Annotated in this window: 783 protein-coding genes, 2 tRNA genes, 1 other RNA gene, 12 pseudogenes, 4 riboswitches and 2 other annotated features; of the genes and pseudogenes, 243 read left to right on the top strand and 555 right to left on the bottom strand. The window is 38.4% G+C overall.

What is annotated here, in order from left to right:
• Positions 1 to 351: 351 nt before the first annotated feature.
• A complete protein-coding gene (locus F7732_RS04845; RefSeq protein ID WP_151572542.1) occupies positions 352 to 480 on the top strand; it encodes a YuzL family protein in 129 nt (42 codons plus the stop codon).
• A gap of 38 nt (positions 481 to 518) precedes the next feature.
• Here F7732_RS04845 and F7732_RS04840 read toward each other — a convergent pair whose 3' ends face one another.
• Entirely contained in the window at positions 519 to 2,138 is a 1,620-nt protein-coding gene (locus F7732_RS04840; protein WP_151572540.1) for an ABC-F family ATP-binding cassette domain-containing protein, read from the bottom strand.
• A 245-nt stretch (positions 2,139 to 2,383) separates the two neighbouring features.
• Between F7732_RS04840 and F7732_RS23205 the strand changes: the two genes are divergently transcribed.
• Positions 2,384 to 2,518, top strand: coding sequence for a hypothetical protein (locus tag F7732_RS23205; protein WP_275670908.1), 135 nt, complete (start codon positions 2,384 to 2,386; stop codon positions 2,516 to 2,518).
• 156 nt (positions 2,519 to 2,674) lie between these two features.
• On the opposite strand, the gene F7732_RS04835 is transcribed toward F7732_RS23205, so the two are convergent.
• The 3 genes from F7732_RS04835 to F7732_RS04825 form a co-directional block, all read right to left on the bottom strand.
• Positions 2,675 to 3,274 carry an SCO family protein gene (locus F7732_RS04835; RefSeq protein WP_151572538.1) on the bottom strand — a complete coding sequence of 200 codons (600 nt, stop codon included), beginning with the start codon at positions 3,272 to 3,274 and terminating at the stop codon, positions 2,675 to 2,677.
• A 222-nt stretch (positions 3,275 to 3,496) separates the two neighbouring features.
• Positions 3,497 to 4,981, bottom strand: a complete 1,485-nt coding sequence (locus tag F7732_RS04830; RefSeq protein ID WP_151572536.1) for an aldehyde dehydrogenase family protein — start codon at positions 4,979 to 4,981, stop codon at positions 3,497 to 3,499.
• Between the two features lie 437 nt (positions 4,982 to 5,418).
• Positions 5,419 to 6,636, bottom strand: a complete 1,218-nt coding sequence (locus tag F7732_RS04825) for a NupC/NupG family nucleoside CNT transporter (RefSeq protein WP_151572534.1) — start codon at positions 6,634 to 6,636, stop codon at positions 5,419 to 5,421.
• 369 nt (positions 6,637 to 7,005) lie between these two features.
• Here F7732_RS04825 and F7732_RS04820 point away from each other — a divergent pair, with 369 nt between their 5' ends.
• The 3 genes from F7732_RS04820 to F7732_RS04810 all read left to right on the top strand — a co-directional run bounded on the left by F7732_RS04820 (position 7,006) and on the right by F7732_RS04810 (position 8,888).
• Positions 7,006 to 8,196, top strand: a complete 1,191-nt coding sequence (locus tag F7732_RS04820) for an MFS transporter (RefSeq protein WP_476727082.1) — start codon at positions 7,006 to 7,008, stop codon at positions 8,194 to 8,196.
• A gap of 190 nt (positions 8,197 to 8,386) precedes the next feature.
• Positions 8,387 to 8,608 (top strand): hypothetical protein, encoded by a 222-nt coding sequence (locus F7732_RS04815; RefSeq protein ID WP_151572530.1) that lies wholly within the window; start codon positions 8,387 to 8,389, stop codon positions 8,606 to 8,608.
• Between the two features lie 88 nt (positions 8,609 to 8,696).
• The gene (locus tag F7732_RS04810) at positions 8,697 to 8,888 is read left to right on the top strand and encodes a cold-inducible protein YdjO-related protein (protein WP_066445194.1); all 192 of its coding nucleotides are present in this window, start codon (positions 8,697 to 8,699) and stop codon (positions 8,886 to 8,888) included.
• A gap of 174 nt (positions 8,889 to 9,062) precedes the next feature.
• Here the strand turns inward: F7732_RS04810 and pepF are convergent, their stop codons facing one another.
• From pepF to yhfH, 3 genes are all read right to left on the bottom strand, one after another.
• On the bottom strand, positions 9,063 to 10,877 hold the full coding sequence (gene pepF, locus F7732_RS04805) for an oligoendopeptidase F (RefSeq protein WP_151572528.1): 1,815 nt from the start codon (positions 10,875 to 10,877) through the stop codon (positions 9,063 to 9,065).
• A gap of 389 nt (positions 10,878 to 11,266) precedes the next feature.
• Positions 11,267 to 12,627, bottom strand: a protein-coding gene (locus F7732_RS04795) for an IS3 family transposase (RefSeq protein ID WP_151572524.1) whose coding sequence is annotated in 2 segments (ribosomal slippage) — positions 11,267 to 12,141 and positions 12,141 to 12,627 — 1,362 coding nt in all. Because the reading frame shifts where the segments join, the coding sequence is not laid out codon by codon here.
• A gap of 222 nt (positions 12,628 to 12,849) precedes the next feature.
• Complete coding sequence (gene yhfH, locus F7732_RS04790; RefSeq protein WP_151572522.1) at positions 12,850 to 12,987, bottom strand: protein YhfH; 138 nt, start codon at positions 12,985 to 12,987, stop codon at positions 12,850 to 12,852.
• A 216-nt stretch (positions 12,988 to 13,203) separates the two neighbouring features.
• Between yhfH and F7732_RS04785 the strand changes: the two genes are divergently transcribed.
• Both F7732_RS04785 and F7732_RS04780 read left to right on the top strand, forming a co-directional pair.
• A complete protein-coding gene (locus F7732_RS04785; RefSeq protein WP_151572520.1) occupies positions 13,204 to 15,357 on the top strand; it encodes a PAS domain-containing protein in 2,154 nt (717 codons plus the stop codon).
• A 154-nt stretch (positions 15,358 to 15,511) separates the two neighbouring features.
• Positions 15,512 to 16,240 carry a LysM peptidoglycan-binding and 3D domain-containing protein gene (locus F7732_RS04780; RefSeq protein ID WP_151572518.1) on the top strand — a complete coding sequence of 243 codons (729 nt, stop codon included), beginning with the start codon at positions 15,512 to 15,514 and terminating at the stop codon, positions 16,238 to 16,240.
• A gap of 95 nt (positions 16,241 to 16,335) precedes the next feature.
• Here F7732_RS04780 and F7732_RS04775 read toward each other — a convergent pair whose 3' ends face one another.
• A complete protein-coding gene (locus tag F7732_RS04775; protein ID WP_151572516.1) occupies positions 16,336 to 17,121 on the bottom strand; it encodes a hypothetical protein in 786 nt (261 codons plus the stop codon).
• 321 nt (positions 17,122 to 17,442) lie between these two features.
• Here F7732_RS04775 and F7732_RS04770 point away from each other — a divergent pair, with 321 nt between their 5' ends.
• From F7732_RS04770 to F7732_RS04725, 10 genes are all read left to right on the top strand, one after another.
• On the top strand, positions 17,443 to 18,021 hold the full coding sequence (locus F7732_RS04770) for a TerD family protein (protein ID WP_066445207.1): 579 nt from the start codon (positions 17,443 to 17,445) through the stop codon (positions 18,019 to 18,021).
• Positions 18,022 to 18,063: 42 nt separating this feature from the next.
• Entirely contained in the window at positions 18,064 to 18,642 is a 579-nt protein-coding gene (locus F7732_RS04765; RefSeq protein WP_151572514.1) for a TerD family protein, read from the top strand.
• A gap of 71 nt (positions 18,643 to 18,713) precedes the next feature.
• The gene (locus F7732_RS04760; RefSeq protein ID WP_151572512.1) at positions 18,714 to 20,960 is read left to right on the top strand and encodes an AAA domain-containing protein; all 2,247 of its coding nucleotides are present in this window, start codon (positions 18,714 to 18,716) and stop codon (positions 20,958 to 20,960) included.
• A 44-nt stretch (positions 20,961 to 21,004) separates the two neighbouring features.
• Positions 21,005 to 21,985 carry a ring-cleaving dioxygenase gene (locus F7732_RS04755; protein ID WP_151572510.1) on the top strand — a complete coding sequence of 327 codons (981 nt, stop codon included), beginning with the start codon at positions 21,005 to 21,007 and terminating at the stop codon, positions 21,983 to 21,985.
• A 147-nt stretch (positions 21,986 to 22,132) separates the two neighbouring features.
• A complete protein-coding gene (locus F7732_RS04750; protein WP_151572508.1) occupies positions 22,133 to 24,208 on the top strand; it encodes a transglycosylase domain-containing protein in 2,076 nt (691 codons plus the stop codon).
• 341 nt (positions 24,209 to 24,549) lie between these two features.
• Complete coding sequence (locus tag F7732_RS04745) at positions 24,550 to 24,744, top strand: hypothetical protein (RefSeq protein WP_066451587.1); 195 nt, start codon at positions 24,550 to 24,552, stop codon at positions 24,742 to 24,744.
• A gap of 43 nt (positions 24,745 to 24,787) precedes the next feature.
• Positions 24,788 to 25,309, top strand: a complete 522-nt coding sequence (locus F7732_RS04740; protein WP_151572506.1) for an HD domain-containing protein — start codon at positions 24,788 to 24,790, stop codon at positions 25,307 to 25,309.
• 679 nt (positions 25,310 to 25,988) lie between these two features.
• Positions 25,989 to 26,426 (top strand): peptidylprolyl isomerase, encoded by a 438-nt coding sequence (locus F7732_RS04735; protein WP_066445226.1) that lies wholly within the window; start codon positions 25,989 to 25,991, stop codon positions 26,424 to 26,426.
• Between the two features lie 72 nt (positions 26,427 to 26,498).
• Positions 26,499 to 27,014 carry a G/U mismatch-specific DNA glycosylase gene (gene mug, locus F7732_RS04730; protein ID WP_151572504.1) on the top strand — a complete coding sequence of 172 codons (516 nt, stop codon included), beginning with the start codon at positions 26,499 to 26,501 and terminating at the stop codon, positions 27,012 to 27,014.
• A gap of 21 nt (positions 27,015 to 27,035) precedes the next feature.
• The gene (locus F7732_RS04725; protein ID WP_192912997.1) at positions 27,036 to 27,380 is read left to right on the top strand and encodes an MGMT family protein; all 345 of its coding nucleotides are present in this window, start codon (positions 27,036 to 27,038) and stop codon (positions 27,378 to 27,380) included.
• Between the two features lie 7 nt (positions 27,381 to 27,387).
• Here F7732_RS04725 and F7732_RS04720 read toward each other — a convergent pair whose 3' ends face one another.
• Complete coding sequence (locus F7732_RS04720) at positions 27,388 to 27,651, bottom strand: YpbS family protein (protein ID WP_151572500.1); 264 nt, start codon at positions 27,649 to 27,651, stop codon at positions 27,388 to 27,390.
• 103 nt (positions 27,652 to 27,754) lie between these two features.
• Positions 27,755 to 28,288 carry a YceI family protein gene (locus F7732_RS04715; protein WP_151572498.1) on the bottom strand — a complete coding sequence of 178 codons (534 nt, stop codon included), beginning with the start codon at positions 28,286 to 28,288 and terminating at the stop codon, positions 27,755 to 27,757.
• Positions 28,289 to 28,592: 304 nt separating this feature from the next.
• On the opposite strand from F7732_RS04715, the gene F7732_RS04710 reads away from it, so the two are divergent.
• A complete protein-coding gene (locus F7732_RS04710) occupies positions 28,593 to 31,166 on the top strand; it encodes a helicase-related protein (protein ID WP_151572496.1) in 2,574 nt (857 codons plus the stop codon).
• Between the two features lie 69 nt (positions 31,167 to 31,235).
• Here the strand turns inward: F7732_RS04710 and F7732_RS04705 are convergent, their stop codons facing one another.
• Positions 31,236 to 32,369 (bottom strand): zinc-dependent alcohol dehydrogenase, encoded by a 1,134-nt coding sequence (locus F7732_RS04705; protein ID WP_151572494.1) that lies wholly within the window; start codon positions 32,367 to 32,369, stop codon positions 31,236 to 31,238.
• Positions 32,370 to 32,551: 182 nt separating this feature from the next.
• Here F7732_RS04705 and F7732_RS04700 point away from each other — a divergent pair, with 182 nt between their 5' ends.
• Entirely contained in the window at positions 32,552 to 33,013 is a 462-nt protein-coding gene (locus tag F7732_RS04700; RefSeq protein ID WP_151572492.1) for an SRPBCC family protein, read from the top strand.
• Positions 33,014 to 33,078: 65 nt separating this feature from the next.
• Here the strand turns inward: F7732_RS04700 and F7732_RS04695 are convergent, their stop codons facing one another.
• Positions 33,079 to 33,615, bottom strand: a complete 537-nt coding sequence (locus tag F7732_RS04695; protein WP_151572490.1) for a ribonuclease H-like YkuK family protein — start codon at positions 33,613 to 33,615, stop codon at positions 33,079 to 33,081.
• A 212-nt stretch (positions 33,616 to 33,827) separates the two neighbouring features.
• Here F7732_RS04695 and F7732_RS04690 point away from each other — a divergent pair, with 212 nt between their 5' ends.
• The 9 genes from F7732_RS04690 to F7732_RS04650 all read left to right on the top strand — a co-directional run bounded on the left by F7732_RS04690 (position 33,828) and on the right by F7732_RS04650 (position 45,120).
• Positions 33,828 to 34,559 (top strand): DsbA family oxidoreductase, encoded by a 732-nt coding sequence (locus F7732_RS04690; protein WP_151572488.1) that lies wholly within the window; start codon positions 33,828 to 33,830, stop codon positions 34,557 to 34,559.
• Positions 34,560 to 34,704: 145 nt separating this feature from the next.
• Positions 34,705 to 35,880: a DEAD/DEAH box helicase gene (locus F7732_RS04685; protein ID WP_151572486.1), complete on the top strand. Its 1,176-nt coding sequence runs from the start codon at positions 34,705 to 34,707 to the stop codon at positions 35,878 to 35,880.
• A 19-nt stretch (positions 35,881 to 35,899) separates the two neighbouring features.
• A complete protein-coding gene (locus F7732_RS04680) occupies positions 35,900 to 36,478 on the top strand; it encodes a branched-chain amino acid aminotransferase (protein WP_151572484.1) in 579 nt (192 codons plus the stop codon).
• A gap of 100 nt (positions 36,479 to 36,578) precedes the next feature.
• Positions 36,579 to 37,607: a Delta(5) desaturase DesA gene (desA, locus tag F7732_RS04675; RefSeq protein ID WP_151572482.1), complete on the top strand. Its 1,029-nt coding sequence runs from the start codon at positions 36,579 to 36,581 to the stop codon at positions 37,605 to 37,607.
• A 153-nt stretch (positions 37,608 to 37,760) separates the two neighbouring features.
• Positions 37,761 to 38,900: a sensor histidine kinase gene (locus tag F7732_RS04670; RefSeq protein WP_151572480.1), complete on the top strand. Its 1,140-nt coding sequence runs from the start codon at positions 37,761 to 37,763 to the stop codon at positions 38,898 to 38,900.
• Positions 38,897 to 39,496, top strand: a complete 600-nt coding sequence (locus F7732_RS04665) for a response regulator transcription factor (protein ID WP_151572479.1) — start codon at positions 38,897 to 38,899, stop codon at positions 39,494 to 39,496. The genes F7732_RS04670 and F7732_RS04665 overlap by 4 nt, the downstream gene beginning before the upstream one ends.
• 352 nt (positions 39,497 to 39,848) lie before the next feature.
• A complete protein-coding gene (locus F7732_RS04660; protein WP_151572478.1) occupies positions 39,849 to 40,955 on the top strand; it encodes a branched-chain amino acid aminotransferase in 1,107 nt (368 codons plus the stop codon).
• A gap of 707 nt (positions 40,956 to 41,662) precedes the next feature.
• On the top strand, positions 41,663 to 43,270 hold the full coding sequence (locus F7732_RS04655) for an aminotransferase class V-fold PLP-dependent enzyme (protein WP_151572476.1): 1,608 nt from the start codon (positions 41,663 to 41,665) through the stop codon (positions 43,268 to 43,270).
• Positions 43,271 to 43,293: 23 nt separating this feature from the next.
• Positions 43,294 to 45,120, top strand: a complete 1,827-nt coding sequence (locus tag F7732_RS04650; protein WP_151572474.1) for an LTA synthase family protein — start codon at positions 43,294 to 43,296, stop codon at positions 45,118 to 45,120.
• Between the two features lie 50 nt (positions 45,121 to 45,170).
• Here F7732_RS04650 and F7732_RS04645 read toward each other — a convergent pair whose 3' ends face one another.
• Entirely contained in the window at positions 45,171 to 45,671 is a 501-nt protein-coding gene (locus F7732_RS04645) for a shikimate kinase (protein ID WP_151572472.1), read from the bottom strand.
• A gap of 225 nt (positions 45,672 to 45,896) precedes the next feature.
• Here F7732_RS04645 and F7732_RS04640 point away from each other — a divergent pair, with 225 nt between their 5' ends.
• The 9 genes from F7732_RS04640 to F7732_RS04600 all read left to right on the top strand — a co-directional run bounded on the left by F7732_RS04640 (position 45,897) and on the right by F7732_RS04600 (position 54,454).
• Positions 45,897 to 46,811 carry a CBASS cGAMP-activated phospholipase gene (locus tag F7732_RS04640; RefSeq protein WP_151572470.1) on the top strand — a complete coding sequence of 305 codons (915 nt, stop codon included), beginning with the start codon at positions 45,897 to 45,899 and terminating at the stop codon, positions 46,809 to 46,811.
• A gap of 50 nt (positions 46,812 to 46,861) precedes the next feature.
• A riboswitch (TPP riboswitch) is annotated at positions 46,862 to 46,965 on the top strand.
• A gap of 125 nt (positions 46,966 to 47,090) precedes the next feature.
• A riboswitch (TPP riboswitch) is annotated at positions 47,091 to 47,180 on the top strand.
• 160 nt (positions 47,181 to 47,340) lie between these two features.
• A complete protein-coding gene (thiW, locus tag F7732_RS04635; protein WP_151572651.1) occupies positions 47,341 to 47,835 on the top strand; it encodes an energy coupling factor transporter S component ThiW in 495 nt (164 codons plus the stop codon).
• The gene (thiD, locus tag F7732_RS04630; protein ID WP_151572468.1) at positions 47,832 to 48,659 is read left to right on the top strand and encodes a bifunctional hydroxymethylpyrimidine kinase/phosphomethylpyrimidine kinase; all 828 of its coding nucleotides are present in this window, start codon (positions 47,832 to 47,834) and stop codon (positions 48,657 to 48,659) included. The genes thiW and thiD overlap by 4 nt, the downstream gene beginning before the upstream one ends.
• On the top strand, positions 48,647 to 49,450 hold the full coding sequence (thiM, locus tag F7732_RS04625) for a hydroxyethylthiazole kinase (RefSeq protein ID WP_151572466.1): 804 nt from the start codon (positions 48,647 to 48,649) through the stop codon (positions 49,448 to 49,450). The genes thiD and thiM overlap by 13 nt, the downstream gene beginning before the upstream one ends.
• Positions 49,447 to 50,091 carry a thiamine phosphate synthase gene (thiE, locus tag F7732_RS04620; protein ID WP_151572464.1) on the top strand — a complete coding sequence of 215 codons (645 nt, stop codon included), beginning with the start codon at positions 49,447 to 49,449 and terminating at the stop codon, positions 50,089 to 50,091. Before thiM ends, thiE begins: the two co-directional genes overlap by 4 nt.
• A 114-nt stretch (positions 50,092 to 50,205) precedes the next feature.
• Positions 50,206 to 50,733, top strand: a complete 528-nt coding sequence (locus F7732_RS04615; protein ID WP_151572462.1) for a type 1 glutamine amidotransferase domain-containing protein — start codon at positions 50,206 to 50,208, stop codon at positions 50,731 to 50,733.
• A 275-nt stretch (positions 50,734 to 51,008) separates the two neighbouring features.
• On the top strand, positions 51,009 to 51,701 hold the full coding sequence (locus tag F7732_RS04610) for a response regulator transcription factor (RefSeq protein ID WP_151572460.1): 693 nt from the start codon (positions 51,009 to 51,011) through the stop codon (positions 51,699 to 51,701).
• A complete protein-coding gene (locus F7732_RS04605; RefSeq protein ID WP_151572458.1) occupies positions 51,679 to 53,919 on the top strand; it encodes a sensor histidine kinase in 2,241 nt (746 codons plus the stop codon). Before F7732_RS04610 ends, F7732_RS04605 begins: the two co-directional genes overlap by 23 nt.
• Before the next feature lie 16 nt (positions 53,920 to 53,935).
• Positions 53,936 to 54,454 carry an RNA polymerase sigma factor gene (locus F7732_RS04600; RefSeq protein ID WP_151572456.1) on the top strand — a complete coding sequence of 173 codons (519 nt, stop codon included), beginning with the start codon at positions 53,936 to 53,938 and terminating at the stop codon, positions 54,452 to 54,454.
• A 66-nt stretch (positions 54,455 to 54,520) separates the two neighbouring features.
• Here F7732_RS04600 and F7732_RS04595 read toward each other — a convergent pair whose 3' ends face one another.
• Positions 54,521 to 54,841, bottom strand: coding sequence for a winged helix-turn-helix transcriptional regulator (locus tag F7732_RS04595; RefSeq protein WP_151572649.1), 321 nt, complete (start codon positions 54,839 to 54,841; stop codon positions 54,521 to 54,523).
• A gap of 227 nt (positions 54,842 to 55,068) precedes the next feature.
• Between F7732_RS04595 and F7732_RS04590 the strand changes: the two genes are divergently transcribed.
• From F7732_RS04590 to F7732_RS04565, 5 genes are all read left to right on the top strand, one after another.
• The gene (locus tag F7732_RS04590; protein ID WP_151572454.1) at positions 55,069 to 55,608 is read left to right on the top strand and encodes an NADPH-dependent FMN reductase; all 540 of its coding nucleotides are present in this window, start codon (positions 55,069 to 55,071) and stop codon (positions 55,606 to 55,608) included.
• 740 nt (positions 55,609 to 56,348) lie between these two features.
• Complete coding sequence (locus F7732_RS04580) at positions 56,349 to 57,020, top strand: serine/threonine-protein kinase (protein WP_151572449.1); 672 nt, start codon at positions 56,349 to 56,351, stop codon at positions 57,018 to 57,020.
• A 265-nt stretch (positions 57,021 to 57,285) separates the two neighbouring features.
• Positions 57,286 to 57,900: a TniB family NTP-binding protein gene (locus F7732_RS04575; RefSeq protein WP_240056540.1), complete on the top strand. Its 615-nt coding sequence runs from the start codon at positions 57,286 to 57,288 to the stop codon at positions 57,898 to 57,900.
• A 188-nt stretch (positions 57,901 to 58,088) separates the two neighbouring features.
• On the top strand, positions 58,089 to 58,715 hold the full coding sequence (locus F7732_RS04570) for a class I SAM-dependent methyltransferase (protein WP_151572445.1): 627 nt from the start codon (positions 58,089 to 58,091) through the stop codon (positions 58,713 to 58,715).
• 187 nt (positions 58,716 to 58,902) lie between these two features.
• Positions 58,903 to 59,370, top strand: a complete 468-nt coding sequence (locus F7732_RS04565; RefSeq protein WP_151572443.1) for a sigma-70 family RNA polymerase sigma factor — start codon at positions 58,903 to 58,905, stop codon at positions 59,368 to 59,370.
• A gap of 319 nt (positions 59,371 to 59,689) precedes the next feature.
• Here the strand turns inward: F7732_RS04565 and F7732_RS04560 are convergent, their stop codons facing one another.
• Complete coding sequence (locus F7732_RS04560; protein ID WP_151572441.1) at positions 59,690 to 60,577, bottom strand: TIGR01777 family oxidoreductase; 888 nt, start codon at positions 60,575 to 60,577, stop codon at positions 59,690 to 59,692.
• Between the two features lie 19 nt (positions 60,578 to 60,596).
• Entirely contained in the window at positions 60,597 to 61,349 is a 753-nt protein-coding gene (locus F7732_RS04555; RefSeq protein WP_151572439.1) for a hypothetical protein, read from the bottom strand.
• A 134-nt stretch (positions 61,350 to 61,483) separates the two neighbouring features.
• Here F7732_RS04555 and F7732_RS04550 point away from each other — a divergent pair, with 134 nt between their 5' ends.
• The gene (locus F7732_RS04550; RefSeq protein ID WP_240056528.1) at positions 61,484 to 61,972 is read left to right on the top strand and encodes a flavin reductase family protein; all 489 of its coding nucleotides are present in this window, start codon (positions 61,484 to 61,486) and stop codon (positions 61,970 to 61,972) included.
• A gap of 111 nt (positions 61,973 to 62,083) precedes the next feature.
• Here F7732_RS04550 and F7732_RS04545 read toward each other — a convergent pair whose 3' ends face one another.
• Complete coding sequence (locus tag F7732_RS04545; RefSeq protein WP_205068209.1) at positions 62,084 to 62,560, bottom strand: CBO0543 family protein; 477 nt, start codon at positions 62,558 to 62,560, stop codon at positions 62,084 to 62,086.
• A 250-nt stretch (positions 62,561 to 62,810) separates the two neighbouring features.
• On the opposite strand from F7732_RS04545, the gene F7732_RS04540 reads away from it, so the two are divergent.
• The 8 genes and pseudogenes from F7732_RS04540 to F7732_RS04505 all read left to right on the top strand — a co-directional run bounded on the left by F7732_RS04540 (position 62,811) and on the right by F7732_RS04505 (position 70,859).
• Complete coding sequence (locus tag F7732_RS04540) at positions 62,811 to 63,935, top strand: NAD(P)/FAD-dependent oxidoreductase (RefSeq protein ID WP_151572437.1); 1,125 nt, start codon at positions 62,811 to 62,813, stop codon at positions 63,933 to 63,935.
• A gap of 44 nt (positions 63,936 to 63,979) precedes the next feature.
• Positions 63,980 to 64,088, top strand: a riboswitch (TPP riboswitch).
• 207 nt (positions 64,089 to 64,295) lie between these two features.
• A complete protein-coding gene (locus F7732_RS04535; protein ID WP_151572435.1) occupies positions 64,296 to 65,372 on the top strand; it encodes a LuxE/PaaK family acyltransferase in 1,077 nt (358 codons plus the stop codon).
• A pseudogene (locus tag F7732_RS04530) lies at positions 65,372 to 66,819 on the top strand (acyl-CoA reductase). Before F7732_RS04535 ends, F7732_RS04530 begins: the two are co-directional and overlap by 1 nt.
• Positions 66,820 to 66,834: 15 nt before the next feature.
• Entirely contained in the window at positions 66,835 to 67,581 is a 747-nt protein-coding gene (locus F7732_RS04525) for an ABC transporter ATP-binding protein (protein WP_151572433.1), read from the top strand.
• Entirely contained in the window at positions 67,578 to 68,330 is a 753-nt protein-coding gene (locus F7732_RS04520) for an ABC transporter permease (RefSeq protein WP_151572432.1), read from the top strand. The genes F7732_RS04525 and F7732_RS04520 overlap by 4 nt, the downstream gene beginning before the upstream one ends.
• Positions 68,331 to 69,332: an ABC transporter substrate-binding protein gene (locus F7732_RS04515; RefSeq protein WP_151572431.1), complete on the top strand. Its 1,002-nt coding sequence runs from the start codon at positions 68,331 to 68,333 to the stop codon at positions 69,330 to 69,332.
• Positions 69,332 to 70,096 (top strand): SDR family oxidoreductase, encoded by a 765-nt coding sequence (locus F7732_RS04510; protein ID WP_151572429.1) that lies wholly within the window; start codon positions 69,332 to 69,334, stop codon positions 70,094 to 70,096. Before F7732_RS04515 ends, F7732_RS04510 begins: the two co-directional genes overlap by 1 nt.
• Before the next feature lie 94 nt (positions 70,097 to 70,190).
• Entirely contained in the window at positions 70,191 to 70,859 is a 669-nt protein-coding gene (locus tag F7732_RS04505; protein WP_151572428.1) for an NAD(P)H-binding protein, read from the top strand.
• A gap of 338 nt (positions 70,860 to 71,197) precedes the next feature.
• Here F7732_RS04505 and F7732_RS22800 read toward each other — a convergent pair whose 3' ends face one another.
• Positions 71,198 to 71,371, bottom strand: a complete 174-nt coding sequence (locus F7732_RS22800) for an SE1832 family protein (protein WP_192912991.1) — start codon at positions 71,369 to 71,371, stop codon at positions 71,198 to 71,200.
• A gap of 222 nt (positions 71,372 to 71,593) precedes the next feature.
• On the opposite strand from F7732_RS22800, the gene pcp reads away from it, so the two are divergent.
• The 19 genes from pcp to F7732_RS04410 all read left to right on the top strand — a co-directional run bounded on the left by pcp (position 71,594) and on the right by F7732_RS04410 (position 92,288).
• Positions 71,594 to 72,211: a pyroglutamyl-peptidase I gene (gene pcp, locus F7732_RS04500; protein ID WP_151572427.1), complete on the top strand. Its 618-nt coding sequence runs from the start codon at positions 71,594 to 71,596 to the stop codon at positions 72,209 to 72,211.
• Positions 72,198 to 72,938 carry a 5-oxoprolinase subunit PxpB gene (gene pxpB / locus F7732_RS04495; protein ID WP_151572426.1) on the top strand — a complete coding sequence of 247 codons (741 nt, stop codon included), beginning with the start codon at positions 72,198 to 72,200 and terminating at the stop codon, positions 72,936 to 72,938. The genes pcp and pxpB overlap by 14 nt, the downstream gene beginning before the upstream one ends.
• Before the next feature lie 29 nt (positions 72,939 to 72,967).
• Complete coding sequence (locus F7732_RS04490) at positions 72,968 to 73,732, top strand: LamB/YcsF family protein (RefSeq protein ID WP_151572425.1); 765 nt, start codon at positions 72,968 to 72,970, stop codon at positions 73,730 to 73,732.
• A complete protein-coding gene (locus F7732_RS04485) occupies positions 73,729 to 74,586 on the top strand; it encodes a 5-oxoprolinase subunit C family protein (RefSeq protein ID WP_151572424.1) in 858 nt (285 codons plus the stop codon). Before F7732_RS04490 ends, F7732_RS04485 begins: the two co-directional genes overlap by 4 nt.
• A 262-nt stretch (positions 74,587 to 74,848) precedes the next feature.
• Complete coding sequence (locus F7732_RS04480) at positions 74,849 to 75,886, top strand: EAL domain-containing protein (protein WP_151572423.1); 1,038 nt, start codon at positions 74,849 to 74,851, stop codon at positions 75,884 to 75,886.
• Positions 75,887 to 76,043: 157 nt separating this feature from the next.
• A complete protein-coding gene (locus F7732_RS04475) occupies positions 76,044 to 77,033 on the top strand; it encodes a beta-ketoacyl-ACP synthase III (RefSeq protein ID WP_151572422.1) in 990 nt (329 codons plus the stop codon).
• On the top strand, positions 77,023 to 78,165 hold the full coding sequence (locus tag F7732_RS04470) for an ATP-grasp domain-containing protein (protein WP_151572421.1): 1,143 nt from the start codon (positions 77,023 to 77,025) through the stop codon (positions 78,163 to 78,165). The genes F7732_RS04475 and F7732_RS04470 overlap by 11 nt, the downstream gene beginning before the upstream one ends.
• Complete coding sequence (locus tag F7732_RS04465; protein WP_151572420.1) at positions 78,162 to 79,157, top strand: NAD-dependent epimerase/dehydratase family protein; 996 nt, start codon at positions 78,162 to 78,164, stop codon at positions 79,155 to 79,157. Before F7732_RS04470 ends, F7732_RS04465 begins: the two co-directional genes overlap by 4 nt.
• A complete protein-coding gene (locus tag F7732_RS04460; protein ID WP_151572419.1) occupies positions 79,147 to 79,998 on the top strand; it encodes an MBL fold metallo-hydrolase in 852 nt (283 codons plus the stop codon). The genes F7732_RS04465 and F7732_RS04460 overlap by 11 nt, the downstream gene beginning before the upstream one ends.
• On the top strand, positions 79,991 to 81,322 hold the full coding sequence (locus tag F7732_RS04455; protein WP_151572418.1) for a F390 synthetase-related protein: 1,332 nt from the start codon (positions 79,991 to 79,993) through the stop codon (positions 81,320 to 81,322). The genes F7732_RS04460 and F7732_RS04455 overlap by 8 nt, the downstream gene beginning before the upstream one ends.
• Positions 81,312 to 82,460 (top strand): hypothetical protein, encoded by a 1,149-nt coding sequence (locus F7732_RS04450; RefSeq protein WP_151572417.1) that lies wholly within the window; start codon positions 81,312 to 81,314, stop codon positions 82,458 to 82,460. The genes F7732_RS04455 and F7732_RS04450 overlap by 11 nt, the downstream gene beginning before the upstream one ends.
• A gap of 131 nt (positions 82,461 to 82,591) precedes the next feature.
• Positions 82,592 to 82,788: non-coding RNA, 6S RNA (gene ssrS, locus F7732_RS04445), on the top strand.
• 447 nt (positions 82,789 to 83,235) lie between these two features.
• A complete protein-coding gene (mmgD, locus tag F7732_RS04440; protein WP_066445406.1) occupies positions 83,236 to 84,354 on the top strand; it encodes a citrate synthase in 1,119 nt (372 codons plus the stop codon).
• 113 nt (positions 84,355 to 84,467) lie between these two features.
• Positions 84,468 to 85,895, top strand: coding sequence for a bifunctional 2-methylcitrate dehydratase/aconitate hydratase (locus F7732_RS04435; protein ID WP_420837673.1), 1,428 nt, complete (start codon positions 84,468 to 84,470; stop codon positions 85,893 to 85,895).
• A gap of 49 nt (positions 85,896 to 85,944) precedes the next feature.
• Positions 85,945 to 86,853 carry a methylisocitrate lyase gene (prpB, locus tag F7732_RS04430; RefSeq protein ID WP_151572415.1) on the top strand — a complete coding sequence of 303 codons (909 nt, stop codon included), beginning with the start codon at positions 85,945 to 85,947 and terminating at the stop codon, positions 86,851 to 86,853.
• 106 nt (positions 86,854 to 86,959) lie between these two features.
• Positions 86,960 to 88,633, top strand: a complete 1,674-nt coding sequence (locus F7732_RS04425; RefSeq protein WP_240056539.1) for an acyl-CoA dehydrogenase family protein — start codon at positions 86,960 to 86,962, stop codon at positions 88,631 to 88,633.
• Positions 88,634 to 88,690: 57 nt separating this feature from the next.
• A complete protein-coding gene (locus F7732_RS04420) occupies positions 88,691 to 89,596 on the top strand; it encodes an NAD(P)-dependent oxidoreductase (RefSeq protein ID WP_151572413.1) in 906 nt (301 codons plus the stop codon).
• Complete coding sequence (locus F7732_RS04415; protein WP_151572412.1) at positions 89,593 to 91,050, top strand: CoA-acylating methylmalonate-semialdehyde dehydrogenase; 1,458 nt, start codon at positions 89,593 to 89,595, stop codon at positions 91,048 to 91,050. The genes F7732_RS04420 and F7732_RS04415 overlap by 4 nt, the downstream gene beginning before the upstream one ends.
• 203 nt (positions 91,051 to 91,253) lie before the next feature.
• Positions 91,254 to 92,288, top strand: coding sequence for an enoyl-CoA hydratase/isomerase family protein (locus tag F7732_RS04410; RefSeq protein WP_151572411.1), 1,035 nt, complete (start codon positions 91,254 to 91,256; stop codon positions 92,286 to 92,288).
• Between the two features lie 45 nt (positions 92,289 to 92,333).
• Here the strand turns inward: F7732_RS04410 and nrdG are convergent, their stop codons facing one another.
• From nrdG to F7732_RS04395, 3 genes are all read right to left on the bottom strand, one after another.
• Positions 92,334 to 92,780, bottom strand: coding sequence for an anaerobic ribonucleoside-triphosphate reductase activating protein (gene nrdG / locus F7732_RS04405; RefSeq protein ID WP_151572410.1), 447 nt, complete (start codon positions 92,778 to 92,780; stop codon positions 92,334 to 92,336).
• On the bottom strand, positions 92,777 to 94,651 hold the full coding sequence (locus F7732_RS04400) for an anaerobic ribonucleoside triphosphate reductase (RefSeq protein WP_151572643.1): 1,875 nt from the start codon (positions 94,649 to 94,651) through the stop codon (positions 92,777 to 92,779). Before F7732_RS04400 ends, nrdG begins: the two co-directional genes overlap by 4 nt.
• 220 nt (positions 94,652 to 94,871) lie before the next feature.
• Positions 94,872 to 95,948 carry a GGDEF domain-containing protein gene (locus tag F7732_RS04395; RefSeq protein ID WP_151572409.1) on the bottom strand — a complete coding sequence of 359 codons (1,077 nt, stop codon included), beginning with the start codon at positions 95,946 to 95,948 and terminating at the stop codon, positions 94,872 to 94,874.
• Positions 95,949 to 96,197: 249 nt separating this feature from the next.
• Here F7732_RS04395 and F7732_RS04390 point away from each other — a divergent pair, with 249 nt between their 5' ends.
• On the top strand, positions 96,198 to 97,211 hold the full coding sequence (locus F7732_RS04390) for a permease (protein ID WP_151572408.1): 1,014 nt from the start codon (positions 96,198 to 96,200) through the stop codon (positions 97,209 to 97,211).
• Positions 97,208 to 97,987 (top strand): TIGR03943 family putative permease subunit, encoded by a 780-nt coding sequence (locus F7732_RS04385; RefSeq protein ID WP_151572407.1) that lies wholly within the window; start codon positions 97,208 to 97,210, stop codon positions 97,985 to 97,987. Before F7732_RS04390 ends, F7732_RS04385 begins: the two co-directional genes overlap by 4 nt.
• A gap of 103 nt (positions 97,988 to 98,090) precedes the next feature.
• On the opposite strand, the gene F7732_RS04380 is transcribed toward F7732_RS04385, so the two are convergent.
• On the bottom strand, positions 98,091 to 99,149 hold the full coding sequence (locus tag F7732_RS04380; RefSeq protein WP_151572406.1) for a CdaR family transcriptional regulator: 1,059 nt from the start codon (positions 99,147 to 99,149) through the stop codon (positions 98,091 to 98,093).
• A gap of 440 nt (positions 99,150 to 99,589) precedes the next feature.
• Between F7732_RS04380 and dapA (F7732_RS04375) the strand changes: the two genes are divergently transcribed.
• From dapA (F7732_RS04375) to F7732_RS04300, 15 genes and pseudogenes are all read left to right on the top strand, one after another.
• Positions 99,590 to 100,489, top strand: coding sequence for a 4-hydroxy-tetrahydrodipicolinate synthase (dapA, locus tag F7732_RS04375; protein ID WP_151572405.1), 900 nt, complete (start codon positions 99,590 to 99,592; stop codon positions 100,487 to 100,489).
• Between the two features lie 31 nt (positions 100,490 to 100,520).
• A complete protein-coding gene (locus tag F7732_RS04370) occupies positions 100,521 to 101,846 on the top strand; it encodes a gluconate:H+ symporter (protein ID WP_066445442.1) in 1,326 nt (441 codons plus the stop codon).
• A 76-nt stretch (positions 101,847 to 101,922) separates the two neighbouring features.
• Positions 101,923 to 102,810: a 2-hydroxy-3-oxopropionate reductase gene (gene garR, locus F7732_RS04365; RefSeq protein ID WP_151572404.1), complete on the top strand. Its 888-nt coding sequence runs from the start codon at positions 101,923 to 101,925 to the stop codon at positions 102,808 to 102,810.
• 69 nt (positions 102,811 to 102,879) lie between these two features.
• The gene (gene gudD, locus F7732_RS04360) at positions 102,880 to 104,229 is read left to right on the top strand and encodes a glucarate dehydratase (protein WP_151572403.1); all 1,350 of its coding nucleotides are present in this window, start codon (positions 102,880 to 102,882) and stop codon (positions 104,227 to 104,229) included.
• Between the two features lie 97 nt (positions 104,230 to 104,326).
• A complete protein-coding gene (locus F7732_RS04355) occupies positions 104,327 to 105,487 on the top strand; it encodes a glycerate kinase family protein (RefSeq protein ID WP_151572402.1) in 1,161 nt (386 codons plus the stop codon).
• Positions 105,488 to 105,814: 327 nt separating this feature from the next.
• Complete coding sequence (locus F7732_RS04350; protein ID WP_151572401.1) at positions 105,815 to 106,006, top strand: hypothetical protein; 192 nt, start codon at positions 105,815 to 105,817, stop codon at positions 106,004 to 106,006.
• 617 nt (positions 106,007 to 106,623) lie between these two features.
• Entirely contained in the window at positions 106,624 to 106,923 is a 300-nt protein-coding gene (locus F7732_RS04345; RefSeq protein ID WP_151572400.1) for a hypothetical protein, read from the top strand.
• Positions 106,924 to 108,584: 1,661 nt separating this feature from the next.
• A complete protein-coding gene (locus F7732_RS04335) occupies positions 108,585 to 109,283 on the top strand; it encodes a response regulator transcription factor (protein ID WP_066445477.1) in 699 nt (232 codons plus the stop codon).
• A 1-nt stretch (position 109,284) separates the two neighbouring features.
• Positions 109,285 to 110,247, top strand: coding sequence for a sensor histidine kinase (locus tag F7732_RS04330; RefSeq protein ID WP_151572399.1), 963 nt, complete (start codon positions 109,285 to 109,287; stop codon positions 110,245 to 110,247).
• An 89-nt stretch (positions 110,248 to 110,336) separates the two neighbouring features.
• Entirely contained in the window at positions 110,337 to 111,554 is a 1,218-nt protein-coding gene (locus F7732_RS04325; RefSeq protein ID WP_151572398.1) for an MFS transporter, read from the top strand.
• Positions 111,551 to 112,474: an ABC transporter ATP-binding protein gene (locus tag F7732_RS04320; protein ID WP_151572397.1), complete on the top strand. Its 924-nt coding sequence runs from the start codon at positions 111,551 to 111,553 to the stop codon at positions 112,472 to 112,474. The genes F7732_RS04325 and F7732_RS04320 overlap by 4 nt, the downstream gene beginning before the upstream one ends.
• A complete protein-coding gene (locus tag F7732_RS04315; RefSeq protein ID WP_240056525.1) occupies positions 112,467 to 113,162 on the top strand; it encodes an ABC transporter permease in 696 nt (231 codons plus the stop codon). The genes F7732_RS04320 and F7732_RS04315 overlap by 8 nt, the downstream gene beginning before the upstream one ends.
• Before the next feature lie 183 nt (positions 113,163 to 113,345).
• Positions 113,346 to 113,849, top strand: a complete 504-nt coding sequence (locus tag F7732_RS04310; protein ID WP_151572396.1) for a MepB family protein — start codon at positions 113,346 to 113,348, stop codon at positions 113,847 to 113,849.
• A 217-nt stretch (positions 113,850 to 114,066) separates the two neighbouring features.
• The gene (locus F7732_RS04305; protein WP_151572395.1) at positions 114,067 to 114,861 is read left to right on the top strand and encodes a DUF2935 domain-containing protein; all 795 of its coding nucleotides are present in this window, start codon (positions 114,067 to 114,069) and stop codon (positions 114,859 to 114,861) included.
• Positions 114,862 to 115,333: 472 nt separating this feature from the next.
• Positions 115,334 to 116,069: pseudogene (locus tag F7732_RS04300) on the top strand (cation diffusion facilitator family transporter); the annotation flags it as partial.
• A gap of 1 nt (position 116,070) precedes the next feature.
• On the opposite strand, the pseudogene F7732_RS23340 reads toward F7732_RS04300, so the two are convergent.
• Positions 116,071 to 116,349, bottom strand: a pseudogene (locus F7732_RS23340) (arsenic resistance protein); the annotation flags it as partial.
• Between the two features lie 421 nt (positions 116,350 to 116,770).
• Between F7732_RS23340 and nfsA the strand changes: the two are divergent.
• The 3 genes from nfsA (at position 116,771) to F7732_RS04285 (ending at position 120,232) form a co-directional block, all read left to right on the top strand.
• Entirely contained in the window at positions 116,771 to 117,520 is a 750-nt protein-coding gene (gene nfsA / locus F7732_RS04295) for an oxygen-insensitive NADPH nitroreductase (RefSeq protein WP_066445486.1), read from the top strand.
• A 361-nt stretch (positions 117,521 to 117,881) separates the two neighbouring features.
• Positions 117,882 to 119,510, top strand: a complete 1,629-nt coding sequence (locus F7732_RS04290) for an ATP-binding protein (RefSeq protein ID WP_151572394.1) — start codon at positions 117,882 to 117,884, stop codon at positions 119,508 to 119,510.
• A complete protein-coding gene (locus tag F7732_RS04285) occupies positions 119,507 to 120,232 on the top strand; it encodes a response regulator (protein ID WP_151572393.1) in 726 nt (241 codons plus the stop codon). Before F7732_RS04290 ends, F7732_RS04285 begins: the two co-directional genes overlap by 4 nt.
• Before the next feature lie 262 nt (positions 120,233 to 120,494).
• Here F7732_RS04285 and F7732_RS04280 read toward each other — a convergent pair whose 3' ends face one another.
• Both F7732_RS04280 and F7732_RS04275 read right to left on the bottom strand, forming a co-directional pair.
• Positions 120,495 to 121,511, bottom strand: a complete 1,017-nt coding sequence (locus F7732_RS04280; RefSeq protein WP_151572392.1) for an NAD(P)-dependent oxidoreductase — start codon at positions 121,509 to 121,511, stop codon at positions 120,495 to 120,497.
• Positions 121,512 to 121,716: 205 nt separating this feature from the next.
• A complete protein-coding gene (locus tag F7732_RS04275; RefSeq protein WP_066445504.1) occupies positions 121,717 to 122,772 on the bottom strand; it encodes an AEC family transporter in 1,056 nt (351 codons plus the stop codon).
• A gap of 482 nt (positions 122,773 to 123,254) precedes the next feature.
• Here F7732_RS04275 and lpdA (F7732_RS04270) point away from each other — a divergent pair, with 482 nt between their 5' ends.
• The 6 genes from lpdA (F7732_RS04270) to sucD (F7732_RS04245) all read left to right on the top strand — a co-directional run bounded on the left by lpdA (F7732_RS04270) (position 123,255) and on the right by sucD (F7732_RS04245) (position 132,661).
• A complete protein-coding gene (lpdA, locus tag F7732_RS04270) occupies positions 123,255 to 124,661 on the top strand; it encodes a dihydrolipoyl dehydrogenase (RefSeq protein WP_151572391.1) in 1,407 nt (468 codons plus the stop codon).
• A gap of 61 nt (positions 124,662 to 124,722) precedes the next feature.
• Positions 124,723 to 126,177, top strand: coding sequence for a DASS family sodium-coupled anion symporter (locus tag F7732_RS04265; RefSeq protein WP_151572390.1), 1,455 nt, complete (start codon positions 124,723 to 124,725; stop codon positions 126,175 to 126,177).
• A gap of 57 nt (positions 126,178 to 126,234) precedes the next feature.
• On the top strand, positions 126,235 to 129,060 hold the full coding sequence (locus tag F7732_RS04260; RefSeq protein ID WP_151572389.1) for a 2-oxoglutarate dehydrogenase E1 component: 2,826 nt from the start codon (positions 126,235 to 126,237) through the stop codon (positions 129,058 to 129,060).
• 54 nt (positions 129,061 to 129,114) lie between these two features.
• Positions 129,115 to 130,347: a 2-oxoglutarate dehydrogenase complex dihydrolipoyllysine-residue succinyltransferase gene (gene odhB, locus F7732_RS04255; protein ID WP_151572388.1), complete on the top strand. Its 1,233-nt coding sequence runs from the start codon at positions 129,115 to 129,117 to the stop codon at positions 130,345 to 130,347.
• 207 nt (positions 130,348 to 130,554) lie between these two features.
• Complete coding sequence (gene sucC, locus F7732_RS04250; RefSeq protein WP_066445519.1) at positions 130,555 to 131,715, top strand: ADP-forming succinate--CoA ligase subunit beta; 1,161 nt, start codon at positions 130,555 to 130,557, stop codon at positions 131,713 to 131,715.
• Positions 131,716 to 131,758: 43 nt separating this feature from the next.
• Positions 131,759 to 132,661, top strand: coding sequence for a succinate--CoA ligase subunit alpha (gene sucD, locus F7732_RS04245; protein ID WP_151572387.1), 903 nt, complete (start codon positions 131,759 to 131,761; stop codon positions 132,659 to 132,661).
• Positions 132,662 to 132,801: 140 nt separating this feature from the next.
• On the opposite strand, the gene F7732_RS04240 is transcribed toward sucD (F7732_RS04245), so the two are convergent.
• A complete protein-coding gene (locus F7732_RS04240) occupies positions 132,802 to 133,593 on the bottom strand; it encodes a quinone oxidoreductase family protein (RefSeq protein ID WP_240056524.1) in 792 nt (263 codons plus the stop codon).
• A gap of 24 nt (positions 133,594 to 133,617) precedes the next feature.
• Positions 133,618 to 133,767 (bottom strand): hypothetical protein, encoded by a 150-nt coding sequence (locus F7732_RS22960; protein ID WP_240056523.1) that lies wholly within the window; start codon positions 133,765 to 133,767, stop codon positions 133,618 to 133,620.
• 310 nt (positions 133,768 to 134,077) lie between these two features.
• On the opposite strand from F7732_RS22960, the gene F7732_RS04235 reads away from it, so the two are divergent.
• The 8 genes from F7732_RS04235 to F7732_RS04200 all read left to right on the top strand — a co-directional run bounded on the left by F7732_RS04235 (position 134,078) and on the right by F7732_RS04200 (position 142,431).
• Positions 134,078 to 134,821, top strand: a complete 744-nt coding sequence (locus F7732_RS04235; protein ID WP_151572386.1) for an amidohydrolase family protein — start codon at positions 134,078 to 134,080, stop codon at positions 134,819 to 134,821.
• Positions 134,822 to 134,940: 119 nt separating this feature from the next.
• Positions 134,941 to 135,402 (top strand): GNAT family N-acetyltransferase, encoded by a 462-nt coding sequence (locus tag F7732_RS04230; RefSeq protein WP_151572385.1) that lies wholly within the window; start codon positions 134,941 to 134,943, stop codon positions 135,400 to 135,402.
• A 240-nt stretch (positions 135,403 to 135,642) separates the two neighbouring features.
• Positions 135,643 to 136,512 (top strand): LysR family transcriptional regulator, encoded by an 870-nt coding sequence (locus F7732_RS04225; RefSeq protein ID WP_151572384.1) that lies wholly within the window; start codon positions 135,643 to 135,645, stop codon positions 136,510 to 136,512.
• A gap of 397 nt (positions 136,513 to 136,909) precedes the next feature.
• Entirely contained in the window at positions 136,910 to 137,890 is a 981-nt protein-coding gene (locus F7732_RS04220; RefSeq protein ID WP_151572383.1) for a tripartite tricarboxylate transporter substrate binding protein, read from the top strand.
• A 350-nt stretch (positions 137,891 to 138,240) separates the two neighbouring features.
• A complete protein-coding gene (prpF, locus tag F7732_RS04215; protein ID WP_240056522.1) occupies positions 138,241 to 139,416 on the top strand; it encodes a 2-methylaconitate cis-trans isomerase PrpF in 1,176 nt (391 codons plus the stop codon).
• A 183-nt stretch (positions 139,417 to 139,599) separates the two neighbouring features.
• Entirely contained in the window at positions 139,600 to 140,043 is a 444-nt protein-coding gene (locus F7732_RS04210) for a tripartite tricarboxylate transporter TctB family protein (protein ID WP_151572382.1), read from the top strand.
• 198 nt (positions 140,044 to 140,241) lie between these two features.
• Positions 140,242 to 141,753: a tripartite tricarboxylate transporter permease gene (locus F7732_RS04205; protein ID WP_192912990.1), complete on the top strand. Its 1,512-nt coding sequence runs from the start codon at positions 140,242 to 140,244 to the stop codon at positions 141,751 to 141,753.
• 63 nt (positions 141,754 to 141,816) lie between these two features.
• Positions 141,817 to 142,431 (top strand): RraA family protein, encoded by a 615-nt coding sequence (locus F7732_RS04200; protein WP_151572381.1) that lies wholly within the window; start codon positions 141,817 to 141,819, stop codon positions 142,429 to 142,431.
• A gap of 525 nt (positions 142,432 to 142,956) precedes the next feature.
• Here F7732_RS04200 and ilvD read toward each other — a convergent pair.
• The 10 genes from ilvD to F7732_RS04150 form a co-directional block, all read right to left on the bottom strand.
• Complete coding sequence (gene ilvD / locus F7732_RS04195; RefSeq protein WP_192912989.1) at positions 142,957 to 144,642, bottom strand: dihydroxy-acid dehydratase; 1,686 nt, start codon at positions 144,640 to 144,642, stop codon at positions 142,957 to 142,959.
• A gap of 410 nt (positions 144,643 to 145,052) precedes the next feature.
• Complete coding sequence (locus F7732_RS04190; RefSeq protein ID WP_151572380.1) at positions 145,053 to 145,538, bottom strand: staygreen family protein; 486 nt, start codon at positions 145,536 to 145,538, stop codon at positions 145,053 to 145,055.
• 80 nt (positions 145,539 to 145,618) lie between these two features.
• Positions 145,619 to 146,371, bottom strand: coding sequence for a hypothetical protein (locus F7732_RS04185; protein ID WP_151572379.1), 753 nt, complete (start codon positions 146,369 to 146,371; stop codon positions 145,619 to 145,621).
• Between the two features lie 135 nt (positions 146,372 to 146,506).
• Positions 146,507 to 147,928 carry an alanine/glycine:cation symporter family protein gene (locus F7732_RS04180; RefSeq protein ID WP_151572378.1) on the bottom strand — a complete coding sequence of 474 codons (1,422 nt, stop codon included), beginning with the start codon at positions 147,926 to 147,928 and terminating at the stop codon, positions 146,507 to 146,509.
• Between the two features lie 275 nt (positions 147,929 to 148,203).
• Positions 148,204 to 150,633, bottom strand: a complete 2,430-nt coding sequence (gene parC / locus F7732_RS04175; protein WP_151572377.1) for a DNA topoisomerase IV subunit A — start codon at positions 150,631 to 150,633, stop codon at positions 148,204 to 148,206.
• Positions 150,630 to 152,615: a DNA topoisomerase IV subunit B gene (gene parE / locus F7732_RS04170; protein WP_192912988.1), complete on the bottom strand. Its 1,986-nt coding sequence runs from the start codon at positions 152,613 to 152,615 to the stop codon at positions 150,630 to 150,632. Before parE ends, parC begins: the two co-directional genes overlap by 4 nt.
• A 385-nt stretch (positions 152,616 to 153,000) precedes the next feature.
• The gene (locus F7732_RS04165; RefSeq protein WP_151572375.1) at positions 153,001 to 153,414 is read right to left on the bottom strand and encodes a CoA-binding protein; all 414 of its coding nucleotides are present in this window, start codon (positions 153,412 to 153,414) and stop codon (positions 153,001 to 153,003) included.
• Between the two features lie 67 nt (positions 153,415 to 153,481).
• Positions 153,482 to 155,200 (bottom strand): glycosyl hydrolase family 18 protein, encoded by a 1,719-nt coding sequence (locus F7732_RS04160; protein ID WP_151572374.1) that lies wholly within the window; start codon positions 155,198 to 155,200, stop codon positions 153,482 to 153,484.
• Between the two features lie 120 nt (positions 155,201 to 155,320).
• Positions 155,321 to 156,760, bottom strand: coding sequence for a phospholipase D-like domain-containing protein (locus F7732_RS04155; protein WP_151572373.1), 1,440 nt, complete (start codon positions 156,758 to 156,760; stop codon positions 155,321 to 155,323).
• Positions 156,761 to 156,860: 100 nt separating this feature from the next.
• Positions 156,861 to 157,184: a DUF3243 domain-containing protein gene (locus tag F7732_RS04150; RefSeq protein WP_066445547.1), complete on the bottom strand. Its 324-nt coding sequence runs from the start codon at positions 157,182 to 157,184 to the stop codon at positions 156,861 to 156,863.
• A 286-nt stretch (positions 157,185 to 157,470) separates the two neighbouring features.
• Here F7732_RS04150 and plsY point away from each other — a divergent pair, with 286 nt between their 5' ends.
• From plsY to F7732_RS04130, 4 genes are all read left to right on the top strand, one after another.
• On the top strand, positions 157,471 to 158,055 hold the full coding sequence (plsY, locus tag F7732_RS04145; protein WP_151572372.1) for a glycerol-3-phosphate 1-O-acyltransferase PlsY: 585 nt from the start codon (positions 157,471 to 157,473) through the stop codon (positions 158,053 to 158,055).
• Positions 158,056 to 158,300: 245 nt separating this feature from the next.
• Positions 158,301 to 159,242, top strand: coding sequence for an ATP-binding protein (locus F7732_RS04140; protein ID WP_151572371.1), 942 nt, complete (start codon positions 158,301 to 158,303; stop codon positions 159,240 to 159,242).
• Between the two features lie 73 nt (positions 159,243 to 159,315).
• Positions 159,316 to 159,504, top strand: coding sequence for a hypothetical protein (locus F7732_RS04135; protein WP_151572370.1), 189 nt, complete (start codon positions 159,316 to 159,318; stop codon positions 159,502 to 159,504).
• A gap of 517 nt (positions 159,505 to 160,021) precedes the next feature.
• The gene (locus F7732_RS04130) at positions 160,022 to 161,167 is read left to right on the top strand and encodes a CapA family protein (protein ID WP_192912987.1); all 1,146 of its coding nucleotides are present in this window, start codon (positions 160,022 to 160,024) and stop codon (positions 161,165 to 161,167) included.
• 256 nt (positions 161,168 to 161,423) lie between these two features.
• Here the strand turns inward: F7732_RS04130 and F7732_RS04125 are convergent, their stop codons facing one another.
• The 3 genes from F7732_RS04125 to brnQ form a co-directional block, all read right to left on the bottom strand.
• A complete protein-coding gene (locus tag F7732_RS04125; protein WP_151572368.1) occupies positions 161,424 to 161,927 on the bottom strand; it encodes a hypothetical protein in 504 nt (167 codons plus the stop codon).
• On the bottom strand, positions 161,924 to 162,397 hold the full coding sequence (locus tag F7732_RS04120) for a hypothetical protein (protein WP_151572367.1): 474 nt from the start codon (positions 162,395 to 162,397) through the stop codon (positions 161,924 to 161,926). The genes F7732_RS04125 and F7732_RS04120 overlap by 4 nt, the downstream gene beginning before the upstream one ends.
• Before the next feature lie 151 nt (positions 162,398 to 162,548).
• Positions 162,549 to 163,898: a branched-chain amino acid transport system II carrier protein gene (gene brnQ, locus F7732_RS04115; RefSeq protein WP_151572366.1), complete on the bottom strand. Its 1,350-nt coding sequence runs from the start codon at positions 163,896 to 163,898 to the stop codon at positions 162,549 to 162,551.
• Positions 163,899 to 164,195: 297 nt separating this feature from the next.
• Between brnQ and F7732_RS04110 the strand changes: the two genes are divergently transcribed.
• A complete protein-coding gene (locus tag F7732_RS04110) occupies positions 164,196 to 164,858 on the top strand; it encodes a GntR family transcriptional regulator (protein WP_151572365.1) in 663 nt (220 codons plus the stop codon).
• A gap of 57 nt (positions 164,859 to 164,915) precedes the next feature.
• Positions 164,916 to 165,206, top strand: a complete 291-nt coding sequence (locus tag F7732_RS04105; protein ID WP_151572364.1) for a HesB/YadR/YfhF family protein — start codon at positions 164,916 to 164,918, stop codon at positions 165,204 to 165,206.
• A gap of 20 nt (positions 165,207 to 165,226) precedes the next feature.
• On the opposite strand, the gene F7732_RS04100 is transcribed toward F7732_RS04105, so the two are convergent.
• The 8 genes from F7732_RS04100 to acnA all read right to left on the bottom strand — a co-directional run bounded on the left by F7732_RS04100 (position 165,227) and on the right by acnA (position 172,717).
• Positions 165,227 to 165,535 carry a hypothetical protein gene (locus tag F7732_RS04100; protein WP_151572363.1) on the bottom strand — a complete coding sequence of 103 codons (309 nt, stop codon included), beginning with the start codon at positions 165,533 to 165,535 and terminating at the stop codon, positions 165,227 to 165,229.
• Positions 165,536 to 165,546: 11 nt separating this feature from the next.
• Positions 165,547 to 165,981 (bottom strand): acyl-CoA thioesterase, encoded by a 435-nt coding sequence (locus F7732_RS04095; RefSeq protein ID WP_151572362.1) that lies wholly within the window; start codon positions 165,979 to 165,981, stop codon positions 165,547 to 165,549.
• Between the two features lies 1 nt (position 165,982).
• Positions 165,983 to 168,286 (bottom strand): AAA family ATPase, encoded by a 2,304-nt coding sequence (locus tag F7732_RS04090; protein ID WP_151572361.1) that lies wholly within the window; start codon positions 168,284 to 168,286, stop codon positions 165,983 to 165,985.
• Between the two features lie 131 nt (positions 168,287 to 168,417).
• Positions 168,418 to 168,642: a small acid-soluble spore protein Tlp gene (gene tlp, locus F7732_RS04085; protein WP_151572360.1), complete on the bottom strand. Its 225-nt coding sequence runs from the start codon at positions 168,640 to 168,642 to the stop codon at positions 168,418 to 168,420.
• A 170-nt stretch (positions 168,643 to 168,812) separates the two neighbouring features.
• Positions 168,813 to 168,956: an acid-soluble spore protein N gene (locus F7732_RS04080; protein WP_066445588.1), complete on the bottom strand. Its 144-nt coding sequence runs from the start codon at positions 168,954 to 168,956 to the stop codon at positions 168,813 to 168,815.
• Between the two features lie 63 nt (positions 168,957 to 169,019).
• On the bottom strand, positions 169,020 to 169,151 hold the full coding sequence (locus F7732_RS04075; RefSeq protein WP_066445591.1) for an FbpB family small basic protein: 132 nt from the start codon (positions 169,149 to 169,151) through the stop codon (positions 169,020 to 169,022).
• 239 nt (positions 169,152 to 169,390) lie between these two features.
• Positions 169,391 to 169,900, bottom strand: a complete 510-nt coding sequence (locus F7732_RS04070; protein ID WP_151572359.1) for a peroxiredoxin family protein — start codon at positions 169,898 to 169,900, stop codon at positions 169,391 to 169,393.
• A 108-nt stretch (positions 169,901 to 170,008) separates the two neighbouring features.
• Positions 170,009 to 172,717 (bottom strand): aconitate hydratase AcnA, encoded by a 2,709-nt coding sequence (gene acnA, locus F7732_RS04065; protein ID WP_151572358.1) that lies wholly within the window; start codon positions 172,715 to 172,717, stop codon positions 170,009 to 170,011.
• Positions 172,718 to 173,064: 347 nt separating this feature from the next.
• Between acnA and sspO the strand changes: the two genes are divergently transcribed.
• On the top strand, positions 173,065 to 173,214 hold the full coding sequence (sspO, locus tag F7732_RS04060; protein WP_151572357.1) for a small acid-soluble spore protein O: 150 nt from the start codon (positions 173,065 to 173,067) through the stop codon (positions 173,212 to 173,214).
• Between the two features lie 90 nt (positions 173,215 to 173,304).
• Here the strand turns inward: sspO and F7732_RS04055 are convergent, their stop codons facing one another.
• Positions 173,305 to 173,565 carry a hypothetical protein gene (locus F7732_RS04055; protein ID WP_066445601.1) on the bottom strand — a complete coding sequence of 87 codons (261 nt, stop codon included), beginning with the start codon at positions 173,563 to 173,565 and terminating at the stop codon, positions 173,305 to 173,307.
• Between the two features lie 108 nt (positions 173,566 to 173,673).
• Between F7732_RS04055 and F7732_RS04050 the strand changes: the two genes are divergently transcribed.
• Positions 173,674 to 173,817 carry a small acid-soluble spore protein P gene (locus F7732_RS04050; RefSeq protein ID WP_066445609.1) on the top strand — a complete coding sequence of 48 codons (144 nt, stop codon included), beginning with the start codon at positions 173,674 to 173,676 and terminating at the stop codon, positions 173,815 to 173,817.
• A 68-nt stretch (positions 173,818 to 173,885) separates the two neighbouring features.
• Here F7732_RS04050 and selA read toward each other — a convergent pair whose 3' ends face one another.
• Positions 173,886 to 175,289: an L-seryl-tRNA(Sec) selenium transferase gene (selA, locus tag F7732_RS04045; protein ID WP_151572356.1), complete on the bottom strand. Its 1,404-nt coding sequence runs from the start codon at positions 175,287 to 175,289 to the stop codon at positions 173,886 to 173,888.
• 89 nt (positions 175,290 to 175,378) lie between these two features.
• On the opposite strand from selA, the gene F7732_RS04040 reads away from it, so the two are divergent.
• Positions 175,379 to 175,762 carry an Hsp20/alpha crystallin family protein gene (locus tag F7732_RS04040; RefSeq protein ID WP_240056521.1) on the top strand — a complete coding sequence of 128 codons (384 nt, stop codon included), beginning with the start codon at positions 175,379 to 175,381 and terminating at the stop codon, positions 175,760 to 175,762.
• Between the two features lie 154 nt (positions 175,763 to 175,916).
• Here F7732_RS04040 and F7732_RS22530 read toward each other — a convergent pair.
• From F7732_RS22530 to F7732_RS23390, 4 genes and pseudogenes are all read right to left on the bottom strand, one after another.
• Positions 175,917 to 176,099: pseudogene (locus F7732_RS22530) on the bottom strand (Rdx family protein); the annotation flags it as partial.
• A 151-nt stretch (positions 176,100 to 176,250) separates the two neighbouring features.
• Complete coding sequence (locus tag F7732_RS04030; protein WP_151572353.1) at positions 176,251 to 177,261, bottom strand: DUF3231 family protein; 1,011 nt, start codon at positions 177,259 to 177,261, stop codon at positions 176,251 to 176,253.
• Between the two features lie 366 nt (positions 177,262 to 177,627).
• The gene (locus tag F7732_RS23395; protein ID WP_420837672.1) at positions 177,628 to 178,575 is read right to left on the bottom strand and encodes a methyl-accepting chemotaxis protein; all 948 of its coding nucleotides are present in this window, start codon (positions 178,573 to 178,575) and stop codon (positions 177,628 to 177,630) included.
• A pseudogene (locus F7732_RS23390) lies at positions 178,570 to 179,331 on the bottom strand (MCP four helix bundle domain-containing protein); the annotation flags it as partial. The pseudogene F7732_RS23390 and the gene F7732_RS23395, both read right to left, overlap by 6 nt.
• 221 nt (positions 179,332 to 179,552) lie before the next feature.
• Here F7732_RS23390 and selD point away from each other — a divergent pair.
• Entirely contained in the window at positions 179,553 to 180,605 is a 1,053-nt protein-coding gene (gene selD, locus F7732_RS04020; RefSeq protein WP_151572351.1) for a selenide, water dikinase SelD, read from the top strand.
• Between the two features lie 67 nt (positions 180,606 to 180,672).
• Here the strand turns inward: selD and F7732_RS04015 are convergent, their stop codons facing one another.
• The 3 genes from F7732_RS04015 to F7732_RS04005 form a co-directional block, all read right to left on the bottom strand.
• Positions 180,673 to 181,227 (bottom strand): CBO0543 family protein, encoded by a 555-nt coding sequence (locus F7732_RS04015; RefSeq protein WP_240056520.1) that lies wholly within the window; start codon positions 181,225 to 181,227, stop codon positions 180,673 to 180,675.
• A gap of 361 nt (positions 181,228 to 181,588) precedes the next feature.
• Complete coding sequence (locus tag F7732_RS04010) at positions 181,589 to 182,530, bottom strand: L-threonine 3-dehydrogenase (RefSeq protein ID WP_151572350.1); 942 nt, start codon at positions 182,528 to 182,530, stop codon at positions 181,589 to 181,591.
• Between the two features lie 203 nt (positions 182,531 to 182,733).
• On the bottom strand, positions 182,734 to 183,924 hold the full coding sequence (locus F7732_RS04005) for a glycine C-acetyltransferase (RefSeq protein WP_151572349.1): 1,191 nt from the start codon (positions 183,922 to 183,924) through the stop codon (positions 182,734 to 182,736).
• Between the two features lie 311 nt (positions 183,925 to 184,235).
• Here F7732_RS04005 and arcA point away from each other — a divergent pair, with 311 nt between their 5' ends.
• Entirely contained in the window at positions 184,236 to 185,468 is a 1,233-nt protein-coding gene (gene arcA / locus F7732_RS04000; RefSeq protein WP_151572348.1) for an arginine deiminase, read from the top strand.
• 47 nt (positions 185,469 to 185,515) lie between these two features.
• Here the strand turns inward: arcA and F7732_RS03995 are convergent, their stop codons facing one another.
• Together F7732_RS03995 and F7732_RS03990 are read right to left on the bottom strand one after the other, a co-directional pair.
• A complete protein-coding gene (locus F7732_RS03995; RefSeq protein WP_151572347.1) occupies positions 185,516 to 186,928 on the bottom strand; it encodes a serine hydrolase domain-containing protein in 1,413 nt (470 codons plus the stop codon).
• Positions 186,925 to 187,488, bottom strand: coding sequence for a TetR/AcrR family transcriptional regulator (locus tag F7732_RS03990; RefSeq protein ID WP_151572346.1), 564 nt, complete (start codon positions 187,486 to 187,488; stop codon positions 186,925 to 186,927). Before F7732_RS03990 ends, F7732_RS03995 begins: the two co-directional genes overlap by 4 nt.
• Positions 187,489 to 187,752: 264 nt before the next feature.
• Between F7732_RS03990 and F7732_RS03985 the strand changes: the two genes are divergently transcribed.
• Entirely contained in the window at positions 187,753 to 188,481 is a 729-nt protein-coding gene (locus F7732_RS03985) for a GntR family transcriptional regulator (protein WP_151572345.1), read from the top strand.
• Between the two features lie 17 nt (positions 188,482 to 188,498).
• Complete coding sequence (chbG, locus tag F7732_RS03980; protein WP_151572344.1) at positions 188,499 to 189,197, top strand: chitin disaccharide deacetylase; 699 nt, start codon at positions 188,499 to 188,501, stop codon at positions 189,195 to 189,197.
• A gap of 202 nt (positions 189,198 to 189,399) precedes the next feature.
• On the opposite strand, the gene F7732_RS03975 is transcribed toward chbG, so the two are convergent.
• Positions 189,400 to 190,413: a serine hydrolase domain-containing protein gene (locus tag F7732_RS03975; protein WP_151572343.1), complete on the bottom strand. Its 1,014-nt coding sequence runs from the start codon at positions 190,411 to 190,413 to the stop codon at positions 189,400 to 189,402.
• Positions 190,414 to 190,983: 570 nt separating this feature from the next.
• Here F7732_RS03975 and katA point away from each other — a divergent pair.
• On the top strand, positions 190,984 to 192,441 hold the full coding sequence (gene katA, locus F7732_RS03970) for a catalase KatA (protein WP_151572342.1): 1,458 nt from the start codon (positions 190,984 to 190,986) through the stop codon (positions 192,439 to 192,441).
• 131 nt (positions 192,442 to 192,572) lie between these two features.
• Positions 192,573 to 192,989, top strand: coding sequence for a Fur family transcriptional regulator (locus F7732_RS03965; RefSeq protein WP_151572341.1), 417 nt, complete (start codon positions 192,573 to 192,575; stop codon positions 192,987 to 192,989).
• Between the two features lie 240 nt (positions 192,990 to 193,229).
• On the opposite strand, the gene F7732_RS03960 is transcribed toward F7732_RS03965, so the two are convergent.
• Positions 193,230 to 195,815 carry an AAA family ATPase gene (locus F7732_RS03960; RefSeq protein WP_151572340.1) on the bottom strand — a complete coding sequence of 862 codons (2,586 nt, stop codon included), beginning with the start codon at positions 195,813 to 195,815 and terminating at the stop codon, positions 193,230 to 193,232.
• On the bottom strand, positions 195,812 to 197,167 hold the full coding sequence (locus tag F7732_RS03955; RefSeq protein ID WP_151572339.1) for a 3' terminal RNA ribose 2'-O-methyltransferase Hen1: 1,356 nt from the start codon (positions 197,165 to 197,167) through the stop codon (positions 195,812 to 195,814). Before F7732_RS03955 ends, F7732_RS03960 begins: the two co-directional genes overlap by 4 nt.
• A gap of 337 nt (positions 197,168 to 197,504) precedes the next feature.
• Between F7732_RS03955 and F7732_RS03950 the strand changes: the two genes are divergently transcribed.
• Complete coding sequence (locus F7732_RS03950; protein ID WP_151572338.1) at positions 197,505 to 199,058, top strand: ABC-F family ATP-binding cassette domain-containing protein; 1,554 nt, start codon at positions 197,505 to 197,507, stop codon at positions 199,056 to 199,058.
• Positions 199,059 to 199,724: 666 nt separating this feature from the next.
• On the opposite strand, the gene F7732_RS03945 is transcribed toward F7732_RS03950, so the two are convergent.
• The 9 genes and pseudogenes from F7732_RS03945 to kynB all read right to left on the bottom strand — a co-directional run bounded on the left by F7732_RS03945 (position 199,725) and on the right by kynB (position 210,863).
• Positions 199,725 to 199,910 carry a hypothetical protein gene (locus F7732_RS03945; protein WP_151572337.1) on the bottom strand — a complete coding sequence of 62 codons (186 nt, stop codon included), beginning with the start codon at positions 199,908 to 199,910 and terminating at the stop codon, positions 199,725 to 199,727.
• Between the two features lie 85 nt (positions 199,911 to 199,995).
• Entirely contained in the window at positions 199,996 to 200,727 is a 732-nt protein-coding gene (locus F7732_RS03940) for an SDR family NAD(P)-dependent oxidoreductase (RefSeq protein ID WP_151572336.1), read from the bottom strand.
• A gap of 11 nt (positions 200,728 to 200,738) precedes the next feature.
• Positions 200,739 to 204,149 carry a hypothetical protein gene (locus tag F7732_RS03935; protein WP_151572335.1) on the bottom strand — a complete coding sequence of 1,137 codons (3,411 nt, stop codon included), beginning with the start codon at positions 204,147 to 204,149 and terminating at the stop codon, positions 200,739 to 200,741.
• Positions 204,150 to 204,237: 88 nt separating this feature from the next.
• On the bottom strand, positions 204,238 to 204,429 hold the full coding sequence (locus F7732_RS03930; protein WP_066451609.1) for a hypothetical protein: 192 nt from the start codon (positions 204,427 to 204,429) through the stop codon (positions 204,238 to 204,240).
• Positions 204,430 to 204,498: 69 nt separating this feature from the next.
• On the bottom strand, positions 204,499 to 206,046 hold the full coding sequence (locus F7732_RS03925; RefSeq protein ID WP_151572334.1) for an alpha/beta fold hydrolase: 1,548 nt from the start codon (positions 206,044 to 206,046) through the stop codon (positions 204,499 to 204,501).
• 206 nt (positions 206,047 to 206,252) lie between these two features.
• Positions 206,253 to 206,783: pseudogene (locus tag F7732_RS23385) on the bottom strand (methyl-accepting chemotaxis protein); the annotation flags it as partial.
• A 237-nt stretch (positions 206,784 to 207,020) separates the two neighbouring features.
• Positions 207,021 to 207,536: pseudogene (locus F7732_RS23380) on the bottom strand (protoglobin domain-containing protein); the annotation flags it as partial.
• Between the two features lie 218 nt (positions 207,537 to 207,754).
• Complete coding sequence (helD, locus tag F7732_RS03915; protein WP_151572333.1) at positions 207,755 to 210,052, bottom strand: RNA polymerase recycling motor HelD; 2,298 nt, start codon at positions 210,050 to 210,052, stop codon at positions 207,755 to 207,757.
• 190 nt (positions 210,053 to 210,242) lie between these two features.
• Positions 210,243 to 210,863, bottom strand: a complete 621-nt coding sequence (kynB, locus tag F7732_RS03910; RefSeq protein ID WP_151572332.1) for an arylformamidase — start codon at positions 210,861 to 210,863, stop codon at positions 210,243 to 210,245.
• A gap of 107 nt (positions 210,864 to 210,970) precedes the next feature.
• Here kynB and F7732_RS22950 point away from each other — a divergent pair, with 107 nt between their 5' ends.
• Positions 210,971 to 211,216 carry a hypothetical protein gene (locus F7732_RS22950; RefSeq protein ID WP_240056519.1) on the top strand — a complete coding sequence of 82 codons (246 nt, stop codon included), beginning with the start codon at positions 210,971 to 210,973 and terminating at the stop codon, positions 211,214 to 211,216.
• Entirely contained in the window at positions 211,192 to 211,548 is a 357-nt protein-coding gene (locus tag F7732_RS22945; RefSeq protein WP_240056518.1) for a nucleoside/nucleotide kinase family protein, read from the top strand. The genes F7732_RS22950 and F7732_RS22945 overlap by 25 nt, the downstream gene beginning before the upstream one ends.
• 190 nt (positions 211,549 to 211,738) lie before the next feature.
• Here the strand turns inward: F7732_RS22945 and F7732_RS03900 are convergent, their stop codons facing one another.
• The 9 genes from F7732_RS03900 to F7732_RS03860 all read right to left on the bottom strand — a co-directional run bounded on the left by F7732_RS03900 (position 211,739) and on the right by F7732_RS03860 (position 219,273).
• Complete coding sequence (locus F7732_RS03900; protein ID WP_151572331.1) at positions 211,739 to 212,209, bottom strand: hypothetical protein; 471 nt, start codon at positions 212,207 to 212,209, stop codon at positions 211,739 to 211,741.
• A 385-nt stretch (positions 212,210 to 212,594) separates the two neighbouring features.
• Positions 212,595 to 213,632, bottom strand: coding sequence for a hemolysin family protein (locus tag F7732_RS03895; RefSeq protein ID WP_151572330.1), 1,038 nt, complete (start codon positions 213,630 to 213,632; stop codon positions 212,595 to 212,597).
• 56 nt (positions 213,633 to 213,688) lie between these two features.
• Complete coding sequence (locus F7732_RS03890) at positions 213,689 to 214,993, bottom strand: hemolysin family protein (RefSeq protein WP_151572329.1); 1,305 nt, start codon at positions 214,991 to 214,993, stop codon at positions 213,689 to 213,691.
• A gap of 33 nt (positions 214,994 to 215,026) precedes the next feature.
• Positions 215,027 to 215,431 carry a MerR family transcriptional regulator gene (locus F7732_RS03885; RefSeq protein WP_240056517.1) on the bottom strand — a complete coding sequence of 135 codons (405 nt, stop codon included), beginning with the start codon at positions 215,429 to 215,431 and terminating at the stop codon, positions 215,027 to 215,029.
• Between the two features lie 369 nt (positions 215,432 to 215,800).
• Entirely contained in the window at positions 215,801 to 216,745 is a 945-nt protein-coding gene (locus tag F7732_RS03880) for a Gfo/Idh/MocA family protein (protein ID WP_151572328.1), read from the bottom strand.
• Between the two features lie 97 nt (positions 216,746 to 216,842).
• Complete coding sequence (locus F7732_RS03875) at positions 216,843 to 217,355, bottom strand: GNAT family N-acetyltransferase (RefSeq protein WP_151572327.1); 513 nt, start codon at positions 217,353 to 217,355, stop codon at positions 216,843 to 216,845.
• A gap of 11 nt (positions 217,356 to 217,366) precedes the next feature.
• Entirely contained in the window at positions 217,367 to 217,894 is a 528-nt protein-coding gene (locus F7732_RS03870; protein ID WP_151572326.1) for a DinB family protein, read from the bottom strand.
• Positions 217,895 to 218,014: 120 nt separating this feature from the next.
• Positions 218,015 to 218,272, bottom strand: a complete 258-nt coding sequence (locus tag F7732_RS03865) for a hypothetical protein (RefSeq protein WP_151572325.1) — start codon at positions 218,270 to 218,272, stop codon at positions 218,015 to 218,017.
• Between the two features lie 536 nt (positions 218,273 to 218,808).
• A complete protein-coding gene (locus tag F7732_RS03860) occupies positions 218,809 to 219,273 on the bottom strand; it encodes a GNAT family N-acetyltransferase (RefSeq protein ID WP_151572324.1) in 465 nt (154 codons plus the stop codon).
• 668 nt (positions 219,274 to 219,941) lie between these two features.
• Between F7732_RS03860 and thrS the strand changes: the two genes are divergently transcribed.
• On the top strand, positions 219,942 to 221,132 hold the full coding sequence (gene thrS, locus F7732_RS03855; RefSeq protein WP_151572323.1) for a threonine--tRNA ligase: 1,191 nt from the start codon (positions 219,942 to 219,944) through the stop codon (positions 221,130 to 221,132).
• Positions 221,133 to 221,402: 270 nt separating this feature from the next.
• Here the strand turns inward: thrS and F7732_RS03850 are convergent, their stop codons facing one another.
• From F7732_RS03850 to sdaAB, 3 genes are all read right to left on the bottom strand, one after another.
• The gene (locus F7732_RS03850; RefSeq protein ID WP_151572322.1) at positions 221,403 to 222,419 is read right to left on the bottom strand and encodes a S66 family peptidase; all 1,017 of its coding nucleotides are present in this window, start codon (positions 222,417 to 222,419) and stop codon (positions 221,403 to 221,405) included.
• 114 nt (positions 222,420 to 222,533) lie between these two features.
• Positions 222,534 to 223,412 carry an L-serine ammonia-lyase, iron-sulfur-dependent, subunit alpha gene (sdaAA, locus tag F7732_RS03845; protein ID WP_066445719.1) on the bottom strand — a complete coding sequence of 293 codons (879 nt, stop codon included), beginning with the start codon at positions 223,410 to 223,412 and terminating at the stop codon, positions 222,534 to 222,536.
• A gap of 34 nt (positions 223,413 to 223,446) precedes the next feature.
• Positions 223,447 to 224,109 carry an L-serine ammonia-lyase, iron-sulfur-dependent subunit beta gene (gene sdaAB / locus F7732_RS03840; protein WP_151572321.1) on the bottom strand — a complete coding sequence of 221 codons (663 nt, stop codon included), beginning with the start codon at positions 224,107 to 224,109 and terminating at the stop codon, positions 223,447 to 223,449.
• 362 nt (positions 224,110 to 224,471) lie between these two features.
• On the opposite strand from sdaAB, the gene F7732_RS03835 reads away from it, so the two are divergent.
• The gene (locus F7732_RS03835) at positions 224,472 to 224,903 is read left to right on the top strand and encodes a DUF4181 domain-containing protein (RefSeq protein WP_161598834.1); all 432 of its coding nucleotides are present in this window, start codon (positions 224,472 to 224,474) and stop codon (positions 224,901 to 224,903) included.
• A 22-nt stretch (positions 224,904 to 224,925) separates the two neighbouring features.
• Here F7732_RS03835 and F7732_RS03830 read toward each other — a convergent pair whose 3' ends face one another.
• From F7732_RS03830 to F7732_RS03815, 4 genes are all read right to left on the bottom strand, one after another.
• On the bottom strand, positions 224,926 to 225,159 hold the full coding sequence (locus F7732_RS03830; RefSeq protein ID WP_066445726.1) for a group-specific protein: 234 nt from the start codon (positions 225,157 to 225,159) through the stop codon (positions 224,926 to 224,928).
• 69 nt (positions 225,160 to 225,228) lie between these two features.
• Positions 225,229 to 227,142: a lipoteichoic acid synthase gene (gene ltaS, locus F7732_RS03825; RefSeq protein ID WP_151572319.1), complete on the bottom strand. Its 1,914-nt coding sequence runs from the start codon at positions 227,140 to 227,142 to the stop codon at positions 225,229 to 225,231.
• Positions 227,143 to 227,521: 379 nt separating this feature from the next.
• Positions 227,522 to 227,752 (bottom strand): hypothetical protein, encoded by a 231-nt coding sequence (locus F7732_RS03820; protein ID WP_151572318.1) that lies wholly within the window; start codon positions 227,750 to 227,752, stop codon positions 227,522 to 227,524.
• Positions 227,753 to 227,764: 12 nt separating this feature from the next.
• The gene (locus tag F7732_RS03815) at positions 227,765 to 228,148 is read right to left on the bottom strand and encodes a DUF2642 domain-containing protein (RefSeq protein ID WP_066445743.1); all 384 of its coding nucleotides are present in this window, start codon (positions 228,146 to 228,148) and stop codon (positions 227,765 to 227,767) included.
• Between the two features lie 175 nt (positions 228,149 to 228,323).
• Between F7732_RS03815 and F7732_RS03810 the strand changes: the two genes are divergently transcribed.
• The 4 genes from F7732_RS03810 to F7732_RS03795 all read left to right on the top strand — a co-directional run bounded on the left by F7732_RS03810 (position 228,324) and on the right by F7732_RS03795 (position 231,829).
• The gene (locus F7732_RS03810) at positions 228,324 to 229,418 is read left to right on the top strand and encodes a glycosyltransferase (RefSeq protein ID WP_151572317.1); all 1,095 of its coding nucleotides are present in this window, start codon (positions 228,324 to 228,326) and stop codon (positions 229,416 to 229,418) included.
• 114 nt (positions 229,419 to 229,532) lie between these two features.
• Entirely contained in the window at positions 229,533 to 230,144 is a 612-nt protein-coding gene (locus tag F7732_RS03805) for a YczE/YyaS/YitT family protein (protein WP_151572316.1), read from the top strand.
• A 95-nt stretch (positions 230,145 to 230,239) separates the two neighbouring features.
• The gene (locus F7732_RS03800) at positions 230,240 to 230,425 is read left to right on the top strand and encodes a hypothetical protein (RefSeq protein WP_066445754.1); all 186 of its coding nucleotides are present in this window, start codon (positions 230,240 to 230,242) and stop codon (positions 230,423 to 230,425) included.
• A 354-nt stretch (positions 230,426 to 230,779) separates the two neighbouring features.
• The gene (locus tag F7732_RS03795) at positions 230,780 to 231,829 is read left to right on the top strand and encodes a M42 family metallopeptidase (protein WP_151572315.1); all 1,050 of its coding nucleotides are present in this window, start codon (positions 230,780 to 230,782) and stop codon (positions 231,827 to 231,829) included.
• Positions 231,830 to 231,855: 26 nt separating this feature from the next.
• Here the strand turns inward: F7732_RS03795 and F7732_RS03790 are convergent, their stop codons facing one another.
• On the bottom strand, positions 231,856 to 232,599 hold the full coding sequence (locus F7732_RS03790) for a glycosyltransferase family 2 protein (protein ID WP_161598833.1): 744 nt from the start codon (positions 232,597 to 232,599) through the stop codon (positions 231,856 to 231,858).
• 136 nt (positions 232,600 to 232,735) lie between these two features.
• Between F7732_RS03790 and F7732_RS03785 the strand changes: the two genes are divergently transcribed.
• On the top strand, positions 232,736 to 233,812 hold the full coding sequence (locus F7732_RS03785; RefSeq protein WP_151572313.1) for a glycosyltransferase family 4 protein: 1,077 nt from the start codon (positions 232,736 to 232,738) through the stop codon (positions 233,810 to 233,812).
• A 171-nt stretch (positions 233,813 to 233,983) separates the two neighbouring features.
• Here F7732_RS03785 and F7732_RS03780 read toward each other — a convergent pair whose 3' ends face one another.
• Both F7732_RS03780 and F7732_RS03775 read right to left on the bottom strand, forming a co-directional pair.
• On the bottom strand, positions 233,984 to 234,694 hold the full coding sequence (locus F7732_RS03780) for a glycosyltransferase family 2 protein (RefSeq protein ID WP_151572312.1): 711 nt from the start codon (positions 234,692 to 234,694) through the stop codon (positions 233,984 to 233,986).
• Between the two features lie 101 nt (positions 234,695 to 234,795).
• Positions 234,796 to 235,692 (bottom strand): NAD-dependent epimerase/dehydratase family protein, encoded by an 897-nt coding sequence (locus F7732_RS03775; RefSeq protein WP_161598832.1) that lies wholly within the window; start codon positions 235,690 to 235,692, stop codon positions 234,796 to 234,798.
• 181 nt (positions 235,693 to 235,873) lie between these two features.
• Here F7732_RS03775 and F7732_RS03770 point away from each other — a divergent pair, with 181 nt between their 5' ends.
• From F7732_RS03770 to F7732_RS03755, 4 genes are all read left to right on the top strand, one after another.
• A complete protein-coding gene (locus F7732_RS03770) occupies positions 235,874 to 236,314 on the top strand; it encodes a hypothetical protein (protein WP_151572310.1) in 441 nt (146 codons plus the stop codon).
• A gap of 123 nt (positions 236,315 to 236,437) precedes the next feature.
• Positions 236,438 to 237,637, top strand: coding sequence for a glycosyltransferase family 4 protein (locus F7732_RS03765; protein WP_151572309.1), 1,200 nt, complete (start codon positions 236,438 to 236,440; stop codon positions 237,635 to 237,637).
• A gap of 99 nt (positions 237,638 to 237,736) precedes the next feature.
• Positions 237,737 to 238,660 carry an NAD-dependent epimerase/dehydratase family protein gene (locus F7732_RS03760; RefSeq protein ID WP_151572308.1) on the top strand — a complete coding sequence of 308 codons (924 nt, stop codon included), beginning with the start codon at positions 237,737 to 237,739 and terminating at the stop codon, positions 238,658 to 238,660.
• Positions 238,661 to 238,686: 26 nt separating this feature from the next.
• A complete protein-coding gene (locus tag F7732_RS03755) occupies positions 238,687 to 239,310 on the top strand; it encodes a DUF1796 family putative cysteine peptidase (protein WP_151572307.1) in 624 nt (207 codons plus the stop codon).
• A gap of 146 nt (positions 239,311 to 239,456) precedes the next feature.
• Here the strand turns inward: F7732_RS03755 and F7732_RS03750 are convergent, their stop codons facing one another.
• The 12 genes from F7732_RS03750 to F7732_RS03695 form a co-directional block, all read right to left on the bottom strand.
• Positions 239,457 to 239,894: a DUF4279 domain-containing protein gene (locus F7732_RS03750; RefSeq protein ID WP_151572306.1), complete on the bottom strand. Its 438-nt coding sequence runs from the start codon at positions 239,892 to 239,894 to the stop codon at positions 239,457 to 239,459.
• Between the two features lie 403 nt (positions 239,895 to 240,297).
• Positions 240,298 to 240,549 carry a hypothetical protein gene (locus F7732_RS03745; protein WP_151572305.1) on the bottom strand — a complete coding sequence of 84 codons (252 nt, stop codon included), beginning with the start codon at positions 240,547 to 240,549 and terminating at the stop codon, positions 240,298 to 240,300.
• A 12-nt stretch (positions 240,550 to 240,561) separates the two neighbouring features.
• Positions 240,562 to 241,140, bottom strand: coding sequence for a TetR/AcrR family transcriptional regulator (locus F7732_RS03740; RefSeq protein ID WP_151572304.1), 579 nt, complete (start codon positions 241,138 to 241,140; stop codon positions 240,562 to 240,564).
• Between the two features lie 181 nt (positions 241,141 to 241,321).
• Positions 241,322 to 242,137: a dTDP-4-dehydrorhamnose reductase family protein gene (locus tag F7732_RS03735; RefSeq protein WP_151572303.1), complete on the bottom strand. Its 816-nt coding sequence runs from the start codon at positions 242,135 to 242,137 to the stop codon at positions 241,322 to 241,324.
• On the bottom strand, positions 242,134 to 243,120 hold the full coding sequence (locus tag F7732_RS03730) for a polysaccharide biosynthesis protein (RefSeq protein WP_151572302.1): 987 nt from the start codon (positions 243,118 to 243,120) through the stop codon (positions 242,134 to 242,136). The genes F7732_RS03735 and F7732_RS03730 overlap by 4 nt, the downstream gene beginning before the upstream one ends.
• Positions 243,107 to 244,204 (bottom strand): non-hydrolyzing UDP-N-acetylglucosamine 2-epimerase, encoded by a 1,098-nt coding sequence (wecB, locus tag F7732_RS03725; RefSeq protein ID WP_151572301.1) that lies wholly within the window; start codon positions 244,202 to 244,204, stop codon positions 243,107 to 243,109. Before wecB ends, F7732_RS03730 begins: the two co-directional genes overlap by 14 nt.
• Positions 244,205 to 244,443: 239 nt before the next feature.
• Positions 244,444 to 246,513 (bottom strand): methyltransferase domain-containing protein, encoded by a 2,070-nt coding sequence (locus tag F7732_RS22940; RefSeq protein ID WP_240056516.1) that lies wholly within the window; start codon positions 246,511 to 246,513, stop codon positions 244,444 to 244,446.
• A 5-nt stretch (positions 246,514 to 246,518) separates the two neighbouring features.
• Positions 246,519 to 247,598 (bottom strand): tetratricopeptide repeat-containing glycosyltransferase family 2 protein, encoded by a 1,080-nt coding sequence (locus tag F7732_RS03715; RefSeq protein WP_151572300.1) that lies wholly within the window; start codon positions 247,596 to 247,598, stop codon positions 246,519 to 246,521.
• Positions 247,595 to 247,846: a hypothetical protein gene (locus F7732_RS03710; RefSeq protein WP_151572299.1), complete on the bottom strand. Its 252-nt coding sequence runs from the start codon at positions 247,844 to 247,846 to the stop codon at positions 247,595 to 247,597. Before F7732_RS03710 ends, F7732_RS03715 begins: the two co-directional genes overlap by 4 nt.
• A 56-nt stretch (positions 247,847 to 247,902) precedes the next feature.
• A complete protein-coding gene (locus F7732_RS03705; RefSeq protein WP_151572298.1) occupies positions 247,903 to 248,250 on the bottom strand; it encodes a DMT family transporter in 348 nt (115 codons plus the stop codon).
• Between the two features lie 12 nt (positions 248,251 to 248,262).
• On the bottom strand, positions 248,263 to 248,586 hold the full coding sequence (locus F7732_RS03700; protein ID WP_420837668.1) for a DMT family transporter: 324 nt from the start codon (positions 248,584 to 248,586) through the stop codon (positions 248,263 to 248,265).
• Positions 248,587 to 248,610: 24 nt separating this feature from the next.
• The gene (locus F7732_RS03695) at positions 248,611 to 249,132 is read right to left on the bottom strand and encodes a M15 family metallopeptidase (protein WP_151572625.1); all 522 of its coding nucleotides are present in this window, start codon (positions 249,130 to 249,132) and stop codon (positions 248,611 to 248,613) included.
• Between the two features lie 158 nt (positions 249,133 to 249,290).
• Here F7732_RS03695 and F7732_RS03690 point away from each other — a divergent pair, with 158 nt between their 5' ends.
• Positions 249,291 to 249,467 carry a CsbD family protein gene (locus F7732_RS03690; protein WP_151572297.1) on the top strand — a complete coding sequence of 59 codons (177 nt, stop codon included), beginning with the start codon at positions 249,291 to 249,293 and terminating at the stop codon, positions 249,465 to 249,467.
• 549 nt (positions 249,468 to 250,016) lie between these two features.
• On the opposite strand, the gene F7732_RS03685 is transcribed toward F7732_RS03690, so the two are convergent.
• Both F7732_RS03685 and F7732_RS03680 read right to left on the bottom strand, forming a co-directional pair.
• Positions 250,017 to 250,949, bottom strand: coding sequence for a peptidoglycan endopeptidase (locus F7732_RS03685; protein ID WP_151572296.1), 933 nt, complete (start codon positions 250,947 to 250,949; stop codon positions 250,017 to 250,019).
• Positions 250,950 to 251,400: 451 nt separating this feature from the next.
• A complete protein-coding gene (locus F7732_RS03680; RefSeq protein WP_151572295.1) occupies positions 251,401 to 252,384 on the bottom strand; it encodes an LLM class flavin-dependent oxidoreductase in 984 nt (327 codons plus the stop codon).
• Positions 252,385 to 252,722: 338 nt separating this feature from the next.
• Here F7732_RS03680 and F7732_RS03675 point away from each other — a divergent pair, with 338 nt between their 5' ends.
• A complete protein-coding gene (locus tag F7732_RS03675) occupies positions 252,723 to 253,028 on the top strand; it encodes a hypothetical protein (protein ID WP_192912985.1) in 306 nt (101 codons plus the stop codon).
• Between the two features lie 37 nt (positions 253,029 to 253,065).
• Positions 253,066 to 253,272: a hypothetical protein gene (locus F7732_RS03670; protein ID WP_151572294.1), complete on the top strand. Its 207-nt coding sequence runs from the start codon at positions 253,066 to 253,068 to the stop codon at positions 253,270 to 253,272.
• Between the two features lie 50 nt (positions 253,273 to 253,322).
• Here the strand turns inward: F7732_RS03670 and selB are convergent, their stop codons facing one another.
• The 4 genes from selB to F7732_RS03650 all read right to left on the bottom strand — a co-directional run bounded on the left by selB (position 253,323) and on the right by F7732_RS03650 (position 257,847).
• Positions 253,323 to 255,203: a selenocysteine-specific translation elongation factor gene (selB, locus tag F7732_RS03665; RefSeq protein WP_151572293.1), complete on the bottom strand. Its 1,881-nt coding sequence runs from the start codon at positions 255,201 to 255,203 to the stop codon at positions 253,323 to 253,325.
• A gap of 30 nt (positions 255,204 to 255,233) precedes the next feature.
• Positions 255,234 to 256,013, bottom strand: a complete 780-nt coding sequence (locus F7732_RS03660) for an acetate and sugar kinases/Hsc70/actin family protein (protein ID WP_151572292.1) — start codon at positions 256,011 to 256,013, stop codon at positions 255,234 to 255,236.
• Complete coding sequence (locus F7732_RS03655) at positions 256,010 to 256,732, bottom strand: YwaF family protein (RefSeq protein ID WP_151572291.1); 723 nt, start codon at positions 256,730 to 256,732, stop codon at positions 256,010 to 256,012. The genes F7732_RS03660 and F7732_RS03655 overlap by 4 nt, the downstream gene beginning before the upstream one ends.
• Before the next feature lie 212 nt (positions 256,733 to 256,944).
• The gene (locus F7732_RS03650) at positions 256,945 to 257,847 is read right to left on the bottom strand and encodes an acetamidase/formamidase family protein (protein WP_151572290.1); all 903 of its coding nucleotides are present in this window, start codon (positions 257,845 to 257,847) and stop codon (positions 256,945 to 256,947) included.
• 123 nt (positions 257,848 to 257,970) lie between these two features.
• On the opposite strand from F7732_RS03650, the gene F7732_RS03645 reads away from it, so the two are divergent.
• Positions 257,971 to 258,606, top strand: a complete 636-nt coding sequence (locus F7732_RS03645) for a cupin domain-containing protein (protein ID WP_151572289.1) — start codon at positions 257,971 to 257,973, stop codon at positions 258,604 to 258,606.
• Between the two features lie 165 nt (positions 258,607 to 258,771).
• Here F7732_RS03645 and F7732_RS03640 read toward each other — a convergent pair whose 3' ends face one another.
• Positions 258,772 to 258,987, bottom strand: coding sequence for a hypothetical protein (locus F7732_RS03640; protein ID WP_240056514.1), 216 nt, complete (start codon positions 258,985 to 258,987; stop codon positions 258,772 to 258,774).
• Positions 258,988 to 259,141: 154 nt separating this feature from the next.
• On the opposite strand from F7732_RS03640, the gene F7732_RS03635 reads away from it, so the two are divergent.
• Positions 259,142 to 259,660 carry a phosphoribosylanthranilate isomerase gene (locus tag F7732_RS03635; RefSeq protein ID WP_151572288.1) on the top strand — a complete coding sequence of 173 codons (519 nt, stop codon included), beginning with the start codon at positions 259,142 to 259,144 and terminating at the stop codon, positions 259,658 to 259,660.
• Between the two features lie 21 nt (positions 259,661 to 259,681).
• Here F7732_RS03635 and F7732_RS03630 read toward each other — a convergent pair whose 3' ends face one another.
• The 3 genes from F7732_RS03630 to F7732_RS03620 all read right to left on the bottom strand — a co-directional run bounded on the left by F7732_RS03630 (position 259,682) and on the right by F7732_RS03620 (position 262,973).
• A complete protein-coding gene (locus tag F7732_RS03630; protein ID WP_151572287.1) occupies positions 259,682 to 261,607 on the bottom strand; it encodes an endonuclease MutS2 in 1,926 nt (641 codons plus the stop codon).
• A gap of 426 nt (positions 261,608 to 262,033) precedes the next feature.
• On the bottom strand, positions 262,034 to 262,624 hold the full coding sequence (locus F7732_RS03625) for a hypothetical protein (RefSeq protein WP_151572286.1): 591 nt from the start codon (positions 262,622 to 262,624) through the stop codon (positions 262,034 to 262,036).
• 136 nt (positions 262,625 to 262,760) lie between these two features.
• On the bottom strand, positions 262,761 to 262,973 hold the full coding sequence (locus tag F7732_RS03620; RefSeq protein WP_151572285.1) for a hypothetical protein: 213 nt from the start codon (positions 262,971 to 262,973) through the stop codon (positions 262,761 to 262,763).
• Between the two features lie 262 nt (positions 262,974 to 263,235).
• Here F7732_RS03620 and F7732_RS03615 point away from each other — a divergent pair, with 262 nt between their 5' ends.
• The 3 genes from F7732_RS03615 to F7732_RS03605 all read left to right on the top strand — a co-directional run bounded on the left by F7732_RS03615 (position 263,236) and on the right by F7732_RS03605 (position 265,287).
• Positions 263,236 to 263,730 carry a DUF2243 domain-containing protein gene (locus tag F7732_RS03615; RefSeq protein ID WP_151572284.1) on the top strand — a complete coding sequence of 165 codons (495 nt, stop codon included), beginning with the start codon at positions 263,236 to 263,238 and terminating at the stop codon, positions 263,728 to 263,730.
• Positions 263,717 to 264,532: a cytochrome c oxidase assembly protein gene (locus tag F7732_RS03610; protein WP_151572283.1), complete on the top strand. Its 816-nt coding sequence runs from the start codon at positions 263,717 to 263,719 to the stop codon at positions 264,530 to 264,532. The genes F7732_RS03615 and F7732_RS03610 overlap by 14 nt, the downstream gene beginning before the upstream one ends.
• A 107-nt stretch (positions 264,533 to 264,639) precedes the next feature.
• Positions 264,640 to 265,287 carry a DUF1796 family putative cysteine peptidase gene (locus F7732_RS03605; protein WP_151572282.1) on the top strand — a complete coding sequence of 216 codons (648 nt, stop codon included), beginning with the start codon at positions 264,640 to 264,642 and terminating at the stop codon, positions 265,285 to 265,287.
• A gap of 86 nt (positions 265,288 to 265,373) precedes the next feature.
• On the opposite strand, the gene F7732_RS03600 is transcribed toward F7732_RS03605, so the two are convergent.
• The 6 genes from F7732_RS03600 to pdxR form a co-directional block, all read right to left on the bottom strand.
• Complete coding sequence (locus F7732_RS03600) at positions 265,374 to 266,528, bottom strand: Ger(x)C family spore germination protein (RefSeq protein WP_151572281.1); 1,155 nt, start codon at positions 266,526 to 266,528, stop codon at positions 265,374 to 265,376.
• On the bottom strand, positions 266,525 to 267,985 hold the full coding sequence (locus F7732_RS03595) for a spore germination protein (RefSeq protein ID WP_240056513.1): 1,461 nt from the start codon (positions 267,983 to 267,985) through the stop codon (positions 266,525 to 266,527). Before F7732_RS03595 ends, F7732_RS03600 begins: the two co-directional genes overlap by 4 nt.
• On the bottom strand, positions 267,948 to 269,081 hold the full coding sequence (locus F7732_RS03590; protein WP_151572620.1) for an endospore germination permease: 1,134 nt from the start codon (positions 269,079 to 269,081) through the stop codon (positions 267,948 to 267,950). The genes F7732_RS03595 and F7732_RS03590 overlap by 38 nt, the downstream gene beginning before the upstream one ends.
• Before the next feature lie 430 nt (positions 269,082 to 269,511).
• Complete coding sequence (locus F7732_RS22525) at positions 269,512 to 269,685, bottom strand: hypothetical protein (protein WP_161598831.1); 174 nt, start codon at positions 269,683 to 269,685, stop codon at positions 269,512 to 269,514.
• Between the two features lie 574 nt (positions 269,686 to 270,259).
• Positions 270,260 to 270,790 (bottom strand): ClbS/DfsB family four-helix bundle protein, encoded by a 531-nt coding sequence (locus F7732_RS03585; protein WP_151572280.1) that lies wholly within the window; start codon positions 270,788 to 270,790, stop codon positions 270,260 to 270,262.
• Between the two features lie 74 nt (positions 270,791 to 270,864).
• Complete coding sequence (gene pdxR / locus F7732_RS03580; protein ID WP_151572279.1) at positions 270,865 to 272,253, bottom strand: MocR-like pyridoxine biosynthesis transcription factor PdxR; 1,389 nt, start codon at positions 272,251 to 272,253, stop codon at positions 270,865 to 270,867.
• A 107-nt stretch (positions 272,254 to 272,360) separates the two neighbouring features.
• On the opposite strand from pdxR, the gene F7732_RS03575 reads away from it, so the two are divergent.
• Entirely contained in the window at positions 272,361 to 273,068 is a 708-nt protein-coding gene (locus tag F7732_RS03575; RefSeq protein ID WP_151572278.1) for an aspartate/glutamate racemase family protein, read from the top strand.
• Positions 273,069 to 273,896: 828 nt separating this feature from the next.
• Here the strand turns inward: F7732_RS03575 and F7732_RS03570 are convergent.
• The 5 genes from F7732_RS03570 to F7732_RS03550 form a co-directional block, all read right to left on the bottom strand.
• Positions 273,897 to 274,385 carry a hypothetical protein gene (locus F7732_RS03570; protein ID WP_151572277.1) on the bottom strand — a complete coding sequence of 163 codons (489 nt, stop codon included), beginning with the start codon at positions 274,383 to 274,385 and terminating at the stop codon, positions 273,897 to 273,899.
• A 30-nt stretch (positions 274,386 to 274,415) separates the two neighbouring features.
• Positions 274,416 to 275,363, bottom strand: a complete 948-nt coding sequence (locus F7732_RS03565; protein ID WP_151572276.1) for a phosphoglycerate dehydrogenase — start codon at positions 275,361 to 275,363, stop codon at positions 274,416 to 274,418.
• Positions 275,364 to 275,516: 153 nt separating this feature from the next.
• Entirely contained in the window at positions 275,517 to 277,370 is a 1,854-nt protein-coding gene (locus tag F7732_RS03560; RefSeq protein WP_151572275.1) for an ABC transporter ATP-binding protein, read from the bottom strand.
• The gene (locus F7732_RS03555) at positions 277,367 to 279,091 is read right to left on the bottom strand and encodes an ABC transporter ATP-binding protein (RefSeq protein WP_151572274.1); all 1,725 of its coding nucleotides are present in this window, start codon (positions 279,089 to 279,091) and stop codon (positions 277,367 to 277,369) included. The genes F7732_RS03560 and F7732_RS03555 overlap by 4 nt, the downstream gene beginning before the upstream one ends.
• A gap of 15 nt (positions 279,092 to 279,106) precedes the next feature.
• Positions 279,107 to 279,565, bottom strand: coding sequence for a MarR family winged helix-turn-helix transcriptional regulator (locus F7732_RS03550; protein ID WP_151572273.1), 459 nt, complete (start codon positions 279,563 to 279,565; stop codon positions 279,107 to 279,109).
• 191 nt (positions 279,566 to 279,756) lie between these two features.
• On the opposite strand from F7732_RS03550, the gene F7732_RS03545 reads away from it, so the two are divergent.
• The gene (locus tag F7732_RS03545) at positions 279,757 to 281,427 is read left to right on the top strand and encodes an MEDS domain-containing protein (protein ID WP_161598830.1); all 1,671 of its coding nucleotides are present in this window, start codon (positions 279,757 to 279,759) and stop codon (positions 281,425 to 281,427) included.
• Positions 281,428 to 281,573: 146 nt separating this feature from the next.
• Positions 281,574 to 282,206: a LysE family transporter gene (locus F7732_RS03540; protein ID WP_151572271.1), complete on the top strand. Its 633-nt coding sequence runs from the start codon at positions 281,574 to 281,576 to the stop codon at positions 282,204 to 282,206.
• A 2-nt stretch (positions 282,207 to 282,208) separates the two neighbouring features.
• Here F7732_RS03540 and F7732_RS03535 read toward each other — a convergent pair whose 3' ends face one another.
• Positions 282,209 to 282,520 (bottom strand): hypothetical protein, encoded by a 312-nt coding sequence (locus tag F7732_RS03535; protein WP_151572270.1) that lies wholly within the window; start codon positions 282,518 to 282,520, stop codon positions 282,209 to 282,211.
• A 97-nt stretch (positions 282,521 to 282,617) separates the two neighbouring features.
• Between F7732_RS03535 and F7732_RS03530 the strand changes: the two genes are divergently transcribed.
• Both F7732_RS03530 and F7732_RS03525 read left to right on the top strand, forming a co-directional pair.
• Positions 282,618 to 283,247 (top strand): LysE family transporter, encoded by a 630-nt coding sequence (locus F7732_RS03530; RefSeq protein ID WP_151572269.1) that lies wholly within the window; start codon positions 282,618 to 282,620, stop codon positions 283,245 to 283,247.
• Positions 283,248 to 283,336: 89 nt separating this feature from the next.
• The gene (locus tag F7732_RS03525) at positions 283,337 to 284,692 is read left to right on the top strand and encodes an amino acid permease (protein WP_151572268.1); all 1,356 of its coding nucleotides are present in this window, start codon (positions 283,337 to 283,339) and stop codon (positions 284,690 to 284,692) included.
• 292 nt (positions 284,693 to 284,984) lie between these two features.
• Here F7732_RS03525 and F7732_RS03520 read toward each other — a convergent pair whose 3' ends face one another.
• The 16 genes from F7732_RS03520 to araB all read right to left on the bottom strand — a co-directional run bounded on the left by F7732_RS03520 (position 284,985) and on the right by araB (position 303,623).
• Entirely contained in the window at positions 284,985 to 286,478 is a 1,494-nt protein-coding gene (locus tag F7732_RS03520; protein ID WP_151572267.1) for a PH domain-containing protein, read from the bottom strand.
• Positions 286,478 to 286,969, bottom strand: a complete 492-nt coding sequence (locus F7732_RS03515) for a PH domain-containing protein (protein WP_151572266.1) — start codon at positions 286,967 to 286,969, stop codon at positions 286,478 to 286,480. Before F7732_RS03515 ends, F7732_RS03520 begins: the two co-directional genes overlap by 1 nt.
• 91 nt (positions 286,970 to 287,060) lie before the next feature.
• On the bottom strand, positions 287,061 to 288,368 hold the full coding sequence (locus tag F7732_RS03510) for an alkaline phosphatase family protein (protein WP_151572265.1): 1,308 nt from the start codon (positions 288,366 to 288,368) through the stop codon (positions 287,061 to 287,063).
• Between the two features lie 113 nt (positions 288,369 to 288,481).
• Positions 288,482 to 288,958, bottom strand: coding sequence for a hypothetical protein (locus F7732_RS03505; protein ID WP_151572264.1), 477 nt, complete (start codon positions 288,956 to 288,958; stop codon positions 288,482 to 288,484).
• Between the two features lie 269 nt (positions 288,959 to 289,227).
• On the bottom strand, positions 289,228 to 290,703 hold the full coding sequence (locus F7732_RS03500) for a sodium:solute symporter family protein (protein ID WP_151572263.1): 1,476 nt from the start codon (positions 290,701 to 290,703) through the stop codon (positions 289,228 to 289,230).
• Between the two features lie 2 nt (positions 290,704 to 290,705).
• Positions 290,706 to 290,888 carry a hypothetical protein gene (locus F7732_RS03495; RefSeq protein WP_151572262.1) on the bottom strand — a complete coding sequence of 61 codons (183 nt, stop codon included), beginning with the start codon at positions 290,886 to 290,888 and terminating at the stop codon, positions 290,706 to 290,708.
• A gap of 249 nt (positions 290,889 to 291,137) precedes the next feature.
• A complete protein-coding gene (locus F7732_RS03490; protein WP_151572261.1) occupies positions 291,138 to 292,343 on the bottom strand; it encodes a sn-glycerol-1-phosphate dehydrogenase in 1,206 nt (401 codons plus the stop codon).
• Between the two features lie 42 nt (positions 292,344 to 292,385).
• Positions 292,386 to 293,561 carry a family 43 glycosylhydrolase gene (locus tag F7732_RS03485; protein ID WP_240056512.1) on the bottom strand — a complete coding sequence of 392 codons (1,176 nt, stop codon included), beginning with the start codon at positions 293,559 to 293,561 and terminating at the stop codon, positions 292,386 to 292,388.
• A gap of 24 nt (positions 293,562 to 293,585) precedes the next feature.
• The gene (locus F7732_RS03480) at positions 293,586 to 294,230 is read right to left on the bottom strand and encodes a YesL family protein (RefSeq protein ID WP_151572260.1); all 645 of its coding nucleotides are present in this window, start codon (positions 294,228 to 294,230) and stop codon (positions 293,586 to 293,588) included.
• Positions 294,231 to 294,269: 39 nt separating this feature from the next.
• Positions 294,270 to 295,106 (bottom strand): carbohydrate ABC transporter permease, encoded by an 837-nt coding sequence (locus F7732_RS03475; RefSeq protein ID WP_151572259.1) that lies wholly within the window; start codon positions 295,104 to 295,106, stop codon positions 294,270 to 294,272.
• Entirely contained in the window at positions 295,106 to 296,059 is a 954-nt protein-coding gene (locus tag F7732_RS03470) for a carbohydrate ABC transporter permease (RefSeq protein ID WP_240056511.1), read from the bottom strand. Before F7732_RS03470 ends, F7732_RS03475 begins: the two co-directional genes overlap by 1 nt.
• 68 nt (positions 296,060 to 296,127) lie before the next feature.
• Positions 296,128 to 297,492 carry an ABC transporter substrate-binding protein gene (locus F7732_RS03465; protein ID WP_151572258.1) on the bottom strand — a complete coding sequence of 455 codons (1,365 nt, stop codon included), beginning with the start codon at positions 297,490 to 297,492 and terminating at the stop codon, positions 296,128 to 296,130.
• A gap of 62 nt (positions 297,493 to 297,554) precedes the next feature.
• Positions 297,555 to 299,072, bottom strand: a complete 1,518-nt coding sequence (arfA, locus tag F7732_RS03460) for an arabinosylfuranosidase ArfA (protein WP_151572257.1) — start codon at positions 299,070 to 299,072, stop codon at positions 297,555 to 297,557.
• A gap of 612 nt (positions 299,073 to 299,684) precedes the next feature.
• Positions 299,685 to 301,169: an L-arabinose isomerase gene (gene araA, locus F7732_RS03455; protein WP_151572256.1), complete on the bottom strand. Its 1,485-nt coding sequence runs from the start codon at positions 301,167 to 301,169 to the stop codon at positions 299,685 to 299,687.
• A 70-nt stretch (positions 301,170 to 301,239) separates the two neighbouring features.
• Positions 301,240 to 301,935: an L-ribulose-5-phosphate 4-epimerase gene (araD, locus tag F7732_RS03450; RefSeq protein WP_151572255.1), complete on the bottom strand. Its 696-nt coding sequence runs from the start codon at positions 301,933 to 301,935 to the stop codon at positions 301,240 to 301,242.
• A complete protein-coding gene (araB, locus tag F7732_RS03445; RefSeq protein ID WP_151572254.1) occupies positions 301,929 to 303,623 on the bottom strand; it encodes a ribulokinase in 1,695 nt (564 codons plus the stop codon). Before araB ends, araD begins: the two co-directional genes overlap by 7 nt.
• A gap of 236 nt (positions 303,624 to 303,859) precedes the next feature.
• Here araB and F7732_RS03440 point away from each other — a divergent pair, with 236 nt between their 5' ends.
• Positions 303,860 to 305,008, top strand: coding sequence for a GntR family transcriptional regulator (locus F7732_RS03440; protein WP_151572253.1), 1,149 nt, complete (start codon positions 303,860 to 303,862; stop codon positions 305,006 to 305,008).
• A 228-nt stretch (positions 305,009 to 305,236) separates the two neighbouring features.
• On the opposite strand, the gene F7732_RS03435 is transcribed toward F7732_RS03440, so the two are convergent.
• Entirely contained in the window at positions 305,237 to 306,415 is a 1,179-nt protein-coding gene (locus F7732_RS03435; protein WP_151572252.1) for an RtcB family protein, read from the bottom strand.
• A gap of 117 nt (positions 306,416 to 306,532) precedes the next feature.
• Positions 306,533 to 307,882, bottom strand: a complete 1,350-nt coding sequence (locus F7732_RS03430; protein WP_151572251.1) for a DUF4026 domain-containing protein — start codon at positions 307,880 to 307,882, stop codon at positions 306,533 to 306,535.
• Between the two features lie 209 nt (positions 307,883 to 308,091).
• Between F7732_RS03430 and F7732_RS03425 the strand changes: the two genes are divergently transcribed.
• Positions 308,092 to 309,108 carry a YeiH family protein gene (locus tag F7732_RS03425; protein WP_151572250.1) on the top strand — a complete coding sequence of 339 codons (1,017 nt, stop codon included), beginning with the start codon at positions 308,092 to 308,094 and terminating at the stop codon, positions 309,106 to 309,108.
• A gap of 179 nt (positions 309,109 to 309,287) precedes the next feature.
• Here the strand turns inward: F7732_RS03425 and F7732_RS03420 are convergent, their stop codons facing one another.
• The 4 genes and pseudogenes from F7732_RS03420 to F7732_RS03405 form a co-directional block, all read right to left on the bottom strand.
• Entirely contained in the window at positions 309,288 to 310,544 is a 1,257-nt protein-coding gene (locus F7732_RS03420) for a glycosyltransferase family 2 protein (RefSeq protein WP_151572249.1), read from the bottom strand.
• The gene (locus F7732_RS03415; RefSeq protein WP_151572248.1) at positions 310,537 to 312,165 is read right to left on the bottom strand and encodes a polysaccharide deacetylase family protein; all 1,629 of its coding nucleotides are present in this window, start codon (positions 312,163 to 312,165) and stop codon (positions 310,537 to 310,539) included. The genes F7732_RS03420 and F7732_RS03415 overlap by 8 nt, the downstream gene beginning before the upstream one ends.
• Before the next feature lie 536 nt (positions 312,166 to 312,701).
• Positions 312,702 to 313,583, bottom strand: a pseudogene (locus tag F7732_RS03410) (aminoglycoside 6-adenylyltransferase).
• A gap of 190 nt (positions 313,584 to 313,773) precedes the next feature.
• Positions 313,774 to 315,951, bottom strand: a complete 2,178-nt coding sequence (locus F7732_RS03405) for an RNA degradosome polyphosphate kinase (protein WP_151572247.1) — start codon at positions 315,949 to 315,951, stop codon at positions 313,774 to 313,776.
• Between the two features lie 215 nt (positions 315,952 to 316,166).
• Here F7732_RS03405 and F7732_RS03400 point away from each other — a divergent pair, with 215 nt between their 5' ends.
• The 3 genes from F7732_RS03400 (at position 316,167) to F7732_RS03390 (ending at position 318,746) form a co-directional block, all read left to right on the top strand.
• Positions 316,167 to 317,075 carry a Ppx/GppA phosphatase family protein gene (locus tag F7732_RS03400; RefSeq protein WP_240056510.1) on the top strand — a complete coding sequence of 303 codons (909 nt, stop codon included), beginning with the start codon at positions 316,167 to 316,169 and terminating at the stop codon, positions 317,073 to 317,075.
• A gap of 142 nt (positions 317,076 to 317,217) precedes the next feature.
• Positions 317,218 to 317,679 carry a hypothetical protein gene (locus F7732_RS03395; RefSeq protein WP_151572246.1) on the top strand — a complete coding sequence of 154 codons (462 nt, stop codon included), beginning with the start codon at positions 317,218 to 317,220 and terminating at the stop codon, positions 317,677 to 317,679.
• A complete protein-coding gene (locus F7732_RS03390; RefSeq protein ID WP_151572245.1) occupies positions 317,676 to 318,746 on the top strand; it encodes a hypothetical protein in 1,071 nt (356 codons plus the stop codon). The genes F7732_RS03395 and F7732_RS03390 overlap by 4 nt, the downstream gene beginning before the upstream one ends.
• A gap of 143 nt (positions 318,747 to 318,889) precedes the next feature.
• Here the strand turns inward: F7732_RS03390 and F7732_RS03385 are convergent, their stop codons facing one another.
• The 9 genes from F7732_RS03385 to F7732_RS03345 all read right to left on the bottom strand — a co-directional run bounded on the left by F7732_RS03385 (position 318,890) and on the right by F7732_RS03345 (position 328,108).
• On the bottom strand, positions 318,890 to 319,324 hold the full coding sequence (locus F7732_RS03385) for an NUDIX hydrolase (RefSeq protein ID WP_151572244.1): 435 nt from the start codon (positions 319,322 to 319,324) through the stop codon (positions 318,890 to 318,892).
• Between the two features lie 11 nt (positions 319,325 to 319,335).
• Positions 319,336 to 320,205 carry a proline iminopeptidase-family hydrolase gene (locus F7732_RS03380; protein WP_151572243.1) on the bottom strand — a complete coding sequence of 290 codons (870 nt, stop codon included), beginning with the start codon at positions 320,203 to 320,205 and terminating at the stop codon, positions 319,336 to 319,338.
• A gap of 135 nt (positions 320,206 to 320,340) precedes the next feature.
• Positions 320,341 to 323,475 (bottom strand): DEAD/DEAH box helicase, encoded by a 3,135-nt coding sequence (locus tag F7732_RS03375; RefSeq protein WP_151572242.1) that lies wholly within the window; start codon positions 323,473 to 323,475, stop codon positions 320,341 to 320,343.
• 77 nt (positions 323,476 to 323,552) lie between these two features.
• Complete coding sequence (locus F7732_RS03370; RefSeq protein ID WP_192912984.1) at positions 323,553 to 324,323, bottom strand: class I SAM-dependent DNA methyltransferase; 771 nt, start codon at positions 324,321 to 324,323, stop codon at positions 323,553 to 323,555.
• Positions 324,324 to 324,337: 14 nt separating this feature from the next.
• On the bottom strand, positions 324,338 to 324,886 hold the full coding sequence (locus F7732_RS03365) for a cysteine hydrolase family protein (RefSeq protein WP_151572241.1): 549 nt from the start codon (positions 324,884 to 324,886) through the stop codon (positions 324,338 to 324,340).
• Positions 324,887 to 325,119: 233 nt separating this feature from the next.
• The gene (locus F7732_RS03360; RefSeq protein WP_151572240.1) at positions 325,120 to 325,593 is read right to left on the bottom strand and encodes a PaaI family thioesterase; all 474 of its coding nucleotides are present in this window, start codon (positions 325,591 to 325,593) and stop codon (positions 325,120 to 325,122) included.
• A gap of 111 nt (positions 325,594 to 325,704) precedes the next feature.
• Positions 325,705 to 326,754, bottom strand: a complete 1,050-nt coding sequence (locus F7732_RS03355) for an LLM class flavin-dependent oxidoreductase (protein ID WP_151572239.1) — start codon at positions 326,752 to 326,754, stop codon at positions 325,705 to 325,707.
• Between the two features lie 27 nt (positions 326,755 to 326,781).
• Positions 326,782 to 327,651, bottom strand: a complete 870-nt coding sequence (locus tag F7732_RS03350; RefSeq protein WP_151572238.1) for a pirin family protein — start codon at positions 327,649 to 327,651, stop codon at positions 326,782 to 326,784.
• A gap of 109 nt (positions 327,652 to 327,760) precedes the next feature.
• Complete coding sequence (locus F7732_RS03345; RefSeq protein ID WP_151572237.1) at positions 327,761 to 328,108, bottom strand: hypothetical protein; 348 nt, start codon at positions 328,106 to 328,108, stop codon at positions 327,761 to 327,763.
• Positions 328,109 to 328,183: 75 nt separating this feature from the next.
• Here F7732_RS03345 and F7732_RS03340 point away from each other — a divergent pair, with 75 nt between their 5' ends.
• Positions 328,184 to 329,101, top strand: coding sequence for a nuclease-related domain-containing protein (locus F7732_RS03340; protein WP_151572236.1), 918 nt, complete (start codon positions 328,184 to 328,186; stop codon positions 329,099 to 329,101).
• Positions 329,102 to 329,793: 692 nt separating this feature from the next.
• Here the strand turns inward: F7732_RS03340 and F7732_RS03335 are convergent.
• Positions 329,794 to 329,991 carry a DUF2187 family protein gene (locus tag F7732_RS03335; RefSeq protein WP_066445992.1) on the bottom strand — a complete coding sequence of 66 codons (198 nt, stop codon included), beginning with the start codon at positions 329,989 to 329,991 and terminating at the stop codon, positions 329,794 to 329,796.
• A 257-nt stretch (positions 329,992 to 330,248) separates the two neighbouring features.
• Here F7732_RS03335 and F7732_RS03330 point away from each other — a divergent pair, with 257 nt between their 5' ends.
• A complete protein-coding gene (locus tag F7732_RS03330; protein ID WP_240056509.1) occupies positions 330,249 to 330,812 on the top strand; it encodes a DJ-1/PfpI family protein in 564 nt (187 codons plus the stop codon).
• A gap of 38 nt (positions 330,813 to 330,850) precedes the next feature.
• Here the strand turns inward: F7732_RS03330 and F7732_RS03325 are convergent, their stop codons facing one another.
• Both F7732_RS03325 and F7732_RS03320 read right to left on the bottom strand, forming a co-directional pair.
• The gene (locus F7732_RS03325) at positions 330,851 to 331,705 is read right to left on the bottom strand and encodes an SDR family oxidoreductase (RefSeq protein ID WP_151572234.1); all 855 of its coding nucleotides are present in this window, start codon (positions 331,703 to 331,705) and stop codon (positions 330,851 to 330,853) included.
• Positions 331,706 to 331,734: 29 nt separating this feature from the next.
• Complete coding sequence (locus F7732_RS03320) at positions 331,735 to 332,265, bottom strand: STM3941 family protein (protein WP_151572233.1); 531 nt, start codon at positions 332,263 to 332,265, stop codon at positions 331,735 to 331,737.
• A 128-nt stretch (positions 332,266 to 332,393) separates the two neighbouring features.
• Between F7732_RS03320 and F7732_RS03315 the strand changes: the two genes are divergently transcribed.
• The gene (locus F7732_RS03315) at positions 332,394 to 332,834 is read left to right on the top strand and encodes an ASCH domain-containing protein (RefSeq protein ID WP_151572232.1); all 441 of its coding nucleotides are present in this window, start codon (positions 332,394 to 332,396) and stop codon (positions 332,832 to 332,834) included.
• A gap of 324 nt (positions 332,835 to 333,158) precedes the next feature.
• Here F7732_RS03315 and F7732_RS03310 read toward each other — a convergent pair whose 3' ends face one another.
• From F7732_RS03310 to F7732_RS03255, 12 genes are all read right to left on the bottom strand, one after another.
• A complete protein-coding gene (locus F7732_RS03310) occupies positions 333,159 to 333,719 on the bottom strand; it encodes a DUF4256 domain-containing protein (RefSeq protein ID WP_151572231.1) in 561 nt (186 codons plus the stop codon).
• Complete coding sequence (locus F7732_RS03305) at positions 333,716 to 334,717, bottom strand: glycerophosphodiester phosphodiesterase family protein (protein WP_151572230.1); 1,002 nt, start codon at positions 334,715 to 334,717, stop codon at positions 333,716 to 333,718. Before F7732_RS03305 ends, F7732_RS03310 begins: the two co-directional genes overlap by 4 nt.
• A gap of 38 nt (positions 334,718 to 334,755) precedes the next feature.
• Entirely contained in the window at positions 334,756 to 334,941 is a 186-nt protein-coding gene (locus F7732_RS03300) for a hypothetical protein (RefSeq protein WP_151572229.1), read from the bottom strand.
• Positions 334,942 to 335,081: 140 nt separating this feature from the next.
• On the bottom strand, positions 335,082 to 335,513 hold the full coding sequence (locus F7732_RS03295) for a stage III sporulation protein AH (protein ID WP_151572228.1): 432 nt from the start codon (positions 335,511 to 335,513) through the stop codon (positions 335,082 to 335,084).
• A gap of 11 nt (positions 335,514 to 335,524) precedes the next feature.
• Complete coding sequence (locus F7732_RS03290) at positions 335,525 to 335,884, bottom strand: cupin domain-containing protein (protein ID WP_151572227.1); 360 nt, start codon at positions 335,882 to 335,884, stop codon at positions 335,525 to 335,527.
• 2 nt (positions 335,885 to 335,886) lie between these two features.
• On the bottom strand, positions 335,887 to 336,429 hold the full coding sequence (locus tag F7732_RS03285) for a GNAT family N-acetyltransferase (protein ID WP_151572226.1): 543 nt from the start codon (positions 336,427 to 336,429) through the stop codon (positions 335,887 to 335,889).
• A gap of 88 nt (positions 336,430 to 336,517) precedes the next feature.
• On the bottom strand, positions 336,518 to 337,348 hold the full coding sequence (locus F7732_RS03280; protein ID WP_151572225.1) for an energy-coupling factor transporter transmembrane component T family protein: 831 nt from the start codon (positions 337,346 to 337,348) through the stop codon (positions 336,518 to 336,520).
• Positions 337,339 to 339,051: an ABC transporter ATP-binding protein gene (locus F7732_RS03275; RefSeq protein ID WP_151572224.1), complete on the bottom strand. Its 1,713-nt coding sequence runs from the start codon at positions 339,049 to 339,051 to the stop codon at positions 337,339 to 337,341. Before F7732_RS03275 ends, F7732_RS03280 begins: the two co-directional genes overlap by 10 nt.
• A gap of 206 nt (positions 339,052 to 339,257) precedes the next feature.
• The gene (locus F7732_RS03270) at positions 339,258 to 339,806 is read right to left on the bottom strand and encodes an ECF-type riboflavin transporter substrate-binding protein (protein ID WP_066446046.1); all 549 of its coding nucleotides are present in this window, start codon (positions 339,804 to 339,806) and stop codon (positions 339,258 to 339,260) included.
• A 38-nt stretch (positions 339,807 to 339,844) separates the two neighbouring features.
• The gene (locus F7732_RS03265) at positions 339,845 to 340,702 is read right to left on the bottom strand and encodes an SAM hydrolase/SAM-dependent halogenase family protein (RefSeq protein ID WP_066446049.1); all 858 of its coding nucleotides are present in this window, start codon (positions 340,700 to 340,702) and stop codon (positions 339,845 to 339,847) included.
• A gap of 56 nt (positions 340,703 to 340,758) precedes the next feature.
• Positions 340,759 to 341,023, bottom strand: a binding site (T-box leader).
• Between the two features lie 95 nt (positions 341,024 to 341,118).
• Positions 341,119 to 341,619 (bottom strand): small multi-drug export protein, encoded by a 501-nt coding sequence (locus tag F7732_RS03260; RefSeq protein WP_151572222.1) that lies wholly within the window; start codon positions 341,617 to 341,619, stop codon positions 341,119 to 341,121.
• 368 nt (positions 341,620 to 341,987) lie between these two features.
• Positions 341,988 to 342,464, bottom strand: a complete 477-nt coding sequence (locus F7732_RS03255; protein WP_151572221.1) for an immunoglobulin-like domain-containing protein — start codon at positions 342,462 to 342,464, stop codon at positions 341,988 to 341,990.
• Between the two features lie 197 nt (positions 342,465 to 342,661).
• Between F7732_RS03255 and F7732_RS03250 the strand changes: the two genes are divergently transcribed.
• Positions 342,662 to 343,099: a hypothetical protein gene (locus tag F7732_RS03250; RefSeq protein ID WP_151572220.1), complete on the top strand. Its 438-nt coding sequence runs from the start codon at positions 342,662 to 342,664 to the stop codon at positions 343,097 to 343,099.
• Positions 343,100 to 343,252: 153 nt separating this feature from the next.
• A complete protein-coding gene (locus F7732_RS03245; protein ID WP_151572219.1) occupies positions 343,253 to 343,648 on the top strand; it encodes a VOC family protein in 396 nt (131 codons plus the stop codon).
• A gap of 94 nt (positions 343,649 to 343,742) precedes the next feature.
• On the opposite strand, the gene F7732_RS03240 is transcribed toward F7732_RS03245, so the two are convergent.
• From F7732_RS03240 to F7732_RS03220, 5 genes are all read right to left on the bottom strand, one after another.
• Positions 343,743 to 344,177: a hypothetical protein gene (locus F7732_RS03240; RefSeq protein WP_151572218.1), complete on the bottom strand. Its 435-nt coding sequence runs from the start codon at positions 344,175 to 344,177 to the stop codon at positions 343,743 to 343,745.
• Positions 344,178 to 344,211: 34 nt separating this feature from the next.
• Positions 344,212 to 344,583: a VOC family protein gene (locus tag F7732_RS03235; protein ID WP_151572217.1), complete on the bottom strand. Its 372-nt coding sequence runs from the start codon at positions 344,581 to 344,583 to the stop codon at positions 344,212 to 344,214.
• Positions 344,584 to 344,609: 26 nt separating this feature from the next.
• Entirely contained in the window at positions 344,610 to 345,158 is a 549-nt protein-coding gene (locus tag F7732_RS03230) for a type II toxin-antitoxin system HicB family antitoxin (protein WP_151572216.1), read from the bottom strand.
• Positions 345,159 to 345,198: 40 nt separating this feature from the next.
• Positions 345,199 to 345,570, bottom strand: coding sequence for a hypothetical protein (locus tag F7732_RS03225; RefSeq protein WP_151572215.1), 372 nt, complete (start codon positions 345,568 to 345,570; stop codon positions 345,199 to 345,201).
• 169 nt (positions 345,571 to 345,739) lie between these two features.
• Positions 345,740 to 346,432 (bottom strand): Type 1 glutamine amidotransferase-like domain-containing protein, encoded by a 693-nt coding sequence (locus F7732_RS03220; protein WP_151572214.1) that lies wholly within the window; start codon positions 346,430 to 346,432, stop codon positions 345,740 to 345,742.
• 250 nt (positions 346,433 to 346,682) lie between these two features.
• On the opposite strand from F7732_RS03220, the gene F7732_RS03215 reads away from it, so the two are divergent.
• Entirely contained in the window at positions 346,683 to 346,916 is a 234-nt protein-coding gene (locus F7732_RS03215) for a hypothetical protein (RefSeq protein WP_240056508.1), read from the top strand.
• A 30-nt stretch (positions 346,917 to 346,946) separates the two neighbouring features.
• On the opposite strand, the gene F7732_RS03210 is transcribed toward F7732_RS03215, so the two are convergent.
• From F7732_RS03210 to F7732_RS03205, 3 genes are all read right to left on the bottom strand, one after another.
• Positions 346,947 to 347,159 carry a DUF6366 family protein gene (locus tag F7732_RS03210; RefSeq protein ID WP_151572213.1) on the bottom strand — a complete coding sequence of 71 codons (213 nt, stop codon included), beginning with the start codon at positions 347,157 to 347,159 and terminating at the stop codon, positions 346,947 to 346,949.
• 727 nt (positions 347,160 to 347,886) lie between these two features.
• Complete coding sequence (locus F7732_RS22790) at positions 347,887 to 348,048, bottom strand: hypothetical protein (RefSeq protein ID WP_192912983.1); 162 nt, start codon at positions 348,046 to 348,048, stop codon at positions 347,887 to 347,889.
• A 274-nt stretch (positions 348,049 to 348,322) separates the two neighbouring features.
• Positions 348,323 to 348,694: a hypothetical protein gene (locus tag F7732_RS03205; RefSeq protein ID WP_151572212.1), complete on the bottom strand. Its 372-nt coding sequence runs from the start codon at positions 348,692 to 348,694 to the stop codon at positions 348,323 to 348,325.
• Positions 348,695 to 348,867: 173 nt separating this feature from the next.
• On the opposite strand from F7732_RS03205, the gene F7732_RS03200 reads away from it, so the two are divergent.
• Both F7732_RS03200 and F7732_RS03195 read left to right on the top strand, forming a co-directional pair.
• Positions 348,868 to 349,215 carry a hypothetical protein gene (locus F7732_RS03200; RefSeq protein WP_240056507.1) on the top strand — a complete coding sequence of 116 codons (348 nt, stop codon included), beginning with the start codon at positions 348,868 to 348,870 and terminating at the stop codon, positions 349,213 to 349,215.
• A gap of 446 nt (positions 349,216 to 349,661) precedes the next feature.
• A complete protein-coding gene (locus tag F7732_RS03195; protein ID WP_151572210.1) occupies positions 349,662 to 350,090 on the top strand; it encodes a hypothetical protein in 429 nt (142 codons plus the stop codon).
• 125 nt (positions 350,091 to 350,215) lie between these two features.
• Here the strand turns inward: F7732_RS03195 and F7732_RS22520 are convergent, their stop codons facing one another.
• Positions 350,216 to 350,383: a hypothetical protein gene (locus F7732_RS22520; RefSeq protein WP_161598829.1), complete on the bottom strand. Its 168-nt coding sequence runs from the start codon at positions 350,381 to 350,383 to the stop codon at positions 350,216 to 350,218.
• Between the two features lie 541 nt (positions 350,384 to 350,924).
• The gene (locus F7732_RS03190) at positions 350,925 to 351,218 is read right to left on the bottom strand and encodes a hypothetical protein (protein WP_151572209.1); all 294 of its coding nucleotides are present in this window, start codon (positions 351,216 to 351,218) and stop codon (positions 350,925 to 350,927) included.
• Between the two features lie 201 nt (positions 351,219 to 351,419).
• Here F7732_RS03190 and F7732_RS03185 point away from each other — a divergent pair, with 201 nt between their 5' ends.
• Entirely contained in the window at positions 351,420 to 351,635 is a 216-nt protein-coding gene (locus F7732_RS03185; RefSeq protein WP_151572208.1) for a hypothetical protein, read from the top strand.
• Between the two features lie 1,258 nt (positions 351,636 to 352,893).
• On the opposite strand, the gene F7732_RS03175 is transcribed toward F7732_RS03185, so the two are convergent.
• From F7732_RS03175 to F7732_RS03155, 5 genes are all read right to left on the bottom strand, one after another.
• On the bottom strand, positions 352,894 to 353,400 hold the full coding sequence (locus F7732_RS03175) for a hypothetical protein (RefSeq protein WP_151572206.1): 507 nt from the start codon (positions 353,398 to 353,400) through the stop codon (positions 352,894 to 352,896).
• 240 nt (positions 353,401 to 353,640) lie between these two features.
• Entirely contained in the window at positions 353,641 to 353,898 is a 258-nt protein-coding gene (locus F7732_RS03170; protein WP_151572205.1) for a hypothetical protein, read from the bottom strand.
• A 631-nt stretch (positions 353,899 to 354,529) separates the two neighbouring features.
• The gene (locus F7732_RS03165; RefSeq protein ID WP_151572204.1) at positions 354,530 to 354,799 is read right to left on the bottom strand and encodes a hypothetical protein; all 270 of its coding nucleotides are present in this window, start codon (positions 354,797 to 354,799) and stop codon (positions 354,530 to 354,532) included.
• A gap of 506 nt (positions 354,800 to 355,305) precedes the next feature.
• Positions 355,306 to 356,253 carry a hypothetical protein gene (locus F7732_RS03160; RefSeq protein WP_151572203.1) on the bottom strand — a complete coding sequence of 316 codons (948 nt, stop codon included), beginning with the start codon at positions 356,251 to 356,253 and terminating at the stop codon, positions 355,306 to 355,308.
• Positions 356,254 to 356,403: 150 nt separating this feature from the next.
• The gene (locus F7732_RS03155) at positions 356,404 to 356,817 is read right to left on the bottom strand and encodes a DUF4275 family protein (RefSeq protein WP_151572202.1); all 414 of its coding nucleotides are present in this window, start codon (positions 356,815 to 356,817) and stop codon (positions 356,404 to 356,406) included.
• 362 nt (positions 356,818 to 357,179) lie between these two features.
• Here F7732_RS03155 and F7732_RS03150 point away from each other — a divergent pair, with 362 nt between their 5' ends.
• Positions 357,180 to 357,665, top strand: a complete 486-nt coding sequence (locus tag F7732_RS03150; protein WP_151572201.1) for a hypothetical protein — start codon at positions 357,180 to 357,182, stop codon at positions 357,663 to 357,665.
• 31 nt (positions 357,666 to 357,696) lie between these two features.
• Positions 357,697 to 358,152, top strand: coding sequence for an SRPBCC family protein (locus F7732_RS03145; protein WP_151572200.1), 456 nt, complete (start codon positions 357,697 to 357,699; stop codon positions 358,150 to 358,152).
• Positions 358,153 to 358,545: 393 nt separating this feature from the next.
• Here F7732_RS03145 and rfbD read toward each other — a convergent pair whose 3' ends face one another.
• The 5 genes from rfbD to F7732_RS03120 all read right to left on the bottom strand — a co-directional run bounded on the left by rfbD (position 358,546) and on the right by F7732_RS03120 (position 363,479).
• Positions 358,546 to 359,385, bottom strand: coding sequence for a dTDP-4-dehydrorhamnose reductase (gene rfbD / locus F7732_RS03140; protein WP_151572199.1), 840 nt, complete (start codon positions 359,383 to 359,385; stop codon positions 358,546 to 358,548).
• Positions 359,382 to 360,371 (bottom strand): dTDP-glucose 4,6-dehydratase, encoded by a 990-nt coding sequence (gene rfbB, locus F7732_RS03135; protein ID WP_151572198.1) that lies wholly within the window; start codon positions 360,369 to 360,371, stop codon positions 359,382 to 359,384. Before rfbB ends, rfbD begins: the two co-directional genes overlap by 4 nt.
• Entirely contained in the window at positions 360,368 to 360,931 is a 564-nt protein-coding gene (gene rfbC, locus F7732_RS03130) for a dTDP-4-dehydrorhamnose 3,5-epimerase (protein ID WP_151572197.1), read from the bottom strand. The genes rfbB and rfbC overlap by 4 nt, the downstream gene beginning before the upstream one ends.
• Positions 360,932 to 360,935: 4 nt before the next feature.
• Positions 360,936 to 361,814: a glucose-1-phosphate thymidylyltransferase RfbA gene (gene rfbA / locus F7732_RS03125; protein WP_151572196.1), complete on the bottom strand. Its 879-nt coding sequence runs from the start codon at positions 361,812 to 361,814 to the stop codon at positions 360,936 to 360,938.
• Positions 361,815 to 362,171: 357 nt separating this feature from the next.
• Entirely contained in the window at positions 362,172 to 363,479 is a 1,308-nt protein-coding gene (locus F7732_RS03120; RefSeq protein WP_161598828.1) for a glycosyltransferase family 2 protein, read from the bottom strand.
• Between the two features lie 144 nt (positions 363,480 to 363,623).
• Between F7732_RS03120 and F7732_RS03115 the strand changes: the two genes are divergently transcribed.
• The 5 genes and pseudogenes from F7732_RS03115 to F7732_RS22785 form a co-directional block, all read left to right on the top strand.
• Positions 363,624 to 364,619, top strand: a complete 996-nt coding sequence (locus F7732_RS03115; protein WP_161598827.1) for a CgeB family protein — start codon at positions 363,624 to 363,626, stop codon at positions 364,617 to 364,619.
• A gap of 109 nt (positions 364,620 to 364,728) precedes the next feature.
• Positions 364,729 to 365,109 (top strand): hypothetical protein, encoded by a 381-nt coding sequence (locus tag F7732_RS03110; protein WP_151572193.1) that lies wholly within the window; start codon positions 364,729 to 364,731, stop codon positions 365,107 to 365,109.
• Between the two features lie 99 nt (positions 365,110 to 365,208).
• Positions 365,209 to 365,628, top strand: a pseudogene (locus tag F7732_RS22935) (LamG-like jellyroll fold domain-containing protein); the annotation flags it as partial.
• A 123-nt stretch (positions 365,629 to 365,751) separates the two neighbouring features.
• Positions 365,752 to 366,816 (top strand): glycosyltransferase WbsX family protein, encoded by a 1,065-nt coding sequence (locus F7732_RS22930; RefSeq protein WP_240056533.1) that lies wholly within the window; start codon positions 365,752 to 365,754, stop codon positions 366,814 to 366,816.
• Positions 366,817 to 367,096: 280 nt separating this feature from the next.
• Positions 367,097 to 367,343 (top strand): annotated as a pseudogene (locus F7732_RS22785) (transposase); the annotation flags it as partial.
• Between the two features lie 93 nt (positions 367,344 to 367,436).
• Here the strand turns inward: F7732_RS22785 and F7732_RS03095 are convergent.
• From F7732_RS03095 to F7732_RS02960, 29 genes are all read right to left on the bottom strand, one after another.
• Positions 367,437 to 368,300, bottom strand: coding sequence for a hypothetical protein (locus F7732_RS03095; protein ID WP_151572191.1), 864 nt, complete (start codon positions 368,298 to 368,300; stop codon positions 367,437 to 367,439).
• Between the two features lie 179 nt (positions 368,301 to 368,479).
• Complete coding sequence (locus F7732_RS03090) at positions 368,480 to 368,986, bottom strand: NUDIX domain-containing protein (RefSeq protein WP_151572190.1); 507 nt, start codon at positions 368,984 to 368,986, stop codon at positions 368,480 to 368,482.
• Between the two features lie 325 nt (positions 368,987 to 369,311).
• The gene (locus F7732_RS03085) at positions 369,312 to 369,761 is read right to left on the bottom strand and encodes a GNAT family N-acetyltransferase (RefSeq protein WP_151572189.1); all 450 of its coding nucleotides are present in this window, start codon (positions 369,759 to 369,761) and stop codon (positions 369,312 to 369,314) included.
• A gap of 90 nt (positions 369,762 to 369,851) precedes the next feature.
• Positions 369,852 to 370,088: a hypothetical protein gene (locus F7732_RS03080; protein ID WP_151572188.1), complete on the bottom strand. Its 237-nt coding sequence runs from the start codon at positions 370,086 to 370,088 to the stop codon at positions 369,852 to 369,854.
• A 109-nt stretch (positions 370,089 to 370,197) separates the two neighbouring features.
• Positions 370,198 to 370,320, bottom strand: coding sequence for a hypothetical protein (locus F7732_RS23195; protein ID WP_275670906.1), 123 nt, complete (start codon positions 370,318 to 370,320; stop codon positions 370,198 to 370,200).
• A 215-nt stretch (positions 370,321 to 370,535) separates the two neighbouring features.
• Complete coding sequence (locus F7732_RS03075; RefSeq protein ID WP_151572187.1) at positions 370,536 to 370,739, bottom strand: DUF6440 family protein; 204 nt, start codon at positions 370,737 to 370,739, stop codon at positions 370,536 to 370,538.
• A gap of 89 nt (positions 370,740 to 370,828) precedes the next feature.
• Complete coding sequence (locus tag F7732_RS03070) at positions 370,829 to 371,575, bottom strand: ABC transporter permease (RefSeq protein ID WP_240056506.1); 747 nt, start codon at positions 371,573 to 371,575, stop codon at positions 370,829 to 370,831.
• The gene (locus tag F7732_RS03065) at positions 371,572 to 372,426 is read right to left on the bottom strand and encodes an ABC transporter ATP-binding protein (RefSeq protein ID WP_151572186.1); all 855 of its coding nucleotides are present in this window, start codon (positions 372,424 to 372,426) and stop codon (positions 371,572 to 371,574) included. Before F7732_RS03065 ends, F7732_RS03070 begins: the two co-directional genes overlap by 4 nt.
• A 210-nt stretch (positions 372,427 to 372,636) precedes the next feature.
• Positions 372,637 to 373,638: a LytTR family transcriptional regulator DNA-binding domain-containing protein gene (locus tag F7732_RS03060; RefSeq protein WP_151572185.1), complete on the bottom strand. Its 1,002-nt coding sequence runs from the start codon at positions 373,636 to 373,638 to the stop codon at positions 372,637 to 372,639.
• A gap of 73 nt (positions 373,639 to 373,711) precedes the next feature.
• Positions 373,712 to 374,929, bottom strand: coding sequence for an SEC-C metal-binding domain-containing protein (locus F7732_RS03055; RefSeq protein ID WP_151572184.1), 1,218 nt, complete (start codon positions 374,927 to 374,929; stop codon positions 373,712 to 373,714).
• 5 nt (positions 374,930 to 374,934) lie between these two features.
• On the bottom strand, positions 374,935 to 375,552 hold the full coding sequence (locus F7732_RS03050; protein ID WP_151572183.1) for a hypothetical protein: 618 nt from the start codon (positions 375,550 to 375,552) through the stop codon (positions 374,935 to 374,937).
• 57 nt (positions 375,553 to 375,609) lie between these two features.
• Positions 375,610 to 376,746, bottom strand: a complete 1,137-nt coding sequence (locus F7732_RS03045) for a DUF1835 domain-containing protein (RefSeq protein WP_161598826.1) — start codon at positions 376,744 to 376,746, stop codon at positions 375,610 to 375,612.
• Positions 376,747 to 376,869: 123 nt separating this feature from the next.
• Entirely contained in the window at positions 376,870 to 379,470 is a 2,601-nt protein-coding gene (locus F7732_RS03040; RefSeq protein WP_151572181.1) for an ABC transporter permease, read from the bottom strand.
• On the bottom strand, positions 379,467 to 380,150 hold the full coding sequence (locus F7732_RS03035) for an ABC transporter ATP-binding protein (protein ID WP_151572180.1): 684 nt from the start codon (positions 380,148 to 380,150) through the stop codon (positions 379,467 to 379,469). Before F7732_RS03035 ends, F7732_RS03040 begins: the two co-directional genes overlap by 4 nt.
• 92 nt (positions 380,151 to 380,242) lie before the next feature.
• Complete coding sequence (locus tag F7732_RS03030) at positions 380,243 to 381,247, bottom strand: sensor histidine kinase (RefSeq protein ID WP_151572179.1); 1,005 nt, start codon at positions 381,245 to 381,247, stop codon at positions 380,243 to 380,245.
• Position 381,248: 1 nt separating this feature from the next.
• Entirely contained in the window at positions 381,249 to 381,935 is a 687-nt protein-coding gene (locus F7732_RS03025; protein ID WP_151572178.1) for a response regulator transcription factor, read from the bottom strand.
• Between the two features lie 101 nt (positions 381,936 to 382,036).
• Entirely contained in the window at positions 382,037 to 382,687 is a 651-nt protein-coding gene (locus F7732_RS03020) for a spore coat protein (protein WP_151572177.1), read from the bottom strand.
• 193 nt (positions 382,688 to 382,880) lie between these two features.
• Entirely contained in the window at positions 382,881 to 383,201 is a 321-nt protein-coding gene (locus F7732_RS03015; RefSeq protein WP_151572176.1) for a hypothetical protein, read from the bottom strand.
• 664 nt (positions 383,202 to 383,865) lie between these two features.
• Positions 383,866 to 384,528 carry a DNA-binding response regulator gene (locus F7732_RS03010; RefSeq protein ID WP_151572175.1) on the bottom strand — a complete coding sequence of 221 codons (663 nt, stop codon included), beginning with the start codon at positions 384,526 to 384,528 and terminating at the stop codon, positions 383,866 to 383,868.
• Between the two features lie 312 nt (positions 384,529 to 384,840).
• Positions 384,841 to 385,332 (bottom strand): GNAT family N-acetyltransferase, encoded by a 492-nt coding sequence (locus F7732_RS03005; RefSeq protein ID WP_240056505.1) that lies wholly within the window; start codon positions 385,330 to 385,332, stop codon positions 384,841 to 384,843.
• 48 nt (positions 385,333 to 385,380) lie between these two features.
• Positions 385,381 to 385,659, bottom strand: a complete 279-nt coding sequence (locus F7732_RS03000; RefSeq protein WP_151572173.1) for a hypothetical protein — start codon at positions 385,657 to 385,659, stop codon at positions 385,381 to 385,383.
• Between the two features lie 1,007 nt (positions 385,660 to 386,666).
• The gene (locus tag F7732_RS02995; RefSeq protein ID WP_151572172.1) at positions 386,667 to 387,755 is read right to left on the bottom strand and encodes a DNA alkylation repair protein; all 1,089 of its coding nucleotides are present in this window, start codon (positions 387,753 to 387,755) and stop codon (positions 386,667 to 386,669) included.
• A 28-nt stretch (positions 387,756 to 387,783) separates the two neighbouring features.
• Positions 387,784 to 390,921: an SbcC/MukB-like Walker B domain-containing protein gene (locus F7732_RS02990; RefSeq protein WP_151572171.1), complete on the bottom strand. Its 3,138-nt coding sequence runs from the start codon at positions 390,919 to 390,921 to the stop codon at positions 387,784 to 387,786.
• Positions 390,918 to 392,063 (bottom strand): exonuclease SbcCD subunit D, encoded by a 1,146-nt coding sequence (locus tag F7732_RS02985; protein ID WP_151572170.1) that lies wholly within the window; start codon positions 392,061 to 392,063, stop codon positions 390,918 to 390,920. Before F7732_RS02985 ends, F7732_RS02990 begins: the two co-directional genes overlap by 4 nt.
• Positions 392,064 to 392,144: 81 nt before the next feature.
• On the bottom strand, positions 392,145 to 392,726 hold the full coding sequence (locus tag F7732_RS02980) for a DUF421 domain-containing protein (protein ID WP_151572169.1): 582 nt from the start codon (positions 392,724 to 392,726) through the stop codon (positions 392,145 to 392,147).
• 275 nt (positions 392,727 to 393,001) lie between these two features.
• Positions 393,002 to 393,202 carry a cold-shock protein gene (locus tag F7732_RS02975; protein ID WP_066446209.1) on the bottom strand — a complete coding sequence of 67 codons (201 nt, stop codon included), beginning with the start codon at positions 393,200 to 393,202 and terminating at the stop codon, positions 393,002 to 393,004.
• A gap of 204 nt (positions 393,203 to 393,406) precedes the next feature.
• Entirely contained in the window at positions 393,407 to 393,544 is a 138-nt protein-coding gene (locus F7732_RS02970; protein WP_066446212.1) for a YvrJ family protein, read from the bottom strand.
• A 162-nt stretch (positions 393,545 to 393,706) separates the two neighbouring features.
• Complete coding sequence (locus tag F7732_RS02965) at positions 393,707 to 393,925, bottom strand: DUF2922 domain-containing protein (RefSeq protein WP_151572168.1); 219 nt, start codon at positions 393,923 to 393,925, stop codon at positions 393,707 to 393,709.
• Between the two features lie 37 nt (positions 393,926 to 393,962).
• Complete coding sequence (locus F7732_RS02960) at positions 393,963 to 394,181, bottom strand: DUF1659 domain-containing protein (RefSeq protein WP_066446217.1); 219 nt, start codon at positions 394,179 to 394,181, stop codon at positions 393,963 to 393,965.
• Between the two features lie 157 nt (positions 394,182 to 394,338).
• Between F7732_RS02960 and F7732_RS02955 the strand changes: the two genes are divergently transcribed.
• Positions 394,339 to 394,611 carry a phage holin family protein gene (locus F7732_RS02955; RefSeq protein WP_151572167.1) on the top strand — a complete coding sequence of 91 codons (273 nt, stop codon included), beginning with the start codon at positions 394,339 to 394,341 and terminating at the stop codon, positions 394,609 to 394,611.
• Positions 394,612 to 394,886: 275 nt separating this feature from the next.
• On the opposite strand, the gene F7732_RS23375 is transcribed toward F7732_RS02955, so the two are convergent.
• The 8 genes and pseudogenes from F7732_RS23375 to F7732_RS02920 all read right to left on the bottom strand — a co-directional run bounded on the left by F7732_RS23375 (position 394,887) and on the right by F7732_RS02920 (position 404,925).
• Complete coding sequence (locus tag F7732_RS23375; protein WP_420837671.1) at positions 394,887 to 395,759, bottom strand: methyl-accepting chemotaxis protein; 873 nt, start codon at positions 395,757 to 395,759, stop codon at positions 394,887 to 394,889.
• A gap of 69 nt (positions 395,760 to 395,828) precedes the next feature.
• Positions 395,829 to 396,572: pseudogene (locus tag F7732_RS23370) on the bottom strand (CHASE3 domain-containing protein); the annotation flags it as partial.
• 423 nt (positions 396,573 to 396,995) lie between these two features.
• Positions 396,996 to 398,021, bottom strand: a complete 1,026-nt coding sequence (locus F7732_RS02945) for a VanW family protein (protein WP_240056504.1) — start codon at positions 398,019 to 398,021, stop codon at positions 396,996 to 396,998.
• A 99-nt stretch (positions 398,022 to 398,120) separates the two neighbouring features.
• On the bottom strand, positions 398,121 to 398,729 hold the full coding sequence (locus F7732_RS02940) for a class I SAM-dependent methyltransferase (RefSeq protein ID WP_240056503.1): 609 nt from the start codon (positions 398,727 to 398,729) through the stop codon (positions 398,121 to 398,123).
• A 64-nt stretch (positions 398,730 to 398,793) separates the two neighbouring features.
• Complete coding sequence (gene ltaS, locus F7732_RS02935) at positions 398,794 to 400,821, bottom strand: lipoteichoic acid synthase (RefSeq protein WP_151572164.1); 2,028 nt, start codon at positions 400,819 to 400,821, stop codon at positions 398,794 to 398,796.
• A 529-nt stretch (positions 400,822 to 401,350) separates the two neighbouring features.
• Positions 401,351 to 402,874: a DHA2 family efflux MFS transporter permease subunit gene (locus F7732_RS02930; protein ID WP_151572163.1), complete on the bottom strand. Its 1,524-nt coding sequence runs from the start codon at positions 402,872 to 402,874 to the stop codon at positions 401,351 to 401,353.
• Positions 402,875 to 403,496: 622 nt separating this feature from the next.
• The gene (locus F7732_RS02925) at positions 403,497 to 404,576 is read right to left on the bottom strand and encodes a nitric oxide synthase oxygenase (protein WP_420837667.1); all 1,080 of its coding nucleotides are present in this window, start codon (positions 404,574 to 404,576) and stop codon (positions 403,497 to 403,499) included.
• Between the two features lie 252 nt (positions 404,577 to 404,828).
• Positions 404,829 to 404,925 (bottom strand) — tRNA-Sec (locus F7732_RS02920).
• 238 nt (positions 404,926 to 405,163) lie between these two features.
• Here F7732_RS02920 and F7732_RS02915 point away from each other — a divergent pair.
• Complete coding sequence (locus F7732_RS02915) at positions 405,164 to 405,589, top strand: DUF2621 domain-containing protein (RefSeq protein WP_151572162.1); 426 nt, start codon at positions 405,164 to 405,166, stop codon at positions 405,587 to 405,589.
• 103 nt (positions 405,590 to 405,692) lie between these two features.
• Here the strand turns inward: F7732_RS02915 and F7732_RS02910 are convergent, their stop codons facing one another.
• The 3 genes from F7732_RS02910 to F7732_RS02900 form a co-directional block, all read right to left on the bottom strand.
• The gene (locus F7732_RS02910) at positions 405,693 to 406,175 is read right to left on the bottom strand and encodes a CcdC family protein (RefSeq protein WP_066446248.1); all 483 of its coding nucleotides are present in this window, start codon (positions 406,173 to 406,175) and stop codon (positions 405,693 to 405,695) included.
• Between the two features lie 146 nt (positions 406,176 to 406,321).
• Positions 406,322 to 406,681, bottom strand: coding sequence for a response regulator (locus F7732_RS02905; protein ID WP_151572161.1), 360 nt, complete (start codon positions 406,679 to 406,681; stop codon positions 406,322 to 406,324).
• Between the two features lie 197 nt (positions 406,682 to 406,878).
• Complete coding sequence (locus tag F7732_RS02900; RefSeq protein ID WP_151572160.1) at positions 406,879 to 407,586, bottom strand: cytochrome c biogenesis CcdA family protein; 708 nt, start codon at positions 407,584 to 407,586, stop codon at positions 406,879 to 406,881.
• A gap of 326 nt (positions 407,587 to 407,912) precedes the next feature.
• Here F7732_RS02900 and F7732_RS02895 point away from each other — a divergent pair, with 326 nt between their 5' ends.
• On the top strand, positions 407,913 to 408,125 hold the full coding sequence (locus tag F7732_RS02895; protein WP_420837666.1) for a Spo0E family sporulation regulatory protein-aspartic acid phosphatase: 213 nt from the start codon (positions 407,913 to 407,915) through the stop codon (positions 408,123 to 408,125).
• 54 nt (positions 408,126 to 408,179) lie between these two features.
• Here F7732_RS02895 and F7732_RS02890 read toward each other — a convergent pair whose 3' ends face one another.
• Both F7732_RS02890 and F7732_RS02885 read right to left on the bottom strand, forming a co-directional pair.
• A complete protein-coding gene (locus tag F7732_RS02890; protein ID WP_151572159.1) occupies positions 408,180 to 409,976 on the bottom strand; it encodes an ABC transporter ATP-binding protein in 1,797 nt (598 codons plus the stop codon).
• A 4-nt stretch (positions 409,977 to 409,980) separates the two neighbouring features.
• On the bottom strand, positions 409,981 to 411,729 hold the full coding sequence (locus F7732_RS02885; protein WP_151572158.1) for an ABC transporter transmembrane domain-containing protein: 1,749 nt from the start codon (positions 411,727 to 411,729) through the stop codon (positions 409,981 to 409,983).
• Between the two features lie 173 nt (positions 411,730 to 411,902).
• Here F7732_RS02885 and F7732_RS02880 point away from each other — a divergent pair, with 173 nt between their 5' ends.
• Complete coding sequence (locus F7732_RS02880) at positions 411,903 to 412,346, top strand: DUF6376 family protein (RefSeq protein WP_151572157.1); 444 nt, start codon at positions 411,903 to 411,905, stop codon at positions 412,344 to 412,346.
• 771 nt (positions 412,347 to 413,117) lie between these two features.
• On the opposite strand, the gene F7732_RS02875 is transcribed toward F7732_RS02880, so the two are convergent.
• From F7732_RS02875 to yneA, 6 genes are all read right to left on the bottom strand, one after another.
• On the bottom strand, positions 413,118 to 413,333 hold the full coding sequence (locus F7732_RS02875) for a YneF family protein (RefSeq protein ID WP_080846336.1): 216 nt from the start codon (positions 413,331 to 413,333) through the stop codon (positions 413,118 to 413,120).
• 84 nt (positions 413,334 to 413,417) lie between these two features.
• Positions 413,418 to 413,855, bottom strand: a complete 438-nt coding sequence (sirA, locus tag F7732_RS02870; RefSeq protein ID WP_151572156.1) for a sporulation inhibitor of replication protein SirA — start codon at positions 413,853 to 413,855, stop codon at positions 413,418 to 413,420.
• Between the two features lie 189 nt (positions 413,856 to 414,044).
• On the bottom strand, positions 414,045 to 416,051 hold the full coding sequence (gene tkt / locus F7732_RS02865) for a transketolase (RefSeq protein WP_151572155.1): 2,007 nt from the start codon (positions 416,049 to 416,051) through the stop codon (positions 414,045 to 414,047).
• Positions 416,052 to 416,327: 276 nt separating this feature from the next.
• Positions 416,328 to 416,561, bottom strand: coding sequence for a DUF896 domain-containing protein (locus tag F7732_RS02860; protein ID WP_151572154.1), 234 nt, complete (start codon positions 416,559 to 416,561; stop codon positions 416,328 to 416,330).
• Positions 416,562 to 416,761: 200 nt separating this feature from the next.
• Positions 416,762 to 417,415, bottom strand: a complete 654-nt coding sequence (locus F7732_RS02855; protein ID WP_151572153.1) for a YneB family resolvase-like protein — start codon at positions 417,413 to 417,415, stop codon at positions 416,762 to 416,764.
• A gap of 31 nt (positions 417,416 to 417,446) precedes the next feature.
• The gene (gene yneA / locus F7732_RS02850) at positions 417,447 to 417,767 is read right to left on the bottom strand and encodes a cell division suppressor protein YneA (RefSeq protein WP_151572152.1); all 321 of its coding nucleotides are present in this window, start codon (positions 417,765 to 417,767) and stop codon (positions 417,447 to 417,449) included.
• A 158-nt stretch (positions 417,768 to 417,925) separates the two neighbouring features.
• On the opposite strand from yneA, the gene lexA reads away from it, so the two are divergent.
• Entirely contained in the window at positions 417,926 to 418,543 is a 618-nt protein-coding gene (gene lexA, locus F7732_RS02845) for a transcriptional repressor LexA (protein ID WP_066446291.1), read from the top strand.
• A gap of 327 nt (positions 418,544 to 418,870) precedes the next feature.
• Positions 418,871 to 419,158 (top strand): DUF4257 domain-containing protein, encoded by a 288-nt coding sequence (locus F7732_RS02840; RefSeq protein WP_151572151.1) that lies wholly within the window; start codon positions 418,871 to 418,873, stop codon positions 419,156 to 419,158.
• A 31-nt stretch (positions 419,159 to 419,189) separates the two neighbouring features.
• Here the strand turns inward: F7732_RS02840 and F7732_RS02835 are convergent, their stop codons facing one another.
• The 3 genes from F7732_RS02835 to F7732_RS02825 form a co-directional block, all read right to left on the bottom strand.
• The gene (locus tag F7732_RS02835) at positions 419,190 to 419,363 is read right to left on the bottom strand and encodes an asparagine synthase (protein WP_066446296.1); all 174 of its coding nucleotides are present in this window, start codon (positions 419,361 to 419,363) and stop codon (positions 419,190 to 419,192) included.
• Between the two features lie 79 nt (positions 419,364 to 419,442).
• Positions 419,443 to 420,471: a spore photoproduct lyase gene (gene splB / locus F7732_RS02830; protein WP_080846344.1), complete on the bottom strand. Its 1,029-nt coding sequence runs from the start codon at positions 420,469 to 420,471 to the stop codon at positions 419,443 to 419,445.
• Positions 420,455 to 420,733 carry a transcriptional regulator SplA domain-containing protein gene (locus tag F7732_RS02825; protein WP_192912982.1) on the bottom strand — a complete coding sequence of 93 codons (279 nt, stop codon included), beginning with the start codon at positions 420,731 to 420,733 and terminating at the stop codon, positions 420,455 to 420,457. The genes splB and F7732_RS02825 overlap by 17 nt, the downstream gene beginning before the upstream one ends.
• A 161-nt stretch (positions 420,734 to 420,894) precedes the next feature.
• Here F7732_RS02825 and F7732_RS02820 point away from each other — a divergent pair, with 161 nt between their 5' ends.
• Positions 420,895 to 421,260 carry a carboxymuconolactone decarboxylase family protein gene (locus F7732_RS02820; protein ID WP_151572149.1) on the top strand — a complete coding sequence of 122 codons (366 nt, stop codon included), beginning with the start codon at positions 420,895 to 420,897 and terminating at the stop codon, positions 421,258 to 421,260.
• A gap of 50 nt (positions 421,261 to 421,310) precedes the next feature.
• Here the strand turns inward: F7732_RS02820 and F7732_RS02815 are convergent, their stop codons facing one another.
• Both F7732_RS02815 and F7732_RS02810 read right to left on the bottom strand, forming a co-directional pair.
• Complete coding sequence (locus tag F7732_RS02815) at positions 421,311 to 421,622, bottom strand: hypothetical protein (RefSeq protein WP_151572148.1); 312 nt, start codon at positions 421,620 to 421,622, stop codon at positions 421,311 to 421,313.
• On the bottom strand, positions 421,619 to 422,206 hold the full coding sequence (locus F7732_RS02810) for a histidine phosphatase family protein (RefSeq protein WP_151572147.1): 588 nt from the start codon (positions 422,204 to 422,206) through the stop codon (positions 421,619 to 421,621). Before F7732_RS02810 ends, F7732_RS02815 begins: the two co-directional genes overlap by 4 nt.
• A gap of 234 nt (positions 422,207 to 422,440) precedes the next feature.
• On the opposite strand from F7732_RS02810, the gene ytvA reads away from it, so the two are divergent.
• The 3 genes from ytvA to F7732_RS02795 all read left to right on the top strand — a co-directional run bounded on the left by ytvA (position 422,441) and on the right by F7732_RS02795 (position 424,149).
• Positions 422,441 to 423,223, top strand: a complete 783-nt coding sequence (gene ytvA / locus F7732_RS02805) for a YtvA family blue-light photoreceptor (RefSeq protein WP_161598824.1) — start codon at positions 422,441 to 422,443, stop codon at positions 423,221 to 423,223.
• A 78-nt stretch (positions 423,224 to 423,301) separates the two neighbouring features.
• The gene (locus F7732_RS02800) at positions 423,302 to 423,535 is read left to right on the top strand and encodes a DUF378 domain-containing protein (protein WP_151572145.1); all 234 of its coding nucleotides are present in this window, start codon (positions 423,302 to 423,304) and stop codon (positions 423,533 to 423,535) included.
• Positions 423,536 to 423,666: 131 nt separating this feature from the next.
• A complete protein-coding gene (locus F7732_RS02795; protein ID WP_151572144.1) occupies positions 423,667 to 424,149 on the top strand; it encodes a hypothetical protein in 483 nt (160 codons plus the stop codon).
• Positions 424,150 to 424,217: 68 nt separating this feature from the next.
• Here F7732_RS02795 and F7732_RS02790 read toward each other — a convergent pair whose 3' ends face one another.
• The 7 genes from F7732_RS02790 to hflX form a co-directional block, all read right to left on the bottom strand.
• Positions 424,218 to 424,577, bottom strand: a complete 360-nt coding sequence (locus tag F7732_RS02790) for a DUF3139 domain-containing protein (protein ID WP_151572143.1) — start codon at positions 424,575 to 424,577, stop codon at positions 424,218 to 424,220.
• Between the two features lie 192 nt (positions 424,578 to 424,769).
• Positions 424,770 to 424,901: a hypothetical protein gene (locus F7732_RS23190; protein WP_275670905.1), complete on the bottom strand. Its 132-nt coding sequence runs from the start codon at positions 424,899 to 424,901 to the stop codon at positions 424,770 to 424,772.
• Between the two features lie 184 nt (positions 424,902 to 425,085).
• Positions 425,086 to 425,505, bottom strand: coding sequence for a hypothetical protein (locus F7732_RS02785; RefSeq protein WP_151572142.1), 420 nt, complete (start codon positions 425,503 to 425,505; stop codon positions 425,086 to 425,088).
• 471 nt (positions 425,506 to 425,976) lie between these two features.
• Positions 425,977 to 427,311 carry a type I glutamate--ammonia ligase gene (gene glnA, locus F7732_RS02780; protein ID WP_151572141.1) on the bottom strand — a complete coding sequence of 445 codons (1,335 nt, stop codon included), beginning with the start codon at positions 427,309 to 427,311 and terminating at the stop codon, positions 425,977 to 425,979.
• A gap of 38 nt (positions 427,312 to 427,349) precedes the next feature.
• Complete coding sequence (locus F7732_RS02775) at positions 427,350 to 427,730, bottom strand: MerR family transcriptional regulator (protein WP_176215300.1); 381 nt, start codon at positions 427,728 to 427,730, stop codon at positions 427,350 to 427,352.
• 459 nt (positions 427,731 to 428,189) lie between these two features.
• Positions 428,190 to 429,452 (bottom strand): methionine gamma-lyase family protein, encoded by a 1,263-nt coding sequence (locus F7732_RS02770; protein WP_151572140.1) that lies wholly within the window; start codon positions 429,450 to 429,452, stop codon positions 428,190 to 428,192.
• 11 nt (positions 429,453 to 429,463) lie between these two features.
• Positions 429,464 to 430,720 (bottom strand): GTPase HflX, encoded by a 1,257-nt coding sequence (gene hflX / locus F7732_RS02765; protein ID WP_151572139.1) that lies wholly within the window; start codon positions 430,718 to 430,720, stop codon positions 429,464 to 429,466.
• 246 nt (positions 430,721 to 430,966) lie between these two features.
• Between hflX and F7732_RS02760 the strand changes: the two genes are divergently transcribed.
• Complete coding sequence (locus tag F7732_RS02760; RefSeq protein WP_151572138.1) at positions 430,967 to 431,569, top strand: trimeric intracellular cation channel family protein; 603 nt, start codon at positions 430,967 to 430,969, stop codon at positions 431,567 to 431,569.
• A gap of 359 nt (positions 431,570 to 431,928) precedes the next feature.
• On the opposite strand, the gene spoVK is transcribed toward F7732_RS02760, so the two are convergent.
• The 3 genes from spoVK to miaA form a co-directional block, all read right to left on the bottom strand.
• The gene (gene spoVK, locus F7732_RS02755) at positions 431,929 to 432,879 is read right to left on the bottom strand and encodes a stage V sporulation protein K (protein ID WP_151572137.1); all 951 of its coding nucleotides are present in this window, start codon (positions 432,877 to 432,879) and stop codon (positions 431,929 to 431,931) included.
• Between the two features lie 338 nt (positions 432,880 to 433,217).
• Positions 433,218 to 433,451, bottom strand: coding sequence for an RNA chaperone Hfq (hfq, locus tag F7732_RS02750; protein WP_066446348.1), 234 nt, complete (start codon positions 433,449 to 433,451; stop codon positions 433,218 to 433,220).
• A 22-nt stretch (positions 433,452 to 433,473) separates the two neighbouring features.
• Positions 433,474 to 434,442 (bottom strand): tRNA (adenosine(37)-N6)-dimethylallyltransferase MiaA, encoded by a 969-nt coding sequence (gene miaA, locus F7732_RS02745; protein WP_151572136.1) that lies wholly within the window; start codon positions 434,440 to 434,442, stop codon positions 433,474 to 433,476.
• A gap of 303 nt (positions 434,443 to 434,745) precedes the next feature.
• On the opposite strand from miaA, the gene mreBH reads away from it, so the two are divergent.
• A complete protein-coding gene (gene mreBH / locus F7732_RS02740; RefSeq protein ID WP_066446356.1) occupies positions 434,746 to 435,753 on the top strand; it encodes a rod-share determining protein MreBH in 1,008 nt (335 codons plus the stop codon).
• A gap of 497 nt (positions 435,754 to 436,250) precedes the next feature.
• Here the strand turns inward: mreBH and mutL are convergent, their stop codons facing one another.
• The 5 genes from mutL to F7732_RS02715 form a co-directional block, all read right to left on the bottom strand.
• The gene (mutL, locus tag F7732_RS02735) at positions 436,251 to 438,140 is read right to left on the bottom strand and encodes a DNA mismatch repair endonuclease MutL (RefSeq protein ID WP_151572135.1); all 1,890 of its coding nucleotides are present in this window, start codon (positions 438,138 to 438,140) and stop codon (positions 436,251 to 436,253) included.
• A gap of 13 nt (positions 438,141 to 438,153) precedes the next feature.
• A complete protein-coding gene (gene mutS, locus F7732_RS02730) occupies positions 438,154 to 440,772 on the bottom strand; it encodes a DNA mismatch repair protein MutS (RefSeq protein WP_151572134.1) in 2,619 nt (872 codons plus the stop codon).
• A gap of 650 nt (positions 440,773 to 441,422) precedes the next feature.
• Positions 441,423 to 442,040, bottom strand: a complete 618-nt coding sequence (locus tag F7732_RS02725; protein WP_151572133.1) for a PH domain-containing protein — start codon at positions 442,038 to 442,040, stop codon at positions 441,423 to 441,425.
• Between the two features lie 75 nt (positions 442,041 to 442,115).
• Positions 442,116 to 443,159, bottom strand: a complete 1,044-nt coding sequence (locus tag F7732_RS23335; protein WP_151572132.1) for a VOC family protein — start codon at positions 443,157 to 443,159, stop codon at positions 442,116 to 442,118.
• Between the two features lie 152 nt (positions 443,160 to 443,311).
• Positions 443,312 to 443,857 (bottom strand): outer spore coat protein CotE, encoded by a 546-nt coding sequence (locus F7732_RS02715; RefSeq protein WP_151572599.1) that lies wholly within the window; start codon positions 443,855 to 443,857, stop codon positions 443,312 to 443,314.
• A gap of 274 nt (positions 443,858 to 444,131) precedes the next feature.
• Here F7732_RS02715 and F7732_RS02710 point away from each other — a divergent pair, with 274 nt between their 5' ends.
• From F7732_RS02710 to F7732_RS02700, 3 genes are read left to right on the top strand one after another with little or no spacing between them, the layout of a single operon-like run.
• Positions 444,132 to 444,539 carry a hypothetical protein gene (locus tag F7732_RS02710; protein WP_151572131.1) on the top strand — a complete coding sequence of 136 codons (408 nt, stop codon included), beginning with the start codon at positions 444,132 to 444,134 and terminating at the stop codon, positions 444,537 to 444,539.
• Between the two features lie 23 nt (positions 444,540 to 444,562).
• Complete coding sequence (locus tag F7732_RS02705; RefSeq protein WP_151572130.1) at positions 444,563 to 444,871, top strand: hypothetical protein; 309 nt, start codon at positions 444,563 to 444,565, stop codon at positions 444,869 to 444,871.
• A gap of 47 nt (positions 444,872 to 444,918) precedes the next feature.
• On the top strand, positions 444,919 to 445,296 hold the full coding sequence (locus F7732_RS02700) for a hypothetical protein (RefSeq protein WP_066446371.1): 378 nt from the start codon (positions 444,919 to 444,921) through the stop codon (positions 445,294 to 445,296).
• Between the two features lie 594 nt (positions 445,297 to 445,890).
• Here F7732_RS02700 and F7732_RS02695 read toward each other — a convergent pair.
• Positions 445,891 to 446,319: a YlbF/YmcA family competence regulator gene (locus tag F7732_RS02695; protein ID WP_066446379.1), complete on the bottom strand. Its 429-nt coding sequence runs from the start codon at positions 446,317 to 446,319 to the stop codon at positions 445,891 to 445,893.
• Between the two features lies 1 nt (position 446,320).
• The gene (gene miaB, locus F7732_RS02690; protein ID WP_151572129.1) at positions 446,321 to 447,865 is read right to left on the bottom strand and encodes a tRNA (N6-isopentenyl adenosine(37)-C2)-methylthiotransferase MiaB; all 1,545 of its coding nucleotides are present in this window, start codon (positions 447,863 to 447,865) and stop codon (positions 446,321 to 446,323) included.
• 403 nt (positions 447,866 to 448,268) lie between these two features.
• Here miaB and F7732_RS02685 point away from each other — a divergent pair, with 403 nt between their 5' ends.
• Positions 448,269 to 449,396 (top strand): MFS transporter, encoded by a 1,128-nt coding sequence (locus F7732_RS02685; protein ID WP_151572128.1) that lies wholly within the window; start codon positions 448,269 to 448,271, stop codon positions 449,394 to 449,396.
• A 37-nt stretch (positions 449,397 to 449,433) separates the two neighbouring features.
• Here F7732_RS02685 and F7732_RS02680 read toward each other — a convergent pair whose 3' ends face one another.
• The 129 genes from F7732_RS02680 to F7732_RS02035 all read right to left on the bottom strand — a co-directional run bounded on the left by F7732_RS02680 (position 449,434) and on the right by F7732_RS02035 (position 590,986).
• Positions 449,434 to 450,300, bottom strand: coding sequence for a 2-oxoacid:ferredoxin oxidoreductase subunit beta (locus tag F7732_RS02680; RefSeq protein WP_151572127.1), 867 nt, complete (start codon positions 450,298 to 450,300; stop codon positions 449,434 to 449,436).
• A complete protein-coding gene (locus F7732_RS02675; RefSeq protein WP_151572126.1) occupies positions 450,301 to 452,037 on the bottom strand; it encodes a 2-oxoacid:acceptor oxidoreductase subunit alpha in 1,737 nt (578 codons plus the stop codon). It abuts the gene before it with no gap.
• 288 nt (positions 452,038 to 452,325) lie between these two features.
• Positions 452,326 to 453,249, bottom strand: coding sequence for a dipeptidase (locus F7732_RS02670; protein WP_151572125.1), 924 nt, complete (start codon positions 453,247 to 453,249; stop codon positions 452,326 to 452,328).
• 160 nt (positions 453,250 to 453,409) lie between these two features.
• On the bottom strand, positions 453,410 to 453,670 hold the full coding sequence (gene spoVS, locus F7732_RS02665) for a stage V sporulation protein SpoVS (protein WP_066446403.1): 261 nt from the start codon (positions 453,668 to 453,670) through the stop codon (positions 453,410 to 453,412).
• A 235-nt stretch (positions 453,671 to 453,905) separates the two neighbouring features.
• Positions 453,906 to 454,703: a TIGR00282 family metallophosphoesterase gene (locus F7732_RS02660; RefSeq protein WP_151572124.1), complete on the bottom strand. Its 798-nt coding sequence runs from the start codon at positions 454,701 to 454,703 to the stop codon at positions 453,906 to 453,908.
• A gap of 195 nt (positions 454,704 to 454,898) precedes the next feature.
• On the bottom strand, positions 454,899 to 456,458 hold the full coding sequence (rny, locus tag F7732_RS02655; protein ID WP_066446406.1) for a ribonuclease Y: 1,560 nt from the start codon (positions 456,456 to 456,458) through the stop codon (positions 454,899 to 454,901).
• Positions 456,459 to 456,846: 388 nt separating this feature from the next.
• Entirely contained in the window at positions 456,847 to 457,884 is a 1,038-nt protein-coding gene (gene recA / locus F7732_RS02650; protein ID WP_151572123.1) for a recombinase RecA, read from the bottom strand.
• Positions 457,885 to 458,192: 308 nt separating this feature from the next.
• Positions 458,193 to 459,434: a competence/damage-inducible protein A gene (locus F7732_RS02645; protein ID WP_151572122.1), complete on the bottom strand. Its 1,242-nt coding sequence runs from the start codon at positions 459,432 to 459,434 to the stop codon at positions 458,193 to 458,195.
• A 21-nt stretch (positions 459,435 to 459,455) separates the two neighbouring features.
• Positions 459,456 to 460,037, bottom strand: coding sequence for a CDP-diacylglycerol--glycerol-3-phosphate 3-phosphatidyltransferase (pgsA, locus tag F7732_RS02640; RefSeq protein WP_151572121.1), 582 nt, complete (start codon positions 460,035 to 460,037; stop codon positions 459,456 to 459,458).
• A gap of 66 nt (positions 460,038 to 460,103) precedes the next feature.
• Positions 460,104 to 461,012: a helix-turn-helix domain-containing protein gene (locus F7732_RS02635; RefSeq protein WP_151572120.1), complete on the bottom strand. Its 909-nt coding sequence runs from the start codon at positions 461,010 to 461,012 to the stop codon at positions 460,104 to 460,106.
• 19 nt (positions 461,013 to 461,031) lie between these two features.
• Positions 461,032 to 461,823 (bottom strand): DUF3388 domain-containing protein, encoded by a 792-nt coding sequence (locus tag F7732_RS02630; protein WP_151572119.1) that lies wholly within the window; start codon positions 461,821 to 461,823, stop codon positions 461,032 to 461,034.
• Between the two features lie 220 nt (positions 461,824 to 462,043).
• Positions 462,044 to 462,301 carry a DUF3243 domain-containing protein gene (locus F7732_RS02625; protein WP_151572118.1) on the bottom strand — a complete coding sequence of 86 codons (258 nt, stop codon included), beginning with the start codon at positions 462,299 to 462,301 and terminating at the stop codon, positions 462,044 to 462,046.
• A gap of 115 nt (positions 462,302 to 462,416) precedes the next feature.
• A complete protein-coding gene (gene ymfI / locus F7732_RS02620; protein WP_151572117.1) occupies positions 462,417 to 463,139 on the bottom strand; it encodes an elongation factor P 5-aminopentanone reductase in 723 nt (240 codons plus the stop codon).
• A 220-nt stretch (positions 463,140 to 463,359) separates the two neighbouring features.
• Complete coding sequence (gene yfmH / locus F7732_RS02615) at positions 463,360 to 464,649, bottom strand: EF-P 5-aminopentanol modification-associated protein YfmH (protein WP_151572116.1); 1,290 nt, start codon at positions 464,647 to 464,649, stop codon at positions 463,360 to 463,362.
• Positions 464,649 to 465,932: an EF-P 5-aminopentanol modification-associated protein YfmF gene (yfmF, locus tag F7732_RS02610; RefSeq protein ID WP_151572115.1), complete on the bottom strand. Its 1,284-nt coding sequence runs from the start codon at positions 465,930 to 465,932 to the stop codon at positions 464,649 to 464,651. Before yfmF ends, yfmH begins: the two co-directional genes overlap by 1 nt.
• Before the next feature lie 556 nt (positions 465,933 to 466,488).
• Positions 466,489 to 467,439, bottom strand: coding sequence for an ABC transporter permease (locus F7732_RS02605; protein ID WP_082851823.1), 951 nt, complete (start codon positions 467,437 to 467,439; stop codon positions 466,489 to 466,491).
• A 9-nt stretch (positions 467,440 to 467,448) separates the two neighbouring features.
• Positions 467,449 to 468,495 carry an ABC transporter permease gene (locus tag F7732_RS02600; RefSeq protein ID WP_066451634.1) on the bottom strand — a complete coding sequence of 349 codons (1,047 nt, stop codon included), beginning with the start codon at positions 468,493 to 468,495 and terminating at the stop codon, positions 467,449 to 467,451.
• Complete coding sequence (locus F7732_RS02595; protein ID WP_151572114.1) at positions 468,488 to 470,026, bottom strand: ABC transporter ATP-binding protein; 1,539 nt, start codon at positions 470,024 to 470,026, stop codon at positions 468,488 to 468,490. The genes F7732_RS02600 and F7732_RS02595 overlap by 8 nt, the downstream gene beginning before the upstream one ends.
• A gap of 261 nt (positions 470,027 to 470,287) precedes the next feature.
• Entirely contained in the window at positions 470,288 to 471,403 is a 1,116-nt protein-coding gene (locus F7732_RS02590) for a BMP family lipoprotein (protein ID WP_151572113.1), read from the bottom strand.
• An 80-nt stretch (positions 471,404 to 471,483) separates the two neighbouring features.
• Positions 471,484 to 472,209: a GntR family transcriptional regulator gene (locus F7732_RS02585; protein ID WP_066446441.1), complete on the bottom strand. Its 726-nt coding sequence runs from the start codon at positions 472,207 to 472,209 to the stop codon at positions 471,484 to 471,486.
• A gap of 558 nt (positions 472,210 to 472,767) precedes the next feature.
• Positions 472,768 to 475,107: a DNA translocase FtsK gene (locus F7732_RS02580; protein ID WP_151572112.1), complete on the bottom strand. Its 2,340-nt coding sequence runs from the start codon at positions 475,105 to 475,107 to the stop codon at positions 472,768 to 472,770.
• Positions 475,108 to 475,282: 175 nt separating this feature from the next.
• Entirely contained in the window at positions 475,283 to 475,495 is a 213-nt protein-coding gene (locus F7732_RS02575) for a YlzJ-like family protein (RefSeq protein ID WP_151572111.1), read from the bottom strand.
• A complete protein-coding gene (locus F7732_RS02570; RefSeq protein WP_151572110.1) occupies positions 475,492 to 476,229 on the bottom strand; it encodes a ClpP family protease in 738 nt (245 codons plus the stop codon). The genes F7732_RS02575 and F7732_RS02570 overlap by 4 nt, the downstream gene beginning before the upstream one ends.
• A 173-nt stretch (positions 476,230 to 476,402) precedes the next feature.
• Positions 476,403 to 478,067 (bottom strand): ribonuclease J, encoded by a 1,665-nt coding sequence (locus F7732_RS02565; RefSeq protein ID WP_240056502.1) that lies wholly within the window; start codon positions 478,065 to 478,067, stop codon positions 476,403 to 476,405.
• 363 nt (positions 478,068 to 478,430) lie between these two features.
• The gene (dapA, locus tag F7732_RS02560; protein WP_151572109.1) at positions 478,431 to 479,294 is read right to left on the bottom strand and encodes a 4-hydroxy-tetrahydrodipicolinate synthase; all 864 of its coding nucleotides are present in this window, start codon (positions 479,292 to 479,294) and stop codon (positions 478,431 to 478,433) included.
• Between the two features lie 24 nt (positions 479,295 to 479,318).
• Complete coding sequence (gene dapG / locus F7732_RS02555; protein WP_151572108.1) at positions 479,319 to 480,563, bottom strand: aspartate kinase; 1,245 nt, start codon at positions 480,561 to 480,563, stop codon at positions 479,319 to 479,321.
• Positions 480,564 to 480,600: 37 nt separating this feature from the next.
• On the bottom strand, positions 480,601 to 481,650 hold the full coding sequence (gene asd, locus F7732_RS02550) for an aspartate-semialdehyde dehydrogenase (protein ID WP_151572107.1): 1,050 nt from the start codon (positions 481,648 to 481,650) through the stop codon (positions 480,601 to 480,603).
• A gap of 386 nt (positions 481,651 to 482,036) precedes the next feature.
• Positions 482,037 to 482,633, bottom strand: coding sequence for a dipicolinate synthase subunit B (gene dpaB, locus F7732_RS02545; RefSeq protein ID WP_192912994.1), 597 nt, complete (start codon positions 482,631 to 482,633; stop codon positions 482,037 to 482,039).
• Entirely contained in the window at positions 482,627 to 483,529 is a 903-nt protein-coding gene (dpaA, locus tag F7732_RS02540; protein ID WP_151572105.1) for a dipicolinic acid synthetase subunit A, read from the bottom strand. The genes dpaB and dpaA overlap by 7 nt, the downstream gene beginning before the upstream one ends.
• 140 nt (positions 483,530 to 483,669) lie before the next feature.
• Positions 483,670 to 483,915 (bottom strand): YlmC/YmxH family sporulation protein, encoded by a 246-nt coding sequence (locus F7732_RS02535; protein WP_066446474.1) that lies wholly within the window; start codon positions 483,913 to 483,915, stop codon positions 483,670 to 483,672.
• Between the two features lie 298 nt (positions 483,916 to 484,213).
• Positions 484,214 to 485,449: a M16 family metallopeptidase gene (locus F7732_RS02530; RefSeq protein ID WP_151572104.1), complete on the bottom strand. Its 1,236-nt coding sequence runs from the start codon at positions 485,447 to 485,449 to the stop codon at positions 484,214 to 484,216.
• A gap of 221 nt (positions 485,450 to 485,670) precedes the next feature.
• Positions 485,671 to 486,636, bottom strand: a complete 966-nt coding sequence (locus tag F7732_RS02525; RefSeq protein ID WP_151572103.1) for a polysaccharide deacetylase family protein — start codon at positions 486,634 to 486,636, stop codon at positions 485,671 to 485,673.
• 294 nt (positions 486,637 to 486,930) lie between these two features.
• Positions 486,931 to 489,051 carry a polyribonucleotide nucleotidyltransferase gene (pnp, locus tag F7732_RS02520; RefSeq protein ID WP_066446486.1) on the bottom strand — a complete coding sequence of 707 codons (2,121 nt, stop codon included), beginning with the start codon at positions 489,049 to 489,051 and terminating at the stop codon, positions 486,931 to 486,933.
• Between the two features lie 425 nt (positions 489,052 to 489,476).
• On the bottom strand, positions 489,477 to 489,746 hold the full coding sequence (gene rpsO, locus F7732_RS02515) for a 30S ribosomal protein S15 (protein WP_066446488.1): 270 nt from the start codon (positions 489,744 to 489,746) through the stop codon (positions 489,477 to 489,479).
• Between the two features lie 320 nt (positions 489,747 to 490,066).
• Positions 490,067 to 491,038: a bifunctional riboflavin kinase/FAD synthetase gene (gene ribF, locus F7732_RS02510; RefSeq protein WP_151572102.1), complete on the bottom strand. Its 972-nt coding sequence runs from the start codon at positions 491,036 to 491,038 to the stop codon at positions 490,067 to 490,069.
• Positions 491,039 to 491,073: 35 nt separating this feature from the next.
• Positions 491,074 to 491,988, bottom strand: coding sequence for a tRNA pseudouridine(55) synthase TruB (gene truB, locus F7732_RS02505; protein ID WP_151572101.1), 915 nt, complete (start codon positions 491,986 to 491,988; stop codon positions 491,074 to 491,076).
• 77 nt (positions 491,989 to 492,065) lie between these two features.
• The gene (gene rbfA / locus F7732_RS02500) at positions 492,066 to 492,428 is read right to left on the bottom strand and encodes a 30S ribosome-binding factor RbfA (RefSeq protein ID WP_066446496.1); all 363 of its coding nucleotides are present in this window, start codon (positions 492,426 to 492,428) and stop codon (positions 492,066 to 492,068) included.
• Positions 492,429 to 492,540: 112 nt separating this feature from the next.
• On the bottom strand, positions 492,541 to 492,822 hold the full coding sequence (locus tag F7732_RS02495) for a DUF503 domain-containing protein (RefSeq protein ID WP_151572100.1): 282 nt from the start codon (positions 492,820 to 492,822) through the stop codon (positions 492,541 to 492,543).
• The gene (gene infB, locus F7732_RS02490; protein ID WP_151572099.1) at positions 492,819 to 494,990 is read right to left on the bottom strand and encodes a translation initiation factor IF-2; all 2,172 of its coding nucleotides are present in this window, start codon (positions 494,988 to 494,990) and stop codon (positions 492,819 to 492,821) included. The genes F7732_RS02495 and infB overlap by 4 nt, the downstream gene beginning before the upstream one ends.
• Before the next feature lie 19 nt (positions 494,991 to 495,009).
• Positions 495,010 to 495,312, bottom strand: coding sequence for a YlxQ family RNA-binding protein (locus F7732_RS02485; protein WP_151572098.1), 303 nt, complete (start codon positions 495,310 to 495,312; stop codon positions 495,010 to 495,012).
• Positions 495,312 to 495,593, bottom strand: coding sequence for an RNase P modulator RnpM (gene rnpM / locus F7732_RS02480; protein WP_151572097.1), 282 nt, complete (start codon positions 495,591 to 495,593; stop codon positions 495,312 to 495,314). Before rnpM ends, F7732_RS02485 begins: the two co-directional genes overlap by 1 nt.
• Positions 495,594 to 495,609: 16 nt before the next feature.
• Complete coding sequence (nusA, locus tag F7732_RS02475) at positions 495,610 to 496,740, bottom strand: transcription termination factor NusA (RefSeq protein ID WP_066446513.1); 1,131 nt, start codon at positions 496,738 to 496,740, stop codon at positions 495,610 to 495,612.
• A 65-nt stretch (positions 496,741 to 496,805) separates the two neighbouring features.
• Complete coding sequence (gene rimP / locus F7732_RS02470; RefSeq protein WP_151572096.1) at positions 496,806 to 497,276, bottom strand: ribosome maturation factor RimP; 471 nt, start codon at positions 497,274 to 497,276, stop codon at positions 496,806 to 496,808.
• Positions 497,277 to 497,906: 630 nt separating this feature from the next.
• Positions 497,907 to 498,719, bottom strand: a complete 813-nt coding sequence (locus F7732_RS02465; RefSeq protein WP_151572095.1) for a hypothetical protein — start codon at positions 498,717 to 498,719, stop codon at positions 497,907 to 497,909.
• Between the two features lie 171 nt (positions 498,720 to 498,890).
• Positions 498,891 to 503,261 carry a PolC-type DNA polymerase III gene (locus F7732_RS02460; protein ID WP_151572094.1) on the bottom strand — a complete coding sequence of 1,457 codons (4,371 nt, stop codon included), beginning with the start codon at positions 503,259 to 503,261 and terminating at the stop codon, positions 498,891 to 498,893.
• Between the two features lie 142 nt (positions 503,262 to 503,403).
• A complete protein-coding gene (locus F7732_RS02455) occupies positions 503,404 to 505,113 on the bottom strand; it encodes a proline--tRNA ligase (RefSeq protein ID WP_151572093.1) in 1,710 nt (569 codons plus the stop codon).
• A gap of 136 nt (positions 505,114 to 505,249) precedes the next feature.
• Positions 505,250 to 506,512, bottom strand: a complete 1,263-nt coding sequence (gene rseP, locus F7732_RS02450) for an RIP metalloprotease RseP (protein ID WP_151572092.1) — start codon at positions 506,510 to 506,512, stop codon at positions 505,250 to 505,252.
• 51 nt (positions 506,513 to 506,563) lie between these two features.
• Positions 506,564 to 507,706, bottom strand: a complete 1,143-nt coding sequence (gene dxr / locus F7732_RS02445) for a 1-deoxy-D-xylulose-5-phosphate reductoisomerase (protein ID WP_151572091.1) — start codon at positions 507,704 to 507,706, stop codon at positions 506,564 to 506,566.
• Positions 507,707 to 507,738: 32 nt separating this feature from the next.
• Positions 507,739 to 508,533: a phosphatidate cytidylyltransferase gene (locus F7732_RS02440; protein WP_151572090.1), complete on the bottom strand. Its 795-nt coding sequence runs from the start codon at positions 508,531 to 508,533 to the stop codon at positions 507,739 to 507,741.
• Positions 508,534 to 508,553: 20 nt separating this feature from the next.
• Positions 508,554 to 509,330 (bottom strand): isoprenyl transferase, encoded by a 777-nt coding sequence (locus F7732_RS02435; protein ID WP_151572089.1) that lies wholly within the window; start codon positions 509,328 to 509,330, stop codon positions 508,554 to 508,556.
• Between the two features lie 420 nt (positions 509,331 to 509,750).
• Positions 509,751 to 510,308 carry a ribosome recycling factor gene (gene frr / locus F7732_RS02430; RefSeq protein ID WP_151572088.1) on the bottom strand — a complete coding sequence of 186 codons (558 nt, stop codon included), beginning with the start codon at positions 510,306 to 510,308 and terminating at the stop codon, positions 509,751 to 509,753.
• On the bottom strand, positions 510,308 to 511,033 hold the full coding sequence (gene pyrH, locus F7732_RS02425; protein ID WP_151572087.1) for a UMP kinase: 726 nt from the start codon (positions 511,031 to 511,033) through the stop codon (positions 510,308 to 510,310). The genes frr and pyrH overlap by 1 nt, the downstream gene beginning before the upstream one ends.
• A gap of 113 nt (positions 511,034 to 511,146) precedes the next feature.
• Complete coding sequence (gene tsf / locus F7732_RS02420) at positions 511,147 to 512,028, bottom strand: translation elongation factor Ts (protein WP_151572086.1); 882 nt, start codon at positions 512,026 to 512,028, stop codon at positions 511,147 to 511,149.
• A gap of 290 nt (positions 512,029 to 512,318) precedes the next feature.
• Complete coding sequence (gene rpsB, locus F7732_RS02415) at positions 512,319 to 513,020, bottom strand: 30S ribosomal protein S2 (RefSeq protein WP_151572085.1); 702 nt, start codon at positions 513,018 to 513,020, stop codon at positions 512,319 to 512,321.
• A 150-nt stretch (positions 513,021 to 513,170) separates the two neighbouring features.
• Positions 513,171 to 513,824: a hypothetical protein gene (locus F7732_RS02410; protein WP_151572084.1), complete on the bottom strand. Its 654-nt coding sequence runs from the start codon at positions 513,822 to 513,824 to the stop codon at positions 513,171 to 513,173.
• Positions 513,825 to 513,836: 12 nt separating this feature from the next.
• The gene (locus F7732_RS02405) at positions 513,837 to 514,145 is read right to left on the bottom strand and encodes a hypothetical protein (RefSeq protein WP_151572083.1); all 309 of its coding nucleotides are present in this window, start codon (positions 514,143 to 514,145) and stop codon (positions 513,837 to 513,839) included.
• A 187-nt stretch (positions 514,146 to 514,332) separates the two neighbouring features.
• Positions 514,333 to 515,088, bottom strand: a complete 756-nt coding sequence (locus tag F7732_RS02400) for a FliA/WhiG family RNA polymerase sigma factor (protein WP_151572082.1) — start codon at positions 515,086 to 515,088, stop codon at positions 514,333 to 514,335.
• A gap of 82 nt (positions 515,089 to 515,170) precedes the next feature.
• A complete protein-coding gene (locus F7732_RS02395; RefSeq protein ID WP_151572081.1) occupies positions 515,171 to 515,668 on the bottom strand; it encodes a chemotaxis protein CheD in 498 nt (165 codons plus the stop codon).
• The gene (locus F7732_RS02390) at positions 515,661 to 516,302 is read right to left on the bottom strand and encodes a chemotaxis protein CheC (RefSeq protein ID WP_151572595.1); all 642 of its coding nucleotides are present in this window, start codon (positions 516,300 to 516,302) and stop codon (positions 515,661 to 515,663) included. Before F7732_RS02390 ends, F7732_RS02395 begins: the two co-directional genes overlap by 8 nt.
• Positions 516,302 to 516,775: a chemotaxis protein CheW gene (locus tag F7732_RS02385; protein ID WP_151572080.1), complete on the bottom strand. Its 474-nt coding sequence runs from the start codon at positions 516,773 to 516,775 to the stop codon at positions 516,302 to 516,304. Before F7732_RS02385 ends, F7732_RS02390 begins: the two co-directional genes overlap by 1 nt.
• Positions 516,776 to 516,977: 202 nt before the next feature.
• A complete protein-coding gene (locus F7732_RS02380; protein ID WP_151572079.1) occupies positions 516,978 to 519,038 on the bottom strand; it encodes a chemotaxis protein CheA in 2,061 nt (686 codons plus the stop codon).
• Between the two features lie 19 nt (positions 519,039 to 519,057).
• A complete protein-coding gene (locus tag F7732_RS02375; protein ID WP_151572078.1) occupies positions 519,058 to 520,158 on the bottom strand; it encodes a protein-glutamate methylesterase/protein-glutamine glutaminase in 1,101 nt (366 codons plus the stop codon).
• A gap of 8 nt (positions 520,159 to 520,166) precedes the next feature.
• Positions 520,167 to 521,033: a MinD/ParA family protein gene (locus tag F7732_RS02370; protein ID WP_151572077.1), complete on the bottom strand. Its 867-nt coding sequence runs from the start codon at positions 521,031 to 521,033 to the stop codon at positions 520,167 to 520,169.
• Positions 521,026 to 522,180: a flagellar biosynthesis GTPase FlhF gene (flhF, locus tag F7732_RS02365; RefSeq protein WP_151572076.1), complete on the bottom strand. Its 1,155-nt coding sequence runs from the start codon at positions 522,178 to 522,180 to the stop codon at positions 521,026 to 521,028. Before flhF ends, F7732_RS02370 begins: the two co-directional genes overlap by 8 nt.
• Positions 522,177 to 524,213 (bottom strand): flagellar biosynthesis protein FlhA, encoded by a 2,037-nt coding sequence (gene flhA / locus F7732_RS02360; protein ID WP_151572075.1) that lies wholly within the window; start codon positions 524,211 to 524,213, stop codon positions 522,177 to 522,179. The genes flhF and flhA overlap by 4 nt, the downstream gene beginning before the upstream one ends.
• 60 nt (positions 524,214 to 524,273) lie before the next feature.
• Entirely contained in the window at positions 524,274 to 525,356 is a 1,083-nt protein-coding gene (flhB, locus tag F7732_RS02355) for a flagellar biosynthesis protein FlhB (protein ID WP_151572074.1), read from the bottom strand.
• 1 nt (position 525,357) lies between these two features.
• Positions 525,358 to 526,134 (bottom strand): flagellar biosynthetic protein FliR, encoded by a 777-nt coding sequence (gene fliR, locus F7732_RS02350; protein WP_151572073.1) that lies wholly within the window; start codon positions 526,132 to 526,134, stop codon positions 525,358 to 525,360.
• Between the two features lies 1 nt (position 526,135).
• Positions 526,136 to 526,405: a flagellar biosynthesis protein FliQ gene (gene fliQ, locus F7732_RS02345; RefSeq protein ID WP_066446570.1), complete on the bottom strand. Its 270-nt coding sequence runs from the start codon at positions 526,403 to 526,405 to the stop codon at positions 526,136 to 526,138.
• Positions 526,406 to 526,417: 12 nt separating this feature from the next.
• The gene (fliP, locus tag F7732_RS02340) at positions 526,418 to 527,083 is read right to left on the bottom strand and encodes a flagellar type III secretion system pore protein FliP (RefSeq protein WP_151572072.1); all 666 of its coding nucleotides are present in this window, start codon (positions 527,081 to 527,083) and stop codon (positions 526,418 to 526,420) included.
• Positions 527,080 to 527,781, bottom strand: coding sequence for a flagellar biosynthetic protein FliO (locus F7732_RS02335; RefSeq protein WP_240056500.1), 702 nt, complete (start codon positions 527,779 to 527,781; stop codon positions 527,080 to 527,082). Before F7732_RS02335 ends, fliP begins: the two co-directional genes overlap by 4 nt.
• Positions 527,782 to 527,810: 29 nt before the next feature.
• Positions 527,811 to 528,173 carry a response regulator gene (locus F7732_RS02330; protein ID WP_151572071.1) on the bottom strand — a complete coding sequence of 121 codons (363 nt, stop codon included), beginning with the start codon at positions 528,171 to 528,173 and terminating at the stop codon, positions 527,811 to 527,813.
• A gap of 30 nt (positions 528,174 to 528,203) precedes the next feature.
• Complete coding sequence (gene fliY / locus F7732_RS02325) at positions 528,204 to 529,457, bottom strand: flagellar motor switch phosphatase FliY (protein WP_151572070.1); 1,254 nt, start codon at positions 529,455 to 529,457, stop codon at positions 528,204 to 528,206.
• Complete coding sequence (gene fliM, locus F7732_RS02320) at positions 529,447 to 530,445, bottom strand: flagellar motor switch protein FliM (RefSeq protein ID WP_151572069.1); 999 nt, start codon at positions 530,443 to 530,445, stop codon at positions 529,447 to 529,449. Before fliM ends, fliY begins: the two co-directional genes overlap by 11 nt.
• A 43-nt stretch (positions 530,446 to 530,488) precedes the next feature.
• Complete coding sequence (gene fliL, locus F7732_RS02315; RefSeq protein ID WP_151572068.1) at positions 530,489 to 530,920, bottom strand: flagellar basal body-associated protein FliL; 432 nt, start codon at positions 530,918 to 530,920, stop codon at positions 530,489 to 530,491.
• The gene (locus F7732_RS02310; protein ID WP_151572591.1) at positions 530,910 to 531,131 is read right to left on the bottom strand and encodes a flagellar FlbD family protein; all 222 of its coding nucleotides are present in this window, start codon (positions 531,129 to 531,131) and stop codon (positions 530,910 to 530,912) included. Before F7732_RS02310 ends, fliL begins: the two co-directional genes overlap by 11 nt.
• A gap of 53 nt (positions 531,132 to 531,184) precedes the next feature.
• Entirely contained in the window at positions 531,185 to 532,354 is a 1,170-nt protein-coding gene (locus tag F7732_RS02305; RefSeq protein WP_151572067.1) for a flagellar hook protein FlgE, read from the bottom strand.
• Between the two features lie 72 nt (positions 532,355 to 532,426).
• Positions 532,427 to 532,813: a TIGR02530 family flagellar biosynthesis protein gene (locus F7732_RS02300; protein WP_151572066.1), complete on the bottom strand. Its 387-nt coding sequence runs from the start codon at positions 532,811 to 532,813 to the stop codon at positions 532,427 to 532,429.
• A gap of 14 nt (positions 532,814 to 532,827) precedes the next feature.
• Positions 532,828 to 533,472: a flagellar hook assembly protein FlgD gene (gene flgD, locus F7732_RS02295; protein WP_151572065.1), complete on the bottom strand. Its 645-nt coding sequence runs from the start codon at positions 533,470 to 533,472 to the stop codon at positions 532,828 to 532,830.
• Between the two features lie 8 nt (positions 533,473 to 533,480).
• The gene (locus tag F7732_RS02290; RefSeq protein ID WP_151572064.1) at positions 533,481 to 534,764 is read right to left on the bottom strand and encodes a flagellar hook-length control protein FliK; all 1,284 of its coding nucleotides are present in this window, start codon (positions 534,762 to 534,764) and stop codon (positions 533,481 to 533,483) included.
• Between the two features lie 31 nt (positions 534,765 to 534,795).
• A complete protein-coding gene (locus F7732_RS02285; RefSeq protein ID WP_151572063.1) occupies positions 534,796 to 535,410 on the bottom strand; it encodes a MotE family protein in 615 nt (204 codons plus the stop codon).
• 8 nt (positions 535,411 to 535,418) lie between these two features.
• Entirely contained in the window at positions 535,419 to 535,862 is a 444-nt protein-coding gene (gene fliJ, locus F7732_RS02280; RefSeq protein ID WP_151572062.1) for a flagellar export protein FliJ, read from the bottom strand.
• Positions 535,863 to 535,867: 5 nt separating this feature from the next.
• Entirely contained in the window at positions 535,868 to 537,184 is a 1,317-nt protein-coding gene (gene fliI, locus F7732_RS02275; protein ID WP_151572061.1) for a flagellar protein export ATPase FliI, read from the bottom strand.
• A complete protein-coding gene (fliH, locus tag F7732_RS02270) occupies positions 537,184 to 537,945 on the bottom strand; it encodes a flagellar assembly protein FliH (RefSeq protein ID WP_161598823.1) in 762 nt (253 codons plus the stop codon). Before fliH ends, fliI begins: the two co-directional genes overlap by 1 nt.
• Positions 537,938 to 538,954 (bottom strand): flagellar motor switch protein FliG, encoded by a 1,017-nt coding sequence (gene fliG / locus F7732_RS02265; protein WP_066446606.1) that lies wholly within the window; start codon positions 538,952 to 538,954, stop codon positions 537,938 to 537,940. Before fliG ends, fliH begins: the two co-directional genes overlap by 8 nt.
• Before the next feature lie 14 nt (positions 538,955 to 538,968).
• Positions 538,969 to 540,567, bottom strand: a complete 1,599-nt coding sequence (fliF, locus tag F7732_RS02260; RefSeq protein WP_151572059.1) for a flagellar basal-body MS-ring/collar protein FliF — start codon at positions 540,565 to 540,567, stop codon at positions 538,969 to 538,971.
• 125 nt (positions 540,568 to 540,692) lie between these two features.
• A complete protein-coding gene (fliE, locus tag F7732_RS02255; RefSeq protein ID WP_066446610.1) occupies positions 540,693 to 541,001 on the bottom strand; it encodes a flagellar hook-basal body complex protein FliE in 309 nt (102 codons plus the stop codon).
• Positions 541,002 to 541,016: 15 nt separating this feature from the next.
• Positions 541,017 to 541,466: a flagellar basal body rod protein FlgC gene (flgC, locus tag F7732_RS02250; RefSeq protein WP_151572058.1), complete on the bottom strand. Its 450-nt coding sequence runs from the start codon at positions 541,464 to 541,466 to the stop codon at positions 541,017 to 541,019.
• A gap of 2 nt (positions 541,467 to 541,468) precedes the next feature.
• Entirely contained in the window at positions 541,469 to 541,861 is a 393-nt protein-coding gene (gene flgB, locus F7732_RS02245) for a flagellar basal body rod protein FlgB (protein WP_151572057.1), read from the bottom strand.
• Between the two features lie 627 nt (positions 541,862 to 542,488).
• A complete protein-coding gene (gene codY / locus F7732_RS02240; protein ID WP_066446616.1) occupies positions 542,489 to 543,268 on the bottom strand; it encodes a GTP-sensing pleiotropic transcriptional regulator CodY in 780 nt (259 codons plus the stop codon).
• A 197-nt stretch (positions 543,269 to 543,465) separates the two neighbouring features.
• Positions 543,466 to 544,872 carry an HslU--HslV peptidase ATPase subunit gene (hslU, locus tag F7732_RS02235; RefSeq protein ID WP_151572056.1) on the bottom strand — a complete coding sequence of 469 codons (1,407 nt, stop codon included), beginning with the start codon at positions 544,870 to 544,872 and terminating at the stop codon, positions 543,466 to 543,468.
• A 15-nt stretch (positions 544,873 to 544,887) separates the two neighbouring features.
• A complete protein-coding gene (hslV, locus tag F7732_RS02230; RefSeq protein WP_066446621.1) occupies positions 544,888 to 545,430 on the bottom strand; it encodes an ATP-dependent protease subunit HslV in 543 nt (180 codons plus the stop codon).
• Positions 545,431 to 545,535: 105 nt separating this feature from the next.
• Positions 545,536 to 546,438, bottom strand: coding sequence for a tyrosine recombinase XerC (gene xerC / locus F7732_RS02225; RefSeq protein ID WP_151572589.1), 903 nt, complete (start codon positions 546,436 to 546,438; stop codon positions 545,536 to 545,538).
• 55 nt (positions 546,439 to 546,493) lie between these two features.
• Complete coding sequence (trmFO, locus tag F7732_RS02220) at positions 546,494 to 547,801, bottom strand: FADH(2)-oxidizing methylenetetrahydrofolate--tRNA-(uracil(54)-C(5))-methyltransferase TrmFO (protein WP_151572055.1); 1,308 nt, start codon at positions 547,799 to 547,801, stop codon at positions 546,494 to 546,496.
• 420 nt (positions 547,802 to 548,221) lie between these two features.
• On the bottom strand, positions 548,222 to 550,297 hold the full coding sequence (gene topA, locus F7732_RS02215) for a type I DNA topoisomerase (protein WP_151572054.1): 2,076 nt from the start codon (positions 550,295 to 550,297) through the stop codon (positions 548,222 to 548,224).
• A gap of 413 nt (positions 550,298 to 550,710) precedes the next feature.
• The gene (dprA, locus tag F7732_RS02210; protein WP_151572053.1) at positions 550,711 to 551,589 is read right to left on the bottom strand and encodes a DNA-processing protein DprA; all 879 of its coding nucleotides are present in this window, start codon (positions 551,587 to 551,589) and stop codon (positions 550,711 to 550,713) included.
• A 79-nt stretch (positions 551,590 to 551,668) separates the two neighbouring features.
• Entirely contained in the window at positions 551,669 to 552,571 is a 903-nt protein-coding gene (gene sucD, locus F7732_RS02205; RefSeq protein WP_151572052.1) for a succinate--CoA ligase subunit alpha, read from the bottom strand.
• A 306-nt stretch (positions 552,572 to 552,877) separates the two neighbouring features.
• The gene (gene sucC / locus F7732_RS02195) at positions 552,878 to 554,038 is read right to left on the bottom strand and encodes an ADP-forming succinate--CoA ligase subunit beta (RefSeq protein WP_151572051.1); all 1,161 of its coding nucleotides are present in this window, start codon (positions 554,036 to 554,038) and stop codon (positions 552,878 to 552,880) included.
• A 418-nt stretch (positions 554,039 to 554,456) separates the two neighbouring features.
• Complete coding sequence (locus tag F7732_RS02190; RefSeq protein ID WP_151572050.1) at positions 554,457 to 554,747, bottom strand: EscU/YscU/HrcU family type III secretion system export apparatus switch protein; 291 nt, start codon at positions 554,745 to 554,747, stop codon at positions 554,457 to 554,459.
• Positions 554,744 to 556,573 carry a hypothetical protein gene (locus tag F7732_RS02185; protein ID WP_151572049.1) on the bottom strand — a complete coding sequence of 610 codons (1,830 nt, stop codon included), beginning with the start codon at positions 556,571 to 556,573 and terminating at the stop codon, positions 554,744 to 554,746. Before F7732_RS02185 ends, F7732_RS02190 begins: the two co-directional genes overlap by 4 nt.
• Positions 556,574 to 556,586: 13 nt before the next feature.
• The gene (locus tag F7732_RS02180) at positions 556,587 to 557,363 is read right to left on the bottom strand and encodes a ribonuclease HII (protein ID WP_151572048.1); all 777 of its coding nucleotides are present in this window, start codon (positions 557,361 to 557,363) and stop codon (positions 556,587 to 556,589) included.
• Between the two features lie 88 nt (positions 557,364 to 557,451).
• Entirely contained in the window at positions 557,452 to 558,318 is an 867-nt protein-coding gene (gene ylqF, locus F7732_RS02175) for a ribosome biogenesis GTPase YlqF (protein ID WP_151572047.1), read from the bottom strand.
• A gap of 40 nt (positions 558,319 to 558,358) precedes the next feature.
• Entirely contained in the window at positions 558,359 to 558,910 is a 552-nt protein-coding gene (lepB, locus tag F7732_RS02170; protein ID WP_066446650.1) for a signal peptidase I, read from the bottom strand.
• Positions 558,911 to 559,390: 480 nt separating this feature from the next.
• On the bottom strand, positions 559,391 to 559,735 hold the full coding sequence (rplS, locus tag F7732_RS02165; RefSeq protein WP_066446651.1) for a 50S ribosomal protein L19: 345 nt from the start codon (positions 559,733 to 559,735) through the stop codon (positions 559,391 to 559,393).
• Between the two features lie 139 nt (positions 559,736 to 559,874).
• Positions 559,875 to 560,612 carry a tRNA (guanosine(37)-N1)-methyltransferase TrmD gene (gene trmD, locus F7732_RS02160; RefSeq protein ID WP_066446654.1) on the bottom strand — a complete coding sequence of 246 codons (738 nt, stop codon included), beginning with the start codon at positions 560,610 to 560,612 and terminating at the stop codon, positions 559,875 to 559,877.
• The gene (gene rimM, locus F7732_RS02155) at positions 560,612 to 561,130 is read right to left on the bottom strand and encodes a ribosome maturation factor RimM (protein WP_066446656.1); all 519 of its coding nucleotides are present in this window, start codon (positions 561,128 to 561,130) and stop codon (positions 560,612 to 560,614) included. The genes trmD and rimM overlap by 1 nt, the downstream gene beginning before the upstream one ends.
• Positions 561,131 to 561,141: 11 nt before the next feature.
• The gene (locus tag F7732_RS02150) at positions 561,142 to 561,528 is read right to left on the bottom strand and encodes a YlqD family protein (RefSeq protein WP_066446659.1); all 387 of its coding nucleotides are present in this window, start codon (positions 561,526 to 561,528) and stop codon (positions 561,142 to 561,144) included.
• Between the two features lie 298 nt (positions 561,529 to 561,826).
• Complete coding sequence (locus tag F7732_RS02145) at positions 561,827 to 562,057, bottom strand: KH domain-containing protein (protein ID WP_151572046.1); 231 nt, start codon at positions 562,055 to 562,057, stop codon at positions 561,827 to 561,829.
• An 11-nt stretch (positions 562,058 to 562,068) separates the two neighbouring features.
• Entirely contained in the window at positions 562,069 to 562,341 is a 273-nt protein-coding gene (gene rpsP / locus F7732_RS02140) for a 30S ribosomal protein S16 (protein WP_066446665.1), read from the bottom strand.
• A 108-nt stretch (positions 562,342 to 562,449) separates the two neighbouring features.
• Complete coding sequence (ffh, locus tag F7732_RS02135) at positions 562,450 to 563,802, bottom strand: signal recognition particle protein (RefSeq protein WP_151572045.1); 1,353 nt, start codon at positions 563,800 to 563,802, stop codon at positions 562,450 to 562,452.
• A 12-nt stretch (positions 563,803 to 563,814) separates the two neighbouring features.
• Positions 563,815 to 564,147 (bottom strand): putative DNA-binding protein, encoded by a 333-nt coding sequence (locus F7732_RS02130; RefSeq protein WP_151572044.1) that lies wholly within the window; start codon positions 564,145 to 564,147, stop codon positions 563,815 to 563,817.
• 438 nt (positions 564,148 to 564,585) lie between these two features.
• Positions 564,586 to 567,186, bottom strand: coding sequence for a VWA domain-containing protein (locus F7732_RS02125; RefSeq protein WP_151572043.1), 2,601 nt, complete (start codon positions 567,184 to 567,186; stop codon positions 564,586 to 564,588).
• Complete coding sequence (locus tag F7732_RS02120) at positions 567,170 to 568,936, bottom strand: vWA domain-containing protein (RefSeq protein ID WP_151572042.1); 1,767 nt, start codon at positions 568,934 to 568,936, stop codon at positions 567,170 to 567,172. Before F7732_RS02120 ends, F7732_RS02125 begins: the two co-directional genes overlap by 17 nt.
• Positions 568,937 to 568,946: 10 nt before the next feature.
• On the bottom strand, positions 568,947 to 569,813 hold the full coding sequence (locus tag F7732_RS02115) for a DUF58 domain-containing protein (RefSeq protein ID WP_151572041.1): 867 nt from the start codon (positions 569,811 to 569,813) through the stop codon (positions 568,947 to 568,949).
• Complete coding sequence (locus F7732_RS02110) at positions 569,813 to 570,811, bottom strand: AAA family ATPase (RefSeq protein WP_151572040.1); 999 nt, start codon at positions 570,809 to 570,811, stop codon at positions 569,813 to 569,815. The genes F7732_RS02115 and F7732_RS02110 overlap by 1 nt, the downstream gene beginning before the upstream one ends.
• Positions 570,812 to 570,821: 10 nt before the next feature.
• Complete coding sequence (locus F7732_RS02105) at positions 570,822 to 572,423, bottom strand: hypothetical protein (protein WP_151572039.1); 1,602 nt, start codon at positions 572,421 to 572,423, stop codon at positions 570,822 to 570,824.
• 29 nt (positions 572,424 to 572,452) lie between these two features.
• On the bottom strand, positions 572,453 to 573,301 hold the full coding sequence (locus F7732_RS02100) for an ABC transporter permease (RefSeq protein ID WP_151572038.1): 849 nt from the start codon (positions 573,299 to 573,301) through the stop codon (positions 572,453 to 572,455).
• Positions 573,298 to 574,233: an ABC transporter ATP-binding protein gene (locus tag F7732_RS02095; RefSeq protein ID WP_151572037.1), complete on the bottom strand. Its 936-nt coding sequence runs from the start codon at positions 574,231 to 574,233 to the stop codon at positions 573,298 to 573,300. Before F7732_RS02095 ends, F7732_RS02100 begins: the two co-directional genes overlap by 4 nt.
• A complete protein-coding gene (locus tag F7732_RS02090) occupies positions 574,230 to 576,614 on the bottom strand; it encodes a type 1 glutamine amidotransferase family protein (RefSeq protein ID WP_151572036.1) in 2,385 nt (794 codons plus the stop codon). The genes F7732_RS02095 and F7732_RS02090 overlap by 4 nt, the downstream gene beginning before the upstream one ends.
• 455 nt (positions 576,615 to 577,069) lie before the next feature.
• The gene (gene ftsY / locus F7732_RS02085; RefSeq protein ID WP_151572035.1) at positions 577,070 to 578,059 is read right to left on the bottom strand and encodes a signal recognition particle-docking protein FtsY; all 990 of its coding nucleotides are present in this window, start codon (positions 578,057 to 578,059) and stop codon (positions 577,070 to 577,072) included.
• A 58-nt stretch (positions 578,060 to 578,117) separates the two neighbouring features.
• Positions 578,118 to 581,684 carry a chromosome segregation protein SMC gene (smc, locus tag F7732_RS02080; protein ID WP_151572034.1) on the bottom strand — a complete coding sequence of 1,189 codons (3,567 nt, stop codon included), beginning with the start codon at positions 581,682 to 581,684 and terminating at the stop codon, positions 578,118 to 578,120.
• 46 nt (positions 581,685 to 581,730) lie between these two features.
• Positions 581,731 to 582,474 (bottom strand): ribonuclease III, encoded by a 744-nt coding sequence (gene rnc, locus F7732_RS02075; RefSeq protein ID WP_151572033.1) that lies wholly within the window; start codon positions 582,472 to 582,474, stop codon positions 581,731 to 581,733.
• A 332-nt stretch (positions 582,475 to 582,806) separates the two neighbouring features.
• Complete coding sequence (locus tag F7732_RS02070) at positions 582,807 to 583,040, bottom strand: acyl carrier protein (RefSeq protein ID WP_066446707.1); 234 nt, start codon at positions 583,038 to 583,040, stop codon at positions 582,807 to 582,809.
• An 80-nt stretch (positions 583,041 to 583,120) separates the two neighbouring features.
• Positions 583,121 to 583,864 (bottom strand): 3-oxoacyl-[acyl-carrier-protein] reductase, encoded by a 744-nt coding sequence (gene fabG, locus F7732_RS02065; protein ID WP_151572032.1) that lies wholly within the window; start codon positions 583,862 to 583,864, stop codon positions 583,121 to 583,123.
• A complete protein-coding gene (gene fabD / locus F7732_RS02060; protein WP_151572031.1) occupies positions 583,861 to 584,808 on the bottom strand; it encodes an ACP S-malonyltransferase in 948 nt (315 codons plus the stop codon). Before fabD ends, fabG begins: the two co-directional genes overlap by 4 nt.
• 26 nt (positions 584,809 to 584,834) lie before the next feature.
• On the bottom strand, positions 584,835 to 585,827 hold the full coding sequence (gene plsX / locus F7732_RS02055) for a phosphate acyltransferase PlsX (protein ID WP_151572030.1): 993 nt from the start codon (positions 585,825 to 585,827) through the stop codon (positions 584,835 to 584,837).
• Positions 585,828 to 585,833: 6 nt separating this feature from the next.
• Positions 585,834 to 586,409 carry a transcription factor FapR gene (gene fapR, locus F7732_RS02050; RefSeq protein ID WP_066446722.1) on the bottom strand — a complete coding sequence of 192 codons (576 nt, stop codon included), beginning with the start codon at positions 586,407 to 586,409 and terminating at the stop codon, positions 585,834 to 585,836.
• Positions 586,410 to 586,516: 107 nt separating this feature from the next.
• Positions 586,517 to 588,568: an ATP-dependent DNA helicase RecG gene (gene recG / locus F7732_RS02045; RefSeq protein ID WP_151572029.1), complete on the bottom strand. Its 2,052-nt coding sequence runs from the start codon at positions 588,566 to 588,568 to the stop codon at positions 586,517 to 586,519.
• Between the two features lie 362 nt (positions 588,569 to 588,930).
• Complete coding sequence (locus F7732_RS02040; RefSeq protein WP_151572028.1) at positions 588,931 to 590,607, bottom strand: DAK2 domain-containing protein; 1,677 nt, start codon at positions 590,605 to 590,607, stop codon at positions 588,931 to 588,933.
• Between the two features lie 16 nt (positions 590,608 to 590,623).
• Positions 590,624 to 590,986, bottom strand: a complete 363-nt coding sequence (locus F7732_RS02035; RefSeq protein ID WP_066446730.1) for an Asp23/Gls24 family envelope stress response protein — start codon at positions 590,984 to 590,986, stop codon at positions 590,624 to 590,626.
• Positions 590,987 to 591,346: 360 nt separating this feature from the next.
• Here F7732_RS02035 and rpmB point away from each other — a divergent pair, with 360 nt between their 5' ends.
• On the top strand, positions 591,347 to 591,535 hold the full coding sequence (rpmB, locus tag F7732_RS02030) for a 50S ribosomal protein L28 (RefSeq protein ID WP_019381740.1): 189 nt from the start codon (positions 591,347 to 591,349) through the stop codon (positions 591,533 to 591,535).
• A 315-nt stretch (positions 591,536 to 591,850) separates the two neighbouring features.
• On the opposite strand, the gene spoVM is transcribed toward rpmB, so the two are convergent.
• The 17 genes from spoVM to F7732_RS01945 form a co-directional block, all read right to left on the bottom strand.
• On the bottom strand, positions 591,851 to 591,931 hold the full coding sequence (gene spoVM, locus F7732_RS02025; protein ID WP_019381739.1) for a stage V sporulation protein SpoVM: 81 nt from the start codon (positions 591,929 to 591,931) through the stop codon (positions 591,851 to 591,853).
• Positions 591,932 to 592,025: 94 nt separating this feature from the next.
• Positions 592,026 to 592,676: a thiamine diphosphokinase gene (locus F7732_RS02020; RefSeq protein ID WP_151572027.1), complete on the bottom strand. Its 651-nt coding sequence runs from the start codon at positions 592,674 to 592,676 to the stop codon at positions 592,026 to 592,028.
• A gap of 249 nt (positions 592,677 to 592,925) precedes the next feature.
• Positions 592,926 to 593,570 (bottom strand): ribulose-phosphate 3-epimerase, encoded by a 645-nt coding sequence (gene rpe / locus F7732_RS02015; RefSeq protein ID WP_151572026.1) that lies wholly within the window; start codon positions 593,568 to 593,570, stop codon positions 592,926 to 592,928.
• Positions 593,571 to 593,572: 2 nt separating this feature from the next.
• Positions 593,573 to 594,454, bottom strand: coding sequence for a ribosome small subunit-dependent GTPase A (gene rsgA / locus F7732_RS02010; protein ID WP_151572025.1), 882 nt, complete (start codon positions 594,452 to 594,454; stop codon positions 593,573 to 593,575).
• 20 nt (positions 594,455 to 594,474) lie between these two features.
• Positions 594,475 to 596,451: a Stk1 family PASTA domain-containing Ser/Thr kinase gene (pknB, locus tag F7732_RS02005; protein ID WP_275670912.1), complete on the bottom strand. Its 1,977-nt coding sequence runs from the start codon at positions 596,449 to 596,451 to the stop codon at positions 594,475 to 594,477.
• A 9-nt stretch (positions 596,452 to 596,460) separates the two neighbouring features.
• A complete protein-coding gene (locus F7732_RS02000) occupies positions 596,461 to 597,210 on the bottom strand; it encodes a Stp1/IreP family PP2C-type Ser/Thr phosphatase (RefSeq protein WP_151572023.1) in 750 nt (249 codons plus the stop codon).
• Positions 597,211 to 597,216: 6 nt separating this feature from the next.
• Positions 597,217 to 598,299 (bottom strand): dual-specificity RNA methyltransferase RlmN, encoded by a 1,083-nt coding sequence (gene rlmN, locus F7732_RS01995; RefSeq protein WP_066446746.1) that lies wholly within the window; start codon positions 598,297 to 598,299, stop codon positions 597,217 to 597,219.
• On the bottom strand, positions 598,300 to 599,655 hold the full coding sequence (gene rsmB / locus F7732_RS01990) for a 16S rRNA (cytosine(967)-C(5))-methyltransferase RsmB (RefSeq protein ID WP_151572022.1): 1,356 nt from the start codon (positions 599,653 to 599,655) through the stop codon (positions 598,300 to 598,302).
• A complete protein-coding gene (gene fmt / locus F7732_RS01985) occupies positions 599,652 to 600,602 on the bottom strand; it encodes a methionyl-tRNA formyltransferase (RefSeq protein ID WP_151572021.1) in 951 nt (316 codons plus the stop codon). The genes rsmB and fmt overlap by 4 nt, the downstream gene beginning before the upstream one ends.
• Positions 600,599 to 601,084, bottom strand: coding sequence for a peptide deformylase (gene def / locus F7732_RS01980; protein ID WP_151572020.1), 486 nt, complete (start codon positions 601,082 to 601,084; stop codon positions 600,599 to 600,601). The genes fmt and def (F7732_RS01980) overlap by 4 nt, the downstream gene beginning before the upstream one ends.
• Before the next feature lie 360 nt (positions 601,085 to 601,444).
• Positions 601,445 to 603,850, bottom strand: a complete 2,406-nt coding sequence (gene priA / locus F7732_RS01975) for a primosomal protein N' (protein ID WP_151572019.1) — start codon at positions 603,848 to 603,850, stop codon at positions 601,445 to 601,447.
• Positions 603,847 to 605,055, bottom strand: a complete 1,209-nt coding sequence (gene coaBC / locus F7732_RS01970) for a bifunctional phosphopantothenoylcysteine decarboxylase/phosphopantothenate--cysteine ligase CoaBC (protein ID WP_151572018.1) — start codon at positions 605,053 to 605,055, stop codon at positions 603,847 to 603,849. Before coaBC ends, priA begins: the two co-directional genes overlap by 4 nt.
• A 315-nt stretch (positions 605,056 to 605,370) precedes the next feature.
• Positions 605,371 to 605,580, bottom strand: a complete 210-nt coding sequence (rpoZ, locus tag F7732_RS01965) for a DNA-directed RNA polymerase subunit omega (RefSeq protein ID WP_066446762.1) — start codon at positions 605,578 to 605,580, stop codon at positions 605,371 to 605,373.
• 2 nt (positions 605,581 to 605,582) lie between these two features.
• Positions 605,583 to 606,200: a guanylate kinase gene (gene gmk, locus F7732_RS01960; RefSeq protein ID WP_066446765.1), complete on the bottom strand. Its 618-nt coding sequence runs from the start codon at positions 606,198 to 606,200 to the stop codon at positions 605,583 to 605,585.
• Positions 606,201 to 606,206: 6 nt separating this feature from the next.
• Positions 606,207 to 606,470 (bottom strand): extracellular matrix/biofilm regulator RemA, encoded by a 264-nt coding sequence (gene remA, locus F7732_RS01955; protein WP_066446766.1) that lies wholly within the window; start codon positions 606,468 to 606,470, stop codon positions 606,207 to 606,209.
• 59 nt (positions 606,471 to 606,529) lie between these two features.
• The gene (locus tag F7732_RS01950) at positions 606,530 to 607,399 is read right to left on the bottom strand and encodes a YicC/YloC family endoribonuclease (protein WP_151572017.1); all 870 of its coding nucleotides are present in this window, start codon (positions 607,397 to 607,399) and stop codon (positions 606,530 to 606,532) included.
• A gap of 134 nt (positions 607,400 to 607,533) precedes the next feature.
• Positions 607,534 to 610,212: a calcium-translocating P-type ATPase, SERCA-type gene (locus F7732_RS01945; RefSeq protein WP_151572016.1), complete on the bottom strand. Its 2,679-nt coding sequence runs from the start codon at positions 610,210 to 610,212 to the stop codon at positions 607,534 to 607,536.
• A 311-nt stretch (positions 610,213 to 610,523) separates the two neighbouring features.
• On the opposite strand from F7732_RS01945, the gene F7732_RS01940 reads away from it, so the two are divergent.
• From F7732_RS01940 to F7732_RS01935, 4 genes are all read left to right on the top strand, one after another.
• A complete protein-coding gene (locus F7732_RS01940; RefSeq protein WP_151572015.1) occupies positions 610,524 to 612,233 on the top strand; it encodes an Rqc2 family fibronectin-binding protein in 1,710 nt (569 codons plus the stop codon).
• Positions 612,234 to 613,076: 843 nt separating this feature from the next.
• Positions 613,077 to 613,199 carry a hypothetical protein gene (locus F7732_RS23185; RefSeq protein WP_275670904.1) on the top strand — a complete coding sequence of 41 codons (123 nt, stop codon included), beginning with the start codon at positions 613,077 to 613,079 and terminating at the stop codon, positions 613,197 to 613,199.
• Positions 613,200 to 613,418: 219 nt separating this feature from the next.
• Positions 613,419 to 613,553 carry a hypothetical protein gene (locus tag F7732_RS23180; protein ID WP_275670913.1) on the top strand — a complete coding sequence of 45 codons (135 nt, stop codon included), beginning with the start codon at positions 613,419 to 613,421 and terminating at the stop codon, positions 613,551 to 613,553.
• 158 nt (positions 613,554 to 613,711) lie between these two features.
• The gene (locus F7732_RS01935; protein WP_151572014.1) at positions 613,712 to 614,014 is read left to right on the top strand and encodes a hypothetical protein; all 303 of its coding nucleotides are present in this window, start codon (positions 613,712 to 613,714) and stop codon (positions 614,012 to 614,014) included.
• Between the two features lie 193 nt (positions 614,015 to 614,207).
• On the opposite strand, the gene pyrE is transcribed toward F7732_RS01935, so the two are convergent.
• The 48 genes from pyrE to F7732_RS01695 form a co-directional block, all read right to left on the bottom strand.
• Positions 614,208 to 614,843 (bottom strand): orotate phosphoribosyltransferase, encoded by a 636-nt coding sequence (pyrE, locus tag F7732_RS01930; protein WP_151572013.1) that lies wholly within the window; start codon positions 614,841 to 614,843, stop codon positions 614,208 to 614,210.
• Positions 614,840 to 615,556, bottom strand: a complete 717-nt coding sequence (gene pyrF, locus F7732_RS01925; RefSeq protein ID WP_151572012.1) for an orotidine-5'-phosphate decarboxylase — start codon at positions 615,554 to 615,556, stop codon at positions 614,840 to 614,842. Before pyrF ends, pyrE begins: the two co-directional genes overlap by 4 nt.
• Positions 615,528 to 616,469: a dihydroorotate dehydrogenase gene (locus F7732_RS01920; protein ID WP_151572011.1), complete on the bottom strand. Its 942-nt coding sequence runs from the start codon at positions 616,467 to 616,469 to the stop codon at positions 615,528 to 615,530. Before F7732_RS01920 ends, pyrF begins: the two co-directional genes overlap by 29 nt.
• Positions 616,466 to 617,248 carry a dihydroorotate dehydrogenase electron transfer subunit gene (locus F7732_RS01915; protein WP_151572010.1) on the bottom strand — a complete coding sequence of 261 codons (783 nt, stop codon included), beginning with the start codon at positions 617,246 to 617,248 and terminating at the stop codon, positions 616,466 to 616,468. Before F7732_RS01915 ends, F7732_RS01920 begins: the two co-directional genes overlap by 4 nt.
• The gene (carB, locus tag F7732_RS01910) at positions 617,245 to 620,457 is read right to left on the bottom strand and encodes a carbamoyl-phosphate synthase large subunit (protein WP_151572009.1); all 3,213 of its coding nucleotides are present in this window, start codon (positions 620,455 to 620,457) and stop codon (positions 617,245 to 617,247) included. The genes F7732_RS01915 and carB overlap by 4 nt, the downstream gene beginning before the upstream one ends.
• The gene (locus F7732_RS01905) at positions 620,454 to 621,542 is read right to left on the bottom strand and encodes a carbamoyl phosphate synthase small subunit (RefSeq protein WP_151572585.1); all 1,089 of its coding nucleotides are present in this window, start codon (positions 621,540 to 621,542) and stop codon (positions 620,454 to 620,456) included. The genes carB and F7732_RS01905 overlap by 4 nt, the downstream gene beginning before the upstream one ends.
• The gene (locus F7732_RS01900; RefSeq protein ID WP_151572008.1) at positions 621,539 to 622,825 is read right to left on the bottom strand and encodes a dihydroorotase; all 1,287 of its coding nucleotides are present in this window, start codon (positions 622,823 to 622,825) and stop codon (positions 621,539 to 621,541) included. The genes F7732_RS01905 and F7732_RS01900 overlap by 4 nt, the downstream gene beginning before the upstream one ends.
• Entirely contained in the window at positions 622,788 to 623,729 is a 942-nt protein-coding gene (locus F7732_RS01895) for an aspartate carbamoyltransferase catalytic subunit (protein WP_151572007.1), read from the bottom strand. Before F7732_RS01895 ends, F7732_RS01900 begins: the two co-directional genes overlap by 38 nt.
• Positions 623,730 to 623,895: 166 nt before the next feature.
• Positions 623,896 to 625,200 carry a uracil-xanthine permease family protein gene (locus F7732_RS01890; RefSeq protein ID WP_151572006.1) on the bottom strand — a complete coding sequence of 435 codons (1,305 nt, stop codon included), beginning with the start codon at positions 625,198 to 625,200 and terminating at the stop codon, positions 623,896 to 623,898.
• 153 nt (positions 625,201 to 625,353) lie between these two features.
• Positions 625,354 to 625,902 (bottom strand): bifunctional pyr operon transcriptional regulator/uracil phosphoribosyltransferase PyrR, encoded by a 549-nt coding sequence (gene pyrR, locus F7732_RS01885; protein WP_151572005.1) that lies wholly within the window; start codon positions 625,900 to 625,902, stop codon positions 625,354 to 625,356.
• Positions 625,903 to 626,099: 197 nt separating this feature from the next.
• A complete protein-coding gene (locus F7732_RS01880; protein WP_151572004.1) occupies positions 626,100 to 627,011 on the bottom strand; it encodes an RluA family pseudouridine synthase in 912 nt (303 codons plus the stop codon).
• Positions 626,983 to 627,477, bottom strand: a complete 495-nt coding sequence (gene lspA / locus F7732_RS01875) for a signal peptidase II (RefSeq protein ID WP_066446807.1) — start codon at positions 627,475 to 627,477, stop codon at positions 626,983 to 626,985. The genes F7732_RS01880 and lspA overlap by 29 nt, the downstream gene beginning before the upstream one ends.
• A gap of 76 nt (positions 627,478 to 627,553) precedes the next feature.
• On the bottom strand, positions 627,554 to 627,838 hold the full coding sequence (locus F7732_RS01870) for a hypothetical protein (protein WP_151572003.1): 285 nt from the start codon (positions 627,836 to 627,838) through the stop codon (positions 627,554 to 627,556).
• A 673-nt stretch (positions 627,839 to 628,511) separates the two neighbouring features.
• On the bottom strand, positions 628,512 to 631,283 hold the full coding sequence (gene ileS / locus F7732_RS01865) for an isoleucine--tRNA ligase (RefSeq protein ID WP_151572002.1): 2,772 nt from the start codon (positions 631,281 to 631,283) through the stop codon (positions 628,512 to 628,514).
• An 89-nt stretch (positions 631,284 to 631,372) separates the two neighbouring features.
• Positions 631,373 to 631,633: a binding site (T-box leader), on the bottom strand.
• A gap of 46 nt (positions 631,634 to 631,679) precedes the next feature.
• Positions 631,680 to 632,195 carry a DivIVA domain-containing protein gene (locus tag F7732_RS01860; RefSeq protein ID WP_151572001.1) on the bottom strand — a complete coding sequence of 172 codons (516 nt, stop codon included), beginning with the start codon at positions 632,193 to 632,195 and terminating at the stop codon, positions 631,680 to 631,682.
• 89 nt (positions 632,196 to 632,284) lie between these two features.
• A complete protein-coding gene (locus tag F7732_RS01855; protein ID WP_151572000.1) occupies positions 632,285 to 633,058 on the bottom strand; it encodes a YlmH family RNA-binding protein in 774 nt (257 codons plus the stop codon).
• A 75-nt stretch (positions 633,059 to 633,133) separates the two neighbouring features.
• Positions 633,134 to 633,400 (bottom strand): YggT family protein, encoded by a 267-nt coding sequence (locus F7732_RS01850; protein WP_066446817.1) that lies wholly within the window; start codon positions 633,398 to 633,400, stop codon positions 633,134 to 633,136.
• A gap of 5 nt (positions 633,401 to 633,405) precedes the next feature.
• Entirely contained in the window at positions 633,406 to 633,855 is a 450-nt protein-coding gene (locus F7732_RS01845; protein ID WP_151571999.1) for a cell division protein SepF, read from the bottom strand.
• Between the two features lie 21 nt (positions 633,856 to 633,876).
• Positions 633,877 to 634,548, bottom strand: coding sequence for a YggS family pyridoxal phosphate-dependent enzyme (locus F7732_RS01840; protein ID WP_151571998.1), 672 nt, complete (start codon positions 634,546 to 634,548; stop codon positions 633,877 to 633,879).
• A gap of 10 nt (positions 634,549 to 634,558) precedes the next feature.
• Entirely contained in the window at positions 634,559 to 635,377 is an 819-nt protein-coding gene (gene pgeF, locus F7732_RS01835) for a peptidoglycan editing factor PgeF (RefSeq protein WP_151571997.1), read from the bottom strand.
• Between the two features lie 65 nt (positions 635,378 to 635,442).
• The gene (locus tag F7732_RS01830) at positions 635,443 to 635,709 is read right to left on the bottom strand and encodes a YlmC/YmxH family sporulation protein (protein ID WP_151571996.1); all 267 of its coding nucleotides are present in this window, start codon (positions 635,707 to 635,709) and stop codon (positions 635,443 to 635,445) included.
• A gap of 253 nt (positions 635,710 to 635,962) precedes the next feature.
• Complete coding sequence (gene sigG, locus F7732_RS01825) at positions 635,963 to 636,742, bottom strand: RNA polymerase sporulation sigma factor SigG (protein WP_066446830.1); 780 nt, start codon at positions 636,740 to 636,742, stop codon at positions 635,963 to 635,965.
• A gap of 581 nt (positions 636,743 to 637,323) precedes the next feature.
• Positions 637,324 to 638,043, bottom strand: a complete 720-nt coding sequence (gene sigE, locus F7732_RS01820) for an RNA polymerase sporulation sigma factor SigE (RefSeq protein ID WP_151571995.1) — start codon at positions 638,041 to 638,043, stop codon at positions 637,324 to 637,326.
• A gap of 62 nt (positions 638,044 to 638,105) precedes the next feature.
• Positions 638,106 to 639,044, bottom strand: coding sequence for a sigma-E processing peptidase SpoIIGA (gene spoIIGA / locus F7732_RS01815; protein ID WP_151571994.1), 939 nt, complete (start codon positions 639,042 to 639,044; stop codon positions 638,106 to 638,108).
• Positions 639,045 to 639,414: 370 nt separating this feature from the next.
• Complete coding sequence (gene ftsZ, locus F7732_RS01810) at positions 639,415 to 640,566, bottom strand: cell division protein FtsZ (RefSeq protein ID WP_151571993.1); 1,152 nt, start codon at positions 640,564 to 640,566, stop codon at positions 639,415 to 639,417.
• Between the two features lie 54 nt (positions 640,567 to 640,620).
• On the bottom strand, positions 640,621 to 641,904 hold the full coding sequence (gene ftsA / locus F7732_RS01805) for a cell division protein FtsA (protein ID WP_066446849.1): 1,284 nt from the start codon (positions 641,902 to 641,904) through the stop codon (positions 640,621 to 640,623).
• 347 nt (positions 641,905 to 642,251) lie between these two features.
• Entirely contained in the window at positions 642,252 to 642,614 is a 363-nt protein-coding gene (locus F7732_RS01800; protein WP_151571992.1) for a small basic family protein, read from the bottom strand.
• Positions 642,614 to 643,342: a DUF881 domain-containing protein gene (locus F7732_RS01795; protein WP_151571991.1), complete on the bottom strand. Its 729-nt coding sequence runs from the start codon at positions 643,340 to 643,342 to the stop codon at positions 642,614 to 642,616. The genes F7732_RS01800 and F7732_RS01795 overlap by 1 nt, the downstream gene beginning before the upstream one ends.
• A 149-nt stretch (positions 643,343 to 643,491) precedes the next feature.
• On the bottom strand, positions 643,492 to 644,199 hold the full coding sequence (locus tag F7732_RS01790) for a DUF881 domain-containing protein (protein ID WP_151571990.1): 708 nt from the start codon (positions 644,197 to 644,199) through the stop codon (positions 643,492 to 643,494).
• Positions 644,171 to 644,959 carry a cell division protein FtsQ/DivIB gene (locus tag F7732_RS01785; RefSeq protein ID WP_151571989.1) on the bottom strand — a complete coding sequence of 263 codons (789 nt, stop codon included), beginning with the start codon at positions 644,957 to 644,959 and terminating at the stop codon, positions 644,171 to 644,173. Before F7732_RS01785 ends, F7732_RS01790 begins: the two co-directional genes overlap by 29 nt.
• Positions 644,960 to 645,117: 158 nt before the next feature.
• Positions 645,118 to 646,026 (bottom strand): UDP-N-acetylmuramate dehydrogenase, encoded by a 909-nt coding sequence (murB, locus tag F7732_RS01780; RefSeq protein WP_151571988.1) that lies wholly within the window; start codon positions 646,024 to 646,026, stop codon positions 645,118 to 645,120.
• A 54-nt stretch (positions 646,027 to 646,080) separates the two neighbouring features.
• Complete coding sequence (gene murG, locus F7732_RS01775; RefSeq protein ID WP_151571987.1) at positions 646,081 to 647,184, bottom strand: undecaprenyldiphospho-muramoylpentapeptide beta-N-acetylglucosaminyltransferase; 1,104 nt, start codon at positions 647,182 to 647,184, stop codon at positions 646,081 to 646,083.
• Between the two features lie 298 nt (positions 647,185 to 647,482).
• A complete protein-coding gene (gene spoVE, locus F7732_RS01770) occupies positions 647,483 to 648,583 on the bottom strand; it encodes a stage V sporulation protein E (protein WP_151571986.1) in 1,101 nt (366 codons plus the stop codon).
• A gap of 91 nt (positions 648,584 to 648,674) precedes the next feature.
• The gene (gene murD, locus F7732_RS01765; protein WP_151571985.1) at positions 648,675 to 650,027 is read right to left on the bottom strand and encodes a UDP-N-acetylmuramoyl-L-alanine--D-glutamate ligase; all 1,353 of its coding nucleotides are present in this window, start codon (positions 650,025 to 650,027) and stop codon (positions 648,675 to 648,677) included.
• Position 650,028: 1 nt separating this feature from the next.
• Positions 650,029 to 651,003, bottom strand: a complete 975-nt coding sequence (gene mraY / locus F7732_RS01760; RefSeq protein ID WP_066446878.1) for a phospho-N-acetylmuramoyl-pentapeptide-transferase — start codon at positions 651,001 to 651,003, stop codon at positions 650,029 to 650,031.
• Position 651,004: 1 nt separating this feature from the next.
• A complete protein-coding gene (locus F7732_RS01755) occupies positions 651,005 to 651,445 on the bottom strand; it encodes a hypothetical protein (RefSeq protein WP_151571984.1) in 441 nt (146 codons plus the stop codon).
• A 1-nt stretch (position 651,446) separates the two neighbouring features.
• Positions 651,447 to 652,907 carry a UDP-N-acetylmuramoyl-L-alanyl-D-glutamate--2,6-diaminopimelate ligase gene (locus F7732_RS01750; RefSeq protein ID WP_151571983.1) on the bottom strand — a complete coding sequence of 487 codons (1,461 nt, stop codon included), beginning with the start codon at positions 652,905 to 652,907 and terminating at the stop codon, positions 651,447 to 651,449.
• Positions 652,908 to 653,345: 438 nt separating this feature from the next.
• Positions 653,346 to 655,265 carry a stage V sporulation protein D gene (locus F7732_RS01745; protein ID WP_151571982.1) on the bottom strand — a complete coding sequence of 640 codons (1,920 nt, stop codon included), beginning with the start codon at positions 655,263 to 655,265 and terminating at the stop codon, positions 653,346 to 653,348.
• Positions 655,266 to 655,361: 96 nt separating this feature from the next.
• Entirely contained in the window at positions 655,362 to 657,584 is a 2,223-nt protein-coding gene (locus tag F7732_RS01740; protein WP_151571981.1) for a penicillin-binding protein, read from the bottom strand.
• On the bottom strand, positions 657,584 to 657,943 hold the full coding sequence (gene ftsL / locus F7732_RS01735; RefSeq protein WP_151571980.1) for a cell division protein FtsL: 360 nt from the start codon (positions 657,941 to 657,943) through the stop codon (positions 657,584 to 657,586). Before ftsL ends, F7732_RS01740 begins: the two co-directional genes overlap by 1 nt.
• 36 nt (positions 657,944 to 657,979) lie before the next feature.
• Complete coding sequence (gene rsmH / locus F7732_RS01730; protein ID WP_151571979.1) at positions 657,980 to 658,912, bottom strand: 16S rRNA (cytosine(1402)-N(4))-methyltransferase RsmH; 933 nt, start codon at positions 658,910 to 658,912, stop codon at positions 657,980 to 657,982.
• A gap of 52 nt (positions 658,913 to 658,964) precedes the next feature.
• On the bottom strand, positions 658,965 to 659,396 hold the full coding sequence (mraZ, locus tag F7732_RS01725; RefSeq protein ID WP_151571978.1) for a division/cell wall cluster transcriptional repressor MraZ: 432 nt from the start codon (positions 659,394 to 659,396) through the stop codon (positions 658,965 to 658,967).
• 537 nt (positions 659,397 to 659,933) lie between these two features.
• Positions 659,934 to 661,568 (bottom strand): bacillithiol biosynthesis cysteine-adding enzyme BshC, encoded by a 1,635-nt coding sequence (gene bshC / locus F7732_RS01720; RefSeq protein WP_151571977.1) that lies wholly within the window; start codon positions 661,566 to 661,568, stop codon positions 659,934 to 659,936.
• 104 nt (positions 661,569 to 661,672) lie between these two features.
• A complete protein-coding gene (locus F7732_RS01715; RefSeq protein WP_151571976.1) occupies positions 661,673 to 662,062 on the bottom strand; it encodes a DUF3397 domain-containing protein in 390 nt (129 codons plus the stop codon).
• A 42-nt stretch (positions 662,063 to 662,104) separates the two neighbouring features.
• Complete coding sequence (locus F7732_RS01710; RefSeq protein WP_151571975.1) at positions 662,105 to 663,004, bottom strand: 2-dehydropantoate 2-reductase; 900 nt, start codon at positions 663,002 to 663,004, stop codon at positions 662,105 to 662,107.
• Positions 663,005 to 663,123: 119 nt separating this feature from the next.
• Positions 663,124 to 664,665: an acyl-CoA carboxylase subunit beta gene (locus F7732_RS01705; protein WP_151571974.1), complete on the bottom strand. Its 1,542-nt coding sequence runs from the start codon at positions 664,663 to 664,665 to the stop codon at positions 663,124 to 663,126.
• 34 nt (positions 664,666 to 664,699) lie between these two features.
• Positions 664,700 to 664,912 carry a biotin/lipoyl-containing protein gene (locus F7732_RS01700; RefSeq protein ID WP_151571973.1) on the bottom strand — a complete coding sequence of 71 codons (213 nt, stop codon included), beginning with the start codon at positions 664,910 to 664,912 and terminating at the stop codon, positions 664,700 to 664,702.
• A gap of 26 nt (positions 664,913 to 664,938) precedes the next feature.
• On the bottom strand, positions 664,939 to 666,270 hold the full coding sequence (locus F7732_RS01695; protein WP_151571972.1) for an acetyl-CoA carboxylase biotin carboxylase subunit: 1,332 nt from the start codon (positions 666,268 to 666,270) through the stop codon (positions 664,939 to 664,941).
• 424 nt (positions 666,271 to 666,694) lie between these two features.
• On the opposite strand from F7732_RS01695, the gene F7732_RS01690 reads away from it, so the two are divergent.
• Entirely contained in the window at positions 666,695 to 667,162 is a 468-nt protein-coding gene (locus F7732_RS01690) for an N-acetyltransferase (RefSeq protein WP_151571971.1), read from the top strand.
• 72 nt (positions 667,163 to 667,234) lie between these two features.
• Here the strand turns inward: F7732_RS01690 and F7732_RS01685 are convergent, their stop codons facing one another.
• The 3 genes from F7732_RS01685 to F7732_RS01675 form a co-directional block, all read right to left on the bottom strand.
• Positions 667,235 to 667,828, bottom strand: coding sequence for an RsfA family transcriptional regulator (locus F7732_RS01685; RefSeq protein WP_151571970.1), 594 nt, complete (start codon positions 667,826 to 667,828; stop codon positions 667,235 to 667,237).
• Positions 667,829 to 668,188: 360 nt separating this feature from the next.
• Positions 668,189 to 668,362 (bottom strand): 50S ribosomal protein L32, encoded by a 174-nt coding sequence (rpmF, locus tag F7732_RS01680; protein WP_003348855.1) that lies wholly within the window; start codon positions 668,360 to 668,362, stop codon positions 668,189 to 668,191.
• Positions 668,363 to 668,453: 91 nt separating this feature from the next.
• Complete coding sequence (locus F7732_RS01675) at positions 668,454 to 668,978, bottom strand: YceD family protein (protein WP_151571969.1); 525 nt, start codon at positions 668,976 to 668,978, stop codon at positions 668,454 to 668,456.
• 166 nt (positions 668,979 to 669,144) lie between these two features.
• On the opposite strand from F7732_RS01675, the gene F7732_RS01670 reads away from it, so the two are divergent.
• Complete coding sequence (locus tag F7732_RS01670) at positions 669,145 to 670,353, top strand: nucleotidyltransferase (RefSeq protein ID WP_151571968.1); 1,209 nt, start codon at positions 669,145 to 669,147, stop codon at positions 670,351 to 670,353.
• A gap of 95 nt (positions 670,354 to 670,448) precedes the next feature.
• On the opposite strand, the gene F7732_RS01665 is transcribed toward F7732_RS01670, so the two are convergent.
• Both F7732_RS01665 and F7732_RS01660 read right to left on the bottom strand, forming a co-directional pair.
• Positions 670,449 to 671,465, bottom strand: coding sequence for a SepM family pheromone-processing serine protease (locus tag F7732_RS01665; protein ID WP_151571967.1), 1,017 nt, complete (start codon positions 671,463 to 671,465; stop codon positions 670,449 to 670,451).
• The gene (locus F7732_RS01660; protein WP_151571966.1) at positions 671,462 to 672,253 is read right to left on the bottom strand and encodes a patatin-like phospholipase family protein; all 792 of its coding nucleotides are present in this window, start codon (positions 672,251 to 672,253) and stop codon (positions 671,462 to 671,464) included. Before F7732_RS01660 ends, F7732_RS01665 begins: the two co-directional genes overlap by 4 nt.
• Before the next feature lie 484 nt (positions 672,254 to 672,737).
• Here F7732_RS01660 and ylbJ point away from each other — a divergent pair, with 484 nt between their 5' ends.
• Positions 672,738 to 673,952 (top strand): sporulation integral membrane protein YlbJ, encoded by a 1,215-nt coding sequence (ylbJ, locus tag F7732_RS01655; protein WP_151571965.1) that lies wholly within the window; start codon positions 672,738 to 672,740, stop codon positions 673,950 to 673,952.
• A 22-nt stretch (positions 673,953 to 673,974) separates the two neighbouring features.
• Here the strand turns inward: ylbJ and coaD are convergent, their stop codons facing one another.
• The 3 genes from coaD to F7732_RS01640 form a co-directional block, all read right to left on the bottom strand.
• Positions 673,975 to 674,463: a pantetheine-phosphate adenylyltransferase gene (gene coaD, locus F7732_RS01650; protein WP_151571964.1), complete on the bottom strand. Its 489-nt coding sequence runs from the start codon at positions 674,461 to 674,463 to the stop codon at positions 673,975 to 673,977.
• A gap of 119 nt (positions 674,464 to 674,582) precedes the next feature.
• On the bottom strand, positions 674,583 to 675,131 hold the full coding sequence (gene rsmD, locus F7732_RS01645; RefSeq protein WP_151571963.1) for a 16S rRNA (guanine(966)-N(2))-methyltransferase RsmD: 549 nt from the start codon (positions 675,129 to 675,131) through the stop codon (positions 674,583 to 674,585).
• A 329-nt stretch (positions 675,132 to 675,460) separates the two neighbouring features.
• A complete protein-coding gene (locus F7732_RS01640) occupies positions 675,461 to 676,879 on the bottom strand; it encodes a stalk domain-containing protein (protein ID WP_161598822.1) in 1,419 nt (472 codons plus the stop codon).
• A gap of 274 nt (positions 676,880 to 677,153) precedes the next feature.
• On the opposite strand from F7732_RS01640, the gene F7732_RS01635 reads away from it, so the two are divergent.
• Positions 677,154 to 677,543 carry a DUF7147 family protein gene (locus F7732_RS01635; RefSeq protein ID WP_151571961.1) on the top strand — a complete coding sequence of 130 codons (390 nt, stop codon included), beginning with the start codon at positions 677,154 to 677,156 and terminating at the stop codon, positions 677,541 to 677,543.
• 60 nt (positions 677,544 to 677,603) lie between these two features.
• Here F7732_RS01635 and F7732_RS01630 read toward each other — a convergent pair whose 3' ends face one another.
• From F7732_RS01630 to F7732_RS01605, 6 genes are all read right to left on the bottom strand, one after another.
• Positions 677,604 to 677,879: a YlbG family protein gene (locus tag F7732_RS01630; RefSeq protein ID WP_066446944.1), complete on the bottom strand. Its 276-nt coding sequence runs from the start codon at positions 677,877 to 677,879 to the stop codon at positions 677,604 to 677,606.
• 128 nt (positions 677,880 to 678,007) lie between these two features.
• A complete protein-coding gene (locus F7732_RS01625; protein ID WP_151571960.1) occupies positions 678,008 to 678,451 on the bottom strand; it encodes a YlbF/YmcA family competence regulator in 444 nt (147 codons plus the stop codon).
• Between the two features lie 55 nt (positions 678,452 to 678,506).
• On the bottom strand, positions 678,507 to 678,947 hold the full coding sequence (locus F7732_RS01620; protein ID WP_151571959.1) for a hypothetical protein: 441 nt from the start codon (positions 678,945 to 678,947) through the stop codon (positions 678,507 to 678,509).
• Positions 678,948 to 679,134: 187 nt separating this feature from the next.
• The gene (locus F7732_RS01615) at positions 679,135 to 679,374 is read right to left on the bottom strand and encodes a YlbE-like family protein (protein ID WP_151571958.1); all 240 of its coding nucleotides are present in this window, start codon (positions 679,372 to 679,374) and stop codon (positions 679,135 to 679,137) included.
• Positions 679,375 to 679,388: 14 nt separating this feature from the next.
• Positions 679,389 to 679,793 (bottom strand): YlbD family protein, encoded by a 405-nt coding sequence (gene ylbD / locus F7732_RS01610; RefSeq protein WP_151571957.1) that lies wholly within the window; start codon positions 679,791 to 679,793, stop codon positions 679,389 to 679,391.
• A gap of 183 nt (positions 679,794 to 679,976) precedes the next feature.
• Complete coding sequence (locus tag F7732_RS01605) at positions 679,977 to 681,035, bottom strand: CAP domain-containing protein (RefSeq protein WP_151571956.1); 1,059 nt, start codon at positions 681,033 to 681,035, stop codon at positions 679,977 to 679,979.
• Between the two features lie 374 nt (positions 681,036 to 681,409).
• Here F7732_RS01605 and F7732_RS01600 point away from each other — a divergent pair, with 374 nt between their 5' ends.
• On the top strand, positions 681,410 to 681,772 hold the full coding sequence (locus F7732_RS01600) for a YugN family protein (RefSeq protein ID WP_066446960.1): 363 nt from the start codon (positions 681,410 to 681,412) through the stop codon (positions 681,770 to 681,772).
• 72 nt (positions 681,773 to 681,844) lie between these two features.
• Here the strand turns inward: F7732_RS01600 and F7732_RS01595 are convergent, their stop codons facing one another.
• From F7732_RS01595 to cyoE, 8 genes are all read right to left on the bottom strand, one after another.
• On the bottom strand, positions 681,845 to 682,177 hold the full coding sequence (locus F7732_RS01595; protein WP_151571955.1) for an Asp23/Gls24 family envelope stress response protein: 333 nt from the start codon (positions 682,175 to 682,177) through the stop codon (positions 681,845 to 681,847).
• Between the two features lie 331 nt (positions 682,178 to 682,508).
• The gene (locus F7732_RS01590) at positions 682,509 to 682,976 is read right to left on the bottom strand and encodes a DUF420 domain-containing protein (RefSeq protein WP_151571954.1); all 468 of its coding nucleotides are present in this window, start codon (positions 682,974 to 682,976) and stop codon (positions 682,509 to 682,511) included.
• 300 nt (positions 682,977 to 683,276) lie between these two features.
• Positions 683,277 to 684,179: a cytochrome c oxidase assembly factor CtaG gene (gene ctaG, locus F7732_RS01585; RefSeq protein ID WP_151571953.1), complete on the bottom strand. Its 903-nt coding sequence runs from the start codon at positions 684,177 to 684,179 to the stop codon at positions 683,277 to 683,279.
• Between the two features lie 165 nt (positions 684,180 to 684,344).
• Entirely contained in the window at positions 684,345 to 684,680 is a 336-nt protein-coding gene (gene ctaF / locus F7732_RS01580; RefSeq protein WP_151571952.1) for a cytochrome c oxidase subunit IVB, read from the bottom strand.
• A 4-nt stretch (positions 684,681 to 684,684) separates the two neighbouring features.
• Entirely contained in the window at positions 684,685 to 685,314 is a 630-nt protein-coding gene (locus tag F7732_RS01575; RefSeq protein WP_151571951.1) for a cytochrome c oxidase subunit 3, read from the bottom strand.
• Positions 685,314 to 687,137 (bottom strand): cytochrome c oxidase subunit I, encoded by a 1,824-nt coding sequence (ctaD, locus tag F7732_RS01570; RefSeq protein ID WP_420837670.1) that lies wholly within the window; start codon positions 687,135 to 687,137, stop codon positions 685,314 to 685,316. Before ctaD ends, F7732_RS01575 begins: the two co-directional genes overlap by 1 nt.
• A gap of 82 nt (positions 687,138 to 687,219) precedes the next feature.
• A complete protein-coding gene (gene coxB / locus F7732_RS01565; RefSeq protein ID WP_151571949.1) occupies positions 687,220 to 688,299 on the bottom strand; it encodes a cytochrome c oxidase subunit II in 1,080 nt (359 codons plus the stop codon).
• Positions 688,300 to 688,414: 115 nt separating this feature from the next.
• Positions 688,415 to 689,353 carry a heme o synthase gene (gene cyoE / locus F7732_RS01560; protein WP_151571948.1) on the bottom strand — a complete coding sequence of 313 codons (939 nt, stop codon included), beginning with the start codon at positions 689,351 to 689,353 and terminating at the stop codon, positions 688,415 to 688,417.
• 790 nt (positions 689,354 to 690,143) lie between these two features.
• Between cyoE and F7732_RS01555 the strand changes: the two genes are divergently transcribed.
• Positions 690,144 to 691,121, top strand: coding sequence for a COX15/CtaA family protein (locus tag F7732_RS01555; RefSeq protein WP_151571947.1), 978 nt, complete (start codon positions 690,144 to 690,146; stop codon positions 691,119 to 691,121).
• A 56-nt stretch (positions 691,122 to 691,177) separates the two neighbouring features.
• Here the strand turns inward: F7732_RS01555 and pyc are convergent, their stop codons facing one another.
• From pyc to F7732_RS01540, 3 genes are all read right to left on the bottom strand, one after another.
• Positions 691,178 to 694,621 (bottom strand): pyruvate carboxylase, encoded by a 3,444-nt coding sequence (gene pyc / locus F7732_RS01550; protein WP_151571946.1) that lies wholly within the window; start codon positions 694,619 to 694,621, stop codon positions 691,178 to 691,180.
• Between the two features lie 43 nt (positions 694,622 to 694,664).
• Positions 694,665 to 695,867: an FtsW/RodA/SpoVE family cell cycle protein gene (locus tag F7732_RS01545; RefSeq protein ID WP_151571945.1), complete on the bottom strand. Its 1,203-nt coding sequence runs from the start codon at positions 695,865 to 695,867 to the stop codon at positions 694,665 to 694,667.
• Positions 695,868 to 696,128: 261 nt separating this feature from the next.
• On the bottom strand, positions 696,129 to 696,410 hold the full coding sequence (locus tag F7732_RS01540) for an Fpa/YlaN family protein (RefSeq protein WP_066447001.1): 282 nt from the start codon (positions 696,408 to 696,410) through the stop codon (positions 696,129 to 696,131).
• Between the two features lie 245 nt (positions 696,411 to 696,655).
• Here F7732_RS01540 and F7732_RS01535 point away from each other — a divergent pair, with 245 nt between their 5' ends.
• Entirely contained in the window at positions 696,656 to 697,153 is a 498-nt protein-coding gene (locus tag F7732_RS01535; RefSeq protein WP_151571944.1) for a molybdopterin-binding protein, read from the top strand.
• Positions 697,154 to 697,223: 70 nt separating this feature from the next.
• Here F7732_RS01535 and F7732_RS01530 read toward each other — a convergent pair whose 3' ends face one another.
• Positions 697,224 to 698,552 carry a PhoH family protein gene (locus F7732_RS01530; RefSeq protein ID WP_066447005.1) on the bottom strand — a complete coding sequence of 443 codons (1,329 nt, stop codon included), beginning with the start codon at positions 698,550 to 698,552 and terminating at the stop codon, positions 697,224 to 697,226.
• A gap of 233 nt (positions 698,553 to 698,785) precedes the next feature.
• Between F7732_RS01530 and F7732_RS01525 the strand changes: the two genes are divergently transcribed.
• Positions 698,786 to 699,427 carry a YhcN/YlaJ family sporulation lipoprotein gene (locus F7732_RS01525; protein WP_151571943.1) on the top strand — a complete coding sequence of 214 codons (642 nt, stop codon included), beginning with the start codon at positions 698,786 to 698,788 and terminating at the stop codon, positions 699,425 to 699,427.
• Between the two features lie 107 nt (positions 699,428 to 699,534).
• Here the strand turns inward: F7732_RS01525 and F7732_RS01520 are convergent, their stop codons facing one another.
• Positions 699,535 to 699,990: a pyridoxamine 5'-phosphate oxidase family protein gene (locus F7732_RS01520; protein WP_151571942.1), complete on the bottom strand. Its 456-nt coding sequence runs from the start codon at positions 699,988 to 699,990 to the stop codon at positions 699,535 to 699,537.
• A 198-nt stretch (positions 699,991 to 700,188) separates the two neighbouring features.
• On the opposite strand from F7732_RS01520, the gene F7732_RS01515 reads away from it, so the two are divergent.
• Positions 700,189 to 700,389: a YlaI family protein gene (locus F7732_RS01515; protein WP_151571941.1), complete on the top strand. Its 201-nt coding sequence runs from the start codon at positions 700,189 to 700,191 to the stop codon at positions 700,387 to 700,389.
• A 137-nt stretch (positions 700,390 to 700,526) separates the two neighbouring features.
• On the opposite strand, the gene F7732_RS01510 is transcribed toward F7732_RS01515, so the two are convergent.
• Complete coding sequence (locus F7732_RS01510) at positions 700,527 to 700,838, bottom strand: YlaH-like family protein (RefSeq protein ID WP_151571940.1); 312 nt, start codon at positions 700,836 to 700,838, stop codon at positions 700,527 to 700,529.
• A 24-nt stretch (positions 700,839 to 700,862) separates the two neighbouring features.
• A complete protein-coding gene (gene typA / locus F7732_RS01505; RefSeq protein WP_066447020.1) occupies positions 700,863 to 702,707 on the bottom strand; it encodes a translational GTPase TypA in 1,845 nt (614 codons plus the stop codon).
• Positions 702,708 to 702,980: 273 nt separating this feature from the next.
• Between typA and F7732_RS01500 the strand changes: the two genes are divergently transcribed.
• On the top strand, positions 702,981 to 703,166 hold the full coding sequence (locus tag F7732_RS01500; RefSeq protein WP_066447023.1) for a YlaF family protein: 186 nt from the start codon (positions 702,981 to 702,983) through the stop codon (positions 703,164 to 703,166).
• Between the two features lie 342 nt (positions 703,167 to 703,508).
• On the opposite strand, the gene F7732_RS01495 is transcribed toward F7732_RS01500, so the two are convergent.
• From F7732_RS01495 to F7732_RS01485, 3 genes are all read right to left on the bottom strand, one after another.
• Complete coding sequence (locus F7732_RS01495; protein ID WP_151571939.1) at positions 703,509 to 703,982, bottom strand: GNAT family N-acetyltransferase; 474 nt, start codon at positions 703,980 to 703,982, stop codon at positions 703,509 to 703,511.
• Entirely contained in the window at positions 703,969 to 704,769 is an 801-nt protein-coding gene (locus F7732_RS01490) for an inositol monophosphatase family protein (protein WP_151571938.1), read from the bottom strand. Before F7732_RS01490 ends, F7732_RS01495 begins: the two co-directional genes overlap by 14 nt.
• A gap of 257 nt (positions 704,770 to 705,026) precedes the next feature.
• Positions 705,027 to 705,221, bottom strand: a complete 195-nt coding sequence (locus F7732_RS01485; protein WP_151571937.1) for a hypothetical protein — start codon at positions 705,219 to 705,221, stop codon at positions 705,027 to 705,029.
• Between the two features lie 213 nt (positions 705,222 to 705,434).
• Here F7732_RS01485 and F7732_RS01480 point away from each other — a divergent pair, with 213 nt between their 5' ends.
• Positions 705,435 to 706,055 (top strand): YktB family protein, encoded by a 621-nt coding sequence (locus F7732_RS01480; RefSeq protein ID WP_151571936.1) that lies wholly within the window; start codon positions 705,435 to 705,437, stop codon positions 706,053 to 706,055.
• Positions 706,056 to 706,106: 51 nt separating this feature from the next.
• Here the strand turns inward: F7732_RS01480 and F7732_RS01475 are convergent, their stop codons facing one another.
• On the bottom strand, positions 706,107 to 706,382 hold the full coding sequence (locus F7732_RS01475; RefSeq protein ID WP_066447037.1) for a UPF0223 family protein: 276 nt from the start codon (positions 706,380 to 706,382) through the stop codon (positions 706,107 to 706,109).
• 287 nt (positions 706,383 to 706,669) lie between these two features.
• Here F7732_RS01475 and F7732_RS01470 point away from each other — a divergent pair, with 287 nt between their 5' ends.
• Positions 706,670 to 708,145, top strand: coding sequence for an aminotransferase class I/II-fold pyridoxal phosphate-dependent enzyme (locus tag F7732_RS01470; protein WP_151571935.1), 1,476 nt, complete (start codon positions 706,670 to 706,672; stop codon positions 708,143 to 708,145).
• 173 nt (positions 708,146 to 708,318) lie between these two features.
• Here F7732_RS01470 and F7732_RS01465 read toward each other — a convergent pair whose 3' ends face one another.
• A complete protein-coding gene (locus F7732_RS01465) occupies positions 708,319 to 708,441 on the bottom strand; it encodes a GapA-binding peptide SR1P (RefSeq protein ID WP_082851693.1) in 123 nt (40 codons plus the stop codon).
• Positions 708,442 to 708,953: 512 nt separating this feature from the next.
• Positions 708,954 to 709,241, bottom strand: a complete 288-nt coding sequence (locus F7732_RS01460) for a DUF3055 domain-containing protein (protein WP_151571934.1) — start codon at positions 709,239 to 709,241, stop codon at positions 708,954 to 708,956.
• Positions 709,242 to 709,429: 188 nt separating this feature from the next.
• On the opposite strand from F7732_RS01460, the gene F7732_RS01455 reads away from it, so the two are divergent.
• Positions 709,430 to 709,771 carry a hypothetical protein gene (locus F7732_RS01455; protein ID WP_151571933.1) on the top strand — a complete coding sequence of 114 codons (342 nt, stop codon included), beginning with the start codon at positions 709,430 to 709,432 and terminating at the stop codon, positions 709,769 to 709,771.
• Between the two features lie 17 nt (positions 709,772 to 709,788).
• On the opposite strand, the gene F7732_RS01450 is transcribed toward F7732_RS01455, so the two are convergent.
• Both F7732_RS01450 and F7732_RS01445 read right to left on the bottom strand, forming a co-directional pair.
• Positions 709,789 to 710,661 (bottom strand): polysaccharide deacetylase family protein, encoded by an 873-nt coding sequence (locus F7732_RS01450; RefSeq protein WP_151571932.1) that lies wholly within the window; start codon positions 710,659 to 710,661, stop codon positions 709,789 to 709,791.
• A gap of 145 nt (positions 710,662 to 710,806) precedes the next feature.
• A complete protein-coding gene (locus F7732_RS01445; protein ID WP_151571931.1) occupies positions 710,807 to 711,046 on the bottom strand; it encodes a hypothetical protein in 240 nt (79 codons plus the stop codon).
• Positions 711,047 to 711,601: 555 nt separating this feature from the next.
• Between F7732_RS01445 and F7732_RS01440 the strand changes: the two genes are divergently transcribed.
• Complete coding sequence (locus F7732_RS01440; RefSeq protein ID WP_151571930.1) at positions 711,602 to 711,982, top strand: small peptidoglycan-associated lipoprotein; 381 nt, start codon at positions 711,602 to 711,604, stop codon at positions 711,980 to 711,982.
• Between the two features lie 94 nt (positions 711,983 to 712,076).
• Here F7732_RS01440 and lpdA (F7732_RS01435) read toward each other — a convergent pair whose 3' ends face one another.
• The 5 genes from lpdA (F7732_RS01435) to F7732_RS01415 all read right to left on the bottom strand — a co-directional run bounded on the left by lpdA (F7732_RS01435) (position 712,077) and on the right by F7732_RS01415 (position 718,518).
• Entirely contained in the window at positions 712,077 to 713,486 is a 1,410-nt protein-coding gene (lpdA, locus tag F7732_RS01435; RefSeq protein ID WP_151571929.1) for a dihydrolipoyl dehydrogenase, read from the bottom strand.
• 3 nt (positions 713,487 to 713,489) lie between these two features.
• Positions 713,490 to 714,833, bottom strand: coding sequence for a dihydrolipoamide acetyltransferase family protein (locus tag F7732_RS01430; RefSeq protein ID WP_151571928.1), 1,344 nt, complete (start codon positions 714,831 to 714,833; stop codon positions 713,490 to 713,492).
• Positions 714,834 to 714,897: 64 nt separating this feature from the next.
• The gene (locus tag F7732_RS01425) at positions 714,898 to 715,875 is read right to left on the bottom strand and encodes an alpha-ketoacid dehydrogenase subunit beta (protein WP_066447071.1); all 978 of its coding nucleotides are present in this window, start codon (positions 715,873 to 715,875) and stop codon (positions 714,898 to 714,900) included.
• Positions 715,876 to 715,878: 3 nt separating this feature from the next.
• Positions 715,879 to 716,994, bottom strand: coding sequence for a pyruvate dehydrogenase (acetyl-transferring) E1 component subunit alpha (pdhA, locus tag F7732_RS01420; protein ID WP_066447075.1), 1,116 nt, complete (start codon positions 716,992 to 716,994; stop codon positions 715,879 to 715,881).
• 852 nt (positions 716,995 to 717,846) lie between these two features.
• Positions 717,847 to 718,518 carry a YkyA family protein gene (locus tag F7732_RS01415; protein ID WP_240056499.1) on the bottom strand — a complete coding sequence of 224 codons (672 nt, stop codon included), beginning with the start codon at positions 718,516 to 718,518 and terminating at the stop codon, positions 717,847 to 717,849.
• A gap of 247 nt (positions 718,519 to 718,765) precedes the next feature.
• Between F7732_RS01415 and F7732_RS01410 the strand changes: the two genes are divergently transcribed.
• Together F7732_RS01410 and def (F7732_RS01405) are read left to right on the top strand one after the other, a co-directional pair.
• Positions 718,766 to 718,906 (top strand): YjcZ family sporulation protein, encoded by a 141-nt coding sequence (locus tag F7732_RS01410; protein ID WP_082851694.1) that lies wholly within the window; start codon positions 718,766 to 718,768, stop codon positions 718,904 to 718,906.
• A 146-nt stretch (positions 718,907 to 719,052) separates the two neighbouring features.
• Entirely contained in the window at positions 719,053 to 719,607 is a 555-nt protein-coding gene (gene def / locus F7732_RS01405; protein WP_151571927.1) for a peptide deformylase, read from the top strand.
• A gap of 40 nt (positions 719,608 to 719,647) precedes the next feature.
• Here def (F7732_RS01405) and F7732_RS01400 read toward each other — a convergent pair whose 3' ends face one another.
• Positions 719,648 to 720,418: a Cof-type HAD-IIB family hydrolase gene (locus tag F7732_RS01400; RefSeq protein WP_151571926.1), complete on the bottom strand. Its 771-nt coding sequence runs from the start codon at positions 720,416 to 720,418 to the stop codon at positions 719,648 to 719,650.
• An 847-nt stretch (positions 720,419 to 721,265) separates the two neighbouring features.
• On the opposite strand from F7732_RS01400, the gene F7732_RS01395 reads away from it, so the two are divergent.
• Both F7732_RS01395 and rnjA read left to right on the top strand, forming a co-directional pair.
• Complete coding sequence (locus F7732_RS01395) at positions 721,266 to 721,478, top strand: DNA-dependent RNA polymerase subunit epsilon (RefSeq protein ID WP_151571925.1); 213 nt, start codon at positions 721,266 to 721,268, stop codon at positions 721,476 to 721,478.
• Between the two features lie 3 nt (positions 721,479 to 721,481).
• Positions 721,482 to 723,149 (top strand): ribonuclease J1, encoded by a 1,668-nt coding sequence (gene rnjA / locus F7732_RS01390; RefSeq protein WP_066447092.1) that lies wholly within the window; start codon positions 721,482 to 721,484, stop codon positions 723,147 to 723,149.
• A gap of 48 nt (positions 723,150 to 723,197) precedes the next feature.
• Here rnjA and F7732_RS01385 read toward each other — a convergent pair whose 3' ends face one another.
• The 3 genes from F7732_RS01385 to F7732_RS01375 all read right to left on the bottom strand — a co-directional run bounded on the left by F7732_RS01385 (position 723,198) and on the right by F7732_RS01375 (position 727,615).
• Positions 723,198 to 723,857, bottom strand: coding sequence for a potassium channel family protein (locus F7732_RS01385; RefSeq protein ID WP_151571924.1), 660 nt, complete (start codon positions 723,855 to 723,857; stop codon positions 723,198 to 723,200).
• A 168-nt stretch (positions 723,858 to 724,025) separates the two neighbouring features.
• A complete protein-coding gene (locus tag F7732_RS01380; protein WP_151571923.1) occupies positions 724,026 to 725,849 on the bottom strand; it encodes an ABC transporter ATP-binding protein in 1,824 nt (607 codons plus the stop codon).
• Between the two features lie 11 nt (positions 725,850 to 725,860).
• On the bottom strand, positions 725,861 to 727,615 hold the full coding sequence (locus tag F7732_RS01375; RefSeq protein ID WP_151571922.1) for an ABC transporter ATP-binding protein: 1,755 nt from the start codon (positions 727,613 to 727,615) through the stop codon (positions 725,861 to 725,863).
• A 329-nt stretch (positions 727,616 to 727,944) separates the two neighbouring features.
• Between F7732_RS01375 and F7732_RS01370 the strand changes: the two genes are divergently transcribed.
• Positions 727,945 to 728,781, top strand: coding sequence for a mechanosensitive ion channel family protein (locus tag F7732_RS01370; RefSeq protein WP_275670903.1), 837 nt, complete (start codon positions 727,945 to 727,947; stop codon positions 728,779 to 728,781).
• Positions 728,782 to 728,833: 52 nt separating this feature from the next.
• On the opposite strand, the gene F7732_RS01365 is transcribed toward F7732_RS01370, so the two are convergent.
• The 6 genes from F7732_RS01365 to F7732_RS01340 form a co-directional block, all read right to left on the bottom strand.
• Positions 728,834 to 729,961, bottom strand: coding sequence for an N-acetyldiaminopimelate deacetylase (locus F7732_RS01365; protein WP_151571921.1), 1,128 nt, complete (start codon positions 729,959 to 729,961; stop codon positions 728,834 to 728,836).
• A gap of 126 nt (positions 729,962 to 730,087) precedes the next feature.
• Complete coding sequence (gene dapD, locus F7732_RS01360; protein WP_151571920.1) at positions 730,088 to 730,798, bottom strand: 2,3,4,5-tetrahydropyridine-2,6-dicarboxylate N-acetyltransferase; 711 nt, start codon at positions 730,796 to 730,798, stop codon at positions 730,088 to 730,090.
• A 101-nt stretch (positions 730,799 to 730,899) separates the two neighbouring features.
• Positions 730,900 to 731,784 (bottom strand): LysR family transcriptional regulator, encoded by an 885-nt coding sequence (locus F7732_RS01355; protein WP_275670902.1) that lies wholly within the window; start codon positions 731,782 to 731,784, stop codon positions 730,900 to 730,902.
• A gap of 177 nt (positions 731,785 to 731,961) precedes the next feature.
• The gene (locus tag F7732_RS01350; protein ID WP_151571919.1) at positions 731,962 to 733,458 is read right to left on the bottom strand and encodes an MDR family MFS transporter; all 1,497 of its coding nucleotides are present in this window, start codon (positions 733,456 to 733,458) and stop codon (positions 731,962 to 731,964) included.
• 164 nt (positions 733,459 to 733,622) lie between these two features.
• Positions 733,623 to 734,075, bottom strand: coding sequence for a cyclic-di-AMP-binding protein CbpB (cbpB, locus tag F7732_RS01345; protein ID WP_151571918.1), 453 nt, complete (start codon positions 734,073 to 734,075; stop codon positions 733,623 to 733,625).
• A 407-nt stretch (positions 734,076 to 734,482) separates the two neighbouring features.
• Positions 734,483 to 734,719: a YkuJ family protein gene (locus F7732_RS01340; RefSeq protein ID WP_066447117.1), complete on the bottom strand. Its 237-nt coding sequence runs from the start codon at positions 734,717 to 734,719 to the stop codon at positions 734,483 to 734,485.
• A 355-nt stretch (positions 734,720 to 735,074) separates the two neighbouring features.
• Here F7732_RS01340 and F7732_RS01335 point away from each other — a divergent pair, with 355 nt between their 5' ends.
• Entirely contained in the window at positions 735,075 to 735,317 is a 243-nt protein-coding gene (locus F7732_RS01335) for a glutaredoxin family protein (protein ID WP_151571917.1), read from the top strand.
• Between the two features lie 40 nt (positions 735,318 to 735,357).
• Here F7732_RS01335 and F7732_RS01330 read toward each other — a convergent pair whose 3' ends face one another.
• From F7732_RS01330 to F7732_RS01320, 3 genes are all read right to left on the bottom strand, one after another.
• A complete protein-coding gene (locus F7732_RS01330; protein WP_151571916.1) occupies positions 735,358 to 736,002 on the bottom strand; it encodes a DUF3993 domain-containing protein in 645 nt (214 codons plus the stop codon).
• 212 nt (positions 736,003 to 736,214) lie between these two features.
• Positions 736,215 to 736,451: a hypothetical protein gene (locus F7732_RS01325; protein ID WP_151571915.1), complete on the bottom strand. Its 237-nt coding sequence runs from the start codon at positions 736,449 to 736,451 to the stop codon at positions 736,215 to 736,217.
• Between the two features lie 76 nt (positions 736,452 to 736,527).
• Positions 736,528 to 737,739: an EAL domain-containing protein gene (locus F7732_RS01320; RefSeq protein WP_151571914.1), complete on the bottom strand. Its 1,212-nt coding sequence runs from the start codon at positions 737,737 to 737,739 to the stop codon at positions 736,528 to 736,530.
• A 157-nt stretch (positions 737,740 to 737,896) separates the two neighbouring features.
• On the opposite strand from F7732_RS01320, the gene F7732_RS01315 reads away from it, so the two are divergent.
• Positions 737,897 to 738,649 carry a C39 family peptidase gene (locus tag F7732_RS01315; protein ID WP_151571913.1) on the top strand — a complete coding sequence of 251 codons (753 nt, stop codon included), beginning with the start codon at positions 737,897 to 737,899 and terminating at the stop codon, positions 738,647 to 738,649.
• A 221-nt stretch (positions 738,650 to 738,870) separates the two neighbouring features.
• Here F7732_RS01315 and fadH read toward each other — a convergent pair whose 3' ends face one another.
• Positions 738,871 to 739,635 carry a 2,4-dienoyl-CoA reductase gene (gene fadH / locus F7732_RS01310; RefSeq protein ID WP_151571912.1) on the bottom strand — a complete coding sequence of 255 codons (765 nt, stop codon included), beginning with the start codon at positions 739,633 to 739,635 and terminating at the stop codon, positions 738,871 to 738,873.
• A gap of 203 nt (positions 739,636 to 739,838) precedes the next feature.
• Here fadH and F7732_RS01305 point away from each other — a divergent pair, with 203 nt between their 5' ends.
• Positions 739,839 to 740,705, top strand: a complete 867-nt coding sequence (locus tag F7732_RS01305; RefSeq protein WP_151571911.1) for a metallophosphoesterase — start codon at positions 739,839 to 739,841, stop codon at positions 740,703 to 740,705.
• 40 nt (positions 740,706 to 740,745) lie between these two features.
• Here the strand turns inward: F7732_RS01305 and F7732_RS01300 are convergent, their stop codons facing one another.
• Positions 740,746 to 742,848, bottom strand: coding sequence for an EAL domain-containing protein (locus F7732_RS01300; RefSeq protein WP_192912981.1), 2,103 nt, complete (start codon positions 742,846 to 742,848; stop codon positions 740,746 to 740,748).
• Between the two features lie 176 nt (positions 742,849 to 743,024).
• Here F7732_RS01300 and F7732_RS01295 point away from each other — a divergent pair, with 176 nt between their 5' ends.
• Together F7732_RS01295 and F7732_RS01290 are read left to right on the top strand one after the other, a co-directional pair.
• A complete protein-coding gene (locus F7732_RS01295; protein WP_192912980.1) occupies positions 743,025 to 743,525 on the top strand; it encodes a L,D-transpeptidase family protein in 501 nt (166 codons plus the stop codon).
• Between the two features lie 131 nt (positions 743,526 to 743,656).
• Complete coding sequence (locus F7732_RS01290; protein WP_151571909.1) at positions 743,657 to 744,124, top strand: YkyB family protein; 468 nt, start codon at positions 743,657 to 743,659, stop codon at positions 744,122 to 744,124.
• A 73-nt stretch (positions 744,125 to 744,197) separates the two neighbouring features.
• Here the strand turns inward: F7732_RS01290 and F7732_RS01285 are convergent, their stop codons facing one another.
• From F7732_RS01285 to F7732_RS01275, 3 genes are all read right to left on the bottom strand, one after another.
• The gene (locus F7732_RS01285) at positions 744,198 to 745,103 is read right to left on the bottom strand and encodes a chemotaxis protein (protein WP_151571908.1); all 906 of its coding nucleotides are present in this window, start codon (positions 745,101 to 745,103) and stop codon (positions 744,198 to 744,200) included.
• 220 nt (positions 745,104 to 745,323) lie between these two features.
• The gene (locus tag F7732_RS01280) at positions 745,324 to 746,640 is read right to left on the bottom strand and encodes an MFS transporter (protein ID WP_151571907.1); all 1,317 of its coding nucleotides are present in this window, start codon (positions 746,638 to 746,640) and stop codon (positions 745,324 to 745,326) included.
• Between the two features lie 267 nt (positions 746,641 to 746,907).
• Positions 746,908 to 747,432: an RDD family protein gene (locus F7732_RS01275; RefSeq protein ID WP_151571906.1), complete on the bottom strand. Its 525-nt coding sequence runs from the start codon at positions 747,430 to 747,432 to the stop codon at positions 746,908 to 746,910.
• A 223-nt stretch (positions 747,433 to 747,655) separates the two neighbouring features.
• Here F7732_RS01275 and F7732_RS01270 point away from each other — a divergent pair, with 223 nt between their 5' ends.
• Both F7732_RS01270 and F7732_RS01265 read left to right on the top strand, forming a co-directional pair.
• A complete protein-coding gene (locus F7732_RS01270; protein ID WP_151571905.1) occupies positions 747,656 to 747,859 on the top strand; it encodes a hypothetical protein in 204 nt (67 codons plus the stop codon).
• A gap of 340 nt (positions 747,860 to 748,199) precedes the next feature.
• Positions 748,200 to 749,348, top strand: coding sequence for an aminotransferase A (locus tag F7732_RS01265; RefSeq protein ID WP_151571904.1), 1,149 nt, complete (start codon positions 748,200 to 748,202; stop codon positions 749,346 to 749,348).
• Positions 749,349 to 749,376: 28 nt separating this feature from the next.
• Here the strand turns inward: F7732_RS01265 and F7732_RS22775 are convergent, their stop codons facing one another.
• The 9 genes from F7732_RS22775 to F7732_RS01225 all read right to left on the bottom strand — a co-directional run bounded on the left by F7732_RS22775 (position 749,377) and on the right by F7732_RS01225 (position 757,448).
• The gene (locus F7732_RS22775) at positions 749,377 to 749,553 is read right to left on the bottom strand and encodes a hypothetical protein (protein ID WP_192912978.1); all 177 of its coding nucleotides are present in this window, start codon (positions 749,551 to 749,553) and stop codon (positions 749,377 to 749,379) included.
• A gap of 71 nt (positions 749,554 to 749,624) precedes the next feature.
• Positions 749,625 to 750,509: an NAD(P)-dependent oxidoreductase gene (locus F7732_RS01260; RefSeq protein WP_275670901.1), complete on the bottom strand. Its 885-nt coding sequence runs from the start codon at positions 750,507 to 750,509 to the stop codon at positions 749,625 to 749,627.
• Positions 750,510 to 750,590: 81 nt separating this feature from the next.
• Positions 750,591 to 751,049 carry a hypothetical protein gene (locus F7732_RS01255; RefSeq protein ID WP_240056498.1) on the bottom strand — a complete coding sequence of 153 codons (459 nt, stop codon included), beginning with the start codon at positions 751,047 to 751,049 and terminating at the stop codon, positions 750,591 to 750,593.
• 254 nt (positions 751,050 to 751,303) lie between these two features.
• Positions 751,304 to 753,019 carry a phosphoenolpyruvate--protein phosphotransferase gene (gene ptsP / locus F7732_RS01250; RefSeq protein WP_151571902.1) on the bottom strand — a complete coding sequence of 572 codons (1,716 nt, stop codon included), beginning with the start codon at positions 753,017 to 753,019 and terminating at the stop codon, positions 751,304 to 751,306.
• Positions 753,019 to 753,285 (bottom strand): phosphocarrier protein HPr, encoded by a 267-nt coding sequence (locus tag F7732_RS01245; RefSeq protein WP_066447158.1) that lies wholly within the window; start codon positions 753,283 to 753,285, stop codon positions 753,019 to 753,021. The genes ptsP and F7732_RS01245 overlap by 1 nt, the downstream gene beginning before the upstream one ends.
• Positions 753,286 to 753,588: 303 nt before the next feature.
• On the bottom strand, positions 753,589 to 753,849 hold the full coding sequence (locus F7732_RS01240) for a hypothetical protein (protein ID WP_151571901.1): 261 nt from the start codon (positions 753,847 to 753,849) through the stop codon (positions 753,589 to 753,591).
• Between the two features lie 178 nt (positions 753,850 to 754,027).
• Positions 754,028 to 755,317: a hypothetical protein gene (locus tag F7732_RS01235; RefSeq protein WP_151571900.1), complete on the bottom strand. Its 1,290-nt coding sequence runs from the start codon at positions 755,315 to 755,317 to the stop codon at positions 754,028 to 754,030.
• The gene (locus tag F7732_RS01230) at positions 755,314 to 756,510 is read right to left on the bottom strand and encodes a DUF58 domain-containing protein (protein ID WP_151571899.1); all 1,197 of its coding nucleotides are present in this window, start codon (positions 756,508 to 756,510) and stop codon (positions 755,314 to 755,316) included. The genes F7732_RS01235 and F7732_RS01230 overlap by 4 nt, the downstream gene beginning before the upstream one ends.
• On the bottom strand, positions 756,510 to 757,448 hold the full coding sequence (locus F7732_RS01225; RefSeq protein WP_151571898.1) for an AAA family ATPase: 939 nt from the start codon (positions 757,446 to 757,448) through the stop codon (positions 756,510 to 756,512). The genes F7732_RS01230 and F7732_RS01225 overlap by 1 nt, the downstream gene beginning before the upstream one ends.
• 292 nt (positions 757,449 to 757,740) lie before the next feature.
• Here F7732_RS01225 and F7732_RS01220 point away from each other — a divergent pair, with 292 nt between their 5' ends.
• Positions 757,741 to 758,100: a PilZ domain-containing protein gene (locus tag F7732_RS01220; protein ID WP_161598821.1), complete on the top strand. Its 360-nt coding sequence runs from the start codon at positions 757,741 to 757,743 to the stop codon at positions 758,098 to 758,100.
• Positions 758,101 to 758,313: 213 nt separating this feature from the next.
• Here the strand turns inward: F7732_RS01220 and F7732_RS01215 are convergent, their stop codons facing one another.
• A complete protein-coding gene (locus tag F7732_RS01215) occupies positions 758,314 to 758,508 on the bottom strand; it encodes a hypothetical protein (RefSeq protein WP_151571896.1) in 195 nt (64 codons plus the stop codon).
• Positions 758,509 to 758,645: 137 nt separating this feature from the next.
• Between F7732_RS01215 and F7732_RS01210 the strand changes: the two genes are divergently transcribed.
• Positions 758,646 to 758,825 (top strand): YkvS family protein, encoded by a 180-nt coding sequence (locus F7732_RS01210; RefSeq protein WP_066447187.1) that lies wholly within the window; start codon positions 758,646 to 758,648, stop codon positions 758,823 to 758,825.
• A gap of 90 nt (positions 758,826 to 758,915) precedes the next feature.
• On the opposite strand, the gene F7732_RS22925 is transcribed toward F7732_RS01210, so the two are convergent.
• Complete coding sequence (locus F7732_RS22925; RefSeq protein ID WP_240056497.1) at positions 758,916 to 759,032, bottom strand: DUF6254 family protein; 117 nt, start codon at positions 759,030 to 759,032, stop codon at positions 758,916 to 758,918.
• Between the two features lie 184 nt (positions 759,033 to 759,216).
• Between F7732_RS22925 and F7732_RS01205 the strand changes: the two genes are divergently transcribed.
• Positions 759,217 to 759,828: a CPBP family intramembrane glutamic endopeptidase gene (locus F7732_RS01205; protein WP_240056496.1), complete on the top strand. Its 612-nt coding sequence runs from the start codon at positions 759,217 to 759,219 to the stop codon at positions 759,826 to 759,828.
• A 103-nt stretch (positions 759,829 to 759,931) separates the two neighbouring features.
• On the top strand, positions 759,932 to 760,642 hold the full coding sequence (locus tag F7732_RS01200; RefSeq protein WP_151571895.1) for a hypothetical protein: 711 nt from the start codon (positions 759,932 to 759,934) through the stop codon (positions 760,640 to 760,642).
• A gap of 86 nt (positions 760,643 to 760,728) precedes the next feature.
• Here the strand turns inward: F7732_RS01200 and F7732_RS01195 are convergent, their stop codons facing one another.
• Positions 760,729 to 761,775, bottom strand: coding sequence for a YkvI family membrane protein (locus tag F7732_RS01195; protein WP_151571894.1), 1,047 nt, complete (start codon positions 761,773 to 761,775; stop codon positions 760,729 to 760,731).
• Between the two features lie 264 nt (positions 761,776 to 762,039).
• Here F7732_RS01195 and F7732_RS01190 point away from each other — a divergent pair, with 264 nt between their 5' ends.
• Complete coding sequence (locus F7732_RS01190; protein ID WP_151571893.1) at positions 762,040 to 764,175, top strand: ATP-dependent Clp protease ATP-binding subunit; 2,136 nt, start codon at positions 762,040 to 762,042, stop codon at positions 764,173 to 764,175.
• A gap of 59 nt (positions 764,176 to 764,234) precedes the next feature.
• On the opposite strand, the gene F7732_RS01185 is transcribed toward F7732_RS01190, so the two are convergent.
• Positions 764,235 to 765,929, bottom strand: a complete 1,695-nt coding sequence (locus F7732_RS01185; RefSeq protein WP_151571892.1) for a M3 family oligoendopeptidase — start codon at positions 765,927 to 765,929, stop codon at positions 764,235 to 764,237.
• A 310-nt stretch (positions 765,930 to 766,239) separates the two neighbouring features.
• The gene (locus F7732_RS01180) at positions 766,240 to 766,680 is read right to left on the bottom strand and encodes a MarR family winged helix-turn-helix transcriptional regulator (protein WP_151571891.1); all 441 of its coding nucleotides are present in this window, start codon (positions 766,678 to 766,680) and stop codon (positions 766,240 to 766,242) included.
• 205 nt (positions 766,681 to 766,885) lie between these two features.
• Between F7732_RS01180 and F7732_RS01175 the strand changes: the two genes are divergently transcribed.
• Positions 766,886 to 768,385, top strand: coding sequence for an ATP-binding protein (locus F7732_RS01175; protein WP_151571890.1), 1,500 nt, complete (start codon positions 766,886 to 766,888; stop codon positions 768,383 to 768,385).
• Between the two features lie 390 nt (positions 768,386 to 768,775).
• Positions 768,776 to 769,507: a ZIP family metal transporter gene (locus tag F7732_RS01170; RefSeq protein WP_151571889.1), complete on the top strand. Its 732-nt coding sequence runs from the start codon at positions 768,776 to 768,778 to the stop codon at positions 769,505 to 769,507.
• A gap of 98 nt (positions 769,508 to 769,605) precedes the next feature.
• On the opposite strand, the gene F7732_RS01165 is transcribed toward F7732_RS01170, so the two are convergent.
• Positions 769,606 to 769,812 (bottom strand): aspartyl-phosphate phosphatase Spo0E family protein, encoded by a 207-nt coding sequence (locus F7732_RS01165; RefSeq protein ID WP_240056495.1) that lies wholly within the window; start codon positions 769,810 to 769,812, stop codon positions 769,606 to 769,608.
• Positions 769,813 to 770,112: 300 nt separating this feature from the next.
• On the opposite strand from F7732_RS01165, the gene F7732_RS01160 reads away from it, so the two are divergent.
• On the top strand, positions 770,113 to 770,889 hold the full coding sequence (locus F7732_RS01160) for a carbon-nitrogen family hydrolase (RefSeq protein WP_151571887.1): 777 nt from the start codon (positions 770,113 to 770,115) through the stop codon (positions 770,887 to 770,889).
• Between the two features lie 89 nt (positions 770,890 to 770,978).
• Here the strand turns inward: F7732_RS01160 and F7732_RS01155 are convergent, their stop codons facing one another.
• The 3 genes from F7732_RS01155 to F7732_RS01145 all read right to left on the bottom strand — a co-directional run bounded on the left by F7732_RS01155 (position 770,979) and on the right by F7732_RS01145 (position 775,212).
• Positions 770,979 to 771,554: a DUF2087 domain-containing protein gene (locus F7732_RS01155; protein WP_151571886.1), complete on the bottom strand. Its 576-nt coding sequence runs from the start codon at positions 771,552 to 771,554 to the stop codon at positions 770,979 to 770,981.
• A 301-nt stretch (positions 771,555 to 771,855) separates the two neighbouring features.
• Entirely contained in the window at positions 771,856 to 773,292 is a 1,437-nt protein-coding gene (locus F7732_RS01150; protein WP_151571885.1) for a PAS domain-containing sensor histidine kinase, read from the bottom strand.
• Positions 773,293 to 773,457: 165 nt separating this feature from the next.
• Positions 773,458 to 775,212: a methyl-accepting chemotaxis protein gene (locus F7732_RS01145; protein ID WP_151572571.1), complete on the bottom strand. Its 1,755-nt coding sequence runs from the start codon at positions 775,210 to 775,212 to the stop codon at positions 773,458 to 773,460.
• Between the two features lie 335 nt (positions 775,213 to 775,547).
• On the opposite strand from F7732_RS01145, the gene F7732_RS01140 reads away from it, so the two are divergent.
• From F7732_RS01140 to F7732_RS01130, 3 genes are all read left to right on the top strand, one after another.
• Positions 775,548 to 776,588 (top strand): acyltransferase family protein, encoded by a 1,041-nt coding sequence (locus F7732_RS01140; protein WP_151571884.1) that lies wholly within the window; start codon positions 775,548 to 775,550, stop codon positions 776,586 to 776,588.
• Between the two features lie 127 nt (positions 776,589 to 776,715).
• A tRNA-Arg gene (locus F7732_RS01135) sits at positions 776,716 to 776,789 on the top strand.
• A gap of 519 nt (positions 776,790 to 777,308) precedes the next feature.
• Positions 777,309 to 777,977: a vWA domain-containing protein gene (locus tag F7732_RS01130; protein ID WP_151571883.1), complete on the top strand. Its 669-nt coding sequence runs from the start codon at positions 777,309 to 777,311 to the stop codon at positions 777,975 to 777,977.
• A gap of 511 nt (positions 777,978 to 778,488) precedes the next feature.
• On the opposite strand, the pseudogene F7732_RS01125 reads toward F7732_RS01130, so the two are convergent.
• Positions 778,489 to 778,896, bottom strand: a pseudogene (locus F7732_RS01125) (M23 family metallopeptidase); the annotation flags it as partial.
• 243 nt (positions 778,897 to 779,139) lie between these two features.
• On the opposite strand from F7732_RS01125, the gene F7732_RS01120 reads away from it, so the two are divergent.
• The 3 genes from F7732_RS01120 (at position 779,140) to F7732_RS01110 (ending at position 782,237) form a co-directional block, all read left to right on the top strand.
• On the top strand, positions 779,140 to 779,604 hold the full coding sequence (locus F7732_RS01120; RefSeq protein ID WP_151571882.1) for a hypothetical protein: 465 nt from the start codon (positions 779,140 to 779,142) through the stop codon (positions 779,602 to 779,604).
• Between the two features lie 84 nt (positions 779,605 to 779,688).
• Positions 779,689 to 780,282 (top strand): hypothetical protein, encoded by a 594-nt coding sequence (locus F7732_RS01115; protein WP_151571881.1) that lies wholly within the window; start codon positions 779,689 to 779,691, stop codon positions 780,280 to 780,282.
• A 212-nt stretch (positions 780,283 to 780,494) separates the two neighbouring features.
• Positions 780,495 to 782,237, top strand: coding sequence for a B12-binding domain-containing radical SAM protein (locus F7732_RS01110; RefSeq protein WP_151571880.1), 1,743 nt, complete (start codon positions 780,495 to 780,497; stop codon positions 782,235 to 782,237).
• 47 nt (positions 782,238 to 782,284) lie between these two features.
• Here the strand turns inward: F7732_RS01110 and F7732_RS22515 are convergent, their stop codons facing one another.
• The 3 genes from F7732_RS22515 to F7732_RS01105 form a co-directional block, all read right to left on the bottom strand.
• Positions 782,285 to 782,440 carry a hypothetical protein gene (locus F7732_RS22515; protein WP_161598820.1) on the bottom strand — a complete coding sequence of 52 codons (156 nt, stop codon included), beginning with the start codon at positions 782,438 to 782,440 and terminating at the stop codon, positions 782,285 to 782,287.
• On the bottom strand, positions 782,437 to 782,595 hold the full coding sequence (locus F7732_RS22770; protein WP_192912977.1) for a hypothetical protein: 159 nt from the start codon (positions 782,593 to 782,595) through the stop codon (positions 782,437 to 782,439). The genes F7732_RS22515 and F7732_RS22770 overlap by 4 nt, the downstream gene beginning before the upstream one ends.
• 266 nt (positions 782,596 to 782,861) lie before the next feature.
• Positions 782,862 to 784,226 (bottom strand): TrkH family potassium uptake protein, encoded by a 1,365-nt coding sequence (locus F7732_RS01105; RefSeq protein ID WP_151571879.1) that lies wholly within the window; start codon positions 784,224 to 784,226, stop codon positions 782,862 to 782,864.
• A 232-nt stretch (positions 784,227 to 784,458) separates the two neighbouring features.
• On the opposite strand from F7732_RS01105, the gene F7732_RS01100 reads away from it, so the two are divergent.
• The 4 genes from F7732_RS01100 (at position 784,459) to F7732_RS01085 (ending at position 788,709) form a co-directional block, all read left to right on the top strand.
• Positions 784,459 to 785,562 (top strand): CdaR family transcriptional regulator, encoded by a 1,104-nt coding sequence (locus tag F7732_RS01100; protein ID WP_151571878.1) that lies wholly within the window; start codon positions 784,459 to 784,461, stop codon positions 785,560 to 785,562.
• A 96-nt stretch (positions 785,563 to 785,658) separates the two neighbouring features.
• Positions 785,659 to 787,071 carry a glycolate oxidase subunit GlcD gene (glcD, locus tag F7732_RS01095; RefSeq protein WP_151571877.1) on the top strand — a complete coding sequence of 471 codons (1,413 nt, stop codon included), beginning with the start codon at positions 785,659 to 785,661 and terminating at the stop codon, positions 787,069 to 787,071.
• Positions 787,068 to 788,402: a (Fe-S)-binding protein gene (locus F7732_RS01090; RefSeq protein ID WP_151571876.1), complete on the top strand. Its 1,335-nt coding sequence runs from the start codon at positions 787,068 to 787,070 to the stop codon at positions 788,400 to 788,402. Before glcD ends, F7732_RS01090 begins: the two co-directional genes overlap by 4 nt.
• A 115-nt stretch (positions 788,403 to 788,517) precedes the next feature.
• Positions 788,518 to 788,709: an alpha/beta-type small acid-soluble spore protein gene (locus tag F7732_RS01085; protein WP_066447256.1), complete on the top strand. Its 192-nt coding sequence runs from the start codon at positions 788,518 to 788,520 to the stop codon at positions 788,707 to 788,709.
• An 87-nt stretch (positions 788,710 to 788,796) separates the two neighbouring features.
• On the opposite strand, the gene F7732_RS01080 is transcribed toward F7732_RS01085, so the two are convergent.
• From F7732_RS01080 to F7732_RS01055, 6 genes are all read right to left on the bottom strand, one after another.
• The gene (locus tag F7732_RS01080; protein WP_151571875.1) at positions 788,797 to 789,486 is read right to left on the bottom strand and encodes an anti-sigma factor domain-containing protein; all 690 of its coding nucleotides are present in this window, start codon (positions 789,484 to 789,486) and stop codon (positions 788,797 to 788,799) included.
• Complete coding sequence (sigI, locus tag F7732_RS01075; protein ID WP_240056493.1) at positions 789,483 to 790,220, bottom strand: RNA polymerase sigma factor SigI; 738 nt, start codon at positions 790,218 to 790,220, stop codon at positions 789,483 to 789,485. Before sigI ends, F7732_RS01080 begins: the two co-directional genes overlap by 4 nt.
• Before the next feature lie 318 nt (positions 790,221 to 790,538).
• The gene (locus tag F7732_RS01070; RefSeq protein WP_151571873.1) at positions 790,539 to 791,021 is read right to left on the bottom strand and encodes a hypothetical protein; all 483 of its coding nucleotides are present in this window, start codon (positions 791,019 to 791,021) and stop codon (positions 790,539 to 790,541) included.
• A gap of 222 nt (positions 791,022 to 791,243) precedes the next feature.
• Positions 791,244 to 794,513, bottom strand: coding sequence for an efflux RND transporter permease subunit (locus F7732_RS01065; RefSeq protein ID WP_151571872.1), 3,270 nt, complete (start codon positions 794,511 to 794,513; stop codon positions 791,244 to 791,246).
• Between the two features lie 293 nt (positions 794,514 to 794,806).
• Positions 794,807 to 796,189, bottom strand: a complete 1,383-nt coding sequence (nhaC, locus tag F7732_RS01060; RefSeq protein ID WP_151571871.1) for a Na+/H+ antiporter NhaC — start codon at positions 796,187 to 796,189, stop codon at positions 794,807 to 794,809.
• A gap of 580 nt (positions 796,190 to 796,769) precedes the next feature.
• Entirely contained in the window at positions 796,770 to 798,350 is a 1,581-nt protein-coding gene (locus tag F7732_RS01055; RefSeq protein WP_151571870.1) for a peptide chain release factor 3, read from the bottom strand.
• Positions 798,351 to 798,599: 249 nt separating this feature from the next.
• Here F7732_RS01055 and F7732_RS01050 point away from each other — a divergent pair, with 249 nt between their 5' ends.
• Entirely contained in the window at positions 798,600 to 799,817 is a 1,218-nt protein-coding gene (locus tag F7732_RS01050) for a NupC/NupG family nucleoside CNT transporter (protein ID WP_151571869.1), read from the top strand.
• A gap of 81 nt (positions 799,818 to 799,898) precedes the next feature.
• Here F7732_RS01050 and treC read toward each other — a convergent pair whose 3' ends face one another.
• The 4 genes from treC to F7732_RS01030 all read right to left on the bottom strand — a co-directional run bounded on the left by treC (position 799,899) and on the right by F7732_RS01030 (position 803,841).
• Complete coding sequence (treC, locus tag F7732_RS01045; protein WP_151571868.1) at positions 799,899 to 801,584, bottom strand: alpha,alpha-phosphotrehalase; 1,686 nt, start codon at positions 801,582 to 801,584, stop codon at positions 799,899 to 799,901.
• A 503-nt stretch (positions 801,585 to 802,087) separates the two neighbouring features.
• Complete coding sequence (locus F7732_RS01040; RefSeq protein ID WP_151571867.1) at positions 802,088 to 802,546, bottom strand: GNAT family N-acetyltransferase; 459 nt, start codon at positions 802,544 to 802,546, stop codon at positions 802,088 to 802,090.
• Positions 802,547 to 802,864: 318 nt separating this feature from the next.
• Complete coding sequence (locus F7732_RS01035) at positions 802,865 to 803,062, bottom strand: twin-arginine translocase TatA/TatE family subunit (RefSeq protein WP_151571866.1); 198 nt, start codon at positions 803,060 to 803,062, stop codon at positions 802,865 to 802,867.
• 173 nt (positions 803,063 to 803,235) lie between these two features.
• Positions 803,236 to 803,841, bottom strand: a complete 606-nt coding sequence (locus F7732_RS01030; RefSeq protein ID WP_151571865.1) for a cell wall hydrolase — start codon at positions 803,839 to 803,841, stop codon at positions 803,236 to 803,238.
• 263 nt (positions 803,842 to 804,104) lie between these two features.
• Positions 804,105 to 804,211: riboswitch (TPP riboswitch) on the top strand.
• Between the two features lie 132 nt (positions 804,212 to 804,343).
• Between F7732_RS01030 and F7732_RS01025 the strand changes: the two genes are divergently transcribed.
• The 5 genes from F7732_RS01025 (at position 804,344) to F7732_RS01005 (ending at position 807,484) form a co-directional block, all read left to right on the top strand.
• Positions 804,344 to 805,339 carry an ABC transporter substrate-binding protein gene (locus tag F7732_RS01025; RefSeq protein WP_151571864.1) on the top strand — a complete coding sequence of 332 codons (996 nt, stop codon included), beginning with the start codon at positions 804,344 to 804,346 and terminating at the stop codon, positions 805,337 to 805,339.
• Positions 805,340 to 805,351: 12 nt separating this feature from the next.
• The gene (locus F7732_RS01020) at positions 805,352 to 805,645 is read left to right on the top strand and encodes a thiamine-binding protein (protein WP_066447294.1); all 294 of its coding nucleotides are present in this window, start codon (positions 805,352 to 805,354) and stop codon (positions 805,643 to 805,645) included.
• Entirely contained in the window at positions 805,642 to 806,409 is a 768-nt protein-coding gene (locus F7732_RS01015) for an ABC transporter permease (RefSeq protein ID WP_151571863.1), read from the top strand. The genes F7732_RS01020 and F7732_RS01015 overlap by 4 nt, the downstream gene beginning before the upstream one ends.
• Positions 806,406 to 807,152 (top strand): ABC transporter ATP-binding protein, encoded by a 747-nt coding sequence (locus F7732_RS01010; RefSeq protein WP_151571862.1) that lies wholly within the window; start codon positions 806,406 to 806,408, stop codon positions 807,150 to 807,152. Before F7732_RS01015 ends, F7732_RS01010 begins: the two co-directional genes overlap by 4 nt.
• 107 nt (positions 807,153 to 807,259) lie before the next feature.
• A complete protein-coding gene (locus tag F7732_RS01005; protein WP_151571861.1) occupies positions 807,260 to 807,484 on the top strand; it encodes a hypothetical protein in 225 nt (74 codons plus the stop codon).
• Positions 807,485 to 807,591: 107 nt separating this feature from the next.
• Here F7732_RS01005 and F7732_RS01000 read toward each other — a convergent pair whose 3' ends face one another.
• Together F7732_RS01000 and F7732_RS00995 are read right to left on the bottom strand one after the other, a co-directional pair.
• Positions 807,592 to 808,188 (bottom strand): hypothetical protein, encoded by a 597-nt coding sequence (locus F7732_RS01000; RefSeq protein WP_151571860.1) that lies wholly within the window; start codon positions 808,186 to 808,188, stop codon positions 807,592 to 807,594.
• Complete coding sequence (locus F7732_RS00995) at positions 808,163 to 808,702, bottom strand: RNA polymerase sigma factor (protein WP_151571859.1); 540 nt, start codon at positions 808,700 to 808,702, stop codon at positions 808,163 to 808,165. Before F7732_RS00995 ends, F7732_RS01000 begins: the two co-directional genes overlap by 26 nt.
• Before the next feature lie 722 nt (positions 808,703 to 809,424).
• On the opposite strand from F7732_RS00995, the gene F7732_RS00990 reads away from it, so the two are divergent.
• Positions 809,425 to 813,723: a S8 family serine peptidase gene (locus F7732_RS00990; RefSeq protein WP_420837669.1), complete on the top strand. Its 4,299-nt coding sequence runs from the start codon at positions 809,425 to 809,427 to the stop codon at positions 813,721 to 813,723.
• A 111-nt stretch (positions 813,724 to 813,834) separates the two neighbouring features.
• Here F7732_RS00990 and F7732_RS00985 read toward each other — a convergent pair whose 3' ends face one another.
• From F7732_RS00985 to F7732_RS00975, 3 genes are all read right to left on the bottom strand, one after another.
• A complete protein-coding gene (locus tag F7732_RS00985) occupies positions 813,835 to 813,963 on the bottom strand; it encodes a YjcZ family sporulation protein (RefSeq protein WP_151571857.1) in 129 nt (42 codons plus the stop codon).
• A gap of 54 nt (positions 813,964 to 814,017) precedes the next feature.
• Entirely contained in the window at positions 814,018 to 814,125 is a 108-nt protein-coding gene (locus tag F7732_RS00980; RefSeq protein ID WP_080846924.1) for a YjcZ family sporulation protein, read from the bottom strand.
• Between the two features lie 167 nt (positions 814,126 to 814,292).
• Positions 814,293 to 814,838, bottom strand: coding sequence for a GbsR/MarR family transcriptional regulator (locus F7732_RS00975; RefSeq protein WP_151571856.1), 546 nt, complete (start codon positions 814,836 to 814,838; stop codon positions 814,293 to 814,295).
• Between the two features lie 397 nt (positions 814,839 to 815,235).
• Here F7732_RS00975 and F7732_RS00970 point away from each other — a divergent pair, with 397 nt between their 5' ends.
• Positions 815,236 to 816,519, top strand: coding sequence for a quaternary amine ABC transporter ATP-binding protein (locus F7732_RS00970; protein ID WP_151571855.1), 1,284 nt, complete (start codon positions 815,236 to 815,238; stop codon positions 816,517 to 816,519).
• The gene (locus F7732_RS00965; RefSeq protein WP_151571854.1) at positions 816,519 to 817,364 is read left to right on the top strand and encodes an ABC transporter permease; all 846 of its coding nucleotides are present in this window, start codon (positions 816,519 to 816,521) and stop codon (positions 817,362 to 817,364) included. The genes F7732_RS00970 and F7732_RS00965 overlap by 1 nt, the downstream gene beginning before the upstream one ends.
• Before the next feature lie 197 nt (positions 817,365 to 817,561).
• Here the strand turns inward: F7732_RS00965 and F7732_RS00960 are convergent, their stop codons facing one another.
• On the bottom strand, positions 817,562 to 819,109 hold the full coding sequence (locus F7732_RS00960; RefSeq protein ID WP_151571853.1) for a flotillin family protein: 1,548 nt from the start codon (positions 819,107 to 819,109) through the stop codon (positions 817,562 to 817,564).
• Complete coding sequence (locus F7732_RS00955; protein WP_151571852.1) at positions 819,109 to 819,657, bottom strand: NfeD family protein; 549 nt, start codon at positions 819,655 to 819,657, stop codon at positions 819,109 to 819,111. Before F7732_RS00955 ends, F7732_RS00960 begins: the two co-directional genes overlap by 1 nt.
• Positions 819,658 to 819,879: 222 nt before the next feature.
• On the opposite strand from F7732_RS00955, the gene F7732_RS00950 reads away from it, so the two are divergent.
• Positions 819,880 to 820,179, top strand: coding sequence for a hypothetical protein (locus tag F7732_RS00950; protein WP_151571851.1), 300 nt, complete (start codon positions 819,880 to 819,882; stop codon positions 820,177 to 820,179).
• Between the two features lie 138 nt (positions 820,180 to 820,317).
• The gene (locus F7732_RS00945) at positions 820,318 to 821,112 is read left to right on the top strand and encodes a glycerophosphodiester phosphodiesterase (RefSeq protein WP_161598819.1); all 795 of its coding nucleotides are present in this window, start codon (positions 820,318 to 820,320) and stop codon (positions 821,110 to 821,112) included.
• Positions 821,113 to 821,415: 303 nt separating this feature from the next.
• Here F7732_RS00945 and F7732_RS00940 read toward each other — a convergent pair whose 3' ends face one another.
• Both F7732_RS00940 and F7732_RS00935 read right to left on the bottom strand, forming a co-directional pair.
• The gene (locus F7732_RS00940; protein ID WP_151571849.1) at positions 821,416 to 822,876 is read right to left on the bottom strand and encodes a protein adenylyltransferase SelO; all 1,461 of its coding nucleotides are present in this window, start codon (positions 822,874 to 822,876) and stop codon (positions 821,416 to 821,418) included.
• A 156-nt stretch (positions 822,877 to 823,032) separates the two neighbouring features.
• Complete coding sequence (locus F7732_RS00935; protein ID WP_151571848.1) at positions 823,033 to 823,767, bottom strand: protein-glutamine gamma-glutamyltransferase; 735 nt, start codon at positions 823,765 to 823,767, stop codon at positions 823,033 to 823,035.
• Between the last annotated feature and the right edge of the window lie 43 nt (positions 823,768 to 823,810).

Below are 823,810 nucleotides of genomic sequence, written 5' to 3'. Positions count from 1 at the left end.
AGATTGTTGGTTGGATATCATTGGATTTCACCTGCAATATAATTATTACTTTCATTATAAAACAAAAAGCCAGCGAAACAATGTTTCACTGGCTTTAAAAAGGACTTTTTCAGTGCCCTCAACGGAGTGACGAGGAGGCTCAGCTTGCTCCCCGTGGAAAGCGAGGGTCCGCAGAGCAATGGAATGGTCTTGTTTTAATATCTTTAACAATAATCTGATTGTTCGTTTTTAAGATGGTTATTTTCGTATTGTCTCACCTTCTTTTTTATGTTTTTAGCAAGAAAACTGCATCTCTTTTCTTAGAATAAAAAAGAGCCATAGAAGTACTATAAGAATGGAGGTGTTAGAAAAATGGGAAAGCGAAAGAAGGATCCATCAAAGACCGGATTAAGTGCTTCTGAAGTAAAAGGGCAAGGCACCACACAATCAGAATCAGGCATTAGTTCATCATCAGCCCGTCATAAAACGAAAAAGCATTGATAAAAAAGGAGTCAGCCTATAGGCTGACTCCTTCGGTATTATTTATACATTCCGGCTACCTTTTTCTGCAAATCATGATCTTCAAGATATTCATCGTAAGTCATTTGCTTGTCGATGATTCCAGAAGGAGTTAATTCAATAATACGATTAGCAATGGTCTGAATAAATTGATGGTCATGCGAAGCAAAGATCATAGATCCCTTAAAATTAATTAACCCATTATTTAATGCAGTAATGGATTCTAAGTCAAGGTGGTTTGTCGGCTCATCAAGCAGCAGGACATTAGAGCCGCTAAGCATCATTTTTGAGAGCATACAACGAACTTTTTCTCCTCCGGAAAGAACATTTGCGTTTTTCAAAACTTCTTCCCCAGAAAAGAGCATTCTGCCTAAGAATCCGCGCAGGAAGCTTTCACTTTGATCGTTAGGTGAAAATTGACGCAGCCAATCAACAAGATTCACATCACTATTTTCAAAATACTTCGAGTTATCACCAGGAAAATAAGATTGTGATGTAGTAACTCCCCACTTGAAAGTACCTTCATCAGGCTCGATTTCTCCTGCAAGGATTTTAAAGAGGGTGGTTTTTGCTAATTCATTTGTGCCGACTAAGGCAATTTTATCGTCCTTATTCATAATAAAGCTAATGTTATCAAGTACTTTGACACCATCAATCGTTTTGCTGATTCCATCAACACGAAGAAGGTCGTTCCCAATTTCACGGTCAGGTGTGAAACCTACAAAAGGATAACGGCGGGATGATGGTCTAATATCATCTAATGTAATTTTATCTAACAGCTTCTTACGGGAAGTAGCTTGCTTAGATTTTGAAGCATTAGCACTGAAACGAGCAATAAAGTTCTGCAGTTCTTTTATTTTTTCTTCCTTCTTTTTGTTGGCATCAGAAGCCATTCTTTGTGCAAGCTGGCTAGATTCGTACCAGAAATCGTAGTTTCCTACATAAATCTGAATTTTACCGAAATCTAAATCGGCGATATGCGTACAAACCTTATTTAAGAAGTGACGGTCATGAGAGACAACGATAACAGTATTCTCAAAATTAATTAAGAATTCTTCAAGCCATTGTATCGCTTTAATATCCAAATGGTTTGTCGGCTCATCAAGAAGTAATACATCTGGTTTACCAAATAGAGCTTGAGCAAGAAGAACCTTTACCTTCTCAGAACCAGAAAGATCAGCCATTGTCTTTGTATGAAGTTCTTCTTCAATACCTAATCCTTTTAGCAAAATAGCCGCTTCAGACTCTGCTTCCCACCCATTAAGTTCAGCAAATTCACCTTCAAGTTCAGCTGCTTTCATACCATCCTCGTCTGTAAAGTCAGCTTTCATGTAAATTGCGTCCTTCTCTTGCATAACTTCATATAAGCGAGCATGACCCATAATGACGGTTTTTAAAACTTCGTGTTCTTCGTATTCAAAGTGGTTTTGCTTCAAAACTGCCAGACGCTCGCCCGGTCCCAATGAAACCTGGCCAGTTTGGGATTCAATCTCACCAGAAACAATTTTTAAAAAGGTAGATTTTCCCGCACCATTTGCTCCGATCAAACCGTAGCAGTTTCCAGGTGTAAATTTAATATTAACGTCTTCAAAAAGCTTACGATCTCCATAACGAAGACTGACATTGCTAACACTTAACATTTATTTAAATTCCTCCACATGTACATAATCTCTAGAATTATAACATTTACAGTGCAGATTATAAAGGAATTAACGAAAACGCAGAGAATAAGTTAATGCAGAACGTTTACAAGAACTGCTGCAGGGAAAATAGTAAAAAAGAAAATCATAAAAAAGAACAACTTTTTTAAAATTGTTCATAGTTTTTTCATATTTATCCTGTACAATGAATTTATAAACGGCAGGTAAGAAGGAGAGTATGTCAAATGGCCAAAAAGCAGCTGGTAGAATTAGTTAATCGATTAAAAAAGTCGGGAATTAAAGTTAGCTTTACAAAGCCAAGAACTCAAGCAATTTTGTCCTTACATGCAAGTAAAACATTGCCTACTGCCTCGAATTAAACATAGATCTTGTATGGTTGACAAAAGCTGGAGCTGGCTCCATTTAAGATTGGCGCCGAATGGCGTTTTTATTTAGCGGCGTCATGAGAAACTACATATAAATACAAAAAAGCGATTGCATAAGCAGCCGCTTTTTTGTTTTATAACGTTTCATATTTAGATTTCATTCATAATTTTCTTATAAACTTCTTCTTTGCTGAATTCTTCTCCCATTGGAAATTTCTTGATATAACGATTATTTTCGTCTAAGAGATAAACAAAGGTGCTATGTATGAAAAAACCATCTCCCGGATCTCGATATTGGAATTTAAAAGTGTTTGCCAGATCAAGAATTTCTTGCTGATCTTGCTTCATATCATCCTGATCGCCAGTAAGCATAATCCAGTTACCGTCATCTTCAATTTCAAAGGTATTCATATAATTTTTCATGATTTCAGGAGTGTCACGATAGGGGTCTATCGAAATGGTAAGAAACTGAACATTTTCCCCAAATACACCTTCTTTTTGTAAGTCACTTTTCAATAAATTCATTTTTTGCGTAGTCGTCGGACAAATATCAGGACAATGAGTATACATGAATTCCACTAGCTTTAATTTCTTTTCCGACTGAGCAAAATCATATGTTTCTCCATTCATGGTCACAAGGGTTGTACTTTCTGGAATTGTCGCCATATGATCACGAATGATAAAAAATGAAATCCCTGCAGTAATCCCCACAGCTACAATTAAACTGCAAATGATATAGATCTTTTTCATGATTTCCCCTCCCACTATTAAGATAATGAATAACGTAAAATATTCCTATGGACAATATGTGAACACGCTAATAAAGTGACAAATGTGTGAAATGTCACTATGCTTATTCGAATATTGATAGGTGGAAGGGGAGGGGGAAAATGTGAATGATACCAAAATCTATTTCCGTTCAATTTTGGCATATTTAAAACCGGGAAAGAATACTTCCCGGCTTTTTTAAAGTCAATTCATATTAATCCATACACTTTTGACTTCTGTGTAATTATCCAGTGAATAGGAGCCCATTTCACGCCCCATGCCGGATTGTTTATAGCCGCCAAATGGAGATGCAGCATCAAAAACGTTGTAGCAATTTACCCAGACTGTACCAGCACGCAAGCGATTTGCAATATAGTGACCGTTCTTAATATCCTGCGTCCAAACTCCAGCTGCAAGGCCATAATCACTTTTATTTGCGCGGGCAATTAGTTCATCTAAATCGTCGTATGGCATTGCTGAAATGACAGGTCCAAAAATCTCTTCTTTGGCAATAGTCATGTCATCATTGACGTTAGCGAAAATGGTAGGGGAGACAAAGTAACCTTGTTCCTGAGGTTTATTTCCGCCTACAAGCAATTCAGCACCTTCATTTACTCCTTTTTCGATATAGCCAAGAACACGTTTTTGCTGCTCGGTAGAAACAAGTGGTCCAATTTCCGTGTCACTGTGCAAGCCAGCTCCTTGTTTAATTGATTGAGCATGGCTGGCCATATCAGAAACGACGTTGTCATAATGTTTCTTCTGAATAAATACACGAGAACCAGCACAGCAAACTTGCCCCTGATTAAACATAACACCATTTAAAGCACCTGGAATAGCTTTCGTTAGATCTGCATCAGGCAGAATGATGTTAGGTGATTTGCCTCCAAGCTCTAACGTAACTCGTTTCAATGTTTTTGCAGCATTTTTCATAATCATTTTTCCTACTTCTGTTGAACCGGTAAAAGCAATTTTATCAACAAGAGGGTGATCCACAAGCGGCTGTCCGGCTGTTTCGCCAAATCCAGGAACAATATTTATTGCTCCTTCAGGGAAGCCTGCTTCATCAATTAATTCAGCCAAATAGAGAGCGGTCAATGGAGTCTGCTCTGCAGGCTTCAGAACAACTGAACATCCTGTTGCCAAGGCAGCCCCAAGCTTCCACATTGCCATTAGAAGAGGGAAGTTCCAAGGAATTATCTGACCGACAACCCCTACAGCTTCATGTCTAGTATAGTTAAAGTAAGAACCACTAACTGGAATGGTTTGGCCTGTAATCTTAGTAGACCAGCCTGCATAATAACGCATATGTTCAATGGCAAGCGGAATGTCTGCTGCAGAGGTTTCCCGAATCGGTTTCCCGTTATCAAGAGTTTCTAATTGGGCAAGTTCTTCACTGTTTTCTTCCATTAAATCAGCCAGTTTATACATAAGACGGCTTCTTTCTGCAGCTGCCAGTTTAGACCAGCCGCCTTCATCAAACGCTCGGCGGGCCGCCTGAACTGCCAGGTCTATATCTTCTGACGTTGCTTCATATACGTGTGCTAGAACTTCACCAGTTGCCGGGTTAAAAGTTTCAAAGGTTTTCTGCAATTTACTTTCTACAAATTGTCCATTGATATAAAGTTTCTTTTTCCCTGCTAGGAATCTCTCAACTTTTTCTTTTAGTGCTGCCGTTAATTGACTCATCTGCAATTCCTCCTTAGATCATTAATAAGATAGGTAAAACAATAAAAGGAAACGCTTACATAAATATGTTATCATTTCTATTAATAAATTTTCAATAAAGAATAGTATAAAAATTCTGATAAATTTTGACATAATCTACTATTTACAAATAGATTAAAAGAATGAGGGAGGGCTAATTAAAAATAATCAATTGAAAAGACGAATGATCTTAAAATGCAGTACGTTCCAATGCGCCTGATTCTCGTTTCCTATGGGCAGCAATCTTTCTTCTAGTTCTCTCCTGAATTCAGGTGCTCTGTTCCATTCCTGCCGATCTACATTTTCTAAGGAAAGCTCACAAAAGACCCGAACGATTAAACAGATAAAAAGGAGAAGATATCTGTTCATTGTTCGGGTCTATTAATGGTTAAGAAAAGTAAGACTTAGACTCTTATTTATTAAAATAGCATTCCAGCAATTGCAGCACTTAAGAGGGAAGCGAGTGCTCCAGCAATAACGGCTTTCAATCCAAGTTTAGCAATGTCATTTCTTCTATCAGGAGCCAGATTTCCAAGCCCGCCAAGCAGGATTGCCATTGAAGAAATATTAGCAAAGCCGCAAAGAGCAAAGCTGATAATTAGAGATGTCTTCTCAGATAAATTGCCGATCTCAGGTGCAAAAGAAGAATATGCAACAAATTCATTCAATATCAGCTTCTGACCAATATAGCCGCCAGCCTGAACGGCTTCAGCCCATGGAACACCGATGGCAAAAGCCAGTGGAGAAAATAAGTAGCCTAATAGCATTTCAATTGTTAGGTTTTCATATCCAAAAAGGCCGCCAACAAAACCGAATAAGCCATTAATTAATGCTACTAAAGCTATAAATGCCAATAACATAGCTCCGATATTCAAAGCAAGCTGTAAACCGACACTGGCTCCTTTAGCGGCTGCATCTACAACGTTTACTGAATCAGTATCTTTTTCAATTGTAATGTCATCCGTAGTTTCAGATTTTTCTGTTTCAGGAATCATAATTTTAGCCATAATTAAACCAGCAGGTGCTGCCATAAAGCTGGCTGCCAGTAAATATTCTAAAGGAACACCAAGCAGTGAATATCCGATTAAAACAGAACCTGCTACAGAAGCAAGTCCGCCGGTCATGACAGCAAAAAGCTCTGATTTTGTCATTTTATTAATAAACGGGCGAACGATTAAAGGAGCTTCGGTTTGTCCGACGAAAATATTAGCAGCAGCTGAGATGGATTCTGCTTTGCTTGTGCCAAGCAGCTTTGAAAGACCGCCTCCGATAAACTTAATAACCACCTGCATAATCCCTGTATAATAGAGGACAGAAATTAGCGATGAAAAGAAAATGACGACTGGAAGAACCTGAAAAGCAAAAACGGATCCTATATTAGTTCCTTCTTGAAAAAACCCGCCAAAAAGAAAGTTAATTCCTTCATTTGCATAGCCGACAACATCATTGACTGCATATGTTACTTTTTCAAGTGCAGCTTTGCCCAGATCCCATTTTAGTACAAGAAAAGCAAATATAAATTGAATGAGAAGACCGCCAATTATGGTACGTACATTGATGGCTTTACGGTTTTCCGACATTAAAAAGGCAATCATGAAAATCGTAAATATGCCAAATAATCCCCAAATAATATTCATTCTTTATCACCTCAATTGATAGATTCATAGTTGTATAGTTTAGTACAAGTTATCTGAAAACGCTTGCTTGGAGAACAGACGTCTGACATCCAACTTGTTCGTCTAATATTGTAACATGAATCCGTTTTCAGTAAAGAGTTATTTTTATTTTTTTAAAAGTTTTAGAATAGAAATAAGGAAAAGGGAGGATATGAATACTAGTTGAAGCCTTCCATTACACCATAACTATGGCCTTTTTCTAACTATTTCATGTGCAATCAGGAAAAAATGATTAAACCACTTCTTTGCATTTTAAATAGTGCTAAAATAGATTTTATGCTAAATTAGGGCAGCTAAATGGAGCATATATGAAATTTAAAGAAATGGTGATTGACTATGACATCAGTAAGAAAAACAATTATAACCATGCAGGGTTTTTACTTGCTCACTTTTTTTGCGGTTGGAAGCATGATGCCGTTATTAAGCGTTTATTTAAGTGAAGCAGAAAACTTAAATGGATATCAAATTGGCATCATTATGTCGATAAATCCAGTTGTGATGATTTTCTTTCAGCCGTTATGGGGGATGATTTCTGATAAGACAAACGCGCCAATTAAAATTTTGACTCTTACCACTTTTATCGCAGGGAGCTTTGCTTTAGGATATATAGCTTTTAGCGGATATACTGCGATTTTTTTGATTGCTGTTCTTGTGGCCATTTTTCAGAGTGCGATTATCCCAGTCTCAGATAGTATTTCTATTAGCTACACAAGCAAAGTCGGTTACAATTACGGCAATATTCGTTTGTTTGGATCTTTGGGATTCGGACTTGCTGTCTTTATCATGGGCAGACTTTCAGAATGGAATAACCAGGTTATATTTATTTCATTTTTTTCAGCACTGGTGCTTGCTTCACTTTTAGCGTGGAAGATGCCATCGGAAAAAAAGACACAGAAGCCTAATCTGCTGCTGGGCGTAAAAGAGATTCTAACCATGAAAAAGTTTCTGCTTTTTCTGATCGTTACGTTTTTAATTTTTGGCCCTAATCTAGCCAACAATACGTATTTCGGTCTTTTTATTGAGGGAAGCGGAGGGACCTATACGGGCATAGGGGTAGCCTTTTTAATTGCTGTTTTATCGGAAGCTCCCTTTATGAAAGCTGCTGGGGGACTGATTAAAAGACTTGGTTTGCTGAGAATCATGTTACTTGCATCTTGTGTTTCCTTAATCCGCTGGCTTCTCTATTTTACAGAACCAAGTTTATGGGTTGTATATGCAACAGCTGTTTTTCAAGGGATATCAATCGGTTTATTTATTCCAGCTGCACTCCAGTATTTAAGAGAAATTACACCTTTACACATAACGGCTACAGCAATTACGCTATATTCTGCGATTGGAAATGGGTTAGGCAATTGGTTTTGTACGTTTTTGGGAGGAATTATTTTTGAAGAGTACAGCATTTTTCATGTGTACTTGTTTTTTGCCATTTTAGCGTTATTGGGTGTTATTCTTACAATTGGTCTTATTCAGATGCAAAAATCGGAACAAAAGAAATACATTGTTACGTCAGGCCAAAGATAAAGTCCTCTGCTATGGAGGGCTTTTGTTATTCTATGGAAGAATATTTCTGAGGGTTTCGATCTTAGAGTCATACAGTTTGTTTTTATCACTTTCACTCTGATTTCTAAATCTGCAAAGCAAGTTTTTTCTTCGTTTCTGTATGTTATTCAAAATTATGTTTAACAATAAATGGAGAAGGGAGGATTCAATAATGCAGAATGAAAAAATTCCATTGCGAGAAATTTTTCATATTGAAACAGATGAATATATTCCTTTTGATGATTTTTCATCAGGATTAATGGGTGAGGAACAAAATAACGTTGCTCCGTATGACAGCGAAAACTCACAAGGATATATAGAGGATGTTGATATAGCAATATCAATAAATGCAAAACAGCTTGAACGAAACACCATAAACGATGCAGATGAGTAGTTAGACAACGAATATATATAGTAAAAAAAGGATTTTTATCATAAATTCCCCTCATTTGTCCATACTAACAATAAAAGGGGGCGTTATGGTGTTCTTCAACAGAAAAGGCCAAGATGACACACCGGAAATAGTAATGCTGGATACGGAAGTGTACTCGTGTTCAACTGATAGCTGCAACGGCTGGATGCGTAAGGATTTTGCTTCTGATGATTTAAAGTGTCCATTATGTGGAAATGAGACAACTGCGGAAATCAGGGAGCTGCCTGCAATTCAAAATTAAAAAGAAAAAGGTAAATGGTCTCACTGTTTTTAAAATTCCTACTAGGTGACAATTCTATTTATTAGATCATGTTACACTTGCACTTTATGTGGAGGAAAAAAAGAGTGCTGCTGATTTTTCCCTTCCAAAGTGAAAAACCCCCTCCGAATACGGAGAGGGTTTTTTGCGTCCTTCTTATTGGAAACTTTCCTCTAATTCTTTTATAAGTGTTCCAACATATTGCACAGCACTTTTAATTGGCTCAGGCTGAGACATATCAATTCCAGCCATTTGAAGAAGGTCTAATGGTTTTTTTGTTCCGCCTGCTTTTAATACATTTAACCAGCTTTCAACAGCTTCTGATCCGTCTTCGCGGATTTTAATGGCCATTGCGGTTGAAGCAGTTAACCCGGCAGAGTACGTATATGGATATAATCCCATGTAATAGTGAGGCTGTCGCATCCATGTTAAGGCTGCGTCATCATCAATTACTACGTCATCTCCCCAGAAGGAAGTCAGCACAGCTTTCTTCTCAGCACATAATTTTGCAGCTGTGAGAGGAATGCCTTTTTCCGCCAAGTCATAAACTTTACGCTGAAATGCTCCTTCTAACAGATGGGTTACGAAGTTGTGATAGTACGTTCCAAGCAGCTGGAGGATTACCCATCTTTTCATTTTAACGTCAGTGGTATTGGACATTAAATGCTGTGCGAGCAATAGTTCATTTAATGTGGATGGAGCTTCTACAAAATAAGTGGAAGGTCTAGTACTCATGACGCGCTGTTCTTTATTTGCCAAATAAAAGTGTCCGGCATGACCAAGTTCATGAGCAAGGACAAATGCTCCGCGCATGGTATCAGTCCAAGTCATCAGGATATATGGATGTGCTCCGTATGGACTTGAGCAGAAGGCTCCTGTTGATTTTCCGATATTATCAGATAAATCAACCCATCTCTCTGTTAATCCTTTTTTCATAATCTCACTATATTCTGAACCCATCACCTGTAAAGAGTCAATTATTGTTTCACATGCTTCTTCATAGCTTGTATTTGGGTTGAAATCCGGATCAAGTGGAGCTTTTAAATCTGCAAAATGCATTTCCTCAAGGCCAAGAATCCTTTTCTTAAGGCTTGCGAATTTCCTCATATGCGGAGCAAGCTCCGTCTGAATAATGTCAAGCTGGTTATGATACATCTCTTCCGTAACATCCTGAGAATCTAGCAGCATTTGTGTAACAGACTCGTACCCCCGCAATGTAGATAGAGCAACCTGCTTTTTCACTTCAGCTGAATAGGCAGCTGCAAAGGTATTTTTATAGTGATGAAGGGTGGATGAAAAAGCTTTAAAAGCATTTCTTCTTACATCTGCTTTTGGTGAAAATTCATATTTATCTTCATAAAGGGCAAACGAATTGGGAAGCACATTCCCATCACCATCAGTGAAATTATCAAATGGCATGTCAGCTAGCTTTGCAGAATTGTAGATTCTGTAAGGAGCACCATGAACTTCGCCAAGAGATGCTAATGCTTCTTCGGTTTCTGGTGATAAACGGTGCTTTTTCGATTGCAGCAAGTCAGTAAGAAAACGAGCAAAAGGTGAAAACCGCAGATCGTTTTTAACAAGTTCTTCAACTTTTCCTTCAGGGTATTGAAGAATTTCTGATTCTATGAATGAAAGATTTGCACTTACTTTTGCCTGCAATGAAGCGATAACCGAAGAATTGGCTTGGTTTTCTGAATTTGTGCCATCGCCTGATTGTTTAAGTGAAGCATATGTAGAAGCTTGTATAAATGAGATCATCAGATTTTCATATGCAAGCAGACATTCTAATAAAGTCTCGCTGCTTTCATGTAACTTACCTTTATAGGAAGTTACTTCCGGTAAAGTATTCTCAATGGCTGATACAGCTTGATGCCAGCTTTCATCAGAGGGAAATAAAGCGGTTAAATCCCATGTTAGCTTTTCAGGCACTTCTGAACGATGAAGTCTTTTAGAAATAGTTTGTTCCATTATAATCCTCCTATTTGCCTTTTTATTTCGATACTCTAACTATTATACATGATAGATTGTCTTTTTTATAGATTTTTCTAAATAATCAAATTAAAAATGAGGATGGCACAAAACGAAAATACTATTTCTAAAACACGAATATCCATATTCATGGTTTACGAGTTTACATAAGCCCGTTCCACCTGCGCTGCGGACCCTCGCTTTCCGTGGGGAGGAAGCTGAGCATCCTCGGAGCAAAAGCTCCTGCGGGGTCTCACCTTTTCCTCTATTGCCCACAGGAGTCGAGTGTCCTCCGCTCCATTTCACTCATGTTAATAAAATATATTTTATAATCATAAAAAATCCGAATGATTAGAAAGTGAACTGACCCAATAAAGTTAGACATAAAATTATGCTACTTTCAAGACCTGAGTCCGGTATTCAACTGGACTTAGGTCTCTTAATTTTACCTTCATACGTTTGTGATTGTAGTAATGAATATATTCATCTAATTCACGCTCAAAATGCTCCATACTTTCAAACTCTTGTAAGTAGAGTAGCTCAGACTTTAATAAGCCAAAGAAATTTTCGATCACTGCATTATCTAAACAATTACCTTTACGAGACATACTTTGTCGTATCCCATGTTCTCTTAATTTTCTCTGGTACTGACTCGTCCGATAATGCCACCCTTGATCTGAATGGAGAATGACTTCATCACCAGTTTTTATCCTTTTTATTGCGTCTTCAAGCATCTCTCCGATAAGAGAATACACAGGACGATTCATGACTTTATAGGCAATAATTTCTCCATTACATAAATCCAAGACGGGGGATAAATAACGTTTCTCCCCAAATAGATGAAATTCTGTCACATCTGTTACCCATTTTTTATTCATCTTGACTGCGCTAAAATCGCGATTCAATAGATTCGGCGCTGTTTCCCCAGCTAGTCCGCGGTAAGAACGGTACTTTTTCATCCTTACCTCACATTTTAACCCCATCTCATTCATCAATCGATGAATGGTCTTGGGATCATGATGAATATTCTTTTTCTTCTTCAATTCTTTGGCGATACGACGGTACCCATAACGCCCTTTATGCGCATGATAAATAGCTGTAATCGCCTCTTTTACCTTGGTGTACTTATCTTCGCGATGTAATCGTTTTTCCCAATAATAATACGTACTGCGTGGAATGTCTGCGACTTTAACTAACTCCACTACATCAAATCTATGCTTTAATTCAAAAATTACTTGCGCTTTGATTTTGTTTGTAATTTTTCCTGTTCCTGAACTAAAGCGTTTAACTTTTTTAGGTAGGCATTTTCCATGCGTAAACGTTCATTTTCAGCACGAAGACTTTCGATTGAGCCTTCCACTGGCTGTGATTCCTTGTTGTTTGAGTTTGATTTCTTTTTCATGGATAGCTGCCCCTTTTTCTTTGTTTTTAGGGCTTCCATTCCTCCAGTTTCAAAAGCTCTTCTCCAGCTTCGAATCATGCCAGATGAAACGTTGAAAACACCAGCAGCGTCACCAGAAGAGGCACCCAGTTCGATCATATAATTAAGTACCTTCAGTTTAAACTCCCTAGGATAAATTGTATAGGGCTTCATAAAGGCTTCCACCCCTTGTTGTTCATAAAGTTTGACCCATTCATGGATAACAGATGGACTAACTTTTTGTTCATCCCCAATCTGTTTATAGCTTTCCTGTCCCTCTAAATACCTTAATACAATTTTTATCTTCTCTTCCATTTTAAATTTAGCCATAAAAACACCCCGTAAATGTTAGTTTGGTGTCTAACATTTACGGGGCAATTCAAAGATGACTTCCTAACCATTCGGTTCTATGAGAGTGTTAAATACTTATGTCCCAGCCTCCTAAATATGATTGTTAACAGCTTTAATACTCAAATTAGCTTAAAAAAATGGTAAAAACACAATCAACTGCTTTAATCAATATTCAGGAGAGTATTAAAATAAGGACAAGCTTTATTTATTAATATGTTTATTCGTGCATTCCTGGCATTCTATTAAATAGGATTCAGCTTGTTCCGAAAAAGGTTGGCCGCATTCTGGGCATTGTTTCTTAGGCAGGTTCCGAAAGAATTCAACTGGACTTTGCATCATAACAAACACTCCTTTTTATAGTACAGAATTTTGATTTATTATCTGTTATGATACAGTATACTGTACATTTTCTTTCTTGTGTAGGTTTTTTTCTTATTTTTTTGAAAATTAATATTTGCCGCTTATTTTGTCATTTGGAAAATCCTCTTCCATCTAGAATGTGTTTCCATTACAATCAATATTGAAAGCTTAGAAAAAGGAGTCTGACTTATTTTAATGAATGACATTATTTCCTTCAGCCCTATTTTAATATTAGTAGCTATTGGTCTTACCTTTATGGCAACCTATACAGCTCTTGACTTGTTCAGTTTAATACATTCTAAAGAAAACAATAGAAAGTTTATGTTTATGGGTGGAACATTTTCATTAGGCATAGGTATCTGGCTGATGAACTTTATTGGAATGCTTGCACTTAATATTGAAGGATCAGGCAATTATCATATCATTTTCATCATTTTATCCATGCTGTTTGGCATTTGTTTTACCGGTTTGGCTTTTTTGAATATCATTGATAAAGAGATGTCATATCGAAGAATCCTTGTTGGCGGATTTTTCTTAACTTTGGCTGTATTAGCCATTCATGTAACAGGCATGTTTGCTATTGGTAAGTTAATTACGTTTCATCCGATTCTTTTAATGATTTCCGTATTGTTGATTTTTTTATCATTTTCATTTTCACTTTGGCTTTTGTTTTTCAAAAAGCATGTTTCAAAAAGGTATCGCAGCTGGTTAAAGCCAGTTAGTGCACTGATTATGACTTGCGCAAATATTGAAGGCTATCTGCTGCTGATCAGGGCTTCTTCCATTCAGTCAGCATTTCAGCCTTTAAAAAATATTGAACCTGGCTCTTATGTCATCTATTTGCTTACATTTGTTGGGTTTGTCATTCTTGGCGGTATGGTAGGGTCTAGCTCTGTCACGAATAAAAAACTCTCTGCCAGCGATCATCTTCTTACTGATATACAATCTGCATTAGACAAATCATCGATTGTCGCTATTACAGATCCCAAAGGTGTCATCACATATGTAAATGACAAGTTTGTTGAGATTTCTAAATATTCAAGAGAAGAATTGATTGGGAAGACGCATAGTATTCTTAATTCTAATTATCATCCATCATCTTTTTTTGAAGATCTTTGGACTACCATTTCTTCAGGCGGAACATGGAGAGGGGAAATCCAAAACAGAGCAAAAGATGGAAGTCTTTATTGGGTTGAAACAACAATCGTTCCCTTTTTAAATGCAAATGGGAAACCATACCAATATGTAGCAATCCGCACTGATATTACACCGTTAAAAACTGCAGAAATTAATTTGAAAGAAAGTTTAAAGGAAGTAAGTGATATCACTTTTGCCTTAAATCAGTCGTCGATTGTCGCTTTAACGGATGCAAAAGGGAAGATTCTTTCTGTAAATGATAAGCTATGTGAAATATCAAAGTACTCAAGAGAGGTACTGATTGGACAGGATCATTCTATATTGAATTCTGGCTATCATTCTTCTTCATTTTTCAAGGATCTTTGGAAGACCATCGGAAACGGAAAGGTATGGAAAGGGGAGATTCGAAATCGGGCGAAGGATGGCTCGTTTTATTGGGTAGATACAACGATCGTCCCCTTTCTAAATGAATCCGGAAAACCATATCAATATTTAGCAATCAGAAATGATATTACAGAAAGAAAACAGTCAGAGGAATTATTGCATAGACAGGATAAACTGGCTGCTGTTGGCCAGCTTGCTGCGGGAGTTGCACATGAAATCCGCAATCCTCTTACATCCATGAAGGGTTATGCTGAGTTTCTTCAATTAGATGAACAAAATGATGAACGCAGAGAGTTTATTGACATTATCTTAGATGAAATTGACCGTGTAGATACGATAGTAGAGGATTTTATGGTGCTGGCAAAGCCAAAGGCTATTCAACTAGAAGAAAAAAACATTATTCATATCATTGAAAATGTCATTTCTTTATTAGAATTCGAAGCTAGGAAGCGGAATGTGAACATCCATTTTGAACCTGAGGAACCTATCATCCAAATTGAATGTGATGAAAATCGCCTCAAGCAAGTATTTTTAAATTTTATTAAAAATGGAATTGAAGCGATGCCTGGCGGAGGGACGATTAAGATAAAGATTGAAAATTTAGCTGATAAAATGACCATTTCAATTCAAGATACTGGTGTTGGGATTCCGCAGGATAAATTGATGAAAATTGGAGATCCATTTTATACAACTAAGAAAAATGGAAATGGATTGGGCTTAATGGTTAGTTTTAAAATAATAGAAAGCCATAATGGCAAGGTGTATATTGAAAGTGAACTTAACAAAGGAACCACCTTCAATATTGTATTTCCATTAAAAACAGCATAACGAATTTGATTGAATTTTCAAACTCTTCGTCATCTCGCTGTTATGTTCCTGTTATAACTGTAACTGTATTATAAAACAGCTGTTCTTTTTTTGAACGATTTTCATGTTATGATTATTCCCGTTAGCGAATACAAGCTATACGAGGAGGTACAACATGAAAAAATCATTCGTAACCATGGCAGCAGCTGCTGTTTTTTTCAGTACAGCAGGTGCAGCCGTACAAGCTGAGGAAGTGACCGTCCAAAAAGGAGATACACTTTGGAAGCTTTCAGGAGAATATGATGTCAGTGTTGAACAAATTAAGGATTGGAACAGCCTGTCATCAGATAAAATTGTCGTTAATCAAGTTTTGGATATTCATAGAGAGAAAGCACATACAGTGGAAAAAGGAGATACACTTTGGAGTATAGCCAAAGCGAATGAAGTCACTGTTAAGCAATTAAAAGAATGGAATCAATTAAAAGGTGACATTATTGTATTAGGTCAAAAGATTGTCATTTTCCCTGGGTCAACTGCTTCAGCAGCCAATGAGGGTGGCAGCACAGTTAAGACAGCAGAATCTCAGCCTGTCAAAACAGCAAGTGAGGGTGTTTTAAAAGAGCTTTCAGTAGAGGCTACTGCGTATACAGCAAGCTGTAATGGCTGTTCTGGTACAACAGCAACGGGCATTAATTTAAAACAGAACCCGAATCAAAAGGTTATTGCCGTTGATCCTTCGGTAATCCCACTTGGAAGCAGAGTATATGTTGAAGGCTATGGAGAAGCAATTGCAGGAGATACTGGCGGAGCCATTAAAGGCAAAAAAATTGACGTATTCATGGCAGAAAAGCAAGATGCACTTAACTGGGGAAGAAAAACAGTAAATGTAAAAATTTTAGACTAAACTAATACATAGTTTGTAAAAGCTAATGTTTAAAAGTTTTATAGATAAGCCCAATGCTCAGTATTTAATGAAGAGCATTGGGTTTTTTTGTATGATTAAATCTTTTTCTGCTCTTCGTCTTTCATATCTGTTTGTTTTAGAAAAAAGCTCTGTACTGGCTTTGCAATGAGTTTAAATTGTGTTTCAAATTTCTCCGAAAGATAGGATGATCTTTCGTAAATGGCCGATTTAAGAGAATCCAGCTGCCGCATAATTTTATCTGTTAAAGCTTCCTGCTGATCAAGTCTTTCCATAACAGTGTTATGGAACATTTCTTGAACATCCATCTTTTTATCTAGTTCTTCATTCACTAATTCCTGAGTTGCCATTTTTTCAGTCAGCTGTTCAGAAAATGTTTCCAGAACATCCAGTTTACGTGCTAAGCTTTGAGTTGAGGCATCTTGATAGTGCAACTGATTTAACATCTCTTCATGAAGGGTTTCTTCTTGCTGAAGCAGTTGAACGATTGTAGTATTTGATTTTTCTAAGGAAGATAAGCGCTCCATGATTATGGCATTATTGTTCTCTTGCTTTTCGGTAAATAGAATTAATTTTGATAATAATGTATCTTGTACCTGCAGCTGATGTAAAACATTTTCATATTGTTCTTGATGACTGCTTTTTAATACTTGGACTTGATGATTCATTGCCTGATAAGAGGAAGATAATCTATTCTCCATAGTGCGATTATGATCTGAAAGCTGTTCATTTACAACAGTCTGCTGTTTCAAGAGATCCTGCAGATAATTAAGACGAAAGGAATCTTGATTATTATCAGTCAGGTGCTGTTCTTCATTCGTAAATAGTTTAAGAGATCCTTCCTGATTTTCTTTTTTTAACAAAATGACCACCCCAATTGCTGCTTGTTATTCCTGTTAATTGTCAGTATATGTGTTTTACCCATAAAATGTGGCGAAAATAGGCAGATCCCTAAGAATAGACAGAATTTTGCAGATTGATGACCATATCAGTTTACTGAATGAATGATAACGTTTAAACTAATAGTGTACATATGAAAAAAAGACTGTTTGCATAAGAGGATTGATTATAGTAGCAAGTAAGATCAGTTATGTCTTTATGCTGCTTAAAATCTTAGTTAGAACAGTCTGCAAAAATGTATTATGATATTAAAATTTGCTTAAAACATGGAAAGGATGATTTAAATGGCTATTTCATTATCAAAAGGGCAAAAGGTTGACTTAACGAAAACAAATCCAGGGCTATCAAAAGTAATTGTGGGTCTTGGCTGGGATACAAACAAATATGACGGTGGAAATGACTTTGACTTAGATGCAAGTGTATTTCTTCTGGATTCATCAAACAAGTGTGCGTCTGAAAAAGATTTTATCTTCTACAACCAGCTTGAAGGCGGTGCTGGCTCCGTTGTACATACCGGAGACAATCGTACAGGTGAAGGAGATGGCGATGACGAGCAAGTTAAGGTAAATTTATCAGCAGTACCAGCGGGAATCGAAAAAATTTCCTTCGTTATTACGATTCATGACGGTGAAAACCGCGGTCAGAATTTTGGACAAGTTTCAAATGCTTTTGTACGAATCGTGAATGAGGAATCAAATGAAGAAATCATTCGCTATGATCTTGGAGAAGACTTCTCTATTGAAACAGCTATTGTAGTTGGTGAATTGTATCGTCATGCAGGCGAGTGGAAGTTCTCTGCGGTAGGTTCAGGCTACCAAGGCGGCCTCGCTCGCATTGCTACTGATTTTGGTTTACAAGTATAAGTTTAGCTTTATAAGAAAGAGTAAGGAGGCGGCTCAGGGAAAATGGGTATTCAGCTTTCAAAAGGACAGAGAATAGACTTAACTAAAACTAATCCTGGACTAGTTAAAGCGGTAATTGGACTAGGCTGGGATACAAATAAGTACCAGGGTGGACAGGATTTTGACCTTGATGCGTCTGCATTCCTCGTCGACGCTCAGAACAAATGTGTTAATGATCATGATTTTATCTTTTATAATAACCTTCAGCATCCAAGTGGCGCCATTATCCATACAGGCGATAACCGTACAGGTGAGGGAGATGGAGATGACGAACAGCTGATCGTTGACTTTTCATCTATTCCTTCATATGTCGACCGTATTGGAATCACTGTTACCATACATGATGCAGAACTAAGAAAGCAAAACTTTGGACAAGTTTCCAATGCGTTTGTGCGCTTAGTAGATGAAGCAAATGGTCAGGAACTGCTCCGTTTTGACTTAGGCGAAGATTTTTCTATTGAAACGGCAGTGGTAGTATGTGAATTATACCGACACGGCAATGACTGGAAATTCAATGCTGTCGGCAGCGGTTTTTCTGGCGGTCTTGCCTCACTTTGCAAAAACTATGGATTGCAAGTATAATATGTAAACAAAAAGAAGAGCGATTTCGCTCTTCTTTTTTTACTTCAAAAGTAACAATACTGAGGGATAAAATGACAACGGTTAAAACATATATAAAAGAATGGCAAAAAGCATTGCAATCAGAAATTATGTTTCTAAAGACAAAAGGAAGTACAAAATACACCCTTTTTAACGGCAGATTACTTTCTAAACAGGAAAAATATAATTATTACTTTGAAACGGCAATACAAATAAAGATTCCGGTCGGTTCATTAGTACGTATTGTATGGGGAACTAGAGAGGTGCAGGGACGGATTCTTTCATCTGAGGGAGAAAATATGATCCTTGCACTTGAAGCCTTTTTAGGGAATGAACTATCACAGCTGCAATTATATTATGATCCATGGGAATTGTTAGATGAATTGCATACAAGACTGGAAGAATTAAAAAAAAGCAAAAGAAAACGAGCAAGAGTCCAGCGTCTCATGAATCCGGACATGGAGGATAAGCATCCTTCTGAAAAGGCTGGCTCAAATGTACATGAACTTGTTCTTCGCTCCAAATATAATCCAGTAACATACGTATGGGGACCACCAGGTACTGGAAAAACATATACATTGGCTCGAACAGCAGCCAATAAATATTTAAAGAATCAAAAAGTATTAATCCTCGCCCAGAGTAATCAGGCAGTAGATGTTCTAATGGCCGAAACGGCTGCTTTTTTGAAAAAGAAAGGCAAATTTCACGAAGGTGATATGCTCCGCTATGGGGTGAGTACGGGTGAAATGCTTGCTGTACATCCGGAATTGACAGCTGCTCATCTATTGTCTGCCGATCAAAGCCAGATTGGAAAAGAGAAGGAAGAGCTATTACAGGAAAGAAGGCTATTAAAACAGGATCTTTCAAACTCATTTAGCGGAAGAGATACAGATACATTGCTGGCTGTAGAAAAAAAGCTATCAAATGTACTTGAGAAAATCCGTCAGAAGGAAATGAAGTTATTAAAAGAAGCAAAAATAGTAGGTGTCACACTTTCTAAAGCGGCTAGAGATGCCAGCATTTATGAAAGTGAATTTGATGTTATTATCATTGATGAAGCAAGTATGGCGTATACCCCGCAAATTGCCTTTGCGGCATCCATAGGAAAAAGAGTGATCGTATGCGGAGACTTTAAGCAGCTGCCGCCAATTGCCTCAGCAAACAGTCTCATTGTCAATCAGTGGCTTAAGGAAGATATTTTCCACCACGCAAAAGTGACAAATTGGATCGGAGAAGGTAAGCTGCATCCTCACCTATTTCTGTTAAAAGAACAGAGAAGGATGCATCCTCAGATTTCTGCCTTCACAAATAAGCATGTCTATCATTCTCTTGTGGCTGATTTTCCAGGGGTTGAACAAGCGCGCAATGCAATTGCAGAACTTCAGCCATTTCCTCAAAATGCCTCTATCCTGCTGAATTCTGCTGGTGCAGGAACATACGGGATGACAGAAAGAACGTCTCGCTCACGAGTGAATTTATGGCATCTGCTTTTATCTTTTCAAGTCTTGCATGAAGCATATTCAGCTGGAATTCAATCTATTGGCTATGTAACGCCATATCGTTCTCAGGCGAACCTAATGGAGCAGCTTCTCAATGAATTTTATGGTGAGATGTTAGAGAAATCGGATATTCTTGCTGCTACTGTTCATCGTTTTCAAGGCAGTGAAAAGGACGTAATGATTTTTGATTCAACAGACAGTTTTTCTCATACTCGTCCTGGAATGCTTTTAACAGGCAAAGATAGTGAAAGATTAATAAATGTTGCGATTACAAGATCCAGAGGGAAATTTATTCATATTGCTGATGCAGATTTTGTCCAAAAGACCGTAACAAAAGAAAAAACATGGCGCAAGCTCGTTTCCCATCAAGAAAGGGATCACCAAGCAGTTTCACAGCAGCAGATTGGAAGCTGGATCCAAACTCCGCATATGAATTTAAAATGGCTGCATGCAAGAAGGCTTGATCTAGTTAAAACCGATATTCAGCGTACGAATAAAGGGATTATATTTGGTCTATCTTCTAGCAATAAATTGCCTGACGAATGGATAGATCTGCTGAATGAGAGAGGAAAAGGAGTCGCATTGACTTTGTTATCTGATCAGAAAATCGATTCTTTACAGGTAAACGATCAATATCCAAATCCGCTGCCATTTCCATTTCTCATTTTTGACGAGAAGGTTGTCTGGCTGGGAATGCCAGTTGAAGACTTAATGAGAGCAAAACCCCCATACGCAGCCGCACGAGTACGTTCCAAAGTGCTGGCTGGTTATTTAATGACTCAAGTAAATGTAATGAAGTAAGATATAATAAGATTAGGTAAATAAATTGAAAGCGGTGGGATACTATGAACTTAAAACCAATTCTAGGACAGCACCATGTCTCAGCTTTAACAGCAAATGCCCAGAAAAACTATCATTTTTATACTGAAATTCTCGGTTTGCGTCTTGTGAAAAAAACAGTAAATCAAGATAAACCAACAATGTACCATTTGTTCTATGCTGATGAGAGCGGATCACCCGGCACTGATTTGACCTTCTTTGAAATTAAAAATGCCGGGAGAACTTATCCAGGACATAGTAGTATTTCTGAAACAGCCCTAAGAGTTCCAAATGATCGTGCACTCTTCTATTGGATCGATCGGTTTGTTCAATTCGGAGTAAAACATGATGATATCACTGAATATGCGGGCAGAAAAGTCGTTGCCTTTGAAGATCATGAGGGACAGCGGCTATCACTTGTATCAGATGAGAATAATAGAGGGGTCAAAGGAGGAGAGCCTTGGAGAAAAGGTCCAGTTTCTGCTGAACACGCTATAATTGGTCTTGGTCCGGTTGCACTTACAGTAAAAAGCATAAAAGAAACAGCACATATTTTAACCAAAGTTCTCCAATATAAGGAAAGTGGGAAATATACAAGAGTAAAAGGAAACAGCATAACCACTTACTATGTTTTTTCAACAGGAGAAGGTGGAACAGGGGCCGAAATTCATGTTGAGGAACAGCCGGATATGCAGAAAGAGCGTCCTGGACGTGGAAGCGTGCATCATGTTGCCATTAGAGTTGAAAACGAGGAAGAATTGGGCAAGTGGGCAGAGTACTTAAAGCAATTACGTATTGGCAACTCAGGAATCGTGGAAAGATATTATTTTAAATCTATTTATTTCCGTGATGAAAATAGGATTTTATTTGAACTGGCTACAGATGGACCTGGATTTTTGCAGGATGAACACTTAGATACGCTTGGTGAAAAACTGGCGCTGCCTCCGTATCTGGAACATAAAAGAGCAGAAATAGAAGCGAATTTAACTCCACTTAAAACATCGTAAAGATGTCTGAAGGATTCTGCCAGCCTATTGACTTGTTGATTTATTGATCATATATGAAACCTTTCTCTCTATTTTACGTTTAATATATAGTAATAGTATCTAACATCAGGAAGATTGAGTTCAAAAGGTACTGTAAAGGAGAAAGATATGAGCAGATTACAGCCCGTTTGGGAAAACATAAAACGTTATTGGAAAAAGTTCCATCTGACACAAATCATTTTATTGCTGGGTTTATCGGCAGTATTGTTTACCATTTTGTTCTTTGCTTTTTTAGCTGCGACAGCAAATGTTGAGACATTACAGGATGGACTCAGACAGTCAACGGTTATATATGACAAAGATGGAGATGCAGCAGCAAAGTTAGCTTCTAATCGTGCAGAAGGTGTCTCAATTGAAGAAATTCCCGAGCATGTAATGAATGCAGTCATTGCCATTGAGGATGAGCGTTTTTATGAGCATAATGGATTTGATGTTAAGGGGATCGCACGGGCCTTTTTCAGTAATTTGTTTGCAGGGAAAATTACTGGCGGCGGAAGTACGCTGACACAGCAATTAACAAAAAACGCTCTTTTAACAACAGAACAGACGTATCGCCGTAAAGCAGAGGAGCTTTTCTTAGCAGTTGAAATTGAAAAAAAGTATGAAAAAGATGAAATCCTGCAAATGTATTTAAATCAAGTATACTTTGGCAGTGGAGCATGGGGAATCAGCAGTGCAGCTAACACATACTTCAGCAAAAAGCCGTCACAACTCACCATAAGCGAAGCTGCTGTTCTGGCAGGACTGCTGCAGTCACCATCTGTTCTGGATCCGAATAAGAATTATGATCGTTCGATGGAGCGGCGAAATGTTGTATTAAGTAAAATGAATGAATTAGGATATATTACAGAGCAAGAATTCAGCGATGCAAAAGCAGAAAAAATTGTATTAAAAGAAGGTTCAGGAACTGCAATGGAACGTAAATATCCATATTATATCGATGCTGTTCTTGATGAGGCGATTCATACGTATGGTTTAACACAAGAAGAGATTTTTACTAGAGGCTATAAAATATATACAGAACTGGATCAAAATCTGCAATCCGGTTTAGAACTTGTCTACAGCAGAGACTCATTATTCCCACAAGGCAGGGGCGGTGAGATTGTTCAAAGCGGAGGCGTACTGCTCGATCCTGCAACAGGAGGAGTTCGTGCTTTAGTGGGAGGAAGAGGAGAACATGTATTCCGCGGTTTTAACAGAGCTACACATATTAAGATGCAGCCTGGTTCAACATTAAAGCCACTTGCTGTATATACACCTGCTCTGGAGGAAGGCTACACAGGAGATTCTATGCTGAAAGATGAGCTTCAAACCTACGGTGATTATCAGCCTGAAAATGCTTCAAAGCAATATGCTGGAGAAGTAACAATGAAAAAAGCCATAGAACAATCAATCAATGCACCAGCTGTCTGGCTTCTAAATGAGATTGGATTAGAAAAGGGAATTGACGCTTTAACTCGGTTTGGGATTCCCCTGCAAGATGAAGATGAATATTTAGGAATCGGATTAGGCGGCATGCGAAGCGGTATTTCCCCGTTAAAGCTGGCAGAAGCATACGCTGCTTTCCCTAATGAAGGAAAAAGAAATGATGCTCACATTATTACGAAGATCGAAGGCCCTACAGGGAAAGTAATTGCCGAAAGAAAAAAAATAACGGTTAAAGTAACATCGAAAAAGGTTTCTGAAGAGATGACAACTCTGCTCCGTGGGGTTGTAGATGAGGGCACAGGCACAGGCACAGGCACTAAAATGGACGATGTGCAGATTGCCGGTAAAACCGGATCAACACAGCTTCCATATGCAGATATTAATGGTACAAAAGATCAGTGGTTTGTCGGCTATACAAAGAACTTAGTTGGAGCAGTCTGGCTCGGTTATGACAAAACTGATCGTGAGCATTATTTATCAACCAGCAGTTCCGAAACTGTTGTCCCTGTATTCCGTGCGATTATGGAGCAATCGGTTCAGCATATGGAAATGGAGAACTTTACAGAAGAGCGTTTGAACACAGAAGAAATCCGAAAAGATGTTGAAGAAACGTTAAAAGAACAAGCAGAAAAAATTGAAGGAAAACTAAAAGAAGAGATGCCAAAATGGAAAGAAGGCTTAAATAAGGGATTAGAAGAACTCGATCAATTTGGCGACTTCTTAAAAGAAAAATGGGGAGAAATAAAAGGAAATTAGAATTAATTCTTTTGACTCAAATATAGAAGGTTTATCATTTTATATAAGATAATATACGAACAATAGACAGACAAGTGATCCTTAAAAAATCTTTTGTTTGTCTCTTGTTCATTTTTTTGATAGTTGCAGAGTTGACTGATGTTTATACTTATAAAAGACTTAAATAACACTTTTAGCCGTATGCATGCCAGAGGGAACGAAAGAATGCCAAACTTTGGCTGGATGGGCGGGAAAACGAGACAACGCAAAAATACTTAGTAAATAAGCGAGATTGATTCATGATAACAACTGCTAGCACTTTGCTATATTTATGTTATCATATGCTATATGAGGTGATAAATATGAGTTCAGATCAAAGAATCCAAGTAAATGTACGATTAAAAAAAGATACGAATAATAAGTTGGATGAAATCGTCGAATATTATCAGGAGAATACAAAATTTGGACGTGTTTATAAAGGAGACGTTCTAACCGATATCATTGAAAAATCATATGATATTATGTTAAAGCAAAAAAAGATGGGTAAAAAAATGTAAGATGACTATATGATATCTTTCTCGATGGTAAGGAGAGTGGAACATGAGGGATGTTACCTTAACTGAGATTTATCAGCACAGAATCGCACAAAAATATGTCACGCGTTCGGGCCTTGCCCATGCTATTGCTGTCAGTTATCATGCATTTCGTCTGGCAAAAGAGCAGGGAGTTGATCCAGATAGTGCTGCCAAAGCAGGCTTCCTTCATGACATAGGTCATTATACTTGGTATAAAAATGGAAAATGGGATTATGATTTATATAAAAAGAACGATATCCACGCCATAAAAGGTGCTGAAAGAGCCCATAAACTGCTTATAAGACTTGGTGAAAATCCGGTCAAAGCTAAAGAAATTGCGCTAGCTATCCTTTTCCACACTGACTCATTTATGCCAGGTGGCGAAGTAATCCGTACTCCGCTGCAATCTATTGTCAAAAGAGCGGACGAATTAGATGAAGAACCAGGCGGTGCACATCACTACCGCACCCTAGAATACGACCGCGCCCTTAAAAGCCTGCAGGAATTGGATGAAAGAATTGAGAAGTTCCTAAACCAAAATGAATAAGGTGTAAAAAACATAAAACTAAAAAGAGTAAAACAACTATTCATCTAATAAAGTTATAAAAGCTTTTTAGACATTAGATTTTTTGTTGTTCTTATTATTTTGCGATTATTTGTTAGAGAAATGGAGCGGAGGACCCTCGACTCCGGAGGGAAGTAGAGGAAAAGGTGGGACCCCGCAGGCTTGCCGAGGAGGCTCAGCTTCCTCCCCTCGGAAAGCGAGGAACCGCAGCGCAATGGAACGGACTCGATTTACATGTAGCTATACTTTAATTATTCGTATGTTTCATTTACCTCATCCTATTTAAGAACTGTATATTTTTTTAGTTCTTTTGACCTCTTTTCAGCAGAATAATGCCGCTATCCCCTCTTTTTGTCGTAATAATATTGTCCTAAATCTCATTTTTGGATACTATTTAATTAAGGAAGGTGATAGAATGCGGCCCAGAACGAAAAAATCAGCGATCTCATTTGATAATCTAAAGTACAATCTAACTACTGTTTTCTTGCATTTATCATTTTACGGAATTATTATTCTAATCTTACTATTATTTTTCGAATTCTTTGGTTGATTTATAAGATTCTGAAACCGTGCATTTCCTATATTAAACTGCAAATAATTTTGTTCTTGTACAGTTTAATGGTAATATGTAAGAGGATTTTAAACAAAGGAGATGCTTTTAATGACTAAAAAAGGATACATACAACTGCAAAACGGTAAAAAAGTAGAATTCGAATTATATCCCAATGAAGCACCTGGAACGGTTGCAAACTTCGAAAAGCTTGCAAATGAAGGTTTCTATGATGGATTAACTTTCCACCGTGTAATTCCTGGATTTGTTAGCCAAGGTGGCTGCCCTAACGGAACAGGAACTGGCGGACCTGGCTACACAATCAAATGTGAAACAGAAGGAAACCCTCATAAGCACGAAGTTGGTTCTTTATCAATGGCACATGCTGGAAAAGATACAGGCGGAAGCCAATTCTTTATCGTACACGAGCAACAGCCGCACTTAAATGGTGTGCATACTGTATTTGGTAAAGTTACATCAGGCATGGATGCAGTAACAGATATGAATAATGGCGATGTAATGGAGAAAGTAGTCGTTACTGAAGCATAATCAATTTGAAAAAGAGTCGACTTCGGCTCTTTTTCTATGTGTTTTTCTAAACTATTTAAACAGAGGTGCATTATGAAACCAGTAAATGATATTATATGCCCGGATTTGGATGTGTTATTTATTGGTTTTAACCCCAGCATAAAATCATCTGAAACCGGCCATCATTTTGCAAACCGCAGCAATCGTTTTTGGAAGATCCTCCATGAATCAGGCATGACACCTTATCAATATTTGCCTGAACAAGATCAGGAATTATTAGAGTTAAACTATGGGTTAACAAATATCGTGGCACGTCCAACAAAGGCTGCGGATGAAATAACCAAAGAAGAATACAATGATGGACGAATACTGCTGGCTGAAAAGTTAAAAACATACCAGCCTAAAATTGCCTGTTATGTAGGAAAGGGAGTATATGAGCAACTGGCAAAAAAGAAAAAAATCCCTTGGGGTATTCAAGAAACTTCTGTTGTACCAGGAATCATTGATTTTGTAGCTCCTTCATCAAGTGGACTTGTTCGCATGAGACTCAATGAGATAGTCGATATTTATAAGCTGGTAAATAAACAATTAAGAGAGTTACAGCAATAATAGAGTAGGTGTTTCAGTATGCTGCCTTTTACAGAGAACGTACTGGAAATTATTAAACAAATACCTTCTGGCAGAGTAATGACTTATGGTCAGATTGCTGCCATTGCAGGCAGCAAAAGAGGAGCGAGACAAGTAGCCCGAATACTGCATTCTATGAGTGGAAAGTATTCGCTGCCATGGCATCGAGTGGTTAATGCGAAAGGTGAGATTGCTTTACATAATCATGAACTTGCTAATAGGCAGAAGGAATTACTGGAATTGGAGGGTGTTTTCATTCAAAATAACCAGAGGTTCGACTTAAACCATTATAAATATACGGGTGAAATGGCATTTAAAAAAGAAAAAGAAGACTTCCCTTGGGAATAAGAAGTCTTCAGGATGTTTCCAATTTCCCAGCATATTCTTCAACCATTTCTGCGGTGACGATCTTTCTTTGAGGAACAGCTCCCAGCTTGGCTAATTCGTTCATTTTTACTGTAATTGCATTTATTTCGGTCACACTATACTCTTTACCAGCCTGACAATCTTGAACAGCAATATCAATATATCGTTCTCTCTCATGATCCAGTCTGATAAACTCTGTAATTCTGCTGTTTTGTTTCTTCACATGCTTGGTTATAGCTTTATGTACACTCATCTATACTTTCCCCCTGAATCATTGTATCAGTGACACAATCATACTATGCGGTCAAGATAAAAGAAAGCACTCTGATCAATTTCAGAGTGCTTTTTGTTTGAGTTTATTCAGCTTTAGCTGCTTGAAGCTCAAGTTGAATTTTTACTTTATCGCCGACTAAAACTCCGCCAGTTTCTAATGCTGTGTTCCAAGTTAAACCATACTCGCTTCTTTTAAGAACACCTTCAACACTGAAGCCTGCTTTTTCATTTCCCCAAGGATCTTTTCCAGAACCTTCGTAAGTTGCATTTAATGTTTCAGATTTAGTAATACCGTTTAATGTAAGATCACCAGTAATTAAATAATCTCCATCACCTTCGCTGATGATATTTGTTGCTTTAAACGTTAATACCGGGTGATTTTCTACATCGAAGAAATCAGCTGAACGAAGGTGGTTGTCACGGTCTTCGTTTCTTGTATCAATGCTTGCAAGGTCTACTGTGAATTCAATCGTAGCTGTTGTTAAATCAGCAGTATCAGCTTCGATTACTGCATCAAATTTTTTGAAAGAACCTTTAACATTTGCAATCATCATGTGTTTGATTGAAAAATCTACTGCACTGTGTGTTTGATCTAAAGCCCATTTTGTTTTAGCCATTTTAAATCTCCTCCAAATAGTTATTATTTATTTATCTTTAATTCAAGATATATTAATTCTAGATAAATTATATGAGGATTTTGATGAGGTGTCAATTCTTTTTTTTAGAACTTTACAGTTGTTTTCTAAAAATTAATACTACTGCAAAAAATGATAAGCTTATACTCATATTAAGAGAGAAGAAGGGTACATTATGGATATTTTCACTTAGTAACTTCATAATAAAGGATAAACAGCGATGTATTGTAATGATCATGATACAATAAGAAAACTAGATGTTATATTACATAAAAGGGGTACATAAATGGAGTTTCTCGATTATATACATAAGGACGCAATTCAACATACAAAAGAGAAAATTTTAGAGGATTTGGATGCTTATCTAGGCAGCAGGAGTGTACAGCCATCCTTTCAGGAATATATGCATGATCGTTTAATTTATATTGAACAAATTTGGAAAAATGTCTGGGTGAATAAGGCACACAATAAAATGTCCAGACATAAGAAACGGCAGTATTTAGAAGACAAGGGCATTGAGACGGTTTCAGCTGACAAAAAACTGATCAATCAGCTATTTAAAAAAGAAATTAGTGATTACCGGCCATTTGATGCTGAAAAATGGCTGTTAGAAGGATTCTCTCATCAGGATGATAAATGGAATGAGCGTTTTAATCACGCACGAAATCAATTCAAGTTAAAGCAGGCTGTTCGCAATAAAGAGATGGAAAAGCAAAAACTTCATGAAGTGATTGAGAATTTAACAGAAGGTTTGATTATTCAAAATGAAAGATCTCTTTATCTGAAATTAAGATATCATATTGCAAAGCAGCTTTTAAATGATGTATCAGCAAAGATTCGATATAGAAAAATTGAAACAACAGCACTTGAAGAGCAGCTGGAAGAAATCGGAGCATTTTCATTCGAACCGTTCAGCAAAATGGGAGATTTCTTTGAAGAGCTTACAGGCAATATCCATAAGACCATGTATAGAGGCAGATGGTATTTTGAATATGAAACCTACTTTTATATTTATGAACGAGCTATTCGTTCCTTCTTATCAGAAGCATTGCAGGTAATGCTGTTAGAAAATATGCCGCATTCTATTTTTGAACAATACGAAAACGTTTATGAGAAAGCACTTACCGGCAGTATTTTAAAGAAAAAGGTTTCTTATTTGTTTGGAGAATTGACGGAGCATTTTATTGAATTCATTCAAGATGAGTATGCAGAAAATCTTTTAGTATTAGCGAAGCTTCCATATGAAGAGTCTGTTCATGATCAGTTGTATGAAGAACACCTCGCTGAGCGTAAAAAGCGGGAACAGGAGGAGCGAGCAGAGCGAAAAAGGAAGAAAGAAGAAGAAGAGAGAATGCTTTCTGATATATTTGGAGCAGAATACAGTCCTTCTGTTGATCGGCCAGTGAAATTTACGCTCCACATCGGTGATACAAATACAGGAAAAACATATCATGCGTTAGAAGAGATGAAAAAGAAAGAGAGTGGCATTTATTTAGCTCCGCTACGCCTCTTAGCATTAGAGGTGTTTGAAAAGCTAAATCAAGATGGTACACCATGTTCTTTAAAAACGGGTGAAGAAGAAAAAATCGTAAACAATGCTGCCCATATGGCTTGTACCGTTGAAATGTATTATGAAAAACAATATTATGACATCATTGTGATTGATGAGGCGCAAATGATTACCGATAAGGATCGCGGTTTTTCATGGTACAAAGCGATTACAAAAGCGAATGCAAAAGAAGTTCATATAATCGGCAGTAAAAGTGCAAAACCGATGCTGCTTCAGCTGCTGGAAGATTCTGATGTCACTGTGAAAGAGTATACCAGGGATACGCCGCTGCAAGTTGAAGACAGAGAGTTTCAGTTTAAATTTGTTAAAAAAGGGGATGCTCTCATTTGCTTTTCACGCAGAAAAGTACTTGAGACAGCTTCAAGACTGCAGAACGCAGGATATTCAGTTAGTATGATCTATGGAAGCATGCCGCCAGAAACACGAAAAAAGCAAGTACAGCAATTTGTCAATGGCCAGACAACTGTTATTGTTTCAACTGATGCCATTGGAATGGGACTTAATTTGCCGATCCGCCGCGTTGTTTTCCTTGAAAATGAGAAATTTGACGGCACAAGGCGCAGGCAGCTTACATCACAGGAAGTGAAGCAAATTGCCGGCAGAGCAGGAAGGAAGGGCTTATACAATAAAGGAATGGTCAGCTTTGTCAGAGACGTGAAGGAAATGGGGCAGCTTCTGCTTATGAAGGATGAACCGGTTTTTTCCTTTGCAATCGCACCTACACAGGGCGTTTTCGAACGTTTTCAAAGATACTCCCGCGATCTTGGCTTGTTTTTTGAGCTATGGGATAAATTTGAAAGTCCAGCCGGTACAGTTAAAGCGGCACTTCATGAAGAACGAGAGCTATATAGTATTGTTCGCGGTACCGAGATTGAGGCAAAACTGCCTTTAACAGATCTATATGGTTTTTTACATCTGCCTTTTTCAAAAAAAGAGACAGACTTAATCAGACTTTGGGAAGAAACGATGTATGCGATTGTTGATGGCTCTGAGATGCCAGAGCCGCGTTTGAAAAATAAGAACTTAGAAGAGCTAGAGCTGAGCTATAAAGCAATTGGGCTTCATTTGTTATTTTTGTACAGGCTTGATCAAAGAACGGAAGCACTGTACTGGGAACGGGTAAGGGAAGAAATCAGCCAGCATGTTCATGACAAGCTAAATTCAGATGTTCGCAACTTAACGAAAAAATGTAAACGGTGCGGCAAACAGCTTCCTTGGGAACATGATTTTCAAATCTGTGATGATTGCCATCAAACTCGCCCATATCGACAACGATATTATAAAAGGTAAAAACAACTGCATACAAAAATGACGCAATCCATACACACCTGTTATGTGAATGTATTGCGTCTTTGTTTATTAGGGTTTCAAAACAACTTTAATACAATCATCTTCATGATTATTAAACACCTTGTAGCCTTTAGGAGCATCATCTAATGCAATCTTATGTGTAATTATTTCAGTAGGATCAAACAATCCATCAGTAATCTGCTTATACAATTCAGGCATAATCGGTATAACTGGAGCTTGTCCCATCTTTAATGTAACGTTTCTCGAAAAAAAAGCTCCAAGCGGAAACAGATTGTAATTTCCTCCATACACACCTGTCAATTGAACAACACCTGACTTTCGGACGGCTTTTGTTGCAATTTGAATAGGACCAAGTGTCCCGCCCTGAAGTTTCATTTTTTGTTCAATATATTCCAGCGGTGATTTTTTTCCATCCATACCAACACAATCAATGACGATATCTGCTCCGCCTTTTGTGATTTCTTTTAAATGTTCTCCCATATCTGGATAATCGGTAAAATCAAATGTTTCAACTTTATTCGTTGCTGCAGCATGGTGAAGGCGGTATGGTAAATGGTCAACGGCGATTACCCGTGAAGCTCCTTCAAGCCAAGCAAACTTTTGCGCCATTAAGCCGATTGGCCCGCTTCCTAATATTATGACAGAATCACCCTTTTTAACACCAGCATTCTTGACACTCCAATAAGCGGTTGGGATAACATCTGATAAGAATACAAGCGATTCATCTTCAAGCTCACACGATTCAGGGATTTTAAATGGAGTAAAGTTGCCAAAAGGAACCTTTAAGTATTCCGCTTGCCCTCCTGGGTGATCACCAAATTTTTCTGAATAGCCGAAATAGCCGCCTGAATCATAGTGTGGATTAGAATTGTCACATTGGCTGGTTTCATCACTTTTGCAATATTGACATACTCCGCAGGAAACATTGAATGGAACAACAACTCGATCTCCTTTTTTGACCTTTGTCACTTCAGGTCCTACTTCTTCTACAATGCCCATCGGCTCATGTCCAATAATGTATCCTGGCGGCAAAGGGAAGTTTCCTTGATACAGATGCAAATCTGATCCGCAAATGGCTGTTGTTGTAATTTTTACAATAATGTCATCCTTTTTGGTGATAGCAGGATCTTCCACATGATCAACTGATATTGTATTTGGTCCTTGGTATGTGACAGCTTTCACTGAATTCACTCCTTTTTCTCTATATCTCATGTTTATTATTTGTTTAAAGGCCTATTTCAATCCTTGAAGGCTCTTGGACGGAAGGATTTTTGCTATGTGCCATTATATTGGCATGAATTGGTCTAGCACAGTATAAACATGATAATGAGCTAGTTTTAACTTCAAAAAAAGGAGCGTCTTCTATGCCAAATTACAGTCATACAGTAGAAGTTGACCTGCCAATTCAGCAATTATGGAATTTTGTTCATGTAATGGACAATTGGGCCCCGCTTGTTCCAGGATATATTAGTCACCGAAAGGTCAATGACAATCAATCATTATGGAGTTTTTACACAGATATTGGCGTTATGAAAAAGAAAATTGAATTACAGGTAGATATTACAGAATGGTCAGAGCCACACAAAGTAGCTTTCCAACTTACTGGTATTAACGAAAAATTATCAGGAAGCGGATATTTCTCTGCACAAAAAACGGAAGGAAAGAAAGTCGAAATGACCGGATTTTTGGACTTAACAGCTGAAGGAATGATGGCGAAAATGGCTAATTCCATTATGAAATCCTCCTTGCCGGAAATCACAAAGGAACTGACTGAAGCGGTTGCTGAAAAGGCAGAACAGCCATTAACACCAATACAAAGAAATTAAGTTAGACGCCAAGAATTTATTTAAATAGAATAAAACAGGCTTTATCAGCCTGCTCCATGTACGATTTATTTTGTATACTTATTTGCGTAGCTCGATGCAACAAAAGCATCGGGCTTTATGACGGGTTCAAAGCCTGCTGATTGAATTCTTGCAACCATTTCCTGTACATATTCTCTCGTTTTGTTCCGCTTGCCAGCTCCAATATCAAGATGCCCTTCCATTACGAAAGATGCACCGCTATAAATAAAAGGGAGCACAATGTCCGCCAATTGTATTTTTTTCTCATTGGTAAATAAGGACACAACTTCTTCGGTCAGGGCAGTTTCATAAGAAATTCGTTCATGAAGTGAATGCATTTTTCGTTTTAAACTCATTTTTTTAATGCATGCCCATGCCCCTTTTCCTTCTCTTTGGATGACAATTCCCGTAATAAACAAGGTTTTATCAGGATGGACTTGTGAATCAGTTCCAACCATCAGGCGAAAAGTGGAGCGCGGATCAAGTCTCATAAAGGAGATAATTTTACTAAATACATCATCAAATGACATCGCAGTCTCTTGCAGATTTTGAAACACAAAGCAGTTTTCCTGTTCGGTTTCCATCCAATCACCACACATTTTTTGTTTTGGCCGTCCAGTACAATCATGTCTTTGCTTGTTACAGTATATTGCTGAATACAAAAAAGTTTGTCACTTTTTTCTGTGAGGGTCATGTTCTGCTTTTTGTAGCCTAGTCATTTCCTGCATGTTGAGCATCAATTCAGCGTCACTGTTAAACAATATGCTATGATGATGGCAAGAGAGGATGATTATTAATGAAAATTCAAGTATGGTCAGATTTTGTATGCCCATTCTGTTATATAGGAAAAAGAAGATTAGAAAAGGCCATAGCTGCATTTGAACATAGTGAGCAGGTCGAAGTAGAATTTAAAAGCTTTGAATTAGATCCAAATGCGAAAACAAATAATGGTGAGAGCATACATGAAATGCTGGCTGCTAAATATGGCATGTCCGTACAGCAGGCAAAGCAGACAAATGAAGGGCTAAAACAGCAGGCTGCTGCAGAAGGTTTAACATTTGTTTTTGATGAAATGAAACCGACAAATACTTTTGATGCTCACCGTCTGGCAAAATTTGCAGGTGAAAAAGGCAAAGAAGCTGCTGTAACGGAAAAGCTGCTTGCTGCGTATTTTACAGAGTCCAAAAACTTAAGTGATCATGAAACACTTAAACAAGTGGCGGAAGAAGCAGGGCTATCCAGAGATGAAGCAAAAGAAGTGCTGGCAGATGAAACTAAATTTGCCAACGATGTGAGAATAGATGAAGCACTGGCACAGCAATATCAGATCACTGGTGTTCCTTTCTTTATTATCAATAATAAATACGCTATTTCTGGTGCGCAGCCACAGGAGACCTTTGAAGGTGCCCTTAAAAAAGTATGGGAAGAAGAAAATGAAACGCCGGTTCTCAAAACGTTTGACTTTGAAACGAAGTCAGAAAGCTGCTCTGGCGATGAATGTGAGCTTCCTGGTAAAGACGAAAACTAAGCAATGCTTGAAGACTGCATAATATATGCAGTCTTTTTTTAATATATATCAAAGCAATTCTCCATCATTCATTTGTACACTTGCATTTTTTTGTATTTACAAGCATGATATGTAACGAATACATAGAAGAAAGTAGGAAGTTTGTTTGCCGAATTTTAATCAACTAGGATTATCTCCTTCTCTTGCAGCAGCTGTTGAACAGGCTGGATTTATTCATCCGACAGATATTCAAAACAAAGCGATTCCACTAATCATTGCAGGAAACGATCTTGTTGCATTAGCACAGACAGGAACAGGGAAAACATTTGCGTTCATATTGCCTATTTTAGAGCATGTGGATCCGACCTTAAATATCATTCAAGCCTTAATCGTTACACCCACTCGTGAGCTTGCTCTTCAAGTAACTGATGAACTGGAAAAATTGGTTCATGTTAAGGATGATCTCAATGTACTGGCGGTCTATGGCGGGCAGGATGTTGAAAAGCAGCTGTCATCTCTCAGCAGATCAGTCCATATTGCTGTTGGAACGCCTGGCAGGATCATTGACCATATGAATAGAGGCAGTATTGATTTATCACAGGTATCGATGCTGGTACTTGACGAAGCAGATCAAATGCTCCATATTGGTTTTCTTAATGAAGTTGAAAAAATCATCTCTGCGTGTACAGCTCAGCGACAAACGCTGCTTTTTTCTGCTACAATGCCTGAAGATATCAAAAAGCTTTCTGCATCATATATGAATGATCCGCGGGTTATCGAAACGAAAAAATTATATAAGAAAGCTGAACATATCAAACAGCTTGCCTACTATACAACTGATCGTGCCAAACAGCAAACGCTGATTGATATTTTGCGTACACATCGTCCATACTTAGCGATTATTTTTTGCAGAACCAAAAGGAGAGTGACGAAATTATATCAATCTTTAATGGAAAAAGGATTTTCATGTGCCGAGCTGCACGGCGGTCTTTCCCAGGCAAAGCGTGAAGAAACGATGAGAGCGTTCCGAGAGAATGAGTTTCAATTTCTAATAGCAACAGATGTCGCAGCCCGCGGACTCGATGTGGAAGGTGTCACTCATGTGTTTAATTATGACATTCCACTTGATACAGACAGCTATATTCACCGTATTGGCAGGACTGGAAGAGCTGGCATGAGAGGATTGGCGATCACATTATATACTAGAGCGGAAATGTCCAAACTTGAACTGATTGAAAATGATTTATCTGCCAGACTCTCCAAGAGAACAATAGAACCAAAACAGCCGCAACAAGCCAGAGAACATCATTCGAAGAAAAGACATGGAAAACATAGAAAATAATGATAGAAGAGGTGCAAAAATGCTTACTGCAGAAATAAAGAAACTTTTAGAACAAAAACCAATCAAGCTATTTAATGAGGAAAAAGAGTATGCAATCACAAACAGCCTGATATCACCAGAAGAAATCAATGAGGTAATGCCATCACAGCTAAGATGGACTGATCTGTACATTGAACGAGGAAACAAAGAAACAGAAGAATTCTTAGGTGAAGAAACAACATCTTTTTTACAAGAAAAGATCTCTTATTTACGATCAAATCAGCAGGAATTTTTATATTTGGCATCAAAGTGGTTTGAAAATATAGAAATTGAAGGAATAATACTTGAAAAAAACGATGTCTTTCATACATATGACATTATATTTGGTCTGAAAAAGCAAAAAAAGTATGGCGATCAGCTTCGAAAAATTCTATCTGAAAAATTCCCTCTTGAAGCAAAGTATTCAATTCTTTTTAATGGAAATGATGGATTATGGGATATCAATTTGCCGATTAGCTATCTCAATGGATTCTCGGAAGATATGACGATTGAGGAAGTACTTTCACATAGCTATCAATTTCTATTCAAAATGGTTGTTGATTTAGAAAATAACAGGTGACCATGACATTTATCATGTTACGTGTATGACAGCTATGTCTTTTCGGATTGATATCGTTTTCTTATGATAGATATATAAAGACATGAAAGGAAATGAATTCATGACAAAACAGCTGCTCACTAGCTTGAAAAAAGAAATGGCGCCATTTGAAAAGGCAAATAGAAACGCAAGCATTAGACAATTATTTAACACTTTAGTTCCTTTTTTTGCATTATGGTATGCAGCCTATTTAAGTTTAGAGGTATCATACCTTCTGACTTTGGCTCTATCTGTCATTGCATCAGGATTTTTAGTACGGATTTTCATTATCTTCCATGATTGCTGTCACAATTCGTTTTTTAAAAGCAGAAAAGCTAATAAAATTATTGGTACCATTGCCGGTGTTATAACACTATTCCCGTTTACCCAGTGGCAGCGTGATCACTCTATCCACCATGCGACTAGCAGCAACCTTGATAAGCGCGGAACTGGAGACATTTGGGTTCTAACAGTTCAAGAATATATAGATGCTCCATTCTGGACAAAGATAGGGTACAGGCTATATCGTAATCCGTTCATTATGTTTGGATTAGGACCTATTTATCAATTTTTAATTATCAATCGCTTTAACCGTAAGGATGCAAAATGGAAAGAGCGACTTAACACGTATATAACGAATATTTCAATTGTAGCTCTATATAGCGGATTATGCTGGTTAATCGGCTGGGAAGCTTTTCTTCTGGTTCAGCTGCCAATCTTTCTTCTCTCAGGATCTGCAGGGATCTGGTTATTCTATATTCAACATACATTTGAACAATCATATTTTGAAGTAGATTCGGAGTGGGAGTATGTGAAGGCGGCCGTTGAAGGAAGTTCCTATTATAAACTGCCGAAAATACTGCAATGGCTGACTGGAAACATTGGTTTCCATCATGTGCATCATTTGAGTCCAAGAGTGCCCAATTACCTTTTAGAAGAGGCGCATAATGAATCTGAGGCACTACAGCATGCTCCAACCATTACGCTTGCCAAAAGTTTGGAATCTCTTCGTTTTAAACTATGGGACGAAGAAAATAAAAACTTTGTTGGTTATAAAGCGGTGAAAAAATATATTCAAAAAAGCAATACAGTTGTAACAGATAAAGCATAAAAGTAAAAACTCCTTTGTTTTTTTGCAAAGGAGTTCTATTTTATCCATTGAAACAATGCAGCAGCTGCATCACGTTTAGTTGTTTAAGTTTCTAAATTTCTATTCTCTTGCAGAAATCAAAGACAGACATTATCAGTAAATTTGAGGGATATTATGGCTAAAAAGTATATTGCATTTTTAAAAAATCCAGGAATCTCTCCATACATTTGGATTCTATTAAGCATTCTTCCTTTTTATTTTATTTTCCAATCTTCATCAACATATGAAATCGCAGTGGGAATTTTATTAACGATTACTTTTTTTATTGTGTATCGATTTGCCTTTATTTCTGACCGATGGCCGGTGTATTTATGGTCCTCTATTTTAATCGCGATCTCAATGACAATGGCCATTTTATTTCATTATATTTATTTTGCTATTTTTATTGCCAGCTATAATGGAAATATAAAGAACAAGGTTGCATTCTATACCATTTATGTTGCACATCTGGTTGTGACAACAGCTGCTATAAATTTTAATATCGTGATTGGTGAACAGCTCTTTTTAACTCAACTTCCATTTATCATCATCATATGGATAAGTGTTATTCTGCTTCCATTCACGATTTCTAATAAGCATAAACAAGAAAAACTTGAACGAGAGCTTGCATATGCGAATAAAAGAATTTCAGATTTGGTCAAGCAGGAAGAACGGCAGCGCATTGCCCGAGATCTCCATGATACTCTAGGACAGAAACTATCTCTCATTGGATTAAAGAGCGATCTAGCACGCAGACTGATCTATAAAAATCCTGAGCAGGCCCGTGATGAGCTTAAGGATGTGCAGCAGACAGCAAGAACAGCATTAAATGAAGTGCGGAAAATGGTTTCGCAAATGCGAGGCATCAGGTTAAAAGAAGAGCTGGTAAGCGTTAAACAATTATTAAAAGCAGCTGAGATTGAATACATTGGAAGCGACACGCTTAAGGTCGTCAATGTTTCACTGTTTATTGAAAATATACTAAGCATGTGTTTAAAAGAAGCGGTGACGAATGTAGTCAAGCACAGCAAAGCTAGTTATTGTAAAATTAAGATTATACAAACCGAAAAGGACATAAGAATTATTGTGGAAGACAATGGGGTTGGTTTTGATCCAACTGAACATGAAACAAAAGGCAATGGACTGATTGGCATGAAAGAAAGACTTGATTTTGTAAATGGTACGCTTGACATCCACTCCAATGCTGGCACAACGGTGACCATGAGTGTACCAACCGTTTTACGGGCAGTTGAACAGGAGGGAAAAGGAATATGATTACCATAGTCATTGCAGAAGACCAGCGCATGATGCTCGGTGCGCTAGGATCACTGTTAAGTTTAGAGGAAGATATGGAAGTGGTCGGCAAGGCAAACAATGGTGCTGAAGCAGTCTCCCTCGTTCATAAACTAAAACCGGATGTGTGCATCATGGATATAGAAATGCCTGAAAAAAATGGATTAGAAGCGGCAGAGGAAATTAGAGACTTAGGTTGTAAGGTCATCATCTTAACGACCTTTGCTCGCACAGGTTATTTTCAGAGGGCATTAAAAGCTGGAGTCGGCGGCTATTTATTAAAAGATAGTCCAAGCGAAGAACTGGCAGACTCAATCCGGAGCGTTATAGCCGGCAAACGTTTATATGCTCCAGAATTAATGGAAGATCTTTATAGTGAGGAAAATCCGCTCACAGATCGAGAAAAAGATGTGCTTGAGCTGATTGCAGAGGGAAAAAACACAAAAGAGATTGCCAGCAACCTGAATATTAAAACTGGAACAGTCAGAAATTATATTTCTGCCATTATGGAAAAATTAGAAGTGACCAACCGAATTGAGGCAATCACGCAATCAAAGAAAAAAGGCTGGTTTAAATAGGTTTATAAAGTAATTAACATAACAATAGAACTGACTGGTTAGGATATGATCTTCTAATCAGTCATTTTTTTGTTCAGCTGCTATTTGCTGATTTATAGAGCAGGTAATAGGAACAACAAACTTTTCAATGGATCTAGATACTTAACCGCTAATTGTACCTCAAACCCTATCACTCTTTGTAGAACTCTCATTAAAACAAAAAAAATTAACTAAATACGCTGTTGACTTTTGTGAAAAGTAGGTTCATAATATTTTAAAAAATCAATATGCTTTATTTATTAAATGCTTTTATGCGTTAAAGTAAAATCATTGTAAGAAAACAATTATTCCAAAACAGGGAGACTGAGTGCTGATGAATGATTATGATCAAATCAAGGTTCATTTAACATCGAAAAGTAAAGAGAAACCACCATTTGATAAGCTGCAATTTGGAAGGAATTTTACAGACCACATGTTTGTAATGGATTATAAGGAAGGTCTAGGCTGGCATGATGCCCGAATTATTCCTTATCAGCCGCTGCAGCTCGATCCATCAGCAATGGTTTTCCATTATGGTCAAAGTGTTTTTGAAGGTTTAAAAGCTTATTTGAATACAGATGGAGATGTGCTGCTGTTCAGACCGTCAGAAAATATGAAAAGGCTGAATCGTTCCAATAACAGGCTCTGTATTCCCCAGATAGATGAAGAATTTGCAGTGGAAGCCCTGAAAAGATTAATACAGATTGATCATGAATGGGTGCCAAATGGTGAGGGAACTTCATTGTATATTCGTCCATTCATCATTTCAACAGAACCATTCCTTGGAGTTGCTCCTTCGAAAGCATATCAATTTTATATCATTATGTCTCCGGTAGGCGCATACTATAAGGAAGGTATCAATCCAGTTAAAATTGCTGTACAAAGTGAGTTTGTTCGTGCTGTAAAGGGTGGAACGGGTAATGCGAAAACAGGCGGGAATTATGCTGCAAGCCTTAAAGCCCAAGAATCAGCAGAAGGATTAGGGTATTCCCAAGTCCTTTGGCTTGATGGCAATGAGCATAAATACATTGAAGAAGTAGGAAGCATGAACGTTTTCTTTAAGATAGACGGTGAGATTGTAACCCCTGAATTAAACGGAAGCATTTTAGAAGGAATCACTAGAAATTCAGTAATCAAGCTTATTAAGCATTGGAATTTGCCGCTGACAGAAAGAAAAGTATCAATTGATGAGATTTTTGAAGCCCACAAGCAAGGCAAACTGGAAGAGGCATTCGGGACAGGGACAGCAGCAGTCATTTCACCAATCGGTGAATTCTTCTGGCAGGACGAAAAGATTGTTCTCAATGATCATAAAACTGGAAAAATTGCCAAGCAACTATATGAAACTTTAACAGGTATTCAAAAGGGGACCGTCCCTGATCCATTTGGCTGGTCGATACCTGCATATAATACTTCTAAAAAAGCAACAGCCGTGAACTAAAAAATGTAAGAGGGTGGGACATAAGTATTTAACACACCTATTGAACCGAATGGTTAGGAAGGTCATCTTTCTAATCATTCGGTTTTTTATTTATAATTATAAAATATATTTTTTTACATGAGTGAAATGGAGCGGAGGGCCCTCGACTCCTGCGGGCTGCAGAGCAAAGGGTGAGACCCAGCAGGAACGAAGTGACGAGGAGGCTCAGCTTGCTCCCCGCGGAAAGCGAGGGTCCGCAGCGCAATGGAGCGGTCTTGATTAGATACCGAAACCAAGATATTGAATATTCGTGTTTTAGAAATATTAATTTCGTTTTGTCCCGTCCTCTTTTTAGTATCTTTCTCCCGTATTTGGTTTGCTTTCTATTTGTTTATGGGTAGTTCGTTAATAATAATGTAAGATAAATTGGTGAAAAAAAGTGTATTTTGAAACTTTTATACACTTCCATTCGTTTATTATAATAGATAGAATCTGCCCTATTATCATAGTTGAGAAACCGGCGAAGGGAATTAGTGGATTAAAAGGAAAAGAGAGGGTTTACAAAGTTGGAGTTTTACAGATATTGCTATTGTTTTTATATAATAGTATATTCATATATATGAAAAATGTATAACTATTGAGTATTTTCATATAGTAATTTCAGCTGAGAAAGGATATAGACTTGGCAGCGAAACACCATTAGTAGCTTCAAACGTAGGAGGATAACCATGAAAGACATCTCACTCATTTATAAGGTAGCTGCAGAGGCAGATGAATTCAAACAAATATATGAGTTGAATTACCAGACATTTGTTGAAGAAATACCGCAGCACCATGAGAATACAGAGAAAAGATTAATTGATAAATTTGATGAAGAAAATACATATATTATCGCAAAAGACGGAGCTGAAGTGGTAGGGATGATTGCTGTTCGTGCAAATCGGCCTTTTTCTCTTGATCTTAAGCTTCCAGATATTGATTCATATTTGCCAAAAGAAGCAAGACCCTGTGAAATCAGATTGCTTTCAGTAAAAGAAAAATACCGAAGCACATTCGTATTTTTTCAGCTTTGTGAATTGCTAGTGAGTTATTGCTTAGAAAATAATTATAATCTTGCTCTTATTTCAGGTACTCTTAGACAAACAAAGCTCTATAAACGGATCGGTTTTACTAGTTTTGGTCCAGAAGTTGGGGAGTCAGATGCACGTTTTCAGCCAATGTATCTGACGAAGGAGCGTTTTGAGCAGCATACATTGGCATTTAAAGAGCTTATGAAAAAGAAAAACTCTGAACCATATACATTTCTGCCTGGACCAGTCCCAATGCATGAGGAAGTTACTGCCAATTTGAATAGAATCCCGCTTTCACACCGAGATCGTGAATTTATGGACGTCATTCCTCGTGTAAGCAGAACGATGTGTCAACTAACGAATGCTAATCATGCTGAGATTGTAGTTGGAACAGGCACACTTGCGAATGATATTGTTGCCGCTCAGCTAAGAAGGTTGCCTGGTACAGGATTAATATTGGCAAATGGAGAATTTGGCTATCGTTTGATCGAGCATGCAAGCAGAATGGGGCTGACTTTTGAAACCATTAAAAAAGAATGGAATGCAAATATTGATCTTAGAGAAATCGAAGAAAAGTTAAAATCGAATAGTGAAATTAGTTGGGTATGGACCGTTCACTGTGAAACATCGACAGGATATTTATATGATATAAATGCCATTCAAGAATTGTGCAGAAAGGCTGGAACAGAGTTATGTGTTGATAGCTGCAGTAGTGTTGGAACCATTCCGGTAAACTTGGAGGACATATATCTTGCTACGGCCGTAAGCGGTAAGGGATTAGGTTCATATCCGGGATTAGGTATTATTTTACATAGAGAAAACATTCGTCCAGACGCTTCCATTCCCCGTTATTTAGATTTAGGATTATATGCTATGTCTGATAGTGTGCCATTTACACATTCTTCTAACTTGTTATTTGCACTTGAAACAGCCTTACATCATCATACAGGCTCTGAAAATACTTTGCTTGGAAATGAAATAAAAGATAAATTGATACAATCGGGACTGCCAGTGCTGGGAGATGGGGAATATTCGCCACATGTAATCACTATAGAGATTCCGGCGGGGATATCTTCACAAGTATTCGGAGATCGACTGAAAAAGAAAATGATATTGGTTAGTTATGAGAGTAAATATTTACTTGAAAGGAATTGGATTCAGGTAGCTGTAATGGGAAAACATAATCGTACTTATGCGTTAAGAGCAATAAAATCATTGATCCAGGAATATTTTTTTATCACTTCGGTAAGGCATGAGATAGGATGAAAATAAATGAGAAGTTACGTTTAATGGTTAATCCTCAGAAGTTAGTACTCTTTGCTCTTATCGTTTTATGGCTGAAAACGGTGATTGTATCACTGATTGGTTTTAACTTTCATATTCAATCAGCGGCAGATATTCTATTAATTTTATTGAACCCAATCGGATCCTTAGTTTTAATATTGTCAGTTTGTCTCCTTTTTAGAAAGAGATTTAATAAGGCGATATTTATTGCTATTAATATCATTATAACGGGGCTATTATATGGTGATTTGCTGTATTACCGATTTTATACTGATTTTGTGACAGTCCCTATTCTATTTCAGTTTAAAAATGTAGGCGGCCTCGGACCAAGTACACTTGAACTAATGAGTTTTTGGGATCTCTTTTTATTTGCTGACCTGGCTGTCATCATCCTCTTGGCGATTAAAATGAAGAATACCGATTCCATCCAACGGCTCTTTATAAAAAAGTTCGTATTAGCAGGAACTATATTATTTGTTGTTACTGCGGGATTGGCTCTGTTAAAATCACCGTATCTTTTTTCAACAGCATATGATCGCGAACAGATGGTAAAATCGATCGGACCTTATAATTATCATCTATTTGATATATCGTATGCTGCTTTTTCACCATTAAAAAAAGTTCTTGCAACTGAAACAGATACAATCGCTGCAGTAAATTATACAGATGCAAAAGAAGATGAAGAAACCAGTGTGCAAGGCATAGCCGAGGGAAAGAATGTTGTATTAATTAGCATGGAATCTACACAGAATTTTGTTATTAATCAAAAAGTAAATGGCGAAGAAATTACTCCTTTTCTGAATGAACTAATAAATGAAAGTTACTATTTCAGTTCAATCTATGACCAAACGGCACAAGGCAAAACATCTGATTCTGAATTCATGGTGGATACATCCTTGTATCCATTATCAAGCGGTTCTGTTTTTGTAAGAAAACCGTCAAATGTGTTTAATGCACTGCCTAAAATCTTAAAAGAAAATGGTGGGTATTACAGTGCCGTACTGCATGGAAATGATGCTGATTTTTGGAACCGCGAAAATATATATAATGAACTCGGATATGATCGCTTTTTCTCTAAAGTGGATTATGAAGTGAATGAAGAGAATTCAGTTAATTATGGCTTGAAGGATATTCCTTTTTTTGAACAAAGTGTTGAATATATTTCTGAACTGCCTCAACCGTTTTATACTAGACTGATCACATTAACCAATCATTTTCCATTTTTGCTTGATGAAGAAGATCAATTAATATCTGAAGCAGCAACTTCACAAGATGTTGTCAACCGCTATGTGACAACGGTGCGCTATCAGGATGAAGCGATCAGAAGGCTGTTTGATAAGTTCAAAGAATTAGGTTTATATGAGAATACAGTATTTGTATTATATGGCGATCATTATGGGATATCTGAAAAATATGAAGATGGCGTATTAGAATTGCTTGATCTAAAGCCGTCACCTGTCCACCATGTTGAACTGCAAAAAGTACCGGTTATTATCCATGTGCCGGGCCAAGAAGGTAAGGTGTTTTCAAATATTGGCGGGGAGATCGATATCCGTCCGACTTTGCTATCGCTATTAGGTATTGCGAATGTTGACACACCTTCATTCGGCCAGAATTTAATGACGCGTGATCATGATCAGCCGGTCATTTTCCGTGATGGATCTTTTGTGTCTGATCAGCATATTTATATCAATAATGTCTGCTATGAAAAAAATAGCGGCGAAGAAGCCGAAGAAGGTGCATGTAATTCTAATTTAGAAAAGGTAAGAGATGAGCTAAATATGTCAGATGAAATTTTAAATGGAGATTTATTGAGGTTTTTAGATTTATAAGAAAAAAGGAGAATCGTTTTTCGAACGATCTCCTTTTTATTTTCAGCAGATTACACTTCTTGAAGGATCTCTTTTGCTGTTTGTTCTGCTCCATTGTCTGCCTCTATTTTAAAATGAAAGGTGTTATATATTTTTTGCCGGTCTGTGAAAATACGGTGAATTTCCTTTTCTGTTTTTCCCTGCAGCAGTGGTCTTGAAGGCACTAAAGAATCCAGTCTCTGCTTCCAAACATCCCAAGAAACGGAAAGGTAAAAGACAGTTCCATTTTCCATGCAGGTATTTCTGATTTCTTCCTGCAAAAAGGCACCTCCACCTAATGAAACGACCTGAATTTCTTTATTGCTGCAAATTCTTTTTACTTGATCAAGTTCAGTACGGCGGAATTCCTGCTCTCCGTAATGCTTAAAAATCTCAGTCGTTTTTAGATCATACCATTTTTCTATTTCTTCATCGACATCGATAAAAGGAACTTTTAGCTCTTTGGCAATTATTTGTCCCACAGTTGTTTTACCAGAACCCATAAAACCTGTTAAGATAATTTTTTTATGCATATTAAGCGATGATCCCCATTTCCTTTTACATTTTAAGAGAATTATAATATAGAAATAATTTGCTGTAAAAATAAATAGGATGATAACTCTTTTTTATCTTCCAATATAACCAAGCTGGTATTCAGATGCCAGATGCCTAAAGAAAGCGCTCAAAGTATATATCAATATCTGTATAGATAGGGATTATCAGGGAACATTATAAGAAACGAATATATAGGTGAGTATGTGAAAATTTTAGCTATTGATGGCGGCGGAATACGGGGTATTTTGGCGGTCACCGTCTTAAAAAATATTGAAAAACAATATAAATGTAAGATTGCAGATCTATTTGATGTTTTTGCTGGAACCAGTACAGGTGCCATTATTGCAGCTGCTGCATCTGTAGGTAAGGAAATGGAAGATGTTTATGAAATTTATCTTCAGCATGGTGAAAAGATTTTTGAAAGACACGCCACAGTTGGTTTATTTAAAAGCATTTATACAAACCATCATTTACGAAAATATTTACAAGATGCCTACGGAGAGACATTGCTTTGTGAAGTGGAAAAGCCATTGCTTTTACCAGCGGTCGATATTCATAAAGGAAAGCCGTATGTCCATCGCTCACATGTACGCAGTCCTGGAGAGAAAAAGGAAGATATTAAACTGTGGGATGCCGTGCTTTCATCCTGTTCTGCACCGGTTTATTTTCCCCCTAATGAAATGCAAAATAAACTTTTAGCCATTGATGGCGGCTTATGGGCAAATAATCCAACATTAGTTACGATCACAGAGGCACTCAGTTTTTTTCATCAGAAACTTGAAGATATCCATGTTTTATCGATTGGGACCGGACTGCAATCTATTCCTTTTAAGGAAGGGGAAGGCAGAGAATGGGGTGCTCAAAGCTGGCTGCCTTTTCAATTTCCCTCTCTAAAAATGACACCGAAACTTCTTGATCTTGCACTTCATATTTCTTCTGAAGCTATTTCATATCATTGCCGGCACTTGCTGCATGATCAATATTTACGTCTCAATGCCGAGCTGGAAAAAGAAATGCCATTTGATGATGTGTCATTTTCACATGAACTGGCTCTTATGGGAGAAAAGCTATATGAGGAGCAAAAAAAGGATATAGAGGAATTTTTAGAAAAGACATGACGTTTGCAAAATAATACAAAAATGTTATGATAGTGTTGAAAAATGAATACTTCTTACACTAGGGGTGTCTTTATAAGACTGAGATGGCAGTCATGCCAAACCCTTTGAACCTGATCCTGTTAACACTGGCGTAGGGAAGTGCTATAGATTATAATCTGCTGATCTATACATATCCGCCGCTCGTGTTTACATGAGTGGCTTTTTGTTTCTATGGAGTCATTTTTTTAGCCAATGGATCAGAAATCAAAATATTTTAATGTGGTGAAAACTTGAAAATTTAAAATCTGCTGGGGGCGCCAAATTGGCTGAGAAGAACCCTTTGAACCTGATCTAGTTAAGACTAGCGTAGGGAAGCAGTTAACATAAGTGCACATGTACTGTTTGTTAACCGCTTCTGGTATAGGAGCGGTTTTTTATTTTAAGGAATAAGCCGTATTCATTTAGAAAATGAGCTGCTGGGAGGGAAGAGATTGGCTTATGTAATATGAAGATTGACACTAATTAAATATGAAGGGGGAAACAAAAGATGATGAGCAGTACAAAAAAACTAACCATTACTGCATTTATTGCAGCTATTACGACGGTTTCAAGCAGTCTTATTTACATACCGGTAGGATTTGCAAAAATCTTTCCTATTCAGCATTTTGCTAATGTGCTTTCAGCTGTTTTGCTTGGCCCATGGTATGCAGTTATTCAAGCTTTTCTTTCATCAACTTTAAGAAATATGCTGGGAACTGGCAGTATTTTTGCTTATCCAGGCAGTATGATTGGCGCCTTTTTAGCAGCTATTCTTTTCACCAAAACTCGTAAACTCAGTTTTGCTGCAGCAGGTGAAGTGGTTGGAACAGGCATATTAGGCGCAATGGCAACCTATCCGATTTCTGTGCTTTTCCTTGGACAGGAAGCAGCGCTATTTGGGTTTGTGCCGGCATTTATCTTCAGCAGCTTTACAGGTGCTTTGATGGGTTACGGATTATTGAAAGTAATGGTGAAAAATAAAGCATTAGGGGGCATTTTACAATGAAAACAGCATTGACGATTGCAGGCTCAGACTCAGGCGGAGGTGCCGGTATTCAAGCGGACTTAAAATCATTTAGCGCAAATGGCGTTTTTGGGATGTCCGTTATTACTGCTATTACAGCTCAAAATACACGGGAAGTGCGTTCTGTACAGGATATCGAAGTAAATATTATCAGAGATCAAATAGAAGCTGTATTTGATGATATTACGGTTGATGCCGTAAAAATCGGGATGCTGTCATCTGCATCCACAATTGAGACGGTTGCACAAGGCTTGCAAAAATATGCGCCGTCTAATATTGTGCTTGATCCAGTCATGGTTTCAAAAGGCGGTCATCATTTGCTGAGAGCAGAGGCAGTGACTTCTTTAATAGAACACATGCTTCCGATCGCAACTATTATTACCCCTAATATTCCAGAAGCAGAGGTCATTCTTGGTTATCCTATTTCAAACAAGAAAGACATGGAGAAAGCATGTGTGGAGATTACAAAACTTGGCGCCAGATCGGTGTTGTTAAAGGGAGGGCATATGAAAGGGGATCCAGATGATTTGTATTATGATGGAACCGATTTTCATTGGATTAGCGGCACGAGAATTGAGACAAAAAATACACATGGCACAGGGTGTACTCTTTCTTCGGCAATTGCTGCTAACCTTGCTCGCGGGTTTGATATGCTTGAAGCGGTGAAGCGAAGCAAATCATATATACATATGGCGATTGAGCATAGCCTTGATATAGGCAGGGGTCATGGTCCAACAAACCATTTTTATGATTTATACAGAAAAGCAAATATGTATCAGGAGGCAGAGAAGACATGGAGCAACTGAGCGTAAATCAAATTTTCAGAGGCTTGGAAACTGGGAAACCATTAATCCATCAAATTACGAATAATGTAACCATTAACGATTGTGCAAATGCAACATTGGCTATAGGTGCGTCTCCAGTAATGGCTACAAGTATAGAAGAAGTTGAAGCGATGGCTGGACTTGCAGATGCTCTTGTGATTAATTTTGGCACCATTACAGCCGATATGTATGAATCCATGGTGCTGGCAGGAAAGGCAGCAAACAGAAAAGGGATTCCAGTCGTTTTTGATCCGGTTGGCGTAGGCGCTACTCCATATAGAACCCAAAAGGCAATGGATTATATGAAAAAAGTGAAGGTGGATATTGTAAGAGGGAATGGAACGGAGGTTTACGCACTTATTGGCGGTCAGGCGAATACACGAGGTGTTGATGCTGGTGAATTATCCTTAACTCATACTGAATTAGCAAAGCTGGCTGCTGAAAAGCTAAATGCCGTTATTGTCATAAGCGGTAAACATGATGCCATATCAGACGGAACTAGAGTGGCAGAAATCGAAAATGGTGATATTTGGTTAACAGCAGTGACAGGCACTGGATGCATGACAACCTCTCTAATTGCATCTTGTGCAGGTGTTTCTGAGGATTATTTCTCTGCAGCAGTTGTTGGAATGGGCGTTATGAGCCTTGCTGGAGAGCGAGCAAGAAGAAAAATTTCAGACGGCGAAGGCATTGGCACGTTTAAAGTAAAGTTAATGGATGAAATCTTCACCATGAATGAAACTGTCTGGGAGAGAGAGGTTATATTGCGATGAAAATGGATTATAGCGTTTATTTGGTAACGGAAGAGTCCCGTGATTTAAAAGAATTGCTTTTTATTGTAGAAGAAGCGGTTAAGGGCGGTGCAACCATCGTGCAGCTTCGTGAGAAAACGAGTGAAGGCAAACTATTTTTCGAAAAAGCCTTAGAGTTAAAAAGGCTTTTAGATCAATACGATGTTCCTCTCATTATAAACGATCGAGTTGATGTAGCTTTAGCAGTTCATGCGGCAGGTGTACATGTTGGCCAATCAGATATCCCTTTAAAAGCAATAAGAGCCATTGTCCCAGATTCCATGGTTGTAGGTGTTTCTGTTTCAAATCCAGAAGAAGCACAGGCAGCACAGAGAGATGGGGCGGACTATGTAGGTGTTGGCGCTGCATTTCCAACTGCTTCAAAAGGAAATGCAACCGTGCTTCCTCCAGGCATGCTTGAAAAAACAGTTCAATCTGTCACGATTCCAGCTGTTGCAATCGGAGGCATCCATCTTGGGAACATCACTCAGCTCAACCATATAGACCTTGCAGGAGCTGCAATCGTTTCAGCGATCATGAATGCACCATCTCCACGTGAAGCAGCAGAACAGTTTAGAGAATTGCTGCTCGGCAGAAAAGGATCTAAAGCGGAAACTATTTGAGAAGCCTAAATGATAAAGAATATCAGATAATATAGTCTGTAGAAACCGTTCCTCTGGCTCTTTGTCCATTGATTCCTGTATACTAAAGGCTATCAATTGTATGGAGGGATATAAATGAGATTAAAGGATAAAAAAGTCATAGCACTTGTTGAGAATGAATTTGAGGATCTAGAGCTATGGTATCCGATTTTACGGCTTCAAGAAGAGGGAGCAACTGTTGATTTAGTCGGGCAAGAGGCAAATAAACAGTATATTGGAAAATATGGCGTCCCTGCGCAATCGGCATATGCTTTTACTGATATCAAAGCAGAGAATTATGATGCTATTCTGGTTCCCGGCGGATGGGCGCCAGATAAGCTAAGACGTTATCCGGAAGTACTGAAGATGGTTCAGCATATGGATGAAAAGAAAAAACCTATTGGACAAATTTGTCATGCTGGCTGGGTGCTTATTTCAGCAAACATTTTACAAGGAAAAAAGGTCACCAGCACACCTGGAATCAAAGATGACATGACAAATGCGGGTGCTATATGGAGTGATGAGGCAGTCGTCACGGACGGCCATATTGTGTCCAGCCGCAGACCGCCAGACTTGCCTCCTTATGTTAAGGCATTTGCGGATGTATTAGCAGGTCAGGAATAATCTAACGTACATTCAATCATATATGACTTACATGTAAGGTCTGTTCCTAATTAGAGGAACAGGCTTTTTTTGTGGAAAATGACGGTAGCATTGGTAGGGTTCAAACGTTTGAGCAGGTGAATAGGTGTTCTCTCAATTTACATGAAAGGCCAAGGAAATTCGTTTCATCGTTTTTTTAAGAAATTCTTAAGATTTTTGCTATCCATTTGTTAAGATTTTTCTAGTAAGATAGAAATTAATTAAAGTAGTGAGCAGGAAGAAGGCAGGGCAGAATGATGGCAAAGTATAATGTGCTGGTTGTGGATGATGAGAAGGAAATCCGCGATGCAATTGAAATTTATTTAAAAAATGAAGGCATTACGGTGGTAAAAGCAAGCGATGGAGTGGAAGCATTAGAAATACTTCAGCACAGCGAAATCCACCTTATAATCTTGGATATCATGATGCCAAGATTAGATGGAATTGGAGCAACATATCAAATTAGAGAAGAAAAGAATATCCCGATTATTATCTTAAGTGCGAAAAGTGAGGATACAGACAAAATCTTAGGGCTGCAGGTAGGTGCAGATGATTATGTCACCAAGCCTTTTAATCCAATGGAGCTAGTTGCACGCGTAAAATCCCAGCTGCGCAGATATGTAACCTTTGGGAATTTTGAAGGAGCAAAAAAAGAGATTAACCTAAACGGATTGACATTAAATACAGCTGCAAAGGAAGTCTGTTTGAATGGGGAGTCCATAAAGCTGACACCAATTGAATATAAAATAACAGAGCTGCTGATAACAAATGCAGGCACCGTTTTTTCAATTAATGAAATTTATGAAAAAGTATGGAAAGAACCTTGTTATAACGCAGAAAATACGGTTGCTGTACATATTCGCAAAATTCGTGAAAAGATTGAAATTGATCCGAAAAATCCAAGATATTTAAAGGTGGTTTGGGGCATTGGCTACAAAATGGAAAGGTAAGTTCCTTATCTTTATTTGCTCCATACTGCTAGCTTATGGAACGAGTGGATTATTCACTGCTATATTGTATTCAAATGAATTCTTTCATAAAGACAATTATTTTCAAACCGATGAATTTCAAATGGATTTGGGCGAGTTTGCAGCTCTACTAAATATATATGAATTAAACAACATCACACTTGAAGAAGCAAAAGAAAATATTATGGTCTCTAAAGAAGACATAGAGGAACATCGATACAGATACGGAGAACTGCAGGAACAAATTGATAATATTACGATGCAATATGAAGAGCGGATTCAAACGGCATTAAATTCAAATAATCAGAAGGCTGCCAATGCGTATATTGAAGAAAGAGACAACAAGATAAAAGACATCACCCAAAACTTCGAAAGCGATGAATATGTAATACCAAAGGTAAAAGCTGAAAAAGAAGCAAAATTGGAACAATTTTATCAAGAAAAAGAGAGCTTTAAAGAACATTTTACTGATTCTGCTTATACATTTACCTATTACTTTGAAAACACGGTTACAGGAAAAACGTATACAAATTTAGAAGCTGAAGAGACAGCGGAAACTTATTTTACTAATGAACATACATACTTTTTCACTGATTATACAATTGGTGATGTGATGTCAGACTATTATATGCTGCCGCTTGGAGAGCTGCCAAGAGAGCTAGAACAGGTTGACTACAGTGAATTCAATGGAAAAATTGCTTTAGCCCGTTCTTTGCCAGATCAAAATCAATATATCTATGAAATGCATAAATTTGAAGATTTGCAGGTTCTGTTTATTTTACTGGCTGTAACAAGTCTTATTCTGCTGATTCTATCAATCGTAATAATCAGAAAATCGAAGCTTATTATCGCAGAAATTCATCAAATAAAGCAATACTATGAAAAATTTCCAATCGATACTCGTGTGATCCTTTGTATTCTAGCTTTTATAGGTGCATTTATGTCACTGGACTTTATCCATCACAGTACTCGCTACCTATTTGATGATAGCTATTTTCTAAACGAATTAATGGTATCCTTCCTAGGCTATTATATTTGTTTTTCACTCGCCATTATTCAATCCGTTTTCCTTTTTGGCGTTCTGACTAATCCTGCTGTGATTGCGGATGACTGGAAGAATGGAATCAGCTACCGGCTTCTTTCTGTATGCCGCAGATGGTTCAAGAACCTTAGGGGAAACATTAAAGGTGCCTTCTTAGAACAACCGCTGGGAACACAAGTCATACTCCTGCTCGGAAGTATTTTCTTTACTGGTCTATGTGCTTTTACGATGATGATTCATCCTCTTTTTATCATCATATATCTTCTTCTATTAGGAATTGTATGTATACCAGCGGTCATCTTGTTTGTGAGGAATGTCGGTACGCTTCAGCAGCTTGCAAAAAAAACAAACGAGCTAGCACAAGGAAAGCTTGGGGAAGATTTACATATTCCTGAACAAACAGATTTGGCAAACATGGCGAAGGATCTGAATGCGCTTAGACAAATTGTAAAAGCATCTCAAAAGGAACAAGCCAAAAGTGAACGGCTAAAAACAGAGCTAATTACGAATGTTTCACATGATTTAAGAACGCCCTTAACGTCCATCATCAATTATACAGAGCTGCTCAAGTCTCAACATCTATCAGACCAAGAGCGTGCCTCGTATCTTGACATCATTGATCAAAAATCGAAGAGATTAAAAGGTTTGATTGAGGACTTATTCGAAGTCTCTAAGATGGCAAGCGGTAATGTCGAGTTATCTAAAGAAAAGGGAGATTTAGTACAGCTGCTTCATCAGGCGATTGCCGAGTATGATACAGACATACAAATTTCTAATCTTCAGTTCAGATTATCAATTGCAGAAAGCCCTGTATTCGCGCTAGTAGACGGGCAAAAAGTCTGGCGGGTTTTCGATAATTTAATATCAAATATATTGAAATACTCTCTTGAACATTCACGCGTTTATATATCGCTTTTAGAAGAAAATGATCAGGCTCAGATTACATTTAAAAATATCTCAAAATATGAATTAAATGATGAAAGTGAAGAATTATTTGAGCGTTTTAAAAGAGGAGATACTTCACGGCATACGGAAGGTTCAGGATTAGGCCTTGCCATTGCAAAATCAATCATAGATTTGCATGACGGAGAATTAGTCATTGATACAGATGGTGATTTATTTAAAGTAAGCATAGTGCTTCAAAAAGTAAATATATAAAAAAGTAGGGACCCTTATGGACGAAGATTATTTCAATGAATTATATGAACGTTATTTTCATCGGCTTTATCACGTTGCCTATCGAATCACTAGAGATCAGCAGCTGGCTGAGGATGCTGTGCACGAAACATATATCAAGGCGATTAAGAAAATACAATGTGTTGAAGATTCAAAAAAGATAGGGGCTTGGTTATCTGTGATTGCTGCAAGAACTGCGATTGATATAATCCGAAAAGAGAAAAAAAGCAATGTAATGTCTATGGAGCATATTCACCTTGAAGCAAGTTCGCTGCAGACAGATCATAATGTTGTCGAAAATGATGTAGAGGCATCATTATTTAATCAGAATTTATATAAGGCTATTCATCAGCTTTCAGTACATTACCAAACCATTCTGCTATTAAAGCTTCAAAAAGGGTTGAAAGAACAAGAAATCGCTGATCTCCTGCATATAAATCAGAATACCGTAAAAACTCGCTTGTATCGGGCCAGACAGAAGCTAAAGATTCTAGTCAACAGGTTAGAAACAGCATAAAAAAAAGAGGGGATCCCCTCTTTTTTTTGTGTTTATGTTTATCTCTTCAATTAAGAGGTAAATGGATTATGTTTCATCTGCTGAAATCCATTGCTGAGACCATTTTTCAACCTCAAGTAAGACAGGCTCTAAAGAAATGCCTTTCTCTGTTAAAGAGTACTCAATAATCACAGGGGTTTCAGGGATAACTTTTCGTTTAATAATTCCTTGCTTTTCCATTTCTTTTAATCGCTCTGATAAAACTTTTCCGCTAATGCCTACAGATGTTTGAATCGAACCAAACCGTTTTGGACCAGTTAGAAGCTGATGTATTAACAGAGCCGTCCAGCGTTGGCTTAAAATTGAAATGGCTTTTTCAAAGCGAGGACAAATGTCAGTTTCTTTCATCATTCGTTCACTCCTTATAGCTTTATTATACCATTAAAAAAACAGAAATAAAATTACATTAGATAATAAAGTAACTTGACAATAATAAATTTATAAAATATACTTTGTTACATAAAGTAACTTATTGATAGAAAGAATGGAAACACCTTTTATTCAGCAGTTGCTTACATCTAAGTAACGGATTTCCAGCATGAGTTTTTATCGTTAAAAAAAGGGAGGAAATAAAAATGGCAAATTTAAAAATTGGAATTATATTAGGCAGTACACGTGAAGGAAGAGTAAGTCCGCAGGTTGGTGAATGGGTAAAAGGAATTGCTGAACAGCGCAGTGATGCAGATTATGAAATCGTAGATATTGCAGATTACAACCTGCCGTTTTTAGGTACAACTAGTGAAGCAGAAGGTATTAAAAAATGGTCGGAAAAACTTACTAGCCTAGATGGATTTGTATTTATTGTACAAGAATACAACCACAGCATTACAGGTGCTCTTAAAAATGCCTTAGACTTAGCACGTGATGAATGGCATAACAAAGCAGCAGGAATTGTAAGCTATGGCTCAACAGGTGGAGCACGTGCAGCAGAACATTTGCGTGGTATTCTAGCTGAACTTCAAGTTGCCGATGTTCGCACACATCCAACATTGTCCCTATTTACAGATTTTGAGAACTTCAGTGAATTCAAACCAGCAGATCTTCATCTTGACAATGTGAATACCATGCTGGATCAAGTGAATGCTTGGAGCGGGGCTCTTAAAACATTACGATAAAATACTTTTAATAGCACAAGAGGAAAAAGCAAGGGAGAAGTTTCCCTTGCTTTTTTGTTCGCTTAACAACACTTTGTAGGATTAATTCAGCAGATAATGTAATAAAACTGGGAAGAAAAATTAGGATAGTAAGACTTTGCGCAAAGGTAACTGTAATAGCCTTTTTCCAAGAATTTCGTTTAGGGTAAGTGTTAAAAACTCTCTGAAAGAAAAGAAATCTGATCCACCAGAACAGCAGAGTATAAATAATCATAGTATTAAATATATATGAATCTTAATTCGATTCTATCCGTATACATAATCAGTCCATAGGTGATGGTATGAAGAATGAGATAATATTATGGAGAGGCAAGAATAATGGGGATGAAATATGGTATAAAATAATTTACGGCAGTCTGGCTATAGGCGGTTTGCTTGTCATTGACACTATTGTTTGTTACTTTATCCTTCTATGGAGGGTAAAAGGCTAAACAAGTCAATTGTTCATCTGATAAATGTCTTCAAACAATTTAATCTTAAAATATATCACTAAAAGATTTAAATAAGTCAAGCTTCAGCAGCAGTCTAAAATCATGGATATTCTACATATATTGTATAAAGGAGTTGTAGTGCGTTTTTCGAATACAATAACACTTCTTATGGTAGAATAAAAGACTAGCTGCAAGGCACTTCTCTTCTAAAGAGCATTTTTTATAAATATTGATTTACGAGTGCACCAGCCAGTCAAGGGAGAGATTAGTGTGGCACAATGGGAGATTGCGATTGATTCACTTTCTAAAATTACAGTTTTATCAAATCCAAATAATGAACCAGTAACGATTATCGGACAAGTAGAGGGTTTAAAGTGCATCGGAGTCGGAACAGATGCTGCCGTTTTTCAATTTTTAGATGCACCCCATTATGCATATAAGGTTTATGCAAAGGATAAAATTGATAAAGTTAAGGCAGAAGCAGGTGTTTATGAACAGATAGGAGAATCTCCATTTTTCTCTACTTATTATGGTTCTGGGGAGTTTTTCATTGTTTTAAGTTATGAAGATGGTAAAACACTATATGATTGTGTCCTCCAGGGTATTCATATCCCTAACCAAGTTGTAGAGGATGTTGAAAGTGCCAGAGATTTTGTTCGAAGTAAAGGGCTGAATCCTCGAGATATTCATTTGAAAAATATATTGCTGCAGAACGGTAGAGGAAAGATTTTAGATGTATCCGAATATATTCAATCTGGTAATGATTTAAGATGGGAACATCTAAAAAAAGGATATGAAGAATATTATCATCTAATTGATGGAAAATCGGTTCCGTTTTGGGTCGTGGAAACTGTCCGAAAATGGTATCACCAGCAAAATAAGTATTTTCCTTTCTTTGATGACTTTCTGAAATTAGTTCAAAAGCTTAATTTTATGAAATAGGGTTGGTTAATAATAAAATATAGATTGTATTATTTTAATAGAAAAGCATCGATATTAACGTATTGATGCTTTTTTACATAGATTATTTTCATACAAGGCAGGTATTAAAAACAAAGAATGATAATGATATGTTAAGCTGTTAAATATAGTAAATGAGTAAGTGCTTATGATTCTTGTTATTAAGATCTATAGGGGGTCGGAGGTTGTTAGGTGGTTCTGGTAAAATGATTTTGGAAAATAAGGGGGTGCATAAAAGTTGAGACAAATGCGAGGAATAATACTTGAAGGATACTCAAATTCAGGTAAAACATCGATTTTAAAAGAATTAAAAAAACTTCATAGTCATGATCATAATAGTGAACGCAGTGTTATTGTTCTCAGTGAACATTATTCGCAAGTATTACACAGGGTGAATGGAACGTTAACATCACTTAATCAAGATGAACATCTTAACCTTCTTACCGATAGGGTTAAGATGCTAAAACAATTAAGTATGTGGGCTAAAGAAGTTGGAGATTCACACCGTTCCAAAGGGATTTTTTTCATTCTTGAAAGATTTCATTTAAATCATCGAACGGCGTTCTCCAATTCGGCATTTCATAAATTGAATGAAATTGAGGCAGAATTGTTTGGACTTGGTGCAATGTGTGCTCTTCTTACCATTTCCACCGAACAAGCGGAGAATAGATTAAAGAGCAGAAACCCGGAACATTGGAGAAGTAAAACAGAAAAAGAAACGCAATTAGAAGTTGATCATCTAATACATACACAGCATATCCTGAGACAACATGCAAATAATTCAATAATTCCTACTCTTGAATTAAACACTGATCAGCAAGATTGGGAAAGATACGCAAAGATCATTTATCCTGCTGATTAGTCAAGAAGCTGTAAACTTTTAGAGGGAATTATTTGAATTTTATGTTAATATAATACTATTAAAGAAAGGTGGGGTTTTTTATGGTACATGATATCGGAATAAAGTTAAACATGAAATTAAGGGGCAGGCTTTTCGAGTAATTCATAAGGAATGCTCGGAAAGTAACTTTATAACTTGGAGGAGCATTCATGTTAAATAATCACGGATTCGATTTATGGGCGGATCAGTACGACAAAACGGTTCAAATTAGTGAAGAAAACAATCAGTATCCTTTTGCAGGCTACAAAAAGATACTAAATGCTATTTTTAATGAAATTATGCAGCTTAAACATGCAAAAGTTTTAGATATTGGTATGGGTACAGGCGTACTTTCTAGTAAACTATATGATTATGATCATTTAATTGATGGAATCGACTTTTCAGCAAAAATGATTTCAATTGCTCGATCAAAAATGCCAGCCGCTACATTCATAGAGTGGGATATTTCAAAGGGTCTTCCTAGAGAGAAAATGAGAAATGAATATGATTTCATTGTCAGCACTTACACGCTTCACCACCTGACAGACAATGAAAAAATCAGTTTTATAACGGACTTGCTTTCTGTTCTGACTGATGACGGCAAGATCTTAATAGGTGACATTGCTTTTGCCAGCAGGGCAGAACTGGAGCAATGCAAGCAGGACAATCAGCTGAACTGGGATGATGATGAATTTTATTTTGTGTATAACGAAATCAAAACACCGCTGGAGCATATATGCAAATGCGAATTCGTACCCATTTCTCACTGTGGTGGTGTATTTATTATTTCGAAGTAATCTCCGAGGGGGCAGCTATTTTTAGCTGCTCTTTTTATGCTGGGTATTTATATAAATAGGAAAAGATTTAGAGAAAACAATTCTTCTATAGCAGTGTAGTTTCTGTGATTTAGATCGTATAAATTGTGAACCCTGCTGCTCAGGTTAATCGTCTTTATATAAGCATTCATGAAAAGGAGGGAAGTCTGTGGATCTAGATAGAAACGAGCTTGCTAGTGAGTTCAATAGCATTGTAGAACTATATGTAAATGATATTAGAAAGATCGTTTTCTCATATGTAAAAAACCAACATACAATGGAAGATATCACTCAAGAAGTTTTTCTAACAGCTTATAATAACTTTCATACTTTTCGAGGTGAGGGTTCCATTAAGAATTGGCTGCTTAGGATAGCAGTCAACAAATCAAAGGATTATTTAAAAAGCTGGCATCACCGAAAGGTTCAAATGACTCACATTCAAAAAGCTCTTAATACACATGTGTTTAACGAGCTGGATATGACTCAGACTGAAATAGAACAGTTTGCAGAATTGATTTCAAAAAAATCTAAACAGACAAAGAAAGAAAAGAAACGTTTGAAAATCCTTTTACCAGCTGCTGCAGTATTATTTCTCGTTTATTTAACAGGTATTCTTCTAAGTTTGTTCATATTTTAGTCGAATAATCAAACAGCTTTCATAGAAGAGAAAGCTGAACTTATTTACGGAGAGCCCATTGTCATTCCGGAAATAGAAGGGTTTGACATTCTATTTTCTGCTATTACGATGCTTCCTGCTCAAAATGATCAACCCTCAAACTTAACGATCTCCTATGGGAAAGAAAAAGGTGAATTAGATTCTAATTTTAACAGTGAAGAGAAGAGGAAATCATGGGAAGAACAGCAGGATCGATTGTGTCACAGTGACGCCCCGGAATTCCTCGAAATATGTCGAAAATAAAAACCACCTCTCTTATTTAGAGAGGTAGCAGTGTTCATCAGTTTACTATTATAGCGTATAAGGCTTCATCTAAGGTTTTATATTGAAAATCAAATCCTGATTGAACCAGTCTTTCGGGCACTACCCAGCGGCTTTTTAAGACTAGCTCAGTTTCTGTTCCTATAAAAACAGCACCAAGTTCAAGCATCCATTTAAAAGCCGGAAGACCAAAGCTTTTTTTCATGTGTGCCCTTATTAATCGCATCTGCTCAATGTTTTTTACTGGGTGGGGTGCAGAGCAGTTAAAAACTCCTTCCAGATGTTTATTGTCTCTTAAGAAAAGAGTTATTTGAAAAAGGTCTTCAATGTGAATCCAGCTGAACATTTGGCTGCCGGATCCCTGCTTGCCGCCAAGACCAAATTTCACTAGATTTACATAAGGTGTCATAACACCGCCGTCAGGTCCGAGCACGATCGCAATTCTTAGGGCTGCTTGTCTCGTTTTTGGCAACTGGAAAGAGAAAAAGGCATCTTCCCAAGATGTGGCTACATTTACTGAAAAGCCAGAGCCGATTTCACCTTCTGCTTCGGTCATGGGCCGGTCTTCAGCATGACGGTAGATGGTTGCGGTGCTCGAATTGATCCATAGCTCTGGGGGATTTTCACATGCCTGCAGGGCTTTCCCTAATATATTTGTTGTCTCCGTTCTGGAGGTCAATATTTCTTTTTTATTTTTCTCATTGTAGCGGCAGTTCACCGATTTTCCAGCTAAATTAATGAGCATTTCTGCGCCTTCTAACGCGGAAATGATCTCTTTTTCATTATTCCAGGCAATAGCAGGGGCAGTTCTGGCAATGATGATGACTTCATAACCGAGTTCTTGAAATTTTTGTTGAAAATAAGTGCCAACAAAACCTGTTCCTCCAGCTAAGACAACCTTTTTCAATTTCTCCACTCCTCACTCTTTAGCTTTTTTGTATTTTGGATGGATTGTTGATTTTATAAGGAACAGCTTCTTCTATTAGAAACTCTTCTTCTGCGTCCTTGCCTTGAGGCAGCTTTTTCTTGACAATTTTTCCGTCAAATTCGAGCTGATCACCAGGAGAAAGCTCCCATTTCTTTAAGGTTTTAGAATGTGAACACCAGGCAAGTCCTATTTCAATCTTTTCTTCCTGTTGAATCGTTACATTCTCAAGAACCACGACTTCATCATTTTCTTCATTAAAATGATTCCAGCTTAAAGCAAATTGCTTAACCTGTGCAGTAAAGTGAACTTTATCTTCTGGAAGAACAACCTTTTTTGGACTTTCTTTCTTCGGTGTTTTGGTTTCTTTTTTCTTGACAGTTTTTTTGGCTGCTGCAGGTTCTTGTTCTTTTTTCTCACTTTGAATAGCAGCAGGAGCCTGAGGAGCTTCACCGGCATCAGATAAATAGATTTTTCCAAAGCTTGCGGACTGCATCTCTTTTAAGAAGGCAGGATGGATGCAGCCTAAGCTGCCATCTTCAAATTGAATGATTATGGTATTTCCAGAATGATCCTGACCGTATACCTCATAGCCTTTAATGGTTACAAGGGACTGCTGCTTACGATCTTTGTACCAATATTCACTTTTAGAGGCTGGCAAGCCCCATTCTTTCACTTTTTCTGTATATTCATCTGTATTTTCAAATTGAACAAAATCGCCTTTTGGAGGAACGATTGTTTTTAATTCACTCATCTCTTCAAGTTACCTCGCTTTCATTCCTTATGCTTTATAGTATATTCTATACTAGAAAAGAAGTAATTTCGAATCATTTCAGGGAATATATTCGGATATACTAAAGATGAATATGTTCGGAAAGGCGGAGCAGGATGAGTGCAGATACAGCTAAATTTAAAGAAGTAATGGGCAACTATCCAACTGGAGTTACAGTTATAACAACAGTTGACGAGAGCGGTACACCACTTGGGTTAACAGTAAATTCATTTGCATCCGTTTCATTGGACCCGCTGATGATCCTTTGGTCTATTGATCATAAGGTTTCTTCACATGATGTGTTTAAAGAATCAGGCAAATTTGCTGTTCATGTATTAGCGGAAGATCAGGGAGAGTTATGTGCTTTATTTGCAAGCAAAGGAATTGATCGATTTGCCAACTGCGAATGGAAGCTATCTCAACAAGGATTGCCGATCATCGAGGGTGCTTTGGGTGTTATGGAATGCCAAACATTTAAGAGTGTTGAAGCGGGAGATCATACCATTTTAATCGGGGAAGTCACAGACATTGTCAGCCGGAAAAAAGAACCGCTGCTATATCATAATCGCAAGTTTGGAAAAATTCCTGCAGAGTTTTATGAATAATTCAAAGCAGATAAGAGACCAAGTCAGCGGATTTGGTCTCTTATTTATATTGATTACTAATAAAATAATAGATGAAATAATGTTGAATCCTTTATCCTGCATATAATTCCTTTACAGTGTTTGCTTGAAAAACCATTTTTGATATCGACGCGAGATGTAGAAGGTAAACCACATCGTTATAAAACTCCAATACCAAGTCCACTTTTTATATCTGATTAATTTTGTGTATTTAATTGCAATGCTTTCGAATACAGTAATGATTGCTGCATAGAAAGTGCAATACCAAAATTTATATACCTTATTTTTTTTCACTGGATAATACAAATTAAATAATGAACATAAGCCTGGATAAACAAAGTATTCAAATGTAAAACTAGACTTATTCGCTTTTTTGAAAAATGAACGATGAGGATAGGAAATTAATCCTTTTTCGACGACTAGTAAGCCAAAAAGCCAAGTTATAATTTGTTTAAATAAAAAGGATACTTGTGCTTCGCGCATTCTGTTTTTAGGAACAAATTTTATCAATAATAATGACATAACAATCCAAGCCGAAACTTCAACTGTTTTATCAAGTTTATGCTTCAAGATCCTCACCTCTCTTTAACTATAGAATGGTTATGATGACGTTATTTTATGTGCATTTTTAACTGATCTACCTATAATGTTTAATTAATAATTCGATCTTAAAATTATGATTTAAATAGACCTAGATGATCATGTCCAATAATAACGCTGTGAAAACTTCTGCATTGCCCGAGGAGTAAAAGTTATGTAATATGAGGTAAAAACCTAAGCAAATTTACATAAGAATGGTTTGAAAAAGGTGTGTAGTAATATGAAAAAAATGATTATCATTGGTGCAGGCATTCTAGGTGCTTCTGCTGCTTATCATCTTGCCCGTAAAGGTGCAGAAGTAATTTTAATTGATCGATATGATAAGGGGCAGGCAACAGATGCTGCTGCAGGAATCGTCTGTCCATGGCTTTCACAGAGGAGAAATAAGCCATGGTATACACTGGTGAAAAATGGTGCGAACTATTATGCCGAACTAATCAAGATGCTCGATGAAGACGGAGAAAAGAATACGGGATATAAAAAGGTAGGAGCCATTGCTCTTCAATCTGAGAACAGCAAGCTATCAAAGTTAAAAGAAAGAGCTATACTGAAAAGAAAAGAAGCACCGGAAATTGGTGAAATTACTGAGATTAATGCCGTTAAACAGAAGGAATTGTTTCCGCCGTTAAGTGATCAATATGAAGCTGTGCATGTAAGCGGAGGAGCACGAGTCAACGGCGCTAAACTTCGGCTTTCTTTGATCAATGCAGCCAAAAAAAATGGAGCGCGAATTATAAATGGTTCTGCGCGTTTGCTGACAGAAGATCAAACAGTGATCGGTGCTGAGGTCAATGGAGAACATATACTGGCAGACGAAGTGATTGCTGTACCTGGTGTGTGGGCAAAAGAATTGTTATCACCGCTGCAAATTGATTTTCAAGTGTTTGCTCAAAAAGCGCAAATCATTCATTTAAAGCTTCAAGATGAAAATACAGAAGATTGGCCGGTGGTTATGCCGCCAAACAACCAATACATGCTTGCATTCGAAAACGGTAAGATTGTGGCAGGTGCCACACATGAAGATTTGGAAACATTAGAATTGCGGGTTACGGCAGGAGGAGTTCACGACATCTTAACGAAAGCACTGCAAACCGCACCAGGTCTTGAGGATGCTGAGCTTAGTGAAGTAAAGGTAGGATTTCGTCCGCACACGCCTGGATTTTTACCGGTATTTGGGCGGATCCCTGAATTTAAAGGAATTCTTACGGCTAATGGCTTAGGTGCCTCAGGGCTGACAGCCGGACCTTATGTAGGAAAATTATTAGCACAAATAGCTCTTGGAGAAGAAGCAGAAGTGAACCTGGAAGATTATGATGTAGGTACCGCTATTAAAAGGAAGGAATAAAAAGCGTTTACAATAGCTGTAATAATTGCTAAACTAGTTACGAATTGAATAAATACGGGAGCCTGTGGAATCAGGCTGAGAGTATGACTAACTGTCATAGACCGTTTGAACCTGTTGGATAATGCCAGCGTAGGAAATGTGATTAGGGTATAACTATACACTTTGCTGGCGCGAAGTGTATTTTTTTATATCATTTTTTTAAAAGGGAATCATGGGCTGTTCACTTAGATTGTTCAAGGTGATCACTATGTCCTGCTTGCTTTTTAAAGTATCCTTCACTTATAACACTATCCCCCAATCTAGTTGACTGCGGGCATTATCGTATTCAGGCCACTGATTATAGAAAGGCTGGAATCGAACATGACCCAAAAAGAGTTAATAGCTTCCATTCAACAATTTATTCAAAACGAACATTCTCATGATTTTAATGAGCTTGCACTGCAGCTGTTCCGTTATCAGTTTGAGCATAATCTGCCATTTCAGCGTTTTAGCAAGCAAAAAAGAAAAACACCTCGAAATGTTAAAAGTTGGAGAGACATTCCTTCTGTGCCGATTCAGGCTTTTAAAGATGTGCCGCTATCCTGTATATCTACAGAGCAAGCTGAAGCGACTTTTATGACGAGCGGTACAACTAAACAGATAAAAGGAAAGCATTATCACCCCACACTGACAGTGTTTGATTCATCGATGATCACAAATTTCAAAAAGAGATTCATGAAAGAGCAAAAAGCGATCAAGATGGGAATTTTGTTCCCTGATCATGAGGAAATGCCCAATTCCTCACTAGCTCGTTACTTGTTTCTGGCTAAAGAGTTTTTAGGCACTTCAGAAAGCAAGTATTTATTGTCAGGAAATGGTATCAACTTTGAGTTACTGCTTGAAGAATTAAAAATCTCGCAACAGTCAGGAGAAGCATATGCCTTATTAGGTGCAAGCTTTAGTTTTGTTCATCTAATCGATTATTTACAGGAAAAAAAGCTATATTTTAAACTTCCAAAAGGAAGCAGAATATTAGATACAGGCGGTTATAAAAACCAGTCCAGACATGTGGAGACAGAGGAATTTTATTCAGCATTAAAAACACACTTAGGTGTCGAAAAATCAGATTGCATCAATATGTACGGCATGACAGAGTTAAGCACACAATTTTATGATGATGGCAATGAAGATAGTCCATCTGTAAAATCGGGACCACATTGGATCCGTACTAGAGTTATAAATCCCTTAACTGGATTAGATGTGCCTTTTGGAAAAAATGGGGTGCTTGTTCATTATGACCTAGCTAACTTTAATTCTGCCCTCAGCATTTTAACAGAAGATTTAGGTGTAGAGACTGACAAAGGATTTCACCTTTTAGGCAGGGTACAAGGGTCTGAGCAAAAAGGATGCTCACTTGCAGTCGATGAATTTCTCCGATATGCGAAGGAGAAATCATAATGGAAATCACTGCTGGCTATTTGCCTGAAATGAACAATGAAACCATTGAATATAGGGAAATTATCTATTCTTATAACGGGCTAACTGCAAAAGTGAAAGTACCTCAGCTTTCTCCGCAGCAGTTATCGAAAATCATGTCGATCGTGAAAGCTAATGCACACATTTTAAAGAGCTTTTCAGTATCAGAGCTGGTGGCTATCATAGATCAAGCGATTCATATATTACTAGATCGTCAATCAAAACAGCGGAGACTAGCGGAGACTTGGCTGCCAATCATTACAGGATATGATCAGGAAATCATCCGTACAGGTTTAACCACATTTTTGCAGCGGTTTCGAAAACATGAGCTTCAGCGTTTTCTGGTGGAGGACTTCGGCAATCCGCAGCTCCTGGATGATTTTCAGCCTGTAGTAAAAGGCGGCTATTCAAAAGCAGTAGGAGCAGATGTTACCGGGCATATTTGGGCTGGAAATGTTCCAGGCCTTCCCCTATGGAGCTTTATTTCAGCGCTGCTCGTCAAGTCCGGAAGCGTTGGAAAAACAGCAAGTGAAGAGCCGCTATTTGCCGGGTTATTTGCGGGCATTCTAGCAGAGGTGGAGCCAAAGTTAAAGAATTGTTTTGCCATTGTGACATGGAAAGGCGGAGACGAAGAAAGGGAGACTCTTTTTTTTGAAGGAAGTGAGACGGTCATTGCCTATGGAAGTGATCAAAGCCTTGCGTCCATTAAACAAAGAGTACCGGCTACAAGCAAGCTCATTTCCCATGGTCACAAAATCAGTTTCTCGATTATCGGAAAAGAAAGTCTTCATATGCAAAAAGCTGTAGAAACGAGTCATTTGGCTGCACAGGATCTCATTCGCTATGATCAGCAAGGCTGCTATTCACCTCAAGCGATATTTGTTCAAAAAGGCGGGCTGATTACACCCGGTGAATTTTCGAAATATCTTGCTCACGAGCTGTCCGCGCTGGAAATCCGATTTCCGCGCAGAGAACTGTCAATAGAGGAGTCTGCTTCGTTCATTCGTAATCAGCAAAGAGAAGAAATGAGTTTGTTTGCAGAGAAAGATAAAGAAGTAATTTCTGATGAAAAAAAAGATGGATTGTCATTTACAAAGATCATTCAAGCGAATTCTTGCCCAGTGTTTTAAACAGGTCTATCCAAGTATTTGCTTTTAATGAAATTGACGAGGTGTTAGAAAAGATTAAGCATTATAAAAAATGGCTGCAGACAGCAGGTTTGAGTGCCTCTCCGGAAAATGTCTTTCTGTGGAGTGAACAACTTTCTCTTTATGGGGTAACGAGAATGACGGCGATTGGAAGGATGACCTCCCCAGAAGCAGGCTGGCACCAGGATGGCGGCTTTAGTTTAGCAGATTTAGTGAAGATGACTGATATCGAAGCAAGCACATTAGAGTTGGCTGAGCCGCTTTCTGCTTATTCAAATTAAAGGAGGGTGGACTTGTTGGGTTTTTTAGAGATTCAAAATGTTCGTTTTTCTTACGGTCAGCAGCGAAACATTATAGATGACGTCTCATGGCAAATTGAAAAGGGAGAATTTCATTGTCTGCTTGGCAGGAGCGGCTGCGGAAAAACAACCTTAATAAAACTTGCTGCTGGTTTACTGCAGGGTGAAGATGGACAGATCATGATAAATAATAAGAAGGTAACAAAGCCATCGAATGAATATGGTTTTGTATTTCAATCACCAACATTGCTTGAGTGGAAAACGGCCATCGAAAATGTTCTTCTGCCTATTAAATTGAAAAGAAAAATGAATAAGCAAGATCAAGAGGAGGCCTATAACCTCTTAGCACAAGTCGGTTTAGCAGAGCATATTCACCAATATCCTTCTGAGCTTTCAGGCGGGCAGCAAAGCAGGGTTGCCATTGCAAGGGCTCTTATTCAAAAACCGATTATTCTGTTTTTAGATGAACCTTTTGCTGCTTTAGATGCCATTACAAGGGAAGAACTCCAGCACGATCTCCTGCAATTATGCAAGAAACAGGAAACAACTGTTTTATTTATTACACATGATATTTCTGAAGCAGTGTTTTTAGCCGATCGTATTGCGGTAATGGACAGGGGGAAAATCATTTTTGATACCATAATAAACTTGGAAAGACCACGTCTGGAACATACCCGTTATAGTGTTTCTTTTAATACATACAGCAAAAAGATAAGAGATGTTATGGGGAGTAAACATCTATGAAGAGACATGCTGGTGTATCAATCGGAATCTTTATGATGCTGCTCATTATCTGGGAGCTTGCAGCACTGAGAATGTCGCAGCTCGTTTTGCCTTCGCCTATGATCATTATGGAGACTTTATGGCTGCATTTAACGAGCGGATATTTTCTTCCGCACATAGGGAGAACCATATCAGAAGTACTTTTAGGTCTTCTACTTGGAGGTCTTTTTGGATTAACAGCTGGGATCGTGATGGGAGAGTCAGTCTTTTTTCGCAAAGTACTAACTCCTTATTTAATTGCCAGTCAGGCAGTGCCAAAGCTCGCTTTAGCTCCCTTATTCATTTTATGGTTTGGGTTTGGCATGACATCAAAGGTCGTAATCACTGCTTTAGTTTGTTTTTTTCCTATTTTAGAGAACACGATGACAGGTTTAAAGTATAGCAATAAACAGCAATTAGATTTGTTTAGAATGCTAGGTGCAAACAAATGGCAAATCCTCTTTCAATTAAAAATTCCTGCTGGTATTCCAGCTATTATTGCCGGTTTTCGTGTAGGTGTTGTGCTGGCATTGGTTGGGGCCGTAGTAGGGGAATTTATAGGAGGCAGTGAGGGACTTGGTGCAGTCATTATTGCTTCACAGGGAATGATGGATACCCCGCTTATGTTTTCCAGCCTTATTTTGCTCACAGCACTCGGTATGATGTTATATCAGACTGTCAACCTGATTGAAAATAAATACTTTGCTAAATATATATGGAGACAAAGATAAATGAGAAAAATAGTCTGCATGATCCTGTGTACGTCCTTTATCCTTTTCGCTTGCAGCACTGCCAGTGAAGATGTACTCAAGAACGAGAAAATAGAAAAAATTTCAATAGCTAATTGGAGCAAGCTGATTACGGAGCAAACAAATTTACTTGTAGATGAAGAAAAAGGATTCTTTTCCAAAAAGGGCTTAGAAGTTGAGATTGTTCCGGGGAACGGGGGAGGCGATGCAATTAAAAACATCCTTTCCGGAAATGCAGATATCGCATTCACAGATCCTGGATCATTATTTTTTGCCTTGGATCAAGGTGAAAAGCTAAAGGTTATATATAATATTTATCCTCAAAATGTTTTCAACATTGTATCACTAAAAGAAAATAATCTGACCCGTCCGGAAGATTTAAAAGGAAAGACAGTAGGTGTTTATAGTTTGTCCAGCGGAACGCGGCAAAATTTGCTGATTGCTCTTCATCAAGCAGGGCTGACGGAAAACGACGTGAAAATAGTAGAAACAGGACTATTAAATTTTGCTCCGCTGATACAGGGACAAGTGGATGCAACTGCCGCTACCGATACGGGTCTTTATACTGGTCAGCAGAAGGGGCTTGGAGAAGTGGATGTCATTGAGGTGAAGGAGTATCTTAATATGCCAAGTGATGTTTTTGTTGTAACAGAGAAATATTATAAAGAAAATGAAGCATTGCTTAAGGCGTTTTTGCGATCCTATAAAGAGAGTGCGGAATGGATGATTGAAAACCCAGATGAAGCAGCAGAACTGGCCGCCGAATATGCAATTGACGGACAAAATACAGCTATGAATCTGGAAATCATTAAATTGCGAAATAAATCTAGTATATATAAGGCAGACGATTATCGGCTGGGGGAAGTTGATCCAGTGATATTACAGGATGCAGCAGACACTTATTTTGAGCTTGGGTTAATAAAAAAGAAGCTCGATATGAATGAGGTTATAAATGATCTTCTCTATGAGGAGCGTGAAAGCTGATGCTGATGGATGGAAAAGTGGTTCTCGTAACTGGAGCCAGCAGAGGAATTGGTGCAAGTATTGCTCGTGCCTTTGCAAAGGAAGGTGCTCTAGTCATGATCAACTATCTGCAAAATCGTGAAGCGGCCGAAAGGGTAGCAAAGGAGTGTGATGAATTAGGTGGTGAAGGCTGGCCAATTCAATGTGATGTTACGAACGAACTTGCAGTGCAAGAGTTGGTTGCTGAGGCTATGGAAGCAGGAAGAATTGATGTGCTGGTTAATAATGCTTTTAAACCCTATATTTTTGATGCTGAAAACCGTAAACCAGCAGGAGCATTATCGTGGCGTGAGTACCAGGAACAGATAGAAGGCTCACTGCGGTCTGCATACAATATGTGTCAGGCTGTTATTCCTATTATGAAAACCCAAAGTAAAGGCAGTATTATTAATATCACTACCAATCTAATTGAACGGCCAGTTGTTCCATACCATGACTATAATACAGGTAAATCCGCATTAGCAGGGTATTCAAAAAACCTGGCAGCTGATCTTGGAAGCTTTGGGATCCGTGTAAATTGTGTAGCGCCAGGTCTTGTGTATCCTACAGATGCAACGAAGCACACGAAACAAGATTTAAAGGACAGCATCATCTCCCAAACACCATTGCGCAGATTGGCGAAGCCAGAGGATGTTGCCGGACCAGTCTTATTTTTAGCTTCAGATATGAGTTCATTTATAACGGGTCATACTTTAATGGTAGATGGCGGATTAGTGATGAAATAGATGTTTACTTTATAAAGTGTACTCTGCTAAAAATTAGACTCTGTTTCGTGAAGCCTTTATAATAGCTATAAAAAAATGGAACGGAGACTTTCATATGCCTAAAACAGCCGTAATTGCTGGTGCAACTGGTTTAGTAGGAAGAGAATTGCTTCAGCTGCTTTTAAATGGAAATGCATACGAGAAGGTTGTAGCTCTTGTGCGCAGACCGCTGGAAATACAAGATGACAAATTAATCGAAGTAGTTTGCGATTTTAACAACCTGCATGCTTATGAGGACCTTTTTAGTGCAGAAGATATATTTTGCTGTTTAGGTACAACCATTAAAAAAGCGAAAACACAAGAAGCAATGTATAAGATTGATGTTGAATATCCTGTTGCAATGGCAAAGCTGGCACACAAACAAGGAGCACAGCATTTTATCTTGATTAGTTCGATGAATGCCAACCCAAATTCCAAAATTTTTTATTCGAGAATGAAAGGCGAGCTTGAACAAAAAATCAAGAAATTGGACTTACCAGCCTTTTCTATCATTCATCCCGCATTGCTTGTTGGAGAACGGGAAGAATTCAGATTAGGAGAAGGCGCAGCAATCACTGTTTATAACCTCTTATCCAAGATGTTTTCATCTTCAAAGCTAAGTTCAATCGGTATTAAAGCACATAATGTGGCCATGGCCATGTATAAAATTGCTCAATTGGATCGAAATGGAGTAAAAACATATTCATCACAAGAGTTATATAAACTTTCGATGAAAAACAATTAGGGGCTGGGACAAAACGAAATTAATATTTCTAAAACACGAATATTCAATATCTTGGTTTCGGTATTTAATCAAGACCGTTCCATTGCGCTGCGGACCCTCGCTTTCCGCGGGGAGCAAGCTGAGCCTCCTCGTCACTTCGTTCCTGCGGGGTCTCACCCTTTGCTCTGCAGCCCGCAGGAGTCGAGGACCCTCCGCTCCATTTCACTCATGTAAATAAAATATATTTTATAATTATAAATAAAAAACCGAATGATTAGAAAGATGACCTTCCTAACCATTCGGTTCAATAGGTGTGTTAAATACTTATGTCCCTGCCTCTTTCTATCTCAAATAATGATTTACTCTGCTTTCATCCGATGATAAGACTGCAGTTCCTCTTCAATCATTTTCATTTTTTCTTCCTGTGCAGTGGTTGAACGTCCAAATGATTCCAGTTTTTCTACATCATCCTGGAGACGCATATATTCCATTTTTAATTCTGCTATTTTTGCTTCTATTTGTTTATCAGTCATTTTAATGCCTCCTAATAAAAACTTATAAAACTAGTTTATAACAAACGAATCGTTAAAACAAAAATCGACTGCTTTTTCAGTGATTTTAGAATAACGAGAGTATTCAATCTACTAAGTGTGCTATTATGTGGTAAAGCGCAACATCACTGATGAACAAATGTTTATCAGCTGCAAAATGTGATAAAACAAATATAAATAGAAGATTAAAGGGGCTGCTGCAAAATGAAAAAACTTTTACTCACAGGCTTTGAGCCTTTTTTACAATTTAAAATAAATCCAACTATGAAAATAGCTTCCGAATTAAATGGCCAAAGTATTGGTGACTACGGGATCCACTCGGAAATATTGCCAGTAGATTTTCGTATTGCCGGCCGGAAACTTCTGTCATACATAGAAAAATATAAGCCTGATGCTGTTATTTCACTGGGGTTAGCTGGTGGACGCTATAAAATAACGCCAGAGCGAATAGCCATTAATATAAATGATGGTGAATCAGATAACAGCGGAAATAAACTGGAGGATGAGCGAATCATTGATGAAGGAGAAGACGGCTATTTTACAACACTCCCCATAAGAAACATGATTAATAGCCTGCATAGCAGTGGACTGCCTGCTGAAATATCGAATTCTGCTGGAACATATTTATGTAATCACGTCATGTATCAGGCTTTGCATTATGCAAAGAAACAGGATGCTGACATGAAAGCTGGTTTTATTCATATACCTGCTTCACATGAATTAGCATTAGTGCACGGTAAAATCCCAAGCATGTCACATGAAGACTTACTAAAAGGAATCCGTATTTGTATTGAGGTGCTTTCGGAAGATGAAAGATCATAAGATCATACCAAAAGTCATGCAGACAGGAGAGAGGAGCATCCGCTTTTCTTTTGGTGAGAAAATCTCAGAGGAGACTTTTCAGCAAATAAGAGTATTTAATCAACTTATTCGAACATATGGAAAGTTAGAAATTGAAGATGTGGTACCGAGTTACACAACCGTACATGTTTATTTTCATTCGAACACAACATCACCTATTGAATGGTCACATAAATTACTTGAAAACTGGAATGAAATGAATTTAAAAACAAATAAAGATCAGCCCTATAATACTATTCAAATTCCTGTGTGCTATGATGAAGAATTTGCTCTTGATATACAAAAAGTGATGAAACATACAAGTTTGACACATAAGGAAATGATAAACCTTCATACAGCACCAGCATATGCTGTCCATGCCATCGGATTTTTGCCGGGTTTTCCCTATTTAGGCGGTTTGCATCCACGTTTAGCGACTCCTCGCTTAGAGGTGCCCAGAGAGAGATTAGGAGAAGGGACTGTAGGCATTGGCGGTGCACAAACAGGTGTATATCCAGTAAGTTCACCTGGCGGCTGGAATATTATTGGCCGCACCCCTCTCTCACTTTATCAGCCTAACCGCAATATCCCTTTCCTATGCAAAGCTGGTGATATCGTAAGGTTTCAAACAATCTCAGTGAAACAGTTTTGGGAGATTAAAAGAGATTTAGAACAAAATCCAGATGATATACAGCATTGGATTACATGAATATCAGCTGAAGTTAATAGAGGTGAACAATGAGAATAGATATAAATGCAGATGTTGGCGAAAGCTATGGTTTATATAAAATAGGAGAAGATCATGAATTGTTTCAGAGTATTACTTCTGCTAATATTGCCTGCGGCTTTCATGCAGGTGACTATAACGTCATGTTCTCTTCTGTCAAATTGGCAGCAGAAAGAGAAGTAGCGGTTGGTGCACACCCAGGTTATCCGGACATTCAAGGGTTTGGGAGACGAAATATTGAAATGACTCCCTCCGAAATATATAACTGTGTTGTTTATCAAATTGGTGCATTAAAAGCGTTTTGTGATGTAAACGGAATTTCTCTTCAGCATGTTAAGCCTCATGGTGCACTTTATAATAAAGGTGCAAGTGATGCACAAACAGCAAAGGCAATTGCTGAAGCAACTTATGATGCTGCCCCGAATGCGATTCTTTTTGGATTGGCAGGCAGTCAACTGCTTAAACAGGCTGAGATCGCTGGCTTAAAAACTGCTGCTGAAGCCTTTGCCGACCGCACTTATACTGAGGACGGCTATTTGACTCCCCGCAGTAAAGCGCAATCGGTCTTAACGGACCGTAATCTAATTCTAGAGCAAGTCAAAAATATCGTCATTCATAAAAAAGTCCGCACTTTATCTGGCAGCTGGATCTCTTTGAATGCGGAAACTATTTGCTTTCATGGTGACGGAAAAAATTCGGCTGCGATTACCCGTTTTATCCGTGCTGAGTTAGAAAAAGAAGGAATTTCAGTCCTTTCGGCAGGCGATATGAAATGATTCCTATCCTTAAAGTCAGAAAAACTGGCATTTACAGTTCCTTTCAGGATTTAGGTCGTAAAGGGCATCATAAATTTGGGATCCCGATCTCAGGTGCTCTTGATCAGAAGGCTTTTGCCTTAGGCAATCATATTATGAAAAATGATCCAAATGCAGCAGCCATTGAGATTTTATTTATGGGCTTAGAGCTGGAAGTCCTTTCAGATCATCGATTGCTTTTTACCGGGAGAGAAGTAAACGCGACTTTAGATGGAGTTCCAATTCCAATGTGGAAAACATTCACTGCTAGAAAGGGACAGATTATAAAAGCTAATGGAAACAAAGACTCGAAGATTAGTTATCTCTTTTCTGAAACAGGTTTTAGGGCACCTCAATATTTTAATAGTTCATCTGTATTTCCAAAAGGACAGCTTGGATCAGCCCTTACAAAAGGAATGATCCTTTATGCAGCCGGACCAGCTAGTAAAAGTGGCGAGCGAGGGTTAATATATGCTGAGATTCCTGTTTATGAATCAGAAATTAAGGTAAAGGTTTGGAAAAGTCCTCATCATCAAATGTTTGAAAATAGCAGCAGACAAACTTTTGAAAACGCGGAGTATGTCTTAAAAACAGGCGATCGAATGGGATATTTTTTATCAGGACCAGCTATCATTAGCAAACATGGTCATGATATATTGTCAGAAGCTGTCCAATTTGGAACCATTCAGGTTCCAAGCAGCGGTCAGCCTATTATTTTGATGGCGGATGCACAAACAATAGGAGGTTACACGACTATTGGAAAAGTTGCAGAAGAAGATTTATGGAAGCTGGCACAGCTGCCGATCGGCGGCAAGGTTAGGTTCGCTTTTAAATAGGACAAAGTAATAGCTGTTTTCAGTCTGGCTAACAAAGGCGTGCGACAATAAACACAAAAAGATAGGAAGAGAATGGTAGATCAAGTGTAATTTTTTATATTAAACAGCTTCTTAGAATCTATTAATAATAGAAAAATATAGTATTTGGCAAGATTGGAATAAACTTCATTGTATATTTAATCATTTATTTCGAGTTTATAAATAGTAAAATTGAAATAGATCATATATACTAAAAGAACTAAAGCTATGTGGGGTGTGGATCATGAGTTGTGATATTTGTCATCCAAAAGCGTTTGGTTACACAGTATATTTTTCAGATGAAAATCAAGCAGACAAATTAATTCAATATCTTTCTGCAGAAAATGACACGAATGACGGGCATGTCATTAATCAAAGACTTGTATGGGTGTTAGAATCAGTATTTTTTGACTTTCTTGATTATGCAGAGGCACATTTAAACATGGATACTATTTTTGCCGTACAATCTGATCGCCTGGATCCTTTAAAGGCATTGCATTCATTAAAAAATGCTCGAGAATTTCAGCCTTTAAGAGAAGCCATCTGGGTAGATGAAATCATCATCAATAAGAGTATAACCACTCATTACCAGCCAATTGTTACGGTCGAAAACGGCCTGGTAAAGATTGTAGGGCAAGAATTATTGTCAAGAGGGCTTTCTGAAGAGGGAAACCTGATTTCTCCTTTTCATATGTTTGAAGCAGCCCGAGTGAGAAATCGACTTTTTGCACTAGACCATGCTTGCAGAATCAATTCGGTCAGTAATGCTGGAGAAGTGGAAAAAGATCAGCTGATTTTTATAAACTTTTTGCCAACTGCAATCTATTCGCCTGAGCATTGCCTGAAAAGCACGCTTGAGCTGATTGAAAAAAAAGGTATTAAGTCCTCTCAAATTGTATTTGAAGTTGTAGAAACAGATGAAGTTAAAAACATCGCACATCTAAAGCGGATACTAGAGTATTATCGTAAGCATGGTTTTCAATATGCTTTAGATGATGTTGGTGTTGGTTATAATGGCATTAATAAAATTAGAGAACTAAAACCTGATTTTGTTAAATTAGCGCTGGAATTTTCGAACGGTGTTAGCACTGATCCTGAGAAACAAGAAATGGCAAAGTCCGTCTTGGACATTACTCAGGAGATAGGTGGTGTGGCACTTGCTGAAGGAGTTGAAACGGAGGAGGACTTCCTTTATCTGCAAGCTCTTGGCTATGAACTTTTTCAGGGATACTACTTCTCAAAGCCTGCCCCAAAACCCATTCAAGAATTAAAAGCAAGCTAAAAATGTGCTGCAGTGTATGATCATACGCTGCAGTTTTTTTATGCTATAAAAGCATTTTTTTATTTTATAAAGCTAGTCAATAATAAAAAAATTGATAGTATATTAGAATGTAATATGTTACTTTTTAAGTAATTATATATATGAGGTGTAAAGGAAAATGGCAAGAAAAGTGAAAATAACAGGAATAGGCATCTATTTGCCTAAAAGGATTGTAACAGCTTCTGAAATTGATATGCTGATTGGTGCAGCCCCTGGCTGGAGTGAAGCGAGATCTGGTGTCAAGCAGCGCCATTTTATTAAAGATGAATCTGCTTCATTTATGGGAGCAGAGGCGGCGAAAATGGCAATTGAACATGCAGGCATGAGTTTGGATGATATAGATTGTATTGTAAGCGGTAGTGGCACTATGGAACAAGCAATTCCATGTAATGCCGCTCTTATTCAAAAGGAACTGGGGTTAGAGCATTCGGGTGTACCGGCTTTTGATATAAATTCAACATGCTTAGGATTTGTTGCTGCTCTTGATGTTATCAGCTATATGATTGATGCAGGAAAATATAAAAATGTTCTGATCATAAATTCCGAAATTTCCTCTGTTGGCTTAAATTGGCGCCAGGATGAAAGCAGTGTGCTTTTCGGTGATGGAGCAACCGCAGCCATCATCACTAAAAGTGAGGGTTCTTCCGGCATATTGACATCAAGAATGGAAACATATAGTGCTGGTGCAGCTTTTTCTGAAATTCGCGGAGGCGGAACCAAAGTACATCCGCGCCACTATAGTGAGGAGTCAAAGGCAGATTATTTATTTGATATGGATGGCAAAGCTATTTTTAAAATGTCTTCAAAATTGATGAATCCCTTTATAGAAAAGCTATTTAGCGGAACCGGGCTGTGGATGAAGGATATCAATATGGTCATCCCTCATCAGGCAAGCTGGGCAGCGATGAAGATTATCCGCAAAAAGCTGAATGTCGAAGAACCTCGTTTTATGAGTATTATTGAAAACTATGGAAATATGATTTCTGCTTCTATCCCTCTTGCCTTATATGAAGCAATAAAAGAAAAACGAATTCAAAGAGGTGATCGAATTTTGCTGCTGGGAACTTCTGCTGGTCTGAGCATTGGAGGAATGGTTCTTGAATTTTAAGACTGTGCTTGTTACTGGAGCAAGGTCACCGGGTGCTCTTCATATATGCAGATTATTAAATAATGCTGGTGTGAAGGTGTTTGGAGCTGATAGTGATCCTTTCTCACTTACAAAAGCTTCGAATTCGATCGAGAAATTTATCCTTCTGCCTTCAGCTAAATTTGCAACGGATTCTTATATTGATAAACTCAATGAAATGATCTGTACCTATAACATTGACCTTATTATTCCCACCTGCGAGGAAACATTTTATTTATCAAAAAAGGCAGAACATCTTACCTGTCCTGTTTTTGCAGGGGATTTTAAGCAGTTAGAACTACTGCATAATAAGTATACATTTATCCAACTTGCAGAAAGCTGTAACATGCCAGTTCCCAAAACAATTGAATTATCTAAAGATGCTGTTGAAGATTATAGCAAAATGCCGAATGGTTTTATTGTAAAGCGCAAATTCACCCGTTTTTCAGATCATATTATGTATGGAGATCGTATGGAAAGCATTCCGTCAGAGTTGTTTGAGGAAACTTCTGAATGGATTATTCAGGAAAGGCTGACAGGAGTTCAGTATTGTTCATACTCAATTGCTGTAAAGGGAGAAGTTCTTACACATACTGTATATAAAGCAAAATACACAGCAGGTGAGGGGGCATCGCTCCATTTTCAGCATGTGCCAAGGTCTGACATAGAGGAATTTGTACAGAAAATAGTCAAAACATTGCAATATTCAGGACAAATCTCTTTTGATTTTATCGTAAATGAAAGCAATCAAGCCATTCCTATTGAATGCAATCCCCGCACAACAAGCGGTATTCATTTATTTGGGACAGAGCTCATTGAGCACTTGCAATCCAAACGTAGTGAACTGTCTTATCCAAGGAAAGAAATACAATTTATGATCAGTGCTGCCATGCTCTTATATGGTTATTCAAATATCAGAAAAACCAAAAATATGAAAGAATGGCTTAAAATTATGTTTACCTCTCGTGATATTATTTTTAACATTAAGGATCTAAAGCCTTTTTTCTATCAATCTATTAGTTTAATCAATATATGGAGACGTAGCAGAAAAAATTCAGTAAGTATACTTACACAATCTACTCTCGATATTTGCTGGGATGGTGAAGAGTTTTGAAGATGGTCGTAACTGGGGCGACAGGATTTCTTGGGCAAAAGCTTGCAGTGAGATTAGCACAAATGGGTCATGATGTAATCGGGCTCGGCAGAAATGAACAAGCCGGAAGAAGGTTACAAAGAAACGGCATATGGTTTAAGCAGGTAGAGCTTTCGAATCGCCAGGATGTGCTTGATGCTTGTCAAAACGCTGATTATGTTTTCCATTGTGGGGCCCTATCGTCACCATGGGGAAAATATGAAGACTTTTATCAAGCTAATGTCATGGGAACAAAGCATATCATTGAAGCGTGTCAAATGCATGGAATTAAACGCCTGATTCATGTCTCCACACCTAGTATCTATTTTTATTATGATGAAAGAAAGAATGTAAAAGAAGACGATGTTCTCCCGCAGACATTTGTGAATGAATACGCACAAACCAAATTTTTAGCAGAAAAAGAGGTTGATGAGGCATTTCGGAATGGCTTACCTGTCATTACGATCAGACCGAGAGCGATTTTTGGACCTGGAGATCAAGCGATCCTGCCACGGCTTATAAGGGTTTGCGAAAAGGGTGCACTTCCGAAAATCGGGAATGAAAAGGTAGAGGTAGACGTCACTTATGTTGAAAATGTCGTCGATGCTCTTCTTTTGTGCATGAATTCAGGCAATCATACGCTTGGCCAAAAGTATAATATTACAAATGGTGTTAATGTTGATTTATATGGAATAGTTGAGAAGGTAATGGACCAGCTTGGAAAGCCAGTCCGTTATAAAAATATATCCGAAAAAACAGCATTTACGATAGCGAAAGGGCTGGAGTTCATTTTTAAATATTTTTTGCGCGGACGTGAACCTGTTTTAACAAGATATACGGTAAGTGTGCTTTCAAAAAGCCAGACACTGAACATTGAAAGAGCGAAAACAGAGTTAGGATATCAGCCGCGGATCAGCGTTGAAGAAGGCATGCTTCATTTTACAGAATGGTGGAAAGAAAACAATGGCAATTGAATGGGTTAAATTATACGAATGCGGTTATTGCACACATCCTGAAAAAATTGTCAATCCAAAGGGTAGTCTCAAATCTGTCAAATTTCCGGCAGCAGTTGCGCTTATTAAACACCAAACAAAAGGATATATCTTATTTGATACAGGCTATGCACAACGATTTATGACCGAAACTGAAAAATTTCCTTATTCAATCTACAGAAAGCTGACGCCTGTTTTTTTTACTGAAGAACAAGCGATTGTCCATCAGCTTGCCAAGGATGGAATAAAAGCAGAAGAGATTACTACGATCATTCTTTCGCATTTTCATGGAGATCATACAGCCGGATTAAAAGATTTTCCTCATGCTGAAATTGTCACCTTTCGAAAAGGGTATGAAGATGTTCAGTACAACAGTAAGTTTAAAGCTTTAACGAAAGGCTGCCTGCTTGATTTACTTCCTGCAGATTTTAATAGCCGATCCCGATTTATTGATGATGAACGCCCAGTGGAGTTATCGAACAGAGGAGATTTTCATGAAGGTTATACTGTATTCACAGATGACGAAACAATCGTTGCAGTTGACTTAACTGGACATGCCATCGGTCAGTTTGGCGTATTTATAACAGTAAAAAGCGGTAAAGTTTTATTTCTATGCGCAGATGCAGTCTGGAGCAGCATTGCGTATGAAAAACTAGTTTACCCGCATTTGATTGCTAATCTATTGATTGCGGATAAACGAGCGTATGTTCATCATATCCAGCGGCTGCATTCCTTAATGCATACTCATCCTGGGATTGAAATACTGCCAACACATTGTCAGGTGACATGGAACAAAGTACAAAAAGGTGAAATCTATGAGTAAATGGAAAATTCTAATGCAGTACATAAAAACAAAAAGAAGAACCTTTCGTTCTAGAACCGATTTATTGGCATACCAACATAGCAAGATCAAATCTCACCTGGAATACGTCCAGCAAAATTCACCGTTTTATGCAGACTTGCTGAAGCCATATCAAAAAGAAATCAGTGAACAGAACTGGGAAGCACTGCCTGTTATTGATAAAAAATTGATGATGGAGCATTTTGATGTGTTTAATACAGTCAATATTACTGCCGAGGAAGCTTTTTCTGTGGCACTAAAAGCAGAAGAGACAAGAGACTTCTCACCAAAAATTCGAGATGTTTCTATCGGGTTATCCTCTGGAACCAGCGGAAATAGGGGGATATTTTTAATATCTGATCAAGAAAGAGCTATGTGGAGTGGAACGATCCTCGCAAAATTGCTGCCTTCTTCTATTCTCAGAAAGCACTCAATCGCTTTTTTTCTGAGAGCTAATAACAATTTATATGAAGCTGCTGGGGAAGGAAGAATTTCCTTTTATTTCTTTGATCTTCTGGATTCCTTGGAAATTCATAAAAAAAGGTTAAATGACATAAAACCTTCAATTGTGGTTGGACCGCCATCCATGCTTAGAATGATCGCTCAATGGCAAAACGAGGGGGATATTGAAATAACACCCGTGAAAATGATTTCAGTTGCTGAAGTGCTGGAAGAGGTGGATCGGCATTATATTGAAAAAACTTTTCGACAAAAACTTCACAATGTATATCAATGCACTGAAGGATTTTTAGCAGCTACATGCAATCATGGCACGCTACATATCAATGAAGATATTGTCTGTATACATAAGCAGTATATAGATAAAGAGCATGGGGTATTTATGCCGATCATAACAGACTTCACAAGAACATCTCAGCCAATCATCCGCTATCAGCTCAATGATCTCTTAGTTGAAAAGAAAGACGAATGTCCATGCGGATCGCCATTTATGGCATTAGAGCGTATTGATGGACGCAGTGATGATCTTTTTTGGGGAACTAACAAGCTTAGCGGAGAGAAAGTGCCAATCTTTCCGGATTTTCTAAGAAGAGCGGTAATGGCAGCAACTGACCGAATTAATGAATATAAGGTCATCCAGACAAATTGGATCGAAATTGCAGTCATGATCAAAGGTGATGGCGAACAAGTAAAAATGGAACAGGAAGTAAAATCAAAGATATGGGAGCTTTGGGATACATTAAGCCTCAATCGGCCTCAAGTGATATTCCAAACATATGACGAAAAGCTTTCACATATTAAACGCAAACGAATTGAAAGCAGATTAAGGCAGAACCATGAAAGCTAAACTTTATGATCAGGATACTTTTTACCAGATTCCCTGGAATGAAATAGCCAATGGAGCGTACGTACGAGGCTTTTTTGAACATCTTGTAAAGGATGGAGTCCAGCATTATATTGAAAATGTGAAGACTGAATTATTTTTTATAAGAATAGATACTTTGCTTCTTCCAATCACAAAGAATGAACAACAATATGAAAATTCCTATGTTTGTTCACCTTATACACATTATATTTCTTATGCAAAAGAGGAGCTTTGGGAGCTTGGCAATAAACATTTAGAGAAGTTTTTTGAAAAGATGATCAGCATTTTAGGATTTTTTCTTCGAAAAGGCTCATTTAATAAAGTGGTGATCGTAAATAATTGGCTGTTATCAACAAATTTATATTCTAACCAGCTGACTTCAAAGCAAATTAAAGAAATAACTGCTTGCTTAACAAAGACTTTCCCAGAGCATACCATCATGTTTCGCTCTCTAAATAACAGGCTCCATCGTTCGATGATGAGCGATTTTCTTAAAGAGGGCTATGAGAAAATAATGTCACGTTCCGTCTATTTGCTGGATGAAGATACGCAAAGAAACTTTACACAGAAAGAGAAAAAATTGCTCCGTCAAGATGCCGCGTTGTTTAAAAAACATGAGATAAAGGCCGTGGAAACATTAAGCAGCCTGGAAGAAGCTTCCTCATACGCACATAAACTTTATAGTCAGCTTTATATCCATAAATACTCCGTGCATAATCCGCAGTTTAATATGAGGTTTTTTACTGAAGCCATGAAGAAAAATCTGCTGCAATTTAAATGGATTAAAAATGAGGATGTAGTTGGTGTTATTGGGTATTTTACTGTTCATTCTGTATTTACAACCCCAATATTGGGTTATTGTACAGAAAAGGGCAGACAATTAGGTTTATATCGAATGCTTTCATATATGATTACGAAAGAGATCATTGATCATGGATATACTGGGCACAGAAGTGCTGGTGCAAGTGAATTTAAAAGGAAACGCGGAGCAAAACAGTATATCGAATACAATGTCATTTATCAGGAGCACTTGCCCCTTAGCAGGAAATGGCCGTGGCTTCTTGTAAAATGGGTGATGGACCGGGTTGTTGAACCAATGGCATTGAAAAGAGAATTTTAAGTGCATAGTTTTTAGTAATTGTATGAAAAAAATTTAGTAATTATAAAATAAAAAACTATACTTAAATAACAATTTTGAGTAAATTACTTATTTTTCCATTGATATTTCTCTCTGCATGCTATATGATAAGAACTAAGCTGCATTGTACGTAATCATAATTAAGTTTTAACCTTTAAGCTGTAATAGGGAGTTTAAAATCAAAACAGGAATGACAAGCCTCTGTCTATAAGACAAGGAGGACATGCAGGATCGTTTTTGCGAACACCCACTTTGAGAAGTGGTGGTTTAAAACTTTCTTATACATTATTACGGCAAAGGCGGCTTTCTAATTGTAAATGGAACTCAGTTCTCAATTTGGGAACTGAGTTTTTTGTTGTCTGAAATCTCGGCTGGAAAAAATTCAAAAAGCGTCTAGAGTTTAACTTCAGAAGAAGCATCCCCATATCAAATGAAAAAGTAAATAGAATTTTTACCCAACAAAAACAATTGTAAATTTTTAAATTATTTGGTATCTTTAAAATGGAAAATTGAATAATAGGTAAGATAATCCTTATTATTCTGCATACTCAAGCTTTATGATCTGTCCATACATAAGCTAGGAGGGATGTGCATTAGTCATTAAAACACTTTATTACCTTGTTTAAGTATGTTTTTAACCTGTAATCAAGGGTGAAAACATCAGAGTGAAAACTGAAAATATTGTAGAAAAAACTATTTTTTTAAATAATTTTGTAAGGGCTTTCACTAAAACGATATAGGGAATGGAGGATGAAATATGAGCAATGAAGTTATCTACTCTCCAGGTTTAGACGGTGTTGCAGCAGCAGAAACACGTATTTCTCTACTTGATACGAAGTTGGGAGAAATTGTCATTAAAGGCTATGATTTAATACAGCTTTCAGAGTCAAAAGAATATCTGGATATTGTTCATTTATTATTAGAAGATGCACTGCCTAGTCCTGCGGATAAAGTAAAGCTAGCCAAACAGCTGCAGGATGAATATCAAATTCCCTCAGAAATCAACGGTATTTTCAAACTATTACCTCATGAAACGCACCCGATGGATGGACTTCGAACGGGGATCTCAGCTTTAGCCGGCTTTGATCGTGAGATAGACGATTCTTCAGCAGAAGCGAATAAAAGAAAAGCTTATAAATTGCTTGGCCATATGCCAAACATTGTAGCGAACAGCTATCATATTCTTCAGAAGAAGGAACCGATTGCACCGCTTGAAGAATTGTCATATAGTGCAAACTTTTATTATATGCTGACAGGAAAAGTACCTACATCCTTAGAAGAACGCATTTTCGATCAATCACTTGTCCTCTATAGTGAGCATGAAATGCCAAACTCCACATTTACTGCCAGAGTCATAGCTTCCACTAAATCAGATTTATACGGTGCCCTAACTGGTGCGGTGTCCTCACTGAAAGGAAACTTGCATGGCGGCGCTAATGAAGCAGTTATGTATATGCTGCTAGACGCTAAAACACCAGCAGAATTTGAAGCACTTCTTCAGTCCAAGTTGGAAAAGAAAGAGAAAATTATGGGCTTTGGCCATCGAGTGTATATGAAAAAGATGGATCCGCGGGCATTGCTTATGAAAAAAGCGTTAAAAGAACTTTGTGATGAACAAGGCAATGACCTTCTATATCAGATGTGTGAGGCCGGGGAAAAAGTAATGGAGCGGGAAAAAGGAATTTTCCCAAATCTTGATTACTATGCGGCACCGGTATATTGGATGCTTGGTATTCCAATACCTCTGTATACACCGATCTTTTTTAGCTCAAGAACAGTAGGGTTATGTGCACATGTGATTGAGCAGCACGAAAACAATAAATTATTCAGACCAAGAGTTCATTATGTAGGCGAACGGCATCTGTTAAATCAATAAAACAACTGGGGAGTTGTTTAAACGCCGTCCGCCGAAAAAGTGCGTGTTCTGCCAAACACACCTTTTAACTATAGCTGAAATGAATATGAAAGGAAAGATGACTAGTGATAAAAGTGACAAATGAAACAAAAACCGATCGTTTGCTGGAGCAAATTGCTGATTATGTGATTGATAAAGAGATTACGAGTGAAGAAGCTTACCAGACGGCACATTATGTGTTGCTTGATACATTGGGCTGCGGAATCCTTGCTCTCAATTATCAGGAGTGCACGAAACTTCTGGGACCAGTCGTACCTGGAACGGTTGTTCCGAATGGCACAAGAGTACCGGGAACTTCATATGTACTAGATCCCGTTAGTGGTGCGTTTAATATTGGCTGTATGATCAGATGGCTGGACTATAACGATACATGGCTTGCGGCAGAGTGGGGACATCCATCCGATAACCTGGGAGGCATACTTGCTGTTGCCGATTATTTGAGCAGAGTTAATATCTCAGAAGGAAAAGAGCCGTTTACCGTTCAAGATGTATTAGAAATGATGATCAAAGCACATGAAATCCAAGGTGTTCTTGCTCTGGAAAATAGTTTAAATCGCGTCGGACTTGATCATGTTCTGTTCGTGAAAATTGCTACAACGGCTGTTGCTGCGAAAATGATTGGCTGTACAAGACAGGAGATTATCAACGCGCTATCAAATGCATGGATTGATAACTCTGCTCTTAGAACCTATCGTCATGCACCAAATACTGGTTCAAGAAAATCATGGGCCGCAGGAGATGCAACAAGCCGCGGTGTTCATTTCGCTCTAATGGCGAAAAAAGGTGAAATGGGTTATCCATCTGCATTATCTGCACCAGGCTGGGGCTTTCAGGATGTTCTATTTAACACGAAAGAATTAACACTTGCGCGAGAGCTGGAGACCTATGTAATGGAAAATGTATTATTTAAAGTTTCATTCCCAGCGGAATTCCATGCGCAGACAGCTGCAGAATGTGCAGTGAAACTGCATCCGCTTGTGAAGGATCGTTTAGATGAAATTGATAAGATCGATATTATTACACACGAATCAGCAATCCGCATTATCGATAAAAAAGGACCGCTTCATAATCCTGCTGACCGTGATCACTGTCTTCAATATATTACGGCAATCGGCCTGTTAAAAGGGCATATTACCGCAGAACACTATGAGGATGCTACAGCAGCAGAGCCTGAAGTTGATCAGCTTCGAGACAAAATGGTTGTCACAGAGGATAAGCAGTTCAGTGTTGATTACTTAGATCCGAACAAGCGCTCAATCGCTAATTCGGTGCAGGTTCATTTTAAAGATGGTAATGCGACTGAAAAACTGACAAGTGAATATCCATTAGGACATCGGTTCCGCAGAGAGGAAGCTTTGCCAAAGGTCATTCAAAAGTTCACTGATAACTTAAAATCTTATTACAGTGATGAGCAGCAGGAAAAAATTGAAAAGGCGTGTTTAGATCAATCATCTCTTTCAGCAATGAGTGTAAATGAATTTGTGGAGCTATTTGTTCGATAAAACATAAAAAAAAGATTAAAAGAAAATGAGTGTAAAAGGAGAACTGGATATGGCATGGATTGTAGATCAGCCTTTAACACAAAAAGAGCTTGCGGATACTTTTCGCAAGCTTGTTGACACCGAAAGTATCGTGCAGATCCCTGGTGCGCATGATGCAATGGCTGCTTTAATTGCGAAGAATACTGGATTTCATGTACTTTACTTATCGGGAGCGGCCTACACCGCAAGTAAAGGTCTGCCTGATTTAGGGATTGTCACTTCTTCAGAAGTAGCGGACAGAGCAAGAGATATTATAAGGGCAACAAATCTGCCGCTGCTAGTAGATATCGACACTGGGTTTGGCGGTGTTTTAAATACAGCTAGAACAGCAAGAGAAATGGCAGAAGCTCATGTCGCTGCTGTGCAAATAGAAGATCAGCAGCTCCCGAAAAAATGCGGACATCTTAATGGAAAACAATTGACAACAACAGAGGAAATGGTGCAAAAGATTAAAATTATAAAGGAAACAGCACCGACTCTTTATGTGATTGCCAGAACAGATGCACGCGGTGTGGAGGGAATGGCTGCTGCATTGGAGCGTGCAAAAGCTTATGCTGAGGCTGGTGCGGATGCTATTTTTCCAGAAGCATTGCAATCTGAAGAAGAATTTAGACAGTTTGCGGCACAGCTGTCGGTTCCGCTGCTTGCCAATATGACTGAATTTGGGAAAACACCATATTATTCAGCTGAAGAATTTGCACAGATGGGCTATAAAATGGTGATTTACCCTGTTACCTCTTTACGGGTGGCAGCTAAAGCATACGAGAGCGTTTTTTCACTTATAAAAAATACCGGAAGCCAGAAAGAAGCTCTTGAAAGTATGCAGACTCGAAGCGAATTATATGAAACGATTTCATATTATAAATTTGAAGAGATGGACAATAAAATGGCCAAAACGGTGTTAAATAAAGGGCAGTAACATAGTCTTGAAATGAATAAGAGGAGATATGAGAATACCTTTTTAGCGGTGTTTCTCATCTCTCTTTCCTGATTGGAGGTTTATTAGGATGGAGAAAGCAAATACGATGTCACACAATCCTTATCTTTTTTACGACAGCATAACTGCTCCTTTCACCCCAGAAGACTTTACAGATGACGATATTTTAATTGCAAAAACCGCTGAGCTTTTTGTAAAAACTGAAGTGAAGCCTAAAGTGGGTAATATTGAAAAACAGCAGCATGCAGAAGTAGTGAATTTATTCCGTAAGGCCGGTGAACTTGGTTTATTAAGTATTGAAATACCTGAAGATTATGGCGGCTTTCAATTAGATAAAAGTATTTCTGGCGTTGTCGCGGAAAAGCTGGGATGGGCAGGATCATTCAGTGTTTCGTTTAATATTCATGCTGGTGTTGGCACACTGCCATATATATACTATGGAACAGAGGAGCAAAAGCAAAAGTATTTGCCAAAACTTGGTTCCGGAGAATGGATTGGCGCATATGCACTGACAGAATCAAATGCAGGCTCTGATGCTTTAAACGCTAAAACTACAGCAAAACAATTGGAAAACGGCAGCTGGGTTATTAATGGGGAAAAACAATGGATTACAAATGCCAATGTTGCAGATGTTTTTCTCGTATTTGCAAAATCCGTTCAAGGCATGACCGCATTTATTGTCGACAGAGATTTTAAAGGCGTTTCGATTGGTGCTGAAGAAGAGAAGATGGGAATCAAGGGATCTTCTACAGCTACCTTGATTTTGGAAGATTGTCTTGTTCCTTCTGAAAATGTACTCGGCGATATAGGCAAAGGTCATCTTGTAGCATTAAACATTTTGAATTTAGCACGCTTAAAGCTTTCTTTTGCTAACATTGGGACAGCGAAACAAGCACTGCAGCTGGCCATTCATTATGCGGAGGAGCGGCAGCAATTTGGGAAGAGCATTAGCGAGTTTCATATGATTCAAGAAAAACTGGCCAATATGGCGCTTGCTATTTTTGGTGCAGAAAGTATTTCATATCGGACAGCAGGATATATAGATGAAGTCTTAAATCGTAAAGATTCAACAGAAAGCTTTAATTCGCTTGTTTCTGCATTTGCACTTGAGGCTTCGATCTGTAAAGTGTTTGGTTCTGAGGCATTGGCTAGTAACGTGGATGAAGCTGTCCAGATACATGGCGGCAATGGCTATATGAAAGACTATACTGTTGAAGCACTTTATCGTGATGCAAGAATCAGCCGAATCTTTGAAGGTACAAATGAAATCAACAGGCTAACCATTGCGAAAAATGCATTAAAAAGAACTTCTTTGCCGAGTTCTATTAAAGATTTATATAAGAAAGAGCAATTGACTCGACAAGAAGGATATTTAGTCGGTGGAGCTGAATTATTCGACAAAATTTTGAAAGCGCTTACCATGAAACGTCATCCAAAAAATATTGAACAAGAGCTGATGAGAATACTGGCTGATGCGACAAGTGAACTATACGTGATGGATTCTTGCTATCGAAGAACTCTTAAACATCCTGATCATGAAGTTATACAGCTATTATCAGAAACAATTTGTGAAGAAGGCTTTTATAAAATTGCTTCTGGTGCAGCAGTGATGATTGCTTGTTTATACGAAAATGAGATTGAGAGAGAAGAAAAATTGAATGAGGTCTCATCCATTTATGTGCCAACCAGAAGCCAGACGCTTATAACGAAAAGAAAAATCGCTCAGGCAATCCTGCAAAAGGGTCAATATTTTACCGTATAGTTTCGTGGCAGCTTAACATTCATAGCTTCTAAGCTTTTTAAGAATGGAGGATTGAATATGAAGAAAATAGGATTTATAGGATTGGGAAATATGGGTCTGCCGATGAGCGCCAATTTATTAAAGGCAGGCTATATCGTATATGGTTCTGATATTAACGAAAAAGCAGAAGATGCTTTTCAAAAGCTTGGCGGCAAGATTAGTACCCCAGTTGAAGAATTGACAGGAATTTGTGAAGTCATCTTTACTAGTCTTCCTTCAAATAAGGCTGCTGAGTCCGTGTATTTTGGCAAACATGGACTTATTGAACAGAGCTCAAATAAATGTATTTTAATTGATACAAGTACAATTTCACCGGAGCTTCATCAAAAAATAGAAAAGGCCATAGAAGAGAATGGCGGCCAGTTTATAGCTGCACCAGTGAGCGGAGGGGTCGTCGGTGCTGTCAATAAGACACTAACTTTTATGGCAGGCGGTTCAAAGACAGTGTTCGACCAGGCGTTTCCAGTCATGGAAGCAATGGGAGAAAATATTTTTCATATTAGTGAAAAAGTAGATAGTGGAACGATCACAAAGCTGATGAACAATCTGCTGATTGGCTATTACACTTGGGGTGTGGCAGAAGCGTTAACGCTTGCTGAGAAAAGCGGACTAGACTTAAAGCAGCTTTTTGAAGTATTAAATGTAAGCTATGGCCAGAGCCGTATTTACGAACGAAATTATGAATCTTTTATCGCTAAGGATGATTATAATCCTGGCTTTACTCTGAAACTGCTGATTAAGGATTTGCAATTTGCGATGGAGCTTTCTGAGCAGCAGCAAGTCGAACTGCCAATTTCTAAAACGCTGCTGGCAAACTATCAAAAAGCAGATGCTAAAGGGTATGGAGATCTTGATATGTCCATCGTTTATAAAATGATTCAGGAACACAATAATACAAACAAAGAGGAGGAACGGCTCGTATGATTCATACAGATGTAAAAAAAATGAAAAATCATATTAATGGAGAATGGGTAGAGTCTTTAGGTGAAGCAACTGAATCTGTGCCAAATCCGGCTACTGGTAAAATTATTGCGTATGTGCCACTTTCAACGGAGGAAGATGTAAATCGTGCCGTAGAAGCAGCTCAAGTTGCCTATACCTCCTGGTCAAAGGTGCCGGTACCGAATCGTGCTCGCTTTTTATATAAATATTTGGAGCTGCTGCAAACACATAAAGAGGAGCTTGCACAGATTATTACTGCAGAAAATGGAAAAACACTCAAGGATGCAAGAGGAGAAGTACAGCGCGGCATTGAAGTGGTAGAGCTTGCTGTCTCAGCGCCTAATCTGATGATGGGAGATGCACTTCCGAACATTGCAGAAGGAATTGATGGCTCTATTTGGCGTTATCCGCTTGGTGTTGTCGCAGGAATCACGCCTTTTAATTTCCCGATGATGGTGCCATTATGGATGTACCCGCTTGCGATCGCATGCGGAAATACATTTGTCTTAAAAGTATCAGAACGTACGCCGGTTCTTGCTGAAAGATTAGTAGATTTATTTTATGCCTCCGGCTTCCCAAAGGGAGTCTTAAATTTAGTTCATGGCGGTAAGGATGTTGTCAACGGCATACTGGACCATCCGCAAATTGCGGCGGTTTCATTTGTGGGCTCTGAGCCTGTTGCGAAATATGTGTATGAAAAAGGGTCTGCAAATGGAAAAAGAGTGCAGGCATTGGCAGGAGCTAAAAACCATGGAGTGGTTTTAGGTGACTGCAATCTGGAGAAAACCGTTCAAGGTGTGATTGGTGCAGCATTCGGCAGCAGCGGTGAACGCTGTATGGCATGTTCTGTTGTAGCGGTAACCGAGGATATTGCGGATGAATTTGTTGCTCTTTTAACAGAAGAAACACAGAAATTAACAGCAGGAGAAGGGACAAATGAGGAGCATTTTGTTGGTCCTCTAATTCGCGAATCGCATAAAGAACGAGTTTTAAGCTATATTTATAGCGGAGTATCGGAAGGAGCTAAGCTTCTAGTCGATGGCAGGGAAGACAGCAAAAAAGAAGAAGGCTATTATGTTGGTGCAACGCTTTTTGATCATGTAACTACAGATATGAAAATATGGCAGGATGAAATTTTTGCTCCTGTGTTAAGCATTGTCAGAATAAAAGATTTACAAGAAGGAATAGAGCTGACAAATCAATCAAAGTTTGCAAATGGTGCAGTTATTTATACTTCAAGCGGAAAAAGTGCACAAATCTTCCGCAACTCTATTGATGCCGGCATGATCGGTGTTAACGTCAATGTACCAGCACCTATGGCCTTTTTCTCATTTGCGGGCAACAAGGCATCTTTTTACGGAGATTTAGGTACAAATGGCAAGGATGGAGTACAGTTTTATACGAGAAAAAAAGTGGTTACAGAGCGCTGGTTTTAATAGCATTCTAATTGAACCTGTAAATAATCATAAATTCCTCTGGATTTCTTTCAGGGGAATTTATTGCTAAGACTTATGGTTAATAAAATATGAACATATGGTTTCGAAGAGAGTCAACGGTTATGAACCATGTTAAGATGAAACCAGACTGAACATCCATAGAACAATGAAAACACGTAAAGCATTATATGAGGAGGATTCCAATGACAGATGTGGTAATTGCGGAAGTGAAGGAAAATGGCGTAGCAACTTTAACACTCAACCGTCCTAAAGCCATTAATTCGCTTTCCTATGAAATGATATCAATCATCAGTGAGAAATTAACGAAGTGGCAATCTGATGATTCAATTAAAGTAATTGTCATGAAAGGGGAAGGAGCAAAAGGTTTTTGTGCGGGAGGAGATATTAAGACTCTATATGAAGCACAATCAAGTGAAATCGCTTTTGAACGTGCATGCCACTTTTTTGAATTGGAGTATATGCTTGATCTCTTTATCTATGAATTTGAAAAACCGATTATAGCGATATTAGACGGCATTGTGATGGGCGGCGGTGTCGGGCTTTCCAGCGGGGCGTCACATCGTATTGTGACGGAACGGACAAAATGGGCTATGCCAGAGATGAATATTGGCTTTTTTCCAGACGTAGCTGCCGCCTATTTTCTAAATAAAGCTCCAGGTCAGATCGGGGCATACCTTGCTTTGACAGGCTCAACAATTAATGCAGCTGATGTATTATATATACATGCAGGTGAAGAGTATATAACCAGTGAAGATATTCCTCTATTTTTACAGGATATTGAAGCATTTGAATGGGAGGAAGCATCTCAAGTTGGAGAGATGATCAAGAATTACAGCACGAAACCTGCAGAAAGAAGTCTTTTGAAAGAAATGGAAGAAGAGATTAATTCTCATTTCCGCTATGACACTGTTGAAGAGATCATATCTTCATTAGAAAAAGCTTCTAGTGAATTTGCGGCAGAAACGTTAAAGATACTAACGTCGAAGTCACCTGTATCGTTAAAGGTGAGCTTAAAGCAATTAAGAGATGGCAAAGTAAAAACAGTCCGGGAATGTTTTGAAACAGATTATGTACTGGCATTAAACTTTTTAAAGCATCGTGATTTTTATGAAGGAATCCGTTCGGTATTGATTGATAAGGATCGTAATCCTCAATATCAGTATAAGAAGCTGGAAGATGTTTCAGAGCAATTCGTTAAGAGTTTCTTTACCCTATAGATAAATAATAAAGTGGCGTCCAAATGGAACGCCACTATCCTTTTATTATGCTAAGTAATGGATCGTTTGGTTTGCACTCCCTCTAAATGGAAGTGTGGAGTCTTTCTGTCCGATAATAAATCGGCCATCGACCAATACATCACAATAGGACAATAATTCCTGCTGGTCGCTGCTTCCTTTTTCCTGAATCTCAGCAAGTGTATAGCCAGTATATGCCCAAATATGCTTACCAAGACTTTTAAGTGTTTTCGCTACAAGCTTAACTTCTTTAGCCTGAAAAAAAGGATCACCACCGCTTAATGTGATATCTGTTAACGGATTCATTGCTTCCTGGACAACTTCTTCAACATTCATATCTGTTCCGTTTTGCATATGCCAGCTGCTGGGATTATGACAGCCAGGGCATTGATGGGGACATCCAGCAAAGAAAATGACGGTCCGCAGCCCTTCACCATCCACGACTGAATCATGCAAAATATTCATCACCTTCATTTGTTTGCCCCGTGCTTCACTCGATCTCGTTCTTCTTCCATTTTTGCACTATTCCACTTGCTCATATCACCAACTAAATAACCAGTTATCCTGCGAATACGATGAAAGTCACCCTCATCAGTGCTTTTACAGCTCGGACATTCTTCATCAATTAACCCATTATATCCGCAGACTTTGCAATGATCCACTGGATGATTAATGCTGCCATAACCGATATGATGTTCTGCCATTGCTTTCACAAGCCTATCTAAAGCAGTTACATTTCGCCTTACGTCACCATCAAGCTCAATATAAGAAATATGGCCAGCATTGCACAGTTCATGGAAGGGACCTTCTAACCTAATTTTATCGATTGCCCTGATAGAATAATGAACGGGAATATGAAAGGAATTGGTGTAATAGGCCCGGTCGGTTATATCTTTTATCTCGCCAAATAGAAGCTGATCCTGCTTTACAAATTTGCCGCTTAGCCCTTCAGCAGGTGTGGCAATTAAACTATAATTTATATCGTATCTTTCGGCTGCATCATCCATTTTATTTCGCAAAAATTGAATAATTTCATAGCCAAGTTTCCAGCTTTCCTCGTCTTCACCATGATGATTTCCTGTTAAAGCTTTTAAACATTCTGCCAAACCGATAAAACCGAGCGATAAAGTGCCTTGTTTCAAGATTACTTCTAATGTGTCATCTGGCTTCAATTGTTCGCCTCCAAGCCAAACACCTTGAGAATAGAGGAAAGTAAAATCCCTTGCCTGCTTTTTAGCCTGAAATAAATAACGATCGTAGAGCTGACGGATGATTATTTCACTATATTCGTTTAATAAGTGATAAAACTCAGCAATGCTGCTGGAAGTGAGAGCAAGCTTGACTAGATTGACACTCGTAAAAGATAAGTTTCCTCTGCCGACACTGTTTTCCTCACCATGCCGATTGCTCATAACTCTCGTTCTGCAGCCCATATAGGAAACTTCCGATTCAGGAGTTCCGTTATAATGGGCAAGATTGAACGGTGAATCAATAAAAGAAAAATTAGGGAATAAACGTTTTGCAGTTGTTTCTAAAGCCAATTGATATAAATCATAATTAGGATCATCAGCAAAGTAATTAACGCCTTTTTTCATTTTAAACACTTGAATAGGGAAGATAGGTGTTTCGCCTTTTCCAAGGCCTGCCTGGGTGGCAAGCAGCAGATTTTTGATTAGCAATCGTCCTTCTTTTGATGTGTCTGTTCCATAATTAATTGAAGTAAAAGGAGTCTGACCGCCCCCGCGGCTATGCATGCTATTTAAATTATGTATAAATGCTTCACACGCTTGATAAGTTGCCCGCTCCGTTTCAGCCCATGCCTGCTTGCTCTTTTCTTCATTTGTCCATTGCAGCGGATAGCTGTTTAAGCGTTTAAGTATTTTTAAATAGGTTCTTTTGACAAAAGGAGCCAGATCGAAATCAACGGCAGGAACGGACTGACCGCCATGCTGCATATTCTGATTGGATTGGAAAACGATCGTGGCCAGTGCCATGGCACTCGTAATATCACTGGGTGTTCTCATAAAGCCATGGCCAGTATGAAAGCCAGTTTGCAAGAGCTTGCCGAGCGGTATTTGTGCACAGGTTGTTGTGCCGGTCGCATAATAATCAAGGTCGTGAGGGTAAATAAAGTTATCCTTCATTGCCTGTTTAGCTTCATCACTTAAAAGCTCTGTTTTTGTATAAAATTTAGATGCTTCGCTGGCAAACTTATTCATCATTCCACATGGACTTCGGCCATCCATGTTTGCATTTTCTTGTATTAAATCTTGTTTTTTAGTAGTAACAATATCCTCAAAAGAAAGAGCCAATTGTTCATATTGTTCAAATGGGTCGGAATTCATCAAAATCGATTGTTTCAATTTCTTTACTCCTCCAATACTATATATGCTTTGGTTGTATTTATTTGAATCTATATATAGTAATATACCGTTTAATTCTAGCTGTGAATCGGTAAAGGTTAGAACATTTTGTGACAATTACTATTTTTGGAGGAGAATATTTCAAGAATAAATTAAACAAAAAGATCCCTTATATTTAAGGAATCTTAATAGAATCATTGCTTTATGATGCCACACATACTCTGTTACGGCCCAAGTGTTTGGCTAGGTAAAGTGCAGAGTCCGCATCATCAATTAACATAGCTGGGTTTTCAGTTGTTTCTCTATAGCTCGCTACACCGACTGAAACAGTAATATAAATAGACTTGCCAGTGCTTAATAGAAAGGCATCCTTTTCTACGCTGTCTCGAATGCGTTCTGCAATTTCAACAGCTCTGGCAGCAGGGCAATCCAAAAGTAAAACGGTAAATTCCTCTCCGCCATTTCTGCTGACGATATCAAAATTTCTGGTCGCTTTCTGAAGCCTTGCCCCAAGTTCAATTAAAACGATGTCGCCTTCTTTATGTCCATATGTGTCGTTAATTTTCTTGAAATAATCTATATCTATATAAAGAAGAGAAAGCTGCTGATCACTACTTTTAACATCATGCACAAATCTATTGAACTCTTCATCAAACTTACGAACATTGTTTAAACCTGTAAGACTATCTGTTAAAGAATCATTCTTATACTTTGCAAACAGAGCTTGGCTTTCACGGATATATCGTATTAGATAAAACGTTAAAAAAGTGGAGATATATGAAATCAGCCAATATAAAGTAAGTACTTCCATTATAATAGCTGGATCTTCACTTAGATAAACAAAAAAGATTGAAAAAATGATGTTGTTAAATGTGTAGATGGAAAAAATTCTAATTTTAGCGGAAAATTTTACTCTTGAAAAAAAGATGGCAAACAAGGTGCCAGTCACACTAATAATCAATGCATACAAAGATATAATTTCGGCTGATAGAATGAACCGGAATATAATGGTCATTGCCATGGATATCAGCGCTGGAAATGCTCCTCCGTAAAAAGCAAGCAGCAGTGTCGGTATAAAACGTAAGTCTACGAGTAAATCACCAATATTGATGCTGAACAGCATTAATACAATACTAACAAAACCGCCGCAGATACCTGCTATTAGTTTCGTTTTCGCAGATGAATGCAATTGAAGCGGCTTTTTCATGATTACTTGAGAATATAGAAAAAGCAATGTGCCCAGTAAAGCTAAATTAGCTATAAATTCTTTTATGATCATCATAGGTATCACCCAGAGTAACATACCACATTCACAACTGAAAAAATACGGGTCTAAGCAATCTTCAAATAATTACTAGAAAGATTTCCTTTTAGCACCAAATGAGCCTTTTTCTTTTATATGAAAGCGAACAGATTAAAAAGCAAAAGAACTAAAATCCAAATCTATCATTTTGTGAATGAAACTCAAATAGATTACATAGAGTAATAGTAAATCATTCGAAGTAATTACGATTTAGGAGAGATATTAATGAGTGTAATCTCTAATATGCGGAGTTTATTAGTAACAATCCTACTATTTTTTATGTTGTCTCTATTCTTTTTTGGAGATCTTGAGGGCTTTTTCTTTCATGGGGATATTCTTGAAGGGGAGTTTAAATCAATCTTCGTCATTTTTATGGGGATCTTCCTGGAGGCTATTCCATTTCTTTTGATCGGAGTTATTTTTTCTTCAATTATTCACGAGTATATTTCCGAAGACTATATCAAAAGATGGATACCTAAGCACCCTGTAATGGCTGTAATCACTGCTATTATAATTGCTGCTATTACACCAGTATGTGAATGTGCCATAATCCCTGTTGTCCGCCGGCTTATACAGAAAGGGGTTCCGCTTCATGCTGGAATGGCTATTTTAACTGCTGCTCCTATTCTCAATTTCGTTGTATTTGGATCCACTTTTTTTGCATTTCAAAACGATCCTGCCATTTATATCGGCAGAATGGTTTTATGTATTGCTGTCTCATTAACGGTTGCCCTCATCATATATGTATTTTTCTCAGGTTCAAACATTTTGCGTAAGCATACAAACGATTTCACCGCACCAGCGCACCATCATCATAATTATTCAAGATTCAACTCTATGGTGAACCATAGTATTGATGAGTTTTTCTTAGTGGGTAAATACTTCATTTTTGGCGGGTTCTTGGCTAGTGCTGCACAAGTCTATCTTAACCGTGGTTCTTTAATAGAAGCAAGCTCAGATCCAGTCATTGGAACAGCACTAATGATGGGACTGGCGTACTTGTTATCTCTGTGCTCTGAAGCTGATGCTTTTGTTGCGGCAGCGTTTCAGCATGTCGTGCCTCAGCATTCTATTCTTGCTTTTCTCGTCTTCGGACCTATGCTTGATTTAAAAAATACCCTCGTGATGCTTGCTAGTTTTAAAACGAAATTTGTTCTCTTTTTTATTTTAATTGTAACTGTGGTTGTCTTTTTATTGTGTATGCTGGCAGGTGTATTTTTAAAGGAGGGGCTGGTATGAATTCTGAAGTACGTTTGGCTGTTTCTTTTCGGATGCAGTTACAGGGGATTATATTAATATCCATAAGTCTTGTTATATTCAAGTTGTATCTAACTGGGAACATGGCTTATATTATGGCACCAAAGATGATGCCGTTTGTCCTTTTTGCCTTTATTGTCTTACTGTTATTAGGAATGTATCGGCTTTTTCGTTCAAATAAAGAAGAAATGGCAGACTGTTATTGCTTGTCCGTTGACTCTCATAAAAGTTCATGGAAGGAGTATCCAGTATATGGTGTGTTTTTGGCATCTATTATTCTTTCTTTTGTAACAGAAGACTTTCAATTAAACGCAGCTTCACTTGCAAACAGGGGAATCATCAGCTCTGTTTCACCAGACTTTGCTGATGAGGTGCTTCTGAGTGAAATTTACAATGAAGAGACAAAACGGATTACCGTAAATGATGATAACTACTTTAAAGTGATGCAAGCAATGAACTCAGAATTGGATCAACTAATAGGAGTTAGCATTCAGATTCAAGGATTTATTTATCGGGAAAGTGAATTTAACGACGATGAAGCGGTCATTGCCAGGCAGTCTATGACATGCTGTGTGGCTGACTCCAGTGTATATGGATATATGCTGGAAGGGGAAGTGCAGAAACTGCCGACAGGGGAGTGGTACGATCTTGAAGGGACCATTCAGAAGAGAAGTATGGACGGGAATATGATGCCGGTCATCAGTATATCATCGATTAATAAAATAGAAACGCCTCAGGAAGTATTTTTATATGAATGATTCTAGGAATAATGTTTCTTTATAAGAATGTACCTCTTGAAGCGTTTATAACAAACCGCTTTTATTTCAGCTGTAAAATTGAGAGAGAAGAACAAAAAGGTATCTAATCGCTGGTATTACCCGAATCTGACAGAAATTTATATAAAATATACCCAGTAAAAAGCTCAAATAATTCGATGAAATGTTTTGGATTTTTCTCGGTCAGTGTTTCAATCTTCTGCAGACGATAGCTTAGACTATTTCTGTGGATATGAAGGTCTGCTGCAATTTCATTCATGTCGCCGTTATGCTTTACATAACTCAGCAGGGTCTCGATCAGTTCTTTGCCTTTTGTGCTATTGTTCATTTTCTCAATAATCGTAACGATATGATGGAGGTCACCATCTCGATTTGTGAGGTAATCAATAAATTGAACTTCGTTATAATAACAGTAGATTATTGACAATCCCATTTTATCGGCAATTTCAATCGCCCGCTGAGCCTCTTGAATTGATTTCGCTAAATGAGTATATGAACCTCCTATCCCAACTAGTGTTCCCTTAGCTAAATTGCTGGCTTCTAATCTTCTGATAAAGTCGCTATTTTCCGGCACAATGTATAAAACCATATGCTGATTATATCTGAGAGAATACTCTTGATCTGTTAAAGTCATTTCTCTTACTTGTTTCCTTTTAACAATAATCGCCATTCTCGGGATATTAAGAACAATGCCAAAGGTTTCCGCATTGCTGGTAAATGATTCATCGTAATCATCCTGACGAAAGACCCATTGATATAAAAATTCCTCTTTCATCTGTTCTTTAATTCTTCTTTCATAAAATAGAAACTCCTGGTTGATCAGCAGCTCAGCCGTAACTCGAACAAGTTCAGCAAAAGAACCGACGATTTTAGGATCTCCGCTTATTCCAATAACCCCAATGATTCTATTTCTAAAATATATCGGGATATTGACACCAGGTTTACTGGAGTGATCTGTTTTATAAATTGTAATCATCCTGCTTTGTTCAATAGAGTTAATGGCTCCTTCATGATAGGTATTTATTCTTTCCTTTTCACCGCTTCCGATTATTAATCCTTCTTCATTCATAATGTTCACATTATATGGAATAACCGTCATAACTTTATCTGATATTTTTTGAGCTAGCACATTATCAATTCGCATACAAACATCTCCTTGTACAAATATATGTGAATTTGCCTAAATATCCTGTCCGGTTAGGAATAGAAGGTGGAACTCTATATTTTTAGTATAATGTAAATTTTGTAAGCGGCTTCCTTCCGAATGGCTTCAAATCAATAAGTTCGTTAATTCGTAATAATATGGTCACCTGTTTGAAGTTGACAAAATACAAGAGAATATATACATCTGTAATTTTTAGGCAAATGCATAAAAAACACCGAAAAAATTCAGACGATTACCTAAAGAAGTTTAATTAGTAATCGTTTACAATGAACTTGTGAAATATTTCTCAAAGGTTGTAAGGAACTTGAACAATATCTAGATAATGTAAGAAAAGCTCAGCAACAATGAGAAGCAGCCATCTGCAATTCTCAAAATTCAACAACATTAGACCTATCCAATTCCAAAAAGGGGGAACTAACATGTTTGAAGCAAAAGGAGTACTGCCAGCACTTGTTACACCGCTAGATAAAAACGGAAATATTATGGAGGATTCTCTAAAGAAAGTAATTGATTATACAATCCAAGAAGGAGTCCATGGACTATTTGTTCTAGGCAGCAGCGGTGAGATTTACGGTCTTACAAAAGAACAAAAACGCAGAGTCTTAGAGCTCACAGTGGAACACACAGCCGGAAGAGTACCGATTTATTGCGGAGCAAGTGAAATTACAACAAGAGATTGTATTGATACTGCTCAAATGGCAAAAGACGTAGGCGGCGTAGCTGCTTTGTCCGTTTTAACACCTTACTTTATGACACCAAATCAGCAGGAACTAACTGCTCACTTTGCTGCAATTGCTAAATCAACTGACTTGCCAGTAATCCTATATGGGAATGAAGGACGCACACAAGTGAAGATTGACGTGAACACTTGTGCAGAGCTGAGCAAGATTGACAATATCGTCGGAATAAAGGACAGCAGCGGAGATATGACAAAAATGATTGAGTATTTAAGAGTAACGGATCGAGATTCTTTCTCAGTTTTAGCAGGGCGCGACACACTGATCTACGCTGGATTATGTCATGGTGCAACCGGTGCAATCGCCAGTACAGCGAATATAGCTCCAAGATTGGTTGCCGACATTTACAATGCTTTTATTGAAAAGGATTATAAGAAGTCATTGGAATTACAATTTAAACTTTCTCCATTGCGCTTAGCAGTAGATAAAGCTACATTCCCGGTTGTTTTAAAAGAAGGGTTAAGAATGGTTGGCATCGATGTAGGCTATGCCTTTGCACCAGCAGTAGAAATGAGTCCTGAGAGCAAGCTGATTTTAGAAAACGTTTTAAAAGATTTAGAGCTATATAACTCTTTTAACTAACAAACAAACCTAGAAAGGTAGGGAATTAGCCATGCCATTACTCTATGCGGCACTTGGTGTTGTTTTAATCCTTATTTTGATGATTCCTTTAAAAATGAATGGATTTATCGCTTTACTGTTAGCAGCTATATTAGTTGGTTTACTGCAGGGAATGGATTTGAATCACATACTCGAATCAATGACTCATGGGATCGGCGGTCAAATTGATGAATTGATTTTGATTCTAGGTTTTGGAGCTATGCTTGGTAACGTTATGGCGGATGCTGGAGCAGCTCAGAAAATTGCCAATACTTTGATCGATAAAATGGGCGTGAAACGAGTACAAATCGCTATGCTCATTGCAGCTTATATTTTAGGAATCACCATGTTCTTCGAAGTAGCTTTCGTACTGCTGATTCCTTTGGTCTTCACAATTGCAAGGCAAACGAAATTAAACCTGCTCTGGGTTGCGCTGCCAACAGTTGTGGGACTATCTACAACGCACAGCTTCCTGCCGCCGCATCCAGGTCCAGCAGCTGTAGCAGGCGTTTTTGGAGCCAGTCAAGGAGTCACACTGCTTTATGGATTAATGATTGCCATCCCAGTTGGAACAGCTATTGCCCTACTTTGGCCTAGACTTCCATTCGTTAGAAGCATGAATCCGAGCATACCTGAAGGGTTAGTTACAACAAAGATGTTTACCGAAGAAGAAATGCCAGGCTTTTTTGCAAGTGTCTCAGCGACTTTAATCCCTGTATTCTTGATGGCAATATTGGCTATTGCTGAAATTTTCTTACCGGAAGGAAACACTTTTAGACACTATATGGAATTCTTTGGATCAGCACCTATCGCATTATTGCTGGCATTGCTTCTATCATTCTATCTATTAGGACCTAAAATCGGCAGAAGCTTAAAAGATGTTATGAATTCATGTTCCAATGCTATTAAACCGATGGGGATGATCATTCTTGTAATCGGTGCAGGCGGAGCATTTAAAGAAATATTAGTAGAAAGCGGTGTATCTGATTATATCCAGCAGATCACCAGCGGCTGGGATATATCACCGATTATCCTCGCTTGGCTAATCGCAGTCATCTTACGGATAGCATTAGGGTCAGCAACTGTAGCTGTTATGACAGCATCAGGTATCGTGCTGCCAATCGCTCAGGCGTCTGGCATTAGCATGGAATTAATGGTTCTTGCAGTAACAAGCGGAAGCGTAGCCTTCTCACATGTAAATGATCCAGGATTCTGGATGTATAAGGAGTACCTAAACTTATCATTAGTAGACGCCTTGAAATCAAGAACAACCTATACAACAGCTCTTGCCATCCTAGGTTTGATTGGCGTACTAATCTTAAATCTATTTGTTGGATAACATTAAATCGTTTTAAGGAGTTAGGAATAGCTCTTTAAATATAAATCTTTTAAAAAATAGTAGGAGTGATTGAACAATGAAAAAAGTAGGATTCATCGGACTAGGAATTATGGGAAAACCTATGAGTAAAAACTTAATAAAAGCTGGTTATCAGCTAGTTGTAAGTGACTTTAATAAAGATGCAGTAAAAGAATTAGAATCACTAGGTGCTGAATCAGCGTCCACTCCGAAAGAAATTGCTGAAAAAGTAGATGTAGTCATTACGATGCTTCCAAATTCTCCAAACGTGAAACAAGTTGCTTTAGGAGAAAACGGCTTAATAGAAGGTGCTCGTGATGGTCTGATCTTTGTCGATATGAGCTCAATTTCTCCGAAAGCTTCTCAGGAAATAAATAAAGAACTAGTTGAAAAAGGGGTGCAAATGCTGGACGCACCAGTTAGCGGCGGAGAGCCAAAAGCAATTGATGGAACGATTTCCGTTATGGTTGGCGGTAATAAAGAAGTTTTTGAAGATGTTAAAGAAATATTAGAAGCAATGGCTGGATCTGTTGTACATGTTGGCGAAGTTGGAGCAGGAAATGTGACAAAGCTTGCAAACCAAGTGATTGTTGCTTTAAACATTGCAGCTGTATCAGAAGCATTCGTTTTAGCTCACAAAGCCGGTGTAAATCCTGAAGCAGTGTATCAGGCGATCCGCGGCGGATTAGCAGGCAGCACAGTATTGGATGCAAAAGCGCCAATGATGCTGGACCGCAACTTTAACCCAGGATTCCGCATCAATCTGCATATTAAAGACTTAACAAATGCAATGGAAACAAGCCATGAATATGGTTCTCCAGCGCCACTAACAGCAGCAGTGCTTGAAATGATGTATACATTAAAACAAGATGGATTCGAAATGGAAGACCATAGCAGTCTATTAAAATACTATGAAAAATTGGCTAACACTGAAGTAAGCAAATAATACATCTAAATATGGGCAGGGAGATGAAAGTTTCCCTGCACCCTAATAAATCAAATTGGAGCGGTGAACATGAATACATTAAAAGAAACTGCATTAACACCTGTCGTAACAGCAATGGAAGTGTATCCTGTAGCTGGCCGAGATAGTATGCTGTTCAATCTAAGCGGTGCACACGGTGCCTATTTTACAAGAAATATAGTAATATTAAAGGATAGCAATGGTAATACCGGTGTTGGAGAAGTACCTGGGGGCAAAAGCATCACAACAACATTAGAAGACGCCAAGAAATTTGTAATTGGAGCTTCTATTGGAAACTATAATAAAATTTTAAATGATGTCAGAAAAGAATTCGCAAATCGTGATTCAGGCGGACGCGGCTTGCAAACATTTGATCTTCGGATCACCATTCACGCTGTTACAGCCATTGAAGCTGCTTTATTAGATCTTTTAGGAAAACACTTAAATGTACCTGCTGCAGCACTTTTAGGTGAAGGCCAGCAGCGTGATAAAGTAAAAACATTAGGATATTTATTCTATATTGGAGACCGTAATAGAACTGATTTACCTTATTACAGCAATGAAAATGCTGAAAACGAATGGTACCGTATTCGCCATGAAGAAGCATTAACACCAGAAGCAATCGTAAAACTAGCTGAAGCGTCTCAGGAATTATATGGCTTCAAGGATTTCAAGCTTAAAGGCGGGGTACTTGAAGGAAAAGAAGAAATTAAAGCAATTAAAGCATTAAAAGAGCGCTTCCCTGATGCAAGAATTACACTGGATCCAAATGGAGCATGGTCATTAAAAGAAGCAGTTTCATTATGTAAGGATATGCACGGAATATTAGCATATGCTGAAGATCCATGTGGTGCTGAAAATGGTTATTCAGGAAGAGAAGTTATGGCTGAATTCAAAAGACAAACAGGTCTTCCAACAGCAACGAATATGATCGCAACAGACTGGAGACAAATGGGTCATACGATCTCCCTTCAGTCAGTGGATATTCCACTTGCAGATCCGCATTTCTGGACCATGCAGGGTTCTGTACGTGTAGCGCAAATGTGCCATGAGTGGGGATTAACATGGGGTTCACACTCAAACAATCACTTTGATATCTCCTTAGCAATGTTCACACAAGCTGCAGCAGCTGCTCCTGGTGAAATAACTGCTATTGATACACACTGGATCTGGCAAGAAGGAATTGAGCGCTTAACAATGGATCCATACAAAATTGAAGATGGCTATTTAACAATTCCGGATAAACCAGGCCTAGGTGTTGAAATAGATATGGACCAAATTCTAAAAGCAAATGAACTTTATCATAACATGGGATTAAATTCCCGTGACGATTCAGTCGGAATGCAATTCTATATCCCTAATTGGAAATTTGACAATAAGCGCCCTTGCCTTGTGCGCTAGTATATGAAGATGGATGGCTTAGGTCATCCTTCTTCCATTTAAGCAAATAAAAAAAAGATGTAAACAGGAACGATTTCTATGTAAAGGAACGATGATTATGAAGTTTGTAATAGCACCTGACTCATTCAAAGAAAGTATGTCGGCGAAAAAAGCTGCTACTGCGATTGAATCAGGAATACACGCAATTTTTCCTGACGCAGTATGTACAATTGTTCCTATGGCTGATGGAGGAGAAGGGACGGTTGAGTCACTAACATCGATGTCAGATGGAGATATCGTGAAAGTTGAAGTGGTAGGTCCATTAGGTGAAGCGGTAACAGCTGAATATGGAATCATTGACCATGGTGAAATTGCCGTGATCGAGATGGCAAGTGCGAGTGGAATAGAATTAATTTCATCGCAAGAGCGAGATCCTTTAATTACAACAACATATGGAACAGGACAGCTGATCAAGCATGCCCTTGACTCAGGAGTAAAGAGAATTTTAATAGGAATTGGCGGCAGTGCAACAAACGATGCGGGTGCAGGAATGCTGCAGGCATTAGGTGTTTCTTTTAAAGATCAAAATGGCAAAGAGCTGCCATACGGCGGCGGTGCACTTGACCTATTAGCTGAAATTGATATCAGTGGATTAGACAGCAGAATAAAAGAAGTTCAGATTGATGTGGCTTGTGATGTAAGCAATCCGTTAATTGGATCTAATGGGGCATCTGCTATTTTTGGACCTCAAAAAGGAGCAACACCAGAAACAGTTGAAATTCTAGACCGAAACCTTGCTCATTTTGCAGAGCTAGTGAAAAGGGAACTTAATCTGGATATTGCTCACATGGAAGGAGCAGGTGCAGCAGGTGGCCTAGGTGGTGGACTATTAGCTTTTTTAAATGCCAGATTAAAAAAAGGCATTGAACTCGTTATAGAATATACGGGGTTAGAAGAGCATATAAAAGATGCAGACTATGTCTTTACTGGTGAAGGAAGCATTGATTCTCAAACCATATTCGGGAAAACACCATATGGAGTCGCAACCATTGCAAAAAAATATAATATTCCAGTCTTTGCTGTAGCAGGTAAAATTGGTGAAGGGGTGGAACCTCTTTATGATATAGGATTTACTTCCATTTTTGGTATATTAAAAGGTGCGGTTCAATTAGAAGAAGCTTTAAAAGAAGGAGAAATGAATCTGACTTTTACAGTAAAAAACATTTGTCGTTTAATAAATAAACTACGGGGAGAAACGAACGAAACAACCATTGGCTAACCAAAGCCAAGCGACAAGGTAGCCTTATATAATATATGTAACATGAATATTTAAAATAAAAAGTGTAAAAGCCTAAGCTAAAATTAGGCTTTTTTATTTTGTTATCAATCTTTAACTTTAACACTTCAGCTTGAAATTCCCCTTGAAATGATAAGATTCTTCAATAAACACATTAAATACATGAGAATTTCTGCAGGCTGCTTACGCCAGATAAGCAAAAAGTCAAAGAGATTTTCAGCATCCAACTCTTTAAAGAACCTGAGATTCCATGAAAGGGAATACAAATCGCTCAGAGTAAATGGTATAGTAATTATAAAGAGGTGGGATATGGAATTTTTAATTGCAATTGTTATTTTAATATTAGTTCTTTCATTAATTGGAACCTTAATTTTAACAAGGAAAAGTGATGACAATTATCGTCAGTCCACTAAAAGGAATACAGCCAATCTGACGATCATTTATGCAGTTGTAATAGTCGTATCATTGATTGCTTTAGGCGTATATATTAGGTTTTATTAAGAGAACTTTTAAATTAGATATAAATAAAAAGCACCATTTACCTAAACTCCAGGTGAATGGTGTTTTAAGTTAATTGCAGTAGTGATATTCACGAAGAATACTAATAAGATTTAATATGTTCATATGGCAAATTTATAACCAAATTGGCTCTTTTATAAATTAAAAACGCTACAATTTAATTAATTATTTTATACATATTGACTAAAGTTGATTTTTAACAAAAGTGAATGTTGCTTAGAAAAAAAGCTTGATAAAAATTTTTAAAAAGGATTGTTATTTAGCCCTGTTCCACCATAACTTAGAAAAGCTTTGCTGCAGAACATGGCAGCAAAGCTTTTCATAATAAATTGTTCTTTTGCGTACTCACAATTGACACATATATTAGTTATTTCTAATATAAGAGTTGAGAATATGCAAGGTTAAAGACAAAGCAAAAACAGTTTCTCAGATTGTAAGTGATCTTTGCTGCGGTCAATCCAGCTTTTCTCATTATATTGCGAGTTTATAGTGGGGCAGACAGGAGGGGAAATTCATAATGGTCCTTATGAACAGAGATATTAAGGCCTTAGCAAATTCTTATATATTAACGATACTAATAGATATGAAGGGAATACATAATGAAAATTATAAGGATAATTAGTATTTTTTTAGTTTTAGCAATTGTGATCTTATTTTATATTCCGTTTACCTTTAATCCTCCTGGTGATACAAGAATGATTATCGATCATAATACGGGTACATATATTGCACCGCCGTGTTTTGAAGAATCAGGTGCTACGAACTATCTTGAAGAAACAACGTATAAGGAACTACACGATAAAAGCTACAGTTCAAGTTCAGCATGTACAGATGAATTACTGGCAGCAGAAAAAATGACTTTTATTGAATTTTTGACAAGCTCTAAATGGAGTTGGTGAAAATTTCTATAGAAGAAATAAATTAATAATTCATGGAATAAAGTCACTTAACATGCAGATCTGTTAGAATTAGCAAGCATTCATGGAATGCATTAATCTAATATAACGGAAAATAAGTATGCAGAATAAACAAAGCTGCTGAACGTCAAAGGGACGGCAGCTTGTTTTATGATGAGCGACCCAATAGTAGTTAAACTAGAAAGCCTTAGAAATAAGGTTTTTTTCATTCTTTGGAAAAATGACAGAAAAATTACTGAAAATGGTGGAACCGCTTTTAAGCTTACAATAAAAGAGGTAAAGGACCTAATGCGCAAAAAGAAAATGAAAGTGCAGCAAGCAGCATATGATGATGCATTTACTCAGTTCAGTTATATGGAGTTGTCATGAGGAGAAACATAACTATTTTAATCCAGCTGTACGCAACAGAGTACATTCGCTGTTAGAATACTATCTTAATAAACGTGAGAATAAAATGTTTTTACATCTCTTTATCAAACATACACAAAAAATATCATAGCAAGAGGAAAACTTCCCTAAATATAGAATATGTAAATATATACCGTTTTAAGGTGGAGTGAGTTGAAAAAGCCTATACCCCAAAAATACATATTATTGGTTCAGTAGCCAGCGGAAAAACTACTTTAGCCAAAGAAATATCATTAAAGTACAATATTCCAAACTACGAGTTAGATAAGGTAGTTTGGATCAGAAATAAGTCAGGTGATAGTAGAAGAACGGAGAAAGAAAGAGAAGAATTAATAAATACAATTGTTCATTCCGATAGCTGGATCATTGAGGTGTTCATAATGAAGAGTGGGTTTCTCCTAGTTATCAGCATGCAGAAGTTATTGTTTTTTTAGACCAGCATATTCAACACGAACGTACCGAATCATGAAAAGGTTTTTGCGGCAGAAATTGCATATTGAGAAATCACACTATAAATCTACTATAAAGATTTTCTTTAAAATGTTTAAATGGAATCGGCATTTTGAAGAAGTGGACAAGCCGAATTTTTTCAAAAGATTCGCCATGTATCGTGATAAGGTAGTAGTAATGAAGAACAAAAAATCTACTAAGAGTTACTTTTACTGATCATAAAGAAAGGATTGTTTGTTTTGGAACCGAATTTGAAAAGGAAATAACCTTCATTTTATATGCGTTAGCTTTGTTTCTTGTTATCTTTTTCGTTGCTTTTATCGTTTTATTTGTGTTCGGAGAGTAGACCATTTCTATAGCCTGGGTTGAATGCATACATCCATTTTCAAAGTAATAGGTGGGCATGCCTAAAAAGGGAACGATAGGGAACAAATCTTTGAATATTCAATTCGGATTACACCTGGTCTTCTTTTAATCACAGTCATCTACCTTCTTTTACATAAAAACTGGTCATTTTAAAAATTATCTTATTCCTATTTGGTTTTAGTTTGATGAGAGATGCAAGGATACCCATTGGCTTTTGGCGATTTGACCATATCATTTGGCTGAGATTTATTGATGGTGGTTTTTTAAGAGGGAAACATGATAAACCGATTTAAAGAATGCGGTCTTTAGTATAATAACAAAAAGAGCCTAATTATACTTTTTGTATAGTTCGGCTTTTTTTCAGCCGAACCAGCTGAATCGTTTGCTCAAAAAAACAGAAGTGAACAAGGGAGGATAAAATGTCACACCGCATATTGCTTATTGATGATGACCCTTCGATCAGTGAAATGTTAGAAAAATTTTTATTGAAGGAAGGGTATTTTGTATTGACCGCTTTTAATGGAGAAGAGGGACTGGCCCTTTTTCAGAAGGAAGAGATAGATTTAATTGTGATTGATATTATGATGCCGAAATTGGATGGAATTGAAGCGATTAAAATGATCCGGGAGAGAAGCACTGTACCCATTTTAATCATTTCTGCAAAAGATACGGATGTGGATAAAGCTTTGGGATTGGGATTTGGTGCTGATGATTATCTGGCAAAACCCTTTTCGCTTGTTGAATTTTCAGCAAGAATTAAATCAAGCATTCGAAGGGTAACAAAATATGCCGGCAATTCAGAACCAATATATAATCAAGTCGTGTCTTTTGGACTTTTTACGGCGGATTTAAATAATTACTCTGTACATAAGGAAAACGAAGAAATTAAACTGACATCCAAGGAGTTTGAGCTGCTGAAGCTGTTTCTCACAAACCAAAACCGTGTTTTTACGAAAGATGATTTGTATAGCCTTGTTTGGCAGGAACACTATCTTGGCAATGATAATGTGATAAATGGCCATATTCGGAGATTAAGAGAAAAAGTTGAAGAAGAGCCCTCTAATCCGAAATATTTACAAACATTATGGGGAATTGGCTACAAATGGGTGAGTCATTAACATGATCATTTTGTTCATCCTTACGACTGTCGTTTTAACAGGTATGATTTTATTTCAATACCATTTAAACAAAAAACGTACTAAACAATTGCAGGAGCTGCATAAGAAATTGCGCGGAATCATCAGCGAATCATCATCAGATGAAGTGCTGCTGCTTTTTACAGATGATCAGCAATTGATCGAGCTAACGATGGATTTAAATGAGTTGTTAGAAAAGCATAAAACTGCTTTAGCTAATTATACGAGCACCAAATCGTCGATGAAAAAAATGATTTCGAATATCTCGCATGATTTAAAAACGCCTTTAACGGTGACGTTAGGTTATGTGGAAATGGTACAAATGGATGCTGAATTGGATCCGGCAGAACGGAACGTGCTGCTGGCGAAAATTCATAATAAATCTGTTGAGGTCATTACCCTTATTGATAAATTTTTCGATTTAGCCAAATTAGAGTCAGGAGATAAGGAGATTCCGATCACAAACATTAAATTAAATGATATCTGCCAGAAAAGTCTGCTGGAATATTATGATATCTTCAGCAAAAAAGGCATTGAAGTTCATTTTGAAATTCCAGAGCAGCCGATATATGTGATGGGGAATGAAGAAGCATTGAAACGGGTCTTAAATAATCTTATATCAAATGCCATCACACATGGCGGGGATGGGATGGCTGTTGGATTAGAGATCAGACAAACACCAGACGATATTTATATCGATGTATGGGATAAAGGCAAAGGCATTAAAGAGCCGTTCCAGGACATGGTTTTTGAAAGGATGTATACGCTCGAGGATTCACGGAATAAGTCGTATCAAGGCAGCGGCCTTGGACTCACGATAACCAAGCGTCTCGTAGAAAAATTGGGAGGCACCATTCAAATCACAAGCCAACCTTGGAAAAAAACAGTCTTTTCCTTCTCAGTCAAACGATCGGAAGTTCAGCATCATTTTAATCAGTCATTTTAAAACTTAAGAAATTCTTAAGAATTAACGAATGGAAAAAGAAACTTTGCTCCTTACACTGTAATCAGGATACACAGAAAGGGGCAGTTTGTATGTCTGGAGATGCGCAGAGAAAACTGGTTATTTTAATGTTTAATATGTTTATTGCAAATGCAAGCTTTGGAATCATTATTCCGATTTTGCCAGAATACTTGCATTCCATTCATCAGGGTGGAACGGCAGCAGGGCTGCTGATCGCATTTTTTGCTGGTTCGCAATTATTGTTTTCTCCATTAGCGGGAAAGTGGGCCGATCAATACGGAAGACGGAAAATCATCATTTATGGATTAGGGATATTGTCTTTTTCGATGGTTGTGTTTTATATGACAGACCTGATTTGGATTCATTATCTTTCACGTGCCATTGGCGGCCTAGGTGCCGCTATGCTGATTCCGGCCATTTTTGCTTATATAGCTGATATCACAACAGTCGAACAGCGTGCAAAAGGCCATAGTTTGATATCGGCTGCCATGTCGCTTGGAATCGTGATAGGGCCTGGGATCGGTGGTTTTCTTGCAAGTGCCGGACTGAAAATGCCATTTTTAGCTGCAGCAATAGGATCAGCCGCAGCAGTCATATTTTCCTTTATTTTATTGGGAGAAAGCAAGAAACAGGAACATGAATCACCGAAAGAAATGCAGCCTAAAGAGTCATTGCATGCAAAATTAGTGCTGTCAGTTAAACTGCCTTATTTTATGCCCCTTCTCATCTCACTGGTTATGAGTTTTGGATTAGTAGGATATGAATCTGTACTTTCGCTCTTTATGGAAAGCAGATTTGAAGCCTCTCCACAGCAAATTGCAGTCATGATTACTTCGACAGGATTAGTCAGTGTCATTGTACAATTGCTCTTTGTTGAAAAAATGGTGAGGAAATTTGGAGAATATAAAACGATTCATTTCTTTTTAGGTCTGGCTGCCGTGAGCTTTTTTCTATCGCTGCTAGTAAATCAATATGAGCTATTTTTCGTTATTACCTTACTCATCTTTCTGGCAACATCGATTTTGAGACCTGTTGTTAATGCACTAATTTCAAAGCTGGCAGGAGAGCAACAAGGGTTTGCAATGGGCTTGAACAATGCCTATATGAGTGTCGGCAACATCCTTGGTCCAGCCATTGCTGGAGTCGTTTATGATGTAAATAGGATATATCCGTTTATTCTAAGCTCTGTTTTTATTGTGGTGACAATGATCATTACTATTATCTGGGAAAAATCAATGACTAGAAATAATCAGACCGAGATCGTGAAGGAAAGGGGAGAAGATGTATGAAGACAATAATAGAAACACGTCAGCTAACAAAGGTTTTTCATGAAAAAGAGGTTGTCTCAAATGTGAATATGACGGTGAATAAAGGCGAGATCTATGGTTTTCTCGGGCCAAACGGAGCGGGAAAAACGACTGTGATGAAGATGGCTGCTAATTTAATTAAACCGACCATGGGGAAAATTCGTTTATTCGGCAGCCCGCTAACTGCTGAATCCTATGAGATTTTAGGCAAGATAGGGTCCATCATTGAACAGCCGGTCTTTTATGAAAAGCTGAGTGCAAGAAAAAATTTAGAAATTCACTGTGAATATATGGGCTATCACAATAAGAATGCCATTGACGAATCGTTGGAGATTGTGAAGCTGATGAACAGCGGAGTACAGCCAGTAAAAGAATTTTCTTTGGGAATGAAGCAAAGATTAGCAATTGCCCGGGCAATTGTAACAAGACCTGAATTGCTCATATTGGATGAGCCGATCAATGGATTAGATCCTGTAGGCATTCAAGAAATCCGGAATTTGTTAAAAAAGCTTAATAAAGAATATGGCATAACCATATTGATTTCCAGCCATATCTTAGCAGAAATCGAACAGATAGCAGATAAAATTGGCGTTATTATTGAGGGAAAACTAATTGAAGAAATTGAAATGGAAAAAATACGAGAAAAGAATAAAGACTATATTGAAATCATGACAAATAATACCAGCAAAGCGACTTCGATTTTGGAGCATCATTTAAACATAACCAATATCAAGGTGCTGAGTCCAATGACTATCCGCATTTATGATTTAAGTATCCCTCAAGATGTTATTTCAGAAGCGCTATTAAAGCATGGAGCAGTGATTGAGTCGATTTATTATAAGAGCAGTTCGTTAGAGGATTACTTCTTTACTTTAATGAATGGAGGCGGGATCAGTGCTTAAACTGATGAAATTGGAAATGCAGAAGTTTGGACTGACAAAATATATATCAGGTGCGCTGATTGCCAATGCAGTTATTCTGATCCTTATTTGTCTCATTGTATATGTGGAAACACTTGAGGGAAATATCGTCATGACAGATGATTATACGGCGATACAAATCATCGAAACACTCATAAGAGCCACATTTATCATCTTTGCGGCTGTTTTGCTGTCACAATTGGTAATAAGCGAGTTTAAGAATAAGACCATTAATGTTCTTTTTATGTATCCGATCAAACGAAAGAAAATACTGATTGCCAAATTGCTTGTGACGGTGATCTTTACATTTTTAGCAATTGTTTTCTCCTTTATGTTTGTGGTCAGCGGTTTTTACTTGTTTAATATGTATACAGACATTTTACCCCAGTCTATTAGTGTGGCAGAGATTATCAGCTATCTTGGCGTTATGGTCATGAATGCACTGGCTGCAAGCTTTATTAGCTTAATTCCGCTTTATTTCGGTTTAAAGAAATACTCTGTTCCAGCTACAATCGTTTCGTCCATCTTTGTTTCTATTATTGTTTGTCAGAATATAAATGGATTTACATTGTATTCGATTATTTTTATCCCTATTACTCTTTCGTTAGTTGGATTTATAATCGCATACATGTCTATAAAGAATATTGATCAAAGAGATATTATTGTTTAATACATCTCTTTGAGAGAAATACTGAATTTTTATATAGAAAAGCCTAACTTATGTTTTGGCTAGTTAGGCTTTTTTGTTTGTATTTATAGGGACGTATATTTGTATTTTAGGATATCGTAGAATTAAATATAGTACAAATTAGAAGACCTTTTCTAAAAGAATTAGAAGTAGGGAGTGAATAGAATGAATTCTTTTTTTGAAATTTTAAACTTTATTAATGAAAATATTTATGAACCCAATCATTTAGTTATAAAAAATGCAAGAGAGGAAGCTCAAAATGCAGAGTATGGTGCTGGCATCTTCGATCTGAACAGTAAATCTGTCCGATTCAGGGTGGCAAAAGAAAGTCCTAAAAAGCTTGGACATTTTGTTTCCACTTGGGTAAAAGATGAGGCATTTTTTAATCAGGCTTTTTCATATGAAAAAGCGGCCGATTTATTGGTGATTAATACCTTTACTGCTAATAGATTTGGCCAGTTTGTGTTTCCAAAAGAAGTTCTTTTAAAACAGAAAATCCTCAAAACAGCTTCTGTTAAAGGAAAAATGGCCATAAGAGTATATCCTAGATGGGATCACCCGACAGGCAAACAAGCTATTGAAACACAAAAGTGGCAATTAGATTACTTTATGGAGACGAATAATGCCACTAAGTGGCCGCAGCAAGAGGTATTAAAGCTATATGAATAGATGAGAGGTATAGTGATAATCGAAAATCTCATGATGATACAAGGCGATCCTATTAAATATATACTCGCACTATTAAAGTGAGCATCATTTATAAGCCGATATAAAATGTTACTGCTTATTAATTCGGAAAATAAGAAAAAAACATGATGAATCAAAAGAATATGGACAAATCCACACAAATATAATGGATGTGAAGTCTTTATAAGGGGTGGATGTTGTGGCAAATCCAATTGTGGCTAGGTCACTTGATGAAATTCAGTTTTGGTCAAGGATTATGAAGGAGCATGCATTGTTTTTAAGCCTTGGTTTTACTTATGAACAGCAGCAATTAATAGAAGAAGCTCAGCAGTTTATTACACTGTTTGAACGGATTGAGGAAAGGCTGGCGAAGTTTACTGTCAATACAGATATCCGCCAGATACAAGCCTTTAACAATGAGGTTTATCAGGCAGCTGTATCGATTTGGGCTTATAAGAGAAAAGTATTAGGGTTAACTTTGCGCTGTGAAATCAGAACGAATAACTTTCCATTATTAGTTGACCATGTTAGCAGAGAAGCTGCCTATTTTGCAAACAGGTTAAAAGAGCTTAACCAGGGAAAACTTGCACCAGCGCCGGATAAAATTATCCAGGAAAATTTATTTTTCTTGAAAATTATGGCTGATCATGCCAAATTTATCGGACATCTCCTAGACCCATCCGAAAGAAAACTAGTCGAACAAGCCAATGAATTCAGTCATGATTTTGATCAATTAGTATTCCAGGCAGTTGATCTAGACTCCATGAGGCCGCAATCTGAAACAGTGCCAATTCTGGATCAATTTCTTGATCAAAATAGAATTTCGGTTGTCTCATTAAGAGATTTTAAGAAAACAGCAAGAGATTTGATAGAAGCATGCCGAATTAAAAGCAATATTCACCCCCTTCTAGCAGACCATACGTTTAGAGAAGCAGAGAGATTTATAGAAATTATAGACTTATTTGACCAGCATCTGACAGCACCAAAAATGTAATAATACTGCCAGCTAGTGCAATTTAGTTGAAAACTAAATAAGAGGCTTTTCATATCCCTGCATACTGATAAAAAAATATCTATTGCAAAATCCAGCTGCTGATTAGGCAGCGTTTTTATTTTTCATCTCCTCTAATTAAAGTTGTTATATTGGAGTTTAATCAATGTTCTGCTGAAGGAGCGGGAGCACCCAGGACTAGAAGGATCCGCATCGCCCTCCGTGGAAATCACTTATTTTTTACATTTGAAATAAGCCAAAAACATCCTCTTCTTTTTACAAAAGGGGCAAGAACGAATCATACAGGCAGATTGTTTATCTTTATAAAACAATTAAACGAAAATAATGAAATTTTGCCTTATCCAACTTATTTACCTTCTCCTATATTTTATATAATCGGTCAAAAAGGTATCTCTAGACCCACACAAAGCCTGGTTGTTACTATAAGATTTAGTGTTTCCAGGGAGTTGATTGGATGGAGGAACAAAAATATAAAGGTTTGAAATTAGGGGAAAGAGGAGCAATTATTAGTTTAGTTGCTTATATCTTGTCTATATATAAGCTAGTGGCAGGTTATTTAAGCGATTCAGCAGCCCTAAAAGCAGATGGGCTGAATAATACAACGGATATTATTGCGTCTGCTGTATTAATTGGATTAAGGATTAAGGGCTGCTCAAAGGCCACCGGATGCCAATCATACATACGGTCATTGGAAAAGTGAAGGAATTGCATCCATGGTTGCCTCTTTTATTATGATGGCAGTTGGTTTGAAGGTCCTATTTGATGCGGGAACATCTTTGTTTAAAGGGGAAGGAGAATCCCCAGATATCATGGCCGCATACGTTGGATTAGTGTCATCGGTCATCATGTATTTTGTTTACCGCTATAATAAAAATCTAGCCTTAAAGATCAAAAGCTCTGCTGTGATGTCGGCAGCGTAAGATAATATATCAGATGCATGGGTGAGTATTGGAACGGCGATTGGCATCTTCGGCTCCCAGTTAAAAATGCCTTGGCTAGACCCAGTAACAGCCTTCATCGTAGGACTATTAATATGTAAAACAGTTTGGGCTATATTTAAACAGGCGACACATGAATTGTCTGATGGATTTGATGAAGATAAGCTGAATTTTTATAAAGAAGAGATTTTAAAAGTTGACGGCGTCAAAGGTATTAAAGAAATTAAGGGAAGAAACTACGGAAACAATAAAGAGGGTTCTCCCATAAGAAAACCGCTCCTAATCCCCATGCTAAAAGGGTAGTCCAGACAAAATTTAAAATAGCATTAGTACTCAGAAACTTTATATTCCTAAATGCGTTCTTTAGCCCTTTTAATGGAATCGCTAAAAAGAGTCCAAATAACATAAACAGCAGAAAGGGCAGAATGAACGTTTCAGCATGGTTTTCAGAGATAGAAAGCTGCCCTAATAAAAGGCCAATTCCTACAGCAATTAAAATGGTAAATGTTTGAAACTTTTCTATGAAATTCATTGTTATTCCCCTTCAACAATATAATAAAGGTTAATATATCATACATACCGCTGTTTTTATGAACAAAAAAATTGCTTTCTTGAATAAACTTTGAACTTTCAGACTTTTGATTTAATAGTAGAATAATGGAGGGCAATTACTTGCAGAATTCTTATATGAACTCAAATAATGTTGTCATGGCAAATAACGAACCAAAGTCATCCTAAATAGAAATATGTCAATTTTTGAACAAATACCGCGGGAGTATTTTGCATCATAACAAAATGATATACAATTAGAATATTAGAGATTTGACTATTTGGATAATTTAGGATTATGTGAAATTGCACTTAATATAAGCATGCCCTTTAAATTCTCCAGTCGGTAAGCAGAAAATTATATCTCTGAATCTAGTCATTTAATTTTAGAGAGGAAAATGATTATGAACGAAACCATTAAATTGCTTAAAAACCACCGTTCAGTTCGACTTTTTGAAGACAGGGCACTATCTGCTGAGCAAATTGAAGCGATCGTTACTTCTGCTCAGTCTGCCGCCACTTCAAGCTTTATACAAGCATACTCTATTATTGGAGTGACTGATCAACAAAAAAAAGACAAACTGGCAGAATTAACAGGTGGACAAGAATATGTAGCTAAGAATGGTCACTTTTTTGTTTTTTGTGCTGACCTTTTTCGTCATGAATTAATTGGTGAAATAGAGGGGAAAGAAGTTTTACCTTCTCTAGAAAGTACCGAAAAGTTCATGGTAGCTTTAATTGATACGGCTTTAGCCGCCCAAAATGCAGCAATTGCTGCTGAGTCAATGGGTCTTGGCATATGCTACATCGGGGGGATCCGCAATAATTTAGAAGCTGTAACAGAATTATTGAAAACGCCAAAACGTGTCATTCCTTTATTCGGAATGACGATTGGCTACCCAATGCAAGAAAATGATAAAAAACAGCGTTTGCCTTATGAGCATGTTTATCATGAAAATGAATATAATCAAGATCTTGCATCTTATAAAGAACAGCTATCCATTTATGACGAATTTATTTCTGATTACTATAATAAACGTACAAATGGCAAGAGATCTGATACGTGGTCAAGTCAAATGGCTCAAATGCTTGAAAAGCAAACAAGAATGTATATGAAGGAATTTGTGAATAAGCAAGGCTTTGATTTGAAATAGACAATAAGAGTATTCAATAATAATAGTTACTTTAATCAAACCAAAAGACTGCTGGCACATACAGCAGTCTTTTGGTTTGATTGGTTTTCACAAGATAATTTAATGAAGTTAGAATACATTCAAAAGTTTGAGTTGTATAAAAATATATTGATAAACTGGATAAAAACTTATTTAAACGATAATAATAAATTCCAATAATAGTTGACTCTTTTTAAAAGTTTTATTCCATTCTGCTGTTTTTGAAAAGTTCATAAAAATTTCACTCTTTATTGAAAGATATATAACAACTGTTGTTTCAGTATTCAAATATAGATATAGTTAATAAGTGTGAAATACCATCTCCCAAAAAGAGGTCATGCTAATGAAAGATAATAAATGGATATCAAAGCTTTCACTGAAAAAATTAACGATCTTACTGGTTTTAATATCAGTATTAGCGTCCTTGGTTTCATCGGCACTTTTTCTTCATTATTATATTACAGACCGAGAGCGTGAAGTTTTGACAGAGGAGATTAGAAATATTACGAGAGTTGTTGCAAAAGATACTAGAGTAATAAATGGATTAACTGAACCGTCTTCTGATTCTGACATTCAAAGATATGCATCTCAAATTGTTGAAGATACTGATTTAAGTTTTGTTGTGGTGCTGGATAATGATCTTATTCGCTATTCACATCCAGATGAAGATTATATTGGCAAGCAGTTTTCAAATACAGAGGATGCCAGTAAGGCATTAAATGGAAAAGAGCATTTTTCTAGAAATGTAGGTATCTTAGGAGAAGGAACCCGTTTTTTTACACCGATATTGAATGAAGATGGAGAGCAAATAGGAGTAGTATGTGCTGGTATAATTCAAGAAAATGTCAATCAGGAGCTTTGGGATGCACAAAAACGGCTCTACTTTGGATTAAGTATTGGTTTGTGTGTTGGCCTAATTGGAGCCATTTATTTGGCACAGCAGTTAAAGAATATTTTATTAGGCCTTGAACCTAGGGAAATTGTAGCAAATATAATGGAACGAGACATTATCATAGACTCTGTCAATGAGGGTATTATAGCTGTAACTCCAGAAGGGAAAGTTCTGCTTTCTAATAAGAATTTTATTAAATTAATGAAACTCGCTGAATTTTCGGGAGATTCAATAGGAGGTGGTGAGCTGGATCCAGATATTTTTGAAGTCTTCTTTAAAAAAGTATTTGAATCAGGACAACCCGTATTGAATCAAGTTATAGTTGTTAATCAGTTTGAATTTATTGTGAATATTAGCCAAGTGTATATAAAAGATTCTGTTTATGGAGCGGTCGCCACACTTAGAGATCAATCAGAAATGCAGCAATTGATTCGTGAGTTAAGTGGTACTGAACAATATATTGATTCACTGAGAGCTCAAAATCATAAATTTATGAATCAATTGCATACAATTCTTGGTTTGATTGAATTAAGAAAATATGAAGATGTCACTCGTTTTATTCAAATTTTAGATGCTGATTATCATAGAGAAATCGGTTTTGTGACTGAAAAAATTAAATGTGCAGCAATTGCCGGCTTTTTACTAGGTAAAGTGAGCGAACTGAAAGAACAAGGAGTACATTTACAAATTGATCCAGATTGTTTATTTGCTGATATGAAAATGGGGGAAATGCTCCATGATCTCCTTTTATCCATTGGTGTTTTAATAGATAATGCCAAGGAGGCTGTAATTGATTCAAAAAATAAACAAGTTAACTTTTTTCTTCGATACAATGAAGATGAAAATGTCATAATCATTGAAGTACAAGACACAGGTGTTGGCATTAGTGAAGAACTGATGGATTTAATTTTTGAACGAGGATTTTCAACAAAAGGCGGTTCAAGAGGATATGGTCTAGATGCTGTGCGTTCAATTGTGAAACAATACAATGGTATTGTAGATCTTCAATCCATAGTAGATGTGGGAACTGTTTTCCGCCTTGAAGTTCCCTATGACCGAAAAGGACGTGGGCAAGAATGAAGGCTATTATTGTAGAAGATGACCCGATGGTTTCAGACATAAACCTTCAATACTTGGAACGGTTTGAGTTTGAGATTATTGCCTCCGTTAAAAGTATCCCGGAATTATGGAATATTCTTAACAAGCAAATACCAGATTTAATTCTTTTAGATGTATATCTTTACGGTGAGACAGGTATAGATTTCTTACATGACATTAGACAAAAAGGAATTTCAATCCCCATTATTATGATTACAGCAGCGCATGATATGGCAACAATTAAGAAGGCGCTAGATTTCGGTGTCATTGACTTTTTGATCAAGCCATTTACGTATAAGCGATTCAGCTTAGCGATCGAAAAGTTTTTTCAATACCATGATTTAATCACCAAACATAAAAAAACTGACCAAGCGATGCTGGACCAAATCTTGATTGGAGATGGGGAAATCACATCTCTTACAGCTGGTTATCAGAACGTAGGACCGCCAAGCTTACCAAAAGGAGTATCAAGACTTACCATGAAAAAGGTATTAGCAGCTATGAATGAATATAAGGAGACCTTTTCTACAGACGACATTGCGAAACAAGTTGGTTTATCGAGAATTTCTACAAAAAAATATTTACAGTTTCTAACTGAAATAGGGTATTTAACTGAAGAGTTAAAATATTTAACGGTTGGACGTCCAATCACAGTGTTTTCTATTAACTTTGATAGAGAACATTTGATTTTACCATATAAGTAGGTATTTTTTTCTAGTTTCTTAATAACAAATCTATTGTCTCTGCCAAGTTGAACTTGCCTTTAAAAAACACCCCGTAAATGTTAGTTTGGTGTCTATCATTTACGGGGTGTTACATTTTCATGAGCGTTCGGCTGTTTGAGAAAATAGATTTACAGCTTAAAATATTTAGGGTTAACTCTAGTTATAATGGATTTCTGTCAAGTTAATTTCAGGTAATACCTATACCCTAATTATAAGTGTTTACCTAAATTAAATGAAATTTTTATTTTACTGCAGATATTTCCACAAGGTTTTTAGTCTGCCCTGTTGTTATCATTTCATGAAAGTTAAGGTAGCTTGTTTCAATCATGTTTGTTAATGCTTCATCTGTGTAAGAACCAATGTGTGGGGTAACAAGGACCCTTGGATATAAACTAGTTAACTCTTTAACAGTAAAATCTAAATCTGTATTATCATTGTCAAATTTCTTAAAAAAGATTTTCTCTTCGTTTTCAAAAACGTCAGTAGCAAAGCCGTGCAGCTTTCCACTTTTTAATGCTTCTAAAATTGCTTCATTATCTTGCAATTCTCCACGAGCAGTATTTATGAGAATTGATTTATCCTTCATCTTGCTCAAGAAATCATGATTAATCATTTTTCCATTTTGACCTGCAATATACGGAATATGAATACTGACAATATCGCTTACTGATAATAATTCGTCTAATTCTAAGAAGGTAACAGTTTTCTTCGCTTCCTCACTTTGAAATACATCATATCCTACAACCTTAGCTCCTAGACCTTTAAACAATTTGGCTTCTGTTAAACCAATCTTGCCCAAGCCCAGCATTCCAACTGTGCAATTCCGTATTTCTTTACTGAACATATTCGTATCTACAGTAAAATCGTTATTTGAAGTTTTTTCAATTGTATGAGCAGTATTTCTTAATAATGTCATAGCCAATGTCAGTGCCAGCTCAGCAATTGCATTTGGTGAATAAGAAGGTACATATGCTATCGGTAAATTGTGTTCTGCTGCAGCTTGAAGATCGATATGACTATAGCCTACAGTACGAGTAAACAAATATTTAACACCAAAACTTTTCATTTTCTCGATATTTTGTCTGTCTGCCTTACAATTTGCTCTTAATAAGACTGCATCCTTTCCTTGAGCTGTGTCAATATTCTCATGAGTAAGCAGTTCAGGAACAAGCGTTAAATCAAAATTATACTTATTTAATTTATTGAAATATTCTACCTCATTTTCACGAACACCGTAGCAAACAACTTTTAAAGTCATAGTATTAATCTCCTTTTTGCGTTTTGTTAGTTTTTTAATAAAAATAATTATATAAACAGTGTGTAGGACACATTTTTGAAACAATTGCTCATTGGTGAGCAAGCTAATGTAAAGTAATTGTGTCCTAACCTGGTATTTTAGAGGTTTTTCCATGTTAATGGTGCAAATCATTCATCATAATGAGTAGATAAATGATACAAGCTGTCTAAAATGCGAAGATTTGGCCGATTGTATTGATAATAATAATCCATATAGGAATTAGAATGACGGCAGAAAGGGTTGACAATAGTGATGCGTTGGAAGCGAGTACCGCATCCTTGTCGAAACTAATTGCATATGCTGCACAAACTGTTGCAGTTGGCGTCGCCATCATAATGACAACTGTTCCTAATAGAACTCCACTTAAAGGCATGATGCCAACAAAGTTTAATAAAAGTAATAATACAATATTAATAGAAGGAACCATGATGATTTTATTGAAACTATAGAACCAGGATACTTTATTTGTCATGGCCGATTTAAAATCAACAGATCCTAATGTTGCACCAATTGCTAGCCAAGCAAGCGGTGATGCAAGACCAGCCAAATATGTCAATGGTTTATGCAGCCAGACTGCGGTTTGATCAATCCGTAAAAACGCAACTTGTGAGGCGACACCAGCTTCTGTTGAAACAGTAACTTGCGGGATATAACTTTGGAACATCCAAATGAATAAACCGGCAAATGTTGCAAGAACAATTGGATTTAAAAACATTTCTTTAATGTTTCGTGTTTCCATTTTCAGCCCACTCATTTTGATATAACCATATGAATATAGGAAAATACGATAGCCAATATTAAAGATGGATGCATATAAAACGCCCTCAGCTCCATAGATTGCTCCAACAATTGGTATACCAAAGAATGTAGTGGATCCAAAGATGGTTAAAATCCGAAGGGTGTCTTGCTGATCACCTTTAAACTTCATATACATTGGTTTAGTAAGGACAATGAGTATGATATAAATGGCTAATCCCCAGATTAAAATATTTATTCCTTCACTTAAGGTTCTCTCATCAATGTCCTGCATAAAAGCATTAAAAGCCAAAGCAGGTAAAGCAACAGTTAATACTACTTTTGAAAGAATTTTTCCTACTTGATCATTGAAAATCCCTTTCTTTCTGCAAAAGTACCCAAGCATAATAATGAATAATGTGGAAGTGATCGCACTAACAATATTCATATCGGTTACAGTGGTACGGATTACTTCTAATAGATTCATTGAGAATTCCTCCAGAATTTTAATGTGAATCATTTCACATAGTTGGTTATAATTTTATCGCCGGCTTGATTACAAATTAAATATAAATCGTCTGCAAAAAAGAAAATATTATTTGGAATTAAAGTAAATTACGTAACAAAAGTAATTTTCGTAATTTATGCAACTTAAAAAGTGCGATTATTCACAATCTTGGTTTCGATACTTACGTAAGCACTTACATAAGTTACATAATCTAGCGTAATCATTTTTAACACTTTAGAGTTATTGGTGAAGGTATACTTTCAAAGATTCTAAATGATCTGCACGAATAAGGGTACGCAAAAGTGTAAACATGTTAAATGAACAACTTAAATAGTAATCCTTAGTCTGCACCTTTCAAAAAAGCCATAAAGGCAGAAATCTTTCGGTAAAAAGATAGCGATTTCATATTAATGTAATCTTTAAAACAGCATGTATCTAGTGCATGGGTAGGAGGAAGAATCATGAAAGAAATTGATCAGTATCAGACTGGAACACTTATTATTGGAGCAGGACCTGGAGGCTATGTGGCAGCGATACGAGCTGCACAGCTTGGACAAAAGGTAACTATAGTAGAAAAGGAAAATTTAGGCGGAGTTTGCTTAAATGTAGGATGTATTCCTTCAAAAGCTCTTATTACAGCAAGTCATCATTATCATAATACGAAGCACTTGGATGTATTTGGTGTTAAGGTATCAGATGTAGAAGTAGATTATACCAAAGTTCAAGCATTCAAAGATGGTGTAGTTAAGAAACTAACAAGCGGTATTGGTACTTTACTAAAAGGCAATAAAGTTGAAATTGTTAAAGGTCAAGCAGAGTTTACAGACACACACAAAGTTACGATTAAAAGCTCAGAAGGCGAAAAGATATATTCGTTTGAAAACGCAATCATAGCGACAGGCTCTCGTCCGGTAGAGCTGCCAACTATGAAATTTTCCAGCAGAATTTTAGATTCTACTGGAGTATTAAATTTGAATGAACTCCCTAAGAGTATGATTGCTGTTGGTGGAGGTGTTATAGGGGTTGAACTAGTTGGTGCCCTAGCTAATTTTGGTGTGAAGGTGACAATTTTAGAAGGTCAAAAAGACATCCTTGGCGGTATGGATAAGCATCTTACTTCTATTGTTTCTAAAGGGTTAAAGAAAAAAGGTGTAGACATTTTAACGAATGTTAATGTAGAAGCTGCTAAAGATCAAGAAGATCATGTAGAAGTTGAGGTTGTGATTGACGGAGAAAAGCAAACAGTAAAAGCTGATTACCTGCTCGTGAGTGTTGGCAGGAAACCTAACACAAATGCTCTTGGTTTAGAGAATATTGGTATTGCACTTTCAGAAAGAGGTTTAATTGAAATAAATGAGCAGTGTCAAACCACACTTTCTCATATATATGCAATTGGCGATATCGTGCCGGGACCTCAATTGGCTCATAAAGCTTCATATGAAGGAAAAGTAGCTGCCGAAGCTATCTCAGGGCATCCTGCTGTTATCGATTATAAATGTATGCCAGCTGTTGTTTTTTCAGAACCAGAAATTGCTGTAGTTGGACATGATGCAAATAGTGCAAAAGAAAAAGGAATTGAAGCGGAAGTTGCAAGGTTCCCATTCGCCGTGAATGGCAGAGCGATTGCACTTAATGAGACGGAAGGTTTTGTGCAGCTTGTCACAAGAAAAGATAATGGAGTGGTGATCGGCGGCCAGATTATCGGGGCAAATGCATCGGACATGATCTCCGAACTAGCATTGGCAATTGAGTCTAGTTTAACAGCTGAAGATTTGGCATTAACAGTCCATCCGCACCCAACTTTAGGTGAAATTGTGATGGAGGCTGCTGAGCTTGCTACAGGTAACCCTATCCACCTAGTAAAATAATGTACTCTTTCACATCCTGTTAAGCCAGTAGAATATTATGTCTTATAAGGGGAAATAACCTATGAAAATAAATAAAAATTATTTTGTCATTCTTGCTTTCGTCGTTTTCCTGATTATTATACTCCTTCCAAATCCGGAAGGTTTACCGGTAGCTGGTCAAATAGCACTAGGTATTCTTGCTTTAGCAGTTATCCTTTGGATGACTGAAGCAGTATCTTATACGGTGAGTGCAGCCATTATTTTGACATTGATAGCCGTATTTATCGGACTTGCTCCGACAGTAGAGGATCCGTCTCAAATCTATTCAACAGGAGGCGGATTGAAATTAGCTCTATCTGGCTTTAGTTCATCTGCTGTTGGCCTTGTTGCAGGAGCAACCTTTATTGCTGCTGCAATGGAAATCACTGGTCTGCATAAGCGTTTAGCCTTATTTATTATGTCTAGAGTGGGAACCAAGACCAATAGCTTAGTGTTTGGTACAATTCTTGTCAGTATTGTACTCGCATTATTCGTACCAAGTGCAACGGCAAGAGCAGGTACCATTATTCCAATCTTGCTCGGTATTGTAGCAGCATTTAAATTAGCTAAAACAAGCCGACTGGCAGCCTTATTGCTTGTTACAGCTGTTCAAGCTATTTCGATTTGGAATATAAGTATTAAGACTTCTGCTGCTCAAAACATGGTAGCTCTAGGATTTATTGAACATGCGTTTGACACAACTGTTACATGGGGACAATGGCTCTTATATGCTGGTCCTTGGTCAATATTAATGTCCATCGTGCTGTATTTTCTAATGGTTAAGTTGATCAAGCCTGAAGTAAGCGAGTTAGAAAATGGTAAAGAGATTATTGGAAAACAATTAAAAGATCTTGGAAAAATTACTTTAAAAGAATGGAAGTTAATCGTCATTTCTCTCTTACTTCTTGCTTTTTGGTCAACAGAAGGAGTTTTACATCCACTTGATTCGACAACGATCACTATCATCGCAGTTACTGTTATGCTAATGCCGAAAATAGGGATTTACTCTTGGAAGGAAGTAGAAAGTAAGATTCCATGGGGAACGCTTGTTGTTTTCGCTCTAGGTATTTCTCTAGGGTCAGTGTTATTGGAAACACAAGGTGCTGCATGGCTATCTGATAATACGTTTAGTGCACTAGGATTAACGAATCAGCCACTAATTGTTATTATCATGATTCTTTCCTTGTTTAATATCATTATCCATTTAGGATTTGCAAGTGCGACGAGTCTTGCTTCGGCTTTCATACCGATTGTTATTGCTTTAGTAGCTTCGATGGAGACTACTTTCAACGGACCAGGACTTGTGTTAATTCAGCAATTTGTTATCAGTTTTGGATTCCTGCTGCCTGTAAGTGCACCGCAAAATATGCTTGCCTACGGTACAGGCGCCTTTACAACCAAAGATATGTTAAAACCTGGATTGCCGATAACTATCATTGGTTTCATTCTCATTGTTGTCTTTAGTATGACATACTGGCAATGGGTTGGATTATTGTAAAAATGGTTTGAACACTTTATTTTTAGCTGAAAAAATTGTTAAGGATGTGTGAAATATATGAATAACTTTCAAAGTCCGTGGAGTGAGTTTTCAGGACCTAACCTTGGCTATTTGTTAGAACAATATGATCTATATTTACAATCCCCGGAAATAGTAGATGAAAGTCTGGCAGAACTGTTTGCTAAATGGGGACAGCCAAAAGCTAGTAGCCGGCAGGAGGTAAAGGGATCTGAGGCATCAATTATTCAAAACCTTAAGAACCTCAGCCTTGTGTTAAAACTTGCAGCAGATATTAGAGAGCGAGGACACTTATTAGCTGATATCTATCCTTTGGAAGATAGAGAAAATAAAGATCTTTTCTTATTAGAACGCTATGGTTTAACAGAAGAAACGGTTAGAGAAGTTCCATCAGAATTGATTTGCTCTGAATGGAAAGATGAAGTCGCTGACGGTTTTGAAGCCATTCAGAAGCTGTTAACCATCTATACTGGAAAAATTGGTTATGAAGTTCTTCATGTTGAGCCAGGCGAAAGAGAATGGCTCCTTGAGCAAATCGAAATTGAAAAGGCAGAAGTACTTACAGTAGATAGAAAGAAACAGTTGTTAAGAAAACTATATGAAACTGAAGGGTTTGAACAGTACCTTCATAGAACTTATGTTGGAGCGAAGCGTTTTTCAGTTGAAGGTCTTGAAATGCTTATTCCTTCAATTGAGGAATTGGTTAGCTTAAGTGCTCAGGAACAAGTGGAAGATATCGCAATTTCTATGGCTCATCGAGGCAGATTAAATGTACTAGCACATGTTATTAAGAAACCATATGAAGCCATTTTTTCACAGTTTCAACATGTTAAATGGTTAAATGAAAGCGAAGATTATCTTGAAACGAGCGGCAGCACCGGAGATGTAAAATATCATATGGGTGGCAAGAAAAAGAGAATAGTGGATGACCGACAAATTAATGTTACTCTTGCCTACAATCCAAGTCATTTGGAGTATGCTGGAGCCGTAGTTGAGGGAGTAGTTAGAGCTTTACAAGAAAATAGAGATCAAAAAGGGTATCCTGTGCAGGATACGTCTAAAGCAATCCCTCTTCTAATCCATGGTGATGCAGCATTTGCTGGTCAAGGTGTTGTAGCTGAAATGTTCAATTTTGCAGGTACAAACGCATATCAAACTGGTGGTACTATGCATATCATTGCCAACAACCGAATTGGATTTACAACGGAAGGAAGAGATTCACGATCTACATTATATTCCAGTGATTTAGCGAAGGGATATGGAGTTCCTGTATTTCATGTTAACGCAGACGATCCAGAGGCATGCATACGAGTCATGAAGCTTGCATTTGCTTACCGTCAAGCGTTTAGAAAAGATGTAGTGATAGATTTGATCGGTTACAGAAGACTTGGCCATAATGAGATGGATGAACCGATGGCAACAAATCCGCTTATTTATCAGCTGGTGCGCAGTCATCCAACCATAACTGAATTATATAAAAAGCAATTGTTAGCTGAAAAATCTTTTACTGAGGATGAAATTAATGCAGTTCAATCTGAAGTGATGGCCGAAATTAAAGGCGCAGCTGAAAGAATGAGTCCTGATCATGATGAACCGCTTTATATTTCAGAATTGCAGGAAAAAGTTGTTTATAATGAAAAAGCACTTTTAGAAATAGATACAACTGTAGAGGCAGAGACTTTAGTTTCTATAAACAAAAGTTTGCTGAAATGGCCGGAGAATTTTAATACGTTCGGCAAACTAGAGAAAATCTTAATGCGTCGTCTAGATGTGTTCGAGAAAAAAGCGAAAATCGACTGGTCTCATGCAGAAGCCTTAGCATACGGGACTATTATAAAAGATGGAATTCCAATCAGATTAACAGGGCAGGACTCTGAACGTGGGACATTCTCACATCGTAATATTGTCCTGTCAGATGAATTAGCTGGAAATAAGTATTGCACTTTACACCAAATAGATTCAGCGAATGCTTCTTTTGCAGTGCATAATAGTACACTTACTGAAACAGCAACACTAGGTTTTGAATATGGTTATAATCTTGGTGCACCAGAAACTCTGGTAATGTGGGAAGCGCAATTTGGCGATTTTGCTAACTGTGCTCAAGTAATCGCAGACCAATTTATATCCTCTGCTAAAGCGAAGTGGGGGCAGAATTCTGGGCTAGTCCTTCTTCTGCCACATGGATATGAAGGGCAAGGACCAGAGCACTCAAGTGCAAGACTAGAGCGTTATCTTCAGCTATCAGCTGAAAACAACTGGAGTGTAGCAAATCTGTCTTCCTCAGCACAATATTTTCATCTCTTAAGAAGACAGGCTGCTACTCTAAACACAGATTTAGTTAAACCACTAGTGTTGATGACGCCGAAAAGCTTATTACGTCATCAGTCTGCAGCTGCTGAGTTAAACGAGTTTACTTCGGGTGAATTTCATCCGATTATTGAAGAGCCTAATTTGGGAGCAAACCTAGAAAAGGTAGAAAAAATAGTAATTTGTTCAGGCAGATTGGCAGTTGAACTGTCAGATCAAGTTTCTAAGAAAGATCAATATGAATGGCTGCAAATTATCCGTATAGAGGAATTATATCCATTCCCAGAAAAACAAATTTTAGAATGCCTATCAAAATATAAAAACGTAAAAGAGGTTAGCTGGACACAGGAAGAACCAAAGAACATGGGAGCATGGAGCTATATTGCACCTAAATTACAAGGTCTTTTCCCTGATAAATTAAGGGTTGAATATAACGGAAGACCAGAAATGTCTAGTCCTTCTGAAGGAGACCCGGCTGTTCATAAGAAAGAACAACAAAGAATTATTAACAATGTTTTAACTTTGACAGCAGCTTCTAAAGATAAAGTTAAGCAATAGTTCTAAATTAGAACAAAGTTATATGAAAATAAACAATTAAAGGATGTGTAAGAAATGGCAGACGTAATTATTCCAGAATTAGCTGAATCAATCACAGAAGGTACCATTGCACAGTGGCTCAAGAATCCAGGTGAACGAGTTGAAAAGGGAGATTATTTATTAGAATTAGAAACAGATAAGGTAAATGTAGAAATTATCGCTGAGCATAGTGGAGTTCTGCAAAATACTATAAAAGCATCTGGTGACACAGTCCAAGTTGGAGAAGTAGTCGCTCAGATAGAAGAAGGATCTGCTGAGAGTGCTGAGGCACCAAAAGTTGAGGCACCAAAAGAAGAAGCTAAGACTGAAGCAAAAACAGAAGCTCCAAAACAAACTCAAACACCGGCAGCTACTCATGACTATCCTGCTTCTCCAGCGGCACGAAAGCTTGCTAGAGAGCGAGGGATTGACTTGAGCCAGGTACCTGTGGCAGATCCACTGGGAAGAGTAAGTAAACAAGATGTTGCCAATGCTGGAACAGCTCCAAGTCCAGCTCCTGCATCAAGTCGTTCTTCGGAAGAAAAGAAACCAGCAGAAAACCCTGCAAAACCGGTTGAAAGACAAAAAATGACTCGCCGCAGAGCAACCATTGCGAAAAACCTTGTTGAAGTTCAGCAAACTGCTGCAATCTTAACTACTTTTAATGAAGTAGATTTAACAGCAGTAATGGAATTGCGCAAGAAGAGAAAGGATGACTTCTTGGCTGAGCATGATGTGAAGCTAGGATTTATGTCCTTCTTTACAAAAGCTGTTGTTAGTGCCTTAAAGAAATATCCATTATTAAATGCCGAAATCCAAGGCAACGAATTGGTTATCAAGAAGTTCTACGACATCGGTGTTGCTGTATCTACGAATGACGGATTAGTTGTTCCGGTTGTAAGAGATGCGGATCGCCTAGGATTTGCCGATATTGAAAAAGAGATTGGTAGACTAGCATTGAAAGCTAGAGATTCTAAGCTTGCACTTTCAGACCTTCAAGGCGGTTCATTTACTATTACTAACGGCGGCACATTTGGATCCTTATTATCCACGCCGATTCTAAATGCTCCACAAGTAGGTATTCTTGGGATGCACACGATTCAATATCGTCCTGTTGCAGTGGATCGGGAAACAGTTGAGATCCGTCCAATGATGTATATTGCATTATCATATGACCACCGAATTGTTGATGGAAAAGAAGCAGTAGGGTTCTTGGTGCGTATTAAAGAATTGCTTGAAGACCCTGAGAAATTTTTATTAGAAGCATAAGATTCTTTGAATCATTAAGCCTAGTGTAAGGTATCACCAGACTATAGTTTGAAATGTCCTTACACTAGGATGATGAATATATATGCAGTAAAAAAAGGAATTAAAACGCCGTTACATGATAAATGGTGCTTTAATTTGGGGAATTTTATCTCTAGCTGCAACATACAAATTTTCTAATTTTCTTACAAAGATTGAGGGAGGAAAGTCATGAATATTCATGAGTATCAAGGAAAAGAAATTCTTAGGCAATATGGAGTAGCTGTTCCAAATGGACACGCAGCTTTTACTGCTGACGAGGCTGTGAAAGCAGCTGAATCACTTCAGCAAGGTGTTTATGTTGTTAAAGCGCAAATCCATGCAGGTGGAAGAGGTAAAGCAGGCGGAGTAAAAATTGCTAAGAGCATTGAAGAAGTTCGCCAATATGCTGAAGAATTACTCGGAAAAACACTCGTTACTCATCAAACTGGTCCTGAAGGAAAAGTAGTAAACCGTCTTCTAGTTGAAGAGGGCTGCGACATCCGGAAGGAATATTATATTGGTCTTGTTCAAGATCGCGCAACTTCAAGAGTGGTATTAATGGCATCTGAAGAAGGCGGAATGGATATTGAGGAAGTAGCAGAAGAGACGCCAGAAAAAATCTTTAAAGAAGTTATTGACCCTGTTGTTGGTTTAACAGCGTTTCAGGCAAACAGACTTGCTTTTAACATCAATATTCCGGCAAAGCTAGTGAGACAAGCTGTAAAATTTATGATGGGACTTTATAAGGTTTACATCGATAAAGACTGTTCAATCGCTGAAATCAACCCTCTAGTTGTAACAGGTGATGATAAGGTTATGGCTTTAGATGCTAAACTGAATTTTGATGGCAACGGATTGTTCCGTCAAAAAGATATTTTAGAACTAAGAGATTTTGATGAAGAAGATCAAAAAGAAATTGAAGCATCTAAATATGACTTAAGTTATATTTCTTTAACTGGAAATATCGGCTGTATGGTTAATGGTGCAGGCTTGGCAATGGCGACAATGGATATTATCAAGCACTATGGCGGAGACCCGGCTAACTTCCTTGATGTTGGGGGCGGTGCTACAGCGGAAAAAGTTACTGAGGCATTCAAAATTATTTTATCCGACCAAAATGTAAAAGGTATTTTTGTAAATATTTTTGGCGGAATTATGAAATGTGACATTATTGCGAATGGTGTGGTAGAGGCCGCTAAGCAAGTTGGGCTGAATGTACCGCTTGTAGTAAGACTTGAAGGTACGAACGTTAAGGAAGGTAAGCAAATTCTTGCAGAAGCAGACATTGATATTATTTCTGCGGATTCCATGGCAGATGGAGCGCAGAAAATCGTAGAACAAGTACGCTGAAAAATGGAAGGCTAAGTAGCATAATTAGGAAGGAGATCTGCAAGTGAGTATCTTTATTGATAAGCAAACAAAAGTCATTGTACAAGGAATTACAGGTTCTACTGCTTTATTTCATACAAAACAAATGTTGGAGTATGGAACAGCTATCGTTGGTGGGGTGACACCAGGTAAGGGCGGAACAGAAGTAGAAGGTGTTAAGGTTTTTAATACTGTTGAGGATGCTGTAAAAGAAACTGGCGCTACAGTTTCAGTTATTTATGTACCTGCACCATTTGCAGCAGATGCAATTATGGAAGCTGTTGATTCTGAGCTTGATCTTGTTATTTGTATAACTGAACATATTCCTGTGTTGGATATGGTTAAAGTGAAGCGCTACATGGAGGGCAAGAAAACACGTTTAATCGGACCAAACTGTCCTGGCGTGATCAGCCCAGAAGAATGTAAGATCGGTATTATGCCAGGTTATATCCACAAAAAAGGTCACGTTGGCGTTGTTTCACGTTCAGGAACATTAACATATGAGGCTGTACATCAATTAAGTGAGGCTGGCATTGGACAGTCTACAGCAGTTGGAATTGGTGGAGATCCAGTAAACGGTACTGATTTTATTGATGTATTAAAAGCATTTAATGAGGATCCAGATACTTATGCTGTAATTATGATTGGTGAAATTGGCGGTACTGCTGAGGAAGAAGCAGCACTTTGGGCAAAAGAGAATATGAATAAACCTATCGTAGGCTTTATTGGTGGTAGAACAGCACCACCAGGAAAGCGTATGGGTCATGCCGGAGCTATTATTTCGGGTGGAAAAGGAACTGCAGCTGAAAAAGTTAGCGTAATGGAAAGCTGCGGTATTTCAGTAGCAGAAACTCCATCTGTAATGGGAGAAACATTAATTAAAGTTCTACATGAAAAAGGACTATACGAAAGTTGCAAAACTCATTAATTTCAAAATAATATATGTTGAGTTGTAACAATATCGTCCCTCTAAAATGATAGCCAGTGAGATTTTACTTCATGTAAAATCTCACTGGCTTCATTTTGATACTTCATTATACACAAATGAGCATAGCAGAAAAGTATGCTTCACATTTTAATTAGAATTTTCCCTTTATAATTTCGACTTTCAATTAGTGCATGAGCAAGCCTAGCATCTTTTAAATCAAAAACTTGTGCAACTGGGAGGGATACTTTTCCTGAACTAAATAATTCAATTACGTTATCTGCAATAGCCCTTAATCGTTCAGGATGAAATTTTCGTGTTGTACCCAAACTAAAACCGCTAATTGTTCTGCAACTGCTATGAACATCACTTGTTGACATGTTTCCTGTTTTACCAGTACTGTTACCAAACTGAACAAGATTTCCATAATAGGCTAAACATTCTAAGCTCTTGCTCGTTATATTTCCTGCACAGGAATCAAAAATGACATTAGCACCTATATTGTTGGTCAGTTTTAAAACTTCTTTAGAGAATGTGTCATATGTGTATACAAAATCAGCACCTAAACCCAAAACATAGGACTCCTTCTCCAGAGAGCCAACTGTACCAATAATCTTTGAAACATTTGCTATTTTAGCTAATTGAATTAATATGGACCCAACACCACCAGCTGCACTGTGTACAATAATCGTATCTGTTGGTTTTACTTGGCCAATTTCAAAGATAAGAATATATGATAAGAAAGAAACCGTTGGCATTGCTGCTGCCTGTTCCATCGAAAGGGCATCTGGTATTTTAAAAACTAAATTCTCATTAGCCACAACGTACTCAGCATACGAACCATTTTTAGGAAAAGCAACTACTCGGTCTCCTGGTGAAAATGTGGAATTTTCAGGTGCCTTCTCAACAGTACCTGATACATCTAATCCTAGCATTAAAGGAAAATTTCCTTTGCCTTTTTATCCAATTCGTTTTTTAATATCTGCATAGTTAACACTTGTGTAAGCGGCTTTAATCAAAAGCTCGTTCTTTTCAATAGAAGGGATCTCAACATCTGCGTAAGTTAAAACATTTACTTCACCGTATTCATTCTGTAAAATAGCTTTCAACTTTTGTACCCCCTAAGTAATTATTTTTCATTATAACAGGTTAAAATCTATTGGATAATTCAAAAAAAATTATGGCAATCCATAAATAAAGCTTATGAATTTTCCTGAATGCAACCTTATAGTTATTAATATTTAAATACTACTTGTAATTAATTTCTACTTTTAATAAGGACGAAATTTTAATCATTAAAGTAGGCAAATGAGAATACTACACATAAAAACTACTATTTACATATTTATCAAGGCTAATAATTAGTATTCCACTGATGTCAAGTTTTTGATATGTTATAAAAAAGAAAGGGGATCTGTAATGAAAATTTTTGATGCGCATTTTCATATAATTGATTTTGAGTTTCCGATTATTGAGAACCAAGGGTACACACCACCAAGCTATGTTGCAGACGATTACTTAAATGAGACTGCTAACTTGAATATAGGCGGAGGGGCGATTGTATCAGGATCATTTCAGGGATTTGATCAGCAATATTTAATGAAGGCTCTTAAACAAATGGGTCCAGCTTTCTGTGGTGTTACACAGCTTCCCTTTACGGTGACCGATGATGAAATTTTAAATCTACATAAAAGTGGTGTAAGAGCACTTCGGTTTAATATTAAACGAGGTGGCTCTGAAGATCTTTCAAAGCTCGATCATTTCGCTAGAAGAGTATATGATTTGGCAGGGTGGCATAGTGAACTTTATATTGATGCCAAAGAACTGCCTGATATTGCATCAACGATTGAGAAATTACCAGCAATTTCAATTGACCATTTAGGTTTGTCTGAAGAAGGCCTTCCTCATCTATTAAAATTAGTAGACAAAGGGGTACATGTTAAAGCAACAGGATTCGGCCGTGTTGAATTGGATGTTAAAAATGCATTAAAAACTATATTTGAAACCAATCCAGATGCACTAATGTTTGGCACAGATTTGCCTTCAACACGGGCGAAAAGACCTTTTGAATATGATGATATAGAATTGATCCAAAACCTTTTTGATGAAAAAAGTGCGGATAAGATATTATATAGAAATGCTTTGAAATGGTATTTTGGGTAATTAAGAAAAGACCCAATTGACGAGGGCGGAATTCATCTTTAATCTCAAAAAACTAGCCGCACATAAGAAGCACTAATTGATAGGTTAATTACAAATGTAAATTACGGGGAGAGATCTAATTGGAGACAGAAATTACCTTTCGAATTGCAGTCCAAAAAGATTTAGATAGTATTGTTGCTATGCTAGCAGATGATTTTCTGGGAAGTCAGCGTGAACGGCATGAAAATCCATTGCCTACTAGTTATATAAAAGCATTTGAAGCTATCACTTCAGACCCTAATAACGAATTAATAGTCGCATGTGAGGGTGGAAAAGTTATTGGAGTTCAGCAAATTACCTTCACACCTTACATAACACATCAAGGCAGCTGGAGAGCTACAATTGAAGGAGTTAGAACTGCTGGTTCTGTAAGGGGCAGAGGAGTGGGTTCTGATTTAATAAAATGGGCAATTCACCGAGCAAAAGAACGAGGCTGCCATCTAATACAATTGACAACAGATAAAACAAGACCTGATGCATTAAGGTTTTATGAACGATTAGGATTTGTTCCAACTCATGAAGGATTAAAACTGAAGCTTTAATACTTTTAATTTTAATATTACTGAAGACAAAATAGATTGAGGAAGCTATCTTGTATTTTTCATAATAATAGTATGGTTTTACTAGTTAATAAAACTGGTGAAACCATCCTTTTTTTGTTTCAAAACAGCCATGTTTGATATTTATAGACTAATTAAACTAACTAAACGTCCCAATTATTTATGTTATTTGAAAAAACTGTCTTGCTTAATAATATGTTGGTATCTATGGAGGTGCTTATAATGGATTTTCGAGACTGGACCATCTTAAAAGTTTTATATGAACAAAAAAATATTACAAAAACTGCTATCTTAATGCATATATCACAACCTGCACTTACTAAACGATTACAGCAGATGGAGCAAAGTTTTGGTGTTCAAATTGTACATCGCGGCAGAAGAGGTGTTCATTTTACTCCACAAGGAGAATATCTTGTGAAATGTGCTGACGAGATGTTAAATAAGCTTCAGGATATAAACGATCATATTTCGAACATGGATGATAAAGTTACAGGTACGCTGAGAATTGGTTCATCTTTTTTATTTTCTAGAATTAAGCTTCCTATTTTATTAAAACTATTTAAGGATAAGTATCCAGATGTTGAATTTCATGTAGTAACCGGCTGGAGTGAGCAAATTTATCAAGTGCTGGTAAAACAAGATGTACATATTGGGTTAATAAGAGGGGATTACAAGTGGAGTGGCGGGAAGCGCCTTTTGCTGCATGAATCGCTATTGTTAGTATCAAAAAAAGAAATTAAAATGGAAGACTTGCCTAAACTTCCAAGAATTGATTATAAAAGTGATACAAAGTTAAAGGAAATGATTGATACATGGTGGAGCAATCATTTTTCAGTTCCTCCACTTGTTAGCATGACTGTGGATCGATCGGATACGTGTAAAGAGATGATTTTAAACGGATTAGGCTATGCAATTATGCCAGGATATGTATTAAAAGGTACGAATGATTTTTATACAATGGAACTCACAGACCATAAAGGAGAAAAAATTGTTCGAGACTCTTGGATGATTTACCATGAAGAAACATTAAATTTAAAATTAGTAAGCGCTTTTGTTGAGTTTATAGATAGTCTTAATATTGAAGAAGTGTAGTTTGGAAAGAGTCCATTCTATTTCTATTAGGAGATAAAACTTTAAAATAAATGGATTTATCTCCTTCTATTAATCTAAGTTCATGATCAATTCTATATTTATTAAAGTTACTGCAGCAGACCAAATAAGAAAGGAAGCTGCGAAATGATAACTATAGTACAAAACAACCCTTATCAAAAAGCTTAAAAACCTGCAAGAACCCCCTCCATTTAGAGTTTCTAACATATTCATAATCTTAAGTTATTTTTCACCATAAAAAAGACTTATTATATTTCTGAATATTATTAATTTATAATATCCTTAATTGGAAGCGATTCCAAATGGGGGGTGAAAACTTTTTAGCTTATCGAATAACGAATCTCTAAAGATTTTAATAAATGATAAGGAGTGAATAGATATGAAAAAGAGTGCTTGTTTAATTGTAGTTCTTCTATTTACCATGATCCTTTCAGCCTGTTCTTCAAGTTCAGCAGGTAATGGAGGAGAATATCCTACAGGGCCAATTGAGTTTGTTGTTGGGTTCTCACCAGGCGGAGCGGCTGATGGAACAATGCGTGCATTACAAAAGGCTTTACAAGATGAAGGTCTTATCGATGTGCCAATTACCGTTATTAATAAGCCAGGCGGAGCAGGGGAAATAGGTAGACAATATTTAAGTGACAAAGGCGGCCATACAATCGGCCTCGATTCGAGTCTTTTAATAAGTAATTATTTACTTGAAAAAAGTGACCTGAATTATGAAAGTTTTATACCGTTAGCAACTTTAACAACTGAGTGGCAAGCAGTAGTTGTTCCAAAAGGATCTAAGGTAAAAACTGGGGAAGAGATTATGAATAAATTAAAAGAAGACCCAACTTCATTAAAGATCGGAATTGCATCTGGACTGGGGAGTGATGACCACCTTTCATTTGTTGAAGCAGCGATGATTTCTGGCGTTGAGACAGATAAACTTCAATTTTTAGTTTACGAAAGTGGTGGAGATTTAATTACAGCTTTGTCAGGTGGACATGTTGATATCGGTTCTACTTCAGTATCTGAGGCATCCGAGCAGGCCAAAGCAGATATGGTTGACATTGTAGTCGTTTCAGCTGAAGAGCGAGTAGAAGGAGTGGAGGATGTTCCAACCTGGAAAGAAGAAGGTGTGGACGCGATTTTTGCCAAATGGAGAGGAATTACTGCTGGTCCGAATATGTCAGATCAGGAAGTTGAATTTTGGGATAACTTGCTGGCTGAATTGGTAGAGACAGATTCATGGAAAAAGGTTTTGGAAAATAATGGTTGGGATTCATTTTACAAGGATAGCAGTGAAACTTTAGAGTTCTATAAGGAAGAAACTGAGCAATATGAAGAGTTATTACAAAGTTCAGGTTTAAAATGATTATTTTTATGGTTATAGCTAGGCAATATTCATTTTAAAATTTCCTAGAAAGGATTGTCCTTAGCCTGACATTCCTTTTTTTATAAAAATTATAATTAATGTTTAGCGATGAAGATGGTTCGTTGAAAGTTTAGTTAAGTCTCTGCCCCCCCCCGTATTTCCTTTAGACAAGCTTCATAATAGAACAAAATTAAGTTTGATATTGCATTGCTTATTGATTCTCATTTGCAGTCAGATATAACAATATCAAATGTTTAACGATCAAATATAGATATTTTCTTAATAATAAAAACTAACCTATAATTTTCTATTAAGAACAGAAGTAAGAATACATGAAAGGAGTAATGCAAGTGAGTACATCGGGAAAACAGGTGGAAATTCCTGCAGTTTATATGCGTGGGGGAACTAGCAAAGGGGTTTTTTTTCTTAAAGAAAATTTACCAGATGATCCAAACATACTTGATGAAGTTTTATTGCGCTGTATTGGTAGTCCTGATCCTTATGGACAGCAAATAGATGGAATGGGAGGAGCTACTTCAAGTACGAGTAAGGTTGTTATTATTTCAAAAAGCAACAGACCTGGTTGTGATGTTAATTATAGATTCGGTCAAGTAGCTATTGGAAAACCATTGGTTGACTGGAGCGGTAATTGTGGAAACCTTACGTCTGCTGTGGGTCCTTTTGCAATATCTAAAGGTTTAATAGATGCTCCATATAACGGAATAGCAACAGTTAACATTTGGCAAGAAAATATCGGCAAAAAAATAATAGCACATGTTCCCGTGCAAAATGGAGAAGTTCAGGAGCTTGGCGAGTTTGTACTTGATGGTGTCGCTTTTCCTGCAGCTGAGATTAAGCTAGAGTTTATTGAACCAGGCGGAAGTGATGGAGAGTCAGGTGAAGGAGGATGCATGCTGCCAACTGGAAACGTGATAGATCGCCTCCAAATTCCTGAAATAGGTGAAATAGAAGTGACATTGTTAAATGCAGGGAATCCTGCTATTTTTATCGCAGCTTCCTCACTAGGTTTAACAGGTAAAGAATTGCAAAAAGATATCAATGAAAACCAAGAACTGCTTACTCAATTAGAAATGATTCGTGCCCATGGAGCTGTAGCAATGGGGTTAGGCAATAGTGTTGAATTTATAAGCAGTCACCGGCAGCATACGCCGAAAATTGCTTTCTTTGGAGAACAAGCAGACTACAAGACATCAGATGGCAAAGAAATACAAAAAGAAGACATTGATATTTTAGCCCGAATTCTCTCTATGGGAAAATTGCATCATGCTATGACTGGTACTGGAGCTGTTGCGATAGCAACGGCAGCTTCGATTCCTGGAACAATTGTCAGTAATATATTAGGGCGCACAATGTCTGAAATTAGATTTGGGCATCCGTCTGGTTCATTAGTTGTAGGTGCTGATTCTAAACAAACAGAAGCGGGCTGGTCTGTTAGAAAAGTTATGATGAGTCGAAGTGCCAGAAGAATTATGGAAGGATCAATATTAGTACCTCTCCAGAAGTGATTATTTCTATAAGAGACTAATGAGAATAATGAAAATTTGTCATTCAACAATCAACTAGTTTATTAATTGACAGGAAAGAAATTTGATAAAGATTTTACCGTTATTATATTTAAAGAAATTCGAAAGCGATTTCAAATCTATATCTAGTTGGTCGCTGTATTAAAAAATTGGAGGAGGTTAATCATGCAGAATAAAAAGTTGATTGTACCAGGAGGTTTTATCGTATCTAGTATAATCTTTTTGGTTGCAACTTTAAATTTGCCTAAAGCTAAATTAGGTGATCCAAATGGACCTTTGTACTTTCCAGGAATGATTGGGTTGTTATTACTGTTTTTTAGTATTATCTATTTGGTTTCCGAAGTACGAAATCAAGGTGAAAAAATAGAAATTAAAACATTATTTACAAAAAAGGTTATCATGATGATCGTGTGGACAACCGTTTTTTCACTAATCTATACGTTTATTTTTGAAGTAGCAGGCTTTTTAATATCTACGACTTTATTTTTGTATGCTTTGTTACATCTGATTAATGGCAAGAAAAAATGGAAGATAAATGTGATCGTAGCAGTTGTTTTCACAGTAGTTGTTTGGTTTGGATTTGAATCAATGGGGATTATTTTGCCATAGTTTATTTCTCAGCATTTTCGTGTCAACTAACTTATGGATAACAAACCGGCTAACATACCCTTTGCAGAATTTGTTGAGAAGTCTAGATAGAAGGAAACTGAGGAATTATTTGGAAATCAGGGAATTGAGTATAAGAAAGATTTAATAATAACTGTTTTATATTCTGAGAGAAAATAATGGAAAGGAAGGTACTGTTCTATGGGGATTGATATACAAATGGTTTTAGAAGGTTTATTAATTGCACTTCAGCCTATTAATCTTTTATGGATTACAGCAGGAGGGTTTTTAGGTACTATTGTTGGCATGCTTCCTGGATTGGGACCTGCTACGGCAGTCGCAGTTTTGGTGCCTATCACGTTTGGGATGGATCCTACCAGTGCAATTATATTAATGACGGCTATTTATTGCGGTGCAATGTATGGCGGTTCAAGAAGTTCAATCCTTTTAAATACTCCTGGTGATGGTTCTGCGATTGCTGCTACATTTGATGGATACCCAATGGCAAAAAAGGGTTTGGGTGGGCAGGCGCTAGCTATTTCAGCAATAGCTTCATTTATTGGAGGGATGCTTGGGGTAGTAGGTTTTATTTTTTTGGCACAGCCATTAGCTAATTTTGCCCTGAAGTTTGGATCTGCAGAATATTTCCTGTTAATGCTATTTACCCTTTCAGCCATTGTATCCCTTTCTAGAGGAGCGATGATTAAAGGTTTCCTCTCAATGTGTATTGGTCTAGCCATCGGCACGATCGGGGTTGATTTACAATCTGGTGTATACCGATTCACAATGGGAATTCATCATTTTACTGAGGGGATCGAGTTTCTAATCATCATAATGGGAATATATGCTGTTGGAGAAGTGCTTTATAATTTGCTCACAATAAATAGACCCACAGAAAAGAAGGAAACTGTCGGTAAAATTTGGATTACGAAAAAACAGTGGAAAAAATCTAAATGGCCGATTTTCCGAAGTGCACCCTTAGGATTTTTAGTCGGGGTTTTACCTGGTGCAGGTGGTACAATTGCTTCCATGTTAAGTTATTCGACGGAAAAACAACTGGCAAAAAAACCTGAAGAGTTTGGGAAGGGAAGAATTGAAGGTTTAGCAGCACCAGAATCGGCCAATAATGGAGCAGCTGTTGGAGCGATGATTCCCCTTTTATCAATGGGAGTACCCGGTTCTGCAACCACAGGCGTCATGCTTGGTGTTCTGATCATGTTAGGTATTAAACCAGGTCCATTTTTATTCCAGCAAAATGGTGATATGGTTTGGGCACTAATCAATAGCATGTTTATAGGAAATATTGTATTAATCATTATTAATATTTTACTTGTCGGTTTATTGATTAAAATCTTAGATACACCGCCTAAGATCTTATATCCGATTATATTAGTATTATCATTTGTAGGGGTATACACATTCAACTATTCAGCTGCCGATTTCTTTTTATTAATCATATTTGGCATGTTGGGCTTATTTATGAAGCTATATCATTTCCCTGTAGCACCGCTAATTCTTGCCCTAATCGTTGGACCAGATATGGAGCAAAACTTTAGGAAAAGTATTATCGCTTCTGATGGCTCAATTGGTTACTTTTTCTCGTCACCAATTTCAATTGTGTTAATGATCCTAACTGTTATTTCTATACTCTACCCTTTTGTTATGCGAAAAATTCAGAATAGAAGAACAAATTCAAATGGACTTGATGTTTAAGAGAACAAAAGATTTTTAATAATCTTTAATTTACTGTTGTTAGCCTAATTATGGAGGTAAGTGATGGATAACATTATATCTAAATTTCTGAAAATACCAACAGCCTGTTTTTCTGATTCTATGCAAGGATTAAATAATATGGATTCAACTATTAAGCCCTTAAAAGAAGACTTTGTAGTAGCGGGTAGAGCTTTTACTGTGAAAATACCAGTTGGAGACAACAAAGCTGTATTACGTGCTATTAATGAAGCGAATCCTGGAGATGTTCTTGTAATTGATGCAAAAGGTGATACGTATAGAGCAATAGCTGGCGACTTTATTGTTGGATTAGCGCAATCACTTGGTATCAATGGGATTATCGCAGATGGTGTAATTCGTGATGTTCAAGGTGTGAAAAAATTAAACTATCCTGTTTTTTGCAAAGGTACAACCGTTGCGGCTAGTGCAAAAAGCGGTTGGGGCGAAATGAATATCCCTATATCTTGTGGGGGTGTTGCTGTTAAACCTGGTGATATTGTTGTGGGTGATGCAGATGGGGTGGTCATCATTCCTCAAGAAAGAGAGAAAGAAATCTTAAAGCTTGCTCAAGAAAAGCTGAGGAAAGACGAGGAAAGAGAAGCACAAATCTCTGGAAATCATGAAGAAATACGCCGCTTTCTTAATCAAATGACAAAATAAGAGTAAATCGTTTCAAATAAGGGGTGCAGTGTGTGCCCCTTATATTATTTAAGAAATGCAAAAATTATAATTTTAATATTCAAGGTGAGAGCCTTCAAAAAAAGAATAAAAAAAGCATTATCGACTATACCAACATTGCATGTAAAAAAAGGAGTCGCTATGTAATATAAGTTTCAATAATTTTGTGTCGCACGTCAACTGTGGAAGAAAGATATAAAGGTGATTAATTGCGATTTTATTCTAGTTTACATAATATATATTATCGGAACCAATTAATATGAGCATATTTACTGTCTCATTATATAAGTATACTTAAGTTAGTGAGACGAAATAAAAAATTAACATAAAATTGTTATTCAGCAAAATTTAAACAATCATTTATAAATACTAATATTTCTTTAAGGAGTTGCAGTTTTATTTATAAAATTTATTTGTTGCTGAAAGATTTCTTTTAAATAAATACTTAAAAAACTCGATTTCTTAATGGTTTTGAATTTCCATTATGAAATCGAGTTTTTGCTGCTATTAGATTTTCATAACGCCGCCTGTGCTGGCATTTGTTACAAGTTTAGAATATCGAGCTAGATAACCTTTTTTTACTTTTGATTCAAAGCCTCTCCAGTTTGTTTTTCTTTTCTCGAATTCTTCATCAGATATTTCCAGGTTAATGGTACGCTTGTTCAGATCAAGTTCAATAATATCACCGTTTTCAACGAAAGCAATTGGACCGCCTTCTGCTGCTTCCGGTGAGATATGACCAATGCTGATGCCGCGTGAAGCTCCAGAAAAGCGTCCGTCTGTTATAAGGCCAACTTTTGCTCCAAGCCCCCTGCCGACAATCTGTGAGGTCGGTGCAAGCATCTCAGGCATGCCTGGTCCTCCCTTCGGCCCTTCATAGCGAATAACAACGACGTTTCCTTCTTGAACTTTGCCTGTAATAATACCTGATAAAGCATCTTCTTGAGAATCAAAGCAAATAGCTGGTCCTCTATGATATCCGCCTACAGATTCATCAACAGCCCCTACTTTAATAATTGAACCCTCTGGGGCTAGATTTCCGAATAAGACGGCAAGTCCTCCGCGTTCGCTATGAGGATTCTCCAGCGGGCGGATAACATTATGATCGAGAATCTCACAGCCTTCTACATTCTCTCTAAGTGTTTTTCCTGAAACGGTGATGCAATCACCATTCAGAGCATCTGGTTTTTTCAGCAATTCATGGATTACCGCGCTTACGCCACCGGCATTGTGGACGTCTTCAATATGGTAATCTGATGCAGGAGCTATTTTTGCGAGATGTGGAACTCGATTGGCTATTTCATTGATTCTTTCAATTGGATATTCAATTTCTGCCTCATGTGCAAGTGCTAATGTGTGAAGAACTGTGTTGGTGGACCCACCCATTGCCATATCTAATGCAAATGCATTATCAATCGCATCAATTGTTACGATATCACGAGGTTTAATGTTCTTTTTAATCAGATCCATTAACTGACTAGCTGATTTTTTTACAAATTCTTTGCGTTCTTCAGATACCGCAAGTATTGTTCCATTTCCAGGTAATGCTAATCCGAGGCCTTCTGCAAGACAATTCATGGAGTTAGCTGTAAACATACCTGAACACGATCCGCATGTCGGACAGGCCACCTGTTCAATTTCCTGCAGCTGCGCTTCATTGATTTTGCCAGATTCATAGGCGCCGACACCTTCAAAAACAGAGCTTAAAGATAACGGCTTTCCGTTCGAATCTACACCTGCTTTCATCGGTCCTCCGCTGACAAACATCGTAGGTATGTTTACCCGCAGCGCACCCATCATCATACCAGGGGTAATTTTGTCACAGTTTGGGATGCAGACCATTCCATCAAACCAGTGTGCAGAAACAACCGTTTCAAGTGAGTCAGCAATAATCTCCCGGCTTGGCAAGGAATATCGCATTCCAATATGGCCCATCGCAATGCCATCGTCTACTCCAATCGTATTGAATTCGAACGGAACTCCGCCTGCTTCACGGATGGCTTTTTTTACTATTTTTCCGAACTCCTGCAGATGAACATGACCTGGAACAATATCTATGTATGAGTTGCATACAGCAATAAATGGTTTACCGAAATCCTCTTCTTTCACTCCGGCTGCTCGCAATAAGCTGCGGTGCGGGGCGCGATCTACTCCTTTTTTAATCATATCACTTCTCATTTGAGAGTCACTCATGTAAAAACCTCCTATTATGTTAAATTGGTATTATCTTTAAATAGTTCTTTACAATATAAATCTTTTTTTTAACAATTTCAACAATTTCGGCGATATTTATTTATCACTTTAAAGGATAAAATTTTATTAAGTATTAATTCCTCTCGTTAGTTAACATAATAAAATTATTTGCAACTCATTATATGTAAAAAAAGACAGACATCATATGTGTCTGCCTAAATATTATTCACTTTCCTGAGTACAATTAAAAAACCATCTAATTCGCTTCTTTGCTAACCATTTCCAGCTGCTTTTCTTGCCCCATTTTTCCGTCTGATTCGTAACTGAGCATTTCAGGTGTTTCTGTATTTTTTTCTTTATGCACTGCAAGGGCCCTTTTTCATAAATGTCGTCGTATACAGTCCTCTTATTTAGGAGTTTGCTGTTAATGGACCTACAGCCTTTTGTAAATATTGTCTTGGTGTACCATAATAAAACATTTTATGAAATTCAGGATATATTGAGTCAAAATGAATATAAATCGGCGAATCTAGCAGCCAGGGATAATGGGAGAAAAATTCGCGGTCTCCGTATATTAGTGCGGATAAAGCCCGATCTGCTTCCCGCTGGAAAATTAAATATCGAGCGTGAGCATACTGCTGATCATACTCTCCGTTACTAATGTGAAATTTGCCTGCCAGCACATACTGGCCAAGCTGCGGAAGCCATTCTGCAGCTAACTCATCCCGTACATTCATGTTCACTGTGCTTAGGTCATAATCATGGCCAATAGATAAAAATAATTCTCCAGTTTCGTCACTATGTGTTAAAGTATATTTTCTTCGTTCTACTGGGCGAAATGCAGTTGCTGGCGGTAAATAGCAAACATGCAATTTGGAGGGTGAAAACTTTTCCATGGGCAACGGCTCCTTTATAAACGTATTTAATACCGTTGCCCTATTTTATGATATTCGCCTAAAAGGTGTGACAATTTACACTATTTCAGATTCTTCATTACCTTTACATCTTGAAGTTCCCATTTACCGTTTTTATAGAGCCACGTTGATTCAATATAGCCAATGCCATCTGCATGATATGCTCCGCTAATGCCCTGAACCGCTCTCAATCCATATTGTCCATTCTCAAATAGAACTGGTTTCATTGAACCATAAGGATCAATCATCAATTCTAAAGGTTCATTTAACTTGCCGTTTTGATATAAACCAAGCCGGTCATATTCCTTTTTCCGGTCCTTTAGATCAAACTCAAAAGTTTGTCCGGTATTTTGAATTTCTAATTTTGCTTTATAGCCGTCTAAAAATTGACTATTCGTTGTTAAGCCTTCAGGAATTCCTACGTCTTTTAATTTGAAATCCTTTAAGGTGTATAGATAGTAATGTGAAAGACCGCCGCTCCCTCCTGTTGGAATCATTATCAGCATATCTTTAACATGATCATGATTTAAATCTTGAAAAACGATGCTGGGTTCATATCCAGGTTCTAAATCTTTTGTGTATGTCTTCCCATTGCTGGCCATTATTTCTAGTTTAATTTCTTTTAGAAAACCCGCGCCTTCATCATATGGTAGTCCTTTTATATAAATGTGATCGGGTTGCCCATCCCCTGTAACATCTTGTTTTGCTTCAAAAACAGTGTTCAGTTTTTCATTCTCATTAGCAAAAGCAGCAGTGATGGCTGACAAGGAAAAGAAAAATACCGCAGCAAGCGGGATCATTATTTCTTTGCGCATTTATGTTCCTCCTATATACTTATTCATCAATATCATAACCATTTCTGGAAAAAACATGTACAAGTACTGCAGTTTTACCAAATAACATAAAAAAAGCACCCTGATAACCGCCCAGGATGCTTCTTACTTCTATAATTATTGCTTATCCTTTTGATTCTTCACTTCCCAGCTTTCAATTCCTGTTAAACCAGGTATTGAATCCGCGTAAAACGCTGGGTCTTTGCCCTCTTTGCGCTGCTGGAGATAATCTTTTAAAGCAGCAAGAGCCGTTCTGCTGAGCAGTACAATCGCTGTTAAGTTAATGAGCGCCATGACACCCATAAATAGGTCAGCGAGGCTCCATACCAAGTCGAGAGATGCAACAGCTCCAAAAAGAACCATCGCTATGACACCGAGTCGATAAATGAACACTGCCATTCGGCTTTTCTTGATAAATTCAATATTGGTTTCACCATAATAATAGTTTCCTATTACCGATGTAAAAGCAAATAAGAAAATGGCTACTGCAACAAATATTGATGCCCATGATCCAATCTGAACGGATAAAGCTGATTGCGTTAATTGAACTCCAGAAAGGTCAGAATTCATATAATCACCTGATAGAATAATCATAAAGGCAGTTGCCGAACAAATGATAATCGTATCAACAAAAACTCCAAGTGTTTGAATTAACCCTTGTTTTACAGGATGGCTGACCGCTGCAGCAGCTGCTGCGTTTGGTGCACTTCCCATTCCTGCTTCATTTGAAAAGAGGCCGCGCTTGATGCCCATCATAACAGCAGCACCCATCGTTCCCCCTAGGGCTTCTTCTAAACCGAAGGCACTTTTAAGAATTAATGAAAATACTGCTGGAATTTCAGTAACGTTCATAATCATTATAACAAGTGCCAATAGAATATAAATCACAGCCATAATAGGAACAACAACTTGTGACACCTTCGCAATTCTATGAACGCCGCCAAAAATGACTGCCGCTGTTAGGACCGCTAAAATTATCCCTACAAGTGTCTGGTTTGTGCCAAACGCATCTTCAAATGCTAAAGCGATCGTATTTGATTGCACAGAGTTAAAGACAAAACCAAAGCAAAATGTAATAATAACTGCAAACAAAATGCCCATCCAGCGCTTGTTTAGTCCCTTCTCCATATAATAAGCGGGACCTCCGCGGAAGCCATCCCTGTCTTTTACCTTGTAGATCTGTGCTAATGTACTTTCTATAAAACTGGAAGCGCCGCCAAGAAAGGCTATAATCCACATCCAGAAAACAGCACCTGGCCCCCCAGCAGCAATGGCTGTAGCAACACCTGCAATATTGCCTGTACCTACCCGTGAAGCTGCACTAATACAAAATGCCTGAAAAGATGAAATGCCTCTTTTTCCATCAGCAGATACCATTGCTTTATCACCTAAAATGCGGAACATTTCAGGAAACATTCTAAATTGAACAAATTTACTGCGCAGGCTGAAAAACAGTCCGCTTGCAATCAAAGCAGCTATTAAAATATACGTCCACATTAAATCATTTAACTCTCCAACCACTAACTCAATCCATTCCATTGAATTCCTCCATAAAAAAATTTCTTGTTTGAATGTTTCTTATACTGATATAGTAATACTATTTAAATTTATCAGATGAACCTATAATGCACAAGCAATTATATAACAGTGAGACATTTTTAAAGAATGTTGTAAAACTGAAAGTAATGCAGAACTTGAGGATTAGCAGGCGATCTTGAATGGAAGCATGATAAATAATGGTATTATGTTGATCTCCTTTTCCCAATAATAAGCAAAAAAAACTTCATGCCAGTTAAAACTGACATGAAGTTCACTTAATTATCTTCTTGCTTGCTAATCCATATTTTGCTTACCTTGCCGCTGTCGGTTTCATCCATAATAAAGGATCCGTTTGAATAACGGTCATTAAAACGGATATTTGCTGCATGTACAGTTTCCATATGGCCTTTTTCAGATTCAAGAGTGATTTCTTCATTTGCTCTTGCGATAACAAATCCGCTGATCCGGTGCGGATTAGACTTCAGTTCTCTCAATACAACGACACCGCGTTTAGCTCGTGATGTTTTTTCAAATTCAGACAGCTTCATCCGTTTGATCGATCCACGCTGAGTGACAATCACAACTGATTGTTCTTTTTCATTCTCAATAAGCTTTCCGCCTGTAACGTAATCACCGTCTTTTAAGTTAATGCCTTTAACACCTGCCGCTCGTGCTCCGACAATGTTAATTTCCTCTTCATGGAACCATAAGGCATAGCCATGATGGGTTACAAGGAAAAGCTCTGTATTTCCATTTGTTTTATGAACATCAACAACCACATCAGATCCTTTTAAATTGATGGCAACAAGCGGTTTTGAATTACGCTGTGCCTGATAGGAGCTGATTTCCGTTTTCTTGACCATACCGTTTTTCGTCACAAATACAAAAAATTCATTGGCGGTAAAGTCTTTCATCGGAATCGCTTTGATGATGCATTCATCACGATCGATTGGAATGATGTTGGCAATATGCTGTCCAAGCTCCTTCCAGCGGATATCCGGGAGCTGATGAACATGGCAGTATAAATAATTTCCTTTGTTTGTAAACAGTAAAACTACATCGGTCGTATTCATTTCAAGCTGGGAAATGATTCGATCGGTGTCCTTCATGCCAAAGTCCTGTCCATTTGAGGCAGCAAAAGAACGCTGGCTTGTCCGTTTAACATACCCTTCTTTCGTTACTGTCACAATGACATCCTCACTGGCAACAAGCACTTCAAGATTGATTTTAATCTCTTCAATTTCGGCTTCAATTCTTGTTCTGCGTGCATCAGCAAAACGTTTTTTTACATCTTTTAATTCTTTTTTTATTACTTGAAGCAATTTCTTATTGCTTTCCAGGATAGAGGTCAGTTCCTCAATTTGTTTGGCAAGTTCCTCTGCTTCTGCTTGAAGAGCAGTGATATCGGTATTTGTTAAGCGATATAGCTGTAAAGAAACAATAGCTTCAGCCTGTGGCTCTGTGAAAGCGAATTGACTGATTAAATTATCCTTTGCATCGCGTTTATCTTTTGAAGCACGAATGACTGCAATAACTTCATCTAAAATAGACAGTGCTTTCATTAAGCCTTCTACAATATGCTGTCTAGCTTCCGCTTTATGCAGTTCAAATTCGGTTCTGCGGGTTACAACCTCTTTACGGTGGCCAATATAAGCATCGAGCAGCTGGCGCAGGCCCATTAGCTTTGGATGGCGATTATGGATGGCAACCATATTAAAATTGTACGGAATCTGAAGGTCTGTATTTTTATATAGATAGTGAAGGACGCCTTCAGGATCTGCATCCTTCTTCAATTCAATAACGATACGGAGGCCCGTGCGATCGGTCTCATCCCGGACTTCGGCTATGCCTTCAACTTTGCGGTCAAGGCGCAATTCGTCCATTTTCTTCACTAGATTTGCCTTATTTACTTCATAAGGAATTTCAGTAATGACGATTTGTTTTTTGCCTCCGCGCAAATCTTCAATATCTGTTTTTCCTCGGATGATTATTTTCCCTTTACCCGTTTCATATGCTTTGCGAATGCCTTCAACACCTTGAATGATTCCGCCGGTCGGGAAATCTGGTCCTTTTATAAATTCCATTAAGTCATCGACCGAACAATCGGGGTGGTCCATACGGTGAATGGCTGCATCGATTACCTCATGCAAATGATGAGGTGGTATTTCAGTTGCATAACCTGCCGAGATACCTGTTGAACCATTCACCAGCAAATTGGGATACATCGCTGGTAAGACAGTTGGTTCTTCTGATGTGTCATCAAAGTTCGGAATGAAATCTACGGTTCTTTTTTCTATATCCCTAATTAACTCAGCCGAAATTGCTGACAATCTTGCTTCTGTGTAACGCATGGCAGCAGGCGGGTCGCCGTCAATGCTCCCGTTATTCCCGTGCATTTCGATCAGTAAATTGCGCAGCTTCCAGTCCTGGCTCATGCGCACCATTGCATCATAAACCGAAGAGTCACCATGCGGATGATAATTGCCGATTACATTTCCGACTGTTTTGGCTGATTTGCGGAAACCTTTATCTTGTGTATTGCCATCAACATGCATAGCATAAAGGATTCTTCGCTGAACCGGCTTTAGGCCATCGCGTGCATCCGGAAGAGCACGCTCCTGAATAATATATTTGCTATAACGCCCAAATCTGTCACCGAGGACATCCTCAAGCGGAAGGTCACGAAACTTTTCTGCAGAACTCAACCTTCAACACCCTCCTCTGCAACAGAAATATTTTCATTTTCAAGTATGCTTCCATCTTCTTCAAGACCAAACGCTACATTGGATTCAATCCATTTTCTGCGCGGCTCAACTTTATCGCCCATAAGGGTAGTAACGCGGCGTTCAGCACGAGCGGCATCATCAATTTTTACCCGTATCAGTGTTCTTGTTTCAGGATCCATCGTAGTTTCCCAAAGCTGATCCGCATTCATTTCACCTAGTCCTTTATAACGCTGTATCATATAGCCTTTACCGATCTTTTTGATTGCATCCTGAAGGTCATCGTCACTCCATGAATATTCAATCTGCTCTTTTTTTCCAGATCCTTTGCTCACCTTATAGAGAGGCGGAAGGGCAATAAACACCTTGCCAGCTTCAATTAGTGGCTTCATATAGCGATAAAAGAAGGTTAAAAGAAGCACTTGTATATGTGCACCATCAGTATCGGCATCTGTCATAATGACAATTTTATCGTAATTGACATCTTCAAGCGTAAAGTCTGCGCCAACTCCGGCACCAACTGCATGAATAATTGTATTGATTTCTTCATTTTTAAAAATATCTGCGAGTTTGGCTTTCTCCGTATTAATAACTTTACCACGCAGCGGTAGTACTGCCTGGAAACGGCGGTCCCGTCCTTGTTTAGCAGATCCTCCGGCAGAATCACCCTCAACCAGATATAATTCATTTCTTTGCGGATTTCGCGACTGTGCCGGTGTTAATTTTCCGGAGAGCACCGCTTCGCCTTTTTTGCGTTTTTTACCGCTTCTTGCATCTTCGCGCGCTTTACGTGCAGCTTCTCTGGCCTGGTACGCTTTAATAGCCTTTTTAATTAGCAGAGAGCTTGTTTCCGGGTTTTCTTCCAGGAAATAAGATAAATGCTCTGAAACAACAGAGTCCACGGCAGAGCGGGCTTCACTTGTGCCTAGCTTGCCTTTTGTCTGACCTTCAAATTGCAAAAGCTCTTCTGGTACTCTTACAGAGATAATGGCGGTAAAGCCTTCACGTATATCAGCACCGTCCAGGTTTTTATCTTTTTCCTTAAGCAGGTTCACTTTGCGTGAATATTCATTAATGATTCTTGTGATAGCTGTTTTTGCACCGGCTTCATGTGTACCGCCGTCTTTTGTGCGGACATTGTTGACAAAAGATAATACATTTTCTGAGTATCCATCATTAAATTGGAAAGCAAAGTCGACTTCGATGCCGCCGTTTTGACCTGCAAAGCTGACAACCGGATGGAGCACATCTTTTTCTTCATTTAAATATTGAACAAATGCCTCTATGCCATTTTCATAATGAAAAAGCTCCTGAACAGCATTGCGTTCATCGATGATCTCAATTTTCATTCCTCTTAACAAAAATGCTGATTCTCTTAACCGTTCACATAATGTTTCATAGTTGTAAGTGGTTGCAGAGAAGATCGTATGATCTGGTTTAAAATGAATGATTGTGCCGGTTTGATTTGTCTTTCCAACCTTTTCAAGCGTTGTAACGGGTTTTCCGCCATTTTCAAACCGCTGCTCATAGACAAAACCATCGCGTCGAATTTTAACCACAAGCCATTCTGATAAAGCATTCACAACCGAAGCACCAACTCCGTGCAATCCGCCGCTCGTTTTGTATCCTCCCTGACCAAACTTCCCGCCCGCATGAAGCACGGTTAAGATAATCTCTGGTGTAGGCTTTCCCATTTTATGCATTCCAGTAGGCATCCCGCGTCCTTTATCCTGAACGCTTATGGAGTTATCTTTATGTATCTTGACAATTATATGATCTCCAAAGCCTGCAAGTGCTTCGTCTACTGAGTTATCGACAATTTCATATACTAAATGATGAAGCCCTCTGCTATCTGTACTGCCGATATACATACCAGGCCGTTTTCTGACAGCCTCCAGTCCCTCCAGCACTTGTATGGCATCATCATTATAATCAAAGTTTCCTTGATTCGTTGCCACAATCATACCCCTTTCATACTTCCAAAAGAAAGATCCAGCCAAGTCAGTTGAATACATTCTGAAAATGTGGATTCTTTCTGTACCTGCTCTGTTCTATTTTTTTACCAGAGCATTCGTAATCGTATTCGTTTTTAGAAAAGCATTTTCCTTTAAAATGATTAAATTTTCACAGTTAAGAACAAACGTTCGCAATTGGTATTTTACCATATTGTCTTGAAACGTCTATGCTTTATTTTATCTATTTATTTCGTTTTGGCAAATGACTTATGCATAATTCATAGAAAAAACAAAAAGATCATATAGGATGCGTTTGCAATATAATAGGATTTTCTGCTGTATAGAAAAAGAAAACATGAGACCGAAATAGTCTCATGTGTCCTGACAGTTCACATTATTTTGTCATTGCGTGTTCTACTTTGATACATCTGTCCATGATCACAGTATAGCCTTTTTCTTTTAGAAAATCATACGCTTCCTCATTGGCAACGCCAAGCTGTGCCCAAAATACATCAGCGTCTATTTGATCGAATTCCTTTGCAAGTTCAGGCAGATATTCGGATCTTCTGAAAATATCAACAATATCCACGTGCCCTTCAACATCTTTTAAAGATGCTACTGCTTTCATTCCAAGCACTTCATCTACATTTGGGTTCACAGGGATAATTTCATAACCAGCATCCTGCATCGCTTTTGAAACCATGTAGGATGTACGATCTGGATCAGCACTTAGACCTACCACAGCAATTCGTTTTGCGTTCTTTAAAATTTTTCCTATTTCTTCACGGCTTGGAATTTCTATTGTCATTGTAAGGACCTCCCGTATGAATCTTTTACTATAACCTTACCCTTATTTATCAATTGAATGCAAGTTCTTACTGTTTTTCTTCTGCGTGTTCATCTTCAATAGCTAATGCACTCCAAGCCGTTTCATCTGCAAAGAAGCGGGACCAGCTGGCAACGCCTGCAAGTTCGTGTTTAACTGCTAAATCTGCCCGTTTTTGTAAGGATAATGAGTCCTCCAGCCAAATCTTAAAGGTAGCTTTCTGTGATTCATCATAGTATTCGGCATAGTTTTGACCGCTGATTGGATCATATTCAGGGGTGACATCATACTCTGCTAACCACTCCTGCACTTGTGCCATAGAAAGGGCCTCAGAAGATACTTCTCCTGCTTCTGTTTCCTTCCAGAGTCTGGCATATAAAGGCACACCAAGGATTAATCGCTCGTTTGGAACGATTTCCAATAACTTTTCTAAGTTGCTTTCAACCCACGGAAAAGAGGCAACACTGCCAGCAACCGGTGACGTTCCCCAGTGTTCATCATAAGCCATCACGACTAAATAATCGACAATATCAGCGAGCTTTTCCCGTTCGTAAAAAGCAGACCAATTTCCGCTGGCGATAAAGGTAATATCCATTGAAACCGTTAACCCCGCATCATGAAAATAGGGGGTCGCTTCTCGCATAAATTGGGTTACAAGAGGGCCATCTTCTGGGTTCACATTTTCAATATCGATATTGATTCCATCCAGCTTATAAATTTGACTATAATGCAGTAGCTGGCGAATTATTTTCTGTCTTGTTTCAAAAGAAGTAAATGCATGATGCGTTAATTCAGGATCAAAGGCATTAGAAAATAACCCCCATATTTGGTAGTCTTGCTCTTTAGCCCACTCAGAGAAAGATACCGATGCCAGATTTTTTATATCTCCATCAGGGGAAGCAAGTTCAAACCAGGTAGGTGAAATCACGTTTACACCAGGCATTGCCGGCATGTTTTCCGTATCAGGGTTTTTCGTATAAACCGCTTCCCATGTTAAATGAATCGGACCATCAATCATTGGAACATCATGCTCTACAGGCTCTTCAGCAATAACTACCTCTACGGTTTTCTCCCTTGTAACAAGTGATCTCTCTATATAACCAGCTTGCCCATCCATTTTTCTCACATAATAATAATCATCCTGGTCATTTTCAATGTATATTGGTTCATCTGCTGCCACTTCTGCAACATAAGGTGATTGCAGGGAGGCATCCGTTCGGAGACGCATTTTTTCTTCATGACCCTCGGTTATGGTGCCATGTGTGAGGGAATCTCCGTTTTGCTGAATCCAGATAGCACCGGATTCCGGCAATAGCTCATATTGAAAAGAATACAGGGAAAGCAGCGGGTCAATCGCAATATAAATTTCGCCGTTCTCTGTTGTGATTGGCGTAAATTGGAGCTCCACAGGATCTTCATTCACATAATACGTTAATGATTCTGAAGGCATCTGCACCACTTTACTTTCCGTCGTAATGATAATGGAATTGGATCCCTCATCATAAATCAGACTATCGTCTATATACTCTTGCAGAAAACTGAACGATAAATAGACACTCTCACCATCTATAACTGCATTACCTGCCTGATTGCCTTGAAAAATGACAGGATGTTCGCCGCTGAAATAGTTTTCCTTCTCCTTTGAGGCAAAAGGATATAATAATAGAATGATACTCGAAGTGACTAATAGGATTGCTAACAGAAGTCCTGTGATGATCCACTTTCTTGCAGGAGTTCGTTTTGTTTTTGAAAATTCTATTTGGCTCATATGTATATTCCTCCCCACTCCCTATCGTACATAATCATTACCAGAAGGGAAAGGGATTTTCTTATCCAAATCCTTCCCCCTTATAAGTAACGAACAAACATGCCGAAAAGTTTCGTATGCTTAATAGGTAGTGAAGCGGAAAATCTTTTGTATGCGATAAAGAATATACCTGAAAACAGGAAGATCTTCTTTTTCTTCATAAGACAGAGTATACTGACCAGATTGATTGTTCCATAACCTGGTAAAATACTGTTCAACATCTTTCATGATCTTTTCCTCTGATGGAGCATTTATTTTTAAATTGGTTTCGAGGTTGTAATCATCTAAGTTTCTTGAGGTAAAGTTGGCTGACCCGGCAATAAGCGTACTTTCTTTCTGTCCTTTAACAAGCAGAATTTTAGAATGATATTGCTCTTCGCCTGTGTTATACCAGCGTATTTCAATCTGTTCATTGCCAAGTTTTTGAAGTTCTGCAGCAACAGGTATATTAGGCAAGCCTGCTTTTTCTGATCCAAATGCATTTTCATTAGGATCCAATATCATCTTAATAAAGACGCCGCGGTCTGCAGCAGCAATTAATTCGTCAATGACGCTGCGGTCAGCTAAATAAAACATTCCGATCCATATGGTCTCTCCTGCTTTTGAATCCCGTATACTCTTTAAAAGATGCTTGTAGATTTTCCCTTCCGTTAGCAGCTGAACTTCTGAAGCTGATTGCGCTGATTCAGCAGAACTGTAGTTAATGTCTTTTAATTTAACTTCGTATCCGCTGTAATCAATCACTGCCTGTTCAGATGCTATTACCTCCTCAATGATTTCTCCTTTTACTTCTACGGCTATATTTGAGTGTAATGCACTGGCATTATGGGCGTTAGCAGAAGTAATAATGGCCGTTTTTTCTGTAGCAAGGACCTTACGATGATTCGCCTTAATGTTTAATAGACTAAAATAAGAGCGTAAGGTAACATCTGGAGCCGAATTAGCAAGCGGATTAGGAAGGACACCGCTTTCCGGATCATTTCCCAGCCAGCGCAGCGTACTTCGCCAAATCGAGGAATATAATGGGTTTGGATCTCTTAGTTCGGTTAAATTCGTCATAATGACTTGAATGCCGTTTTGATCTAATTCTGTGAATTCAGGAACACTATGAGAATTGTATGTTGTATTAACTTCATCAGTAATCACAACGATTTGTATTTCAGGATTTCTTTTCTTTGCGGTAATTAATGCATTAGTCAGTTTCCCGCTAATATCAGGGAATGACTGGCCATGATCATGAAAGCTATTATATAAAAACATATCAAGAACTATGAGTTCTTCCGCCTCCAAGATAGCTTCTTCCAGGCGGTTCATTATGTGTAATTCATGCTGTGTTTGCCCCTCTTTGGTTTGAAATGTTACGTCATAAATAAAATCAGCATCATCTACCTGAGATAACTCTCCTTCGTAGGAAATTCCCGGCGGCAGCGGTTTCGTATTATGTACATATATAATCCCTGCCAAAAAAATTGTAATGAGAGCAAGTGTTAGCCAAAATTTTACATTTTTCAGCAGCTTCATTTGATTTCCTCCAACATATACACAAAACATGCAGGAGAAGATTCCCCTGCATGTTTTAATCTATTTCATGAGTTACAAGTAAAAAGTGCTTACTTGTTTCTTACTTTACTAGCTTAACCAACATATGAGAGAGCATGTGTTTTTCTTCTTCTGTTCCAGTTTTCCATAGTTCCTGCAATAATTTTTCTTCTCGATTGCGAGGACTCTCATTTTTAGCCAGATACTCAGCTGCAACTTTTGCAGCATTAGCAAGCTGTTCTTCATTCAGTCCAAGTTTTTCGCCTTTTGCTACTTTTTTGCCTAAATAGCTCTTAAATTCTTCAAAGTTTTCAAGAATCTCAGCTGTTTGTTCGGATGAAAGATCCTGCAGTTTTTCATTGACTTTGTCTGCTTGTCCATTTGTAGTATTGTAATCATGGTTCATTTTAAAGCCCTCCTTGTTGTTTATCGTGACAATGGTTGTATACCCCTTTTATTTTTGTTCAAACTTACAGCAGGATGACACATAAATAGTCATAGATAGCAATATAAATCAAACGTACAAGCAAGAAGCAGTCTTTATTATTAATACTGCATAAAAATGTGTAATAATGAATCACTTTAAAGATTAGTAAAAAAATAATGGATATCATAAAAATAACCGTTAGGATGTTTGCTGCTAGACATGGTACAATAAAAGAACTGCAGATCAAGTGAGAAGGAGAGTTATCATGGCAGTTAGTGCAATTATTATTATTTTGGCGTATTTAATCGGTTCAATTCCATCTGGTTTAATCGTCGGCAAAACCTTTTATGGAATTGATATTCGTGAACATGGAAGCGGCAATTTAGGCGGAACGAATACCTTTCGAACACTAGGAGTAAAAGCAGGGCTGACTGTAACACTTGCTGATATTTTAAAAGGGACACTTGCTGCCTTGCTGCCTTTTATAATTGGATCTGATTTACATCCCCTTATAGCTGGTGTAGTTGCGGTTGTCGGCCATATGTTTCCGATTTTTGCAGGTTTTAAAGGTGGAAAAGCGGTTGCTACCTCTGGAGGCGTTTTATTGGCATATGTGTGGCCAATGTTTCTAGTCATTCTGCTTGTTTTCTTTATTAGCCTTTACATAACAAAATACGTTTCATTGTCTTCCATGCTTGCGGCTGTTGCAGCCTTAATTTATGCTATTGTATCAGGGGATCTCCCATTAATTATCGTAGTTTCAATTTTAGCACTATTTGTAGTCTATAGACACCGTGCTAATATTAAGCGAATTAAGGATAAAACAGAGCCAAAAGTTAAATGGATCTAGCAATGTAAAATAAATCTATGAAAAACTCAGCAATGGTTGCTGAGTTTTTTTGATGCTAGAATTGTTCTTTATAGTAGAATGAAACATTCTTTATTGATAACATTTGTTTAAATTGTTATATTATAGTCAAAAAGATGCATATCATCCTTAAATTCATTTTTTTTCAACAATACATAACATATTCCGATCAAGTTTTTCATAGATTCAAGTAAGTTTGCAAAATAAGTGTGTTAGGATGGTTTGTTATGATGGATAAAATGTATAAACAGCTCCCTTTTCCCTATTTTAAAATTGACGAGAGGTTTATGATCATTTCTTCTTCCTTGTCATATGAAAATATCTCTTTTTATGACTTACTCGTCCCCCATTTAAAATACACCTTTAGTCAGCTGATCGGCGAGAGAGAAAAAATAACACTGGATTTAGATCTCAACAATCAAATTCGTTCATACATTGTTTACATTGTACGGACAGAACAAAAACAGCTCCATTTATTTTGTTTTCCTAATGAGCACCAGGATGTACAGATAAATAAAATTGCAGCATCTATGGCTCATGAGATAAGAAATCCTCTGACTGCAGTAAAGGGCTTTCTGCAGCTTGTCCGTCCGCAATTAATTGAATCTGGGAAAGAAACTTATGCAGATGTGGCGATTAGAGAAATTAATCGGGCAAATGATCTCATTTCTGAATTTCTGCATACTGGTAAACCCATTGCCCGCGAGAAAAAAGCAGTTGTTTTAAATGAGATCGCAGAGGAAATTTATCTCCTGTTTGAAAATAAAGCTCAACTTCAGAATGTAAGCACGCAACTAGCCACCATTGTTGAAGAAGTAGCTGTGTATGGCAATGAACAGCAGCTCAAACAGGTTTTGCTTAATATATGCAATAATGCCCTGGAAGCCATGGATAAAAAGAAAGGACTTATTTCAATTTCGATTGGAGCAGATGAAAGAAACGCTAGAATGGTTATAAAGGATAATGGGGCAGGAATGTCTGCAGAAACGGTAAAAATGCTGTTCTCTTTATACTATTCAACAAAAACTACTGGTACGGGACTGGGACTGTCTATATCGAAAGAAATTATCGAACGTCATAATGGCCATCTAACGATCAATTCTATCGAAGGAGAAGGGACAGCGGTCACTATTGAACTTCCACTGCTAAATAAGATTTCAGCAAATTGACACATCTGCAAGGTCCATAAATGTAAATTTCACTTATAATAATAAGTAAAAAGAACGAGATGGTGATTTAATAATGAAATTCGAAAAGGAAACCGTAAATAATTACCTCTTTTCAGCTGCAGTTAATGAACGATCGCCACGGGAAGAATTTATGGTTGATATTGCGCAATATTCAAAAGACTTAAATTCAGCTACCCACGCCTATAGGGTCAATAGCTTTGATGATCTTATTTACTTTTTTGAAAACGTAGATCTTTCTTAAATGTAAGTAATTAGTGATTCAAATCTGATTGAGATTCTCATTAATATATATTCTTTACTCGTAAATAAAGCCAAGGATGCTGAGAGAACAGCATTCTTGGCTTTTCGTAGTATGGCACTTTATACATGAAGAATTTTAAAAGACTTTCTTCCTAAAGGGTCTGTTACATAATCAAGTTTTGTTTGCTGAAAATACACAGCATCCTCTTCATGAATTAATAAGTTGATCCCTTCTGCTGCAATGCTAATATCTTTGGATAAAGGCTGCTCCTCCAGAGACAGCTTAAGCTCAGGCCCTCCTCAGCCAATTCCCATTGAGAGACGGACATAAAGTTTGTCAGAAGGATCTTTTTCCATCTCACCTGCAATAATACTATGCAGTATTGTGATAGCAGGTTCTGTTAGCTTAATCATCATTTTTCCTCCTTTTTATAGTTATTTTTCACTTTTTTAAAAGCAAAACAATACATACTATATTATAGTAAGAGTAAAAAGTCATACTTATTTAGGAGCATATGATGTATAAAGGAATCATATTTATCGGCATAACCCTTGGTGTTCTTTCCGCTATTATCTTTTATAACATGTATGAATGCGATGAAGCAAAGAATAAAAATTTCCGATCCGTCTCTCTTCATTCTACCGATAAAGAAATAGATCTTGATTTAAAGATGATTGAAAGGCGGACAACAATTGCCGGAATTGGTGATATTCTCATTCATGATCGGGTTTATGAACTAGCGCAAACAGCCAGCGGTTATGACTTTACACCTATGCTTCAGAAGGTTAAACCAATGCTTCAAGCGCCTGACCTTCTCATCGCTAATCAGGAGACAATTCTTGGCGGCGAGGAGATTGGAATCTCCAGCTACCCATCTTTCAACAGTCCCCAGCAAGTAGGAGACGCTATAGTAGAAGCTGGCATTGACCTTGTTTCAACAGCAAATAATCATAGTTTAGACAAAAATGAAAAAGGGTTATTGGCCTCCCTTTCGTATATGGACAAAATTGGTCTTTCTCACACCGGTACTTCTCGCAGCCAGGCTGAAAGTGAAAAAGTAACCACTCTTGAATCCAATGGTATTCGATTTGCTTTTTTATCTTACACGTATGGTACGAATGGTATTCCGATACCAGATGGAAAAGAGTTTTTGGTCAATTTAATTAATCGGAAGCAAATGAAAAAAGATATTCAAAAGGCTAAGCAGTCAGCAGATGTCATTATAATGAGTGTTCATTGGGGAAATGAGTATGAACGCTTTCCAACCGTCGAGCAAAAAGAATTAGGATCTTATTTAATTGAATCCGGGGCCGACCTTATATTTGGGCACCATCCTCATGTTTTGCAGCCAATGGAATGGCATACAACTGAAGATGGACGTAAAGGGTTAATTGTATACTCACTAGGAAACTTTCTTAGCGGTCAAATAGATGATTACAAGGATTTAGGCGGAATGACTGCAGTTGATGTCAAAATGACGATGCAAGATGGAAGCAAAAAAATATCATTAATGAACCCGCAATTTTACCCAACGTATGTATCAAAAGAGCCATCGCAAATGTACCATGTTGTACCGCTCCTCGAAGCAGGACAGTTTGGATTAAGAAATTATAAAGCTGTTTACAAAGAGATGATGGCTCATATGATGTCCTCTCTTCAATAGCAAGGAAATTAAGCTAGAATAGGAAATCAATCTTTCAGATGACAAGGAATAATAATGTGCAATACACTAAACTAATCGTAAACATCGCATCCATCCTTCTCTTTCAGCAGGAACAGTTTATGCTCGTATTTGTATTAATGTTTCTGCATCTTATATTCATGAAAGAGCAGCAGTTCAAAATGAAATTAATCAATGAGTGGGTGTATATTCCTTTTTACACGCTTAACAAAAATTGCTCCTAGTACAGATACACACATTAAGAAGGCTGGTTTATTGTTGCTTCTTTTTTTCTCAGATTTTCATAATAGATGCCTGAAACAGTTTGGATGGCCAGAAAAATGATAAATGAATAAGAAAGTTTATAGCCGTTTTGCAGTGTCAGGATTCCAAGCTTCATAAAAAGCCATTGAAAAACAACTCCAACCAGAGACCAGCCGACTACATAAAATATAAATGATTTATTATTAACCTTAAGCCTCTCATAGAAATAAAAATATAAATACCCAAAAGGACCGTAAAGTAAAAAATATAAAAGATCAAAAAATTCATATCGATTTGAATCGTTGGTTTTATAATAATCAAGCAGTCCTCCGCCTATAGTGAAATCAAAGATCATTCCTACTGTTATACCCCATACAAAACTTAATACAAGAACAACTGAAGTAAAGATACGGGGGAATAGAAATGCTATGGTATATGCTGCAATAAGGAAGATCAGCAAAAATATTTCATTTTTATCGAATTGATCCCATAGAATCATTGACTGCTCACCTCTCTCGAGTCCTCTTTATGTACCAGCTTACATACAAAAAATCCAATCAAATTGAGCATAAGAAAATAAAGTATATCAAAAGAAAAATGCCAATTTATATACTCAGTCACCTTAAAATAGATACCGCCAAATGCTAATATAGATAAAATAAAGGTTGAACTGGCAAAGACGGTGAGATATTGGCTAAATGATTTAACACCTTGTAAAATATTCATTGTAATCGATACAATGAAAGGAAGAGCTACACTCCGGTTTATCATAAATGCCACATTATTGATAGGATCTGTTGAAACTTTAATGAGTTTTAATTCTTGATAGATCACCCAAGACCAATTGACACTGATGATTAGAATTACAAGCACTATAAAAGAATTTTGTATAAAGGAAAGTCGTTTATGCATGAGCACAAAGACAGCAACCGCCAGCCAAGATACTAAAAAGTACAGAGCCAAAACCATTCTGATCACCTTTTCGTTTTTTATTATTATGGCAAGAATAGGCTGAAACATGCTGTCAATAGTAAAGATTCCTTATGAATTTTACTGAATCAGTTCTTTAACGATAAAAAAAGGCCAAATCTTTTATGATTTGACCTTTTTATATTCATATTTATGCACTTTTCTTCATGTTCACATCTGCAGATCCGCCATTCTTTATCATGGAAATTATAAAACCAAGCAGCCCTCCAATAATGGCCGGAATCAGCCACCCAAGTCCGACAGAATAAAGTGGCAAATAATCCGTAAACAAATTATCAATGAAACTTACTTTGATCTCGGCAGCAGCTAACCCATCAAATAAGCTAACAATAAATGTTAATAAGATACTGAATTGATAAACTTCTTTTCTGCCTTTAAATAGGCTGTTTGCAAAAGTTAGAAACATTAAGCAAATCGCTAATGGATAAATCGCTACTAAAACTGGCACAGAGAATGCAATCAGTTCATTTAAACCGAAATTAGCTAAAATGGTGCTGAAAGCTGAAAAGATAATAACAAAAGTATTGTAAGAAAGAGATGGCAGCAATTTATTGAAATAAGCTGCACAAGATGTAATTAAACCAATACTTGTTGTAAGACATGCTCCCAGTACAATCAGACTAAGCAGGATCCCTCCGAATGATCCGAAATAGTGATTGGAAGTATTCGTGAGTACTTCTCCGCCATTAGCCAACAGTCCAAAATTTTCTACACTTGAAGCACCTATTAAGCCTAAAGAAGTGTAAATAATGGCTAACAGTCCAGCAGCAATAAGACCTGCTTTTAAAATAGCTTTTGTGATATCCTTCTTGCCCGTTACACCCTTTGAACGAATTGCTTCAATAACAATGATGCCGAAAACAAATGAAGCAAGAGCATCCATCGTTAGATAGCCTTCCTGGAACCCTTTGAAGAATGAATCACTTAAATAGTTTTCAGATGGTGCCTGAAATGCACCCATAGGGTTGATTAGTGCTGTAACAATCAGAATACCGATAAATACCAATAAAATTGGTGTTAAAAATTTCCCAACTATATCAACAATTTTTGATGACTTCATTGAAAAGAAGGCTGTTATTCCAAAAAAGATAATCGTAAAGATTACAAGAGCAAGAGTTTGATAGTCAGAAGCAATAAATGGTTTAATGCCGATTTCATAAGATACAGTGCCTGTCCGCGGAATGGCGAACAATGGACCAATTGATAAATATAGGGCCACTGTAAAGATTAAACCAAATATCGGATGTACTCTGCTTGCTAATGATTGCAAATCGTCTTTTCCGGAAATACCTAAGGCGATAACACCAAGTAATGGTAGTCCTACGCCTGTAACAACAAATCCTGCATTTGCCCACCATATATTAGTTCCTGCTGATTGGCCAAGCATAGCAGGGAAAATTAAATTTCCGGCACCAAAAAATAGTGCAAATAGCATAAATCCAACTGCGATAGTAAAAGAGAATGATAGCTTTTGATTCATGTTCGCTCCTCCTGGAAGTTTCTTTTTTTGTTTTTATAGTTTAAAATTTTCAGTCTTTTACACATACACTTGCGGCATTAAACACTTTACCGCGTCGAAGTATGTAATATATTGCATAACATACGATAACATACTCGCTTTACTTTTTGCAATATACTATTTTAAAAAAATAAGTTATGTATGCAATATATTGAATTTTACTCAAAGTTCCCTTATAATCTCAGTATATTTCTATATTCATTGTGATAATAAAACAACTTTCTCTTATATTTTGAATAATAAAGGTGGTTCTTATAAATGCCTGTACCCGTAGATTATTCATCACCTGTCAGAATGACAGCAAAAAATCGTGCATTTTTACAGCTGCAAGAATGGATCATAGATGGCACCTTACAGCCAAAGGAGAAATTAAATGATGCAGAGTTAGCTCAAGCACTTGGTGTAAGCAGAACACCGGTAAGAGAAGCTCTGCAGCTTTTAAATGTTCAAGGCTTCGTTCAAATGTATCCAGGTGTAGGAACACAAGTGACATCCGTGAAGAAAAGTGACATTACAAAAATATTGCCGCCGCTTGCTTCCCTGCAAGGATTAGCAGCAGAATATGCTGCACAGCAAATGAGCAGTGACACCTTATCAGAATTAAAAGAGTTAAATCAAAAATTTTCGCGCTATATTAAAGAAGGAGATTTTTATAACGCATTAAAAACAGATGAACAATTTCATCATCTCATTATCCATAGTGCTGAGAATCCCTACCTGACTAATAGCATATCCAATCTGCAAGGACATGTTTTTCGCCTATATTTTCACCAGTCCATTATTATGACAGCTCAATCTGTTCAGGAACATGAAGACATTATAGATGCGATTGAAAGCAAAGATATCACTAAAGCAGGCTATATCGCGAGACAAAACTGGCTGCGCGCCATAGATGAATTTTATGCGGAACATGGTGTATGATGAAGTAGGAAGAATTTTTTAAAAGCATTCGTTCATGAAAGAATAGGAGGAGATCTAATGAATATCCAAGTTAGTGATACAGCAGCACAATGGTATATCAAGGAGATGGATCTCTCAAAAGGAGATTACGTGCGCTTTTTTGCCCGCTATGGCGGCTGCAGTACCGTACAGCAGGGTTTTTCGCTTGGCATTTCAAATGAAGAACCTTATAATACTGGGGCTTCTATTGAGAAAGATGGAATTACTTACTATATTGAAGAAAAAGATCTTTGGTATTTTGATCAGCATGATCTGAAAGTTGATTATGATGAACGTGCGAATGAGCCAATCTATCATTATTCTGCATAAAAAAATCCGTCTGATGAAGGTCAGACGGATTTTTTCTTGTCCCAAATATGTTCAAGTAATCCTTCTTTTTCAAGAATTTCTCTTTGTTTGTTCCCCAGTAAATCAAAATGAGGATAACCATCTTTCCTGTTGTGGATCCATTCAGCTTGTAAGCCGTGCTCATTCCCCCAGGCTATAAGCTTGTCAAGATCCCCACAGCCTACCTTCGTGACCGTTGTACAGCCAGGAAAGCGGTCATCAATCCAATAATGCGTTAGAAAGGCGATTTCCCCTTGGTTAATCTTTTCCTTCCATTGCTGCAGATCACTGCGTTTAATTCCAAAAGCCATGATATTCGCCTCTAGTCTTCAAAGGATTCGGGTTTTTTAGCCTTTTCATATGCATCATGCCAATCGGGAAATTTTCTTCTTATAGAAATAGGGCGAAAACTATCCTTCTGTACACACACATGCTTTGAATATGCGGTAATCGCCAGTTCCTGTTCTTCTGTGTAAATTTCATAACCATAGGTTGTACGAAGACCATCGTATTCTTCAATCCAAATTTTCACTGTTGCCGTCTGTCCATAGCGAAGTGGTTTTTTATAGCTGATTTGAACGTCTGTTACCGGAGAAAGCACGCCTTCTTCCTCCATATGTGCATAGTTAAACCCCAAGTCTTTTACGATCTGGGTTCTGGCCACTTCCATCCAAACAAGATAATTTGCATGATAAACTACTCCCATTTGGTCGGTTTCAGCATACCGAACCTCTATTTCTTTTGTAGAAATCAACATCTTATTCCCCTCTTTCAAAGCTTTGCAGCGCGTATTCAAAATCTTGTTTTGTTAAATAAGGAGAGATGTCCATAACACTCTCGTCTTCGGTTAATAGCCGTAATGCCTGAGCTTGTATAGCTTCGTCAGCTAAATTAGATGCAAATCTGCCGTTGCCGCTAATATCAGTATCAGGCAATGACTCGGAAAGGAACTCCTCGGCGTCTTCTGTCAGCTGATATTCATATTTTGCGATATAAAAACGCAGAATATCGATTAATTGCTGTGGGGTATAGTCCTTAAAATGATAAAACTTTTTGAAGCGGGACATCAGGCCAGGGTTGCTATTTAAAAGCTTTTCCATTTCCTTTGGATACCCAGCTAAAATAACGACTAGGTTTTCATTATGCTTGGTCATTTCATCTACTAGAGTATCAATAACCTCTTTGCCAAAGTCTCCTGATGTTTCTGATAAAAGCGAATATGCTTCATCAATGAATAAAACGCCTCCCAGCGCTTCTCTAATCAGTTTTTTCGTTTTAATGGCAGTTTGTCCTACGTAGCCGGCAACAAAATCAGCCCTGCTTGCAACAATAAGATGCCCTCTTTTTAGAATGCCGCATTCTTTTAGCAGCTCAGAATACAGCTTAGCGACTGTTGTCTTTCCTGTACCCGGATTTCCGGTAAAGACTGAATGCAGCTGTATCGGCAATGTCGGCATGCCCATTTCTCTGCGCTTTTGCTGCATTTTCACATAAGAGATCAGCTTTGTGACTTCATCTTTTACTTGGTCAAGACCAATTAGCTGCTGTAATTGTTTAATCGGCTTTTCGCGTTTGCTGCTTTTATTTATTTGGAAGTCTTCTTTTTCGAGCAAAGAAAAAGAAAGGGCATGATTATATTTTTCATCCTGTGACCCTTTTTTGAAGATAGCATCCAATACGATGTTATAGACGGTTCTGGCGTTTCCAAAAGTATCATCGACTCGTTCATTGTCAATTCTCTTTAGCAGCTCCGTTTTTGCTTGTTCAGTCAGAATATAATCATTTTCTGAAGCCATTTTTTCAGCAATTTTAAGTAACTCTTCATTTGTATAATCTGGTAAAGGAATTTGATTGGACTGAGGAAATCGGCTGCGCAATCCAGGATTTGAGTCAATGAATTGCCTCATTTCCTCTGGATATCCGGCTAGAATAACAGCAAACCTTCCCCCATATTCAGATCCTGTCATTAAAGAAACTAAAGTATCAATGGCGGTTTGTCCATAATCATTGCCTGTTTGACCTTCCCGCTTCAAACTATAGGCTTCGTCGATAAACAGTACTCCGCCTAAGGCCTTTTCTACAATTGCCCGCACATTCTCCTCTGTCTGTCCAACATATGAACCAACGAGTGACGTACGATCCGCTTCTACCACTTCTTTGCGCGGCAGTACCCCTAGGTCATAATAAATTTTGGCCAGTAAACGTGCCAGCGTTGTTTTACCTGTTCCCGGGTTACCTGTTAGGACCATATTTAAACTTAGTTCGTCCTTCGTTTGAAGACCAAGTTTTTTACGTTCATTTTGATATTTTAGAAAACGGTAATAATCATTTATTCTTCTCTTTACAGAGTTCATGCCAATCATATTGTGCAGCTCATCAAGCGGTTTTTTCTCTGATACAGGCACTTTATATGAGCTAAATATTTGGTTCCATTCCTGCTTAAGCCTTTCAAGATTTTCTAAGTGTTTTTTCATATCTGCGTAATATGTGGAAGTATGAAAAACACCCGAAATTGATTGTTCATATTCTTCGCTGGCTTTTAAAAGTCCTGCTGTCTCAACAATCGTCTCTTCTAGGATTGCGATGAGCTGTTCATAAATTCCAGGCTGATTTTCTTCGTGGAATTGTTCTGCAGCTAATTTATTTTTCTGCATTTGTTCCATTTCTTCTTCTGCCGCATGTAAAAAGCTTCGGGAAATTTCAATAAATTGTTCTGCTGTTTTCTTTTTTGCAGCTCGATTATCCGTTTCTCTTAACGGAGGATACTTTAGCAGTTCCAAAAAATCTTTTTTACTCTCCCACTCATATTGTGCTAAGTATTGAGCTGCCTTACTATTACTGCTATCAAGACTTAAAGCTTTCTGCATCCAAGCATGAACCAATGTGCTTTGTTTATTATGATGCGCTTTTGACATAGCAGCCATTGTTAAAAGAATGGATATCTGTTTAGAGTCCTGCTGTTCATCCAGATGTGAGATTTCTTGTAAAAGAGCTAATTCGTTTTCAATAAAACCTTTTTCTTTAAGCTCCTCATCCCATTTGTTTAATTGTTTATTGTCCATTTATAATCACTTCTTTTTTTAGATTCCAACGTTCATCATACCATAATTAGACTTATTACGTTAAGGAAACTGCATGGTCTTACATATGTATAAAGAAGCCTGATCGATAGGATCAGGCTGTATAAAAGCTATTACTTGTTATGTTTTGCTTCATCTTTTACTTCTGCACGAAATGCTTCTAAGCTATTGCGGCGACGTTCATTCTTAGCTGCGATATTTGCACGCTCGTCCTCATTTGCAAATTCCATCGCATGTTCAGCTTCTTCCATATTTTCAATGGTATGAACAATCACGGACTGAAGCTTTTCAACATTATCACTGCGGTCATCTGGATTAGATTTTCGGTTAAATGCCATTCAAATTACCTCCCTGAAGTTAGATGCTCTTTCAATAAGTAGTGTGTGAAGGAACTGGGAGAAATAATGAAGGAAATGAGTGGATGGAAGCAACAAACTTCTTTGGAAACAATAATATTGGATATATAAAAGCCGGCCATTTCGATAAATTGGCCGGCTAATTTCAGTCATTATTCGCCTTTTGTCTGTATAACCTGAGGATGCTGGCCGGATTGATCCTGCATCTGCTTCCCTTTATTGCCGCCAGCAGAATGGCTTTGTGTTCCAGTATGACTTGGTCTGAAACCTTGTGAATGCTTTTTTGGATTGCCCATTGTTTATCCCCCCTCATTTACAGTATGTGCATTAGATGAGGAGGTATGAAAGGCAAATCCTGCTTATTCAGCTTTATTTAAACGTTTTTGTTCTAGCTTAGCTTCTATTTTCTCCATAGCGGCTTGATCTTTAAGTAATTGTCGCTTATTTTCAGAAACCAATTCTGCAAAAGAGCGCTTACGTGGTTTTCTCATAAGGTTCACCTTCCTTTAAACATATTGTAACAGTTATTATGTCCTGAAACCGCTTTAATTATTACAACTTTTCGAAAATTTAAAAGAGAAATGAAATATTTACAAAAAAACATAATATTTAACTTGCTTTTTAGCTTATTTTTCACATCACTCTTTAAGTGAAGGGCACCAAGCAGAGATACGCATTTTATTAAAAAGGGAAACATCCATTTTGGTGTCTCCCTTCGCAGTGTATTACCTTACAGGTCTCGCGTATATTCCCGCATGATTTCAATCGGCATGGCACTTAAGTATTTATGGCGAACAATCCCTTTTTTATCGATGAAAAAGGTGGTTGGGATGGTCAAAATTTGATAATCATTGTTGACTTGGTCTTTTTCGTCAAGAAGTATAGGGAAGCTAACGCCCATTTTATCTACATACCCCTTTACATTATAGCGAGTATCAATGTTAACGGCTAGGATGACGACATCCTCTCCCACTTCACCATGAAACTTTTCCATCGCAGGCATTTCTGCTTTACATGGCGGACACCATGTTGCCCAAAAGTTGAGCATGACTTTTTTTCCTTTATAATCTGAAAGCTTTACGATGTTTCCCTTTAAATCTTTCAGCGAAAAATCTGGTGCAGCTGTGCCAATTTTGAGGCCAGGCAGGCGATCTTCCGGTGGAGAATCATTTTGTGCAGAGGCTTGACCGGATATGACAACGAAGAAACCAAAAAGCAAAAATAATATTTTTTTCAGCATGGAGAGTTTCCCTTCTTTCTAGAATATATTTGTGCTTTGCACCTATTCTTTCCAAAAAAAAGAGAAAAACACCATGTGATTTTTCACATGGTGTTTAGCATATTCCTATTAGTTAGCAAGCTTTTCACGAAGAACCATTTGCAGAATTCCACCGTGACGGTAATAGTCGATTTCAACTTCAGAATCAAAGCGAACAAGTGCTTCGAATGTTAATTTGTTTCCATTTTCGTCCGTTGCAGTGACTTGAACAAAATCACGAGGACGAACGCTTTCGTCGATTTGTACAGAAATCTCCTCTTTACCTGTTAATCCAAGAGATTCAGCGCTATCTCCAGCTTTGAATTGAAGCGGAAGTACACCCATCAGCACTAGGTTAGAACGGTGGATACGCTCGTAGCTTTCAGCAATTACCGTCTTAATGCCAAGAAGGTTTGTACCTTTTGCTGCCCAGTCACGGGAAGATCCCATACCGTAATCTTTTCCTGCTAAAACAACTAGGCCAGTTCCATCTTCTTTGTATTTCATACAAGCATCATAGATTGAAGTTACTTCACCAGTTGGCCAGTAAGTAGTGAATCCGCCTTCTGTGCCTGGTGCAATTTGGTTGCGGATACGGATATTCGCAAATGTACCGCGCATCATGACTTCATGGTTTCCACGACGGGAACCATAAGAGTTAAAGTCACGAGGTTCAACGCCATTTTCACGCAAGTATTTGCCGGCTGGTGTATCTTTGCCGATTGCCCCTGCCGGTGAAATGTGGTCAGTTGTTACTGAGTCACCAAATTTACCTACAACGCGTAAACCTGCTAATGGTTTTACTTCATCCGCGTTAGGTGTTAATCCTTCAAAGAATGGTGGATTTTGAATATAAGTTGATGTTTCATCAAAGCTGTATAATGGCTCATTGCTCGTTTTAATTTCGTTCCAGCGAGCATTGTCATCAAATACATGCTCATATTCTTTGCGGAACAATTCAGGTGTAACGGTACGCTTAACAACTTCATTGATTTCTTCTGTAGTTGGCCAAATATCTTTGAAGAAGATATCTTTTCCGTCATTGCCTTTTCCTAAAGAATCGTTTTGAAGATCGATATCCACAGAACCAGCAAGTGCATAAGCAACAACTAATGGAGGTGAAGCTAAGTAGTTTGCTTTCACAAGCGGGTGAATACGGCCTTCAAAGTTACGGTTACCGGATAATACAGAAGTAACAAGCATATCATTATCCGAAATTGATTTCTCAATTTCTTCACGTAAAGGACCAGAGTTTCCGATACATGTTGTACAGCCATATCCTACAAGGTTAAAGCCAAGCTGCTCTAGATATGGAAGCAAGCCTGAATCATGAAGATATCCTGTAACAACCTTTGAACCAGGTGCTAACGATGTTTTTACGTATTTTGGTACTTCTAAACCAAGTTCAACTGCTTTTTTCGCAACTAAACCTGCGCCTACTAGCACGTATGGGTTTGAAGTATTCGTACAGCTTGTAATCGCCGCGATTGCCACTGCACCAGTTTTCATTACAGTTGAATCACCGTTATTAAATTCAACAGTTACTTCTTTATTGATTTCTTTTTTATCTAAACCAAAGCCTTGGTTTCCTTGTGGAGCTGTGATTGCTTTGTTGAATTCTTCTTTCATTACTGAAAGCGGAATTAAATCCTGCGGACGCTTAGGACCAGACAGGTTAGCTTCGATTGCAGTTAAATCAATTTCAACAACGTCTGTATAAACAGGCTCTAATGAAGGATCAAAGAATAAACCGTTTTCTTTGCAGTACTTTTCAACGATCTTAATTTGATCTTCTGAACGGCCTGTTAAACGCATATAATCGAGTGATTCTGCATCAATTGGGAAGAATCCGCAAGTTGCGCCATATTCAGGTGCCATATTGGCAATTGTCGCACGGTCTGCAAGCGGCAGTGCCGGCACTCCAGGTCCAAAGAACTCAACAAACTTGCCGACAACGCCAAAGCTGCGCAGCACTTGTGTTACTTTTAAAGCAAGGTCTGTTGCTGTTGCGCCATTTGGAAGTTCTCCTGTTAATTTGACACCAACTACTTCAGGAACAGGGAAGTATGAAGGCTGTCCTAGCATACCTGCTTCTGCTTCAATTCCGCCAACACCCCAGCCTAATACACCGATTCCATTGATCATTGTTGTATGTGAGTCAGTACCAACTAATGTATCCGGGAAAGTTTCAAAATCGCCTTCTGTTGTTTCAAGTGCATGAACAACATTCGCTAAGAATTCCAAGTTTACTTGGTGAACAATCCCTGTTGCAGGCGGTACTGCACGGTAGTTATCGAATGCTTTTTGTGCCCAGCTTAAGAACTGGTAACGCTCTGCATTTCGTTCAAATTCAAGCACCATGTTGGCTTCAAGTGAATCTGGTGTACCGTACTTATCAACTTGAACAGAGTGGTCAATAACAAGGTCAACCGGTTTTTCAGGATTGATTTTGTCAGGATCTCCACCCATATCTGCCATTGCTTTTCTTAATGAAGCTAAATCAACAACAGCTGGAACACCTGTGAAGTCTTGAAGAATAACACGAGATGGCTTGAATGGTACATCTACTTCACGTACTTCTGCAGTTCCCCATTTTGCTAAATTTTCAACATGCTCTTTTGTAATAACACGTCCGTCATACTGACGAAGGACAGACTCTAATAGAACCTTAACAGAATAAGGCAGTTTAGATACTTTTCCTATGCCAGCCTCTTCAAGTGCACCCAAATGATAGTAATGGTAACGCTTCCCGTCAATGTCAAAAGATTTGCGGGCATTAAAAACATCGTTCTTAGCCATACGATTTCCCCCTCAATTCGAACTCGTATTCATCATATAACAATTATTAGGTAATTGTCGAAAAGTTTGAATTTTGAACCATCCCTACTTTTCTCACAATTCTTATATTAATACAACCCTATATATAAGTAAATAACAAGAAAGTTATTGTTTTTGATAAGTTTTACTTATGATAAAGAGGATTATCAATTCAGAATTTGATTGGAAGCTTTAATTGATAGTGTTTTTCAATTAGCTGCTATTCCTCGTTTAATATTCTTTATTATTTCGGCATATTATTTAAGCTGGTATTTTCTTGCAACATAAAACAACAAAAATTACACAAAATGAAGATGGAGGTGTTGATTATGGCAAAAAGAAAATCAAATCATCTGATACCTGGAATGAATGCAGCAAAAGGACAAGGCATGGGAACTGGCTATAACGAAGAATTTGCCAATGAACCATTGACAGAGAAACAGAAGCAAAACAATAAGAAGCGTAAGAAAAATCAATAGCGAAAAACAAAAAAGGACATATTGCTGTCCTTTTTGTTTTGATACAAAATAATAAAGAAAAAGGCAGCTATATTGGCTGCCTCATCTCTGTTATTCAATCTCATTTACTTCAGTTACCATCGATGTTAGATCCTGCTGGAATCTTTCCAGCTGTTCCCTCTGACCATCAGAAGCAACTTCAAGTGCGTTTTGAATTTGCTCGTATGCTTCATTTACTTCCTGTTTAAGATGTTTGAGCTGATGACCATATGCTGAAGAATCGCGTACGATCTCATAATATAATTCTTGGGCATCCTCGAGACCTTGCTGTGCAGCCTGGAATGCCTGTTGTTTATCTTTATGATATGGCATGATATTTCCTCCTTATTTGATTTGTAACATTAAATTGCGCAGTCCTCCTCGAAAATATTCCGCATAATTTTCTTTGTGTTTTCCATCCTATAAGTAGGAGGGATGGTAATGAATAAAAATGACGGCAAGGATATGCGAAAAAATGCACCTAAAGGAGATCAGCACGGCCAGCCTGAGCCATTAAGAGGATCTAAAAAGGTGAAAAACCGCAATCATTCCAGACAAAAGCACAATTCACATCATGATATGTAAAAAAACCATAAATACAAAAGCGATGTCATCTTCGACATCGCTTTTCCTATTGTATGATTAATTCCCTGTTATTGAATGACTTTTAAGGCTTGCAGGATCATCTGCTCTTCTTCATCGGTAACTGTTCGAAGATCGATTTGCAGCTCTTCGTGTTTAATGCGAGTGACAATGGCAGGTTTTTCGTTCCGGAGTGCTTTTGCAAGCTGAATGGCTGACTTGGTTTGATGCTGTATGGCTATACAGTAGGATGGCAATTCAACGTCAGGCATCGTTCCTCCCCCAACATACGCGATGCTCTCAAAGATCTCAGCTTTATATACAGAAGTTAAAGCAGCGAGCTTATCCGTGAAGCGAAGCGCGCGATCATGCTGAAGATTTAGTGGAACCAGCAAATCACGCAGGACAGGAATCTTATTTAGCTCCTCTCCCCCTTTTGCATAATGCATTAATGTGCCTTCAAGTGCAGCTAATGTCATCTTGTCTACTCTTAGCACACGGGCTAGCTGATGCCTTTTCAGCCTTTGAATGAGCTCCTTTTTCCCTGCAATAATACCCGCCTGCGGCCCGCCAAGCAGTTTATCACCGCTAAAAGATACAAGATGCACGCCCTGTGCTAATACTTCCTTTACAGTAGGCTCATCTCCAATGCCTTTACTTCGGAAATCAAATAAAGCGCCGCTGCCAAGATCTTCATAAAACAAGATATTATTCTCTGAAGCTAAGTGAGCAAGCTCCTTTGTTCCAACAGTATTTGTGAAACCAATCACTTTAAAATTACTTGTATGTACTTTCATAATCATAGCTGTTTCTGAAAGGATGGCATTCTCATAATCAGCTAAATGTGTTTTATTTGTGGTCCCTACCTCAATCAGTTTTGCTCCACTCTCTTCCATTATGGATGAGACACGAAAGGAGCCGCCAATTTCGACTAGCTGTCCTCTCGACACAATCACTTCGCTATCTTGAGCAAGTGCCTTAAGGATTAAATAAACTGCAGCTGCATTGTTATTCACAACCATAGCTGCTTCGGCACCTGTAATCGTTCTAATTAAGGTTTCAGCATGCACGTGCCGCGAGCCTCTTTCACCATTAAACAAATCATACTCAAGGTTTGAATAGGACTGAGCTGTTTCAACGACATGCTTCATTGCGTTCTCACTCATTCTTGCTCTTCCCAAATTTGTATGGAGGATGGTGCCTGTGGCATTTATCGCTTTTTTTAATGTATATTGAAACTCCGTTTGAATGGCTTCCTCAACACGCTGAAAAACCTCATCATAAAATAAGGCATCACCAGGGGCAGCACCATGCCATTCACCTTGCAGCAAAAGATGGCGTACTTCAGTTATAACGGATTTAAGCCGGTTTGATGCATATACTGAATCAATACTATATTTTTCTTTTATCTCTAGAAAACAATGATGTTTTAATAATTCATGAATGGGCGGAATATTCTTTAATACTTCTTTCACCGCGGTCCCTCCAATCTGTGGCAACTTTAGTATATCATTTTTCACACATAGGCATGAGCTGAATATATTATCGTTGAGGAGGTTTCATGATGAATGACCATAATGAACATAAAAAGGCTGATATGTCTGAGGTTGAAAAGTGGATGGAACAATTTTTCCTTGATCCGCTGACATCTTATATGGATCAACTTACTTTTCGCATCGATTTATATGAAACCCATACACATATTATTGTTGAGGCTTTATTGCCGGATGTGGATCCGGAAGATATAGACATTGTATTAGAGGATTATAATATGACAATAGCTGCGAAAAAGAAAAATAAAGAATCTTGCAGCAGGAAGATCGAATTGCCTTTTCGAGTGGCAGACAAAAGAGTCCATGCCCACTTTGCTAACGGTATTCTTGAAGTGTGGATTGATAAGTATCGAAGCGGCAACGGGAAAAAAAGATATATCATTATAAGTGAGTAAGTCGTTTTTTAACATCTAGTTAACATAATAATTTTATTGTATTTTAAACAAGGAAATACATTAATAAATGATCTTCTCCTTTAATAACTAAATGATGAAAAAACCTTTCTTTATTTTAGCAAAAGAGCTTCATAAAGAAAGGTTAACCTAGCAATTATGCTTCTATTAGATCAATAATCTGCTGTGATTTTGGAAAAACACCAGTTTCCTTTTTCGAGTAAATATTCTCATTGTTCAATGTCACTTCAAATACACCGCCTGAGCTAGGAATTAACTCAAGGCTAGTGATGTTTCCACGAAAATGTGTAAAAAGATCTTCCGCGAGACCCGCGGCTTTAGGTGCGTAGTTTCACATCATGCAAAATTCAATTTTTATTGTATGCTTCATGTTTAAATCCCCCTTAATACTGTGAAAATTCACTAAACGTTCACATTTAAGATTGTAGTACAACTTAAAGCTTTTGGCAATGTGGTTGAATTAAACAATGTTATGCTTCGCCTTTATTTCTGACCAATTTTTCTCGGTCAATGGTTCCAGGAGGCTGTTCAAGCCAATTATTTTTTATCATAATGTCAGCTCCTTGTTTTGCATACCTGGCAATTTCAAAAGACAATCGCTCATAGTTGATAGCCAAATCACTGCGCTGACTAGCTGCAGCTGCTGTCGCATAATTGCCTGTCCCTGCAGCACTTAGCAATGCCATGTGAAACATCACTAATTGATCTGAAAAGATCTGTGTTGTTGTCTCTGTTACACATTCGTCGGGAGATGTAGGAGCTGAAATATTATTTTCTAATAATGTACGGATAAAGACAGCCATTTGTTTTTCTGAGATCTGTTTTCCTCGCAGCATATATTCCTGCACTTCAGTGCGAGGTGATGTCTGACCAAACGCCAAGCATAATTTTACGCCAATTGAATTGGTTTGAATGTTGAGAAATAAATGAGATATTTCAATGGCGTTTAATGGCCGTTTTTTAGAAAAAGGATTAAGGCCACTTAAATACTTGCTCGAGTCAACATAATCTGTCTCAGATGGCAGTGGAATATAAGGAGCTCTTACATAAAGTCCATTTTTTATCATTACTTTTAAAGTTGTTTCATACAAATTTCTTGTTTCTAGAAGTGCTTTTGAATAAAAATCAACAATATCTTCTCTTGCACTCATGGCAAGCATTCCGCTATAGCCAACCATACCTGCTTTAGCCATATGATTAATATATGTGACACAAAAAGCATCAGAAAAAAGACGTGGTGCATTTAGATTAACGTCTTTTTTTGTAAAGCCTGTTGGCTTTGCATACTTTTCCTTTTCAAATAAATGGGTTAATTTTTCTATATGTACGCATGCAATTTCTAATGCAGATTCTATTATCTTTTTTATCTCCTGATCATCTGCATATTTCAACATATGTGAAAGGATACAGCAGGACATACTGTCGTTTTGAAAAGAAGTCCAGAGAATCCCGATTTCTGAAGCCATTAATGGTTGTTTCATACATCATCCTCCCATTTATTAGTATTGACGAGGTGAACAGGTTTATCCATGAATTTATGAGATAGGATAATAAAAGTTAAGAATTTTCCGAATATTAATGTGAGTTGAGCTTTACATTTAAAGTCTAATGAACTTTAGGCGGAAATCTACTTAAATTATCTAAATATGGATAACCATTACGAGAAAACTCGAAAACAAACGAGATAAATGGAAGTATTCCAATTATTCTTCGTGCATAATCAAAATGAATGCGAACCAAAAAAGATGCATAGAGACTAAACGTCCCCTGCATCTTCTTATCCCGCTTCTTGAGTATATATATTTAAATTTTTTCAGAAACTAGTTCCTTCACATAAGACAGTAATATTATAGTTTAAAGTGATTCAATTCATTCGCAAGTTCTTCAGCCAGCTTGTTTAAACCCTCGGCAGATGCACTGATTTCTTGTATCGTCGCAAGCTGCTGTTCAGACGATACAGCAACGTGGCCAGTGTGATTTGATGTTTGATTTGCTAGAGATGCCAGGGATTCTATCGTCTCATTTACTTCTTCTGACGAAGCAGCCATCTCCTCTGCTGAGAATGTAACTTCTGCCATTCGATTTGAAACCATTCCAATTGATTTTAGAATTTCAGCAAAAGATAATCCTGTTTCATTTATAATTTTTGTGCCGGATTCTACTTCTTGTTTTCCTTGAGACATTGATCGAACAGCTTCGTTTGTGTCATTTTGTATTTGAGTTATTAGCTCTGCGATTTGATAAGCTGATTTATTTGATTGCTCAGCTAACTTACGCACCTCGTCAGCTACCACTGCAAATCCTTTTCCATTCTCTCCTGCTCTGGCAGCCTCGATTGCTGCATTCAAGGCGAGAAGATTGGTTTGTTCTGAGATTTCTCTTATGACATTGATAATTTGTCCGATTTCACTTGATCTCTGTCCGAGCAATTCCACTTGCTTAGTTCCTGAAGCAACAGCTGTTTCAATTGAATTCATTTGAGATATGGTACTTTCAACTAATGTATGCCCATTTTGTACATGCTTGGCAGCATTTTGCGATTCATTTGAGACTGCTGCTGCTGATTCTGCAACCAGCTGGACACCAGCTGATAATCGCGTCATTGCTTTTACTGATTCTCCTGCACTTACTGCTGAACTGTCCGCCCCAGCAGCTATATCTTGAAGTGAAGCAGCAGCTAGTTCCGCACTCTTGACGGTTTCTTCAGCAGAGCTATTGAATTGCTGTGAAGAAGCAGCAACCTGTTTTGTGGTTTCCGCGACTTTTTCAAGCAATCTTTTTAAGCTGGCTGACATTTTATTAATCGCTAGGAAGAGACGTCCAATTTCATCCTTGGATCTAGTTTGTAACGGCCTGCCTGTTAAATCTCCGTCTGCTATCTCTTCAAGTCTTTTCACAACTGAAATAATCGGTCTTGTTAATTTCACTGAATTGGTAATGGCAATGATGGCTGAACCAATAATAGCGATGATCGAGATAAAAATAATTATGATGGAGTTTCTTAGAGCTAAGTCATTCACTTGCGCTGTTTCAGTATGTGTAGCAGCGTTCTGAACATCTACTACATTCATCCAGGAATTAATTGCATCTTCACTGTAAGGCAAGCACAGCTCTTCCATTAAGCTAATGGCCCCTTCTAGGTCTCCGCTATCAAAAAGAGGAATAATCTCATCCGTCACCAGATCTTGCCACTTTTGTGTTTTTTCTAATGCATCTGTGAATGCTGCCGATATCACGTCAGATGATTCTCTCTTAGTCAGCTTACTTTGAAGCTCTAATGCTAATTCATTAGCCTTTTCTGACTCATTTAGAAATTTTTCTTTAAACTGGTGGTCTCCAAAGAGAACATAATCTCTGGCAATCTTAGCCCTATATGCTACACTAAATGACATTTCATTTACAGCTTCAACCATATTCATGTCGTTATCAGTTATTTTTTTTAAACTTGACGAAATAGAATTAATGGTTAAAAAACTAAATACTGAAATACAAGTCATGAGCAATACAATAACAGCAAAACTGCCTAGCAGTTTGATCTTGATGCTCTTCATACATGCGTCCCCCAAGTTATTTTTATATGTATTAAACCCTATTATGTTTAAGCGATTATGTTTGTTTAATAACTAAATTAAATTATCACAACTAAGACTTTTTTACTAGTTAATAAATGTAAAATACGTGTAAAGAATGTGCTTTTACTTTTAATTAAGACTTTTTTTAGCTTTAATTTATTGAATAAATAAAGGTATACTGTTGTATGGAGGTGCTTAACATGAGTGAACATGAAAAAATTCGTCTGACATCATTGTCTACAAAAGCTGGCTGAGGCTGCAAAATTGGTCCTGAGGACTTGGCGCAAGTTTTGCGTCTGCTGCCTAAGCAAGAAAAAGTGCCAGAGCTGCTCGTTGGGCATGAAACATCAGATGATGCAGGAGTTTATCAATTAACGGATACAATTGCCCTCATTCAAACGATTGACTACTTTACTCCAATTGTGGATGATCCATATATGTTCGGCCAAATTGCCGCCGCCAACGCTTTAAGCGATGTCTATGCGATGGGCGGTCAGCCGAAAACGGTATTAAACATTGTCGGCTACCCAGTAAAAAAACTAGGTGCTGATATGCTCTCTGAGATTTTAAGAGGAGCGGCTGATAAAGTAAAAGAGTCAGGTGCAGTGACAGTTGGGGGTCATTCTATTGATGATCAGGAGCCTAAATTTGGTCTCTCTGTTACAGGCATTGTACATCCGGATAAAGTATGGAAAAATGTTGGCGCATTACCTGGTGATGTTTTAGTTTTAACGAAGCCAATTGGTGTGGGAATTATAACTACAGGCATTAAGAGAAATGCTGTTACAAGTGAGCAAGAACAAAGAGTAACTGAAGTTATGGCTGAACTAAATAAAACTGCCGCAGAAATTCTGATGGATTTTTCTCCGCATGCAGTAACAGACGTAACAGGATTCGGACTTCTGGGACATGGAAGCGAAATGGCTAAAGGAAGCAATGTTAGCTTAGAAATCACTGTAGATCATGTACCTGTATTAGATGGTGCAATAGAACTGGCGGAGGCTGGAATAGTGCCTGGTGGTTCTAAAGCGAATCATAAGTGGCTGTTAAACGATGTCGATTATGGATCAATAGGTGAAGAAATACAGCTTCTTCTATGTGATGCGATTACATCAGGCGGTTTACTCGTCGCAATGCCGGAAGAACAAGCCCAGACATACGTGGAGAAATTACATCAAGCAGGCTTAATCCATTCCTCCATCATTGGGAAAGTAACGGCTCCGAAGGAAAAGCTGATTTTTATTCGCGATTAATCAATATTGAAAGAACCCATTTTAAAATCTCAGAGCTTTTTGCTCTGAGATTTTTGGGTTAAATAAACTAATCTACTGCATGGAAGGATTTTCGTCTGCTAAACCAATGAGAGAGCAAGTACATAATTGTCAGGATTATAAATGAATAATGCAGGGACCAATCAATTTTTTTATATAAATCAATTACACTTAACAAAGGCAAACCAATATATGCACCGAAAACCCCAAAGATTATTGCTTTTATAAAAGGATTTAGGTTCGGTTTAATTTGAATTAACAGCATAGCAAAAACCGGAAGAAGAGATAACCTAAAAGAAAAGCTGACAGTTGCTATAGGTATAACTTTTACAGGGTACACCCATTTGCCTAAACCAACTCCAACGATATCAAGAACTTCTGATAAAACCATTAATAGCAACCCAGCTGCAAAAATACGAGCTGAACTTTTACGATCTCGAAAGATAAACCAAATAATCCAGGGAATGATTATCATCGCCAGGGCGATCCACCATTGCCATGTAAACAAGAATGCATTATTCACTGCTTCCATTGTTAACCTATTTGCTTCAACAATATGTTCCGATGCTTTATCAATTTGTTTTAAACCTTCCTGATAAGTCATACATACCATCCCTCTTACTTTAAATGATCTCAAGTCCGTAATAAAATGCTTTTTTTGAACCATTGATCCTTAATATTTTCCAATTTCCTTTTATTCATTCGTAATTACAGGATGATATGGAAGTGATCAGGGAATTAATTATTTTTAACTTGAAGGAGACATCTTCAATTGGCAGATGGAATGAAGTTAATTTGTCATAACAACAATTAACCTGGGTTCTTCTGCCCTATCGAAATGCTGCTAATACGGCACTCTATAAAAAAAACAGGGTGACAATCCCTTTTGTCACCCTGTTATATTTCTATTCTATTTTGTATCATTACACTCATCTTTGAATGGTTTTACCCCTGAATAAGATTATTTATTTTTGTTTAAGTTTATCCAGCATATTCTCTGTCATCTTCCCTAAGTCAAAGTTGGCTTTGAAACCCCATTCTTCGACTGCGGCAGAGTCATCAATGGAATTTGGCCAGCTATCAGCGATGCTTTGGCGAATAGGGTCAACCTTATATGAGATTTCAAAATGAGGAATATGTTTTCTAATTTCTGCAGCAATCTGCTCAGGTTCAAAGCTCATCGCAGTAACGTTAAACGAATTTCGGTGCTTAAGCTTACTTGGATCGGCCTCCATTAATTGAACGATTGCATCCAAAGCATCTGGCATATACATCATATCCATATATGTTCCTTTATCAATATAGGAAGTATATTTGCCATTCTTAACTGCTTCATAGTAGATTTCCACAGCGTAGTCTGTTGTACCGCCGCCTGGAGGAGTGACATATGAAATTAAACCAGGAAAACGCAATCCTCTTGTGTCCACTCCGAACTTATGAAAATAATAATCTGACAACAATTCTCCAGCTACCTTATTTACTCCATACATCGTTGTTGGTCGATGTATAGTATCCTGAGGTGTTCGATCTTTAGGAGTTGATGGTCCGAATGCACCAATTGAGCTTGGTGTGAAGAATTGGGCTTTTAATTCTCTCGCCGTCTCAAGAGCGTTCATCAGTCCGCCCATGTTTAGATTCCAAGCAAAAACAGGGTTTGCTTCCGCTGTTGCCGACAACAGGGCAGCCATATGGATTACACTATCAACATTGTATTTTTTTGCAACCTCTAACATCGTTCGTGCATCCGTCACGTCTACCATTTCAAAAGGACCAGACAAAGCAGCTTCTGTTTCATTTTTTCTTATATCCGTTGCGATAACTTGATCTGCACCATAAATTTCTCTCAATTTCACTGTAAGCTCTGAACCAATTTGCCCTAATGCCCCAGTAATCATTATTCGTTTCATACTCATCCCCCAGCCCTTTCTAATGAAGACAAAGCCCTATAGCTTTATTGATTTTAACAAACTTTTGTTCTTTATTCTTTGATGACAGTTCCAAGGAATTGATCCTTTGAATATTTGGAAGGAAAAGTAACGAGGAAATTCCAGTCGCTTCCTTTTCAGTTAGAGGGAAGGATTATCAATGTTCCTTCCCTTCACCATTTTCTTTAAATCAATCCCATTTCCTTTCCTGCTTTTTCATAAATTCCAAGTGCTTCATCAAGCATTTCAGTTGTATGTGCAGCAGAAGGCATATTTCTTACACGGCCTGTTCCTCTTGGTACAGTCGGAAACACGATCGATTTTGCATAAACACCCTTTTCATTTAGGCGCTTGCTGAACTCCTGCGTTTTTACTTCGTCTCCGATAATGCATGGTGTTATTGGTGTTTCACTTTCTCCAATGTCAAAGCCAAGCTTTTTCAGGCCATCCTTAAGGTAATTGGCATTTTCCCATAGCTTTTCATTTAGCTCGGTGCTCTCCATTAAAATTTCAATGGATTTAATACATGCAGCAATATCTGCAGGTGTTAAAGATGTGGAGAATAAGAATGGTCTGCTGCGGACCTTTAACCAATCAATTAACGATTGCTTTCCGGCAACATAGCCGCCTACAACCCCAATTGCTTTTGAAAGTGTCCCAATTTGGAAATCAATTTTATCGGATAAACCAAAATGCTTAACAGTACCCGCTCCTTTGCCCAGAACGCCTGAACCATGTGCATCATCAACATATGTAATTAAGTCAAACTCTTCTGCAATCTCCACAATCTCTGGCAGCTTCGCAATGTCACCGTCCATGGAGAAAACGCCATCTGTAATCACCATGATCTTATTATAAAGACCTGACTCGGTTGCTTCTTTTGCCTTCGTACGTAAATCATCCATATCTGAATGATTGAATCTAATGATTTTTGCTTTTGATAGACGGCAGCCGTCAATGATAGAAGCGTGGTTTAATTCATCAGACAAAATGGCATCATTTTTGTCCATTACAGCTGAAATAGCAGCCATATTGCAATTAAATCCTGATTGATAAGCAATTGCTGCTTCGGTATACTTAAATTGTGCAAGTTTTTCTTCAAGCTCCAAATGGATATCGAGCGTACCGTTTATCGTTCTAACAGCCCCTGCTCCTACACCATATTTTTCTACAGCTTCTCTTGCAGCTTTCTTTAATCTTTCATCTGTTGCCAGTCCTAAATAATTATTAGAAGATAAATTAATGAGTTCTTTCCCATTAATTTTGATCTTTGGACCATTTGGACTCTCCAATGGATCAATTACATTATATAAACCTCTGCCTTTTAGATCATTTAAATTTTCATCAAGGAATGAATCTAATTTTTTGCTTGTCATAATTTAGCCTCCATTCGATCTTTTTTATAAAAATAATACATTTGTCCTCTCTTGAAGGACAGTGAAAACCTTATATTGTTGAGCATTTCCACTTATAACTTTATCATATTTTTTTGTTTTGTACATATATAGCGGACATAAATTTTTGAGACTTATGCATGATTTTACGCTCCCATCCCATACTATTGGTGAAAATATTCGCTTTTATCCTTCGAAGGAGGGGGTGAATATTTATACATGTAATTGATCTGTTTACTCTACCAATTTGAAGGGAACGGCTCAAATAGAAAGAAATTAGGAGGAAATATAGAATGCAGCAGCAATTAAATGTAACTTCAGAAATCGGTAGACTTAAAACAGTTATGCTACATAGACCAGGATTAGAAATCGAGCATTTAATGCCACAATACTTAGAAAGACTATTATTCGATGATACTCCTCACCTTCCCATCATTCAAAAAGAACATGACTATTTTGCACAACAATTAACGAATAGAGACATCGAAGTTTTATATCTTGACGTTTTAATGAAAGAAGCCGTACAGAATCAGGATGCAAGGCAATATTTTATGCATGAGATCTTAAAAGATGGCTTGGAAAACTTAGACGGCTCATACGACAGTGTAAAAGAGTACTTTCAATCATTAGAAGGAGACGAGCTCGTCAGTATTGTCATGTCAGGAGTGCCTAAATCGAAAATTCCGAAAAGCAAGCAAGTGCACCTGCATGAAATAACAAATGAGCACTATCCGTTTTATTTAGATCCGATGCCAAATCTTTATTTTACGAGAGATCCAGCAGCGGTCATTGGGAATGGGCTTTCCATTAATCGTATGTATGAGCCTGCCAGAAGGCGTGAGTCCATCTTTGTTGATACGATTATGAAGTATCACCCCCGCTTTCGAGATGCTCAAACACAAACGTACTTCTCCAGGAATGATGTTTATTCAATGGAGGGCGGCGATCAGCTTGTTTTAAGCAGTGAAGTTTTAGCAATTGGCGTAAGTGCAAGAACAACTGCTCAAGGAATTGAAAAATTAGCATCAGAAGTATTTAAGCAGAACAATACCTTTAAGAAGGTAATGGCAGTTGAGATTCCGAAAAAGAGAGCTTATATGCATTTAGATACTGTGTTTACAATGGTTGATTATGACAAATTCACCTATCATCCCGGCATTGAAAGTGAAGAAGGCGGACTTAATATTTATATTCTTGAAAAAACAAGCGAAGAAGGCGAATTTGCGATTTCCAGGAAATCTGATTTAACAAGTGCATTAAAGGAAGTGTTAAATCTTAAAGAAATCACGTTAATTCCCTGTGGAGGCGGATGTCCGATCGCAGCTGCCCGGGAGCAATGGAATGATGGGTCTAATACACTTTCCATCGCACCAGGCGTTGTTGTTACCTACGACCGCAATACGGTCACCAATAAAGTTCTCCGTGAGCATGGAATTGAAGTCATCGAAATTGAAAGCTCAGAGCTATCGAGAGGAAGAGGCGGCCCTAGGTGTATGAGTATGCCGCTGGTTAGAGAGAATTTATAAGAAAAGCAAGGGATTCTTATGATTGGGAGTCCCTTGCTTTTTTATGTTTAATTTGCTGTTGAACTGCTCTTATCTTTAGAAAAAAAGAACTTTAATGGGATTACTGCATGTAATAAAAATAGAAACATTAAGGAATATACTAAAAAAGCTAAATCAGGTGCGAATATTTGAAAGCTTCTCCACGGAATTTGCTGTGTCATTACAATCATTGGAATGGCACCAATGGCAATAAACAAAAACATCGAGGAGAAAATATAGGACAGATATCTTTTCTTTGTTTGATTCTTTCGCATAATTCGCATGATAGCTAAAATAACAAGGAAAAAAATGATGGCAAGCAGTATCCATTGAAATAAATGAGACTGCTCTGGCAATGCATCTGTATGATCATGGATTAGTAAATCCCGAATTCCATTCATCATAAAGTAAACTTGTGGATCTTCTAATGAGTGATACTTATTTGTTAATAGTATAGCAGCCTGATGTATTTCCGGCCGAAAATACATCTCAGCTCTATAATCGCGGGTAGCGCCTCCATGAAATAAGAATCTTCCTTCTTCGTTAAAATGCCAGCCAATCCCATACGAATTTCCATCTTCAGGCAGTGAAGTGAAAAGCTTCATACCTTCTTCAGATATTATATTCTTGTTCCCCTCTAATAAAAATGTTAGAAATTTTGTTAGGTCATTTGCCGTAGATACAATATATCCGTAAGGCGCTCCCGCTTGATCATATAAAAATTTACTTTTAACCGGCTTGCCGAACCATGACTCAAAACCAGCAATTAGATTCAATTTCCTCACTTGTTCAGCATTTGCTCCAGTATGATTCATGTCTAATGGTTTAAAAATATGGTTTATTACGTATTCATCATAATCTGTGCCGCTAACATTTTCTACAATTCTTCCCAGCAATAAGTAATTGGCAGAGTTATATTCATATTTTTCACCGGGCGAGTGAGCGAGTTTGACTCCACTCAATTCCCTAACTGCAGCAGCAATATCCCAGTTTTTAAAGTTGTCTCTATCGGTAACCTTTAAACCATCATATTGAGCAATTCCGCTTGTTTGCCGCAATAAGTGATAAACTGTTATTTTATTTTCATGGGGTGCAGCATATTGAAACTCTGGCAAATAGGTATCAATAGACTGTTCGAGTTCAATTCTCCCCTCTTCCATTAACATCAAAATGGCAAGTGCTGTAAAAGGTTTACTCAACGAGCCAGTAAGAAAAGGAGTGTTATCGGTTATGATTTCTCCGTTGCTTAATGCTCCCCACTGTTCATTAATTAACACTTCCCCACCATCAATAATGGTAAGAGCCGCTCCGGGAATTTGATACTGATCCATAGCATCCCTGATATATTCATTAATTCTATCATGATAATTATTTTGAGCACTTACTTCAAAAGAGGGGACTATTGTTAGAAAAATGATAAGCAGAACTAAATACCTTTTCATTCTTTTTCTCCTTCAGCACTTATATATTTTTCTACCATTTTTTTTAGTATTTTATAGGATTCATCCAAATCAAAGCTTTCATCAATTAACTTCTGATATGCTAGTCCATCAAAACAAGCTAACAGGATGCTTGACAGCCCCTCAGATTTTGACTTATTCATTATATAAAGATCCTCTAGTGGCTGTGCTAGACTCCTTCTGCCTGATTCCAAAATGGTACTTACTTCTTCTTTATATTCTTCTTTTTTCAGGCCCAGAGAATAGAGTTCATATCTAAAACGATACCAATCAGGGTCTGCTCCTACTCTAGATTGAATTTCCTTCAGAGCAACATCTACATTCATTTGTTTATCGTCATATTGCTTTTGGTATTCCGTTTGAATAGATTCTTGTACTGAAAACAGCAGTTCTTCCTTGTTTTTAAAATAATAATGAACAAGACCAGGGGTAATTTCAGCTTCCGCTGCAATATCCTTGATAGAAGAATTATAAAAGCCTTTTTGACTAAAAATTTTGTAAGCGGCCTTGATTAATCTCGATCGTTTATCATTCTGATCCATTTGGAACCTCCTCTGTAAGTTGGTCAACCAACCAAATTATATCATATCAGCAGTTTATTTACATTAAATTCCTTCCTGTTTAAATAAAAGTTATATTTTTGAAAAACCATTAATAATTGGAAATAGGTACCTTGTATAAAAATTTGTAATTACAATTTACTAATTGTTTTATAATGTATGTTCTTGTAAACTATAAGAAAAAGAAATGTTGTTAGCGCTTTCTAAAATTTTTATTAAAAAATGATTTTGTGTTAGGGGTTCATAATGGAAAAAAATCAATCACTGCATGCTTTTGTAAAAGAAGAGCTGATGAATCAAATTAAATCAAACAAATACAAGCACGGAGAGCAGTTTCCAACTGAATATAAACTCTGCAAAGAATTTGATGTCAGCAGAACAACCATACGTGCTGCACTGCAGCAGCTCACACAAGAAGGCTATCTTGTCCGTCACCAAGGCAAAGGTACTTTTGTAGCAGATCCAAAAGTAAGTCAATCGCTCACACAGACAGTCAAAAAATACAGTGATCAAGTGGCCATGCAAGGAAAACAAGCAACCACCCATCTCATCAGCATCCAAGTGATTCCTGCTAATGAGTTTCTGCAAAATGTTTTGAAGGTTGGTGCGAATGCGCCCGTTCAGCGAATTGAGCGCACACGAGGTGCCAACGGTGAACCAACACAATATCAAATTTCCTATATTCCATGGGAAGTCGCGCCAGGCATCACTAAAGAACATGCTGAATCATCCCTATATACTTCTTTAAAACAGAAATTTTCCGTCCATATTGCTAATACAACTGAAAATGTGGAAATTACTCTTGCAGATGAACGCACGAGCAATTACTTAAAATGCAAACGTGATCTTCCTTGTTTTTATCTTGAAACAATTGCTTTGGACACATCAGGACGGCGTGTAGAATTTTCCCGTTCTTATTTTAGAGGAGATAAAACAAACTTTATCATTGAGAGAAACTACACAGGGGAACAATAAGAATCCGGAGGTTATATATGAGAATACTTTTAAATGCAGATGATTACGGACTTACAAAAGGAGTTACAGATGGGATTATTCAATCACATGTTAATGGGATCGTTCAGTCAGCAACACTGATGATGAATGGACTTGCTGCTTCATATGCTGTTGAACAAGCGCGGCTGCACCCAAGCTTACAAGTTGGCATTCATCTAGTACTGACCTGGGGAAAGCCGATCGCTGCAGAATGTGATTCTTTGACAAACGAAAAAGGGCTTTTCAAATTCAAAAGCTCTGACACTACTCTCACACAGGAGGATCTTCTGCTTGTAGAAAAAGAATGGCAATCCCAGATTGAAGCATTCCAAAAAACTGGACTTCCTCTTCACCATATTGACAGTCACCACCATGTTCATGGCTGGTCAGATTTAAAAGAGGTCATCATCCGGCTCGCAAAAAAATACAAGGTTCCTGTACGTTTCGCTGATTCAATTAAGAATGAATCTGATATTCTCTTAACCCAGGCACTTTGGACAGATTTTTATGCTGATGGTGTTGATGGCCAACTATTTAATAAACTAAAAGATTTGCCATATGAATCGATTGAAGTCATGACCCACCCTGCTGTAATAGATGATGAGCTTCGCACTGTAAGCTCATATGTTCATAAAAGAAAAACAGAGCTTGAGCTTTTATGTTCGATGAAATTGCCAGACTGGGCTCAGCCATTATAATCGTTATCTTCAGATAAACTGTTTAATATTTTTTATTTATCCTATACTTTTAAATCATAGTGTCGTGAACGAATTCAAAAACTAAATTTCTATCTAATTGAAAAGCCTAATCTCTTAATTTAAAAAATTAAGAAATTAGGCTTTAATACTAAAATGAAATTAAAAATCTATTATTTTATTAAGAAAGGATATAGTCAGTCCTCTAAATAGAGACCTCAATTTCTTTCAGTATTTCGTAAGCACCTTCTGACTCATTTGAGCACACTACTATGCTTAGCTGTTTATCTGGATAATATACACTACGGAAGTTTACCCCTGGGTCATATCCCATTAAAATATATTTCACCACGGCTTCTTCTTCCTTAAGAATATATACTCCATAGCCGTAAAACAGATCTTCATCTATCTCTGCCATTGACTTCAATAATGTCCGTGTCATTTCTGGTGTTAAAAGCTGATCATCCATTAATGCTTTCCAAAATAGAATCATATCCTCTGCTGTAACATATGCCCCGCCATCAGATGCAGATTTAGCTGGAAGTGAGTAAGTATTTGTTTTCCAGCCGCCATCAGGCTTCTGCACATATCCTAACGCCACTTTCGCAGGCAATTTATCCATTTCAAAATAACCAGACTCCATCATTCCAGCCTTTTGAAAAACAAATCTTTCAATATAATCACTAAAGGTCAATCCGCTTACCTTTTCAACAGTAAGCCCTAAAACAATATATCCAGCATTATTGTAATGAAAAGTCCTTCCGGCAGCATCTTGCATCTCTTTGTTTTTGAATAATGGCAAAAAATCCTTCAGTTCCCTAATATGATACATAGGTGTAGTAACCCATAGCTCTTCGTAATCATCCATTTCTTCTTCATCAAAATAATCTGGTATACCAGATGTATGAGTAAGCAATTGGTGTATTGTCACATTTTGATCAAAATAAGGGAAGTCAATATCAAGGCACTCATTCAATTTTGATGAAAATGAAATCTTTCCTTCTTCAACAAGCTGACAAATGGCGATCGCAGTGAAAATTTTACAGCCAGAAGCTATCCCATATCGAGTCTTGGATTCGTTTTTTACCTTTTCAGATCGATTAGCATATCCATAACTTTCTGTTAAACTAAGTTCTTTGGATTTCGCATAAAATGTTCCTGAGAATTGAATCCTTTTAGCCGTTTTATTGATTTTTACTAATAAATCACTGTTTTTCATTATTTGTTCCTCCTAAATGTTCTTTTAATTCTTCTCCTAAAATGACAGGAAATAAAAAAGTACATTTAGTTAGCCTCTTCACATTTGAAAACGTAACATACTCTCATCCTCCTTTATGAAACCTTACCATAAATTCTAAATTTTACAAATACTAAGAGAGTTAATACACATAGATAGGAATTCATTTAATAAGTAAAAACCAATTATAATTCTCTTCATTTAAATGAGACTATTTCTAATACTTTATCCAAATAGCAGATTTAAGAGTTATTAATATTGATCTAAATACTATCCTTCTTAGTTAAGATTAAATGATCTAATTGCTGCATAATTCCCCTCCTCACTTTTAAATCTTTTAAAAAGATCGTTCTATCTTATAATCCAAAAAATATAAATAGAATATGTGCTTAAATAACTGATAGACTTATGCTCGACTTATAATAATTATAAAGAATTTCACATTGTAAATAGTTTTTATTTATAATTATTATAAAAAAGTATTGATTTTTGAGTGATAAGTGTTATCATTAGTTCATAAGCAATCGAAACTATTTTTGAGGTGATATTTGAATGACAACTAATAATCGATTAACAACAAGCTGGGGCTCACCTGTTGGAGACAACCAAAATTCAATGACAGCAGGCGGTCGCGGACCTACTTTACTGCAAGATGTACATCTGCTTGAAAAACTGGCTCATTTTAATAGAGAACGAGTTCCTGAGCGTGTTGTTCATGCGAAAGGCGCTGGAGCACACGGTTATTTTGAAGTAACAAATGATTTATCAAAATACACAAAAGCTGATTTTCTATCAGAGGTTGGCAAACGCACACCAATGTTTATCCGCTTCTCAACTGTTGCCGGTGAGCTTGGCTCAGCTGACACCGTTCGTGACCCGCGCGGTTTTGCAGTGAAATTTTACACAGAAGATGGAAACTATGATTTAGTTGGAAACAATACACCGATCTTCTTCATTCGTGATGCGATTAAATTCCCTGATTTCATTCATACACAAAAAAGAGATCCGAAAACACATCTTAAAAATCCTACAGCGGTTTGGGATTTCTGGTCTCATTCTCCAGAATCATTGCATCAGGTGACATATTTAATGGGAGACCGCGGAATTCCAGCAAGCCTTCGCACAATGAATGGCTATGGCAGCCATACATTCAAATGGGTCAACAGTGAAGGCGATGCTGTTTGGGTGAAATATCACTTTATTGCAGACCAAGGCGTTAAAAATATGGATCCGCAATTAGCAGCTAAAATTGCCGGTGAGCACCCTGACTACCATACAGAAGATTTATTCAATGCGATTGAAAGTGGCGACTACCCTTCTTGGACATTAAAGGTTCAAATCATGCCTGTTGAGGATGCTAATACGTATCGCTTCGATCCATTTGATGTGACAAAGGTTTGGTCTCACAAAGATTATCCATTAATTGAAGTTGGGAAAATGGTTTTAGATCGAAACCCAGAAAACTATTTTGCTGAAGTGGAGCAGGTTACGCTTTCACCAGGCAATATGGTACCAGGTATTGAGCCTTCACCTGATAAAATGCTTCAAGGACGTTTATTTGCATACTCTGATGCTCATCGTTACCGTGTGGGTGCTAACCACAACATGCTGCCAATTAACCGTCCGAAAAACGAGCAGGCCAACTACCAGCGCGATGGACAGATGCGTTTTGACAACAATGGCGGAGGCTCTGTCTATTACGAGCCAAACAGCTTTAATGGTCCTGCAGAAACACCTGAAAACCAAACTTCAGGATTTGCTGTTAATGGTGTGGCAGAAAGCGTTTCATATGATCATAACGACCATTACACACAAGCGGGTGATCTGTATCGCTTAATGGATGCTGATGAGCGTGAACGTCTAATTGCAAACATTGTGGCATCAATGAAAGAAGTAAAAATTGAAGAAATCAAGCAGCGCCAAATTCAGCACTTCTATAAAGCGGATCCAGAATATGGAACAAAGATAGCAGAAGGATTAGGATTATCAATTGGTGAAGAAGTAAAATAACAAAAGCAACAATCTATGTTTTAAATTCTCATTTTATCTTCTCAATTCTCATTTAACGACAAAATTCTTTTCGGAGGGGCTGTTATAAATTAACTGGCTCCTCCTATTTTATAAAAAGAGGCTGATTAGTAATGGAAGATGAACGAATAACGGAGCTTGTTCCCTTCTTAAAAGAAAAGGGTCTAAGAATCACACCACAGCGTATCCAAATAATAGGAGCCATGATGGAATTTGATGGACATCCAACTGCTGAAGACATTCAGAGTAAAATTCCCATTATCAGTCTTGCTACGATATACAATAACGTAAAATTATTTGTAAAGCTTGGTATTGTCGAAGAGCTTCCATATGGAAATGGTGTTAGCCGATTTGAGTTGTTTAAAGCTCATCATTACCATGTAATCTGTGAAACTTGCGGAAAAATAGCTGATTTAAACTTACCGGATTTAAAAGTAGTCGAAGATTTTGCTTCAAGTGTAACAGGGTTTCAAATTCATACACATAAAATGGAAGTATATGGACAATGTTCACAATGTAAACATTTGTAGAAAGGTGATTATAATGAAAAACAATCGAAACATTTGTACAATTTGCCGTACACCAATTAAACAGCTAAAGCATAGCAGCTTATGTGCATGTGGTATAAAAATTAAAACGAAAAAAGCGATTTCCTAATATGTTGGGATATCGGCTCTTCTTTACATGAGAGAAGGATCAGTCTGCTTAGATTATTCCTTCTCTTTGCCATGCTGCCAACAAAAAAAGCCATCATAAGATGACTTTTCTGATTATAATCGAGGATCTATTTGTTCAGCTTCTAATGCTAATGAGGCTAACACACATTCATGAACACGTTCAATAGACTCCCCTGCTATGAATCGCTTAACACTTTCCATGCTAAGTGCAAACTCCTTCAATGCATTCCTCTGCTTTTTGTTTGTATTTCTTTCTTTCAACCTTTTTAGATTGGCAGGCTCTAAGTAATCAATGCCATAAATAATATGCAAATACTTCTGCCCTCTTACTTTAATGGCTGGCTGAAGCAGCTTTCCTTTTTCTTTCGCCATAAAATGTTCAGGTTTAATGACTATGCCTTCATGACCATCCTCTGTCATACTTTCCCACCAGCTGATGGCTTCCTCTTCACTTTGTTCATCATCAATCATTTTATATTCAGTTACGGTAAACAGCTTTGATAACTGGGCAAGCTCAAGATTCTGCTTCATATGCCATTCATGTGTTTGATCAAAGAACTCACCACTACTGTGAGCAAGGACATGGAAAGGAGCGATGCTGATTTCAGCGAGATCATGTAGGTCCCAGCAATACTTTTGGAAAACATTCTGAAAGGTTTTCGCATTTTCGAGCTTTTGCTCGTATTGCTCCAGCCAAATCTTCGTTTCAGGATGCCCCGCTTTTTGGAGTTTCGATAGAAGCTTCTTTCTGTCTAATATCGCATGCTCTGCAACATGTGCATACTGCTTGCTGATTAGTTCTTTCGCCTTTAAATTCCATGGCATGATTTCTGCATCTAACAGGACATAATCAGTTTGATATTTTTCAAAATAAGGCTGCAGTTCTTCTGATAGTTGAGTTAGTATTTTAGTTTCAGCTTCTTTATTGAAAAAACGTCTTCCAGCTCTAGAGTAAATAACCCCTAAGGAAGGATATCCAAAAGAGAGTTTACCAGCATCTGCGTTTTTGAAAATATGCAGGATTGCACGTGAACCCATGTGTTTCTTCTCAGCAATCATTCTTTGGACACCATGTTTGCGATAATATTGGATCGCTTCTCGAGGGTGCTCTAAGTAATTATCCAAAGACGAAGCAGCTGGAGGCGGTGTCATTGTTGGCGGTATATAAATTAGCTGTTCGATCGGAATTGTAAAATGCGACACATCATCGATCGCCGGCTTAACATATTCACCACCTACCATAATCTCCTTTATATGTTCAGGAGAAACAGTATATCCATTGATGAATTTACTGATATTTGGCGGAGCAAAACGTTTCTTTTTCCATTCTATTAATGGATTTTGGTCTGTACCGGAGAAGTCATGCTGAGCCTCAACCGAAAGAAATTGTCTTTCAGGAAAACGGAGGGCAGTCAGCTCACCTCCAAAAACAGCTCCCTGATCAATATTGATTGTATTACCAACAATGAGCGGTTTTGGCTTTGGATCATGACCCCAAATAATTAATTCACTGGAGTGATGATGGATAAACCAGTCCTTCCGGATAGGCTTGCCCCTTTCATCTACTCCATCTGTGTCTCCATATCGGCAAAAATCACTAATTCGCTTCGAACTTTTGCCGATATAATGATCTTTAATGCCCGCATGTGTGCACACCGCTACATTTACTCCATTTTGCTGCAGCACATAATGTGAAGGTGCATGAAGTAATAGGGATTTTAATTCTGCTTTCAATGCTTCCGCAGCTTGCATTCCCTTTTCCTCAGCATAGACATTAAACTCCTCTTCTACCTTTTCATCTCCATGACTTAACGTAACCTTACGCCCATCGAGCCAGCGCGCGATTTTCCAGCCATGGTTGCTGTCAATCATATAGGCATATTCTGCTTGTATATGTCTCAGCCAAAATTCCATCGTCACCAGCGATTTTGGCCCTCTGCTCATCACATCTCCTATGGAAAGAAGCTTTCTTCCCTCTTCATGAACATAGTAGCCTTCTTCATTTTGCTTGTAATTAAGTTTTTCCAAGAGCTGAATCATTTCATCATAACAGCCGTGAATATCGCCAATGATATCCAAGCCTGCAGCGACATCAAGCGTTAGTTTATTTTGCTCCCTGGTTATCGAGATGTTTTGCTGATCTTCTTCCTTCATATAATAAACGCGTGTATAGCCTTCGTTTTTAAGAAATCGTTTCTCGCGCTTAAAGGTACTGTACTGCTGTTTAATCCGCTTTTTCCCACGAGGATCTTTTCTTACTGAATCCCTGGAAATCAGTGTGTCTTCCTTTATATCAAGAACAATAGCTATAATCGGAACATGCTGCCTGCTCGCCATTTCAATATATCTTTTACGGTCATCGCTATAAAGATTGGTGGCATCTACAATGGTAACTTTATTTAAACGTGCGCGTGCTTCAACAGTCTGATCCAGGAGCTTAAAGGCAGATTGGGAGATCATTTGATATTCGTTAAATAAGCCATCACTTTCTGCTTTTGGCCGATTGCTGTAATCGATATATTCTGTATCTCCTACTAAAACACGAAAATCATCTGAACTTACTTTTTCGGATGCTTTTATATATCCCTTTTCAATCCAATTTGAGAGCAGTGTTGTTTTACCGCTGCCAGAAGGACCGATTAAGAGAGCGATACATCCAACTGGAAAGGAAATATTCATGCACGTTCCTCCTTTCTTGTAAATAAACATAGCTGAGTTGGGGCTCCTAAAGTCTCGTGTATTTCCCCAACGCCCTCAAAGGTAAAACTATATGGGTAATCCCGACTTCTTTCTGCACACCACTCTTGAAATTGCTTCCGATCTAGCTCAAAGCGATGATCCGTATGGCGGAAAGAATCTCCTAATTCGTAAACTTGGTTATATTCTGCGTTAGGTGTTGTGATGATCAAGCTTTCTGGCTTATATTCTGAAAAGATCGTATCCATAATTTTCGGTAGACGTTCATAATCGATATGTTCAATAACTTCACACAGAATCATAACATCTTTACCCGCCAGTCTCTCATCATAATAGAACAAAGAGCTCCAAATTCTTTCTGGCATAAGGAAACTTTCTTTCTTCGCAGCTTTTTCAAAGCGTTCCAATGCTTTTTTTGTGGCTATTTGTGAAGGTTCCGCAGCTAGAATTTGTTTGACACCTTCAATAAAACCTAAGCGAACCGATAATTTCCCTTCACCGCTTCCTAAATCAACAATGGTTTCTTTTTTAGGAAGGTTTTCAATTGTTTCAATAATTTTTTCGTAGCGCATGTCATTTAATCGCTTTTTGACTGGTTCTTCCACTTTGTGTTTTTCCTTAGCAGGCTGATCGATTAGCTTGTACACTTCCTCAAATCGCAGTGATTGCTTTAAAATCATCTCTTTTAACGGATGATCATCTAGCCAGCCTTCTCCATAGCGCTCCAGCTTCTCTATTTCTTTTTCATCAATATAATAGTGCTTATAATCATCGATAACAGGAATGAGTACAAAAAGCTGTCTTAAAACTCTCTGCAAGGTTGTTTTTCCAGTTAAAGTGACAAAACGTGCTGTGCTGCGTTTCTTAAGCTCAAACTGATAATTGGCCTCTCCCTCTTCTATTAGTACGTCAAAGCCTAGTGGTGTAAACAACTTGTACAGTGTTTCATCAGATAAGCTAGATGCAATAGGTCCAAAATCAACTTGAAAATCGAATGGCTCATCTACCCACTTTTTATATTCATCAGCAGGCTGGCCATTTAAAGCCGTTCCAAGTGCAGTCCGAATAAACGAACAAAAAATGCTGCTTACGGCAAATTCGCGGTCATTAATATAATGTGTAATATCGTATGTACTAGATGAATTTTTCGTCAGCTCAATCGGATCAGGTGTCACAAAAATGGTGACCTCTGTCTCTTCTTCTGAAAACCTGCTGTAAAAAAGGCGAACATAATGCCCCTTCTGTTTTCGTTCATATATATTATTTGGATTTTTAGCCAGTAAATAAGACATCACACTGGCATTTTGCCCCTTTGCGTTAAGAGTTAACTGCATGATTTCACTTCCTTTAGAATAAAAAATAAAAAAATAATCTATTAAGAAATTTGTCTAGCTACAAGCGCTAGAGATGACAAACGCCTGCCGCTTTCCTGGTCTAGCTGCAGCGCATAAGCCCCTCGAGGTCTTAAGTCAATCTGGCTGGAAGGTTAAAGAACAACCTTCCAGCCAGATCGCCTTAAGCATGTCGGGGCTGAGCAAGGCGCTTCCGCTTTTCTATATGACCGCATTATTTTCCATTTAGTATAAATCATTGACAAGTAAAGGGTCTAGTTTTTATCGTTTTTTTTTAGTATGATGTAGAGATGATGACAAATAAAGTGGGGAACTAAAAATGAGTTTATTAACAGTAGAAAATTTGAGTCACACTTTTGGTGACCGTACATTATTTAAAGATGTTTCATTTCGTTTATTAGCAGAAGACCATGTCGGACTTGTCGGTGCAAACGGCGTTGGTAAATCGACATTGATGAATATCATTACGAAACAGCTGATCCATGATTCCGGGAAGGTTGAGTGGACGCCAACTGTTCATTATGGCTATTTAGATCAGCATACAGCACTAACTGCAGGAAAAACAATTCGAGATGTATTAAATGAAGCTTTTCTTCCATTGTTTGAAAAAGAAAAAGAGTTAAATAAAATCATAGCTAAAATGGGAGATGCCACTCCTGAAGAACTGGAAGAACTGCTAGAGCAAATGGGCGAAATTCAGGATCACTTAGATGCAGGAGGCTTTTATACACTTGACTTAAAAGTGGAAGATGCAGCAAGAGGTCTTGGGCTTGATGCGATTGGAATCGATCGTGATGTCGCAGCTTTGAGCGGCGGACAGCGTACAAAAGTACTTCTGGCAAAATTACTATTGGAACAGCCTAAAGTATTGCTGCTGGATGAGCCGACAAACTACTTGGATGTTGAACATATTAAATGGCTTACGAACTATCTAAAAGAATATCCGCATGCTTTTATGCTGATTTCGCATGATACAGAGTTCATGAACGCTGTATCGAACACGATCTTCCATTTAGAATTTTCGAAGCTGAGCCGTTATACAGCGAGCTATGATAAATTCCTGGAACTTGCTGAGATTAATAAAAATCAGCATATCAACGCCTATGAAAAACAGCAGGAATTTATTAAGAAACAAGAAGATTTCATTGCGAAAAATAAGGCGCGTTACTCTACAACCGGCCGTGCGAAAAGCCGTCAAAAACAGCTGGATCGAATGGAGCGTATTGACAGACCGGAAACTGCTGCAAAACCGACTTTTGAATTTAAAGAATCACGCGGAAGCAGCCGTTATGTGTTTGAAGGCGAAGATTTTGAAATCGGCTATACACACGCACTTCTGCCAAAAATGTCCATGACCATTGAACGCGGTGAAAAAATTGCGATCGTTGGCTGCAATGGTGTTGGTAAATCAACGCTATTAAAAACCATGCTTGGAAAAATTAAACCGATCAGCGGAAAAATCCATCACGGTGACTTCCTCTTCCCTTCTTATTTTGAACAGGAAGTAAAGGCAGATAACATTACACCAATCGATGATGTCTGGAACGAATTTCCTGGTATGGATCAGCATCAGGTGCGTGCTGCACTTGCCCGCTGCGGATTGAAAAATGAGCATATCTCCCGTCCGCTAAATCAACTGAGCGGTGGCGAGCAAGCGAAAGTCCGTTTATGTAAGCTAATGATGCATGAGAGTAACTGGCTGCTTTTTGACGAGCCAACTAACCACCTTGATGTTACGGCTAAAGCAGAACTGCAGCGTGCGTTAAAGGCGTACAAAGGAACAGTCGTTCTAGTATGCCACGAACCTGATTTTTATGAAGGCTGGATTACGAAGACTTGGGATGTAGAAGAATGGTCTAATCAATTGAATTAGTATGAAAAATCCCCTGCTGCTGCAGGGGATTTTTTGTTGGAATAATTCCTAAGTTTCGCTATAAAAAAGCACACCTATAACCTAGTTATCCAATATTTAGGTATCTAAGTGGTGATAAGTACCTAATCACCCCTCTGTTATACAATATTTGGATATTACGGTCGTGATAAGTACCTAATCACCCCTCTATTATCCAGTATTTGGATATTAGAGTCGCGATAAGCGCCTAAACACCCCTCTGTTATACATTATTTGGATATTACGGTCGTGATAAACGCCTAATCACCCCTCTGTTATCCAGTATTTGGATATTATGGTCGTGATAAGCGCCTAATCACCCCTTTGTTATACAATATTTGGATATTAGGGTCGCGATAAGCGCCTAAACACCCCCCTGTTATCCGTATTTTCAACAATTGGTTCGCGATAAGCAACTATCATCCCTTTGCTATCCTTGCCTTGAATAGCAGTATCCCAAAAAATACACAATCAAGCCACCGCTCTCTCATATTCCTATTTCAAAGTCCCGAAAAGCGCCTGAATATATTCCCCTACACCACAAAAACTGCAGGCTAAACCTCACAAAAGAACCCACTTTACACTTAGTTCAAAACCTACCCTAATTCTCTTAATATTACTCGCCCTATGGTAAGCATTTTCGTTTGCTCAGTAGGGATAATCAATATGTATCCCATAAATGGTCCCTGGTTCATTATTTGGCTCTTCTAGTGACTGTAAATATTGTTCCAATTGTTCCCGCAGCTCTTTCGGTGCTCCAGCCTTCATGTGCCAATTCCCGGGTTCGTCAACAAAATAAGAGCTTTTCATAAAATCAGGATGTTTCTCAGTCATAATAATAATCCTCCTTATCGGAATCGCTACTCATAGTTTTTTCCAATAAAGAGGCATTCATACTGTCTGTTAAAATTAGAGCTTCCTATTCCTCATATATCATCTTTCTTGTCATCCCGCCATCGACGACCAAGTTACTCCCAGTCACAAAATCATTTTCAGAGGATGATAAATAAAAGCATGCTCTTGCAATATCCTCCGGTTTGCCGACTCTTCTTGATGGATGCTGGAGATGGTCGATTTCACGCAATTCTTCATAATCTCCTGTTTCAATCCAGCCGGGTGATATACTGTTGACGGTAATGCGGTCCTCTGAAAGGGAGACTGCTAATGCGTGTGTCAGTGCGACAATCCCACCCTTTGAGGCAGCATATGCCTCTGAATTAGGCTCTGACATTGTCGCTCTCGTGGATGCAAGATTAATGATAGAACCACCGTCTTCATTTTTCCTCATATACTTTGCTGCCTCTCTTGAGCCTAGAAACACACTTCTCAGATTCGTTCCGATGATATCATCCCATTCATCTGCACTTAAATCATAGGGAGATTTCCATCTCGAAACGCCAGCGTTATTAATTAACACATCAATTCTGCTAAACTTCTCTGCTGCTGTTTTCATTAGATTGATGATTTCTTTTTCATTTCTTACATCTGTTTTCACAAAATGAATATTACCGGTTTCCGCAAGTTTCTTGCCGGCTTCTTCATCTAGATCAGCCGCAATCACATTGGCTCCTTTTTGACTGTATGCTTCAGCCAATGCTTTGCCAATTCCATTCGCTGCACCTGTAATAATGACCGTTTTATTATGAAACATGTATATCCCTCCTAATTCCACTCTTTTAATTTCCGCATTATCCAATTTTTAAACGTAATGAATATTGTCTCTTTTCCTTTAGTCTTCTGTTGTTTTTGCCATTCATGATAGCTGGCTACGCTGATTAAAATGGTTCCTGCCATAAGCAAGTATGCCCACCATGGCATATTGCCCCAATAAGGTCTTGTCTGAAGAAGCACATTCAGCAAAAGAACACCGCAGCCAATAAAGAAATATGCCTTAATTTTTAAATAAAAGCCTCCTAAAATGGAGAGCAGCGATAGTGTGCCGAGAATAATCGCATCCATTACTGTGGAATTTTGCAATCCATCTTCAATCAGTAAAAGTGATACAGCAGTCAGCACAAACCATTGCAGTTTATTTGTTTCAGATCTGTATCTCCCCTTTAAAATCATCTTGCCCAAAATGATGAGCAGCACGAGTGGCAGTACCTGAACTTCACGCATGAATACAGCTGGAATATGGATATATCCAATAAAACTGTAATAAGGCTGAACCAGCCATAGAAGCGAAATGACTGCAGGAATCCACATCAACTCTTGCTTAAAACGAGACCGTATCAGAATAAAAAGACCGCAAATAAGGAATCCTGGTGCCATTTTGGCAATTATGGCATCACTCTGGAAAAGATATAAACTTAATGCAAACAGAAGTGAACCAAGTAAAAATGGATCACTATATGAAATTATTGTAGCTTTTTGCTTATATTTTTTATACACCCACATGCCGCTTAAGGCCAGTGATACAGCAAAAGCTGCTAAAATACCCTGCTTCAAACTGGCATTTGACACATGCAGCAGAATGAACTGCAAGGTCCCTGCCCATGAAAGAAATAGCGGTATGCTCGCCAAATAATAAAATCGGCTTTTAAACAAATAGAAAATGAAAGTTGCAGTATAAGCTAGAATGACAGAATAATGTAGGTGCGTATTTGGATAAGCAAGGAGGACAACTATAATTCCAAAAACAGACCACGGAATTAAGAACCAGTTAATATGTTTTTGGTCTGATGCTCTTCCAAATTGCCATAATAAATAAATAGCCATGCTTATAATAAATGGTAAAAACTCCTTATGCTGCCCATTGTTCAATAAGTCCATTGCAAACAGAAGAACTCCATATAAAGATATAAAACAGCTATATAGAAATACTTTTATCTTCCCATTTTTACGTGTCCTTCTTGAGCTTATAAAGTAGATAGCGGCTGCTAGCAGAAAGCTGCCAATTGCTAGCTTTCCTTCTGCTATATAAGTTAGGGACAAGGCAATAGGCAGAAACAGATGTCCAATCCAAGCAAAACCTGCTGCTAAACAGTGATCCTTTTTCAATAACACAGCAGCCAGCAGCAAAATAACACCACCTATTGTATACTGCATTCTTGCTAAAATAACAAGTGAATCTTCAACGAATATATTCAGCAGAGAGAAATAACTTAATAGCATGATATTTGGAATGATAAAAGGTATCCACTTATATGAACTTTTTTGATAATATCTCCAAAAAATGAGTAAACCCGATAACAAGATAGCTGGCTGAACGAATTGATTGTAAACAAAATCAAGATAACTTAAAAGGATTGCTGCACTATATATCAGAACAGCTGCTGCATAAGCAATCTTTGCTATATCCTGGATTTGATATCTTTCAGCTGTCTTGCTTAAAATAAGGAGCATCCCTCCGCCAATTGCAAAACTGACTGCAATTCCTAAATGATCATGATAAAACTCGCTTTCTGAATTTATGGCTTCACATGCTGCAATGATCGCCATGCCAAAAGAAACAGGAATCGCCCAAGGAGTCAGCTGTTGATAAAATTTCCTTTCTTCCTGTCGGTAACTTATTCCGAGAATGACTGTTAACAGTATCAGCATCAAGGCTACTTTGGAATGATCTTGAAAAGTGAAGCCCATCATAGCCGTATAAAACATAACGATAAAACCAGCATCACGTGAACTATTTTTGATCACTCTGAAAAAAGCATGCTTATGGAGGAATCCAAATAGTAAACATATAACGGCACCTATTAAGAAGATCGGAACTAAATAGCTGGCTGGTTCTGCTATTCTAACCATTTCATACAAAGCGGCCATTGCGAATAATGGCGGTATATATGTGTACAGCATTTTCTTAAACGCATTTGCTAAATAGACATGAAGCCCAAAGAGGATAACAAATGACAGTGTCAAAATGATTGAAGGCTGTCCTTCTCCTGCTAGAACTAATTCAGCCAAGCTATAGAAAAAGCCCATAAATGACACAGCTCCAGCTGTAATTCTAAATACACTGTCCCATGAATGTTTTTCTGGCAATAACTTTGGAATGAACACAAAACTTCCTGCAGCTATTACAAGCAAAACTGGGCTCCAAGCATCTAAAATCGAAAATTCAATAACTTGAAATAATCCGTATAACGTAAAAATAGTAAATACATAGTGATATTCCTTCCGTCCTGAAACATAGATTAAGGCCAGATACATACCTGCAGCAATCATTCCGTTTATGCCGGCAAAAATATGGCTCTCAAATAGTGAAGCCATAAATAATGAAGAAACGATAAATTGAATCTGCACATAATAAACAAGTTCTACAGTAAATAATTTATATTTCTCTTGTTTCTTTATACGATGATAGGCAATGATTAAGAGCATATGAAAAAGAAGCATTCCTAAGAAAAAAGCGTCACGAGATAATTGGCATGCTGCTAAAAAGAAGCTGGCAAAGAAAGAGAGTGCTAAATAGGAAAACCAAACATAAAAACGAGACTGAAGTGATTTGGCAAAATACATATATACAGGGAATAGAAGAAGTGCTCCTCCGCTTCCAAACCAGAACCGACCTTCGCCTAAAACTGAAAAATAGGACCCAAAAAGTTCAAACCAGCCTGCCGATAAAAGAATGATCGGCAGAAATAGACTAGCTAGAACGTGAAAAGCAAATGCGGATCTGCTAATCTTCAAAAATTTCTGAGCGATGAAGCTTAATGTAAAAAACAGCAGTGAAACTGCGCCAATTGAACTGGTGCGCACCAGTCCGGACATAGTATCCCACTGACTTGTTGCTACAAACAAGCCGCCAATTAAAAGAAGAAAAACACCGATATTGAGCAGCCATGTAATATTCCTTTCCCTAACTTCTTCTTGAGATCGTTTTTTAAAGGTTTTTTTCACCAATGGTTTACTCAATTCCTCCTCTTTAACGTTTTCCTTTGAAACGCTTTCTATGGTATCTTCCTGAACCATTTCTGGAACGATCGTTTCTATTTTTTGTAGATCATCATAGAATTTTAAATATGCGGCATCTACCACTTCAAAAATCTTTGCTGAAATATAATTATGTTTTTTTAGTCGCTTTAACTCTTTATGAAAAATTTGCTGCTCCATATTGGTTATGCTCTCTTTCATCGTATAACCCCTTTTGGTTTATTTAGTGTAATATTACACTAAATGCAAATGTTTTTCAACAAGAAAAAAACCCGCCTATTGGCGAGTTTTACTCTTGAATCGTTATAAGCTTTACATCATCTATGTTAAAGCGATGAAAATGGTTTTCTATGCAATAAACCTCTACAAAACCATCTAAATCCTTTGTTTTACCGATGACCTCTGATTTATTTTCTGCTTCTACTTCTTCCGTTATGGCCAAATCTTTTTCAAATGTGTAGATAACTTTAAATGTTTTCATGTTCTCGCTCTCTCCCTTCATCACTCCTTTTCCCGATCAGGATAAAATAAAACTAGTTTTAACAGTTGTTTATTCTTTTTCAATATATACGGATCTTACTATGGTTCTAGTTATCTTTTTCCCTTGAGTATTCTTGCCTGTAACATCAATGGTCATGTTATAGACACCGGATGAGCGAATATTCGAGATTAGCTTTTGTACATCATTTGTCGTTTTTTCAGTAACAAGTTTACCTGTTTCGTTTATCACTTTAACATGGTAATGCACATTCTTTAATTTAGATGGGGAATAAAGAGCTAGTGAATTCTCTCCTTCTTCCATTTTACCTGGTAAACTCAAAGAATATTGATCTCTTTCATTAAGATTCCCAATAAAAAAGTATGCATCATTTTCTTCTTGTGTTGTAACCTGTAATGTCCATTCTCCTTCTTCCGCGGTAACATCAGCAAAAGCAGATTGCTGAGCACCGTGGAAAATGGAATATTCTTGGGTAGGTATATTGCTTTTTCTATAGATATTTCCTGAGGGTGAAACAAGACTTGCATTTAAATCTTTACTGCGGCTATACAATTGAAAGGATGGTTTTGCACTTCCGTCCATATAAAAAGGAACCTTTACTTTTTTCTGCTTCTGTAAAGGTGCTCCATGAATGAATTCTGATGAAATATCTGTAATAGGAGATGGTTTTTGCAGTTTTAAAGTCTGTGCTGATGCAATAGCTGAATTGCGCAAATAAGGTTCAATTCTGGAAAATACTTTTCCGCCGAAACGAATATGATCATGATCCAAACTTGAGTCTGTAAATAAATGAGTCGCATATGGCAGTTTTGTACTCCAGTCATTTACAAGGCCATCATTTGCACCGTGTGAGGCTAAATATTGTCCGCCCATCCATAGAGCAGAAAAGGCAGGGCCGCGGTTGGTTCCTGCAACAGTATAATAAGCATTTTTCCTGACATTGGCATGTGCATCTGTGTTTGCACGGAATTCAGCCATTTCCCCAGTCTGCAATGAAACTGTGCCCTCATCATCTTGACCTAATAGAGAACTAAGCCAGCCTGCGTACCAGCTATTGGCTAAATCAGCAAGGTGGGTCCCGTGGTGAGGAGATCCTAGTGTTATTACTTTTCCAACATAATGATGGGCATCAAAATGAACAAGCGCTGCCTGTGTATCTGGACCACCCTTGCTGTGAGCGACAATATTCACTTTTTGTCCAGAGAAATGGTCACTAATTTCAGCTAACATTTCGGCTAGTAGTTCTCCATTGTCATATTGTGTTGCCGAACCATTTCCCGCAGCATCATGCAGCTGCACGAAAACCGTTCGATAGCCAGCTTCATACGCCTTTGTGTACATATCGTTCACACCATGATGCTCCGTTTCTCCATACCAGCTGCTTGCACTTCCATTCCTGCCTTGAACAAATACAATTGGAGGTTTATTCTTTTCAACATTAGGCGGTGTATTGCCAAGAAACCACTCACCAGGAGTAAAGCTTTCGTCAGGCGGGTTTAATTTCCCCATTGGCTGGATTGTACTTGCTGATGATCGTGCCGGGCTAAGAGCAAACAAAAGCACTGCAAAAAGAACAGCAATAAATAATGGCTTTCTCATTTTCCATCTCCTCTCAAGATACAATGACATTCAACCATATGCAAAAAGAGAAGACAATCTTACTCCTATTAAAAAAATGAGAAAATAACCTAGATGAAGAATATCACAAATAGGTGATTTGGCACCTTTTTAACATTATAGGACGTTCATCTGCAGGTAATTCTTTTCTGCAAATATAAAAAGAGACAGGAATCTTTTCCTGTCCTTTAATGTATCTCCGAGGCAATGGCTGAAAGTTTGTCAGCGGAAGCGGCAACTTCATCAAAAGCATTGCCGATATTTGCAAGCACCTTCGTAAACTGAGACACTTCATTTTCAATTATATTATTTTGCTTCATTGTTTCATTCATCGTCGTCAATATTTCAGTAAAATGATGCTTTGTCTGTTCCATTCCCTGATGGCCTTCTTTAACAGAATGGCGTATATCTGCTAGTGAATTGTTTAGAAGATTCATTTGAGAGTTAATACTGTTAATAAGAGTGGAAACTTCTAAGACCGATTTTTTCGTCTCGTCAGACAGTTTTCGGACTTCACCGGCAACAACAGAGAATCCCAGTCCATGCTGTCCAGCCCTCGCCGCTTCAATAGCTGCATTTAGTGATAATAAATTTGTCTGATCTGCAATGCCGGTAACCATACCTACAATCCCTTGCATCTGTTTGGATATGCCTAATAAAATTTCAATATCCTTTGAAATTTTAGAAACAGCAATTTCGATATTAACCATATTTTCATTCTGCTGCTCAAGCTGACTGCTTCCCAATTCTGCCCTGTTTTCTGCGATTGTCGATAATTCACTTCCCTGCTGGGCTACCTGAACAATATAATCGGATTGCTGATGAAGCAAATGGAAAGATACTTGTGTATCTTGTGATATCGCAGCGAGATTATGTGAGGAGTTTGTCACATTATCAACAAGAATCTGTTTTTCCTTGTCAGCTTCAGCCTGAATTCGACGAATTTCATCATCATAAGCTTCTAGCACAACCTGTTGTTCTAAGTTAAAAATTTTTGTAACAGCTTTCATTTTTATAAAGATTTCCTCTTTATCCGACACATTTTCTTCTACTACATTCATAATAGATATAAGTAAATTTTGAAAGGCGCCTAAATACCATTTTGTTGGCAATTGGATTTTGACATGCATATTGGCAATTCTTCTGCGCATATTTATATAATTTTCGTCAACAATTCCATTAAACATTTCAAAAATATGGCGCTGCAATGTAACTTTTAAACGTTTAATTGAACTATGCTGCTGAATAATTTGCGCAAGCAGCGGCTCTTTTTCTACCTTCTCATAAAATTCATCCACAATCTTCATGATTTGCTCTTTCACCAATGGCTGCAGTGATACAAGCTGCTGCAAATCATCATCAGTTAGACCAATCATCTCAACTTGTTTATTGCACCCTCTATTTACACTAATAGTTACATTAACATTATGATTATCTTGATTTACGATCTGTTTCTTTCTCTTAAAAATCAAAGGAATCCCCCATTCGATTGTACCAGGATAATAGTAACAAGTTTTTTAATTGTCATTATAAATTAGAAAGTTACTACATGTAAATATTACCACATAACCATTTAATAGGTCTTTAGGATTGTTTTTATAAAGCCTTAGCTTCTGTAAAAGTGGTACTTATTATATGACATGCAAAAAATAAGAATGCCCATTAAATGGCATTCTTATTTTTGGTTAATTCATATGGTTTTTTCAGTCACTTCAAGTCGATAGTCTAAAGGATCAGCTTCTTTTAAAAATAAATTTGTACCTTTGGTCTGATAGAGATGCAGCTCATGCATTGCCCTAGTGCAGGCAGTGTAAAACAATTTACGCTCACGTTCCATTTGGTAGTCATCTGCATCTATCACGATTACAGCATCGAATTCTATTCCTTTTGCCAAATAGGCTGGAATTATTTGAACCCCCTCTTCGTATTTGAGTGTGGTTTTGTCAATCAGACTGACAGTGATATTCTCTTTTACATTCTTATAAACTATAGTGCTTTTACGCGCTGTTTTACTGATAATCGCAATGTTTTTAAAACCTTTTTGCTGCAAGTCATGAATGTCTGCAATCAAGGATGAGTATAAATAATCTTCCTCTACTGTTTTGATAAGCGGCAATTCGCCTTCCCGATCAAACGGTTCAATTAGGTGACCATTCGGTATTAAACTTGCCGTAAATTGACCAATTTGCTTTGTCGAGCGATAACTTTTTGTCAGTGTTAAAAATTCGGCTTCTTCACCAGCAAAAATCGTGCTGCGATCTAAAGAATGCCAGTAAATTGCTTGGTTAATATCACCTAGTAAAGTCAGCTTGCTGTATGGAAATAAATATCGCAGGTAAGCAAACTGAAAAGGTGAGTAATCCTGTGCCTCGTCGATAAAGAGATGCTTAATGGAACCATTGGTTTTTCGGCCTTCAATTTGATCCTTTAAATACAAAAATGCAGTAGCATCCTCATAAGATAAAGTATTCTGCTGTATCTCACTAATCGTTTTTTCTCTCATATCTTTCCAAAATAGCGTGTCATTGTCTCTTGAAAATAGTTCTGCATAAAGTTTCTTTAAATCAATAAATTTAAGTTTTTTCACTTGATTTTTTAAAGGCCTAAACCTTTGGCTGACAACCTTTTTAATTAAATATTTCTCTTCTTGCTCAACTTCAGTGAACTCTTCATCCTTTTTCTGCAGATGCTGAAATGCCTCTAAATAATCTTCACGGTCCAATAGCTCAATTTCTTCCTGAACCCATGAAGCTTTCCGTTCTTTCTTCTCCAATTGACGAATTTCCTTTAAAAGCCACTCCTGTAAAAGCTGAATTCGATTTGGTATTGGCAGTGTATGATCATATTGGTAAAACTGCTGGTATATTTCTTCGGAACCAATCAGCTTGCGTCCCAGAAATACCAAGTCATTGAAGATAAGTCCTTTGTTAGATAAGGATACGATAAATTCGTCAACAAAGACTTTAAAAGCTATTTGCGACTTATACTGAATTTCTTCCAGCCTTCGTGTAAGATCGTGTGAATCTGAAGATATCAAAAGCTCTTCCAGCTGTTTGAATGGATCTTCAATATCAAAACTGCCCGATAAACGCCTTTTTAAATATTCCTGATAGGTCATTTGCTCCGTGTTTTCTTCTCCAAGTTCAGGCAAAACACTTGCAACATAGCTGTTAAACAAAGGGTTAGGTGATAAAAATAAGATATTGCTTGCCTGCAATGTATCTCGGTGGCGGTATAGTAAAAATGCGGCTCGCTGCAGAGCTGCTGAGGTTTTTCCGCTGCCGGCAGCTCCTTGTACAACAAGGATTTGATTTTTTTCGTTGCGAATTAAGGCATTTTGTTCTTTTTGTATTGTGGCAACAATGCTCTTCATTTTTGCATTTGCCTGGCCTCCAAGAACTTCTTGAAGCATTTGGTCTCCAATGGTCAGACCTGTATCAAACATAGCAGATATGAGTCCGTTTTTAATCATAAATTGCCTTTTTAATGTCATCTCACCATGAATCATGCCAGATGGTGTTTTATATTCGGCTTCACCTGGTGAATAATCATAATACAGGCTTGAAATCGGAGCACGCCAATCATAAATTAAAAAATCTTCATTATTTTTATCCATAAGGGAAGCAATTCCAATATAGATCGGCTCAGGAGAACTCTCTCCATCTTCATGAAAATCGATTCGTGCAAAATAAGGTGAATCTTCTAATCGCAGTAAGGTTTTTAATTGCTGATCAATAATGCCCTTGCTTCGTTCACGCTCAGCTAATAGTTCAGCCTGCTGCTTCATGCTTGTAAAGGTTTCAATAACATCATCAGGTTCATCTAAGTTTACAGTAACATCTTCCCAGAATGTTTCCTTTAGATACTTTGCCTCTGAACCGATTACGTCTGTTAAACCTGCATGCTGCTTTATTTTCTCCTTAATTTCCTTCACTACGAGATTGACTCTTTGCTGTTCTTCCTGCTTCTTTTTCAATTCTTCGCTCATGCTACCGCTCCTAATATGAAAATTTTAAAGCAAGATGGTTGACATTCATTTGTTTTTGTAGTAAAGTATAATTAGATACTTATGAATGAAACCACTTTTTTCTTTAGTCCGTTTATTATCATACCATATTGTTGATTAGTATTCAACGTTACATACTAAAAAGCGCCTGTTCAAATGAACAGACGCTTTTTTATTCTTTTCTAAGCACAGCCCTTACTGGACTTCCATCTGCCTTTTCTATTTTGAGTGGCATTGCAATTAATTCATACTCACCTGGCTCAGCCTCTTGTAAATCAATTGATTCTAAAATGTGAATGCCTTTATTATTTAATGCATGATGAGCAAGCATTTCCTTGCTGTTAAGCGGATCAACCGATGGAGACTCTACTCCAATTAGCCGGACACCCGAAACGGCAAGATAGCTCGCCGCTTCAGGGGCTATACAAGTATATGTTTCAGGAAATATGGCTGGAACTGGCCATGATCCAGTTTTAAACAGCAGCCTCTCACATCCTTGCAGGTTATGTTTTTGGAGATCATCTACGGTTATAAATTCCTTGTTCACTATCTCAATGACAAGAGCTTTCCCTATGTATAAGGATAAATCTAACTCTTCAATTCTCTTCCCTTTTTCATCAAAATGAAATGGCGCATCTATATGTGTGCCGGTATGCGTGCTCATGACAACTCTGCCAACATTCGCTGAACCATTTTCAGCCAGCGTTGAGCTGATTTCATATGAAAATGGTGTATCACCTGGCCAAATAGGCATTCCGTTCTTCAGGCTTCTTGTAATATCAATAATGGACATGTGATATCCTCCTTAAGACGATTTTTACTTAAAAATCTTCCTGGTAAAATAATTGTTAGAAACTTTATCTGGATTGGTACGTCTATTTAATAAAAGGAGCTGAATTAATGAATATAATAGAGTACATTCAAAAGAATCAACAAGATAAAAGACTTATTATAGGGATTGATGGTTTAAGCAGGTCTGGAAAAACCACCTATGCAAAACATGTTGAAAAAGAATATCTGCTTTATCTTATTCAGTATTTGTTTTACATATTGACGATTTTATTACATGCAGAGCAGAACGGTATCATACAAACTATGAACAGTGGTACGAGTATTTTTTCTTGCAATGGAACTCAAGTGAACTAAAGAAAAAATTATTTGATCAAGTAGGTTCAGCTAGTGTGCTAAGATTACCTTTCTACGATAGCATGTTAGATAGACAAATACAAAAAAAAGTAGATCTTAGCCACAGCGACATCATCATTATCGAAGGTGTCTTTTTACAGCGGTCCGAATGGAGAGAGTCATTTGATTATTTACTTTATATAGATTCTCCTCGAACTACTCGATTTCAACGAGAAAATGACGAATTGAAAAAGAATCTTAATAAATTCAAAAATAGATATTGGAAAGCAGAAGATTATTACATAGACAATATTAATCCAGCTAAAAAAGCAGATGCTATAATTTCAAACTAATAGATTGTTCATAATACCAAACAAATAATATCAGAAATTATGCCGAACTCATAAGGAAGCTTTCAATATTTCAAACTTACCATGCATCTGCCGTAGGACCTACAGCAAATTTTCTTCTGTTTTTATAAATATACTTATTTAACTCTTCATAATGCATCAGAAAGATTAAACTAATTCATTTTTGACAATATCATATTTCTTTTTGGAAATACTCATTTGCCCTATTATACCTTCTTTCATTATCATAATACTGAATAAGGCCGGCAATAAAATAAAATACAGGCAAAAATATAATAAAGAACAGCAGGAAAGGAATATTTACTTCACCAGTATCTTGTCTAAATAAACTTACAGGTGTCAATCCATAAGCAAACACTGTTGTGAAATTAGCAACGAATATTAATAGAAGTATCGATCGAGCGCCTTCTCTAAGCACAATTGTCCAATAGTCTTTCTCTCTTGCTTTTTTCCATCTCCGCAGAAATTTCCGTTCAAAATGTTCATGTCTAATTACGCGATAAAAGGATACAGGCAGCAGCAAAACAGCTAAAAGATAATAGAATGGCAAATAGTAGATTGGCATAATAAGTGGCAAAATAAGCATAGCAATAGAGGCTGTTAAGAGTACGACAAGTTTCATTTTTTGCTGAATTATGATCATCTCCTATATAGATCTAGTTATAAAGGGTAAAATGAGTGAAAAAATAGACAAAATAAAAATCAACCAAAAGGTAACTGAATGCATTCTTTCATTTAAGAGGATTGTTTTTCTTTTAAAAAGTAACACACGGAGTATGGTAAATGAACATAAAAGGAAAAAAGCTAGAGCAAAAGAGATTATTCCAACATCCCCCACATATTCTATTCCAAATAACTCATAAAGCATCCTAAGTCCATAATGGGCACCAGTAAAACCAATGAGAATGAAAATAAGGATTTCAAACAGAGTTGCCAAGTACAACTTTAGGTGCATGATCCCTACCCCCTATACCTTAACTTTAACATAACAATGGAAAAAAGGTCATCCATAAGAATGACCTTTTCCTTTACGCTCCATTATATTCGTCTTTAATTTCTCCAACAATTTCTTCTAAAATATCTTCCATGGTAACAAGACCTGTTGTTTCACCTTTTCCAGAGATGACTAGGCCAATGTGAACGTGGTTCTGCTGCATTTTCAGGAGCACTTCTTTTAATGAGATACTCTCAGGGAATCTGGGAATGTCATGTATGAAATCTTCAATCGTCCCATTTCTTCCAGCAGCAATACTTGTCATCATCTCTTTTGTATGAATAAAGCCAATTACTTTATCATTAGCTTTAACAGGATAACGAGTGTAATCATTTTCTTCCAAAACTTCCATCATTTCTGTAAAAGCCATGTCTTTGTTTAGCATCACAATTTTCTCTTTGGGAATCATGATGTCTGAAAGTGAGCGTGTATCAAAAGCAAAGATATTTTCCAAGTAAGAAAGTTCGGTCTGGTTAATCTCGCCGCTTTCGTAGCTTTGTGTCACAATTAGTCTTAGTTCTTCCTCTGAATGGATCGTTTCATGGCCAGCTGGCTTTACACCAAACAAACGAAGAAGCCAAGTAGCAGATCCATTCAATGCTTTAATGAATGGGTTTGTAATCCTGCCAAACCAATACAAACCTGGTGCAAGCAGAAGTGTCATTCTTTCTGCATACTGGATCGCCAGTGTTTTAGGTGCTAATTCTCCTAACACCACATGCAGAAATGTAACAATTGCTAATGATATAGCATATGAAAGAAATGTTGCTAATGCCTCTGATACTTCAAAACGTTCAAATAATGGATGAAGCATTCTTTCGACGGTCGGCTCACCTAAAGCCCCAAGAACAAGTGCAGTAATGGTTATACCAAGCTGACAGGCAGATAAGTAATAATCAAGCTCATGTGCCACTTTTTTTGCCAGAACTGCTTTCTTATTCCCTTCAGCAATGAGCTGATCAATCCTGGACATCCTAACCTTAAGGATCGCAAATTCAGCTCCTACGAAAAAGGCAGTCAGTCCGATAAATACGGCCACTAAAAATAAATTTAACATTATTAATCCGTCCAATTATTTCCCTCTCCCTGAGGGATTCACCTCCAAGTTGTTTACGTTTATTGCTATGGTTAATTAGTTGAAGTTTCAAGCATGACTACTTTCACTTGAAAGTGATCCATTTCAATGATAGTCCAAGTGTTAGCAGCATGTGTAAAAGTATCTCCAGATTGTAGCAGATCAACTTTTTGATGCTGCAGCCACCCTCCTATTGTCGCAATATCATCACTCTCTTCAAATTTCAAGCCAAATTGATCTTCAAGATCAACAAGCAGCGTACGGCCATTGATCATGTACTGATTATCACCACTTTGAACGATTTCTTCATCTTCATCTGCATCAAATTCATCACGAATTTCACCGACGATTTCCTCTAAAACATCCTCCATTGTGATAACACCAGAAGTTCCGCCATATTCATCAATGATAATAGCCATATGAACTTGTTCCTTTTGCATTTTTAATAATGCATCCTGTATTCTTGCTGCTTCAGGAATAAAAGGCAGATCTCGAACAAAATCTTCAATATTAATTGATTTACCAGCTGCAATAAGCGTTAACATCTTTTTGACGTTGACTACACCAATAATGTTATCTTTATCGCCACCCTCGATAACAGGGTAACGTGTGTAATTATGTTCATCCAAAACAGCCACAATTTCTTGCTGTGTCATATCTTTATCGAGTGTGATTAGTTCTATACGTGGCACCATAATGTCTTTAGCAATACGCTCATCAAAAGCAAAAACATTTTCCATGTACTCTAATTCAGTTTCATCTATTTCTCCGCCCTGGAAGCTTTGGGCCATTACAATCTTAAGTTCATCTTCTGAATATGCCTGGTCATGACCAGCAGGCTGGACGCCAAAACCTTTTAATAATAATCTTGATGTGCCATTCAGAGACCAAATAAATGGGTACATGATCTTGCCAAACCAATATAGCGGTGCTGCAAGAAGCATGGTCATTTTTTCGGCAAATTGAATGGCAAGTGTTTTAGGTGCCATTTCCCCCACAACAACATGCAAGAAGGTAACAAGCAAGAAAGCGATAGCATAGGAAGCAACAGAAGAAGCAGGCTCGGTTAAATTGATCCAATCAAAGACTGGGTACAGTAAGCTTTCAACGGCCGGCTTTCCTAATGCCCCTAATCCTAAAGCAGTAACTGTAATACCTAATTGACATGCTGACAAGTAATAATCAAGATCACTTGCAACTTTTTTTGCCATAATTGCCTTCTTATTTCCTTCAGCAATTAACTGGTCAATGCGCGACATGCGAATTTTTACGACTGCAAATTCTGATGCAACGAAAAAAGCTGTCGCTGCAATTAAAATAACAAGTAAAATTAAGTTTGTAATGGTAATTATGTCCAATTATTTCCCTCGTATGAGGGATTCACCTCCATATTAGTAAATCGCTGATAATTTCTTTAATGTTCTTTTCATTTGCTCCTGTAGATTTAAGCAAACTTGTTCTCTCTCTTTATCAGGAAGCTGATCAAGGGATTCCTCAAGCAGATGTATTTTTTCATTAAGAGAAGAAATTTTATCTTCCACTTCTTTAATGATCAGATTCGTTTGCTGATCTGATTGTATATGTTTTTTTATTTCATCTAAGGACATCTGCTCTTTTTTCAACTTTTTTATTTTTTCAAGAGTTACAAGTGCTTCTTCAGGATATAAGCGGTAGTTTGAACTTGAACGCTCCACTGGCAATAAGTTATTCTGTGTATAATAGTCTATCGTTCTTGTTGTTAAACCGCTTAGTTTTGCTACTTGGCCAATTCTCAGCAAGGATTTCCCAAATGGCACACCTCCTTAAAGTTCTCGTATCTATGTATCTATAACGTTATACATTTTATAACGCTGCTCCTATTATTATGCTTTTTTATAAAAACTTCACCTAACCATCACGAGACAGTTATGAGAAGAATTATACATACATGATCGTTTTATTTCAACAATTATGCTAAAAATGCTATGTATTTGAATCATTAACCTCTATTTCTTAAAATGAAACAGGTTCCGATTATAAAAAACAGTTAATCTCATGGTTAAGAAAAAACCAAGTTTAATTGTAAAAATGAAAAGACATAAAAAAACGGATGATTAGAAAAATATTTTTTCTAATCATCCAGATTTATAAAATGACTGAATACTTATGTCCCAGTCCCAGCTCATTTATTGATGCAGCAAATCCTCTAATACACTTTGAACTTTTACTCCTTCATCAAAATCAACTAACAGTGAAATTTCTCCTTTTGTACTTTTTATCAATTCATAAACAAGGTCATATTCTTTTTCACGACTTACTTCCAGAACTTCACTATTTGTATCCTTCTTGCTTTCTGAAAGGATGCTCCAATTGACTAAGTCAATGGTTCCTTTTTCTCCATATACTTTGCATGATAAATGTTCTTTTTGACCAATCCCGCTAATGCCGCTGAAAAGAACAGGGATTCCGTTTGCTGTTTCCAGTCTGCTGATAAAGCCTGTCTCGCATTTTGCCGGATCTTCAGGATAATCTGGGAAACTAGCAGTCACGTGCAAGTCACCAAGGATATACTGCAGCATTTGTATGTAATGCGGCGCCACTTCACGGATAAAGCCGCCTTGTTCCCTGCCTGCTATCCAATCGTTTTGCTGCCAGTGACGTGGCCATTCAGTAAATTGAAAATTAACTTCTACTTTTTTTAACTCACCTATCGAACCATTCTGTATTTTTTCATTATATAGATGAAAAACATTGCTATACACCATTGGAAAATTGATTGCATGTACAATCCCGGCATTCTTAGCAGCATTGGCCATTTCCTCTGCTTCTGCCAGTGAATTTGCAAGCGGTTTTTCACATAATAAGTGCTTGCCAGTACTGATAATATCCAGCGCAATTTGGTGGTGATACTTAGGAGGGACAGCCAAATAAATAAGAGTGATCTTATCATCTTTTAATAATTCCTGGTAATCTGTATATAGAGACACATCTGGCAGCTGACTTTTTAACGTGTTTAATCTTTCTTGATTTTGATCACATAAACCCGCTATTTCTACCTCTTCATGCTGCAGAAATGTATTTAGCAGCCTTTCTCCAATTGCTCCTATTCCAATAATTCCGATTCTTAACATGGTGCACCTGCTTTCATATGTTCATTATGAGTATTATACTATGTAATCAAAGAATTCTGAACAATGGAAATAGGAATTGTCTACAAGAATTGATAACTTATTTGTCTGTTATCTTAATTACATCAAAACCAAATGCGATTTCTTCTAAAGTTTCTCCTCCTATTTCTATGTTTACGCGATCCAACTCCTCTCCACCGAGTTTTTCGTAAAAAGTTACTGTAGGATTATCGGCTAAAACAAAAAGCATGAAAGAATTTATGCCCTTTTGGCTCAAGGCATTTATACAATGTTTAAAAAGAGACTTTCCAATTCCTTTTCCGTGTTCTTTTTTTAGTAAATATAGTGTATATATTTCTCCATGATATCCTTTATACTTGGCTGTCCTTTCGTTTCCGCAGTTGGCAAATCCAACAATTTCCCCGTGCTCGTTTTGTGCAACATAAACTGCAGTATTCGGAATCATATTATTCCACAGCTTTTCTCTGTTTTCATATGAGAGAGCTTCCAGGTAGGCTTTCGGTACAATTCCGTTATATGTTTCACGCCAGCTATCTACATGAATTCTGGCGATCGCCGGGGCATCTTCTATGACTGCTTTTCTAATTTTCATAAGCTTCTCCTTTATTTATCCGTTTTTAAAACGCCTAAATATTCAACCCATGGTCCTACATCTGTTCGATATCTTTCAGCCATAATTCTAGCTATTTGCGTAATATGAGTTAAATCATGAACTGCCCAGGTTGAAATAAGCTCACGTACTTTTACTGTTCCGAAGGCAGGGTGGTAGCCAGTTTGTTCTAGCAGTTCTTCAGAAGAAATCAGTTCTTTTAAGATTTTTATATTTTCTTGTCTTAGCCTTTTAAGAAAGATTAAAGCTTGTTCTACTGTAGTGCTTTGGTTGTGTAAATGAGCAAAGCGGTCAAATGCTGGAAACGCCTTTTTATCTCCTTCCTTGATAATAAACCGCAGCCGCGGAATCCAATTGGATTGCTCACCTTCAATTAAATGAAGAATGACTTCTTTTACATTCCATGTGTCATGACCTTCGTTACAATTCGTCCATTGATCGCTTATTCCAGTTAAAAAAACATCTAACATATTTGGTGTTCTTTCTAATATCTCAATGGCTTCATCAAATTTAAAATTCATAAATCTTCCCCCATCTTTCAACTATTATATTTTCGTTTATGTATAAATAGATACTTGAATATATAAGAATCTAAAATATAGCAGCGAGCAGAAAGGTTCACATAAAACATTCCCAGTTGTTTAACTCAACAATTTTTTGTAAGAAAAGATTATTAAGCCGCAAATAATTGCTGCCGCGATAAAGGTAAATACATAGAAGAAGGGTGAAACTGCTCCGCCGAAAGCTACTTCATTGGGGATTGGTTGAGGATTGTTCCACATTTTCTCAATATCTGGTTTGTAATATTTTGTTTTGATATATCCCGCTATTATATTACCAATTATATAAATGAAATGAATAACAAATGAAAAAACAATTGATAGAATAATCGTCTTCAACTCATCACACATCCTCTCGCTTATCCTCTTCCATATTAACCCAAACGTAACACTTTGGTAAATAGTACTTGTGCAAGCTCTCCGCTTTTGGGGTAAACGAAAAAAAGAGCCGTATTGGCCCTTTACAATTTAAATGCTATTCGTCTCAAAAAGAAAGGCATAAACAATCCCTTCTTGTACTTTATATAGCTGCTTCTTCAAGTAATCCTTCAATAGCAGGTTCCATTTCATACGGTTCAGCCGTTGATTCATATCGTTCAATGACATTGCCCTTACGATCTATCAAAAACTTTGTAAAATTCCACTTAATTGAATCTCCTGCTAAATAGTGGGGATAGCGAGTATTCAGAATAGACATCAACAATTTAGAGACCGGATGATTTAAGTTAAATCCATCAAAAGGTTTCTGCTCAGATAAATATGTAAATAATGGATGAGCGTTATCACCCCGAAATACTCAGGCATAAATTATAAACCAAAATATACTTTTTAAAAAATAAAACCTACTTTGGATGATATTTCATTAAAGGTATATATTACGATATTTCATTAAGTTCCATTGTCAATCGAATCATATCAACACAGTGAATACCGTTCTCCATAATCTTTTCTTTATAATGCTTACTAAAATAATTATGCTGTATATAATTTAATCTAAATCCGCACTTTTGATAGAGTGCCAGCTGATGAATACTTGAATTGCCTGTGCCAATTTCTAAAGTATAATATCCAAGTTTTTTTGCCAATCTTATAGCGTGTAAAATTAATGTTTTTCCTATTCCTTTCCCCTGATGTGCTGCAGCCACGGCAATATTAACAATTTCAGCCGTATGCGGACGCGTTTCGAGCAGCACATATACACCGACTGTTTCATGCTCCCATTTCACTATATAGCAAATACCTCTTCGCAAGTAAGATAAAATCATTTCCTGTGAAGGATCTGCAAGCAGCAGTAAATCCATCGGTGCCGCATCATTGACGGCTAGTTGTTTGATTTCCATTCTAACACCCTCCTAAATAATGTTAATCTAATGAACCTATACTAATCTTTACATAAATACTGTCACAAAACTACTATTGACAAAGTTTTCCTCTTCGTCATATAATACAAAAAAAATCAATAATTAAAGCGTTGATGAGGACATGAATCTTTTTCAATTTTCTTAAACAGAGAACGAGGTCAATGGCTGGAAGCCTCGAGAGAATAAAGAAGATTTACCGCCTCCTGAGCTGTTATGGGGAATCATCATTTTTGTGAAACCATAACCGGGATACCGTTATGAAATGAAGCACAGCTGCTTTTGCTGTGGAATTTGGGTGGAACCACGACCGTACTCGTCCCTTTTAGGAGGAAGAGTACGGTCTTTTTGTATGTTTTTAAAAAAATTTATATATAGATGCGTTGATGAGGATATGAATTCAATCCATAATTTCTTTACTAGAGAACGAAGCCATGGCTGGAAGCTTCGAAGAAAATGATTGAACTTACCGCCTGCTGAGCTGTTATGGGGAATTTTTTTTCTTATATGAAACCATAACCGGGAAACCGTTATTGAATGAAGCATAGCTATTTTGCTGTGAAAATTGGGTGGAACCACGACCATACTCGTCCCTTGTGCAGAGGAGAGTATGGTCTTTTTTATTTTATAAAAGATGGAGGCTAATCAAAATGCAAAAAGATAATCATCAAAAATTAGGAAGTTTGCTTGAATTATTTATGACTGATGAAGAAGCTCCTGGAATGCCCTTTTATTTGCCAAAAGGAATGGCTATTCGCAATGAGTTAGAAAGGTTTTGGCGAGAAGAACATGAAATTTCAGGTTATGAGGAAATTAAAACTCCGCTTTTGATGAAGCAGCAAATATGGGAACGTTCCGGCCATTGGCAGCATTATCACGAAAATATGTATTTCGCTGAAGTAGATGAGCAACGCTATGCATTAAAGCCAATGAACTGTCCTGGAGCAATAAAAATCTTTAATCATAAACTTCGCAGCTATAAAGAACTGCCGATCCGCTTTGCAGAACTCGGACTTGTTCATCGCCATGAGCGATCCGGGAGCTTAAACGGGTTGCTTCGGGTACGCTCTTTTACACAAGATGATGCCCATTTATTTGTAAGAGAGGATCAAATTGAAGATGAAATTCGCAAAGTGTTAAAAATGATTGATATCTTTTATAAGAGATTTGGCTTTGATTATAAAATTGAGCTTTCTACACGGCCAGATGAGTACATGGGTTCACTTGAAAGCTGGAATGATGCGGAGACTGCTTTAAAAAATGTTCTGCATCAAAATGATGTTCCTTTTGCTCTTAATGAAGGTGACGGTGCCTTTTATGGTCCGAAAATTGATTTTCATATTTTAGATAACCACGGCAGAAGCTGGCAATGCGGAACGGTACAGCTGGATTTTCAAATGGGTGAAGTGTTTAATTGCCAGTATATGGGCAATGATCAAAAAATGCATCGGCCGATTATCATTCACCGAGCCATATACGGTTCACTTGAACGGTTTCTCGGTATTTTAGTGGAGCATTATGACGGTGCTTTTCCGTCTTGGCTTGCACCTGTACAGGTAAAAGTATTAAATGTTGCAGATGCCCATCTCCCATATGCCAAATATATATATGACCTTCTAAAGAAAAATGGCATAAGGGCAGAATTTGATAACCGCTCAGAAAAAATGGGCTTGAAAATCCGCGAAGCATCATTGTTAAAAGTGCCATATATGCTGATTATAGGCGATCAGGAACAGAGCAGCGGCAAATTGACAATCCGGATGCGCGGTGAACAAAAACAAGATCTGCTAGAAATAGATCAATTTATAAAGTTAGTCAAAAATGCAGGAAACTGGAGATAAACAGGATAGTTTTCCGCTCATTGGAAATAATAACATTATCTTTTTCAATGAGCGGAGTGTCTTAAATGTGGACCTGGATTTATGAGCATATTATTAATACAATCTACTTTATCGTATGCATAGTTGGCCTATTGTTAATCGTCTGGTGTGTGCTTTTCTACTATTGCTTTAAAACAGATACAAATGATAATAATGAGAAGAAAATGTAAGGAGTTACGTTGAACATTTATATGGAAACCCTGTTAAGAATATGGAAAGCTTTAAAAAAGTTTATAAAAAAGCTTGAGATAACTTCGCTTCTCCATTTTGCAAAGTAATTTCTGCTCTTGCTCCATTTACAAAAGTCATCTGAGGCGGAACATGTCCGCAATCTATATCATATATGATTGGGAGCTGAACATCTTCTTTTAAGTCCTTATAAAAATCTGCAATTGAATAGCCGTCTACAGTTTCATTCGCACTGCTTCGACCAAAAACAATCCCCGAAGCATTTTTGAACCACCCGGCGAGCTTCATTTGGATAAAAGTTCTTCGTAAATCAACGGTGTTCATTTCACAGTTTTCAAAATACCAAAGGATACTCTCCCCTTGTAAATAATGATTTTGGAATTGGCGAATATCTCCATATGGCGTGCCAATGACATGTCTAATTACGTCTATACAGCCTCCGAGCATTCTTCCTTTCATGGTTAACTCTTTTTTATCGTCAACTGCTTTCCATTCTGTTTTTTCTGTTAAATGAAAGACTTCTGGACTTGGATTATCATGCATCCAGCTTTTCTGATAATGAATGGAGGAGTATTGATCAATACGCTCTCCTTTTTTCGTTAAAAGTGTTTCTTCCCACTTTGCTGTCACATCGTCTGTAGATGTACCTCTCAGATCGATTAAATTGGTGCCATGTGCAGTTGCGATCCCCGTTTTCACCGTTATGACAAACAAAAGCAGACTTATATCAGAATAACCAAGAATCCATTTAGGAAGAATTTTTTCATAATCGATAAGCTCAATCACTTCTAATAGAAGTTCCCCGCCCCAAGGAGGAAAAATGAGCTGAATGGATGGATCGCTCAGCATCTTATTAAGTTCGTCTGCACGCTTTTTTGCAGAAGCAGATTTTGCATTTTCTTGTGTCCAGGCAGTTTCACCCGTTTGAACATGATAACCCTTTTCCTTCATCTTTTGGATTGATTGGTGCAGTAAGTAATGCATTGGTTGAGGTACACCTGAGGAAGGTGCTGTAACCGCAAGCTCCGCCTGATTATGAAATATTGGATATGTAATCATACAATTATACCCCCTCAAATCATTTTTTGTTTTGAATAACATACCATTATTAACATCATTTTCAAATGGTTTTAATAAAAAAAGTTCTCCATCAATGAGGAGAACTTTAAAGTATTATTGTTTTTTTCCAAATATCTCAGCTTCAAGCCGTTTGCCTGTCGGCGTTGCTGCCAGCCCGCCTTCTGCCGTTTCTCTCAGAGCGGATGGCATGGATTGGCCAATTAGGAACATGGCACCAATCACCTCATCACAAGGGATACGGCTAGTAATGCCTGCTAATGCCATATCAGCAGCTGTCATAGCATTGGATGCACCCATTGCATTCCGTTTAACACATGGAACTTCAACTAAGCCTGCAACAGGATCACATACAAGTCCAAGCATATTCTTTAACGTGATCGCCATTGCTTCGGCTGCTTGCTTTGGAGAACCGCCAGCCATTTCAACGATTGAGGCAGCAGCCATTCCGCTTGCTGAACCAACTTCAGCCTGACATCCTCCAGCAGCACCGGAAATCGAAGCATTATTTGCTACAACAAAACCAAAGGCAGCAGAAGTAAATAAGTACTCAATCATTTCCATTCGTGTAGGGTTCAACACTTCTTTCACTGCAAAAAGAGTACCTGGAACAACGCCTGCTGAACCGGCAGTTGGTGTAGCACAAATGGTGCCCATAGCGGCATTTACTTCGTTCGTTGCAACCGCTTTGCTGACCGCGTCTAAAAGCGTATGCCCCGATAATGCTTTGCCTGACTTAATATATTTTTGCAGCAGCACGGCATCTCCGCCTGTTAAACCGGAAACTGACGTGACACCATTTAACCCTCTCTCGACCGCTTGCTCCATTACCGTTAAATTTCGATCCATTTTAGCGATAATGTCCTCTCTTGAAAGACCTGTTACTTCAATTTCCTGACGGATCATTATTTCAGCTGTTTTAACCCCTTCTTTTTCAGCGAGTTCAACCAGCTCAGCTACGTTTTTAAATAACATGATGTAATTCCTCCTTTATGACCGCATGTTCCATCTATTCAACCATTCGAATAACCTGTGTCACATGATGAAGCTTTTCGATGTCCTCTATTAAATCCTGAGCGATTTTTTGATCGACCTCAATAACCATTAAAGCCATTTTCCCTTTTTCTTTACGGGAAACTTCCATATGCCCAATATTAATTTCATGTTGAGCTAATATATGAGTAACCGATGAAATTACGCCAAACTGGTCATTGTGCACAACTAAGATCGCTGGATGTTCACCAGATAGCTTAAGCTGGAAGCTGTTCAGCTCCGTAATTTCAATGGTGCCTCCGCCGATAGAAATCCCAACTAGCTCTAAATCCTTTTCATCATCAGACAATTTAATCCGTACAGTATTTGGATGATCAGGGACAGCTTCTTCAACGGAAAAAGTGACTTCCATCCCTGCTTCCTCTGCTAGTTGAAGCGACGTGGGGATCCGTTCATCAAATGTATCAAAATCTAAAATACCGCCAACAATCGCCACATCAGTACCATGTCCCTTATAGGTCTTCGCAAAAGAGCCGTAAAGCAGAATCTCTGCTTTTTTAGGCTGTCTTGCAAATAAAGTCCGCGCCACTCGGCCAATTCTTGCTGCTCCGGCTGTATGAGAACTGGAAGGACCGATCATGACCGGACCGATTATATCAAACGCTGATCTGTATTTCATGTAAAACCCTCCTCAACTGTACCGTACCATTTTGTACACGCTTATCATAATATATTTTCCTGTGAAGTTTTATGTTCAACAGTTATTCTGCATAGCAATGAATGAAATATAGATGTTTACTCATCGTAATAAATAGCTTGGCAAACGAATAAAATTAAGTTTTTTTGAAAACGTTTTCTTTGTTGCTGTATCACACCTAAATCATCTTATCACAAAAAGAAACATCTTCATATATTTTTAATCGGAACTTATCATTGTGTGATGAATATTTACCTTTTATTTAACACGCCATACTCCGATGGTGGTATAATAAGGTAAAAATGTACTATAACTGTAAAAACCATTTAAAGAGGAGATCTTACATGTACGGATTAGATGGTATTTTCCTGTTAAAGACAGTACTACTTGTGGCAGCCTTTTTGATATTCATGATTTTAATAGAAATAATTATGAGGAAATGGTTCAAACTCGAAAAGCGAAACTTATTTAGAAGTGCTGGCTATGTTAATGAAACACATAGAAAAATTGACTGGTTCATTCGCGGATTGGGAATTGCGGGCATGATATTAGGTTTTATCATTAATAGTATGAGAGGCTTTGATGATCGCCTTTGGTACATAGCACCTTGGACCATCTTATTCTTATTAGTTTTATCCGCCGAGACAGCAAGAGCAGTTATGGAGAAGAAGCATGCACATCATCCAAGGCAATATCTCAGTACAATCAGCCAAATTTTTCTTATTATTGTGTTATGTGTTAGCTTATATTTAACTGATTTCTTTGGATTATTATAAAAAAACCACAGCTTTGCTGTGGTTACAAATTAGCTAACAAAATTTGAAATCGTTTGTTTCTGGCTGTTTTTTCCTTTTCATCAGCCAAGTCATATTTTTTCAAAAGGTGAAAAATTTCATTTAATATTTCCTGTGTATGATCTTGTTCCATAAATTGCAGAAGTCTTTCCGTCATGCCTTCTGGAAGATGCTGTTTTTGCTGATGAAGTTTTCCCTTTACATCCTCAACACTATGATCTACATTGCATTCACTCATATTTGCTTCCTCCTTGATCCATTCGGACAATCTATTTCTTCTTCGGTTCATACCCTGTTTTTAGCTTTTCTAATCCTCATCTTTTACATACTGATAGTCTTCCCTATTGATGGATTCAAAGCCAGCAGGTTTATAAAAGCGCAGCAGATCTTTATAAAGCAGCTGGTCAGACATTTCAAGCTCTTTGCGCGCTTTTGCAGCCAAATGGGCATAATCATCAGGATCTTCCACAAGCTCACCTGTTTGGCTATCATACATTTTTTCACCAATCATCGTGACATCTGGAGAGACAAAATCTCCATTTCGCAAAGGAATGATTTCATTATGCTCCTTCGATAATAAATCAGAACCAAAGTCCAAGTATTCTTTTGTGCTGAGGCCTAAAAGATGCAGTACCGTTGCACGAATATCCAGCTGTCCGCCATACGATTGAATCAGACCGCCTTCCACACCAGGAACATGAATGAAAACTGGTACTCTCTGCAGCTGGGCATACTCAAACGGAGTCACTTCTTTTCCAATGATTTCAGCCATCGCCTCATTATGATTTTCAGAAATCCCGTAATGATCGCCATATAATACTACAACTGTATCATCATATAAATCGGACGATTTTAAGTCTTGAAAGAATTGTTCTAATGCGGCATCCATATAGTGTGCAGACTGGAAGTACTGATTGACAATTTTATCTTCTGTCTCAGCAGGAGGGAAATCTGTATCCCCATCATCCATTTCAAATGGAAAATGATTAGATAAGGTAATAAATCTTGTATAAAACGGCTGCGGAAGTTCTTCCAGCATAGGCATTGATTCTTTAAAGAATGGTTTATCTTTCAATCCGTAATTTTTCGTATCTTCTTCTTTCATACTATAATATTCAGCATCATAAAAACGATCAATGCCCATACTTTTATACATTTCATTACGGTTCCAAAACGTTTTATAATTCCCATGAAATACTGCAGATGTATATCCCTTTGCTTTCAATATTGCTGGTGCTGACTGAAACGTATTTTGAGCTTTATTTACATATACAGCTCCCTGAGCCATTGGGTAAAGAGCATTATCCATTATAAACTCAGCATCAGAGGTTTTCCCTTGACCTGTCTGATTGTAGATATGATCAAAATAAAAAGCTTCCCCAGTGTCAGCAAGAGAATTTAGAAATGGAGTCACTTCCTCCCCATTTAATTCATAATTAATAAGGAAGGTCTGCAGCGATTCCATCGAAATATAGATAACATTCTTACCTTTGGCCACACCGAAATATTCAGGATTAGGTGCGACTTTATTGGCTTTAATATAGTTTTCAACTTCAGTAATATCATTCGTATCTGCCATGGCGCGCTGGCCAGCTGATTTTACATTTTGTACAACATCATAAATAGAAAAATTATAAGTGCCTAAATACTTTACTAAATAATTACGATCAAATGATCTTGTTAAAAGATCAGGCCGGTCTTTTTCAGCTAAACCTAAGTTAAGCATAAAAAGAGCTATGGCTGCTGACATGATAATCAGTGCGGGTTTTCTGTTGGATATAAGAGATGGTTTGTACCACTTTTTTACTAAAAACAGAATTAACAAAACCGTATCTGCAAAATAGAGAATATCATATGGGGTCATTAATGAAAACGCACTGTTTCCAAGCTGTCCGGCATTCGTTTTAGTCTGCATAATAACCGGTATGGTAATAAAATCATCAAAAAAGCGATAATATACTACATTAGCATACAGCAGGATGGACATTAACAATTGAATGACAACTAGAAGTACTTGTTGTATTTTCCCTTTAAAAAACAGGGCTATTCCTAAGAAAAATAAACTCGAACTTAATGGGTTTAAAAAGAGCAAAAATTGCTGTAATCCATTTTCTATGCCAAGCCGGAATTCAATTAAGTATGCCGAATAAGTCTTCAGCCAAAGTAAGACTGCGATTATGAAGAAAAAGAGTATGCTTCCCTGTTTAAAATAAGTTTTCATGTAATTCTCCTCAGATCTAATGAGATTTGGGACTGCACCTAAATTAACTAGATTCATTTCCCCAATCTCTAATTCAATCAATATGTCATAAAGAAAACTTGCCAATACGGCAAGCTTAAAGGAAAAAAATGATTATACCTTTTACTTCCCTGTTCGAAAGAAATATGAACATAATATATCACAATCATTCCTAAAAAAAAATCTTTGAAGAGTATTTTGTAAATTCTTTTTAAACTGTTATTAATTTAAAAGCAGATTCTGCTTTTTTTATACAAGTTTATAAGATAACTATCAGGAAGTTCAATCAAAATAAATCCCCCGCTTCTAAGAAGCGAGGGAATTAAAGGATCTCTTACATTAATACTTGACTTTTCATTCATTATACTGGTAATGAAGAAACGCGGATATAAGCAATTGCATCTACCGGTATAATTGATTGGCGAGTTGCAGCAGCAGTCTCGTAGCCTGGTACTACTTCAGATACTCTGACAAAATCGTTTGAAACAATCTCAATTAGAATTCCTTCGTAGTAACCATATTCTCCAGTAACAATTTCAACTTCTCTGCCTACATAACGTGATAACTGTTCAATGAAACTTGCGCTAAACATTCTTTTCCCTCCTTAATCGATTGTTACGACACCTTGCATGTTATCAGTTGGTACTAATAGGAAATCTGTACCATTATTTAAAACAAGATAATCTCGGCGTACAACGGCTAAAATTCCACCAACTTGACCACCATTTGTATTGACTTGAACTTGTCTGCCTAATAATTCTTCTAACTCATCATCAATTCCTGGACGAGGTGTAGGCGGCAAAATAGGTGCTGGCGGGAATACTGGTCCTGGTCGACCTCCCCCATTTTCACAGTGCCCTGGCTTCTTATGATCATGATGATGCTTTTTGCCAGGATTCACTCCTAACATAGAATTTAATAACTCTGTCACAAATCCCAAACCAAAACGGCTAGGAATTGCAGTGATATCTTCTAAATCAATTCGCATTATATAATGCACTCCCTTCTTCTTTTGTCTATATCAGTGTATGAAGAGATTAGAAAAAAGAATGGACGAGTCTCCTGTGTAATTCGCCTTTTTTACACATATTCACTACAAGATAAATTAACAAGTCTACTTTATCCCTGTTTATGAATATTACTGTTGTAAGAGGTGATATATAATGGAAAAAATATTAATGGTAGTCGATCATCTAGGCGCAAATGGAACGATCACTCATGTAATAAGTCTCTCGAAAGCTTTACAGGCAAGAGGCTATCACATCATAATCGCTGGCCGGGAAGGCTCTAAACTGTCTGCACTGCATCAATATGCCATTCCTTTTTATCCAATAGACTTTCCTGCTACCTTTACTCCGACCGCTGGACAGAAACACAAAACAGAACAAAAACTTGAAGAAATTATTCAGGCAGAAGGGATTACGATAGTACATGCTCACCAAGTCTATTCCGGAATGATTGCGGCTCGGATATCAGCTGCACTTAATATCCGTTTTCTATACACAGTGCATGGTCTTTATTCTCACGATCATGAATTGAAACATATTGCAGATTATGCGGAGAAGCTAATTGCAGTTAGTCCGTATGTATACTCACAGCTAATAAGTCAATATCCAGAAAAATTGCTCTTAATCCTCAATGGGATTGATGAAACTGAATTCTTCCCGGATTATTCAGAGTCATTTAAGGCGGTACATGAAATTCCGCTGGATCATTTTGTCATTTTTTATGCAAGTCGCATGGAGTGGATTAAGGCTGATATTTGCCTGCAGCTTATTCAAGCTGTCAATCATTTAAAAAATACAACAATGCCAGATCTGCAGTTAGTCATTGCTGGTGAAGGAAAAAAAATTCATCAATTAAATGATGCGGCAAGGCAGTATAATCTCAATAGAAAAGAAACTTTTATTAGAACAATTGGAAGTCAGACCAACTTACGGGCATACTATGGCATGAGCAATTGTATAATCGGTACTGGCCGTACAGCTTTAGAGGCATTGCTTTGTGAAAAAAAAGTGATTGCAGCAGGAAATAAAGGGTTTTTTGGTGCTGTTAAAGTTGAGAACTGGGAAGAAGCTAAAATGGCTCATTTTGGGGATCATTTTGCTGTACAGGCAAATGGAAAAGACTTATTAATTCAAAGCTTAATAGATCTTAGGAACGAAGAATTTACTGAAGTTCAGCTGCTAAGAGAAGCAGTGATAAGAGATTATTCTATCGTTCATGCAGCACAGCTGCATATTGAGGCTTATAGCTGATGTCATCTTGATTTGTCAGATATCCTATACTATTTAAAAAAATCGCAGTCGAGCAGAAATGATGGTAATATAAACGCTTACACTACAAAACACTGACAAGGGGATTAAGCATAAATGAAAGTTCGCTTTAATTTTTATGTAATTGGGCTAATACTATTAACAATGGGCGTTTCACTCATCATTAAATCTCAGCTTGGTGCTTCTCCATGGGACGCTCTAGCTGTCGGCCAGTCGAATCTTTTTAAGATCACTGTAGGTACTTGTGTATTTATAAATGGAATAGTCTTGATTTTTTTGAATGCCTTTTTAATGAAGAAAAAACCTGAGTTTCTTGCAGCCTTATCCATTTTAGTAATTGGACTGATGATTGATTTTTGGCTTTTGATTGCTTTTGAACATCTGCTTCCAGCAACCACTCTTTTAAAATGGTTTGTGCTTGTTGCAGGAATCATCGTGACAGGAATTGGTGTATCCATATACTTACAGGCGAAGTTCCCAGCAAGTCCAATGGATACTATAATGGTAGCCATTCAATCAAGATTTGGTTTTAATCTTCGCAATTCACGTATTTTAAGTGAAAGCTTTGCGCTGCTTTTAGCGATTTTATTTAAAGGTGCCATCGGGGTCGGTACCATTGTTGTTACCTTAACATTAGGGTTTGTTGTTCAATTCTTTTATCCAAGATTTGAACATCTGCTTCTAAAGTGGCAGGATGTAAAAAGATAATTGTAAATTTGAGGTCATCACACATATGCGGGCTCGTGTCCAATCGTCTTCTATCTTCTTAACATATATATGGTATAGGGGAAGGAGGCGATCATATGTATCAATTGGCCCTTTTGTATTTGGCAGCAATTCTAGCTGGCTTTGCATTAACCAATCTTCCAACTTCAGCAGTCATCACGGCAGGGATTGCGCAATTTTTTGGAATCGTAGGCGGAATTGCGATTATTGTATTCTCCATCGCATTACTATATCTTGCTGTAAAAGCATTAATCAACAAATAGTTATAGACAGAAGAGCTGGGGAACTGGCTCTTTTTTTCTGTTCTCGATTTGCTGTGGAATGAAATAATACATATTTTTCGTAAGCTTTGTTACTTTTACACAATTATTCAAGGATTTCCACTTCAGAGTACGCGCTTCCGGCGGGGTCTCAGCTCCCCACTCGTCCCGCAGTAGTCTCGCACTCTTCCCTTTCAATCAACAGATATATTATAAAACGCCTCTTAAAAAAGATTATTAAAACAACAATGCTCAGAAAAGAGCCTTAATCAAAAATACTTTGAGTCCCTAACCATTTCAAGTTTCACCTTTCTCCTTTATAATGAGGTGTAGATTGTTTTTGAGAGGAGATTTATTATGACGTATCCACATGTAAAAGATACCATCTCTACTTTAGTAGACTTAGTATCTATCCCAAGTCCATCCGGAAATACAAATGAGGTCATAGGGTTTGTTGAAAAATTTTTACATGAATTAAATGTTGTTACCAAAAGAAATCGCAAAGGCGGGTTAATTGCAACCCTCCCTGGCAAAGACGATCAGAACCATCGCATGCTGACAGCGCATGTTGATACACTTGGTGCAATTGTGAAGGAAATTAAGCCGAGCGGCCGTTTGAAGCTGGATCTGATCGGCGGGTTTCGCTACAATTCCATTGAAGGTGAATATTGCGAAATAGAAACATCTTCTGGCAAGAAATACAGCGGAACAATTCTGATGCACCAAACATCTGTTCATGTATATAAAGATGCGGGGAAAGCAGAAAGAAATCAGGATAACATGGAAGTTCGTATTGACGAGGAAGTACATAATGCAGATCAAGTCCGTGCTTTAGGAATTGAAGTTGGGGATTTTGTTTCGTTTGATCCTCGTGTGCAAACGACATCTTCAGGCTATATTAAATCTAGACACCTTGATGATAAGGCAAGTGTGGCGATTTTGCTTCAGCTTATTAAACACATTCAAACTGAAAAGATTGAACTTCCATACACTACTCATATTCTCATCTCTAATAATGAAGAAATTGGGTACGGAGGCAACTCAAACATTACACCAGAAACAGCTGAATACCTTGCTGTGGATATGGGTGCGATGGGTGATGGCCAATCAACCGATGAATACACGGTCTCCATCTGTGTGAAAGATGCAAGCGGACCATATCATTACCAGCTTCGTAAAAACCTGGTTAAGCTTGCACAGGAGCATAACATTGGTTATAAGCTAGATATCTATCCTTTTTACGGATCAGATGCATCAGCAGCTATCCGATCAGGACATGATATTGTACACGGCCTTATTGGTCCAGGAATTGATTCTTCACATGCTTTCGAACGTACACATGAAAAGTCAATCGAAAACACAGCGAAACTGCTGTATCATTATGTGCAATCGGAAATGATTCTTTAAGGAAAGATGGCCGTTTTGAACACTGATTATTGTTCAAAACGGTCTTTTAGTGTATCTGATTCTTTTGACTTGCTGCTTAATTTCTTTCGATACTTCCCCTTATATGCCCACCGCAGTTTTTTTAACTCTTGAATAATCTCTTCTTTATGCTGATTCGTGCCCATCTTTTCATGAATTCGGTAATAAACAAGGATTTCGTTTACATGATGAAAAGGATATTGTAGCGCTGCTCGTAGCCACATTTCATAATCATGCGTATAGCGGAACTCTTCATTAAATGCCCCTATTTTTGAAATTACCTCCATATTCATCATCACTGCATTTCCATGAATGATGCATCTCTGGTTCAATTCTTTTAGAAATTGCTGTTCATTTGTAAATTGTTTCTGAAAAAGATCCTTTTGTATGGTATGCGTTTTGCCAATCAAACCTGCCGACGTATAACAAATATCAGCCTGTTGATTTTCCATGAATTCTTTTTGTTTGGAAAGCTTTGTTGGTGCATATAAATCATCTGAGCTCAGCCATGTAAAGTATTTTCCGCTTGCATGCTGAATTCCTGTGTTTAATGCTGTAGCCGTACCCCCATTCTCCTTTCTGATATAGCGTATCTGTTTATCATAAGGCTCCAGCAATTCTTGATAGGCAGTGGAACCGTCATCGATAAGAATGATTTCAAAGTCACGTTCAGTCTGATGAATAAGTGAGTCTAATGCATACTGGATATAAACACAATTGTAAAACGGGACAATTACTGAAATTTCCGGCATATTCCCTTCTCCTCCTTTTCTAGTTATTCGTGCTTTATCATATGATGCTGTGTTGCAAAAGTGAGTATATTTGTCCAAACAAAAATAAGCATTTTGCATACTTATAAAGGAGAAGAGAATTAGTAGGAGGGTTATTGTGAAGATATTATTTATGTTTTATGTGCCAAGCGGAGGCATTGATACTTTAAATAGACAAAGAAGCGTTGCATTAAAGGAAAAAGGAATACAGGCAGAATTCTTGTATTATACAAACAAAAGACACTACTTAAACGACCACGGAGCTCCTGTTTATATAACAGACGACGATACTGAAATTAAAAGGATCTTAGATAACGGAAAGTATGATGCGGCGGTCATTGTTTCTGACTTCACTGCATTACAGCGACTGGATTCACTCGGATTTCAAGGAAAAAAAATTATTGAAATACAAGGCTATGGACCTAAGGCAAGAGCAAGAGAATTCTTTTTACGTTATCAAGAAGAAGTCCGTCAGTATTGCGATGGACTTTTAAATCCGAAAACGCCCCATATTGTGGATCTTATGAATGAAATTTTCCCTGAAATTCCACAATTCAGCTTTAATAACTGCTTCGATACGGAGAACTTTTCCTATGTGCCTGGTCAAGTAAGCAACAGACCCATTATTGCATGGATTGGCAGAATTGAAGACAACAAAAATTGGCGCGAGTTTTTATTGATTTCCTCTCAGCTTCATCGTTTAATTGGAAATCGTCTGCAGGTTAATATGTATGAAGATCCGTCCCTAAGCACACCTGAAGAACGGAAGGCATTTGAAAAAATGGTTAAGCGCCTCCAGCTGGAAGAGGTGCTAAACATATATGAAAATGTACCAAACAACGAGATGAAAGAGCACTTTTCAAGAATTGGGGATTCTGGTGGATTTTATTGTATGACTTCTAAAGTTGAAGGTGCACCTTTTTCACCTCTTGAAGCACTAAGCTGCTGCTGTCCAGTGCTTACAACTGACTCTGATGGGGTTAGAACGTCGATTATTCATAATGTAACTGGCAAATATTATACAATTGGAAACATTGCAGAAGCAGTAAGAGAAGCGAAAGATTTAATGAGCAATACCGTATTACGTGACCGCATTCGCATGAATGGTTTTGAATTTGTCAAAGAACATTTTAACAGAAAGATTTATGCAGAAAACTTCTGTCAGATGCTATCATCACTCGGACTTAAAGTTTAATAGATTGAGTTTTTAATTAAAATAAAAAGCAGACCTGATTAAGTCTGCTTTTTATTTTGTGGAGATAAAAATGCAGGCCAATTTAGGTATGAAATGGTCTGCATCTGGGTTAGCTATTCATATTTATAAAAACAGTCCACGTTGAATTTGAAAGTGATATTTCTTCATTTCCTATAAGTCTTTTAGTCTATTCATTAAAATTGGACGGTATGTTTGTTCAATGACCTGCATTTCTGCAAGCATTTGGTCTTGATGTTTAACTGTTCCGGATTCCTGATGCTGCCTAAATTTAGTTAAACTTTCATCCAAGTAATGAAATTCTACTCCGTATGCGAGCATTTTAATCCACATTTCATAATCATGTGTGTATCGGAAAATCGGATTAAAGCTCCCAAATATATTAAGCTCGTTCCGATCAATTAGAACTGTACATCCATTAATCGTATTATACTTCAGATAGGATTCAGCCACTTGTTTTGTATTCTGAAATCTCATTCCCGTAAACTGTGTTATAACCTGATTATTTTCATCCACACAATCATAATTTGTAAAACTCGCTTTAGCATTTCGTTCCAGCATAAACGCTAGTTGTTTTTCAATTTTTTCTGGCAGAAAATAATCATCAGAGCTAAGCCATGCCACATAGCTCCCAGTCGCTTCAGCAATTCCATGATTTAAAGCGGTTGCTGTACCGCCATTTTCTTTTTTAAAATAACGAATACGATCCAGAAACGGAATTATTTTTTCTGTATGCTGTGTAGATCCATCATCAACTACAATAATTTCAATATTATAATATGTTTGATTCAATGCACTTTGAATGGCTTGATCAATAAATGCGCAATTGTAAAATGGCATAATAATAGAAACCTTTGGACCCATCTGCTTCCCCTTTCTCTATATAGGATACCTTTGTTTATCCCTTTTTTATAATAGTCATATGCAAACGTGTATTATTTGTAAGGGACAACAGTTTATCTCTTCTATAAATTTCGGAAATAATCCAAAGTATCTGCAAGTGATTGTTCTAACGGTATGGTGCTTGTACAATTAAATTCTTTGCTCCCAGTTCTAGTAAGTGAAGATAATTTTTCTTCATGAACTCCTTCAGGAACAAAAAACTTCACAGCAGCCAATGATGATAAAATACTTGCAGCCTCACCTACTGTTGCTTCTGTACCAAACGAAACGTCATATTCCTTTCCTTGTCCTCCAATTAAGAATAACTGGTGGTAAGCCCGGATCGCATCTCTAACATCCAAAAACACTCTCTTTGCCTGCAGATCCATATTGGTTAATACATCATTTTTTCCCGTTTTTTCGAATTCTGCGACCCGTTTTGCAAGAATGGAACAAACCCCAGTAGAAGGTCCTGGTCCAATTAAATTGGTCGGCTTAGCGATGACAATATTCAAATCAAAATAATTTGCCCAAGATTTTGAAGCAAAGATCTGCAGTGTTTTGCTTAAGCTATACGGATGAGGAGGCAGAATGCTTTCTTTCAATGGATATTGCAGTATTGACCCAGTTATGACGACCTTACAGCTTGGTGCATGTATCCGGATAGCCTCTAATAAGAATAACGTTGCCATTACATTTGATTCCATATATGAAATGGGCTGACTCCACGATTCCCCAGCATTGCTCTGACCGGCCAAATGCAAGATATATTCAGGCTTAACCCGCTGTATTAATTTACTCGTCTCTTCCGCATTTGTTAGCTCACAAATTTCTGTCTGAATGTCATGATTTTCTATACCTGCACTTCTCACTACACTGATTACGTGAAATCCTTGACCGGCAAAGTAACGACAGGCATGTCTGCCAGTAAAACCATTTCCACCAGTAATGAGAATGGTTTTCTTTGCCTTTTTTGTCATTCCTCGCTCCTTTTGCATTCTACATATCCTTTCATGACTTTTTTACCAGAATATGCAGCTTTCTTCGGGTGTTGAGGGCTGATCGGAAAGGATTTGAAAATCAATAAAGGTATTACACCTGTCCAAACCAATTGCTGCTGTATACATAAGATAAAGCATGTACAAAAGGAGGTGAATAGAAATGGGAACTTTTTTAGATGCGCAAACCTCACAAAATGCAAGCTTTAGTGACTCTATTTCCATTCCAGTTACAACAACCCCTGCGCTTTTTGGTTCACTTGGATTAAATACTGCTGGAGCATCTGGACCCATTCGTGTGGAATTTGCTTTTACGGCAACAGTAACATCCTTACTATCTTTACTGCAGCCAATTACAATCCAAATTTATCGTGTTTCAGGTGGAGTAAGTACACTTGTTTACTCAGCTGCACCAACTCTGGCTGTCGCTGGTTTAGGTGTTGCTTCCAGAACTGTTATCTCATTAAGCGGAGCAGATTTTAACCCGCCTGCGCCAGATAATTTCTTAGTTTATCAGGCTTATATTAGTATTCCTGGCGGAGTAGCTATTGCACCAACAAGGGTAGGGCCAGAATCATTCAGCGCCGCAGCATATTCTAACTAAGCATTTGGTATATAGGAGTAAGCTTCATTTGCTTGCTCCTTTTATTTTTAAAGTCTACATAGCCTACATTCCTGCCGGAAGTAAACATACCATATTAAAGAATTTAGAAAAGGAGTGCTTAACTTGAAGATTTTGTTAGCTACTTTTTGGGAAATCCCCCATCTTGGCGGTGTATGGAATTATATGAATCAATTAAAAAAGAAGCTGGAATACAGGGGACATGAAGTTGAAATAGGAGGGTATGGCAAAAAGGCCAACCATATTTGTTTTATTTCAAGCGGCAGAGTCATTAAGAAAACAGAATTGAGCTTTATTCCAAAACCGGTTCATCATTATATTGATCCTATCGTTGCGTTTTATGAAAATCAAATCGACTTTTATAGAGAGGCAATGAAACAGATGGAACTTGAACAATTTGATTTAATCCACACTCAAGATGTTCTTTCATCCTATGTATTTGGCCAAATTAAACCATCAAAATCAGCCCATATTGCTACATTGCATGGCTGTGTTGCCGAGGAAATCAAAAAAAGTTTCTATCACGGCAAACAAGATCGGGTATCCATACTTGCCAGCCAATACCTTGACCAATTAGAACATAATGGTGCATCCGCTGCTTATAAAACAGTTTTGGCCAATCAATGGATGATCTCAAAACTCTGCAGCGAGTATGGAGTGGATACGAAACAGGTAAAGAAACGCCATTATGGCTATGATATTGAAAGATTCAAAGAAATGCAGCTAATACCCTCTCAACTAATAAAACCCTTAGATAAAAAGTTGATTTTATATAGCGGGAGGCTAAATGATTTTAAAGGAGTTCCTTATTTAATTCAAGCATTAAATGATTTAAAACCAATGCGAAACGATTGGATTTGCTGGATTGCCGGTGATGGTCCACAGAGTGAAGAATATAAACAGCGTGTTTCGAAGATGAATTTAGGAGATGTCATTCAATTTATAGGAAATAGAGCGGATATACCCTCTCTCTTATCACAGGCAGATTTATTAATACATCCTTCACTCCTTGATAACCAGCCGCTTTCGATCATTGAAGCACAAATTAGCGGAACGGCGGTCATTGCGAGTGAGGTTGGCGGTGTGCCGGAAATGATGGAGCATGGTATGACCGGAGTATTAGTACCACCTGCAAATGCTGAAGCATTATGTGAACATATCGCATATCTATTAGAGCATGATGACTACAGAAATAATGTTGGAATCCGTGCGCAGGAATGGGCCAATCAGCATTGGGATCCTGAAGCAGAAGCAGAGGATTTGCTAAGCCTGTATACTGAAGCAATTGAGGCTGCACATAAATAAGCTTTTATGGCTGCCTGTTTTCCTCAACATTAGGTCTCTCTCCCACTCCAATTATCAAGGGAAGACATATACTGGAAAAAAAGAGGGAGACTGATTCATTTGAAGAAAGCTTTTGTAACAGGCGGTGCCGGTTTTATTGGATCTCAGTTAGCAGAGGAACTAATAAAACTAGATTATGAAGTCCATATCATTGATAATTTATCATCAGGATATCGAAAATTCATTCCGGACGGTGCTCTATTTCATCATCTGGATATTTGCAGTGCTGATGCCAAAGATGTAATTGTAAGAGAAAAACCCGATGTTGTATTTCACCTTGCTGCCCAAGCGGATGTTACTCGCTCAATAAGCAATCCACAATACGACGCTGAAATAAATATTATTGGAACAATTAATATGCTGGAGGCTTGCCGTGAAGCTGGTCGCAGCAAATTTATTTTCTCTTCAACATCAGCAGTTTACGGCAATTTGAACAAGAGTAATATTTCAATAGAAGATCCTGCCTTGCCTATATCCTACTACGGACTCTCAAAATTCGCTGCTGAAAACTATATCCGCATCTATCATGAAATTTATAACCTGCCAATAACAATTCTTCGCTACGGCAACGTGTATGGTCCCCGTCAAACACCTAAAGGAGAAGGCGGAGTTGTTGCGGTTTTTTTAAATAGGCTAAAAAATAAACAACCATTAACTCTTCATGGAGATGGCAGGCAAACAAGAGATTTTATTTACGTAGGAGATGTGGTAAAAGCTAATTTGGCTGCTATTTATAATGGAAACGGACAAACCCTTCACGTGAGTACTGGCAAACCAACATCCATTCAAGAGGTAGCTGACATTTTAAAAGAACTGCATTACGCAGATATTGATATCATCTATTCGAACAGCAGGCCAGGAGATATCGAGCATAGCTGTTTAAACAATGAACATACGATTCACGTGCTGGAATGGCTCCCTGAAATGGATATGAAATCAGGATTAAAAGCAGCGTACAACGCTATAAATAATGATTTATTTTAATACCTATTGAAAGAAGGTGGTTGCATATGCGTTTTCAACAAATAAAAGGGGAATATGATGCTGCATTTAGTTTAGGCCATCTCTGTCTTGCCAGTATGCAGCTTCGGAAGTTTCAGCTGCGGCCTTTTTCAGGTGTGCTTGATTGGGTTGGGTCGCCTAATTTGTCAAACATCAATTCTTTAATCTCAAATGATTTCAAGGATTTTTTAAATTTCCAGCATTTACAGCCTGTAAAATACCTATCCTCTACTGATCTGTATGTTTGGGATTCCTATTATGATATTGGCTTTAACCATGATTTTAAAACGGATCAGAACTCTTTAGAACAGCTTGGCGGATACGATACAGTGAAAGAAAAATATGACCGCCGCATAGCCCGGTTCAATGAAAAGCTGGAAACCGGCAAGCGCATTTTATTTATTCGAACAGAAGGCAATAAAGAAGAAATTGAAGTGCTGCAGCAGATTCTTGCGCAGAAATGCAGCGGCGATTTTGAACTGCTTGTTGTTAACCATCAGCCTGTGCAATCAATGAGCGAACACTTTTGGAATATACCGAATGTGACAGTTGCAGAAATGCCTAATGATGAGATTTGGGACGGGAATGACGCTTATTGGGCAGAGCTGTTTGATGGGGTTACTTTGGGTTAGTTAAAAAGCATTCTTATTAAACTACGTATGACCCCTTAAGCAAATGTAACCGTCCAGCTAAGGGCGGTTTTTCTCTCTTTTTAAAAAAATGTCTCCCATCAATCTGTAACACAATAAGTACTTAAACTCATCGATATAGGCTAAATTCAATCACTGCCATCATCCGTGTAAGGATTGGCGTATAAATCAATGTCAATATCCGCACCAACACTATTGGCAAATTCAATAAAAGGATGATCTAAATGGAAACCAGGGGTATACCCTTCATTCATGACAATAACGATGACGAATCTGCATTCTAACCCAAAATCTTTTTTCAACTCTTTAATTGCGTCTGCTTGATCTTGCAGCTGTACAAAGATCGGCTCTATTAGCTTACTTACATCAAGAGACTCCTGATATCCTGTACTTAATTGCCACGCTGAATAACTCCTTCTTTGATAATAATTTGTGCTGACTTTTCTTATAACGTCACCTTTTTTAAAGCTCCTTGTTGGAGTTAACCCTAATCTTGCCGTAACTTGCTCTAATGGAAAATCATCTGCATATAAATTGAAATAAACCATTATCTTCGTTTTATCCACATACTGCACTCCTTTTATTCATTTTTCATGATTTTCTACAAATTTATGATACTATTATTTAACAGGATAATTCTATTAAGAATGTTCTCATGAAAGGAGCTTAAACATGTGGAAGCGCCCCACCCTCTTGTTTGTATTATTGTTCCCAATATTGGTTGCGATAGATCTTTTAACAGATTCTGGTCCTCAACTTTTGGATAACCTCATTTGGGTTTTACTTTATATTGTGTTATACGAGTTGGTTCAGTGGATGATGAAGGATAATAAACGGTCCAATAAGTATGATAACAAAGTTCAGAAATAATGATGGTTAATGAATTGCCATGCTGTAGTTTTTTGATTTAACTTTTTAACATCTTTTTAATTAAAGAGTTTATTTTCTAGACAAACAGTTCTTTTTCGATTACTTAATTCTCTTCAGGTTGATGATATTCGAGACAATTGTAATCAGCCCGGCAAATAGAATGCCAAAACCCCAGAAAAACCCTTTGAAGGCACCAATCAACCCAGCTAATGTCAAAACCGCACCAATCAACCCTCCTGCAGCAGATCCTGCTTTTGCAATGCGCTTAGAAGGATACTCTCCTTTTCCAGCTTGTTTAGATAGCTGCACATATTTTGCTGTATGTTCTTTAAGTTTTACCTTTTTCACCATTTTATCTTCCTCCTATTCAAATATTTCTTCCACGAGAGAATCAATTATAAAATCAAAAACCTCTAGCGTGCTGCTGAGCATTTTATCCTTCAGTGAAATAGTAAGTAATGTAGTGGAAAGGACAGATAGAGCTAGCTCCTCACTTACTTTAAGAGTCAAGTAAGATTTTTGCAGCATTTCTTTTGCTCCATGATAGCTAAGTAAATTGATCTCCTTTTGCTGCTGTTCTGAAAGCTTGTTATAAAAGCTCAAAAAATCTGCACTTGAAGTGTCATACATATAAGGACTTGTGTCATATACTCTGTAGATTTTTTTCATTGCTTTTGCAACTCCATATTTATTTTGATCCTTCAAAAGAATCTCTTCTACATTACCGTATAAATCATTTTGTACTTCTAATAAGGTTTCAAAGAAGAGAGACTCTTTGTTTTCAAAAAAGAGGTAAAAAGCACCTTTCGATATTCCTGAACTCCTGCATAACTCCTCAACATTTGTTTTTCTATAACCAAACTTTGTCCAGTGGTATTGACAAGCTGAAATAAGTTTTTTTTTAATATTTATTTTCTCTTGATCCGTAAAACCTTTAGGCATAACCAAACCTCCCTTGTGACCATTTTCGTTTTTTTAGTCACATGTATTATCTTTTATAATGGCTAATATTGTCAAGAGTCTCTTCGACCCAAAAAAACTATTAACCAATTTCCGGTTAATAGTTTTTTTGAGTTTGCAAACCTTACTCTTAAAACTCGCTTTGGATCAGGGAACCTGTCCCCTAAAACCCCCTCATCTCTTCCAGCATTTCCTTATATCCTTGAATCTTATAATTAACATCACTTCTAGTATTCCGAATGGATCGGTCCTGGATCATGGTTTGATCTGGAATAATCGTTACGTCTGTTTTTTGGTAGATTTCCTGAATCATAGTCAGGAGATCGTGTTTAGATATTTTATCTGGCGAACCCAAATGATAGAGTCCTGAAACATTGTTTTCAATCATATAGTGAATGGCTTTTGAGAGTTCAAGGGTTGTAACGCCGTTCCACATTACTTTTTCAAAGCCTTTAATGGTTCCCTGCTGTTTCATAAACCAGAGGAATAGTCCAATGCCGTTCTCTTTTAATTCTGGGCCAATAATTGATGTCCGGATCGTTAAATGTGAGTCACTGATCACTTCTCCAAGCTGCTTAGATTGAGCATATATAGATGTTCCATCTGTCAGATCTGCTTCAGTATAATCTCCTGTATTCCCGGAAAAGACGCAATCTGTACTGATATGAATCAGTTTGCCGCCACTTCTTTCCATGAGTTTAGCAAGCTGGTGCGGCAAAAGGCTGTTTACCTGAAAAGCAAGCTTTGTTTCCCGTTCTGCATGAGTATTGAGAATCCCAATACAATTAATGCTAATATCAGGCTTAACCGTCTCAATCACTTTCTCAACACTTGTTGAGTCCGTTACATCCACATATATTCCTTCAGAGTCAGACTGATCTCTTGTCGTATAATATACCTCATATTCCGGTCGCTGCTTGAAGTAGCGGATGATCATATGACCGGCCATGCCTGTTCCGCCAAAAACTAACAGCTTCATTCAATAAAACCGCCTTCCTCAAGCATCTGCTTAATTTGGGCTTTTGTCATTAAGATCGTGCCGGAGTTGTATTCATCAATATTCACTTTATTAAAGTCTTTATAGTGTTCCTTTACACCTTCAATGTATATAGAAGGCAGGATGACAAAGTATTCCTCATCGTACACTACGGTCATAGTACTTTCATATTCTGATAGAAGCAGCTCATGAATTTTTTCGCCGGGACGGACACCTAAAATTTCAATATCAACGTCCTCTCCGCTTTTTTCGATTAGTATTTCTGCAAGATCAATAATTTTGCAGGCTGGCATTTTCATGACAAAGATTTCGCCGCCAACACTTTCAGAAACAGCTTTAAACACAAGCTGAATCGCTTCTTGAACCGTTAAGAAGAAACGGGTCATTTTCATATCGGTGATCCCAATTTTTTTCTGCTCTTGAATTTGCCTTTTAAAAACATGAATTACACTCCCATTTGTTCCCAATACATTTCCGCCTCGAATACAAACAAACTTGGTTTCCGTATTCAACGTATTAGCATGAATGATCAGCTTCTCACCCATAGCTTTTGATAAGCCATAAAAATTAGAAGGGTTGGATGCTTTGTCTGTTGAAATATATACGACATTTTTCACATGGCAGGCTATGGCAGCATCGATCACATTTTGTGTTCCGATCACATTCGTTTTCAAAGCTTCCATCGGCTGATCTTCACAGACAGGCACATGCTTTAACGCTGCTAAATGAAAAACATATTCCACACCCTGGCACGCATGAATAAGAGAATCCTTCTCTTTTATATCACCAATAATAAAGTGAAGTTTTGGATGATGATTAAATTCCTGCTTCATTGTAAATTGATTTGATTCATTTCTTGATAGAATTCTAATTTCCTTCGGGTTATATGTTAATAGCTGTGAAACAAGCTCATACCCCCATGAGCCTGTACCTCCAGTAACTAAAATAACTTTATCTTTGTACACGATCGAATCCTCCTAGCAATATTTTGATCACTTTATCTGATACATTAAGGTCACTATATCCTTCTGGGAAATTCCAGGTTTTACTTTGGCTTGTCATAACCTTTACACAATTGAATATCTGAGATGCTTCCAGACCAGAAAGCATATTGCTGCCGCATGCGATTGTTTCTGGCCGTTCTGTAGTAGTTCGCACCGTTACTGCCGGTACATGAAATAAGCAGCACTCTTCTTGTACCGTGCCGCTATCTGTTAAGACACAATAGGCATTCTTTTCAAGCTTTACAAAGTCAAAGAAACCAAACGGCTCATGGAATTCAACAAGAGGGTGAAGTTCAAAGTGGTTCTGGGTTTCCAGTTTAGATCTCGTCCGTGGGTGAATGCTGCAAATAACCCTTTTTTGATAAGCTTCTGCAATCATATTTAAGCTCTCTAATATTTCAAATAAACGCTCTTTATCATCTACATTTTCAGCTCGATGTGTAGTAACGAGAAAATAGTCATTTTTCTGCAGCCCAAGGTTGTGTAAAATCTCACTGGAGTCAATTACATTTTTGTAAGATTCCAGTACTTCAAAAATTGGATTTCCCGTCACATAAATTTTGTGGCGCGGAAAACCTTCGCGCACAAGGTTTTCCTTGCTTTGTGGTGTATAGGGCAGATTAATAGATGAAATCGCATCAATTACTCTGCGGTTCTTTTCCTCCGGTACTTCGAGGTCAAAACAACGGTTTCCAGCTTCCATATGGTAAACAGGAATACCCATTCTTTCAGCAAGGATCGCGCTAAGACCGCTATTTGTATCACCCAGCACTAAAATCTTATCTGGCTTTTCAGTGAGTAGTACTTCTTCTAATTTTTCATATATCACAGCCAGTTGATTGCCTAAAGAATGCTGATTCTTCAAGAAAATATAATCTGGCTTACGGATACCCAGTTCTTTAAAAAAGACATCACTTAAGTTTTCTGTGAAGTTCTGACCTGTATGGACAAGAACATGATGATCCGCTAACATATCAAGCTTTTTAATGATGAGACTTAAGCGTATGATTTCCGGTCTCGTCCCTAAGATGGTCATGATTTTCAAGTCTTTTCACTCCTTGTATATCTGTTATTTTTAATTATGTTTTCTACTCTTGTCCGCTTAATTATTAAAATATGCTTGTTTTTATGATTTGCTATAGGCATAGCGACTGATTTCAACTGACTCCTTGTTTAGTGATTTTATTGACTTAAAAAGAGTGTTTTTTAAAGGGTGAATAATGCAGAACATTTGAGGAAAAAAAACAGACACTGCTTATGCAGTGTCCTGTGTTGCTGTAGTTACTATTCCATACATTTCTTTTCTAATAAAATAAAATCTGCCGATGAAAGGCTCGGATACTTTTGTTTTATTACCCCAATCACGGTAAATGCTTCAAACGCCTCAAGCCGTTTAAGAATGTCCCGGTCTTTAATAGTAGGGGCAATTTCATCTTCAATCTCATTGGTAATCCTCGTATAGAGAATTACATAGGAATTCGTGCAGTCAAATATATGTGTTAGTGTCCTCTGAAAGTCTTCTTCATCAATGATATGATACAGTACGTCCAAACATACAACAAGGTCCGCGCTAACAGATTTAGTTTCAAAAAACTCAGGATTGTAATGAATAAAACTTTTTGTTTCATCATTTTTAAATTTATCTTTACATATGTTAACCGCTGATTCTGAAATATCAAACCCTTTGTAAGCTGGATAATTCATATATTGAAGCTGATTTCCATCTCCGCAGCCAAACTCAACTACACTTTGAATATTATGCTCCTCAATGAAAGTGTTCACCACATCCGCTTTAAACTCTGCAAGCTCCCCATAGGATCCTAGACCTGATGTTCCTCCTTCTGAATAATTAGCTTCCCACCAGTCTTTGTACTGAAATCTTGCGATGGATCTTTCTTTTCGCAATACTGCTCGGAAACAGCATAATCCCCCCCAAGTAGTGGTATGCAAACTATCGTCATATAAATTTGTATCAAGTTCTCCGGCAAAAGATAACCCTGCTTCTTCAATACAAGTCATTAAATAATTAAGTTCTATTGTTGGAAAATCAAAAGTTAATATGATTAGTCCATCATCTTTTAAAGTAGTGTTAAATTCTTTAAGTGCTCTGGCAATATCAGCTTTAGGCAGATGCTCCAGTACTGAAATACAAAAGATTTTATCAAACTTTTTCTGTTTATATGGAAGATGAATCAGATTTGCATGCTGAAAATGAATCTTATCAAATGGGATGTCTTCTAGAGGGGGATCTCCGCCATATACAGCTTGGATTTCTTGCAACATTAAATCCTGATCTATTACCCGTTCATCGATATCACAGGCATGTGTTTCTTTACAATACTTACTCATATAAAATTTTAATGGATGCTCAATGCCACATGCTGCATCTAAACAAACATCCGTTTCTTTTATAAACTGGCTTGCCCATTCGTATTCAAAGTATCGGCTCCACCAATCATCAGGCAATTTAAATACAAAGTCTTCGCTGCTACTATCATTCTTTTTAAAGAAGCGCGAGGTAAAGTTCGAATCCTCTTTATTCTCATTATTCATTTTCATTTCGCCTTGCTTATAGCTTGCCACTCCTTGTAAATCTTCTTCTCGGTAAATATGATAGGCTGGAAAATGTGTATCAACGAACAGAGGAATACCGAGGGCTGCTGCTCGGACGCAAAAATGCCTGTCTTCTCCCCAAAAAGATAGGTTTGAAATTTTCTTAAAGGAAACATCTTTTAGCAGTGCATCTCGGCTGATTAAGGTGCATGCACCCAAACCGCCCACGTCATAAACGCCAGGCTGATGCAGCTTTGAAATAAAGCGATGTTCCTCAATCTTTTTTTCGTTTTCAGTTAAAAATTTTGCCTCTATACTGGTCAATTCGTATTCATCTCTTATCCATACCTGAGGCATTGGGGGCAGATGAGGTTTCCATTTAGTCCAAAAAACTTCTGAAATAATATCTTTATTTGCTGATAGTAATTGCTGAAGAGTTTGCGGGTGGAGTACAAGATCAGAGTCTATTAAAAATAGATAGTCAAAATCATTTTCAAGTGCACTGTTAATCATCATATTTTTGAATGCTGCTACCTTCCATATATGATGATCCTGCCAATAGTGTGTGATTCCATCACAAATAAATGCCTCTCTGCTGCCATTGGAACTATAAATCATGCTATGTTTATTTTCAGCTGTAAATTTTTGAAGAATATTAGAGGATTCAACGTTATGGTTGTCGTCAACAAATAGAAAAAAAGGCTGTATATCAACCATATTTAACTCTATAAGAGACTGTAAAAACTCTTTCAGAATCTGGGGCTTTTGACAAACAGGACTGGCCAATAACACTTTTTTCATATCACTTACACCTCTTTAGGCTTAAGGAGTTCTTTGAAATAACGCTGATTTGCGAGCAGCCGTTCATCATGCGGACGGAAGGTTAAGCCGCGGTCGTTATATTTATTTGCTTTTTCAGTATCACCAAGCCTGTCATAGCAAACCGCCAGCTGCAAAAGTGGCAGCCAAGTGGAAAAGGAAGGGTTATAAAAAGGAGCACTAGGATCATCTATATTTGCTAAAGCTTGTTCATACCAATAAGCAGCAGATTGAAAATCTCCTTTTTCCATAAAAGAAAAGCCAAGTCTGCAGCAACTCTCCGGACGAGGTGTTGTATAGGTGAGCGCATGTAATACAGCCCCAATTGCTTCCTCAGTTTTACCTAATTGATGATAACAATCTGCCAGCTTATGACATGCACGGAGATTATCCTCCAGCCAGCCATTTTTCGTTAACAAAAACTGCATATAATACTCAATAGCCTTCTCAGCCTGACCATGGTCAACAAGTTCATTTGCATAATAAAATAAATCCCTTGGTGTAAAATCAATCTTTTCATCTAGCATTCTTTCATAAATTCTTATATTGCGATCTGCATCATGTGATAGCGGCATATGACAAATAGCTATTTCACTGTCATACAAATTTCCGTTTACGGCTAAATATTCATGTACGGCCCCAATCCACTTAAAGCCTTTTTCCCTCTTTACAAGACGATACCGTCTTAAACTGGAAGTTGCATGTTTATCTAAATCAAATGCAAGGTGATAGATCATGGAAACCGCATCAATTTCTGTATTTAATGTTTGACGAAGCTTTTGAAAACGCTGCTGATCTTCTTCTCTGACAACATCATCTGCATCTAGCCATAAGATATAATCACAGTTAGCCTGAGCAAATGCATAATTCCTTGCGGCCGCAAAATCATCAACCCATTCAAAGTCAAATAGTTTTTCTGTATATTTTGAACAAATCATTTTTGTCTGATCGGTTGATCCGGTATCAACTATAACAATCTCATCAACAAGATCACTCACAGATTGCAAACAGCGTTCAATAACAGCTTCCTCATTTCTCACAATCATGCATAAACTAATTGAATTCAAAAGACATTCCCCCATTGATGTGAGAATTTCCTATAATGAAGTTGCTTACACTTTTTTCTCAAAAAAGGAATTCCCCTTTTTAGGCCTTCCGTAATGGCCATTGTGCCAGTCATACTCACAAGAATGCTTGAAAAAACAGCTTCAAAGGCATAGTAAACCCCTGTGCCCACACCCATTTCCAAAACCAAAAAACGTTTAACTTCAGAAAGAGGTACTACCACAAATAGTACATCGTTATTTTTAGACATCTTTTCTGCAGCATCCTTTGCCATTTTTCTTAACATTATGAACAACGGCGGTTGTCTTATTCCACTTCTTTTCCTGCCGGCTGAGCCTGTGCTGCTGTATTTAAGAGGGCGATTCCCCCGATCACTAAGCATACACCTGCAGCTTTAATAACACTAATGCCCTCATCAAACAGCAAAATGCCAATAACGACACTTAAAGCTGTTCCTACACCAGACCAGGTCGCGTAAGCCACAGATAAACTCATTGTTTTCAAGGCGTAGCTTAAAAGCAGAAACGCCAAAAGAAACCCAGCTGCTACACCAATCGATGGCAGAAGATTGGTAAAGCCATCAGAAAGCTTTAGCATCGTTGTTCCAAAAGCTTCAAATATAATTGAACCTGCTAAATAATACATTCCCTTCATACATCTCATCTCCTATTTTGATACATTCATAAGCACGAGTCCTGCGACAAGGAGTACAATACCCATTATTGCTTTTTTGTTTAAACGATCTTTGAAGAAAAGGACACCAATAAACACCGTTAAAATCGTTCCCAGACCACTCCAAGTTGCATATACCAGTCCTAACGGAAGTGACTGCAATGTAAGTGAAAGTAAATAAAAAGCAATTCCGTATCCTCCTATGACACCTGCAACAGGACCTATTCGTTTAAAGCCTTCTGATAACTTTAGCATGGATGAACCAAACACTTCAGAAACAATAGCTGCTAATAATAATAAATAAGCGGCTAAAATCATACGCTCTCTCCTTTCTTAATTTGATTATTCTGGCGGTCTCTTCCCGCGCTGCAATTCAGAAATCGACAATCCGAAGTTCATCTGAAAATGAGGATAGTCTTTGAAATTCCGCCAATCTCCGCCCCAGGAAAAACCTAAATCCTTAGCACTGGCGACAACTTCATCCCAATCTGGAGTTCCATTGCCATTTCCATCATACTCCATATCCCAAACCACTTGACCATCTATTGTCATAAGAGCGAAATCAATGGCCAATCCATAATTATGGTATGATTCACCGCCCTTTGCGTTTGTAACAATAGTACCTGCAGTTGAGCGTCCTTGCTCATAAAGCCGATTCTGCTCTTCAAAGCTTCGAAAATCTGCTGTAATCACTACTTGAATACCTTTTTCGGCAGCTAAACTCACTAATTCATCTCTTTTTAAAGCTACAGTTGGATGTAATCCATCAGGAAGTGGTACATCCTCTTTCGGAATACTGCTATATTGATAGATTAATAAACCCAAAGTAAATAGAATTAGCAGCACCACTAATAGTCTAAACATTTTTGCTATTTTCAAAAGTCATTATTCCTCCTAAGTCTTCATCGCTGATTTAAATAATTGTACCAAACAATAGACGCATATAAGTAAAGAAAGGTTTTGTTTAAACACAAAATTATATGGGAATAGAATAGTAGACAATATATTAGGAGGAATTAGACATGAATAAACACCAACAGGAAGGCAATAAAGATCAACTTAAAGGCGAGCTTAAGCGTGTATATGGAAAAGCAACCGGCAATGAGAAAAAAGAAGCTGAAGGGAACATGGATAAAGCAAAAGGAAAATTACAGGAAACATGGGGCGACGCAAAGGAAGCTTTTAAAGATAAGAAATAATATAGCAGGTTACAAAAACCTAAGACCATATGAGGGTCTTAGGTTTTTGTTTAACTGCATTCTAATTCACTATTCGACATTTCAGCGAAAAAATAGTCAGAAAATGCAGATATTTTTGTTGTTTCAGCCCTTTTAAATGGAGGTATTATACTGGTACAAGCAATCCATTACTCATGAAAGGATGATATTCATGAAAATTAGAGCTGGCAGCTGGAGGTTATTAAGTGATCAGGATAAACAGTTTATATTAGAAGCCGTTTGCTGGAAAAGCCGATGGAGGAAATAAACTTCTGTCAATCTATATCTAAAAGTCATGTTCAAAGCTGAAAAAAGGATAGATGAAAAATTAGCCATACTATGATTCTATCCTTTTTCAGTATATTCCAACTCTTCGATTCCCTCATATAAGATTAACTTTTAATCCTTAAAAGTAACTCCCCAAGTCGAAAAACTATAACTGTTTCAAAGTTTTAATGCTAGTTAACCAACAAAAATATTTGCATATATGATGAAGGATATCCAAAATGTTATCCAACTCGTTTATCTTCATTAAAAAGGAGTCTTAGCTCCCAAGTAACGCGGCTTCCAATAAGTTGAATTCATACTGCTGATGGTTACACCTGTTGAAGATCCAGCATGGATAAATTCATTATTACCCAGATAAATCCCGGCATGCGATGGGCCTTTTTTATACGTTTCAAAGAAGACTAGATCCCCTACCTTTGGTGCTGCTACCGTCTTTGCCGCAGCCCAGATGGTTTCAACCGTCCTGGGAATACTTACACCAGCTTTTAAGAAGGAATAATGAATAAATCCGCTGCAGTCAAATCCTGCTGGTGAAGTGCCTCCCCAAACATACGGTACACCAATATGTTTTTTTGCTTCAGTAATGATTTGTAAAACTTTGGAATCAATTGTGCTTTTCAGAGGAGACTTAATATTCAGAACTTGACCAACATAGATTGTATCTGCTGTCATATTGTTCATTGCTTTAAGGGAAGCAACTGTTATCCCATGACGAGTTGCAATATTCCATAATGTATCCCCTGACTTGACAGTATAGGTTGTTCCCTCGCTGCTTACAATCGAGCTGGTTGAAGCGCCGGAAAGTTTTAATTTTTGACCAACATAAATAGTATTAGAAGTTAATTGGTTATAACTCATTAACAGCTGAACGCTAATACCATTTTTTGAGGCAATGGACCAAAGACTATCCCCAGATTTAACAATATAATTTGCACCGACATTCTGCTGGCTATTTGGATCAACCAATGATAAAGTCTGACCTGGATAAATCGTTGAATTTGATAATTGATTCCAGGCAATTAAATTTTGCACAGATACTTGCTGTGATACTGAGATCTTCCAAAGTGTATCCCCTGCGGAAACTTGATAGTTTTTTTCACTTGCACTAACTTGTCCGCCTAGTCCAGCGAACACAAAACCAGCTGTTGCTGTCATAGTCATAAGATGCTTCTTCATGCTGTTTCCTCCTAGAATCCTTTTTCATAGCTTTATGGTATTTCAAAATCAAGCTTGAACTCTATGAGAAAAATGTGGTTTTATTAGCAGAAATAGAATGAAAAACTATATATACCCTTTTAAACTACTAAATACCACTGTATATAATTAAAAAGACCTATAAAACAAAAAACGACAGTAAAATCAAATGGCAAATGATCGATTATTTATGAAACATTTTCGGGTGAAATTTTTGGTAAATGATTATTTGTGGCAGTCCTCATTAACAGAAAAGGATCCTAATTTTAAAAAGGATGTGATGGAGCCGAGGACACTCGACTCCGGAGTGAAAAGGGCATATGATGAGATCCTCAGGCTTGCAGAGCAGGCCGGCTTCCTCCCCTTGGAAAGCGAGAGTGCGAAGCACAATGGAATAACTAGTTGAATTTGAATCCCACAAATAAAAGATTTGTCAAAACAATTCGGCTGTTAGTTTGTAGCTTTTCACTTTATCTTCAAAGGAATAAACATTGCAAATAATCATGAATTCTTCTGTTTGATACAGTTCGCTAAGCCGTAAGAGTTGTTCTCGGACTTTGTCTTTTGTCCCGATAACCATTCGTTTTCTGTTTTCTTTTATGATCGAATAATCTTCAGGTGTAAGCACTTTTCGCCTTGCTTCTTCTGGACTTAAAATTTTCGTGCTTTCTCCTTTAGCGATCGATAACAGCCACATATCCTGACTTAACGCCATTTCCTCAGCTTCCTCTTGGGTATTGGCACAAATAACGAAAATACATATATTTGCTTTAGGTTTGTCGAGACGCGGGGATGACTGAAAATGTTTGTAATAATACTCTATGGCTCGTTTCCCATTTACTGGTGAAATAAAATGGCCAAATGTAAAGGCTGTTCCATATTCTGCTGCGAGTCTTGCTCCTCTGTGGGTAATACCAAGCAGCCACAGATCAGGGACTGTTTTGGTAAGTGGATATGCTAATACTTCTTCACTATTTAACTTTTGCTGCTTCTGTAAATAATCCTGCAGATCCCTCACTTGACGGGGAAATTCATTCAAGCTTTTGCGTATTCCGTCCGTTAATGCGAGCCTCGTTTCTGCATTTCCGCCAGGTGAACGTCCTATTCCCAAATCGATACGTCCCGGATATAAGGACTCGAGAACCTTAAAATTCTCTGCTACTTTAAAGGGACTATATTGAGGCAGTAATACACCTCCAGAACCTATCTTGATTTTTTTGGTATGTGCGGCAAGATGAGTAATAAGGATCTCAGGAGATGTGCCTGCTATCCCATCAGTATTATGGTGCTCCGCTACCCAAAATCGCACAAACCCCAGCTGTTCTGACAGCTTTGCTAATGCTGTTGTATTTTGCAATGTTTCTTGTGCTGTACTGCCGCTGCTTAATACTGATTGATCCAAAACACTTAACTTCATGCCTTTCCTCTTTTCTTAAATGAATGTAAAAAGAAGATTACTTATTTAAAAAAACCTTCTGATATATATTTTTTTCGTTATGATCACAATGTGCTGAAGTACTAGTTTTCCCATAATGAGAGTTATTAGATATCTTTTAATCTGGTGCATGGTAATTTTATTCTTTCTTTTATCATCTAATAAACAATATTAGTTGTAAAATATATTGTTTGAAGAAGAAAAAAACCGTATATATTTTGATATGGTTATAACATTTTCAGATAATTGGAAACCTTTATATAAAGTAAAACGTACAGTAAAGCGAGGATATAGTACAAAGATCATCATAGGAGGACATTATGTTTACAACCATTTTTTTCACCGTTGTCATATCGGTTCCAGTATACGGTTTTCTAATTTGGATGTATTTGGAACCTGAAGAAAGCATGTTAGTTGGAAAACGGTGGATGTACCAAGAAGAACCTGAAGTATCAAATTCAGCGATACGCTATACGAAGTTTTTATCAGTAACTACAATGATCGGACTTCCTTTCTTATTCATTAGTACTATTTTAGAGATACCCGTTTTAAGATTTGTTTACGTAATATTTCCAGTCGTCATCCTGTTAGGAGCATTAAAGATATTTACTGATCAGCAAGATTAACAAATATTGAAAGTATAATAAGAAGGGGGTACTTAAAATGAAGAAGAAAAAGTCACAATGGAGACCAAGTCAAGCAGCGCTAATGGTACTGATCGGCAGTATCATTGGAAGCTCAATCGTAAGTCCTAGCCTAGCCTATATACTTGGTGCCATGTCAGGTTCATTGCTGCTGGTGATTATTAACGTTGTGCATGTCATTTATAAAAAGAGAGCCACGCCTAAAAAAACAGATGAAAACCATTAGTTAAAGCACAATGAAAAAAGCTGGAGACCTATTCCCCAGCTCAGGTACAATTACTTTTTCCAGACTCTTTTATTTTCTTCCCGATAAGTCATTCCCAATGTATCCAGTCGCTCCAGGAAAGGAATCATATATTTCCGGGAAAGGCCTAGGATTTCTTTCGCCTCTCCGACATCAAACACATCAGCTGTTTGTTGTTTAAGCCTTTCAACTGCATCTCTGAAGTGAATTCCATGCAAGTAAAAAACATCATCCAATGGAACAATTTCACCTGAATCCTTGAGGAACTTCTTTAAGTCTCCCTGTAAATGATCCGGCAATCCTGCAGCATTGTAATAGTCAGTAAAATAAGCAACCTGCAATCCATCCTTTTGCAGTGACAGCAGCATGTTCTCTGTCCTCTTCTGCCAGTTTGATGGCACATGAGGATTAAAATGCTGATGACGGATAAACTGGCCATTGCGGATAAAAAGCCCTGTTTCTTCCCCTTTATTTATTACAAATTCAAGCAATGCTTTCGGATAGTGATTCTGAAGAGACTGCAGCAGTTCTGCCTTTTTCAATCCTTGCTTTAAAGGATGCATCTGGTGAAAATCGTTAAGTTGATCATAGATTTCTTCCTCAATGAGGAGCTGCAGTTTTTTCAGCGTGTAATCACTTTTGTTTACCTGGACAAAAGGCTCGTTTTGGAGTAAATCTTTTATCGTTCCTTCATCTAATGAAGTCTTCAGAACCAGCTCCCCCACAGACAAACATTTCTCTTCTGTTAGTACATCAATGATTCGCTGTTCTGGTGTGCCGATCTTTTTCTTATCCAGTTCCTCAATTGTAGCTAGACCAAATCGATATTTTCGGCCAATAGGATCAATCACCCATCCGCCCCCAATAGTCTCTTGAGGACTTGGTCTTCTTAAAACGAAGCGATCTCCTCTTTTGGCCACAATCTCATTATCGAGTCGAAGCTGACATAGGACCTCCTCACGCTCTTCTGTCAGATCATTTCGATCAAAAAAGACAATCCGGCCCATCACTTCTGCGGTACCAATATGACATTTAATCGGCATCCGCTGTTTCACCATATATTCCAAATCTTCAACAACCTTCATACTCACATCAATCGTGCGTGTCACTGCAAAATGCTCTGAAGAAACAAGAACATCTCCCCGCTGAATCTCTTCTTTTGCAGCTCCAGCCAGATTAATTGCCACTCGCTGTCCAGCAAATGCTGCTGATGCCTGCTTATGATGAACCTGAAGCTGACGGGCACGTACTTCTAAGCCCTTTGGCAAGATGGTAAGTGATCGCCCCTCCTCCACTGCTCCTTCATAAACCGTCCCTCGTACTACGGTCCCCTGTCCTTTAACAGAAAACACCTGATCAATCGGAAGACGAAATTCACCTTTAACATCACGTGTATCCTGTTCTTTCAGTGTACAGATAATCTTTTCTTTCAGAGCTGCAATGCCTTTTAAAGATAGACTATCCGTTAACATGAAAGGTGCACCTTCAAAGACAGTTCCAACCAGCTCTTCTCTAATATCATCCTGTACAAGCTCTATAAACTCTTCCTCAACGCGATCCATTTTCGTAATTGCAACAATCCCTTGTTTAATACCAAGGAAACCAAGTATTTCAAGATGCTCTCTAGTCTGCGGCATCACGCCTTCATCTGCTGCAACAACGAGCACAACAAGATCAATGCCCGCTACACCGGCTATCATTTGCCGAATAAAACGCTCATGACCTGGAACATCAATTACAGAAATCTGCAGTTCATCGTCCTCATATAAAGGAGCAAAGCCAAGTTCAATCGAAATTTGTCTCTCTTTCTCCTCTTTTAGCCGGTCCGTGTCCACATTTGTTAATGCTTTTGTTAACGTTGTTTTTCCATGATCAATATGACCTGCCATTCCAATTGTAAAAAATCTCTTCAATGCTGCCACCTGCTTACCAATATGTAAAGTTTAAAAATACAATGCTCCAACAGCACCGCTGTATTCACCATTTTCAATGAATATACTTTTATAATCGAACATTTCTGCATACATTTCAAGCTGTTTCCGTAATGCAGGATTAGAAGCACCTGCTCCAATAAACACCATCGGAAGCTTCTGCTGCCCTGAACCAGCCAGAACAAGCAAATAGATCGTTTCAGCGATCATATTAACAAGCGCTGCCATTTTAGCACTTTCATTTATATCATCGTTAAATGCCTTTGCGAAATTACTGGCAGACAACTCACCTAAAAGCGGTGCCTGATCCTGTCCATCATATACATCACTGACTAAAAGGTCAGCTTCTTTACGATCCCCTTTAAATGCAAGATCTACAAGATCTTTATAAACGGTTTTTCCAGTTAATAACTTTCCCAGACCAAGAAAGGTTCCTCCACCCATTGCCGTACCTGAAACACGTTTGGCTGTTCCTTTTTCAACATGCAAAATGGAAGTCCCTGTGCCTATACTAATCAAAAGAGAAGGTTCCGGTATTTGATGCAGTATTTTTGCCCCCGCTGCTGCAGCTGAAAACTCATCAATTGTTTCACCATCCGGAAAATAGTTCCTTTTAAGCTCCGCGGCTCCTCCGCCAGTCAGAACAATATCTGCATGAGGAGACAACATCTTTATCCAGTTATAAAGAGAATCTGCTTCCTGAATAGGATATCTTTTAAAATGTATATTTCCATGTTCTTCATAGGCCAATTTAATAAAAGTCGCTCCAGCATCGATTCCCAACTTATTCATGATTTATCCCTCGCTTTTTGTTGTAATGCATAAAAAGGAAGCAGGATGACAGCGAAGAATATTAAGGCTGCTGCTTCTAAAACTAGAATATACCATGGATATGGACCAAAGTAATCAAGTAAGGATCCGTTGGATGGCTTATAGGATAAAAACATATAATTCCCGCCTGTCAGTTTGTTCGCATAGTAGGCGACTGCTGCACAAATATTTAAAAAGATAAAAGAACGTACTAAGCCTTTTACGGTAGGCTTATATTTTAAAACAAAGATAAAGTAAAAGCTTGTTAAGATAATAAAAATATGGGTGATAAAAAATTGAAAATAGCGAAAGTGCGGATAACCTAAAAACAGTTCAGGCGTTAACATAGCCATTAAAGCTCCCGCTACACCAAGAAAATAGACAAATTGAAACATTATTTTAGATTTCGTGAGATGTAAAATTAAACAAAGAATCAAACTGATCGAACATAGCTGAAGCGGCAGGGCAATCGAGCTCTCCCACTGATTTGTTGAATATAGCCAAAAATGATAACCTGCTTCAAGTGTAAATAAAATGACAAAGAAAGAAAGCCTGATTCCTTTATCATACTTCCTCAATTTTGCACGAAAAAAATATAACGCTACTATGCCAATTACTAAAAACAGCACCATAAAAATATGTGAAGCCGAATAAGCTATAAAAGGGTATGCCTCATAATGATTCCCGAATATACCGTCCATTCTCCTGACCCCTTAATCTCTAAGCTTTTGTATAGTATATTGGATATATCCCTTACTTCTCCTGCTGTTTCTTCTCTATGTTTCTTAATTGTTTATAATCTGTCACGAAACCTTCATTTTACGTTCACTGCTTTATTAAAAGTATGTTGCAGCTATAATCAAGAATGACTTTTATCAGAAACGAAACGTTAGTTTACATAATATTATTATGATCAAATCAAACTAATTTTTAATTGTTCAACAAGCCATTTGGGCACATTTATGCGTATTGTCATTAATGGATCAACGATTTGACAAACCTCAACTTGTGCAGCTGCGCTTAACAGCATAACAGTTTCACTCATGCTTTTTCCAGATTGTGCAGAAATGACATCAGCCATCATTTCAGTTCCAAGCTTTGCAGCTTCATCCAGCGTTTTAGCCGATACAATTAATGAAAATAAATCTTCATTTTCTAATAGAGGAAATGAGAAATTTGCATTTTTGACGACTTCTAAAGTAATCGTTGCTTTACCCGCTACCTCAATACCGGATACGCTCACCTCTCCATCACCCATTGCCGCATGAAAATCTCCAAGTGCAAATAATGCGCCTTCTGCAGAAACAGGAAAATAAAGAGTCGCTCCCTCTGTGATCATTTTATTATCCATATTGCCGCCATGAGCACCAGGTGTTCCGCAGTTCACTCCACCTTCTGCAGGAGCCACGCCAATAACGCCAATCATCTTATTTAAAGGAATTTGAATTTCATCAAATTGCACATGATCATCTTTAACGGGAAGAATTTTCGCTTCCATCTTTTCTAACCGATGTCCGAGAACTCCTAAATTGGGACCCGTCAGCATAACTCCCTGACTGCTGATTTCTAATTTGTCGATCTTTACCTTCAGCATATCCCCCGGTTGTGCTCCTTCAACAAATATAGGGCCAGTTGCCGGATTGATGCGGTCCCAATCCAGTTCAGCAATTGGAGTATCCTCTGAAGTGATTTGATCCTCAAAACAGTCATACGTCTCAATTGTTACGGTTTCTCCTGATTTCACCTTTAATACAGGAGTATTCAGTTTATTAAATTCATAGATTAAATGATTTTCTCTCGTTAAAGAATGCATCATATATCCTCCTATTGACGAAATATTTTTACATTTATTTTATCGTAAAATTGGGTACTTGCACAGAAAGTAGTCTTTACTCATAAAATAAACACGAAAAACAGGGAAAGAAAGACAGGTGCAAAAATGGTCTCTTATATGGATTATACGTCTCCTAATACAAATTTTAGTTTTGACATGAATAAAAGCCGGCTATTTACAAAAGATCGAAACAATTACATTAATGTGTTAGGCACTGCTCAGCTTAATACATTGGAGAATTTGTCTTTACTTGATATTTTCTTAAGTCCAAACAATGTCGTTGAGCCTCATATTCATCAAAACGCAGCCGAACTCGTTTATTGCATTTCTGGATCTGCAATCGTTTCGATGCTGAACCCTTTTACAAAACAAATTCAAAATTACAGAATAACGCCCGGAAAAGTTGCAAATGTCCCGCAAGGCTGGTGGCATTATGAGGTTGCAGAAGCAGCCAATACCCATCTCTTGGCTATTTTTGATGCTCCGACACCAGAATTTGTATTGGGGTCTGATTTATTAAGACTTACTCCGGCTCAAATTATGGCACACACCTATTGTCTTGATGAAAATCAATGGAAAAACACAGTAGCTCCAATTAAGGAATCGACAATAATAGGTCCCCCAATCAATTGCAGCCAACGTGAACCGGTGCAGCAACCTGCTCACAACTCACATACACAAATGCACCAGCAGCCATATCATCAGCAATATTATCCGCAGTATTATAGGGGATTTTATTAAATCAGAAGTAGCTATTAAAAAACCGTTAAACTTGTAATCAAGAAAAGGATGCTCCTGTATGAGGAACATCCTTTTAATTTCAAATAATATATAGGCGCTCAATGGCTGTCACCTAAACCATGAGCTCATTTAATATCAACATATTACCCATCAGCCCTGAAATCTTTAACGATCACCTTTTTCACAAGAAACCTCAGACAAAAAACTATCTTTTTCTAAGACAACCTCTCCTACCTCATCAAAGTTTTCAAAACACTCTTCAATAATGGCTTCATTTTTTAGATGATTTTGATAAATTTTAGTAAACAGTATTCCTGCTACTGTAAAAATGGCGATAGTGCCGATAATGGCGATCAGAAGATTTCGTTTTTTATTGATCAAGGTTTCTCCCTCCTTATCTTGTTTTAGTCTAACATTATTTGTAAATTTTTTAAACTCACTTGAATTAATGCATTCTATAAAAGAATTATAAGGGAAATTATGTTAGAATATTCCCAATTAACACTATTGATAATTAAATTGGAGTGCATGGCAGTTGAAAAACCAAAAAATAGATGAATTTATACAAATCACTAAAAAACTAAATGATATTGGCACGATCCCTCTTTTAATGGGGTCTGTTGGATTAGAACTCGTTACAGAAAAAAGCTGGAATGCAGAAGACTTGGATATCCATGTCCCAGGTGATTCAAGAGGATGGGAAGTTCCTCCTGAACATTCTATTTTTAAGTGGGAAAAAATTGTGAAAATAATGGAATCATCGGGATATACGTTAATTGACTTGCATGAACATGAATTCTCAAAAAATGGACAATCAATAGAGTTTGGCATAATTGATACACTGCCAAACTTTGCGGGAATTGCACTTAATACTTTAGAGGTTCAGCAAGCCAATGGTGTAAAATACTATTTATTAAATCCCCATCAATATTTACAGGTCTATGAATCTTCATCAAAGGATAGCTATCGTGCTGAACAAAATAATCATAAAGATATTGAAAAGATTAAGTACTTAAAATCTATCTTGCATAGTGATAAAAACAGCTCAGATTAACTGAGCTGTCTTTTTGATGATCTATTCCTCCCCTTCCAGCCATACATCCTCCACATGCTTTTTCTTCTGCTGATGGCTGACTTTGCGGTACTCCTTTGATTTGAAAATAATATCAAAATCATAATCTTCAGGATACAGCTCTTCAGCTCTTATATATAGCTTTAGCCTTTTCTGGTTAATGGAACGCTTTTCTTTTTGCACCTGAACAATATACTGTCCCCCCGAATCTGGTCCCTTATAGATGATGCCAAGTTCATCTGTTTCAGTTAGTTTTACATTGTCTCCCATTTTAAAAGCTGGCACTTGCTCTTTTTTGGGCTTGGGTGACTCAGAAGTTTGCCGCGCATATTTGTTGATTACAATCTGTTTTTCATATTGAGCTTCTTTTAAGTTTTGTTCATTGGTATAACTGTGAGATTGTTTGTATGTTAAAAGATGGGCTTTTTCAATCAGCTGCGGATGGAGTCCAAGCTTATTGGCAATCTGAAATGCTTGGCTTCTTCCGCTTTGCCCCAAAAGAAGGCGGTACGTTGGCTGCAATGTCTCAAGATCAAACTCCATCGTGGCGTTTATAAAACCTTCCGCAGCATCCGCAAACTCCTTCATCTCACTATAATGTGTCGTCGCAAGTAAGGTTGCTCCTTTTTTGTAGAGCTGCTCTAGAATCACGATCGCCAGAGCCATGCCTTCACCTGGATCAGTACCAGAACCTAATTCGTCAAGTAGTACAAGTGAACGATCATTTGTATTTTGTAAAATCTCAATGATGTTGACTAATCGAGAACTAAATGTACTTAAATTTTGCTCTATGCTCTGCCCGTCGCCGATATCGACAAAAATATGATGAAATATGCTGATCCTGCTTCCTTCTTTTGCTGGAATTGGCAGACCGCTTTGTGCCATCAGGGTTAAAAGACCGATTGTTTTTAGTGTGACCGTCTTACCGCCAGTATTTGGCCCTGTAATGACTAATGCATGATGTGATTCACCAAAGGATAACGATAAGGGTACGGCTTTTTCACCAAGCATGGGATGACGCGCTTCTTTAAGATCAATGGTGAAGTCTTCTGTTAAAATCGGTGCAGCACATTTCATTTTGCGGCTAAACTGTGCTTTAGCAAATAACACATCATAATGGTGCATCGTTTCAATCGCCATTCGTATTGTCTGCTCATAGGAAAGCAATTTTTCGGTCAACTCATATAGAATTCGTTCTGTTTCCTGCTCTTCAGCGATGGCTAAAAGTTCAATTTCTGATTGAATGCTGCCCAGTTCAGCTGGTTCAATAAATAAAGTAGCACCAGAAGCTGACGTATCCAGCACCTGCCCTTGAACTTTGGAGCGATATTCTCTCTTTACTGAAAGTGCCAGACGCCCATTTCTTTCTGCAATCAACGTATCCTGCAGCATATTCGCAAATCGCTTCGATTTGACAAGCTGGTGTGCTTTATCTTTAATTTTTTCCTTCAGAATAGCTAACTGCCTCCGCAAATAGGCCAAATCGCTTGAAGCATAATCATCCACCTGTGAGTGGCGAATCACTCTTTGTATTTCGTCATCCAATTCTTTCACCTCTGGAATCGACATCGCATACAAACTCACATGAGGAGCGGCATATTCTTTATCCTTCATAAACTGTTTAAGCTTCGTGCAATGCTGTAAAAACGAAAGTATAAAGGTAAACTGATCGGCACGTATATACAAACCTTTCTTTGCCTGCTCCAAATAAAGCTGCATTTCATCTAGTGTATGAATCGGAACAGAGCTGGAAATATTCAAAATCCGGACCCCTTCCTCCACCTCACGAAGCTGCTGTTCAATTTGTCGTTTATGGTGTATTGGCACAGTAGCACGAACTGTATTTTTCCCTAGAGTGGTTTTCGCATATAAAGCTATCTCTTCAAGAATGTCGTAATATCCTAATACATCAAATGTTTGCTGATTCAATTTTTGTTCCTCCTTAAGTGTTGATTGCAGCCCTAAAAATAAAAAAAACCGCCATGAACAACAAGTTCATGACGGCATGATGCTGGGTAATATATCTGGCAATGTTTGCGGTAATCTTATGCATCAGAAAGAGACAGAAGTGCTACATCCCCACAAAAAATGCACGCAAAAAAAACTACAGCAAACACGCCATAGCTCCGTTACCCGTTCTCTATGCTATGAAGTGTGTTCTTAACTTCCTTGAAGAGCGCATACTGAATAAACAGGCATCATCCTGTTTTTTTACGCATTCAAGGCCGTATCCAGTTAACGGTTAGTTAAGAACATTCACACTCATAAAATAATCTCCTTTAAAAGGGCTGCAATTTATATAGTAAGAATACTTTGTTAAAGGTTGTATGTCAACTGATTGTATAAAAAAGCAGCTTAATCCTCCCAATAAAAAATAGCATCCATGACGAAATAATTCCCGCGATTACGATAAATGGTAGGAATTTTCACTTGAAAAGGAAGAAATCTTTTCATCTCTCTTCCATGTAAAATCTCATAATCATACTCTTTTAGTGCATGTTTTAATTGGGCGCCGACCGATTGATATTCTTCGTTCACAGACAAGGAATTAAGACCATCAAGGAGAGTTCCACAGCTCCAGCCAACCCTTTCATTTGTCTCGGTACTGATCCTTCTATATCGAATATCTTCCCCCATAATGGCGACTGGTGCCAGGGTGCTGATATCGATAATAATTCCCGTTACTTCTTCCTCGCGTACACCATTGCTTTCATGAATAGTTTTAACTTCATCATTGCTGTAACAGAAAAACTCAACAAACGATGCATACCCGCTGCCAAAATGATCCCACTCAGCTTCACATTCTACATTGTGAATTCGTTTGATTCGGTAATATAATCTTCTTATATGTTCCTTAATTTCCTTTTCATCTTTTGTATCATAAGGAAATATGTCTCCGATTATTTTTCCTGCTATCAGATCCCGTAATTGATTATCTGAAAACATTCTTCAGCCCACCTACAGATTTAATTATAGATAAATAATATCACGAACTTTCCAGCAAAACTCAACTGTAATCATTTGCAAATTGATCATCCAGAAAAGTAAATAGATTAAAAGGGGTCCCTGCCTCACACTTTCCTTAGTGTGATTGGCTTTTATTATTTTTCCTTTTATCAAACCATACCCATATAAAAAAGAGAATGACGCCAATTGGTGTAAGAAGTGAAGTTATCCAATTATGCTCATTTGGTAAAATATAAATTAAAAATGCGGATAAAATGATAAGTGGCAGCACGATGATAAACCACCATCTTACATATTTATTTTTGAAGCTGAAATCAAATCTCTCCATTGTTTTCCTCCTAATCACTTTATATCGAAATATTCAAATAATTAAGTTTTAGACTCTTGTCTGTATGCAGGAAAATAAAGCTTCTCATCAAGGATAACACATCCTTCTTAAATTAAGAGAAAAACAGGAAGTTATTTCACAGAACCTTACACTTTCCGATCCTCTCCCTTCTTTTTTCACACTTAAAAAATCATTTGTTTATCTGTTTTAAATGAAGGCAACACTTATCTTATTTAAACAAAACATTTCTAAGGAGAAAAAGATGGTTCAAAACGAAAATAAAGAACGATTTGCTTATGCAAAGCGAAATCTTTGGTCTGGCATTCTATTCGGAATTGGTTTAGCCGGATTTATCGATGAGACCGTTTTTCATCAACTGCTGCGCTGGCATCACTTTTATGATAAGTCTACGACCGATATTGGACTGATTTCAGACGGTTTTTTTCATGCGTTTAGCTGGTTCGCGACCATTGGAAGCTTGTTTATGTTCGCTGATCTTCGCCGGCGGAACGGCTTATGGATGATGAGGTGGTGGGCAGGAGTATTGATCGGTGCCGGTGGCTTCCAGTTATATGATGGAATTATACAGCATAAATTAATGCGTTTGCACCAGATTCGTTATGTAGACAATGTCATTATTTATGATCTAACTTGGAACATAATAGCAATTGTAATGATCCTATTTGGGATGATTCTTGCTGTTCGAACTAGAAACAGACAACGATATGGTAAGGATGTTTCACATGAACATTCTTAATCACATCCATCATTCAGAGGCTGCTCACATTGAACATACAGTTGGCATACTGCCTCAGCTGCTCTTAGCCTTGCCGTTTGTGCTGGGTTTGGTGCTGTATATCCTTGCTGTTGTAGTTTCAAGCAAAAAGGACAAGCCATGGCCCATCTATCGTCCTGTTTGCTGGATTTTAGGCGTTTTTTTCGCTGTCATTTCAGTAGCAGGACCTTTAGCCATTCGTGCACATACCGATTTTACCGCTCACATGTTTGGCCATTTATTATTGGGGATGTTAGCGCCTTTGCTCATGGCGATGGCTGCGCCGGTGACACTAATATTGCGGACACTCAGCGTGCCCCTAGCAAGAAGTTTTTCTAAGCTGTTAAAAAGCTGGCCATCACGAATGGTGACGAATCCGGTTATTGCCTCCCTTCTTAATGTTGGAGGATTATGGATCCTGTACACAACCGATCTATACTCCCTAATGCACAAGAATATTCTTATGCATCTAATCATTCATTTTCACGTATTTGCAGCTGGATATCTATTTACCATCTCAATGATTTATATCGATCCGATTTTCCATCGAACTTCATTTATATACCGGGCAGTTGTATTTGTTGCTGCGTTAGCTGGCCATGGGATTTTATCTAAGTTCATTTATGGAAATCCGCCGAATGGAGTGCCTGCTGATCAGGCAGAACTTGGCGGCATGGTGATGTTTTATGGTGGAGACATCATTGATGTTATGATCATCTATATCCTTTGTATGCAATGGTTTAAATCAGCTCGACCCCGAATAAAAATTGCTATAAATCAGTAGAGGAAGATCCATCCATTATAGATATAATGATTTTTACCAGTTTGTCCAAACCATTCAGTGATTTTGAGCGTTTACTATAGTATTAATGACGTAAAAGGATGAGATGAATGAAGTTACTGGATATAAAAGGTACTTATGATGTTATTGTGAGTATTGGGAATGCTTGTAATCCAGCTATGGAATTAAAGCGGCTAGGTTTAAGATCGTTTTCCGGGCCTTTAGATTGGAGTGTTTCAAGTTCGCTTGTAAATGTTAGCAAGTTATTTGAGCATCGTTTTCGAGGGTTTATGGAGCATAGCAACATGAAGTTAATGGATGAGGTTGGCGGGTACATGGAAGATGGTGTAGATCAATTCAGAAAGTCTTATTTTCTTAAAGATGAAATTTATGACGTCCTCTCTGTTCATGATTTCCCCGTCAACGATCAAAATGACTGGACCCTAGGCTATGATTCTTTTAAAGAAAAGAAAGAAAGACGGGTAGAACGGTATCTTCATAAAATTCATACAGGAAATCGGGTTCTGCTGGTGCGCTGGTTTGGTGATTATGAAGGAGCAGCACAGCTTGAAAAGGTATTAAAGGATTTTGTAACAGGCGATTTCAGAATCCTCCTGCTTTACCCTGTAAATGGACTAACTGAAATTACGGAAGTTGATTGGGGACTGCAGCATGTATGTGTGGTTGAGGTGCCAAATGAGCCGACAAATCAAGAGATATGGGATTATGTATTGAGTGGGGTTTCATTGGAACAATAAACGGATCACCCGACAATCAGCAAAAGTATTCATTGATTTCTGTCTGATTGTTCGGGCCATTTATGCACTCAATTAAGATTAATTCATCATTGTGATGATTTCAGATCATATTTATAAGTATTCTGATTAACAATTTGAACATCTACTTTTACAGCAGTCAAAGAATCTTTTTCTAGGTAAAAGCTATTTAAATCGTTTAATTCTTTGAACTTCTTAGGATGGTTTCTATACCATTTAACACCGGTATTAAGTATATCCATATTGTTTTCGACCCCGAAATCATATAGTTCAGTGATCCTCTTTTCGAGATCTTTCTCAATAAGGTTAATTAATTCTTCCGTGGGTATATCTTTAATTTTCTCTAGTAAATCTCCCTGCACGGACACTTCTATTGAAAAAGCCGGTGATTGTTCACTCTTTTGAAATTTAATTTTAAATTTTGAAAGAGTCAGGCTTATTGCAGCTAAAAGTTGTCCGTTTTTTTCTACTTTGTGATCGAAAATGATATTGTCTTCCAATAGCCAATTCGCCAAAAAGGCATCTTTAAAAGCAAGTGTAGTTATATATTCTTGATTTTGAAATACAGTGTAACCATCGAAATATAGAACAGGATAGTTTTGTTCCGCCTTCCAAGTATCTTGATCAATTTTAACACTTGGAAGTTTCGCGGTCCCCATTGGCTCATAATAATCTCTTAAGAAATCCATCAATAAGATTGGGGTAATTTCATTTTGGGAAATTTGTTCTGAACTATGCTTATAGATGACCGAATATACTGAAGGATAATTAAATAATGCTTTCGTATTTAAAATTTCTTCTATATTTTCTTTGGCAACTAATAATCTAAGTGTAGGTCTTAATGATCGGTTTCGCCCGATTTCTGTAATGACTTCATCAAATTTATTTTTTACAAGGTTTTCACTTAAAACGAGTGATAATGTATGTCCGAAAAATAGAGGCGGTTTAGATTTTTTATATAGCTTACTGACCGCTAGATTTAATGTTTCGCCTGTTGCTGTAGCAATAAAAGATGGGATTGGCTCTATCGACTTTGCCCCTTCCTGCTTTGCCACATTTGCAAAATTAATGGATTGAATGTATGCCTTATATTCCTGCTTTACTTCGTCATAATCCAGTCCAATTGCTACAATATAGGTCAAATCTTGAATATTCTTTAACCCTGAACAACTTGTGAGAAATAGACAGCAGATGCTAAAAAAAGTCAACAGCCTAATTTTCATGAAGAAGTTCCGCCTCTTGATGAATCTTCGGGACTAGTTTCAGAAGTTCTTCTTCTATTCAATTGTCTTGGTAATTTTAAGAAAGCTTTTAATGCTTCTGTCCCGCTAATAGGAGCAAGTGATCCAAGGTATGGCACACCAAAGGATGTTAGAGTAGATAAATATAAGATCGTAATAATGAATCCAAGTATGACGCCAAATAAGCCAAACAATGTACTTAACAGCAATATAAAAAATCGAATGATAGTAAATGCCGAAGTTAAAGATTGATTGACAAGAGTGAAAGAAGAAATATAAGTAATTGCTGCAACAACCAGCATTGTAGGAGAAGTTAACCCTGCGCGAATAGCAGCATCTCCTACAATTAACCCCCCTAATACAGCAACTGTTTGTCCAATAGCTCTTGGAAGTCGAATACCAGCTTCATTGAAAAGTTCAAATAAAAACAATACAATAAACATTTCTATGGTTGCTGAAAAAGGGATACCAAAACGAGATACAGAAATAGTTGCAACAAGAAAATATGGAATTTGATCAATATTAAAGGCAGAGAACGCCACCCAAATTCCAGGTAAGAAACCTGTGACGATGACACCAAAAAAACGTATGATTCTTTCCAAAGATACGTATGCAAAATTATTATACATATCTTCAGGTGACTTTGTTTGCAATAACAAGCTAATTGGCGCGTACGAAACGGTTGGATTACCGTCTACCAACAAAGCGAATCTTCCTTGATTTAAGGCATGAGCAATAAAGTCAGGCCTGCCTGTATAGTCTATGGTTGGAAAAATGGAAAACGGTTTATCTCTTATAAATGATTCAAGGTCATAAATATTAATTAAAATATCTAGCTGAACCTTATTTAGACGGGAACGTATTTCCTCTAGAACTATTGGATCAATTACATCTTCAAGATACATAATAGCAACCTTAGTGTTACTTCTCCGTCCAATGTTAAATTTCTCCAAACATAAAGTAGGTGTATTAAGTCTTCGCCTGACTAAAGAAATATTTATTTTAATATCTTCTACAAATCCATCCTTTGGTCCCCGAATAGAAGTTTCAACTGCAGATTCTTCCGGCTGCCTATTCGGCATGTTTGCAGTGTTTAAGCATAAGATGACATCTTCTAATTGAAATAATGTTTTTCCTTCAAGAAGGCAATTAGATAATTCCTCATTTGTCTTTGATGTAATATCTTCTGCTTGAAAAGAAGCAAGAAGGTTTTCTTTTACAGATTTATTCAAGTTCTCGCCTAATTTAGGGAGAATATATTGATCTAAATCATTTGGATTAATTAAGCTTTCAATATAAATTAATGTAAGAGTCTCCAAATTCACTTTATGCTCTTTAAATTGGACATCCTCGCTCTTTATAAATACATCTTTAAGTTTCTCTGTTTTTTTGGCTGGGTTGTCATGTTCTGTTTGTCTGGTGCTTGTTAATTTTGTCAAAATGTTCACCTCTTTTTTTCAGTACGAATATTAGCATCGAAGAAACCAGGATATAAATTGCAAAAAAGATACAACAGGCCGGCAAAAAGTATGTATAAATAAAATTGTTTATGACCTGTGAATCAACTTTAATGAACACCAGCAAACAAAATAAAATACTATATATGAATGCCACGAGCTTATTGTTTAATCTGTAATGATTTAGGTTGTTACTAATGAATAAACCTAGTAAATACATTAATAATCCCACTCGAATGACTGCTCCGCTCAGCCACTGGAAGAGAGCAAAAAAATCTAAATGATTTATAAATTCACCAATATTTAATACTCTCCATTGTTCATAAGCGGGATACTGATAATTTTCTGCCTCTGTAGGACCGAACTCCATAATTGATGCAGTTAGAGGTCCCAAGGTTAATCCAGTAAGAAGTGTTAACAAAATAAACAAGTGTCTAAATCGAATGGGTTCTTGTGAAAATGGCAGCAGTAAAATAATGAGATAAATTTCGAGCAGCCCTGCAAGTGAGTAAACCACACCTTTTAATATAGGTGTAAGACCATTAGATAATACTGGGAATAATAAACTGGGATCCTTAATGTCCGTGTTAATTAAAGCAATCATAATACCTAATAACATCACAAAGGGAAGCAGGAATCCACTGGATATCGCCATTTGCTTAATACCGACAAATGTGAACAGGAAACATGCAAGAATTAAAACAGACGTAATCATAAAGAGTGAGGAATCTGCTAAAAAATATACATTTAACCATATTATAAAATCTTGTAACGTTATAAATGAGCTTATAAGTAAATATACAATGACGGGAATTGAAAGGAAGATAGAAAATGGCTTCCCTATTTGTTCACTAATATAAGAAAAAAAACCGTTAGAAGGAGTGTTTTTTACAATATAATGAACCAACAATAAAAATAATATTGAAATAGGATAAGCAACGATTACACTGATCCAACTATCCCTACCAGAAGCAGACAGGAGGTTTGGTATAAGAATTACGTGGTTTAGTAAACCTGTTGAAAGGATTAAAAGAAGTAATATTTGCCTAGGAATTAATACCTTAATGAGGTTCTGCACTCTGTTTTTCACCAACTTCATCTTAGATGAAAATATTATTCCCAGAGGTTTGCATAATATGAACACGTGTATGGTAACTAAAAAAGAAAAAGAGGCTGGGACAAAACGAAATTAATATTTCTAAAACACGAATATTCAATGTCTTAGTTTCGGTATTTTATCAAGACCGTTCCATTGCGCTGCGGACCCTCGCTTTCCGCGGGGAGCAAGCTGAGCCTCCTCGTCACTTCGTTCCTGCGGGGTCTCACCTTTTGCTCTGCAGCCCGCAGGAGTCGAGGGCCCTCCGCTCCATTTCACTCATGTAAATAAAATATATTTTATAATTATAAATAAAAAACCGAATGATTAGAAAGATGACCTTCCTTACCATTCGGTTCAATAGTTGTGTTAGTTACTTATGTCCCAGCCTCTAATAGTTAACATAATATTTTTATTTTAAACTTTTATAAATTAGTAAGGTTACTCCTGCAATCAATGTGCCCATCAGCAGAATCGTTCCTAATCCAGTACTATATACAAAATACACCTTTGTGTTCATGATTACGTTTACGATTAAAAGGACAAAAATAACACAGCAGACAGCCACAAGAATACGATGATCCATCCTTCGCCTCAACACTCCAGCTCCTTTCATACAGAAAAGTGCAGGCAACCTGCATTAAAGGGAAAACGGTGTCTTTATTTCATGCCTATGTCGGATGGATCTTGTATTATTCACATATTTTCATATGAAGTGTTTTTCTAAAAAATGGTGTGCATCTGTGTTTCTTGTTCCCCAGCTCTTTTAATGGTCGGCAATTCAGGAAGTACTCTGCCTCTCTCCTTCCCCAACTTTCTTGATGACCGGCTTTTCGGGAAGTACTCTGCCTTTCTCCTTCCCCAATTCTATTGATGACTGGCATTTCAGGAATTACTTCCCCGTTCTCCTTCCCCAACTTTATCGATGACCGGCTTTTCGGGAATTACTTCGGCGTTCTCTTTCCCCAACTCTATTAATGACCAGCATTTCGGGAAGTACTCTGCCTCTAGCCTTCCTCAACTCTATTGAAGTCCGGCATTTCGGGAATTACTCTGCCGTTCTCCTTCCCCAACTCTCTTCATGACCGGCTTTTCGGGGATTACTCTGCCTTTCTTTCTATCTTACTTTCTTCCTTATTCTTTAATTAACGTAAATATCGCTAATTCTTGTGACTGACTTTGTTTCTTTTCAAATGATTTTCATATTTTTTAATGATTTTATTGGCCCAAACATAGTGACTGGAGGTGTTCGAAACAAAATAGGCTCCGAGTGAGCTTGTGCCTGGCCATTTGTAATACTTCTTTGTAAAAAGCTCTTCATTTGTATGAGATTCAATGAGTTCCATCATTCGTTCATGACTTTCTTTTACTAAGTCGATCCCGACAGATAATTCGGTTCTCGAATATTTCTCCTGAATGGATCGGTTCAAATCAGGTGTGGTTCTCCATGTATATCCTTCTGCGGGCATAGCGGGTTTTTCCCCATTCATTCCGGTCGTATACCAATTTTCTAAGAACAAATGCCATTCATGCAGATGGCAGATCAGATCACGAATCGAACGATTTAACCCTGGAAATTCGAATTCGTTTGTTCTCAGTGGTTCTGGGATTGACTGAATACGTTGAAATAGTTCAGCGAAATGATCATTGCTCGCCTGGATTAGGTCTTCTTTATTTTGCGGTCTGGCCATTGAACCTCTCCTCCTTTTATTTCTCTCCTTCCATTGTACCTTTTTATTGGTAATAATTTGTGCCATTTTTCATACTATTCCTGAATATTCCTTTTTAAAATTTCTACGCCTTTTTTCAGCTCTTCTACTGTTATTCCTCCATAGCCTAAGACAATTTTATCTGCATGACTTCCTTTGTTAAGCGCAAAGTGTTCCACTGGGTAAATTTTAACGCCTTCCTGCATCAGCTTTTCGCATAATTCTTTCGTAAAAGTGATGCCTGGAAATTGGGCGACGATATGCATTCCTGCTGCTTTTCCAATGACATGAACAGTGGGAAAAGCACGTTGCAGCGCATCTGTCAGAACTTTTCTTCGTTCCATATAAATTTTTTTCATTTTTCGTACATGTTTGTCAAGATGTCCTTCATCAATAAAACGAGCGAGCGCATATTGCTCAATGGAGGACGTGTGCCGGTCAGAGTACCATTTTAAACTGTAAAAAGGTTCAATTAGAGGCTTTGGCAGAACCACATATCCGATTCGTAATGCAGGTGATAAAATTTTGCTGAAGGTTCCTACATAAATGACACAGTCAGGATCAAGTCCCTGTATGGATGGAACGGAACCACCTTCATAGGTGAATTCACTATCATAATCATCTTCTACAATATAGCTGTCCATTTTCCGGGCATATTCTAACAGCTGGACTCTTCTTTGAATCGTTAATGTCCCGCCGAGCGGGAATTGGTGAGATGGAATCACAAATGTAAAACTTGGCCGCTTTTCAGGCAATAATGCCGGCTGAATGCCTTCATGATCGGCCGCTACAGGAAAAATAGAGGCATCCGCATTTGTAAATATATTTCTCATTTCGTCTGTGACCGGGTCCTCTACCGCAATAAAGTCATCCTTTTTCACTAGTAGCTCTGTGATGAGCTTTAATGCCTGAGTTGCACCAGATGTTATAACGATTTGAGAGTGATCACAGATTACACCTCGGGCTCTTCTTAAATAGTTGACTAACACCTTTCTTAAGGACAAAACACCGCAAGGATCTCCATAGCCAAATATCGAGGATGGAGCATCAAGACAAACGTCTTTCGTTAATTGAGCCCATTTTTTCCTTGGAAAATGGTCAATTGCAGGATTGCCTCCTTTAAAATCAATATAAGTTGGCTGTTTTTCAAAAACAATTCCTTGCAGCGTTATGCTCCCCTCTTTTTTAGCAGCTTTAATGGATGCCCCTTTTGCAACAAAGGTACCGCTTTTCGGAATTATTTCCAGATAGCCTTCTGATAGTAAGCGGTCATATGCTTCAATGACAATATTTCGTGAAATCTGCAAACTGCCTGCAACCTCTCGTGTTGAAAAAATACGCTCTCCCTCGTGGAGCTCATCATTTAGAATAAGAGATCTAATTTGCTCATATAACTGCTGAGTTAGTGTGACGCTGCCTTGCCGATTCAAGTCTTTTAGTATCATACTGATGCTCCTTTAAACTGGTACTATAAAATTAACCGATTTCTGGATCTGTTATAATACCAGATTAACATGATACGATGATGAAAAAAATAGAGGAGCGCTTAAATATGAAAACAATCGGATTAATTGGCGGCTTAAGCTGGGAATCGACAAGTGAATATTACCGCATTATCAATACAGCGGTGAAAAATAAACTCGGTGGTCTGCATTCAGCAAAATGTTTGATACACTCTTTCAATTTTGAAGAGATTGCAGATATGCAAAGAACTGGAAAATGGAAGAAAGCAACGGAAAGTATGGTGGAAGCTGCAGTCAAGCTAGAACAAGCTGGTGCAGAAGTCATCGTGATTTGTACGAATACAATGCATAAAATGGCAAAGGAAGTTCAAGAGGCTGTTACTGTTCCTCTCATTCATATAGCAGAATCAACAGCATCAGCCATTAAACAGCAAGGCATAAAAAAAGTGGCCCTGCTCGGAACAGCTTTTACGATGGAACAGCCTTTTTACAAGGACATCCTCTCTAAACACGGAATCGAAACGATCATTCCAAACGAGGCTGATCGCAAAATGGTACACAGTGTGATTTTTGACGAACTGTGCCAAGGCAGATTTTTAGAAGAATCCCGGGTGAAATACCAGGAATTAATTTCAAAATTGGAAGCAGAAGGAGCAGAAGGGGTTATCTTGGGCTGCACCGAGATTCCACTCCTGATAAAGCAGGAACACAGCAGCCTTCCTCTTTTGGATACCACATATCTGCATGCAATGGCTGCAGTTGAATATGCGATGGATCTGGAGTTTTATTCTGCTTGATTGGGGAGTTTGGTGTGGTTGGAGTAAATGCGGATTACCCACTGAAGTGCTTGGATTTTTATGAGTTGAGTTGTTAAAACCCTGGGTTTACGACCGAAGTGCACAGATTGAACTGAGTTGGATCATTTAAACTTCGGATTAACGACCGAAGTGTACGCATCACACCGAGTTGGGGCGTTTAAAACTTGGACTAACGACCGAAGTGTACGCATCACAACGAGTTGGGGCGTTTAAAACTTGGATTAACGACCGAAGTGCATGCATCACACCGAGTTGGGTTGTTTAAAACTTGGATTAACGACCGAAGTGCATGCATCACACCGAGTTGGGTTGTTTAAAACTTGGATTAACGACCGAAGTGCATGCATCACACCGAGTTGGGGCGTTTAAAACTTGGATTAACGACCGAAGTGCATGCATCACACCGAGTTGGGTTGTTTAAAACTTGGATTAACGACCGAAGTGTATGCATCACACCGAGTTGGGTTGTTTAAAACTTGGATTAACGACCGAAGTGCATGCATCACACCGAGTTGGGGGGTTTAAAACTTGGATTAACGACCGAAGTGTATGCATCACACCGAGTTGGGTTGTTTAAAACTTGGATTAACGACCGAAGTGCATGCATCACACCGAGTTGGGTTGTTTAAAACTTAAATTAACGACCGAAGTGTACGCATCACACCGAGTTGCGTCTTTAAAACCCTGGATTAAAATCCGAAATACGAAAGTTAGGTAGTTAACTTAAATACAGGGGCAATCTTGTCCCTGTATTTAACGTATAAATAACAGCCAATTCCCCGCTCCATCCTAACAAAATCACTAGATTCAAATTACCCCACCACCTTTATTATTCTTCCCTACTCCTCTTAATGGAACCAACACCCCTATCACAACCGATAAAACCACAAATACAATAAATGTATTAAAATTAAAAAACTGATTATTCACATGAATAGATAAAAAAACTGCGATATCCTGGATATACTCTTCATCAACATAGCCAAATTGCTCTTTATATCCCTTTCTCATCTCATCAACATACCGCACAAAAGACCAGCGCTGATACATAGCAGCACTTGCGCAATAGGAACTCCCAGCGACAACAATTATCCATTTCTTCTTATTAGAAAGCTCACGAAAGATCCCTCTCCAAAACACAATCAGATAGAATAAAATAAACGGCAGCAATAAAACAAAGAGAATAGCAGGATTTCCATTGCCAGAACTGCTGCCAGGAGCAGGTGTCATCAAATTTGAAAAGATAAATCCTATAGCTGTAAATAGGAGAACAGTAATCAGTATCACCATTTTCACACGAACACCGACCTCCACAAAACGAATAGTTTAATGAACGACAAATAGCAGCTCTTCCTCTGCAATAAACCGCTGAATATTGTCAATTGTAATAGTGCTGATGTTCACGATTGCTTCGTAGGTTGCACCGCCAATATGTGGAGTTGCGATGACGTTTGGCAGCAGTGAAAGCTCATTTTGCGGGGGCTCTACTTCAAATACATCAAGAGCTGCACCTCGAATGCCGCCGCTTTTCAGCGCTTCAACCAAATCTACCTCATTGATCAGCCCACCGCGCGAAATATTAATAAGAAAGGCACTGGATTTCATTCTCCCTAAAGTATCTCGGTTAATAAAATGCTTATTTATACTAGTTAATGAGGTTGATAAAATCACATAATCAGATTCAGTTAATAAAGTATCCAAATCAGTAAAACGCACATTCAATTGAGCAGCGGCATCTTCGTTCTGATAATTTCCGTAAGCCATTACATCCATTGAAAATCCATTGGCGCGCTTAGCGATCGCCTGTCCAATGGATCCAAAACCAACAATCCCCAGTTTTTTGTTATGGACTTCATTTCCAAGAGTGTTATTCCACAACCTTGCTTTTACTTCAGCATCCTTTTGCGAAATGCTTCTTGAGCTGGCAAGCATCAAACCAAAAGCAAGATCTGCAGCAGAATCTGCATTTTGACCAGGTGCATTACTTACGATAATCCCTTTTTCTTCCGCATATGCTACGTCAATATTGTCATAGCCGGCTCCAAACTTAATGATATATTTTAAATTTTTTGCTGCATCAATAACATCACGATCAATTTTCACAACAGCCACAACAATAATATCAGCCGCTGCTGCTTCTTTAAGCAAGTCTTCCTTCCTCACTCCATCGTCGGTTTTCATCACCGTTACATTTGTGCACAACTTTTCTGTTTCTTCAATTAATTCTGGATAGGCTGCAACAAATGCATCTCTTATTAAAATTAAAGCGTTCATTCTAGTACCCTCATTTACTTTCATTTTCTTTTTTCTATTATAATCAAAGATAACGTTAATAGCGGAATTTATAAAGTCTAACGCTAAAAAAACCTTCGTTTAGTTACAAATTTCCTTCTAAATATAAAAAAAGCAGGAGAGCCTCTCTCCTGCTCATCCTGCTTCTGCACTTGAAAACTGACTATTATAAAGGTCAGCATAAAATCCATTTTGTTCTAACAGTTCATGATGATTTCCCTGCTCAATCACTTGTCCGTCTTTCATAACGAGAATTAGGTCTGCATCCTGAATCGTAGATAAACGGTGGGCGATGACAAAGCTTGTTCGCCCTTCCATTAAGGTGTTCATTGCCTGTTGAATCAAACGCTCTGTTCGTGTATCAACACTTGATGTCGCTTCATCTAAAATCATAATGGCTGGGTCAGCAAGAATTGCCCGAGCAATCGTTAATAACTGCTTTTGTCCTTGTGAGATATTCGAAACCTCTTCATTCAATACAGTATCATATCCATCTGGCAGTGTCCGGATAAAGTGATCTGCTCTTGCAGCGACCGCAGCTTTTACAATTTCTTCCTCTGTTACATCTCCGTTTTTACCGTAAGCAATATTATCGCGGATCGTTCCATTAAATAACCATGTATCCTGAAGAACCATGCCGAAATTCTGACGGAGATTGCCTCTGTTCACTTTTGAAATATCTTGATGATCAATCATAATCTTTCCGCCTTTTAACTCGTAAAAACGCATAAGCAAATTGATTAAGGTGGTTTTCCCGGCACCTGTAGGTCCAACAATGGCGACCGTCTGACCTGGTGCAACCTCAATATTCATATCTTTAATCAGTAATTCTTCACCGTATCCAAAATCAACATGTTCAAATGAAACAGCACCTTCCTGGATTTTGTCCATCTTATGTTCTGTTACATTTTCTTCTTCTTCATCCAGCACTTCAAACACACGTTCAACAGCTGCAACAGTTGCCTGAACGATATTGGCAATATTCGCTGTTTGCGTGACTGGCTGTGTAAACTGTTTAGAATAGGTGATAAATGCTTGAATATCACCTATAGAAATCGAGCGATTGATAACTAATATCCCCCCGACTACACTGATGACGACATAACTTAAATTTCCGATAAACATCATCATCGGCATCATAATGCCGGAAATAAATTGGGCTTTATAGCCTGCCTTATAAAGTGATTCGTTGACTCCATCAAAATGATTCAGTGCTTTTTCTTCACGTCCAAATGCTTTGACGATTTGATGTCCTGTATAGGTTTCTTCGATATGGCCATTGAGCTCGCCAAGTGTGCGCTGCTGCTCTGCAAAGTGCGCTTGTGATTTTTTCAAAAACGGAGTAATTACAAACATAGATAATGGCAAGCTAACAATCGAAATTAACGTTAATAAAGGACTGATGGTGAGCATCATGATAATGATTCCAACAATCGTGACAATCGATGTTATAAATTGCGTCACACTTTGCTGAAGCGTGCTCCCAATCGTATCAATATCATTGGTCACTCTGCTCAATATTTCTCCCTTTGGTCTGCCGTCAAAATACTGCAGAGGAAGTTTTTCAAGCTTTTCATTAATGTCCTCGCGCAAACGGTATACCGTTAATTGCGCAACACTGGACATGACGTACTGCTGAACAAATGTAAATAACGAGCTAATCACATAAAGACCGGCAAGGAGCAGGAGCATTTGACCGATTGCGCCAAAATCAACAGCTGCACCAGGAACGCCGGATAATTTGCCGTAAATCCCTTCAAAGAGCTCCGTAATCGCATTACCCATGATTTTCGGTCCAACAATCATAAAGACCGTACTCAAGATCGCTGCTATAAAAACAATCAGTAGCTGTTTTCGCTGTGGTTTTAAATAGGATAACAGTCTGAACAAGGTACCTTTAAAGTCTTTTACTTTTTGCCCGCCAGCTATCATGTTTGGGTTTGGATGTTTTCTTCCAGATCCTCGCTGATTGGTATTTTCTGAGCTCATGCTGTTTCCTCCTCTGAGGATTGTGACTTCACAATTTCACGATACACTTCATTTTCTTCCATTAACTGTTTATGTGTTCCGATGCCGGCCATTGTTCCTTTGTCTAAAACAATAATCCGGTCTGCATCCACCACAGTACTGATCCGCTGGGCAACCAGAATAACTGTTGCATCTTTCGTTTCTTCCTTTAAAGCTGCACGAAGATTTTTATCTGTTTTATAATCCAATGCAGAGAAGCTATCATCAAATATATATACATCCGGTTTTCTTACTAATGCCCTGGCAATGGATAGACGCTGTTTTTGGCCGCCAGAGAGATTTGAGCCGCCCTGTGCCAGCATGGTGTCGTAGCCTTGTTCCATTTTGCTGATGAATTCATGTGCCTGTGCAACCATAGAGGCATGCTTCACTTCGTCTTCTGTGGCATCTTCTTTGCCGTATTTGATGTTCTCAGTAATACTGCCTGTAAATAACAATGCCTTCTGCGGAACAAGTCCAATTTTAGAACGAACACTTTCCTGTGAAGCATTACGCACATCAACGCCATTAATTCGGATTACACCTGAAGTAATGTCATAAAACCTTGGTATTAAATTTACCAGTGTTGATTTCCCTGCACCGGTACCTCCGATGATGGCTGTCACTTCACCAGGATTTGCTTTAAAACTAATATGTGAGAGTGCTGGTTCCTCTGCACCTGGATAGTGAAAAGTCACATCCTCAAATGATAATGTTCCTTTTTCTTGATCCGCTTGTGTCGAACCCTGATCCACAAACGTTGGTTCCAGCTCTAAAACTTCATTAATACGCTGAGCCGATACAGATGCTCTTGGAATCATAATAAACATCATTGAGGCCATGATCAGAGCAAACATCATTTGCGTGATATATTGAATAAACGCCATTAAGTCGCCGACCTGCATACCGCCATTATCAATGCGAATGCCGCCAAACCAAATGACAGCGACAACCGTTAAATTCATAATAAGCATTAAAACCGGCATTAAAAATGCCATGATTCGGTTTACTTTAATCGAAACATCTGTTAAATCACTATTTGCTTTTTGCAGGCGATCCTTTTCCTGTTTTTCACGATTAAATGCACGAATTACGCGGATCCCAGTGAGATTTTCACGCATAACAAGGTTTAAACGATCTAATTTATCCTGAACAAGCTTAAATAGAGGCAATGCTTTTTTCATAATAAAATAGATGGAGACGGCAAGAATAGGCATGGTTACAAGAATAATCAGTGAAAGTTTTGGATCCTTTGATACCGCCATGATTAAACCGCCGACAAACATAATTGGTGCACTAACGACCATTCGCAGCATCATAATCACTACCTGCTGGATCTGTGTAATATCATTGGTCGTACGCGTAATTAAAGACGCGGTGCCGACTGAATCAAAATCCTGCATGGAAAATTCATCTACATGCTTGAAAACTTTACGGCGCAGATCGCGCCCAAAGCCCATCGCAGATTTAGAAGCATAATAGCTTGCCCCAACGGATGCTATTGCACCAAGCGCTGAAACGGCGAGCATGATCCCGCCGACCCGCCAAATGACACCTGTATCGCCAACAACAACCCCGTTATCAATAATATCGGCCATTAATGTGGGCAAATATAAATCAGATAAAACCTGTATGAAAATAAGCGCAAAAACAGATAAAATCATCCATTTATATGCTGTTAATTGTTTGGTGAGCTTTAACATACAATATTAACTCCTTTATTCCTTCATTTCTTCTTCTAAAAATAAGGCGATTTGAGAAAGAGATTTCAGCAGAAGATCTGCCTGCTGTTCTGAAAGTCCATCAACAGCTTCTTTTAAAACCGTATAGTAGCTTCCTTTTTGCTCATGAATTGAATCCATTACAGATTTGCCTGCTTCACTTAATACAAGCTGCATTTCCCGGCGGTTCCCTTCCACTGGATAACGGTCAAGCAATTCTTTTTGTACAAGTGCATCAATTGACTGACTAAGGGTGCTCTTTGGAAACTGGGTTTCAATTCCGAGCTGTTTTTGTGTTATTTCTTTTTTGGATGCAATGATACTCAATAACATAAATTGCGGTGCTGTAAGCTCCAAGTTTGACGCTGTTTTTTGAAACAATTTTCTTAATCCCCGATTGACACGCTCAACCGATTTTAAAATATCCGTAACCCTCCGACTTGAATGATCTTCCATTTTTACCACCCTCCAGAACAGTTCGGTTAGGAACAGTTCTAAAATGTATGAGATTAATTTACTCCTGATCTTTTAACAAGTCAAGCAACAGGACTTTTGTTTTAGGAAAGTAGTAGAGATTCATTCAAATTGTTCATATTATTGTATAATACTAGTATAAATGGTTGGATCCTATCGAGAGGTGTAGTTCAGTGGATAAAAAGACAGCATTCTTAACGGAAGAAATAGAGATCAAAAACAAAGCACACATCCTTTATACGTATCATTCTGAGGAAAGTTATGTAAATAATGCATGCAGCTATATTATGACAGGTATTTCTATTGACCATCATGTCATTATTATTGAAAACGATTCTTTAACAAAAAAAATACAGGAAAAGTTAACAGGAACTCTAAGCGAAGAAGAATTTGGAAAAGTACATTTTTTTAATAATTATGATTATTACATGGCTAACAATCATTTTCATATAGATAGAGTTATAGAAAACTTTGATCAGGTATTAGCTCCATTAATGCATCAAAACCTTTCAGTACGAACATGGGCTCATGTTGAGTGGCCAGTTGAAAAAAATATTTCTCAAAAGCTTATTGATTTTGAACAAATTGCCGACCGCGAAGTCAATAAACATGGGACTATATCAGTATGCGCCTATGATGGAAACAACATGTCGGCTTCTTTACAAAATAAACTAATGGAATGGCATGAGTATTTTATGACCGATGATGCTTTGGTCCGTTCCTATCTTTATAGAGGTAATGACGCAATCCTTCCTTCCCTGTCTGATCAGAAAAAGCAAGATAAGAAAGTTGAAAGACAGCTGTTTGCTAAAAATGAGCAGCTGCAATCTTTTATGAAACAAAACCTTGATTCTGTAATGATTGTTGGTCAAGATGAAAAAGTCATTTATATCAATCATATTTTTGAGGAGACCTTTGGATGGAGTGCACAAGATATTTTAGGATTAAATGTTTATGAACTTCCTGTAGCTCCTTCTGTCGATAAAGAGATGGTTGAGCAAAAAGAAATGCCTATAAAAAAATCTGATTCTATTTACAAAGTAGAATGCACTAGACAAACCAAATATGGCAAAGATATTAAAGTTCTGCAGACTTGCTTTCCATTTAGAGATGAAGACGATCAGATTTTTGCCTGGGTCATTATCTTAAGAGATCAGACTGAACGTTATCAGGTACAAGATCTGCTTCTTCAATCAGACAAGCTATCGATCGCTGGTGAGCTTGCTGCGGGGATCGCTCATGAAATCCGCAATCCGGTTACTGCGATTAAAGGCTTCCTTCAGCTGTTAAATGCAGATGGAAAAAATGTACGCACCTATTATTCAGTAATGGCATCTGAAATCGAAAGAATTGAGCTAATATTAAGCGAGCTGCTAGTTTTAGCTAAACCTCAGACAACTGATTATAAATCTAATAACCTAATTACACTCATTAAGGACGTCATAACTTTGCTTGATGCACAGGCGAATATGAATGGCGTCCAAATCAAAACAAAATGGGTCAATGAGGGTATTCATGTAAAGTGTGACGTAAACCAAATGAAACAAATTTGCATTAATTTTATTAAAAATGGGATTGAGGCAATGGATTCTGGAGGAGTATTGACAGTTATGGTTGAACAGAATGAAAATGATATCCTTCTATCCTTTATAGATGAAGGCAAAGGAATTCCTGAAACGATCCTAAAAAAACTTGGACAGCCTTTCTTTACAACAAAAGAGAATGGAACTGGATTAGGACTTATGGTCAGCAAAAAAATAATAGAAGATCACCTTGGAAGTATGAAAATATATAGCAAAATCGGTGAAGGCACAACGATTGAGGTTCGACTTCCAATTCGTTAAACAGAATGCAAAACAGTGAGCAGCAGTATGCTCACTGTTTTTTTATGGACAAGAATTCATACTGCCATGTTTGCTTACATATCATTTAAAGCTAGTACATTTTTACGGTTTCATACTGTGCAGGCAATCAAATTGGTGGTGATGACATGAGCTTAACTATTTTATGCAGTTATATCATTCTTGGCTTTACCCTGGCAGCTCCAATTGGTCCCGTCAACTCCGCCCGATTAGACAAGGGCATTAAAAACGGATTTTGGCATGCCTGGGCAGTTGGCGCAGGATCCATGATTGCGGACGGCTTCTATATGCTGATTGTTTATCTGGGAATGGTGCAATTTATTCAAGTTCCGCTTGTCCAAGTTTTTTTATGGCTGTTTGGCGGATTTATTTTAATTTATTCTGGAGTTGAAGGCATGACTAGCTCCAGCAAAATTTCACTTTCTGAAATTAGAGGGACAGAATCATTAGTTAAGTGTTTTCTAACTGGCTTTATCATGTCTATTACAAGTCCTTTAACTATTTTATTCTGGCTTGGTATTTATGGTTCTGTGCTCGCCAAAACGGTGCAGATGAATGGTACTGGTTCTTTAATCATTTATAGTTCAATGATCTTCCTTGGACTGATGTTATGGGACGTGCTTGTTGCTGGATTAACAACAGGTTTAAGAAGATTTTTAACCAAAAATAGTCTGCGTATTATCGGGATTGCTTCGGGATTATCTCTTATAGGGTTTGGACTGTATTTTACCTATCAGGGAATTATCGCTCTTTTCTTCTAATATTACTCACTTATTGAACGGTACATCACGGTTTGCATACTGCCCTGCTCAATATTTTCCAGAAAGAAAGCTTCAACGAGCTTTTGATAATCTTCATCTGCGAACATCTTCTTATTTTGCAGCTCCAATTCTGCCAGTCCATCATAAATCGTTAATAGTGAATATGTATGATCCTTGCCGGTAATTGGTGTAAGGATTTCTACTTTATGTTCATAATTTTCAGAACGGAACTTTTTCATTTCCTGCAAATTTTCAATTGCTTCTTTAAATTTGCCTTGTTTAATTTCGAAGGTTTGATACACATAAACAGACATGTTGTTGCTCACCTCTATACATAATTTGTAAGCCTTAGTATGTTCATTTCTGTATTTCATATTCTTTTATTTTCAATTTAGGGAGTTGGACTTAAATATGACTGTTTTTTTCAGCTATGTTTTATTAGGACTATCACTTGCTGCTCCGATTGGACCTGTAAATGCTGCAGTTTTAGATAAAGGGATAAAAAAGGGGTTTTTCCATGCATGGTTAGTTGGACTTGGCGCAATGTCTGCAGATGTTGTTTATATGCTTGCTGTTTTTTTGGGCCTGGTTCATTTTCTTGAATTCCCTTTTATTAAGGCTTTCTTATGGTCATTTGGATTTTTTGTTTTAATTTATACAGGAATTGAAACAATTATTGGTGCAGGCAAAATTATATCTCCTAATAGAACAACAGGCGATACTAAGATTAAATCCTTCTTATCTGGATTTTTTATCTCAATATCAAACCCTTTAACCATTTTATTCTGGCTTGGCATATATGGATCTGTTCTTGCTAAGACAGCAGCCGAATATGACAAAATTCATTTAGCGATATACAGTACTGCAATTTTTATTGGTTTAATGGTTTGGGATTTGGCGATGGTGATACTTGCCAGCAGTTTTAGAAGAACCTTGTCTGGGAAGACATTGGCACTAATTTCAATTTTATCTGGAATATCTCTAATTGGATTCGGTCTCTACTTTGGTTACCAGGCAATTGTTCTGCTATTTTTGTCTTAAGAATGAATTAGCCAATCTTTACCCTTTTCACAATCGAATAAGAATCACTCTCTCTCCGCATGATAACGGTGAGATGAGGAGTGATACCTATGGATTTTTTTGTTCCGGGCAGCGGAAAGAGCAGTGAAAAAGGTGATTTGAGCTGGTGGCAGCTTTCTCTCATAGGAGTAGGCTGTACGATTGGGACCGGTTTTTTTCTCGGTTCTGCAATTGGAATCAAAATTACAGGTCCTTCCATTGTTTTTTCGTTTATATTAGCGGCTTTTGGTACATATATCGTCTATAACCTATTAGCAAAAATGACGGCAAAAGATCCGCATGACGGTTCCTTTTGTTATTATGCCGATCAAGCATACGGCCGCTGGGCTGGCTTCAGCTGCGGCTGGAACTACTGGGGTTCAAATATTTTAATAATGGGAAGCCAGTTAACCGCCTTATCTATCCTTTCGCGCTTTTGGTTTCCAAATGTGCCGCTTTGGGTATTTGCTATTGGATATGCGTGTTTATCCATTATCGTTGTATTAACAGGAAATAAAGGTTTTGATAAAGCTGAAAATCTCTTTGCGATTATTAAAACAGCTGCAATCATTATGTTTATTATTATTGCTTTTGCAGCTCTTTTTGGCTTGATTGGCGGAGATGTGAAACATCCTGGTATCCCAAAAGGCATGGGTGAGTTCTTTCCTGAAGGATACAGAGGCTTTTGGACTTCATTAATATACGCTTTCTATGCCTATGGTGGTATTGAAGTCATTGGTCTTATGGCAATGAGATTAAAGAAAAAAGAAGATGCTCCAAAAGCCGGTATAATCATGCTTTTATTATTGGTAATCATTTATGTCATTTCATTAGGACTTGCTGTATATATGGCAGCACATGGGGATTTTCACGAAAAGGAAAGTCCATTTGTTACTGCTTTAAAAGATTACGATTTGGCTTTTTTCCCTCATGTGTTTAATGCCGCTATCATTATAGCGGGTTTTTCAACCATGACTGCCTCGCTTTTTGGGGTAACTTCCCTGCTTGTTACAATGGCTCAAGGCGGAGATGCGCCAACTTTCTTTTCAAAGAAGATAAAGAAAATGAAGGACTTGCCGCTTCCTTCACTTGGATTGGCTACGATTGGTTTAACAGCTTCCATTATTACCGCACTGCTGCTTCCTGGTAAGATATACGAATACATTACAACCGCAGCAGGAATTTTAATTCTCTTTAACTGGGCTTTCATTATTATTTCAGCTTTTAAAAATTTGGAGCTCAAGATATTTGGAAAGCTGTTGTCATGGACGGGCATTCTTCTGATTTTATTAGCGGTTAGCGGAACATGGCTGGAAAAAAGCATAAGGCCTGGCCTGTATGTAAGCCTCCTGTTTGTCTTGCTGATCGCAATTGCAGCGATGATCATGCAAAAGAAAGGCTGGAAAGAAGGCAACGGCAACTGTTAGAGGAACAAATGACTGAAACCGGATGATAAGATCAAAAATCGTTCATATCATTCGGTTTTTTATTTTGTAAACATAACATTTTATTTAAACACGAGTGGAATGGAGCGGAGGAAACTCGACTCCTGCGGGCTGTAGAGGAAACGATGAGATCCCGCAGGAGCGGCAGTGACGAGGAGGCTCAGCTTCCTCCCCATGGAAAGCGAGTTTCTGTAGCGCAATGGAACGGAACATTTCGAAATAGTTTAAATAGAGTAACTAATCTTCTTATTATTCGTGTCTCAGCCACTTCCATTTATTTAATCGTAATCTCTTGTCTTCTTTCTCGATACCAATTCATAAACAGCGAGGCTAATTCATCTGGAATGTCATCAATTCCAGAATGATGTACCGGCTTCGAGCGGTTGACGGTGCCGATGGTTGCAAGACCAAATTTCTTTTGCAAAAATCCTCGTGTTACGTTAATCTCAATGATTTTATCACGCTTTGTCACAAATAAGGTCGTACTCAAACTACCTGATTTCATTTGAATAAAATGATCATTAATCACATACTGACTATTTAAATAGTCTAAAACTCGTAATCCTGCAATAATCACTAATAATAGGATGGATATCAGCCACCACGCAATGTCTATGTCGAACGGCTCTGGCTTGAAAATAAAGAGTGCAATTGTAGCAATGATCCATATCCAGCTTGGCCGCAGGAGTCGAATCCAAAGTGATTTCTTTGGCAGCTTCTTCATATTTTTTGTCACACTGTAGGCTGGCAGTAATTCTTCAATTATCTCATTGGCACGCTGAACAGGCAGAAATGGATATAAAGAGTTTATTTCTAAATTCTCTTCACCAATTCCTACACCACCCGCACTTGTGAGCTTCACTTCTGCCAGGCCTAGTATCCTTTTTAATGGCGTTTGGATCATTTCAATTGCTTGCACCCGGCTTTTAGATATTGAAAAAGCCGTTTCATCGAGGACACCCTTTGTAATATAGATCCGCTCTTCATCTGAAGCAATAACATAGTTCCCGTATTTCAAGAATGTCCTGACAACACCAAAGAGAACGGACGCAATGATAATGATTGCAGCTGCTAAAGCATAGAACCACCATGTTTGAGGCAGTGAAGAAAGCAGACCTTGTGCTTCTTCTTCAATCGAAATCACTTCGTTAAAGTTAGAGAACAATGAACCTACAACCGGAATGAGTAACAGAAAGCTCAAAGACGTAAACGATGCACGAATCAAATCTTTTCTAGTTGGTGTAAAATGAATAATCCGATTGTCCACCGCTTTGATTTCAGGCACTTCTTCCAAATCTTCAGATTCTTGGAGCTCACTTGAAACAGCTGGTCGTTTTTTTACCATGTCTTCAAGCAGTTCAGCTTCTGACTTGGTGATCATCTTAAACTCAATTGATGCGTCATCCCCTGACATGCTTGTTTCAAACTGCATAGAAGTCATTTTAAAAAGCTTATGAATAAAGGTCGTACGGCGATTAACGTTTTGTATACGTGAAAACGGTATCGTCTGTTTAGACTTCGTGAAAATCCCTGAATATAAATGAAAAGACTCATCTTCAACTTCATACCGATGTGTCTGCCATTTTAAAAAGATTGTCACAATACTAAATGCCAAAACGCATAGAAAAGCAATCCTGCCATAAAAAACAAAGCTAGAATCTGAGCCTAATCGAATAACAAATAAATACAGAGCGATAAAGCCAAAGCTCTTTACAAGACCAAAAACCTCCAAAACCATGATCAGTGGATGATATCTTTTTGCAGACATTATTCCACTTCCTTTAGCTTGGCGTACTGCGCAATTTCATCTCTTAATGCTAATGCCACATCTTCCTGCAGACATGGAATAGTATGAGAAGAGCCCATCGTTTCAACTGAGATGCTCATCAGTCCGTATTTTTTCAGGATAGGTCCCTTATTGGTTGTTACAGCCTGGATCTTCGTCATCGGAATCAGCTCATGCTTTTCGGTAATGGTGCCAAATTTTAAATGAAGAAACTCTTCGTCCGCATTATAGCGCCACGACTTATATAACAAATGCGGACGCACAAATGTCCAGATGATGGATGGAATCGAAAGGACAGCTAATCCAATAAAGATCCAGCCGAGCCATTCCACCCACTGAAAATAATGGTCTAAAAATAGTAAAATTGCTATAACCACCAGTCCAATCGCATCTTCAATTAGCCCAGTGATTCTCCACACCTTCTTAGCGTTGGCTGGAAGTGTGGTGGTTGGATTATGTATTTCGTTTGACAATATACTCACCTTTTCTATATTTCTTCTTATTTATATACGGTTATCTTTTGAAAAGGTTTCTTGAATTCTATCTTTCTGCCAAATTCTTTTTCTAACTCTCTAGAAAATCCTCTAATACAATGCCATCTGTTTCACCTAAATCCAGTCCAAGCAAACGCGCAAGTGTCGGGCCAATGTCTACAAGACGCATATAGGGAATTTTCTGATTGGGTGAGATCCCCTTTCCTGCAGCAAGAAAAAAGGTGGTGTAGTTTGGTTTAGTCGGTGAAAAACCATGGCATGCCAGCATATTCTTAGGATGATCATTGAGATTTTCTGTGGTGACTTCTTCTATGTAACTGCCATGAATGCTCTCAGCAAAATAATATCCCTCTTTCGCTTCTAGCATAAAGACGCAGCGAGGGTCTGCTCCTCTTTCTCCAGCCTCCGCTCCAGTTAAGATAAACTCAATACCTTCCTGCTGCTGTTCATCTATAATCTTTTTCACTATTCGTGCTGTTTCATGATCATGACCATCTTTTAAATAGAGATACGCAGACCCATCACAGCTGTGACAATAAGCTTTCCAATCGGCGATTCGTCCTTTGCCATCCACTTCTATTAAGTTATGTTCACGAAGAAGCACATTTAGATGTATTTTTCTATTTACATCGATCGCACTATGGTCTCCGAGCACTACAACAGTCGTTTCCTCTTCTGCACCGCACTCGCTGATCGCATCTAATAGAGCACCAAGTCTGCGGTCGTGACGTTCAATGGCAGAGGCTGCGTCCTCCGAGTGTACCCCATGAACATGCCGCTGCGTATCTAAATCTGTAAAGTGAACGAGCATGATATCTGGCTGCTTTTCTTTTAAAGTAAAAACGGCGGATGCGAGGACGAAATCATCTAGTTGCGGCTGATTTAATCCATTTCGAATAAATCCAAATCGTCTATTTAATTCCAGCTGATACATAGGACTGCCGCTAAAGAGCGAGACAAGCACCTGATTTTGCCACGGGCGATTCGGAAAGATCTCCGGCAAATTGTACTGAATATACTTGGCCCTGCCCGTCACCGGCCATAATAGCGCCGCAGTCGATAAACCCGCTTTGTAGGCTTCGTCATAGAGTGTTGTACCTTTGATATCTTTTCGATACCAATGCCAATCCGGTGAAATCCAGCCAGGCTGCAGCAGCGTATTATTCATAATACCGTGCCGATTTGGATAATTTCCAGTAACAATTGATGTATGACAAGGATAGGTGACCGACGGATAAATCGATTCTACATGCTCTGCATAAGAAGCACGCTTTAAAATCCGCTGAAAATGAGGCAGAGCTGAAAATTGACTGAAATCTTCAGCAGCGAGGCAATCAAACGAAATCACAACCAGCTTTTTGCTTAAGGCATTCATCATACTTCCTCCTTTCGAACCCTTTTTATAGGTTAAATTTTACCTTTATTTATCTGCCTTTCCAAGATTTTTATAAAAAAGGCTGTTCGTTTCAACACGATCAGATTAAGGGGTTGTTAATTGTTCTTTAAGTAAATAACATGATTCTTCTTTTCTATTTGAAACGGTTGATCATAGCTTGCATGAAGCACAGAAACAGATGGATCTCCTGCTCCTCTTTCACCTGTAAAAGAGATGCTGTACCCAATGTTTTCAGGGTATCCATACAAGTAGCAAACCACTTTTTCGCCATTCATAAATACGAGCTGGTTCATTCCTTCATTGACGGTTTCATGAATACTACCCCATTTATATCCAACTGTTTCATAGATGTTTTCTTTTGAGGTATAGGGGTCAAATGAATAGACTGTATCCCACTGGAATGGAGTTAAATCGGTTAAATTGACTATTTTAGCAGATGGCTCAATGGATCGTACTTCTTCTTTCAGTAATTCTGCATTAACTTCCCATTCCTCTTCCTTGAGCAGACTGGTGGATACAGCAGAAAATAGAAGAATCATTGCAACGATAAGAAAAGGTTTTTTGTTTTTCATATGAACACTTCTCCTCTTTCACTTCATACATCGCTCTTATTTTCGGTATATGTCTAGAGCCAAGCTAATTTTACCTGCTTTAAATATTCGCAAGCTTTTTTACTTTTTTGATAATAATAGCAAAATTTTGGAAAATGAGCAAAATGGAAGGTGATCCATTTAAACTTTGCTGAATGAATGCAATTTGTTTGTAAGTCAATGAACAAAACAGAAATAAAAAAAAGCCGCCCATTTTCATAAGCAGCTTAGCTGTTCTTCATTAGAAAGTTCTACACAATTTTATTGCGTTTCAATTCGGTTTTTAAGTATGTTAGAAACTCATTGGCTTTTTCTACTGGTGCTTTGGTCATTAAGCTAACTACGATATAAAGAACCGTAGAAAGCGTGATTCCCCATAAACCGGAGGCAAGGCCGAATGGCTTGAATTTCAAAAGTTCAAGCAAAATGACTACTACACCACTTACGGTGACACTCGTAATAACCCCGGCAGCTGTTCCTCTTTTCCAGAAGAACGCACCGATGATCCCTGGTACCGCAACAAGCAGCCCTGCAGACGATGCGACAGATAAGACTGCAATCAAACTGATATTGGATTGTGCGAACAAATAGGCTAAGATCGCAATTACAGGTATGACGATTTTACCTACTAAAAGCTGTCTGCGATCATCACTGTCTTTCTTAATATTTCCATAAACATCTCGTGCAAACAGCGAAGATAAAGTCAATAATATTGAATCAATGGTTGAGATCGCCGCAGCCATGATACCAACCATGACAATCGCACCTAAAATAGGCGGAACTAATTCAGATGACAATATTCTTGGTGTGGCAAGATCTGCATTTTCCAAATCGGGAAACATCACAGATGCTGAAAATCCCCATACTACCGATACGATTGTGTAAATAAACCCAAAGATTAAAAATCCCATTAGCATGGTGCGTAAGCTTTTTAACGAAGCAGGCATAAATAATCTTTGGCTGACCTGCGGGTTGGAAAGACTGAAGAAAAACCATGGCACTGTCAATCCTAGAAATGTTAAAAAGCTGAAGTAGCCATTACCTGGAACCGATAATGCCTGCGGTTCATTCGTTTTTAACGTATCAAAGAATTCTCCTACTCCACCTAATCCATGAATAATGAGCAGCACGACGATTGTTGATGAAATAATCATCATTAATGCCTGTAGAGAATCTGTCCATGCAACTGAACGAATACCTGCAATATAGGAGAATACCACTGCCAGCACGGTGGCGATGATCACACCCGTTGTAAAAGGGATCGCATTATTGGTCATTCCCTGCAATAAATACCCTACTCCGGCCAGCTGGACCGCACTATAAGGAATTAAAAATAAACAGCTGAACAATGAGACGATAAAAGCGACTTTTTTACTATTGTAACGATCCCCGAGCATTTCGGATGGAGTTACATAGCCATATTTTTTCCCGACAAGCCAAAATCTCGGCCCAAAAAAGGCGACAAGCGAAACACCCATAAAATAGATGATTTCAAACCCATATGCCCCTACACCGCCTGTATATGTAAGACCTGCCAAACCAACAAGCATAAAAGCACTATAGGTTGTCGCGCTATAGCTTAAGGCCGAAACAAAGCCGTTTAGCTTGCGGTCTCCTAAAAAATAACTGGTCATATTGACTTGTTTTCCGCTCCGTGATAAATACGCAATAATTAGAGAAATAATAATATAAATGCCAATGGTCCACCAAACTAAATTCGTACTCATGCCTATTCACCCCAATTCTTTGATAAAAAGTAATTGATCACAATAATGATCACGGCCAAAACAGTCCATAAAAAGAAACTTCCATACCAAGCTTGCACATTTGTCAGTACCGTATAAGGAAGGAAATAGCCTAATAAAACAATGACAAGGATCGCTAAAGCCCACTTTAATTCTCTTGATTTCATTTCATCACCCCGATTTTTTTCAATCAATCCTATTACATTATACATCAGAATATACAGGTGTAAAGACACTTATCAAAAAAAGCTTTAAAAGAGAACATATCAACAGATAAGCCTGAAGGGGCCAGACAGTGGTTTCGTTGCTCTCATTCTTTTTGAAAGGGTAAAAGACCCTAACACATTCGTGTTAGAGCCTATCTTAGTTATTCCTATTCAAGCTTAAATTATACAAGCATATAGATGCAGCCAATCTTACATTACATTCATTTTTATCGGGTATTTTATATGTGAATTTGTTTGTCTATTGATCAGCTTTAAAAATGTACATCGATCTCTTAATTGGTATGCCTCATTCAGACTTTTTTCTACTAATTCATTAGAAATTCCAAGATTTAAGGGAAAAGCAGGTCCGCCAGCCGCTTTAAGCAGATCTTTCACATATTCTGGATTAGGAAGGTAATAGATTGCCTCTTTTATGTCTTCCCAATACTTCTTTAATGCTTGCTTTTCTTCATCGCTGCCTGGAATGTGATCAATATTCAAATTCGCAGCGCATTCCTTGTATAATTCAATCAGAACGGCTGTGGCAACACCCACTTTTGCTCCATGCAGGATTTGTTTCTTATCTTCTTTTAAAAGCTCCATCTCCCAATAATGAGATAAATGATGCTCACCGCCTGATGCCGGTCTTGAGTGATCCAGTATGAACATGACGATCCCTGAATCAATTAAAGCTGTCATTAAACCTTTTATTGCGTCATCGTCGTGATTAGCGAAACCAGCTACATTGTCAATACACCGATCTAATGAGTTACGCACTATTTTTGCTGCCAAGGGATGATAAGGCTCATTCCCTATTAGATTGGAAATTTGCCAATCAAGCAAAGAAGTATATTTTCCTAACATATCGCCAAGTCCTGCAGCAGTCAATTCCCGTGGCGCTCTTTTAATGATCTCTATATCCGCAAAAACGGCAATTGGCGATATTGATTGTATGGTTTTCTTAAATCCATCTATGATGAGCGGTGCTCCTTTTGAAGTAAAGCCATCCACAGAAGCAGCGGTTGGGACAGATATAAACGATTTTTGCATTTTACAGCTGACAAAGCGAACAATATCATGAATGGTACCAGCTCCAACAGCTAACATGATGTCCGTTTTTTCAGATGATTGCAGAAGCAGTTGAACTATAGCGCTTTCATCTGCAATGACTTGATTGTGTTTGTTAGGTTTTAGTTTCACTATATTTATTTCAAAAGCCTCTGCAGACAAAAGATCCGCTAACTGATTTCCAGCTGCCTTCCATGTCTGATCATCACAAACTATGGTGATATTTCTCCATTTTTTTGCTGCTAAAAATGAAGGTATTAAATTCAAAGCATTATTACTTAGTTCAATATGAGGCAGACTGATCCTATTCGAACTGACTTCTTCCGCCAATTGATATAAGTCTTCCATTATAATGCTCCCTTCAATCTTTTTTTATTTTAACTAACATCTTCAGCTGTTCTTCTTGACTGTAATCCTCGCCGTTACTTCTATTGTTCGTTCAGCGAATGTCTGGCCGGGAATACCAAAATAAGGAGTTCCATCGGTCTTCCATAACAATTGCTGTACTCGGGCGTGACGGTTATGGTCATAGAGGGGATTTCCTGTGATTTCTTTATAGGGACGAGCATGATAGACAAGCAAATCTGTTTTCCCATCTTCAGCAACCGTAAAACTATTATGACCTGGACCATATTCACTTGTTGTTTCACTCGAGGAAAATACTGGTTCATCCGTTTTAGTCCAGGATTTTGGGTCTAATAAATCACTGTCTTCATCTGCTGAAAGCAAGCCCATTGCATAATGATGATTCGTCTCACTGCCGGAATAAGCAATAAACACTTTTCCATTCCGTTTAATCATTGCTGCCCCTTCGTTTACGTGAAACCCAATCTGCTCCCATTCCAATTCAGGTGTTGATAATAGAACTTGTTCTCCCTTAATTCTCCATGGATTTTCCATTTCTGCGATATAAAGATTAGAAATAGTATCATTCTCAACCTTTTGAGCCCAAACCAAAAACCTCTTGCCTCTGTGTTCAAAAGTCGTTGCATCTAAGGAAAAGCTTTGAAAATTCGTGTTCACTTGCCCTTTTTCGATCCATGTTCCTTCTAATGGATTGTTATCCGCAGTTTCGATTACATATGGGCGAATTCCCCAAACATCTTCCTTTTCTCCTGCTGCAAAATGGATATACCATTTCCCGTTTATGTAGTGTAATTCAGGTGCCCAAATATGCTCCGACATGACGCCCTTTTCATGTGCTTCCCAAACCACAACTTCTTCAGACGTTTGTAAACCTTCAATTGTTTTCGCTCTCCGTAAAACAATTCTGTCGTATAACGGATATGAGCCGGTAAAATAATAATAGCCATCTGTGTGGCGAACAATATACGGATCTGCTCTTTGTTCAATTAATGGATTTGGATATTCTTTAAACTCAATTTTTCCTTTGATCTCAAACGAGCCTGCATGATTGATTGAATCTTCATCCGGATCCTCCCAAATAACATCTGCCAGCACATTGATTCCATTGTTCAATCCCACTTCTATTTTTCCTGGGAGCTCTGGTTTATGTCCGAGAACTGTTTGAAGTTCCACAGTTTCTAACTTACTACCCTTAAGCAAGTGATCATCTCCTCTTCTGCCCAATTAGTTAACTTGCTCTGTTTCTTCATGAAATGGTTCATCAAGCATTTTCTTAAAAACCTGCAGTGCCAGCCAAATGGAGATTAGCGAAGGTACACTGAAGGAGAAAAACGGTATTACCCCCGGAAAGCTTAAAGATAGATAAACGGAAGCAAATATGGATAGTCCAATTGCTAACGTATAATGAATCTTTGTCAGACCGATAATAAATGCTATTTTCATATATTCAAACCAGTTATTATGAAAATGACTCAGTAATGGAAAACTCCAAATAACGATTATGGCGAAAAAAAACACAAGTATATAAAAAGAAAAAGGCACAAAGATCCACACCTCTTCTTTTGTATTCAATAATAATTGATAATTAAAATAAAGAATCCCGCCAATAAAAGTAAGCACCCAGCCCATTATGTTAGCATTTACAAACTCCTGTTTATATTTGTCTTTAAACGTTTTTCTAATGGAAATATCCACATCACCCATGACCCATTTCCGAGTCACCCCTAATGCAGCAGCAGTTGCCGGAAACATTCCGCCAATCAGCAGTCCTTTTAATGTGTAAAAGATCCATAATAGATTTAGGACAACTGCACGAGTAATCCAGCCAAACAACTTGTCGAGTGACGAAACGATTTCATTGCCGTTCATGGTTTATTACCTCCTTTTGAAGAATTCTTTACTGCTAAATTATCCTTTGACGCCGCCTACTGTGAGACCCGATACAAAATAGCGCTGGAAAAATAAAAACAATATAACGATCGGAATGATTGTCATAACGGATCCGGCAATTAACACGTCATAATTGTTTCCATATGGTGTTAATAAAGTAGCTAGACCAATTGGCAGGGTAAACATATCATTTGATCTTAGAACTAATAAAGGCCATAAGAAATTGTTCCAGCTGTTTAATCCTTGTAGAATCGCCATTGCGGCAAAAGAAGGAAGCATTAATGGCATCATAATTCTATAGTAAATTCCATACTCGGTTGCACCATCAATTCTTGCCGCATCCATTAGTGCTTTCGGCAGTCCTAAAGCATATTGTCTAAAGAAAAATACAGCAATTGGTGCTACAATTAACGGCATCATGACGGAGAAGTAGCTGTCAATTAAATTTAAATCGATCATTAAGTCGTAAAGCGGCAGCATTAATATCTCAAATGGCACCATAATGATAAATAGTACAAGTATAAAAATAAAATTACGCCCTTTAAAATCATACATGGCTAATGCATATCCAACCATTGACGAGAAAAACAAAGACAAACATATGGTTAGTGCTGAAATGATTAAACTATTCCCATACCATTGCCAATACTCACCCGCTTCAGTAAAAATATAGAAATAGTTGTCAATATTCAATTCGCCCAAATTAAACGTTAAGCTCATCCCATTTCTCATTAAGTCAGATGAAGGCCTGAAGGATGAGATGATTAACCCTAAAATGGGAAATAGGGCTATAAAAGATATAATCGCGAAAAAAATCGTTCCGATCACTGTTGCTGTTTTGTGATTTTTTATCATTACTCGTCACCTCTTTTAAATGCTCCTGTGATCAGCAGCTGAACAAAACTCACAACAAAAATAATCAGCATCAAAACAACGCCAATGGCAGCGCCAAATCCCATATCATTCATTTGGATGCCCTGCTGATAAATATAGCCGACAACTGTTGTTCCAATATTGCCTGGTGAACTCGTTTCCCAGAATACAAAGCTCTCCTCAAACATACGGAACCCATTAATAATACTAATTGTGACCACGAAAATAGTAATAGGTTTCAAGAATGGCAGTGTTACATAATAGAACTTCTGAAATACATTTGCACCATCAATTTCTGCTGCTTCATATAGCTCCTTTGGTACATTCTGTAGAGCAGCTAAGAAATATAGAATATTCACACCCATCCAGCGCCAAGAACATAAAATCACCATCAGGAACATCGCAGACCATGAATTATATCTCCACTCAACCGCCTCTAATCCTAAAAAACCAAGGACTTGGTTGGCAACAGCTGCATCTGATTCACCAAACATCATTCGAAAGATCGTACCTGCAACGATGACGGAGGTTAAAGACGGAATAAATAATGAAGCTCTAAATAAGGTTTTGAACCTGACCATTTTTGAATCTAGTAATACAGCAAAAATAATGGGAAGGACGGTAAGGACCAGAACAGTTAATATGACATAAATAGTCGTATTTTCTAAAGCACGATAAAATGTCGGATTAAAAATTCGTTCATAATTGCTCCAGCCAATGAACTGTCTATCACCAGGCAGCACTCTTTGAAAGCTCATGACGACTGCTTGAATAGCTGGATATAAAGTTAATAGTAAGAAGGAGATGATGAAAGGAGACACAAAAACAAATGGCGCTACTTTTTTCGAATTAAGAAACTTCATAAACTTGTTCTGTTGTTTAGGTGTTTTAGGAGTTTTTATTTCCTTATTGGCATCCATAGGTGTTTCCAGCATATGTTACCCTCCCTGCATGTAATTTTAATACTACAAGGACAGTAGTTTTCCCTGCCCTTGTAGTTCTTTTATTTCGTAGATTCCATTTTTGCTCTAATCGTGTCAGCCGCTTGTTTAAGCGCCTCTTCAGGTGTCTGAGAATCTTCTCTGATCACACTGTGCATCACGTTTGTCTGCAATTCGGTAATAACCTCTGTCGTAAACTCTGTTAATTCCACACCATTTACTTGATCTTTTATTTCACCTAACATATCCCAGATGTAATCACCGAAATAATCGAAATATGGATTGTCTTCCTGTAATTCTGGTGACTCCCAAACATCTGTACGAACTGGATCAAATCCTAAAAGTTTCCACAGCTGGATGCTTCCTTCTTCAGAAAGTTTTGCGTAAGCTAAGAATTCTTTCGCTAGTTCCACGTTTTCTGATTGAGAAGTAACGGATGTACCAGTACCACCCATACCAGTAGTTCTGGCATCAGAGCCCGGCCATAATGGCATCGGTTTCATAACCATCTTTCCTTTTAGATCTGGCATATAATCGATAAATCTTCCCATATACCACAGTGGCATTGTTAAAGAAGCTGCACCGCCATCGTTCATAAATCCATAATACTCTTCTGAGTGATGGAAACCGCCTGGCGTTGGAACAGCAATTTTATGTTCATGAACCATATCACGCAGAAATTGGAGGGCTTCAATATTTTTTTCATTGTCTAACGTGAGCTCATCGTTTTCATCAAAGAAACTTGAGCCGCTTTGACTGACGAGCGGCCAGAAGCTCCAATGCTCATCCGTTTCAACAGTTGTCATCGGTTTCCCTGTTACTTCTAAAACGGTCTTACCCGCTTCTACATAATCAGCCCACGTTTCAATCGCATCAATATCCACACCAGCTTCATCCATTATTTCTTGATTATAGTACACAACTGTTGCACCCAGATGTGTAGGAATAGCATAATGCTTACCGTCTTTTCCATACAAATCAAAGCGTGTATCGATAATGACATCCTTTAACGGCTCGGTATATTCATTCATTGGCTCAAGCTGAATTTCACCTTGTAAAAAGCTTGAAAACCGTCCCACTTCGATATCAACGAGATCTGGCGCACCTGATCCTGATTGAAACGCCATCAGCAAGTTGTTATGCATTTGATCATACGGATACGTTTCTGCCACTAATTTAATCGGACGGTCAGGAAACTCTTCATTCCATCTTTCAGTAGCATCTTCGTAAATTTGCATATGCAATTCATTGAAAGTCCAGAAAGTTAACTCTGTTGCATTTTCTAAATCATCGCCTACTGTGGCAGTTGCATTTTCATCTGGAGCATTTTCATTGCCGCTATCTCCTCCAGCTTCTTTGTTTCCAGAGCACGCAGCCAGCACCAGTAAAATACATAGACTAATACATACAACCCAAAGCTTTTTCATCTTCTTTCCTCCCCTTTTGAACAAATAGGAAATACTTTATATAAAACTGGATTTACCCAGTTTCACATCATGAATTTTTTTAATCGGATCACATTCCACGATGTTTTCGGTACAATAATCTGTAATTGTCCGCCTTCATTGGTAGATTCACCATTAGCATGCGGAACTACATTTTGAGATTCTGCGGTGTTTGCGGCTTTCAGATGATCATTTTCTAACACTAAGTGCTCAACTACCTGATATTCTTCAAAACTTCTAATATCCGCATTCAGATGAATGGTTTCTGACAAGTGCTTATTTACCAAAAATAGCGTTAGTTCTTCATTTTCCTCATGAAATACTGCGGCACAATCTATATATGGCACATCTGTAAATTCTTTGCTGTCATATTTTGGAGATGATAAGATCGGTTTTATTGAGACCCCTCTGCCATATATAGATGTGTGCATATAAGGATAAAAGATCGTTTGTTTCCAAGCACGGCCATTATTCTCTGTCATGATTGGTGCAATCACATTCACTAATTGAGCTAGACACGCCATTTTCACGCGATCAGCATGCTGTAAAAATGTGATTAACATGCTGCCAACCAGCAATGCATCTTCAAAATTGTAATGATCTTCGAGCTGTGGCGGCGAAATGGTCCAAGGTTCAATCTTTTTGTCGGCTTCCCTCGAGTGATACCATACATTCCATTCATCAAAGCTAAGGTGCATTGTTTTTTTGCTTCTGTGTTTGGCTTTAATATAATCGCAGGTTGAAGTGACTGTTTTGATAAAATGGTCCATATCCATATTTTTCGCTAAATAGTTTGCTGGATCATTTTCATGATTACCGTAGTATTGATGAAGTGATATATAATCCACTTCTTCATAGGTATGATCTAATGTGATTGCTTCCCATTCGGGGAATGTCGCCATTCCGGTATTAGAACTGCCACATGCTACAAGTTCTATATCAGGGTCAACGAGTTTCATAGCTTTTGCTGTTTCCTTGGCTATTCTTCCATACTCATGTGCCGTTTTGTGTCCAATTTGCCACGGTCCGTCCATCTCATTTCCCAGACACCAAGTTTTAAATTTATGCGGCTTTTCATAGCCATGTGATTTTCTAAGATCACTCCAGTAGGTTCCGCCAGGGTGATTGGTGTATTCAAGCAGATTTCTGGCTGCGTCGATTCCTCTTGTACCTAAGTTAACCGCCATCATTACATCTGCATTTACCTTATTTGCCCAATCAGCAAATTCATTTGTACCTATTTCATTTGTCTCTATCGTGCGCCAGGCCAGCTCTAATCGTCTTGGCCGATCACGCATTGGCCCTACTCCATCCTCCCAGTTGTAACCGGATACAAAATTTCCGCCGGGGTAACGGATGATTGGCACTTGAAGCTCTTTTACTAGATGGATCACATCTTTTCTAAAGCCCTGTTCATCTGCTTGCTCGTGGTGAGGGTCATAAATCCCTCCATATACAGCTCGACCAAGATGCTCAATAAACGAGCCATAAATTCTTTCATCCACTCTTGCAATTTTATAATTTCGATCCAGCACTATTTGTGCCTTCAATTGACTAGACATGTATACACCCCTATCCTTTTGATCTAGGTTAGATATGGTAAACAAATCATGAATTGCTGGTTCTTTTGAATCCTACTTCCTCTTTCTGTATCCGTTTTCATTTTAATCAATAAAAATGATTTGATCGTTATTATAGCAAACGATAAAATAGTCGCATTCATTTGTCCGTATAAGTTAACAGTACACTTTTAATAGATAGGTGAGAAATTGTATATTCATAGCCAGTACACAGTTATAATTGGTCTTTGCAGTATGTTTGCACGTCATCTTCAAAGAATCTCTCTAAGTATTTATAAAAATTATACATCCAGAGATTCATGACCTCAAAGCGACTCCGATTTGTACGTATAAGTTGATTATAAATAACTATATTTTGAAACACAATATTATTTACGAAATTTTTAAAATTTTTAACTTATATAGCTTATCTGATATTGTAATAGGCTGATTTCATAGAGTTTGCAGCTATAGTCTTAAATGAGTTGATATTGCAGGACATTCATCCCATATTTGGCTTGAATCATTTTTAGAGCCAGTGAAAGAACTTTCTGTGAAATGAATGAACATAGAAAGAATTAATGATGGCCCCTCTTAGAAAGAGAGTCTCATTTTTTATTGATAGATTGCTTCATTCCAGCGTAATTCATTTTTTAAATTATACGAATTTGTATCCTTATTAATCAGCAGGCATTCAATCCCAGTCAACTCAGCCCAATCCTGCAATTGCTCCGTTGTTACATTAAAAGAGAAGCAGGTATGATGAGATCCCCCAGCCAAAATCCAATTTTCTGCCGATTCACTTAAAGATGGCTGCGGCTTCCACAATATTCTGGCCACCGGTAGATTTGGCAATACATTTGCCGGTTTGATTGCGTCTACTTCATTAATAATCATTCTAAAGCGATTTCCCATGTCAACAATGGTTGCATTTACAGCATGACCGCTGGCTCCATCAAATATCATTCGAGCAGGTGGATTTTTTCCGCCAATACCAAGTGGATGCACCTCTATTTTTGGCTTTGTTGCAGCGATACTCGGACATACTTCAAGCATATGAGATCCGAGAACTAGTTCATTGCCAGGTTCAAAGTGATACGTGTAATCTTCCATAAAAGAAGTTCCTTTTCCTCCTGCAATGATTTTCATCATGCGAACTAGGGCAGCCGTTTTCCAGTCACCTTCCCCTGCAAAACCGTAGCCTTCTGCCATTAAACGCTGAACCGCAAGACCAGGGAGCTGCTTCATACCGTGAAGGTCTTCAAATGTAGTTGTAAATGCAGAATAATTTCCATCTTTAAGAAATGCTTTTAATCCCAGTTCAATTCTGGCTTGTTCACGAATAGACTCTTTGATCTCCCCTTCTTTTAGTGCTTCTGGTGAGATGTCGTAAATTTCAGAATATTCATCCAGCAACTGGCTTACCTCTGTTTCAGGTATATCATTCATTCTTTGCACAAGGTCGCCGATTCCATAGCCATTCACAGTCCAGCCAAACTTAATTTGCGCCTCGATCTTGTCCCCTTCCGTAACAGCAACTTGGCGCATATTATCACCAAATCTAGCGACTTTTAAAGTCCTGCTTTCATTGAAGGCGGCCGCCGTTTTCATCCAGCTGGCGATTCGTTCACGGACATGATTATTTTTCCAGTGCCCTGCAACTACCTTGCGTTTTACATTTAATCTGCTGCTAATAAATCCATATTCACGATCACCATGTGCGGACTGATTTAAATTCATAAAGTCCATATCTATGTCGTTCCATGGAATATCGCGGTTATATTGTGTATGAAAATGCAACATCGGCTTTTGAAGTAATGATAGACCTGAAATCCACATTTTAGCAGGTGAGAACGTGTGCATCCATGTCAAAATTCCTGCACAATTCTCAGCAGCATTTGCTTCAAGAACTAACCTGCGTATAGAGTCTGCATCTTTAACAATTGACTTAAAAACGATTTTATATGGGATTGACGGATGGACATCTAATGCTTTGGCAATTTCAACTGAATGTTTCTCAACCTGTTGAATTACTTCCTCTCCATATAACATTTGACTTCCAGTTACAAACCAGAATTCGTATGCTCTTGTCTTTAACATCATGAACTCTCCTTTACTCTTTACAAAGTTTTCAAGATCGTTATTTCTATCGTTTGATATAAGTTAAAGCCTATTTTTGACCGTAATAGGCATGAACTCCATGTTTACGGAGGTAATGCTTATCAAGCAGGTATTGACCAATTGGCTGCTGCTGCAGATTAAGCTGATAGGTTTGAAGAGCCATTTTGGCCACTTCTTCCAGAACAACCGCGTTGTGCACTGCCTGTTGAGGATCCTTTCCCCAGCAAAATGGTGCGTGGTTTGAAACAAGTACACCTGGCATTGCAGCTGAATCAAGGCCATCATTTTGAAACTTTTCAATGATCACTTTGCCTGTTTCCGCCTCATACGCCCGGCTGATTTCTTCTTCCGTTAACTTACGGGTACAAGGAATTTCACCATAAAAGTAATCTGCATGTGTGGTGCCGAGTGGCGGTATGGACCTGCAGGCTTGTGCCCAGGTTGTCGCCCAAGGTGAGTGGGTATGAACAATTCCCCCGATTTGAGTAAATTCCTTATAAAGCTCCAAATGCGTCGGTGTGTCTGAAGAAGGGCGAAGGCTTCCTTCTACAACCTTACCTTCCAGGTCAACCACAACTAGATCATCAAACTTTAAACTTTCATAAGGCACACCACTTGGTTTAATAACCACTAAGCCTAGATCTCGTTCGATACCGCTTACATTTCCCCATGTAAAGGTTACTAAATTATGTTTTGGAAGCTGCAGGTTAGCCTCAAGCACTTCCTGCTTCAGTTTTTCTAGCATATTACTCCCCCATTTTTCACCTGAAGACTATCTTTCTTGATTTTCTTTAGCCTTTTCATGATATTGTTTTGCCCTCTGCCAAAGTAATCGTATAACTTCTGATATTCTTCAAAAAGCTGATCATACACGTCAGCATTTTTTTTATTTGGAACATAGGTTTCATCTTTAACTCGCCCCATGACCACTGCTGCATCGAAAATACTATCATATCCTCCTTGTTCCTTCCCAGCAGCCACAGCGCCAAACATAGCTGAGCCAAGAGCTGGAGTCTGGGACGATGATGAGATGCGAATGTCCATCTTTAAAACATCTGCATAGATCTGCATCATCATTGAATTTTTCTCGGCAATTCCACCGCATGCGTAAATATCATTGACCGGAACACCGTGCGTGCGAAATGTCTCAACAATCATGCGAGTACCATAAGCGGTTGCTTCAATTAATGCCCGATAGATTTCTTCAGGTTTTGTTAATAATGTTGGCCCGATCAATAATCCAGTTAAATCAGCATCAACAAGTGTAGATCGATTTCCATTCCACCAATCCAACGCAATGATACCGCTTTCACCAACCGCCACAGAACTTGCTTTTTCTGTTAACAACTGATGGATATTGATTCCTTTTTCCTCTGCCTCTAAATGGTAGCTTGCCGGAACACAGTTTTCAGTAAACCATTCAAAATGGTCCCCTACACATGACTGACCCGCTTCATAACCCATTAATCCTGGAAGCACTCCATCTTCAACGACACCACAAATACCTGGTACTACTCTTTCTTCTTCACCTAACAAAATATGACAAGTGGATGTACCCATTATCATTAATAATTTCCCCGGCTCCGTAATTCCCACCGCAGGAACTGAGACATGGGCATCTACATTTGCAATGGCAACAGCCGTTCCAGGATTCAATCCTATTAGGTTTGCCATCTTTAAAGTGATTTCACCAGCTTTTGTTCCGATCGAATAGACTTTATCTGATAATTTTTCTTCTACGACATTTTCCAGCCGCGGGTCCAATGATTTGAAAAAATCTTTAGAAGGGTATCCTAGCTTTTTATTCCAAATCGCTTTGTAACCAGCTGTACAGCTGTTTCGTTTTAACTCACCGGTAAGCTGATAGATGACCCAGTCAGATGCTTCAACGATTTGATCTGCAAGCTCATATATGTCTGGTGCCTCGTTAAGCATCTGCCATACCTTTGGAATCATCCATTCTGATGAAATTTTCCCTCCGTATCGATTTAAAAAGCTCTCTCCGCGTTCTTCTGCAATTTCATTTAAAATATTGGCCTCTTCCTGGGCAGCATGGTGCTTCCATAGCTTTACATAGCTGTGCGGATAGCTGGCATATTCATCTAACATACAAAGCGGTTGGCCATTTTTGTCGATTGGAAGAATCGTACATGCGGTAAAATCAATGCCTAAACCAATTACATCGTCTGCTGATACTTCCGCTTTCTGTAAAACTTCCAGTATTGTAACCTGTAAAACTTCTAAATAATCAGCAGGATGCTGCAGGGCCCAATCATCTTCTAACCTTGTGGTTCCATCTGGAAGCCATTCATCCATAACTCCATGGGTATATTCCTTAACCGAGGAAGCCACTTCTTTTCCAGAAGAAACCTCAACAAGAACGGCTCTTCCTGATTGAGTTCCAAAATCAATGCCTATTGTAAATTTGGTCAATAGATTCACCTCTTTAAGTCATTTTTATTCGTACAAGTTTATAAGATCAGTATACTCCCTCAACTTATACGTACAACTTTACCGTTATATTAACATCTATTGTCAGAAATGAAAAGATAAATATTTTAATAATTCAAAAAAGGTAAACATTTTTTGACTTAAGATACTCTTTTGTTTAAAATTAAATCATAATATATACGTATAAGTAAGCGTAGCAGCTTGGAAGCGGTGATGATATGGCACAATCAAAAAAATACATGATAGTTAAAGAAAGAATTAAGGAATCGATCATTAAGGGAAATGTAAAACCAGGAGAAAAAATTCAATCCGAAAATGAACTAATAAAGAGATTTGAGGTCAGCAGACATACAATACGTAAAGCAATAGGAGACTTAATACATGAAGGATGGCTGTATAGCGAACAAGGAGCAGGAACGTTTTGTTCCAATCAAATCTTCGAAAACAATAACAGTACTTCCAAAACACCCGGGAAAAGTATCGGTGTTATTACAACTTATATATCAGATTATATTTTTCCCTCTATCATTAAAGGGATTGAATCTTATTTAACCAAACATGATTTTTCATTAATCCTTGCTTGTACGGATAATGACTTAGAAAAAGAAAAACAATGTCTTGAAATGATGCTAAACAGGAATATTGATGGACTTATTATTGAACCCACAAAAAGCAGCAGCTTCAATCCAAATATCAACTATTACTTACAGCTTGAACAAACCCAGATTCCCTATTTAATGATTAACCAATTTTACTCACAATTAAATCCACCCCATCTTATCCTGGATGATGAGAAAGGCGGATTCCTTGCTACGGAGCATCTTATCAAACAAGGTCACGTTAATATCGTGGGTTTTTTTAAAACGGATGATCTTCAGGGGATTAATCGGATGAAGGGCTTTATTAGGGCATTCAGAGAAAATAATATTTCATTATTTCCAGAGATGATTATCACCTATACAACAGAAGATAGCAAAGAAGAGCTTTTAAACAAAATGAAAAGTAGATTAATACCTATTGATACGGCACCTACTGGAATCATTTGTTATAACGACTCCCTTGCCTTGAAAATCTTGGATTTACTTAGAACTTTAGGGATAAGGGTTCCTGAGGATATTTCAATTGTCGGTTATGATGACTCCTATTTGGCAGAAGCGTCTGAAATCAAGCTTACTTCAGTTACGCACCCAAAAACGCAAATGGGATTGGATGCGGCTAAATGGATTGTTTCCGCTGTAGAGAACAAGAACAAAAATTCAGCTGAATTGAAACAAGATTCAATTATTTATAATCCTGTTCTTATTGAGCGAAGCTCTACTGGAATTGCTAAGTCTAACTCTGAAAATAAACAATATAGAATCGACTGAAAGAGTACTTGCTGACGCAAACTTAATTAAACTAAAAACAATCCGAGTAATTAGAAAGTATTATTTCTAATTACTCGGATTTTTCACTGAGTTGAAATATATGTTCCAAACTCTATAAAAAATAATGATAGTATATCAATTTATCAAACTTAGCATATTTACACAGTTTAAAATTTCCAATCTTTCGGCTTTATAAATTGTCTATATTAAAGTGCATAATCATGACTATTAACCTTTAAAATTATATAGAGGTTTTATCACCTCAACGATTTCTGCCGTATCAGCAATACTTTTCTCGATTTCTTTAGCTGGTTTATAGGCTTGCGGTGCTTCATCCAATGTCTTCTTGGAAACGGATGTTGTCCAAACATTCTTCATTGATTTCTGATAGCTTTCTAAACTAATTTGTGCCTTTGCTTTTGAACGGCTCAGCATTCTCCCAGCCCCATGAGGAGCTGAAAAATTCCATGCGCTATTTCCTTTGCCAACTGCTAAAATACTGCCGTCTCTCATATTTAGCGGAATAATGAGCTGCTGGTTACTATTTGCCGAAGCAGCACCTTTGCGCAGAATCATTTCATCCAAATCGATATAATTATGCGGACAATCAAAAGTTTCAATAATTTCCTTATGCCATTTCATTCCTTTTAGAATGGTATTTGCCATCTGCTCACGGTTGGCAGCTGCAAAGTTTTGGGCAATTTTCATATCGTCTAAATAATATTGAAGGTCCTCACCCTGTACATAGGATAACTCGTAAGGAATTTTGCGGTCATTACGCAAGTCTTCTGTTTTCCCAGCAGCTTCTATATCACCTAGCTCCTTGAGATCTTTCATCTGAATTTTTAACTCTTTTCTTTCATCAGATAGTTTTTGATATGCCGCCTCTTGGTGATATTCAGCGATCTCCTTGCCTAAGATTCTGCTGCCGCTATGAATAACAAGATAAATGGCATTTTTCCCTTCATTTACTTCGATAAAATGGTTGCCTCCCCCAAGTGTGCCAAGACTTCTCTGTGCCCAGCCCTGATGAATGGATGCATGGACACCACTTAGGTCAAAGGCTGCTTCAGGCTGATCATATGTTTGATGCCCGCTCGGAATTCTTGCACGGATCAATTGATCCAGTTTCTCAAAATTCATTTTAATTCGGCCTTTTTTTATTTTGGCTACATATAAACCACAGCCAATATCAACGCCAACTAGGCTAGGCACAACCTTATTGGACACCGTCATGGTTGTTCCTATAACGCTCCCTTTTCCGGAATGCGTATCAGGCATTATGCGAATAGTGCTTTCCTTCGCAAATTCCTGGTTACATAGAGTAATAATTTGCCCGATCGTGGCGTCATCCACCATGTCTGTATAGCAAATTGCTTCATTATATTTTCCTTTTAACGTTAACATCTGCATTTCTCCTCATCTTTTATCAGCGAGAAATGAGATCATTTCCCGCTTATTTATACGGTTAGAACCTCTTTGTTTTGTACTGTCATTGGAAACGCCACCTTTCATAGAATATTATTATTTAAGAAATTGATATAAGTTAGTTGGATTAATCATATCTTCTTCTCTGTATATGACCCAATCTGTTAATTGATTAAAATTCAGTGTATACTCCTGGTCTTTTTTCATATCAGGCAAAAAATAGGGTTCATTCATTAAGATGCCTGATACTTCTTGATCAGTTATGTGTGTAACTTCAAACCACATATGTTCATGTTCTTCCTCTGCATATGGAATACCAAGTTTTACTAGAAATTGAAACTCATCTTCATCTCCATACGTATCACGAATATTAGCAAAATAACCAAAACTTTGTTTAGCGTTATATGCCATTCGTTCCGTTTCGCTTGTCGTTTTAAAGAACATTAAACCTTCATTTAATGTAAATTCAACATCAAAGCAGGATATACTGTTTTCATTTTCGTCGTATTGAAATAATAAACAGGAAGGCTGCTGGTGTATATCATCCCGATCATCCATATTACCTAAAAACTCGAATGATGCATCCAGCGGCTGCAAACGAACCTCTTCATGTTCAATGGCTTTTAAGTTTGTAACCATCGTTTTTTTCCCAACGTACGATAGAGCTTCTTCCCAAGGTACAGCAATCACTCGTATGTCCCCTTCTTGGCTATGTGCAATAATCGCTGGCTCATTTAACGGAACATATCCATGCTCAAAACAATTATGAACAAACGTGCTAAAAAGGTCGGGAATTCCATAATAAGATGATAGTCTGCTAGGAATAATCAGTTCCACTTCCGTTAGACCAGTTCGAAGAAGGCCATGTGTGTGGAACCAGTACTGTGAATCTCTTTCTTCGCCTCCATCTTCATAGATCGAATGAATAATATATAAATCCTGTATATCTGGCAGCAAATCGTTCCCCACATAATAGGAAATATATTCTTTAGTAATAACCTTCATGGCAGCACTATGGTCTAATACAAATAATAAATCTGGAGCTACCCGCCATATAAATTCCAGCTGATTATAGTATCCAATTAGTGCATCACCGTGAAAAAGAGTACGGACAAACACTTCTGTTCCATTTTTAGCTTCTTCATAAACTGATTCTTCCAGTAATGTGCCTTGACGAAAGAAATCTTTATATTCGATGACTTCTGGTGCTTGGTTTACTTCAATTTCATAGGGAAGAATGATGTCTCCGTACTGTAATTCAATCATCATTCCAGCTTCGTCTTCATGTACAATATTGAAGCTTAGTTCTTCACTGTTTAATGCAAATATTCGCTCCTTCATCTGCTCAAGTGTAATTACACCTGGCAAAACGGCGATCATATCAGAAAAAGCTCGCTCTAGTGTTCCTTCTTTTGCTGCGCGGTAAATGTCCGTTTGCTGTTCCATCGGAATCACTCCTCACTAATTGATTTAGAATCTAGTATTTTAGCCGTAACCATTGTTTTCCACTATCATTGTATCTGTGTTTTTTAGATAATTCAATCTTCATAGTGGAAATTGAATTAATCAAAAGAAAAAATAGCGATTTGGCTGTTTTTTTCTATAATAAAAGATAAACTGTTACTTAGATTTATTTTGGAAATGAGGTATTGCATATGATTACTAAATCTTATGAATGGATGAAAACATATTTACCTGGTATTTTATTTGTTCTTTTGATTGCTCTTCTGGCAGACTATTTAGGCAGCACGTTTCCAGTTGTTGGCGGAGCTATTTTTAGTATTTTAATTGGCTTTATAATCAGACAATTTTTTGGTGTTCCAAGCTTTTTGGGTCCTGGGGTTGGCTATACGTTAAAAAAACTGCTGAAGCTGGCCATTATTCTGCTCGGCTTCAGCTTTAGTTTTTCCCAAATTGCTAGTGTGGGTCTTGATGCCCTTGTTATTGTTATCATTGCCGTCATTTCAGGTGTTTTCCTTACCTTTTTCATTAGCCGGCTTGCAGGATTGCATGGCAATATCCCCTTATTAATTGGTCTTGGAACAGGAATTTGCGGAGCGACAGCGATCGTCACATCCAGCTCCATCATTAAAGCAAAAGAAGAAGAAACATTATATGCGGTAAATACCATTTTTGCATTTAATGTGCTGGCCGTTTTTATTTATCCCTTAATCGGCAACATGCTGAACATGTCCCATCATGAATTCGGTATTTGGGCTGGAGCAGCGATTCACGATACTTCTTCTGTCGTTGCTGCAGGATACAGCTTCAGCAATGATGCCGGTGATACCTCTGTTGTTGTAAAGCTGATACGCACATTGCTGCTAGTTCCAGCAGCTATAGGTTTATCATTTTTATTTACAATGAAATCAGCACAAAATGACGGTGTCGAAAACAAATGGACAGCAATAAAAAAATCGTTCCCTGTTTTTATTCTTTTCTTTACGGGAGCAGCTGCCCTTAACTCCTTCATCTCACTGCCTGAAAACCTGACAGATCAAACGAGCAGCATGGCCAAGTTTATCATTATCATGGTCATGGCCAGTGTCGGCCTTGGCACCGATATCAAAAAAATCAAAGCCACTGGACTCCGCCCGCTTCTCGTTGGCCTTATATCTTCTGCCATTATGGGCGGAATTAGTTTGGCGCTGGTTTTGTATGCGTCACAGTGACGCCCCGGAAAATCTTGTTTCACAGAAATGTTTCACGCCCTATTTCTGGCCAGATAATAGAAAAAATGCAAGGCTGCCGCTGTGTAGCCTTGCATTTTTTTATTTTGGTATTTTTCATCAGATCGAGCCGAAAAACGTCTAATCCTGCGCTTTCCCGAGAAATATTTAAGTACAAACCCTTATGAAGTCTGTTTATACCGCTGCGTTTTATACCAGACTACATCCTGCTTTAGCAGCACTCTTTTTGCTTCTAAATATAGAGAATAAACAACAAGTGCAAGCCAGATTTGTGAATAAGTGAAATACATAAGGATGACGGCAAGCATATTTTTAAGAGTTGCCTGCTCTTTTTCTATACTCAATGCAAGCATAATCTCAGTCATATACAAAAGGAATGCCAGAACTAGTAAGACCAAGGAGATCCTGCCTGCTGAAATATCTAAATCCATAAATAGATTTAGGACAAACAATAAGTTTGAAACTAGTACTCCTGCTAGAAACAGCATATAGGTAAAGAGAAAATAAAAGAGGTCAAGATAGACTTTTTTGTTTTTCAGCTGGAAAAACTGGATGAGGAATTTCAAAATAACATATTGGTTGCCTCGTGCCCACCTTGTCCTCTGCTTCCACCATACCTTAAAGGTTTCTGGTTCTTGTTCCCACGTAATAGCTGCTGGGAAAAAACGAATATGATAGCCAAGATTGTAAACACGAATACTCAATTCTGTATCTTCCGACAAGGCACGCTCATCCCATCCCCCTAATTCTTCTAGAATAGATCTACGAATAGCAAAATTAGTGCCGGGAATGGTTGTCAGTTTAAACCAAAACCATCTTCCAGCCTGAGCGAGCCACTGAAACGTAATGGTTTCAATATTTATAAAGGATGTCAGCATATTTATATTTGCATTGAGAACACGAAATTTGCCTACAACTGCTCCAGCCTTTTGATCGTTTTGCAATGCTTGTGCAAGATAATAAACAGCATCCTCTTCAGGCTGATTGTCAGCATCATAAACAACGATATATTCGCCTGTTGCCGCCACAAGCCCTGAGTTCAAGGCACCAGATTTACCTCTGCCTGCATAGGGCGGTTTTGTATGAATGGCCTTAATAAAGGAATAGGCTCTCGCATATTTATTAATAATTGCCCCTGTGTTGTCAGTCGAGTTGTCATTTACAATTATAAGCTCTAATCTCTTGCGCGGATATTTGAGGCGAATCATTGCCTCTATCGTATCCTCGATTACCACTTCTTCATTATGAGCAGGAATGATAATACTTACCTTTGGGTAATATGCCATCCGTTTTTCCCATAAATCTGCTTTTTTCCGATATTTTAAGAAATGCATATATCCGCCTTGCATCAGAAACATATGATAAACAAGCATAAACCAGATCAGAAACAGACTGAGATAAAAAAGAAAATTAACCATAATATTTCCCCTTTTCGGTCCGCATGCGCCGTATCTTAATTATGACTGCATAAAGTACAAACAGCACAACCATCCCGCCGGCACTGAGTGCAAATAACCACATTGTATTGTCAGCGGTTGATTTTACTTTTGGATTATAAAACTCTGGTGAGTCTTTTAATAGCTCAAAATATTCTACGTTTACACTCAGTTCCTCTGTTTCTTCAGCTGTTACAGTAATGTTATCCACTTGGACCACATTGCTTGTTTGCTGGAGATCAATCCATTGCAAATTAGGAATCTGCTCCATTCGGCTGATCAGTTCTTTAAATTTTTCCACTCCTAAATACGGATGATAAAATCCTGCAATATAACCATCCCTGACCACTGTCATCTCCTCTGCCTTTTTCATCATTTCATCAATTGCAGAAGGATTATCCGGTTCTACATAGCCGATTGTCTCAGGCAGAAGATTCATCCCGTGTAAAAACGTCGGGCTCGTTGCATAGGGTGCAGGAGCCATAATCTGCCAATCACGATCACCAAGCTGCAGCTGGCCAATATAGGTCGAAAAGTGTTCTGACAGGATTTCATATCCGCTTTGGCTCATCGTATAATGTGGTGCTTCAAAGGCATATGGGATGAGACCATAACTGACCAAATCCTGAATCCCCTTTGTCACTTTCGTTTTAATATAGTCAACTTCAAATGCCTTTTGCTTTGCTAAAAACGCTAAATATTCATCTTCTGTCTGAAAGTCACTTCTTTGTTTTTTTTCGGGCGTTTCATCAGGAGGTACCGTTATTGGCATGTTGGCATCCACATCCCAAAATTCAAACCCCTCTCCTGTCTCATCAGCTTTGTATTGATGTGTGTATCCATGCAGAATTATTCGGCCTCCATTTTCCTGCATATATTTCAGCACTTCTAATAGCTTAGGAAAGTCTCCGAAATGATACTCATCACCTGTTTCCGGATTACGATAAATCGGAATGACAGAAATTATATAAGGTATCTCTTTTTCTATGAATATATCGGCAATTTCCTTCATGATGGTATGATCGGTTAATGGATGGATATCTTCTAGTCGAAGATAAGCAGGATGTCCTTCTGGATGATCGGCTTTAAACACTTCATGAAATACCTCGCCTAAATAGGTAGAAAACAGGGAATCAATCTGATGGGAAGCATGATAGTAAAGCTCATTCTTTTTTATAAAAAGTGGATACTCTTTTCCGTTTCCTGCCCCTTTAACAAGCACCTCGGCTTCTTTTAAGTCTTTCATTTGAAAAATAAGCCGATCACCAAGCTCGTTTTTCTTATTTCCTTCCACCAGCACTAATTCATTTATTAATACATTGTCACCGAACTGGATAAAATCATAATCGTCTCCCAAATACTCCACATTATAGCCTAATGCAACCTTAGTTTTTGTAAAAGAATCAAATAATGATCCAACTTTAGCTGGCAGAACTTCAACCACTTCTCCATAGTAAAAAAGAACGTCGGCATCTTGAAGATCTGCTTCTTCTATCTCACTACTATGTAAAAATGTCATATTAGGAGAAAAATGGCCAATCAGCATATCAAGAAGCTTAATGTTTTCCGTAACATTCCCTGTTTCAGATGAATAGACAATCACAACATGCAGATCTGAACCAGAACAGAATCTGCTTTAACTGATTGGTCAAAACATGATAGCAAAATTAGTAATAAAGATAAGAATACGCATTTGAACGATTTTCCATTCTTAATCACGATCACTCATCATCCTTTTTGTTCGTTATATAGAATATATAACTATTATAAAAAGAACACAAAAAGAAAATCCCTCCAAATTTTTACCCTTTTATACCATTTTCTTCAAATTTCTCGTGATTCTTATCGTTTTCAGATTGATTTGATTTTTTGGGTCGGGCCGTCACAGTGACGCCCCGGATTTTCTTGTTTCACATAATGTTTCACACAAAAAATACAAGGAACCATTATATCCTTGTATGACTAAAAATAAGATATGATGCAATTAAGAGCTTTAGTACAATTTTTTTTATGTGTCACTGTGACACCCCGAAAATCCTCGAATATGCTCGAAATTTCTTGTTTCACATTGTGTTTCACAATATAAAAAAACAAGGATACATCATGTATCCTTGCCGGCCTCATTCAAATTAAGGTTGTTTAGAATAACTTCTGGGCATTCTTAGGTAGATTTATTACTGCACGAAGATATTTCATCATATTTTGCTCTTCTTCGATCTGGTATGTAAATGATAAATGATCAGCTACATCTTGTGCTAACATATTAAAGAGTTTACACGTCTTAAAAATAGCTACCCAAAATGAATGATCATTAGAGTCACTATATGTTTCTTTATAAAGTTCCCAATAAGAAGCAGGCAGATAATTTTTGAAGTATTTGCCCATTTTGCCTGTCGAGACTTTATAATTGTGTTCGCTGCCAATACGCCAAGAAACCATTTTATCTTATTCCTGTCTTATGACCTGTTCGAACATTTGCTTCGCATATGGCAGTTCATCACGCCAGATCCCTTTTGCTACGTTTTGCAGACACCACCAGAAATTATTACAGCAGCCTTCATACAAAGCCTCTGTCGGTTTACATACGTGATAATCCACATCTGAAGGCGGATCAATTGCTGGTAAAATTTGATCTTTATCTAATAGTGGCACTGTTAATTTTTCAGATACAAATCTTTCTTTCATACTGGCTTCTGTTTCAATATGAAGGTCGATTCGGTTACCATCTGTAAAAAGCATTAAATAACTATAGGAGGTATCAAAATCCGTCCGTTCACCGCATGCCTGATCATTTTTATCCGGTTCCTGAATCATCTGTAAATCACCAAAATAAAGGATCCACGACTCATCACGTATAAAACTGGCTGTTTCTGTCACGACATAAACAATATCATAATCCTGAAAGAGATCTTTTGGGGCATTGGTATTAGTCCGTGAACCATTCATATACACTGCTCGAATACGGTTATCGTTCATGGCATAACCAATAATAAGGTTCATCATTTCGTCTTCGGTTCTCATTTTATTACCCCCAAATATAAAAAAAAACTCAAAACAATATCAAGCTATTTATAAACATTATACTATTAATTTATTTCTAAAAAATACTAGGAGACTGTGAAACATTTTGTGAAACAATATAATTCGGGGCGTCACTGTGACCACTAAAACAACGCAAAAAAACACCCCCAGCCTGGAGGTGTTTCCCTACTTAGTTTTTCCTCTTTGAAAATAATAGCTTAAACTGTGCAACAGGGTCTTCGTATTTTTTTTCGCGGATCACTTTGGTTGCAGCTTTTTCGCATAATAGGAGCTGGCTGTTAATTTCTCTTTCGCCTGGCTGTTTTTTGACATAATGATAGGATCCATCAGGTGCTTGTTCACGCGCTTTACAGTTGTCACTAAGTATAATGGTCATCGTTTCGTCGATTCGTTTTTTCAATTCAATATTTAATATCGGGAATAGAATTTCTACCCGGTTTTCCATGTTTCTAGTCATTAAGTCTGCTGATGAAAGGAAGACTTTGTTCTCCCCATTATGGTGGAAACAATAAATTCTTGTATGCTCCAAGAATGTGCCCACAATACTGCGCACTGTAATATTTTCACTGACCCCTTTAATTCCAGGTCGCAAGCAGCAGATCCCTCGAATGATTAGATCAATTTTTATGCCGGCAATTGAAGCTTCGTATAGTTTCATAATAATAATCTTATCTGTTAATGAGTTCATCTTAAGAGCAATTTTTCCGTTTCCATGCTCTTTATGGAACGCAATTTCCTGATCAATTAACTCGATAAACGTATCGCGGATCGCAAATGGTGCAACAGATAAGTAATGATAATCAGGCTTGTCCATATAACCGCTGAGATAGTTAAAAAAGTTAGTTGCATCTATGCCAATTTTTTCGTTATATGTTAAGAGGCCCATATCTGTATATAGTTTTGCCGTGGAATCGTTATAGTTGCCTGTTCCTAAGTGGACATAGCGCTGAATTCTGCCTTTTTCACGTCTGACTACAAGCGTTATTTTACTATGTGTTTTTAAATGGTTCAGTCCATAAATCACATGGCAGCCTGCTCTTTCTAATTCCTTAGCCCACTGAACATTATTTTCTTCATCAAACCTCGCCTTTAACTCAACAAGAACGGTTACTTGTTTTCCATTAGCAGCAGCGCGCTTTAAACTATTTATGATAGGAGAGTCTCCGCTTACACGATAAAGAGTTTGCTTGATTGCGAGAACAGATTTACAATCCGCTGCCTGTGATACAAAATCAATGATTGGCTCAAATGATTCGTATGGATGATGAAGCAGCACATCATTTTGCCGAATTTTTGTAAAAATGTCCCCATCACCTTCAAGGTCGATCGGCGGCTGCGGTATGAATGACTGTGATCGCAAATGTTCATGTGTTGCCTCAATTGTCCGGTAGAAACCGAACAGGAATGTTAAATCAAGCGGTGCTTCAAGTGTGTATATGTCATCTGTATGAATTTCTAATTCAGATAATAAATAGTCAATAACATTTTGATCAAAGCAGCCTTTATTTATTTCCAGGCGTACAGCCGCTCCCCATTTCCGGTTTTTTAATTCCTCTTCAATTTCTTGAAGCAGATCTTCCGCTTCATCTTCATGGATATTTAAGTCTGCATTACGGGTAATTCGGAAAGGAGTAACAGACTTCACCTGATAGCCGGCAAACAGTTTATGAGTAAATAAATTGATCACATCTTCTAATAAAATAAACTGTCTTACATTATTCTTTTTAGGTAGTTCAATAAATCGATTGATTACTGCAGGGACTTGTACGAGTACTAGATTGCCGTCAAAAGGGAAGAGTTTCTTGCTTTCGGCTGATTTATCTTCTACGACAACTGCAAGGTTTAAGGATTTATTTAAGAGCATAGGAAATGGCCGGTATGCATCTATTGCCATAGGAGTTAAAACAGGAAACACTTCTTCATCAAAGAAGGTCTCTAAAAACGAATAAAACTCTTTAGAAGCCTCATCCATTGATAAAAACTTCACATTCTCTTTTTCAAGTAAAGGTGATAATTCATTTAAAAAAGCATAGTCCTGTTTTCTGACAAGATCATGCGTACGTTTATGTATCGCTCTGAGCTGTTCTTTTGGTGTAAGTCCCGCCTTGTTCTCTGGTTTATTGAAACCTGCTTTCACTTGATCCAGCAAGCCTGCAACTCGCACCATGAAAAATTCATCAAGGTTTGAACTGAAAATAGCTAAAAACTTATAGCGGTCGAGCAAGGCATTGCGCGGATCCAGTGACTCTTCAAGAACGCGGTAATTAAAATCCAACCAGCTTAGCTCTCTGTTATTATAAAGTGAAGGATCATCCAAGTTCACTGCTTCATTCTTTGTTGAATCCACTACATTCCAACTCCTTCAATCATTTAAATCCTTTAAACTTTACCAAAGTTATGTAAATCAAAACAATAGGAATTGTTAAATTTTTGTTAATTTTTTTACTATAATGTCTTCAAATTCATTATAGCATTTACATTTTTTTTACGATAGATTACTATTGAATTTATCTGATTTCTTTTAAATAATGATCTTTAACCAGCAAAGGAAGTGTACAGGAATTGAAGGAAAGACTGATCGGTATTATTGATATTGGCTCCAACTCGGTTCGGCTGGTCATTTATCAGATTAATAATACCAACCATTACACAGAAATGAAAAATGAAAAAGTATCGGCAAGACTGATCAATTACATTCAGGATGATGGCAATCTAAAAGAAGAAGGAATACAAATCTTGCTTTCCACCCTTAATCAATTTAACCAAATCTTAACCTCCTATCCTGAAATAGAGGTAATGGGATTTGCTACTGCTGTCATTAGGCAGGCTTCAAATAAAGAAGCTATCTTAAATGCCATGAAATTACAAATAGATTGCCCGTTCAGGCTCTTAAGCGAATATGAAGAAGCCTATTACGGCTATGTCAGTGTTGTAAATGCAATTGATATAGACGATGGCTTTACTATAGACATTGGCGGAGGCAGCACAGAGATTACCCTTTTTAAAGACCGGGAATTAATTGAAAATGTGAGTTTCCCATTTGGTGCAGTCTCCTTAGATCGGCGCTTTCCTTGTGATCATGAATTGACAGTGGCTCATTTAGAAAAGATTCACTTCTTTTTAATTGAAATGTTTAAGAAGCACCCTTGGCTAACCAATCAAAATGCTCCTATTATTGGAATTGGCGGTACGGCGCGAAACGTCGGACGCGTTCATCAAGCAGCAAAGAAGATTGAACAGCCTGTAATGAGCTATGCAGAAGTTAGTCGTGTACTAATGGAGATTGCCTCCATCCCTGTTCAAGATCGAGGGAAAATAAAAGGGCTCTCTAAAAAAAGAAAAGATATCATTATTCCAGGGATTTTGATTATCCTGGCTCTTATGGAGGAAAGCCAAGCTCCTTATTTTATGCCTATTGATCAATCGATTCGTGAAGGTCTTTTATGTGATTTATATCTAAAAGACCAATAATTCTTTGCCATCAGCCTAATCAAATTTGCTGATGGCTTTTTTACTTTTACTGAATAATTTTCTGGCATTAATCCATCCTAGAAGAAAGCTAATACTAAACTGCGCATTTTTAAAAATGCTTTTCTATGAGGTGGTAATAAAAATGGCTATTGCTTTCAGGATTGCGATTGTCCTAATTTCTTGGACCAGTATATTGTTTCTGCCCAAAAAGTCTTTTCGAAAATATTTAACTGTCACATTATTTTCTGCATGTGTGCTATTGTCAGAAACCATGCTGGCATTTGCTTTTAAATGGTGGAAGGTAAAAGGAGGAGTTAAGGACATGGTCTATGGTTCTTTCTCCTTTGTTTTTGGTCCTTTTTTTGCTATCAATATGTGGATATTCCATTTTACGAACGGAAGATTTCTGCTCTATACTTTAATTAATTTAATCATGGATTTAATATTTGCCTATGGACTAAATATCTTCTTCCAAAACGTTGGAGCCTATAAGCTTAAGAAATTTAAATCCAAGCATTTATTTTATACAGCATTTGCCTATTCTTTTATCAATTACGGCTTCCAGAAGCTCGTTGAAAAAGGAGATGTAACTTCCCAGCCATGAATTTCACACTTAAACACCCTGTGAAGCTATTTGATCAGACAGAAAGGTATGGTCCCATTACGAATATTTTTGGAATTGGCGACCCGCATGTTACAAAAATCCAAGACCAATGGTGGATGTTTTTTGGCGGTTTCCAGTCTAATTTTAAAAATAATATATTTTCTGCCTATCTTCCTGCCGGTGTAGGACTCGACTGTAATGAGTGGAAAATCATGACGTATGAAGATAATCCAACGAAGGCAAAACCTTTAATTGCCAATTCCGCTAAGGGCAGTTGGGATTATTTTGGCTATCATACCCCTTGCTTTGTAAGCGGATTCGATGAAAAAGGAGGAGGCCCAGTAGAGAGAGTTTATTATACTGGAAGGGCTTCAAGAAAAGTCCTTGATAATCAAGCTCCTTATTCAATTGGTGTCATCGAAAAAAAAGAAGACAACTGGGTCCGTTATCCGCAGCCAATTATAACTGGTACTGCCGCTAGTCCAAATGTGCTTGAACCAAAAGTTCGTTATTATGATGGTTTATGGAGAATGTGGTATGTGACAACTGTTCAGGAAACGGGAAAAAAAGGTGAACCTCGCTACACCATTTTATATATCGAAAGCCAAAACGGCATTACTAATTGGTCTGAGCCCGTTTCACTTTTTAATGAAGATGAAAACTTTTATGATGCTTCTGTTCATCAGACACCATCATTAAGTTTTGAAATGACGGTATGCCGCAGCACCAATTTATATGGAAGAACACCGTTCCCTTCACAAGGACTATGGCTGCTTGAAGGAAATGAGGCAAACGGAAATCGAGACAACTGGTCCTCTCATCCCTATCAGCTGATCGATTGTGAAACTGGAGATGAGTGGTATAAACATGGAGTAGCAGCCCCATGCGCCTATTATGGCGAAAACGAACATGACCGCAATACACTGTACATATTCTTTACAGGAGTAAACGAACGCAGGAATTGGGCTGATATTACATTTACAAAATTAAAAGAAGGAAAATGGCCGCCGTTTCCTTCTCCATTCTATTTTTCAATAGGAAAGGTGGAATGTCATAAAATCGTTTAACCAAATTATGATGTTTGACACGCTTTGTTCATACTCTCGTCATATTTATCCTTTATTCTATAAATGTAGCTAGGACAAGCAATACCCTTTTCCTCCTTTTTAATAGGGACTGTATCCAATGATGGGTACAGTCCCTTTTGCTTTTACTCTTCATGAAAAAAAGAGAGATTAAATATCGGATTTTCAAGCAAATTTTTTGCTATACTTTTCATATTTGCAGCATTTCGCAGCATACTTTCTTCTTTTTGGATAAGATCTGAAAGACGAATCCACTTTGCTTCTACTATTTCTTCCTCTGTCATTCTTAGTGACTCTCCACTATATAAAGCAATAAATTGAAAAAGAATAATAGGATCGTTTGTATCACTTTTGAATTGATATACACCTGTAGTTCCTGTAATCGTTACTTGCAGTCCCGTTTCTTCTCTCACTTCACGAAGGGCTGCTGCAATAATATCTTCCCCATCTTCTAAACGGCCGGATGGAAAATTCCAGCCCTTCTTTTCTTCTCTTATAATTAGAACTTCTTCTTGTTCATTAAATATAGCGACACTCGCTACAAGTACATTTTTTCTCATCGATATGTGACTCAATCGTTTTGACGAAGAAACTCAGAAATAACACTTACATATTGTTCAGGCTCTTCAATATACGGCATATGGGCACTTTCCTCGAAAACATGAAATGCCGAATGAGGAGTTAGCTCACTAAAGGATTGTGTTGACTCTGGTGTTGCCTCATCATAGCGGCCGCATGTATATAAAGATGGTATTTTGATTTCTTTCAGCTGCTGTGTACAATCAAAGCTTTTTAAGTTTCCAGTCACATGAAACTCAGAAGGCCCCCACATAATATTGTATACTTCAGGACTTCTGTATTTTGCACCTTCCTTTAAAAAGGCCGGCATTGGATCCAATCTGCAGACAAACATTTTATTAAATTCAGCCGTTGCCTCTTTATATGCTTCTGAATCGGTTGTTCCGTTTTCTTCACATTCTTTTAAGACAGCTTGGACATCTTCCGGTAAAAGCTGTCGGTTTCGTTCCTGATCCTCTGCCCATAAAGGTGCACTTAAGCATGGACTTGAAAAAATCACACTTTTTACGCCAGCTGGCTTTGTTAATAAATAGGCTGCCGCAAGAGTTGTTCCCCAAGAGTGTCCAAGAATATGTACTTCATCTAAGTTTAGGGCTTCACGGACTTGCCCAAGCTCTTCTACAAAACGATCTATATGCCAAAGTGATTTGTCGTTTGGCCGCTCGGATTTTCCGCAGCCAAGCTGATCATAAAAAATCACTGGACGGTCCTTAGCGAGTATTTTCAGATCCTGCATTGAGTAATGAGATGAACCCGGTCCGCCATGCAGAATAATGACCGGTGTACCGGTCCCCTCTCCCACATGCTTCTGATACCATACTTTACCGCCTATTACATCAATCATTCCTTCTGTTGCATTCATTGTTACTCCTCCTTTTTTTGATAGCTTAGTAAGTGTTTTTAAAGATTATAATGAACTTTAAACATGCTGACAGATATATGAAGATAAACTGCTTGCCCAGGAATTATAAAAAAACACCCCCAGGCAGCATGTCCTCTATTGTAATAGCTCTACAATATCATCTTCCGTTAAACTGGCATCAAATGTTAATACTTCATCTATTAAGTCGCGCTTTTTCTCCTGAAGTAGATTGATTTTTTCCTCTACGGTGCCTCTTGAAATTAGTTTTATCACTTGCACATGGTGTTTTTGCCCCATTCTATGGGCGCGGTCTGCTGCTTGTTCTTCAACAGCTGGATTCCACCATAAATCATATAAGATAACAGTATCTGCACCAGTTAAATTAAGACCTGTTCCACCGGCTTTTAACGAAATCAGAAAGAGATCGCGTTCCCCCTCATTAAAACGTGTGCATAGTTCTACCCTTTCGGAAGAAGGTGTTTGTCCATCCAAATAGAAAAAATCCATCCCCAGCTTTGCAGCTTCCTGTCCAATTATGGCAAGCATTTTTGTAAACTGAGAAAAAATCAGCACCCTTCTGCCGGCATGCTGTGCTTCTTGAAGGATTTGGATCAATTGCTCCAGTTTAGCGGATCCGCCTTTGTATCCGTCCACAAACAAGCCGGGATGACAGCAAATCTGCCGCAGCCTGGTGATGCCAGCAAGGATTTTGATGCGATTTTTCCTCAGCGTCTGTTTATCAAGATGCTTGAGCGTATCATGGCGAAGCTTTGCCAAGTATGCAGCATAGAGCTTTTTCTGCTCTGGAAGCAGTTCGGATGAATCGATTATTTCTATCTTTTCAGGCAGTTCCATAAGAACATCTTTTTTTAGCCTGCGCAGCAAAAATGGCCGGATTCTCTTGGAAATTTTCTCACGGGTTAAATGACTGTATTCTTTTATACCGCCGAATAATTCAGGGAATATGACATGAAAAATCGACCAAAGCTCTTCTAATGCATTTTCAACTGGTGTTCCTGTCAAAGCAAAGCGCCGATCAGCCTGAATCTTTTTAACCGCTTTGGCTGTCTGTGTTGTTGGATTTTTAAAAGCTTGTGCTTCGTCAAAGAAAACCGTATGAAAAGATAACGATTCATAATTCCGACTATCTTTTAAAAGCAGCGGATATGAAGTAATCATAACATCTAATTCTGAAAATCGGCTTATCATCGCTTCCCGTTCTTTTTGTTCACCATCTATGACAGCAGCCTCTATTTCTGGCGCAAAATTCATAAGCTCATGCAGCCAATTATAAGTAACGGATGCAGGACAGATAATTAAGATCGGTTTGCTCTGTTCTCGCACTGCATCTAATTCAGAAAGAATGAAAGCAATACTCTGCAGCGTTTTCCCGAGTCCCATATCATCAGCCAATATGCCTCCAAATCCGTAAGCCGCCAGCGTTTTCATCCAGTAATAGCCAACTTTTTGATAGTCTCTTAAAATAGATTTTAACTGATCAGGAACAGGATATGTGGCCTCATTCGGATTTGCCAGCTTTTCTAAAAAGCCTTTTAGTGACTCTTCCATCGTAAAGAGCTGTCCGTTCTCATCCGTTTCAAGTATCTGCAGCCCTTTTGAAACAGGCATTCGGTAGAGGCTCTCTCCTTCATTAATCTGACTCGGAACCATGTGCAAGAACCGCTGAATTTCCTCAAACTCTTTTGATTCCAGCGAAAGCAGCGATCCATTGCGGAGCCGATAATATTTGCGCTTCTCCTCTAAAGCCTGAAGCAGCTCGCGTATATGATGATCCGAAACACCGTCAAGTTCAAACTTAAACTCAAGCCAATTCGTTCGTTCTCTTTTAAAAGCAACCCGGAAACGCGGTTTAGGATTTTCTCTAAAAATCCGATTTCGCACAGCTGTTGTAGCATACACATATACAAGCTTTTGCAGCTTAGGCAGCAGGTGATATAAAAATTGATACTCAAGTCCTTCATTTTGCAGCATATAGCCGCCATCACTTTTCGCAAACTGACCTTCTTCCATCAGCTCCAGGATCTGATTTTCCTTTTGCACATTACGCACAATCCTTACCCCGGGAGGTGGCTCGCGATTTTCAAGCGGCTGAATAACAATTTGTTCGTAATGAAACTCTAGACCCGCCAGTAAGCGGTTATTGATTCGATCCAGATACAGTTTCGCCTGCAGCGGCGTCCGCATAATATCAGCTGGTATATGAACAATTCCGATCTTCCGAAGTCCTGGAACAACCTGCTTTATAAAAAAGTCGAGCTGATCTTTTGTGATCGGGATTTCATTTGCAGAGGATTGCTTTAGCATTTTATCCAGCTCATTAAGCTGCTGGAATTGATCTTTCGGCAGCATAAACATGATACTGTCAATGAGCATCACAGAATACCGATGAAAAAGAAGAGCGTTCTGCAATCCTTGAACATTCATAACATATTGTCCAGCTTGAGCACCATCTTTTAGTGTAAAATGAAGCGGCGGCGTTTGCTCAGAAACCTGCAATGGAAATTGTGACAGTTTAATCGGAATGTTTCTTGTATATTCTTTCAAATGAGACCATAAAGAAGCAGAAATGGTTAACTCATCATTGTCCTCATCTTGAAACATACTCTCATCGATAATCATTTGATTGAGCAGTTCGAAAAAGCGATCCACATCTGGATGAAAGCAGTGTTCACTCGGATCATAGGTAAATTGCAAAGACAGCACACAAGTTTGCCTCATTTTTACCGCTTTAATAAACGCTCGAATATTCTGTATTCTAATGGATTGTATGCTGATTGATAGTGACAGCAAATGATCATTGTTGCCGATTTCTTTTATCTCGCATAAAAACTCTGCATTTAGCATCGTCCGATTTTCAAAATGACGCTGCTGACTGCTTGCTGGCAAAGACTTTTTATGAAAAAGACTAAGCAGACCATCCGTTAAATCGCTTTTACCGCCCTTTGATACTATTGGCGATATCCCCTGTCTCTGGGTTTCATGGATTGCAAGCATCACAGCTGCCACATGCTGACAGTCCTTTGTATAGGAGGCAAGCTTTGGACATGTGCATTCTGTATGAAGTTCACCGCTCACATCACTTTTTAATTTAACGTAAAATGGCTCCGCTCCATCCACGGTCGCTTCACATTGCTTCTGATCATAACTTTCAAAACTGACTTTATTGGCACGAAAAAAAGCATCTCCTCTTTTATAGGAGATGGTTCCGCACCGTTCCTTGATCATTTTATGTGTGATTGTCTTCTCCATCTACATTGCCCCCCTTCCGCTGTCTTATAGATCTTTTTATTTTAGCATAAAAGGAGGACAAGTGTTTGGTTAACCCTCTATGAAGTTATTTTCCGGCAGACATAAATGCTTTCATAGCTATCATTCGTTATTTCAGATTCCTTCCAATCGCTATAATGATAGAGAATTTCAAATCCATTTGAACGGAGAAGTCTCTTCATTTCTTGTGGAAATACATATCTTAATTGAATTCTAGTTATTTTTTCATTTATGATTTTGCCATCTTGATTTTTATATTTTCTGATTGTGGTATAATGCTGAATTTGACTTAATGAGTCATATTGGCTGATGGTATAGACGTCGACTGTCACTTGTTCATTATCTTTATACGATCTCCAATATTCTTCCGTACTTGGCTGCAGCAGCTCTTCCTCACTAGGAAAACGAGTGCCAAAAATAAAAATGCCATCATCATGTAAATGTTTGTACACAGAAGTAAGAAATCGATCCTGTTCTTCGTTAGAATGGAAATGCTGAAAAGAATTGCCTACACAATAAATAAAATGGCTCTTAATCTGTAAATCTAATACTGTGCAATCCTGTTCTCGCCAGTCAATTCGTACTCCATGCTGATCTGACTTCTGTTTTGCTTTAGTCAGCATGCCATTATGGATATCCACACCAGCTAAATGGTAACCTCTTTTTGCTAATGGAATCGTAAGCCTTCCAGTCCCACAAGCTAAATCTACTATTATCCCTTGCTGTTTTTCTGCCCACTTTAAAAGAAAAGGAAGCTCTGGAAGATAAGCTTCATTCTCCTGATCATACAAAATGGGATCGTCGTATTCTTCAAAATGATTGATAGCCATTTACCTCCTAATAACTAGTTAAGTGTCTTTTGCAGAGAATGGTACTCCTCCACATACTCTTCAAAATCAAGCACTTCAATAACCTCTGACCAATGAAGCACAGTTCCGACAAAATCACGGATATCCAGTCCCTTCATTTCATATGTATCTTCATTGTTCGTCGTCCCAGTCGCATCCTCGATAAACGTCACCTTATACCCGCGGTCAAATGCCGAGATCGCCGTAAACATACAGCAAAACTCCGTATTAAAACCAACGATAAAGACATGATCTACCCCTAACTCTTCTAAAAGCTGTGGAAGATTCGTTTTGAAAAATGAACTCTGCGTTGTCTTCTCTACCACATGTTCTGCATAATCCTTTAGAGATGGGTGCAGGTGAGATCCTTCTGAATCCTTATATAAAGGGCTCTCCTCCACTTGATCCAAATGACGGATAAAAATGACCGGCTGCCCGCTTGCTTTAAAATCCTGAATCACCTTTTCTATACGGGCAAGCTCACTTGAAAACTCCCCAGCTTCAACAATCGCGTTTTGAACATCAATGACTAGTAGTGCTTGCATGTTGGGTTCCCTCCTTTTTTCCTATTAATTCTATTTTTGTGCAGAAAATCCTTTTGTTTTTTATAGGAAGATATATAAACGATGTCAGATACAGGTGAGGTTTGATTCATGTTATTACCTTAAACACATTACTTATAGCTTTGTATAAATACTTATCTATTAAGAATAGATCATGACAGAACGTAAAACTAATTAGAGCAATACAGCACTAATTTAGATAACGATTGGAACGTTTATTTTTGCAAAAACGTAACTGGCATCACAACTGCAATGACTTCCCCTTTGGCACATAAAACAGGACCTGCGAACACTTCAACGGTCACTCTCCACTTTTTTGGATGAATCGCTTCTACCCTACCTACCGCTTTTAACTCCACATTTTGCGGAGTTGGCTTTATAAAATCCACATGAAGGGAAGCGGTTACAAAGCGAGGCGGTTCTTTTCCGTCACCTGGTTCATGCCCATTTTGGCGGTGTAGTGCCAGTGCAGCAGACCCTGTGCCATGACAATCAATTAATGATGCAATTGCTCCGCCATAAACAAAACTAGGAACCGCCATATGTTCACTTTTCGGCTGAAAAATGGTGACTGTCTTCTCCCCTTCCCATTTTGTTTTAAACTGGTGACCTTTTTCATTTAATTTTCCACATCCATAGCACCATGAATAATCCTCTGAATATACATCTTGTACAGCTATTTTTGTCATTAGAGACACCTCCAGTTTTACCTAATTATACGACAATTTAGTAAATTAAGAAAATGTGTAAAAAGCACTCAATCATTTATCAACGACTGAGTGCCTTATGGTTTTTCTCGTTTACTTTTCCCGCTCCCATTTCTCTACTTCGCTTTTTACAATTGGAGCAACTTCTCTTCCTAAAAGCTCGATTGCCCGAATCACTTGATCGTGCGGCATGGTTCCAACAGGAACATGAAGCATAAAACGTGTGATGCCTACATTTTTCCGGAGATGGATGATTTTTTTCGCAACTGTTTCGGAATCACCCACATATAATGCACCTTCAAAGCTTCTCGCATTATCGAAAGTAGCTTTTGTATATGGCGCCCAGCCGCGTTCACGGCCTAGTTTGCTCATCGCCTGCTGTGTGGATGGGAAAAATTGCTCTGCAGCCAGCTCTGTTGTGTCAGCAATAAATCCATGTGAATGGGAAGCAACCGTTAACTTCAATCCATCATGTCCAGCATGTGCTGCTGCCTTTTTATATAGCTCAACAAGCGGAGCAAACTGGACAGGCTGTCCACCGATAATGGCGAGCACAAGCGGCAGACCGAGCAGACCGGCACGAACGACAGACTCAGAGTTGCCTCCGCTGCCGATCCAGACAGGAAGCGGATCCTGAACTGGACGAGGGTATACCCCACGGTTGTTGATGGCAGGGCGATGTCCTCCTTGCCATGTCACTTTTTCAGACGCACGGATTTTTAAAAGCAATTCTAACTTTTGATCAAATAACTCATCATAATCCTGCAGATCATAACCAAACAAGGGGAAAGATTCGATAAATGACCCGCGACCGGCCATGATTTCTGCTCGGCCATTCGAAATGGCGTCAACCGTAGCAAAATCCTGAAAAACACGAACTGGATCTGCAGACGAAAGCACGGTTACAGCGCTTGTTAGGCGAATTTGTTTCGTTCTTGCTGCCGCTGCTGCTAAAATAATGGCAGGAGAAGAAGCAGCATAATCTTCGCGATGATGCTCTCCGACTCCAAATACATCTAAGCCAACCTCATCGGCCAAGACGATTTCTTCCACTACCTCTTGAATTCGCTGGGCATGGCTAATGGTCTCTCCTGTATGAGGGTCTGGCGTTGTTTCTACGAACGTACTGATTCCGATTTCCATAATTTCCTCCTATAATAAGACACAAATTTACTTTGCTGGCGGTCCAAACAATCCGTTATGATAATCGCGATAAGCCTGCTTAATCTCATCCATTGAATTCATTACAAACGGACCATAAGGAACAATTTCTTCTTTTATAGGCTTTCCGGAGTAAACAAGAAGTCTTGTTCTCCTGCTGTTTGCCTTGATTTTTATTTCACTTTTATTTTCATCATTTCCTGCCTCATTGAACGTTAAGGTTGCGACTCCATGCTTTTTCAGATTTACATTGGACGATCCAATGGTTAAATCTCCTGACAAAACATAGACAAAGGAGTTATGTGTTTCAGGCAGCAGATGCGTGTAGGTTGCCTCTTTTTCTAAGTTGATTTCCGACAATGTGATGGGCACAACACTGTTTAGCGGTCCTTGCACACCGGCAATGTTACCGGAAAACACTTTCACATAGCCGCCTTCAAATGATGCTGTTGGTGCGTCTTCACGATAAATATTTTGATAGGTGGTCGGTGTTTTCTTTTGATCTTTCGGCAAGTTCAGCCAAAGCTGCAGCGTATGGGCAATATCTTCTCCAACCGCTTCTTCTGCATGACGCGCAGTCCATCCAGCGTTCATATATTGCACATCTCCAGGCTCTAAAATATCTCGGCCCCCGGCATTATCAATATGCTCAAGCCTGCCATCCACCACATATGTAACCGTCTGAAAACCCCGGTGCGGATGATCAGAAAACGTTCCGCGCTTGAACCAGTCCTCTGCCATCAAAATAAATGGATCAAAATCCTTCCAGCGGTCAACAGGCAAAATCCAGCCTTTTTGAACAGATGGAAACTGTGCTTCTTCATATTTTACAGACCAATGATCTTTAATATCTCTTTCAAACACTTGCTGATTCGCCAATTCAGACACACCTTTCTAATGGTTTAAGGTATAATCAAATTACAGCATATCTGTGTGCGTAATAGCAAGGCTAGTGCTCAAGTCCCAATGAATGAACAAAAAGAGAACCTTACTCTGAAGGCTCTCCGTTTTCTCCGTTATTTAAAAGCATAAACCCCTTATTAATCGTGTACAGCCTCCCATGAATCAGGTAAAGATCCTCACGCCCCTGAATATATTCCTCAATTACTTGAAATCCCTTTTTTAACCTTTTGACCAAATAATTCGAATAATTCCCATCCCACTCGTATCGATTAATTCTTTTAAGCTCATCGGTAAGAACCCTCAGCTTGAAATCCTCAATAAGCAGCTTTATATGAAAAATCCCTTCATCTTCTTTCTGTTTTTCCTGTACAAGCATTATAAAATCCCGAACCTGGTCTGCCAGCATATTCGCTTTTTGCATCTGAATGTCCATCGGTCTCGCCCCTCATCTCTTTTATAGATGTATATGTGAAGATGGGGAAAAAAATTTATAGATAGGATGTTTTAAATGAACTTAAAACCGTTAAATGAACCAAAAGAACTGAGAATACTCCGGCATTTGAACAGCCGTATGGAGTTAAGTGAAAAAGAGATTCAGCAGTATCGAAATTTGGAAAAAGGTTATGTTGGTGAGGTTGTTTTTTCGCAGTTTTTAAAGCCGCTTGGTGAAAATGCCACTCTTCTATTTGACTTGTTACTCGAGCAAAATCAAACGCTCTTTCAGATTGATGCAACCCTTTTTCTGAACAATGAGATCTATTTATTCGAAGTGAAAAACTATTGTGGCGACTTTTATATGGATGGGGAGATTTTGCGAACAATATCGGGGAATGAAGTAAAGAGTCCGATTTTACAGGTAAAGAGGTCTGAGTCCTTAATGAGGCGGTTACTTTCTGATATGGGAGGTTCTGCGGTAAAGCTCCATTATTACATCGTTTTTGTAAACCCCGAATTCACCCTATATCAGGCCCCGCCTAGTTTAAAGGCTATCCTTCCGACACAAATGAATCGGTTTATCAGGAAATTAAAAACGCAGCCAGCACAGGTTTCAACCAGACAGGAAAAACTCGCTGCGAAACTCGTTGAAAGGCATATTGAGGAGTCGCCATATAGGAAGTTACCAGAATATGATTATGGTAAACTAGGGAAAGGGGTTGTTTGTTTGGAGTGTGGGTCTTTGCGTATGGAGGTTTTCAAAAAAAGGCAATTGAAATGCGCAGCTTGTGAAAATATTGAAAACGTGGACGATGCCATTATACGTAGCGTGAAAGAATTTATGTTGCTGTTCCCTGAAAAACCTGTAACTACTCCTGTTATTCATGAATGGTGTGGACTATTTAGGTCAAACAAAGCTATACAGAGAATATTATCTACTCACTTTACCCAAATAGGAACCAGGAAAGTGACTTATTATGTTAAGCAATAACGCAATTTTACAGCTTTACTTAGTTTGATGTCTCTTTAATTAATTTAACTAATCTTTTGGCATAATTATGTACTTTGGTCGTATTTCTATGGCCTTAACGACAGATCTTAGACATTTTCGTCCGCTTCCGTCCTTACAACAACCTTTTTACAATCCATCTTGTGATTTTGCCCTCACTTCGGTCGTTAAAGCGTCTTTTTAACTACCCTTCTTGAGCATTTCTATTCACTTCGGTCGTTAAAACATCTTTTTAACTACCCTTCTTGGGTTTTTCCATTCATTTCGGTCGTTTAAACATCTTTTTAACTACCCTTCTTGGGCTTTTCCATTCATTTCGGTCGTTTAAACATCTTTTTAACGACTCATCTTGGGCTTTTCCATTCATTTCGGTCGTTTAAACATCTTTTTATCGACTCATCTTGGGCTTTTCCATTCATTTCGGTCGTTAAAGCGTCTTTTTAACTACCCTTCTCAGGCTTTTCCATTCATTTCGATCGTTAAAGCATTTTTTAACACCCTTTTCGGGCTTTCCACCTACTTCGATCGTTAATTCCTCTTTTTTAACAACTATTCTAGAATAAAACCGCCCACCTCAGTAGTTCGCCCAGAATTTAAAACTAACAATCAACCATCGGGCAGGATCGACACCACAAAAAATTCATCCTGCCCACCACAAATTCTTTTTATGAAGATTAAATCAACTTATAATTCCGGTGATTCACCACAGTCATCAGTGGTTCATCTTTCTTTTCATTCAAACCATATTCAATTATCACTGAGTTTTCCCGAAGTACGACTACTTTGCCTTTTTGTCCTTTGGCTTCTCCTTTATTCACTTGTACCCAGTCACCTATATTTGCTGTCTTTACGCTACTTTTTTGTTCTTCCATTGAGAGCCTCCAACTATTATGTTTGTTTTATTAGTATGACCATTGAAATTCTCATTGATACAACCCTCTAAAGGGTGAGGTTTCATGAAAGTTTTCCCCAAAAACCATTTCCAAAATCATACTAAATCATAATACTGCTTTTTTAACCAAATGCAATAGTTTTTTATCTATACATCATCTCACCTGCAAAATGAGCAGAGATAACGAACTAAAATATGTTAAAATATAACAGAATTATTGTTAAAGGTGGGGATTTCTTGAGCAAACAGAAAGCAACAGGCATTTTACTCTACCCGCGGTTTAGCGAGTATGAGTTATCGGTTCTTCTATCCGTTTTAAGGCAAGGCGGGAAAAAAGTAATCTATTTAGGTTTGGATCATGAGCCTGTAAAAGGTGAAGGTGGCTTGCCTTGTATACCTGAAACCACCATTCACGACATCAATTTAGAAAACATCGATAGTCTTGTTCTGCCAGGTGTAGATGATTTTAAGCATTTAGTAAATCATGAAGAGTTATCAGCCTTTTTAAAAAAGGCGAATGACCAAAAAAGATTAATTGGAGCTATCTCCAGCGCTCCGTATTTATTATCAATGAGTGGTTTACTAGATCATAAAAAATACACAACCGGATTAACATTCGAACAACGAAGGTTCTTAGGCACATTTAACGAGAAAAACTATTCCAGCTCAAATGTAGTAATAGATAAAAATATGATCACCGCAAAGGGTTCTGCCTTTATTGAATTTGCATTTGGTTTTGGTGACTTGCTAAATTTAAAATTTAACAAGGATTGGTACATAAAATATAGTGTTTACAGATAACAAAAAACCAGCTACTCACACATAGCTGGTTTTGCTCTTTACCTATTTGTACTATTCAACCCAACCTCGCTCTCACTCCACTTCCAAAACCGCTCTACCAATTCATCGTCTTTTGCTGTTTTAGCAATCGGGGCTTCTTTTTCATTGTAAAAATAGTGACCGGTTGTTTTCTCAACTGTCGGGCTGGTGGCTAGGAAAATGGCTGTTTTAGCACCTTCCTCTGCTGTTCTGAAAAACGGAACAAGCATTTTAATGAAGTTTTTTCCAAATCCGGTTGTGCGATCCACACCAAGATTTGTTGCAACGGCACCAGGGTGCAGGCTGTTGACTGTTACGTTTGTTCCTTCAAGACGCTGAGACAGTCCGCGGGAAAACAAGACATTGGCCAGCTTTGAGCGTCCATACCCTTTAACGACATTGTAGCCGTTCTTAAAATACGGATTTTCAAAGTCCATCTTGCCCCATTTATGTGCGCCAGAAGAAACAACGACGATTCTTCCTTGTGGTGCTGCCTTCAAGTGATCAAGCAGCAAATTCGTTAACAGGAAATGACCAAGATGATTGACGCCAAGCATCGCTTCAAAACCATCCTCAGTTTCCTGCCGTTTTAATGAAACCACTCCAGCGTTATTTATTAAAATATCCAATTTGGGGTATTTGCTTTTAAACTCATCACAAAATTGGCGAATATGTGATAGAGAGCTTAAATCGCAGAGCATTAACTCAATATCTCCAGAGTCGCTAGCTTCTTGGGCCTCATGAAGTGCCTTTTCTCCCTTTTCTGGATTTCTGCACACCATAATGACATGGATATTCTGTTTGGCGAGTGCAATCGTTGTTGCTAAACCCATCCCGGAATTGGCACCAGTGACAATCGCTATTTTTTTCAAAATATAATCCCTCTTCTCTTAGTTGTGGATTTTTAACCATTTCCACCTTTGGAATGCTGATAAACTTTATAACCTTTTTGCTTCAAAGTGTCAATGAATGCTTGACTGTCAGCAATCGTATACCTCATCAATTCAACAGCCGGGTACCCTTGTTTGCGATTATTGATTAAGTTCATCTTCCTCATTCCAGCATAGCTTTCAATAAACTTTTCTTCATTATGTAGAACAATGCCAATCATCTTATTCAACTGTCTTTTATAAAGCATCACACCATCAATGTTTTCAAAGCCAATAAATCCGTAGCCAGGATTAATATGGATCGTTATTCCTTGCTCATTTAAGGTAATGGAGGGCCGTTTTTGCCGTGCTTTTCTTGTTAAAAGTAATAATAAAGAGGTTGCCAGAAAGAAAACACATAGAACAATCGTTAGTGAATGTGAAAGGATTGACATTTGATCACCTGCTGCTGCAAGAACCAATAATGTTATGATCCCAGCTATGCCAGTAAGAATGCCAATGATCAGCACCTCGGTATATTTGCTGTAAAAGTATTGATTTTCCATGCTCCCACCTCTACTTTTTTATAAATAGTTTAACAGAAACATTGAAATATAGAGGAAAATATGTAAAGAAAGATTGCTATTTTTCCTTTTTTTCCTACATAATAAAAGAATAATTGGAGGTATTTAATATGAAGAAAACAGATGTATTTTGGAATGAATACTGCAGCTTGCATCAGCTTGAGAATGTCACTTATAAAGATGCTTTTCAATTTGGTGCAGAGCCCGATTGGCTGGCAGATTTAGTTGTGAATGGCAAGAAGACAGCTACAACCTCAGGTCATGTTTTTTATGAACTTGAAAACGAGCCAGTGCCACAGGCAGGCGAATACTCAATTGTTTTAAATAGCAGCGACGAGCCTGTCGCGATTATTAAAATTGATTCCGTTGAAGTTCTGCCAATGGACGAAGTGTCTGAAGAATTTGCCATAGCTGAAGGGGAAGGTGATTATGCATTTTGGTGGGAAGCGCATGAGAAATTTTTTAAAAATGAATTAAAGCCATATAATCTCGAATTTGTTCCAAATATGGTTGTAGTTTGTGAGCGTTTTACTAAAGTTTACTCTAGATAGTTTAACTGGAGATGCGTTTTGTTCCCGTCATCATCCTTTTTATGGTCTGAAGGGCACTTTGATCGGCCTTTAGTGCCCGTCAACACGCTCTTTCCAAGCTGACGGGCACTTTGGACGCACTTTAGTTCCCTTCAAAACGCTTTTTTCAGGTCGACGAACACTTTCGCCACGCCTAACTTCCCTTCAACACGCTTTTTCCAGTCCGACGGGCACTTCCGACACGCCTAACTCCCCGTCACCACGCTTCTTCCAAGCCAACGGGTACTTCCTCCACGCCTAACTCCCCATAACCGCTCTTTTCCCCACTTAAATCACGCCAATCTATCACACTTTCAACGACCCACGGAACCCCCGCGCTGCATAGTAGGAGGATGCCCCGTTGTGATACAAAAACACTTGTCCAAAGCGATAGTCACAAAATAAGGCTCCGCCAAGCGAACGAACCTCATCAGGTGTCTGCACCCAGCTTGATGTTTTCTTGTCGAACTCCCCAAGTTTCTGCAATGCACGATATTCTTCCTCTGTTAATATTTCAATTCCCATCTCAGCTGCCACATCAATGGCATTGTTTTCTGGCTTATTCGCTTTTCTTGATTCTAAAGCTTCTCGATCATAACAATAGCTTCTGCGGCCTTTAGGACTTTCTTCTGAGCAGTCATAAAAGATAAACTCGCCTCCCTGGTCGTCATATTCAACCACATCTGGTTCGCCGCCTGTCCTTTCCATTTCGTTCAGTGACCAAAGTTTTTCAGGCTGTGCTTCCAGTTTCGCTAGAACATCCTCCCATTTAAGGTCATGATGACGATGCATATTATTGTCAAATCGCGCTTTCAATGTTTGCATTAATTCTTCACGTTGTTCATTTAACAGCTTTTCCATGTTCATTCTCCTTTTACTCGTTCAATTTTCGTCTCATTTACTATGGGGGCAATCAGATCAATACGATTCGTCCAAATTCCGCCTCGGTAATCCTCTGGCACTCTTTCTAAATCAGCCTTTTGATCAAATCCTTCTGACCAATCTCCATTTCCTGCTACTAAAATAACTCTTGTGTTGGCATCCTCCATCCGATTGATAAAAGTTTGAGGAAATCCCCACAGGTATGGAGCAAATTTTTCAGGGATATGAATTTGCGTATTCTTGCAGGCTTTAGGAACAAAACCTGACCAGCCTAGCGCTTCGTATGATAGTAAACAGCTTTTTAATGTTTCCTTGGACATGACACGCATTTCTGGGAGAATATCCTTTAAAGTCTCAATTGGTTCATTGCCGCCATATACGGTTAATTGTTGCAGCCTATCAGCCGTATACCTAGTTGTCAGGTATTCTGCTAATTTCTCTCCTTCTATTGGATCGTTGCTTTTAATATGAATTAAAAATTCCTTATCTGGAAAATGTGTCAGTACCTCTTGCAATGTGGGCATTGGACCTAACTCCTTGCCTCGAAAAGGATATGACTTTCCATTGTCGGCTGTATAGCCATATCCGATGTCAAGCTGTCTCAGCTCATGCATTGTATGATCTCTGATTTTCCCGCTGCCATCTGTTCTGCACTCCAGTGTCCAATCATGAAATACGGCGAACTCGCCATCTTTTGTAAGCTGAATATCCAATTCAACTACATCGGCTTCTGCTTTAAAGGCTGCCTCCATTGATGGAATGGTATTTTCCAAATAAGGATGCTCAGGATCGTAAATGATTTCTGCGGTACATGTTTCTGCTGTAATTTCATCCATTGGAAAAGTCTGTGCTAACCCACGGTGAGCTAAAAGGAGGGGCTCCCCATTTCTCTCTTCTGCAAATAGAGAGCTATTGTTAAGGTAAACAAAGAGAATAAGCAGGATACTAAATACAAGCAGACCTTTAAACCATTTTTTCATCATGATCTTCCTATCCGTTGAGCTTTTCTTCCTTAAAAATATTACGCATCATACTGGTACCTGCGCAGCCAATCTTCCAGCCTATTAAACAGCTCCTGGTGAATAGGCTGTTGCATCAGACTTTTGAATTCTTTCATTGCACCCAGTATGGTGTTGGTGCCTTCAGACCTTCGCAAAATATGATTCATATCAGGAATAATATACCACTCAGAATCTCCTTTTACCATATTGGCAATCACCTCTGCATTATTTGACGGAACCTTTCCCTGCTCCTCTTCCCGAATGGAAGTCGATCACTTCCCAGAAATACACCGGCTCTGAATATTCTGTATGTTCCAGCCACAGAGATGGGTATTATTTCAACTTATTATTTGGATAAAAATTCTTTCCATACTTCGTCCTCTACCCCAAAATACCCTTCATGTGAACATGCAGCCAATATACACTGATCCTTTCGATAAAACATTAAATCCTCTGGCATTTCCGGACCGATCCAGCCAAACAGAGATTGGCTGTATTCTTTTAAGAATAGTTTTGTCGCATTGTTGTTCCGAAAATAATATACATATGCCTTGTTACCGTCCGTAAGTCTTGTTGTTTCCCATTTGGTTTGCACTTTTCTTTCTATTAAATGTACTCTAATATCTGATATCAATTGATCCACACAAGCAAGACGATCTGATTCAAACTCCATCCATTGCGTACTTTCAACAAACGCAAACCTATCTGAGTGTTTAAATAGAATATCTATTAATTGTTTGTATGATTTGCCTTTAATATCTTTCACGATCATTACCATGATGTTGTCCCCTAATTAATCCTTAATGCCATAAAAGAGTCTGGATTCAATTCTTCGCTTTCTATTACAATAGCGGTTAGACCTAAATCTGTTTTCGTTTCATGCCATTCATCTTTTTCCCAAAAAACAGCGTCGCCTGATTGAACTTTTATGTACTCATCTCTTTCACCTCGTACTAAACCTTCTCCATTCATAATTAAAAGGAGCTGAGGGACAACTGCCTGATGATAACCAATGACACCGTTCTTCTCTAGATGCATACAGCCCACATGGACAGGTTTTTCAGATTGAATAATTCGTGACATGATAAAATTAGAATCGTATTTCGTTATTTTCTTACCCTCTTCTTTTCGAAAGCTATAAATTTTCATTTTCAACCTCCATCTTCATGAAATCTTGCCATTACATAGGTATTATAATAGTTCCCGTCCGATAGTAGTCTGTCCTTTTTTATTAAGCCTTCGATTTCAAAGCCAAGGCTTTTGTATAGGTCTATGCCTCTCGTATTCGTTTCAAGAACACCATATAATTCCAGTTTAGCTATACCGTTGTTATCAGCCCATGCGATTGTTGCCTCAAGCAGCTTTCTTCCTATTCCATATCCCCAGTAATCCTTTAAAACACCTAACCCAAACTCAGCTTTATGGATAAATCTTTTTAAATCATTGCCGGCACATCTTGAATAAGCAATCAATTTGCCATCCATTTCAGCAACTAAGAATAAAGTTCTAGGATGATTTGTATCTGCTTCTATGATTTTTTCAAAACCAGTTTGGTCTATGAAATCCTCTCCCTCTTCTCTGTCCATGTTTTCGGTTTCTCCGTCAATTTTTACTCGTAACAGCGATAAATTCTTGGCATCACTGTGAACAGCTAATCTAATTTTAAAGGTGAGATCTTTCTTCGTAATGATCACTATAAGCTGCACTCCTTTTTTTATTTAGTTGAGTCATTCAAAAATATAAAAAAAACTCCCCAAGCCCAAAACTCAGGAAGTAAATAAGTTACAAAAACGGATTATAAAACCGGCTTCCATCATAAAAGGTCACAACCAGGCTGACAATCAGAATCAGTGTAAATACAATAAGCGTGATATAATCTCCAGGCTGGAAAGCCCGTGCACTGTACCATGTCCGTTTATTGTTTTTCCCGAAGCCGCGCAGCTCCATCGCGTTGCTGATAGTTTCAATTTTATCAAGGCTCGAGAGGATAAGCGGGATAATAATGGATGCAGCGTTTTTAAGACGCTTGAACAGCTTCTCATTTTTAGACATATCAATGCCGCGAGCCTGCTGTGAGAGCGCAATGCTCTGATAATCGCGCTGAACATCCGGGATGTAGCGAAGTGCTAACGCGACTGCATAGGAAATGCGGTAGCTGACGCCAATTTTGTTTAAGGACGCCGCAAATTCGCTTGGATTTGTCGTGACGATAAAAAGTAAGGCAACAGGGATCACTGTGAAATATTTTAATGTGATATTAAACTGATAAAAGATCTGCTCCAATGTGAGATTATAGCGGCCAAAAAAGTCTGCAATCACTGTACTGCTGCCATAGATTTTGACACCTTCCTGCGGAGAGAACAAATAAATGGCTGCATTATTTAACAGTAAAAATACTAAAATAAACAGTAAAACAAAGGATATTTCTCTTAGTTTAATTTTAGAAACAATGAAAATCACTATTCCTAAAACGAATAAAAAGAGCAGAATGCGAGTATCATAGGTGAGCATCGCTGCAAAAGACCAGAGAATAAAGCATACCAGCTTAGTGACACCCGTTAAGCGGTGAATCGGTGTATTTCTTTCAATATAAGAGAGCATTTCTACTGCCATTTCTGTTTCGCCTCCCGATCAAAAGAAATAAAACGGCCGATAAAGTCTAACGGATTCTTTACACCCAGACGGTTTGCGAGTTCAAATAAAGAGGTTTCCTTTAAGTTCGCATCCAGAATCAGGGCAGAATCTGTCAATACTTCAACAGCGGAAGTATCGCCTATTTTTTTTCCGTCATTGATCACAATCGCCCTTGGTGTGTATTCAAGCATCAAATGCATATCATGAGTGATCATGATGATTGTCACACCGTGCTGATTCAGCTCTGATAAAAATTCCATAATCTCCGTATAATGTCGCAGGTCCTGACCAGCTGTCGGTTCATCTAAAATAATGATATCCGGATTCAAAACTAAAATAGAAGCGATCGTTACTCGTTTCCGCTGACCAAAGCTTAATGCTGAAATGGGCCAGTTTCGAAACGGATAAAGCCCGCACACCTTTAATGTTTTTTCGACTCTTTCTTTTATTTCAGCTTCTGCTGCTCCCCGAATCACGAGGCCAAGTGCAACTTCATCATAAATCATATGTTTTGAGATCATATGGTTTGGATTTTGCATCACGAGGCCAATTCTTTCCGATCGCTGCTTTATGCTATCATTTGTTATATCTAATCCATTAAGAAGAATTTTACCTTCATTTGGTTTAATAAAACCGCAGATTAATTTGGACAGAGTTGATTTGCCAGCTCCGTTGCGCCCCACAATACTGACCATTTCTCCTTTTTCAATCGACAGAGAGACATTCTCAATGGTTTTTCCCCCAGAACCATAAGAAAAAGAAATGTTCCGCAGCTCGAGAATACTTTCGGATTTACTAGTAAAAGAGGCTGCTTCAAATTGGTTATACCAGCTCAATATTTGATTCCGGCATCTATTCACATCAAATGTACTAATATGTGCTGGTTTCATATTGGCAGTCAATTCGCATCCTGCATATTTTGCCGCTTTAACATAAAGAGGTTCACGGATACTTATATCTTCTAGAATATTGCTCGCCAGTAAAGAATCCGGGTCCATATCTGCAACAATCCGACCGTCCTCCATGACAATAATCCGATCGACATCACAATGCAGCACCTCCTCTAAGCGATGCTCTATGATCACGATCGTTTTATTCATTTCTTTATGAATGGTGTCAATCAGTTCAATGGCACTTTTGCCTGTTGCAGGATCCAAATTAGCCAGCGGTTCATCAAATAGGAGAATATCAACATCATCAACCATGACACCGGCCAACGAAACCCTTTGTTTTTGTCCGCCAGATAAATGATGAATAGAAAAAGATAAATGCTCCTCCATGGCAACCATTGCTGCTGTATCTTTTACAATGGAATGCATTTCTTTTTGGTTTGTAAGGCTATTTTCCAGTGAAAAAGCGATATCCTCACCCACAGTTAGTCCAATGAATTGACCGTCCGGGTCCTGCAGAACGGTTCCAACCATTTTCGAGCGTGAGAATATATCCAATGTGTTTGCATCCTGCCCCAATATATGTAAGGTACCGGCTGTATCCCCTTTATGCGAGAAGGGAATTAAACCGTTTATACAGTGGCCAATCGTGCTTTTGCCTGAACCGCTTCTCCCCACGATTAAAATCTTTTCTCCTTCTTGGATTGATAGATTAATATCGTGTAAAGTCGGTTCAATTTGACTATGATATTTAAAAGAGTAGTCTTTGAACTCAATAACTGTTTTGTTCATGTTTGTCTCCTTGCTTGTAAGAAAAGTGCAGCCTGCATCTACTAAGCATATAGTCACTTTTCAAGGTTCGTTCTACATCCATTGACTTAAAGAGCGATTCTATGCCTTAAACGCAGACAAACGCCGCCACAAAAATTGTGGCAACGCTGAGACGTTTTGCATGTATTTCGCTTTCCTTTTGAACAAACGGTGAAAAAATTACACCGTTACATTTCTCTATGCAGGCTATTGCCTTGACTGCGTGTTTTACCGTATGCCACTAATAAAATCGTACCTATAATTCCAACTGTAATCATATTTGAAACTCCAGCGAACAATCCTTGGACGAATACTTTATTAGCCGGTTCGGCGTAGATCAAAATATCTAGTAAAGGAGCAACTAAGAACCAGCCAATCCCTTGAGCAAGGACTTGAACGATATTAAACGTTACAATTTTGTTTGTACCAAGTTTACCAGATTCAATGTTAATCTTTTTAGCTGCCAGACCAATTAAAAATCCTACAAGCGCCGAAACAACAACCCAGCTCCACCAAACAGATCCATATGAAATCGCGTCATTTAACGCATGGCCGATAAAGCCGATTAATGCACCAGCAACTGGTCCAAAAACAATGGCCATAAGTGCTAAAAATGCGTAGGATGTTTGTATCGTTGTGTTGGGAACCGGCGATGGAATAGCTGCAAATTTAGCTAAAATGATAAAAACAGCTGCCCCAATTCCGATTGCTACAATCGTTTTAATAGATAATTTCAAGAAACCCACTCCCTTATTCTATTTTCTATTTATAAGATTTAATTATATACAAGTTTCTGAACTTTTCGTATAGAAATTTTCCAATTTGGTCCGGATTGTACATGATAAGCTTTTGCAAAGGAACCTTGATTCAGCGCAACTCCAATTTTATCAAGGGAATTCACATAAAGAAGCGGTTCTCCAAGATGACTATCTGCAAATGAGCGCCCGAAAGTCATGATGTTTTTGTATATCTGTCTAGTGCCATTTTCAATGACTACTTCAAATGAATCGCCATACTCAATGCTTAATTCTTTAAACAGTACGCGGTCAATATTAGACCAAAGATTTCCGAAACGAATGTCAAGTATATCAATATTTCCTGTTACAGAACCATTCGAAATTACTGCTTCTTCTGCAGGTAATTCAATAACACTTGCTGGGTCTAATTCAGGTCCAACCTGTTCGTATGTTATAACGCCAGTTGCCAATCTTGCTCCAGTGAAGGCATACACATCACGGCCGTGAAACGTATAGGATTCTCCTGAGCGCGGCAGTCTGTTTACCTTTTCATCAATTAATCTTGCTTCTTTTATGCCAATATGTTTCTTAATCTGAGTGAGTGTGCCGTTATCAGGTGTAACAATATAATGGTTTGACTCTGTCTTAACTACGATCGAACGTCGGTCTGTACCTACTCCTGGATCGACAACCGATACAAACACTGTTTCTTCTGGCCAATAAGAAATGGTTTGATATAGACGATAAGCTCCGTCCCAAATGTTGTATTGAGGAATATCATGGGTCAGATCAAAAATACGAACCTTTGGATCAACAGATAAAGCAACACCATACATTGCACTTACCGCCCCATCACTAATGCCAAAATCGGTTTGAATGACTAAATAATTATTCATTTTTTCTTCCTCCAATAGTTTATAAAATAAAAAACCACGTCATTATCCATTCATCGGATAAGGACGTGGTTCTAGATCACGTGGTACCACCTTACTTCACTGCATGTGTAACACATTGCAGCCTCATTCAAGTACTGACATAAGTCATTATACTGTGGTGTTTGTAACGAGCACCAAATCTCGCCGGAACCTAACATGCGAATGCACTTTCAGCACGGAACTCAGAGGCCATTGTTCAGATTAGCACTTTTGCTTCTTTTCAGCTACCGAAGCTCTCTTTGTAAACTGCATAATCTTACTTTTTCTCTTCATCGTTTGTGGGAATCATTTAATTATTCGAAATATTATTGATGATTATAAAATAGAAAAAAACGTTTGGCAAGTTGTTTTTACATATTTACAAACTTTTTATATTTCTAATCTGTATTTTCTAAAAAGTCCTTCAATAACCCTTCATTCCCTGTTTTTTCAAAGAAATAATCAATTCCATAATGAGACGCAATACTCATTACAATTGTCCACACGATAATACTGCCAGTCATCCAAAAAGTGATTTGTTTGCGAGTACCTCCAAAGCTCATTGCCAGGATCACGCCAAGATGGGTGCCAATTAAAATAGGTGAGACAATGGTTAAGCCGGGCAATCCATACTTTTTCCAGATACGTGCAGCACGCTGCCCTTTCTTATCTGACCCCTCTTTGCCCTTTTTCTCCTTGCGCCGCTGCAGCCATACCTTCACATGATCAATCAGCAGAATCAGAAGCCAAATCGTGAGTATATTCCCGGCGAAGGCCAGAATGGTGACAGGAATTGCCGGCAAGCCAACAGCAATGCCTAATGGAATAACACCAACAACCTCCATAAAAGGAGTTGCTCCTAATAGAAAAATAACCAAATAAGCCAAAAACACATTCATTATGATCCTCCTTGTTCCAAAACGTAACATGTTATTCTTTATTTTACGGAGATAACTAGATTTAGTTTCAGTTTTTACCTTCCGCAACAAAATTTCCCCATGCAAAAAGCTGAAACCTGTAGAGCTTCAGCTTTTATGAAATATTTATTTCGATTTTCTTTTGTTTATTTCTTTTTTTATAGCAGGAACAACCTGTTCTTTAAGTGCTTTCTTAACCTTTGGATCATCGAGCAGCTTTTTTACTTTTTTTAGAACCATGTAATAAACCTCCTCTATCACTCATCTATTCCCGATTTTTGTTGTTTTATAACCTATTAGTCTTGGTAAGTGACTAAATCCCGTGCTAATAATAGTGAGTTTAAATTTTATTAATCAATCATAAATTCCGCAGTCAAATAATATTCATCATAGTCGCCTGTTTCTCTAAAATCCATTATTTCCTTTACGATTCGGTATTCTCCCTCATCCAGACTTCCATAGAGGATCTCCCAGACAGCCTCCCATTCCTGGACAGTTTCTGGTTCCAAGTCATATCCAATATCTTGAATTGAATACTCATCTACATTACTAGGAACTCCAAACCATTGATTCTCACTTTTCTTTTCCAATACAAATCCTTCCCCATACAGTCCTTGTTTATCAGAGTTATTCTCAAATACAACAGTCAAATTAGTGGGCGAGACAGAACCTTCTTTAATCTTCATCGTAACTCCCTGAAAGTTATTGACTGTTTCATACGGAGTAGGTTCTAAGTCTGCTTCTTCCGATTTTTGTTCATCATTACAACCGGCGGCCAAGATCAGGCTCATAACTACAGGAACGATGCTAATAAGGTTTCTTTTCATGTTCTCACTCCTTATTTATAATGAAAGCAGCGTCTATTTAAATAGTTATTCTTTTAAACTTTATATTTTAATTTGTTTTTTCCTGGTATTTATACAACCATTATATCGTAAAGGCTGGGAATTTAAATGCGTTTGGTATTAATTTGGTAATAGATTAATTACTTTATTATAAATAAAAGATAGGGTTGTGATCAAAAATGAAAACAATGAATGGGTTTAAAGGCCTTATATTTGGTGTGGTCTTTTCAATTGCTGCTGCATTCTTATTTATGCTGATTGGACAGACAATGGCTGGTGGAGTAACGTCCTTTTGGGGTGAAAGCTGGTTATATTTTTCTGTCTTGATTCCCTTCTCTATTACTTTTCCCATATTAAGCGTATATTTTCATAATAAAAAAAATGTGTCAAACAAAAAACTTTGGCAGATCAGCGCAATATGTGCCCTTCTTGTATCCTTATTCAGCGGAACGATTGGTGCGATTTTTGGCGAAATGCTGGTCAGAGGCGGAATCGACTCCATCAACATTGAAGGAACACTTGTCTGGGGGCCGATTTATGCTATCATTCTGCTGCCAGTTACGATTCCATTTGCGAGGTTATTGATAGGTTTTTTTTATAGGGTGGTTAGCAGGTAATCTAATTTTTTTATATTATGCATTGAATGAATCTTGTTTCTACATGAATTGTATAAATCCTCTATAGCCTTTCCATAATGAAGAAGGAATAACCTAAAGCAATGTTGAAAATACAAGCTATTGAAACTATTAATGTTAAATCAGGAGGTCATTATGGGCAGAATTATACATTTTGAAATTCATGTTGATGACATGGAGCGTGCTAAGAAGTTTTATGGAGAAGTATTTGGCTGGAAGTTTGAAGATTATAGTGAATTTGCTGGCATGCCCTATTTCGGCGCTGTGACTGGCAGTGATGAATACCCTGGAATTAATGGAGCTTTGATGCAGCGAAAAAGTCCCGCACCAGATGCAAACCAGCCTTTAAATGGTTTTGCCTGTACAATGGGTGTAGGAAATTATGATGAAACAGAAGCAAAGATTCTTGAACAAGGCGGTACACCAGCACTGCCTAAATATGCTCTTCCAGGAATGGCGTGGCAGGGTTATTATAAGGACACCGAAGGAAACATATTTGGCATTCATCAGCCAGATGTTAATGCGAAATAGAGGGTTTATAACAAGACAAAACGCTCAGAAATATAATGTGAGCGTTTTGTTTATAACCATTTTTTAAAATCTAAATACGTAATATTATTTAAGCTTATACGGGATGACTCACCGATTTATCTTCCCCTGACATTCCAACAAAATTAATAAGCAGTATGTACAATGGATACAGAATTAATCCTCCGATCGCTATTAGACCAGAGCCAGGATTAGGATCATCTCCACCATACGTTACGGGAAACAAAGCAGCGAAACTATATACAAAAAGGACAAAGTAAGGCACCCATAGGATGACCGTCCAATAATTTCGCTTTCGGCCATTCAGCCACTTATTGGTTAATAAATATAGAAGAATTGTACCCGCAATAATCCCGACTAGACTGATGATGCCTGACAAGGTGGTTACTGTAGACAACTCCCAATTTGTTATTCTGCTAATTCTATAAACGTTTAACATAAGTTCTAAAGGAACAAAGACCATAATTGCATAAAGTATACTTACAACATTTAACCTTAAAAAATAGTTCAATTACGATGCCCCCAATGATGTATCATCCAAATTTTCATCGATGCTGATCAATTAAAATAGGGTTCCCATCTGGGTCTTCCAGTGTAATGAATGCCGGTCCTTCTGTTGATTCATCAGCTTCTTTTATGATCTTTACTCCCTTTTCTTTCAATTCTTTTTGGAGTTCACGCACATCTGTAAAATGCTCGAGATTTTCAGCGTTATCGTCCCAGCCTGGATTAAAAGTCAGAAGGTTTTTCTCAAACATCCCTTGGAAAAGCCCTATCACTGTATGTTCATTTTTCATGATCAGCCACTTTTGAGTGATATCCCCTCCTAAAGTTTTAAACCCCAGCGTTTCATAGAACTCCTTTGATACATGTATATCTTTAACATTCAAACTTACAGAAAATGCTCCAAGTTTCATGATAAAGTCTCCTTTCGCGTATTTTCTTATTTATTAACAATCTTTATTACTTTTAACACAAAACGATCAAACTTCTCTTCTGCCTCTGCTCGGCGTGTTGCCAAACAAATTAAAGGGTAGCTAGGACAAATTTGCAGCAGCTTTTGCTCCTCGACAGGCAGATAACAGTCAATTCTTACCTCCCACGCCCCTTGCTCGTTCTTATAGGCAACCGCTTTATAATCACTATTCATATCTCGATTGTAATCAATATGCCAATGACGCCCAATCAGATGTTCTTCTATCTCTTTCGCATAATCACTATATACTGCAGTGATCCAAACAAGTTCCATTTCCTGTGTTACTAGGTTGGCAGGAATAGGTGCATTACTAGGCAACTCTTCATGATCATAAACGGTACCAGCAAGATAATAAGCTAGGTCCTTCTTTGCGTTTTGGGTAGCTTCCTTTTTTGTCTTGCCAAGGCTTTTATAATGCTTCCATCCCGTTTCAGGATACAATGTTGGAAAATGGACACCATAACCTTCTTTATTTTTCTTAATAAATGCTGGGTAAATCGCGCTTTGAAAAGCCATATGTACCACACCACTCTATTTTAATTAACAACACAGCTGATTACTTTTTCCAGGCAACGGGAACATTTACAAGTACATAATTCCCTGTCCACATTTGAGTAGAAGCAATTAGTGTTTGATTCTTCTTTTCAAAGAAAAGACCATTGCCATCGTAATTGCGAAATTTCCATTCTTCCTCTTGAATCATATCCTTTATTTTGTTTTTGGCCATTCTTTGGTCCATTTTAGTCATATACCACTCATTTTCTAAATCAGTGCCAATCTTAATCATATCTTTAAACTGTAAAGAATCTATGACTTCTTTTTTGCTCATCGTATCAATGGGCAGTGCAGGATAATAGAATTTACTATTTATAGCAATAATGAGTAAAATGATTCCTATTGCGCCAGTGATTATAAGCCATTTTTTCACGAGTTCTCCCCTTTTCCAACACTACAATACTATTTCTATAACTTGGGAATCAACTCCTCCTATTTGGATCATGCAGCTTGTTAGAATAAGTTGTTGTTTCTCTGAATCTCAACATATATTTTATTTTAAAATTATATTTCATAATACAAACTGTTAACAAAATCACTCCTTAAGTTGAACCAAGAAATTCTGTCTGCAACTCAGTTTCTTTCGATGAAAAATCTACTGTATAGGCCTTTCCTGCAGCTCTTGAACTCACAATCTTTGTTAGTTCCTGTCCTATAAAATGAAGTGCAACGCCATCATCAGCAGCAACTCCCGGTTTAATTTTGGCAGCTGAAATAAGCTGATGATAAGACGGTCTTCTTTCTGCTTCTCCATCATAATGCGGACAATTGCTTCCCTGTAAAAAACCGAGACATGACAATGGTTCGAGTCCGTCTCCATAGGAGTCCGTAACGCCTTCTTCAAACCAGCAGATCGAGCCTGCACTAATTCCAGCTAAGATAATTCCTTGTTCCCAAGCTTCTTTCATCACAAGATCTAATCCCCATTCTTTCCATAAGGCCAATAAGTTTTTTGTATTCCCGCCGCCAACATAAATAATATCTTTCTCCAGTAAAAAACCCGCTAAATCCCTAGTTGGCGGTTTGAATAAGGAAAGATGAGAAGGTTCACAATTCATTTGTTCAAAAAACTGATAAAATCTTGAAGTATAACTGTCAGAATCACCACTGGCTGTCGGGACGAAACAGATTTTAGGTTTCAATTTATTTGATTGATTCAATATGTAAGAATCTAAGATTGGATTATCCGGTTCCATAGAGAACCCGCCGCCTCCAAGGGCGATGATTTGTTTCATTTATATCGCACCTCCAGTAGATTAACAATTTACATTGCTTTGCAATTAATTATGAGAGCTGCTGTGTCCGTAATTTATAAAAATCTTATCATCTATTTGAATATTCACTTTATTAAAAGCTGACCAAAAAGGTCCCCGATAAATATATAGGTTGGAATTATATGTTAAAATTATAATATTAACTTTTAAACCAATCGGTATAGCGGATCAGCAGCTGTTTTTGTACCTATCAATGAAAAGAGGTCAATCCATGAAAATTAGATGGAAAGTGGAAGAATTTATTTCTGATAGCCTAAGAGAAGCTGAAGTTTGGGCACACTCGTTATCAAATCAATTAATGGTTGAGGGAATAAATGGGTATCAAACACCTGACGAAAAAATTGCTTTTGCGTTAGCATTTTATCTTGCTAGTGTTCCCGAAAATATGGTTCATACTGATTATGATGGCCAAATTTATAAGGTATGGTACAGTGTTAATTTATAAAATTCACTTCTCTGCTAATCTTATATCTGACTAAAATATGAATGTTACAATGATTAAAGCCATTACAACAACAAGTAACAGAATTCCTGCACCCTTCCACCCTAAGCCTCTAACTAATTCATGGAGATTCCCACTGTATGCACTATTTATAGAATCGTTCATGATACCAGTTGGATTGCGCTTCATTTCCTGCTGTCTTAACCGCTCTCTTTTTTGTTCCACTGTTTCTTCTTGGTCTTTCATCTCGACTCACCTCACCATTTTTTCTGAAAACCAGTTGTTTCATCTGTTTCCTGTCTCTTACCGTGTATGAATGAGTCTAACTTACTGCAGACTGGAGATTTACTAAGCGATAGAGCGATAACAATACGACAGTAAATAGGATGATCATGATTAAAGCGCCTTTCCGATCAGTAGACCAAAGCCTAATAATTCTCTTAACTAAAAGTAAAAATATAACGATGGCATTTATAATGGAAAATAAATAAGAATCTACGGAGACACTTACCAAAAAAGTGATAAAGCAAAAAACAATCAGAAGTTCAAATAGAAGCTTACTAGGATTTTTTTTCTTTTCTTTTTTTATCGTTTTCAGCTTTATTAAAGTGATCGATAAAAAAATACCTATCATGACAAAAAAGCTATCAACATACCATCACCGCTTTCTAAATAAGAAATGAAATACTATAGCAGTCAACTTAACCATTCTATCTATGGACTTTCATATTTAGAGCCAGTGGAACAGCATTCTTCCTTGTAGACAAATGCAGAAATTCTCCATCATAAAAATAGCCGTTCACACGTATTTGCTAAATATTCAATTATCTTAATTATAACAGAAATATCCATAATTTTGCATAATAAAGAGCCGCCAAAGAAAAGATGGCAGCTGCCGGAAACATTATTCTTTTAATATTTGTTCTATCTTTATTTTAGAGCTAAGCAATTTTTAGTTACAAGAGTGCTATCTCTACATTTCTCTTTTAAAGTAATAAACAGTCCCATTCACACCAGCAAGTTCCCATCCTTCTCTGCCCAGAGTATTCAGCTTCTCAGTTATGATATCTTCAAAGTTAGTACCAATTTTTAATTGAATTTGAATATTTTCTACCATGTATTCATACTGTTTCACTTTTTGGCCTCCTCTTTCCTCTTTACTACCCTAAGCTAACTTGGAACTCTTGCTTTTGCTGATTAAGCAATTGCACAAGTTACAACCAAGCAAATATAATTGAATTTGATCTCCTTTCTCTACTAAAATTTTGTTATGTTTAAATCTCCTTGAGACAACAATTCTTAGCGAAGGAACAAGGATAATATAAAGATATTTGTCACACCGAAATATTTTCCCAGGTACATAAAAAAAACGATAGTATAGAGTTTTCGGTAGTATACTTTTTATTGCATTATAACTCGCTAAACACCGACTTCATCTCATCCGGAACAATGGTAACATTCTGAATCTCATATTCTTTATCTGGTGTTAAGTTTAACAAAACCATTTCTCCATTCGTAAATTCTAATAATTGATAGGTTCTGAAGCTTGTTCCAGAACTCATCATTTCATTAACCTTCTTTAGTATATCTTCTGGTATTGCTTCTATCCTTTCCTCAGTCATAAGATTTCTTGCATCATCATAACGTTCCAATCTAATTGCTTCTTTGAATTCAAAACCGACATCAACAGGACCTGATCTTTGTGTCTCAATATAGAAAAGAATTCCTAACGTAATATTTAGTAAAACAGACAGGACGATGATAATATTTTTTGTTTTCATATATTATTTCCCCCACTCTAAGAACTACATATGTAAATTCTAAGACTTTTTATGGATATTATGTAATAGCTTTCATTGAGTGATGATATATATTATAATAATAGCATAATTTTCCAATTCAAAGAAGGAGTGACTGTCTAATAAATAAAAAATCAGGCTTTCTGTTCGTTATTTTGTTATTTTTCTTAACAGGTTGCAGCTCAGAGACATTTATTTTTTCCGGTGAAACGGATAATTGGTCTGCTGAACTAAAGGTTATACAAACAAGCAACGACCTTGAGACACAAGAACTTGCATTAATGTATGTTGGGGAAGATGTAAATAGTGTTGGAGATATTAATTATGTTGTAGATAGTGTAGGGAATTTTTCCAGGAATGGGGCTACATTAAGTGAAAGTGGAACTCTTAGTGACAAAAGTGAGAGTAATCCAACTAATGCACAGATAACCAATGATACAGAATTAATTATGACAATAGAATGGAATGACAAGAAGGAAAGGTTTAATTTGGACAAAAAATAGTTCAAAGCATTATTTGGAATTTGATTTTTCCATTGTAATCTAGGATCTGTTTCCTGCTTCCCTATTACATCAATCAGTTATAAAGGTATCACTAAACTAAACAGTATCATCTACATGAATATAGCACTCTTCCACTCTTCCTATCTGTAACCCAAAGCCTAATAATTCTACTTACTAAAAGTAAAAATATAAGCGGTGATGTTATGTTGTTAGCTACAATAAACTCCTAATCAGTTTAAACCCTTTTACCATAAAGTTTGCCTCAACAATCATCGTCTGGCATCGATTTGGATAATGTCTTTTTATGGATCTTCTTAGTGTTGGCACTATTTGAAATTTATAAGCAAAGGAAGAAAGTGAAAAATTCGGAAGTTTAGGTATTCATCTTAAACGTTTATAACGATGAAAAAATGTGTATTGCATTTCATATTCTTGGGGGATTTTAAATGAAGAAGAAAAAACACATAGTTATTGCACTTATAAGCGGCTTTCTCATCTTATTATCTTTTAAACTATACAATGATTATAAAGAGAAAGGTTTAGATGAGATAATGAATTATGATGAGTCAAATTATCATTCATTAGTCATTAACTTTGATTTGGTAACAAATCAAAAAAAATATGCAGATGAGTTAACAGAGTTTCTAAGCCAATATAGAGTGAAAAAAATGAGAAATTCTGAATGGGATGCGGATCTTTCCGGGACAAAGGGCTTTCATGCCACACTTAATTCAACAGATGACATTTTCGCCATGGCAAGTATCTATGAAAACCGTGTACTTGATTATAGCGGTTCTTATTATAAGGTTTTAAATGGGCCGGTCGATATGAATTGGGTTCATCGTTTCATAGAGAAAATGGAACAGCAGCAATAGTTTATCAGACCAAATATAATTCGTGATGGCAGCCACTTACAAATGTAGTGGCTTATTGTTTTACCAACTATTTTCTATAATCTGGAATGTAGACATTTCGGAACTAGCATATGTTGTAACAGCACCTAACCTGTACTTTTATTCGTTCTTTTCTCAATCAACTTGGCTCCTCCATAAATCAAAATAATTCCAATCCCCTTCACTGTATATCCTCCCAATCCAAGCGGATCTATTTTCAAGCTTAGAAAGATACTTCCTAAGAGGATGATTGGAAGATCCATAATAATTCTCACTTATTCATTCCACCTTTTGTTTCATTCTTCATTTCTTCAGCCTTTTTGAGCACTAGATCAATAGCTACTAGTGCTATTTGGGTCTCCATCTTAAATCATAAACGATTATCCACTTACTCTACTATCTAACAACTCTTTGCAAAGATTAGAACAAATACCTTGATTACGAAATCTAGTCAACATCTCACTGAGATCGATATTTATTCCGATTTCTTTAAGCGTTTCTTCCAATTTCTCATATGTTATATCCGGTTTTAATTATTGCTTTTTTATCAGGAAAGTTGATCTGAAAGGACTTGTTGATTGTATCCTTCCTACTGCTGATTACTTTCACTGCAGATGTAAATGTTAACACTGTTTCTATAAAGTCAATTTCAGCGATTGATAAATCGTTGGTTTTCAACCAGTTTTTTACAGTTCGACACATAATTCCACCCAATTTTTTAAAAAAAGCAATCGGCTTGTAAAGGGTAAAACCATTGGACTTTTGACTAAATAAGATAAGGAACCTATTTATGGAAAGGTCCCCTGGCTTAATGACTTATTTTTCAAGCTTTAGAATGGTTCTTTGTAATGGAACTCCACCCATACTTACATTTCTATCAATGAGCAGATAATTTTTCCCGTCTATATTGAACCGGCCATTTCCTTTGTAAGCGACTTCTTTACCTTCACTTTCAAGTTTGTTTTTAATGGCTTCTACATATTCTTTTTTATTGAAAAAGCGCTCATCAAAATCAATTGTTATATTGCCTTTTTTGTAACCCATTAACCAGTTGAAAAAGAAAAGAAATCCGATGCCCAAAAGGATATACAGAATGATTGTAAATTCCATTTAAATCCCTCCTTACACGGCACATACGTATGAAGTTAAGAAAGGTTTCAAAATTTTTCATTAATATTCACCTTTATTTAGCATCTGTTATTGTGGGCAGCAGTTGTCTATATAGCATATCCTATGGTACTTTTGGAAGAAGAAGGATATTTTTAGAAGGTTGCGCATGTTTTTACATTTAAGAAAATAGGCGGTGTTTAGTTGAATATTTATAAATTAAGAATCATCTATATCATTCCAAATGTGTTTTGTTACCTTATGGTAATTGGCTTCTCCATCTTTGTTTTTAGCAACGCCAAAGGAATAGAGGAGCTTAGCAGACTATCTATCTGGGTGATTATTCTGTTATTACTCTTTTTCGTCTCTATATATGGAAGCTATCGAATTTGGTCTTGGATTAAGGAAGGAAAAATGTAAAGCCCTGGAATGCGAGCGTAAAGTTTATTGTTTTTGACTAAATACATAGGAAAGTATTAGGGAGTGGACATTGATTGAAAATAGATTCAAGTTTAAACGGATATTTAATAGGATCGACAATAATCTTAATATATTCTTTCATAGGGTACTTGTTTAATATCGATATTTTAAAAATTATGACCATCCGAAAAGATGAATTTAGTATTAGTATCGCAGGTGTGTTTATTTGCATCATTACAATGGTTTTAGTTGTTTATATTGTTCGGAAATTTAAGAGTACTAAGTAGTATCTCTTTTGTATATAACTCTAAATTGTTCAGTTGACACACTAAAATAACCATTTAAAGCGAAAGGATGAATAGCTGAGGAAAGAAATCTTTTTTAAACCACTAAACTCCTCTATTATTGAATTTAGGAAGCTTCTCCTTGAGCATTGTCATAGATATACACCGGCATAGTATCTTATCGATCAAGCTGCTTCTGTTTTTTGTCACCAAAATAATTCCAGCACCATAATACAATCCAAAAAACAAAAACGACTATTATTGAATATCCTTTGTAAGGGTTCGGTAAAATATAAAAAACTATTAGCATCGCTATAAAAATGGAGGCATTAAAATCCAATAACGTTTCCTCTTCTTCAAATGATCACTTCCTTCATAAATATAAATTTTTTAAGGTTCATAAGGAAAACCTAGCAGATTTCGAACAAAGAGGATTTAGTTTAAGAATGGATGTCTTTATTTTGTTGCTGGATCTTGTCTTCTAAGTTTGAGATTCGTTTATTTAATTTGTAAATCACTGGAAAAAATATGATCACCACAGTTCCTAGCCCTGCAATAAACATAAAAAGATAGCTTTCCATAAAATCTCTCCTTTTTGAATTGTATTCGTCACGAAATTCTTTATTCCTTCTTCTATTAACCCGTTCTGTTTATTAAATAAGAGCTATTAGAACCTACATCATCAGCAGTTACAAACATGAATTACCCATTTGTATGATTAGATTCACTAAACATTTTTTGCTGAAGATTTATAATTTTGATATTTGGTAACTTAGCTGTAATTTTTAGTGTCACTCTATTCAGGAACACATGCTCTTATTGTAAAATGGCGAAAAAACATTAGCCGGCTATAATTCCTAACCATATTTATTATTTCTAACTAAAAGACGGAGACATTAATATATCTCCGTCCAACTACTATAACTTTCTACTCTTCCCCGGTCGGTAGTTCAACAGTAAATGGTGTTAATTCTTCAGTGTGTACAAAAAGTTGAAAATTCGAATAGTAAGGTCGTGTCTTCCAGTTTAAAGTTTTCTATTTTATCTTTCCCATCCAAATTAAATGTAGATTGGAAGTGCGCTGTATCAACATCAATCATTTTTACTTCATTTAATGGAATTCCATGGTTTTTTGGTGGCCAAGGATTTTCCGGGTCAATGTTTGATCTGTACTTTTCATCCACTAACCAAAAAGCATACTCCAGGTTATGCTTTATAATATTGAGCTCATGTTGACTCAAGTTTTCTGTAAAGCCAGTAAAGTAATAATCTAAAACTAATTTATCACCTTGTTGATTCACATCATTTACCTGCAAGCCTATCCCTGTACGCTGGCTTTTTAATGAAAATGACTTCTTTTCCAATAGCTGCTCTGCTTTTGGAACCGATCTATCTAACTTTGGATAAAAAGTAAGGGAAGACGCGCTTGAACTTATCTTGTCCATCTCTGAGCGTACGGTACTATTAAATCCACCTGGCACTTCAGACTCCTCAATAATCGTCTCGTTTCCAAACCTATACACATTTCCTTGGTCATCAACAGCTTTTGAAAAAAACCATCAACACCTTTGTGCTTTTCTACAGTTTCATAAACAAGTGAAGATGACGCTTTTGCACTAAGAATTTCTTCAATACGGATTTTAACTTCAGAAAGCCGACTATATAGGCATCTGATCGTGAGTATTAGCACTCTTTCCATAAAGAAGAGTAAGTATGACTTGTTATAATTGTTCATTCAAAAACTTTATAAATTTAATTTTGAAATCTTCATTTTTGATTATTTTCTTAACACGATAGGTATTTTGTAAATACATCCTAACCTTTCTATTTACAAAGAATAACCTATGGTATCTTTCATCATCATAAATATCCTTAAACCAAGAATAATTCTTTAACATTTCAATATTTCTGTCAATTTTTCTTGTATCCAAGGAAGTACTTCCATTTGGTATTAATGAGGCAAGAAATTCTTCTAGCAAGCTCTTTAAGCTCCTTTATAATTAAACTTTATTATATCTATTTTATTAAGCACTTTGTTGATTGTCTTCTATCTAACTGTATAGATTTGAAAAGTTGACTGGTTCCGCAACTCGAACATAAATACCTTATAGTTTTAAAAGACTTTAAGGGAATAAAATAAAAATAGCCAAAGCGATAATCCCTATTCCTGATAAGAATAAGAAGATCCTCCTTATTATAGGGGGAAATAGCTTATAAATTATCAGTATGAAAAAATCACTTAGATCTGTTGGTATATCTGATGCAAACTCCTTCAATTCCTTTTTTTTGCTAAAAATCGCCATCCATATACAAAATACACCTACCATTATTAAAAAAATTGAAAAAATAATTATTCCCATCTTATTATCCTTGTCCCCTAAAATTAAAGTCTATCGTAAAATAATTATTATCCTAAATATGCATTTATTATAGTGGTAAATAAACCTATATTCATTAAAATAACCTACCATAATAAACAAAAGTAAATGCTAGAATAATGTTGACAGTTTTCGCTTGATTTTTCTTTAGTAAAATTAAACAAGCTGCCTTAGTGGCAGCTCTTGAACTTTAATATCAGTATCCTTCCTTGAGAAAACAGGTAATAATTTATCAAGATAAATGTTTGTATTCTATAATATCGATATTAAAACCGTGGTTACATATCTGCTTATTAATCTTTCCACTGTCACAGGATGAAGATACTCTTACTTTAACTAAATCTTCTTTATCGTTTTTATCTTTTGAAGGAATATTAATTTTTACATCAATGTCATATGAATGATTGTTATTGTACTTTATTCCGACAACTCTTTGCCATTCCCAGCCAAATAGATCATCGCCTTTATATTCTTTTATCACTCTTTTATCAATAGCTGGCATTACTAAGTCTGAAACAATATCTTCAGTTGTGAAATACGAATTTTCTAATTCTGGATTAGGTTCTGCTTTAACAGTGTATATAGTGATAATTTTATAGCAGCTCTTTTACCTCTACTAATTGAGCTTCTCGTATAGAGAACAATTTGTTTTCAAACAGTAACTTACAATTGAGAGGTGACACCTCTCTTTTTTTGTTTAATCAATCAAATCTAAGTGGATATTTCGTTATTTGTCTTTATTTAAAAAATGATCAGATCGTCGGTGAATTCCACTTGAAAGGACCGGAAGTCTTAGCGGAAAGAGTCCAGAAAAACCTTCTGATGAGAGAACATAATATTTTTAAGGAACGCAAATAGAAATCTAGGAATGATGGCCTAACTCTCCATTTAAACTGTATTTGTGACAGGAATAGCTGCCTAATTTAGCAGATTGAATTAAAATAACATCCACCCTAAGCGGAATCATTACACATTAAGAACCACAGCGACCTTTAGCTCTTCAAAAAACTAACGCAGCGTGTTTTCAAGAATGTACCCATTATCCCACGTTCCTATCAGAATAAATCGGTCATCGCTGCTGAATTCCCCAAAGCAAGCATATTGAATCTCTTCAACAACAATTGGTTCTAAATCTTCGTAGCGCAGGATTATAACTCTTTTACTATATGTAAGGATAATAAATCGACCATCATTTGAAAGGTGAATATACTGAAAAACACCTAATTCTGGAGAAACTTTATCTGACAACTTAACTTTCTTAATAATCTCCTTAAATTGTGCATCAAGCATAATTATGTCATATCTTTCAACTACAATAAATGAGTTATGAATAGAGTTAAAAAGGATAAAATTCCAATCCCAGATCTCAGAGTTTTCTATTACCTCTATCGCTTCATTTTTTATTGGTTCTTTCACTTTTACAATTTTACGAACTATGTATTCATCGTTGAATTTATCGGTAATTTCATATACAAGAGTAAATAAATAGGCTCTTTCAGCCTCGATGAATTGATTGTAATAGGCATAATTAATTGAATCTTTAAATTGAGTTAAGACTCTAATGTCACCATTTTCCATGTTGATTAATGCCAATTGGTTTCCGTCTTTTGTATTCAATGTATCTAGAATAACGAGTGAAGTATTGGTTAAAGCAAAGTCTGCTTCAACAAGTTGATATTTTTCATTTGATTTTATGGTCATAATTAATTCAAATCCAACTGTTTCATACAAATATAAAGTACCGCTTGTGTTTTTTATATACAAATATTCATCATTGTCGGAAAAGTGAATAAACCCTGGGTGATTAGGTTTACTAAGCTCCTTTATTTTTTCCCAAGAATTCGTATTATAAATAATTGTTTTACTGCCCATTGTATGGCATAAAAAACGATAGTCATTGGAAAATTTAATCTGATAAGAGGTTTTAAATTTTTTAATTATCTTCATCTGAAGCATAGAAACACTTCCTTTATCAATTTCCGTCATATCATGTTCTAATCTTTCTCATCTTAACCCTACTTGCACGCACCTGACCCCTGTTTTGTTAGACCACTTCATAATAAATGCACTAATCCTATGTGTATCAACACACTTGTTCCTATAAAGTTATTTCCGATAAAAATACGGCCCATATATCCCTTTTTCGTGCGGAATAAGGTATGTCCAATTAAACCCTTTATCAACTACGTACACGTCTCTATATTCACCATATTGATGTAACAAATCATTTGCTTTCATTTCTGAAGCAAATTCTACTTTTAAAACATCATTGGATTCTTGAAAGAATATATAACAGTATTGTTTGTTCACTATATCAAAAGTTTTGTTTGCCTTTTTACCCTCAAGGTAATTCATTCTATTACTATGAAACAGCTCCCATAAAAAATGGTGACGATATAATCTTTTTTCATTTATTGATTCAAAGAATGATTTGATCCATTTATTTCTATAATCATTGCCTAAGCGTTCATTTTCCGTTACAATAATTCCTTTTTTACGAAGATTAGTGGCTAAATCCAAAAGTTAGCACCTCCATTTCCTTACTTTACTTTACAGGCAACCAGGTATCCCCTTTAAGAAGAATACAAACTCCTGTCTTCTTTATTTTGCTGGCTCGATAGTCCAATATGTTCTACCAAAAGACAGCAATTCCTTTGTGGATAACGCCCCCTATGAACAATATCCATTTATTATGCCAGATTACATAGATGCAGCTTGGGCATAATCTTTAGGAACTATGATATTTTATTTAATTTCAGTGAAATTTCTCTTGATGTATTCATTCTTCAAATACAATGTAACGTCAAGAATTAAAGTACCTTCACCTAATTTTTATGCTAAAGTGAAAGGACAAACCGCAGAATCTAGGAGAGTGATAACATATGAGCAAATTAATTCCTTTTATGCTCATTTTATCATTAATTCTTATGCTTACAGGGTGTAATTCCATTGAAGAAAGAAAAGCAGAAGGTTTAATCAAGGATTATTATCAGTCAATGATAGATGAAAATTTTGAGGCGGCTTTCGAACAACTACACTTGTTCCAATATGATGTAAAAACGGATGATTATAAATTAGATGAAGAAGTCCCATTATCTGCTGAAGAAGCAAAAGAGTTCTATTTAGAGAAAATAGATATCTCCCAAGAAAAAGGTTATAAATTAACAAAATTCCAAATTGGTGAAGTTGAATATGAAGATGGGCATTCTTTCTGGCATCATATAAAACTTCAAACAGAGCTTAATGGCGAGGAATTTGAATGGAATGAAACAGCATCAATTTATAATGGGAAATTATTGATTGACGGAGATGACCCATTTCGGATTTACCGTGACGGCAGAATGAACTTTAATATTGAAGGTTTTTAATTAGTAAGTGCTTTTAAAAGGAGAAAATAAAATGCCCATAATTGAGCATCAACAATTTATTAAAGCACCAGTTGATATATGTTTCGACCTTGCTAGAAACGTAGATATTCATACTCAAACGACTTCTAAAACTAGGGAAAGAGCTGTTAGCGGAGTGACAGAAGGATTATTAGAGCAAGGTGATATGGTTACCTGGGAAGCCTTCCATTTTGGGATGAAACAAAGGTTGACAGCCAAAGTGACAGAAATGGAAAAACCACATACATTTGTAGATGTTATGGTGACTGGAGCGTTCCATTCATTTGTTCATACTCATCAATTTATTAATGAAGCTGGCGGAACCATAATGATTGATAAATTTCAGTATAAATCACCATTCGGTCTAATTGGCGTTGTAGCCGACAAGGTATTTTTGGAGAAATATATGAGGGAATTTATTATTTCTCGTGCAAAGGCATTGAAAAAAATTGCTGAGAATATCGAATAACGTTTTTTATGTTTCAGAATCAGCTGTTTTTCACTACTTGCGTATTGGCTTATATTATTCATTTTATTGCATCTTATTCACCTATCTATAATTGGCACACACTAAGCATTTGATCTGTAGATTATAGTAAATTATTGTTGTGCAACATCTAACATTTTAAGAAAGAGAAAATAGCCCTTGGACATACAAAGCTGCTATATTTAGAACTTTGAATAGAGCATGACAAAAACGACATATTTACAAACATGCCTTTTGAGATCTTAAAAAGTTAAATGATTGTATGCAAACGGAAGGGCTATTCCTAATTGATCTGAAAGAAAGATTTCATCAAATTAGAAGAAATATGAGTCTATAGTTATTGTGAGTTGAAATAAATCTATGGAAAGTAAAAAGTTATTTCAAATTCTTCATAAAGTGATCTAACGCAGTTTCCCATGTTGGGATTTGAAAATGAGATTTGGCTTTTTCCAGTGAAAGGACATTATATTTTGGCCGTAATGCCTTTTGTTTATAATCATTAGACCTTATTGGCAGGACTTTCACATTATGATCTTTCAATATTCCTCTGGCAAATTCATACCATGTCGCAGTATTTTCATTTGAAAAATGATATATGCCTGTAGGGGGATTGTTCATTATTATATAGTTAATGAAAGCAGCCAGATCCTTGGCATAGGTTGGCCTGCCGTACTGATCATCAACAATCTTTAATTCTTTGGAAGTTTCAGCAAGTTTCAGCATTGTATAAACAAAGTTCTTTCCATACTTTCCAAAAACCCAGGAAGTACGGACTATATAGCTATCCAAACAGGTGCGAAATATTTCTTTTTCTCCTGCAAGTTTAGCACCACCGTATTCGTTTAGCGGATTTGTTTCATCAGTTTCCTGATAAGCAGTATGCTTTCTGCCATCAAAGACATAGTCGGTGCTGATATAAATCAGTTTTGAATTGGAAAGAGCCGCTGCCTTTCCAATAATCGCAGCACCATTTTTATTAACATTCCAGCAGAGTTCTTTGCCAACATCTTCTGCAGCATCCACATTTGTATACGCAGCACAATGAACTACCCAATCAGGATTAATTTCTGCAATTTTTTTGCACACAATTTCCTCATTAGTTATATCAAATTCCTTTTTTGTTAAGGGAAAGACCTGATATTGGCTGTTTTGGTTAAGGAGCAAAGTAAGCTCTACCCCTACCTGACCTCCCGCACCTGTCACTACTATTCTCATCTTAATTCCCTATGACTATTATCCAATAAGGGCCTCCACCATGACTCATTTGTTAAATACCACTCGATTGTTTCTTTCATGCCTTCCTCAAATGAATACTCTGGTCGCCAGCCAAGCTCTTTTTCCAGTTTTTGAGGATCAACAGCATAACGATAGTCGTGACCAGGGCGGTCTGCTACATATATTAACTGATTGTCTGGCAAGTTAAGTTTTTTCATAATATAATAAACTATTTCATTGTTTGTTTTCTCCGTTCTACTCCCTATATTATAAGTTTCTCCCTTTCCACCTTTTTGCAGAACAAGGTCAATAGCAGCACAATGATCTTTAACATGTATCCAATCTCGAGTATTTTTGCCGTTTCCGTAAATAGGCAAATTCTTTTCGTCAATACCATTTGTAATCAACAAAGGTACAAGTTTTTCCGGATACTGGTATGGTCCATAATTATTGGAGCATCTTGTAATACTGACATCTAATCCAAATACTTTATAATACGAACTTACCAGTAAATCACTTGAAGCTTTGCTTGCTGCATAAGGACTATTAGGAGTAATTTTGCTTTCTTCAGTAAAATAGCCTTCATCTCCAAGGCTTCCGTATACCTCATCAGTTGAAACCTGGATAAACCTCCGAACCTGCTTTTCCTTTGCTGCTTCCAGCAAAGCCAATGTTCCTTGTACATTAGTTTCAAAGAAAGCCTTTGGGTTGACAATGCTCCTGTCAACATGAGATTCTGCTGCAAAATTAACAATGGCATCAATCTGATAACTATCCATTACATGAGAAACAAGTTCACTATTTGTAATACTGCCATGAACAAATTTATGTCGGGAGTTACCTTCTAAGGTGGATAGGTTTTGGGGATTTCCCGCGTATGTCAGCACGTCCAAATTAACTATATTCATCAAAGGGTATTTAGCGAGCATATAGTGGATAAAGTTACTGCCAATAAAACCCGCACCGCCAGTCACAAGTACGTTCATAATGCTTCCTCCCATTGGAAGTCATTTTCTGCATATTCTAGTTCAGGATGGTTCTTGTCCTTGTCTGAAAGGATCGGATTACACGTCGGCCAAGAAATTGATAATTTATTATCATTCCAAGCAAGTCCTCTTTCATTTTGCTTTGAGTACCAATTGTCTACTTTATAGATTATATGGACATTTGCTGTTATCGTACAAAAACCATGAGCAAAACCTTTTGGCACGTATAGCTGTCGCTTATTATCTTCACTTAAAATAAAGCTTTCCCATTCACCGAAAGTAGGTGAACCTTTTCTCAAGTCAACAACAACATCATAGATTGCTCCTGTAATAACACGAACTAATTTTGTCTGTGCATTGCCGGCAAGTTGATAATGCAAGCCGCGGATTACCCCAGCTTGTAAAGACAAGGAGTGATTATCCTGAATAAACTTCTCCTCGATTCCGGCCTTTTTAAAAGTATCTTCATTATAACTTTCCAGAAAGAATCCCCTTGTATCTTCATATACTTTGGGCTCGATCAGCAATAATCCAGGCAGTCTCCCTTTTATCACCTTCATTCGCTTACTCCTCCTTTCTTTCTTCCAAAAGGTTCATTAAATACGTGCCATATTCATTGCTTTTCACTTGTTTTGCTAAGTATAATAATTGGTTTCTATCAATAAAACCCAGCTTATAGGCAATTTCCTCTATGCAGGCAATTTTTTGTTTTTTGCTTTTTTCTAGGCTCTCAATGATATTAGAAGCCTCCAGCAGTGTATTATGTGTCCCTGTATCTAGCCAAGCTACATCTTCGTTTAACAGCTCCACATAAAGGTCACCTGACTGGAGATATAAGTTGTTTATATCGGTTATTTCTAATTCTCCTCTTTTAGAAGGGTTGATCTTATTTGCAAAATCAATAACTCTATTATCATAAAAATACAATCCTGTCACTGCATAGCTGCTTTTTGGATTGATGGGCTTTTCTTCAATTGTTATGGCTTTTCCTTCCTTATCCCACTCAATGACACCAAACTCTTGCGGATTTCCAACATAACAGGCAAACACTGTTGCTCCTTTTTCCTTGAAGGCAGCCTGCCTCAACAAACTCGATAAACGCTCCCCATAAAATATATTGTCACCCAGAATTAATGCCACGGGTTCTCCAGCAATGAATTTTTCACCAATGATAAATGCTTGTGCAATTCCTTCTGGTTTCTGCTGAATGGCATAGGTAAGAGAGATGCCAATCTCTTCTCCATTACCAAGCAACTGTTTGAATCTCTGTGTATCAGCAGGGGTAGAAATAATCAGTATATCCTTAATTCCAGCAAGCATCAGAACAGATAGAGGATAGAAAATCATCGGCTTATTATAGATAGGAAGCATATGTTTTGAAATTGCCTTTGTCAGTGGATATAAACGTGTGCCGCTTCCACCTGCAAGCAATATTCCTTTCATTAGCCATCTCCCCCCTTTTCTAAAGTTCATCATATGAGCAGGCATTGCGGATTGTGCTTTATTTTATGTGCATAGATCTATAAATGTTATTCAATTTAAGACACAGATGACTAATCATTAAGAAAGAAACAGTTATAATCTTAAAGGGATTTATTTAGTTTTTTAGTATTATTATAAGAAATTTCGGAATAATCTTAATGAAAGAAATATAGTTGGCATATTCCATTTGAATTCAAACGACTTTTTCATGCAAACTGAGAATGCTAATTGGCTGATACTGAGCTAATTAAAATTAAGAATCTACTAACGTTGCTGAATCATAAAAAAATCTTGTATTTATTGTTTTAGCTAGAATTTTTAAATACTGTTTCTCTTGCCATTTTCCCCTATAAATTCCCATACTATTGCAGGACCTATCTTTAATCTTGTAAATTCATCATATTTCAGCTGAACAGGTTTTTGCTTATGTTTATTGAGTCTTTGTAAAACTTTTCTGTTTATAGGGTGAAGGCTTCCATTTATACTCCAATATAAGCTTTTTCGATAACTAAATATAATCCCTTCAGGTAGTTTACTGCCTAATTCAAATACCCCAGAAAGAGGTATACCTAAGGCGATTTTATCAAGAACTGCTTTGTCTATTGGAACTATGTCCTTCATGTTAAAACGAAATTTCTGGAAAGCTTTTTGATTAGGAATATATCTTTTTTTATTTTTTTCCAGATAATAAATCGCAGATGTTTCTTTTTCTTGAACTAAACGCTCGTTTGGTATGTTCCCTATAGAATAAATTTTATGATCAATTGGTGGACCCTCCTGATATTGGTATAGGAAAGGACTTGGAATTGAAATAACTAAATCTTTTCTGTATTTCAATTGATTAAATTCTTTAGGAGCAATCCATCTTCTTTTCTGGTTTTCGATCAAATAAATATCATCTTTTAACGCTTTAACAAGTAGCCCATTTGGTAACTTATCGGGTAGATAAGCCTTTAGTTGCTGAAAGGACGAAACAGTTTCATAACTGACTTCCAGAATAGAATGGATTGGATAAAAGGGTTCCCATTCATTTAACCTTTTCCAAAATGCTGAATCTGCGTTGTACCAATAAATCGGTTGTTCTGGCCAATAAGAATGGTAGCGATTATTAACTCGGTCTGCCAGTTCTTTAGTGTGCATAACTGAACAATGGTCGACACGGTGAGCTGCATCACGCAATACATCATCAGCAGGTAAGATAAGTTCAGATAAGATGTTCATTTTTTCATCCATTGTTAATTTCAACTGAGAATTATAAGCAATACAGATCTTTGGGTCGTTTTCTAATATTTCAACCATTGTTTTCAGTTTTTCTTCTTTATAGATAACATCATCGGTGACATAAATAATGTACTTACCGGTACATTGGCGAATAGCTTGATTAATTAATACAGCATATCTAGTCTTTTTATATCTTTCTTCATCAGCAACCATACTATTAAAATACCGAATTCGCTTATCTCCTAAATAACCTTTAATTATATCCACAGTAAGTTGATCGGAGTTATCATCCATTACGAAAAGCTCCCAGTCAGATAAGGTTTGAGCAATAATACTTTCTATCGTAAGCCCAACAGTTAGCGGCTTGTTATAGCTTGTCATTATAATAGAAACCTTCGGATACACCATTTGCCTCCTTTATCGCTCATTTTTTATATCGATATGCATTCTCCATCTCTTAGGTATGGGTGACTGCCTTAACATTGTTTATTTTTAAATTACAGATCTTAAAGTGAAGCAATTGTACTTCCTTATAGAAATATGATGAAGTTGGATAATGAGCAGAAAGGAGAGATTATAATTAAGGTCTTATTTATTGCATCTGGATATCCTGCAATTTACAAATACATAGAATCATCGATACTATCCGCCCTAAAGGAGCGGCAAGATACTGAGACCATAAGTATTCAGCCAACCCAGCCTTTAGAGGAAGTGAAAGAAGCTTATATATTATTTAAACCAGATCTAATACTTACAGTACTTGGTGACTTATTGGATGAGGAAAAAAGGAAATGGATTGCATCACAAAGCATTCCATCTGCCTTATGGCTGACAGAAGATCCATTCTATACAAATAGATCTATCAACATTCTAACCTTTTTCAAATATATATTTACGATAAACAGAGCATCAGCAGGATATTACAAAACATTAGGCTATCAGCATGTTGACTACTTACCCCTTGGTACAAATCCAGATATATATATTCCACAACCTCATGAAAAGAAGGTAGATGTCTGTCTAATTGGCTACCCTTATGAAGAAAGAATAAAATATGTAAACCTAATTTTAAAGGAAACTGAAATTCGAGTACTGGTTGCTGGAAACCTTTGGCGAAAATCATTAATACATCAGCAAAAACAAAAGCAATTAATCATTATTGACAAATGGGTTCCGCCTAAAAGGGCAGGAATCATTTATCAAAGTGCAAAAATTTGTTTGAATACAATTCGATCAAACTTACATCCTTCCAATCAAAATCTTGCTGGGATTCAAAATGACAGTGTTAATAATCGTACATTTGATATCGCAGCGCTGTCCTCTTTCCAGCTTGTCCAGCATACAAACGATTTAGCAACCCATTTTGACTTAGGTACTGAAATTTCTAGTTTTCATTCAGAAACTGATCTTTTAAATATGCTGGATTTTTATTTACTAAAAGAAAATTTACGTCAAGAAATCGCAGTTAATGCAAGAAATAAAGTGCTTAATGTCCATACATTCTCACACCGTTTAGAAAGAATTTTCTCCATTATCTTTGATTAGTCTAGCATGGACACTGGCCTCATTTTTGGTAGTAACCATATATTTTAAGATCCTTGGCTCGCCAATAAGAATAGAATATTGTATTGGGTAGAAAAAGGAGAGGACAGAAATGTTAGCTGCAAAGAGAAACAAGAGGATTAAGGAATGTGATAACAACAGCCATAATACATGCACAGAAAAATGTGAAGGCTGTGTGTGTGTGCACTTAAAAAATCTGTCACAGGATAAAGGATCAAGAAAGTATGGTATCTTGCTTAAAGATAAGGGAGCTAATGAACCAATATCACTTGATGGAACTGGAATGCCGACTGTTTTTTTCTTTGATAAACTTGATAAAGATTCCTGCTGTATCTTCTTTCGATTTGAAGATATGTCGGGTACAACCCCAATGACAACCGTATGGAAAACTTTTATCGTTGATTGCCAAAGTTTAAGTGGCTTTGTTATTTCCGAAGAGCATTCAGATAGTTTGATAGGAAGTGAATTTTAAGTGTTTGACAGCAGCTATAGTAAAAGGAATGACTTACATTCCAATGAAGAGGATAATGCTGCGTTCTTTAATGGAAGAAGAAATTTATTGGTTAAACAAATGTGGTTTACAACCAAAAATTCATTTACCTATGAGTTTTGGGCAAGACCTGCTGATACTATACAAATTGTTAAACAATCAATTACCGGAGTAACTGATCTACAAGGGCAGAAATTCATCATATTTCCTGGGCATGGCGGTGAACAGAATGCTGGAATTGGTATTTCATTAGGTACCAATGGAATCATTGTCTTTGAGCATGGTTCGAACCACTTTCCAGCCATTCTCGTTTATAAAATGTCAATAAAAACTTGGACACATATTATGATTGTTCTAAAAAATAAAACACCATATTTATACATCAATGGCATTTTTATAAAAAAAGGTAAAACGAGTATTAAAGCGGAATTGTATCCTTCTGGAATTATCGGCGGTATGGATAAATATGGATATTATAAAGGATATTTAAAAGATTTGAGCCTTTGGAAGGACAGTCCAGAAAATAATTATGAAAATATGAGAGAAATTATCTTTCGATGGAAAGGTTCAAATGATGAAAACAAGGATAATACTCAGGTGGTCAAGCTGGATAAGCAAACAAAGGTGAAATTAATTGCATTTTATTTGCCGCAATTTCATGAAATACCTGAAAATAATATGTGGTGGGGGAAGGGCTTTACAGAGTGGACGAATACAAAAAAGGCAGAGCCTCTCTTTCACGAGCATTACCAGCCTAGAATACCATTTGAGCAAAATTATTATGATCTAACTGATTCTTCGGTTAGAAACTGGCAGGCAGAGCTTGCCAAAAGCTTTGGAATCTATGGGTTTTGCTATTATCATTATTGGTTTAAGGGGAAATTATTACTTGAAACACCTTTGCAAGAGGTTCTAAAGCTGAGTGAACCAGATTTCCCTTTTTGTCTTTCTTGGGCTAATGAACCTTGGACAAGAAAATGGGATGGAAGTGAAAACGAGGTCCTAATGCCTCAAGATTATGGAGATGAAAATGATTGGCAGGAGCATTTTGAATATTTAAAACAAGTATTTTCTGATGATCGGTATATTAAAGTAGATGGAAAACCTATATTTCTCATTTATCGTCCACAAATAATTCCAGATTGCGATAAAATGCTGGACTATTGGGATGATTTAGCTAAAAAAAGCGGATGGAATGGGATGTATTTCATAGAAACCTTAAATGGATTTCCAAAGAAAAAATTGTTTAAAAATTTCCAAGCCGCTGTAGAATTTGAGCCACATTATACAATGGCACTTGGAGAAGCTGACAATGCATGGCGAGTTATGGAAAGCTTTGAGCACAAATCAAAACACGTACTTGATTACGATGAAGTTTGGTCGAATATTTTAGATCGTAATCCCATATTGCCAAACACGATCCCAGGAGCATTTGTCGACTGGGATAATACAGCACGATTAGGTCAGAACTCTACCGTCTATGAGGGTGCTAGTCCGGAAAAATGGAAAGACTACTTATCAAAGCAGCTTATTCGTGCTAGAGAAGTTCATAATAGTGAGTTTTTATTCATAAATGCATGGAATGAATGGGCTGAAGGAGCTTATCTGGAACCTGATATGAAATATGGATTCAACTATTTAGAGGCTGTTAAAGATGCACTGATCCAAACGAAAAATTATAAACTCTAAAATGGTTTATTTCAATATATTTTTATTTATAACTAATAACCTGAATGGATTCACCAATATATTGCATCAATTGTTGCGTAATTGCAGAATGTTGTTTTATACTGCTCACTCCCTAGATAGCTGCTGAACAAAGAAAAAAAAGCCGGTGAAATTTTACGAAGAGTAAAACTTCACCGGTTTTTTATTTTTTGATAGAAATAAGGACCACTTCTGATAAAATAACGTCACCACAACAGATTCAATCAGAAAGAAGGTCATATGTTTACAGAATTTAACATGCCCTCAAGAAGCATTCCATTCCTTCAGCCGCCAGACAGGCTGTCCATCTGTCCATCCTATCAACCCGCATGATGTGGCTTGCACAAGGATATGAGCCAAGCTACCGCACGATCAAGCGGTTTCATGTCCACCTCGAAATGAAAGAATTAACCCCCCATTGCTTTTTCCAATTCCGATGCCAGCTAGTTCACGAGAATTTGATTGATCAAGAAGCAATTTTTATTGATGGCAAAAATATCAATGTAAATTTAGCTACTCATTGAACTAACCTGATCCTTTTCTTACATTAGAAAATCCACCTTATTTGACAATTGATATTTTGAACATAGTCCCCTATTAATTTAATAAGAACTTGCTAATATAGTTAAGGCTTTTTCAATTATATTTTTATAATCCAACCCTGTTATAGCCCATATACCTTCAGTACTTCTAACATAAAGGGTTTTGCTTTGGCTGTATTTTACTAAAATACATGATTGCTCATTCAATATGACATTTTCCAGAGTAAGTATTCCTTCATCAGCAACTGCATGCGCTAGTTCTGGAACATCAGGAATTAATAACCAACCTAAATAAAAAGAGCCATTGCTATTTTCTATCCATTTCCATCCAAAGGAGTTTTCATAAACTATTTGATTATCCATAATTTTATCACTAGAAATAGCATCAAGGGAGGGGCTATGTGCAGGATGTCTTTCTAACTTTATTACATTTACTTTTAAATTTTGGTTTTTAAGTGTACCGATAGTATTATTACTGATAAATCCACGAAGATTATGAAAAGAATATAATTCTAATATTGAGGGAATATCCCATTTACGTCTTTCTTCATCTGTTGTCTTTGGATCTATTTGAGGGATTCGATAAACTCCTCCAAAAGGGATTACTTGATTACCATATTTAAGAGGTTTACCCTGATGTAACAACCACCTATCTAATGCAACAGCAGCTACCCATTTTGGTTGAAAACCTAAATCTACTGCCTTTACGCTTAATTTGTATGCTTGCCACCAATCTTCTAATCCTTCACCATGTTGAAAGATTATAGCAGCATGTATAAAATCGATTGCAATAGTAGCACCACCACTATCAAGAATAACTTTAACTTCATTTCTCCTTTCTCTATCACGTACTGTTTTATCGTGTGGCAGTGTACGAAGGTCATGCTGATCCTCTTCGAATAATTGTTTTAGTTTCTCATTCATATATTTAGTCTCCATAATACTAAAAATAATAATCTAAGCATTAACCATGTCTATTTTTTTCAACAAATCTCCCCCGTTAGAGAAATAGAAGAAGCTGCCGCAATGACAGCTGGTCAATTATTAGCCGTTTGTTTACATCGAATGATACATAACTAATTTTTAGTTCTTTCAAGCCGATCTTAAAGATAGTCAAAAACTTTTACATCTACCGAATCAATATAACCGATTTCTTCATTAAGATCCCATAGCTTTATTTCTGATGTTTCTTCGTTCATCTTAAATGGTTGCAGACTCTCAATTGTAGTATAGTAAACTGGATTATACTTTATGTTTCCATTCGAAGTATTTTTCACCTTTAATAAACCTTTGAATTCTAAATTAGTTACATATTGTCCAGTTTCTTCATTAAATTCTCTAATGGCACATTCCTTCGGTGTTTCGTTACTTTTTCTTGCTCCAGCTGGTAGTTCCCATTGTCTACGCCAGTTGTTATAGCAAAGTAGGTACTTTCCATCACACTTCAAAACTGCAAAAGATCCAGCTAAAGGTTGATATTCATTTATCATTGTTTCTTTAGTAATAATAAAATCGAGAAATTGAAAGCCATTATTTTTAAGACTATTTAAATTATAAACTCCCTTTTTATAAGAATAAGAATTATTTATAGAAACAACACAAAAACACATTTAATTTTATTCTACTAATATAACAAATCCGCCACGTTCGTATAACAAGCACAATTTCGTTATAATACAAATCATATAATGTCATCCTTGTAGATAAATGAGTCAAAATTCGCTTTTAATTCGTTTTTCGTTTAAATCCTTACATCTCACCCATTTATTATTTTCTCATGCGTAGAATCTTTAACATTAATACATCATTACTAGTTGGGTTCACAATAATGTACTGCCCGAGATAATATCCTAGATTGATCATACTTCACCTCTTAAATTTAAATGTGGGCGGGATTACCTCTGCCGCTTGGAATCTATGGTCTACAAAAAAATTTTACAGCTTTAAAAAATGTGTTGAGTTAGGATATTTGTTTTCACTTATAAAACCAAATTTAAGATAAAATGCACCTGCCTGTGTTGTATCTGTGTAAAGAACAAGGATTTTGAAATAAATTTTAGCAGCAGTGATTATTTCCTTCAACACAAGGCTGCCAATACCTTTTTTGCGATATTCTCTGGAAACATAAAATCTTCTTACCCTCCCTATTGTTTTATCATTTGTGATGGGATTTATATTCAGCCCACCGATTGCTATTAGCTCCTCTTTCTCGTTAAAGACACCATATAAGCATTCACCAGGTTTATTAAATGTATTAGTCCCTTGTATATAGTCAAGCTTTAATCTTTCTAAGAAATGAAACCCTTCTTCTTTGCTTTCTTCAAGCAACGGATCTATATCTACACCGGAAAGGTTCTCTATCGGGTGTATTTTGAATGTTGACATTTTCCCTCCTGAAATTTTAAAGTTTTGCACCAACTGATAATTTGAACTTGTAAGACTTTATATTCAAATACAGCTTGTGAGTGTTATAAGCTAATCCGCTACTAAAGCAACCCAAACTTTATAAACCTGGCCATCATACTGTGACTGCACTTTAAATTCAGGAATTGATGCCAGCAAAAAAGAGAGTGCAAAGGCAATCTTGCAATCCGGGGTTATGTATCCATCAAATAGTCTTCCATAGATTTCATTGGCAATTGAATCCGCCCTAACTTCAGCTTCTCTTAGACTATCAAAGATAAACTCTTCCGTTTTCCATCGAACCTCCATTTTGACACCTCATTATATCGATCAATTTAATGTAAGAATAACTTAAATTTAAAACCATCCTTTATCCAATTACTTCATTGCTCCTTTTGCCATGCTGTGATCAGTGCTATCACTTATCGCAGTTTGCAGTTAAGTAAAGCGCAACGTCTCTGATCTTTTCATCAGTCTCAGCTTCAGCTGCACCAAGTGCATTTAGCCAATCACCTTTAGTATAATCACCATACAATTTCAAACTTCTTAATCCCTTGGAAAACGTCTCAACAATAATTCATACGGTTAACAAATCATCCTAAGTGAAATAAAGAGATGAATTTTAAACATAAAATCGATCTCATTACTCTTTTCAGAAAATTGTTATTTTTCTCAAAGTATAACATAGATGCAAATATTCAAGTTCATTTCCAAAACAAAAACCCTTCCACATCTGAAAGGGTTTTTGTCACTTTATTATTCCGACCCGTCAATCGGATCCACAATAACTTTTCCGTTTTCATCCAATAAAGGTGTTAATCCGCTTCCTTGATTATTCCAAACATGCAAATAATTAACACCTGTTTTACGATCCACTAAAATGTAGATTAGTCCGAGCTGATAATTTTGGACTAGTTTTTCATCAAATCGTTTTTCTTCTTTGTTTTTGTCTCGAAACATGCTTCCACACTCCTAATTTAATTTTTAAATAGCGTTTTAGTTTCATTCGTTATGTTATTTAAAAGGTCCCCTGTTTATTTTCCTCACCGCTAGCGATCTAATCCATTTTTCTTGTAAGCGTAAATAAAGATGCCTAGAGAAACAATCAGCCAGCCGAAGAGTACACCTATGTCAGTTGTATTCCATTGGTATCCACCTTCTGAAAACAAGCTGTTGACATAGTTTGTTAATACACCTGTATACGTGTAGTTTAAAACTTCGGCAAGGTCTTGCTGCAGAACTTTTAGCACTGGTACTGACGTTAAGATTAGTGTGATCGGTAAACTGATTAAAGAGGTTTGTGCTTGGTTCTTGGAAAATATGCCAACAATATAGCCAATTAACAAGCTGATAAAGCTGGCCACTGTTGTAATGATAAAATAACTGGCAAAAGGGAGTTCTGTAAAAGAAATACCGCTAACAGGAATTATGATCAAATTCGCTAAAACTAGAATCACAAGTGGCGGAATTAATGTTCCAATTAGATATTCTAACCCGTTAACCGACGATGTCATCAGAACTCGTAATGTGTTCTTTTCCTTTTCTTCCGCTAATGGACTGCTGCTCATTGAAATACCGGCAATGGCGATGTTAAAAACAACCCCAAAACTTAGCACAAAGGCACTGGTGGAGAAACTCAATCCCTCTTCATTTACATTTAAATCCGGCATGATATTTTTCATGACGATTGCGAACCCTATTGCAAAAACAGGTCCTAAAATGACACCGAGGTTGTTGATTAATGTTTGAAACTTCATCCCAATAATCGCTTTTACTTTTCTCGCCGAAACGCTCACACTAATTCCCTCCCGGTTAATTCTAAAAATACTTTTTCTAATGTCGGCTCACATGAATGAATGGTCATAAGCTCGTCATTTGCCATCCACTGGCCAATTTTTTGCCCTGTTTCGTCTGAATGGGGTAATGTCAGCTCTCGTTGATCCTTTAGCAAGACTCTATAGCTTTTGTTGCGATTATATTTTAGGCATAATGCCTTGGGGGATCCATATTCGACTATAATGCCATCATTCAGAAGAGCAACATGATCGCAAAGCTTTGTTGCTTCGTCCATATTATGTGTGGTCAGGAAGATCGCTGTCCCACTTTCTTTCAATTCTAACAAGAGTTCATGAATGGCTTCGGCTGTACTGGGATCTAGACCACTTGTTGGTTCATCTAAAAACAGCACCTTCGGCTGATGCAATAAAGCTCTTGCAAGAATTAACCGCTGAGCCATGCCCTTCGATAATTTACTCGCAATTTTGTGTTTATCCTGCAGCAAACCAACCCGTTTTAAAAGGAAGTCAATGCGTTCTAGGTCCACATCTAATAACTTTGCGAACAGCTTTAGGTTATTGTATACGGACATCCTTTCATATAATCCGCTATTATCTGTCACAATGCCTACTTGTTCATAAATCGTTTCATTTATCTGTTCTACCGGCTTTCCTAAAACGGACGCTGTACCTAAAGTTTGTGTTAATTGACCTGTTAATATTTTGATAGTTGTAGTTTTACCAGATCCAGATGGTCCTAGAAAACCAAAAATCTCTCCTGATTTTACCGAAAAATGAAGATCTTTTAAAGCAGATTGATCTTTGAACGTTTTCGATAAGTGCTCAACGTAAATCACTGTCGACTTATTCAATTGCGTTTCTCTCCCTTATTATAAAAGATATTTAGCCTGGCCTCCTAAGTAAACATCCCTCAATTGGTCATGTTCTTTTAAGCCGCCCCTCTGACTTTAGTTTAGGTAAATGCAATGAAAAAGTCGTAAAAGTCCGCTGAATCGTACCAAAAAAAGCCCAAATGCATCAAAAAAAGGCTGAAATGTACCCATTTCACCCTCAGTTGTACCTTAAAAATCAATATATTGTTTCATTTCCTCTAAACGATTCCGTGAAAGCGGCAATTTCACGTGAGGGTTTCCTTTCAAAATTAATGTATAGCTATTTTTCGAATAACTAATTAATTCTGACACACGCTGCAAGTTCACTATATAGGAACGATGACATCTGAAAAAACCAAATTTACTTAATTTTTCTTCTAAGACATTCATTGTTAAATCAGTTGGAAAATACTCTTCATCTATCCGTATATTACTGACACTATTAATACTTTCAATGTAATCAATTTCATCCGGACTAAAGAAAATCGTTTTATCAGCCATTTTACAGCTCACTTTAAACACATTCGTCGGTTTAAAGATATTTTCATCCTCTTGCTTCTCATGAGAGGCATCATCCTCATCAAGAGCAAGATCCGTTTTTTCGAGTCCTGTCGATGTATGATATCGATAAACCTCACTGCTTAATAACAATAATTCCTCGATGGAGTTGGATGTAAATAACGTAGCAATCTCTTTTGACCGAAACATTTCTAATGCCTTTAAATATAGCTCGATTCCTTCAGCTGTTTGATTATGTAAAGGATTTTCGATTAAAATCACATCCGGAGTGTACAAAAACATGCGAAATAAACTGACCCTTTTTCGCTGATCCTCTGTCAGCTTTTTAATTTTTGTTCGCCAAACATCCAAAAGAGAAAAGGCAGGTATGTAATCTTCCAAATCGTAAGCGAAGTTTGCAATTTGCTTAAAGAAGTTCAAGTAACTTTGTACGGTTAACGTATCATATAAGCCATCATCTTTATGTTGTGATAAAACTTTGTCCGTCTCGATTTGTATTTGACCACTTGTCGGCGGAACAGTTCCGGAAATCAAATTAAAAAGCATGACACTTTCTTCACTGGACATTTTTATTCCGATTTGATCGTTCCTTCTAAGTGCTAAGTTGATATTTTTTAAAATGATACGATGATCTTCTTGTTTCATGACGTTTTCTAATGAGAGTAGATTCATCAAATGCACACTTTCTTTTTTGTAATTTTATATGAAATAACAACTCAGTTTATTTTTCACAAGTATGCACAAATTATTTTCCGCAGCACTTCTTATACTTCTTCTCGCTGCCGCATGGGCATGGTTCGTTTCTGCCAACTTTTTGCCTTGTTTTCATCTCAATAATGTTGCTGCTGGCAGGTGTTGCTAACCCGGCTGTTGGCTTTGTATTTGGTTTGCGGATTTCTTTTGGTGCGTAGCCTTTCAGGTACCATTGTTTTGTATGATTGACTAATGCCATAACAGGAAACATAAAGTCATTTACCTCATCAACATCCTGAAAATCTATGTATTCCTGTATATAAATCAGAATTTCACCAAATTGCTTGCCAATCTTTATGAGAAATACAATTTCTCCTGCAATGTCTTCTGCTTCGGACTTTTTCAAGGGATAGTGAGTCAGCATGTATTGCACCAGCTGCTGATAGCTGGCGGTCTGATCAATGTAGCCAGGTTCACTTGCTTTAAGCAGCTCTTCCTTTGTAAAGGGATAAAAGGCAATATGCGGTCGCATATTATGTTCATTTTTGAGTTTATCTAAATCTTCCAGTTCTTCATGCTGAACATAACCGTCTTTAAAAATAATTTCTGAGTCATATACTCTGCGATCAATTAAAATCTCTAAATACATGAGCAGATTTACTGGCTTTTTCAGCAGTTTTTCAAACATCGATAGTAACTCATCGTAAGAGACTGCACCGTAATAATAAAGTATTCCTTTTGTGATTTTTAATAACTCAGTGTTTCGTTTGACTGCTTGTTTTATCTCTGTGCTTTCACAAAGCGCCTTTAGTTGCTCTACTAGATCTGCTGGAATATAAAGGACTCTTTCTCCGTTAATAGACCCAGTTGCTACTATCCCACTTTCACGCAAATAGCTAATCTTTTGATGAGATAAATCAGTAAATGCATAAGACCCTCCATTTTCGAGAATTTTATTAATCACCTGCATTCTCTCTGCATCAATACGTGCCAAAAAAGATTCCATTTGATTTACGATGCTTTCAATTAGCACTTCTATTAATTGTGCTTTTTTTAATGCACTGAGTCCCTGCAGCTTATAAAATTTTCGAATGGTATCTAATTCAGCTTTTGTCTTCTTGCTCAAGGTTTCTTTTAGACTAATAGGGTATTCTACTGTTGCATAAAGCTTTTTATCTCTCTTTTCTTCCTTCAATATAACCGTTTCTTTCATATTGGAGAGTGCCTGTAAAAGTTGTTTCTCTTGGTTGCTGCTCATTTTATTACTCATTTCTTTCACTCCATTATATCTTCATACATTCTTAATTGATGACGGTATTCTTTTCCTATGTGTTCAACATTTAGTTTTCGCTGCAGATCAACCGGGAGAATAAAGATGATCTCTTCATTGCACAGGTCACTGCTGTTAATCTCACTTATTATTGTATATCCGGAAACCTCATCGCCTATCATAGCAAGCTGAAACTTGGATTGTCCATAAATATTGACAGAGAGTTCAATGAACATCTCATGCATTCTTTTTAACCATTTGTTTTGCTTGATGGTTAAAGGATAGTGAATTGAAAAGTATTCTTCTATTTCACATAGCGGAATTGAAACTATGACGGAGGCTGTTTCATCATCAAGAATGACTTCAACAAGGCTGTTAAGGGTGATCGTTTCTGAATAAGTAAGTTTTCCAATGAACGAATATATTTGCTCTTTACTTATCTGAATTGGAAGCTGGACAGGCTGGCGTTTTTCTACATAGTTATCCTTATACACTAAATTCATGTGCTTTGCCATGGTTTTGAGCGCTGCATTTATAACTTCTTCGTCTCTTCCGTCATACTGCATTTCCAGTTCATAATAGCTTCCACGCCATTGAGCAGGGTCGCTTATTTTTTTGGTCATTGACATCTCCCCCGTCATCTTATTGCATCTATGATTTGCATTTATCATTGTAAAACCTTACGAACGCAGCTTCACACGATAATGTCCCATCGATTTTGGTACTCCTTTTAATTCAAGAAACCCTGTATAGATTAATTCCCTTATCCGATATTCCAAATAGTCCGCATGTTTGAATTCTTTACAGTTTTCCAAAACCTCACCAATAACACTGCCGGTTTTAATAAAGTCTTTTTGTTCCTGTGCCTCATGTAATATTTTGATCGTATTTAAAATCAGTGAATCATATTGATTCTGTTTCACTTCCATTATTTTATTGTCACGAAAAGTCCGCAAAACTCCCTTAGCCTGTGAGAGTGTCTCCCATTCTTTATGATATTGATACAGCTCTGCTTCATTTAATGCCTTAACTTCCCCTCTTTTTTCAAAAAGAACTCTAACATCTTGAGAGGCAAGATGACTTGTATATAAGAATTTGTGTTGTGCATCCTTTGTGGTTATGTATTTTTCATAGAGTTCAACAAAATTCATTAAATAAATCACATTTGCTTTATGCCGCAGTATGTATAAAATAAACCGCAGGAATGTTTGTTCAGATGCATCGTTTCCATACCAGATATAAATCGGCAGAGTTTCTGGAATGTCTTCGATCTCCCGCAGCATATTCCTAAATTTATTTTCACCTTCAAATTCTTCCTGCTCACTATTAATATGGTCAAACAGCCATTCATTGCGATACTCTTGTCCTTCTTTCTCATGCAGCTTCCAGATGGGACCGATTGCTAGAAATTCAGTAAAGCCTATAACAGCCTTTGGATGCTGCACTCCTATTCTAACCGTTCCTGCTGCGGATTCGGAAGATACAATATGTACGCTATCCACTTCTTTAAATGGATTTCTGCTGAACGGTTTACACGCCAGCAAGTAGCGATATTGCTGGATGCTGTTATTTACTTCTTCAACCATATCATTTAATACATCCTGATAGACGAATATACTGAATCCTTCAGGCGGGTTTGTCTCTTCATGTTTAAATGTTTCAAACGCTTCCTCATCAGCTATTTCAAATGATCTCCACTCGCCATTTTGAGTCCAATTCGAAACGGTTAAATACTCCGTAGATTCCATTTTATACATATAGACCCTATTAGGCTCCTGATAAAAATATACAAACGGAAATCTGACTTTGCTTTTCACGGCGATCCTCTCCTTTTCGATAAATTTTACCATACTCATTCATGTAAAAAAGCGCCATTTCCAATTAGAAAATGACGCTTCGTTTTTGAGGTCAGAAAAGAACCTCATTTTTTCAGCTGTACTCTATATATTCTCTTGTTTAATACTCTCAATAATATTATCCTTGTTCACTTTTCGGATTGAGTACAGCATGGCAGTTCCTACGATTAGGAAGATACTTATGATGCAATAGATTATATTCATCCACGGAATTTCAAATGTATATTCAAATGATGAAGTTGTAGCATAATAGATCAGATACATCACAATAAAGCTGAGCGGAAGGCCATACAGTAAGGATTTGAGACCGTAAAAGAGGCTCTCATAGCTGATCATTTTATTAAAGCCCATCGGCGTCATGCCTACTGACTTGAGCATAGCAAACTCCCTTTTTCTAAGGGAAACACTAGTTGATATCGTGTTAAAAATATTCGCAACTGAAATCATTGTGATTAGCGCTATAAACCCGTAGGTGAAGACTGAGAGAATCAATATAAGCTGCTCCTGCTCCTGCCTGGCTTTGTATAAGTTATAAACATAAAGATCAGCATCGGCGTCTTCGATCATATCCTGCAGTTTTAATGGATCTGAACTGCGAAGAAATACACTTGAATTAGCCATTTCCTGTGTGTCAGTTGTCACTAACTCATTAAAAACCGCTTCGGTTGTAATTAAATTAACACCGCCGATACCACCGTAATTAACCCCCATCGGAATCACATTTGTTTGAGCCACTATGGTCACATCTGCAAATTCATTTTCGATTGATTGCTCATAATCATAATAAAACAAAGATAGTGAATCACCAATTTCCTTAAAAACCGCTTCTGTTTCGACAAATTTTCCACTTTCTGCGTCTTCGTATTGTGCTGTATTTACCAAGATGACCGGGTGACTTTTTAATGGTTCATCTGTAAATGATTTCGCACCAATTTGTTCTGCGTAATCTTTAAAGTTTTTTTCATCCAGACTGGTGACAGAAGCGTAATATGGAACTCCCTTTTCATCCAGCTCCATTAATCCGCTTTTTATGTCTTCCTGAAACGGTAGAGCTGCCTCTTCTTCTGTTACATAAAAGTTTAGGTCAATTTGTTTTTGCAGCACCGAACTCTCAACCAAGTCGAATTCTTTAATACTTGCCAGCTGTTCTGACTTTTCTTCATTACTGCTATTGAGTGAAACTCTAATGTCAAAATTAATCCCTTCCTGTGAAAGTTCTAATGATTTTTTTAAGCTATCGGTAAAATAGGAGACAGATAAAAATAAGAGTATGCTGATGACTAGGGAAAAAACGGTCACATTATAGCGGCGTTTGTTTCGTTTTAAATTTTTGAGACCTATTTCTCCTTCGATGCCAAATAGCTTTCTCACAAGTTTCGGTGTTTTAATCTTTTTGCCAGTGAGTTTTACATCCTGTGATTGGCGGATCGCATCTATTGCTGATATTTTTGAAGCTTTAACAGCCGGTAAATAGGTTGAAATAAAGATGGTTGCTAACGACAAAAGGCATGCTGTCACAATTGACATTGGTGTAATGACCACCGTTAATTTTTCTGAAATGCCTAAAGCTCCTTCAATCATGTCATTAATTAATAGGAAGGTTATCCATATACCTGTTAAACCAGCGATGATCCCCAGGGGAATACTGATAAGAGCAATGACAAAACCCTCAAAAAAGACGGAATTCCTTTTTTGGCGTTTAGTTGCCCCCACACTTGACAGCATCCCTAAATGACGGGATCTTTCAGATACACTGATCGCAAACGCATTATAAATCAATGCAATCGACCCGATCATGATAACTGCGACAATAATAGCCAGGAGAGAATACAAAGTGGTTTGTAAGTTTGCATTATCTGTGACACCGTAATAGCGGAGCAGACTATCATTAAAACGTAAAAATGTTTTCTCCAATCCAATGCTGTTTGCTAAAGCTCCCGCATGGTCAAAAATATCCTTATTAATGTCTTTGACGATCACAGATACATCAGCTGAAAGATCAGCTTCATTATGATCAACAAAAGAAATAATCGTATATCCAGGCGACCATGTTGGCTCCCATTCTGGTCTATCAATCATGCCAACAATTTTAAATGTCTGTTCAGCAGTTTCTGCAATTGTTTCAGCGGTTTCGCCGTCCAGCTGAATAAGCGAGTCGGTTTGTTTTAATTCTCTTTCAGGATCAGCGTCAGGCAGAGTATTCACTCTCTCTCCCACCTGCAGTGTCAATTCATCACCAACCTGGTAAGAAACTCCTCCATTTGTTTCAATATGCTCTGACAGAACTACTTCATTACTTGCTTCTGGCAATCGGCCCTCTTTTAAATGAACAGGATAATTCTTTAAGCCAGCTGTATCAAAGGATTTAATAAAGACATATGGCTTATTTTCATTTTCCGAGCCTGTTAATAAGGCATAGCCATCATTTCTTGATAGGAAGGATGCATGGGTTTGTTCGTCTTCTTGAATTTCCTGTATTTGTTCTTTACTTACATTTTCGTAAGACACATGCCATTCACCCTCATTGGCAATGGATTGTTTTTTAAATAAATCTAGAAAAGAGACTCCTAATGTCGTTACGGCAGCAATCATCGCAACAGAAATAATCACACCAAAGATCGTAACGAGCGTTCTCCTCTTATTCTGTTTCAAATGCTGAATGGTCAGCTTGTTAACGATATTCATGGATGAAGCACCTCATCCTTTGCAATCCTGCCATCTTCAATCGAAATAACGCGATCTGCTTCGAGTGCCACTCGTTCGTCGTGGGTAATCACAATGAGTGTTTGCTTAAACGTTTTGTTAAACATTTTCAGCAGGTCCATAATTTCTTCGCTGTTTTTGCTGTCCAGATTACCTGTCGGTTCATCTGCAAGCATAATGGCAGGCTGACTGATTAGCGCTCTTCCAATGGAAACACGCTGCTGCTGTCCGCCTGATAGCTGATTGGGCAAATGATTCAGCCGATGATTTAAACCCAAAGTCTCCACAATATCTGTAAAATGCTGATTCTCAACCTTATGTCCATCAAGCAGTACAGGCAGAGTGATATTTTCTTCTACCGTTAACACAGGTATTAGATTATAAAATTGATAGATCAATCCAATTTGCCTGCGTCTGAAAATCGCAAGCTGTGATTCATTTAATCCATAAATATCGGTATTGTCAACGAGCACTTTGCCGCTTGATGGGATATCAACACCGCCAAGCATATGCAGCAAAGTTGATTTTCCAGAGCCGGATGGCCCAATAATCGCCACGAACTCCCCCTTCTTGACCGAAAAAGAAACATCATCAAGGGCTTTAACGGCTGTATCTCCTGTTCCATACACTTTAGACAGATTCTCTATTTTTAAAATATCCATATCTTTACCTCCAACAATCAATTTACATAAAGTATATCTGCGTAAAATGACTTTGCCGTGACTGTAAAATGACAATTTAGTCACTTAAGCTCTTACAGGATTTGTTTATATAATTTGATGTGGAATGTGGTTCCTTGGTTCAGTTCACTTATGACCGTAATAGCGCCATTCTGCCTTTTAATAATGCTATATGCCATGGCCAGTCCAATTCCAATGCTGTCATCGCCAGCATTTTTCCCTTTGTAAAATCGCTTAAATATGTATGGAAGATCTTCTTTCGAAATTCCTCTGCCATTATCAGTAATGACGATTTCGGTAAAAAGAGCATTTTCAGAGCAGGAAGCCTTGATGCGTCCGCCTTCCTCCGTATGCTCCACACAATTCTTCAGAATGTTCACCAGTGCTTCCGCTGTCCACTTGGCATCTCCGATAAAATATGCTTTGTCCTCACCAGTCTGTTCGAATGTTTGATTTTTTATATCCATAGGAATCAGCAGCGGCTGTATCGCCTGCCTTATAACATCGGCTGCATTCACTTTTTCCTTTTTAAAATGGATTGTGCCAGCATCAATTTTTGACAGTTTTAATAAGGAAGACACAAGCCAGTCAATTCGTTCAAGCTGTACGGTCATGCTGCGGGTAAATTCTGAACGCTTTTTATCATCTAAGTTGCTGTCGTTCAGGAGATCAGACATCACCATCATTGAGGTTAGAGGAGTTTTTAATTGATGTGAAATATCAGATATAGCATCAGTCAATTCCTGCTTATTCTTTTGCAGATAAGTACTTTGATCAGAAAGCTTCCTTGTTACTTTGTAGATTTCATTTTTTAGAATACTTAATTCACCTTCATAATTATCACGAATGTCATACGCTATGCTTTCACTGCTGATTTTCCGCATATAATGTGTGAGTTTTTCAATTTCCCGATAGCGCCACCGTGTAAATAGTAAAAAAGCGGTGAGTAACAAAACTTCCGTTGCGGTAATATAAATAACAGCCTCAGCTGTTAGAAAAAATGTGGCTGCTCCAACTATTAGCAGACTTATTGTCATTAATGCAACCAAAAATAATTGCAATTCTCTGTTCCTCCACATGCTACTCACCTACTTTATAGCCAATACCGCGGACTGTTTTAATGATTTCTGGTGTTTGCGGATGGTCCTCAAGCTTTTCACGCAATCTTTTTATATAAACGGTTAGGGTGTTATCATTCACAAAATCACCTGCTACATCCCATAACTGTTCAAGCAGCTGTGCTCTTGACAGCACTTGTCCAATATGATTGCTGAAGATGAGCAGCAAACGATATTCAAGTGCAGTTAGAAATACTTCTTCCTCCCTTTTGAAAACTTTACCTTCCAGCGTGTTAATGACTATATGGTGAATTTCGATATTATTTTTGTTCAGTGGCTGTTTCGAGTATCTGCGCAGCACAGATTTAATTCTCGACAGCAGTTCCCGAATCCGAAAAGGCTTTGTAATATAATCATCTCCACCCATATCAAGGCCCATCACTACATTCACTTCATCGTCGAAAGCTGTTAAAAAAATGACCGGGAGATCCTTGCGCTCTTTAACGTATGAGCATAAATCATAGCCGCTCCCGTCTGGAAGTCCCACATCAAACAAGCAGAGATCAATACGATCTATCTCCTTTGATAAAATATCCAGTGCTGAAGCAGAATTATAACAAAGAATGGATTCAAAACCATCTTGTTGTAATGTATATTCAAGTCCTGCAGCAATCGTTTTGTCGTCTTCAACAATCATAATCGTAACCATTTTATTCACCTCAACCTCTAGCATAAAGGATCAATGAAGTGATAAGCAAAGTTTAATTACTTAAAAATTGAATACCCCTGCACAGGGCAGGGGCAAGTTGATTAATGCTTCATTTGATTGTTCATAGGCATTTGCATTTGCCCTGGTGTTGAAGCTGGCGCGTATGCATTTGTTAAAGCCTGCATATCCTGTGCTGCCAGTTGTGGCACTTGGTAGTAATGGTGTTTGTTTTGATAAATCGATAACTCATAAGCCATTTCGATGCAGTTTGGCACAGAGTCAGCGAGCACTCGGCGTACAACTGGGTTTGTTACTTCAAGTGCAGACATTGTTTTTAGTGACGCACCTGATTTGTGAGCAGAAAGCAGGCATCCTGAAATATACTCATCGTTGATTTCAGACGCGGATTGGAATGGCTTCTTCGGCTGTGTTGGTGTTAAGCCGTAAATAAAGTCATTGTTTTGTGTCATATTGTATGTTTGTGTCGGAACTTGAGGATTTTGTCCAGTCTTGAAGCATTCAACGGTTGTGTTATACTCCTGCACAAGAAAAGCATGCTGGCGATTCATCATATCGCGCAACTCTGGATCTTGCACATGCTCCTTCAATAACACATACTGATTGATTGTTCCAACGCCCGCAGAAAGGACTTCATTCAAGTCAAAAACCTCATGACCACCATGATTCATTTGCGGTGGTACAGTACCTGTGTGCATATTTTGATGCATTTGTCCCTGTTGTTGGTTTTCCATGTCATTACCTCCCTTTGTAGTCTCAGTGTTACCTTGTTATTATGAAATCTTTTCGAGTAGTTATTCACTTGTTTTCAATAACCAAAAATAAGCATAAATCGAAAGGATTACAGGAAAGAGAGTATAATTGGAAGTTGGATATTTTGTGCTTCTAGATCCTCATAATCATGAAACAGCAGCCTTTCACTCAGCCTTATATTTTCGCTTTAATTTGCTCACGAATGCTTTCTAATTCCTTGATCGGCAGCGATCCCAGTGATTTCATGATTTCTTTTTCAATGGATTTGCGGTTTCGTTCACGAAATCCATCCCACCATTCACGGAGTCCTTCAGTATTTTTGAGTAAATATTCGATATCAATTTCCTCAACCTCGTCATCTGACAAGTATGTTAATACTTCACCGAGCATTCGATTGAGTTGCTCGATTTCATCTTGATCGCTGTTGTGTTGGTGTTCATTCGTTTGAATTGTTTCAGCCTCTGTTTCATCAGGTTTCTCAGCTTTTTTTGGCATTAAGATCGCTCCTGTTTTTCTTTTTAATATGCCCTGGTTGAAGGGTCAGCAGTCGATTTTTTTGTGAGTGTATGGTTTTAGAGGTAATCTTAAGAAGGGATCCTTGTTGACCTTACTGAAATAAGCGGAGATATTACTGTTATTTGCTGAATCGAGTTATTTTCGGGGAAAATAAGCGGAGGTTTTCCCACTATTTCAAGAAAAATAGCCTATTTTTACGTTTTTCGGGCAGTTAGTCGGAATTTTTCCGTCTATTACAGCACTTTTTCTGTAATCTTACAATTTAAGCGGAATTCTTCCGTCTATTTTATCTGGATGAAGGGGTCCCCTTGTCTGCCAGTCGATGAGGGCGGAATCAGTACATTTTTTATCAACTAGGTTAGAAATGAACATGATACTTGTTAGCCTACTGAAATAAGCGGAGATTTTCTTGTTATTTACTGAATCAAGCTATTTTTTGGGAAAATAAGTGGAGGTTTTCCGACTATTTCAAGAAAAATAGCCTATTTTTATGTTTTTTGGGCAGTTAGTCGGAATTCTTCCGTCTATTACAGCACTTTTTCTGTAATTTTACGATTTAAACGGAATTCTTCCGTCTATTTTATCTGGATGGATAACTCAATTCATAATAAGGTCAAGATTGACGCCTTCACTCCATAGTACATCAGATTGGAGCCTTTATCCTATCTCCCAGTCGATAAGTGCGGACCCTTTTTTGACCTGATGCGGGAATCAGAAGTTTTTTATCGACTAGGTTAGAAAGTACTTTTTTGACAGTTTTATCACTTAACTTCAAATAATGTAAAACTTCCTTAGGGGAAATGGCTTCTCCTTTTCGAACCGCTAGCCGGATTACTTCCTTTTCAGCGAAGGACAAGGATGTTTCATCCAGTTCATCACCCAGCCATTGACCGATCATTTGCTGAACAATCTGTTGACAGCGGCGTGGCTTCTCTTTTATTTGGTCATAAGAAAAGCGAATCACGGTCCATCCATCAATCACTAACTGATTTTGACGATCAAGGTTGTCGGTAAATTGCCATCTGCTTATGTTTTTTAAATGAGGTCCATACCCGTCAATCTCAAAACATATCCGAATTCCTGGGCGAATATAAGCAAAATCCAAATACCTTTTGCCGTCCTTGAAATCATCAACTTCATATTCTGGATGAAGGTACTTGAACTGATAAAATATCGGCCACCACACTTGCTTCAAAAATAGTATTTCAGCCTGACCATGGCCTTCTTCCAAGCGCCGCAGCCGTTCCCCTGTTCTTGCCTGCATGTGAGCATTTATAAACGCCTGATATTCTTCTTCATATCCCATTGAATTCCTCCTTTTCAGTAATAGTTTCTTTGAAGGTTCTTCTTTATTAGAACCTAAATCATACCCAAGAAAATTTTTAGAAGAGTGTTTTGGTTTCCAGCATAGCTATCTTTTAACCTGCATTAATTTGATAGAACATTGGAAGAAAGGTTGAAATTTCCGGTGCAGATGGAGATAGTAAAACCTACAGAGGATAGTAATAAAGGAAAGAGCGGATGTTACTATTTTAGTTTATTATAAATATTACAATTGTCAATTTATATTCATTATATACCGAGACCAACATACACAGTTGAATACAAGCTATATCAGTTATAAACCATTGCTCCTCAGTCTGTATTGTATTAATTCTACATATTCTCCTAAGTATTCTTCTTTTCCGTTTCTGTTTATTTCTTGAAACCCCAATCTTTCAAGCATTTTACGTGATCGCAGGTTATTTTCATGCGTTTCAGCATTGTATGTAGTTATCCCAAAATTCTTTGTACCATATTCCATTAATTCTGCCGCAGCTTTTGTGCCAAGTCCTTGACCCCAAAGGGTTCTGTCACCAATCGCGATTCCAAATTCGGCAGTATGGTTCTTTATATCTGCCAAGTCCCCATATCCAATGAATCTTCCCTCGTGCTCAACCCCTAATCTGACAAATTCAATAGAGAAAGTGTACACTTGATTGAGCCACCAGTCATATAATTCTTCTGGCTTTCGATCAATCTGCCAGCCATTTGCATGACAAAAAACTTCATCTGTACTCCAATTGAGCACATATTTGTAATCATTCATTGTTATAGATCTGATTTTCACTGTTTCCTCCAATTCACTCTGTCCTTTCATTCATCTCAACATACAGTTTTAAGATCTGTCTTTGTAAACCATTTGAATGATTCCAAAGAAAACAATCGCACTTCCAACAATAAAAATAGAAAAACTCTTCAATTCAGACGAAGATAATTGTAAATCTTGGTTTATGAAAAATTGCATTTTTTCATTTAAGGAAACAGGTATGGTCATGATCGTTAAAAACATGCCGATTACAGCAAAAATGCCGTATATTTGAAGAGCCTTTTTTATTGTTATGTTTTTCTTAGTATGTATGTTTATTTCAGCAGCTCCTTTTGTTTGCACTTCCAATCTTACTCCTCCTTTTTCTGTCTCTCTTTCTATACGAAGATATAAATAGAAAGTTCCATATTTCATCGGAGGTAAAATACATTTTTATACAGCAAACTTTTAATGTGATCGTGCAGTTGTTACTTTAGCTTAGCATCATATGTACTAGTATGCTGCTATATCTTAAAGGAGTACAAAAAAGTCCGCTGGCAGCGGACTTTCAAACGTGATATGAGCGGTTTGGATCGCATTTCTATGAGTAACACAATTTAGTTAAAAGCATACGGATTTTGGTGGTGTCGCGTTTCACTTTTTCTCAGGACCTTTTACCAGTTACTAGGTTTTGTATCCTATTTCACTCAATAACACGACTCTTTTTTACTAATTTATGGGTTTTGTGTCCTGTTTCTCTCAATAACGCGACTCTATTTACCAGTTTTTGGAGTTTTATGTCTTGTTTCACTTAATAAAGCGACTCTATTTACCAGTTTTTGGAGTTTTGTGTCCTGTTTCACTCAATAACGCGACTCTATTTACCAGTTTTTGGAGTTTTGTGTCTTGTTTCACTCAATAACACGACTCTATTTACCAGTTTTTGGAGTTTTATGTCTTGTTTCACTCAATAAAGCGACTCTATTTACCAGTTTTTGGAGTTTCGTGTCCTGTTTCTCTCAATAACGCGACTCTATTTACCAGTTTATGGAGTTTTGTGTCTTGTTTCATTCAATAACGCGACTCTATTTACCAGTTTATGGAGTTTTGTGTCTTGTTTCACTCAATAACACGACTGCATTTACCGTTTTCTGGATTTTTGTGTCCTGTTTCTCTCAATTACACGACTCTATTTACCAGTTTATGGATTTTCTTATCTTGTTTCACTAAATAACACGACTACTATTACCAGCTATTTGATTAAGGTGTCCTGTTTTCCTCAATAACACCACTCTATTTACCAGTTTTTAGAATCGTATGTCCTGTTTCTCTCAGTAATACGCCAGACATCACCATTTAACGGTATCCCAGTCCCCTCACCTAACAATAAATGAAAGCCTAGCTTTTTCTTCCCCATTTATAAGAATAGCTATCGTGTGATCACCAGGATAGTGTTTTCTAGTCGTCATATCTCTAAAGGTTTGTTTCTTTTTGTAAAAAAGCGGTCTATCCTTAGAGATGATATTTTCGGTTATTTTAAAAATTTTAGCCGACTGTTTGTCATGTGCTTTTGCATACTCAATCCGGTATTCAAGACGGATTGGAGTCGGTTCGATTCGTTCTGAAGCAACGGCAAACGAAAAATGAAGATCTCCGCCAATATGAATCGAGTCATTTTCAATAGTGAGATTTTGTATGTTTAAATCATTCGCTCCTAAATATCCGAATAAAGCAAGGGCAGCAGGGTCGCCCTTTTTCAAAAGTGTTCGGCATGCATGTTTGATAATCCAATCTGTATAAGGATGTGAACCAATCCATCTTTGTGCTAATTGGAGGACAAGTTCTGGATGATCCTTTGAGATATCATTTAAATTATTGGCTACACTCTTACGAACATATAAAGACTCATCTTTCTTCAAAAGCTCCAGAATCGGAATAATAGGAGAGGGATCTTTTTTTAGTGGCTGAAGGGCCATACCCCAAGGGAGCCGGGGACGAATTCCCTCACTTGCCAGACGCCTTACATTGGCATGGGGTGAGACTGCCCATTTCACCATTTGTTCTGCCATCTTGTCTAGATCCTTTAGGATAAACGGCCGCACGGCAAATTCAGATGTCGAATACATAGTGAAATGTTCCAAGGCAGCAATAGATAACTCCCAGTGTTCCAAGCCAAATACTTCAACATAGTCTGGAAAAATGATGGCTGCCAAATCTTCATTTTTAAAATGGGGTGCAGCTTTCATTAGAAGATGCAAGCTTTCTTCGTAATCTCCAGGCAAACCTTCATTCAGTTTTAGTGTAATATGACGCATCCGTTCCTTTAATGTTCTTTGCTCCCATTGTTCATCAAAAACAGCAGAAGTAAATACCTCGCCGTTAAAGGGAGGATATTCATTCTTAATAGAAGAGATAAGTTTATTAATAAATGATACATTGTAGATGTCTTTTAATGCAGAAGCCATTTCAGCGTCTCTCCTTTAGATTAGAAGCTTAATGATTCATCAATAAAAATTGCGTTTTGCTGCCTGTTTGGGTTGCAGTTACTTCTAATCTTGCATCAATTCTTTCTTTCAGCTCCGGCACATGGGAAATCACGCCTACTAGACGGCCGCTGCTTTGAATATCAATTAAAGATTCGATCGCCTGATCTAATGATTCAGGATCGAGAGTGCCGAAGCCTTCATCAATAAACATGGTTTCAAGCGAAACCCCGCCTGCATAGTTTTGAACAACATCAGCCAGGCCAAGTGCCAACGCAAGAGATGCTTTAAAGCTTTCTCCGCCTGACAATGTTTTCACATGTCTTTCCTGTCCAGTATATTGATCATAAATAAGCAGTTCAAGTCCGCTTTGAACATTTCCTTTTGAGCGGTCTGTTTTGCGCAGCAATTCATACCGTCCGCTCGTCATTTTTGTGAGACGGCTGTTGGCTTCCCGTAAAATATCATCTAAAAAGGCCGCAAGAACAAAACGTTCGAATGTGATTCTGTACGTATTTTGACCTTTTGAAATGTCAGCCAAGTGGCCAATAAGCTGATAGCGCTCTTCCAATTCCTTCATGGAAGCATTAATCTCATCGATCTTTTGTTTTGTTGCTGTGTTATCTCTCTTTTTGATCGTTAATGCGGTATATTGCTCCTGCAGAATGGAGATTTGCTCGTCCAATTCCTTCAGCTGATTTCTCATTGCCTCTAGATCAGGTGCTTCAACATTGTGAAGGAGCTCTGAAAGCTCAGATATTCTGTCTGTTACAGAACGCAGCTCTTCTCTATAATTGCGGATGAAGCTGTCAAGATTCTGAAGCTGCTGTTCCGTACGCTTTGCCTGTTTATATTCTCCATATACTTTAAAGCCTTGTTTTTGCATTTTTTCTACAAATAAATTGCGCTCAATTTTTAGCTTTTCATAGATTTGACCAGCGTTTTTCTCCAGCAGCTCTAATCTGGCATTTTCCGCAGCGTGCTTTGATTGTGTCTCCTGATATAACTTTTGTGCTGCTTCAAGCTGTTTGAGCATTTGCTGCAGTTCATTCTCGGCTTGCTGCAATTGCTTTTGATAAAGGTGTACAGATCGCAGCTCAGCTGGTATTTTTCCTGTCATACGAGTCAGCTCTGTTTGTTTTTCAGTATACAAAATAGTTGCTTCATTGACTCTTTCTCCGGTGGATTGAAGTTCCTTTTGAAGGTTTTTCTTCGTTTCTTCACCACTTTTCAGCTGTTTTTCACATAAAGAAAGTCTTTCTTTTTCGTTGCTGTATTCTTTTTGTGTAAGTGTTAATTTCTGTAGCTTATCTTTAGTTGTTTGAAAAAGAGATGGCAGCTGCTCCATCTGATAGTCAGGAGAATACTTACGTATGTCCTCTTCTAAATCATTTAACGTATCAAAGATCGCTTGCTTAGCCGATTGTGCCTGATAAAATGCAGACTCAGCCTGCCCTTTTTGCTGTTCCGCTTTGACCAGTATTTCCTTGGCTGCATTTAAATCTTCATCTGTTGGAACCTCGCCGCTTGCATGTGCAGGCAGCGGATGATGATTTGAACCACAAACAGGACAAGCCTCTCCATTAGCCAGTTTCCCGGCCAGCACAGCAGCCTGGCCTTTAAGCCACTTGTTTTCTAATGCTTCTTGAGTTGCTTTTGCATCATCTAACTGTCGTTTTGTTTGAGTATAAAATTCTTCTTTTTCATCGTGGATCCTATCTGCTTCATGATAGCGATCAGATTGATTTTTAAGCTGCTGCAGCTTTTGCAGCTCATTGTTAAGCCTTTCGATGATATGCTCATTTTGTATAAACTGAAGCTGATTTTGTTCCAATTTACCTTTTTCTGCAGTTAATTCTTCAAGTCTGGCTTCTATTTGTTTTTGACGTTCCTCAAGCTCAGAACGCTTCTCTTTTAACTGCTGGAGATTTTTATTTGCTTCCCTTGCTTCAGCTTCTACAGCTGCAAAAGAATAGATATCCTCTTGAATATTCTTTAAACGATTGACGTTTTCCTGAGCAATTTTTCTTTCCTCTTCCTTAAGCTGTTCCGCTGTCGATAATGCCTCATGTTTTTGAAGCAATTGGGATAAATCTGTAAAACGGGTTTCGGCTTGTTTGTGCTCCTGCTCGGCCACATCCAAATCACGCTTCAGCATATGACATATTTCTTCCTGCTGCTCCAGAATGGCTGCTTTATGCGCAAGCGCAATCTCGGCGTCCTTTTCTTCAACAGATGTTTTTAAACCATCCAATTCGATCTTACGCTGCTGCAGGCTTTCTTTTATTTCCAGCTGCTTGACGATATTTTCTGCTTCATAGATCTTTTGCTGTAGTTTGTTTCGTTTCTCATGCTCTGTTTTGCCTGCTTTGATGAGCTGCTGAAGAGCTGCTTTCATGAATGATAATTCTTCCTCTAGAAGCGGAAGGATTACAACATCATTTGTGCTTTCTGCATCGAGATAGTTCTTCAGTTCATCAGAAAAAGATGCATGTATTTGCTGAATTGCATGTGATCTATCATCAAGACTTTTTTCCACTGCCTTTTTTAATTGTGACGCTTCTTCTTTTAATACTTCTTCCATTCTTTTATAAAGTTCTGTATGAAAGAGGCGCTGCAGAATCAATTCTTTGTCCTTGCTGTCAGACGTAAGCAGTTTACGGAACTCTCCCTGTGGAATCATTAAAATTTGCCGAAATTGATTGCTGTCAATGATCATGATTTCTTTTATTTTTTCATCTACATCTCTTACATTAGACGCGAGGAGCTGCAATTTTCCGTCCTTGTCATATATATATAGCTCAGCTTTGGCTCCAACCGTAGTCGTTCCATCGCCCCGTTCTTTTTTCTTAATTTGCTGTGGAGATCTCGAGATAAAATACGTTTTATTTCTTAGTGAAAATTCAAGTGATACTTCTGTTGCTATACTGTTATGTGCAAATTGGCTCCGCAGATCACTGCCATTTCGATCTTCGCCGCTCGCTTTACCATATATCGCAAAGCTGATTCCATCAAAAATGGTTGTTTTGCCAGCACCTGTTTTACCAGATATTACAAACATTGTTCTCATTCCGAGTTGTGTAAAGTCGATCTCTTCTTTTCCTGCGTACGGCCCAAAGGCTTGCATTGTCAATTTTAGCGGTCTCATTTCAATGCTTCCTCCTTCCGTACTTTTTCAATGACATGTGCAATCGCTTCTTTTCTTTCTTCAGTAAAAGGAGACGTTGTCATTTCCTCATAAAATTGCTGAAATAAATCGAGCTCAGATTTTTTCCCGTCCTTGATAGAAGTAAAAGTTGATTTCTTTTTCATATCAGTTATTGATATTTTTCGCTCTAAATGAAGAACATTTGGGAAAACCTTTCGGAGCTTGTTAATGGGGTCAATTAAAGCTCCTTCATCTAATAGATTAATTTTAAAATAATCTTCTACATTTTCTTTTTCATAGAAAGAAGGATCTAGTAATTCTTCTAGGTGTCCTTCTATTTCTCTCATATCTTTCTTAGGCTGAATCGAACGTGTGCGAAGCTCGAACTCTCCATTTTCTTTCATCTCAATAATGGATATAGATTTATTTTGCTTTGCTTCAGAAAAAGAATATTTTAAGAGAGACCCAGAATAGCGGACTGTATCATGCTTGATTGCGTCTGGGCTATGCAAATGCCCTAAAGCCGTATAGCTGAAAGGTGAAAATACATCAGCATGCACACAGCCTGAGCCGCCAACAGATAATGTCCGCTCCGAATCGCTCGTTTTTCCGCCTAACACAAAGGCATGTCCAATCAATACATTCGGTTCAGCATGATTGATGTTTTTTTCAATCTCTCCTACCACTCGTTTCATTGCATCATTATGAGAGTGAATACTTGAATCATCAAATAAGTGTCGCACCATACCAGGTTCTGCAAATGGAACTAAATAAAAATTCACACCGTTGATAGAGACCGGCTGTAAGTCTGATTTCAGCTTCCCTTCCAGGTAAAATTGGCTTTTCTTATACCAAGAGCTTCCAAAGGAAAGGCGTTCAGCACTATCATGGTTGCCTCCTATAGCAACAATCGGAGTGTTTAGCTCTACATTAATCTTAAATAATACTTCATTCAACAATTCAACCGCTTCAGTTGGTGGAACAGAGCGATCGTATAAATCACCGGCTATGACAACTGCATCCGGCTTTTCTTCTTCGACAACTTCAATAAATCTCTCTAAAAAGTAGCGCTGATCCTCTGTCATATATACACCGTGCACAAGCTTCCCTAAATGCCAATCAGCAGTATGTATAAACCTCATTGCCTTTCCTCCCCATTCCCTATTATTAAAATCTATTATAACAAATCAAAAATGGGCATAGGAATATTTGTTCTATTTTAATTATTTTAATTTCGTAGGATGAGGTTTTTTATGTTCACCATTTACTAACTCTGCAAACAAGTCCCCTGGAGGTGTCTGATCTGCAATAGGGTTCTGAGCTGTAAGCCCCATTAACCTTTTGAATTCGCCAACAGTAAGAGGCTTTGCTTCATCAGTTAACTCATAGCCAATTTGTCCATTAGGTTCCAGAGTTGCTGTTTTTATATTCTCTATCTTACTTATACCCGCTATTCGAATGCGCATCTCCAGTTCATCAACAGTAATGCGCAGTTTCCTCATCTGCTGCACATCAATGATGCCATCTTGTATAATGACTTTCGATTTTCCTGTAATGAGCTTCTCGATCACATTAAATTGCAGCTGCATGTACTCCATAAAAATAAGAGCAGCCACAAAGATTCCTGCTGCTACAACTGTTTTCCACACACTTTGTTCAACAATAGGTTTAACTATTAGAGAACCAATTGAAATCATAACGACAGTTTCTGCGAGAGACATTTGCGAAATTGACTTTCTGCCGGCAAGCCTTAATATGAGTACACCAGCAAATACCATTATAATAGCTGCTAAAGCAAAGTTCATACATTATCACCTTTCATAAAAATGGACATTTTGATTATTAGACTGAGGGTATTCCCGTAAATGGTAAGAAGAAGTCTTAATGTTAGGTAAGAAGGCTATAATAAAAGCAAGAACTCGTTAGAAGTATGATTTGACTAGTAAAGAATTAAAATTGGATATTTTATTTTTCGGCTCATTAATGGAAAATATTCGGTATTGAGGAAAGTTTTTAAGAGGATTGGTTAAAATATAAAAGCAGCCGAGGCAAATGCCAGGGCTGCTTGGTTAGTTTGCGATTATAGTTTGTTAACGTTTGCAGCTTGAGGTCCGCGAGCACCTTCAACAACTTCGAAAGATACTTCTTGACCTTCATCTAAAGACTTGAAGCCTTCAGTTTGAATAGCAGAGTAGTGTACGAATACATCGTTTCCGTCTTCGCCTTCGATGAAGCCGAATCCTTTTTCAGCATTAAACCATTTAACTTTACCGTTTTTCATAAGAAAAATCCTCCTATTGACTAAACCATTAGCCATCTTTAATCACCATTTACAACGATTATGCTTTACCTACACTACAGTTCCCAATCTTGTTTAAAGAGACGGAAAAGTTGCTAAAAAAGTATAACACGATGCAGAACGGCTATTTTTAACTTAGCATTATACTTTAAAAATGTCAACAATTTCCGTTTCCTCTATTTCCCTCTATTGTTTCATTTTCTCAGGCAAACTCTGGATTGAGTTGACGACAACATCAAGCTTTGCTTCGATCCGATTTAGTAAGAATAAGGTTACTACAATCGGAAAACCAACATCACTTATAATTTGAGAAATCTCATCCATCTTATTACCCTCCCTTCCTATTTATAAAAAATTGCTATCGGTCATTTCACAATAGAGAAGAATTGATGAAGCCAGCTTCTTTTTACATCTGCATTTTCACCCTAAAAAATGGAGTTTATATTACAACAAGGCCAGCAGACTTCCTGCCGGCCTCTTCTGCAATTAAACAAATTCATAGGATGTTACAGTGCGTTCTACTAATCTGGCTTCTTTTACAGCCGCATAGCTGCCATTGCTGCCTTGAAATACATCTGATGAGATCATTTGCTCCATCGCTGCTTTTACTGCATCTGGATCAATTGGTTCTTTCGGCTGATCAATTGAAATTCTTGCCTGCTTGTCTAAATTTGTAAGAAAGGTAAGCTCCAATGTTTTTTCCATGCCTTTTTCCCTCCCTTCTTTCGTTTAAATGTAACCATTATTCTACGATTGTGTAGCTGTCGTTTCTTGTTATTGAAACGATTGGTGTGTCGGTAAGAGTGCCCACGGCTTGTGCTGCGGATAGTAAACCATCTGCTGTAGCTTCTTTTTTGATGTTAGAAAAAGTTTTCGATTTAAGGATCGGTTCTCCTTTTTCATTCAAACCTGTTTCAAACGCAAGCTTTAACTTTGTATCAACCATAAGTGCTTGTGCCATTGTGATCACCTCCTTTCACTTTCTATATAAATAAAAAGCAGTAGAAAGGACAGGTATTAGGTAAAAGTTTTTTAATTTATTTCCTCAGGTTAATGAAACAAGCCATTCTATCACATTTTCATAAGATATATAGAAGCCGGACAAAGGAGGTGGTTTTATGGACTTATTAACATTCCTGAACCAGAAATACGTCATACTAATACCGGCTCTTTGGGTTATTGGAGCCGCTTTAAAAAATACCCCTATTATCCCGGATTGGACGATTGTTTGGATTTTATTTCTATGTTCAATCACGATTGGAAGTCTAGCTCATGGTTTTACGTACGAGTCAGTGGTAAATGGGATTATAGCTGCTGGTATAGCTGTTTTTGGGCATCAAATGTTGAAACAGACTTTGGAAGGAGGCTTGATAAGAAAACAAAAGAAGTAATTCAGCAACAAAATCAGCTTTCTGCCAATTGATCATGCCAGCTGCTGCTGGCATATTGGCTACATATTGAAAAGAATAAATTTACTGTGGATCTGATAAGGATAGCGAAACTATAGTTGAGAACTAGAAGGATATATAAGAGGATGGATTGTCTGAAAGGATGAATTTTCACCTTAACCACTGTAAAATATAAGAGAAAAAATTACAGAAATGAAAAAAGCACCCCTCCAGAGATGCTTTTTCCAGCTTCTATATTACTGTTCAAACAAGCGTGTTTATATTTTAAAACGTGAAACAACTGTCTGCAGATCTTCAGACAATTTAGCTAAGGACTCTGCTGAGGTAGCAACTTCTTCCATTGTTGCCAGCTGTTCTTCTGTTGCTGCGGATGTTTCTTGAGCAGAAGAAACATTGCGTTCAGATATATTCTTAATTGTAATGATTTGCTCGTTAATCTTATCACTTATTACCGATAACGTTTCAATTGATATATTAACTTCTGCCACTCTTTCAATGACATCTCCAATTGACGTGAAAATTTCCAAAAAGGCTGCATTCGCATTCTCTGTATCTGTCAGTCCTTCATGTACTTGGGCATTTCCTTCTTCCATTGCAATAACAGCCTGCTCTGTTTCTCCTTGGATGAGATCTACCATCTGCTGAATCTGATCTGCAGATTTCTTTGATTCTTCAGCCAGCTTTCTTACTTCATCTGCAACAACAGCAAAACCTTTGCCATGTTCACCAGCTCTTGCTGCCTCAATCGCTGCATTTAACGCTAATAAGTTCGTTTGATCGGCAATTGACGTAATCATTCCAACGAAATTGCTGATTTCTTCAGAGCGAGTTTTTAGGGCCGTAATATATTGAGTGGCATTCCCTACAGATGTGTTGATGTCCTTCATTTGCTGCACCACATTTTTTACAGCGTCTGTACCTTTATCCGTCAATTCAGTAGCTTTTTCTGTTGCAGTTAACATTTTTTCACTGCTTTGCGAAATTTCTTTAATACCAGAAGACATTTCGTCAACGGATAGGGATATTTCTTGAAATTGATTCAGCTGAAGTTCTGTTTCTGCTACATTTGACTGAGAAATGTGTGCAACCTGCTCTGAAGCAAGCGTGCTTTGTTCTGAGCTTGCTGCCATTTCTTCACCGCTGGCAGCCACTTGACTGGAAGTATCCCTAACTTGTCCAACTAGCAATCTTAGTTCATGCACCATCTTATTTAAAGATGTTATAAAGCTTCCAATCTCATCGCGGTTTTTAACCTTTAATTTCCCTTGACTTAAGTCTCCCTTAGCAACTAAATCAATCGTTTTTGCGGCGAGTTTTATCGGCTTAGATATGGATGCGCCAATGAAATAAGCAACAATAATGCCAAGAATAATTGCACCAATACTGCTTAAAAGCACAATCATCTGTATTGTACTGACCGCTGCAGCAGTTTCCTCCGTCTGTTCAGAAAGCAGATTCTCTTCAACTTTTACCAAGCTGTCTGCTGTAGTGATAAATTCTTCTCCAGCTTCCTTTGCAGAAGTTTCTGCCAATTCCATATATGCAGCTTCATTTTGCTGAATTTTTAAAGTAATTTGCTCTTCAGCAATCTCATAAAATTGTGTATGCAGTGCATCGATCTCTTCAACCAGCTGCTGAGATTCCTGATGGTAAGCACTCTTTTTTAAAACGTCTATGTAATGAATCAGTCTCTTGCGGGCACTTTCAAAGTCTTCCAGGTAAGAAGAATCCCCTGTGAGCAAATAGCCATTAATACCATTCGCCTGATTATATAAGTCTATTTTTAAATCTTTTACAGTCAGTGCAACCGGCACTCGATTATCAATAATTTCTTCGTACTGTTTATTTACATGTTCAAGCTCATAATTGGATAATCCTGCTACAATACCAAATAGAAGAAATACGATGAAAAATCCAAACAGCAGCTTCTTCGCTACAGTCATTTTCATTTTCTTGCCTTTTTTCATTACCCTCTTCCTCTCGTGTCGAATAGTAGGTGTATATAGGATATTATACTTATAAGTTACCATAGAATAGGGCTAAACGTCAGCTACTTTTAACCTATTTCATAGAATGGCTAAAATGATTGTCTTGAAAAAGAAATAGTTAACGAGGAACAACCTGACAGGGTTAATGCTAAAAAAAATTGCTGAATCATTTATCTCAGCATTTGGCGTTAGTGGATCTTTTTATTTATTTTAATGTAAAAAAATGCCGCCAAACTCTTGGAGTTTAGCGGCCACTATGCAGACCAAAGATCTATTAGGGAGGAGATCTTACAATGTTATTGTATGCTTGATCCTTTTACTGGCTTGGACAAACATCCCTAGGTAGAATCATCATTTCTTTATTTTTTTACATTGGACTTACACTTGTTTTTTCAGGATGCTTTCATATTGTTTTGCTGTACGGATTTCTACTGTTAATTGCCCATTCTCCATGACAGTATGAATTAGAAAAGGGGCACCTGCTGTATTTTGAAAGCGGAAATCAAGACCGCCATAAGAAACCGTTGCATCTCTGCCAACAGGCACATATCCAACCGTAACAGAATGATTATGTTTTTCAACATATTCAACTGCCAATTGATCTACTGCGTTAAATAAGGTTGAAGAAGTTTGGCAGATTCCTCCTCCAATACCCATAACAAGTTTGCCATTTACAGCTTCTTCTGCTGGCTGATAACCATGTGCTTCGTCACTTGGCCCTACTGTTGTATTAAATGAAAAAATATCATCCTTACCAACAATAACCTGGTGAATTGCATCTGTTGAGAGTTTAATATTTTTTGTTCTTCCTGCCACATTAGAATTAAAATGGGTTGTATAGGAAGCAATGACAACCTCATTTAATTTGCTGGCGTCTTCCTCAGCATAGCCGCTTGCTGTCGTATATAAAGGAAGCTCTACCTCACCGCCTTTTTCTGAGGCAGCCAAAATCCGATCGACAAGTTCTTCTTCTTCAAGAATAACTCTTGGTGTTCCTTTAATGATTTGCCCATCAGCACCCATTTTATCAGGAACCATGCGCTGATCATAACCACTCTTTTCATCAGTGCCTCGAGCCAGGTCTTTCGCCCACTTTTTTAATTCATTTACATAGGATTCCTGATTTTCACTATAGCCTAATTCTTCGGGATCTATTACTCTAATTTCTTTTTCTGTTTTTGGATCAATGATTGAAATATGAAGAGTTTTTTCAGCCTCCGTTTCTAACTCCTCCTTTTGTTCTGATTTTGGCTGTGCCGCACGTTCTAATTCTTCAATTTTTTCCTCAAGCTGAACAATTTCCTTTTTTAATTCCTCTTCCCTGGGTTCCTGTCCTGAACACCCACTGAGAATGATTAATCCGAGAACTGCAAACAAGCTATAAAAACTCCATTTTTGCTTCATGTTTCCCCCTGTATACATGTAAAATTTAGATTCATTTATATGTATGGGCTTAAAAGGAAAGATATGTAAGAGTTTATAAAGATTTTTCTTCTAAAAAAGTTAAAGTACCAGTTTATAAACAAGGAAACGTTCATATTGATTTTTCTTAAATAAGGCAGATAAATCTATTTCCTGCTTTAACTCAAAACATGGATGTTTTTCTAAAAAATCCACATAATCACTGTCGATATAATAAAAAATCAATTCGATATCTCTCCAGCTTTCTTCTGCTGAAAGTAAGATATTATTGATGACCTTTATAAATATTTGCACAGTAAAAGGATTAAAAAAGTAAAACCGATTTTGGGATGGAAGAATTATGTAATCTTCTGCTAATGTACATTCAAAGTGTATGTTACCAGCCGATTTAGCTTTCTTTTTGTAGCTTTTGACATTCAAAAGTGCCTGCTGATAAAACTGTTTATTCATTTCAATTCCTGTCGCTGCATTTTTAAAATGGTAATGAGTATAAAAGTTCAATCTGCCCTTGCCGCAGCCATAATCAACTAAATGATCAGAAGGAGAAAGCTGATAATGCTTAAACAATTCATCTAGGGCACGATAAGGCGTAGGCTCATAGCAGTGATAATGAAATGAAGAAATAACACTAAGCTGCTGTTCTGATGTAGAAATATTTAGTTTTGCTTCATACTGCTCTTCCATTAACATATTTAGTCTTCACCTATCTTTATCATATGGAAAAGGCTGCCCATTATGAATGGCAGCCTTTTGCTTATTCTGTATCTTCTTCAGTACTTGATTGTTCTTGATCTGTGGATGTTTCATCTGTCTGCTCTTCATTGTCATTAGAAGGCTCGGAGTCATCCTCAGGAACAGTATAGTTATATTGAGAACGGTCAATTGCCTCGAAGCCTTCTGGTTCATAAAAACGAAGGAGGTCTCCGTTTACGACCTTGTCAGATAACGCAAGCTTATTCTCAACAACTGCCTGCATTTCTTCAGCTTCATCTAGGCGAGCTTCATCTTCAATCAATTCACCGGTTTTGGAATCATAGTATTTGCCTGAAATCGACGAAATGGTTGAGCTGACAAAATCACCATTTCTGAATGGTATGACATCGTCATGTCCCTCTGACAATAAGTCTGTTCCAAATTGCAGATAATCTTTTGTATCGACACCAAGTAAATGCATCAGAGTAGGCATCAAGTCAATCTGACCGCCATACTCGTGATTTATTCCGCCTTCCATTCCAGGAACGCGAATGAATAATGGCACACGCTGCAGGCCAGTTTGTTCAAATGCGCCAACTTCATGACCTAACACTTCTTCCATTGCCTTTGTATGGTTGCTTGAAATTCCATAGTGGTCGCCATACATAACGATCACAGAGTTCTCATACAGCCCTGATTCTTTAAGATAATTGAAAAACTCTTCTAAAGCCTCATCCGCATAACGAGCTGTACGGAAGTAATTATCCACTGACTTATCTCCAGTGGTGTGAGGAGCAATGGTTGCTTTATCCTCAGCTAATGGATATGGATAATGGTGTGAAACAGTAATAAATTTTGTATAGAAAGGCTGTGGCAATGATTCAAGCAGCTGTTCAGACTGCTCAAAAAACGGCTTGTCCATAAGTCCATAATCAGCCATATCTTCTTCATTCAGTTCATAGTAGCTGCTGTCAAAAAAGTGATTATATCCAAAAGATTTATAAATCTCATTACGGTTCCAGAATGTGCCAGAATTACCGTGGAATACAGCAGATGTGTATCCTTTCTGACCTAAGATACCCGGAGCAGATTGATAAGTGTTCATCCCTTTTGTTGTAAATGCAGATCCTTGCGGAAGTCCGTATAAAGAGTTCTCAAGGATGAATTCTGCATCAGCTGTTTTTCCTTGTGCTGTCTGATGAAAGAAGTTATCAAAATAAAGAGTATTATGATCTTCAGTCATTGAATTTAAAAAAGGTGTTACTTCTTCACCATGCAGTTCATAATCAATTAAAAATGTCTGAATAGATTCAAGGTGAATGTAAATGACATTTTTTCCTTCAGCAATGCCAAAGTACTCTGGATTTGGTTCTGCATAATTAGATGACGTAAAGTTTACAACTTCTGTCGTATCGTTGCTGTCGGCCATAACACGCTGTGCCGAAGCTTTTGTACTTTGTACTGCATCGTAAATTGTATAGTTGTACATACCTAAATACTTAACAATATAGTTACGGTCAAACCCTCTTGTTAATAGCTGCGGACGGTCTGTTTCTGCTAAGCCAAGATTAGCACATGAAATCGCAAGTGCCAGTGAAAATACTGCGGCAGCTTTGCGGCGGCTCATATCCTTCATTTCAATCTTTGCAAATTTAAACACAAGCATTAATAATAAAAATGCAAAATCTGCAAAGAATAACAGGTCATATGGTCTAAGCAATGATAATACACTGCTGCTGACATCCCCAAAGTTTTGAGTCTGCGTTAAAGTCGGCAGTGTAATAAAGTCGTTGAAGAATCTGTAATAAACAGTATTCGCATAAAGTAAAAACGACATGAAGAAGTACAGCACCATTAAGGTTATATACTTTTTCCGTCCCTTGAAAAAGGATGCAATCCCCAAGAACAAAATGGAAGATCCTAACGGGTTTAAAAATAACAAAATCTTTTGCAGTGTATTTTCTATTCCAAGTTCAAATTGTGTTAATTGTACAAAATATGTTTTCATCCAAAGGAAGAACACAGCTAAAAAGAAAAAGCCAATATATTTGCTGAAAATACTTTGACCTTTACTCAACATGTTGTTCATTTCTTGCACCTACCTTCTAGCACACTATTATAGCATATTAGCATTCTATTTTATATATGATTAACTTCCCTAACCAATAAATGGTTATTTTATCCTGTGTCAAAACAATGACCACAGTTATATAACTATACTCCGTTTTTTTATTAAGTCAAGTATCTCCAATTAGACAGAAATTTATCAATAATATTGCAATAACAGATGAACAATTTCTCTACGCTTGATCGATACTTGTATTGTGCCCAGACTCTTGCTTGGACGATACAGAGGATAAGGGACTGGAGATATTTAGTATAAAACAGCGATATTGGATTGTCCAATCATTTCCATTCGACAAAATGGCATTCTGATGCGGCTGATGGTTCCATCAGGCTGAGTATTCTCTCATCACACAGTAGGAGGGTTTTCTGCTTAGGCAAGTCTGCTGGCTCTAATAAAAAAACCCGAACAAATAGACAGATAATCAATAAATCGTCTAAACTGTTCGGGTTAAACATAGTCTGAATTACTTACTTTTTAACCTGTTTTACTATCAGTTTTTAGCTAATTTTGGCGAAAACTTCTGCTGCTCTTCAGCTGGTTCTTCCGCCTGTTTAGAACGTTTAATAAAGAAAGCTAAAATGAAAGCCACTGCCGCAATTCCAGTCGCCACTAGGAATGCATCATTAATGCCTTCTAGTGTAGCTTGCATCGTAATTTGCTGCTGCAATTGAGCTGCTGCTTCAGCTGTCGGCTGAGCATCGCCGCTTTGCTGCATAGCATCCGCAGCGAGATCTTTTGCGTAGTGCTCACTTTGTGTAGTCATAATTGTTACAAGTAAAGCAGTCCCAATTGCACCTGAAACTTGGTTTAAGGTATTGTTCATCGCAGTTCCATGCGGATAAAACTTCGTTGGCAGCTGATTAAGCCCGTTAGTTGAAACTGGCATCATTACCATTGACATCCCGAACATACGAACAGAGTTCATGATGACAAGCTGCGTGTATGTGATATCCATCGTTAAATTACTGAAGAAATATGTTGTTACCACGGTAATTGCTAATCCAATAATCGCTAATACACGACCGCCAAATTTATCGAATAAACGTCCAGTTATAGGTGACATAAACGCCATAACCAATGCACCTGGCAGCATCATTAAGCCTGCATCTAATGGCGTAATACCACGGATGGTTTGAACATAAATAGGTATTAATAGCATTCCTGAGAACATAGCCATATTCATTGTCATCGTTATAACAGAAGATAATGCAAACATCGGGAATTTAAAAACGCCAAAGTTCAGCATTGGAACAGTCTGTTTGTGCTGACGGATAATAAATGTAACGAGTGAAACCACTCCAACAGCCAGTGGAATAATAACATGCAGACTGTCCCAGCCTTTACTTCCAGCAGAGCTGAACCCATATAAAATTCCGCCAAATCCTGCACTCGATAGAATTACAGATACAATATCCAATCGTAAATGCACTTTTTCTTTCTTATCTTTTAATAAGAAGAAACCAATTAGCAATACAATCACTGCGATTGGAGTTACAAAGTGGAAAAGCATTCTCCAATCATAATTTTCAACAATCCAGCCTGATAGTGTTGGCCCAATTGCAGGTGCAGCCATTAAGATCAGACCGAAAATCCCCATAGCCGCTCCCCTTTTTTCAATTGGAAAGCTAACCAGCATAACATTCATTAATAACGGCATCATGATAGCCGAACCTGATGCCTGAAGCATTCTTCCTGAAAGCAAAATTGGGAATACATGGGCGATTCCGCATATTAAAGTACCAATTGTAAATAAAGTCATGGCAACTAAGAATAATCTGCGCACTGAATATTTTTGAATTAAAAACGCAGTCATCGGAATTAATACTCCATTGACGAGCATAAAGCCAGTCGTTAGCCACTGCACAGTTGTTGGTCCAATTTCTAAATCCTTCATAATAGACGGCAAGGCGATATTTAGCAGCGTATTATTTAAAAAAGCAATAAATGCACCAATCATTAAAACTGCAATAATGCCGTACGGAGGCCGTGTGTTTGAATTGTGTTTTTCTTCCATTGTTTTCACCTCTTATTGTACTGTCGGTACATTAATTTGTACCTTTGTTCTACATCATAGGCAATATCATATAACACTCAATCACTTTATGCAATCAAAATTTCTTCGATTTCCTAAATTTATTATTTCTGACTTTATAGGAATTATCATTCCCTTTTCCATTAAAATTGAACGTAAAAAAGTAAATAGAAGACTGTTTTTGCAAGATATGACTAAATGCTCCTTAAAAAAGTGATTATAAAAACAGCAATATTTTATAAAAGAGCTAAAAAGAAAAAGGCTGGGACAAAACGAAATTATTCTTTCTAAAACACAAATATAAAACATCTTGATTTGTTTGGGTATTTAAACAAGTCCGTTCCATTGCGCTGCGGACACTCGCTTTCCGAGGGGAGGAAGCTGAGCCTCCTCGGCGCGCCTGCGGGGTCTCACCTTTTCCTCTATTTCCCTCCGGAGTCGAGGGTCCTCCGCTCCATTTCACTCCTGTTAATAAAAATATTTTTTTAAAAATAAAAAAACCGAATGATTAGAAAGATGACTTTCTAACCATTCGGTTCTCTTAGTGTGTTAAATACTTATGTCCCAGCCTTTTTTCGACTGTCTATTTCAATGGTAGGCATTCTTAATATGGTGCTTTCTGATAGAAGTAATTTGGCTTCTTGATTTTATTATCATAGGAAGAATGAAAGATATGGGTAGAAGCCGGGGAAATTGGCGGTATAAGCCAAGTCCAGTCTCCAGTTACCTCTCTTTTCTGATCGGCTTCTATTTCTTCAAACCGTTTAAATTGCTTAGCGGCCGTATGATGGTCCACAATGCTGACACCAGTTTTCTTGTACGAGTAAAGAACAGCTGCATTTAACTCGACTAGTGCTCGATCCTTCCATAGAGTTGCATTTGTTTTAGTATTAAGTTCAAGCAACTCAGCAACTTGTGGCAGCACATTGTACCGTTCAATATCAGCAAGGTTTCTTGCACCAATTTCAGTTCCCATATACCAGCCGTTAAAAGGAGCTGCACTATACTCAATGCCGCCAATCTCCAGCTTCATTTCAGAAATAATTGGTACCCCATACCATTTTAAGTTTAAATCGCGAAATTCCGAAAACTCTGGATGCTCTATCTCTATTTCTTTAACAAGTTCATGTGGGACTTCTCTCCATTTTGGAGTCTGATTATTGATTTGAACTACGATTGGCAGGACATCATACATTCCATATTTAGGCTTCCAGCCCAGCTGAATACATTCCTTTGTAAATGCAGCCGAATGAGGATCACCGACTATACCTTTCTCTGAATCGTATCCAGCATACCGAATCAGCTGATGATTCCATATGCGGAAAGCTTGGTTTTTCTCCTTTTGAGGAAAAATCGTAATGGTAGGACGAATTCTCCCCTCATTTGTTGCGTATATAATATGGTCTATGAGAGCAGCTAACATTTCCTCTTCATTTTCAATGTTTCTTTTATCAATGACCGTGAGCTGTTCCCAAAATAACCTGCCAATACAGCGATTGCTGTTTCGCCATGCCAGTTTAGCTCCATAAGTTAACTCTTCAGCAGTGTGTTTGTATGTACCTGTATGTTCAATACTCTTTTCAATTTCCTGGTGACGAAGTTCAATTTCTTCTCTGCTTTTGCCAAGCTCCCGATAACAGAGCTGAATAAACTCTTTTGCCACTGTTCTTAGTTCATTAATCAAGAGTGAACCTCCTATTTAATATTGATACTTCATATATATACTCATACAATTTACAGATTAAAGAATCTATCTGATTGGCAAAACTAAAAGGGCTGCCTATGGCTCAATTTGATTACTGCCTTATTTGTATCTCTAAAATAAGACGCTTTTTCAGATAATCTTCTGTGTTACTATTCATAAATTTCAATTTTCTACAAAAAAAACTGCTATAGTCAGCAGTTTACCTTATTTATATAGTATTATCAGCATTGCTGGCGGGACCGCCTGGGAATCGAACCCAGCTGACCGCTCACGGCGGTCACATATGGTTTTGAAGACCACGGAGGACACCAGTACCCCATTCAGCCCCATTTATAAAGTTGAGAATATGTAAGTTCTTATAATAACCCTTTAGTTAATACACTGTAACATGGTACTATGTTTTTCATTATCTTTCAATAGTAAATACCTTGTAGTTTCTATATAATTGTTACATTCTTATGAACAGTCAAATGACTGAATATAATGAATGTGCTAGAATGACTTCTTGTCTGATAGTAAAACAAGGTTTATAATAGGATCAGAATATTTCAGTGTAGGTGAATGCAATGCTTGAAGGCTGGTTTTTATGGTTTATTTTGTTTTGGATTGTCGTTTTACTTGGTTCTTTTGCGATTGGCGGCTTTTTTATGTTCCGAAAATTCTTAAAGCGCTTACCAAAAGAAGACGGCAAATCCGATATGGATTGGGAAGAACATTTTGTAATGGAAACAAAGCATTTATGGAAGCAAGGTGAAAAAGAGCTGTTAGATGATCTTGTTAGTCCCGTTCCAGAGCTATTTAGGGATGTAGCACGCCAGAAAATCGCTGGAAAAATAGGAGAACTTGCTGTAAAAGAGAAAGCAAAAGTGATTAATCAGGATTTGGTTATCCGAGGATATATTTTAGCAACTCCGAAAAGGGATCATAAATTTCTCCGCAAAAAACTGGATGAAAGCCGAATTAGTATCGTCCCTTATGAACATTTATTCTAATCAAATGTATAAACAAAAAATGCTCCGGCACAGGCTGGAGCATTTTTGTTTGCTTTGCAAAAAGGACACTCTATTACCGGATACGAATAAGCCGTTCTTTTTATCAGACCGCATTTTTCCCTAATAAAAGAGTGTTCTGCAGCTTCTTAAAATTGATATACATCGCAATACGCCAAGGTACAATCATAGCAAAGGCTAAAATCCAAAACATACCTCCAAGCTGGCCAACATCAATAGATGCGCTTAAAATGGACTTTGCCGCAATTCGTATGACAAGTAATCCAATTAAAATGAATATAAATGCTTTAGAGCGGATTAAATATATATCGTTTTCCTTAATTTCAAATTTAGATGTTTTAATCAATAAGATTGAAAATAACATACCTACTAAGATGGCTTCCAGTATTTCAATTGGAGTCACACGGAAGACAGGAAATATAAACATTAGCGCACCAGTACTCATAAATAATGGCGGCAAAATAATTTTTCTAGCTGAAGCAGGTTTTTCAGCAGACTTCATTCGGATAAACATAGCAAAAATGGCCATGAGCACTGCACCTATAGAAGAAACAACTACCATGTTCATACAAAGACATCCTTTTTTCTATAATTTTGACTATCTTATTATATCTCAAGTTAATAGAATGAGTCATCTATTATGAGATTTTATTACGAATTTAGAGATAAAAATGAAAAAACGGCACCTTCATCAGATGCCGATTCAGTGTACATTCAGTTTAAAACTCTTTCTACCGCATCCAAAACGCGTGATTCGTCAAATGGCTTAACGATAAAATCTTTTGCGCCTGATTCAATTGCTTCCACGATCATTTTCTGCTGCCCCATTGCTGAGCACATAATGATTTTAGCTGAAGGGAATTCCTTCTTAATTTCTCTCATTGCTTCAAGACCGCTCATCTCAGGCATTGTGATGTCTAAGGTTACAAGATCAGGCTGCAGTGTACGGTAAAGATTGATTGCTTCTATTCCCGTTTCCGCTTCGCCTACAATTTCATGCTGCGCCTTTTTTAATATGTTTGAAAGCGTAAGTCTCATAAATTTCGCATCATCCACTATTAAAATCTTTGCCATTGGTGTTTCCCCCTCGATACGGCGACGGTAAGTTCAATTATATGTAAAATACAGCTGTCTACTTGAGAATTACATAATCCAATATACCTAATTTAATCAAAAATATCAATTCAAAGTACCCGACAATTTTTGCGGATGGATGAACTGAATGTTCAATTTTATTTTTCTCAGTGGTTTACACTCACTTTTAAGCCCTATTAAAATCCTTTAAATCCGCCTGTTAAAGCAGTGAAATAGGAAATGATCATTGTCATCCAATCGAAAAATAAAATAATCCCCATCACGATCATAATGTATCCGCCAATTTTCATCAATTTCACATTATGTTTTTTAATCCATTGCAATTTGCCAATAAAAAACGACATAACAAAAAATGGAATAGCGAAACCTAATGTATATGCAATCATATAAAATATACCGGAACCAGGGTTTGTTGCCGCTAACGCAATAACGGATACAAGAATCGGCCCCATGCATGGTGTCCAGCCAGCTGCGAAAGCAAGACCAATTAAGACAGAACCGAAATATCCCGCAGGTCTGTTCTTAAATTCAAAACGCCTTTCCTTCATTAAGATTTCTGGACTGATAATGCCGACAATCATTAATCCAAACACAACAATAAAGATCGCGCCAATCTGCCGGATCAGATTATTATACTCTCTGAAAAACTCACCAATAAAAGTAGAACTAAATCCAAGTGCAATAAAAATGATCGAAAAACCAATTAAGAAGGCTATGGTATGAAAAAGGCTTCTCTTCTGCAGCATGGCATTATCATTTTTCAGTTCACCTACAGACATCCCAGTTATGTAGGACAAAAAAGCAGGATATAAGGGCAAACAGCAAGGTGAAATAAAACTTAAAAAACCTGCACCCAATGCAAGAAATAAATTAATATCTGTCATGGTAACAACTCCCGATCATATAGTGATCATGTTCTATTCTAGCAAAAGCGCCAAGAATAGTTAGGTTTAAATGTGAACAATTTATGTCATAACACCATTAATCAAAAAACAAAATTTCAGCATGTAAGCTACCCGTAATTCTAACCCATTTTCTAAATAGATGTCCATATATTTCTATGTTTCAAGTACGCAACTAATGTTATTTTATTTAGACATCCTAAAGTTTTACAAAAGTTTCTTTTGAATTAATTACCAACATTCGTTATACTAGATAAGAGCTAACAATTATTGTGACAATTTCTTGAGTTTTACATGGGTGGTTTATGATGTCTGTACTATTTGCTAAAGGTGAAATTGATATGAAGGGATTTCCAGCCGTGAATAAAAATGAATTGCTTGCATTAATCGAAAAAAAACGTTCAGAATTAATTCAAGTAGCCATGTCAAGCGGGTTAAATTCTACGGATGCTATTAAATATAGTCAAGAGCTGGATGCCTTATTAAATGAATACAATCGTACCTTTCTAAAAAAAGCGTAGAATGCAGGTCACCTCTCATGGCAGCCTGCATTCTTTTTTATTTCATTTTCCGTATTAAGTTCCTACTGCGTCTTCCACGATTTCAGCTGTCCCATTCTGTAATAAATACATTTTGTGATAAAGCCCTCTTTGGGAAAGCAGCTCCTGGTGATTGCCCCTTTCAACTATTTCCCCCTGGTGGAGAACAAGAATCTGTTCAGCATCTTGAATCGTTGATAATCGATGGGCAATTGCAATTGTTGTTCTGCCCTTTCGCATTTTGTTTAGCGCAAACTGGATGGCTTCTTCTGTTTCGGTATCAATATTAGCCGTCGCTTCATCTAGAACTAAAACCTTGGGATTAGATGCAATGGTTCTGGCAAAAGCTATTAGCTGACGCTGCCCGCTGGAAAATGTTGATCCTCTCTCTACTACCTTATGATCATATATGTCCTCTAATTGCTGTATAAAGTGATGCGCCTGGACAAATTCAGCTGCCTTTTTAATCTCTGCATCTGATAGTCCATCATTATATAGACTAATATTATCTTTAATGGTTCCATAAAAAAGGAATGGATCCTGCAGGACGAGGCCAAGCTTTTTGCGGAGCTCTTCTTTTCCATAATGCTTAATGGAATGTCCGTCTACTAAAATATCTCCACGCTCAAATTCATAAAATCGCATCATCATATTGATAATTGAACTTTTTCCGCTTCCTGTATGACCAACAAGTGCCACCGTTTCTCCAGGTCTGGCTTTGAAGCTAATATTTTTTAGAACTTCCCTTTTGCCATCATATGAAAAGGAAACATTGCGGAATTCTATTTCACCATTTGTAACTTGCAAGGTGCTGTTTTCAAGCTGATCAGGAGCAAGCTCATCTTCATCAAGCAGTTTAAAAGCGCGTGACGCCGCAATAATCGCCTGCTGATACATAGACAGGCGCTGCATGATATTATTAACAGGCTCAAAAAAACGGTCTAAATAACTGACAAAAGCATAAATAACGCCAATCTCAACCGGACTATTTAACGAATTAAAGCCAAAAAAGCTCAACACGATGATTAAGGCAAGTGCGTAAACAAGATCGATGGCTGGACGAAGCAGCAATCCATCAATCTTTATATTCCGTATCCCTGCTTTATAATGCGCTTCGTTAATTTCCTCAAATTCATTTCGCATTCTCTTTTCCTGCTGAAAAACTTGAATAATAGCCATTCCCTGCAAAGATTCACTTAACTTGGCATTCAGCTGACTGAGCCGTTCACGCAAATCCTGATAAAAAACGGAGCTGTATTTTCGATATGCTGCCATAATCATGAAAATAAGCGGCAAAATAATAAGGCAGAATAAGGCAAGCTTCACATTCAGGATAAACATAGCAATAAAAATCCCAACCAGCAGAAATCCGCCTTGAATAAAGGTCACTAAGACACTGACAAACATATCCTTTATCGCTTCAGTATCATTTGTAACACGCGAAACAATGCTGCCGGCAGGTGTTTTATCAAAATATTTTAACCCAAGAGCCTGTACCTTACTAAAGACATCAATTCTCAGCTGCTGTATGATTTTCAAGGCGATTTCCTGGAATTTCAGCAGCTGAAAATAAGAAACAATTAAGTTCATGACTTGAAGACCTAAATATGCTGCCCCAAGAATAATTAATGGTTCCGCAACCAGATTTTGAGGACGCAAGTAATCATCGATGAAAACACTAACCAGAATTGGGCCTAATATATCTCCCGCCGTTGTAGCCAGCAGAAGGAGAAATGCAATGATAATTGTTTTTTTATGCGGTTTTGTATAGGATAGTAAACGAAATAAAATATTTCTTTGTTCTTTCCCTGTTAAAACTGGTATTTTTTCCATCTCGCTACCCTCCGTACTCCACAAGTTCTTCTAATTGCTGACGTAAAAACATTGTTTTATACCAGCCTTCTATTTCCATCAGCTCTTCATGTGTTCCCCGCTGAATGATGGTTCCTCCATCCAATACGATAATTAGATCAGCATGCTGAATGGCACTTAATCGATGTGCCGTTATGATTGTCGTTTTATTTTCTCTTTCTTCCTTTAATGAACTTAAAATTGCTTCTTCTGTCTTAGCATCAACTGCTGATAACGAATCATCCAGCACTAGAACTTCATGATTCATCAGCAGAGCTCTGGCGATTGAAATACGCTGCTTTTGTCCTCCTGAAAGCGAAACGCCACGTTCCCCAACGACGGTCTCATATCCGTCTGTAAATTGCAGGATATCCTCATGAATATGCGATAGCCGAGCAGCATCATAGATTCGTTCCGTATCTATCTTTGGACTTGTAAAAGCAATGTTCTGGGCCACAGTTGTTGAAAATAGAAAATGCTCTTGCGGTACATATCCTATCGCTGCCCTTAGGCTGTCCAGTTTATATTTCTTAATTGAAAGGTTATTAAAAAGAACCTCACTCTTTTCCCCTTCAAACTCGCGTGTAAGAAGTTTTAATAAAGTTGTTTTGCCTGCACCGGTTTTCCCGACGATTCCTAGAGTTTGCCCTTTTTTCAGTTCAAAGTGAATATCTTTAAGGACGGGAACATTTGCACCCGGATATGTAAAAGAATCAATCTGATAATGAAGGTTTCCACTCGGTACCTCTCTGCTGGCATCTGAATCTTCTCGAATGTCTACTTTTTCAGCTAATAATGCTCTAACACGGTCATATGATGCTCTTCCACGCTCAACAATATTAAACAGCCATCCGAACGCGAGCATCGGCCATACCAAAAGACTCAAATACGTTGTAAAAGAAACAAGTTCTCCAATTGTAATTTCCCCAGCAAGAACAAATCGTGCTCCAAACGCAATGGATAGAAAAAATGACACACCCACAATAATGCTGATGGTCGGATCAAATAAAGCGTCCACCTTTGCAACTGAAATATTCTTATTTACAACATCCTCAGATTGCTTGCGAAAATCTTCTATATCTTCTTTTTCCTGACCAAATGTTTTAATGACCTTAATGCCAGAAATACTTTCCTGTGTTTTATCATTTAAATCCGAAAAAGCTTCCTGTGCTTTGTGGAAACGTTTATGAAGCAATGTGCCATACCAGCTGGTTAAAATAGCCATTAGCGGCATCGGAATTAGCGCAATGAGAGTGAGCTTCCAGCTGATCGTTGCTGCCATAGCGATGATTACAGCTCCTCCTGTAGCTAAAGAATCAACTAATGTTAATACCCCAGCTCCGGCTGTCTGCTGAATTGCGGATAAATCATTAGTCGCATGTGCCATTAAATCACCAACGCGTTTCTTCTGATAGAAAGCTTGGGACATCTTAGTAAAATGGTGATAAAGATTGTTCCGCAGCAGCCTGGCAAGCTTAACAGATGAACCAAAAATCATGATTCGCCAAAAATACCGCAGCACATACATGGCAAATGCACATGCAGCCAAAACTCCGATCCAATAAAGAATAGTCTCAGCAGTTAGGGTATGACCAATTATTTGATCTACAAAAATACCAACAATTCTCGGCGGGACCAGCTGAAGAACCGCCACAAATAAGAGTAAGATGATGCCTGTAATATACGCCTTTTTTTCTTGTTTAAAAAACCACATTAAATCCCCAAAAACTCTCATAAGATGTCCTCCACGTTCTTCCATAATAACCAACTTAGTTTATCAAATATTTAAAAAATAGGAAAGATTAAATTTAAATTCCTAAAGTGGTTTGTAGGTAACAACATGAAACCTTTTCCCTGCTCAATCGTAGGATAAGATAGGAAGAAATTCATTGAAAGGATGCGGGTAAATTGAAACGACTCGTACAACTTATGTTCATCAGTATCCTAGCAGTAGTTTTAAGCGGGTGTTCATTTTTAGGGGAAGTAAACAATTCGTTAGACTATATAAATGAAGCAACTGCTCATATAGAGACATTAAATTCCTTTGCCGAAGAAGCACCAGAATTGCTTCAGGAGGCAGTAACGGATTCTGCTGTTCAAACTGAACTTGAAGAACAGCTTCTGCATGTTAAAACAGAAATTGAAGAATTTATTCAGCTTACAGACATTCCCTCACTAGCAGAAGGGCTGCATGCTGACTTTGTTCAGAAAAATGAGGCTTTATTGGCAGAAATCAATTCCCTTTTGGACAATGGGAACCTTGTGATTACCAATATCGAAAACTCCGAACTATTTACAACCATTCAAGAAGCGAACGAACTCTTTACTAGAATTGAGGACTTAGGTCTTTAAGATTAAACCGTGACTAATCAAACACCATTCTCCTTTACCTTATACCAAGCGAGCCATTGCTAATTGTTCAGGTCAATGAAAGCTGAAAAACTAATTTTCAGCTTTTTTCCATTTCCAAAGGTATTTTTTTTAAACGTAATTATAGCGAACTTGGCAATGAGATCTTTTGATTGATTTTAATTCTGGACAATTTTCTCCTATGTACAAACTGATGGCAAAGTGTTTATTGGATATTTGGTGCGAGACTCTAAGAATGGGCTGGTTTTGGACCATGATCCCGAGACTTTCAGAACTTATTGGTTTCGAAACTGAGTTGCGAGACTTTCAGAACTTTATTGGTTTCGAAATTGAGTTGCGAGACTTTCAGAACTTATTAGTTTCGAAACTGAGTTGCGAGACTTTCAGAACTTATTAGTTTCGAAACTGGGTTGCGAGACTTTCGGAACTTTATATATTGGAGCCTAAGTTCGAGTGTTTCGGTCCCTCAAATACAAATTTGGGTTTCAATCAATAAAACCAAACCTTCTAGAACCTGCGCTGCGAATCTTTTGCGCAGCTGGTCCCCTTGCTCTAGTTAACGTAAAAAAGACCACTTATCCAGAATTCTATCTCAACAGGATAAGTAGTCTTTTTATGCAAATTTCGAAAATCAAGCCAATGAAAGATAAACGATAAAGAATGATCTATCATATCTATAGCAGGAATAAGTCTTCTTCGTCACCGTTTCATTTTTAAAAAAGGATTAGATAAACACACCTAATGCTCTAGTGTTTACTTCCCTTGCTGCTTATTCATCGCATTCATCATTTGATTAATTTTCTTCTGTGATGGTTTCATACCCATTTGCATCATCATCATTTTTAGCATTTGTTCGTTAATTGGTGGATTTTTCTTTAAGTAGCTCATCATATAGCGTCGAGCAATGAAAAACCCTAGTGCCACACCTGCAAGCAATGCAAGTACGCCAACTAGAATATACATACCCATCTTTCTTCCTCCTTCGTGTTGTCTATCATACAGTGTACTAGACCAAAGGCTATTATACAATATTTGCTCTTATTTTTCTCTTATTTAGACGAATTTTCTTTCTTTTATAGGCTTTAACCATCCATAGCGGCCATGTTCCATATCGATAGCAAGAAATGATCCCTCATATTTACGCAGTACTTCAAAAAACATAGTCTCTGCATCATAGTTTCCGCTTGCTTCTATTGAAAGATAACGATCATGAATGGTTAATGCTGCACTGCTCTTTTTTCCATCAATGATATAATTCCCTGATTTGTCCATTTTAAAATTCATTTTTTGCTGCATTTCTAAATGAATATTCTGGTGCAATCGCAGACCTGGGATAGGTTTAGTAATATATTGAATTTGCTTTGCAATGATTTTGTTTAGCTTTCCAGCTGCATTTTCATATTCCTCAAATAACTCATAAAACATCCGTTCACGACCAAAATAATGTGTGGCAAATTCATCTTCAATCAGATATATTTGATAATCTCTCATAAGGCCCTCCTTATGGGACAAACCTTTTTGAGTCATTATATCTTTTTGTCAATAAATTTACTGTCTGAAAACGTCGCAAAATTCCACTACTTTTGTCGAATGAGTTATTCTAGAAGAGATATTTTCATTCAGTATTCAAAAGAAAGAGCGCTTTAATACCTTAGCGCTCTTTCAACTATTGGAATGTTATTAGTTTTGAAGCAATGCTTTCACACGAGCCACAACATTTGAAACGGTAAATCCGTATTCCTCCATAATTTTCTCACCAGGAGCTGATGCACCAAATTGATCGATGGCAAGCACATCGCCTTCATCGCCAGTATAACGATGCCACCCAAGTGAAGATCCCATTTCAATAGCAAGTCGTTTCTTTACAGCTTTCGGAATTACACTTTCTTTATATTCTTTTGACTGTGCTTCAAAACGATCCCATGCTGGCAGGCTTACTACAGATGCATAAATCCCTTCATTTTCAAGAGATTTTTGAGCTTCTACAGCTAATCCAACTTCAGAACCTGCAGCCAATAAAAGAACGTCCGTTTTTTCATTATTTGCTTTAGAGATCACATATCCGCCTTTTGATACACCTTCATAGGCGTTTTTATCCGTATCTTTTATTGTCGGTAAATTTTGACGAGTCAGTACTAGAGCTGTCGGCTTGCTTGTTGATTCAATGGCAATCTTCCATGCTGCAGCTGTTTCATTGCCATCAGCAGGGCGAATGACTGAAAGATTTGGCATTGCACGCAAAGCTGCAAGTTGTTCTACAGGCTCGTGTGTAGGACCATCTTCCCCAACTGCAATACTGTCATGTGTGAATACGTAAGTAACAGGCAGGTTCATTAATGCAGCAAGGCGAATTGCTGGGCGCAAGTAGTCAGAGAAAACAAAGAATGTTCCTCCAAAAACTTTTACTCCCCCATGCAGTGCCATTCCATTTAATGCAGCACCCATTGCAAACTCACGTACACCAAACCAAATGTTTCGGCCAGCAAAGCTTTCTGGTGTAAAATCTTCTGTTCCTTTAATCATTGTCTTATTAGAACCAGCTAAATCTGCAGATCCTCCAAAGAATGTCGGTAGGTTCTGAGCAATTGCATTTAATACTTCTCCTGAAGAAGCACGGCTTGCAAGGCTTTTTCCTTCTTCATAAACTGGCACATCTTTATCCCAGCCTTCTGGAAGTTCATCGTTGATTGCCAATTGGAGCTGGCTGCCTAGCTCAGGATACTTCTCTTTGTAAGCAGCAAATAGGTCATTCCATTCCTGCTCTTTTTTCTGGCCATGCTCAGCAACTGCTGCTTTAAAATGCTCATAAACTTCCTCTGGAACATGGAAATCTTCTTCAAATGTCCATTTATACGCTTCTTTTGTTAATTTCAGTTCATCTGCTCCAAGTGGTGCACCATGTACATCAGATTTACCTGATTTATTCGGAGAACCAAAACCAATGACTGTTTTTACTTCAATCATCGTTGGACGATTTTCATCATCCTTTGCTTCTTCAAGCGCCTTTGCAATTTCGTGAAGATCATTGCCATCGTTAACACGGATATATTGCCAGCCATATGATTTAAAACGCTGCTCAACACTTTCAGAGAATGAACGATCTAAATCTCCATCCAGTGAAATATCATTTGAATCATAAAGAACAACAAGTTTACCTAACTTAAGATGACCTGCAAGAGATGCAGCTTCAGCAGATACACCCTCCATTAAGTCTCCATCTCCACAAATACTATATGTATGATGATCTACAACATTAAAACCTTCTTTATTATAAACAGCTGCCATATGGCGTTCTGCCATCGCCATACCAACTGCCATTGCCACACCTTGTCCAAGTGGTCCAGTTGTTGCATCTACTCCTGGTGTATGGCCGAATTCCGGGTGGCCTGGTGTTTTGCTTCCCCATTGGCGGAATTGTTTAATATCCTCCATCGCCACATCATAACCGGATAAATGCAATAGGCTGTAAAGAAGCATTGAGCCATGTCCAGCAGATAAAACAAAACGGTCACGATCAAACCATTTTGGATTTTTTGGATTATGATTCATAAATCGAGTCCATAATGTATAAGCCATTGGTGCAGCACCCATCGGCATACCAGGGTGACCGGAATTGGCCTTCTCTATCGCATCAATGGATAATGTTCGAATAGAACTAATTGATAAAGCATCTGTTTGATTAAACATAAATTACATCCTTTCGAGAAAAATATCTTCTCTTTTAATATATAGACATTCGAGAGGTAAGACAACTCATAGAAACCAAAAACACATGATATTTCCTATTTTGTCACATTAAAACTTGCATTATGTAACAGGAAAGACAAATGTTCATCAATTACTTTAATAAAATGACAACGCCAACAATTTAATAGAATGAAAAGAAGGAACACATGCCATAGCTGGTGTATTCCTTCTTTTCATATGTGAATAGTATAAATAAACCCATACTTTTTAAGCAATTTAATGTAGTTTGTTGTTGTTCTTTTCCTGCTTTAGTTTCTCAGGTGTTACATCATTTCCTTCTGGATCTATGATTGTTACGCTCTTGAGTGTATTAAACATGGAAGATCGGAAAGTCTGCAAATATTCTTTGCGCAAAGCTGATTGCTCCTTTGCTTCTGCTTCCGTTAAACCAGTTGTTTTCGCCTTATTTGCTAGAGCATTTATGCGGGCGAGTTTGTCCTTTGGCAGCATATGGACAGCTCCTTTACTATTTCTTTAGCATAAATGTCATTTTATTAGAAAATAGTTAAATTGACAAGGATGAAGTCTTATTCGTATATAAAGAAGCTTCTAAAGTGAAAAAAACATGGATTAACGGCTTTTTCCGAAAAGTCCAGTCCATACTATGCAAATGTTTACTCTATTGCTGGACAAATTGAATATCTAGAGATTTATTGTTCAGTATTAAGTTTATCTATATATTCCTGATAACGCCTATGTACGGTAGCTTTTGATATGTTATAACCAAACCCTCTTAAGGTTGCCGCGATTTCAGAAAAAGTTAACTCATTTTTACGTAAACGGACAATTTCAGATATTGGCACTTCAATACGTTCTCTTCCAGCGTTTTCACCTTGGTTAGCTAAGTTTTTTTGGGGCTGATATCCTTTTTCGACCGCTCTTTGCATTCCGCGTTTAATTTTCACATTATGCAGCTTTCGTTGATATTCCTCAACCATTCCCACTATCTTCAGTACCATTGAGTCTGATTCTGAAAGCTGTAATTCCCCGTTATGCGAAACGCTAAATAACTTGATGTCCTCTTTCAGAATACAATGAAGAATGGCTATTTTGGCATTCCCCCTGCCCAGCCTTGTTTCATCCTGGATTAAGACTGCCTGAATATCCTTTTCTTTGATTAGCGATAGCAATTCAAGAATTCCTTCTCGCTCAAGGTCATATCCGCTTGCCTTTTCTTTTATAATTCTAGCTGGAAGAAATCCGTTCTTACTTGCCAGATGAAGCAATTCCTCTTCCTGCCTCTGCAAAGAGGATTCCTGAGTATCTTTATTTGTACTGACACGGCAGTAAATAATTGCATTCATGTATTGCACCTTCTTCTATTAGTTCCTGTTCCTATTCACGGCTGGCCAATTCTGTTATATATTGATCTTCATCAGCTTTTACTGGAATCGAAACAGTATCACCAGGATGAATTTTTCCATTTGTAATGCCATTATGAGTTTCCATCCATTGAACAAATTCAGCAGTAGAAAAATGATGTTCCTCTGCAAATTGTTCAGCAATCCCCCATAGAGAGTCATTTTCATTAACAGTTACCATCATATATTGATCGTCTTCCTGATCTTCTAATTGAAAAGAAAGAATAAGTGAGCCTGTAATACTTAAAAATACAAGAATAATAGCATAGCAATAAGAATTCCACAATTTTTTCATAGCCTTCACCTCATAAAGAATGTATGTTCGTATTTGTTACGATTATTATAATACGAACATTTGTTTTGGTCAACATAAAATTCGAACTTATGTTTGTATGTGTTTTAAAAGAATGGTATAATAAGGACAAGATATTAATAAAGGGTGCGTGATCCAATTTGAAACTATCAAAAAGACAGCAGGATATTTTGGAATTTATTAAAGATGAGGTCCGACAAAAAGGGTATCCGCCTTCTGTAAGAGAGATTGGGGAAGCTGTTGGACTTGCTTCCAGTTCTACAGTGCATGGCCATTTAGCCAGACTTGAAAGCAAGGGATTAATTAGAAGGGATCCTACAAAGCCTAGGGCAATTGAAATATTGGATCTTGAAGAAACTCATATCCCGAAGGTAAATACGATTAACGTACCTATTGTCGGAAAAGTTACTGCCGGGCAGCCTATTACTGCAATCGAAAATGTCGAAGAGTACTTTCCTCTTCCAGAGCGTCTTGCGCCACCAGATGAGCATGTTTTCATGCTGGAGATTATGGGTGATAGTATGATAGAAGCCGGCATTTTAGATGGTGACTATGTTGTAGTTAAACAGCAAAGCACTGCTAATAATGGTGATATTGTTGTCGCAATGACTGAAGATGACGAGGCTACTGTTAAGCGTTTCTTCAAAGAAAAAGACTACTTCCGGCTTCAGCCAGAAAATTCAACTATGGAACCAATCATCCTCCGCCATGTTTCAATTTTAGGAAAAGTTACTGGTGTTTATCGCCAAATGCATTAATATGGCAAACAGAGCATGCAGAATACCTGCATGCTTTTTCTTTTATCAGCAAAAAGGAATTAAACAAATATAGTTATTTGAACTATTTTTATCGTTGATTCTGGCCCGTCAATAGCCTTTATTCATTGCCACGATATAAAAATCACCAAACCGAACTTTCGTTCTATACGTGAGGTTCAATATATATGCCGCATCACCTATATAGTTATCTGAAAATTCGATATAATTAACCATGCTATTTTTGGAAAATTCCTATATACTGGTAATACAACATGATTCTAACTAAGGTCGCTTCAAAAAATCTCGGATTTAGGAGTGTGAAGGGCTATGTTATTGAACATGTTACTGTCTTTCTGTATCGGTGCATTTGTCGGTGTAGCTGCACATATTCAAAAAAACGGCAAGCTGATCAAGCCGCGCAAAACAAAACGATTTATCTATCTGGGATTTTTTGAAGATGTTATTATGGGGGCATTAGCAGCTGTACTAGTGGTCTTATCTGCAAATCCTGAATCTGTCATAGCAGTTATTGTTACTGCCATGATCGCTGGACTAGGCGGAGAGGCTATCCTAAAAGGATTGGACTTATTAAAGATGCGAGAGAAAAAAGAATAGGCGTGCAAGTCTTTTGCACGCCTCATCCTTTCTAACGTCGATGCTCTACCAGGTCAATAACACCTAAAACCACGTGTGCAAGTCCAAATCCAAATAATGTGTTAGCCATCATTTTGTTGCTGCCACGCTTTTGCTTAAGTGCATATCCAGTTGCTGTTACAGCCGTACCTAGTGCAGTTGGAATCATACCTTCACGAATGTTCATGTATTTCCCTCCACATCGATGTTAGTAGGCGTTATTTCTTTCACCCAAAGATAGTATCGGCTTTCTTATCTTTAATCACTCATGTAAAATACTCCAATTTTGCATTAGGAAAAAATTTCTCCATATAAGCGTATAAGCTTTTTTGGATTTCCTCTTGTTCGTCTTTCTGATAAATATACTTGCCTATTCCGTATTTTCCCCATTTATAGCGTCGTTTTTCCTCATCTAACTCCAGCTTTGTCATTGGGTAGTTTTTCTGAATCACCTTTTTTGCTGGCTTGGTGAAGCGGTGCTGGATAAATTCAAATGTAATATCCTTTTTCGCATCCTCAGGTAATTCATCATGAAGGCGTTCAAACATATGGTAATATCCGTCCTGCCATCCTTCATGCAGATAAATTGGCGCAACGATAAATCCTAGAGGATAGCCTGCTCTAGCTACTTTCCCTGCTGCTTCAATTCTCTTTGCCAGCGGTGATGTGCCAGGCTCAAAATTTTTAATAACATAATCGGCATTCACGCTAAAACGAAACCGGGTTTTTCCGTTGTGCTCTGCATCGAGCAGATGATCAACATGATGAAATTTTGTAACAAAGCGAAGTTTTCCGTGTTCGGACTTGCCGAAATGTTCAATAGCTCTTTTTAAACTATGTGTCAGATGATCAATTCCAACAATATCTGATGTACAGGATGCTTCAAACCGTGTAATCTCTGGTGATCTTTCTTCCATATACTTATCTGCTGCATCCAAGATTTCATCCACATTGACATAAGTTCGAATATATGGCTTGCTTCCCATCGTCGTCTGCAGATAGCAATAATGGCAATGTCCCATACAGCCAGTGGCAAATGGAATGGCATATTCCGCAGAAGGTTTCGAGGTATCAAACTTTAAGGTTTTCCTAATACCAACCACTAATGTGGATTTCGCCACTCTGTACTTTTGAAAATCATTCTCTCCCGGTAAATTGCGGATTTGATTATGGGATGTTGTATAACGGATATCCAGACCCATTTCCTTAAACCGATCGTATAAAGTTTCTCCTAAAGGATAATCAAGTGCATTTGGCTCAAAATAAACGAGCTGCGGCTTAAAAGGTCTCATCATATAATCCATTTCCTCCATCTATGTTTCCAAAGTATTCCTGATAAGCAGCCTCGGCTTCTTGAGGTGTAGAATATACCGCCATTTCATTTGTCAGCGGATAAAACGTTTCATATACAAAGACAGCTAGAGATTGAGGATCTTCAGGATTATTGACAACAGCAGCTTCCTGAATGTTTGCCACATCCTGTGTGTGCGGATTGCGATAAAAAATATAAACAATGTCACCAGCTTGGTATTCATTACTATTTTGGCTGTATTCCACATTAATCACCACTTTCGAAATGTATACACTCATTTTGCCGATCAACACAGCAAATTATGATTTCTATATAGTGGAAATAGTTTCTAATAACCTTTCGGGTAAGGATGATGGCAATGGTTTATACTAACGATGCTAAATAAATTGGAATGGAGATGAATCTCATGGATTTACATGCGTCTAACCAAACAGAGTCAGCATTGCTGCATTATAAAGAGGGACTTGGAACATTTACAAAAAAGATGCCTGAGCTTGCTTCTCACTTTAATGCTTTTACTGAGGAATGTTTTCGCGAGGGAACTTTATCTCAGAAAGATAAACAATTAATCGCTCTGGGGATCAGCCTTTACTCTCAAGATGAATATTGCATCATTTATCATACAAAAGGGTGTCTGGACCAAGGGTGCAGTGAACAGGAAATCTATGAAGCCATTGGTGTTACAGCGGCATTTGGCGGCGGTGCTGCTATGAGTCAGGCAGTCACGCTTGTTCAAGATTGCATCAATGACTTAAATAATCTTTCTCAATAAGTGATTGCGCCTAATAGAAAACGAGCCACTGCTGACGGTGGCTCGTTCACTTAAAACTCTTCTATTTCTGCCTTTTTGTTCGACTTTGCTGCATCAATCATCAGCAAAATAGCAGTAATGATATGCATAACCATTCCTACTACAGGGATAAGCCCTACAACAGAGGTGACAATGCCTAAAATGCTGCCATGTTTCTTTTCGCCTTCATTCGAACTGAATACAAGTGTCACAATATGGAGTACTAGCATGACAAATAACGGTGTCCATGCTGTACTTAAAATAAACAATCCTCCCAAGATAGGAATGCCCAGTGCCGCTTCAAAACCACCAGTGATCCACTTTAAAATCGTCGAGGTTTTCATTGCTTTTCCTCTCTTTCCTGCAAATGATGGATCACATTATAATCATTGATGGACCATTTATCTTCTTTAAAAGTCATATTATTTAGGCAAGCATTTTCTAAACGAATTTGATTAAATAGCTCAGCATCTAAAGCGTTTGCAGCTAGGATTGCATGAATGACTGCGCCATGCGCCACAAGCAAAACTTTCTGATTTGGATATTCCCTGCTGATTCTCGTTAGTCCTTCCTGCAGTCGAGTGGTTAACTCCTCCACTGTTTCCATATCTGTATAATTCTTATCCGGAAAATGCCGCTGACGCTTCTCCGGTGTCATACCTTCAGCTTTACCAAAATGCCTCTCCGTAAAATCCTCCATTACTTTTAATGGAACTCCTACTTGATTCTGAATGATTTCAGCTGTTTTCTTTGCTCTTGAAAGCGGACTAGTTAGAATAATGTCCCACTTATCTTGCTTTAAATAGGCAGCACAAAGCTCAGCCTGTTTCACTCCATTCATATTTAAAGGGATGTCCGTGCTTCCTTGTAATTTACCTTCTGCATTCCAATCTGTCTGTCCGTGCCTAACGATACAAAGTACAGTCAAAAAACCATCTCCTCATTTATCTTCTCATGTAACCATTCTTTTTAATTTAATGTTGGTTTATAAAACGATCAATAAAATCTTCATATAATTTTAGCATAAATTAGTTCATAATAATTTGTTCATTTTCTAAATATATGAAAAAGCAGTGTAAAAGCCTCTGCTATATTTTAATGACAATGTATGTTTTAATAGGAATATGCAATTTTCAATTTGATGAAAGGGGAGAAAGCTTTAGTGATTAGGGAACAAATGAATGACATTTTTACTCCATTTCTTAAACAAGCTTTAGATGCAACAAATGTCGGGGTGGTAATCACTGATCCAGAAAAAGACGATAATCCAATTGTCTATATTAATAAAGGCTTTACAAACCTTACTGGCTACAATGAAGAGGATGTTCTCGGAAAAAATTGCCGCTTTCTGCAGGGACCGGATACAGAACGAGCAGTTGTTCACTCTATTTCTCAGGGCATCAAAGAAAAAAAATCCATTCATGTAGAGCTTATCAATTACCGTAAGGATGGTACACCGTTTCGTAATGAATTAATTATTGATCCTATTTATATAGAAGATACAGATCGCACCTTTTTTATTGGCGTGCAAAAAGATGTAACTGAACAATATGAAACCAAGCTGGAGCTGGAAGACACACTTAAAGAAGTGCAAAGACTTTCCACTCCTATTGTACCAATTACAAACTCCATTTCGGTTATCCCTCTAATCGGTTCCCTCACATTTGAGAGAGTTGAAGTCTTATATAAAGAGATTTCAGCTTCAGAAATCATTAGACATAATCAAATTGTTATCATTGATTTATCAGGACTCGCCTTTTTTGATGATCAATTCGGAATCAATATTGGAAATATACATAAAATGCTTAACCTGCTCGGTATTGAGCTTGTTCTTACTGGATTTTCACCTAATATGGCAGTTTCCACCCAAACATATATCGAACAGTTAAGGAAGATTAAAGTCTATAAAGATATTAAAAGCGCATTGGCAAATCTTTCCGTATAATGAAACATGTTTATCTTTCTTTTATAAGTGTATATAAATAGTAAGCATATACTACACATGATAAAAGGAGGCAAAACCATGTCAGTCTTACAAAAAATTGCATTAGTACTCGTAATTATCGGAGCTGTCAATTGGGGGCTCGTTGGTTTCTTCCAGTTCGACCTCGTTGCTTCAATCTTTGGCGGACAAGAAGCCATAGCTTCACGCATTGTATATGGATTAGTCGGAATAGCTGGTTTAGTGTCCATTGGGCTTTTGTTTAAGCCAGTAACAGCAGAAGAAACAAATCGTTCATATCGAACGAATCATTAATAGAAAGAACCGAGTCGGAATTTCCGGCTCGGTTTTTTCTGATTCTAAAAAGAACATATACAATCACAAGGACTATCATAATTGTCTATTTCTTGTTAAACTCCTATTATCTGCTTAAAGGAGTTTATAACATGTCTATTAATATACATTTTGAAGTCAATACCATCGAATTTAATGTCTTAGATGAAAGAATATCTTATGATTATAGCTATTGGAAACCGCTGATGTCTGTTTTCTTAAACAAAAACGATGAAATCCAAATACATTGCTGGAGCTCGGATCAGGATGTATTAGACGAACTATACAAAGAGCTTAGCACCGAACTAACATTAAAAGTTGAAAACAGCATGTCAATCTTTTCAGGAAAACTTACTGAACAAGTGAAAAAGTATTTAATATCAGACTATTTGACACCTTCTAAAAGATTGAAATGGTTTTCCGTATTTCTTAGCAAACAAGGTCATTCTACCTTTAATGCAGAGCATTATGGAACTGAATTTATAGGCTATAAATTAGATACATCCACATTAGAAGAAATTAAAAAGATCCTTCCAAAAGAGATATCTGTTAACACTTGGGTGTCTGAGCATGATCAGAATAATTTATATTTATGACTTAAGTACTCTTCATGAATTGTATAAAGATTTCTAAATGAAAATAAAGCCATAATTACAAATTGGACTTAATTCTCTAGATATTTATAATTCTCCTTCTCACCTTCTGCCGGATTAGGTCCAAGCTGCATGATTCCGCTTGTTCCTTCTCCATAAATATAAGTAGAGTTTGGTTCATCCTCTAATACAACATATGCAAGCTGTTCGCCTTTAAGCGATGTTTCTGCGCTAACTTCTTCTATTTTTGCATCACTATATTTTGAAGTGACATATTCTTCAACACTTACCTGCAATTCATCTAATTCGTTGTGCTCAGTGTAGATGTTATAAGCGATCAAGGCTGCAGCAAGGATTATAAGACTAGCTAAAAAGGCAAAAAACAGCAAAACTATTTTGACTTTTGTACTTAGCTGATTTGTTTGATTCATTACAGCCTCCCATTTAAATCAATTAGTACCCTTGTGAATCCTTTAAAAGCTTAGGTACTTTATATGATTATTAAACAATAGTAAAGACCCCATAAAACAGCAACTGTATTGGGGTCGACTTAAAATTTTTACATTTTGAAAAGAGCTGCGAATAAAACATTATCTAGGCTTTTAAAAAATTTGTACGAAATATTATTGGTCTTTAACCTTATCAGCTTGTTTTTTCAGCCACTTTTCTCTAGAAACCAATCCCCAAAGACCAAATCCTGTCGTTAGAACAATTAGAACAAGGTAGAACCATTCCACAGTAACACCCCTTTTCATCACCTAACCACCTTAATATTACAGCAATTTCCAAATCCATTCAACTTATCCTGGTTATTTTTTGGAATTTTCCACCTATTAATTACTCCAAAGGCGTTTCTTCTTAAAGACACCCCGTTAATGTCTAACATTTACGGGGTGTCTTTCTAGCTTATACTTTTTCGGTGTTATCTTTTAGTGATGTTTAATTTATACTGCAGATGATGTTTGCTGGTATACGCACAATTGGATAACCAGCTTCAGTTGGTGTAAGAACTAGCTCAAATCCATCAAACTGGCTAATAAATCCACTAGCTGTTTTTAGTACTGTGCCATTGTATCCTAGATAATTTACCTCAACAAAACTTCCTGCAGGGTTGTTAGCAAAAAAGTTGCGAAGTTGTGCAGTGGTCATACATGCAAGAGGATCTAGTTCTGGATCTAGTATTTGCTCTGATTCAACCTCCAATTCAATTGGTTGTTCTGATTCAGCCTCAAGCTCCGGCATTGGGAATAGCATTGGATTTCTCCATGATAGAGGATAAGCTTTATTCCCCTTTCTTAAAATAGGTTGTTTACTTTGCTTCCATAATCTCCTTTTTTTCATATAGTTTTCAATCTTCAATACAAATCACCTTCCTTTTTTTAATATGTTTTATACTATTATTATTAAAAGTTTTTTGTCTGTGCTTGTCCCCTTGAAATTTGCCTCAAAAATAAAATGAGTCATTTTTACATTGTTTGGCAGCTATACTAAAATAATATTCTATTGAAGATGGATGATTTTCTTTATAAGTAATCATATTCGAATGATTTAATCAAACAAACTAAAGTTTAGTGGAATAACGGATATATGTATGGGGATTAAATAGAAGAAGGCAAATACAGAATTATAACTATACTTTTTTTGCTGAGATTCCATAAAAGAATAGGTTAATAGTATCCTTTAGGTAATACTATACTATTTTGTTTGGAAAAAGGCTGGAATGATTTTTTGCATATTTTGACGGCGAAAATTTGTGCGAATATGAATTTGACTTATTGTTCAAAAATAAAAACCCCTTGATGTTATACGCATCAAGGGGTTCCACACTTATTAATACATTTGCAGGTACTGCTCGCGCTCCCATGGGTGAACTTGAGTGCGGAACATATCCCATTCAATTTCTTTTGCTTCAAGGAAGTGTTCAAGAATATGCTCTCCAAGAGCATCAACCATGATTTCATCCTTTTTAAGGTTATCAAGTGCGCTTGCAAGTGTTGATGGAAGATCAACGATGCCTTCTGCTTCGCGCTCTTCTTTGCTCATAACGTAGATGTTGCGATCTACTGGAGCTGGAGGAGTTAATTTATTTTTAACACCATCTAATCCAGCTTTTAATAGAACAGCCATTGCTAGGTACGGGTTAGCAGCTGGATCTACGCTGCGAACTTCTACACGAGTACTTACGCCGCGTGAAGCCGGGATCCGGATTAGCGGTGAACGGTTTCTAGCAGACCACGCAACATAACATGGAGCTTCATACCCAGGCACTAGACGCTTGTAAGAGTTAACTGTTGGGTTTGTAACAGCTGTGAAGCTAGGTGCATGTTTGATAATACCAGCGATGAAGTTGCGAGCTGTTTCACTTAATTGCAATTCGCCATTTTCATCGTAGAATGAGTTTTTACCATCTTTGAATAAAGAAACGTTACAGTGCATACCAGAACCGTTTACACCGAATAATGGTTTTGGCATGAATGTAGCATGCAATCCGTGCTTACGAGCGATTGTTTTAACAACTAGCTTGAATGTTTGAATTTGGTCACAAGCTGTTAAGGCATCAGCATATTTAAAATCAATTTCATGCTGTCCAGGTGCTACTTCATGGTGAGATGCTTCGATTTCAAAGCCCATTTCTTCAAGCTCAAGAACGATATCACGGCGGCAGTTTTCACCTAAGTCTGTTGGCGCAAGGTCGAAATATCCGCCATTATCGTTTAGCTCAAGAGTTGGTTCACCAGCTTGATCTAATTTGAATAAGAAAAATTCAGGCTCTGGTCCAAGATTAAAATCACTGAATCCAAGCTCTTCCATTTCACTTAAAATTCTTCTTAAGTTATTGCGCGGATCTCCATCGAAAGGAGTGCCGTCTGGATTATAAATATCACAAATTAGGCGTGCCACTTTTCCTTTTTCAGCTGTCCAAGGGAATACAACCCAAGTGTCAAGATCAGGATATAAGTTCATATCAGATTCTTCAATACGCACAAATCCTTCGATTGAAGATCCATCAAACATCATTTTGTTATCCAAAGCCTTTTCAAGCTGGCTAATTGGAATCTCAACGTTTTTAATAGTTCCTAAAATGTCAGTGAACTGCAGGCGGATAAACTTTACATTTTCCTCTTCTGCAATACGTGTAATATCTTCTTTTGTAAACTTTGCCACTGGTTTTTCCTCCCTTAATGAATTACAAGATTAATATTTTAATGGAAAAAGCGGGACATATCGCCTTGGCGGGTAGAAGTCCGGTTGAAACGGCCAGCTTGCATCAATTCTTTTCTAAGCAGCTTTCTCAATTCAGTATCCGTTAACTCCTGTCTCACTTTTTCTTCTTGCTTATTTAGTTCTGCAGAAACGGTTTGATCTTCTTTCACTAAAAACAGCTGCTTGATGCCAGCCATATTAATGCCTTGATCAATTAAATCTTTGATTTCTAATAGTTTGTCAATGTCGTTTAAAGAATACAGCCTTCTGTTTGTGTCAGTTCTTGCCGGAGAAATCAACTGATGTTCCTCATAATAGCGGATCTGACGCGCTGTAAGCTCAGTCAGCTGCATGACGATTCCAATTGGAAAAAGCGGCATGGAGCGACGTATTTCACTTCCAGTCAATCGTCTCTCCTCCTTTATTTGATTTCATGTGTTTATTATATGTAATGTTAGATTTCCTGTCAACCATATGTTATATTTTATGACATAAAATTTATTAAACATGATTTTAACACATTCTCTTTATCTATTATGATTTCCTGCTAGGACTGTTATGCTATGATTTTTTTCTTTTGTATGGTGTGTGAAGGGATTAGTTTCTTTGTCCGACTCCATTTTTTGATGACCGGCACTTAGGCGGTGACTTAGTTCCCTTCAGGCTCCATTTTCCCCACCGATAGAACTTTCATCGAGATTTTCTTACCGCCAGACTCACATTTCATGCTGAAAGGCACCTTCATCACGCTTTTCTAATCTCACCTTTAAGCTTCCCACAATATGTATGAAAAAAAGACAGCTGCACTGCAGCTGCCTTTCAAACATTCCCTTTCATAATTAAATTAAACCTTTCTCGAGCAATCGATTCAATGCAATGCAGACAGCCATTTTCACATGAGAGTATGTCAGTCCGCCTTGAACATAGGCTGCGTATGGCGGTCTGATAGGACCGTCCGCAGTTAGTTCGATGCTTGCACCTTGAATAAATGTGCCAGCTGCCATAATCACGTCGTTCTCATAGCCAGGCATATAACTTGCGTATGGAGTAACATGCGAATTAATGGGTGATGCAAATTGGATCGCCTGGCAAAAGGCAATCATTTTGTCAGGATCATCAAACTGGACAGCCTGAATGAGGTCAGTTCTTGGTTCATTCCATTTCGGCGTTGCATTCATGCCGAACTTTTCCAAAACTGCCGAGGTGAAAATTGCACCCTTTAACGCCTGCCCGACAACATGGGGAGCAAGAAAGAAGCCTTGATACATTTCTTGCAGGCTATATAAAGAAGCTCCTGCTTCCGCGCCAATTCCTGGAGAAGTCATTCTATAAGAACAGGCCTCGACCCAGTTTTTCTTTCCTACAATATAGCCACCAGTCTTAGCCAAACCTCCGCCCGGGTTCTTGATTAATGAGCCAGCCATTAAATCTGCTCCAACATGGCATGGCTCCTGCTCTTCTACAAATTCCCCATAACAGTTATCAACAAATACGACAACATCCGGTTTGATCTCTTTTACGAAAGTAATCATTTCTTTGATTTGCTGTATTGTAAAGGATGGCCTGGTTGCGTAGCCTTTTGAACGCTGAATGCCAATCATTTTCGTATTAGGCCTAATCGCTTGTTCAACAGCATGATAGTCAATAATTCCTTCATCAGTTAGAGGAACACTATTATATGAGATTCCGAAGTCTTTTAACGAGCCTACTCCATCCCCTCTAATTCCGACGATTTCCTCTAAAGTGTCATATGGCTTTCCAGTTATATATAAAAGCTCATCGCCAGGACGCAGTACGCCAAATAAGGCGATTGAAATGGCGTGTGTTCCTGAAATGATCTGCGGACGGACTAGTCCAGCTTCCCCGCCAAACGTTTGCGCATAAATGGCTTCTAGTGTATCTCTGCCATGATCATCATACCCATATCCAGTAGAAGGGATAAAGTGTGAATCACTGACTTGATGATCCTGGAAACTTTTTAAGACGCGATATTGATTTTCGTCGATCCGCTCATCGATTTTCTTTAGTACAGATGCAATTTGTTCTTCAGCTTCCTTTACGATTGGCTGAATTTTTTCTTGAAAAGATAAATGCTGAAACATGGTGTTCTCCTCTAGATTTTATATTGTTTTAAGCTGCCCGCTATTTGATGGTCAGCCATGTAAAAACCTTTACATATATATTCTTGTGTTTCTTCATTAAAAAAGAGTTCGCGCAAGACTGTATCGTTTTTCAGCTGTGAAAGAAGCTTGCCTTCACTTGATGGAACAGATACATGGTATTCTTCCATCATCTGCAGCATATGCTGTTCGATTTTTTGTTTTAAAAGCAGTCTGTCTTCCCCGTTTAAAGCGCTGATCTGAATCATATCTCTGCCTGAAGTCGGCACAAAATCCGGGTGGACAGCATCCCTTTTGTTATAAACCGTAATTTGCGGAATTTTTTCATCCTCAAGTTCTTCGATCAGCTTTTGCACTGTTTGTTCATGCTGAAAGTAATCCGGGTTTGACATATCAACGACATGAAGCAGCAGATCAGCTTCCTTCACTTCTTCAAGGGTTGATCGAAAAGCAGCGATTAAAGCTGTCGGCAAATCTTGTATAAAGCCAACCGTATCTGTCAGCAGTGCAACAAAACCGCTTGGCAGCACAATTTTTCTTGTCATTGGATCTAATGTAGCGAAAAGCTGATTTTCTTCAAAAGAGTCTGCTTCAGATAACCGATTAAATAATGTTGATTTACCGGCATTTGTGTAGCCAGCCAGTGCAATTTGAAAAACTTTATTTTTCTTCCTTCGTTCTCTATACCGCTCCCGATGTTTAACGATTGAATCTAATTGCTCTTTAATATCATCAAGTCTGCGGCGAATATGCCGGCGATCTGATTCCAGTTTTGTCTCACCAGGTCCTCTTGTTCCAATTCCGCCCCCAAGTCTTGAGAGCTGTGTTCCTTGTCCAGCAAGGCGCGGAAGTAAATATTGAAGCTGAGCTAGCTCGACCTGCAGCTTCCCCTCACGCGAGCGGGCACGCGTTGCAAAAATGTCTAATATAAGCTGTGAGCGATCAATAATTCGCGCTGAAACATTGGCTGATAAATTCCGGACCTGACTTGGCGAAAGCTCATCATTGAAAATAATCAGATCGGCTTCCAGTTCTTCCTGCAGAGCAGAAAGTTCTTCAACTTTGCCTTTGCCGATATAAGTAGAAGGGTGCACCCGATCTCTTTTCTGCGTTAATTCAGCAAGCACTGTACCTTTTGCTGTAGAAGTCAACGAAGCTAGTTCTTCCATTGAATATGTAAAATGCAAATCATCCTCTTCTGTCTGGCAGCCTACGAGGATTACTTTTTCACGTTCATTCTTTTGTTCCATCTGTCTCCTTCTTTCCTTTCGATCCTGTGAATATCATATCAGATTATTGTTCCATTCACTAATCCAGAATGTAATTTATGTTTTCATTCCCTTCAGTATGGGCAAACATGCAATAATTTTGGATGCAATTATATTCGAGATAAAAAAATCATTTTTTCTGTAAAAATCAGTTGTAAAACATATTATACGTGGTAAAATTTATATGTTTGCACACAGAGATATTTTACAGCATAGAGGAGAACGAAAATGGCTTGGGATGTTTTAAGTATGATCGGTACAATAGCATTTGCAGTAAGCGGTGCCATTGTAGCGATGGAAGAAGAATATGATATTTTAGGCATTTATATATTAGGGATTGTGACAGCTTTTGGCGGCGGTGCAATTCGGAATTTGCTGATCGGTGTACCTGTCTCAGCCTTATGGGAGCAAGGAATGTTTTTTCAGATTGCCCTGCTTTCCATCACAGCTGTGATGCTTTTCCCGAATCGGTTATTAAAGCATTGGCAGCGGTGGGGCAATTTTACTGACGCGATTGGCTTATCGGCATTTGCCATTCAAGGAGCGCTATATGCGACAGAGATGAATCATCCACTCAGCGCTGTGTTAGTTGCGGCTGTTTTGACAGGAAGCGGCGGAGGCATGATCCGTGATGTGCTGGCGAGAAGAAAACCTCTCGTTCTTCGCTCGGAGATATATGCCGTTTGGGCCATTTTATGCGGATTGGCGATTGGCATGAAAATAGCAGTCAATTCTTTTGAACTGTATGCACTATTTGTTATTATTACAGCACTGCGAGTTCTTTCATATACGTATAAATGGAAGCTGCCAACAAAACGATTGGGAACATAGAAATGCGGAAGCGCCTTGCTCAGCCCTGACAAGCTTAAGACAAGATGGCTAGATGGTTGTTCTTTAACCTTCTGGACAGATTGGCTTAAGACCTCGAGGGGCTAGGCGCTGTAGCTGGACACTTAGAAAAGCGGAAGGCGCTCGCCCAGGGACGACAAGCTTAAGATGAGCCAGGTGAAAGGTTGCTCTTTAACCTTTTGACTGGATCAGCTTAAGACCTCGAGTCCCTAGCGCCTGTAGCTGGACAACTAGAAAAGCGGAGCACCTTGCTCAGCCCATAGTTAGTTCATTCTATAGAAAAAGACATGAGTGAAAAAATATCAGCTCATGTCTTTTTTATTACTAACATTTCCTGACGCCTACTTCACTTCCTCGATCACAAGATCATTACTTCTGATCGTTATCAGTTCATGGCGGTCATAAATATTTTGCATTAATAAACGCATAGCTTGGGTGCGGATTGATTTTTCAATCACATTGCGCACATAGCGTCCATTTGAAAAACTATTAGAACTATATCCGTTTTTCACATCATACAAATGTTCTCTTAATTTCTTCTCCGCTTCATGACTTAATGTGTATTCTTTCTCCTTCAGCATTAGCTCAGCAATTTCCATCAGCTGATCAATATTGTAATCCGGAAAGTCTACAACAAGCGGGAAACGGGAATGCAGACCAGGATTTAAGGTTAAAAAGAAATCCATTTCCCTTGAATAACCTGCTAAAATAAGGATAAATTCATGCTGTTTGTCTTCCATATGTTTCACAAGGGTATCAATGGCTTCTTTTCCAAAATCCTTTTCTCCTCCGCGCCCAAGTGAATAAGCTTCATCAATGAACAAAATACCGCCTAGTGCTTTTTTAACAAGATCCCTTGTCTTCTGAGCGGTATGGCCAATATATTCTCCTACAAGATCCGCTCTTTCTGCCTCAATCAGATGCCCTTTCGATAGCACATTCATTTTATGAAACAGTTTGCCAATCAGTCTTGCTACTGTCGTTTTTCCTGTGCCTGGATTACCTTTAAACATCATATGAAGTGCTTGTTTTCCAGCTCTCAGACCTGCTTCTTCTCTCTTTTTGTTAATGTATATCCAAGCATAAATTTCTTTTATTAATCTTTTCATCTCTTCCATGCCAACCAATGCACCAAGTTCTTCTTCTATCTCCTTTAGCGCACTATGCTCTGCAGGAAGCTGCTTTGGTGCTGCTTGAGCATCCGGCAGTTCTTTTGTATATGTTTTCTTTTTTTGCGAATTTAGAACGATGCTGATTTGCCCGTTATTTTTTAAGCGAATCGGCTGATCCAAATGCCTTCACCTCTCATTCTTAGGCACAGATGTAAGTTGTGTGTGTAAAGGTCAATTGCCTGAATTAGAGGAATTTCAGATTACATTTGAACCTGAAAGAGTTCCCTCCGTGCGAAAAGGTTTTGGTGTGATGTCTGATATAGTTTTATCATAAACTTTGTTTATATATATTCGGTTAACCGTAAAATCATTAGTACAAATTGAAACTCGGCCAATATATTTGTTTGAGTAAGGAAAAAGTGAATGCAGGAAAAGTTGTTATGTACTGAAAAAATAGCGGGGTGATATTTAAAAAATAAAAAAAGACTGCCGCAAAAGATGCAGCAGTTTTTTTGGTGTTATTTTTGGCCTTCCATATCAAGCTGAACATTTCGCTGTGGAGCGAAAGTGGAAATAGCATGCTTATATACAAGCTGCTGCTTGCCTTCTGATTCAAATAAAACAGTAAAATTATCGAAGCCTTTCACTTGCCCCCTAATTTGAAAACCATTTAGAAGAAAAACAGTTACATTCGCATTATCCTTGCGGAGCTGGTTTAAAAATTGGTCTTGAATATTAATGGATGTTTTCATCATGTATCCTCCTCTTTTATCTCTAGTAATATGTATTCGATTTAACTCCAAGCTTTCCTTCAATATGGAAACAAATTTCAGCGAATTTTTTTTGCCATTGCTCTTCCTTTAGAGCGTTTGTCATATCAAACCATTCCACATCCATTTTGTTTCTAAACCAAGTCAGCTGCCTTTTGGCATATCTTCTTGAATTTTGTTTCAAATTATCAACAGCTGTTTCAAGTGTTGCTCTGCCTTCAATATAATCATAAATTTCTTTATAGCCAATTGCTTGAATAGATGGATAATTGCGGATTCCTTTTTCATAAAGACCTTGTACTTCCTCTAGAAGTCCTTCTCTCATCATAAGATCTACGCGGCTGTTAATGCGGCTATAAAGCAAATCCCGCTCCATTGTAAGGCCAATTATAGAGGTATCATACAGTAATTCCGGCTGCTGTTTTTCCTGCCACTCTGAAACAGGAATGCCCGTACAGTGGTATACCTCCAGGGCTCTAATGACACGCCTCACATTATTGGGATGGATATTTCCCGCACTAATTGGATCAATCTTCTCCAGCTCTGCATATAGAGCAGCATGTCCTTGTGTCTCTGCTTTTTTTTCAAGTTCTTTTCGAAATTCCTCATCTGATGGAGCATCTGAAAATTGATAATCGTAAATAACAGACTGTATGTACAAACCTGTTCCGCCTGCTATGATCGGAAGTTTGCCGCGCGATGAAATTTCATCTATTTGCCGACGTACTAGCTGCTGAAATTCTGCAGCAGAAAACGCCTCATCAGGTTCTTTAATATCAATTAAATAATGAGGAATTCCTTCCATCTCAGCAGGACTGATTTTTGCCGTCCCGATGTCCATGGATCTGTAAATTTGCATCGAATCGCCGCTAATAATTTCACCATTATACTTTTTAGCAAGCTGAATGCTTAAGTTTGTTTTCCCTGATGCTGTTGGCCCAATAATTACTAGAAGCTTCTGTTTTTCATTCAATATCGTTCACACTGCCTTTTTAAACTAATGACCGATTTATTGGTCTATCCTAATCGTACCATATCAGCTGCTGGTTTTCAGAGATAGACGTATCTATTTTTGTGCTGAGCCTTGAACATCTAACCATTATAAACATTTTAGCACTTGTTTATGCGCCGCTTCATTACAATTCATGAAAAATTTTCACAATAGATTACATTTCAATAACGTTTCAATAACAAACACGAGTTTTACCATCTATTCGTGTTATTTTATGTGAAGGCTACATAGATCTTCAAAAGAAAACAGAATTGGGTGAAAAACATGTTATCTTCAAGTGAAATTGGAATTGATTTAGGGACTGCTAATATACTTGTATACAGTAAAAATAAAGGAATTGCTTTAAATGAGCCTTCTGTTGTGGCAATAGACACATCTACAAATAAAGTGTTAGCTGTTGGACACGAAGCGAAAGAAATGATAGGGAAAACGCCTGGTCGAATTGTTGCCATCCGACCTTTAAAAGAAGGAGTAATCGCCGATTATGATACAACCACAGAGATGATTCGGCATGTGATGAACAAAGCATCTAAAAAACTCGGTTTTGCAATCCGCAAACCAAATGTGGTTGTCTGCACTCCGTCAGGTTCTACGAGCGTGGAAAGAAGAGCCATTCATGATGCAGTAAAAAATGCCGGCGCTAAAAAGGTGCATCTAATAGAGGAGCCTGTTGCTGCTGCGATTGGTGCGGATTTGCCGGTGGACGAGCCTGTTGCCAATGTAATTGTTGATATTGGCGGCGGTTCTACGGAAGTTGCGATTATTTCATTTGGCGGCGTGGTGGCTTGTCATTCCATCCGGATTGGCGGCGATCGTCTTGATGAGGATATCATTCAGCATGTCCGCAAAGAATTTAATGTTTTGATTGGAGAAAGAACTGCAGAACAGATAAAGATTGAAATTGGACATGCACTAATCGATCATGAAGAATTGACGATGGATATACGCGGACGGGATCTTGTAACAGGACTGCCAAAGACAATTACATTAACATCCTACGAAGTTCGCGATGCGATGAAAGAATCATTGCTTCATATTTTAGAAGCAATTCGTGCGACTTTAGAAAGCAGCCCAGCTGAATTGAGCGGCGATATAGTCGATCGTGGTGTCATTTTAACGGGCGGTGGAGCCCTTCTAAATGGAATTCAAGAATGGATTTCCAAAGAGATCTTTGTGCCTGTCCACTTGGCGCCAAGTCCTCTTGAATCAGTGGCAATCGGCACTGGAAGAGCTTTAAAGTTTATTGATAAACTGCAGACTGCAGTGAAATAAGTTTTTTGAAAAAGAAAATGTCCGGAGATTGCCTTAGCGGCGGTATTCGGGCATTTTTCTTTTTTTTGTGGAGATTACATATGATGATATTTCAGTTTTGAAGCCTTTTTATTAGAAAAAGAGATTTCCTTAATGAATTTATTTACTTTTTTTGATATCTATTTAAATATTTGAGGCTTTCTATTAGTTTTGGAGTTAATATGATAGATTTGTGGACCTTACCAGCTATTTTTAGGGTTATCCTTATGAATCGGCAGTTTTTCAAAGTGGATATTTGGGTTTTCCTATCAAATTCGGCGACTTTCCTATCATATTTTTCAGCTTTCCTATCAAATTCAGTGGCTTTCCTATCAAACTTTTCGGTTTTTCTATCAAATTCCGTGACTTTCCTATCAAACCCTCAGAATAACTTCTCTCTCATTAATCTTCCCTAGAAAAAAAGTAGCCCGATAAGGATCACTCACCTTACCAGGGCTACTTCTTTAATTAACTACTGATTACATCACACGCTTAAACATCTTTTCCAGCTCATAAACTGAGTAATTAATAATGATTGGTCTTCCATGCGGGCATGTAAAAGGATCGTTTGTTTGGCGAAGTTCATCCAGTAACGCCTGAATTTCGTCATTACGGAGATGATGGTTTGCTTTGATGGAACCTTTACAGCTCATCATAATTGCCGCCTCTTCGCGCAGTTTTTTGACATCCACTTTTTTCATGGAAAGCAGCTGTTCAATCATATCTTCAATGATATCCTGTTCGTCACCGGGAGGAAACCATTGCGGATGAGCACGAACGATGTAGCTGGTTGGTCCAAATGTCTCAAGAAAGACTCCGACTTTTTCAAGCTCATGCTGATACTCATTTATCCTAAGCATCTCGTCTGTTGAATACTCAAGTGTAATGGGGATCAGCAGCTCCTGCAATTCTTGAGCAACTTGTCCGACTTTTTCTTTAAAAAATTCATATTTTATCCGTTCTTGAGCGGCATGCTGATCGATGATATATAAGCCTTTTTCATTTTGTGCAAAGATATAAGTTCCGTGCATTTGCCCGATCGGATACAGAGGCGGCACACGTGGTGCTGCAGGCTCAGTAGTGTATGATTCATCTGTCTGCTGAACAACATCAGTTGAAATCCAAGCTACTTCTGGAGCATCTGCAGGAATAAATTCTTCAAGTGCTTCCGCTTCTCTTTCTATATGTCTATCCTCAGCAGGTAATCTCTGCTCAAGCATGGCCGGTACATCCTCATACTCTGAATGAGAAACAACTGATTCTGACTCTTTCTCTTTTACCAGTGATGCTGCTGCCTTTTCCGGCAGGTGATCAAGCTCTAAAAAGGTCTGCTCATCTTTTGGCTTAGGCACAGCAATCGGTCTGGAGTATCCTGCTGGTATGAGCTCTTGCTTTTTAAAGACATTTTGAAGCGAAGTTTTAATCAGCTCAGTCAATTCATTTTCCTTGCTGAGCCGCACTTCCATTTTCGATGGGTGAACATTGACATCAACAAGCTGCGGATCCATAACAATATCCAGAAGCACGATCGGATAGCGGCCAATCGGAAGCAACGTATGATACCCTTCCTGAATGGCTTTGGCCAGTGAATAGTTTTTAATAAAACGGCCATTAATCATGGTCGAGATATAGTTTCGGGATGCACGAGTCACTTCTGGCAAAGCAGCATAGCCACTGATGGTAAAATCCAATGATTGTGCCGTCACCGGTACCATTTTTTTGACGATATTGAGACCATAGATCCCCGCTAAGACCTGCCGAACATCTCCTTTACCGTTCGTATGAAGCAGTTTACGTTCATTATGAATCAATTTAATCGAAACTTCAGGATGTGAAAGAGCAATCCTGTTAACGACATCTGTAATATTGCCGAGCTCTGTATGAATGGTTTTGACATATTTTAAACGGGCAGGTGTATTAAAAAACAGGTCTGTTACACTAATATCTGTTCCTTTTCTAGCAGAAGCCTTTTCCATCACTTCCACCTTTCCGCCTGATAAAACAAGGCGTGTTCCTGCATCGCCTGTGCTTGTTTTCAATTCCACATTGGAAACAGAGGCGATACTTGGCAAAGCCTCGCCTCTGAAACCAAGGGTTTTAATGCGGAAAAGGTCATTTTCATCCTTAATTTTGCTTGTCGCATGGCGATGGAATGCATTTAAAACATCTTCCTCTGCAATTCCTTCGCCATTATCAATTAATCTGATTTTGGCAAGTCCAGCCTCTTCCAGTTCTATTTCAATAATGGTGCTTCCTGCATCGATGGCGTTCTCCAGCAGTTCTTTGACAACAGAGGCTGGCCGTTCGACAACCTCGCCGGCTGCGATTTTATTTGAAAGGGAATCGTCCAGCTGTATGATTTTCCCCATTTCACCTACCTCCTCAGCCTTTTATTTTTTTATGAAGCTCATATAGCTCATTAAATGCCTGCATAGGCGTCATTTCAAGAATTTCAATTGATCTTAATTGCTGCAGTATTTTCTTTTCTTTTGAAGACAGCTGGTTCTGTTTGGGTTCTGGCTCTTTTTCATCAAAAAAGGACAGCTGTGCTACCGGCTCTTGTACCTTTATAACTGGCTCTTGTGTCGTTTCATGTTGAGGCTGATTCTGCTGCTCTTGATGCTGCTTTTCAAATCCGGCTAAAATGGTATTGGCTCTGGCAATCAGTTCGTCTGGAAGCTCTGCAAGCTCTGCGACATGAATCCCGTAGCTTTTGTCAGCAGGACCCTCCTTAATTTTATGAAGGAAAACAACTTTGCCATTTTGCTCAGCTGCACTCACATGGACATTTTTCAATTGCTCCAGCTCGTCCTGCAGAACTGTTAATTCATGATAATGAGTAGAAAATAAGGTTTTCGCACCAATGTGCTTATGAATGTATTCAATCATCGCTTGAGCAAGAGCCATCCCATCATAGGTAGATGTGCCTCTTCCGATTTCATCAAATAAGATTAAACTATTTTGTGTAGCATTGACAATGGCATTTTTTGCTTCAAGCATTTCGACCATGAAGGTACTTTGACCCGAAATCAAATCATCTGCCGCTCCAATCCGGGTAAATACCTGATCAAAAATCGGCAGCTCAGCACTTTCTGCAGGTACAAAGCAGCCAATTTGCGCGAGAATCGCCGTTAAGGCAATCTGGCGCATATAGGTGCTTTTCCCTGACATGTTCGGACCGGTGATTAGTAATATTTCTCTTTCCGCATTCATCAGGCAGTCATTTGGCACGTACTCCTGCGCCTTCATCACTTTTTCTACGACTGGATGTCTGCCTTCCTGAATGTGAACTCTTCGTTCTGCCGAAAAATGCGGACGAACGTAATGTCGCTGCTCACTAATGGCTGCAAAACATTGAAGCACATCCAATTCGCTCACTGTTTTTGCTAAAGCCTGCAGTCTAGGGATATAGCTCTTGATTTGCTCTCTTACTATGGCAAACAGCTCATATTCCAGCTCCACTGATTTTTCTTCAGCTTGGAGAATCAATGCTTCTTTTTCTTTAAGCTCTGGGGTTACAAACCGTTCTGCGTTCGTTAACGTTTGTTTTCGTTCATATAAACCTTCTGGCAAATGCGGTAGGTTTGCTCTTGTTACTTCTATATAATAGCCAAACACACGATTATAGCCGATTTTCAGCGATTTGATGCCCGTTTTTTCACGTTCCTGGCGCTCAAGCTGCGCGATCCAGTTTTTTCCGTTTCTGCTCGCATCTCGATATATGTCCAGTTCTTCATGGTAGCCATCGCGAATAATATTGCCCTCTTTAACAGATAATGGCGGGTGATCCACAATCGCTTGTTCAAGTAGATCTGTTGCTTCCTCACACCCATCAAGACGTTCTGCCAATTTCTCAGCTTCTTCTGTTGAGAGGTCGTGAACCATTTGTTTTAAATGCGGAATCTGCTGAAGTGATTTTTTCAGCTGAATCAGATCACGGGCATTCACATTTCCAAACGCTACGCGTCCTGCAAGCCTCTCCAGATCATAGACCTCTTTCAGCTTTTCACGCAGCTCTTCACGTTCAAAATAAGCAGAAATCAATGTATCAACCAAATCATGTCTGCGCGTGATTTCTTGTTTATTCATTAATGGACGGTCGATCCACTGCTTCAGCAATCTCCCACCCATTGCTGTTTTGGTTTCGTCCAGCAGCCATAGAAGTGACCCTTTTTTCCCTTTCGAGCGAATGGTTTCAGTCAATTCTAAATTGCGTTTTGAATAATAATCAATTTTCACATACTCGTCGATATGGTAAACTTCGACGACTTGAAGATGATCAAGACTTCTTTTTTGCGTTCTGTGCAAATAGTTCAGCAGTCTGGAGGAAGCTAACCGAAGTTCATTTTGCTCCAGTTTTTCTAAAAGAGGAACATAATGATCCTGCTGCTGATCATCATCTTCTATTGAAAATGTAATCTGGCTGCGTTCTTTGATTTTTGTTTGCCATTCTTCTGAAAAATCCCTTCCAACAACAACTTCTCGTGCTCCAGAAAGAAACAATTCATTTAAGACTGTATCAAAGCCGCCGCTTAAGAAAGCTGCTTTCGTTTCTCCAGTTGACAGGTCATTACAGACAAATGCAAATGTTTGCTGATCAAATGCGGTAATGCTCGCGATGTAATTATTTTCTTTGTCTGTCAGCCCTTTGCCTTCCATCATGGTTCCTGGTGTAATTAGCTGAACGACTTCCCTTTTCACAACGCCTTTGGCTTGCTTAGGGTCCTCGGTCTGCTCACAAATCGCCACCTTATAGCCTTTTTCCACAAGCTGTTCAATATAACCAGGAGCAGAATGATACGGCACACCACACATTGGAATTCGGTCTTCTGTTCCGCCTTCACGGCTCGTTAATGTAATTTCAAGCTCTTGTGACGCACGAATGGCATCATCAAAAAACATTTCATAAAAATCGCCTAAACGAAAAAATAAAAAGGCATCCTGATATTCTGCCTTTACTCTTAAATATTGCTGTATCATTGGCGTATACGTTAAAGCCATCATATCCTCCACGGTCTGTTAGATTGCTAGAATATCGTTCATGTTTCATATAAGAAAGCATGTATGTTCTATGCTTTGGTTCAAATTTTTATTCTCTTTATTATAACATAATTTTTTTTGCTCTTTTGGAAAAGTGCACAAACCATACCTCTCAAATTACTGGTTTGAGAAAAATGATTTTACTGTTAAACCAGAAAGGCTGCAATTAGCTGGTTTGAGATTACGCCTGTGCTGCTTATGCGTTCATTTTAAATGGCAGTATAAAAAAGTGAATGTTTAAAGGAGAAGCCTACATGGTTGGGTTTTTCGCGGAGGACATGTTTATAGGAGGAGAATTTCCGGTTATTATGAAAAACAGGGCCAAAAAAGCAAATATTAACGGAGAATTTCCGGTTAAGACCTAAATATGGGACTAAATTTAATGATTTTGTTCATATTAATGGAAATACTCTGTCTATTTTACTGGAAATGGAGCCATTTCCCAGAATAGACGGAATTTCTACGCTTATTTTCGAAAAATAGGAGTTTCAAGACTATATTAATTATGAAAAACACTTGGGGCACCAAGTGTTTTTTTGAAACAATATTCGAACTCTGTTACACTGCAAACCGGTCTACTTTCCGTTTTGGGCAGATCCTGTTACAGCGTTTTAGTTATTTATATATTTCTCAAACACATAGCCATAGTCTTTAACATTGTATTTTTTTCGGCTGTTCATAAGCCAGTTAAAGGCTGTTTCGTTGAGCACTCTAAAATTATCGTTAATGTTGCTTTGTTCGCTGGATGCATAGCGGCTAATCGTTGTTGAAGCAATATTTAAGCTTTTCTCAGCATAACCCATGGAAATTTCGTTTTCGATACAGATTTCTGAAATGCGGATTAATGCTTTATATAGATCTTTTAATTCTTCAATATGCTTCTTATGTACATCAATTGAGAAACTAATGCCGGCCATGACAAATTTAATTTCGACATCTAAATCGACGGTGCCGGCGGTTTCAAGCATGACATTTGAAATGGTATTCTCTCTATAGCTATAGCGCTTTAAAGATCTTTTTTTACTGATTGCACTGGTGCCATCTAAGTGGATTAGCGCACGATTTGTAAAACAATATTCATCCGTTTTTGACTTGATAAGAAAGTAGATTTTCTCATTATCTTCATGCAGGATATAATCGTCTGCGTCAACCTTGTCATAATCAGCTGGACCAATAACCGAACCAATATCACTTAATCCTAAAACATCTGAAGCTACTTTTTTAAACATGCTATCAACCTTTCTAAGTTTGATAGAAATATTTTACCATATTCTTCTGAAAGAAATAACAGGACCTTTTCCTCATTAGATCCCGGGGGAATTCATCAGTACCACTCTCCAGCCATCTGGATCTTCAATTGTGATACCTCCTCGTCCCCAATAGAGATTTTCCGGTAAAACCTCTGTATAACCCATATCATTCAATCGAGCAACAGCAGTTCTCCATTCATGTTGATCCGGCATATAAAAAACAAGCAAATGTTCCTTCGTTGGTTCCGGCAGCTTCATCTTCTCTTCCGTTTGAATAAATTCAAGATGGTACGTCTTATCTGGCAGTCCAATCATTAAACCTTCATACCCCCCATGGTTAAAGTCTCCTAGCTTTTTTAACCCCAAGCCATCAATATAAAAATGCTGCAATTTTTTTAGCTGATTAGTCGGTCTTGCCATACGAAATTGCATAGCCTGCATAGATCCTTCCCACTTTTTTCGGGTCTCAATTTCATATGGAAAATCAGGATGTTTAAAGGTCCCATTCTTTTTCCCTTCAACAACCATTTTCCAAGACGAAATAACAGCTTGTCTGTCAGTCGGAAACCACGGCCTACCTTCTTTTACAATCACAACCACTCCTTCACGATCGCCGAAAAAAGCAAATGTTTCACTTTCCTTCTCAAACTGATCATGAATGTAAGGTTTTAATTCATTCTGCATGTCTCCTACAATTGAAACGGGCATTCCAACTTCACCAACATCCTGCCAGCTTCCTTTTTCTCCAACATGCAAAGGAGATCTGACAAGCATTTCTATAATATTTCCATCTGGATCGGTAAAATAAGCCTGCTGCCCTTCCCAGTTCATCCGATATTCCCCTTTTTCATTGGCAAGCAAAGCACTTACATGACCAAGCTTTTCAAACATATAATCAAAATGTTCATCGTTAGTTCGAAAGCAAATATGATAAAAAGGCAGATTTATATTTTTTTCAAAAACAAGTTTTGTGCTTCCAGCCTGAACGGCAAACGCGTTTTCTCTATCCATTACAAGTTTCATTTCAAGAATACCATGATAAAATTCCTTCATCTCTTCTAAATGGAAACACTGTACTTTAAGCTGCAAAATTTTCATAGGTATCATTCCCTCCGCTTTTTCTGCTTTCATTATATAAAAGTGACTTCCTTAAAAGCTCAGTCAAAAGATGTATAAATGATCGGCAGATGGAGGGAACTTTTTACTTCTGCAAAAAGAAAAACTAGGAAGCAAAACCTCCTAGTTAATTTTTACTCTTCTTCTGTTCCTACTAAGAAATCAGGATTTAAATCTTCAAATTCTTCGTCGTCTACATCAAAGCCCCACTCGTCATCATCGCAGTCGCAGGATTCAGGGTGAACAGCGACACATACAGTAGTTTCGCCGATCACTTCTGCAAGAAATTCTCTTTCTACATTTACAATGATTTTGTTTCCATTTGGTGAAATAGCTGCTTCGATGCAATTTGGCTGTTGAAGTACTTTTGCAATTACTTCTAAATCATCAAGACAATCAGGATCACGATATTTTACTTTAATGACATCTGTATACTCGACACGTTCAGTTACTACTTCTGTCTGTGTATTATCACTATAAGAATACCAAACGTTGATGTCATAGCTGCCGCTAATCTCAACCGTCTTTCCAACCTTTTCTGCTTCATACTTATGGTTTATAATCCAGCAGCCAAGGATGCTTGACGGTTTGTGTTTAGGGCAGATTGTATGATTGGACTGTGTAAATTTACGTCCTTTGGCAACGACTGCCTTTGTAATTATCTCTCTGTAGTCTCCCATTGCGAGCGAACCCTCCTCATTCATTTTCAATTCATCCTATGCGGGATATTAGACTAGTGTGCGACAATTATTGAGGAATGTTAGGTAAAAGTATTGGCATGATTTATCCTATGCCGAAAGCGGGCGAATGTGCCGGGTCAAGTCATTACTCCAGCCATCTTTTTAAAAGTCATATAGCATTCATCACAAAATGTGCGTTTCCCTTGATCAAAATGCACAGACAGCTTGGCTTATTTTTCAATAGTATATATTAAAGAAAAGGGGGTGAGCAGATATGCCAGATCAAGAAGGATCTAATTTCAGAGTTTCAGTAAATGGTGAAGAAATGACGGGAACAGATGCTCAGGAGTTTGCAAAAAACTTGGCAACGAATTTATCGGGGACGTTCAGCAACTTCTTCTCAGGACTGTTTGGCAACATTACTGGAGAACAAGGAACTGGTTCAGCTAATCAAGCAAATCCTCTGTCTAACTTAAGCAACATCCTTAATGACGATCAATCTGGAAACAATTCATCCAACCCATTAAATCTATCAGGTTTAAACTTAAACAACATGCTTCCAGTCTTCGAATCGTCAGACGATAATAACAAAATTAAAATGTCCTGGAACGGAAACACTTTATTTGACTTAGACCTTACAAATCTACAAAACTCAGGAAATAATAACTCAAATAATTCCTAACTATTTAAGGAGGTGAATGATAAATGTTAACAAGAGGATCAAACAGATGCAGATTTAACCATGACGATAATAACCGTCCAGCTGTGAGCCCATCAAACGAGAACAGCGCAGTAACAACTGGAGATGAATTTGAAGCATTCACATTTGCAGCTCAAGCGAACGTTCAAGCAGATGTAAATCCGCAAGTACCTGTTTCAATCGGCGGTTTTGCGATCAACGCTTCATTAATCAATGTGCCAATTCTTTCTGCACAATTCAATATCGCTAATGCTGGAGATTCCAGAGCAGTTGCTGTAAAAGTAAACAACCAAACTCAAGGTAACGAAGCTTAAGAAGCATAAAAATATAGATTATCCAAAAATGAAGGGGGGGAGTACAAATGTTAAATGCTAGTTCAAGTTCAAATACAAATGCAGTTGGACAGTCAAAATCAGTAGAAATTAATCCCGATGTACTCAAGGAGCTGGGAATTCCGCAGGAGCTGTTGGATGTTGCAGCTGAAGCTGGGATTCCATCGATTAATAATCATGCAGCGGGCGGAAAAGGCGGCCGAGCCATCAGCTTAACGTATGTTGATAATTATTCAACCTTGCTTCTTGTTTATACCTTTCTCCTGAATTTTTTGGATAGTCGCGAAAATGATAATGGAACAAAAATACTAAATGAATCGCTTCTCGCCACTTTGAATAGCGCCCTGATCGAACAGCAGGAATACCGTAAAGAATTCCTCAACGCCGTTGAATTGCTTCGACAATAAGAAAAGCGGAAGGCGCTTGCTCAGGGACGACAAGCTTAAGGCGAGCCAGACGAAAGGTTGTACTTTGACCTTTTGACTGGATTGACTTAAGACCTCGAGTCCCTTGCGCCTGAAGCTAGACAATAAGAAAAGCGCAGGCGGCTCGCTCAGCTGCGACAAGCATAAGGCAAGCTGGCCGGAAGGTTGTACTTTAACCTTTTGGACAGATTGACTTATGACCTCGAGCAGCTAGCCGCCGGAGCTAGACAATAAGAAAAGCGGAAGGCGCTTAGGTGCCGGAGCTAATAGAAGAAAAGCCAATCATGATCCCGCCACAACCCGCGAATCATATTTGCTTCTCCTTTAAATAGATAAAAACCTGGTTTCCATATGGGAACCAGGTTTTTGGTTACTGCATTTCGATTTGTCCAGCTGCAGCGCCTAGCCCCTCAAGGGGTCGGGGCCGAGCAAGGCGCTTTCGCATTTCAATTTGTCCAGCTGTAGCGCCTAGCCCCCTCGAGGTCTTAAGCCAGTTTGTCCTAAAGGTAAAGTTCAACCTTCATGCCAACCTGACTTAAGCTTGTCGGGGCTGAGCAAGGCGCTTTCGCATTTCAATTAATGATGGCTGCAGTTTGTATTTTTGATTTGAGCACCTGTTTCTCCGCTGAGAAGGTTGCCGCCAGTGGATAAGATGACTTCATCTGTAACTTTGTTTGAGATGGCTGATGCCACTGTCTGCAGAAGGTTATTCACGTCCAGCTGCGATTGTTTGAATTCTTGTACAACTGGGATGCTATCAAGCTGTTCTTCAATGGATGCAATTTTGGCTTCTGTTTTTTTGTGAGCCTCTTCTTTGCCAAAATGCTGCAGGTTTACTGCTTGCTTTTGTAACCCCTTAATTGAAGTCATTAAGGTTTTTACTTTTTCATTGCCATGAATTTGTGCTTCAGCACGTTTAAAGAATTCTACTTCTTCTGTATCTGCAATCATTCTTGCCAGCTCTTCAGCACGTTTAATAATGTCATCTTTTGTATATTTAGCCACCTTAGTTCACCTCTACCGTTTCATGTTCTAAAATCATGTCCCCATTTAAAGACCAAGTTTTTGCATCTGTTATTTTTACTTTAACAATCTTGCCGATCGCTGTTTTTGGTCCTCTAAAGTTTACTAATTTATTTTTTCTTGTATAGCCCGCTAAAATATCAGGGTTGTTCTTGCTTTCCCCTTCAACAAGAACTTCCACAATCTCATCTTGGTATTTCTTCATAGATGCTGCTGAGAATTCATTTACAAGCGCATTTAAACGCTGCAGACGCTCTTTTTTCACTTCCATTGGCACATTGTCTACCATTTTTGCAGCAGGTGTACCTTCGCGCGGAGAATAAATAAATGTATAAGCAGCTTCAAAGCCAACTTCGCGATATAGAGATAATGTTTCTTCAAACTGCTCTTCTGTTTCATTTGGGTATCCAACAATAATGTCTGTTGTAAAGGTTGCATTTGGAATAGCAGCTTTAATTTTACGAACTAGCTCTAAAAATTGCTCTCTTGTATATTTGCGAGCCATAATTTTAAGGACATCTGTCGAACCTGATTGTACTGGCAAATGAATATGTTCAACGAGATTGCCGCCTTTAGCGAGCACTTCAATTAAACGGTCATCAAAATCACGCGGATGGCTGGTTGTGAATCGAATACGCGGGATATCAATCTTGCGGATTTCATCCATTAATTCGCCTAGACCATACTGAATATCATCAAAATCCTTACCATATGCATTTACATTTTGTCCAAGTAAAGTGATTTCCTGGTATCCCTGCGCTGCAAGCTGGCGCACCTCTTGAATAATATCTTCCGGACGGCGGCTCCGCTCTTTCCCTCGTGTATAAGGAACGATGCAATATGTACAGAATTTATCACAGCCGTACATAATATTAACCCAAGCTTTAATATTTCCGCGGCGGACCTTCGGCAAGTTTTCAATAACATCGCCTTCTTTTGACCAAACCTCAACAACTAATTCTTTTGAAAGATATGCTTCTTTAAGAATGTTTGGCAAACGGTGAATATTGTGTGTGCCAAAGATCATATCTACTTGTGTGTATGTTTTTAGAATCTTGTTTACTACGGATTCTTCCTGTGACATACATCCGCAGACACCGAGTAAAAGATCTGGATTATTTTTCTTTAAATGCTTCAAGTGGCCAAGTTCACCAAACACTTTATTTTCAGCGTTTTCACGAATAGCACAAGTGTTTAATAAAATTACATTTGCATCTTCCACAGTGTCCGTTGCTTCATAGCCAAGAGATTCAAAAATCCCGGCCATGACTTCTGTGTCATGCTCGTTCATCTGGCATCCAAATGTGCGGATATAAAACTTGCGCCCTTTACCCATATGATAAAATTCTTCAGGAATATCAAAGTCTTTGTGGTATTTTACTTCTTCTTTTCCCCGTTTTTTCGCTTCCTTTAAGGAAGGTGGAGTATACACTGCTTCAAAATATTTGCTGTAATCCTTTTCGGATTTTTTGTCCGCTGGATTAGCTGCTGCAATTTGCTGTCCTTCTAACCGTTGTTTTTCGTTCATTGTGGAACTCCTTTCATCTATCTCAAAACTTGTCCAATAAACCCTTCGCTCATAAGTTCATTGTGCTTTTTAAACTTCTATGCACATTATTATAGTATAAAGCCTATAAGGCGTTTACACAATAGAATGGAGTTTATGACTTTAGATTATATAGTTATAGGTTTGATTATGTTGTGATTAAGATTACAGTGCTTATATGTTATTAAAATAACCCCATGTCTTATTCCATTTCTTCATTATGCTTACTCCTTTTCAATGTGCATTCCATTTTCGCAAGAAAGTTATATGAAACATCTACCATATATGCTCTGGTGCAATGTTTCAAATTCTTAAAGTAAAGAATTTAGATAGACAAAATAAGTTTTGTGCCTAAAGTACATAGGATGCTATAGGTGGTGAGAAGATGGGGCGTTTACAAGTAGTGGGACTGCTGCTAATTGTGACCGGTGTTTTTGTGGCAAGTAATATTTATACGTTAATTCCGATTTATTCGGAAATTGCTCATGGAATTCATGCTTCTGAAGAACAGATTATATGGGGAAGCAGCATTTTTACCGTATGTTATGCGTTCGGTTTGCTTTTATTCGGACCATTATCGGAACAATACGGCCGAAAAAAAGTAATTGTTTCCGGACTCTTGATGTCTGGTCTTTCTACTTTGCTGGTTGGATTATCTTTTAATATAGAAAGTTTATTTATCTTTCGCGGGGTACAAGGATTTTTTCTTGGAAGCTTTGCACCGGTAGCATTTGCCTATATATTTGAACTATATTCTGATGAAAAACAAAGAACATTAATTCTGTCCCTTATCAATTGCGGATTTTTAGTTGCAGGGATTTTTGGGCAGATTGTAAGTTCTGCTCTTACTCTTTTCTATGGGTGGGAAATTGTTTTTTATGTTTTTGCGTTTTTTTATATCGCTTTGTTCGCTATTAGCAATAAAATTCATATTAAAACAGCCGTTTATCCTGGGCAAGGTTTTCATATTTTTAAAGTGCTGACCATTCCATTCTTAAATAAACAGCTTTTTAACAGCTATCTAATTACGTTTACCCTGCTCCTTTCTTTTATTGCCTTTTATGATAGTTTGGGCAGAATGCTAAGTGCCGACGGTTTTACGGATGAAGAGCTGATCATCATCCGAACCATTGGATTAGTCGGAACCATTCTTGCGGTATTTACAGGAAAAATCATTGAGAAATTACGCTTAAAGATGACGATGATTGTGGGCATTCTTTTATGTCTAAGCTGTTTACTGCTGTTTACTTTATTCAGCGAATATCCTGTTATGATTACCGTGCTATCCATTCCATTTGTTGCGTCTATTGCCCTGCTGATACCTTCTGTTATTTCTTTTATAGGCAGTGCGGCTAAAACGCAAAGAGGATTGGCCACTTCCTTCTATTCGTTTTCCCTATTGATTGGGGCAAGTTTGGGTCCTGTGCTTGCTGCTCACTTATCGTTTACGTTTGTCATAACTGTCCTTCTTGTTTTTTTCTGCTGTAATTTGTTTCTTGTATTAAAAATGTAAAAGAAAACCGCCTCATGAGAAGGCGGTTTAAAAATGGTTACATAAATTCCGCAGCAAGTTTGTCAAAATGCACCTGATCAAGCTTTAAATCAGCATGTGCAAGCGGAGTTTCAGAATAACCATTTATAAGTTCCTGATAGGATTTTTGCTCTGTGTTTTGATAGATAAGTCCTGTAACGAGTCCATCATGCTTCATAAGTGTTTGCATGGCAAGCTCCCGGTTAGCAGGATTATAATCTTCAATTGCTGAGAGTTTCGTCAGATTCTCCTTAAACCAATCATAGGTATTAATTTTGTTATAGGTCACACATGGGCTGAACACATTGATTAATGAAAACCCATCATGCTTGATCCCAGCTTCAATTAAAGCTGTTAAATCTTTTAAATCAGTAGAAAAACTTTGAGCAACAAACGTTGCCCCTGCTGTTAATGCCATTTCCATAGGAGAAATAGCAGGTTCAATAGAGCCTTGTGGCGTTGATTTCGTTTTAAATCCTGATGCTGAACGTGGTGACGTCTGCCCCTTAGTCAGACCGTAAATTTGGTTATCCATGACAATATACGTCAGATTGACATTACGGCGGATTGCATGAATCGTATGTCCCATCCCAATCGCGAAGCCATCTCCATCACCGCCAGAAGCAATAACGGTTAAATCTCTGTTCGCCATTTTCACTCCTTGAGCAATCGGCAGGCAGCGGCCGTGAATTCCATGAAATCCATAGGAGTTAATATAGCCGGAAATACGTCCAGAACAGCCTATTCCTGAAATGACAGCCAAGTTCTCTGGTTCAAGGCCTACGTTTGCAGCTGCACGCTGAATAGCAGCCTGCACGGAAAAATCACCACAGCCAGGGCACCAGTTTGGTTTAACATTGTTGCGAAAGTCCTTAAACGTCGCCATTTAGAACAACTCCTTACATGCAGAATGAATTTCATGCGGCAAAAATGGATTTCCGTCATATTTTAAGTGATTATGAATTTTTTGCGCATAGCCGACATTCATTTTCAAGATATTTGCCAATTGGCCTGTAGCATTGTTTTCAACAACCACCACTTTTTTCGCAGATTGAACAAGAGGCAATAGTTCTTCTGCAGGGAATGGATGAATAAGACGGATATGGGCATGATTCACCTTAAAACCATCTGCTTTTAATCGTTCCTGTGCTTCTTCAATTGCCCCTCTTGTAGAATTAAATCCAACGAGCAGCAAATCAGCTTCTTCATGTGGCGTATTTTTATAAACCGGTGTATTGAAGCGGATATTCTTAATCTTGCGCAGCCTTTTATCCATCTGTGCTTTTCGGTTGACTGGCGATTCAGATGGTTTTCCTGTTTCTTCATGCTCTACACCTGTTACATGGTGGATGCCGTGCTTCATGCCAGGAATCACCCTTGGTGAAACGCCATCCTCTGTTACTTCATATCTTTTAAAATACTCCTTATTTTCAATTTCAGGGAGTTCGTCACTGAGTAGCTTGCCTCGGCGTATTTCTACCTGGCTAAGATCCAGCGGGTCAACCGTCTGTTTTCCTAACGAAAGCTGTAAATCGGTTAACATTATAACTGGACATTGATATTCTTCTGCCAGATTAAATGCTTCTGCTGTATCGTAGAATGCTTCCTGCACTGTACTCGGAGCCATGACAATCTTTGGAATCTCTCCGTGTGTTCCATAAAGCATTGCCATTAAATCGGATTGCTCCTGCTTTGTGGGCAGACCTGTCGATGGGCCGCCGCGCTGAGTATCAATAATGACGAGCGGCGTTTCAGTAATTCCTGATAAGCCAATGGCTTCCATTTTCAGCGAAAGCCCAGGTCCAGCAGAAGCTGTTAATGCACGCACACCAGCATAATTCGCTCCAATACACATCGTAACAGCAGCGATTTCGTCTTCTGTTTGAATGACAGAACCTCCTACTGCGGGAAGTTTTTTAATTAGATATTCCATAATCTCAGAAGCTGGCGTGATTGGATAAGCAGCCATAAAACGCACACCAGCACTTAGTGCACCTAATGCGATAGCATCATTTCCGATCATAAATAACCGTTTTTGACCATCTGCCTTTTCCAGCTCCATTTTGCCTGTATAGCCGGATAGTGCTTCTTTCATCGCATCGTAGCCCGCGTTAATGGCTTCCATATTGCGATCTACGACACTTTGCCCTTTTCTGCCAAAAATCTCTTGAACTACTTCTCTAAAAAGCTCTGTATCTATGTTTATAACTGCACATGTTGATCCAACTGCAATCATATTTTTCATTAATGAAGTACCCAGTTCAGTTGCAAGACTCGTAAATGGGATCGAATATAGAGCCGCATTTGTATCTTCTGGTTTCTGCGGATCAAATTTTGCATCAGCAATAATGATTCCGCCATCATGCAATTCCTGATAGTTTAAATCAATTGTTTCTTGATCAAAAGCTACTAGGATATCCAAATCATCTGATATTGCACGAACCTGGTGCGTGCTAACGCGAATTTTGTTGTTTGTATGGCCGCCCTTTATTCGGGATGAAAAGTGACGATATCCATATAAATAATAGCCTAAGCGATTCAACGCAATTGAAAAGATTTCACCTGTGCTTTCAATCCCTTCCCCTTGCTGTCCCCCAACTTTCCATGAAAGCTGATTGATCATGTCCTGCACCCCTTTTTATAATATTAATAGTTATGTATATTTATTCAAAATATATAAAAATACGCATTCGTTCATTACCATCGTATGCAGATGAAAACTAGCGGCACAGACTGTACTAAACGCTTTCAATTCTAGTCTTTAGCTTATAAAAAAGCAACACTTTCTATGCAAATAACAGCTGATTTTCTCTTATTTTCTAAAAAAACATTAGTATATTTTCTGTATTTTCTGCGAATAAAATAAAATTGAATTTTCGGGATGGTTTTTATCATTCTCACATTATTTAGCTTAAATCGATAAACGGCTAACAAAATTTTGAAACAAAAACTGTTCTAGTTGTGTTTGTGAATAGTATTTGCTCAATACATTGATAAGATGATCGTACTTGGATGCCCGCTCAATACCTGCCACAATATGTTCTGTTCCATCAAAGTCAGAACCAAATCCTACATGGTGTTCTCCTCCTAGTGAACAAATATAATCAAGATGGCGGAGCAGATCATCGATGGTGGCGGTTGTCAACCCTGATAGAAATTCAGCAACAAATGTAAGCCCAATCACACTATCCTTTTGAATGAGCGCCTTAATTTGATCATCCTTTAAGTTTCGCGGATGCTGACACAGTGAATAACAATTCGAGTGAGAAGCAACCGGAAACTGTCCATATTCCATGACATCCCAAAAACCCTTCTCCGCTAAATGAGAGACATCACACCAAATGTTTCTTTCATTCAGTACTGCAAGGACTTGTCTGCCAAACTGTGACAGCCCTCCTGCATTCTCCTCTAATACCCCATCAGCAGCACAGTTTCTGTAATTCCAAGTTAAACCAACACTTGTGACACCTAGTCTAAGCAAGGTTTGTAATTTCACGATGTCTTTGCATATAGCATCACAGCCTTCGAGTGTAAGAAGTGCACCGACTTCGCCTTCTTTTAGCTTTTTAATATCCGCTTTGCTTTTGACTAGTTTCATATGAGGATTAGCATGAATAATGCGTTCATAAAACATTTCAATCATTCGAAGTGCAGCAATAAATTTCAATTCTGGATGTACCGCTTCAGGGACATAAATCGCAAAGCATTGCACTTTAATGGGTGAGTGCATAAGCTCATGCATGTTAACCTGCAGACTGGCATCATTTTGAAAATTAATTTTTGGATTCATAAGCATTTTACAAAGAACATCACAGTGAGCATCAAAGATAGTCATATGTATAGCCCTCTCCTTTAAGTTTGTTTACTGCACAAACAGTAGATTTTATCCTTCTATTTTAATAGGAAACACTCCCTGTTTTTTATAACTCTTTTCTTTCCCTTGTGTAAAAAAGCCTGCTTGCGTTAGGCAAACAGGCCACATCCTTATGATGTTTTTATCTCGGTTCGACGATCAGTTTGATCGCTGTTCTTTCTTCTCCTTCAATGAGAATATCTGTAAATGCAGGGATGCAAATTAAATCCACTCCGCTAGGTGCTACAAATCCGCGTGCAATCGCTACTGCTTTAACCGCTTGATTCAATGCACCCGCACCAATTGCCTGAATTTCTGCTGCTCCTCTTTCACGCAGCACTCCAGCAAGCGCACCAGCTACAGAATTGGGATTAGATTTTGCTGAAACTTTTAATATTTCCATTCCTAGCTCCTCCTCATTTTTTCCCCTCTGTATGCCCCCTTAAAGACACAACAGGTATATAAACCATTCCATTGCTACTATATTCATTTATGAAAACACATATTCCGGCTTGGACCAAAAATTGAAAAAAAGTATTGGTTTTTAGAAGGATTTCAGAAGATATAAGGAGATAAGAAGAAAAATACCATTCCCAGGTCTATAAAAAAACCGCACCTTCATAGGTACGGATTTTTGCTTATGAATAAAATGGATGATCATCATTAATAAGAATTGGCTGGATTTTTTTCGCTTTACCTGTTTTCTGATCTAAGTCTATTAATACCGCACTAAGCTGCGAGCGTCCTGTTTTGGGTACTTCGAATCTTACTGGCAGTCCGGTTAGGAATCGTTTAAGAACAGCGTCTTTTTCCATTCCCAAAACAGCGTCATATGGACCAGTCATGCCAACATCTGCCATAAAGGCTGTTCCTTCAGGCAGTATTCGGCAGTCAGCTGTTTGCACATGGGTATGAGTACCAACAACTGCAGAGACCCTGCCATCCAAATACCATCCCATTGCCTGCTTTTCACTTGTTGCCTCCGCGTGAAAATCAACGAAAATAATTGAGGTTCTCTCTTTTGCAATTGCAATGAGTTCATCCGCTTTCTCAAATGGGCAATTATTTGCTGCCATAAAAGTTCTGCCTTGAAGACTAATCACTGCTATTTCCTCATTATTGTATTTTAAAAATACCATTCCCTGTCCCGGATTGTTATCTGGGAAATTAGCTGGCCTTACTAAATATTTGGCTTTATCTATGAACTCAAAAATTTCTTTATTGTCCCAAGTATGATTTCCAAGCGTAACTGCTTGTGCGCCGGTTTCTAAAAAGCTGCGATAGATTTTTTCAGTGATGCCCCTGCCGCTTGCAGCATTTTCTCCATTGATGATCGTCAGCTGGGGACGATATTTTTCCTTTAATTTGGGCACATACTCGCTGATCATATCTCTTCCTAACGAGCCTACCACGTCTCCTACAAACAAAATTCTCATTTTTACACCTTCTTAATATGTACTTGCTCTTTAAGTTTAGCACACTTCTTCATGCTTTTATGCATTTCATCTCACTATCTTTTTATTAGTTAAGAAATCAACATATTTGATCGCTGCAAAGAATATACTAAATCTAAAATCTCAGCTGCTCTTGCATTAATATGTAAGCACAAAAAAGCGATGCATACGCATCGCTTATTTTGCATATTCAACAGCTCTCGTTTCACGGATCACTGTTACTTTAATATGTCCTGGATAATCCAGTTCTTCCTCAATCTTCTTGCGGATATCTCGAGCCAGTCTATGTGCTTCTAGATCATCTATTTGCTCAGGTTTAACCATTATGCGAATTTCGCGGCCAGCCTGAATGGCAAATGATTTCTCAACTCCATCATAAGACTCAGAAATTTCCTCAAGCTTCTCAAGGCGACGGATATAGTTTTCAAGTGTTTCACGTCTTGCTCCTGGGCGTGCAGCTGATAGGGCATCTGCTGCTGCGACAAGAACAGCAATGATGGACGTTGGTTCTGTGTCACCATGGTGAGACGCGATACTATTGATGACGACTGGATGTTCTTTATATTTTGTAGCAAGCTCAACACCGATTTCAACGTGGCTTCCCTCTACTTCATGGTCAATCGCTTTACCAATATCATGAAGCAAGCCAGCGCGGCGTGCCAGTGTTTCATCCTGCCCAAGCTCTGCTGCTAACATGCCAGAAAGCTGTGCAACTTCCATTGAATGCTTTAGAACATTTTGACCGTAGCTTGTACGGAATTTCAAGCGTCCAAGGATTTTGATTAAATCTGGATGCAGTCCATGTACACCAACTTCAAAAGTGGTTTGTTCACCGATCTCGCGGATATGTTCATCCACTTCACGGCGTGCCTTGTCCACCATTTCTTCGATGCGAGCCGGGTGAATACGGCCATCCTGTACAAGCTTGTCTAACGCAAGTCGTGCAGTCTCACGGCGTATCGGATCAAATCCGGAAAGAATAACCGCTTCTGGTGTATCATCAATAATTAAATCAATACCAGTTAATGTTTCAAGTGTGCGGATATTTCGGCCTTCACGTCCAATAATTCTGCCCTTCATCTCATCGTTTGGCAGATTAACAACCGATACAGTTGTTTCGGCAACATGGTCAGCTGCACATCTTTGGATAGCTAGTGACAAAATTTCTTTTGCTTTCTTGTCAGCGTCTTCTTTTGCTCTAATCTCGCTCTCTTTTACCATTATAGCGACTTCGTGAGACACTTCCTGCTCTGTTCGCTCTAAAATGATGGACTTCGCTTCTTCGCGAGTTAACCCAGAGATGCGTTCTAGCTCTGTTTGCTGCGCTTGTACCATCTTGTCCACTTTGCTTTCCATCTCTTCTATATGCTGTTGTCTTTTGCTAAGAGAATCGTCCCTCTTTTCTAATTGTACTTCACGTTTATCTAACGTTTCATCCTTACGGTCAAGATTCTCTTCTTTTTGCAGTAAACGATTTTCTTGTTTTTGCAGTTCATTTCTGCGATCACGAACTTCACGTTCAGCCTCTGTGCGAAGCTTGTGAATATCATCCTTGGCTTCAAGCAGGGCTTCCTTTTTGGTCGCTTCAGCTTCACGCTTAGCGTCTTCTAAAATCTGCTCAGCTGCGTCTTTAGCACCTGCGATCTTTGCTTCAGAAATAGATTTACGAACAAAATAGCCAACAAAAGCACCGAGTATTAGGCCAAGCAAAATGGAGATGATTGTTACTGGTTCCATCATTTCACCTCCTCTTGCTATGAACTTTTTGTTACGTTTCTAAAAGTGATGCTTGTACATAATGTTAAGTTAAATGTACAGCACTGCGGCTTCTAAACGCTTTTCATACTTTATAAAAAATGTAAAATATACAATTTTAATTGTAAAGCTGTGAAAATTTATTGTCAAGTGCTGCTGGTCCTTGACAGAATGATAATTTAAGTATTTTCGCAGTTTTTGAAAACTTTGTTCGTGTTTCAGTAAAATATAGACTTTTCAGCAGCATTTTGGGTCAAATAACGCCTAAAAATTTTGATCATGACCATAGCTTTTATAATAGAAATAAAAAAGCATAAGCAAATGAAAAAGCGGACAATGTCTAATCGACCTTGTCCACTTCTTTAGCGTCTTAAATTAAGTCGAACTCTTCTTGTTCTTTTTCCTCTGTCACTGTGTATTCAGCATCCAAACCATAGTGTTCGCGAATTTGCTGCTGAATTTGCTTGCGAATTTCAGGGTTTTCTTTTAGGAATTGCTTCGCGTTTTCACGGCCTTGGCCTAAACGTTCCTCGTTGTAGGAATACCATGATCCGCTCTTTTGAACAATATCAACTTCAGAGCCAAGATCAATGATTTCTCCTTCTTTGGAAATCCCCTCACCGTACATGATATCCACTTCAGCTACACGGAATGGAGGAGCAACTTTATTCTTAACTACTTTAATTTTAGTCTTGTTACCAACCATTTCATTGCCTTGTTTTAATGTTTCAGCACGGCGCACTTCCAGACGAATAGTAGAATAGAACTTTAAAGCACGTCCGCCTGGAGTTGTTTCAGGGTTCCCGAACATAACACCGACTTTTTCACGAATCTGGTTGATAAAGATAGCGATTGTTTTGGATTTATTAATAGCACCAGAAAGCTTACGAAGTGCCTGGGACATTAAGCGGGCCTGTAAACCAACGTGCGAGTCACCCATTTCCCCTTCAATCTCAGCTTTTGGTACAAGAGCCGCAACCGAGTCAATTACTAGAATATCTACTGCACCGCTTCGTACAAGAGCTTCAGCAATCTCAAGTGCCTGTTCACCTGTATCAGGCTGAGATAATAGCAGTTCATCAATGTTTACACCCAGCTTTTGAGCATATACCGGATCAAGCGCATGCTCAGCATCAATAAATGCAGCTTGTCCGCCTTGTGCCTGCACCTCTGCAATTGCATGAAGTGCAACAGTTGTTTTACCTGAACTTTCAGGACCGTATGTTTCAATAATTCTTCCGCGCGGATATCCGCCTATTCCAAGAGCTGCATCAAGCGCCAAGGATCCGCTTGGGACAGCAGATACTTTTTGCTCTGCCTGCTCGCCCAGTTTCATAATTGAACCTTTACCAAATTGCTTTTCTATTTGCTTTAATGCCATTTCAAGTGCTGCCTGACGATCACTCACTCAAAATTCCTCCTTTTATATGAATGAACGAAACTGTTCATTTATCTCATCTAGAATCTATCTCTACTATAAACGTTTTTTATCCGTTTGTACAGCAAAAAGTCGAACATTCATTCGTTTTTTTTATTTCCAGCCTTACAGGCAGAAATCGAATTTCCAGCTGAATAATAATGTTTTTTCTAGCTTCAAAGTGCTTGAAAATGGCCAGAAGCTGCTTTTATCTGAATTTAAGCAGTACAGCTGCTAGCTTCTACTATAATAGCGATTTATTAAAAAGAAAAGGAATGCAAATCTGCACTCCTCTCTCCTTATGACTCTTGTATATAGCTCAGCAAAAAGTAACAGCCATATTTTATGCTTCGTATGCGATTGGCTGCTCTTGAGCCGCCTAAATTTAACTTTTCCACTTTGGTCTTTTTCCCTTTTTGATAGAGACCAATATAGACCGTGCCAACAGGGTGTCCTTCTAATTCATCCGGTCCGGCAACGCCAGTAAAACTAATGCCGACATCTGCATTCATCAGCTTTGCTGCATTTTCAGCCATCTCAAGCGCACACTCACTGCTTACAACACCACACGTTTGAATCGTTTCTTCTTTTACCTGTAAAATATTCGCTTTCACTTCGTTTGTATAGCAGACAATTCCGCCTTTTAACCGGCTGCCAGCACCAGGGATCGATGTGAACTCCTGCTGAAACATGCCTCCTGTTAAGCTTTCGGCTGCGGCAATGGTCAATTCCTTTTCTTTCAGGAGCTTGATCAGCTCTTCCATAAGCGAACTGTCATCATAACCGTAGATAAATTCGCCAACCCGTTTTCTGATTTTCTCTTCTGTTTCATCAATCAGCTGCTGCGCTACTTGCAGGTCGGCATGTTTTGCAGTAATCCTTAGTGTAACTTCTCCATCTCCAGCAAGCGGGGCAATGGTAGGGTTGCTTTGTCCATCAATCAAATCCTCAATTTCAGTTTCCAGCATAGCCTCGCCAATACCGAAAAAGCGTAAAACCCTTGAAGCAATAACTTCGGAAGATCCAAGTTTTGAGCGCAGAGACGGGTAAGCAAATTTAAGAAACATCGGCTCCATTTCTTTTGGAGGACCAGGCAGGAGCATATAGAGACGCTCATCTTTTTTGTAGATCATTCCCGGTGCCATGCCATGCTCGTTTGGCAATACTTCTGAACCATTTAAAATAAGCGCTTGCTTCTTATTATTCTCTGTCATTGGACGCCCAGTTCTGTTAAAGTACTTTTCAATTGACGTAAATGCATCATCATCCATTTGCAGATCTGTATTCAGGTGACGGGCAATGGTTTCCTTTGTTAAATCATCCTTTGTTGGACCAAGTCCTCCTGTAAAAATAATAAGATCGGCTCTTTTTTCAGCGATTTCAATCGCCGACTTCAGACGATTTGGATTGTCTCCGACAGCGGTGTGAAAATACACATTAACCCCAACATCGGCCAGCTGTCTGGAAATAAACTGTGCGTTTGTATTCACGATCTGACCGAGCAAAAGCTCGGAGCCAACCGCAATAATTTCTGCGTTCATGCCGTTCCCCCCGGTTGCCTTTTATTTTGAGTTAACAAATGCCTGTTTATTTTTTGCGAAATAATCCCACCCTGACCACACTGTGAAAATTAAGGCAATCCAAAGGGCAATCATATCGAATGGAATTGAAAACATTTCAAATATAATATTATGCAGAAGCAATGCTGAAACAGCAATAATTTGGGCCCATGTCTTTATTTTGCCGAGCATATTTGCAGCAACAACTTCACCGCCGCCAGCTAAAATAAGACGAAGGCCAGTCACAGCAAATTCTCGGCTAATAATAATGATTACAATCCATGACGGAGCGAGGTGCAGCTCAACTAATACAATTAACGCTGCCGAAACAAGCAGTTTATCTGCCAGCGGATCCAGGAACTTACCAAGATTGGTGACTAAGTTGTATTTTCTGGCTATATAGCCATCAATCCAGTCTGTCGTAGATGCGACGATAAAAAGCAGAGCACCAACTAAATGTGTAACAGGCAAATGATCAACACCAAGGAGCGAGATTTCACCCCATGAAAAATCGTATACCATAATAATTAAAAACAAAGGAATTAACAGTATTCTAGATATCGTAATTTTATTAGGCAGATTCATCTTAAACCTCCAGTAGTAATAGCTTCACCATTTTAAAGCATGAGAAAATAGCCATCAGATTGATGACTATTCAGTATCCGCACTGTTGCGGATGGTAATATCCTGCCGCACGAAATCGCTTGGTGAAACAGCATACTCAATTTTCTCATCATTAATGTATATTTCTGTGTTTGAAGAGTTTCCAATAACAAGCACAGCTGCCTCTTCTTTTGTTAGATCGACGGTTTTCGTTGAGCTTGCTTCATCTCCAGCCACCAGCATTCCCTGAAAGAAGGAATAGCCTTTGCCGTTTTTAATATTCACCCAGGTTTCGCCTGTTGAAACAAGCTTCAATTCAAACTTGTCCGTATTTTTCAGCTCGTATGTTGTATATTGGCCATTCGTTTCTGCAACCGTTACTTCTTGGGCAGGAGGTTCTGGTTCTTCAACCGGTTCTTCTTGCTCTGTTTCCTCCCCAGATCCATCCTCGGTTTCATTTTCGCCTGAACCATTATTTTCATCGGTGTCCTCAGGCAGGTTATTCTCCACATTTACACCGGGAGTATTCTCAGGTTCAGCAGGGTCTGATGCATTATTTCCAGAATATTGTTCATAGAAATAATAAACAACGGCAAATACACCGACTACAAATACGGCGATTAACACCTTCGGAAGGATTTCAAAGAATTTAGAAGCGCCTCCTGAAATATCTTTCCTTGTCTGAACTCTTGATAGTTTTTCTGGAATATCCTCGTTCATAGCGGTTGGGATATCACTTTTAAATTCCTCAAAGAGCTCTTCAGGATGCAGGCCGACTACCTCTGCATACTGCTTAATAAATGCTCGAACATAAAATTTACCCGGCATGACACTATAATTGCCTTCTTCAATGCCAACTAAATATCTTTTTTGAATCTTGGTTGCTGTCTGCAGGTCATCAAGACTCATGCCCTTAGCGATACGGGCTTCTTTCAATCGATTGCCTAGTTCTGTCATTTTAACACCTTCCAACGTACTAAAAATCAAAGTCTCCAAAAGCAGATTCAGAGAACATACTGTTTTTGTCTACTACATCATATTTAATTTCTTCGTTTGGCTCATGACGCAGTTCAATAATATAATCAAAGTCATTAAGGGTATATTCTGTATTTTGAACAAAAATATCCGGATGCTCAATCACTTTAACAGACGGAAGCCTCATAATTTCTCTGACCAGCTGCCAGTGACGCTCATTGGCACGGCGTGTCGAGACAATTCCATCAATGATGAATAAATTATCTGCATTATACTCATCATCAATCAGCTGATTGCGAATCGTTTGCTTTAAAAGGGTGGAAGAAACAAATAGCCAGCGTTTATTCGCACAAACACTTGACGCAACGATTGACTCTGTTTTTCCCACACGCGGCATGCCCCGAATGCCAATCAGTTTATGCCCATCCTGCTTAAACAATTCTGCCATAAAGTCAACCAAAAGGCCAAGTTCCTTTCTTTCAAAGCGGAACGTTTTTTTATCATCAGCATCTCTTTGTATGTATCGCCCATGACGAACGGCAAGGCGATCACGCAGCTTTGGCTCCCGAATTTTAATTACTTTTATTGTATCCATTGTATGTAAAATTGACTCAAGCCTGACGATTTGCTCGTCATCCTCTGCTAAAATTAACAGCCCTCTTCGTCCTTCATCTACCCCATTAATTGTCACAATATTTATGGACAGCATCCCCAAGAGCGAGGAAATATCCCCGAGCAGACCCGGCCTGTTTATCACAATTTCATATTCGAGGTACCATTCTTTCTTTTCCACAGAAAAAACCTCCTAAAACTAGCCAAGCATCTGAAATAATAAGATTTTTAATAGATCCTTTTTATGCCTCTATTTCATCTAGCTTCTATAATATATGATTTCCAATAAAGATGAAAGGAAAAACGCTAATGATAAAAGGATTATTAATAGTTGTAGGTTTTCTGCCGGAAGACATATAAAAGAAAAAAGAGAGGATGCCCTCTCTTTTTTCAGCAATGCATTACTTTGTGCCGTTGTTTTCAACAAGCTTAACCATCATGTTGGCAATCGCATGTTGTTCCTGTTCATCAGCCACAGACCATAGATCCGCAAGAATGCGTTCCTGATCATTTTTAGGTTCAACTTGCTTAGCCAGATAGTCACCGATTTCGAAAGCAACGTTGTTAACTGTATCTTTGCCCATCCCTTGGTTCTCACCTTGATGAAGACGATCCGCAAGGAAATCCTTCCATTGTTGCCAATTATCAAGTACTGACATGTCAAATCCCTCCTTAATGGTAATACAATACTATTTTGCATTTAGAGGAGAGAAAATATTCATCAAGAACAATATGGATTGACGGATAAAATGACAACTTTTTGACAGGGTGTTCTTATGTATACCAGCCGCCGTTGACAGCAATCACTTGTCCAGTTATATAGGATGCTTTTTCAGAAAGTAAAAATTGCACCGCATCTGCTATATTCTGTGCAGTCCCAAGTCTTCCCATTGGAATTTCTTCTTGGATGCCTGCTATATCTTCTTCAGAGAAACCAGACATCATATTTGTTGAAATAGCTCCTGGAGCAACTGTATTTACACGGACCCCGCTTAAAGCCAGCTCTTTGCTCAACGCCTTTACAAAAGCTATTTGTGCACCTTTTGCAGCCGAATAAAGAACTTCACAAGCACTGCCTGTCTGACCCCATATCGAAGAAATAATTGTAATGCTACCTGAACCCTTCTTGATAAGCTTAGGCAAAAGTTCTTTTGTTAATAGCATCGGTGCAGTTGCGTGTACATACATCATGTTCTCTGCATCCTGAGCTGTAATATCTGTAAATAGCCCATAGTGCGCAGTTCCGCTCGTAATAACAATTTCATCAAGGGAGAATATATCTGCAGTAATTTTTTTATAACCCCCGCTTCCAGAAAGATCCGCTTGAATGGGGATATATTCCCCGCCATATGCAGCAAATTCCTGCAGTAAGCTTTCAATTGGCGCAGCGTTCTGATTATAATGCAAATACAATGAATAGCCATTTCGCGCAAGCTCCCGGCAGACTGCTTGACCAATTCCGCCGCTCGCACCAGTTACTAATGCAAATTTTTTCATATGTCGTTCACTCCAAAAAACATCTTCATAGGTATTCTAACATAAGTATCCATTTTGAAATGCGTCTGCATGAAAAATGAAAGAAGACCTTACTCCCGGCAAGCGTGTATAACTGAAAATAGTCTTAATTAGCCGCCTGTATTGCGCTATGTTCTAGCAAGTTTATCTACACTTATGAAGATACAAAAAAAGGGAGTTTCCTCCCTTTTAAGTACAGAACTTACGCTTTCGGTAAAACTTGAAAAACGGTAAAGCGATCTTCTTCAATAAATCTGGAAGCGGCCTGCTCTACGTCCTCTAAAGTAATGCTTTCAAGCATTGGCACTACTTCAAAAAGCTTCATGTCATTGAAAGCATATCTTGTAAATTGATTAGCAATATATTCTGGCGAGTTGATCGCTCTTAAGAATGCACCAATCTTTTTCTTTTTTGTACGCTGCAGGCTTTCCTCAGTCAATTGTCCTTTTTCTTTTGCTTTTAAAAGCATGGCTTCAAGCGTCTCGGCTAAACGATCTGCATCTGGAGTGTCTCCGCCCACCATGGCAAACCCAAAGCCTTGCTCTTGCGTGTAATCGAAGGAAAATGTGTCATCGATTAGCCCTTTACTATAAAGCTCATTGTAGTTCTCTGAACTTTTACCGAAAATAATATCCAGTAGAATATTTAAACTTAACTCATGCTTTAGCATTTGCTCACCGGTTTGAGCGGTTTCATGGCTTTTTATTCCTACAAGACATTTTGAAGTCTGCACATTCATCTTCACGACTCTTTTCTTCGTGTCACTAGCAGCAGGTTCTTCATCAAATTTGCGCTGAATCGCTGGCTGTTCCTTATATTCCTTTGCATTCTGATTCGTGCGCACCAAATTCATGATTTCCTCCGGATCAACGGGTCCAACGATAAACAATAACATATTGCTTGGGTGATAGAATGTATTGTAGCACTCATATAACATATCTTTTGTAATATGAGAGATCGATTCAATTGTACCCGCAATATCAATTTTCACCGGATGAGTGCTAAACATGTTTTCAATCAGTCCAAAGTATAGACGCCAGTCCGGATTGTCATCATACATTGTAATTTCCTGGCCGATAATCCCCTTTTCCTTCTCAACCGTAGCTTCTGTAAAATATGGCTCCTGCACAAAATCAATTAAGGTTTCTAAGTTTTTTTCTACATTAGACGTACTTGAAAAGAGGTAGGCAGTTCGTGTAAACGATGTAAAAGCATTGGCAGATGCTCCTTGACGACTGAACTGCTGAAATACATCCTCTTTTTCTTTTTCAAATAGCTTATGTTCAAGAAAATGAGCTATTCCATCCGGAACTTTGACATATTCATCTTTTCCAAGAGGAAGAAAATGATTGTCGATTGAACCATATTTTGTTGTAAATGTAGCAAACGTTTTATTAAAACCCTTTTTCGGTAAAATATATACATCCAGGCCATTGCTTTGTTTTTCATAGTAAAGATCTTCCTGCAGCTGATTAAATGTTAGTTTTTCCATCAGTTTGCCTCCCCCTTTCCATATAAGAAATAAACGGTATCCAATTCACATTTTTTTGCTGCTGCAACAATATCCTCTTTTGTAACAGCATCCATGCCTGTGAGCCATTCATCCAGCGAAACCGAATGCTCGGAAACGACATTATGATACAGCACTTCTATTGCCCCCCGAGCGGTGTCTACCGTTTCGAGCAATTGATTTTTGATGACCGCTTTTGTTTGATCGATTTCAGCTTCTGTAAATTCACCGTTTTTCATTGCTTGCATTTGTTCTTCAATAATGCCTACTGCTTGATCATATTTGCCGTTATCAATACCTGACATTACCATCATCAAGCCTTTATGGCTTTCCAGTCGGCTAGCTACATAATAAGCTAAACTGGCTTTTTCCCGGACATTTAAAAATAGCTTCGAATGTGAAAATCCGCCAAAGATGCCATTGAAAATCTGCAGAGCATAATATTCTTTTTCTCCATATAGGATGTTTGTGCGATAGCCAATATTCAGCTTTCCTTGCTTTACATCCTGCTCTTCCTTCACCGTATTGGTGTCAGTTTTCTTCATTGTTGTTTGGCGGGCATCAATGACTTCCGGTGTGCGATCGGAAAATTGAAAAAGTTCATCGGCATATCCAGCCACTTCATTTTCATCAATATCACCAATCACATATAGATCCAGTTCATCTTCTTTTAAAGCATTTTCATAATAGGCATATAAACTTTCAGGTGTGATCGCATCAACATCATCAATTTGCCCATGCACATGAAGAGCATAAGGTTCCTCTTTGCACATTTCCTGAACAAGTCGATAGTTAGCATAACGCATTTTATCATCGTACACAGCTTGAATTCTCTGCTTTAATGATCTTTTCTCATTTTCAACTGTGCTGGCATCAAAAGCGCTCCCGCTTGTGTTTGGAGAAGTAAGTATATTAGCCAGAAAATCAAATGCTTGTTTTAATAATGGTGTTTGATCTGATAGAAACTTTTCATTGGCGATTTCAAGAGAAAAGCTCATCACATGGTATTCGCCTTTTTTGGAAAGGTCTGTAAAAAGGGATGCACCATATAGTTCATCTAAGTATGATCGAAGCTTGGCTGTTGTTGAATATTTCTCACTATTGCTTTGCAGTACATGAGGCAAGAGTGATCTTGCTGTCACCGTCTCTTTTTTTAATGGAGATTTCATTTTCCAGACAATCGTATTCGTTTTAAATTTTGATGTCTTCACCGTATGCAGCTTAAAGCCTTTTAGCTGTTGTACTTTTTCATCTATAACGCTCATGTATCTTCCTCCTTTATATAGGCTCAGTTTCTCCATAATAAGTTAATATTTATCATCTTAAAGATAATTAATTGCATTTAATACATTACATAATGTTTACCAAGCACAGATTTTGAACACATCTTTTCTTATTATATGTACAAAAGTGAGGAGATATTTTCTGCTCACCTTAGCATTGTCTTTTTATCATATGCTAAACATTTCCACTGTTCAAGAAATAGGGTTTCGGACGTTATTTTGGAGAAGTTGGAGCAGATTTTAAACAGTGGGATAAAAAGGAGGGAATTATTATCTCAGAACGCGGATCATCAGGGGATGGTTTCAGTATTTAAACAAGTCCGTTCCATTGCGCTGCGGACCCTCGCTTTCCGTGAGGAGGAAGCTGAGCCTCCTCGAAGCAAAGTGCGGGGGTCTCACCTTTTCCTCTATTGTCAACTGGAGTCGAGTGTCCTCCGCTCCATTTCACTCATGTTTATAAAATGTATTTAATAATCATAAATAAAAAAGCCGAATGATTAAAGATTGATTCTCTAATCATTCGACTTATGTTTATTTATTATCTGCTTCCTTTAATGTAAGGCACACCAGAAGCTTTTGGTGCATCAGCACGGCCGATAAATCCTGTAAGTGCAAGGATTGTTAATACGTACGGCGCAATTAATAGGTACACATTTGGAATATTTTCCAAGAACGGCAAGCTGTTGCCGATGATGCTTAAACTTTGCGCAAATCCAAAGAATAGAGCTGCACCCATGGCACCAAGCGGATGCCATTTACCGAAGATCATCGCTGCAAGAGCCATGAACCCTTGTCCGCTGATAGTAGCATGTCCAAAATCGGATGAAATAGACTGAGCGTAAACTCCGCCGCCAATTCCTCCAAGAGCACCAGAGAGAACAACCGCAATATAGCGGATTTTCGTAACATTAATCCCCATTGTATCTGCTGCCATCGGATGTTCCCCAACTGCACGAAGACGCAGACCAAAAGGTGTTTTATAGATGATAAACCACGCAATCACCGCAACGAAGATTGCAACAAACGAAGTATAGTAAGTGTTTGAGAAGAATAATTCTCCAATAACAGGTATATCACTTAGGAATGGTATATCCGTTTTACTAAATCCTTTTTGTATAATGTCGGTTTGACCTTTATCATAAAAGAATTTAACAAGGAATAAGGAAACCCCGACAGCCAATAGGTTGATCGCAACACCGGATACAGTCTGGTCAGCACGAAACGTAATGGAAGCAACAGCATGAATGAGAGAAAATAATGCTCCAACAGCCATTGCGACCAGTAGTGATACCCATGGAGTCCAAGCGCCAAGTGCATCATCAAAGGTTAAGTTAAATACAATCGCCGAAAAGGCTCCGATAACCATTAAACCTTCTAAACCAATGTTTACTACGCCGGAACGCTCTGAAAAGGTTCCGCCTAATGCAGTGAAAATAAGTGGAGCTGCCCATAATAAAGTGGACGGAATAATGATAACTAATATATCCATGAAGCTCACTTACTTCACCCCCTTTTTACTAATACGATCAATAAACATGCGAATCATGTAGCTTGCAGCTACGAAGAAAACAATTAAAGCGATAATAATATCTACGAGTTCATTCGGTACCCCAGCTTCAAGCGGCATGTTTAGTGCACCTACTTTTAAGCTTCCGAATAAAATTGCAGCTAAGATAATTCCAATTGGTCCATTTGCACCAAGCAAGGCAACAGCAATTCCGTCAAATCCAACCCCGGTAAAGCCGCCTTTTGTGGCTGCATATCCAAATGTTCCAAGCCCTTCCATCGCACCTGCAAGACCTGCAAAGGCACCAGAGATGACCATAGACATAATGATATTCGATTTTACATTCATGCCTGCATATTCAGACGCATGCTGGTTAAATCCAACAGCTTTTAACTCATAACCTCTTGACGTTTTCTCAAGAATGAACCACATGATAAATACGCAAATAAGTGCTATAAAAATTCCCCAGTGAAGACGGGAGTAGTCAGTTAAACTTTCAAAGAACGGTGAACGCAGTGAAGCACTCTGATGAACTAATTCTGTTCTGTCACTTGATTCTGCTAGCACAGAACGAATGATATAGTTTGTAACATGCAACGCGACATAGTTCATCATGATGGTGACAATAACCTCATGGACTCTAAATCTCGCCTTTAAAAGGCCTGGGATAAATGCCCATAATGCCCCTGCGGCTGCACCAGCTAAGACTGCCAATGGCAAGTGAATAACTTTAGGCAGTTCAAAAGCAACCCCAACCCAAACTGCTGCAAGCCAGCCGACAATTAATTGCCCTTCAACCCCTATGTTAAATAGGCCTGTTCTAAAAGCAAATGCAACGGCTAGACCGGCTAAAATGTATGGTGTGATTTGTCTGATTGTCTCCCCTGTAAAGTAAGAATCACCAAAAGCACCATTCCATAAAGCTCCAAAGGCTGCAACTGGATCATAGCCAGTAATGAGCATAATAATTGTTCCTACTAGTATTCCCAGTAATACAGCGATAATTGGAACAATAATATTCTTTGTGCGATTAGACATCTGCATGCTGCACACCTTCTTTCTTCTGGTTCGAACCAGCCATCAGCAATCCTAATTCTTGTTCAGTAGTTGTTTTAGGATCAACGATAGCGACAATTTCTCCTTCATAAATAACAGCAATCTTATCACTTACATTAATAATTTCATCAAGTTCAAATGAGATTAACAGAACAGCTTTTCCATTGTCGCGCTGTTCAATCAGGCGCTTATGAATAAATTCAATTGCTCCAACATCAAGACCGCGTGTTGGCTGAGCAGCGATCAGCAAATCAGGATTACGGTCTATTTCACGACCAATAATTGCTTTTTGCTGATTACCGCCTGATAATGCACGTGCTAGTGTATACTCACTAGGTGTACGAACATCGTATTCTTTAATTAAGCTCTTCGCTTTTTTATAAATTTCTTTGTAATTCAGTACTCCGCCCTTAGAAAACGGCCGCTTATAATACGTTTGCAGCGCAATATTTGCACCAATCGGATAATCTAAGACAAGTCCGTGTTTATGACGGTCTTGAGGAATATGGCCCGTGCCAGCTTCCGTTACTTTTCTTGGCGGCATATTGATAATTTCTTTGCCGTTCAGCTTAATTGAACCGCTTTCAGACTTTCTTAATCCTGTGATCGCTTCGATCAGTTCTGATTGTCCATTTCCATCTACTCCGGCAATTCCTACAATTTCTCCAGCCTTGACTTCTAAATTCAAGTTATTTACAGCAGGAAGACCACGGGAGTCTTTTACATTCAGACTCTTAATTTCCAGAACGCCTTGTTCTGGTTTCGCTTCTGTTTTTTCCGTTTTAAAGGTTACTTCACGCCCAACCATTAAGCTGGCAAGATCATTCGGGTTGGTTTCACTTACATTTACAGTACCAATCCCTACACCTTTTCGGATTACGGTTACACGATCACAAACTTCCATGATTTCTTTTAGTTTGTGTGTAATAAGAATAATAGATTTACCTTCTTTAATGAGCGTTTTCATAATCTGAATTAACTCTTTAATTTCCTGAGGAGTTAATACAGCTGTCGGCTCGTCAAATATTAAAATTTCTGCGCCGCGGTAAAGCGTTTTTAAAATCTCTACCCTTTGCTGCATACCTACAGAAATATCAGAAATATATGCCTGTGGATCCACAGCAAGGCCATATTTTTCAGAAATCTCGCGTACATCCTTTTCCGCTTTCTTAATATCAATTCGTCCACCTGATGTTGTTTCTTTACCTAAGATAATGTTTTCCGTCACAGTGAATTTATCGACAAGCATAAAGTGCTGATGCACCATCCCAATTCCCAATTCATTTGCAATATTAGGGTTGGTGATTTGAACAGGCTTTCCATTCACTCTAATTTCGCCTTTTTCTGGCTGATAAAGACCGAATAGAACGTTCATTAATGTGGATTTACCTGCACCATTTTCTCCTAATAATGCATGTATTTCTCCCTGTTTCAGCTGCAGCGTAATGTTATCATTTGCTACGATGCCTGGAAACTCTTTTCGGATGTTAAGCATCTCGATCACGTATTCCATCTTTTTCACTCCTCACTTTATTAAGGGGACATTTAGTAGTTAGAGGTCAGACCTTGTCGCCTCATATAAAAACCTGGCATGCGCCAAGTTTACTTCCTTATTTCATTTAGTTGTAAACAGCTAAGTGAAAGGCAGAGTAAAGATCGAATTCTGACCTTCAATTAACTTTTTACTATTTAAATATTGGGACAACTTTGTTTTTTTCCTTAAAAAAGGAATAAGCGGCGAAAACAGGCTACCGCTTATTCCTTTGTTGTATCATTACTCTGCTGAGAAAGTTTCTAATTCAGCAAGTGTGCCAGGGATTGCTAAATCACCAGCTTTGATTTTTTCGATCCACTCATTTACAGCAGTTTCGATGTCTGCTTTGTTTTCTAGTTCTTCGTTAAGAGGAGCTAGACCAACACCATCTTGAGCTAAACCGTAAGTTGTTGTTTCGCCGCCAGGGAAGTCCCCATCCATTGCATGTTTAGCAACGTCTTGAACAGCAACGTCAACGCGCTTCATTGCAGAAGTCAATACGATGTTATGCTCTTCTCCGCCTGCTTCAACTACACCTTCAGCTGTTTGGTCAGAGTCAACACCGATTGCCCAAATTTTTCTTTCAGGATCGTTAGCTTTTAAGTCACGCGCTTCTTTGAATAAACCGTTACCAGTTCCGCCAGCAGCGTGGAAAATTACATCAATATTAGAAGAATACATTGTTGAAGCAATTGTTTGTCCTAGTTCTGCTTTATCAAATGCACCAGCGTATTGAACATCAACAGTGATCGCAGGATCTACAGCTTGTACACCAGCACGGAAACCAGCTTCGAAACGCTCGATAACTTCAGATTCCATACCGCCGATGAAACCGATTTTGTTTGTTTCAGTTGTAAGTGCTGCAGCAACACCAGCTAAGAAAGAAGCTTCTTGCTCTTTGAAAAGAACGCTTGCTACGTTAGGCTGATCTACAACAGCATCAATGATTGAGAAGTGTGCATCTGCTTGCTGCTGTGCAATTTCATTAACTGCACCTTCCATCATGAAACCAATACCGAATACTAAGTCAAACTTTTGGCGAACAAGGTTGTTTAGGTTTGTAGAGTAGTCTGCATCAGATTGAGATTGCAGGTAGTTGTATCCGTCAGTCCCTTTTTCAAGGCCGTTTTCTTCACCAAATGCTTGAATACCTTCCCAAGCTGATTGGTTGAATGATTTATCATCAACACCACCGACATCTGTTACCATTGCAACTGTAAAGTTATTTTCAGTGCTATCTCCGCCACCGTTATCTCCGTCGGCTGCATCGTTTCCTTCACCGCCGCCACAAGCACTTAAAAATGTACCTGCTGCTAGGACTAGCGACATTGCTAAACCAAATTTGCGCTTTTTCAACGTTTGTACCCCCTAAAGAAATTGTTTTTGATATTAGTAGTATATCCAAGGCTCATGAATGATATTGAATCAGACCCAAATCAGATGCGCTTCCTGAGCACATGAAAGCTAAACTTGTCAGCTCTGAAATAGTTGACCGAGTAAAGGATTGGCTCGTCCATTTCATCATAATGCATTTGCTTTAAGACAAGCAGTGCAGTTTCAGGATCACATTCTAATATCGGGGAAACTTTATCGTGATAACCAATGGGTTCTATCTGTGCAATGGCATATGTAATCTTCCGGCCAGCATCTGTTCCCAGCACATCCAAAAATGACTCCTTCTCATGTGAGAAGGTATCTGGAAGGATTTTTTCAGGCACTTTGTCTATACAATAGACGACCGGCTCACCATTGGCGGTTCTTACCCTTTCGATCACAGCAATTTCTTCCTCAATAGAACATGAAAAACGACGAATATCCTCCTCAGTTGGCCCTTGGGTGACTGAGCTTAAAAAAATAGTTCCAGGCTTCATGCCAGCTTGCAATATCATGTTTGTGACACTGTTCAGCTGTTCTATTCCAGATGTAAACAACGGCTTTGCATTCACAAAAGTTCCTACTCCATGGCGGCGAATAATGATATTCTCTTCTTCAAGAATTCTTAGCGCCTCACGCAGTGTCGCTCTGCTGACACCGAGCTGTTTTGCAAGGTCAAACTCAGATGGGAGTTTTTCTCTTTCTTTATATAACCCTACCTCAATGTCCTGCTTTAAACGATCGATGACTTGCAAGTATAAATGCCGGTTATCTGACTTAATAGACATGCAGTGTTCCTCCAACCCATTTTCTCAAGACATCAGACCTCTGATGTTCAATCATTCCTACTAATCGAAAATACTATAACACTTTTTACCCAATAAAGGAATAGTATTTCATGAAAATGTCGAAAAAAGATAGATAGATTTCAATTGTTAAAATTGCCTAACATTTACAAAGGAATATACTGGGACTATTGCCATTTTGATATCGTTTACATTTCCCATATCAGCCATTTTTGCCTGTTGATTTTAGAATTGAGCAATAAATATAAATGTAAGCGTTTTTAATAGTATGTCACATTTAGGTGCGGTAAAGCGGATGTAAAGGGGGGGTGTCGAATGTTGACGACCGCTACAGCCGCAAGACTTTTTCATTATTTTTTATCACATGACGCATACTATGAATTTTTGCAAGGCATACCAGGAAGACAAAGCGTTCTTCATAAAACTAGCTGTTTCTTCTTCTGCCCTATTACACCTATGTAAAGCGACACTCCAACTAATTCTATCTTGATCAAAAGAAAAAGGAAGTGTCCATATCGAACACTTCCTTCTTCTTTAGCTCTATGAACTTGCTTCTTCTCCCGGCTTGCCGAGAAGCACTGATCGCGGCTTGCTTCCTTCGTATGGCCCGACAATGCCTCTTGCCTCCATTTCATCTATGAGACGGGCGGCTCTAGTATAGCCTACGCGGAATCTTCGCTGCAGCATTGATACGGAGGCTGTCTGCATTTCAAGGACAAGCTCCACTGCTTCATCGTATAATTCATCGTCCACTTTTTCTGTTTTTTCAGGCACATCCTCAGGGATCATTTCCTGCTGATATTGTGCTTTCTGCTGTCCAATGACAAAATCAACAATTTCTTCGACCTCTTCATCTGATAAAAATGCACCTTGTACACGAACAGGCTTTGAAGCACCAACAGGCAGGAACAGCATGTCACCGCGGCCAAGCAATTTCTCTGCTCCCCCCATGTCTAGTATGGTCCTTGAATCAGTCATAGACGAAACAGCAAAAGCAATTCGAGAAGGTATATTTGCCTTAATAACACCTGTGATAACATCAACAGACGGCCTTTGCGTCGCAATAATTAAATGTATGCCGGCCGCTCTGGCCATTTGAGCAAGCCTTGTAATGGCATCTTCTACATCTGAGGAGGCGACCATCATTAAATCGGCAAGCTCATCTACAATTACAACAATATACGGCAGCAGCGGCTGCTGTCCGTCTTCCTGTGCATTATGCCTTTTTACATACTCGTTGTATCCTTCAATATTTCGAGTTCCGGAATGAGAGAATAACTCATAGCGTCTTTCCATTTCACTTACCACTTTTTTCAGTGCCTGAGAAGCTTTTTTAGCATCTGTGACAACAGGGGCCAGCAAATGGGGTACACCATTGTATACATTTAATTCAACCATCTTAGGATCTATCATCATGAGTTTTACCTCATGAGGCTTTGCACGCATTAATATACTTGTGATGATTCCATTAATACACACACTTTTTCCGCTTCCTGTCGCACCAGCAACGAGCAAATGAGGCATTTTATTAAGTTCAGCCATCACTGCTTCACCCGTAATATCTCTTCCCAGTCCTATTAAAAGCTTCGCATCCGGTTTGTCCTTGCCTTTTGTCTCGATCACTTCACGCAGAGATACCATGGCCACCTCTGAATTAGGCACTTCGATCCCAATCGCCGATTTACCTGGTATTGGAGCTTCAATTCGAATATCCTTTGCAGCAAGTGCAAGTGCCAAATCATCATTTAAGCTGACGATTTTACTTACCTTTACACCCACATCCGGATGAACTTCGTATTTTGTTACAGCTGGCCCGAGATGCACTTGTGTGACCCTGGCCTTAACACCAAAACTCTGGAAGGTGCGCTCAAGCTTAGCTGCATTTGCATGAATAAGCTCATATTCTCCGCTTTGATCTGTTTGATTCGGCAGCTTTAATAAACGCATCGGCGGCAGCTGATAATCTTTGTTCTCCACTTCCGTAAAAGTAATTTGCGGTGGCAATGGATCTTCTTCTTCATTTGCTTCAGCTGTTTCTTCTGTTATAGCTGCAGATAATTCTTCTTCCTGAACATATGCTCTTTCTGCGAAACTAGAAATCATAGGTTCTGGTTTAATGTCTTCCTGAATATTCTCAGACATTGAATTAATGGTTATAACAGGATCTTCTTCAACAACCTGCTGTTCATTTTTTTCCGCTTGCTTCTGATTCTTTCTTTCCGTTCTTTTATCCTTTTGACCGCCAATCCACTCTTTGAGATCATCAATAAAAGCCAGCCATTGTTTTTTCATAAAAGAAAAGATCGAAGTCATCATCTTTCCGGCTGTTTCGCCGAATGTTTTGCCTGTTAATAATATAAAACCGATAATAATCAGTAAAAAGGCGATAATTCTTGATCCGGCTTCATCAAATAAAAAATAAAATAGTGCAAATAATATGGCCCCGACCATTCCGCCGCCAAGCTCATCTGTACTTGTTTCGCCTGCACTTTCCATCCAAAACAATTGCCATGTGTTTGATATCACACTAGGATTATCAAATTGTCCTCCGTTTGATAGAAGCTGAAATAGCTTCACATGGCTTAAGAGCAGCAGTGATGCCACTATAAAATAGATTCCAATCAGTCTTCTATTCAGTAAATAGGGTGTTTCTCTTTTCCACATTAAATATGCAGCATAAACAGCTAACCCTAATAGGCAAAGCATATACCATTCTCCCGTAAAAAATCGGAAGAAAAGAACGGTGGTCTTGCCGACTGCACCTAAACCTGCAATGGAAATGACAGCAAGTGTTAGCAATGCAAGGGCAATCAGTTCAAACTTAATTGTTCTTATTACCGTGTCTGTTGTTTTTGAGCGTCTTCTTTTCTTTTTTGCCATCATATCACCTTATTTTTATAGTTATTACCATGATAAACCACTTTGCTAGTTTTTAGGCGTAATCCTGATTATTTTTTCCTTTACAAGTATTTCACTATGTATGAAACGAGAGAGCAGCCATAAAGGCTGCTCTCTGTTTTTCCAATCTATTATAGCATATTTAGGAATTGCTAGGTTATGTTAGCGTAATTTTTGTACCAGGCATATAGGCATCATTCATATAATGATTGGGATCGCTGCTCATGACACGAAGCACTCTGCATTCAGGACCCTCAAGTTTTTCAACAAGCAAAGGAACTCCATTATGAGTAACAACCTTTTGAGAATTGTATGTGCTTGATTCTAACGGAAAAATGAGTTCTTCTGGCATCATTGTATATAAAATCATTGAACAAGACCCTCACTTTCGTCCTTGTTCATATCGATTAATTCATTTAATTTTTGCAATGCTGGGCCTACCCCGCCAACACTATCAATTAATCCATATTGCACGGCATCAGATCCGACCACATTTGTTCCAATATCTCTTGTCAGATTGCCTTTTGCAAACATTAGATCTTTAAATTGCTGTTCTTCAATATTAGAATGCTTTGTTACGAAATTAATGACACGATCCTGCATCTTATCCAAATATTCAAAGGTTTGCGGTACTCCAATTACTAAGCCTGTCAGGCGGATAGGATGAATTGTCATCGTTGCCGTCTCGGCGATAAAAGAATGGTCACAGGAAACAGCGATCGGAACCCCAATCGAGTGGCCTCCCCCAAGTACAATCGATACAGTAGGTTTTGACAATGAAGCGAGCATCTCAGATATAGCAAGACCTGCCTCTACATCTCCGCCAACCGTGTTTAAGATAACCAGTAATCCTTCAATTTTCGGATTTTGTTCAATTGCAACAATTTGCGGAATTAAATGTTCGTATTTCGTTGTTTTATTTTGAGGAGGCAGCTGAAGATGCCCTTCAATTTGTCCTACAATCGTTAAGCAATGAATTTTCGAGTCTTGAGACAGCTGCGGTACATTGGTTTGTCCAAGCTGCTGAATTTTTTCCATTAATGGCGATGGTCTGTCCTCTTTTGGCTGCTCTTGGCCCTCATTGTTTTGCATTTGGTGATCCATCCATATTTCTCCCTTCAAGCAATATATGGATAGTATGAGCGGTTCTTGGAATTTCATTCTGATATTAATGACATTCCTTTAAGAGCAGGAAGGGACTTCAGCTGATTTCGTCTGACAAACAGCAGTGAAAAGAAAAAACCCGGCAGATTAGGTCTGCCAGGTTTCCTATTCGTTTATGCTTCCATTAAGATCGGCAAAATCATAGGTCTGCGTTTTGTCTGATCATATAGGAATTGGTAGAGATGATCACGCATATCCTGCTTAATAGATGACCAGTCAAATGAAGATTCAGCCAATTTCTTTTCAACAACCTCTTTGACAAGCTGAGAGGCATCAATCAGCAGCTGTTCAGATTCCCGCACATAAACAAATCCTCTTGTAATAATTTCTGGTCCAGCCGCAATCTTTTTTTCCTTTTTGTTTAGCGTGACAACAACAAGGAGGATACCATCCTGTGATAACAGTTTGCGGTCTCTTAAAACGATGTTCCCCACATCGCCAACACCGCTTCCGTCGATTAATACATTACCTGCAGTAACTTTACCGGCGGTACGGAACATACCATTTTTATATTCAAAGCTTTCTCCTTTGTCCGGGATAAAGATATTGCTTTTTTCAACGCCACATTCTGCCGCAACCTTAGCATGGGCTTTAAGCATTCTATATTCACCATGCACAGGCATAAAGAATTTTGGATTCATCATATTAATCATAAATTTCAATTCTTCTTGACTGCCATGACTAGATGTATTAAATGTTCCTTTTCCGGAAATAACATGTGCACCAGCTCTATAGAGCATATCAACGGTTTTAGAAATAAAAAGCTCTGTTCCCGGAACCACTGATGCAGCGATTAGAACAGTATCACCCTTTTTTATATTGATATGACGATGAGATTGCTTGGCCATTTTTTGAAGGACTTCAATTGGTTCACCTTGAGAACCTGTCGTCATTACAACAACCTGCTGATCATCATAACTTGAGATTTCTGATAAAGTAATGATCATATCTTCATCCACTTGCAGATAATTCAAAGAAAGAGCGATTTGATAGACTTTCTTCAGACTTTTACCGGCTACTGCCACTTTTCTTCCAGTTTTAGCTGCAGCATCAAATATATGCTGCATGCGGACTAGATCTGACGCGAAAGTTGCTGCAATAATCCTGCCTTGTGCTTGTTCGAAGATGGTGATTAGCTCCTTCAATACGATTGCCTCAGACTTTGTGTAGCCTGGCTTTTCTGCCTCGGTGCTATCAGAGAGCAGGCATAGTACCCCCTCTTCTCCAATTCTGGCCATCTTGCCGATGTCAGCTTTGTATAAACTTGATGCCGCTTGATCAAATTTAAAGTCTCCAGTATAAACAATAGCTCCTTCAGATGTATGTATACTTATGCCGACACTGTCGGGTATGCTATGGGTTGTCCGAAAAAAAGAAACCCGTGCAGATTCAAATTCCAAATGAGTTTCAGCCTGGATTTCAATCAGCTGTGCTTTGCCTTTAAATTCATTTTCCTTCAATTTTGCCTGTGCTAAAGCCAGCGTTAATTTCGTTCCATATACAGGCACTTGCAGAACTCTTAAAATATACGATAACGCTCCGATATGATCTTCATGTCCGTGCGTAAGAAAAATTCCGACCACGCGATCTTTGTTCTGCTCTAAATACGAGATATCCGGTATCACGATATCGATCCCCAGCATTTCATTTTCAGGATACATAAGACCCGCATCGAGAACGTAAATATCCTCGTCCACTTCCACTAAATACATGTTTTTGCCTAATTCTCCGACTCCCCCGAGTGGTGTAATCTTGATGCTTTCATTCTGTCTGTTCAATGTATGTTTCCTCCTATATTTCTTTAGCCGACCGTAATCAGTTATCCATATTATACTTGAACAATGAAAATGATGACAACCAGAATTATGCAAATAGTTAGAAATACGGATCTGAATTTTTTGAAAATAACAGAATTTACGCAGTGTCAGTACATTTCACTAAGCCATTCTCCAGGTAATAAACTGATTAACATAATGCTGTTTCACAGCCTCAGTGATTATTTAATAAGGATACTAGAAATAGAGGATCCACTTCTTTCTATAATAAAAAATACCCGAACAATTCGGCAGGTTTTCTGGAAATCATCTGCTAATTGTTCGGGTATATCATTGGCTGTATGTCTTACTCCTCGTAGTTCCTTTTTAGATTAGTTCAGCTAATTTTGCTCTTTCTTCCTGCGTTAAAGGAACCATTGGCAAACGAACGGAGCCAACATCAAGTCCGCGCATTTGTAATGCCGTTTTTACTGGAGCCGGACTAGGCGCTGCAAAAAGACCTTCCATGACAGGAAGCAGTTTTTGATGAATTTTTGCTGCTTTTGCGTTTTCATTGTTTAAGAATGCATGAACCATTTCTTGCATTTCATCTCCAAGAATGTGAGATGCAACTGAAACAACTCCAGCTCCGCCAATTGCAAGTACTGGAAGTGTAATGCCATCATCCCCGCTGTATAGCGAAAAATCATCTGCTGTTCCGGCAATGATTTCAGTCATTGCATTTAAATTTCCGCTCGCTTCCTTAACAGCTGTGATATTCGGGATTTTAGAAAGGCGGATAATGGTTTCAGGTGTCATATTAACAACTGATCTGCCTGGAATATTATAAACCATAACTGGAAGTGCAGTGCTTTCAGCAACGGCTTTAAAATGCTGATATAAGCCTTCCTGATTTGGTTTATTATAATATGGTGCAACGATCATAACAGCATCTACACCAATTTTTTCTGCTTTCTTCGTTAAATCAATTGATTCATACGTGTTGTTGCTGCCTGTTCCGGCAATGACTGGAACCCGCTTATCAACAACCTTGACAACATGCTGAAACAAAGCAAGCTTTTCTTCCTTTGTTAACGTAGGTGATTCCCCTGTTGTTCCTGCAATAACAAGAGAATCTGTGCCATGCTCAATTAAATGATTGACTAACTGTGTTGTTTTTATAAAATCGACATGGCCTTTGCTGTCAAATGGTGTGACCATCGCTGTAGAAATTCTGCCAAATTGAATCATTGTTCCACTCCTTCGTACGGTTGCTTATTGATCTTTTTTTTCGTATTCTGCTGCGTCTTTTTCTAGATGGAAGGCACCGTGCAGTGCATTCACCGCTTTTGCCAGATCTGCTTGTTTTACAAGCACCCAAATGGTTGTATGGCTATCTGCTGACTGAAGGATTCTAATACCCTGCTCTGATAAAGCTGTAACAATTTTTGAAGCCACTCCCGGTACACCTTGCATTCCTGCTCCGACAACAGATACTTTTGCACAGGCTTTTTCAAAATTTGGTTCGTGACCAAGATCCTTCAAAACTGAAATCGCCCGATCTGTCATTTCTTCCGTAACCGTGTAAGTAACTCCGTTAGGATAAATATTAATAAAATCAACACTTATTCCTTCATTAGCCATTGCTTTAAATACTTCTGATTGCAGGTTGTATTGATCTTTTTTAGCCACCACTTTAATTTGTGTGACGTTTGGAACGTGAGCAATCCCGGTTACTGGACGCTCTTTTATATCTGTTCCCCTGCTGTTGCGATTAATTGTTGTAACAAGAGTTCCGGGACTATCACTATAGGTCGAGCGGATTCGAATCGGAATTTTAGACTGCATGGCAATCTCCACAGCACGGGGGTGTATAACCTTTGCTCCTTGATAGGCCATGTTGCAAACCTCAGTATAGGTAACTACTGATAATGGTCTTGCTTTTTCCGCAATACGCGGATCGGCAGTCATGATTCCTTCTACATCGGTAAAAATATCAATCCATTCCGAATTTAATGCAGCACCCAATGCAGCAGCAGATGTATCACTACCGCCTCTGCCAATGGTTGTTACATCGCCATTCTTAGCTGATCCCTGGAAGCCGGCTACGACCACTGCATCATGATGTTCAAGTTCACTCAGCAGACGCGCACACTTCATATCAATAATTTTAGCATTTGTATGATCATTGTTAGTACGGAATCCAGCTTGGGCACCTGTAAGAGATGTAGCTGAGATCCCTTCCTGACGAAGCATATTTGTAAATACAACACTTGAAATGACTTCACCGCATGATAATAATAAATCGGTTTCTCTTTTATTAATCAATGCTTCACCTGACTGAACAAGCGACAGCAAAGTATCCGTTGCATATGGGTCTCCCTTTCGGCCCATTGCTGATACAACAACTACCGCTTTATAGCCATCTGCAATCGCATTTTTTATATGCCTTAAGGCATGTTTGCGGCTTTCTTCATCTTTAACAGATGTTCCGCCGAATTTTTGCACGACGATTTTCATCTAAACACCTCTAATGTTCTCTTAGCTTTTGAAGTTCTTATTTAACTAACCCTAATTTAATCAGGCTTTCTGCTATTTGAACAGAATTCCAGGCAGCGCCCTTTAATAAGTTGTCAGATACAACCCACATATGGAAACCTTCCGGCACATCTATATCCTGACGAATACGTCCGACAAATACATCATTGCTGCCAACACAATTAGCAGGCATTGGATAAATTTGTTCTTGAGGCTGATCTTGAAGAACCACTCCCGGCGCTTTTTCTAAAAGAGCCTGAATGTCAGCAACAGCAGCATCCGCACTGTCAAGTTCAACATAAACGGACTCAGAATGACCCGTAGCTACCGGCAAACGCACACACGTAGCCGCAACCTTTAGGTCTTCGCTATGCATGATCTTTTTTGTTTCATTGATCATTTTCATTTCTTCAAAAGTGAAACCGTTCTCTGTGAATTTATCGATTTGCGGAATCGCGTTAAAAGCTATTTGATAATGCTTTTTGTCTCCCTTTACTGGCAGAATTTCTGGTGTAAAAGGTTCATTATTTAAAATCGCCTGTGTTTGCTGTGTTAATTCCTCAACAGCAGCAGCACCAGAGCCTGAAACAGCCTGGTACGTTGATACTATTACTTTTTTAAGGCCGTATTTTTCTTTTAATGGCTGCAGAGCTACGACCATTTGGATGGTCGAACAGTTTGGATTGGCAATAACGCCTTTGTGATTCAATAAATCTTGTTCATTTACCTCTGGCACAACTAAAGGCACATTCTCATCCATGCGGAATGCACTTGTATTATCGACCACAATTGCCCCATGCTCAACTGCTGCAGGAGCAAGCTCTTTTGAGACACTGCCTCCAGCGCTAAATAAGGCAATATCTACACCTTGAAAGCTTTCCGGCTTTGCCTCTTCCAGTTTATATTCTACCCCTTTAAAAGAAACTGTCTTCCCTGCTGAACGTGCAGATGATAACAGTGTTAGTTTACTGATTGGAAAATCTCTTTTTTCTAATGTTTGCAGCATTTGCTGTCCTACAGCACCAGTCGCACCTACAACAGCTACATGAAATCCTTTTTTCTCGCTCACTTCGTGTTTCCCCTTCCGTCTCCATATATTTCATCTTCATTTAATAAATCGTGGGTAAAAACCGCGAAAATCCAGTACAGCATAAACCTCATTCAAAAGCTGTATGGTTTGATTAAACTCTAGAGATCAAGTTCCACTTCATTTTATCATATTCACTCATTAAAGAATAAGTTTTTATTATGTTAGGATTAGCAATGTTTTCTGTGGTTTAGGATCTCCAGCAGTATGGTGGATTGAAGTTTTTTATACCACGTCTTTTAAATGTCGGAACTTCATAAGAATATGTGGAGAAAGTTTTGCGGGTTTTTGTATTATAGAGGTACTTCACATTTAAATGGAACTGGAGCAAGCTCCTTCTGCAGCAGACTTGCTCCCTTTTTACTACACTAGTCTTTATAGCGTTCAACGATCACAGGCTGAAGCTGTTTTCCTTCAAGTGCTGCTTCAATTGTTTCAGAGATAAGAGTCATTCTTGCGACCATAGAATTTGGTTTATTCACTGGATCATCTTGGCCATATGGAATAAAATAAATATTTTTCGTTGCCATTAGTCGCATTAAATTTACACCATTTAAACCTAAAGCATCATTTGTGGAGATGCCAAGCACAACTGGGCTGCCATTTCGCAATGTTGCCTTAGCCGCCATCAGGACAGGGGAATCGGTCATGGCATTTGCAAATTTGCTCATTGAATTACCAGTAAATGGTGCAACAACCATACAATCAAGCGGCAGTTTCGGACCAAGAGGTTCTGCAGCAACAATCGAGTCAATTGCTTTGTTGCCTGTTAAATCTTCAATGCGCTTTACCCAGTCTTCCCCTTTTCCAAATCTAGTTGTTGTGTTTTTCACCGTAAAAGTAACCACTGGAATAACTTCCGCGCCAGCATTAACAAGTTTTTCGATTTCAGGAAAGACTGCATCATACGTACAATGCGAGCCTGTTAGACCGAAGCCGATGCGTTTTCCTTTTAAGCTCATGATTGCTGCTCCTTTCTTGTCTGTAATTCTTCTCCTATTAACTGAGTTAATACATTAGCCAATATCTGTCCTGCCGTTTTTGGCGCCACAATCCCTGGTAAACCTGGAGCCAGCAATGCTTTTACTCCACGTTTTTCAGCATATCTGAAATCGGTACCGCCCGGCTTTGAAGCCAAATCTATGATTAATGTATGAACAGGCAGTTTAGATATAACAGAAGCTGTTAAGACAAGATGCGGGATCGTATTAATGCAGATATCTGTGTTTGCAACAGCTTTTTCAATGTCGTCCATATGAAACGGGGTCATTCCCATTTCAGTAATTCTAGCAATATGTGCACTTTGTCTCGCTCCAACTTTTACTTTAGCGCCTAAGGCCTGAAATGTTCTCGCGGTGCTCATACCTGTGCGTCCAAGACCCAAAACGGTAATTTCTGAACCATGAATAGTAAAATCAGTATGCTGAATCGCCATCATAATGGTTCCTTCAACAGTGGGAATTGAATTATAGATGGCTACATCATCGCGCTCAAAGAGTTTAACTAGTTTGCGATTTGCCTTATCTGTAATTTCGGTTAAATAATCATTTGAAATTCCGGAGTAAATCGTGCAATGGGAAGGAGTCTGATCTAATATTTCTTGATTTAAATAAACTTTTTCATTCGAAAAAATTGTTTCGACTTTACCTTCCAGACTTGTTCCCGCAACAGGCAATATAATGTGATCTATATGCGAAAAATCAACTTCATCAATTTTTTCCTTTGCCGCCCCGGTAAAAGCGTGATCCAATTGTTCAAAGCCAATTAAGGATAGCTTTGCATCCAGCTCGGTTAGTTTGCGAATAATCTCCAGCTGCCTTGCATCTCCGCCGATAACTGCGATTTGTAATCCTGTCAGCATGCAACACTCACCTTCTTTTAAAGAATCCATATAGACTCTTTTACTGAACTACTTCAACATCTTATGTTCATAAGAATCATTCGGTGAGTTTTCCAACATAAAAAGAGCGAATAACTCCATGCAGTTATTCGCTCTTTGTCTTATTCAGTTCCATCAGGAATGTCAATGATGATCATATCATTGCCTATTTTTTGTATATGGCTCCAAGGTACACGTACCTCCGTGCCTTGCCGCTTAAATCCAAACCATTTAACATTCGGAATAAGCAATGCCTGTATTTGCCCTGTGGTTTCGTTAATCTCTAAGTCAGTTTGACCCAGTACACCAAGTCGTTCAGCTTTTTTTACATCTACAATCTCTTTGCCGCTAAGTTCACTCAGTCGCATGCGGAAGCCTCCAATTGTTATGTCTTCGTATTCTTTTTACTATTTTATTGACCAAGTTCTCTATTTAGAAGTGATTTGCCTACCAACATTGTAGAAAATATAGGTTATGGTAAAACGTGAGGATGGAATATGTGCTTTTAATAGATGAGAAGGCCCCTTTTTCATGCTTAAGCACCTGCTAAGAGTTTTAAGTAAAAAAAGCTTAGAGAAGTTGATCTCTAAGCCTGCTTGGTCGCTATTTGTTATGCCTATCATTCACCGTTCTGCGCAATGGCACGGAGCAGTCCGGTTCTTAGGTTTATAAGTTCTTTGGCATTTCCCCGGCAGGACTGATCAGCGCGACTGAGAACTGATCATTAAAAATGGTTTGTGCCATTTCATCAACAGAGGATTTTGTCACGGCATCAATTTCTTCCACGATTTCATCCAATGTGCGGTGACGGCCTAAGATTAATTCATTCTTGCCGTTTCGGCTCATGCGGCTGTTGGTGCTTTCTAGACTCAGCATTAAGCTTCCCTTCATTTGTTCCTTGCTATTGCTTAATTCTTTGTCGGTAATGCCTTCTGCCTTTAATTTTTGCAGTGTTTCCTGCATTGTATCATATAGAACATCAAGCTGATTTGCACCCGTACCTCCATATAATGTTACAATGCCGCTGTCCTGGAATGCAGAATGATAAGAGAAAACGGAGTATGCTAATCCTTTTTGCTCCCTTACATCCTGGAAAAGTCTGCTGCTCATGCTTCCGCCTAAGATATTATTTAAAACGATTAGGCTATACATATCTTCATGGCCAACCTGCAAGCCTTCAAAGCCTAGACATAAATGAGCCTGCTCGGTTTCTTTTTTACGTGCAAGACGATTCGGATGGAAGGAAGGCTTCTCCGTCGTTCTTGCTTTTTTTGAAGCTTCATAGGAACCAAATAGTTTTTCTACGTCATTAATAAAACTTTCGTCAATATTCCCAGCCACGGAAATAACCACATTTTCAGGCGTGTAGTTTTCATACATATATTCTTTGAGCGTATCTCCATTAAAGGTTGCAAGTGTGCCTTCAGTTCCTAAAATAGGATAACCCAGCGGATGATTTTCATAAATCGCCTGACTTAAAATATCATGTACAATATCGTCCGGCGTATCTTCATACATTTTTATTTCTTCATATACTACATTTTTTTCTTTGTTTAACTCTTCATCAACAAATGTTGAATGAAAAAACATATCTGACAGTACGTCCAGAGCAAAATTTGCGTGTGTGTCTAATACTTTCGCATAATAGCAAGTATACTCTTTTGAAGTAAAGGCATTTACTTGTCCGCCAATGCTGTCAAAAGACTCGGCTATTTCTCTGGCTGACCTTGTTTTTGTTCCTTTAAAAAACATATGCTCTAAAAAATGCGAGATTCCATTGTTTTCAGCATGTTCATTTCTTGAACCTGTTCCAATCCAAACGCCAATTGCGACGGATCTGACAGTCGGAATATTTTCTAGTACAACTCTTACCCCATTTTGACAAGTATATTTTTTTATCAAAATATTTCCTCCTGTTCTTTGCTTGCTGTTAGCTCCAAACCGCTAAATATTGAGGGCACCTTCCGCTTTTTTCACTGTTGCATTTTGTGCGGAAATCTTCAAGGTCCTATGTATTCATCTGGAGCTTTTGCTGCCGCACAGGTCTGACCCCCTCAAACCATTTACAGTGCATACGGTATTAGTTTATATCATTATAGTTACTTTTTCCAAATTACTGATTATTATTTTTGTTCTTCAGCAAAAATTCTGCGTTCGTCCAGGAGCTGAGACACTGTACCTATTTCGAGATTTTTGCTATTCAGCCCTTTTATAAGACGATCAAGAGAGTCTGCTGTTGACTTCGTTGGATGCATTAAGATCATTGCTCCATTATGCACCTTGTCCATAACCCTTTTGATCAGTACTTCTGGGGCGGGTTTCTGCCAATCAATTGTATCAACGGTCCACATAACCGTTCCTAATCCTTTTTCGGCAGCTATTGATACGATTTCATCCCGATAACTTCCGCTAGGGGGAGCAAACCAGCGAACTTTTGTATTTTTTTCAGAAATGGCTTCAATAACCTCATTTGTCTTGTGAATCTCCTCACGGGCTTTTGCAGCAGATACATTTTTCATATCCGGATGTGTATAAGAATGGTTGCCAAGTTCATGTCCCGCAGCTGCAATCATTTTGACCAGATCAGGATTATTCTGCGCCCAGCGGCCTTCTAAAAAGAAACTAGCAGAAACATGATGTTTTTTTAATGTTGCAAGCATATCAGGCAGATACTCGTTTCCCCATGCAACATTAATAATAAACGACACCATCGGTTTATCAGGATGGCCTTTATAGACAGGTGATGGAGGAAGATCACTTAAATGAGTTTTAGGCGGTATTTGATCATATACAAGCTTATCCTTGTCAAATACGTTATCCTTCTTCATTTTTTTATATGATTCCTCTATATTGACTTTTACCCCATTTAATCCAGGCAAAGCCTTCCAGACACGATCTATTTTCGCATCTGCTGGAGCAATATTATATTGCTCTGCCTTCTCTTTAATTTCATCCAGCAGCGGTTTTGTTTGACCAGTAACTGCAATGCTTTCTGTCTTTAGATTTGCAACATATGTAGTCGTCAATGAATTATTAACTATTAGAAAGGAAATAAAACAAATGCTGATCAGCATTACTAATTTTTTCATTCCACACGCCTCCTCAGTACAAAGTATGTTTTGAGCGGACAAGGTAGAACGAAGAATACGTCCATACATTTAGTTTTATCACACAAACACTTTTTACAGGTACATAGTTACTTTCAGGTGGTGTTAAGTTGCTCTTCATCTCATGCATCAGCCGAGAATATTCTTCCATCCAGTAAGGGTGACCATACCATCTAGAGCCAGATGAAATCAAAAGTGCCGCTTGAATATATGTAGGAAAAAGCCAGGGAAATTCCCTGACTTTCTTAAACGATATTAATTATTGGTTCAAATAGCTTATTGCTGTGCCTTTTCTTGTTGTTCACGCTGTTCGCGCAGGACAGCTTTTCTTGATAAGTTCACACGGCCTTGCTTATCAATTTCTGTTACTTTAACAAGAATCTCGTCACCAATGGAAACTACATCTTCCGTTTTGCCAACACGTTCTTCTGCCAATTCAGAAATATGAACAAGTCCATCCTTGCCATTGAAGATTTCAACAAATGCACCGAATTTTTCAATCCGTTTAACTTTTCCTAAATACATTTGTCCTACTTCTACTTCGCGTACGATATCTTCAATAATGGATTTAGCCTTTTGGTTCATTTCTTCATTAATAGAAGAAATAAAGACTGTTCCATCTTGTTCGATATCAATTTTAACGCCAGTTTCTTCAATAATCTTATTGATTTGTTTTCCGCTTGGCCCAATTACATCACGGATTTTATCCGGATTGATGCTAAGCATAAGAATTTTAGGTGCATATTGAGATAGCTCTTGTTTTGGCTCTGCAATCGTGCTTAACATAGAATCTAAAATCTGCATGCGGCCTGTTTTTGCTTGCTGAAGGGCTTCTTCCAGAATTTCACGGGATAGGCCTTCAATTTTAATATCCATTTGCAATGCCGTAACACCTTTTGATGTACCTGCTACTTTAAAGTCCATATCACCAAGATGATCTTCCATACCTTGAATATCCGTCAAAATGGAATAATGATCACCTGATTTTATTAGACCCATTGCAATACCAGCAACTGGTGCTTTAATTGGCACACCTGCATCCATCATAGCTAAAGTGCTTGCGCAAATACTAGCTTGAGAAGTTGAACCATTGGATTCTAATACTTCAGAAACAAGACGAATTGTATATGGAAAATCTTTTTCTGATGGAATAATCGGTTCTAATGCTCTCTCACCAAGTGCTCCATGTCCAATTTCACGGCGGCCAGGTCCACGAATAGGTCCAGTTTCACCAACACTGAAATTAGGGAAATTATAGTGGTGCATGAAGCGTTTCTCTTCTTCAATGCCTAATCCATCTAAAATTTGCACATCACCAAGCGCTCCAAGTGTACAAATGCTAAGTGCCTGTGTTTGCCCGCGAGTAAACAGACCAGAGCCGTGAGTACGCGGAAGTAATCCTATTTCAGAAGAAAGCGGGCGGATTACTTCTAATCCACGGCCATCCGGACGGACTTTGTCTTCTGTAATTAATCGTCTTACTTCACCCTTAACAATTTTATCAAGGATTTGTTTTACTTGCTTAAGCTGATCTTCGTCTGCTTCTTTTTCCTCGTATTGAGAAACAACTTCAACTTTTACTTCTTTGATAGCAGCCTCACGTGCATGCTTCTCTTGTACTTGGATGGCTTTAATCATTTTTTCTTCACAAATGCTGCGAACTTCAGCTTCAAGCTCTTGATCTACTTGATAAAGAACAACTTCCATTTTGTCTTTGCCAATTTCTTCAGCGATTTTCTCTTGGAACGAAATCAAGCGTTTGATTTCTTCATGTCCATACATAATTGCCTCAAGCATTGTTTCTTCAGGTACTTCATCCGCACCCGCTTCAACCATATTAATCGCGTCTTTAGTACCGGCAACGACTAAATGAATATCACTTTGCTCAGTTTGTGCAACAGACGGATTGATGATGAATTTACCATCGATTCTTCCAACTGTTACTCCAGCAATTGGTCCGCCAAAAGGAATGTCAGATACACTTAATGCTAAAGATGATCCGAACATCGCAGCCATTTCGGAAGAGCAGTCCTGATCCACACTCATCACCATGCTGACAACTTGTACATCATTACGGAAACCATCAGCGAAAAGAGGACGGATCGGACGGTCAATTAGGCGGCTTGCAAGAATTGCTCTTTCACTCGGACGGCCTTCTCTCTTAATGAAGCCTCCCGGAATTTTACCAACAGCGTATAAACGCTCCTCATAATTAACAGTTAACGGAAAGAAATCTAAATTTTTCGGTTCCTTTGAAGCAGTTGCTGTGCTTAATACAGCTGTATCCCCATAACGAACTAATACAGCACCATTTGCTTGCTTTGCAAGCTGGCCAACTTCAACAGTCAGCTTACGACCAGCCCATTCAAGGCTGTAGACATGTTTATCTTGTCCCATATTTGTACCCCTCTCTGCCATTTCACTTACAAAGGGAGGAAAACTCCACCCATAATTTATCGAAAAGCAATATGCTTAACATTCATTAAAGAAAGCGTTAGCACCTAGCTCAGCCCTGAGAAGCCTATGTCGAGGAAGACAGAAGGTCGTTTCTTATACCTTTTGGCAGGACCCGCATATGATTATACAAGGACTAAATGCTAAAGCTAAACACTATTTAAATAACCATAAATCAGCTTTTATAAAACAATTATACATTCACTAGTATGCACACTTTTTTTAATCTGTAAAATGTAATCAGTTATGTATTGAATATAAAAAAAGCAGCTTTTTTTGCTAATAAAAAAGCGGGAAAAATCCCGCTTCTCTGAAATAAGACATTAGAATATAAAGCCGGACATAAGTCTGCTTTATAAGCATTCTTATTATCGGCGTAAACCAAGCTTGTTGATTAACACACGGTAACGCTGAACGTCTTTGTTACGAAGGTAAGTTAGTAAGTTACGGCGCTTACCTACCATTTTAAGAAGACCGCGACGAGAGTGGTGGTCTTTCTTGTGCGTACGTAAATGATCGTTCAAGTTGTTGATTTCTTCTGTAAGGACAGCGATTTGAACTTCTGGAGATCCAGTATCACTCTCATGAGTTTTGTACTCAGCGATAAGTTCATTTTTACGTTCTTTTGTGATTGCCATCCGGTTCACCTCCTAATAGATATCCCCTGTTACTGAGCAAGCGTCGGTGACTCGACTTGCCAAGCAAAGGTTCTTTTTTAATACGTTATTAAGAATACATCTTTTCCTTTTAAAATGCAAGGATAATCGACGTTTTTTGTCATGAAAAGAGTTGCGTTTGAATTCATCACGTCAGAATTTAATCATTTTATGACTTTATTTTGAACATGAAGTAGATTTTATCTCCACTTCAGGATGCTCGCTTTCTGCTTCTCCCACAGGTGTCTCGCAACCTTCCATTCCTAACCCTCGCCAAACACTTCAAAAATTCACTAAAAGAATCAATCCTTACCTAGCAGCTGTTTTTCTTTTAGTTTCTTCAGATAAAAGACAGCTTCTTCTTTATCCTGATTAATTTGCTTAACAAGTTCGTCGATCCCAGCGAATTTCTTTTCGCTGCGCAGATGTTTATGCCATTCAATGGTAACAGTCTTCCCATATATATCCTTGTTAAACTCAAATATATGAACTTCAACAGAAGGCTTTTTCATTTTTTCATTATGAAAGGTTGGCTTATAGCCAATATTGCATACACCTTCATGCCATTTGCCCTCTATTTGAATATTAACGGCGTATACACCAGTTGGCGGTATCAAATAATCTTCGGAGTGCTCTACATTTGCAGTAGGAAAGCCAATCGTCCGGCCGCGTTTATCACCGTGAATGACAGTTCCGGAGGTAGTATAGAACCTGCCAAGCAGAGCAGGAAGTTCAGCTGTTTTCCCTGCTGCAATCATGCTTCTTATTTTAGTGGAGCTGATTTTGCCTTCTTCCCATTCAAGTTTAGGAACAATCGCAGACTGAAATTGACCGCGAGAATGAAACGGCAGTGTTTCCATCGTTCCTCTGCCCATTTTTCCATAAGAGTAATCAAATCCAGCTGTTACACAGGTAACATTTAAACCAATTAAATAGGAATCAGCAAATTCCTGGGGCAGGAGACTCGCAAATTCCTTTGTAAAATGCACAACAAATAAATAATCAATCCCAAGATGTTCAATTAACGAAATTTTGACATCCAGAGGGGTAATATATTCAACATGCTGTACGCTTTTTCCCAGTACAACTGAAGGATGGGGATCAAAAGTCATGACCGCACTCTTCATTCCCTTTTCTTCTGCTGTCTTTTTTGCTTCAAGAATCACTTTTTGATGGCCAAGATGAACACCGTCAAAAAAGCCTAATGCTATAGACAGCTCAGGAAAATCGCTTTGCTTTAATTCATGTGGATGATGAATGTATATAACTTTCACAAAAACTCACCTTTTCTATTCAAGCGCCGAAATGACTATTCATTGCGCAAAACTTTTGCAGGCTTTATTAGACCGTGCTTTTCGGGATGATTCATATATATTGCCAACGCTCTGCCATTTTCATCTGAAACGAGAATAGGGCCGGCAATCGTTAAGAACTCCTGTGGCGTCTCAAGAACAGCGCCATTTTTCACTTTCATTGCTAATGTATCATTTATTTCATATTTCGGCAAATCAGAAAGCCCCGTCTCAAGAGGAAAGAGAGCCTCTTCGATGGTACCATTTTCGACTTTTTCTTCAACCTCTGCAAGTGTTAGGCAATCAGATAATGTAAAGCTTGCTGACTGGATTCTTGATAGATCTGACATATGCGCAGGAAGACCAAGCTTTTCACCAATCATCACAGCAAGTGTTCTAATATAAGTTCCCTTTCCACACGACACACGGAAGCGAAAGGAGATTGTCTCTCCAGTGAAAATCTCCCGATCATCCAATAGCTCAATACTATAAATATTCACGTTTCTCGAAGGACGTTCTACTTCAATTCCTTTACGTGCATATTCATATAAACGTTTGCCATTCACTTTTACAGCCGAATACATTGGCGGCGTCTGCGTAATCGTTCCTGTCAATTCATCTAATACAGCCAAAATTTGCTTGCGAGTAAAATCCTCAGTGATTATCTTCGTTTCAACCATTTCACCTGAACGATCTTCAGTTGTTGTTGAAAACCCTAATGTCACTTCACCCTCATACGCTTTTCCTGCATCTGTTATGTATTCTGCCACTTTTGTTGCCCTGCCTAAGCAAATCGGCAAAACACCAGTTACATCCGGGTCGAGTGTTCCTGTATGACCTATCCGCTTCATTTTTAGAATTTTTCTCAGTTTAAATACACAGTCATGTGATGTCATACCTTTTGGCTTCCATAAGGGAATGATGCCTTCCATTGTAATTCCTCCTAGTAAAAGGATAATTATTCATAAAAAATGGATAGACAAAAGTGTCTATCCATTTTTAACTCATGTTATTCCTTATCATCTGAACGTTGTTCATCTTGAATTTGATGAAGCAGCGATTCGATGCGATTTCCGTAGTCAATTGACTCATCGAATTCAAAAAGAATTTCTGGTGTTTTGCGGAGACGAATTCTTTGCCCAATTTCTGAACGAATAAACCCTTTTGCCTTCGCTAAACCTCGCAATGTGTTTTCTCTTTGTTCCTCATCGCCAAGTACAGAAATATAAACAGTTGCTTGTTGAAGATCACCTGTAACCTGAACATCCGTTACCGTTACAAATCCAATGCGCGGATCTTTAATCTTTCGGCCGATGATTTCGCCAAGCTCTTTTTTCATCTGTTCCCCAACTCTGTTTGATCTAAGGCTCATCGTGTTTTCACCTCTTATCCTGCAGCATATCAAGTTACTCGTTGTGATCATGCTGTCTATCTATAGCATTTAACACTCTGCAGAAAAAATTCATTGTTGTGCAGGTGTAATTTTAGAGCCATTCTATATCCGTAATCGTCCGTTCAATTTCAGGAAAGGAATCAATGTATCTCAGGGCGTTATCAAGCTCTAGTTCAGTATATTTCTTTGCAGAGGATACTGCTACAATCGCTATTTTTGTCCGCTGCCATACATCCTGATAATCTACCTCTGATACGGATATATTATATTTCTGCTTTAATCTTGCAATAATCCTTTGCAGAACGGCTCTTTTCTCTTTGAGGGAATGTGCATCATAAATAATACATTCACAGGCTGCTAAGCCAATGATCATTTACGCTCAATTTCTTCCATTACAAATGCTTCAATGACATCCCCGTCTTTAACATCATTAAAGTTTTTAATCGTAATACCGCATTCGTAGCCTTGAGCTACTTCCTTCGCATCATCCTTGAAACGTCTCAAAGCGTCAATTTCACCTTCGAAAATAACTACGCCATCACGGATTAGGCGAATGCCGGAATCACGAGTGATTTTTCCATCAGTTACATATGAACCAGCAATTGTTCCAACTTTAGACACTTTAAATGTTTGGCGAACTTCTGCCTGACCAATGATCTTCTCTTCAAATTCAGGATCAAGGAGACCTTTCATTGCCAATTCGATTTCTTCGATTACTTTATAGATAATGCGGTGTAAACGAATATCTACATTTTCAGCATCAGCAGCACGTTTTGCATTATTGTCAGGACGTACGTTAAATCCGATTACAATCGCATTAAATGCTGCCGCAAGTGTAATATCTGATTCATTGATCGCACCAGCACCTGTATGAAGAATACGTACGTTAACACCTTCAACATCAATTTTCTGCAGTGCAGCCACTAGTGCTTCAGCAGAACCTTGAACATCAGCTTTCACAACGATGTTTAAGTCTTTCATTTCCCCTTGTTTCATATGTTCAAACAGGTTATCAAGACTTACACGTGTTTTCTCGTTGCGCTGCGCCTGCAATGCTTGAGTTGCACGTGATTCCCCGACACTTCGGGCTGTTTTTTCATCATCAAAAACAACAAAGCGATCGCCGGCTTGAGGAACATCATTTAGACCTGTAATTTCAACTGGTGTTGATGGACCAGCTGTTTTTACACGGCGGCCAAGATCATTCACCATTGCACGAACACGGCCAAATGTATTTCCAACAACGATTGGATCGCCAACCTTTAGTGTTCCATTTTGAACAAGCAATGTTGCAACAGAACCGCGGCCCTTGTCTAACTGTGCTTCAATAACTGTTCCAACTGCATTGCGGTCAGGGTTTGCTTTGTATTCCTCAACCTCACTGACAAGTAAGATCATTTCAAGCAGGGAATCAATACCTTCACCCTTGATAGCTGAAATCGGTACAAAGATCGTATCTCCACCCCAAGCTTCAGCAACAAGCCCATGCTCAGTCAATTCTTGCATAACACGATCAGGGTTTGCTGCTTCTTTGTCCATTTTGTTGACAGCAACAATAATAGGAACTTCTGCAGCTTTCGCATGGTTAATAGCTTCAACTGTTTGCGGCATAACACCATCATCAGCTGCTACTACTAGGATTGTGATGTCTGTAATTTTTGCACCGCGTGCTCTCATTGTTGTAAACGCAGCATGCCCTGGTGTGTCAAGGAAAGTAATTTTTTTGCCGTTTTCTTCGACTTGGTAAGCACCGATATGCTGAGTAATCCCGCCTGCTTCACCAGCAGTTACCTTTGTGTTTCGGATGGAATCAAGTAATGTTGTTTTACCATGGTCAACGTGTCCCATGATTGTTACAACTGATGGACGCTCAATTAGTTCTGCAGCTTCATCGTCTCCGAAATACACTTCAAGATCTGTTGTATCAATTTTAATTTCTTCTTCTACTTCAACACCGAATTCACCAGCAATCAATTCGATCGAATCTTTATCAAGATCCTGGTTAATCGTTGCCATTACTCCAAGCATGAATAATTTTTTAATGATTTCAGAAGGTTCCCGGTGAAGTTTTTTTGCAAGTTCTCCTACTGTTAAGGAATCTGTGTAAGTGATTTTCGTTGGGAGTTCTTTTACTTTTTTAGGAGCAGGAGCGACTGGGGTCTGCTGCTGTTTGCCTTTATTTTGGTTCTTATTTTTATTGTTTTTACCATTGTTTTTATTGTTGTTATTATTGTTTTTGTTAAACGGTTTGTTTTGCCCACCCGTTTTTGGTCCGCGGTTTTGTTGATCATGATTCGGTTTTGCCGCTGGTTTGCCGCCTTTTTCGCCACTATTTGAAGGCTGTTGTTTAGTCGGCTGGCTAGGTTTAGCCTGCTTTTCTTGCTTATTATTAAAAATACCGTCTAGTTTTTTTACTGCATCGTCTTCAATTGTTGTCATATGGTTTGAGACCTCGATGTTCATATCTTTTAATTTTGTAATTACATCTTTACTGGAAAGATTATGTTGTTTTGCATATTCATAAACACGCATTTTACTCATGTTTTCACCCCCGCTAGAATTAATCGAGCAACGTTAACAGTTTTTTCGCAAATCCAGCATCAAGCACAGCAACGACAACTCTTGCTTCCCTGCCAATTGCATGCCCAAGTATCTCCCTGCTTTCCACCATTCGCACAGGAACATGATAGGTCTTGCATTTGTCTGTTACCTTTTTTGCTGTGTTGCTAGAGGCATCTGCCGAAAGCAATACAAGCTTTGCTTTGCCACTGCGGATTTCCTTAATGGCAAGCTCTTCACCTGATGTGATTTTACGTGCCCGATTGGCCAAGCCAAGCAATGACATCCACTGATTTTCTCTCATCAGGATTGCCTATTTTCTTTCTCGATGATGCTTAATAACTCATCATAGAGCGCTTCATCAATAGTTACTTCTAAGTGATTTGCTAAAGAGTTCTTCTTTTTAGCAAGTATTACAGCTTCTTTTTCTTTTGAAAGGTAGGCGCCACGACCGGATTTTTTTCCAGTCAGATCAATGGAAACCTCACCCTCCTTGGAGCGAACAATGCGAACGAGCTCTTTTTTCGGTCTCATTTCACCCGTTGCAACACATTTTCGCATAGGAACTTTTCTGCGAGTATTCAAAGGTCATTCACCTCTATTAATCTTGATCTTCTTCAAAGCTGAAGTTGTCATCATCTTCGAAGTCATCATGATCATAGCTTAGTAAAGTATCTTCACGCGGAAAGATTCCCGCTTCTCTGGCATCCGTTTCAGACTTGATATCAATTTTCCAGCCTGTCAGCTTTGCAGCTAACCTTGCATTTTGTCCGCGTTTTCCGATCGCAAGGGATAACTGATAATCAGGAACAACAACAGTTGTTGCTTTTTCTTCCTCGTTCACAATAACATCCAGCACTTTAGAAGGGCTTAATGCGTTAGCAACAAATACAACTGGATCTGCAGACCATTTTACGATATCAATTTTCTCGCCTTTTAACTCGTTAACAACAGCCTGTACACGAGTACCTTTTGGCCCTACGCATGAACCAACTGGATCTACTTCAGGGTTATCAGAATGAACTGAGATTTTTGAACGGTCTCCCGCTTCACGTGCAACAGACTTTAATTCGACTGTGCCATCATAAATTTCCGGTACTTCGATTTCGAATAAACGCTTTAGAAGACCAGGATGTGTTCTTGATACGAAGATTTGCGGTCCTTTTGTCGTTTTCTCAACCTTTGTCAGAAAGACTTTAATTCTGTCATGCGCTTTGTAATGTTCATTCGGCATTTGCTCGTTTGCCGGGAGGATTGCTTCAATTTTCCCTAAGCTTACATAGATAAATTTAGGGTCTTGTCGCTGGACAATACCTGTCATGATATCTTCTTCACGATCGATGTATTCAGAGTAAATAATGCCACGCTCTGCTTCACGGACACGCTGTGTCACCACTTGTTTCGCTGTTTGTGCAGCGATTCGGCCAAAGTCTTTTGGTGTTACTTCCATTTCGACAATATCTTCAACCTGGTAGTTTGGATTAATTTTTTGTGCATCTTCAACAGAGATCTCAAGTCTATGGTCAAATACTTCATCTACCACTTCTTTTCGGGCAAATACACGCATAGTGCCAACACCCAAATTCAAGTCGATCCGAACATTTTGTGCCTGATTAAAATTTCTGCGGTATGCTGACACAAGTGCCGCTTCAATTGCTTCAATAATCACATCGCGAGAAATACCTTTCTCTCTTTCCAGCAATGTTAGAGCATCTAGTAATTCACTGCTCATGAGATTTTTATCCCCCTTTAATATAATGACAGTCTAACTTTCTAAATGGTTCATAAGTTGGTGTCTTATGAAAAAACGACGGCTAAACGTGCACTTGCTACCTTATTAAAAGGAATTTGTACCGTTTTCTTTCTCGTCTTAATTTTTACTTCTACTTCTATCACATTTCCATCATAATGAGTTAAAACGCCTTCAAAAACTTTTTCTCCGTCAATCGGCTCATATGTCTTTATGTACACATTTTTGCCGATCGCTCTTTCAAAATCTTTGTCTTTCTTAAGAGGGCGCTCAGCTCCAGGTGAAGAAACTTCAAGAAAATAGTTGTATGGAATCGGATCTGTTTCGTCCAGCTTTTCGCTTAGTCGCTCACTGACCATTCCGCACTCTTCGATATCAACACCTGTTTCTTTATCAATGAAAACACGGAGAAACCAATCTTTTCCCTCTTTCACATACTCAATATCAACTAATTCTAATTGAAGTTCATCCAAAATAGGATTAACTAGCTGCTCAACCTGCTGGGCAACTTTGCTCACTCACTACCCCTCCTTTAACACATACATCTCAAATCGGGTCATATTTCCCAATCGAAAATAAATATATACTACCTAAAAAATAGCGTACACAACACGAAAGAGTGGGTTTCCCCACTCTCCTTTGCGAAGTTATCCGTAGTATTTCCAATAAAACTATACCATAACCAGAAAATTAATGCAAATGACTGGAAAAGCGGAGGGGGCTTGCCCAGGGGCGACAAGCATAAGACGAGATGGCATAAAGGTCGTTCTTTGACCTTTAGGACAGATTGGCTTATGACCTCGAGCCCCTAGCCCCCGGAGCTGGATCTCGGAAAAGCGCAGGCGGGTCGCTCAGGGGCGACAAGCATAAGACGAGACAGGCGAAAGGTCGTTCTTTGACCTTTTGACTGGATTGGCTTATGACCTCGAGCCCCTACCCGCCGGAGCTGGATCTCGGAAAAGCGGAGGGGGCTTGCCCAGGGGCGACAAGCATAAGACGAGCTGGCATAAAGGTCGTTCTTTGACCTTTAGGACAGATTGGCTTATGACCTCGAGGGGCTACCCGCCGGAGCTGGATCTCGGAAAAGCGCAGGCGGGTCGCTCAGGGGCGACAAGCAAAAGTAAATTGTGCATCTAACTGAAGAGTACTTATTGTTTTATTCTCGCCATAAACAAATAAGCAATAACAGAAAGCAATCGGATTTTATTTTCCTCTTCAAGCTGATCTGATAGCTCCACAATATCGTTTTGTGAGTCTCTAAATATTTTCGTATACTCGTGCGGAAATAAACCATTATAGAATCTGGCCCACTGCTGGCCCTCTTCATCATACCATTTAAAATCCCCAGAAAATCCTGAGGCCTCTATAACTAGCACATTCTCATTCTTTTCGTTTATAATCTTTCCTTTTATATTGAATACCGCCTTCAATTCTTCCTGTATATATGTACCTAGCTTTTTATTATTTGGATCATATACGGACAGCATAACCTGCTTCAGCCACCCTCTTTTATTGAATGTAAATAAGGTCTTGCCATCTGAAGATTCGAATCCATAGCTTTGCGGGAACATTAAAGCCGCTTCCTCGCTGAGCATATATAACGGATACAGCCACCAAGGTGTATTAGTCGGCTTCAGCATGCCAATAAACTCCCCGTTCTTTTCGAAAAGAAGTAATCTCGGAATGATGCCAGCGTCCTTTTTTATCACCACATGATTTAATTCAGTTATCCTTCGCTGAGAATTAGGAATGTTAACTTCTTTAACTTTATTATAATGAGAACGGCTGATCATTATAATAGAAACAACGAATCCGAGCGGCAGAAGGAAAAAGGACAACTCCAGCCATTCACGCTGCGTTTCTGGTGTCTGGAAAATGAGCCAGCCGATCAAAACTATTAATAGAAGAAACAAAATAACATATCCCAGCTTTTCCCGGCGTTTATATAGATCTGAAATCAAAACAATACCCTCCCTTTCCACACTTTCTTGCTTCTTTTATCAATAATACGGTCATGATCCTTAGTAAGTTTCATTTTCTACAAACTGAGATTATTACGAATAACCTATCACCATTTAAATTACAAAAAGGACCGCCATATGAGCGGTCCTTTCTTCGCAATATTTATAACCTTAAAACAAACTCAGCTGATTCTGATCAGGCAAAGCTTCCAGGCAGCCATGATTATCTAGATATTCAATGATTGTTTTAGAAACTTTACCACGCTGCTGCAAATCTTCCTTAGAAAGGAATTCCCCATGTTCACGGGCATTCACAATATTAAAGGCAGCGTTCGTTCCAAGCCCAGGGATAGAGTTAAACGGTGGAATAAGAGCATTTCCGTCGATTAAAAACTCGTTTGCACTGGAATTGTATAAATCTACTTTTTTAAAATGAAAACCTCTTTCGTTCATCTCGAGTGCCAGTTCCAGAACGGTCAGCAGGTTTTTCTCTTTTGTAGATGCATCTAAGCCTTTAGCATTAATTTCATCAATTTTTGCGCGTATGGCCTGTGAACCTTTAACCATTGCATCGATATCAAAATCTTCTGCACGCACAGAAAAATATGCTGCATAATATAAAAGCGGATGATGCACTTTGAAATAAGCAATCCTTACTGCCATTAAAACATAGGCAGCAGCATGCGCCTTCGGGAACATGTATTTGATCTTCTTACAAGAATCTATATACCATTCAGGCACAGTGTTTTTGCGCATTTCTTCTTCCATATCATCACTGAGCCCTTTTCCTTTACGGACGGATTCCATGATTTTAAAAGCGAAAGCAGGCTCAAGGCCTTGATAGATCAAGTAAACCATTATATCATCACGGCAGCCGATTACTTCGCTCAGAGTAGAGATGTCATTGTGAATAAGCTCTTGCGCATTGCCGAGCCATACATCAGTACCATGGGAAAGTCCGGATATCTGTACGAGTTCAGAGAAGGTAGTCGGTTTCGTATCCTCAAGCATTTGACGAACGAATCTTGTACCAAACTCAGGTATTCCCAGTGTTCCGGTTTTACACATAATCTGCTCTTCTGTAACACCAAGTGATTCTGTGCCGCTGAATATTTTCATAACCTCAGGATCATCTGTAGGAATCGTCTTTGGATCGATTCCGCTTAAATCTTGAAGCATACGGATAACAGTTGGATCATCGTGTCCTAATATATCAAGCTTAAGCAAGTTGTCATGTATGGAATGGAAGTCGAAGTGTGTTGTTTTCCATTCAGAGTTGCGGTCATCAGCGGGAAACTGAATTGGCGTAAAATCATAAATATCCATATAATCCGGTACAACGATTATTCCGCCAGGGTGCTGTCCGGATGTCCGTTTTACACCAGTACAGCCAGAAGCCAGCCTATCGATCTCCGCGCCCCTTAATGTAAGGTTATTATCAGATTGATAAGCCTTTACGTATCCAAATGCCGTCTTATCTGCAACGGTACCAATTGTACCTGCACGGTAAACATATTCATCACCGAAAAGCACCTTTGTATAGTTATGTGCTTTAGGCTGATATTCGCCGGAAAAATTCAAATCAATATCGGGTACCTTATCCCCTTTAAAGCCAAGGAAGGTTTCAAATGGAATATCATGGCCATCTTTTCTAAAGACGCCGCCGCAATTTGGGCAATCTTTATCAGGCAGGTCAAATCCTGACCCCACCGATCCATCATCAAAGAACTCTGATGTTTTGCAGTTCGGGCAAACATAATGAGGCGGCAGCGGATTCACCTCTGTAATTTCGGTCATGGTCGCAACGAAAGAAGAACCGACAGATCCCCTCGAACCAACAAGGTACCCGTCATTCAGCGATTTTTTAACAAGCTTATGTGAAATCAGATAAATAACAGCAAATCCATGTCCAATGATACTTTTCAGTTCCTTTTCAAGCCTTGCCTCGACAATCTCCGGTAGCTCATCACCATAAATGCTTTTCGCCATATCATAACTCATGGTTCGCATTTCCTCATCGGCGCCTTCAATTTTTGGTGTATACAAATCGTCTTTAATCGGTTTAATCACATCAATCATATCAGCAATGGCATTTGAGTTCTCAACAACAATCTTTTTCGCCTTTTCTTCACCAAGGAATGAAAATGAATCGAGCATTTCGTTTGTCGTTCTGAAATGAACATCCGGCAGGTTGTGGCGATTTAACGGATTGGCACCGCCCTGTGAATTGACTAGTATTTTGCGGTAAATTTTATCATTTGGATTTAAGTAGTGCACATTACCAGTCGCTGCTACAGGGATATCCAATTTCTCACCAAGATCAACTACCTTGCCGATGATTTCCTTTAATGCTTTTTCATCGCGTACAAGTTCAAGCTCAATCAGGTGTGAATATACCTCTTTTGGATGAACCTCTATATAATCATAAAATTGTGCAGTATCTTCCACTTCATCTGGGGATTTCTGCATCATTCCTTCAAATACTTCCCCTTTATCACAACCTGAACCTACTAATAGTCCTTCTCTGTACTTCTGCAGAAGGGACCGCGGCAATCTAGGCACACGATAAAAATAATCTATATGAGAAATGGACACCAGCTTAAACAAGTTCTTTAAGCCTGTTTCATTTTGTGCGAGCAGTGTGCAATGGTATGGGCGGGCTCTCTGAAAAGCATTTCCTTTCCCCATATTATCATTGAACTGGTCATGATATTCGATGCCTTGATTTGCAGCATCTTTTAACATTCTTAACAGCAGGTATCCTGTCGCCTCAGCATCGTAAATAGCACGGTGATGCTGTGTTAACTCAACATCGAATTTTTTCGCTAATGTATTTAAACGATGATTTTTCATATCTGGATAAAGAAATCTTGCCAGTTCAAGTGTATCAATAACAGGATTAGGGGATTTCCCCAGACCTATTTTTTTATAGCCGACATTAAGGAAGCCCATATCAAAGGACGCATTGTGAGCAACCAGCACTGCATCCTCAGTCCAGTCATAAAACTTTTTCAAAACATCTTCCACTTCTGGCGCATTTTCAACCAAGTCATCGGTAATACCTGTTAAATTAATGGTTGTTGCTGATAATTTATGGTGAGGATTTGCGAATGATTCAAAGCGGTCAATAATCTCTCCACCGCGAATCTTCACAGCTGCCAGCTCGATAATGGTATCGTAAACAGCAGAAAGACCGGTTGTTTCTACGTCAAACACCACAAACGTATCTTCCGCAATCAGCCGATGTGCATCATTATAGGCAATTGGCACGCCATCATCTACTAGATTAACCTCGACGCCATACAATATTTTAATATCATTTTTTTTCCCAGCACCAAAGGCTTCCGGGAATGATTGCACAACCGCATGATCAGTAATTGCAATTGCTTTATGCCCCCATTTTTTCGCTTGTGCAACAAGTGTGCTTACTGAGGTTACGGCGTCCATCTGGCTCATTGGCGAATGCAGATGGAGTTCAACACGTTTTTCGTTTTCGGGTACAGTATCTTGTCGCTGTACTGGCTTGATTTCATTAATATCATTCCCAATCATAACCAGGTCACGAACAAAGGTATCATTTTGAATGCTGCCCCGAACCTTTAGCCACATTCCTTTTTGCACCAGCTGGAATAACGCTGCGTCTTCTTTATCACGAGAAAACATTTTAACCATAATTGAACTTGTATAATCCGTTATTTTGAAGGTTAAAAGTGTTCGTCCGCTCCGCAATTCCTTCGTTTCGGCCGCAAAGACATACCCTTCTACTGCTACTCTTCTTTCTTCATCTATAATATCAATCAGCTTGCGGTAATCAGCATCATCTTTGATGGTTAAGCCAATCGAAAGCGGACCTGTAAGTACAGGAGTATCAGAGTTTTCTGCTTCCTGCTCTTTCTTCTGCATTTCCAGAGCTGCCTGCAAGCCTCTTTCCTGATCTTCTTTTTGCTTTGCTTCTAGGAATTTTTCGTATTCATCATTTGATGCAGACTCTTGCACAGCAGTATCGACTGTTAGCAAAGGAAAGCCAAAGGATTGGAAAATATTTGAAAGCAAAGCGGCATATTTGCTTTTAATCGACATTCCTTCCATTTCATTACGTACAGAAATGGTTACTTTGCTGCCTTGAACGGCGGGAGTTTGCTCATTCAGCAGTTTCAGAAGAGGCGGAGATATTCCTTCCAGCTCTTGAACACAGTTGTTCCAGTAATCAAGAATCAATTGTTCTGTGTATTGCTGATTGACTGCTTTGATCGAAAAGGACGTATGAGCGATATAAGAAAAGTGCTTCGCAAGCTGTGCTGATAATCTGCTATAAATAGTACATGGCAGAATGTTTTCAAATACGAATTGAAAATGCCATTTGCGTGCCTTTTTCTCAAGAATAACCTTTTCGAGTTCAGCATTTTGAAAATATGGCAAAAGAGCATCTTCTGTTAACTCAAGTTGCTGTATTAACAGCAGAAACTGCTCTTTTTTAGATTTTTGCTCTCCCAACAGTTCACACTCCCCTCTAAATAGATTGTCTCTGTTAGCTTCGGACATTTTTCGACGGTCTTCATTATATCACATGTCCTATATTCTGAATGTATTTTTTATACTGGTAAAATGATTTCATTGACTGAGAATATTAAAAACAGGTTCCCTGAAATGGGAACCTATTTATGACTAATCTTTGGTTATATTCTTACTTTTTCAGTTCTTTTGCAATTTCTTCAATTTTTTCCAGAAGTTCTGATTGGTGCACTTCGTACATATCTCCTGTGCTTCTCACTTTGATTTCTACGATGCCTTCAGAAGCTTTTTTGCCTACTGTAATACGAATTGGCAAACCAATTAAGTCTGAGTCTGCAAATTTAACGCCAGCACGCTCGGCACGGTCATCGAAAAGAACATCATAGCGTGCTGCTTTCAGCTGTGCGTAAAGGTCTTCTGCCAATGATACTTGATCAGCATCTTTCGTATTTACGGCAATTAAGTGTAAATTATATGGTGCTACTTCCATCGGCCAAACGAATCCTTTTTCATCATTATACTGTTCAGCAACAGCAGCGATTAAGCGTGAAACACCAATGCCATAGCAGCCCATAATCATTGGCTGGTTTCTTCCGTTTTCATCTAAATACATCGCATCCATTGCTTCACTATAACGAGTTCCCAGCTTAAAGACATGTCCAACTTCAATTCCTTTTGCAAATTGAATGATGCCTTTTCCGTCTGGGGAAGGATCTCCCTCTTGGATAAAACGGATGTCTTCATAGGAAGATACTTCAAAGTCCCTGCCCGGATTCACATTTTTGAAGTGATAATCTTCTTCGTTTGCACCACAAACCGCATTTACAAGCACTTCAACAGCCTGATCTGCTATGATCTCTACATCTTTAAGCCCAATAGGACCTACAGAACCAACAGGAGCATTAAATACTTTCGCAGATTCTTCAGCTGTTGCTAATTCAACATCACTGACATTAAGTACATTTTTCAGCTTAATATCATTTACTTCATGGTCACCTCGCACAAGGACTGCCACAAATTTTTCATCTGCTTTGAACAGAAGCGTTTTAATGCATTTTTCAGATGAAACAGATAAGAAGGAAGATACTTCTTCAATGGTTTTTTGATTTTCCGTTTTCACCTTTTCCAGCGGCTGTTCTGCTTCTTCACTTTTTTTATAAACAGCAGCAACTGGTGCCATCTCGATATTTGCAGCAAAATCAGATTCGTTCGAGTAAGCAATCGTATCTTCTCCGATTTCAGATAACACCATAAATTCATGTGTATCCTTACCGCCCATTGCACCTGAATCTGCAATAACCGCTCTAAAATTCAGTTGCAGGCGCGTGAAAATGCGATTATATGCTTCAAAAAGCTGGTCGTACATTTCATCCAGGCTTTCTTTAGATGAATGGAACGAGTATGCATCCTTCATAATAAACTCACGGCCGCGCAGAACCCCAAATCGAGGGCGTTTTTCATCACGGAATTTCGTTTGAATCTGATAAAGAGCAAGCGGCAATCTCTTATATGATTTCACTTCATCTCTTACCAAGCTTGTAATTACTTCTTCATGTGTTGCTCCTAATGCAAAATCACGTTCATGGCGATCCTTCATCCGCATTAATTCTGGTCCATATGTATACCAGCGTCCTGATTCCTGCCAAAGCTCTGCCTGCTGCATGGCCGGCATCAATAATTCAACCGCACCTGCATTGTCCATCTCTTCACGGACAATTTGTTCAATCTTTTGCAGCATTTTCCGTGCCAGTGGCAAATAGCTGTATATGCCGCTTGCATTCTGGCGGATATAACCTGCTCTTAAAAGAAGCTGATGGCTCTTAATTTCTGCATCTCCTGGAATTTCTCTTAGTGTTGGAATTAACGTCATACTCTGTTTCATCTAATAGCACCTCTTTTATTATCATAAAGAAGGGTTAAATTCCTTCCTCAAAGCTTAACTGAACGCTTAAAAAGGCGAGGAATCTAACCCAACTCAGTCTTAATTTTATATTGCCTGAAGGCCTTATGCCCCCGTTTTATAAAAAGAATCTCTGAATATCATTCCATGTAACAACGATCATCAGCAGCATCAGAAGGGCAAAGCCTACAAAATGAACCATTCCTTCTTTTGTGCGGTCCAAAGGTTTTCCTCTGACTGCTTCAATTGCAAAGAATAATAATCTTCCTCCATCTAATGCAGGGATTGGCAAGAGATTCATAATACCCAAGTTAATACTTAGAATACCTGCCCATTTCATTAGGTTATAAATCCCTGTTTGAGCAACCGTATCAACTGATACATAAATGCCAACCGGTCCTGATAAATCATCGATTGAGAATTGGCCTGTCAGGATTGTACCAAGGATAACAAAAATTTGCTTTGTCCAATTATATGTTTCCTGTGCACCATAGACAATAGATTTTAACGGTGACTTTTCCATAGGCTGATAAACGCCTATAACACCGCGCGATCCTGCCTCATCCTCTTGAAGAGCAGGTGTAACAGGAACGGTTAGCTCTTCGCCATTACGATCAATGTGAAAGTCAATTTCTTCATTAGGGCTTTCGCGAATAATTTCAACGATATCTTCCCATGTTGATACTTCTGCGCCATCTACACTATGGACGACGTCTCCTTGCTGCAGGCCAGCTTCATATGCTGCACCATCAGCCGTTAATTTACCTAAAACAGGGTCACTCGTTGGCATTCCCTGCAATAAGGCAATAATGACAAACACAACAAAAGCAAGGATAAAGTTCATCATCGGTCCTGCAAATATCGCCATTGTACGCTGCGGCAAGGTCTTTGAAGCAAATTGGCGATCATAAGGAGCAATTAACGTTTCAACCGAATCTTCGATAATGACTGCTTTTCGATTAATAGAGAAGGTTTGCAGTAATTCTTCGTCCTCACCTTCAACATAGCCTTTAATAAACAGTTTATGTTCTAAATCAGCTTCTTCAACCTCGATAATACGAGCATCCGGATGCTTATCTTTTTTATTAAGAACAATTTTTTGTACTTCATTTTTGTCATTAAAAAGAAGTCCTACTCGATAACCTGGTTTAATTTCAACCATTTCTGGATCTTCGCCAGCCATCCGGACAAAGCCGCCGATTGGCAATAGGCGAATGGTATATACCGTATCATTTTTTTTATGAGTGAACACTTTAGGTCCAAATCCAATTGCGAATTCACGGCAAAGGATGCCTGCTCTTTTGGCAAAAATCAAATGGCCTAATTCATGGAAAAAAACCAATGCACCAAAAATAACGATAAAGGCAATAACTGTACTCAAAATTTAACCACCTTTTCTATCACGCTCACTAATGACTTCCGGAGACGTATTTTAAATAAGAGAAGACACATATTTTCTCGCTTCGGCATCAGCTGATTTTATCTCAGTAAGGCCTGGATTAGCAATATGCTGATGTGCATGTAATGCCCGCTCAATATACTCCTCAATTTGAAGAAATGAAATTTTCCCTTCTAAAAAGGCGGCCACAGCTGCTTCATTCGCAGCATTTAAAACTGTTGGCATACTGCCCCCCGCTTTACCAGCATCATATGCAAGCTGTAAACAGCGGAAGCGATTGAAATCCATAGCTGTAAAATGCAGCTTTCCGATTTCAGCTAAATTCAAGCGATTGGCTGAAGGCAATGGCAATCGATCCGGATATGTCAGCGCATATTGAATCGGCACCCTCATGTCGGGCGTGCCAAGCTGGGCAATCACACTGCTGTCATGAAATTCAATCATTGAATGGATGATGCTTTCTTTATGAAGTAGAACATCAATATTTTCATATGGCATCGAAAACAGCCAATGAGCCTCTATTACTTCAAGTCCTTTATTCATCATAGAAGCAGAGTCTATCGTGATCTTTGCACCCATTGACCAGTTTGGGTGGTTCAAGGCTTGTTCGACTGTTACATTCTGAAGTTCTTCCCTAGTCTTATCGCGAAAGCTGCCTCCAGAGGCGGTTAAAATTAGTTTCTCGATATTCTTTTCTTTCTCACCTTGTAAAGCCTGAAAAATGGCAGAATGCTCACTGTCCACTGGAAGCAGGGAAACCCCATTCTTTTTAGCGGCTTCCATGACAAGGTGCCCCGCTGTAACGAGCGTTTCCTTATTTGCTATCGCAATCGTCTTTTTCTCTTCGATTGCTTGGAGAGTGGGTTCTAAACCAACACTCCCAAGAACTGCATTAACTAATACATCTGCTTTATGATAAACGGCAACTTCCGTTAACCCTTGTTGTCCATATGTAAAAGATATGCCTGGAAATTCGCTTTTAAGAACTTCCATATCATTTTTTTCTGATAATGAGACTAGTTCTGGCTGAAATTCTACTATGATTTTCCTAGCCAAATCTAAATTCTTACCGACAGAAAATGCCGATAATCTAAATTCATCTGGATGTTCTTTTAAAACATCTAACGTTTGAGTACCGATCGAACCAGTAGCTCCCATTAAACTTATATGTTTCAACTCTACCTCTCCTATCAAAACCAAACTGGCATTTAAATAAAATGCAGTAAATGTATTAATGGCCAAACAAACAGCAAGCTGTCAAAGCGGTCTAGAACCCCGCCGTGTCCTGGCATAATTTTCCCAGAATCCTTCACCTTATAATGACGCTTAAAAGCAGACTCTGCTAAATCTCCAACTTGTCCAAAAATTGATAATACTACAGTCATCACGATTAACTGAACTGGCGATAGATTCATATCTGTAAAGATCATGAACAAAATAGCTACGATAATCGCACAAGCAACTCCGCCGAGTGAACCTTCAATTGTTTTGTTTGGGCTAATTTCCGGCCACAGTTTTCTCTTCCCGATCGCTTTTCCAATCAGATAAGCTCCTGAATCTGTTGCCCACATTAAAAACAAGGAATAAAAAATAAAAATTAGACCGTTACCAGCAAATCTCGTTTCAATAAAGAAATGAAAACCTACTCCTATGTATAAAACCGATAAAATAACAAACCCCGCATCATCAAAATGAAATTTGTTCTTCGATACAACAGTATAGGAAAGAAACAAGAATAGAAACAAGATGATTATATCAAATCGGGAACTGTTCAAATCGGTTAAGATATATTGATAATCAGCCGGCAATAAAATAGTCCATAATAATAAAGTTGATAGAACTCCAGGTATAGACCAGATATGTAGATTGCGCATTCTTAACAGTTCATGAAGACCAACTGTCGCGATTATATACGTAAAAACGGTAAGAGGAAGTCCTCCAAAGATGACGATAGGCAATAAAATTGCGACAAAAACCACTGCAGAAATACTTCTTTGCTTCATTATTTATTCAACATCCTTTATTATACTCCTCCAAATCGTCTTTGACGATTTTGGAATGCTTCGATTGCATCGGCAAGATGTTCTTCTGTAAAATCTGGCCATAATACATCTGTAAACCAAAATTCTGAATAGGCAAGCTGCCACAGCATAAAATTGCTCAAGCGAATTTCCCCGCTTGTTCTAATTAACAAATCAGGATCACTTAGCTCACACGTCATTAAATATTTAGAAAACAGCTCATCATCCAGCTGATTTTCATCTATTATACCACTTTTAATATCTTTTAAGACATTTTGAACCGCATTGATGATTTCAGCTCGGCTTCCATAATTCATCGCAAAATTCAAAATGAGACCGTCATTATCTTTTGTTTCATTCATAGCCTTTTCAATTGCATTAAGAGTATGCTTAGGCAATAACTGTTTGTCGCCGATCATACGCACTTGTACGTTTTCTTCTATCAATTCCGGTAAGAAGGTGCCCAAAAATTCTTCCGGCAATTTCATTAAGTATTCTACTTCTAATTTAGGACGTTTCCAATTCTCAGTTGAAAAAGCATAGAGAGTTAACGTATCGATCCCAAGCAGATTTGCAAAACGGGTTATCTTCCGGACTACCTTCATTCCTTCATGATGGCCAGCCACTCTTGGCAGTGCTCTCTTTTTAGCCCATCTTCCATTTCCATCCATAATGATGGCGACATGCGAAGGCACTGCACCTTCCTGTATTTTATCTGCCCGTTCTCTTAAACTGGAAGAGCTGATATTATTCTTCCAAAACTTCATCTTATCGAACATATATATACTCCTTTAAAATAGGTTACTTGCCTTCAGTGAACTCTGTGCCATGGTCATGCTTCCCAAAAGGAATTGATGATTACTGAACTTCTGAAAGGAATAATCCTATTTATTATAGGCTAAATTCATTCTCAAATAAAATAATATATAAAAAGGCTAAGATCATAATTATTATGTATAAACTGCTTAACATTTCAAAGCTCATCTAATCATACCAAAAATTTTCCGTTTTATCTTTAAAAATTACGCTTAAATGGAGTTTTCTATTCATCATTGTTAAAAAAATACATGAAATGCTTTTAAATTAGAGTACAGAGCTGATTCCACATGAATTGGTTGATCTGGCTGGACAAATGCTTTCCCCCATAGTGTAAAAAAACCCCCTAAAAATAGAGGGTTTTAACACTATTTGAGAAGTGATTAAACTTCCATAATCTCTTTTTCTTTATCTTTTGTAATATTGTCAATTTTGCTGATGTAATCATCAGTTAATTTTTGAATATCATCTGAGTAACCGCGAAGATCATCCTCTGTAATCTCACCGTTCTTTTCATTCTTTTTCAGCTCATCGTTACTGTCACGACGAATGTTTCGAACTGCAATTTTAGCTTCTTCAGCTTCTTTCTTAACTACTTTCACTAATTCCTTACGACGCTCTTCTGTTAGCTGTGGAATAGCTAAACGAATAATGCTGCCATCGTTTGAAGGTGTTAAGCCAAGGTCAGATTTTAAAATAGCCTTTTCAATTTCTCCAAGTACAGATTTATCATATGGCTGAATAACAAGAAGACGAGCTTCTGGAACTGATACGCCAGCCAGCTGATTAATTGGAGTTGGAGCTCCGTAATAATCCACAGTAACGCGGTCAAGCAAGGTAGCATTCGCTTTTCCTGCACGAATTCCCGCCAATTCACGTGTATAAGCCCCAATTGCTTTTGTCATACGCTCTTTAGCATTATCAATGGTTTGCTTTGTCATTATGATTTCCCCCTTACAATTGTACCAATTGGTTCACCCATTACAGCACGATTAATATTGCCTTCTTCCATGATTGAGAACACAATTAGTGGTATATTATTGTCCATACATAGAGAGGACGCTGTTGAATCCATAACAGCCAGACCTTCTTTAAGAACATCAAGATATGATAGTTCATCATATTTCTTTGCATTTTTATCAACGCGCGGATCTGCTGAATAAACTCCATCAACGTTATTTTTGGCCATAAGAATTACCTCTGCTTCTATCTCAGCAGCTCTGAGTGCAGCCGTAGTGTCAGTGGAGAAATAAGGATTGCCGGTGCCTGCAGCAAAGATCACAACGCGTTTCTTTTCAAGATGACGAATCGCTCTTCTGCGAATATAAGGCTCTGCAACTTGTCTCATTTCAATGGATGTTTGTACTCGCGTCTCTATTCCCAGCTGTTCTAGGCTATCTTGAAGAGCAAGTGAATTCATGATCGTCGCCAGCATTCCCATATAGTCTGCATTGGCTCTGTCCATGCCCATCTCTTCACCAATCTTGCCCCGCCAAATATTGCCGCCGCCTACAACAACTGCGACCTCAACTCCAAGCTCAGCCAAATCCTTGACCTGGACTGCAACCGATTTAATAACGGATGGATTTATTCCGAAGCCTTGCTCACCAGCTAAAGCTTCACCACTTAGTTTCAAAACAACACGTTTATATTTAGGCGCGCTCATAAAAACCTCCACATTCTTTTTCCGCTAAAATTTATGCTTTATTAGAAAAAAGTCTTGAAAAACAGGGAACACAAAGTGTTCCCTGAGTTTTTCAAGATTTGCATATAAGCAAATTATTTTTTCACTTGGCTCATAACTTCTTCTGCGAAGTTATCTTCACGTTTTTCGATTCCTTCTCCAACTTCGAAGCGAACGAATTCACGAATTTTACCGCCTTTAGATTCAACAAACTTGCCTACTTTTTGATCTGGGTTTTTAACAAACGCTTGATCGTTTACACAAACATCTTCGAAATACTTGCTTAAACGGCCTTCAACCATTTTAGCTACGATGTTTTCTGGCTTGCCTTCATTTAATGCTTGTTGAGTAAGAACTTGACGCTCACGCTCTACTTCTTCAGCAGATACTTCATCACGAGATACATACTTAGGGTTTAATGCAGCAATGTGCATAGAAACGTCTTTCGCAGCATCTTCATCAGTAGTACCTTCAAGAACTGTTAACACACCAATGCGTCCGCCCATATGAAGGTAAGCACCAAATGCATCATTGTCTGTTTTTGTTAATACAGAGAAACGGCGAAGAGATAACTTTTCACCAATCTTAGCGATTGCAGAGTTGATGTGTGATTCAACTGTTGAACCGTTTGCCATAGTTTGAGTTACTGCCTCTTCAGCTGTAGCAGGTTTGCTTGCAAGAAGGTGGTCAGCAAGTTCTTGTACTAAAGTTTGGAAACCTTCGTTTTTAGCAACAAAATCAGTTTCAGAGTTTACTTCAAGAAGAACTGCTTCGTTTCCTTCAACTTTAATAGCTGTTAAACCTTCAGCAGCGATACGGTCTCCCTTCTTAGCAGCTTTCGCGATTCCTTTTTCACGAAGGAAGTCGACAGCTTTTTCCATATCACCATCAGTTTCTTGAAGAGCCTTTTTACAATCCATCATACCTGCGCCAGTTTTTTCACGCAGTTCTTTTACCATTTGAGCAGTAATTGCCATTATGAAATCCTCCTTAAAAGTTGAAGTATGTAATTTTATCATTTCCATTTATTCTTGCTGTGAAACGAAATTAGTAAGATTCGCAAGAAAAGATGGCTGAATCTCTTTAAAAAAAGGTGATAAAAGGGTGCTCCCTGTTATCACCTTTTTAAATGTAATCCAGTGGATTATCCACTTTTCATACCGATAACGGCAGCGCCTCACGGAAAAGGTCGTTTTGGTCAAAAAACGAATCTTTTGTCCAGCAGACCTTTTTCCATGTCTGGGCGAATGCCGTTTACAGTGTTTGATTAAGCAGTTGTAATTTCTTCGCCTTGTTTAGCTTCAAGAATAGCATCTGCCATTTTGCCTGTTAATAGTTTAACAGCGCGGATTGCGTCATCGTTTGCAGGAATAACAACATCGATTTCATCCGGATCACAGTTTGTATCAACGATACCAACGATTGGGATGTTTAATTTATGTGCTTCAGCAACAGCGATGCGCTCTTTACGAGGATCGATGATGAATAATGCATCAGGAATAGCCTTCATGTCTTTGATTCCGCCTAAGAATTTTTCTAAGCGCTCATGCTCTTTATTAAGCTGAACAACTTCTTTCTTAGGAAGCACTTCGAAAGTTCCATCTTCAGACATTCTTTCGATATCTTTCAAACGTGCAATACGTTTTTGGATTGTTTCAAAGTTTGTTAAAGTACCACCAAGCCAGCGCTGGTTCACATAGTACATACCAGAACGGATTGCTTCTTCCTTAACAGAATCTTGAGCTTGTTTCTTTGTACCTACGAAAAGGATTGTTCCGCCGTTTCCAGCAAGCTCCTTAACGAAGTTGTAAGCTTCTTCAACCTTCTTAACAGTCTTTTGAAGGTCGATGATGTAGATGCCGTTACGCTCAGTGAAAATGTATCTTTTCATCTTAGGGTTCCAGCGGCGAGTTTGGTGACCAAAGTGTACACCAGCCTCAAGTAATTGCTTCATTGAAATTACTGACATTTGTGTTTCCTCCTAATGGTTTTGATTTCCTCCGCTCATATCATCTTCAGCCGCCAACTGTTTGACAGCACCATTCGGCTGAATCAATGAACGTGTGTATTAACACCATTTGTTAATATAGCATAATCATGTTACATATTCAAGTTATTCTTATTGTTTTTCGTGAAATTTCAACAATAATTGGATCTCTGTTTTTCCTTTATTAAGTTTTTTAGCAATCTCATCGTTTGTAAGTCCTAGATTCTTTAAGACCAGGGCCTGGCTTAACAGAGTTGGCTGCGGGGTTTGTGTGGTATCAATGATCTCTTCGGCTTCTGAATGAATGTCCTTTTCAGCATCCGGTTGAACATTCTGATTTGCCGTTTCGTCTTTTATAGTTAATTTGCCATTCTCGCTTGCTGGTTCGTCTTTTATAGCTGCTTTGCTATTATCACTTGCTGCTTTATTTTGCTGATAAACCTTCGCAGCCTGATACATGGATGCTTTTCCAATTCTAGCTTGAAAGGCTGGAGGATCCTCTAAATCTTTAAGAGGCTCTGCTCTTTTATTCTCTGTTTTTTCAGCAGATGTTTTGGCAGGAGCTTTATTTGGCGTATGCAAATCAGAGAGCTTTTGTAAAAACTCATCATTTTCTTCCTTCATTTGCGTTAAATAGGTGGAGATGATTTCTTCCATTTCCTCTGTGGCTTTTGCTTGATTTTTCTCGCTTTCAATCAGCCGCGTTTGTCTCATATACAAATTAATGATTGCCACAAAGGCTAATATATTTAAGAAAAGACTTATAACTAATAGCATTACTGTCATCTTTTATACCCTCTATCCGCTATAATCAATTAGTTTCCCTTTATAAGGATGAGATTCTTTAACTGTTTGATCTTTTTTCTGGTGCTTGCGTTCAGATTGTGCCTGCTGCTGTTGACCTTTTTGATCTTTGTCCGTTAGAGATACACTGTCCGCATCTGAATTTGCTATTACTGAAGTCCTTTTTCGTTCTTCTTCCTTTAAAGCTGCTTGAGAGGCTATATCCTGCATAACCTGGCCTCTTTGCTGAAGCTGTTCCTGCAGTTTGCCGGCATCTTGGGTTCTAGGAAGTGCAACCTGCATTTCAATTGCTTTTAGACTCATGGACTCACTTCCTTTGTTTTTGTAATTGTCATTTACAAAAAGGATCAGGTTAACCAATAAGTACTTTTTTCGTTCGTTATGTAGATAAATAAAAAAGTGGATTTCAAGCAAATGATGCTATTAAAAGCGCTTTTGTTTGAAATCCACTTTTAAAAATGGGCTGTACTCTTTAGGTCAGGACGTATATTTATATAACTTTATCCAAGCTTTTTCTCAACTTAAAAATAGCCTTAGAATGGATTTGTGATATACGGGAGGTCGATAAATTCATTACTTCGCCAATTTCAGTCAATGTTAGTTCTTCTTTATAAAACAGACTCAGCACAAGCTGTTCTTTATCATTCAAGTTCGTAATTAATTGAGTCATTTCGTTTAGGGCTTCATCTTTTAATACCTTTTGCTCAGGTATTAATGCTTTTTCATCTTTAATCATATGAGAAAAGCCTTCATGATCATCATCACTTGGCTGTTCATCAATAGATAAAAGATTCGAAAAGAATTGTTCATTGATGGATGAATAAACATCTTCAACAGGCATATTTAGCTCTTTAGCCACTTCTTCAATACTTGCATTGCGCATCAGCTGCTGCTCTAACCTTTCGGAGGCGGCCTCTATTTTCTTCGCCTTTTCTCTTGTACTCCGAGGAAGCCAGTCTTCTTTTCTTAATCCATCAATAATGGCTCCTCTAATTCGGAAAGAAGCATAAGTGTCAAATTTCAAATCCCTTGCAGGATCAAATTTCTGCAGGGCATCATAAAGACCCATTAACCCAAGGCTTTTAATATCATCTCTTGATACACTTTTGGGCAGGGTAACAGATATGCGCTGAACGTGATAACTGACAAGCGGCATATACTTCTTTACAAGATAGTCACCAGCTTCTGGATCACGGACATTTACCCAATTCTGCCAAGACATTTGCTCCTCAGTCGTTTGATGCAAAACAAACCCTCCTCGGGACACTTCCAGTTCTTATTGATCATGATTATTATACTAAGCGGCTAATCCGCCATAGATAGAAATACTAAATATCTTTTGTTCCCTGATTAACAGTACGTATATTTAAAAGTGAAGATTCAGGATTGAATTCAATTGTCCTGCCGCTGCTTCCTCCTGTATCTTCAGAAATAATTCTAATATTTAATCGTATTAACTCTTTCTTAACCGCCTCGACATTGCGAGGACCAATGCGCATTAAATCACTGCCGCCAGAAAACTTGAACATTTGGGCTCCGCCAGCTAATTTAGCGCGAAGATTTGTTTTGCATGCTCCCATTTTTAATAAAAGAGCTAAAAGTTCAATAATAGCTGTGTCTGCATACTTGGCTTTATTAATCTTCTGTTCTCTTGCTAAGGAAGATTCCGGCAGCATAAGATGTGCTAAACCTGCTATTTTTTTAATTTCATCATAGACAATGACACCAACACATGAGCCAAGTCCTGATGTTCGAATGATTTGTGGCGCTTTAACGGTATTCATATCAGCTATTCCAACTTTAATAACTTCGAGCGTACTAGTCATGATCTGATACTCCTAATGCTTGAAAAATGATTGAAAAGGAATCTGGATCAGGCAGCAGGAAAAAATGCCCTCTTACCTCCTGTTTTTCCATTTTCTTCTCTTCATTAAAGGCCGTATCAATGACGATCGCATAATCACTCACTTGAGAAAGCTCAACAAGTCCGAAGCTGACAATAGCACCCACCATGTCAATGCTTAAGGCAGGTACAGATGGGTAAAGAGAAAGTTTCGTAAAATCAGATAGGCTTGATAAATAAGAACCGGAAAGAATATTTCCGAGTTCCTGCAATGCTGAAAGTGCTAATTCATTTGTTTGCCATTCCTGCATATCAAAATGCTGGTCATCCAGCATATCCTGAATAAAAGCAGTAGCCTGTTCAATCGGAAGCAAGAAGAACATGCTTCCGGGTGCCTCTCCCTCAATCCGAAGAAATACGCCAGCAACAATATTTTCAGGACCGCCAGCCATATCCATCATTTCATCAAATGTTACAATCTTGACATCTGGCACAGTCATGTCGATTTTTTTATCCAAAAGGGTAGACAGAGCAGTCGCTGCGTGTCCTGCCCCAATATTGCCAATCTCTTTCAAAATGTCCAAATGGACAGATGAAATAGTATTCATGTAATTCATCATTCTTCTATGCTTCCGCTCAATCCAGGTATATCGTCTACATTCAAAACTTTTTCCAGATCGATTAGAATAAGAAGCCTTTTTTCAATCTTCGTAACTCCTAATACATAATCAGCTTCCACATTACCGACAACCTCTGGTGAAGGTTCAATAGAGTCCTCAGAAATATCAATAACGTCATTAGCAGAATCAACAATTAATCCTACTTCCATATCATTAACAGCCACAATAATGACACGTGTATGATCATTATAGCCTTCTTCCTCTAAATCGAATCGGCTTCTAAGATTAATAATCGGTGTTACAATTCCACGAAGATTTATAACCCCTTTTACATAATTGGCCGTACCTGGAACTCTTGTAATATGTTCTACTTTTTCAATTGAAAGCACCTGACTAACTGGAATTGCATATTCCTTTTCTTTTAGCTGAAAAACGATCAATTTTAAATCAGCTGTCATCTCTTCAACCATGCATGTCCACTCCTCTTATTAACCCCTTAACATCAGCTTATATTCATGATGGGAAAGCACATTAGCACTTTTCCAGTACTCACTTTTTGCACGTATAGTAATAAGGTATATCCTTAAAAATTTGCGGATTATGGTACGTTTTCTTAGCGATTTTAATGAATTTTCCCGCTTGAATAACGCACCATCCGCTAAAGCTTCATGCTTATTTTATCAGTGCATTGCAATCTACAATTAATGCTACTTGTCCATCTCCAAGGATTGTTGCGCCAGAAATGGCAAAAACATTTGATAAATAGCTGCCAAGTGACTTCAGCACCACTTCCTGCTGTCCGATAAAGGAATCAACAACTAGTCCAGCCATTTTATCTCCTTTTCGAACAATGACTACAGAGTAAAATTCATCACCCTGTTCAGAAACTGGCACTTCAAAGATATCCTTCAAGAATAAAAGTGGTACAACCTTGCCTCTAAAATCAATCACCTTTTGGTTGTGTGCATTGAGAATATCTGATTCTTTTACAATCGCTGTCTCAATAATTGATGATAGAGGAACAGCAAACTTCTCTTTTTGAATTTCCACTAGCATGACCGAAATAATGGACAATGTTAATGGCAATTGAATTGAAAAAGTGGACCCTTGGCCGAGTTTCGAATCAATTGTCACTGATCCGCCTAAAGATTCAATTGTGTTTTTTACAACATCAAGACCTACACCGCGGCCAGATACATCAGATATTTTATCGGCAGTAGAGAAACCAGATGCGAAAATAAGCTCAAAAACCTGCTTATCTGTCATTGCAGCTCCAGCTTGTTCAGTGATAATTCCATTTTTCAAAGCTTTTGCCAATACTTTATCTCTGCTTATGCCTGCTCCATCGTCATCAATTTCGATAAAGACATGATTTCCGCTATGGAATGCTTTTAATACAACATTTCCTTCTTCGTTTTTCCCTTTTGCTTTTCTTTCCTCTGGTGTTTCTACCCCATGATCAAGTGCATTTCTGATTAAATGGACTAGCGGATCACCAATTTCATCGATAACAGTACGATCTAATTCAGTTTCTGCTCCAATAATCTGCAGATTGATTTTTTTATTTAAATCACGCGCAAGCTGACGGACCATCCGCGGAAAACGATTGAAAACTGTTTCAACAGGGACCATTCGCATGTTTAGAATAATATTCTGCAAATCACCAGAAATTCTGGACATATGTTCAACTGTTTCCTGAAGCTCCTGATTATTTAAATCCCGAGAAATTTGCTCTAGTCTTCCCCGGTCAATTACAAGCTCTTCAAATAAGTTCATCAAGATATCTAAACGCTCAATATTAACGCGAATGGTTTTGTTGCCCGATTGCTTCACTGGCGCTTTTTTATCATCTTTTTGCGTAGCAGGCGGGGCTATATCTACAACTTCAGCTAAGACAGGAGTATCTTCAACAACAGTTGATTGTGTGGAATCTTCCACATCCGCTGCCTGCTTTTTCAGTTCTTCTACGGAAATAGCATGAACATCTGCTTTTTCTACCTCTGAAACTTTCATTACTTTCTTTTGGATGTCATCAATTGATTCTTTCGTTACAATTGTTACGGTAAATTCATGATCAAATTGTTCTTCTTCAAGCTGATCTGCCGATGGGCTTGATTTAATTACTTCACCCGTAGTTTCCAAGACTTCAAATACCATAAATACACGTGCAGCCTTTAAAAGGCAGTCTTCACGCAATTGAACAGTAATTTCATAAGCATGAAATCCTTGCTCATTTGATTGCTCGATCACCGTTAATTCAAAGTCATCATAGCTGCTCTTTGCTGCACTGAATTGTGGAGGTTCTGCTATTGCAACAGCCGTTTCAGCAGCTGCCAGGGCTCCAGCAGGGCTTTTCCCTTGTTCAATTAATTTTAGCTTCTCAACAACAGAGGAAACATCGCGTTTTCCATCTCCGCCGCCTGCGATCGATTCGACCATTGCCTCAAGATCGTCAACAGATAAAAAAACAACATCCAGTATTTCAGAATTTACTTTAATCTTTTGATTGCGAATGGCATCTAGCACATTCTCCATTTGATGTGTCAGACTAGCTAAATCCTCATACCCCATCGTTGCCGACATCCCTTTTAACGTATGGGCAGAACGGAAAATATCATTCACAATCTTAAGGTCTTCGGGGTTTTTTTCCAGTTCAAGCAATTGTTCGTTACATGCTTGTAAATGTTCTTTACTTTCTTCAATAAATACTTCTAAATATTGGCTCATTTCCATGCGAATGCACTCCTTGGCATTATACATATTTGATTATAGCTTCAGCTATAAGGTCTACCTTTTTTACTTCATCAACTAAATTAGTGGCAATTGCGGATTTAGGCATTCCGTATACGATGGATGATTCTTCCGATTCAGCGATGGCCTTTACATCTCCCTTTTCTTTTAGGGTAGTTAAACCTTTTGAACCATCAGATCCCATTCCAGTCATAATAACAGCTACCTTTTCAATTCCCTCAATCATGCTCAGAGATTCAAACATGACATCAACCGATGGTCTATGACCATTCCTGGCTTCTGCCTGATTCAGCTTTACCTGCAATGAAGTTCCTTTCTTCATAACCTGCAGATGATAGCCTCCTGGTGCTATATAGGCAGTTCCTTTTTGTAAGATCTCTCCATCCTCTGCTTCCTTTACGGTTATTTGAGATAGATGGTTTAACCTAGTTGCAAGTGAATGTGTAAAACCTGCAGGCATATGCTGCACAATGACAATAGGTGCAGGAATGTCGGAAGGTAATCTTGTGAGCACAGCCTGCAAAGCCCGCGGACCTCCAGTGGATGTACCTATACAGACAATTTTACTATCTGTTGGTTTCCGCGATGGCTGGAAACCATCCTTTTGCCCTAATATCTTCGTTGGTTCTATTTTACTATAATTTTGCGGTGAATTAGTAGGTATTTTCTTTTCCAGTGGATATTTCACCAGCTGCTTTATATTTGCGCCGCTAACCGAAACAACCTTTTCTATTAATTCCTGCTTTATTTTGTGCAGATCTAAAGAAATGGCTCCTGATGGTTTGGCAATAAAATCAATTGCACCATATGCGATTGCCAGTATGGTATTTTCTGCCCCCTCCTTCGTCGTACTGGAAAGCATGAGAACGGGTACAGGATTTTTTTCCATAATTAACTTTAATGCATCTAAACCATTTAATACGGGCATTTCTACATCCATCGTGACAACATCTGGTTTAAGCTCGATGGTTTTTTTGAACCCATCTTCTCCATTGCGTGCCGTACCGATGATATGGATCCGAGGATCTTCAGTGAGAAAATCTGCAATTAGCTTTCGCATAAAAGCAGAATCATCAACAATAAGCACATTTATTCTCTTCATTAATCACACTACCTTTCAAAGAGAAGACGCCTTAAGTTTGCAACAAAATTGGGTTTCTTTTTCATAGACTGAATATCATCAATTGGCTTTATAAGCAGGTCTGCAACCTGTTTGATCCCCTTTGCTGCCGGTGACTTATCATTATAAAGTACAAGAGGAATCTGTCTTTTTACCGCCATTGAGATGTTTTTATCATCAGGGATTGAACCAAGAAAGGCCGTCTCAATTCCTAAAAATTTCTTAAGCGCACCATTTATGCGCTGAAACGTTTCCTTTCCTTCTTTCTCGTTTTGCACCCTATTCACAATAAAATGAAAAGGGATCCGGTCATTAAGCAATTTTACATGCTTAACTGCTGCGTATGCATCTGTTATGGAAGGAGGCTCTGTGGTAGTAACAACAATGATATCCTCAGCAGACAGAATAAATTTAGATGAATGCTCTGAAATACCCGCTCCCATATCGAAGAAAACAAAATCATATTGATATAGCAGCTGCTGAAACTCATCCATAAACCGGCTCATATGCATAGGATCAAAATCAATGAAATGTGAAAGACCCGTTCCGCCAGCAATATAATGAAGCGCTTGCGGTCCAGTGACAATGATTCTTTCCAGCCCGACATCATTTTGAAAAAAATCAGCAACGGTGTAGGGTGGAGAGGTTCCCATAAGAATATCAATATTGCCCATTCCAATATCCATATCAATCAGCAGAACTTTATATCCATTTCCACTTAGCGTAAGAGCCATATTTAGGGATATATTTGATTTACCTACTCCGCCTTTCCCACTCATAACCGCGATGGTACGCGTCTTACTTCCTTCACCATTATTTTCAATTCTAGAACGAAGCTTGGCAGCCTGATCATACATTAGAATCTACCCCGATTATTGTTTTTGTTATAGCTTCTGGTGTAGCATAGATCAAATCATCTGGTACATCCTGGCCATTTGTAATATAAGCTGCGCCTTTTTGATGCTTATATATAAGGTTAAACATAGCTCCATAGCTCGAAGTTTCATCTGCTTTTGTAAAAACAAGCCTATCGATATGGATATTTGAAAATTGAGTATATATTTCCTCCATATCACGCTGCTTCGAAGTTAATGAAAGGACAAGAAATGTTTCCATATCATGTTCAAAGTCTATCGTCCGCTTAAGATCTTCAACATATTTCTTGTTTCGAAAATTTCTTCCTGCTGTATCAATAAAAACAAGATCATATTGTGAGAACTTTTCAGCAGCAATATTGAATTCTTCGAGTGAATAACACACTTCAAGTGGTACATTTAAAATTTCCGCATATGTTTTTAACTGCTCAACTGCACCAATTCGGTACGTGTCAGCTGTAATAAAAGCTACTGATTTTTGATGAGTCATCACACATTCTGCTGCCATCTTAGCAAGTGTTGTGGTTTTCCCGACACCTGTTGGGCCTATTACATTCACATATTTCTTCTGAAAAGAAATGCCTCCAAATGGGATGTTTGTTAACTTCTCATTCATTTCAGACTCAAGCCACTTTTCTACAGTCGGTTCTGCACTCTCGCCGCTTGCATACCATTTTTCAAGAAGATTTTGTTCAATTGAAAAAATGACTTGCTGATCAATTTCCTGCTCATGTAACAGGTTATGTACGCGAAGCAATGGAGCGGGAAGATGGGCTGTGTTTTGATTTTGTTCTCTGCCCATCGTTCCAACCAGCTTTTTCAAATCGTTCAATTCTTTTAGAATATGGTCATTATGACTTTCATTTACTGGTAACTTTTGACCTTCTAGTGTAAATTTTGCAATATCCTTTTGATTACTTTGTTTATTTTTGATCATTGGTTTTTGTTCTTTTTCAGGCTTTGAATCGGCAGCTGCCAGCACTTCAATATTTTGTTTCTTGAAAAAGCCTAAAAATCCACCTGTCTGTATGACTCTTGAATTTAAGATGACTGCATCGTTACCCAGCTCTGATCTGATCTTTTTCATCGCTTCAGGCATGGACTCTGCAACATATTTTTTCACCTTCACTCAGCATTCACCACCCCTACACTTTGCACTTCAGCATTTGCTTCAAGTTCATTATAAGAAAGGATTGGAATTTGCGGAAAGTACCTTTCCGTCAACTGACGCACATACATTCTTACTGCCGGAGAGCAGAGAACAATCGGCGTCTGTTCCATTAAAGATAATTGTTCCACTTGTGAGGCAATTGATTCAAGTATCGATTGCGATACACCCGGATCTAATGATAAGAAAGATCCATGTTCTGTTTGCTGGACGGCATCAGCAATCAATTTTTCAACCTTGCCGGAAAGGGTAACAACCTTTAAGGATTCACCAGGCTGATAATATTGGCTCGTAATTTGGCGGGCCAGCGCCTGGCGCACATATTCCGCGAGGATATCCGTGTCACTTGTAGCCTTCGCATAATCGGCAAGTGTCTCAAATATAATCGGCAAATTGCGTATTGAAATATTTTCTTTCAGTAACTTTGCTAATACTTTTTGCACTTCTCCTACCGATAAAGGATTTGGTGACACTTCTTCAACAAGAATCGGATAGCTTTCTTTTAAATGGTCGATTAGTTGCTTTGTTTCTTGTCTGCCTAACAGATCATGAGCATTCATTTTGATCATTTCAGTAATATGTGTAGAGACAACAGAAGGCGGATCAACTACCGTATAGCCAAATATTTCAGCCTGTTCTTTCATTTGTTCTGTAATCCATTTAGCCGGCAAACCAAATGAAGGCTCGACTGTATCAATTCCCTCAATAGAGTCATCTTCAATGCCTGGGCTCATGGCCAAATAGTGATCGAGCAGCAGTTCGCCGCGTGCCATCTCATTGCCTTTTATTTTTAATCGATATTCGTTTGGCTGCAGCTGTATGTTGTCACGTATACGGACAACAGGAATTACAAGGCCTAACTCAATAGCCAGCTGTCTTCTGATCATGACAATCCGATCGAGCAAATCACCGCCCTGATTCGCATCGGCTAAAGGAATAAGGCCATAACCAAATTCGAACTCAATTGGATCAACATTCAACAGATTTACCACACTCTCAGGACTTTTCATCTCACTCGTTTCAATTTCTTCTTCCATTTCCTGAAGCTGCTCTTTATTCGTTTCAGGTACACGAGATATCATGTATCCTCCTACTATAAGCAACCCGCTAATTGGAAGGGTAAGAAGTATGCCAATCGGAGAAAAAATACCCAGCAAAAGGATGGTTCCACCTGTCACATATAGCATTTTCGGATAAGCGAAAAGCTGTGATGTAATATCTTTCCCGATATTTCCATCTGAAGCTGCTCTAGTCACGACAATGCCAGTAGCGGTCGAAATTAATAGAGCAGGTATTTGACTTACTAATCCGTCCCCGACTGTCAGCATCGAGTACGTTGTTGCTGCTTCGCCAATAGGAAGGCCGAGTTGAACCATACCAATGACAATCCCGAAAATCAAGTTAATAATTGTAATTATAATTCCTGCGATGGCATCACCTTTGACGAACTTACTCGCACCATCCATTGCTCCATAAAAATCTGATTCGCGGCTTACTTTCTCCCGTCTTTCCTTTGCTTCTTGTTCAGAAATCATGCCGGCATTTAAATCAGCATCAATACTCATCTGCTTTCCTGGCATTGCATCAAGGGTAAATCTTGCAGCTACTTCCGACACCCTCTCTGAACCTTTTGTAATGACAACAAACTGTATAATTACAAGGATCAAGAATACAACCATTCCGACTAATATATTGCCGCCCGTCACAAAAGAACCAAATGTTTCGACAACCTTTCCTGCGTCACCTTCTGAAAGAATAGAGCGGGTAGTTGAAACGTTTAATCCGAGTCTGAACAGTGTCATCAGCAAAATTAAGGAAGGAAAAATTGAAAATTCAAGTGCTTCCTTCATATTCATTGCCGTTAATAATACCATGAGCGCCAAGGCCATATTCACAATGATTAATATACTTAATAACCAATGCGGAAGCGGGATAATGAGCATCGCAACGATCATTATGACACTCAGCAGCACCGTTAAGTCTCTTATTGCCATTTATTCTCTCTCCTAACATTACAAACACGAAGCGATCTCAATAGGGTGATGGATCTCCTATTAAATTTTGTGCTTAATTCGATAAACGTAAGCAAGTATTTCTGCTACCGCTTTAAAAAACTCTTCAGGAATTGCTTCCCCAATTTCTGCTTGACTATACAGCGCTCTTGCCAGCGGCCGATTTTCAACAGCAGCAACATCATTTTCCTTTGCAATGAGCTTGATTTTCTGTGCTACAAAATCTACACCTTTCGCAACTACAATGGGTGCATCTGAAACAGCTTCATCATACTTTAACGCAATGGCATAATGGGTAGGATTGGTAATCACAACATCTGCATTTGGCACTTCCTGCATCATCCTTCTCATCGCCATTTCTCTTTGCTTCTGTTTTATTTTCGATTTAATGAGCGGGTCCCCTTCTGAGTTCTTATGCTCATCCTTTATATCCTGTTTGGACATGCGGATATTTTTTTCAAAATCGTATTTTTGATAAAAATAATCAAGAACAGCGAGAAATAACAATGCAAGAACTGCAAATAATCCCATCTGTACGGTCAGACTGCCAATTGTAGCCATTGCAGCTCCAATTGACTTCTGTGATAAATAAAGAATTTCATCAATCCGCAGCCATAATATAGCGAAAGCCACAACACCAACAAAGCCAATTTTCAACATTGATTTAAGCAATTCCACAAGTGCCCGAACAGAAAAGATTCTTTTAAAGCCTTTAATAGGATCTAACTTCTCAAGCTTTGGCTGAATAGCCTCTGTTGAAAAAAGCACACCTACTTGAGCATAATTAGCAATAATTCCTCCAACCATCGCAACCGCCATGATCGGACCGAGAAATATGACAAGCTCTTTTAAGACATCCAGCAAAATTACCTGAATTCCCTCTTCTGTTAAATCAAGCATGATATATTCCTGAAAGGAGTGTCTCATAATATAAATCAATATATTGATCAAATAAGAACCAGCAAAGAATAAAAATAAAAAAACAGCCAGCAGCACTAGTGCCGTATTAATATCCTGACTTTTTGCTACCTGCCCCTTTTTACGTGAATCCTGTTTCTTTTTTGGGGTCGCTTTTTCCGTTTTTTCACCGGCAAAAAGCTGAAGGTCCAAGGATAAAAGCTTCATGTCATGAGCCTCCAATCAATTCCATCAGTCCGCGCATGGTTGTTAAAGTAGCTTCAAAGGCTTCCGAAACGACAACCATCATTACACTCATGACAACGACTAAAACAATAAAACTAACGCCAATTTTTAAAGGCAGTCCAACAACAAATACATTTAGCTGCGGCACAGTCCTAGCTACAATGCCTAGTGCTACATCAACAAGAAATAAACTGCCGACAACAGGAATTGACATTTGAAAAGCAATAATGAACATAGAATTAAATGCTCTAATTACGAATTCAGCCATATTAGCATTTCCAAATGGAATAAACAGCTGATCGATTGGGACAAATTGATAGCTGTGATAAATGCCATCAAGGAGCAAATGATGCCCATTGACCGATAATAGAAAAAGAAGGGCAACCGTATATAGGTATTGACCTGTCAGCGGACTTTGTGCACCAGTCTGAGGATCAATTACATTTGCGATCGCAAAGCCCATCTGAAAATCAATAAATCCTCCAGCAATCTGAATAGCGGCCATCATTAAATAGGCAATGAATCCAACCATTAAACCTACTAGAGCTTCTTTAATAATCAGCATAAAGTAATTTGCATCGATTTCTAATTCAGGAATGTCCATCGTATAAAACATAATCCAGGCCATAAAGAATCCTAAACCAATCTTATGGGAATTCGGAATGGACCGATAAGAAAAAAGGGGCATCATTAGAAAAAATGATGTAACCCTAACAAGTACAAGTAAAAATGCAGGGAAAGATGGCAAAAAATCTAACATGTTAACCTACATACCTTGTTAAATTTGTAAAAATTTCATTTGCATAGGATATTAAGTGACTTAACATCCATGGCGCGAAAAAGATTAAGCCCACAAAAACGGCAACTATTTTCGGTATAAATGCTAATGTCTGCTCTTGTATTTGCGTGGTCGCCTGAAAAATACTGACAACCAACCCGACAACTAGCGCCAAAATAAGCAATGGTCCGCATATTAATAAAACTGTCATTACACCGCGCTCGGCAATTGAGATTACTGCTTCTGGCGTCATTTTTTCACCTGCTTAAAAACTTTGTAGAAGAGACTTTACAACTAGATACCAGCCGTCTACCAATATGAATAATAGAATTTTAAATGGGAGAGAAATCATCACTGGCGGAAGCATCATCATCCCCATCGACATAAGCACACTTGCTACTACCATATCAATGACAAGGAATGGAATAAAAATCATAAAACCAATTTGAAAGGCGGTTTTGATTTCACTAATGGCAAAGGCAGGCACGAGCGCAGTCAGAGGAATATCCTGAATTGTTTCCGGTGTATCTGCTCCTGAGTAGTCTAAAAATAATGCAAGATCCTTTTGCCTTGTATGAGCACTCATAAACTCTTTAAAAGGAACAGCAGCAAGTTCGTAGGCTTCTTCTAAGTTAATTTCTTCGTTAAATAATGGCGTCAGCGCCTGTTCATTTACCTCATGAAATGTTGGTGCCATGATAAAAAAGGTTAAAAACAGAGCTAATCCTATGATTACTTGGTTTGGTGGCATTTGCTGTGTAGCAAGCGCCGTTCTGACAAAGGAGAGAACAATCACGATTCTTGTGAAACAGGTCATCAATATCAGAATGCTCGGCGCTAAAGACAAGACGGTCAACAATAAGACAAGCCTTACAGATGTCGATACATTTTCAGGCGAACTGCCATTAAATATCTCCATAAACTCATTCATCGGTCGTCAGATCCTTTCTTCTTCATTTCATCAAGGATCTTTTTTCTGCTTTGCGCCATGTCATCCATTTGTTTTTTTAGGATCGTTTGAAAGCTGTTCCCTTTCTCTTTTTGCGATTGAGAATTTCTCAGAGCATTTATAGCCTTTGTCACAATATCGCTTGGCTGAACAAGCTGATCCATTTTGCTGTTATAAATTGATAGCATTTGGCTGTATTCTTCAGGATCATTAATTTCCTTCAAAACCTGAATATTCTCACCAACACCAACAATAAGCAATGATTCTCCAGCTTTAATAATTTGAATGGATCGATTATTGCCTAAAGAAGTGCCTCCTAGGTTTTCCACTAATTGTGTTGATTGGAAGGTCCTATTCCTCTTATTGATGACTTTTAAAAGTGCATATAAGAGACCGACAACAAAGATGGTTGCAGCAATCATTTTAAAAACATCCCAAAAGCTAAATCCAATATTGTCTGCTTCAGCAACTTGCCCTGGAGTTTCTGTTTCTGGCTCTGTTTCTGCACCTGTATCTGTTTCTTCTTGTTCCTCTGTACTTTCGGTCTTTTCACTATCGCCCTTTTGTTCTAAATAGTCCTTCACACTTTCAATTTGCTCAGCTGAGGCTGTTATTGGCAGCCCCAGCACAGCAAAGATGAAAAGAACCGGCATGACGATTTGCAGTCCTTTTTTTAACAACGCTTTGCACCCTCTATATGTTCTAGTCTTTATCCTAACGTTTTTGAAATTGCTTCAATTACACGATCAGCTTGGAATGGCTTAACAATAAAGTCTTTCGCGCCTGCTTGAATGGCATCAATAACCATTGCCTGCTGTCCCATTGCAGAACACATGATAATTTTTGCGTTAGGATTAATTTTTTTAATTTCTTTTAATGCTGTAATTCCGTCCATTTCAGGCATTGTGATATCCATAGTTACTAAATCAGGAGATGTTTCTTTATATTTTTCTACAGCCTGTGCACCGTCTGCAGCTTCTCCTACTACTTCAAAACCATTTTTCGTTAAAATGTCCTTAATCATCATTCTCATGAATGCTGCGTCATCTACTATTAATATTTTGTGCGACATTTCCAACATTACCCCCATTATTCTAATTGTTTATTTCAGTTTTTTAATTCTGTCTGTCTGGCTGATAATATCTGTCACCCGAACTCCAAAGTTTTCGTCTATAACCACTACCTCACCTTGGGCAATTAAGCGGTTATTGACTAATATATCTACCGGCTCACCAGCAAGCTTGTCCAATTCAATAATCGATCCTGCCGAAAGTTCTAAAATTTCTTTGACAGAGCGTTTTGTTCTTCCTAGCTCCACGGTAATCTGAAGCGGAATATCCAGCAGCATGTTCAGATTTTTAGTTTCTGCAGGCTGATTTTGGTATGGATCGAACTCCGAGAACACAGCAGGCTGAACGTTGGGCTGAATGCTGCCCTGAAAGCTTGTGCCGATATGCTGCGGCGGAGCTTGGTAGCTTTGCTGCTGCATTTGCTGGGCTTGCGGCATACCTTGATGCTGCGGCATCGGCGGAGCTTGAGGAACTGGCTGTTGCTCTGGCTGCATTGTATACTGTGCAGTGTGTTGTGTTTCATGAACTGTCTCTTGCTGTTTGTTCAACTCTACAGCAGCAGGTTGTTCAGGACTGCTTGCTGAGTCTGTTTCAGAACCTGGATTCATTAATTCATGGACCAGTTTCGTTCCGAAGCTAAGCGGAAGAAGCTGCATAATATTTGAATCAATCAGATCACCAATTTTTAAACGGAAAGAAATTTTAATTAATTTATCATCAGGGGGAATTGTTTCCATGCCCTCGCCATCTGGTAAATTTAATAAATCGATAGTTGGCGGTGAAATATCAACCTTTTTCCCAAAAATCGTCGACATAGAAGTGGCAGCAGAACCCATCATTTGGTTCATGGCTTCCTGCACAGCACTTAATCGAATTTCATCCAATAAATCAGAAGGGTTTTTCCCATCTCCACCAAGCATTAAATCGGCAATAACAGCCGCATCTTCTTGGTTAATGACCAATAGGTTACTTCCTAAAAAACCTTCCGTATAGCTAACTTGAATGGCCACATATGGATGAGGAAATTCCTCAATTAGCCTTTTTTTAAGAATGACGGAGACAGTAGGTGTTGTAATATCAACCTTTTGATTCAGTAGAGCAGATAAAGCAGTAGCTGAGCTGCCAAAGGAGATATTTCCGATCTCTCCTAAAGCATCCTGTTCCATAGGTGAGATTAACTCATCAATATTTAATTCATCAGCTTCTTTTTCTTCAGGCTGATCACCATCTGTTCCTCTTAAGAGTGCATCAATTTCATCTTGTGAAAGCATGCCATCACTCATCATTCTCTTCTCCCCCTTTCACAATGTCCAAAATTTGCACAGCAAGCTTTTTGTTTATCTTCCCTGGCTGACCTGTAAATTTAGGAACGTCACCAATTTTGATTATTAACGGCTGGTCAATTGTCCTGTCTAATTCAATGACATCACCGATATCAAGCATTAGGAAGTCCTGAACAGAAATATCTGAGCTTCCAAGCTCACTAATAATCGGCACTTCTGCCCGCTGGATATTTTTTTCCAGCCGTTCCAGTTCCCCTGGTACTCGATCCTTTTTCTCAGTCTGCATCCAATAGTGAACAGATAACCTCGGAATAATGGGTTCTAGGACAACATGCGGAATACAAATATTGATCATTCCGCTTGTGTCACCTATTGTCGTATTCAATGATATAACAACAACCGTCTCATTGGGAGATACCATTTGCAAAAATTGCGGATTTACTTCAAAATCCGACAGAATTGGATCAATCTCTGCAACTGTACTCCAAGCTTCCTGGAGGTTTTCAAACGCTTTTTCAAACGTATTTGACATTATTTTTGTTTCTATTTCCGTTAAATTGTCTACTTTGTTTAAACTTGAGCCGCGCCCGCCCATCATACGATCCATCATGGCATAAGCAATGTTGGGGTTAACCTCTATTAAAACTCTTCCCTCAAGCGGCGGTACTTCAAATACATTCAGTATCGTCATTTTCGGGATTGAGCGGATAAATTCTTCATATGGTATCTGATCGGCCGATGCTACAGAGATTTGGACATATGTTCTAAGCTGAGCAGAAAAGAAGGTTGTTAATAATCTTGCGAAGTTCTCATGTATTCTAGTTAAACTTCTGATTTGATCTTTAGAAAAGCGCAGCGCTCTTTTAAAATCATAAACCTTAACCTTCTTTTCACTCTGTTCCTTTTTCAGCTCGTCAGCATCCATCTCGCCTGTCGATATAGCCGACAGCAACGCATCAATTTCATTTTGCGACAGAACTTCACTACTCATGTTCCCACCTCCATTTAGAATGTTAGTAGATGATTTCAATTATTTATTGGAGGAGGGATTCTGTAATATATACTTTCACGATTTGTCCCTCTTGCATTAATTCATTGACCTTAGCTTTTAAATCTTCCTGCAGGGAAAGCTGACCGTCTTTTCCTTGAACTTCTTCCGCGTTCATATCAGCAAGTTCCTGAATAATAATATTTTTCACTTGAAAACTCCGCTTTTCCAGTTCTTCCTTTGCCTTTTTGTCATCCGTTTGTACCATAAAGGAAATTTTCAAATATTCACCGCTTGCTAAGTTTGTCGTGATCTCCGGAATTTCAACTGAAGCTTCAATGACCTCATCAATGGAAGGTTCCTTCTCTTCTTCAGGTCCTGCATTAAGATTTGTGACAGTAAAATACACAATAGCCCCTACGAGCGCTATGGCAATAAGTATAAAAATCATGATCATTAACAGTTTATTATTCTTCATCTTCATTGCCTCCCGCATGCTGCATTCCTGCAAGGCCTATTGTTTTATATAGTGATGTAATCATAGCATATACTTGCTCTTCTGATTCTTTTACAACATACTTGCGTCCATTAGTGAGCATGATCGTTGTATCTGGAAAAGATTCAATTGTTTCAATTAACAGGGCATTAAGTATAAATGATTTTCCATTTAACCGAGATACTTTTATCACTTTGATTTTCAGGGTTAAAGACAAGCTGCCTTTAACCCCGTCCCTCCCTTAATCTATCGTTTTAGGTTAACAAGTTCCTGCAGTATTTCATCTGAAGTTGTAATGATACGTGTATTGGATTGGAATCCGCGCTGTGCTGTAATCATTTCCGTAAATTCTTCAGAAAGGTCAACATTAGACATTTCAAGTGAACCGGCTGCGATAACTCCTCTACCTTCACCTGCAACATTAATATTGGCAACACCAGAGTTAACAGTCTCTTGGAATAAGCTGTTCCCTGCTTTTAGAAGACCAGAGCCGTTACTGAACTTAGCAATAGCAAGCTGGCCTAGTGTCCCAATTTCACCATTTGAATAGACACCATTAATTTCACCTAAAGAACCGATATTAAAGCTTTCCAGCATACCAGCAGTGTTTCCGTTTGGATTCGCCATTGCTGTGATAGAACCAGGCTGATTTGTTAAACCGCTAAAATTTAGCGTTACATTTTGTGCAGGAGTAAATCCACTTAATGCAATAGTGGAGTTCGCCTGATTAGGAAACGTAATAGCTTGCGGAGTTGCAGGACTAGGCTGTGCAGGATCGACATTTCTATTCCACAATTGAACAGTCCAGTTGTTGCCCGTTCCTTTAAATTCCACATCCAGAACCTGTGCATCACCATTTGCATCTACAACTTTAATTTGCTGCACTAATTCATTTGCACCACTTGCGTCTGATGGCAAATTGCCTTCGAGGGTAATTTCATTTGTTACCACAGCAGGGAGCATTGCATTAACATTAACTGTTATATCATTCAATACACCATTTTCATATGATTGAACCTTTAAGCCGTCTGCATTTACTAGAGTGCCGTTATCATCTAAATAAAAGTTTCCTGCTCTAGTGTAATATTGTGTTTGACCTTGACTTACAACAAAATAGCCATCTCCATCAATACCCAAATCCAGTGAACGTCCAGTTGTTTGTAAGCTTGAACCCGTGTGAATCGTATCAATTGTAGCAAGAGTAGAACCTAGACCCACCTGCATCGCATTTTTTCCACCGCGGTTTTCCTGTGCTGCACTCGCGCCGGCAACCGTCTGGTTCATTGTGTCTTTAAACGTTACACGTCCCTTTTTAAAGCCATAGGTATTCACGTTTGCTATATTATTACCAATAACATCTAACTTTGTCTGAAAATTTTTCATCCCGCTTATTCCTGAATACATTGAGCGTAGCATGTTTTTTCTCCTCCCATATTACCTGCGTCTGTCAGTCGGCAGGTGTTGGCTTCCTTCTTAAGGTCCAGCCATTTAGTCCATTACAATTGTTCCAGTAATATTTGTGAAAATCTGTGATTCGGCTTCAGTCCGATCCATGGCAGTAATAACGGTTTGATTGTTCGCGCTAACGATTAGTGCTGCATCTTTCAGCAATACAAGTGCTTCTTTTACACCCATTTTTCTGGCTTCCGACACTTTCCTTTCAATGCTTGTCCACTTTTCATCGTCAATGGTAATGCCACGCTGATGCAGTCGTTCTTTAGCATGTTTGCTAATCAATAACTTCTCATTGGCGTCTAATGCTGATTTAAAATGCTCTGTAAAGGGCTTTTCAGCGGCCTTTTGCTGTAGTTTCTGTTGTGGCTGCGGTTTTATAACCGGCTGGGTATGAATCGGACGAAACATATAGTTGCTCATCCAATCGCTTCCTTTTATGATTCAATTTTTACAATCTGTGAAGAAGAAATAGCTGTTTTGGCTTCATCATTAAGCTGGAATAATGTTTTACCATTCTTGAAGGACACAGACTGAATAGAAGCAATATGCTCCTTTTTATCAGCATCCAGATACGTTACTGTTTTTCCAATCATCATGCTTGCTTGAAGCATCGCATTTTCCTTCGAAGTTTCATTTACTTGTGAAATGTTACCTGGAGTCAGCTTTGTTCCATCTTCGAGTATAAAAGTCACACTATTATCCTTGAATTGGATGGAAGCTACTCTTCCTGTTCCTTCTTCGATGACTGGGGCATTATTTTCACTTTCTGCTGCAGATACTTTATGCCAGTTCACTTCTTTTCCAATAAATGCATTGTAGGAGATCATCTGGCTTTGCTCCTGCATTTTTAGAAAGCTTTCAAGAGTCGTATTCATGTTTGTCATTTGTTCTAAAGATGAAAAAGTAGCCATTTGCGCAATAAAGTCTTTATCTTCCATTGGGCTTGAAGGATCTTGGTTTTGCAGCTGTGCCATTAAAATCTTCAAAAAGTCATCTTTTCCTAACACATCACTGCCCGTTTTTTTTGTTTGATTTTGATAGTTTGAAAGCAATAAAGCAGAATCGATAGAATTTGTCATTTTCTCACCTACACCTCTGTATTCAATAATGCTTCCTCAAAGGAGTCTCCAAAGCTATTTTCAGTATCCTGCTGCTGTTTATCCGGCTGTCGAGGCTGCTGGCGCTCTTGTTCAGATTGCTGTTCTTTATGAAAGAATCTTTCCTGCTGGTTCATCTGCTGTGTAATTTCCACTTTCTCCACTTGAAGATTCTGAGCAGAGAATGCATTTTTTAATCCGTTTAAGTTCGCATCTAGTGCTTCTTTAGCGGCTGCAGTTGAAGTTAGTATTCTTGCAATCATCGTCGAATCTCTTTGAATTAATTCAATTCTTAAAGCCCCTAGATGCTCTGGGTTTAATTTAATAAATAGTCTTTGAGTTTCACCGTTTTTCATTAAATGACTTTTGGCCAAAATAGATTCAAACTGCTGCATCAGCTGCTGTGTGGAAACTGGTTTACCGTTTTGACTCATCATAATGGTCAGCTGCTCTGGTTTTGCCATTTGCTGAAATTGCAGAAAACCTGCAGATAAGCCTTCCGTTTTCGGTTTAAACGTCTCTAACCCAGTTGCATTTGAACTAACCTGATCTGAAAGTTCCTCTGATACACCAGAAAATAATTTATAGGCCATTTCACGATTGTTTGCTGATCTTGTACTCATCAAATCTTGAAGCCCATCATGAAAACTTTTTAAGAAATCCTTTAGGTTTACGTCTTTTCCAGCGATATCCTGATGTGCAGATAAGAGGTCAAAAAGCTTAACGGCTTTCATTCCCATCAGAAAGTCTCGATCACTACTTCCATTAAATGAAGCAGACTTTACTGCAGCCAATTTTTCAAGCAGCTGCATAATAGCCAATTCCATGTTTTGAAGTTCCTCAACTTCCTTACCTTCCATTTTGATATCCAGTTCAGCCTCAGCATCTCCAGAAGCAGCGCTGTTTCCTTCTTGTTTAAACGAAGCTAATAACTTTGTGAGAAGTTCACCAAGTTCCTCTAATGTAATCCCCATCTCTTCTGAAATGATTTGCAGCGGTGATTGATCGGACTCCATCATTATTTTAGAGAAAAGCTCTAGACCATTTTCTAAATCGAGAAGCTGATCAGTATTAAACAAAGCGAGAAATTCAGCTAATTCAGCTTCCGTCAGCACTTTTACGCCAGCGAGATTGTCTTCGTTTGATTGAGGTGTTATATTGCCTCCCATTAAACCTGTTAGCATAGAAGAAAAGCCTTCAGATCCATCTCCTGCTGCAAATTTATTGCCTGAAGATTTTAAACTGTTGATTAATCCTAATCCTGCAACTTGCATTTTTTCACCTCCCTTCTACGTGGAGGCAGAATTACTCAGCACCATCCTCGTTGTCTTTTGCAGCTGTCAGCAATCCTGTCATTCGTGCAGCATTCGCTGGATCCAGGTTTTCCATAATAGAAGCCAGCGTATCCGGTTTGACATTTGCTAATATGCGCACCGCTTCAGAATCTTCCATTTCTGTAATAATTGGTGCAGCTTTTTTGGCGGAAATCGTTTCATAGGTTTTAATAATATCCTTAAAGGCACGTTTATTTTCATCCCGCATCGCTCTAAGTTCATCTATTTCCTGCTGTAATCTTTCCTTTTCCAGCTGTGCTCGCTCTATATCAAGATCCTTTGTTTCCAGCTGTCCTTCAAGCTGTGTAATTCTCGCTTCCCTGTCTTTTATATCGGCTTCAAGCTCAAACACTTTGTTTTCAAATTCTTCCATACTGGCATTTTGATCTTCAGTAAAGAGAGCAGAAAGAATAGGAATTCTTTGTCCATATTCTTTCGTGACTTGGAAAACGTTGTGACCAAGTAATGTGAAAACAAGCAGCATAACTGCAAGCGCAAAAAGCAGTGGAATTAGAAACCAATATAGAAACTTTTGAAACTTGCTTGTTGTATTTTGATTACCTTCAAGTTCATTTTTTTTTCCCATTCGACCACCTAATTTCCTCGATTGACGAAATGCTGTATCGAAATATCATCCATTTGTCTGCCCTCTAGCTGTTTTAATTCCTCATAAAAATGTTCTTTGCTTTTTTCTTTTATCTTTTCGTATTTTTTTACTTCTATATTTTTTTCCATTAATCGATCTTGAAAATAATTCATTTGACTTCTTGTATTCATCACCATCTTTTGAAAGTGATGAATTGTCTTTTCCAGGTTGCCGACAAACTGCTGATGGTGTCTGATTTCTTGGACTGGCAAACCGCTTAGTAATCTTTCCGATTGCAGAGATTCCAGATCCTCTTTTTTCTTAAGCAATTCATACAGCTTCTCAGCAGCATCTTCAAATCGTTTAACAGATTGGTTATAAAGCTCAAGTGCTTCATCTTTTTCACGTTCGCGGATGGACAGTACTTTATTAAATTTAAACTGAAACTGCACTTGGGTCAGTCTCCTTTCCCGGTAATGCGATAAAGTTGCTGAATGCTTTCGTCAATCGATATTTTTTCATGTGTCCTCTGTTTTAAAAATGCTGTAATCAGCGGATAAAGTCTAATGGCCTCATCGATTTCTGCTGATGAGCCCTTTTTATAAGCACCAATGTTTATGAGATCTTCTGAATTGATATAAATACTTAAAAATTGACGCAGCCTTTCAGCTGCTTGCACATGTGCGGGTGCTGAGATCTGATTCATAACCCTGCTGACACTTTTTAATACATTAACAGCAGGATATTGACCCTTATTGGCAAGAGCACGATCCAAAACAAAATGCCCATCCAAAATTCCTCGCACTGTATCTGCAATTGGTTCATTCATATCATCACCATCAACGAGCACCGTGTAAAATGCCGTAATAGTTCCGACTTCGTTAGTACCCGTTCTTTCAAGGAGTTTCGGCAAAATCGCAAAGACAGATGGTGTATATCCTTTAGTCGTAGGGGGTTCTCCCACTGCCAATCCAACTTCACGCTGAGCCATTGCCACACGAGTGACTGAGTCCATCATTAGCATAACGTTTAAACCTTTATCTCGAAAATACTCGGCTATGGCTGTTGCCGTATATGCACCTTTAATCCGCATTAATGCAGGCTGATCTGAAGTAGCAACAACAACTATAGATCTTTTTAATCCTTCAGGTCCCAGGTCCTTTTCAATAAATTCACGCACTTCACGGCCACGCTCACCTATTAGAGCAATGACATTTAAGTCGGCAGTTGTATTACGCGCGATCATGCCGAGCAGGGTGCTTTTTCCTACACCGCTTCCTGCGAAAATACCTACACGCTGTCCTTTTCCTACAGATAGCAAACTGTCAAGCATACGTACTCCAACTTCAATCGGCTCATGAATCGGCGGCCTTTTTAACGGATTTGGCGGATTTTGATCAGTAGGGACACTTGTTAGCCCTCTTGGCAAACTGCTCTCATCAAGCGGTCTTCCTAATGAATCAATCGCCTTTCCAATTAATGCCGAACCAACTTTAATTTCTAAGGGACTGCCCGTTGCTTCCACTAAACTGCCAGGTGCAATTTCATTTAGTTCTGTATAAGGCATTAGGATGACATTTTCACCTTTAAATCCAACTACTTCAGCTAATATGGTTGATTTTTTCTTTTTTCCAATATGAATATAGCAGACATCACCGATAGAACTTTCTGGACCTTGTGATTCAATCATAAGCCCCACCACACGGTTTACTCTTCCGTATCGCTTAAAGCTGTCTATTTCATCCAGATAATCCAGTGCATCATCCATCTGCATTAATGGTCACTCTCCAATTTTTCAAACAGCTTGACCTTAATTTCATTAAGCTGACTATCAACAGCTGCATCAATTCGGCCGCTTTCAGATTCTATTACACAGCTGCTTTCAGGCAATTCGTCGTTAGGAAAAATATACAATTTTGTTTCTTTCGGAAACACAGCCATTAATTCATCCTTATGGTTTACTAGGAGCTCGTATTGTGTCGGGTGCACATGAAGCTGAACGTCACTCTGTTCCCTTGCTTCTTTTAGAGCACGTTTTACATATGAAATGTAATGTTCTGCATTTGCCGAAAGGTCTTCGTTAATAATTTTTGAAGCAACCTTGATGCCGATCTGCAGAATCGTCCTTTCAGCTTGATCTACAGTTGATTCATAGTCTTTTTTGCTGAGATCGACTGTCTGTTGAGCAAGAGTTATATACTCTGCATAATCGTTATGGCCTTGTTGCCTGCCAGCTTCGTAGCCTGCACTATACCCATCAGACTGTGCTTGCTCAAACAGTGCCTGTTTTTCCTGCTGCAGAGATTCCCGCTCTGTTTGTATATGATCTTCCAGCCTATTAACTTCTTCTCTGGCTGCATTCAGCATTTGCTCTGCTTCCATTTTGGCATGGGATAGGATCTGCTGAATCTCTGCTTCTGTGTGTGCATGGTTTCTCAGCTCAGGGCTGCCTTCAGTATTATCAAATGTTTTAATTCTAATAATCTTTTGGTCTTTTTCAGGGATGTCATTTATAGCCTTATATAATCTAGACAATAATGTCATCTCCTCCGCCACGGGCCACGATTATTTCACCTGACTCTTCCAGTCTTCGGATGATGCCGACAATTCTTGATTGTGCTTCTTCAACTTCACGCAGCCTTACAGGACCCATGTATTCCATTTCATCCTTAAACGTCTCAACCATTCTCGAAGACATATTGCTAAAGACAATTTCTTTAACTTCGTCACTGGATACTTTCAGCGAAAGCATAAGATCTTCAGTTTCACAATCACGGATGATTCTCTGGATAGCGCGATTATCAAGTGTAACAATATCTTCAAAGACGAACATTCTTTTCTTAATTTCTTCAGCTAATTCAGGATCCTGAATTTCTAATGCATCAAGAATCGTTCTTTCTGTCGCACGGTCCACACCATTTAATACATCTACAACCGCCTCAACTCCGCCTGTCTGCGTATAATCCTGTGTAACAGTTGCTGAAAGCTTTCTTTCAAGTATTTGTTCTACTTCGTTGATGATTTCCGGTGATGTGCTATCCATTACAGCGATCCTTCTTGCGATATCAGCCTGCATTTCCTGAGGCAGCTCGGAAAGAATCTGTCCCGCCTGCGCTGAATCTAAATAAGAAAGAATAAGTGCGATTGTCTGCGGATGCTCGTTTTGTATAAAGTTGAAAATTTGGCCAGGGTCTGCTTTGCGGGCAAAGTCAAATGGACGCACCTGCAAAGAAGAAGTCAGTCTGTTGATAATGACTGACGCTTGTTCTGTTCCAAGAGCTTTTTCCAGGACTGTTTTCGCATAGCCAATTCCGCCTTGTGAAATATAATCTTGAGCAAGTGCTATTTGGTGAAACTCTTCAAGAATTTCTTCTTTTGCCTCAGATTCCACCTTTTTAACTCCAGAAATTTCCAATGTGAGTTTTTCAATTTCTTCCTCACTCAAATGCTTGTATACCGATGAAGCAACATCAGGCCCAAGGGAGATTAGCAGGATGGCTGCTTTTTGCTTGCCTGTTAATTCTTTTTGTTCATTTCTTGCCACGATTTAGTCCCCCCTTAGTCTTCTGCGATCCATGTTCTTAATAATTTAGCAAAGTCTTCTGGCTTTTCTTTTGCCATCTTTTCTAATTGTTTACGGCGTAAAGTACCTTCTGTTTCAGCCTCTTGGTTCACGTCTGGAACATTAAATGTCCGTTGTTCAGCAAGAACTTCTTCTTCTTCATCGATTTCATTCGCTTTCTTCCTAGCTCGAATAAAGAGGAAAATTAAAACAGCGATAATTAAAATCAATAATCCGCCTATTGCATAAACCCACCATGGCAGGCCAGCTGCAGCTTCTTCAGAAAATTCCACCTTGCCATTAAACGGCTGAACAGATACAAGTATTTTATCTTGCAATGCTTCGTCTGTGATTTCGCCTTCAACAGAATCTTTGTTAATTGTCGTTCTTACAATCGTTCCTAACATTTGAGTAATGTCATTAATTCGTTCTTGCGGCAGTGAGTTAGGGTCATCTGCAGTAGGAGGCTCAACCATAACCTGGATGCCTAAATCTCTAATTTTATAAGGACTTTCAACAATTTCTCTGCGAATTTTATTCACTTCATTGTTAATCGTCTCTTCAATTCGTTCATAATCGCCATTTCCTTCAGCACCTTCTGCATATGTCGTGCCTAAAGCGTCAGCCGGATCTTCTCCTTGCGGGATTCCGCCAACTTGATCTCCGTTCCCTGTGAAGGTTTCTGTAACTCTCTGCGCGCTAATCGCGATACCTTCCATATTTTCTTCATCAACAGGCTCAACTAGGTTTTCTTCTCTATTTTCCTGGGTAAAGTCAATATCAGCAGTAACAGAAACAACCACTTTGTCTGGTCCCATCAATGTTCCAAGCATGCTTTGAACTTGTCTTTGCACATCACGTTCAATTTCTTTTTTAATCTCATGCTGTGCAGCAAAAGTAGACCCTGGAGAATTTTCATTATTTTTTTGATCAAAGTACTCAAAATATTGGTTAGTGATGACGATATTATCAGTAGGTAGGTTTGGTACACTTTTTGAAACAAGATGATACAAAGCCTGGATTTGTGAGTCCTCAAACTGATAACCAGGTTTTGTATCAAGCACGATAGAAGCAGATGCTGCTTCTGTTGAATCATTAACAAAGATGCCCTTCTCAGGAAGGTTAATCATAACCTTTGCATCGTTAACCCCGTCAACCCCTTTGATTAACGTTGCTAACTCCGTCTGCATAGCATCCAGCTTCAATACATTAAATTCATTCTCTGTCATTCCAATTCCAGCGTTCTGGCTAAAGAAGGAATAATCAATGCCGCCTGATTTAGGCAGACCTTCAGCAGCAAGTTCAACCAGTAACGTATCAGCCATCTCTTCTGGTACTAAAATGGTCGTACCGTCATTAGCTATTTCAGACTGTATACCCCTTGCCGTTAAGTTCTCTTTAATTGCCCCTGTTTCCGATGGCGATAGATTGCTATATAAAGGAACGAAACTTGTAGAAGTTGCCCAAATTGAACCGGCAATTATTAATATAATTAAAAGAATAGAAGAACCGATATATAAAGTTTTTTGCTTTTTTGGACGCGATCTCCAAAACTCTTTTAATTTTGTTATGAAATTTTGAAACGATTCTTTCATCATTACCCCCCGATGGTTCCGCCATAGCTTCTCAGAAAAAATTCACTTAAATTCATGTCTTCTCAGAAGCTATAGCTGTATATGCATTGTGGGCGCATAGTCCAAATAAATTTTATTCTTTTCTATTAAACTTGCATTCTCATCATCTCTTGATATGCTTCAATCACTTTATTCCGTATTTCAAGAGTTGCCGTCATCGTTACACTCGCTTTTTGTGAAGCAATCATAACTTGATGCAAATCAACATTTTCTCCGCGAGCTAATTTTTCAGTTAGTTTATCTGATTCAATTTGTGTTTCATTAACTTTATTAATAGAATCCTTAAGGACGGACGCAAAATCCTTCTGCGCTTCGAATGGTGTAGTACGATTTACTGTTGTATTGTTTATGTTTTGTACAGATTGCGACACAGGTGAAAATGTTACATTATTCATTTAGCAGTACCCCCATTACTTCCCAATCTCCAATGACTTCATCATCATATTTTTTGACGCATTAAATACGGTCACATTTGCTTCATAAGATCTAGTTGCACTCATAAGGTCAACCATCTCTCTAAGTGGATCCACATTCGGCATCTCCACATAGCCATCCTCATTGGCATCTGGATGAGTAGGGTCATACACCATTTTAAATGGCGTTTCATCTTCTACTACCTCCGTTACCTTCACACCATTTCCTATTCCAGTTTGACTGGATCGTCCTATTGCTTTATTTAGAAATGATGAGAATTGTCCTTCTTTTGGCTGCAATACAACGGATTTTCTGCGATATGTTTCTCCGCCGTTCAAACTTCTTGTTGAATCAACATTTGCCATATTAGATGAGATAACATCCATGCGAAGTCTTTGAGCAGTTAAGGCAGAAGAAGTATTGTTCATACTATGAAAGATTGTCATGATTATCTGCCTCCCTTAAGAACGTTTTGCAGGCTTGATAATTTACCGCTCATCCGGTCAACAAGCGCATTATAGTAAATTTGATTTGTGGCTAAGTCAGACATTTCTTTGTCAATATCGACACTGTTGCCTGATTCGTTATAAGAAACGTTTCTTTGTGACACGATTCCGTTTGCAGCAGCATTTGATTTAAATTCATAATGTCTGGCATCCGTACGATATGCTTTCTGAGCTCCTGCCATCGCTTGATTTAATGTGTCTTTAAAGCTGACATCCTTCGCCTTATAACCTGGTGTATCCACATTCGCTATATTTTGAGAAATCACTTTTTGTTTTAGTGATGAGTAATTTAACGAACCTTCAATCGTCGAGATCGTACCTGAAAACAAGTTCAATTTTGCCACCTCATATTCCTTAATCAATAATAATCTGAAAAAAACATATATTCTCCGACGAATTACGACAATTTTCAACTTAAATCTTATTGTAATGAATTTGAAATAATAAGTCTATGTGCATTATGTTAATTTTAGTGATTCATTCGGACTATTTTCATTTATTTTTGTATAAGACCATTATCTCTTATTATAAAAATGCAATGCGCGTTATTTGTCGAATTATAGACTTACAGAGATTATATGATGTAATAACCATAAACACAATATAGGAGTTTTTACTCAAATGGATAAAGTTACACCTAGTTATAGGACTAACGTACTATTTTTTATCTGAATATACTTCACTGTTTTTTCGTAACAAATGAAATATAAATAGAAATAAATAGAGACTGGAACAGTATTTACCTCATTTTACATGTCTATTTCCAATAGAAACATTAGAAATAGGCAGATAAAAACCCGAACTATTGTTGAAAGAATAAGTAAAAACTTTCTTATAGTCCGGGCTGGATTTTCAATTATGAAATTCCCGATTCGAATCGTGCATTATTTTTAACTGTATGATCTACAAACTTGATAGTATAAAAAAAAAGCATCCAGTTCAACTGGATACTTTTTGAAGTTTTAGTTTGACTTCAATTTTTCAAGTTCGAATAAGAATTTATCATTAAGAACTTTAATGTAAGTTCCCTTCATCCCTAATGAACGTGACTCAATAACACCAGCACTTTCAAGTTTTCTCAAAGCGTTAACAATAACAGATCTTGTGATGCCGACACGGTCAGCAATTTTAGATGCTACAAGTAATCCTTCATTTCCATTTAATTCTTCGAAGATGTGCTCAATCGCCTCTAATTCACTATAAGACAGTGAGCTGATTGCCATTTGAACAACCGCTTTGCTTCTAGCTTCTTCTTCAATTTCTTCAGCCTTTTCACGAAGAATTTCCATTCCAACAACTGTTGCACCATATTCAGCTAAAATTAAATCATCATCATGAAATTGTTCTTGTACACGAGCCAAAATCAATGTACCAAGACGTTCCCCGCCGCCAATAATTGGTACAATAGTCGTTAAACCTTCACGGAAAAGATCTTTATTCTCCACAGGGAAAGCTGTATACTCGCTATTGATGTCTAAGTTTGATGAAGTTTCTTGAATGCTGAATAAGTTTTTTGTATATTCTTCAGGAAATTGACGCTCTTCAAGCATTTTTTTCATACGCTCATTTTCAATTTGCTGATTAGCTGCATAGCCTAATAGCTTACCGCGGCGGCTAACAACGAAAATGTTCGCTTCAATGACTTCACTTAGCGTTTCAGCCATTTCTTTGAAATTAACCGGTTTCCCAGCAGCTTTTTGAAGCATTGCATTAATCTTTCTTGTTTTTGATAATAAATCCATTCTTACTTCCTCCTATTTGCTAACACAATTAACAATTATCATATTTTGAGGCTGTTTTCAGGTACATTTTACAGTTTCTTAAAGAACCTATGTTTGTACATATTGCTGGAAAAAGCCTAGCTAAAAACTCTTCATTAAATCCTATTTTAATGCAGGAGTGTTTTCATAATACCCTTACTCTTTGCTTTAAAAACGACTTACAGGATAAATTGGCTAAGGTCCTTATTACGTGAAATGGCACCAAGTTTCTCTTCAACGTATTGAGGAGTGATTGTAATCTTTTCTAAAGTGACTTCCGGCGCTTCAAAGGATAAGTCCTCAAGCAGTTTTTCCAAAATGGTGTGAAGTCGTCTCGCACCGATATTATCTGTATTTTGATTCACATCAAATGCAAATTGAGCAATCCTACGAATAGCATCGTCAGAAAATTCAATTTGTATACCTTCTGTTTCCAATAAAGCTTGATATTGTTTAATCAGCGCATTATCCGGCTCAACAAGGATTTTAAAGAAATCGTCAACTGTCAGCTTTGTCAGTTCAACACGGATTGGGAAGCGCCCCTGCAGTTCTGGAATCAGGTCAGAAGGCTTTGCAATGTGAAATGCTCCTGCAGCCATGAATAGTACGTGATCCGTTTTCACGGAGCCGTATTTGGTCACTACTGTTGATCCCTCTACAACTGGCAGGATATCTCTTTGCACACCTTCACGTGATACATCCGCCGAAGAACCTCCGTTATTTTTGCTGGCAATTTTATCGATTTCATCAATAAAGATGATCCCTGATTGCTCTGCTCTAAACACAGCTTCCTGGCCAACCTCATCCATATCAATTAACTTCTGAGCTTCCTCATTTGTTAAGACTTTTCTTGCTTCTCTTACAGTCAGCTTACGCTTCTTTTTCTTCTTAGGCATAAATCCGCTTAATGCATCTTGCATATTCATGCCCATTTGCTCCATTCCTGACCCTTGAAGCATATCAAACATTGAAGGCTGCTGTTCTTCAACCTCCACAGTGATCATTTCGTTTTCAAGTTCGCCAAGTTCCAGCTTCATCTTGATGACTTTTCTTTTTTCTTGCAGGGAAATATCTTCACTATTAGATTGTTCCTGTTCAGTTTGTTCATTTCCGCCGCCAAATAGCATCTCAAGCGGATTTTTATAGGAAGTATTTTTCTTGCTGCTTGGCACTAATAAAGATATAAGTCTGCGATTAGCATTTTCTTCTGCACGCTCTTTAACACTTGCCATCTTTTCCTCTTTGACAAGCCTTACAGAAGTTTCAACCAGATCTCTAACCATTGACTCAACATCACGGCCTACATAACCAACTTCGGTAAACTTTGTTGCTTCCACTTTTACGAAAGGTGCGCCAACTAATTTAGCCATCCGTCTGGCAATTTCCGTTTTACCTACTCCTGTAGGTCCGATCATTAAGATATTTTTCGGACTGATTTCATCACGGAGCTGCTCATCTAACAATGCTCTGCGATAGCGATTGCGCAAAGCGACAGCAACTGCCTTCTTTGCGTCTTTTTGCCCAATAATATACTGATCCAGCTTATCAACAATTTGCCTTGGTGTTAAATTTGTTCCTTTTGCCATTTTGAGCACTCCTCTCTATAATTCTTCTACAACGATATTATGGTTTGTATACACACAAATTTCCGCAGCCGTTTCAAGAGATGCTTTAGCAATTTCCTTTGCAGTTAAATGCTCACCTGCATATCTTTTTAAAGATCTGCCTGCTGAAAGCGCATAATTACCTCCAGAACCAATGGCTAAAATTCCGTCATCCGGTTCAATGACTTCCCCTGTGCCTGAAATAAGTAATAAACCTTCTTTATTCATTACGATCAGCATTGCTTCAAGCTTTCGGAGTACTCGATCACTTCTCCACTCTTTTGCAAGCTCAACAGCTGCTCTTTGCAGATTGCCATTATATTCTTCAAGCTTTCCTTCAAACTTTTCAAATAATGTAAATGCATCAGCAACAGATCCAGCAAATCCGGCAACCACTTTTCCATTAAAAAGCTTTCTCACCTTTTTTGCTGTGTGCTTCATTACTACAGCATTTCCGAATGTAACCTGTCCATCACCAGCCATGGCACATTCACCATTATGCTGTACAGCAAAGATTGTTGTTGCATGAAATTGAGACATCCTAATTCCTCCTTTTGGAGAGTCATTTATTTAATAGGGAGCAATCGCCCATTAAAAAGATCTATATTCATTAATAACCAAAAAACGAAACAGTTATGACAAAAATTAAGCTCTAGGATGATGCGACATGTAGGTATTTCGCAAATATTCATTTGTTACATGTGTATAAACCTGTGTAGAAGATAAGAAAGCATGCCCTAATAGCTCTTGCACGGTCCGCATATCTGCCCCATTTGCCATTAGGTGCGTAGCAAAGGTATGGCGCAGCATGTGAGGGTGAATCTTTCCATTTAGAGACGATTTCTCGATCAATTTATCAAGGACATTGCGGATCCCTCTTTCACTGATACCCTTCCCTCGATAATTCAAAAACAGATGATCATCTTCTCCGCCTTTTCCCATCAATTCTTTTCTGCCATTATGTATATATGCTTCCAATGCTTCATGAGCAAAGCTGCCAAATGGAATATAACGGTCCTTGCTTCCTTTCCCATGCACAAGCACCGTAGAAATGTGAAAATCTAAATCTTTCAATGTGATCTTTGCACATTCCCCTACACGCATGCCAGTTGCATAAAGAAGCTCAAGCAGAGCTTTATTGCGCTGCCCTAAAGCTGTGTCTGTTTCACAGGCCTCGAATAATACCTGGAGCTCTTCTTCGTAAAAAAACTGTGGCAGCCTTTTTTCACTTTTAGGAATAGACACAAGTGAAAAGGGATTTTCTGTGATGATTTTTTCCCTCACCAGAAACTTAAAAAAGCTGCGTAGGCATGAAATTTTCCTTGCTACTGATTTTCTTTTCAGCTTCTTATTGTAGAGGTCTGTTAAAAAAATTCTCACGTCACTATATTGAACTTGGCTCGCTGATTCAATTCCTTGTTCAGACATGAACAAAAAAAATTCTCGAATATCATACTGATAATGCTCGATGGTATACTGGGAATAATTTTTTTCGATTTGTAAATATTCAATAAATAGATCTAAAGAAACGTTTACATTCAAACAAATCACCTCGCAAGAGCTACTAAATAGTATCACACATCAGCAGCTCTTGCAAGAAACTTTACAAATTTTTCACAAAGTTCTGAATTGTTTGTAATGCTCTATTTGCATGCTGTTCATTTCTTTCACTTTTTCCTTTAATTTTCACTGGCAGATCCGGGAATAACCCAAAGTTTGCATTCATTGGCTGGAAGTTTTTCGAATTAGCAGTTGTGATATAACGTGCCATGCTGCCAATCGCTGTCTCGTGCGGGAATTCAAGCGGCTCTTTCCCTTCAACAATTCTTGCAGCGTTGATGCCAGCTACTAGTCCGCTAGCTGCTGATTCAACATATCCTTCCACTCCCGTCATTTGACCCGCAAAGAACAGGTCAGAACGATTCTGGAATTGGTATGTTGCGCGCAGAACTTTAGGAGAATTAATAAATGTGTTTCTGTGCATCACGCCATAACGTACAATTTCAGCGTTTTCCAAACCTGGTATTAAACGAATAACTTCTTTCTGCGGACCCCATTTTAAATGCGTTTGGAAACCTACAATATTATATAAAGTTCCCGCTGCATCATCCTGGCGAAGCTGTACGACTGCAAACGGACGTTTTCCTGTTTTAGGATCCTCTAACCCAACCGGCTTCATTGGACCAAATAGCATTGTCTTTTTACCGCGGCCTGCCATTACTTCGATCGGCATACACCCTTCAAAAAAGATTTCCTTTTCAAATTCTTTTAAAGGAACCGTTTCTGCAGATACTAATGCCTGATAAAACGTTTCAAATTCCTCTTCAGTCATTGGGCAATTTAAATATGCTGCCTCTCCTTTATCGTAACGGGATTTTAAGTACACCTTGTCCATATTGATTGAGTCTTTCTCAATAATCGGTGCTGCAGCATCATAAAAGTATAAGTACTCTTCACCGGAAAGCTGCTTTAGCTTTTCTGATAAAGCAGGACTCGTCAGCGGGCCAGTTGCGATCACGGTAAGACCTTCTGGAATCTCGGTTACCTCTTCCTGAATGACCGTTACATTTGGATGATTCTTCACTTGCTCTGTAACACGGGCAGCAAAGTCATGGCGGTCAACTGCAAGTGCTCCCCCAGCTGGAACTGCACTTTGATCTGCAGAGTTTATGATCACAGAGTTTAGATTTCTCATTTCTTCCTTTAAAACACCTACTGCATTGGTTAAATTGTTCGCACGCAGCGAGTTGCTGCATACTAATTCTGCAAATTTATCTGTATGGTGAGCAGGTGTCTGTTTAACCGGTCTCATTTCATATAAGCGAACTTGGATTCCGCGGTTTGCAATTTGCCAAGCTGCTTCACTGCCAGCCAAACCAGCGCCGACTACATTCACAATTCTATTTTCCAATTTCAATTCCTCCAGTATGTACAATCATGCTAATGGTTTATAACTTCTTAATAAGTTGAACTTATACCACTTTAAAGCGGTAAAGCGCACAAAGTGGTCATAGAACGTTCTAATGAATCATCATGTAAGGAATAATTACTGTAAACCTTTGAATTTGACTTGGATTTAGCGTCCTTACGAATAGTATACGATTAACATCGTCCTTAAGTTTCATTTTGGCAGGATACGCTCATTTTTGCTATAAAATGCGATTAATATTCTTTTTCAACAGGATAATGTTAAATATCCAATCTGCATTGTACAACACGATAAGAAAAAAGGAAAGCAAGAGCACTCTTTTTTCAAATAATCTCCCCAACAAGGATAATATGGACTCTCCAGCCTCCTAAAAAATTGAAAAGAGCAGGCGTTTGCCTGCTCTTACTTTTGTGGTTCTTCTTTATAATCACATTCCACACATTGTACTTGCACGCCTTTTTTAAGCTTCTTTTCCACGAGAGTGTTATCACATTTTGGACAGCTGCGCGCAAGCGGCTTATCCCACGAAATAAAGTCACACTCTGGAAAACGGTCACAACCATAGAAAATCCGTTTCTTTTTACTTTTTCTTTCTATTATATTGCCTTCCTTACATTTAGGGCACTTTACACCAATTTCTTTAACAATTGGTTTTGTGTTTCGGCAGTCTGGGAAATTGCTGCACGCCATAAATTTTCCGTACCTGCCCATTTTAAATACCATTGGGCTCCCGCACATCTCGCAATCTTCACCGGCAGGTTCATCTTTGATCTCAACAGATTGCATTTCCTTTTCTGCTACCTCTAGGTGTTTTTCAAAATCACCGTAAAAATCATCAATAATTTTTACCCAGTTTACTTTGCCTTCTTCAATGTAATCAAGATCCTGTTCCATTTTGGCTGTAAACTCAACATCCAGGATGTCAGGGAAAAACTCGAGAATAAGTTCAAGTACAATCTCACCAAGTTCAGTAGGGATAAAACGCTTATTATCCAATGAAACATAACCGCGTTTTTGAATCGTGTCCAAAGTTGGAGCGAATGTAGATGGACGGCCAATTCCCAGTTCTTCCATTGTTCTTACGAGTCTTGCCTCTGTATACCTTGGCGGCGGCTGTGTAAAATGCTGTTTTGGTTCAATTTCTTTTTTTAGAACCTCGTCTCCTTCTTGGAGATTTGGCAGCATATTATTCTTCTCTTCTGACTGATCATCAGATCCCTCAACATATACCTTCATAAAACCTTGAAATTTCACTTTTGATCCTGTCGCTCTAAAAATGACTGGACCATTATTTAAGTCAACACTCATTGTATCCATAATAGCAGGAGCCATTTGACTTGCAACAAAACGTTCCCAAATCAGTCTGTACAGACGAAGCTGATCACGTGATAAGAAGTCCTTCATACTGGATGGTTCCTTTAATGTGCTGGTCGGTCTTATCGCTTCATGGGCATCCTGTGTATTTGCGTTTTTCTTTTCTTTCTTTTTATCAAGTGATAGATATTCTTTTCCGAAGGTTTGTTCAATATAATTTGCCGCTTCGGTTTGAGCAATCTCAGATATTCTAGTTGAGTCTGTTCTCATATATGTGATTAGACCAACTGTTCCTTCTTTGCCCAAGTCTATTCCTTCATACAGCTGCTGCGCAAGCATCATGGTCTTTTTTGCACGGAAGTTTAATTTGCGTGCCGCTTCCTGCTGAAGAGAGGAAGTTGTAAAAGGAACAGCTGCATTTCTTTTTCTCTCTTTTTTTGTAACAGAAGTGACGGTAAAGCTGTTACCCTTCATCTTTTTGAGAACATCCTTTACAGATGCCTCTGAACCTAATTCAACCTTTTTCCCATCTACTCCGTAAAAGGAAGCCTCAAAAGCTGTTTTTCCTTTAAGGAATTCTCCATCAATTGACCAATATTCTTCTGGAATGAAATCCTTGATTTCTTTTTCACGGTCAATAATTAATCTTACAGCAACAGATTGAACCCTTCCTGCACTTAGCCCTTTCTTTACCTTTTTCCAAAGGAGCGGGCTAATATTGTAGCCTACAAGTCTATCTAACATTCTTCTCGCTTGCTGTGCGTCAACCAAGTCCATATTAATGGCACGCGGATGTTTAAATGATTCTTTGATTGCATCCTTTGTAATTTCATTAAAGACAACTCTGCAATCTGAAGCTATATCAATATCAAGACTATGTGCTAAATGCCAGGCAATTGCTTCTCCTTCACGATCCGGGTCAGCTGCGAGATAAATTTTCTTAGCCTTTTTAGCTGCTGTTTTCAATTCTTTTAGGACTGGGCCTTTGCCTCGAATGGTGATATATTTGGGCTCAAAATTATTTTCTACATCTACGCCCATTTGGCTCTTAGGCAAGTCTCTGATATGGCCCATCGACGCTTTTACTTTATATTTTTTACCGAGATAACGCTCGATCGTTTTTGCTTTTGCTGGTGATTCCACTATTACTAAAAACTCAGACATCTATTGTCCTCCTTAAGAGGGTTGATTTTTTTCATTATTGTCATGATTCCCTTATTATTCATTTTTTTGAATTTATTTTAGCTTGCTATTTTTACTAATCTACAGGAAATATTCATATTATTTATCATATTATTCAGCTTTGTCAAATTTAAATAGGGTTGTGCTTAAGCTGATGAGTCCTCATTTCATCAGAATATCTACCATTTTTCAACCTATTATCCATCATAATCGTTTTTATTTTTTATGAAATCGGTGACAAACATCTGTTGCAAAATGTATAACAGTTTTTATAGAAATTCAAGCTTTTTACACAAATTCCTTTATTTTTGGTTGTTTTTATTTATAAAAAAGCTTTTTTCTCACTTTTTGAAAGAATAAAATCCATACAAGAAATATTTGAGAATTACAGAAATTCAATTGTATTTTAACTCTTCTAGAATGTCCTCCGCTCTGATAATGAGCTTTGCACCTTTTTGAATAATCTCATTTGTTCCCTCATAAGCGGGATCGGTTATATCTCCAGGAATGGCGAAAACATCTCTTCCTTCGTTAAGCGCGGTACTTGCGGTGATGAGAGAACCGCTTCTTCTCTTTGCCTGTACAACAAGTGTAGCTCTGGATATCCCGCTGATTATTCGATTCCTTTGCGGGAATTGCCATCTGGCCGGCTTAGAATCAGGAGCATACTCAGAGAGCAAGAGATGGTCTTTCATTATATGCTCTGCCAAGGCCGTATTCTCTTTTGGGTAAATATTAAAAAATCCACCTGCTATGATGGCAATTGTTTGTCCGCCTTCTTTAATAGCTGTTTCGTGTGCGATGGTATCAATTCCTGCTGCTAATCCACTGACAATCACAACTTTTTCAGAAATTAGTTTAGGAAATAAACATTTTATTGCTTTTTGACCATAGGGGGTCGCTTCCCTTGACCCCACCACAGCAAGGCAATCATTATGATTTAACAAAGTTATATTACCTTTAGCATATAGTACCCATGGCGGCTGAAATGTTTCCTTTAATCTTTGAGGATAACATTGATCTGCTATTGTAATCAGATTTATTTGATGTTGGTCATAGAGAGAAATTTTTTCAAGGTTCGCATCTGTGTGAAGGTCAAATAAAGCAGTGTTGAATAATTGAGGGGATTTAAAAAGAGAAGAGAAATGTTGCAGGAAATTCTGTTCATAAAGATCTGATAATGTAGGGTTTACTTTTAATATATGATAAATAGTCTTCCAGCCTATGCCTCTGCATTGCTGCAGATGGGTTAATCTTCTTGTGAATTCGTCCATTGTAAGCCTCCTGCTATTTTTTTATGATGCAGAAATAGTCCTCCATGATTTTGGAGGACTATTTCCTATTGCCATATTATTAATGTGTCTTACATTGTTCGTAAAGACCTTTTTCTCTTAATACTTTAATTAAAGTTTCACCCATTACTGAAGGAGTGTCTGCTACTTCAATACCGCACTCATTCATAACACGGATCTTTTCATCAGCTGTTCCTTTTCCGCCAGAAATAATCGCGCCAGCATGGCCCATTCTTTTTCCTGGTGGTGCAGTACGGCCGCCAATAAAGCCAACAACAGGTTTTGTCATATTGGCTTTTACCCATTCAGCAGCTTCTTCTTCAGCAGTACCGCCGATTTCACCAATCATGATAACCGCTTTTGTTTCAGGATCTTCATTGAACGCTTTTAACACGTCGATAAAGTTTGTTCCATTAACAGGGTCCCCGCCGATACCTACAGCTGTAGACTGGCCAATTCCTGCTTGTGTTAGCTGATGTACCGCTTCATATGTTAAAGTACCAGAACGGGATACAACACCAACATGGCCCTTTGTATGAATATAGCCAGGCATGATGCCGATCTTACATTCATCAGGAGTAATAACACCTGGGCAGTTTGGTCCAACTAAACGTGTTTTCTTTCCTTCCATATAGCGTTTAACTTTCACCATATCCAGGACAGGAATATGTTCTGTAATACAAATAGCAAGATCGAGTTTAGCATCAACTGCTTCAAGAATTGCATCTGCTGCAAAAGGAGCCGGAACATAGATAACAGATGCATTTGCACCAGTTGCTTCCACTGCTTCACTTACTGTGTTGAATACAGGTACTCCTTCGACCTCAGTTCCACCTTTACCAGGAGTAACACCGCCGACAATTTTTGTACCGTATTCAAGCATTTGTTTTGTATGGAAAAGGGCTGTTGAGCCTGTGATTCCTTGAACGATTACTTTTGTATCTTTATTGATAAAAACGCTCACGTTAATTCTCCTTCCTGTTTTCCGGGTTATCTTTTATCACATTTTAATAGTGTATAAGTGTTGTTCGCTCGCTTTCTTAAATTACTATTTTTCAAAATATATAAGACTGATTTCCACTCCAGGGTACTCGCTTTCCGCGGGTGAGCGCTGAGCCTCCTCGACGCTAACGCGTCTGCGGGGTCTCACCATTCTCACTTCTCCCGCAGGAGTCTCGTACCCTTCCGTTTCAATCGACCAGCATATACTTAAAAAATACTACTTAAACTAAGTTTAATAACATTCTTTTTAGAAAGCAGCATTATCACTTTATCCGACTAGGGAAACGATTTTTTGTGCTCCGTCAGCCATGGAGTCGGCTGCGATTATATCAATATCTGATTCTGCAAGAATTTTCTTGCCAAGCTCTACGTTTGTTCCTTCTAGGCGGACTACTAGAGGTACGGATAAACCAACTTGTTTTGCAGCTTCCACTACACCTGTTGCGATAATGTCACATTTCATAATTCCGCCGAAAATGTTGACAAAGATTCCTTTTACATTTTGATCAGAAAGGATGATTTTAAATGCTTCTGTTACCTTTTCAGCTGTTGCGCCGCCCCCAACGTCCAGGAAGTTTGCCGGATCGCCGCCGTAATGTTTAACAATATCCATCGTTGCCATCGCAAGGCCGGCTCCGTTAACCATGCAGCCAATATTTCCATCTAAGGAAATGTAGCTTAAATCGTATTTTGATGCTTCAATTTCTTTTGCATCTTCTTCTTCTAAATCTCTGAAATCTACAATTGCCTTTTGACGATATAAGGCATTTGAATCAAAATTAAGTTTCGCATCAAGTGCCATTACTTTTCCGTCACCTGTTACAACAAGCGGGTTGATTTCAGCAATTGAACAATCTTTATCAACATAAGCACTATATAAGCCCATCATAAATTTAACAGCCTGGTTTACAAGCTTAGCAGGAATATTAATATTAAAAGCAATTCTGCGCGCTTGGTAAGCTGTTAAGCCTACAACCGGATCAATTTCTTCTTTGAAGATTTTTTCAGGAGTCTCTTCTGCTACTTCTTCAATCTCAGTGCCGCCCTCTTCTGATGCCATAAGTGTTACACGAGAAGTTGCGCGGTCTAAAACAAGACCTACATAATATTCCTTTTGAATATCGCAGCCTTCTTCAATTAGTAAGCGTTTTACTTCTTTACCTTCAGGACCTGTCTGATGTGTAACAAGTGTTTTCCCTAAAATTTCAGATGCATATGTACGGACTTCGTCAAGGTTTTTCGCTACCTTAACACCGCCGGCTTTACCCCTTCCGCCAGCATGGATTTGTGCTTTTACCACACAAACGTCTGTGCCAAGTTCTTTTGCTGCTTCAACAGCTTCCTCAACCGTAAAAGCAACCTTTCCATTTGGAACTGCTACCCCGTATTGTCTGAGGACTTCTTTACCTTGATACTCATGTATATTCATTTCCCATCCTCCTATCAAGCTCTTCAAAATTAGACTGCGCTTTCATTTTATAAAATGACACTAGCCTTGTCTAGCATTATAGATGAAATATTTAAATTCTTTACAATTTTAATGCACAAAAGACTTTTTCCCTTTAAAAATCATCGTTTAGCTTGTGCAAAGAAATTTGCAATATTTTAGTAGAATAAGATTATTCAGTCTCTTTAGATATTATCGATTCTTTTATTTCGCTTCAGTCTTCATGCTTTTTTGTGGAAATAGCCAACCATCTTGAAAAACTTTTTTGCATTTCTTATAAATCGAGGGATTGTTTATGCATTTCGGCAGCCTAAAACATTTTAATCCGAGACAAAAGAAAACCCCAAACAATGAGGCAAATATAACTGCCAATTGTTTGAGCTTAACTTAAGTTTAAAAATTAAAAACCCCTGCTCTTTTTCCCGGCTGCTTTGTCTGAACGATAGATAAATGCAAATACTTCGGCTACTGCCTGATAAAGATCTTCAGGAATGTTTTCATTAATATTTAAGTTTCCAAGCAGTTCTACTAGTGAGGAGTCCTGCTGAATCGGGATATCGTTTTCCCGCGCTTTTTCGAGAATATTTTCGGCAATGTAGCCGCTGCCTTTCGCCCTAATTTTTGGAGCACTTTCGCTATTTTGATCATACGAGAGCGCAATGGCTGTTTTGCGTTCATGTTCGTTTTTCATATTCTTATATCCAATCCGCTGAATTTAGGCTGATTTTTTGATAGAAAAGATGTTTGGACAGGCTGCTGTTTATTATCTATACTCGTTTTGAACTCAAGAGCAGAAAGTTTATAGTCATGCCCCAACAGGCGCTCTTTTAACATTGGAATAAAAGGCTGAACTACCGACTTAAGATCCGGTGTATCATTGATTATAGTCATGTTAATAACCCTTGCCTGCACATGCAGATCTACAACTGTCTCTTTTAACGAATCAAGATTCAAATAAAAAAGGATACGGCAATGATCCGGATCAATTTTTCCTTCAGTTGTTTTTCTCCCGCTCCACTGCATGGTCACATCATTCGTTTTCCCTAAAAAAGAAAAAGGGATTTGGTAAACATATTGCTGTATTGGCCCTACTTCTTGTGAAAGCAGCTGAAGACCTGTAATTCTATGAATTACCTTATCAGCTGCGTCCTTCAATGCCGGGGAAAAATCCTCACGCAAATTGCTCAGCAGAAGGGATTTAATAGAATCCAAGTTTTTCACACCCTCATGATCAGGGTTTTTGATCACCTGCAGTGCGTCATGTTCATGTGAAAAACCTAAAAGTTTCACTATACTTTTCATCTGATCTCTAATAAGAGCAGGTTCTTCTGCCGGCACAGAAGGTTCCTGAAGATTGTTCATTAGTGAAATTTGTTCTCTGTCAAACAGCAATTGTCCTGCTCGAATCATACTATTATTCAGCTGCTGATTTTGGTTTAGGATACTTCCCAAGTCCTGTACATCAGTTAAAACATGCTGCAAAGCAGGCTGAATCATCTTGTGAAGTGCTCCCGCTTCTATTGGCAGCTGTATTGCATTTGATCTAACTCCATTTAGCAGGTTCTGGCGTGCTTCCTGCTGGGGACCTTGCTCTTGCATCAACGCCTGCAATTTCGTCAAATTCATAATAAAATGATGCCGATCTGAAGGTTGATTACTTCTTACTATGTCGCTTAATACCGATGTGATCTCTGCTTTTCCTGCAGGCAGCTGCTCAGAGATTGTCCGGATAACTGTTTTTAAACTATTTTGCTCATTACTGTTCTCAGGCAGTACACCAAGTGCTTGAAGCTGTTTAAAAGCTGCCGTTGCTCTGGTGGGATCGGGAGCTGTCAGCCATTGCTTTAACACTTGCGATATAAGCTCTTTCCCAGCCTTTTCCTGAAAGGATTCTGTCAATTGTTGTAAAGAAGTTGTCAGCTGCGCATTGCCCCTTGTTGCCGGAGTCTGAGACAGCTCTTTTTGCAAATTTTGCAGCAATGACGATAATGACTCTTGTTCGAAAACAGATTGCAAGGATGAAAACACTTGCTTTGTAAACGGCAGCTGCCGAGTAAACATTTCTTTTATTGCCTGCAGCCCGCTGCCGGAAGGTTCGCTGTTTTTTAGCCACTCTGCAACCTGCTTGAAGGTTTCAGCCGTCAGAGGAAGCTGCTCTTTAGTAAAGAATTGAAGCAGAGCAAGATGATTTTTAGTAGCAGGCAGCTGAAACTGCTGTAAGAGGCTCTCCGGGGTAGCAGTTGGCATTTTGCCATTTAGGCCTTGGCCTTCAAGAACTTTCAAATGCACGGTACCTTCCCCATTTTGTACCTGAAACCAATAGCGCTCATTAGCTGCAAGCGGAGTTTCCAGCTGTGCGATAACCTTTTGACCGCCAATTTGCACTTCTGCTGTCTGGTTTGGATAATGCTTAATGATTTTCCCACTTACAATCTGACCGGGTCTAAACTGTGCTGTTTTATTAGTAATGTTATGATCATTCTTCATAAAAAGGCTCGCGATCCCCATCTGCCCCATTATGTTCACCCTCTTATCTGCTTTTTGCTAAATATTCCTTGATCGGTGCAAAGCTTTTTCGATGAATATGTAAAACACCATGTGATTCAATCCCTTGTAAATGTTCCTTTGTTCCATACCCCATATTGCTTGCAAAGCCGTAGCCGGGATGTTTTTCGTCTAAAGCTTTCATCATATTGTCTCTCGTTACTTTTGCCACAATGGATGCAGCCGCAATCGAAATAGATCTGCCATCACCTTTAATTATAGCCTCATATGGATAGGGAACATCCAATTTCACGGCATCAATCAGGAGAAAATCCGGCTGTGTCTTTAAAGTGGCTACAGCGGTTATCATCGCTTTTTTTGACGCTTCATATATATTAATCATATCTATTTCTTCTACCTCTATAACGCCAATACTGACCGCTTCAGCTTGTTCCATAATCGTATGAAAGAAGCTTAGTCTTTTTTGCTCGTTAAGCTTTTTTGAATCATCAATACCAGGGAGATAGAAATCTGCAGGCAAAATGACCGCTGCCGCTACAACTGGCCCAGCAAGCGGCCCTCTTCCTACTTCATCAACGCCTGCGATCAGCTCATATCCCTGATTATGATATTTTTCTTCAAAATAGGTCATCTCTTTAAATTTGTCGTGCTCTTTCTTTTCCAGCGCTCTTCTTTTATGCCATGCACTGATTAAGGACTGAACTCCCTTGCGTTCATCCGCTGAGAGCTGCTTTAGGTATGGATCGTTCTCATCCTGAACGTTTATAAGCCTATTTTTAATTTCTGCAATACTTTGTTTCATTCTGCTGCTCCTTTTAAAGCTCTTTCGTTTTTTATCGGTTTGTACGGCAAAAAATAAAGGCCTTCTTTGTCAGAAGACCTAATTTGCTTTATTCAGCTTCTTGATTTAATTCGGACGGCCACTCTAGAGTGATTTTCCCAAATTTTTCGGAACGAAACTCCCGAATGACAAGTTCGGTCACTTTGTCATAGTCAACAGCGCCTCCGCCCATCAGACAGCCTCTGCGCTTTCCAATTTCATCGAAAAGCTCTACAATATCTTCTGGGATTTCTTCAAGGCTGAAGCGGTCTTTCAGCTTTGAAGGATATTTTTCAGTAAAGAAGCGCAATGCATAAATCGTTACATCCTGAAGGTTTAAAATGGTGTCTTTAATAGCACCAGTCAGCGCCAGCTTTAAGCCTACGTTTTGATCTTCAAATTTTGGCCATAGTATCCCTGGAGTATCAAGCAGTTCCAGCTCTTTTCCTACCTTAATCCACTGCTGTGCCTTCGTGACACCAGGTGTATTTCCTGTCTTTGCAATATTTTTTTTAGCAAGCCGATTAATGAGCGTCGATTTTCCGGCGTTCGGAATGCCAACGATCATTGCGCGGATAGCACGAGGTTTTACACCTTTTGCTTTTAAGCGGTCAAATTTTTCCTGAAGTGCCTCTTGTGCTGCGGCTGAAATATCCTTCATCCCTTGCCCAGCCTGTGAATTGATCGCAATTGCCTTAATGCCTTTGCCTTTAAAATATTCAATCCACTGCTTTGTTGCATGAGGATCTGCCATATCCGCTTTGTTTAATAAAACAAGCCGCGGTTTATGCTGGATGATTTCATCAATCATCGGATTTCGTGATGAATAAGGGATACGGGCATCAACAAGTTCAAAAATAATGTCTACTAATTTAAGCTTTTCTGTTACTTGTCTGCGCGCTTTTGCCATATGGCCGGGAAACCATTGAATCGTCAATGTGTTCACCTCTTTCTTTTAAGCTATCTTCCTCTTGGTGTTAATTCACTAAACGTACATCTTCAATCGGCCAATAAATGACACTCGCTTTTCCGAGCACTTCTTCCATTGGCACAGCCCCTATATGTCTGCTGTCTTTGCTGAATCTCCTGTTATCCCCCATGACAAATAAATGGCCTTCCGGTACTGTTGTCTCCCCAATTTTGTCCTCAAGGGTAAAAGGCTCTGTTAACGGTCCATCAATGACCTTGGCCCTGTATTCGTCCAAATATGGCTCCTCATAGGCTTCTCCGTTCACATAAAGGGTATCATCCCTATACTCCACTGTGTCGCCTGGCAGGCCAATTACACGCTTGATATAATCTTTATTTTCTGGTGCGTGGAAAACGATAATATCAAAACGGTCAGGTTCTCCAATTGTATAGCTAAATTTATTTACAATCATCCGGTCCTGATCATGCAAAGTCGGCATCATAGACAAACCATCTACTACGATGGGCGCAAATAAAAAATAGCGGATTACTGCCGCTAAAACAACCGCAATTAATAAAGCCTTCGTCCATTCCCATAATTCATTTTTCTTTTTCGCCATATTCCCACCATCTTTCAAAAAGTTCCTGTCTAAAATAAGTACAAATAATATCCTCAACTTATTGTACAACTGTTTCTCCACATACACACGATGGGAAGCCTATATTTATATTATTTAACATTTATGTAATATTATCAAGAAAAGCGGAAGGCGTTTGCTCAGGGACGACAAGCTTAAGGCAAGATGGCGTAAAGGTTGTTTTTTAACCTTTAGGACAGATTGACTTAAGACCTCGAGTCCCTAACGCCTGCAGCTGGATCAATGAAAAGCGGAAGTGGCTTGCTCAGCCCCGACAAGCTTAAGACGAGCCGGCTGAGAGGTTGTTCTTTAACCTCTTAGACGGATTGGCTTAAGACCTCGAGGGGCTAGCCACTGCAGCTGGATCAAAGAAAAGCGGAAGGCGTTTGCTCAGCCTAGTTACCATAAAGTTTTTCTATTGAAAAAGGAGCTTGATAATCAAGCTCCTTTAGCATTTTAACATTATCGGATTTCTTTAATACGAGCTTTTTTACCGCGAAGGTTACGCAAGTAGTAAAGCTTAGCACGGCGAACTTTACCGCGACGGATCACTTCAAGCTTCGCGATCTTTGGTGTATGAACAGGGAATGTACGCTCAACGCCTACACCATAAGAGATCTTACGAACTGTGAAAGTTTCACTGATTCCGCCACCACGACGCTTAATCACAACACCTTCGTATACCTGAACACGCTCACGAGTTCCCTCAACAATACTAACGTGTACACGTACAGTATCACCAGGACGGAATGCAGGAAGGTCAGAACGAAGTTGTTCTTTTGTGATTTCTTCGATTAATTTTTGCATCGTTTTCAACTCCTCTCGAACAGACGCTCATGCACAACATTTCTATTTGCAGCGGAACATCGTTATAAGACCTCTGCTAAAACTTGTTCAGCCTAAGTCACAAAAATTATCATAGCATATTTACAAAGCAAGTTCAATGCTATTTATCCTCTTTTTTTATTTCATTCAGCCATTTTTTATGCGTTTCCGACAATTCAAGGTCTTCAAGCAAATCAGGTCTTCTTGTATATGTCCTTTTCAAAGACTGCTTTACTCTCCATTCCTCAATATGGGCGTGATTGCCTGATACTAAAACGTCAGGGACTTTTAAACCTCTGAAATCTGCTGGTCTTGTATAGTGTGGATGCTCAAGCATTCCTGTGCTGAATGAATCCTTCTGATGAGATTCCTGATTGCCCAAGACACCCGGAAGAAGTCTAACAACGCTATCAATGATCACCATAGCCCCAAGCTCGCCGCCTGTTAGAACAAAATCACCGATTGAAATTTCGTCTGTAACAATATGCTCTCGAATGCGCTCATCATAGCCTTCATAATGACCGCAGATAAAAATCAAATGCTCTTCAGCAGCCAATTCTTCCGCTTTCTTTTGATTATACCGTTCACCCTGCGGACATAATAGGACCACTCTAGGCTTGGCTTCACTAGAAGATTTCACAGCCTCCACCGCGTCAAAGATCGGCTGCGGCTTTAAAACCATGCCCGCTCCCCCGCCGTAAGGATAATCGTCTACTGTTTTATGTTTATTATCAGCGTAGTCTCTAAAGTTGACTACGTTGTATTGTGCAGCTTTCTGTTCCGCTGCTTTTTTTAATATTGAATGACCAAAAACACCTTCAAACATTTCTGGAAAAAGCGTTAAAACATCAATCTTCATTATGAAAGCAGCCCTTCCATCGGCTCTATAACGATTTGCTTCGTTTTTACGTCTACACTTTTCACAACATCCTCGATATAGGGGATTAAAAGTTCTTTACCGCCTTTTCCTTTAATAACCCATACATCATTTGCTCCAGGAGAAAGGATCTCTTTAATTTTTCCAATCTCTTCACCGCTTGTTGTTTTCACTTCACAGCCAATAATTTCATGGTAATAGAATTCGTTATCCTCTAAAGCACCAAGCTGATCTTCAGAAACCTTCAGAATGCCGCCTTTCATTTTTTCAATTTCATTAATATTTTCATACCCGTCAAATGTTAAAAGGTCAAAATTCTTGTGTTTTCGATGTGATTTTATAGTTAGCTCAATCGGTTCTTTGGCTTCAGGCATAAAAAGGGTAAGACTATTGCCTGGCTTATATCGTTCATCTGCAAAGTCCGTTTTTGATATAACCCTTACTTCTCCTTTAATTCCATGAGTATTAACAATTTTTCCTACATTATAGTATTTTTGCATTTTGATCACCTCTAGCGAATTTCATCTACAATCCCGTCCTTGATGATAATGTATTTCTTTTCCTGGAACGAATCCCAGCGATCGCCTTCTTTTATCTCCAAGAGCGCTTGTACTTCGTCTGACTTTATTTCACTGCCTAAAGGTAGCATATGTAATTGCTGTATTTGAAAATCAAGCAGTTTTTCTTTTTCAGCCCGTTTTTGAATTTCCTTCTCAAACTGATTTCGCAAACTGCCGACCTGATATTTTTTTGTTTTTTCCAGCTTTTTCATTTCAAAATGAAGCTGGTCGATTTCTTTTAGCAGCTGCTGGCGTTCTGTATCATATTCTGTTTCCAGCTGTTTTTTTGTCGTTTCCGTGAGCACTTGTTTTATAGTCACCGTCTGTATGAGCTTCAATGTGATCATCGCCTCCTAGTCAAACTCGCTATTTTTATTATAACTGAATTTAAAGGAAACCTGTCGATTGGGAAAGACTAGAAAAGCGAGACAGAGACTTAGCTGCACTTCTATTTAGTCGAATTCAGCAACTGTGCCAGAACTTTCACCTTTAAAGCTATTTAATTTGTTTTGTAAGTAAAACAGAAACTCTATAAGAAAAAAGGAGGGTTTCCCCTCCTTTTTTCTCATTCTCTAGCCTCGCTTCACTGGCTAGCCACCCCGAGGGGCAAAGCAAGCCGATGCAGCTTATCTATTGTTATTCTGTTATCTCTAAGTAGATTTTCTTTTGCTGTGATGATGCTGCTGCGTATACAACAGTTCGAATTGCTTTTGCAACCCGCCCTTGCTTTCCGATGACTTTGCCCATGTCATTTCTGTTGACTGAAAGCTGGTAGGTTATTCTGTTGTCTTCTTCAAGAACATCTACTTGAACTTCATCCGGAAAATCAACAAGGGGTTTAACGATTGTTTCGATCAGCTCTTTCATCTTGCAACAAATTACTTGCCGTGCTTAGCGTTATGGAATTTTTCCATAATGCCTTCTTTAGAGAATAAGTTACGTACTGTGTCAGATGGCTTAGCACCAGTTTGAAGCCATTTAAGCGCTAGCTCTTCGTTGATATCAACGATTGCAGGCTCTGCAACTGGATTGTAAGTTCCTACTGTTTCAATAAAACGTCCATCACGAGGAGAACGAGAATCTGCTACTACAATACGATAAAAAGGAGATTTTTTTGCTCCCATACGTTTTAAGCGAATTTTTACTGCCATTTTAATAAGCACCTCCGAATAGTTTCACACAAGATAGTATAATATCAAGTTCTAATTGGTTTGTAAAGTGTTTTTTCTTTACATAGCTAAAAAAGCTGTTTTTTCACGTTAAAAAGGCTTAAATGGAAGCTTAAAGCCGCCTTTTTTCTTGCCTTTTTGCTGCATTCCTGTCATCTGTTTCATCATCTTTTTCATTTCATCAAACTGTTTCAATAAACGATTTACTTCAGGCACAGTTCTGCCGCTTCCCTTCGCAATCCGCTTGCGTCTGCTCGCGTTGATTGTTTCAGGATGCTCTTTCTCTGCTTTTGTCATCGATTGAATAATCGCCTCAACATGCGTGATTTGCTTCTCATCGATTTTCATTTTGTCTAATCCCTTAATCTTGCCGGCTCCAGGCATCATTTTCAGAAGATCATCGAGAGGTCCCATATTGCGGACCTGTCCAAGCTGTTCAAGAAAATCATCGAGTGTAAATGATGCACTGCGCATTTTCTTTTCCAGCTCTTTTGCTTTTTCCTCATCAACATTTGCCTGCGCCTTTTCAATCAAGGTAAGCACATCGCCCATACCTAAAATACGGGATGCCATCCGCTCAGGGTGGAAAGCCTCCAAAGCATCCAGCTTTTCCCCTAAACCAACAAACTTAATCGGTGTATTGGTAACGGATCGAATCGAAAGTGCAGCCCCGCCTCGCGTGTCTCCATCGAGCTTTGTTAAAACGACGCCCGTTAAGCCAAGCAGCTCATTAAAGCTTGATGCAACATTAACAGCATCCTGACCAGTCATTGCGTCCACGACAAGGAAAATTTCATCCGGTTTCGTCAGTTCTTTTATTTGCGTAAGCTCATCCATTAATGCTTCATCGACATGCAGACGGCCTGCCGTATCAATGAGCACATAGTCATGATGATCTTCTTTTGCCTTAGCTATTGCCTGTTTGGCAATTTCAACAGGGCTCACTTGATCTCCCAATGAGAAAACAGGCATACTTAACTGTTTGCCTAGCGTTTCCAGCTGCTTAATTGCTGCTGGACGGTAAATGTCTGCTGCAACAAGCATTGGATTCCTGTTATACTTTTTGCGCAAAAGATTCGCCAATTTTCCAGTAGTGGTTGTTTTACCGGCACCCTGCAGACCTACCATCATAATCACGGTTGGCGGCCGGTTTGCAACAGCAATTTTGCTTTGCTCTCCGCCCATAAGCTCTGTCAGTTCCTCTTTAACCACTTTAATGACTTGCTGACCGGGTGTTAAGCTTTTCATTACTTCTTGCCCAACAGCACGTTCGCTAACTTTTTTGACAAATTCTTTGACTACTTTAAAGTTAACGTCGGCTTCAAGCAGTGCAAGCCGTACATCACGCATCATTTCTTTGACGTCAGCTTCCCCGATTTTTCCTTTGCCGCGGATTTTTTGAATCGTATTCTGCAGTCGGTCGGCTAAACCTTCAAATGCCATATATGCCGCCTCCTAATCTAATTTCTCAAGCTCTGCAATCGCTTCACCGATTGTTTGCTTTGAAGGATTTTCTTCAGTTAAAAGTTCCTTGATTTGTGCAATCAGTTTATTGCGCTCTTGAAATTTTTGCAGCAATAGCAGCTTTTCTTCATATTCTTCTAGCATTGCTTCTGTACGTTTAATATTATCATAAACAGCCTGACGGCTAACCTCGTACTCTTCAGCAATTTCACCGAGAGAATAATCATCCAAATAATACAAGGACATGTAGCTTCTTTGCTTCGGAGTTAGCAGCGACTGATAAAAATCATACAAATAATTCATTCTCGTCGTCTTTTCTAACATAAGCATACCCCCTTGTTAAGTGAAAAGCCTTTACATGTTCAGTTTACATAGTTCAAAGTAGTGTGTCAAGAAAAAGCCAAGCAAACCAAGCATATGAGTTACGACACAGATTGCTGCGAATTCAACCTTTTGCAAAGGAAATTTGCCGACAGGAGAGCGTGAAAGAAGATCGACTGGACTTATACTTAACTTCATGAAAGCTAAAAAGAAAACCCGGTCTTTTAGTCTGACCGGGTTGACCTTTGACAAAATAATGTGTTTTTTCTTTTTTATCTTTTCTTTCTATTTTTCGCATCCAGAAGCCGGTTCATATTTTCCGCTCGTTCGTCTGGTGTCAGCGTCTTCGGTTTTGACTTATGCTTTTCATTTGATTTTGCAGTTTGAATCTTTGCAGGTGTTTCAGCTGCTGGTTTTACTTCTTTCTTTTCCGCAGTTTTTTTAGGCTGTTCCCGCTTTTGCTGAATTGGTGAAGGCTGAACATTTTCTTTCTTCTTTATACGATTGCTCCATTTTTTTCAAAAGCAGCGAATGCAATCCAAATCGCCTGATGGCAATTTCAATAAAAAAGAGCAAGAAAGCAGCCAGCAGCAGCATTTTACTGATTGGCTGAACATCATAAGCAGCTTCTGCAAGCGGCCGGAATGCTTCCTCAGGCTGTTCCAGTTTCTTGCCGCCCGTTTCCTCAGCCAGCTTTTTCAGAACATCCTCATTTGTACCTTGTATTAGATATTCATCTGAGTAAGGAATCGTAAAGCCTGTTTGAAAGGCATGCTGCTGTCCAGTTTCATCTGTTTGTGCAATCGATAAAAAATACATGCCAGACGATTCGGGAACTACAATTTCATATTCTCCCGGCGCCACAATATTTGTACTGACATCAACTTCATCTCCGTCTTCAGAGATAATCGATGCTTCAATCGGCAGAGAATGCTTCGACTGCGACTCAACAGTTAACACTGTATTTTCAGCTGTTTTGTTCACTGAAATGCTAAAAGGTTCAGACTCAAACTGCGGCAGCGTTTTCGTTACCATTTCATTTAGAAACTGCGGCCATTTTCCCCATCTTGCCCAATCTCCAGACCACTTTCCAGTGAAGTCAGATGTAAAAGCGATACTTTGCCCCATCCCATACCTCCACTGAGCGAGCACAGGATCCTCTTTCTCGCTTAATAGCGGCACCAGCGCCCGGTCTTTTGCTGTTGTGGCAATGTATGCATTCATCTGCGGCACTCCATCATTAAACAGCCCCTGCCAATCAGGATATGGACCAATGGCAGGATAAAACGGCTGGTCTTCGATATAGGTTCTTGTTGCCATGACTGTCTCCCGAGATAAAATACTTGGAATAACAGAAGAATCGGCAACATCATAGAAACGCCCAGTTCCTAATGAAGCTAATTCCTCCAGCAGGGCACGATCCGCATCTCCGCCTAATGCAACAGTTGATAGTGTAATATTGCCTTCTTTTCCTTCTTCAATTAAGCTTTCATAATCATTATTTGTCGCCGATTGGCCATCTGTCAGTAAAATAATGTGTTTGCGCTGCAGCTTTAATTCTTCCAGCTCTTCATAAGCCATTTCTAATGAACTGTATATTTCTGTACCGCCACCAGGTGTGACAGAGCGAATTTTATCGACCGTATCTTTTTTATCTTTTAAAGGTCCAGTTTCAACAATTTCCCAAGGTCTGTCATCGAATGCTATGAAACCAAGGGTATCTTCGTCCCTGAGAAGTTCAACAGATCGTGCGGCCGCTTCCTTGGCTAGTTCGAGTTTGTTTCCGCTCATGCTGCCGGATCGGTCCAACACGATCATCAAACCAAGAGAAGGCATTTCCTTCTTTCCTTTAATATCCATATCAACAGGGAGCAGCTTTTCGATCGGTGTTTTAAAATAACCGCCAAGACCAAAGCTTTCATCTCCTCCAGCCATCACAAACCCGACACCAAATTCTCTGACTGCCTGCTCGATTAAAGTCATCTGCTGCTCAGTAATTGATGTAGCTGCTACGTTATTAAACAAAATAGATTGATATGATAAGTATCCTGATAGTGACGTAGGCAGCTTTTCAGGTGTCAGTACATCTGTTTCAAGACCAGCATCCTCAAATACAGATGGCAGCTGTGAAGTTTCTTCATTCTGGACAATCAGCAGTTTTGGGGATGCTTGAACAGTTGATATGGCATGCATGACATTGTTTTCTGTAAAGGTATCGCCCGCTGCTGCTACTTCCGCCTTAAATACATTCATCCCGCCCTCTGCAGCTTGGTAGCGGAAGCTGTATAAATTTGTTCCTTCTTTAACGTCAACCTTTTTTTGAATGACCTCCTGATTGTTGACAGAAAGACGAATGTCCGCTTGTTTTTCAGTATTGCTGTCAATGGTTACCGTAATCGGAACTTCTTCCCCCAAGTAAATGGAAGGAGAAAGAGTTACATTCGATACTGCAAGATCCTCTCCTGTCACACTCGGCAATGGTATATAATCAATTTCGATTCCGCGGTTTTTCAATACTTGTATTGCATTCTCACTGCGGCCGGATGTTTCATTTCCATCTGAAAAAACAACGATCCGGCCTCCTGCCTGATTGGGAATCATGGTAGAAGCAAACGAAAGGGCATCTTCCAGGTTCGTTTCGGCAGGATTAAGCTTTCCATTATATTGAGTAATAATGGATTGATCAGCACTGCGATTTTGTTCCAGAACGATATCTTCTCCAAAAGCGGCAACGGCATACTGATCGTCCGCTCCTTTATTTGCTGCAGCCTCCTCAATCCAGCCTAAAGACAGGGAGTCGGCATCCTTAACACTCGCAGATCGATCTGTCACAAATACAACTGTTTCTCCTTTTAAAGGAAGCAGCAGCTGAGGAATTGCCAGTGCACTAATTATCAAAACAAACACTAAACTTCTGATGATAGCAATTAAGGAAGTGCCTCGCTGGCTCGAATTCTTCGCTTGTCTCATATATAGAAAGATGAGAAGTGCTGCAGGAATCAGCAATAATAATAGATACGGATATTTAAACTCGATGCCCACGCCTGTATACCTCCCACTCGATTGCTATGAAAACAAGGGCAATCAGCGCGAGCCAGAACCATAATGACTCATTAACACTTGATGCTTGTTTTGCCTCTAGCGTTCTTTCGTTTAACGTAAACGATTGACCAGATGTGATCTGCTTCTCTCTTTCATCAAGCGCAACCGCAAAATGATAAATATGATCTTGAGACACTGCCTGATAGGAACCAGGCTGAACTGGTGCTCTAAAGCTTTCATTTTCTAAATTTAAAGAATACAAGTTTTCATCTTCAATATTAAAAATATCAATACTTTGCATAGCATTGCTCACATTCAGCCATTTTTCTTCTCCTGGCTGGTAATACCCAAGGAAGTCTGTTTCTTGAGAAAGCCATTCGTATGCATTAAATAAAAAGATTGGAAAGCCTGGATGGAGGGGCCAATCTGAATCGGATAATGAAAAATTGACAATTATTATAGGCTGTCCATTATGACTTCCTTTTTGAATCAGCGGATGATTCCCACTTTGCATGATTGTTTCCCAATTGCCTTCAAGAGGTTTTGATGCTTGCCCAATATAGAGGGAGTCATGATCAACAAATTGCAGCAGCTGATCTTCCTGTATTGTTATAGCTTCATTCAGTTCTAGCTTCTCTGTTGAGGAGTGAAAATAGATTGCTGGCAAATTCGGCAGCTCTTCCAATGTGTCTCCTTCTGCGAGAATGATACCCTGCCTATTATCTTGATCCCATTCTCCAACGGCCGCTTGAATCACCTCGGCTCCAATGGTCTCAAATCCCCGTACAGCAAAAGAACTGGTTTCACCTAAACTATAAACCTGAGGTGATCCGCTTGATAAAACAGCGGTCAGCTGATTATCTGCACTGTAGGCATCCTTCGTAGAGATGACCCCTTCATACAGCGGCAGTTCTTTTAATTCTCCAACTTGGATGATTTCTCTTTCTCCAGCTTCAATTTCGACCGATTGTTGAAATAATTGCTGTTCTTCTCCCAGAATGGCAAACTCTGCATTTTGTTTTTCATCACTTTGATTTTCAATGACAGCGACACCGCTAGTCCTGCCCTCCGTATAGGTTACACCAAATGAAATTAATGACAGATTCACATCATTTTCTCCTATGTTATGCACCTGCACATAACGATTAGGAAGTTCATCGGCTGCCAATTCTTCTTCGACATTGTCAGAAAAAATATGAATAGCACTACCTTCTCCTGCCAGTGAATTCGCCAGTCGCAATGCTTCATTCATTGATTCGTGATCATAGGTCAATTCCAGAGAAGTAACCACCTGTTCTGCATGACTTTTATTGCTTTCTTTGTTTAACAATATCTGAGGCTGCTGACCTGCTTGGATGATCGTAACATTTTGTCCATTCAGAATATCTATAATTTGTAGCATTTCATTTTTTGCAGCTGTAAAGCGATCTTTTTCCTGAAAATCTGCTGACATAGAGGCTGATGAATCAATCACAAAGATGACATCATCACCAACAACGGCATTTTGCTTAAAAACCGGGCCTGATAAGGCAAGCATCAGCAATAAAAGTGCTAAAATCTGCAGCCAAAACAATAGATTTTGCTGCATTTTTTTCAAAAATGGCGAAGCCTGCCACTCATTCAGCGTCTGCTGCCAGAGCATATTTGATGAAACAGACTTTTCGGTATATTGCTTACGGAAAAAATAAAATAAAATGACGGCACCTAAAAACAGGATCAGTGAGAAATAAAGCGGACTTATAAACTGCATATATAACACCTCATCTCATAAGCCCTTTTGCCGGAAGATCTGTAAATAAAATTGCCTGCAGATCACGGTCATCGGCTGCCAATAAATAATGACCTCCATACTTTTTGCATAAAGATTCTAATTCTGTATTATGTTCACGAATTCTAGTCTTGTATTCTGTTAAAATGGCAGAATTCATACTCACATTTACAACCGTGCCGTTTTCAGCATCCAGAAGCTTTAAATCGCCGGAATAGTCCGGGAACAATTCTTCTGAGCTTAATACTTGAAGCAGCCAGAACTCTTGCTTAAGAGCAGCAAGCTGTTGAAAGACCTCTTCCATTACAGACAGAGGTTCGAGACCATCTGAGATCAGAACAGAAAGCTGCTCTCTCTTGCTGATCACCTTAGGCAAGGCTGTCCAAAATTCTCCAGATACTCCTTGGGCCTGCAGATGCAAAATGTCTAAAAATACTTTTCTGCTGTATATGGCTCCTCTTTTTTTCACAGGCTGAATATATTCACCAGATATTGCTGCAAAATAAAGCCGATCATCGCTTGATAGAACCGTATATGATAATGCAGCAGCCAGTTCGCGGGCCATTTCCCATTTCTTCTCTGCCTTTTGCATTGAAGCAGTTCCGTCTAAATAAATGCTGATTGATAATTCCTGTTCATCCAGAAACCGTTTTATATAATGCTTTTGAGTTCTCCCATACACATTCCAATCAATTTGCCTGACATCATCACCAAGCTGATAGGCTCTAAAATCTGAAAACTCAAGGGAAGAACCAAAGCGTGCTGATTGCCTTGAGCCTGCATGCAATCCTCTTTTCTTCGTCTTAACAAGCAGCTTCTTTTTTTGAAGCTTCCCCAGATAGCTGTATGATTTACTCATTACTGAATCTCCCCAGCTGCTGCCAGGATTTCTTCAATGATCTCATCAGGAGCCACTCCGTTTGCTTCTCCTTCAAAATTAAGAATTAGACGATGACGCAAAACTGGGAAGGCAGCTTGTTTCAAATCTCCAATGGACACATGATAGCGTCCAAGACACATTGCCCGTGCTTTTGCCATTGATATTAAGCTTTGTACACCACGCGGTCCGCTTCCATATTGCACATAATTGCGAACACTTTCACTGGCATCCTCTGTATTAGGATGGGAAGCTGAGATGATTTTGACAGCAAATTCAATGACTTCATCCGAAACAAGTATTTCTTTAGCAAGCTGTTGAAGCTTGATTACATCTTCTTTTCTTGCAACAACTTGAAGCTTTTTCGTTACTGGTCCAGTTGTTCTTTTCACAATTTCAAGCAATTCCTGCTTAGTTGGGTACGAAACATTTACCTTACACATAAATCGATCCGTTTGTGCTTCAGGAAGCGGATAAGTTCCTTCCATATCAATTGGATTTTGTGTTGCCAAAACAAAAAATGGCTTTTCCATTTGCTTCGTTTCGCCCATAATCGTAACCGTTTTTTCCCCCATCGCTTCAAGCAACGCACTTTGCGTCTTTGGTGTCGCCCGGTTAATTTCATCTGCTAATACAATATTGGCAAAAAGCGGTCCTTCATGAAATGAAAACTGCTGCTTCCCTTCAGCATCTGGCTGCAGCAGCATCGTGCCTGTAATATCCGAAGGCATAATGTCCGGTGTAAATTGGATACGAGAGAAGGATAGGTCCAGACATTCTGATATCGTTTTGATCAGCATCGTCTTTCCTAAACCAGGCAATCCCTCCAACAGGACATGCCCTCCTCCGAAAATACTCCAAAGCACATGATCAATGACTTCATCCTGACCAACGATAAAAGATTGAATTTCTTCTTTTACCTTCAGATACATTTCACTTGCTTGTGCGAAGGTTTGCGCTTTTTCTTCAATTGCTGACATATTACCACTCCTAGCTCGGATCAATATTTGAAAAATAATTTTTAACAATATCCTCTAAATCTGCCGGCAGCTTATATCGATCCGTACTTTCTCGATATGCCCGTTCATATTCCCCATATACTTCACTGTAAGGGCGGATATTTCCCTTTAGTACAGGGCCATCTGCTTCAAACTGCTGCGATGGTGTTCCTTGGCCAAGCTTTCCGTTATCGGTTTCTCTATTAACCTTTCCATCTAGAGATTGTGGTACGGTAAGAAGTTCGCGTGATCCCTGGCCAAGTCCCGCACCGCTGCCTGTTCCAGAGCCAGAGCCAGAGCCAGAGCCGGAACCTGAACCTGAACCTGAACCTGAACCAGAGCCGGAGCCGGAACCTGAGCCAGAACCAGAGCCGGAGCCAGAGCCAGAACCGGAGCCGGAACCTGAGCCAGAACCGGAACCGGAACCAGAACCAGAACCTGTTCCTTCCCCTTCACCTTCACTATCCCCTTCCCCATTTGCCCCTTCTCCATCTTGAGAATTAGGAGCTGTTCCTTCTCCAGTGCTGGCATTTGATGATAAAGCAAGCTGAGATGCAGAAAGCCCGCTGGCTGCCAGCTGTTTCTGAAGGGCAGTGCCAGTATTTAATAATGAGTTTTGGGCGGCAGCAAGCTGTTCTAAAAACTCCTCAGATTGAAGCAGCTGTTCCAGCTGTTCTGCTGCTTTAGCAAGTTCCTCTTCTGAAAGCTGTCCATTCTTGTCAGTAATACTTTCTAATGCCTGCTTTTGTTGCTCAGACAGCTTGTCATAATTATCATTTAAGCTTTTCAACTCTTTTTTAATCTCTTCTATATTCTTCTGATCCAGCTTTTCACCAAGACTGGCTAAATCATTCTTTATTGCATCTTTTTGAAAGTTTTGCAGTGCAGTTTGTTTCTCCTTTGCCTTCAACGCTTGTAATTCCATATTTTTCAGCTGTTTTTGCATTTCTTCCATTGCTTTTTCAGCTGATTTTGTTTCAGCGAGTTTTTCTTTTACTTTTTCCAGTGAGTTCTTAACCTCTTTATTTTTTTCTGCATCTATCTTTTTCTCTAGTTCCTTGTTCATTTCGGATGCCAGTTTGATCTCTTTTTCCCGTTCTCCGGCAGCATCCATTTTGTCATTAGGGAACATGTATAACAGTGCTGCACATAGGAACATAAGAGCAGCTGCCGCCAGCCACTTTGGATAAAAAAACTTTTTCTTCCTTTTTAAAACGGAAGATTCCGCATGCTTCATTTTTTCCACTGTATCAGCAAGCTGGAGCTGAGCCAGCTCCCCGGATTCATTTTGGAAGGAATAGGCCGAAATGACCCGGTCATCCGGAACATAATGATTAAAAACGAGCGCAGCCTGCTTATCATCCGGACGTTTTAAAATGACTCGAACGAAAAGGGCAAGAATAAAAAGAAAAGCAAGACTATAAATGTAGTACCGTAAAAAAGGAACGGTCATAAAACGTGCAGCTATGAACAGCACCAGACTCCCGCCTGCAGCAAATATCGATAGCCATTGCAGTTCTTTTAGCGTAAGCAATAAGAATAGCTGGTTTTTTACAGGCTTCAGCAGTTTAGCAAATTGCTGGCGATTTTCCATTGCGATCAGTCCTTTTCAATTCATTTCCATTAACCTTTTTTCATATTTGGACGAAGCTTCTTAATGCTAAAGAAAATCGCTCCTGCTGTTATGACTGTGTACGAAATCAGATAGGCTGCCCATAAAGGAAATTCGATGCCTGTCACATTTGTGATTTCTTCAACGATCTCTGGCTCAAACGTGCCAAACAGCGCAATTGCCGGATTTAGCATCGCTGCAAAATAAGCAAATGGCACATGCTGTACATTGGAAGGATTCCCGCTATAATTGTAGCCAAGCTGCATAAGCAGCAAGGTCAGAAAAGCGGTACCGCCTGCCAAAAACATTGTTAACCCATAAGCGGTTACCATCGAGACAATCGTTTTGCGAATGAGAGTAGAAAATAGCACACCAAGACTGCCAAATGCCATAATGGTAAAAACATAGAATGCAATGGTTGTCAGCATTTGAGCAGGTGAAATGCCTCCATACAAAAAGACGAAGCTGTATAATGGCAAGCTGGCCACAATCAGCAAGAGCAAATAGGAGATAGCAGAAACAAGCTTGCTTAAAATAATGCTGGTTGAGCTTTGTGTAGTGGTCAGCATCATATTTAATGTTTGCCGTTCACGTTCACTGCTGATTACTCCTGCAGTCAAACCGGGAGTAATAAATAAAATCAAAGCAAGCTGCAGCATACTCAACAGCATAAACATCATTTTGCTTTCTTCCGGTTTAAATAACCCAAAGCTATTGGAAAGCGATTGAATAAAAACAAATCCAATAATAATAATTCCGAGCGCCAATAAATAAAACAATATCCCCAGGTAGCTTTTAAATGAACGGAAGCGCAGCTTGAACTCTTTATTCAAGACAGGATTTATGACGAAATTTTTCACGACATTTCAACCCCCTTTGTAATTTCCATGAAGATATCTTCCAGGTCGGCTTCTTCTTCTGCAAAGCTGGTAATCGGCAATCCTTTCACCATCGCATTTTTTAGTAATGCCGTCTGCTCTTCTGCGCTGCCTTTATAAATAAAGCGGATTGTCTGATCGTCGTCCATTAACTGTACATTAGAGATAAACGGATCATCCTCGAAAAAGGACACCGTCTCGCGAAGGCTGGATTGTACCTTTACGAAAATTATTTTTTCGCCTCTTAATTTTTCTTGAATATCAGAGACCGATCCTTCTGCTACTAGCTTTCCTTGATCAATCACACCGATTTGGTCACACATTTCGGCAAGCTCAGGCAAAATATGTGAGGATATTAGAATGGTTTTGCCCATTGTTTTTAACTCTTTTAAAATCTCCCTCATTTCGATGCGGGCACGGGGATCTAATCCGGAAGCTGGTTCATCTAAGATCAGCACTTCAGGATCATGAATGAGACAGCGCGCAAGGCATAGCCGCTGCTTCATCCCTCTTGAAAGCAAGTCAACATATGAATCTCTTTTATGTGATAAATTAACAAGTTCGAGCAGCTGCGGAATCAATTTTTCTCTTTCCTGATATGAAATTCCATAGCTCGCTCCGTAAAAATGCAAATATTCATCTGCCTTTAATTGGTCATAAACACCAAAGAAGTCAGGCATATAACCAATTTGCTTCCTTACCTCCCGAGGTTCCTTTTGCACATTATAGCCATTGACATAGGCAGTTCCAGAAGAGGGAGCTAAAAGTGTCGCAAGAATGGAAAAGGTGGTAGACTTTCCTGCTCCATTTTGACCGACAAATCCAAATACGGTCCCTTTTTCAATTTTTAGATTCAGTGAATCCAGCGCTTTAAAGCTTCCATATTCCTTCGTTAAGTTCATAATTTCGATCATGGGGCTACTTCTCCTTTAATACTGATATTCGGCATTTGAACATAAGGATCTCCACCCGTGTTTTTCGTTAATTTCAAAACGATCACTCCTTCTGGAGAAACAAATTCATTCACGCTGTCACTTTCCTTTAACGTGGCTGTTTTATCTGATTCCAGCGGCAGCCATTCTTCTGAAGCAGCGTTTAAAAGCGAATATTCAATCGTTGGATTTCGAAAAGCAAGCTTTAGCTCAGTCAGTGTCACATCTTTCCCTTTAAGCTGTTCAGGCAATTCAATCTTATACTCATATTCTCCATTATCGAGATTTACCTCATAATCTGTTCCATACATCATTTCTTCATAAATATGTCCTGAAATTACTTGAAGGTCTGTCTTTAAGGTCTCTTGCTTTAAAGTGAAAGCACCCGTTATGTTTTGCTGCACATCTGCTGAAGAGATGATCATGTTGATATTATTCTGCTTTTCATCCTTATCAGCTACCGTTATATCAATGACTGACTGTGAAGTAATTCCGGCAATCACCGGCTTTGCTGCTTCCATATGCTCATTTAAAACATAGTTAACGGCTGAATATTCAAGCTGCTCGCGCTTCACCTTATCAATATCTGATTGATTATAGTTGATTCCGCCGTATCCATTTGAAGTTGGTTTCGTTAATATGGATTGATTAATTTGTTTATTAACCTCCAAGGTTTCTCCTTTTTTCAAGGCACCAAGCTTAATTTTCTGTGAACCCGACCAAATAAAGACCTCTGAAAAATCATAATCATAATGATTGGTGACTGTCCCTGTTAATATTTTGTCTGATAATGTTAATTCAGAAGCAAATCCGCCTTCAGCAGCATGATTTGCTTTGCCATAAATGGTTTGTGTGGACCAATAATCCGTCTTAGGAAAAATGACAGAACTGGTTTTTACTTGCTCAGCGAAGATCGCACCCCTCATTGGATCATTAAGGGAATTGCCTCCACCGCCCCCGCTTACAGGACGGAATGCTCCGCTAGGATATTCAATGGCATATTCACCGCTTGTATTTGATAGCAGTGTAGCTGCCTGCAATCCTGATAATTGATTGTTTTCCTCATAGTAAACGCCCATTTGATTTAACTGTGCCTGCGATATTCGGTCTTTTGCCCCGATTGTAAAAATGACAGCTGCCATTAAGATCGAAAGTGCAGGAATCACCCACCAGGAATGCTCCCGTTTATCCATTTTTCGCAGGATAAAATACAAGATAGGTACAACTATAATGATATAGATAGCCAGTAACCCGATAAGCTGTTCAATCGAAACATTTGATGCAGGGAAGTATTCATTCGCTTCTGCAAACTCCCAATATAGAGAATCATAAAATCCCCCATGCATATTCGCATTCGATATTTGACCGGCATCACTATACTTTAATAAGTTTACAAACCAAGTATCATAGTCCTTCCAGGCCGAGAGAGGTTCATCCCCCAGTGAAAAGCTGCTTTGCAGGATCATACCGCTGCCATATAGTGATCTTACAACAGCAGGCAGCTCCCCATTTTTGATTAAAACTTCAGCACCTTCTGCCACTTGGCCTGTAAAAAACGGAAGTTCATTAAAAGGCAATTCTTCAATAGATGATCCGAGTTTTAAAAATTCCGCGGAAGCGTCTGCCTCCTTATCAGGTTTCATTGGCAATAGTTCAAATAATCCACCGTAAGTGGCTTGCGCATCTGGTGCAGCTCCCGCAATGAGCGTGCCGCCTACTTTGATCCATTCTTTTATAGCGTTTTGCTGAGCGTCACTAAGCTGTGATAATGAAAATTCATCAACAATCATGACATCAATAGATTCCAATCCCATTGCTTGTGCTGGCAATATGTCTGGGTTTAATTCGGCCATTGTCGCAGATGCTGTAGTCCTCAGCTCCTTAAGCCGGTCGTAGTTTTCGCTTAATACACCAATAAATGTAGTGGCATCATCAATAAACTTCGGCTTAACGGCTTTATCACCTTTATATGTAAGCTGTTCCCCATCCTGCCAGTCTCCTTCAAAAACATGAATGGACGGTTCATTTTGATAATAGGATTGATGATCCTCTGTCATGCCAGGAAGTGATAGTTGAAATGTTCTAGTTTCTCCCGCAGGCACTTCAATTTTCACTGGAATGGAGCCTCCGGAGTTGTAGGAAGGATAAAAGCTAACTAGCACACTTCCGCTAAAATCCTCTCCTGAATTTTCAACATTTAGTACAACCGGAAAGCCTTCTCCCCGTTTCACTTTTCCATCGAAACCTTCATCAACCGTAATGGTTAAGCCGGATTCTTCTGCAGCAGTAACCTGCTGCGGGAAAAGATAAGAAAAAAAGAATAACGAACATAATAGCAAAATCAATATCTTTGTTTTTTTCATCTGCATACCCCTCCATAGCCATCTTCAATAATATAGACGTTATAAATTGCAATTAGTTTTCATGTTTTTACAATTTTTTCATCTACATAATAGACGAAAGGAAAAGGATATACCCCTTCACTTGCTGGGAAGTTTTTTTCATTGTACTGTTTTGTTAAACTTTATAGTTATTATATAAAGGTATTGAGATTTCCACTTCAGAGGATGGGAGCGCGCTGAGCCTCATCGTCGCTATAGCTCTTGCTGGGTCGAAGCACCGCGCTCGTGTATATAAATCTTCGGTTCCAATTAATTGCTAAAAGACACTTTTTTACAACAACAAACTTTCACTACAGCCAGACTCAAAATTTTCCAGCCTATAAACACAAAAAGACCCGAACCATTTTACAGATCATTAAAAATATCTGTTAATAGTTCGGGTCATTATCCTGATATCAAATGTTATTCATAAGTGTTTATTCTTCTTCTTTTTCAACTATATCGGCAAATAGGCCATATACGTATTGCTCGGCGTTGAATTCTTGGAGGTCGTCCATTTTTTCGCCTAGTCCGACGAATTTAACCGGAATGTCGAGTTCGTTGCGGATGGCAAGGACGATTCCGCCTTTTGCCGTTCCATCCAGCTTTGTAAGCACAATACCTGTAACATTTGTGGCTTCCTTAAAGGTTTTGGCTTGAAGCATTGCATTTTGGCCTGTAGTGGCATCAAGGGCAAGCAAAACTTCATGAGGAGCCCCTGGAATTTCACGTTCAATGACTCTTTTGACTTTTTCCAGCTCTTTCATCAAATTGACTTTGTTTTGCAGACGGCCAGCTGTATCACAAATAAGGATATCCGCCTGGCGTGACTTCGCAGCCTGCACAGCATCGTACATGACGGCAGCAGGATCAGAACCTGCTCCTTGCTTAATGACTTCAACGCCGACACGTTCACCCCATACTTCAAGCTGTTCAATGGCACCTGCACGGAATGTATCGCCAGCAGCTAAAACCACTTTCTTGCCTTCGTTTTTAAATTTATGGGCAAGTTTGCCGATGGTTGTTGTTTTCCCAACACCGTTTACACCAACAAAAAGGATAACCGTTAATTCGCCTTCTTGAATATTTAAAGCAGAGGATGAATTGCCTCCCTGTTCATAGATCTCAACCAGCTTTTCAGAAATAACATCTTGTACCTCTGCAGGATCTTGAATATTTTTCCGCTTCACTTCGAGCTTTAGCTCATCGACAAGCTTCATAACGGTATCAAATCCGACATCGGCTTGTATTAATATCTCTTCAAGCTCTTCAAAGAAGTCTTCATCTACTTTTCGGTAACGAGCAACAAGATCATTCACCTTGCCTGAAAAATTATCACGTGTTTTCGTTAAGCCATCTTTAAATTTCTCCGTTACACTGTCTGTTTGTTTCGTAATCTTCTCTTTTAATTTTTTGAAAAAACTCATTTGATCACATCCTTTATTGGTATATATATGTATGCCGGGAGATTTCCCCGGCTGATCTTTAGAGCGGAACCATTTCCCTTGATTCATCAAGTCTTACAGAAACAAGTTTTGAAACGCCAGACTCCTGCATTGTAATGCCATACAGAACATCTGCAAGCTCCATTGTCCCTTTGCGGTGTGTAATGACGATAAATTGTGTTTCACCGCTATATCGTTTTAAATATTGTGCATACCGATGGACATTGGCTTCATCAAGGGCAGCTTCTACTTCATCGAGAATACAAAATGGAACAGGTCTTACTTTTAAAATTGAAAATAATAATCCAATAGCTGTCAAAGCCCGTTCGCCTCCAGATAATAAACCAAGATTCTGCAGCTTTTTGCCTGGCGGCTGTGCAACAATTTCAACACCTGTATTCAAAAGGTCTTCAGGATCGGTTAAGCGTAAATCGGCTCGGCCGCCGCCAAACAATGACTGAAACACAGATTCAAAGTGAAAACGGATGCCGTTAAAGGTTTGCTCAAACCTTCTTTTCATTTCAATGTCCATTTCATCAATAACCTGGTATAACGTATCTTTTGCTTCCTGCAGATCGTTTTTTTGCTCAAGCAGGAATTCATAACGTTCAGACACACGCTCATATTCCTCAATTGCACCAAGATTAACGGTTCCGAGCTCATCGATTGACATTTTAATGAGACGAACCTTTTTACGAGCCTCTTCAGCATCAATCGTTAGCGGATAAGCTTCTTTCGCAGCATCAAACGATAATAAATATTCTTCCCGCAGATGAGCAAGGCGTGTTTCAAGCTCAACATCAATTCGATTGAGTTTCACCTCATCATCTTTCAAAGCAATACTTAACCCTTTATGAGTACGTTTCAATTCTTTCGCTTCAAGCTCCAAATCCTCAAGCTCTGTCTGCAGCTTTAATCGTTCAGCTCTTCTGCTTGCAATCAGACTGACCGTTTCATTTTTATCCTGCAGCTTTCGGTTAGCTGCCTCTTCAAGCTGAATTTCTCCTGAAGAGCTGTTCGTCATTTCTGATGATAAAAGCTTTAAATCATCCTGAATCAAGTTTAGCTTATCTGAGGAAGATGTCCATTCGTTTACAGTGTGATTCAGCCTTTCAGCTGCACTGTTTAGCTGTTCACTTTTCGCTGCAAAAGTAATCTTTAAGTCACTGATTTCAGCGAGCAGCGCTTCTTTGGACGTTTGGTCTGTAAATTTTCGTTCTGTTAAAAGACGAATCTGATCATCAAGCTCTGCTGTTTGAACTTCGAATTGCTGAAGCTGCTGCTGCAGGATTTTTTGCCTTGACACAAGATTGTCTTTATCCTCACTATACTGTGCTTTATCGAGATCATAGATGGATAAACGCTCATTTATCCTTTTTTCCTCATATTCAATCTCACGGAGATCCTCTTTCATTCTTTGTTCTTGTAAACGCAGATTCTCTCCCTTTTCTTTCAGAATCTCCAATTGTTCTGCCTGCTGCTGTACATCATGCTTTAGCTTTTTAACGAGTTCTTCCAGCGAGGCAGTTTTTTCTTCCATATCAGTGATTCTTGCCTTTAGTTCCTCTAATTCGCTTTTTCTGCTTAAAATAGAAGTATTCTTTTGCTTAATAGCCCCGCCCGTCATAGAACCGCCTGGATTTACGACATCTCCATCAAGTGTCACAATCCGAACCCGATAAGATAGCAGTTTAGCCAATTCATTAGCACCTTTTAAATCTTTGGCTATGACTACATTTCCAAGCAAGCTTTCAATTGCTGCAGCATATTTGCTGTTATATTCAATCAGAGCTGATGCTTGTCCAACAAAAGCATCATGACCAGACAAAACCTGCTGCTGATTAGCCTGCAGAAATTTTGCCTTCATGACATTCAAAGGCAAAAACGTCGCACGTCCATATCCATTGCCTTTTAAGTATTGTATCGCACTGCGGCCATCCTGCTCGGTTTGAACAATAACATGCTGCATTGCTCCGCCTAATGCAATTTCAATGGCGGTTTCGTACTGCTTTGGAACGGAAATCAGTTCAGCAACAGCACCTTCAATGCCATTTAGTTTGTTTCCTCTTGCTTTTAAAACTTCCTTTACCCCTTGAAAGAAACCTGAGTAATCATCCTCGAGCTCTTCAAGCATCTCTTGTCTTGATTTGCCCTGCTGTAAATATTGATACGCCTGATAAAGGGTCTTCTCTTGCTTTTCATAATTGTTTTTTACTGTTTCAGCCTTTTTCTGTGCTTCGCGGAACAGGTGAATTTGTTCTTCTAGGGCTGCGTGCACTTCACTTAGTCCGCTTTCTGCCTGCAGTTTGCGTTCGGTGATCAGTGAGCGTTCTTCAATGAACTTTTCATTATCATGTTCGAGTTTTTCATTTCTTGCATCCTGCTGGCTTAATTGACGAGAAATCATTTGCATTTCATTTTTGGACGCAGCTTGTTTATTTAAAATCTCAATATATTCACTTTTTAATGATTCAATAACCTGTTCGTTATCTTCTGCAAAAAGCTTCAGCTGCTCCTGTTTCTCAGTCAATTGTTTCTTTAGGAGATTTGCTTCAGATTGCAATTGATCCTTAGCTGCCTGCAGTTCATCTTTTTGAACGTGCAGCTGAGCAATTCTTTCTGTTAGTTCTTCAATGGATTTTGCCAGCTGTTCTTTATTTTGTGAGGCATTTTTTTTCCGTTCCTTTAATACTTCTTTTCGGCCTTCAAGCTTTTCCAGTTCCTCACTGGCATGAAGGAGAATATTTTGCAGATCATTGACAGACTCATCCAGAGCTGCCGCATGATCACGCATCTGCTCAATTTTAGCTTCTTTTGCCTGAATGGCACTTGTCAGCTGCAGTTCATCCTGCTGCTGTTTTTCAAGCTGAACGGATAATCTCTGCCATTTTTCATGTAATTCCTCGATTTCATAAACTGTCAGAGCCACTTCAATCTGTTCAAGCTCTTCCTTTTGCTGCAAGTAATCCTTCGCAATCGACGCTTGAATTTTCAGCGGTTCAACCTGTCCTTCCAATTCATGCAAAATATCGTTAACCCTGTTTAAATTTTCCTGAGATTCAAAAAGTTTGCCTTCTGCTTTTTTCTTTCTCGTTTTATATTTTAAAACGCCGGCAGCTTCCTCAAAAATCGTTCTCCGCTCTTCAGGTTTGCTGTTTAAAATTTCTTCAACACGCCCTTGGCTAATAATCGAAAACGCTTCTTTTCCTAACCCGGAATCCATAAACAGATCAACGATGTCTTTTAAACGGCATGGCTGTTTGTTGATAAAAAACTCACTGTCGCCAGAACGGTAAACACGGCGTGTAACACTGACTTCATTGTATTCGATTGGCAGAAAATGATCTTCATTTTCTAATGTTAAGCTAACCTCGGCAAAATTGAGCGGTCTTCTTGAATCACTGCCTGAAAAGATAATATCCTCCATCTTAGCCCCGCGCAGTGACTTGGCCGACTGTTCTCCTAAAACCCAGCGTATAGCATCGGTTACGTTGCTTTTTCCGCTTCCGTTTGGGCCGACGACTGCTGTTACTCCAGGGACAAAATCAACTGCAATCCGCTCGGCAAATGATTTAAACCCTACTATATCTAGCCGTTTTAATAACAAGTTTGCTCCCCCTAGCCTCTCCATCTTTCATGCTGAAAAAATCTGTTTAGTTGATATGGTTTTTTAAAACCTGCAGAGCCATTTGGGCAGCATGCTGTTCTGCTTCTTTTTTTGATCGTCCTGTACCTGTGCCAAGCTCTGCTCCATTTAAAGAAACGGTTGAAACAAATTCCCGGTTATGAGCAGGACCTTTTTCCATTAATATCTTATACTCTATTGCTCCTGAACCATCACGCTGAATCAGCTCCTGAAGCTGACTTTTGAAATCCATCACATGTGAAAAAGCTCCAGCATCGATTTTAGGGAATACTGCCTTTTCAAGAAAATCGACAACCGTATCAATTCCCTGATCTAAATATAAAGCCCCAATGAACGCTTCAAAAACATCCGCCAGCAGTGCTGGTCTCGATCTGCCGCCAGTCATTTCTTCTCCCTTTCCGAGAAGAATAAGCTCTCCAAATGAAAGTTCATTTGCAAAAGCAACTAATGAAGGCTCACAGACAACAGCTGCTCTCAGCTTTGTCAGTTCTCCTTCACTCATCATCGGATATTTAATATAGAGGAATTTTGAAACAGTCAGCTCCAAAACAGCATCTCCCAAAAATTCAAGCCGTTCATTATCTTCATAAGGCTTTCTGCGATGCTCATTCACATATGAAGAATGTGTAAAGGCTTGTTTTAACAATTTTTCATTACGAAAAATAATTCCTTTATTTTCTTGAAATTCTTTAAACCTTTTATCATGTGCGCGTGATGTTCTTTTATCTTTCTCTTTATTGTAATAGCGCATTTTTGCATCCACCTTGTTCCATAATTTAAATTTTCCAGGAAACAGCCTGTCAGTGATAGTTTGATTTTAAGCGAAAATGAAAAAAAACACAAAGAAACTTGGAAAGCTTATCAGCTCCCAAGTTATGGTAATATCACTGCAGAAACGTATTTACTGTCCGATATTACCTGTTAACCGCTATCGTAAACACTCGCCGATCGTCAAGCCTGCAAGGCAAACGACTAGGGCTTTGCTTCACTTAACTTTCTGAAAGTACAAGTAATAGCGGACAATAAACACAATTGTAATGGATGAGGGAGATGCTCTCCCTCATGCCATTTCAAGAAAGACGATTACTGCTGTGCTTGTATGTAGTTAACAGCGTCACCCACTGTAGCAATCTTTTCAGCGTCGTCATCAGAGATCTCCATATCGAACTCATCTTCCAATTCCATTACTAGCTCAACTACGTCAAGGGAATCAGCGCCAAGATCATCCTTAAAAGAAGCTTCCAATTTCACTTCGGATTCTTCTACACCAAGACGGTCAACGATAATCTTTGTTACACGTTCTAATACTTCTGCCATGCTTGTTCACCTCCCCTCAAGACATTATAGAGTATTTTAATCAATTAATAAACGTCTATCTTTATTTTTTCAAAGATTGTTTACATAACCATTCCGCCGTCAATATGAAGGGTTTGACCTGTCATATAGCGGCTGTCTTCTGATGCTAGGAATGTAACGACATTTGCAATATCAGACGGTTCACCAAAACGTGCAAGCGGGATCTGCTTCAGCATCATCTCTTTCACATCATCAGCAAGCTGATCGGTCATATCTGTTGTAATAAAACCAGGAGCAACCGCGTTAACGGTGATCCCTCTAGTCGCAAGCTCCTTGGCAGCAGTTTTTGTTAAACCAATTACCCCAGCTTTTGCAGCCACATAGTTCGCTTGTCCAGGATTACCGCTCACTCCTACAATCGAAGAGATATTAATAATTCTTCCGCTGCGCTGTTTCATCATTTGTCTTGTTACAGCTTTCGTGCATAGGAAGACACCCTTTAGATTCGTATTGATGACATCATCCCATTCATCTTCCTTCATTCGCATCAATAAGTTGTCTCTTGTAATCCCAGCATTATTAACTAGAATGTCAATGGTGCCAAATTTTTCGATCGCCGCTTTTACCATATCTGTTACTGACTCGCTGCTTGCTACATCACATTGAATTGCGAAGGCTTCAGTGCCCAATGCTTTTATCTCATCAACTACTTCTTTGGCACGCTGTTCACTTCCAGCATAGTTAACAACCACATTGGCACCCTGACGTGCTAATTCCAATGCAATCTCTTTCCCAATGCCGCGAGATGCTCCTGTTACGATTGCCGCTTTTCCCTGCAGTTTCATTGTGCTTCCTCCTTTAATGCTTCCAATGCTGCCAAACATGATTCTTCATCAGATACAGCATAAGTTTTGACTGATCGATCAATTTTTTTCACTAAGCCGGAAAGAACTTTTCCAGGACCAATTTCAATAAATGTATCAACACCTAACGCAATCATTTCCCGAACTGAATCTTCCCAAAGAACTGGAGAATAAAGCTGCTCCACTAAATTGGTTTTAATATCTTCAGGTGAAGTCATTGCTTTTGCATTTACATTAGCAAGTACTGGAATTGTGGCTTCTTTTACAGTAATACCTTCAATGACAGCTTTAAATTTCTCTGCTGCCGGTTTCATCAATGATGAATGAAACGGCCCGCTTACTTCAAGTGGCAATACACGCTTTGCTCCAGCTTCTTTTGCTTTTACAGCGGCCAATTCTATTCCTTTTTTTGAACCGGAAATAACAATTTGACCAGGACAATTTAAGTTCGCCAGCTGAACAGCATTGCCCATCGCTGAAATTTCAGCCGTTACTTCAGCAAGCTTTTCACGATCAAGCCCTAAGACAGCTGCCATGGCACCTTCGCCATTTGGCACAGCTTCTTCCATCAGTTCACCGCGTTTTCGAACCGCAGCCACTGCATCTTCAAAAGAGATCGCTCCTGCTGCAACTAAAGCTGAATACTCTCCTAAACTATGGCCGGCAACATAGTCTGCTGTGATGCCTTGTTTCTGAAAATGATGCAGAATTGCCATACTAGTTGTTAATAAAGCCGGCTGTGTATTTGCTGTTTGTGTAAGTTTTTCCTTTGGACCTTCAAAAATAATGGATGAAAGTGAGAAATTCAATGCAGTATCAGCAGCATCAAAATAAGCTTTCACTCCTTCATCTGCTTGGGCTAAAGCTTGTCCCATTCCAACTGTCTGGGACCCTTGCCCTGGAAATACAAAGGCGATCTTTCCCATAGTAAACCTCCTATATCATCAATCGATCATGATTGATTCTGTTCTAATACTTCTTTAATTGTAGCAGCCACATTGTTCTGCACCATATCTCTTGTCTGTCTGACTGCGCTGAACAGAGCGTCTGCATTGGATGAACCGTGCGCCTTAATCACAGGGGCTTTTAGACCAAACAATGCTGCTCCGCCATATTCTGCGTAGTCCATCTTAGATTTTAGTTCCCGTAAATCAGGCATAATTAGAGCTGCAGCCATTTTACTCTTAAAGCTGCTCGATAAAGTGGCTTTTAACATTTTAAAGACCGAAAGTGCAGTCCCCTCAATTGTTTTTAAGACCATATTGCCGGTAAATCCATCTGTTACTACTACGTCTGCAGCGCCATCAAGCAAGTCACGCGCTTCAACATTTCCGATAAAATGGATATCGCTTTGCTTTTGTAATAAGTCGAAAGCTGCTTTGGCCAGTTCATTTCCCTTTTTTTCTTCTGTGCCAATGTTTAAGAGTCCCACTCTCGGTTTATGTACTCCGCGCACTTTTTCTGCGTATACCGATCCCATAACAGCATATTGCCCTAAGTGCTCAGGTTTTGCATCTACATTCGCACCCACATCAAGGAGGACAAATCCTTCTCCGCCAATTGTCGGCAGTGTTGGTGATAAAGCAGGACGTTCAATCCCTTCAATTCTTCCTACAATGAACAACCCTGCTGCCATTAAGGCACCAGTGTTTCCTGCTGAAATACAAGCATCTGCAGCGCCATCTGCAACCTGCTGTGCGGCAACAACCATTGAGGCTGTTTTCTTTCTTCTTACGGCTCGAACTGGCTCATCTGTAGCTAATATAACATCATCTGTATGTATAATTGAGATTCGTTCATTTGAGGATAATAATGGTTTGATCTGCTCTTCATCCCCCACAAGGACGATCTCGATATCTTTATAGGCTTCAACAGCTTTCAATGCACCAAGGACGATTTCCTTAGGCGCATGATCGCCTCCCATTGCATCAATGGCTATTTTCATGCTCATTCATCCTTTTGCATTATTTTTTGATCTGAACATATCAAATTCACCTTTAAATACGTGTTCAGTATTCACATAGCAGTTTACTTCAACAGCTGTACGTCCTGTATCATGGTCTATATGAACAACCTTTGCTTTCGCAACAACCCGCTCGCCTTCTTTAACGGCTCTGGTAAATTGAATGTTTGCTTTAGCAGTTAAGGCAAGTTCGTCATCAATTACAGCAACTGCAAGGGAATTGGCTTGAGCAAACAGATGGTGGCCCCGCGCTATGTTATTCCTTTGAAAAACATGTTCCCGTTTTACATCAAATAAAGAAATAGCTGTATTATCCAATTCGATATCGATAATCTCACCAATCACTTCTTCGATTGGCAAAGAGCGGACTTCGTCATCAAAGCGATTTTCTGCCACGTTCTTAATTCGCTCCCTTAATTCAGGGATCGACAATTCAAGCCTGTCCAAGCGGATGGTCTGGACACTAACCGAAAATTTCTCTGCCAGCTCCTCATCCGTGATAAAGGGGTTTTCTTTTATTGTATCAGCCAATAATAGCTGTCTTTCTTTTTTGTTTCTCCTCATATCATCACACCGTTCGAGATATTAAGACTAGGTACTAATAGTAGTATATAATTGATCGCTGCTTATTGCAAGAAAAAATAAGCTTTTTACCCTTTTTGATCGTGAGGTCAGTCTAATTTTTCCCCTTCCAGTACACCGCTATTTTTCAGATACTGTCTTAGGTCTGCAAATTCTTCATCCTGCCAGAAAGGTTCTGACTGAATTAATTCAGCAGCATCATTTCTTGCTGTTTCCAGCGCGCGATAATCATGAACCATATCAGCAACCTTGAACTCGGGCAAACCGCTTTGTTTTCTCCCAAAGAAGTCACCAGGTCCGCGCAGTTCCAAATCCTTTTCGCTTAGAACAAAGCCATCATTCGTTTCGGTCATAATTTTCATCCGCTCTTTGCCAACCTCCGATTTAGGATCAGCAAGCAAAATACAATAAGATTGCTGGTCTCCTCTTCCAACTCGTCCGCGGAGCTGATGGAGCTGTGAGAGGCCAAATCTTTCGGCATCATAAATCACCATCATGGTCGCATTTGGAACATTAACACCAACCTCTACAACGGTAGTAGAAACAAGAATTTGCACTTCATTCCGGCTAAATGCCTGCATTACGGCATCCTTCTCATCAGAGTGGAGTCTGCCATGCATTAAACCTGTATGGTATCTGCCTTGAAAATACTGCATCATAGTAGCATGCACATCGATGGCATTTTGAACATCAAGCTTGTCTGATTCTTCTATGAGCGGGCAGATTACATAGACCTGCCTATTCTTTGACAGCTCTTTCTCCATAAAACGCAGGACACGGTCAAGCATGTCTGGTTTAGCCCAGTATGTTTCTATTGCCTTTCTTCCAGCAGGCATTTCATCAATAATCGAAACATCCATTTCTCCGAAAGCAGTAATGGCAAGGGTACGCGGAATCGGGGTTGCTGTCATAAATAGGACATCAGGGCTTTCCCCTTTTTCTCTCAGCACCCGGCGCTGATTCACTCCGAATCGGTGCTGTTCATCAGTAATAACAAGTCCAAGCTTCTTAAACACCACTTCCTCTTGGATGAGCGCGTGGGTGCCAATTAAAATATCAATTTCGCCATTTTTTAACTCTTCCAGGATTTCTCTGCGCCTTTTTCCTTTAATTGAGCTTGTAAGCAATTCACATTTTAGACCTAATGGCGATAGCATTTCTTGTAGTGATGACGCATGCTGATCGGCAAGTATCTCAGTTGGAACCATTAACGCTCCTTGAAAACCAGCTGTTTTACTTGCAAACAATGCAATTGAAGCCACAGCTGTTTTACCTGAACCAACATCTCCCTGCAGGAGACGATTCATCCGGAATGGTGACTTCATATCAGTTAATATTTCATTCACTACCCTTTTCTGGGCATTTGTCAGTGAAAAAGGCATGGAATCTATATAAAGATTGAGCTGGTCTAAATCATATGATTGAGCAACACCCTTTGAATTCTCTCGCTCCATTTTTCGCAGCGCCTGCATTTTTAACTGAAAATAGAAAAACTCCTCATAAACAAACCGTCTGCGCGCCTGTTTTAAGTCGTTGCTTCCAGAAGGAAAATGCATGATCTGCATGGCTGTTTTACGATCCAGAAGCTTATAAGAAAATAAATAACGCTCTGGCAGCAGTTCAGATATATATTCACCGTATTGGGAGAATGCAAGGTTTATAAATCTCCTCAGCCCTTTAACAGTAACCTTCCCTTTTACACCATACACAGGTTCAAATTCTTTTTCACTCGCATATGGACCTGCATGCAGTTCATTAACTGTAATCATTTGGCGATGCTGATCCCACTTTCCAGTCAGTGTGACGGTGCTGTTTAAAGTGATTTTATTTTTTAAATATGGCTGGTTAAAGATGACTGCCTGCACTAGTACTCTGCCAATGAGCACTCTAAGCGTCAATCTTGAACGTTTTTTGCCATAGTACATTAAACTCGGTTCACTATGAACAATTCCTTCAACAGTGATTCGCTCTTCATGCTTTATGCTCTCTAAATCTTTCAACCTGTAGTCTTCATATCTGTATGGAAAATATTCCAGCAAATCAGATACAGTCTGAATGTTCATGTCAGCGAGTGCTTCTGCAGTCTCACCGCCAATCCCTTTTACGACTGTAACTGGCTGTTTTAACATGTCATTTACCATTTCGCAAGCGGGCACTTTTATGCAGATGTTCCCTGCCGTGCAGCCGCTAAACCTCCCCGACCTTTTATCATATATTACTTATCTTTCATTCATTTCTTTTATAAAGCATACCATACATACAAACAACCGTTCCATTTTTTAGATGAAGTTCACTTATGAGACACATACCTCTATTTGGAGGCAAATCTTTTTTCTATGCACAAAAGAAAACTTGCTCTTTTACAAGTCAGTGAATCGAAGACAAAGACTAAGCTTCAAGATAAAATAAAGTAATATGAGGTTCAGCCTCCCATATTCGGATGCTTATTTAGGAATATGAAGGCATAAAAAAACGGCAGCCTAGTCAGCTGCCATTTTTGATTTTATTCAATTGCAAAAATGAAGGCATATAACGGCTGTTTCCCATCATGGACTTCAATTTCAACTTCACCATATTGTTCTTCTACAAAACTTACAAGACGGTCAACATCTTCTTGAGATGCATCTTCACCTTTAAGAACTGTAAGAATTTCAGAATCCTCATCAATCATTTTAGCAAGAAGGTCTGTTGCAGCTTGGACTTTGTCTTTGCTTTTAACAACAATTTTCCCTTCTTCAATGCCCATAAAGTCATCTTTGGCAATTTCAAGGCCATCAATGCTTGTATCACGGACAGCAAATGTAATTTGGCCTGTCTTAACATGCTGTAAAGCATCTTTCATGCTTTGCTCATTTTCCGAAATCTCTGCACCCGGATTAAAAGCAAGTAAAGCAGACATACCTTGAGGTACTGTTTTAGAAGGCACAACGATTGCTTCAACTTCTGAAACTTGAGCTGCTTGTTCAGCTGCCATGACAATATTTTTATTATTTGGCAGAATGATGACTTTTTTAGCATTGACATCTTTAATTGCCTTTACGATGTCCTCTGTGCTAGGATTCATCGTTTGCCCGCCTTCAATTACTGCATGAGCACCAAGGCTTTTGAACAGATCAGCAATTCCGCTTCCCATTGAAACGGTCACAATGCCATATTCTTTTTGTTCTTCCGGTTTTTTCGCTGCAGGAGCAGGTGCCGGTTCATCGAATAAGAGATTTGTATGCTGCTGGCGCATATTTTCGATTTTCATGTTGATTAAGCTTCCATAGCGCTGGCCGTAAGTGAGACAGTCGCCTGGCTGTTCAGAGTGAATATGAACCTTTACTAATTCATCATCTGCAATGACCAGCAGCGAATCGCCATATTTACTTAAATCCTGGCGGAACTTCTCTTCTTTAAAAGGCTGCTTAGAAAGCTTTTCATCTTCGAATTTCACCATAAACTCAGTGCAATATCCATATACGATATCCTCTGTGTTCATGTGGCTTTGTACACTCTTATGATGCTCAGCGCTAACAAGCTCATCCATTTTCGGCAGGCTTTGTGGGGCTTCAGGCAGGTCTTCACCCTTTAGCTCAGCTAAAAAGCCTTCGTATACAAATACAAGACCTTGACCGCCGCTGTCAACAACACCTACTTCTTTTAGAACAGGCAGTAAGTCTGGAGTGCGATTTAATGAAGCCTTTGCTTCTTTTACAATCGCTTCCATAATGACAATGAGATCGTCCTCTGTTTCAGCAACAGCAACTGCTTTTTTCCCGGCATCCTTTGCCACGGTTAAGATGGTACCTTCAACTGGTTTCATAACCGCTTTATACGCAGTGGCTACACCGATATCAAATGCTGCAGCAAATTCTTTTCCGTTAATTGTTTCTTTTTGTTCGATTGCTTTTGAAAAACCACGGAATAATTGAGATAGAATAACACCTGAATTTCCACGCGCACCCATCAATAATCCCTTTGATAGTGCAGTTCCTACCTTGCCAATGTGGGAATTCACATTATTTTTAACTTCCTTTGCACCAGAAGTCATCGACAAATTCATATTTGTTCCAGTATCTCCATCCGGAACAGGGAAAACATTTAATGCATCCACCAATTTTGCATTTGCAGATAGGTGGTTCGCACCTTGCAGAATCATTCGCGCAAATTGTTTTCCATCTAAAACTTTAGTTGACACAAATCTTTCCTCCTCACTACGGGTTAGTTACACGAACTCCCTGAACGAAAATATTTACTGAGTCTGTACTAAGGCCGACCGTCTTGTCCAATGTATACTTAACCTTTGATTGAACATTGTGAGCAACCTCGGAAATTTTCGTTCCATAACTTACTATAATATACATATCAATATGTACTTCATCATTTTCCTGGCGAACGACGACTCCGCGTGTAAAATTTTCTTTGCGCAAAATATCGGTTAAACCATCTTTTATTTGATTTTTGGATGCCATCCCTACGATTCCATAACAATCCACAGCAGCTCCTCCTGCGATTGTAGCGATTACATCATTTGAGATATCAATTTGCCCAAAATTCGTTTTTAATTCGATGGACATAATTCGTTCCCCCTTTTGGAAATTGCTTTTCGAAAAGTGAAAGTTACAAGAGACAGATTTTCCGCTATTACGCTCTTCACACTATTCATACAGAACATTGTACTATATGAACACCATTATTAAAAGTTATACTTTCCACTTCTTATTATAGCTTGTCTAATATAATTGTATGTCAAGGAATTTTTCTTGAAAGCTATGAGTTCAGCTATTGCAAGGATTGTAAATGTATGATAAATTATTAAAGTATCTTTTAATGGCCGGAAACAGATTGCTGTTTTCTCATTAATACAGATGGATCTAACAAATTGCAAATAAAGCATGAAGGATCTTTCAGCTTTGGTTAGTAAGGAGGGAAATTACATGCCACGCAAATGTGTTGTAACTGGTAAAAAGACAACTTCGGGCAATGCTCGCTCACATGCTATGAACGCTAACAAGCGTACTTGGGGCGCAAACCTTCAAAAGGTTCGCATTCTTGTAGACGGTAAGCCTAAACGTGTTTGGGTTTCTGCAAGAGCACTTAAATCAGGTAAAGTAGAACGCGTATAATAGGAAAGCTTAAGGCGGACAGCTTCACGGCTGGTCATCTGGCTTGATTAATATGCGAAAGGACATCTTTATAGATGTCCTTTTTTCATTTTTAACGGAGCTCCGTCTTTTATTGGAATTTACTAATTTGCTTTTACTTCCATACCTGTACGGACACTCGTATTCCTTACTGTGAACAGAAGCCGATGTTAATCGGCTCCATTCACCCTTTCTTTTGTTTCTGCCAGTCTAAAGCATGCTTACATAGATTTTAGGATCGAAAAAATAAAGCACCCTGCAAAGGTGCTATAAGAAGTAAGAGTGCTCTTGCTATGATTATCCTTTTTTAAACGTTCCCAGCATGGCGCGGACAATCCCGCCCAAAAATTTTGGCAGTTTAATTGTATAAAATCTCATTCTTTATGTCCCTCCTCACAAGTCATGCCTTGCCCATCATTGCTTTTTTTGCTGTTGCCGCTTGCTGCCTCATGTTAAAAACAGATCATGATATTTATAAATCATTGCTCCTTATCACCATTAATATGCCTTGTTTATAAGAAAAAGTACCAGAATCATCAACAAGTTCATTACTAATACATAGTGTCGAACTGATCGGAATATGACAGTCAGTTAATGGATATTTAAATCCTTTGAGAGTTAATCCTTCGACTTCACCAGAGATCGGTATAAAAGAGATATATTGATAATCACTGTCAGTTTGAATAGAATAGGTTCCTGGTTTCGTCATAAATATTTTATTCTGAATATCTATGATTTCAACTGATATTTCTTCATTATTATTTAAAGGCTTAATTAATAGCTGTACATTCGCAAAAAAATGGTCCATTCTTCCGCCAGTTGCACCAAATAAACGAATTTTTTTAGGATTTTCTGAAAGCGCCCAGTTAAGTGCATGCTCCATATCTGTTTCATCTTTTTCGGGCTGAAAGCGATGAATGCTCTCTACATTTAATTCTATTAATGCCCATTCCTCTTCTGTAACAGAGTCAAAATCACCGAAAGCGCGATAAGGCTGGATATTCTGCGAAAGCAACGTAAAAACACCCTTATCAACACCAATCCATAGATCCTCTTCTGTTTTGTAGTTTTCAAACGATGGCAGCCGTTCAAGCGGACCTCCTGCAAGAATATTAATATTCATTTTATCCTCCTTAGTGACTTATTTGTTAAAGTAATTTTTATTGCTTCTAAATAGGTATTCCCTGTAGAACATGCTCGTCAACTCATTTAACGCAAGGAATTCTTCCTTTGGTAAAACAAAACGTTTGATCTATATGACCGTTTCAGATTAGTCCTGCTTATACACCAGGCGAAATCCTTACCATGCGTGCTCAGTCTTTCACTATGTGAAAAAAGCCAGCCTATTATGGCTGACTTTAGAGGTAATACCCTATACACGCAAGGCTTCAATCGCTTTTGCCCGATCCTTTTCATTGAAAACAGCTGAACCAGCTACAAGAACATTCGCTCCTGCTTCAACACAGAGTTTAGCTGTTTCTTCGTTTACCCCGCCGTCTACTTCAATCTCAAGATCAATGCCAAGCTCATCAGCCCAATTTCTGATAGCCTTTATTTTTGGCAGTACAGAAGGAATAAACTTCTGACCGCCAAATCCTGGATTAACGGTCATCAATAAGACCATATCCACATCTTCAAGAATTGGCTTAATCATCTCAGCCGGTGTAGCAGGATTTAATACCACTCCTGCTTTTACTCCATAAGATTTAATAAGCTGAATGGTGCGGTGTAAATGGGTACACGCTTCTACATGGACTGTAATATAGTTTGCTCCAGCTCGAGCAAAGGCTTCAATATATTGATCTGGCTTTTCAATCATAAGATGAACATCCAGCGGAAGATCGGTAATCGGACGGATCGCTTCCACCACAAGCGGCCCGATTGTAATATTCGGAACATAGTGCCCATCCATAACATCTACATGTATATAGTCGGCTCCTCCTGCTTCAACATCCTTGATCTCTTCACCCAGTCGCGCAAAATCTGCAGATAAAATGGATGGCGCTATTTTCACCATAACTAATACCTCGGCTTTCTATCCTTTATTTCTTCTAAAAAACTTGTATAATGCTCATATCGGTATTGGGGCAATTCGCCTGATTCTGCTGCCGCTTTAACAGCACATTTCGGCTCCTTAATATGAAGACAGCCGCGAAACTTACATTCTTCACTTAGCAATTCAATATCAGGAAAACAGTAGTTTAAATCTTCTGCTTCAATCTCCATAAATTCCAGTGAACTGAAACCGGGAGTATCTGCCACATGTCCCTCCCCCACAGAAATAAGCTCAACATGTCTTGTTGTATGCTTTCCGCGTCCAAGATGGGTTGAGATATCGTCTGTTTTCAGTTCGAGATCTGGTCTTAATGCATTGAGCAATGATGATTTCCCTACACCTGATTGTCCCGCAAATACGGAGATCTCACCTTCCAGCAAAGGAAGCAATTCCTTTATGCCTTCTTCTGTTTCAGATGATGTCAGCATAACTTCGTAGCCTGCATTTCGATAATCCTCTGCATAAGAGTGGATTAATTCTTTTTGCTCGGCTGTTGTTAAGTCCATTTTCGTAATGCATATAACGGGTCTAATATGATTGTATTCAACTAGAACAAGGAAGCGATCAAGCAGGGCTGTGCTGAAATCGGGCTCAACCGCTGAAAACACAAGAATAGCTTGGTCAACATTGGCTATCGGAGGTCTTACTAATTCATTTTTCCGCTCTTTTACTTCTAAAATATAACCTTCTTGAATATTTTCTGCCTGATAGACAACTTCATCGCCGACAAGAGGGGTAATTTTATTTTTTCGAAAAACACCCCTGCCTCTGCATTGAATAACATTTCCCTCGTTCAGTACATAATAAAATCCGCTCAGCGCCTTAATAATTTTACCTTCAGGCATAGCAGCACTCCTTACTCTTATTATTCAGGATATGGTACCGTTTTTTCCAGCAATACACTATTGTCACGGATAATTTTATAACCTGCATTTGTTCCATGGGCAATATTAAGCTGAATACTTATTCTTTTATTTTCAGTGATGGTAAACACATCGGCTGCTTCTGTCATGTTTCGATCTGCATCTTCAATGTATAGCTGGATTTCCTGCTCAGCTCCTTCTTCTAATGGCTCATAAGGAATATCTACTTCCTCAATCACCTCTTGAAGAGGAAGTTCTTCTACACCTTTAGATAAGACCACATTCACAGTACTTCCTTTAGACATTTCAGTACCAGCCGCTGGCTCTTGTGAGATCACAAGCCCTGCCGGAACACTTTCATGGTACTCTTCTCTTGCTACACTAACCTTTAAGCCTGTCGATTCAGCATATTCATCAAGACCTTTGTTATTATAACCGCTTAAATCTTTTAATGGTATTGGCTTTGGACCAATACTGACGGTAAATTCCAGTTCAGTATCTCCCGGAACAACGAGGTCACCTTCTGAGAAATTTTGGTCTATAATGGTGCCAGCTTCTTCATCGCTGTTCACTTCATTTTTTACAATATCCTGGAATTGCTCATCCCGCAGCTTCCGCTCAACCTCTGAGAATGACTGGCCGACATAATCTTCTAATTCATATTGTTCTTTTCCAATGCTTTCATAAATATCAATCTCTTTTCCTTCCTTTGCAATGCTGCCTGCTTTTGGATCCGTTTTAATGACAAGGCCTGCTTCAACTTCTTCATCGTTTACCGTAATTGTTTCACCAATGGTAAAACCTGCAGCAACGAGCTGATCAATCGCATCATCAATATTTTCCTCCGAAACGTCAGGCACTTCGATATCTTTAGGAGAAAGCAGATCCGGCAAGACAAATACGGCTAACAGACCAAGAACAATTAAACTAAAGAAAATTGATATTAAAATGACTGGCCACTTGCTCTTCTTTTTCTTTTTCTTTTTTTCCTTTTTGGGTTGACTTCCTGCTGTATCAGCCTGAGTTTGCTTTACAGCTGTTTCCCTCCCGTGGATAAGCGTTTCCTCTGTCGGCGGATACATTTTATCAGATGATATAACAGGTATCGCTTTTGTTGCATCATCATCTTGAGCAATATGAAACTTAGGCTCGTTGGCACGTTCCGGATTTAAAGCTGTAGCGAGATCCTCTTCCATTTCTTCGACAGAATGATAGCGGTGGAAAGGATCTTTTGCTGTTGACTTCAAGACAATATTTTCCACAGTTTGCGGGATATCCGGATTCCACCTGCGCAAAGATGGTGTTTCTGATTGCAAATGCTTTAAAGCGATTGAAACAGCAGATTCACCAGAAAACGGAAGTCTGCCAGTCAGCAATTCAAACATAACTATTCCGAGCGAGTAAATATCTGATTTATGATTCGCCATCCCGCCGCGGGCTTGCTCTGGAGATAAATAATGAACAGAGCCAAGAACTGAGTTGGTTTGCGTAATACTAGTAGCACTTAACGCCATGGCGATTCCAAAATCCGTGATTTTTATATCACCATTGTTGTCTATGAGAATATTGTGCGGCTTTATATCACGGTGGATAATATGATTTTGATGTGCATGTGAAATGGCACTTGTCAGCTGTTTCATAATTTCTAAGGCATCATCAATGCGAACAGGACTTGCTTTTTGTATGTATTGCTTTAATGTTTGTCCTTTTACATACTCCATCACAATATAATAGATATTATCTTCTTCCCCAACATCATAAATGCTTACAATATTAGGATGTGCCAGGCTTGTAGCAGACTGCGCCTCACGATGAAAGCGCCTGATAAACTCTTCGTCATCAACAAAATCAAGACGAAGCATTTTCACGGCTACATCACGGTCAAGGATCATGTCATGAGCAAGATAAACATTTGCCATGCCGCCTCCGCCAATCATATCCAAGACTTTATAGCGGCCGCTGATTCTTTTTCCAATCATCACAATCCATCACCCTCTTCCAGATACATCATCAAATTCAATGATGACTAGAGTGATATTATCTTCGCCGCCATATTGATTTGCAAGATCAATTAGCTTTTCTGCCTGTTCCTCAAATGAGACATCCTGCAGTAGTATTTCTTTCATTTCTGCTTCAGATACTTTATTTGATAAACCATCCGAACAAAGGAAGAGCTTATCTCCCTCTTCAAACATAATCGTCATCAGATCTATTTTAATGCTTGGTTCTGTTCCAAGTGCTCTCAGAACCACATTTTTCATTGGATGATGCTCGGCATCTTCTTTCGAAATCTCACCCTGACGAACGAGTTCATTGACCAGCGAATGATCATCAGTCAGCTGCTGAAATCCGGTTTCATTTAAAATATATCCCCGGCTGTCGCCAACATTTAGAACGGTTGCAAAACGGTCTGTACAAATTGCAGCTACAACGGTTGTTCCCATGCCTTCACATTCCGCTTCTGCCTGGGCATGTTCAAACAGGATAGTATTTACTTCATCAATGGTTGATTTCAGCCACTGTTCTGCTTGTTCAGCGGTCTGGATAGCAGGAGATTCCTTAAAGCGGTCACCAATATTCTCAGTGGCCATAAGGCTTGCGACATCGCCTGCGCGGTGACCGCCCATGCCATCTGCTACGATGGCCAGGCGCTGTCCGCTGGCATTTTCATAAATGCCTCCATTATCTTCGTTATGCTGCCTTACCTTACCTCGATCTGTCTTAAATACAGCCTTCATACGATATCACCTCGTCTCTTCAGTTCTCTCCTTCGCACGAAGTTGTCCACATGCTGCATCAATATCATGTCCTTGCTCACGGCGAATGGTCACATTCACTCCATGTTGCTTTAACGTCTTTTCAAATTCGAAGATTTTCTCTCTAGGAGTTCTTACATAGTCTCTTTCAGGCACATAGTTAACTGGAATTAAATTCACATGACACTTTACACCTTTAATTAACTGAGCCAGTTCTTCGGCATGCTCTACGCCATCATTCACGCCGCCAAATAATCCATACTCAAAGCTGACACGGCGACCAGTCTTTTGGATATAATAGCGAATTGCTTCCATAAGATCCGGCAGTTTATAGGCTCTATTAATCGGCATTAAACGGCTTCTTATTTCTGTATTTGGAGCATGAAGAGAAATAGCAAAGTTGATTTGCATGTTTTCATCAGCAAATTTATAGATTTTTGGTATGATTCCGCTTGTTGAAACGGTAATATGACGAGCACCAATGTTTAAGCCTTGATCATGATTGATGATCTTTAAGAAAGACATCATGGAATCATAATTATCAAATGGTTCGCCAATTCCCATAATAACAACAGAACTTACTCTCTCATCCGTCTCATCTAATGCCTGTTGTACTTTTACGACCTGAGCAACGATTTCTCCTGCTTCTAAATTACGTTTTAAACCGCCAAGGGTTGAAGCGCAAAATGTACAGCCGATTCTGCAGCCAACTTGAGTCGTTACACAGATTGAGTTTCCGTACTCATGTCTCATCAGAACGGTTTCAATGGAGTAGCCATCATGGAGTTCAAAAAGAAACTTAATTGTTCCGTCAGATGATTGCTGCTGAATTAGCGTATTCAATGTCGTAATGGTAAACTGTTCAGCCAGATTTTCGCGGAGTGACTTTGATAAATTCGTCATATCCTCGAACGTTGTTACTCTTTTTGTATAAAGCCAATCAAAAATTTGTTCAGCTCTGAATGCTTTTTCGTTATGATCCTTTAACCAATCTCTCAGCTCGTGCAGCTGTAAAGAATAAATGGAAGGTTTTTGTTCTGTTGCTGTTTTGTCTTTTGTTGCTTGTACCATTTATTGCACCTTCTTTCTTAGACTTGCTATATAAAAGCCGTCTGATCCTATATCCTGCGGCAGTATTTGCAGCTCAAAATCAGTTACTAAAGGCTTGATTGCCTCAGGCATTCTGGATTTTAATGCTGCATCCGCTTCAAAATCTTTATGTTTTTGTAAAAATGCTTCAACTGTCTTTATATTTTCTTCCTTGTCAATTGTACAAGTACTATAAACTAGGATACCACCTTTTTTTAATAAAGGGGCAGCAGCGGTTAATAAATTCATTTGGATGTTATGAAGATTAGAAAGGTCTTCTTCTTTTTTTGTGTACTTCATATCAGGCTTTCTTCTCATGACACCTAGCCCTGAACAAGGAGCATCGAGAAGAATCCGATCAAAGCTTTCTGGTTCAAAATGGTCTTGGACTGTTCTGCTATCCATTGCTTTAGCCGTAATGTTCTCAAGTCCAAGCCTGCTTGCATTATCTTTTATAAGTTTTACTTTATGCTCATGAAGGTCTAACGAAACGAGTGTTCCGCTATTTTGCATCCTCTCAGCAATATGAGTGGATTTCCCTCCTGGAGCTGCACATGCATCAAGAATCTCCTCATCCTGACTGGCGCCAAGAGCGTAGGCTGCAAGCATCGAACTCTCATCCTGAATGGTCAGATAGCCTTCTTTAAATGCATTAGAACGGGCCAAATTCCCGCGTTTGCACTTAATGGCAACGGGCAGAAACGGACTTTCTTCTACTTCAAACCCTTCCTCGAGCAGCATGTGAAGCACTTCTTCCCGTGTTGCTTTAACTGTATTCACTCTGGCTGTTTGCAGCGGTGCAGTAAGATTCAGCAAACACATTTCTCTTGTTTTTTCGATGCCCAGCTGTTCAGCCCAGCGTTTGACCAGCCAAACCGGATGGCTTGTTTCAATGGAGATTCGTTCAATTGGATCTGTAATAGAATCAAGTGAAGGAACACCGCTGCGCTGAAAGTTCCTTAGTACTCCATTAACGAGACCGGCAATTCCCTTATGACCACGCTTTTTTGCTAATTCAACTGCTTCATTTAAAGCAGCATGATCAGGAATTTTGTCTAAATAAACAAGCTGATAGACCGTTAAACGAAGAAGCTGAATCACCCAGCTTTCAAGCTTTTTACTGTTTTTAATAAAAGGCTGTAAAAGAAAGTCCAGCGTCATCTGGCGCTGTAATGTTCCATAAGTTATTTCCGTCAGCAGTGCAGCATCCTTTGGACTTAATTCATTTTTGTTAATCGCATTATTGAGCAGAAGATTGCTGTAAGACTGGTTTTTTTCAATTGCTGTTAATAGCTCAAGTGCTGTTTCACGCACATTTTTCTTTGCCGTCTTTTTCATGAATGATCCCCTAATACAAACCCTTTTGCCAGCTTCGTGCCAGCACCTCTTAAATATTCTCCTGCATCCATTTTTTTCTTTCCTGAAGGCTGCAGTTCAACTATTTTAATTGCTGTTTGATTACCTGATGCAATCGTTAACCCTTGATCATCTGTCTCTAAAATGGTGCCTGGATTAAAAGTTTCAGCAATTTTTACTTTCTCAGCTTTCCAAACTTTTAAAACTGCTCCTTCTACGGTTGTGTAAGCAACTGGCCATGGATTTAGACCGCGAATATGATTGTAGATTTCTTCGCCATTTTTCGTCCAATCAATCTTTTCCTGCTCACGCTTAATATTGGAAGCAAAAGTTGCCAAAGCATCGTCTTGAACGATTGGTTTTAATTCACTGTTTATGAGCTTTGGCAATGTTTCGGAAAGAAGTTTGCAGCCAGTCTCACTTAATTTATCGTGAAGAGTTCCAACATTATCGTCTTCTGTAATAACGACTTCTGCTTGTGTTAATATATCGCCTGCATCTAATTTTTCAGCCATATACATGATGGTAATGCCTGTTTTTTCTTTCCCCTGCATGATTGCATAATGAATCGGCGCCCCGCCGCGCAGTTCCGGCAGAAGTGATGCATGAACATTAATACAGCCAAATTTAGGGGCGTCCAGCAATGCTTTAGGCAAGATTTGACCAAATGCTGCCGTTACGACTAAATCAGGCTGTAAATCCAAAATAGGCTGCAATTCTTCAGGATTGCGGATTTTTTCAGGCTGATATACTGGAATCCCTCTTTTTACAGCTTCTGCCTTAACCGGTGGAGGAGTCAGCACTTTTTTCCTGCCAACAGGTCGGTCCGGCTGTGTTACCACTGCAATTACATCATAGCCATCACTTAAAAGCTGCTGCAGAATAGGGACTGAAAAGTCTGGAGTTCCCATAAAAATAATTTTTGTCATTCCTCTTCCATCCCTTCAAGTTCGTGTTCTTCTATATATCTTGAAACCTTGGATGTAAACAGAATGCCATTCAAATGATCAATTTCATGCAAAATCGCTCTTGCTAAAAATCCTTCTGCTTCAAGCTTATAAAATTTACCTGTCCGATCCTGCGCTTTAATCTTTACTGTTTCGGGTCTTGACACTTCTCCATATAACCCAGGAAAACTTAAACAGCCTTCGACATCTGTAACTTCGCCTGCTGTTTCCACGACAACAGGATTGATCATTTCAATGGTACCTGTTTCATCATCAATATCGACAACGGCCACTTGGATATTCAGTCCAATTTGCGGGGCAGCGAGTCCTACTCCATCAAATTCAATCATTGTATCATACATATCGTTTAGAAGTTTAGTTAATTTTTTATCAAATACTTTAACAGGTTCACACTGTTCCTCTAAAATCGGGTCAGGATGCATAACGATTTTTCTAATTGCCAAAATATATTTCCTCCAACTCTATCGTAACGCGTTTCTAACAGCGCTTTGTTCAATTAACGTGCATTACATATTGTATTTTCTCTAGTTTTCACAAATTTCTATAAGTTCATAAGTGTTTCTTTGAAATCAAGGTTATAACATTATTATTTATTAAAATCTTATTAACGAAGAGTTTGAGTAGATTTCCACTCCATGGTACTCGCTTTCCGGCGGGGCGGGTGCTGAGCCTCCTCGTCGCTACGCTCCTGAGGGGTCTCAGCTCCCCACTCGTCCCGCAGGAGTCTCGCACCATTCCGTTCCAATCAAAGAGTAGTCTGCTGATCGTCTTTCTCTTTAGAAACAGTAATCGTTTTATAATTACTACATTAAAATATACGGGTTGACGTCAATGGATATTTGCAGGCCGCCGGTGGCTATTTCTTGCTGATATTGGTCAAGGACTGTTTTTAGCGCGCCATTAAGCTGTGGTTCCCGTTTGTATTTTACCAGACATTGATATCGATATCTATTGTTGATACGGGGAATAGGCGATGCTACCGGTCCAAGAACAACTGCTTCGTCTGATAGCTTTGCTCTCACCCATCCTGTAATTTTTTCTGTCACTGCCACTGCTTTCATCAGCTGTTCATGGCTGACAGTTATTAAGGATATATAATAGAAAGGCGGATATTTATGAATTTTGCGGATCATCATTTCCTTATCATAAAAAAGGTCATAATCCTGTGTACCAGCAAGTTCTACACTATAATGCTCAGGTGTGTACGTTTGGATGATAACCTCCCCTTCCAATTGATGCCTGCCTGCTCGCCCGCTTACTTGCGTTAAGAGCTGAAAGGTTTTTTCCGAGGAACGGAAATCAGGCAAATGGAGCATCGTATCCGCTGAAAGAACGCCTACAAGCGTGATGTTCGGAAAATCAAGGCCTTTGGCAATCATCTGTGTGCCAAGCAAAATATCTGCTTGTCCCTCCTGGAATTGGTTCAGCAGTTTTTCATGTGCCCCTTTTCTGCTTGTTGTATCCACATCCATTCGGATGACTCTTGCTTCAGGCAGAACCTTCACTAGCTCCTCTTCCACCTTTTGTGTACCTGTGCCAAAATATCGGATATGTTCACTTTGGCATTCTGGACAAACTGATGGAACATGGTCCTCATGTCCGCAATAATGGCATTTCATTTGTCTGCTGTATTGATGATATGTTAGTGAGATATCACAATTTGGGCAGTTGATGACATAACCGCAGTCTCTGCACATAACAAAGGAAGAGTGACCTCTTTTGTTTAAAAATAGAACAGTCTGTTCTTTCTTTTCAATACGTTCTTTTAATTGATCGAGCAGCACCCTGGAAAACATCGAACGGTTCCCTTCGCGCAGCTCCTCTCTCATATCAATAATCGTAACAGCCGGCAGAGCTTGGTTGTTCATCCTTTTTGGAAGCTTGAGCAGCTTATATACATCTTTTTGCGCTCGTGCAAATGTTTCAAGAGCAGGTGTTGCACTGCCGAGCACGACTGGACAGCGATACGTTTTCGCCCTTTCAATCGCCACATCCCGTGCATGGTACCTTGGGTTTTCCTCCTGCTTATAGCTAGTTTCATGTTCTTCATCAATAATGATTATGCCTAGATTTTCAAAAGGAGCAAAAATAGCTGAACGTGCTCCAACCGCAACACTGACTTCTTTGCGCTGAATCTTCCGCCATTCATCATATTTTTCTCCAGCAGAAAGCCCGCTGTGCAAAACAGCTACTTTATCGCCGAATCTGCCTTTAAATCTAGTAACCATTTGCGGTGTTAATGAGATTTCAGGGACCAGCACAATCGCTTCTCTGCCCTGTTCGAGCACACGCTGAATCGATTGTAAATATACTTCCGTTTTCCCGCTTCCCGTTACACCATATAGAAGAAACACCTCATGTTCATGCTGTTCAACAGAATTCCAAATTGGAATAATCGCGTTATGCTGCTCCTCTGTTAAAGAAAGGGGAACCGTACTGGAAAACTGGCGCTCGGCAAAAGGGTCCCTGTACACTTCTAAATATGTTTCAGACAACATTTCCTTTTTCACAAGGCCTTTGATCACAGCCGAAGACACTTCTAATATGTCTTCGACTTCCTTTTGAAATACAGGTCCTTCCTGTTTCAGAAAATAGGATAATACTTCTTTTTGTTTTGCTGCATTTGCTGGCAGCGATTTTTTCCAATTTTCCAGCTGGGCACGATCTGGACAATAGATGGCCTTTAATTTCTTCTTTTTCACACGTTCTTTTACTTCATATATAAGTTCAATACTGCTCTCTGATACCGCTCTTTGCAGTGTACGTATAGATACATGGGCTATTGCTTCTTCCCAAGTGATACTATCACTATCTGAAAAAAGCAACTTTATAGAAGGATCAAGTTCTTCAATAGCATCAATCCGCTTTAGTTTTTTTTCATATTTTGCTTTTAAAGCAGCTGGAAGCATCGCTTGATATGCTGAAATCTTATAACTGAGAGTATGATTTGATAGCCAGTCTCCAAGGGAAAGTAATTCCTTATTTAAGATCGGATTAAGGTCCATCGGCTCGATCAGTTCTTTTAAAGACTTAAAGTCTGATTCTGCCTTAATACCTACAACAAAGCCTTGTATTTTTCTGGGCCCGAATGGGACGATCACCCGCATTCCAGGCTTAATGATTTCTATAAGGTGTTCTGGAATCAGATAATCAAAAGGCTTGTCCGTTTGTTTGGCTGGAACATCTACAATGACACTTGCAACATTCATTCCTCATTTGCTCCCAGCAGAAGGCAAGCTTCCTCTAGAATTTTTATTGCAACTGTCTTTTTGTCGAGGAGCGGCAGTTCAATTACACTTCCGTCCTTTTTATAGAGAGTGACAATATTCGTATCTGTTCCAAATCCTGCACCTTCTGTTTTCACATTATTTGCAACGATCATATCAGCATTCTTCTTTTTCAGCTTTTTGGAGGCGTATTCCTCAAGATGATCTGTTTCAGCAGCAAATCCTATTAAGAGCTGATCTTGCTTTTTTTGTCCCAGTTCATACAAAATATCTTTAGTTCGTTCAAGCTGCAGAACTTCTTCTCCGGGTTGTTTTTTTATCTTTTGATCAGAAGCATGTTTAGGTCTGTAATCGGCCACCGCAGCGGTTTTGACCACGATTTGCGCATGATCATATTCCTTTAGGACTGCTTGATACATTTCTTCTGCACTCTCTACTTTAACAACCTTAACACCAGCCGGAGGCTGAATGGAAACGGGTCCTGATATAAGGGTCACATTCCCTCCAAGCTTTTTAGCAGCTTCTGCAATAGCATAGCCCATTTTTCCTGACGAATGATTGGTCAGATAGCGGACCGGATCAATTTTCTCCCGGGTTGGCCCTGCCGTAACTACAATATTTTTACCGGACAGGGGTTTTTTTTGACTAGAAAAATATGAATTCATATGTTCTACAATTTTCTCAGGCTCTTCCAGTCTGCCTTTTCCAATATAACCGCAAGCAAGATAGCCTTCACTTGGTTCAATAAAGGAATAGCCAAAGTCAGCTAATGTTTGGATGTTTTTTTGAACTGCCGGATGAGCGTACATATGAACATTCATGGCAGGCGCTATCCAGATCGGCGCTGTTGCCGCCAGCAATGTAGTCGAAATCATATTATCAGCAATGCCGTTTGCCAGTTTTCCAATAATGTTTGCTGTGGCAGGGGCGATTAAAATAAGGTCTGCCCAATCTGCAAGATCAATATGTGCAATCACTTTTGAATCTTTTTCATCAAATGTATCGTAATAGACATCATTTCGCGACAATGCTTGGAACGTGAGCGGTGCAACAAATTTTTGGGCTGAGTCGCTTATGATCACTTTTACGTCTGCTCCCGCTTGTGTAAGCTTGCTAGTGAGTGCTGCAGCTTTATAAACAGCAATCCCGCCAGTCACACAGAGCAGAATCTTTTTTCCATTAAGCATATTCGTTCCCCCCATTTAAACAGTTCGCCATTCTTTCTTCTATTATCATCGAACAGTGGATTTATTTCATCAATTTCATGATTTTCGCAGTAAAAGAGAAGAAATATGCTGCTGAGTCATTTGATATAGAGCGTTTATCTTTCTTTTCGCTCGCACCAACTCGCTTTTATCTGCATTTTTTAAAAAAGCCAATAAAAATAACAACCTTGTTTAGAGGTTGTTATTTCGAGGTTTTCTTTGCTGTACGGTTAGACTGACACAAGACGCAGCCTGCATGTTCAACATTATTTTATAACAGCAAGACAGGTTTTACAATCAATCCGTACTGTCTTCTTTAAGGCGGTAAAGAAGCTCATCTGCATTAATTTCTTCCAGCGCTTTTCCTACATTCTTATGAGAAATGTAGTTGCTGAGCTGGTACTCTGGATTTATCTGAAGCTGGCGAGCGCGTTTCGCTGCTACAGATACTAAGGAATATTTAGAATCAATTTTTGTCATTAAAGAATCAATAGATGGATCAAGCATGTTTATTCTACCTCCAGCATTTTAATATATCTTGGCTCTACTCGTTCTCTGCGGCAATGTTCTGCCACAACAATTGCTTTAATTCTTTCACAAGCAAGGTCAATTTGATCATTTTCAACCACATAATCGTACAAATTCATCATTTCGATTTCTTCTTTTGCAGCATTCATGCGATTGTTGATCACATCAATGGTTTCTGTTCCTCTTGTCACAATTCTATTTTTTAATTCTGACAAGCTTGGAGGAACGAGAAAGATGAATAATCCGTCTGGGAATTTTTCACGCACTTGGCGTGCACCCTGTACTTCAATTTCAAGGAAAACATCCTTGCCCTGATTGATCGTTTCTCTCACATAATCTACAGGGGTGCCATAATAATTGCCGACAAACTCAGCATATTCCAGAAGCTTGTCATCTTTAATCAGCTGTTCAAAATCTTCTTTTGATTTAAAAAAATAATCCACGCCATCCACTTCGCCTTCGCGCGGGTTTCTGGTTGTCATGGAAATGGAGTATTCAAAAGCTGTGTCAGGCTGGGAAAAAATTTCTTTCCTGACTGTTCCTTTGCCGACACCTGATGGACCGGATAGGACAATTAGCAATCCTTTTTCATTTTTCATCCTGTTCTATCCTTCCTCTACAATTTCATCGCGATCATATAATCTAGCCGCAACAGTTTCTGGCTGTACAGCCGATAGAATAACATGGTCACTGTCCATCACAATGACAGCTCTTGTTCTTCTCCCGTATGTCGCATCTATTAAAGATCCCCGGTCACGAGCATCTTGAATGATTCTTTTAATAGGGGCCGATTCAGGGCTGACGATGGATATAATCCTATTGGCAGAAACAATGTTTCCAAATCCAATGTTAATTAATTTGATTGACATAGTGTCCTCCAATCATCAGTTATTTATTTTTGCCGTTTACGGCCGTTCATAAACAACTTCTATTCAATATTTTGAACTTGTTCCTTCATTTTTTCCAGCAGGCTCTTCATTTCTACCACTTCGGAAGCAATGTGGGCATCATTTGCTTTTGCGCCGATCGTATTGGCTTCACGATTCATTTCCTGAAGCAGGAAATCTAGCTTTCTGCCTATAGAACCTTCTGTTTCTAAGGTTTGCCTGAATTGATGAATATGACTTTGCAATCTTGTTAATTCCTCATTTATATCGGATTTATCTGCAAATATAGCGGCCTCAGCTGCAATTCTCGACTCATCCAATTCGCCTGACAAATATTCTTGCATTTTCTTTTTTAAGCGTTCCTCATACTTTAATACAACAGATGGTGCATATTCTTTTAATTGTGATACACAACTTTGCAGAAGTGAAAGCAAGTTAAGAAAATCCTTTTTCAGTTCTTCTCCTTCTGCCATTCTCATAGCAACAAGCTGCTGGCATGCTTCCTCAACAGCTTCAATAAACAGGGGCTCGAATTCATCTGTGGATACTTCGCTTTCTTCTATGTACAAAAACTCTTCTCGCATTAAATCTTGTACTGTAAGGCCTGGAAGCTCGTATTTTTCACTGATTTTCTTCATGTTTTCATAATACTGATGCAGCAGCGGCCAATCAATCACCATATCCTTAGCGGAATCGCCTTCTTTTGTCACTGCTGAAAATATTTCTATTCTACCACGTTTAATCGATTTTGAAAGCCGTTTTTTTACTTTTTCCTCAAAGTGTACATATTGCTTTGGCAAACGCATCATATATTCTGCAAATCGATGATTGACCGTTTTGATCTCGATCGTAATTGTAAAAAGATCATGTTCCTTTTTACTGCGGCCGAAACCAGTCATACTTCTGACCATTTATATACACTTCCTTTATAAAACAACATTCTAAATATGTATGTATATCTGCCAATGTGCCGGCGGTAATCTCGTTAAAATAAAAAAGAAGGTAATAGAGCACATCTCTACTACCTTAAGGATTATATCATACTTTATTTCTTTTTACTTAGCAAAAATGAAAAGGCAAGCAAAAATGTTGGAACCGCTGATAAACCTAAGATCATTAGCCAATCCTTCGCCTCAATTGCAACCGTATGGAAAATTGGCTGCAGCGGCGGATAATAAATAACGGCAAGCATGAGCAGAACTGAAGAAATAACGGCCCAAACTAAGTATTTATTGCCAAACGGATTACGCGACAGCACGGACTTTTCACTTCGGCAATCAAACACATGAATCAGTTGTGCCATCACCAATGTTGCAAATGCAACAGTTTGCGCATAGGCAAGATGGTCAGGATGCGCTTCATAAGCAAAAATAAAAGCGAGCAGCGTAACAATCCCTATCAGAAACCCTCTTGAGACAACCTTCCAGCCAAGTCCTCTTGAAAAGACACCTTCTTTTGGATTGCGCGGTTTCCGCTTCATCACATCATCCTCAGGCTTATCAAGTCCCAGGGCCATTGCCGGTAATCCATCTGTTACAAGATTAACCCAAAGTATCTGAATTGGAACGAGCGGCAGCGGGAGGGCAAGCAGCATCGCAAAAAGCATTACTAAGATTTCTCCTACATTCGATGCCAGCAAATAGCGAATAAATTTGCGGATGTTTTCGTAAATATTCCGTCCTTCATTGATTGCTGACTTGATTGTTGCAAAGTTATCGTCTAGCAGTACAAGTGAGGATGCTTCTTTAGCAACATCTGTTCCTGTAATTCCCATCGCAATGCCAATATCTGCAGCCTTAATCGCTGGTGCATCATTGATGCCATCTCCAGTCATCGCAACAATATGACCGCGATTTTGCAGCGCTTTAACAATTTTTAATTTGTGTTCAGGCGAAACACGAGCAAAAACTGTAACATCTTCAACCACATCTTCAAGCTCTTCTACTGACATATCTGCCAGTGATTTACCTTCCATAACCTTTGAAGATCCTGTTAAAATACCAAGCTGCTTCGCAATTGCAGTAGCCGTAATCACATGATCTCCAGTAATCATCACGGTCTTAATGCCTGCTTCCCTACATTCCTTAACAGCTTGTTTCACTTCAGGACGAGGCGGATCAATCATCCCCTGCAAACCGATAAAGGTTAAATTCTTCTCTGCTTCACTTTCTTCTAAAATAACTGTGTTTGCAGGTACCTCTTTAAATGCAATCGCAATCGTTCTTAGTGCATTCGAAGCGAGCTGTTCAATGGCATGATGAATGTTTCCTGCCATTTCCTTAGACAGCAGCTGACGTCTGCCGTCCCATAAAATTGAATCACTGACACCTGCTAATACATCTGGCGCCCCTTTAGTTACGATAAATTGGCGGCCATTTTGATCTTTAACAACGATACTCATCATCTTTCTTGTTGAATCAAATGGAAATTCGTTAATAATACTGAATTGGTTTAAAAGACTGCCGCGGTTATATCCTGCTTTCATAGCAGCAACTAATAATGCACCTTCAGTTGGATCACCATCAACAATATATTCCTTTTCCTTCTGCTTTACTTCCGCGTGATTACACAGCATGCCAAACATCAGCATTTGCTGCAGAGTTTTATCATCTTTTGGATCAATCCTTGATTCATTGCGGTAAAACTGGCCTTGCGGCTCATAGCCGACTCCGTCTACTTTCCACTGCTTACCGCCGGACCAAATATCCGTTACCGTCATTTTGTTCTGTGTCATCGTTCCTGTTTTATCAGAACAAATAACAGAAGCACAGCCAAGTGTCTCAACCGCAGGAAGCTTCCGAACAATCGCCTTTTTCTTTATCATCCGCTGAACACCTAAGGACAGAGCGACCGTTACAATGGCTGGCAGCCCTTCAGGAATGGCTGCTACCGCCAAGCTGACTCCCGCTAAGAACATCGTATATAATTCCTGACCCTGAATCACCCCTACTGCCACCACTAAAACGGTTAACAGCAGCGCTGCCACAATTAGAATTTTTCCAAGCTGCTCCAGTTTTCTCTGCAATGGAGTAATCATGGTTTCAGCACTTTGCAGAAGGTCTGCAATTTGCCCCATAGCCGTTTTCATTCCTGTTCCGACTACTAGTCCTAATCCGCTGCCGCGTGTGATCATCGTGCCCATGAAGGCCATATTTTCCATATCACCGATGCCAATGTTGGCTGCTTTGATACTGCCAACTGATTTAGAAACAGGCAGTGACTCTCCTGTTAAAGCAGATTCTTCAATTTCTAAGCTGTTAGATTCAATGATCCTCAAGTCAGCACCAACACGGTCACCTGAGGTAAACTTCAGTAAATCACCGGGCACCACTTCTTTTGAAGGAATCTTAACCCATTCTCCGTCTCTTAAAGCCATTACCTGCGGTGCTGATAACTCTTTCAATGCATCCAGCGATTTTTCTGCTCTGCGCTCCTGGTAAAATCCTAAAAATCCATTCACGATGACTATGGCAATGATGGCAATCGCATCAATATATTCACCGAGCAATCCGGAAATAAGGGTTGCTGCCAGCAGGACAATAACCATAAAATCTTTAAACTGACTAAAAAATAAGAGCAAAGCGGATTGCTTTTCTCCTTCTTCTAATTCATTATATCCGTATTGTTTGAGTCGTTTCCTTGCATCATCTTCAGTTAAGCCTTCCTTCATACTGCTGCTTAGAGCCTGCTCAACCTCTCGCTCATTCATTTCATGGAACTTCATCCGGACATCACACTTCCCCCTTATCTAATCACCAGCATAAATTGTACAAACCAAAGCTCTCATCAAAGCATATTCATTCTTGTCCAAAAAAATGCTATGATTATTAGAAAAGCGGAAGCGGGTTGCCCAGCCCCGACAAGCATAAGGCAAGATGGCTAGAAGGTTGTTCTTTAACCTTCTGGACAGATTGACTTAGACCCAAGAGGGGCTACCCGCTGGAGCTGGACATGTAGAAAAGCGGAAGGCGCTTCTCTAGGAATAACTAATAATTTATACATATGAATAGAAATTTACAGTAGAGGATGTTTTGCATGTCTTTTGATGGTTTATTTACAAGGGCGATGACAAAGGAATTGTCAGAGTCATTAACAGGCGGAAGAATCAACAAGGTTCATCAGCCTTATAAAAATGAGATTATATTAATGATCAGAGCGGGCGGAAAAAATCATAAACTCCTGCTTTCAGCACATCCAAGCTATGCACGCGTTCAGCTCACAAATGAAGCATACGATAACCCTTCCACACCCCCAATGTTTTGCATGCTGCTGCGCAAGCATCTGGAAGGATACATTTTAGAAAATGTTCACCAAGTTGAACTGGACCGGATTATCATTTTTGAGGTTAAAGGAAGAAACGAAATCGGCGATGTCTCAAGTAAACAGCTTATTGTAGAAATTATGGGACGTCACAGTAATATTACGCTTGTTGATAAAGAAAGAAATATGATTCTGGACAGCATCAAGCATGTATCCTTTGCCATCAATAGCCACCGCGCCCTTTTGCCTGGCCAGGAATACAAACTTCCGCCTGCACAGCATAAAGCAAATCCCTTTGCTGCAAATGAAGATGATATTTTAAGAAAGATCGATTTTAACAGCGGGAAAATTGATAAACAGCTTGTTGCAGCTTTCAGCGGTCTGTCACCTTTGCTTGCTAAAGAAGCATTGTTCCATGCAGGACTTGCAAACCGGACGACCATACCAAAAGCTTTCATAACACTTTTGAAAAAGGTGGAAGAACACGCCTATTCACCTGCTATAACAGTGAATGAAAACAAAGAAAGCTTCTATTTGTTTCCGCTCGAACATGCCAACGGCCAATCTTATTCTTTTCCATCCTTAAGTGCAATGCTTGACCGTTTTTATTTTGGAAAAGCGGAGCGCGACCGGGTAAAGCAGCAATCAAGCGATTTGGAACGTTTTATGCAGACGGAAAAAGAGAAAAACGAGAAGAAAATTAAGAAGTTAGAACGCACATTAACAGAAGCTGCAAATGCAGATCAGCATCAGCTCTTTGGAGAGCTCATTACGGCAAACATGTACAGCATCGAAAAAGGCATGAAAAGCGTAGAAGTGATTAATTATTATGATGAAAACGGCGCAACTGCTGAGATTCCGCTTGACCCTAAAAAAACGCCTTCAGAAAATGCGCAAAGCTATTTTAAGAGGTACACGAAAGCGAAAAACTCCATTGCTATCGTGCATGAGCAAATTGACAAAGCAAAGGAAGAAGCGGCATATTTTGATACCCTGCTGCAGCAAATCCAAACAGCTTCACCAAGGGATATCGAAGAAATACGGGAAGAGCTAATGGAAGAAGGCTATATCAAGCAAAAGCAAAAACGAAACGGCAAAAAACAGCAAAATGTCAAACCTACTCTAGATACATACACAGCTGGGGATGGAACAGAAATACTGGTTGGCAAAAACAACAAACAAAACGACTACCTAACAAACAAACTTGCTGGCCGTGATGAAATCTGGCTTCATACAAAGGATATCCCTGGTTCACACGTGGTAATCCGCACCAAAGAGCCTAGTGACGAAACGATCCTTGAAGCGGCTGTCCTTGCTGCATACTTCAGTAAAGCACGCAGCTCCAGCTCTGTTCCAGTTGATTACACACGGGTTCGCCATGTAAAAAAACCAAATGGAGCCAAACCAGGTTACGTAATCTATGAACAGCAGCAGACTGTTTATGTGACACCTAGTGAGGATGAGGTTTTGCGGTTGAAAAAATGATTAGAGATGTTGTGTGAAATAGAGTTTGGGTAGGCAATTCTTGAAAAACGTTTATTAATTTGATTTGGGAATTAGAATCCAAGAGTCATTCCTGATATGGTCTCAACCATGGAAATTTAGGGATTAGAATCCAAGACTCATTCCTGAAACGGTTTCTACCATGGAAGTTCGGGAATTAGAATCCAAGACTCATTCCTAAAACGGCCTCAACCCTGGAAGTTCGGGAATTAGAATCCAAGAGTTATTCCTGATATGGTCTCAACCCTGGAAGTTCGGGAATTAGAATCCAAGACTCATTCCTGAAACGGCCTCTACCATGGATGTTCGGGAATTAGAATCCAAAAGTAATTCCTGAAATGGCCTCAACCATGGATGTTCGGGAATTAGAATCCAATAGTAATTCCTGAAATGGCCTCAAACATGGATGTTCGGGAATTAGAATCCAATAGTAATTCCTGAAATGGCCTCAAACATGGATGTACGGGAAACATAACCGAAGTGTAATTCAGCGATCGGACTTAACCATGAAGGCTCGCGAATTAGAACCGACGATAATTCCCTAAAACTGTCAGCGTAGTGTTTAAGAGTTTCTTTCAATAAGGGGCAGGAATAAAGTTAATGAAAAATTTTCAAGCGTAAAAACAAACCGTAATTTTGAATTATTATATCAAAATTACGGTTTTTCTATTTTTACCTGAGTGGTCAACTCATTTCATTAACTCTCTTTGTATTTAGAGGAAAAATAAATATTCCAAAGAAAATATAAATTAACAAATTCTTTTAACTTTTAAGTAGGCTCATTCAAGTTAGATTAGACATAAAAAAGAAAGGGGGAAATCATTTTTGCCTGAACATGAAGATTTAGAATATATGATTCATCAACTCTATAATGGCCATTATCTGGAGGTATATCTATTTCTTGTCTGTTTTTCTGGAAATCAAAATGATGCAGAGGATTTAACCTAAGAAGTATTTATTCGCATCTTACACAATTCTTCTACTATACACAGTTTAGATCACATTAGAACATGGATTTTTTCAATTGTAAAACATGTTGACATTGATCACTAAGTGAAGTGTCAGGATAGTTAAGATGAGGACCGCTAAATATAAATTTAATTTCTACAAAGGAAAATTATGTTATTGTTGAATTAACAAAATTCCTCTCAGGGAGGGGCTTTATAATTGAATTTTGTGGATGATTTAGCAGGGGCGATATTTGATATTTTTAAAAACATTATAGGGTCGATTAGCTATTTACTTACAGGAATAATAATTGTTGCTGTACCAATGTATTTGATAGTTTGGATATTTGGTTGATTTCAGTAATCATAATTAGTATCAATATAAATCTCACTCTTTTTTTGAGTATAGGGACAGCTTTCCTGTAATTAGAGAAATCTTGCTTATGAAAGAAACGGGACCGCTTAGTTCAATAATTGGTAAAGTTCAATAAAAATAAATGGCAGGAGATTGGAATGAGAGTCTTATTTGAGTTAATACGCATAATCTTCATTTTTGCCATTGTCGGTGGCTTACTAGGGAATTTTTTTGGACGGGTATATTTAGAAATTGGTATTGATACTGAAAAATATGGTTGGATGGGTTTTCTGGCTATTTTTATTCTGTTTTTCGTACTGTATCGAAATAAATTGCAATTTAGCGGATGGTATAAAGGAGAAGGTAGAGAAAAACTGCCGAAAATAGTTTCTCGAATCCTTATTTTTAGTTCAATTATTCTTATATTATTACCTCCGTTTATAAATTTCCACTTTAACTAACATGTGCTTAAATTAAATAAAACCATCATATCAAAGAAGAAAAAAAGCTTGAGGCTGCTAAGTTCCCTCAAGCTTTTACTATACGATTGTATTATTTTTCACCTTGTTATTCGCCATTCAATAATCTATGTTATTTATGGAACATTTTTAAATTTCCCACGTTACCGAAACTACTTAACAAGTATTCACTTTATTATGACTGAACAGCCTTCCCCCAAGCTTCCGGGTCTTTTCTCCATTGTGCCAGGCTTTTCACATCTTTTTCTTCGATATGACCTTTTGCCTCGGCCAATTCTGCTAGTGTTTCAAAATCACTTAATGCATGGGCAGTTACGCCAGCAGCACCCAGCTTTTCTGTACCAGCTGTCAGTCCATATGTAAAGATTGCAGCAACACCAAGCACTTCTAGTCCTTCTTCGCGCAATGCTTCGACAGCTGTAATTGCACTGCCTCCAGTTGAAATTAAGTCTTCAATCACTACGACCTTTTGGCCGACTGTAGCTTTGCCTTCAATTTGTTTGCCTTTTCCATGTCCTTTTGCCTTTGAGCGCACATAACACATTGGCAAATCCATCAGGTCACTTACCCAGGCAGCGTGCGGGATGCCAGCTGTAGCTGTGCCTGCGATTAATTCCGCTTCTGGGAATTGTTCTTCAATGATTTGTTTTAAGCCGGCTGCCACTTGTTTGCGCACTGCTGGATAAGACAATGTTAAACGGTTATCACAGTAAATCGGCGAGCGCAGTCCAGAAGACCAAGTAAATGGATCGTTTGGACTTAGAGCAACGGCCCCAATATCCAGTAAGCTTTGCGCAATTTCTTTTTTCATTGTAGTACGCCCTCCCATTGTGATTTCATTTGTTTATATTTTTCAAGCGGATTAGGATCGTTCGTGATCGACCTGCCAACTACAATTGCTGAAGCGCCTGCCTCTTTTGCAAATGCAGGTGTAGCGATTCTTTTTTGATCACCCTGTTCATCAGCTGCGGTGCGGATTCCAGGAGTCACGGTTAAGAATTCACTGCCGAGCAGCTTTTTAATTTCCTCTGATTCATATGCCGAGCATACGACTCCATCTAAGCCTGCTTCTTTCGTTAAGCTAGCATATTGTAAGACAGATTCTTTCAAGCTGGCTGTAATAAGCTGCTCTTTTTGCATTTGTTCTTCAGATGTACTTGTCAGCTGGGTAACTCCAATTAAGTGTGGACGTTTTTGGCCAGATGACGTACCTGCCTCTAAACCAGCAAGTGCTCTCTCCATCATTTCCTTCCCGCCGGCAGCATGAACATTCACTAGATCGATCTGCAGACGAGCAAGGCGTTCCATCGCTTTTCCTACTGTGTTCGGAATATCATGAAGCTTTAAATCCAGGAAAATTTGGTGGCCTTTTTCTTTTAATTCTTGGACAATCCTCGGCCCTTCCTGATAAAAAAGCTCCATCCCTACTTTTAAAAACAGCTGTTCATCGTTAAACTTTGAAAGAAATCTGTTCACTTCTTCTTTTCCTGTAAAATCAAGCGCGATGATAAGCGAGTTTTTCATGTTTGCCCCAGCTCCTTCCTGTACATTCTGAAATATGATCAAATCCTAATTCCTGCAACAACACTGGAAGTTCTTCAATGATCTTCGGACATACAAATGGATCGACAAAGTTGGCTGTTCCAACGGCTACTGCACTTGCACCTGCATAAAAGTACTCAATCACATCTTCAGCACTCTGTACCCCGCCCATGCCGATGATTGGCAGTGAAACATGCTGGCTCACTTCATGAATCATTCGAATCGCAACTGGTTTAATAGCTGGACCTGATAATCCTCCTGATTTATTCGCAAGGATCGGCTGAGCCGTTTTCAGATCAAGACGCATGCCCAATAAGGTGTTGATCATCGTTAATCCGTCAGCACCGCCGTCTTCAACTGCTTTCGCCATCTCCACAATGTTCGTCACATTAGGGGAAAGTTTGACGTAAACTGGAACTTCCGAAACTTCCTTCACCTTTTTTGTTAAGTTTTTTGCCACCTCTGGGATCGTACCAAAGGCAATGCCGCCTGTTTTCACATTCGGACAAGATATATTTAATTCGAGGGCATGCACGTTTTTCGCTTTCGAGATTTCCTTTGCAACTTCTACATAATCCTCTTCCAGCGAACCAGCAACATTGGCGATAATCGGAACATCAAATTGTTCTAACCAAGGCAGTTCTTCATTCAGCACTTTATCCAATCCCGGATTTTGCAGGCCGATTGCGTTGAGCATGCCTGCTGTTGTTTCTGCTACACGAGGAGTTGGATTGCCAAAACGCGGTTCAAGGGTTGTTGCTTTGATCATGATCGCGCCAAGCTGATTTAAGTCATATAAACCGCTGTATTCTCTGCCAAAACCAAAGCAGCCGGATGCAGGCATGATCGGATTTTTTAAGGAAAGACCCGGCAAGCTGATTTCTAATGATTTCATAGAACAACCTCCCCTGATTTAAAGACGGGACCGTCACTGCAGACTTTTTTATATGTGTAGCCAGTTGGATCATCCGCTGTATGGCAAACGCAAGCAAAGCACGCACCAATGCCACAGCCCATCCGCTCCTCAAGTGATAAGTAAACCTTTTTATTCTTTCCATAAGAAGTTTCCAGAGCTCTTAGCATCGGAGTGGGTCCGCATGCGTATAGGATATCAAAATTTACATCCTCGTTTGCTATAACATCTGTAACAAATCCGGCTGTTCCATAGCTTCCATCTGCCGTTGCAATATAGGTTTCACCTAAACTCTTAAAATACTCTTCATAAAAAACAGCTTCTTTATTTTGAAAGCCTAAAATATGTGTAACAGTGAAGCCGGCAGCTGTAAGACGCTTTGAAAGCTCATAAAGCGGAGGAACACCAATACCACCGCCAACCAGCAGAACAGTATCTCCCTGCTCACTCGCTTCTACTGGAAAACCATTCCCTAGTGGACCCAGTACATCTACAAAATCTCCTGAACTTTTTTCAGATAAAAGCTTTGTTCCTTTGCCTTCTGCACGGTAGATCATCGTAAATTCCTTGGTGTCCTTGCTGATGCTTGAAATACTGATCGGTCTTCTTAACAGTGGGCCGAATTCTCCGCCTGTTTTCAAATGAACAAATTGACCTGGTTCGTTCATTTCGCGGACAAGCTCACCACTAAGGGTGAGCTCATAAATATCCTTTGCTATTTGAGATTGGCTGACAACCTTACATAGCTCCTGTTTGATCATACGAGCACTGCCTCCTGTCCTGCCTCTGGATGGCTCATTGCTTCAGCAGAAAAGTTCATTGATTCAATTACTTGTAAAATCGCTGAAGCAGTATCAAGTGAAGTTAAGCATGGTACACCATTTTCAACAGATTCACGGCGGATTCGGAAGCCATCACGCTGCGGCTGCTTTCCTTTTGTCAGCGTGTTAATGACAATTTGCGCTCCGCCATTCCGGATGGCATCGAGCAGGTTCGGACCTTCAGAACCAATTTTGTCTGTTACATCAACAGGGATGCCGTTTGCTTCTAACACTTCAGCTGTTCCGCTTGTAGCCATGATTCTATAGCCGATTGAAACGAATCTTTTTGCAAGCTGCAGTGCCTCTTCCTTATCTTTGTCTGCAACCGTCATTAACACTGTACCAAACTTATGAATGTTCATACCGGAAGCAACAAGGCCTTTATACAATGCTTTTTCAAGTGTTGTATCCTTACCCATTACCTCTCCAGTTGATTTCATTTCAGGTCCAAGTGTAATGTCAACACGTCTTAATTTAGCAAAAGAGAAGACCGGAACCTTAACATATACGCCTGAACGTTCTGGTACAAGTCCAGTTGAATAGCCTAGTTCTTTTAATGATTCTCCCAGAATGACTTTTGTTGCCAGATTGGCCATTGGCACATTTGTTATTTTGCTTAAGAATGGAACGGTCCGGCTTGAACGCGGATTGACTTCAAGCACATACACCTCTTCTTTTGCGACAACATATTGAATGTTTAACAGCCCAACAATGCCTAATCCCTTTGCAAGCTTTTCTGTATAAGTGATTAGCTTTTCTTTTACAGCTGCAGAGATATTTTGCGGCGGGTACACAGCAATGGAGTCGCCTGAGTGCACACCAGCTCTTTCGATATGCTCCATGATTCCAGGGATTACCACTGTTTCTCCATCACAAATCGCATCCACTTCGATTTCTTTGCCTGTTAAGTAGCGGTCGATTAACACAGGATGTTCGGGATTTACTTTTACTGCGTTTTTCATGTAGTGCAATAATTCTTCCTCTTTATAAACGATCTCCATTGCTCTTCCGCCCAGAACGTACGATGGTCTTACAAGCACTGGATAGCCAATTTCAGAAGCGATCAGAACCGCTTGCTCAACCGACTTCGCTGTTTTTCCTTTTGGCTGCGGAATTTGCAGCTCTGTTAAGGCTTGTTCGAACTTGTCGCGGTTCTCTGCACGATCCATATTTTCAAGAGTTGTACCTAAGATTTTCACGCCTCTTGCCACTAATTGATCGGCAAGGTTAATGGCTGTCTGACCGCCGAATTGAACGACTACCCCTTCAGGCTGTTCAAGATCAATAATGTGCATGACATCTTCAATCGTCAATGGCTCAAAATATAGCTTATCTGAAATACTGAAATCAGTAGAAACCGTTTCTGGGTTGTTGTTGATGATAATCGCTTCGTAGCCAGCTTGTTTAATTGCCCATACAGCATGAACGGTTGAATAATCAAATTCAATTCCCTGCCCAATGCGGATTGGACCAGATCCTAAGACAATGACACTCTTTTTCTCTGTTACAATCGATTCGTTCTCTTCTTCATATGTGCCGTAGTAATATGGTGTTTCTGATTCGAATTCAGCAGCACATGTATCAACCATTTTGTATACCGGCATTAAATTCTGTTCTTTTCTCCACTCGTATACATCCAGTTCCGTGCAATTCCATAGCTTCGCGATCACTGAATCGGCAAAGCCCATTTCCTTCGCTTTTTTCGCAGTATCATACTGGAATGGATGATCCTTTACTTGTTGTTCAAAAGCAATAATTTTTGAAAATTTATGCAGGAAGAACAGGTCAATTTCACACCACTCATGAATGGTTTCAATTGTGATTCCGCGTTTTAATGCTTCACCGATATAAAATAAACGCTCATCACCAGCTTTTCTAATCCGTTTTTCCAGAAGGGCATCATTAATGCAGTCTGCATCATTTAAAGCCAGATGAAATACATTGGCCTCTAATGAGCGAATCGCTTTTAGAAGGGATTCCTCAAACGTGCGCCCGATTGCCATAACCTCTCCTGTTGCTTTCATTTGCGTTCCCAGTGTACGGTTGGCCGATTCAAATTTATCAAATGGCCAGCGCGGAATCTTTGAAACCACATAATCTAATGCTGGCTCAAAGCTTGCATATGTTTTTCCTGTAACAGGATTCATCATTTCATCCAGTGTCAGCCCAACAGCGATTTTTGCAGCAAGCTTTGCAATTGGATAGCCTGTAGCTTTTGAAGCAAGTGCAGATGAACGGCTTACCCTTGGATTTACTTCAATGATGTAATAATTGAAGCTATAAGGATCTAGGGCAAGCTGCACATTACAGCCACCTTCAATCTCAAGCGCACGAATGATTTTTAAAGACGTATTGCGCAGGAGCTGATATTCTCTGTCGCTTAAAGTTTGGCTTGGTGCAACGACGATCGAGTCGCCTGTATGAACGCCAACTGGATCAATGTTTTCCATATTACAAACTACGATTGCATTATCGTTTGAGTCACGCATCACTTCGTATTCGATTTCCTTGTAGCCGGCAATGCTTTTTTCAAGCAGACACTGTGTTACGGGACTATTTTTTAAACCGCTTGTAACAATTTCGATCAGTTCTTCTTCATCCTGGCAAATTCCGCCGCCAGTGCCGCCTAATGTATAGGCTGGACGGACAATAACAGGGTATCCGACACGCTCGACAAATGTATAAGCTTCTGCGAGATTGTGAATAATATCGCTCTCTGGGACAGGCTCACCCAGTTCATGCATTAAGTTTCTAAAAAGGTCTCGGTCCTCTGCTTTTTCAATTGCGGTTAGCTTTGTGCCGAGAATTTCAACTCCGCACTCTTCCAGCACGCCGGATTTCGATAATTCGACTGCTAAATTGAGTCCTGTCTGTCCGCCTAAAGTCGGCACAAGTGCATCTGGTCTTTCTTTGCGGATAATTCGGCTTACAAATTCAAGCGTAAGCGGTTCGATATAAACGGCATCTGCTATTTCTGTGTCAGTCATAATGGTAGCAGGATTGGAGTTTACTAGAATAACTTTGTAGCCTTCTTCCTTTAAGGCAATACAAGCTTGTGTTCCTGCATAATCAAATTCTGCAGCCTGGCCGATTACGATCGGGCCTGATCCGATGACGAGAATGCTTTTTATATCTGTACGCTTTGTCATTTGTTTACACCTTCCAATTTGTCAGATTCAATCATTGCTAGAAATTGTTCAAAAAGTCCATTTGCATCTTCTGGTCCTGGTGAAGCTTCTGGATGGTACTGGACCGTGAATGCCGGATAATCTTTATGTTTTAACCCTTCAATCGTGCCATCATTTAAGGCAATATGTGTAACTGCTAATCTTGTATTCTCTAAAGAGGTCTCGTTCACTGTATATCCGTGATTTTGAGAAGTCAGTGCAACCTTGCCTGTTGCTAAATCTTTTACCGGATGATTGGAACCGCGGTGTCCGAACTTCATTTTCTCTGTATTTGCTCCACAAGAAAGGGCAAATAATTGATGTCCAAGACAGATGCCAAACAATGGTACCTTTCCAAGCAAGCCCTGGATCATACTGATCGCTTCCGGAACATCCTTTGGGTCACCAGGTCCGTTAGACAGCATGACGCCATCAGGGCTTAGATTTAAGATTTCCTCAGCTGTAGTATGATACGGGACAACAATCACATCACAGCCTCTGTTATTCAATTCACGCAAAATGCCGTGCTTCATTCCGTAATCAACCAGTACCACTCTTCTGCCGCGGCCTGGACTTGGATAAGCTGTTTTGGTAGAAACCTGCTTCACTTGGTCTGTTCTTAGTGAAGTGGAGCGCAGCTTTTCGATCACATCTTCTGAATTTTCTTCTAATCTGCAGATGATTCCTTTTAATGTGCCGTACTTGCGAATGATTCTTGTCAGTTTTCTCGTATCAATTCCTGAAATGCCAGGGATATTGCGCATCTTAAGAAAATTGTCCAATGAGCGTTCATTGCGCCAGTTGGATGGGAAGTCTGCTGCTTCCTTGACGATTAACCCGCTGATGGCAGGGTTAATGCTTTCAAAATCGTCGCGGTTAATGCCATAGTTTCCGATTAAAGGATATGTTAAGGTTACAATCTGTCCGCAGTAAGATGGGTCTGAGAGTATTTCCTGATAGCCGGTCATTCCAGTATTAAAAACGACCTCTCCGCTAAGCATTCGATCTCCGCCAAAGCCTTCTCCGATAAAAATCGTTCCATCTTCTAAGATTAATTGTCTTTTCATGATGTCACACGCTCTCTTTCCCATACAATTTTTCCTTCTGAAATCGTCATAGCTGGATAGCCCGTGCATTCCCAGCCTGCAAATGGTGTGTTTCTTCCTTTTGATAAAAAGGTTTCAGGTTTGATCTCTTCCGTTTGTTCTAAATCCAGCAATACAAGATCTGCCGCTGCTCCTGCTTCCAGCGTGCCAGATGCTAAACTAAAGGTTTCAGCTGGTTTTTTCGTTAGAAAATCAATCAGCTGCTGTAAGGATAGAATTCCTTTTTGAACTAAGTGCGTATATAGAAGCGGGAACGCTGTTTCCAAGCCTACGATGCCAAACGGTGCTAATTGCATGCTTTCCGCTTTTTCCTCGCTTGAATGCGGGGCATGGTCTGTTGCGATAAAATCAATCGTGCCGTCCAAAAGCCCTTCAATAAGTGCCTGTCGGTCTTCTGCTCCTCTTAGCGGCGGATTCATTTTATAATTCGTATCCAAAGATGGAATATCTTCATCACACAGAAGAAGGTGATGAGGTGTTACCTCCGCTGTTACTTTAATCCCTGCCCGTTTTGCATCTCTGACTACTCGGACAGACTCTTTTGTACTGATATGACAAACATGATAATGACAGTCTGCTGCTTCAGCGAGCAGAACGTCTCTTGCAATATGTACAGATTCACACACAGAAGGAATGCCATTTAATCCATTTTTCTCAGAAAAAATTCCTTCGTGGACAGATCCTTTATTAATTAAGGTATTTTCTTCACAGTGAGCCACAATCGCCATATTGACTGCAGCTGCTTTTTTCATTGCTTCTAACATCATTCCGGCAGATTGAATACCAACACCATCATCTGTAAAAGCAAATGCTCCAGCTTCCTTCAGTGCTTGGAAATCGGTTAATTCCTTTCCAGCTTCTCTTACTGTTATAGATGCATACGGCAGCACCTTCACGGCAGCACTTTCAGCAATTCTTTTCTGCATCCATTCCATTTGTTCCTTGCTGTCTGGCACTGGACGCGTATTCGGCATGGCTGCAACAGTTGTAAAGCCACCCCTTGCAGCAGCGTGTGTTCCTGTTTCAATCGTTTCTTTATGCTCACCGCCAGGCTCGCGCAAGTGGATATGCAAATCAATGAAACCAGGGGATAGGACTAGCCCGCTTGCATCAATATTTTGCTCGGCTTCGCTCTTGATCTCTTTTGCGATTTCGGCAATCTTTCCATCTCTGATCAGCACATCTGACTGCTGAAGCTCTCCTTCTTTAGTTAGCAACTGTGCATGTTTGATTAGAATTGACATAGTTTGCACTTCCTTTCCCATTTTCAATTGATCTTTTTAAAACAGCCATTCTGATGTATACACCATTTTTCATTTGCTTAAAAATTCTTGAGCGTTCACATTCTACTAAAGAATCTGCAATTTCGACGTCGCGGTTGACGGGTGCGGGATGCATTATGATGCTTCCTTTTTTCATGCGCTTCTCGCGCTCAAGCGTCAAGCCATATGCATGATGATAGTCTTCTGCTGTCATCCCTGACTGATCAGCATGTCGTTCGTGCTGAATTCTTAGCAGCATGACCACATCTGCCGTTGCGATTGCCTCATCAATATTTTCGTAGCTGCATTCTTTCATCATCTCTTCATCAAACCAAAACTCCGGTCCTGAAAAAACCACTTCTGCACCTAATCTAGTCAAACTTTCTGCATTTGATCTTGCCACTCGGCTATGACGGATATCACCGATGATCGCTACCTTTAGACCGGCAAATCCTCCGAATTCCTGCTTAATCGTCAAGAGATCCAGCAATGATTGTGTAGGGTGATGCCCGCAGCCGTCGCCGCCATTTAAAATCGCTACATCCGTTTTACCAGTTAATTGATCAAAATAGCGATCTTCTTGATGGCGGATGACGACGGCATTGACGCCGATCGCTTCTAAGGTTTTCACGGTGTCATATAGTGACTCACCTTTTGACACACTTGAAGTGCTTACTTCAAAAGGAATGATATCAAGGCCCAGCCTGCGTTCTGCTACTTCAAAACTGCATTTTGTTCTTGTGCTGTTTTCAAAAAACAAATTTGCCACAAAGGTTTTATTGGCAGGTGTCCATGTTCCCCCATCAATAAAATGCTGGGCGTCAGCTAAAATAATTTCTATCTCATGATTAGTAAGTTCAGTCATGGTCAGCAAATGATTTTCCATAGGTATAACCCCTTCCTTTTCCTCTTGATATAAAAATAAGCACCCTGACATTTTTGGTCAGGGTGCTGAAGAGTTGAAGGTTTTAGGCATACGGGTATACTTCCCCTGATATACCTAATGTGCTTCAACACCCTTGTAAGCCTCTCTGGACTTTTCTTAAAAGGCGTTATGCCACATCATGATCGTGAGATTCGCTTTCATCAAACATATTATCTTCTATTTTTTCTCTTCCTGGAAGGATCAGGTTTAATAACACACCGCTGATTGCAGCAAGTGCCATTCCTTCAAGTGTAAAGTTTCCAATGGCGATATGCGCTCCGCCAATTCCTATAACCAGGATAACTGATGAGATGACAAGGTTGCGGTTATTTCCAAAATCAACCTTGCTGTCAACTAACATTCTTAAACCAGATGAAGCAATGATTCCAAACAGCAGAATCGATACGCCTCCCATTACTGGAGATGGAATGGATGAGATCAGAGCTGTAATTTTCCCGATGAAGCCGAACAGGATGGCAAAAACCGCTGCTCCTGCGAGGACATACACGCTGTATACCTTTGTAATGGCCAGCACACCGATATTTTCTCCATACGTTGTTTTCGGCGGTCCGCCAATTAAAGCGGAAACCATTGTAGCTGTTCCGTCTCCTAAAATTGAGCGGTGTAAACCTGGTTCTTTTATATAATTCTTGCCTACAACCTTACCAAGGACAAGCTGATGTCCAATATGCTCAGAGATTGTTACCACTGCTACTGGCGCCATAAGAAGTATTAATGTCGATGTAATGCTAATATCGTAATGAACAAACGGGAAGATAAAGTCTGGCATTTCAAGCCATTTTGCTTCTCTTACTCCTGAGAAATCCACAATTCCGATTGCCGTTGAGTAGATATAGCCAACGATAATTCCTGCAAGTATAGACACCATTCCAACCATGCCTTTACCGTAAATCGAGAAGAGGATTGTTGCCGTAAGCGTTACAATTGCTGCTGAAAAGTGCAGCAAGCTGTATTCTTCTGTTGCAGGGTTATTCATGGCCATGCCAACTGCCGTACCGGCAAGTGCTAAGCCAATGACGATAATGACTGGTCCGACAACAATTGGAGGTAAAACATTCATAATCCAGCGGAAGCCTGCTTTTTTTATGATTAAGGCTACAATTCCGTATACCAGACCTGCTATAAACGTTCCGATCATGGCTGCACCAGGACCTCCATGCTCTTGAGCCGCTATTAACGGAGCAATGAACGCGAAGGATGAGCCAAGATAGGCTGGTACTTGAAATTTCGTAATTATGAGGAAAGCCAGCGTTCCAAGCCCACTTGAAATCAGAGCCATCGAGGGGCTCAAGTCGACTAAAAATGGAACAAGTACGGTTGCACCAAACATGGCGAATAAGTGCTGTAAGCTAAGTGTAAGCCATTGAAACGGTGATGGTTTATCATTAATATCTAAAACTGGATTTCTCATAAGGCTCTCTCCCTTTACATTCATTTAAGTAAAAAACCCTCTTTGCGTAAGGCTGCAAAGAGGGTTTAAGAGCACAGCAAAAGAAAGACAATTCTCTTGCCGGTTCCCCTTTGTCAGCCTCACGGGACTGCTTTTAAAAAGGGTATGAAATTTTTAGTTGTTGTTTTCGTATATGCTGACTTGATCGCTTTCGTCAACTTCTTTTAGTTCGACGACAATTTTCTCCAAGCTCGATGTCGGGATATTCTTGCCGACAAAGTCAGCTCTGATCGGCAGCTCGCGATGACCGCGGTCAACAAGAACGGCAAGCTGAATGGAGGATGGACGTCCAAGATCAATAAGTGCATCCAATGCAGCTCTTACTGTTCTGCCTGTGTATAAAACATCGTCTATAAGAATAACCTTTTGATCTTTTATATCGATTGGAATACTGGAGCCTTTTATAAGCGGCTCTTCGTTTGGCGTCTTTTTTGTTAAATCATCACGATATAACGTGATATCTAGTTCACCAACCGAAATTTGTGCTCCTTCAATCTCTTCGATTCTTTTAGCAAGCCGGTTAGCTAAATATATTCCTCGAGTTTTAATCCCGATTAATATGCAGCCTTCAATTCCTTTATTTTTTTCAATTATTTCATGAGCAATTCTGGTTAATGCTCTGCGGATAGCTTGTTCATCTAAGACAATCGCCTTTTGCGGCATTATATTCACCTCATCATGTCTTATCATCGTCCAAACAAAAAACCCTCTCACTGTGCGGCGAGAGGGTAGATTTGCAGAATTCACACACACATAAACTGAGCATGTAATGATTCTAATCCGACTCCTTCTCAGCCTCACTGGACTGTCTTAAAGGACTTATTCAACTGTGTTTATCATATAGCACTTATCGAATTTTGTCAACGGTTATTTCTTAAAGAGTCAAGCAGTTCAGCATAATCAGTTGGAATTGGTGATTCAAACTCGATATACTCACCCGTGCGGGGGTGATCAAATCCTAATACTCCTGCATGCAGAACTTGTCCATTGAAATCAATTGTTTTCCTTGGCCCATATTTCGGATCACCAGCAAGAGGGTAGCCAATATATTTCATGTGAACACGGATTTGATGCGTTCTCCCTGTTTCCAGCTGACATTCAACGAGTGTGAAGTTCTCAAAACGTTCGAGTACCCGAAAATGTGTAACAGCATGCTTGCCTTCATCCACTACTGCCATGCTTTGGCGATCTTTCGGATCACGTGCGATTGGAGCATCAATAGTGCCATAATCATGCGGGATAACACCATGTACGACAGCTTTATACTTTCGGGTAACCGTTTTTTCAACAAGCTGATTGACAAGACTTTCATGAGCCATGTCATTTTTAGCAACCATCAAAAGACCAGAAGTATCTTTATCAATTCGGTGAACAATTCCAGGACGCATTACGCCATTAATGCCAGAAAGATCTGTACAGTGCGCCATTAACCCATTCACAAGCGTTCCCGTTTGATGGCCAGCTGCAGGATGCACGACCATCCCTTTTGGTTTATTAACGACAAGAACATCCGAATCTTCAAAATAAATTTCCAGATCCATTTGCTCTGCTACAATATCAAGCTCTTCTGGATCAGGCAAAGTAATTTCAATCTGATCATTCAGACTGCATTTATAATTTGTTTTAATGGTTTTCCCGTTAACAAGCACCAAATTCTCTTTAATCCACTGCTGTACTTGTGTTCGGGACCATTCTTCATTTACATTTGAAAGAACCTTATCAATTCTTTCTCCTACTTGTTCTTCAAGAACGATGTGTTCCACTTTTTCCATCTTTTTTCTCCTTCTTGGCTGCTATTTCCTCTAAGATCATTTGCAGCATTAACATTCCAACACCAATACATAATGCGGCATCAGCTACATTAAAAATAGGGAAATCATAAGAAAAGATATACGTATTAACAAAGTCTACAACTTCCTGATGTAAAACCCGATCAATAAAATTTCCTATCGCTCCGCCAAGCATTAATGCTAAGGAAACACCTAACAGATGATTTCCTTTTGCCGCTTTTTGCATGTAATAAACTATTCCAATGATGACAATAACGGTTATGATATAGAAAAACCACATTTGCCCTTCCAGTATGCCCCAAGCAGCACCAGGATTGCGATGGGATGTTATATACAGAAAATCTTCAATAATTTCAACACTTTCACCAAGCTCAAAATTTTTGACAATCAGCCATTTTGTCAGCTGATCAAGCGCAATGACAAATACTGTAATTATGTAATAAAACACAAAGGCAACCTCCACAATTCATATCGTTACCTTAGCATTTTAGCACAAACAGTCTGAAAGCAACAGTAAGCATTCTTTAAAAGAGTGCTTTTCGATAAAATTTCCCTAGGCTTGTGTAGTCGTCTTTTGACTGTAGGGTTGGAATTTCTTTTAGCAGTTCTGTTGGCAGAAGTTCTCCCGAAAGCTCGCACATGCCATAATTTCCTTGTTCAAGTTTTGCAATTGTCCTTTCAACATCGTGCAGTTCTTCGAGGAGTATAGGTTTAATTATCGGATTACTGGTACCATTCATTAGCCTTTCTAAAAGTTCTTGTCTCGTGTTACGGAGTTCTGAATAAAGATCGTTAATGTTTGCATCCATATCTTTTCCTCCGTTCATTTTGTTTCTTATATTATTTTCCGCATGCACGAGCATGACACGGGAAAACATTTAACATAAGGAACAACATTTGACGGAGGTGGTAATAATCAACAGAGAAGTTACATGTATATATGACTGCAACAAGAAAATTGCTATTTGAAAAACAGTTATTGCAGAGGAAGCTTTCAAAAGCAGTCCGTTTCATTACGCTGCAGACCTTTGTTTCCACGGGGAGGAACCAGTGAAAATAAGCGGAGATTTTACCCTAATTTCCAGAATTGAGCTATTTTAGCTCAAAATAAGGGGAGTTTTTACGACTATATTGAAAAATTTAGCCATTTACATGTTTTTCGACTTGTTAGTCGGAATTTCTCCGTCTATTTCAGCACATTTTCCGAGATTTTGTGAATTAAGCGGAATTCTTCCGCTTATTTATGAGGGTTGTTTCTCTGGCGCTGCTGAAAAACTTAAAAGGTAATTTTGCACTATGCCCGATTTAAGCCTCGCAGGAAAGTGAATACTTTGTAGTGTAAATCTGTGTACTTTTTAGTAATAACAACAAAGTATGCAGCCAATATTTTAAACAATAAAAAAATCCGAATGATTAGAAGGTGTTCTCCTAATCATGCGGATCCAATTCAAGGCTGAGCACCAGCCCATGTTTAGTTAAAAATTATGCCAAATGGCTGTAGTTGTTTTTCACCACATCTGCACAGCGTGTGCAAAGTGTTGGGTATTCTTCGTTTTGACCGACTTCTGGAGTGACTGTCCAGCAGCGTTCGCATGTTTCGCCTTCTGCTTTTGAGACAACGATAGCTGTGTTCTCAAATTTAACTGCATTTTCAGGCGCTTCTTCGTATGTGCCGGCAATTTCAAAGCCTGAAACAATAAAGAGCTGCTGCAGGTTTTCACTAATGGAATCAAGCAATGCTTTTACTTCCTCGTTCACATATAACGCAATTTTAGCTGTTAATGATTTTCCGATTACTTTTGCATTACGAGCTTCTTCTAGCGCTTTTAATACGTCATCGCGCAGTTTCATAAACGACGTCCATTTTTTCTCCAGCAATTCTCCATTTGGCAGATCAACATATTCCGGCATGTCTGTTAACTGAACACTTTCTTCCTGAACATTTGGAATAAAGCTCCACACTTCATCTGCTGTATGAGAAAGAATTGGCGCAGTAAGCTTCGTTAACGCAATTAAGCTCTCATATAAAACAGTTTGAATCGCACGGCGATCCTCATGATCTTTTGCTTCGATATATAAAACATCTTTTGCAAAATCAAGATAGAAGGCACTTAGATCCAATGTACAGAAATTATTGATGCTATGGTAGATGGAAGCAAATTCATAGCGGTCATAAGCTGCTAATGAGTTCTTAATCAGCTTATTCAGCTTCACGAGCATGAATTGATCTACTTCACGGAGATTTTCATATGCTACTTTATCTTTTGCAGGATCAAAATCAGCAAGATTTCCAAGTAAGAAGCGGAACGTGTTACGGATCTTACGATAAACTTCTGCGACTTGCTTAAGGATAGGATCAGAAACACGAACATCTGCCTGATAGTCAACAGATGCAACCCATAAACGGAGGATGTCAGCACCCAACTGATTCATTACTTTAGCAGGCACAACGACATTTCCTACAGACTTACTCATCTTTCTGCCTTCGCCATCCAGGACAAATCCATGGCTTAATACTCCTTTATATGGTGCTTTGCCTGTTACAGCAACAGCCGTTGATAATGAAGAGTTAAACCAGCCGCGATATTGATCAGATCCTTCTAAATAAAGGTCTGCTGGTCTTTGCAAGTCTTCTCTTTCCAGCAGAACTGCCTGATGAGAAGATCCTGAGTCGAACCAAACATCCATAATATCTGTTTCTTTTGTAAATTGTCCATTCGGACTTCCAGGATGCGTAAATCCTGCAGGAAGCAATTCTTTTGCTTCTTTCTCAAACCAAATATTTGAGCCGTGCTCTCTAAATAATGCAGATACATGGTTTATTGTTTCATCTGTAATGATCTCTTCGCCATTTTCCGCATAAAAGACTGGAATTGGCACACCCCAAGCACGCTGACGGGAAATACACCAATCACCGCGGTCGCGGACCATGTTATATAAACGAGTTTCTCCCCAAGCAGGAACAAACTGTGTATCATTAATCGCTTGAAGCAGTTCACTTCTAAAGTCTTTAATTGAAGCAAACCATTGGGCTGTTGCACGGAAAATAACCGGCTTTTTCGTTCTCCAATCATGCGGATAGGAGTGTGTGATGAATGAGATCTTCAGCAGTGCGCCAGCTTCCTGCAGTTTCTCAGTAATTGGCTTGTTTGCCTGGTCATAAAATAATCCTTCAAAACCAGGTGCTTCATCTGTCATATTCCCTTTATCATCGACAGGACATAATACTTCTAAGCCGTATTTGCTGCCGACATAAAAATCATCTTCCCCATGTCCTGGAGCTGTATGAACACAGCCTGTTCCGGCATCAGTCGTAACGTGTTCACCAAGCATGACGAGCGAATCTCGGCCATATAAAGGATGCTTCGCTAAAACATTTTCCATCTCAGCGCCTTTAAATGTTTTAACAACATTATGCTGCTCCCATTCAAGCTCACTTGCAACAGATGATAGAAGGTCTTCTGCAATGACAAACTTATCTCCATTTGCTTCTACGACAACGTAATTTAATGTTGGGTGAACAGAGATTCCCAAGTTTGCAGGAATCGTCCAAGGTGTTGTTGTCCAGATGATGATTTTCGTGTCAGCATCAAGAACATTTTTGCCATCCTTAACTGGGAAAGCCACATAAATGGATGGGGAACGCTTATCTTGATATTCAATTTCTGCTTCAGCAAGTGCAGATTCTGAAGAAGGAGACCAATAAACTGGCTTTTTGCCTTTATAGATATAACCTTTTTTGGCCATGTCTCCAAATACTTTAATTTGCTGTGCTTCATATGCTGGTTTTAATGTAATATAAGGATTTTCCCAATCTCCTCTGACACCTAATCGTTTGAATTGCTCACGCTGGCTTTCGATTTGTCCGTATGCATATTCCTCACAAAGTTTACGGAATTCAGCAACTGTCATTTCTTTACGTTTTACACCTTTGTTTGTTAGCGCCTGTTCAATTGGTAGACCATGAGTATCCCAGCCTGGCACATATGGGGCATGAAAGCCGTTCATTGATTTAAAACGGACAATAAAATCTTTTAAGATTTTATTTAAAGCATGACCAATGTGAATATCTCCGTTTGCATACGGAGGTCCATCGTGAAGAACAAACATTGGACGGTCCTTTGTGCGCTCCTGCACTTTCTCATAAATGTTCATTTCTGACCATTTATCCTGCACTTCCGGTTCGCGCTTTGGCAAGTTGCCGCGCATCGGAAATTCTGTTTGTGGCATTAATAATGTATCCTTGAATTCCATCTCTGTTTCCTCCTGTCATCTCTATCGACCATCATTACCTTTTTTCGGGGTAAAAATCCGCTAGAACGCAAAAAAACCTTTTCATCCCATAAAGGGACGAGAAGGTTTTAATTCCCGCGGTACCACCCTTGTAGACAGAGAAAACAGTCTCTATCCGCTCAATTAGCATTCATAACGTGAATGAACCGTCCCGCCTAACAGCTTAAAAGCGTTCAGCAAGGAACTCAAGGGTGATTTTCTAAATCTCAGCTTATACCAGGCTTCCACCTCTCCCCGGCTCTCTGCAAGCGTCCATAATATCCGCTTCTATAAACGAATGAGATTTGTACTGTCCCTCTCAACGATTTAATATAGATGATTTTGTGATAAAATTATATGCGATATCCTCTTATTTCGTCAAGCGTATGAATCTTCTTCTTCAGAATTTTTTAATTCAGTTGCATCAAGTTTATATTCTAAGAGATGATCCCAATCATCATTATTCAGCATATCAAGCTGTGCTTCAATTAACATTTTAAAACGAGTGCGGAATACCTTCGACTGTTTTTTTAATTCCTCTATGTCAATGGCAATTTTTCTTGCTTTAGAAAGAGACTCATTCACGATGCGATCAGCGTTTTTCTCAGCTTCTTTAATGATCAGCTTCGCTTCCTTCTGTGCATTACGCTTTACTTCCTCTGCAGCTTCCTGTGCAACAACGATTGATTTGTTTAATGTCGTCTCAATGGTGTTGAAATGGCCAATTCGCTCATTTAAATCATTTAGCTTTTCTTCGAGTTCTTTTTTCTCACGAATAATTAATTCATAATCTTTAATAACGTTATCAAGAAATTCATTTACTTCATCTTCATCATATCCGCGGAATCCTTTACTGAACTCTTTATTATGAATATCTAACGGTGTTAATGGCACTGTTGCCACCTCCCAAATCAATTGTTCTTTTTATGTACTCGATAAGCAAATATTCGACACACTTTCGCAAATTCCTGCAAGATGCTGAATTATTTTTGCTTGCCTGCTACAATTCGCCATTTATCCTTTTTGGTTTTTCCTTCAATCCCCATCATTTTAGCGCGCCCAAACCCCCTGGCTGAAATCATATCCCCTTCTCTGCACTCAAAAGAAGGATTTTCAATCACGGTCCAGTTCACTTTTACCAGTTTTGAACTAATAAAGGTTTGTGCTTTTTGCCGTGATATATTAAAAATGGCTGCAAGCACTGCATCCAGTCTTAATGAACTGCATGTCAGAGCAGATTCTTGCCACTGTTCTTCAGGTGTCTTAGCATCTGATAAAGGGATTTGCTTTAAGTTTATGCTCGCTCGTCCGATTGATTCGAGCTGAAGGCTAAGATATGACTCAATTTCTTTCGACACAATCAGCTGAACCACATCATTCTGAATAAGAATATCGCCAAATTTGGCTCTCTTTAGTCCAAGTGACATGAGACTGCCTAGAACTTGCGGATGCTCAATTGTAACAAACTTCTTTGCATATTCTACCTCAAATAAGCTAATTTGAAAATCCTCTTCTTCAATTTGATGATAATCAGGATATAAAAATGCCCGTTTTCTTTCCGCACCGCTATAACCGCCAAAGAAAGCATATTTGATTTCAGCGTTTTCTCCAATAAGCGATTTAACGATTTGCTGTTCGCGGGGATCCAGAAAATCGGTCAACTTGCCTGCATATGTACTTTCAACTTGATTTCTCCAATTCAGCACCTGATCAATAAATTCTTTTTCCTCTGGCCTGAAATGTTGATAAATGCTCATTTTAAAACTCCTTACTATGTTAAGAAAAAATAAATAAGGACTTACAAAGTAAAAAAGGACTATAATAGCCCCAGTTTACAATACTATCCATCTATATAATTGATCGATGCCTGTTACAGCGAATCGAAGAACAAAAATGGCAACAAGAGGTGAAATATCAAGCATGCCAATAGGAGGAATAAACCTTCTGAACGGCTCTAAATACGGTTCACATATTCTCGCTAAAAACTGTCCAATCGACGATTCTCGTGCATTTGGAAACCATGACATTAAAATATAAATAATTAATGCCCATGAATAAATACCAATTAAATTTGCTAATATCTCAAACAAAAAGCCCATTCCTATTACCACCTCGTATTATCGAATTCTTGCTCTTGCATTAATTGAGAAATCGTACCTGAAACCTCTACATTATCAGGAGTACATAGGAAAATATCATTTCCTACTTTTTGTATGTCTCCGCCAATTGCATAAACGGTTCCACTAAGGAAATCAATAATTCGTTTGGCTTGATCTCTCTCAATTCGCTGCAGATTGACAACTACGGCTCTTCTATTTTTCAGCTGATCTGCTATATCCTGTGCTTCCGCATAAACACGCGGTTCAACAAGGACAACTTTTGATGATTTTTGCACACTTTGCAGGCTGACTACGTTTTGCTTTTGAACAGACTGCTGCTTTTGCTGAGAAGGCTGTTTAGCAGCGGCTGCTTCCTCTTCGAGCATATCCTCTTCTCTATCATCATATTCATCATCTAAAAAGAAAAATGTCTTAAATTTAGATTTAATGCTCATCTCTTCATATACCTCCTTACCTTATTGACCCACTAAAGCGGTTCCTATTCTGATCATTGTTGCGCCTTCTTCAATAGCAATTTGATAATCATTAGACATTCCCATTGACAATTCGGTGCAAGGCGCATAACTTTCTTCTAGTGCCTGAATATCCTGCTGAAGATCTTTCAGTTTTCTAAAGCAGCTTCGCAGCAGGTCTTCATCTTCTGTAAAAGGAGCCATTGTCATAAGCCCAGCAACACGAATATTGGAAAATGGCTTTAATGAAGCAATAAAGGGTTTAACCTCTTCAAGTGGCAGTCCATGCTTTGACTCTTCACCTGAAACATTGACTTGAACCAGACAATCAATGATATGATCGGCTCTTTTTTGTATTTCTTCAGCCAGTGAAAGCCGGTCCAGCGAATGAATATAGGCTGCTTTATCAATGATGTTTTTTACTTTTTTTGACTGAAGTGAACCAATAAAATGCCATGTAGGCTTGTCCTCTAATACCTCCCATTTAGCCAGGAGGCCATCATCACGGTTTTCACCTAAATCCGTAATACCTGCATCCATTGCTTCTTGTGCACGTTCCACAGAAACATATTTTGTCACAGCAATGATTTTAATTTCCTCGCGATTGCGTCCAGAGCGCTCGCAGGCTGTTTCTATCTTTTGCTGAATTTCCCGTAAATTGTCTTCTACTTTCATGGTATTGCTCTTACTCCTCCTTCCAGCCCATAAAACTGATCATTCTGCCTGTCTTCCCGCTATCTCTGCGGTGAGAGAAAAATAAGTCAGCATTACAGCTGGTGCAATAATTCGAAATAAAAATATTCTTTTCAGCCAGTCCGCTATGAATCATGACTTGACGGTTTAATTGCTTTAAGTCTAATTGATACTGACCTTTTGAAATTTCTTTATATGCTGGTGGCAAATGATCGTTTTTCCACTGATTTGCAGCTTTGATGACCCTGTCATCTACTACATAACACTGTCCGCAAATTGATGGTCCGATGACGGCTTCTATTTCATTTGCCGGAATTCCATCGTTTTTAAATACGTTAATCATTTTTTCAGCTATTCCATGCACTGTACCTTTCCAGCCGGCGTGTGCAATCCCAATTGTTTTTGTTTGGCGATGCAGAAAGTATAATGGAACACAATCAGCATAGCATAATGTCAGAAGAATTCCTTGGTCATTTGTATAAAATCCATCTGTTTGAGGAAAAGAGCTATCATATTGCATGGCACCAAGTCCAGCATCTTTAGAAGAAACTTTTTCCACATTAACCTCATGTGTTTGATCTGCTCCAACCCAATTGGAAAGAGGAAAATCCAGCTTACCTGCAAGATGCTGACGATTTTTCATAACAGTGAGCTGGTCGTCTGAAACATGAAATCCCATATTCAGCCCTGTAAAATCTCCATTGCTAAAACCGCTATTTTTGCTAGAAAATCCAGCAGTAAGTCCGGGGAAATCGGAAACCCAGTGTTCAATTGTTAAAAACTCATCAGTGTGTTTAATAAAAGGCTCCATACTCATATCCTCATTTTTTCTCTAGTTTACCATAAGGAAGGCATTGTTTACAGTTTTATGTTGCTTTATCCTTCATCTTCTGTAAAACTGTATTCTGCTAATTTATAACGGACGAGTATCACATCTTCACCAATTTTAATGATATTTTTCCAAGGTATAACAATGTCTTCGTCTTTTCCGAAGAAGCCCAGCATTCTGCCGTTTCCTCCCACGATGACAGCTTCAATTTTGCCGCTGTTTAGATTGATATCAATATCGCCTATATTCCCCAGCCTTTTTCCATCTGAAACATTAACCACATCTTTCAATTGAAAATCAGATATTTTGATCATGAAGGTCATCTCCCGCATTTATTCTATACTTTAATATATGATGCATAGATTGAAAATCATGTTAGGAAAAAAAGAAAATTGTAGGCAAGGGTTAAAAGAATGAAAGAAAACTTGCCGATTGGCAAGCCTCTCAGGGGAGGTCAGTGGCTTAGCTGCACTTGTGCTGCACTAACTGAGCACCTCGGTGTATTATCCCTTCAAGCTGCTCTTTTATCATTTCTGAACATACGAAAAAGCCTGCCATTCGGCAGACTTAACTTTGAATATTTTTGTTCATCTGTTTAATGGCCGCTTTTTCTAAGCGTGATACTTGAGCTTGAGATATTCCGATTTCTTCAGCAACTTCCATTTGCGTTTTTCCTTGGAAAAATCTTTTTCTAAGTATGAGTTTTTCTCTTTCATTAAGTCTTCGCATACCTTCCATAAGTGCAATTTCCTCAATCCATTGGATGTCTTTATTCCGCTCATCACTGAGCTGGTCCATCACAAAAATAGGATCTCCGCCATCATTATAAATTGGCTCAAACAAGGAAACGGGATCTTGAATGGCATCGAGGGCAAAAACAATGTCCTCATGCGGTACATCAAGTTCCTTTGCAATTTCTTCTGCTGTTGGCTCTCTAGATGTTTTGCTCATAAGCCGTTCTCTTACCTGCAAGGCTTTATAAGCAATATCCCTTAATGAACGGGAAACGCGAATAGGGTTATTATCACGCAGATACCTTCTAATTTCACCAATAATCATTGGAACAGCATAAGTGGAAAACTTTACGTTTTGACTTAAATCAAAATTATCAATAGATTTCATTAGGCCGATACATCCAACCTGGAACAGATCATCCACAAATTCTCCTCTGTTATTAAAACGCTGGATGACACTTAATACTAGCCGTAAATTGCCATTTACGAGTTTTTCCCGGGCTGTTATATCTCCCTCATGCATTTGCTTGAAGAGTTCTCTCATTTCTTCGTTTTTTAATACTGGAAGTTTTGATGTGTCTACACCGCAAATCTCTACTTTATTTCGAGTCAATTCTTTCCCTCCTCACAGGAGTTGCTGTACAAAAAACAGTATCTCCTTGAGAAGGAAAAATATGCATGATGAAATAGAGCACAAAAATTCAGAATTGACAAAGCTTGCTGCTATAGGATTTTCGAGGAAAAAAATACAAAATTTTATGATTTAGCTCCAGTCCTAGCCCCTCGAGGTCATAAGTCAATCTGTCCAGAAGGTTAAAGTACAACCTTCTAGCCAGCTCGTCTTATGCTTGGGGCCCACAGGATGTGGGTTGTGCAGGCGTTGCCACAGGACGTGGCGGTATTAGACTGCGTTCCATAACTCGAGCAAGGCGCTTCCGCTTTTCCTTTGTCCAGCTCCAGGCGCTAGGGACTCGAGGTCTTAAGCCAATCCAGTCAAAAGGTCAAAGAACGACCTTTCGCCTGCCTCGGCTTAAGCTTGTCGTCCCTGGGCAAGCACCTTCCGCTTTTCCTTTGTCCAGTTCCAGCGCCTAGCCCCTCGAGGTCATAAGTCAATCTGTCCAGAAGGTTAAAGTACAACCTTCTAGCCAGCTCGTCTTATGCTTGTCGGGGCTGAGCAAGGCGCTTCCGCTTTTCTTACACCATTTTATTAAATTCTTTTTTTAGTCTTTTGATGATTCTTTTTTCTAGCCGTGAGATATAGGATTGAGAGATGCCCAGAAGATCTGCTACATCTTTTTGGGTCATTTCATCGCCCGCTCCAAGGCCAAATCTTAGCTCCATAATTTGTTTTTCACGGTCTGTCAGCTGGTGCAGGGCATTTAGCAGCAATTTTTTATCCACATTAGCTTCCAAATCTTTTGTAATGATATCATCATCTGTTCCCAACACGTCGGATAGTAATAATTCATTGCCGTCCCAATCAATATTCAGTGGTTCATCAAAAGAGACCTCTGAGCGAATTTTATTATTTCTTCTTAAATACATTAAGATTTCGTTTTCAATGCATCGGGAAGCGTATGTAGCTAATTTGATTTTCTTTTCAGGGTTAAATGTATTTACCGCTTTAATCAGTCCAATAGTACCTATGCTTATTAAATCTTCAATATTAATGCCTGTGTTTTCAAATTTCCTTGCAATATAAACCACAAGTCTTAAATTGCGCTCAATTAAGATGGAGCGGGCCGCCTTATCACCATTAGGCAATTTAATCAGTAAATGTTCTTCTTCTTCTTTGCTCAATGGCGGCGGTAAGGCTTCACTTCCGCCTATGTAATAAATTTCATCAGATTTGAGGCCCAGTTTAATCAGCAATTTATACCAGTAATAGGATAATCTAAGTTTTAATTTTTTCATGATTTGTCCTCCTTCTAAATTGTGTTTTTCTGAGTATAGTAATATAAAGCCTTTTAACTATATTATCCTGCGCGTATTTCTGCAGATACTTGTTTAGCACTTGCCATCATTTTAGGGTGAACAATGCATTGAAAGACATCGTCGCTTGAAAGTTCCTGCATCGTAAATGAGATTAGTCCCCGATTAACTTCGAGAACTTCCTCCGTCTTTCGGAACTTAATGCTTTCTGGTTTTACAGCAATTATTAGCTGGTGATCCTGACCGACTACCTTATATGGAATAATTCTCATCCTGTGCTCCCACTCAGCAGAAACGGTGTGTTGCCCAAGTACAACCTTTTCAGGGTTTTCTGCCATCGCCTGAATTTCTTCAGGAAAATCACCTTCGTTTCCTTTAATGGAAATAAACATAACAGGCATTTTTGAAATTGGATCGTATAATTGATTCCCACTGTCAATCAGACCCTTAAAGCTATACATTTTGCTGTTTAGCATAATTTCTACATCAATTAAGGAGTCATATTGAATTTTTACCATTTCAAATGTTTCGATGTTTTTTCTGGAAAAATGCCAGGCAAGCGGAAAACCAATTAGAACGAAGAGCCAGCTAATCGGATCTCCAAATCCTTTTACACTCCCTATCATGACTGCAGCCGACAGTTCGAAGTCAAATTGTACAAAGTAATGAGCTCCAATCAGGACGCCGCCAATTAAGAAGGTGGTTAAATAAAAGGTCATAAGACTGCTGAAAAAAAACTTTAATCTCTTATAGCCAAATGCCGTATAAACCATTAAGACTGAGAATAATAATTTCATTAGCGGATGCCCTGCTACTGAATGCATAGGCGTAATCGCTAATAAAATAATAATTGAGCCGATAAGACCGCCTGCTATCAGTCTCCACCATTTCACATGACGCTTTAAGATGATAGCGGTTAAGTAAAGTAATAGTGTGTCGAATAAAAAGTTTAAAGCCCAAATGACATCAAGGTAAATCGCCAATCATATCCCTCCTATATGTCTGATGAGGAATCATTTGGGATCGTAAGCAACAATTTAATAAATTCAAAGCTGTAAAAGATAATTATTTTCCCAGTAAGTATGATGCTTTGATCACTATTAAATCTGTTACGAAAAAGTATAGCGCATCTGTTTAGATAAAGATGTCACTTCCTGTAGTGAAAACTTGAGAAATTTTCACTATAATTTTCGTTTTTTGTCAATATTTCATATGGGACAAGCATTTGTCTAAATATATATGAAAAGGGGGTTAATAGAGTTGAATTTTAAGAGAGGTTTAGTAAATCATTTTTTTACAATATAAAAAACCCTCAGCTTTTTTGCCGAGGGTTTAATCTGCTATTTTATTTATCTATCTTCTGCGATTGCGATTGCGCAAGAACGTTGGAATATCTAATGTGTCTTCCGCATTGTTTGATGTTGTGCTGCGGACAGGCTCTTGCTGAGGTTCTTCACGCTTTGGCTGTTCGCGCTTCACAGCTCCTGTACCTGCTCCCATTGCCGGTTTCTGCTGGCCAAATGAAGGTCTGCTCGGTTTAGGCTGTGCCGCTTCTTCATTAAATCCAGTTGCAATAACCGTTACGACAATTTCGTCTTTTAGGTTTTCATTAATTACAGAACCGAAGATCATATTCACATCATGATCAGATGCAGAGGCAACAATATCTGCTGCTTCTTGAACTTCGTAAAGGCTAAGGTTTGAACCTCCTGTAATATTCATAAGAACACCTTGTGCTCCATCAATAGATGTTTCTAATAATGGAGAAGAAATCGCCTTTTTAGCAGCTTCTGTTGCACGGTTATCACCAGAAGCAATACCGATACCCATTGAAGCAGATCCTTTATTAGACATAATGGTCTTTACATCAGCAAAGTCAAGGTTAATTAATCCAGGAACAGCGATTAGTTCTGAAATACCTTGAACCCCTTGACGAAGCACATTATCTGCTTCACGGAAAGCTTCAAGCATTGGAGTGCTTTTATCTACAATTTCTAATAAACGGTCGTTTGGAATAACAATTAGCGTATCGACAGCTTCTTTCATTGAAGCGATTCCGCCTGCAGCCTGTGTTGATCTTTTTCTTCCTTCAAAAGTGAAAGGTCTTGTTACAACACCAACTGTTAAAGCACCTAAATCTCTAGCGATTTGAGCAATTACTGGTGCAGCTCCTGTGCCTGTTCCTCCGCCCATACCAGCTGTAACAAACACCATGTCAGCACCTCTAAGTGCTTCTTCAAGCTGTTCTTTGCTTTCTTCTGCAGCCTTTTTACCAACCTCAGGATTTGCTCCAGCTCCAAGTCCTCTAGTAAGTTTACCGCCAATCTGCATTTTGATTTCAGCTTTTGATAGGTTTAATGCTTGCGCATCTGTATTTACAGCGATAAAATCAACACCTTGAACACCATGTTCAATCATCCGGTTAACCGCATTGTTACCGCCGCCGCCAACGCCGATGACTTTAATCGTTGCTAATGAGTCTAAATTTGTATCAAATTCTAACATGACAAATCCTCCTAAATCGATATCCTCGAGAACACCATTTCGTATATGAAGAACCTATTCGAAAAAGTATCCGAAGAACTTTTTTACTCTCGATGTAATTTTTTCTTCCGGCTGCTTCTCCGGCTTTGCTTTTGGTTGCGGTTGTTTTTGAACTCTTCTTTCCTTTGCTTCAGTGCTTGCGACCGGTGTACTCATCTTCCTGCCCTGCACCTTCGCATTTTTATAAGCGAATTTTATCAACCCGACCGCGGTTGTATACTGCGGCTCCCTAACACCGATATAATCAGGTATGGCGATCCGTACGCGGTTTTGGAAAATAACTTGTGCTAATTCGAGTATACCTTGAGAATTGGCAACTCCGCCTGTCAGAACATACCCCCCAGGGAGATCATATGCCCCAAGGCGCTTTACTTCATGCTGAATCAAATCAAAGATTTCTTCCAATCTAGCTTCTATAATATCAGATATTTCAAGCTGATTAAATTGCTGATGCTGATCACTTCCAATGATTGGTACACTAAATACTTCTTCTTCAGAAGCATGATCATAGAATGCATAGCCATGTTTGATTTTTATTTTTTCAGCGTCTTCAGTTGAAGTTCGCAAGCCAATCGAGAGATCCTTTGTTATATGATCACCGCCAACTGGCAATACGCTTGTTCCTTTTAATATGCCCTGCTCAAATAAGGTAACCGTTGTTGAGCCGCCTCCTATATCAACTAAAGCAACACCAAGGTTCTTCTCATCCTTTGAAAGGGCAAATGCTCCTGCTGCTAGAGGCTGCAGGCTAATATCTACTATTTCAAGACCAGCACGCTCTACACAGCGCAATGTGTTATGTAAAATTGTTTTAGAGCCAGTGATAATGGTACCTTCCATTTCAAGCCTTACACCAATCATACCACGCGGATCACTTATTTCATCCAATCCATCAACAATAAATTGTCTGGGAATAACATCAATGATATCTCTTTCTGGAGGAATGGATACAACTTGTGCTGCATCTATTACTCTTGCAACATCATCATCTGATATTTCCCTATTTTCACTTGAAACAGCCACTACGCCATGTGAAGGCTGCAGCATAACATGATTGCCAGTAATCCCCACTATTACGCTTTTAATCTCCATGCCTATCATTCTCTCGGCTTGTTCGATTGCACGTTTGATGGAATGAACGGTTTCATCTATATCAACAATGGAGCCTTTTCGTAATCCTTCAGACTTTACATTGCCAACACCAATAATATTTAAAGAGTCATTGACCATTTCACCAATGATAACTTTTACACTGGATGTACCGATGTCAAGACTTACATATATTTCGTTGCTGTTCATTCTCTGGCACCTCCTTTTGCAATTTGTTTCTTTTGAACAACAAATAAATTTTAAATTTTTCTGATGAGCTGTCTGATATTCAGGGAACTCGTTTTCCACAGAGCCGGAGCTGAATCCCCTTATGTTTTAATCAGCACAAGTTAATGTTTAATATAATTCATCTGCTTGTATAAAGCATCGAATAATAACGTGAATCAAAACTATTGTAATGTAATTTTTCTTATTTTGATTAATATTATATAAAAAAGAGGAATTAAAGCAGATCAGCCTCTTGATTTATATTAATTTATTTACAATAGAATACTCTACTAATTCGTCAGAAGTTAGACTATTCCCTTTTTTAAAACTTAATTTTTTTCAGTTTTTTCACGGGGTACAGTCCATTTTGTAAGCAGGATTCTCCTGATGACAGCTATGTTTTGAAATAGCCTTACACCAAAGGCGAATACAGCGGCTAAGTACAAGTCTACACCAAGATGTACACCTAGGAAAGCTAAACTTGCCGCAAGGATAATATTAAAGAAAAAGCCTGAAACAAAGACCTTTTCATCGTAAATATTCTGCAGTTGTGCCCGTATTCCTCCGAATAGTGTATCAAGCGCTGCTAACACAGCAATCGATAGATAATTAGAGTACTCGGCAGGGATTCTGATATCTGCCATCAGTCCAAAGAAGACACCTATTATAAGGCCTAACACAGGCAGCCACATTATGAATTTCCTCCTTTGTCGGCCTCTACAGGTTCCATGTCTCTAATACGAATACTATCTTCATAAGCAGGAATAGTAATCATGCTTTCGGGTTTTGAAATCTTCACCCGCAAATTATCGATAAAAAACTCTTCAGCAGATTTCGATACTTGCATACGGTTATAAAGTTTTTCCGCAGCCTGCCTATTTTCTGCAATTACTTTGATTTCAATCGGAAAATCATTTAGCGAGAAGCCATTGATTTTTGTTTCTCCATTGATATCACGGATAACCGTCGTGTTAATAACACGCTGCCCTCCGATCGAAACATATAATGCATCGTACATATTCAGCTCATTTAATAACCTTTTAAGCAAATCAGGTGACACGGTAGTGACATTGGTTCCCATCAGCAATTCCTCATAAACTGGTTCTATGGTTAATAAAATGCCGAATCCTTCAATTTCACTTAAACCTGCCTCTTTCTTCAATTCCTCCAGCGTTTCACGCAATGCCAGCTCTTTGCTTTGTTCACGCTCTGATTCATATTGAGAAAGAATCTCCTCTTGAGAACGAATTTCCCTTAACAATTTAACTTGCATCTCTTTTTCTTTCTCGAGATCCTCCCTTAGCTGCCATGTATCCCTAGTGTCACGGACTGTTGGCTCTTGAAGGGTATTAAATTGCAAGGCAAGCATGAAGCCGACAATGATTGCAATAAAGGTAAAACTTATCCATTTTTTGTCCACGTGTTTACCACCTTGCTTTCACACCAATTTTATGTGGACATTCATTTTTAATTTACTGATGTTTTGTGCAGCGATCCTAAACATATTTATTAAAAGTCGAAGAGGTAAGACTTTACGGATGAAGAGTATTTTCATACAAGGTGAGAATCTTAGCTTCCGTATATTGGCTCCATGATAATTTCTTGCTTGGTTTCTAATGAAAATAAAATATTATCATTCACTAAACGATCCTTCACTCCGCCTGTTAAATTTAAGGCTGAAGCCATAACATCAGCATCTCCGATTGCAGTGATGACAAATGGTGCTGGATGCTGATACCCATCTACTTCAATGACAGGTCCATTGCATAGAATATATGAATTTGCTTTCAGCCTTTGGCCATTAATTGAAATAGCCGATGCTCCTGAAATATATAATTCATTGATCACTCGGAAAACATGATGTTCATGAACAATATAATTATTAATATTCTCTTCATTAGGATCATAATTTCCGTCAGAAAGCTTAACCTCTACACCTTGTCCTTTTACTTTTACTTTGCCAAGAAACATCCGGTACTTTTCAGCATCTTCAGCCATGTTAAAATAAATCTGTTCTTCCTCAGCGAAGCCTTTCTCAATCCCTTGGATAGTATCTTGGTTCGCATTCAGCTCTCTTTGCAATGAGCGATTTTTTTCTTCCATTTCTACGATTTGATTACGGAGATTAAGATCTCTTTCCCATTGTTTTGTAGAAATATCTGCCGCTTCATTTTCATTATTGGTTAAACGGAATGAAAAGGCTAATATAAAACCTAACACAAGAAAAACAAGAGAAAAAATGACTTGTCTACCCTTCACCTTCTGTTTCCTCGTCAACTTTCTCCGCTCCTTCTTCTTCAAAAGCTCTAAAATAAGAGCCAACTTCTAAATCAATAATTCCCTTTTGATTGGTATCCAGCTGACTTACAATTGAAGGATAATGTGCCATCTTTTCAGAAAAACTTCTAAGTGTCGCACTTACTTCAAAACCATCATTCATAAATAACTGTACATGAAAACGATCCGTTTCCTTCGGGGTATAATGGACTTCTGAAATTGAATTTTGAATTTCGACGGGCAAGACTTCTAATTCCTGTATCATTAAATCGAGAACTTCGCCTTCATCGAATCCAATTAGGATTGGTGCATTTGCGGGGATTTCACCTGCTTGTCCTTGAATGGTTTTACCGTTTTCAAGTACAGGCTTATAAGTCTCCCCGTTCATTATGTATGCAATTCTTCTCAATTCGTCGACCACAATGTTAACCGTGCTGGGCAAACTGGTTGTAACTTGTACATTTTTCACTTCAGACATCGCCTTTAATTTTTCCTCAATCTCCTGTTCATCAATCTCCCATATATTCGTTGCCTGTGAAACGCCGCTATTTTCAATAATTTCAGCACTGCTGTATATAGTATTGCCCTTCACTTCAATTTCTTTCACGTGACTCAGCGGTGATTGAAAATATATTACGAATACAATTAGAATAAAAAACAGGATCAGCAGAAAAATAAGTCTGCGATTCGCTTTTTTTTTCCGCTGCTGTTTTAGCTTTGGAATGCGATCTTCCAGTGAAACTAATTTTCCATTGCTCATTGATTTTCACCTCTCCAAAAAACCATATCATTTATTCCAAATTGGAATTTTTTCATCTAAAGAGAGGGATAACGGCATATATTTCATGCCGTTATAACTGCAAATTCCAATAAATTATTATATCACAAAATATGGAATAAGGGAGGAATATCCCCCTGTTACTTTCGTCCTATTATTTCTACTTCTGTTTCAAGTGATACACCGAATTGCTCTTGGATTTTGTCTTTAGCAAATTGGATTAAATCCAGTACATCCTGTGCTGAAGCACTGCCGGTATTCACAATAAAATTACCATGCATATCTGAAATCTGCGCCCCGCCAATTGAATAGCCTTTTAGACCTGCCTCTTCAATGAGCCTTCCAGCATATTTCGGCAGCGGGTTTCTAAAAATACTGCCTGCGCACTTATAGTTCCATGGCTGAGTTTCTTTGCGATAATCTTTGTTTTTCTGCATCTCCGCAAATATTTGATCCTTATCTCCAGCTACTACTTCAAAAACAGCTTCCAGCACGATGCCAGGACGCTTTTTTTGCAATACAGACGTTCTATAAGAAAAGTCCATTTCTTCATTTGATAACCATTGCATACTTCCATCTTCAAACAAAATGTGAGCACTTTTTAAAATTTTCGATATATCAGAGCCATGTGCACCAGCGTTCATATATACTGCTCCACCAACAGAACCAGGTATTCCGCTCGCAAATTCTAGACCTGAATATCCCTTTCTGCTAATTTGTGTAGACAATGCAACGATTGAATAGCCTGCTCCAACTTTTAACTCTGAGCCTTGCAGATTCATGTGATCAAGTCCGCGTCCCAGTTTAATAACAGCTCCTTCAATCCCATCATCCGAAATAAGCAAATTCGATCCTCTTCCAATTGCAGTCCATTTTATTTGATGTCTTTTAATAAGCTCCATAATCTTCTTTAAACTTTCAACCGAAGAAGGTTCTATATAAAGATCAGCTGGTCCGCCAATTTTCATTGTAGTATGGTTTGCAAGCGGTTCATTTTCTTTGATTTTGCCTGCGTTTAATGTCTGAAGCTCTTCGATAAATTCTTTCATACATACCTGCCTTTCTTTTGTTGTTTTTACTTATTAGTTTATGCTGTTATTGGGCTACTTGCGCTTGGCAGTGCTTAACTCATTCATTAAACGATAAAGCTTGCTAGCCGCTTCTGGCATACCAAGTTTTTTTGAATTCTTCTTCATTTGCTCAATTTTCTCTTCATTAATTAAAATCTGATCGATTTGCTCTACTAATTTTTTACCTGTTAGATCCTTCTCCAGCAATAGTTCAGCTGCTCCGTGATCACTTAAGGCCCTCGCATTTTTTTCTTGATGGTTATTGGTTACATAAGGACTAGGAATTAAAATGCTTGGAATGCCCAAGGAAGTGAGTTCAGCCAGCGTCGTTGCGCCAGCCCGGGTAACCGCTAAATCAATGCCTGCAAGCACTTCTGGCATATTATGAATAAAAGGCTTGATGATCACATTTCCAGGATTTCCAACTAGCTCCACTTCTTTTTTGACATCATCGAAGTGAGCGTCTCCAGTCACATACAATAGCTGATATGGCTTTGAACCGAATTCAGCAAGTGTTTTAACTACTGCTTCATTTATTGGTCTGGCTCCCCTGCTCCCTCCAAATATCAGAACGGCAGGTGTTTTCGTATTTAATCCAGCAGAAAGCCTTCCGCGAATTCCATCTTGGCCAAGTACTTCAGATGCCCGCGGATTGCCAGTAAACACGACTTTTTCTTCAGGAAAAAAAGCTTTTGCTTCTTCAAAGCAGACCGCTACTTTGTCAACATACTTACTTAAAAATTTATTCGTTAAACCTGGTACACTATTTTGTTCATGAATAATCGTTGGAATTCCTAATTTTGCAGCTGCATAGACTACAGGACCACAAACATAGCCGCCAGTTCCAATCACAACGTCAGGCTGAAAATCCTTTAGCATTTGCTTGCTGTCTTTTACGCCTTTTAAGAAGCGCATAATGGTTTTCACATTTTCCATTGAAAGCTTTCGTTTAAAGCCTGTAATATGGATCGACTTAAATGGAATGTTTTCTCTTGGTACAATTTTGCTTTCTAAGCCTTTTTCCGTTCCTATGTATAGAAATTGTGCATTTTTATGCTCTTTTCGAATTTCTCTTATCAAGGCCAGCGCAGGATATATATGCCCCCCTGTACCGCCGCCGCTTACTGCAATTTTCATGATTTCACCTCAAAGTTATTTGTTGTCTCACAATGTTGTATGGTCTTAAAATTTGAAGGAAAGAAAAAACCACATCCTCCGCTTTACCCTATTCTACTATATTTAAAACACTATGAAGAAATGGAAAACATAATGTCATGCAAATGTAATGAATTTGGAAAAAGGGAAGCTGCATCCTTCACGGTACTGATACACTCAAATGTACATAGTTTCTTGTGAGTTGTAAATTGTTTTCTGTGATAAAAGGCATATTTCTTTCTTAAACAAAAAGAAACCCTGCAGCAAGTACAGGGCGAGTTCAATAACGTGCGTATCGGCTAATATTCAGCAGAACACCGATTGCCATTAACATTAATGTTAAGGAAGAACCTCCGTAGCTCAAGAATGGCAGAGTGATTCCGGTAACAGGCATTAAACCAGTAACAACGCCAACATTTATCATTACCTGAATCGCTACCATTGCAATGATGCCTACTGCAAGAAAGCTTCCGTATAAATCTGGTGCCCCTAGAGCGATTCGAATACCTCTCCATAATAACAAGGCAAACAATAATATAACAAACGATCCGCCAATAAACCCAAGCTCTTCTGAAAGAATGGCGAAAATGAAATCTGTTTGCGGTTCAGGCAAGTAGAAGAATTTTTGCCTGCTCTGCCCAAGTCCTAATCCAAACAATCCTCCCGGCCCAATAGCATATAAGGATTGAATAATTTGAAAGCCGCTCCCAAGCGGATCTTCCCACGGATCTAAAAAAGAGGTGATTCGCTTCATTCGGTATGGTGCTGATAGCACAAGAGCCACAAAGCCGGCAACTCCAATTAAGCCCAGCATAACAAAGTGACTAATCCGGGCACCAGCAACAAAAATCATCACTACACATGTACCCATCATGACCGTGCCTGTTCCCAAGTCAGGCTGCATCATGATCATGGCGAAAGCAAGAAAAGCAAGACCGAGTGAAGGTGCTAACCCTTTCTTAAAGGACGTAATCAGTTTTTGCCTCTCTGATAAAAACTTTGCCATAAAGACAATCATGGCAAGCTTCATAAACTCAGAGGGCTGAACAGAAAATGCTCCGACCCCAATCCAGCTCCTAGAGCCATTCCGAACATTTCCTACCCCAGGAATCAAGACAAGCACTAACAGAACAAAACAAACAATAATAATAAGCTTTGCCCATGTCCGCCATGTCCAATAATCAACATTCATAATAAAAAACATAGCGACAATCCCTGCTACCGCAAATAGCAGCTGCCTTTTTGCAAAAAAGAATGAATCATCAAATTTATAATCCGCCCAAATCGCACTCGCACTGTATACCATTGTCAGTCCAACCGCAAGCAAGGATAATGTAATGATGATAAGTATTAGGTCTGGAGTCGTTTTTTTTGTCGGCAATGCAAACACCTCTAACGGAAGTATTAGGGCTGCAGGAATGATTGCCGAAATCTGAGGGTAGATCAAGTTGAAGATTCAGCAGACAAGCCCTTTACTTAAGCTTATGCACCGCATCTATAAAAATGTCTCCTCTAACCTCAAAAGTTTTATATTGATCCCAGCTTGCACAAGCTGGAGAGAGCAAGATAACATCTTTAGCTTCAGACATATCAAAAGCGGCCGGCACAGCCTTTTCAACATTATCGACACGTTGAATCATTTTTATTCCAGCTTCCATTGCCGCCTTCTCAATTTTCTCAGCAGTTTGTCCAAACGTTACAATACCCTTCACTCCCTTAAAGGAAGGCACAAGCTCGTCAAATTCATTTCCTCGATCAAGTCCGCCGGCAAGCAAAATAATCGGCTCACGAAAGGCAGCTAATGCATTTTGGGTAGCTAGAATATTTGTTGCTTTTGAATCATTGTAAAACGTTCTTCCAGAAACCTCGCCAACATATTGAAGACGATGCTTAACACCTGTGAATGTAGTCAAGACTTCAATAATTGCTTCATTACTAACACCTGAAAGCTTAGAAGCTGCAACTGCCGATAGAATATTTTCAAGATTATGGGCACCAGGCAGCTTTATATCCTTTACTTCCATAATCTTCTCTCCATTGAATACAAGCCAGCCGTCTTTTGAATATGCTCCATGATCAAGCTCATGATAAGGCGAAAAAGGGATCAACTCAGCATTTGAACCTTCTCCCACGGCAATAACCTTCTCTTGATCATTGTTGTGAATAAAATAATCCTCTGCTGTTTGATTCTTTGTGATAAGTGCTTTTGCATTTATATACTCATCTCTAGTGCCATGATAGTCAAGATGCGCATCATAAAGGTTTGTCAGAATGGCCATCTTAGGTTTGAATTCATCGATGCCCATGAGCTGAAAGGAAGATAGTTCAATGACAATGGTATTCTCCTTCGTTGCCAGTTGCGCGACTTCAGAAGCTACTGTTCCAATGTTCCCTGCTATAAGCGGCTTTTTCCCGCCAGCGAGCATCATTTCATATATAAGTGTAGTCGTAGTTGTTTTCCCATTCGTTCCTGTTATGGCAATAAAAGGAGCTTCGCTGATTTGATAAGCTAACTCCACTTCAGTAATAACTGGAATTCCTCTCTCAAAAGCCCCTTCGATCATCGGATTATAATAAGGAATTCCTGGATTTTTTACGATTAATTCAAAACCTTCATCAAGCAGATCAATAGGATGTGAGCCGCATATAACCGTAATTCCCTGCTGCAGCAAACCTTGTGCTTCTGGGTTCTCAGATAGCGGCTTATAATCATTGACAGTCACAAAGGCGCCAAGTTTATGTAAAAGCGAAGCTGCACTTACTCCGCTTTTCGCCAGCCCAAGAACTAATATTTTTTTATGAAGATAGCGATTGACCTGTTTCACTTTACATCCACACCTCTATATATATTCCAAGGACCGCGAGCAATAGCCCGACCGTCCAAAAGGTTACAACGACACGCCACTCTGACCATCCTACCAGTTCATAATGATGGTGAAGAGGGCTCATCTTAAAGATTCGTCTTCCCGTTGTTTTAAATGATATTACCTGCAGGATAACGGATAGTGTCTCAATAACGAATACTCCGCCGATAATAATCAAGATAAATTCAAGCTTTGTTAAAATCGCGATGGTTGCTATGGCACCACCTAAAGCCAGAGATCCTGTATCTCCCATAAATACCTTTGCAGGGTGAGCATTAAAGACAAGGAATCCTAACACAGCACCTACAACTGAGACTGCAAAAATGGAAATTTCAAACTGAGATTGACTCCAAGCCAATACCGCAAATGCACCAAATGCAATAGCCGATGTTCCAGATACTAGCCCATCCAGACCGTCTGTTAAATTAACAGCATTTGAAAATCCTACAAGCCAGAAAATAATAAAGAAAACATATGTCCATCCCATATCAAAAGAAAAATCCGTTAATGGAATATGAACCACAGTTGAAAACTCATTCTGCTGGAAAACAAGATAGAAAACAATTGAAATGATGATTTGACCCAGCAGTTTTTGCTTTGAAGTCAATCCAAGGTTCCGTTTCAGCGCAACTTTTATAAAGTCATCTAAAAACCCAAGCAGACCAAACCCTAACGTAACTAGCAGCAGCAAATACGTTTTAACAGTAGGCTCGGAAAATTTGCCTGTCATCACCAGCGTAGTAACAGTAATTGATAACAGAATCATAATTCCGCCCATCGTTGGAGTTCCTGTTTTCTTTTGGTGTGATTGCGGTCCTTCCTCGCGAATGCTTTGACCAAATTTCAATCTGCGTAAAAATGGGATAAATAAAGGCGATAATAACACGGTTATTAAAAAGCCCATTAAAATTGTGAAAAAAATAACCTGCTCCATCATATTACTCCTTACCTCCTAGCCGGCCGTCTTCATCCAGTTTGGCAAAGAGCAAATGAAGCTCCTCTTTATACTCAAACTCATTGGGTATTACAGCACTATTTACATGACTCTGAGTCCAGTGTGCTGGACTTGCTGCCATGCTTTCTGTTTTTTGTTTATAAAGTTCAATCATATCCAATAAACCTTTCATAACATTATTCATAATTAACAGCGATAAATGTTTCCGTGTAAAATGCGGTATATCTAAAAAAGCTTCCCAAACCGCTGCCATTGCGCCGCTTTCCAGTGCAGTTCTGTTTGCACCTGTTCCGCATGAATCAAAAAGACCTTTAGGCTCTCGCTGGTCTGGTGAACATGACATATGATTAAAAGAAAGATCCTCATTTGCAATGTCCCTTTTGCTTGGAAAGAGTTTTGCATCGCCACGATATCTTAAAAACATTTTATCGCTCCTCAATAGCCTTTTTGGCTTCAATGCGGTCATCAAAATCAAAGATTTTATCCCCAATCTGCTGATACGTTTCATGCCCTTTCCCTGCAATTAAGATGACATCCCCGGCACTAGCTTGACGAACTGCATATTGAATAGCATCCCTTCGATCAGGAATAATTTTATAATTCTCTCCAGTCGCGCCAGCTTCCATATCAGCCAGTATCGCATGCGGATCTTCACTGCGCGGATTATCAGAAGTGAAGATTGGATCACTGCTGTAGCTGCATGATATTTGCGCCATGATCGGACGTTTTGTCCTGTCACGATCACCGCCGCAGCCAACAACCGTAAAGATTCGTTTGTCTGCAAATTCACGTATTGTCTGTAACGCATTTTCTAAGCTGTCTGGAGTATGCGAATAGTCGACAATAACTGAAAAGTCCTGCCCGGCATCCACAGTCTCAAATCTGCCTGAAACACCTTCTACTTCTTCAATAGATGCAAGAATGCTTCTGATCGGGATTCCAGCTGCCACTGCTGTACTAATCGCAGCTAATACATTATAAACACTAAATTTACCGATTAATTTCATATTCACGTTGTAATTCCCTAGTGGACTTTCCAGGGTAAAGCTAGTTCCGCCTGCCTTTATGGAAATGCTATGAGCTTTAAAATCGGCATCACGGTCTATTCCATATGTAAAAATATGAGCAGAAGTAGACCTTATATATTGTTCTGCTGCTGCATCATCCGCATTTAACACTGCATATTTAGGAGCGTTCTTCTGAAAGCGGCTGCCCAGCTGTGCAAAAAGCAATCCCTTTGCCCGTTTGTATTCTTCCATAGTGCCGTGATAATCCAAATGATCTTGTGTTAAGTTTGTAAATACAGCAATGTCAAAATCACAGCCATGAACTCTGCCCTCATCAAGAGCATGCGAAGATACCTCCATAACTGCAGCAGATACATTTGCATCCACCATCTGCCTAAATGTCTTTTGCAGTGTTAAGCTTTCTGGAGTCGTATTTTTGGTTGGGTAAACCTCATCTCCAACCTTTGTATACATCGTCCCGATTAATCCTGTCTTTTCACCATGATCCTGAATTATTTTTTCAATTAAGTGACTTGTCGTCGTTTTGCCATTAGTTCCGGTAATCCCAATCAGCTGCAATTGATGTGTGGGATGCTCATAAAATGTATCCGCCAGAACAGACAACGCCCTTTTTGTATTTTTGACCACAATGACTGGAACAGATAATGTGAGCTCACGCTCGGCAATGACGGCCACTGCTCCTGCTTTTACAGCTTCAGCAGCTAAGTCGTGTCCATCCACTGTGTATCCTTTAATACAGACAAACAAACTGCCTTCTGTTGCTTTCCGATGATCATTTTCAATAGAAGTTATTTCGATAGAATCTTCATTATATGTCTGATAAGGCTGCAGAGCGTGCAGCAAAGTATGTAATTTCATGTTCTTCCAACCCTCTCAATACCGTAGTACTTCGTAAAATAGCCTTTATATGTAATCTTTACGAAAGATGAATAAACCTTATTCCACTTAATAAGCTATTCTCTTACCCATCAAAAGAGAATTAGCGATTTATATTTTACATGAAAACACAATAATATGCTAATTGTTATTTATAGAAAACGAGAAGACCACATAGAGAAGAGGGAAAAATCGAAAGATCGTTACTATTATCCTACCTGTTGGAATATGTTATCCCTTCACTATCGATCACTTATTAAGGTATATGCTAAATACCCATTAGTTTTATAATAGAGCTTTTTCTATGCTTACATAAAAGTCCATTCATTGCAGAGAAAGCTTTATAAGCTTATCTATTCACTTTAAACGTGGAAAAAGGGCGGCGCAACCTGATGGAACGCCGCCCGAATCTCTATGTCTTTACTGTGATGAGTCAAAATACAGCCTAATTGTAGATCCTTCCTTCAGCTTAACACCTGGTTCTGGTGATTGCTTAACGACTTTGTCGCCGCTGCCGCTTGCATCAATTTGCAGGTTCACGTATAGTTCACGGATTTCCCGCTTTGTAATGCCAACTAGGTCTGGTACCTCAATCATTGGGGTATCCGGCCAAGTTAACTCTTTTTCAACCTGTTCTTTCCTTGGCTTTACCCCCATCGCTCTTAAGCTATCTCCGATAATATTGCCGACAATTGGTGCTGCAACGACACCGCCAAACTGAACCGTTCCTTTCGGATTGTCTACTGCTACATATACAACAATTTCAGGATCATCTGCAGGAGCAAATCCAATAAATGAAACAATATGGTTATTCTCGAGATATCGGCCGCCTTGTGCTTTTTGAGCTGTTCCTGTCTTGCCGCCAACGCGGTATCCATCTACAAATGCCTTTTTACCAGATCCTTGAGCAACGACCGTTTCAAGAGCATGTCTGATTTCATCCGACGTTTCTTTTGAAATAACTTTTCGTTTTGCCGTCGGTGATTTTTTCATAACAGCTTCACCTGTTGTCGGATCTATAAGTTCCTTTGCAATGTAAGGCGTGTATAGTGTGCCGCCATTAATTGCCGCAGAAATAGCTGCTACCTGCTGAATTGGCGTTACAGATACACCTTGGCCAAAAGCAGTGGTTGCCTGCTCCACAGGTCCGACACGATCGAGATTAAAAAGGATTCCTTTCCCTTCACCTTGCAGATCAATTCCTGTTTTTTCACCAAATCCAAAGTCTTTAATATATTTAAATAATGTATCTTTTCCAAGTCGTTCACCGAGTTCTACGAATCCCGGGTTACATGAATTCTGAACAACTTCTAAAAAGGATTGACTTCCATGGCCGCCTTTTTTCCAGCAGCGCAGCTTTGCACCGCCTACCTCTACAAAACCGGGATCATGAAAATGATCTTCTTCCAGGTCGACCTTTCCTTCTTCCAGAGCAGCAGCTAAAGTAATAATCTTAAAAGTAGAGCCTGGTTCATACGTACTCCATATAGGCAGGTTGCGGTTATACACGTCTGGTTCTACATGTCTGAAATTAGTCGGATCAAAAGATGGCCGGCTGGACATGCCAAGAATTTCACCTGTATTCGGATCCATTGCGACTGCAATCAGTCCATCGGGATTATAGGTTGCTTCTGCAATATCCAACTCACGTTCCATAATGGTTTGCACCTTTGAATCAATTGTCAACATAAGATTATTGCCATCCACTGGTGCCTGATAATCATCAGCCATATCGTTCATTCTCTCGCCTTTTGCATTTGCATAAAATTTAACTGAACCCTTTTCACCTTGTAATTCTTTGTCATAGTAAAGTTCAAGACCCATTAAACCTTGATTATCAATACCGGCAAACCCTAACACATGTGATAAATAATCCCCAAAAGGATAATGGCGTTTAGAATCCTCGCCAATATAAACGCCTTCAAGTTCTAATGCACGAATTTCCTTTGCTTTTTCATGAGAGATTTTTCTTCCTTCTTTAATTCTCACATTTGACTCTCTTTGTGTAATTTGTTTATAAGCCTCTTCCTTTGACATATTCAAGACACCTGCCAGCTTTTCTGCTGTTGCAGCTGGATCTTTTATTTGCCTCGGCACAACATAAACTGTTGGTGCACTTACATTTGTTGCAAGCGCCACTCCATTTCGATCGACAATTTCACCTCGTTCAGGTTCAAAAGGGATGTCCCTGCTCCACAGCTCTTTCGCTTTGTCTGTCAAATCATTTCCGAGAATCATCTGCACATAACCCAGCCGTAAATCTATAATAAAAAACACTAAGATTCCGACAATCAAAGCAGCTGTAAGCCTTTTACGCACTGTTACATTTGATACACGCATCTTTGAACGAACCTCCTTCGTTTATGGCTCGTTCAAATATATGCTTGTACACAAACAAATAGAACGCACCAACATATGATTGATGCGTCCTCCATGTTAATCCGTAACAACTTCTTCTTCCTCTTCAACTTGTTCCTTAGCCATTTTTTCTCTTTCATATTGCTCCAGCGGTGTCTCAAATTCAACGATTAAGTAATCCCCTTCTGCAAGAACAGATCCTGAGGATAAATTTTGCTTCATGACATAGCCATTGCCGACTGTATTCAGCTTTAGGTTTGCCGCTTTTGTAAACTTCAACACATCTCTAAGAGACCAGCCCGTCATGTCAGGGACAATTGTTTTCCCATTTGTTTTGAGAATCACTTTTTCACCTTCTAACATGGAAGATGTTTGGCCGGGGAACTGTCCTTCCACTGTTTTTCCATCTCCAATTATGACAGGTTCCAAGTCTTGTTCCGTCAGCTTCTTTTCTGCTTCCTTTACAGACATCCCGATCAAGTCAGGCGCTTGACTGCTTTTTGCTTTAGGCTGCTCAGTTGGTTCGATGTTTAAATATTGTAAGCTGCTTTGCATAACCGGCTTGAAAATTTCAGCAACCGGCTCTGCTCCATTTGTACTTTCATCAATATCGGGCTGCTGAACGGCAACATACATAACAAGCTCAGGATCATCTGCTGGCGCCATACCCAGAAAAGAAAATACATAGTTGCTGTGTCCGGTTAAATAGCCTCCGCCTTCCGGATTAGGAATTTGCGCTGTGCCTGTTTTACCTGCAACCTCGTATCCATCAATATTAAATCTGCCGTATCCTGTCCCATTTTCAGAAGAAACAACCGTCTCTAAAATATTCCTGACTTCCTTTGCAGTTGCATCAGAAATAGGTGTTCCCACATTTTCAGGACTTGTCTTTTGCATAGTTTTTCCTGAATTCGGGTCTACAACCTTGCTGATAACATGCGGCTTTTTCATTGAACCATCTCCTGCTATAGCAGTTGCCGCCTGCATTTGCTGTATGGGCGTAAAGGCTGATCCTTGTCCAAAACCGATCGAAGCTTTTTCCAATGGCCAATCATACTTTATAAGCCCGCTCGTTTCATTTGGCAAGTCAATACCTGTTGGCTGGTCAAAGCCAAACTTTGTTAGGTACTCACGAAAAGTTTCATAGCCAAGCTGTTCATTTACAATTTTTGCAAACGCAACATTGGAGGAGCGCTGAACTCCTTCCAGATAAGTAATCTCGCCCCATCCGCGCCCGCCGTTATGGTCTGGAATAGCAGGTGATCTTTCTGTCACTTTATAAGAACCAGATTGATACTTATTATTTTTATTAAAGACCCCTTCTTCTATTGCAGATGCTAAAGTAAATACCTTCATTGTTGAGCCAGGTTCATAAGAATCTTCAACGGCTAAGTTGCGCCAGGTGTCTTCAATTCCTTCTCTTGTTTTCGGATGAAATGATGGTCTCTGTGCCATAGCTAAAATATCGCCCGTCTTGGGATCTGCAACAATGCCTATCATTTTTTTTGGACTATATTTCTCGTCTACTTTACTCATCGCGTCTTCGAGGAAGATTTGAATGGACTTATCTAATGTTAAATATACATCCTGACCATTTTTGGCCGGCTCAATGACTTCATCACCATTTGGCAGTAAATAGCCCCAAAGATCTGCTTCATAGCTAAAATGGCCATTTGAGCCCGTTAATATATCATTTAAGCTTTGTTCTAATCCAAGCATTCCCACCGTTTCAGTGCCGCCATCTTCCTTTTCCTGTTTTTCAACATAACCAATTAGATGCGAAGCGAAAAGGCCATTCGGATAAAATCTTTTGGTATCCTGAATGAAAGAGATGCCAGGAAGCTTAAGATCTTCTATTTCTTTCTTTTTTTGAAGAGTGAGATCCCGGCCGGCTGTACCGAATTCAACCTGTTTTAGATCACTTGACAGTTTGCTATAAATCTCGGATTCTTCCAAATCAATTAAACCTGCAAGCTTTGCAGCAGTTTGCTCTGGATTTACCACATGTCTTGGATGTTCATCGTCTGTTGTTAATTCCTCGTCCAGGATCGCCACAAGTTTATAAGAGTTGGAATCTTCAGCGATAACCTCGCCATTCCTGTCGTAAATCGTTCCTCTTCTTGCTTCCAGGATTTTGTCTCTTTCATATAAAGATTGTGCTTTTGCAGCAACAGGCTGTCCGCCCGCCTCCCCTGTCACTTGAATGGATATAAACCGGAACAGTAAGACAAAAAAGAGCAGACTGAATATTATAAATAATATCACTGCTCCAGCATTAATATTTCTTTGCTTTTTAATCATCAGTCACGCACAGCCTTAACATTTTTTTCGTTGAATGTTAAACCAAGTTCTTCTGCTTTGGCTTTGATTCTTTCGTATGTACTTAATTCTGCCACCTGCATGGTAAGATCTTTGTTTTGTTCTGTTTGACCTTGTATCGCTGCTTCTGTCTGCTGAATATTCTTGTTCACTTCATATATTGCTGATTGATTTGAGACCATTGTTACTGCACCGATACAAACTGCACCAGCAAAAAGGATACCAAGTATTTTTTCACCTGGAGAAAACAAGGTTTGGCGCTGAACAGATTTTTTAGTTTTTTGTACTTGCTGCTGTCTTTGCTGCTGTTCTTGTTGAATTTGTCTAGCTAGATTACTCATAGTTTCCCTCCTGTTTCTCTTAATACTCCGTATATTTTATAGTTTTTCAGCAATTCGAAGTTTTGCAGAACGAGCCCGATTATTTTGTTCAAGCTCTTCATCTGATGGTAATAGCGGTTTACGTGTAATTAATTTGATTATAGGTTTATATTCATCTGGAATAATGGGCAGACCTGGCGGCAAATCTGGTGTCTCACTCGCTTTTTTCAATGTGACCTTACAAATACGGTCTTCAAGTGAGTGGAATGTAATAACACTAATTCTGCCTCCCGGATTTAATAGCTCGATTGCTTGCTGAAGAGATTTTTCAAATACCCCTAATTCATCGTTTACTGCGATCCGAATAGCCTGGAAAATGCGTTTGGCCGGATGTCCGCCTTTGCGGCGAGCCGGAGCAGGTATGCCGTCTTTTATAAGCTCAACAAGCTCTGCTGTCGTTTCAATGGGTGCTTTCTCTCTTGCAGCTTCAATTTTTCTGGCAATTTGCTTAGAAAATTTTTCTTCACCATACTTAAAGAAGATCCTAACAAGATCGTTATAATCCCAATGATTAACTACATCATAAGCAGATACATCAGCTTCTTCATCCATGCGCATGTCCAGTGGTGCATCATGATGGTAGCTAAAGCCGCGTTCTGGTGTATCAAGCTGTGGAGATGACACTCCGAGATCGTAAAGAATTCCGTCCACTTTCATGACACCAAGCTTTTCTAACTCTTCCTGCAAAAAGGCAAAATTACTTTTAATTATCGTAATTCGATCTCCGTATTGCTTCAGTTTTTCCCTTGCATGCCTGATGGCTGTATCATCTTGATCAAACGCGTAAAGTTTGCCATTATCAGAAAGCTTGGACAAGATTAGCTCACTGTGTCCGGCTCCTCCAAGTGTACAATCAACATAAATTCCATCGGGGTTAATGTTAAGCCCGTCTACCGTTTCATTCAGCAATACAGTTGTATGTTCAAACATAGCTGTTCATCCTTTCCAATCCTGTTCAGTCTAGAGCAAGCCTCTGTGATTTTTAAATATCAAACCCAATCATATTTTCTGCAATTTCAGCAAAAGATTCCTCTGAGTCTGTAAAATATTCTTCCCAAAGATTTTTGCTCCAAATCTCAATTCGATTGGAAACGCCTAATACGACACATTCTTTTTCCAATTTTGCATATTGCTGAAGCGGGGAAGTGATATTTATTCTTCCTTGTTTATCTATTTCACACTCTGTGGCACCTGAAAAGAAAAATCGGGTAAACGCACGGGCATCTTTTTTGGTAAGGGGCAGACCTTTTAGTTTTTCTTCAAGCTGCTGCCACTCGCCCATAGGGTAGCCAAATAAACATTGATCTAAGCCTCGCGTCAAAACAAAGGATTCTCCTAAGTGTTCACGGAACTTAGCAGGTACGATTAGTCTGCCTTTTGTATCAACGTTATGATGGTACTCACCCATAAACATACCCACTGCACCCACTTTCTAACACAAATGTACCACAATCCCCCACTTTCCTCCACTATTTTTATAAATTCTCTCCCTTGGCATGATCTCCTGCTGGAAAATTTTTATTTTGGAATTTTCCGTTCGCGGTTTATTTACAATTTCTCAGCATTTCTTATGGGAAATTGTCTGAATGGGATTGCACATGTGTTTTTTTGTCATTAGAGGACAAAAAAAGACGGTCCCAACAAACTTTGGGATCACGTCTTTTTAGAGCACTATTTAATGAATGGAAATATTATACTATTCAGAGGTGCTTTTGATCTTCGTAATACTACAAGATAATTATATCTGACTTTTCCTCAGAAAAATAACGGAAATTTTACCCTTATTTCTAAGTTTGAGCTATTTTCGAACGAAATAAGCGGAAATATTCCGGTTAAGTTGAATAAAATCGCCCATTTACACGTTTTTAGGTTAGTTAGTCGGAATTCCTCCGTCTATATAAGCCCATTTAACGTAATTTTACCATTTAAACGGAAATCTTCCGCTTATGCCTTAAATTTTCACTACCACATGGCTACCATCAAAAGGCAGCGGATGATTAAGGATTTGCTGGAAGAATTCCAATCCATACCGGTTCATGTAATATAGCGCGTTCCAGACTCTTTCCTGTGGAGCTCCATCTGGCTTAAGAGCTGTTCCTGTTCGGTCATATTTATTTATGATATGGCTGTGCTGCAATTGAATATCTTCTTGAATCTTCTGCTGCAGAAATTGAATATGTTCAACTACCTTTTGTTCGTTCTTTTTAAGCAGCTGGACAACACCTTTTGTTTCTGTTTTGGCATAATCCTCAATACATCGATAATGTTTTTTTACATCAGCATGTAAAGAAGCAAATAACGAATCTGCCTGATCACTTTGAATCGATTGAAGAAAAGCGTTTTTCTGTCCTTCAATCCCCTTAGCCAGCACATCTTCTAAGCTCACTTCGAGTTCATTGAGATCCGTTTCGATGTCACGTTCTAAAAGCGTAAAATTTATTCTTGGAACAAGCGGTGGCATTTGAATTGAAAAATGCCGGAAAGCTTGCTGAAGCTCTGCCCAATAGGCGATCTCACCAGGACCCGCAATAAAAGCAAGTGTCGGGAAAAGCAGCTCCTGTGTAATGGGGCGTGTCACCACATTATTACTTAGTTTCTCAGGTGAATCTTCTGCAACTTGCAATAGCTCTTCAAGTGAAAATTGAATACTCTGTTCCTTATCTGTAAATAGAGCAGATTCCTGATGATATTCCAGTAATAGACGGTCATGCTGTTTTTCATCATAATAAAATAAATTAGCAGCATGTGCTGTTATATCGATACTATTGCTGATTCCTGCATTCAGCAAGTTCTTCTGCTGCATAAACACAGACTGAGTGACTTCTTTGCTCATGCGGATTTGCTTCTTTAAGATTTCCTTCTGAAGCTGGCGGAACTGCCTGTCGCCGGAATCAACTAAAAGCAGTCCTGTATCTTTGAACATGGCCATAATAATATAGCCGAACAAATCAACAAAGGTATCTGATTTTTGAATAGCTTCATCCAGAATGATCATTAGATCCTTCGTAAATGCTGTTTCTCCATATGCCTCCAGAATACCGTCGACCCATTCACGGCAAATATTCTTATCAAAAGTAATATTCGAGACCATTTTTTTCTCTAATACCTTTTCTGGATAGACGATTTTATTCATTTTAACGCCGCTCTTTGTGAAAATATGATTGACCTCAGGATAATCATGGTCCTCCCCGGCAATCCAAAAAACTGGAATAACAGGAACCTGAAGTTCTCTTTCCTTTTCTTTTGCAAAGGCAACAATCGATAACACTTTATGTATACTATAGAGAGGCCCAGTCATTATGCCTGCCTGCTGACCGCCAATGACAACAGCACTATTATTTTGCTGTAATTTTTTTAAGGATATCCCGACTTGTTCAGAGACAGGAAACTTTCCCATAAATTGTTCAATATAGGAAGCTAATTCTTCCCTCATAAACGACCTGCCTTCAAGCTCGTGTATCCGCTTTTCATAGCTTTGAGATTCATTATAACGATAATCAAAATAAGGGCTAATACGATCTGATTGTATGATATACTCTGTTGCAAACTTGTTTGCCGCAGGCAATGAGAGATTTAACATCTCCATTTTAAGAAACTTCCTTTCTGGAACCAGTTTTCATTTAATCTTATTGAGTATAGCATTGTCTGAATATAAAAGAAAAAAACTTTGCTTACTCACTTTAATTTATTTTAAGACACGAAAAAAGAAACACGCTTGATCAGTCCTATTGCCATCAAGACGATGTACGCTGTGAGAAATAGGAGGAAATTAAAGCGCCAAAACCCCCGAAAAACAAGGGAGAAATTGATTTCATGCTTTACACGCCAATGAATGACAGTAAATAAGGCTGCAATCAGAAGGAGAAGCACGATAATCATCCATAAAAATGACTGCTCCCAAATTGCTACAATTAAAAAATGTACAGATACGATCAAAAAGAATGTGCTAATGTCCACGGCTGCTTTCACAGCCAATTTGTGACGCTTCGTCAATTGCTTCGCTGCAATAAACACAATTATGTATACTACTATTGGAAGTGTCACGAATGTTGCTAAAATACCCGATAATACCGCATCCACTATATTCCCTCCTGCCCCCTATGCATTTAAGAGCAAATGTCTCTATTTTTCTGCCCCTGTTTCTTTTCCTTTTATACTATTATAAAAAAGTTCTGTAAGCTGCGCCTCATAATGCAGGTCTCTTGCTTCATCGAGCAGATAACCTAATATGGCGTCCACCTCTGTTCTTCTTCCCTGCTCTAGGTCTCTATACATGGAAGAATAATTAGCAGCTGTTTTCTTGCATATATTCTGAACATGAAGAAACCCTTTTTCTTTGTCTCTGATTTGTAAAATCGTGCTAACTTCTTCATAAAGCATGGTGAAAATTTTAAAATAATAAGGATTTTGAATAATGTCCCCATTCTTCACCTGGAAAATAGCTGTTAACGGATTAATCACTGCATTAACGAGCAGCTTTTCAGCGAGCATCTCTTTGTAATCTGTAAAGTACTCAAATGGGAAATCATTCATTTTTAGAAAATCATTTACATTTAGTTTAAAATCTTCCCTGCCGGAAAACAGAGCAATTTTTGTCACTCCTGTACCGGTATGAATTACATGATTTCCAGCAGCCTTTAGGCTCCCATGTTCAACGGTTCCGACATATATACTTGCTTCTTCAAATTGATGCAGCCACTTGAGATGCCCCATTCCATTCTGCAAAAACAAAAAAGAGTGCCTCGCCTTTTCTCCCTTTTTAAAAAACGGCATTAATGCAGATAAATGATATTGCTTAACTGCGACAATTGTCATTTCCTCTTCTCCCTGCCACTCCTGGAAAGACCGGGACTTTAGTGCAGTGGGATAGGTTTGTCCATCCTTCTCTAAGTGAAGCCCTGTTCCTGAAATAAGGGCAGCTTGTTCCTGTTTATGTACATATAATGTGACATCGTGTTCCTTGCTTAAATAATGGGCAAAAAGCAACCCAATTGCTCCGCCGCCAATAATAGCGATTTTCATAAGTATCTTCCATTCTGTGTATTTAGTATTAGTTTAACAGAATTATTTAACAGTTGTTATATCAAAAATAGAAAACTTAATACAAACGCCCCTTCCACAGCAGGGAAAGGGGCAGGCAATTACACTGGGTACACTGGATGTTTTCTTACACTAAAAGAAACTTCCTTTGTTTCATATAAAGCGAATCTGGTAATTAAAACGTTTCGCAGATCATGCGGAGACACGATTTCATCAATTATAAGCTCAGAAGCAAGACTATAAATATCAATATGTTCTTTATATTCCTGCTGTTTCTCTTGAATAAATTTCACCTTTTCCGCAGGATCTTCAATTTCATTAATTTTATTTGAATAAACAGCGTTAACAGCCGCTTCAGGTCCCATTACGGCAATTTGAGCCGTTGGCAATGCAATACAGCAATCTGGTTCAAATGCAGGACCGGCCATTGCATAAAGCCCTGCTCCATAAGCCTTTCGGACAATTACTGAAATCTTTGGCACTGTTGCCGAACTCATTGCGGCGATTAATTTTGCTCCGTGCCGGATAATACCTGCACGCTCAACCTTTGTGCCAATCATAAAGCCAGGTACATCCGCAAGGAAAAGAAGCGGAATATGAAAGGCGTCACAAAGCTGGATAAACTTAGCTGCTTTATCTGCTGAATCAACAAACAATACGCCGCCTTTTACCTTTGGCTGATTGGCAATGATTCCTACTGTTCTACCATCCATTCGTCCAAAGCCAGTAATCAATTCTGGGGCAAATAGCTTTTTCATCTCAAAAAAACTGCCTTCATCAATAAGTACATCTATACATTCGTACATATTGAATGGTGCATTTTGATTAACGGGAATGATTTCCTCCAGATCCCTGCCCATTTTCGGCTGTACCGGCTCTCTTAATCTTGTTTTTTCTTTGAAGCTTGCAGGAAAATAAGATAAATATTCTTTTGCATGCTGAATTGCCTCTTCTTCGTTTGCAGCAAGCACATCGCCGCAGCCACTTACACTGCAATGCATGCGGGCGCCGCCCATTTCCTCTAAAGTTACCTTCTCACCAATTACTTTTTCAGCCATTCGAGGAGAACCTAGATACATGGATGCATTTTTATCTACCATTACGACAATGTCACAAAAGGCCGGAATATAGGCTCCACCGGCAGCTGATGGTCCAAATAATAAACAAACTTGCGGAATCATCCCTGATAGCTTGACCTGATTATAAAAGATTTTTCCTGCACCGCGCCGGTTCGGAAACATATCGAGCTGATCGGTAATTCTTGCCCCAGCAGAATCTACCAGATAAAGAATGGGCACCTTAAGCTTTTCAGCTGTTTCTTGAATGCGGATAATTTTTTCAACCGTACGTGCTCCCCATGATCCGGCTTTGACAGTTGAATCATTAGCCATTACACAGACAGTTTGGCTGTGGATTTTTCCAATGGCGGTCACTACTCCGTCAGCAGGCAATCCTTCTTCTTTGCAGTTTGCAAATTTGCCATCCTCTTCATATTGCCCATCATCAAATAAAAGCTCAAGCCGCTTTCTTACAAAGAGCTTATTTTGCTGCTCCAATTTTTGATGGTATTTCTCACTGCCGCCAGCCTCTATTTCTTTTTTCTTATCTTTTAAAGTCTGGGCAAATGTTTGTATGTTACTCATCCTCTTCCTCCTTTAACTTTATAAATAGGAAAATTTACTCCATTACCAGAAGAACATCCCCTTCGTTCACAAAATCACCGATATTTGCTTTTACCTCTGACACTTTACCGGCTTCAGAAGCCTCTACAGGTATTTCCATTTTCATGGATTCAAGCATAAAAACCTCCTGTCCTGCACTAACCTCATCCCCGGCTCCAATAAAAACATTTAAGACCGTACCCGCCATTGCTGCTTTAATTTCTTTCAAATCAATCTCCTCCTAATTGAAAGTGCTTACATTTTAATGGTGTTTAAATATGCAGTAGAATAACTTCCATTCTGATAATCTTTTTCTCTTAAAATATGTGCAAATAGTGAAGCATTGGTTTTAATGCCAGTAATTTTTAATTGATCAAAAAAACGAATGGCTCTCTCAATTACCTGTTTCCTTGAAACCCCTGAGATAATACATTTTGCAATCATTGGATCATAAAACGGGGTCACCGCTGATTGAGACACATATCCATAATCGACCCTGACACCTTCAAAGTCCGGCCAATCCAGCTCTTCAATTTTTCCTGGTGAAGGTAAAAAGGTAATAGGATCCTCTGCATATAATCGAAATTCAATACTATGCCCTTCAGCAAATATGTCAGATTGCTGCAGCGGGAGTTTCTTTCCGCTTGCGGCAAGCAGCTGCCATTCTACTAAATCAAGACCTGTAATTTGCTCGGTAATCGGGTGCTCTACCTGCAGCCTTGTATTCATTTCCAGAAAGTAAAAATGATCATTTTCGTCCACAATAAATTCAATTGTACCTGCATTTTTATACTGAACAGCTGCTGCAGCCTTAAGTGCTGCTTCATACATCCGTTTTTTCACATCTGCTGAAAGTGAACATGCTGGAGCTTCTTCAATTACTTTTTGGTTTCTTCTTTGAATTGAACAATCTCTCTCAAATAAATGAACAAGATTGCCAGCTTCATCTCCAAAAACCTGTATTTCAATATGCCGGGCATTTTCGATATACTTTTCAAGGAAAATGGTTTCGCTGCCAAAATAAGCTTTTGCCCGAGTCTTAACCGTTTGAAACGACTTAACGAGCGCTTGCTCATTTTCACACTTCACCATGCCTATTCCGCCGCCGCCCCCACTCGCTTTTAGCATCACAGGATATCCAATGTCAGTTGCGACGAAACAGGCATCTTCCAAACTGGAAACTTGATCACTGCCAGGTACAATTGGTATACCTGCCTTTTCCATGGCTGATCGAGACTGAATTTTATCCCCCATCAGCTCAATTGTTTCTGGATCTGGTCCAATAAAAATCAACCCCTCCCTGTTAACAGCCCTTGCAAATTCAGCATTTTCCGATAAAAAACCATAGCCAGGATGAATCCCATCCGCTTCCTCTTCCTTGGCTATTTCGATGATCCTCTCTGCATTTAAGTATGATTTATTCACTGGCGGCTCACCAATGCGGACAGCTTTCGTTGCATAATGCACATAAGGCAGCTGCTGATCAGCGTCTGAATAAACAGCAATTGTTTCAATTCCTAATTTATGGCAGGTGCGCATGATTCTGAGTGCAATTTCTCCCCTGTTTGCGATTAATATTTTTTGCACATCGAAACTCCTTTCAAAAATTTGATCAAACTGCATAATAAGCGTCGCAATATTATTTATTTCTACAATCTTCTGTTTATTCCTTCTTTAATTGTGAAAACGCTTACCATATATTTATATGATGTTTGAATTCTATACAGAATCGCACCTTATTTCCTTAAATCAAGCACTTAATCACATAGCCGCATCAGATTCTGCGGGTTTCACCCTCTCACTTCCTCACACAGGAGTCTCGCATCATTTTGGCTCGCTTCTATTTGATCATTAAAATATATCCTGCAAAGTAAAAAGGCAGAATTTTTCGTTTTATTAGTATATAATAATATTAGGCTAGTGCATTGTTATGGATAACAATCAACTAGTCAATTGTTTATTTTTAAAACAAAAAAGATTGTTATACATTTTCAGTCAAGGGGGATTTAAAATGGCATACAAGGTTGAAAAATTAAAAATAAACTACAAGACATTAGAAGAATTTAAAAGATTTAAAGAATATGGATTACAGGAATTATCAATGTTTGAGGATCTTGAAGCAAATATCATTGAAAACGACAGTGCTTCTCCCTTCTATGGCATTTATTTTGGCAGTCTTTTAGTTGCGCGAATGAGCCTATACAGGGTAGAAGCAAAATTTGACCGCTACTTTGATCCGCCACAAGATTATTTGGAGCTCTGGAAATTGGAAGTGCTTCCAGACTATCAGGGCAAAGGATATGGCCATGCCTTAGTAGATTTTGCAAAAAGCTATGGCTTGCCTATTAAAACGAATCCTCGTGTTAAATCACAAGAGTTCTGGGCGAAAGTGGGCTTTACATCTGTTCATTATGATATGGAGCGAGATTTGGGTGAAAATCCAATTATTTGGTATCCTAGCGGAGCAGCAGAACAGTAAAGCTAAGAATAAAAGGGGCTGGAATAATTCATTCTAGCCCCTTTTAACTGCCTATTCAAATTGATGTAAATCCTATACCTTTACATTTTTCTGGCGGCCATCTTCTTTTGTGACCACCATTTGTCTTGCTCTTTCCATAATTTCAATTAGTGCATTATGATCTTTTTCAATATTTGATAACTCTTCTGTGAGCTTTTCATTTTCCGCAGCAAGGCTGTGGGTTTGGTTTTCCAGCTCTTGAATACGCACTTTATAGCTTTCAACTTCTTCTTGATTATTTGTCATTTCGGCTTTTTCATATAAAGTTTTTAAATGTTGTACTAAAGCTTCAAAATCAAGCAGATCTGATTGTGCAGTGGAAATGTTTTCAGCTGGTACAGGACTTATAGTTCCTGCAATATCTGGTACATCTGCTTGTGTTATCTCCTGTGGATATTTTTTCAGCTCTTTACGCTGTCTTTTGGCTAATTCAATTCCTGATTTATACTGCTTTCTTACATAGGAATTCCAGCGAAATCCGCAAGCGGCCGCTGTTCTTGATAAACGCTTTCCTACTTCTTCAAATGCTAAAAGCTGTGTTCCCCCTTCTCGAATATGACGAAGCACTACTTCTGCTAATAGCAAATCTTCATCTTGTGACCATGCATCCTGCCGTGTTGAAGACATCAGCAAATCCCTCCTAGTGTTTTTTCTTCATTTTATGCATCTGCTAGAAAAGATAGACTGATATCATGTTAGATTCTAAACATTTCTTTTGTCATTAAGATGGACGATCTGCTCAAATGCTCTTCCATTTTGATGGTCAGGCTAAGGCTGCTTGAAAGAAAAAACTCCTATTGAGTAAAAAACTAGCAGTCCACTTCTGGTTAAGTGCATTTGAAAAGTTTTGGACCGTCAAGGATCAGCCAATGGTTATAAGAATCAAAAATAGGTCAAACAATAGCTGTATTTCGAAGCTAAGCAATATATTGAATAATAACAAAAGCACAAGAACATAATGTTCTTGTGCTTTTATTGTAAAAGAAATTAGTTGTTTACAACTTCTTTTCCTTTGTAAGTTCCGCAAGCTTTGCACACGCGGTGAGCAAGTTTCATTTCACCACAGTTTGGGCATTCCACCATACCAGGAACCTGTAATTTAAAATGGGTACGACGTTTTCTTTTTGCAGTTTTAGAAGTCCTTCTAAAAGGTACAGCCATTCTTCCCACCTCCTTAAAGATAATTAAGAAAGTTATGAAGGCCAGATCATGCTGGTTTCTTCAAATGCTTCTTATTTTTTCTATCTTCCTTTTATGTATCGGAAGAAGAATCGTTTTCGTTAAAAAATTGAGCAAGGCCGGCAAGACGAGGATCAATACTATCCTTCTTTTCCTGCTCGTGGATTACTTCCCAATCTTTTCCTGATTGAGGAGCTCCTTCATCATCGCTATCTTCGCAAAATACTTGCATAGGCACTTCTAAGATCAAGATTTCATGAATGATCGGCATTAAGTCGATCACATCTCCCTTGAGCTGATAAACCTCTTCTTCCATATCATATCCGATATCTTTCAGAAGAAAAGTTTCAACAGTACTAACATCAATTGGAAGCTTCACATCCACTAATGTCCGGGAGCATGGCAAAATCAAATGCCCTTGAATCTTTAAGTGAAAAGTCACTTTTGCTGAATCAATGTCAGCACGTCCTGTAACATGCATCGGCGAAGCACGTCTAATGTTCGGATCAATTTTCATGACTTCATCGACATTGACGATTTCATCAATCAAAAAGTCCTTGCTACGATTTTTTTGCAACTGACTTAAAGTCCATTTCATACGAATCACCCCAAGGCAACAAAGGTAATTATAGCTTTCATATAATTATTTGTCAATATTTTTTCTTTACACTATAATGTAGACATTATCAGCGTATTTGAAACTAAAATTTAAAAATTCTTTTTTAAACTTCCTGCATTTAAATGATTTTGAAGGAGGCCAATCTATGGAAGCTGTTGGCGTTGTTGTTGAATATAATCCTTTTCATAATGGACATGCCTATCATTTGCGTGCCGCAAAACAAACTTCTGGGGCAAATATCGTTATTGCTGTCATGAGCGGCAGCTTTCTTCAGCGCGGAGAACCTGCATTTGCTTCTAAATGGACAAGAGCTGAAATGGCTTTGCGTGCTGGAGCTGACATTGTGTTTGAACTTCCTTATCAATTTGCTGTTCAGCAGGCAGATACTTTTGCTGCCGGAGCTGTGTCAATTTTGGAAGCAGCACGGTGCAAATCCCTTTGCTTTGGAAGCGAATCAGGAGACATCTCAAAGTTTCATCATGCAGCTGTGTTCTTTTCTCAGCATGAAGAAGAATATCAGGCAAGCATCCGTCAGTTTTTAGAAAAAGGTAACAGTTATCCAAAAGCAGCATCACTGGCTGCGCAAAAACTTCAAAAAAATGAGGATACACTTGATCTGTCCCAGCCAAATAATATTTTAGGCTATCAATATGTAAATTCTATTATAAAACAAAATGCATCCATAAAACCACTCACTATTAAAAGAAAAAATGCGGACTATCATGATCAGTCATTCACCTCAGATGATATAGCAAGTGCAACCAGCATTCGTAAAGCACTCTTTGCTGATGAAGGAACCATAGAGGATATCTCACCATTTGTGCCACAATCAACCTATAAATTAATGCTATTTTACCAAAAGACATACGGTATATTTCATCATTGGGAGCTATACTGGCCCCTGCTGCAATATCGGCTGCTGCATTTAAAGGCTCATGAGCTGAGTACCATCTATGAAATGGAAGAAGGGCTTGAGAACCGTTTTTTAGCAGCTGCTTTAAAAGCTGATTCTTTTCATCATTTTATGACTCTAATTAAAACGAAACGGTACACTTGGACCCGCCTGCAGAGAGCTTGTGTACATATTTTAACGAATTCATCTAAAGAGGACATGAAGGGACATGAAAAAGCTGATTATTTACGGCTTTTGGGTATGACAGAAAATGGGCGCTCTTACCTAAATAAATATAAAAATGATTTAGGACTTCCGCTTGTATCCAGGATTTCCGCCAACCAATCTGCAGGACTTGCACTTGATATTAAAGCATCCCGGGTATATGCATTAGCCACAGGTTTAATGAATAAAAAGGCATTCATTTCACAAGACTTTACACAGTCTCCGATCATACTGTAAGTACTTTTTGAGTATGCGGATTCATAAATTCGTTAAACGGATCTAATTGTCACAAAAAAGCCTTCTGTCTCTCAAAGAGTCAAAAGGCTTCTTTTTTACTTTTCTTCTAAGGCCAATAAATACTCAATTGCGTCATCAAAAGTATCAACAGGCACAATTTTCATTTCAGTATCAATATCATCTGCTGCAGCGGAAGCTTCTAAGTAATTGGAATTCTCCGCATTGTTTTCATTTGGAGCAAAAAAGAATTCTGCACCCGCCTTATCAGCTGCCACTACTTTTTGTTCAATACCGCCAATGCGCCCGATTGTACCGTCACTGCTCATCGTACCGGTACCAGCAATCTCATATCCTCTTGTTAAGTCTTCCTCGACCAATTGATTATATATCTCTAAGGAAAACATAAAACCTGCTGAAGGTCCTCCGATATCTGAACTATCTACTTTTACTTTTGGTTCTACTTTTATTTCTTTGTCATCAACTAGCGATATGCCAACGCCAGGTTTCTTTGTTTGTGGCAGAAGATCAACTGTTAATGCTGCCTCTTCTGTTCTGCCATTCCGTTCATATGTAAGCATAATTTCGTCGCCTTCCTCTTTTGAGGCAACAAGATCAATAAATTGCTGTGACGATTCAAATTCTGTACCATCAACAGCATATATACGGTCAGCTGGCTCTAAAATGCCGTCTGCTGGCATATCCGGCAAAACATTCAATACATAAACTCCACGGTAATTAAACTCAACCGGCAATCCGGCTTTTTTATAGGCAACTTCAATTGCTGACAATTTTGATGAGTCCATTAAATATAATTGACGGACATTATACTCTTCATCTGTTTCGTCTTCAGCACGGATGTCTTCAACGGGATGAAGGTCCTGATACTTGCTCATTTTCGCAATGAGGTAGGCATAAATATTGGCTTTGCCCATTCTGACTGTGGTCAGCATAAAGCTTCCTTCTTCTTCATAGCCGTTCTCAACCTCAATGATAGGCTCTAACTCTTTTGCCATACCCGGTTTGGATACATAATAAGGAAGATGGTAAAAGGAACTTAGCATGATTATGATAGCAACGATTATAAAGGAGCGAGTATAAAAGCGTTTATTCATTCTTGTGCAGGCTCCTTCCAATTAGAAATATAATTCTTTATTTCAATGACTTGCTTAAGCATTTCTTCCTCGCCAATTTTAATTATTTCTTCAATATTTGTAAAAGCTTTTGCACTAAACATTTCAACCCTTGGCTTGATCATAAAATCAGAGGCAATTTCACGATGCATAACCAGTTCCATCTGTAAGATATCCAAACTTTGCATAATCACATCATAAATTGATGTGATTTCCGTATTCACTTTTACATGCGAAACATCTACGGCAATGATGATATCAGCACCCATTTCTTTTACAACGGACACCGGTACACGATCAACTACTCCACCATCAACAAGCAGACGCCCATTCACTTTTTCAGGTACAAAGATTCCTGGTATTGAAATACTTGCGCGAACAGCTTCTGCCACTGGACCATCCTGAAAAACGACCTTTTCACCAGTAAGCAGATCTGCCGCAACCACCCTGATTGGGATATTTAATTCCTCTAAACGCTTATTATGTGTAAAAATCCGAATGAGCTCTTTTACTCTTTTCCCTGAAATAAACCCCATTTTTGGAACGGTAAAATCAAGATAATATTTTCTCTTAAATCCTTTAGAGAATTTGTATAGCTTTGTCAGCTCTAATCCAGATGCATAAAAACAGCCAACCATTGCCCCCATGCTGCTCCCAGCTATCATATCAACCTGTATCCCTTCATCCTCTAACACTTTCAAAACACCTAAATGAGCAAAGCCTCTCGCTCCGCCAGATCCAAGTGCCAGACCAATTTTTGGACGCCTCAAAGGATTCCCTCCTTCAGTTACCATGCTTGTATATTCTTATGGTCTATTTTTCATATGTATGAGTATATTGATTAATATGGTAACTAGAAAAGCGTAAGGCGCTTGCTCAGGGACGACAAGCTTAAGACAAGCCAGGCGAAAGGTCGTTCTTTGACCTTTTGAATGGATTGGCTTAAGACCTCGAGTCCCTAGCGCCTGTAGCTAGACAATACGAAAAGCGGAGGCGGCTTGCCCAGCCGCGACAAGCATAAGGCAAGCTGGCATAAAGGTTGTTCTTTAACCTTTAGGACGGATTGACTTATGACCTCGAGCGGCTAGCCGCCGGAGCTAGACAATTCGAAAAACGTAAGGCGCTTGCTCAGGGACAAGCATAAGGCAAGGCATTTAGGTATTAAGATTAGGCACTTATTATTTTACACATTATTTTATCATTAAATGAAATGTGTTGCACAGTATGTTCACTTAAGTAAGGGAGGATCTGCATTTGTTTCGATCAAAATTAAAAACCATTGTTCTTGCACTTTCTGTAACGATGATGGCAGTTTCGCTCATCTCATTTCCGCAGGAATCAGTAGATGCTTCCATAAGAGGATTAGATATGTGGTGGGAAATTGTTTTTCCTTCACTTCTTCCTTTTTTTATTGTTTCTGAAATGCTGATTGGATTTGGTGTTGTCAAATTTATCGGGGTTATGCTTGAACCTCTTATGCGCCCATTATTTCGTGTTCCTGGAGTCGGAGGCTTTGCCTGGGCAATGGGAATGGCCTCGGGATTTCCAGCTGGAGCAAAGCTATCTGCCAGACTTCGCCAAGAAGGTCAATTAACAAGAATAGAGGCAGAAAGACTCGTCTCCTTTACAAACTGTTCGAATCCCCTTTTCATTTTCGGTGCTGTTTCTGTTGGTTTTTTTGGAAATGCTAAGCTGGGTGTCATTTTAGCTCTCGCCCATTATCTTGGGAATTTCACTGTAGGTTTACTCATGAGATTTCACGGTCACAAAGAAAATAAGGAGAACAAAGAGAAACAAAAAGCTCCATCAATCCGAAAGGCTTTATCCGCCTTACATAAAACTAGAATAAACGACAATCGCCCACTTGGAAAATTATTAGGAGACGCAGTGATGTCATCCATCCAGACTTTATTAATGATTGGCGGATTTATTATATTATTCTCTGTAATCAATAAAATGCTCTTCCATGTTGGCATAACAGCATTTTTAGCTAAAGGGATTGAAATGATGCTAACCATGCTGCATTTTCCAGTCGAACTTAGTCTTCCGCTGATCTCTGGTCTTTTTGAAATCACTTTCGGCAGTCAAATGGCCAGCCAGGTAGATGAGTCAACCTTAATGCATCAAGCAGTGATCGTCAGTCTTGTTCTTGGCTTTAGCGGTTTTAGCGTCCAGGCTCAAGTAGCAAGCATACTTGCTCAAACAGACATTCGTTTCAAGCCATTCTTCTTTGCGAGAATTCTTCATAGCTGTTTTGCTGCTTTTTATGCTTACCTTCTATGGAATCCAATCTATGTACGCTTTTACAGCAACGAGCCAACCTCTAATGCCGTCCCGGTTTTCAATCTTGGTGATGGATTAATGTCTCAAAAAATACTTGATTCCTTAGCAGAGTTTGGTCCATTAATAACGATTTTTGCCTTAATGCTGTATACCATTATTCTTGCCAAAAGAACGCTGGCAAAATAAATAAGCCTCCCAATTTGGGGGCTTATTCTTTTGAAGCAAACTTTTCTCTCAGTGCTGATTCCACACTGGCTGGAACAAGCTCTGAGACATTGCCATTATACTTAGCGACCTCTTTGACAATACTTGAGCTTAAAAAAGAGTATTGATTGTTCGTCATCACAAAAAATGTTTCGATTGCATCATCTAATACTCTATTCATAGAAGTGATTTGCATTTCATATTCGAAATCGGAAACCGCGCGCAAACCTCGGATAATCGCACTTGCCTTCACGCTTTTAGCATAGTCGACAAGCAGTCCCTGAAAGGAATCTACCTTTACATTTGGAATATCACTTGTCACTTTTTTAATTAATTCAATTCTCTCTTCTACTGAAAACAATGGGTTTTTAGAAGAGTTATTTAATACGACCACATTCAGCTGGTCAAATACCTTAGCACCTCTTTTTATAATATCCAGGTGTCCATATGTAATGGGATCAAAACTTCCTGGACAAACCGCTACCTTCATCAATATACCCCCAATATGTACACTCTTTATGTGCCAGCTATGGATTAAAAATCATGTAAAATTGCTGTAAGAAACGAAATAAGGAGAAACTAACAGTACTAGCCTCTGCCTAAATTCCTGAATTACCTTTTATAGATTGAAATCGATATCATTCCATAGTTTTCGTGCTTATATTGCACAAAGCTGCCGATCTGTTCCGGTAAATGAACATCCGAACCATGTTCGCAAATGATCGTGCCATCATCGGCAAGCAATGCTTCTCTATCCATCAGTTCCATTAGCTTGACCAGCTGTTGCTTCTTGTATGGCGGATCTAAGAATATATAATCAAATACAAGCTCTCTCTTTATAATTGCCTTTAAAGCTCTTTCAGCATCATTGCGATAGACTTCACTCTGTTCTGTGAATCCACTGGATGAAAGATTATCATGAATGGTCTGGATTGCCATCCGGTCCCGGTCTACAAAAATAACTTTGTCCACACCTCTGCTGATTGCCTCAATCCCCAGTCCGCCGCTGCCGGCAAACAAATCAAGGCAAAGTCCTCCTTCAAAATATGGACCAATCATATTAAACAATGCTTCTTTCACTTTATCAGTTGTTGGTCGGGTTGAATTCCCTGGGACAGGCTTTAAGCTTCTCCCTTTCTGCGAACCAGAAACAACTCTCATATCATCACCACTGCTACCATTATTGATTTTTTTCTTCCCTATCCTACCATATTTGCCGACCGCAATCCAAACAATATTTTGAAATCGCTATCATTCCTGGTAGTTTCGTTATTATTTTTTATTCTGATGTGTATATTGAACTCTATTGTGGAAATACTGTTACTAACAGCATCTATTCGATGATGCTGTTGCCAACCGCGGAGAAGACTTACGTTTCCCCATAAGTTCTTCCTCCGGTTTCTCCTCTCCCTTTGCCTTCTATCCTTTGAGGATATAGAAGGACCCTGCAGAAATCTGCAGGGTTTTCTTTTTTATTAAAAATGGAATTACTAAGGAGCAGCTTTGATTAATATCTCAGAAGCACTTTCATCTATTTGTATATTAAATATCGAATCTAACCATTGCTTCTCCATATAAATACTTCCGTACATAGCTGTTAATGGATTTTGCAATAAGCCATAATTATCTTCATTTAATATAAATATGTTTTTGTTTAAATAAAAACGATAGCTTTTTTCTTTATTTTGGATTAAGACGGTCTCTTGATCAGGTAAATATTGAACGTTGTACCCGAAATACTCCATCGTTTCCTTTAGTGGAAATAGTCTTCTTGTTCCTTCATAGATGACTTTGTTATCCTTTTCTTCCCCATTAACGATTAATTTGCGGTCATCATAATAGAATAACGGAATAAACTCATCACTCTTGCTATTAAGAGTATAAAAGCTTGTCCGAAATCCCATTATTTTTGTTAATGCCTGATCAAGTTTTTCTGTTGTCAATGCATCTGGCTCATTATGAACAGATGAGAAAAAGAGATCGAGCTCATTTTCCGTCATTTTTTCATTCATTTCTGTTAAAACAGCTTTCCCTCTCGCTGTTTGTGCGTCTTTCCCCAGTGAATAAGCAATAAACACATCTGCAAGCCAGTTTTCTTTAAGCTCCAGAGAAGCAAATTTATGCTCAAAATAATGAGTTAACAGCTTAAGCTGCAAAGCATCACCAGTGATGCTCTTATTCACAATGATGAAGGAATCCTCATTAAACTCCTTATGCTGATCTGTTACAACAATCGAAAGCCGTTTAAAATCATTAAGTTCACTAATCACTTTAAAGGAAGACTGTTCAAAAATAGAGGAATCAGCATAATAATTGAAGCCTGCTTTTGTTTCATAATAGTTTAAAGGTGCTGCCTGCCAATATAAAGCAGTAGCATCCCCGCTTCCTGCAAAGGAAAAGAAATCAATATATTCCTTCTCTATGTGACCCTGGAGCGGTAAACCCGACATCCAGGAACCTGCTCTATTTACGGATTCAGTCACTTCTATTTTTGTTTCAGATATGCCTATATCCGCTAAGCTGACAGTCCATTGATCTACTAATAAGGAACTGCCTCTTTTCTCAACCGGAATAGTATAAGAAAAATTCAATTTGCCATTCTCACTGCTATAAAAGTATGGCTGCTCTCCTTCAGCCTTACATGGGTTTCCATCTGTATTTGCACACTGAAAATTAAACAGCTTTTGTGGTACCGCTGCTTCATATATCTCACCATCCGTTAATCCGCTGATTGTTTGATAAACCGATAATTCAGTGCCTTTCGTATACACTGATAATTCCTGTTTTATATTGGATGATTCAGAACTGTCTGGGTCTTTTAGTTCAGAGAATGCTTCCCATTGCCAGAAAAGCATACCGCTAATGGATGCCGACAGTATTAAAAATATAAATAGAAATGCTCTCCACATCGTCATTCTCCTTTAAAAATTCATGCTGATTATCCTTGAAGCCCTTACATGACTCTGTCTAAAGAGTACTATAACAACAATTTTCTACAAAAGATCCTTTTTATAAAGTGTATCAAAAACAGGGACATACGTCACAAGAAATTTATCGTTTTTTAAATAAAATAATCCGTTTGGCACAATCTGATTTTTTAGGTAAACTTGTATAGGGAGAATTGATTACATACTTTAAAATAATAAAAGTGGAATACATCGAGAGAGTAATGGAGGAATAATCATGATACAACGTTTTATTGAGCTTGGCGAAGGATATTCTGACCTATATGAGCTTCTTGAAATTGCGGAAGTAAATAAACATCGTTTAGCAAAAATGATGGCATTTCATACAAATGTGAACCATAAAGAGGTAACCTCGCTTGCTGTTATATTAACCCCTGCTGCAGAGGGGAAATTTCAGCCGCTGTATATTTGCCTGGAAGGCATACCAAATCCGAACATGAAGTCAAATAAACGCTATGACCTTTTTAAAGAGAAAGCAGAGAAACTTGGACAAACTATTTTTGAAGTAAAAGTAAAATCATCCGCAGAATTTGCGGAGAAAGAATTATTTTATCAATATTTGATCGGTATCCTCCGCTTAAATCACTATATTCCACCTCTTCAATAAAATTTTGCAAGAAAAAGAGCACTAACATGAGAGGGCGGGATCTATTCCCGCCTTTTCACATTAAATGCCCATCTTATAATCATATTCTTTTGCTTTATCCGGCTTTGAGTTTTCAAACTCCATTTTTAAAAATGGTTTATATGAGGGTTCAGCATTTTTTACAAACGAATATGCATTTAGCTTATTAATTAAAGCTTCTGTTTCATCCATATCACAGTATAAAACAACGTATTTGAGCCTTTTTGACACAAAGTGGACATTCCCAAATCTTCTTAACATTTTGGCTTGTTTAAGTGAATAAAGCCAAACAATAATCCCTTGCCTTTGACCTAGCATATATTTCCCTCACAATGACATTATTTTCTATAGTCTAGCATAAAAAACTTTTATTGTTCAATTTGTTATAGAAAAGAAGCTAAAAAACAAGAGAAGCAGCAATGCTTCTCCCAATTAATGCATCTATTTTATGCTGAACAGCCGCAGCTGCCGCCAGATCCACAGCCTCCGCCACAGCTGCTGGAAGAAAAATATGGACTTCCTGTTGGTACTTTCACGCTTTGTGAGACCGACTTCCCAATCAGCATGCCGATTTCATCCAGTAAGTTCTGCAGCTGATTTTCGGCTAAACGAAACTGCGCGACATTCTCATCCATATCCATGTCCCGTTTAACTTCACGGATCGTCATCATCACCCTTTTGTATTCAGGATGATATTTCCCGAAACGCTGTACTTCTTCGTACAGTTCCTTCAGTTCTACAAAGGCAGCTATTTTCCGCTGGCTTTCTTTACTGTTTTTCATGATATTTAAACGTGTACGGTATTCCTCTGCAGCTTCTGATTGGATAACCATTAGCGAGAGTTCATCCGCAGCATCTAATATTTCCAATGTTTCTAAAGTAGCAAGCATCTTTAGCTCACCTCCAATCCATATTTTATCATGAAAAAAAGGAAAGCTAAAGTGTTCAGGATTGAATTCGTACAGTAAATTCTTTTTTCATTTCCTCATAAGACGTATTATCATTTTTTAATACGTTCAGTTGAATAGTATGAGTACCTGCAGGCAGGTTTTTAATGATAAATGCAGCGGATGTGATGTCCTTTTGTTTGCGACCATCTACAAACAAACCGATCTTGGCCCTATTTTTTCCACTATCCGCCCGAAATGAAACACCTGGGATAATGCACTCAACATACACATTTTTTCCCTTTACTTGATGTCTGACAAAGAATTGGGGAGCAGCCTCCATATTAGCAGCCTGGACAGATAATCCACCCTCTCCACCATCAAATATATGTAGAGGCTCAACAACAAGTTTCGTTTCAGGTTCTGGTATTTCATTACCGCATGCAGATAATACTACGGTATAAATAAGTATTAAACAAAGCTGTCGTATGATTCTCATTTACGCTTCACTCCTTTGTGCCTTATTCTTTACAGGAGTGAGGAATTTTACTCTTTCTATTTAAAAAAGCTCCTTAAAGCTACTTATAAAAGCAGTGATATTCATGTGTTCAGCAAGTTTGTCTATACGCTTAAAGCGTATTGCTGATTATAATACAGGCTAAAACATAGTCTCCTTCCTAAGAAGACTATGTTTGAGAGTTCATTGCCTGAAACATGCCCATCATCATTGAAGCCATTTGTACGCCATTATTAAATTTTTCAACATGATGAGGAATGGTTTTTCGATGATAATGCAATGAAGCAATTTCAAATGCCTGCAAATCCATTGGATTTCTCGATAGTTTTCGATACCAATGAGGCTGTTCACGAATGAAATTTCTTAATTCCTGATTTTGTTCAATATATTCAATTACTTCTTTTCTCACTCCAGCCACACTCCTTAATCTTTTCGAAAGCCAAATGGATTTGGCGGAGGATTATTACTTGCTCCGGATGACTTTCCGTCCGTTCCCCCTCCTTGGAAGTTCCCAATAACACCTTGAATTGCAGCTAATGCCTGACTAATATTTTGTACATAAACCTGCATTTGATTGGCATCCATTTTTTTCAGAGATCCCAAAAGAGTTGCCATAAAATCCGTTTTCTGATCATCGTTTGTGTCTGCTTGCTTTGAGCTCTCCTGATCTGAATTCCACCTTGTGTCTTCTTCACCAAGCAGATACCAGTCTTCATATAATTCCTGCCATGTATGCTTTCCAGATCGAACATCCTTTACAAGCTCCGGGTGTTCTTTTACAAATAACTTAAACTTCTCTACAGAAGGATGAAGTTTTTTTTCCGCCATTTTTCTCACCTCATTCTGTTACAAATGCCTATAATACGATATGTATCCAATAAAAATATGTGAATGCATTGCTTTTTCTTTTTAAAAGTACTGATTTCATAAATGGATTACTATTCATTTAGTTTTGATAAAGCATAAAAAAAAGACAATTCTGCCAGAAGAATATCTTCCAGCAGAACTGCCTTACTCTTGCCACTTTTCAATGAAGTTTTGAGTATAGTGTTTTTCGTACACGCCCACCCCCAGGTGAGTGAACTTATCGTTTAGTAGACTTTCCCTGTGCCCTTTGCTGTTTAGCCAGCCTTCTACGACTGCAGGAGCATCGATATAATTTGCCGCTATATTTTCCCCTGCAGATAAGTATGTAACCTCTTCAGCCTCCAAGCGATCAGATAACTCTCCATATCTCTCTGATGTGTGTGAGAAAACTTCAGTTTCAAACATATCGATACTATGACCAAGTGCCACAGCAGCAGTTTGATCGTCCCATTCTAAAGGCTCCATACCATGACGGACACGTATAACATTGGTGATGTCTAATATTTGCAGTTCTTTCCCTCTATTTACTTGATCGTTGTCCTCTGCCTCTGTACCAGCTTCAAGTAATTCTCCTCTGTAGACCATTTCGTATGGTCTTAGTTTAAGAAGTGTTTCTGTATTTACAAATCTCACACTTGATAATGTACCGGTAAATTTATCTATATACAGCAGAGCGAACACATCTCCAAGCCGAATAATTGGACGTGTATTCAAATCTTCTTCTGATAATTCAAAACGATAAGAGCTGTTATCATATTCGATATTGACATTTGTATCTGCAAAAACGGAAGCATATAATTCAGAGGCAGCCTGACCAATTTTGAAAGGTTCAACATCTGTTTCGCTGCCAGTAGCAAAAACAGTAACTGCCTGCTCATCCTCCATCCCTACCTGCATGTAATTATGGTCATTTATTGCATAAATCCACCATTCATAATCGTATAATGAAGGATCAACTCTTTGCGGTTCACCGTATAATTCAATTAGTTCTTGCTGGGATTTCCCGATTAAGGCAGCTAATCCTGTTTCCGGCATTTCCATCCCAGAATTGGTTTCATCAGAATCTTCTAATGCCTGTTTTTTTTCAGGTTCAGTATTTTCTTCATGTATCAGGATCTCTTGTTCTTCACCTGTAGAATCAAAGTAAAGCCAAATAAGTAAAAATGCAGCTATAAGTGCTAGAATTCTAACTAAATTTCGCAAATTTCATCCTCCCTTCTATCATTTTCTCTATCATTATATGTTTGTCCTTTAAAAATAGTATAACATCAAATAAATTCTTTAAAAATGTTATAAAATAATTCCCCCTTTCAGCACAGGACTATTTCTTTTGGGCATTTTCATAAACATCGCTCTTTAAAACATGAATAAGATAAATTTTTTTAAGACTCCCCCCCCCAGATTCCATTTTAAAAAAATTGATGTTACCACAAAATTGTTGAAGGATTAGGTTTTCTCATTCATTGACGTTGCAACTTATGCTTTTTTCTACTATTATTAAGTTTGAGATAATTTTGTAGGAATGACGCATTTTTCCTTGCTATTATGCACGGAACGATTGTAGGAGGGGAATCGATATGAAGTTTGAAAACATTGGATTAGATAAACTAAAAGCAGACTTAAATCGGCTGGACGAGGTTATGCTTTCATACGGATTAGTCCGTGAAGGCCAGTGGGATTACGAAAGAGTTACATACGATCGCAAATTTGAATTAAAAGATGGTGTTTATTATTTGCGCGTTTTCGGTTATGCTGCTGAAGGAGATGTAGGCGCTCACAAAGCCCTTATCCAGATTATGACACCGCTTTTAGGCAAGCATTATTATCCGCATGGCGTTGAATATGGTGAAGGAGAAACTTTTCCTAAAAGCCTTGTCAGCCAATGTGAAAAGATCCTTACAGATATTAAAAATGAAGTTGAGAAATTTGCACAGGCTTAACCCTTTAGATGTGTCGCAATTTTAGTGATACAAAACAGATGAACCAGACGACTAAGCATTGCGTCTGGTTCTTTATTGCTTTTTTCCATGTATATATCTTTTTATGGCTATATCTATCTTTTCTACATTCACGCCTGTAAACTCCCTTATCTCCTCGGCAATCTTTTCTTGCAGCACCGGCAACTTTTGTATAACAGATGGTGTATCGACCACCGTAACATTTATTTTAATTTTTACTTTTTCATTATCTGGATATGAAATATTTAAAGCTTCTCCAATCGGTGACGGAAAAATGTTTGTAAATTGCATGCGTTTATACATTTCAATATGTTCGAAATCATCAATATTTGCTTCAACTATTGTATTTATAATTCCTTCTGCAACAGGGTTCCGTTTTTTCAGCAACGCTTCTCCTTCGCCCAGTTCCCATCATCCCCTTCTTTACTATATAGCTTTCTATAAATAATTCAAAAAATCATTAAAAGGTGACGGTTATAGTGTATAAATTATGATGTACTAATTGCCTTTTTTACTCTTTCGTGCTTCACCTGCAAATTCTTCCGGCATACATTTTCCGCAAAAGGAGATCTTTCAGTCCGCTTGCATCTTTTTACGGCTCAATAGAAAAAACCCGAAATATTAGGATGAAAAATAAACTAAATCATTTCTCCTAATAGTCGGGCTGATCTTATTTGTAATTGTAATACACAGTGAATAAGCTGTTTTTGTTCCTAGATTAAAATCCTAAGATTGCCTTTATAACGGAAGTTGTCTCCCCGCCATGAAAAAATACATAAAGCAGTAAATAGACAGCTACACCAGTAATGGCAGTGAAAAACCAAACTATACTCGTAATGGGACCAAGCTTTCGATGTCGGGCCAGTTTATTTTTATAGCCGGTATATAAACTGGTAATCCCTAGAACAGCACCAATAGTGGCTAAAGTTATATGAAAGATAAGAAAAATGGTATAGTAAATTTTAATATCGTCTGGTCCGCCAAAGGCTGTATTTCCAATAAAGATTGTTCTGCTTGCATAAATAATAAAGAATATAACCGCAAAAAGCCCGGCTAAAAACATTGATTTTTTATGAGCTTCTAGTTTTCTTTTGCTAATTTGAACCCAGCCAATTGCAACCATGATGGCACTGAGAACAATAAACGTAGTACTGATTGTCGGTAAAATCGGCAATGAAAATTCCATATTAACTTCCTCTCTGGCTATATATGTATACATAAAGCAATAACTAACAGACACATTGCTCATTCTATTAAAATATAGCGCACTTTTCAACAGTGATACAGTCTTTTTGGATAAAATTCAGTAATTGTTCATATTATTTCTAGAAAATGTGATTTTGTTTACTGAAATCTATATATTAACCACTATTAAGAATCCCAAGTAAAATTGAATATATGAAGGAAAAGCATCATGCTGGCTTACTTACTAGAGTATAAAAAATAAAACTGCCCTATAAACTAAGGCAGTTTTACTTCATCCCCTTTACTCAATCGGCTGCGGATTTAAGAGCTTTTCAGTGTGCGGGTCTGTTTCCTCTTGTTCTTTCTTGTACCAGCTAAAGAATACTAAGGCAAGTACATATCCATATACAATTTCCTGAATAATTTTCATAATAACTCCGCCCAGCTGCTGATCATGGACAAGAGACATGGAACTAAACATCTCTGGGCCGCTTAGATCTAAACTGCTTAATAGAGCAGGTGATACACATAGAGCAAGTGCCTGTCCCCATGCTGCAGGGTCAGAGTATGTAGCATACATCGGTGTATCAGCAAAGATAATTAAAGCACATGCAGGTGTCAGCAGTACGCCATCTGCAAAAATATAACCGACCTTTTTAAGTCCGCTTAGTTTTTCCTGCTCTGGAAGCGGATTAATTAGCGGCCACCACATAATAATCGAAACGATAAACAAAATGGCTGTGTAGCCTTCATGCAGCCAGAAATTAATTTTAATCGTATCGAAAATAAGAGGGATATGATAAAAGGAAAATAAACCATTAAACAATATCAATGCTACGATTGGTTTTGTAAAGAAATTAAAAGGTTTGCCAATAATTTTTTTGGCAAGCAGAGCTCTCCAAACCCATTTAGGAATACCTAATATAAAAAAGATTGGAGTAATTAAGTAAAGCACAGCCATCTGAATCATATGAGCATAAAACATTAAATGCCCCATTAAGTCTAAAGGAGAACCTTTAATGATATACAGCAAAATGATACCTGTTGTAAAATAGGCGGCTTCTTTTCTGGTAAGGGGCTCACTGGTTGAAAATTTGCTGCGAAACTTTGTCATCAGAAGGAAATAGATCCCTAATACGACCAGCAGCATTACAAATAGTGACGGACTCCACAGTGCATTAAAGCCAAAAATATCTAAACTCATTTGTATTCACCTCTGTTCAGATTCTATTATAGTATATTATTTCATCGCGCTCAACTCGAGGTTTAAGCAAATAATAGAAAAAATAGAAGGAGATTTACCATGATAGTGATCGAACTTTTCATATGCATAAAAAGAAAATCGGCTAATAGCCGATTTTCAATAATTTTACCACCAGATCACTGTCATAAAAGCTAATACAGTGATAAAGCCGACGAATACGCCAGAGTATAAGAATAATGCAGGTGCTTCATGTCCTTTGTGGCTCATATGCATGAAATAATACAGCTGAAAAGCAACTTGAACAAAAGCTAAGACAAGGATAAAAGGTACTGCAAATGATGCAGAAAATCCTTCATATCCGACTGCAACGAATGCTACTAAAGTCAAGAAGATCATCAGTGCAAAGGTAATGATTTGATAGCGCATTTCCTCTGCACTTTTTTTGCGGCGATATTCAATGTCTACTTTAGGGTTTCCTGAATTTAATTGTTCATTTGTCATCAGTTTATCCCACCATTCCCATTAAATATACGACAGTGAAGATAAATACCCATACAACGTCGATAAAATGCCAGTATAGACTAGCTACATAATATTTAGGCGCGTTGTACAGATTTAATCCCCGTTTGCCATTTCGAATCATTAGTGCAATAAACCACATTAATCCAAAAGCTACGTGGGCACCGTGGAAGCCTACAAGCGTATAGAAGGCAGAACCAAATGCACTGCTGGTAAATGTATGGCCGAACTCATGCACATAATGATTAAATTCGTAAATCTCGAGTCCTAAGAAAACCAGACCAAGAAGAACAGTGATTCCAATCCAAATCTGCATCTTAACAAAGTTGAAATTCTTCATATGATACATAGCATATACACTTGTCAGCGAGCTTGTTAAAAGAATCATCGTCATCGCAAATACAAGCGGCATTTCAAACAAATCTTTTGCTAGATACATTTCACTATTTGGAACTTTATCTTTTAAAGCAAGATACGTCGCAAATAAAGATGCGAATAAAACCGTTTCTCCGCCTAAGAAGAACCAAAAGCCAAGAAATTTATTTTTCGCCTCGAGGGTTTGTTTTTCAGGCGACGCAGGCCATGTTTCATTTGTGAATTTTTCTTCTGCTTGCATTATGCCTTTACCCCCTTATCATCATCGTCAACCAATTCTTCTTTATGAATATGGTATCCATGATCATCTTTAACAGAACGAACAAGCATAGAACCTAAAGTGATTAATAATCCGATAATTAAAACTGGAATACCCCATGTATTGCCTTCATCAGCATGATACATAGCACCAAATGCTGCCACGAATAATCCAGATGACATAACAAACGGAATAATTGAATTGTTTGGCATATGAATATCACCTAATGGTTCAGCAGGCGTCATTCCTTTTTTGCCTTCCATTTTTTCAATCCAAAGTGCATCTAATCCGCGCACAAGCGGCAGCTGCTTAAAGTTATAGAATGGCGGCGGTGAAGGGATTGCCCATTCAAGTGTACGCCCGTCTCCCCATGGATCACTGCCAACCTTTTCGTTTTTAATGCTAGTCATAATAATATTAATTAAAAGAATAATCGTTGATACTGCCATAAATAACGCTCCAACCGAACTGACTGCATTGGCAGCATCCAACCCTTGACCTTCATTGAAAGTAAAGATACGGCGCGGCATTCCCCATAATCCTAAGAAATGCTGGATAAAGAATGTTAGATGGAATCCAATTAAGAACAGCCAGAATGTCCATTTACCCATCTTTTCATTAAGCATCGTTCCAAACATTTTTGGCCAATATAGATGTGTTCCAGCTAATAGTGCAAATACAACCCCACCAACAATTACATAGTGGAAGTGAGCTACTACGAAATAACTGTCATGATATTGGTAATCCTGTGCAGCAGAAGCAAGCATTACCCCTGTTACTCCACCCATTGTAAATGAAGGAATAAACGCAACAGCATACATCATAGGAGTCGTGAACTGGATGCTTCCTCCCCACATCGTAAACAGCCAGTTGAAAATCTTAATTCCTGTAGGTACAGCAATTGCCATGGTTGCTACAGCGAAGATCGCGTTCGCAATTGGCCCCATACCTGTTGTAAACATATGGTGAGCCCATACCATGAAGCCTAAGAAACCGATCAAAACAGTCGCAAAGACCATGGAAGAGTACCCGAAAAGACGTTTCCTTGAGAAAATCGCAAAGATTTCAGAGAAAATCCCGAACGCAGGAAGAATCAAAATATAAACCTCAGGATGCCCGAAAATCCAGAAGAAATGCTCCCAAATAATCGTGTTACCACCCATTGTTGGGTCAAAGAAATTTGCTCCAAACATACGGTCAAATAACATTAGAAATAAACCGATTGTTAATGGAGGGAAAGCAAATAGAATTAATGCAGAAGTTACAAAAGTTGCCCATGTAAACATTGGCATACGCATATATGTCATACCAGGTGCACGCATATTAATAATCGTTACAAGGAAGTTAATCCCCCCAATTAACGTACCTGCCCCAGATATTTGCAGCCCAAGTACATAGAAATCAATTCCATGCCCTTCTGATGCAAGTGATAAAGATGCGTAGGAAGTCCAGCCTGCATCTGGAGCGCCGCCTAAAAACCAAGAAAGGTTCAAGAATACGCCTCCGAAGAAAAACAGCCAGAATCCTAAAGAATTAAGAAACGGAAATGCAACATCACGCGCACCAATTTGCAGTGGCATAATCGCATTCATAAAAGCAAAAACAAGCGGCATTGCAGCCAAGAAAATCATTGTAGTTCCATGCATGGTTAAAATTTCATTATATAGTCCCGCACTGACAAAATCATTATTTGGTACGGCAAGCTGAACACGGATGAACATTGCTTCTAATCCACCAACTAAGAAGAAGAATCCGCCAGCTATTAGATAAAGGATTGCGATTTTTTTATGGTCAACTGTTGTCATATAGTCCCATATAGTAGCGCCGAATCCCTTTTTCTGAGCTAAGGTACTCACAATTTTACCTCCCTTTTAAACAAATCCCCTTTTAATCTTGAACTTTAAGACCCGTTAAGTATTGTGTAAGTGCATCAATTTCTTCATCGGATAAATCACCATAAGTATCGGTCATCTTGTTTCCAGGCTTCAGACTTTCAGGATCATTCAGCCATTTCTTAATGTTTTCTTCATTATTTTCAAGATATCCGATAATATGTTCACGGTCACCAAAGTTTGTTAAGTTTGGTGCCATACGAGCTGCCTCAGGAGTTGTGTTAGCTGGAGTAACAGCGTGACATCCGATACAGCTATTGTTGAAAATTTCTTGACCTTGCTGTGCAGTTGCACTTTCGGCAGCTACAGGCTCAGTAACAGATTGCATATTGCCTACCCATTGATCAAATTGATCACGAGGAATCGCTCTTACTTTGAAATCCATTAATGCGTGTGAAGGCCCGCATAGCTCAGCACATTTGCCGTAAAAAATATTGTCTTCAAGCTCATTTGCTTTATCTCCATCAAATGAAAGCCAGAATTTATTTACGTTGTCCGTATTCGTATCCATCTTTCCGCCAACAGCTGGAATCCAGAATGAATGCTTAACGTCAGATGCAATCAAATTGAAATACACTCTTTCATCAGTAGGAACGACAAGCTCTTGGCTTGTAATGATTTCTTCGTTTGGATATTCAAACTCCCACCAATATAGGTTGGCACGTACATTTACTGTCATAACATCAGTCTTGCCTTCCTCATTTGTTTCTTCCATTGGAGAAACGTCTGCTAAATCAAATGTTGCTTTAACAGTTGGCACTGCTAAAACTAAAAGGAGAAGGATCGGAATAACAGTCCAGATAATTTCAAGCTTGTGACTTCCTTCAACCTGTTTTGGAATACTTTCATCCTTACGGCGGAACTTAAATAGCACAATAAGGAAAATTGCTGTTACAACAATGATAACCCCCACCATGATCACTACGCTTAACAGCATCAAATCATACTGCGTACGAGCAACTTCTCCTGCAGGCTGAAGCGTCGATAGAAACGGTTCTCCACAGCCGGACAGTATTAGCGTTAGCATCGCAAACAGAAAAATAAAACCAAGACGCCCTTTTAAAAGCCTTTTCATAGCTAAAACATACCCCTCTTTCGTATAAAATTTCTTAATGTTGATGATAAATATGGATAAATCCTCTCTTCATTAATCTAAGGAAGGAGAAAATTTCCTAACATAAAATAAATAATTATATAAGTGTGACAATTACCATAGCTACAAACAGGATGGTCAGATATTGTATGGAGTATACGAACATTAAAGTTGCCCACTTAATGTCGTTTTTAAATTTGTTTGCATACACTCCAACTGCAATCCATCCTAGATTCAGTAATGTCGCAAAAACAATAAATGGTGTTCCTAAAGCAGGAAGAAGAAATGGAAGCGGAATCAATAAAATGATCCACACATATGTATGTATCTTCGTTACCTTAAATCCTTTTACAACAGGAAGCATCGGTACACCTGCAGCCCTATACTCTTCTGCTCTTCTCATAGCTAAAGCATAAAAATGAGGCGGCTGCCATATAAACATGATTAAAAATAACACCCACGCCATTGGATCTAAATTGGCATCAACTGCAGCCCATCCGATTAAAGGCGGTACCGCACCAGAGATGCTGCCAACAATTGTATTCGAAACAAATCTTCTTTTTGTCCAAAGCGTATACAATACAACATAGCTGAAAACGCCAACTAAACCAATCAGCACAGCTGTTTTTGTTGTCAGCAGAAGCAGTAGAGTTCCTCCCGTTATAAAGGCAAAACTCATAATTGCAACCATAACTGGGTTAGCTTTCCCTGTTACTGTCGGCCTGGATTTTGTTCTTTCCATCAGATGATCAATATCTCGATCAATATAGTTATTCAAACTGCATGAACCTGCAATAATAAGAGAAGACCCAACCAATGTAAAAAACACAATATCAAGATTATGGAAAAACCCTTTTCCGGTAAAATGTAATGCAAGCCATATTCCGGTAAAAGTAGTAATTGCATTAGAATTAACAATGCCGACTTTAATCAGTGCCATAAAATCCTTCCACACTGTCGTAGACGGCAAACCGTTTTTCAGGCTTCCTTCATTCCCCTCGATCCCAGCTTCACTGAAAGCCCTCGAGTTTGCCATAAATTCTCCTCCTTTATCTTATATTACAAATACAACAACGTATAAATGCACCATCATCTACTATATAGCATTATTGCTGACTTTGCCATATTTGTAATAAAAATTGAGAGAATGCTTAAAAATTATATAGAAAATAGTTTTCCACTACGCAAATAGTGTTATCATCCATATGATACCGTTTCCTTAAACACTCTTTTGTTATATTAAATCACATTTTTTAGCTATTTTGTGAAATTTTTTTGAAATAATTATGAATAATTTGTGTCAAAAAATAAAAATTATTAATTATTTGTTGCTTTTCTGCGATAATATAATGTAATTACATATTCAGCTTCTTTACTGAGATTTTTCTTTCCCGTTTGTGTTCTTTATTTGTATAAACAGACAGCAAACACTTAGCTGGTAATCCCTCTTAACAACCGTACAAATAAAGTGTTCAGTTAAAACGGAACGACTATTTTCTTACTGAATTTTATGTATGCGCTTTATAATAACCTTCTCTACAAAACTATGTATCTTTTAAATTTAAAGAAGTAGGAATCAATTTTTTTACAAAACCTAAACGGATTCCCAAAATTACCCTCATCTATATTTCTAGCAAAATATTTGGTAACTTTCAACCATTTTTCAATTAAATAAAAGAACTGCCAGAATTATGGTTGTAAATCTCTTCCCCATCCTGTACTATCAAAAAAGTGAACCTTATATGACAAATACTTTTTAATTCAAAAGACTCATTTGATATGATAAACAGTAGACAATTAGACAATTATTAAGAAGGTGAAATGTTTTGCAGAAAAAACTTAAGTGGTTTGCCGTTCTGACCACGCTCGGCATGCTTCTAATACTACTAGGCGGTGCTCTCGTAACAAAAACCGATTCAGGTGAAGGCTGCGGCACCTCATGGCCCTTATGCCACGGACAGTTAATTCCTTCCGAGATTACAATGGAACTAGTGATTGAATTTGCCCATCGAGCTGTATCTGGCAGTGTTGGCATCATGGTACTTATTCTATCGATCTGGTCATGGAAAAAGATCGGACATATCCGTGAAACGAAATTTTTATCATTGGCTTCCTTTATTTTTTTAGTGATACAAGCATTAATCGGCGCTGCTGCTGTTAAGTGGGGCCAATCTGATTTTGTTATGGCGCTTCATTTTGGCATCTCTCTTATCTCATTTGCTTCCGTCTTTTTACTGACATTGCTTATTTTTGAAGTGGATAAGAAATTCGAAGCTGAAAAATTAATTATTGATAAGAGAATGAAATTTCATATGATCGGCATTTCCGTATATAGCCTGTTCGTTGTTTATACAGGCGCTCTCGTTCGCCATGTAGATGCTAGTTTGGTGTGCAGGGATTGGCCCTTATGTGTTAACGACGGCTTCTTCATGCCGGGCAGTTTTCATGAATGGGTACAAATGGGGCATCGGGCAGCTGCAGGTCTTATCTTTATCTGGATTGCTTATGTAACGTATATAGCCATTAAGCATTATAAAAATCAAAAAGTGATATATGGCGGATGGATTGCAGCATTCAGCCTTGTGTCACTGCAAGTAATTGCCGGGGCTCTTGTCGTTATTACTAGATTAAATTTAATTATCGCTTTGGCTCACGCTTTCTTTATCACTTGTCTATTCGGGGTTCTTGCATATTTCATTTTGCTTCTATCCAGAAATAAACAAAATACATTCATACTTGAAAATACAGAAAATCAAAAAAAAGCAGAGTCTAAAACTACTATACCGCCGATTACCATTCCATAAACCAAGAATTGATGATAAGAGTAACAAAAAAACTCGCCGATTGGCGAGTTTTTTTGTTACTCTTTGCTTAATTCAATTAAAAGATCACCTGTTTGAATGCCTTCACCATTGCTAACATGAATCCCCTTTACGATTCCAGAAAATGGAGCTTGAACCGTAGTTTCCATTTTCATTGCTTCGGTAATCATTAAGTGGTCACCTTTTTGAACTTTAGCTTCTTTTTCCACCAACACTTTAATCACTGTTCCAGGCATCGATGCACCTATGTGCTGTTCATTATGCGGATCTGCCTTTGTTTTTACAGCGATTGTTGACTTAATACTCTCATCCTTAATAATAACTTCACGCTGCTGTCCGTTTAATTCAAAATAGACAACTCTTGTTCCATCAGGCTGCGGTTCACCTATAGAAACTAGTTTTACGATTAACGTTTTTCCAGTTTCGATTTCTACTTCGATCTCTCCCCCAAGCTCCATTCCATATAAGAATGTTGGTGTATCCAGAACGGAAATATCACCAAACTGCTGATGAGTTTTAATATAATCCATATAGACTTTCGGATATAAAGCATACGCAATAGCATCAAAGCTTGTCACTTGACGGCCGATCTCTTTAAAGAGCTTTTCCTTTAAGGCATGGAAATCTACATCCTCCAGAAGCTCTCCCGGTCGGACAGTAATTGCTTTTTTGTCTTTTAGGATGACTTTTTGGAGCTGTTCCGGAAATCCTCCATACGGCTGTCCCAGATACCCTTCGAAGAGCTCTACGACTGAATCTGGAAAATCCAGTGAAAGTCCTTTTGTTAATACATCTTCTTCTGATAATTTATTTTGCACCATATATAAAGCCATATCTCCAACTACTTTGGAAGATGGTGTCACTTTAACGATATCTCCAAACATTTCGTTAACCCGTGAATACATCGTTTTTACTTCATCCCACTTATCACCAAGGCCAACACCTTTTGCCTGCTGCTGAAGATTGCTGTATTGCCCGCCAGGCATTTCATGCTCATAAACTTCCGTATGAGGAGCTACCATGCCACTCTCAAAATCATGGTAATATTTTCGGATATCTTCCCAGTAATGTGCTAATTGTTCTAACGCCTGTATGTTCATGTCAGGCATGCGTTCTGTACCTTCTAACGCATAATAGAGGGAGTTTGCACTCGGCTGTGATGTTAAGCCGGCCATAGAGCTTAAAGCAACATCAACAATGTCAACTCCTGCTTCAATTGCTTTTGCATAAGTGAATATGCCGTTTCCGCTCGTATCATGAGTATGCAAGTGAACTGGTATATCAATCGTTTCTTTTAACTCAGAAATAAGTGCATATGCTGATTGCGGTTTAAGCAAACCCGCCATATCCTTGATGGCTAAAATATGAGCCCCCTGCTGCTCAAGCTCGCGAGCTAAGGACTTGTAGTAATTAAGGTCATATTTTGTCTTAAGCGGATTCGAAATATCCCCGGTGTAGCAAAGAGCAGCCTCTGCAATTTTACCTGTCTGCCGAACAGCATCTATCGCTACCTCCATACCCTTAACCCAATTCAAGCTGTCAAAAATACGGAAAACATCAATTCCTGCATATGCACTTTTTTCAACAAATTCTCGTATCACATTATCTGGATAGTTTTTATATCCAACTGCATTGGAAGCTCGAAGCAGCATTTGCAGCAGGACATTAGGCATTTTTTCTCTTAACGAAAGCAGTCTTTCCCACGGATCTTCCTTTAGAAACCTGTAAGCAACGTCAAATGTGGCTCCGCCCCACATTTCATAGGAAAACATATTAGGAAGAAGTTTAGCTGTCGGTTCCGCAATATGCTTTAAATCGGTTGTCCTTACACGTGTAGCAAGCAGAGATTGATGTGCATCTCTAAAAGTTGTATCCGTCAGAAGAACTTTTTGCTGTTCTTTTATCCATTTTACCAAGCCTTCAGCACCGCGTTCCTCAAGAATTTGCTTTGTGCCCTGCTGATACGGTTCATTATGTTTTACTTTCGGAATTCTTGGTTCTTCAAAAGCAGGACGTTTACTCTTTTCAACTCCCGGAAACCCGTTTACCGTTACATTGCCAATATAAGAAAGCATCTTTGTGCCGCGGTCTTTTCTTTTTGGAAAAATAAAAAGCTCTGGTGTCTGATCAATAAACGACGTGTCATATTCACCTTTTTGGAATTTCTGATGCTTTACAACATTTTCAAGGAACATAATATTCGTTTTCACACCGCGAATTCGAAATTCCTGAAGATTTCGAATCATTTTTGCAGATGCCTGCTTAAATGTCATCGCATGCGTAGAAAGCTTTACAAGTAATGAATCATAGTGAGGAGTGATCACTGCTCCCTGGTATGCATTGCCGGCGTCAAGTCTTACACCAAAGCCGCCGCCTGATCGATAAGCCATTAGCTTTCCAGTGTCAGGCATAAAGTTATTGAGAGGATCTTCTGTTGTCACCCTTGACTGGATGGCAAATCCTGTAATATGTATATCGTTCTGCTGCGGAATTCCAACCGTCTCGCCGTGCAAATCATGACCATCAGCAATCATAATTTGTGATTGAACAATATCAACACCAGTAATCATTTCAGTGATTGTATGTTCAACCTGAACACGGGGATTTACCTCAATGAAGTAAAATTTATTTCCTGAAACAAGGAATTCGACTGTTCCTGCGTTAATATAGTCAACATTTTTCATGAGCTTGACAGCAGCTTCACAAATATCATTTCTTACCTTTTCGTCTAATGACACACATGGCGCTACTTCCACTACCTTTTGATGACGGCGCTGCACGGAACAATCTCTCTCGTACAAGTGCACGATATTTCCATGCTCATCCCCAATAATCTGTACCTCAATATGTTTAGGGTTTTCGACAAACCTTTCTACATACACTTCATCATTTCCAAAGGCAGCTTTCGCTTCTGATTTAGCACGATCGTATGCTTCTTTTACCTCGCCGGCACTTTTAACAATTCGCATGCCGCGTCCGCCGCCGCCTAAAGAGGCTTTAATGATAATCGGATATCCATGCTGCTCTCCAAAATGATGAACTTCATCAAAGCTGGCAACAGGCCCGTCGCTTCCCGGAATGACAGGGATGCCTGCCAGCTGAGCTTGAGTTCTTGCTTTTACCTTATCGCCAAACATATCTAAGTGCCTCGAATGAGGGCCGATAAATTTAATTCCTTCTTCTTCACAGCGCTTAGCGAATTGAATATTCTCTGATAAGAATCCATAGCCTGGGTGGATGGCATCCACATTACTTTCTTTTGCAATCTCAATAATGCCTTCAATGTCTAAATAGGCATCAATTGGTTTTTTCCCTTCTCCAACAAGGTAAGCTTCGTCTGCTTTATATCGATGATAGGAAACAGAGTCCTCTTTGGAATAGACAGCAACTGTTCTAATATTTAGTTCGGTACAAGCCCGAAAAACACGAATAGCAATTTCTCCTCTGTTTGCAACCAAAACTTTGCGAATACGCTGATCCATAAAAAACACCCCGACTTTGTAATAGTTTTCTTATGATTTATTTTTACTTGCGCCCGATAGAAGCACCGCTAGAATAAAGCGGAGCACTTTCTGGCACAGGGTTTTCAGCTTTATGTTTATATTTTTCTTCATATTTTACAAACATTGATACATTTAAAAGGACACCAATTGCAATAGACATTTGCAGCAGTGAAGAACCACCATAACTTATAAATGGCAAGGTAACACCTGTTAGCGGGATCACCCCAGAAATGCCTGCTAAGTTTATAAACGCCTGAATTCCAATCATGCTTGAAATCCCGATCGCCAGCAGACTTCCAAATGGATCTTTGCATTTCATTCCTATGTAATAGCCCCTCAGAACGATATACCCTAAACCCAGCAGCACAAAACTAACGCCAAAAATGCCTAACTCTTCAGCAATGACTGCCATAATAAAATCAGTATGCACCTCTGGTAAATAGCCTAATTTTTGTACACTCTCACCTAAACCCAGACCTTTTAATCCGCCCATTCCTAAAGATATAAAGGAGTTCGAGAGCTGATAGCCGTGTTCAGATCCGAATGGATCAATGAAGGCTTCAAATCTGCCAAGTCTTTTTTCAGAGAATATTTTCTCTCTTAGTAACAGGACGATCGGCACTAAAATGGAGAGGCCAATTAAGCCAAGTTTAAAAATATTTTTGTAGTTCATGCCAGAAGCAAAAATAATTGTGGCAGCAATTAAAAAGATGATTGCCGCTGTACCAAAATCAGGCTGCACTGCAATTAACATACAAACCAGTATTAAATAAGCAAGCGGCGGTGCTACACCGCGGTTAAACTCATTTATGTAAGGCTGCTTTTTCGCATAGACAGCTGCCAGGTAGATAATAACACTTAGTTTGACAAATTCTGCCGGCTGCAGACTCCGTGTTCCTACTTCAAACCAGCTCAGTGCATTTCCTGCAACAGTTCCAATTATGAAGAGGCCGGATAGCCCAATAATCGATAAAAATACCATTGGAACAAGAATCTTATTGCTCATAAGTGCTTTGTATGGAAATAAAGCTACAACAATTAGCACAAAAGCAGAGATCATTAAGTTGGTTTTTTGTTTTTCATAGAAAAAATCGCTAGACTGCCCATAATATTGGACTGCCATGACCATACTTGAACTGTAAACCATTACGAGACCAAATATACAAAGCAGCACAACCACAGCTAGTAGAGTGTAATCATAAGATTTTAATATTTTTTTAAACATTGGTCCTCTTCCCTTATTTTCTAGGTTGTCATAGTTATTCGACTTAAGTATAGGATTTCCTGCCTGCATCATGAGAAGAGAGCAAAAACTAGCAATTCTGTCCTCTTTCAATGTAACATACTAATTAAAAATATTCTATTATTATGTCATACTATTTAAGTTTTCTGTTACAATAAACTAACTGGAAAATACAGTGCTTTTTAAAAAAGCAACAGGTGTAAAAAAACTCAAACATCACGATGAATGTTTGAGTTTTTTCAGTTATTTTTTAACTGATGCTTCATGCAGAGCTGATAGCTCACGTTCTAATTCGCCAAGTATAGCTTTACCTTCCTGATCGTCTATTAAGCCTAAACGGACAGCAAAATCTATCTCTCGAGATAAGCCAAACATTTGCGTGTCAAGAACTTCCTCATACAAAGGACACTGAGGCATTGTTAAATTGTCCATTTGGACCTTAATTAGTTTTAATATTTTATCAGCATCTGCTTTAAGCAGTGCATTAGCTTTCTCTTTATGATCCATAATCATTTCAGAAGCCAACATCAATCCCCCCGTTTCCGAGCGACTATCCTATCTATAAATTCTATACTTAACCTATAAAAAAAGCAAGAATTATACGGACAAGCTTCAGTTAATTTGTCATAAAAATTTATATAGTCTTAAATAAGCGGATTAAACACTTGAATTTATCAACTTTGCTGTCAATTTGAAAAAATGACAATAAAAGAAATTAGGGGTATAATTTTATCCATATGTAAGCGCTGAACAACTGGGAGGGAATAGTAATGGAAAATATTATATCAATTAGCGGAAATGTAAAATTTCCGATAACATTAGATCCAGGTGTTTGGATCTTTGATGACCGTCGCGTGGATTTAAATACATATTTTGATGAAGCCATTGAAAAAACGGATGCTCTGGAAGAATACACAAAGTCTATTTCAAAGCATTGGGACAGAGAAATCATGGAAGGTGCCATTTATCCGCCTACTTTAAAATCAGAAAAAAAGTTTGAAAAAGAAAAAGTTTTGACTGGAACCTTTGGGGTTCCATTAGCCCCATTTATTAAAAATGCAGAGCCTAATGAAGATGCTTCAAGCGTAATTATTATCAGCCATAACGGAGAAGAGCAAGTGTCTTTAGAAGATGCAATGGGTATGATTCTCGGATTTTCAAAGGAAGGAAAGCCATTGAAGGAAGACGGGCCGATTCATGCTTATTTTGGAGATGGCAGCAATTATAATAGTCCATTTAAAAACATTTCATCTTTCCAAATTAAGTAGCTGATCAAAGGCAATTCGCTAATAATCATGTCAAAAAAGGCAAAACCAGCCCTTTTTGACATGATTTATTTTAAAGCAAATCGGCAGCCAGCTGAGCCAGACCAGATCTTTCTCCCTTCACGAGTTTTACATGACCAGAAACAGTTTGATCTTTAAATCGCTCCAGCACATATGTTAGTCCGTTATTATAAGCATCCAAATATGGATGATCAATTTGTTCAGGGTCCCCCATTAGGACAATTTTACTTCCTTCCCCTACTCTTGTAAGAATCGTTTTAACTTCATGCTTGGTTAAATTTTGTGCTTCATCAATAATAATGTATTGATCTGGAATACTTCTTCCGCGGATGTATGTCAGAGCTTCTACTTCAATGGAACCCATTCCCGCCAATATGGCATCGAGTTCACCTGGCTTTTTGACGTTAAATAAATATTCCAGATTATCGTAAATCGGCTGCATCCAAGGTCTTAACTTTTCTTCCTTTTCTCCTGGCAAAAATCCTAAATCCTTGCCAACCGGAACAATGGGCCTAGCAACAAGAAGTTTTTTAAAGTGACCATAGTCCTCTGTTTGCATTAGTCCCGCAGCAAGCGCTAATAACGTCTTTCCTGTTCCCGCTTTTCCAATAAGAGTAATCAGCGGGATATCTTTTTTCAGCAGCAATTCCAAAGCCATTGTCTGCTGAACGTTTCGCGGCTTAATTCCCCATATATGTTCAAAGTCAAAAATCAGCTTTTTAACTTTTTTGCCCGAAGAATCAACCATTCCAAGTGCTGATGAAGAAGATCCCAGTGCATCCTTCATAACCAGAAATTGATTTGGGTAGAAGGGATGATTCACAATATCTGCAAGTAATAGCTCACCTTTTTCATAAAACTTATTCAACTCTTCTTTTTGTACATATACTTCTAAAAAACCAGTATAAATATGGTCATTTTCAATTACCCGATCACTTAAGAAATCTTCGCTCATTAAACCAATTGCATCAGCCTTTACACGGACCAATGCGTCCTTGCTCACCAGGATCACAGGTTTGCCGTTTCCTTTCGTTTCTTCTTCAAGAGAAAGGTTTTTAGCAACAGCTAATATGCGGTTATCATTTGTTTTTTCCACAAAAATTTCCTGAAGCTGATGGAATGATCTGTGATTTAATTCAATTCGAAGGCTACCGCCGTTTTCAAGCGGAATTTTTTCATGAAGCTTGCCATTTAATCTCATGCTGTCTATGAGCCTCGATACCTGCCTTGCATTCCTGCCTATTTCGTCCATATATCTTTTTTTAGAATCGACTTCTTCTAAAACGACTGCTGGAATAACCACCTCATTTTCTTCAAAAGAATAAATGGAAAATGGGTCTTGCAACAAGACATTTGTATCTAACACATAAATTTTTCTCAATCCCGATGCCTCCTGCCCTCGTAGCCATAGTATTGTGCAATATATTTTGCTGATCCCATTCACACTTTTTGCTGTAAAAAGGAATGGGACAAATTGAACTTTGGTAAACTATATGTTTTTCTGCATAAAGATAGAAGATATTTTACACAATAATCAAGAAAGGTACAGATTAAATCAGGCTTAGTTCACACATAACCAAATATGATCTAATTCTAACATTGGGGGTAAAGGTAATGAGGTATATTCTTTTTTTACTATTTGCCAGTCTTTTATTGACTGGATGCGGAATGAGTAATGATCAAAATAATGCTTCCGGATCAAGCCCAAATACTGGTCAAAACGCAATAAATGTTCGGAACAGCACTATACAGGAAACAGATCGTCAGACAGGACAGGAAATCTCTAAACACCTTGTCGATCTTGCTACAAGTATTCCAAACGTGAACGATGCAACTGCCATCGTTCTTGGTCAATATGCAATTGTTGGAATTGATGTTAATCAGGATCTTGATCGTTCTGAAGTTGGTTCGATTAAATTTTCAGTTGCTGAAAGTTTAAAAAAAGATCCGCATGGTGCAAGAGCTCTAGTAGTTGCTGACCCAGATATCAATGCCCGCCTGCGTGAAATCAGAGATGATATTGGTGCTGGCCAGCCGCTTCAGGGCATCATGAATGAATTAGCAGATGTTTCCGGCAGATTAATACCTGAAGTTCCGGCAGATATGGTTGATCCGAACCCGCGCAACGCTACTGAAAAACCGGATAAAAGACTTAATAATAGTGAAGAACAAAAATTAGAACAGAAACAGCAGGAACAATCTAATCATTACAAAAACGGAAAAGAATCTAAGAACAGCCATAACGAAAATAACTAGGTATCATCACAGTTAAGTCAATTAACATGACATAAAGCATTCGATGATAAAAAGAAAAAGCTTATGTATGGAATTCAAACTCCTTGTAAGGAATTCAGAATTCCAGCCTAAGCTTTTTTCATTGCATCCATGACTTGCTCATCCAGCTGGGAAGCTGCTTTCAGATCATATGTTTTATCATAATGAGGCTGTACTGTCATTTTCGCTCCGTAGAACATCACATCCCTAACCTCATCAATTTGCATTGAAACCAATGCCAGCTTTAACGGCAAATGATCAAGAACTTCTTCTTTAATGGCTGTTTTTCCAGCTATTGAATAAGCAGATTCATCAGCAATCATGTGAACGATGACCTGATTATTCTTCTTTATGTTCTGAATGATCCTTGAATGGCTTTCAACTGCAAAATAAATCGTTTTTTCATTCTTTGACATTATCCATGATAACGTATGTACATTTGGGCCGCCTGTCTCATAATCCACTGTTGCCAATGTAACAAAACGCTCCTTTTGCATTTCTTTAAACAGCGGCTCTGTCAATTGATTTTCAACTCTGTTTACCATCAGGCACCTCCTCTTTATCACTATCATAGTATGTTTTTAATGCTTGTTTCAACTTTCAGCCATTTTCAAAAGGAAACCGCCGATGATGTGTAACCACTTTATTACTTCCATCCCCTCATTTGCTGAGATAATTAAATTCGAAACAGAAGTTGTGTTATATTATAATAAAAGAAAGAACTATTAACAGAGGTGTAATAAATGCGAGTTAAATGTGTACTATGTGATAAAATAGAATCCATTCCAAACGATTCTGCTGAGGCGAAAAGGTTACGCAATCGCCCTATTCATACATATATGTGTAATGTTTGTGAGGATCGCATTGCAGAAAGAACAAAGCAGCGTGCTGCCACGGGGAATTTCAGGCTTTATAAAAGCCCTAAAAGTGATGATGAATGGTAGAACGATCTAAAAACCCCAAACTCTAACAGATTGGGATCCAACGGAGTATGATTGAATGAAGAAAGTATCAAAAAAGCCAGACGCTTAAAGCGTCTGGCTTTTTTTAAAAAATCAATGCACAATAGCTGAAAATATAATTATTCTGCACTGGCTTGCTGCTTTTTTTCCTGATGGAGCCTAATTTTATAAATAATTAAAATTAAGGCAGCAACAACAAGGCCTTCAGCAACAGGCAGGAAAACACCTAAAAAGGTAAGCAGGGTACAGCCGAGGATCAGAAACAAGTAAATTACAACTGATTTCCCCAGCGGAAGTTTTTTTGCAAAGCCTAGCTTAAAGACTAAAATCGATAAGAGGACTATTGTAATATACAAAAGCCACATACCTAAATCAGGGTTTTCATGGACTTTAAATAGAGCTGCGAAAAAAGACAATCTTTCTTCAACCATAAATTCTCGCCCCCCTCATAAAGATTAGTTTGTTTCTGCTAGTTTCTTCTTCTTCGCTACACGCTCACGCTCGTTCTTATCTAATATTTTCTTGCGCAAACGGATTGATTCAGGTGTAATCTCACAAAGCTCATCATCATTCAAATATTCCAGTGCTTCTTCAAGCGTCATGATGCGAGGCTTTTTCATTGTTGCTGTCTGATCCTTGTTCGCTGAACGAATGTTTGTAGCTTGTTTTACTTTTGTAATATTTACAGTAAGATCGCTTTCACGGTTATGTTCTCCAACAATCATACCTTCATAAATTTCAGTACCAGGCTCAACAAAGATCACACCGCGGTCTTCTACTTGCATGATACCATAAGTAGACGATTTTCCACTCTCCATAGAAACAAGCACACCTTGACGTCTGCCGCCAACTTGTCCAGCAACAACTGGCTGATAGCTGTCAAATGTATGGTTTATGATTCCGTATCCGCGTGTTAACGTTAAGAATTCAGTTGTATAACCGATTAATCCGCGAGCAGGAACATTAAAAGTTAAGCGCACTTGGCCATTTCCGTTGTTCACCATATCAAGCATTTCACCTTTACGTGCTCCAATCGATTCCATAATAGAACCTGTATGCTCTTCAGGAACATCAATTTGCACACGCTCAATTGGCTCACATCTTACTCCATCAATGTCACGGATGATAACTTCCGGCTTGGATACCTGCAGCTCAAATCCTTCTCTGCGCATATTTTCAATTAAGATAGATAAGTGAAGCTCACCACGGCCAGAAACAATCCAAGCATCTGGTGATTCTGTATTTTCAACACGTAAGCTTACATCTGTCTGCAGCTGCGCGCGCAATCTTTCCTCTACTTTACGTGAAGTGATGTATTTTCCTTCTTTACCTGCGAATGGGCTATTGTTTACAAGGAAAGTCATCTGTAATGTAGGCTCATCAATTCTTAATACTGGCAATGCCTCTTGATGCTCAACTGGGCAAACTGTTTCCCCAACGTTGATATCTTCCATTCCAGATACAGCAATTAAGTCTCCAGCTTTTGCTTCTTGAACTTCTTCACGCTTTAAGCCAAAGAAACCAAAAATTTTCGTCACACGGAATTGTTTAACAGAGCCATCAAGCTTCATAAGAGCTACCTGCTGACCCACCTTCATTGTTCCGCGGAACACACGTCCAACTCCAATTCTGCCGACATAGTCGTTGTAATCAAGTAGTGCTACTTGGAATTGAAGAGGCTCTTCACTGTTATCAACTGGTGCTGGAATATTATCAACAATTGTCTCATATAGAGATTGCATGTTTTCATCCTGCTTTGCAGGATCTGGATCCACACTAGCTGTTCCGTTGATAGCAGATGCATAAATAACTGGGAAATCAAGCTGATCTTCGTTTGCATCTAATTCAATAAATAAATCAAGTACTTCATCAATTACTTCTTCAGGACGAGCAAAATCACGGTCGATTTTGTTTACAACAACAATCGGTGTTAAGTTTTGCTCTAATGCCTTTTTAAGCACGAAGCGAGTTTGCGGCATACAGCCTTCATAGGCGTCAACGACAAGTAAAACACCGTCAACCATTTTCATGATACGCTCTACTTCTCCACCAAAGTCAGCATGTCCAGGTGTATCAAGAATGTTTATGCGTGTATCTTTGTACTGGATTGCAGTATTTTTAGCCAAAATGGTAATACCGCGCTCCCTTTCGATATCATTTGAATCCATTGCACGCTCTTCTACATGCTCGTTTGTTCTAAATGTACCAGATTGCTTTAAAAGCTGGTCAACAAGCGTCGTTTTACCGTGGTCAACGTGCGCGATTATAGCAATATTACGAATATTTTCTCTGAGTTTCAAAAAATTTTCCTCCTAGCCTATTTATCAAATAATAGCTTTTAGCTTCATTTTTATACGATAACTGAAACATTATACCATAAACAAACTAGAAAGCTAAAAGCTTTTTATGTAAAATATTTATTAAGAATAGCTTTTATAGAGTATTACTAGAGTTTTTCCATCATTGTATGGTAAAAAGAGAACAGAAAGCTTCTAATTGTAAGGGTAAGCAAACATGTTTTTGATGCGGCCATCGCCGCAGACAAAACAGCCCTGCGGAAAGGAATGGCGATTATGAAAAAAATTCAATGGCCTTTATTAGCTTGTGCGGTCGCCGCTGCTATATGTATTGGAGCAATTGGAATTGCCATTAGCGAAAGAAGTATATTAGGCATTCTAGCATGTATTGCTGGTTTATTTGTTGTAATGGGTTTTGGCTTCAAGACGAAAAAGAAAATGCGCGAAAAAGGATTATTGTAGCGTTTAAAAGGGCGATCCAATGCGGACGCCTTTTTACGTGTTGGCAGGTTTGTAAGCAGGAGTATAAAAATTGGAGTTTGCACTTAAAATTTCAGAAGAGATACAACGACATAAAGAGACCTGTTCCATTGCTCTGAAGACTCTGTTTTATCTGAAGAAATCAAAGCTAATCATCCTCGCCGTCTGAACTTCTTTTGTGTCTCAGCCTTTCCTCTATTTCTCTAAGGAGTATAATATTCTGCTTCATAAAATTGTACCTTAAATTTATCAAAACTAAACCCGCTTTTTATGACTGAAAAAAGTGCAGCAATATCCACTGCACCTCCTCCATCACTTATTACCCTACATCATCGTCGGTTTAACAAAAATTAAATACTGGACATCTTGTTTGTCTTTTTCAAGTTTGAATTGTTCATAGCCGCATTCAGATAAGAAAGCAATCCACTCATTTTCCATTATAGGAACACCCGCATAAATCGCTTTATGACCCTTATCCTTCATTTCATCTGAGAGCTTGTCTAAAATCCTTTCACCAAAGCCTTTTCTTCTAAATCCAGAATGAACAAGTAATGTCCCAAGCCAAGGCTTTTTATTTGAAGGCGAAGACTGAGTGTGGTGGGATACGGAAATAGGAGTTCCGCTCACCTCCCATACTCTCCATTCCCCTCCTGCATACTCATGATCCTTGAAAAAGTTTTCAAGAGTCTTATTTCCTAATTCAAGTTCCTTCCACTTTGGACTTTGCGAGATTAAAACCTCGAAGAAGGGATGATCTGATTTTTCAAGCGTTCTCCATGAAAGATTACCATTTTCCATTGTGAAGATAATCCTTCAAGATCTCATCATGCAATTCTTCATTGGCAAAAAAGACAGAGCCGCCTTCGAGCATATTAAGTTTTTCTCCCCTCAGATTTGTTGCACGTCCTCCAAGCTCTTCAATGATGATCAACCCTGCCGCAAAATCCCAAGGTGCGAGCCTTAACGTTAAGTATGCATCAATACGGCCAGTTGCCACGTAGACAATTTCTAAAGCAGCTGAACCATATGAGCGTGTGCCTCGGGATTTTTTTACAAGAGGTGCTAAAAGACTTGAATCAATCCGTCTGTTTTCTGTCACCCATGTTGCATTTAAACCTAAGATTGATTCCGATAGTTTCGTTTTGCGCATCTGAGGAATTTTCAAGTCATTTAGGTATGCTCCCTCACCTGAGATAGCATGATACAGCTCATCATGAACAACATCATAAATGAGGCCGATTTTCCCAACCCCATCTTCAAAGATTCCAATTGAAATAGCAAAATTACGCTGCTGATGTACAAAATTCATCGTTCCATCAATAGGATCAATGATCCACACAACGCCTTCTAATGACTGAACATCATCTCCAAATCCTTCTTCTCCCAAGATTCGGTGATCCGGAAAAACACTGTTAATTTTTTCGATAAAAAAACGCTCGGTTGCTTGATCTATATCAGTTACTAAATCATTAGCATGTGATTTTGTCTGAATGGTTAATTCTTTAGAAAAAGAATCCTTTATTCTATCACTTGCTTCTTTAATCCACTTTTTTGCATATGTATCAATCTTTTTTAAATCTGTCATGTAGTTAACATCCTTTTCTATAGGCTATTTTATTTTGTCTCCACATTGTTATTTCAAGTTGTTTAAAATACTTTTAGCTTAAAATAAGCCTGCAAAATATTCAAGTTTCAAGAATAAAACAACTGGACATTGATTGCGAGGTTCATGTCGGTTTAACATCAATAAACGAACTCCCACGAATGATGGAAGTTCGTTTTTAATCATGTTGTATAGATATTAAGAACATTTTTCCCCATTTTCCCCTTATTAACTACAATTTATAAAGCTTTTAGTTTGAGAAGCTCATGTCTGATTTTTTCAAGCTTCTGCTTTGTTGTTGTTTTCAACTTGTCATTCTCGCTTGTCATTGCATCAAATAAAGTAGCCAGCTCATAGTCAAGTTCCATTCTTAGTACTGCTGTTCTTTCCTTTTCGCTTTTTTTCGCTTTTGTTGAATTTACAAGTTGTTTCATTAGACAATACACCCCTTCCAAGTTATCAACAAAGTATTTCTTAAAAGATATTCACGACTTAAATTTTCTGATTATTTTTACTATTATCTTATGCTCTGTCATCTGAATTGCAACAAAATTGTGCGATAACCTACCTTTAAACTCATGCATTCTATTTCTTCTTTTCCTGCAGATTATGCTACAATATTTGACATAGTAAGAGGAGGTTTCTATATGACATTTTCAGGTTTTACAAATGATGATTTTTCGGTCTTCACTATAGATGGTCTTGATGAACGAATGGATGCTCTAAAGACTACCATCCGCCCAAAGCTAGAAGATTTAGGCAAACACTTCTCGACGGTGCTATCGGCCGAGACTGGACATGAGATTTTTCCGCATGTTGCCCGTCATGCCAGAAGAACCAAAAACCCGCCAAATGATACTTGGGTTGCATTTGCGTCAAGCCCCCGCGGTTATAAAATGCTGCCTCATTTTCAAATTGGCCTTTGGGAAACGCATGTTTTCATTTGGTTTGCAATGATTTATGAAGCTCCAAATAAAGAAGAATACGGTAAAAAGCTAGAGGATTCTCTTGATAAACTTTATAATGAAATCCCAAAAGAATTTGTTTGGTCAGGCGATCATACGAAGCCTGGTGTTTACAAACACAGTGATTTATCAAAAGATGAACTTGGAAACCTTTTTATCCGTCTGCAAACTGTCAAAAAAGCTGAAATTCTCTGTGGTGTCAACATTAGCCGAGAGGATGCTATAAAGATGAATGGCCATGATTTTATCACAGCTGCAGATCATGTATTTAAAAAATTATTACCCTTCTATAAAATGGCGTAAACATAGTGAAATGGGACATTAAAGTACAAAAAACCTCCCAAGGGAGGTTTTTTACTTTTTCATTTTTACTACATTGCCAGCTTCAGTTTCCTTAGCTGCTTTTACTGTACGAAATGGGGAATAGCCGCTCATTTCTTCAAAGTCATTGCATAGATTTCTTTCATCAGATTTTCCTGGCACAATTTCTTTAAAGCGACGGTATGACTTCATCAGCTCTTCACGTTCAATCCCTTTTTCGTATGCTCTTTCAATGCTTTGATAAAATTGGATTACATCAATAATTTCTTCAGTCTTCCAATGATGTTCAATCGGATATTGATATTCCAAAGGTCATCCTCCTTACGTTTTATCTCCTGCTGATTTTACTCTAAGTAGAATGTCAGCGCAAACATGTAAGCTTCTTTTTTGTTGCTTGTAAGGGCTCTGCTATGTCTAAAACTATGGAATAAAAACTTTCTAAAGAAGATTAAAAATTCTCCAATAAAAGAATGTTTATTTTCACCTTTTAACCCGAAAACTAATGGGGTATGAAGTTTCTATGCAAAGGCGATGAATAATGCTATAATGCAGATGTTTTATTGCAAATTAGAATTTTAAAGAGGTGTGGAAATACATTGTCTCAAACTGAAACACCGTTATTTAGCGGCTTATTGGCACATGCAAAGAAAAATCCTGTACAATTCCATATTCCCGGTCATAAAAAAGGAACAGGAATTGACCCTGAATTTAAAGAATTTATTGGAGAAAATGCTTTATCAATTGATTTAATTAATATTGGACCTTTGGATGACCTGCACCAGCCTAAAGGCATGATCAAGCAGGCACAAGACCTGGCAGCTGAAGCTTTTGGTGCTGAACATACATTTTTCTCAGTACAAGGAACCAGCGGAGCCATTATGACAATGGTTATGTCCGTCTGCGGCCCTGGCGATAAAATTATCGTACCCAGAAATGTTCATAAATCAGTTATGTCTGCCATTGTTTTTTCTGGTGCCACTCCTATTTTTATTCATCCCGAAATTGATACTGAGTTAGGCATATCTCATGGAATTACAACAGATTCTGTAGCAAGAGCTCTTGAGCAGCACCCTGATGCAAAAGGATTACTTGTTATTAACCCAACGTATTTTGGTGTATCTGCAGACTTAAAAAAAATTGTAGAAATATCGCATTCATATAATGTTCCTGTTCTTGTAGACGAAGCACATGGAGTTCATATTCATTTTCACGAAAGCCTGCCGATGTCTGCCATGCAGGCTGGAGCGGATTTAGCGGCAACAAGTGTTCACAAACTTGGCGGCTCCATGACACAGAGCTCTGTTTTAAATATGCAAGGTAATCTCGTTTCACATAAGCGCGTACAATCGATTTTAAGCATGCTTACTACCACATCAACTTCATATCTTCTTCTCGCTTCATTAGACGTTGCCAGAAAAAGACTTGCAACGGAAGGACATGAACTAATTGAAAAAACAATTCAATTGGCACAGTCCATTCGAAAGCGCATCAATGAACTGGATCATCTATATTGTGTAGGAGAAGAAATATTAGAGACACATGCTGCTTATGATTACGATCCAACAAAGTTAATTATATCTGTAAAGGAATTGGGAATTAACGGCTTTGATGTTGAACTTTGGCTCAGAGAGCGATATAACATAGAGGTTGAAATGTCTGACTTGTACAATATTTTATGTATTGTCACTCCAGGAGACACAGAGAAGGAAGCCGATATTCTAATCGATGCTTTAAGACAGTTATCGATTGAATATCACGGTAAAGCTGAGAAGATCAATACGACGCAAGAGGTCCTTTTACCTCATATCCCTGTCCTAGCTTTAACTCCTCGTGACGCTTTCTATGCGGATACAGAGCTTGTTCCATTTGATGAGTCTGAAGGCAGAATTATTGCTGAATTTATCATGGTATACCCTCCTGGCATTCCAATTTTTATACCTGGAGAAATCATCACGACCGATAACCTCCGTTATATTAAAACCAATATGGAAGCAGGATTGCCAGTTCAGGGACCAGAGGATTATGACTTTAAATACTTGAGGGTTATAAAAGAACACCGGGCAATTCGATAAAAGATAACGTGCATTCTCATTTCGGGTTATAAAGCCTTTCGAATATGTAAAAATGCCGCCCATATGATTGGGCGGCATTTATATTACTTGCTAAAAAACCGGTCGATTGCACCATCTATTTTTAAACTAACTTCTTCACTTTCAAGCTTTTTACTGAATCAGCCTTATGCTACTTACTTCTCCTGCTGATTAGGCGGGTCACATTGGCAGCTTCCTTTTGAATATAATACAGTCACCTTTTCATCCTCGAAATGTTCGATAGTTGAATTACAAGTTTGGCATACGATTGTTCCCATCTGCTCATCTCTCCTTTAATATCATATTCATATTTTGAAAGCGCTTTATCTATTTTCTATAATAATATGACACTATTTAAAAATCAAGATTAATTTGTATAACACATTTAAAATTTTAGCGTTATTGTATGTCATAATAAGCATTAATACAGCATATTAATTGACTTTAAATTGACCAGATTGTTAATGGGTTTATTCGAGGGAAACGAAGGTTTGGCTATTTGGAGAATGCATCGGGAAGCTGGAGACTACGACAATGCACATTGAAATTCACTGATAAACCCGAACGACTCTGTCTGCTTTTTTCTGAAATTAGCCGCTCGGGACATGATGTAAAGTTTTAGTACAATCATTTAAAATCAGTGTTCAAAGGAACTGAGATACTGGCATAAAAAACTGGAAAAGCAGGATTGGACTATTTGTAAGCCTTTCTTCACACAAACATCTGTGTTCTCACATCAAGGGGTCCAAAAAGAATCAATTTGGATAAGTGTTTTCACGAATCACGACCTTTAACTAACATGTGTTCCTGGGATCGCATCTTTGAAAAATTGAACAAGATCTTCTGTTTGAGTTGTGGTTTCGATTTTGAATATCTTCTGCAAGGAATGCGAATCTTCGAGGTCAAGCGGATCAAGGAGGATCGAACGGCCAGTTTGCATACAGGTCACAAGAGGTTTTGTATAAAATAGATTTGTATAAACGATAGCAAAATCATAACGCTTTAACTTGGTTGCAAAGCCGGCAAAACGTACAGTTACATTTTCATGTTCATCATAAATCTTAGAAAAATTATCCATATGGCACCTCCTTTTTTCAAACTATTTAGAATACTATTGTATTGCGAACTTCTCATTTTAACAACCATAATTATTAATCGTTAATAAAGTTGTCATATGTTTTTATTCAATGATAGAATATTTAAGGGCATGATGATCTTAATACGTTGCATGGAAACTAAATTATTATACATACTTTGAGGTGACAGATGAATAAAAAAATTGTTGTAATCATTTTGCTATCTTTAGCATTTACACTTATTTCTCCTTTCGTATTTAATGCATTTGTTGCAGACAAACCTGCTGAGCTCCCATATAAAGCTGTTTTTGGTGCACCATTTCCTTATTTAGGACAAGTAAAGGAGCTTCCGGAAGATTCTGCCTCCTACCCTGTAATAGTGGAGTTCAATTCACCATTTGACGAAGAGACAGACTTTAGTGTTATTCCTTTCGCTTTATCTCTGCTTTGCTTTTTTCTGCTTTTCTTTTCTATTTATACCATCATCGCAAGATTTATGGACCGGAAGCCTGCAGAAAAGGAGCCTAAATAAGGCTCCTTTTTTCATAATTATTTAATTGCCTCAGGATCTGCAATTGTGTATCCTTTTGCCTGCAGACCTGTCACAATGTCTTCCATCGCTTCCATTGTCCACTGCCGATCATGCATGAGTAAATTAGCTCCGTTGTTTAAATAAGGGCTATTGACCATAATATCAGCTATTGCTTCTTTTGTTTGATACTCCTGCTCCCAGTCATACCCATATGTCCAGTTCATGATGGTCATATTTTCTTCTGCAGCAACCTTTTTACTATAGTCTGTGTTAGAACCAAAAGGTGCTCTGAAGAACCGTGGTCTTTCTCCAGTTATTTCTTCAACCATGTCATTAACCTTTACTATTTCATGTTTTTGCTCTTCTTCTGTTAAATCCTTTAAATTATTGTGACCATATGTATGATTTCCAATCGCAAACCCAAGATCATAAATTTCTTTAATTACATTCTCTTTTTCCGGAGAGTTAATCAAATGACCGTTAACAAAAAAGATTGCCTTTACATCAAGTTTCTTTAGTGTCTGCGCCATCTTTAATGCATGTGCATCTGGTGCATCATCAATGGTTAAAAGAGCTACTTTTGGATTCGCATCTGAAATAGGATCTACTGTCCATGTATTTTCATTAATTTGGTATTGTTTTTCAACTTCTTTACCTTCATCTTGTGAGCTTGCTGCAGACTGAGTTTCTTCCTCTTCTTCATGCATTTCCCCAGCTTGTTCTTCCTCTTCACGATCCTGTATTTCTAACTCAGAATGATTATTGCTTTCCGTTTGCTCCTGAGAGGCTTGTCCATTCACCTCTTCAGCAGAATTGGGTTCATTATCAGTTGCACAGCCTTGTAAAAAAATAAATGTCATAAGCAGTGCAAATATACTTTTTATTCTCATGCTGTCCCTCCTCGCTCCTAATTATAAACTAGTGCTTTTCATTTTCAATGAAGACGACTCTCAGCTGACTCAAACATGTACAGTACTTCTTATATAAAAATGGAGTTCAGCCAGTTCAAAAAGAATACGCTAACCTCCTTTTTCGTTAAATTGCTAAGGTCATAATGACATGAAAAGAGCCATATACAGATAAACTGACCATGGTCGCAACAAACGTTTTTCGTGTAGATTTTATAATATAATGGCCAATAATGACAGCAAGATAAAGAAACACAAAAAACATAAGCGCTTTAAATACTAATTGATCATACTTTGAAAGCCATTCAATAAAGGTATATCCGCTCCATATAATGAGCTGAATGATAACTGCTGTATAAACCTTCACACCATCATCACCGCCTTTTAAAAACACTAAATTTAAGGATTTTCACGGTATTTAATGTTAACCTTTACTCTTCGTAAACGCAGCTGGTCAAGCCGCCTCCGCTTTTCTTTCTGTCTAGCTCCGGCGGCTAGCTGCTCGAGGTCATAAGTCAATCTGTCCAAAAGGTTAAAGTACAACCTTCCGGCCTGCTTGCCTTATGCTTGTCGCAGCTGGTCAAGCCGCCTCCGCTTTTCTTTCTGTCCAGCTGCAGGCACTAGGGACTCGAGGTCTTAAGCCAATCCAGTCAAAAGGTCAAAGTACGACCTTTCGCCTGTTTTGTCTTAAGCTTGTCGTCCCTGAGCAAGCGCCTTCCGCTTTTCTTTTTACTCTCCCCTTTTTTGGAGAAAGAAAACCTGGTTTATTTGAAATATATGTTGAAGGTTTTGCTTGTATTTTTCATTTATATAACATTTAGGTGACATTTGCGGTTTCGGCAGTAGACCGTGATAGAATACTTATGTATAGAGGGCAATTTGTAAGATTTCGGAAAAATTGTGTGTAAAGTGAGGCAGAGAAATGATGAAAGGCATGCTTTTACTTTTATGTAGTGCTCTATTTATCTTAACATCCTCCTCTTGCAGTAAAGCAGAGTCGCCTGACCTGGAAATTAATGAAGATATACAACAAATAGTGTTCTTTTCAGATGAGGCAAATTATCGTCAAGAAGTGGCTTATTATGATGCTATCATTGAGTTAAAGCAAAAATATCCAGAGGCCATAAAAAATATGAAGATTATTTATGAGAATAAAAAACACTATTTAGATCAATTTGAAATAGAGCGCAGTCCAGCAATGGTTTTAGTATATGAAGATCAGACCCTCGTAAAAGTAGACGGTCTTGTAAAAAAAGATCAAATCATAGAACCGATCGAGAACGCACTTGAACAATATGAATAAATATATAGTTGAAAAAAGACTTCTATACAATTGAAGTCTTTTTTCAACTCCTTAATAAAAAGATCCTTCTCTATTGAGAAGGATCTTTTTCACTTTATTTTACAATGTGAATTGGCATTCCAAGAGCTACTTCTGCAGCTTCCATTGTGATTTCACCTAAAGTTGGGTGAGCATGGATTGTCATCGCAAGGTCTTCTGCAGTCATTCCAGACTCAATCGCTAAACCAAGTTCTGCAATCATATCAGAAGCATTTGTACCAGCAATTTGCGCACCGATGATTAATCCATCTTCTTTACGAGTAACAAGCTTTAAGAACCCGTCAGTGCTATCTAGTGCAAGCGCACGGCCGTTAGCTGCAAATGGGAACTTCGCAGCAACTATATCGATTCCTTCATCTTTTGCTTGCTTCTCAGTATAACCAACTGTTGCTAATTCAGGCTCAGAGAAAACAACAGCAGGAATTGCTAAATAGTCAATTTCAGCGTTGTGGCCAGAGATAGCTTCTGCAGCAATTTTACCTTCGTAAGAAGCTTTATGAGCAAGTGGAGGACCTTCAACGATATCACCGATAGCATAGATATTGCTTACGCTAGTGCGGCATTGCTTATCAATTTCAATTACTCCACGATCAGTCATCTTGATGCCTACTTGCTCAAGACCAAGCTCATCTGTGTTTGGACGGCGTCCAACCATTACAAATACGTAGTCAGCGTCAACAGATTTCTCTTCTCCGCTCACTTCGTATTTAACTGTAACACCAGTCTCTGTTTCTTCAACACCTTTTGCAAGTGCCTTTGTAATAATTTCAGCACCCTTTTTCTTAAGGTTGCGTGTTACTAAAGATGACATTTGTTTTTCAAAGCCATTTAGAATTTCATCTGCTCCCTCAAGAATTGTTACTTTCGTACCAAAGTTTGCATATGCTCCGCCAAGCTCAGTACCTACGTAACCTCCGCCAATTACAACAATGCTCTCAGGGATCTCTTCAAGAGCTAATGCTCCAGTAGAGTCAAGAACACGTTTTGTGTATTTGAAAGTTGGCAATTCGATTGGACGTGAGCCAGAAGCGATAATAGCATTTTTAAAAGTATACGTTTGAGCAGAGTTATCATCCATTACACGAAGTGTGTTAGCATCAACAAAGTATGCTTCACCGCGAACGATATCAACCTTGTTTCCTTTTAAAAGGCCTTCAACACCGCCTGTAAGCTTCTTAACTACGCTGCCTTTCCATTCTTGAACTTTTGAAAAGTCAACCTTAACGTTCTCAGTCGTAATCCCCATTACAGAAGAACCTTGTGCCTCTTCATAACGGTGACCAGCAGTGATTAATGCTTTTGAAGGAATACATCCAACATTCAAACATACGCCTCCAAGGTTGCCGCGTTCAATAATTGTAACTTTTTGACCAAGCTGTGCTGCACGAATAGCTGCAACATATCCCCCTGGACCTGCACCAATGACTATAGTATCTGTTTCAATCGGGAAATCTCCTACTACCATTTGTTACGCCTCCATTAACAATAGTTCTGGATCATTAAGTAAACGCTTGATGTGGTTAAGTGCATTTTGAGCTGTTGCACCATCAATCATACGGTGGTCAAAGCTTAATGACAATGCTAAAACTGGTGCAGCAACAATTTCGCCATCCTTCACAACAGGCTTCTCTGCGATACGGCCAACACCAAGAATTGCTACTTCAGGGTGATTGATTACTGGAGTAAACCATTGTCCGCCAGCTGATCCGATATTAGAGATTGTGCATGAAGCACCTTTCATTTCGTTAGGTGCCAGTTTACCATCACGAGCCTTGCCTGCAAGTTCATTAATTTCGTTTGAAATTGCAAATGGTGATTTACGGTCAGCATCTTTTACAACTGGAACAAGCAAGCCTTTTTCAGTATCAGCTGCGATTCCGATATTGTAATAATGCTTGTGGATGATTTCGCCAGCTTCATCATCAAGTGATGTGTTTAAGGCTGGGAATTCACGTAATGCACTTGTTAATGCTTTTACTACATACGGAAGGAATGTTAATTTGATTCCTTTACTTGCAGCTACTTCTTTGAATTTCTTACGATGAGCAACTAGTTTTGTTACATCAACTTCATCCATTAAAGTAACGTGTGGTGCCGTATGTTTAGAGTTTACCATAGCTTTCGCGATTGCTTTACGGATTCCGCTCATTTTTTCGCGAGTTTCTGGATATTCTCCAGCTGGAACTGCCGCAGCTGCTGCAGGTGCTGCTGTTTCTTCTGCTTTTGGTGCTGATTCTTGAACTGGAGCAGCTGCTTGAGCTCCGCCATTTAAGAATGCTTCGATATCATCTTTCTGGATACGGCCGTTCTTTCCGCTTCCAGCAACTTGACGAATGTCAACACCTTTATCACGAGCAAATTTTCTAACTGATGGCATTGCAATAATGCGGCGGTTTGGATCCACATCAGTTTGAGAGATTGCTACACCTTCTTTTTTCTCTTCTTGAACTGGAGCTTCTTCTTTCTTTACTTCCTGGCCAGCTTCAGCAGTTGCTTGAACTTGTGCTTCTGTTTTCTTGTCAGCAGCAGGTGCTTCATCATCGTGATCACCTTTAAATTTCAAGTCTTCATATCCTGGAGCGTCGAAAGAAATTAGAACTTCTCCAACTGTTGCAACAGTACCTTCTCCAACATGAATTTCTTCAACTTTCCCTTTAACTGGAGATGGAATTTCTACTACCGCTTTATCATTTTGAACTTCACATAATACATCATCTTCTTGAACTTCATCGCCTGGTTTAACAAACCATTTTACGATTTCGCCTTCATGGATACCTTCACCGATATCAGGCAATCTAAATTGAAATGCCACTGAATTCAACCTCCTATTGATTTACTTTCTATTTCATAAGAGGGGGTACACCCCCCCTTGCCAATTAGAAATTAAGTACTTTATTAGCTGTTTCGATAATATCTTTGAAATTTGGAAGCCAAACCGTTTCAGCTTGCGGGAATGCAAACACTGTATCTGGAGCAGCTACACGCAATACTGGAGCTTCAAGGCTTAAAATTGCGCGGTCGTTGATTTCAGCAACAACATTCGCAGCAATACCAGCTTGTTTTTGAGCTTCCTGAACAACAATTGCACGACCTGTTTTCTCAACAGAAGCAATAATTGTTTCAATATCGATTGGGCTTACTGTACGCAAGTCAATAACCTCAGCTGATTTACCATCTTTTTGAAGTTCATCTGCTGCTTTTAATGCTTCATGTACCATTGCTCCGTAAGTTACGATTGTTACATCTGTACCTTCGCGCTTAACTTCAGCAACACCGAGTGGAATTGTATATTCTTCTTCTGGTACCTCTTCACGGAAAGAGCGGTATAATTTCATGTGCTCTAAGAAAATGACTGGGTCATTATCACGAATAGCAGAAATTAATAGTCCCTTTGCATCATATGGAGAAGAAGGGATTACCACTTTAAGACCAGGCTGCTGTGCCATTAATCCTTCAAGGCTATCAGCGTGCATCTCAGGAGTATGTACGCCGCCGCCAAATGGTGAACGAATTGTTACTGGTGCGTTGTAGCGTCCGCCAGAACGGTAGCGCATACGAGCAAGCTGGCCGGAAATGGAATCCATTACTTCATAAACGAAACCAAAGAATTGAATTTCAGGAACTGGACGGAATCCTTGTAAACCAAGGCCAACTGCCAATCCGCCGATTCCGGATTCAGCTAGAGGCGTGTCAAAAACACGATCTTCGCCGAACTCTTTTTGCAGGCCTTCTGTCGCACGGAAAACTCCGCCGTTTACGCCTACATCCTCACCGAATACAAGAACATTCGGGTCATTGCGCAATTCTGTGCGCAGGGCATCAGTAATTGCTTGAATCATAGTCATTTGCGCCATGGCTTACTTCGACTCCTTTTCTTTATAAATTTCATATTGTTCTTTAAGGTTTTGAGGCATTTCTTCGTACATGATCTCCATTAGATCAGTAACTTTTTGCTTAGGAGTATCATCAGCAACTTTAATTGCGTCTTTAATATCTTCCTTCGCCTTTTCGATCACTTCGTTTTCCATTTCTTCATTCCAGATGCCTTTTTCTTCTAGGAACTTACGGAAACGGACAAGCGGATCTTTTTTCTCCCACTCATTATCAAGGTCTGATGTACGGTAGCGAGTCGGATCATCACCAGCCATTGTGTGCGGGCCATAACGGTATGTTAATGTTTCAATTAATGTTGGACCTTCGCCATTAAGAGCGCGCTCACGAGCATCGCGAACAGCTGCATATACAGCAAGAGGATCCATTCCATCAACCTGAATTCCAGGAATCCCTGCAGCTACTGCTTTTTGAGCGATTGTACCAGCAGCAGATTGCTTTTCAACAGGTGTAGAGATTGCGAAACGGTTATTTTGTACAACGAAAATTGCTGGAGCTTTGTATGCACCCGCAAAGTTGATTCCTTCGTAGAAATCACCCTGTGAAGCACCGCCATCACCTGTATAAGTGATTGCAACAGCTTTCTCACCGCGTTTTTTCATTCCAAGCGCTACACCAGCTGCTTGAATATACTGAGCACCAATGATAATTTGCGGTGCGATTACGTTTACACCCTCAGGGATGTTTCCGCCTTCATAATGTCCTCTTGACCATAGGAAAGCTTGTGATAAAGGTAAGCCATGCCAAATGATTTGAGGAACATCGCGGTATCCAGGAAGAATGAAATCTTCTTTTTCAAGAGCAAATTGAGAAGCTAATTGAGAAGCCTCTTGGCCAGCTGTAGGTGCATAGAAACCTAAACGGCCTTGTCTATTTAATGAAATTGAGCGCTGATCAAGAATGCGAGTATAAACCATACGGCGCATTAATTCCTGTAATTGCTCATCTGATAACTCAGGCATTGCAGATTCGTTAACGATCTTGCCCTCTTCATTTAAAATCTGTAGCGTCTGAAACTGTTCTTCCACTTTTTCGCGTTGCTTTTTCGCATCGAAATGTGTGTTCTTCGTTTTTGAAGCCATCAAAGTCACCCTTTCTTTTTTTAAAAAGACGTCATTCATATGAGTAAAAATACACAATTTATAGGTTGCCCAAGTTTGCCGCAGTTTAGATTATAATTTGTCAAATAAAGACGAAAAATCATCTTACAAATGATAACCTTCGTGCGCTCCCGTTTTTAAGCAAACCCTTTCAGCAAAAAATAATAAAGCTTCTCTATTATTTTCCCACAGATGAGATGTATAAAAACGTCTTTATTTTTTCTCCCATTACCATCTTATTCTGTATCAATCCTTTTTGCAACAAAATTGATACACGCCTCATACGATTTATAGTTTAATATAATTAATGATATCTAGTCAATCAAATGAACTATTGTTTTTTTTGATTAAATAACTTTTTTACGTATATTTCAAATAAAAGGAACTGTATCACCCGATAATCACCATCTGTATTATAAAAGAAATAAAATTATCTTGTGTTATACTAAAGCATCAATAGGATTTATTTTTTCCATATAATAGTTTTTCCTGCAACATACAAATTTCGACAAGATGAATGAAACAACTAAATGAATTATCTCTTCTACAAGACACTCTCCGCACCATAAAACAGGTAAACCTGCTTGCTTCTTCTTTGTTCAAGTCATTGTATCATTCTCTTTTAAGAAGGCTATTATCTAGACGGCAGGCCACAGTGCTTTTAAATTGCACCCGCTCCTCCCAGGAAAGAGAATATAAGGGCCAATAGCTGTGCAGTTAAAACCCTATATAAATACAAAAAAAAAACCGAATCATTATGCAGATATTTATGAAATATCTGTATAATGTTCCGGTCTTCTTTATTTGACTGATATACTAAGACTTTTTATTATCTTATTCATCTTCTGTATTTACATTTAGTCCAGCTGCCTGATAAAAAGATAACTTTATATCATTATAATCAGCTGTTTTTTCATTAAACTTCTTATTAGTTTCAAGTACCTGCTCATACGATTCATTTATTAAAGTAATTTGCTCTTCTAATTGCTCTAACTTTAGATCTTCTGTTTTGAAGAGATCGTACAATTGTTTATCATTATTCAATGCTTCAGAATATTGATTATACAATGTATCGTGCAGCTCATATCTGTCCATCATTGTATCGTATAATTGCTGTGCTTCGCTCTTTAATTCATCTTCATCCATCTCTTCAATAAGATCAGGGATCTTTTGAAACTCTTCTTTAGAAGCATCGATGCTTTGCTTTTCTTCGTTCATATGTTCTTCACGCTGCTCGGCAGATGCAAGTGCTTCATCTGACAGCTTTTGAATTTCTTCAAATTCCTTCATACTTAAGGCAATAATTTGATCATATAATTCCTTTTCTTGCTTTTCCAATTCTACAAGCGGGGTTTGCTGGTTTTCAAATCCTTTTTCTGCCTCAACTACATCTTCAAGTACATTGTACATTTTTTCAGCTGGAGTCTCAGAATTCAAACAGCCTGATAAAAGCACCATACTCATCAATAGGACACTGATCCACATTCCCGATTTTAACTTATTCATGTATAATCCCCCTAACTTCATTCCTTACTATATCTACTGTTGGTTTATTTGGCAAATACTCTGATATCAACTTTACAATCTAAAGCTTGTCCTATCACAACCTATGCTGAACTCTTTTCATTTATTCCTTGGGCACTGGCCTACACAAACAGAACACATCATACATAGGCTATATTAATCGTCCGATATAAATTTTAAAAAGCACTGCAAATGTGGACGATAATCTACTTTAGGGAGGTTATCCTTCATGTATGGATATGGCGGATACGGATATGGTTGTTCTTACCCAGGTTATGTAGCTGGTTCAGGTTATGGCAAAGGGTTTGCTTTAATTGTTGTATTGTTTATTCTATTGATCATTGTTGGCTGTTCTTGCTGGAAATTCTAAATCATTTTTACGGGAGAGAGCTCTTAATTGAGCTGTCTCCTATTTGTTCCACAATTTTTGTATGATAAACATCAACTGTTTTATTAACATTTGCTGTTTTGTCTGATAGACTATTTTCATACATAAGTTCAACAGGAGTGAAGAACATGATTACAATGACCGATATCATACGAGATGGACATCCTACATTAAGAAAAGTGGCAGAGGAAGTACAGCTTCCACCCGCACAAGAAGATAAAGAAATTTTAACAAGTCTTTTAGAGTATGTTAAAAATAGTCAAGACCCTGAGATTTCTGCAAGGTACGGGTTACGCGGAGGGGTTGGACTTGCAGCACCACAAATTAATATTTCAAAACGCATGATTGCTGTGCATACCACGGATCCAAATGGAGAATTATTCAGCTATGCTCTTTTCAATCCTAGAATTATCAGCCATTCAGTGGAGCGTTCCTATATTACTTCAGGTGAAGGCTGCCTGTCTGTTGATGAGAATATCCCAGGTTTTGTGCCGCGCTACGCCCGCGTAACTGTGAAAGGATATGATCTTGATGGGAATGAAATTAAACTAAGGCTAAAAGGTCTTCCAGCCGTTGTGTTTCAGCATGAAATCGACCATTTAAATGGCATTATGTTTTACGATCATATTGATCAGAATGAACCTCTTAAACCAATTGAGGATGCCATTCCTATCGAGAGATAAAAAAGAAAACTTGCCGAGCTGGCAAGTTTTCTTTTTGTGATCAGATTAAATCCATCTCTTTCAAGCCTTTCCAAATGCCATCCTGATCGACATCAGCTGTTACGTATTTTGCTACTTCCTTCAGCTGTGGAACAGCATTTCCCATAGCAACGCCGTTTCCTACCGTTTTAAGCATTTCTATATCATTTAAACCGTCACCAAATGCATATACATCTTCCATTTTAAATCCAAGGCGTTCGATCATTTTGGCGATTCCTTCCGCTTTTGATCCTCCAGCAGGCAAAACATCAATAGACAAATCATGCCAGCGAATAAAATGGAATTCTGGGAAGTCTGTTACATATCCAGTTTCTTCTTTGTCTTTGCAGAACACATTTAGTTGATATATTTCGTTTTCCTTGTAGAAGTTGGTATCAAGGGCTGGATGCGGAAATTTTAAGCTTCCCATGCTTGTATCAATATATGAATGTTGTTCTACATTGGATTTCATCGTCTTTTCATTTAAAAAGACAAGCGGATGCCCTAGGTGTTCCGCATTTTGCAATAATTCTTCGATCTTTTCTATGTTTAATGGGTTTTTATAAATCGGTTCATTTTCAAAGACGACATATTGACCATTAAAACTCACAAATGAATCAATCTCCAGCTCTTCTCTTAATGACTCAAACATAAAAGGAGCTCTTCCAGTTGCAATAGCAACAAAAACTCCATTCTCCTGAAGCTGTTTAATAGCCTCTTTCGTTTTTATTGGCAATTTTTTTTCATGATCCAGCAAAGTCCCATCAATATCAAAAAAAACAATTTTACTCAATTGTCCAAACTCCCTCTCTTTTTTTTACTGTAACCATAATATTTGTACAGCCATGATTCTTAATTCTTCCTAATTAAATGCATGTATCACTTTTGGCAGTCCTGACGCTATATGATAACAGTGATGATATGTAGGAAAACAAGGTTAAAAGGTTTCACATTACATATTCGCGAATATGTGCAATTTTTCTATGTCCTAACTATTTTGCCCAGTTTCAATGAATGAAGTTACTTACAATCACAGCAGGCTTTCTGAACAAACCTTTCACGTAAACACTACCTCCATAACCCTGCTGTGTCAATTAACGTTTTTTATATTCATAATTCAAGCACTTTAACATCATAATAAAAACATAGACCAAAGTAGACGGAAACCTGACCGCAGACATTATCCCCTTATATATAAGATATGCCATAAGCACTAACATATTTTTCTAAAACAATGACATGTTCGCTTTACAAAGGACAAGGATTGTTTAAAATAGAACTAAGGAGATGATCCACAATGTTGAAAAAGCTAAGGAAAAAGCTATTGAAACAGTGGAGAGATATGCTTCGAAAAAAAACAATCGCTTAAATTTGAGCCCTTCAAACTTGCGAAGGGCTCCTTCATTATTGTAAATTGGTTATCAGTACGTTTTTTTACATACTTTTAATTATATGCCATAATGAACCTATATAATGGGTATTGAAATAAATATAAATGAATGATATATCCTTTTAAGCATGCAGTGCTTCCTTGGGAGATATTTGATTATAAATAAATTAAAAGAAATATTTCATTTGCCGCTAAGAAAGTTACCTTTCTTATCATATAAAAAAGAACATCGGATGAAGGAGAGAATGTTATGATTTACAAAGTTTATTTTCAAGAATTAGCAAAAGAGGTTCCCGTTCGCGAGAAAACAAAAACGATCTTTGTAGAAGGCGAAACAGAACGAGACGTCCGTTCTAAATTAAAGAAACGCCCATACAATATTGAATTTGTTGCAGCTGTGGATGGTTCTTATCTTGAGTTTGAAAAACAAAACGAAGACTTTAAAGTATTGGAGATTGAATAATATATGAAATTTGTAAAAAATGATCAAACAGCTGTTTTTGCTCTTGGCGGTCTAGGCGAAATTGGCAAAAACACGTATGCTGTACAATTCCAAGATGAAATAATCTTGATCGACGCTGGAATAAAATTCCCTGAAGATGAACTTCTTGGCATTGACTACGTCATACCAGATTATACGTATTTAGTTAAAAACGAAGATAAAATTAAAGGGTTATTTATTACGCATGGACATGAAGATCATATTGGCGGCGTTCCCTATCTATTAAGACAATTGAACATTCCTATCTACGGCGGCAAGCTTGCATTAGGCCTAATTCGAAACAAGCTTGAGGAACATGGTCTATTGCGTCAGGCTAAACTTCATGAAATTAAAGAAGATGATATTATTAAGTTCAGAAAGACATCTGTAACCTTCTTCAGAACGACTCACAGTATTCCTGATTCATATGGAATTGTTGTGAAAACACCTCCTGGACAAATCGTTCATACTGGAGATTTTAAATTTGATTTTACACCTGTCGGTGAACCAGCAAACTTAACAAAGATGGCTGAAATCGGCAAGGAAGGCGTATTATGCTTATTATCTGACAGTACGAACAGTGAAATTCCAGAATTCACGATGTCTGAGCGCCGTGTTGGCGAAAGCATTCATGATATATTCAGAAAGGTTGAAGGAAGAGTTATCTTTGCTACCTTCGCATCAAATATTCACCGTCTGCAGCAAGTGACGGAAGCGGCCGTTGCAAACGGAAGAAAAATTGCTGTTTTCGGACGCAGTATGGAGGCAGCTATTAATATTGGACAAGACCTTGGCTATATTACAGCTCCGAAGGATACGTTCATTGATGCACAGCAAATTAACCGTTTGCCGGCAAACCAAGTAACGATTCTTTGTACAGGAAGCCAGGGAGAGCCAATGGCTGCTCTTTCAAGAATTGCAAATGGCACACATCGTCAGATTCAAATTAATCCAGGCGATACAGTGGTCTTCTCTTCTTCTCCGATCCCTGGCAATACGATTAGCGTAAGCAGAACCATTGACCGACTGTCCCGTGCAGGTGCAGAAGTTATTTATGGCAAACTCAGCGATATTCACACTTCCGGTCATGGTGGACAAGAAGAACAAAAACTTATGCTTCGCCTTATTAAACCTAAATTCTTTATGCCGATTCATGGTGAGTATAGAATGCAAAAAATGCATGCTAAATTAGCTGTTGATTGTGGTGTAGAAGAGGAAAATTGCTTTATCATGGATAATGGTGAAGTATTAGCTTTAAGTGATGATACCGCTCAAGTAGCTGGTAAAGTTCCATCTGGTTCTGTTTATATCGATGGAAGCGGAATTGGAGATATTGGCAATATTGTACTGCGTGACCGCCGTATCCTTTCTGAAGAAGGACTGGTTGTAGTCGTTGTCAGCATTAATATGAAAGACTTTAAAATCGCTTCTGGCCCTGACCTGATTTCCAGAGGATTTGTTTATATGAGAGAATCCGGAGATCTAATCAATGATGCTCAAAGCTTAATCTCCAAGCATCTCAACAAAGTGATGGAACGGAAAACGACACAATGGTCTGAGATTAAAAATGAAATCACCGATACACTAGCACCATTCTTATACGAAAAAACAAAACGACGTCCAATGATTCTTCCTATTATCATGGAAGTTTAAAACAAAAAGGCAGAAATCACATTAAAAGTGATTTCTGCCTTTTTTCGATTAACCGAGAAGTTTCTTTTCAAATCGATTGATATCTACATCTGCTCCAATGACAATCATAATGTCATTATACTGAATTTTTTCATTCGCCTGAGGCGAAACAATGATCTCTTCTCTTCTTTTAATAGCAACTATGTTAATGCCGTATTTTGCGCGGATATCTAAATCTATGATGGTATGGCCGCTAATTCGCTCATTTGCAACGATCTCAACAATGCTGTGCTCATCTGAAAGCTCTAAATAATCGAGGACATTATTGGATACGAGCTTATGCGCTATTCGTCGGCCCATATCTCTTTCTGGATGTATGACAAAGTCTGCACCAATTTTGCTAAGAACCTTTTCGTGATAATCATTTTGCGCTTTCACTGTTATTTTCTTAACGCCTGCCTCTTTCAGGATTAATGTGGTTAAAATACTAGCCTGAATATTATCACCAATCGCAACAATTACGTGATCAAAATTACGGATTCCAAGGCTCTTAATGACCGTTTCATCTGTTGTATCGCCGACAACTGCATGTGAAGCAATCATTGAGAACTCATTGACACGATCCTCATCTATGTCTATTGCCATAACCTCCATGCCTTCCTCTGCGAGCGCCTTGCAAATGCTGCTGCCAAAACGGCCCAGACCAATAACAGCAAACTCTTTCTTCATTGAAAATCCTCCACCTATTCACAGATTTACATCATACCAACCATTCTAGCACACACAAACCACCAGGAAAATAGTTTACATACGCTAAATTATTGCTTACGGAGCAGCATGAATTTAGGAAGCATAAATAAGCTAAGGAGCTATGCAGCTTTCCTTAGCTTTATGTTTTTAACCAGCATCAAGCATATTAAATTGTGCTTTAACTAATTGATGATAATGACCTTTTTGCTCCATTAATTCATCATGTGAGCCTTCTTCTAGAATTTCACCATGATCTAATACAAAAATTTTATCGGCATCACGGATGGTGGACAGTCTATGGGCTATAATAATCGCCGTTCTGCCTTGCAGAAGCTTTTTAAGAGCGGTTTGAATACGCACTTCGGTTTCAGTATCAATACTGGCTGTTGCTTCATCTAAAATTAAGATGCGCGGATCAGCCAATAACGCTCTGGCAAAGGATAGAAGCTGACGCTCACCTACTGAAAGAATATTTCCTCTCTCCTCAACCTCTGTTTCATATCCATTCGGAAGACGCTGGATAAAATCGTGTGCTCCTACTGCTTTTGCGGCATCCATTACCTGATTCTCTGTGGCATCCGGCTTTCCAAAACGGATATTATCCCCGATGGTTCCTGAGAAAATAAAGGTATCCTGTAACACAATGCTAATTTGGCTGCGCAAATTAGCTAAGGACACATCCTTTAAATTCACACCGTCAATTTTAACTGTACCTCCAGTTGGATCATAAAACCTGCTGATTAGGTTGGCTACCGTTGTTTTACCGGAACCCGTATGGCCAACTAAGGCGACGGTTTCTCCAGCTTTCATTTCTAAATTAATGCCTTTAAGAGCCTTTCTTTTTTCATTGTAGGAGAAGACTGTATTTTCAAATTCAATATGCCCTCTCATTTCTTTAAAAGAGACGGCATCCGATTTCTCTGCTACAATCGGCTTTTCATCTAAAAACTCAAAGATTCTTTCTGAAGAAGCCATTCCCATTAATAATTGATTATAGACCATTCCAAGTCTTCCAATCGGCTCCCAGAACATACCTAAATAAAAAGCAAAAGAGACAAACTCACCAATTGACAATGAACCGCTTTGAATCAGTGATGCACCAAACCAGATCAGCACCGCAGTACCGATTGCGTTTGTCAGCTCGACAAGCGGGCGAAACATGGCGTTTTTTCGCGAAGCTGTTTTCCAGCTTAAAAAATTCTCGGTATTAACTCCGTCGAAAAAAACCATATTCTCTTTTTCCTGTGTAAAGGATTGTGTCACACGAATGCCTTGAATACTTTCATTTAAATGGGAATTTAATTTTGATTGCTTTAATCGGACGGTTTGCCATGATCTTCTTATATTTCTGCGCAAGGAAGTAGAAATAAAGAACATGATGGGCAGGATTACCATAACCGCCAATGTAAGCTCTGGACTGAGCGTAAACAGAATAACAAAGATTCCAACCAGAAGAATCATGTCCATCAGCAGGTTGATAATTCCATTTGTAAATAATTCTTGAAGTGAATTGATATCATTGAGAATTCTAACTAAAATTGAACCCGCTGAACGCTGATCAAAGAACCGATGTGATAATGTCTGTACATGTGTAAATAAATGCTTTCGCAAATCGTAAATCACATTCTGACCCAGCGTGTTCATCCATTTTATACGAAAATAGTTCGCTCCGTAGGATAAAAGGTATAAGGCAAGAATCACACTAACCAGGGTTGTTAACAGTGTTGAATCCTTTTCAGCAAGCGCTTGATCGAGTGTGTACACCCCGATTAAAATCGGGATGGCCAATCGGACAGCTGTGTTAATCATGACCATTACAATCGATAATGGCAGCAATTTTTTTCGATATGGCTTCAAATAGCTGAACAATCGGAGCATCTGCTTCCAGTTAAATGGTTTTTCGATTACATCCTCTGATGAGTATTGAAAACGTGATAGAATGGCTTCTTTCTTTTGTTTTTGTTTATTCAATTGCACACCTCCTAGCCTGTTTGTGACTGCAATACAGTTTCAAGATCCTTGTATTGAATATTGTATATTCTATTATATGGGCCATCTCTTTGAATCAATTGTTCATGAGTACCTCTTTCAGCAACCCTGCCCTCTTCAAGAACAATAATTTCATCTGCATGTTTTAACGATGAGATACGGTGAGCGATAATAAAGGTTGTTCGGTTCTTCATTACTTCTTTTAGCGCCTTTTGAATTTGGAACTCTGTATGCATGTCAACAGCACTAGTGGCATCATCAAGGATTAGTATGCTTGGATCCACGCAAATGGCTCTTGCAATCGCAATCCGCTGTTTTTGTCCTCCAGATAGCCCCATTCCCCGTTCACCGAGCATGGTATCATACCCCTCTGGAAGTTCCATGATAAAGTCATGCGCCTGCGCACGCTTAGCAGCATCTATAATTTCATCCATGGTTGCATCTGGTCTACCAAACGAGATATTGGCCTTAATGGAGGAAGAAAATAAGAAGGTCTCCTGAAGAACAAATCCGATATTATGGCGAAGTGATTTTAATGAATATTCTTTTACATCTTTTCCGTCAATCAGCACCACTCCCTCACCTGGCTCATAGAAACGGGTCATTAATTGCGTTAATGTAGTTTTGCCGGCACCTGTAGATCCGATTAGTCCGATCACTTTTCCAGGTTCAGCAAAAAATGAAACACTATTTAATGCCTGTTTATCTTCAGATGAATATTGCAGTGATACATCTTTAAATTGTACTTCTCCCTTAAATCGTTCTACCTGTACAGCATTTTTACCATTCTCAATTTCATTTTCACTTTCTAATATTTCAAGCAGCCTCTCTCCTGATGCTTTTGCTTGAGAAAACAGATTTACGGTAAATCCTAAATTCATAATCGGCCACATAATATAGCCAAGCAAACTATAGAAGGCAACAAGTTCTCCCAATGTTAAACTGTCGGTAATGACCAGGTATCCTCCATAAGCAAGCAATAAAACGATACTCAAATTGCCGAGCAGCTCCATCAGAGGAAAATACTTTGCCCATATTTTAGCGGTAAATAAGTATTTCCCTTTGTATTCACCATTGGAATTATTAAATTTATCAATTTCAAAACCTTCTCGGGACAAGGATTTTACCGTATTGATACCGCTAATATTTTCCTGCACCTTTGTATTCAGCCTTCCAAAGGATTTACGAATGCCTCGAAAAGCTGGATGAACTGCTTTATCAAATTTAAAAGTGACAACAGCCAAAAATGGCAAGGTAATCAGTGTGACAATGGTTAATGGAATAGAATAATAAAGCATAACGGAAAAACTAATTCCTACTAATAAAATAAACCTTAATAATTCGGCAAACCCAACGGATAGGAAAAAGCGAAACCCTTCAACATCCGCAGTTAGCCTTGACATTAAATCGCCTGTTTTTGCATTATCGTAGTAGCGAAACGGCAAAAACTGCAGTTTTTCGTACAGCGCATTCCTCAGCTTGTATACAGATGAAATTCCAAACAAATCACCTGTGTATTGATGAATATAAGTAGCAATCCCTTTGATCACCATGATCCCGACAAAACCAAACGCTAAAATGGGTATCCAATCATATTGACCTTTTAATACAACCTCATCAATTGTCAGCTGCAAAATCATTGGATAAACGACGGTTATTGCCGTCACAACAAATAAAAACACGATCGACCAAATAAAATAATGTTTAAAAGGCCAGTAATGTTCCTTTAATTTTTTAAAAGTCTCCAAGAAGCCCCCTCCTTCACACAATTAAAAATTTTCAAAAATTAATAACGTAATACTAAATATAACGGGTTTCGAAATAAATTACTACCCTTTTTTGCGGAAAGATTAAGAAAACTTGATTTGCGCATGTTTCTCATTTTATGCTGCAGTATTTCTCTATAACAACTGTGTGCTAGCTCATTTATATTTTCTAATAGGGTGAATACACTACTCTCTTCTATAAAGAAGAGTAAGGTTGAAGAAAGATTCAGCACCTTCCCTTTGCATTCGAGATATTCTTGCGTTAAAATTGGTATCTGATATAATCCCTATGTATTAAGGAGTGTTATAACTTGGATTTTTTGAATGATATCAGCTTACAAATTAACCAGATCAATTGGGAACAGATTCTTCTCTCACTTTTAACGATTCTTTTAAAGGTAGCGGCAGTATTTATCGTGTTTGCCATTGTGAAGGCAGCAGGCAACAAACTTATTGCAAAAATGTTCAGCAAGATTCAGCTGAAGCAAAGCATTTCGGTTGGCAGAGCGAAAACTCTTGAAAGTTTAACTCAGAACATACTGAATTATATTTTACTTTTTGTCTTTATTGTTACCGTTCTTCAGTTATTCGGCATTGAAGCAACTGCTATTCTAGCTGGTGCAGGTGTAGTAGGATTAGCAATTGGTTTTGGTGCACAAGGGCTGGTCAGTGACGTTGTAACTGGATTTTTTATCTTAATTGAAAAGCAAATCGATGTCGGTGACTATGTAACGATTGGTACCTTTTCTGGAATTGTCGAACAGGTAGGTTTGAGAAATACACAAGTGCGCGGTTTTGACGGGGCATTATATTATATTCCGAATCGTACTATTACAACGGTCAGCAACCATTCCCGCGGAACGATGAATGCATTAGTTGACATGATTGTAACTTACGAAAATCATCTTGAAGAAACGATGGCAGCCATTCAAAAAGCGGCAAAAGAATATGCACAAGATAATGAATTAATCTTAGAAGGTCCAAATGTAATTGCTGTACAAGCACCAGGCAGTTCGAAGCTAGTCATGCGTGTCATTGCTAAAACGGTGAATACCGAAAAAGGAACCGTTGAAAAAGAATTGCAAACCATCTTCAGCAATACATTAGAAGAAATGAAGAATAATCCAGCACCTAAGCCTGGCCAATAAACGAGCTTCCGGAAATTTGAAAAAAAGCTGCCGAATTTTTTCGGCAGCTTTTTTATACCCCTTTATACCTTAAGTACTTCTCAATTAAAGTGATTGCGACATCAATAGCTGATTCTGAAGGATTCAATTTTGCGTGATGCAGTCCGTATTCAGAGTTCGTACCAAGCCAGAACATAAAGCCTGGAACCTCTTTTAACATATAACCAAAATCTTCACCTGTCATGGCTTCCCTGCATTCTATTACCTCAATATCAGTATTATTTTCTGCAAATTTCATAAATTCCGAGGTTAAAGCAGAATGATTATAAACCTGGTGATACATACTTCCGTAATCTATAACAGCTTCACACTGGAACCCCGCTTCTGTTCCTTTTACAAGACTTTCGATTCTATTTTTAACAATCTTCATGGATTCTGGGGATAGGGTACGGATTGTACCTTCAAGCCTTGCATTTTCAGCTATGATATTTTGAACCGTTCCTCCTGTGATCTTACCGATTGTAATAACTGCACTATCAAGTGGATCCACATTGCGGGAAATAACCGTTTGAAGCTGGCTAACAAGCGAACATGCGGCGATAATCATATCATTTGTCTGATGCGGATAGGCAGCATGTCCTCCTTTTCCTTTTAGATCAATAAAAAGCTCTGAAGTATTTGCAAATAACAGCCCTTCTCGGGTTGCAATGGTACCTACAGGGTATTCAGGTGCGATATGGAGCGCTAAAACCATATCTGGCCACCATTCCTTCATTTCATCTGTCTGCAGCATAGGCTCTGCCCCTCCAGGACCTTCCTCTGCCGGCTGAAAAATAAATAAGAGATCATCATTAATACGTTCATGAACAAGGTTGCTGATTAGACCTAAAGCAATCGCCATATGAAAGTCATGTCCACATGCATGCATCATTCCTTCATGCTCTGAAGAAAATGGAAGATTTGTATTTTCAGTGATTGGCAAGCCATCAATATCTGCTCTATATGCAATTGTTTTATCTGGCATCATTCCTTTAATCTTTACAAATAGGCCTGTTTTCCATTTTTTTATTTCGAGATGTTCTTGTGGGAGTGATTGGAGATAAGAAAGGAGATAAGCTTGTGTCTTAAATTCTTGAAATCCAACCTCGGGTATTTTATGGAGATCCCGTCTAATTTGTATGTACTGATTAGCTGTGTTCAAATCCAATTCCTCCAGTTACTTGTATTCGTCATTCTAAGTAAAGGTAATTAAGATCAGCCCTCATAAAAAGCTATTGAAGTAGATAAATAAGAAGCGCGGAATTTAGTTCCGCGCTTTTTACATTTCTTATAGTTGTCTAAGTTCTTGTTTAATTTCTGTTTTTGATTTTGTCTTTTCATCAATTTCTTTGATGACTCTTGCAGGCGTACCTGCAACAACAGTATATGGAGGAACATCGTCAATAACAATCGCGCCTGCAGCAACAACCGCACCTTTTCCAACTGTTACTCCCTCAAGCACAACAGCATTTGCACCAATGACAACGTCATCTTCCACTACAACCGGTTTAGCAGATGGCGGCTCAATCACGCCTGCTAATACAGAACCAGCTCCGATGTGGCAATTCTTTCCTACAGTGGCTCTTCCACCAAGGACAACATTCATATCAATCATTGTTCCTTCACCAATTACTGCTCCAATATTAATAGAAGCACCCATCATGATAACCGCATTATCGCCAATTTCAACTTGATCACGGATGATGGCACCAGGTTCGATACGCGCTTTAATATTTTTCATATCCAGTAATGGAATGGCAGAATTTCTGCGGTCATTTTCTACAACATAATCTTCTATTTTACCGGAATTTGCTTCCAGGCTTGAGCTGATTTCACTCCATTCGCCAAATACAACTCCGCTGTTTCCGTTTATAAACGTTTTAGCAGAAGCACCAAAATCAATGCCTTCTAACTCACCTTTTACATAGACTTTAACAGGTGTTGACTTCGTGCTATTTTGAATAAAAGAAATAATCTCGTTTGCATCCATCATTTTCATGTAAAATCCTCCTAAATTCAATAACAATATGTATACAAGCATTACTTTAACAAACAAAAGGATTGAAAACAAGCAAGAACATCAAAGAAATAACCTTTAGTTTAATGACCTTCTTCCGCAATATGCTCTTTAATGATTTCCACAAAAGCTTGAACCTGTTTCAGCTGAAAAGCCGATTCGTAGCCAAGCAGCCATGTATCACGTTTGATCGGTTCACTATGATCATCTAGCAGCGGTATCTTAAAAATATTTTCTTCCTGTCCATCTAGTGTAATCGCCGGCAAAATTGCATAGCCAATACCATTAAAGGTCATTTGCTTGCATGTTTCAATCTGATCAACAACAATTGTGCGCTTAGGGGAAGTTTTAAATTTACGCAGCCACCAGTCTTGTATTTCCTGATAATAGTTAGAGTCGCTTTTAAATTGAATAAACGGCCGGTCCGTTTGAAAGATTTGCTCCGGGCTTGTAATTTCTCTATCCACAAGATAAAGACTATCTTTAAATAAATGCATCTTAACACCTTTCCAATCAGGTGTGCCTCTGATGATGCCGATATGTGCTTGATCATCATATAATGATTTCAAAATCTCACTGCTCCAGCCGGTTATAAGCGAGATTTTCGCCTGTGGATATCTGGTCACAAATTTTTTCAGCACCTGCGGCAGCCAATTCTGTCCGACGATAGAAGCCACAGCAATTTTTAACGTTCCATAGACTTCAGAATTCAGTGCATGGATGGATTCCCGCACCTTTTCTTCCCCATCAATTACCTCATTTATAAAGGTAATAACCAGTTCTCCTGCTGGCGTTAAAGACAATCCTTTAGGTGAGCGGACAAACAGCTTGCTTCCCCATTCCTTTTCAATATTCTGCAGTCTTTGTGATAAGGCAGGCTGAGAAACAAAAAGCCTTTCTGCCGCTTTTCTCATATTCATTTCTTGCGCTAGCACAGAAAGCATATGAAATTCGGATAATGAAGACAAGTTCACCACCCTCTCTATAAGTAATACTTATACTATATAACAAATGCGATAAAATATCATTAATGCATTCTTTAAGACGTGTAGGATTCTTGAATACAGCAAAAAACCGAACATATAGACAGATAGAAGAAAATCTGCCATTTGATCGGTTTCAATTTGCAAAACATTTAATCCACCTTACGATAGATCTTTTTTTGGCAAAGCTAAAATAAATGCAAAACTAATGATGGCAAATAATAATACAACCATATAAACGGAATGAAGTGATAATGTGAGCCCATCCTGCAAGATACTTTTTACATCTGGCAGAAGAGCATTTCTTTGTTCTTCATTTAAAAGCACATTGGCAGCATCTAATGAAGAATCGTTAAGCTCTTGATTTCCGCTGCTTTGAATATAATCAATGAGCCTGCTATTCAAAATTCCGCCTAATAGAGCTGCACCAATTGTATTTCCCAGGTTTCGCATAAACATGTTTGACGCTGTTGCTATTCCCCGCTGCTGCCAGCTTACTGCTGTTTGAATGGAAACGATAAAGCTAGTGCTTGTTAATCCCATGCCTGCTCCAACAAAAAAGGAACCGGCAGCGGCCCATAGCGGTCCTGCTTCAGGCGTAAGAGTAACAAACAGGATACTGCCGCCGATCAAAAAGAATCCGCCTAAAACGGAAGTTTTCCGGAAACCAATTTTTAAAAGGAGCTTTCCTGCTGCCGCAGAGGCAATCGGCCAGCCAATCGACATGGATGTTAATGCAAAACCAGCAACAATAGGTGATCTTTCCATTACACCTTGTACAAATGCAGGAAGAAAGCTTGAGATGCCGATGAGCATGACACCTGTTGTGAGCGAAGCCATATTAGCTATAAATATAGGACGATTCTTCCAAATACTTAACGGCATCATAGGTTCTGCTGCTTTGTTCTCCTGGAGAATAAAAAGAATAAAACAGGCCAGTGAAACAGTTAGAAGCCCTATTGCCTGAAAGGATAGCCACGCCCAATTGGTTCCCCCTTCAACAAGGACAACCATAAGAGCAGTAATTGAGAATGTTAATAAAATCGCTCCAGGATAATCAATCTGATGCTTTTTCTTTTCTATATTTTCATGCAGGAAAAACCATAAACCTGCAATCGCAAGTATACCTAAAGGAATATTGACCCAAAATACATAGCGCCAGCTGACAAACTCAACCAGCAAACCGCCAATGGCTGGACCCATAACCGCTGAAATTCCCCAAACGCTTGAAAGATACCCCTGAATCTTCGCTCTTTCTTCCTTTGAGTAAATATCCCCTACAATGGTCGTTGCAATCGGCATAACGGCTCCCGCCCCAAAACCTTGAATAAGGCGGAAAATGATTAAACTAGTCATGGATTCTGCAAAACCACATAAAATGGAACCAATTAAAAAAATGATAATTCCAATTGATAAAATTGGCTTTCTGCCAAATAGATCTGAAAGTTTTCCATAAATTAGAACTGTTACAGCATTCATTAATAAATAAGCTGAAAAAACCCAGCTATACAATGAAAATCCGCCTAAATCACCTACTATTGCAGGCATGGCAGTTGAAACAATGGTCGCTTCAATCGCTCCCATAAACATAGCAAGCATAACCGACGCTAAAACGAACGGCCTATGCGTTTTCCTGCCTGACGTTTTTGCATTTTGCATAACTTCACCTCCATCAGGCTTGAAGCGCTTTCAAATATTTCCTCATAAAAATGGGCTGCTTATATGAAGAAGCAGCTAACAAACGTGATCAGCTAAATGAAGATCAAATTTTTTCTTTTATAGGTTTTATTCAATCATAAAGAACTGCTCAAAACAAAATGAATTTAACGATTATTTTTAAGCTGACGCCGAAGCTGTTTATTCCACTGATCGAGGATCGCTCTTCGTGTCAAAATCCCCTCGAAAATCTGTTCATCATTTTCAATGCAAATGAATGGATGATCGACTAGTAAAGCAAGTGATTGGTGAAAGGGTGCATCTGAATTCAGACGAGGGATATGCTGATTCATAACTTCCTCTACTCGTTTTTCCTCAAGCTTCTCAAATTCAATTCTTTGCAGACCCAGAATTGATTCCATAATAATAGGTGTACTGATCAGTCCATGTAATTTGTAATGCGGATCCAGTACAGGAATGGCTGAATAACCGCTCTTTGTTAAAACAAGCAGAGCATGCTCTACATTGTTTCCGATTTGAACATGAGCCACTCGTTCAGATGGAATCATCAGATCTTTAATGTTAATATGTAAAAATTCACCACTTTGAAGACTAACCATACATGAAAACTCCTCAATGAATGTTATATCTTCATCTTATCATAAGTTCAGAAACACCGCTTCTATTTTATGCAGGATGAATTGTGAAATGCAGTTATCTTTTTCTAAAAAACCATGTTGAATCAACATGGCATAATAATTATTTACCCTTTGCTTGTATAAATATCCCTGCATTCATAAGAACAGTTTTGACAGCGATAGATAACATTTTGATTAGACTGTGCTGTTAGCACTTGACCCAGATCTGCTTCTGCATGACATTTTGGACATTGAACCTTTGGCAGCATCTTTTTCACCTCACTGTTTATGATGGCATGATTCACGCTTTTTCATGTATCTGTTCTATTTGCCTATGAGGATGAAACCATAGAAAAAGGAGCCATGACGGCTCCTATGTACAATCGTACTTATTGAATAAGATCAAATACTTCGATGGTAATCATATCAATATTATCAAATTGATATCTCTTTGGCTTTTCTTTATCATTGTATACTTCTAATTCATACGTCTCATTTTTAGGATGATATGTTACTTGGCACTTTTTCTCACCATTCACTTCGAAAAATCTTTGCATTGGCTCGCCACCAACTGATTGTTCTTGAAGATTTTTCAGACGTGTTAAAATTCCTTGAAGCTGTGACATTTTCTCTCTCCTTTCCAAACAAAAACCTTTTCTGCTATAGGTTTCTCTTCTGGCATATTTCTATCCTGAAGGAAATTCAATCAGAATTTTTAAACGGTACGATCTACATACCAATATTAACAGAATAAAGTAAATGGCTGTTAATATACAAGTAAAAGATTCGTATTCATTAAAACAAAATTATTCCGGCAATTCAAACGATGCTTCATTTATTGCATTTCTAAAAGGAACATCTTACAATTGTTAAGAGTTTCAGCCTTTGCAGCTGCTGCAATTGTTAAACATTCATTGTAAACTGAACAACATTATTTTACTCTTATCCATCACACTTCATACAAAAAACGGAGGGTTAGAAATGACCAGCATTATTTTTTATACACAGCCTGACTGTCCCCCTTGTGAAATCACAAAAACCTTTTTAAAGGAATATGGTTTCTCTTTTGAATTAAAAGATATTAAAGCAGATTCAAAAGCAAGGAAAGAATTAATGGAGGTATATCAATCTTATTCGACACCAACACTTGTCATAGGTGAGGAAGTCATTACAGGTTTTAACCTTGAAAGGCTGATGGAAGTTCTAAAGATTGAGGAAAAATAAAAATCCGGGATAACCTCTTGGCCCCGGATGTTTCATTGATCTATTTATAAAGTATTCCATTTTCATTTAACAGCAACCAAAGTCCGGACTTCATCCCGCTTGAAAACGGCGCTATTCCTGTTTCCGCCAAAATGGGCATTAATGTATATAACTGTTGAAATCTGTTTTGATCTTGGTTTTTTTGCTTGCCTTCTGACTCTCCTGGAAGCTCTGAAGGATTGATATTATATAAAAAATCAGACACTTTATACCTATCATCCTTTACTGTCAGAATAACACCATCATAGCGGTCCTCATATGTAACAGGACCTTCGTAGACAGCAGGAAAAAATTGATAGACATACAAATGCCCGTTTTCTTCTACTATCTTCGTTTCGTGATTATATGAAAAGTCGGGAATATAATAAAAAGGATTATCTGTTCCTAAGGTAAAATATAGGTCATTCTCTTCATAGAGATTTTCATCTAAAAATAGGCTCTCAGCAGTTTGAGTAAAATATGGTGCTAAAATCTCTCTTACTTCCTCTAATGAACGCTCTTCTCCGCCCAATGATATCTGTGCCTTATAAGCATTTTGAAGGTGTGTGAAAACTTCCTCTCGATCGGTATTAGCATAAGCGGTCATTGAAACCACGGATAGACATAATAAAAGGCATACAAATAAACTCTTACCAAGCCTGTACATTATAACCCCCCTTTTCCCGTTATAGCACCTCTATCCCATATTTTATCAATAAGATCATTGTGTATTACACGTAATCGTCACCAAAATACTGACAAGATACGCCGACAATTTACCCTAAGTGACATCTGTCTAATCACATATTGTCAGAGAGAAGGTGCTGTAAAGAGCCTCTATTTATTGTCTAAAAATAAAATAAGGACCTATATAGGTCCTTACCAATTCAATGAGAATGCATAATAGGCAATTAAAATAATTGTAATGGCTGCTGCAATCATATAAGTAAGAAAGATTGGATTCCGCAAATAAGGACGCTTTTTTACTTCATCCGGAATACTTCCGTCGTTGCCGGAATTCTGTGCCTTTTGTTTGGTCAGCATCATCGTTGACACAAGTCCATAACCTAAGATTCCAATACTAATTCCAAGCAAAATTAAAATAAACGTGCTCATGATACTCCCCTTCCGAGAAAGCTGCTTATACTATTAACGTTCCTCGGGAGAAAAAAAATATTCTTTCACGACAAGATTAAAGGAGCCCCTCGTGTTCAAATAAAAAAGAATAAGACATATCAATAAATACATACTCGTCTTCTCTTAGCGGATATGAGAAGGTTCTAATCATCTCCCCTGTCTCAATGTCCGTGTATAAATCAGACAGAATTCCTTTTTTTATACTTTTCATTTTCATAATATTCTCAAGGAAATATGGGCGCCAGCTCCAATTTTTGTGCAAATATTCATTTTGCACCAGCCATTGGTTATCTCTATAAAAGATATTTGGTGATTGCTGAAAGCCTTCATGATCACAAATATATAAGCGAAAGGCGATATTTGTTAAGCGCTCAGCCAGCTCCTTAAGCAGATCATTTTGAAGCTGGTTTTTATTTTTACCTACAAATTGCTGCATGCGCTGATTAAATTGATCTGTGAATTGATAAAAGGATTCAAGCTTTTTCTTTTCATAGGAGATAAATTGATGACATTTTTGCCGAAGCTTTATTTTTAAAATATCTCGATCGATGAAATCCGGAGAAGGCTGCTGCAGATAGAATCCTTGATAATACCTTCCCCCATTTCGCCATGCAAACTGCAGCTGAAACTCCATTTCAATATTTTCAAACAGCAAGGTAGCTCCAATCTTCCGTGATAGCAAAGAAATGCTATACAAAATATCATGAAAGCTTTGCTGAACAGTATTTGAACGAAGCGCCATTAAATCCACCTTTAAAATATTCGGAGCCAACTGACCAATTCTGTCCAGTTGAGTGCTATCAGCACCTAATTTATCCACAGCTATTTTAATCCCATAGGTTTTATAATAATTTAAAAGATGATCAAGATGATCCATAGTCCCTGAATAATTCTTCTCTGTTATTTCAATAACAATTCGGTTTAGGGAAAAGCCTTTCTCTTGATAATCCAAAAGAATTTCTAAAAGCTGCTCTCCATGATCGTACATGATCAAATCTGCATCCCGATTAATAAACAATAAGACATCTTCCTCAAGGGAAAATGATTTATCAAGCGCCTTTTTTAAAATAGCATTATCAACCTCAAGTCGATATTCTTCTGGAATTGAATCGTCTTGAAAAAAGGGGCCTAAGCTTACAACCTCTTGATCACTTCTGTACCTCCCTAACACTTCATAGCCAATAATTCGATGTTCATCCGCACTAAAGATCGGTTGAAAAAAGGGGAAAACACATTTTACATTTGCAATGATTTCTAATGGGTCCATAAAAGCCCTCCTTTCAATCAATAATTCATAATTATACCATATATTTCTTGCCTAATTATAGAAGCATTTAAGAGCCATTTTGCCAGCAGGTTACACTTATAGTTCTATCTCTGCATCACAAAATAAAGATAAGCAAAATAGAAAGAAGGTTATATAAATGCGGAAATTCTTTTTTGTCCTAATCCTTCTTATCCCTTTGCTTGCCTGCGGACACACAGAAACAGCCTCTAAGGAGCTGCAAAAGAATAAAGCCGCACAGCAGAACAAAGAGCCATTCCCGCAGCCTATGGGAAATAGAAAAACAGCACATTCCAAAGAGAAGATTAGCTTAAATGTGCCTTTAATTAAACAGAACCCTGAGTTAAAATACGGCTGCGAAGTAACAAGCTTAGCCATGATGCTTCAATATGCCGGAGTTAAGACGAATAAAATGGAATTGTATAAGAACGTAAGTAAAGATCCGGATCAGCTTGTCAAAAGTAGAAATGACATCATACATTGGGGAGATCCAGGTAAAGGTTTTGTTGGGGATATGACGGGCCGTACAGCAGGATATGCGGTATTTGATGGGCCAATTGAAAGTTTAGTGAATCAATACATGCCTGGTCATGCTGTCAATTTAACTAAACAACCATTTCAGAAAGTGTTAGATCATGTCGGTAAAGGCTATCCAGCCGTCGTATGGACAACTGGCGACTATAAACTTCCAGACCGGTGGGAATCATGGAAACATCAAAAGCAAACCATTAAAACACCATTAGACCTTCATGCTGTAGTGTTAACAGGATTTGATCAGCAGCATGTATACCTTAATGACCCGCTCTCCGGAAAAAAAGGAGTAAAAGTCAACAAAAAACAATTCGAAGCCTCCTGGAAAGCCCTCCAATCAAGAGCAATTAGCTACTGGTAACTAGAAAAGCGGAGGCGGCTTGCTCAGGGACGACAAGCTTAAGACGAGCCAGGCGAAAGGTCGTTCTTTGACCTTTGGACTGGATTGGCTTAAGACCTCGAGTCCCTAGCCGCCGGAGCTAGACCGTTAGAAAAGTGGAGGCAGCTAGGGGCTGAAGATCCACAATCTTAAAAAAGCGAGCCAGTCTTTTGACCAGCTCGCTTTTTTAACGAAGAAGTCCGTCAAAATGGATATTGATTAAGATGCTGACCACCATCCATTGTCATGCATTCTCCATTAATATATGCGGCATGTTCTGAAAATAGAAAGTAAGCAAGCTCGGCAATTTCTTCTGGTTTTCCAAGTCTCTGCAGAGGAACGCTTGAGATTGTTCTATGAGCGGATTCCTCTGATTCCCAGAGCTTATCCGCTCCTCCAGTTCGTTCAATTGGCCCTGGGGCAATTGCATTAATGCGCATTCCATATTTCCTGCCCCATTCAACCGCAAGCGTTCGAGTGAGCGATAGTACACCAGCTTTAGCAGCAGCGGAATGAATAACTCCTGGTCCTGCGTCCCAAGCGTATGTAGCAACCATATTTGTAATGGCCCCTTTTATTTCTTTATCAATCCAGTACTTTCCCACTTCACTGCAGCAATAAAAAGTTCCATTTAATACAATATCGATCACAGCTTTCCAGCCATTGGCACTAAGTTTTTCTGCTGGACAAAGAAAATTTCCAGCTGCATTATTAACAAGAAAATCAATTCTTCCAAAAGCCTTATCTGTTTCACTTACCATACGCTTAACATCATCCAGTTCTCTGACGTCCATTTGAACCGTCAGAATCTGTCCTGGAAAAGTTTCTATTTCCTTTTTTGCTGTCTCTAATCTATCAGCATCTCTTCCAGTAATGACAACATATGCTTTTCCCTCTGCAAACCGTTTTGCCATATATTTTCCCATGCCGTTTGATCCGCCTGTGACAATGACAACCTTTTTTTCCAATAGACTCCCTCCCTAAAAATGAATGAGTATTCATAATTTATTTTATCATTTTAATGCGGAATATTCTAACTATTTTTGTCATGTAATAAAATAAATAGGATTGTAAAACCTTCCATAAAGACTTAGCAGTTAATTTCTTTTGTTTAGAGATATAGTTTGTTAGTATTATAGAATGAACAAACAAAGATAGGTTGGAACACTTCATGCCAAAAAAAATGACAAGAAGAGGATTTCTGCGAAAATCATTTGGAACTCTATTTGGTGTCGCCGCAGCAGGGACAGGCGGCTATTATTATGCACATGAAATCGAACCAAAGCTATTGAAAACAGAGTATGTAACCATCAGCAGCAGTAGCATCCCTGACAACTTTTCTAATCTTAAAATCATCCAGTTTAGCGACACACACCTTGGTTTTCATTATGATATAAGTGATCTGGAAAAATTGGTTAATAAAATGAATCAGCTTGAGCCTGATATCGTCTTATTTACAGGGGATTTAATGGACGAACCAAATATGTATCCTGAAACCCAAGCAATTGTGCCTGTCCTTAACAAACTGCAAGCATCGATTGGAAAGTTTGCCATCTACGGAAACCATGATCATGGCGGATATGGAACTGATATCTATAAAGATATTATTGAACAGGGCAATTTCACCTTATTAAAAAATGATCAGCGCAAGGTTCAGATTGGCGAACAGGCAATCTATATATTGGGGATTGATGATGCTATGCTTGGGAAACCGGATATTCAGACAGCAATGCATGGTATTCCAAACGATGCCTATACGATTTTATTGTCACACGCCCCTGATTTAGCAGAGCATGCAGCTGAATACGGTATAAACCTGCAGCTGAGCGGCCACAGTCATGGTGGTCAGATACAGCTCCCTTTTTTAGGTGCACTTGTCAAACCTCCACATGCAGTCAACTATTATGAAGGTTTTTATACTGTAGGCACTGTCAACCCTCTCACCCTATACGTTAATCGTGGTATTGGTACAACACGACTGCCATTTCGATTCCTATGCAGACCCGAATTGACCGTTTTCACCTTAAAGAAAGCATAAAAAAACGCAGAATTAAATCTGCGTTTTTTTTATGCAAGCATTATCTATTCATCATAATGTTTTCAATTTCGTTTGCAGGAAGAGGACGGTAATAATAATAGCCCTGTACATAGGCGCAATCCGCCTCTAATAAAAATTGAGCTTGTTCCTTACTTTCTACTCCTTCAGCAATTACATCCATACCCAAACTCTTAGCCAAGTGGATAATAGTCGTTGTTATCGCGGCGTCTTTATTATTGGTCATAACATCCTTAACAAACGACTGATCGATTTTTAAAACATCAATCGGAAATTGCTTTAAATAGCTGAGTGAAGAATAGCCGGTGCCAAAATCATCCACTGACACCATAATTCCTAATTTCTTCATCTTCTTAAGAATCGGAATTGCAGCTGCTGTATCCTGCATAGTTCCTTCAGTAATTTCCACTTCTAAGAGATCTGGAGCAATATTGTACTTATTGATTGCATGACGAATGGTATCTACAAGATTTTGGTCTTGGAACTGACGCGGCGAGATATTAACAGCTATTCGAAACTCCCTGTTGAACTGCTCTGACCATTGTTTAATTTGACTGCAGGCTGTATCAATCACCCATTGACCTATCGGCAGAATTAATCCAGTATCTTCAGCGAGAGGAATAAATTCTGCTGGAGAAATAAAGCCAAATTCTTTTGAATGCCAGCGTAACAATGCTTCAAAACTGACAATTTCATTCGTGGCAAGCTCCAGCTGCGGCTGATAATACAAAGTTAGCTCTTCATTTTCTAACGCTTTACGCAAATGAGTCTCTAATTCGACCACATTCCGATGAATAGTATCTATTCTGCCCTGATAAAATTGAAAATGCGCTTTGCCTTTTTCCTTTACGCGAAACAACGCTTCGTCTGCCGCTTTAATCAAGCTCTCTGCATCCTTTCCATCAGCAGGATATAAGCTTATGCCTATACTTGGCGTTATATAATATTCACTGGAATCAAAGTAAAAGGACTTTTTAAAGCTGTCTAATATCTTTTGTGCAAATTTATTTGCATCCTTTTTGCTTGTATTAGGGAGCAAAAGGATAAACTCATCTCCCCCTTGCCGATAAACAGAGTAATCACGGTATTCAAACTGACATAATCTTTCTGCAACCTTCTTTAAAATTTCATCCCCAACTAAATGGCCAAAAGAATCATTAATATATTTAAAACGGTCTAAGTCGATATATAGCAATGCCGTATCGCTCTTTTTGGCTGTATCTGTTTCCAAATGCTTGTCCAGCCCACTTAATAAGGCTCTTCGATTGGGAAGTCCAGTCAATTGATCATAAAAAGACATATTAGCGATTATTTCCGCATTTTTTGTTAGCTGAGAAAGATCACGAATGATGGCATATATTCCACTTACCTTTTGATTTATAATAATCGGCAGCATTTTTAAGTGGACATCCACAACTTCGCCTTTTTGATGGACAAAACGGCAGTCAATGGTTTCAGAAGCAATGCCAGATTTTGTTTTAGACAGTACTTGCTGAAAATGGCAGTCATCTTCTTCATATATATAATCTGAAATATATGCAGAGATAAATTGTTGATTCGAATAACCTGTAATCATTCTTGCTGCAGGATTTAAATCAATGATTTTCCCGCTCATATCAAGAGTTATTACCCCATCAAGGTTATGATCAACAATGGATCTTGCCCTCTGCTCACTTTCGATCAGCTGATTTTTCTCCAATAAACTGACCGTTATATCTCTTGTAACAGAAACAACATATTTAACAATACCTTCTTCATCCATGACTGGAGTTAAAATGGATTCACCGATTAACTTACTGCCATCAGCTAAATCCACTTCATCCGTAAAAACCATGGTCTCTTTATGCATTGCGGCTTTTTTATAATTCAAATGCAGAATTTTTGCTTCCTTAGCAGGCATTACCTCGTCAAATGTTTTGCCAATATATTGTTCGGATAGTTTTGCATGATTCATGGCTGGTTCATTAGCGAACAAATAAGTGAAACCATATTTTTCGTCTGCCTTCATTATAAAAACCATATCATTTATATAATAAAAAATTATTTCATAAATTATCTTTTCTAATTTTTCACTTGTTTTTTCCTTATCTAGCTCTCTCGCCAGCATATTTTTATAATGCTCCATCTAATCATCCTCACGAAGTGTATACTGACTGTTTCTTGTAGTCTATTTTACATGATTGTGATAATAAGAATATATAAATCGCAAAAAATTTCATCATTTTCTTTTCATATGATTGCAATATAGTCTTTTGTCAATCATACACATAATGTGAACACTCAACAGAGAGGATGTTATTTTTGTTCATTCATATTGTACAATCTGGAGAAACCTTAAATACGATTGCCTTAAATTATCGTCGAAGCATACAAAGTTTACTCGAAGCAAATCCTGCAATCACCAATCCAAATTCTATTTATGTTGGCCAAAATATCATCATCCCCGGTTTGCCGGACCCGAACACCATTCCATATAGAATTATTGTCTCCAAAAACAGCAGAACCCTAACCCTTTTACGAAATGGAATTGTACAAAAAACCTTTCCTGTCGCCATAGGAAAGATGCTGACTTCAACTCCTTCCGGCAACTTTGTCATCGTCAATAGGCAGCCGAATCCAGGTGGTCCCTTTGGTGTTTTGTGGCTGACATTGTCTAAAGCAGGATATGGAATTCATGGGACTAATAATCCAAGCTCTATCGGTAAAGCTGTCTCAAAAGGCTGTATTCGAATGTATAACAGCGATGTTCTTGAATTGGCCAGTACGGTCCCAAATGGAACAGCCGTAACGATTCAGCAATAACCTTTTGAACTTTACCTTCAACCCTGATATTAAAGAAAATGATCACTTTACTTGTGAATTTCTTTTCAAGATTAAAGCAACGGGGTATAATAGAAATATACCCCGTATAATTATGGAAGGAGATTAAGAATTTGAATTCAGACAGGAAGCACAATCCTCAACTGCAGCCAACGGTTGATAACCTCTCTCAAGCTATCTTCACGGTTAATCGTCATGCTAAAACAGCAACGAACCCTAAATTTCTATATAAATTAAAACAGGTTGCTCTCCAAAAAATGATTCAAGAAGGTTTGGCAGAAAAAGTTGGATTACATTTTTCAGCAAACCCTAAATATAGCCAGCAGCAGTCTGACGTATTAGTGAAATGCGGCAACTACACGTTTCATCTACCGCCTTCAAAACAGGATTTTTTAGATCTTCCGCATCTAGGTAAATTAGATCAATCCATTAGAAATCCCCGTTCTGCTATTTCGCTAAATGCCGCAAAGCAGCTTCTGATCTTTTATACCGGATTGGCTGAACACGATACAACTTCTCGGCCACAAAAAAAGGAATATGCCAAACCAGTATTTAAAAAACTTGGGCAAAGTTATTTTTAATCAAAAAAAAAGCAAAGGTGCGTTCCTTTGCTTTTTTATGTTGTTTTATTAAAAGGTTTAGGAAAACACCGTATTACAATGCATGCTTATCAATTAATAAAACCAGCTCGGCAATTTCCGGTTTGCTGACTTGTGCATCTGCTCCAACCATTTGCCCTTTATGACGAAGATCATCTGTAATAAGAGAAGAAAAAATAACAACAGGAAGCTTAGACAGCTTGGAGTCCTCTTTAATCCTTCTTGTTAGATGGTGACCGTCCATTTGCGGCATTTCAATGTCCGTAATAACCAGCTGAACCTCATCTTCTATTTTTTTGCCAGCAGCAGTAAGTGACTCTAAGTAACGTAGGGCATCTTGTCCATTTTCAAAAAATTCGACTTGATCAAAACCAGCTTCTTTTAACGTATCGTGTAATAAATTACGCAATAGCGGGGAATCCTCAGCAACTATCAGCTTTTTATCTGAACGCTCACGTTTGCCGAGCTTTTGAACCCTTTGAATATTGATACCTGATTCAGGATTGATTTCAGTAACGATTTTTTCAAAATCCAACAGTAAAACCATTTCTCCATTTAGCTTTATTACACCAATAATTGGACTGTTGCTGCCCTGATACATATCAGAAGGCTTCTCAATTTGATTCCAGGATATCCGGTGTATTTGCGTTACATTGTGAACATGAAACACAATTTTTTGCTTATTAAATTCGGTTACAATAAATTTATCCGTTTCAGGATGATCAGAAGCTGGCAGGCCTAATGCCTTTTCAACATTTACGACAGGCAGCACTTCTCCCCGTAATTCAATAATTCCTTCTACATTCTGATGTGCATGGGGAATTGGAATAATGGGTGCTGGGTTAATAATTTCCTTTACTTTAATTACATTAATTCCAAATTTATTTTTTCCTACTGAAAATTCAACGATTTCCAATTCATTCGTTCCGCTTTCTAATAAAATGCCTTTTGTTTGATCCATGGCTCAATCGCCCTTCCTGAGTATTAATGTCTGAGACTAATAGTACTTATGATTTAAATATTTATACCTATTAATATACCATGAATATAACTTCACTTTTATTTATTTTTTTTGGAAGAAAATGATTTACACTAACCACCACTAAAAAAAGCCATTATGGTTGGCAAATATAAATGGAAACTTTAGGACAGCAAAAATAAAGCAGGCGATAAACGCCTGCTTAAACAGCTTCTTGTTTGATTCTTGAGTGAACAATTAATCCTATAACCGTCAAAATAATGAGTGAGCCTAGCGCAAGTCTGCTGGCAATATCTCCATAGTCAGCAAACACCAGTGTAATCGTTCCGTATAAGAATGGACCAACAATTGAAGATACTTTTCCCGAAAAAGCAAATAATCCAAAAAACTGGCCTCTTTTATTTTCAGGTGTCAGTTCAACAATATACGATCTTGTCGTTACCCACATAGAACCTAAGGCAACACCAAACATACTTCCTGCGATCCAGAACATCGGCTCATTGACAGCAAAAGTTCCAATGATCAATGCAATAAGAAGAATAATCCCAACATACTTTACTGATTGATAAGATCCCTTTGCTTTAGTTACATAGCCAAAAATAAAAGATCCAATAATACTGGAAATCGTTGAAACTAAATAGAGCAATATGAATTGTCCAGTTGAAAAGCCGATAATGGCTTTTGCATATACAGCCATCATTGCGATCGTTGTTGAAATCGCATCATTTAAGAAGAAGTATGCAATCATAAATGTAAAAATCGCCTTGTGCGCCTTCATTTCCTTAAATGTTTTATAAATTTCTTTGTACCCTGATACAAATGAAGCTTTCTTGACATCTTTTACTGGAATCGGCTTATCTTTTACAAAAAAGAATAATGGCAATGAAAACAATAAGAATAAGAATGCAGTAGGAATGAATGCCCGATGAAAACCGCTATCTCCAACGTATAAATAAACAGTTAACCCTATTAATGTACCAATATACCCAACTGCTACTCCAAATCCTGAAATTAAAGGAATATCTTTCTTCTCACCAAGATCTGAGATCATTGTGTCGTAAAAAACCAAGCTGGAATGGAAGAAGAATTTAGCTATGACAAAACTGACAACAACTAGCGCTAAGCTAAGCGGCAGTCCCCAAATACTTCCTTCGATTTGCGAGCTTGCAAATACTCCCATTAAGAAGGTTGCAGCTACGGAAATTAAAGTAAATATAATGACATATTTTCTCTTTTTGCCTGTTCGGTCAATCATTACCCCAAAGAGCGGTGAAAATATGACCAGGAAGAAACTGGCGACTGCATTAGAATAAGAAATAAAAGTACTGGCTATTTGATCTAGAACCTCGTTTTCTCCCACAACCTCCTGCAAGTAGAATGGAAAGAAAATAGTATTGATATTAGATGAAAAAATGGTATTCGCGAAATCGTATAATGCCCATGAAATAATCGGCAGCGTTAAATACAGCTTCCATGAGCTATGCTGATGTTTATCCTGAACTGCTTTTTCTGCACCCATTCGTAAAGCTCCCCTCTAAATTTATAATTGTACAGTCTTAAATATGTATAAGTATATTTCTCTTCACCGGCTAATATCCCTGAATCTTATCAGTGATAATGATTATGATGTCACGCTCCTTTTCTACCATATATATTCCATAAAAAGAGCATATACCCTTTTAAATAATTATATCGTTTACGTAAATTTTCTTATCTTATTTTGTAAATAAAAAAATGAAAGCTGTACTGCATCATTAACAGACAGCTTTCAACGATAAAATAATTTTTATTTTTTTAAAACAATAGTGCCTGCAATGAGGTCATGCAAGGCTTGTTTCTTTTCTGTAAAAGCAGCGATTATATAACCGATCAGTAAAATACCAGACAGAAAACTCATAGCCGCATAACGCCCTAAGGCTCTCCAGAATGAAATTCTTCTGCCTTGTATATCACTAACCTTTAGTCCAAGAAGCTTTTTGCCAACTGTTCCCTGCCATTTAGAAGCGTGCAGACCAGCAAAGTAGGCAATTGATACAATATATGAAATGGCGATGATTGCAAACAAAGAAACAATATAACGAATAATGAGGTCCATTTCCTGTTCTGCTGTTAACGTCTCAATATATGGATCATTCATCAATATCAACATGGCATCAGATGTGCCAAGTGAAAGCATAAATATGACAATTCCAAGCATAGATAGCGGGATGCCTACTATTAAACTGTCAATGAGATAAGCTGCGAAACGGATCCAGAAACCAGCGAATTCAGGATGAGTGTGCAGATTTTCTTTTTCTAGAGTTGCATTCAAATTAATTTCCTCCATTCGAAAGTTTACCATTATTATTACATTATATATGTTAAGGGTAATCTTACATGATTTCAATGTTTTTTAAAGTTAAAAATCTCATTCAAAAGTATGATAATTATGTGAACTTACTCACAATATTATAGACTTACATTCAGTGCAGACATACAATGAAGATAAGGTTAAAACTTTAATCATAATTTAAGTAAAGAGGTGTATTGGACCAATGAAAGGAACAGCAATCCTTTACCGTGTGGACCAGTCAGTAACGATTATCGAAGATGTTGATCAATCAGTATATGAAGACATAAAGAAACAATGCGGATGTGAAAATTGCAATACAAAAATTGACAATAAGATGATCAATTACGGAACCATATCCCCAGCTCTTTGGCATGAAGATGAAGTAGATTGGGATTATGGTTATTAAATAAAGATCACAATTTAATAGTTAAAGCTCAGCCTGGTGATGTGTCTCACCAGGTTTTTTTACATAAAAGAACAATTAAACACTCCGATGTAACTTTATAGCTTTATCTTTTATTATGACTACATTTTATTCGTACAATTAATAATGCTACTGTTTTAAAATATTATCAGGACTCCTCCCTCCAATTATGGCTGCTCTGCTTTTTCTTATAACTTCTGTAATTCAATTTTCCTTTTACCCTCATAGCAGTTTGGCTAAAACCGCACAATTATTCTTTATTTGCTTTCACTGTCAGAAAAACTGCGTTAAAATATCATTAATTAAGCGTGAGGTGAAATCATTGGAACATTTGATCAATCAAAGGGTAAAAGAAATTGAAATTTCGGGGATTAGAAAATTTTTTAATTTAGTGGCCGATACAAAAGATATGGTATCTTTAACGATTGGCCAGCCTGATTTTCCAACTCCAGTTCATGTAAAAGCAGCTGGGAAACAAGCGATTGAAGATAACTTTACTACATATACTCATAATGCTGGGGACTTGAGGGTGCGAAAAGCAGCTAGTGCTTTTGTGAAAGAGAAATACGAATTATCCTATCAGCCTGAAGATGAAGTAATCGTTACAATCGGAGCGAGTGAAGCGATTGATATTACGTTCAGAACCATCCTGGAGGAGGGATGCGAGGTCATTTTACCGGGACCAGTATATCCTGGGTATGAACCAATCGTTAAATTATGCGGGGCTGTTCCCGTCTACGCCGATATAACAAATAATCAATTCCGATTTACAGCTGACTTAATAAGAGAACATATTAGCGACAAAACACGCTGTATCGTTCTCCCATACCCATCCAATCCAACAGGAGTCAGCTTAACAAAAGAAGAACTGACCGAAATTGCTGAACTTGTACGGGGAAAGGATATATTTATTCTTGCAGACGAAATCTACAGTGAGCTTGTTTACGGAAAGAAGCATTTTTCGATTGGCACTATTTTAAAAGAGCAAACTATAATTATTAATGGCTTATCCAAATCACACTCTATGACAGGCTGGAGAATAGGCTTGCTGTTTGCTCCAGCTTCCATTTGCAGGCATATCCTTAAGGTTCATCAGTATAATGCAACTTGCGCAACCTCTATATCACAGATGGCTGCCCTTGAAGCGTTAACAGCTGGCAAAGATGATGCACACCCAATGAGAATACAATATGAAAAGCGGAGAGATTATGTTTACAGCCGACTTCAGGATATGGGACTGGATGTGGTAAAGCCTGACGGTGCATTTTACTTCTTTATTAAAATTCCTGCTGTTTCTCTTAACTCATTTGATTTTGCACTGGATCTTGTTGAAAAAGCTGGTGTTGCAACAGTGCCAGGCAGCGCATTTTCCTCTTATGGGGAAGGATATATTAGGATTTCTTTCGCCTATTCATTAGAAACCTTAAAAACAGGGTTAGATCGAATTGAACATTACTTAAAAGCCATTTAAAAAAACTGCCAATTGGCAGTTTTTTTGATTATCCTTTGAATTTCCCGTTATTTTTAGGTACTTTCTCTTTCTTTGCTTTATTGTGATGCTCCTTATTAGCAGCAGCACTTCCTAATTCATGAGCAAATTCCGTATCTGTAACAGCTGAATCGAAGCCTTTTTTATTTTTTTGATCTGGTCTATTTTTGCTGGCTTTTTTCACCATTATGAAGAACCTCCTCTTATGTTGGTCATCTTATTTTTGGCCTGAAGAGGTTCTTAAATACCTAAAATAACTTATTGCCAGCATTTATATAACGCTTGTGTACCGCTATTTTCTTCTCCCTTTTCAGCAAGCTCGGCATACATTTTTTTAGCTAAGGACAATCCTGGTGTCATCATGCCCATTCGCTCAGCTTCTTCCAAGGCAATATTCATGTCCTTAATAAAATGCTTGATATAAAAGCCTGGCTCAAAATCACCTTTCGTCATACGGGGAGCCAGGTTCGATAATGACCAGCTGCCGGCAGCACCTGCTGAAATACTCTTTAGAACTTGTTCTGGGTTCAAGCCAGCTTTTTCAGCATAAACAATGGCTTCACTCACACCAATCATGTTGGATGCAATGGCAATCTGATTACACATTTTTGTATGCTGCCCCGAACCTGCTGGACCCTGATAAACAATATTCTGACCCATTAATTCAAAAATCGGCTTTACTTTATCAAAGTCATCTTCTTTACCGCCAGCCATAATGGTCAGCTTAGCTTCCTTTGCCCCTATGTCTCCGCCAGATACTGGGGCATCAATCGCCTTCATTCCCTTTGATTCGGCTTCCTGGAAGATACGCTCTGCTAAAGAAGGTGTTGATGTTGTCATATCAATTAAGTATGTATCCTTTTTGCCATTCGGAATTAAACCATTTTCACCTAGATAGACTTCTTCTACATCATGCGGATAGCCAACAATTGTAATAATCACGTTTGCTTTCTGAGCAAGATCTTTAGGCGTAGCTGCCCATTCTGCTCCCTCTTCTAAAAGTGATTTTGCTTTCTCCTTGGATCTTGTATAAACGATTAATGGATATCCGGCTTTTAATAAATGCCCTGCCATGCTGCTTCCCATTACCCCTGTTCCGATAAAGCCGATCACTGTATTTTCTATGTTTTTCAACTTTTTCATCCTTTCATACTTTTCTTCTATTTTACCATTTATCCTAGAAGGGTTTAAACTGAAAGGAACTCATTACTTTTTGCGTAAATATTATATTTGAGACCAAAACTGGTTTAAATATGTTTTGGCAATTACTTCATGTTCTGAAATCATTTCAACAGAAATGGCATTGCCGTTTACGATCATCTCTTCTATATCAAAGACATGTAAATCTTTTAAGAGAGGAAGCGGGTTCATATAAATAAAATTGCCGTTCTCTTCATCAGCAGCAATCAATCGGCCAGATGCCACTTCATCTGCTCCGTACATGATTTGTTCTTCCCCTATTGCTGCTGCTAGCTCCTGATTATGAATGGTCACTCTCACTTTGTACATTTCTTTATTTTCTAGCATCTTTTCATTCATTTTAAAGCGAAATTGCAGTTCATTCTCTTTTGTCAGCATCACTTCTGCATGCTTATTGACAATGGATTCCGGTGAACCAAAAGAACAAGCATTAAGAATCATTGATGTTAACAAGATAGTAATTACGCACCCAATTTTTCTCATGTTAAAATCCTCCTTTTTCAATAAACTGTCCTTATAAAGGAGAAATTAAACCCATTCAAACAGCAATAATGTTGAAATAGGTTTTCAGTATCAATATTGCACAAAAAAATAAACTGACCAAATAGCTGGCCAGTTTAAAAAGGGGGGAAAATGAGAAAAATTTCAGCTTGCTTAGCTTACTAAGAGCTTACCTCTCTATTCCCTTTATTATTTTTCATAAACTTCTTTTAATAAAAATAGGCACTTTCTTTTCTTTAAGCCATTGTTGCAGTTTTAACAGCTTGAACAACTTCTTCAGCGGTATTCATCTGCAATGCTTGAGATGCTAAAGCTTCCATTTCTGTTCTATTCAGTTTGCTGATAAGCGAACGTGCTTTAAGAATGGAAGTAGCACTCATTGAAAATTCATCTAGACCTAATCCTAATAATAATGGAATAGCTGTTTCGTCTCCAGCCATTTCTCCGCACATGCCTGTCCATTTACCTTCTTTATGAGAAGCATCAATGACCATTTTAACAAGACGAAGAATCGCAGGATTGTATGGCTGATACAGGTAAGCTACCCTTTCATTCATACGGTCTGCAGCCATTGTATATTGAATTAGGTCGTTTGTTCCAATACTAAAGAAATCAACTTCCTTAGCAAATTGCTCAGCCATAACTGCAGTTGATGGAATCTCAACCATAATACCGATTTCAATCTCATCTGAAATCTTAACGCCTTCAGAAACAAGCTTTTCCTTTTCTTCTAAAAGAATCGCTTTAGCGTCTCTAAATTCATCAAGAGTTGCAATCATTGGGAACATGATCTTTAAGTTTCCATATGAACTAGCACGAAGAAGTGCGCGCAGCTGTGTTCTGAACATATCTTGTTCTTCTAAGCAAAGGCGGATGGCGCGGAATCCAAGGAATGGATTCATTTCCTTCGGCAGGTCAAGATAAGGAAGCTCCTTATCACCGCCGATATCCAATGTGCGGACAACAACCGGTTTCCCTTTCATTCCCTCTAGAACGGCTTTATACGATTCGAACTGCTCTTCTTCAGTTGGCAGGTTATCCCGGCCCATATATAAGAATTCAGTACGGTATAGGCCAACCGCTTCGCCGCCATTATTAACAACACCTTCTAAATCTTTTGGTGTGCCAATATTAGCTGCAAGCTCTACATGATGACCATCAGCAGAAACGGTCTTTTCATTAACAAGCTTCGCCCACTCAGCCTTTTGCTCTTCGTATTTGCGCGCTTCATTTTCATACTCAGCGATCACTTCAGGAGTTGGGTTGATATGTACAAGCCCTTTAATACCGTCAACAATAACAATATCACCATTCTCAATATCTCTAGTTGAGAATTTAGTTCCTACAACTGCAGGAATCTCCATTGATCTTGCCATAATGGCTGAATGTGAAGTTCTTCCGCCGATATCAGTTGTGAATCCTTTAACAAATTCACGGTTAAGCTGTGCCGTATCAGAAGGTGTTAGATCTTCTGCGATAATTACTGCTTCTTCACTGATCATGCTTGGATTCACAATTTTCACATTAAGCAAATGTGCAAGAACACGTTTGGTTACATCGCGAATATCCGCAGCACGCTCTTGCATATATTCGTTATCCATCTGTTCAAACATTGTAACGAACATATCAGAAGTTTCCTTAAGTGCCACTTCCGCATTCACTTGTTCGCTCCTGATTTTATCTTCAATCGGTGAGATTAATTCCGGATCACTCAAAACAAGCAAATGAGCATCAAAAATCGCTGCTTTATCTGCACCAAGCTGTACATTTGCATTATCTCTAATTACTTCCAATTCACCCTTAGATGTGGAAAGAGCTAATTGAAAACGTGCAATCTCTTCAGCAGTATCATTGACTGTCTTTTTCTCAAAAGACAAATCAGGTTCAACTAAGCGGTATGCCTTTGCAATCGCAATACCGCTTGATGCTGCTATCCCCTGTAAAAAGCTCATTATTCAGCCAAACCTTCTTTTTTCAATGTTTCTTCTAACGCGTTTAAAGCGTCTTGCTCATCAGCCCCAGCTGCGCTAATTGTGATGTCTGCACCTTGGCCCACACCTAGAGACATAACACCCATGATTGATTTAAGATTAACTTTTTTCCCTTTATATTCTAAGTTGATGTCAGAATCAAATTTGCTTGCAGCTTGTACAAGCAATGTTGCAGGACGTGCGTGAATTCCAGTATCCGCGATTACTTTAAATTGTTTTTCGACCATTTTGTTCAGTCTCCTTTATCATAAAAAATAGTGAATTTGAGTTGTCTCACTAACTTAAATAGATAAGACAATAAATCATATTTATGCAGGATGATTTTTCGGTCAAGCCTGTTAGACTATCTCTGTCTTATTTTTCCCCTAGAAACTTTATTCATGTATGATAAAACAAAGTTTTATATCACTAAACATTTAAGTGTCAGACAACCTATACCTCAAAAAAAGAATAGCATTTCCCCCCTTTTTATACAATGGAAATGCTTTATTTTTTCATGTTTACAGAGAGATTTTTTGCGTTAACCGCTTTCATTTTCCAATGATTTCTTTTTTCATCTTTACAGTATTTAAACCTGTTCTCATTTTCATAATTGTACCTTTTAAAACCACTTCATGATCATAGCTGCGCTCCAAATATAAGTCGGTCAATTCATTTACTGATCGAGCAAGCACTTCAATAACCTGCCTTAAATCTTCCTCTTTGTAAGAAATTCGATCTTCAAGCAGTTCCCGGATAATCTCCTGTGACAAACTTTTCACACGCAGCGCCTTCTCCAGCTCCCGTTTCATTTCATCGCCAGCCTTTCATTTTTTACAATTATATGATAGCTTGTGCTCTGGAATGTCTGCAGCAGCTGAGAATAATTTAATATAACCTGTTCACTTTTGAATAAAGTAAACAAAGTAAAAACCTGTTATTGATCATAGTCCTGCAGGATGGTTTTCATTCTGCAGAATTGTGATCATATTAATGCTTTTTCTTGCTTAAGAATTTCGAAAATACTTTATTCTTTATAGAGTTCGAAGGTATTTTCCCTTCTTTTTCAAGCTGCTTATGAATTTTTTTCATTTCTGCCTTTTTCTTCGTTATATATTCTTTAAAAACTTTATACTCTTTTGGTGTACCCAATTGATCGCCATACCTAACCTTTTCATAAATCGAAATGAGTTCTCTGCTATCTGTTATCCCAATTCTTTGAAACCACTCACCAATGGCCTCATAATCGTTTCTTCCTAAATGAAGCTTGCCCGCATACTTTTCAAACTGATAAATCTCCTTGCGAATGACATGATCCGGGGCAGAAGTATTCCACTGTATTTTACCTTTAGGCTCCTTCTCATCAGCTGATGTTGTCATAGAAAAAGCAGCATTTTCAGCAGAATGAGCAACAAGCTGTGATTTCGACTTTTTAATGACAAAATAAAATAGAAGAATGCAAGCGCCTATGAATAAGATATAAAAGAGGATTGTAGGATCAAAGGGTTCTCGAGCTGATTCTTCAGCAGCATCAAAGATAATGTCATTTTGCAGATCCTGAGTAGTATCTTCAGGCAGCCCTTGAAGCTCCACATCCGCCTCTTTCCCTTCACTCCACATAAACAATGGAGCCGCCAGAAGTCCGCCAATAGCTGCAACGCCCTCTAATAATAGATAGAAAAGCCACTTAATCACGTTCATACCTGCAGTAAGCAAGGCTGTAATCAACGTTATACTGCCAATAATATAGAAAAAATACTTGGTGAATTGCTTTTTTTCTTGCTGTTCTGTTTCTGCCGGCAATAATCTTCTTATAAAACCTCCAATTAAAAAGACGGCCATCTGAAGAATAATGATGCTTACAATCTGACTGCTGTTAGCGGTTGTTTCCAGTTGAGCGACAAATAACAGGACTCCTCCAATAACAAAAGTCATTAATAGCCAATATCCCGTCTGTTCACTATCCTTGTTTCTGATGGCCACAGCTGAACGCCAAAACAAAAGCAAAGACAGGCCAATCAGCAGAATGACAGGAAATCCGAATAAAATTCCGGTCAGAAGTATATAGGGTAATACAATGATGAAGAATAGGTTGTTTCCTTTGTCCGAATATTGCTCTGACAGCCATAAATACAAGAAAGCAGCAGGCACAAGAATCAGTAATAATAATCCTAAAGAAAAATAGTCATTTGCCAGTGTGTAATAAACACAAATCAGCATGCTTCCAAAAAGGATTTCTGTCAGTAGTAGAATGAAATGATTCAACAGAGAAGATTTCATGATAACACCACTTTTCTTTTCACGATCGTCTTCTTATGAATTGCTGCATTTTCACCCTGAATCAGCAGATCATAAATCGATACCCCTCTTTGTACTAGTGCCTGAAGTGAATCATCATACTTTGGTTCTCTGCCCCCATGTAAAAAAAACGGCTGAACAGAAAGATGGCGAGAATAAAAAGACAGCATTTTTTCATAAGGGTAAATGGAACCATGTGTATCTACGAGTGCGAGCATTTCTAAAACCTTCTGCAAATGCTCCTTGCCGGTTCCCGCAGCAATGTAGTAAAAGGGTGTATTGCCTGCTTTCCGGATATTAATACATAAAGAGAAAGGGATATTCTTTTGCACAAAATAATAGGCTAAGTCAGCTGTACTTTTTAATAATTCCTCTATTTCTCCGGTAATTGAATGGCGGTCTGAAATATTAATAGAAAGATTCCAGCCTGTTTCTGCCACCTTATCAAAGATTTTAGTCTGTAATACCTGCTTTCTCGCGCTTGCTTTCCAATGGATTCGATTAAAGCTGTCTGAACGATTATAATCACGAGTTCCAGCTGGAGCTAATAAATCTTCAAATAAGGAATAAGGAGTTTCAGATTCTCCCTGCCGATCTGTCATCAAGGCGTTTTTATTTTTCACATTCAAGGTCTGTGGATAAACGAGAGCTTCTTGCATCATCAGCTGGTTATATTCAAGTACAGTTTCCCCTAGACCAAAAAAATGAGGAATATGGATCTCCATCTTCCGGATTTTAGCCATTCCTCTATTTCTGGCAATAAAGGGAATTTTTATGATATTGTTATGCCTGAAATTAATCGAAAAGGGAATGCTAATCTCGTAAATAGATAATCTTGGAACATATGTTTCATCAGAAGGTGAAACCACATCATCAAAATAGATCAGCAGCTCGCCTTTCAATATAGGAACGCCTTGATTTTCAAAGTGCAGGACCCATTCACCGCTTTCTTCAGGAAAAAATTTGTCTCTGCGCTTTTGATCATGAAAGATAAGTTTTTTTCCAGCAAGCTTTAGATACTTCGCATTACTATAGCTTAAAATGATGAACATTACGGCTGCGAAAAATACCGGCCATGAATGAAAGTAAAGTGATGCAAAAAATAAGATAATCGCTATTAGCCCAGTAACTGAAAAATAATGATCCTCAACGGTATATTTCCTCCATTGCTTCATTAAAGACTACCTGTTTCTACAGGTACTGGCACTGATTCAAGCACATCCTCCAGTACATTTGTCATTGTTTTTGTTAATGACGCCTCGGTTGACAAAATTAGCCTATGGCCGAGCACAAAGGGAACCATGTGTTTAATATCATCAGGTGTCACAAAGGTTTTATCTTGAATATAAGCACGTCCTTGTGCAGCTCTCATCAAGGCTAATGCAGCACGCGGACTAGCCCCCAGATCAATATCTGGATGTTGTCTTGTTTTTCGTATAACTTCCAGTAAATATTCTTCTATTGCCTCATTTATTTTGATTTGCTGTACTTCATTTTTCATATGCATAATTTCTTCATGGTTTAAGATCATTTCAATCACTGCAGCTGATGATCCTGCCCGGCCATTTTGCAGTATTTTCTTTTCTTCCTCCAAACTCGGATAACTCATTTCCAATTTGAATAAAAAACGATCCATTTGTGCAGCAGGAAGCTGGAATGTCCCTTGCTGTGAGTCCACTGGATTTTGCGTCGCTATCACCATAAAAGGTTCTTGAACTTTGACAGATATTCCATCAATCGTCACTTGTCTTTCTTCCATAACCTCTAGTAAGCTAGACTGTGTCCTTGGCGTTGCGCGGTTAATTTCATCCGCCAAAACAATATTGGCAACAATTGGACCAGGGCGCAATTCAAAATCGTGCGTTTTGGGATTGAAAAACTGTATGCCTGTTACATCACTCGGAAGTACATCTGGTGTAAACTGTATTCTGGAAAACTCCCCATTTATACATCTGGAAAATGACTTTGCAAGCTGGGTTTTTCCCGTACCTGGTACACTCTCCAGCAGGATATGGCCATTAAAGAGAAGCGCAATGGTTAATAATTCTGTTTCTTCTTCCTTCCCTACAATCACTTTTGAAATTTCTGATTTTAACTTTGCTAGTTTTTCCATAAGCCCTCCTTGAGAATTACCTATTATAGCTTATAACAGTTTCCTTATTATTCTGAAATTATTTTTCAGTGAATTCCTCAGTCTTAATAATGCCATTCCATTGGTGCTGGCAAAATAAAAAGTTCCTCATTTTTTATTTATTGTAAACAATTACTAGTTCTAATTTTATATTAATCTATTAATTCCGAAAATTAAAGTAGATTTGTATATTTTTTGAACATGTTGAATTTTACTTTTCTTTTCGATATTATTTTAGGAAAATTAAGACATGAGAAAAAGAGGAGTGGTTTTAATGATGAGATATAAACGTGATGAAGGTTTTCGCTTTCAATTTCGAAGTCCGATCCCCGGTTTTATACAGAAACCGCAACAGGATAGTGAGCCGATTGCCATCATTATTCCTGATATGAGTCCTAATGGCCTCAAATTGTATGCTGAAACAAAACTCATGTCAAATGAATTATATGAAGTGCATTTCACCCTTAATGATCAAAAGATGCGCATTCTCGGCACTATTGTTTGGATTAAACAAATAGGAAGCACTTATACGTACGGTCTTCAAGGAATCAATGACAAAGAATCGATGAAAGCAATTGTAGAGGGCTTAAAAGTATATTCAAAAAAGGCTTATCAGCACATTAAAGATAGATAAATTAGAGGAAATTTAAAGGAAAAATTTCTGATCGTCAAGCATATAAGACAAGTCAGTTGTTTAATGGCTCTTATACTGTATTCCTACAACATCTTTGCCGAATATTCCTCCTAGCTGCTCATTTTTAATCTCTGTTTGTATTTAAAAAACGGGATGGCTTCCTTTCAGTCCACTGCCTATAGGAGACCTTCCCGCTTATATCCTTTTCCATATTTAGCTTCTTGGTTCCGGGAGATAATGATACAAAACATCCCCGCTTCTTTGAGCGATTCCACGAAAGTGTTTAAAGTCCTCTCTATTTACAATAATGCTTCTAATGGGCAGAAAATCCTCTTTTTTCACATAGTATTCTGATAGCTCTCCATTCTTTAGTTTATCTAAAATCTCATTGATATACTGTGCGTCCATCTTTAACACTCCTTAACCATTATAGGCAATCGCTAATGAATTAACGAAATATAGATAAAATTCTTTACGAATTGAATATTATAGTGCAAAATATAAAATAAATCTACATGAATTTGGCAAGAAAAGGGGAGAAGCTGTTGAAAAAGGCTGAAGTTGGAAACATAATTGAATTCCGTGAAGGCTTACAGGGAATCGTCGAGAAGGTCAATGAAAATTCTGTTATTGTTGATTTAACTTATATGGATAATTATCGCGATCTGGAGCTGGAACAAAGAACAGTCGTCAACCATAAAAATTATAAGATTGTAAATGAATAATTAAAGCTTGATCATACTAAACAAATAAAACAATGGAAACCCTGTCAAAATGGCAGGGTTTCTCTTCGTATACCATAGTTAAAATATTGATTATGATTCATCTTTCCCCTGCGATAATTCTTTAAATGATTTTACTTTTCCATGTGGATGCTGGTCTTGTTTTCTTATTGTCCAGGCACGTTCTTTTTCGCGTTTTTGCTTCGTCATTTCAAAACCTCCTTTCTATGACCGATGCACGTATTTTTCCAAACCATACATTTCGTTATACTGTTTGTTTGTTCCATTTTAAGTGGATTTTTCAAATGTAATCATGCGCAAGACTTCCGCTTGAAGCTGAAGTGCGTTAAAATAAGGATTGGTTTTCTTTTGAGGAAAGGAGGTTATACTATCAGTGACTGACATATTCCGAGATATCCGGCTATTATTTGCACTTATTCTCGCACATGGTCTTATGTACTTTACTTTTTCCGATCGGGGTGTGTTTTGGTACATATTTTCAGCCACTATGCTTTTCTTAATCAGCTATGCGATCTTAAATGAAGATGTTGAAGATGAGGAGCCCTTTTGGACATATCTTTTCTATGGAATTTTGTCTGGTATCCTATTGTTTGCTGTTTTCTGGACAGGCTTCCATTTAATGCAGCTAATTGGGCTGCCTATTGAAAAAAGTGCCGCTCGGCTTTATCGTGATTTTTCGCCAGACAACCTTTGGCACTATATTATTATGCTGCTTATTATCATTCCTGGTGAGGAACTATTTTGGAGAGGTTTTGTTCAAAAAAGGCTAATGCGCTTTGCCGGAGTTTTTCCCAGTATTCTAATAGCATCGCTGCTTTATGCTTCTGTTTCTCTCTATTCTGGTGAAATTATTCTACCTCTAGCAGCATTAATTGGCGGCTTGTTTTGGGGATTTTTATATGTTTGGAAACGCAGTATTCCAATGCTCATTGTCTCACATTTAATATTTGATGTATTTTTATTTTTATTATTTCCACTCGTATAGATTAATGATTTTCTGCAAAATATCTTTTTTTGTAACCTTACAACAAAAAAAACGTCATATTTAGTAGAACATATAATTACTACATTAGGAGGACTTACAACAAATGAAACCATTAAAGCTTCTATTCATGAGTCTATTGTTTGCTTTATTACTTGCAGGCTGCGGCACGGCAGATCAGGCAGAAGAACCTGACAATAGTGCAGCAGAAACGAATACGGAAACAGAAGAACATCAGGACCATACAGATAGCACACAAGGCGATGATGCATCTGATGAATCAGATGCAGATGAACCTGCAGAGGATTCAAGCGAAAATGACAGTGACCAAGCAAACGAAAATGAACAAACCATTCGAGTAATGGAACAAAATCTTCAATTTGAACAAGATGGAGAAATGAAAGAAGAAACTGCATTTCTTACAAAAAGCGAGAACATGGACTATTCCCTATATGTATTGCCTGAGTTTGAGTTAACAGGTGAAGAGCCAAATAAAGATGTGCTTTATTTTAAAGAAGATGATCTACATTTTATGAGAATTGAGCTTATTCCTGAAGGCCAGGATGAAGCTATGCTGGAGGAAAATACAATTGCACAGCTTGAAGCTGTCAGTGAAGATGTACAATCAGTAGAGCCGCCTCAAGAAGATGCCTTCCAAAACGCAAAAGGCTTTGCAGCAGACAATGGTGAAGATGCTGTTTCAGCTTATATTGTTCACAATGATCAAGCTGACTTTAAAATTTCGATTTTCTCAAAAACTGGTGCTCAGCATCAAGATGCCTTTTTAAAAATGGCTGCAACAATCATGGAAGATTAATATTAGCTTGTTAACATTTATTAATAAGGCAAAAAGGTCATATCCTGCTTGGATGTGACCTTTTCCTTTCTCTCTCTTAGCTCCCTTTATGATTGATCTCCACGGAAGGGTTTCATCCATAAAACAATAATAAAACCAAGGCTCACATATCCAAACAATGGATACATATATGAAAGTAACGTCCCATAATTAATCATACTTGCAAGATAACTGATAATAAAAATAAAAGAGACAGTTATGATCGCCGGCACATTGATATATTGCCTAATTTGTCTCTCCAAGCCAAAAGCATTTCCAACAACAGATGTTAGAATTTCTCCATAAATAACAAATACAAAAATCCAATAAAACGAAGCTGCCAATGTTTTCATCACAACTGCCATCGGAATATTATAAGATTCTAAATCAGGAAGCATGACCAAGGCAGCATGACTGGATAGAAGAATTAACGTTAGTGCCCCACCTCCTAAAATGCCTCCCCACTTAATACTGCTATCATCTTTAATATCAGAAGCTACAGGAACTAGTACTGCTTGAGCAAGCGCTAAATTTAGAGCTGTATATGAGAAAGGAGAAATGACAGCCTTCCAGCCGTCATCCGTATACGGAATGTATACTAGTTTCTCCCAAAAGTCAGGAAGCTGCATGGAAAATAACATCATCAAAAAGCTAAAAGCAATCATCATCGGTACCACGAGTATATTAATGGCGAATAACCCTTTAATCCCACAGATAATGGTCAGCAATGAAATGGCAATCGTGATCAGGACACCGATATTCTTGGATATACCGAGCTGTTCTTCAAATACAGCACCTGCTCCTGATAGCATAACTGCACATACACCTAATAACATGATTAGCATAAAAACATTTAAAAATGAACCTAATACTCTGCCAAACAGGTATTCGTTTAATTCCTGATACGATTTTGCTTGGATGCGGGCAGCAATCCGCATCATTTTAGAGCCCATAAAAATAAAAATATATCCGCTCATTAAAATTCCTATTAAGCCAAATAAGCCGAACCGTGAGAAAAATTCAACAATCTCTCTCCCTGTAGCAAACCCCGCACCCACGACTGTTCCTACATATACAGCAGCTATTTGAAAGGCAGCAGCCCAATTTGTTTTCACAAGTATCTCTCCCCTCCTATTCAAATATATGTTGAAAGGGACAAACAATGACGAGCATTTATTCCTATGTAATGAATATCTCCTCTCCCTTAAAGTACAATCTTAGTAAACTGGAGCTAGTCACTTAACAGTTGCAGCAGCGGCTTGAATTAAATGCCAAGTAACTGCATGAAATAAATACCATAATCAAAATACTTGAAAGTCAATAAAGGTCAAATTATAATAAAGTCAAAGATAGTCAAAGTCAAAAGGGGGAAACTTATTATGAACTGTCAAAAATGTCAGCAAAACACAGCATCCATTCAAATGGTGTATCGGGTAAATGGAAATGAAACAAAGCTTCAGTTATGCCATAGCTGTTATGAAGCTGAAAAACAAAAGGCACTCCCTGCTTTTGGTCCATCATCACAGTATTTTTCGGGATTTAATGGGATGCCTCTAGATTCATTATTTAATCAAATGAAGAAAAATGAAAATATATCTGATACACAAAAAGCTAACCGCCAGCAAAACAGGAGCGGTTTTATTGATCAATTCGGACGAAACTTAACTCATATGGCAAAGGCAGGACTTATTGATCCGGTCATTGGCCGAGATGAAGAAATTAAACGCGTAATAGAAATTCTCAATCGCCGCACCAAAAACAACCCAGTTTTAATTGGAGAGCCTGGTGTCGGGAAAACTGCCATTGCTGAAGGTCTGGCACTGAAAATCGCTAATGGAGAAATTCCTAAAAAACTAGAAGGTAAAGAGGTTTACTTGCTCGATGTTGCTTCTCTTGTTTCTAATACAGGGATTAGAGGACAGTTTGAAGAAAGAATGAAAAAGCTAATTCAAGAGGTTCAGCACCGTAAAAATATCATTTTATTCATTGATGAGATCCACCTCTTAGTCGGTGCAGGATCTGCAGAAGGTTCTATGGATGCCGGCAATATTCTGAAACCTGCCCTTGCACGAGGAGAACTGCAGCTAGTTGGTGCAACTACTTTAAAAGAATTTCGAACAATTGAAAAGGATGCAGCTTTAGAACGAAGATTTCAGCCTGTTCATGTGAAAGAGCCATCCATCGAGGAAGCCGTATCGATTTTACAAGGATTAAAAGCAAAATATGAAGAATATCATGAAGTAACATTTAGCCAAGAAGCCATTGAAGCATGTGTGCGTTTGTCACATCGCTATATCCAGGATCGTTTCCTTCCAGATAAAGCCATTGATTTAATGGACGAGGCTGGATCAAAACTCAATCTTGAATTAAAACACCAGCCACATGAAGATCTGGAAACAAAATTAAAAGAAATTCATATTCGTAAGGAACAGGTTTTAAAAGAAGAAAATTATGAAGAAGCCGCCAAACTTCGAGAGGAAGAGCTGCTTCTCGAGAAGAAGCTCAATGACCCAGCTAATCCTGAAAAGTTAACAGTTGATTTGTCATTGATCCAGCAAATTATTGAGCAAAAAACCGGCATTCCAGTCGGACAGCTATTAGACGATGATAAGTCTAAGATGCAAAATCTAGAACATAACTTAACTAAAAAAGTTATTGGTCAAAAAGAAGCTGTCTCGAAAGTAGCAAAGGCAATCCGCCGCAGCCGTGCTGGTCTTAAACCTAAGAACCGTCCAATTGGCTCTTTCTTATTTGTTGGACCAACAGGGGTTGGGAAAACAGAACTGACTAAAACACTTGCTGAAGTGCTTTTTGGAACGAAAGAAAGCATGATTCGTCTTGATATGAGTGAGTTCATGGAAAAACATAGTGTTTCTAAAATTATTGGTTCACCTCCAGGCTATGTCGGACATGAGGAAGCTGGTCAGCTTACTGAAAAAGTGCGCCGCAATCCGTATAGTATTATTCTGCTTGATGAAATAGAGAAAGCTCATCCTGATGTTCAGCATATGTTCCTGCAAATACTTGAAGATGGACGATTAACAGACAGTCAGGGCAGAACGGTCAGCTTCAAGGATAGCGTCATTATTATGACGAGTAACGCTGGTGTCGGCCATAAAGAAACAAAGGTTGGTTTTGGCGCACAATCAGCTGTAAATGAAGCAACTATTTTAGATTCTTTAGGAGGATTTTTCAAGCCTGAGTTTTTAAATCGCTTTGATAGCATTATTGAATTTAAATCCTTACAGCCTGAAGATTTATTGAAAATAACTGAAATACTTCTTGCTGATCTAATTCATTCATTAAAAGAACAGCAAATAGAACTACAAATTGATGACACTGTGAAAGAGAAGCTGGCACAATTAGGCTATGACCCTAAGTTTGGGGCACGTCCGCTCAGAAGAGTGATCCAAGATCAGCTCGAAGATGTCATTGCCGACTTTATCATTGACCAGGAAGATTGCAAACGTCTGTATGCTGCTCTTGAAAATGATAAAATCTTGATTAAAGTTTAGTATTTCTTTTAATACGAATAAGGGCAGGCGCCATAAATAGCGCCTGCTCTTTTCATTTATTACAAAGCTTTATCGTCCACTGCAGATAGCCATTGATCAATTTCACTAACAACCGATTGAACACAGCCATTCTCAAATGGAGAGATTAAGTTTGCCTCTTTCACAAGACCTGTGAATGGAAGGCTTCCGCCCAGTTTGCAAAGGTGCAAATAATCTTTCCAGGCTTTTTCGTGGTTTTCTCGTGATCGTTTCCAGAATTGGAAGGCACAAATTTGTGCGAGTGTATAATCAATATAATAGAAAGGCGAATTATATATATGACCCTGACGCTGCCAGAAACCGCCGTTCTCTAAATATTCATTTCCATCATAATCTCGATGAGGCAGATACTTCTTCTCAATTTCTCTCCAAGCATGCTTTCGCTCTTCTGGTGTCGCTTTATAATTTTCGTAAACCCAATGCTGAAATTCATCGACTGCAACACCATATGGCAGGAACAATAAGCTTGAGCTTAAATGTGAAAACTTATATTTATCTGTATCCTCTTTAAAGAAATTCTCCATCCACGGCCATGTAAAAAACTCCATGCTCATTGAATGAATTTCAGCTGCCTCAAAGGTTGGCCAATTATATTCCGGAATTTCAAAATGACTGCTTTCGTAAACCTGGAATGCGTGACCTGCTTCATGTGTAAGTACATCTATATCACCAGAAGTTCCATTAAAGTTAGAGAAAATAAATGGAGCCTTGTAGTTTTCAATATAAGTACAATAGCCTCCGCCAGCTTTTCCTTTTTTCGCAACAAGGTCCATTAAACCGTTTTCGTTCATAAAAGCAAAGAATTTACCTGTATCTTCTGATAGCTCATCATACATCTTTTGTCCATTGGCCACAATCCAATCTGGATCACCTTTGGGAACAGCATTGCCTGTGCTAAAAACAAATCCCTCATCATAATATTTAAGCTGTTCAACACCAATTCGTTCGCGCTGGCGCTCTTTTAACTTAGTAGCAAGCGGTACAATATATTCCTTGATCTGGTCACGGAAGTTCTTTACCATTTCCGCATTATAATCCGTCCGATACATGCGGTGATATCCTAATTCTACAAAGTTTTTATACCCTAGTTTATGTGCAATCTCTGTCCGCAGCTGCACGAGTTCATCATAAATCCTGTCAAGTTCCTGTTCGATCCCGGCAAGAAAACCAAACTTTGCTTTACTAGCTTTTTTCCGCATTTCACGATCCGTTGACTCTGTAAACGGATCTAGTTGAGCGAGGGTTCTTTCTTCTCCCTCGAAATCAATTTTCGCTGACGCAATAAGCTTTGTATATTCAGATGATAATTTGTTCTCCTTCTGCAAATAGGAGACAATTTCAGGTGAAAACACTTTTAACTGAGCATCTGCCAGATCAAATAGCTGATTCCCCCATTTTTTCTCGAGCTCATCTCTGAAAGGTGAATTTACTAAAGCCTCATAATAATTTGTAATATATCCTTCAATCTGCGGCTGAACTTCATCCATAAAGTCTTGCTCAGCCTTATAAAACTCATCATTTGTATCAATTGAATGCCGAATATACGTCAAATTAGACATCGTCCCCAGATCATTCCGAATTGAATTGATATCCGTCATCGCTTTATTCTGCTCTTCAATAGTTGCAGCACTTTTAAATTGTTCTATTGCAGCTTCTAATTTCTTGCCTGCATCCTCAATATCTGGGCGAACATACTTATAATCTTCAAATCGCACTTTTAAGCACCCCTTTATCATTTTAAAAATTCTGAATGTTAAGCTGGTTCTGAGACAATAATTTGGTTACTTAACCGCTAGTCTCCTGAATGTAATTTAGAGTTCTTTGTTTTTGATCTCTATCCTACAGCATAATTTATTTCGACAGCAGCAGTGAAATTCCTTTATTATTACCTTTTTTTGTGTTCTAAATATTCGCCTAACGTTTAGATAGCTATAATTCTCTTTTTTAGTTAATTCTCAATTTTTTGTCCTACTAAAATAAAGCAAAAAACGAGCCCGTCTTCCTGACTGAGCTCGCCATGGTAAATTAGTACTTTCCAACTGATAGTCCTACGCGCTTAATCAGCTCAATAGCACTTTCTTTTTCTTCTTCACTCAAAACAGACATAATCTCATGTATTTTCTGCTCATGCTCAGGAAAGATGTTTTCAATGAATTCTTTCCCTTTCTCGGTAATTTGTGCAAAAGTTACTCGTCGGTCATTAGGACAAGCAACTCTTCTTAAATAATCCTTTTGCTCAAGCTTATCCACAACATAAGTTATGCTGCCGCTCGCCAATAATATTTTCCCGCCAATTTGCTGAAGAGGCTGGTCGCCTTTGTGGTATAAAAGCTCTAAAACGGCAAATTCAGTCGGATTCAAACCATATGTTTGTATTCTTTTATTTACCTGCTCATTAATTGAACGGTATGCTCTTGAAAGAACAATAAATAACTTCAGCGATTGGCTTATATTCTCAGAACTCATTTACTCCAATCCTTTACAAATTAATAGACAAAATTTCTTGAAATCAAAATAATTATAAGGAAGCAAGTTCTGCATGTCAATTTACTGAACCTGATTTATCGGACTTTTTACTTAGTTGTAAGCCTTTCTATTTCATTCAGCGTAGTCGTCCAAAAAATGGTATAATAAAAAATGATGTAAATCTATGAAAGTTCGGAGTAAACATATGACGAATAAATATCAGAATATCGCCATTTATTGTCTTATCGTATTATTACCCACATTGATCGGTGTTCTATATTCTTTATACCAGTCAGCAGATGAGGAATACCATAATAGGCAGGAAGACACCTATTGGATTGCATCTGTTCATCAGAAAAGCTGGGACCAATTTATCTCAGAGACGTTTACTATGTTAGAAATTTTATCCGTATCGATTAGAACTGATCAATCTGCAGATGAATTGGAGAATCTGTTACAAGAAGCTCATCGAATGGATCCCCGTTATGGAGGAATCTATTTGCTCAATAAAAATGGAACCATTATTACGGGCTCAAATTCATACTTAGAAAATGCAGATCTATCAGAAACAGAATATATTGAAGAAATCACCAAAACAAAAGACATAATTATTTCCAATAAAGAAGAAAAATTAATAAATGGACAGAAGGTAATTGGCGTTGGGAAACCAATTTTTTCTGAGAATGGTGAGATAGATGCCATTCTTATCGCACATCTGCGCAGTGATTATATGGAAAATATTATGAAGGTATTAACTCCAAATACAAGCTTAGCTTTATTAAATGCAGAGGAAGAACTCATTTTCGATATTCAATCAAATAACGAATTTTCACAGGAAAAGATTTCTGTTCCCCTTGAAAGCTTGCCATGGAAATTAGAAGTAAAAATGCCGAGCAAAGATACAGAGCATATTTATAAACAAGTGATGACCTCACTGGCAAAATATCTTATTATTACTCATATCATTTTTGTTTTTATTCAGTACTTTATGCTTAAAAGACAGGCTCAGCAAGAAAAGAAGGAAAATGAGCTGCAGAAATTGGAGCTTGTGGGGACTCTTGCAGCAAGTACCGCTCATGAAATTCGCAATCCTCTAACCGGCATTAAAGGACTTGTTCAATTATTAAGTGAAAAATATACAAACTCTACCGACCAATATTATTTTTCTGTCATTAATGACGAGATTAATAGAATCAATGAGATCGTCAGTGAGTTTCTCATTCTCGGGAAACCAACAGCACAAAAAAATGAAATAATGGATTTAAAGAAAATTATTAAAACCCTTGATCCTTTAATTCGTTCTGAAGCTCTTATGAACCGAATAAGTTATCAGTGTGAGCTTCCGAATCAGCCTATATATGTTGTAGGTACAAACGATCAAATGAAGCAAGTCATTTTAAATATCACTAAAAATGCATTTGAATCAATGGAAGCTGGGGGCAGTTTGACCATTAAATTATCTGCCAAGAACAGTAAATGCCAAATTAAAATCATTGATACAGGCATGGGCATATCTGAACAAGCAATTAAAAAAATCTTTCAGCCGTTTTATACATCAAAAGATATGGGTACTGGACTTGGTCTAGTCGTTTGCAGAAGGATTATTGAATCATTTGGAGGCGAGATCTTCATAACCAGTAAAGAGAACTATGGCACTCAGGTTGATATCTTTCTTCCAAAGAAGGAAATTCCCTCTGATGTCTAATGAATTGAAGCAGAGCAAAAGAAGCTCTGCTTTTTTTCTTCACCATCATGTATTCATTTGCATATGATTTCATTAAGTTTTCAAGCCCTTCCTTCAATAATGCTTGGCCAATGCATTTAACAGAGAATACTAATGACAACAATGCAGTTATTTGATTGTTAGCGTAACGGTGAATTATATTCCCTTCTATCTTCTGTCCGTGTATTGCTTTGACCGCTTTGTAAGAGCAGATGTTTTGATTGCTCTTTTCTTTTGAGGATATTATGATAAAAGGATCTTACACATTTCTAATGCCCGTTTATTATTTAATCAACACTGAAAATTATCTTAATATTCTTTTACTCATTTTTCACATTAAATACCTTTGACACAAAAGGAGAGGTGAATTTAATGACTGAAGTCATCTTTGGAAGTGTACTCTCCGCATTATCAACAGGAGCTGGGGCCTTTATTATTCTGTTTATGCGCGGTTCGGTAACACATCGCTGGCGTGACGTCTTGCTTGCATTTACAGCAGGCATTATGATGGCTGCTTCTACTATGGGGCTTATACCTGAAGCACTTAGTCTAGGGGGCTTTATACCGTTGGCAATTGGAATCATTTTAGGTGTCTTTACATTGACATTACTAGAAAAAAGGATTCCTCATATTGATTTAGAGCATTCAAAAAGCGGAATCGAATTTGATGAAAAAGCCTTGCTCATTATCTCGGCTATCACTCTTCACAATATTCCCGAAGGATTATCAGTAGGGGTAAGTTATGCATCAAGCACAGAAGATACCGGAAACTTGATTGCATTTGCCATTGGCCTGCAAAATGCACCAGAAGGTTTTCTTGTTGCATTGTTTCTAGTAAATCAAAAAATCAGTAAGTTAAAAGCTTTTATTATTGCAACATTAACAGGTGCTATTGAAATTGTATCTGGCTTGTTAGGCTATTTCCTTACGGCGTATGTTGCCAACCTGGTTCCATATGGGTTAGCGTTCGCAGCAGGTGCCATGCTATTTATCATTTATAAAGAACTTATACCCGAAAGTCATGGAGATGGGAATGAGCGCACTTCCACCTATTCCTTTATCACTGGACTTTTATTTATGATTTTATTAATACAGTTATTCTAATTTAAAAATTTTACGGCGCCAATTTAACCATGCTAATGCGGTAAATGGCGCCTCGCATGTACATATTTCATATATTCAGCTCCATATCTTAAAGAGATCTATACAGCCGGTTTTTTCAAGTTTAATATAAGCTGTTTGAAAAGAAGTCTAATTTCTAATCTTCGCTCTTTTTGCCGCTGCAGATTATATTGGTATTCCAGAATAAGTTTATCCAGTTCTTGACTGTGTCTGATCGTTATTTCACTGCTTATTCCATGCTTGTCTGCAGATTGAATCATCATTTCCCTTTTCGTCTGAATTTCCAATAATAACTTTCTCCTATAAAACAACCTTATTTCCTCCTATTTCTTTTCTACATTATCTACTATTTTTTTATGGCCACTTGAAGAATTATTACAAGAATTTCTATTATTGTAAATAGATTCGCAATATTAGACATTATTTTTTCAAAATAATTGGTAATCGACAGTTTTTACACCTATTTTTAATGCTGATTCGACATTTTCCCATCATCTTCTTACATTTCTTTATAAAAATTACATTTTAAATTTACATGTTCTTCATATTCAAATAAGATATAAACAAAAAGAATGAGGAGGAAGAAAATGAAATTGAACATTTCCTGCCTGCAAATGGATATTACTTTCGGTGACCCTCAGGCGAACTTTGAAACTGCCAATAGAATGATTATGGACGCATGCTTATCTGGCAGTGATATTATTGTTCTACCTGAACTGTGGACAACTGGCTACGACTTGCAAAACCTTCCACAGCTGGCTAATATCCAAGAAGCGATCTCATTTTTACAAGATTCTGCAGTGAAGAATGATATTCATATTATTGGAGGGTCTGTTGCCAATCAGAATGGGCAAGACATTTATAATTCAATGCCTATTTTGGCAAAGGATGGACAGCTTATTCACACATACAGCAAACTGCATTTATTCAAGTTAATGGACGAACATCTATATTTGAAAGACGGACACGATACTGGTCTTTTCTCTTTAGAAGATCGCACATTTGCTGGTGTAATCTGCTATGATATTCGTTTTCCCGAATGGATTAGAAGACATGTATTAGAAGGTGCTGAGGTTCTATTTGTATCTGCTGAATGGCCGCTCAAACGACTTGATCACTGGCGTGCATTGCTGATTGCTAGAGCGATTGAAAATCAGTGCTATATTGTAGCCTGCAATCGCTCCGGAAGTGACCCTAATAATCAGTTTGCAGGGCATTCCATGATCATTGATCCATGGGGACAAGTGATTGCAGAAGCAGGGTTAGGCGAACAGATCCTGCAGGCAGAAATCGATCTTGATCAAGTTCAGCAAGTACGAAAAACCATTCCGATCTTTTTAGATCGCAAGCCAGATTTTTACTAATATGAAACAACAAAAACTCCTACAGACAAAACTGTGAGGAGTTTTTTTTCAATTTAATCTTGAAATCAGCCATGCAAAAAGTAAGGTCTTTACTCGCTTTTTGCCCACATTTCCTTTGGATTCACTTCATAAATGCCGTTATCACGATACATATATTGATTAATGATAAATTCTCTCCGAATGGTTGCATAGTCTTGGTGATATTTTTTTATATATTCATTTACTTCTTTTTCCTCATATTTTTCCCCTATTTTAAATCCTTGCATTAAATGTTCAAAAATAATTAACTTCTTCTTTCTTTGTGCTGGAATTGATTTAAGCGTACCATCTGCTGCGAAAAAATTTTTTATGACCTTGGCTGCATCATCATTTGCCATTAGGGTTAATTCCTCCTCCTCTTCTAACATTTTCACAAGTGCCTTTGCCTGGTGCTGAAGAACAGATTCGTTTAAGTAAAAGTAAATTGTGTTTTTATCTCTCCGCTGATAAACAAGATTAATATCTTTTAATTTATTTAAATGATGTGTAATCGTTGGTGGTGTTAACCCTAGTTTCCCAGCGATCGCTTGCCCATGAAGCGGTCCTTTAGCAAGAAGATGTACAATGCGTATTCTTGTCGGGTCCCCCATTGTCTTATGAAATGCTACGATTCTGTTAAGCTGCAACGTTCAATCTCCTTCCTGCTTATTTTATAATTATCTAATTAGATATATATCAAAATAATATATTTACGTCAATAAAGATCCTTGAACTACTTAGTTGTGCATGCCACTTATTTGACAATTCCCTTTTTATATCAATCACTGTCCCCAAAAAACAGCCCGCTTGCCTTAGACAGGAAGTAGGCTGTGTTAAATTTGTCTTCTAGAGCGAGGAAAAGGAGTACGGTATCAGCTAGCTGCAACTGAACTAGTGTTTAGGTATCTGCAAAACATTCAGTGGTTTAATTAAAAAATCTTTTAACCACTAAATATCATTACTCTTTTGGGCAGTTGGCAAAAGCACATGAAAAGCTGTTCCTTTTCCAACTTCACTTTCAACCTCAATCCGGCCATTATGCTCCTCTATGATCTTATAGGTGACCATTAAGCCTAATCCCGTCCCTCTCTCCTTTGTTGTATAGAATGGCTCTCCAAGCTTCTTCATTTTGTCATTGTCCATACCTGCCCCTTGATCAATGATAGAGACTTTTATATGTTCATCTTCTATTCTCTGAATATATATACTGATAAAACCTCCATCAGGCATTACCTCTATCGCGTTTTTAAGCATATTGATAAATACTTTTTTCAATTGGTTTGGCACACAGGTTATTTTGATAGTGTTATCAGAATACTGTTTAATAAATTGGATGTTATGTAAAACTGCTTGAGCAGAAAGCAAGTCAAGGGTTTGATTCATAATAGAACAGACATCTTCTTCTGAAAAACATTGTGCCTGCGGTTTGGATAGGAACAAAAACTCATTAATAATGGATTCAATTCTTTCTAATTCCGTTGTAATTACATTAAAATACATGGAAAAATCTTCTTGAACAGAACCTTCCAGCAGCTGAATAAATCCTTTTAAAGCTGTTAGCGGATTACGCACCTCGTGGGCCACTCCAGCTGCAAGCTCACCTAAAACATGTAACGTTTCTGACTTTCTAAGCTGTTCTTCAAGAATTAGCCTTTCCGAGATATCTTTCAGTGCCGTGACATTCAGCTGTGAAAAGACTTGATGCAATGTTGAAAATTCAAATGTTTTTTCTATATCATTCTTTTGCTTTAATTTAAATGTTCCTGAAACTCGGCCAATTCGATCCTTCAATTCTTGTCGCTCTAATTTGCAGTCCTTACATGAATCTTTGATAAAAGAATCAATGATTGTATCTTTATCTACACCAAGCATTTCCTTAGCAGCAGGATTCATATCAACAACCTCATATTGTTCATTCCAAAGAACGAGTCCCTCCAGGGAGCCTTCAAACAGGTTCCTGAATTTATTTTCACTCTCCGCAAGCTCTCTATCTTTAAATGCACGGTCTTCCGCAGAATAAAAAATAGCCAAATGGCAATCATCCAATATATTCAGGTTAAGTTTTATATTCAATGGCATACTCTCAACATCAGGAGTAGTAAATGTCACTTTCCCTTCAGCGGATCCATTCAGATATAAAGCATGAAAGGTAGCGTAATAATTTGGATCTTTGCATATAAAATCGTCTAATTTATACTTTTGCAAATCTGCAAGGCTCAGTCCCAACATTTTACACATAGCAGGGTTGGCAGAGATAATCATACCCTCTTGCCAGAAAAGAATCGGATCTGATGATTTCTTATAAAAGATACTGAATAATCGTTCCTTTTCCGCAAGAACTTTTGTAAATTCATTGCTGCTGCAATTCTTGTATGACGTGTTCAAATTTCCCCCTCCTATGTACGGCAGTGAATCGGCTTTCTTTCACCCTAAATAGTTCTACAAAAGAGGTAAAATACCTCTTTTCTGCTCTTCTGTTTTTATAAAATTGATTTCCACAATAATTAAAAAACGGTTCCAACTAGATTGTCAGAACCGTCCTAAATTACCCTAAATTTTAAATTTCATAATCATTACATTAAGCTGCTCAGCCAGTTCGGATAAAGATTCCACACTATCCGATATCTCTTCCATTGAATGATTCGTTTGTGTCACAGATGCACTTGTTTGTTCAATGCCAGCTGCCGACTGCTCGGAAACAGCCGCAATATTTTCAATTGAATGGTTCATACTCATAGAGCGATCAGCCACCACTTGAAGACTGTTAGAAATATCTGTCACATTGGACGACATAATATTGACTGCATTATAGATCTTTTGGAACGTCTCACCAGTAACCTCAATTTGATTCGTTCCTTCTTCCACCTGATTGTAGCCTTTTTCTAAAGATGCAACAACATTTGATGATTCTTTTTGAATATTCGTTACGATACTGGTTATATCCTTAACTGAGAAGGATACCTGTTCAGCTAATTTTCTTACTTCATCTGCCACAACCGCAAAGCCGCGGCCATGTTCTCCAGCTCGTGCCGCTTCAATGGCAGCATTTAAGGCAAGCAAGTTGGTCTGATCAGCAATTTCCTGGATTACTTTAATAAGTTTAGATATTTGCTTTGTATGATCATCCAGCCCATTCACTCGCTCTACCGAAGCTTTTACGATATCATTGATCGCAATCATTTGCTGCTGTGACTCCCGCATGAGCAAGTCGCCTGATTTTGTCATATCCAGTACTTCTGCGGAAGCACTTCTGATTTGTTCTCCACTTTTTGTCGCTGCATTAACCTTTTCTAAGTATTCTTCCATCATTTGTGCCAGTCCGGTTGCAGAGTTTGCTTGTTCTTCTGCGCCTCCTGAAAGCTCCTGCATAGTTGAAGCTACCTGCTGAGAAGCGGCTTTCACTTCACCGGCAGCCGTATTCAGTTCTCCGCTTCGATCTGTTACATACTGGGAGACAGAAGTAATTTCTTTGATGATGTTTTGCAGATTATCTTTCATGGCGTTTGTTGCCTGACTTAATTCTGCAATCTCATCCTGGCCATCATAATCCAATGATTGTACATTTAAATTCCCTGAAGCGATTTCATTGGAAACTTGTACAATTTGTCCAAGCTTTTTGGAAATGATTTTTCCGATCATCATGAGACTAGAGATCCCCAGAAAAGCAGAAACAAGAATAGAGATCCCTAATACAATCAAGGTTAGAGTTAAACTTCCCTTTGCAGCCGAAATGGCATTTGCTTGCTGTGTATGTAAGTTTTCATTTAACTCATCTAAAAGGGTCACAGTATCTGAAATTAGATTATCAACCTGCAATTTACCAAGACGGTATTCTCGCACATTCATCTGTTTTACAGCTGGTTCAATTTCATCTAGAAAGGCGGCAGATATGGTTCCATTGTTTTCAATTACTTGTTTGAATAGATCCTTATTGCGTTTTTCGGTCAACAGCGGAGAAATGACATCCGTTTGCTGATCCAGTTGAGTTGATAGTTCTGAAAAAGTTGTAAGATGCTTAGGGTTGCTATCAATAATATAATTCCCAATGGTACTTCCTTTGCGATGAAATGCTGTTGTAACTTCAGAAATATTGACTGCTCTTTCACCGGCTTCTTCAACTGTATTCATTTTAGAGCCTGCTAAGGTTAATAAAATAAACGTAATGATGGTTGAAGCAGTAAAAAGCCCTATTGTTATGAATAAAACCATTCCATATTTCTGACCCAGCTTTAACTTTTTCCACCAATTGGAGCTCATTACTTTTTGCATATGCTCCGTAATTTTTCTATCTCGTTTTTTTTCCATTTTCTTCTTTACTTTCTTTCTAGAACCTTTTAGTCCTTTCACCACATTCCCCTCCTGATCGTCTCCGAACTGCTATGCCAATAGAACTATATTTATATAACATTTTTACTATTATATAAATTCATTATAATCCATAAGATATACCTTTTGAAGAATAGTTTTAACAAAAACAATATTATTACTTTACAAACAATTAACAAAATGGGTATATACACCTATTTATTGGATAAATCTAGTATCACAACTTAGATTTACCTCTACTCTGTCTGTTTGATTCGTGTTAATTTGGGTAAATGAATATTGGTTTTTAGGGGGTCTTTAATAGAGGAGGATTTATGGAAAAAAGAAATTTCTACTTTGATAACGCGAAGTTTATTTTAATTTTCTTCGTTGTATTTGGACATCTGCTCCGCTCTTTTATTGAAGATAATGAAACAATCTTTACAGTATATAAAGTGATTTATTCCTTTCACATGCCTGCTTTTATTCTCGTTTCAGGCTTTTTTGCAAAAGGATATTATGAAAAAGGCTATATACAAAAAATTGCCAAGAAATTAATTCTGCCTTATTTGCTTTTTCAAGGCATCTATTCGCTGTTTTATTATTATCTGTACAACAGGCCTTCCATTGATATGGATCCATTTAATCCACATTGGTCCCTGTGGTTTCTTATTTCCTTATTCTGCTGGAATATCATGCTCTTATTGTTTTCTAAGTTTAAACCCGCCTATGCCATTACAGCCGCTTTGTTCATCGGATTGGCAATTGGGTATGTGGATTGGGTTTCCAACTATTTAAGCTTATCAAGGACCTTTGTATTTTTCCCATTATTTTTAGCAGGCTACTTTCTTAAGAAGGAGCATTTAGCTCTTATAATGAGACCGTCAGCAAGAGCTTCTGCAATAGGTATTTTTGCGATTGCAACAGCACTTTTTTACCTGTATCCAGACATTAACTATCAATGGCTTCTCGGAAGCAAACCATATGCAGAAATGGGTGCAGCTTCGTTTACTGCAGTTCTAACCAGACTTGGATTCTATCTATTAAGCTTTCTCATGGTTTTTAGTTTTCTTGCATGTGTGCCAAAAGGACAATATTTCTTTACTAGACTTGGCAAAAACACCTTGTATGTGTATTTATTGCATGGCTTTATCGTTAGGCTCTTTAGAGAAAGCGACCTGCAGAATTACTTTAACGAGCCTGAGCAATTTCTCATGCTCGCGAGTATCTCACTGCTGCTGACTTTATTGCTGTCAAGCGGGCTTGCAACCGCCCTGACACAGCCTCTGATTGAGCTTAAGACCGCAAAACTACACATGTTAAAAGCTCGCCTTTCGGCAATGCTTAAATTTTATCGGAACAAACGATTAAATTAATAATTTGGGGCTGAGTTTCTCTCTATGAACTCAGCCCTTTTATAATTCTGTGTGAGTGAGTATTTCGTTTGACCAGGACCACTTTGCCATTTTATAATAAATAATCGACGCTCATGTTACATACCATGTCCCAGTAGCTCAGCAGGATAGAGCGACAGCCTCCTAAGCTGTAGGTCGTAGGTTCGATTCCTATCTGGGACGCTCAAAAGAAACAGCCGTAAACCCTTGGTGTTATTGGGTTTGACGGCTGTTTTATTTTCGAAACAAACGTTCTCTTTTCTGAATTATTTTCGGCATTGGCGTCTGTTCAAAAAGACGCTCAATTATGGCTATACAACATACCCCATCTCTTCTAAACATTCAGTATTAGGGAATCTTGAACAATATAGCTGCACTACTTTAATAAATAATGCAACAATATTAATCTACTTTCCATTATCTTCCTATGTATTTTCATTCACACAATTATCCTGCCCTTAAGTAAAATTACTTCCTAATAATTATTATCCTAAAACATTCTTAATCTTTCTAAATCTGGAAGTTATAATATCAACACAAGCGCGTTTTTACGTTATAATGAAGAAAATTCACCATTGAGACAAGCTTCTAAGAGCTTACAGAGACTAAACTGCATTCGCAAGGAATCTAAACTAGCTACAGATCCTAATTACTATTCTGCAGCTTCTTGAAAGTCTAATAAGAAAAATGGAGGGATTTATTTTGAGCACCATTTCATTAAAAAAGAAAGCAGCTGGAATCGTTTTAGAGAAAAAGAATCTTAAAGGTGTTGTGGCAAGAGTTGGTCTTGTTTTAGATATTTCTGGCTCTATGCGGAGATTATACCGTGAAGGAGTTGTTCAGGAAGCTGTCGAACGCGTTTTAGCTGTTGCCAGTCAGTTTGATGACGATGGGGCATTAGATGTGTGGGTTTATGACAACGAGTTCACCAGATTACCAGCTGTAACAGAAGAAGAAATTGCAGATTATGTAAATCAGCAGATTTTAGCAAATGACTCCATCCATAAGTTCGGCAGAAACGACGAACCAAAAGTCATGGAAGATGTAATCCAAAAATATATAAATGAAGAACCAGGTGATGATCCTGTGTTCCTAGTATTTATAAACGATGGAGGCTGTAAGCCCGGTATTAAGAAGTTTATCGTTGAATCATCTGTTCAGCCTATTTTCTGGCAGTTCATCGGAATTGGAGATGCTAATTTTGATGTATTGAAGAAATTGGATACGATGGAGGGAAGAGTTGTTGATAATGCGAATTTCTTTCATTTGAGTAACCTGGAACATGTATCTGATGAAGAATTATATGACCAACTATTGAATGAATTTCCGCTTTGGATTAAAGAGGCGAAGGAAAAGAGAATTTTGCGTTAATAGCTTTTAATTTAATCTATTTAGATAAGCTATGTTCATGAACACAGCTAAAGATAGATCATCCATCCTAAGCAGCAAATGTAGATTTAATAAGATAAAAATGCAGCCTTTAATATGGCTGTATTTTCTTTGTTTTAAGGCCGCATTTCCATTATGCATGATGTAAGACTATAACCAAATCCAAATTAGATATTATGCACAATTAATTATGGAAATGATGCTAGGCGCGATGCTTAACAAGCTAAGACCATCAACACTGCCAATCGATAAAGTTGATTGTCTTAGCTTATTGATATAACGACTATAATCTTCTTCCATTCAGCACTAAATTCAGATACTCTATTTCATCAAAGGTAAGGTTTTTAGCAGCCGCTTTCTTTTCCCATTGATCTGATGAGAGGATTTGATTCTCGCGTGCTCTTTTATAAATGGAAGCCGCTTCTTTCCACTGCCAGTCTGCCCAGTTTGGTATCATTCCGGATAACTTCCTTTCATTTGCGGTTGGATTTTGACCTTCTTGCAGATAATCTAATGGATTAACTGCATTCGACTTCGCTGCGTTCCATGTGCCTCTATGCAGTTCAAAATGTAAATGCTGTCCAGTCGTCTGTCCTGTGTTTCCCATAATTCCTATTACCTGTCCCTGTTTAACCGTTTCGCCTTGTACCACTTTTCTGCTGCCTTTTTGCATATGGGCATATAATGTTTCCCATGTTTCTCCATTTAAATTATGCCGCAGGATGATACATTCCCCGTAACTTGGTGACCTATATGATCTTGTAACAGTCCCAGCTGCTGCTGCAAAAATCTCATGAGTTCCAGAGTCGGCAAAGTCAACCCCATGGTGATTGGTTCTGTTTGGCAGTCTAAATCCAGACGTAATTCTTCTTACTGTTGTTGGATAAATAAACATAAATATCACCTACCTACTAGTAAGATATTCTTTGATAGACCTGCCCGTGTGGACAACCTTTTTATTTCATTCCAGTTTGTACACTTTCTCTCAGACTAGTTCATGTATAACTAGAAGCAATACTACCTGCTGAAAAAAGATCATGCTTCAAATTTTATAATCTTCACAAATACGTCGATTTTAAAACTTCTGACTCATTTTCAATATTATAAAATGATTTTAATACCTTAATTAAATGGAGATGATTAAATGAAGTTGGTACATCGTAAATCATTTGCATGTTATTTATTATTGAGTTTGCACATTTTCTTAGCAATTGGCGCTTTTATCGGTGGTGGTGCGCTGCTTATCTTCCCTGACGGCTCCATTTTATCCTTGCCCCTTGAAATACTGCAGAACAGCCCTTTTCAGAATTACTTCTTACCTGGACTAATCTTATTTAGTGCATTTGGTATTTTCCCTTTAATAACTGCAATTTTTCTAAGCTCAAAAAAACCTATAAAAGCATTTGAAAAACTTAGTATCTATAAGTCCATGCACTGGTCGTGGAATTTTTCTTTCTATATTGGAATTATGTTAATCATATGGATTATGGTACAAATATTAATCATGCAGGCTGTTGTATTTATTCACATCTTCTATATCCTTCTAGGATTTTTCATTATTGTGATTACCTTTCTCTCCTCTGTTAGAGCGTTTTGCCTAATCAATTAACAGTAAATAACGCATTTCTATGAATATTTCTCAAAATCAATAACATAATATACTTAGTTTAATACTCACTAAGGAGAACCTATTATGGCGGAAAATCAAATAAAGCAATTTGATCAAATCGTAAAAATGGGCGAACAGGCACAAAAGGCATTAAATGATTATTGGTTAGAATTCTCACTTTATACATCCTTTGAATATTGGTTAATGGTTTCTATATTAATCGTTCCACTTATCATTTTATTTTTTAGAATAGATAAGAACCAAATCTTCCTAATGGGGTTTTATGGTTATAGTGTTCATGTCATTTTTGGGTATGTTGATTTATACACTAAGAATTCCGGTTTCTTAAATTATCCCTTCCCAGTCATCCCTATGCTTCCAGGTATATCACTTGATTCAAGCTTTGTACCCGTAACATTTATGCTTGTCTACCAATGGGTCGTAAATCACCAAAAAAATTATATTCTTTATATGAGTATAACTTCAGCATTTCTCGCATTTATATTTAAGCCGATTATGGTTGCATTAGGGCTTATTAGACTTTATGGCAACACTAATTATTTCTACCTCTTTCTTGCCTATCTATTGGTCATAACGATCGCTAAATTTTTGACAAATATATTTTTGTGGATGGAAAAGAAATTTAATAATGAAACAGCTGATGCCCAGCACGAATAAGTTAGAACCCGTCCTTCCGAAGAAAAAGCACCTCTGATATAACATTAAATAATTCAATTCTATTTAACATTGATGATTTTATTCTGTAATTCCCCTAGTATAACTGTGATTTCCATTTTTTCAACACATCTTTCCCTTTAGCCTCTCCTGTATTTCCGTTCAAGAATCCTATATAATAAGATGCTGATACGCTATATAAGGAGACACTTTTAATGAAAACAATTCTTACAACTTTAAATGCAAAATATATTCATACCAACATTGCGATCCGATATTTAAAGGCATATGCTGAGCCTGAGTATCCGGTTGAAATCACTGAATATACCATTAAAGATCCAGTAATGAATATTGTTACTGATCTGATTTCCAAAAAACCGAAAATCATAGGTTTCAGCTGCTATATATGGAATATTGAAGAAACCATTAAAGTGGTTAAAATTTTGAAGAAGATAGATCCTGATATCCAAATCATTGTTGGCGGTCCTGAGGTTTCATATGATGTTTTACATTGGATGGAGAACGTTAATGAATTTGATTATATTGTTCTTGGTGAAGGAGAAGAGACATTTAAACAACTCCTGAAAGAACTGCATGAGAATCTGCAGCTGGAAAATGTGTTTGGCATTGCTTTTAGAAAAGATGGCAAGGTCAAAATCAACCCGCAGCGAAACAAGCTGGATTTAAAAACACTTCCTTCTCCCTTCCGTTTTGAAGAAGACCAAAAAGATCTATCGAAACGGGTCATTTATATTGAAACAAGCAGAGGCTGTCCATTCAGCTGCCAATTCTGTCTCTCTTCTATTGAGGTTGGTGTTCGCTATTTTGATCGCGAAAAAATAAAAGATGATATCCGTTATTTAATGCAAAATGGTGTTAAAACGATTAAATTTGTAGACAGAACCTTTAATATCAGCAGAAGCTACGCAATGGAAATGTTCCAGTTTTTAATTGATGAGCATTTGCCGGGAACTGTTTTTCAGTTTGAAATCACTGCAGATATCATGCGTCCAGAAGTCATCGAATTTTTGAACAAGGAAGCTCCTCCTGGTTTATTCCGATTTGAAATTGGTGTGCAGTCAACCAATGATTTTACAAATGAACTTGTTAAACGGAAACAGAATTTTGCTAAGTTATCCCGTACAGTCACTATGGTTAAAGACGGCGGTAAAATTGACCAGCACTTAGACCTCATTGCAGGTTTACCTGAAGAAAATTATGACTCATTTAAACAGACATTTAATGATGTCTTTGCTATGAGACCAGAGGAACTTCAGCTAGGGTTTTTAAAAATGCTGCGCGGAACGGGTCTCCGCTTAGATGCTGAAAAGCATAACTATATCTATATGGATCATTCTCCGTATGAAATACTCGGGAATAACGTGTTAAGCTTTGATGAAATTATTAAAATTAAACAAGTAGAGGACGTGCTGGAAAAATACTGGAATGATCACCGCATGGACTTTACTGTGGAATATTTGGTTTCACATGTATTCCAAACTCCTTTCGACTTTTTCCAGGAGTTCGGAACCTATTGGGAACAAAAAGGCTGGTCAAGGATTGGCCATCAGCTCGAGGATTTATATAAACGCCTTTATGAATTTTTGGAGAATACACAAATCGCGCAGCTTCCTATTATTGAAGGGTTAATGAAATTTGATTACTTATCTAAACAAAAATATAAACCAAGAAAACCATGGTGGAAACAGTCATTTACACAGGATAAACGTTCTGCTCTTTATCGTTCAATTATTGAAAATCCTTCAATTTTAGGCAATGAGTTTAAAGAGCTTGAACTCACTGAAAAAGAGTTGTATAAACATACGATGCTTGATACACTATCTTTTCGTCTTGAACCCTACTTTCATGATGAAATCATTGATGAGACACCATCAGCGATGCTTGTTTATTTTGATCCAAAAACAGAGAAACCGTCTATTTTTTATACAAGCATATAATAAAACAGCCTAGCTCATTGCTAGGCTGTTTTAGTTTTAATAAACTGCTATTCACAGTTTTTCTCTTTTGTATCTTTTTCTTTTTTGCTCATATGCGGAATATCAAACATTTTTGATGCATTCATACCTCCGCTAAATTCAATGCCGAATTCAACATTTGCATTTTCTGTATTATTAAAAGTATCACGCTGTTTTTTCTTCATTCGCCTTGTTTTCCCTTTTTCGAATTTCGGTTTGCACCCTTCATGGGATTCTCTCCAGAACTAAATTCTGCTGAAAATTCTGTTTCATGCATATTTTCTTTTGGTGTTTTGCTGTATTTTTCAACTGCATCAAATTGTGCTTTGCGTTTAGCCATGTGCTGTATCCTCCTCATTTGTTAACTTTATTACCTTTATATTGTGCTACTTTTGGCAGGAAGACATGCTTTTTGTGTAAGAAAACTTTTCTATTTGCAAACTTTAGAATTTGAATAAAAAGGTCCTTTCATTTATTGATCAATCTTGCGCTTTATACCCTCTTCAAAATCAAAACAAAACCCGACCGCTTAGACAGCTCCTTAATCAAAGGTTCTGTTAATCGATCGGGTTTAAAAAGCAATTTTTATCTTTCTGCTTCAATCTATTATCCAATAATCACACGCTCTTTTGGATAGTGATAATTTGGTTTGGTCATTTTGCCGCCAATGATGAATATGAAGGATGTGAGACCAATCCTTCCTATAAACATTAATAGCATAATCACCGTTTTGCCAATTGAACTTAGTTCAGGTGTTATGCCCATTGAAAGACCTGTTGTACCAAATGCTGAAGAAACCTCAAAGATGATTTCAATTAACTCTAAATGCGATTCAGTAATGCTTAAAATCATGACCGACAACAGGCACATCCCTGAAGCAAGAATGGTGATTACAAGAGATTTTAATATATCAGCTTCGTGAAGCTCACGGCGGAAAATCTTCACTTCCCGATTTCCTTTGGCAAAATGATAAATAAATAAGATGTTTAAAGCAAAGGTTGTTGTCCTAATACCTCCACCTACAGAACTTGGTGATGCCCCAATAAACATTAAAAAACTTAGGATCAAAAGGGTTGGCATCGTAAACTCACTCACATCCATGGTTGATAAGCCGCCGCTTCTAGTTGTTGCTGATTGAAAAAAGGCATAGAAAAAGCTTTTATGCCAAGGGATATCTTTCAAGTAATGCTGAAACTCCAAAACCAATATAATAAGAGTCCCAAAAATCAGCAGACATCCATAGGTAACGGTTGTCAGCTTTGTAAATAAAGAAAAACGATACGAATAATGTAGCTCTGATCGCTTTGTAAATAAGTATTCCTTTACCTCAATTAATACTGGAAAACCAATTGCACCTAATGTAATAAGAATGATATTAATCAGCTGTACAAAATAGTCGTTTGCAAATGGCACTAAAGAATTGCCTGTAATAGACATACCTCCATTGGTTGTCGCACTGACTGCAGCGAATAAACCATGTAAAAAGGCTTCTTCCCATGTTCCATAATATTTCAGAAAATGAAAACCTAAAATAAAGGCACCTACTAGCTCAATAACAAGAATAATCTTAATAATTTCGCGGATTAAGTTCACTAAGCCTGATAATGCAAACTGATTATGATCGGCCATAATTAAGCGTCTGCTTCTCAGTCCGATTTTTCTTCCTAATAGGATCCAGAAAAATGTCCCTAATGCCATAATGCCAATACCGCCAAATTGCAAAATAAACATAATAACAAAGTATCCAAATAAGCTATATGTTTCAGATATTTCAACGACCGTTAATCCTGTTACACTAACGGCACTAACCGCTGTAAATACTGTATCAATAAATGCAACCTCTACGCCAGGCAAGTGGACACCAGGCAAACGCAATAGGGCCACAGCCACTGATACGGCTAATAAATAATATCCCGATATTACTTGTGCAGGCGTACGCTTATTAAGCCAGCCACGCAGTTTTATCCACATCCTAAACGTCCTTTCAGCCTTGTCTACCAACTATCATAAAGAATTCAGCCTAATTTTAAAAGCAATAATAAAAACTTCCTAGCGAAAATACATTATGTCATAATAAAATCACAAGGATTGATATTTACTTCAATCTCATGGTATCAGCTATATAACAAAGTATTTCCAAGACGAACAATTTTAACTAAAAGATATCCTTTAGGTCAAATGAATAGGCAGGTGCTATTTTATCATGTTATCAGCACATCTGGCAGAAAAAATTATATCTGAAGTAAAAAAACTGCTAACCGAAGATATTATTATTGTGAGCAAGAGCGGCACCATCATGGCAAGCACCGATAAAAGAAGAATAGGAAATTACCATGAAGGTGCACTGCTGGCAGCAAAAGATGGAGAATCCCGCATCATTACAGAAGAGGACGAAAAGCACCTGGCTGGTGTAAAAGCAGGAATTAACCTTCCAGTATTCTTAAATAATGAAGTCATCGGTGTCATTGGAATTACGGGCTCTCCCTCTGATGTTTCTCCATTTGGCGTCATCATCCAAAAAATGACCGAGCTGCTCATTCAGGAAAATCATTATTCAGAACTATTCCAGTGGGAAACTCGAGCGCTCGAAGGGTTTGTGTTTGAATGGCTTCAGCAAAGATCCATGGATGCATCCTTCTTAGAGCGGGCACGTCTATTAGAAATTAATCTTGAAAGCAAAAGACAAATCATCCTCCTCCAGTGGCCTCAGCGCTTGGAGCCTCTGTTACGAAATAAATGGGTGCAGCTGCTCGAATGGCCGGAAAAGAAAAGCAATGACCTGTTTGTGCGCTGGGGAAATGAGCGGATGATTTTATTGCTTGAGGTTAACGAGACCATTCAATCAAGAGAAAAAATTAAAAGATTTATCCAATTTAGCAATAGCATAATCCCCGGACTTCAAGCCGGTGTGGGACGGGCTGTTGATGGCATCCATGTAACTCAATCGCTGCAGCAGGCAGAGCGGGCATTAAAGTCAATTGTAGATGATCAATTTTTCTGCTTTGATGAAGATTTAATTCTCGAACTGATTCTTGACGAATTATCTGCTGAAACAAAGAAAGATTATCTTGAGAAGACCATTTCCCCAATCCTAGAAGAAGATGATTTGTTGATTACAATGGAAGAACTATTTCGGCAAAATCATTCTCTAAAAAAAACAGCGGAAGCCCTCCATATTCATATAAATACCCTTCATTACAGAATAAATAAAATAAAAACTCTGACTGGATTAAGCTTAAATCAAATCTACGATGCGTCAGCACTTTATTTAGCTTTTTTAATATTAGAGAAATCTACAAAAAATTGAGCAAATTACATATAAATTTCATTTGTTTATACATAGCAGGTTAGCACCTGCTTTTTTTATACTTAAATAAGGTGAAGTTACAAAGGAGAGGGTAATATGATCCAGCCGGAAGCTAAACAGCGGCTTATTAAGATAGTCGGCATTGAAAATTTTGAAGATTCCAAAACAGAAAAACTTGTTTATTCATATGATGCAACTCCTAATTTTCAAGCAATGCCAGACGCAGTGGTGAAACCAAGGAACACAGGCGAGGTTTCTGAAATTATGAAAATCTGCAACGAATATGCAATTCCCATTGTTCCAAGAGGTTCGGGTACTAACTTATGTGCCGGTACATGTCCAAAAGAAGGCGGCCTTGTTCTTCTCTTTACACATATGCGAGAAATTCTGGAAATTGATGAAGATAATTTAACAATGACCGTTCAGCCTGGGGTAATTACACAAGATCTCATCCAAAAAGCAGAGGAAAAGGGATTCTTTTATCCTCCAGATCCAAGTTCAATGAAGATCTCAACGATTGGCGGCAATATAAATGAAAACTCCGGAGGCCTTCGCGGCTTAAAATACGGCGTAACGCGAGACTATGTTCTCGGACTTGAGGCTGTTTTGGCGAATGGCGATATTATCCGTACTGGAGGCAAATTAGCAAAAGACGTGGCAGGCTATGACCTTACAAGGTTGCTTGTTGGCTCGGAAGGAACATTAGCGATTATCACAGAAGCAACCTTAAAGCTCATTCCTATGCCTGAAACGAAGAAAACCATTCTGGCTCTTTATCATGATATGGAAGCAGCAGCACGATCGGTTTCGAAGATTATTTCCGCAAAAATCATCCCTGCCACTTTGGAATTCTTAGATCGCCCAACATTAAAGGTTGTTGAAGATTTTGCACAAATCGGCCTGCCGACAGATGTTGAAGCAGTTCTCCTTATTGAACAGGATGGACCAAAGGAAGTTGTTGAAAGAGACATTTTAAATATAGCAAAGATTTGTGAAGATGAAATGGCCATTTCTGTTCAAGTAGCACAAACAGAAGCTGAAGCTGAAGCACTTCGCACCGCACGCAGAGCAGCGCTTTCAGCACTGGCTCGATTAAGCCCAACAACGATTTTGGAGGATGCCACTGTTCCAAGATCTGAAATTGCCAATATGGTAAAAGCCATTAACGAAATAGCCCTAAAGCATGATGTAACTATATGTACATTCGGACATGCTGGAGACGGTAATTTGCATCCTACCTGTACAACTGATGCGCGTAATAAAGATGAAATGGAAAGAGTCGAAAAAGCATTTGAAGATATATTCATAAAAGCGATTGAATTAGGCGGTACTATCACAGGCGAGCATGGTGTCGGCATTATGAAAGCGCCTTATTTGGAGTTAAAGCTAAAATCTGAAGGAATAGCTGCCATGCAGGCAATAAAATCCGGCCTAGATCCAAACAACATTTTAAACCCAGGAAAAATGTTTGCCAAAGATAACCGTAAAAGAGTGGTGGTAGCAAAATGACTACAGCAAAAGAACAGCAGGAAATTCAAAACCACTTTAAGGAACGAATGAATGAAGATGAATTATTAAACTGTATGAGATGCGGATTCTGCCTGCCTTCCTGCCCAACTTATATTGAATCAGGGTATAAGGAATCACATTCTCCAAGAGGCCGGATTGCCTTAATGAAGGCTGTTGCAGATGGAATTATCGAACCAGATGAAGATGTGGAAAGAACACTTGATTTATGCCTTGGCTGCCGTGCGTGCGAGCCGGTTTGTCCATCAGGAGTTAATTATGGTCATTTGCTCGAGGAAGCACGGGATATCATCAATCAAAACAAAAAACATTCTCTCCCCGTCCGGGCATTGAGAAAAACTGTCTTCGAAGGCTTATTTCCACATCAAAATCGGATGAGAATGGCTGTTGGTTTACTTGGTTTTTATCAGCGAACCGGGCTGCAGGCCCTCACGCAAAAAACCGGACTCATGAACCTATTTCCATCCCATCTGGCGACAATGGAAAAAGTTCTGCCAAAAGCGCCAAGTCTAAAAGAAATGAAATCTCGCCCAACAGAGCTGAAGGCCACTGCAGAAGTAAAAAAGAGAGTTGCTTTTTTCTCAGGCTGTTTAATGGATACAATGTTTCTTGACACAAACAATGCTACCTTAAAGCTTCTGCAAATGGCTGGCTGTGAAATTGCTATTCCAGAGGAACAAGCATGCTGCGGGGCACTGCATGGACATAGCGGAGAAAAGGACACAGCAAAAAAAATGGCCAAAAGAAATATCGAAGCATTTGAGGACTTGGGAGCAGACTATATCATCACAAACGCGGGTGGCTGTGGTGCATTTTTAATTGATTATGACCACTTGCTTAAAGATGATGACCAATGGCATGAACGAGCACGTCAATTTACAGCAAAAATTAAAGATGTAACCGAAATACTTGTTGAAATGGATTTTCATGTTCAAATACCTTTGTCTATGCAAAATGTAACAGTAACTTATCAGGATTCATGTCACTTGCGCAATGTGATGAAGACCTCTTCTGCACCAAGATTATTGCTTCAATCAATAACTGGTGCTCATTATCAGGAAATGCAGAAGGCTGACAGCTGCTGCGGTTCTGCGGGGATCTACAATATAATTGAATCTGAAATGTCCATGAAGATTCTTGACAGCAAAATGGAGCATACGAAAAATACGAATGCAGCTATCGTTGTGACAGCTAATCCCGGCTGTCTGCTGCAAATGAAGCTTGGCATTGAAAAAGAAGGATTATCAAATCGAATGAAAGCCGTTCATATAGCAGATTTATTATATGAAGCAGCAACCTCACAGATTTCTTAAAGGATGCGAAAATTTTACCACTCATGAAAATGTGTTGTTTATAGAAACTAACTATTACAGAGAGAAATTATCCCTCTGTAGAATATATAAAATCGACATTTAGGAGTGGATATGAATGGCTAGAAGCAGCAATAAATTATTAGTACCAGGAATCGATCAATATTTAGATCAAGTGAAATATGAAATTGCACAAGAATTTGGTGTTCAGCTTGGTTCTGATACGGTTGCCCGTTCTAACGGATCTGTTGGCGGCGAAATTACGAAAAGGCTTGTAAAGCAAGCTCAATCTCAATTATCTGGTAAATAAAATAAATATGGAAATAGTCCGGTTCCTTGCAGAACCGGACTTTTAAATGTGATCTGTTTTAATTGTTCCCGAACATGCAAAGTAACCTCAGTTTTCCTGCTCATCTTGAGAGGAGCTTTTATATAACCCTACAGTTGTTCCATTTTCCACTGCGAGTTTTCGTTCAGTTAATGTTCCATAGATAACTTTCATATCAACCTCTTCAGCTTCAGCAATTTCCGATTTAACAGCCAATAATTCGCTTTGCAGCTGATCATATGATTCATTATCTTTTTCGTTATTTATAACCGCTGCTATAACAAGCGGCTCATTGGTTTCAAGGTATCCCTGTTCATTCATCTCTGCAATCACCATTGCTGCAACATCTTTTATATGAGTGTTTTTCCATTCTTTAAGGTTGTCCATTACTGCTGCTCCAGCTTGATTAAAAGGAACCATATCAATAACGTTATTCTCGCTGTTTAATTTCATTTCAAGGCTTGATTCAGTGTCAATTGAAACATATGAATATGTTTTTGTATCATGAATAAAAGGAATGGCTATCGAAGTTATGATGGCAATAAGCAGGGTTACGAGCAGGATTGCTCCTCTATTGAGTGCAGTGAAAGAAGATCTCAGGCTGAACCTCCCTTTTCGCAATGTTTCTGGTGAGGTAAATTCCATTTCTTCTCCAATTAAATAAGATTGACCTTTATTGGAAGTTTTAACAAAGTCTCCATCAGGTGTTAAAAGTGTGATGGAGTCTAAATCTATGTCTATAATGACCCCTTTTTTCATGGCTCAAGCACCGCCTTAATATAATCTCTTAAGTAAATATAATCGCCAAGGAAAATCAGACTGACAGCAATTATATATTTTCGGTTGCGCTCAATTGTCTTTCTGCTAACGTCCAGCTTTTTTTGAAGGTCTTTAATAGGCAATTTTTTCTTCTGCATCAGTGCCACGCTCATTTTTTTATCAGCAGCAATAAGTTGTGCTGCTCGTATAGCATTTCTGCGGGCATCCGCATGTTTAGGTGAAAGTTCTGCAAGCTCAGAAAATAAAATCCCAAACTCCTCTAAAACCTTTTTATAATGGAAAATTTCATCTCTTCTAGCTTCCGTATCGGATTGCTGCTTAAAGTTTCCTAATGAATAATGATCCTGACTGAATGGAGAATCACCATCTTCAACCGAATTATAGTAAGTATCTTTATATTTTGCCTGCTGTCTTATGTAGTCAATCACTTTTCTTTTTATCAGTATTTCAGAAAAAGATAAAAGCGACCTTCCCTTCTTTTCGCTAAACTGGTTTATGGCTTCATTGAAAGCGATCAGGCCAATACTAAATTCATCATCTGATTCATGGATATATCTTTTACAAACAGAAGAAACCGTCTTGGCAATGAAAGGCTTAAAAGCCTGTATCAACTCATTTTGAAGTTCAGTATCTCCTTGTTGTATTTGTCGGACTGAATCCTCTAACGACTGTTTACTTTTTTTCCAAGACAAGAGACTTAGCATTGGTCTCACCTCATTCCAAGCAATATTATATCATATGCATTTGCTTATGGATGACATGATGGAACTGATAAAAATGAAATTCCGCTCCTTAAACAACTATATTATTTCGTTCCGAACGTTAAGACTGTGGGGGTACTTTTGAAAAAAGCTGGCTTAGACCGATAAAAGATTATCCTGCAATACGCAGTTTTTTTTATTCCTTTTTTCGTCATTCTAAAAGCAGCAAAAAAACCCGAACTGCTAATTGTTCAGGTTACATCGGCTGAAATACTATTATCTCAGCCACTATCTTATATTTTTATGATCATATTTGAATGCATAATGAATTTATACAGCCTTTTTCATTCTCGCCTTCCGAATCGTTAATATAATCCAACGAATAATAAGTCCTGTAATCACGCCAGGAATCACCCCCATCATTGGTAAAAAAACCGGACCAAAAAAAATGCCAAATAATCTTACTTCTGTTGAATACATGAGTCCCACTGTGACAAAATAGGCAGAAAAAACAAAAGGCAGAAAAGATAGCTCCTCATTTTCTGGCATCGCAATTTTATATGCATCCCACATAGCAAACATATACAAACAAGGATAAAACATGAGCCACTGGAAATCCATTACTTCCACTGCCTTATCCATCTTTCCCAAGAAGCTATACATTATGCCTGCATTAAAATTACTATAAACATTTATTAGAAATTCAAGCACAACAAATAATGTGCCTTTCCATAAATGCTTTGCTAATAATTGGCTAAAGCCTGGTAAGGCGATGCTCCACAAAACAGCTTCAAGTTTTCCCATTTTTTTCATTCATTATCACCAGCTACGTTTGTATACTGTTATGTTGCTCTGGAATAAGCATAATTATCATAAAGATTCCAGTTAATTTCCTAAAATAATAAAATTTTAAAGGTATATTCTAAGATTGAGCTTTCTTAAGTCAAAAAACTCCTTTCAAGCTAAGTGTATAGAAACACTAACTTGAAAAGAGTTTAATTTAAGGTATTTTAAATCTCGTTCAAAATAATCCGATCAAAGATTATCATCATTTTTCTTATTATCATCGGTATCTTTTACAATCTTCAGCAGTTCTTCGAGCATGTTTTCCATATCTTTTTTTGAATAGCTTTTATCGTCTTTTACAGGCAGTTCTTCTTCTGCCGGCAGCTTTTCTTCCGGTGGCACTACAGCCCTTTCTTCCAATAGATAAGCTGGAATCAGCTGTCCATCTGGTGTTGCATACACCTTATTTAATCTTCTTGTATCCTTATCAAATAAGCTATATATAATTGGGATAACAAATAATGTTAAGAGTGTGGAGCTTATTAAGCCGCCAATAACCGTAATTCCCATCGGCTGGTTAATTTCCGCTCCCTCGCCTAGCCCTAGTGCAAGAGGCACTAGCCCTAAAATAGTGGTTAAGGCTGTCATTAAAATCGGGCGAGCACGATCCTTTACAGATGTAACAATGGCATCATAAGTCTTCATACCCGCTTCTTTTCGCTGATTAATATAATCGACAATCACGATGGCATTATTAACTACGATCCCGGCAAGCACAATTAATCCTATAATAGCCGTTAAGCTTACAGGTGTCCGAGTTATGGTTAAAGCAATGGCTACACCAATTACCATTAAAGGCACAGTAAATAAAATAACAAAAGGATATTTCAATGATTCAAACTGAGCTGACATCACCAGATAAATAAAGATGATCGCCAATACAAAAGCCAGAATCATATCATCAATGGAAGACTCAAGCAGTTCTCGATCTCCGCTAAAGACAATTTGAGTCTCTTCAGCCAAATCAAGAGCTTCAATCTCTTTATCCACAAGGTTTGAAAATGCACCCATATTTGTATTTGCATTATATTGAACATTAAATCCAATCGCATCCTGCTGATTAATTCTTCTTATATTAACAGGGCCTTCTCCTTGCGTAATTTCTGTTACATCGCTGAGCGGTATATATGTGTCATCCGGTTTCTTGATCAGCAATGATTTCAAGTTATCGAGATTTTGTGTCACTTCTCTATCATATTCAACATAAACACCATAGATATCAGAGTTTTCGGTTACCATCTGTGTGGCCATATTGCCGCGTGTAACATCATTTACAGCCATCGCTATTTGTGCTGGTGCCAGCCCTTGTTGAAGAGCTCTTTCTTTATCAACCGTAATTTGAATTTCTTCAACCGTATTCAAGACATCGGTAGAAATTTCAGTTACATCATCAAGATCAGACAAGGCGTTATAAATTTGCTCTGTAGCTTCATCTAGGCGAGCTGAGTCTGCATCACGCACATTAAAGGATAATGTGTTCGGAGCTGAACCTGTTGATGATTGCAGACTAAATGAAAGTTCGGCACTCTCATTTGCATTTTGAGCAGCACTTTCTAAACCGCTTTTCACATTGTCAGCAAATTCAAAGGTTGAGCGATCCCGTTCCTCCAAATCTTTCATTTTAATATATACTTCTGCAATATTAGGGCTGCCTGATCCTCTAAAAGACCCTTCCTGGGTTGTTCCAATTAATGAAACATACGTATCTACATCTGTCTCGTCTTCAAGCTCAGCCTCTAACGCTGCAATGACCTTTTCTGTCTCAGTCAAGGCTGTACCATTCTCCAATTCAACTCGAATAGAGAAAAAGCCTTCATCTGTGTTGGGCAAAAACTGAGTGCCAACTGTAGATATGCCGTATCCTCCTGCAGCTAAAAGCACTAAAGAACTGATTAAAACAAGGGCACGATTTTTTAAGGACCATTTTACTGACCCTTCAAGCCATTTTAACAGTGCAGATTCTTGTCTTTTCGCTTCAAGATTTTCTTTTGGCGCTTTCAAAAGGCGGCTTGCAAGCATTGGTACAACCGTTAATGCAACAATTAACGAAGCAAATAAACTGAATGAAATGGTTAACGCAAATTCAGTGAATAGTTCGCCAATAATCCCTGTAATAAAAGCAACTGGCAGGAACACAGCAACAGTTGTTAACGTAGAGGCTGTAATCGCTGTTCCAACTTCCTTTGCTCCGTCTCTTGCTGCTGTCTTAGGATCTTTCCCCATGTAAAGGTGGCGGTAAATATTTTCAATAACGACAATTGCATTATCGACCAGCATTCCAATTCCGAGTGCAAGTCCTCCTAAAGTCATAATATTCAATGTGAAATCTGAAAAATACATCAGCACAAATGTAAAGATGACTGAGTAAGGAATTGCAATCCCAATGATAAGCGGACTTTTTACGCTTCGTAAAAAGAAAAACAGCACAATCATTGCAAGTATTCCCCCAATGACAAGGGAACTGGATATATTGCTGATCGCCAGCTGAATATAATCACCCTGATCAAACAAAATATCTGCTTCAATATGGTCAAACTGATCTTTTTGCAGCTGCTCATCTAATGCTTCTGTAAATGCATCAGATACTTGAGCTGTATTGGCATCCGATTGCTGAAGAACACTTAGCAATACAGATGGTGCCTCATTGGTTCTTGTGATGGTCCGATCATCCTGATTTACGAGTTCTACTTCACTAATATCTGCCAGAGTTATCTCGTTCCCTGATCCATCTGCTGTAACAGTTAAATCCTCCAGCATCTCAATTGAATTCACAGTGCTGATAATTCTCGTTGTTAATTCTTTTCCATTTGTTAAAATCGTATCTCCAGGAAGCGAGATATCATTTGCCTGGATTACATCTACAACATCAGCCTGGCTTAACTTATATTCTTCAAGTCTTTCCTGATCAAGCTGCACCCGAACTTCCTTAATTGCTGTACCGGATGTGTTTACACTGGCAACACCATCTACTTTTGCCAGTTCTAGATTTAATTGATCAGCAAGTTCTCTTAAAGTTTCTTCATCTTCATTTGCACTTAAAGATAGTTGAATAATGGGAAACTGGGACGGATCAAACTTTAAAAAACGAGGCCGTTCCGCATCTTCAGGCATTTCGGTCTGATCTAATCTTTGAATTACTTCTGTTTGAATCTCATCAATGTCTGTTGTCCAGGAAAATTCCAGCAAAGTCATGTTGGCGCTTTCCTGTGATGTAGTTGTCATAGTTTTTAAGCCTGGCAGCGTGCTCAAGCTTTCCTCTAATGGCTTTGTCACTTTGTCTGCTACCTCTTCAGGACTTGCTCCTGCATAAGTGGTTACAACTACACCGACGGGCGGATTAATATCCGGAATTAATTTAAGGGGTATATTAAGAAGTGAAACTCCTCCTAATACAAGCACTAATACCATTGTTACAATTGTAAATATAGGTCTCTTTATGGAAAACTGACTTATTTGCACCTAATGTCCCCTCTCAAGTATGTATCATAGTCTACCTTTACTATATAAAAAGCTAGACTATAGATGCAAGGAACAGGCAATTAACAATTGTTGCGATTTTATGACAAATATAAAACCTGCCAATTGGAAAAAGGACGCAGACAGAGGCTTAGTAGCGCTTATCCTACCTTCCTAAAATGAGCACTGCGTCCGGGCTCTTCTCTATTGCTCATTTTTATTTTTTAAAGTATAAAAAGAGACTGGGAGCTTCTCATGAGCTCACAGCCTCTTTTCTTAGTGAAACGATTTTCCTTTTAACTGTTCTTTTTAATCGTAAGTCCCGTGATTCCATAAAGGATCGTGAGAACTGGAGACAACAAGCAAAAGAACGCAAATGGCAGATATTCCACGGTTGACACATCTAAAACACCTGTTAGGAACACGCCGCATACACTCCATGGAACTAATGGATTAATAACCGTACCTGCATCCTCTAATACACGCGATAAATTTTTCAGGTGCAGGCCCGCTTTCGTAAATGCGTTTTGAAACGTACTGCCTGTTAGCAAAATGGACAGATACTGTTCACCAATTGTTATATTAATTCCAATTGCCGTACAAGCTGCCGCAGTAATAAGAACAGGAATTTTTTTCAAATGGTTTTGGATGCCCTTTAATAAGGACGGAAGGATCCCAAGCTTAATAAATAGACCCCCTAACCCCAAAGCAAGCAATACAAGAGAGATAGAGAAAAACATGCTTTCCATTCCGCCTCTGTTCAGAAGTGAATCAACTTGTTCTACCCCCGTATCAGATTGGAAACCTGCAAACAAAATTGTCATTAAGGAAGAAAAAGAAAAATCCTTTTGAACGAAAAAGGCCAAGGCAGCTGCTGAAATGACTCCAGCAGAAAGAGTTAAAATAGAAGGCACCTTTTTGATTGCCAGTATAGCTAAAATCGCAAAAGGAATGAGAGAATACCATTTAACAAAGCCTAAATCCTTTAACGTCTCTTTAAATAAACTAATCGTCTGAAAATCCGCAGAAGCTTCCTGTGGGGAAAGAACTGCAAAAAAGATAAAGGACAATGCAAAAGCAGGAATTGTTGTCCAGGCCATGTTCTTAATGTGTTCAAATAAATCTACTTTTACAATCATAGATGCCAAATTCGTTGTATCAGACAGCGGGGACATTTTGTCGCCAAAAAAGGCACCAGAAATAACTGCCCCCGCAGTTATAGCGTCTGATAAACCTAAAGCATTGCTGATACTCATAAACGCTACTCCCAAAGTCGCTGCTGTCGTAAGCGAACTGCCAATGCTTAGACCAATTAGACTTGTAACAATAAAAACAATTGCATAATAGAATTGGCCATTTACGGTCTCTAATGCCAGATAAATAAAAGTAGGGATCGTTCCGCTTGCCATCCAGCTGCTAATTAACATGCCAATGAAAAAGAAAATAAAGATGGCGCCGATTCCAGACTTTGCTCCTTCAAATATCCCTTCTTCAATATTTGAAACTTTCACCCTTTTGCATAAACCATAAAGAATCAATGTTATGATGGCGAAGATAATCGGAATATGAGGAGTTACCTCTAAACCGATAATCGAATAACTAACTCCCCCTATCACCAAAATAGTGATGATGATTGCTTCCCAGACTGATATCTCTTGTGCTGACTTAACATGCTGCATAAAAATCCCTCCACAATACATTCAAGCATTTCCTTTAAGTGTCCTTTTAAGAGAACGACTAGAAATAGATGTACTTGTACTTTCTTCAAAATTAGCTGCTGTGCCGTATTATTAATAATGCTTCTAATTTATACTTTCCGAAAGTGCAAGCAAAAAAAGCCGAGCTTTTCCCCTGTAAATATAGGGACGAAATAGCTCCGCGTTACCACCCTAATTGATAAACATGGACTTTCAGATGAAAACCATTACTTTATCCACTTCATTAGTTAATGTCATTTTTGCACAGTTGTACTTGGAAATAAAGGCTGCCTGAATTTTCACCGTCTATTCAGTCTCTGGCTGCTGCATACCCATACTCTACTCTTTGCTGCTGACATTGCCTATTCACTTTTTCACTTAAACGCTTTTAGGTATTAAAGTATTATTTAATAATTAAACTATATCTGCTCCCTTTTAATGTGTCAAGAATTTTTTAAGGAATGCAAATTAGCATAAATAAAAAAACCGAAAGATTAGAAAAACGTTTTTCTAATCTTTCGGATATATAGTCTGGTTCAAAACTCATGTCCAACTCTTTATTTTACGACTGAGTGTCCATTGGATTATATAATGCTACATCTGGATTTTTTTCTTGGAACCAGCGTAATGCGAAATCATTTTCAAATAAAAATACGTATTTGTCATATCGATCTTTTACAAGTAAACTGCGTGAACTGGAGAGATTTTCATTTATTTCTTCTTTTTCAACCCAGCGCGTGATTTTAGAACCTAAGCGTTCCATATACACTTCAGTATTGTATTCATTTTTCATGCGATGTTCGAATACTTCAAATTGCAGCTGTCCAACAGCACCAAGCAGGTATTCATCTGTTTTAACACTTTTAAATAGCTGAATGGCCCCTTCTTGGACAAGCTGTCCAATGCCTTTATGAAAATGCTTTTGCTTCATCACGTTTTTTGCTGTTACACGCATAAATAACTCAGGCGTGAATTGCGGCAATCGTTCATATTGGAAATTATTTTTTCCTACTGTCAATGTATCGCCAATTTGATAGGTGCCCGGATCATAGATACCTATAATATCTCCGCTTACAGCTTCATCTACCGTGCTGCGGTCATCTGCCATAAATTGAGTCGATTGAGCTAACTTGATCTGTTTGCTGATGCGTGGAACATTTACATTCATGCCTCTTTCAAACTTACCAGAACAAATGCGCAGAAAAGCAATCCGGTCACGGTGAGCAGGATTCATATTGGCTTGAATTTTAAAGATAAAACCTGAGAAATCCTCTGACAATGGATCAATTTCTCCTGACGTAGAATTACGCGGCTGAGGAGATGGTGCAAATTGCAGATAAGACTCTAAGAAGGTTTGCACGCCGAAATTAGTCAGCGCAGACCCAAAAAATACTGGCGTTAATTCCCCGTCTCTTATGCGCTCTCTAGAAAATTCATTGCCTGCTTCGTTTAACAGCATAATTTCTTCTAAAGTCTGTTCATATAAGCCAGATTCCTTTAAATTGTGGGCTCCCGCTATCTCTCCCTCATCATTCAGAGAAATAAAGCGCTCATCCTCTTCTACACGGAACTGTTCAATCCGATTATTGAAACGATCATAAATGCCCAGGAATTCTTTACCCATTCCAATCGGCCAGTTCATTGGATATGATTCGATTCCCATCACTTCTTCAAGCTCTGCAAGAAGTTCCAATGGTGTTTTCCCTTGGCGGTCGAGTTTGTTAATAAATGTAAAAATAGGAATACCTCTCATCCGGCAAACCTTAAATAACTTTAGTGTTTGATCTTCTATCCCTTTTGCAGAATCAATGATCATGACTGCACTATCAACAGCCGTTAATGTTCTATATGTGTCTTCACTGAAATCCTGGTGACCAGGTGTATCCAAAATGTTGACGCGAGCTCCATTATAATCAAACTGCATGACACTTGACGTAACAGAAATTCCACGCTGCTTCTCGATTTCCATCCAGTCGCTGGTTGCGTATTTACCAGTTTTCTTTCCCTTTACAGTTCCAGCGTCTCTAATCGCTCCGCCAAATAACAGAAGCTTTTCGGTTAATGTTGTTTTGCCTGCATCCGGGTGGGATATTATAGCAAATGTTCTTCTTGATAAAACTTGATCTTTTAAATTTTTAGACATGTATCTTCCTCACAACTTTCATTTGTCATACCCTCAATTGTATCGTCCGCCGCAAGAGTTTGCAATCCTCTTTTCCTGACAGTGTTTTTCACGTCATTCACATGCTTATCCTTTACTTTAATGGGTATACTTCTAGAAGTTTGTTTCTTCAGTCACTGGTATCTCTATTTTAAACATATTCACATGTTGTCAGTCCGTTTGTACATAATACTACTATTGCAGCTTTGAATACTTTATTGAGGTGATATTATGAATTTCATTTGGGGCCTTTTTGGAATCATTGTCGTCCTTGGCATCGGCTTCCTTTTATCAAATAACCGCAGCTCCATAAAGCTCAGAACCATTTTATCCGGGTTAGCGATTCAAATTCTCTTTGGCTTTCTGGTTCTAAAATGGGAAACAGGAAGAAGCGTATTAAACTGGTTAACAATGCGGGTAAATGATATTATCAGCTATGCAAATGAAGGAATTAACTTTTTATTTGGCGGCATTTTTACGGAACAGTCTGGCATTACTTCCGTTTTTGCTTTTCAAGTATTACCGGTTGTTATTTTCTTTTCGTCTTTAATCTCTGTACTCTACTATCTAAAAATTATGCAATTTTTTATTAAGATTCTGGGTGGAGGTCTTTCTTGGCTCTTAGGAACTCGTAAAGCAGAATCTCTTTCCGCTGCCGCAAATATTTTTGTGGGACAAACGGAGGCACCCCTTGTTGTCAAACCCTATATTGCCCGCATGTCTCAATCTGAGCTGTTCGCAGTAATGACGGGGGGACTTGCATCCGTTGCCGGTTCCGTTCTGATTGGATATTCACTGCTTGGCGTTCCATTAGAATATTTAATAGCTGCCAGCTTTATGGCTGCCCCTGCTGGTCTTGTAATGGCCAAGCTAATTTTGCCAGAAACAGAGGGCATAGAAGAACCTCAGGAATTTGAGATGGAAGATGACAAAGATGCAGCGAATGTCATTGATGCTGCCGCAAAAGGAGCCAGCGTAGGCCTTAACCTTGCTCTTAATATCGGCGCAATGCTCCTAGCATTTATCGCCATTGTTGCTCTATTGAATGGTCTTTTAAGCGGAATCGGCAGTCTATTTGGATATGGAGATATTTCAATTGAGATGATCTTAGGCTATATCTTCTCACCGCTTGCATTCGCAATCGGAGTACCATGGGACGAAGCTGTTACAGCAGGGAATTTCATAGGACAAAAGCTTGTTCTAAATGAATTTGTTGCATATTCAGCTTTTGCACCTGAAATCGATCAGCTCACAGACAAAACCGTTGCTATTATTAGCTTTGCTTTGTGCGGATTTGCCAATATTTCCTCTCTAGGCATCCTTTTAGGCGGACTTGGAAACCTGGCACCTAATCGCCGTGCAGACATTGCAAAGCTTGGCATAAAAGCTGTTATTGCCGGGACACTTGCTTCTTTGCTTAGTGCAGCAATTGCTGGAATGTTATTCTAAGCACTCTTTCTATTCAGTCAAATGAATCATATATGAAAATAAAAAGGTAATTGCTTCTGAATTCGCAATTACCTTTTTATATTATTTTTTTAAATAATAAACGATCGATTCATACGGCCGAAGCTTTATCTCGGCAAACGGTTCTGGAGAGTGCTCATAATTTGAAAGCAGTATCTCAGCCTTATAGCCATCAATATTTTCTTCGTCCGGCAGCTTAAAGGATGCCGAATCAGTATAAAAGTTGTTGACTACAAGCAATTTATCATTTTCTCCATTGCGAATATAAGCAAATATTCGCTCATCGTTTTCAGCCAGCAGCTGATAGTCACCTGTTGTAATTATGTCAAACTGTTTACGAAGGCTGATTAGCTTTTGGTAATGATAAAATACGGATTCTTCATCTTTTAATGCATTTTCTGCATTAATATTTTCGTAATTTCCTGCTACATTAATCCATGGAGTGCCGCTTGTAAAACCTGCATGAGGCTGACTATTCCACTGCACTGGTGTACGTGAATTATCCCGTGATTTGCTCTTTAGGATCTCTATAATTTCTGCCTCACTTTTCCCTTGCTGCTGCATAAGTTTATACATGTTAAGTGATTCAACATCTCGATACTCATCAATAGAATCAAAGCCCGGATTGGTCATCCCAAACTCTTCTCCCTGATAAATATATGGCGTGCCTTGCATCATATGAATGGTTGTCGCAAGCATTTTAGCTGATTCACGGTGATACTCCTTGTCGTTGCCATAGCGTGATACAACACGCGGCTGATCATGATTGCACCAGAAAAGAGCATTCCATCCGCCGCCTTTATGCATGCCTGTTTGCCATTCAGATAAAATTTGCTTCAGCTTAATAAAATCAAAATCCGCTAGAGCCCATTTTTCGCCATTAGGGTAATCTACTTTTAAATGATGAAAATTAAACGTCATGCTAAGTTCCGTCTGGTCTGGGTTTGAATACTTAATACAGTGTTCAATACTAGTAGATGACATTTCACCCACTGTTAAGGAGTCATATTTTGAAAAAACGTTTTGGTTCATTTCCTGCATGTATTCATGAACTCTCGGCCCATCTGTATAGAACTTACGGCCGTCACCTGGAGGAATGGACCCATCATCATCGGCAAAGCTCTGATCCTTTGAAATAAGGTTGATAACATCCAGTCGAAAGCCATCAATACCTTTCTCAAACCAGAAATGCATCATATCATATAGCTTTTGGCGCAGTTCTTCGTTTTCCCAATTTAAATCTGCCTGAGTAACATCAAATAAATGCAAATAATATTGGCCGGTCTGTTCATCAAGCTTCCAGGCAGAACCTCCAAACTTAGACTGCCAATTATTTGGCTCGCTTCCATCTTCCTTTGGCTCTTTCCAAATATAATAATCTCTGTAAGGATTATGGCGAGATTTTCTCGCTTCCTGGAACCAGTCATGCTCCGTCGATGTATGATTGACAACAATATCCATGATTACTTTAATGCCACGTGCATGAGCTTCCTTCAAAAGACTTTCAAAATCATTCATTGTCCCATATTCAGCTTGAATACGGAAGTAATCGCTAATATCATACCCGTTATCTCGCTGAGGAGAAGCATAGATGGGCGTAAGCCATAAACAATCAACACCAAGCTCCTTTAAGTAATCGAGCTTATCAATAATTCCAGGCAAATCTCCTACACCATTTCCAGTCGTATCATTAAAGCTTTTCGGATAAATTTGATATACTACAGCTTTTTTCCACCATGGTTCATTCACTATTCATCACACCTGTTGTTAGTTTTATTGTTTCACCAAGATATTTTTCTGGTAAAGAATGATTCTGTAATGTTTTTAAACAAGCCTAAAACTCAAACTTGTATATACATGTTTCTGTTTTCGCTTTCATTTTAACTTGTATAAACATCTCAGTCAAATCATTTGTTACAGCTGATTCAAATCTCTGATTCTTTTTTATAAAAAAAAGGGTTTTCTACTTTTTCCTGAGCTGTGGTGAACAGCCTCTAAGGCGGTCTGCCTCCAGCAAGGCAGCAGCTTTCGTCTGTCATCAAATAACTATTCTGCTCTGCTTTTGCCATCTCCAGTCATATCGCTAAAATGCTGCTTAGCACTATTAAAAAGAAGCGCCTTTAAAAAAGGAGCTTACTTTTAATAGCAGCCTATTCATTTTTTATCCATCTAATAGTCCTTTCAAAACGTCCAAAGCAAAAAAGCTCAAAATAATTTTGAGCTTCCAGCATTATATTGTGAATTGTAGTATTTTACTGGTTAATCGTTTTGACAACGGCCATTTCTTTTCCAAAGCGATCTCCGTAATCGATAAACCCCAAGCTCTCGTATAAACCATGTGCCCCTAAATTTTCGGGATGATAGCCTACAACGAGCTTCTTTGCGTTTGGCAGATTGGACATTTTTGAAATCATTATTGAAGAAGCATCCTTACCAATGCCCTTACCCTGAAATCTATGATCAATCATTATTCTGTAAATCCAGTAACCATCAAGTTCTTCCGGTTCCGTATTATACATTAAAAAACCTGCAACTTTATCACCATAATATATAACAAACGGTCTTAATGACGGTTCAAATTTAGACTGCAGAATCGATATTGCATTGTTTTCTATAAATTTTTCTTGATTCTCTGTTATCTGCAATGAACAGCACTCATACCAGTTTTCTGCTGTTAATTCAGCCAATCTTACTATTTTGTCAATACTCAAAATTTATCCCCTTTCTAATATGGGGAACTGCTAATTGTTAATTAGACGTTACCCCGTTAGTGCATGCTGTATAAGTCATTAATTTATTTTTCATAATGAACGCCTCCTTGAACAATTGCTTTTTTTTTAATACTCCTCTATCCTATCACAGTTCCTTATAAAAATTACACAGATTATATGCACTCAAGCTCATTTCAGCATGACAAGATCTGTACAATGTAAAAGGACTTACATTTCGGGAAATGAAAAGGCTCAAATCACGAATGATCTGAGCCTGTATATCTGTGCTTATATTAATTTAAATTCTCTAAACTAAACTTAATCTTTACTTAAAGAATTCTTTGGTTTGTCTTTAGGTTCATCTTCATCAGAAGTTAAATCTTTTGCAGAGTTTTTGAACTCTTTCAGAGTTTGTCCAAAAGCACGGCCAATTTCCGGCAATTTTTTGGGTCCAAAGATAATAAGTGCTAATACTAATATAAGAATTAAACCTGGAATACCTATATTTGATAACATAACAACCACTCCTTTACTTGCATCATAGACGAAGATAAACAGAAATTCAAGTAACCCAGTAATACGCCCATATCAAAACCACCTATGTCAATGGCAGGTAAACCTGCTGAAGCTTCTTCTAAATCCAGGTCTCTCTTCCCTTAAAAACAAAAAGTAACATAGCTTCTGCCATGTTACTTTGCAAAACGGTGTTTTCCAATTTCACCTGTAACGGTTTGAGCTCTTAACCAGGTGCTATCCGTCAAATCCGGATTAAAGAAAAAAACAGCTTCGTTATTCCCTTGTCCCTCTAAAGCTATTGCCTCATTTACTGCCTTTTTTGCCTCTTTATCAGCTGGTTTATTAATGCTCCCATTGTCGACAGGCTGAAATTGTCTCTTTTCATAAATCACTTGCTTAATACTATCAGGAAATCGCTCATCTTCTACTCGATTTAAAACAACTTGAGCCACTGCAACCTTTCCTTTATAAGGTTCACCTTTTGCTTCAGCATGAACAAGCCGGGCAAGCAAGTCTTTCTCTTTCTTGGATATTGTATTAGGTATAATTAACTTATCTCCAGAATTAATAGCTTCTTCTGACAAATGATTAACTTCTTTTAATTCCAGCTCTGATACTGAGAATTTCAGTGCCACATCATATAATGTTTCCTGATCCTTAACCGTATAAATGGTAACAGAGTCCAGCGTTTCAGCATTTATTTTCTTTGGTTCAGTAAATGTATATTGGAATGAGACCATGACAATAGCAGCAATCATGCTTAGAACAAATTTTTTCATTCGTTCTCCTCCATTCATTATAGTCTCGGCACAACAGAAACTACTGTAACACATTGTTCAAGAATAGGACAAACTCAATCTTTTCCATGGTTAAAATGGTAAAATCTTCTTCCGCCATTTTTCTTGCTAAAAAATAAAAAGCTTTTTACTAGAAATTTCTTATTTTTTTGCTATAATGAAGACGTAATGTGGAACGCTAACCATTTTTAAACAAATACTTTACAATTATGTAAAGACTGAGACTTTTGAATATAATTTCATATCGTTTTATGTAGGGGAACCGCTCTGCGGTTGAGATTTCATTATATAATGATAACCCTTTGAACCTGATCTGGCTGATACCAGCGTAGGGAACATAATGTAATGCAATATTATGCTTATTTATTATGTCCCCTGGCTGCAGCAGCCAGGGGTTTTATGTTTATAAGGGAATTGTTCCATACTACTCATATGACATTAACTGAGATCTTCACGGTATGATCTGCACAATGAGGAGGAAATTATGAAAAAATGGATGTTAACTGCATCGTTATTAATGGTTTTAACGGCTTGCGGAAATAACGAAGATACGGAAAACAACAGCAGCAATGAAGCGGAAGAACTTGAAGAAGTGACAGTAGTTCTGGATTGGACACCAAATACAAATCATACTGGACTTTATGCAGCCGTTGAAAATGGCTATTTTGAAGAAGCAGGACTTGATGTCGACATTATTTTGCCTGGTGATGCTAGTGCAGATCAATTGATTGCTTCAGGCAAAGCAGATTTTGGAGTCAGTTACCAGGAAAGCATTACACAAGCAAGGGTTCAGGGTGTACCGCTTGTTTCGATTGCAGCTGTCATACAGCATAATACATCAGGCTTTGCTTCTCCTGTAGAAAAAAACATTGAGACTCCTAAAGATTTTGCAGGAAAAACATACGGAGGCTTCGGATCTCCAGTTGAAGAGCAAATCCTTGAATCCTTAATGAGATCTGAGAATGCAAGTGCCGATGATGTTACGATCTTAAATATTGGCAGTGCAGATTTCTTCACTTCAGTTGAAAGAGATGTTGATTTTTCTTGGATCTTTTACGGCTGGACTGGAATTGAAGCAGAATTACGCGGTATAGATTTAAATATGATCTATCCTACCGATTACTCGGAAAATCTGGATTATTATACACCTGTTCTTGCCACTAACGAAGATATGATCAGCTCTAATCCTGAAATGATTGAAGCATTTTTAGAGGGAGCTTCAAAAGGGTATGAATATGTAATTGAAAATCCAGCGGAAGCTGCTGACATTCTAATAGAAGCAGTTCCAGACCTGGATCCTGAACTAGTTAAGAAAAGCCAGGAATGGCTGGCACCACGTTATCAGGATGATGCCGATCAATGGGGAGTACAAAAACTAGAAGTATGGGAAAACTACGGTAATTGGATGTTTGAAAATGGATTGCTCGATGGCGAACTGGATGCAGAAAAAGCATTTACGAACGAATACTTACCAAAATAGGGGGAGAAAATCTTGGCTAATTCTTTAGTGAGTATACAAATCATTCCAAAAACTAAAAATGGGGAAAATGTCATTCCGTACGTTGACGAGGCGATTGCCATTATTGATGCGTCCGGCATCAAATATGAGGTACACCCTCTTGAAACTACTATGGAAGGTGACCTAGATCAAATTTTTGCGGTTATTAAGAAAATGAACGAAAAAATGATTGAGATTGGCAGTTCCAATGTTATCTCTCAAATCAAAATTCTATTCCAGCCAGATGGCATTACAATGGATACCTTAACGGAGAAATATAAAGGATGAATACTGCTTTAAAGAAAGGATGGAGACCAATACTTGTTCTCCTCCTTTTATTCTTATTATGGGAAGGGATTGTCAGGTTTGTTGAAGCACCATCCTGGCTAGTCCCGGCGCCAAGCCTGATTTTTCAGGAAGCATATAACGGCTGGTCTCAGTTTGCACCTCACCTGCTTTCGACGACTAGCTTATCACTATATGGCTTTGCGATTGGTGCAGCTGTTGGGCTTGCCGCTGCCTTTTTACTGCACATGCTTCCTTTTGTTAGAGAATCAGTTTATCCGCTTCTCATTCTGTCGCAAAACGTGCCAGTTATCGTACTTGCCCCGCTTTTGGTCATCTGGTTTGGATTTGGAATTCTGCCGAAAGTCATTGTCATTACTCTTGTCTGCTTTTTTCCTATTACGGTTGCTGCACTCGATGGGTTTAAACAAACACCTGCCGACTTAAAGCATTATATGAAAATGGCTGGAGCAACTAAACAGCAGCTTTTTTGGAAGTTAGAACTGCCTGCCGCTTTACCCAGCATCTTTTCCGGTATTAAGATCTCGGCAACTTATAGTGTAATGGGTGCAGTGATTTCAGAATGGGTTGGTGCCAGGATGGGAGTTGGTGTTTACATGACATTAGCGTCTTCTTCCTTCCGCTCTGATCGAGTGTTTGTTGCCATCTTCGCCATTATGATCCTCAGTCTTTTATTCTTCTCACTCATTAAACTTGTTGAGAAGCTGATGGTACGCTGGAAATGGAAGGAGACTAAAGCAAAATGACCGTACTATCTTTAACGAACCTATCAAAACGTTTTGGTTCTAATCATGTTTTAGACGGACTGGAATTGCATATAAAAAAAAGTGAATTTGTCTCAATCCTAGGGCCTTCCGGCAGCGGAAAAAGCACGCTGTTTCATATGATTGGCGGATTGCTGACTCCTGATGAAGGAACAATTTCTTTAAACGAAGAAAAGATTAACGGAATAACGGGGAAAATCAGCTATATGCCACAATCTCCATCACTGCTGCCTTGGAGAAGCATTTTAGATAACACACTCTTAGGTCAGGAACTTCAAGGAAAAACAGATGAAAGCCGTGCAAAGGAAATGCTGAAAGTAGCTGGTCTCGGAGAGTATTTAAACGCATACCCCCATGAGTTATCAGGAGGAATGAAACAAAGAGCAGCATTTATTCGTGCACTTTTAAGCCCGCAGGAATTAATGCTTTTAGATGAGCCTTTTTCTGCTTTGGACGAGCTGACACGATCTGATATGCAGCAATGGCTTTTGCAAATATGGGAAAAGCATAAACCGACCATCCTTTTTGTTACCCATAATATTGAAGAAGCAATTCTTTTATCAGATCGAATTGTTATTTTATCTCACCGTCCTGCCAAAATAAAAGAAGAAGTGATTGTTCCTTTTTCCCGTCCACGAAATGAACAATTGCCTTTATCTGAGGAATTTATTCACTTTAGACAAAAGCTGCACAAATTATTACAAGAAGAAAATAAGCAACCCTAATAAAAACAGGAAATTTCACCCAGTATAAAATAAACACTTCTCCCTATTCCTTAATTTGGAAGGTGGATTTAATCTATTAGTATACCTATCAGATGGGAGGAATATAGATGAAAAAAAGATTACTATGTTTGCTTTTAATTCTATTTGCCTTCACACCAACGATACAAGCAGAGAATTTGGCAAAGGACGCTGAAGGACCCGATGTAATAAAGCCTGATGCAGAAAGAATTTGCTGGTACTGTACAGAATACGAGTACTTTGGCGGTAATGGAATTCCTTATGGAAAACGCTGTATTGATGGTTATTGGAGCCCCATCTGTCTGGAGTTTTAAAACTCTATACATAAACGCTTAGTCTTAATTTGCTAAGCGTTTTTCTATGCTCAAAAAGGTCAGTTTTTATTGAGTCTTAAAATCAATATTGATCAGCCATATAGTAATCAATTAGGGACAATCATTCTAATCATATTTATAAACGCTTTTCCTTCGTCCCCTTCTAGTTTATACAATTGCTCGCTCCCCAATGTTTTAATAAAATATTGTTCATTTTCCTCCCAAAACTTCATTTTCAGCTGCTTATTTTCTGAAAACACAAGCATTATATCATACTTGGCAGCCGTTACAGGAAGATACTCTTCCTCCTTAGAATGGTTGATCATTTCAGTCACAATCTTAGAATAGGAAGGATCCTGTATAATGGACTGCCCCTTTGTATACGAATATTCAATAGCAGAAAACGCAGAGTCAGATAACGACGGCGAAACAACAATATATTCAATATTCTCAGCTTTTAAGGTCCCGACAGCAACCTTATCCTCCAGAATATCATCGGCAAAAATCATAATGTAACTGAACAGAAAACAAGCTGATATGGCAAAAATAGCGGTTAAAAATCTTGGGATAATATGGCGCTTCTTTTTCCTGCTGTGCTCAATGGCACGAATGATGCGGTGGCGGGTTTGCTGTTTTTGTCTATTTGATCTATTGATCCTATTTAATTCGTTAAAAGGTTCATCCATTCGAGAAGACTTCCTCATAACGCTCCCCCTTTTTCTCCAGCTCCTTTTTTAAAGATGCCAATGCCCGTGATGTTGTAATTTTAACTTTGTTTTCACTCCAATTCAGAATGGATGCTGTATCTTTAATTGAAAACTCTTTGATTTTCCTCAGAATTATTACTTCCTGATAGCTAAGCTTCAGTTTTTTTATCGCTTTGTATAAGACTTCAATTTTTTCGCCTTTTAAGATGATCTCCTGAGGGGTTTCACCTTGAGAGCCAAACTGAAAATGTTCAATCGGAATAAACAAAAAACGATTTTTCTTGCGCAGATAATCTATTGCAATATGACGAGAAATCTTAATCAGCCATGTAAAAATATGTGATTCTCCGTTAAATTGATGCATGTATTTGTACGCTCTGATAAAAGTATCTTGTGTGAGATCCTCCGCAGCTCCTTTTTCATGTACGAGAAGGAAAATATAGCTATAAATTTTATCACTGTATTCATCATAAATTTGTTCGAATGCTGAATCAGAAACTGAATTAACCAAATGGAAGCCTCCCCGTTTCTGTTATGGTTCCTGTAAAAATAAACATAATATTATGAATACTCAACAAGATACTACTACATTACCAATGATCGTTATGAAAATCCACCTATTTTTTACATTTTTTCATGTGTTTGTATCTTTTTTCCTGCAATACCTTAGCCACTTAATACGTTTGCCTTGTTTTAATAGTATTTGTCCATAATAGTACGAACGCAGTGTAACCTTTTTATTTTCAATCTAGTAATCACTTATTCAGCAAAAATATCAGGAAGATCGACTTAACTTTTATTACTTTCTAAACACTAGTGCTGATTGACCTACCAACCTCTATCCTGTTTCTTCCTTCCTGCCTGCTGTTTCATTTTTAATACCCTATTCTCCCTTTTTCTCATTTTTTCCATATTGTAGAAGCATCCCAAATGATTTTTTGCTATTTCTAGGCATGAATGTCTATTAATTTGTAAAAAGGTTGTTTATTAAGTCCTGATGCCAACATATACGGCTGTTCCCATTGTCTCATTTTGTTTTTATCGTTTTATAATTCGATATTTTCTGACAACTTGTGCGGTTTTTTTTCGATAAAGTCTTTGTATCGGCAATTGCAGGTACAGGAAAGGGGTGTAATGAGGTTGCTGCCGTAAATATGTATTTACAGGAGGGAAAATAATTTGAAGAGAAAAAGAGGTTTTCGATGGTTAAGTATTTTACTTACAGCTATTCTAATGCTCCCCCTTATGCTTCCAACCAGCAGTTTTGCTGAAGGCAATGGGTCACCTCACACTTCATTTAGAAAGGCAGCCGTAGAATCTGTACAAAAGAAAATCAGCAGCTCCTTATTAAAACAATTCAGTAAGGAAGACGAACAAGTAACATTTTTACTGAAATTTAAAGAACAGGCAGATCCTGCAGCTGCAGCTGTCAAAGCTGGAAAGAATGCTGTCAGTCAAAATGCATCTCCTGCAAAAGCAACTTATATGAAAAGATCTGCTGTTTTGTCCTCTCTAAGATCGACTGCAATTGAAACACAAGGTTCCGTAACAGACTTCCTTAATAAGCAAGAAGAACTTGGAAAAGCCAAGAATGTACAATCTTATTATATCGTCAATGCAATGGCGGTTACTGCAACCAAAGATGTATTAGAAGAACTGGCTAAATTCCCTGAGATCGAAAAAATCCTGCCAAACGAAACAAGACAGCTATATAAGCCAGCAAAAGAAAAGCAAAAAGCATCTCTACAAGTACAGCCAGCAAAAGATGCAGAGACAAATGCAACAGAGTGGAATATTGATCGTGTTGGAGCACCTGCAGTATGGGAAATGGGAGTCGACGGTGCTGGTACTGTCGTTGCCTCTATTGACACTGGTGTTGAATGGAATCACCCTGCTTTAAAAGATCAATATCGCGGATTTAATCCTGCTAATCCAAACCAGGCTTCACATGAATTTAACTGGTTTGACGCAACAGCTGGACAGACAACTCCTTATGATGATGATGGACATGGAACACATGTTACAGGGACAATGGTTGGAGCAGAACCTGATGGAAGCAACCAGGTTGGTGTAGCTCCTGGTGCAAAATGGATCGCTGTTAAAGCATTCACAGCTGATGGCGGCACAGATGCTGACCTGCTGGCAGCAGCTGAATGGATTTTGGCACCAAAGGATGCAGAAGGAAATCCACACCCTGAATACGCACCAGACGTCGTTAACAATTCTTGGGGAGGCGGCCCTGGTCTAGATGAATGGTACTTGCCAATGGTTCAGGCTTGGCGTGCAGCAGAAATATTCCCTGAATTCTCAGCTGGTAATACAACATTATTCAATCCAGGCGGTCCTGGTTCTGTCGCTACTCCAGCGAACTATCCTGAATCCTTTGCTACTGGTGCAACAGACATAAACAATGGATTAGGCAGTTTTTCTCTATTAGGTCCTTCTCCATATGATGAAATTAAACCTGATATTTCTGCTCCAGGAGTAAATATTCGTTCTTCTGTACCTGGCGGCGGTTATGAAGGCGGCTGGAACGGCACATCAATGGCAGGACCGCATGTCTCTGCAGTTGTTGCTCTCCTGCGCCAAGTGGATGCAAGTCTAACTGTTGATGAAATAGAAGAAATCCTAATAACAACTGCTACACCATTAACGAATGGCACATATACAGCAGTTCCAAACAATGGTTTTGGTTATGGACTTGTTAATGCTTTTGACGCCGTTTCATCTGTCCTGACTGGACTAGGCACTTTAAAAGGTCATGTCGCAAAAGAAGGTAACGATGAAGAAGCTCCTGTAATTGAACATACTGCACCTGAAGAAACATTTGCGGGAATGGATTTAGCATTACAGCTGCAAGCATCTGATAATGTCAGCATTTCGCAGATTGAACTCCAATACTTAACCGAAGAAGGCAGCTACAGCACGATCCAAGCTGAACGAGTTTCAGGAGATTATCAGAATGGAACGTATGAAGCTGTCATTCCAGGAGAAGAAATTGCCGAGCCATCTGTGTCTTATAAATGGAAAGCAACAGACTTCGGCGGAAATGGTGTTGACTCAGACACGTACGAAGTTTCCGTAGTTCCAGGAATTACAACAGGCTATAGCCAGGATTTCGAATCAAATCCTACTGGCTGGACATCATACGGTGAAGGGAATAGCTGGGAATGGGGCGCTCCTGTTTCGGGTCCTGGCAGTGCTTCATCTGGTGAAAATGTCTATGCTACTTCATTAGCCGGAAACTATGCAAACAACGCAAATATGACATTGCTGATGCCGCCAGTTGATCTCCCAGAAGGCAATTCTTATCTCCAATTCAAGCAATGGCATAATCTTGAGCGTAATTATGATTATGGTCATGTATTTGTTTCAACAGATATGGAAAATTGGACACAGGCTCTTCGTGTCAATGATGTAACGGCTTCTTGGACTGATGGAGAGGTTGATTTAAGTGAATATGCAGGACAGCGAGTATATATCGCATTTAACGTTACTTCTGATGGATCTGTTCCGCGTGAAGGCTGGTATATTGATGATGTAGCTCTTTCATCTGCACCTTTGGAATCTGCATCCAAAATCAGCCTTGGTGTAAATAGAAATACAATGAACCCGAGCGGCAGCAGTGTTGCTCTAAAAGATAAGAAGATTGATCCAAATAAAATTCTGCCTGCTTTCAGCAAAGAATATGACCAAGAAAAAGGCGACAAAGACGCAGCTCCAGTTCTTCTTCCGATCAGCGCCAAAGTAAGTGTCTTAGAGTCTGGCCGCTCTGTAACAACAAATCCAGCAAATGGGGCCTATTCTTTTGCACACGCAGCCGGTGAATATACGGTTCTTGCAGAAGCATATGGCTATCAGTCTGCAACACAGACTGTTGTCATTGAACAGGATGGTGAGACAACAGCTGACTTTGTTCTAGAAAAACTTGCACAAGGAACCGTTTCCGGTACTGTTACAAATGAAGCTACTGGTGATCCAGTTGCAAATGCTACCCTGCTGTTAGTTGAAGATGGTGCAGTCTCACCTGTTACAACGGATGAGAATGGACAATACAGCCTAACTGCCTATGAAGGTGAATATACATTAAGAGTAATGGCTCCTTCCTTCTATAGCCAGGAAATTTCCGTGAATGTTTCAGGAGATGCAGAGCAAAATATTCAATTAAAACCTTTTATCGGCTTTGAAGGTGAAATTGGATATGATGACGGTACTGCTGAAAATGCACGTGCATTTTATGATGCTGGTAACGGCTGGGCTGTGAAAATGTCTTTAGCTGAAGGACATGATCAAGCAATGGTAACTGGAGGTTTATTCCGTTTCTGGGATACAGAATGGCCAGTCCCTGGTGGAACTGACTTCCAAGTAGAAGTGTATGATGCAGACGGCACAGATGGTGCTCCTGGCACGAAACTCGCCGGTCCATTTGATGCAACCGCATTGCGCAATGGAGAATGGACGCATGTTGACTTAACGGAACATGGCATTACAGTAGATGGCGACTTCTACTTAGTCTATATCCAAAGCAATATTAATACTGCCTCACCTGGCCTCGGAACGGATGAAAATGGTCCAAATGCTGAAAGAAGCTGGCAATTCGTTGGCGGAGCATGGTCACCGGTTCCTGCTGAGGAAGGAAATTACATGATTCGTTCTGTAGTCAGCTATGAACTAACTGCTCCTGTTATTACTTCACCTGCTGATGGTTCATTCACAAATAATAAAACGGTCTCCATTGAAGGTACTACCGCTCCAAATGTAACAGTTTCCATTTTCAATGGTGATGAAGAAGCAGCTCAAACTCAATCTACAAGTGAAGGAACTTTCTCTGCCGAAGTGCCATTAACACAAGGTGATAATACGTTTACGGCGAAAGTAACAACAGAAACTGGTGCTACAGATGCTTCCCAGCCGGTAACCATCATTTTTGATGATACGAAGCCAGAACTGGTTATTAAAAGCCCTGAAAATGACTCAAAAACAAATAAAGAAACGGTGACAGTAGAAGGTACAGTAACTGATGATCACCTTGACTGGGTTAAAGTAAATGGCAAAAAAGCAAAAGTTGAGGATGGCCAATTCTCCCTGAGGCTTCTGCTTGAAGAAGGAGAAAATGACATTAAGGTCATTGCTCAAGACAAAGCAGGCAACCGCATCAGAAAGAATGTCACAGTTGATGCGAAGTATACTGCACCGGTAATTGAGAATCTTGTGCCAGCAGAAAATCTTGAACTTAAAAAAGGCGAATCTGTAAAAATTGAATTTGAAAGTGAACCTGGACTAGATGCTACCTTCAGCATCAGAATGCCTTTAACGAACGCAGGAGCTCAAGTTTCAAATGCTACAGAATTACCTATGATGGAAACATCTGATGGTCATTATGTAGGCTATTACACGGCAACTTCAAATGTAAAAGCACCTGGAGCAGAAATTGAAGTGAAAATTACAGATGATTATGGCAATGAAAGCCGTGAAGTAGCTGAAGGAAAACTTTGGATTAACTCAAAAATTAAGTCAAATGGCAAAAAATAAGTCTTTTCTAAGTGTTTCTTGCCATTAGCAGCAAAAAAGCATGCCTATCCATACTTGGCATGCTTTTTTGCATATAAGAAACAAGGTAAACCCGCAATACCTTTGCCTCAATTAGAAGTTAAAGCAAGCTGCTCCAACAATAATTAATAGGATGAATAACACAACGATTAATGCGAAACCGCCGCCATATCCACCACCGTAACCGCAGCCGCCATAGCCATATCCGCCATAACCATACATATTAAATGTCCTCCCTTTTTTGTATATAATTCTTGTTAAGCATCGTGTTTAATATTAGTAGCCGTATCCGCCGTAGCCCCAAGAAGCACCAATGATAATTAATAAAATAAACAATACAACTAGCAGAGCAAAACCTCCGTTGTATCCGCAGCCTTCTGACATAGTCAATTACCTCCTTTGTTTGTTTCCATATATCCTATTCACTTAAGAGAAATTGTGCGCTAGACGAATACACATTTTTGCTGAAATTAACTCCTCCTCCTTCTAAAACCTGATGGTGATGCTTTTTTCCAGCTCAAAAAAAAATAAGCACTGCCTAAAAAGGGTGCTTATTCATTATTTGAGTTATCTTTTTTTATATAGTTAAAAATTTCTCCTGATTCAAAACTGGTTACCAACCGATTTAACCAATCATAATAGTCAAGAGCTGCAGTTAACTTCTCTATATCCTCTAATGCCTCCAGCCTAACCTTTTCATCTGTATCAATAGCATTAACCATACTTTCCAGTTCTCTTTTAGACTTTTCCATCGTAGTTATGCTCATAGTGATACTTGGTCTCCATCTAATTGAAAACTGATCAACAAAGGTCTGGTGCCAATCACCTTCTGCTTTGTATAAGTCCTTTCTTTCTCCTTTGCGCCATACCTTTTCAACCATTTTCAATTCCATTAAGCTTCTTACGGACGTGCTCATGCTGGTCTTGCTCATACCAAGCTCTTCCTTCATTTCATCTAAAGTCATTGGCTGATTCTGAAAATACATTAAGCCATAAAGCCTGCCAATTGAATCACTTATTCCGTATAAATTCATATTTTTTGCAATTGTTTCTATAACACGTTCACGAGCAGCAGAAAGCTGTTCTTTTTCATTCATATTTATTCACATCCATTACCTAACTTAATGAGACCCATCTTCGAGTTCACCTTTTAAGGTTTAAGCTCTTTCAATAATAGACCTGCAGCTTGAAAACATTCTTCAGTAGGGGCGTATCAACCATTATTTCTTACAAGAAATAATGGTTTTCTATAGAATTATTTCTAACATTCTTAATATAGATTATCATTTTATAAATAAAAGTAAAGATGGGACATATTTAGCATTGGGGAGGAATTTAGAGGATTTATAAGCATATACTCAATACAGTGTATACAGTTTTTTCTGTACAAACTTTATGCATGTATACAGCAGAATATGCAGTTTGCCATGAGTAACGCATTCATTCTACAATTGAAAGGTCTTATGACACAGGAGAAAAGAACGGGGTGAAAATATGAATGAAGAAAATGCAAAGATAAGTATCCGAAATGTATCGAAAATATTCGGAAAAAACACAAAAAAGGCCATTCAGCTATTAAATAATGGCGCAAACAAAACAGATATTCTTAAACAAACTGGCGCAACAATCGGGGTAAATCAAGCTGCCTTCGATATTTATGCTGGTGAAATCTTCGTGATCATGGGTTTGTCAGGAAGCGGAAAATCCACTTTAGTCCGCACATTAAACAGACTGATTGATCCAACAATTGGCGAGGTGCTAATTGATGGAAAAGATATCACAAAGATGAAAAAAGATGAATTAAGAGAAGTCAGAAGGAAAAAAATAAGTATGGTTTTCCAAAAATTCGCACTTCTTCCCCACCGCACTGTCCTTGAAAACGTTGAATATGGCTTAGAAATTCAAGGAATCGCTGAAAATACAAGAAGAGAAAAAGCGAGTGATGCATTAAAGTTAGTAGGATTAGATGGTTATGAAAAGCAATATCCAAGTCAGCTTAGCGGCGGTATGCAGCAGCGTGTAGGTTTGGCGCGGGCACTTGCAAATGACACGGATATCTTACTAATGGATGAAGCTTTCAGTGCACTTGACCCATTAATAAGAAAAGACATGCAAGATGAATTGCTTGAGTTGCAATCCACGATGTCAAAAACCATTGTCTTTATTACACATGATTTGGATGAAGCATTAAGAATCGGAGACCGCATCGCACTGATGAAAGACGGAGCTGTTGTCCAGATTGGGACACCAGAAGAAATACTAATAAATCCTTCTAATCAATATGTTGAAAGATTCGTAGAAGACGTTGACCTATCAAAGATACTAACAGCAAGCCATGTAATGAAACGGGCTGAAACCGTACAAATTGACAAAGGGCCGCGTGTTGCAATTGAAATGATGAAAAAATTAGGTATTTCCAGTATATACGCAGTCGATAAAAAGAAAACACTCCTTGGTGCATTAACAGCTGATGATGCCCAAGAAGCGATCAATTCAGGGAAAACACTCCAGGAGATCATTAAACGAGATGTTCAAACCGTGGCAGAAGATACCCTTTTAACAGACTTATTCGAGCAAGTGTCCCAAGCAAGTATTCCAGTAGCAGTTATTGATGTAAATGGCCGTTTAAAGGGAATTTTAGTTAGAGGAGCAGTCATTGGAGCACTTGCTGGAAATAATGAAGCCATAAACTATTTACATAATAATGATGGTGACGCTCTGTTAAAAAAGAATGAGAGTTTAGAAGAACAGACAAGTAACTTCAAGGAGGGGTTATAATGGAAGGTTTGCTGCCAAAACTCCCGCTTGGAGATTGGATCGATGCATTTGTTGACTGGTTAACGGTTACGTTTGAATTTATTTTTGATGGAATTACTGTCGGGCTGGAAGGAATTGTTGATGGCTTGTTAGCAGGTTTAGAACTGATCCCATCTATTATATTGATTATATTAGTAACAGCGCTGGCTTGGTGGCTGGCTGGGAAAAGTATTGCCTTGTTTACATTGATCGGACTATTCTTAATTGAAAACCTCGGTTATTGGGAACCCATGCTGGAAACTCTGGCATTAGTATTAACTTCCGTATTCATTACAGTTATTATTGGATTACCAGTAGGCATCTGGGCATCTCAGAAGAAAACTGTCAAACAAATCATTACCCCAATGCTTGATTTCATGCAAACAATGCCAGCCTTTGTTTATCTCATCCCTGCCATCTTTTTCTTTAGCATTGGAGTAGTCCCTGGTGTTGTTTCATCTGTCATCTTTGCAGTACCTCCTACAATCAGACTTACCATATTAGGTATTCAGCAAGTGCCAGCAGACATTATTGAAGCGACCGAAAGCTTTGGTTCAACGACAGGACAGCGTCTAATGAAGGTACAGCTGCCGCTTGCAATGCCAACGATTATGGCTGGAATCAACCAAAGTATTATGCTTGCCTTATCCATGGTAGTTATCGCGTCAATGGTCGGTGCTCCAGGACTTGGGGCAGAGGTTTATCGTGCTGTAACCCAGATTCAAATTGGGACAGGATTTGAAGCAGGTTTAGCGATCGTCATCATTGCCATTATTCTGGATCGTATCACGCAGAATATTGGAAAAAGGAAAAAAGTTAAAAAATAATTGTTAAAAATTTTATCAAAGGTTATACCCCTAACATGTTAGACGATACTCTAAGATGTTAGGGGTATTTTGGGTGTTTAATCTAGACATCGTCATATGCCTTGAATCAGCTTTCTTTCTCATGTGCTGCTCTGATTACATCTGAAAGTGTAAAAAAGCGGCAGGCAAGTGATCACTTGCCGCCGCTAACATTTAAATTACTCTTGATTGCTTTCTACTAATTCGCCTGCTTTGTCTTCTTTATCCTTAAGTTCATATGTCAGCTGATCAATACTGCTTCGAATGTTTCCTTTTCCAGAAAAATTCTCCAGAAGTTCCTTAACGTCAATGCCTGAAGAAGCTTTCAATGTTTCCTGCATAGTAGACATCAGGTTTGTTGCATAGCCTGTCACTTTATTGGCTCCCCCATTTGCGCTGTCGCTGCCTGTATCAACAACTGTAATTTTATCAATATTGGATAATGGGCTAGCAAGCTCCTTGGCATATTCAGGAAGCATCTTTAAGACCATATCCATAATTGCTGCCTGACCGTACTGATCGAATGCTTCGGCAATTTTGCGCTTTGCTTCTGCGTCGGCTAAACCTTTTAGGCGGATGATTTCTGCTTCCGTTTCCCCTTGTGCTCTTTCTGAATCTGCTTTAGCCAAACCGTCAGCTCGAATTCTTTCAGCTTCAGCACGCGCTTCTGCTTCGACTCTATATTGATGGGCATCTGCATCAGCCATTTGCTTGCGTTTACTTGCTTCTGCCTCCTGTTCAACTGCATAACGATCTGCATCTGCTTTTTTCTTAACTTCTGAATCGTATTGACGCTCTCTTCTTTGGATCTCTTTTTCTTCTAACTCAATTTGCTTTTGACGCTCAATGATCTTAATTTGCATTTCCTGCTCAGTAACTTCCTGCTTCGAGCGCGCTGTTTCAAGGTCATATGCCTGGTCAGCACGGGCTTTAGCAATATCCTGCTCTCTTCGGTACTCTGCAATTTTCATTTGATTTTCTTTTTCCGCTTCAGCAATTTCAGTTGCACGCTGAAATTCTGCACGCTTTGCTTCCTTATCAGCCTCAGCCTGCTGAATTCTTGTTTCTTTTTCAGCGATGGATGTAGCAATATCTGCATCTCTTTTAACCTGAGCAATTCTAGGTTTACCTAGTGACTCGAGATAACCATTCTTATCACGAACATCTTTAATCGTAAACGAAACAATGATCAATCCCATTTTAGCAAGATCCTGTGATGCAACCCGCTGAACTTCCTGAGAAAACTTGTCTCGATTTTTATATATTTCTTCCACTGTCATGGAACCTAGAATAGACCTTAAGTGACCTTCCAGCACTTCTCTCGCTTCATTTTCACGCTCTGATTTCTCTTTGCCAAGAAATTGTTCAGCAGCTGTTGCGATTTCTCCGATGGACCCGCCAATTTTAATAATTGCCGTTCCATCAGCCATAACCGGAACACCTTGCTCTGTATATACTTCAGGAGTTGATACTTCAAGCTTGCTTGATAGCAAGCTTAATGGTTCAGCTTGCTGGAATACCGGAAGAACAAATGTACCGCCTCCGCGTATTATCTTAATTTTATTTCCTGATTCATCCACATGCACATTCTTACTTCCTAAAAAGCTTCCTGTCACGATCAGCGCTTCATCAGGTCCTGCCGTTCTGTATTTCGTAACAAAGACACCGATTAAAGCAATTAATAAAAACGCTACGATTCCAATAACAATCCAGATTGCATAATCCATTATTTTAGTTCCCCCTTATCGATCCCTATTCTATTTTCCGGCACTACATATAGAACTCCACCTTTAATATCTACTACTAAAACCTTTTCGCCCTCTTTTATGACACCATTATGAAAGCAGGCAGCTGGCTTTGAAATTCTGCCGCTATAGCTTTCAATTAAAATTTCTCCGTAGCCATCCTCGGGTATGGATATTAATACGGTCGCAACTCTTCCTCTTAATGAATCCTCACTATATGCGAGCGATTCTTCAGCTGAAGACAATGGAATAAGTACAAATACATTTAAAAGCGTATCTAGCCCAAGCGCAATCCCCGCCGATATGGCCATTATTAACAGGCTATTTAAGGAGGTCAGCAATTCAAATAAATAACCGGATGCCGACATAAAGGTGATAAATGCCAGTATCAGAACTGGATGCAATATTCCAAGTGCCTCCCCAGCTCCTTCAAGCATGTCACCAAATAAAACATATAAAATGATTAAGCTTCCAGAAATAATAAGTGCATAAAGATAAAACGTCTCAAGCGATAGGCCAAAAATCTCCATCTACACCACCCTACCTATACCAAATTAATTAAGTTATATCCTCTCGCCTCCTCTCTGTTTCCTGTTACCTGTAATACGGATGAATAGGAAAAAGGTTTCAAAATAATACAAATTTTACAAATGTAACAAATAGTTATTCTAATGCTAACTCAGTCATCAAACTTTCTTATCCTGCATATTTTATTTCATGGCAATTGGAAATATAATGGAGGTATAGGTTGAATGGCTAGATCTGATAAATATACGCAGAAAAAAAGTCCTTTTTGGCTGATTGTTCTCTCACTGTTCTTTTTATGTATAGCGTCTGCAGCCAGTATTTATTACTACGCAAGAAGTCAGATTGTGATTGAGGCACCTAAAGAGAATTTAGGTGAAAAAATCATCATTACTCTTCCAACTGGAAAAAATATATATACGTTTGAGAATTTAATCATTGAGGAAAACGGGAAACTTCTGTATAAAGGAGAGCGCAGCACACTTGATTTAACAGGTGGGGTTGTTGTCTATGAAAATTGGGAATGAAAAATACATTAACCTTACATCCAATTCTCTTAAATTGGAAATCAGTTATCCAAGCTTAGGGACGATGGTAGCGACGATGTGGGACAACTTCAGTTTTAATTGACCCGCTTGAAAAATTTAAAAATGAGGAGATCTATCTTGAAGTTATTCAAAAGAGCTATTTCACATACGACCGCTTATTTTAGGTCTGCAATTGGCATCAAAAATCAAATGGAAACACCCTTTAAAACAATCGCCCATAGAGGTGCATCTGGTTATTGCCCGGAAAATACACAGGCAGCCTTTGACTTGGCAGTTGAAATGGAAGCTGATTATATAGAACTTGATCTCCAGCTTTCAAAAGATGGAGAAATTGTTGTAATTCATGATTTAAAACTGGATCGCACAACGAATGGTAAAGGCAGGGTTATTGATTATACTTATGAAGAGCTCCGTCAGCTTGATGCAGGTTCTTGGTATTCCAATGAATTCGCCGGTGAAAAAATCCTTACTTTTGAAGAAGTGCTCAACTTATATAGAAATAAAATTGGTTTACTGATCGAGCTAAAAAAACCTTCAGCCAATCCAGGCATTGAAGAAATGGTTGCTTCCATTCTTAAGAAACATAACTGGGAGAGCTGGGGTGAGAATCAAATTATCATTCAATCATTCGAACAAGCTGCCATGAAAAAAATGTGTTCACTGCTGCCTGGTTTGCCTATTGGCGTATTAATCAACTATCCGATTAAGAAGAGCGAAGCAGAGGACATTGCAAAATATGCTGAATACCTGAATTTAAAATGGACTTTAGTCAATAAAAAAGTACTGTCCTACCTTGCAGCTTATAACTTAAAAACCTTTATTTGGACCGTTCGTACAAAAAAAGAGCTCGAGCAGATTAGACAATATCCAGTTGACGGCATTGCCACAGATTACCTGAAACTGTTTAAATGATCTTCAGGAAATAGCAGATCTTCATTATGTTGAAAGTCCTTAGTAAAAATGACGATAAAATGAAAAAACAAAATATTCAACCCAATATGTGAGTAATTAAAGCATTCGTTAAGCGATTTCAAAATAAGCCCGTTACATTACTGCGGGCCCTCGCTTCCGTGGGGAGAAAGCTGAAACCTCTTCTCGCTTTCGCTCCAATAGGTTTTCCCCCCTTTACTCTCTCTCCCGCAGTAGTCGAGTATTCACCACTCTATACAACTCAGATTTATCTAACTTTATTTTCCAATAATTTCATTCCCATATTCAAGTCCCACAATAGGTTACATATGGCTGGTCTGTAGCAGCCGGAGCGTTTCTATACTTCTGCTGTATCGCTCTTGAATGTGAATATGGCTGTGAGAGAACTTGCAGCAGTTCATTCATAACCTCATATTTACCACTTTCCTCAGCTGCTTTAAGTGCTTCTTCAACCAGATGGTTTCTCGGAATTACAGCTGGATTATGTTTTTTCATGAGTTCTTGAACTTCTTCTTTACTATTAGTTTGTCTGCTTAACCGTTTTTGCCACTTTTCATGCCAATTCATAAAGTCTTCTTCATTAAATAACAGATTTTCCGCATGAAGATGGAACGTGAGTGCAAGAAAGGTATTGGTAAAATCAGCATGATGTTTATGCATAATTTCCAATAACTCCTTAATCAGGTTCGCATCTTCTTTTTCATCATGAAATAAACCTAATTTTTTTCTCATTCCTTCAAGCCATTTCATTTCAAATGCAGCAGAAAATCCGGAAATTGCCTCTTGTGCAAGTTCAAGCGCCTTTTCCTCATGATCATCTAGGATTGGCAAAAGTGATTCAGCAAAACGAGCCAGATTCCAAGCTGCCATATATGGCTGATTACCATATGCGTATCGGCCTTCTCGATCAATTGAACTAAATACAGTCGAAGGATCGTATTCATCCATAAATGCACAAGGCCCATAATCAATTGTTTCTCCGCTAATCGCCATGTTATCTGTATTCATTACACCATGAATAAATCCAACTAATTGCCAATTGGCAACAAGCTCTGCCTGTCGTTTTATGACTTCTTCCAAAAAGGACAGGTTAGGGTTTGAACTGTTTTTCACACTTGGATAATGCCGATCAATAGCATATGATGCTAAAGCCTGCAGATCATCCTTATTCCCAAAAGCAGCCGCATATTGGAACGTACCGACGCGCAAATGGCTAGAAGCCACTCTTGTTAAAACAGCACCTGGCAGGACCCTTTCCCGCTGAATATTATCACCTGTTAAAGTAACAGCCAGACTTCTTGTGGTTGGGATTTGAAGAGCATGCATCGCCTCACTAATAATATATTCTCTAAGCATAGGGCCTATCGCCGCCCTGCCATCTCCACCTCTTGAAAATGGCGTTCTGCCTGACCCCTTTAATTGAATATCCATGCGCTTTTCTTCTGTTACTTGTTCACCCATTAATACGGCTCTTCCATCTCCAAGCATATTAAAATGGGCAAATTGATGGCCAGCATAAGCCTGGGCAAGCGGTTCGGCATGCTCTGGAAAGCGGCTACCTGATAAGATTTCCGCCCCGTCCGCTTTTTGCAGTAAGTCGGAATCCAACTGCAGGGAATCTGCTAATGGTTTATTAAATATCACTACTTTTGGATCAGATACAGGATTGGCATCCATCTTTTTATAAAAGATAGGCGGTAAGTTTACATAACTGTTGTCAAAATTCCATCCGTACTTATCTTTCATATCAATCACCTTCCTTCGTTCATCTTTCTGCATGTATGTATTACATTTTCCTCTTCCTTTAAGGAATTATCCTCATTTTCATCATCATACCATGTAATTTTTTTATAATGGAGAAAGATGCTTATCCCCCGTCCTAATGAAGGGGGATAAATGCTATTATGCGATAGGATGAGGAGCAAATTGTGCTAAATATTTTGCATTTAAACGGCTATGCTGCGGGAGAAGATAAGCTGATTGTGTTGCTCCTTCTTTTCTTAAAGTATTAAGGGCATCAATCATTCCCTTTGAACTTTCCATGCCTATTCCATGTCCGAAAAACGAATCTCCACCTAAATAAATGCAATTCTCCCCGGTCCAGACGGGGTGATCGAAATCTGGATTATAAAAGTAAACTATATCCCCGGGGATATAATCTCTGCCTTCTTTTGTCACAATTCCTAAATCATGATCATAATTCCAGTCCCATACAAGCAGCCCCTGAAATAAAGTATTAAATCGGCTTGTTGCGATCGAAGATAACACCGCTTTATAGCACATTAAGACAATAGCAGTCGTACATTCAAATGCATACTCCCTGCTGTTTTTATATACATCTATAATGGCATCTGATGGAAGAACAGCTGGATTTAATAAGTAGCCATATTTAATTTTTTTCCAAATGGCAGGATTAAATTTTGAGGTTGGAAACGGCGCAAATTGAACTTCACTTTTATGCAAATCATTGGCAGCTTGGATAATATTCTCTCTAAGCGTTATTTCAAAGTAAAGTTCATGAAGTGTCTGATATTGATGAACAGTCGGACTGTTTTCAAGAGCAAGAACAATTTCACGCTGTATCCCCTGGAATTGGCTAATATCCGGCTTGCTGGCATAGTTAATGATTACAGACAACGGGGTACCCTCCTTTATGCCATGCTGCAAAAAACATGAATAC

It is taken from the genome of Bacillus mesophilum, from assembly GCF_008923265.1.
Taxonomy (GTDB): domain Bacteria; phylum Bacillota; class Bacilli; order Bacillales; family Cytobacillaceae; genus Cytobacillus; species Cytobacillus mesophilum.
Note: the sequence above shows the minus strand (reverse complement) of the source record. Positions and strands in the feature narration are given on the sequence as shown.

Excerpts from the sequence above, each read along its gene's own strand:
- F7732_RS04845 (WP_151572542.1), top strand. The coding sequence starts at position 352 with ATGGGAAAGCGAAAGAAGGATCCATCAAAGACCGGATTAAGTGCTTCT.
- F7732_RS04840 (WP_151572540.1), bottom strand. The coding sequence starts at position 2,138 with ATGTTAAGTGTTAGCAATGTCAGTCTTCGTTATGGAGATCGTAAGCTT.
- F7732_RS23205 (WP_275670908.1), top strand. The coding sequence starts at position 2,384 with ATGGCCAAAAAGCAGCTGGTAGAATTAGTTAATCGATTAAAAAAGTCG.
- F7732_RS04835 (WP_151572538.1), bottom strand. The coding sequence starts at position 3,274 with ATGAAAAAGATCTATATCATTTGCAGTTTAATTGTAGCTGTGGGGATT.
- F7732_RS04830 (WP_151572536.1), bottom strand. The coding sequence starts at position 4,981 with ATGAGTCAATTAACGGCAGCACTAAAAGAAAAAGTTGAGAGATTCCTA.
- F7732_RS04825 (WP_151572534.1), bottom strand. The coding sequence starts at position 6,636 with ATGAATATTATTTGGGGATTATTTGGCATATTTACGATTTTCATGATT.
- F7732_RS04815 (WP_151572530.1), top strand. The coding sequence starts at position 8,387 with ATGCAGAATGAAAAAATTCCATTGCGAGAAATTTTTCATATTGAAACA.
- pepF (WP_151572528.1), bottom strand. The coding sequence starts at position 10,877 with ATGGAACAAACTATTTCTAAAAGACTTCATCGTTCAGAAGTGCCTGAA.
- yhfH (WP_151572522.1), bottom strand. The coding sequence starts at position 12,987 with ATGATGCAAAGTCCAGTTGAATTCTTTCGGAACCTGCCTAAGAAACAA.
- F7732_RS04785 (WP_151572520.1), top strand. The coding sequence starts at position 13,204 with ATGAATGACATTATTTCCTTCAGCCCTATTTTAATATTAGTAGCTATT.
- F7732_RS04780 (WP_151572518.1), top strand. The coding sequence starts at position 15,512 with ATGAAAAAATCATTCGTAACCATGGCAGCAGCTGCTGTTTTTTTCAGT.
- F7732_RS04770 (WP_066445207.1), top strand. The coding sequence starts at position 17,443 with ATGGCTATTTCATTATCAAAAGGGCAAAAGGTTGACTTAACGAAAACA.
- F7732_RS04765 (WP_151572514.1), top strand. The coding sequence starts at position 18,064 with ATGGGTATTCAGCTTTCAAAAGGACAGAGAATAGACTTAACTAAAACT.
- F7732_RS04760 (WP_151572512.1), top strand. The coding sequence starts at position 18,714 with ATGACAACGGTTAAAACATATATAAAAGAATGGCAAAAAGCATTGCAA.
- F7732_RS04755 (WP_151572510.1), top strand. The coding sequence starts at position 21,005 with ATGAACTTAAAACCAATTCTAGGACAGCACCATGTCTCAGCTTTAACA.
- F7732_RS04750 (WP_151572508.1), top strand. The coding sequence starts at position 22,133 with ATGAGCAGATTACAGCCCGTTTGGGAAAACATAAAACGTTATTGGAAA.
- F7732_RS04745 (WP_066451587.1), top strand. The coding sequence starts at position 24,550 with ATGAGTTCAGATCAAAGAATCCAAGTAAATGTACGATTAAAAAAAGAT.
- F7732_RS04740 (WP_151572506.1), top strand. The coding sequence starts at position 24,788 with ATGAGGGATGTTACCTTAACTGAGATTTATCAGCACAGAATCGCACAA.
- F7732_RS04735 (WP_066445226.1), top strand. The coding sequence starts at position 25,989 with ATGACTAAAAAAGGATACATACAACTGCAAAACGGTAAAAAAGTAGAA.
- mug (WP_151572504.1), top strand. The coding sequence starts at position 26,499 with ATGAAACCAGTAAATGATATTATATGCCCGGATTTGGATGTGTTATTT.
- F7732_RS04720 (WP_151572500.1), bottom strand. The coding sequence starts at position 27,651 with ATGAGTGTACATAAAGCTATAACCAAGCATGTGAAGAAACAAAACAGC.
- F7732_RS04715 (WP_151572498.1), bottom strand. The coding sequence starts at position 28,288 with ATGGCTAAAACAAAATGGGCTTTAGATCAAACACACAGTGCAGTAGAT.
- F7732_RS04710 (WP_151572496.1), top strand. The coding sequence starts at position 28,593 with ATGGAGTTTCTCGATTATATACATAAGGACGCAATTCAACATACAAAA.
- F7732_RS04700 (WP_151572492.1), top strand. The coding sequence starts at position 32,552 with ATGCCAAATTACAGTCATACAGTAGAAGTTGACCTGCCAATTCAGCAA.
- F7732_RS04695 (WP_151572490.1), bottom strand. The coding sequence starts at position 33,615 with ATGGAAACCGAACAGGAAAACTGCTTTGTGTTTCAAAATCTGCAAGAG.
- F7732_RS04690 (WP_151572488.1), top strand. The coding sequence starts at position 33,828 with ATGAAAATTCAAGTATGGTCAGATTTTGTATGCCCATTCTGTTATATA.
- F7732_RS04680 (WP_151572484.1), top strand. The coding sequence starts at position 35,900 with ATGCTTACTGCAGAAATAAAGAAACTTTTAGAACAAAAACCAATCAAG.
- desA (WP_151572482.1), top strand. The coding sequence starts at position 36,579 with ATGACAAAACAGCTGCTCACTAGCTTGAAAAAAGAAATGGCGCCATTT.
- F7732_RS04670 (WP_151572480.1), top strand. The coding sequence starts at position 37,761 with ATGGCTAAAAAGTATATTGCATTTTTAAAAAATCCAGGAATCTCTCCA.
- F7732_RS04665 (WP_151572479.1), top strand. The coding sequence starts at position 38,897 with ATGATTACCATAGTCATTGCAGAAGACCAGCGCATGATGCTCGGTGCG.
- F7732_RS04660 (WP_151572478.1), top strand. The coding sequence starts at position 39,849 with ATGAATGATTATGATCAAATCAAGGTTCATTTAACATCGAAAAGTAAA.
- F7732_RS04655 (WP_151572476.1), top strand. The coding sequence starts at position 41,663 with ATGAAAGACATCTCACTCATTTATAAGGTAGCTGCAGAGGCAGATGAA.
- F7732_RS04650 (WP_151572474.1), top strand. The coding sequence starts at position 43,294 with ATGGTTAATCCTCAGAAGTTAGTACTCTTTGCTCTTATCGTTTTATGG.
- F7732_RS04645 (WP_151572472.1), bottom strand. The coding sequence starts at position 45,671 with ATGCATAAAAAAATTATCTTAACAGGTTTTATGGGTTCTGGTAAAACA.
- thiW (WP_151572651.1), top strand. The coding sequence starts at position 47,341 with ATGAGCAGTACAAAAAAACTAACCATTACTGCATTTATTGCAGCTATT.
- thiD (WP_151572468.1), top strand. The coding sequence starts at position 47,832 with ATGAAAACAGCATTGACGATTGCAGGCTCAGACTCAGGCGGAGGTGCC.
- thiM (WP_151572466.1), top strand. The coding sequence starts at position 48,647 with ATGGAGCAACTGAGCGTAAATCAAATTTTCAGAGGCTTGGAAACTGGG.
- thiE (WP_151572464.1), top strand. The coding sequence starts at position 49,447 with ATGAAAATGGATTATAGCGTTTATTTGGTAACGGAAGAGTCCCGTGAT.
- F7732_RS04615 (WP_151572462.1), top strand. The coding sequence starts at position 50,206 with ATGAGATTAAAGGATAAAAAAGTCATAGCACTTGTTGAGAATGAATTT.
- F7732_RS04610 (WP_151572460.1), top strand. The coding sequence starts at position 51,009 with ATGGCAAAGTATAATGTGCTGGTTGTGGATGATGAGAAGGAAATCCGC.
- F7732_RS04600 (WP_151572456.1), top strand. The coding sequence starts at position 53,936 with ATGGACGAAGATTATTTCAATGAATTATATGAACGTTATTTTCATCGG.
- F7732_RS04595 (WP_151572649.1), bottom strand. The coding sequence starts at position 54,841 with ATGAAAGAAACTGACATTTGTCCTCGCTTTGAAAAAGCCATTTCAATT.
- F7732_RS04590 (WP_151572454.1), top strand. The coding sequence starts at position 55,069 with ATGGCAAATTTAAAAATTGGAATTATATTAGGCAGTACACGTGAAGGA.
- F7732_RS04575 (WP_240056540.1), top strand. The coding sequence starts at position 57,286 with ATGCGAGGAATAATACTTGAAGGATACTCAAATTCAGGTAAAACATCG.
- F7732_RS04570 (WP_151572445.1), top strand. The coding sequence starts at position 58,089 with ATGTTAAATAATCACGGATTCGATTTATGGGCGGATCAGTACGACAAA.
- F7732_RS04555 (WP_151572439.1), bottom strand. The coding sequence starts at position 61,349 with ATGAGTGAATTAAAAACAATCGTTCCTCCAAAAGGCGATTTTGTTCAA.
- F7732_RS04550 (WP_240056528.1), top strand. The coding sequence starts at position 61,484 with ATGAGTGCAGATACAGCTAAATTTAAAGAAGTAATGGGCAACTATCCA.
- F7732_RS04540 (WP_151572437.1), top strand. The coding sequence starts at position 62,811 with ATGAAAAAAATGATTATCATTGGTGCAGGCATTCTAGGTGCTTCTGCT.
- F7732_RS04535 (WP_151572435.1), top strand. The coding sequence starts at position 64,296 with ATGACCCAAAAAGAGTTAATAGCTTCCATTCAACAATTTATTCAAAAC.
- F7732_RS04520 (WP_151572432.1), top strand. The coding sequence starts at position 67,578 with ATGAAGAGACATGCTGGTGTATCAATCGGAATCTTTATGATGCTGCTC.
- F7732_RS04515 (WP_151572431.1), top strand. The coding sequence starts at position 68,331 with ATGAGAAAAATAGTCTGCATGATCCTGTGTACGTCCTTTATCCTTTTC.
- F7732_RS04510 (WP_151572429.1), top strand. The coding sequence starts at position 69,332 with ATGCTGATGGATGGAAAAGTGGTTCTCGTAACTGGAGCCAGCAGAGGA.
- F7732_RS04505 (WP_151572428.1), top strand. The coding sequence starts at position 70,191 with ATGCCTAAAACAGCCGTAATTGCTGGTGCAACTGGTTTAGTAGGAAGA.
- F7732_RS22800 (WP_192912991.1), bottom strand. The coding sequence starts at position 71,371 with ATGACTGATAAACAAATAGAAGCAAAAATAGCAGAATTAAAAATGGAA.
- pcp (WP_151572427.1), top strand. The coding sequence starts at position 71,594 with ATGAAAAAACTTTTACTCACAGGCTTTGAGCCTTTTTTACAATTTAAA.
- pxpB (WP_151572426.1), top strand. The coding sequence starts at position 72,198 with ATGAAAGATCATAAGATCATACCAAAAGTCATGCAGACAGGAGAGAGG.
- F7732_RS04490 (WP_151572425.1), top strand. The coding sequence starts at position 72,968 with ATGAGAATAGATATAAATGCAGATGTTGGCGAAAGCTATGGTTTATAT.
- F7732_RS04485 (WP_151572424.1), top strand. The coding sequence starts at position 73,729 with ATGATTCCTATCCTTAAAGTCAGAAAAACTGGCATTTACAGTTCCTTT.
- F7732_RS04480 (WP_151572423.1), top strand. The coding sequence starts at position 74,849 with ATGAGTTGTGATATTTGTCATCCAAAAGCGTTTGGTTACACAGTATAT.
- F7732_RS04475 (WP_151572422.1), top strand. The coding sequence starts at position 76,044 with ATGGCAAGAAAAGTGAAAATAACAGGAATAGGCATCTATTTGCCTAAA.
- F7732_RS04460 (WP_151572419.1), top strand. The coding sequence starts at position 79,147 with ATGGCAATTGAATGGGTTAAATTATACGAATGCGGTTATTGCACACAT.
- F7732_RS04455 (WP_151572418.1), top strand. The coding sequence starts at position 79,991 with ATGAGTAAATGGAAAATTCTAATGCAGTACATAAAAACAAAAAGAAGA.
- F7732_RS04450 (WP_151572417.1), top strand. The coding sequence starts at position 81,312 with ATGAAAGCTAAACTTTATGATCAGGATACTTTTTACCAGATTCCCTGG.
- mmgD (WP_066445406.1), top strand. The coding sequence starts at position 83,236 with ATGAGCAATGAAGTTATCTACTCTCCAGGTTTAGACGGTGTTGCAGCA.
- prpB (WP_151572415.1), top strand. The coding sequence starts at position 85,945 with ATGGCATGGATTGTAGATCAGCCTTTAACACAAAAAGAGCTTGCGGAT.
- F7732_RS04425 (WP_240056539.1), top strand. The coding sequence starts at position 86,960 with ATGTCACACAATCCTTATCTTTTTTACGACAGCATAACTGCTCCTTTC.
- F7732_RS04420 (WP_151572413.1), top strand. The coding sequence starts at position 88,691 with ATGAAGAAAATAGGATTTATAGGATTGGGAAATATGGGTCTGCCGATG.
- F7732_RS04415 (WP_151572412.1), top strand. The coding sequence starts at position 89,593 with ATGATTCATACAGATGTAAAAAAAATGAAAAATCATATTAATGGAGAA.
- F7732_RS04410 (WP_151572411.1), top strand. The coding sequence starts at position 91,254 with ATGACAGATGTGGTAATTGCGGAAGTGAAGGAAAATGGCGTAGCAACT.
- nrdG (WP_151572410.1), bottom strand. The coding sequence starts at position 92,780 with ATGAAGGTGATGAATATTTTGCATGATTCAGTCGTGGATGGTGAAGGG.
- F7732_RS04400 (WP_151572643.1), bottom strand. The coding sequence starts at position 94,651 with ATGAATTCCGACCCATTTGAACAATATGAACAATTGGCTCTTTCTTTT.
- F7732_RS04395 (WP_151572409.1), bottom strand. The coding sequence starts at position 95,948 with ATGATCATAAAAGAATTTATAGCTAATTTAGCTTTACTGGGCACATTG.
- F7732_RS04390 (WP_151572408.1), top strand. The coding sequence starts at position 96,198 with ATGAGTGTAATCTCTAATATGCGGAGTTTATTAGTAACAATCCTACTA.
- F7732_RS04385 (WP_151572407.1), top strand. The coding sequence starts at position 97,208 with ATGAATTCTGAAGTACGTTTGGCTGTTTCTTTTCGGATGCAGTTACAG.
- F7732_RS04380 (WP_151572406.1), bottom strand. The coding sequence starts at position 99,149 with ATGCGAATTGATAATGTGCTAGCTCAAAAAATATCAGATAAAGTTATG.
- dapA (WP_151572405.1), top strand. The coding sequence starts at position 99,590 with ATGTTTGAAGCAAAAGGAGTACTGCCAGCACTTGTTACACCGCTAGAT.
- F7732_RS04370 (WP_066445442.1), top strand. The coding sequence starts at position 100,521 with ATGCCATTACTCTATGCGGCACTTGGTGTTGTTTTAATCCTTATTTTG.
- garR (WP_151572404.1), top strand. The coding sequence starts at position 101,923 with ATGAAAAAAGTAGGATTCATCGGACTAGGAATTATGGGAAAACCTATG.
- gudD (WP_151572403.1), top strand. The coding sequence starts at position 102,880 with ATGAATACATTAAAAGAAACTGCATTAACACCTGTCGTAACAGCAATG.
- F7732_RS04355 (WP_151572402.1), top strand. The coding sequence starts at position 104,327 with ATGAAGTTTGTAATAGCACCTGACTCATTCAAAGAAAGTATGTCGGCG.
- F7732_RS04350 (WP_151572401.1), top strand. The coding sequence starts at position 105,815 with ATGGAATTTTTAATTGCAATTGTTATTTTAATATTAGTTCTTTCATTA.
- F7732_RS04345 (WP_151572400.1), top strand. The coding sequence starts at position 106,624 with ATGAAAATTATAAGGATAATTAGTATTTTTTTAGTTTTAGCAATTGTG.
- F7732_RS04335 (WP_066445477.1), top strand. The coding sequence starts at position 108,585 with ATGTCACACCGCATATTGCTTATTGATGATGACCCTTCGATCAGTGAA.
- F7732_RS04330 (WP_151572399.1), top strand. The coding sequence starts at position 109,285 with ATGATCATTTTGTTCATCCTTACGACTGTCGTTTTAACAGGTATGATT.
- F7732_RS04325 (WP_151572398.1), top strand. The coding sequence starts at position 110,337 with ATGTCTGGAGATGCGCAGAGAAAACTGGTTATTTTAATGTTTAATATG.
- F7732_RS04320 (WP_151572397.1), top strand. The coding sequence starts at position 111,551 with ATGAAGACAATAATAGAAACACGTCAGCTAACAAAGGTTTTTCATGAA.
- F7732_RS04310 (WP_151572396.1), top strand. The coding sequence starts at position 113,346 with ATGAATTCTTTTTTTGAAATTTTAAACTTTATTAATGAAAATATTTAT.
- nfsA (WP_066445486.1), top strand. The coding sequence starts at position 116,771 with ATGAACGAAACCATTAAATTGCTTAAAAACCACCGTTCAGTTCGACTT.
- F7732_RS04290 (WP_151572394.1), top strand. The coding sequence starts at position 117,882 with ATGAAAGATAATAAATGGATATCAAAGCTTTCACTGAAAAAATTAACG.
- F7732_RS04285 (WP_151572393.1), top strand. The coding sequence starts at position 119,507 with ATGAAGGCTATTATTGTAGAAGATGACCCGATGGTTTCAGACATAAAC.
- F7732_RS04280 (WP_151572392.1), bottom strand. The coding sequence starts at position 121,511 with ATGACTTTAAAAGTTGTTTGCTACGGTGTTCGTGAAAATGAGGTAGAA.
- F7732_RS04275 (WP_066445504.1), bottom strand. The coding sequence starts at position 122,772 with ATGAATCTATTAGAAGTAATCCGTACCACTGTAACCGATATGAATATT.
- lpdA (WP_151572391.1), top strand. The coding sequence starts at position 123,255 with ATGAAAGAAATTGATCAGTATCAGACTGGAACACTTATTATTGGAGCA.
- F7732_RS04265 (WP_151572390.1), top strand. The coding sequence starts at position 124,723 with ATGAAAATAAATAAAAATTATTTTGTCATTCTTGCTTTCGTCGTTTTC.
- F7732_RS04260 (WP_151572389.1), top strand. The coding sequence starts at position 126,235 with ATGAATAACTTTCAAAGTCCGTGGAGTGAGTTTTCAGGACCTAACCTT.
- odhB (WP_151572388.1), top strand. The coding sequence starts at position 129,115 with ATGGCAGACGTAATTATTCCAGAATTAGCTGAATCAATCACAGAAGGT.
- sucC (WP_066445519.1), top strand. The coding sequence starts at position 130,555 with ATGAATATTCATGAGTATCAAGGAAAAGAAATTCTTAGGCAATATGGA.
- F7732_RS04240 (WP_240056524.1), bottom strand. The coding sequence starts at position 133,593 with ATGCTAGGATTAGATGTATCAGGTACTGTTGAGAAGGCACCTGAAAAT.
- F7732_RS04235 (WP_151572386.1), top strand. The coding sequence starts at position 134,078 with ATGAAAATTTTTGATGCGCATTTTCATATAATTGATTTTGAGTTTCCG.
- F7732_RS04225 (WP_151572384.1), top strand. The coding sequence starts at position 135,643 with ATGGATTTTCGAGACTGGACCATCTTAAAAGTTTTATATGAACAAAAA.
- F7732_RS04220 (WP_151572383.1), top strand. The coding sequence starts at position 136,910 with ATGAAAAAGAGTGCTTGTTTAATTGTAGTTCTTCTATTTACCATGATC.
- F7732_RS04210 (WP_151572382.1), top strand. The coding sequence starts at position 139,600 with ATGCAGAATAAAAAGTTGATTGTACCAGGAGGTTTTATCGTATCTAGT.
- F7732_RS04205 (WP_192912990.1), top strand. The coding sequence starts at position 140,242 with ATGGGGATTGATATACAAATGGTTTTAGAAGGTTTATTAATTGCACTT.
- F7732_RS04200 (WP_151572381.1), top strand. The coding sequence starts at position 141,817 with ATGGATAACATTATATCTAAATTTCTGAAAATACCAACAGCCTGTTTT.
- ilvD (WP_192912989.1), bottom strand. The coding sequence starts at position 144,642 with ATGAGTGACTCTCAAATGAGAAGTGATATGATTAAAAAAGGAGTAGAT.
- F7732_RS04190 (WP_151572380.1), bottom strand. The coding sequence starts at position 145,538 with ATGGAAAAGTTTTCACCCTCCAAATTGCATGTTTGCTATTTACCGCCA.
- F7732_RS04185 (WP_151572379.1), bottom strand. The coding sequence starts at position 146,371 with ATGCGCAAAGAAATAATGATCCCGCTTGCTGCGGTATTTTTCTTTTCC.
- F7732_RS04180 (WP_151572378.1), bottom strand. The coding sequence starts at position 147,928 with ATGGAATGGATTGAGTTAGTGGTTGGAGAGTTAAATGATTTAATGTGG.
- parE (WP_192912988.1), bottom strand. The coding sequence starts at position 152,615 with ATGATTGTGGCAACGAATCAAGGAAACTTTGATTATAATGATGATGCC.
- F7732_RS04165 (WP_151572375.1), bottom strand. The coding sequence starts at position 153,414 with ATGACAATAGAAATTCCAAGCCGTGAAGAAATAGGAAAAATTTTAAAG.
- F7732_RS04160 (WP_151572374.1), bottom strand. The coding sequence starts at position 155,200 with ATGAGCCAAATAGAATTTTCAAAAACAAAACGAACTCCTGCAAGAAAG.
- F7732_RS04155 (WP_151572373.1), bottom strand. The coding sequence starts at position 156,760 with ATGAAGCTGCTGAAAAATGTAAAATTTTGGCTAACACTTGCTCTCATT.
- F7732_RS04150 (WP_066445547.1), bottom strand. The coding sequence starts at position 157,184 with ATGAACCATGATTACAATACTACAAATGGACAAGCAGACAAAGTCAAT.
- plsY (WP_151572372.1), top strand. The coding sequence starts at position 157,471 with ATGGCAGTTAGTGCAATTATTATTATTTTGGCGTATTTAATCGGTTCA.
- F7732_RS04140 (WP_151572371.1), top strand. The coding sequence starts at position 158,301 with ATGATGGATAAAATGTATAAACAGCTCCCTTTTCCCTATTTTAAAATT.
- F7732_RS04135 (WP_151572370.1), top strand. The coding sequence starts at position 159,316 with ATGAAATTCGAAAAGGAAACCGTAAATAATTACCTCTTTTCAGCTGCA.
- F7732_RS04130 (WP_192912987.1), top strand. The coding sequence starts at position 160,022 with ATGTATAAAGGAATCATATTTATCGGCATAACCCTTGGTGTTCTTTCC.
- F7732_RS04125 (WP_151572368.1), bottom strand. The coding sequence starts at position 161,927 with ATGATTCTATGGGATCAATTCGATAAAAATGAAATATTTTTGCTGATC.
- F7732_RS04120 (WP_151572367.1), bottom strand. The coding sequence starts at position 162,397 with ATGGTTTTGGCTCTGTACTTTTTAGTATCTTGGCTGGCGGTTGCTGTC.
- brnQ (WP_151572366.1), bottom strand. The coding sequence starts at position 163,898 with ATGAATCAAAAGCTATCATTCTCTTTTACTATCGCAGTTGGATTTATG.
- F7732_RS04110 (WP_151572365.1), top strand. The coding sequence starts at position 164,196 with ATGCCTGTACCCGTAGATTATTCATCACCTGTCAGAATGACAGCAAAA.
- F7732_RS04105 (WP_151572364.1), top strand. The coding sequence starts at position 164,916 with ATGAATATCCAAGTTAGTGATACAGCAGCACAATGGTATATCAAGGAG.
- F7732_RS04100 (WP_151572363.1), bottom strand. The coding sequence starts at position 165,535 with ATGGCTTTTGGAATTAAACGCAGTGATCTGCAGCAATGGAAGGAAAAG.
- F7732_RS04095 (WP_151572362.1), bottom strand. The coding sequence starts at position 165,981 with ATGTTGATTTCTACAAAAGAAATAGAGGTTCGGTATGCTGAAACCGAC.
- F7732_RS04090 (WP_151572361.1), bottom strand. The coding sequence starts at position 168,286 with ATGGACAATAAACAATTAAACAAATGGGATGAGGAGCTTAAAGAAAAA.
- tlp (WP_151572360.1), bottom strand. The coding sequence starts at position 168,642 with ATGGCATTTAACCGAAAATCTAATCCAGATGACCGCAGTGATAATGTT.
- F7732_RS04080 (WP_066445588.1), bottom strand. The coding sequence starts at position 168,956 with ATGGGCAATCCAAAAAAGCATTCACAAGGTTTCAGACCAAGTCATACT.
- F7732_RS04075 (WP_066445591.1), bottom strand. The coding sequence starts at position 169,151 with ATGAGAAAACCACGTAAGCGCTCTTTTGCAGAATTGGTTTCTGAAAAT.
- F7732_RS04070 (WP_151572359.1), bottom strand. The coding sequence starts at position 169,900 with ATGCTGAAAAAAATATTATTTTTGCTTTTTGGTTTCTTCGTTGTCATA.
- acnA (WP_151572358.1), bottom strand. The coding sequence starts at position 172,717 with ATGGCTAAGAACGATGTTTTTAATGCCCGCAAATCTTTTGACATTGAC.
- sspO (WP_151572357.1), top strand. The coding sequence starts at position 173,065 with ATGGCAAAAAGAAAATCAAATCATCTGATACCTGGAATGAATGCAGCA.
- F7732_RS04055 (WP_066445601.1), bottom strand. The coding sequence starts at position 173,565 with ATGCCATATCATAAAGATAAACAACAGGCATTCCAGGCTGCACAGCAA.
- F7732_RS04050 (WP_066445609.1), top strand. The coding sequence starts at position 173,674 with ATGAATAAAAATGACGGCAAGGATATGCGAAAAAATGCACCTAAAGGA.
- F7732_RS04040 (WP_240056521.1), top strand. The coding sequence starts at position 175,379 with ATGAATGACCATAATGAACATAAAAAGGCTGATATGTCTGAGGTTGAA.
- F7732_RS04030 (WP_151572353.1), bottom strand. The coding sequence starts at position 177,261 with ATGAAACAACCATTAATGGCTTCAGAAATCGGGATTCTCTGGACTTCT.
- F7732_RS23395 (WP_420837672.1), bottom strand. The coding sequence starts at position 178,575 with ATGTCAGCCAGCTTAAAAAGATTGCTTGAAAAAGTCGCGGAAACCACA.
- F7732_RS04015 (WP_240056520.1), bottom strand. The coding sequence starts at position 181,227 with ATGACTTATCAGGAAGGTTTAAAACAAATTGATAAAGCATCGGAACAT.
- F7732_RS04010 (WP_151572350.1), bottom strand. The coding sequence starts at position 182,530 with ATGAAACGAATAATGATTACTGGGGCATTAGGGCAAATTGGTTCAGAG.
- F7732_RS04005 (WP_151572349.1), bottom strand. The coding sequence starts at position 183,924 with ATGACAAGCAAAAAATTAGATTCATTCCTTGATGAAAATTTAAATGAT.
- arcA (WP_151572348.1), top strand. The coding sequence starts at position 184,236 with ATGCAGCAGCAATTAAATGTAACTTCAGAAATCGGTAGACTTAAAACA.
- F7732_RS03995 (WP_151572347.1), bottom strand. The coding sequence starts at position 186,928 with ATGAAAAGGTATTTAGTTCTGCTTATCATTTTTCTAACAATAGTCCCC.
- F7732_RS03990 (WP_151572346.1), bottom strand. The coding sequence starts at position 187,488 with ATGGATCAGAATGATAAACGATCGAGATTAATCAAGGCCGCTTACAAA.
- F7732_RS03985 (WP_151572345.1), top strand. The coding sequence starts at position 187,753 with ATGGAAAAAAATCAATCACTGCATGCTTTTGTAAAAGAAGAGCTGATG.
- chbG (WP_151572344.1), top strand. The coding sequence starts at position 188,499 with ATGAGAATACTTTTAAATGCAGATGATTACGGACTTACAAAAGGAGTT.
- F7732_RS03975 (WP_151572343.1), bottom strand. The coding sequence starts at position 190,413 with ATGAAAAACAGTGATTTATTAGTAAAAATCAATAAAACGGCTAAAAGG.
- katA (WP_151572342.1), top strand. The coding sequence starts at position 190,984 with ATGACAACTAATAATCGATTAACAACAAGCTGGGGCTCACCTGTTGGA.
- F7732_RS03965 (WP_151572341.1), top strand. The coding sequence starts at position 192,573 with ATGGAAGATGAACGAATAACGGAGCTTGTTCCCTTCTTAAAAGAAAAG.
- F7732_RS03960 (WP_151572340.1), bottom strand. The coding sequence starts at position 195,815 with ATGAATATTTCCTTTCCAGTTGGATGTATCGCTCTCTTAATCGGTCCT.
- F7732_RS03955 (WP_151572339.1), bottom strand. The coding sequence starts at position 197,167 with ATGCAGTTAACTCTTAACGCAAAGGGGCAAAATGCCAGTGTGATGTCT.
- F7732_RS03950 (WP_151572338.1), top strand. The coding sequence starts at position 197,505 with ATGAGTTTATTAACAGTAGAAAATTTGAGTCACACTTTTGGTGACCGT.
- F7732_RS03945 (WP_151572337.1), bottom strand. The coding sequence starts at position 199,910 with ATGACTGAGAAACATCCTGATTTTATGAAAAGCTCTTATTTTGTTGAC.
- F7732_RS03940 (WP_151572336.1), bottom strand. The coding sequence starts at position 200,727 with ATGTTTCATAATAAAACGGTCATTATTACAGGTGCAGCGAATGGAATT.
- F7732_RS03935 (WP_151572335.1), bottom strand. The coding sequence starts at position 204,149 with ATGAAAGAGAGCATAACCAATATGGAGCAGCAAATTTTTCATAAAGAG.
- F7732_RS03930 (WP_066451609.1), bottom strand. The coding sequence starts at position 204,429 with ATGAAAACATTTAAAGTTATCTACACATTTGAAAAAGATTTGGCCATA.
- F7732_RS03925 (WP_151572334.1), bottom strand. The coding sequence starts at position 206,046 with ATGAGAAAGCCATTATTTATTGCTGTTCTTTTTGCAGTGCTTTTGTTT.
- helD (WP_151572333.1), bottom strand. The coding sequence starts at position 210,052 with ATGAGCGAAGAATTGAAAAAGAAGCAGGAAGAACAGCAAAGAGTCAAT.
- kynB (WP_151572332.1), bottom strand. The coding sequence starts at position 210,863 with ATGTCCATTATTGATATTACAAGAAGCCTGAAGAACGGAATGCCTATT.
- F7732_RS22950 (WP_240056519.1), top strand. The coding sequence starts at position 210,971 with ATGAATATAATAGAGTACATTCAAAAGAATCAACAAGATAAAAGACTT.
- F7732_RS03900 (WP_151572331.1), bottom strand. The coding sequence starts at position 212,209 with ATGATCATAATTCAGCAAAAAATGAAACTTGTCGTACTCTTAACAGCC.
- F7732_RS03880 (WP_151572328.1), bottom strand. The coding sequence starts at position 216,745 with ATGTTAAGAATCGGAATTATTGGAATAGGAGCAATTGGAGAAAGGCTG.
- F7732_RS03875 (WP_151572327.1), bottom strand. The coding sequence starts at position 217,355 with ATGAAAATTAGAAAAGCAGTCATAGAAGATGCCCCGGCGATCGCCAGA.
- F7732_RS03870 (WP_151572326.1), bottom strand. The coding sequence starts at position 217,894 with ATGAATTTTAAATTTGATGAAGCCATTGAGATATTAGAAAGAACACCA.
- F7732_RS03860 (WP_151572324.1), bottom strand. The coding sequence starts at position 219,273 with ATGGAAATCAAACAACTAGCCGTCAATGATGCGGCACCGATGGATTTA.
- thrS (WP_151572323.1), top strand. The coding sequence starts at position 219,942 with ATGCAAAAAGATAATCATCAAAAATTAGGAAGTTTGCTTGAATTATTT.
- F7732_RS03850 (WP_151572322.1), bottom strand. The coding sequence starts at position 222,419 with ATGATTACATATCCAATATTTCATAATCAGGCGGAGCTTGCGGTTACA.
- sdaAA (WP_066445719.1), bottom strand. The coding sequence starts at position 223,412 with ATGTTATTTAAAAACGTAGCTGAGCTGGTTGAACTCGCTGAAAAAGAA.
- sdaAB (WP_151572321.1), bottom strand. The coding sequence starts at position 224,109 with ATGAAATACAGATCAGCGTTTGATATAATCGGTCCGGTCATGATCGGT.
- F7732_RS03835 (WP_161598834.1), top strand. The coding sequence starts at position 224,472 with ATGTACGGATTAGATGGTATTTTCCTGTTAAAGACAGTACTACTTGTG.
- F7732_RS03830 (WP_066445726.1), bottom strand. The coding sequence starts at position 225,159 with ATGAGTGAATGCAATGTAGATCATAGTGTTGAGGATGTAAAGGGAAAA.
- ltaS (WP_151572319.1), bottom strand. The coding sequence starts at position 227,142 with ATGAAAACTTATTTTAAACAGGGAAGCATACTCTTTTTCTTCATAATC.
- F7732_RS03820 (WP_151572318.1), bottom strand. The coding sequence starts at position 227,752 with ATGTTTAGCGCAAGTTTCATTGAACAGTTATCACGTTATGTAGGCAGA.
- F7732_RS03815 (WP_066445743.1), bottom strand. The coding sequence starts at position 228,148 with ATGCGAATTGATTTAGAAGATATCACTGCAATTCCTAGCCGTTTTGGT.
- F7732_RS03810 (WP_151572317.1), top strand. The coding sequence starts at position 228,324 with ATGGAAAAAATATTAATGGTAGTCGATCATCTAGGCGCAAATGGAACG.
- F7732_RS03805 (WP_151572316.1), top strand. The coding sequence starts at position 229,533 with ATGAAAGTTCGCTTTAATTTTTATGTAATTGGGCTAATACTATTAACA.
- F7732_RS03800 (WP_066445754.1), top strand. The coding sequence starts at position 230,240 with ATGTATCAATTGGCCCTTTTGTATTTGGCAGCAATTCTAGCTGGCTTT.
- F7732_RS03795 (WP_151572315.1), top strand. The coding sequence starts at position 230,780 with ATGACGTATCCACATGTAAAAGATACCATCTCTACTTTAGTAGACTTA.
- F7732_RS03790 (WP_161598833.1), bottom strand. The coding sequence starts at position 232,599 with ATGCCGGAAATTTCAGTAATTGTCCCGTTTTACAATTGTGTTTATATC.
- F7732_RS03780 (WP_151572312.1), bottom strand. The coding sequence starts at position 234,694 with ATGGGTCCAAAGGTTTCTATTATTATGCCATTTTACAATTGCGCATTT.
- F7732_RS03775 (WP_161598832.1), bottom strand. The coding sequence starts at position 235,692 with ATGACAAAAAAGGCAAAGAAAACCATTCTCATTACTGGTGGAAATGGT.
- F7732_RS03770 (WP_151572310.1), top strand. The coding sequence starts at position 235,874 with ATGGGAACTTTTTTAGATGCGCAAACCTCACAAAATGCAAGCTTTAGT.
- F7732_RS03755 (WP_151572307.1), top strand. The coding sequence starts at position 238,687 with ATGCGTTTTCAACAAATAAAAGGGGAATATGATGCTGCATTTAGTTTA.
- F7732_RS03745 (WP_151572305.1), bottom strand. The coding sequence starts at position 240,549 with ATGGTGAAAAAGGTAAAACTTAAAGAACATACAGCAAAATATGTGCAG.
- F7732_RS03740 (WP_151572304.1), bottom strand. The coding sequence starts at position 241,140 with ATGCCTAAAGGTTTTACGGATCAAGAGAAAATAAATATTAAAAAAAAA.
- F7732_RS03735 (WP_151572303.1), bottom strand. The coding sequence starts at position 242,137 with ATGAAGCTGTTAGTTTTTGGCGGAACAGGCATGGCCGGTCATATGATC.
- F7732_RS22940 (WP_240056516.1), bottom strand. The coding sequence starts at position 246,513 with ATGAAAAAAGTGTTATTGGCCAGTCCTGTTTGTCAAAAGCCCCAGATT.
- F7732_RS03710 (WP_151572299.1), bottom strand. The coding sequence starts at position 247,846 with ATGTCTAAAAATAACGATGTACTATTTGTGGTAGTACCTCTTTCTGAA.
- F7732_RS03705 (WP_151572298.1), bottom strand. The coding sequence starts at position 248,250 with ATGAAGGGAATGTATTATTTAGCAGGTTCAATTATATTTGAAGCTTTT.
- F7732_RS03700 (WP_420837668.1), bottom strand. The coding sequence starts at position 248,586 with ATGATTTTAGCCGCTTATTTATTATTATTAGCAGCTATTGTTTCTGAA.
- F7732_RS03695 (WP_151572625.1), bottom strand. The coding sequence starts at position 249,132 with ATGTTTAGACTATTAGTGGTGCTGCTAATTCTATTTACTTTGGGTTTA.
- F7732_RS03690 (WP_151572297.1), top strand. The coding sequence starts at position 249,291 with ATGAATAAACACCAACAGGAAGGCAATAAAGATCAACTTAAAGGCGAG.
- F7732_RS03685 (WP_151572296.1), bottom strand. The coding sequence starts at position 250,949 with ATGAAGAAGCATCTTATGACTATGACAGCAACAGCTGGTTTTGTGTTC.
- F7732_RS03680 (WP_151572295.1), bottom strand. The coding sequence starts at position 252,384 with ATGAAGTTAAGTGTTTTGGATCAATCAGTATTAAGCAGCGGCAGTACA.
- F7732_RS03675 (WP_192912985.1), top strand. The coding sequence starts at position 252,723 with ATGTTTACAACCATTTTTTTCACCGTTGTCATATCGGTTCCAGTATAC.
- F7732_RS03670 (WP_151572294.1), top strand. The coding sequence starts at position 253,066 with ATGAAGAAGAAAAAGTCACAATGGAGACCAAGTCAAGCAGCGCTAATG.
- F7732_RS03660 (WP_151572292.1), bottom strand. The coding sequence starts at position 256,013 with ATGAATAAGTTGGGAATCGATGCTGGAGCGACTTTTATTAAATTGGCC.
- F7732_RS03655 (WP_151572291.1), bottom strand. The coding sequence starts at position 256,732 with ATGGACGGTATATTCGGGAATCATTATGAGGCATACCCTTTTATAGCT.
- F7732_RS03650 (WP_151572290.1), bottom strand. The coding sequence starts at position 257,847 with ATGATGCATTCTTTAACGAGAGAAAATCATTTAATCTATGAATTTAAT.
- F7732_RS03645 (WP_151572289.1), top strand. The coding sequence starts at position 257,971 with ATGGTCTCTTATATGGATTATACGTCTCCTAATACAAATTTTAGTTTT.
- F7732_RS03625 (WP_151572286.1), bottom strand. The coding sequence starts at position 262,624 with ATGTTTTCAGATAATCAATTACGGGATCTGATAGCAGGAAAAATAATC.
- F7732_RS03620 (WP_151572285.1), bottom strand. The coding sequence starts at position 262,973 with ATGGAGAGATTTGATTTCAGCTTCAAAAATAAATATGTAAGATGGTGG.
- F7732_RS03615 (WP_151572284.1), top strand. The coding sequence starts at position 263,236 with ATGGTTCAAAACGAAAATAAAGAACGATTTGCTTATGCAAAGCGAAAT.
- F7732_RS03610 (WP_151572283.1), top strand. The coding sequence starts at position 263,717 with ATGAACATTCTTAATCACATCCATCATTCAGAGGCTGCTCACATTGAA.
- F7732_RS03605 (WP_151572282.1), top strand. The coding sequence starts at position 264,640 with ATGAAGTTACTGGATATAAAAGGTACTTATGATGTTATTGTGAGTATT.
- F7732_RS03600 (WP_151572281.1), bottom strand. The coding sequence starts at position 266,528 with ATGAAAATTAGGCTGTTGACTTTTTTTAGCATCTGCTGTCTATTTCTC.
- F7732_RS22525 (WP_161598831.1), bottom strand. The coding sequence starts at position 269,685 with ATGGATCATCGTATTCTTGTGGCTGTCTGCTGTGTTATTTTTGTCCTT.
- F7732_RS03585 (WP_151572280.1), bottom strand. The coding sequence starts at position 270,790 with ATGGCCAGACCGCAAAATAAAGAAGACCTAATCCAGGCGAGCAATGAT.
- pdxR (WP_151572279.1), bottom strand. The coding sequence starts at position 272,253 with ATGATACTAAAAGACTTGAATCGGCAAGGCAGCGTCACACTAACTCAG.
- F7732_RS03575 (WP_151572278.1), top strand. The coding sequence starts at position 272,361 with ATGAAAACAATCGGATTAATTGGCGGCTTAAGCTGGGAATCGACAAGT.
- F7732_RS03565 (WP_151572276.1), bottom strand. The coding sequence starts at position 275,363 with ATGAACGCTTTAATTTTAATAAGAGATGCATTTGTTGCAGCCTATCCA.
- F7732_RS03560 (WP_151572275.1), bottom strand. The coding sequence starts at position 277,370 with ATGAGCTCAGAAAATACCAATCAGCGAGGATCTGGAAGAAAACATCCA.
- F7732_RS03555 (WP_151572274.1), bottom strand. The coding sequence starts at position 279,091 with ATGTTAAAGCTCACCAAACAATTAACAGCATATAAATGGATGATTTTA.
- F7732_RS03550 (WP_151572273.1), bottom strand. The coding sequence starts at position 279,565 with ATGGAAGATCATTCAAGTCGGAGGGTTACGGATATTTTAAAATCGGTT.
- F7732_RS03540 (WP_151572271.1), top strand. The coding sequence starts at position 281,574 with ATGAGCTTAACTATTTTATGCAGTTATATCATTCTTGGCTTTACCCTG.
- F7732_RS03535 (WP_151572270.1), bottom strand. The coding sequence starts at position 282,520 with ATGTCTGTTTATGTGTATCAAACCTTCGAAATTAAACAAGGCAAATTT.
- F7732_RS03530 (WP_151572269.1), top strand. The coding sequence starts at position 282,618 with ATGACTGTTTTTTTCAGCTATGTTTTATTAGGACTATCACTTGCTGCT.
- F7732_RS03525 (WP_151572268.1), top strand. The coding sequence starts at position 283,337 with ATGGATTTTTTTGTTCCGGGCAGCGGAAAGAGCAGTGAAAAAGGTGAT.
- F7732_RS03520 (WP_151572267.1), bottom strand. The coding sequence starts at position 286,478 with ATGTCTGCAAAAAGATATCATCCACTGATCATGGTTTTGGAGGTTTTT.
- F7732_RS03510 (WP_151572265.1), bottom strand. The coding sequence starts at position 288,368 with ATGATGAATGCCTTAAGCAAAAAGCTGGTTGTGATTTCGTTTGATTGC.
- F7732_RS03505 (WP_151572264.1), bottom strand. The coding sequence starts at position 288,958 with ATGAAAAACAAAAAACCTTTTCTTATCGTTGCAATGATTCTTCTATTT.
- F7732_RS03500 (WP_151572263.1), bottom strand. The coding sequence starts at position 290,703 with ATGAGTACGAATTTAGTTTGGTGGACCATTGGCATTTATATTATTATT.
- F7732_RS03495 (WP_151572262.1), bottom strand. The coding sequence starts at position 290,888 with ATGAAATCAAGAGAATTAAAGTGGGCTTTAGCGATCCTTGTCATTGTT.
- F7732_RS03490 (WP_151572261.1), bottom strand. The coding sequence starts at position 292,343 with ATGGAAGACTTATATCAATTGGCGGAAGAAGTCAGTTCGAATAGGATC.
- F7732_RS03480 (WP_151572260.1), bottom strand. The coding sequence starts at position 294,230 with ATGAACGGCAATGAAATCGTTTCGTCACTCGACAAGTTGTTTGGCTGG.
- F7732_RS03475 (WP_151572259.1), bottom strand. The coding sequence starts at position 295,106 with ATGATAAAAAATCACAAAACAGCAACAGTGATCGGAACGATTTTTTTC.
- F7732_RS03470 (WP_240056511.1), bottom strand. The coding sequence starts at position 296,059 with ATGCTGGAAACACCTATGGATGCCAATAAGGAAATAAAAACTCCTAAA.
- F7732_RS03465 (WP_151572258.1), bottom strand. The coding sequence starts at position 297,492 with ATGAAAAAGCTTTGGGTTGTATGTATTAGTCTATGTATTTTACTGGTG.
- arfA (WP_151572257.1), bottom strand. The coding sequence starts at position 299,072 with ATGTCTAGTCAATTGAAGGCACAAATAGTGCTGGATCGAAATTATAAA.
- araA (WP_151572256.1), bottom strand. The coding sequence starts at position 301,169 with ATGTTAAAGACAAGAGCATACGAATTCTGGTTTGTAACTGGAAGTCAA.
- araD (WP_151572255.1), bottom strand. The coding sequence starts at position 301,935 with ATGCTAGAAAAACTGAAGCAGGAAGTGCTTGAGGCTAACCTGCAGCTT.
- F7732_RS03440 (WP_151572253.1), top strand. The coding sequence starts at position 303,860 with ATGGCACAATCAAAAAAATACATGATAGTTAAAGAAAGAATTAAGGAA.
- F7732_RS03435 (WP_151572252.1), bottom strand. The coding sequence starts at position 306,415 with ATGTTAACGTTAAAAGGAAAATATAATGAAGCAATTTGCTATACAGAC.
- F7732_RS03430 (WP_151572251.1), bottom strand. The coding sequence starts at position 307,882 with ATGGAACAGCAAACGGACATTTACCGCGCAGCAAAAGAAGGAACACTA.
- F7732_RS03425 (WP_151572250.1), top strand. The coding sequence starts at position 308,092 with ATGATTACTAAATCTTATGAATGGATGAAAACATATTTACCTGGTATT.
- F7732_RS03420 (WP_151572249.1), bottom strand. The coding sequence starts at position 310,544 with ATGGTTAATTTTCTTTTTTATCTCAGTCTGTTTCTGATCTGGTTTATG.
- F7732_RS03395 (WP_151572246.1), top strand. The coding sequence starts at position 317,218 with ATGGCTATTGCTTTCAGGATTGCGATTGTCCTAATTTCTTGGACCAGT.
- F7732_RS03390 (WP_151572245.1), top strand. The coding sequence starts at position 317,676 with ATGAATTTCACACTTAAACACCCTGTGAAGCTATTTGATCAGACAGAA.
- F7732_RS03385 (WP_151572244.1), bottom strand. The coding sequence starts at position 319,324 with ATGAGAAAAAATGTACTTGTAGCGAGTGTCGCTATATTTAATGAACAA.
- F7732_RS03380 (WP_151572243.1), bottom strand. The coding sequence starts at position 320,205 with ATGAATGCAACAGAAGGAATGATTGATGTAATAGGCGGTAAAGTATGG.
- F7732_RS03375 (WP_151572242.1), bottom strand. The coding sequence starts at position 323,475 with ATGGAGAAGACAATCACACATAAAATGATCAAGGAACGGTGCGGAACC.
- F7732_RS03370 (WP_192912984.1), bottom strand. The coding sequence starts at position 324,323 with ATGGCTATCAATCATTTTGAAGAATACGACGATCCCATTTTGTATGAT.
- F7732_RS03365 (WP_151572241.1), bottom strand. The coding sequence starts at position 324,886 with ATGCAAGCACTACTAGTCATTGATGTTCAAAACGCGATTGTTGAAGCT.
- F7732_RS03360 (WP_151572240.1), bottom strand. The coding sequence starts at position 325,593 with ATGACAAAAATAGCTGTACAAGATGTATATTCAGAGGATTATTCATGG.
- F7732_RS03355 (WP_151572239.1), bottom strand. The coding sequence starts at position 326,754 with ATGGAAATCGGAATCAGTACGTTCGTAGAAACAACGCCAGACCCTCAT.
- F7732_RS03345 (WP_151572237.1), bottom strand. The coding sequence starts at position 328,108 with ATGGACATTCAGATGCAAAAAGCGAATATGCTGGCAGACCAGGTTCGG.
- F7732_RS03340 (WP_151572236.1), top strand. The coding sequence starts at position 328,184 with ATGAACTTAAAACCGTTAAATGAACCAAAAGAACTGAGAATACTCCGG.
- F7732_RS03335 (WP_066445992.1), bottom strand. The coding sequence starts at position 329,991 with ATGGAAGAACAAAAAAGTAGCGTAAAGACAGCAAATATAGGTGACTGG.
- F7732_RS03320 (WP_151572233.1), bottom strand. The coding sequence starts at position 332,265 with ATGGAAAATCAATACTTTTACAGCAAATATACCGAGGTGCTGATCATT.
- F7732_RS03315 (WP_151572232.1), top strand. The coding sequence starts at position 332,394 with ATGAAGAAAACAGATGTATTTTGGAATGAATACTGCAGCTTGCATCAG.
- F7732_RS03310 (WP_151572231.1), bottom strand. The coding sequence starts at position 333,719 with ATGAACATGGAAAAGCTGTTAAATGAACAACGTGAAGAATTAATGCAA.
- F7732_RS03305 (WP_151572230.1), bottom strand. The coding sequence starts at position 334,717 with ATGATGAAAAAATGGTTTAAAGGTCTGCTTGTATTTAGTATCCTGCTT.
- F7732_RS03300 (WP_151572229.1), bottom strand. The coding sequence starts at position 334,941 with ATGGTAAAAGGAGATTCTGAGTGGTATATTATTCCTGATATGAATCAT.
- F7732_RS03295 (WP_151572228.1), bottom strand. The coding sequence starts at position 335,513 with ATGGTAATGATCGTGAAAGATATTAAAGGCAAATCATACAAACAATTA.
- F7732_RS03290 (WP_151572227.1), bottom strand. The coding sequence starts at position 335,884 with ATGAAAATTTATAGCTTTCGAAAAGAAGAGGGTAAGAAAATAACGAAA.
- F7732_RS03280 (WP_151572225.1), bottom strand. The coding sequence starts at position 337,348 with ATGGCAGTAGAAATGCTCTCTTATATTGAAAGAAATACACCGATTCAC.
- F7732_RS03275 (WP_151572224.1), bottom strand. The coding sequence starts at position 339,051 with ATGAACAAAACAGTTATTGAGTTCAAAGACTACTCTTTTAAATATCAT.
- F7732_RS03265 (WP_066446049.1), bottom strand. The coding sequence starts at position 340,702 with ATGAATAATTATTTAGTCATTCAAACCGATTTTGGCATTAGTGATGGG.
- F7732_RS03260 (WP_151572222.1), bottom strand. The coding sequence starts at position 341,619 with ATGAATGTGTTTTTGGCTTATTTGGTTATTTTTCTATTAGGAGCAACT.
- F7732_RS03255 (WP_151572221.1), bottom strand. The coding sequence starts at position 342,464 with ATGAAAAGAAACCTTATTAGCATCGTTCCTGTAGTTATGAGCCTGATC.
- F7732_RS03250 (WP_151572220.1), top strand. The coding sequence starts at position 342,662 with ATGAAAACAATGAATGGGTTTAAAGGCCTTATATTTGGTGTGGTCTTT.
- F7732_RS03245 (WP_151572219.1), top strand. The coding sequence starts at position 343,253 with ATGGGCAGAATTATACATTTTGAAATTCATGTTGATGACATGGAGCGT.
- F7732_RS03235 (WP_151572217.1), bottom strand. The coding sequence starts at position 344,583 with ATGAAACTTGGAGCATTTTCTGTAAGTTTGAATGTTAAAGATATACAT.
- F7732_RS03230 (WP_151572216.1), bottom strand. The coding sequence starts at position 345,158 with ATGGCTTTTCAAAGCGCGATTTACCCAGCATTTATTAAGAAAAATAAA.
- F7732_RS03220 (WP_151572214.1), bottom strand. The coding sequence starts at position 346,432 with ATGAAACAAATCATCGCCCTTGGAGGCGGCGGGTTCTCTATGGAACCG.
- F7732_RS03215 (WP_240056508.1), top strand. The coding sequence starts at position 346,683 with ATGAAAATTAGATGGAAAGTGGAAGAATTTATTTCTGATAGCCTAAGA.
- F7732_RS03210 (WP_151572213.1), bottom strand. The coding sequence starts at position 347,159 with ATGAAAGACCAAGAAGAAACAGTGGAACAAAAAAGAGAGCGGTTAAGA.
- F7732_RS03205 (WP_151572212.1), bottom strand. The coding sequence starts at position 348,694 with ATGAAAACAAAAAATATTATCATCGTCCTGTCTGTTTTACTAAATATT.
- F7732_RS03195 (WP_151572210.1), top strand. The coding sequence starts at position 349,662 with ATGAAGAAGAAAAAACACATAGTTATTGCACTTATAAGCGGCTTTCTC.
- F7732_RS03190 (WP_151572209.1), bottom strand. The coding sequence starts at position 351,218 with ATGGAATTTACAATCATTCTGTATATCCTTTTGGGCATCGGATTTCTT.
- F7732_RS03165 (WP_151572204.1), bottom strand. The coding sequence starts at position 354,799 with ATGCCAGCTATTGATAAAAGAGTGATAAAAGAATATAAAGGCGATGAT.
- F7732_RS03160 (WP_151572203.1), bottom strand. The coding sequence starts at position 356,253 with ATGCTTCAGATGAAGATAATTAAAAAATTTAAAACCTCTTATCAGATT.
- F7732_RS03150 (WP_151572201.1), top strand. The coding sequence starts at position 357,180 with ATGAGCAAATTAATTCCTTTTATGCTCATTTTATCATTAATTCTTATG.
- F7732_RS03145 (WP_151572200.1), top strand. The coding sequence starts at position 357,697 with ATGCCCATAATTGAGCATCAACAATTTATTAAAGCACCAGTTGATATA.
- rfbD (WP_151572199.1), bottom strand. The coding sequence starts at position 359,385 with ATGAGAATAGTAGTGACAGGTGCGGGAGGTCAGGTAGGGGTAGAGCTT.
- rfbB (WP_151572198.1), bottom strand. The coding sequence starts at position 360,371 with ATGAACGTACTTGTGACTGGCGGTGCGGGTTTTATTGGCAGTAACTTT.
- rfbC (WP_151572197.1), bottom strand. The coding sequence starts at position 360,931 with ATGAAGGTGATAAAAGGGAGACTGCCTGGATTATTGCTGATCGAGCCC.
- rfbA (WP_151572196.1), bottom strand. The coding sequence starts at position 361,814 with ATGAAAGGAATATTGCTTGCAGGTGGAAGCGGCACACGTTTATATCCA.
- F7732_RS03110 (WP_151572193.1), top strand. The coding sequence starts at position 364,729 with ATGTTAGCTGCAAAGAGAAACAAGAGGATTAAGGAATGTGATAACAAC.
- F7732_RS03095 (WP_151572191.1), bottom strand. The coding sequence starts at position 368,300 with ATGAATGAGAAACTAAAACAATTATTCGAAGAGGATCAGCATGACCTT.
- F7732_RS03090 (WP_151572190.1), bottom strand. The coding sequence starts at position 368,986 with ATGTGTTTTTGTGTTGTTTCTATAAATAATTCTTATTCTTATAAAAAG.
- F7732_RS03085 (WP_151572189.1), bottom strand. The coding sequence starts at position 369,761 with ATGTCAACATTCAAAATACACCCGATAGAGAACCTTTCCGGTGTAGAT.
- F7732_RS03080 (WP_151572188.1), bottom strand. The coding sequence starts at position 370,088 with ATGGAGGTTCGATGGAAAACGGAAGAGTTTATCTTTGATAGTCTAAGA.
- F7732_RS03075 (WP_151572187.1), bottom strand. The coding sequence starts at position 370,739 with ATGTTTCGAGACAAAAACAAAGAAGAAAAACGATTTGATGAAAAACTA.
- F7732_RS03060 (WP_151572185.1), bottom strand. The coding sequence starts at position 373,638 with ATGAATCTACTCTCATTAGAAAACGTCATGAAACAAGAAGATCATCGT.
- F7732_RS03055 (WP_151572184.1), bottom strand. The coding sequence starts at position 374,929 with ATGAGTAATAAAATGAGCAGCAACCAAGAGAAACAACTTTTACAGGCA.
- F7732_RS03050 (WP_151572183.1), bottom strand. The coding sequence starts at position 375,552 with ATGACCAAAAAAATAAGCGACCCTGCTCAATGGCGTGGAAGCTATTAT.
- F7732_RS03040 (WP_151572181.1), bottom strand. The coding sequence starts at position 379,470 with ATGAATATCGTTAACAAGCTGACCATTCAGCATTTGAAACAGAATAAG.
- F7732_RS03035 (WP_151572180.1), bottom strand. The coding sequence starts at position 380,150 with ATGGATATTTTAAAAATAGAGAATCTGTCTAAAGTGTATGGAACAGGA.
- F7732_RS03030 (WP_151572179.1), bottom strand. The coding sequence starts at position 381,247 with ATGTGGAGGAACAGAGAATTGCAATTATTTTTGGTTGCATTAATGACA.
- F7732_RS03025 (WP_151572178.1), bottom strand. The coding sequence starts at position 381,935 with ATGGTTACGATTATGATTGTTGAAGACGACAAAACGATTGCTGCAGGA.
- F7732_RS03020 (WP_151572177.1), bottom strand. The coding sequence starts at position 382,687 with ATGGAAAACCAACAACAGGGACAAATGCATCAAAATATGCACACAGGT.
- F7732_RS03015 (WP_151572176.1), bottom strand. The coding sequence starts at position 383,201 with ATGCCAAAAAAAGCTGAGAAACCTGATGAAACAGAGGCTGAAACAATT.
- F7732_RS03010 (WP_151572175.1), bottom strand. The coding sequence starts at position 384,528 with ATGGGATATGAAGAAGAATATCAGGCGTTTATAAATGCTCACATGCAG.
- F7732_RS02995 (WP_151572172.1), bottom strand. The coding sequence starts at position 387,755 with ATGGCTTCTGCATTAAAAGACATCTACAATGTATCATTTATTAATAAA.
- F7732_RS02990 (WP_151572171.1), bottom strand. The coding sequence starts at position 390,921 with ATGAGACCGCTAAAATTGACAATGCAAGCCTTTGGGCCGTACGCAGGA.
- F7732_RS02985 (WP_151572170.1), bottom strand. The coding sequence starts at position 392,063 with ATGAGGTTTATACATACTGCTGATTGGCATTTAGGGAAGCTTGTGCAC.
- F7732_RS02980 (WP_151572169.1), bottom strand. The coding sequence starts at position 392,726 with ATGAACTTTGCTTTAGCAGCTATTATAATGGTATTTGCTGGTGTACTC.
- F7732_RS02975 (WP_066446209.1), bottom strand. The coding sequence starts at position 393,202 with ATGAAAAACGGTAAAGTTAAATGGTTTAATGCTGAAAAAGGATTCGGC.
- F7732_RS02970 (WP_066446212.1), bottom strand. The coding sequence starts at position 393,544 with ATGGATGAGATTTCTCAAATTATAAGTGATGTTGGTTTTCCGATTGTA.
- F7732_RS02965 (WP_151572168.1), bottom strand. The coding sequence starts at position 393,925 with ATGGAAAAAACATTGGAGCTTACCTTTCTTACAAATTTAGACAAGCAG.
- F7732_RS02960 (WP_066446217.1), bottom strand. The coding sequence starts at position 394,181 with ATGGCACAAGCACTTATGGTTGATACAAAGTTAAAGCTTGCGTTTGAA.
- F7732_RS02955 (WP_151572167.1), top strand. The coding sequence starts at position 394,339 with ATGGACTTATTAACATTCCTGAACCAGAAATACGTCATACTAATACCG.
- F7732_RS23375 (WP_420837671.1), bottom strand. The coding sequence starts at position 395,759 with ATGGCAGCAAGCTCAGAACAAAGCACGCTTGCTTCAGAGCAGGTTGCA.
- F7732_RS02945 (WP_240056504.1), bottom strand. The coding sequence starts at position 398,021 with ATGAAGCAAAAATGGAGTTTTTATAGCTTGTTTGCAGTTCTCGGATTA.
- F7732_RS02940 (WP_240056503.1), bottom strand. The coding sequence starts at position 398,729 with ATGTTAATGGAAGAGCAGTATGAAGCAAAACTAAATATTTCTACATCA.
- ltaS (WP_151572164.1), bottom strand. The coding sequence starts at position 400,821 with ATGAACAACATGTTGAGTAAAGGTCAAAGTATTTTCAGCAAATATATT.
- F7732_RS02930 (WP_151572163.1), bottom strand. The coding sequence starts at position 402,874 with ATGGAAGAAAAACACAATTCAAACACACGGCCTCCGTACGGCATTATT.
- F7732_RS02915 (WP_151572162.1), top strand. The coding sequence starts at position 405,164 with ATGCTTGAAGGCTGGTTTTTATGGTTTATTTTGTTTTGGATTGTCGTT.
- F7732_RS02910 (WP_066446248.1), bottom strand. The coding sequence starts at position 406,175 with ATGAACATGGTAGTTGTTTCTTCTATAGGTGCAGTGCTCATGGCCATT.
- F7732_RS02905 (WP_151572161.1), bottom strand. The coding sequence starts at position 406,681 with ATGGCAAAGATTTTAATAGTGGATGATGCGAAATTTATGAGACTTACG.
- F7732_RS02900 (WP_151572160.1), bottom strand. The coding sequence starts at position 407,586 with ATGACAGATATTAATTTATTTCTTGCATTGGGTGCAGGTTTTTTAAGT.
- F7732_RS02895 (WP_420837666.1), top strand. The coding sequence starts at position 407,913 with ATGTCTGTACTATTTGCTAAAGGTGAAATTGATATGAAGGGATTTCCA.
- F7732_RS02890 (WP_151572159.1), bottom strand. The coding sequence starts at position 409,976 with ATGGAAAAAATACCAGTTTTAACAGGGAAAGAACAAAGAAATATTTTA.
- F7732_RS02885 (WP_151572158.1), bottom strand. The coding sequence starts at position 411,729 with ATGAGAGTTTTTGGGGATTTAATGTGGTTTTTTAAACAAGAAAAAAAG.
- F7732_RS02875 (WP_080846336.1), bottom strand. The coding sequence starts at position 413,333 with ATGGGTATGTATATTCTAGTTGGCGTACTTGCATTGCTTGCAGGTGTG.
- sirA (WP_151572156.1), bottom strand. The coding sequence starts at position 413,855 with ATGAGAGATTATCAAATATATCTGATTGAAGATGAATTTGCCACACAT.
- tkt (WP_151572155.1), bottom strand. The coding sequence starts at position 416,051 with ATGTTTAATCAAACAGATGCTTTATCAATTAGTTCTATTCGAACATTA.
- F7732_RS02860 (WP_151572154.1), bottom strand. The coding sequence starts at position 416,561 with ATGCTGCCAAAGGACAAACTCGCCCGCATAAATGCTCTAGCAAATAAG.
- F7732_RS02855 (WP_151572153.1), bottom strand. The coding sequence starts at position 417,415 with ATGAATGCAATTATTTACTGCCGTGTCAGTACAAATAAAGATACTCAG.
- yneA (WP_151572152.1), bottom strand. The coding sequence starts at position 417,767 with ATGAAAAAATTGTGGAATTCTTATTGCTATGCTATTATTCTTGTATTT.
- F7732_RS02840 (WP_151572151.1), top strand. The coding sequence starts at position 418,871 with ATGTTATTGAACATGTTACTGTCTTTCTGTATCGGTGCATTTGTCGGT.
- F7732_RS02835 (WP_066446296.1), bottom strand. The coding sequence starts at position 419,363 with ATGAACATTCGTGAAGGTATGATTCCAACTGCACTAGGTACGGCTGTA.
- splB (WP_080846344.1), bottom strand. The coding sequence starts at position 420,471 with ATGATGAGACCTTTTAAGCCGCAGCTCGTTTATTTTGAGCCAAATGCA.
- F7732_RS02820 (WP_151572149.1), top strand. The coding sequence starts at position 420,895 with ATGGATTTACATGCGTCTAACCAAACAGAGTCAGCATTGCTGCATTAT.
- F7732_RS02815 (WP_151572148.1), bottom strand. The coding sequence starts at position 421,622 with ATGAAAACCTCGACGATTTTAAAGTGGATCACTGGTGGTTTTGAAGCG.
- F7732_RS02800 (WP_151572145.1), top strand. The coding sequence starts at position 423,302 with ATGTCAGTCTTACAAAAAATTGCATTAGTACTCGTAATTATCGGAGCT.
- F7732_RS02795 (WP_151572144.1), top strand. The coding sequence starts at position 423,667 with ATGTCTATTAATATACATTTTGAAGTCAATACCATCGAATTTAATGTC.
- F7732_RS02790 (WP_151572143.1), bottom strand. The coding sequence starts at position 424,577 with ATGAATCAAACAAATCAGCTAAGTACAAAAGTCAAAATAGTTTTGCTG.
- F7732_RS23190 (WP_275670905.1), bottom strand. The coding sequence starts at position 424,901 with ATGAAAAGGGGTGTTACTGTGGAATGGTTCTACCTTGTTCTAATTGTT.
- F7732_RS02775 (WP_176215300.1), bottom strand. The coding sequence starts at position 427,730 with ATGCCGCTTTTTCCAATTGGAATCGTCATGCAGCTGACTGAGCTTACA.
- F7732_RS02770 (WP_151572140.1), bottom strand. The coding sequence starts at position 429,452 with ATGTTTCAGCATTTATCTTTTCAAGAAAAAATTCAGCCAATCGTAAAG.
- hflX (WP_151572139.1), bottom strand. The coding sequence starts at position 430,720 with ATGGAACAAAAGAATGAACGTGAAAAAGTAATCCTCGTAGGCTGCCAG.
- F7732_RS02760 (WP_151572138.1), top strand. The coding sequence starts at position 430,967 with ATGGCTTGGGATGTTTTAAGTATGATCGGTACAATAGCATTTGCAGTA.
- hfq (WP_066446348.1), bottom strand. The coding sequence starts at position 433,451 with ATGAAAACATCCATTAATATTCAAGACCAATTTTTAAACCAGCTCCGC.
- mreBH (WP_066446356.1), top strand. The coding sequence starts at position 434,746 with ATGTTATCTTCAAGTGAAATTGGAATTGATTTAGGGACTGCTAATATA.
- mutL (WP_151572135.1), bottom strand. The coding sequence starts at position 438,140 with ATGGGGAAAATCATACAGCTGGACGATTCCCTTTCAAATAAAATCGCA.
- mutS (WP_151572134.1), bottom strand. The coding sequence starts at position 440,772 with ATGGCTTTAACGTATACGCCAATGATACAGCAATATTTAAGAGTAAAG.
- F7732_RS02725 (WP_151572133.1), bottom strand. The coding sequence starts at position 442,040 with ATGTTTAAAAAAGTAGCTTCAGATGTTTTAGGATTAAGTGATATTGGT.
- F7732_RS23335 (WP_151572132.1), bottom strand. The coding sequence starts at position 443,159 with ATGAAAATTTTGCAGCTTAAAGTACAGTGTTTCCATTTAGAAGAGATG.
- F7732_RS02715 (WP_151572599.1), bottom strand. The coding sequence starts at position 443,857 with ATGGGAGACTACAGAGAGATAATTACAAAGGCAGTCGTTGCCAAAGGA.
- F7732_RS02710 (WP_151572131.1), top strand. The coding sequence starts at position 444,132 with ATGCCAGATCAAGAAGGATCTAATTTCAGAGTTTCAGTAAATGGTGAA.
- F7732_RS02705 (WP_151572130.1), top strand. The coding sequence starts at position 444,563 with ATGTTAACAAGAGGATCAAACAGATGCAGATTTAACCATGACGATAAT.
- F7732_RS02700 (WP_066446371.1), top strand. The coding sequence starts at position 444,919 with ATGTTAAATGCTAGTTCAAGTTCAAATACAAATGCAGTTGGACAGTCA.
- miaB (WP_151572129.1), bottom strand. The coding sequence starts at position 447,865 with ATGAACGAAAAACAACGGTTAGAAGGACAGCAAATTGCAGCAGCTAAT.
- F7732_RS02685 (WP_151572128.1), top strand. The coding sequence starts at position 448,269 with ATGGGGCGTTTACAAGTAGTGGGACTGCTGCTAATTGTGACCGGTGTT.
- F7732_RS02680 (WP_151572127.1), bottom strand. The coding sequence starts at position 450,300 with ATGGCGACGTTTAAGGACTTTCGCAACAATGTTAAACCAAACTGGTGC.
- F7732_RS02675 (WP_151572126.1), bottom strand. The coding sequence starts at position 452,037 with ATGATCAATCAGCTTTCATGGAAAGTTGGGGGACAGCAAGGGGAAGGG.
- F7732_RS02670 (WP_151572125.1), bottom strand. The coding sequence starts at position 453,249 with ATGACTATCTTTGATGCTCACTGTGATGTTCTTTGTAAAATGCTTATG.
- spoVS (WP_066446403.1), bottom strand. The coding sequence starts at position 453,670 with ATGGAAATATTAAAAGTTTCAGCAAAATCTAATCCCAATTCTGTAGCT.
- F7732_RS02660 (WP_151572124.1), bottom strand. The coding sequence starts at position 454,703 with ATGAGAATTTTGTTTGTAGGAGACGTGGTAGGCTCGTTAGGAAGAGAT.
- rny (WP_066446406.1), bottom strand. The coding sequence starts at position 456,458 with ATGGAACCAGTAACAATCATCTCCATTTTGCTTGGCCTAATACTCGGT.
- F7732_RS02645 (WP_151572122.1), bottom strand. The coding sequence starts at position 459,434 with ATGAACGCAGAAATTATTGCGGTTGGCTCCGAGCTTTTGCTCGGTCAG.
- pgsA (WP_151572121.1), bottom strand. The coding sequence starts at position 460,037 with ATGAATCTGCCTAATAAAATTACGATATCTAGAATACTGTTAATTCCT.
- F7732_RS02635 (WP_151572120.1), bottom strand. The coding sequence starts at position 461,012 with ATGACAGAACTAGGCAATCGATTGAAAGAAGCCCGTATCGCTAAGGGC.
- F7732_RS02625 (WP_151572118.1), bottom strand. The coding sequence starts at position 462,301 with ATGTCAGTACTTGATAATTGGCAACAATGGAAGGATTTCCTTGCGGAT.
- ymfI (WP_151572117.1), bottom strand. The coding sequence starts at position 463,139 with ATGAAAAAATTTGCATTAGTAACTGGTGCGAGCGGCGGAATTGGTCAA.
- yfmH (WP_151572116.1), bottom strand. The coding sequence starts at position 464,649 with ATGGAAAAACTAACATTTAATCAGCTGCAGGAAGATCTTTACTATGAA.
- yfmF (WP_151572115.1), bottom strand. The coding sequence starts at position 465,932 with ATGAGCGTTATAGATGAAAAAGTACAACAGCTAAAAGGCTTTAAGCTG.
- F7732_RS02605 (WP_082851823.1), bottom strand. The coding sequence starts at position 467,439 with ATGGATATATTAGTTATCATTATTCCGTCCACTTTATTATGGGCAGCT.
- F7732_RS02600 (WP_066451634.1), bottom strand. The coding sequence starts at position 468,495 with ATGTCTAATCGCACAAAGAATATTATTGTTCCAATTATCGCTGTATTA.
- F7732_RS02595 (WP_151572114.1), bottom strand. The coding sequence starts at position 470,026 with ATGGAATACGTGATCGAGATGCTTAACATCCGAAAAGAGTTTCCAGGC.
- F7732_RS02585 (WP_066446441.1), bottom strand. The coding sequence starts at position 472,209 with ATGTCTATTAAGTCAGATAACCGGCATTTATACTTGCAAGTCATCGAT.
- F7732_RS02580 (WP_151572112.1), bottom strand. The coding sequence starts at position 475,107 with ATGGCAAAAAAGAAAAGAAGACGCTCAAAAACAACAGACACGGTAATA.
- F7732_RS02575 (WP_151572111.1), bottom strand. The coding sequence starts at position 475,495 with ATGATTTTATATACAATGATGCCAGAAGAACTCATTTTTCCGTTAGAA.
- F7732_RS02570 (WP_151572110.1), bottom strand. The coding sequence starts at position 476,229 with ATGGATCACCAAATGCAAAACAATGAGGGCCAAGAGCAGCCAAAAGAG.
- dapA (WP_151572109.1), bottom strand. The coding sequence starts at position 479,294 with ATGATTCAATTTGGCAGAATTTCTACAGCGATGGTCACACCATTTGAC.
- dapG (WP_151572108.1), bottom strand. The coding sequence starts at position 480,563 with ATGAAAATCGTCGTGCAAAAATTCGGCGGAACATCTGTTAAAGATGAA.
- dpaA (WP_151572105.1), bottom strand. The coding sequence starts at position 483,529 with ATGCTGACAGGATTACAAATCGCAGTTATCGGCGGAGATGCAAGGCAG.
- F7732_RS02535 (WP_066446474.1), bottom strand. The coding sequence starts at position 483,915 with ATGCGACTGAGTGAACTTAGCGGCAAAGAGATTGTAGATGTAAAAAAA.
- F7732_RS02525 (WP_151572103.1), bottom strand. The coding sequence starts at position 486,636 with ATGAAAAAATTAGTAATGCTGATCAGCATTTGTTTTATTTCCTTTCTA.
- pnp (WP_066446486.1), bottom strand. The coding sequence starts at position 489,051 with ATGGGACAAGATAAACATGTCTACAGCCTTGAATGGGCTGGTCGTAAG.
- rpsO (WP_066446488.1), bottom strand. The coding sequence starts at position 489,746 with ATGGCAATCACAAAAGAACGTAAAAATGAACTTATCGCTGAGTACAAA.
- truB (WP_151572101.1), bottom strand. The coding sequence starts at position 491,988 with ATGGAAGGCATCATTCCCTTATGGAAGCCAAAAGGTATGACATCACAT.
- rbfA (WP_066446496.1), bottom strand. The coding sequence starts at position 492,428 with ATGAGCCTTAGATCAAACAGAGTTGGGGAACAGATGAAAAAAGAGCTT.
- F7732_RS02495 (WP_151572100.1), bottom strand. The coding sequence starts at position 492,822 with ATGATCATTGGCTTAGCAGCCTGTGAATGTATTATTTATGATGCACAT.
- infB (WP_151572099.1), bottom strand. The coding sequence starts at position 494,990 with ATGAGTAAAATGCGTGTTTATGAATATGCAAAACAACATAATCTTTCC.
- F7732_RS02485 (WP_151572098.1), bottom strand. The coding sequence starts at position 495,312 with ATGAGAGAAAATCAGTGGATGTCATTGCTTGGCTTGGCCAATCGGGCA.
- nusA (WP_066446513.1), bottom strand. The coding sequence starts at position 496,740 with ATGAGCAGTGAATTACTAGATGCTCTAACATTGCTGGAAAGAGAGAAA.
- F7732_RS02460 (WP_151572094.1), bottom strand. The coding sequence starts at position 503,261 with ATGTCCGAAGCTAACAGAGACAATCTATTTAGAGGGGAGTGTGAACTG.
- F7732_RS02455 (WP_151572093.1), bottom strand. The coding sequence starts at position 505,113 with ATGAAACAGAGTATGACGTTAATTCCAACACTAAGAGAAATTCCAGGA.
- F7732_RS02440 (WP_151572090.1), bottom strand. The coding sequence starts at position 508,533 with ATGAAGCAAAGAAGTATTTCTGCAGTGGTTTTTGTCGCAATTTTATTG.
- F7732_RS02435 (WP_151572089.1), bottom strand. The coding sequence starts at position 509,330 with ATGTTCGATAAGATGAAGTTTTGGAAGAATAATATCAGCTCTTCCAGT.
- frr (WP_151572088.1), bottom strand. The coding sequence starts at position 510,308 with ATGACAAAGCAAACCATTGATAATGCTAAAGAGCGTATGACAAAAGCA.
- pyrH (WP_151572087.1), bottom strand. The coding sequence starts at position 511,033 with ATGAGCGCGCCTAAATATAAACGTGTTGTTTTGAAACTAAGTGGTGAA.
- tsf (WP_151572086.1), bottom strand. The coding sequence starts at position 512,028 with ATGGCAATTACTGCTCAAATGGTAAAAGAACTGCGTGAAAAAACTGGC.
- rpsB (WP_151572085.1), bottom strand. The coding sequence starts at position 513,020 with ATGTCAGTAATTTCAATGAAGCAATTACTTGAGGCTGGTGTACACTTT.
- F7732_RS02410 (WP_151572084.1), bottom strand. The coding sequence starts at position 513,824 with ATGACAGTAATGCTATTAGTTATAAGTCTTTTCTTAAATATATTAGCC.
- F7732_RS02405 (WP_151572083.1), bottom strand. The coding sequence starts at position 514,145 with ATGAGTCTAAAAGCAATTGAAATGCAGGTTGCACTTCCTAGAACCCAA.
- F7732_RS02395 (WP_151572081.1), bottom strand. The coding sequence starts at position 515,668 with ATGACTAGTACGCTCGAAGTTATTAAAGTTGGAATAGCTGATATGAAT.
- F7732_RS02390 (WP_151572595.1), bottom strand. The coding sequence starts at position 516,302 with ATGAATTACATGAATACTATTTCATCTGTCCATTTGGACATTTTGAAA.
- F7732_RS02385 (WP_151572080.1), bottom strand. The coding sequence starts at position 516,775 with ATGGTTGAAGAGATGACAGCTGATTTAAAATTGATCGTTTTTCAGCTA.
- F7732_RS02380 (WP_151572079.1), bottom strand. The coding sequence starts at position 519,038 with ATGGAAATGAGCCAATATTTAGAAGTATTTATTGAAGAAAGTAAAGAA.
- F7732_RS02375 (WP_151572078.1), bottom strand. The coding sequence starts at position 520,158 with ATGAAGAGAATAAATGTGCTTATTGTTGATGATTCTGCTTTTATGCGA.
- F7732_RS02370 (WP_151572077.1), bottom strand. The coding sequence starts at position 521,033 with ATGTATGATCAGGCTGCCAAGCTTCGTTCTAGAATTGAAAATAATGGT.
- flhA (WP_151572075.1), bottom strand. The coding sequence starts at position 524,213 with ATGGCAATAAGAGACTTAACGGTGCTGCTGAGTGTCATAATGATCGTT.
- flhB (WP_151572074.1), bottom strand. The coding sequence starts at position 525,356 with ATGAAGCTTTTATCCTTGGACCTTCAGCTTTTTGCCGGTGAAAAAACG.
- fliR (WP_151572073.1), bottom strand. The coding sequence starts at position 526,134 with ATGTTAGATTTTTTGCCATCTTTCCCTGCATTTTTACTTGTACTTGTT.
- fliQ (WP_066446570.1), bottom strand. The coding sequence starts at position 526,405 with ATGACGCCAGAAGCAGTAATCTCAATTGCCGAGCGCGGTGTAATGACA.
- fliP (WP_151572072.1), bottom strand. The coding sequence starts at position 527,083 with ATGAATGAGTTTATGGAGATATTTAATGGCAGTTCGCCTGAAAATGTA.
- F7732_RS02330 (WP_151572071.1), bottom strand. The coding sequence starts at position 528,173 with ATGTCGCACAAAATATTAATAGTAGATGACGCAGCATTCATGAGAATG.
- fliY (WP_151572070.1), bottom strand. The coding sequence starts at position 529,457 with ATGATGAGTGATGGCATGCTTTCACAAGATGAAATTGATGCACTCTTA.
- fliM (WP_151572069.1), bottom strand. The coding sequence starts at position 530,445 with ATGAGTAGTGAAGTTCTGTCGCAAAATGAAATTGATGCGTTGCTGTCG.
- fliL (WP_151572068.1), bottom strand. The coding sequence starts at position 530,920 with ATGAAGAATAATAAACTGTTAATGATCATGATTTTTATACTTATTGCC.
- F7732_RS02305 (WP_151572067.1), bottom strand. The coding sequence starts at position 532,354 with ATGCTACGCTCAATGTATTCAGGAATAAGCGGGATGAAAAATTTTCAG.
- F7732_RS02300 (WP_151572066.1), bottom strand. The coding sequence starts at position 532,813 with ATGAGCAACTATATGTTTCGTCCGATTCATACCCAGCCGGTTATAAAA.
- flgD (WP_151572065.1), bottom strand. The coding sequence starts at position 533,472 with ATGACAAATTCTATCGATTCTGCTTTATTGCTTTCAAACTATCAAAAT.
- F7732_RS02290 (WP_151572064.1), bottom strand. The coding sequence starts at position 534,764 with ATGCAAGTTGCAGGATTAGGATTAATCAACAGTTTAAAATCTTCAGGC.
- F7732_RS02285 (WP_151572063.1), bottom strand. The coding sequence starts at position 535,410 with ATGGGAAAAAAAAATGAACTTGAAGGTAATCAAAATACAACAAGCAAG.
- fliI (WP_151572061.1), bottom strand. The coding sequence starts at position 537,184 with ATGCAGATGGATGATGCACTGGATTATCTGGATGAAATAGACAGCTTT.
- fliF (WP_151572059.1), bottom strand. The coding sequence starts at position 540,567 with ATGAAAGAATCGTTTCAAAATTTCATAACAAAATTAAAAGAGTTTTGG.
- fliE (WP_066446610.1), bottom strand. The coding sequence starts at position 541,001 with ATGAATAATGTAACATTTTCACCTGTGTCGCAATCTGTACAAAACATA.
- flgC (WP_151572058.1), bottom strand. The coding sequence starts at position 541,466 with ATGACAATCTTTCATAGTATGAACAATACTTCTTCTGCCTTAACTGCT.
- codY (WP_066446616.1), bottom strand. The coding sequence starts at position 543,268 with ATGGATTTATTATCAAAAACAAGAAAGATTAATGCAATGCTTCAAAAA.
- hslU (WP_151572056.1), bottom strand. The coding sequence starts at position 544,872 with ATGGCAAAAGGAACAAATTTAACACCAAGGCAAATTGTTGATAAGCTG.
- hslV (WP_066446621.1), bottom strand. The coding sequence starts at position 545,430 with ATGTCTCAATTTCATGCAACAACAATCTTTGCTGTACAGCATAATGGT.
- topA (WP_151572054.1), bottom strand. The coding sequence starts at position 550,297 with ATGTCTGAGTTTTTAGTAATAGTGGAATCACCAGCAAAAGCAAAAACG.
- dprA (WP_151572053.1), bottom strand. The coding sequence starts at position 551,589 with ATGGACGAATTCACAAGAAGATTAACCCATCTGCAGCAATGCAGAGGC.
- sucC (WP_151572051.1), bottom strand. The coding sequence starts at position 554,038 with ATGAATATACATGAGTATCAAGGTAAAGAAGTCCTCAGACAATACGGG.
- F7732_RS02190 (WP_151572050.1), bottom strand. The coding sequence starts at position 554,747 with ATGAAAAACGAACATGAACGCAAAACAGCCATTGCGCTCTCGTATGAT.
- F7732_RS02185 (WP_151572049.1), bottom strand. The coding sequence starts at position 556,573 with ATGGGGCAGATGGGGATCGCGAGCCTTTTTATGAAGAATGATCATAAC.
- F7732_RS02180 (WP_151572048.1), bottom strand. The coding sequence starts at position 557,363 with ATGAAACAAAGTATTGCAGAAATTAAAAATAGGCTTATAAACGTTCAG.
- lepB (WP_066446650.1), bottom strand. The coding sequence starts at position 558,910 with ATGGCGAAAAAGAAAAATGAATTATGGGAATGGACGAAGGCTTTATTA.
- rplS (WP_066446651.1), bottom strand. The coding sequence starts at position 559,735 with ATGCAAAAATTAATCGAAGAAATCACAAAAGAACAACTTCGTTCTGAC.
- trmD (WP_066446654.1), bottom strand. The coding sequence starts at position 560,612 with ATGAAGATTGATGTTTTAACGCTTTTTCCAGAAATGTTTGAAGGTGTT.
- rimM (WP_066446656.1), bottom strand. The coding sequence starts at position 561,130 with ATGCAAAAATACTATAATGTAGGAAAAATTGTTAATACTCATGGAATT.
- F7732_RS02145 (WP_151572046.1), bottom strand. The coding sequence starts at position 562,057 with ATGAAAGAGCTGATCGAAACAATCGTTAAACCCCTTGTTGATTTTCCG.
- rpsP (WP_066446665.1), bottom strand. The coding sequence starts at position 562,341 with ATGGCAGTAAAAATTCGCTTAAAACGTATGGGAGCAAAAAAATCTCCT.
- ffh (WP_151572045.1), bottom strand. The coding sequence starts at position 563,802 with ATGGCATTTGAAGGTTTAGCCGACCGACTGCAGAATACGATTCAAAAA.
- F7732_RS02130 (WP_151572044.1), bottom strand. The coding sequence starts at position 564,147 with ATGTTAGAAAAGACGACGAGAATGAATTATTTGTATGATTTTTATCAG.
- F7732_RS02120 (WP_151572042.1), bottom strand. The coding sequence starts at position 568,936 with ATGCAGTTTATAAGTCCGCTTTATTTCTCACTGATCCTGTTTTTAGGT.
- F7732_RS02115 (WP_151572041.1), bottom strand. The coding sequence starts at position 569,813 with ATGAGTAAATCATACAGCTATCTGGGGAAGCTTCAAAAAAAGAAGCTG.
- F7732_RS02110 (WP_151572040.1), bottom strand. The coding sequence starts at position 570,811 with ATGTCAGCAATTGAAGAAAAAGCGCAAACCTTCGCACAAGCAAGTGAA.
- F7732_RS02105 (WP_151572039.1), bottom strand. The coding sequence starts at position 572,423 with ATGGAAAATCGCCAGCAATTTGCTAAACTGCTGAAGCCTGTAAAAAAC.
- F7732_RS02095 (WP_151572037.1), bottom strand. The coding sequence starts at position 574,233 with ATGATCGAAATTATGAACTTAACGAAGGAATATGGAAGCTTTAAAGCG.
- F7732_RS02090 (WP_151572036.1), bottom strand. The coding sequence starts at position 576,614 with ATGAAAAAAACAAAGATATTGATTTTGCTATTATGTTCGTTATTCTTT.
- ftsY (WP_151572035.1), bottom strand. The coding sequence starts at position 578,059 with ATGAGTTTTTTCAAAAAATTAAAAGAGAAGATTACGAAACAAACAGAC.
- rnc (WP_151572033.1), bottom strand. The coding sequence starts at position 582,474 with ATGCGCTATTACAATAAAGAGAAAGATAAAAGAACATCACGCGCACAT.
- F7732_RS02070 (WP_066446707.1), bottom strand. The coding sequence starts at position 583,040 with ATGGCAGAAGTATTAGAACGTGTAACAAAGATTATCGTTGACCGTCTT.
- fabG (WP_151572032.1), bottom strand. The coding sequence starts at position 583,864 with ATGAAACTGCAGGGAAAAGCGGCAATCGTAACAGGAGCATCTCGCGGC.
- fabD (WP_151572031.1), bottom strand. The coding sequence starts at position 584,808 with ATGGGAAAGATCGCCTTTGTATTTCCAGGGCAAGGGTCCCAGACAGTT.
- plsX (WP_151572030.1), bottom strand. The coding sequence starts at position 585,827 with ATGAAAATAGCCATTGATGCAATGGGAGGCGATCATGCGCCTAAGGAA.
- fapR (WP_066446722.1), bottom strand. The coding sequence starts at position 586,409 with ATGAGGAGAAACAAAAAAGAAAGACAGCTATTATTGGCTGATACAATA.
- recG (WP_151572029.1), bottom strand. The coding sequence starts at position 588,568 with ATGGTAAATGACATGTTAAAACAGCCAGTTACAGTCGTAAAAGGGATT.
- F7732_RS02035 (WP_066446730.1), bottom strand. The coding sequence starts at position 590,986 with ATGTCCATCGAATTAAAAACGAATTTTGGGCAAATTGATATCTCAAAT.
- rpmB (WP_019381740.1), top strand. The coding sequence starts at position 591,347 with ATGCCACGCAAATGTGTTGTAACTGGTAAAAAGACAACTTCGGGCAAT.
- spoVM (WP_019381739.1), bottom strand. The coding sequence starts at position 591,931 with ATGAGATTTTATACAATTAAACTGCCAAAATTTTTGGGCGGGATTGTC.
- F7732_RS02020 (WP_151572027.1), bottom strand. The coding sequence starts at position 592,676 with ATGAATATTAATATTCTTGCAGGAGGTCCGCTTGAACGGCTGCCATCG.
- rpe (WP_151572026.1), bottom strand. The coding sequence starts at position 593,570 with ATGGTGAAAATAGCGCCATCCATTTTATCTGCAGATTTTGCGCGACTG.
- rsgA (WP_151572025.1), bottom strand. The coding sequence starts at position 594,454 with ATGCCTGAAGGTAAAATTATTAAGGCGCTGAGCGGATTTTATTATGTA.
- pknB (WP_275670912.1), bottom strand. The coding sequence starts at position 596,451 with ATGATTGGAAAAAGAATCAGCGGCCGCTATAAAGTCTTGGATATGATT.
- F7732_RS02000 (WP_151572023.1), bottom strand. The coding sequence starts at position 597,210 with ATGAAGGCTGTATTTAAGACAGATCGAGGTAAGGTAAGGCAGCATAAC.
- rlmN (WP_066446746.1), bottom strand. The coding sequence starts at position 598,299 with ATGGTACAAGCAACAAAAGACAAAACAGCAACAGAACAAAAACCTTCC.
- rsmB (WP_151572022.1), bottom strand. The coding sequence starts at position 599,655 with ATGAAAAAGACGGCAAAGAAAAATGTGCGTGAAACAGCACTTGAGCTA.
- fmt (WP_151572021.1), bottom strand. The coding sequence starts at position 600,602 with ATGACAAAAATTATTTTTATGGGAACTCCAGACTTTTCAGTCCCTATT.
- priA (WP_151572019.1), bottom strand. The coding sequence starts at position 603,850 with ATGAATGTTGCAAGTGTCATTGTAGATGTTCCAGCCAAACAAACGGAC.
- coaBC (WP_151572018.1), bottom strand. The coding sequence starts at position 605,055 with ATGCTTAATGGAAAAAAGATTCTGCTCTGTGTGACTGGCGGGATTGCT.
- rpoZ (WP_066446762.1), bottom strand. The coding sequence starts at position 605,580 with ATGCTTGATCCATCTATTGATTCTTTAATGACAAAAATTGATTCTAAA.
- gmk (WP_066446765.1), bottom strand. The coding sequence starts at position 606,200 with ATGAAAAATGAAAAAGGATTGCTAATTGTCCTATCCGGTCCATCAGGT.
- remA (WP_066446766.1), bottom strand. The coding sequence starts at position 606,470 with ATGTCAATCAAATTAATTAACATTGGATTTGGAAACATTGTTTCTGCC.
- F7732_RS01950 (WP_151572017.1), bottom strand. The coding sequence starts at position 607,399 with ATGGTCAGAAGTATGACTGGTTTCGGCCGCAGTAAAAAGGAACATGAT.
- F7732_RS01945 (WP_151572016.1), bottom strand. The coding sequence starts at position 610,212 with ATGAAGTTCCATGAAATGAATGAGCGAGAGGTTGAGCAGGCTCTAAGC.
- F7732_RS01940 (WP_151572015.1), top strand. The coding sequence starts at position 610,524 with ATGTCTTTTGATGGTTTATTTACAAGGGCGATGACAAAGGAATTGTCA.
- F7732_RS01935 (WP_151572014.1), top strand. The coding sequence starts at position 613,712 with ATGAGAGTCTTATTTGAGTTAATACGCATAATCTTCATTTTTGCCATT.
- pyrE (WP_151572013.1), bottom strand. The coding sequence starts at position 614,843 with ATGAAAAAAGAAATTGCGCAAAGCTTACTGGATATTGGGGCCGTTGCT.
- pyrF (WP_151572012.1), bottom strand. The coding sequence starts at position 615,556 with ATGAAAAACTCGCTTATCATCGCGCTTGATTTTACAGGAAAAGAAGAA.
- F7732_RS01920 (WP_151572011.1), bottom strand. The coding sequence starts at position 616,469 with ATGAAATCATTAGAAATCAGCTTGCCGGGTCTTTCCTTAAAAAATCCG.
- F7732_RS01915 (WP_151572010.1), bottom strand. The coding sequence starts at position 617,248 with ATGATCAAACAGGAGCTATGTAAGGTTGTCAGCCAATCTCAAATAGCA.
- carB (WP_151572009.1), bottom strand. The coding sequence starts at position 620,457 with ATGACAAAGCGTACAGATATAAAAAGCATTCTCGTCATCGGATCAGGC.
- F7732_RS01905 (WP_151572585.1), bottom strand. The coding sequence starts at position 621,542 with ATGAAAAGACAATTAATCTTAGAAGATGGAACGATTTTTATCGGAGAA.
- F7732_RS01900 (WP_151572008.1), bottom strand. The coding sequence starts at position 622,825 with ATGTCAATTCTAATCAAACATGCACAGTTGCTAACTAAAGAAGGAGAG.
- F7732_RS01895 (WP_151572007.1), bottom strand. The coding sequence starts at position 623,729 with ATGGAAAATCATTTGCTGACCATGACTGAACTTACTAATCATGAGATA.
- F7732_RS01890 (WP_151572006.1), bottom strand. The coding sequence starts at position 625,200 with ATGAGAAATCCAGTTTTAGATATTAATGATAAACCATCACCGTTTCAA.
- pyrR (WP_151572005.1), bottom strand. The coding sequence starts at position 625,902 with ATGCCGCAAAAGGCGATTGTCTTAGATGAACAAGCTATCCGCAGAGCA.
- F7732_RS01880 (WP_151572004.1), bottom strand. The coding sequence starts at position 627,011 with ATGGAAAAAGTGGAACACATCGTTCTTGAAGAACAAGTAGGAGAAAGA.
- F7732_RS01870 (WP_151572003.1), bottom strand. The coding sequence starts at position 627,838 with ATGGATGCAAACATTAACGATCTTTATTCAGAACTCCGTAACACGAGA.
- ileS (WP_151572002.1), bottom strand. The coding sequence starts at position 631,283 with ATGGAATTCAAGGATACATTATTAATGCCACAAACAGAATTTCCGATG.
- F7732_RS01855 (WP_151572000.1), bottom strand. The coding sequence starts at position 633,058 with ATGAGCATTTATCAACATTTCAGGCCAGAGGAAAAAGAATTTATTGAT.
- F7732_RS01850 (WP_066446817.1), bottom strand. The coding sequence starts at position 633,400 with ATGGGCTTTTTGTTTGAGATATTAGCAAATTTAATTGGTATTTATTCA.
- F7732_RS01845 (WP_151571999.1), bottom strand. The coding sequence starts at position 633,855 with ATGAGCATTAAATCTAAATTTAAGACATTTTTCTTTTTAGATGATGAA.
- F7732_RS01840 (WP_151571998.1), bottom strand. The coding sequence starts at position 634,548 with ATGAAAGTAGAAGACAATTTACGGGAAATTCAGCAAAAGATAGAAACA.
- pgeF (WP_151571997.1), bottom strand. The coding sequence starts at position 635,377 with ATGGAGCCTTTTATTAAACACACTGATGAGTTTTTAACAATTGAACAC.
- F7732_RS01830 (WP_151571996.1), bottom strand. The coding sequence starts at position 635,709 with ATGATCAAAATATCTGATTTTCAATTGAAAGATGTGGTTAATGTTTCA.
- sigE (WP_151571995.1), bottom strand. The coding sequence starts at position 638,043 with ATGAAAAAATTAAAACTTAGATTATCCTATTACTGGTATAAATTGCTG.
- ftsZ (WP_151571993.1), bottom strand. The coding sequence starts at position 640,566 with ATGTTAGAATTTGATACAAATTTAGACTCATTAGCAACGATTAAAGTC.
- ftsA (WP_066446849.1), bottom strand. The coding sequence starts at position 641,904 with ATGAACAGCAACGAAATATATGTAAGTCTTGACATCGGTACATCCAGT.
- F7732_RS01800 (WP_151571992.1), bottom strand. The coding sequence starts at position 642,614 with ATGTGGCTGCCTGTGTTAGGCCTTATAATAGGTGTCTTCTTTGGACTG.
- F7732_RS01785 (WP_151571989.1), bottom strand. The coding sequence starts at position 644,959 with ATGAGCAATGGAAAATTAGTTTCACTGGAAGATCGCATTCCAAAGCTA.
- murB (WP_151571988.1), bottom strand. The coding sequence starts at position 646,026 with ATGAAAGAATTTATCGAAGAGCTTCAGACATTAAACGCAGGCAAAATC.
- murG (WP_151571987.1), bottom strand. The coding sequence starts at position 647,184 with ATGAAAATTGCAGTAAGCGGCGGCGGTACAGGGGGGCATATATATCCT.
- mraY (WP_066446878.1), bottom strand. The coding sequence starts at position 651,003 with ATGATGGAGCAGGTTATTTTTTTCACAATTTTAATGGGCTTTTTAATA.
- F7732_RS01755 (WP_151571984.1), bottom strand. The coding sequence starts at position 651,445 with ATGTTTTTAAGATATCGTGGCGATGCAAAACTCTTTCCAAGCAAAAGG.
- F7732_RS01750 (WP_151571983.1), bottom strand. The coding sequence starts at position 652,907 with ATGAAATTACATACTTTGCTGCACGCTCTGCAGCCTTATCAGACATAT.
- F7732_RS01745 (WP_151571982.1), bottom strand. The coding sequence starts at position 655,265 with ATGCGTGTATCAAATGTAACAGTGCGTAAAAGGCTTACAGCTGCTTTG.
- F7732_RS01740 (WP_151571981.1), bottom strand. The coding sequence starts at position 657,584 with ATGATTAAAAAGCAAAGAAATATTAATGCTGGAGCAGTGATATTATTT.
- ftsL (WP_151571980.1), bottom strand. The coding sequence starts at position 657,943 with ATGAGTAATCTAGCTAGACAAATTCAACAAGAACAGCAGCAAAGACAG.
- rsmH (WP_151571979.1), bottom strand. The coding sequence starts at position 658,912 with ATGTTTGAACATACAACTGTATTGCTGAATGAAACGGTAGACGGGCTT.
- mraZ (WP_151571978.1), bottom strand. The coding sequence starts at position 659,396 with ATGTTTATGGGTGAGTACCATCATAACGTTGATACAAAAGGCAGACTA.
- bshC (WP_151571977.1), bottom strand. The coding sequence starts at position 661,568 with ATGGAGATGTTAAATCTCTCATTGCCTGCGGCAAACAAGTTTGCAACA.
- F7732_RS01710 (WP_151571975.1), bottom strand. The coding sequence starts at position 663,004 with ATGAAAATCGCTATTATTGGCGGCGGAGCAATTGGGTTGCTTTTTGCC.
- F7732_RS01705 (WP_151571974.1), bottom strand. The coding sequence starts at position 664,665 with ATGAGTAACATACAAACATTTGCCCAGACTTTAAAAGATAAGAAAAAA.
- F7732_RS01690 (WP_151571971.1), top strand. The coding sequence starts at position 666,695 with ATGGCATACAAGGTTGAAAAATTAAAAATAAACTACAAGACATTAGAA.
- F7732_RS01685 (WP_151571970.1), bottom strand. The coding sequence starts at position 667,828 with ATGTCTTCAACACGGCAGGATGCATGGTCACAAGATGAAGATTTGCTA.
- rpmF (WP_003348855.1), bottom strand. The coding sequence starts at position 668,362 with ATGGCTGTACCTTTTAGAAGGACTTCTAAAACTGCAAAAAGAAAACGT.
- F7732_RS01675 (WP_151571969.1), bottom strand. The coding sequence starts at position 668,978 with ATGAAATGGACTTTAAGTCAGTTGCAAAAAAATCGTAGCAAGGACTTT.
- F7732_RS01670 (WP_151571968.1), top strand. The coding sequence starts at position 669,145 with ATGGAAGCTGTTGGCGTTGTTGTTGAATATAATCCTTTTCATAATGGA.
- F7732_RS01665 (WP_151571967.1), bottom strand. The coding sequence starts at position 671,465 with ATGAATAAACGCTTTTATACTCGCTCCTTTATAATCGTTGCTATCATA.
- rsmD (WP_151571963.1), bottom strand. The coding sequence starts at position 675,131 with ATGAGAGTTGTTTCTGGTTCGCAGAAAGGGAGAAGCTTAAAGCCTGTC.
- F7732_RS01640 (WP_161598822.1), bottom strand. The coding sequence starts at position 676,879 with ATGTGGAGAGCATTTCTATTTATATTTTTAATACTGTCGGCATCCATT.
- F7732_RS01635 (WP_151571961.1), top strand. The coding sequence starts at position 677,154 with ATGATACAACGTTTTATTGAGCTTGGCGAAGGATATTCTGACCTATAT.
- F7732_RS01630 (WP_066446944.1), bottom strand. The coding sequence starts at position 677,879 with ATGCTAGGTCAAAGGCAAGGGATTATTGTTTGGCTTTATTCACTTAAA.
- F7732_RS01625 (WP_151571960.1), bottom strand. The coding sequence starts at position 678,451 with ATGCTTGCTACTTTAGAAACATTGGAAATATTAGATGCTGCGGATGAA.
- F7732_RS01620 (WP_151571959.1), bottom strand. The coding sequence starts at position 678,947 with ATGAGAATCATACGACAGCTTTGTTTAATACTTATTTATACCGTAGTA.
- ylbD (WP_151571957.1), bottom strand. The coding sequence starts at position 679,793 with ATGGCGGAAAAAAAACTTCATCCTTCTGTAGAGAAGTTTAAGTTATTT.
- F7732_RS01600 (WP_066446960.1), top strand. The coding sequence starts at position 681,410 with ATGAAGTTTGAAAACATTGGATTAGATAAACTAAAAGCAGACTTAAAT.
- F7732_RS01590 (WP_151571954.1), bottom strand. The coding sequence starts at position 682,976 with ATGGAATTTTCATTGCCGATTTTACCGACAATCAGTACTACGTTTATT.
- ctaG (WP_151571953.1), bottom strand. The coding sequence starts at position 684,179 with ATGAGTTTAGATATTTTTGGCTTTAATGCACTGTGGAGTCCGTCACTA.
- ctaF (WP_151571952.1), bottom strand. The coding sequence starts at position 684,680 with ATGACAAATGAACAATTAAATTCAGGAAACCCTAAAGTAGACATTGAA.
- F7732_RS01575 (WP_151571951.1), bottom strand. The coding sequence starts at position 685,314 with ATGCAAGCAGAAGAAAAATTCACAAATGAAACATGGCCTGCGTCGCCT.
- ctaD (WP_420837670.1), bottom strand. The coding sequence starts at position 687,137 with ATGACAACAGTTGACCATAAAAAAATCGCAATCCTTTATCTAATAGCT.
- coxB (WP_151571949.1), bottom strand. The coding sequence starts at position 688,299 with ATGAAAAGGCTTTTAAAAGGGCGTCTTGGTTTTATTTTTCTGTTTGCG.
- cyoE (WP_151571948.1), bottom strand. The coding sequence starts at position 689,353 with ATGGCAAACTCGAGGGCTTTCAGTGAAGCTGGGATCGAGGGGAATGAA.
- pyc (WP_151571946.1), bottom strand. The coding sequence starts at position 694,621 with ATGGATCAGCGTATTCGCAAAGTTTTGGTTGCAAACAGAGGAGAAATT.
- F7732_RS01545 (WP_151571945.1), bottom strand. The coding sequence starts at position 695,867 with ATGTTTAAAAAAATATTAAAATCTTATGATTACACTCTACTAGCTGTG.
- F7732_RS01535 (WP_151571944.1), top strand. The coding sequence starts at position 696,656 with ATGGAAAATATTATATCAATTAGCGGAAATGTAAAATTTCCGATAACA.
- F7732_RS01525 (WP_151571943.1), top strand. The coding sequence starts at position 698,786 with ATGAGGTATATTCTTTTTTTACTATTTGCCAGTCTTTTATTGACTGGA.
- F7732_RS01520 (WP_151571942.1), bottom strand. The coding sequence starts at position 699,990 with ATGGTAAACAGAGTTGAAAATCAATTGACAGAGCCGCTGTTTAAAGAA.
- F7732_RS01515 (WP_151571941.1), top strand. The coding sequence starts at position 700,189 with ATGCGAGTTAAATGTGTACTATGTGATAAAATAGAATCCATTCCAAAC.
- F7732_RS01510 (WP_151571940.1), bottom strand. The coding sequence starts at position 700,838 with ATGGTTGAAGAAAGATTGTCTTTTTTCGCAGCTCTATTTAAAGTCCAT.
- F7732_RS01500 (WP_066447023.1), top strand. The coding sequence starts at position 702,981 with ATGAAAAAAATTCAATGGCCTTTATTAGCTTGTGCGGTCGCCGCTGCT.
- F7732_RS01495 (WP_151571939.1), bottom strand. The coding sequence starts at position 703,982 with ATGGAAAATGGTAATCTTTCATGGAGAACGCTTGAAAAATCAGATCAT.
- F7732_RS01490 (WP_151571938.1), bottom strand. The coding sequence starts at position 704,769 with ATGACAGATTTAAAAAAGATTGATACATATGCAAAAAAGTGGATTAAA.
- F7732_RS01485 (WP_151571937.1), bottom strand. The coding sequence starts at position 705,221 with ATGAAACAACTTGTAAATTCAACAAAAGCGAAAAAAAGCGAAAAGGAA.
- F7732_RS01480 (WP_151571936.1), top strand. The coding sequence starts at position 705,435 with ATGACATTTTCAGGTTTTACAAATGATGATTTTTCGGTCTTCACTATA.
- F7732_RS01465 (WP_082851693.1), bottom strand. The coding sequence starts at position 708,441 with ATGGGAACAATCGTATGCCAAACTTGTAATTCAACTATCGAACATTTC.
- F7732_RS01460 (WP_151571934.1), bottom strand. The coding sequence starts at position 709,241 with ATGGATAATTTTTCTAAGATTTATGATGAACATGAAAATGTAACTGTA.
- F7732_RS01455 (WP_151571933.1), top strand. The coding sequence starts at position 709,430 with ATGAATAAAAAAATTGTTGTAATCATTTTGCTATCTTTAGCATTTACA.
- F7732_RS01450 (WP_151571932.1), bottom strand. The coding sequence starts at position 710,661 with ATGAGAATAAAAAGTATATTTGCACTGCTTATGACATTTATTTTTTTA.
- F7732_RS01440 (WP_151571930.1), top strand. The coding sequence starts at position 711,602 with ATGATGAAAGGCATGCTTTTACTTTTATGTAGTGCTCTATTTATCTTA.
- lpdA (WP_151571929.1), bottom strand. The coding sequence starts at position 713,486 with ATGGTAGTAGGAGATTTCCCGATTGAAACAGATACTATAGTCATTGGT.
- F7732_RS01425 (WP_066447071.1), bottom strand. The coding sequence starts at position 715,875 with ATGGCGCAAATGACTATGATTCAAGCAATTACTGATGCCCTGCGCACA.
- pdhA (WP_066447075.1), bottom strand. The coding sequence starts at position 716,994 with ATGGCTTCAAAAACGAAGAACACACATTTCGATGCGAAAAAGCAACGC.
- F7732_RS01415 (WP_240056499.1), bottom strand. The coding sequence starts at position 718,518 with ATGAATAAGTTAAAATCGGGAATGTGGATCAGTGTCCTATTGATGAGT.
- F7732_RS01410 (WP_082851694.1), top strand. The coding sequence starts at position 718,766 with ATGTATGGATATGGCGGATACGGATATGGTTGTTCTTACCCAGGTTAT.
- def (WP_151571927.1), top strand. The coding sequence starts at position 719,053 with ATGATTACAATGACCGATATCATACGAGATGGACATCCTACATTAAGA.
- F7732_RS01395 (WP_151571925.1), top strand. The coding sequence starts at position 721,266 with ATGATTTACAAAGTTTATTTTCAAGAATTAGCAAAAGAGGTTCCCGTT.
- rnjA (WP_066447092.1), top strand. The coding sequence starts at position 721,482 with ATGAAATTTGTAAAAAATGATCAAACAGCTGTTTTTGCTCTTGGCGGT.
- F7732_RS01385 (WP_151571924.1), bottom strand. The coding sequence starts at position 723,857 with ATGAAGAAAGAGTTTGCTGTTATTGGTCTGGGCCGTTTTGGCAGCAGC.
- dapD (WP_151571920.1), bottom strand. The coding sequence starts at position 730,798 with ATGAAAATGATGGATGCAAACGAGATTATTTCTTTTATTCAAAATAGC.
- F7732_RS01350 (WP_151571919.1), bottom strand. The coding sequence starts at position 733,458 with ATGCAAAATGCAAAAACGTCAGGCAGGAAAACGCATAGGCCGTTCGTT.
- cbpB (WP_151571918.1), bottom strand. The coding sequence starts at position 734,075 with ATGGTTAGTCTTCAAAGTGGTGAATTTTTACATATTAACATTAAAGAT.
- F7732_RS01340 (WP_066447117.1), bottom strand. The coding sequence starts at position 734,719 with ATGTCACAGCTTCAAGGAATTTTAACACGTCTGAAAAATCTTCAAGAA.
- F7732_RS01335 (WP_151571917.1), top strand. The coding sequence starts at position 735,075 with ATGACCAGCATTATTTTTTATACACAGCCTGACTGTCCCCCTTGTGAA.
- F7732_RS01330 (WP_151571916.1), bottom strand. The coding sequence starts at position 736,002 with ATGTACAGGCTTGGTAAGAGTTTATTTGTATGCCTTTTATTATGTCTA.
- F7732_RS01325 (WP_151571915.1), bottom strand. The coding sequence starts at position 736,451 with ATGAGCACGTTTATTTTAATTTTGCTTGGAATTAGTATTGGAATCTTA.
- F7732_RS01320 (WP_151571914.1), bottom strand. The coding sequence starts at position 737,739 with ATGGACCCATTAGAAATCATTGCAAATGTAAAATGTGTTTTCCCCTTT.
- F7732_RS01315 (WP_151571913.1), top strand. The coding sequence starts at position 737,897 with ATGCGGAAATTCTTTTTTGTCCTAATCCTTCTTATCCCTTTGCTTGCC.
- F7732_RS01305 (WP_151571911.1), top strand. The coding sequence starts at position 739,839 with ATGCCAAAAAAAATGACAAGAAGAGGATTTCTGCGAAAATCATTTGGA.
- F7732_RS01300 (WP_192912981.1), bottom strand. The coding sequence starts at position 742,848 with ATGGAGCATTATAAAAATATGCTGGCGAGAGAGCTAGATAAGGAAAAA.
- F7732_RS01285 (WP_151571908.1), bottom strand. The coding sequence starts at position 745,103 with ATGGATCAAACAAAAGGCATTTTATTAGAAAGCGGAACGAATGAATTG.
- F7732_RS01280 (WP_151571907.1), bottom strand. The coding sequence starts at position 746,640 with ATGGGTGCAGAAAAAGCAGTTCAGGATAAACATCAGCATAGCTCATGG.
- F7732_RS01270 (WP_151571905.1), top strand. The coding sequence starts at position 747,656 with ATGAAAGGAACAGCAATCCTTTACCGTGTGGACCAGTCAGTAACGATT.
- F7732_RS22775 (WP_192912978.1), bottom strand. The coding sequence starts at position 749,553 with ATGGTGAAAAAAGCCAGCAAAAATAGACCAGATCAAAAAAATAAAAAA.
- F7732_RS01260 (WP_275670901.1), bottom strand. The coding sequence starts at position 750,509 with ATGAAAAAGTTGAAAAACATAGAAAATACAGTGATCGGCTTTATCGGA.
- F7732_RS01255 (WP_240056498.1), bottom strand. The coding sequence starts at position 751,049 with ATGAGAAAAATTGGGTGCGTAATTACTATCTTGTTAACATCAATGATT.
- ptsP (WP_151571902.1), bottom strand. The coding sequence starts at position 753,019 with ATGAGCTTTTTACAGGGGATAGCAGCATCAAGCGGTATTGCGATTGCA.
- F7732_RS01245 (WP_066447158.1), bottom strand. The coding sequence starts at position 753,285 with ATGGTCGAAAAACAATTTAAAGTAATCGCGGATACTGGAATTCACGCA.
- F7732_RS01240 (WP_151571901.1), bottom strand. The coding sequence starts at position 753,849 with ATGAAACGGGAGCTGGAGAAGGCGCTGCGTGTGAAAAGTTTGTCACAG.
- F7732_RS01235 (WP_151571900.1), bottom strand. The coding sequence starts at position 755,317 with ATGAAATCTTCTCTGTTGAATCATTTCATTCTACTACTGACAGAAATC.
- F7732_RS01230 (WP_151571899.1), bottom strand. The coding sequence starts at position 756,510 with ATGAAGCAATGGAGGAAATATACCGTTGAGGATCATTATTTTTCAGTT.
- F7732_RS01225 (WP_151571898.1), bottom strand. The coding sequence starts at position 757,448 with ATGGAAAAACTAGCAAAGTTAAAATCAGAAATTTCAAAAGTGATTGTA.
- F7732_RS01220 (WP_161598821.1), top strand. The coding sequence starts at position 757,741 with ATGATGAGATATAAACGTGATGAAGGTTTTCGCTTTCAATTTCGAAGT.
- F7732_RS01215 (WP_151571896.1), bottom strand. The coding sequence starts at position 758,508 with ATGGACGCACAGTATATCAATGAGATTTTAGATAAACTAAAGAATGGA.
- F7732_RS22925 (WP_240056497.1), bottom strand. The coding sequence starts at position 759,032 with ATGACGAAGCAAAAACGCGAAAAAGAACGTGCCTGGACAATAAGAAAA.
- F7732_RS01200 (WP_151571895.1), top strand. The coding sequence starts at position 759,932 with ATGAAACCATTAAAGCTTCTATTCATGAGTCTATTGTTTGCTTTATTA.
- F7732_RS01190 (WP_151571893.1), top strand. The coding sequence starts at position 762,040 with ATGAACTGTCAAAAATGTCAGCAAAACACAGCATCCATTCAAATGGTG.
- F7732_RS01180 (WP_151571891.1), bottom strand. The coding sequence starts at position 766,680 with ATGAGTTCTGAGAATATAAGCCAATCGCTGAAGTTATTTATTGTTCTT.
- F7732_RS01175 (WP_151571890.1), top strand. The coding sequence starts at position 766,886 with ATGACGAATAAATATCAGAATATCGCCATTTATTGTCTTATCGTATTA.
- F7732_RS01170 (WP_151571889.1), top strand. The coding sequence starts at position 768,776 with ATGACTGAAGTCATCTTTGGAAGTGTACTCTCCGCATTATCAACAGGA.
- F7732_RS01160 (WP_151571887.1), top strand. The coding sequence starts at position 770,113 with ATGAAATTGAACATTTCCTGCCTGCAAATGGATATTACTTTCGGTGAC.
- F7732_RS01145 (WP_151572571.1), bottom strand. The coding sequence starts at position 775,212 with ATGGAAAAAAAACGAGATAGAAAAATTACGGAGCATATGCAAAAAGTA.
- F7732_RS01140 (WP_151571884.1), top strand. The coding sequence starts at position 775,548 with ATGGAAAAAAGAAATTTCTACTTTGATAACGCGAAGTTTATTTTAATT.
- F7732_RS01120 (WP_151571882.1), top strand. The coding sequence starts at position 779,140 with ATGAAGTTGGTACATCGTAAATCATTTGCATGTTATTTATTATTGAGT.
- F7732_RS01115 (WP_151571881.1), top strand. The coding sequence starts at position 779,689 with ATGGCGGAAAATCAAATAAAGCAATTTGATCAAATCGTAAAAATGGGC.
- F7732_RS01110 (WP_151571880.1), top strand. The coding sequence starts at position 780,495 with ATGAAAACAATTCTTACAACTTTAAATGCAAAATATATTCATACCAAC.
- F7732_RS22515 (WP_161598820.1), bottom strand. The coding sequence starts at position 782,440 with ATGAAGAAAAAACAGCGTGATACTTTTAATAATACAGAAAATGCAAAT.
- F7732_RS22770 (WP_192912977.1), bottom strand. The coding sequence starts at position 782,595 with ATGGCTAAACGCAAAGCACAATTTGATGCAGTTGAAAAATACAGCAAA.
- F7732_RS01105 (WP_151571879.1), bottom strand. The coding sequence starts at position 784,226 with ATGTGGATAAAACTGCGTGGCTGGCTTAATAAGCGTACGCCTGCACAA.
- F7732_RS01100 (WP_151571878.1), top strand. The coding sequence starts at position 784,459 with ATGTTATCAGCACATCTGGCAGAAAAAATTATATCTGAAGTAAAAAAA.
- glcD (WP_151571877.1), top strand. The coding sequence starts at position 785,659 with ATGATCCAGCCGGAAGCTAAACAGCGGCTTATTAAGATAGTCGGCATT.
- F7732_RS01090 (WP_151571876.1), top strand. The coding sequence starts at position 787,068 with ATGACTACAGCAAAAGAACAGCAGGAAATTCAAAACCACTTTAAGGAA.
- F7732_RS01085 (WP_066447256.1), top strand. The coding sequence starts at position 788,518 with ATGGCTAGAAGCAGCAATAAATTATTAGTACCAGGAATCGATCAATAT.
- F7732_RS01080 (WP_151571875.1), bottom strand. The coding sequence starts at position 789,486 with ATGAAAAAAGGGGTCATTATAGACATAGATTTAGACTCCATCACACTT.
- F7732_RS01070 (WP_151571873.1), bottom strand. The coding sequence starts at position 791,021 with ATGAAAAAAATGGGAAAACTTGAAGCTGTTTTGTGGAGCATCGCCTTA.
- nhaC (WP_151571871.1), bottom strand. The coding sequence starts at position 796,189 with ATGCAGCATGTTAAGTCAGCACAAGAGATATCAGTCTGGGAAGCAATC.
- F7732_RS01055 (WP_151571870.1), bottom strand. The coding sequence starts at position 798,350 with ATGTCTAAAAATTTAAAAGATCAAGTTTTATCAAGAAGAACATTTGCT.
- F7732_RS01050 (WP_151571869.1), top strand. The coding sequence starts at position 798,600 with ATGAATTTCATTTGGGGCCTTTTTGGAATCATTGTCGTCCTTGGCATC.
- F7732_RS01035 (WP_151571866.1), bottom strand. The coding sequence starts at position 803,062 with ATGTTATCAAATATAGGTATTCCAGGTTTAATTCTTATATTAGTATTA.
- F7732_RS01030 (WP_151571865.1), bottom strand. The coding sequence starts at position 803,841 with ATGAAAAAATTTGTTCTAAGCATGATTGCTGCTATTGTCATGGTCTCA.
- F7732_RS01025 (WP_151571864.1), top strand. The coding sequence starts at position 804,344 with ATGAAAAAATGGATGTTAACTGCATCGTTATTAATGGTTTTAACGGCT.
- F7732_RS01015 (WP_151571863.1), top strand. The coding sequence starts at position 805,642 with ATGAATACTGCTTTAAAGAAAGGATGGAGACCAATACTTGTTCTCCTC.
- F7732_RS01010 (WP_151571862.1), top strand. The coding sequence starts at position 806,406 with ATGACCGTACTATCTTTAACGAACCTATCAAAACGTTTTGGTTCTAAT.
- F7732_RS01005 (WP_151571861.1), top strand. The coding sequence starts at position 807,260 with ATGAAAAAAAGATTACTATGTTTGCTTTTAATTCTATTTGCCTTCACA.
- F7732_RS01000 (WP_151571860.1), bottom strand. The coding sequence starts at position 808,188 with ATGAGGAAGTCTTCTCGAATGGATGAACCTTTTAACGAATTAAATAGG.
- F7732_RS00990 (WP_420837669.1), top strand. The coding sequence starts at position 809,425 with ATGCTCCCCCTTATGCTTCCAACCAGCAGTTTTGCTGAAGGCAATGGG.
- F7732_RS00985 (WP_151571857.1), bottom strand. The coding sequence starts at position 813,963 with ATGTATGGTTATGGCGGATATGGCTATGGCGGCTGCGGTTACGGTGGT.
- F7732_RS00980 (WP_080846924.1), bottom strand. The coding sequence starts at position 814,125 with ATGTCAGAAGGCTGCGGATACAACGGAGGTTTTGCTCTGCTAGTTGTA.
- F7732_RS00975 (WP_151571856.1), bottom strand. The coding sequence starts at position 814,838 with ATGAATGAAAAAGAACAGCTTTCTGCTGCTCGTGAACGTGTTATAGAA.
- F7732_RS00970 (WP_151571855.1), top strand. The coding sequence starts at position 815,236 with ATGAATGAAGAAAATGCAAAGATAAGTATCCGAAATGTATCGAAAATA.
- F7732_RS00965 (WP_151571854.1), top strand. The coding sequence starts at position 816,519 with ATGGAAGGTTTGCTGCCAAAACTCCCGCTTGGAGATTGGATCGATGCA.
- F7732_RS00960 (WP_151571853.1), bottom strand. The coding sequence starts at position 819,109 with ATGGATTATGCAATCTGGATTGTTATTGGAATCGTAGCGTTTTTATTA.
- F7732_RS00955 (WP_151571852.1), bottom strand. The coding sequence starts at position 819,657 with ATGGAGATTTTTGGCCTATCGCTTGAGACGTTTTATCTTTATGCACTT.
- F7732_RS00950 (WP_151571851.1), top strand. The coding sequence starts at position 819,880 with ATGGCTAGATCTGATAAATATACGCAGAAAAAAAGTCCTTTTTGGCTG.
- F7732_RS00940 (WP_151571849.1), bottom strand. The coding sequence starts at position 822,876 with ATGAAAGATAAGTACGGATGGAATTTTGACAACAGTTATGTAAACTTA.